Annotated in this window: 825 protein-coding genes, 24 tRNA genes, 6 rRNA genes, 1 other RNA gene, 14 pseudogenes and 1 riboswitch (2 of these 871 running past the window's edge); of the genes and pseudogenes, 372 read left to right on the top strand and 498 right to left on the bottom strand. The window is 60.0% G+C overall.

Annotated elements, in window-relative coordinates; translation table 11 throughout:
- The 6 genes in view from pilB to ACWHRL_RS08940 are tightly spaced (at most 32 nt apart) and all read left to right on the top strand, a layout consistent with a single transcriptional unit that may run on beyond the window.
- Positions 1-361, top strand: partial view of a type IV-A pilus assembly ATPase PilB gene (gene pilB, locus ACWHRL_RS08965; RefSeq protein ID WP_447896097.1) — the 3' portion only. It extends 1,385 nt beyond the left edge of the window; only the last 361 of its 1,746 coding nucleotides appear in the window; the start codon falls outside the window, past its left edge; its stop codon occupies positions 359-361.
- 8 nt (positions 362-369) lie between these two features.
- Entirely contained in the window at positions 370-1,596 is a 1,227-nt protein-coding gene (locus tag ACWHRL_RS08960) for a type II secretion system F family protein (protein WP_447896096.1), read from the top strand.
- Positions 1,597-1,614: 18 nt separating this feature from the next.
- Entirely contained in the window at positions 1,615-2,460 is an 846-nt protein-coding gene (locus tag ACWHRL_RS08955; protein WP_447896095.1) for a prepilin peptidase, read from the top strand.
- A 32-nt stretch (positions 2,461-2,492) separates the two neighbouring features.
- Entirely contained in the window at positions 2,493-3,095 is a 603-nt protein-coding gene (gene coaE / locus ACWHRL_RS08950) for a dephospho-CoA kinase (protein ID WP_447896094.1), read from the top strand.
- A gap of 21 nt (positions 3,096-3,116) precedes the next feature.
- Entirely contained in the window at positions 3,117-3,347 is a 231-nt protein-coding gene (yacG, locus tag ACWHRL_RS08945; protein ID WP_447896093.1) for a DNA gyrase inhibitor YacG, read from the top strand.
- 9 nt (positions 3,348-3,356) lie between these two features.
- Positions 3,357-4,229, top strand: coding sequence for a DNA replication terminus site-binding protein (locus tag ACWHRL_RS08940; RefSeq protein WP_447896092.1), 873 nt, complete (start codon positions 3,357-3,359; stop codon positions 4,227-4,229).
- On the opposite strand, the gene ACWHRL_RS08935 is transcribed toward ACWHRL_RS08940, so the two are convergent.
- The 9 genes from ACWHRL_RS08935 to ACWHRL_RS08895 all read right to left on the bottom strand — a co-directional run bounded on the left by ACWHRL_RS08935 (position 4,201) and on the right by ACWHRL_RS08895 (position 16,350).
- Complete coding sequence (locus ACWHRL_RS08935) at positions 4,201-4,581, bottom strand: hypothetical protein (RefSeq protein WP_447896091.1); 381 nt, start codon at positions 4,579-4,581, stop codon at positions 4,201-4,203. The two genes, ACWHRL_RS08940 and ACWHRL_RS08935, sit on opposite strands and share 29 nt — an antisense overlap.
- A 746-nt stretch (positions 4,582-5,327) precedes the next feature.
- Positions 5,328-5,702, bottom strand: coding sequence for a histone-like nucleoid-structuring protein, MvaT/MvaU family (locus ACWHRL_RS08930; protein ID WP_447896090.1), 375 nt, complete (start codon positions 5,700-5,702; stop codon positions 5,328-5,330).
- Positions 5,703-5,977: 275 nt separating this feature from the next.
- Complete coding sequence (gene rpsA, locus ACWHRL_RS08925; RefSeq protein ID WP_447896089.1) at positions 5,978-7,666, bottom strand: 30S ribosomal protein S1; 1,689 nt, start codon at positions 7,664-7,666, stop codon at positions 5,978-5,980.
- Positions 7,667-7,860: 194 nt separating this feature from the next.
- On the bottom strand, positions 7,861-8,547 hold the full coding sequence (cmk, locus tag ACWHRL_RS08920) for a (d)CMP kinase (protein WP_447896088.1): 687 nt from the start codon (positions 8,545-8,547) through the stop codon (positions 7,861-7,863).
- On the bottom strand, positions 8,544-10,835 hold the full coding sequence (locus ACWHRL_RS08915) for a bifunctional prephenate dehydrogenase/3-phosphoshikimate 1-carboxyvinyltransferase (protein ID WP_447896087.1): 2,292 nt from the start codon (positions 10,833-10,835) through the stop codon (positions 8,544-8,546). Before ACWHRL_RS08915 ends, cmk begins: the two co-directional genes overlap by 4 nt.
- Positions 10,832-11,923 carry a prephenate dehydratase gene (pheA, locus tag ACWHRL_RS08910; protein ID WP_447896086.1) on the bottom strand — a complete coding sequence of 364 codons (1,092 nt, stop codon included), beginning with the start codon at positions 11,921-11,923 and terminating at the stop codon, positions 10,832-10,834. The genes ACWHRL_RS08915 and pheA overlap by 4 nt, the downstream gene beginning before the upstream one ends.
- Positions 11,924-11,928: 5 nt before the next feature.
- Positions 11,929-13,032, bottom strand: a complete 1,104-nt coding sequence (gene serC, locus ACWHRL_RS08905) for a 3-phosphoserine/phosphohydroxythreonine transaminase (protein WP_447896085.1) — start codon at positions 13,030-13,032, stop codon at positions 11,929-11,931.
- On the bottom strand, positions 13,016-15,730 hold the full coding sequence (gyrA, locus tag ACWHRL_RS08900) for a DNA gyrase subunit A (RefSeq protein WP_447896084.1): 2,715 nt from the start codon (positions 15,728-15,730) through the stop codon (positions 13,016-13,018). Before gyrA ends, serC begins: the two co-directional genes overlap by 17 nt.
- A gap of 188 nt (positions 15,731-15,918) precedes the next feature.
- On the bottom strand, positions 15,919-16,350 hold the full coding sequence (locus ACWHRL_RS08895) for an acyl-CoA thioesterase (protein ID WP_447528789.1): 432 nt from the start codon (positions 16,348-16,350) through the stop codon (positions 15,919-15,921).
- A gap of 179 nt (positions 16,351-16,529) precedes the next feature.
- Here ACWHRL_RS08895 and ACWHRL_RS08890 point away from each other — a divergent pair, with 179 nt between their 5' ends.
- The 6 genes from ACWHRL_RS08890 (at position 16,530) to nth (ending at position 22,936) form a co-directional block, all read left to right on the top strand.
- On the top strand, positions 16,530-17,468 hold the full coding sequence (locus tag ACWHRL_RS08890; protein ID WP_447896083.1) for a recombination-associated protein RdgC: 939 nt from the start codon (positions 16,530-16,532) through the stop codon (positions 17,466-17,468).
- A 65-nt stretch (positions 17,469-17,533) separates the two neighbouring features.
- Positions 17,534-18,715, top strand: a complete 1,182-nt coding sequence (locus ACWHRL_RS08885) for a 1-acyl-sn-glycerol-3-phosphate acyltransferase (RefSeq protein ID WP_447896082.1) — start codon at positions 17,534-17,536, stop codon at positions 18,713-18,715.
- Between the two features lie 126 nt (positions 18,716-18,841).
- On the top strand, positions 18,842-19,123 hold the full coding sequence (locus tag ACWHRL_RS08880; RefSeq protein ID WP_447896081.1) for a hypothetical protein: 282 nt from the start codon (positions 18,842-18,844) through the stop codon (positions 19,121-19,123).
- A gap of 136 nt (positions 19,124-19,259) precedes the next feature.
- Positions 19,260-21,296, top strand: a complete 2,037-nt coding sequence (gene metG / locus ACWHRL_RS08875) for a methionine--tRNA ligase (RefSeq protein WP_447896080.1) — start codon at positions 19,260-19,262, stop codon at positions 21,294-21,296.
- Positions 21,297-22,304, top strand: coding sequence for an RnfABCDGE type electron transport complex subunit B (locus ACWHRL_RS08870; protein ID WP_447896079.1), 1,008 nt, complete (start codon positions 21,297-21,299; stop codon positions 22,302-22,304). It abuts the gene before it with no gap.
- Positions 22,301-22,936 carry an endonuclease III gene (gene nth / locus ACWHRL_RS08865; RefSeq protein ID WP_447896078.1) on the top strand — a complete coding sequence of 212 codons (636 nt, stop codon included), beginning with the start codon at positions 22,301-22,303 and terminating at the stop codon, positions 22,934-22,936. The genes ACWHRL_RS08870 and nth overlap by 4 nt, the downstream gene beginning before the upstream one ends.
- 4 nt (positions 22,937-22,940) lie before the next feature.
- Here the strand turns inward: nth and ACWHRL_RS08860 are convergent, their stop codons facing one another.
- Positions 22,941-24,014 carry a tRNA-queuosine alpha-mannosyltransferase domain-containing protein gene (locus ACWHRL_RS08860; protein WP_447896077.1) on the bottom strand — a complete coding sequence of 358 codons (1,074 nt, stop codon included), beginning with the start codon at positions 24,012-24,014 and terminating at the stop codon, positions 22,941-22,943.
- 319 nt (positions 24,015-24,333) lie between these two features.
- Here ACWHRL_RS08860 and ACWHRL_RS08855 point away from each other — a divergent pair, with 319 nt between their 5' ends.
- Together ACWHRL_RS08855 and ACWHRL_RS08850 are read left to right on the top strand one after the other, a co-directional pair.
- Complete coding sequence (locus ACWHRL_RS08855; protein WP_447896076.1) at positions 24,334-26,286, top strand: exonuclease domain-containing protein; 1,953 nt, start codon at positions 24,334-24,336, stop codon at positions 26,284-26,286.
- Positions 26,287-26,432: 146 nt separating this feature from the next.
- Positions 26,433-27,653 (top strand): EAL and HDOD domain-containing protein, encoded by a 1,221-nt coding sequence (locus ACWHRL_RS08850; protein WP_447896075.1) that lies wholly within the window; start codon positions 26,433-26,435, stop codon positions 27,651-27,653.
- Between the two features lie 3 nt (positions 27,654-27,656).
- Here the strand turns inward: ACWHRL_RS08850 and ACWHRL_RS08845 are convergent, their stop codons facing one another.
- Together ACWHRL_RS08845 and ACWHRL_RS08840 are read right to left on the bottom strand one after the other, a co-directional pair.
- Entirely contained in the window at positions 27,657-27,980 is a 324-nt protein-coding gene (locus tag ACWHRL_RS08845) for an HlyU family transcriptional regulator (RefSeq protein ID WP_447896074.1), read from the bottom strand.
- A 75-nt stretch (positions 27,981-28,055) separates the two neighbouring features.
- Entirely contained in the window at positions 28,056-29,276 is a 1,221-nt protein-coding gene (locus ACWHRL_RS08840) for an argininosuccinate synthase (RefSeq protein WP_447528778.1), read from the bottom strand.
- 199 nt (positions 29,277-29,475) lie between these two features.
- On the opposite strand from ACWHRL_RS08840, the gene rnt reads away from it, so the two are divergent.
- Both rnt and ACWHRL_RS08830 read left to right on the top strand, forming a co-directional pair.
- Positions 29,476-30,144: a ribonuclease T gene (gene rnt / locus ACWHRL_RS08835; RefSeq protein WP_447528777.1), complete on the top strand. Its 669-nt coding sequence runs from the start codon at positions 29,476-29,478 to the stop codon at positions 30,142-30,144.
- A 117-nt stretch (positions 30,145-30,261) separates the two neighbouring features.
- Positions 30,262-31,521 carry a 6-phosphofructokinase gene (locus tag ACWHRL_RS08830; protein WP_447528776.1) on the top strand — a complete coding sequence of 420 codons (1,260 nt, stop codon included), beginning with the start codon at positions 30,262-30,264 and terminating at the stop codon, positions 31,519-31,521.
- A gap of 85 nt (positions 31,522-31,606) precedes the next feature.
- Here ACWHRL_RS08830 and ACWHRL_RS08825 read toward each other — a convergent pair whose 3' ends face one another.
- Entirely contained in the window at positions 31,607-33,322 is a 1,716-nt protein-coding gene (locus tag ACWHRL_RS08825) for a protein kinase domain-containing protein (RefSeq protein ID WP_447896073.1), read from the bottom strand.
- A gap of 310 nt (positions 33,323-33,632) precedes the next feature.
- Here ACWHRL_RS08825 and ppa point away from each other — a divergent pair, with 310 nt between their 5' ends.
- From ppa to purH, 8 genes are all read left to right on the top strand, one after another.
- A complete protein-coding gene (gene ppa / locus ACWHRL_RS08820) occupies positions 33,633-34,163 on the top strand; it encodes an inorganic diphosphatase (RefSeq protein ID WP_447528774.1) in 531 nt (176 codons plus the stop codon).
- A 213-nt stretch (positions 34,164-34,376) separates the two neighbouring features.
- Positions 34,377-36,224 carry a protein-disulfide reductase DsbD gene (gene dsbD / locus ACWHRL_RS08815; protein ID WP_447896158.1) on the top strand — a complete coding sequence of 616 codons (1,848 nt, stop codon included), beginning with the start codon at positions 34,377-34,379 and terminating at the stop codon, positions 36,222-36,224.
- Positions 36,225-36,457: 233 nt separating this feature from the next.
- Positions 36,458-36,931, top strand: coding sequence for an acetyl-CoA carboxylase biotin carboxyl carrier protein (accB, locus tag ACWHRL_RS08810; RefSeq protein WP_447528773.1), 474 nt, complete (start codon positions 36,458-36,460; stop codon positions 36,929-36,931).
- Between the two features lie 30 nt (positions 36,932-36,961).
- The gene (accC, locus tag ACWHRL_RS08805) at positions 36,962-38,302 is read left to right on the top strand and encodes an acetyl-CoA carboxylase biotin carboxylase subunit (RefSeq protein WP_447896072.1); all 1,341 of its coding nucleotides are present in this window, start codon (positions 36,962-36,964) and stop codon (positions 38,300-38,302) included.
- Positions 38,303-38,383: 81 nt separating this feature from the next.
- Positions 38,384-39,295: a 50S ribosomal protein L11 methyltransferase gene (prmA, locus tag ACWHRL_RS08800; protein WP_447896071.1), complete on the top strand. Its 912-nt coding sequence runs from the start codon at positions 38,384-38,386 to the stop codon at positions 39,293-39,295.
- 88 nt (positions 39,296-39,383) lie between these two features.
- Positions 39,384-40,424: a tRNA dihydrouridine synthase DusB gene (gene dusB / locus ACWHRL_RS08795; protein WP_447896070.1), complete on the top strand. Its 1,041-nt coding sequence runs from the start codon at positions 39,384-39,386 to the stop codon at positions 40,422-40,424.
- 14 nt (positions 40,425-40,438) lie between these two features.
- Complete coding sequence (gene fis / locus ACWHRL_RS08790) at positions 40,439-40,735, top strand: DNA-binding transcriptional regulator Fis (protein ID WP_447896157.1); 297 nt, start codon at positions 40,439-40,441, stop codon at positions 40,733-40,735.
- 44 nt (positions 40,736-40,779) lie between these two features.
- Positions 40,780-42,360: a bifunctional phosphoribosylaminoimidazolecarboxamide formyltransferase/IMP cyclohydrolase gene (gene purH / locus ACWHRL_RS08785; RefSeq protein ID WP_447896069.1), complete on the top strand. Its 1,581-nt coding sequence runs from the start codon at positions 40,780-40,782 to the stop codon at positions 42,358-42,360.
- A gap of 116 nt (positions 42,361-42,476) precedes the next feature.
- Here purH and ACWHRL_RS08780 read toward each other — a convergent pair whose 3' ends face one another.
- The 4 genes from ACWHRL_RS08780 to ACWHRL_RS08765 all read right to left on the bottom strand — a co-directional run bounded on the left by ACWHRL_RS08780 (position 42,477) and on the right by ACWHRL_RS08765 (position 46,459).
- The gene (locus ACWHRL_RS08780) at positions 42,477-43,937 is read right to left on the bottom strand and encodes an NAD-dependent succinate-semialdehyde dehydrogenase (RefSeq protein ID WP_447896068.1); all 1,461 of its coding nucleotides are present in this window, start codon (positions 43,935-43,937) and stop codon (positions 42,477-42,479) included.
- A gap of 123 nt (positions 43,938-44,060) precedes the next feature.
- On the bottom strand, positions 44,061-44,612 hold the full coding sequence (gene folE / locus ACWHRL_RS08775) for a GTP cyclohydrolase I FolE (protein ID WP_447528767.1): 552 nt from the start codon (positions 44,610-44,612) through the stop codon (positions 44,061-44,063).
- Positions 44,613-44,919: 307 nt separating this feature from the next.
- Positions 44,920-45,906 carry a serine/threonine protein kinase gene (locus ACWHRL_RS08770; protein WP_447896067.1) on the bottom strand — a complete coding sequence of 329 codons (987 nt, stop codon included), beginning with the start codon at positions 45,904-45,906 and terminating at the stop codon, positions 44,920-44,922.
- 28 nt (positions 45,907-45,934) lie between these two features.
- Positions 45,935-46,459, bottom strand: coding sequence for a ComF family protein (locus tag ACWHRL_RS08765; protein WP_447896066.1), 525 nt, complete (start codon positions 46,457-46,459; stop codon positions 45,935-45,937).
- 279 nt (positions 46,460-46,738) lie between these two features.
- Here ACWHRL_RS08765 and ACWHRL_RS08760 point away from each other — a divergent pair.
- The 5 genes from ACWHRL_RS08760 to ACWHRL_RS08740 all read left to right on the top strand — a co-directional run bounded on the left by ACWHRL_RS08760 (position 46,739) and on the right by ACWHRL_RS08740 (position 49,710).
- A tRNA-Leu gene (locus tag ACWHRL_RS08760) sits at positions 46,739-46,823 on the top strand.
- A gap of 163 nt (positions 46,824-46,986) precedes the next feature.
- Positions 46,987-48,219 carry a tyrosine-type recombinase/integrase gene (locus ACWHRL_RS08755; RefSeq protein ID WP_447896065.1) on the top strand — a complete coding sequence of 411 codons (1,233 nt, stop codon included), beginning with the start codon at positions 46,987-46,989 and terminating at the stop codon, positions 48,217-48,219.
- A 231-nt stretch (positions 48,220-48,450) separates the two neighbouring features.
- Positions 48,451-48,987: a hypothetical protein gene (locus ACWHRL_RS08750; protein WP_447896064.1), complete on the top strand. Its 537-nt coding sequence runs from the start codon at positions 48,451-48,453 to the stop codon at positions 48,985-48,987.
- A 185-nt stretch (positions 48,988-49,172) separates the two neighbouring features.
- On the top strand, positions 49,173-49,421 hold the full coding sequence (locus ACWHRL_RS08745; protein WP_447896063.1) for a hypothetical protein: 249 nt from the start codon (positions 49,173-49,175) through the stop codon (positions 49,419-49,421).
- A gap of 7 nt (positions 49,422-49,428) precedes the next feature.
- The gene (locus ACWHRL_RS08740) at positions 49,429-49,710 is read left to right on the top strand and encodes a hypothetical protein (protein ID WP_447896062.1); all 282 of its coding nucleotides are present in this window, start codon (positions 49,429-49,431) and stop codon (positions 49,708-49,710) included.
- Here the strand turns inward: ACWHRL_RS08740 and ACWHRL_RS08735 are convergent.
- From ACWHRL_RS08735 to ACWHRL_RS08710, 6 genes are all read right to left on the bottom strand, one after another.
- Positions 49,707-49,955 carry a hypothetical protein gene (locus ACWHRL_RS08735; protein ID WP_447896061.1) on the bottom strand — a complete coding sequence of 83 codons (249 nt, stop codon included), beginning with the start codon at positions 49,953-49,955 and terminating at the stop codon, positions 49,707-49,709. The genes ACWHRL_RS08740 and ACWHRL_RS08735 overlap by 4 nt on opposite strands.
- 72 nt (positions 49,956-50,027) lie before the next feature.
- Positions 50,028-51,305, bottom strand: coding sequence for a phage tail fiber protein (locus ACWHRL_RS08730; RefSeq protein WP_447896060.1), 1,278 nt, complete (start codon positions 51,303-51,305; stop codon positions 50,028-50,030).
- Entirely contained in the window at positions 51,305-51,661 is a 357-nt protein-coding gene (locus ACWHRL_RS08725) for a hypothetical protein (protein WP_447896059.1), read from the bottom strand. The genes ACWHRL_RS08730 and ACWHRL_RS08725 overlap by 1 nt, the downstream gene beginning before the upstream one ends.
- A complete protein-coding gene (locus ACWHRL_RS08720; RefSeq protein WP_447896058.1) occupies positions 51,648-51,998 on the bottom strand; it encodes a hypothetical protein in 351 nt (116 codons plus the stop codon). Before ACWHRL_RS08720 ends, ACWHRL_RS08725 begins: the two co-directional genes overlap by 14 nt.
- 7 nt (positions 51,999-52,005) lie before the next feature.
- Positions 52,006-55,947, bottom strand: a complete 3,942-nt coding sequence (locus ACWHRL_RS08715) for a phage tail tip fiber protein (protein WP_447896057.1) — start codon at positions 55,945-55,947, stop codon at positions 52,006-52,008.
- Positions 55,940-56,344, bottom strand: a complete 405-nt coding sequence (locus ACWHRL_RS08710; protein WP_447896056.1) for a DUF6950 family protein — start codon at positions 56,342-56,344, stop codon at positions 55,940-55,942. The genes ACWHRL_RS08715 and ACWHRL_RS08710 overlap by 8 nt, the downstream gene beginning before the upstream one ends.
- Positions 56,345-56,383: 39 nt before the next feature.
- Between ACWHRL_RS08710 and ACWHRL_RS08705 the strand changes: the two genes are divergently transcribed.
- Complete coding sequence (locus ACWHRL_RS08705) at positions 56,384-56,560, top strand: hypothetical protein (protein WP_447896055.1); 177 nt, start codon at positions 56,384-56,386, stop codon at positions 56,558-56,560.
- Here ACWHRL_RS08705 and ACWHRL_RS08700 read toward each other — a convergent pair.
- The 23 genes from ACWHRL_RS08700 to ACWHRL_RS08590 form a co-directional block, all read right to left on the bottom strand.
- Positions 56,547-57,140 (bottom strand): hypothetical protein, encoded by a 594-nt coding sequence (locus ACWHRL_RS08700; RefSeq protein WP_447896054.1) that lies wholly within the window; start codon positions 57,138-57,140, stop codon positions 56,547-56,549. The two genes, ACWHRL_RS08705 and ACWHRL_RS08700, sit on opposite strands and share 14 nt — an antisense overlap.
- Positions 57,140-57,721: a hypothetical protein gene (locus ACWHRL_RS08695; protein ID WP_447896053.1), complete on the bottom strand. Its 582-nt coding sequence runs from the start codon at positions 57,719-57,721 to the stop codon at positions 57,140-57,142. The genes ACWHRL_RS08700 and ACWHRL_RS08695 overlap by 1 nt, the downstream gene beginning before the upstream one ends.
- Entirely contained in the window at positions 57,722-60,151 is a 2,430-nt protein-coding gene (locus ACWHRL_RS08690) for a hypothetical protein (RefSeq protein ID WP_447896052.1), read from the bottom strand.
- Positions 60,152-60,210: 59 nt separating this feature from the next.
- Positions 60,211-60,933 (bottom strand): DUF6694 family lipoprotein, encoded by a 723-nt coding sequence (locus tag ACWHRL_RS08685; protein WP_447896051.1) that lies wholly within the window; start codon positions 60,931-60,933, stop codon positions 60,211-60,213.
- A gap of 69 nt (positions 60,934-61,002) precedes the next feature.
- Complete coding sequence (locus ACWHRL_RS08680) at positions 61,003-61,161, bottom strand: hypothetical protein (RefSeq protein ID WP_447896050.1); 159 nt, start codon at positions 61,159-61,161, stop codon at positions 61,003-61,005.
- Between the two features lie 38 nt (positions 61,162-61,199).
- On the bottom strand, positions 61,200-61,661 hold the full coding sequence (locus ACWHRL_RS08675; protein WP_447896049.1) for a phage tail assembly chaperone family protein, TAC: 462 nt from the start codon (positions 61,659-61,661) through the stop codon (positions 61,200-61,202).
- A 3-nt stretch (positions 61,662-61,664) separates the two neighbouring features.
- Complete coding sequence (locus ACWHRL_RS08670; RefSeq protein WP_447896048.1) at positions 61,665-62,171, bottom strand: phage tail tube protein; 507 nt, start codon at positions 62,169-62,171, stop codon at positions 61,665-61,667.
- Positions 62,172-62,185: 14 nt separating this feature from the next.
- On the bottom strand, positions 62,186-62,551 hold the full coding sequence (gene gp17 / locus ACWHRL_RS08665; RefSeq protein WP_447896047.1) for a tail completion protein gp17: 366 nt from the start codon (positions 62,549-62,551) through the stop codon (positions 62,186-62,188).
- Positions 62,552-62,554: 3 nt separating this feature from the next.
- The gene (locus ACWHRL_RS08660; RefSeq protein WP_447896046.1) at positions 62,555-63,061 is read right to left on the bottom strand and encodes an HK97-gp10 family putative phage morphogenesis protein; all 507 of its coding nucleotides are present in this window, start codon (positions 63,059-63,061) and stop codon (positions 62,555-62,557) included.
- Positions 63,062-63,264: 203 nt separating this feature from the next.
- Positions 63,265-63,609, bottom strand: coding sequence for a phage head closure protein (locus tag ACWHRL_RS08655; protein ID WP_447896045.1), 345 nt, complete (start codon positions 63,607-63,609; stop codon positions 63,265-63,267).
- Positions 63,606-63,941, bottom strand: coding sequence for a head-tail connector protein (locus ACWHRL_RS08650; RefSeq protein ID WP_447896044.1), 336 nt, complete (start codon positions 63,939-63,941; stop codon positions 63,606-63,608). The genes ACWHRL_RS08655 and ACWHRL_RS08650 overlap by 4 nt, the downstream gene beginning before the upstream one ends.
- Before the next feature lie 21 nt (positions 63,942-63,962).
- A complete protein-coding gene (locus ACWHRL_RS08645) occupies positions 63,963-64,154 on the bottom strand; it encodes a hypothetical protein (RefSeq protein ID WP_447896043.1) in 192 nt (63 codons plus the stop codon).
- 44 nt (positions 64,155-64,198) lie between these two features.
- Positions 64,199-65,443, bottom strand: coding sequence for a phage major capsid protein (locus tag ACWHRL_RS08640; RefSeq protein WP_447896042.1), 1,245 nt, complete (start codon positions 65,441-65,443; stop codon positions 64,199-64,201).
- A gap of 15 nt (positions 65,444-65,458) precedes the next feature.
- Complete coding sequence (locus tag ACWHRL_RS08635) at positions 65,459-66,316, bottom strand: head maturation protease, ClpP-related (protein ID WP_447896041.1); 858 nt, start codon at positions 66,314-66,316, stop codon at positions 65,459-65,461.
- Positions 66,317-66,333: 17 nt separating this feature from the next.
- Positions 66,334-67,611 carry a phage portal protein gene (locus ACWHRL_RS08630; RefSeq protein WP_447896040.1) on the bottom strand — a complete coding sequence of 426 codons (1,278 nt, stop codon included), beginning with the start codon at positions 67,609-67,611 and terminating at the stop codon, positions 66,334-66,336.
- Positions 67,611-69,332 carry a terminase large subunit gene (locus ACWHRL_RS08625; RefSeq protein ID WP_447896039.1) on the bottom strand — a complete coding sequence of 574 codons (1,722 nt, stop codon included), beginning with the start codon at positions 69,330-69,332 and terminating at the stop codon, positions 67,611-67,613. Before ACWHRL_RS08625 ends, ACWHRL_RS08630 begins: the two co-directional genes overlap by 1 nt.
- A 3-nt stretch (positions 69,333-69,335) precedes the next feature.
- Positions 69,336-69,779 (bottom strand): phage terminase small subunit P27 family, encoded by a 444-nt coding sequence (locus tag ACWHRL_RS08620; protein WP_447896038.1) that lies wholly within the window; start codon positions 69,777-69,779, stop codon positions 69,336-69,338.
- A 129-nt stretch (positions 69,780-69,908) separates the two neighbouring features.
- Positions 69,909-70,280: an HNH endonuclease gene (locus ACWHRL_RS08615; protein ID WP_447896037.1), complete on the bottom strand. Its 372-nt coding sequence runs from the start codon at positions 70,278-70,280 to the stop codon at positions 69,909-69,911.
- Positions 70,280-70,555, bottom strand: a complete 276-nt coding sequence (locus ACWHRL_RS08610) for a hypothetical protein (RefSeq protein WP_447896036.1) — start codon at positions 70,553-70,555, stop codon at positions 70,280-70,282. Before ACWHRL_RS08610 ends, ACWHRL_RS08615 begins: the two co-directional genes overlap by 1 nt.
- Complete coding sequence (locus ACWHRL_RS08605) at positions 70,555-70,797, bottom strand: hypothetical protein (RefSeq protein WP_447896035.1); 243 nt, start codon at positions 70,795-70,797, stop codon at positions 70,555-70,557. The genes ACWHRL_RS08610 and ACWHRL_RS08605 overlap by 1 nt, the downstream gene beginning before the upstream one ends.
- 147 nt (positions 70,798-70,944) lie before the next feature.
- Positions 70,945-71,370: a hypothetical protein gene (locus ACWHRL_RS08600; RefSeq protein ID WP_447896034.1), complete on the bottom strand. Its 426-nt coding sequence runs from the start codon at positions 71,368-71,370 to the stop codon at positions 70,945-70,947.
- A complete protein-coding gene (locus ACWHRL_RS08595) occupies positions 71,367-71,690 on the bottom strand; it encodes a phage holin, lambda family (protein ID WP_447896033.1) in 324 nt (107 codons plus the stop codon). Before ACWHRL_RS08595 ends, ACWHRL_RS08600 begins: the two co-directional genes overlap by 4 nt.
- 58 nt (positions 71,691-71,748) lie before the next feature.
- On the bottom strand, positions 71,749-72,300 hold the full coding sequence (locus tag ACWHRL_RS08590; RefSeq protein ID WP_447896032.1) for a glycoside hydrolase family 24 protein: 552 nt from the start codon (positions 72,298-72,300) through the stop codon (positions 71,749-71,751).
- A gap of 342 nt (positions 72,301-72,642) precedes the next feature.
- Between ACWHRL_RS08590 and ACWHRL_RS08585 the strand changes: the two genes are divergently transcribed.
- Positions 72,643-72,900: a hypothetical protein gene (locus ACWHRL_RS08585; protein ID WP_447896031.1), complete on the top strand. Its 258-nt coding sequence runs from the start codon at positions 72,643-72,645 to the stop codon at positions 72,898-72,900.
- A 230-nt stretch (positions 72,901-73,130) separates the two neighbouring features.
- Here ACWHRL_RS08585 and ACWHRL_RS08580 read toward each other — a convergent pair whose 3' ends face one another.
- From ACWHRL_RS08580 to ACWHRL_RS08530, 11 genes are all read right to left on the bottom strand, one after another.
- Complete coding sequence (locus ACWHRL_RS08580) at positions 73,131-73,778, bottom strand: hypothetical protein (RefSeq protein ID WP_447896030.1); 648 nt, start codon at positions 73,776-73,778, stop codon at positions 73,131-73,133.
- A gap of 5 nt (positions 73,779-73,783) precedes the next feature.
- The gene (locus tag ACWHRL_RS08575) at positions 73,784-74,296 is read right to left on the bottom strand and encodes a VRR-NUC domain-containing protein (protein ID WP_447896029.1); all 513 of its coding nucleotides are present in this window, start codon (positions 74,294-74,296) and stop codon (positions 73,784-73,786) included.
- Positions 74,293-74,763 (bottom strand): hypothetical protein, encoded by a 471-nt coding sequence (locus ACWHRL_RS08570; RefSeq protein ID WP_447896028.1) that lies wholly within the window; start codon positions 74,761-74,763, stop codon positions 74,293-74,295. The genes ACWHRL_RS08575 and ACWHRL_RS08570 overlap by 4 nt, the downstream gene beginning before the upstream one ends.
- Positions 74,744-75,070 (bottom strand): hypothetical protein, encoded by a 327-nt coding sequence (locus ACWHRL_RS08565; protein ID WP_447896027.1) that lies wholly within the window; start codon positions 75,068-75,070, stop codon positions 74,744-74,746. The genes ACWHRL_RS08570 and ACWHRL_RS08565 overlap by 20 nt, the downstream gene beginning before the upstream one ends.
- Before the next feature lie 246 nt (positions 75,071-75,316).
- Positions 75,317-75,589, bottom strand: coding sequence for a hypothetical protein (locus tag ACWHRL_RS08560; RefSeq protein ID WP_447896026.1), 273 nt, complete (start codon positions 75,587-75,589; stop codon positions 75,317-75,319).
- Entirely contained in the window at positions 75,582-75,851 is a 270-nt protein-coding gene (locus ACWHRL_RS08555; RefSeq protein WP_447896025.1) for a hypothetical protein, read from the bottom strand. Before ACWHRL_RS08555 ends, ACWHRL_RS08560 begins: the two co-directional genes overlap by 8 nt.
- Complete coding sequence (locus tag ACWHRL_RS08550) at positions 75,835-76,164, bottom strand: hypothetical protein (RefSeq protein WP_447896024.1); 330 nt, start codon at positions 76,162-76,164, stop codon at positions 75,835-75,837. The genes ACWHRL_RS08555 and ACWHRL_RS08550 overlap by 17 nt, the downstream gene beginning before the upstream one ends.
- Positions 76,161-76,799, bottom strand: coding sequence for a replication protein P (locus ACWHRL_RS08545; protein WP_447896023.1), 639 nt, complete (start codon positions 76,797-76,799; stop codon positions 76,161-76,163). The genes ACWHRL_RS08550 and ACWHRL_RS08545 overlap by 4 nt, the downstream gene beginning before the upstream one ends.
- A gap of 1 nt (position 76,800) precedes the next feature.
- Complete coding sequence (locus tag ACWHRL_RS08540; RefSeq protein ID WP_447896022.1) at positions 76,801-77,751, bottom strand: helix-turn-helix domain-containing protein; 951 nt, start codon at positions 77,749-77,751, stop codon at positions 76,801-76,803.
- A complete protein-coding gene (locus tag ACWHRL_RS08535; protein WP_447896021.1) occupies positions 77,748-78,599 on the bottom strand; it encodes a DNA adenine methylase in 852 nt (283 codons plus the stop codon). The genes ACWHRL_RS08540 and ACWHRL_RS08535 overlap by 4 nt, the downstream gene beginning before the upstream one ends.
- Before the next feature lie 82 nt (positions 78,600-78,681).
- Positions 78,682-78,912, bottom strand: coding sequence for a Cro/CI family transcriptional regulator (locus tag ACWHRL_RS08530; protein ID WP_447896020.1), 231 nt, complete (start codon positions 78,910-78,912; stop codon positions 78,682-78,684).
- 87 nt (positions 78,913-78,999) lie between these two features.
- Between ACWHRL_RS08530 and ACWHRL_RS08525 the strand changes: the two genes are divergently transcribed.
- The 7 genes from ACWHRL_RS08525 to ACWHRL_RS08495 all read left to right on the top strand — a co-directional run bounded on the left by ACWHRL_RS08525 (position 79,000) and on the right by ACWHRL_RS08495 (position 82,771).
- The gene (locus ACWHRL_RS08525; RefSeq protein ID WP_447896019.1) at positions 79,000-79,686 is read left to right on the top strand and encodes a helix-turn-helix domain-containing protein; all 687 of its coding nucleotides are present in this window, start codon (positions 79,000-79,002) and stop codon (positions 79,684-79,686) included.
- 11 nt (positions 79,687-79,697) lie between these two features.
- Complete coding sequence (locus tag ACWHRL_RS08520; RefSeq protein ID WP_447896018.1) at positions 79,698-80,384, top strand: type VI secretion system-associated protein TagO; 687 nt, start codon at positions 79,698-79,700, stop codon at positions 80,382-80,384.
- 139 nt (positions 80,385-80,523) lie between these two features.
- Positions 80,524-80,910, top strand: coding sequence for a hypothetical protein (locus ACWHRL_RS08515; protein ID WP_447896017.1), 387 nt, complete (start codon positions 80,524-80,526; stop codon positions 80,908-80,910).
- Positions 80,907-81,218, top strand: a complete 312-nt coding sequence (locus ACWHRL_RS08510) for a hypothetical protein (RefSeq protein ID WP_447896016.1) — start codon at positions 80,907-80,909, stop codon at positions 81,216-81,218. The genes ACWHRL_RS08515 and ACWHRL_RS08510 overlap by 4 nt, the downstream gene beginning before the upstream one ends.
- Positions 81,215-81,511 (top strand): hypothetical protein, encoded by a 297-nt coding sequence (locus ACWHRL_RS08505; protein WP_447896015.1) that lies wholly within the window; start codon positions 81,215-81,217, stop codon positions 81,509-81,511. The genes ACWHRL_RS08510 and ACWHRL_RS08505 overlap by 4 nt, the downstream gene beginning before the upstream one ends.
- A 10-nt stretch (positions 81,512-81,521) precedes the next feature.
- Positions 81,522-82,136, top strand: a complete 615-nt coding sequence (locus ACWHRL_RS08500) for a hypothetical protein (protein WP_447896014.1) — start codon at positions 81,522-81,524, stop codon at positions 82,134-82,136.
- 413 nt (positions 82,137-82,549) lie between these two features.
- Positions 82,550-82,771 (top strand): hypothetical protein, encoded by a 222-nt coding sequence (locus ACWHRL_RS08495; RefSeq protein ID WP_447896013.1) that lies wholly within the window; start codon positions 82,550-82,552, stop codon positions 82,769-82,771.
- On the opposite strand, the gene ACWHRL_RS08490 is transcribed toward ACWHRL_RS08495, so the two are convergent.
- Positions 82,764-83,944, bottom strand: a protein-coding gene (locus ACWHRL_RS08490) for an IS3 family transposase (RefSeq protein WP_447894177.1) whose coding sequence is annotated in 2 segments (ribosomal slippage) — positions 82,764-83,677 and positions 83,677-83,944 — 1,182 coding nt in all. Because the reading frame shifts where the segments join, the coding sequence is not laid out codon by codon here. The genes ACWHRL_RS08495 and ACWHRL_RS08490 overlap by 8 nt on opposite strands.
- 61 nt (positions 83,945-84,005) lie before the next feature.
- Here ACWHRL_RS08490 and rdgC point away from each other — a divergent pair.
- From rdgC to ACWHRL_RS08440, 10 genes are all read left to right on the top strand, one after another.
- Positions 84,006-84,785, top strand: coding sequence for a recombination-associated protein RdgC (gene rdgC, locus ACWHRL_RS08485; RefSeq protein WP_447896012.1), 780 nt, complete (start codon positions 84,006-84,008; stop codon positions 84,783-84,785).
- Complete coding sequence (locus ACWHRL_RS08480) at positions 84,782-85,117, top strand: DUF4406 domain-containing protein (protein ID WP_447896011.1); 336 nt, start codon at positions 84,782-84,784, stop codon at positions 85,115-85,117. The genes rdgC and ACWHRL_RS08480 overlap by 4 nt, the downstream gene beginning before the upstream one ends.
- Complete coding sequence (locus tag ACWHRL_RS08475; protein WP_447896010.1) at positions 85,110-85,730, top strand: HNH endonuclease signature motif containing protein; 621 nt, start codon at positions 85,110-85,112, stop codon at positions 85,728-85,730. Before ACWHRL_RS08480 ends, ACWHRL_RS08475 begins: the two co-directional genes overlap by 8 nt.
- Positions 85,727-85,990 (top strand): hypothetical protein, encoded by a 264-nt coding sequence (locus tag ACWHRL_RS08470; protein ID WP_447896009.1) that lies wholly within the window; start codon positions 85,727-85,729, stop codon positions 85,988-85,990. Before ACWHRL_RS08475 ends, ACWHRL_RS08470 begins: the two co-directional genes overlap by 4 nt.
- Positions 85,987-86,457, top strand: coding sequence for a hypothetical protein (locus ACWHRL_RS08465; protein WP_447896008.1), 471 nt, complete (start codon positions 85,987-85,989; stop codon positions 86,455-86,457). Before ACWHRL_RS08470 ends, ACWHRL_RS08465 begins: the two co-directional genes overlap by 4 nt.
- The gene (locus ACWHRL_RS08460; RefSeq protein WP_447896007.1) at positions 86,454-86,966 is read left to right on the top strand and encodes a hypothetical protein; all 513 of its coding nucleotides are present in this window, start codon (positions 86,454-86,456) and stop codon (positions 86,964-86,966) included. The genes ACWHRL_RS08465 and ACWHRL_RS08460 overlap by 4 nt, the downstream gene beginning before the upstream one ends.
- Positions 86,963-87,475 (top strand): hypothetical protein, encoded by a 513-nt coding sequence (locus ACWHRL_RS08455; RefSeq protein ID WP_447896006.1) that lies wholly within the window; start codon positions 86,963-86,965, stop codon positions 87,473-87,475. Before ACWHRL_RS08460 ends, ACWHRL_RS08455 begins: the two co-directional genes overlap by 4 nt.
- Position 87,476: 1 nt before the next feature.
- Complete coding sequence (locus tag ACWHRL_RS08450; RefSeq protein ID WP_447556385.1) at positions 87,477-87,728, top strand: hypothetical protein; 252 nt, start codon at positions 87,477-87,479, stop codon at positions 87,726-87,728.
- Positions 87,729-88,150: 422 nt separating this feature from the next.
- On the top strand, positions 88,151-88,780 hold the full coding sequence (locus ACWHRL_RS08445; RefSeq protein WP_447896005.1) for a hypothetical protein: 630 nt from the start codon (positions 88,151-88,153) through the stop codon (positions 88,778-88,780).
- Positions 88,781-88,887: 107 nt separating this feature from the next.
- Positions 88,888-89,853 (top strand): hypothetical protein, encoded by a 966-nt coding sequence (locus ACWHRL_RS08440; protein WP_447530512.1) that lies wholly within the window; start codon positions 88,888-88,890, stop codon positions 89,851-89,853.
- Positions 89,854-89,868: 15 nt separating this feature from the next.
- Here ACWHRL_RS08440 and ACWHRL_RS08435 read toward each other — a convergent pair whose 3' ends face one another.
- Positions 89,869-90,630 (bottom strand): SDR family NAD(P)-dependent oxidoreductase, encoded by a 762-nt coding sequence (locus ACWHRL_RS08435; RefSeq protein WP_447896004.1) that lies wholly within the window; start codon positions 90,628-90,630, stop codon positions 89,869-89,871.
- Between the two features lie 126 nt (positions 90,631-90,756).
- Here ACWHRL_RS08435 and ACWHRL_RS08430 point away from each other — a divergent pair, with 126 nt between their 5' ends.
- The 4 genes from ACWHRL_RS08430 to ACWHRL_RS08415 all read left to right on the top strand — a co-directional run bounded on the left by ACWHRL_RS08430 (position 90,757) and on the right by ACWHRL_RS08415 (position 94,360).
- Positions 90,757-91,239, top strand: a complete 483-nt coding sequence (locus ACWHRL_RS08430; protein ID WP_447896003.1) for an FxsA family protein — start codon at positions 90,757-90,759, stop codon at positions 91,237-91,239.
- Between the two features lie 236 nt (positions 91,240-91,475).
- Positions 91,476-91,769, top strand: coding sequence for a co-chaperone GroES (locus ACWHRL_RS08425; RefSeq protein WP_447528761.1), 294 nt, complete (start codon positions 91,476-91,478; stop codon positions 91,767-91,769).
- Positions 91,770-91,828: 59 nt separating this feature from the next.
- Positions 91,829-93,472: a chaperonin GroEL gene (groL, locus tag ACWHRL_RS08420; protein ID WP_447896002.1), complete on the top strand. Its 1,644-nt coding sequence runs from the start codon at positions 91,829-91,831 to the stop codon at positions 93,470-93,472.
- Between the two features lie 150 nt (positions 93,473-93,622).
- Positions 93,623-94,360: an RNA methyltransferase gene (locus ACWHRL_RS08415; RefSeq protein WP_447896001.1), complete on the top strand. Its 738-nt coding sequence runs from the start codon at positions 93,623-93,625 to the stop codon at positions 94,358-94,360.
- A gap of 476 nt (positions 94,361-94,836) precedes the next feature.
- Here ACWHRL_RS08415 and ACWHRL_RS08410 read toward each other — a convergent pair whose 3' ends face one another.
- The gene (locus ACWHRL_RS08410) at positions 94,837-96,183 is read right to left on the bottom strand and encodes a Na+/H+ antiporter family protein (protein WP_447896000.1); all 1,347 of its coding nucleotides are present in this window, start codon (positions 96,181-96,183) and stop codon (positions 94,837-94,839) included.
- A gap of 220 nt (positions 96,184-96,403) precedes the next feature.
- On the opposite strand from ACWHRL_RS08410, the gene ACWHRL_RS08405 reads away from it, so the two are divergent.
- The 5 genes from ACWHRL_RS08405 to mntR all read left to right on the top strand — a co-directional run bounded on the left by ACWHRL_RS08405 (position 96,404) and on the right by mntR (position 100,453).
- Positions 96,404-97,798 (top strand): GntP family permease, encoded by a 1,395-nt coding sequence (locus ACWHRL_RS08405; RefSeq protein ID WP_447895999.1) that lies wholly within the window; start codon positions 96,404-96,406, stop codon positions 97,796-97,798.
- Between the two features lie 90 nt (positions 97,799-97,888).
- On the top strand, positions 97,889-98,650 hold the full coding sequence (locus ACWHRL_RS08400) for a DUF1538 family protein (protein WP_447895998.1): 762 nt from the start codon (positions 97,889-97,891) through the stop codon (positions 98,648-98,650).
- A complete protein-coding gene (locus ACWHRL_RS08395) occupies positions 98,647-99,411 on the top strand; it encodes a DUF1538 family protein (RefSeq protein WP_447528753.1) in 765 nt (254 codons plus the stop codon). The genes ACWHRL_RS08400 and ACWHRL_RS08395 overlap by 4 nt, the downstream gene beginning before the upstream one ends.
- Positions 99,412-99,447: 36 nt before the next feature.
- Positions 99,448-99,795, top strand: a complete 348-nt coding sequence (locus ACWHRL_RS08390) for a P-II family nitrogen regulator (protein ID WP_447528752.1) — start codon at positions 99,448-99,450, stop codon at positions 99,793-99,795.
- A gap of 181 nt (positions 99,796-99,976) precedes the next feature.
- Complete coding sequence (gene mntR, locus ACWHRL_RS08385) at positions 99,977-100,453, top strand: manganese-binding transcriptional regulator MntR (protein WP_447528751.1); 477 nt, start codon at positions 99,977-99,979, stop codon at positions 100,451-100,453.
- Between the two features lies 1 nt (position 100,454).
- Here the strand turns inward: mntR and ACWHRL_RS08380 are convergent, their stop codons facing one another.
- Positions 100,455-101,162 carry an RES family NAD+ phosphorylase gene (locus tag ACWHRL_RS08380; protein WP_447895997.1) on the bottom strand — a complete coding sequence of 236 codons (708 nt, stop codon included), beginning with the start codon at positions 101,160-101,162 and terminating at the stop codon, positions 100,455-100,457.
- Positions 101,156-101,554 carry an antitoxin Xre-like helix-turn-helix domain-containing protein gene (locus ACWHRL_RS08375; protein WP_447528749.1) on the bottom strand — a complete coding sequence of 133 codons (399 nt, stop codon included), beginning with the start codon at positions 101,552-101,554 and terminating at the stop codon, positions 101,156-101,158. Before ACWHRL_RS08375 ends, ACWHRL_RS08380 begins: the two co-directional genes overlap by 7 nt.
- 963 nt (positions 101,555-102,517) lie before the next feature.
- Here ACWHRL_RS08375 and ACWHRL_RS08370 point away from each other — a divergent pair.
- From ACWHRL_RS08370 to ACWHRL_RS08345, 6 genes are all read left to right on the top strand, one after another.
- Positions 102,518-103,864 (top strand): UDP-glucose dehydrogenase family protein, encoded by a 1,347-nt coding sequence (locus tag ACWHRL_RS08370; RefSeq protein ID WP_447895996.1) that lies wholly within the window; start codon positions 102,518-102,520, stop codon positions 103,862-103,864.
- Between the two features lie 8 nt (positions 103,865-103,872).
- On the top strand, positions 103,873-105,453 hold the full coding sequence (locus ACWHRL_RS08365; protein WP_447895995.1) for a glycosyltransferase: 1,581 nt from the start codon (positions 103,873-103,875) through the stop codon (positions 105,451-105,453).
- A 94-nt stretch (positions 105,454-105,547) separates the two neighbouring features.
- Positions 105,548-107,122: an HlyD family efflux transporter periplasmic adaptor subunit gene (locus tag ACWHRL_RS08360; protein ID WP_447895994.1), complete on the top strand. Its 1,575-nt coding sequence runs from the start codon at positions 105,548-105,550 to the stop codon at positions 107,120-107,122.
- 43 nt (positions 107,123-107,165) lie between these two features.
- On the top strand, positions 107,166-107,996 hold the full coding sequence (locus ACWHRL_RS08355; RefSeq protein ID WP_447895993.1) for a polysaccharide lyase: 831 nt from the start codon (positions 107,166-107,168) through the stop codon (positions 107,994-107,996).
- A 29-nt stretch (positions 107,997-108,025) separates the two neighbouring features.
- Positions 108,026-109,291: an alginate lyase family protein gene (locus tag ACWHRL_RS08350; RefSeq protein ID WP_447895991.1), complete on the top strand. Its 1,266-nt coding sequence runs from the start codon at positions 108,026-108,028 to the stop codon at positions 109,289-109,291.
- Between the two features lie 99 nt (positions 109,292-109,390).
- Positions 109,391-111,982, top strand: coding sequence for a tetratricopeptide repeat protein (locus ACWHRL_RS08345; RefSeq protein ID WP_447895989.1), 2,592 nt, complete (start codon positions 109,391-109,393; stop codon positions 111,980-111,982).
- 206 nt (positions 111,983-112,188) lie between these two features.
- On the opposite strand, the gene ffs is transcribed toward ACWHRL_RS08345, so the two are convergent.
- The 3 genes from ffs to ACWHRL_RS08330 form a co-directional block, all read right to left on the bottom strand.
- An RNA gene (gene ffs, locus ACWHRL_RS08340) (signal recognition particle sRNA small type) lies at positions 112,189-112,285 on the bottom strand.
- Positions 112,286-112,336: 51 nt separating this feature from the next.
- A tRNA-Met gene (locus tag ACWHRL_RS08335) sits at positions 112,337-112,413 on the bottom strand.
- Between the two features lie 123 nt (positions 112,414-112,536).
- Positions 112,537-113,469 carry a choline ABC transporter substrate-binding protein gene (locus tag ACWHRL_RS08330; RefSeq protein WP_447895987.1) on the bottom strand — a complete coding sequence of 311 codons (933 nt, stop codon included), beginning with the start codon at positions 113,467-113,469 and terminating at the stop codon, positions 112,537-112,539.
- Positions 113,470-113,675: 206 nt separating this feature from the next.
- Here ACWHRL_RS08330 and betI point away from each other — a divergent pair, with 206 nt between their 5' ends.
- The 5 genes from betI to ACWHRL_RS08305 all read left to right on the top strand — a co-directional run bounded on the left by betI (position 113,676) and on the right by ACWHRL_RS08305 (position 122,236).
- Positions 113,676-114,266, top strand: coding sequence for a transcriptional regulator BetI (gene betI / locus ACWHRL_RS08325; protein WP_447895986.1), 591 nt, complete (start codon positions 113,676-113,678; stop codon positions 114,264-114,266).
- A 31-nt stretch (positions 114,267-114,297) separates the two neighbouring features.
- Positions 114,298-115,767, top strand: coding sequence for a betaine-aldehyde dehydrogenase (gene betB, locus ACWHRL_RS08320; protein WP_447895985.1), 1,470 nt, complete (start codon positions 114,298-114,300; stop codon positions 115,765-115,767).
- Between the two features lie 48 nt (positions 115,768-115,815).
- Entirely contained in the window at positions 115,816-117,507 is a 1,692-nt protein-coding gene (gene betA, locus ACWHRL_RS08315) for a choline dehydrogenase (protein WP_447895984.1), read from the top strand.
- A 334-nt stretch (positions 117,508-117,841) separates the two neighbouring features.
- Entirely contained in the window at positions 117,842-120,331 is a 2,490-nt protein-coding gene (locus tag ACWHRL_RS08310) for an acyl-CoA dehydrogenase (RefSeq protein WP_447895983.1), read from the top strand.
- 264 nt (positions 120,332-120,595) lie between these two features.
- Positions 120,596-122,236, top strand: a complete 1,641-nt coding sequence (locus tag ACWHRL_RS08305; RefSeq protein WP_447895982.1) for a glycerol-3-phosphate dehydrogenase/oxidase — start codon at positions 120,596-120,598, stop codon at positions 122,234-122,236.
- Between the two features lie 92 nt (positions 122,237-122,328).
- Here ACWHRL_RS08305 and ACWHRL_RS08300 read toward each other — a convergent pair whose 3' ends face one another.
- The 3 genes from ACWHRL_RS08300 to ACWHRL_RS08290 all read right to left on the bottom strand — a co-directional run bounded on the left by ACWHRL_RS08300 (position 122,329) and on the right by ACWHRL_RS08290 (position 125,735).
- On the bottom strand, positions 122,329-122,553 hold the full coding sequence (locus ACWHRL_RS08300; protein ID WP_447528736.1) for a hypothetical protein: 225 nt from the start codon (positions 122,551-122,553) through the stop codon (positions 122,329-122,331).
- 494 nt (positions 122,554-123,047) lie between these two features.
- On the bottom strand, positions 123,048-123,806 hold the full coding sequence (locus ACWHRL_RS08295) for a DeoR/GlpR family transcriptional regulator (RefSeq protein ID WP_447528735.1): 759 nt from the start codon (positions 123,804-123,806) through the stop codon (positions 123,048-123,050).
- A 78-nt stretch (positions 123,807-123,884) separates the two neighbouring features.
- Positions 123,885-125,735, bottom strand: a complete 1,851-nt coding sequence (locus ACWHRL_RS08290; RefSeq protein ID WP_447895981.1) for an SLC13 family permease — start codon at positions 125,733-125,735, stop codon at positions 123,885-123,887.
- Between the two features lie 264 nt (positions 125,736-125,999).
- Here ACWHRL_RS08290 and ACWHRL_RS08285 point away from each other — a divergent pair, with 264 nt between their 5' ends.
- Positions 126,000-126,647 carry a TenA family protein gene (locus tag ACWHRL_RS08285; RefSeq protein ID WP_447895980.1) on the top strand — a complete coding sequence of 216 codons (648 nt, stop codon included), beginning with the start codon at positions 126,000-126,002 and terminating at the stop codon, positions 126,645-126,647.
- A gap of 76 nt (positions 126,648-126,723) precedes the next feature.
- Here ACWHRL_RS08285 and ACWHRL_RS08280 read toward each other — a convergent pair whose 3' ends face one another.
- Positions 126,724-127,701, bottom strand: a complete 978-nt coding sequence (locus tag ACWHRL_RS08280; RefSeq protein ID WP_447895979.1) for an NADPH:quinone reductase — start codon at positions 127,699-127,701, stop codon at positions 126,724-126,726.
- A 164-nt stretch (positions 127,702-127,865) separates the two neighbouring features.
- Between ACWHRL_RS08280 and ACWHRL_RS08275 the strand changes: the two genes are divergently transcribed.
- Positions 127,866-128,630, top strand: coding sequence for a glycerophosphodiester phosphodiesterase family protein (locus tag ACWHRL_RS08275; protein ID WP_447895978.1), 765 nt, complete (start codon positions 127,866-127,868; stop codon positions 128,628-128,630).
- Between the two features lie 32 nt (positions 128,631-128,662).
- The gene (nfo, locus tag ACWHRL_RS08270; RefSeq protein WP_447895977.1) at positions 128,663-129,523 is read left to right on the top strand and encodes a deoxyribonuclease IV; all 861 of its coding nucleotides are present in this window, start codon (positions 128,663-128,665) and stop codon (positions 129,521-129,523) included.
- On the opposite strand, the gene ACWHRL_RS08265 is transcribed toward nfo, so the two are convergent.
- Positions 129,493-130,080, bottom strand: a complete 588-nt coding sequence (locus ACWHRL_RS08265; protein WP_447895976.1) for a helix-turn-helix domain-containing protein — start codon at positions 130,078-130,080, stop codon at positions 129,493-129,495. The two genes, nfo and ACWHRL_RS08265, sit on opposite strands and share 31 nt — an antisense overlap.
- Positions 130,081-130,569: 489 nt before the next feature.
- On the opposite strand from ACWHRL_RS08265, the gene ACWHRL_RS08260 reads away from it, so the two are divergent.
- From ACWHRL_RS08260 to ACWHRL_RS08250, 3 genes are all read left to right on the top strand, one after another.
- Entirely contained in the window at positions 130,570-131,307 is a 738-nt protein-coding gene (locus ACWHRL_RS08260) for a Crp/Fnr family transcriptional regulator (protein ID WP_447895975.1), read from the top strand.
- A gap of 406 nt (positions 131,308-131,713) precedes the next feature.
- Positions 131,714-133,132, top strand: a complete 1,419-nt coding sequence (locus tag ACWHRL_RS08255; RefSeq protein WP_447895974.1) for an amidase — start codon at positions 131,714-131,716, stop codon at positions 133,130-133,132.
- A gap of 116 nt (positions 133,133-133,248) precedes the next feature.
- A complete protein-coding gene (locus ACWHRL_RS08250) occupies positions 133,249-134,445 on the top strand; it encodes a benzoate/H(+) symporter BenE family transporter (protein WP_447895973.1) in 1,197 nt (398 codons plus the stop codon).
- Here ACWHRL_RS08250 and ACWHRL_RS08245 read toward each other — a convergent pair.
- Positions 134,442-134,876, bottom strand: a complete 435-nt coding sequence (locus ACWHRL_RS08245; protein WP_447528725.1) for a hypothetical protein — start codon at positions 134,874-134,876, stop codon at positions 134,442-134,444. The genes ACWHRL_RS08250 and ACWHRL_RS08245 overlap by 4 nt on opposite strands.
- Positions 134,877-135,062: 186 nt before the next feature.
- On the opposite strand from ACWHRL_RS08245, the gene ACWHRL_RS08240 reads away from it, so the two are divergent.
- The 6 genes from ACWHRL_RS08240 to ACWHRL_RS08215 all read left to right on the top strand — a co-directional run bounded on the left by ACWHRL_RS08240 (position 135,063) and on the right by ACWHRL_RS08215 (position 142,032).
- Positions 135,063-136,784, top strand: coding sequence for a proline--tRNA ligase (locus tag ACWHRL_RS08240; RefSeq protein ID WP_447895972.1), 1,722 nt, complete (start codon positions 135,063-135,065; stop codon positions 136,782-136,784).
- A 12-nt stretch (positions 136,785-136,796) separates the two neighbouring features.
- Positions 136,797-137,354: a transglycosylase SLT domain-containing protein gene (locus ACWHRL_RS08235; protein ID WP_447895971.1), complete on the top strand. Its 558-nt coding sequence runs from the start codon at positions 136,797-136,799 to the stop codon at positions 137,352-137,354.
- A gap of 204 nt (positions 137,355-137,558) precedes the next feature.
- Positions 137,559-138,230 carry a Cupredoxin gene (locus ACWHRL_RS08230; RefSeq protein WP_447895970.1) on the top strand — a complete coding sequence of 224 codons (672 nt, stop codon included), beginning with the start codon at positions 137,559-137,561 and terminating at the stop codon, positions 138,228-138,230.
- A gap of 57 nt (positions 138,231-138,287) precedes the next feature.
- Entirely contained in the window at positions 138,288-140,618 is a 2,331-nt protein-coding gene (locus tag ACWHRL_RS08225) for a putative bifunctional diguanylate cyclase/phosphodiesterase (protein WP_447895969.1), read from the top strand.
- 30 nt (positions 140,619-140,648) lie between these two features.
- Complete coding sequence (locus ACWHRL_RS08220) at positions 140,649-141,560, top strand: DUF3034 family protein (protein ID WP_447895968.1); 912 nt, start codon at positions 140,649-140,651, stop codon at positions 141,558-141,560.
- Between the two features lie 10 nt (positions 141,561-141,570).
- Positions 141,571-142,032 (top strand): group I truncated hemoglobin, encoded by a 462-nt coding sequence (locus tag ACWHRL_RS08215; protein WP_447895967.1) that lies wholly within the window; start codon positions 141,571-141,573, stop codon positions 142,030-142,032.
- 266 nt (positions 142,033-142,298) lie between these two features.
- On the opposite strand, the gene ACWHRL_RS08210 is transcribed toward ACWHRL_RS08215, so the two are convergent.
- A complete protein-coding gene (locus ACWHRL_RS08210) occupies positions 142,299-142,817 on the bottom strand; it encodes an FKBP-type peptidyl-prolyl cis-trans isomerase (protein ID WP_447895966.1) in 519 nt (172 codons plus the stop codon).
- A 105-nt stretch (positions 142,818-142,922) separates the two neighbouring features.
- Between ACWHRL_RS08210 and ACWHRL_RS08205 the strand changes: the two genes are divergently transcribed.
- On the top strand, positions 142,923-144,278 hold the full coding sequence (locus ACWHRL_RS08205) for an AmpG family muropeptide MFS transporter (protein ID WP_447895965.1): 1,356 nt from the start codon (positions 142,923-142,925) through the stop codon (positions 144,276-144,278).
- On the opposite strand, the gene ACWHRL_RS08200 is transcribed toward ACWHRL_RS08205, so the two are convergent.
- Together ACWHRL_RS08200 and ACWHRL_RS08195 are read right to left on the bottom strand one after the other, a co-directional pair.
- Positions 144,275-146,095 (bottom strand): SEC-C metal-binding domain-containing protein, encoded by a 1,821-nt coding sequence (locus ACWHRL_RS08200; protein WP_447896156.1) that lies wholly within the window; start codon positions 146,093-146,095, stop codon positions 144,275-144,277. The genes ACWHRL_RS08205 and ACWHRL_RS08200 overlap by 4 nt on opposite strands.
- A gap of 170 nt (positions 146,096-146,265) precedes the next feature.
- Positions 146,266-147,528: an ABC1 kinase family protein gene (locus ACWHRL_RS08195; protein WP_447528716.1), complete on the bottom strand. Its 1,263-nt coding sequence runs from the start codon at positions 147,526-147,528 to the stop codon at positions 146,266-146,268.
- Positions 147,529-147,878: 350 nt separating this feature from the next.
- Here ACWHRL_RS08195 and ACWHRL_RS08190 point away from each other — a divergent pair, with 350 nt between their 5' ends.
- The 9 genes from ACWHRL_RS08190 (at position 147,879) to ACWHRL_RS08150 (ending at position 159,136) form a co-directional block, all read left to right on the top strand.
- Positions 147,879-149,684, top strand: a complete 1,806-nt coding sequence (locus ACWHRL_RS08190) for an ABC transporter permease (protein ID WP_447895964.1) — start codon at positions 147,879-147,881, stop codon at positions 149,682-149,684.
- A gap of 2 nt (positions 149,685-149,686) precedes the next feature.
- Entirely contained in the window at positions 149,687-150,799 is a 1,113-nt protein-coding gene (locus tag ACWHRL_RS08185; protein WP_447895963.1) for an ABC transporter ATP-binding protein, read from the top strand.
- A gap of 11 nt (positions 150,800-150,810) precedes the next feature.
- Positions 150,811-151,914: an ABC transporter substrate-binding protein gene (locus ACWHRL_RS08180; RefSeq protein ID WP_447895962.1), complete on the top strand. Its 1,104-nt coding sequence runs from the start codon at positions 150,811-150,813 to the stop codon at positions 151,912-151,914.
- Positions 151,915-151,995: 81 nt separating this feature from the next.
- Positions 151,996-152,805 (top strand): inositol monophosphatase family protein, encoded by an 810-nt coding sequence (locus ACWHRL_RS08175; RefSeq protein ID WP_447895961.1) that lies wholly within the window; start codon positions 151,996-151,998, stop codon positions 152,803-152,805.
- Positions 152,802-153,425 (top strand): dual specificity protein phosphatase family protein, encoded by a 624-nt coding sequence (locus ACWHRL_RS08170; protein WP_447528711.1) that lies wholly within the window; start codon positions 152,802-152,804, stop codon positions 153,423-153,425. The genes ACWHRL_RS08175 and ACWHRL_RS08170 overlap by 4 nt, the downstream gene beginning before the upstream one ends.
- Positions 153,400-154,401, top strand: a complete 1,002-nt coding sequence (locus ACWHRL_RS08165; RefSeq protein WP_447895960.1) for a LacI family DNA-binding transcriptional regulator — start codon at positions 153,400-153,402, stop codon at positions 154,399-154,401. Before ACWHRL_RS08170 ends, ACWHRL_RS08165 begins: the two co-directional genes overlap by 26 nt.
- Positions 154,402-154,542: 141 nt before the next feature.
- Positions 154,543-155,952 (top strand): histidine-type phosphatase, encoded by a 1,410-nt coding sequence (locus tag ACWHRL_RS08160; protein ID WP_447895959.1) that lies wholly within the window; start codon positions 154,543-154,545, stop codon positions 155,950-155,952.
- A 113-nt stretch (positions 155,953-156,065) separates the two neighbouring features.
- Positions 156,066-157,106: a porin gene (locus ACWHRL_RS08155; RefSeq protein WP_447895958.1), complete on the top strand. Its 1,041-nt coding sequence runs from the start codon at positions 156,066-156,068 to the stop codon at positions 157,104-157,106.
- Between the two features lie 110 nt (positions 157,107-157,216).
- Positions 157,217-159,136 carry a DNA topoisomerase III gene (locus tag ACWHRL_RS08150; protein WP_447895957.1) on the top strand — a complete coding sequence of 640 codons (1,920 nt, stop codon included), beginning with the start codon at positions 157,217-157,219 and terminating at the stop codon, positions 159,134-159,136.
- Positions 159,137-159,247: 111 nt separating this feature from the next.
- Here the strand turns inward: ACWHRL_RS08150 and ACWHRL_RS08145 are convergent, their stop codons facing one another.
- Positions 159,248-160,153 (bottom strand): LysR substrate-binding domain-containing protein, encoded by a 906-nt coding sequence (locus ACWHRL_RS08145; protein ID WP_447895955.1) that lies wholly within the window; start codon positions 160,151-160,153, stop codon positions 159,248-159,250.
- Between the two features lie 120 nt (positions 160,154-160,273).
- Between ACWHRL_RS08145 and ACWHRL_RS08140 the strand changes: the two genes are divergently transcribed.
- Positions 160,274-160,975: an FMN-dependent NADH-azoreductase gene (locus ACWHRL_RS08140; protein WP_447895954.1), complete on the top strand. Its 702-nt coding sequence runs from the start codon at positions 160,274-160,276 to the stop codon at positions 160,973-160,975.
- 60 nt (positions 160,976-161,035) lie between these two features.
- Here the strand turns inward: ACWHRL_RS08140 and ACWHRL_RS08135 are convergent, their stop codons facing one another.
- The 5 genes from ACWHRL_RS08135 to ACWHRL_RS08115 all read right to left on the bottom strand — a co-directional run bounded on the left by ACWHRL_RS08135 (position 161,036) and on the right by ACWHRL_RS08115 (position 166,301).
- Positions 161,036-162,994 carry a M48 family metallopeptidase gene (locus tag ACWHRL_RS08135; protein ID WP_447895953.1) on the bottom strand — a complete coding sequence of 653 codons (1,959 nt, stop codon included), beginning with the start codon at positions 162,992-162,994 and terminating at the stop codon, positions 161,036-161,038.
- Between the two features lie 24 nt (positions 162,995-163,018).
- Entirely contained in the window at positions 163,019-163,612 is a 594-nt protein-coding gene (locus tag ACWHRL_RS08130; protein ID WP_447528703.1) for a LemA family protein, read from the bottom strand.
- A 97-nt stretch (positions 163,613-163,709) separates the two neighbouring features.
- Positions 163,710-164,408 carry a DUF3592 domain-containing protein gene (locus ACWHRL_RS08125; RefSeq protein WP_447895952.1) on the bottom strand — a complete coding sequence of 233 codons (699 nt, stop codon included), beginning with the start codon at positions 164,406-164,408 and terminating at the stop codon, positions 163,710-163,712.
- A 96-nt stretch (positions 164,409-164,504) separates the two neighbouring features.
- Entirely contained in the window at positions 164,505-165,824 is a 1,320-nt protein-coding gene (locus ACWHRL_RS08120; protein WP_447895951.1) for a DUF945 family protein, read from the bottom strand.
- Between the two features lie 42 nt (positions 165,825-165,866).
- On the bottom strand, positions 165,867-166,301 hold the full coding sequence (locus ACWHRL_RS08115) for a DUF2784 domain-containing protein (RefSeq protein ID WP_447528701.1): 435 nt from the start codon (positions 166,299-166,301) through the stop codon (positions 165,867-165,869).
- A 406-nt stretch (positions 166,302-166,707) separates the two neighbouring features.
- On the opposite strand from ACWHRL_RS08115, the gene ACWHRL_RS08110 reads away from it, so the two are divergent.
- A complete protein-coding gene (locus ACWHRL_RS08110; RefSeq protein ID WP_447895950.1) occupies positions 166,708-168,135 on the top strand; it encodes a YfcC family protein in 1,428 nt (475 codons plus the stop codon).
- A 33-nt stretch (positions 168,136-168,168) separates the two neighbouring features.
- Here the strand turns inward: ACWHRL_RS08110 and ACWHRL_RS08105 are convergent, their stop codons facing one another.
- On the bottom strand, positions 168,169-169,092 hold the full coding sequence (locus ACWHRL_RS08105; protein WP_447895949.1) for a LysR family transcriptional regulator: 924 nt from the start codon (positions 169,090-169,092) through the stop codon (positions 168,169-168,171).
- Positions 169,093-169,250: 158 nt separating this feature from the next.
- On the opposite strand from ACWHRL_RS08105, the gene ACWHRL_RS08100 reads away from it, so the two are divergent.
- The 4 genes from ACWHRL_RS08100 to ACWHRL_RS08085 are packed head-to-tail and all read left to right on the top strand — an operon-like array spanning position 169,251 to position 173,615.
- A complete protein-coding gene (locus ACWHRL_RS08100) occupies positions 169,251-170,714 on the top strand; it encodes a M20 family metallopeptidase (RefSeq protein ID WP_447895948.1) in 1,464 nt (487 codons plus the stop codon).
- Entirely contained in the window at positions 170,711-171,544 is an 834-nt protein-coding gene (gene kynA, locus ACWHRL_RS08095; RefSeq protein WP_447528697.1) for a tryptophan 2,3-dioxygenase, read from the top strand. Before ACWHRL_RS08100 ends, kynA begins: the two co-directional genes overlap by 4 nt.
- 55 nt (positions 171,545-171,599) lie before the next feature.
- A complete protein-coding gene (kynU, locus tag ACWHRL_RS08090; RefSeq protein ID WP_447895947.1) occupies positions 171,600-172,844 on the top strand; it encodes a kynureninase in 1,245 nt (414 codons plus the stop codon).
- Positions 172,845-172,853: 9 nt separating this feature from the next.
- Positions 172,854-173,615 (top strand): alpha/beta hydrolase, encoded by a 762-nt coding sequence (locus ACWHRL_RS08085; RefSeq protein ID WP_447895946.1) that lies wholly within the window; start codon positions 172,854-172,856, stop codon positions 173,613-173,615.
- A gap of 27 nt (positions 173,616-173,642) precedes the next feature.
- Here the strand turns inward: ACWHRL_RS08085 and ACWHRL_RS08080 are convergent, their stop codons facing one another.
- The 5 genes from ACWHRL_RS08080 to ACWHRL_RS08060 form a co-directional block, all read right to left on the bottom strand.
- Positions 173,643-174,266 carry an NUDIX hydrolase gene (locus ACWHRL_RS08080; protein WP_447895945.1) on the bottom strand — a complete coding sequence of 208 codons (624 nt, stop codon included), beginning with the start codon at positions 174,264-174,266 and terminating at the stop codon, positions 173,643-173,645.
- A gap of 86 nt (positions 174,267-174,352) precedes the next feature.
- Positions 174,353-174,592, bottom strand: coding sequence for a hypothetical protein (locus ACWHRL_RS08075; RefSeq protein WP_447528693.1), 240 nt, complete (start codon positions 174,590-174,592; stop codon positions 174,353-174,355).
- Between the two features lie 78 nt (positions 174,593-174,670).
- Positions 174,671-175,981 carry a S8 family serine peptidase gene (locus tag ACWHRL_RS08070; protein ID WP_447895944.1) on the bottom strand — a complete coding sequence of 437 codons (1,311 nt, stop codon included), beginning with the start codon at positions 175,979-175,981 and terminating at the stop codon, positions 174,671-174,673.
- A 223-nt stretch (positions 175,982-176,204) separates the two neighbouring features.
- Positions 176,205-176,585 carry a DoxX family protein gene (locus tag ACWHRL_RS08065; protein WP_447895943.1) on the bottom strand — a complete coding sequence of 127 codons (381 nt, stop codon included), beginning with the start codon at positions 176,583-176,585 and terminating at the stop codon, positions 176,205-176,207.
- A gap of 157 nt (positions 176,586-176,742) precedes the next feature.
- On the bottom strand, positions 176,743-177,438 hold the full coding sequence (locus ACWHRL_RS08060) for an aspartate/glutamate racemase family protein (RefSeq protein ID WP_447895942.1): 696 nt from the start codon (positions 177,436-177,438) through the stop codon (positions 176,743-176,745).
- A 563-nt stretch (positions 177,439-178,001) separates the two neighbouring features.
- Here ACWHRL_RS08060 and ACWHRL_RS08055 point away from each other — a divergent pair.
- The gene (locus tag ACWHRL_RS08055) at positions 178,002-179,315 is read left to right on the top strand and encodes a methyl-accepting chemotaxis protein (protein ID WP_447895940.1); all 1,314 of its coding nucleotides are present in this window, start codon (positions 178,002-178,004) and stop codon (positions 179,313-179,315) included.
- An 84-nt stretch (positions 179,316-179,399) separates the two neighbouring features.
- Here ACWHRL_RS08055 and ACWHRL_RS08050 read toward each other — a convergent pair whose 3' ends face one another.
- The 6 genes from ACWHRL_RS08050 to ACWHRL_RS08025 form a co-directional block, all read right to left on the bottom strand.
- Positions 179,400-180,086 carry a hypothetical protein gene (locus ACWHRL_RS08050; protein WP_447895939.1) on the bottom strand — a complete coding sequence of 229 codons (687 nt, stop codon included), beginning with the start codon at positions 180,084-180,086 and terminating at the stop codon, positions 179,400-179,402.
- Positions 180,087-180,753: 667 nt separating this feature from the next.
- Positions 180,754-183,018, bottom strand: coding sequence for a putative bifunctional diguanylate cyclase/phosphodiesterase (locus tag ACWHRL_RS08045; RefSeq protein ID WP_447895938.1), 2,265 nt, complete (start codon positions 183,016-183,018; stop codon positions 180,754-180,756).
- Between the two features lie 339 nt (positions 183,019-183,357).
- The gene (locus ACWHRL_RS08040) at positions 183,358-183,984 is read right to left on the bottom strand and encodes a glutathione S-transferase family protein (protein ID WP_447895937.1); all 627 of its coding nucleotides are present in this window, start codon (positions 183,982-183,984) and stop codon (positions 183,358-183,360) included.
- A gap of 116 nt (positions 183,985-184,100) precedes the next feature.
- Positions 184,101-185,000 carry a 3-hydroxyisobutyrate dehydrogenase gene (gene mmsB, locus ACWHRL_RS08035; RefSeq protein ID WP_447895936.1) on the bottom strand — a complete coding sequence of 300 codons (900 nt, stop codon included), beginning with the start codon at positions 184,998-185,000 and terminating at the stop codon, positions 184,101-184,103.
- Positions 185,001-185,042: 42 nt separating this feature from the next.
- Entirely contained in the window at positions 185,043-186,161 is a 1,119-nt protein-coding gene (locus ACWHRL_RS08030) for an enoyl-CoA hydratase/isomerase family protein (RefSeq protein WP_447528684.1), read from the bottom strand.
- A 34-nt stretch (positions 186,162-186,195) separates the two neighbouring features.
- Entirely contained in the window at positions 186,196-187,350 is a 1,155-nt protein-coding gene (locus ACWHRL_RS08025) for an acyl-CoA dehydrogenase family protein (RefSeq protein WP_447528683.1), read from the bottom strand.
- 244 nt (positions 187,351-187,594) lie between these two features.
- Between ACWHRL_RS08025 and ACWHRL_RS08020 the strand changes: the two genes are divergently transcribed.
- From ACWHRL_RS08020 to ACWHRL_RS07965, 12 genes are all read left to right on the top strand, one after another.
- Positions 187,595-188,017, top strand: a complete 423-nt coding sequence (locus tag ACWHRL_RS08020; RefSeq protein WP_447895934.1) for a MerR family transcriptional regulator — start codon at positions 187,595-187,597, stop codon at positions 188,015-188,017.
- 62 nt (positions 188,018-188,079) lie between these two features.
- On the top strand, positions 188,080-189,249 hold the full coding sequence (locus ACWHRL_RS08015) for an isovaleryl-CoA dehydrogenase (protein ID WP_447895932.1): 1,170 nt from the start codon (positions 188,080-188,082) through the stop codon (positions 189,247-189,249).
- Positions 189,250-189,259: 10 nt separating this feature from the next.
- Positions 189,260-190,867, top strand: coding sequence for a carboxyl transferase domain-containing protein (locus ACWHRL_RS08010; RefSeq protein ID WP_447895931.1), 1,608 nt, complete (start codon positions 189,260-189,262; stop codon positions 190,865-190,867).
- 4 nt (positions 190,868-190,871) lie between these two features.
- On the top strand, positions 190,872-191,678 hold the full coding sequence (locus tag ACWHRL_RS08005; RefSeq protein ID WP_447895930.1) for an enoyl-CoA hydratase-related protein: 807 nt from the start codon (positions 190,872-190,874) through the stop codon (positions 191,676-191,678).
- A gap of 15 nt (positions 191,679-191,693) precedes the next feature.
- A complete protein-coding gene (locus ACWHRL_RS08000; protein ID WP_447895929.1) occupies positions 191,694-193,742 on the top strand; it encodes an ATP-binding protein in 2,049 nt (682 codons plus the stop codon).
- Entirely contained in the window at positions 193,739-194,644 is a 906-nt protein-coding gene (locus ACWHRL_RS07995; RefSeq protein ID WP_447895928.1) for a hydroxymethylglutaryl-CoA lyase, read from the top strand. Before ACWHRL_RS08000 ends, ACWHRL_RS07995 begins: the two co-directional genes overlap by 4 nt.
- Positions 194,645-194,679: 35 nt before the next feature.
- Positions 194,680-196,389, top strand: coding sequence for an AMP-binding protein (locus tag ACWHRL_RS07990; RefSeq protein ID WP_447895926.1), 1,710 nt, complete (start codon positions 194,680-194,682; stop codon positions 196,387-196,389).
- 196 nt (positions 196,390-196,585) lie between these two features.
- The gene (locus ACWHRL_RS07985; protein WP_447895925.1) at positions 196,586-197,173 is read left to right on the top strand and encodes a hypothetical protein; all 588 of its coding nucleotides are present in this window, start codon (positions 196,586-196,588) and stop codon (positions 197,171-197,173) included.
- A gap of 144 nt (positions 197,174-197,317) precedes the next feature.
- Positions 197,318-199,525, top strand: coding sequence for a type VI secretion system tip protein TssI/VgrG (gene tssI / locus ACWHRL_RS07980; RefSeq protein ID WP_447895924.1), 2,208 nt, complete (start codon positions 197,318-197,320; stop codon positions 199,523-199,525).
- A gap of 1 nt (position 199,526) precedes the next feature.
- The gene (locus tag ACWHRL_RS07975; protein WP_447895923.1) at positions 199,527-200,684 is read left to right on the top strand and encodes a DUF2169 family type VI secretion system accessory protein; all 1,158 of its coding nucleotides are present in this window, start codon (positions 199,527-199,529) and stop codon (positions 200,682-200,684) included.
- Positions 200,674-202,218, top strand: coding sequence for a hypothetical protein (locus tag ACWHRL_RS07970; RefSeq protein ID WP_447895922.1), 1,545 nt, complete (start codon positions 200,674-200,676; stop codon positions 202,216-202,218). Before ACWHRL_RS07975 ends, ACWHRL_RS07970 begins: the two co-directional genes overlap by 11 nt.
- 12 nt (positions 202,219-202,230) lie before the next feature.
- Positions 202,231-202,671, top strand: coding sequence for a hypothetical protein (locus ACWHRL_RS07965; protein ID WP_447895921.1), 441 nt, complete (start codon positions 202,231-202,233; stop codon positions 202,669-202,671).
- A gap of 43 nt (positions 202,672-202,714) precedes the next feature.
- On the opposite strand, the pseudogene ACWHRL_RS07960 reads toward ACWHRL_RS07965, so the two are convergent.
- Positions 202,715-202,855: pseudogene (locus ACWHRL_RS07960) on the bottom strand (IS256 family transposase); the annotation flags it as partial.
- 13 nt (positions 202,856-202,868) lie between these two features.
- Between ACWHRL_RS07960 and ACWHRL_RS07955 the strand changes: the two are divergent.
- Both ACWHRL_RS07955 and ACWHRL_RS07950 read left to right on the top strand, forming a co-directional pair.
- Positions 202,869-203,097 (top strand): annotated as a pseudogene (locus ACWHRL_RS07955) (bacteriophage T4 gp5 trimerisation domain-containing protein); the annotation flags it as partial.
- An 82-nt stretch (positions 203,098-203,179) separates the two neighbouring features.
- Positions 203,180-203,659, top strand: coding sequence for an SMI1/KNR4 family protein (locus ACWHRL_RS07950; protein WP_447895920.1), 480 nt, complete (start codon positions 203,180-203,182; stop codon positions 203,657-203,659).
- Between the two features lie 86 nt (positions 203,660-203,745).
- Here ACWHRL_RS07950 and ACWHRL_RS07945 read toward each other — a convergent pair.
- Positions 203,746-203,888, bottom strand: a pseudogene (locus ACWHRL_RS07945) (IS256 family transposase); the annotation flags it as partial.
- Positions 203,889-203,901: 13 nt separating this feature from the next.
- Here ACWHRL_RS07945 and ACWHRL_RS07940 point away from each other — a divergent pair.
- From ACWHRL_RS07940 to ACWHRL_RS07900, 9 genes and pseudogenes are all read left to right on the top strand, one after another.
- Positions 203,902-204,276: pseudogene (locus ACWHRL_RS07940) on the top strand (bacteriophage T4 gp5 trimerisation domain-containing protein); the annotation flags it as partial.
- 466 nt (positions 204,277-204,742) lie between these two features.
- Entirely contained in the window at positions 204,743-205,885 is a 1,143-nt protein-coding gene (locus tag ACWHRL_RS07935; RefSeq protein WP_447895919.1) for a DUF2169 family type VI secretion system accessory protein, read from the top strand.
- On the top strand, positions 205,882-207,564 hold the full coding sequence (locus tag ACWHRL_RS07930) for an HNH endonuclease (RefSeq protein ID WP_447895918.1): 1,683 nt from the start codon (positions 205,882-205,884) through the stop codon (positions 207,562-207,564). The genes ACWHRL_RS07935 and ACWHRL_RS07930 overlap by 4 nt, the downstream gene beginning before the upstream one ends.
- Positions 207,565-207,576: 12 nt before the next feature.
- Positions 207,577-208,056 (top strand): SMI1/KNR4 family protein, encoded by a 480-nt coding sequence (locus ACWHRL_RS07925; RefSeq protein ID WP_447895917.1) that lies wholly within the window; start codon positions 207,577-207,579, stop codon positions 208,054-208,056.
- A gap of 161 nt (positions 208,057-208,217) precedes the next feature.
- A complete protein-coding gene (locus ACWHRL_RS07920) occupies positions 208,218-208,466 on the top strand; it encodes a phage baseplate assembly protein V (protein WP_447895916.1) in 249 nt (82 codons plus the stop codon).
- Positions 208,436-208,732, top strand: a pseudogene (locus ACWHRL_RS07915) (bacteriophage T4 gp5 trimerisation domain-containing protein); the annotation flags it as partial. The gene ACWHRL_RS07920 and the pseudogene ACWHRL_RS07915, both read left to right, overlap by 31 nt.
- 66 nt (positions 208,733-208,798) lie before the next feature.
- Positions 208,799-209,020, top strand: a pseudogene (locus ACWHRL_RS07910) (IS3 family transposase); the annotation flags it as partial.
- Positions 209,021-209,096: 76 nt separating this feature from the next.
- Positions 209,097-209,705 carry a hypothetical protein gene (locus tag ACWHRL_RS07905; RefSeq protein ID WP_447895915.1) on the top strand — a complete coding sequence of 203 codons (609 nt, stop codon included), beginning with the start codon at positions 209,097-209,099 and terminating at the stop codon, positions 209,703-209,705.
- A 377-nt stretch (positions 209,706-210,082) separates the two neighbouring features.
- Entirely contained in the window at positions 210,083-210,550 is a 468-nt protein-coding gene (locus tag ACWHRL_RS07900) for a tetratricopeptide repeat protein (RefSeq protein WP_447895914.1), read from the top strand.
- Here ACWHRL_RS07900 and ACWHRL_RS07895 read toward each other — a convergent pair.
- Positions 210,543-211,723 (bottom strand): IS3 family transposase gene (locus ACWHRL_RS07895; RefSeq protein WP_447894177.1). Its coding sequence is split into 2 segments (ribosomal slippage): positions 210,543-211,456 and positions 211,456-211,723, totalling 1,182 coding nucleotides; the frame shifts between segments, so codons are not numbered across the junction. The two genes, ACWHRL_RS07900 and ACWHRL_RS07895, sit on opposite strands and share 8 nt — an antisense overlap.
- Positions 211,724-211,795: 72 nt before the next feature.
- Positions 211,796-212,976 (bottom strand): IS3 family transposase gene (locus ACWHRL_RS07890; protein WP_447895913.1). Its coding sequence is split into 2 segments (ribosomal slippage): positions 211,796-212,709 and positions 212,709-212,976, totalling 1,182 coding nucleotides; the frame shifts between segments, so codons are not numbered across the junction.
- Positions 212,977-213,037: 61 nt separating this feature from the next.
- Here ACWHRL_RS07890 and ACWHRL_RS07885 point away from each other — a divergent pair.
- Entirely contained in the window at positions 213,038-213,340 is a 303-nt protein-coding gene (locus ACWHRL_RS07885) for a tetratricopeptide repeat protein (protein ID WP_447895912.1), read from the top strand.
- Between the two features lie 105 nt (positions 213,341-213,445).
- Here the strand turns inward: ACWHRL_RS07885 and ACWHRL_RS07880 are convergent.
- Positions 213,446-213,565, bottom strand: a pseudogene (locus ACWHRL_RS07880) (IS256 family transposase); the annotation flags it as partial.
- 2 nt (positions 213,566-213,567) lie between these two features.
- Between ACWHRL_RS07880 and ACWHRL_RS07875 the strand changes: the two are divergent.
- Both ACWHRL_RS07875 and ACWHRL_RS07870 read left to right on the top strand, forming a co-directional pair.
- Positions 213,568-213,675: pseudogene (locus ACWHRL_RS07875) on the top strand (phage baseplate assembly protein V); the annotation flags it as partial.
- A 348-nt stretch (positions 213,676-214,023) separates the two neighbouring features.
- Positions 214,024-214,413, top strand: coding sequence for a DUF7674 family protein (locus tag ACWHRL_RS07870; protein ID WP_447895911.1), 390 nt, complete (start codon positions 214,024-214,026; stop codon positions 214,411-214,413).
- A 299-nt stretch (positions 214,414-214,712) separates the two neighbouring features.
- Here ACWHRL_RS07870 and ACWHRL_RS07865 read toward each other — a convergent pair.
- Positions 214,713-215,803 (bottom strand): annotated as a pseudogene (locus tag ACWHRL_RS07865) (IS3 family transposase).
- Between the two features lie 237 nt (positions 215,804-216,040).
- Between ACWHRL_RS07865 and ACWHRL_RS07860 the strand changes: the two are divergent.
- Both ACWHRL_RS07860 and ACWHRL_RS07855 read left to right on the top strand, forming a co-directional pair.
- Complete coding sequence (locus tag ACWHRL_RS07860) at positions 216,041-216,502, top strand: tetratricopeptide repeat protein (RefSeq protein WP_447895910.1); 462 nt, start codon at positions 216,041-216,043, stop codon at positions 216,500-216,502.
- Positions 216,489-216,914 carry a tetratricopeptide repeat protein gene (locus ACWHRL_RS07855; RefSeq protein WP_447895909.1) on the top strand — a complete coding sequence of 142 codons (426 nt, stop codon included), beginning with the start codon at positions 216,489-216,491 and terminating at the stop codon, positions 216,912-216,914. Before ACWHRL_RS07860 ends, ACWHRL_RS07855 begins: the two co-directional genes overlap by 14 nt.
- Positions 216,915-217,008: 94 nt before the next feature.
- Here ACWHRL_RS07855 and ACWHRL_RS07850 read toward each other — a convergent pair.
- Positions 217,009-217,131, bottom strand: a pseudogene (locus ACWHRL_RS07850) (IS256 family transposase); the annotation flags it as partial.
- Between the two features lie 2 nt (positions 217,132-217,133).
- Here ACWHRL_RS07850 and ACWHRL_RS07845 point away from each other — a divergent pair.
- The 4 genes and pseudogenes from ACWHRL_RS07845 to ACWHRL_RS07830 all read left to right on the top strand — a co-directional run.
- Positions 217,134-217,666 (top strand): annotated as a pseudogene (locus ACWHRL_RS07845) (type VI secretion system Vgr family protein); the annotation flags it as partial.
- Between the two features lie 383 nt (positions 217,667-218,049).
- Entirely contained in the window at positions 218,050-219,207 is a 1,158-nt protein-coding gene (locus ACWHRL_RS07840; RefSeq protein WP_447895908.1) for a DUF2169 family type VI secretion system accessory protein, read from the top strand.
- Positions 219,197-220,783, top strand: a complete 1,587-nt coding sequence (locus tag ACWHRL_RS07835; RefSeq protein ID WP_447895907.1) for a hypothetical protein — start codon at positions 219,197-219,199, stop codon at positions 220,781-220,783. The genes ACWHRL_RS07840 and ACWHRL_RS07835 overlap by 11 nt, the downstream gene beginning before the upstream one ends.
- A 6-nt stretch (positions 220,784-220,789) precedes the next feature.
- Positions 220,790-221,224 (top strand): hypothetical protein, encoded by a 435-nt coding sequence (locus ACWHRL_RS07830; RefSeq protein WP_447528671.1) that lies wholly within the window; start codon positions 220,790-220,792, stop codon positions 221,222-221,224.
- A gap of 93 nt (positions 221,225-221,317) precedes the next feature.
- On the opposite strand, the pseudogene ACWHRL_RS07825 reads toward ACWHRL_RS07830, so the two are convergent.
- Positions 221,318-221,440: pseudogene (locus ACWHRL_RS07825) on the bottom strand (IS256 family transposase); the annotation flags it as partial.
- A 2-nt stretch (positions 221,441-221,442) separates the two neighbouring features.
- Here ACWHRL_RS07825 and ACWHRL_RS07820 point away from each other — a divergent pair.
- A pseudogene (locus ACWHRL_RS07820) lies at positions 221,443-221,677 on the top strand (phage baseplate assembly protein V); the annotation flags it as partial.
- A 30-nt stretch (positions 221,678-221,707) separates the two neighbouring features.
- Here the strand turns inward: ACWHRL_RS07820 and ACWHRL_RS07815 are convergent.
- Together ACWHRL_RS07815 and aceE are read right to left on the bottom strand one after the other, a co-directional pair.
- Positions 221,708-221,899, bottom strand: coding sequence for an E3 binding domain-containing protein (locus tag ACWHRL_RS07815; protein WP_447895906.1), 192 nt, complete (start codon positions 221,897-221,899; stop codon positions 221,708-221,710).
- Between the two features lie 52 nt (positions 221,900-221,951).
- On the bottom strand, positions 221,952-224,624 hold the full coding sequence (gene aceE, locus ACWHRL_RS07810) for a pyruvate dehydrogenase (acetyl-transferring), homodimeric type (RefSeq protein ID WP_447895905.1): 2,673 nt from the start codon (positions 224,622-224,624) through the stop codon (positions 221,952-221,954).
- A gap of 132 nt (positions 224,625-224,756) precedes the next feature.
- On the opposite strand from aceE, the gene ACWHRL_RS07805 reads away from it, so the two are divergent.
- Together ACWHRL_RS07805 and ACWHRL_RS07800 are read left to right on the top strand one after the other, a co-directional pair.
- A complete protein-coding gene (locus ACWHRL_RS07805) occupies positions 224,757-225,656 on the top strand; it encodes a LysR family transcriptional regulator (RefSeq protein WP_447895904.1) in 900 nt (299 codons plus the stop codon).
- A gap of 138 nt (positions 225,657-225,794) precedes the next feature.
- Entirely contained in the window at positions 225,795-226,256 is a 462-nt protein-coding gene (locus ACWHRL_RS07800; RefSeq protein WP_447895903.1) for an NUDIX hydrolase, read from the top strand.
- Here ACWHRL_RS07800 and ACWHRL_RS07795 read toward each other — a convergent pair.
- Positions 226,242-228,155 (bottom strand): monovalent cation:proton antiporter-2 (CPA2) family protein, encoded by a 1,914-nt coding sequence (locus tag ACWHRL_RS07795; protein WP_447895902.1) that lies wholly within the window; start codon positions 228,153-228,155, stop codon positions 226,242-226,244. The two genes, ACWHRL_RS07800 and ACWHRL_RS07795, sit on opposite strands and share 15 nt — an antisense overlap.
- Before the next feature lie 146 nt (positions 228,156-228,301).
- Between ACWHRL_RS07795 and ACWHRL_RS07790 the strand changes: the two genes are divergently transcribed.
- Genes ACWHRL_RS07790 through ACWHRL_RS07780 form a run of 3 tightly spaced genes read left to right on the top strand, consistent with a single transcriptional unit; the run spans position 228,302 to position 230,633 of the window.
- Positions 228,302-228,577 (top strand): Trp family transcriptional regulator, encoded by a 276-nt coding sequence (locus tag ACWHRL_RS07790; RefSeq protein ID WP_447528663.1) that lies wholly within the window; start codon positions 228,302-228,304, stop codon positions 228,575-228,577.
- Positions 228,574-229,968, top strand: a complete 1,395-nt coding sequence (locus tag ACWHRL_RS07785) for an anthranilate synthase component I family protein (protein ID WP_447895901.1) — start codon at positions 228,574-228,576, stop codon at positions 229,966-229,968. The genes ACWHRL_RS07790 and ACWHRL_RS07785 overlap by 4 nt, the downstream gene beginning before the upstream one ends.
- Positions 229,965-230,633 (top strand): anthranilate synthase component II, encoded by a 669-nt coding sequence (locus tag ACWHRL_RS07780; protein ID WP_447895900.1) that lies wholly within the window; start codon positions 229,965-229,967, stop codon positions 230,631-230,633. The genes ACWHRL_RS07785 and ACWHRL_RS07780 overlap by 4 nt, the downstream gene beginning before the upstream one ends.
- 3 nt (positions 230,634-230,636) lie before the next feature.
- Here the strand turns inward: ACWHRL_RS07780 and rluF are convergent, their stop codons facing one another.
- From rluF to cysM, 6 genes are all read right to left on the bottom strand, one after another.
- Positions 230,637-231,734, bottom strand: coding sequence for a 23S rRNA pseudouridine(2604) synthase RluF (gene rluF, locus ACWHRL_RS07775; protein WP_447895899.1), 1,098 nt, complete (start codon positions 231,732-231,734; stop codon positions 230,637-230,639).
- A gap of 73 nt (positions 231,735-231,807) precedes the next feature.
- Positions 231,808-234,456, bottom strand: a complete 2,649-nt coding sequence (gene ppc / locus ACWHRL_RS07770; RefSeq protein WP_447895898.1) for a phosphoenolpyruvate carboxylase — start codon at positions 234,454-234,456, stop codon at positions 231,808-231,810.
- A gap of 155 nt (positions 234,457-234,611) precedes the next feature.
- Positions 234,612-235,442 (bottom strand): nucleoside triphosphate pyrophosphohydrolase, encoded by an 831-nt coding sequence (mazG, locus tag ACWHRL_RS07765; RefSeq protein ID WP_447895897.1) that lies wholly within the window; start codon positions 235,440-235,442, stop codon positions 234,612-234,614.
- On the bottom strand, positions 235,439-237,712 hold the full coding sequence (gene relA, locus ACWHRL_RS07760; protein ID WP_447895896.1) for a GTP diphosphokinase: 2,274 nt from the start codon (positions 237,710-237,712) through the stop codon (positions 235,439-235,441). Before relA ends, mazG begins: the two co-directional genes overlap by 4 nt.
- Before the next feature lie 66 nt (positions 237,713-237,778).
- The gene (rlmD, locus tag ACWHRL_RS07755; RefSeq protein ID WP_447895895.1) at positions 237,779-239,197 is read right to left on the bottom strand and encodes a 23S rRNA (uracil(1939)-C(5))-methyltransferase RlmD; all 1,419 of its coding nucleotides are present in this window, start codon (positions 239,195-239,197) and stop codon (positions 237,779-237,781) included.
- Positions 239,198-239,259: 62 nt separating this feature from the next.
- Complete coding sequence (cysM, locus tag ACWHRL_RS07750; RefSeq protein ID WP_447530510.1) at positions 239,260-240,156, bottom strand: cysteine synthase CysM; 897 nt, start codon at positions 240,154-240,156, stop codon at positions 239,260-239,262.
- 90 nt (positions 240,157-240,246) lie between these two features.
- Between cysM and ACWHRL_RS07745 the strand changes: the two genes are divergently transcribed.
- Positions 240,247-242,964: an ATP-binding protein gene (locus ACWHRL_RS07745; RefSeq protein WP_447895894.1), complete on the top strand. Its 2,718-nt coding sequence runs from the start codon at positions 240,247-240,249 to the stop codon at positions 242,962-242,964.
- Here ACWHRL_RS07745 and acpS read toward each other — a convergent pair.
- The 11 genes from acpS to rpoE form a co-directional block, all read right to left on the bottom strand.
- Positions 242,961-243,338, bottom strand: coding sequence for a holo-ACP synthase (gene acpS / locus ACWHRL_RS07740; RefSeq protein WP_447895893.1), 378 nt, complete (start codon positions 243,336-243,338; stop codon positions 242,961-242,963). The two genes, ACWHRL_RS07745 and acpS, sit on opposite strands and share 4 nt — an antisense overlap.
- A 3-nt stretch (positions 243,339-243,341) precedes the next feature.
- On the bottom strand, positions 243,342-244,175 hold the full coding sequence (gene pdxJ / locus ACWHRL_RS07735; RefSeq protein WP_447895892.1) for a pyridoxine 5'-phosphate synthase: 834 nt from the start codon (positions 244,173-244,175) through the stop codon (positions 243,342-243,344).
- A 133-nt stretch (positions 244,176-244,308) separates the two neighbouring features.
- On the bottom strand, positions 244,309-245,001 hold the full coding sequence (gene recO, locus ACWHRL_RS07730) for a DNA repair protein RecO (protein ID WP_447528652.1): 693 nt from the start codon (positions 244,999-245,001) through the stop codon (positions 244,309-244,311).
- Positions 245,002-245,012: 11 nt separating this feature from the next.
- Positions 245,013-245,912 carry a GTPase Era gene (gene era / locus ACWHRL_RS07725; RefSeq protein WP_447895891.1) on the bottom strand — a complete coding sequence of 300 codons (900 nt, stop codon included), beginning with the start codon at positions 245,910-245,912 and terminating at the stop codon, positions 245,013-245,015.
- Positions 245,909-246,604 (bottom strand): ribonuclease III, encoded by a 696-nt coding sequence (rnc, locus tag ACWHRL_RS07720; RefSeq protein WP_447528650.1) that lies wholly within the window; start codon positions 246,602-246,604, stop codon positions 245,909-245,911. The genes era and rnc overlap by 4 nt, the downstream gene beginning before the upstream one ends.
- A gap of 40 nt (positions 246,605-246,644) precedes the next feature.
- Positions 246,645-247,448, bottom strand: a complete 804-nt coding sequence (gene lepB / locus ACWHRL_RS07715) for a signal peptidase I (protein WP_447528649.1) — start codon at positions 247,446-247,448, stop codon at positions 246,645-246,647.
- Positions 247,449-247,463: 15 nt separating this feature from the next.
- A complete protein-coding gene (lepA, locus tag ACWHRL_RS07710) occupies positions 247,464-249,278 on the bottom strand; it encodes a translation elongation factor 4 (protein ID WP_447895890.1) in 1,815 nt (604 codons plus the stop codon).
- A 259-nt stretch (positions 249,279-249,537) separates the two neighbouring features.
- The gene (locus ACWHRL_RS07705) at positions 249,538-250,959 is read right to left on the bottom strand and encodes a DegQ family serine endoprotease (protein ID WP_447895889.1); all 1,422 of its coding nucleotides are present in this window, start codon (positions 250,957-250,959) and stop codon (positions 249,538-249,540) included.
- Between the two features lie 155 nt (positions 250,960-251,114).
- Complete coding sequence (locus tag ACWHRL_RS07700; RefSeq protein ID WP_447895888.1) at positions 251,115-252,095, bottom strand: MucB/RseB C-terminal domain-containing protein; 981 nt, start codon at positions 252,093-252,095, stop codon at positions 251,115-251,117.
- A gap of 36 nt (positions 252,096-252,131) precedes the next feature.
- Positions 252,132-252,887 (bottom strand): sigma-E factor negative regulatory protein, encoded by a 756-nt coding sequence (locus ACWHRL_RS07695; RefSeq protein WP_447895887.1) that lies wholly within the window; start codon positions 252,885-252,887, stop codon positions 252,132-252,134.
- A gap of 261 nt (positions 252,888-253,148) precedes the next feature.
- On the bottom strand, positions 253,149-253,748 hold the full coding sequence (gene rpoE / locus ACWHRL_RS07690; RefSeq protein ID WP_447528644.1) for an RNA polymerase sigma factor RpoE: 600 nt from the start codon (positions 253,746-253,748) through the stop codon (positions 253,149-253,151).
- Positions 253,749-254,340: 592 nt separating this feature from the next.
- Between rpoE and ACWHRL_RS07685 the strand changes: the two genes are divergently transcribed.
- Positions 254,341-255,408 (top strand): 3-deoxy-7-phosphoheptulonate synthase, encoded by a 1,068-nt coding sequence (locus tag ACWHRL_RS07685; protein ID WP_447528643.1) that lies wholly within the window; start codon positions 254,341-254,343, stop codon positions 255,406-255,408.
- 104 nt (positions 255,409-255,512) lie between these two features.
- Here the strand turns inward: ACWHRL_RS07685 and dinG are convergent, their stop codons facing one another.
- The gene (dinG, locus tag ACWHRL_RS07680; RefSeq protein WP_447895886.1) at positions 255,513-257,642 is read right to left on the bottom strand and encodes an ATP-dependent DNA helicase DinG; all 2,130 of its coding nucleotides are present in this window, start codon (positions 257,640-257,642) and stop codon (positions 255,513-255,515) included.
- 5 nt (positions 257,643-257,647) lie between these two features.
- Positions 257,648-258,922, bottom strand: coding sequence for a DEAD/DEAH box helicase (locus ACWHRL_RS07675; RefSeq protein ID WP_447895885.1), 1,275 nt, complete (start codon positions 258,920-258,922; stop codon positions 257,648-257,650).
- A 146-nt stretch (positions 258,923-259,068) separates the two neighbouring features.
- Here ACWHRL_RS07675 and ACWHRL_RS07670 point away from each other — a divergent pair, with 146 nt between their 5' ends.
- Both ACWHRL_RS07670 and xthA read left to right on the top strand, forming a co-directional pair.
- The gene (locus tag ACWHRL_RS07670) at positions 259,069-259,317 is read left to right on the top strand and encodes a hypothetical protein (RefSeq protein WP_447528640.1); all 249 of its coding nucleotides are present in this window, start codon (positions 259,069-259,071) and stop codon (positions 259,315-259,317) included.
- Positions 259,317-260,144: an exodeoxyribonuclease III gene (gene xthA, locus ACWHRL_RS07665; protein WP_447895884.1), complete on the top strand. Its 828-nt coding sequence runs from the start codon at positions 259,317-259,319 to the stop codon at positions 260,142-260,144. Before ACWHRL_RS07670 ends, xthA begins: the two co-directional genes overlap by 1 nt.
- Here xthA and ACWHRL_RS07660 read toward each other — a convergent pair whose 3' ends face one another.
- The 9 genes from ACWHRL_RS07660 to ACWHRL_RS07620 form a co-directional block, all read right to left on the bottom strand.
- Positions 260,145-261,224: a tetratricopeptide repeat protein gene (locus tag ACWHRL_RS07660; protein ID WP_447895883.1), complete on the bottom strand. Its 1,080-nt coding sequence runs from the start codon at positions 261,222-261,224 to the stop codon at positions 260,145-260,147.
- Between the two features lie 2 nt (positions 261,225-261,226).
- The gene (locus ACWHRL_RS07655; protein WP_447895882.1) at positions 261,227-261,994 is read right to left on the bottom strand and encodes a TonB family protein; all 768 of its coding nucleotides are present in this window, start codon (positions 261,992-261,994) and stop codon (positions 261,227-261,229) included.
- Entirely contained in the window at positions 261,991-262,398 is a 408-nt protein-coding gene (locus ACWHRL_RS07650) for an ExbD/TolR family protein (protein ID WP_447895881.1), read from the bottom strand. The genes ACWHRL_RS07655 and ACWHRL_RS07650 overlap by 4 nt, the downstream gene beginning before the upstream one ends.
- Entirely contained in the window at positions 262,391-262,933 is a 543-nt protein-coding gene (locus tag ACWHRL_RS07645) for a MotA/TolQ/ExbB proton channel family protein (protein ID WP_447528635.1), read from the bottom strand. Before ACWHRL_RS07645 ends, ACWHRL_RS07650 begins: the two co-directional genes overlap by 8 nt.
- Positions 262,934-264,295, bottom strand: coding sequence for a MotA/TolQ/ExbB proton channel family protein (locus tag ACWHRL_RS07640; protein WP_447895880.1), 1,362 nt, complete (start codon positions 264,293-264,295; stop codon positions 262,934-262,936).
- Positions 264,292-265,065 (bottom strand): DUF3450 domain-containing protein, encoded by a 774-nt coding sequence (locus ACWHRL_RS07635; protein ID WP_447528633.1) that lies wholly within the window; start codon positions 265,063-265,065, stop codon positions 264,292-264,294. Before ACWHRL_RS07635 ends, ACWHRL_RS07640 begins: the two co-directional genes overlap by 4 nt.
- Positions 265,066-265,426: 361 nt before the next feature.
- Complete coding sequence (locus ACWHRL_RS07630; RefSeq protein ID WP_447895879.1) at positions 265,427-266,299, bottom strand: OmpA family protein; 873 nt, start codon at positions 266,297-266,299, stop codon at positions 265,427-265,429.
- Positions 266,300-266,597: 298 nt separating this feature from the next.
- Positions 266,598-267,065, bottom strand: a complete 468-nt coding sequence (locus tag ACWHRL_RS07625; RefSeq protein ID WP_447528631.1) for a DUF2489 domain-containing protein — start codon at positions 267,063-267,065, stop codon at positions 266,598-266,600.
- A gap of 137 nt (positions 267,066-267,202) precedes the next feature.
- Positions 267,203-268,258, bottom strand: coding sequence for a COX15/CtaA family protein (locus ACWHRL_RS07620; protein ID WP_447895878.1), 1,056 nt, complete (start codon positions 268,256-268,258; stop codon positions 267,203-267,205).
- Positions 268,259-268,635: 377 nt separating this feature from the next.
- Here ACWHRL_RS07620 and ACWHRL_RS07615 point away from each other — a divergent pair, with 377 nt between their 5' ends.
- A complete protein-coding gene (locus tag ACWHRL_RS07615) occupies positions 268,636-268,845 on the top strand; it encodes a hypothetical protein (protein ID WP_447528629.1) in 210 nt (69 codons plus the stop codon).
- Between the two features lie 12 nt (positions 268,846-268,857).
- On the top strand, positions 268,858-269,187 hold the full coding sequence (locus ACWHRL_RS07610) for a DUF6482 family protein (protein ID WP_447895877.1): 330 nt from the start codon (positions 268,858-268,860) through the stop codon (positions 269,185-269,187).
- Positions 269,188-269,203: 16 nt separating this feature from the next.
- Here the strand turns inward: ACWHRL_RS07610 and ACWHRL_RS07605 are convergent, their stop codons facing one another.
- Positions 269,204-269,833, bottom strand: a complete 630-nt coding sequence (locus ACWHRL_RS07605; protein WP_447895876.1) for a TetR family transcriptional regulator C-terminal domain-containing protein — start codon at positions 269,831-269,833, stop codon at positions 269,204-269,206.
- A gap of 180 nt (positions 269,834-270,013) precedes the next feature.
- On the opposite strand from ACWHRL_RS07605, the gene xdhA reads away from it, so the two are divergent.
- From xdhA to guaD, 4 genes are read left to right on the top strand one after another with little or no spacing between them, the layout of a single operon-like run.
- A complete protein-coding gene (xdhA, locus tag ACWHRL_RS07600) occupies positions 270,014-271,468 on the top strand; it encodes a xanthine dehydrogenase small subunit (protein WP_447895875.1) in 1,455 nt (484 codons plus the stop codon).
- Complete coding sequence (gene xdhB, locus ACWHRL_RS07595) at positions 271,452-273,875, top strand: xanthine dehydrogenase molybdopterin binding subunit (RefSeq protein WP_447895874.1); 2,424 nt, start codon at positions 271,452-271,454, stop codon at positions 273,873-273,875. The genes xdhA and xdhB overlap by 17 nt, the downstream gene beginning before the upstream one ends.
- On the top strand, positions 273,872-274,738 hold the full coding sequence (gene xdhC, locus ACWHRL_RS07590; RefSeq protein ID WP_447895873.1) for a xanthine dehydrogenase accessory protein XdhC: 867 nt from the start codon (positions 273,872-273,874) through the stop codon (positions 274,736-274,738). The genes xdhB and xdhC overlap by 4 nt, the downstream gene beginning before the upstream one ends.
- A 1-nt stretch (position 274,739) precedes the next feature.
- On the top strand, positions 274,740-276,056 hold the full coding sequence (guaD, locus tag ACWHRL_RS07585) for a guanine deaminase (RefSeq protein WP_447895872.1): 1,317 nt from the start codon (positions 274,740-274,742) through the stop codon (positions 276,054-276,056).
- A gap of 235 nt (positions 276,057-276,291) precedes the next feature.
- On the opposite strand, the gene rrf (ACWHRL_RS07580) is transcribed toward guaD, so the two are convergent.
- From rrf (ACWHRL_RS07580) to ACWHRL_RS07530, 11 genes are all read right to left on the bottom strand, one after another.
- Positions 276,292-276,407, bottom strand: a 5S ribosomal RNA gene (gene rrf / locus ACWHRL_RS07580).
- Positions 276,408-276,512: 105 nt separating this feature from the next.
- Positions 276,513-279,405 (bottom strand): 23S ribosomal RNA (locus ACWHRL_RS07575).
- Between the two features lie 256 nt (positions 279,406-279,661).
- A tRNA-Ala gene (locus ACWHRL_RS07570) sits at positions 279,662-279,737 on the bottom strand.
- A 110-nt stretch (positions 279,738-279,847) separates the two neighbouring features.
- Positions 279,848-279,924: transfer RNA gene (locus ACWHRL_RS07565), tRNA-Ile, on the bottom strand.
- A 184-nt stretch (positions 279,925-280,108) separates the two neighbouring features.
- Positions 280,109-281,641 (bottom strand): 16S ribosomal RNA (locus tag ACWHRL_RS07560).
- The 16S, 23S and 5S rRNA genes sit together here with 2 tRNA genes alongside, the layout of an rRNA operon.
- A gap of 264 nt (positions 281,642-281,905) precedes the next feature.
- Positions 281,906-282,904, bottom strand: a complete 999-nt coding sequence (locus ACWHRL_RS07555; RefSeq protein WP_447895871.1) for an adenosine deaminase — start codon at positions 282,902-282,904, stop codon at positions 281,906-281,908.
- Between the two features lie 15 nt (positions 282,905-282,919).
- Entirely contained in the window at positions 282,920-284,644 is a 1,725-nt protein-coding gene (gene cydC / locus ACWHRL_RS07550; protein ID WP_447895870.1) for a thiol reductant ABC exporter subunit CydC, read from the bottom strand.
- Positions 284,641-286,317 (bottom strand): thiol reductant ABC exporter subunit CydD, encoded by a 1,677-nt coding sequence (cydD, locus tag ACWHRL_RS07545; RefSeq protein ID WP_447895869.1) that lies wholly within the window; start codon positions 286,315-286,317, stop codon positions 284,641-284,643. Before cydD ends, cydC begins: the two co-directional genes overlap by 4 nt.
- A gap of 4 nt (positions 286,318-286,321) precedes the next feature.
- A complete protein-coding gene (cydB, locus tag ACWHRL_RS07540) occupies positions 286,322-287,323 on the bottom strand; it encodes a cytochrome d ubiquinol oxidase subunit II (RefSeq protein ID WP_447528619.1) in 1,002 nt (333 codons plus the stop codon).
- A 2-nt stretch (positions 287,324-287,325) separates the two neighbouring features.
- A complete protein-coding gene (locus ACWHRL_RS07535) occupies positions 287,326-288,741 on the bottom strand; it encodes a cytochrome ubiquinol oxidase subunit I (protein ID WP_447528618.1) in 1,416 nt (471 codons plus the stop codon).
- 199 nt (positions 288,742-288,940) lie between these two features.
- On the bottom strand, positions 288,941-289,915 hold the full coding sequence (locus tag ACWHRL_RS07530) for a calcium/sodium antiporter (RefSeq protein ID WP_447528617.1): 975 nt from the start codon (positions 289,913-289,915) through the stop codon (positions 288,941-288,943).
- A 168-nt stretch (positions 289,916-290,083) separates the two neighbouring features.
- On the opposite strand from ACWHRL_RS07530, the gene ACWHRL_RS07525 reads away from it, so the two are divergent.
- The 8 genes from ACWHRL_RS07525 to ACWHRL_RS07490 all read left to right on the top strand — a co-directional run bounded on the left by ACWHRL_RS07525 (position 290,084) and on the right by ACWHRL_RS07490 (position 298,499).
- Entirely contained in the window at positions 290,084-291,463 is a 1,380-nt protein-coding gene (locus tag ACWHRL_RS07525) for a PqiA/YebS family transporter subunit (RefSeq protein WP_447528616.1), read from the top strand.
- Entirely contained in the window at positions 291,456-293,141 is a 1,686-nt protein-coding gene (gene pqiB, locus ACWHRL_RS07520; RefSeq protein WP_447895868.1) for an intermembrane transport protein PqiB, read from the top strand. The genes ACWHRL_RS07525 and pqiB overlap by 8 nt, the downstream gene beginning before the upstream one ends.
- Before the next feature lie 12 nt (positions 293,142-293,153).
- The gene (locus ACWHRL_RS07515) at positions 293,154-293,741 is read left to right on the top strand and encodes a PqiC family protein (RefSeq protein ID WP_447528614.1); all 588 of its coding nucleotides are present in this window, start codon (positions 293,154-293,156) and stop codon (positions 293,739-293,741) included.
- Between the two features lie 225 nt (positions 293,742-293,966).
- The gene (locus tag ACWHRL_RS07510; protein WP_447895867.1) at positions 293,967-295,217 is read left to right on the top strand and encodes a DEAD/DEAH box helicase; all 1,251 of its coding nucleotides are present in this window, start codon (positions 293,967-293,969) and stop codon (positions 295,215-295,217) included.
- A gap of 66 nt (positions 295,218-295,283) precedes the next feature.
- A complete protein-coding gene (locus tag ACWHRL_RS07505; protein WP_447895866.1) occupies positions 295,284-295,787 on the top strand; it encodes a hypothetical protein in 504 nt (167 codons plus the stop codon).
- A 5-nt stretch (positions 295,788-295,792) separates the two neighbouring features.
- Entirely contained in the window at positions 295,793-297,007 is a 1,215-nt protein-coding gene (locus ACWHRL_RS07500; RefSeq protein WP_447895865.1) for an MFS transporter, read from the top strand.
- A gap of 9 nt (positions 297,008-297,016) precedes the next feature.
- The gene (locus tag ACWHRL_RS07495; RefSeq protein ID WP_447895864.1) at positions 297,017-298,087 is read left to right on the top strand and encodes an asparaginase; all 1,071 of its coding nucleotides are present in this window, start codon (positions 297,017-297,019) and stop codon (positions 298,085-298,087) included.
- Between the two features lie 172 nt (positions 298,088-298,259).
- On the top strand, positions 298,260-298,499 hold the full coding sequence (locus ACWHRL_RS07490) for a DUF2789 domain-containing protein (protein WP_447895863.1): 240 nt from the start codon (positions 298,260-298,262) through the stop codon (positions 298,497-298,499).
- A 6-nt stretch (positions 298,500-298,505) separates the two neighbouring features.
- Here ACWHRL_RS07490 and ACWHRL_RS07485 read toward each other — a convergent pair whose 3' ends face one another.
- Both ACWHRL_RS07485 and ACWHRL_RS07480 read right to left on the bottom strand, forming a co-directional pair.
- Positions 298,506-299,174, bottom strand: coding sequence for a TVP38/TMEM64 family protein (locus ACWHRL_RS07485; protein WP_447528608.1), 669 nt, complete (start codon positions 299,172-299,174; stop codon positions 298,506-298,508).
- The gene (locus ACWHRL_RS07480; protein ID WP_447528607.1) at positions 299,167-299,583 is read right to left on the bottom strand and encodes an SRPBCC family protein; all 417 of its coding nucleotides are present in this window, start codon (positions 299,581-299,583) and stop codon (positions 299,167-299,169) included. The genes ACWHRL_RS07485 and ACWHRL_RS07480 overlap by 8 nt, the downstream gene beginning before the upstream one ends.
- Positions 299,584-299,801: 218 nt before the next feature.
- Between ACWHRL_RS07480 and queC the strand changes: the two genes are divergently transcribed.
- The 4 genes from queC to ACWHRL_RS07460 are packed head-to-tail and all read left to right on the top strand — an operon-like array spanning position 299,802 to position 302,282.
- The gene (gene queC / locus ACWHRL_RS07475) at positions 299,802-300,527 is read left to right on the top strand and encodes a 7-cyano-7-deazaguanine synthase QueC (RefSeq protein WP_447895862.1); all 726 of its coding nucleotides are present in this window, start codon (positions 299,802-299,804) and stop codon (positions 300,525-300,527) included.
- Positions 300,514-301,158: a 7-carboxy-7-deazaguanine synthase gene (queE, locus tag ACWHRL_RS07470; protein ID WP_447528605.1), complete on the top strand. Its 645-nt coding sequence runs from the start codon at positions 300,514-300,516 to the stop codon at positions 301,156-301,158. The genes queC and queE overlap by 14 nt, the downstream gene beginning before the upstream one ends.
- A complete protein-coding gene (locus tag ACWHRL_RS07465) occupies positions 301,158-301,991 on the top strand; it encodes a 6-carboxytetrahydropterin synthase (protein WP_447895861.1) in 834 nt (277 codons plus the stop codon). The genes queE and ACWHRL_RS07465 overlap by 1 nt, the downstream gene beginning before the upstream one ends.
- A 3-nt stretch (positions 301,992-301,994) precedes the next feature.
- The gene (locus tag ACWHRL_RS07460) at positions 301,995-302,282 is read left to right on the top strand and encodes a YkgJ family cysteine cluster protein (protein WP_447528603.1); all 288 of its coding nucleotides are present in this window, start codon (positions 301,995-301,997) and stop codon (positions 302,280-302,282) included.
- A gap of 13 nt (positions 302,283-302,295) precedes the next feature.
- On the opposite strand, the gene ACWHRL_RS07455 is transcribed toward ACWHRL_RS07460, so the two are convergent.
- Both ACWHRL_RS07455 and miaE read right to left on the bottom strand, forming a co-directional pair.
- Positions 302,296-306,195: an AAA family ATPase gene (locus tag ACWHRL_RS07455; RefSeq protein ID WP_447895860.1), complete on the bottom strand. Its 3,900-nt coding sequence runs from the start codon at positions 306,193-306,195 to the stop codon at positions 302,296-302,298.
- A 31-nt stretch (positions 306,196-306,226) separates the two neighbouring features.
- Positions 306,227-306,883, bottom strand: a complete 657-nt coding sequence (gene miaE / locus ACWHRL_RS07450) for a tRNA isopentenyl-2-thiomethyl-A-37 hydroxylase MiaE (RefSeq protein ID WP_447528601.1) — start codon at positions 306,881-306,883, stop codon at positions 306,227-306,229.
- Positions 306,884-307,356: 473 nt separating this feature from the next.
- Between miaE and acnB the strand changes: the two genes are divergently transcribed.
- The 3 genes from acnB (at position 307,357) to ACWHRL_RS07435 (ending at position 312,563) form a co-directional block, all read left to right on the top strand.
- The gene (gene acnB / locus ACWHRL_RS07445; protein ID WP_447895859.1) at positions 307,357-309,960 is read left to right on the top strand and encodes a bifunctional aconitate hydratase 2/2-methylisocitrate dehydratase; all 2,604 of its coding nucleotides are present in this window, start codon (positions 307,357-307,359) and stop codon (positions 309,958-309,960) included.
- Positions 309,961-310,110: 150 nt separating this feature from the next.
- Positions 310,111-310,617 carry a ribonuclease E activity regulator RraA gene (gene rraA, locus ACWHRL_RS07440; protein ID WP_447895858.1) on the top strand — a complete coding sequence of 169 codons (507 nt, stop codon included), beginning with the start codon at positions 310,111-310,113 and terminating at the stop codon, positions 310,615-310,617.
- Positions 310,618-310,676: 59 nt separating this feature from the next.
- A complete protein-coding gene (locus ACWHRL_RS07435) occupies positions 310,677-312,563 on the top strand; it encodes a glycerophosphodiester phosphodiesterase family protein (protein ID WP_447895857.1) in 1,887 nt (628 codons plus the stop codon).
- An 18-nt stretch (positions 312,564-312,581) separates the two neighbouring features.
- Here the strand turns inward: ACWHRL_RS07435 and ggt are convergent, their stop codons facing one another.
- Complete coding sequence (ggt, locus tag ACWHRL_RS07430; protein WP_447895856.1) at positions 312,582-314,372, bottom strand: gamma-glutamyltransferase; 1,791 nt, start codon at positions 314,370-314,372, stop codon at positions 312,582-312,584.
- Positions 314,373-314,519: 147 nt separating this feature from the next.
- Entirely contained in the window at positions 314,520-316,901 is a 2,382-nt protein-coding gene (gene ppsA, locus ACWHRL_RS07425) for a phosphoenolpyruvate synthase (RefSeq protein WP_447895855.1), read from the bottom strand.
- Positions 316,902-317,177: 276 nt separating this feature from the next.
- Here ppsA and ppsR point away from each other — a divergent pair, with 276 nt between their 5' ends.
- Entirely contained in the window at positions 317,178-318,011 is an 834-nt protein-coding gene (ppsR, locus tag ACWHRL_RS07420; RefSeq protein WP_447895854.1) for a posphoenolpyruvate synthetase regulatory kinase/phosphorylase PpsR, read from the top strand.
- Between the two features lie 11 nt (positions 318,012-318,022).
- Here ppsR and ACWHRL_RS07415 read toward each other — a convergent pair whose 3' ends face one another.
- The 4 genes from ACWHRL_RS07415 to ACWHRL_RS07400 form a co-directional block, all read right to left on the bottom strand.
- On the bottom strand, positions 318,023-318,601 hold the full coding sequence (locus ACWHRL_RS07415) for a hypoxanthine-guanine phosphoribosyltransferase (RefSeq protein WP_447895853.1): 579 nt from the start codon (positions 318,599-318,601) through the stop codon (positions 318,023-318,025).
- 99 nt (positions 318,602-318,700) lie between these two features.
- Positions 318,701-319,711 carry a beta-N-acetylhexosaminidase gene (gene nagZ, locus ACWHRL_RS07410; protein WP_447895852.1) on the bottom strand — a complete coding sequence of 337 codons (1,011 nt, stop codon included), beginning with the start codon at positions 319,709-319,711 and terminating at the stop codon, positions 318,701-318,703.
- 65 nt (positions 319,712-319,776) lie between these two features.
- On the bottom strand, positions 319,777-320,304 hold the full coding sequence (locus ACWHRL_RS07405; protein WP_447895851.1) for a L,D-transpeptidase family protein: 528 nt from the start codon (positions 320,302-320,304) through the stop codon (positions 319,777-319,779).
- Entirely contained in the window at positions 320,282-320,959 is a 678-nt protein-coding gene (locus ACWHRL_RS07400) for a TetR/AcrR family transcriptional regulator (RefSeq protein WP_447528591.1), read from the bottom strand. The genes ACWHRL_RS07405 and ACWHRL_RS07400 overlap by 23 nt, the downstream gene beginning before the upstream one ends.
- A gap of 219 nt (positions 320,960-321,178) precedes the next feature.
- On the opposite strand from ACWHRL_RS07400, the gene lexA reads away from it, so the two are divergent.
- Entirely contained in the window at positions 321,179-321,853 is a 675-nt protein-coding gene (gene lexA, locus ACWHRL_RS07395) for a transcriptional repressor LexA (RefSeq protein WP_447895850.1), read from the top strand.
- A gap of 64 nt (positions 321,854-321,917) precedes the next feature.
- On the opposite strand, the gene purU is transcribed toward lexA, so the two are convergent.
- Positions 321,918-322,772, bottom strand: a complete 855-nt coding sequence (gene purU / locus ACWHRL_RS07390) for a formyltetrahydrofolate deformylase (RefSeq protein ID WP_447895848.1) — start codon at positions 322,770-322,772, stop codon at positions 321,918-321,920.
- 266 nt (positions 322,773-323,038) lie between these two features.
- On the opposite strand from purU, the gene ACWHRL_RS07385 reads away from it, so the two are divergent.
- Positions 323,039-324,613 carry a ribonuclease J gene (locus ACWHRL_RS07385; protein ID WP_447895847.1) on the top strand — a complete coding sequence of 525 codons (1,575 nt, stop codon included), beginning with the start codon at positions 323,039-323,041 and terminating at the stop codon, positions 324,611-324,613.
- 4 nt (positions 324,614-324,617) lie between these two features.
- On the opposite strand, the gene moaE is transcribed toward ACWHRL_RS07385, so the two are convergent.
- The 10 genes from moaE to ACWHRL_RS07335 all read right to left on the bottom strand — a co-directional run bounded on the left by moaE (position 324,618) and on the right by ACWHRL_RS07335 (position 332,352).
- Positions 324,618-325,079 carry a molybdopterin synthase catalytic subunit MoaE gene (gene moaE, locus ACWHRL_RS07380; protein ID WP_447528587.1) on the bottom strand — a complete coding sequence of 154 codons (462 nt, stop codon included), beginning with the start codon at positions 325,077-325,079 and terminating at the stop codon, positions 324,618-324,620.
- Complete coding sequence (moaC, locus tag ACWHRL_RS07375) at positions 325,080-325,874, bottom strand: cyclic pyranopterin monophosphate synthase MoaC (RefSeq protein ID WP_447895846.1); 795 nt, start codon at positions 325,872-325,874, stop codon at positions 325,080-325,082.
- 4 nt (positions 325,875-325,878) lie between these two features.
- Positions 325,879-326,397 (bottom strand): molybdopterin-guanine dinucleotide biosynthesis protein B, encoded by a 519-nt coding sequence (gene mobB / locus ACWHRL_RS07370; protein WP_447895845.1) that lies wholly within the window; start codon positions 326,395-326,397, stop codon positions 325,879-325,881.
- 49 nt (positions 326,398-326,446) lie between these two features.
- A complete protein-coding gene (locus tag ACWHRL_RS07365) occupies positions 326,447-327,676 on the bottom strand; it encodes a uracil-xanthine permease family protein (protein ID WP_447895844.1) in 1,230 nt (409 codons plus the stop codon).
- Between the two features lie 130 nt (positions 327,677-327,806).
- Positions 327,807-328,436 carry a uracil phosphoribosyltransferase gene (upp, locus tag ACWHRL_RS07360; RefSeq protein WP_447528583.1) on the bottom strand — a complete coding sequence of 210 codons (630 nt, stop codon included), beginning with the start codon at positions 328,434-328,436 and terminating at the stop codon, positions 327,807-327,809.
- A gap of 79 nt (positions 328,437-328,515) precedes the next feature.
- Positions 328,516-329,199 carry a uracil-DNA glycosylase gene (gene ung / locus ACWHRL_RS07355; RefSeq protein WP_447895843.1) on the bottom strand — a complete coding sequence of 228 codons (684 nt, stop codon included), beginning with the start codon at positions 329,197-329,199 and terminating at the stop codon, positions 328,516-328,518.
- 1 nt (position 329,200) lies between these two features.
- Positions 329,201-329,680 carry a xanthine phosphoribosyltransferase gene (gene gpt / locus ACWHRL_RS07350; RefSeq protein WP_447528581.1) on the bottom strand — a complete coding sequence of 160 codons (480 nt, stop codon included), beginning with the start codon at positions 329,678-329,680 and terminating at the stop codon, positions 329,201-329,203.
- 8 nt (positions 329,681-329,688) lie between these two features.
- A complete protein-coding gene (locus tag ACWHRL_RS07345; RefSeq protein ID WP_447528580.1) occupies positions 329,689-330,234 on the bottom strand; it encodes an adenine phosphoribosyltransferase in 546 nt (181 codons plus the stop codon).
- A 38-nt stretch (positions 330,235-330,272) separates the two neighbouring features.
- Complete coding sequence (locus ACWHRL_RS07340; protein WP_447895841.1) at positions 330,273-331,571, bottom strand: NCS2 family permease; 1,299 nt, start codon at positions 331,569-331,571, stop codon at positions 330,273-330,275.
- 160 nt (positions 331,572-331,731) lie between these two features.
- Positions 331,732-332,352, bottom strand: a complete 621-nt coding sequence (locus ACWHRL_RS07335; protein ID WP_447528578.1) for a riboflavin synthase subunit alpha — start codon at positions 332,350-332,352, stop codon at positions 331,732-331,734.
- A gap of 419 nt (positions 332,353-332,771) precedes the next feature.
- On the opposite strand from ACWHRL_RS07335, the gene ACWHRL_RS07330 reads away from it, so the two are divergent.
- The 4 genes from ACWHRL_RS07330 to ACWHRL_RS07315 all read left to right on the top strand — a co-directional run bounded on the left by ACWHRL_RS07330 (position 332,772) and on the right by ACWHRL_RS07315 (position 335,924).
- Entirely contained in the window at positions 332,772-333,815 is a 1,044-nt protein-coding gene (locus ACWHRL_RS07330; RefSeq protein ID WP_447895840.1) for a methionine ABC transporter ATP-binding protein, read from the top strand.
- On the top strand, positions 333,796-334,449 hold the full coding sequence (locus tag ACWHRL_RS07325) for a methionine ABC transporter permease (RefSeq protein ID WP_447895839.1): 654 nt from the start codon (positions 333,796-333,798) through the stop codon (positions 334,447-334,449). Before ACWHRL_RS07330 ends, ACWHRL_RS07325 begins: the two co-directional genes overlap by 20 nt.
- 104 nt (positions 334,450-334,553) lie before the next feature.
- On the top strand, positions 334,554-335,348 hold the full coding sequence (locus ACWHRL_RS07320; RefSeq protein WP_447528575.1) for a MetQ/NlpA family ABC transporter substrate-binding protein: 795 nt from the start codon (positions 334,554-334,556) through the stop codon (positions 335,346-335,348).
- 96 nt (positions 335,349-335,444) lie between these two features.
- Positions 335,445-335,924, top strand: coding sequence for a GAF domain-containing protein (locus tag ACWHRL_RS07315; protein WP_447528574.1), 480 nt, complete (start codon positions 335,445-335,447; stop codon positions 335,922-335,924).
- A 65-nt stretch (positions 335,925-335,989) separates the two neighbouring features.
- Here ACWHRL_RS07315 and ACWHRL_RS07310 read toward each other — a convergent pair.
- Positions 335,990-336,066 (bottom strand) — tRNA-Val (locus ACWHRL_RS07310).
- A 24-nt stretch (positions 336,067-336,090) separates the two neighbouring features.
- Positions 336,091-336,167 (bottom strand) — tRNA-Val (locus tag ACWHRL_RS07305).
- A gap of 170 nt (positions 336,168-336,337) precedes the next feature.
- Here ACWHRL_RS07305 and ACWHRL_RS07300 point away from each other — a divergent pair.
- A complete protein-coding gene (locus ACWHRL_RS07300; protein WP_447895838.1) occupies positions 336,338-337,408 on the top strand; it encodes an endonuclease/exonuclease/phosphatase family protein in 1,071 nt (356 codons plus the stop codon).
- Positions 337,409-337,424: 16 nt separating this feature from the next.
- Here ACWHRL_RS07300 and ACWHRL_RS07295 read toward each other — a convergent pair whose 3' ends face one another.
- From ACWHRL_RS07295 to ACWHRL_RS07285, 3 genes are all read right to left on the bottom strand, one after another.
- On the bottom strand, positions 337,425-338,801 hold the full coding sequence (locus tag ACWHRL_RS07295; RefSeq protein WP_447528572.1) for a class II fumarate hydratase: 1,377 nt from the start codon (positions 338,799-338,801) through the stop codon (positions 337,425-337,427).
- A gap of 302 nt (positions 338,802-339,103) precedes the next feature.
- Positions 339,104-339,808, bottom strand: a complete 705-nt coding sequence (hda, locus tag ACWHRL_RS07290; RefSeq protein WP_447895837.1) for a DnaA regulatory inactivator Hda — start codon at positions 339,806-339,808, stop codon at positions 339,104-339,106.
- Entirely contained in the window at positions 339,805-340,914 is a 1,110-nt protein-coding gene (locus ACWHRL_RS07285) for an AI-2E family transporter (RefSeq protein ID WP_447895836.1), read from the bottom strand. The genes hda and ACWHRL_RS07285 overlap by 4 nt, the downstream gene beginning before the upstream one ends.
- 195 nt (positions 340,915-341,109) lie before the next feature.
- On the opposite strand from ACWHRL_RS07285, the gene purM reads away from it, so the two are divergent.
- Positions 341,110-342,192 (top strand): phosphoribosylformylglycinamidine cyclo-ligase, encoded by a 1,083-nt coding sequence (gene purM, locus ACWHRL_RS07280; RefSeq protein ID WP_447895835.1) that lies wholly within the window; start codon positions 341,110-341,112, stop codon positions 342,190-342,192.
- Positions 342,193-342,227: 35 nt separating this feature from the next.
- Entirely contained in the window at positions 342,228-342,923 is a 696-nt protein-coding gene (purN, locus tag ACWHRL_RS07275) for a phosphoribosylglycinamide formyltransferase (RefSeq protein ID WP_447530509.1), read from the top strand.
- Positions 342,924-342,983: 60 nt separating this feature from the next.
- Here the strand turns inward: purN and dcd are convergent, their stop codons facing one another.
- From dcd to ACWHRL_RS07260, 3 genes are all read right to left on the bottom strand, one after another.
- Entirely contained in the window at positions 342,984-343,550 is a 567-nt protein-coding gene (gene dcd, locus ACWHRL_RS07270; RefSeq protein WP_447895834.1) for a dCTP deaminase, read from the bottom strand.
- A gap of 9 nt (positions 343,551-343,559) precedes the next feature.
- Positions 343,560-344,375 (bottom strand): iron-sulfur cluster carrier protein ApbC, encoded by an 816-nt coding sequence (apbC, locus tag ACWHRL_RS07265; protein WP_447895833.1) that lies wholly within the window; start codon positions 344,373-344,375, stop codon positions 343,560-343,562.
- Between the two features lie 145 nt (positions 344,376-344,520).
- Entirely contained in the window at positions 344,521-345,744 is a 1,224-nt protein-coding gene (locus ACWHRL_RS07260; RefSeq protein ID WP_447895832.1) for a kinesin, read from the bottom strand.
- 277 nt (positions 345,745-346,021) lie between these two features.
- On the opposite strand from ACWHRL_RS07260, the gene ACWHRL_RS07255 reads away from it, so the two are divergent.
- Positions 346,022-347,212, top strand: coding sequence for an amino acid aminotransferase (locus ACWHRL_RS07255; protein ID WP_447895831.1), 1,191 nt, complete (start codon positions 346,022-346,024; stop codon positions 347,210-347,212).
- 127 nt (positions 347,213-347,339) lie between these two features.
- Positions 347,340-348,821, top strand: a complete 1,482-nt coding sequence (locus ACWHRL_RS07250; RefSeq protein WP_447895830.1) for an NCS2 family permease — start codon at positions 347,340-347,342, stop codon at positions 348,819-348,821.
- Here the strand turns inward: ACWHRL_RS07250 and ACWHRL_RS07245 are convergent.
- The 3 genes from ACWHRL_RS07245 to ACWHRL_RS07235 all read right to left on the bottom strand — a co-directional run bounded on the left by ACWHRL_RS07245 (position 348,784) and on the right by ACWHRL_RS07235 (position 351,475).
- Entirely contained in the window at positions 348,784-350,109 is a 1,326-nt protein-coding gene (locus ACWHRL_RS07245; protein WP_447896155.1) for an MATE family efflux transporter, read from the bottom strand. The genes ACWHRL_RS07250 and ACWHRL_RS07245 overlap by 38 nt on opposite strands.
- 146 nt (positions 350,110-350,255) lie before the next feature.
- Positions 350,256-350,840, bottom strand: a complete 585-nt coding sequence (locus ACWHRL_RS07240) for a YceI family protein (RefSeq protein ID WP_447528563.1) — start codon at positions 350,838-350,840, stop codon at positions 350,256-350,258.
- Between the two features lie 77 nt (positions 350,841-350,917).
- Complete coding sequence (locus ACWHRL_RS07235) at positions 350,918-351,475, bottom strand: cytochrome b (protein WP_447895829.1); 558 nt, start codon at positions 351,473-351,475, stop codon at positions 350,918-350,920.
- A 423-nt stretch (positions 351,476-351,898) separates the two neighbouring features.
- Between ACWHRL_RS07235 and ACWHRL_RS07230 the strand changes: the two genes are divergently transcribed.
- Entirely contained in the window at positions 351,899-352,168 is a 270-nt protein-coding gene (locus tag ACWHRL_RS07230) for a hypothetical protein (protein WP_447895828.1), read from the top strand.
- A 97-nt stretch (positions 352,169-352,265) separates the two neighbouring features.
- On the opposite strand, the gene ACWHRL_RS07225 is transcribed toward ACWHRL_RS07230, so the two are convergent.
- The 15 genes from ACWHRL_RS07225 to leuC all read right to left on the bottom strand — a co-directional run bounded on the left by ACWHRL_RS07225 (position 352,266) and on the right by leuC (position 369,109).
- On the bottom strand, positions 352,266-353,462 hold the full coding sequence (locus ACWHRL_RS07225) for an O-succinylhomoserine sulfhydrylase (RefSeq protein WP_447895827.1): 1,197 nt from the start codon (positions 353,460-353,462) through the stop codon (positions 352,266-352,268).
- A gap of 30 nt (positions 353,463-353,492) precedes the next feature.
- A complete protein-coding gene (purF, locus tag ACWHRL_RS07220; RefSeq protein WP_447895826.1) occupies positions 353,493-355,016 on the bottom strand; it encodes an amidophosphoribosyltransferase in 1,524 nt (507 codons plus the stop codon).
- A gap of 103 nt (positions 355,017-355,119) precedes the next feature.
- Positions 355,120-355,710, bottom strand: a complete 591-nt coding sequence (locus tag ACWHRL_RS07215) for a CvpA family protein (protein ID WP_447528558.1) — start codon at positions 355,708-355,710, stop codon at positions 355,120-355,122.
- A 2-nt stretch (positions 355,711-355,712) separates the two neighbouring features.
- On the bottom strand, positions 355,713-356,384 hold the full coding sequence (locus ACWHRL_RS07210; protein WP_447528557.1) for an SPOR domain-containing protein: 672 nt from the start codon (positions 356,382-356,384) through the stop codon (positions 355,713-355,715).
- A gap of 60 nt (positions 356,385-356,444) precedes the next feature.
- On the bottom strand, positions 356,445-357,734 hold the full coding sequence (folC, locus tag ACWHRL_RS07205; RefSeq protein WP_447895825.1) for a bifunctional tetrahydrofolate synthase/dihydrofolate synthase: 1,290 nt from the start codon (positions 357,732-357,734) through the stop codon (positions 356,445-356,447).
- Positions 357,727-358,728: an acetyl-CoA carboxylase, carboxyltransferase subunit beta gene (gene accD / locus ACWHRL_RS07200; protein WP_447528555.1), complete on the bottom strand. Its 1,002-nt coding sequence runs from the start codon at positions 358,726-358,728 to the stop codon at positions 357,727-357,729. The genes folC and accD overlap by 8 nt, the downstream gene beginning before the upstream one ends.
- An 89-nt stretch (positions 358,729-358,817) precedes the next feature.
- A complete protein-coding gene (gene trpA, locus ACWHRL_RS07195) occupies positions 358,818-359,621 on the bottom strand; it encodes a tryptophan synthase subunit alpha (protein ID WP_447528554.1) in 804 nt (267 codons plus the stop codon).
- Between the two features lie 8 nt (positions 359,622-359,629).
- Positions 359,630-360,880 carry a tryptophan synthase subunit beta gene (trpB, locus tag ACWHRL_RS07190; protein ID WP_447895824.1) on the bottom strand — a complete coding sequence of 417 codons (1,251 nt, stop codon included), beginning with the start codon at positions 360,878-360,880 and terminating at the stop codon, positions 359,630-359,632.
- A gap of 52 nt (positions 360,881-360,932) precedes the next feature.
- A complete protein-coding gene (locus ACWHRL_RS07185; protein WP_447895823.1) occupies positions 360,933-361,580 on the bottom strand; it encodes a phosphoribosylanthranilate isomerase in 648 nt (215 codons plus the stop codon).
- 52 nt (positions 361,581-361,632) lie between these two features.
- Complete coding sequence (truA, locus tag ACWHRL_RS07180) at positions 361,633-362,574, bottom strand: tRNA pseudouridine(38-40) synthase TruA (protein ID WP_447895822.1); 942 nt, start codon at positions 362,572-362,574, stop codon at positions 361,633-361,635.
- Positions 362,575-362,599: 25 nt separating this feature from the next.
- A complete protein-coding gene (locus ACWHRL_RS07175; RefSeq protein ID WP_447895821.1) occupies positions 362,600-364,468 on the bottom strand; it encodes a FimV/HubP family polar landmark protein in 1,869 nt (622 codons plus the stop codon).
- Between the two features lie 179 nt (positions 364,469-364,647).
- A complete protein-coding gene (gene asd / locus ACWHRL_RS07170; protein ID WP_447895820.1) occupies positions 364,648-365,760 on the bottom strand; it encodes an aspartate-semialdehyde dehydrogenase in 1,113 nt (370 codons plus the stop codon).
- Positions 365,761-365,874: 114 nt separating this feature from the next.
- Positions 365,875-366,957: a 3-isopropylmalate dehydrogenase gene (gene leuB / locus ACWHRL_RS07165; protein ID WP_447895819.1), complete on the bottom strand. Its 1,083-nt coding sequence runs from the start codon at positions 366,955-366,957 to the stop codon at positions 365,875-365,877.
- Positions 366,958-366,988: 31 nt separating this feature from the next.
- On the bottom strand, positions 366,989-367,636 hold the full coding sequence (leuD, locus tag ACWHRL_RS07160; protein WP_447895817.1) for a 3-isopropylmalate dehydratase small subunit: 648 nt from the start codon (positions 367,634-367,636) through the stop codon (positions 366,989-366,991).
- Between the two features lie 3 nt (positions 367,637-367,639).
- Positions 367,640-369,109: a 3-isopropylmalate dehydratase large subunit gene (gene leuC / locus ACWHRL_RS07155; RefSeq protein WP_447895816.1), complete on the bottom strand. Its 1,470-nt coding sequence runs from the start codon at positions 369,107-369,109 to the stop codon at positions 367,640-367,642.
- A 159-nt stretch (positions 369,110-369,268) separates the two neighbouring features.
- On the opposite strand from leuC, the gene ACWHRL_RS07150 reads away from it, so the two are divergent.
- A complete protein-coding gene (locus ACWHRL_RS07150) occupies positions 369,269-370,141 on the top strand; it encodes a LysR family transcriptional regulator (RefSeq protein ID WP_447895815.1) in 873 nt (290 codons plus the stop codon).
- Positions 370,142-370,237: 96 nt separating this feature from the next.
- Here ACWHRL_RS07150 and ACWHRL_RS07145 read toward each other — a convergent pair whose 3' ends face one another.
- From ACWHRL_RS07145 to ACWHRL_RS07135, 3 genes are all read right to left on the bottom strand, one after another.
- The gene (locus tag ACWHRL_RS07145) at positions 370,238-370,813 is read right to left on the bottom strand and encodes a nucleotidyltransferase family protein (RefSeq protein ID WP_447895814.1); all 576 of its coding nucleotides are present in this window, start codon (positions 370,811-370,813) and stop codon (positions 370,238-370,240) included.
- 170 nt (positions 370,814-370,983) lie between these two features.
- Entirely contained in the window at positions 370,984-371,331 is a 348-nt protein-coding gene (locus ACWHRL_RS07140) for a DOPA 4,5-dioxygenase family protein (RefSeq protein ID WP_447895813.1), read from the bottom strand.
- 388 nt (positions 371,332-371,719) lie between these two features.
- The gene (locus ACWHRL_RS07135; RefSeq protein ID WP_447528543.1) at positions 371,720-372,142 is read right to left on the bottom strand and encodes a GFA family protein; all 423 of its coding nucleotides are present in this window, start codon (positions 372,140-372,142) and stop codon (positions 371,720-371,722) included.
- 194 nt (positions 372,143-372,336) lie between these two features.
- Here ACWHRL_RS07135 and ACWHRL_RS07130 point away from each other — a divergent pair, with 194 nt between their 5' ends.
- A complete protein-coding gene (locus ACWHRL_RS07130; protein ID WP_447895812.1) occupies positions 372,337-373,650 on the top strand; it encodes a hypothetical protein in 1,314 nt (437 codons plus the stop codon).
- 24 nt (positions 373,651-373,674) lie between these two features.
- Here ACWHRL_RS07130 and ACWHRL_RS07125 read toward each other — a convergent pair whose 3' ends face one another.
- On the bottom strand, positions 373,675-374,193 hold the full coding sequence (locus ACWHRL_RS07125; RefSeq protein ID WP_447528541.1) for a zinc ribbon-containing protein: 519 nt from the start codon (positions 374,191-374,193) through the stop codon (positions 373,675-373,677).
- A gap of 172 nt (positions 374,194-374,365) precedes the next feature.
- Between ACWHRL_RS07125 and leuS the strand changes: the two genes are divergently transcribed.
- The 5 genes from leuS to ACWHRL_RS07100 all read left to right on the top strand — a co-directional run bounded on the left by leuS (position 374,366) and on the right by ACWHRL_RS07100 (position 379,961).
- Entirely contained in the window at positions 374,366-376,951 is a 2,586-nt protein-coding gene (gene leuS / locus ACWHRL_RS07120; protein ID WP_447895811.1) for a leucine--tRNA ligase, read from the top strand.
- Positions 376,952-376,956: 5 nt separating this feature from the next.
- Positions 376,957-377,457, top strand: a complete 501-nt coding sequence (locus tag ACWHRL_RS07115) for an LPS-assembly lipoprotein LptE (RefSeq protein ID WP_447895810.1) — start codon at positions 376,957-376,959, stop codon at positions 377,455-377,457.
- A complete protein-coding gene (holA, locus tag ACWHRL_RS07110) occupies positions 377,454-378,515 on the top strand; it encodes a DNA polymerase III subunit delta (RefSeq protein WP_447895809.1) in 1,062 nt (353 codons plus the stop codon). The genes ACWHRL_RS07115 and holA overlap by 4 nt, the downstream gene beginning before the upstream one ends.
- Positions 378,516-378,627: 112 nt before the next feature.
- On the top strand, positions 378,628-379,026 hold the full coding sequence (locus ACWHRL_RS07105) for a PA2779 family protein (RefSeq protein WP_447528537.1): 399 nt from the start codon (positions 378,628-378,630) through the stop codon (positions 379,024-379,026).
- A gap of 8 nt (positions 379,027-379,034) precedes the next feature.
- Complete coding sequence (locus ACWHRL_RS07100) at positions 379,035-379,961, top strand: PA2778 family cysteine peptidase (RefSeq protein ID WP_447895808.1); 927 nt, start codon at positions 379,035-379,037, stop codon at positions 379,959-379,961.
- A 62-nt stretch (positions 379,962-380,023) separates the two neighbouring features.
- On the opposite strand, the gene sthA is transcribed toward ACWHRL_RS07100, so the two are convergent.
- The 9 genes from sthA to ACWHRL_RS07055 form a co-directional block, all read right to left on the bottom strand.
- A complete protein-coding gene (gene sthA, locus ACWHRL_RS07095; protein WP_447528535.1) occupies positions 380,024-381,415 on the bottom strand; it encodes a Si-specific NAD(P)(+) transhydrogenase in 1,392 nt (463 codons plus the stop codon).
- Positions 381,416-381,499: 84 nt separating this feature from the next.
- Entirely contained in the window at positions 381,500-381,754 is a 255-nt protein-coding gene (gene nqrM / locus ACWHRL_RS07090) for a (Na+)-NQR maturation NqrM (protein WP_447528534.1), read from the bottom strand.
- Positions 381,755-381,966: 212 nt separating this feature from the next.
- On the bottom strand, positions 381,967-383,199 hold the full coding sequence (gene nqrF, locus ACWHRL_RS07085; protein WP_447895807.1) for an NADH:ubiquinone reductase (Na(+)-transporting) subunit F: 1,233 nt from the start codon (positions 383,197-383,199) through the stop codon (positions 381,967-381,969).
- Between the two features lie 65 nt (positions 383,200-383,264).
- Positions 383,265-383,882, bottom strand: a complete 618-nt coding sequence (gene nqrE, locus ACWHRL_RS07080) for an NADH:ubiquinone reductase (Na(+)-transporting) subunit E (RefSeq protein ID WP_447528532.1) — start codon at positions 383,880-383,882, stop codon at positions 383,265-383,267.
- A 1-nt stretch (position 383,883) separates the two neighbouring features.
- Positions 383,884-384,552: an NADH:ubiquinone reductase (Na(+)-transporting) subunit D gene (locus tag ACWHRL_RS07075; protein ID WP_447895806.1), complete on the bottom strand. Its 669-nt coding sequence runs from the start codon at positions 384,550-384,552 to the stop codon at positions 383,884-383,886.
- Between the two features lie 2 nt (positions 384,553-384,554).
- Entirely contained in the window at positions 384,555-385,376 is an 822-nt protein-coding gene (locus tag ACWHRL_RS07070; RefSeq protein ID WP_447528530.1) for a Na(+)-translocating NADH-quinone reductase subunit C, read from the bottom strand.
- Complete coding sequence (locus ACWHRL_RS07065) at positions 385,376-386,599, bottom strand: NADH:ubiquinone reductase (Na(+)-transporting) subunit B (RefSeq protein ID WP_447528529.1); 1,224 nt, start codon at positions 386,597-386,599, stop codon at positions 385,376-385,378. Before ACWHRL_RS07065 ends, ACWHRL_RS07070 begins: the two co-directional genes overlap by 1 nt.
- 1 nt (position 386,600) lies before the next feature.
- Positions 386,601-387,950, bottom strand: a complete 1,350-nt coding sequence (locus tag ACWHRL_RS07060; protein WP_447895805.1) for a Na(+)-translocating NADH-quinone reductase subunit A — start codon at positions 387,948-387,950, stop codon at positions 386,601-386,603.
- Positions 387,951-388,243: 293 nt separating this feature from the next.
- The gene (locus ACWHRL_RS07055; RefSeq protein WP_447895804.1) at positions 388,244-389,701 is read right to left on the bottom strand and encodes a glyceraldehyde-3-phosphate dehydrogenase; all 1,458 of its coding nucleotides are present in this window, start codon (positions 389,699-389,701) and stop codon (positions 388,244-388,246) included.
- Positions 389,702-389,939: 238 nt separating this feature from the next.
- On the opposite strand from ACWHRL_RS07055, the gene mfd reads away from it, so the two are divergent.
- A complete protein-coding gene (gene mfd / locus ACWHRL_RS07050; protein WP_447895803.1) occupies positions 389,940-393,392 on the top strand; it encodes a transcription-repair coupling factor in 3,453 nt (1,150 codons plus the stop codon).
- Between the two features lie 94 nt (positions 393,393-393,486).
- The gene (locus ACWHRL_RS07045; RefSeq protein WP_447895802.1) at positions 393,487-394,626 is read left to right on the top strand and encodes a L,D-transpeptidase family protein; all 1,140 of its coding nucleotides are present in this window, start codon (positions 393,487-393,489) and stop codon (positions 394,624-394,626) included.
- Positions 394,627-394,823: 197 nt separating this feature from the next.
- Here ACWHRL_RS07045 and ACWHRL_RS07040 read toward each other — a convergent pair whose 3' ends face one another.
- The 6 genes from ACWHRL_RS07040 to ACWHRL_RS07015 all read right to left on the bottom strand — a co-directional run bounded on the left by ACWHRL_RS07040 (position 394,824) and on the right by ACWHRL_RS07015 (position 402,534).
- Complete coding sequence (locus ACWHRL_RS07040) at positions 394,824-395,087, bottom strand: Lpp/OprI family alanine-zipper lipoprotein (RefSeq protein ID WP_447528524.1); 264 nt, start codon at positions 395,085-395,087, stop codon at positions 394,824-394,826.
- 227 nt (positions 395,088-395,314) lie between these two features.
- Positions 395,315-395,944, bottom strand: a complete 630-nt coding sequence (locus ACWHRL_RS07035; RefSeq protein ID WP_447895801.1) for a L,D-transpeptidase family protein — start codon at positions 395,942-395,944, stop codon at positions 395,315-395,317.
- A 142-nt stretch (positions 395,945-396,086) separates the two neighbouring features.
- Positions 396,087-396,557, bottom strand: a complete 471-nt coding sequence (locus ACWHRL_RS07030) for a 2-hydroxyacyl-CoA dehydratase (RefSeq protein WP_447895800.1) — start codon at positions 396,555-396,557, stop codon at positions 396,087-396,089.
- 100 nt (positions 396,558-396,657) lie between these two features.
- The gene (locus ACWHRL_RS07025) at positions 396,658-397,119 is read right to left on the bottom strand and encodes a DUF6586 family protein (RefSeq protein ID WP_447895799.1); all 462 of its coding nucleotides are present in this window, start codon (positions 397,117-397,119) and stop codon (positions 396,658-396,660) included.
- Positions 397,116-399,743, bottom strand: a complete 2,628-nt coding sequence (gene topA / locus ACWHRL_RS07020) for a type I DNA topoisomerase (protein ID WP_447895798.1) — start codon at positions 399,741-399,743, stop codon at positions 397,116-397,118. Before topA ends, ACWHRL_RS07025 begins: the two co-directional genes overlap by 4 nt.
- 328 nt (positions 399,744-400,071) lie before the next feature.
- Entirely contained in the window at positions 400,072-402,534 is a 2,463-nt protein-coding gene (locus ACWHRL_RS07015; RefSeq protein WP_447895796.1) for a DUF3141 domain-containing protein, read from the bottom strand.
- A gap of 213 nt (positions 402,535-402,747) precedes the next feature.
- Between ACWHRL_RS07015 and ACWHRL_RS07010 the strand changes: the two genes are divergently transcribed.
- The gene (locus ACWHRL_RS07010) at positions 402,748-403,737 is read left to right on the top strand and encodes a LysR family transcriptional regulator (RefSeq protein ID WP_447895795.1); all 990 of its coding nucleotides are present in this window, start codon (positions 402,748-402,750) and stop codon (positions 403,735-403,737) included.
- Between the two features lie 209 nt (positions 403,738-403,946).
- Entirely contained in the window at positions 403,947-404,999 is a 1,053-nt protein-coding gene (lipA, locus tag ACWHRL_RS07005; protein ID WP_447528517.1) for a lipoyl synthase, read from the top strand.
- A gap of 89 nt (positions 405,000-405,088) precedes the next feature.
- Here lipA and lipB read toward each other — a convergent pair whose 3' ends face one another.
- From lipB to ACWHRL_RS06950, 11 genes are all read right to left on the bottom strand, one after another.
- The gene (gene lipB, locus ACWHRL_RS07000; RefSeq protein ID WP_447895794.1) at positions 405,089-405,748 is read right to left on the bottom strand and encodes a lipoyl(octanoyl) transferase LipB; all 660 of its coding nucleotides are present in this window, start codon (positions 405,746-405,748) and stop codon (positions 405,089-405,091) included.
- Complete coding sequence (locus ACWHRL_RS06995; RefSeq protein WP_447528515.1) at positions 405,748-406,059, bottom strand: YbeD family protein; 312 nt, start codon at positions 406,057-406,059, stop codon at positions 405,748-405,750. The genes lipB and ACWHRL_RS06995 overlap by 1 nt, the downstream gene beginning before the upstream one ends.
- An 81-nt stretch (positions 406,060-406,140) precedes the next feature.
- Positions 406,141-407,340, bottom strand: a complete 1,200-nt coding sequence (locus ACWHRL_RS06990; RefSeq protein WP_447528514.1) for a D-alanyl-D-alanine carboxypeptidase family protein — start codon at positions 407,338-407,340, stop codon at positions 406,141-406,143.
- 58 nt (positions 407,341-407,398) lie between these two features.
- Positions 407,399-408,400: a septal ring lytic transglycosylase RlpA family protein gene (locus ACWHRL_RS06985; protein WP_447895793.1), complete on the bottom strand. Its 1,002-nt coding sequence runs from the start codon at positions 408,398-408,400 to the stop codon at positions 407,399-407,401.
- On the bottom strand, positions 408,397-409,422 hold the full coding sequence (gene mltB / locus ACWHRL_RS06980; RefSeq protein WP_447895792.1) for a lytic murein transglycosylase B: 1,026 nt from the start codon (positions 409,420-409,422) through the stop codon (positions 408,397-408,399). Before mltB ends, ACWHRL_RS06985 begins: the two co-directional genes overlap by 4 nt.
- A gap of 37 nt (positions 409,423-409,459) precedes the next feature.
- A complete protein-coding gene (gene rodA / locus ACWHRL_RS06975; RefSeq protein WP_447528511.1) occupies positions 409,460-410,620 on the bottom strand; it encodes a rod shape-determining protein RodA in 1,161 nt (386 codons plus the stop codon).
- Entirely contained in the window at positions 410,620-412,527 is a 1,908-nt protein-coding gene (gene mrdA / locus ACWHRL_RS06970; RefSeq protein WP_447895791.1) for a penicillin-binding protein 2, read from the bottom strand. The genes rodA and mrdA overlap by 1 nt, the downstream gene beginning before the upstream one ends.
- A 60-nt stretch (positions 412,528-412,587) precedes the next feature.
- On the bottom strand, positions 412,588-413,055 hold the full coding sequence (gene rlmH / locus ACWHRL_RS06965) for a 23S rRNA (pseudouridine(1915)-N(3))-methyltransferase RlmH (protein ID WP_447528509.1): 468 nt from the start codon (positions 413,053-413,055) through the stop codon (positions 412,588-412,590).
- A gap of 16 nt (positions 413,056-413,071) precedes the next feature.
- On the bottom strand, positions 413,072-413,461 hold the full coding sequence (rsfS, locus tag ACWHRL_RS06960; protein WP_447895790.1) for a ribosome silencing factor: 390 nt from the start codon (positions 413,459-413,461) through the stop codon (positions 413,072-413,074).
- Between the two features lie 78 nt (positions 413,462-413,539).
- Positions 413,540-414,196, bottom strand: coding sequence for a nicotinate-nucleotide adenylyltransferase (gene nadD / locus ACWHRL_RS06955; protein WP_447895789.1), 657 nt, complete (start codon positions 414,194-414,196; stop codon positions 413,540-413,542).
- A complete protein-coding gene (locus ACWHRL_RS06950) occupies positions 414,193-415,500 on the bottom strand; it encodes a glutamate-5-semialdehyde dehydrogenase (RefSeq protein ID WP_447895788.1) in 1,308 nt (435 codons plus the stop codon). The genes nadD and ACWHRL_RS06950 overlap by 4 nt, the downstream gene beginning before the upstream one ends.
- A gap of 214 nt (positions 415,501-415,714) precedes the next feature.
- On the opposite strand from ACWHRL_RS06950, the gene ACWHRL_RS06945 reads away from it, so the two are divergent.
- From ACWHRL_RS06945 to ACWHRL_RS06935, 3 genes are read left to right on the top strand one after another with little or no spacing between them, the layout of a single operon-like run.
- Entirely contained in the window at positions 415,715-416,581 is an 867-nt protein-coding gene (locus tag ACWHRL_RS06945; RefSeq protein WP_447895787.1) for a hypothetical protein, read from the top strand.
- Entirely contained in the window at positions 416,578-417,510 is a 933-nt protein-coding gene (locus ACWHRL_RS06940; protein ID WP_447528504.1) for a diguanylate cyclase domain-containing protein, read from the top strand. Before ACWHRL_RS06945 ends, ACWHRL_RS06940 begins: the two co-directional genes overlap by 4 nt.
- A gap of 43 nt (positions 417,511-417,553) precedes the next feature.
- Positions 417,554-418,951, top strand: a complete 1,398-nt coding sequence (locus tag ACWHRL_RS06935; protein WP_447895786.1) for a bifunctional DedA family/phosphatase PAP2 family protein — start codon at positions 417,554-417,556, stop codon at positions 418,949-418,951.
- Between the two features lie 7 nt (positions 418,952-418,958).
- Here the strand turns inward: ACWHRL_RS06935 and ACWHRL_RS06930 are convergent, their stop codons facing one another.
- From ACWHRL_RS06930 to mpl, 3 genes are read right to left on the bottom strand one after another with little or no spacing between them, the layout of a single operon-like run.
- Positions 418,959-419,582 (bottom strand): LysE family translocator, encoded by a 624-nt coding sequence (locus ACWHRL_RS06930; protein WP_447895785.1) that lies wholly within the window; start codon positions 419,580-419,582, stop codon positions 418,959-418,961.
- Positions 419,583-419,609: 27 nt separating this feature from the next.
- Positions 419,610-420,254 (bottom strand): flavin prenyltransferase UbiX, encoded by a 645-nt coding sequence (locus ACWHRL_RS06925; RefSeq protein ID WP_447528501.1) that lies wholly within the window; start codon positions 420,252-420,254, stop codon positions 419,610-419,612.
- A complete protein-coding gene (gene mpl / locus ACWHRL_RS06920; RefSeq protein ID WP_447895784.1) occupies positions 420,255-421,631 on the bottom strand; it encodes a UDP-N-acetylmuramate:L-alanyl-gamma-D-glutamyl-meso-diaminopimelate ligase in 1,377 nt (458 codons plus the stop codon). It abuts the gene before it with no gap.
- Between the two features lie 219 nt (positions 421,632-421,850).
- Here mpl and ACWHRL_RS06915 point away from each other — a divergent pair, with 219 nt between their 5' ends.
- The 8 genes from ACWHRL_RS06915 to pepQ all read left to right on the top strand — a co-directional run bounded on the left by ACWHRL_RS06915 (position 421,851) and on the right by pepQ (position 430,723).
- On the top strand, positions 421,851-422,237 hold the full coding sequence (locus ACWHRL_RS06915; protein WP_447895783.1) for a glutaredoxin family protein: 387 nt from the start codon (positions 421,851-421,853) through the stop codon (positions 422,235-422,237).
- A 399-nt stretch (positions 422,238-422,636) separates the two neighbouring features.
- Positions 422,637-424,208, top strand: coding sequence for an ABC transporter substrate-binding protein (locus ACWHRL_RS06910; RefSeq protein ID WP_447895782.1), 1,572 nt, complete (start codon positions 422,637-422,639; stop codon positions 424,206-424,208).
- A 161-nt stretch (positions 424,209-424,369) separates the two neighbouring features.
- Complete coding sequence (locus ACWHRL_RS06905) at positions 424,370-425,419, top strand: ABC transporter permease (RefSeq protein ID WP_447528497.1); 1,050 nt, start codon at positions 424,370-424,372, stop codon at positions 425,417-425,419.
- The gene (locus ACWHRL_RS06900; RefSeq protein ID WP_447528496.1) at positions 425,416-426,351 is read left to right on the top strand and encodes an ABC transporter permease; all 936 of its coding nucleotides are present in this window, start codon (positions 425,416-425,418) and stop codon (positions 426,349-426,351) included. The genes ACWHRL_RS06905 and ACWHRL_RS06900 overlap by 4 nt, the downstream gene beginning before the upstream one ends.
- Before the next feature lie 6 nt (positions 426,352-426,357).
- Positions 426,358-427,374: an ABC transporter ATP-binding protein gene (locus ACWHRL_RS06895; RefSeq protein ID WP_447895781.1), complete on the top strand. Its 1,017-nt coding sequence runs from the start codon at positions 426,358-426,360 to the stop codon at positions 427,372-427,374.
- Positions 427,371-428,453, top strand: coding sequence for an ABC transporter ATP-binding protein (locus ACWHRL_RS06890; protein WP_447895780.1), 1,083 nt, complete (start codon positions 427,371-427,373; stop codon positions 428,451-428,453). Before ACWHRL_RS06895 ends, ACWHRL_RS06890 begins: the two co-directional genes overlap by 4 nt.
- A 49-nt stretch (positions 428,454-428,502) precedes the next feature.
- Entirely contained in the window at positions 428,503-429,414 is a 912-nt protein-coding gene (locus ACWHRL_RS06885) for a LysR family transcriptional regulator (RefSeq protein ID WP_447528493.1), read from the top strand.
- A gap of 10 nt (positions 429,415-429,424) precedes the next feature.
- On the top strand, positions 429,425-430,723 hold the full coding sequence (gene pepQ / locus ACWHRL_RS06880) for a Xaa-Pro dipeptidase (protein WP_447895779.1): 1,299 nt from the start codon (positions 429,425-429,427) through the stop codon (positions 430,721-430,723).
- Positions 430,724-430,795: 72 nt separating this feature from the next.
- Here pepQ and ACWHRL_RS06875 read toward each other — a convergent pair whose 3' ends face one another.
- Both ACWHRL_RS06875 and ACWHRL_RS06870 read right to left on the bottom strand, forming a co-directional pair.
- Complete coding sequence (locus ACWHRL_RS06875; RefSeq protein WP_447895778.1) at positions 430,796-431,617, bottom strand: TatD family hydrolase; 822 nt, start codon at positions 431,615-431,617, stop codon at positions 430,796-430,798.
- Between the two features lie 110 nt (positions 431,618-431,727).
- Complete coding sequence (locus ACWHRL_RS06870) at positions 431,728-432,342, bottom strand: OmpW/AlkL family protein (RefSeq protein WP_447528490.1); 615 nt, start codon at positions 432,340-432,342, stop codon at positions 431,728-431,730.
- Positions 432,343-432,914: 572 nt separating this feature from the next.
- Between ACWHRL_RS06870 and ACWHRL_RS06865 the strand changes: the two genes are divergently transcribed.
- Both ACWHRL_RS06865 and ACWHRL_RS06860 read left to right on the top strand, forming a co-directional pair.
- On the top strand, positions 432,915-433,769 hold the full coding sequence (locus tag ACWHRL_RS06865; protein WP_447895777.1) for an AAA family ATPase: 855 nt from the start codon (positions 432,915-432,917) through the stop codon (positions 433,767-433,769).
- A 3-nt stretch (positions 433,770-433,772) separates the two neighbouring features.
- Entirely contained in the window at positions 433,773-434,951 is a 1,179-nt protein-coding gene (locus ACWHRL_RS06860; protein ID WP_447895776.1) for a vWA domain-containing protein, read from the top strand.
- Positions 434,952-434,983: 32 nt separating this feature from the next.
- Here the strand turns inward: ACWHRL_RS06860 and ACWHRL_RS06855 are convergent, their stop codons facing one another.
- Complete coding sequence (locus tag ACWHRL_RS06855) at positions 434,984-435,544, bottom strand: hypothetical protein (RefSeq protein ID WP_447895775.1); 561 nt, start codon at positions 435,542-435,544, stop codon at positions 434,984-434,986.
- Between the two features lie 177 nt (positions 435,545-435,721).
- Between ACWHRL_RS06855 and ACWHRL_RS06850 the strand changes: the two genes are divergently transcribed.
- A complete protein-coding gene (locus tag ACWHRL_RS06850; RefSeq protein ID WP_447895774.1) occupies positions 435,722-436,159 on the top strand; it encodes a RidA family protein in 438 nt (145 codons plus the stop codon).
- A 22-nt stretch (positions 436,160-436,181) separates the two neighbouring features.
- Here ACWHRL_RS06850 and ACWHRL_RS06845 read toward each other — a convergent pair whose 3' ends face one another.
- Positions 436,182-437,654 (bottom strand): cobyric acid synthase, encoded by a 1,473-nt coding sequence (locus ACWHRL_RS06845; protein ID WP_447895773.1) that lies wholly within the window; start codon positions 437,652-437,654, stop codon positions 436,182-436,184.
- A 154-nt stretch (positions 437,655-437,808) separates the two neighbouring features.
- Here ACWHRL_RS06845 and ACWHRL_RS06840 point away from each other — a divergent pair, with 154 nt between their 5' ends.
- Entirely contained in the window at positions 437,809-438,729 is a 921-nt protein-coding gene (locus ACWHRL_RS06840) for a glutaminase (protein WP_447895772.1), read from the top strand.
- A gap of 13 nt (positions 438,730-438,742) precedes the next feature.
- Here the strand turns inward: ACWHRL_RS06840 and ACWHRL_RS06835 are convergent, their stop codons facing one another.
- Together ACWHRL_RS06835 and ACWHRL_RS06830 are read right to left on the bottom strand one after the other, a co-directional pair.
- On the bottom strand, positions 438,743-439,270 hold the full coding sequence (locus ACWHRL_RS06835) for an O-acetyl-ADP-ribose deacetylase (protein ID WP_447895771.1): 528 nt from the start codon (positions 439,268-439,270) through the stop codon (positions 438,743-438,745).
- Between the two features lie 3 nt (positions 439,271-439,273).
- On the bottom strand, positions 439,274-440,134 hold the full coding sequence (locus ACWHRL_RS06830; protein ID WP_447896154.1) for a methylated-DNA--[protein]-cysteine S-methyltransferase: 861 nt from the start codon (positions 440,132-440,134) through the stop codon (positions 439,274-439,276).
- A 921-nt stretch (positions 440,135-441,055) separates the two neighbouring features.
- On the opposite strand from ACWHRL_RS06830, the gene ACWHRL_RS06825 reads away from it, so the two are divergent.
- Both ACWHRL_RS06825 and ACWHRL_RS06820 read left to right on the top strand, forming a co-directional pair.
- Complete coding sequence (locus ACWHRL_RS06825) at positions 441,056-441,877, top strand: DUF1206 domain-containing protein (protein WP_447895770.1); 822 nt, start codon at positions 441,056-441,058, stop codon at positions 441,875-441,877.
- A 3-nt stretch (positions 441,878-441,880) separates the two neighbouring features.
- The gene (locus ACWHRL_RS06820; RefSeq protein WP_447895769.1) at positions 441,881-442,483 is read left to right on the top strand and encodes a YqaA family protein; all 603 of its coding nucleotides are present in this window, start codon (positions 441,881-441,883) and stop codon (positions 442,481-442,483) included.
- A 42-nt stretch (positions 442,484-442,525) separates the two neighbouring features.
- On the opposite strand, the gene ACWHRL_RS06815 is transcribed toward ACWHRL_RS06820, so the two are convergent.
- Complete coding sequence (locus ACWHRL_RS06815; RefSeq protein WP_447895768.1) at positions 442,526-442,843, bottom strand: antibiotic biosynthesis monooxygenase family protein; 318 nt, start codon at positions 442,841-442,843, stop codon at positions 442,526-442,528.
- Between the two features lie 194 nt (positions 442,844-443,037).
- Between ACWHRL_RS06815 and ACWHRL_RS06810 the strand changes: the two genes are divergently transcribed.
- Positions 443,038-443,610 (top strand): isochorismatase family protein, encoded by a 573-nt coding sequence (locus ACWHRL_RS06810; RefSeq protein WP_447895767.1) that lies wholly within the window; start codon positions 443,038-443,040, stop codon positions 443,608-443,610.
- Entirely contained in the window at positions 443,600-444,631 is a 1,032-nt protein-coding gene (locus ACWHRL_RS06805; protein ID WP_447895766.1) for a GlxA family transcriptional regulator, read from the top strand. Before ACWHRL_RS06810 ends, ACWHRL_RS06805 begins: the two co-directional genes overlap by 11 nt.
- Here ACWHRL_RS06805 and ACWHRL_RS06800 read toward each other — a convergent pair.
- Positions 444,607-445,029 carry an MAPEG family protein gene (locus tag ACWHRL_RS06800; protein ID WP_447895765.1) on the bottom strand — a complete coding sequence of 141 codons (423 nt, stop codon included), beginning with the start codon at positions 445,027-445,029 and terminating at the stop codon, positions 444,607-444,609. The two genes, ACWHRL_RS06805 and ACWHRL_RS06800, sit on opposite strands and share 25 nt — an antisense overlap.
- A gap of 222 nt (positions 445,030-445,251) precedes the next feature.
- Between ACWHRL_RS06800 and ACWHRL_RS06795 the strand changes: the two genes are divergently transcribed.
- Complete coding sequence (locus ACWHRL_RS06795; protein WP_447895764.1) at positions 445,252-445,995, top strand: class I SAM-dependent DNA methyltransferase; 744 nt, start codon at positions 445,252-445,254, stop codon at positions 445,993-445,995.
- Positions 445,996-446,076: 81 nt separating this feature from the next.
- On the opposite strand, the gene ACWHRL_RS06790 is transcribed toward ACWHRL_RS06795, so the two are convergent.
- Complete coding sequence (locus ACWHRL_RS06790; RefSeq protein WP_447528472.1) at positions 446,077-446,478, bottom strand: DUF4019 domain-containing protein; 402 nt, start codon at positions 446,476-446,478, stop codon at positions 446,077-446,079.
- Between the two features lie 291 nt (positions 446,479-446,769).
- Between ACWHRL_RS06790 and ACWHRL_RS06785 the strand changes: the two genes are divergently transcribed.
- Complete coding sequence (locus tag ACWHRL_RS06785; RefSeq protein WP_447895763.1) at positions 446,770-448,209, top strand: hypothetical protein; 1,440 nt, start codon at positions 446,770-446,772, stop codon at positions 448,207-448,209.
- Positions 448,210-448,295: 86 nt separating this feature from the next.
- Here ACWHRL_RS06785 and ACWHRL_RS06780 read toward each other — a convergent pair whose 3' ends face one another.
- The 4 genes from ACWHRL_RS06780 to ACWHRL_RS06765 all read right to left on the bottom strand — a co-directional run bounded on the left by ACWHRL_RS06780 (position 448,296) and on the right by ACWHRL_RS06765 (position 450,474).
- Complete coding sequence (locus tag ACWHRL_RS06780) at positions 448,296-448,781, bottom strand: DUF1456 family protein (protein WP_447895762.1); 486 nt, start codon at positions 448,779-448,781, stop codon at positions 448,296-448,298.
- A 10-nt stretch (positions 448,782-448,791) separates the two neighbouring features.
- Complete coding sequence (locus tag ACWHRL_RS06775; protein ID WP_447895761.1) at positions 448,792-449,214, bottom strand: tetratricopeptide repeat protein; 423 nt, start codon at positions 449,212-449,214, stop codon at positions 448,792-448,794.
- 82 nt (positions 449,215-449,296) lie between these two features.
- Positions 449,297-449,695: a fosfomycin resistance glutathione transferase gene (gene fos, locus ACWHRL_RS06770; RefSeq protein WP_447895760.1), complete on the bottom strand. Its 399-nt coding sequence runs from the start codon at positions 449,693-449,695 to the stop codon at positions 449,297-449,299.
- Positions 449,696-449,742: 47 nt separating this feature from the next.
- Positions 449,743-450,474: an SDR family oxidoreductase gene (locus ACWHRL_RS06765; RefSeq protein WP_447895759.1), complete on the bottom strand. Its 732-nt coding sequence runs from the start codon at positions 450,472-450,474 to the stop codon at positions 449,743-449,745.
- A gap of 195 nt (positions 450,475-450,669) precedes the next feature.
- On the opposite strand from ACWHRL_RS06765, the gene ACWHRL_RS06760 reads away from it, so the two are divergent.
- Positions 450,670-451,938, top strand: coding sequence for a glycosyl hydrolase (locus ACWHRL_RS06760; protein WP_447895758.1), 1,269 nt, complete (start codon positions 450,670-450,672; stop codon positions 451,936-451,938).
- 74 nt (positions 451,939-452,012) lie between these two features.
- Here ACWHRL_RS06760 and ACWHRL_RS06755 read toward each other — a convergent pair whose 3' ends face one another.
- From ACWHRL_RS06755 to ACWHRL_RS06740, 4 genes are all read right to left on the bottom strand, one after another.
- The gene (locus tag ACWHRL_RS06755) at positions 452,013-452,618 is read right to left on the bottom strand and encodes a pyridoxamine 5'-phosphate oxidase family protein (RefSeq protein WP_447895757.1); all 606 of its coding nucleotides are present in this window, start codon (positions 452,616-452,618) and stop codon (positions 452,013-452,015) included.
- A 144-nt stretch (positions 452,619-452,762) separates the two neighbouring features.
- A complete protein-coding gene (locus ACWHRL_RS06750; protein ID WP_447895756.1) occupies positions 452,763-453,608 on the bottom strand; it encodes an EamA family transporter in 846 nt (281 codons plus the stop codon).
- 124 nt (positions 453,609-453,732) lie between these two features.
- Positions 453,733-454,203 (bottom strand): GNAT family N-acetyltransferase, encoded by a 471-nt coding sequence (locus ACWHRL_RS06745; protein ID WP_447895755.1) that lies wholly within the window; start codon positions 454,201-454,203, stop codon positions 453,733-453,735.
- A gap of 45 nt (positions 454,204-454,248) precedes the next feature.
- Positions 454,249-454,995: a class I SAM-dependent DNA methyltransferase gene (locus ACWHRL_RS06740; RefSeq protein ID WP_447895754.1), complete on the bottom strand. Its 747-nt coding sequence runs from the start codon at positions 454,993-454,995 to the stop codon at positions 454,249-454,251.
- A gap of 181 nt (positions 454,996-455,176) precedes the next feature.
- Here ACWHRL_RS06740 and ACWHRL_RS06735 point away from each other — a divergent pair, with 181 nt between their 5' ends.
- Positions 455,177-456,661: a mechanosensitive ion channel domain-containing protein gene (locus ACWHRL_RS06735; protein WP_447895753.1), complete on the top strand. Its 1,485-nt coding sequence runs from the start codon at positions 455,177-455,179 to the stop codon at positions 456,659-456,661.
- A 293-nt stretch (positions 456,662-456,954) separates the two neighbouring features.
- Here ACWHRL_RS06735 and ACWHRL_RS06730 read toward each other — a convergent pair whose 3' ends face one another.
- From ACWHRL_RS06730 to ACWHRL_RS06690, 9 genes and pseudogenes are all read right to left on the bottom strand, one after another.
- On the bottom strand, positions 456,955-457,389 hold the full coding sequence (locus tag ACWHRL_RS06730) for a GFA family protein (RefSeq protein WP_447895752.1): 435 nt from the start codon (positions 457,387-457,389) through the stop codon (positions 456,955-456,957).
- Positions 457,328-457,894 carry a GNAT family N-acetyltransferase gene (locus tag ACWHRL_RS06725; RefSeq protein ID WP_447895751.1) on the bottom strand — a complete coding sequence of 189 codons (567 nt, stop codon included), beginning with the start codon at positions 457,892-457,894 and terminating at the stop codon, positions 457,328-457,330. Before ACWHRL_RS06725 ends, ACWHRL_RS06730 begins: the two co-directional genes overlap by 62 nt.
- Positions 457,895-458,020: 126 nt before the next feature.
- Positions 458,021-459,108 (bottom strand): annotated as a pseudogene (locus tag ACWHRL_RS06720) (IS3 family transposase).
- Positions 459,109-459,262: 154 nt separating this feature from the next.
- Entirely contained in the window at positions 459,263-459,511 is a 249-nt protein-coding gene (locus ACWHRL_RS06715) for a hypothetical protein (protein WP_447895749.1), read from the bottom strand.
- A 38-nt stretch (positions 459,512-459,549) separates the two neighbouring features.
- On the bottom strand, positions 459,550-460,014 hold the full coding sequence (locus tag ACWHRL_RS06710) for a class I SAM-dependent DNA methyltransferase (RefSeq protein WP_447895748.1): 465 nt from the start codon (positions 460,012-460,014) through the stop codon (positions 459,550-459,552).
- 166 nt (positions 460,015-460,180) lie between these two features.
- Positions 460,181-460,555 carry a hypothetical protein gene (locus ACWHRL_RS06705; protein ID WP_447895747.1) on the bottom strand — a complete coding sequence of 125 codons (375 nt, stop codon included), beginning with the start codon at positions 460,553-460,555 and terminating at the stop codon, positions 460,181-460,183.
- Positions 460,556-460,672: 117 nt separating this feature from the next.
- A complete protein-coding gene (locus ACWHRL_RS06700) occupies positions 460,673-461,209 on the bottom strand; it encodes a GNAT family N-acetyltransferase (protein ID WP_447895746.1) in 537 nt (178 codons plus the stop codon).
- 51 nt (positions 461,210-461,260) lie between these two features.
- Positions 461,261-461,536, bottom strand: coding sequence for a putative quinol monooxygenase (locus ACWHRL_RS06695; RefSeq protein WP_447895745.1), 276 nt, complete (start codon positions 461,534-461,536; stop codon positions 461,261-461,263).
- Positions 461,537-461,665: 129 nt separating this feature from the next.
- The gene (locus ACWHRL_RS06690; RefSeq protein ID WP_447895744.1) at positions 461,666-462,091 is read right to left on the bottom strand and encodes a VOC family protein; all 426 of its coding nucleotides are present in this window, start codon (positions 462,089-462,091) and stop codon (positions 461,666-461,668) included.
- A 96-nt stretch (positions 462,092-462,187) separates the two neighbouring features.
- Here ACWHRL_RS06690 and soxR point away from each other — a divergent pair, with 96 nt between their 5' ends.
- The 4 genes from soxR (at position 462,188) to ACWHRL_RS06670 (ending at position 464,958) form a co-directional block, all read left to right on the top strand.
- The gene (gene soxR, locus ACWHRL_RS06685; RefSeq protein WP_447895743.1) at positions 462,188-462,649 is read left to right on the top strand and encodes a redox-sensitive transcriptional activator SoxR; all 462 of its coding nucleotides are present in this window, start codon (positions 462,188-462,190) and stop codon (positions 462,647-462,649) included.
- A gap of 61 nt (positions 462,650-462,710) precedes the next feature.
- The gene (locus ACWHRL_RS06680; RefSeq protein ID WP_447895742.1) at positions 462,711-463,391 is read left to right on the top strand and encodes a class I SAM-dependent methyltransferase; all 681 of its coding nucleotides are present in this window, start codon (positions 462,711-462,713) and stop codon (positions 463,389-463,391) included.
- Between the two features lie 165 nt (positions 463,392-463,556).
- Positions 463,557-464,423 carry an SUMF1/EgtB/PvdO family nonheme iron enzyme gene (locus tag ACWHRL_RS06675; RefSeq protein ID WP_447895741.1) on the top strand — a complete coding sequence of 289 codons (867 nt, stop codon included), beginning with the start codon at positions 463,557-463,559 and terminating at the stop codon, positions 464,421-464,423.
- A complete protein-coding gene (locus ACWHRL_RS06670; protein WP_447895740.1) occupies positions 464,416-464,958 on the top strand; it encodes a carbapenem self-resistance protein CarG family protein in 543 nt (180 codons plus the stop codon). Before ACWHRL_RS06675 ends, ACWHRL_RS06670 begins: the two co-directional genes overlap by 8 nt.
- A 33-nt stretch (positions 464,959-464,991) precedes the next feature.
- Here ACWHRL_RS06670 and sugE read toward each other — a convergent pair whose 3' ends face one another.
- Positions 464,992-465,309: a quaternary ammonium compound efflux SMR transporter SugE gene (sugE, locus tag ACWHRL_RS06665; RefSeq protein ID WP_447528455.1), complete on the bottom strand. Its 318-nt coding sequence runs from the start codon at positions 465,307-465,309 to the stop codon at positions 464,992-464,994.
- Between the two features lie 122 nt (positions 465,310-465,431).
- The gene (locus ACWHRL_RS06660) at positions 465,432-465,737 is read right to left on the bottom strand and encodes an NIPSNAP family protein (protein ID WP_447895739.1); all 306 of its coding nucleotides are present in this window, start codon (positions 465,735-465,737) and stop codon (positions 465,432-465,434) included.
- Between the two features lie 157 nt (positions 465,738-465,894).
- On the opposite strand from ACWHRL_RS06660, the gene ACWHRL_RS06655 reads away from it, so the two are divergent.
- Positions 465,895-466,395: a hypothetical protein gene (locus ACWHRL_RS06655; protein ID WP_447895738.1), complete on the top strand. Its 501-nt coding sequence runs from the start codon at positions 465,895-465,897 to the stop codon at positions 466,393-466,395.
- A 15-nt stretch (positions 466,396-466,410) separates the two neighbouring features.
- Here ACWHRL_RS06655 and ACWHRL_RS06650 read toward each other — a convergent pair whose 3' ends face one another.
- Complete coding sequence (locus ACWHRL_RS06650; protein ID WP_447895737.1) at positions 466,411-466,731, bottom strand: hypothetical protein; 321 nt, start codon at positions 466,729-466,731, stop codon at positions 466,411-466,413.
- Between the two features lie 55 nt (positions 466,732-466,786).
- Positions 466,787-467,068 carry a hypothetical protein gene (locus tag ACWHRL_RS06645; protein ID WP_447895736.1) on the bottom strand — a complete coding sequence of 94 codons (282 nt, stop codon included), beginning with the start codon at positions 467,066-467,068 and terminating at the stop codon, positions 466,787-466,789.
- A gap of 348 nt (positions 467,069-467,416) precedes the next feature.
- Between ACWHRL_RS06645 and ACWHRL_RS06640 the strand changes: the two genes are divergently transcribed.
- The gene (locus tag ACWHRL_RS06640; RefSeq protein ID WP_447895735.1) at positions 467,417-468,613 is read left to right on the top strand and encodes a DEAD/DEAH box helicase; all 1,197 of its coding nucleotides are present in this window, start codon (positions 467,417-467,419) and stop codon (positions 468,611-468,613) included.
- Between the two features lie 126 nt (positions 468,614-468,739).
- On the opposite strand, the gene rho is transcribed toward ACWHRL_RS06640, so the two are convergent.
- Entirely contained in the window at positions 468,740-469,693 is a 954-nt protein-coding gene (gene rho, locus ACWHRL_RS06635) for a transcription termination factor Rho (protein WP_447895734.1), read from the bottom strand.
- A gap of 220 nt (positions 469,694-469,913) precedes the next feature.
- Here rho and ACWHRL_RS06630 point away from each other — a divergent pair, with 220 nt between their 5' ends.
- Together ACWHRL_RS06630 and ACWHRL_RS06625 are read left to right on the top strand one after the other, a co-directional pair.
- Positions 469,914-470,186, top strand: coding sequence for a type II toxin-antitoxin system Phd/YefM family antitoxin (locus ACWHRL_RS06630; RefSeq protein ID WP_447895733.1), 273 nt, complete (start codon positions 469,914-469,916; stop codon positions 470,184-470,186).
- Complete coding sequence (locus ACWHRL_RS06625) at positions 470,167-470,439, top strand: Txe/YoeB family addiction module toxin (protein WP_447895732.1); 273 nt, start codon at positions 470,167-470,169, stop codon at positions 470,437-470,439. Before ACWHRL_RS06630 ends, ACWHRL_RS06625 begins: the two co-directional genes overlap by 20 nt.
- A 59-nt stretch (positions 470,440-470,498) precedes the next feature.
- Here ACWHRL_RS06625 and ACWHRL_RS06620 read toward each other — a convergent pair whose 3' ends face one another.
- From ACWHRL_RS06620 to cbiE, 7 genes are all read right to left on the bottom strand, one after another.
- Complete coding sequence (locus tag ACWHRL_RS06620; RefSeq protein ID WP_447895731.1) at positions 470,499-472,190, bottom strand: ATP-dependent nuclease; 1,692 nt, start codon at positions 472,188-472,190, stop codon at positions 470,499-470,501.
- Positions 472,191-472,277: 87 nt separating this feature from the next.
- Positions 472,278-473,117, bottom strand: a complete 840-nt coding sequence (locus ACWHRL_RS06615; protein ID WP_447895730.1) for a hypothetical protein — start codon at positions 473,115-473,117, stop codon at positions 472,278-472,280.
- Positions 473,118-473,667: 550 nt separating this feature from the next.
- Entirely contained in the window at positions 473,668-474,108 is a 441-nt protein-coding gene (locus ACWHRL_RS06610; RefSeq protein WP_447895729.1) for a YtoQ family protein, read from the bottom strand.
- A 70-nt stretch (positions 474,109-474,178) separates the two neighbouring features.
- Positions 474,179-474,943, bottom strand: coding sequence for a precorrin-6A synthase (deacetylating) (cobF, locus tag ACWHRL_RS06605; RefSeq protein WP_447895728.1), 765 nt, complete (start codon positions 474,941-474,943; stop codon positions 474,179-474,181).
- Positions 474,940-475,731: a precorrin-4 C(11)-methyltransferase gene (gene cobM, locus ACWHRL_RS06600; protein ID WP_447895727.1), complete on the bottom strand. Its 792-nt coding sequence runs from the start codon at positions 475,729-475,731 to the stop codon at positions 474,940-474,942. Before cobM ends, cobF begins: the two co-directional genes overlap by 4 nt.
- A complete protein-coding gene (locus ACWHRL_RS06595; protein WP_447895726.1) occupies positions 475,728-476,132 on the bottom strand; it encodes a cobalamin biosynthesis protein in 405 nt (134 codons plus the stop codon). The genes cobM and ACWHRL_RS06595 overlap by 4 nt, the downstream gene beginning before the upstream one ends.
- Entirely contained in the window at positions 476,133-477,335 is a 1,203-nt protein-coding gene (gene cbiE, locus ACWHRL_RS06590) for a precorrin-6y C5,15-methyltransferase (decarboxylating) subunit CbiE (RefSeq protein ID WP_447895725.1), read from the bottom strand.
- A gap of 18 nt (positions 477,336-477,353) precedes the next feature.
- Between cbiE and ACWHRL_RS06585 the strand changes: the two genes are divergently transcribed.
- The gene (locus ACWHRL_RS06585; protein WP_447895724.1) at positions 477,354-478,103 is read left to right on the top strand and encodes a cobalt-precorrin-6A reductase; all 750 of its coding nucleotides are present in this window, start codon (positions 477,354-477,356) and stop codon (positions 478,101-478,103) included.
- Here ACWHRL_RS06585 and cobJ read toward each other — a convergent pair.
- The 20 genes from cobJ to ACWHRL_RS06485 all read right to left on the bottom strand — a co-directional run bounded on the left by cobJ (position 478,079) and on the right by ACWHRL_RS06485 (position 500,784).
- Positions 478,079-478,828, bottom strand: a complete 750-nt coding sequence (cobJ, locus tag ACWHRL_RS06580) for a precorrin-3B C(17)-methyltransferase (protein WP_447895723.1) — start codon at positions 478,826-478,828, stop codon at positions 478,079-478,081. The genes ACWHRL_RS06585 and cobJ overlap by 25 nt on opposite strands.
- The gene (gene cobI, locus ACWHRL_RS06575; protein WP_447895722.1) at positions 478,825-479,550 is read right to left on the bottom strand and encodes a precorrin-2 C(20)-methyltransferase; all 726 of its coding nucleotides are present in this window, start codon (positions 479,548-479,550) and stop codon (positions 478,825-478,827) included. The genes cobJ and cobI overlap by 4 nt, the downstream gene beginning before the upstream one ends.
- Positions 479,547-480,176, bottom strand: coding sequence for a precorrin-8X methylmutase (locus tag ACWHRL_RS06570; protein WP_447895721.1), 630 nt, complete (start codon positions 480,174-480,176; stop codon positions 479,547-479,549). Before ACWHRL_RS06570 ends, cobI begins: the two co-directional genes overlap by 4 nt.
- A complete protein-coding gene (locus ACWHRL_RS06565; RefSeq protein ID WP_447895720.1) occupies positions 480,160-481,320 on the bottom strand; it encodes a cobalamin biosynthesis protein CobG in 1,161 nt (386 codons plus the stop codon). Before ACWHRL_RS06565 ends, ACWHRL_RS06570 begins: the two co-directional genes overlap by 17 nt.
- Positions 481,317-485,141, bottom strand: coding sequence for a cobaltochelatase subunit CobN (gene cobN, locus ACWHRL_RS06560; protein WP_447895719.1), 3,825 nt, complete (start codon positions 485,139-485,141; stop codon positions 481,317-481,319). Before cobN ends, ACWHRL_RS06565 begins: the two co-directional genes overlap by 4 nt.
- The gene (gene cobW, locus ACWHRL_RS06555) at positions 485,141-486,262 is read right to left on the bottom strand and encodes a cobalamin biosynthesis protein CobW (protein ID WP_447895718.1); all 1,122 of its coding nucleotides are present in this window, start codon (positions 486,260-486,262) and stop codon (positions 485,141-485,143) included. The genes cobN and cobW overlap by 1 nt, the downstream gene beginning before the upstream one ends.
- The gene (locus ACWHRL_RS06550) at positions 486,249-487,610 is read right to left on the bottom strand and encodes a cobyrinate a,c-diamide synthase (RefSeq protein ID WP_447895717.1); all 1,362 of its coding nucleotides are present in this window, start codon (positions 487,608-487,610) and stop codon (positions 486,249-486,251) included. Before ACWHRL_RS06550 ends, cobW begins: the two co-directional genes overlap by 14 nt.
- Positions 487,610-488,203: a cob(I)yrinic acid a,c-diamide adenosyltransferase gene (cobO, locus tag ACWHRL_RS06545; RefSeq protein WP_447895716.1), complete on the bottom strand. Its 594-nt coding sequence runs from the start codon at positions 488,201-488,203 to the stop codon at positions 487,610-487,612. Before cobO ends, ACWHRL_RS06550 begins: the two co-directional genes overlap by 1 nt.
- On the bottom strand, positions 488,200-490,002 hold the full coding sequence (locus ACWHRL_RS06540) for an AAA family ATPase (protein WP_447895715.1): 1,803 nt from the start codon (positions 490,000-490,002) through the stop codon (positions 488,200-488,202). Before ACWHRL_RS06540 ends, cobO begins: the two co-directional genes overlap by 4 nt.
- A complete protein-coding gene (locus ACWHRL_RS06535; protein ID WP_447895714.1) occupies positions 489,999-490,796 on the bottom strand; it encodes an ABC transporter ATP-binding protein in 798 nt (265 codons plus the stop codon). The genes ACWHRL_RS06540 and ACWHRL_RS06535 overlap by 4 nt, the downstream gene beginning before the upstream one ends.
- Complete coding sequence (locus ACWHRL_RS06530) at positions 490,793-491,770, bottom strand: FecCD family ABC transporter permease (protein ID WP_447895712.1); 978 nt, start codon at positions 491,768-491,770, stop codon at positions 490,793-490,795. Before ACWHRL_RS06530 ends, ACWHRL_RS06535 begins: the two co-directional genes overlap by 4 nt.
- Positions 491,767-492,612 (bottom strand): cobalamin-binding protein, encoded by an 846-nt coding sequence (locus ACWHRL_RS06525; RefSeq protein WP_447895711.1) that lies wholly within the window; start codon positions 492,610-492,612, stop codon positions 491,767-491,769. The genes ACWHRL_RS06530 and ACWHRL_RS06525 overlap by 4 nt, the downstream gene beginning before the upstream one ends.
- A gap of 31 nt (positions 492,613-492,643) precedes the next feature.
- Complete coding sequence (locus ACWHRL_RS06520; protein WP_447895710.1) at positions 492,644-494,455, bottom strand: TonB-dependent receptor domain-containing protein; 1,812 nt, start codon at positions 494,453-494,455, stop codon at positions 492,644-492,646.
- A 138-nt stretch (positions 494,456-494,593) separates the two neighbouring features.
- A riboswitch (cobalamin riboswitch) is annotated at positions 494,594-494,811 on the bottom strand.
- A gap of 20 nt (positions 494,812-494,831) precedes the next feature.
- The gene (locus ACWHRL_RS06515) at positions 494,832-495,269 is read right to left on the bottom strand and encodes a bifunctional adenosylcobinamide kinase/adenosylcobinamide-phosphate guanylyltransferase (protein ID WP_447895709.1); all 438 of its coding nucleotides are present in this window, start codon (positions 495,267-495,269) and stop codon (positions 494,832-494,834) included.
- Positions 495,221-495,865 carry a histidine phosphatase family protein gene (locus ACWHRL_RS06510; protein ID WP_447895708.1) on the bottom strand — a complete coding sequence of 215 codons (645 nt, stop codon included), beginning with the start codon at positions 495,863-495,865 and terminating at the stop codon, positions 495,221-495,223. Before ACWHRL_RS06510 ends, ACWHRL_RS06515 begins: the two co-directional genes overlap by 49 nt.
- Positions 495,817-496,578: an adenosylcobinamide-GDP ribazoletransferase gene (locus ACWHRL_RS06505; RefSeq protein ID WP_447895707.1), complete on the bottom strand. Its 762-nt coding sequence runs from the start codon at positions 496,576-496,578 to the stop codon at positions 495,817-495,819. Before ACWHRL_RS06505 ends, ACWHRL_RS06510 begins: the two co-directional genes overlap by 49 nt.
- A gap of 13 nt (positions 496,579-496,591) precedes the next feature.
- Positions 496,592-497,122: a bifunctional adenosylcobinamide kinase/adenosylcobinamide-phosphate guanylyltransferase gene (locus ACWHRL_RS06500; RefSeq protein ID WP_447895706.1), complete on the bottom strand. Its 531-nt coding sequence runs from the start codon at positions 497,120-497,122 to the stop codon at positions 496,592-496,594.
- Positions 497,119-498,138, bottom strand: a complete 1,020-nt coding sequence (gene cbiB, locus ACWHRL_RS06495) for an adenosylcobinamide-phosphate synthase CbiB (RefSeq protein ID WP_447895705.1) — start codon at positions 498,136-498,138, stop codon at positions 497,119-497,121. The genes ACWHRL_RS06500 and cbiB overlap by 4 nt, the downstream gene beginning before the upstream one ends.
- Positions 498,135-499,172, bottom strand: a complete 1,038-nt coding sequence (gene cobT, locus ACWHRL_RS06490) for a nicotinate-nucleotide--dimethylbenzimidazole phosphoribosyltransferase (protein ID WP_447895704.1) — start codon at positions 499,170-499,172, stop codon at positions 498,135-498,137. Before cobT ends, cbiB begins: the two co-directional genes overlap by 4 nt.
- Positions 499,173-499,335: 163 nt before the next feature.
- Positions 499,336-500,784, bottom strand: coding sequence for an efflux transporter outer membrane subunit (locus ACWHRL_RS06485; RefSeq protein ID WP_447895703.1), 1,449 nt, complete (start codon positions 500,782-500,784; stop codon positions 499,336-499,338).
- A gap of 178 nt (positions 500,785-500,962) precedes the next feature.
- Between ACWHRL_RS06485 and ACWHRL_RS06480 the strand changes: the two genes are divergently transcribed.
- The 11 genes from ACWHRL_RS06480 to ACWHRL_RS06430 all read left to right on the top strand — a co-directional run bounded on the left by ACWHRL_RS06480 (position 500,963) and on the right by ACWHRL_RS06430 (position 514,730).
- Entirely contained in the window at positions 500,963-502,018 is a 1,056-nt protein-coding gene (locus ACWHRL_RS06480; protein WP_447895702.1) for an efflux RND transporter periplasmic adaptor subunit, read from the top strand.
- Between the two features lie 9 nt (positions 502,019-502,027).
- Positions 502,028-505,180 carry an efflux RND transporter permease subunit gene (locus ACWHRL_RS06475; protein ID WP_447895701.1) on the top strand — a complete coding sequence of 1,051 codons (3,153 nt, stop codon included), beginning with the start codon at positions 502,028-502,030 and terminating at the stop codon, positions 505,178-505,180.
- Positions 505,181-505,307: 127 nt separating this feature from the next.
- The gene (locus ACWHRL_RS06470; protein WP_447895700.1) at positions 505,308-506,216 is read left to right on the top strand and encodes an NAD-dependent epimerase/dehydratase family protein; all 909 of its coding nucleotides are present in this window, start codon (positions 505,308-505,310) and stop codon (positions 506,214-506,216) included.
- Between the two features lie 126 nt (positions 506,217-506,342).
- On the top strand, positions 506,343-508,232 hold the full coding sequence (gene edd, locus ACWHRL_RS06465; RefSeq protein WP_447528421.1) for a phosphogluconate dehydratase: 1,890 nt from the start codon (positions 506,343-506,345) through the stop codon (positions 508,230-508,232).
- Positions 508,232-509,197, top strand: a complete 966-nt coding sequence (glk, locus tag ACWHRL_RS06460; RefSeq protein WP_447895699.1) for a glucokinase — start codon at positions 508,232-508,234, stop codon at positions 509,195-509,197. The genes edd and glk overlap by 1 nt, the downstream gene beginning before the upstream one ends.
- Positions 509,198-509,280: 83 nt before the next feature.
- Entirely contained in the window at positions 509,281-510,246 is a 966-nt protein-coding gene (locus tag ACWHRL_RS06455; protein ID WP_447895698.1) for a carbohydrate kinase family protein, read from the top strand.
- Positions 510,247-510,329: 83 nt separating this feature from the next.
- Positions 510,330-511,043 (top strand): FadR/GntR family transcriptional regulator, encoded by a 714-nt coding sequence (locus ACWHRL_RS06450; protein WP_447895697.1) that lies wholly within the window; start codon positions 510,330-510,332, stop codon positions 511,041-511,043.
- Positions 511,044-511,086: 43 nt separating this feature from the next.
- Positions 511,087-512,235 (top strand): galactonate dehydratase, encoded by a 1,149-nt coding sequence (dgoD, locus tag ACWHRL_RS06445; protein WP_447895696.1) that lies wholly within the window; start codon positions 511,087-511,089, stop codon positions 512,233-512,235.
- A 20-nt stretch (positions 512,236-512,255) separates the two neighbouring features.
- Positions 512,256-513,245 carry a 2-dehydro-3-deoxygalactonokinase gene (locus ACWHRL_RS06440; RefSeq protein ID WP_447895695.1) on the top strand — a complete coding sequence of 330 codons (990 nt, stop codon included), beginning with the start codon at positions 512,256-512,258 and terminating at the stop codon, positions 513,243-513,245.
- A complete protein-coding gene (locus ACWHRL_RS06435) occupies positions 513,242-513,856 on the top strand; it encodes a 2-dehydro-3-deoxy-6-phosphogalactonate aldolase (protein WP_447895694.1) in 615 nt (204 codons plus the stop codon). The genes ACWHRL_RS06440 and ACWHRL_RS06435 overlap by 4 nt, the downstream gene beginning before the upstream one ends.
- Positions 513,849-514,730: an SMP-30/gluconolactonase/LRE family protein gene (locus tag ACWHRL_RS06430; protein WP_447895693.1), complete on the top strand. Its 882-nt coding sequence runs from the start codon at positions 513,849-513,851 to the stop codon at positions 514,728-514,730. Before ACWHRL_RS06435 ends, ACWHRL_RS06430 begins: the two co-directional genes overlap by 8 nt.
- Positions 514,731-515,200: 470 nt before the next feature.
- Here the strand turns inward: ACWHRL_RS06430 and ACWHRL_RS06425 are convergent, their stop codons facing one another.
- From ACWHRL_RS06425 to zwf, 4 genes are all read right to left on the bottom strand, one after another.
- Positions 515,201-516,799 carry a solute:sodium symporter family transporter gene (locus tag ACWHRL_RS06425; protein ID WP_447896153.1) on the bottom strand — a complete coding sequence of 533 codons (1,599 nt, stop codon included), beginning with the start codon at positions 516,797-516,799 and terminating at the stop codon, positions 515,201-515,203.
- 216 nt (positions 516,800-517,015) lie between these two features.
- Complete coding sequence (locus ACWHRL_RS06420) at positions 517,016-517,678, bottom strand: bifunctional 4-hydroxy-2-oxoglutarate aldolase/2-dehydro-3-deoxy-phosphogluconate aldolase (RefSeq protein WP_447528412.1); 663 nt, start codon at positions 517,676-517,678, stop codon at positions 517,016-517,018.
- A gap of 48 nt (positions 517,679-517,726) precedes the next feature.
- Entirely contained in the window at positions 517,727-518,392 is a 666-nt protein-coding gene (gene pgl, locus ACWHRL_RS06415; RefSeq protein ID WP_447895692.1) for a 6-phosphogluconolactonase, read from the bottom strand.
- Between the two features lies 1 nt (position 518,393).
- A complete protein-coding gene (zwf, locus tag ACWHRL_RS06410) occupies positions 518,394-519,887 on the bottom strand; it encodes a glucose-6-phosphate dehydrogenase (RefSeq protein WP_447895691.1) in 1,494 nt (497 codons plus the stop codon).
- 250 nt (positions 519,888-520,137) lie between these two features.
- Here zwf and ACWHRL_RS06405 point away from each other — a divergent pair, with 250 nt between their 5' ends.
- Positions 520,138-521,628 (top strand): TrkH family potassium uptake protein, encoded by a 1,491-nt coding sequence (locus ACWHRL_RS06405; RefSeq protein ID WP_447895690.1) that lies wholly within the window; start codon positions 520,138-520,140, stop codon positions 521,626-521,628.
- Here ACWHRL_RS06405 and ACWHRL_RS06400 read toward each other — a convergent pair.
- The 6 genes from ACWHRL_RS06400 to kdpF are packed head-to-tail and all read right to left on the bottom strand — an operon-like array spanning position 521,625 to position 529,548.
- On the bottom strand, positions 521,625-522,350 hold the full coding sequence (locus ACWHRL_RS06400; RefSeq protein WP_447895689.1) for a response regulator: 726 nt from the start codon (positions 522,348-522,350) through the stop codon (positions 521,625-521,627). The genes ACWHRL_RS06405 and ACWHRL_RS06400 overlap by 4 nt on opposite strands.
- Entirely contained in the window at positions 522,340-525,018 is a 2,679-nt protein-coding gene (locus tag ACWHRL_RS06395) for an ATP-binding protein (protein ID WP_447895688.1), read from the bottom strand. The genes ACWHRL_RS06400 and ACWHRL_RS06395 overlap by 11 nt, the downstream gene beginning before the upstream one ends.
- Positions 525,019-525,022: 4 nt before the next feature.
- Positions 525,023-525,709, bottom strand: coding sequence for a potassium-transporting ATPase subunit KdpC (kdpC, locus tag ACWHRL_RS06390; RefSeq protein ID WP_447895687.1), 687 nt, complete (start codon positions 525,707-525,709; stop codon positions 525,023-525,025).
- 10 nt (positions 525,710-525,719) lie between these two features.
- Entirely contained in the window at positions 525,720-527,756 is a 2,037-nt protein-coding gene (gene kdpB, locus ACWHRL_RS06385) for a potassium-transporting ATPase subunit KdpB (protein WP_447895686.1), read from the bottom strand.
- 10 nt (positions 527,757-527,766) lie between these two features.
- The gene (gene kdpA / locus ACWHRL_RS06380) at positions 527,767-529,458 is read right to left on the bottom strand and encodes a potassium-transporting ATPase subunit KdpA (protein WP_447895685.1); all 1,692 of its coding nucleotides are present in this window, start codon (positions 529,456-529,458) and stop codon (positions 527,767-527,769) included.
- A gap of 9 nt (positions 529,459-529,467) precedes the next feature.
- Positions 529,468-529,548: a K(+)-transporting ATPase subunit F gene (gene kdpF, locus ACWHRL_RS06375; protein ID WP_447896152.1), complete on the bottom strand. Its 81-nt coding sequence runs from the start codon at positions 529,546-529,548 to the stop codon at positions 529,468-529,470.
- Between the two features lie 205 nt (positions 529,549-529,753).
- Here kdpF and trkA point away from each other — a divergent pair, with 205 nt between their 5' ends.
- Positions 529,754-531,127, top strand: a complete 1,374-nt coding sequence (gene trkA, locus ACWHRL_RS06370; RefSeq protein WP_447895684.1) for a Trk system potassium transporter TrkA — start codon at positions 529,754-529,756, stop codon at positions 531,125-531,127.
- Positions 531,128-531,149: 22 nt separating this feature from the next.
- Here trkA and ACWHRL_RS06365 read toward each other — a convergent pair whose 3' ends face one another.
- The 3 genes from ACWHRL_RS06365 to ACWHRL_RS06355 form a co-directional block, all read right to left on the bottom strand.
- A complete protein-coding gene (locus tag ACWHRL_RS06365; RefSeq protein WP_447895683.1) occupies positions 531,150-531,863 on the bottom strand; it encodes an anti-sigma factor in 714 nt (237 codons plus the stop codon).
- Positions 531,860-532,420 carry a sigma-70 family RNA polymerase sigma factor gene (locus ACWHRL_RS06360; RefSeq protein WP_447895682.1) on the bottom strand — a complete coding sequence of 187 codons (561 nt, stop codon included), beginning with the start codon at positions 532,418-532,420 and terminating at the stop codon, positions 531,860-531,862. The genes ACWHRL_RS06365 and ACWHRL_RS06360 overlap by 4 nt, the downstream gene beginning before the upstream one ends.
- A gap of 137 nt (positions 532,421-532,557) precedes the next feature.
- A complete protein-coding gene (locus ACWHRL_RS06355; protein ID WP_447895681.1) occupies positions 532,558-533,079 on the bottom strand; it encodes a DUF3455 domain-containing protein in 522 nt (173 codons plus the stop codon).
- Between the two features lie 255 nt (positions 533,080-533,334).
- On the opposite strand from ACWHRL_RS06355, the gene ACWHRL_RS06350 reads away from it, so the two are divergent.
- A complete protein-coding gene (locus ACWHRL_RS06350) occupies positions 533,335-535,326 on the top strand; it encodes a bifunctional 2',3'-cyclic-nucleotide 2'-phosphodiesterase/3'-nucleotidase (protein ID WP_447895680.1) in 1,992 nt (663 codons plus the stop codon).
- 105 nt (positions 535,327-535,431) lie between these two features.
- Here the strand turns inward: ACWHRL_RS06350 and gap are convergent, their stop codons facing one another.
- Positions 535,432-536,436 carry a type I glyceraldehyde-3-phosphate dehydrogenase gene (gene gap, locus ACWHRL_RS06345; RefSeq protein ID WP_447895679.1) on the bottom strand — a complete coding sequence of 335 codons (1,005 nt, stop codon included), beginning with the start codon at positions 536,434-536,436 and terminating at the stop codon, positions 535,432-535,434.
- A 279-nt stretch (positions 536,437-536,715) separates the two neighbouring features.
- Between gap and pyk the strand changes: the two genes are divergently transcribed.
- Together pyk and ACWHRL_RS06335 are read left to right on the top strand one after the other, a co-directional pair.
- A complete protein-coding gene (gene pyk, locus ACWHRL_RS06340) occupies positions 536,716-538,182 on the top strand; it encodes a pyruvate kinase (protein ID WP_447895678.1) in 1,467 nt (488 codons plus the stop codon).
- A gap of 57 nt (positions 538,183-538,239) precedes the next feature.
- Positions 538,240-538,716 carry a methylglyoxal synthase gene (locus ACWHRL_RS06335; RefSeq protein WP_447895677.1) on the top strand — a complete coding sequence of 159 codons (477 nt, stop codon included), beginning with the start codon at positions 538,240-538,242 and terminating at the stop codon, positions 538,714-538,716.
- A 33-nt stretch (positions 538,717-538,749) separates the two neighbouring features.
- Here ACWHRL_RS06335 and cra read toward each other — a convergent pair whose 3' ends face one another.
- Entirely contained in the window at positions 538,750-539,748 is a 999-nt protein-coding gene (cra, locus tag ACWHRL_RS06330; RefSeq protein WP_447895676.1) for a catabolite repressor/activator, read from the bottom strand.
- 201 nt (positions 539,749-539,949) lie between these two features.
- Between cra and ptsP the strand changes: the two genes are divergently transcribed.
- The 4 genes from ptsP (at position 539,950) to pgi (ending at position 547,321) form a co-directional block, all read left to right on the top strand.
- Entirely contained in the window at positions 539,950-542,838 is a 2,889-nt protein-coding gene (gene ptsP, locus ACWHRL_RS06325) for a phosphoenolpyruvate--protein phosphotransferase (protein ID WP_447895675.1), read from the top strand.
- On the top strand, positions 542,838-543,806 hold the full coding sequence (gene pfkB, locus ACWHRL_RS06320; RefSeq protein WP_447895673.1) for a 1-phosphofructokinase: 969 nt from the start codon (positions 542,838-542,840) through the stop codon (positions 543,804-543,806). Before ptsP ends, pfkB begins: the two co-directional genes overlap by 1 nt.
- Entirely contained in the window at positions 543,803-545,539 is a 1,737-nt protein-coding gene (locus ACWHRL_RS06315) for a PTS fructose-like transporter subunit IIB (RefSeq protein ID WP_447895672.1), read from the top strand. The genes pfkB and ACWHRL_RS06315 overlap by 4 nt, the downstream gene beginning before the upstream one ends.
- Positions 545,540-545,710: 171 nt before the next feature.
- The gene (pgi, locus tag ACWHRL_RS06310) at positions 545,711-547,321 is read left to right on the top strand and encodes a glucose-6-phosphate isomerase (RefSeq protein ID WP_447895671.1); all 1,611 of its coding nucleotides are present in this window, start codon (positions 545,711-545,713) and stop codon (positions 547,319-547,321) included.
- Between the two features lie 132 nt (positions 547,322-547,453).
- Here pgi and ACWHRL_RS06305 read toward each other — a convergent pair whose 3' ends face one another.
- On the bottom strand, positions 547,454-547,927 hold the full coding sequence (locus ACWHRL_RS06305; protein WP_447895670.1) for a hypothetical protein: 474 nt from the start codon (positions 547,925-547,927) through the stop codon (positions 547,454-547,456).
- A gap of 5 nt (positions 547,928-547,932) precedes the next feature.
- A complete protein-coding gene (locus ACWHRL_RS06300) occupies positions 547,933-548,208 on the bottom strand; it encodes a hypothetical protein (RefSeq protein WP_447895669.1) in 276 nt (91 codons plus the stop codon).
- 142 nt (positions 548,209-548,350) lie between these two features.
- Between ACWHRL_RS06300 and ACWHRL_RS06295 the strand changes: the two genes are divergently transcribed.
- The gene (locus tag ACWHRL_RS06295) at positions 548,351-549,289 is read left to right on the top strand and encodes a hypothetical protein (protein ID WP_447895668.1); all 939 of its coding nucleotides are present in this window, start codon (positions 548,351-548,353) and stop codon (positions 549,287-549,289) included.
- A 74-nt stretch (positions 549,290-549,363) separates the two neighbouring features.
- Here ACWHRL_RS06295 and ACWHRL_RS06290 read toward each other — a convergent pair whose 3' ends face one another.
- The 9 genes from ACWHRL_RS06290 to ACWHRL_RS06250 all read right to left on the bottom strand — a co-directional run bounded on the left by ACWHRL_RS06290 (position 549,364) and on the right by ACWHRL_RS06250 (position 555,234).
- Positions 549,364-549,825, bottom strand: coding sequence for a DUF6998 domain-containing protein (locus ACWHRL_RS06290; protein WP_447895667.1), 462 nt, complete (start codon positions 549,823-549,825; stop codon positions 549,364-549,366).
- A 31-nt stretch (positions 549,826-549,856) separates the two neighbouring features.
- Positions 549,857-550,357, bottom strand: coding sequence for an AAA family ATPase (locus ACWHRL_RS06285; RefSeq protein WP_447895666.1), 501 nt, complete (start codon positions 550,355-550,357; stop codon positions 549,857-549,859).
- An 83-nt stretch (positions 550,358-550,440) separates the two neighbouring features.
- Positions 550,441-550,932: a hypothetical protein gene (locus ACWHRL_RS06280; RefSeq protein WP_447895665.1), complete on the bottom strand. Its 492-nt coding sequence runs from the start codon at positions 550,930-550,932 to the stop codon at positions 550,441-550,443.
- Positions 550,933-550,994: 62 nt separating this feature from the next.
- Positions 550,995-551,336, bottom strand: coding sequence for a hypothetical protein (locus ACWHRL_RS06275; protein WP_447895664.1), 342 nt, complete (start codon positions 551,334-551,336; stop codon positions 550,995-550,997).
- Positions 551,337-551,430: 94 nt separating this feature from the next.
- On the bottom strand, positions 551,431-552,174 hold the full coding sequence (locus ACWHRL_RS06270; protein WP_447895663.1) for a hypothetical protein: 744 nt from the start codon (positions 552,172-552,174) through the stop codon (positions 551,431-551,433).
- A gap of 92 nt (positions 552,175-552,266) precedes the next feature.
- A complete protein-coding gene (locus tag ACWHRL_RS06265; RefSeq protein WP_447895662.1) occupies positions 552,267-553,244 on the bottom strand; it encodes a DUF4917 family protein in 978 nt (325 codons plus the stop codon).
- Between the two features lie 300 nt (positions 553,245-553,544).
- Positions 553,545-554,138, bottom strand: a complete 594-nt coding sequence (locus ACWHRL_RS06260; protein ID WP_447895661.1) for a cysteine hydrolase family protein — start codon at positions 554,136-554,138, stop codon at positions 553,545-553,547.
- Between the two features lie 98 nt (positions 554,139-554,236).
- Positions 554,237-554,620 carry a nuclear transport factor 2 family protein gene (locus tag ACWHRL_RS06255; protein ID WP_447528386.1) on the bottom strand — a complete coding sequence of 128 codons (384 nt, stop codon included), beginning with the start codon at positions 554,618-554,620 and terminating at the stop codon, positions 554,237-554,239.
- Between the two features lie 173 nt (positions 554,621-554,793).
- On the bottom strand, positions 554,794-555,234 hold the full coding sequence (locus ACWHRL_RS06250) for a hypothetical protein (protein WP_447895660.1): 441 nt from the start codon (positions 555,232-555,234) through the stop codon (positions 554,794-554,796).
- A gap of 291 nt (positions 555,235-555,525) precedes the next feature.
- On the opposite strand from ACWHRL_RS06250, the gene ACWHRL_RS06245 reads away from it, so the two are divergent.
- Positions 555,526-556,623 (top strand): PA0069 family radical SAM protein, encoded by a 1,098-nt coding sequence (locus ACWHRL_RS06245; RefSeq protein ID WP_447895659.1) that lies wholly within the window; start codon positions 555,526-555,528, stop codon positions 556,621-556,623.
- 38 nt (positions 556,624-556,661) lie between these two features.
- Here the strand turns inward: ACWHRL_RS06245 and ACWHRL_RS06240 are convergent, their stop codons facing one another.
- The 4 genes from ACWHRL_RS06240 to ACWHRL_RS06225 all read right to left on the bottom strand — a co-directional run bounded on the left by ACWHRL_RS06240 (position 556,662) and on the right by ACWHRL_RS06225 (position 560,539).
- On the bottom strand, positions 556,662-557,801 hold the full coding sequence (locus tag ACWHRL_RS06240; protein WP_447895658.1) for a Na/Pi symporter: 1,140 nt from the start codon (positions 557,799-557,801) through the stop codon (positions 556,662-556,664).
- A gap of 260 nt (positions 557,802-558,061) precedes the next feature.
- Positions 558,062-558,298 carry a hypothetical protein gene (locus ACWHRL_RS06235; RefSeq protein ID WP_447895657.1) on the bottom strand — a complete coding sequence of 79 codons (237 nt, stop codon included), beginning with the start codon at positions 558,296-558,298 and terminating at the stop codon, positions 558,062-558,064.
- A gap of 4 nt (positions 558,299-558,302) precedes the next feature.
- Entirely contained in the window at positions 558,303-559,484 is a 1,182-nt protein-coding gene (locus ACWHRL_RS06230; protein ID WP_447895656.1) for a Na/Pi symporter, read from the bottom strand.
- A gap of 134 nt (positions 559,485-559,618) precedes the next feature.
- On the bottom strand, positions 559,619-560,539 hold the full coding sequence (locus ACWHRL_RS06225; RefSeq protein ID WP_447895655.1) for a bile acid:sodium symporter family protein: 921 nt from the start codon (positions 560,537-560,539) through the stop codon (positions 559,619-559,621).
- Positions 560,540-560,659: 120 nt separating this feature from the next.
- On the opposite strand from ACWHRL_RS06225, the gene ACWHRL_RS06220 reads away from it, so the two are divergent.
- Entirely contained in the window at positions 560,660-560,959 is a 300-nt protein-coding gene (locus ACWHRL_RS06220; protein ID WP_447895654.1) for a helix-turn-helix domain-containing protein, read from the top strand.
- Here ACWHRL_RS06220 and ACWHRL_RS06215 read toward each other — a convergent pair.
- From ACWHRL_RS06215 to coxB, 4 genes are read right to left on the bottom strand one after another with little or no spacing between them, the layout of a single operon-like run.
- Positions 560,913-563,198 (bottom strand): heavy metal translocating P-type ATPase, encoded by a 2,286-nt coding sequence (locus tag ACWHRL_RS06215; protein ID WP_447895653.1) that lies wholly within the window; start codon positions 563,196-563,198, stop codon positions 560,913-560,915. The genes ACWHRL_RS06220 and ACWHRL_RS06215 overlap by 47 nt on opposite strands.
- 22 nt (positions 563,199-563,220) lie before the next feature.
- On the bottom strand, positions 563,221-563,577 hold the full coding sequence (locus tag ACWHRL_RS06210; RefSeq protein WP_447895652.1) for a hypothetical protein: 357 nt from the start codon (positions 563,575-563,577) through the stop codon (positions 563,221-563,223).
- A 4-nt stretch (positions 563,578-563,581) separates the two neighbouring features.
- Positions 563,582-566,116, bottom strand: a complete 2,535-nt coding sequence (gene ctaD / locus ACWHRL_RS06205; RefSeq protein ID WP_447895651.1) for a cytochrome c oxidase subunit I — start codon at positions 566,114-566,116, stop codon at positions 563,582-563,584.
- The gene (gene coxB / locus ACWHRL_RS06200; RefSeq protein ID WP_447895650.1) at positions 566,113-567,180 is read right to left on the bottom strand and encodes a cytochrome c oxidase subunit II; all 1,068 of its coding nucleotides are present in this window, start codon (positions 567,178-567,180) and stop codon (positions 566,113-566,115) included. The genes ctaD and coxB overlap by 4 nt, the downstream gene beginning before the upstream one ends.
- 36 nt (positions 567,181-567,216) lie before the next feature.
- On the opposite strand from coxB, the gene ACWHRL_RS06195 reads away from it, so the two are divergent.
- Positions 567,217-567,678: a DUF2231 domain-containing protein gene (locus ACWHRL_RS06195; protein WP_447528373.1), complete on the top strand. Its 462-nt coding sequence runs from the start codon at positions 567,217-567,219 to the stop codon at positions 567,676-567,678.
- Positions 567,679-567,719: 41 nt separating this feature from the next.
- On the opposite strand, the gene ACWHRL_RS06190 is transcribed toward ACWHRL_RS06195, so the two are convergent.
- From ACWHRL_RS06190 to ACWHRL_RS06155, 8 genes are all read right to left on the bottom strand, one after another.
- Positions 567,720-568,145, bottom strand: coding sequence for a CopD family protein (locus ACWHRL_RS06190; protein ID WP_447895649.1), 426 nt, complete (start codon positions 568,143-568,145; stop codon positions 567,720-567,722).
- A gap of 208 nt (positions 568,146-568,353) precedes the next feature.
- Entirely contained in the window at positions 568,354-569,157 is an 804-nt protein-coding gene (locus ACWHRL_RS06185; protein ID WP_447896151.1) for a DUF2797 domain-containing protein, read from the bottom strand.
- Positions 569,158-569,203: 46 nt separating this feature from the next.
- Positions 569,204-569,488 carry a YeaC family protein gene (locus tag ACWHRL_RS06180; RefSeq protein ID WP_447528371.1) on the bottom strand — a complete coding sequence of 95 codons (285 nt, stop codon included), beginning with the start codon at positions 569,486-569,488 and terminating at the stop codon, positions 569,204-569,206.
- Between the two features lie 24 nt (positions 569,489-569,512).
- On the bottom strand, positions 569,513-570,364 hold the full coding sequence (locus ACWHRL_RS06175) for a rhomboid family intramembrane serine protease (RefSeq protein WP_447895648.1): 852 nt from the start codon (positions 570,362-570,364) through the stop codon (positions 569,513-569,515).
- A 223-nt stretch (positions 570,365-570,587) separates the two neighbouring features.
- Positions 570,588-571,562: a metallophosphoesterase gene (locus ACWHRL_RS06170; RefSeq protein ID WP_447895646.1), complete on the bottom strand. Its 975-nt coding sequence runs from the start codon at positions 571,560-571,562 to the stop codon at positions 570,588-570,590.
- On the bottom strand, positions 571,562-572,491 hold the full coding sequence (locus ACWHRL_RS06165; RefSeq protein ID WP_447528368.1) for an NAD(+) kinase: 930 nt from the start codon (positions 572,489-572,491) through the stop codon (positions 571,562-571,564). Before ACWHRL_RS06165 ends, ACWHRL_RS06170 begins: the two co-directional genes overlap by 1 nt.
- 70 nt (positions 572,492-572,561) lie before the next feature.
- Entirely contained in the window at positions 572,562-573,449 is an 888-nt protein-coding gene (locus ACWHRL_RS06160) for a carboxylate/amino acid/amine transporter (protein WP_447895645.1), read from the bottom strand.
- 78 nt (positions 573,450-573,527) lie between these two features.
- Complete coding sequence (locus ACWHRL_RS06155) at positions 573,528-574,112, bottom strand: YqaE/Pmp3 family membrane protein (protein ID WP_447895644.1); 585 nt, start codon at positions 574,110-574,112, stop codon at positions 573,528-573,530.
- A 362-nt stretch (positions 574,113-574,474) separates the two neighbouring features.
- On the opposite strand from ACWHRL_RS06155, the gene ACWHRL_RS06150 reads away from it, so the two are divergent.
- From ACWHRL_RS06150 to ACWHRL_RS06130, 5 genes are all read left to right on the top strand, one after another.
- Positions 574,475-574,834, top strand: coding sequence for a hypothetical protein (locus tag ACWHRL_RS06150; protein WP_447528365.1), 360 nt, complete (start codon positions 574,475-574,477; stop codon positions 574,832-574,834).
- 33 nt (positions 574,835-574,867) lie between these two features.
- Positions 574,868-575,680: a helix-turn-helix domain-containing protein gene (locus ACWHRL_RS06145; protein ID WP_447528364.1), complete on the top strand. Its 813-nt coding sequence runs from the start codon at positions 574,868-574,870 to the stop codon at positions 575,678-575,680.
- A 152-nt stretch (positions 575,681-575,832) separates the two neighbouring features.
- Positions 575,833-579,024, top strand: a complete 3,192-nt coding sequence (gene putA, locus ACWHRL_RS06140) for a bifunctional proline dehydrogenase/L-glutamate gamma-semialdehyde dehydrogenase PutA (protein ID WP_447895643.1) — start codon at positions 575,833-575,835, stop codon at positions 579,022-579,024.
- A 151-nt stretch (positions 579,025-579,175) separates the two neighbouring features.
- Positions 579,176-580,666, top strand: a complete 1,491-nt coding sequence (gene putP / locus ACWHRL_RS06135) for a sodium/proline symporter PutP (RefSeq protein WP_447895642.1) — start codon at positions 579,176-579,178, stop codon at positions 580,664-580,666.
- Between the two features lie 170 nt (positions 580,667-580,836).
- On the top strand, positions 580,837-581,475 hold the full coding sequence (locus ACWHRL_RS06130) for an OmpW/AlkL family protein (protein WP_447528361.1): 639 nt from the start codon (positions 580,837-580,839) through the stop codon (positions 581,473-581,475).
- A gap of 87 nt (positions 581,476-581,562) precedes the next feature.
- Here ACWHRL_RS06130 and ACWHRL_RS06125 read toward each other — a convergent pair whose 3' ends face one another.
- Entirely contained in the window at positions 581,563-581,895 is a 333-nt protein-coding gene (locus ACWHRL_RS06125; protein WP_447528360.1) for a YqcC family protein, read from the bottom strand.
- A gap of 267 nt (positions 581,896-582,162) precedes the next feature.
- Here ACWHRL_RS06125 and ACWHRL_RS06120 point away from each other — a divergent pair, with 267 nt between their 5' ends.
- The 4 genes from ACWHRL_RS06120 to ACWHRL_RS06105 all read left to right on the top strand — a co-directional run bounded on the left by ACWHRL_RS06120 (position 582,163) and on the right by ACWHRL_RS06105 (position 585,228).
- Complete coding sequence (locus tag ACWHRL_RS06120) at positions 582,163-583,197, top strand: DUF3549 family protein (protein WP_447895641.1); 1,035 nt, start codon at positions 582,163-582,165, stop codon at positions 583,195-583,197.
- 96 nt (positions 583,198-583,293) lie between these two features.
- On the top strand, positions 583,294-583,734 hold the full coding sequence (locus ACWHRL_RS06115; protein WP_447528358.1) for an ATP-dependent zinc protease family protein: 441 nt from the start codon (positions 583,294-583,296) through the stop codon (positions 583,732-583,734).
- Between the two features lie 36 nt (positions 583,735-583,770).
- A complete protein-coding gene (gene rimK / locus ACWHRL_RS06110; RefSeq protein ID WP_447528357.1) occupies positions 583,771-584,679 on the top strand; it encodes a 30S ribosomal protein S6--L-glutamate ligase in 909 nt (302 codons plus the stop codon).
- 102 nt (positions 584,680-584,781) lie between these two features.
- On the top strand, positions 584,782-585,228 hold the full coding sequence (locus ACWHRL_RS06105; RefSeq protein ID WP_447895640.1) for a hypothetical protein: 447 nt from the start codon (positions 584,782-584,784) through the stop codon (positions 585,226-585,228).
- An 8-nt stretch (positions 585,229-585,236) separates the two neighbouring features.
- On the opposite strand, the gene ACWHRL_RS06100 is transcribed toward ACWHRL_RS06105, so the two are convergent.
- From ACWHRL_RS06100 to ACWHRL_RS06050, 11 genes are all read right to left on the bottom strand, one after another.
- Positions 585,237-586,001: a SanA/YdcF family protein gene (locus tag ACWHRL_RS06100; RefSeq protein ID WP_447895639.1), complete on the bottom strand. Its 765-nt coding sequence runs from the start codon at positions 585,999-586,001 to the stop codon at positions 585,237-585,239.
- Between the two features lie 17 nt (positions 586,002-586,018).
- Complete coding sequence (gene sufT / locus ACWHRL_RS06095; RefSeq protein ID WP_447528354.1) at positions 586,019-586,588, bottom strand: putative Fe-S cluster assembly protein SufT; 570 nt, start codon at positions 586,586-586,588, stop codon at positions 586,019-586,021.
- A gap of 5 nt (positions 586,589-586,593) precedes the next feature.
- Positions 586,594-587,856, bottom strand: a complete 1,263-nt coding sequence (locus ACWHRL_RS06090; RefSeq protein ID WP_447895638.1) for a SufS family cysteine desulfurase — start codon at positions 587,854-587,856, stop codon at positions 586,594-586,596.
- Between the two features lie 27 nt (positions 587,857-587,883).
- A complete protein-coding gene (gene sufD / locus ACWHRL_RS06085) occupies positions 587,884-589,224 on the bottom strand; it encodes a Fe-S cluster assembly protein SufD (protein WP_447895637.1) in 1,341 nt (446 codons plus the stop codon).
- Positions 589,221-589,970, bottom strand: coding sequence for a Fe-S cluster assembly ATPase SufC (gene sufC, locus ACWHRL_RS06080; RefSeq protein ID WP_447528351.1), 750 nt, complete (start codon positions 589,968-589,970; stop codon positions 589,221-589,223). Before sufC ends, sufD begins: the two co-directional genes overlap by 4 nt.
- A gap of 68 nt (positions 589,971-590,038) precedes the next feature.
- Positions 590,039-591,481 (bottom strand): Fe-S cluster assembly protein SufB, encoded by a 1,443-nt coding sequence (sufB, locus tag ACWHRL_RS06075; RefSeq protein WP_447895636.1) that lies wholly within the window; start codon positions 591,479-591,481, stop codon positions 590,039-590,041.
- Between the two features lie 71 nt (positions 591,482-591,552).
- Entirely contained in the window at positions 591,553-592,017 is a 465-nt protein-coding gene (locus ACWHRL_RS06070; RefSeq protein WP_447528349.1) for an SUF system Fe-S cluster assembly regulator, read from the bottom strand.
- 214 nt (positions 592,018-592,231) lie between these two features.
- Positions 592,232-592,570, bottom strand: coding sequence for a zinc ribbon domain-containing protein YjdM (locus ACWHRL_RS06065; RefSeq protein WP_447528348.1), 339 nt, complete (start codon positions 592,568-592,570; stop codon positions 592,232-592,234).
- Between the two features lie 75 nt (positions 592,571-592,645).
- The gene (locus ACWHRL_RS06060) at positions 592,646-593,119 is read right to left on the bottom strand and encodes a YbhB/YbcL family Raf kinase inhibitor-like protein (protein WP_447528347.1); all 474 of its coding nucleotides are present in this window, start codon (positions 593,117-593,119) and stop codon (positions 592,646-592,648) included.
- Positions 593,120-593,192: 73 nt separating this feature from the next.
- Positions 593,193-593,732 carry a hypothetical protein gene (locus ACWHRL_RS06055; RefSeq protein WP_447895635.1) on the bottom strand — a complete coding sequence of 180 codons (540 nt, stop codon included), beginning with the start codon at positions 593,730-593,732 and terminating at the stop codon, positions 593,193-593,195.
- A 73-nt stretch (positions 593,733-593,805) separates the two neighbouring features.
- A complete protein-coding gene (locus ACWHRL_RS06050; protein WP_447895634.1) occupies positions 593,806-594,177 on the bottom strand; it encodes a thiol-disulfide oxidoreductase DCC family protein in 372 nt (123 codons plus the stop codon).
- 72 nt (positions 594,178-594,249) lie between these two features.
- Here ACWHRL_RS06050 and ACWHRL_RS06045 point away from each other — a divergent pair, with 72 nt between their 5' ends.
- The gene (locus tag ACWHRL_RS06045; protein ID WP_447528344.1) at positions 594,250-594,711 is read left to right on the top strand and encodes a flavodoxin family protein; all 462 of its coding nucleotides are present in this window, start codon (positions 594,250-594,252) and stop codon (positions 594,709-594,711) included.
- Positions 594,712-594,890: 179 nt separating this feature from the next.
- Here the strand turns inward: ACWHRL_RS06045 and fadA are convergent, their stop codons facing one another.
- A complete protein-coding gene (gene fadA, locus ACWHRL_RS06040) occupies positions 594,891-596,069 on the bottom strand; it encodes an acetyl-CoA C-acyltransferase FadA (RefSeq protein ID WP_447895633.1) in 1,179 nt (392 codons plus the stop codon).
- Positions 596,070-596,093: 24 nt separating this feature from the next.
- Complete coding sequence (gene fadB, locus ACWHRL_RS06035; protein ID WP_447896150.1) at positions 596,094-598,265, bottom strand: fatty acid oxidation complex subunit alpha FadB; 2,172 nt, start codon at positions 598,263-598,265, stop codon at positions 596,094-596,096.
- 271 nt (positions 598,266-598,536) lie between these two features.
- Between fadB and ACWHRL_RS06030 the strand changes: the two genes are divergently transcribed.
- Together ACWHRL_RS06030 and slyA are read left to right on the top strand one after the other, a co-directional pair.
- Positions 598,537-599,688, top strand: coding sequence for a DUF5924 family protein (locus tag ACWHRL_RS06030; RefSeq protein WP_447895632.1), 1,152 nt, complete (start codon positions 598,537-598,539; stop codon positions 599,686-599,688).
- A gap of 73 nt (positions 599,689-599,761) precedes the next feature.
- Positions 599,762-600,214 carry a transcriptional regulator SlyA gene (gene slyA, locus ACWHRL_RS06025; protein ID WP_447528341.1) on the top strand — a complete coding sequence of 151 codons (453 nt, stop codon included), beginning with the start codon at positions 599,762-599,764 and terminating at the stop codon, positions 600,212-600,214.
- A gap of 57 nt (positions 600,215-600,271) precedes the next feature.
- On the opposite strand, the gene ACWHRL_RS06020 is transcribed toward slyA, so the two are convergent.
- Entirely contained in the window at positions 600,272-600,790 is a 519-nt protein-coding gene (locus tag ACWHRL_RS06020) for a preprotein translocase subunit YajC (protein WP_447895631.1), read from the bottom strand.
- A 152-nt stretch (positions 600,791-600,942) separates the two neighbouring features.
- On the opposite strand from ACWHRL_RS06020, the gene ACWHRL_RS06015 reads away from it, so the two are divergent.
- The gene (locus ACWHRL_RS06015) at positions 600,943-601,395 is read left to right on the top strand and encodes a universal stress protein (protein WP_447528339.1); all 453 of its coding nucleotides are present in this window, start codon (positions 600,943-600,945) and stop codon (positions 601,393-601,395) included.
- 50 nt (positions 601,396-601,445) lie between these two features.
- Here the strand turns inward: ACWHRL_RS06015 and ACWHRL_RS06010 are convergent, their stop codons facing one another.
- Positions 601,446-603,362, bottom strand: coding sequence for an ATP-binding cassette domain-containing protein (locus ACWHRL_RS06010; protein ID WP_447895629.1), 1,917 nt, complete (start codon positions 603,360-603,362; stop codon positions 601,446-601,448).
- Positions 603,363-603,451: 89 nt separating this feature from the next.
- A complete protein-coding gene (locus ACWHRL_RS06005; RefSeq protein WP_447895628.1) occupies positions 603,452-605,104 on the bottom strand; it encodes a fatty acid--CoA ligase in 1,653 nt (550 codons plus the stop codon).
- Positions 605,105-605,290: 186 nt separating this feature from the next.
- On the opposite strand from ACWHRL_RS06005, the gene ACWHRL_RS06000 reads away from it, so the two are divergent.
- Both ACWHRL_RS06000 and ACWHRL_RS05995 read left to right on the top strand, forming a co-directional pair.
- The gene (locus tag ACWHRL_RS06000; protein WP_447528336.1) at positions 605,291-606,151 is read left to right on the top strand and encodes a TatD family hydrolase; all 861 of its coding nucleotides are present in this window, start codon (positions 605,291-605,293) and stop codon (positions 606,149-606,151) included.
- A 2-nt stretch (positions 606,152-606,153) separates the two neighbouring features.
- The gene (locus tag ACWHRL_RS05995; protein ID WP_447528335.1) at positions 606,154-606,639 is read left to right on the top strand and encodes a hypothetical protein; all 486 of its coding nucleotides are present in this window, start codon (positions 606,154-606,156) and stop codon (positions 606,637-606,639) included.
- On the opposite strand, the gene ACWHRL_RS05990 is transcribed toward ACWHRL_RS05995, so the two are convergent.
- Entirely contained in the window at positions 606,636-607,196 is a 561-nt protein-coding gene (locus tag ACWHRL_RS05990) for an elongation factor P hydroxylase (protein WP_447895627.1), read from the bottom strand. The two genes, ACWHRL_RS05995 and ACWHRL_RS05990, sit on opposite strands and share 4 nt — an antisense overlap.
- A 155-nt stretch (positions 607,197-607,351) precedes the next feature.
- Here ACWHRL_RS05990 and ACWHRL_RS05985 point away from each other — a divergent pair, with 155 nt between their 5' ends.
- The 3 genes from ACWHRL_RS05985 (at position 607,352) to ACWHRL_RS05975 (ending at position 610,584) form a co-directional block, all read left to right on the top strand.
- Complete coding sequence (locus tag ACWHRL_RS05985) at positions 607,352-608,764, top strand: MATE family efflux transporter (protein ID WP_447895626.1); 1,413 nt, start codon at positions 607,352-607,354, stop codon at positions 608,762-608,764.
- Between the two features lie 8 nt (positions 608,765-608,772).
- A complete protein-coding gene (locus ACWHRL_RS05980; RefSeq protein ID WP_447895625.1) occupies positions 608,773-609,771 on the top strand; it encodes a DUF3080 family protein in 999 nt (332 codons plus the stop codon).
- Positions 609,772-609,879: 108 nt separating this feature from the next.
- A complete protein-coding gene (locus ACWHRL_RS05975; RefSeq protein ID WP_447895624.1) occupies positions 609,880-610,584 on the top strand; it encodes a hypothetical protein in 705 nt (234 codons plus the stop codon).
- Between the two features lie 30 nt (positions 610,585-610,614).
- On the opposite strand, the gene tusA is transcribed toward ACWHRL_RS05975, so the two are convergent.
- Entirely contained in the window at positions 610,615-610,857 is a 243-nt protein-coding gene (tusA, locus tag ACWHRL_RS05970) for a sulfurtransferase TusA (protein WP_447895623.1), read from the bottom strand.
- Positions 610,858-610,884: 27 nt separating this feature from the next.
- Here tusA and ACWHRL_RS05965 point away from each other — a divergent pair, with 27 nt between their 5' ends.
- Positions 610,885-611,172, top strand: coding sequence for an antibiotic biosynthesis monooxygenase family protein (locus tag ACWHRL_RS05965; RefSeq protein WP_447528329.1), 288 nt, complete (start codon positions 610,885-610,887; stop codon positions 611,170-611,172).
- A 21-nt stretch (positions 611,173-611,193) separates the two neighbouring features.
- Here the strand turns inward: ACWHRL_RS05965 and rlmM are convergent, their stop codons facing one another.
- The 7 genes from rlmM to ACWHRL_RS05930 form a co-directional block, all read right to left on the bottom strand.
- Entirely contained in the window at positions 611,194-612,261 is a 1,068-nt protein-coding gene (rlmM, locus tag ACWHRL_RS05960) for a 23S rRNA (cytidine(2498)-2'-O)-methyltransferase RlmM (RefSeq protein WP_447895622.1), read from the bottom strand.
- Positions 612,262-612,808: 547 nt separating this feature from the next.
- Positions 612,809-612,924: ribosomal RNA gene (gene rrf / locus ACWHRL_RS05955) — 5S ribosomal RNA — on the bottom strand.
- Positions 612,925-613,029: 105 nt separating this feature from the next.
- Positions 613,030-615,922 (bottom strand): 23S ribosomal RNA (locus ACWHRL_RS05950).
- A gap of 289 nt (positions 615,923-616,211) precedes the next feature.
- A 16S ribosomal RNA gene (locus ACWHRL_RS05945) occupies positions 616,212-617,745 on the bottom strand.
- Positions 617,746-618,315: 570 nt separating this feature from the next.
- A complete protein-coding gene (locus ACWHRL_RS05940; protein WP_447895621.1) occupies positions 618,316-620,124 on the bottom strand; it encodes an acyl-CoA dehydrogenase C-terminal domain-containing protein in 1,809 nt (602 codons plus the stop codon).
- A gap of 254 nt (positions 620,125-620,378) precedes the next feature.
- On the bottom strand, positions 620,379-621,146 hold the full coding sequence (locus ACWHRL_RS05935) for an SDR family NAD(P)-dependent oxidoreductase (RefSeq protein ID WP_447895620.1): 768 nt from the start codon (positions 621,144-621,146) through the stop codon (positions 620,379-620,381).
- 1 nt (position 621,147) lies between these two features.
- Positions 621,148-622,824 carry an AMP-binding protein gene (locus ACWHRL_RS05930; protein WP_447895618.1) on the bottom strand — a complete coding sequence of 559 codons (1,677 nt, stop codon included), beginning with the start codon at positions 622,822-622,824 and terminating at the stop codon, positions 621,148-621,150.
- A gap of 287 nt (positions 622,825-623,111) precedes the next feature.
- Between ACWHRL_RS05930 and ACWHRL_RS05925 the strand changes: the two genes are divergently transcribed.
- Positions 623,112-624,299 carry an acetyl-CoA C-acyltransferase gene (locus tag ACWHRL_RS05925; protein WP_447895616.1) on the top strand — a complete coding sequence of 396 codons (1,188 nt, stop codon included), beginning with the start codon at positions 623,112-623,114 and terminating at the stop codon, positions 624,297-624,299.
- Positions 624,300-624,372: 73 nt separating this feature from the next.
- Here ACWHRL_RS05925 and pstB read toward each other — a convergent pair whose 3' ends face one another.
- From pstB to ACWHRL_RS05900, 5 genes are all read right to left on the bottom strand, one after another.
- Positions 624,373-625,218 (bottom strand): phosphate ABC transporter ATP-binding protein PstB, encoded by an 846-nt coding sequence (gene pstB / locus ACWHRL_RS05920; protein ID WP_447528323.1) that lies wholly within the window; start codon positions 625,216-625,218, stop codon positions 624,373-624,375.
- Complete coding sequence (gene pstA / locus ACWHRL_RS05915; RefSeq protein WP_447528322.1) at positions 625,219-626,577, bottom strand: phosphate ABC transporter permease PstA; 1,359 nt, start codon at positions 626,575-626,577, stop codon at positions 625,219-625,221. It abuts the gene before it with no gap.
- Between the two features lie 6 nt (positions 626,578-626,583).
- A complete protein-coding gene (gene pstC / locus ACWHRL_RS05910; protein WP_447895615.1) occupies positions 626,584-627,963 on the bottom strand; it encodes a phosphate ABC transporter permease subunit PstC in 1,380 nt (459 codons plus the stop codon).
- Between the two features lie 101 nt (positions 627,964-628,064).
- A complete protein-coding gene (locus ACWHRL_RS05905) occupies positions 628,065-629,081 on the bottom strand; it encodes a substrate-binding domain-containing protein (protein ID WP_447528320.1) in 1,017 nt (338 codons plus the stop codon).
- Positions 629,082-629,227: 146 nt separating this feature from the next.
- Positions 629,228-630,421, bottom strand: coding sequence for a multidrug effflux MFS transporter (locus ACWHRL_RS05900; protein WP_447895614.1), 1,194 nt, complete (start codon positions 630,419-630,421; stop codon positions 629,228-629,230).
- A gap of 169 nt (positions 630,422-630,590) precedes the next feature.
- Between ACWHRL_RS05900 and ACWHRL_RS05895 the strand changes: the two genes are divergently transcribed.
- Both ACWHRL_RS05895 and tal read left to right on the top strand, forming a co-directional pair.
- Entirely contained in the window at positions 630,591-632,234 is a 1,644-nt protein-coding gene (locus tag ACWHRL_RS05895) for a methyl-accepting chemotaxis protein (RefSeq protein WP_447895613.1), read from the top strand.
- Between the two features lie 28 nt (positions 632,235-632,262).
- Complete coding sequence (tal, locus tag ACWHRL_RS05890) at positions 632,263-633,201, top strand: transaldolase (protein ID WP_447895612.1); 939 nt, start codon at positions 632,263-632,265, stop codon at positions 633,199-633,201.
- Between the two features lie 77 nt (positions 633,202-633,278).
- Here the strand turns inward: tal and ACWHRL_RS05885 are convergent, their stop codons facing one another.
- The 8 genes from ACWHRL_RS05885 to ACWHRL_RS05850 form a co-directional block, all read right to left on the bottom strand.
- Entirely contained in the window at positions 633,279-633,788 is a 510-nt protein-coding gene (locus ACWHRL_RS05885) for an STAS domain-containing protein (RefSeq protein WP_447895611.1), read from the bottom strand.
- The gene (locus ACWHRL_RS05880) at positions 633,778-634,971 is read right to left on the bottom strand and encodes a PP2C family protein-serine/threonine phosphatase (RefSeq protein ID WP_447895610.1); all 1,194 of its coding nucleotides are present in this window, start codon (positions 634,969-634,971) and stop codon (positions 633,778-633,780) included. The genes ACWHRL_RS05885 and ACWHRL_RS05880 overlap by 11 nt, the downstream gene beginning before the upstream one ends.
- An 8-nt stretch (positions 634,972-634,979) precedes the next feature.
- Positions 634,980-635,780, bottom strand: coding sequence for an MlaA family lipoprotein (locus ACWHRL_RS05875; protein ID WP_447895609.1), 801 nt, complete (start codon positions 635,778-635,780; stop codon positions 634,980-634,982).
- A 49-nt stretch (positions 635,781-635,829) separates the two neighbouring features.
- Positions 635,830-636,951 (bottom strand): beta-ketoacyl-ACP synthase III, encoded by a 1,122-nt coding sequence (locus tag ACWHRL_RS05870; RefSeq protein WP_447528313.1) that lies wholly within the window; start codon positions 636,949-636,951, stop codon positions 635,830-635,832.
- 47 nt (positions 636,952-636,998) lie between these two features.
- Positions 636,999-641,000 (bottom strand): ATP-dependent RNA helicase HrpA, encoded by a 4,002-nt coding sequence (hrpA, locus tag ACWHRL_RS05865; RefSeq protein ID WP_447895608.1) that lies wholly within the window; start codon positions 640,998-641,000, stop codon positions 636,999-637,001.
- 106 nt (positions 641,001-641,106) lie between these two features.
- On the bottom strand, positions 641,107-642,795 hold the full coding sequence (locus ACWHRL_RS05860; RefSeq protein ID WP_447895607.1) for an AMP-binding protein: 1,689 nt from the start codon (positions 642,793-642,795) through the stop codon (positions 641,107-641,109).
- A gap of 224 nt (positions 642,796-643,019) precedes the next feature.
- Complete coding sequence (locus ACWHRL_RS05855; RefSeq protein ID WP_447895606.1) at positions 643,020-643,802, bottom strand: class II glutamine amidotransferase; 783 nt, start codon at positions 643,800-643,802, stop codon at positions 643,020-643,022.
- A 28-nt stretch (positions 643,803-643,830) separates the two neighbouring features.
- The gene (locus ACWHRL_RS05850; RefSeq protein ID WP_447895605.1) at positions 643,831-644,316 is read right to left on the bottom strand and encodes a hypothetical protein; all 486 of its coding nucleotides are present in this window, start codon (positions 644,314-644,316) and stop codon (positions 643,831-643,833) included.
- Between the two features lie 61 nt (positions 644,317-644,377).
- Between ACWHRL_RS05850 and ACWHRL_RS05845 the strand changes: the two genes are divergently transcribed.
- Together ACWHRL_RS05845 and ACWHRL_RS05840 are read left to right on the top strand one after the other, a co-directional pair.
- On the top strand, positions 644,378-646,456 hold the full coding sequence (locus ACWHRL_RS05845; protein WP_447895604.1) for a S9 family peptidase: 2,079 nt from the start codon (positions 644,378-644,380) through the stop codon (positions 646,454-646,456).
- A 210-nt stretch (positions 646,457-646,666) separates the two neighbouring features.
- Positions 646,667-646,801: a hypothetical protein gene (locus ACWHRL_RS05840; RefSeq protein ID WP_447895602.1), complete on the top strand. Its 135-nt coding sequence runs from the start codon at positions 646,667-646,669 to the stop codon at positions 646,799-646,801.
- An 18-nt stretch (positions 646,802-646,819) separates the two neighbouring features.
- Here the strand turns inward: ACWHRL_RS05840 and ACWHRL_RS05835 are convergent, their stop codons facing one another.
- From ACWHRL_RS05835 to grxD, 8 genes are all read right to left on the bottom strand, one after another.
- Positions 646,820-647,266, bottom strand: a complete 447-nt coding sequence (locus ACWHRL_RS05835; RefSeq protein ID WP_447895601.1) for a YcgN family cysteine cluster protein — start codon at positions 647,264-647,266, stop codon at positions 646,820-646,822.
- Positions 647,267-647,319: 53 nt separating this feature from the next.
- A complete protein-coding gene (locus tag ACWHRL_RS05830) occupies positions 647,320-647,886 on the bottom strand; it encodes an acyl carrier protein phosphodiesterase (protein WP_447895600.1) in 567 nt (188 codons plus the stop codon).
- Entirely contained in the window at positions 647,883-648,176 is a 294-nt protein-coding gene (locus ACWHRL_RS05825; protein ID WP_447895599.1) for a YcgL domain-containing protein, read from the bottom strand. The genes ACWHRL_RS05830 and ACWHRL_RS05825 overlap by 4 nt, the downstream gene beginning before the upstream one ends.
- The gene (rnd, locus tag ACWHRL_RS05820) at positions 648,173-649,303 is read right to left on the bottom strand and encodes a ribonuclease D (RefSeq protein WP_447528303.1); all 1,131 of its coding nucleotides are present in this window, start codon (positions 649,301-649,303) and stop codon (positions 648,173-648,175) included. Before rnd ends, ACWHRL_RS05825 begins: the two co-directional genes overlap by 4 nt.
- A 73-nt stretch (positions 649,304-649,376) precedes the next feature.
- On the bottom strand, positions 649,377-649,982 hold the full coding sequence (gene recR, locus ACWHRL_RS05815) for a recombination mediator RecR (RefSeq protein WP_447528302.1): 606 nt from the start codon (positions 649,980-649,982) through the stop codon (positions 649,377-649,379).
- Positions 649,983-649,985: 3 nt separating this feature from the next.
- Positions 649,986-650,312, bottom strand: a complete 327-nt coding sequence (locus ACWHRL_RS05810; protein WP_447528301.1) for a YbaB/EbfC family nucleoid-associated protein — start codon at positions 650,310-650,312, stop codon at positions 649,986-649,988.
- Positions 650,313-650,380: 68 nt separating this feature from the next.
- On the bottom strand, positions 650,381-652,411 hold the full coding sequence (gene dnaX / locus ACWHRL_RS05805; RefSeq protein ID WP_447895598.1) for a DNA polymerase III subunit gamma/tau: 2,031 nt from the start codon (positions 652,409-652,411) through the stop codon (positions 650,381-650,383).
- 136 nt (positions 652,412-652,547) lie between these two features.
- Positions 652,548-652,904 carry a Grx4 family monothiol glutaredoxin gene (gene grxD / locus ACWHRL_RS05800; protein WP_447528299.1) on the bottom strand — a complete coding sequence of 119 codons (357 nt, stop codon included), beginning with the start codon at positions 652,902-652,904 and terminating at the stop codon, positions 652,548-652,550.
- A 198-nt stretch (positions 652,905-653,102) separates the two neighbouring features.
- Between grxD and argF the strand changes: the two genes are divergently transcribed.
- Positions 653,103-654,020, top strand: a complete 918-nt coding sequence (gene argF, locus ACWHRL_RS05795; protein ID WP_447895597.1) for an ornithine carbamoyltransferase — start codon at positions 653,103-653,105, stop codon at positions 654,018-654,020.
- A 92-nt stretch (positions 654,021-654,112) separates the two neighbouring features.
- Here argF and ACWHRL_RS05790 read toward each other — a convergent pair.
- Positions 654,113-654,188: transfer RNA gene (locus tag ACWHRL_RS05790), tRNA-Ala, on the bottom strand.
- 194 nt (positions 654,189-654,382) lie between these two features.
- Between ACWHRL_RS05790 and uvrY the strand changes: the two genes are divergently transcribed.
- The 6 genes from uvrY to ACWHRL_RS05760 all read left to right on the top strand — a co-directional run bounded on the left by uvrY (position 654,383) and on the right by ACWHRL_RS05760 (position 657,955).
- Positions 654,383-655,033: a UvrY/SirA/GacA family response regulator transcription factor gene (gene uvrY / locus ACWHRL_RS05785; protein ID WP_447895596.1), complete on the top strand. Its 651-nt coding sequence runs from the start codon at positions 654,383-654,385 to the stop codon at positions 655,031-655,033.
- A gap of 41 nt (positions 655,034-655,074) precedes the next feature.
- The gene (gene uvrC, locus ACWHRL_RS05780; RefSeq protein WP_447895595.1) at positions 655,075-656,889 is read left to right on the top strand and encodes an excinuclease ABC subunit UvrC; all 1,815 of its coding nucleotides are present in this window, start codon (positions 655,075-655,077) and stop codon (positions 656,887-656,889) included.
- A 95-nt stretch (positions 656,890-656,984) separates the two neighbouring features.
- Entirely contained in the window at positions 656,985-657,533 is a 549-nt protein-coding gene (pgsA, locus tag ACWHRL_RS05775) for a CDP-diacylglycerol--glycerol-3-phosphate 3-phosphatidyltransferase (protein ID WP_447528295.1), read from the top strand.
- 128 nt (positions 657,534-657,661) lie between these two features.
- Positions 657,662-657,736, top strand: a tRNA-Gly gene (locus ACWHRL_RS05770).
- A gap of 10 nt (positions 657,737-657,746) precedes the next feature.
- Positions 657,747-657,820, top strand: a tRNA-Cys gene (locus ACWHRL_RS05765).
- A 48-nt stretch (positions 657,821-657,868) separates the two neighbouring features.
- Positions 657,869-657,955 (top strand) — tRNA-Leu (locus tag ACWHRL_RS05760).
- A 128-nt stretch (positions 657,956-658,083) separates the two neighbouring features.
- Here the strand turns inward: ACWHRL_RS05760 and ACWHRL_RS05755 are convergent.
- Together ACWHRL_RS05755 and ACWHRL_RS05750 are read right to left on the bottom strand one after the other, a co-directional pair.
- Positions 658,084-658,461, bottom strand: a complete 378-nt coding sequence (locus ACWHRL_RS05755) for a hypothetical protein (RefSeq protein WP_447895594.1) — start codon at positions 658,459-658,461, stop codon at positions 658,084-658,086.
- Positions 658,442-658,735, bottom strand: a complete 294-nt coding sequence (locus ACWHRL_RS05750; RefSeq protein WP_447895593.1) for an FAD assembly factor SdhE — start codon at positions 658,733-658,735, stop codon at positions 658,442-658,444. The genes ACWHRL_RS05755 and ACWHRL_RS05750 overlap by 20 nt, the downstream gene beginning before the upstream one ends.
- A gap of 205 nt (positions 658,736-658,940) precedes the next feature.
- Here ACWHRL_RS05750 and ACWHRL_RS05745 point away from each other — a divergent pair, with 205 nt between their 5' ends.
- The 3 genes from ACWHRL_RS05745 (at position 658,941) to lapB (ending at position 660,851) form a co-directional block, all read left to right on the top strand.
- On the top strand, positions 658,941-659,237 hold the full coding sequence (locus tag ACWHRL_RS05745; protein WP_447528292.1) for an integration host factor subunit beta: 297 nt from the start codon (positions 658,941-658,943) through the stop codon (positions 659,235-659,237).
- A 108-nt stretch (positions 659,238-659,345) separates the two neighbouring features.
- Positions 659,346-659,651: a lipopolysaccharide assembly protein LapA domain-containing protein gene (locus ACWHRL_RS05740; RefSeq protein ID WP_447528291.1), complete on the top strand. Its 306-nt coding sequence runs from the start codon at positions 659,346-659,348 to the stop codon at positions 659,649-659,651.
- Positions 659,652-660,851: a lipopolysaccharide assembly protein LapB gene (gene lapB / locus ACWHRL_RS05735; RefSeq protein WP_447895592.1), complete on the top strand. Its 1,200-nt coding sequence runs from the start codon at positions 659,652-659,654 to the stop codon at positions 660,849-660,851.
- Between the two features lie 12 nt (positions 660,852-660,863).
- On the opposite strand, the gene pyrF is transcribed toward lapB, so the two are convergent.
- On the bottom strand, positions 660,864-661,559 hold the full coding sequence (gene pyrF, locus ACWHRL_RS05730) for an orotidine-5'-phosphate decarboxylase (RefSeq protein WP_447895591.1): 696 nt from the start codon (positions 661,557-661,559) through the stop codon (positions 660,864-660,866).
- A 222-nt stretch (positions 661,560-661,781) separates the two neighbouring features.
- On the opposite strand from pyrF, the gene ACWHRL_RS05725 reads away from it, so the two are divergent.
- Entirely contained in the window at positions 661,782-662,060 is a 279-nt protein-coding gene (locus ACWHRL_RS05725; RefSeq protein ID WP_447895590.1) for a ComEA family DNA-binding protein, read from the top strand.
- A gap of 89 nt (positions 662,061-662,149) precedes the next feature.
- On the opposite strand, the gene prpF is transcribed toward ACWHRL_RS05725, so the two are convergent.
- The 5 genes from prpF to ACWHRL_RS05700 all read right to left on the bottom strand — a co-directional run bounded on the left by prpF (position 662,150) and on the right by ACWHRL_RS05700 (position 668,907).
- Positions 662,150-663,325, bottom strand: a complete 1,176-nt coding sequence (prpF, locus tag ACWHRL_RS05720) for a 2-methylaconitate cis-trans isomerase PrpF (protein ID WP_447895589.1) — start codon at positions 663,323-663,325, stop codon at positions 662,150-662,152.
- 65 nt (positions 663,326-663,390) lie between these two features.
- On the bottom strand, positions 663,391-666,027 hold the full coding sequence (acnD, locus tag ACWHRL_RS05715) for a Fe/S-dependent 2-methylisocitrate dehydratase AcnD (RefSeq protein ID WP_447895588.1): 2,637 nt from the start codon (positions 666,025-666,027) through the stop codon (positions 663,391-663,393).
- Between the two features lie 9 nt (positions 666,028-666,036).
- Positions 666,037-667,164, bottom strand: coding sequence for a bifunctional 2-methylcitrate synthase/citrate synthase (gene prpC, locus ACWHRL_RS05710; protein ID WP_447528285.1), 1,128 nt, complete (start codon positions 667,162-667,164; stop codon positions 666,037-666,039).
- Between the two features lie 62 nt (positions 667,165-667,226).
- A complete protein-coding gene (gene prpB / locus ACWHRL_RS05705) occupies positions 667,227-668,129 on the bottom strand; it encodes a methylisocitrate lyase (RefSeq protein ID WP_447895587.1) in 903 nt (300 codons plus the stop codon).
- Positions 668,130-668,181: 52 nt separating this feature from the next.
- A complete protein-coding gene (locus ACWHRL_RS05700) occupies positions 668,182-668,907 on the bottom strand; it encodes a GntR family transcriptional regulator (RefSeq protein ID WP_447528283.1) in 726 nt (241 codons plus the stop codon).
- A 253-nt stretch (positions 668,908-669,160) separates the two neighbouring features.
- On the opposite strand from ACWHRL_RS05700, the gene pabB reads away from it, so the two are divergent.
- Positions 669,161-670,519, top strand: coding sequence for an aminodeoxychorismate synthase component I (gene pabB / locus ACWHRL_RS05695; protein ID WP_447895586.1), 1,359 nt, complete (start codon positions 669,161-669,163; stop codon positions 670,517-670,519).
- 116 nt (positions 670,520-670,635) lie between these two features.
- Positions 670,636-671,271: a phosphoadenosine phosphosulfate reductase domain-containing protein gene (locus ACWHRL_RS05690; RefSeq protein ID WP_447528281.1), complete on the top strand. Its 636-nt coding sequence runs from the start codon at positions 670,636-670,638 to the stop codon at positions 671,269-671,271.
- Positions 671,272-671,313: 42 nt separating this feature from the next.
- Here the strand turns inward: ACWHRL_RS05690 and cysB are convergent, their stop codons facing one another.
- Complete coding sequence (cysB, locus tag ACWHRL_RS05685; RefSeq protein ID WP_447528280.1) at positions 671,314-672,288, bottom strand: HTH-type transcriptional regulator CysB; 975 nt, start codon at positions 672,286-672,288, stop codon at positions 671,314-671,316.
- 335 nt (positions 672,289-672,623) lie between these two features.
- Here cysB and trxA point away from each other — a divergent pair, with 335 nt between their 5' ends.
- On the top strand, positions 672,624-672,947 hold the full coding sequence (gene trxA, locus ACWHRL_RS05680) for a thioredoxin (RefSeq protein WP_447528279.1): 324 nt from the start codon (positions 672,624-672,626) through the stop codon (positions 672,945-672,947).
- Between the two features lie 85 nt (positions 672,948-673,032).
- On the opposite strand, the gene ACWHRL_RS05675 is transcribed toward trxA, so the two are convergent.
- Complete coding sequence (locus ACWHRL_RS05675) at positions 673,033-674,175, bottom strand: AI-2E family transporter (RefSeq protein ID WP_447528278.1); 1,143 nt, start codon at positions 674,173-674,175, stop codon at positions 673,033-673,035.
- 245 nt (positions 674,176-674,420) lie between these two features.
- On the opposite strand from ACWHRL_RS05675, the gene ACWHRL_RS05670 reads away from it, so the two are divergent.
- Positions 674,421-675,257 (top strand): SIMPL domain-containing protein, encoded by an 837-nt coding sequence (locus ACWHRL_RS05670; RefSeq protein ID WP_447895584.1) that lies wholly within the window; start codon positions 674,421-674,423, stop codon positions 675,255-675,257.
- Here ACWHRL_RS05670 and serS read toward each other — a convergent pair.
- Positions 675,202-676,479 (bottom strand): serine--tRNA ligase, encoded by a 1,278-nt coding sequence (serS, locus tag ACWHRL_RS05665; RefSeq protein WP_447895583.1) that lies wholly within the window; start codon positions 676,477-676,479, stop codon positions 675,202-675,204. The genes ACWHRL_RS05670 and serS overlap by 56 nt on opposite strands.
- Before the next feature lie 278 nt (positions 676,480-676,757).
- Between serS and ydiJ the strand changes: the two genes are divergently transcribed.
- Complete coding sequence (gene ydiJ / locus ACWHRL_RS05660) at positions 676,758-679,877, top strand: D-2-hydroxyglutarate dehydrogenase YdiJ (RefSeq protein ID WP_447895582.1); 3,120 nt, start codon at positions 676,758-676,760, stop codon at positions 679,875-679,877.
- Here the strand turns inward: ydiJ and trpC are convergent.
- The 3 genes from trpC to ACWHRL_RS05645 are packed head-to-tail and all read right to left on the bottom strand — an operon-like array spanning position 679,874 to position 682,309.
- Complete coding sequence (gene trpC, locus ACWHRL_RS05655; protein WP_447895581.1) at positions 679,874-680,677, bottom strand: indole-3-glycerol phosphate synthase TrpC; 804 nt, start codon at positions 680,675-680,677, stop codon at positions 679,874-679,876. The two genes, ydiJ and trpC, sit on opposite strands and share 4 nt — an antisense overlap.
- 4 nt (positions 680,678-680,681) lie before the next feature.
- Entirely contained in the window at positions 680,682-681,701 is a 1,020-nt protein-coding gene (gene trpD, locus ACWHRL_RS05650; protein ID WP_447895580.1) for an anthranilate phosphoribosyltransferase, read from the bottom strand.
- Positions 681,702-681,736: 35 nt separating this feature from the next.
- Positions 681,737-682,309, bottom strand: coding sequence for an anthranilate synthase component II (locus ACWHRL_RS05645; RefSeq protein ID WP_447895579.1), 573 nt, complete (start codon positions 682,307-682,309; stop codon positions 681,737-681,739).
- Positions 682,310-682,541: 232 nt separating this feature from the next.
- Here ACWHRL_RS05645 and ACWHRL_RS05640 point away from each other — a divergent pair, with 232 nt between their 5' ends.
- Positions 682,542-683,453, top strand: a complete 912-nt coding sequence (locus tag ACWHRL_RS05640; protein WP_447895578.1) for a metal ABC transporter solute-binding protein, Zn/Mn family — start codon at positions 682,542-682,544, stop codon at positions 683,451-683,453.
- A 7-nt stretch (positions 683,454-683,460) separates the two neighbouring features.
- Here the strand turns inward: ACWHRL_RS05640 and ACWHRL_RS05635 are convergent, their stop codons facing one another.
- Positions 683,461-684,129, bottom strand: coding sequence for a phosphoglycolate phosphatase (locus ACWHRL_RS05635; protein WP_447895577.1), 669 nt, complete (start codon positions 684,127-684,129; stop codon positions 683,461-683,463).
- Positions 684,130-684,362: 233 nt separating this feature from the next.
- Between ACWHRL_RS05635 and ACWHRL_RS05630 the strand changes: the two genes are divergently transcribed.
- Complete coding sequence (locus tag ACWHRL_RS05630; RefSeq protein ID WP_447895575.1) at positions 684,363-685,661, top strand: NAD(P)/FAD-dependent oxidoreductase; 1,299 nt, start codon at positions 684,363-684,365, stop codon at positions 685,659-685,661.
- A gap of 31 nt (positions 685,662-685,692) precedes the next feature.
- On the opposite strand, the gene rpe is transcribed toward ACWHRL_RS05630, so the two are convergent.
- A complete protein-coding gene (gene rpe, locus ACWHRL_RS05625) occupies positions 685,693-686,388 on the bottom strand; it encodes a ribulose-phosphate 3-epimerase (RefSeq protein WP_447895574.1) in 696 nt (231 codons plus the stop codon).
- Between the two features lie 277 nt (positions 686,389-686,665).
- Between rpe and cysP the strand changes: the two genes are divergently transcribed.
- Genes cysP through ACWHRL_RS05605 form a run of 4 tightly spaced genes read left to right on the top strand, consistent with a single transcriptional unit; the run spans position 686,666 to position 690,476 of the window.
- A complete protein-coding gene (cysP, locus tag ACWHRL_RS05620) occupies positions 686,666-687,697 on the top strand; it encodes a thiosulfate ABC transporter substrate-binding protein CysP (RefSeq protein ID WP_447895573.1) in 1,032 nt (343 codons plus the stop codon).
- Between the two features lie 9 nt (positions 687,698-687,706).
- Complete coding sequence (gene cysT / locus ACWHRL_RS05615; RefSeq protein WP_447895572.1) at positions 687,707-688,561, top strand: sulfate ABC transporter permease subunit CysT; 855 nt, start codon at positions 687,707-687,709, stop codon at positions 688,559-688,561.
- Positions 688,561-689,388, top strand: a complete 828-nt coding sequence (gene cysW / locus ACWHRL_RS05610; RefSeq protein ID WP_447895571.1) for a sulfate ABC transporter permease subunit CysW — start codon at positions 688,561-688,563, stop codon at positions 689,386-689,388. The genes cysT and cysW overlap by 1 nt, the downstream gene beginning before the upstream one ends.
- The gene (locus tag ACWHRL_RS05605; protein ID WP_447895570.1) at positions 689,385-690,476 is read left to right on the top strand and encodes a sulfate/molybdate ABC transporter ATP-binding protein; all 1,092 of its coding nucleotides are present in this window, start codon (positions 689,385-689,387) and stop codon (positions 690,474-690,476) included. The genes cysW and ACWHRL_RS05605 overlap by 4 nt, the downstream gene beginning before the upstream one ends.
- A 13-nt stretch (positions 690,477-690,489) precedes the next feature.
- Here ACWHRL_RS05605 and ACWHRL_RS05600 read toward each other — a convergent pair whose 3' ends face one another.
- The gene (locus tag ACWHRL_RS05600) at positions 690,490-691,110 is read right to left on the bottom strand and encodes an alpha-ketoglutarate-dependent dioxygenase AlkB family protein (protein WP_447895569.1); all 621 of its coding nucleotides are present in this window, start codon (positions 691,108-691,110) and stop codon (positions 690,490-690,492) included.
- A gap of 102 nt (positions 691,111-691,212) precedes the next feature.
- Between ACWHRL_RS05600 and ACWHRL_RS05595 the strand changes: the two genes are divergently transcribed.
- Positions 691,213-691,806 carry a YajG family lipoprotein gene (locus ACWHRL_RS05595; RefSeq protein ID WP_447895568.1) on the top strand — a complete coding sequence of 198 codons (594 nt, stop codon included), beginning with the start codon at positions 691,213-691,215 and terminating at the stop codon, positions 691,804-691,806.
- 15 nt (positions 691,807-691,821) lie between these two features.
- On the opposite strand, the gene ACWHRL_RS05590 is transcribed toward ACWHRL_RS05595, so the two are convergent.
- The 3 genes from ACWHRL_RS05590 to ACWHRL_RS05580 all read right to left on the bottom strand — a co-directional run bounded on the left by ACWHRL_RS05590 (position 691,822) and on the right by ACWHRL_RS05580 (position 693,494).
- On the bottom strand, positions 691,822-692,451 hold the full coding sequence (locus ACWHRL_RS05590; protein WP_447895567.1) for a thiopurine S-methyltransferase: 630 nt from the start codon (positions 692,449-692,451) through the stop codon (positions 691,822-691,824).
- Between the two features lie 9 nt (positions 692,452-692,460).
- Complete coding sequence (locus ACWHRL_RS05585) at positions 692,461-693,096, bottom strand: TIGR04211 family SH3 domain-containing protein (RefSeq protein WP_447895566.1); 636 nt, start codon at positions 693,094-693,096, stop codon at positions 692,461-692,463.
- Positions 693,097-693,164: 68 nt separating this feature from the next.
- Positions 693,165-693,494 carry a DUF1820 family protein gene (locus ACWHRL_RS05580; RefSeq protein WP_447895565.1) on the bottom strand — a complete coding sequence of 110 codons (330 nt, stop codon included), beginning with the start codon at positions 693,492-693,494 and terminating at the stop codon, positions 693,165-693,167.
- 202 nt (positions 693,495-693,696) lie between these two features.
- Between ACWHRL_RS05580 and ACWHRL_RS05575 the strand changes: the two genes are divergently transcribed.
- Genes ACWHRL_RS05575 through ACWHRL_RS05565 form a run of 3 tightly spaced genes read left to right on the top strand, consistent with a single transcriptional unit; the run spans position 693,697 to position 697,738 of the window.
- Positions 693,697-694,920: an ATP-grasp domain-containing protein gene (locus tag ACWHRL_RS05575; protein ID WP_447528259.1), complete on the top strand. Its 1,224-nt coding sequence runs from the start codon at positions 693,697-693,699 to the stop codon at positions 694,918-694,920.
- Between the two features lie 30 nt (positions 694,921-694,950).
- Entirely contained in the window at positions 694,951-696,975 is a 2,025-nt protein-coding gene (locus ACWHRL_RS05570) for a hypothetical protein (RefSeq protein ID WP_447895564.1), read from the top strand.
- 10 nt (positions 696,976-696,985) lie between these two features.
- Positions 696,986-697,738, top strand: a complete 753-nt coding sequence (locus tag ACWHRL_RS05565) for a TlyA family RNA methyltransferase (protein WP_447895563.1) — start codon at positions 696,986-696,988, stop codon at positions 697,736-697,738.
- Between the two features lies 1 nt (position 697,739).
- On the opposite strand, the gene mscK is transcribed toward ACWHRL_RS05565, so the two are convergent.
- On the bottom strand, positions 697,740-701,090 hold the full coding sequence (gene mscK / locus ACWHRL_RS05560; RefSeq protein WP_447895562.1) for a mechanosensitive channel MscK: 3,351 nt from the start codon (positions 701,088-701,090) through the stop codon (positions 697,740-697,742).
- A gap of 153 nt (positions 701,091-701,243) precedes the next feature.
- On the opposite strand from mscK, the gene ACWHRL_RS05555 reads away from it, so the two are divergent.
- The 4 genes from ACWHRL_RS05555 to ACWHRL_RS05540 all read left to right on the top strand — a co-directional run bounded on the left by ACWHRL_RS05555 (position 701,244) and on the right by ACWHRL_RS05540 (position 703,363).
- On the top strand, positions 701,244-702,275 hold the full coding sequence (locus ACWHRL_RS05555; protein ID WP_447895561.1) for a phospholipase A: 1,032 nt from the start codon (positions 701,244-701,246) through the stop codon (positions 702,273-702,275).
- A gap of 80 nt (positions 702,276-702,355) precedes the next feature.
- On the top strand, positions 702,356-702,688 hold the full coding sequence (locus ACWHRL_RS05550; RefSeq protein ID WP_447528254.1) for a DUF883 family protein: 333 nt from the start codon (positions 702,356-702,358) through the stop codon (positions 702,686-702,688).
- Complete coding sequence (locus tag ACWHRL_RS05545) at positions 702,688-703,092, top strand: phage holin family protein (RefSeq protein ID WP_447895560.1); 405 nt, start codon at positions 702,688-702,690, stop codon at positions 703,090-703,092. Before ACWHRL_RS05550 ends, ACWHRL_RS05545 begins: the two co-directional genes overlap by 1 nt.
- A complete protein-coding gene (locus ACWHRL_RS05540; RefSeq protein WP_447895559.1) occupies positions 703,067-703,363 on the top strand; it encodes a hypothetical protein in 297 nt (98 codons plus the stop codon). The genes ACWHRL_RS05545 and ACWHRL_RS05540 overlap by 26 nt, the downstream gene beginning before the upstream one ends.
- A 72-nt stretch (positions 703,364-703,435) precedes the next feature.
- Here the strand turns inward: ACWHRL_RS05540 and ACWHRL_RS05535 are convergent, their stop codons facing one another.
- The gene (locus ACWHRL_RS05535) at positions 703,436-704,620 is read right to left on the bottom strand and encodes an NAD(P)/FAD-dependent oxidoreductase (protein ID WP_447895558.1); all 1,185 of its coding nucleotides are present in this window, start codon (positions 704,618-704,620) and stop codon (positions 703,436-703,438) included.
- Between the two features lie 174 nt (positions 704,621-704,794).
- On the opposite strand from ACWHRL_RS05535, the gene ACWHRL_RS05530 reads away from it, so the two are divergent.
- On the top strand, positions 704,795-705,886 hold the full coding sequence (locus ACWHRL_RS05530) for an efflux RND transporter periplasmic adaptor subunit (RefSeq protein ID WP_447895557.1): 1,092 nt from the start codon (positions 704,795-704,797) through the stop codon (positions 705,884-705,886).
- Positions 705,886-708,999, top strand: a complete 3,114-nt coding sequence (locus ACWHRL_RS05525; protein WP_447895556.1) for an efflux RND transporter permease subunit — start codon at positions 705,886-705,888, stop codon at positions 708,997-708,999. Before ACWHRL_RS05530 ends, ACWHRL_RS05525 begins: the two co-directional genes overlap by 1 nt.
- Positions 709,000-709,069: 70 nt before the next feature.
- Here the strand turns inward: ACWHRL_RS05525 and ACWHRL_RS05520 are convergent, their stop codons facing one another.
- Positions 709,070-709,480, bottom strand: a complete 411-nt coding sequence (locus tag ACWHRL_RS05520) for a DUF3617 domain-containing protein (RefSeq protein ID WP_447895555.1) — start codon at positions 709,478-709,480, stop codon at positions 709,070-709,072.
- Positions 709,481-709,662: 182 nt separating this feature from the next.
- On the opposite strand from ACWHRL_RS05520, the gene ACWHRL_RS05515 reads away from it, so the two are divergent.
- Complete coding sequence (locus ACWHRL_RS05515) at positions 709,663-709,872, top strand: CPXCG motif-containing cysteine-rich protein (protein WP_447528247.1); 210 nt, start codon at positions 709,663-709,665, stop codon at positions 709,870-709,872.
- Between the two features lies 1 nt (position 709,873).
- Here the strand turns inward: ACWHRL_RS05515 and ACWHRL_RS05510 are convergent, their stop codons facing one another.
- From ACWHRL_RS05510 to ACWHRL_RS05495, 4 genes are all read right to left on the bottom strand, one after another.
- A complete protein-coding gene (locus ACWHRL_RS05510) occupies positions 709,874-710,719 on the bottom strand; it encodes an ABC transporter permease subunit (protein WP_447895554.1) in 846 nt (281 codons plus the stop codon).
- Positions 710,716-711,627 carry an ABC transporter permease subunit gene (locus tag ACWHRL_RS05505; protein ID WP_447895553.1) on the bottom strand — a complete coding sequence of 304 codons (912 nt, stop codon included), beginning with the start codon at positions 711,625-711,627 and terminating at the stop codon, positions 710,716-710,718. The genes ACWHRL_RS05510 and ACWHRL_RS05505 overlap by 4 nt, the downstream gene beginning before the upstream one ends.
- Before the next feature lie 26 nt (positions 711,628-711,653).
- Positions 711,654-712,823, bottom strand: a complete 1,170-nt coding sequence (locus tag ACWHRL_RS05500; protein WP_447528244.1) for an ABC transporter ATP-binding protein — start codon at positions 712,821-712,823, stop codon at positions 711,654-711,656.
- Positions 712,824-712,913: 90 nt separating this feature from the next.
- Positions 712,914-714,014, bottom strand: coding sequence for a polyamine ABC transporter substrate-binding protein (locus ACWHRL_RS05495; RefSeq protein WP_447895552.1), 1,101 nt, complete (start codon positions 714,012-714,014; stop codon positions 712,914-712,916).
- 427 nt (positions 714,015-714,441) lie between these two features.
- Here ACWHRL_RS05495 and ahpC point away from each other — a divergent pair, with 427 nt between their 5' ends.
- A complete protein-coding gene (gene ahpC, locus ACWHRL_RS05490; RefSeq protein WP_447528242.1) occupies positions 714,442-715,005 on the top strand; it encodes an alkyl hydroperoxide reductase subunit C in 564 nt (187 codons plus the stop codon).
- Positions 715,006-715,210: 205 nt separating this feature from the next.
- Positions 715,211-716,767: an alkyl hydroperoxide reductase subunit F gene (gene ahpF, locus ACWHRL_RS05485; RefSeq protein ID WP_447895551.1), complete on the top strand. Its 1,557-nt coding sequence runs from the start codon at positions 715,211-715,213 to the stop codon at positions 716,765-716,767.
- Between the two features lie 84 nt (positions 716,768-716,851).
- Here ahpF and ACWHRL_RS05480 read toward each other — a convergent pair whose 3' ends face one another.
- From ACWHRL_RS05480 to hemA, 6 genes are read right to left on the bottom strand one after another with little or no spacing between them, the layout of a single operon-like run.
- Positions 716,852-720,145: a Mur ligase family protein gene (locus ACWHRL_RS05480; RefSeq protein WP_447895550.1), complete on the bottom strand. Its 3,294-nt coding sequence runs from the start codon at positions 720,143-720,145 to the stop codon at positions 716,852-716,854.
- A 26-nt stretch (positions 720,146-720,171) separates the two neighbouring features.
- Positions 720,172-720,942 carry a HesA/MoeB/ThiF family protein gene (locus ACWHRL_RS05475; protein ID WP_447895549.1) on the bottom strand — a complete coding sequence of 257 codons (771 nt, stop codon included), beginning with the start codon at positions 720,940-720,942 and terminating at the stop codon, positions 720,172-720,174.
- Between the two features lie 3 nt (positions 720,943-720,945).
- Positions 720,946-721,446 carry an Lrp/AsnC ligand binding domain-containing protein gene (locus ACWHRL_RS05470; RefSeq protein WP_447528238.1) on the bottom strand — a complete coding sequence of 167 codons (501 nt, stop codon included), beginning with the start codon at positions 721,444-721,446 and terminating at the stop codon, positions 720,946-720,948.
- A gap of 26 nt (positions 721,447-721,472) precedes the next feature.
- The gene (gene prmC / locus ACWHRL_RS05465) at positions 721,473-722,321 is read right to left on the bottom strand and encodes a peptide chain release factor N(5)-glutamine methyltransferase (protein ID WP_447895548.1); all 849 of its coding nucleotides are present in this window, start codon (positions 722,319-722,321) and stop codon (positions 721,473-721,475) included.
- Positions 722,321-723,409: a peptide chain release factor 1 gene (prfA, locus tag ACWHRL_RS05460; RefSeq protein ID WP_447895547.1), complete on the bottom strand. Its 1,089-nt coding sequence runs from the start codon at positions 723,407-723,409 to the stop codon at positions 722,321-722,323. Before prfA ends, prmC begins: the two co-directional genes overlap by 1 nt.
- The gene (gene hemA, locus ACWHRL_RS05455) at positions 723,406-724,716 is read right to left on the bottom strand and encodes a glutamyl-tRNA reductase (protein ID WP_447528235.1); all 1,311 of its coding nucleotides are present in this window, start codon (positions 724,714-724,716) and stop codon (positions 723,406-723,408) included. Before hemA ends, prfA begins: the two co-directional genes overlap by 4 nt.
- A 230-nt stretch (positions 724,717-724,946) precedes the next feature.
- Between hemA and ACWHRL_RS05450 the strand changes: the two genes are divergently transcribed.
- The 9 genes from ACWHRL_RS05450 (at position 724,947) to ACWHRL_RS05410 (ending at position 732,301) form a co-directional block, all read left to right on the top strand.
- Positions 724,947-726,725 (top strand): tetratricopeptide repeat protein, encoded by a 1,779-nt coding sequence (locus tag ACWHRL_RS05450; protein ID WP_447895546.1) that lies wholly within the window; start codon positions 724,947-724,949, stop codon positions 726,723-726,725.
- A gap of 128 nt (positions 726,726-726,853) precedes the next feature.
- Positions 726,854-727,516: a lipoprotein insertase outer membrane protein LolB gene (gene lolB, locus ACWHRL_RS05445; RefSeq protein ID WP_447528233.1), complete on the top strand. Its 663-nt coding sequence runs from the start codon at positions 726,854-726,856 to the stop codon at positions 727,514-727,516.
- The gene (gene ispE / locus ACWHRL_RS05440) at positions 727,513-728,382 is read left to right on the top strand and encodes a 4-(cytidine 5'-diphospho)-2-C-methyl-D-erythritol kinase (RefSeq protein ID WP_447895545.1); all 870 of its coding nucleotides are present in this window, start codon (positions 727,513-727,515) and stop codon (positions 728,380-728,382) included. The genes lolB and ispE overlap by 4 nt, the downstream gene beginning before the upstream one ends.
- A gap of 30 nt (positions 728,383-728,412) precedes the next feature.
- Positions 728,413-728,487, top strand: a tRNA-Gln gene (locus ACWHRL_RS05435).
- Between the two features lie 59 nt (positions 728,488-728,546).
- The gene (locus tag ACWHRL_RS05430) at positions 728,547-729,488 is read left to right on the top strand and encodes a ribose-phosphate pyrophosphokinase (protein ID WP_447528231.1); all 942 of its coding nucleotides are present in this window, start codon (positions 728,547-728,549) and stop codon (positions 729,486-729,488) included.
- A 103-nt stretch (positions 729,489-729,591) separates the two neighbouring features.
- A complete protein-coding gene (locus ACWHRL_RS05425) occupies positions 729,592-730,242 on the top strand; it encodes a 50S ribosomal protein L25/general stress protein Ctc (protein WP_447528230.1) in 651 nt (216 codons plus the stop codon).
- 147 nt (positions 730,243-730,389) lie between these two features.
- Positions 730,390-730,971, top strand: a complete 582-nt coding sequence (pth, locus tag ACWHRL_RS05420) for an aminoacyl-tRNA hydrolase (RefSeq protein ID WP_447528229.1) — start codon at positions 730,390-730,392, stop codon at positions 730,969-730,971.
- A gap of 57 nt (positions 730,972-731,028) precedes the next feature.
- Positions 731,029-732,120: a redox-regulated ATPase YchF gene (gene ychF / locus ACWHRL_RS05415; RefSeq protein WP_447528228.1), complete on the top strand. Its 1,092-nt coding sequence runs from the start codon at positions 731,029-731,031 to the stop codon at positions 732,118-732,120.
- A 104-nt stretch (positions 732,121-732,224) separates the two neighbouring features.
- Positions 732,225-732,301 (top strand) — tRNA-Met (locus tag ACWHRL_RS05410).
- 65 nt (positions 732,302-732,366) lie between these two features.
- Here the strand turns inward: ACWHRL_RS05410 and ACWHRL_RS05405 are convergent.
- Positions 732,367-733,710, bottom strand: a complete 1,344-nt coding sequence (locus ACWHRL_RS05405; protein ID WP_447895544.1) for a M18 family aminopeptidase — start codon at positions 733,708-733,710, stop codon at positions 732,367-732,369.
- Between the two features lie 140 nt (positions 733,711-733,850).
- Here ACWHRL_RS05405 and ACWHRL_RS05400 point away from each other — a divergent pair, with 140 nt between their 5' ends.
- The 3 genes from ACWHRL_RS05400 to ACWHRL_RS05390 all read left to right on the top strand — a co-directional run bounded on the left by ACWHRL_RS05400 (position 733,851) and on the right by ACWHRL_RS05390 (position 737,091).
- Complete coding sequence (locus ACWHRL_RS05400) at positions 733,851-735,938, top strand: carboxy terminal-processing peptidase (RefSeq protein WP_447895543.1); 2,088 nt, start codon at positions 733,851-733,853, stop codon at positions 735,936-735,938.
- 179 nt (positions 735,939-736,117) lie between these two features.
- Entirely contained in the window at positions 736,118-736,516 is a 399-nt protein-coding gene (locus tag ACWHRL_RS05395) for a DUF4878 domain-containing protein (protein WP_447895542.1), read from the top strand.
- Entirely contained in the window at positions 736,516-737,091 is a 576-nt protein-coding gene (locus tag ACWHRL_RS05390; RefSeq protein WP_447895541.1) for a YiiX/YebB-like N1pC/P60 family cysteine hydrolase, read from the top strand. Before ACWHRL_RS05395 ends, ACWHRL_RS05390 begins: the two co-directional genes overlap by 1 nt.
- Positions 737,092-737,402: 311 nt before the next feature.
- Here the strand turns inward: ACWHRL_RS05390 and ACWHRL_RS05385 are convergent.
- The 3 genes from ACWHRL_RS05385 to ACWHRL_RS05375 form a co-directional block, all read right to left on the bottom strand.
- A tRNA-Asn gene (locus ACWHRL_RS05385) sits at positions 737,403-737,478 on the bottom strand.
- Positions 737,479-737,532: 54 nt separating this feature from the next.
- Positions 737,533-737,608, bottom strand: a tRNA-Asn gene (locus ACWHRL_RS05380).
- Between the two features lie 47 nt (positions 737,609-737,655).
- Positions 737,656-737,731: transfer RNA gene (locus tag ACWHRL_RS05375), tRNA-Asn, on the bottom strand.
- A gap of 192 nt (positions 737,732-737,923) precedes the next feature.
- Between ACWHRL_RS05375 and miaB the strand changes: the two genes are divergently transcribed.
- The 6 genes from miaB to ACWHRL_RS05345 all read left to right on the top strand — a co-directional run bounded on the left by miaB (position 737,924) and on the right by ACWHRL_RS05345 (position 743,833).
- Positions 737,924-739,282, top strand: a complete 1,359-nt coding sequence (gene miaB, locus ACWHRL_RS05370; protein WP_447528225.1) for a tRNA (N6-isopentenyl adenosine(37)-C2)-methylthiotransferase MiaB — start codon at positions 737,924-737,926, stop codon at positions 739,280-739,282.
- Between the two features lie 86 nt (positions 739,283-739,368).
- Positions 739,369-740,457 (top strand): PhoH family protein, encoded by a 1,089-nt coding sequence (locus ACWHRL_RS05365; RefSeq protein WP_447528224.1) that lies wholly within the window; start codon positions 739,369-739,371, stop codon positions 740,455-740,457.
- Positions 740,454-740,915, top strand: a complete 462-nt coding sequence (gene ybeY / locus ACWHRL_RS05360; protein WP_447895540.1) for an rRNA maturation RNase YbeY — start codon at positions 740,454-740,456, stop codon at positions 740,913-740,915. Before ACWHRL_RS05365 ends, ybeY begins: the two co-directional genes overlap by 4 nt.
- Before the next feature lie 72 nt (positions 740,916-740,987).
- Positions 740,988-741,872 carry an HlyC/CorC family transporter gene (locus ACWHRL_RS05355; protein WP_447528222.1) on the top strand — a complete coding sequence of 295 codons (885 nt, stop codon included), beginning with the start codon at positions 740,988-740,990 and terminating at the stop codon, positions 741,870-741,872.
- 55 nt (positions 741,873-741,927) lie between these two features.
- A complete protein-coding gene (gene lnt / locus ACWHRL_RS05350; protein WP_447895539.1) occupies positions 741,928-743,409 on the top strand; it encodes an apolipoprotein N-acyltransferase in 1,482 nt (493 codons plus the stop codon).
- 85 nt (positions 743,410-743,494) lie between these two features.
- Positions 743,495-743,833: a hypothetical protein gene (locus ACWHRL_RS05345; RefSeq protein WP_447528220.1), complete on the top strand. Its 339-nt coding sequence runs from the start codon at positions 743,495-743,497 to the stop codon at positions 743,831-743,833.
- 563 nt (positions 743,834-744,396) lie between these two features.
- Here the strand turns inward: ACWHRL_RS05345 and ACWHRL_RS05340 are convergent.
- The 7 genes from ACWHRL_RS05340 to prmB all read right to left on the bottom strand — a co-directional run bounded on the left by ACWHRL_RS05340 (position 744,397) and on the right by prmB (position 750,925).
- Positions 744,397-744,975 (bottom strand): SCO family protein, encoded by a 579-nt coding sequence (locus tag ACWHRL_RS05340; RefSeq protein WP_447895538.1) that lies wholly within the window; start codon positions 744,973-744,975, stop codon positions 744,397-744,399.
- 51 nt (positions 744,976-745,026) lie between these two features.
- Positions 745,027-745,482: a copper chaperone PCu(A)C gene (locus tag ACWHRL_RS05335; protein WP_447895537.1), complete on the bottom strand. Its 456-nt coding sequence runs from the start codon at positions 745,480-745,482 to the stop codon at positions 745,027-745,029.
- 199 nt (positions 745,483-745,681) lie between these two features.
- The gene (gene phaC / locus ACWHRL_RS05330; RefSeq protein WP_447895536.1) at positions 745,682-747,529 is read right to left on the bottom strand and encodes a class I poly(R)-hydroxyalkanoic acid synthase; all 1,848 of its coding nucleotides are present in this window, start codon (positions 747,527-747,529) and stop codon (positions 745,682-745,684) included.
- Positions 747,530-747,635: 106 nt separating this feature from the next.
- Positions 747,636-748,115, bottom strand: coding sequence for a phasin family protein (locus ACWHRL_RS05325; RefSeq protein WP_447528216.1), 480 nt, complete (start codon positions 748,113-748,115; stop codon positions 747,636-747,638).
- Positions 748,116-748,380: 265 nt separating this feature from the next.
- Positions 748,381-748,749 (bottom strand): hypothetical protein, encoded by a 369-nt coding sequence (locus ACWHRL_RS05320; RefSeq protein ID WP_447895535.1) that lies wholly within the window; start codon positions 748,747-748,749, stop codon positions 748,381-748,383.
- Positions 748,750-748,867: 118 nt separating this feature from the next.
- Positions 748,868-749,953, bottom strand: a complete 1,086-nt coding sequence (aroC, locus tag ACWHRL_RS05315) for a chorismate synthase (RefSeq protein ID WP_447895534.1) — start codon at positions 749,951-749,953, stop codon at positions 748,868-748,870.
- A 12-nt stretch (positions 749,954-749,965) separates the two neighbouring features.
- The gene (prmB, locus tag ACWHRL_RS05310) at positions 749,966-750,925 is read right to left on the bottom strand and encodes a 50S ribosomal protein L3 N(5)-glutamine methyltransferase (RefSeq protein ID WP_447895533.1); all 960 of its coding nucleotides are present in this window, start codon (positions 750,923-750,925) and stop codon (positions 749,966-749,968) included.
- A 196-nt stretch (positions 750,926-751,121) separates the two neighbouring features.
- On the opposite strand from prmB, the gene ACWHRL_RS05305 reads away from it, so the two are divergent.
- Positions 751,122-751,691 carry a Smr/MutS family protein gene (locus ACWHRL_RS05305; RefSeq protein ID WP_447528212.1) on the top strand — a complete coding sequence of 190 codons (570 nt, stop codon included), beginning with the start codon at positions 751,122-751,124 and terminating at the stop codon, positions 751,689-751,691.
- A 67-nt stretch (positions 751,692-751,758) separates the two neighbouring features.
- Here the strand turns inward: ACWHRL_RS05305 and ACWHRL_RS05300 are convergent, their stop codons facing one another.
- Positions 751,759-752,646 (bottom strand): alpha/beta fold hydrolase, encoded by an 888-nt coding sequence (locus ACWHRL_RS05300; RefSeq protein ID WP_447895532.1) that lies wholly within the window; start codon positions 752,644-752,646, stop codon positions 751,759-751,761.
- Positions 752,647-752,960: 314 nt separating this feature from the next.
- Between ACWHRL_RS05300 and ACWHRL_RS05295 the strand changes: the two genes are divergently transcribed.
- From ACWHRL_RS05295 to ACWHRL_RS05285, 3 genes are read left to right on the top strand one after another with little or no spacing between them, the layout of a single operon-like run.
- Positions 752,961-753,404 (top strand): LexA family protein, encoded by a 444-nt coding sequence (locus tag ACWHRL_RS05295; protein WP_447895530.1) that lies wholly within the window; start codon positions 752,961-752,963, stop codon positions 753,402-753,404.
- Complete coding sequence (locus ACWHRL_RS05290) at positions 753,401-754,705, top strand: Y-family DNA polymerase (protein WP_447895529.1); 1,305 nt, start codon at positions 753,401-753,403, stop codon at positions 754,703-754,705. The genes ACWHRL_RS05295 and ACWHRL_RS05290 overlap by 4 nt, the downstream gene beginning before the upstream one ends.
- A 41-nt stretch (positions 754,706-754,746) precedes the next feature.
- Positions 754,747-755,838, top strand: coding sequence for an LBF_2804 family protein (locus ACWHRL_RS05285; RefSeq protein ID WP_447896149.1), 1,092 nt, complete (start codon positions 754,747-754,749; stop codon positions 755,836-755,838).
- Positions 755,839-755,842: 4 nt separating this feature from the next.
- Here ACWHRL_RS05285 and ACWHRL_RS05280 read toward each other — a convergent pair whose 3' ends face one another.
- The 5 genes from ACWHRL_RS05280 to ACWHRL_RS05260 form a co-directional block, all read right to left on the bottom strand.
- Positions 755,843-757,306 (bottom strand): sodium-dependent transporter, encoded by a 1,464-nt coding sequence (locus tag ACWHRL_RS05280; RefSeq protein WP_447895528.1) that lies wholly within the window; start codon positions 757,304-757,306, stop codon positions 755,843-755,845.
- A 197-nt stretch (positions 757,307-757,503) separates the two neighbouring features.
- On the bottom strand, positions 757,504-757,848 hold the full coding sequence (locus ACWHRL_RS05275; RefSeq protein WP_447528207.1) for an AtuA-related protein: 345 nt from the start codon (positions 757,846-757,848) through the stop codon (positions 757,504-757,506).
- Positions 757,835-759,235, bottom strand: coding sequence for an acyclic terpene utilization AtuA family protein (locus ACWHRL_RS05270; RefSeq protein WP_447895527.1), 1,401 nt, complete (start codon positions 759,233-759,235; stop codon positions 757,835-757,837). Before ACWHRL_RS05270 ends, ACWHRL_RS05275 begins: the two co-directional genes overlap by 14 nt.
- 10 nt (positions 759,236-759,245) lie before the next feature.
- Positions 759,246-761,141, bottom strand: coding sequence for a TRAP transporter permease (locus ACWHRL_RS05265; RefSeq protein ID WP_447895526.1), 1,896 nt, complete (start codon positions 761,139-761,141; stop codon positions 759,246-759,248).
- A 22-nt stretch (positions 761,142-761,163) separates the two neighbouring features.
- Positions 761,164-762,129 (bottom strand): TAXI family TRAP transporter solute-binding subunit, encoded by a 966-nt coding sequence (locus ACWHRL_RS05260; protein ID WP_447528204.1) that lies wholly within the window; start codon positions 762,127-762,129, stop codon positions 761,164-761,166.
- 348 nt (positions 762,130-762,477) lie between these two features.
- Between ACWHRL_RS05260 and ACWHRL_RS05255 the strand changes: the two genes are divergently transcribed.
- The 4 genes from ACWHRL_RS05255 (at position 762,478) to luxS (ending at position 768,173) form a co-directional block, all read left to right on the top strand.
- Positions 762,478-763,371, top strand: a complete 894-nt coding sequence (locus ACWHRL_RS05255; RefSeq protein WP_447895525.1) for a LysR substrate-binding domain-containing protein — start codon at positions 762,478-762,480, stop codon at positions 763,369-763,371.
- A 74-nt stretch (positions 763,372-763,445) separates the two neighbouring features.
- Complete coding sequence (locus ACWHRL_RS05250; RefSeq protein ID WP_447895524.1) at positions 763,446-764,723, top strand: M20/M25/M40 family metallo-hydrolase; 1,278 nt, start codon at positions 763,446-763,448, stop codon at positions 764,721-764,723.
- A 280-nt stretch (positions 764,724-765,003) separates the two neighbouring features.
- The gene (locus tag ACWHRL_RS05245; protein WP_447528201.1) at positions 765,004-766,458 is read left to right on the top strand and encodes an SLC13 family permease; all 1,455 of its coding nucleotides are present in this window, start codon (positions 765,004-765,006) and stop codon (positions 766,456-766,458) included.
- Positions 766,459-767,648: 1,190 nt separating this feature from the next.
- The gene (luxS, locus tag ACWHRL_RS05240) at positions 767,649-768,173 is read left to right on the top strand and encodes an S-ribosylhomocysteine lyase (RefSeq protein ID WP_447528200.1); all 525 of its coding nucleotides are present in this window, start codon (positions 767,649-767,651) and stop codon (positions 768,171-768,173) included.
- Positions 768,174-768,261: 88 nt separating this feature from the next.
- Here luxS and ACWHRL_RS05235 read toward each other — a convergent pair whose 3' ends face one another.
- From ACWHRL_RS05235 to dcm, 3 genes are all read right to left on the bottom strand, one after another.
- Positions 768,262-768,534: a hypothetical protein gene (locus ACWHRL_RS05235; RefSeq protein ID WP_447895523.1), complete on the bottom strand. Its 273-nt coding sequence runs from the start codon at positions 768,532-768,534 to the stop codon at positions 768,262-768,264.
- A gap of 185 nt (positions 768,535-768,719) precedes the next feature.
- On the bottom strand, positions 768,720-769,178 hold the full coding sequence (locus ACWHRL_RS05230; RefSeq protein ID WP_447895522.1) for a very short patch repair endonuclease: 459 nt from the start codon (positions 769,176-769,178) through the stop codon (positions 768,720-768,722).
- 75 nt (positions 769,179-769,253) lie between these two features.
- Positions 769,254-770,684 (bottom strand): DNA (cytosine-5-)-methyltransferase, encoded by a 1,431-nt coding sequence (dcm, locus tag ACWHRL_RS05225; RefSeq protein WP_447895521.1) that lies wholly within the window; start codon positions 770,682-770,684, stop codon positions 769,254-769,256.
- A 273-nt stretch (positions 770,685-770,957) separates the two neighbouring features.
- On the opposite strand from dcm, the gene ACWHRL_RS05220 reads away from it, so the two are divergent.
- The 8 genes from ACWHRL_RS05220 to ACWHRL_RS05185 all read left to right on the top strand — a co-directional run bounded on the left by ACWHRL_RS05220 (position 770,958) and on the right by ACWHRL_RS05185 (position 793,834).
- Positions 770,958-772,166, top strand: a complete 1,209-nt coding sequence (locus ACWHRL_RS05220; protein ID WP_447895520.1) for an MFS transporter — start codon at positions 770,958-770,960, stop codon at positions 772,164-772,166.
- Positions 772,167-772,788: 622 nt separating this feature from the next.
- Positions 772,789-775,683, top strand: a complete 2,895-nt coding sequence (locus ACWHRL_RS05215; protein ID WP_447895519.1) for an SNF2-related protein — start codon at positions 772,789-772,791, stop codon at positions 775,681-775,683.
- Positions 775,684-775,777: 94 nt separating this feature from the next.
- On the top strand, positions 775,778-780,811 hold the full coding sequence (locus ACWHRL_RS05210) for a hypothetical protein (protein WP_447895517.1): 5,034 nt from the start codon (positions 775,778-775,780) through the stop codon (positions 780,809-780,811).
- A gap of 125 nt (positions 780,812-780,936) precedes the next feature.
- Positions 780,937-782,901 (top strand): hypothetical protein, encoded by a 1,965-nt coding sequence (locus ACWHRL_RS05205; protein ID WP_447895516.1) that lies wholly within the window; start codon positions 780,937-780,939, stop codon positions 782,899-782,901.
- Entirely contained in the window at positions 782,901-783,626 is a 726-nt protein-coding gene (locus tag ACWHRL_RS05200; protein ID WP_447895514.1) for an OmpA/MotB family protein, read from the top strand. Before ACWHRL_RS05205 ends, ACWHRL_RS05200 begins: the two co-directional genes overlap by 1 nt.
- Positions 783,623-784,801 (top strand): hypothetical protein, encoded by a 1,179-nt coding sequence (locus tag ACWHRL_RS05195; protein WP_447895513.1) that lies wholly within the window; start codon positions 783,623-783,625, stop codon positions 784,799-784,801. The genes ACWHRL_RS05200 and ACWHRL_RS05195 overlap by 4 nt, the downstream gene beginning before the upstream one ends.
- 98 nt (positions 784,802-784,899) lie before the next feature.
- Positions 784,900-791,598 (top strand): DEAD/DEAH box helicase, encoded by a 6,699-nt coding sequence (locus tag ACWHRL_RS05190; RefSeq protein WP_447895512.1) that lies wholly within the window; start codon positions 784,900-784,902, stop codon positions 791,596-791,598.
- A 31-nt stretch (positions 791,599-791,629) separates the two neighbouring features.
- Positions 791,630-793,834, top strand: a complete 2,205-nt coding sequence (locus tag ACWHRL_RS05185; RefSeq protein ID WP_447895511.1) for a UvrD-helicase domain-containing protein — start codon at positions 791,630-791,632, stop codon at positions 793,832-793,834.
- Between the two features lie 242 nt (positions 793,835-794,076).
- On the opposite strand, the gene ACWHRL_RS05180 is transcribed toward ACWHRL_RS05185, so the two are convergent.
- From ACWHRL_RS05180 to ACWHRL_RS05155, 6 genes are all read right to left on the bottom strand, one after another.
- Positions 794,077-794,164, bottom strand: a tRNA-Ser gene (locus tag ACWHRL_RS05180).
- 93 nt (positions 794,165-794,257) lie between these two features.
- Entirely contained in the window at positions 794,258-794,761 is a 504-nt protein-coding gene (locus tag ACWHRL_RS05175) for a YiiD C-terminal domain-containing protein (RefSeq protein ID WP_447895510.1), read from the bottom strand.
- A 12-nt stretch (positions 794,762-794,773) separates the two neighbouring features.
- Positions 794,774-795,334, bottom strand: coding sequence for a nitroreductase family protein (locus tag ACWHRL_RS05170; RefSeq protein ID WP_447528194.1), 561 nt, complete (start codon positions 795,332-795,334; stop codon positions 794,774-794,776).
- 59 nt (positions 795,335-795,393) lie between these two features.
- Positions 795,394-796,227, bottom strand: coding sequence for an NADPH-dependent 7-cyano-7-deazaguanine reductase QueF (gene queF, locus ACWHRL_RS05165; RefSeq protein ID WP_447895509.1), 834 nt, complete (start codon positions 796,225-796,227; stop codon positions 795,394-795,396).
- Positions 796,228-796,242: 15 nt separating this feature from the next.
- On the bottom strand, positions 796,243-797,016 hold the full coding sequence (locus ACWHRL_RS05160) for an ABC transporter permease (RefSeq protein ID WP_447528192.1): 774 nt from the start codon (positions 797,014-797,016) through the stop codon (positions 796,243-796,245).
- On the bottom strand, positions 797,013-797,975 hold the full coding sequence (locus ACWHRL_RS05155) for an ABC transporter ATP-binding protein (protein ID WP_447895508.1): 963 nt from the start codon (positions 797,973-797,975) through the stop codon (positions 797,013-797,015). The genes ACWHRL_RS05160 and ACWHRL_RS05155 overlap by 4 nt, the downstream gene beginning before the upstream one ends.
- A gap of 266 nt (positions 797,976-798,241) precedes the next feature.
- Here ACWHRL_RS05155 and ACWHRL_RS05150 point away from each other — a divergent pair, with 266 nt between their 5' ends.
- Both ACWHRL_RS05150 and ACWHRL_RS05145 read left to right on the top strand, forming a co-directional pair.
- Positions 798,242-798,856 (top strand): cache domain-containing protein, encoded by a 615-nt coding sequence (locus tag ACWHRL_RS05150; protein WP_447895507.1) that lies wholly within the window; start codon positions 798,242-798,244, stop codon positions 798,854-798,856.
- A complete protein-coding gene (locus ACWHRL_RS05145) occupies positions 798,849-799,892 on the top strand; it encodes a methyl-accepting chemotaxis protein (RefSeq protein WP_447895506.1) in 1,044 nt (347 codons plus the stop codon). The genes ACWHRL_RS05150 and ACWHRL_RS05145 overlap by 8 nt, the downstream gene beginning before the upstream one ends.
- A 166-nt stretch (positions 799,893-800,058) precedes the next feature.
- Here the strand turns inward: ACWHRL_RS05145 and ACWHRL_RS05140 are convergent.
- The 6 genes from ACWHRL_RS05140 to ACWHRL_RS05115 all read right to left on the bottom strand — a co-directional run bounded on the left by ACWHRL_RS05140 (position 800,059) and on the right by ACWHRL_RS05115 (position 800,683).
- A tRNA-Gly gene (locus ACWHRL_RS05140) sits at positions 800,059-800,133 on the bottom strand.
- A gap of 25 nt (positions 800,134-800,158) precedes the next feature.
- Positions 800,159-800,234 (bottom strand) — tRNA-Glu (locus tag ACWHRL_RS05135).
- Positions 800,235-800,330: 96 nt separating this feature from the next.
- Positions 800,331-800,405, bottom strand: a tRNA-Gly gene (locus ACWHRL_RS05130).
- 23 nt (positions 800,406-800,428) lie between these two features.
- Positions 800,429-800,504 (bottom strand) — tRNA-Glu (locus ACWHRL_RS05125).
- A gap of 6 nt (positions 800,505-800,510) precedes the next feature.
- Positions 800,511-800,585, bottom strand: a tRNA-Gly gene (locus ACWHRL_RS05120).
- Positions 800,586-800,607: 22 nt separating this feature from the next.
- A tRNA-Glu gene (locus tag ACWHRL_RS05115) sits at positions 800,608-800,683 on the bottom strand.
- Between the two features lie 274 nt (positions 800,684-800,957).
- On the opposite strand from ACWHRL_RS05115, the gene ACWHRL_RS05110 reads away from it, so the two are divergent.
- The 5 genes from ACWHRL_RS05110 (at position 800,958) to htpX (ending at position 806,653) form a co-directional block, all read left to right on the top strand.
- Complete coding sequence (locus ACWHRL_RS05110) at positions 800,958-802,700, top strand: gamma-glutamyltransferase family protein (protein WP_447895505.1); 1,743 nt, start codon at positions 800,958-800,960, stop codon at positions 802,698-802,700.
- A 147-nt stretch (positions 802,701-802,847) separates the two neighbouring features.
- A complete protein-coding gene (gene msrB / locus ACWHRL_RS05105) occupies positions 802,848-803,246 on the top strand; it encodes a peptide-methionine (R)-S-oxide reductase MsrB (RefSeq protein ID WP_447528190.1) in 399 nt (132 codons plus the stop codon).
- 97 nt (positions 803,247-803,343) lie between these two features.
- Positions 803,344-804,336 carry a ribosome biogenesis GTPase YlqF gene (ylqF, locus tag ACWHRL_RS05100; RefSeq protein ID WP_447528189.1) on the top strand — a complete coding sequence of 331 codons (993 nt, stop codon included), beginning with the start codon at positions 803,344-803,346 and terminating at the stop codon, positions 804,334-804,336.
- Positions 804,337-804,367: 31 nt separating this feature from the next.
- Entirely contained in the window at positions 804,368-805,630 is a 1,263-nt protein-coding gene (locus tag ACWHRL_RS05095; RefSeq protein WP_447528188.1) for a pyridoxal phosphate-dependent aminotransferase, read from the top strand.
- A 120-nt stretch (positions 805,631-805,750) separates the two neighbouring features.
- Positions 805,751-806,653 (top strand): protease HtpX, encoded by a 903-nt coding sequence (gene htpX, locus ACWHRL_RS05090; protein ID WP_447895504.1) that lies wholly within the window; start codon positions 805,751-805,753, stop codon positions 806,651-806,653.
- A gap of 5 nt (positions 806,654-806,658) precedes the next feature.
- Here the strand turns inward: htpX and ACWHRL_RS05085 are convergent, their stop codons facing one another.
- The 3 genes from ACWHRL_RS05085 to pdxB form a co-directional block, all read right to left on the bottom strand.
- Positions 806,659-807,606 carry a diguanylate cyclase gene (locus tag ACWHRL_RS05085; RefSeq protein ID WP_447895503.1) on the bottom strand — a complete coding sequence of 316 codons (948 nt, stop codon included), beginning with the start codon at positions 807,604-807,606 and terminating at the stop codon, positions 806,659-806,661.
- A complete protein-coding gene (locus ACWHRL_RS05080) occupies positions 807,599-808,690 on the bottom strand; it encodes a hypothetical protein (protein ID WP_447895502.1) in 1,092 nt (363 codons plus the stop codon). Before ACWHRL_RS05080 ends, ACWHRL_RS05085 begins: the two co-directional genes overlap by 8 nt.
- 110 nt (positions 808,691-808,800) lie before the next feature.
- On the bottom strand, positions 808,801-809,946 hold the full coding sequence (pdxB, locus tag ACWHRL_RS05075) for a 4-phosphoerythronate dehydrogenase PdxB (protein ID WP_447895501.1): 1,146 nt from the start codon (positions 809,944-809,946) through the stop codon (positions 808,801-808,803).
- Positions 809,947-810,012: 66 nt separating this feature from the next.
- On the opposite strand from pdxB, the gene ACWHRL_RS05070 reads away from it, so the two are divergent.
- Complete coding sequence (locus ACWHRL_RS05070; protein ID WP_447528183.1) at positions 810,013-810,294, top strand: hypothetical protein; 282 nt, start codon at positions 810,013-810,015, stop codon at positions 810,292-810,294.
- Here the strand turns inward: ACWHRL_RS05070 and rlmKL are convergent.
- Entirely contained in the window at positions 810,291-812,561 is a 2,271-nt protein-coding gene (rlmKL, locus tag ACWHRL_RS05065) for a bifunctional 23S rRNA (guanine(2069)-N(7))-methyltransferase RlmK/23S rRNA (guanine(2445)-N(2))-methyltransferase RlmL (protein ID WP_447895500.1), read from the bottom strand. The genes ACWHRL_RS05070 and rlmKL overlap by 4 nt on opposite strands.
- A 354-nt stretch (positions 812,562-812,915) precedes the next feature.
- Here rlmKL and rmf point away from each other — a divergent pair, with 354 nt between their 5' ends.
- Positions 812,916-813,125: a ribosome modulation factor gene (rmf, locus tag ACWHRL_RS05060; protein ID WP_447528181.1), complete on the top strand. Its 210-nt coding sequence runs from the start codon at positions 812,916-812,918 to the stop codon at positions 813,123-813,125.
- Positions 813,126-813,218: 93 nt separating this feature from the next.
- Here rmf and ACWHRL_RS05055 read toward each other — a convergent pair whose 3' ends face one another.
- The 5 genes from ACWHRL_RS05055 to ACWHRL_RS05035 form a co-directional block, all read right to left on the bottom strand.
- Positions 813,219-814,232, bottom strand: coding sequence for a quinone-dependent dihydroorotate dehydrogenase (locus tag ACWHRL_RS05055; RefSeq protein WP_447895499.1), 1,014 nt, complete (start codon positions 814,230-814,232; stop codon positions 813,219-813,221).
- A gap of 164 nt (positions 814,233-814,396) precedes the next feature.
- Complete coding sequence (locus tag ACWHRL_RS05050) at positions 814,397-819,223, bottom strand: NAD-glutamate dehydrogenase (RefSeq protein ID WP_447895498.1); 4,827 nt, start codon at positions 819,221-819,223, stop codon at positions 814,397-814,399.
- Between the two features lie 151 nt (positions 819,224-819,374).
- Positions 819,375-820,478, bottom strand: a complete 1,104-nt coding sequence (trmA, locus tag ACWHRL_RS05045; RefSeq protein WP_447528178.1) for a tRNA (uridine(54)-C5)-methyltransferase TrmA — start codon at positions 820,476-820,478, stop codon at positions 819,375-819,377.
- Positions 820,479-820,517: 39 nt separating this feature from the next.
- On the bottom strand, positions 820,518-821,303 hold the full coding sequence (gene murI, locus ACWHRL_RS05040) for a glutamate racemase (RefSeq protein ID WP_447528177.1): 786 nt from the start codon (positions 821,301-821,303) through the stop codon (positions 820,518-820,520).
- A 100-nt stretch (positions 821,304-821,403) separates the two neighbouring features.
- Positions 821,404-821,949 carry a hemerythrin domain-containing protein gene (locus tag ACWHRL_RS05035; protein ID WP_447895497.1) on the bottom strand — a complete coding sequence of 182 codons (546 nt, stop codon included), beginning with the start codon at positions 821,947-821,949 and terminating at the stop codon, positions 821,404-821,406.
- Between the two features lie 253 nt (positions 821,950-822,202).
- On the opposite strand from ACWHRL_RS05035, the gene ACWHRL_RS05030 reads away from it, so the two are divergent.
- Positions 822,203-823,537 carry a replication-associated recombination protein A gene (locus tag ACWHRL_RS05030; protein ID WP_447895496.1) on the top strand — a complete coding sequence of 445 codons (1,335 nt, stop codon included), beginning with the start codon at positions 822,203-822,205 and terminating at the stop codon, positions 823,535-823,537.
- Between the two features lie 59 nt (positions 823,538-823,596).
- On the opposite strand, the gene lolA is transcribed toward ACWHRL_RS05030, so the two are convergent.
- Both lolA and ACWHRL_RS05020 read right to left on the bottom strand, forming a co-directional pair.
- Entirely contained in the window at positions 823,597-824,250 is a 654-nt protein-coding gene (gene lolA, locus ACWHRL_RS05025; RefSeq protein ID WP_447528174.1) for an outer membrane lipoprotein chaperone LolA, read from the bottom strand.
- 247 nt (positions 824,251-824,497) lie between these two features.
- On the bottom strand, positions 824,498-827,968 hold the full coding sequence (locus ACWHRL_RS05020) for a DNA translocase FtsK 4TM domain-containing protein (protein WP_447895495.1): 3,471 nt from the start codon (positions 827,966-827,968) through the stop codon (positions 824,498-824,500).
- Positions 827,969-828,157: 189 nt separating this feature from the next.
- Here ACWHRL_RS05020 and aat point away from each other — a divergent pair, with 189 nt between their 5' ends.
- From aat to infA, 3 genes are all read left to right on the top strand, one after another.
- A complete protein-coding gene (gene aat / locus ACWHRL_RS05015; RefSeq protein WP_447895494.1) occupies positions 828,158-828,904 on the top strand; it encodes a leucyl/phenylalanyl-tRNA--protein transferase in 747 nt (248 codons plus the stop codon).
- A gap of 22 nt (positions 828,905-828,926) precedes the next feature.
- Entirely contained in the window at positions 828,927-829,661 is a 735-nt protein-coding gene (locus tag ACWHRL_RS05010) for an arginyltransferase (RefSeq protein ID WP_447895493.1), read from the top strand.
- A 127-nt stretch (positions 829,662-829,788) separates the two neighbouring features.
- Complete coding sequence (gene infA, locus ACWHRL_RS05005; protein WP_007111068.1) at positions 829,789-830,007, top strand: translation initiation factor IF-1; 219 nt, start codon at positions 829,789-829,791, stop codon at positions 830,005-830,007.
- 125 nt (positions 830,008-830,132) lie between these two features.
- Here the strand turns inward: infA and clpA are convergent, their stop codons facing one another.
- The 3 genes from clpA to ACWHRL_RS04990 form a co-directional block, all read right to left on the bottom strand.
- Positions 830,133-832,406 (bottom strand): ATP-dependent Clp protease ATP-binding subunit ClpA, encoded by a 2,274-nt coding sequence (clpA, locus tag ACWHRL_RS05000; protein ID WP_447528170.1) that lies wholly within the window; start codon positions 832,404-832,406, stop codon positions 830,133-830,135.
- Between the two features lie 163 nt (positions 832,407-832,569).
- Positions 832,570-832,893, bottom strand: a complete 324-nt coding sequence (gene clpS, locus ACWHRL_RS04995; RefSeq protein WP_447528169.1) for an ATP-dependent Clp protease adapter ClpS — start codon at positions 832,891-832,893, stop codon at positions 832,570-832,572.
- 210 nt (positions 832,894-833,103) lie between these two features.
- Positions 833,104-835,338 carry an NADP-dependent isocitrate dehydrogenase gene (locus ACWHRL_RS04990; RefSeq protein ID WP_447528168.1) on the bottom strand — a complete coding sequence of 745 codons (2,235 nt, stop codon included), beginning with the start codon at positions 835,336-835,338 and terminating at the stop codon, positions 833,104-833,106.
- Between the two features lie 239 nt (positions 835,339-835,577).
- Between ACWHRL_RS04990 and ACWHRL_RS04985 the strand changes: the two genes are divergently transcribed.
- From ACWHRL_RS04985 to ACWHRL_RS04950, 8 genes are all read left to right on the top strand, one after another.
- Complete coding sequence (locus ACWHRL_RS04985; RefSeq protein ID WP_447895492.1) at positions 835,578-836,192, top strand: pseudouridine synthase; 615 nt, start codon at positions 835,578-835,580, stop codon at positions 836,190-836,192.
- Positions 836,189-836,626, top strand: coding sequence for an NUDIX domain-containing protein (locus ACWHRL_RS04980; RefSeq protein ID WP_447895491.1), 438 nt, complete (start codon positions 836,189-836,191; stop codon positions 836,624-836,626). Before ACWHRL_RS04985 ends, ACWHRL_RS04980 begins: the two co-directional genes overlap by 4 nt.
- A 70-nt stretch (positions 836,627-836,696) precedes the next feature.
- A complete protein-coding gene (mnmA, locus tag ACWHRL_RS04975) occupies positions 836,697-837,848 on the top strand; it encodes a tRNA 2-thiouridine(34) synthase MnmA (RefSeq protein WP_447895490.1) in 1,152 nt (383 codons plus the stop codon).
- A complete protein-coding gene (hflD, locus tag ACWHRL_RS04970; RefSeq protein ID WP_447895489.1) occupies positions 837,845-838,486 on the top strand; it encodes a high frequency lysogenization protein HflD in 642 nt (213 codons plus the stop codon). The genes mnmA and hflD overlap by 4 nt, the downstream gene beginning before the upstream one ends.
- A gap of 43 nt (positions 838,487-838,529) precedes the next feature.
- Positions 838,530-839,915, top strand: coding sequence for an adenylosuccinate lyase (gene purB, locus ACWHRL_RS04965; RefSeq protein ID WP_447895488.1), 1,386 nt, complete (start codon positions 838,530-838,532; stop codon positions 839,913-839,915).
- Between the two features lie 27 nt (positions 839,916-839,942).
- Entirely contained in the window at positions 839,943-841,121 is a 1,179-nt protein-coding gene (locus ACWHRL_RS04960) for a JmjC domain-containing protein (protein ID WP_447895487.1), read from the top strand.
- Positions 841,122-841,377: 256 nt separating this feature from the next.
- The gene (locus ACWHRL_RS04955; protein ID WP_447895486.1) at positions 841,378-842,973 is read left to right on the top strand and encodes an isocitrate lyase; all 1,596 of its coding nucleotides are present in this window, start codon (positions 841,378-841,380) and stop codon (positions 842,971-842,973) included.
- Between the two features lie 385 nt (positions 842,974-843,358).
- Positions 843,359-843,826 (top strand): glycine zipper 2TM domain-containing protein, encoded by a 468-nt coding sequence (locus ACWHRL_RS04950; protein ID WP_447528160.1) that lies wholly within the window; start codon positions 843,359-843,361, stop codon positions 843,824-843,826.
- A 121-nt stretch (positions 843,827-843,947) separates the two neighbouring features.
- Here the strand turns inward: ACWHRL_RS04950 and ACWHRL_RS04945 are convergent, their stop codons facing one another.
- Positions 843,948-844,226, bottom strand: coding sequence for a hypothetical protein (locus ACWHRL_RS04945; protein ID WP_447528159.1), 279 nt, complete (start codon positions 844,224-844,226; stop codon positions 843,948-843,950).
- Between the two features lie 185 nt (positions 844,227-844,411).
- On the opposite strand from ACWHRL_RS04945, the gene ACWHRL_RS04940 reads away from it, so the two are divergent.
- The gene (locus ACWHRL_RS04940) at positions 844,412-844,894 is read left to right on the top strand and encodes an FKBP-type peptidyl-prolyl cis-trans isomerase (RefSeq protein ID WP_447528158.1); all 483 of its coding nucleotides are present in this window, start codon (positions 844,412-844,414) and stop codon (positions 844,892-844,894) included.
- Positions 844,895-844,985: 91 nt separating this feature from the next.
- Here the strand turns inward: ACWHRL_RS04940 and nikR are convergent, their stop codons facing one another.
- The 5 genes from nikR to ACWHRL_RS04915 form a co-directional block, all read right to left on the bottom strand.
- Positions 844,986-845,387, bottom strand: coding sequence for a nickel-responsive transcriptional regulator NikR (gene nikR, locus ACWHRL_RS04935; RefSeq protein ID WP_447895485.1), 402 nt, complete (start codon positions 845,385-845,387; stop codon positions 844,986-844,988).
- A gap of 10 nt (positions 845,388-845,397) precedes the next feature.
- Positions 845,398-846,588 carry an MFS transporter gene (locus tag ACWHRL_RS04930; RefSeq protein WP_447895484.1) on the bottom strand — a complete coding sequence of 397 codons (1,191 nt, stop codon included), beginning with the start codon at positions 846,586-846,588 and terminating at the stop codon, positions 845,398-845,400.
- A gap of 70 nt (positions 846,589-846,658) precedes the next feature.
- The gene (locus tag ACWHRL_RS04925) at positions 846,659-847,183 is read right to left on the bottom strand and encodes a C40 family peptidase (RefSeq protein WP_447895483.1); all 525 of its coding nucleotides are present in this window, start codon (positions 847,181-847,183) and stop codon (positions 846,659-846,661) included.
- 183 nt (positions 847,184-847,366) lie between these two features.
- The gene (locus tag ACWHRL_RS04920) at positions 847,367-849,829 is read right to left on the bottom strand and encodes a DUF1266 domain-containing protein (protein WP_447895482.1); all 2,463 of its coding nucleotides are present in this window, start codon (positions 849,827-849,829) and stop codon (positions 847,367-847,369) included.
- Between the two features lie 197 nt (positions 849,830-850,026).
- The gene (locus ACWHRL_RS04915) at positions 850,027-850,269 is read right to left on the bottom strand and encodes a GlsB/YeaQ/YmgE family stress response membrane protein (RefSeq protein ID WP_227388245.1); all 243 of its coding nucleotides are present in this window, start codon (positions 850,267-850,269) and stop codon (positions 850,027-850,029) included.
- A gap of 162 nt (positions 850,270-850,431) precedes the next feature.
- Between ACWHRL_RS04915 and ACWHRL_RS04910 the strand changes: the two genes are divergently transcribed.
- The 3 genes from ACWHRL_RS04910 (at position 850,432) to ACWHRL_RS04900 (ending at position 853,810) form a co-directional block, all read left to right on the top strand.
- Positions 850,432-851,301: a D-hexose-6-phosphate mutarotase gene (locus ACWHRL_RS04910; protein WP_447895481.1), complete on the top strand. Its 870-nt coding sequence runs from the start codon at positions 850,432-850,434 to the stop codon at positions 851,299-851,301.
- Positions 851,302-851,372: 71 nt separating this feature from the next.
- Positions 851,373-852,761, top strand: a complete 1,389-nt coding sequence (locus ACWHRL_RS04905; protein ID WP_447895480.1) for a YcjX family protein — start codon at positions 851,373-851,375, stop codon at positions 852,759-852,761.
- Positions 852,758-853,810: a YcjF family protein gene (locus ACWHRL_RS04900; protein WP_447895479.1), complete on the top strand. Its 1,053-nt coding sequence runs from the start codon at positions 852,758-852,760 to the stop codon at positions 853,808-853,810. Before ACWHRL_RS04905 ends, ACWHRL_RS04900 begins: the two co-directional genes overlap by 4 nt.
- Here ACWHRL_RS04900 and ACWHRL_RS04895 read toward each other — a convergent pair.
- The 7 genes from ACWHRL_RS04895 to ACWHRL_RS04865 form a co-directional block, all read right to left on the bottom strand.
- Positions 853,807-854,928, bottom strand: a complete 1,122-nt coding sequence (locus tag ACWHRL_RS04895; RefSeq protein WP_447895478.1) for an ABC transporter ATP-binding protein — start codon at positions 854,926-854,928, stop codon at positions 853,807-853,809. The two genes, ACWHRL_RS04900 and ACWHRL_RS04895, sit on opposite strands and share 4 nt — an antisense overlap.
- A gap of 49 nt (positions 854,929-854,977) precedes the next feature.
- On the bottom strand, positions 854,978-855,856 hold the full coding sequence (locus tag ACWHRL_RS04890) for a carbohydrate ABC transporter permease (protein ID WP_447895477.1): 879 nt from the start codon (positions 855,854-855,856) through the stop codon (positions 854,978-854,980).
- Positions 855,849-856,763, bottom strand: coding sequence for a carbohydrate ABC transporter permease (locus ACWHRL_RS04885; RefSeq protein ID WP_447528148.1), 915 nt, complete (start codon positions 856,761-856,763; stop codon positions 855,849-855,851). Before ACWHRL_RS04885 ends, ACWHRL_RS04890 begins: the two co-directional genes overlap by 8 nt.
- A 60-nt stretch (positions 856,764-856,823) precedes the next feature.
- Positions 856,824-858,095, bottom strand: coding sequence for an ABC transporter substrate-binding protein (locus ACWHRL_RS04880; protein ID WP_447895476.1), 1,272 nt, complete (start codon positions 858,093-858,095; stop codon positions 856,824-856,826).
- Between the two features lie 191 nt (positions 858,096-858,286).
- Entirely contained in the window at positions 858,287-859,690 is a 1,404-nt protein-coding gene (locus ACWHRL_RS04875; RefSeq protein WP_447896148.1) for an ATP-binding protein, read from the bottom strand.
- 65 nt (positions 859,691-859,755) lie between these two features.
- Positions 859,756-860,481, bottom strand: a complete 726-nt coding sequence (locus ACWHRL_RS04870) for a response regulator (protein ID WP_447528146.1) — start codon at positions 860,479-860,481, stop codon at positions 859,756-859,758.
- A 124-nt stretch (positions 860,482-860,605) separates the two neighbouring features.
- Positions 860,606-861,403: an HAD family hydrolase gene (locus ACWHRL_RS04865; RefSeq protein WP_447895475.1), complete on the bottom strand. Its 798-nt coding sequence runs from the start codon at positions 861,401-861,403 to the stop codon at positions 860,606-860,608.
- Between the two features lie 184 nt (positions 861,404-861,587).
- Here ACWHRL_RS04865 and ACWHRL_RS04860 point away from each other — a divergent pair, with 184 nt between their 5' ends.
- Positions 861,588-863,528, top strand: a complete 1,941-nt coding sequence (locus ACWHRL_RS04860; RefSeq protein WP_447895474.1) for an exoribonuclease II — start codon at positions 861,588-861,590, stop codon at positions 863,526-863,528.
- A 162-nt stretch (positions 863,529-863,690) separates the two neighbouring features.
- On the opposite strand, the gene ACWHRL_RS04855 is transcribed toward ACWHRL_RS04860, so the two are convergent.
- Together ACWHRL_RS04855 and ACWHRL_RS04850 are read right to left on the bottom strand one after the other, a co-directional pair.
- On the bottom strand, positions 863,691-864,866 hold the full coding sequence (locus tag ACWHRL_RS04855) for an extracellular catalytic domain type 1 short-chain-length polyhydroxyalkanoate depolymerase (protein WP_447895473.1): 1,176 nt from the start codon (positions 864,864-864,866) through the stop codon (positions 863,691-863,693).
- Between the two features lie 22 nt (positions 864,867-864,888).
- Positions 864,889-865,305: a CopG family transcriptional regulator gene (locus ACWHRL_RS04850; RefSeq protein ID WP_447528142.1), complete on the bottom strand. Its 417-nt coding sequence runs from the start codon at positions 865,303-865,305 to the stop codon at positions 864,889-864,891.
- A 211-nt stretch (positions 865,306-865,516) separates the two neighbouring features.
- Here ACWHRL_RS04850 and ACWHRL_RS04845 point away from each other — a divergent pair, with 211 nt between their 5' ends.
- Positions 865,517-866,638 (top strand): glycosyltransferase, encoded by a 1,122-nt coding sequence (locus tag ACWHRL_RS04845; protein WP_447895472.1) that lies wholly within the window; start codon positions 865,517-865,519, stop codon positions 866,636-866,638.
- Positions 866,610-867,623: a lysylphosphatidylglycerol synthase transmembrane domain-containing protein gene (locus ACWHRL_RS04840; protein WP_447895471.1), complete on the top strand. Its 1,014-nt coding sequence runs from the start codon at positions 866,610-866,612 to the stop codon at positions 867,621-867,623. Before ACWHRL_RS04845 ends, ACWHRL_RS04840 begins: the two co-directional genes overlap by 29 nt.
- 90 nt (positions 867,624-867,713) lie before the next feature.
- Here ACWHRL_RS04840 and sucD read toward each other — a convergent pair whose 3' ends face one another.
- The 9 genes from sucD to sdhC form a co-directional block, all read right to left on the bottom strand.
- Positions 867,714-868,586 (bottom strand): succinate--CoA ligase subunit alpha, encoded by an 873-nt coding sequence (gene sucD, locus ACWHRL_RS04835; protein ID WP_447528139.1) that lies wholly within the window; start codon positions 868,584-868,586, stop codon positions 867,714-867,716.
- The gene (gene sucC, locus ACWHRL_RS04830; RefSeq protein WP_447528138.1) at positions 868,586-869,752 is read right to left on the bottom strand and encodes an ADP-forming succinate--CoA ligase subunit beta; all 1,167 of its coding nucleotides are present in this window, start codon (positions 869,750-869,752) and stop codon (positions 868,586-868,588) included. The genes sucD and sucC overlap by 1 nt, the downstream gene beginning before the upstream one ends.
- Positions 869,753-869,886: 134 nt before the next feature.
- Positions 869,887-871,326 carry a dihydrolipoyl dehydrogenase gene (lpdA, locus tag ACWHRL_RS04825; protein WP_447528137.1) on the bottom strand — a complete coding sequence of 480 codons (1,440 nt, stop codon included), beginning with the start codon at positions 871,324-871,326 and terminating at the stop codon, positions 869,887-869,889.
- Positions 871,327-871,485: 159 nt separating this feature from the next.
- Positions 871,486-873,093 carry a 2-oxoglutarate dehydrogenase complex dihydrolipoyllysine-residue succinyltransferase gene (gene odhB, locus ACWHRL_RS04820; RefSeq protein ID WP_447895470.1) on the bottom strand — a complete coding sequence of 536 codons (1,608 nt, stop codon included), beginning with the start codon at positions 873,091-873,093 and terminating at the stop codon, positions 871,486-871,488.
- Between the two features lie 38 nt (positions 873,094-873,131).
- Complete coding sequence (locus ACWHRL_RS04815; RefSeq protein ID WP_447528135.1) at positions 873,132-875,966, bottom strand: 2-oxoglutarate dehydrogenase E1 component; 2,835 nt, start codon at positions 875,964-875,966, stop codon at positions 873,132-873,134.
- Between the two features lie 328 nt (positions 875,967-876,294).
- Positions 876,295-877,005 carry a succinate dehydrogenase iron-sulfur subunit gene (locus ACWHRL_RS04810; RefSeq protein WP_447528134.1) on the bottom strand — a complete coding sequence of 237 codons (711 nt, stop codon included), beginning with the start codon at positions 877,003-877,005 and terminating at the stop codon, positions 876,295-876,297.
- A gap of 41 nt (positions 877,006-877,046) precedes the next feature.
- Positions 877,047-878,819, bottom strand: coding sequence for a succinate dehydrogenase flavoprotein subunit (gene sdhA, locus ACWHRL_RS04805; protein WP_447895469.1), 1,773 nt, complete (start codon positions 878,817-878,819; stop codon positions 877,047-877,049).
- A gap of 3 nt (positions 878,820-878,822) precedes the next feature.
- A complete protein-coding gene (gene sdhD, locus ACWHRL_RS04800) occupies positions 878,823-879,170 on the bottom strand; it encodes a succinate dehydrogenase, hydrophobic membrane anchor protein (RefSeq protein ID WP_447895468.1) in 348 nt (115 codons plus the stop codon).
- Positions 879,164-879,541, bottom strand: coding sequence for a succinate dehydrogenase, cytochrome b556 subunit (gene sdhC / locus ACWHRL_RS04795; protein WP_447895467.1), 378 nt, complete (start codon positions 879,539-879,541; stop codon positions 879,164-879,166). The genes sdhD and sdhC overlap by 7 nt, the downstream gene beginning before the upstream one ends.
- 492 nt (positions 879,542-880,033) lie before the next feature.
- Here sdhC and gltA point away from each other — a divergent pair, with 492 nt between their 5' ends.
- Positions 880,034-881,323: a citrate synthase gene (gene gltA, locus ACWHRL_RS04790; RefSeq protein ID WP_447895466.1), complete on the top strand. Its 1,290-nt coding sequence runs from the start codon at positions 880,034-880,036 to the stop codon at positions 881,321-881,323.
- Between the two features lie 597 nt (positions 881,324-881,920).
- Here gltA and ACWHRL_RS04785 read toward each other — a convergent pair.
- The 3 genes from ACWHRL_RS04785 to gltX form a co-directional block, all read right to left on the bottom strand.
- A tRNA-Glu gene (locus ACWHRL_RS04785) sits at positions 881,921-881,996 on the bottom strand.
- A 28-nt stretch (positions 881,997-882,024) separates the two neighbouring features.
- Positions 882,025-882,100 (bottom strand) — tRNA-Ala (locus ACWHRL_RS04780).
- 145 nt (positions 882,101-882,245) lie between these two features.
- Positions 882,246-883,724 carry a glutamate--tRNA ligase gene (gene gltX / locus ACWHRL_RS04775; protein WP_447895465.1) on the bottom strand — a complete coding sequence of 493 codons (1,479 nt, stop codon included), beginning with the start codon at positions 883,722-883,724 and terminating at the stop codon, positions 882,246-882,248.
- Between the two features lie 275 nt (positions 883,725-883,999).
- Between gltX and ACWHRL_RS04770 the strand changes: the two genes are divergently transcribed.
- Entirely contained in the window at positions 884,000-884,524 is a 525-nt protein-coding gene (locus ACWHRL_RS04770) for a helix-turn-helix domain-containing protein (protein ID WP_447895464.1), read from the top strand.
- A gap of 13 nt (positions 884,525-884,537) precedes the next feature.
- On the opposite strand, the gene ACWHRL_RS04765 is transcribed toward ACWHRL_RS04770, so the two are convergent.
- The gene (locus tag ACWHRL_RS04765; protein ID WP_447895463.1) at positions 884,538-885,107 is read right to left on the bottom strand and encodes a hypothetical protein; all 570 of its coding nucleotides are present in this window, start codon (positions 885,105-885,107) and stop codon (positions 884,538-884,540) included.
- Positions 885,108-885,293: 186 nt separating this feature from the next.
- Here ACWHRL_RS04765 and ACWHRL_RS04760 point away from each other — a divergent pair, with 186 nt between their 5' ends.
- Positions 885,294-885,476, top strand: coding sequence for a type II toxin-antitoxin system HicA family toxin (locus tag ACWHRL_RS04760; RefSeq protein ID WP_447895462.1), 183 nt, complete (start codon positions 885,294-885,296; stop codon positions 885,474-885,476).
- A gap of 45 nt (positions 885,477-885,521) precedes the next feature.
- Positions 885,522-885,941 (top strand): type II toxin-antitoxin system HicB family antitoxin, encoded by a 420-nt coding sequence (locus ACWHRL_RS04755; protein WP_447895461.1) that lies wholly within the window; start codon positions 885,522-885,524, stop codon positions 885,939-885,941.
- Between the two features lie 982 nt (positions 885,942-886,923).
- Here the strand turns inward: ACWHRL_RS04755 and ACWHRL_RS04750 are convergent.
- Positions 886,924-887,142: an SOS response-associated peptidase family protein gene (locus ACWHRL_RS04750; RefSeq protein WP_447895460.1), complete on the bottom strand. Its 219-nt coding sequence runs from the start codon at positions 887,140-887,142 to the stop codon at positions 886,924-886,926.
- Between the two features lie 132 nt (positions 887,143-887,274).
- Positions 887,275-888,129: a hypothetical protein gene (locus tag ACWHRL_RS04745; protein WP_447895459.1), complete on the bottom strand. Its 855-nt coding sequence runs from the start codon at positions 888,127-888,129 to the stop codon at positions 887,275-887,277.
- Between the two features lie 323 nt (positions 888,130-888,452).
- Between ACWHRL_RS04745 and ACWHRL_RS04740 the strand changes: the two genes are divergently transcribed.
- Positions 888,453-889,633 (top strand): IS3 family transposase gene (locus ACWHRL_RS04740; RefSeq protein ID WP_447894177.1). Its coding sequence is split into 2 segments (ribosomal slippage): positions 888,453-888,720 and positions 888,720-889,633, totalling 1,182 coding nucleotides; the frame shifts between segments, so codons are not numbered across the junction.
- A 139-nt stretch (positions 889,634-889,772) separates the two neighbouring features.
- Here the strand turns inward: ACWHRL_RS04740 and ACWHRL_RS04735 are convergent.
- Positions 889,773-890,903, bottom strand: a complete 1,131-nt coding sequence (locus ACWHRL_RS04735; protein WP_447895458.1) for a nucleoid-associated protein — start codon at positions 890,901-890,903, stop codon at positions 889,773-889,775.
- Positions 890,904-891,010: 107 nt separating this feature from the next.
- Positions 891,011-891,259, bottom strand: a complete 249-nt coding sequence (locus ACWHRL_RS04730; RefSeq protein ID WP_447896147.1) for a S24 family peptidase — start codon at positions 891,257-891,259, stop codon at positions 891,011-891,013.
- 424 nt (positions 891,260-891,683) lie between these two features.
- Here ACWHRL_RS04730 and dusA point away from each other — a divergent pair, with 424 nt between their 5' ends.
- Positions 891,684-892,697 carry a tRNA dihydrouridine(20/20a) synthase DusA gene (gene dusA / locus ACWHRL_RS04725; RefSeq protein ID WP_447895457.1) on the top strand — a complete coding sequence of 338 codons (1,014 nt, stop codon included), beginning with the start codon at positions 891,684-891,686 and terminating at the stop codon, positions 892,695-892,697.
- A 54-nt stretch (positions 892,698-892,751) separates the two neighbouring features.
- Here dusA and ACWHRL_RS04720 read toward each other — a convergent pair whose 3' ends face one another.
- Together ACWHRL_RS04720 and ACWHRL_RS04715 are read right to left on the bottom strand one after the other, a co-directional pair.
- Entirely contained in the window at positions 892,752-894,224 is a 1,473-nt protein-coding gene (locus ACWHRL_RS04720; RefSeq protein ID WP_447895456.1) for a catalase, read from the bottom strand.
- Between the two features lie 309 nt (positions 894,225-894,533).
- The gene (locus tag ACWHRL_RS04715; RefSeq protein WP_447528117.1) at positions 894,534-895,565 is read right to left on the bottom strand and encodes a succinylglutamate desuccinylase/aspartoacylase family protein; all 1,032 of its coding nucleotides are present in this window, start codon (positions 895,563-895,565) and stop codon (positions 894,534-894,536) included.
- Positions 895,566-895,761: 196 nt separating this feature from the next.
- On the opposite strand from ACWHRL_RS04715, the gene ACWHRL_RS04710 reads away from it, so the two are divergent.
- On the top strand, positions 895,762-896,382 hold the full coding sequence (locus ACWHRL_RS04710) for a TetR family transcriptional regulator (RefSeq protein ID WP_447895455.1): 621 nt from the start codon (positions 895,762-895,764) through the stop codon (positions 896,380-896,382).
- Positions 896,383-896,472: 90 nt separating this feature from the next.
- On the opposite strand, the gene ACWHRL_RS04705 is transcribed toward ACWHRL_RS04710, so the two are convergent.
- The 13 genes from ACWHRL_RS04705 to ACWHRL_RS04645 all read right to left on the bottom strand — a co-directional run bounded on the left by ACWHRL_RS04705 (position 896,473) and on the right by ACWHRL_RS04645 (position 913,940).
- Complete coding sequence (locus ACWHRL_RS04705) at positions 896,473-897,156, bottom strand: hypothetical protein (protein ID WP_447895454.1); 684 nt, start codon at positions 897,154-897,156, stop codon at positions 896,473-896,475.
- A 200-nt stretch (positions 897,157-897,356) separates the two neighbouring features.
- Positions 897,357-900,536, bottom strand: a complete 3,180-nt coding sequence (locus ACWHRL_RS04700; protein WP_447895452.1) for an efflux RND transporter permease subunit — start codon at positions 900,534-900,536, stop codon at positions 897,357-897,359.
- Entirely contained in the window at positions 900,536-901,813 is a 1,278-nt protein-coding gene (locus ACWHRL_RS04695) for an efflux RND transporter periplasmic adaptor subunit (protein WP_447895451.1), read from the bottom strand. Before ACWHRL_RS04695 ends, ACWHRL_RS04700 begins: the two co-directional genes overlap by 1 nt.
- A gap of 70 nt (positions 901,814-901,883) precedes the next feature.
- A complete protein-coding gene (locus ACWHRL_RS04690) occupies positions 901,884-903,572 on the bottom strand; it encodes a TolC family outer membrane protein (protein ID WP_447895450.1) in 1,689 nt (562 codons plus the stop codon).
- A 242-nt stretch (positions 903,573-903,814) separates the two neighbouring features.
- On the bottom strand, positions 903,815-904,660 hold the full coding sequence (locus tag ACWHRL_RS04685; RefSeq protein WP_447895448.1) for a fructosamine kinase family protein: 846 nt from the start codon (positions 904,658-904,660) through the stop codon (positions 903,815-903,817).
- 64 nt (positions 904,661-904,724) lie between these two features.
- Complete coding sequence (gene xylB, locus ACWHRL_RS04680) at positions 904,725-906,212, bottom strand: xylulokinase (RefSeq protein ID WP_447895447.1); 1,488 nt, start codon at positions 906,210-906,212, stop codon at positions 904,725-904,727.
- A complete protein-coding gene (locus ACWHRL_RS04675) occupies positions 906,212-907,699 on the bottom strand; it encodes a mannitol dehydrogenase family protein (protein ID WP_447895446.1) in 1,488 nt (495 codons plus the stop codon). Before ACWHRL_RS04675 ends, xylB begins: the two co-directional genes overlap by 1 nt.
- Before the next feature lie 44 nt (positions 907,700-907,743).
- Entirely contained in the window at positions 907,744-908,439 is a 696-nt protein-coding gene (locus tag ACWHRL_RS04670; protein WP_447895445.1) for an HAD family hydrolase, read from the bottom strand.
- Positions 908,436-909,599, bottom strand: a complete 1,164-nt coding sequence (locus ACWHRL_RS04665) for an ABC transporter ATP-binding protein (protein ID WP_447895444.1) — start codon at positions 909,597-909,599, stop codon at positions 908,436-908,438. Before ACWHRL_RS04665 ends, ACWHRL_RS04670 begins: the two co-directional genes overlap by 4 nt.
- 11 nt (positions 909,600-909,610) lie before the next feature.
- Positions 909,611-910,459, bottom strand: coding sequence for a carbohydrate ABC transporter permease (locus ACWHRL_RS04660; RefSeq protein WP_447528106.1), 849 nt, complete (start codon positions 910,457-910,459; stop codon positions 909,611-909,613).
- A gap of 65 nt (positions 910,460-910,524) precedes the next feature.
- On the bottom strand, positions 910,525-911,415 hold the full coding sequence (locus ACWHRL_RS04655) for a carbohydrate ABC transporter permease (protein ID WP_447895443.1): 891 nt from the start codon (positions 911,413-911,415) through the stop codon (positions 910,525-910,527).
- Between the two features lie 80 nt (positions 911,416-911,495).
- Positions 911,496-912,815: an ABC transporter substrate-binding protein gene (locus ACWHRL_RS04650; protein WP_447895442.1), complete on the bottom strand. Its 1,320-nt coding sequence runs from the start codon at positions 912,813-912,815 to the stop codon at positions 911,496-911,498.
- A gap of 174 nt (positions 912,816-912,989) precedes the next feature.
- Positions 912,990-913,940, bottom strand: a complete 951-nt coding sequence (locus ACWHRL_RS04645; protein ID WP_447895441.1) for a sugar-binding transcriptional regulator — start codon at positions 913,938-913,940, stop codon at positions 912,990-912,992.
- A gap of 139 nt (positions 913,941-914,079) precedes the next feature.
- On the opposite strand from ACWHRL_RS04645, the gene ACWHRL_RS04640 reads away from it, so the two are divergent.
- Complete coding sequence (locus tag ACWHRL_RS04640; RefSeq protein WP_447895440.1) at positions 914,080-914,418, top strand: NGG1p interacting factor NIF3; 339 nt, start codon at positions 914,080-914,082, stop codon at positions 914,416-914,418.
- A 73-nt stretch (positions 914,419-914,491) separates the two neighbouring features.
- Here ACWHRL_RS04640 and ACWHRL_RS04635 read toward each other — a convergent pair whose 3' ends face one another.
- Complete coding sequence (locus tag ACWHRL_RS04635; protein ID WP_447895439.1) at positions 914,492-915,049, bottom strand: NUDIX hydrolase; 558 nt, start codon at positions 915,047-915,049, stop codon at positions 914,492-914,494.
- Between the two features lie 90 nt (positions 915,050-915,139).
- On the opposite strand from ACWHRL_RS04635, the gene ACWHRL_RS04630 reads away from it, so the two are divergent.
- The 3 genes from ACWHRL_RS04630 to ACWHRL_RS04620 form a co-directional block, all read left to right on the top strand.
- On the top strand, positions 915,140-915,811 hold the full coding sequence (locus ACWHRL_RS04630; RefSeq protein ID WP_447895438.1) for a CoA pyrophosphatase: 672 nt from the start codon (positions 915,140-915,142) through the stop codon (positions 915,809-915,811).
- Positions 915,808-916,476, top strand: a complete 669-nt coding sequence (locus ACWHRL_RS04625) for a 2OG-Fe(II) oxygenase (protein ID WP_447895437.1) — start codon at positions 915,808-915,810, stop codon at positions 916,474-916,476. Before ACWHRL_RS04630 ends, ACWHRL_RS04625 begins: the two co-directional genes overlap by 4 nt.
- A gap of 341 nt (positions 916,477-916,817) precedes the next feature.
- On the top strand, positions 916,818-916,821 hold the 5' portion of the coding sequence (locus ACWHRL_RS04620; protein WP_447895436.1) for a PRC-barrel domain-containing protein. The gene runs 485 nt beyond the window's last position; 4 of the gene's 489 nt are visible here — the first part of the coding sequence; the start codon lies at positions 916,818-916,820; the stop codon falls past the right edge of the window.

The following is a 916,821-nucleotide window of genomic DNA, read 5'->3' as shown; positions in this document are numbered from 1 at the left end:
GCTGATCATCGCCCAGCGGCTAGCGCGAAGGCTCTGCCCTAACTGCAAGGCGCCGGCGGATATCCCCCACGAGGCGCTTTTGAAAGCCGGTTTCCGCCAGGCGCAGCTCGATAACGTCACCATCTACAAGGCGGTGGGCTGCAAGCAGTGCACCCAAGGCTATAAAGGGCGCGTGGGCATTTACGAAGTATTGCCGATTAGCGACGACATGCGCACCTTGATCATGCGCGACGGCAACGCGCTCGAAATCGACAAGCTCGCCCGCCAGGAAGACCACCCAAGCCTCTACCAAAGCTGCTTGAGTCGGGTGCTGGATGGCAGCACCAGCCTTGAAGAAGTCAACCGTATCAGCAAGGAGTAACCAGGGTGATGGCCAAAGCGAAAGCGCGCACGAAACTTGCTCCCTTGCACCGCTGGAAATGGCAGGGCAAGGGCCCGAAAGATCGTGTCATGAAGGGCGAGCTGATTGGCCGCACCAAGGATGAAATCGTCGAGCAGCTTGCACGCCAACGGATTACCGCGCAAAAGATTCAAAAACGCAGCAGCCTGAACGGCCGCGGCAGCGTCTCCAGTGTCGACATCATGCTGTTTGCCCGGCAAATGGCGACCATGATGCGCGCGGGCATCCCGATTCTTCAGGCGCTCCAGGCCATTTCCGAGAGCATGAAAAAGCCGGCCATGGTCGACCTGACCCAGCAGATCATGCGCGATGTCTCCTCCGGCGACAGCCTTTCCCAGGCGATGGCCCGACACCCCAAGCAGTTCGACCGGCTCTTTGTGAACCTGGTCAGCGCCGGCGAGCAGGCCGGGGCGCTCGATCAAATGCTCGAACGCATCGCCCTCTACAAGGAAAAAGTCGCTTCACTGAAAAGCCGGGTGAAAAAGGCGCTTTGGTATCCGGCTGCGGTCATGACCATCGGCCTGGTCGTGACGATGATTTTGCTGGTAATGGTCGTGCCCGAGTTCGAAAGCATGTTCCAGGGCTTTGGCGCCGAGCTTCCCGTACTTACCCAGGTGACTGTGCGCTTCTCGGAACTCGCCCAGGCCTACTGGCTACCCACGCTTGGCTTGATCGTGGGGGGGATCGTGCTCCTCAAGGCGGCGGCCAGGCGTTCGGATAAAGTCGCCTACGCCATCGATCAGTTCCTGCTTCGCCTACCGGTGCTGGGGGACATACTGCACAAATCGGCGGTGTCACGCTTTACAAGAACGCTTGCCACGACCTTTAGCTCCGGCGTGCCGCTCATCGAGGGGCTGGAAACCGCCTCCGGGGCGGCGGACAACCGGGTCTACATTAAGGCTATCAACGAGGTACGCGAGGACGTGACGACCGGCCAACAGCTGCATTTTGCCATGCGCCTGACCAACCGTTTTCCGGCCCTGGCCGTGCAAATGGTGAGCATTGGCGAAGAAGCAGGCTCCCTGGATGCGATGTTGAATCGAGTGGCCGACTATTACGAAGAAGAAGTGGAAAACAAGGTCGACACACTTACCTCACTCATGGAACCGGTTATAATCGTCGTTCTGGGGCTTTTGGTCGGCGGCGTCGTCGTTTCCATGTATCTGCCCATCTTCGAAATTGGTACCGCACTTTAACCGCTTGCCTGGAGCATCATGGGTTTACCGCCAGCCATTTTATATAGCGCCATTTTTATCGTTGGACTCTGCCTGGGCAGTTTTTTGAACGTGGTCATTACCCGCCTTCCGGTCATGCTGATGCGCCACTGGCGCGAAGAGGCGCGGGCGTCTTTGGAGTTACCCCTCGAACCCGCCCCGCGCTTCAATCTCGCCGTCCCCGCTTCCATGTGCCCACGTTGCGAGGCGGCCATTGCCTGGCACGATAACCTGCCCGTCGTCGGGTGGCTAAAGCGCCAAGGGCGCTGCGCGCATTGCCAAACACGTATCAGCCCGCAGTATCCGCTCGTGGAACTCGCCGGAGGGCTAGTGGCCGTGGCGGTGCTGGCGCTTTTTGGTTTTACGCTCAACGCGCTGTTCATCTTTGCCGCGTGCCTGACACTTCTCGCCCTGGCGGTTATCGATTTTCGTACCTTCCTGCTGCCCGATGCGCTGACGCTACCGCTTCTCTGGCTAGGCCTCATCTACCAGCTGATGTTCCAGCCGTTCATGCTGCAAAGTGCCGTTATCGGTGCCATGGCGGGTTATCTCGTCCTTTGGAGTTTTTACTGGCTGTTTAAGCTGATAACCGGCAAGGAAGGCATGGGGTATGGCGACTTCAAGCTGCTGGCCGCCCTTGGCGCGTGGCTGGGGTGGGCTTTCTTACCGCTTTTGCTGGTGGTGTCGGCGGGGCTGGGGGCGGTCATAGGCTTGCTCGCCCAGTGGCTGATTCCCAACATGCGCGGTAAGCCGCTGCCTTTTGGCCCCTTTTTGGCGCTGGCCGGCTGGACGTGCCTGCTCGCCGGTGACGAACTGTTCGTGCTTTACACAGCGCTTAGCTTTTAACCAAGCCCCACCAAGGCTGGCTGGATAGTTTTATGATCATTGGTTTAACAGGTGGTATCGGCTCGGGTAAATCGACCGTCGCCAGGGCGTTCGAAGCGCGGGGTATCGGGTTTGTCGATGCCGATGACGTCGCCCGGGAAATCGTCATGCCCGGTGAGCCAGCGCTTGCGGACATCATCGAGCACTTTGGCGGCCATATACTCAAGGGTGATGGCACGCTCGACCGGGCCGCGCTACGCGCCCTGGTTTTCAACGACGCCACAGAGCGTCAATGGCTCGAGTCCGTTACCCACCCGCGTATCCGCACGCGTCTGGTCGAGCATCTCGAAGCGCTCGAACGGCACTCGCCCTACGTACTGCTGGTTTCACCGCTGCTATTCGAGTCCGGACAGGCGGCATTGGTCGCGCGCACGCTCGTGGTCGATGTGAGCGTCGAGACCCAGCGCGAACGTACCATGCGCCGGGATAACGTAAGCGAAGAGCAGATAAATGCGATCCTCGCCGCGCAGCTTTCTCGGGAAGAGCGTTTGGCCAACGCCGATGATGTGGTCGATAATGATAGCGCTCACGAGCAGCTCGAAAAGCAAGTCGCCACTCTCGACCAGCGCTACCGGCATTTGAGTAACACTATATGAGCATCAACGTGCAGGAGTTTTATGTCCCCCGCTAACGATTCCCCTTTTGAAGTAGCCTGCCCCCAATGCGGTACCCAGGTACCCTGGACGCCGGAAAGTGCGTATCGGCCGTTTTGCAGCAAGCGCTGCCAGTTGATCGACCTTGGTGCCTGGGCGGATGAATCCCACCGCATTGGTGGCGAATCGGCCATGGATGAAGCCGATATCGAAACACTGCTGGCCCAGGCCGACAAAGACGCCCCGCTCTCATGAAGGCGCGGGATGAGTAACGATACCCCCGCGGCGTATCACCTCTTTTACGCGCTCGATTCCCGCTTCGACCAGCTGATAGCTGCCATCGAAAAGGCGGCCGAGTTTTACGAGCGAACCCGGCCGCCCACCTGGCAACTGGAAGGAACAAGCGAGAAGGCGTGCTGGTTTCGCCATGCACTGATGGATATGTGGCATGTGCAAGGCCAGGACGGGCGCGAAACGCGTAACTATATCGCCGTGATCGCGGCAGGCGACGACCTTGTCGAAGCCATCGACGAGGTCAACCAGGCCAAGAGCGCTATTAGCGAGCTTATAAGCCGTATCAAGGCGCTTTCACCCAGCGCCTTGACCGAGGCGCGGCAGCGCTTGCCCGAGCGCCATCCCCATGTCGATGATGTATTGCGCAAAAGCGGTATGGCACGGCTTCACTTGAAGCAGTGTTGGCGTCATATTCCTATCGCCCCGGGCCCTGTCTCCCGGGTGCGCCTGGCCTGGTATACGAGCGGGCGTTCGATTAAAAAGCTGAGTGTTCAAGAGGCGGAGAAAAAACTGCTGCAACTCGATACCGATGCCCCCCACATACGTATTCAGCTACAGAAACTGGCCGGCATACCCTCTGGCGAAACGCTGGCCCGGGTGCAAGCCCAGGCACCATTGATGCGAGCGAACCTGTTCTTTACCGAGCCACTTCAGGAGGGCCATACACGCCTGGCGCATAATATTGCCATGCCACTGATCGTGCCCGCCCAGCAAGCGCGCCTACCGCACATCAAGGCACCCTCGCCTCAGATGCCGGAGCAGCGCACCCGCGCCAAGCGCCGCGATGAAAAGCTGGAAAGTGAGGCATTTCTGCCTAGCCTGCGGGTTTATCGCTACCGCTAAGGCCATGCTCGACCGTGGGTTGGGTAACCGACGGTGTTTCATCCATGGTCCAGCGCCCCCCTTTCACCAAAGCCTCTACGAGCGCTTTGACACTTTCCTCGGAATATCCGTTTTCGATACATAGGGCTTTCAAGCGTTCACCAAATAGCCGCTCGCTTTCCTCGACCCGGGTTTTCTCATCCTGCTCTTCCAGGTCTTTAAGCGAACGTACCGGAGGGCCGGTAGGAATATCAAAACTATTGTCTGGATTCTCCAGCTGACGTAACGCCTGCGCGAAAGCATCGTCAAGCTCGCGAAACTTGCGTAGTTTATCGCGCTCGTCCACCTGCTTATATTCCTTTTGATATTTCATTGACCTTTCATTTACACCTTACTTAAGAAAAGAAAATTTGCAGCTTCATGGTGCGGCAATTCTGGCTTTAGGGTGCGACTTAATATCGCGCTTGCTAACAAAAGTTAATTTCAGCAAATGCCCCCAAATCGGCCGAGCCAATCGGCTAACTGATACTCAAGATACTCGATGAAGGCTTACAGGCTCAGTGAGCGTTACTACATCTTATAATGGTGGCACTGGCCGTCTTTTTAAATGGTAAGAATAGAGCTACTTAATGAATCACACAGGGTGAGGACGCAGCTACCTTGTCCAGGCTTTCACTGGGTTAAAGAGGCTGCCCACAGGGCCCAAGAGCGTTCATCTTTTGCGTGTTAGCGCACAACGACTATAGCGCATAAAAAACGAGCCGTGGCTGTCACGTTCACACTCATCTGATACTGAATGAAGCGCACGAATGTCAAACCATACGGCAAAGTCAGAACACTTCAAAGAAACGCGGGTTCGAAGCACCAACGGCCGTTCACAAATGCTTATCAATGCGCTCAGAACGTGGCAGGTAGCCCAAACCTCTTTCAAGCATAGCAGAGGTGTCTGTGCTTACGAGCAGGCGCTGGAATGAATTCACCTGTCTACTGCTGTGGGTCTTTACGAGAAACGATTCCTGGCGCGTCTTCGCTGGAAGGGCTTTCAGAGAACCCGTGGGCATCCAATGCTTAACTCGAACAAAAAAGCCGGTGCCCTAAAAAGGCACCGGCTTTTCTTAATTAGCTGTCTTGCGGCTGGAGCCAGGATTCGACGGTCTCATCGCCGTACTCGTCTTTCCAGGCACGGAGCCCTTTATGGTTTCCACCACGCGTTTCAATAACATCGCCGGTGTTCGGGTTCTTGTACACTTTAAGACGACGCTTGCGACGATTGGTCGGGGCCGCCGCTTTCTGGGAAGAGCGTTGGTCACTTGATGGTTCCAGTAAAGCAACGACATCTGCCGGGCGCTTATTGAACTCATTCATCAATGCTTCGAGCTTTGATTTAAACTCGAGCTCGCTCTTAAGGCGCTGATCACCTTCCAAACGCTGTAGATCTTCCTGCAGCTGCTTTAGCTGCTGCTCTTTCTGCATGTATTCATTTAGGAGTGACATAGGGGGTTCCTTGAAACTGTGACTGAACAAGTAAAAGGTTAAATTATAATAACCATGAATTACTTGCCCCGAGGCGTCGACATTATTGCTTTAATTGCTCTAATTGACAATAGTCTAGTTGATTTTAAGCTAAATACTAATCGTTTTTTTAAATCAAACCAGTTTAAAAGTTTAAACCTGGAAACCGGCAAACTAATTTATTGAGGCAGACGCGGTATTACAGGTAAAAAAAACGCCGCCCGAAGGCGGCGTTTCTTGAATGAACGCTAGAACGATTAGTCCTGGCCGCCCATCTGCTGCTTGATCAGATCGCCGATAGTGGTTGCACCACCGCCGCCTGTTTCAGAAGAGTCCTGATCGCGCAGTTTCTTCATGTTTTGACGTGTATCGTCCTGGTCTTTCGCTTTGATTGACAGATTGATCTGACGGCTCTTGCGATCGACATTAACGATGCGCGCTTCAACGCTGTCGCCTTCGTTTAGCACGTTACGCGCGTCTTCGACGCGGTCAGCGCTAATTTCAGACGCTTTCAAGATAGCGATAACGTCGGTAGCGAGTTCTACGTGCGCTTCCTTCGCGTCAACTTCGACGACGCGACCCGTTACCATGCTGCCTTTATCATTGACCGAGAGGTACTCAGCAACCGGATCGGAATCCATTTGCTTGATACCCAGCGAGATACGCTCACGCTCGGGGTCGATAGACAGGATGACGGCTTCGGCTTCGTCGCCTTTCTTGAAGTTGCGAACCGCTTCTTCGCCGGTCTCGGTCCAGGAGATATCGGACAGGTGTACAAGACCGTCGATACCGCCTTCAAGGCCGATGAAGATACCGAAGTCGGTGATCGACTTGATGGTACCGGAAACACGGTCGCCCTTGTTGTACTCAGCGTTGAAGGTTTCCCACGGGTTAGCGGTGCACTGCTTGATACCCAAGGAAATACGACGACGCTCTTCGTCGATATCCAACACCATGACGTCGACATCGTCGCCCACTTGCACGACTTTGGACGGATGGATGTTTTTGTTGGTCCAATCCATTTCGGAAACGTGGACCAGACCTTCGACGCCCTCTTCAAGCTCTGCAAAGCAGCCGTAGTCGGTCAGATTAGTGACGACAGCGTGTACTTTGGTGCCTTCCGGGTAACGGCCCTTGATGTTGACCCAGGGATCTTCGCCCAGCTGCTTAAGACCCAGCGATACGCGGTTGCGCTCACGGTCGAACTTAAGAACCTTGACGTTGATCTCGTCGCCCACGGCAACGATTTCGGACGGATGCTTGATGCGCTTCCAGGCCATATCGGTGATGTGCAGCAGGCCGTCAACGCCACCCAGGTCAACGAAGGCGCCGTAATCGGTCAGGTTCTTGACGATACCCTTGATTTGCTGGCCTTCCTGCAGCGTAGCGAGCAGTGCTTCACGCTCGGCGCTGTTTTCGGCTTCAAGCACGGCGCGACGCGAAACAACGACGTTGTTGCGTTTCGGGTCGAGCTTGATGACTTTGAAATCGAGTTCTTTGTTTTCCAGGTGCGCGGTATCGCGAACCGGACGAACATCGACCAGTGAACCCGGCAAGAAGGCACGGATAGAGTCAACGTCGACTGTAAAGCCGCCTTTAACTTTACCGTTGATCACGCCCTTGATGATTTCGTCTTTCTCGAAGGCTGCTTCAAGAATCTTCCAGGCTTCTGCACGCTTGGCTTTTTCACGAGACAGACGTGTTTCACCGAAGCCATCTTCTACGGCTTCCAGTGCAACGTGAACGTCATCACCGATCGCGATGTTGAGTTCGCCGTTTTCATCGCGGAACTGCGCCGCGGGGATTTGGCCTTCAGACTTCAGACCAGCGTTAACGGTAACCCAGTCACCGTCGATGTCGACAACCTGGGCCGCGACGATGGCGCCCGGCTCCATGTTGATGTCGTTAAGAGACTGTTCAAACAGTTCAGCAAAGCTTTCGCTCATGGTTTTCCTACGTGATCAACGTTGTTGAGGCGTAATGCCTTCTCCGTACCACCAGCGAGTACGGGCCTAATGTAACTCAGCTTTCAGGGGTGTTAACGCTGGTTAGACCTGACCGGGCTCTCTGATATGAACGATCATATGAATTGCCGCCCTGCCATGTCGTGACACCTTCCCAAAAACGCCGCAAGGGAGAGTCAGTTATCGCCTGCAAGCCCTTTCTGAACGAGCAAGCGAGCTAGCTGATCAACCACTTCCGGTATACTCAGGCGTGTGGTATCAAGCGTAATGGCATCATCTGCCGGCTTGAGAGGAGCCACACTGCGCTGCGTGTCGCGTGCATCGCGTGCCTGAATCTCCTTTAAAAGACTCGAAAGACTAGCATCCACGCCGGCTTCCTGCAACTGCTGATGCCGTCGACGAGCACGCTCCTCGGCGCTGGCGGTTAGAAACACCTTTAAAGGCGCATCGGGAAATACCACCGTTCCCATGTCCCGCCCATCGGCCACCAGGCCCGGCGCTTTGCAAAAGTCACGCTGGCGCTCTAAAAGCCCTTGGCGCACGCCGGGAAGCGAGGCCACCCGTGAAGCCCGCTCGCCGGCCTGCTCGGTGCGAATGGTGAGCGTGACGTCCTCGCCTTCCAACAGTGTACGCGGGGCACCGTCTGTCACGGGAAAGGCGACATCGAGTTCCGCTGCCAGGCGCTTGAGGGCGGCTTCATCGTCTAGCGCCACGTCGTGTTTGACCGCCGCTTGAGCGGTGAGCCGGTAAAGCGCGCCGCTGTCCAATAGATGCCAGCCAAGGCGTTCGGCGATTAGACTGCTGATCGTGCCCTTGCCGGCCCCGCCGGGGCCGTCGATGGTCAATACCGGGATCGATATCATGGCTCGCGTACCTCCTCGGCGCTCATGCCGATGCGCTCCAAAAGCGTCAAGAAGCCCGGAAACGACGTGGCCACGTTGGCGCAGTCGTTAATGACGATTTCGCTCGAGGCTCGCAGACCCGCCACGGCAAACGCCATGGCAATACGGTGGTCACCCAGGCTGTCGACCGTACCGCCGGCGTAGTTCGGCGATGCGTCCGCTGACAACTGGCCGCCAACGATATCGATACCGTCTTCTACCACGGTGTGCTCGACGCCCAGAATGGCAAGGCCGTCGGCCATGGCCTGGAGTCGGTCGGACTCCTTGACGCGAAGCTCCTCGGCGCCGCGCAACCGGGTCGTACCCCTGGCATTGGCCGCGGCGATAAACAGCGCCGGGAACTCGTCGATGGCGAGCGGCACCTGGTCGACCGGAATATCGACACCCTCGAGCGGGGCGAAACGAATGCGAATATCGGCGACCGGCTCGCCGCCTACTTCGCGCTCGTTTTCAAACGCGAGATTCGCGCCCATCAGCGTCAGGATATTGATGACCCCCATACGGGTCGGGTTCATGCCCACGTGCTCGAGGGTAATGTCCGAGTTTGGGGTAATCGCCGCAGCGACTAAAAAGAACGTGGCCGACGAGATATCCGAGGGCACGTCGATGGGCCCAGCGGTGAGTTTGTGTCCGCCTTCCAGCCAGCAAGTATCGCCTTCACGGTGTACCGGATAGCCAAAGCCGTTGAGCATGCGCTCGGTGTGATCGCGGGTCGGCGCGGGTTCGCGCACCCGGGTTTCGCCTTCACTGTAAAGCCCCGCCAACAGCAAACACGATTTGACCTGGGCACTGGCCATGGGCATATCGTAATGAATGCCCTGCAGTTTGGCGCCACCGCGGATGACCAGCGGCGGGCGCCCGCCCTCGGCGGTTTCAACCGCCGCGCCCATCAGGCGCAGCGGCTCTGCCACGCGGCCCATGGGGCGTTTGGTCAGCGACTCGTCCCCGGTGAGCTCGCTATCGAACTGCTGGCCCGCCAAAAGCCCGGCAAATAGCCGCATGGCGGTACCCGAATTGCCCACGTAAATCGGCCCGGCCGGTGCCTTGAGCCCGTGAAGCCCCACGCCGTGAATCGTCACGCGCCCCTGGTGCGGGCCTTCGATGGCCACGCCCATTTCGCGAAACGCCTGCAGCGTGGCCAGGCTGTCCTCACCTTCCAAAAAGCCCTTTACCTCGGTCACGCCCTCGGCCAGCGCCCCCAGCATGATCGAGCGGTGGGACATGGACTTGTCGCCGGGCACCCGCAGCCGGCCCTGGGCCTGGCCACCGGGTTTTACACGGTAGGTAACATTTGCGTGAGACTGCATATGGTATTCCGCCTGATAACTGGTTTTACTAAGTAGGGTGCCAAAGTAGTGCCGCGCGTGGCTGGCCCGGTCGAAGGTGGCAATGAGCGCGTCGCTATCGCCCTGCTCGATCGAGCGGCGAAGACTCGCCAGGCCCGCCTCGAAATCATCGAGGGAGGCCAGCACCGCTTCGCGATTGGCGATGAAGATATCGCGCCACATGACCGGGTCGCTGCCGGCGATGCGGGTAAAGTCGCGAAAGCCACCGGCGGCGTAGCGGAAAATTTCCATCCGCTCGTCCTGACGGGCCAGCGTATCCACCAGGGAAAATGCCAGCAGGTGCGGCAGGTGGCTGGTACGCGCCAGCACCTGGTCGTGGCGCTCGACACTCATTTCGAGCACCTCGGCGCCGCAGGTCTGCCAAAGTGCAGCGACTCTGGAAAGCGCTACGGGGTCGGCGTTGGGTGCCGGCGTCAGGATGACCTTATGATCGATAAAAAGCGCCGGATTGGCCGCCGCCACGCCGCTTTTCTCGGACCCGGCGATGGGGTGGCCGAGCACCACGTTAGCAGGCAGTTCGCCAAAAACCCGCACCACGCAGTCGCGAATCGTGCCCTTGGTACTGCCGACATCGGTGATCACTACGTCGGGGGATGCGCTGGACAAGCCCTCCTTGAGCGTCGCCAGTACCGTCTCCATGGCCAGCACCGGCACCGCCAGCACGATCATCGAGACGTTATCCAGCAGCGTTTCGAGATGGCGACCGCCGCCGTCGATCAGCCCCATCTCGATGCCCAGCGCGATCTCGCTATCACTGGGGTCGCAGGCCAGAATCTTGCCATCAAAACCCTGCTGCCTAAGCGCAGCCGCAAGCGAGCCGCCCATTAAGCCAAGCCCGACGATCAATAACCGCGGCTCTCGAAAGCCCCCCTGGCTTTTCAAAGAGGATTGCCGATCGATCACATTACGCCCTGGGGGTAGGAGCCCAAAACACGCAGTTCAAGCGCGCGCTGTTTGACTTCCTCGAGCACAGAGGCAACGCCGGGTTCGTCGCAGTGGCCTCTGAAATCGATAAAGAAGACGTAGTTCCACGCCCCGGTACGCGAGGGGCGTGTTTCGATACGGGTAAGGTCGATACCGTGACGATGAAAGGGTTCGAGCAGGTCGTGAAGCGCGCCGGGCTGGTTGCGCATGGCCACGACCACCGAGGTTTTATCCTCGCCGCAGCTGGGCACGCCTTCGCTGCCGATGATCAAAAACCGTGTCGAGTTGTCCGGCCGGTCCTCGATTTTTTCCGCGATATGCGTAAGCCCATAAAGCTTGGCCGCCATATCGCCGGCAATCGCGGCGCTGTGCCACTCGGTCTTGACCAGCTTCGCCGCTTCGGCGTTGGAGGCGACCGGCACCCGCTCGGCGTGAGGAAAGTGAGCGTCGAGCCACTTGCGGCACTGCCCAAAGGATTGCGGATGGGAGTAAATACGCGTGACCTTATCGCGACGGGTATTCTCGCTGACCAGCAGGTGGTGGTGAATACGCAGAACGACCTCGCCGCAGATCTTGATCGAGGAGTCGATAAAGGTATCGAGGGTGTGATTCACCACCCCTTCGGTGGAGTTCTCCACCGGCACCACGCCATAGTTCACCGCGCCCGCTTCTACCTCACGAAAAACTTCATCGATGGCGGCCATGGGCAGACTGACGGCGCTGTCGCCAAAGTGCTTGAGCGCTGCCTGCTGGGTGAAGGTGCCTTCCGGGCCCAGGTAGGCGACCTTGATGGGCTTCTCCAGCGCCAGACACGCCGACATGATCTCTCTGAAAAGCCGCGCCATCTCTTCATCATCGAGCGGGCCTTCATTGAGCGACATGATGCGGCGCAGTACCTGGGCCTCACGCTCGGGCCGATAAAACACCGCGTTCTCTTCATCCACCAGCTTGACCTTGGCCACCTGCTGGGCGCAATGAGCACGCTCGCTGATTAAACGCACGATGTCCTCATCGAGCTGGTCGATGCGTTGGCGCAGCTCGTCCAAATTGATCGGCGTATCTGACATGAATCCTAGCCCTTTCGTTGTTCGAAATCGTGCATGAACGCAATGAGCGCGTCCACGGCGGCTTCCGGCACGGCGTTGTAGAGACTTGCGCGCATGCCGCCCACGCTGCGGTGGCCTTTCAGGTTCAATAGCCCGGCCGCTTCGGCCTCACGCAGAAACACCCCATCGAGGGCGGCGTCGGCCAGCACGAACGGCACGTTCATGCGCGAACGATTGCGCTTGGCGATCGGGTTGGAGTAGAAGTCGCTTTCGTCGATGGCGCGGTAAAGCTTGTCGGCTTTACGCTGATTGAGCGCATCCATCGCCTCGAGCCCACCTACCTCGTCTTTAAGCCACTCGAAGACAAGCCCCGAGAGGTACCAGGCGTAGGTCGGCGGCGTATTGACCATGGATTCCGCTTCGGCGAGCTTTTGGTAATCAAACAGCGAGGGGGTGGCGGCTTGGGCGCGACCCAGCAGGTCGTCGCGCACGATCACCAGCGTCAAACCCGCCGGGCCGATATTCTTTTGGGCGCCGGCGTAAATGACACCGAAGTCGCTGACGTCGATCGGCCCGGAAAGAATGCTCGAGGACATATCGCAAACGAGCGGCACATCCGCACCATCCTGTCGTTTGAGCGCAGGGGTGTAATCGAATTCGAGCCCGCCGATGGTTTCGTTGGCCGTGTAGTGCAGGTAGGCGGCATCAGCACTCAAAGCAAGGCTCTCGAGCGTAGGCACCTCCAGGTGCCCATTCGCTTCGCTGCTACCCGCCACATGGCAATCAAAGCCCAGCTGTTTGGCTTCCGATAGCGCCTTATTCCCCCAGATACCGGTCTGGATAAAATTAGCACTGCCGCCCCGACCCAACAGGTTCATGGGCAGCATGGCGAACTGCAGGCTTGCGCCACCCTGTAAAAACAGCACCCGGTAGTTATCCGGAATGCCTAAAAGCCCCCGTAGATCCGCCTCGGCCTTATGCGCAATGGCAACGAACTCATCGCTTCGATGACTCATCTCCATCACCGAAAGCCCGCGCCCTTGATAATCGAGTATTTCTTGCTGGGCGCGCTCTAAAACGGCGGTGGGCAGGGCCGCCGGCCCTGCGCAGAAGTTATAGTGACGTGTCATCGTGCCCGCTTTCCTCCTCGCCGCTATTGATCGCCTCCGCCGGCGCTTCGCCCTCTTCGCTTGGCTCTTCGAGCGGCAGCTCAGCGGGCTCGTCGACGCGCACGGTTTTGACCAGCTTCTCCTCTTTACCCAGACGAATCAACATGACGCCCTGGGTGTTACGCGAGGTGGTCGAGACCTCTTCGACGCGGGTGCGCACCAGCGTGCCGCGGTCGGTGATCAGCATCATTTCATCGCAGTCGTAGATCTGCATGGCGGCCACCAACGCGCCGTTACGCTCGCTGGTCTGCATGGCGATCACGCCCTGGCCGCCGCGTCCGCGCAGCGGAAACTCTTCAAGGCGCGTACGCTTGCCGTAGCCTTTTTCACTGGCGGTGAGAATGTAGATCTGCCCTTCCGCCTGAGGTACGACCTGGACCGCCGCCTCTTCACCGGTTTCGCTTTCGCTATCGGTTTCCGAGTCGATCTGCTGGCTCTTGGGAATGATCAGGCTGATCACTTCCGCGTCGCCTAGCAGGCGCATGCCGCGAACGCCGCGGGCGGTACGGCCCATGGCGCGCACGTTACCTTCTTCGAAACGAATCGCTTTGCCGTTGGACGAGAGCAGCATCGCGTGATCGCTACCGGAGGTAATCGCCGCGCCGACGAGCCGGTCGTCCTCTTCCAGGTCGATCGCAATCAGGCCGACACTGCGCGGGCGCGAGAACTGCTCGAGGCTAGTGCGTTTGACCGTGCCCTTGGCGGTGGCGAACAGGATGTAGTTGTCCGGGTTGTAATCGCGCACCGGCAAAATCGCGTTGATCGCTTCGCCTTCGTCGAGCGGCAGCATGTTGACCAACGGTTTGCCCCGCGAGCCCCGGCTGGCGTTGGGCATCTCGTACACCTTGAGCCAGTACACCTTGCCGCGGTTGGAGAACAGCAGCACGGTGTCGTGGGTCGAGGCGACCAGCAGGTGCTCGATGACGTCTTCGTCCTTCATCGAGGTAGCGGACTTGCCGCGACCACCGCGGCGCTGGGCCTGATAGTCGGAAAGCGGCTGGGTCTTGGCGTAGCCCGAGCGCGACACGGTCACCACCATGTCCTCTTCGGCGATCAGATCTTCCATGGAAAGATCGAGATGGCTTGCCTGAATCTCGGTGCGGCGGTCGTCGCCGAACTGGTCGCGAACCGCATGAAGCTCTTCGCGAATGACTTCCATCAGACGCTCCGCCGAGGCGAGAATCTCGGTCAGCTCCGCAATGCGTTGCAGAATCGAGAGGTACTCGTCGAGCAATTTCTCGGTTTCGAGACCGGTCAAGCGGTGCAGACGAAGTTCCAGAATGGCTTGGGCCTGGGCCGGCGAGAGACGGTATTCGGTGGCCGTGGTGTTAAGACCAAAGCCTTCGTCGAGGTCTTCCGGCTTGCAGGAGTTGGCACCGGCACGCTCGAGCATCGCGGTGACCTGGCCGGGCTGCCACACTTGTTCGAGGAGTTTCTCTTTCGCCTCGGCGGCGTTGGGTGAGGCCTTGATCAGCTCGATGACTTCGTCGATGTTCGAGATGGCAACCGTCAGGCCTTCGAGGATATGGCCGCGTTCCCGCGCCTTTTTGAGCTCGAACAGCGTGCGCCGGGTAACGACCTCGCGCCGGTGGCGAATGAACGCCTCCAGCATCTCTTTCAGATTCAGCGTGCGCGGCTGGCCATTTTCCAGCGCCACCATGTTGATACCGAACACGTTTTGAAGCTGGGTCTGGGCGAAGAGATTGTTAACCACCACCTCACCGGACTCGCCGCGTTTGATCTCGATGACCACGCGCAGGCCGTCCTTGTCGGACTCGTCGCGAAGCTCTGCAATACCTTCGATGCGCTTCTCTTTGACGAGCTCGGCGATTTTCTCGATCAACCGCGCCTTGTTCACCTGGTAGGGAAGCTCGGTGATGATGATGTGATCGCGCCCGGTCTTGTCGTGGTGCTCGATGGTGTGCGCCGCGCGCACGTAAATACGCCCACGGCCGGTGCGGTAGGCGTCCAGAATGCCCGCGCGGCCATTGATGATCCCCGCGGTCGGGAAATCCGGCCCCGGGATGTACTGCATTAGATCATCGATGGTCAGCGTGTAGTCGTCGATCAGTGCCAGGCAGCCGTCGATCACTTCGCGCATGTTGTGCGGCGGAATGTTGGTCGCCATGCCCACGGCGATACCCGACGAGCCGTTGATCAACAGATTCGGTACGCGGGTGGGCAGCACCTCGGGAATCCGCTCGGTGCCGTCGTAGTTATCGACCCAATCGACGGTATCTTTTTCCAGATCCGCCAGCAGTTCGTGGGCCAGGCGCGCCATACGCACCTCGGTGTAACGCATGGCAGCGGCATTGTCGCCGTCGATCGAACCAAAGTTACCCTGGCCATCCACCAGCACGTGGCGCATGGAGAAGTGCTGGGCCATACGAACGATGGTGTCGTAGACCGCGCTGTCGCCGTGGGGATGGTACTTACCGATGACATCGCCGACGACACGCGCCGACTTCTTGTACGGTTTGTTCCAGTCATTGCTCAGTTCGTGCATGGCGAAGAGCACGCGGCGATGTACCGGCTTCAGCCCGTCGCGCACATCGGGAAGCGCGCGGCCGATAATGACGCTCATCGCGTAGTCGAGGTACGACTGCTTTAGCTCGTCTTCAATATTGACGGGCAAGATTTCTCTGGCGATGTCACCCATGAAAGTCAGATCCTTTGCACTGCATTGGCACTGCGAGAGTTGAAAGCGCTTTAATACCGCCGTGTTAGAGAATCAACAGACGGGCGCACATACCCCCCCATCATACCACCGCATAAGCACCAAGGGCAGTCAGAGAGCGCGTAAAGGGTAGACTCATCGACGCGCCGGGACTATTCGCGAATAAAAGGTCAAGCGAAGGCTTCTTTATCGACCCGAAGCCGGTCGAGCACCTGGTACACATCGCCTTCGATGGCGCTTGCCTTGTTCGATTTTATATCCAGCAGCACGAAAGTAAGATCCGCTTGGGCGACGACTTTGCCGTCGGCGCGTTGGATGCGGTGGTGACAGCGTGCACTGCGCTCGCCCACCTCGGTAATGCCGGTGAGCACGGACAGGTCGTCGTTTTGCACCGCCGCGTTTTTGTAATCGATATTGAGATTGACCACCACAAAAGCGCGCCCGGCCTCGTGCAGCTCACGAATCAGGTCCTTGTGATCGTCGAAAAACGCCCAGCGCCCTTCCTCCATGAACTCCAGATAGCGGGCATTATTGACGTGGCCGTAGCCATCCAGGTGGTAGCCGCGTACGCGAAGATCGACACGGGTAATCGAAGACGACATAAAAAATCCTTATTGAATTAAAGAACGTTTGAAAAGCGCCAGCGAACAAACATGGGTTTTAAACGCACATTTAAATACCGACCATTTAACGTAGGCAATAAAGGCGCTTTAGCGCAAGAGGCTGGCAGGACGGGCAGCGTTTCGCCATAATGTGCCCCCTTTTGGATAGGATTGGTGATATGTGGTTTAAGCACCTGCACTTGTATCGTCTACACGGCGAGTTCGAGCTCGATGCCAGCGCGCTTCAGAGCGCACTCGAGCCCCACGCCGCCAGGCCTTTGGGCGGCGCCGATGCCCGCAGGCTTGGGTGGACAGCGCCGGCAGGCCGCTTGGGCAGTGGTCAACTGCTCCACGAGATCCAGGGCCACCGCCTGCTGAGCGCGCTGCGCCAGGAACGCCTGCTTCCGGCCTCCGTGGTCAAGGAAGAGCTCGACGAGAAAGTCGCCGATATCGAGGCCGCCGAGGCGCGCAAGGTGACCCGCAAGGAGAAAACCACGCTCAAGGAGCAGATCACCGAGGAGCTGATGCCGCGTGCCTTCGTGCGCAGCCAAAAGGTCGATCTTTGGTGGGATACCAGGCGCAACATGATCGGTATCAACGCAAGCTCGCGCACCCGCTGCGAGGAGATTCTCGATCTTCTACGCGAAACGCTAGGCACGCTGAAGGTGACCCCGGTCAACTCGCAAACCCTGCCGATTCGCGCCATGACGACCTGGCTTGGCGACGCCGCGAGCCGCCCGGCGGATATGCAGCTAGGCGATCAGGTCGAGCTCAAGGCCAAAGGCGACGACGGCGTCCTGCGCGCCCGCCAGGTGGATCTCGACAGCGACGAAATTCAAAACCTGCTGGAGAGCGGCCGCCAGGCAAGCAAACTTGCCATCGGCCTCGAAGGTCGGTTACACCTGGTGCTACATGACGACTTGGCGCTCAAGTCGCTGCGCTTTGGCGATGCGCTGATCGAGGAAGCGGATCACGCCGACGACGGCGACGACGCGCTTGCCCGGCTTGAAACCGACTTCATCCTGATGGCGCAGTCGCTTTCAGAAGATATCGCCCGGCTACTCGAATGGCTAGGCGGCGAGGCCCAAAAAGAGCCCGCCACGACCGACCAGGCCTGACGCGCGTCGTTGGGTTAGAATAACGATTTCACCCTCGATTTGGCTCACTCTTACAAACGGATCGCATGACTGACCAACATCACGCTCTCAACGACGCCTCGTCCGATGATCCCTGGGCCGATATTCGCCCTTACATGGATCACGAGGTGAAAGACGTGCTCACGCGGCTGAGTCGCGACAGCGAGCTACTCGATGCGTTAACCCGGTTCAAGCTGCCCCGTCTTGCCAAGTGGGCGCCGGCGCTTGCGCGCATGATCGCCGGGCGCACGGTGCGCCGCGAGGTCGAAAACGTTGCCTCGGTTCGCGATTTTCAAATGCGTATCGCCGGTTACATGGAGCGCATGATACGCACCACGACCGACGCCTTCGAGGTTACCGGGCTCGAGAAGCTCGACGCGAATAGTGCTTATCTCTTCATCGGTAATCACCGCGATATCTCGCTGGACCCGGCCTTCGTCAACTACGCGCTTTACGCGGCCGGACGCAACACCGTGCGCATCGCCATTGGCGACAACCTGCTCAAAAAGCCCTACGTCACCGACCTGATGCGGCTCAATAAAAGCTTTATCGTGCCGCGCAGTGCCCGGGGCAAGCGGGCGATGCTGGCCGCTTACCAGAAGCTTTCGGGCTATATTCGCCACTCGATCACCGGCGACAACCACTCCATCTGGATGGCCCAGCGCGAAGGACGGGCCAAAAACGGCATCGATCGCACCGACCCCGCCATCATCAAGATGTTGACCATGGCGAGTCGTGGCGATCCGGGCGATTTCGTTTTCGGCGAAGCGATCGCCGAGCTCAAGCTCGTGCCAGTGTCGATCAGCTACGAGTACGACCCCTGCGATATGCAAAAGGCCCGGGAACTGCATGACGTCGCCACCCTTGGTAGCTACGCGAAAAGCGAGTTCGAGGATATCCGCTCGATCGTGGCGGGTATTACCGGTACCAAGGGCCGCGTGCAACTGCGCTTTGGCCAGCCCCTGGACGCGGACATGGCGACCCCGGATGAAGTCGCCGCCGAGATCGACCGCCAGGTGATCGGCGGCTACCGGCTATTTCCCAGCCACTACCTGGCCCTGGAAGCGCTCGGTGAGGCGCCGGAGCTGGTGGCACGCAAGGCCATTACACGGGAAGACCGGGCGCGCTTTGCAGAGCGCTTGGCCGCTGTGCCCGAAGAGCTGCGCCCTTATTGGCTCAACCAGTACGCCAACCCGGTAAAACACAAGGCCGGCCGGCTACGCCTTTAAAAACGCCGGCGCGGCCACGCCTTACCCGCGCACGGCTCATGCCGAGCCAGTCAAAAAGTGCTAAGGTCAAGGCATTCACTGTTTGGTTCAGGCTTGGCTTTTAGTCCAAGTCTCAAGGAGCGCACCATGTCGGCATCCGAAATTCAAAAAACACGCGTAATCAACGAGCTACGTGGTTTTATCCGCAAGCTTCTTCAAGACCCGGATATCCTGCTGCAGTCGCTCGCCGTTGCTCGCCGGGAGCTTGCCGAAGGCTCCAGCTCCGCGGCGATGGCGCGCATCGCCAACGAAGTATCCGGCACGACCAGCGTACACATCCCCGAAGACCCCGCCGAGCACTCCGAGGCGGACAAACTCTTTTTAGAGCTTTTGCGGGAAGTCGTGCAGGAGGAGCAGGCGCTCTACTAGCGCCGGTCTTGCGCTGACACCAGTCTTGCGCTGACAAGAGGCGCCCGGGTCTCACTGGCGAACGACGTTATCGGCGAAGTGCACCCCCTCTTCGCCGACTTTATTTGTTACAAGTTAATCGGACGTATTCAAAACCATGTCAAACACTGCCCTGCGCAATATTTTGGTGACCAGCGCCCTCCCCTACGCCAACGGTGATATTCACCTTGGTCATCTGCTCGAATATATCCAAACCGATATCTGGGTGCGCTTTCAAAAAAGCCGGGGCCAGCGCTGTTTTTACGTGTGCGCCGACGATGCCCACGGCACCGCCATCATGCTGCGCGCCGAGCAGGAAGGTATTACCTCCGAGGCGCTGATCGAGCGGGTCTCCAATAATCATCAGGCGGATTTCGCCCGCTTTGGCGTGGGCTTTGACAATTACCACTCCACCCACTCGGCAGAGAACCGCCACTTTAGCGAGCAGATCTACACGCGCCTGCGCGACAAGGGCCATATCGCCACCCGCGATATCGAGCAAATGTTTGATCCGGTCAAGGGCCTGTTCCTCGCCGACCGCTTCATCAAGGGAACCTGCCCCAAGTGTCATAGCGATGACCAGTACGGCGATAACTGCGAAAAGTGCGGCGCGACCTATACCCCGGCAGAGCTAATCGACCCGGTCTCGGCGATTTCCGGCGCCAAGCCGGAAGTACGAAGCTCGACCCACTACTTCTTCAAGCTGCCCGAATTCAGTGAGTTTCTACAAGACTGGATCAACGACGGCCACGTGCAGCCGCAAATTCGCAACAAACTGATGGAGTGGTTCGAATCCGGTTTCAACGAGTGGGATATCTCCCGGGATGCGCCCTACTTCGGCTTTGAAATTCCCGATGCGCCGGGCAAGTACTTCTACGTCTGGCTCGACGCGCCCATCGGCTATCTGGCCAGCTTCAAGAACCTTTGTGAGCGCGAAGGCATCGACTTCGACAGCTTCTGGGAGAAGGACTCCACCGCCGAGGTGTATCACTTCATCGGCAAGGATATCGTCTACTTCCACGCGCTTTTTTGGCCGGCGATGCTTCACGGCGCCGACCTGCGCACGCCCACCGCGGTGAACTGCCACGGCTTTTTGACCGTGGACGGCGCCAAGATGTCGAAATCCCGCGGCACCTTCATCAAGGCCGCCACCTACGCCGAGCACCTCAACCCGGAGTACCTGCGCTACTACTTTGCCGCCAAACTCAGCGCCGGGGTCGATGATCTCGACCTGAACCTCGACGACTTCACCGCCCGGGTCAATTCGGATCTCGTCGGCAAGGTGGTCAATATCGCCAGCCGCTGCGCCGGGTTCGTGAAGAAGCTCGGCGGCGGTACGCTCTCCGCGCACTGCGCCGAGCCGCAGCTGGTAGAGCGCTTCGTCGACGCAGGGGATGAGATCGCCCGGGATTATGAGGCGCGAGAATTCGGCCGCGCCATGCGCAAGATCATGGAGCTTGCCGATGAGGCCAATACCTACATCGCCGATAAAGCCCCTTGGGCGCTGGCCAAGCAAGACGGCCGCGAGCAGGAAGTACTGGATATATGCTCGGTGGGCATCGATTTGTTCCGTCAACTGATGGTGTATCTGGCGCCGGTGGTACCCGCCATGGCCGGTGAGGCTCAGCGCTTTCTCAACGTCGACTCCCTCGACTGGGAGAGCCGCCGAACCCTTCTGACCGGCCACACTATCGAGAAATTCAAGCCGCTGATGACGCGCATCGAGCGTGACAAGATCGACGCCATGATCGAGGCTTCAAAAGAAGATCTCGTGGAAGAGCAGAAACTCAAGGAGTCCGCCAAGGGGCCGCTTGCTAACGACCCCATCGCGGCGGAAATCAGCTTCGACGACTTCACCAAAGTCGACCTGCGCATCGCGCGTATCGCGAAAGCCGAGTACGTCAAAGGCGCGGACAAGCTTTTGCAGCTCACCCTGGATTTGGGCGGTGAAACCCGCAACGTCTTCTCCGGTATCCGCAGCGCCTACTCGCCGGAAGCGCTCGAAGGCCGTTTGACCGTCATGGTCGCCAACCTGGCGCCACGCAAGATGCGCTTTGGCATGTCCGAAGGCATGGTACTGGCCGCCGGCGACGATGAAGGGATCTATCTCATGTCGCCGGACAGCGGTGCCAAGCCGGGCCAGCGGGTGACTTGAGTGGCTGCTAGTGCGCTCATCGATGCCATCGACGCCGAGCTTCCGCAAACCCAGTGCGGCAAGTGCAGCTATAACGGCTGTCGCCCCTACGCCGAAGCCATCGTAGCGGGTGACGCTATCAACCGCTGCCCGCCCGGCGGCGTCGAGACCCTAAACCGGCTGGCCGAACTCACCGGCCGGGCCACGCTGCCACTGGAGCAACCGCCCCAGCCACCCACGCTTGCGCTCATCCGTGAGGATGAGTGCATCGGCTGCACCAAGTGTATTCAGGCCTGCCCAGTGGATGCGATCGTCGGCGCGGCCAAGCAGATGCATACGGTCATCGAGGACGAGTGCACCGGCTGCGAGCTCTGCGTGGCGCCCTGCCCGGTAGACTGCATCGACTTGGTGCCCCACCCGCAGTGGCAGGCCGCGAATACCGGCGCCGAGCAAACCGCTTACCTGGAGCATCGCGCCATCAAAGGGCGCGAGCGCTTCATCGCGCGCAACCAACGCCTGGCCGCCCAGGCAGAGGCCAAACGTCAGCGGCGCGCCCAGCGTAGCGCCGCCAAACCGTTGGAGGCGCCTAAAAAGAAGGCCCCGCCCGCCCCGCCCGCCTCGCTCGCCTCGCCCAGTGCGCTGCGAGCCAACCGTGCGCGCCAGGCCGCCGCCCTCAAACGCCTCGAGCGTAAGCTTGAAGCCGAGCAGGATAGCGCCAAACGCGAAGAGCTTGCCGCAAGCCTCGAGACCCAACGCCGGGAGCTAGAGGCGCTCGACGCGACCTTGAATGAAGCAAACGCCGGCGAGCCAGCCACCGCACAGACACAAAGCAGCGCTACGCGGCGCCATCAAAAACGCATGGCTCTAAAAGCCGCCGAACAGTCGCTACGCCACGTGCGCCAGCAGTTAAGCCACGCCAAGCGCCAAGGAACGGCCGCCGACGTCGCACGGGTCGAAGAGCAGTTGCACCAGGCCCAGCAGGTGGTAGATGCGGCCCATAAGGCGCTCGAATCGGAAACGCCCTCATGAACGCCAACAAGCGCTTTGAAATCTTTAGCCGGCTCCAGGCCGAGAACCCGAACCCGACCACCGAGCTCAACTGGCGTACGCCGTTCGAGCTGCTCGCCGCCGTGCTGCTCTCGGCCCAGTCGACGGATGTCGGCGTGAACAAGGCCACGGCGAAGCTCTTTCCCGCTGCCAATACGCCTGGCCAAATCATCGAGCTGGGTCTCGAGGGTTTGAAAGAGCACATCAAGACCATCGGGCTCTATAACACCAAAGCACAGAACCTGATGAAGACCTGCGCGCTACTGGTAGAGCAACATGACGGCGAAGTGCCCCGCACCCGCCAGGCGCTCGAGGCGCTGCCCGGGGTAGGCCGCAAGACCGCCAACGTCATTTTGAATACCGCCTTCAATGAACCGACCATCGCGGTGGATACCCATATTTTCCGGGTCTCCAACCGTACCGGCATCGCCAAGGGCAAGGATGTCGTCGAGGTCGAACAGAAGTTGATGCGCCACGTCCCCCGCCCGTTCATGAAGGATGCCCACCACTGGCTGATTCTTCACGGCCGCTACACTTGCGTGGCACGCAAACCGCGCTGCGGCAGCTGCATCATCGAAGACCTGTGCGAGTACAAGGAGAAAGTCGAGCTTTGAGCGGCTACTCGTTCGCTCGTGGCGGCCCGTACAGAAGCGCCTGGTAGCGCGCCTGCCACTGAGGCCACTCCCAGGCGTGGCTATCCAGCCGCTTTGGGCGGCGCTCGGGATCGGTTAGCCACGTTTTTAGTCGCTCATAAAGCCCCTGGGGCGTTCCATCGTAGCGATATTCTTGCGGGTAGAGCTCGGGAAAGCAGAGCCGGTCGGGTACCAGCGGCAGCGCCCCCTGCTGGGCGGCCTCCATGATCGCCAGACCCTGGAACTCGTGCCAGGTCGTGGAGACCACGATGCCGCCTTGCTCCAAAAGCTGCCGGTATTTTGAAAGCTCGAGCGGCCCCCAGCACACGATATGCTCTTTCAGGCGCGTTTTCGCCTCGTCGAAAATGGCCGGTTCGTCGCGAAAGCGCTGGCCTACCACCGCAAGCTCGAAGGCCACGCCCGCCTCGCTTAGCTTGAAAAGCACGTTAAAGAAGTCGTCCGGGTTCTTGTCGTACTCCCAGCGGTGATTCCAGATAATCCGCTTTGAAGGCGACGCCCTCGTGGCGGTTTGCTCAAGCGGCGCAATCGGCACCGGCAGCACCTGCGCGCGGCGTCGAAGCGCCTCCAGGGGTGCGGCGGCGGGCAGGTTATCCGGCATCTTTTTCAAAAATGCCCGGGCGCCGTCGATAAACGAGTCCCGGTTATAGGCCGAGTTGAATACGATTTCATCTGCGCCAAGCGCTGCGTAGAGATTGACCATCATCGCCTCGACGTGATGCTGCTGGGCGCTCGACGGTGGATAGGCAAACTGGTTTTCGTGAAAATAAACGATCTTACGCGCCCGCCCAAGGTGAGGAAAAAGCCCGACCAATGTGGCCAGGTCCACCACGGAAGTGGCCAGCACCACATCGTAGGGCTTGCTTAGCGTGGCGTGCTCTTTGAGCCACCAGCTCATGGGGTTACCGCGAATGCGCCAGGCAAAGTGGCGTGGGGCCAGGCTAAGGCGTGTCCAGTCCAGGTCATCAAAGCGCGCGATCAACTGGTCTGCCCAGTAGCGGTGGCTAACCGCCTCATAAGCCGAGAGTAACAGTACCCGCATTTAAAACCCTGTTGGCTAAGCGCTTGCCAGGCCCTGCCTGAATGATGTCCGTACCGCCGGCTTTTCGGACAAGCTCTGAAGATCCGCCAGTATATCAATTCGCTCCCGGCCACAAAGCACTAAAGAGAACGGCTGTTTGCACCAAGGTCGCCTAGGCGGAGAGAACGTATCTACATAGACTTCCAACAGCCTGGACTTCCAACAGCCGCGCTCGATACGCCGGCGCCCAGCCAACTTCGCCGACAAAGGACTCAGCGTTTGTCTATTTATTTGTTACGTTTAGCGCTTTCGAGCGCCAGCCGCCAAGCGGGCGCTGACCATGGTTAAAGGCCTGCCTACACCCCAACGGCTGGTAGGGCTCTGGCTGCTGCTCGGCGGTATTAGCCTTTTGGGCGGCGCCGTGTTCGCGGCCTGGCTCGACAGTCAACTTGCGCTTTCGCCCCTGCCGCGGGCGCTTATGTGGCTGTGCGCGCTGTCCGGCGGGGTTACGCTATTGACGGTGGGCTATTGGCTCGAGCGTTTTTTGCTGACGCCGCTGCGCACCCTTCATGGCGAACTTGCCAAACTGCTGGCCCACCCGGATAAAACCATCGAACGCCCGGGGGGCTGGCTTGCAAGCCTGGGGCCGGACGTAAGCCAGATCGCCGAGCAGTGGCGCGCCGACCGGGCCCGACTGCAAAGCGCGCGCCAGGAAGGGGCGCAAGAAACCGCACACGTTCGCCGGGAACTCGAAACCCTGTTACAGCGCCTGGCCATCCCCATCCTGGTGTTCGACCAACACCGTCGGCTGTTACTTTTCAATCAGGCGGCGGAGGCGTTTTTCGTCTCGCCCTACTGCCTGGGGCTGGGTAAAGAGCTCAAGAGTCTCTTCCCCGACTCGACGATTGGCGCACGCTTCGACGCGCTGATGACGGCCCCCGCCTCGAACGGGGACTTCTCGCGGGAAGTGCTAACGGGCCAAACCGAACGCATCCTGTCGGTTAGCTTAACCCGGCTTGCCCATTCCCCCGGTGAAATCGTCGTAACGCTCAAGGACGTGACCCGCGCCTGGCAAAACGAGCTGGGGGTGCGAAAAAACATCAATACCCTGCTGCAGGGCATCAAGCAAACCACGCCGCCCTCGGCGCTTGGCGAGTTGAAAACGCTATGGCAAGACCCTGATTTCGTCAACGAGCGGCTGACCTCGATCTGGTCGAACGCGTTCTGGCAGGCGCTGGACGAACAGCTGGATCCGGCACGCCCCCTGATAACGCCCATCGGCGTGCCCGGCTGGTTCAAGGGCCACCAGCCATCGCTCATTGCCCTGTTCGATACGCTGGTTAAAAAGTTGCACGGTGAGCTGCCCCGATGCGGCTTCGAAGGCGAGCTGATCAACACCCACGACGGCGTTTGGCTCGCTTTCATCTGGCGGGGGCTCGCCATCGAGGCGACAACGCTAACGAACTGGCGAAACGAAGCCATCGAGACGCTGCCCCTGGCGCCCAGCGTCGAGGACGTTCTGCTCATTCACCAAAGCACGCTCTGGAGCGAGAACGACGCGGACGGCAAGCACGCCAGGCTATGCGTATCGTTCAAGCGCTCGCGTCGCCAGAGCGCTCCCAAGCCGTCTGCGTCTCCCCGCCCGGAGTTTCATGACTTCGCCATCGCCGATCAAACACCGGCGGCGGCGCCGCTCGAACGCGCACTGGAGCAGCTCGATATCGTAGCCTTCGACACCGAAACGACGGGGCTCGACCTTCGCGGGGGCGATACGCTGTTAAGCCTTGGCGCCTGCCGGATCGTCAACAACCGGCTGCTCGCCAACGACGTGTTCGATCGCTACATCAACCCCTACCGCCCTATCCCCGCCGCGAGCACCGCCATTCACGGCATCCGCGACGACGACGTACGCAACGCCCCTGCTGCAAGCGTGGTGCTCGATGCGTTTAATGCTTACACCCAAAACGCAGTGCTACTAGCGCACAATGCCTCGTTTGACCTGCTCGCGCTGAGCCAAGCGGGCGCCAAGCCAACCAATCCGGTGCTCGATACGCTATTGATTTCCAAAGCGCTGGACAGCGCGCTGTCCGGCCACGACCTGGAGTCCCAGGCCAAGCGCTACGCGCTGACCATTGCCCAGGATGCCCGCCATACGGCGCTAGGCGATGCTCAGCTAACCGCCGAGCTTTGGCTTTCGATGGTTACTCGGCTAAAAGCGCGCAACATTCATACGCTCGCCGAGCTTCTCACTTTCCAGGCAACCGCCCTGGATCGGCAGGACGGCAGTTTATAGAAGTTCTATAATTTCGGGTCGATGGTTAAAAACCCACTTAGCTAGAAAGCTCGCATGATCGTTCGCTGTAGGGTAGCTGGCAAGGGGGTGAAGTTTAAACTAACATTCCTGGTCACGCAGGCCTTATACATGGGAGCCATAAGTTAATGCCAAACACCGCACTCGATGTGGCTTCCAAAAGCTATACGATCGCACTCCAGCCTATCGTCGATGCCCATCTCAACCACGTCGCCGATGAACTACTTTATCGTGGTCATTTCAATGACCGGGAAGCGCATATCGATGACGACGTACAGGCAACCGCGCGGGCCTGCGCCGTCGCTATTTACGAAATAGGCTTAAACAAGCTTTGCGGCTCGCGCAAACTGTTCATCAATGTCTCCGAACAGTGGCTTCTCAACCCGGACCTGCATGCGCTCCCGGCCAATCAAGTCGTGCTCGAAATCCTTGAAACCACGCCGCCCACGCCAGAAGTCAAGCGAGCCCTGGCGGGGTTGAAAGCGCAGGGCTACACGCTGGCCATCGACGACTTCCAGACGGATCAAAATCACGAATCGCTGTTGCCTTATTGCGACATTATCAAACTGGATATTTCATCCGGCATTTCAAACGAAATGATCGCATCGCTAAAAGCGCACAATGTCACGCTTTTGGCCGAGCGGGTGGAGACCCGGGAGGAGTTCGAGCATTTCAAAGCGCTTGGCGTCTCGCTTTTTCAGGGCTATTTTTACGAGCGCCCGACCACTCAAAAAACGCGTAATATCCGCCGCTCCTCGCCCAAAGCCTATCAGCTGCGGCTCATCGCGAAACTCTATAAGCCCGATGTCAGTATTTCGGAAATCCGGTCCTTGATTGCTCAGGACCCGAGCATGGTCGATGCAGTACTGCGGCGCACCAACTCGGCCTGGTATGCCCTCGCGCAGCCCTCTTATAAACTCAATAGCTGCATTCAGCTTCTGGGTATTAACGAGCTGAGAATGATGGTGACGATTATCCTGCTCGCTAATAATAGTCCGGCCAACAAGCTGAACCTGATTAACGGCCTAACCAAGGCGCTGGCCTGCGAGCAAGTCGCGCGCAAAAGAAGACTGGACGAGGAAGAAGGGTTCATACTCGGGCTCTTATCGCACATGCCGATCATTTTGAATATTGATCTAAGCACGCTGATGCAAGAGATTTCGCTGGGCCCGATGTTTTTTGATGCGCTGGTCGAGCGCAAGGGCGCAATGGGGATGCTGCTCAATGATGTGGAGTCCGCCGAGAGTGGCAACCTCTTGAACGGGCTTTCGGACTCTCTTTTGCTGGGAGCCGCGGCACAAGCCCGGTCCCTGGTGGATAACACTCTAAACAGTAGTGCCAAATCCTAAACGTTAGGGTTGGTCACTTGTGTGGCGCGGGTCGGGGTCGAACATCGCCTCGCCGACCTCGTCGATATAGCGCTTGGCCTTGGTCACCATCATGTCATCGCAGGCCTGGCGCGCGGGCAACATGTCCGAGCGCTCGAAGCGGTGCTCACGGATTTGACCATCATCGCCCGTCTTGCTGATAGTGCCGCTCACCCGGTACTGGCCGCTTTGTTGGTCCGGCGTCGAGACGATGGCGTACTCTTTGTACTGAACGGGCTCGGCGGGCGTCACCCCGGCGGCGGGTTTATCGCCGCTGCCCGTTAGAGCCGAAAGCAGTTTTTTAAACATGGCGCTATCCTGAACCGTTACCTGAAAACGAAGTCTTGCCGCTAAAAGCGGCCAGCCGCGCTGGCCGCCAAACGTTTAGCTTTGCTTACGGCCTTTGCCTGCGGCAATACGCAGACGCAGCGCGTTCAGCTTGATAAAGCCTTCCGCGTCTTTTTGATCGTAGGCGCCGGCATCGTCTTCGAAGGTTGCGATCGACTCATCGAACAGCGACTGCTCGGACTGACGACCCACGACGATGGCATTGCCTTTATAGAGCTTCAAACGCACCACGCCGGAGACATTGCCCTGGGTTTCGTCGATGGCGGCCTGCAGCATGCGCCGCTCCGGGCTCCACCAGTAGCCGTTATAGATCACTTCGGCGTACTTGGGCATCAGCTGGTCTTTCAGATGCGCCTCTTCACGGTCCAGAGTCAGTGACTCGATGGCGCGGTGGGCGCGCAGCATGATGGTGCCGCCAGGTGTTTCATAGCAGCCGCGCGACTTCATGCCCACGTAGCGGTTTTCGACGATATCCAGACGGCCGATACCGTTGTCGCCGCCGACCTTGTTGAGCTTTTCGAGCACTTCGTGGGGCTTGAGCGCCTGGCCGTCGATGGCGACGATATCGCCCTTCTCGAAAGTCAGCTCGATATAGGTCGGTGTTTCCGGCGCCTGTTCTGGCGATACGCTCCAGCGCCACATGTCTTCCTCGGCTTCCGCCCAAGGGTCTTCCAAAATGCCGCCTTCGTAGGAGATATGCAGCAGGTTGGCGTCCATGGAGTACGGGGATTTCTTCTTCTTGCTCGAGAAATCGACCGGAATATTGTGCTCTTCGCAATACGCCATCAACTTCTCACGCGAGGTCAGATTCCACTCGCGCCACGGCGCGATGACCTTGACGCCGGGCTTGAGCGCATAGCCGCCAAGTTCGAAGCGCACCTGGTCGTTACCCTTGCCGGTCGCGCCGTGAGAGATCGCATCGGCGCCGGTTTCGTTGGCAATTTCGATCAAGCGCTTGGCGATCAGCGGGCGGGCGATCGAAGTACCGAGCAGGTACTCGCCTTCATAAATGGTGTTGGCGCGAAACATCGGGTAGACGTAGTCGCGTACGAACTCTTCGCGCAGATCTTCGATGTAGATCTCTTTAACGCCTAACGCCTCGGCCTTGGCGCGGGCGGGCTCGACTTCTTCACCTTGACCGATGTCGGCTGTGAAGGTCACGACCTCACAGTTATAGGTCTCTTGCAACCACTTAACGATCACGGATGTATCAAGCCCTCCTGAATAGGCCAGCACAACCTTTTTGACATCGGACATTCTCGACTCCTTTGGTTTAGCAAAGCCCGCTCTTAAACACCCGGGCTTTAACGAATGCGTTAAACCCTGAGTATAGCGCTCTCAAAGTCTCGGGAACACCGTCAACGACGCCGCCGGTTCAAAGCTGCTAGAATCAAGCCACTGTTAGCGGTAGCCTGCCGCTACTCTTTACCGACTACTCGCTTTTAAGGAGAGCTGCATGAGCGAGGCAATAGCCCGTGAATTGATGGCCCAGCGTTTTCGCAGTTATTTACCGGTCGTCATCGATTTGGAAACGGGTGGATTCAACGCCCAACGTGATGCGGTTCTCGAGATTGCAGCCGTGACGCTCACCATGGACGCCGACGGCAACCTCTTGCCGGACGCGACCTATGCCTACCACATCAAACCTTTCGAAGGGGCGAACGTCGAGCAGTCGGCGCTCGATTTCACGGGTATCAACTTGGACGACCCGCTGCGCCAGCAGGTAGCGCTCTCGGAAGAAGAAGCGCTTGGCGAGATTTTCAAGCCGATTCGTAAATCGGTCAAAGCGCACAACTGCTCGCGGGCCATACTGGTGGGCCACAACGCCGCCTTCGATCACGGCTTCTTGAACGCCGCCGCCAACCGCTGCGGCGTGAAGCGAAGCCCTTTCCATCCCTTCTCGAGCTTCGACACGGCTACACTCGCTGGTTTCGTTTACGGGCAAACGGTGCTGGCGCGGGCATGCCGGGCAGCGGGCATCGAGTTCGACAACAAGGCCGCCCACTCGGCGCGCTACGACACCGAGCGCACCGCCGAGCTTTTCTGCGCCATGGTCAACCGCTACAAAGACCTGGGCGGCTGGCGCCTTGCGCTTCAGGAGCAAGACCTGGATACATCGGAGTAACCCGTGATGCAGTCAAAACCGCTTTACGTTAAACTCCGGCCGATATGACTCGATTGGTATCGGTTTCAAAAGCCGGCAACGCCTCACCCCATCCGAATCAGGAGTTAAAAGGTTTCCATGGCTCAGCATAACGCCTTCTACGCCCAGTCCGGTGGCGTCACCGCCGTCATCAATGCCAGCGCCTGTGGCGTTATCGAGGCCTGCCGCCAGGCCCCCGACCAGATTGGCAAGGTGTACGCCGGCCATAACGGCATTATCGGTGCACTCACCGAAGATTTGATCGATGTCTCCCAGGAAAGCGATGAGTCGATCGCCGCCCTCCGGCACACCCCAGGCGGCGCCTTCGGCTCGTGTCGCTACAAGCTCAAGGACATCGAGACCCATAGAAAACAGTACGAGCGTTTGATCGAGGTCTTCAAGGCCCACGATATCCGTTACTTCTTCTATAACGGCGGCGGCGACAGCGCCGATACCTGCCTCAAGGTCTCGCAGCTTTCCGAGAAGCTTGGCTACCCGCTCACCGCGATCCACGTACCCAAAACCGTGGATAACGATCTGCCGATCACCGATAACAGCCCGGGCTTTGGTAGCGTGGCCAAGTACATCGCCACCTCGACCCGCGAGGCTTCGCTTGATATCGCGTCCATGTGCGCCACCTCGACCAAGGTGTTCGTTCTCGAGGTAATGGGCCGTCACGCGGGCTGGATCGCCGCCGCCGGGGGCCTGGCGGGTGAAGGCGAAGGCGAGCCGCCCCACCTGGTGATCTTTCCGGAGATCGCTTTCGACCGTAAAGCCGTCATGGCGCGGGTCGATGAAAGCGTGAAGAAGTACGGCTACTGCGTGATCGTGGTCTCCGAGGGCGCGCGCTACGAAGACGGCACCTTCCTGGCCGATGCGGGCAACACCGATGCCTTTGGCCACCGCCAGCTCGGCGGCGTGGCGCCAACACTGGCCGGCATGGTGAAACAGGACCTGGGCTACAAATACCACTGGGCGGTGGCCGACTACCTGCAACGCGCCGCGCGCCATTTGGCGTCGAAAACCGATGTGGAACAAGCCTACGCCGTGGGCCGCGAAGCAGTAAGCCTGGCGCTGGCAGGCAAGAACGCGATGATGCCGGCCATTCGCCGCATTTCGCAAACGCCCTACCAGTGGGATGTAATTTCCGCACCGCTTTCCCAGGTCGCCAACCAGGAGAAGTTCATGCCCCGGGACTTCATCTCCGATAACGGCTTTGCCATTACCCAAACCTGCCGCGACTATCTTTCGCCGCTGATTCAGGGAGAGGATTTCCCGCCCTTCGAAAATGGTCTGCCGAAAGTCGCCAAGCTGAAGCTTGCCAAGGTCGAGCAAAAGCTACCCGCCTTTTCGCTTTAAGCGGTAACGGGTAAAAAAAGCCGGGGCGATGCTCACATCGTCCCGGCTTTTTAGTGGCTGATTATTCGTCTGACCGGTACAGGGGCTATCGCAGAAGCCAGGAGAGCACGAGCAGCAACAGCAAAATACCCGCCACACCTTGCCAGAATCGGCGTGGCTCGCGGCGGGTTTCGTCGCGCACCGGCACCCGGCCAAGCGACACGCGCAGCGCGTGCAAAAGCTCCGACATCTTTCTAAAACGCAGTGCTCGCTGGGGGTCCAGCGCACGCCGCAGCGCATCGTCCAGCGCCGGGGTGATTTCCGGCGTCGCGCTGCGCGCGCTTTTGTAACTAAGTGATTCCAGGTCGGTGTGGCTGCGCAGCCGGTCGGGGGTGAGGCTATAGGGAAGCGTCCCGGTCAGCAGCCAGTAGACCGTCGAGGCCAGCGAGTACTGATCGCTTCGCCGCCCAACGCTATCGCCCAAGGCGTATTCCGGGGCGGTGTGTTCATTGAAACCGACCTGGCGCAACAGCTCGCCGGAGTTACGATGCCCCTCCATATCGCGCATGTGGCAGGCGCTGAAGTCCGCTAGTACGACCTGCCCGTGCTGGTCGATCAAAACGTTGTCCGGGGTGATCTGCTGGTGAATGATGTCCCGGTGGTGCAGCGCCTGCACTGCCTTGCCCAGCTGGTTGGCGATGTCCAGACGCTGCTTGAGGCTTGCCTGGGGGTGGCGGTCCGCCCACTCGCGCAGCGTTTCGCTTTCGATATACGCCATCAGGTAGTAAAGGTAGCGCCGGGGCCGCGAGGGGTCGATCACCTTGACCACGAAGGGCGAGTTAACGCGCTCCACCACCCACTGTTGAAGCAGAAAATGCTCGAGATAGGCGTTGCGTAGCGAAAGTTCCGGGCTTGGCGCCTTCATGACCATGCGCCGCTGGGAATTGATATCGCGCACCTGATAGACCCGCGACTGCGCATTACGCGAAAGCACGCGTTCGACCTCCATGCCGTCGAGGCGCTGACCGGGGGAAAGCTCCGGCGGAATGGGCAGGTCGCCGTAGATGAGTGCCGGGTCGTCCTCGGTCTCCTCGGGCAGCTCGTCGATGCGCAGAATTTGAAAGCAGAACTGGTCGCCGCCGTAGCCGCGTTCCTGGGCGCGCTGCTTGGCTTCACTGGCCAGCCGCTCGCAGGCGGCGTCCAGGTCGCTTGCGTCTTCACGAATCAGGCGAACGTAGTCCGAGGGCATCAGCGTGCCGCGAACGCCCTGGGTGGTGAACACGAAGAAATCGCCCTGCTTTAGATTGATCAGGCTGTAGTCGATATCCAGGCTGCCATCCATGCCCAATGCCCGCGAAGGGTAGCGGTAGCCGCCAACGTCGGTGACATGGTCGCGGGTGAGCTGCTCGAACTCGGCACCGCGCAGGCGAAAGACCAGCGTATCGCCCATATGAAACAGGTTGGCCTCACCGGCTTTGAAAATCATCGCCGACATGGACGAGACGAAACTGCCCTCTTTGACGTGCTGGCTCTGGCTATAGCACCAGCTATTGAGAGCGAGCATCACCCTGGTCGCGGAGGTTTTGATATCCCAATGCTCCGGCGTCGAGTAGTAGTCGGCCATGAAGCCGCGCACGCTCAAATCCCCCGCCTGTTTCGCCATGGTATTGCGCGAAAGCGAATCGCTGATCACCGCGCAAGCGCCTTTGGTGTTGAGCAAAGGGGTGTCCGGCACGCTTACCGACATGGAGCTTCGATGCTTTCGCCGGTCCGGGGCAACAAACGCCTGGCCGTAGCTGATCAGTAACTGAGCGTGCGCCAATTCATCCTCCTTGGCCGCGAGCGTTAAATATCAAAAAAAGAGGCGCCAACTGCCAAGCGCCCTATCGATAGGCGTTATCATACACGTTGCGTAAGCACAGCGATGCCCGCCAATGGTCGGTGATCGTCAACCCGGCTGGCCGTCTCAAGACGAATAACGCTTTTGCATTTCAAGCTAAAACCGGGGAAATTTAGCACTTGGCCGACGTTGAATTGGTAATCCTGCGGTCTTATTCGTATAATTTGTCGCAATTGCGCAATACATCAATCGCTTAGACTCCGTACGTTAAAAGCCAAGCTAAGGACTCCAAATGAACTTCGACCACATCCCCGCTGGAAAGGATCTGCCCAACGATATTTATGTGGCGATCGAAATTCCGGCTAACCACGCCCCGATCAAGTATGAAATCGATAAAGACATGGGCGCGCTGCTGGTTGACCGCTTCATGGCCACTCCGATGTTCTACCCGGCCAACTACGGCTTCATCCCCCACACCCTGGCCGACGACGGCGACCCGCTGGACGCACTGGTCGTGACGCCGCACCCCGTCGCGCCGGGCAGCATCATCCGCGCTCGTCCGGTAGGCATTCTCAACATGACCGACGAAGCCGGCGAAGACGCCAAGCTGGTTTGCGTACCGCACCCCAAGCTCAGCACGCTCTATGACGACATCCATGAAGTCACTGACCTGCCTGAACTGCTTCGCCAGCAAATCGCGCACTTCTTCGAGAATTACAAGGATCTCGAAAAAGGCAAGTGGGTGAAGGTCGAGTCCTGGGAAGGCGTAGACGCCGCGCGTAAAGCCATCGAAAAGTCGGTGTCCGCTTACCAGAAAGCGTAAGCCACGCTTTTTTCGCCGCGCTAAAGGGCCGCCCAAGGGCGGCCCTTTTGTATGGAAAACGAATTTATTGAAAACGCTGGTATCGAAGACGAATGCATTAAAAACCCGTGCATTCCAGGCGGGCCAAGCGCCGAGCGCGGCACGTCATCGCAGCCGCTACGCGCGCCCGCTCTGGTACGTTATGCTACGCGGGACGATTTTCAAGGACCTGCCGTGTTATTGATCAAGCGCTTACTCTTAACCTGTTTACTGGCTCTACCGTTGGCGGCCCAGGCCCAGTGGTTCTCGGATAGCAGCCAAAGCGATTTTCTCCCGGTACTCGAGGCGTTTCAAAGCCAGGCCTGGCACGACGGTGAGCGGGTTTACGTCGGGGTGGATATCAGCGAGGGCTACTACCTCTACCGCCATCAGCTCACCCTCGACACCTCCAATGAACAAGCGCTGCTGGACGCGCCGGTCATTCCCCAGGGCCGTTTCATTACCGACGAATTCATGGGCGAGGCCTACGTTTTCAGGGACCAGTTGGTATTCGAAGCGCCTTTTACCACCGCTCAAAACGGTCCGGTCTCCCTCGAGTTCCGCTTTCAGGGCTGCGCCGACGCCGGACTTTGCTACCCGCCGGAACAGATTACCCTGGAGGCCGCCCAAACGTCCCCGCCCGCCGCTTTTGCAGACTGGCAAAGCGAGGCAGAAGAAGCACCAGCGACCACGACCGCGGGAGACGCCGCCTCATTAAGCGCGCCGCAAAGCGAAGATGGGCGCTTCAGCGCGCTGATTAGCGAAACGAGCCTGCCCGTCGCGCTTGGGCTTTTTTTATTAGCGGGCATCGGGCTGACCTTTACGCCCTGCGTATTGCCGATGCTGCCCATCCTCTCGTCGATCATCGTGGGACAAAACCCTACGCGGCCGCGGGCCTTCGTGCTCTCCTCGAGCTACGTACTGGGCATGGCCGCCACCTACGCCGTGGTCGGCATACTGATGGGCCTTTTCGGCGCGGGGCTCAATCTGCAGGCACGGCTACAGTCGGCGCCGGTATTGATCGGCTTTGCGACTCTTTTTGGCCTGTTCGGCTTGGCCATGCTGGGGGCGTTCGATCTGCGCCTTTCACCGCGCCTCTCCCAGCAGGTAGAGCGCTGGCAAACCCGCGCTCAGCAAAGTGGCCCCGCGGGGCTGGCCCTGGCCGGGGCGTTGTCGGTATTGGTGGTTTCACCCTGCGTGACCGCGCCGCTGGCCGGCGCTTTAGTGTTCATCTCGACCACGGGCGATGCCTTGATGGGTGGCGCGGTACTGTTTGCTTTAGGGCTAGGCATGGGCTTGCCGCTTTTACTGGTGGGCACGTTCGGCACGACTCTGCTGCCGCGCTCAGGGGCGTGGATGAACGGTGTCAAAGTGGCCTTCGGGCTGCTGCTCTTTGGCGTGGCCATCTGGATGATCGAGCGTCTGATCGACCCATCGATTGCACTTTTGCTCTGGGCCGCCCTGGCAATCGGTACCGCGTTGACGCTTGGCGCGCTAAACACTCACCAGGCAAGCGGCTTTGCCCGCGCGCGTCAGACCCTCGCCCTGATGCTGCTGGCCTGGGGGGTGGCGCTGGTCTTCGGCGCCGCTCAAGGCAGTCACGACCCGCTGCGCCCGCTGGGCGGCCTTGGCTCATCGAACGCTTCATCACAGCAGGTCGAGGCGCCCGCTTTCACTACGGTGGCGGGGCTCGAGGAACTGCAAGGTGCTCTGGAACAAAGCGGTGATACCCTTGCGTTCGTACACTTCACCGCGGACTGGTGTATCTCCTGCAAGTTAATGGAGCGCAACGTCTACCCGGACCCGCGCGTGGTAAGCGCACTCGAAGGCCTGACGCTGATCGAGGTCGATGTCACCGAGACCACACCGCAAACCCGGGCGGCGCTAGAGGCGTTCGAGCTATTCGGCCCGCCGAGCCTTTTGTTTTTCGATGCAGGCGAAGAGATTCGCCAGGCCCGCGTTCAGGGCGATATCAGCGCCGACGCCCTCGCAAAGCACCTCGCCTCGCTCAAACGCTTTCAGCAAGACGGCCGGGGCGCTTAGTAGCCACGCACTGCGCCCATAAGGGCTTTGAAGCCCTCGCGCTGGACAATAGGGGTGTTTTTCGGCAAACTCCGCCCCCATATCGGTCAAATACGCGCTTTTAAGGCTGTCCGGCAGGCATCGTTCGTTAACGTGCAGCCTTTTGACTCTTTTACTATTTGGTTTACTGCGCTTTTAAACGTGCGTTTCAAGGCACGCGCACCATTATTATTCACCAGCATAGGGCCCCCATTATGGATATTCGCAAGGTTAAAAAACTCATCGAGTTGCTCGAAGAATCCAACATCAGCGAAATCGAGATTCAGGAAGGTGAAGAATCGGTCCGTATCAGCCGCCACCCGGATGGCGCAAGCTGGCAGCCTCAGCAGATGCCGCAATACGGCTACCCGGGCTACCCCCAGCCGGCACCGGCACCCGCGGCTCAGCCCTCCAGCACCGATACCGCCCCGGACGCCCCGGCGACCAGCTACCGCGGTGAAGCGGTCAACTCGCCCATGGTCGGCACCTTCTACCGCAGCCCGGCACCGGGTGCGAAAGCCTTTGTCGAAGTAGGTGATACCGTCAAGCAAGGCGACACGGTATGTATCGTCGAAGCCATGAAAATGATGAACCAGATCGAAGCCGATCGCGACGGCGTGGTAGAGGCTATCCTGGTGGAAGACGGAGAGCCGGTGGAATTCGATCAGCCCATGATCGTCATCGCTTAATCTTTCATTTCAATACGGGTGGATTCTCCCATGCTGGATAAGGTACTTATCGCGAATCGCGGCGAGATTGCCCTGCGTATTCTTCGCGCCTGTAAAGAGCTAGGGATCAAGACCGTGGCGGTGCACTCCAAGGCGGACCGGGACCTGATGCACGTACGCCTGGCCGACGAAGCGGTATGCATTGGGCCAGCGCCATCGAGCCAGTCCTATCTCAACATCCCCGCGCTGATCAGCGCCGCCGAGGTGACCGACTCGAGCGCCATACACCCCGGCTACGGCTTTTTATCCGAAAACGCCAACTTCGCCGAACAGGTCGAGCGCTCCGGGTTTACCTTCATTGGGCCACGCGCCGAGACCATTCGCCTGATGGGCGACAAGGTCAGCGCCATCGAGTCGATGAAAGAAGCCGGCGTTCCGACCGTGCCCGGCTCCGATGGGCCGCTGGGTGACGACGATGCCACCAACTTGGCCACGGCGAACCGTATCGGCTACCCGGTCATCATCAAGGCCGCCGCCGGCGGCGGTGGCCGCGGTATGCGCGTGGTGCACACCGAAGGCCACCTACTCTCGGCGATTACCGTGACCCGCACCGAAGCCCACTCCGCTTTCGGCGATGGCACGGTGTACATGGAAAAATTCCTGGAAAAGCCGCGTCACGTGGAAGTCCAGGTACTCGCCGACGGCCAGGGCAACGCCATCCACCTTTATGACCGCGACTGCTCCTTGCAGCGTCGCCATCAAAAAGTGCTGGAGGAAGCCCCGGCGCCGGGGATCGACCCGGACGCCCGCGCCAAAGTACTGGAAGCGTGTCGCCAGGCGTGTCTGGAAATCAACTACCGTGGTGCCGGCACCTTCGAGTTTCTTTACGAAGACGGCGAGTTCTTCTTTATCGAGATGAATACCCGGGTCCAGGTCGAGCACCCCGTGACCGAAATGGTCACCGGCGTCGACATCGTCAAGGAGCAGCTGCGTATCGCCTCGGGTCTGCCGCTGTCGATTCGCCAGGAAGACGTGCAGATCAACGGCCACTCCTTCGAGTGCCGGATCAACGCCGAAGACGCGCGTACTTTCATGCCCTCGCCGGGCAAGGTGACGCTCTATCACGCCCCGGGCGGGCTTGGCGTGCGCATGGACTCGCACATATACACGGGTTACAGCGTGCCGCCGCACTACGACTCCTTGATCGGTAAGTTGATCACTTGGGGCGCCAGCCGTGAGACCGCCTTGACGCGTATGCGCAACGCCCTCGACGAGCTACTGGTCGAAGGGATCAAAACCAATATCGACCTGCAAAAAGATCTGGTACGGGATAGCTACTTCCGCCAGGGCGGCGTCAATATTCACTATCTCGAGAAAAAGCTGAGCAGCTAATCCACGCTTGCAATCGCGTCTAACGGGGTGGCCTAGCCACCCCGTTATCGTTTCCCCCGTTCATCATTTTCGGAGAGTGCCATGCCCTGGCTACAGCTTCGCGCCCACGTCGCCCCCGAGCAGGCGGAACTTCTCGAGGAACTTTTACTGGAAGAAGGCGCCACCGCCATCGGCCTGCAAGACGCCGAGGACGACCCGGTGTTCGAACCCGACCGGGGCACTACCCCACTCTGGCAAGACACCATTTTGACCGGCCTGTACGACGACCTGGAAGGCATCGACGCGATGCTTTCACGCATCGAGGCGGCCTGGGCCGAGCAGATGCCCGGCGAACCCTGCCCGAGTATCGAGTACGAGCTTTTGGCGGATCGTGACTGGGAGCGCGAGTGGATGGACGACTTCGCCCCACTACAAATGGGCGAGCGGCTCTGGATCGTGCCCAGCTGGCACACGCCTCCGCACTTTGATGCGGTCAACCTGATCCTCGACCCGGGCCTGGCGTTTGGTACCGGCACCCACGCCACCACCGCGCTTTGCCTCGAGTGGCTCGACGGTTTGGCGGTCGAAGGCAGCCTCGAGGGCAAGACCGTACTGGATGTGGGGTGTGGCTCGGGCATTCTCGCCATCGCCGCACTCAAGCTGGGCGCCGATAGAGCCGATGCCACCGATATCGACCCCCAGGCGCTGCAGGCCAGCCGCGAAAACGCCGAGCGTAATCAGGTGGCCGAAGAGCGGCTATCGCTTTACTACCCGGAGCAGCTCGAAGGCGGCGACTACCCGATCGTGACCGCCAACATCCTGGCCGGGCCGTTGATCGAACTGGCCGGCACCATCGCCGGCCACGTGGCCGCGGGCGGCCATATCGCGCTTTCCGGCATTCTGGCCAACCAGGCCGATGAGGTCATTAAAGCCTACGAAACCCAGGGGCTTGTGATCGACGAGCCGGCGGTACGCGAAGGCTGGGTGCGCCTGACCGGCAAGCGGCCGGTATAATTGCCGTAGGGCCTTCACCCTGTTAGCGGGTAGGCGTATCATACGCCCCTTTAACGCGCCCACCCGCTCGCCCAACGCTTGAATCATCATGACATTATCGACCCTTAAGCTTCCTGACATTGGGCCTTACCCCCTTCATGGCCCGGTAATGCTGGCCCCCATGGCCGGCGTGACCGACCGGCCGTTTCGCAGGCTTTGCCGCCGCCTTGGCGCAGGCTGGGTGGTGGGCGAAATGGTGACCTCTGACCCTTCGCTTTGGCGCACCCGCAAATCTCAGCTGCGCATGGATCATACCGGCGAGCCATCGCCCAGGGTGGTGCAAATCGCCGGCGGTGACGCCGCGATGCTCGCCAACGCCGCCCGGCTCAACGCCGAGCTTGGCGCCCAGGTGATCGATATCAATATGGGCTGTCCGGCCAAGAAGGTGTGCAATAAAGCGGCGGGCTCGGCGTTGATGCGCGACGAAGCGCTGGTGGCCGAGATACTAAACGCGGTGGTGCGCGCAGTGGATATCCCCGTGACGCTTAAAATCCGTACCGGCTGGTGTCAGGACTCCAACAACGCGCTGAGCATCGCAAGGCTTGCTGAGTCCGCCGGGATCAAAGCCTTGGCGATACATGGAAGACACCGGGAACAGCGCTATACTGGTTGTGCCGAGTACGACACCATCGCCGAAGTCGCCTCTCATCTGTCGATTCCAGTGATCGCCAACGGCGATATCACCACGCCCGAGAAGGCTGCTTTCGTGCTCGACTATACCGGGGCGGATGCGCTCATGGTGGGTCGAGGCGCCCAGGGCAACCCTTGGATATTCGAACAGATCAATCACTACCTGGCCCACGGTGAACGCCTTGCACCACCTTCACTGGCCACGCGTCGCGTCGTGCTCGACGAGCACATCGCCGCCCTGCATGCCTTCTACGGTGACACCATGGGCGTGCGCATTGCGCGCAAACATCTGGGCTGGTATCTCGACGAGGACGCCCGCTTCGACGAGGCCCAACGCAAGTCATTAAAACAACAATTCAATGCGCTCAGCACCCCTCAGGCACAGTTTGAATGGATCAACGAGGCGATGACGCCTGACGCCGCGGCGCACCTGCTAGCAAAAGGAAGCCATGCTGCATGAACGAACGTTTTATAATGAATAGCGAAGTGACTTCTCTCGGTACCCAGGGCCCGGACCCGCAAGCGGGCCCCCAGCCTTTGAGAGAAGCCGTGGAAAGCGCGATGCGCCGTTACTTCGAGCATCTCGATGGCAGTCAGGCCACTGACCTTTATGCCATGGTGATGGCCGAAGTAGAGGCACCGCTTCTTGCCTGCGTGATGGACCACACCGACGGCAACCAGACGCGAGCCGCCGACGTGCTGGGACTCAACCGAGGTACACTGCGCAAGAAGTTAAAGCAGTACAGCCTAATCGAAAGTGACGCTCCTTAAATGGGGCGTTGTCGTTTTTAATCCCTGACTCTTACGAGCATCCAATGGCAGATAGTACCCACACTCCTGTTCGCCGCGCCCTCCTGAGCGTTTCTGACAAAACTGGCATCGTCGACTTCGCCCGCGGGCTGAGCGAGCAAGGCGTTGCCCTGCTCTCGACGGGCGGTACGTTTCGCCTACTCAAGGAAAACGCCATCGAGGTGCAGGAAGTATCCGAGCATACCGGCTTTCCGGAAATCATGGATGGCCGCGTAAAAACGCTGCATCCCAAAATTCATGGCGGCATTCTGGCGCGTCGGGGCCAGGACGATGCGGTCATGGCGGAAAATGATATCGACCCCATCGATATGGTGGTGGTGAATCTCTACCCCTTCGCGGCTACCGTGGCCAAGGACGACTGCACCCTTGAAGACGCTATCGAAAACATCGATATCGGCGGCCCGACCATGGTGCGCGCTTGCGCCAAGAACCACGCCTACACCACCATCGTCGTCAACACCAGTGACTACGCCCGGGTGCTGGGTGAGATGGCCGCCCAGAATGGCGCCGTAAGCGAAGCGACCCGTTTCGATCTGGCGGTCAAGGCCTTCGAGCATACGGCCGGCTACGACGGCGCGATCGCCAACTACCTCGGGCGCCAGGTCAGCGAAAGCGACGCTACTTTCGCGCGCACTTTCAACCTGCAACTGAACAAAAAGCAGGACATGCGCTACGGCGAAAATCCGCACCAGCAGGCGGCGTTCTATGTCGACCCGAACGCTTGTGAACCCAGCGTGGCTACGGCCAAAATCCGCCAGGGCAAGCCGCTTTCTTACAATAACGTGGCCGATACCGACGCGGCGTTCGAAGCCGTCAAGGCCTTCGATGAAACGGCGTGCGTGATCGTCAAGCACGCCAATCCTTGCGGCGTGGCCACCGCCGCCACGGCCCTGCAAGCCTACGACAAGGCCTTCGCCACCGACCCGACCAGCGCCTTTGGCGGCATCATCGCCTTCAACGTAGCGCTTGACGGCGACACCGCCCGCGCCATCGTGGAGCGCCAGTTCGTCGAAGTGATCATCGCCCCTGGCGTCAGCGACGAGGCTGCTGCAATCGTGGCCGAGAAAAAGAACGTACGCCTGCTGGAAACCGCTGCATTAGAGGGCCGGAACGTAAAAGCCGCGCTGGATTACAAGCGCGTCAACGGCGGTCTGTTGGTGCAGGAGCTCGACCAGGGTGCGGTCACCCGCGACGAACTCACTGTGGTCAGCAAACGCGCGCCTTCCGAGCAAGAACTGGGTGATCTACTGTTTGCCTGGCGGGTCGCCAAGTTCGTCAAATCCAATGCGATCGTCTACGCCAAGGATGGTCAGACCATTGGCGTGGGTGCCGGTCAAATGAGCCGCGTCTACTCGGCTAAAATCGCTGGTATCAAGGCCTCGGACGAAGGCCTCACCGTGCCAGGCTCGGTCATGGCCTCGGACGCCTTCTTCCCCTTCCGCGATGGCATCGACGCCGCCGCAAAAGCGGGCATCACCGCGGTCATCCAGCCAGGCGGCTCCATGCGCGACCAGGAAGTGATCGACGCCGCCGACGAGGCCGATATCGCCATGGTCTTTACTGGCATGCGCCATTTCCGCCACTAAACTCGCACTACCCAGCGAGCCAAGACCAGAGTCGCTTTGTGATCCAGCGGCTCCTCCATTAAAAAGCCCGGGCATTTGCCCGGGCTTTTTTAGACTGGCCACTATCGACCGATCGATTAGCTGCCAAGCTCCATACACAGGTACTTGGTCTCCAGGTACTCCTCGAGGCCCTGATGGCCACCCTCGCGGCCAAGGCCAGAGGCCTTCACCCCGCCAAAGGGCGCGGCGGCGTTGGAGATCAGCCCGGTATTGATCCCCACCATGCCGTACTCGAGCGCCTCGGAGACACGCCATACCCGGGCCAGATCCTTCGAGTAGAAGTAGGAGGCCAGACCGTACTGGGTATCGTTGGCCATCTCGATGGCGGTCTCCTCGTCATCGAAGGGGAACACCGCCGCCAGCGGGCCAAACGTCTCTTCGTGGGCGACCTTCATCTTGTCGTTGGCAAAGTTGATCAGCGTCGGCGTGAAGAAGTTGCCACCCAGCGGGTGCGGCTGGCCCCCCAACAGCAGCTCGGCGCCGTTATCCACGGCGTCCTGAACGTGCTCGCTGACCTTTTTGACCGCGTCTTCGTTGATCAACGGGCCCACGTTAACATTGGCCTCGGTGCCGTCACCGACGTGCAGCTCGCTATTCATCGCCACGGCCAGCTTTTCGCAAAACGCGTTGATCACGCTGGACTGCACCAAAAAGCGGTTGGTGCACACACAGGTTTGTCCGGCGTTGCGAAACTTGGCCGCCATGGCACCTTCGACGGCAGCATCGAGATCCGCGTCTTCGAAGACGATAAAGGGCGCGTTGCCACCCAGCTCCAGGGAAATTTTCTGCACGTGCTGCGCGGCTTGCGCCATCAACTCGCGGCCCACTTCGGTGGAGCCGGTGAAGGTAATCTTGCGCACCTTGGGCGAGTCGGTCAGCGCTTTAGCGATCTCGGAAGCGCTGCCCGGCACCACGTTGAACACACCGCGAGGGATGCCCGCGCGCTCGGCCAAAAGCGCAAGCGCGGTGGCGGAAAACGGCGTTTGGCTGGCAGGCTTGACGACGATCGTGCAGCCCGCGGCGAGCGCCGCCCCGGCCTTGCGGGTAATCATGGCCGCCGGGAAGTTCCAGGGGGTGATCGCCCCGACCACGCCCACGGGTTGTTTGGTCACCACGATACGCTGACTGGCTTTCGCCGCCGGGATGGTTTCGCCATAAACCCGGCGCGCCTCTTCGGCGAACCAGCGAATGAAACTCGCCGCGTAGGCGATTTCGCCTTCGGCTTCCTTGACGGGTTTGCCCTGCTCGTGGGTCATCAGCACGGCCAGGTCGTGCTGATGCTCCATCATCAGGTCATACCACTTGAACAGCAAATCCGAGCGCTCCAGGGCGGTCAGCGCACGCCAAGCGGGCAGCGCGCGGTCCGCGGCGTCGATCGCCCGCTCGGTCTCCGCGCGGCCAAGGCGCGGCATGTCGCCCATGCTTTCGCCGGTAGCGGGGTTGATGACATTGATCTGCTCGCCGCTGTCGGCGGCGACCCAGCTACCGTCTATATAGGCAAACGGGCAGTACAGTTCGGTTTCCTTGAGCGCTTCCATGACAGTCTCCTGACCCGAAGGTCGTCGGTGATTTCCATGCTCGATTCATTTCAATCGTTTCATGCTAAGACGAATCTGCCCGTTTGACCAAATGTTTGCTTTCAGGTAGTGAAATTTCCTCGCTTAGTTCACCAGCGTCAAAAACTCCTGGCGCGTTGCCTGGCTACTTCTAAAGCGACCCAGCATCACCGAGGTGGTCATACTCGAGTTCTGCTTCTCGACCCCGCGCATCATCATGCAAAGATGGCGCGCCTCGATCACGACGCCCACGCCTTTCGCGCCGGTCACTTCCTGCACCGTTTCAGCGATTTCGCGGGTCAGGTTCTCCTGGATCTGCATACGCCGAGCGTACATATCGACGATACGCGCGAACTTTGAAAGCCCCAGCACCTTGCCATCAGGCAGGTAGGCAATATGGCACTTGCCGATAAACGGCAGCAGATGGTGTTCGCACATGGAGTAGAGTTCGATGTCCTTGACCAGCACCATCTCATCGGTTTGCGACTCGAACACCGCGTTGTTGACGATCTCATCGAGCGAGGTTTTATAGCCCGCGTTCAAAAACTGCATCGCCTTGGCGGCTCGGGTGGGCGTATCCCGAAGCCCTTCCCGGTCCGGGTCCTCGCCCAGGGCGGTAATAATGTCGCGATAGTTCTTTGCAATGTCATCGGTCATGACGAGCCTCATTCAACCTAACTGATGGGCGACACGGGCTTTAGAACACACCTGCGGGTTCATCGATAGCGCGGGGATGCGTGCCGCCCCATGGCAAACTGCTTTCAGGCGCTTTTACGCCATAAGCCGCCAGGCCCATGAACGTTTGAATCATTAAAAGCGAAAAGTTAAAAGCGATGGAGTGCGCGCATTTTACCCTACCCGGGGCTTGGGTGGCAGGGTAAAACCGACCAAAAACCGTGGTTAAACATCCACATCCCGACATTCAAACGCCACTGCCAACGCCCCGCGCTTTAACGAGCCTCTCTCATGCAAGCCAGCGCGGCTCGCTTAGTTGAAGCAGCTGCTGCTCCAGTTGGCGAATGTGCTGGTCCCAATAGCCGCTTTCGGCCACCCAGGGAAACGCACGGGGGAAAGCGGGATCCTCCCAGCGCGACACCAGCCACGCTGTGTAGCGAATCAAACGGTAGGCTCTTAGCGGCTCGATCACGCCAAGCTGCTCGCTGGGAAAGGGTCTAATCTGCTCGTAACCTTCGACCATTTCACTCAGCTGAGCTTGCCAGCTATCGGGCTCACCGGTGGGCAGCAGCATCCAAACATCTTGAATGGCGGGCGCCATCAGGCAATCGTCGAAATCGACCAGGTGAAAACGCTCGTCGCGGCCCAGAATATTGCCCAGATGGCAGTCGCCGTGGGTACGTATCAAGGGTGTTTTGGCGACGCCAAGCCGCGCCAAGGCCGCAAGCGTTTTATCGATTACCTGGCAGTAGGCTCTTTGCTGCTGCTCGCCTAACCGGCCGCTTGCCAGCACCCGCGCCTCGGCGTCCTTTATGTCTTTTTCGAAATGCAGTGTGTGGCGGTGCTCGAAGCTGCCCTTAACAGCCTGCTCGTGCAGCTGGCCCAATAGCTCCCCCAGCGCGAAAAGATGCTCGGGGTTATCGAGCTCCGGTGCCTGGCCCACACATTGGGGGAATAGTGCAAAGCGAAATGGCTGGTCGCCATGCACGTAGGTGTGTAGCGAGCGGCCCTGACCATCGCGCCACGGGGCGCTGACCGGTACGCGGGCGGTCTCTAACTCGGCAAGAAAGCCGTGCTCTTCTTCGATTGAAGCGTCGCTCCAGCGCCCGGGGCGGTAAAACTTCACCACCCAGCGTCTTTGGTCATCGTCCTGGAACATCAGCACGCGGTTTTCGTAGCTATTGAGCGCAAAGGGCTCGGCGGCCGGATAAATGCCAACGGATTCGGCGGCGGACATCACCGCATCCGGGGAAAGCGCGCTAAATGCGTGGGCCATACGCTGCTCCTGCAAAATGCCCATTCTATCAGTTACTTCCCAGAGGTGTGCGCGCCGGCGCCCAGAGATCGACCCGGCTCGCGCCGGCGCTTAACGCCCTGCGCGCCAGCTCGTGCCCGGTGGCCCCCGTTGTAACGACATCATCGATAACGGTTACGTGGGATGGAAGCCTTTGAGGAAGCTTGAAGGCACCTCTTAAATTGGCCGCGCGCTCCTTACGGTTGAGCGTGCGTTGCGAGGGTAGGTTTTTAATACACTCTCCGGTGAGCAAGGGCAGCTCCAAACGCTTGGCGAGCTGCTGGGCAAGCCAGTGTGCCTGGTTGAAGCCGCGCTCGCGCGCTTTAGCCGGGTGCATAGGCACGCCGATGAGCGCATCACCCACCGTCGCCGGTGGACGCGTTAGCATCAACTCCACCAACAGCATGCCCGCCCGGGGTGAGGCGTGGAACTTAAAATCGCGTACGAGCTCTTTAACGCTCTCCAGGTAGAGAAACTCGGCGGTGGTCGCGGCGAACGCCGGCGGTTCGACCAGACAGTGGCCGCAAAGCGCCATTTCAGCCCCGGTATAAGACGATGGCAGTGGCTCCTTGCACCGGGGACAGGCGCAGTTGTTATGCGCAAGCAGCGAATAGCATTCGTCACACCATCCTTCTACTCCGGCCTTTGGCGATAGACAGAAAGCGCAGTATCCCGGCAGCGCTTTTTTAAATGCCGCATTGGCTACCCTGCCCCACTTCATTAACCCCATGGCAATCTCACCCGTTCGGTAATAATTTCTTCTGGCACCTTATTGACTTAGCGCTAAATATTGATACTATACGCCTCGTCTTCTGCGGATGTGGTGGAATTGGTAGACACGCTAGATTTAGGTTCTAGTGCCGTAAGGTGTGGGAGTTCGAGTCTCCCCATCCGCACCAAATTCAATGCTTTAGAATGCTCAACACGCTCTAAAGCTATACAAACCAAGCCTTGTCACCTCCTTTCTTTGGTCTGGTTTCCCCTGCTTTACCCCCTATATCCATCGTTTTTCTGTATGCCCTCTTGTATGCTTAACTTCAGGCATACAACTAGCGACTCTGCATGAAACGTTCTCAGATAAAACGGCGACCTCTCGCCGATACCGTTCTCGCTTCACTTGAACCCGAAGAAAAAGCCTACCGTGAACTCGACGGTTCAGGCCTGTACTTGCGCGTAAAGCCCAACGGTTCGAAATCATGGGAGCTTCGCTACAAGCGACCCAATGGCAAATGGTCATGGAAAGGTTTGGGCGGCTTCCCCAGTATTTCCGGTAAGGCCGCCCGGCGAAGCGCAGAAGATCTACGGCGCCAGCTGGCCGATGGTATCGACATTGCCAACGTGGATGAGCAAGGCGATCTCCCCGTCTTCCGAGACTCTGCTGAACGCTGGTACCAGCGAAAAATCGATGTCGGTCGAGCTGAAGGGACTACGTCACAAATGCGGCGCTACCTCGACCTGGACGTACTGCCCCGCATCGGCAACAAGCCTTTGAGCAAAATCTCCCGAATTGAATGCGCGACCGTTCAGCGCGCTATTGAAGCGCGGGGGGCATACAACATTGCTGAGAAGGTACGTGTCTGGATGAACCAGATATTCAGTGAGGCGATCGCCGAAGGTCTCTGCGAGCTGAACCCCGCCAGCGAGCTGCACAGAATCGCCGCCATTGCCCCACCCTCCCAGCGCTACCCGCATCTGGTCGAGGCTGACCTGCCGGAGTTCTTGCGCGCGTTGAACCACTCGAAATCGCGCACCACTACCCTGACGGCTATCTGGACGATACTGCGTACCGCCTCAAGGCCGGGTATGGTTCGCTTCGCCGAGTGGCCGGAGATTTCCTTTGAAGATGGTCTTTGGCGCATTCCCGCGGAGAAGATGAAGGCACGGCGGGATCACATTGTCCCGCTACCTACTCAAACCCTGGAATCGCTGAAAGAGCTGCGCCTGCTAACCGGCCGGCAGCGGCTAGTCTTTCCAGGGCAAGGCCCTAAACAGTGCGTGCTGAGCGAGAATACGATCAACCTGGTGCTATCGAAAATTGGCTATAAGGGCAAGCTGGTGGGGCATGGTACGAGGCACACGGCGTCTACCCTGCTGCGCGAGCATGGTTGGCCCATGGAGCTCGTTGAGGCACAGCTCGCGCATAAAGAAGCGGGTGTGGCTGGGGTTTATAACCAGGCGCAGTACATCGAGAAGCGGCGCACGATGATGCAGTGGTACTCAGACTATCTGGACGCGCTCCAGGGTGGCATGACGGCGGAAGGTCTGGAGCAGTTCAAGGCGTTGGTGGATAGGTAAAGGCAAGGGATTATGAGTGCAAAGCAGCATCTACCACGGTCGCGCCTGCCATGCGGCTTCACGCCTAACAAGCGGCTTCATCGCCTTATTATGCTTACATTATCTATATTGGTTGCAGCCAGTCAGCAACCAAACCGCAACCATCCATTGAATTTCAGGAATAGCGTTTAGCCATACCAATGCCAGACTGATTGATTAGTTTACTAATACGAATATACATCAGGGGGCTATATGGAACGCTTCTTCACCTCGATTGAAAAATCGATAGCAGCACAAGACTGGTATGGTGCACTTTCTACTGCACTAACAATTCCCGACATTGCAGGAAAACTAGAAAAGCCAGAAGAGAAATCAGTAGGTATTAGGTACAAGCAATGGTACCGAAGCTGGTTGCAAGCGACATATACAGGCACCGGCCCTGCTGTTGGAGGCCATATCTTTTTAAGCGATGAAGATTGTTATGGCTTGAGGTGCAGCTATCTTCACGCCGGGGGCGGAGATCACGAGCGCAAGGCTAAACATAGCCTAGAAAGGTTTCATTTCATCCAACCACCCAAATGGGGCTCTGCTCACCTGAACCAACTGAACAATGTGCTTCAGCTACAAGTAGATATATTTTGCACAGACATGATTAAAGCTGGGCGCCGCTGGTTTGCGTGGGCACAAACAGATCGTCCAGAAATTATCGAGCGCATGGATGCTCTACTGGTAATTCATAATGCCGATAATGGAATTCCAGGGTTGATACACTTTGAGAGGAATGACTGAATCGGCGGATTTTGAATCCGCTGTGGCAATTTCAACGGCCGCGCTTGCACCGGGCCTTAGACGAATTATCAGTGTCTTACGCTTTCCACTGATTACATTATCTACACTGGTCGCACTCAGTCTGCGACCAAAACGCGACCAGGCTACGATTAGGCTATGCTAAGAAAAATAGTCAGGAGCCTGTCATGTCACGAATAATTGATGTCACTACCGCTGAAGGCGAAAGCGACTATGTCACGGTCGAGTTTAAAGAGATTGTGCATAAGCGCTTAGCCGGACCTCGAGGATCGGCTAAAGGCCAAGCCTTGTTTTTCCTGTCATCTGGCGAAGAGCTCGTTTTAGAGTCTGCCGAGCGGTTCTCTGAGCCCCACAGTGAAGACTCTTATTACGTCTCCGATGATGCCGACAAAGAGTGGCTTATCACTCTACAGTAGCCTCTCCATGAGCTATGAAACCATTCAGTGGCGCAAGGCCATGGAGCGCCGCGGCTGGCGGAAATTCGCCGGCACGCTGCCCCCGCGTATGATCGAGTACCACATCGTGCGTAATGGAAAGCTCTACAGCGGGCGGTGCGACGCACACAACCCCATCGGCAACGTGAGCGACCCCGGTAGCCAGGCGAACATTCTCCGGCGCCGGGATCTGAACGATGTCGGCGTGTGGCGGCTGGCCAAACGCCCAGGAGGGGAATCGGGCCAAACCGTCCGGGCCAGCCCGATCTAGTCGACCCGCTTCACTTGCTGATAATTCACCCGCCGCTCGACCCCGGTCTCGAGGTTTTTGACCAGCACCTGGGTGTGCGACAACCGCGGGTACTCCTGCACTTCAAACCGCCCCATAAATTCGGGGCCGGATTCCACCGCGACAATGGCGCCTGGCGGCAGCTCTTCCTGCAGCGCGGCGTCGAGTTTTTCGCGCGCGGCGCGGGCGGCGTCGTTGAGTTTATCGAGATTCGGGAATTGCGACATTGTGTTGCTCCTGATTTTTGGGCACAAAAAAACCGCTCGAGGCGGTGGTGGTGTTGGGCTGAGCCGGAGCGCTTAGATCTGCGCGGCTTCTCGAAATAGTTCGTCAACATCCTCTTGCGAGAGCCCCAGGGCGCTATACAGTGTGTTGACCCAGCTCGAAGCGCGCGCAATCTCTACTGCATATTCCCACTCAATTTCTACGGTCTCGCGCTCCTGATTGTCGTCAATGCCAGCGATAGCGTCGCTAACGCCCTTGAGCAGGCCATGCCGTGATAGCACTAGTCGAGCCTGTCGGGGCGTGATTGTCGCATTAGCGCGCCACCGCTCTAGCTGTTCCAGCCGCTCTTGTTCCTGCTCTTCCGGCGTCAGCTCCGGCGCGGGCTCCTCGTCCGGGTATTCGTCGCTGGGCGGCGCGGGCATTTTGAGACGCAGCGCGATGAATCGACCCTCCGGCACGTCCATCGGATCGCCGCCCACGTTCCAGCCCTGGGGGTCTTTTAACGGCTCATACGTGCGAATCGTGATCGTGCCGTCATCGGCTTGCTCGGACTCTGCGAATAGCATCGCATTACCGTTGGCGTCAGTCGGGATTGTGAATCCGCATGGCCATGAATCGTTTGTGTCAAAACCGAGTGAATCGCTGACAACGTAGACGCCGGCTTCGATACGCTCGCACGTTACGCCCGGTGCTTCGTTGTTGCGCATGCCTGAGCCTGCGGGCTCGAATCCGTCGCCCGCCGCGCTTTCTGTGTTAATCGCTACGCGAAAAATGGGGGAAGCGGCACGTAGATTGCCGTTTGAATCACGCGTTGTGTTGCCAGTCGTATAGGCTTTTTCCCAACCCCGGACATTCCCGCTTCTGCAAACACGCATCCAAAGCTCGTTTCTTGCCGTACTGAATCCAATCTGACCCCAAAAAGTTGCCCCCCAGCCGGCATGAATAAGAGAATCCCCCGATGAATGTACAGGGAAAACATTGGTGGATGCACCAGGAAGTAATGTGCAACCATTTACTACAATTTTGTTTGTGTCGTGGGTTCCATCGGAAGTCGTCTCTGTAATTTCTAACCCGTTAGAAATGCCCCACCCCGCAGCACCCTCTCTCATAATGCGCGCACCAGAACCCACTGTCCCACGATTAGCTACATTTTGAATCTGCAATCGACGCTGCATTTCACTGAGACTTCCCATCGGCGCACTGGACAAATCTGGCGCAAACGCCAACGCCCCCAGCTCCCCGCTGTTCGCAACATCGATGAGCTGCTCATACCGCCGCGCCAGGTCTTCGGCGGCGGCTTGCCAGCGGCCCATATCTTCCTGAAACTGCTCCCAATTCGCCGGTGTCGCCATCAGTCTGCCCTCAATGTGTTGTAGATCGCATGCATTTCCGCCGCGCTCGATGCGCCCCGCACTGCTGCTTTCGCTTTGAGTCGCTCGATCTCGATCGCGCGCCATTCGTTTTCGCGTTGCGCCTGCGCGGCCTTGACCTGCTCGCACAGCGCGGCTTTATCGACGCACAGCGCGTCGGCTTCGGCATTGAGCCAGGGGCCGCCGCCAGTATTCGCCTCTTGCGCTTTGCGCCCGTAGATCGCTTCTTGTGCCGGGTCGATACGCCGCTTTTCCGATGCCCACTCGTCAACGAGGCCCAGATAATGGGCCTCGGCAGCGTCGCGGGTTTTATAGGTTTTGGCATTAAGGGTCGCCAACGGTCACCTCCACGCCCACGTCTGTGTATTCGACGAGCCCGGAAAACGACAAAGCGTACGTGCCTGGCACGTCGTACTCGATCGTCAGCGGCGTTTCATCGGCTTGGGCGCTCTGCCCGTTGGTATCGACTAACAGCCCCGGCGGCAGGCCCGTTAGCGTGACCGAAAGTCCAGCGTGCTCGACCTCATATTCCAGCGGTTTCTTGAGCACGATGTCGTGACCGTCGAAATAGTGGGTGCGGTCATCGACCTCGTCCGCGCAGGGCACGATCTGCTGGGTCGTACGGTAGACCTGGAGAATGCCGCCCTGCTCGTCAATAAATGCATAGGTGTTCATTTATTTCCTACCTCTTAGTAGTGGTGGCCTGCAGGCTACGCCCATTAACAGTGCAATTTGCCGAGCTGGCCGTGCTGCCTGCTACTCGGCTGACGGCAACTTGCATTACGACCTGCCGATTTGACCAGTTAGACGGGATGTTCCCCATTAGTACGATCGGCGTGGCGCCTGAATATTGCCCTACCGACGGTGTTGACAAGACTGTGCCGTCCAACGTAATACCCGTTCCACTCGTTGCATCCCAGAGACGCGCGCGCACCGTTTGGCTCAACGTATCTGTGCCGATATTCCAACTCATCGTCACGTACGCGACACCCAAAATAGATACGGGGGAGCCCGTGTCGTTGCGGGTTACCAGTAGCGACTGAACGTTAACCCAGCCGTTAGCGGGTGCGATGACAACGCCTCCATTTGTCGTTGTCGATGCAACGGCGGTAACGGCTTCACCCTGGATAGTCAGGGTACCTACAGCAGCGTTGGCTATTTTCGCGCTATTGATCGCGGCGTTCGCGATTTTAGCGTTCGTGATTTCACCGTTCGCAATCTTCGCGGCGGTGATCGCCGCATTAGCGAGCTTGGCATTGTCGATAGAGCCGTTGACGATCTTCGCGTTGCTGATGGATGCGTCACGGATGAGCGCGTCGGGAATCACGACCCGGCCATCGCGAACAACGAACGCCGTCACAAGCTGGTTATTCACAGTGTTGAGAATCGCGAATTGATCCGCGATACCGATGATCTCCGAGTTACGCCCGTTGACCTGGATCCCCAGCACGCCTTGGCGGCCATTCGCATTGACGGTCGTAACCGCGCGCGCTACGGCGCCAGTGCGGGGGTCGTAGACGGCTGACACGTCCTGGTGAACACTCGCTATCTCGCCATCGACCTCTACCTCAAAACGGCTCAGGCGCCCTGCGGTAGCGCTTTGCGCACTCGAAACCGAGATCAACTGGTCATTGACGCTAGAGCGGTTGTTTTCAAAACGTGTATCGAGCTGGGTAAGGCTACTGGCGATGGATTCTTGCTCGCTGCTGAACGCGGTCAACTGTTGCCGGACGTCGGCTTTGTTGCCCTGATAATCAGTGCTTAGTTCTATGATACGAGTGGATAGCGAACTGGTTTCGTCCTGCCTCACGATGTTTTCCACATCCAGCGCGGCATTCCCGCTCGAGGTCCGCGCGCGCAGGGCGAGGTTTTGCACGGCCTGAGCCATTTCCGCCATCGCGATCGATTGCCGCGTTTCTTCGATAAGCCCTTCGCTATCCTCGAATTCTGAGCGCAGTGTCGTCAGCTGCTGCGTTAATGCCTGGCTGGCATCGGACAGCGACGTTATTCGCTCTTCAAACGATGAATTCGCATTGCCAAACTCGGTTTCCACGCGGGTAATCAGCTCGGCCAGCGCGCGATCTTCATCGACACGCACGTTGCGCTCAACGTCGATAGCCGCGGCACCCAGCGCCGCGCGGGCTTGCATCGCGGTGTTGATCGTCGCCTGCGCCAGCTGATTGAGCACGATAGTTTGGCGCGTCTCTTCGATCTGCGCGTTCATGCCGTTCAGATCGGATTCGAGGCTTTCGACGCTTTGAACAACCGATTCGGTTTGGGTGGCGAGCGCGGAAATACGCTGGTCGAACTCGGCAGTGGTTTCGCCGAGCTCGCTGCTCAGATTGTTGTACAGCTCGGTCAGCGCGTCCGTTTCTGTCGCGAGCGCGCTGATTTGCTGCGTGATCTGAGCAGTGGCGTCATCAAACTCGGTGCCCAGGTCCGTAACTCGCTGAGCGACGTTGTCGGCGGTATCCAGCGCGGCTTGTGCGCGCTCTAACGCCGACGCGGCTTGCGCCTGTGCGTCTTCGATGCCGCTTTCAAACCCTTGAGACGCGTCCAGCGCCGCGCGCGCTTCATCAAGTGCTGCGTTAGCGCTGTCGACCGCGGCGTCGATTTGGGCATTCGCCTCTGCGACGGTATCGCCCAGGTGGTCGATTTCATTTTCGAACTGATCAACGATGCCACCCGGCGCCCGCAGCTGCTCTTCGAGCCATTGCCACTCTTCGTCAAATTTCAGTGTTGTGACGGCTTCGACACGCAGAAACGGCGACGACCCATACGCGTTAACCGACTGCACGTAGTAGTAATAGGTCTGCTGCGGCGCGAGGCCGGTGTGCGTAAACGTCAGGCCCTCGCCCAGCAGATCGGACTGCGCCTGTGACGCGTTCGGGTTTTGGGTGAAATAGAACCGGTAATGACCGCCGTTGAGCGACGCGCCGGGGGCGATGAACGGAATCAGGGTGATCTCGCGGTTGCCGATCTCGAGCCGGACGCGCTCGGGCATGGGCGGCGCGCTGATCGAAAACGTGATGCTCGCTGGGCCAGACTGGCCTAGCCGGCCGCGCGCGCGGACCTCGGCGGTATAGTTGCCCGACACCAGGCCGCCGATTTCGCAGCGCTCGACGCCCGCCGGCACCTGCGCCGACTGCACGGCTTGGCCGTCGTGCTTGATGACGACGTTGTAGTGCAAGGCGGCGTCGACCGGGTTCCAAAGCAGTAGGCCCTGAACGACCTCGCCAACGGATTCGACGACGTAGCGCAGGCCGGTGGGAGAGCCGATGCCGCCGGTGGGCAGGCGGATGAAGTTCGTGACATCGAAGGGTTGGCCGACGGCGTCGTCGTAGATTTCGGGCTGTTCCGCGCGCAGCTTGACCTTGCAGCCGTTCTCGCCGCTGAAATCCCAATCGACCACGGCGAACTCGCCGCTGATATTGAGCGAGGGGAGCTCCACGCGCACCACGCGCCCGGGGCGGCAGGCGTAGCCGCGGAAGTTGAGCGGCAGCTCCAGGCGGCCGCCGGCGCGCTTGCGGCGCAGCTCGATGTTCGCCAGGCGCTGGGCGCGGTACGGGCTCGAGACGAAACGCAGGTTCAGCGAGTCCTCGATCTGCCCGCCGTCCTCCTCGACCCACTCCGCCACGCTCACCGCCGGGTAGTCGGTTTCGACCCAGCGCTGCTCGCGGCTAATGAACGTGCCGCGCATGGTGTTGACGGCGTCGGCGCGGCTGGTCTCGGTCTGGCCGGTGACGGCGCCGACGATCATGTCTTCGTCGATGGTGAACTCGGCGGGACCGTAGTAGGCGCCCACCTGCAAACCGATCTTGCCGCCCACTCGCAGCAGCGAGCCCGCACAGGCAGCCATTAAATCGGCCTGCACGCGGTCCTTGCGTTCGTCCGCGCGGAAGCCGCCGCTAATGGCGTAGCGGCGTTCGACGCTGCCGTTGGGGTTCGTGATTGGCTCGTCGCAGATGTTCGCCGCGTCGATGAACGTGTCCCAAAGGATCTCGTCGTCTGGCACGCGCAGGCGATTGCGCACATACCAGAGAATCACCAGGGCGGCGTTGTCGCTGTAGCCGCTGGCGTCGGTGCGCGGGTCGTATACATCGTTACGGGCGCGGTACTCGAACAGCACGTCCGGAATGCCGCTGGCGAAAAACTCGGGGTCGTACTTGAGCGTCATGCGCACATACGTCAGACCCCGGCCAATCATCGTGTCGCGCCAGTCCGGCGAGTGCTCGAGCATGTACGCGTTGGGCGCGGTCGGGCCGCTGACCAGTTCGTACTCGATCAGCTCGCCGGCGGTGGCCACCGGCTCCTGGTTGATATAGATCTCGTCGAGAGACTCGATAGCGCCCTCGGTGAGCACGTAAATCAGGTAGAGCTCTTCGCCTTCGTCCTGATCGCCGGGCTCTTCTTGCGCCCAGGCCAGAAGCGCACCGGTGCCGACGTGGCCGAACACGTAACGCGCGGGCTCTTTCGATGAGCGGATGACCTGCTTGAGCTCGCTGCCGGTCATACCGCTGCCGGCGGGGTTCGGCACCTTGGGCATCAGCAGCCCGAACACCTTCTGCGCGGGCTTGGTGACGGCGCTTACAACGCTGGATACCGCGCTAACCGCTTTAGACATTCTCGACTCTCCAGCAAATCAGCGGCTCGGCGCGTACGCGGTGTACGCCCTGTTCTGTGACGGCCCATATCGCGCTGGCCCACACCACGCCCACGCAGCGCCCGAACTCGGATTCGAACAGCACCAGGTCGCCGCGCTGTCGCATGGCCACCGGCACGCGCTTGAAACAGGCATCCCATACGCCCTCTAATGATCCGTGGGTATTGCGCAGCACGCGCTTGGCGCCCACCTCGGTGGTGTAGCGGCCCCGGTACGGCGCGGCGGGGTCGACGCCACACACCGCGATGCAGCAGTCGGCGGCGAACAGGCAGCAATCGAACTCGCCCCACGAAAAAGGCCGCCCGTAGGCGGCCTTGATGGCGGTGTGTAGCTGGGTGGTCCAGTCTCGATAACGCATGTAATCTACTCAGGAAATCACTAACCGGAGAGAGTGAATATGTGGGAATACAAAGTGGTTCTTGCTAGCCACCACGGCGGCGACCAGGAATACGTCGTGCAAGCAGAATCAGCGGCAGCGGCCAAGAAAACAGCCATTGCGCAATACAAACGCAACAACGGCGGCTCGCCAGAGGTCAGGTGGGCCGAGGAAATCCGGCAAGTCAGCGATACGTGAAAGTGGGCGCGTCGCGCTTGGCGCCCCAATAGATGGGCCAGTCGGACATCTGCCCGATCGCGTAAAAGAAGCGGTCGTCGGGGTGGCGGTTGCGCTGATTCTCGTCGGTCCAGCGCTCGGTGCCCGGGCGCTCCCAGTCGACCATGCGGTCGGTCAGCGTGACGCTAATGGCGTTCTCGCCCTCACTGCCCGCGTAGCTCATCGTCGGGGCGTCCATGTATCCGCTGATCAGCACGTCGGCGGCGTAGTCGCCGTTGTCGTCGTACGCCACCACCATCAGGCGGCCGAAGCGCCCCCGGCATCGGTCGCCCAGGGTGGCGCCGATGATGCTGGGGTCCAGGCCTGACAGCGTCAGCGTCGTGGATAGCGCCGACGAGCTGTTCAGCCCCTCGCGCACCGGGGCGATATTGCCAAACGAGCCGACGCCCTCGAACGTCTGGCCGTTGATGACCAGCGGCCCGAACCCGGTATGCGCCCGGGCCCAGCCGTTGAGAAAATCCAGCTCGACGGCGTAGGCCATGCGCACCGTGGGCCGCGCCAGCAGGTCGACGACGGAGTCGGAGAAGGGAAAGGCGAGCATTAGAAGGCCTCCCGGGCGGTGATCGTACCGCTGGCAATAAGCGCTTGAACGTCCAGCATTTGTTCGTCTTCAGAGAGCCGCATGACGGCGTAGGGCTGTTGATAGTTCACGCCCTCGCCATTGGTGGGCGGCACGCGTAGCCAGGGCGAGACGGGGATCACTGCCCGGCCCTGCCCGTTGCTCGAGACATCCTCGAGCACTTCCAGCAGTTGGTTGTTCACGGTGAGGTAGTCGCCGGCGCGCAGCACCACGCGGCTGGCCTGCCAGCCCCGGGTAACGAGCTGGGCGCCCGCCTGGTTGGCACCATCGACCACCGCATTACCGGCGAACGGCCCGGGCGGGCGCGTCCAGGGGCGCAGGCGAAACGTGCCCGCCATGCCCTGCAGGCGGCCGATGAACGTCGAGAGCGCGCGCTCTTGCTCACGGTTGAGCGTGGGGAACTCGAGCGAGCACTGCCAGTACGAACCCGGCGCCCCGGTGATCTGTTGCGACTGCGACAGCGGCGAAGTGAACGCGCGGGTGTTGAACCGGCGCCCCCAGCTCATGCGCCGAGGCTTGATGTGTGCGGGCCAGTCGATCATTTAAACCCCTAGAATTTGGCGCAACTGGCCGTTGGTTGAGAAATCTTCACCCACCCGCCGATAGACCTGTTCCACAGCGCGCTCGACTTCGCGGGCGGTGGCCGTGGGGTCGGTCGCGCCTCGAGCGTCGACGTTCACGATCGGCGCCTGGCCACGGCCGCCCCCATCCCCCGGCCGGTTCATTTGGCTTTCGACCCGCGCCAGCGTGGCGTCGAGCTTTGCCGACGTGTCGGCGGTGGTGACGCGCTCGCCCTTTTCGAGTAGCCAGGTGCCGGTTTGCGGGACGGAGTCGATGCCGTCGTGGGCCATGCCCGCCAGGTTGGTGCCTTGAATCGTCGTGACGATGCCGGCGGTGGCGGAGGCCACGGTGGCCATGGCCGGGATGTTCGCGGGGAACGGCAGCGAGGCGGCGGCGGCGATGCCCTGCTGGATCGACATGATCGAGGACGCAATCGCGAACGCTTTCTCGGCGGCGAACATGGCTTTGTAGATGCCGCTTTGCTCGCCGGCGAAGGCCTTGGTAACGCTGGATAGGTCACCGAACAGACCTTCGGCGGCAGCCAGCTGGGCGATCTGGCGGGCCTGGTCGATGCGGGCCAGCTCGTTGTAGTGCTCTTCGCGCAGGGCGCGCTCTTGCTCGTCCCACTGCTCGGAGAGGTCCGCGCGTTCCTGGCGGTAGTTGTCGAGCATTTCGAGCTGGGTGGCGTACCACTCTTGCAGCTCGTTCTGAGCCTCATCGATGCGGTTCAACTCGCTGAACGCGCCGCCCACAATGGCGTTCAGGCCGCCGTAGCTGGGGGCGTCCTCAAAACCGGCGGCGGCGATGCGGGCCGCGACGTTGGCGTATTCCTCACCGGCGACGTTGGCGGCATCCAAAACGGCGAGCCGGTCGCGGACCTGGTCGGTGAGGCGCTCTTCGGTGGTGCGCAGCGACTGCAGCAGGCTTTCGTAGTCGGCGGCAGCTTTCTCGCTGGCTTCGAATGCGTCGATGGTTTCAAGTGCCGCGCGGGCGGCGGCAAGCTGGGAATCGGTCGCACCATCCTGCGCCAACTCGAAGAGCTTGATGGCATCGTCGGCCATGCCCAACGTTTCGGCCTGGCGCTCAAGAGCGGCCACCTGGGTGGCGATGGCGTCGGCGGCTTTCTTCGCGGCACGGGCGGTGCTGGCTGAGCCGCTCCCGCTGCCAGTGCCTGTGTCGTCATCGCCCGGAAGGCCGTCACCGAAGCCGACCCCGGCGCTCGTCTGCAATTCGGCGGCGGCTTCACGCGCCTGCTGAATGAATGCGTTTAAACGCTCGGAGGGGCGCGTACCCGACTCCAGCTCTTCCAGCTCATGCTGAGCACTACGGATGGATTGCTCAAGCGCGTCCACCTGGTCGCGCATGCCGTAGACAAAATCAGGCTGATCGACGAAACCTACATCAACACCGGGTACCCGGTTAATGTTTTCAATCAGCCGATTGATGGCATTGACCGGGCCTTCCATGATGGCCTGCGCGCCGGTGGCCATGGCATTGACGACCTGGAGAGCAAAGCGCCGGGTGCTGACACCGGCATGCTGGATGCTCCGGTCGATGTCCCATACCGCATCGAGGAAGCGACCCAGGTACATCAGCGAGGTATCGACACCCTGCTGGACGACGTCTTGCATGCCGCCCGCTTCGCGCGCTACTTCGTTGAAGTTGTTGGCCACCTCGAGGATGATCGGCGCCAGCTCGACAGCCAGCGCGTTGCGAGTGGATTCCACCAAGCGCCCGGTGCGGCTAAACGCATCATTCGCGGCCTCGATCGCAGCGGCATCCACGGCGCTAACCGATAGACCGTAGTCGTCAACCTCTTGGCGTGCGTCACGGATTGCGTCGCCACCCTGCTGGAAGAGCTCGACGACGCCGCGTTGCTCGAAACCCAGTTGCTGAAGATGGCGTGCCGACTCTTGCGCCGAGCCGCCATAATCGCGGATACGGTCCGCGATGTAAGCCATGCGCTGGTCAACGTCCATGCTGGCCATTTCGCGCAGGTTCAGGTTGAGGCGCTCGACGGTTTTAGCCGCGGGGCCGCCGCTCATCTCAACGGCGCCCAAACGGCGGTTCATCCGATTGAGCGACGCCTCCATCCCGTCGATGCCGGAATCCGACGCCGCGATATTGATGGCTCGCAGGCCATCAAAGGTACCGCCCATCGAGCGCGCCAACTTGGTCTGCGTGTCGATGGCCGACATGCCCGCTTTGGTGAGCGCGGCAATGCCACCGGCGGCGGCAGCGCCCGCCGCCAAGCCAACGGCCGCAACTTCCTTACCCACCTTCTTGAAGTCATCGACCATGGCCTTGGTGGTGCTTTTCGTACGCCGCCCGGCCTTGTCCATGGGCCCCAAGAAGTTGCCCGTCTTCAAGACCATATCGAGCGTTAGCTGGCCCAAAGATTTAACGGACATACTTTTCTCCAGGCGTAAAAAAACCCGCCGGAGCGGGTTCTTTATTGAATAAGGGATGTTTACGGCATTCGCCACAAAGGCTCGCCGCCTGGGCCATCCAGGCGGATGACTTCGACATTGAGTACGGCATCATCGGGTATTGAGCTATTACCCCATGCGCTGAACTGATTCGGGGCCAAGCTCCATTCGAGCGTTTCACCGGGCTCGATGCCCCCGGCTATTGAGTAGTTGAACGTGTCATCGACCCAGGGCACCGACCGCCCCGGGGTTTGCAGGATGCCGCGAAAATAACCGCGTGATACCGGCTCGCCCGTATTGTTGGTTACGCGCATCTCAATAACGGGCTTGCCCGGCATATAGGTATCTTCGCGGACAAAGTAGCGGGCGTTATCAATCTCGAAGCGCGCCAGCATTTCTTGCGCTACCGACGCATCCACGTCCGCTACTTCTTCCTGCTCTGAAGGTGCCTCACCCTGCACACGCGCCAGCACCTCTTCAGCGGTTAAGCCGTGCAAGCTTTGCCGCGCTTCGTTGTAGAGCTCTTCCATTTCATCGTCGTCGAGCTCCCCGAATTCGAGGATGTTTCGGCCAGCCATCATGGTGCGCATCATGTAGCCGGCAAGCGCCTCATTGAACTGTTCGACTTCGCTTTCATCGAGCGTCGCGCGCACGTCTTCCAGCGAGCTCTCGAACTGCCGCTGATTTGATCCATCGATCGTCGGGTCTGCACACGCCGTGCTCAACATGGCCATGCTTATTGCTACTGCCAGTAGTCGTCTCATTTCGTTCCCTGCCTTGTGGTGGTTGTACAAGGCAACGCTATCCAGGCACGATTAGAAAATCTACTAAATTTAGCCCCACGTCTCCATGGCATGCCCCATCGTCGTTTCGGGCTCGGCTTCGTGGGTCATGAATTCGCTGATTTTTCTGGCGGGCGCTCCCGTCTTACGGTTGAGGTTCGCTTGCTGGCAGGCCAGCAGGGCGGCGGCACGCTCAATACGCATACCCATATGTAACGTGCCCCACTTCTTTCGATACGACATCCACCCTAGGAACTCGGGGTAGCTGACGCGCTCTTGGGCTTCTTCGATCGTCCGGCCGCCGACCCCCGCGAGGACGAGCTCGTGCCAGATGTCGGCTTCTTCGTCGAGCTCGCCGGGGTCTTTCCCAAAGCGCTGACTTCCCCGATCACGCGTAGCAGCTCGTTGGTGAGGCCCACGGCCAGCGGGCCGCGCTCCGGGTCGGCGTCACCGGTGACGTCGCCCACGGTGAATACGGGGCTGCCTTCCTCGTCGACGATGCAGCACGCGATGCGGGCGGCCAGGGCGTCGCCGTTGATCTGGCGGGCGAAGTGGTCGCTGCGCACGGTGGTGTAAGACATGGGCAGCACGTTCACCTCGGCCTCGAATTCCTGGCCTTCGTGCTGCCACTTGATGTCCTTCTCGGTGGCCCGCTTGGCCACAAAGCCGCCGGCGGCGGCCAGGTTCGCTACGGTCAGTTTCATCGTCATGGCTTATTCACTCGTTGCCGGTGAGGTTTTAGGAATCCAGTAGCCGCGGCCACTGCGCTGGAGCGAGCCCGCGACGGTGACGTTGGTGTTAAGCTGGAAATCGAAAGGGAAATCCGCGGCGTAGGCGCGACAGCGATACCAGGTGCGGTCCTTGGGTAGCGTAACGTCATTACCCGACACGCTGGGCTCGGAGGTTTGCTTGCCGTCTGCGTTGACGGGTCCGTCGCTCCAGCCCACATACCAGTCGATGGTCGGCGTTTGGCCGCCTTCGGCCATCTCTTGCAGGATCAGGTGAGACGGCTCATTGGGATTGGCGTTAATCGCAATGCTGCCCTGCCCGGGCTGTGCCAGACCGGCGCTGTACTGCATGGCCTCGGTCTCTTCGAGGTCCGTTTCGTCGATCTGCGTCTTGGGGCTGGAGCCGGGGTTAAACGCCGTGCAGCGTTTGAGCCGTACAATCGCGCCCGTGTCAGGGTGGCGGAAAAATACGGACGTGCCTTTGGTCAGCATGGTGGGGGTTTCCTCTACTGGGTGGTGTAGGTCCAGCTCACGTCGAGGCTGGTGGTTTTTAGCTGGGTGTTGGGCTCGGTGCTAGTCCCACCCAGGCGGGTGATATAGGCGTGGGGCTCGATCGCGCGGCGTAGCGCGGCCAGCACCGCGGTGACGTCCGCCACGGTGGTGGCGTAGATGTCGATTTGAATATTCCATTCGTCGACGTCCGGCGCGTCGGCCAGGTAGTTCTCCGGCAGGCCGTTGAGCACCTGGTACACGGCGTAGGGCCTGGGCACGTTTTCGGGGGCGTCGCCAAACGGAAAGAGCCGGGTAGGCCCGGTACCGAGCAACGCGGTGACCCCCGCGTTAGCGGCGCAGACTTTGAAGAGTGGGGGCATGGGTTACGCTCCGGCTTCTCGGGCTTGCTTGCGTAGGGCGCGGTCGAGCGCCTTGTTGTACTGCGAGATAAACTCGCCGGTGGCGGCGTTGATGTTTTCGCTCAGCGCGCGGCGCATGAACGGCTGGGCCGGTGCGTTGATGGTGCCGAACTCGAGGAAGCGCCAGTAAAAGGTGTCGCCGCCGGGGTTATTTTTGCCCTTGCCTTTTACCTCGCCGCTGGCGGCGGCATGGCCCCGGGCGCCGCCCAGCACGCCGACGCGGAAGACGAGATCACCGCGGCGCTTGAAGTCCTTGGGCGAAAAACGCACCACGATATTCTCGGCGATGTTCTCCGGAGTTTCCGGGTCATCCACACGGCCCGCGTTCTCGCGCGCCGCGTCGCGGATCATGTTGGCGGCTTTGCGCATGGCGAACCGTCCGCCTTTCTTGCGCAGGTCGTAATTGATGTTGTCCATCCGCGCCAGCAGCTGGTCGAGGCCTTCGACGTTGGCGGTAACGGGATCAGTCATAGGCTTCTACCGTTACAGTGCCCCGTAAGCGTTTGGAGAGCGGCCGCTTACGGTGCTTATGCAGCCTTACCCGGTCGTTTTCGTCAGTCATGAATACGTCAGCGATTCCCCGCCTGGTATCCGCGAAGAAGCAACGGCGAACCCGTGTACCGTTTACGAACACCCTGAAACGACCGGGACGATCGCCGGGGGTATAAATATGGCTAGCCATCGTTCACGCCCTCACTGTACGGCAGCGTCAAATACTCCCGGCCGCTGCGGTTGTCAGGCAGCACGCCCTCGATGTTGTAAATGTACCGGCCCTTGCGCACGCGCATGGTGCTGTCGATGCCCATTCGCTCGCCGGCGTTGAAGCGCATGACGAGCTGGCCTTTCACTTCGGACTGCGCGGCTTGGGCGGCGATGAACGCGCGCACGCTGGCGGGCTCGATCGCCATCCACGCTTTGCCGACCAGCTCCCAGCCCGGCACCATACCGCCGGTGTCCTCGTCCTGCACTTCGGCTGGGCGCTCGATGGTGCAGCGGTGGCGGAGTTGTCCGGCCTTCATACGCCCAGCCTCCGGTAGGGCCATAGCAATGTTTCAACGGCCATGGGGAGCGTGGCGGTGATGCTGCCGACGATCACCGCTTCACGGTTGGCGTACCAGTGGTTGATCAGCAGCAGCATGGCGGTAGTGATGTCGTCATCGAGGACCAGCGGGTGCGGGATGCCATCCAGGATGGCCTGGGCCGCGGCCTCTTTGGTTTCGAAGAGCGGCCGATCGGTGAAGTTCTCGACGTGCCGCCGGGCGGCGTTCGAGTACGTTTCGAGCAGTTGATCTTCGTCGGAATCGTCCGGCTCGATGCGGCACTGCAGTTTGATGATGTCGAGGTCTAGCATCGTGGGCACCGAGCGCGGGGGTTATTTCTTCGGGGTGGATTTAGTGGCCTTGGGCGGGGTCGCCGGGGGCTTCTCCGCTTCGGCCTGGGGCGCGGAGGCGTAGCCTTTCTTGATCAGCTCGCGGCCGCGCATTTCGTCGACCGTGGCCGGGCGGCCTACGCGGCCGACATCGGCACCGCCCATATACAGCGGCTTGTTCAAAATGACTTGCATGGTGGCTTACTCCTTGGGGCGCGTCCCTGCGCCGTGGGTTTCCCTTAACCTGCGTCGGGTGTCGACGGTGCTGCCGGGGCGGTGAAGTCGCCCCAGACGAACGCTTCGGGGCGTTTGAGGGCCAGGGCCAGCCGCTCTTCGCAGCGAATCGAGATCATGTTCCTCTCGAAATCGTCGCCGTTTTCGGTGGAGATCACGACGTTGGCGTCTTCGCGGTCGAAGATCTGCGCGCCTGCCTGGAACGCACCGGTCAAGAACTTGCCTTGGAATCCCGCGGCTTCGGTGGCCACCACCGGCAGGCCCCACAGGGTCGGGCCGGTCAGCGCCGCCGGGTTGGCGAGGATGTAGCGGCCCAGGGTGTCCTTGGCCAGCTCGATGCGTGCCCAATCGATGAAGTGCAGCACGTGGCCGCTGGCCGGGAAGCGCGCCAGCTGCGCCTGCAGCATGGCCAGGCGCAGGTCGTCGATGCCGGTCTGCCCTTCTACGGCAAATGCCGGGTCAAACGTGGAGGCCTGCGGCACGATGCCATCGAGGTGGTTGCCGGTGCCGTCGCCGAACAAGATCTCGTTTTCTTCGACGTATTTCAGGCCATAGCGCAGCTCGGCGTCGATCATCGATTGCAGCTGCGTGAAGTCGTCCAGGATCTGTTTGGACGCCTTGAACATGTGCGCGATGGTCTGCACCGGGGTGATCTTGGTATTGAACGCAATGTCGCTGTAAGGCTTACCCCCGGTGGGGTTCTCGCCCACGGCGGCGGCGTTGTTCGTGAAGCCGGTTTGCTGCACCCAGAAGATGGCCGGCGAGGTAGTGCGCCCGCTGGCGATCAGGTCGCGGATGAACAGGCGCTGCTTGGGCAGTTGGTCGATGCCGGGCAGGCGCTGCGGCTCGACCACGCCTTCGGCTACGTCGACGCTTGTCAGCGCGTTGCGCGGGATGCTGACGTTGACGCGCTTGCCGCCCTCAACGCTTTGGGCGAACGCTTTCAGCAGGTCGGACTCGGCGACCAGCGAGCCGGCGGACTTCGCTGTCTGCTGCGCGGCGTGTAGCGGGGTGCGGGCAAATTCTTGCTCGAGCTCACCCAGCGAGGCTTGCAGGGTCTTGACGGATTCGTCGAGGCTGTTGTGATTCGTCAGCAGCTTGTCGACCGCGTGTTTGGTTTGAGCGGACAGCTGGCCGCTGTTCTTCGCTTCCTTGAGCGCGTCGTCGGCTTTTTGGTCCAGCTGGCCCTGGACGTCCTTTAGCGCTTTGGTGGCGTCCGCCAGAAGCTGGGCGTTCGTTTTATCGGACATGGGTGTCTCCGGTGTCTATTGGAAAGATGCGACCGCTTGTTCGAAAGCGGCGTAGGCATTGGCCGTGTCGGCCTCTTGGTCGGCAGCGCTGGGCGTACCGGGGTCGACAGCGCCGGGCATGTCGGATTTAAACGACTGAATCAGGGCGCGGCGCTCGCTGCGCGGCACGCCTGCTTTGGCCATCGCCACATCGATCTTACGGGCGGCCAGCTTGGCGCTGGTCTGGGCGGTGACGGATTCTTGAATAGTGTCGGAAGGCAACATGGCATCGGCCCAGCCGACATCGACGGCCTCGCGGCCGCCTATCCAGGTCTCTTCGTCCATTTCACGCTTGATGCGCTCGATGTCGACGTCGCTGCGCGCCTGGTAGATGTCGGCGATAGTCTGGTCGAAGGGCTCCAGCCAGTCGGCAATTTCGCGCAGGTCGTTGCGGTTGCCGGCGGCCATAACCCAGGCGTTGTGAATCATGAAGAATGCGGCCCGACCGATCTGAATTTCGTCACCTGCCATGGCAATGAAACTGGCGGCGCTAGCGGCCAAGCCCATCACACGAACCGTCACCTTGCCCTTGTGCTCGCGCAGGATGTTGTAAATCGCCAGCCCTTCGAACACGTCGCCGCCGGGGCTATTGATGTTGACGTATACATCGCCGCTGCCAATCGAGCGCAGCGCGCCGGCAATGCGCTTGGCGTTCACACCTTCGCCGTAGTAATCGCTTCCGATCGGGTCGTAAATAGTGATGGTGTTCTCGGCGTCTTCATCCGCGGCGTAAAGGCCGGGGTTCCAGCGTTCGAGCGCGCGCGGTGAAATATCGCAATACATACCCGCGCGCGGGCGAGCCTCCGGGGCGGCCGGAAGATTCTTTAGGGTCATCGGGGTAGCTCCGAAGGTTATTCGGTGGGTTCGTCTTCGTGCAGCCAGTTCTTGAACGCAGCGCGGGCGCGCTGGCTGTCACTGCCCGCCACATCGCCGAGCTGTTTCAGCGGCACCAGATTGGATTGCACGGTGAGCTCGTCGCCGCCGTCCACCTGCGAAAGGTTCTCCAGGCGGCGGCCTTCGTTACGGCTCATGAGGCCGTTTTGCGTCATGGTAGACAGGTACTGGGCTCGCCCGGCGCTGTCCGCGCGCAACAGGCCTTCAACGTTGAACTCGACATAGAAGCGCTCGTCGTCATCCAACAGGCAGCGGTCGATCTCCTGCTCGATGTTCTCCAGGATGGGGCGCAGCGTGTTGGTCAGAAACTGAAGGTTCATGCCCTCGACGCTGGACGCCCAGGACGATTGCTTGTCCATGTGGCCGACCATGAACGGTGGCACGCCGAACCACCGGCATATTTCCTCGATGCTGAACGCGCGCGTCTCGAGCATCTGCGCCGCTTCGGGGTTCATCGTGATGCTTTGGTACTTCATGCCCGCCTCGGCGACCATGACTTTGCCAGCGTTCTTCGAGCCCATGAAGCGTTCGATGTTCTTGCGCAACGACTCGCGCTGTTCAGCGTTCAAGTTATTGTCGGAGCTCAAGATGCCTGAGGCCTGCATGCCCTGGGCGAACACCTTATAAGCGGCTTCATCGGCGGACATGGCCCCGCCCAAAATGTCGCGACCCTGCTTGATCGGCATCATGCCGCACACGCCATCAAGACCGAAGCCGCGGATGTGCATCACGTCCTTTTCGGCGATGGTTCGCTGGTTGCCGTTCTCGGTGTACTGGTATTTGAGACGCCCATTGTCTTCGCGACTGACCACCATGTTCTGGGGGAGTAGCGGATTCAGCGCCACAACGCGCCCACCCACGCGACGCTTCTCGACGAACGCATTACCCCACAGGCAGATGCTGGCCACGATCATCAGGATGAAGCGCGCCGTGGTCATCTCGGCGTTGGGGCGCCGGCTGATCATGCGGTACATGGGGTGATTGGTGGCGGCGACGCGGGAGCCGTCGTTTTGGCGCTCGTAGAGCTTGATCGGCAGCGTGGAGATCGTTTGCGAAAGCAGCTTCACGCACGCCCAGGCGGCGGATAGCTGCATGGCGCTATTGACGGTCACGTTCTTGCCGGTGGACGACTGGCCCTGCCACTCGCTCCAGAACTCGCCGGTGGTCAGGCTGATCGGCACGCCCAGCCAGTTCAGAAGCGCCGACTTGACCCGACCGGGTTTCTCTTTCGACATCAGATTCCCACCATTATCGGGTTGTCCACGAAACCGTCGAGGTCTTCGGGGGTTGTTTGGGCGGCATTCATCGCGCGGCCGATCGCCATGATCAGCGCCACGGCGCCGTCGATTTTGTTGTGCGAGCCCTGCTTGATCGGGCGCACTACGTCGTCGTTTCCGGGTAGGTATTTGCCCACCACGTTGCCGACGCACCAGGTCATGATCGGGTGCCCGTCGTGGTGAAAGCGGCCGGTCAGGATCGCGGCTTCGAGCTCTTTCATGGGGTCCGACATGTGGGTGTAGCTCTGGGCGATCGTGACCGGGCTCATGCCTGCGTCGTCTAATTGGTGCGAGAGGTTGGCCGCGCCGTGCGGGTCAATGCCGGACTCTTGCGCCGGCGCTTCTTCGTGCGCTTCGGTCGCCTGCGCCAGCACTTCGCGGTAATCGATCTCGGCGCCCTCGGTGCTTTCAAGCTGCCGGGCTTCGACCCAGCCCTGGTAACGCTCGGCAATGCGGCGGTCGTCGTTGTTGAATACCGTGTCTTCCGGCACCCAGAACGTGGGGGCGATGGCGTAGTAGTGGGCTTTGCCGTCGATCTTCTTGACGAACACGCGGACCATGCCGGTTAAATCCAGTTTTCGGGCAAGGTCAAAACCGTAGTAGCAGTCGACGCCGCGAAACTGCTCGAGGGTGAGCGTTGGGTCGGCGCACTTGCGCCAGGCTTCCATGTTGAAGAAGCCTTCTTTCGAAGAGACCCAAACGTTCAGGTGTTTTGTCTTGATGCGGTTGGCGGTGCGTGCCCGGGCGACGGCGGTGGCAATCTGGCTCTTGAGCCAGTCCACTGGCACAGAAACCCCGGCGTTGGGGTTGGCCTTAATAATTGCCTCTTCGCTCGTCCAGTCGTCATCGGCATCGATGGTATAGATCAATGCGAAGAGTTCATCGTCCTGCTGGATACCTGCCAGCATTTCGACACAGCGTTCACGGTGTGCGTAACACGGCCCAGCAATGTCGAAGCCCGCCGTGGTGATGGCGAGTATCAATGCTTGGAGACGAGCACCCATGCCCGAGATCATCGTGTCGTACTGCTTTGAATCCTTGTGCTCGTGGTACTCGTCGATGATTGCTAGCGAAGGACTGGAGCCGTCGCCCGGGTCGCCGATGACCGGCTCGAATTTGCTGCCGTCCGCACGAATGAGCTTCTTGGCCCAAGGCGTGATACCGAAACGTTTACGCAGTGCCGGCAGTTTCTTGACCATATCCAGCGCGGGCTGGAACACCTCCCACGCCTGCTTCTCACTGGTCGCGCCGCAGTAGACCTCGGCGCCGTATTCGTTATCAGCGCAGAAAGCGTAAAGGCCGGTTGCTGCAGCGATGATCGACTTACCGTTCTTACGGGGAACCTCTACGTAAGCCTCACGGAAGCGGCGCGCCTTGTCGGCCTTCCTTATCCAGCCAAAAATAACGGCGAACAGAAACAGCTGCCAAGGCTCGAGCACCAGCCGCTTTTTACTGCGACCCCACCGGTCTTTGGTGTGAGGCATTTTCTGGATAAAGCGACATACCCGCTCGGCAGCGTCACGGTCGAAACGGTACGGATAACTCTTGGCCTTACTAGCCTTTACGTCGTTGAGGTGTCGGGCACAGGCCTGCTTAACGTATATGCATGCCGGGATCCGGCCGCCCACTACGTCTCGCGCGTACTTCTGCGCTGCGTTGACGTTGGGATATGCGGCCATGGATTAAAACTCGTCGAATTCGTTACCCTCTTCGCCTTCACCCTCTCCACCACCACCGGTCATGCGTAGCCGGGTTAGCGGGTCGAGCCCCAGCAATGAGCCAAAGCGCGAGAACTGCTGCGCGTATTTTGAGTGAGCGTTGATCACCGGATTCATTTTCGTGCTGCCGTCGGCGGTGGGCACCGTTAGGCCCTGTTCGTTAATCTTGATGTCGGCGTCGAGCATTCGCTGAAAGGCGTTGCAGTACGCCTGGAGTAGCGGGGCGTCTTCAATCTCAAAGGCGCCGCGCTTGATCAGCACCTGTGATTGCTGCTTCCACATTTTCACGGCGTGCGGGCCGACCAGTTCGTCGGGCGGGTTAATCCGCGTGAGCGAGCTTTTATGCTCGGTGGTCGTCTTGCGTTTTCGACCGCCACCGGAGGCGCGAACGGGAGCGTTGCTGTTCACGTCACCCCCTCCAGAAAAGTTTCGTTATTTCTCGCGTAAAAAAAAAGACCTGAGGGTGCGGTGTCCGCGTTCGAGGCCCACAGACTTTTACCCCGCCCCCGCCTGTCAAATGATAACAATTATCATTTACTATGAGGTTTCGGCCCCATGCCGGCGGGCCCGTAGCGCTTCGGCCTGCGTCTTCGCCGTGTGGCACGGCCCGCACAGCGCCTCGAGGTTCGCGCTCGTTGTCGCGCCTCCTTCGGCCTCTGGAGTGATGTGGTCGACAGACTGGAAGGGCGTGGCGCGGCCCTGCCGCTTGCACTCTTGGCACAGGTAGCCGTCACGCTGGGCGACCGCGTCACGAATGCGGCGCCAGGCACGACCGCCACGGCCACGGCCCGCACGCCCGCGCGTCCACGCTTTCGCCTGGTCGGCGTGCTCGTCGCAGTAGCCGTGAGCATGGCGTGTCGTGCGTCGGCAGAGCTTGTCGCGGCAGGGTGTCGGGGTGCGGGCAGGCATTAGCTTTTACCTTTTAGAAGCTCGTCAAGCATCGGGGTTTTGTGGCGTTCTAGCCGCGAGGCACGCTGTAGGTATGCTTTATGCAAGTTATTAGCAGCGAGCATCTCGTTAACCGCTCGCCCATAGTCCCTGCCATAGATACCTGACGCTTTTTTTCGAAGAAACAGCGCCTTGTTGGCTTGCATGTCAGCATGCAGTAACGCCCAATTCGGCACGCCATCCTCGACGGCCCGCTTTCGCAGCCTTACATAATCGTCTCGCAACTTAGCAAACATTAGTCTTCATCCGGGTCGAGAAACACGGGGCCATGGCCCTCGGCTTCGTCCGCCTCGCCGGCCTCATCGGCCAGCAGGTAGTCGAGCACCTCCTGGTTACTCTCGGCCATCTTCATGACCGCATCAGCCAGCGCGAACGTGGCCTGGGTGCTCTGCTGGTTCGTCTCGATGACCTGCTGCATGGTCTGCGTCTGCGCCTGCAGCGCGGCAACCAGAGCGGTAGTGTCCGTGCTTCCGTTCATTCGTCTGACACTCCCATGTCACCGCTACCCATGATCTCGACGACCGCCGCGCGATCAGCGTTCGCTTGGCGCCGGAGCGCCTCGTATTGAGCCAGCAGGTTGAGAAACCCCTCATTGCCGACCAACGACTGTCGGGGTGCGCTCAGCTTACTGGTTAGATGGCCCGGCACGATGGGGCACTGGTCGTAAACTATCGGGCGCGGCATCGGCGCGCTGGAGCTCGCGCACCCAGTCAACGATACCGCCAGGCACAGGGCGATCCATCCACTCACGCGCTTCTGCATCGGTTTCTCCCAGTCGTTCAAGCGCCGTGGTACTGGCGCGGATGTCGTCGGCAATGTCGGCCATGACCCGGTCACGTTCGGCCAGCGAGTCGTTCAGTGTGCGTATCTGCTGGCGTTGCCATCGCTGGTGCTGTTGCAGCACCTCGGCGCGGCCCAGTTGATGCTCGGCCTCGTTCAATGCCAGGTCGCGCTCAGCGATGACGCGCTGCCCTTGGTAATGCTGAAACACTGATAGACCGATCAGACCGGCCAGCAGCCATGGCATCACGCCACCCACCAAGCGCATCATTTGAACCGCCTCCCGATCAGGATTTCATACAGCGCGTCCAGACGGTCACGTATCCACGCCACGCCCATGAAGGCCATAGCCGCGCCAATGGGCACCGCCATATTGGACGACATGCCGAAATACTCGAGCACCGGCATCAGCGCGCCGGTGAGGCAGCCACATAGCACCGCCTCGAGCACGCTCTTGATGGGCCGACCACCGTCATAGATGGCGCGAACAAACGCGACCAGGGTAGCGAGCCCGACGGCGTAGATTTGCGGCCACAGGCTCATGAAGAGGTCGACCGCTGCCTGCCAGTTGCTGGGATCTTTTTGAGGCATCGCGTTTGACTCGTATGCGTATTCCATTTGTGACCACCTCGGCGTACTTGCCAGGGGTTTAAACCACGCTCTTCTTTAGCAGCGCACGCTCGTACCACGTTTTGTCGGCCTCGCACAGCACACCCTTGGCCTGCTGGAATTCATACACCAGGCGCTTAACCGTGTGCTCGTGCTGCCCGTATCCGGCGCCGGGGAGTGACGCCCAAATGTTAGCGCACCGCGCGATCGCGTCAGTGATGCGACCAGCCTTGATGAGTGCCAAGGCTCGTTGCTCGCGCAGCTGCTGGATCGCGTACTTGTCTTGATTTAGCGGCCCGAAGTCGGGCAGTCCGAGCGTCTTCTTATAGTGATCCCAGAAGCGGCTCAATATCTGATAGCGCCCTGCCGCCGTGCTGCTCAACCCCTTCCGGATCGTCACAAGCTGCCGCGGGTGATCGTCGTAACTCTCCATCAGGTTCAGCTTGCCGGGTAGCGACCCGACGATGACGCGGTACCCGTTATCTGTACGCGGGTCGTTCAGCATCGGCGTGTGCAGCTCAGCGAAGGCGAGCATGTCGAGAAACGCGCACACGTTGATGCCGCCAGCTTGGGCGGGAGTGATAACAGGCATAGGGGCAACCGAAGTGTAAAAGGCCCCAGCACCGGGGCAAACGCAGCCGCAAGGCCACGCATGGGAACGCTAGAAACGCAAAAGCCCCGCCGGGTGACCGGCAGGGCTCTGTAGTGTGTGGCGGCTAGCGTCATTTAGCGCCAGCCTAGAAACATCATAGGTCAATCGTAGAGCCAAGGCAATAGATATTGCCCGCAAAGAGACACAAGCTAAATGAAAGGTTAGGGTTTGCTAGGCGCTAATAAAAAAGAGGATAAATCCAAACAAATGCTTGCAAGGCCAACTGAGTTGGCTTAATATAAACACATCAACGCAGCACACCAACCGCAACGGAGATACACAATGAGCTACTCAATCCAAGGCCAAGCATTCAACACTCGCAACGAAGCACTTACTCAACTAATCGCACTTTGGGTTTCAAATGGCGGCGAAGAGACCGACATGGAAGAAATTAAGAGCGCCCTACGCGATAGCGATACTCCGTCCGAAATCATTTCAGAGTGGAGCGGCAATCTGGGAGAGTTTGAAGAGCCTGCCGATGAAACTGAGCTGGCCGACCACATCAAGACCCATTCTGCCGACATCATCATGGCCTGCTGATGATAGACGCACGCAAACACCATGACCCGGCATTGGCGCCGGGTTTGGTATCGAAGGCTTTAATAATTGCGGGTTCGCAGAAAGAACTGGCGGGCCGCGTCGGTGTAAGCCGGGAACATATTAGAAAACTTGGCAATGGCGAGTCTTTGAACATGAGCTACGCACTGCAAGTAGCACTTGAGCAGCTAGCCAAAGAAAAGCCTCACGAATAGTGAGGCCTTACGTCCCTTCTAGATCTGGGCAAGCATTATAAGCTCTGCACGCCCTTGGGTTGCCGCATCTTTCACCGCCTGCCCATTTTTATAGATAGCGACGCCGCAGTCGGGGTTCGGCACCAGGTGCTTGACCCCGCTCTTATCGGTCTCCACCACCGTCGGCACTATATCCCCCATCACCGACAGCGACCCCATCTGCAACATGCGCGAGTAAATGGGCAGGTGCTTGGCGATAAAGTCGTACCCCTTCGCCCAGGGCGCGCCCTGCTGGGTCGGCATCGGGTGCAGCTTCGCCGCGCGGATCAAAACCGCCAACCTCGCCCGGGGCTTCAACCGAGCGCCCGCCAGCCACTCTTTAGCGAACTCATGCCCCGCGCTCAACCGCTGCATCCGCTCATACGCGATTAACAACGGCTCAGCCGCTGCGGTCCCGCCGCCGGGTTGCTCGCCCGCGGTAGCGGTGGGGCTGAATGGCTGGAACCCCCCGTTCCCGTGCTCAAGCCACGTGAGCCGTTCGGCCTCCATATCCAGCACACGGTCGACAAACGCTCGGGCGGCTTCCGGCTCGTGCTCGGGGTGCTCAGCACGCGCCAGCTCTTTTAACCGCTGGATGCCCATGTATCGATAATCGCGCATTGCGCCCCCTGTCTGTTGTAGTGCCATGCCCATTAGCTCTTTCTCCACTCGGTGCCGTTCTTCAAATGCACGCGTGCTGTGTAGTGGTGGGTAGTCCGCGCCAGCTCGACATATTCCCTTAGCACCGCTTTAGCCTCTTCCAATCCCACCGCCAGCACCGCGCAGTAACCACGCTCTTCGGCCAGCGCCAGCCAGTCCCGCTGGCTCTGCGCCAGGGCGGCGGTGTGCGGGGGCAAGGCCTTGAACTCCATGTAAAGCCCGAACCAGCCGCCCCGGGCATCCATCACCACCAGATCGCTGACACCGCTTTTCACGCCCTGGCGTTTCATCGCCGCGCCGGTCGCTTTCGAGCGCTGGCCACCGTTGGGCACGTGATACGTCACATCGTAAAGCTTGCCCACCAGGGTGCCGCGCTGGCGTTCGCCCAGTAACCAGCGAATCAGCACCGCCTGCTCCTGGCCTTCCCAATCGACCGGGCGCTTACGGGGTGTAGTGCTGGCGCCAGCAGGGCCGAGCACGCGGCGGGTCTTGCGTGTTGTCGTCATACATCACCTCGCTTACGCCTAACCGCGTCACACCAACCACCACAGGCCTTGCCCTCGCTACCGGGCTCATGGCACATGAATTTTCCGCGATCACTCACCGCCTGCCGGAAATCGCGCTGGGTGTGTAGCGCCTTGCTGGCGTCCGAGCCTTTGCGAGCAGCGCAGCCACCGCACATAGGCACCGAGTCGTTCAACGCGGCTTCCAGCTCTTCATCGCCCAGTGAGCGAACCGGTAGGGGCTGGTAACTCAGGCACGTCATGCCCGCGCCGGGATCGGTGACCCAGCCACCTTCGGGCCATGGCCCGCCGTCTTTCATTTCGATCATGCCCTCGATAACTTGGCACCCGGGAGGGGTGAGAAAATAGCGGCACTGCTCACACACTACAGCGATCGACGCGCTCCACTCCTCGTCCGTCGGCCTGTACGGCTGGCGCTGAGAACTCTGCTTATCGGTCGCAATCAACATGAGCGCCTCCCACGATCCGGTCCTGCATACGATCAAACCGCTCCCAGCTCTGATAGTCGGCAGTAATACGGTCGAGCATGGCCCGCGCAGCGTCGCTGTGGTCGATCTCGGCGCGGCTCTCAACGCCACACGCCTGGCGTATCCAGTCCGCACAGTCACCGGGTGAGTGTGTGCCGTCCGGCAGGTGCTCATAGTTGAGATTGCCGACCCGCCGACGCCGCTGGTCGAGGTAAAGACCGAAACGAGTATTAGCGCACAGCACGGCGGCGCGTTTGGCGTACGGGCCGCCCTTGGGTTTATCCGTCATGAGGCGCCTCCTTGCCCATCTTTTAAAATGAAGTGAAGGGCTATTGATACAGTGACAAACCCCACCACCAAACCGAACACGAAACCCAAGCAAGAGACGTTCATGCCCGAGCCCTCCCGCGCTGTGATTTACGCAAACACGATTTACACGCCGGCAGCGCCAGCCCGGTGCCCGGCTCTCGAAACTCGGTCGCGGCCTTGCGGTATTGGCATTCAGGGCACTTTGCGGGCAGGTGAGCTTGATGCGTCATACGTCACTCCCAGAAGGCTCGAGTCGATAACTCACCAGCAACGGCACGGCCAATGTTTCGCGGGCGCCGTCGTCGCTCAGCCGATACCGATCGCCTGAGCGGGCGGCGAACTGTAGATCGACCAACGCGTCACACGCGACCCGCACCTGGTGAAGCGTTAGCGGAAGCTTCTGGGACTGCGCCAGCGTCAACAGCCTCTCGGGCGCCGCCGGGGACATTCGCGTCAGCAGGCGCAGCACGATGTTTTGATGATCAACGGGTTTAAGCATGGGCCGGGGCATCGTGGCGCACCTCCTGCTCGGTTTCGTCGGCGCTGGCGGCGTAGTCGTCGATGCGCATTAGATACCTTTCTGGACAAACGGGAACCGATGTAGGGCTCGGCCCATCTTCTGTTACCCATGAAGGCTTATTCACCAGATAACCCATAACCTGGTCGCCACGATCAACACGACGAATGGCCGTCGTTGTGAAACCAAAATGGTCGGGCGCGGTGCACATCACCAGACACCCCGGCTCAATCGACTTTTGCATCACCCACCTCCTCGCTTTGCGCCAGTACGCGCCCGTTGTCAGTCAGCGCCAGCAATTGCCGCGCCGGTTTATCGCGCGTGGTACCGATGACAGTCACAAGATCCGCATTGAGAAGCTCTGTACACCGGCCGCAAATGCTCGAGAGCGGTCGGTCCAGCCAATCGGCCAGTTGGTTGCGAGTCATTCGGCGCAACGCGAGTGCCTTAAGTACACGCCTTTGGTACTCGCTGACCTTCCCGCTTTTCAGGTGATCGCGAAACGCCTCAGCGGACACCTCGCGGCCGGTGGGTTGCATAACGGCTGGTATGGTCATGATTGACGTCCTCCCAAAGCAGCACGCAACGCACGCCGCCCCTGTTCTGAATTCATCCGGTCCGGCATGCCCGCGGCGTGTGCCTGCTGCTGGGCGGCTTCCCGGCTGGCGCGCTCGGCGCGTTCGCCCCGGCTTAGCTGGCTGTCGTGCCCGATCAGGTGGCGCGGTTGTAGTTGCTCTCCCCTCATCACGCGGTTCACCAGCGCGGCGTATTCTTTCCGGAAACGGCTTTCGAGTCGGCTGGCGCGGGTATCGCCCCCGCCGTGGGTCAAATCCCACCAACCAACGGCGGCGCCAGCCATGCGCACCGCTTCGTGGGTCCAGCGGTGCTGGCCGGGCTGGTGGGCGTTGCCGGTCACCTCGCGCCACGCCTCGGCTTCGGTCGGCAGGCCCATATCCTCGGGCTTGGGCTGGCACAGCGCGGCGAACTCGGCGGGCATCGGCGGCCAGGCGGTGTCGTTCTGGCGCGCGGCGTCCTGTACGCGTTGGCGCACCCGGCGCAGGCCGATGGCCAACTGTGCTGGCGCCAGCGGTTTCAGCTCCGCCCACCACGCGCTGGTCTCGTCATAGCTGCCCCAATCGCTGGTGAACCGGTTGCCGAACAGCTCGCCCATCACGTTAAACAGATCGTCCACGTCAGCCGCCGTAACCGCTGGCGCTGAATTCGCCGTCGAGCGTTTGCCCGTGGCTTGGCTCGGGCGCTCGCCCTTCGGCGGCTGCCCGGGCTTCCTGAGCTGTGAGACGGCGTTTGGGAGTACGGTCGCGGCGGTTTGCATGGGAGCCTCCGGTATTATTGGCGGTCTGCTGTCGGGTTTGCTGGCGCTGGGCGTTCTCGGCGACCCAGCGCGCAAAGCGGCGGGTCCAGTCGGCGGGGGTGTTCGTGCGGTTGGGCTGGGCGGCGAAGTGCTCGCGGAAATCCACCAGGGCGGCGTACACGTTGGCATCGGCAGCGAGGCCGCGCTGGTAGCACGCCAGCTGGTAGGCCTCGGGCTCGGGCTCCCAGTCCAGGGTCATCGCGGTTTTGCGGGGTTCGCCCTGGGGGTCGGCAGCGGGCTCGCCGTCGTCGGCTTGGCCGGCGGCACGTTCGAACACGCTCGGCTCGGATTCGCCCGCGCCAGAGTGAGAGGGGTTTGGGTTTAGAGTCCCATTGGTAGAGTCAAGGGGTGACACCGGTGTCACCCTCCCCCTGTCACCGGTGTCACCCTCCCCTGTCAAATTGTCACCCTCGTAGGGTGTCAGATTGTCACCCTCCAAGGATTTACCGGATGTAGTGGGGGTGTCAGATTGACACCCTATGAACGAGCCCTCGACGGCCAGAAAATAGAGGTTGCTCATCTGGCGACCGTTTCTGGCCTGGCGCTTTTCGACACGTACCAGGCCATGGCTCTCGAGCAGGTCGATAGCGCGCTGTACGCTTCGCTGGGAGCACCCCATCTCGAGCGCCATGGTGTTGATCGACGGCCAGCTAGCGTGTTGCTCGTCGGCGTAATCGGCCAACAGCATCAGCGCTAGCCGCGCCGGGGCTTTGACAGTATCGGGAACGGTCTTGAGGGACTGGCGGGCCCAGTGCATTGCGTGAAGGCTCATGCGGCACCCCCTAGCATATCCAGTTGACGCTCCCGTTCGACGACGCGCGGCGACAGCCATAGGCACTCGGTACGCGCCACACTGCCAAAACGAGAAGATCCCGACGTTGTCAGGCTCACACGGCGCCAGCCATGCAGTCGGTTGTTGTACAGCGAGGAATCATACCCGCTGATAACCACGTAGCCCTGGAGCGTTTTGGCGAACGCCAACAGCGCCTCGTGCTCTTCCACGGTCATTTCGTGACGGTAATAGCCCGTGCTACCAGCGCTGCGCGTTTCAGGTAGGTACGGCGGATCGATGTAGTGCAGGGTGTCTGGCGTATCGTGCTGGGCCATAACATCCATTGCCGGGCGGTTCTCAACGACGACGTCACGAAAACGCTCTACAAAGTGCGGGATAGCGTCAGGAATGCGTGCCCAGCACTTGGCCACGTCTGAATGGCGGCCATCGGGGCGCGTATATGTACGCATGCCAGTACGCCCACGTGTAGCGCCAGCACTGCCAAAGCTCGCCCAGGCGCGGAACATCGTCCGGCGGGCCTGTTCGATGGGGTCGTCACTCGGCACCTGCGAAAGGTTGAACTCTTCCCGAGCATAAGGCGTGAAGCTACACGCGTGGGCCAGCCGCTTGGCGCTTTCCGGGTCACGCAGCACGCGGAACACGTTGACGATCTCGCCATCCATGTCGTTGTACACCTCAGCGGCGGCCGGCTCTTTCTGGAGCAGGACGCCGGCGGCGCCGCCGAACGGCTCGACGTACACACGGTGCTCGGGAAAATGCGCCAGCACCCACTCGGCGATGCGGTACTTGCCGCCGTGGTAGCGCAGGACGGGGGGGAGCTTGCTCATACCCACACCTCACAAATACCTGTATGCCCACACACCCCCGCTATGGGCGATGTTGTTAGCGGGCGAATTGGATAAGCTGGATTCATTGCGGCGCCGCCTCTTTTAGGGCTGGCTCAACAAAAACCGAGGGACAAAGCTGATAGCGTTTGAAGCGGCCTTCTGTAAGCTCTTCAGCCCGCAAAGCAACCGCCGGAGACATGCCATGCTTGCCACGAACCCAGTTAGAAACAGCGCCCTGATTAACGCCCAGCGCCTTGGCTGTGGATTGCTGGCCTCCAAAGTGATCGACCAGGCTGGAAAATATAGTGCTCATGGGGAGCCCTCTTATGCGAATACGCATAGAGTAGGCTATGAGCAATCTCATTTGCAAGCGTATGAGCGCCCGCATAATAATTTAGGCATGGAACTCAAGGACCGCCTGAAGTTAGCCCGCAAGCATGCAGGCTTCAGCCAAATGAAGGCCGCTGGAGAAGCAGGGATCGACCAGGCAACGATCTCGAACTTGGAACGGGGAAGACATCACAGCTCGACGCATTTGCTGAGAATTGCCGATGCGCTCGGCGTTAACTACAGATGGCTGAGTGAAGGCAAAGGCGAAATGCTGCCCGACGCTGATACGCGAGTACGTGACACCATGGCTGGCTATCATTCCAATGTGACCCCGGCCCCACAGCCTCGCGCCTACTACCAATACCCGGTGATTTCAGAGGTTCAGGCAGGGTGGTTTGCCGAGTGTGTTGTGCCTTATCCTGAGGGCATGGAAGACAACTTCGAAAGCACCGACTACGAAGCCAAGGGGCCGGCGTTTTGGCTTGAGGTGAGCGGTGATTCAATGACGGCGCCAGCGGGCGTAAGGCCCAGCGTTCCCGAAGGCACCATGGTGCTGGTGGATACCGGCATCGAACCGACGCCTGGAAAACTGGTCGTCGCCCAGCTAGATGAAAGCAACGAAGCCACGTTCAAAAAGCTGATAGTAGACGGCGGCCAGCGCTACCTGAAGGCTCTAAACCCCTCCTATCCGCTAATACCCATCAACGGAAACTGCCGAATACTAGGCGTTGCCGTGGAGGCAAAAACAAAGCTATAAGGGGCAGGGGAATGGCAAGCGATAATGTCAAAGTGATTGGAACGATAGTCGTCGGCGTGTTTGTAGCGGCGTGGCTATTCAGCGATGATGGCTCGGATGATTCAGCAGCAACGGCAACCGCCGCTAGCCAAAACACTAGCGCCAGTGAAACCGAGCCAGCAGGCAGCGCACCTGAAACCGCGCCTGAGGTAGCAGCAGAGCCCGAGATAGAAGCAACGCCACCATCGCCACCACCTCCCCCGCCTTCGCCCTGGCGAGTCCGCGAGTCCGTATCCCAAATGGACGACAGCAGAAGCGTATATCTCACCACGCAATCCAACGAGCGTATCCCCGGCCGCTTTGGTCGCAGCCCCGGCAAAGCGACGCTCTATGTGCGATGCGTGGAAAACACCACCGCTCTACTGCTCCAAATGAATGGCAATCACATGACGTCCAGCCCCTACCATGATTGGGGCGACGTGCGGATGCGCATTGATGACAACCCGGCATTCACCAAATCCATGACCGAGTCCACCAACAATCAGTCATTGGGCTTATGGGGCGGCGGCCAGTCTATCCCTGTAATTCGCCGTATGTTCGACGCTGAACTGCTCACGATGCGGGCCACGCCCTACAGTGAATCACCGATCACCATGACGTTTGATATTACCGCCCTCAAGGACGAAATCGCCCCATTGCGCGAAGCCTGCCACTGGTAAAGCCATTACCGCGAGAAATTAAACCGCCGTCAAAGGCGGTTTTTTTATGCCCATATAAAAAATATGAGAAAACGCATTGACTCTTTTTATGAGTATTCGCATACTTTGCTCATAACGAAGTCGTCAAAGGGCACTCGCAATGCAAATCACTCAAGGCAATTGGCAAGCCAGGGTAAACCCCGAGCGCGGCAGCCTCGGATTCACCCGCACCGAAGCGGTCGACATGATGCTGCTCGCCGCAGGGGGCACTTATAAAGAGATAGCTCGCGCCACCGGCCGCTCCCCCGAAAGCGTCAAAGACTGCCTGGGTCGGGCCTATCACAAGCTACGGGTTTATAAAGCCACCGCCGCCGTGGCCGAAGCCATGCGCCGCGGCTGGATCGCCCCGCTCCTGCTGGCGCTCATGATCGGCAGCCTGGGCGCCGACGTTCAACAGCTGCGCCACCGGCCGCCTACACGCACCCACTCCCGGGTCAGCGCCAGCCGCCAGGTATCGCGCCGCAATACCGGGAGCGTGTTCGCATGAGCCTCTCAAACCCCAAAACCATCACCGAGGTGTTTGCTGCGCAAGGCCTCACGTCGGGTCAGGTCTGCGTGCTGCTGGAATGCCAGGAGCTGGCGCTGGCCGTCACGCTGCAGGGCAAGTACAGCGTCTGCCTCGAGACACGTGATCGCTACATCAATTTGAACTCCTGGCTCTCAGGCGAGACGCCGAGGCATGACAGCTTCAAGTACACCATGTGCGACATCGACCTGGCTGACATTCATCTGGTCCGCGATCACCTCAACGAGCTGCTGATTGATAGCGCCACCAACGGGAGCCCGGAGCAATGAGCACACAACGCACGAACACCCGCTGGGCGCTCGCCCTGGGCGCGATCATCACCGGTCTGGCCGTACTGGGCCACGGCGCCCCCGGCGAAGCCGACGAGCCCCGGCGCCAGCTGCTCGTCTACTGCGAAGGCGTAGCGGTCTTCGAAGCCGAAAAGGCCCGCGGCGTGCCGCTCGAGAACCGCGTGGGGCATTACGACTGGGACGACGCCGTCGACGTGGCGGAACAGTGCCCGGGTATGCGGCCGGCGCGGCCGGCGTTGCCTGCTGGTGCTTATCAACTGGTTCAGTTTTGAGGGGATGACGATGAAAACTAATGCAGATTTAGCACTAGAACAGTTCATGGAAAACGTAGCAAACCACTCCATGGAAGTGCTGCAGGATAACGGCAAGTACCGCCACCTGCGCTTTAGCCATAAAGGCTCATCGATCTATCACTTCAACCTCGTTACTTGGCCTGGATACCTGGCCATCGCTGGCGACATGGGTGACTTCGTATTCAGCCGCCTTCCGGACATGTTCGATTTCTTCCGATCAGACAAGCCAGGGCTCTATATCAACGCCAGTTACTGGGCTGAAAAACTTAGAGCAGGAGGAAGCAAAGGCCCACAGCTTGCCAAGGTGTGGAGCGAAGAAGCCTTCAAGCGAAATGTTTTAAAGCAGTTTGATGACTGGGCGGAATTTGAGAGCGACGAAGACTGCATTGCCGAAGTACGCGCCAAGCTAAATCGCGATGTTCTTGAGTGCGGTTACTTCAAAGAGGAAGCGCAGCAGGCAGTACTTGATTGGGATAACGAACTCTTAGACCTCACCGAGGTTTGGGAGCACAACTGTACCGACTTCGACCACCACTACCTTCTCTGTTGCTACGCCATCGTCTGGGCTATCCAGCAGTACGACGCAACGAAGGTGGCCGCGTGAAAATACGCAGCTCACTTGGCCAAATGATCGTGGTTGGCAGTCGCCGACGGCGTTGCCGCTGCCGCGTATGCGGCGCGCGCCAAGTAAAGGCGAAGCACCCGGACGATTACATCAGGCGCATTCGCTGTAAGAGCTGCGGAGCCTTCGACTCCCTACGCATTGACAAGTGGGCAGACAACTTCGGCTGGCGGTACCAGACGTGCTACTGCGACGGCTATCACTTTCCACACCGTATACGTAGCCAGTGGTGCTACCACAACCCCAACTATCCCGCCGAAGACGTCACCCGCGTCATGTACGGCAACTTGTGAGGCAACCGTGACCTTTGACGAACAGTTCGACCGCATCTTCAAACAGCCCGCGCCAGCGAAGCCCCACGACCAGCAGCACAACAGCCAAAAAGGAACGCAGCCATGACCATGATCAAAAACGCTATCGTACTGAAAGCCCTGCTCCCCGACGTTGCGCTGCTGCGCCAGCAGCTCGAGGCCGGTGAGGCGGGCAACATCGCCGAGACCGAGTTCCGCCGCGACGCCTTCGTCGAGACGCTGAGCGGCGAAATGGTGTCCGAGTTTCCCTCGGGTTTCGTTCTCAACCTGCGCTGCGAAGAGAAGATGATTGTAGTGGTCAAGTAAAACTGGCCACCGCTTTATAGTTAACCCAGTACTTTTCCTCTGCCTGGTTCGGACTCATACCACCGTTATGCTGGTGAGGCCTAAGCTGGCTGTAATACCCGATTAAATAGTTCACGATATGATGCTGCCCCTGCAAGAATGATCGATAGCCATACGTTGGCACCCATTCAACCTTTAAGCTCCTGAAGAAACGCTCCATTGGCGCATTATCCCAGCAATTACCACGTCGACTCAGGCTTTGTTTTGCCTGGCATTTCCAGAGTGTCTGACGGAACTTACGGCTCGTGTAATGACTGCCCTGGTCGCTGTGGAACATAACCCCTTTTGGCCGCCCACGGCTCTCATAAGCCATTTCCAATGCGCTGCTGGTGAGTTCGCTATCGGGCGACAACGACATCGACCAGCCAATCGTTTTCCTGGCAAATAAGTCCATGACAACGGCTAGATAAGCCCAGCGTTTGCCAGTCCAGATATATGTGACGTCGCCACACCAAACGCGGTTGGGCGCCTCAACGTTAAACTGACGCGCTAAGTGGTTCGGTACCTCAACATGTTCATCACCTGTTTTCTTGTAGGTGTGCCCAGGCACTTGGCAACTAATCAGGCCAAGCTTTTCCATCAGGCGGCCAACGCGATAGCGACTTAACGGCACATCCTGCCTTGTCGCCATCTCTGCGATGCTGCGCGCCCCTGCAGAGCCTTCGCTCTCGCGAAATAGCTCTCTGACCTTGGCTATTTCCTTGGTCTTCGTGGCACACACAGGTCTTTGTGAACGTTGTCTCCAGTATTTAAAGCTGCTGCGATGCACGCCAAACACGTCACACAGTTTTTTTACCGGGTAGCTCGTCTTGAGTTTCTCGATTAGCGAGAAGTGTTCAGGGAGTCCGACATCAAGAGAGCGGTAGCCTTTTTTAGGATGTCTTTTTCCATCTCAATGTCACGGATGCGCTTTTCAAGCTCGCGAATCCTGAGCTGATCGGCTGTCATGGGCGTTGCTTTAGGGCTTTGGCCATCACGCTCCTGGCGTAACTGACGAACCCATTTATCCATGCTCGAATACCCCACATTCATGGCTTCAGCCGCTTCACGAACCGTGTAGTGTTGATCGACGACTAGCTGTGCTGCTTCGAGCCGGAATTCAGGGCTAAAGTTACGTTTTGGTCTTGTTGCCATGCTGCCACCTGGTGATGTCTTGGTGCATATTAGCACCTCTAATTAGGTGGCCAAATTTACTATGCCACTACAGATCCCCAAGGGCACGATCGCCGATGCCGTATTTGAGCGTATCAGCGAGCGTGAGGCAGAGAGCGAAGAGCCGGTAGATGACGACGAGCGCGAGCGGATCTACTCCGACGTGAGCATGGAGATATGCAAGAAAGCGTTCGTCAAAACGAAGTACCTGCGCGCGTTCTACCACCTCGAAAGCGAGTTCCTGTTTATCGACACGACCTCGCCCGGCGATGTCAGCCGCTTCATGGGCACCCTGGTGAAGCTCGCCGGTAAGGTCCAGACCGTGACCATTCATGTCAGCGGCGTTAAAAACGGCGTGACTACCCGGCTGCGCGATGCCATCGAACACTGGAACGACGACGCCGTACAGCCGTTTGGCAGCCTCCAGCCCGACGACCGCGCAACCCTCAAGCGCAAGATGGCCCCCGATGAACCTGTCGAGGTCGTTACCTACAAGGGCACCTGGCTGGGCGTGAGTGACGAGCTGCTTAACCAGCTGCACGCCGGCTATGAGGTCGAAGAGATCGGCCTGGAATACCCGCCGGCGGCCATGTCGTTTCGCCTCACCCACCAGTTCCGTTTCAAGGGCATCGATTTTGCCCCGCAAGAGCCGGAAGACGGCGCGGGCGAAGGCGACGACGTCCACGATTGGCGCATGAATGCCATGCGGGAAGTTGAGGGCATGGTGGGCGTCGTCAACGAACTGTGCGCGCTCATGGAGTATGAACAGCCGGTGCTGGAAGAAGAGGCCGAAACGGACGTCGAGCCGGAGGGCGATCAATGAAACGCATCTATATCAGCGGCCCCATGACGGGGCTGCCCGGCCTGAATTTCGGCACTTTCAATTTCCTGGCCTTGAAGCTGCGCACCCTGGGCTTCGAAGTCGTGAACCCGGCCGAAAAGCAAAGCGAGCTCGGCGAGCTCACTTGGGAAGAGTATTTGCGCGAAGACCTGCGCGACATGCTGACGTGCGACACCATCGCCCTTCTTCCCGGCTGGGAAAACTCCAGGGGTGCCCAGCTTGAGCTTCACGTGGCTCACCGGGTAGGGCTTACCGTGACCCTGGTGGGCCAACTGATTGATGAACACGAAAAGCGGGAGGTCGCCCATGCCTAAGCGCTATAACAGCTCGCCCCGGCGATGGTCGCCCGAAGATACCGCCGCGCTCGCGCTCGAATATCCGGATACCGATAACGCAACCCTGGCGGCGCGCTTCAACCGTAGTTTGAGCAGTATCAAAAACCAGGCAGTTATTCACGGCTGGTACAAGACCGAGGCCTACATGGAACGCAACCAGCCAGGGTGTTTTAAAAAGGGGCACGCCACTTGGAATAAAGGCAAGCCGTTCAGTCCACCAGGTAGTGAAAAAGGCCGCTTTAAGAAGGGCAACAGGCCACACACTTGGCAGCCGATTGGGACTGAACGCGTGACGAAAGACGGCTACCTGCAGCGGAAGATGACCGACACAGGGTATCCGCCGGCGGACTGGGTGCCCGTCAGTCACATCGAATGGGAAAGACACAACGGCCAGCCGGTCCCCAAGGGTCACGCTGTCGTGTTTCGCGACGCCAATACGCGCAACTTTGCAAAGGACAACCTGGAACTAATCACCCGCGCCGAGCTGATGCGCCGGAACAGCTACCTGAACCTGCCAGCGCCCCTTCCCCACATCGTGCAGTTGCGTGGAGCGCTCAACCGTAAAATCAACCGCCGGAGCAAACAGCTATGAAGAACAAAATCGACGACCTTCGGAACCACCTGTTTGCCCAGCTCGAGCGCTTGGGCGATGAAAGCCTCAAAGGCGATGCCCTGAAAGAAGAGCTACAGCGCGCCAAAGCTGTTGGCGAGATCTCCGGGCAGGTGATTGATACCGCCCGCGCTGAAAACGAGCGCCTGAAAATCCTTAAGCGGGCGCCGGGCACCGACTTTTTGCCCGCGGGCGAGCAACTAGAAGATGAAGGTTTGCCACGGCTGGGAGGTGGGAAGTGACCCGCTACGCCGAAAACACCAGCGTCTCGAGCGAGCGCAGTCGCGCCGAGATCGAACAGACCGTATCGCGCTACGGCGCCAGCGGCTTCATGTACGGCTGGGACGGCGCCACCGCGGTCATGGCGTTCCAGATGAACGGCCGTCGCGTGCGCTTCAATCTCGATATGCCCGACCGCAACAGCACCGCCTTCACCCAGACCGACACCGGCCGCGATCGCGCCCCGGCGCAAGCCGCCAAGGCGTGGGAGCAAGCGTGCCGCCAACGGTGGCGCGCCCTCGCCCTGGTCATCAAGGCCAAGCTCGAGGCGGTCGAGTCCGGCGTCACCGAGTTCGAGGAAGAGTTCCTGGCCCACATCGTGCTGCCCAACGGCAGCACCGTCGGCGGCTGGATGCTGCCGCAAGTTCAAACCGCTTACGACACCGGCACCATGCCGCCGCTACTGCCTGCCCCGGGGAATGACCAATGACCGACAACATTCACGCCGCCATGTGCATTTATTGCGGTGAAGCCATCATTTATGACACTCGCGAAGTCTCCGATATAGCGGCCGCCCATGCGCAAATCAAGGACCATGATCAACAGTGCCATCAAAATCCGCTGGTGGCGCGCATCGCTGACCTTGAGGCCTCACACCTACACCTCTCGTTCAAACTTCTGCGCGGCGCAAACAATGAGCGCCAAGCCGAGTGGCCTGGGGCGGATAAGGCCGATACCACATTCAAGGCCCTGGAGGTTTGCGGCGAAGCCGGTGAACTGGCTGAAGCCGTTAAGAAACTGATGCGGGGCGGGCACGGCATAGCTGGAACGAAGGCGGGCCTTGGCAACGTTGCCGATGAACTGGCCGACGTGGTTATCAGTGCTGATCTGCTGGCGGCTCACTTGGAAATCAATTTGGCCAGCTCTATAGCATCGAAATTTAACAAGACGTCCGACAAGTACGGGCTGTTGACTCGCATGGACGAGGGCCTCACATGACCCAGCCCACCCACACCCACCGCACGCTAGGTGGCAAGTACGCTGAGACTCAACAGCATCAAGGCACCGGCCCACTTGATGGTCAATGGCTCATCGTTTATGAGGATCTCGTCAAGGGCGTAATGAGCGCCACGACGCAAGATGACTGGCTAGCCAACTGGCGCCCGCTTGAGTCCGACGATTGCTCCGTATGCTTGGGCACCGGCCACGACCACATTAAGGGCAATAAGGATCGGCCTTGCGGCCACTGCTACGGCTTGGGCAAAGTACGCGCAGACGGCGAGGCGGTGCTGGACGCTTGGGAACTGGCCACCGTGGCCACAGGTATCATCCAGCGCCAACGCGCCGCGCTCGAGCAACTGCGCGCGCTGGAACAGCACCCGGGCGTACAGGCGCTACTCGATCATGAGCGCCAGCAAGCGGTGATCGACAGTACGGCACGACAGGAACAGCAATGGCGGGACGGTCAGGGGCGTGGCCCCGGTGGCCAGCGACATACAGGAGACTGAAATGGGTAACGCACAGAAAATCGATCAATGGCTTGACCCGGAGTTCATCCAGGTGACGCGTCAGGAAGCGGCGCGCATTTTGGGCCGCAGCCCGAAAGAGTTCGACCGCTTACGCAAAGACGATGCAGAGTGCCCGAAGGGCTTCAAGCAGGGAGAGGCGCGTAGCGCGCATGTGCTGTTCCGGCTTGCAGATATTTATCGGTACAGCCAGACTCTAATGGAGCGGCATACGCGGGAAGAAGAAAGCGGATAACAGCAGGTGTTTTCTTGTATGCCTGTGTGTATGCCGGTGCTGTTTTTGGGGTGCATGATGCTGATTTTATTAGCTACTTCGGTGCGCCCCATCCGCACCAATTTGATTTTGTTCAGTTTTTCCCTCCTTTTAGTATTCCTTCTAGACTCCCTGAATTATCCCGTGTGACCGGATCGTGACTTGGCCAATTGATGGCTTAATGCACTTCTTCGGCGCCCAGTCCTTGTGCTCGTACTTCAAATTCCGTGCTCGCTATTCAAACTCCGTTTCTCGCACTTCAAACTAAAGTACCTTTTAGTGGCTGACAATTCGTCGCCCTTAATCCGCGCGGCTTTTTATTACGCCTTACCTGGGCTAATGACTTTTGGCGCCTGCCAGGCTAAATTAGCGCGCTACAAATGACTTCATTCAAGGGATCTGCCATGGAATGGCTCGATGAGAATGCGCAGGCAATTTCGGCGCTTACCAGTTCTTTAACGCTTTTTGTTTGGCTTTTTTACGCCCAACTGCTTTTTCACAGTTACTCCCGCCAGCGTCGCCCTCGCATCATCATCAACCGCGGGAAAGGCATCGGTGCCGAGGCGTTGTGTTTAGTCAGCAACATGAGTAACGAATCGGTTTATCTTCAGCATGTCATTGCGGTACTGCATACCGACAGCCACTCTTATAAGCTCGACGTGGTGGAATACCAGCAACAAAGCGGTGAGGACAGCGAAGATAGCTACCGTACCCATCAGGGACCACTTACCTCTGGCAATAATATTCATATTCAAAGCTTTGGTTCGATCATCGAGCAGGTTCGAAAGTACTGGAACGTCGATCAGCAAACCATCGAGCAGTCGAACCTTAAAATGGAAATACGCGTGATCGCCATTTACGGGCCGGAAGACAAGCCTTTTGGCGCCTCACGCTGTTTCGACCTGGACGTGAACGCCGAGCCGAACCGCCAGCTCATCCCCCAAAGTATCGATACTCAGCGTATGACCAGCTACCTCCAGCGTAAGAAGGTGATCAAGTGGGCCGAAGAGGTCGAACTTCACAAGGCGAAGTAACACTGTAAAACAACATAACACCGGCAAGGCAGCTGATTGAGCGGCTGCCTGCCCGCACCACCATTCAGGGACGTTTTTTCATGAAGTTAGTTATTGCCTCGCTTTGTATGGGCTCGTTCGTTGCTTTTTCGCTACCCGCCCATGCACAACAAGAGGAAGATAGTGACTTATCGGACTGGGCGACGGAGCAGGTAGAGCCCTTTCGCGCCAGTGTGGGTAACTGGGTCGACAATACCTCACGCAACGTGGACGCTTTTTTCGGGGGCGACCACTACACCGCCTCCGCTGAAAACGACTCCTACCTGCGCCTGGGTCAGGAAATCGACTGGATGGAGGGGGAAGGCGTCGACGGCGATACCAGCATCCGCTATCGAATCGATCTACCCACTACCGAAGAGCGCCTGCGCCTGGTCATCGAGAGCGACCCGGACGAGAGCCAGGGCACGCTTGCCGAAGAAGGCTCGGGGCGGCTTTATAATGACCAGCGCGATCGCAGCAACTCGATACTCGGCCTTGACTGGCTCGAAAGCCGCGACAAACGTGAAAACTGGAGCAACCGGTTTGGCGCCGGTGTCCGGCTGCGCCTGCCCATCGACCCCTACGTGCGCTTCACCAGCGAACGCTTGTGGGATATCGGCGATGGCCCCTGGCAGCTCGAGTCATTCAACCGGCTCTCCTGGTTCAATAATTCCGGGTACAACGCCCGCACCCGCTGGGATATCGGCCGGGCGCTGAGCGAGCGCCGCCACCTTCGCTTTATCAGCACCGTACAGTGGCGCGAAGAAGAAGACACTCTCGAGTACAGCGAAGTGGCCGAACTCAACCACCGCATCAACGACCGCAGCGCGTTGCGCTACTCGGCGATTGCCATAGGCGAGAGCGTTTCGACCCCGCGCATGACCGATTACTACCTGCAAACCCGTTACCGCCGCGACCTGCACAAGGGCATTCTGTTTGCGGATGTGATTCCGGAGCTGCATTTTCAGCGCGATGTCAGCTACGACCCGCGCTGGGCGATGACGATGCGCCTGGAAATGTACTTCCAGCGCGAGATCAGCCGCGACTACTTTTAAGCCGACACCCGTGGGTTAAAGGCGCAAGCCACCGTCGCACTCGATGATACGCGCGGTGAAGTAGTCGTTCTCGAAAATGAACGCCACGCTCTGGGCGATATGCGAAGGCTCGCCCAGCGCTTTCAGTGGCACACTTTCCGCGATGCGCTCGCGCATATCCGGGCGCATCGCCGCGGTCATTTCCGTCGAAACGAAGCCCGGCGCAACGGTTCCGGTACGAATACCATGGCGGGCAAGCTCTTTGCCCCAGGTGACGGTCAACGCGTGAATTCCTGCCTTGGCGGCAGCGTAGTTGCTCTGGCCCATGTTGCCCGCTTTGGAAATACTCGAGATATTGATGATGACCCCAGCGTGGCCCGCCTCGATCATTTGGGTGGCGGCTTCACGCCCGCAAAGAAACGCCCCGGTCAGGTTCACATCGAGTACCCGCTGCCAGGCGTCAAACGACATACGCTTTTCGACCTTGCCCTCCTTGACCTTAACGAGCATCGCGTCGTCGGTAATACCCGCATTATTGATACACCCGCTGACCGGGCCGAGCGCACGCTTGATCGCCGCAAACCCCTCCTCGACCGAGCTTTCGTCTGCGACGTTCACCTCAAACGCGTTAGCCTGAATATCGCGCTCGGCCAGGCGTTCAACGGCCTCGTTCAGCGCCTGGGGTTGGGTATCCAGTAATGCAAGCCGAGCACCGCGAGCGCCCAGGTGTTCGGCGGCGGCAAACCCCAACCCGCGGGCGCCGCCGGTAATCGCGATGACTTTATGATCTACGTCCATTGCTCGTTCCCAGGTAAAAATTAATGATTGAGCGCGCGGCGCTTTTGCCCGCACTCCGCGCGAGGCTGCTTGTAATTGTAATTTTTGGCACCATAGAGGGTACTAACGTTAGTGCTGGAGGCAGCCATGCCCGTATTACTTTTCATATCGATCTTCACCCTACTCGATTTTGTCGTGCTTTTCTCGGTAGGCAGCCACATCGGCCTGCTCACCACACTTGCTTTAGTGGTGCTCACCGGCTTTGTCGGCCTGCACCTCATTCGCCGCGAAGGTATCTCGACACTGGCCCGCGCACGCGCGCGCATGCAATCGGGTGAAATTCCCTCTTCCGAAATCTTCACCGGGGCGGCGCTGATCTTCGGCGGCGCCCTGCTCATGGCTCCCGGCTTTTTATCCGATGCGCTCGGACTTGCCTGTTTGCTGCCCAACGCACGGCGGCTGATGGCAAAGGCGCTGACCTGGTTTGGCTTGAAAACCACGCTCCAACAGCCGGGCCCGCGCCCACAAGAGCCGCCTCATACCGGCTGGAACGATGAGCGCGGCGGTCAACACGACTCCACCACCATCGAGGGCGAGTTCATTAGCCGTGAAGACGAAGATCGCCGGTAGTGAGACCTGTCCCCGCGATCACGACTTAAGTCGTGGTCTTTAGGATAATTTTTTGGCTCCAGGCCCTTGAAAGGCAGGCGTAAGCCCCCACTTTTTGAATCAGCACAGACTTCGGCAAAAGCAGTGGCTTTTGCCTTCGACAGGAAGGCAGCAGGCCTTCACTTCTCGGGGTAAGACCGCGAGAATTCATTTAAAACGGCCCGTTGGGCTTTGACGATACTCAGGAGAACGAAAGCATGAATATCCGTCCCTTGCACGATCGCGTCGTAATTCGTCGCGTGGAAGAAGAACAGAAAACCGCTGGCGGCATCGTGCTACCGGGCAACGCCCAGGAAAAACCGACCCGTGGTGAAATCCTGGCCGTCGGTAATGGTCGCATCCTGGAAAACGGTGAAGTGCGCGCCCTGGACGTAAAAGTAGGCGATAACGTGATTTTCAAGGACGGCTTCGGCGTCGAGAAGCAAAAGATCGACGGTGAAGAAGTGCTGATCATGAGCGAAGCCGACATCCTGGCGGTCGTCGAAGGCTAATTCGACTTTTTCGACTATTTACTTTCATCTTTTCACTTTCAATTTAGGAAGTAACGAACATGGCAGCTAAGCAAGTCAAGTTTTCCGATGATGCCCGCAAACGTATGGCACGTGGCGTTGACACGCTGGCCAACGCGGTAAAAGTCACGCTGGGCCCGAAAGGCCGTAACGTGGTACTCGACAAGTCCTTCGGCGCACCGACCGTCACCAAAGATGGTGTTTCCGTTGCCAAGGAAATCGAACTGAAAGACAAGTTCGAAAACATGGGCGCGCAAATGGTCAAGGAAGTCGCTTCCAAGACCTCTGATGCCGCCGGCGACGGTACCACCACCGCTACCGTTCTGGCCCAGGCGATCGTTGCCGAAGGCCTGAAAGGTGTGACCGCCGGCATGAACCCGATGGATCTCAAGCGCGGTATCGACCAGGCCGTCAACGCCGCCGTCAAAGAAATCCAGGCGATGGCCGTACCCTGCACCGACACCAAGTCCATCGCTCAGGTCGGTACGATCTCTGCCAACGGCGACAAGCGCATCGGCGAAATCATCGCTGAAGCGATGGAAAAAGTCGGTAAAGAAGGCGTTATCACCGTCGATGAAGGCCGTGGTTTCGAAGACGAGCTGGAAGTGGTCGAAGGTATGCAGTTCGACCGTGGCTACCTCTCGCCCTACTTCGTCACCAACCAGGAAACCATGTCCGTCGAGCTCGAGGACCCCTACATCCTGCTCGTCGACAAGAAAGTTTCCAACATCCGCGAACTGCTGCCGGTACTCGAAGCCGTTGCCAAGCAAGGCAAGCCGCTGGCCATCATCGCCGAAGACATCGAAGGCGAAGCGCTAGCGACGCTGGTCGTCAACAACATGCGCGGTATCGTTAAAGTCGCCGCGACCAAGGCGCCTGGCTTTGGCGACCGTCGCAAGTCCATGCTGCAGGACATCGCGATCCTGACCAACGGCACCGTGATCTCTGAAGAAGTGGGCCTGACGCTCGAGCAAGCGAACCTGGATCATCTGGGTACCGCCAAGCGCATGACCATGTCCAAAGAGAACACCACCATCATCGATGGTGCCGGTCAGGAAAACGACATCGAAGCGCGCGTTAGCCAGATTCGTGCCCAGATCGAAGAGACCTCTTCCGACTACGACAAAGAGAAGCTTCAGGAGCGTGTCGCGAAGCTTGCTGGCGGTGTTGCCGTCATCCGTGTGGGTGCGGCGACCGAAGTCGAAATGAAAGAGAAGAAAGCACGTGTCGAAGACGCGCTGCACTCTACTCGCGCTGCGGTCGAAGAAGGCGTCGTACCTGGCGGCGGTACCGCCCTGGTTCGCGTCATGGCCAAGGTACAGGGCCTGACCGGCGACAACGAAGACCAGAACCACGGCATCAACATGGCGCTGCGTGCCATGCAGTCGCCGCTTCGTCAGATCATCACCAACGCAGGTGAAGAGCCGGCGGTCGTGATCAACCGCGTTAAAGATGGCGAAGGCAACTTCGGCTACAACGCGCAAACCAGCGAGTACGGCGACCTTTTCGAAATGGGTGTCCTCGACCCGGCGAAAGTCACGCGTACCGCGCTGCAGTCTGCCGGTTCCGTTGCGGGTCTGATGATCACCACTGAATGCATGATCGCCGACGACCCGGACGAGAAAGAAGCTGCCCCGGATATGGGTGGCATGGGCGGAATGGGTGGCATGGGCGGCATGATGTAAGCCCTTGCCCCACCGCTTTGACGTTTGACGTCGACAAGAACCCCGCCCTGTGCGGGGTTCTTGCCGTTTGGGGCCGCGAGACGGCTTTTTTGAAGCCAAAGCGTGCTACCATGCGCGCTTTATTCAGGCTTTACTTGGGTCGTTCTTACCGTGCTTTCTCGTATTCGTATCGTGCTCGTTCAAACCTTTCATCCCGGTAATATCGGTGCCGCGGCACGGGCCATGAAGACCATGGGTCTTGTGGACCTGGTGCTGGTCAATCCGCGGGAGTTTCCAAGCGAAGAAGCAACCCGTTTGGCCGCCGGCGCCACGGACGTGCTGGAAAACGCCCGGGTCGTGAATGGCCTCAACGAAGCCGTCAGCGACTGCGTACAGGTGATCGGCGCCAGCGCCCGGCTGCGAAGCCTGCCGCTGCCCCACTTCGACGAACCCGATGAGATGGCCCAGAGCGCGGTGCAAAATGCCCAGCAGGCGCCGGTGGCGCTGGTATTCGGGCGCGAGCGCTCGGGACTGACCAACGACGAAATTCGCGAATGCACCCATCAGGTGAGCATTCCAGCCAACCCGGAGTACGGTATCCTGAATATTTCCCAGGCCGTGCAGATACTCGCCTATGAGGTTCACCGGGCCTGGCGCAAACGAGCCGGAAGCGAGTTTTCCTATCAGCGCCCGCTCGAGGCTACGCCCCCTACCCGCGAGCAGCTCGATTACTTCAAGGACCATCTGGGCCGCTTGATGCGCCAAAGCGGTTTTTTGACCCAGCCCCACGCCCGCACCGAAGAGCAGCTGCAAACGCTCTTCACCCGCGCCGAGCCGAGCCGCAAGGAGCTTTCACTACTACGCGGATTGCTAAGCGCGTTCGAATCCCACCTTCCGAATAACGAATAACGCACTAAAGCGTCATAAAAAAAGGCAGCCGAGGCTGTAATGCCGATCAGTTAAGGCTTTTGCCTACCCACAACGAGCGGTAAATCTATTGTAGCAGCGCGTTGCGCTGCGTCGCTGGCTAAAGCCTGCTCTTACGAGGGATGGGGCACGACTCCATTGTAGGAGCCCAATTCCATTGGGCGATGGCGGCGATAGCCGCCCTTCGGTGGCGACGGCACTTTTGGTTGCCATCATCACCAACCCCAGCAGCGCGTTGCGCTGCATCGCTGGCTGAAGCCTGCTCCTACAAGGGATGGATGCAAGATTTCGTTGTTGTAGAGCCCGCTTCAGCGGTGGTCCGACAATTCGGCGAATGGCGCCTTCAGGCGCCCTGGCCAAGCCACCCGTCGCGAGCTAAAGCTCCGTCCCACAGGTGATAGCCAAGCTTAACTGATCGGCATTAAGCCGAGGCTGCCTTTTTACGTAGCAAGCGATACCTAGAACCACATCGCACCGAGCCAGCCAAAGGCGATCAGCGGCAGGTTGTAGTGGAGGAAGGTGGGCACCACGCTGTCCCAGATGTGGTCGTGCTGGCCGTCGACGTTGAGCCCGGAGGTTGGGCCAAGGGTCGAATCCGACGCGGGGGAGCCCGCATCGCCCAGGGCGGCGGCGGTGCCAACCAGTACCACCGTGGCCATGGGCGAAAAGCCAAACTGCACGGCCAGGGGCACGAAGATCGCAGCAATGATCGGAATGGTCGAAAACGACGAACCAATCCCCAGGGTGATGAAAAGCCCCACCAGCAGCATGGTCAGCGCCGCCAGGCCCCGGTTATCGCCGAAGAGCTCGAAGGCGCCACTGACCAGCGCATCGATATCGCCGGTCGCCTTCATTACCTCGGCAAAGCCCGCTGCGGAAATCATGATAAAACCAATCAGTGCCATCATGCGCATGCCGCTGGTGAACAGGTCGTCCGCTTCGCGCCACTTGAAGATGCCGCCCATCGAGAGAAGGCCGATGCCCACCAAACCGCCCAGAATCATCGAGCCGGTATAAAGCTGCAAGCCCAGTGCGGCGACGATGGCAACACCGGACATGATAAGCCCCTTCGCATGGGGTTTGGCCGGTGTAGCGCTTACCTGCGAGCTATTGGCCGCGACCTCTTTATCAGCGTAGCGGCGCTGGCCCCGGTAGCTGAAAAACAGGGCCACCAAAAGGCCCACCGCCATGCCCCCCACGGGAATGGCCATCGCCATGGGGACCATGGCCCGCGTGATCTCCAACCCCAGCGCTTCGCCGGCGCTGTTCAAATTGGCGAGCAGAATATCGTTGAGAAAAATCGCCCCAAACCCCACCGGTAACAACATATAGGGGGCGGTCAGGCCAAAGGTGAGCGCGCAGGCGATTGCACGGCGGTCGAGCTGAAGGCGGTTCATTAGCGCCAGCAGCGGCGGAATCAAAATGGGGATGAAGGCGATATGAACGGGAATGGCGTTTTGTGAGAAGATCGCCACCATCAGGATAGCGCCCAATAAAATGAACTTGACCCGGGTATGGTGCGCCGCGGTGGATTCCTTGCCCAAAAGTCGAATCAAGCGCTCGGCGAGCATATCGGGAAGCCCGGAGCGGGAAATCGCCACGGCGAACGCGCCCAGTGTGGCGTAGGCCAGCGCCACCTGGGCGCCACCGCCCACGCCGTCGTTGAACGCACCCAGGGTATCCTCCAGGGAGAGCCCACCCACCAGACCACCCACAATGGCGCCCGCCACCAGGGCGAAGACCACCGAGACACGTAAAAGCGACAGCGCCACCATGACGAGCACTGCAATAATCACTGCATTCATCGAGTTACCTAAAGCCTTGAAGGGTTTTGTGGACGTTGGTATTAGCGCTAAAGGTGACGAATATTAGCAGATGCCCACGGCTTTTAGCAGGCTAAATTCAGCGCCCGGTCCCGGCGTTACTCGCTACAACTTTAGTCACTAAGGCATTGCTGCTTTGCAACATCGGGCCTACTCTTTTTCGCTTGTCCACTCTATTAACAACAAAGGCCAAGACGCTCCCATGAGTATGCTGGCGATTATCGTTTCTCTTGTACTGTTGATGCTACTGGCCTATCGAGGTATCTCGGTACTGCTGTTGGCGCCGCTCATGGCATCACTTGCCGTGCTGCTTTCCGGCGATGGCGCCTTTTTGCTGCCGGTGTACACCGACACCTTCATGCAGGCGCTGGGCGGTTACGTCACCCAGTTCTTCCCGCTTTTTTTACTCGGCGCGCTTTTTGGCCAGCTAATGGCGGATTCCGGCGCGGCCCACTCGATCTCGAACGGTATCGTCAAGCGGCTGGGCACCCAGCACGTGGTACTGACCGTGGTCATGGCCTGCGCGGTACTGACCTACGGTGGCGTATCGCTGTTCGTGGTGGCGTTTGCGATCTACCCGATCAGCCGCGAGCTTTTCCGCGAGGCCAACGTGCCCAAGCGGCTCATTCCCGCTTCCATCGCACTTGGCTCGTTCACCTTTACCATGACCGCCCTGCCCGGCACACCGGCCATCCAGAACGCCATCCCCATTCCTTACTTTGGCACCAACAGCTTCGCAGCCCCAGGCCTTGGGGTGATCGGCGGGCTGATCATGCTGGGGCTGGGGATCGCCTATATTCAGTCGCGCGTGCACAAGGCCAAAGCAGCTGGCGAAGGCTACGGCGTACATACCGATAAAGAGACCGAAGAGCGCGCTGATGAAGCCACTCTCGCTACCATGGCACTGCCGCTTGCCCTGATCCCGCTGGTGATGGTGATCGGGCTGAACGCTTTATTTACCTACGGTGTGTTTCCCGCGCTGGATTTGAGTTTTATCGACGCCGCCTTCGAGAACGTCACCGCGGATAACCAGGCGGGCCTCTGGGCCATCCTGATTGCCCTATTGAGCGCCTCCGTTTGGCTGATGGTGACGCGCTGGCGCCACTGGGCCAATCTGAAAGCGACCGTCAACAAAGGGGTATTTGGCTCACTGTTGCCTATTTTCAACACGGCGTCCGAGGTGGGCTACGGCGCGGTGATCGCAAGTCTTGCTGGCTTTGCCATCATTCGCGACGCGGTCTTGAACGTCTCGCCCAACAATCCGCTGATTTCCGAGGCGCTTGCCATGAGCGTGCTGGCGGGTATCACCGGCTCCTCCTCCGGCGGGCTCTCGATTGCGCTGGAAACCCTGGGCGACGAGTATTTGGCCATGGCGCAGCAGGCGGGTATCGACCCGGAACTGATGCACCGGGTGGCAACGCTTGCCGCCGGCGGCATGGACACTCTGCCCCACTCCGGCGCGGTCATTACGCTTTTGGCCATCTGCGGGCTCACCCACCGCCAGTCCTACGCCAACGTGGCCATGGTCACTATCGTGCTGCCCGTCGCGGCACTGGCCAGTGTCATCACCCTGGGCACGTTATTGGGGAGCTTTTAGAACGCTTGATTCGAAAAGCTTGCTTCATATCAAACCCGCAACCCGCGCCCGCGTTAATATGGCCCAACGCGCCCTACCCAGTGTGACTTCATGCTTTTCGTTCTATCACTTTTGCACCAGCTCAAAAGCAGTCTGCGCGATCTTGCCCCGATCGTGCTCGTGATGGGCTTTTTCCAGCTCGTGGTCATTCGCCAGCCGCTGCCAGACACCATTGCCGTGGCGGACCTCGCGGTGGGCGTTGCCTGCGTACTGATTGGCCTGACGCTGTTTATCAAGGGGCTTTCATTGGGGCTTTTCCCCCTCGGCGAAAGCCTGGCCCATGCCTTCGTGAAAAAGGGCTCGATCATCTGGCTGATCGTTTTTGCCTTTGCCCTAGGGTTTGGCTCTACCGTGGCCGAGCCGGCGCTTATCGCCGTGGCCGCCCGGGCGGCGCTGGTACTTTCCGAAAGCGCCATGATCGACCCTGGCGCTCAGGCAAGCTTTGCGTTGACGCTTCGCCTGGTGGTGGCGGTGTCGGTCGGCGTGGCGGTGATTCTTGGCGTGGTGCGCATCATCAAGGGCTGGCGCTTGCCGCCGCTGATCATTACCGGCTACGTGCTGGTACTGCTGCTCACGCTGATCGCCCCGGAGGCGCTGATCGGGATTGCCTACGACTCCGGCGGTGTGACGACCTCGACCATTACCGTTCCGCTGGTCACCGCGCTGGGCGTAGGGCTTGCTTCCAGCATCAAGGGGCGTAACCCCATGCTCGATGGCTTTGGACTGATCGCGCTGGCCTCCATCATGCCCATCATCTTCGTGCTGGTATTCGGCATTCTAAGTCTGGGAATATCGGCAGGAGGCGTGCTATGACGATACTGCAAAGTCTCTGGAGTACGTCGATCGATATTGCGCCGATCATTTTGATCATTTTTGGCTTCCAGTTTGGCGTGATCCGCAAACCCATCAAGCGCCCGGCCCAGGTCGCCGTGGGCTTCATCATGGTATGGCTGGGGCTTGCGCTATTTTTGGTAGGTTTGGAAAGCGCGCTGTTTCCACTGGGCGAGCTCATGGCCATCCAGCTGACCGACCCGGACTTTCTTCCCGCGCTTTCGCCAGGGGCTACGCGCCACTGGTCCGACTATTACTGGGTCTACCTGTTCGCCTTCGCTATCGGCGCAAGCACCACCATTGCCGAACCCGCGCTCATGGCCGTGGCCCTCAAGGCGGGCGAGATTTCCGGCGGCACGCTCAACCCTTTGATGCTGCGTATCGCCGTCGCCCTGGGGATGGCCATGGGCATTACGCTCGGGGTTTGGCGTATCGTCATGGGCTTACCGCTTCACTGGTTCATTCTGGGCGCTTATTGTCTGGTGATCGTGCAAACACTACGCTCGCCGCGCGCCATCATACCGCTGGCCTTCGACTCCGGCGGGGTGACCACCTCGACCATTACCGTGCCGATCATCACAGCACTTGGCCTGGGGATCGCCGGCGCCATTCCCGGGCGCAGCCCGCTGGCGGACGGCTTTGGCATGATCGCCCTGGCGTGTCTGTTTCCCATCATGACCGTTATGGGCTACGCCCAGATCAGCCAGTGGCTTTATCGACGCAAAAGCGCTAAAAGCCGCTAGGCCAACCGTTAACAGCAGCGCGCAAAGGAGACTACCATGCGCTTCAAACTGATCGTCGCGTTAGTAGAAGACGAGTTGAGCGATAGAGTATTGAACGCCGCCCGCGAGGCCGGTGCGACGGGGGCGACCGTGATCAACAACGCCCGCGGCGAAGGCCATCACCCGGTGCATGGTTTTCTGGGTATGGAGATTACCGCTCAGCGCGATGTGCTGCTTTTTCTAAGCGAGGAGAGCGCAAGCCGGGCAATACTCGAAGCAATTGCCCGGGTGGGCGAATTCGATGAAACGCCGGGCACCGGGATCGCCTTTCAACTGGATGTAGAAGACGCGTTGGGCGTACAGAGCCAGATCAACTCCCTAACAGCAGGTGAAGGCAAGCGCTAAACCCTGGATGATCGCCCTGCCGTGAACGGCGCTAGAGGCCTTAGGGGTATGCTAGTATGCGCCGGGGCAGGCATTGGCCGGTAAAAGCCACGGGTAAACAATTTAGCCTTGGCTAACAATCGCCGGTGCGATACGCTAGCTTTATGACGCTGTTTCCATCTACTGCCAGTAAGTTTTGCCAATGAGTGATGACCAAACGCCGCAACGTCCACTACGAGGCGGCCATAGCAACGATGCGCTTCCGCCGGTGGAACAACACGCTCGGCAGTACGAAACGGTGCGCAACGCTCATGAAACCGAGCTGATTGAAGACTACGTAGAGCTCATTGGCGACTTGCTCGATCATCGCGGTGAAGCGCGGGCAGCGGATATCGCCAATCGCATGGCGGTAAGCCAGGCGACCGTTTCAAAAATGATCCGCCGTCTCAACGAGCTGGGCCTTGTCACCAGCCAGCCCTACCGCTCGCTCTTTTTGACCGAAGAAGGCAAGAAAATGGCGCAGACCTCCCGGGGCCGCCACGATGTCGTATTGCACTTTTTGCGCGCTTTGGGCGTGACCGACAGCACCGCCCGCATCGATGCCGAAGGTATGGAGCACCACGTCAGTGACGAAACCCTCGCCATTATGCAGCGCTTTACCGAGCAGCACCGCCGCTAGCCTACTGCTCTTTTCCCGCCAGTGCCGAAAGCCGGTTGACCTGTGTCAGTCGGCCGTTCCAGACCATCTCGATATGCGTGGTTTGCACGACACCTTTCACATGTCGTGGGGTCATTAGCGCCCAGCAGGTCGCCCCGGGATTTCGCACCGACCGGTAGCGAAGCCCTGGTTCCCGGGCCTGACGAAGTTCTCTCCCCAGTACGCGGGAAGCACGGTAGCTGTTCGGGTCATAGACCGGATGGTCCTGTTCAAGGGCGAGCCCATCGCGGCAATTTTTCTCATCGAACGTGCAGCGCAGTCCTCGAAACACGAAGCGTTCATAATGAAGCGCGGGTACTTTCTCCCAATAGGCCTGCTGATGGTGGCTTACCTCGGCGATTGCCGTGGCTAACGTATCCGCGATATAAAGCACGCCAAAATGCCCGTCGCTAAAGCGCGAACCATCCGGATTGACGTGGGTAAATGCCCCGGCGGCGTAGGAACACCCGCGAATCCCGAAGGGAATCTCCTCTGCGGGGAGCAGCGCCAAATCACCCAACTCGTTGCGAATGCGGGGGTTGGTCAGCGCCTGAAGCTTGAAAAGCGCTTCGAACTCATCTGCATCGGCCACGTCGTCGAAAAGTGCAATCGGCGGGAATTTGCTATTGATCAGCCGGTAGCCTTCGACCCGATTGGGTTCGCACTGCGCCAGCACCTCGACCGCTACCACTGGGCGCCTCGCAGGCTATCGATGCGCTTGAAAGTTTCGTAAAGCGCGGCGAAGTCGCCACTTGCGATCACCTCGAGCGGCGTACGCCCGTTAAAGTAAGGGTTATGATTGGCCATGGAGACAAACCCGTAGATGTTCTCCGGGTTTTCAAACAGGGTACGCAGCGCCGCATGTATATTGAGCAGATAGCTGATGCGGGTGAGCTGGTCGCTGTCGAGCTTGATTTCGGCAAGCTCCCCACGCCGCGCGCGGGCGTAGGTCGAGTGCGAAACACGTAGAATCGCTTCGCCTTGCTCACCACTTGCCTGCCATTTATCCAGAATGCGAACCGCGGCCTTCAAACCGACCGCGGCGGCGGCTTTGTTGTTCGCTAACTCAGGTGCTGTTTGCATGACCATCCTCAACTATTATTTACAAATACTAATCCTTTAATAAAGTATCTGCAAATATATCGAGACGCTGTTTAGGGTTACTCACGCAGACTTACCTTTCGCGCCATGCCAACCCGGCCTACCACCCGGCAGTTTGAGAATAGCGCCAGCAGCACCATAAGGCTAAAAAACCCTCTGAAAAGCGTTCTCATGACGATCCTTAATCAAAGGCGTTAATGACACTTTAAAGAAGTGGCGGCGCGCGCGCTTCAACGAACGAGAATATAAAGATATAAAAGAGAAAAACCGAAGTTAAAAATATCGCGTTGACTTAATTTTAAAAACCGGTAAATAACTCAAGTTAAGAAAACAGGCTAATTAATTTAAAATTCACATCCAAAACAATATAAGCGTATCGTCTTTCAATAACCTAAATTAACTAATTCTTTTTATTTATTAAGGAATAATTGATATGCGAACTTTCTTTTTTAATAACATACATTAAGCAAACAACTTTATTCGGCAAAGAATAGAACTACTCGATGACCTCTATTTCTGCATCAAGACAGTCATACAACTCTCAATATATTTAACACTTACTAACGGAGCCGTCACATCGCATAAGGCCCACCATGACGGGCTTTAATCCCCAAAAAGGCCGCTCACACATATCGATTAATCGACTCGAAATGGCGTTAAAATGCGACTCGTATCGATCGACACCAGGCCATCAAAATAACTCGCCCAACCAATAATCGTCCTAACCGTTTTCCCAACTCGGTTCGTGACAAGCCTTGAAAATATTAAAAATCAATACCACCATGTAGCCAATCTTTTATCGAAACTATAAATATAAGAATAAATTAATTCATTGATAGCTGAACGACTAGCATGCTCAACCTTTGAGATGAGCATGCTGACTTTTACCGGTAACTTTAGATATATAAAATAAAGCAATTCATCAAACAAGGAGTAGCAGGGAACATGAAGATTAGTATTTTCGGTTGTGGCTATGTGGGCCTCGTAACGGGCGCTTGCTTGGCCGATGTCGGTCATGAAGTTATCTGCGTCGACGTCAACCCGGATACCGTATCCAGTCTGCAAGCAGGTAAGGTAACGATTTTTGAACCGGGCCTGGAGCGCCTGATTCACGAGAACCAAGCCGCTGGGCGCTTGAATTTCACCACGGATGCGGCAGAGGCGGTCAAATTTGGCTCGCTACAATTCATCGCGGTGGGCACCCCTTCCGACGAAGATGGCAGTGCCGATCTTCAGTACGTACTCAAGGTCGCCCAGACGATCGGCCAGCACATGGATGACTACACGGTTATCGTCGACAAATCAACCGTGCCCGTAGGTACCGCCACTCAGGTGGAGCATGCGGTGGCTGCCGAGCTCGAAAAGCGAGGCCTCACGCTGGATTTCGACGTTTGCTCAAACCCGGAGTTTCTCAAGGAAGGGGCAGCGATCGAAGACTTCTCGCGCGGTTCTCGTATTATCGTCGGTACCGAATCCGAGCGCGTCAAGGACGCCATGCGGGAGTGTTACGGCCCTTACAATCGTCAGCGCGACAAGCTGATGTTCATGGGTGTGCGCAGCGCCGAATTGACCAAATACGCGGCCAATGCCTTGCTTGCGACCAAGATAAGCTTCATCAATGAAGTCGCCAACCTCGCCGAGCACTTGGGCGCCGAGATCGAAGAGGTTCGCAATGGGATCGGGTCCGACCCGCGCATTGGTTACAGCTTCATCTACCCCGGCTGTGGCTACGGTGGTTCCTGCTTCCCCAAAGATGTCAGGGCACTTGCCAATACCGCCGACGACATCGGCCAGCCCGCTCATGTCATCAAGGCAGTGGAACAGGTCAATACGCGCCAGAAGAGCACGCTGTTCGACAAACTCTCTCAGGCCCTGGATGGTCAACTGGCGGGCAAAACCATCGCCTTGTGGGGGCTTGCCTTCAAACCTAACACCGATGATATGCGAGAGGCCCCCAGCAGGACCTTGATAGAAGCCTTGTGGGACGCTGGCGCGCGCGTACAGGCGTATGACCCGGAGGCCAGCAACGAGTGCCGTCGCCTCTACGGTGAGCGCGATGATCTGATTCTTGCCGAGCAACGCGACGATACGTTGGAAGGCGCTCATGCGCTGGTAATCTGCACCGAGTGGAGAGCCTTTCGCACCGTCGACTTCTCGCGACTGCGCAACACGTTACTCGAACCCGTCGTCATCGATGGGCGCAATCTTTTCAATCCCGATACCGTCAAAGCGGCAGGGCTTGCCTACTACGCCATTGGCCGGGGTGACTCCGTACGCGCCGTCCAAGCTTGAGGCCTTCAATGTTCGCTAATCGCCACAAGCATTCCTCGGCCAGCCGTATAACGGAACTAACCACCTTCCTGTTCGGTTTGGCCCTGCTCGTCTTCGCCATTAGTCAATTGCCGGCCGATGTCCTCTCGCCCGAGTCGGAAAGCTTCTTTTTCATCATCGGCGCGATTGCCATCTGGCGCTACTCCTGGTGGGCGGTACAGGCTGTTCGCTCGCTTTTGTACAACCGGGTCGTCTTTCCGAGCTTGCGTGCCGAAGCGGACGAAGCCGGACGCCACGACAAGCCCTCTGAGCTGTACGTGCTTTGCACCTCTTATCGTATCGATGAGCGTGTCAACTTTCAGGTCTACGATGCCTTAATACGGGAAGCCCATCAATACGGGGTCCCAACGACGATTTTCGCGTCTGTTTCGGATCGTACCGACGTGGATATCATCACGCACGTTCTGGAAGACAATGACTGGCCACAGAACATCAACGTGCGTTACATGTTTCAGAAAGGAGACGGCAAGCGTTCGGCCATGGCCGAGGTGTTGCGGGCGATCTCCAGGAGCATGCCCACGCCGGGGTCACTGTTGATTTCGATGGACGGCGATATCCTCATCGAGCCCGACACCTTGTCACGCACGGTTTCCTTCTTTCTTGCCCAGGACGATCTGGGGGCGCTGACGACCAACAACCGTGCCCAGGTAACGGGCGATGACGTCACTCGGGAGTGGTACGACCTACGCTATGCACAGCGCCATCTAATGATGAGTTCGATGTCGATCTCCCGGCGCCTACTGGTCCTCACAGGCCGCTACAGCGTTTTTCGCACCGACCTCGCCATTCAGCCGGACTTCATCGAACTGATCGAGAACGACCATGTCGATCACTGGCGATTTGGTAGTTTCAAGTTCCTGTCGGGTGACGATAAGTCCTCTTGGTATTGGCTGCTGAAAAACGGCTGGTCAATGGTCTACGTTCCCGATGTTTTTGTCACGGGATTCGAGGAGCTGCCCAACCGGCACCGCTTCTTTGCATCATCTACCGATTTGATGCGGCGGTGGTTTGGCAACATGCTGCGCATCAGCAATCGCGCAATCGCCCTGGGCCCGCGCCCCATGGGGATGTTCCCTTGGTGGAGCCTGGTCGACCAGCGCATCTCCATGTGGACCACCCTGGTAGGCCCAACGGTGGTCATCCTAGTCACGCTTTTCATACGCCCCTCGTTTTTCTTCACTTACGTGCTTTGGATCATGTTTACCCGTGGCATTGCCGTGTCGATTCTGGCGTGGCAACGCGGGCGGTTCAGCTGGCTTTGGATTCCGCTGATTTATTACAACCAGGTGTGGGGCGCGATCCTCAAGACCTATGTCAGCTTTCGCTTCAATCGTCAGCAATGGTCGCGCCAGGGCATCTCGGCGGGCGAACCGGACGATCCGGTCGCGGTGCGCAAACAGCGACGCATCGGCCATGCGTTGCATGGTCTCTTCTATGGCGCGCTTCTCCTCATCCTGGTGCTCTCGACCGGCGACACGCTGCTTCCGGATCGGGCTTCGATGCATATCGCCATCGATCAGCTATGGGGGGCAGGCAATGACGCCCAGTAATCCGATCCAGTAGATGCCTACTGACTATTTCTTATAAAAGGCGACCTGAGCAAGGTGTCGACGACTCATCCCTGACGCAAGGAACAATCTACGGATGCAAGATGATCATTCAAAAGCTGCCCACGGTTGGCACGAACCCACTCTCGGCGAACAGCAAAATCGGACGAACCAGGATGCATCCTCAGAACGTGTCAATCAAGAAAATGAACGCATGACCCAGGACAACTCACTCCAACATGAGAAGCGCGACGAAAGGGGCTATATCCGGGTTCCGACCATGTTTCGCGTAGTCCTCGCCGATAGCGATACCGAGCTTGACGGCAACGATGTCTCCCTGGGCGGCTTTTCTGCCCAAAGTAGCCGTGCGTTTGAGCCTGGCGAGCGTGTTGACGCGTCACTGATCATGGCAGCGGGCAGCTTTGACGTCATTGTGGCGGCCAAGGCCGAATGCCTTGACACCACTCCCCGAAAGAGTGGCAAGGGATTCGATGTCAGATTCAAGTTCACCGAGATGGACCCGCAGCATCAGGAGTCGCTACGTCAAATCATTCGCAGCTGGTTGAGTGGCCGTGCGCCCAATATCGAAGGCCAGATGGCCAGCGAAGACCCACAGACGCCACGCAAGCGTCAGGCCACCAGAACAACGCCCTCCAAGCGCGCACCCAAGCCTATCGGGCGCTACATTCTCCTGTTTCTTGCGATCGCCTTGTTGGTGTTGGTAGGTGCAGCGACCGCCTATCGTAATTTCGTCTTGATCGAGCCAAGCTTCGCCGCTGTAACGGCACCGCGCATCGATATCCGCGCCCCTAGCCCCGGCATACTTGGCGAGCACGACTTAAACGCGGGGGACCGGGTCGAGCGTGACCAGCTATTGACCAACGTGGTCGACAGCGATCTCGAATCGGACCTGATTTTGGCAGAAGCCGCCATCAGCTATAACGATCGACTGATCGAGAACCTGCGAGGCTCTCTCGAGCAGAATGCCCAAGAGATCAGTCTGGCCAACTCCGCACGGCCAGCCAGCGGTGACACGACCACCTTCGAGACAGTCTCGCCGGCGATCGCCGAGGCCCGTATCGAACAGTTCGAGCAGGTACGCGATTACGAGAACTCGCGCATCGCCGCTCTCAAAGGCGTTCAGGCCAGCAACGAGATATACAGCCCCTGCAACTGCCTCGTTGCCTGGGCGCTGAGTAGTGCCGCGGGCGTTTACATCAACGAGAGCGACCCGATCATGACCTTGGTGCGTACCGATGAAGGTGACGTGATGGTCGAGGCGCTGGTGCACATGGATGACATTAGCCGCATCCAGCCCAATCAGCAGGCCTACGTCACGCTGCCCAATGCCACTCAGCCGATTCGCGCTCAGGTGCGCAACGTCGCCCTTGATATCGAATCGCAGCCCCGGGCCGGTTTCCCCAGCTGGGTACGCCAGCAGCAAAACATGGCCAGTGTACTGCTATTTCCCGAGGAGCCTTTGCCGCCAGAAAGCGTGGGCCAGCCGATCGACGTTCGCTTTAGCGAAACACAGCTGCTGAGTATCGCCTCAGAAAAGACATGGCAAGGCGTGAACTGGATCTCGCAGACAAGCCACGACCTCTATGACACGATCCGGGATGAAATCAACCACTACTGGAACGATACCGATGCCGTCAACACTGAAGGGTAAATACTCAAAGCCATTTAACGGGTTACGATACACGCCTCTACTAGTGAGTGTGCTGGCGCTGCTGCCGTTTTCGGCAAGCCAAGCTGACCAGGCCGAAAATGCCGTGCTCAGCACCCCCCAGGAAGCGCCCTGCTCTCAGCGCTACGCCCTGACGGAAGCCCCGAGCCTGGCGCCCACCGAAGACGCCTATAACGCCATTCGTCAGGCGTTCGATACCACACGACACTGGGGTACCGAAGAGAACGTGGCGTACCTGGCCTCCCAGGACAACGGCCTGAATGAAGCAGGACTGCGTGTTCGCTATCCCGCGGGCAGCTCCTCACCCGGGGAAAAGCCTCTCGGTGGCGCCGGCTTCTACAGCGACCCCGCTTCGTTTCAAAACGTCGAGCGCGCCTGTTTGAGCTACAAGCTGCGTTTCCCTGCTGACTTCGATTTCGTAAAAGGCGGCAAATTGCCGGGGCTTTATGGCGGTGACGCCCCCTCCGGCGGTGATAACGTCGATGGCGAACACGGTTTCTCCATGCGCTTGATGTGGCGCGAGGAAGGTAAAGGCGAGCTTTACCCTTACGTGGTCGACTTCGAGGGAGAATCGGTCGGTCGCGGCTATTGGCGTTACCCGACCGGCTCATGGGTCACCATCGAACAGGAAATTCAACTCAACGACCCTGAACATGAAAACGGTGTGGCTCGGATCTGGATAGACGGTCAGCCCGTGCTTGAACAGAAAAACATCGTCTTTCGTACCACGCCGGATATCACCATCGATGGTTTGATGTTTTCCACTTTCTTTGGTGGCACGGGAGAAGGCTGGCGCACGCCCCGCGACCAGTACGTGGATTTTGCCGAGTTCCGCTTCTATACCCCAGGAGCTTGAGCGCGAGCCGTCACGCTTTCGGAGCAATAATGATCATGCCTCTTGGCTTAGCAAAAGGGCGTTCCGCCCGGTTTCTATTTGCATTGCCCGTTGCCCTGGTGGCAATGGGTAGTACCGCTTTATCGGCTAGTGTGAACCTGGACGAGACGCTCTCTACTGAAGAGCGGCAAAACCTTGACCTTTCCGACTATCGTGTCACTGATACCAACGCCAGTTATTTTGACGTAGAAGCACGTATGGCGCTGCTCGAGCAAACCGACAGCACTATTTTGCTCCAGTTGAAAGACGAGTTCTCGATGGGCCCCAGTTGCCGTCAAAAAATCAACGTAGAGCCCATCACCACCCGGGGCGCGATACCCGGTTTCTATCCCAATCCTGCAGAATGGAAGGTGGCGACCAGGCCACTATTCGCCTTCGAGGATAGCGTATCGGAGCTTGCCGGTGCGTTCGTGGCCAGTGGCGATATTTACTACGGCGAATGCCTGGTGCATTACTTGCACCACTGGGCCGAGGCCGAAGCCATGACGGACTTCGTCTATGAATCGTCGGAGCCGCAAACCTGGTTTGCCTCCGAATCGATGCTGTTCGCGGCGGGCATGGCTTACTCTATCGTGCGCCCTTACATCGACGGCCTAGAGCAAGAAAGGGATATCATTGAACAATGGTTGCAGCGCTTGGCCCTGGAGCACTCGGCAGTTCCAGGCTTTGTGCAGGAGAGTTGCTGTAACAACCATTTATATCGTCGCGCGCTTTACGCCACCATGATTGGCGTTCTGGTCGAAGACAACGACCTGTTTCGTTTTGGTGTGGGGGCCATTTATTCGGCTTTAAACGACATGACCGAGGAAGGCGCCCTCCCCCTCGAGGTGCGCCGCGGACGACGCGCTACTCACTACCAGAACTACGCACTCAATTATCTCATCCCCAATATGCAGATCATCCATCGCCAAGGCTATGACATCTTCAATCTGGAGTATGAGAACAGCACCATTCAGGAAGGCGTCGACTACCTGCTCAAGATCCTTAACGACCCCGAAGCATTGGGCGATTACGCGCCCCGCGAACAGTACACCGGTTTTTTGCGTGACCCTCAGTACTTCACATGGATGGAGATCTACCTTTCGCAATTCGACCATCCGGATATGGCCAGTTTCATTACTCGGTTACGGCCTACCTACAATCGCAGCGCAGGAGGCCCCGTCACTCTTTACTTCATGGACCCCGACGCCCAAGAGCATATCCACATGGACGAGCAGCGTCAGGATACCGAGGCTTTTCGGGGTCTGGGCAACTAAACAGTCACCACGCTACATAAGAACAGTAGGGAGCATATGAAGAGGACAACGATCAAGATGCCATACAGACCTACGCTGCAGCTGGCCGCAGCGTTAACCTTGTCAGCATGGCTTGCTGGCTGCGCCGTCACCACCGAGAAGGCGCCTGTCGGAGAACATGCAGGCCCCGTTCCTGCCCACTATGTCGGCTGGTTCTCCAATGCGTCAGAAGTCGATACGGGCGGCTCGGATTGGGAGAGAATCAACCTCGCCCAGGAGCGCATCGAAGAGGGCCGCTTTGATGAGGCCATCGCGTACCTGGACCCCTTGATGGAGCGCTATGTGCCGCCGGCTTTTTACGAGGTAGCCAAGCTTTATGAACAAGGACTCGGCGTCGAACAGGATTACACCGAGGCGGCACGCCTTTATGGCGAGGCCATTAACCGGCCTTCCTCGACCCGTGGTCATGCCTCGCTCAACCTCGCACAGCTCTATCGAGAGGGTCGTGGCGTAGAACGTAACGACGTGCTCGCCTATCATCTGCTTTGGCAGGCCAAAGAGGCCAACCTCGACCGGACAGCGGAAGTCGACCTTGCCGCCCTGCTGTCCGAAGGCGGCGAAGGCGTGCAAGCGGACCCTGAACTGGCCCGCGAGCTATACGAGCAAGAGGCTTCTCAAGATAAGGAACAGGCGCTGCAGGCATTGGCCCAAGCGCACGCACCCGGCGGTTGGTTAGAAGAAGACACCGCACGGTCGATGGATTACGCCAAGCGTTACGCCAGTAAGCTCGAGGTCAACGCAAGCCAGGGCGATGTCGACGCCATGTTTCAGTTGGCATCGCTCTACTCCTCGGACGGCCTGCTCAGTGACCAATCCGATCAGGGCATCCAGTGGTTGCAGCAAGCGGCCCAACTGGGTGATCTTGAAGACCGGGCCCGGGCTGGGCAGGCGCTGGCCAACGCCGGCGAATACCGGTTGGGCATCTCGTTATTGGAAGAGCCCGCACGCCAGGGTAACGTCGAAGCAATGACCTACCTTGGCCTGGCGCTGTTGACGCCCGGAAGCGATGGTCGACCCTCGGCGCCGGATCGCGCTGAACGGTGGCTGAGCGAGGCCGTCCAAGCGGGCTCCAACGATGCTCGGGTGATTCTCGGTCGCGCCCTCGTCGAAGGCCAGGCAGGCCTTGACGACCTACCCCGCGGCATTGATCTGCTCGAACAAGCGGCCGGAAATGACGACCCGCTGGCCCTGGCCCAGCTTGGTGCGTTGTACATGGATGACGAGCGGGTCGAAAGCCAACCTACCGTCGCCGCGGACTATCTGGAGCGCAGCCATGAACTGGGCCACCCATGGGCGACCCAGCAACTCGGCGCCGCCTACCTGGAGGGCCGGGGCGTGACAAGAGACCCCGAACGCGCCAAAACGCTACTCCAGGAGGCGGTCGCGCAAGGCCAGACCGGCGCCATGCGTCTGCTTGGTGAGGCCTACCTGGCCGGCGATGTCTTGCCCTCACGGCCTGATCGAGGCCAGGAGCTGCTGACACGCGCCGTCCAGAGCGGCGACACCACCGCGATGACCATCCTCGGCGAAGCCTATCTCGACGGCGCGCTGCCAGGCGATGCGTCCCAGGGCATTCGACTGATCACCCAGGCCGCCGAACAGGGGGATGGCTATGCCATGGTATTGCTGGGTCGTGCCTATCGAGAAGGAAACGGCGTCCGGCGCGATCTCTACGAGGCCAGGCGGTGGCTGACCCGAGCGCAGGAGGCAGGCCACCCCTCCGCCGCCGACGCCCTCGCCTACGTGCAGCGCGACCTGGGGGCCGAAGGCGATATCGAGGCGCTCATCGCCGCCGCCCGAAGTGGGCAGCCCAGCGCCATGGCCAACCTTGGTCGCGCCTATCTCGAAGGTAATGGGGTGGAGCAAGACCAGGCGCAGGCCGAGCGCTGGCTAGAGCAAGCCCACCAGGCAGGCCATGCCGGCGCCGGGGCAACCCTTGGCCGCATGTATCTCGAGCGGGGCGAAAGCGCGCGAGGTATCGACTACCTGGAAACCGCCGTCTCCAGAGGCCATGCGGGCGCCCGCCAGGATCTGGGGGAAGCCTACTTGACCGGCTCACACACCGAGCAAGATGTGGCGCGGGGCCTTGAACTGCTCAACGAGGCGGCCGCCTCCGGCGCTACCCATGCCGCCTACGTGCTGGGCGATGCCTACCAGCACGGTGACGTGGTCGAACAGGATGCAGAGCTTGCCGAGCGCTGGTATCGACAGGCCAGTGATGCAGGCGCCCTCTATGCACGCGCCGAACTGGGTGTTGCTTATATGCGTGGTCAGGGTGCTATCGGCCAGGATGTACCGAAAGGCCATGAGCTACTCCTGGACGCCGCCAATCGAGGTCACGCGGGCGCCCAGGCATCGCTTGGCCGTGAATACCTCAACGGGGACAACATAGAGCAGGATGTCGATCGGGGTGCCAGCTACCTCTATGAGGCGGCAAGCCAGGGACACCGCACTGCTCGCCTCGCCCTGGCCAGGGCCTATCTCCTGGCGCGGGGCTTCGAGAACCCCAATCAGCAGCAAGCATTGCTATGGCTCGATAACCTGATCGATAACGAGGGCCAGCTGGCCGTCGAAACGCTACGCCAATTGCTAACGGATGAGGCCGCGTTTGCCTCCATCGATAATGAACTGGAAACCGTCTTTGAAGATTGAGACGTTAACGTGCTCACCCAATCGTTAGAAATGGCACGACATACGGTTTTGGGCTTCGATGAATAACCTTGTGTGCGATCGCGTAAAGCGTTTCGCCGATCGCACACAAAGACGTTGCCAATGTACGGATAAGCGTCACGAGGGCGTTCTAGCGCCAAGGATCGAGGTCTTGATAACGGGGGGGGGAACGTCAGAAATGGAGGCGGCCCCAAAAGCCACATCCCGGCACACGCATCCACCGCTACCGTTGCTCCCTTCCGGGCCTGGCGGGGTTTGCAGTTTCGCGTTGCGGGAGGACCTAAGGGGCCACCATAGCGATAAAGCCTTGGCGTGCTAGCTTTATCGTGCGCGATGTGGTGGCTACGCCCTGATTTGAACAGGGGACCCCATCATTATGAGTGATGTGCTCTAACCAGCTGAGCTACGTAGCCTTTGCCTCATCAGCGGGTGCAGATTATGCCCACCTTGATGACAAAAGGCAAGCCATAACGGCCTGCCTTTTACACTAAATGTTTAAAATCACGGGCACTTCTGCTTTTTGCGCTGCAAAAATATTAGAGCGCCTGACGAACAGCGGGCAACGCTTCGTCGCCTTCGCGCGTGGTGACGCCTTCGAGCCACTGCTCGAGAACGTCGTCGTGCTCGGCAAGGTACGCCCGGGCCGCCTCGCGGGGGTCCGTGCCTTCATCCATGATCTCGGCCATCAATTGGTTTTCCATTTCGAGCGTGAACGTCATGTTGCCTAAAAGCTCGCCCACGTTGGGGCACTCTTCGATAAAGCCGGCCCGGGTATTGGTGTGCACCGTTGCCCCGCCCAGGTTCGGGCCGAAGTAGTCGTCGGCGTCAGAAAGGTACGCCATATCGAAGTTGGTGTTCATGGGGTGCGGCTCCCAACCCAAAAACACCATCCACTCTTCGTTGGGCACGCGCGTGTTGAGCTCGGAGAGCATACCCGCCTCGCTGGAATCGACGACCTGCCATTCACCCAAGCCATAGGCGTCGTCTTCGATCATCTGCTCGATCATTTCGTTACCGTCATTACCGGCTTCGATACCGTGAATGCGGGAATCGAACCGTTCGGCGTTTTCGGCCAGGTCCTCGACCGAGGTCACCCCGGCGTCATAAACATACTGCGGAACGGCCAGGGTGTACTTTGCCCCTTCCAGGTTCGCCACCAGGCGCACCACATCACCGTCTTCAACGTAGGGGTCGCTAATGGAGGCCATGGAGGGCATCCAGTTACCCAAAAATACGTCGAAGTCGTTATTACGCATACCGGCATACGCAATCGGCACCGATACCGTATCGACCCGGGGCTCGTAGCCCAGCGCGTCGAGCACTTCGCTTGCCATGGCGGTGGTCGCGGTAATATCGGTCCATCCCACTTCGGCGAAACGTACGGTCGTGCACTCATCGGCCATCGCGGCGGCGGGCAGTGCGGTCAGCACTACAAGCGCGCTCCATTTAGCCTTGTTTGCGTAGCTCATGACTTATCTCCTGATGGGTGAGGTTCTTAGCGTAGTAGCGTTGGGGGGCGTTGGTCACTTCGTTTTTATTGATTGAACGTTCAATTAATAAATGCCACGATACTCAGGTGACCATGCCCCAACGGGAATTTCAAGACGAAGCTTTGGGGCTTTCACGAGTTTCACCGTTAAAAGCGCCGGTCTAAATCGTCATCCAGGAGGTCATCGTGCCCAAAGTGGGAATGGAGCCAATACGCCGTCAGCAGTTAATCGAGGCCACCATGACCGCGATCGACGAAGTTGGCCTCGCTGAGGTCACTATCCTGCGTATCGCCCGCCATGCGGGGGTATCCGCGGGCATTATCAGCCACTACTTCGGCGGCAAGGACGGCCTTTTGGAAGCCACCATGCGCCAGATTTTGACCGACCTGAGCCAGGCGGTCGCCAAACGGCGCCGGGCACTGACCGAGCGTAGTGCTCGCGCACATATCGGCGCGATCATCGAAGGTAACTTCGACCGCTCTCAGGTCAGTGGCCCCGCGGCTAAAACCTGGCTGGCGTTTTGGGCCAGCAGCATGCACCGCCCGGCGCTTGCTCGCCTACAAAACGTCAACGACCGGCGACTTTACGCCAACCTGTGCAGCCAGTTTCTTAAAGCAATGCCCCGGGCGCAGGCGCAAAACGCCGCGCGCACCCTAGCCGCTTTGATCGACGGGCTTTGGCTACGCGGCGCCCTTACCCCGGATGGGCTCGACGTCGAAAGCGCCCGGGACCTGGCGCTGGCCCAGCGAGACCGCCTACTTGGCCTACCCCACTGATTCGATAGCGCCCTACCTGCAGGAGTCTTCCATGAACGTGCATCCCACCGGCCCTCTATATATCAACGGTCGTATGAAAGAGGCTTCCTCCGGCGAAGTCTTTAGCGTTACCAACCCGTTCGATGGCGCAACGCTTGCCACCATTGGTCAGGCAAGCCAGAGCGACGTGGATAGCGCCGTCGAGGCGGCCCAAATGGGTCAACGCGTCTGGGCGGCCATGACCGGCATGGAGCGCGCGCGGATTTTACTGCGCGCGGTGGCGCTGCTGCGTGAGCGTAACGACGAGCTCGCTGAACTGGAGACGCTCAACACCGGCAAGCCGATCAGCGAGACATCGAGCGTCGATATCGTCACCGGCGCCGATGCGCTGGAGTACTACGCGGGCCTGGCCCCGGCGATCGAAGGCAGTCAGATTCCGCTTCGCGAAAGCTCCTTCGTTTATACACGGCGTGAGCCGCTGGGTGTTATCGGCGCGATTGGCGCCTGGAACTACCCGATTCAAATCGCCTGCTGGAAAGCCGCCCCGGCACTCGCCGCGGGTAACGCCGTAGTCTTCAAGCCAAGCGAGATCACCCCGCTCACGGCCATCAAACTGGCGGAAATCTTGACCGAAGCGGGTCTGCCCGACGGCGTTTTCATCGTGGTGCAGGGCGATGGTCGCGTGGGTGCGATGCTGACCGAGCACCCGGGGATCGCCAAAATTTCGTTCACCGGCGAGGTCGAGACCGGCAAGAAGGTAATGGCCGCCGCCGGGGGCTCCACCCTCAAAGACGTCACCATGGAGCTTGGCGGCAAGTCGCCGCTCATCGTCTTCGCGGATGCCGAGCTTGATCGCGCCGCCGATGCTGCAATGATGGCGAACTTCTACTCCAGCGGCCAGGTATGCACCAACGGCACGCGGGTCTTCGTCGAGCGCTCGGTCAAAAAAGCGTTCGAAGCCAAACTACTCGAGCGCGTCGCGCGTATCCGCGCCGGCGACCCGCTCACCCCCACGGTCAACTTCGGCCCACTGGTAAGCTTCGAGCACCAAAAGAAGGTGCTCGCCTACATCGCGCTTGGCAAACAGGAAGGCGCGCGGGTACTGGCAGGCGGCAGCGCCTGGGATCACGAGCCGTTCACAAAAGGCGCCTGGGCGGTACCGACCATTTTCACCGACTGCACCGATGACATGCGCATCGTCCAGGAGGAGATCTTTGGCCCGGTGATGTCGGTGCTTGGTTTCGATGACGAAGACGAGGTCATTCGCCGCGCCAACGATACCGCTTACGGGCTGGCGGCGGGGGTTTTCAGCGAACGGCTCAGCCAGGCCCACCGGGTGATTCACCAGCTGCAGGCGGGTATTTGCTGGATCAACACCTGGGGCGACTCCCCTTCCCAGATGCCGGTCGGCGGCTATAAGTCCTCGGGCATCGGCCGTGAAAACGGGGTCGAAACGCTTAACCACTATACCCAGCTCAAATCGGTGCAGATCGAGATGGGGCCGTTCGAGTCGGTGTTTTGAATACGGCGTTTTAATCCTGCTTCGTTACTCGACTTTCGGGAGGTATGCATGGCTTGGCAACGCGAATTTGACTACATCATCATCGGTGCGGGCTCGGCGGGCAACGTGCTGGCCACACGCTTGACCGAAGACGACGGCGTCAGTGTGCTGCTGCTGGAAGCGGGCGGGCCGGACTACCGCCTCGATTTTCGCACTCAGATGCCGGCCGCCCTCGCGTTTCCGCTTCAGGGCAAGCGCTACAACTGGGCGTTCGAGACCGACCCGGAGCCCTATATGGATAACCGGCGCATGGAGTGCGGTCGTGGCAAGGGCCTGGGCGGGTCGTCGCTGATCAACGGCATGTGCTATATCCGGGGCAACGCCCTGGATTACGACCACTGGGCGAAAGAGCCGGGCCTTGCAGAGTGGGACTACCTGAGCTGCCTGCCCTATTTCAAAAAATTCGAAACCCGAGACACCGGTGCAAGCCCCTATCACGGTGACAACGGCCCGGTCAGCATCACCACGCCGGGGCCGGGCAATAACGTGCTCTACCGCACCTTCATCGAGGCGGCCAAACAGGCGGGCTACCCGGAGACCGAGGACGTCAATGGTTACCAGCAGGAAGGCTTTGGCCCGATGGACCGCTTCGTCACCCCCAAAGGGCGGCGCGCCTCCACCGCCCGTGGCTATTTGGACATCGCCAAAAAACGCGCCAACCTGGCCATCGAAACCCACGCGCTGACCGATGTGATCGAGTTCGAAGGCAAGCGCGCCGCGGGCGTTCGCTATCGGCAAAAAGGCGAAGAGAAACGCGTGCGCGCCAAGTGCGAAGTACTATTGTGCGGCGGCGCCATCGCCTCGCCGCAGATACTCCAGCGCTCCGGCGTAGGCGACCCGGCACTTTTGAAAGCCCTGGATATCCAGGTCGTTCACGCCCTGCCCGGCGTCGGCAAGAACCTACAGGACCACCTGGAGATGTACATTCAGTACGAATGCAAAGAACCGATTTCGCTTTACCCAGCGCTCAAATGGTACAACCGGCCCAAAATCGGCGCCCAGTGGCTCTTCAAGGGTACCGGGGTTGGCGCCAGCAATCAGTTCGAGGCCTGCGGGTTCATTCGCTCCAGGGAAGAAGAAGCCTGGCCCAACCTGCAATACCATTTTCTCCCCATCGCTATCAGTTACAACGGCAAAAGCGCGGTTCAGGCCCACGGCTTTCAAGCCCACGTCGGCTCGATGCGCTCGCAAAGCCGCGGGCGTATTCAGGTGCGTTCGAAAGACCCCACCGCCTCGCCCAGTATCCTGTTCAACTACATGTCCAAAGAGAAGGACTGGGAGGAGTTTCGCGACGCTATTCGGCTGACCCGGGAGATCATCGCCCAGCCGGCGTTCGACCGCTACCGTGGTCGGGAAGTCGCCCCGGGGGTAGACACGCAAAGCGATGCGGCGCTGGACCGGTTCATCAAGGAGCACGCCGAAACCGCCTATCACCCCTGCGGCAGTTGCCGGATGGGCGAAGGGGACGATGCGGTGACCGACGGTCAAGGCCGGGTCCACGGCATCGAAGGGCTGCGCGTGGTCGATGCCTCGCTGTTTCCGCTGATTCCGACCGGCAATCTCAACGCGCCGACGATCATGCTGGCCGAGAAAATCGCCGACCGTATTCGCGGCCGCGCCCCGTTGCCGCGGGAAAACGTCGGCTACTTCGTGGCCGGTAACGCCCCGGCCAGGCAACGAGCCGAACGATTACCCTGCTGATACCTGCTTGGCTCGCCTGCGCGCCCTTCTTAAGCTTGCCTATCCACGCCACGACATCAAGAAAGCAGCCACCATCGGGCCCACTATAAAGAGATCAAGCCACCGCAGGGTATAGTGGCACTTGAGCAGTACTGGAGCAGTATTCACGTAGTATTTGTGTAGTACTCGTGTAGTACTTGCGCAAAGCAGCGCTAGTCTGCCACTATTCAAACATTCGTTTAAATACGTACCCTGGGCGCTGCCCCGAACCCCCGTTTTGCAAAAACAGGTTTGTACAAAAAGCCCTGAACGAACCACGCTTGAAGACTCTGCATAAACAAAAAGGAGAAATTCCATGCTCACGCTACTGCTTATAGTGCTGGCTGTGATAGGCCTGCTGGTGGTCATGCGCCGCGAAGCCGGTGCGGCCCCGGCCATCGGCGTACTCGCGGTATTGGGGCTGGTGGGTCTGGTGTTCGAGGCACCGGTCACCGGCTTTATCCTCATCATCGCGGCGCTACTGGTCGCGGCGGCGGGCCTCGCTCCGCTTCGTCGGCTGTGGCTCACGCCGCGCATTTTCGCCACGTTCAAAAAAGTCGCGCCGAAAGTATCCGCCACCGAGCGCACCGCCCTCGAAGCGGGTACCGTTGCCTGGGATGGCCAGCTCTTCTCCGGCAAGCCCGACTGGAACACGCTGTTAAACTATAAAGACGAAGGTCTGCGCGAAGACGAGCAGGCGTTTCTGGACGTTCAGTGCGCCAAGGCCGCTGGCATGTGTAATGCCTGGGATATCTCCATCGAGCGTGCTGATCTTCCCCAGCAGCTTTGGGACTACCTGAAAAAAGAGGGCTTCTTCGGGATGATCATCCCGAAAGAGTATGGCGGTCTGGGCTTCTCGGCCAAGGCCCAGTCCATGGCACTGCAAAAGCTCTCGGCCAACGAGACCCTGATGGTCACCGTGGGCGTGCCCAACTCGCTAGGCCCGGGTGAGCTGCTGCTCAAGTACGGCACTCAAGAGCAAAAGGATCACTACCTGCCGCGCCTGGCCGATGGCCGCGAAATCCCCTGCTTTGGCCTGACCGGCCCGCGCGCGGGCTCTGACGCCACCTCGCTTCCGGACACCGGCGTGGTCTGCAAGCAAACCATCGATGGCCAGGAAGTGCTCGGCGTACGCCTGAACTTCGAAAAGCGCTGGATCACCCTGGCACCGATCGCCACCGTCGTGGGCCTGGCGTTTCGCCTGTTCGACCCGGAAAAACTGCTGGGTGACGAAGAAGATCGCGGCATTACCCTGGCGTTGATCCCCCGGGACACCGCCGGTATGGAAATCGGCCGTCGCCACCATCCGATCGGCAGCCCCTTCATGAACGGCCCGATCAAGGGACACGATGTATTCGTACCGCTGGATACCATCATTGGCGGCCAGGACATGATCGGTCAGGGCTGGCGCATGCTGGTCGAGTGCCTCTCCATTGGGCGCTGCATCACCTTGCCTTCTGGCGCTACCGGTACCGCGCGCTATGCGCTGGGCTGGAGCGGCGGCTTCACCCGCGTGCGTCGCCAATTCAACGTGCCGGTCGCCGAGATGGAAGGCGTGCAGGAGCCGCTGGCTAAAATGGCCGCTCTTGGTTATATCGCCCAGGCCACGGTCTACCAGACCGCTAACCTGATCGATCACGGCGAGAAGCCCGCGGTGCCCTCGGCGATTCTGAAAAGCCAGCTAACCGAATTCCAGCGTGAGATTCTAAGCCACGCCATGGACGTGCATGGCGGTAAAGCGGTTACGCTTGGCCCGCGCAACTACTTGGGTATTGGCTACAGCGCCAACCCGGTGGCGATCACCGTGGAAGGTGCGAACATCATGACGCGTAACCTGATGATCTTTGGCCAGGGCGCGATCCGCTGCCACCCCTACGTACTCGAAGAACTGGCCGCCAAGGACGCCAACGACATGAAGGCGTTTGATACGGCGTTCTTCAAACACGCCGGGCTGATTTTCGGTAATGCTGCCCGCGCCCTGACCCTGGGCATCGGCATTGGCAAACCCGGCGTGCCGTTTGACGCCCCTGCTGCTGCCTACGCCCAGGATATCGCTAGGCTCTCGGCAGGCTTTGGCCTGTGCGCCGACGCCGCCATGGCAAGTTTGGGCTCGGCGCTTAAGAAGCGCGAAATGCTCTCGGCGCGCCTGGGCGATGTGCTCTCCAACCTTTATCTTGCCTCCATGGTACTCAAGCAGTGGCAGGCCGGTGACAAGGTCGAAGGTGAAGAGGCGCTCTTGCACTATAGCTGCCGCTTCTTGCTCCACCGCGCCGAGCAGGCGTTCGTCGAAATCTTCGACAACCTGCCCAACCGCGCGCTTGGCAAGGTGCTCAATGCCGTGGTGATGCCCTCTGGCCGGCGCTGGGACAAACCCCACGACGATTTCGCCCGCGATATCGCTCACCGGGTCTCGACTCACAGCGCGCTGCGCACCAAGCTTTTGCATAACACCTGGGATCAGGACGACGGTGAACAGCGTAACCCCTTGGCGCGTTACAACGCCCTGCTGGTGGACTACGAGCGCGCCGAGAAGATCTATCGCACGGTCAACAAGGCCTACGCCAAAGGCGAGCTACCGCAAACCGCGCTTCATCCGGAAGCGCGTGTCGTAGCGGGCCTGGAATCGGGTATCGTTAGCGAAGAGGACGCCGAGTTCATGCACATCTTCGAAAAAGAGGTGCTGGAGATGCTCACCGTGGACGACTTCGCCTACGACGAGTTCGCAACCAACAAGTCGACGCTGATCAACCACAACGCGGCCGCCAAACCAGCCCCGGCCGTTAGCGAAGAGGCCAGCATCAAATAGAAAGCCCGCTGCTCGAACGCTACTAAACGGTAAAGCCGGCCCAAGGGCCGGCTTTTTTTATGCACGTCATCGCGCTGTCGCGTACCAGACGTACGCTGCTCTTTTCTAAGAGTTTCGAACCCTCGTTTACCGGGGCTGCCAGGTTGACCGGCGAGCGGGGCTAAACGCGTTGAATGTTCGGAATCGATCATCTATAGTTTCGTTATTGAAAATAAAGCGCGGCTTTACGCCTCGGCCCCACGCCTAAACCTGACGGTAACCGCTATGACGCTTCGAACTCGCAATCTCGAAAAGCTGCCCAATGAAGAGTATGACGCGCTGATTATCGGCGGCGGCATCAACGGCGCGGCCGCCGCCGCTGCCCTTTCGGGGAAAGGCGCGAAAGTCGCCCTGATCGACCGCGGGGATTTCGCCGGCAGCACCAGCATGCACTCGTCCAACCTGGTGTGGGGTGGTATCAAGTACATGGAGTCCAACGACTTCGGGCTGGTGCGCAAGCTCTGTAAAAGCCGCAACCACTTGATTAAAAGCTACCCGTCTACGGTCAAGGAAATTCGCTTTCTCACGACCATTACCAAGGGCTTTCGCCATTCCCCGTACTACCTATGGGCGGGCACCTGGCTTTACTGGCTGATGGGTAACGGCTTCACCAAGCGCCCCAACCTTTTATCGCCGAAAAACATCAAACAGGAAGAGCCGATCATTCAAACCGAAGGCGCTGTAGGCGGCTTCGAGTACTCGGATGCCTACCTCTACGATAACGACGCCCGCTTCGTGTTCAACTTCGTGAGTCAGGCCATGAAGTTCGACGCCGTGGCGGTCAACTATGTGGAGTCTCTCGGTGCCGAGCGCGAAAACGGCATGTGGGTCACGAAAGCCCGCGACGCGATGAATGGCGCCACCTTCGATATTCGCTCCAAAGTGCTGATCAACGCCGCCGGCCCCTGGGTCGACGAGCACAACGCGCTGACAAAGCAAACCACCTCGCACCAGCACATGTACTCCAAGGGTATCCACCTAATCGTGCCGCAGTTGACCAAGACCAAGCGCGTACTGGCGTTTTTCGCCAACGACGGGCGGCTGTTCTTCGTGATTCCCATGGGCAACCGTACCTGCATCGGGACCACGGATACGCACATGGAGCACCCCAACCCGGAGGTCACCCAGGAAGATATTCAGTTCGTTCTCGAAAATATCAACTCGCGTTTGACGCTTAAGGCGCCGCTCACCCAGGACGATGTCGTTTCTACCCGGTGCGGGGTGCGCCCGCTGGCAGTCAAAGCCGAGAAAGACGAGGAGCGCGACTTCCTGCAGCTTTCGCGCAAACACGTGATCGACACCCACGAAGAGAGCGCCCACATCAGCATCTTCGGCGGCAAACTGACCGATTGCTTGAACGTGGGCGAAGAGATCGCCGACGAGCTAACCAGACTCGGGGTCGAGCTGAGCGCTCCCAACAAGCTTTGGTACGGCGAGCCAAGCGATGATGTAAAAGCGTCGTTCATGCAGCAAGCAAGCGAGATGGAGCTCGACAAACTGACCCCGGCCACCTCGACGGAGAAGCTCTCTTCACGGCTGTGGCGCCGCTACGGTTTGGATGCCTTCGCCATGCTCGACAAGATCAAGGCCGATCCCACCGAGGCGGAGATCCTCATCGAGAAAACCGAATACATCCGCTGCGAGCTCGAGTACGCCCGCGATCACGAAATGATCACCGAGCTCGAAGACTTCCTGCGCCGCCGCGCCAAGGTGTCGCTGGTGGTCCACCGCGACGAACTGGCACGCTCCGAAGGCCTCAAAAAGGCCTGCGAGGTACTGTTTGGCGACGATGCCGAGGCGCGCTTCAATGCCTACTTCGACAATAATCCGGACACGACACACCCGCCGGCGGAGTTGACCCATTAAAATTCTATAAAGCGCTCGATAAAAAAAGCCCCTTCAAGGGGCTTTTTTAGTTACCGCGCTGGTCACTACTCGACTCTTAGTCTTCGACACGCCTATTCTTCGTCTTCGACGATCAGTTGGGAGTCCTGGGCAAGCACTTCTTCCCAAGCCTGTTCCATCGAGTAGCCCGCGCGTGTATCGATCGTGTCGATCACTTCGACCGCCTGTTGAAGTGACTCGCCCTGGCTTTTAAGTGCCAGTACCAGTTTGGCAAGCTCTTGCTTGCTGAACGTGCTGGCAATTCGATCGGCTTGTTGATTCAATTCGATACAGTTCATAAACCACCTCTTGACGTTGTTACCGCTTACGGGTTTAAAAGAGTTTTCGAGCGCCCTGGGTGAGGCGCCGACGCCCGCGGGGCGGTAGACCTCGCAGTGTCCTAATGAGGCGCATTGGCTTATAAAGCCCAAGCGCCGGGCTTTGGGGGATGCGTTATTCAAAGCCATGAAGTGACTATGGCTGAGGTCGGTAACGCCGACAATCAATCATTGGCAGGGGCCGGGGTTGTAACTCGACTACACCAACACTTGTTGAGCGCTATTGATGTCGATTACTTTCAAACGGCCGTTTTATTGGCGTTGTGCTATAAAAAAGTGCGTTTACGAGTACATAAATCGAATAAAAAGCCGCCACTAGAGTGACGGCTTTATTAGGATCAAGAGCGACGTTCAATACTTTTTAAATGTAATCGGCCAATGCTGTTTCGAGGCGGCGTTTAAACGCTCTGTTTCAAAACTTTTTGAAATAGGGTTTCAAGAAACCGATGCGTATTTCAGGCAACGTGCAGCTCGACACCGTGCTCGCCCAGCAGCTTAATGATGGCCTCTGGCGGTTGGCGGTCGGTAAATAGCGCATCGAGCTGGGCAATGTTGCCCTGGCGAACCACCGGGTTGCGGTGAAACTTGGAGTAGTCCGCCGCCAGGTACACCCGCCGTGAGTTGGCGATGATGGCCTGGGCGACGCGCACTTCCTGATAGTCGAATTCGAGGAGCGAACCGTCTTCGTCGATACCGCTAATGCCGATGATGCCGACATCCACCTTGAACTGATTGATGAAGTCGATGGTCGCCTCGCCGATGATGCCGCCGTCGCGCGAGCGTACCTGGCCGCCGGCAATGATCACCGAAAAATCCTCTTTACGCTGCAAAATAGCGGCCACGTTCAAATTGTTGGTGATGATCTCGAGACCCTTGTGCTCCAAAAGCGCCTGGGCGATCACTTCGTTGCTGGTACCGATATTGATGAAAAGCGACGCGTGGTCGGGAATGTGCGCGGCCACGCACTGCGCAATGCGCTCTTTCTCACCCAGATGGAGGGTTTTACGCGTACTGTAAGCGGTATTCACCGTACTCGACTCCACCCCCGCTCCCCCGTGTACCCGGCGGATGCGCCCCTCGTCGGAGAGCGTATTGAGATCACGACGAACGGTTTGCGGGGTGACGGCGAAGTGTTCGGTAAGCTGCTCAATGCTCACGTAGCCGTTTTGGCGTACCAGTTCGACAATGGCGTCCTGGCGGTACTGTTGATTCATGGGCCGAGCCTTTTATACAGGTGGCCAGGCGCGCTATCGCGCGGCTGGCCGTGTTCACGGGTTCAAAAATGCAGGCGTCTAGCCGGATAAAGGCCACACTAGCAGAATTACGGGGATAGCGGTGGCCATGACCACGATCGAAAGCGGCAGACCCAGCTTCCAGTAGTCGCTGAAACGGTAGCCGCCGGGGCCGAGCACCAAGGTATTGGACTGATGCCCGATAGGCGTCAGGAAGGCGCAGGAAGCGCTAACCGCCACGGCCATCAAAAAAGGTTCTAAAGAGACGTCGAAACCATTTGCCAAACTCACCGCGATCGGCGCCATCAAAAGCGCCGCGGCGGCGTTATTGACGATGTTGGAGAGCAGCATACACAGGATGAAAAGACCCACGAGGGAGATGACGACGGGCCAATCGGCGCCAAAATATAAAAGCGCGTTGGCGATGATGTCCGCCCCACCACTGGTTTCGAGCGCCTCGCCCACCGGCAGCATGGCGGCCAGCAGTACGATCACCGGCCCGTCGATGGCCTGGTAGCCCTCTCGAAGCGGCAGCACGCCGATCAAAAGCGACACCAGCGCCGCCGAACTCATGGCGACCGCGGCGGGCAGCAAATCAAATAACATGGCGGCAATGGCCAGCGCAAAAATTCCCAACGACACGGCAAGCTTACGCGGCTGGCCCAGGTGCAGCTCACGATTGGCAAGCGGCAGACAGCCAAGCGTCGAGAGGCTGTAGCCAATCTCCTTTTCGCTGCCCTGAAGCAGCAATACATCGCCGGTTTGAAAGCGGATATCGCGAAGGCGTTGCTTCAAACGGCCGCCATCGCGCGCTACGGCCACCAGATGAAGACCGAACTGATGGTTGAGGCGAAGCTGGCGCACGCTGCGGTTGATCATCATCGAATCATTGCGTACCACCGCTTCGACAAGCTGCAGGCCTTCGGTGTCGACCGGCTCGTCGTCCTGCGGATCGGGCTCTTCTTCACCCTGGCTTGTTTGCCCCTCCGGCGCGTCCTGGTCAAGCTCCGCCACGGCACTCAAGCCCACCTTGTCCTCCAGTAGCTGAAGCTCGTCCGGACCGGCTTCGAGCAATAAAATATCGCCCTGCTTGAGCACGCCGTGAAACGAGTAACCCGCGAGGCGGCTATCATCGCGCACCACGGCAAGCACCGGGATCGTTTCGTCCAACTCGTCGCGAAGCTGTTGAAGCGTTAACCCGTTGGCTTTGGATTCCTCGGCGACTTTTAGCTCGACCAGGTAGTTGGCGGTATCGAACATGTCCGCAGAGCCTGCCTGGCTATTGCGCTTGGGGGTAAAGCGCCATCCCAGCAGTACGATAAAGGCAAGGCCCGCCAGCGCCACTGCCACGCCCACCGGCGAGAAGCTGAACATGCTGAAATTTTCGCCGGTAATGTTGCCCCGGTATGCGGCGATGATGATATTGGGCGGCGTACCGATCAGCGTCGTCAGCCCCCCCAGTAGCGAACCAAATGCCAGAGGCATCAGCAAAAGTGAAGGCGAGGTATTGTGCTCGCGCGCCAGGCGCATGGCCACCGGCAACAGTAGCGCTAAAGCGCCGACGTTATTCATGATTCCCGAGAGCACCACGACCGTGCCCACCAGCACCAAAAGCTGCAGCATCAGGCGCTCACCGGCCTTCATGACCTGGTGGGCGATGATATCGACCACCCCGGAGCGCTCGAAACCGCGGCTCAATACCAGCACCGCAGCGACGGTAATCACCGCCGGGTGGCCAAAACCTGAAAAAGCCGCATCCGCCGGCACCAGGCCCACCATGACCGAGCTCAAAAGCGCGGTCAGCGCGACCAGGTCATAGCGAAAGCGGCCCCAAATGAACGCCGCCAGTGTCAGTGCCAGGATGATGAAAATGAGCGTACTGGGGGCCAGTCCGAGCGACTCGATCGCCATTGAACAACGTCTCCTTTTACCACCTGGCACGGTTGCCGCGTGGTATGTAATCTATTGATCTTTTAACCCAAAACACGGCGCAAGTTAACTTATTAATTAGCGGGCGAAGCCATAGGGTATTCATACCCGGGGCGCCAATGGCGGCCCCGCTTTAAAACCGGCTATCGCGGGCCCATTGCCGCGCTTACACTTAAGCCGATCAATCGGGCAATGAGCGCTCCCCTTACGAGCGCCCAAAGCCCCCACCACTGAAAGGACGTTCATATGGATTTGTGTCAACGTTTGCGCGAAGCGGCCGCCCCCTACTGGGATGCCTCGGTCAATCATCGTTTCGTCGATGAACTGATCAGCGGCGACATCGCTGATCCCGCGTTCGCGCGCTACCTGGTTCAAGATTTTTGTTTTTGCGATACCTTCGTACGCTTACTGGGCGCGGCGGTGTGCGCCGCGGATGACCCCGAGGCGCGGCTCACCCACGCGCGCCAGCTAGCCATCGTGGCCGGGGGCGAGTACCGCTATTTCATCGACGCCTTTCAGGCACTCGGCGTCGCCGAGGCGCAGTGGCGCAACCCGCCCCATGCCGAGCCCACCCAGGCCTTCATTGCGCTCATGGACAAGGCCTGCCAATCCCAGGACTACGCGCTGATTCTGGTCGTATTGGTGGTGGCTGAATGGCTCTACCTCGATTGGGCCCAGCGCGCCAAGCAGCCGCTGCCCGAACGCGCCGAACACCGCGACTGGATCGTGATTCATAGCGATGAGGATTTCGTGCGCTGGGTGGACTTTTTACGCACCGAGCTCAACCGGGTCGGTGCCGAACGCGATTTCGAGAGCCTGCGCGCCCCCTTTGTCGAGGCAAGCCACATCGAGCAGCGCTTTTTCGATATGGTCTACGAAGATACCGACCAGTAACCCTCAAAGCCGCCGCGTTAAAACGACAAAAGCCGCCCCAGGGCGGCTTTTGTTCTCGAAAATCTCCAACCCAGGATCAGGGAAGAAGAATGGTGGAGCCGGTGGTTCGACGGCTTTGCAGCGCATCCTGGGCCTTGCCGGCCTCTTCGAGCGGGTAGCGATTGGCCACGTCGATCTTGATCTTGCCGCTTTCGATCATCTCGAAAAATTCGCTGCACATCTGCTCGAAGCGCTCCCGGGTGTCGGCATAGCCGTTAAGGCTTGGCCGGGTCACGAACAGCGCGCCCTTTTGATTGAGAATACCGATGTTGACGCCATCGACCGGCCCCGACGCATTGCCAAAGCTCACCATCAGCGAGCGCGGCTTCAAGCAGTCAAGCGACATCTCCCAGGTATCTTTACCCACCGAGTCGTAAACCACGTCGCACATCTGGCCATCGGTCAGCTCGCGCACGCGCTCGACCACGTTCTCCTCGGCGTAGTTGATCGTCGCCCAGGCGCCGTTGGCCTTGGCAAGCTCGGCTTTCTCCTTCGAGCTCACCGTGCCGATCAGCTTCACGCCCAACGCCTTCGCCCACTGGCAGGCAATGGAGCCCACCCCACCGGCGGCGGCGTGAAAAAGAATCGTCTCGCCGCCTTCGAGCTTTTGGGTTTGGCGCAGCAGGTATTGAACGGTCAGACCTTTGAGCATACTCGCCGCGGCAGTTTCGAAGTCGATACCCTCGGGCAGTTTGATGACCTTGTCGGCGGGGAGCACATGAAGCTCGGCGTAGGCACCTAGCGGCCCTTGGGCGTAGGCCACCCGGTCGCCCTCTTTCAAATGACTCACGCCGTCACCCACCGCGTCCACCACGCCGGCCCCTTCCGTGCCAAGCCCGGAGGGCATGGAGGGCGCCGGGTAAAGCCCGGTGCGAAAGTAGATATCGATAAAATTGAGCCCCACGGCCTTGTTGGCAATACGAACCTCGCCCTTGCCCGGCGCTTTAGGGTCGACATCCTTTACCTCGAGCACTTGCGAGTCACCGGTGGTTGCAAACTCGATCCGCTTGGCCATAAACGTACACTCCCTTCTTCATCGGGTGATTAAACGATCGGTGGTTACCTTGCACATTATCCAACCGCGTCAGAGGCGATAAATCAAGCCTTCTGGCGAAGCCATCGCGCTGTCATACGCCCATGCTAGACTGCCCTTTTATTCCCCACTATTACGGATACACCATGTCGAATCCAGGCATTTTGTTACCGGCGCTGATCGCCCACCGCGGCTACTCTACCGCCGCCCCGGAAAACACCCTGACCGCCGTGCGCGAAGCTTACAACGCCGGCACCACCTGGGTAGAGCTCGATGTGCAGCTGCTGGCCGACGCCACGCCGGTGATCTGGCACGACGCCGATGTCCGGCGCTGCTCCGATGGGCGCGGCGGGCTTGCAAGCCTGAGCCTGCAAGCCGCCAAGCGGTTGGACGTGGGCAGTTGGTTTTGCGACCGCTTCACCGGTGAAAAAATGGCCACCCTGGATGAAATGCTGGCGCTTTTAAACGAGCTCGGCATGGGCGTCAACCTGGAAATCAAGGTCAATAAGGGCCGCGACCCGATCGCGTTGGTCAACGCGGTAATGCCTACGCTTTTGAACGAAATTCCCGCCGAGCGGCTTATCGTCTCCTCTTTCGATATGGCGGCGCTGCGCCGCTGCCGTGAATTCGCCGGTAGTGACGCCCTCGCGCTGGGGGTGCTGTTCGCAAGCATCCCCAAGGGGTGGCAGGCGGTGTGCGAAGAACTCGAGGCGTTTAGTATTCACCCGGACTGGGCACGCCTGAAACGCCCCCAGGCCGAGGCAATGGTCGGGGCCGGCTATCAGCTTCTTTGCTATACGCCCAATGACCCCAGCGCCTTCGAGTCCCGCTGGGCCTGGGGGATTGCGAGCGCGATTACCGATCAACCGGCGCTTTTCAAACGTTTTTTGGATCACCGGGATAACGCATAATGGGCGAAACCACGTCCCAGTAAGGAAACGTCATGAAGTATATCGGTGCCCACGTCAGTGCCGCCGGCGGGCCGGACCAGGCCGTACACCGCGCCGTCGAGATCGGCGCCAACGCCTTTGCGCTGTTCACCAAGAACCAGCGCCAGTGGAAAGGCAAGCCGCTCACCGAAGAGGCCATCCAGGCATTCAAAAAAGCCTGTGACGCGCAGGGCTTCGGGCCTCACCAAATTCTTCCCCACGATAGCTACTTGATCAACCTGGGCCACCCCCAGGCGGAAGGCCTCGAGAAATCCCGGGCGGCGTTTTTGGATGAGATGCAGCGCTGCGAGCAGCTGGGGCTGACGCTTTTGAACTTTCACCCGGGCAGCTTTTTGAAAAAGATCAGCGAGCACGACTGCCTTTTACGTATCGCCGAGTCGGTCAATATCGCGCTCGAACAAACCCGGGGCGTAACCGCGGTGATCGAAAATACGGCAGGCCAGGGCACCAACCTGGGCTGGCGCTTCGAGGACCTGGCCACGATTATCGAAAACGTCGAGGACAAAACCCGCGTGGGCGTGTGTATCGATACCTGCCACGCCTTCGCCGCCGGTTATGATCTGCGCGATGCCAAGGCCACCGAGCAAACCCTGGACGCGCTTGGCAGCATCGTGGGCTTCGACTACCTGCGCGGCATGCACTTGAACGACGCTAAAAGCGAGTTCGCAAGCCGAGTGGACCGCCACCATAGCCTGGGCAAGGGCAACATTGGTTTGGAGGCGTTCACGACCATTATTCAGGACGCTCGCACCGACGATATCCCCCTGATACTGGAAACCGTCGAGCCAGAAAACTGGCCGGAAGAGATCCGCTGGCTGCGTACTCAGTTGCCCGAGGCCGCGCCGGGCAGGTAGTGAATGACGTCGTGAAAGCGAAGCCTCGCCGCTCCGCTATTGCGCATGGCGTGGGGCCGGTCGGCGAAAAACCGCAGCCCCTCGCCGGCTTTCAGGCACTGCCAGCGTTCGTCGATGCGCAGCTCCATTTCCCCCTCGACGACCACGATATGCTCGACGACCCCGCTTGCGTGGGGCGCGGATTCGCTCATTGCCCCCGGGGCAAGCTCGATCATGAACATCTCGAAGCCCAAAAGCGGATCGAACGGAAACAGCAGCCGCGCCTGCATGCCCGCACTATCATGCCCCCACACCGACTCCCCGCTATCACGCTCGAGCTCGCCCTGGGCGGGCTTCGAGCCATTGAACAAGGTGGAAAACGACACCCGAAACCCGCTGGCGATTTTCCAGAGAGTGGACACCGTCGGGCTCGATTCGCCGCGTTCGATTTGCCCCAGCATCGCCTTGCTCACACCGGTTTGCGTGGCAGCTCGCCCCAGGCTCCACCCCCGTGCATTGCGTAGCCGTTTAACGGTACTGGCAACGTGACCGGCAATGGCGGGTGATTCGCGTGTCATCGATCTCTCCTGTGAAGGGGCCCGGCGCATCGCGCCGGCGCCTGAACCGTAACAAGACGACGTTTTACTACACCCCCGTTCATTTTTCTAATCTCGACAGACGATAAAAAGAGGCGCCAAGGCGAGGCCCTGCATCGGCCTGACTTGGCCATTGATGTAGTATCCAACCGCACGCAAAAAGCGATAGCGTGCTTATAGACGCAGCGCTGAAATAAAAATGCCACCCCATTTAATTTATATAATCAATGGCGCGCCGGTAATATTAAAATATACCCACCTCCTTTTTAATCGCATAAAAACCTAAATTCCAAAGAATCTAAAAACCGCTTTATGTCTCATTTTTGAGCACTCTTTTTTAAAAACAAAAACTCATTTCCTAAAAACATTAAACAATGTTAAATTTTTTATTAAATATATGTTTTTACAAAATTATTTTTTAGGCTTATAACCGTGGGTGCTTGATGAATGCACCTTCCAGGGATACTTCTTTTGCTCAAAAATTTCATTAAGAAGCTGGAAAACTTCCAATCTTTTTCTAAAGAGGAAGTCAGCGCACTCGAAAGTTACGTGACACCCATCCGAACCCTGAAAAAGTCCGAAAACCTCATACAAGAAGAAGACAAACCCTACGAAGTCAATATTTTGCTCGAAGGCTGGGCCACGCGCTACAAGGTGAGTGAAGAAGGCAAGTTTCAAGCGCTCGCGTTTTTGGTACCCGGCGACGCGTGCGATGTGCATATCACCCTCATAAAGCAAATGGATCACTCCATATGCGCTGTGGTGCCCTCGACGTTCACGTCTATTCCCCAGCACAATATCGAAAAAATATACGAACACCACCCGCGAATTGCGCGCGCTCTTTTCTGGTCGATGCTCGTCGATGAATCCACCTTACGCGAATGGGTTTTCAACATTGCCGGCAGGCGGGCCGACCAGCGCATGGCCCATTTGTTTTGCGAATTACTGGTTCGCTCTTGGGCGGCTGGCTTAACGAGCGATCATTCGTTTTACCTTCCGCTGACCCAGCAGCAAATAGGCGAGGCCATGGGCATCACCCCGGTACACACCAGCCGCGTCGTAAGCAAGCTCCGCGCTGAAGAGCTGATTTTCTGGGAAAGCAAACGCATGAAAATTCGCGACTGGGAAAGGATGAAAGCCTTTAGCGGCTTCGATGCAACCTACCTGCACCTGGATAAAGCTCCGCCAAGCCTGGCCAAGGAAATTTGATGCCTTGCCCCCATTAATTAATGCGCAGGGCTATAACGTAGAAGCCCGGCCATAAGGCCGGGCTTTGCTGCGACGTCCGTGTGAACATCGCGGGCATCCTGCCCGCGCCTCCCTGGAAATCTTCCTGATTCGATACTCCCTGGCGAATATCCTTATCCGCCCAGGCCATATTGGCTTTTAAACCCAGGGTTGTAAGTAACCTAATATAACAAAGCCACTAAATAACCTTAATATTCATTGATGATCACGATAAACCATCAGGACCTTTCCCTTAAAACGCCTCGGTTGGGCACGTTTAAGAACGAAAAACCGGACGTCTTGCGCCCTCGGCATTACTTGCTAGGCTTATATCGGCTTCACTGCCGACAAAGTACAAACCCGGAGAAGAATCAGACAAGGAGTCGTTGTGAGCGAGACCGATTTAGGCTTAATGGATGCCCATTCGCTTCGTAAACTTTTCGAAAACAAACAGGCTTCACCCCTTGAAGCCACCCGCGCCGCGCTGGAGCGTATCGATCGCTTCAATGACGAGGTCAACGCCTACGTTCACGTGGACCACGAGGGCGCCGAAAGCGCTGCCAAGACCTCGGCTAGGCGTTGGGGCCAGGGTAAACCGTTGAGCCCCATCGACGGCGTGCCGGTGTCGATGAAGGACCTGGCCCAAGTGGCGGGCATGCCGTGCCGGGAAGGCTCGCTCACCACCACCAAAAAGGTGTGCGATACCGACTCCCCACCGGCGCGTATGCTGCGCGAAGCCGGGGCGATCATTCTGGGCAAGACCAACACGCCGGAATTTGGCTGGAAAGCGGTGACCGATAACCGCGTATTCGGCGCCACCACCAACCCCTGGGACACGCGGCTCACACCCGGCGGCTCGTCCGGCGGTGCTGCGGTGGCCGCGGCCCTCAATATGGGCGTACTGCACCAGGGCGGCGACTCCGGCGGCTCGATTCGCATTCCCGCCGCCTTTACCGGCACCTTCGGCTTCAAGCCCACCTACGGCTGGGTGCCTCAGTGGCCACCGGCCAAGGAGCCCAGCCTTTCGCACCTGGGCACACTTACCCGCTCGGTGGAAGACTCGGTCAGCATGCTCAACGTGATCGGCCGCTACGACTACCGCGACCCCTACGCCACTCGAGGCCAGCCCGACTGCTGGGGCGAAGACCTGCACAAGAGCCTGGAAGGCTTGCGTATCGGTTTTTCACCGGATCTTGGTCATATCAACGTCGACCCCCAGGTGGCGGAAAAAGTGCGTGAGGCAGCCAAGGTGTTGAGCGAGCTGGGGGCGGAGGTCGTCGAGGTCGACCCGGGCCTAAGCCCGGCGATCGATACCTTTCGCAAGCTCTGGTTCACCGCCTCGCTCCACCAGTGGGATCAACTGGACGACAAGCAGCGCGAACTGCTCGACCCGGGCCTGGTGGCCAACGCCAAGGAGGCACAAGGCTGGAGCGGGCTGGACTTTTTCCGGGCGCTCAACGAGCGCGCCTACATCACTCAGCGCCTCGAATATTTCAACCAGAACTACCATTTGCTGATGACCCCGGCGGTGGCGATTCCTCCCTTCGAGGCCAACCACGAAGTGCCGCCGGGCAGCGACATGCGCGACTGGGAAGAGTGGGCCTCGTTTAGCTACCCCTTCAACCTGAGCCAGCAGCCAGCGGCTTCCGTGCCCTGCGGCTTTACCAACGAAGGGCTACCCGTAGGCTTTCAGCTTGCCGGCGGTAAATTCGACGATGTACGCGTGCTGCGCGCGTGCCACGCCTACATGCTCCATAACCCGCCGCGCTTTCCAAGCATTCCCAACCCTTCCCATACGCCGGGATAGGTGATTCCCCCCAAAGGCGGGCGTGGTGAACGCCTCGACAACCATTGTGCGCTATAGCGCACAATGGTAGCGTCGTTTTGTGCGTTATAACGTATACCGACGATTAAAGGCCCGCCATGACGACCCCCGAGCACTCTACTCCTGCTAGCCCCTCGCTTTGGCGAGATACCACGCTTTCCACGGTTACCGCGGGGCTTGTGGCGGTGGTCATTAGCTATACGAGCTCGGCGGCCATCGTCTTTCAGGCCGCCGCGGCGGCGGGCGCGACGGCGGCACAGATCAGCTCCTGGCTTTGGGCGCTGGGTATCGGTATGGGATTGACCTCGCTTGGACTTTCGCTTCGCTACCGCATGCCGCTACTCACCGCCTGGTCCACGCCCGGGGCGGCCTTTTTGGCGACCAGCCTGCCTGGCGTGCCGATCAACGAGGCGATCGGCGCGTTTCTATTCTCGGCGTTTTTGATCACTCTGTGCGGTGTAACCGGGCTTTTCGAGCGGCTGATGCGCCATATTCCCAACGCCGTTGCCCAGGCCCTGCTGGCGGGCATTTTGCTGCGCTTCGGGCTCGAGCTATTTGGCGTGATGGAAACCGAGTGGCTGTTACCGCTGATCATGCTGGTCACCTGGCTTGCGGGGCGGCGGCTTTGGCCAACGCTTGCCGTACCGGTAGTGCTGCTGGTGGGGCTTGCCGGTGCGCTTTTGCTGGGCCAGGTGAATATGGCGGGTATCCCGCTTGCCCCGGCGCTACCGGTATGGACCTCGCCCGCTTTCGCACCCACCACGCTGATCAGCATCGGCATACCGCTTTTCATCATCACCATGGCCACGCAAAACCTGCCCGGGGTGGCGGTACTGCGCGCGGCGGGGTATCAGCCCAATAGCTCCGCGCTGATCGGCTGGACCGGGGCGGCAACGTTCTTGCTGGCACCGCTTGGCGGCTTTGCGCTGAACATAGCGGCGATCAGCGCGGCGGTGTGTATCGGCCCGGACGCCCACGCAGATATGCGCCGGCGCTACACGGCGGGCGTGGCGGCGGGCGTGTTTTATATCCTGATGGGCGTGTTCGGTGCGACGGTGACCGGGCTGTTTACGGCCCTGCCCCAGGCGCTGGTCGTCGCACTTGCCGGGATTGCGCTGCTGGGCACATTGAGTGGGGGGCTTGCCGGCGCGTTTGCGCAAAGCGATCAGCGCGACGCCGCGATCGTTACCTTTTTGCTGACCGGCTCCGGCATCACGCTGTTGGGTATTGGCAGCGCCTTTTGGGGGCTGGTGGCCGGGCTGATCACGTTAAAGCTTGCCCGGCGCGCGCTTTAAAGCGTGCTCAGGCGCTCGTCGTCCATGACGCCGGACATCCGCACCAGGGCGAGCGCTTCATCCAGGCTTTCGACCTCTTCCATGATCAAAAGCTCGTCGTGCAGGTTGACGGGCTGGCCGGCCTTGTCGGAAAGGATTCGCTCGAGCGAAGCCAGATCCTGGGAGTCGTCGAGCTTGAAGGTATCGATAGAGGCGCTCGAATTGCTGGGCAAGTAGATCGTGCCGTTGGAGAAGTCCACTGCGTAGGCGATCACGCCGGGCAGGATGAAAAACAACAGCCCAACGCCGTTGGCGATGGCCACCACCGGGTCTACGTTGCCGCTAAGCTGGCCCTTGCGCTCCGGGTGAAACAACGTCCCGCAACCGCTCAAGCTAATGATCAGCCCCCCTATGACGGCGCCTTTCAAACCACGGTGTACGAGCTGTTTCATCGATACCCTTCCTGAAAAAGTGAAAAAATGGCCTGGCTATAAACCGGTTATACCATTTGGAGCGGCCCAGTCTAGCATAATTGCGCTAACGCTTTGGCACGGCGCTTAATTTTTGCCGCCTTTACCGCTTGCCCGTACAATGCAATCATTCAACGTATTACCGACCCTAAAGGAAGCTCCTCGCTCATGCGCGCCAGCCAACTACTGATTGCCACACTAAAAGAGACCCCGGCCGATGCGGAGGTCGTGAGTCACCAATTGATGCTGCGCGCCGGCATGATTCGCCGTTTGACCTCGGGCCTTTATACCTGGCTGCCGCTGGGGCTGCGCACGCTGCGCAAGGTCGAGCGCATCGTGCGCGAAGAGATGGACCGCGCCGGCGCCCAGGAAGTGCTCATGCCCGCGGTTCAGCCGGCAGATTTGTGGCAAGAGTCCGGCCGCTGGGAGCAGTACGGCCCGGAGCTTTTGCGCGTCAAGGACCGCCACGAGCGCGACTACTGTGTGGGGCCGACCCACGAAGAGGTCATTACCGACCTCGTTCGCCGGGAAATTTCCAGTTACAAGCAATTGCCCGTTAGCTTCTACCAGATTCAAACCAAGTTTCGCGACGAAATTCGCCCGCGCTTTGGCGTCATGCGCTCGCGGGAGTTCATCATGAAGGACGCCTACTCCTTCCACAGCGATGAGGCCTCGCTCGGCGAAACCTACCAGCACATGTACGACGCCTACACGCGTATCTTCACCCGGCTGGGGCTCGATTTTCGCCCGGTGATCGCCGACAACGGCTCGATCGGCGGAACCGGCTCTCACGAGTTTCACGTGCTGGCAAGCTCCGGCGAAGACGATATCGTCTTCTCCAACGAATCCGACTACGCGGCGAACATGGAAAAAGCCGAAGCGCTGGCTGCCCCGCTTGGCAGTGACGCCAAGCGCGACGCGCCGAGCCAACAAATGCACCTGGTCGACACGCCCAACGCCAAGACCATTGCCGCATTGGTCGAGCAGCACGGTCTTGCGATCGAAAAAACCGTGAAAACACTGATCGTACGCGGCGCTGAAGGCGGGCTGATCGCGCTGCTGGTGCGCGGCGATCATGAGCTCAATGAAGTGAAAGCGGAAAACCTGCCCGAGGTGGCAAGCCCTTTGACCATGGGCGATGAAGAAGCGATCCGCGCCGCCGCCGGCGCGGGCTTTGGCTCCCTGGGCCCGGTGGGGCTCGATATGCCGATGATCATCGATCACAGCGTCGCGCTGATGTCCGACTTCGGCGCCGGCGCCAATATCGAAGGCAAGCACTACTTCGGCATCAACTGGGAGCGTGATCTGGCGCTGCCGCAGACCGCGGATCTGCGCAACGTGGTCGAAGGTGACCCATCGCCGGACGGCAAGGGGTCGCTTTCGATCAAGCGCGGCATCGAAGTCGGCCACGTTTTCCAGCTCGGCCAGAAATACTCCGAGGCGATGGACGCCAAGGTATTGGGCGACAGCGGCAAGACCAGCCACCCCTGGATGGGCTGCTACGGTATCGGCATCACCCGCGTGGTGGCCGCCGCCATCGAGCAAAACCACGATGACGCCGGCATCATCTGGCCCGATGCCATCGCCCCGTTCAACGTCGCGCTGGTGCCCATGAACGCGCATAAATCACAGCGCGTGCGCGAAGCCTCTGAGGCGCTCTACCAGTCGTTGACCGAGGCCGGTTTCGACGTACTATTGGACGACCGCGATACCCGCCCGGGGGTAAAATTTGCCGACCTGGAGCTGATGGGCGTACCGCATCGTATCGTGATTGGCGATCGCAGCCTGGATAACGGCGAGCTCGAGTACAAGGGCCGCCGCGACGCCGAGGCGACCATGGTGGCCCAGGATCAGATCACCGCGTTTTTAAACGAACGCGCCGGCCGCTAACCGGCCGTGAGCGTGTCGGCGCGGCGGTGGCGCCTGGTAGGGGCGAGCGCGCTATGCCTTGCTCTATCGCCGCTTGTCGCCGTGGCCGAGGCGCCGCTTCGCTCGACGTTCGAGGCCGCGGGCAGTGCCGAGCAGCACGCGTTGAGTGCCGAGATGCGCCAGTGGCGAGCGCGAATGCACCCGCCGCTTGCCAGGTTCATTGCCGACCCCGCCGAGCGCGACGCTCTGTTGACCCGCCTCTACCAGGAGGCGCATCTGGCCGGGCTACCCCCCAGCCTGGTGCTTGCGCTGATCGAGGTGGAGAGCGCCTTCAAACATGAAGCGGTCTCCACCGCCGGCGCGGTGGGCTTAATGCAAATCATGCCCTTTTGGGTAGCCGAGCTTGGCCTGCCCATGGACGACTTGACCCATCCTCACCGCAACCTTCGCTACGGCTGTACGATTCTGGCCCACTACCTGGCCGTAGAAGGGGGCGACTTTACCCGGGCATTGGCCCGCTATAACGGAAGTCAGGGCAAAACCTGGTACCCGGAGCGGGTAATGCGCGCTTGGCAATCCGCCTGGCGCTAGCGTTCATAGCGGCCTCACGCCCTTTTAATACCTCCCCGTTATACGTACCTGTTAGACATACCTGCCAGCCCCCACTCTCAAGGTCCGCTTCTTTCTAGTACTTTTTTTAGTTAAGTTGGCTTATCGTTAAACGGATAGCATGACTTTTCACGTCAAGCGACACACTATTGAGTTCATTATTTCTCAATTTAAACCGGGGGCATTGTGGCATTATCCACCTGTCGTATCCTTGCAGGTTCGGCACGCGCCGCTGTGCTGACGCTTTTAGCGATGGCCTCTTATAGCTACGGGGCGGTCATTACGGTTAGCGATACCCGTGGCCAGCCGCTCGAAGATGCGGTGGTCGAGGTTTACTCTCCCTATCAAACGGATACACTCACCGAAGAAGGCCGTATCTATCAACGCAATGCGGCGTTTCATCCTCGGGTGCTGGCCGTGCCCGTGGGCAGCTTCGTCTCGTTTCCGAACCAGGATACGACGCGCCACCACGTTTATTCGTTTTCACCGGCCAAGACCTTCGAACTCAACCTCTACTTGCAGGAAACGCCGCCGCCCATCGAGTTCGACCAGTCAGGTATCGTCGTGCTGGGCTGCAATATTCACGACAATATGCAGGCGTTCATCGTGGTAAGCGAGGCGCCCTACGTGCAAAAAACCGGCGCTGACGGTGTGCTGCATCTTCCCGAATTACCACCGGGGGAGCACCGCGTTCGGGTCTGGCACCCTCAATTGGACGACCGCCAAGAAGTCTGGTGGGAAGGCGAGATTACTCAGCACGCACCGCTGGACGTTCGCCTCGAGCTCAACGCGCTACCCCCAGTGGCACCTTCTCTTTCGCCGCTTCAAGAACGCTTTAGGCAGGCCACCGGGAGCTGATGTCATGATGATTCGTTATCGGCTGGTATCGACAGGTGCTATCTGCTCGAGGATGCCATGCGCTTTCGCACACGCCTGATGCTGGTCCTGCTCGCCGTCGTGATCGTGTCGCAAATTGCCACCGGCGCGGCGTTTCTTCGCGCCACGCAAAACGACATCATTGCCAAGGGCCATCAGCGCCTCGAGGTGGGCGCCAACGTCTTTCATCAGCTGCTCGCGACGCGTGGCGAGCAGCTCAGCCAGAATATTGCCATTCTCGCCGGCGACTTCGGTTTTAAAAGCGCGGTGTCCACCCAGGATAATCAAACGCTTTACTCGGTGCTGGTCAACCACGGGACCCGCGCAAACGCCGATACGGTGCTCCTTAGCGACCTCGAGGGGCGTATTCTGGCAAGCAGCCATCACGCGCAAGACAGCGAAATGCCCTTTCCTCAGCTTTTCGAGCGCGCCAATTTGAACGGCTCGGCGGTCAGTGTGGTGGTCATCGACGGCCAACCCTACGAGTTCGCCCTGCTGCCGGTTCGCGCGCCCAACCAAATCGGCTGGGTGGGCATGGGCTTTTTGATCGACGAAATGGTCACCAACGAGGTCAAGGCGTTGACCGGCCTCGATGTCAACGTCGTTACCTATCAAGGCGACCGGATCAGCGAACTGGCAAGCTCGCTCCCGGGGCCCGTCGCGATGGAGCTTGCAAGCAGCAGCCGCGAACAGCTGAGGGACGGCGAGTACGCCAACACGAGCCAGATGACCCCGGACGACGAGTATCTCTCCTACGCCAGCACCCTCTACGCAAGCGACACCTATCAAACCCACGTGCTTTTGCAGCTATCACGCAACGAGCTGCTGGGTGCTTACCGCTCCCTATGGTGGCAGCTTCTGGGTATCGTGGCGCTGATACTTTTGTTCACGACGCTGGTGGCCATGTGGAGCGCCCGCAGCATGAGCAAACCTCTTACGGCGCTCGCCCTGGCCGCGAAGCGCATTGGCCAAGGCGAGCGCGTCACCGACCTGGACCAGGGCAATCAACCTAGCGAGACCCGTCAGCTCGCCTTGACCCTGCTTACCATGCAAGACGAGATTGCAAAGCGCGAAGCCGTGCTCCACTACCAGTCGCGCCACGACCTGCTGACCGGCCTTCCCAACCGGGTTAGCGCAGAGGAAGATATCCGCGCGGCCATCGAGAGCGGCAACGCCTTCACTCTCATGCGTTTGGCGATTGCCAACTTTCGCGATATCAAGGACACCTTTGGCTACGCGGTGGGCGACAACGTACTGGTGACATTGGCCCAGCGCCTGCAAAACCAGAAGGCTATCGAAAGCACCGCCTACCGGCTGGACGGCGACGAACTTTTGTTGATTGACCGCCAGGCCAGCAGCGCCAGCGGACGACCCCCCCTTTTCGAGACGCTTTGTCACCCGATCACCCTCGATAAATCGCCTATCGTGCCTTCGCTTTGTGCGGGTGAAGTCAACTATCCCGAACATGGCGACACCCCCCAGCTTTTATTGCGCCGGGCGGATGTCGCCCTCGATACGGCCAAGCGCACGCACTGCACGCATCAACGCTATCAAACGGGCCAGGACGAGCAGCACCAGCGTCAGCTCACCCTGATTCGCGATCTTCAAAGGGCCGTCGACAACGGTGAGCTCTGGATGGCCTACCAGCCCAAGGCCACTACACAAACGGGCCAAGTCAATCAATGCGAAGCGCTCATGCGCTGGCAACACCCCCATCTGGGCTTCATTCCCCCGGATGAATTCATCGGGCTCGCGGAGCGCTCCGGCCATATCGGCATGCTGTCTCAATGGATGCTCTCCCACGTCTGTGCGCAACTGCACGACTGGAAACAGCGCGGTTACCACTTGTCCGTGGCGGTCAATCTCTCCACGAGCGACGTCATGGATCCGCTCCTTTGCGAGCGCATCGCGGCGCTTTTGGAGCGCTACCAGCTCACCCCTTGGCAGCTGAGCGTCGAGGTGACCGAAAGTGCGGTCATGCAGGATGTGGACATCGCCTCCAGAACGCTGCTCGAACTCGCAGGCCTGGGGCTCTCGATCGCGATCGACGACTATGGGACCGGCTACTCTTCGCTTGCCCAAATCAAACGCTTGCCGGTGAACGAACTAAAAATCGATAAATCCTTCGTGCTCGCCCTGGATACCCAGGCTGATGATTTCACTATCGTCCGCTCGACCATCGAAATGGGGCATAGCCTGGGGCTGAGGCTGGTCGCCGAAGGTGTCGAAAACCTTGCCAGTGCCGAGCTTTTGAGCAAGCTTGGCTGCGACTATTTGCAGGGCTACTGGATCGCCAAACCGATGCCAAGCGAGGCGCTGACGGGGTGGCTGGATAATTTCGAGACGCTCTCGCTCCCCTTGCCCGATTGATCGGTCTAATACACTGAAGGGACCTTCTGGATGGACTACTTATCCGTATCGGCCATCACACCTGCCTTTGCCTGCATAAAGGCTTCGATAAAGCGGTTTTTGGAGACGCCCTGGTGGCTTGCAAGCCTTGCGGCGGTGAGCCTGGCGCTCCCGGCAACCGACGCCTGGGCAGGTAGCCGTATTATCGGCACCGGGGGCGTTAGCGCCATAGAAGGCGCCGCCGGGGGTGGGTTATCGCCCTGGGCGGTACTTTCCAGTACGGCGAGCGCCGAGGAAATCGGGGTGACGACCGCGGCGTCCCGGGCATGGCTCGACGATTACCGCCTGACGGTCATGGGCGCCAGCGCGAATATTTACGATCGCGTCGAGGTGTCTTACGCGCGCCAAACCCTCGATCTACAAACCCTGGGCGGCCAGCTTGAGCAGGATATTTATGGCCTCAAGCTGCGCTTATGGGGCGATGTGCTCTATCACCCTTGGGGTATCTGGAGCGCGGGCATTCAGCACAAGCGCCTGGTGGATGGCAGCACCCCCACGGCGTTAGGTGCCCACCGTACACAAGGCAACGATGGTTATTTGAGTGCCAGCAAGCTGTTGTTCGGGGCGGTGGCCGGGCGTAACGTTTTGCTCAATGCAACGCTTCGCAACACCGATGCCAACCAGGGCGGGCTGCTGGGTTTTGGCGGCGATGATGGGGGGCGCCAGTGGGTAGCGGAGGGAAGCGTAGGGCTTTTCATCACCCCGCAATGGGTTCTGGGCACCGAGTATCGCCAAAAACCCGACAACCTGAGCGTGGCCCAGGAAGATGACTGGCAAAGCATTTACAGCGCCTACTTTTTCAACAAGCACGTGTCGGTGACCGGCGCCTGGCTTGATCTTGGCAGCATCGCCGGCCTGCCCTCCCAGCGCGGCGGCTATCTTTCACTTCAGGCAGCTTTTTAAAGGGGGCTCGATGACACGCTCGAAAAACCAACGCCGCGCTAGCCCCGGCTTCTTTGCCGCGGTAGCGCTTGCCGGTGTATTGACACTTGCAAGCTGTGCGGCAAGCTCCCCACCTGAAACGCTTTTCGATCGAATGGGCGGTGAAGCCACGATCGACGCGGTGGTCGAGAATTTTCTTTATCGCATCGCCGATGACCCGGCACTCGTCGGCTTTTTTGCCAATACCAATATCGACTACCTGGCCGACGCACTCTCTAGCCAGTTTTGCGAGGTCAGTGGCGGCCCTTGCCGTTACGAGGGCCCGCCCATGGAGCGAGCCCACCAAAACATGGGCATCACCGACGCCCATTTCAATCGACTCGTCGAGCATCTCGACGCCGCCCTGCAGGCACAACGGGTACCGCTTGGCATGCGCAACGACCTGCTCGGCCGGTTGGCGCCGATGCATGGCGATATCATGCGCTATCAATAGCTCGCCGCGACGAACGCCCCATTGGGCCAAGCTCGATACGCCCTGTTGCGCGTAGACCCCGGATCGATAGGTAAAAAAAAGCCGGCCTCCCCGGCCGGCTAAGTGAAGGCTCGACGCCTTCCCCCTGACAAAGCAAATGCACACATGCAGCGACACCATAGAGACACTGCGTGCCCAACGCTTTCAAATACTTTAACGGCCATCGGCTTTGAAAACCGTGATCTCGGTCACGTTTTGAGCCGTTAAGGCTTTCTAAAGTGCATCGTTCAAAGGACCTTGCGATCTTCGACTTTTTTGTGCTCGGTTCCCGGGGGCAGCGGATGGCCCTTGGCAAGCTCGGCCCGGGTCGCCTCGCGCAGGCTGAGTACCTTCACCTGGTAGGCAAGCGTGCGCCCCGCTAGCGGATGATTCATGTCCACGCGGACCTTATCGCCTTCGACCTCGAGCACCGTCACGATTTGCGGGCCCGCTTCACCTTCGGTTTGAAAGCGGCTGCCCGGGGTAAGGTCGGCGCCGCTAAAAGCGGTTTGACTCACGGTTTTGACCAACGCTTCGTCGCGCAGACCATAAGCCTCGACGGGCGCAAGGGTGACGCTGAACGCATCCCCCGGGGCCTTGCCTTCGAGAGCGCGCTCGAGGCCCGGCAAAATGTTCTCGTGGCCATGAAGGTATTCCAAAGGCTTTTGACGCGCCTGGGAATCATCGAGCACTTCGGGCTGGCCGTGACTGGGGACGTCGCTCAATACGTAATGCAGACTGACGACCTGGTGTGACGTAATCGACACGGAAAACTCCTCTCCGGTAAGCTATCGGCTCTTTCAGGCGGCCAGTTTATCCTGCCGCGTTTTCCCAAGGCCACCGTTAACGGCTTTTTCTGGAGTCCTATCACCATGGTATCCCCTACTCCCAGGCGCAGCTGGAAAAGCGCCCTGGCCGTTTACTTCTGCGCGCCGGTGATCACCATGCTGTTTCTGGGGTTTTCCGCGGGGCTGCCCTTTTTGCTGGTGTTTTCTACCCTCTCGGCCTGGCTTAGAAGCGATGGGGTCGAAGTGGCGGCCATCGGCTTTTTCTCCTGGATCGGCATTCTCTACTCGATCAAGTTTTTCTGGGCGCCGGTGGTCGACCGGCTGGCGCTTCCGGTGCTGACGCGGGGTTTTGGCCAGCGCCGAGGATGGATGCTCATCGCCCAGGTGACGATCGCCGCCGGTCTTGTCGGCATGGCGGGCATCGACCCGGTGGGTAACCTGGGGTTCGTGGCGGCATTTGCGCTGCTGGTCGCCTTTGGTTCGGCGACCCAGGATATCGCCGTGGACGCCTACCGGATCGAGTCGGCCCGCGACGATCTACAGGCGGCCATGTCGTCGACCTACATCATCGGTTACCGCTGCGGGCTGATTGCCGCCGGGGCCGGGGCGCTCTATGTCGCCTCGCACTACTCTTGGGAGGTGGCGTACTTGGCGATGGCGGCGCTGATGGGCGTGGGCGTGCTGGCCGTGCTGGTTCGACCAGAACCCAAACGCGCCTCATTGACCATTCAGCTGGTACACGAGCCCAGCGTGCGCGCCTACCTTCGCCAAAGCCGCGGCCAGCCCAAGTGGCGCCGCCGCCTTGTGGCCTGGGCGATCGGTGCGGTGGTCTGCCCGTTCATCGATTTCTTTCGCCGCTTCGGCGTCAAGGCGCTGGGGCTTTTAGCCTTCATCGCGGTGTTTCGTATCAGCGATTTGGCCATGGGCTCGATGGCGAACCCGCTGTATATCGATTTGGGTTTTTCGCTTGAAACGATCGCCGCGGTGACCAATATATTCGGGATCGCCATGAGCATTGTCGGCGGGATTCTGGGCGGGCTTTTAGTGGCGCGCTACGGGGTGAAGCCGCTGTTGATCGGCGCCGCCGCCTTCGTGATGGTGACCAACCTGCTGTTCACCGCGCTCGCGCTGATCGGCGACCAACTGCCGATGCTGGTCGTCACCATCATCGGCGACAACCTGGCCAACGGCCTGGCCAGCGCCATCTTTATCGCCTTTTTATCGAGTTTGACCTCGAAGGCCTACACCGCCACTCAGTACGCGCTGTTCTCGTCGCTGATGACGCTGCCGGGCAAGTTTTTGAGCGGCTTTGGCGGGCTGGTGGTCGGCGCCCAGGGGTACGCCACCTTTTTCCTGGTGGCGACCCTTTTAGGGCTACCCGCGGTGCTGCTGGCAATCTGGGTCAACAAGGACAAGACGCTGTTCGAGACGCCCCGTTAGCGGTGCTTTAAAAGCCAGTCCAGCGCACCCGGCGTGGTGCGCCACTGATCGCGCATCAGCGTGCGATACTGCCAGGCCTCTGCCCGCGAGCCCGGGTCGACCTGGCCATCCGCGTGGGGCAGCGAGGGTTTGGGACTCTCGGCGCAGAGAAGCTCCAGGGCGTGGCGGTTGTGGGCCACGGCTTGATCCAGCGCGCCTTCGGCGGCCTGGCGCTCGGCCAGCCGATAAAGTGCCAGGGTTCTGCCCATCAAAAGCCCCAACACCTGGGAGCCGTCGTCTTTCTCGCACTCCTCGGTAAGCGTCAGCGCTTCGCGGTTGCGGTCATCGCGCAAGAGCTGGTCCAGCACCAGCTCCTTGAGCCCGAGGCTATCCTCCTGGTCGATGGCCAGCAGTTCTTCGGCAAGCTCCCGGGAGTGTTGGCGGGCGCCGCGCTCCATGCCTACCACCAGCGCAAGGCCGGTGCGTAGCAGCATGACGTTTTGGGCGTCGTCCCAGCAAAGGCTACCGCCACCCGCGGCGCGGGCCTGCTCCAGCCAGCGCGAAAGGCGCACCGCCAGTGGCTCCAGTAGGCTCGGCGCCATCCAGGGGAGGCTGCCGAAGCGGCTGGTCAGCGCCAGGGTGACATCCTGCATCACCTGGGGCGAATCCAGCCACTCCGGGTTGGCGCAAAGCGCCGACATCCACTCCACCGCGTTGCCCCAGGGGTCGTCGCGAAAGCCAAGCGCTACGTCGTCATCGACCCACACCTGGAACTGCTCGTGCCAGGCGGCAAAGAGGGTCTCTTCGCGGGCGGTGGTGGTGTAATAAAGGCGCGTATCGTCTTGTGATGCCTTGAGATCGAGCTTCGGCGCGGTCGGCAGTGCCGCTAACAGCGACTGTAGCGAGATCAGCGGCGTCGCCAGGTCCTCTTCGGCGCTCAAAAGTTGGTCGGCAAGGGTGGCGCCGGGGTTATCGGCCAGCGCCGAGAGAAACTCGAGTTGCTCTTCGTCGAGCCCGCCCTGGCGCACCAGCCGGCGATACCAGAAATTGGCCCGCTCGCGAGCCTCCTCTTCGTGCCCCTCGTGAAGCAACAGCATCGCCTCGATATACGCAAGCGTCGGCGAGTCGGGCAGCGCCTGCATCGCTTTGATGAACGCGCCGCGGGCGCTGTCCAGGTCGTCGTTATCCAGGTGCATCAAACAAAGCCGCTCGAGCGCGACGCCGCGCAGAAACATCGGTCCGCGCTCCATCACGTCGTCGAGCAGGTCGGCGCGCTTGCGGGTGAAGCCGCGCTCCTGGTAGATATCGAGCAAAATCTCGAAGGCGGGCTCGGCCTGGTCGGGCAGGCGCGACCAGTCGCTGCCATCGAAAAGCGACTCGAGAATCTGCATGGCGCGCCCACTCTGGCCGCTTTCGGCCGCGATCAGCCCGGCTTCGAGAAGTGCCTGGGCCGGGGCGTGATGGCTATCGAGGGCGGCCTTGAGCGTGGCACCCTTCCACTCCTTGAGCGAAAGCATCCACATTACCTGGCCGGGGATCTCGGTGGGAAAACTCACCCGTTGGCAGCACTGCTTGTACTTGCGTCCGGAATCGCACCAGCAAGGCTCGTTGCGCCCGGGTGTGGCCAGCGGCTCGCTTGCGAATTCGAGACGTTCGAGCGGTGCTTGCGACCAAAGAATCGGCGCCAGCGCCTGGGCGGTCGCTATATCGCCGTTGAAGTACTCAGCACCCTGCGCCCGAACCCAGGTCATGAAATCCGGATAGTGCTCTTGCTGCCTGATTGCCGAGAGTGCCCCTGAGGCGAATCCCAGCAGTTGATCGACCCATACCGCCAGCATTTGCCAACTCCACTGTTTAGAAAGCGCCATAGTCTAGCATGAGCACGGGGCTTCTCGCAGGAGGATTGGCGGGGCGCTGAACGACTGTTACTGTGCGTCGAGCGCCGGCTCGACCGCCCCGTGTCAAACGCACACCTCAAGAGTCATTTCGCTATTTCGTCACGGTAGCGTTAAGACGCCGTCGGCGGCACGTGGTCGGCCCAGTTTAAAAGCGGCCGGGTACGCTCGTGCATGTCCAGGCGCGCTTTTAGGCGCACCAGATTCCAGTAGTGGCCGTTGAGCGCGCGGGAAAGCAGCAGCGTGTCCGCCGGGGGCTGAAGGCGGTCCATTGCGCCCCACACCTTGGGCGAAAGCTCACGCAGGCGCTGGTGTACGCGCACATCGCCAAAGTCCTGCTCGCCGGGCTCAAAAAGCGGGGTAATGCTTTCCGCCGCTTCGCGATAAAGCGTGAGCGGCGCGCCCTGGCCCTGGCGGCCGCCCATCTTCACCATGGCCTCGTCCATCGCCATCGGGTCCTGGTCCAACGTAGCCTTCAAAAGCGCCATCATCGCCGCAAGACGCTCCCTGGGCACGGGGATCACCGCGCCGAAATCGTAGATCACCAACCGCCCGTGCGCGTCGGCGGCGAAGTTGCCCGCGTGGGGGTCGGCGTGAAGCTCCCCATGGGTGAATAGCTCTTCGGTGATCCAGTCCGCCAATACCTGCGCCACCTTCTGGCGGGTGGCGTCGTCAGCGCTTTCCAGCTCGCGCAGCGGCGTACCGTCGACGAAGCGCATGGCCAGCACGTGGGTGCCGCAAAGCGCCATGACGGGCTCCGGGATCACCAGCCTTGGCTCGTCTATGTAGCGCTCGCGGTAGCGGGCCAGCGCCTGCGCCTCGGCGGTATAGTCGAGTTCGTCGCGTAGCCCGGCGGCGAGCTCCTCGAACATCGCATCCAGCCGCGCCTGGGGCACCTTGAACCAGCGGCCCAGCCGCATGATGCGCCGCAATTGCACCAGGTCACTCTCCAGCACCTCGGCAAGGCCGGGGTACTGTACCTTCAAGACCACCGTCTCGCCGTCGAGCGTCACCGCTTTGTGTACCTGGCCCATGGAGGCACTGGCGAAGGGCCGCTCTTCGATCTCGCTAAAGTGGGCGTCCAAATCGCCGTACTGAAGCACCAGCGCCTCGCGGATGCGCGGCCAGGGCATCGGCTCGGCCTGGCGCTGTAGCCTGGCGAGTTCCTCGGCCAAATCCGGCGGCAGCAGGTCGTCCCACTGGGACATCATCTGCGCCATCTTCATCGCCGGGCCCTTGAGCTCGGAAAGCCCTTCGAACAACGCCTCCCCAAGCGAGCGCCAGTCCGCCTGGCCGCCCAGCCGGGTTTTAAGCATCGCCCCGCCGGTACGGGCGCCCAGGCCCATCAACCGCCGCGTTCTTCCGCGATCGCGCATAGCTTCCTATCCTTTTTTGAAGGGGTGACACCGGAGATACCGCATCCGCGATACTTCTTCTAGCGTAGCTCATAGCACACTTCGCCAGCGCCCGGCCGCTTTTTAAAGGCGCTGACCAAAACACCTTTCATTCATCGAGGCCGGTCGTGCTTAGGTGCAAAATTCTCTTTAATAGATTAAAGACCAACACCGATATACATATTAACTGTTTGTTTTTAATTAATTTATTTTAAAGGAAATAAATTTGCACGTATGTGCAAATGTAAACGTACTGTCACGTTCGCCTCCTAGAATGCGTTTTATATCGGGCCGATGCCGTCGGCTGTCAATCGCGTTTACGAGGACTACTCATGGCCGGGTCGATTCACACGCCGCTCCCCCGTTACCGAGCGTTGCAGCTGAGCTTGAAAAATCCAGCGACGCTGCTGGGTTTGGGCTTATTGGCCACGTTCAGCTACCTGATCCTGGCGCCGGTGCTGTCGATTTTGCTGGACGCCGTCAACGTCAACTTTGGCGACGCCAAGCGCATCGGCACCGAGCAGGGCAGTTTTACGCTCTACTATCTTCAACGCGTATTCACCTCCCCGGTTTCCCACCGCTTGTTTTGGCAGCCGCTGCTCAACACCCTGGGCGTTGCCATTGGCGCCATGAGCATCGCCATGGTCGTGGGGGGCGTCATGGCCTGGCTTTTGAGCCGTACCGACCTTTGGGGTCGGCGCTGGTTTGCCACTGCGCTGATCGTGCCCTTCATGCTGCCCACCTGGACCTTCGCCCTTGCCTGGACGACGCTTTTTAAAAACCGTTCGATGGGTGGCCAGCCCGGTTGGGTAGAGTCCATGGGTTATGATTCGCCGGACTGGCTGGCCTACGGCGCGGTGCCCATGATTTTGATACTCGCGCTGCACTATATTCCGCTGGTCATACTCCTTTTTGGAAACGCCCTGCGCCGCTTCGATTCCCAGCTCGAGGACTCGGCGAGGATCATGGGCGCCGGTCGCACTACCGTGGCGTTTCGCATCATTTTACCGCTCATGCGCCCGGCGCTGATGTCCGCCATGGTGCTGATTCTGGCCGATGCGCTGGGCGAATTCGCCGTACCTTATATTCTGGGCCTGCCGGTGCAGTTCGATACGCTCTCGACGTCGCTTTTTCGGTCCATTTCCTCGCGCCAAACCGGCGTGGCCTCCGTACTGGCCGGGGCTATCATGGTGCTGGGCTGTATCACGCTGACCATCGATCTATACCTGATGCGCGAAGCGCGCCGCTTCGTCACTTTGGGGGGCAAAGGCGCTATGCAGCGCCGCCGCCCGCTGGGCATTTGGCGCCTACCGGCCACCCTGCTTGCCGCCTTCCTGTTTATCATCGGCGTCGTCTTGCCGCTTCTCACGCTCTTTCTTTCCACAGTCATGCATATCCCGGGGCGCTTCAACGCCGCCAACTTCACGCTGGATTACTGGATCGGCACCGGCCTCGATACGATCGCGCTGCAAAACGGCATCCTGCTCACGCCAGAGTTTTGGTCGGCCACTTGGAATAGCCTTCGTATCGTGGGTAGCGCCTCCATCTGTGCGGGCTTGCTGGGCTTGCTGGTGGGTTATGTCGTGACGCGCACGCCCTGGCGCTGGCTTGCCAGCGGTTTGCGCCAGCTCACCTTCATGCCTTACCTGGTGCCGGGTATCGCGTTCGCCGCCGCCACGCTTTCGCTCTTTGCGGTACAGCGCGGCCCCGTGCCGGCGCTTTACGGCACCTCGCTGATTCTCATGCTCGCCCTGATTGCCGATCAAATGCCGTTTGCCTCGCGGGCGGGGATTTCCGCCATGACCCAGCTTGGCAAGGAGCCGGAAGAGGCGGCGCAGATCGCCGGCGCCACCTGGTGGCGGCGCATGGTCAGCATCATCGTTCCCATCCAAAAAGGGGCGCTGGTCGTGGGCATCGTGTTGCCCTTCATCTCCGGCATCAAGGGGGTGAGCCTGTTCATTATCCTGGCGGTACCGGCTACCGAGGTGCTGACCACCTACTCACTTCGGCTGGTGGATTACAACTACACCCAGGCCGCCAACGCCGTTGTCCTGATGATCGCCCTGCTCGCCTGGGGCGGCACGATCCTGACGCAAAAATTAACCAAAACGGGCCTGGCCCAGGGCCTGGAGCATTAATCATGCCGACTATCACGCTAGACGCCATTGGCAAGCAGTACGGCGGCCAAACGATCGCCGTCGACACGATCGACCTGACGATCAAAGACGGTGACTTCATGTGCCTGCTCGGCCCTTCAGGCTGCGGCAAAACCACCCTGCTGCGCATGATCGCCGGGTTGGAGCATCTGAGCCAGGGCCAGCTCTTCATTGGCAGCCAACTGGTCGACTCGCCCAAGGCGGGATGCTTCGTCGCACCGGAAAAACGCGAGCTGGGGCTGGTCTTTCAAAGCTACGCGCTTTGGCCACACATGAGCGTCGAGCAGAATATCGCCTTTGGCCTGCGTCTTCGCAAGCTGCCCGAGCGCGAGCAGCGCGCCCGCACCCAAGATGTCATGGAAAAGCTCGGCATCGCCGCCTACGCCAAACGCTACCCGTCGCAGCTCTCCGGTGGCCAGCAGCAGCGCGTGGCGCTCGCTCGTATGATGGTATTGAAACCCAGGGTACTGCTGTTGGATGAACCGCTTTCCAACCTTGACGCTTCGCTGCGCATCGAAATGCGCGCCGAGCTCAAACGCCTTCATCAGGCCTTCGATACCACCATCGTCTTCGTCACCCACGACCAGTGGGAAGCCATGACCCTGGCGGACACCATCGCCGTCATGAGCAAGGGCACGCTTCAGCAGGTCGGCAGCCCGGACGATATTTACGCCCGCCCCGCCAACCGTTTCGTGGCCGAGTTTATCGGTAACCCGCCGATCAACCAGGTCGCCGCCGCGTCCCGTTTGGGCCGCCGGCTCAATGGGGAGCCACCCGCGCACAGCCTGGGTATACGCCCGGAAGACATTCACTTGGCCGGTGCCGGACAAGCCGGTGCCTTGCCGGCCAGGGTGCAAAACGTGATGCCCACCGGCGGCAGTTGGATACTGGAGCTCGAGGTGGAAGGCCAAACGCTACACCTTTCGACCCAAATGCGCCCCGGCGTAAAGGCCGGCGAGGCCACCTACTGCCATATCCAGGCGCAGCATCTTCACCTTTTTGACCACCACGGCCGCCGCCTCGAACGCCCTCACCTTTTAAAAGCCAACGCGGCGCCCGACAGCGCCTCCACCGCCTCTTACATGCACGCCGTTTAAAGGAATTGATCATGCGCACGCTAACCAGAATCGCCCTGGCCGTTAGTCTCGTTTCAACGCCGCTTGCCTTTGCCGAACAGCCAGGTTCGCTCGATGAACTCATCGCCGCCGCGCGCGAGGAGCCGGCCATCACGGTCTACGACTCGACCGGCAAGATCGTCGAGCAAGCGGCCAACTTTTCCGCCAAGTACGGCGTTCGAGCCGAAGGCGTCAAGTCGAAGGCGCCCCATACGCTGGAGCGGATCATTCGCGAGGCGCAGGCTGACAACATCCAAACCGACGTGGCCATTTTGGCCGATGCCCCGGCGGCCGTGGCCCAACTGCTCGAGACCGGGTTCGCCTTCAACTGGTTTCCCGAGGAGATGGCCGACACGGTCAGCGAGCGCTACCGCGACCCGCTGGCGATCGTCATGGCGCCCAACGTATGGACCTATAACACAGCGCTACACGAGAGTTGTCCTATCGACAACGTCTGGGCATTGACCGACCCGGAGTGGGCGCGCCATGTCACCATGCAGGACCCGTTGGGTAAGCCCTCTTATGTAGACTGGTTCAACCAGATGGCGCAGCACAGCGACCAGGCGATGGCCGAGGCGTTCGAGGCGCACTATGGCCACCCGCTCGACGAAAGCGAAGAGAGTGCCACCGCGGCCTGGGTCAGCGCGCTGGCGGCCAACGCGCCGCTGCTCACCGATTCGGACTCCAACGCCGCCGAAGCGGTAGGCTCCCCGGACCAGCAAGACAACTTTATCGGTTTGACCAGTACCGCCAAGTTTCGCGAAAACGCCAATGGCATGAAGCTTGGAATCTGCGAGGATCTGACCCCGTGGATCGGCTGGACCTACCCTTCGATCGGGCTGATCGCCAGCGGCACGCAAAGCCCCAATGCCGCCAAACTCTTCATTCACTACCTGCTGACCGCCGAAGGCATCGCCCCCCAGGCCGTGGATGGAAAAATTTCGACCCGCTCGGATATCGCTTTACCCGCGCAAGAGCCCTCGGGTATTGGCGCCTTCAAGGCACAGCTATTCGACTACTCGCCGAGTACCGCCATCGACGACTGGGATAACCGGCAGGAGTGGCAGGATCTTTGGATGCTCAACTACCGTCGTTGAAGCCAACTTTAAAGCGCTATCTTAAAAATGGCGGCTCAATAACAAGACACAATGCTCAAAACGTTAATGCCAAGGACTACTATGCCCATTTCGTCACACGCGCTGACGGCCCGCGCTGAATTTCTCAAAGAGGTCATTCAGCAAACGGGTCTTACGGCACACCGCCTGTTTGAAAACCGTACGCCCGGGCGCTATACGCTCAAGGGGCCCCAGGACTTTTTGACCGAAGCCGATACGTTGGTCGAAAGAGCGCTTCGTGACGCGCTTTGTGAGCGCTTTCCCCAGGACGGTTTTTTAGGCGAAGAAACGGGTGGTGAGTTCACGGGCGACGCGACCTGGGTCGTCGACCCGATCGACGGGACCGCCAACTACGCCCGGGGCATTGCGCATTATTGTGTGTGTATCGCCTTCGTGGATGAGGGCAAAACCCAGCTGGGCGCTATTTACAACCCCTGCACCCAGGAGCTTTATTTCAGCCAGCGCGGCCAAGGTGCCTACAAAAACGGCGACCCGATTCGCGTCGCCGATACCGATACGTTCACCGCCGCCACGATCGAGATGGGCTGGTCGACACGAACCTCCCTGCACGACTATTTGAGCGTGCAAAAAGCGCTTTTGAGCCAAGGCGCCAATATACGCCGCGGGGCGTCCGGCGCCCTGGCGCTGGCCTGGGTGGCCGAAGGCCGTATCGACGGTTATCTCGAGCAGCACATGAACCCCTGGGACAGCCTGGCGGGGCTTCTCATGGTCAAGGAGGCCGGCGGGATAACCCAGCCGTACCTCTCTTTGGCCGGCACCCTCGACCGGGGCGGCCCGGTGCTTGCCGCGGCACCGGGTATCGCGGACTCCCTAACCCACTGCAGTCAACTCGAAGAGCCTGAAATCGCATGACCAAAATTCACTACCCGCGCCCGCCCCTGAGCCTGATCGAGTCCGAACTGCCCGGGCGAAACGTCGCGCTCTATATCGGCGACAGCGACGCCGCCAGCCAGCCAGCGCTACTTCACGAGCGCGGGATTACGACCGTGATCAACTGCGCGGTCAACCTCGACATCAACCTGGTCGAACCGGGACCAGCCCCGGCGCCTGGCGGTTTAACGCACGGCACCGGCGCGTTTCGCTACTATAAGATCGGCATGATCGACGGCCCCGGCAACCCCCACGAGCAGATACTGGCGGGCTACTTCATCGTTCGCGCCGCGCTCGACCAGGTCATGCCGGATAAGCCCTCGTACCCGCTGCGGGAAAAAGGCAACGTGCTGGTTCACTGCCGCGGAGGACGCAGCCGCTCGGTCACGCTGGTGGCGCTATTCCTGCACCTGGAGCTGCCCAGCCGCTACCCTACGCTCGAAAGCGCGGTGGCCCACGTGCGCCAAAAGCGCGAGCTGCATCCGGACGAGTGGTTCGAAACGCCCAAGCCGGAACTTCTGGAGGCGGCCCGCATCGCCGCCGACCAGGTCACTTTGTTGCGTCAGGGAGCACCCGATGAGCAGCTCACGCAAGTTTGCTAGCGCGGAAGAAGTCGCACGCTTGGCGGGCGTTTCACGCTCGGCGGTATCGCGCACGTTCACCGATGGCGCCAGCGTTTCCGACGAGACGCGCCAAAAGGTGCTCGCCGCCGCCGCCGAACTCAATTACCACGTCAATCACCTGGCGCGCGGGTTATCCCAGGAGAGTTCACGGCCGGTGTGCCTGGTCGGTAACCATCTTGGCTCGCCGTTTCTCTCGAGCCTGTTGGAGGCGGTGAGCCGCCATATTCAGGCGCTTGGCCGGGCGGTCATGCTGATCAATACCTCTGGAGAAGCCCAGGCCGTCGAGAGCGCCCTTCATCAGGCTCTGCAATACCGGGCAAGCGCCGTCGTGGTGCTCTCCGGCGCACCGGCCGAATCCCTCGTTCAGACCTGTATCCAAAGCGGGCTGCGCGTCGTGCTGGTGAACCGGGGCCAGGTCTTCGATGGCCCGGTGCATATTACGCTGGGCCATGAAGAGGCCATGCAGGAGGCTTTCGATTTGTTCTATCGCGCGGGCTGCCGCTCTTTTGGGCTCGTTACCTCGACCGCCGGCACCCCCAGCCTGCTCGCCCGGGAACAGGCGTTCATTCGGTCCATCGATGAAGCGGGGCTTGCCGTCACCACGGTGCGCGCAGGTCCCACCCGCTACGCCACCGGCCAGGAAGCCGCCCGTCAGCTGCTCGGCCGCGCCAAACGCCCGGACGCGGTGCTATGCACCACCGACCTACTCGCCTGTGGCTTTTTGGATACCGCCCGGCACACCTTCAAGCTCGATATTCCGCGCGATGTATGCGTGATGGGCTTCGACAACATCGAGCAAGCCAGCTGGGAAAGCTATGGGCTGACCACGTTTCATCACCCGGTCGAGGAGATAGCGGCCTCGGTGGCCCAGCAGTTGGCGGACGAGTGCGTAGCGGGCCAGACCATCCAGCTACCCGCAAGACCGGTGTGGCGTAACACCATCCGGCCAGGCTAGCCACCACCGTTTAAAACTCAACACCATGATTTTATTCGCCATGAAGCGGCGAAGGGGCCCCGCTGTGCCTTTAAAAACGGCCACGCATCATCCGTATGCCCAAAACGACATAACGTCATTGACTCCCAAAGGAGATTTCCCATGCAGTTGACTCACTGGTCCGTGGGCGCCGCCGCGCTCTGCTGCGGCCTGGCCGCCACCCAGGCCCTGGCGCAAGCCCAGGCAAACGATGAAAACGCTAAAGCCACGACCTACTTCAGCACCAAGTCGCCCTACGATTACGTGGCCGCCGACCTCACCCCGGCCCCGGAAGGCTACCAGCCGGTGTTTATCCAGTACGTGGGCCGACACGGCTCGCGCCACCTTTCAAGCGCCAAGTACGATAAAACGCTTTTCGATCTGCTCACCCTAGCCGATGAGCGCGGCCAACTCACCGCCGCCGGAAGCGAACTCCGCCAGCAAATCGCCCGGCTCATGGCGGTAGAAGAAGGCGTTTACGGCGAACTCTCGATCCTCGGCGGCGAGGAGCTTTACGGGATAGGCGAGCGCCTGGGCGATCAGTTCACGGCCCTGTTCGAACAGGGCCGCCCGATCCTTGCCCACGCCACCTACAAGGACCGGACCCCGCAAAGCCGCGACCACTTCCTGGCCGGGCTTCAAAGCGCGCTCGGCGATGCCACCCCGCCGATCATCGCCGAGCAGTACGCCAAAGGCCGCGACCCTTACCTAAGACCTTATGATCTGGCGACCCGGTATCGCGACTATAAAAGCGGCGGTGAATGGCAGCAGGTGCTCGAGGCATACCTCGACGGGCGGCCAGAGACCCGCGACTTCGCCCGGGATATTCTCGAGCAGTTCATCGACGACGAACTGTTCGAGGAGCTGGCGCAGGGCGAATTTGCCCTGGAGGACGCCAAAGGCCGCGTCAAGCTCGCCACCCCCACGGACGCCGCCAACAATCTCTACCAGCTCTACATCATCTCGCCCAACATCGCCCGCGAAGGGGCTTTCGACTTCGGGCAGTACTTCAGCGAAGAGCAGCTAGCCTGGTACGAAGACCTCGACCTGATGGACGCCTTCTACGCCAAAGGGCCCTCGCTCACCACGAGCGACCTGCCTCGGGAAATTGCCGCCCCCATGGTCAAGGAGCTGATCACCTCGACCGACCAAGCGCTCGAAGAGGATAGCGCCAGCGGCATTTTCAACTTTACCCACGCGGAAATGATTATGCCGCTAGCCGCGTACCTTGAAATCGAGGGCGCCGATGAAAGCCAGGACGACCCGGCGCGGGTTATTACGACCTGGGATGGCAAAGCGATCACGGCCATGGCAGCCAATATTCAGTGGATCTTTTACGAAAACAGCGGCGAGCTCTTGGTCAAGATGCTGCACAACGAACGCGAAGTCGCGTTTCCCGTGGCGACGATGGCCTACCCGTATTACGAGTGGGAAAGCGTCAAGGCGTACTACGCCGACAAGGTCGAGGAAAGCGGGATCGCCCTGGGCAATACCCTACAAGACGATATCGAGGCGCTAAAAAACGATTTTTAACAAGTAAGCGCCCTTAACCCAACGAATTAACACACTGATAACCACGCCCTCTTTTGATCCTTCGATCAATGGAGCGGCCACTTGCTGCCCAAATTTCATCAAGGGATACGAACATGAAGACTTCACTCACCGCCCTACTGCTTGCCATTGCGACTTTTCAGAGCGCTCACGCGGCCATCGTTTACCAGGACGAGGACCTTCGGGTCGACCTGCGCGGCAAAGTGCAATACGAAGCCGGCGCTTTCAAGTACGACAAGGATAACCCGGCAAGGCGCCTGCATTTTGGCGGCGACGGTAAGGCGCGCCTGGGGCCCCAGTTCAAGTACCGCTTTTCCGATGAGTTGGACCTTTTGGGCAAGCTCGAATGGCAGCTTAGCGCCGAGGACGAAAACGACGCCAAGACCGACGGCATCGACGTTCGCTACGCCTGGCTTGGCTTTCGCTACCAGGATCAGCTCGAAATGGCCATCGGCCGGACGAAAAGCTCGACCAGCCAGCTCATCGACGTTACGGATATTTTCGAGCTGTACGGCTCCTCGGCCAACGACAACAAGATCAACGGCATCAAACCCTTTGCCAGTAAAAAGGATGACCAGCTGACCTTCGGCTACGATGTCGGTAATTGGGATTTACGCGGCAGCTACGTGTTCGAGGACGAACGCCGCCCTCGCGAAACCAGCGTGGGCGATCGCGACTACCAATACAGCTTTTCGGCGCGCTACACCACCGACAACGAAATCGACTTCGTCGGCGCCTATGAGCGCCAAAGCTTTCAAGGCACCACCGACACACTGGGCGATATGACCAGTTGGGGGCTTGGCGTAGGCTGGCGCTTCGACCCGTTCTACGTCGGTGCCCTCAACGGCTACAAGACCATGAACGCCGCCAACGATCAGACGTTCTCAAGCCACTTCTATGAGCTGGCCGCCGCTTATGAGCTGGGCAAATTTCTGATCATGGCGGGCTACAACAATGAAGAGGCCGAGGACGACCTGGCCTACCAGGGCCGGCGTGTCGACGAGGTCGTGTTCGGCGTCTCCTACCAGCCGATCCCCCGGGCCAAGGTATACGCCGAATACAACGTTGACCGCGTGAACGTCGACGGTCAAACCCGGGACGATCTATTCGGTATCGGCATGGAGGTCAAGTTCTAGCGCCGCCGCCAGGCGGGGGTGGGTAACGCCCCAAGCATTTTTGGGCTTTCGAGTGTAAGGGTCGACTCTGCTACCATGGAGCGCTCTGATCACTCGAAGGCCCTTCGCGTATGCGCTTGATTATCGCCGAAAAACCCAGCCTCGCCCGGGCGATTGCCGATGCCCTGCCGGGTAGCGCCCGGCGCCAGGACGGCGCGCTGGTATGCGGCGATACCACCGTGACCTGGTGTCTGGGCCACCTTTTAGAGCAGGCCCCACCGGAGAGTTACGACCCGGTAGACAAACAGTGGCGCCTGGACCGGCTACCCATCGTACCCGGCAGCTGGAAACTAGCGCCGCGCAGCCAGGCGCGCGGCCAGCTTTCGGTGATTCGCAAGCTGATCAAGCAGGCAAGCGAGGTGGTTCACGCCGGCGACCCGGACCGGGAAGGCCAACTGCTGGTGCAGGAGGTGATCGAGTACCTGAACTACCGCGGCCCGGTCTCGAGGCTTTTGGTGAGCGACCTTAACCGCCCGGCGGTGGCGCGCGCCCTCGACAGGCTGCGCCCCAATCAGGAGTTTCAGCCGCTCTATCAGGCCGCTCAGGCGCGCTCTCGGGCCGATTGGCTCTATGGCATCAACCTGACTCGCGCCTGGACGATCACCGGCCGCCAGGCCGGCCACGACGGCGTGCTCTCGGTGGGTCGCGTGCAGACCCCGGTACTGGGTTTGATCGTGCGCCGCGACAACGCCATTCGCGATTTCAAGCCCCACCCTTTTTATCCGCTCTGGGCCGAGCTCAAAGTGGCCCAGGGCCAACTGCGCGCCTGGTGGGTGCCCACCGAGCGCCAGCCCCTGGACGACCAGGGCCGACTGGTCGAGCGCGGCCCCGCCGACGCCCTGGCGAGCCAGCTCCCCGGCGCTCAGGGCACGCTTGCCCAACTCGACCAGCAGCAAAAGCGCCAGAACGCGCCGCTGCCCTACTCGCTCTCGGCGCTTCAAGTGGACGCCGCGCGGCGCTTCGGGCTTTCGGCCCAGGCCGTGCTGGACGTGTGCCAGCGCCTTTACGAGCGCCACACGCTGATTACCTACCCGCGCTCGGACTGCCGCTACCTGCCCGAAGAGCACTTGCCGCTTGCCAAGCGCAGCCTGACCGGGGCCTGTCAAAACGACGAAACCCTCGCGAAATGGCTAGAAGGCGCGGATTTCAGCCTGCGCTCGAAAGCCTGGAACGACAAGCAGGTCGGCGCCCACCACGCGCTCACGCCTACCGGCAAACCGGCGGACTTCTCCGCGCTCTCGGAAACCGAGGGCCAGGTGTTTCGCCTGGTGGTGCGCAACGTAATGGCCCAGTTCTACCCGCCGCTCAAAACCTTTGAGGTAAAGGCGGAGTTTCAGATTCTGGGCGAAGCCTTTCGCGCCCGAGGCCAGAGCGTGCTCGACCCCGGCTGGAAGCCGCTGTTCACCACCAAAGAAGACGCCCCACCACTACCGCCGCTTACCCAGGGCGAAACCTGTCAGGTCGTGAATGCGGGTGTCGAGGAGAAAGAGACCCGCCCGCCAGAGCCGTTTTCGGATGCAAGCCTCATCAAGGCGATGATGAACATCGGCCGCTACGTGGAAGATGGGGAGGTGCGCCGCACGCTTCGCGACACCGACGGGCTGGGCACCGAGGCAACCCGGGCCGGTATCATCGAAACCCTGGTGCAGCGTGGGTATCTGGTGCGCAAACAGAAGGCGCTGCGCGCCACAAAGCTGGGCACCGCGTTAATTGCCGCCCTACCCGAGGCGGTCAGTACGCCGGAGCGCACCGCGCTTTGGGAGCAGCGCCTAAGCGGTATTGCCGAGCGCCAGGACAACGCCGGCGCCTTTCAGCAAGCGCTGGTCGACGACCTACGCGGGCTGCTTGGCCAAAGCGATGCGGGCAAGCTAAGACAAAGTTTGCAAAGCGCCCAGGGCGAAGCGGCCACCCCGGCCAAGCGCACTGCCGGCAAACCCAAAAAGCGCTACACCAAGCGCAAAACTACCGCGACGCGTAAGAAGACTCAGTAAAACGAACGGGTCTCAATCGCCTGTCTTGATGACCCTTTTTCAGTAAAGGCGCAAGGTAAGACGTCGTATGTTCGGATGGCCTAAACAAGATAACGGTATAAAATTTGGGTCTTACTTCGCTATTCGAGCCGCCTCCTGTGACACCGCCATAACCCATTCGATAACGGCTAACAGGGCCGGATCAAGACGACGGCTTTCCGGATAAACCAGGAAATACGCCCGATCTTCAAGCTCCTCGCCAAAGGGCTGAACCAGGCGCCCCTCGGCCAGTTCCTCTTCGATCAACTGACGATTCATCAGAATCACGCCCTGGCCAGCCACGGCGGCTGAAATGGCGTGGCTTTCGTCGGAAAACGCCAGCCCGGCGCCAATATCCAGCTCTTTCATACCGATTTTCTTCTGATAACCGGGCCAGTCCATGGGCGATACGATAACGCCCTGGGGTCGAAAGTGAATCAGCGGGTACGCCGCTATGTCCGCTTGCAAACGCCGGGCAAGGGCCGGGCTGCAGGCCGGCAGCAAGGTAGTATCGAACAGCTTTTTGGCCATTAGTCCCGGCCAGCGCCCGTCGCCGTGGCGAATGGCGATATCCGCGGTTATGCCATCCAGGGCCACGGGCTCGTGAGAAGCATGCAGACGCAGATCGATATCCGGGCTAGACGCACGCAGTTGGTAGATCCAGGGAAGTAGCCAGCGCACGGCGACCACCGGGGTCGTGGTCAGGGTGATGGCCTGGCGCTCGGGTATGGATCTTAGCCGCTCGATCGTATGGCTGATGGCATCGAAGGACGACTCCAAAACCTGATACAACGCCCGGCCGCGGGGCGTCAACTCGAGCTTTCTTGGCTTGCGCACAAACAGCGCCATACCCAGCGCCTCTTCCAGAATGCGTATCTGGTGACTGATTGCGGTCGCCGTGACCGAAAGCTCCAGTGCCGCCTGCTTGGCGCTTTCGTGCCGGGCCGCAGCTTCGAAGGCCCGAAGCGCGGATAACGAGGGTAAACGACGTTTTCTCATGGATGAATTCATCTCACCTGTTGCTGAACAAAAAGGTCGTTTGTCCGGCTTATTAGCGCCGGCCTATGCTGGCTGTGTCGTTAATCATAGATGAACACAATTCATAAAAGGAGTCCCTTCATGTCCCACGTTCTGCATATGGATATCAGCGCCCGGCCCGGCATCGCGGGTACCGACCCCCGCGGTTCTCACAGCCGCTATTTATCGCATCGGTTCGTCGAGCGCTGGCAACGTGGCCAGCCACAAGATGTTGTCACCTACCGCGATTTAGGGCTCTACCCACCCTCTTATATTGACCACGACTGGATAGCGTCCGCCTTTACGCCTGAAGCGCGCCGCGAGCCCTGGATGAACGCGGCGCTGGCGGAAAGCAATGAGCTGGTCGATGAATTGATCGCCGCCGACATCCTGGTGATCGGTACACCGCTTTATAACTTCGGCATGCCGGCTCCTCTCAAGGCGTGGGTCGACCAGGTCATCAGGGCCGGTCGAACGGTGGATATCGACACGACCCAATCGCTCGCCCCTTATATCGGCAAATTAAGCGAGCGCGAACGCCATGTGGTCATACTGGCGGCCAGAGGGGGAATGCACATGGCGCCAGGCGAAGCAATGGCGCACATGAACCACCTCGAAACCCACTTGGCCACGGCGCTCGAATTCATGGGTATTACCCGCATTCACACCATTGCCATCGAGGGCCAGGAAACGGGAGGTGAGGTATTGGCGGCATCGATTGCCGAGGCGACGCGCAAGGTCGCGCGCCTGGTCGATACGCTGCAAGAAAAGTTGTGCAAAGTGGCGGCACCTGAACCGGCCTGACCAAACCCAACGCACGGCCGGGTATATTGCAGACACCCGGTCGTTGGCCCATTAGCCTGATCAGGGCTCGATGAGTAGCGGCGGTACCGGGGCGCCCAACATGTCCGCCGTGGCGCGAAACAGCTCGGCTTCCGCCGGACGAATCTCGCCGCTGTGTTCGATACAGCGAGCCATGGCCTGCAAGAGCTTCGATTTATGCTGCGGCTTCAGGCGGCGCAGCAGGCTCACCGCCTGGCTTAGCGCACGCCGGTCATCGACGTTGGCGCTCAAAGCCAGCTCAAAAGGCAGCTCCTGGGCGGCGGCGCTGAGGGCCGCATCGATGGCCGAGGTATCATCCTGCCCGGCGCTTGCCAGTACGCCAAGCAGGGTTTGGCACTCGTTGTGTAAATCGGAGAGCTTGCGATTGGCCGGGCCGTCCGCGCTTTTGGTCAGGCCCAGGTGATGAACCAGCCAGTGATAAAGCGTCCACTCGAACAGGCTAATCTGGCCATCGGCTTCGGCCAGGGCTTTGATACAGTCACTAAAGCGGTTTGCATGGCTCTCGGAAAGGCTCTTGAGCGCAGGTAGCGCAAGCTCCATCAGCGGCAAGCGAAGCTCGTCTCTTAGGGTCAGAATCTCACCGGCGTGGCTCATCACCGCGCGGTAGACATCCGGCTGGGCGGACTGTTTTAAAAGCTCGAGCTGCGCCTGGCGCACCTGGTTTTGCTGGCTCAGCAACAGCCCGTACATCAGCGCCCGCACCCCATAGGGGTCCTGGGCGGCCGCTTTGATCCGCGCTGGCAGCGCAACGAGGGTCGCACGCGCCTGGGAAAGATGGCGCGGCCCCGGCTGGCCCATGGCCGTAATGGCCGCCTGGGCCGAAGCGCCGGTCATGCCCGTGCCCCTGCTTTGCGCGTGCCCGGTATCTGTAAAGCCCGCAGCCCGGGAGGAGGCCGACCCGGAGGTAGCACCGCCGGCGGTGGGTGCGCTCAACGACGCATCGAAGGCGCCGTTCCAGCCCGGCATCACGCGCCGGATGCGCTTTTCGACCGGCGGGTGGGTGGCCAGCAAGCGCGTAAAACCAGCCTTCAAGCCTTGCCCAAAAAACAGGTGGCTATACTCGCTTGCCTGGGCGGTGTCGAGTCGCGAGCCGCGGCTGCTCGAGCCGATCTTGATCAGCGCGTGGCCTATTCCCTGTGGGTTACGCGTGTACTGCACCGCGGATGCATCGGCTAGATACTCGCGCTGGCGGCTCACTGCCGCCTTGATCCAGTTGCCAAAAAACGTGCCCGCGTAGCCGATCACCATGAGCGCGGCGCCCAAGGCCACTAAAACAATCGCCGCTTTGCCATTATTGTCGTTAGTACGCTGCATGGAGCGCCCGCGAAAGGCTGTGCTGCGCAGCAGGATATAGCCCAACAGGCCAATCAAAAGCACACCGTGAAGCACGCTGATCAGGCGCATGTTCAAACGCATGTCACCGTGCAGGATATGGCTGAACTCGTGAGCCACGACGCCCTGAAGCTCGTCGCGGCTCAAATGATCGATTGCTCCTTGGGTAATCCCGATCACCGCATCGCGGGTATCGAACCCGGCAGCAAAGGCGTTGATACCCGCCTCTTGTAAAAGATACACCGGCGGTACCGGCGTACCCGAGGCAATTGCCATCTCTTCGACCACGTTGAGAATACGGCGCTCGTTGGCGTTCTCGGTGGCGGGGTCGATCTCCCTGCCGCCCAGCGATTCGGCGACGACCCGGCCACCACCGCGGCGCAGTTGAAAGCGCTTGAACAGCCCGCCAAAGCCCACCAGTGCAACCACGCCAAGCGCTACCATACCCACTAGCTCAGGTGAGAGTGCCGCCAGCAAGCCATTAGCCGTCAGCTCGGTTTGACCCGTCCCCTGATCGCCCATGAAATAAACAACGAGCGTAACCACCAGGGTGGTAACGACGATGAGGGCCATGACGGCCGCTATCAATAATATGACCAGCCGCCCGGTTTTACGCCGGGCGTCGTCCTGCGCCGTGAAGAAATCCATGCATCATCATCCTTGTAAAACGCCTTAAAACGATACCTCGGGCGCGGACTGGATCTGCGCGCTGTCCTCGAACTCCAAAAATGCGGCGTCCTCGCCGTGGCCGACCATCGGTGCTATCGCAACCGGCGGGAAGCTTTGGCGGTAGGTGTTGTAGCTCATGACGGCATCGTTGAACGACTGGCGGGCAAAGGCGACCTTGTTCTCGGTGCTGGTCAGCTCTTCCGAGAGCTGCTGCATGTTCTGGGAGGCTTTCAAGTCCGGGTAGGCTTCCATCACCACGTTGAGCCGACCCATCGCCTGGGTAAGCGCCCCTTCCGCGCCGCCAAGCTCGGCCATGGCTTTTTTGCTTCCCGGGTTGGCCGCCGCCGCCTGGAGCCCGGACGCCGCCGAGTTGCGCGCCTGGATGACCGCCTCCAGGGTCTCGCGCTCGTGGGAAAGGTAACCTTTCGCGGTTTCTACCAGGTTGGGAATCAGGTCGTGGCGACGTTTGAGCTGTACTTCGATTTGCGCAAAGCCGTTTTGAAAGCGATTGCGCAGCGAGACGAGCTTGTTATAAACACTGATGGTGTAAAAGACGATGATCGCGATAATCGCCGCGATAATAAGAGTGGCTACCATAAGGGATCCTTGTCCTGGACGATTGAAACGAGGCGGCAAGACGACGCCAAACGCGACGTTTGCATGCCAAAAGAGCTGCTGTCATTGCATCATCGCACTACTTGGCAAGCGCGGGTAAAAAACTTAAATCCATATAATAGTTTTGGGGGTTGTCCTGCTCGATGTATACCGCCACGGTATCGGTGCTGATATACATTGAGGGGTCGAACCAGATATTGGCGCTTTTGAACACGTGTACCTGCATGGTCGCCGGGTTCAGCCATTGAGACACCACCTGGTAGGGGTTCTTACCGTTAACGGAAAGACCGGTATTGCGCTCGACGCCCTGAAAAGTGGACTCGATACGCAGGCCGGTTTCCATGAGGGCCTTGTCATTACGGGCGTTGAAGCCCGGCACTACAAACATCGCCAGGCCGCTCAAAAAGAAGGCGGCGCCCAGGCCACCAAGGATCAACGGCGCCCCCCAGGCGGAGAAAAAGCCGGTCAACCGTGCATCCACCGGGTTGGCCGGGTCATACAGCACCTCGACACGCTCGCCCGGGGAATAGCCTGGCGGGTTGCTGCCCGCCGGCGAGACGAACTCCACCGGCGCGCCGCCCTCGGCGGTAAACTCGACCACCGGGCGGTAGGTAACGGAATCCTCAGAGCGGGTCCTGATCAGCTCGGTGACCGTACCCTGCGCGCTCGCGGCCTGGTCGAGAAACGCCGCCGAACTCTGATAAAGGAAAAAAGCCCCCACCAACAAGCCAAGACCCACCAACAGCGACAGATATTTTGCGATGGCAACAGCACGCATTTTTCATTCCTTGAAAATGTTAAATGAAACGTTCAAACGCCCGGCGCCAGCGTACTGGCACCGGGCCCTTCGGTCAGACGAACCCGGTTCGTTTGGTTACATCAACGCCTCGCCGTTGAGGGTGACCTCGCCGCGCTCGACCGTCAGCGTTTGCTGCTCGAGCGCCGGGTCGAGCATGAAACTAAACGGCATGGGGATTAGCATCATGGCCTCTTCAGGGGGTGTGCTCACGCTAACGCTCATGTAAAGGCGTTCGAAAAGCTGCTCGAGGGCCTGCGCCTCGGTTAGCGTATCGGCTCCTTCGTCTACCGCCGCCGGCAACGCCAAGTCGCGATCCCACACCGCACTATAAAGCGCCTGTTTGGAAAGGCCCTCGCCATCGAAGCGTATCTGCGCCGTCAGGCGGGGTTTGAAATCCAGGCCCATTTCCGGCAGCACGATATGGGCTTCCAACGGGTCAATGGCCAGGGTCGGGCTTTTATTCAAAATCTCATAGCCGCCTTCGATGGCGCCAATCAGGTGTTCGCGGTAGCGCGCTTCGTCCACGGCGCTTGGGTCCTCCTCCCGCGCCTGCTGCATTTGTTCCAAGGGCAAGTAGGCTTTTGAGAAGTCCTGCAGGCCCTGCATGTCCAAATTTTCCGCGGGCATATTGAGCGAGAAACGGCCCATGGATGTGTCGTCGACGCCCATGTCGTCCACCGTCAAATAGGCGCTTTGGTTCATCAATGGGGTATCATCGATACGCTCGTTGACCGCCTCGAACGCGACACCCGCCATATAAAGCGTCAGCCCTTGGGTCAGTAGTTCAAGGCGCGGTATGTGCAGGCGCTGGCGAAGGACACCCTCCTCACTCTCTCGCGCGTCCATCGTAGCGCTTGGCGAGATTAGTCGATAGGTCATCTCGGTGGGTGGGTCAGTCAACAGAATATCGTCGCTTCGAAGGTCGAAGCGCCAGCGCTGCTCGTCATTGAAGGATAAATCCATGACCGCGCCATTGATCTCGCCGTCGGCCTCCAGAAGACCAAGCGTATCGGCGCTCAGTTGCCCTTCTACGCCGCTTAATGAGGCCACCATATCGATGTCGATGACACCGCTGAACAGCGCTTCGTTTGGCAGGATGGTGCCGGTCACCGGGCTTTGAAAAACGCCGTGATCGACCAATAAATCGACATCGGCGGTCACGCCCTCGTAAGCCACCATCTCGAGCGTCGCCGTGGCGCGGGTATCGAACAAAGACTTGTCGATGTGAACATCGGTGACGCGCCAGGAGGGCGAGGCATCAAGTCTTGTAAAGGCCTGCTCCAGCGACTTCTCTACTTCGCTGCCCACGAACGCCTGAGCGCCCAGATAACCGCCCACCCCCACCACGACGACCGCGCCTGCGACAATCCCTACCGTTTTCGAACTTACGGCCATAGCCAGGTCCTTTCCTATGTATTAATAAAGGTTAAGCTTAAATTAATAATGATTATTATTACAATCCTGCCGTGTGCCGGCGGGTTTTCCTTTAGGCGGTACGGCCCACCAGCTTGCCAGCACCAGCGCGCCGAAAACCGAGTACACCAACCCAAAGACCCAGGCCGGCGCAGTGTAGTAAATAAGGCTTTGCAGCCAGTGCTGAATAAAGGCGCCCGCGTAGGTGGCTTGATTCGCTTCAAAGCGCAGCGCCATTTCCAGGCGGGTAAGCGGGCAAACGAGGCCAAGCCAAGCCTGAACGGCCACATAACCAATCGCGCCCAGGTGCACGAGCCGGAACCTGCGATTGCGCACCCAGCGCCAGCCCAACAAACGCCCGACGTAAACGGCCAGTAAGCCGCCCACCACGAACGCAACGAACAGTACGTGAACGATGAGTACGGCATCAGCCAGTAAAAGATAAACGGAAGACGACATAGCGAGCCTTTATAACCTACGGTTGAGCGCCCGAACGCGAAGTATGTTGTGAGACGGCTAACGCGCTTTTAGGTTTCACGTTGAGGGTCGACCAGTAGCGGCGCAGGGTTTAGAGGCCTCGCTTGCATAAAACAGAAAGCAGGCTTGTCAAATACACAATTGCCGCCCTTTGGCTTACCTGGTAGCTTGATTTTCGGCAACCTGCGGCGCAACCGCCCGCCGTTTAACGGCCTTTTGGATAAACCGCACGTAAATGGTTACCCCCTTTTAGCGTCTAGCCTGCTGGCCTTTTCGGCTACCTACGCAGGGCTGATGCCAGGGGGACCGCCCTTATGTGCAATGATAATTAAAAATCCCCGAAGCATGCCTGCACACTAAAACCACAACGCTGGAAGCGGAGAGATAAATGAAAGAGACGTTGCGTTCGACCGAGGCAAGCGCCAGGGGCAAGAAAAAACGCGTCATGCCGGATGTGTTCATCATTTTATTTGGCTTTATGGTGCTGGTGCTCGTCGCCTCTTACGTGGTGCCTGCCGGTACCTATGAAAGAACCGTCGAAAACGGCCTGACCCAGGTCGATACCGAAAGCTTTCGCTATATCAGTGCCGATTCGCTGAACGTGATGGACCTGTTCACCGCCATGCATAACGGTCTGGTGGCGGCCTCGACGCTGATCTTTCTGATTTTGATCGTCGGTGGCGTGCTCAAGGTGATCGAATCCACCGGGGCGATCAGTGCGGGTATACACCGGCTGATCGCGCTGGCGAAAGGCCGCCAGAATGTGCTTATTTTCATTTTCTGCGCCACCTTCGCCACCCTTGCCTCCGTCGGTGTGGGCGCCAACCTGGCCATCGCCTTTATTCCCATCGGACTCTATTTGGCCCGCTCGATGAAACTCGACCCGGTGGTCGGCGTGGCGATCATCTTTTTGGGCTCCTACGCCGGCTTCGGTGCCGGCGTTTTCGATCCCACCGTGACGGTGACCGGCCAGACCATCGCCGAGCTTCCGCTGTTTTCCGGCTTTGTGTATCGCGGGGTGATTTTCGTCGTCTTTCTGGGCATGACTGCCGCCTATATCTGCCGCTACGCCAAGCGCGTCAAAGCGGACCCGGCGGCCAGCGTAATGGGCGCGGAATTCGTCGATGCGGCGCCGGATAGCCAGCAGCCCGAAGAGGCCACCACCTTTACGTTGACCCACAAGCTGGTGCTGGCGCTTTTCGTGTTTGGCTTCGGCTTTTTCATTTTTGGCGCGTTCAACCACGGCTGGAGCATTCCCGAACTCTCCGCGACCTTTTTGATGATGGGTGTGCTCACCGCGGTGATCGCCCGAATCTCGCCCAACGCCTTTATCAAGCGATTGATGGCCGGCGCCGGCGAGGTGCTTTACGGGGCGCTGGTCATCGGGGTGGCCGCGGCGGTGATCGTGCTGCTCAGGCAGGCGGAGCTGATCGATACCATCGTGCATAGCGTGGCGACCTCGCTGGATGGCCACGGCAAGGTCGTCGCGATGGAACTTCTCTATGGCTTCAACCTGATGTTCAACGGCTTGATCACCTCGGGCACCGGCCAAGCGGCGATCGTGATGCCGATCATGGTGCCCATCGGCGACATGCTCGAAGTGACCCGTCAGGCCACGTTCATCACCTTCAAGCTGGGCGATGCGGTCACCAATATCGTCACGCCGCTTTCCGGCACGCTGATGGCGTGTTTGGCGATCGCTCGAGTCTCCTACGTGGAGTGGTTCAAGTTCGTCCTGCCACTGGTGTCGCTTTGGGTCGTGACCGGGGCGCTCTTCGTGGGCGTGGCCGTGGCCATCGACTACGGTCCGTTTTAACGCAAACGCCTGCTTACCCCTAAAACACCTTCGTCAGGTAAGCCCCGGCGAAGGTGTTTCCCCCGCCTTTGCCAGTTGCTCTTCCAAAAACCGCAAAAATGTTTCGATGTGCTCCGGAAGCTGGCGCTCGGCCATGACCTGTACCTGAAGACTTCGCTGTGAAAGCTGGGGCTCCTCGAACGGCCTTAGCACCAAGCCCTCCTCCTGGGTTCGGCCACTGACCGACACCGCGCTGCAAAGCCCTATCATGCTTGGGTGCTCGCTGACCATCGTGTAGGTGACGCCCAGGGTATTACAGGCAACGCTTGGGTGAAGCTTGACACCGGCCAGACTGCACGCGACGTCGAACAGATGGCGCACCGTCGAGCCTGTGACCGACATGGTCAGCGGGTAGTCGCTCAAATCCTTTACCTGGAGTGAGGGCTTCTGCGCCAAAGGGTGTTGGGCAGACATCAGCGCGCTAATCGCCGCGCTGTGACTCGATACCACCTGCACGCCAATATCCACCGACAGGCTGAAGGTCAGCGCGATATCCACGCTGCCTTGCTTGACCAGCTCCGAGGCGCGCGCGGATTCGACCACCTGAAGATCGAAGCCGATCTCGGGATGCTCGCCGATAAAGCGGGCAATCACGCTGGGCAGAAAGTGCCACGCCATGCCGTCCGGACAGGCCACGCTAATCGTTTGGCGCTGGCGGGTGGTGGCGCTGCGCATCTCGTCGACCACGCTTTCGAGCTCCAACTGATTACGCAGCGCGTAGGCCTGAAGCAGCTTCCCCGCTTCGGTGAGCGCCATCCCCCGGGGCTGGCGGATAAAGAGCTTTAGCTCCAGGCGCTGCTCCAGGTTGGTGATCTGGCGGCTAACTGCCGATACCGCCACGTGCAGCTCTTCCGCCGCCGCGGAAAGCGAGCCGGTTTTAGCCACGCTTTGAAAGTAGCGTAAGTTGAGTTCCAGCATGGCCACTCCTGGGTCATCGCCCATTATGAGAACGCGCCTGGCAAGGCACTAATGGTTTCTAATTAACATAAATATAACTTGATATATTAATAATTGTGGCAAATCGGAGCAAGCACTAGGCTTCTCTTACTTACTTGCCCCTTTAGCCGAGGCCCGCCATGACGATTGCGCACTCGATTGAGCAACAACCTGCCAAAACGAGCGCCTGCTCGAACCGGCAAGATGCCATCCACCTGGCCCTGGAAGAGCTCTCGAACGGCAACTTCTACAAAACTCTGGCGCGGCGAGTCGCCATGCGCACGGTGAGCCAGAACGCCGAATGTAAAAAGATGCTCGAGCGCTACCTGGATGACGAGATCGAGCCCTTCTTGAGCGGGCTTGGCTTCACCTGCCGCGTGATCGATAACCCCAAAGAGGGCATGCCGCCGCTGCTAATCGGCGAGCGTATCGAGGATGAGTCGCTCTCGACGCTTCTGCTCTACGGGCACGGCGACGTGACCGACGGTCAGGAGACGCAGTGGTCCAGCGACATCGACCCCTGGGCGCTGACATTTATCGATGGCCACATTTATGGCCGCGGCTCGGCGGACAACAAGGGCCAGCATAGCGTCAACCTGACCGCACTTGAAGCGACCCTCAAGGCGCGAGAGGGCAAGCTTGGTTACAACGTCAAAATACTCTTCGAAATGAGCGAAGAGATCGGCTCGCCGGGGCTCGAGGAGACCTGCCGCCTTTACCGTGATGCGCTCAAGTCGGACCTTTTTCTCGCCTCGGACGGCCCGCGTATTCGCGACGACATGCCCACACTCTTTCTGGGCTCGCGCGGGGTGCTCCAGTTCAAGCTGTCGCTCAACACCGGCAACGGGGGGCGCCACTCGGGTAACTGGGGCGGGGTCATCACCAACCCCGCGGTGGTGCTGAGTAACGCCCTGGCCACGCTTGTATCACAAAAGGGCGAAGTACTCGCCGACTTCATGAAAGCGCCGGCCATTACCGATGGTGTGGGCAAGCTGATCCGCCATTTGCCGGTCGGCGGCGGCGCCCTCGACCCCGTTATCAACCCCTGCTGGGGTGAGCGCGCGCTCAGCGGCGGCGAGCGCCTGTACGGCGCCAACACGCTGGAAATTCTGGGGTTGAGCGCCGGGCGTACGGATAAACCGGTGGGCGCGATTCCGGAACTCGCCGAGGCGGTGTTACAGCTGCGCTTTGTGAAAGGCACCGACTGGAAAGCGATCGAAAACCGTCTACGCCAGCACCTGGACATGCACGGATTCGAAGAGGTGGCCCTTGAAATGCTCGGCGGTTACGCCGCCACCCGCCTGGACGCCGACCACCCTTGGGTCGGCTTCGTCGCCAAATCCGCCGAGCAGACCTTGAACGAGCCCATTCATATTCTTCCCAACCTGGGCGGCACCATTCCTAACCACTGCTTTGCCGACGTGCTAACGCTGCCCACGGTATGGCTGCCCCACTCCTACCCTTCCTGTAATCAGCACGCGCCGAACGAGCACCTGTTGGAAACCATCGTCGAGCAAGGGCTCAAAATGGCCGTGGGGGTCTTTTGGGATTTGGGCGAACCCGAGGCGCAATCACTCACCGCTGCCAAGGCGACAACCTCATGACCACGTCTAAAAACGCTGTCGATAACGAAGCCATTCATTGGGACCAGGACATAAGCTACGGCCAGTACCTGGACCTGGAAGCACTGCTGGCTTGCCAGAACCCGGCATCCGATGAGCACGACGAGCTGTTGTTCATCGTGATTCACCAGGTGTCCGAGCTCTGGATCAAGCTTTGCCTGCACGAAGCCCAGGGCGCCGCGGCGCACATCGCCCAGGACAATCTGTCGCCCGCTTTCAAAATGCTCAGCCGGGTCGCGCGTATTCAAGAGCAACTGATCAAGGCCTGGGAAGTGCTGGTCACCATGACCCCGGCGGACTACGCGAGTTTTCGCGACAGCCTCGGCCAAAGCTCCGGATTTCAGTCCTACCAGTACCGTGAAATCGAATTCTTGCTGGGTAACAAGAACGCCAAAATGATCGAGGCGCACCGCGCCAGACCCAAACACTACCAAAAGCTGCAGGACGCGCTTCACGCGCCGAGCATTTACGATGTCGTTTTGCAGCTTTTAGCGCGGCGCGGCTTCGCCATACCGGCGGATAAAATCGAGCGTGACTGGAGCGTGCCCTACCAGGCGAGTCCGGACGTCGAAAAAGTCTGGACCGAGATCTATCGCCAAAGCGAGCAGTACTGGGACCTTTACGAGCTGGCCGAAAAGCTGGTGGACGTAGAATTCAACTTCCAGCGCTGGCGCTTCAGCCATATGAAAACCGTGGAGCGCATTATCGGCTACCGGCGCGGTACCGGCGGCACTGCAGGCGTCAATTATCTCGTCAAGGCGCTGGATTTGCAGTTCTTCCCCGAGCTTTGGAGCGTTAGAACCACGATCTGATTCCGGGGACGAAAGCCCTGAAAGAAGCGCCATTCGATTTAGCAGGAGATGTGTCATGAGTGATAGCTATAACGGTGTAAGCCTGCAAAGTGTACAAGAGCGCGATCGCAACGACCCGCTGGCCGCCTTCAAGGGGCACTTCGCTCTACCCGAGGGCATGCTGTACCTTGACGGCAACTCGCTGGGCGCCCAGCCACAGGCGGCCAGAAAAGCCGTGGGCGATACGCTCGATCAATGGCGCGACGAGCTGATCAAGGGCTGGAACCAGGGGTGGTTCGACGCTCCGGAGCGCCTGGGCAACCTGCTGGCCCCGGTCATCGGCGCAGGCCAAAATGAAGTAATCGTTACCGACAACATCACGCTCAATATTTTCAAATTGCTGGGCTATATCACAAGGCAAGCCCCGGCGACGCGCCAGGCGGTGCTATCCGAGGAGAGCAACTTCCCGGCCGACGGCTACATCGCCCAGGGGTTTTGCCAGGTGAGTGGCCTCGAGCACCGCTTTCTCCCCGAAAATGCGGACCTTGCCGAGCACCTAGAGGGAGTGGCGGTGGTCGTACTTAGTCAAGCGAACTACCGTACCGGCAAGCTGCGCGACATGGCCGCAACGACGAAGCTCATCCACGCCCAGGGCGCCGAGGTCATCTGGGATCTCGCCCACTCCGCCGGGGCCTTGCCCGTCGAGCTTAACGAAACCGGTGCGCGCTTCGCGGTCGGTTGTACCTACAAATACTTGAATGGTGGCCCGGGCGCACCGGCCTTCGTTTACGTCAGAGGCGACATTCAGGATGGTGGCTGGCAGCCGCTTTCCGGCTGGCACGGCCACGCAGAGCCCTTCAAGTTCGCAACCGACTACACCCCCGCCGGGGACATATCGCGCTTTCGTACCGGCACCCACTCGGCCCTTGCCTATTCGGCGCTCGAGGCCTCGCTGGCGCTTTGGAATGATGTCGACATGCAGGCTCTGCGCGAAAAAAGTCTCGCGATGACGGACCTGTTTCGTGAATGTCTGGGCGATCTTTTTAAGACCCACGGCATCGATGACATTACCCCTGAGGCCGCAAGCCGCGGCAGCCAGATCTCGTTGATCGATACTGAAAACGGCTACGCCATCGTGCAGGCGCTCATTGCCCGCGGCGTGATTGGCGACTACCGCGAGCCCGGCCTGATGCGCTTTGGCTTCACCCCGCTTTACCTTAGCTATGAAGACGTATGGCAAGCCGCCGGCCAGTTTCGCGAAGTGGTCGAAAGCGGTGAGTACAAGGACCCGCAGTTTCACGTGCGCGGCGCCGTTACCTGAGAGATCGAGATGAGTAAGACACGCCAGGATACTGCCTATTCCCCGAGCCACTTCGCGCGGGATTTCGAAGCCACCCTCGCCCGTCAGGCCGCCGCCGGGCGCGAGCTCTCAGCCCATCACCGTCCGGTGACGATCAGCCCAGGCCATTCCCCCGCGGCGTGTTTCAACCTCTTCCTCCCCCAGGGCGAAGGTCCCTGGCCGTTGATGGTATTCATTCACGGTGGCTACTGGCAGGAACTCGACAACACGGCCACGGACTTTCTCGCCCGCCGTTACCTGGCCCGGGGTATGGCGTTTGCCTCGATCAGCTATGAGCTGGCGCCCGGCGCCACTATCGAGGCGATGATCGAGCAGTGTATTCAAGGCCTGGAGGCAGCGTATCGAGGGCTTGCAGAAAGCGGCGGGACCTGGTCGATCACCCTGGGCGGACATAGCGCTGGTGCCCAACTGGCTTACTGGGTGGCCGCCCGCAGCGGCGTTCCCATCGATGAGCTGGTGCTGGTCAGCGGCGTTTTTGATCTGACACCGCTGGTCGATACCTACGTGAATGCCCCGCTTGACCTGAGCCACGCCCAGGCGCGGGCGCTCAGCCCTCAGTTTGGCCCGCTAAGCGGGCTACCGCCCTGCCAGGTGGTGATTGCCGAAAACGACCCGCCGGCCTTTCACCAGCAGGCCGCCAATTTCGTCGCCGCACTGGAGGCGGCGGGCGTAGAGGTCACGCGAAACGATGTCGCCGGGTGCGATCACTTCGACGTGTTGGAAAAGCTTTAACACCAACGTCAGAAATAGACGCGCGGGTTAGTCGCTGTAGATACCCGGCGCGCCGGATTCGGCAAACGTCCAGCACTCATGAATATCGGTGGGCAAGGTGCGCCCTTCGGAAAGCGGCGGCAAATCATCGAGGGGGAAAAACGCCGCCGCATCGGTTTCGTTATTGGCCACGAATGCGCCGCCTTCTAACGTGCATACGTAGAACAGCTTATAGATGTGATTCGGCGAGTAGTAAGCGTAGGGGTGCAGGCTTCGATCCTTGAGCATGGCAAGGCGCGGGTTGCTCGCTCGATACCCGGACTCCTCGAAGATTTCCTTCAGTACGCCTTCGCTCGGGCCTTCGTTCACATCCGACCAGCCGCCAGGCAACGTCCAAAGGCCATCCTTGATTTCGCGCACCAGCAGCACCCGGCCTTTTTCATCGAACACCGCGCCGCGCACGTCCACCTTGGGCGTGGCGTAGCCCTTGTCCGGGATGATCAGGTTTTCGATCTTCTCGACGGGCACATCACCCAGTACGGCGAACATCTGGTTGGTCAGCGTCTCGAGCTGGCGGTAGCGCTCCAGCTCGTACTTGTTGGTGGTGTAGGTCTGCCCGGTCTGGGCAATCGAGCGAAGGGACTTGGCGAAGGCGAGCCAGTCGTGGGTCATGGCGGTCATCCGTGTCTGTCTGACGTGTCTATCTGCAAAAGTGGCGTGCCATCAGTCTAGCGGGTTAAGTCTTGGTCGAGGTATTTTCACCAGGTCTGGTCGGCGTCCGGCGGGCCGATATTCAGCGGCGTATCCGGGGCGATATCGATCACGCCCTCCAGGCAGCGAATACGCTCCGCCGCGGCGCTGTCCGCCTCGCCGGTGATACAGCCAATTGCATCCAACTGCTCCTTGATTTGAAGCCCCTGTTCTTGCAAATGGGTCGCCATATCACTCATCGAGTACTCACTCGACAGCGTAACGATCCAGAACTCGACTTTTTGCATCGTGACCTCCCGGCACTACGTAAGCGGCCGCGCCGAGCGCGGCCGCCGTGGCTCTTGTATTCGTCATTATCCCTGCATTCAGGGCGCCTGCACCAGCCCCGCACCAACGTAAGCTTGCGAGCCGGACAAACGCCGCGCCGAGGCGACCAGCCGCTGCCATAGCTCGGTTCCGCGAAGTGAGGCATCGGACTGCGCCCAGAGCGCGGCGCAGCCCGCCACGTGAGGCGTGGCCATACTGGTGCCACTAATGGTGCGGTAATTCTGGGGCCGAGGCCAGGCGGAGAACACGTCCCGCCCCGGGGCGGCAATCTCTACCTTACCGAAGTTGGAAAAGTTGGAACGAGCGAGGTTCGGGTCCAGCGAGGCCACCGACATGATGGTCGGCGAATTGGCCGGGGAGCCGGTACGCGCCCCTTCGTTACCCGACGCGGCAATGGGCAGGCAGCCGCTTTGTAGCGCGGCTTGCCCGGCACGGGTGAACGCCGTTTGCACCGGGCTTTGACCGCCCAGCGACATGGAGATCACCTCGCAGCGGTTGGCGACGGCCCAGTTCATCCCCGAGAGCACGCTCCCCCCGGCGCTGCCTCCGGAGTTGGTCAGCACCTTGCCGGCGTAGATCTCGGCGGCCGAGGCCACGCCGTAAGCGGGTGTACGCCCATTCATCGCGCGAGGCCCGCACGCGGTGCCGATACAGTGCGTGCCGTGGCCGTGAAGATCCTGCACGGGTTCACCGACGAAGGAGCGCCCGAACATCGAGCGGCCGGCAAAATCCGGATGCCCCGGGTCGATGCCGGTATCGAGCACCGCCACCTTGATGCCGGCACCGGTCCAGGCACTCTGGGGCACGCGACACTGTGCCACCCCCCAGGTAACTTCATCGGCGCCCGGCTCGAAGGGCTGGCTGTCCCGTTCGTCGAGCTGACCCAGGTCCTCGGCGATGGCATTGGCCGCGCGTAGAAAGCCCCGCAGATACTCGGCGCTTTCCGAAAACGTGAAGTACTCCGGTTCGATCGATGCGATGGCGCTCTGGGCGAACAGCTTGTCGTCGCTGCGCATCTCCCGCAGCTCTAGCGCATCGCCACCCAATAGCGCCACGCCCAGCTCGGGAAACACCATCACTTCCGCATCGCCCGCCTCTTCCAGGTTGGCCACCTGTTCGCTGAAATCCCGCGCATCGGCTACGCGAAACTGCTGATCCTTCAGCACCTTGATCCCTTCATCCAGCATCCCCTCACGATAGCTCACCAGGTACCGGCCGGTTTCCAGGCAATTGCCGCCTCGCTCGAGCGCGGCCATCAGCAGCCGTTCCGACCCGCAAGCGATCGATCTTATCGGGGCATTCGTGTTGGTGGATTTCCCGCCGCCGTTACCTTTCGATTTCGTCGCCATGGTGATCTACTCCTGATGGCACGTTGCAGGTGGGCGCCCCGAGGGCCCCGGGCCGCCTTAAGAGGCCGATCAAGGTTCCAGAAAGCTGCATAAGGGCTGGAAGCGATGAAATGCCTCATGCTTTCAGCCTAATGCATGTGTCTGTTCATGCCAGAACGATTTCATTTGCGCTCACAGCTGAACGGTCATTTCTCTTCGAAATACGCAAAGAAACAGACGTCCTTCATTCGACGCTCTTTCGGCGGATGGACCACCAGACGAAGCCGATGAACAGCGCCTGCAGCGGCAAGCGAAGATACAAAAGCCACAGGGGAATGGCCGGAAATTGCTCGGGGGGATTACCGGGGTGCAGCGCCATATGCACATTGGCGGGAAACACCGCCACCATCAGCGCGATTAGCCCCCAACCTGCCAGCCGCCGAGTTCGAGAAACCAGAATGCCGATACTGCCCAAAAGCTCGAACACGCCGCTGATCAACAGCAGCTCGCGGTGATAGCCCAGATAATCCGGCATGGCCAGAACGAAGATATCGGTCAGTACGAAATGCGCGACGCCGCCGAGAAGGAAGAACAATGAGATGATAATAATAGGAATGGCAGGCATGAGCGGCTCTTTGGATCGATTCGTTCGTAAGTCGATATCTTCGAGGACGGCCACCCGCTACCGATCAAGCGGCTATAAACACGCTCACCACCCCATTCAATTAAGAATTATAGCACCCCGCTTTGGAAGCCCGTCTTAAAACCTCGTAAGGACGATACTAATGGAGTGCTCTTTCCACTATCTCACGGCAATGAATTTCCGTCGTTGAAAACAAAGCAACACCCTTGTACTTTGAATTTTTTATTAATAATGGGATTTCAGTACAACCTAGAATTATACCTTGCGCCTCTTGCTCAACCAATTCGTCTATGACGGATAAAAAGCCATGCCTTGTTTCTTCACTGAATTCATTTAGCACTAATTCAGATACGATTTTCTGATGGACGTACTTTCTAGAGGATGGCCCGGGCACTATGGTTTCGATGCCAGAGCTTTGAAGGACACCTTTATAGAACTCTGTTTCCATGGTTTTTTGTACGCCCATAAGACCTACACGATCCAACCCCATTCTTTGAACGGATTTAGCAGTTGCATCTCTAATATCCACCAATTCGACGTCATACCTGGCTTTTATAGAACACATAAAACGGTGTAACCCATTCGCGCATAACGCAACCACCTCCGCGCCTCCTGAAACAAGCACCTTTACAGCGTCGAGAATCATTTTCTCGCACAACTTTTCTGTTGGATCGTTATTTTGATTTTCGAGAAACAATCCCTCGTCAAGGCTTTCGATTAAGAGGTGGGCACTTTTGTGGCCACCACATTCTTGATTGGTCAAAATATTTATATGTTTGTAATACTCGAGTGTAGACACCCAGCCTAGCCCACCCACTAATCCAATTTTCTTCAACTCACATACTCCTTTGTTTTAAATCCTATTGGCTACGGTGAGAAAATCCTTAAAGGTATCAGACGGCCCAATATTTGATCCAGTAAACGTGCTTGCACGTTTATCCAAAAAGTACTGCCTATAAAATCCACCCTGGATGTTGAGCATTACTGATTTCAAACTTCAAATTGACTGCGTACACGTAATTCACGGACACGTTGAGTTTTCCAGCACACCCGGCTCAGGGCGGAGAGGGTTTTCATGCCAGCACCGCCTCTACGATCCACCATGTTCACGCTTATCGGGTTGCCCTGCCCTATAAGCAATTATTTTACTCAGTAAATTAGCAAATGGTGATAGGCCATGTCATCAGCCAGTTAGGCATTCACCGAACTGGCTTCACCGTTGCCTTCATTTCCAGCCGGTAATCACGACAGAGCTGACTACCTCGTTCTCCTACCGGCATGAATGTCATAGGGTGGGCTGAAGATTTTAACTTACTCGACAACGCTTTTTTAACGAGCGGATTCAAGAGCCGATTCGACTTGCCGATAGCTACTGTTATCGTTGATTGGAGTCCTTTGATGTTTAATCTTCTCTTCAAGAAAAAGACCAAAAACCCGCGCGGAGGATGGGCAGCGCTTCGACAGCTACATGATCAGATGGAAATGGGCATGTTCTCCATCACGTTGAATGCCGACCTCTCGATTTCGGGTCTGAACGAGAGGTTTGTCGATGCCCTTGGTTACCCGCGAGAGCAAGTTTTGGGGCGGCCGATGACGGATTTTTTGCCCTCCTACGTCGAGGAGCTTGCCTGCTTTCGCGCTTTCAAACAAGCCATCTCGGTGCTCGCTCCGGTCAACGACAACTACCGCTACTTGCGTGCCGATGGCTCCCTGATCTGGCTGAATATCGACTGGCTACCGGTACGCGGTGCTGGCGGTAAGCTCGCTTATGTGCAAGGTTACGGCCGTGACGTCACCCAGAAGGTGGAAGGCGCCAAAGAGAGCGAGTCGTTCATTGCCGCGCTGATCCGCTCCACCGCGGTCATCCAGTTCAAGCTCGATGGCACCATCATCACCGCCAACGATCAGTTCCTGCAGGCCATGGGGTATCAGCTCGAACAGATAGTCGGCCAGCACCACCGTATGTTCTGCACCAAAGAAGAAGTGGGCTCTTCGGAATACGCGGCCTTCTGGGACAAACTCAATAGCGGTGAGTATGTCGCTGACCGCTTCAAGCGGATCGACAGCCGGGGAACCGAAGTGTGGCTGAGGGCCACTTATAACCCGGTTTACAACGCGGAAGGCCACCTTTGCAAGGTCGTGAAATTCGCCACCGTCATCACCGAGCAAATGGCGCAGGAAGCTCAGGTACGCGAAGGCGCCAGCCTGGCGTTCGAGGTATCGCAACGAACGGATGAGAGCGCCGATAAAGGCGCGACCGTGATCCAGCAGACCGTCGAAACCATGCACCATATCACCACGGAAATGCAGACGGCGTCAGATAGCATCGAGGCGCTGGATAAACAGTCCCTACAGATCAACACCATCGTACAAACCATCGGCGGAATCGCGGTACAAACGAACATGCTGGCGATCAACGCCGCCATCGAAGCCGCCAGGGCCGGCGAGCAGGGGCGCGGGTTCGCGGTGGTGGCCGATGCGGTGCGAAAGTTGGCGGCCAGCACTAGCGCCGCCACCGTGGAGATTACCCAAGTAGTTCAGAAGAATCAGACGCTATCGCATGATGTCATGCGCCAGATTTTCAGCACCCGGGAAGAAGCCGAACAAGGGCTGGAACTGGCAAGCCAAGCGGGTACGGTGATTCTGGAGATTCAGGAAGGCGCTAAACAAGTCGTTGACGCCGTCCGGCGGTTTTCCAACGACTTGCAGTAGCGTCTGGGGTGATTACTTTTCACGCCCAGACGCTTTAGCTTTCTCGTGCGACGACCTCCCCGTTCCATGAACGGGGAAAGACGTTCAGCGCGCGGCGTTGCCCATCACCCGAAGCGCGTTAATTTCGATGGCGAGCGCTTCGCGGGTTCTGTCCAATGCGCTTACCTCTTCAAGCACGGCGTCGCGCCGATCATTGGCCTCTTCGATCTCAGCGTTTAACGCTTCAAGCTCCGATTCGGCCTGATCACGGGCCTCTTCAGCCTCCTGGCGGGATTGACGCGCATCGTCCCGGGCAGTTTCTGCCTCCTGGATCTCGTTTTCACGCTCGGTGGTCGCCTCTTCGAGCTCCTCAAGACGGCGCTGCCTTTCGTCGATCTGCTCGTCGAGCGTAGTGAGCTCTTCTTCACGGCTTTCACGCTCTCCTTGCAAGGCGCTCAAATCTTCTTCGGCATTGGCAATGTCCGCTCGCGTGGAAGCCAGCGCCGCTTGCGCCTCGCTCTGCTCGGCCTCAAGGGCGTTCATTCGCTGCTGCAAGGTAGCCAAGTCCAGCTCCGCGGCCTCCACCTCTGACATCTGGGCCTGAACCTGTTGATGCTCACGCTCTGTTTCGGCCAATCTCGCTTCAAGCGCGTCGTTCGTCTCCCCTCGCGAGTTGGCAATGAAGTGCGCCACGACGGCCCAGACGACCGCCACCATCAGGAGTACCAAAAGCACCTTTACCCGGTTATCGCTTAGAAATCCTGCCGATGATGATTTATTTTTCCCTGTCATTGGTGCATCCCTCTCACTCGATCTATCGCTCATTATCGTTACCACGGCTATACATCGGTAACTCGTGATCTTACCCCTTGTTAATATGGAGGAAAGTTTCTGTTTCGGCCAGCGAAGAACTGACACGCAGCCACTTGAACATGGCGCTGCTGGCGGCAGCGTTTCTGGCAAGCGGTGGATGCGTCAAATTGGGTGGGGGGCGATCGGCGTGAGCGGGGTATCCCATGGCACCTGGGTGCAGGGCAACGCGCCGATGCGGGCTTGCGGCCTTGCGGCCTTGCGTTCCAACCGGCTGTCCAAAGCTCACCCTTGCAAAAGGGTCATTGGCTCGAGTATGTACTTTAAAAATAGGATTTTACTTTTTCGTGAAAGTCAGCAATATATAACAATGTACATTGCGGCTTTTTAAGCTACTATCGACTTTCAAGCATTGTTGAAATACTGTTTTATTAGTCAATTCATTAACTCATATAGGTAGCTATCATGAGCAAAGGCCAAGACAGTAAAAAAGACACAAAAAAGAAACCCCTTTTGACAGCCAAAGAAAAGAAAGCCGCAAAAGCATCGAAGAAAAAAGAGACCAACGTATTGGGGCATTGAACGAGTCTCCCCGTTCAAATACCCAAATACCTTGCCAGGTTTGATAGGCCAGCCGCGTATTATATATTCAAGACAAGGAGGTCGGCCTGGCGCTCTGAAACTGTAAAAGAGCCACTACTTCTTCGGCATCGACAGGGCGACTTAGTAAATAGCCTTGAACAAATGGGCACTCCATCTCTTTTAAGCACTGCAGTTGAGGCTCGGTCTCGACACCTTCTGCCGTGATATCGATATTCAAGGCCCGGCCTAACGACAAGATACTTCTGACGATGGCGTCGCTACGTTGGAAGGTCATCATTCGGGATACGAATGACTGGTCGATTTTGATGGCATCGATCGGGTAGCGGTCGATGTAGCCAAGGGCGCTGTACCCGGTCCCAAAATCGTCCAGTGCGATACGCACGCCATGTTCTCGAAGGCTCTCCAACACGCTGGCTATTTTATCGGGCTGGTGGAGAAAAACGGATTCCGTGATTTCGACTTGAAGATCACGGGCATCGATACCGGTCTGCGCGAGGATAGCCTTTACCTGGTTGACGTAACCGGCCCGGTTAAGCTCGATACCCGAGACATTCACGTTCAGGTGCAATGTAAGCTCGGGGAACACGGCCTTCCAGCGCTTGAGTTCAGCGCACCCTTCTTGCATGACCCAGCGGCCTAGTTCGTGTATGACCCCGATATCTTCGGCGACCGGGATAAAACGGTCCGGCGATACCCGGCCAAGCAGTGGATGATGCCATCTCACTAAGACTTCGGCGCCGGAGATATCACCTGAAAGGGTGCTGTAAATAGGCTGAAAGACAACGAAGAATTCATTATTCGCCAAGCCCTGCTTTAGCGCATTCTGCATTGCCAGCGCCTCGATTGCCGCCTCGCGCATGGATACATCGAACAAGGCCCACCGCCCCCGGCCATGTTTCTTGGCGGCATACATGGCAATGTCGGCATCACGCAGCAGATCCTCTGGCAAGGTATGCGTCACATCCGCGGTGACTATACCGATGCTGCACGAGGTAAAAAGGTCGTGTCCATCGATCACGATCGGCAAACTTAGTTGATCGACAATGCGTTGGGCAAGCCAGGCCGCCTGGGACGATCGGGGCTCGCCCACCAGCAGGATAGCAAACTCATCGCCACCGACCCTGGCTAATATGTCCTCTTCTCTCATGCAGTTTTCGAGCCGCCGTGCGACCTTTTCAAGAAGAATGTCGCCTGTCCGGTGACCGAGGCTGTCATTGACGAATTTGAACCTATCGACATCCAGAAAAAGTACCGTAGCGGTGGGTATTTTGGGGTAATCGTCGTTGTTAAAAAGATCCCCCAACAGCTTCATCAGGTATGAGCGGTTATACAGCGACGTCAAATCATCGTGGTAAGCGGCATAGGACAACGCCTCTTCGATGCGCTCGCGCTCTTTTAAACGACTTTCCAATGCGACCTTTTCTTCCCGGTCCGCAAGCGCCTGCAACGTCAAATGTTCGGATTCCTTGCGCTCACTGATATCCCGCTGCACGGAAACCCAATGAGTGAACCAGCCTTTCTCGTTGGCAACCGGAACAATGCTTAACTCGACCCAAAAGTGGCTGCCGTCGCGGCGGGTATTAAGGATTTCAACTTCGATGGATTGCCATTTTGAAAGCGCGTTTCGAATGAGATCCAGGGTGTCCCGACTGGTCTGCTCGCATTGGAGTATTCTCGGCGTCAGCCCGATCACTTCGGATAACGTATAACCCGTCGTACTCAGAAAAGCCGGGTTGCAATAAACGATCCTGGGGCCGGGCTCGTCGATGGGCTCGGCCTCTGTAATCAGAATCGCATCCTTTGCATTGACCACGACGGACTCTAATAAACGAAGACGCTCCAGGAACGTTTTTTGCTGCGAAACAAACGACTCGGCTTGTCGTTGAAGGGCTTGGCTAATCAGCGCCGCATGCGTTTGTAAGGCATAAACTTGTGCAGTGCTCAATCGCTTTCGTGGCGAAGAATCGCTTAACAACAGTACCCCTATCGTTTCCCCTTCTTCGCTCTCTACCGCCTGGCCAACAATGAATTCAAGTCCGAGGCCACTTAGCTTTCGAAAAAAATCGGGCAGGGATCGAGCTAACGCGTCATCGATGATGAGGGGCTGGCTGTCGGTAAGCTTCGATTTCAGCCACTGCTGGGCCTGGCTATTAAGCGCCAGTTCGAGCTCACCTGGGTAGCTTGCTAGAAGGTCCCATTCAGTCTCTGCACCGCCTACGAGGAGCGCGGTTGGGCAATCTACTGAGCAGGCTGCCGCCTTGACGAGCAAGCTCAAAGCATTGTGAGGAGGTTCATTGCCAACAAAAGCCATGTCGATCGCCTGTAAAGAGCCTTACCAAGGAAAATAAATACAGGAGCTTTATTCTTTTTATTTTACCGTATAGAAAAGGCGTTAGACGGCGAGTACTTCTACCAGAACGTGATACCCGTAACGCAGCGCCAATCCCAGCTTAGCTTCAAATTTGCGTTGATTGCATCATTCCTGATTAATTTTATGCTGATGAAACCGTCTTTGTTCCTGCCCGCTTGGGGTCAAGGGTTTAAAAGCCTGTCGGCGCCCTGCCGTCATATTGTCGAGCGCTGCCATTCGGCCCTGGTCTAGCGAGTCATTAACACCCCCCGGTCTTACCAGGAGGGCGATCTGTTTTGTTTAGCTGACCGGGATCATGACGACTTTCTGGAAGGCAGAGCGCTCGGTGAGGGCCTGGTACCAGCGCTCGAGGTGAGTACGTGGGTTCCAGGTGAGGCCGCAGTTCCAGAGGTTGTAAATGAACGGGGCCACGGCGATATCGGCCAGGCCGAACTGCTCGCCGGAAAGCCACGTTTGATTTTCCAACGCCTCATCGAGCAGTTGGAAAAGTTCTTCGCACGCGGCAGTGCCGGCTTCGAGTTTCTCGAGATCGCGGGCTTCCGGCGGAGTGCGCACGTAGCCCATCAGCATGACGCGATGGTTCGGCGAGAGCAGCGTGTTGGACCAATCCATCCACTTCTCGGCCTGGGCGCGCTTGGCCGGTGACTCCAGCCAGAGTGTGCCTTCACCGTACTGAGCCGCCAGATACCGCATGATGGTATTGGATTCCCATAGCACGCTGTCGGTGGCGTCGTCTTTTAGAACCGGCACAAGGCCATTGGGGTTCATCGCCTTGTATTGTGGCGTGTCGTTGACACCGTGCTGCAGGCCCGCCTGGATCTGCTCGTAGTCCAGGCCCTGCTCTTCGAGTACCCAGCGTACTTTTTTAACGTTGGTGGAGTTGTCGCGGCCCCATAGCGTAATCATGGCAATCCTTGTCGTTGAGCGATGGTAAGACATGAAGTGTGGCTTGCGTTGAATAGCGTGGCAAGCCTGGCCTTTGCGGGCACCTCACTTTACAACTCGCGGGATTCGCTACCCGATTATGGATTTTCATTGCCTTGATAGAAGGTCATCAGGCTGGAGAAATCGAGCCGGCCGTGGCCTTGGGCTTTATGCAGCGTAAAGAGCGCGCGGGCGGCCGAGCCCATGGGCACGGGAGCAACGCTTTGCTGGCTGATGTCCATGGCGAGCCCCAGGTCCTTGGTCATCAAATCCACCAGAAAACCACCCTGGTAGCCTTTCGAAGCCGGCGCATTTTCCATCACCCCCGGGTACGGGTTATAGACGTTGAGCGCCCAGTTACCACCGGAGCTCTGCTTCATGATCTCGGAGAGTACGCCGGGGTCGAGGCCGTTTTTCACGCCCATATTGATCGCCTCGCAGGTGCCGGCCATCAGGATCGCGAGGAGCATGTTGTTACACGCCTTGGCTACCTGCCCCGCGCCGTGCTCACCGGCGTGAAAAATGTTCTTGCCCATGACATCGAGTATGGGCCTTGCCTGGGCGAACTGCTCTGAGCTTGCGCCCACGATAAACGTAAGCGTTGCGGCCTGGGCGCCCCCTACGCCGCCGGAAACCGGTGCATCGATAAAATGGATGCCTTTCTCTTCGGCTGCCGCGGCCACATGGCGGGCGGTGCCGGCATCGATGGTGGAGGAATCGATCACCAGCGCCCCGGGTTTGATGACGTCGAAAAGCGGCGCCTGGCCCTCCAGGAACAGCGCGCGAACGTGTTGCCCGGCGGGCAGCATGGAGATTATAACGTCGGCGTTTTGCACGGCCTCTACCGCCGAGGCCGCGATTTCACACCCTTGGGCTTTGGCGGTCTTTAATGCTTGCTCACTGACATCGCAGGCGCGAACATCGAACCCGGCTTTGGCAAGGTTCGCAGCCATCGGGCCTCCCATGTTGCCCAAACCGATAAAGGCGATACTGGTCATTAGGATTGTCCTTGTTGTTAATTTTATCGATAGCCGCCTTTATTAGCGAAGCGAGGCCAGCGGGCTCTCCTCCCAGGGCGAGGCCAAGAGCTCGTCGATGAAGAACTGTTCCACCGAGGCGGCGTCCGGGTAGGTCCAGGCCGGGTTGGCGTCCTTATCGACCAGTAGCGCACGTACCCCTTCGGGAAACTCCCGGTGACGGCAGCACTGTACCGACAGCGAAAGCTCCGAGCGGAACACCTCAGCCAACGACATATAGCGGGCGCGCTTGAGCTGCTCGTCGATCAACGTGACCGACACGGGACTGCCGTGGGCCAGGGTTTTCTGAGCACGACTAAACCAGCTGTCGTCGCTTTCTACCGCCAAAATGGCGGCCACGGTCTGCTCGGTGGTGTCGTGATCCATCAACTCACGGATCAGCGGAATCGAATCGAGTACCGGGGTGGCCATTTCGGCGAAACTGGCGGCGCTGCCCTGCTCCAACTCGCGTAGTGAGCGGTTGACCACGCCGTGGGCGTCGATGGCGCCATTTTTTTGCCATTCGGCAAGTGTGAGCGAACTCATCAGCGCCTCGAACTGATCGGCGGCGATGCAGCGGTCGGCCAGTCCCAGGTGGACGGCGTCCCGGGCATTCACGGGGCTTCCGGTCATGGCGAGAAAGCGCCCGGTGCCCACCGGCAGGCGGTTCAAAAACCAGCTCGCCCCTACATCCGGGTAAAGACCGATGGTGACCTCGGGCATGGCGAGTCTCGAGGTCTCGGTCACTACGCGATGGCTGCAGCCGCTCAATAGGCCCATGCCACCGCCCATCACGATACCACTGCCCCAGCAGATGATCGGTTTGGCGTAGGTGTGCAGTTCGAAATCCAGCTGGTACTCATGGGTAAAAAAACGCTCGGGGAAGTCCGGGTCGTCTTTCTCGCCGGTGATCGATTGATACAGGCTCACCACATCGCCACCGGCGCAGAAGGCTTTATCCCCGGCGCTGGTGAGCAGCACCGCCACGACCTTCGGATCATCCTGCCAGGTGGCCAGTTGCGGGCGGATCGCATCGATCATTTCCAGGGTCAACGCATTGAGCGAGCGCTCGGCGTTGAGCACGATTTCAGCCAGAGTGTGGCCGTCTTTGGTGGCGTGCTCGTTAAACAGTACGCTACTCATTGAAGCATCCTTGTTCAGTCAAACGTCATCTTCACTATAGCTCGCCCGCGCCTTCGGCCAACACCCGGCGAGAAATAATCAAGCGCATGATCTCGTTGGAGCCCTCCAGAATGCGGTGCACTCGCGTGTCGCGAACGAAGCGTTCCAGCGGGTACTCCTTGATATAGCCGTTACCGCCGTAGAGCTGTAGCGCCTCGTCGCACACCTTGAAACCCACATCGGTCGCGAAACGCTTGGCCATGGCGCAGTAGGTGGGCGCATCCGCGTGGCCGGCGTCCAGCCGGGTAGCGGCCATGCGCACCAGTTGGCGGGCGGCGGTCAGCTCGGTCACCATGTCGGCCACGCGAAACTGTAAGGCCTGAAACTCCGCCAACCGTTTGCCGAACTGCTTGCGCTCGCGCATGTAATCACGGGCCATGTTGAGCGCCTGCTGGGCGGTGCCTATCGAGCAGGTGGCAATGTTGATCCGCCCGCCGTCCAGACCCTTCATGGCGATTTTGAACCCCTCGCCTTCGCTGCCCAGCAGGTGGCTTTCGGGGACGCGTACGTCTTCGAAGGTCACCATGCGGGTAGGCTGGCTGTTCCAGCCCATTTTGTCTTCTTTACGCCCGTAGCTGATACCCGCGGTTTTGGCGTCCACGGCAAAGGCGGAAACGCCGGCCGCCCCTTCGCCACCGGTGCGCGCCATGACCACCAAAAAGTCGGTGCTACCGGCGCCGGAGATAAACATCTTGCTGCCGCTGAGCACGTACTCCTCGCCTTCCCGCCTGGCGGTAGTCTTGAGCGAAGCGGCGTCCGACCCGGCTCCCGGCTCGGTCAAACAATACGAGCCGAGCAGTTCGCCAGTGGCAAGCCCTGGTCCCCACTGCTCGACCACGTGAGCCTTGCCGAAATCCGCCAGCATCCAGGTCACCATGTTGTGAATGGTGAGGTACGCCGTGGTCGAAGTGCAGCCCATGGAAAGCTGCTCGAAGATGATGCTGGCATCCAGCCTGGAAAGGCCAAGCCCGCCCACGCGTTCCGGGGCGTAAAGGGCGCAAAACCCTAGCTCGCCGGCCTTTCTGATCACATCCACCGGAAAGAGCGCCTCGGCGTCCCACCGGGCCGCGTTAGGCGCCAGCTCCCTCTGGGCAAAGGCCTTGGCCATATCGGCAAAGGCTACCTGGTCGTCACTCAGCTCGAAATCCATGGCGAGTCTCCTGCAAATGCCCCCGCTATCGCGGCGCGGGCCTTACGTGTTGTCGTTATTGATTAGACGTCCATTGAATTGACGTATACGTTAACTTATCGCTTTGCCTGCCCAAGCGCAACGTTCTCCACCGCTACCTGGCAAAGCCCATGAGGGTGCAATCGGCTATTTCTTTACGTTAACGTCAACTTGTTTTAGCCTCGATACAAGAGTCGGCTTAAAACACCCTGTCAGAGACACTTTTATGAGCAGAACTTACTCGATCAGCGAATTGGCTAACGAGTTCGATGTGACCACGCGCAGCATTCGCTTTTACGAAGACCAGGAGCTTTTAAGCCCCACGCGGCGCGGCCAAACGCGTATTTACAGCAGCCAGGACCGGGTGCGGCTCAAGCTGACCCTGCGCGGCAAACGGCTGGGGCTGTCGCTTGCCGAGATTCGTGAACTTTTCGAGCTGTGGGACGAAACCCGAAGCGGAAGCGAAAAGCAGCTCACACTGATGCTGAGCAAAATCGGCGAGCGCCGCGCCGCGCTCGAGCAGCAGATAAAAGATATCACCATGATGCAGCTCGAGCTCGAAAGCGCCGAAAGTCGCTGCCGCCAGGCACTGGAAGAACTCGAACAAAAGCCGGCCGAGAAAAAGCGCCCGGAGCAGCCCTCCTCCTGATATCGACGCCCAAGGCTCCCGGAAAACTCAAAAACAATTCAACAAAACGCAGGTGACCGACCATGCACTCGCTCTATTCGGAACTCGACTTTGGCCTGGATGAGGACATGACCATGCTGCGCCGCGAGGTGAACGCCTTCGCCGCCAGCGAGATCGCCCCCCGGGCCGCGGAAATAGACCAGCAAAACGAATTCCCCAACGATTTATGGAAGAAGTTCGGCGACATGGGTCTTCTGGGCATTACCGTGGGGGAAGAGGACGGCGGTAGCGGCATGGGGTATCTCGCCCACTGCATCGCCATGGAGGAGATCTCCCGGGCCAGCGCCTCCGTTGCGCTCTCTTACGGCGCGCACTCCAATCTCTGCGTCAACCAGATCAAGCGTAACGCCAGCCCCGCCCAAAAAGAGAAATACCTGCCCAAACTGATCAGCGGCGAGCATGTCGGCGCGCTTGCCATGTCCGAGCCCGGCGCCGGCTCGGATGTGGTCTCGATGAAGCTTCGCGCGGAGAAAAAAGGTGATACCTACGTTTTGAATGGCAACAAAATGTGGATCACCAACGGCCCGGACGCGGATGTGCTGGTGGTCTACGCCAAGACCGACCCGGACGCCGGCTCGAAAGGCATCACCACCTTCTTGATCGAGAAAGGCATGCCGGGTTTCTCCACGGCGCAGAAGCTCGACAAGCTGGGTATGCGCGGCTCCAACACCTGCGAGCTGGTGTTCCAAAACTGCGAAGTGCCTGCCGAGAACGTGCTGGGCGACGTCGGTAAGGGCGTGAACGTGTTGATGAGCGGGCTCGACTATGAGCGCACGGTGCTGGCCGCCGGCCCCATCGGTATCATGCAGGCGGCCCTGGACGTGGTCGTGCCCTATATTCACGAGCGCAAGCAGTTCGACCAGGCCATCGGCGAGTTTCAACTGGTGCAGGGCAAGGTGGCGGACATGTACACCACGCTCAACGCCTGCCGGGCGTATCTCTACGCCGTGGCCGGGGCGTGCGATCGCGGCCATACCTCGCGCAAGGACGCCGCCGGGGTGATTCTCTACTGCGCCGAAAAGGCCACCCAAGTGGCGCTCGATGCCATTCAACTGCTCGGCGGCAACGGCTATATCAACGAATACCCCACCGGGCGGCTTTTGCGCGACGCCAAGCTCTACGAGATCGGTGCCGGCACCAGCGAAATACGCCGCATGCTGATCGGCCGTGAACTCTTTACCGAGAGCCGTTGAGGAGTGCGCCATGAGTAGCATCGACACCCAGGTCAATACGCGTAGCGAGCTGTTCCAGAGCAACGAAGCGGCGATGCGGGCAGAGGTTTCGAAACTGCGCGAGTTAACCGCCGCTATTGCCGAGGGCGGCGGGCAAAGCGCCCGCGAGCGCCACGAAAGCCGCGGCAAGCTCTTCGTGCGCGACCGCATCGACCATCTCGTCGACGAGGGCGCGCCCTTTCTGGAGTTCTCGGCGCTGGCCGCTTTCGAGGTTTACGAGTCCGAGGTGCCCGCGGCGGGGGTCGTCACCGGCATCGGCCGGGTGAAGGGCGTGGAGTGCGTGATCGTCGCTAACGACGCCACGGTCAAGGGCGGCACCTATTTTCCGCTTACGGTCAAAAAGCACCTGCGCGCCCAGGAGATCGCCCGCAAGCACCGCCTGCCCTGTATTTATCTGGTCGATTCCGGCGGCGCGTTTCTGCCCCGCCAGGACGAGGTCTTCCCGGACCGTGACCACTTCGGGCGCATCTTCTACAACCAGGCCACGCTCTCCGCCGAGGGCATTCCCCAGATCGCCGTGGTCATGGGCTCCTGCACCGCGGGCGGGGCCTACGTGCCGGCGATGGCGGACGAGTCGATCATCGTGCGTGAACAGGGCACGATCTTTCTGGGTGGCCCGCCGCTCGTTAAAGCAGCCACCGGCGAAAGCATCAGCGCCGAAGCCCTGGGCGGTGCCGACGTGCACACGCGCATAAGCGGCGTGGCGGATCATTACGCCGAAAACGACATGCACGCGCTGCAACTGGCGCGCAACTGCATCGCGCGGCTGAACTGGCAAAAGCGCGGCGCGCTTGCCATGAAAGCCCCCGAGCCGCCCAAACTCGACCCGGCGGAGCTTTACGGCATCGTGGGTACGGATTTGAAGAAACCGTTCGACGTGCGCGAAGTGATTGGGCGCATCGTCGACGGCTCGGATTTCGACGAGTTCAAACGCTACTACGGCGATACTTTGGTCACCGGGTTTGCCCATATCCATGGCCATCCGGTGGGGGTCGTTGCCAACAACGGCGTGCTCTTTTCCGAGTCCGCGGTGAAAGGCGCGCACTTCATCGAGCTCTGCGCCCAGCGCAAGATTCCGCTGGTGTTTCTGCAAAACATCACCGGTTTCATGGTCGGCTCCAAATACGAGCACGAAGGCATCGCCAAGCACGGCGCCAAGCTCGTCACCGCCGTGGCCTGCGCCAGGGTGCCCAAGTTCACCGTGCTGATCGGCGGAAGTTTCGGCGCCGGCAACTACGGCATGTGCGGGCGGGCGTTCGAGCCGAATCTCTTGTTCATGTGGCCCAATGCGCGCATCTCGGTGATGGGCGGCGAGCAGGCCGCCGGCGTGCTTGCTCAGGTCAAGCGCGAGCAGTTCGAGCGCGACGGGCGCCCGTGGAGCGCGGAGGACGAAGAGGCGTTCAAGGCGCCCACCCGCGCGCAATACGAGCACCAGGGCCACCCGAATTACGCCAGCGCCCGGCTTTGGGACGACGGCGTCATCGACCCGCTGCAAACCCGCGACGTACTGGGGCTTTCCTTGGCCGCCGCGATGAACGCCGAGATCGAAGAGACGCGCTTTGGCGTGTTCAGGATGTGATGCCATGAGCCATTCGACACTGACGTTCGATCGCCACGTGGCCACCCTCCGCCTTGAACGACCCGAGGTCCATAACGCCTTCGACGATCACCTGATTTCGGAGCTGACCGAACATCTAAAGGCGCTGATCGCGCCGATCGAGCGAGGCGAGGTTCGCGTGCTGGTGCTGGCCTCCGAGGGCAAGAGCTTCTCCGCCGGGGCCGATCTCAACTGGATGAAGCGCATGGTCGCGTACAGCCGGGAGGATAACCTGGCGGATTCGCGCAGGCTTTCCGAGCTGATGCACCGCCTCGATACCCTGCCCTGCCCGACGCTCTGCCGGGTTCAGGGGGCGGCGTTCGGCGGCGCTGTGGGCCTGGCCGCCTGCTGCGATGTGGTCGTGGCCTCGAGTGCCGCCAAATTCTGCCTCTCCGAGGTCAAGATCGGCCTGTCGCCGGCGGTCATCAGTCCTTACGTTCAGCGTGCTATCGGCGCCCGGCAGATGCGCCGCTACGCGCTAACGGCGGAGGTGATCGATGCCCCCACCGCGCTCGCGTTAGGGCTGGCCCATCGGGTCGTCGAGATCGAAGCGCTGGATGAAGCAGTGGCGGCGATGACGCAGACGCTATTGGCGGGCTCGCCCCAGGCGCAGCGCGCGACCAAGTCGCTGCTCGAGACGGTCGGCCAAGCGCCGGACAGTGACGCCACCCGGGAGGCCACCTGCCAGGTCATTGCCGGGCTTCGTGTCAGCCGCGAGGGTCAGGAAGGGCTTGCGAGCTTTTTCGACAAGCGCCCACCGCCCTGGAAGCCTTTGGATGAACCACAAGAATAAAGCCTCGGAGTCCTTATGAGCGCAACTCTTACCACGTTCGACACGCTACTGGTGGCCAACCGGGGCGAAATCGCCTGCCGGGTGATGCGCACCGCCCGCCGGATGGGATTGAAAACCGTGGCGGTCTACTCCGACGCCGACGCCCACGCCCGCCACGTGCGCGAAGCCGACGAGGCAGTTTACATTGGCCCCGCCGCCGCCCGGGAAAGCTACCTGAACATCGAGGCGGTGATCGACGCGGCCAGGCGTAGCGGCGCCGGCGCCGTTCACCCGGGCTACGGGTTTCTCTCCGAGAACAGCGCCTTTGTCGCCGCACTCGATGAGGCCGGCCTGGTCTTCGTCGGCCCGCCGGCGTCGGCGATCGAGGCGATGGGCGATAAAGCCGCCGCCAAGGCGCGGATGGCCAAAGCCGAGGTGCCGCTGGTGCCGGGCTATCACGGCGATGATCAGGATGACGGCTACCTGCGAGAAGAGGCGGACAAGATCGGCTACCCGGTAATGCTCAAGGCAAGCGCGGGCGGCGGCGGCAAGGGCATGCGCGTAGTGGAAAGCGGCGAGGCATTTCAGGCTGCGCTCGAGGGCTGCCGGCGCGAATCGAAGGCGTCGTTCGGGGACGCGCGTATGCTGATCGAAAAGTACCTGGTCAAACCGCGCCACGTGGAAGTCCAGGTATTTTGCGACGCTCAGGGCAATGGCGTATATCTGTTCGAGCGCGACTGCAGCGTGCAGCGCCGCCACCAAAAGGTGCTCGAAGAGGCCCCCGCCCCGGGCATGACCCGCGAGCTTCGCGAGGCGATGGGAAGCGCCGCCGTGCGCGCCGCCCAGGAGATCGGCTATGTGGGCGCGGGCACCGTCGAGTTTCTGCTCGATTCAAACGGCGCCTTCTACTTCATGGAGATGAACACCCGGCTACAGGTCGAACATCCGGTTACCGAAATGATCACCGGCCAGGATCTGGTCGAGTGGCAGCTGCGTATCGCCATGGGTGAGCCGCTACCGTGCGGGCAAAACGAACTTACCATTAGCGGGCACAGTTTCGAGGCACGCCTTTACGCCGAAGACCCGGCCCAGGCGTTCCTGCCCGCCACCGGCACCCTCACCCGCTTTACGCTCGATTTAAAGGGCGCGGGCTTGAACGAACACCAGGTACGTTTGGACAGCGGCGTGGAAAGCGGCGATGTGGTCTCGATGCACTATGACCCGATGCTTGCCAAGCTGATCGTTCACGGCCCCCACCGCGAGGCGGCCCTTGCCACACTCAACCGGGCGCTGGCCGCGCTGGACGTTCAAGGCGTGGTGACCAACCGCGCATTCCTGCAACGCCTGGCCAGCCACCCCGCCTTCAAGGCCCAAGAATTGGATACCGGCTTCATCGAACGCCACGAGAATGACCTTATCGCCGAGCAAGCGATCACCGCCGAGACTTTCGCGCGCGGTGCGCTGATCGCTTTGAATACGCTAAACCAGCGCGATGCAGCAACGCGCGACGCGCAAACGCCCTGGGACCGGGCTGACGGTTTTCGCCTAAACGCCCCCCATAAAGTACGCATTGCCCTGGCAACTGCCGGCATGGAGGCGGACGCCAGTGTGGTCGAGGCCACCCGCGAACCCAATGCGCCCGAGTGGCAGCTAAGCGTGCAGGGTCAGCGCTTCAAGGCAAGCCTGGCTACGCTTAACGGCGACAGCGTTGCGATAACGCTCGACGGCCACCGGCGCCGCTTTCAGGTGCAGCGCGACGGCGACACGCTCGTAATGGTCGACCCGCAAGGCGAGACACGCCTGACCTGGCAGCGCCTGGATGCGCTGAATCACGTCGCGCGGGAAGTGGCCGCCACTTTTACCGCGCCCATGCACGGCACGGTGGTGGCGCACCTGGTCGAGCCCGGCAAGCCGGTCGAGAAAGGCATGCCGCTGATGGTGATGGAGGCGATGAAAATGGAGCACACGCTCAGCGCCCCGGCGAATGGCCAGGTCGAGGCGTTTCACTTCGCCCCGGGCGAAAGCGTCGGCCAGGGCGACGTGCTGCTCGACTTCGCGCCGCTGGAAGAAGGAGATTCGTCATGACGCTTCCGGCTCGCGTTCGGCTGGTCGAAATGGCCCCGCGGGACGGGCTTCAAAACGAGCCCGGCGCGCGGGTGCCCACTCACATCAAAATCGCGCTGATCGAGCGCCTGGCTCGTGCCGGGCTTACACACATCGAGGCCGCCAGCTTCGTCTCGCCCAGGTGGGTGCCGCAAATGGGCGACGCGTTGGAGGTGATGCTGGGCATCGCGCGTGCGCCCGGCGTCACCTACTCGGCGCTGACCCCCAATCTCAAGGGGCTCGAGAATGCGCTGAGCGCCGGCGTCAAGGAAGTCGCGGTGTTCGCCGCGGCCTCCGAGACGTTTTCGCAAAAAAACATCAACTGCTCGATTAGCGAGTCGCTCGAACGCTTCGCCCCGGTTCTAACGCGCGCTAAAGCCGAGGGCGTGCGGGTGCGCGGCTACGTCTCCTGCGTGCTGGGCTGCCCTTACGAGGGCGCCATCGCCCCGGAGAAAGTCGCCGAAGTTGCCCGCGCGCTTTACGCGATGGGCTGCTTTGAAATATCCCTTGGCGACACCATCGGCGTGGGCACGCCCCTGGCCGCCAAGCGGATGATTCGAACGGTCGCCCGCGAGATGCCCATCGAATACCTGGCCGCGCACTTTCACGACACCTACGGCATGGCGATCGCCAACCTGTACGCGGTGCTGGAGGAAGGTGTGCGTGTGATCGACGCCTCTACCGGGGGCCTTGGTGGCTGCCCCTACGCCAAGGGGGCTTCCGGCAACGTAGCCACCGAAGACGTGCTCTATCTGCTCGAAGGCTTAGGCATCGAAACCGGCATCGATCTGAATGAGGTGATCGACACCGGTGTCTGGATTACCCGGGAGCTTGGCCGCCCGCCGGGCTCCAAAGTGGCCCAGGCCCGGAGCCGGGCCAACTAAATCGAGATCACAACAACCAGAGATGGAGAGACTCCATGGCGCTCAACGTACCCCCTCTTCCCAGCTACTCGAGCGGCACCGCCGATAAGCCACTTTTAGGCATGACCATTGGCGACAAATTCGATCAGATCGCCGCGCAGTATCCGGATAACGATGCGCTGATCGTGCTGCACCAGAACATTCACTGGAGCTACCGAGCGCTTCATGAAGAGGTGACCCGCTGCGCCCGGGCGCTGCTGGCCCTGGGGGTACAGCGCGGCGACCGTGTGGGCATTTGGGCGCCTAACTGTGCCCAGTGGACGCTGACCCAGTTCGCCACCGCCAAGATCGGCGCGATTCTGGTCAACATCAACCCGGCCTACCGCACCCAGGAACTCGAGTACGCCCTGAACCAGTCCGGCGCGCGCTTTTTGATCTGCGCGGATAGTTTCAAAAGCGCCGACTACCGCGCCATGCTGTTTGAGCTTGCCCCGGAACTTGGCGAGTGCGCCCCGGGCAAGCTTGCCTCCGCTACGCTGCCCGCGCTCGAGTGCGTCATCAACCTAAGTACCGAGCAGCACGCGGGGATGTGGCGCTGGGTCGATATGCTGGAGCAGGCGGCACAAACCGACCAGGCCGAGCTAGAAGCGCTTCAGGCAACGCTCTCGTTCGACGACCCGATCAACATTCAGTACACCTCCGGCACTACCGGTTTTCCCAAGGGCGCCACCCTTTCGCACCACAACATCCTCAACAACGGCTTCTTCGTGGCGGAAAGCATGGGCTTTACCAGTGAAGACCGGCTGGTGATTCCGGTGCCGCTTTATCACTGCTTTGGCATGGTGATGGGCAACCTGGGCTGCATGACCCACGGTGCGGCGATGATTTACCCAAGCGAGGCCTTCGAGCCCGGTCAGGTGCTCAAGGCGGTTCACCAGCAGCGCGCCACCGCGCTTTATGGGGTGCCCACCATGTTTCTGGCCGAGCTCGAGCACGAAGACTTCCCCAACACGGATTTCTCAGGGCTGCGCACCGGCATCATGGCGGGTTCTATCTGCCCGGCGGCGGTGATGACCCAGGTGATCGAGAAGATGAACATGAAGGGCGTGCAGATCGCCTACGGGATGACCGAAACGAGCCCGGTCTCGGCGCAGACCGGCGCCAATGACACCATTGAAAAGCGTGTCTCGACCGTGGGGCGCACCCAGCCACACCTGGAGAGCAAGATCATCGACCCCGGTAGCGGCGCCGTGCTTGCGCGGGGTGAAATCGGCGAGCTCTGCACCCGCGGCTACAGCGTGATGCTCGAGTACTGGAATAACGAGAAGGCCACTGCGGATGCCCTCGACCGCGCCGGCTGGATGCACACCGGCGATTTGGCCACCATGGACGAGGACGGCTATCTGCAAATCGTCGGGCGTATCAAGGACATGGTGATTCGCGGCGGCGAGAACGTCTACCCGCGCGAGGTCGAGGAGTTTCTTTACACCCACCCGGCGGTGCTGGATGTACAGGTCACCGGCGTGCCGGATGAGAAGTACGGCGAGGAGCTGGTCGCCTGGATTCGCCTCGACCCCCACCAGGCTGAGATCACCGGCGAAGAGCTACGCGCGTTTTGTAAGGATAAAATCACCCATTTCAAGATTCCGCGCTACTTCAAGTTCGTCGATGAATTCCCCATGACGGTCACGGGCAAGATTCAGAAATTCAAAATGCGCGAAATCTCGACGTTTGAGCTCGGCCTCGACCGAGCGACGCTCTCGTAAATGCGCCGCGCTCGCTGACCGCCGGCTACGCCTTGCACGTTAAGTGGCGGGCCGGCCCTCATGGAGGTTGCAAGCGTTTCAATGAGATGGGCAAAAAACCGTTTGAAAGTTTGATGAATCGCGCAATTAACGTGGTCGAGCCCCACGCTTGTTGCTAGGCTTGGGGGGACTTGGCTTTTATAAAAGGATAACAACGATGCCAACCAACCGCTTGGCAAGCACTCTTCTATGTAGCGTTCTCGGCAGCTCTTTTCCCTTGCTCTGCATTGCAAGCGAAAGCAGCTACCTGAATACCGACGTACTCCCCAAAGCCTACACCGCCCCGGACAGCGAAATGATGTCGCTGGGCAACGGCGTGGTGCTCGAAGGCAGCAACCTCAACAGCATCGACAGCTACACCTCCGGCTTTCGGCTCACGGCCGGCTTCAGCCCGGGCAACTTACCGCGCGTCGATATCGGTGCGGAAATCGCCTACCGCGAAAGCGAGGAAGTCTTCACGACCTCCAGCGTCGCCCCGCTCGTTCAGGATACCCTGGCACTGGGCGGCGCCCTGGTAGCGGGCCTTCGCATGGGCGCGTTCAGCGTTTACGCGAAATCCGGACTGACCGAGTGGCGTGGCGAAACCGAGCTCGAAGGCGATGAAAGCGGCACCGCCATGCTGCAAGGCTTTGGCGCCACCATGACCGTCAAACGTCTGGTCAGCCGACTGGAATACGAACGCATCGACGCCCCCACGCTTAGCCATTTGAATCAGCTAAGCGCCTCGATTCATATTCCGTTTTAACGATTGATACTTAGCTTTTGTAAGACATTTCTTACTTTGATGTAAGCCATTGCCGCTACGTAGCTGATAATAATTGTTTTTTTACCGCTCACTCGCTAACCTGGCCTTTCCTATAAGCAACATACGGTTCAGGAGAGTGACACCATGGCGGACAGAACGGGGCTGCAGTTTACCTTGACCCTGGCCGGGGCAAGCGATATAGCGGTTGTACGTTTTACCCACCGGGAAACGCTCTCCCAACCTTTCGAGCTGGCTGTTGAGTTCGCCAGCCGCGCTCATGATTTATCCCCTGCCGACTGCCTTGACCAAATCGCCACCTTGACGATTTGGCAGGATGGCGAACCACTGCGGCGCATTCACGGTATCGTCAGTGAATTTGGCCGGGGCGATAGCGGGCACCGCCGCACCTTTTACCATGTCGAGATTCGCCCGGCCCTATGGCGGCTATCGCTGCGCCAGAATTCCCGCATCTTCCAGCAGACCGACCCTCACAGCGCGATCAACACCCTTGCCGGTGAGCGCAGCATTACCGATATCGGCTTTGCCACGACGCGCACTCCACCGCCAAGAGAGTTTCTCGTTCAGTACCGTGAAACCGACCTGGACTTTGTCGAGCGCTTGGCCGCCGAAGAGGGCTGCTTCTATTTTCATGAATTCGAGAATACGGAGGGTGGCGCTCACCGGCTGGTATTCGCCGACGATACGACGACGCTGACCAGTATCGGTGAGCGCAGCTATCACGCGCGGGCAGGTGGCACTTCTCCCAAGCGACACCTACGCAAGCTTCGTCAGGTGAGCCGGGTACGCCCGGCCTCGGCGGCGCTCAAGGATTACAGCTTCAAGACCCCCGGCTACGCGCAGTTTCACGAGCAAACGGCGTCAGGCCTGGGCGGTCACGCTCAGCGGGGAGACTACGAGCACTTCGACTACCCCGGCCGCTACAAGCAAGATGCCTCGGGCAAGCCCTTCTCGCGTCACCGGCTGGACGCCCTTCGCGCCGATGCCACCACTGCCGAAGCCGAAAGCGATCTACCGGAACTCGCGCCAGGCGTTTGTTTTACCTTGACCGACCACGATGTCGCCAGTTTCAACGACGACTGGCAGGTCGTCTCGGTCGTACATCACGGCGAGCAGCCCCAGGCGCTCGAGGAAGATGGCATGGCGCGGGGCAGCGCCACCGCCGAGCAAACCAGCGAGCAGATGACGCGTTACCATAACAACGTGGTCATCATGCCTAGAACGCAGACCTGGCGGCCCACGCCCAACCCCAAACCACGGGTGGATGGCCCCCAGGTCGCTTTCGTGGTGGGCCCGGAAGGCGAAGAGATTCACTGCGACGAACACGGCCGGGTCAAGGTGCAATTCCCCTGGGACCGCTACGCCGAACCTAACGAGACCGCCAGTTGCTGGGTGCGTGTCTCTCAGGGCTGGGCCGGTAGCGGCTACGGCACCATGGCGATCCCCCGCATCGGCCACGAAGTCATCGTCTCGTTTCTGGAAGGCGACCCGGACCAGCCGCTGGTCACCGGGCGCACCTACCACGCCTCGAACATTCCGCCCTACCCGCTGCCGGCCAACAAGACCCGTACCGTGCTGCGCACCCAGAGCCACAAGGCCGAGGGCTTCAACGAACTGCGCTTCGAGGACGAGGCCGACGAGGAGCAGATCTGGCTGCACGCCCAGAAGGATCTGGACCTGCTGACCCTCAACGACCGTAGCGAAGAGATCAAGCGCGACAACACCCTGCACGTCTATCGCGACCGGACCACCGACATCGACCGCGACGAAACCCACCTCGTTCACCGCCACGAAGTGCATACCGTCGACGGTAACGAAACGCATACCGTTCACAAGAACCGCAAGAAAACCGTCGACGGCAACGAGACCGACCGCATCGGCAAGCACTGGTCGACCAAGGTGGGCAAGAACAAGACCGAAACCGTCGGCAAGGCCTACCTGCAAAACGTCGGCCTGGGGCGCATGGAGAACGTGGGCCTGGGCTACAGCCTGAACGTGGGCGCCCTGATGAACACCGTGGTCGGCCTTAGCCACACCACCCAGGTGGGCATGCACCACTCCCTGAACGTGGGGCGCAATATCACCCTGAAAGCGGGCAACCAGCTGACGCTTCAGGTGGGTAACAGCCGCCTGGTACTCACGGAGGAGTCGATCTACCTCGACGCGGGGGAGATTCACGTCAAGGCGGGCACCAGGGTACATGTCGACGGCCCCGACGACGTACTGCTCAATACCGGCACCGCCCAGCCCGCCCCCGGCAGCGAGGAAGGCGAGGCCGAGAGCGACCCGATGAACGACCCCATGGTCAAAGACGGCAATACTCCGGGGTGGTGACATGGCCAATGTAACCAACTCCACGCCGTTTCCCCATGCGCTGTTTCGCAAGCTGGGGCCGGGGGATCTTGAATATGATGTGCTGACGGTGCGCGCTACTTACCGCTTCACCGGCGACGGCTGGCCGCTTTTTCAAACACCCCAGCAGCGCCCCATTCGCTGGCAAACCGAGCTGGCCGGTGACCCGACTAATCCCTTTACTCAGTGGATTACGGATGACCGTGATGTGCTGTTCGGCAAGCTGGGCACCGAAGTGCACGTGCACGGGACCCTGCGTTCACCGACAAGTCAGCCGCGCACGGGCTGGAAGGTGGGTCTCAAAGTGGGCCCGCTTTTAAAAGAACTGTTCGTTTATGGCCCACGCGATTTTCAATGGCGCCTGCTGGGTGGCTGGCACCTTACGGATCCGGGCCTCGTCAGCGAGCTGCCCCTGGACTACCGTTACGCCTTCGGCGGCCACTTTATTTCGCCGCTTGATGACGAAATGACCCGCCCCGTCGACAAGACACTCTATCACCCCGAAAACCCGGTGGGCCGAGGCTGGCTGCCTTCGCGAAGCGATTACAAGCGCCTGCCAAGGGCGCTAGTGCGCCCGTTAAAAGAGCAACTCGATACCGTTACGCACCTACCAGCACCGCAGCTGGTGGCGCCCGGCTCGCTGATCACCTCCCCTTTCGACCGGCCCGCCCCCATGGGATATGGCCCTATCGCCCCCTGGTGGGCGCCCCGGGTTGGCTATCAGGGCACGCTGGACGAAGCGTGGCGAACGCAGCGCTACCCCTATTGGCCCGAGGACTTCGATTATCGGTTTCATCACAGTGCCCCCGAAGACCTCGTCACACAGGACTATCTGCGCGGTGACGAACCCGTCGTGCTGACCAACTGTTTACCGAACAGCACCGAGATTATCGAAAACGACCGATTTCGCTTTTTGCACCGCACACGCCTGCCGGGCATCGCCCTGCAGGCATTGACCGAGCACGCCAGCGGCGAGCGAGGGTTGACACCCCTGGAGCTGGATACGGTCAGTATCTATTTGGACGAGCAGGAACTGGCCCTTACCTGGCGGGTGCTCTTCCCGCTGGAGGATCCGCTCAGGAAGGTACGGATCAGGCGAACGTCTCTTGCCCCCCAACGTGGAGGTGCGTATGTCGGATGATGTCTCGATGACGATCTGTATCGGCGATCAAAGCGCGTGCGAAAGTGATACTGACGGCACCCATACACACCCGCCCGATACCACCTCAGAGCCACCGCCGAGTGAAGCGCTTGAGGGACGAGCCCGCCACGCCGGTAACTCACGGCCGGACTGGCGCGTTGCTGCCAGTTTTCCAGACTTTTGCCAGGTGGGTAATACCGTGGTGGGCTTCGACTCCACCGCGTCATTAGACAGCCCGGCCAGCTACTCGCCCAACGTGATCATGGGCGGGCAGCGCACCTATCGTGTCGGAGACCTGAGTCAGGGAACGCAAGGGAATAACGGTGCAGGGGTCGTATCCGGCACGTCGCAAGGTAGCGGCCACGTCCTGTTCTTGACCGGCCAGGAGAATGTGCGCGCCAACGGCCAGCCGGTGGTGATCGATGGCAGCGAGGCCATGATCAACTGTAACGCCGCCGGTGTGGGTGGCGCCAAAGGCTACGTATACACGAACACCCAAGCGGTCGACAGCCAGCCCGAAACCGCCGATGAGCCGCCCACTGCGGCCGCGTCATTACAGCAACAGGCACAAGCCAATCTGGAGCGTGTAGGCGAGCTACGTGACGCGTTGAACGAAAACCCCAACGGCAAGACAGCCGCCGAGACCGAAGCGCTCCATGCCGAGGTTCAGCAGGCAATTGCGGACACCCGCGTCCAGCAAGAGGCCTTGATGGAGGCAATGCGCGAGGGACGATTGCAGGGCGATGACGCGCTGGCTACGATGATGGATGTAGACGAAGCGGCTCGCCAGGCGGCGAATATGCAGCCGGAAGCCGAGCGACAAGTCACCTACTCGTCAGAAGGCGGCCGCAAAGGCCGCGAAGCAGCAGTATTTATAGCGGAAGTGGCGACACCTTACGGCACTTGGGTGGATATTAAAGATACAGCCCAGCTGTTGGGCGAAGGACGCTATCTCGCGGCGACTGGAATGACGGCGTTGACGGCTGTGTCGATGATTCCAGGTGTAAGGTTATTGCGCAAGGGAGATGACGTTGTAGATGCTGTTCGAACGACAGATCGGACAGGAAGTGCAGCTCAAGATGCCAATCGTAGTCGACCTTCAGGAAGTAATGATGGAACGCGGGTGGAGCAAAACTCTGGTAGAGCGGAAAGCAGCGGGAGCTCTGAAGTTACTTACAGAGGGGGACCGCATTCGCTAACCAAAAAGCCAGTCGGCGATGGGCTAGACTCCCACCATTTACCAGCAGATTCGGTCAGTCCAATTCCTCGCGAACGTGGGCCTGCTATTCAGATGGATCCCATGGACCACCGAGCAACCTCTAGCCATGGAATTCAAGGCCTATCAGGTGCTGAATATCGAGCCGAAGTAGGGCACTTGATTCAAGAGGGTAGAGTAAGGGATGCTATGGCTCTTGAAATTAGGGATGTTCGTAGAGCAGCATATGAAGTGTCTGGCAGTCGAGTAAAATATAATAGGGCTGTCCAAGAAATGCTGGAATACTCTCGGAATAACGGCTTGATAGATATTAGATAGGAGCTTTCAAATATGTATGAGATAGAACCCTATATTAGCGTAGGCCCTCTTTCCTTTGGCTTTTCTCAGAAGGAAGTGAAGTCCTTGTTAGGGGATCCTGTTCGAACTTCGACTAATAGAAAGGGAGAGAAAGATTTTCATTATTTCAATGCAATTGCCCGGTTTTCTTCAATAAATTTGACACTTATTGAGGTGGGCATTACACCTTCCGCATCAGCGTTAATTAAAAATATTAATTTGTATGATGACCCAGACGCATTAAATAAGTTAGTCATGTTGGATGGTACGGCATCAGAGTATTATGGTTTTATTGTTTTCTTTAATCTTGGAATAACGATGACAGGCTTTCATGATGGTGATGATTCGCAGAAAGCAGTTACTGCATTCACACGTGGGCGCTGGAATCATCTCCGAGAAGACATGCAGCCATTTTATCCTGATTTCAAACATTAAGCGCAGCTCCTGGAGGGTGTTCAAAACTCTATGTCAGCCAGCCTCATAAACTGAGGTGGTGTTCCAAGCGTCCTGAAAAATGAATGGCCATCTGTGACAGCGTCAAGTTCCAGTTTTGCACGGGATGCGTCCAGCGCTCAGACGCTTTGAGTATACCGGCATAAAGGGGGTTGAGCAGGCTAGTTTTTGGAAGTTGACCGGACCAGCCACTGGTGACCGGGCGCACCTACCACGCCTCGAACATTCCGCCCTACCCGCTGCCCGCCAACAAGACGCGCACGGTGCTGCGCACGCAAAGCCACAAGGCCGACGGCTTCAACGAACTGCGCTTCGAGGACGAGGCCGACGAGGAGCAGATCTGGGAAGGATCTGGACCTGCTGACCCTCAACGACCGTAGCGAAGAGATCAAGCGCGACAACACCCTGCAGTGCAGCATGTTGATGAATCAGTACATGAAGCTTTACTCATAGAGGTAGTGCCTCGGCGTCTCGTTAATAGGAGTTTGAAATGCTAAGTTATATGACTGCCACAGGTAAGGGATTAGCTTCTGAAGATTTGGTCAAGGCTGAAAGTCAGCTAGGATATATATTGCCCGAAGCATATAAGAGCTTTTTGTTAAAATATAATGGAGGTTTTCCATTAGAAAGTTATATTGATTTTGAGGCTGAGAAGTTAAAGCTGCCAGGTGATGAGATAAAGAAGTTTTATGGTCTGAATGTAAAGCCTGCGAATGATATTATTCACAAGTTGAAAGAAATTGGTAATAACATACCACCTGGTCTTATCTTTATTGCAAATACTCATGGTGGAAACTTTTTTCTACTATCTTTGCGGAATGACTCTTATGGAGAGGTTTTTTATAAAGATCATGAGTTTGAAGACAAAACTCGCTTTAATCCTAATAATAGTATATTACCCGAAAGCATCGTAAAGGTATCCAATGCCTTTAGTTATTTTTTAGATGCTCTGTATGAGGGTGATGAATGATCTTGGCTCTTCGTCGTTTCATGTGGATTTAGCCTGAATGAACAGGCAGCCTATCGGGAGCGTTCAAAACTCGGTCTCAGCCAGCCTTATAGGCTGAGATGGTATTCCAAGCGCTTGGGAAGTGAATGGCCATCTGTAACAGCGTCAAGTTCCAGTTTTGCATGGGATGCGTCCAGCGCTCAGACGCTTTGAGTATACCGGCATAAAGGGGGTTGAGCAGGCTAGTTTTTGGAAGTTGACTGGACCAGCCGCTGGTGACCGGGCGCACCTACCACGCCTCGAACATTCCGCCCTACCCGCTGCCCGCCAACAAGACCCGTACCGTGCTGCGCACCCAGAGCCACAAGGCCGAGGGCTTCAACGAACTGCGCTTTGAAGACGAGGCCGACGAGGAGCAGATCTGGCTGCACGCCCAGAAGGATCTGGACCTGCTGACCCTCAACGACCGTAGCGAAGAGATCAAGCGCGACAACACCCTGCACGTCTTCCGCGACCGCACCACCGACATCGACCGCGACGAAACCCACCTCGTTCACCGCCACGAAGTGCATACCGTCGACGGTAACGAAACGCATACCGTTCACAAGAACCGCAAGAAAACCGTCGACGGCAACGAGACCGACCGCATCGGCAAGCACTGGTCGACCAAAGTGGGCAAGAACAAGACCGAAACCGTCGGCAAGGCCTACCTGCAGAACGTCGGCCTGGGGCGCATGGAGAACGTGGGCCTGGGCTACAGCCTGAACGTCGGCGCGTTGATGAACACCGTCGTCGGCGTCAATCAGAGCACCCAGGTCGGCTTCAACCATTCCGTGAACGCCGGGCGCAACGTGACCCTGAAAGCGGGCAACCAACTGACGCTTCAGGTAGGTAACAGCCGCCTGGTACTCACGGAAGAGTCGATCTACCTCGACGCGGGGGAGATTCACGTCAAGGCGGGCACCAGGGTACATGTCGACGGCCCCGACGACGTGCTGCTCAATACCGGCACCGCCCAGCCCGCCCCCGGCAGCAAGGAAGACGACGCCGAGAGCGACCCGATGGTCAAAGACGGCGATACGATGGGGTGGTGACATGGCCAATGTGACTAATTCGACGGCCTTCCCCCATGCGCTGTTTCGCAAGTTGGGGCCGGGGGATCTGGAGTATGAAGTGCTGGCCGTGCGGGGTACCTTCCGTTTTACTCGCGATCAACAGCCCCTGGCGCTGGCGGGAACTCAACACCCCATCCGCTGGCAGGAAACCTACGCAGGCGGCCCGGAAGGTAGCGAAAATCGCCTGATCCTCCATGACAGCGACGTGGTGGTGGGTAAACCCTCCACGGATATTCACGTCAGCGGTACGCTGCGCTCCCCCTCGGGTGCTCCCAGCCACGGCTGGCGGGTCGGCATGAAAGTCGGGGCGATCAGTCAGCTTCTGATGGCATATGGCCCGCGTAGCTTCGAGTGGCGGCTTCTGGGCGGCTGGCGGATCACCTCCGCCGAACCGGTGAATGAGGTACCGCTGGATTACCGCTATGCCTTTGGTGGCTACTACGAGGGGGCGGCAGCGCCTGAGACGTCCAACCAGGCTCCCTTCCCTCTTTATTATCCCGATAATCCTGTCGGGCGCGGCTGGCTTCCCTCCCGAGAAGACTATCGACGTCTGCCAAGGGAGGCGGCCCGTTCGCTTCGACAGGCACTGGAGGGCATGACCGAGCTGCCAGCGCCCCAACTGGAAGCGGCCGACTTCCCGATCCGCTCCCCGCTGGACCGACTCCCCCCGGCGGGTTGGGGCCCTATCGCGCGCTGGTGGCAGCCGCGGGTGGATTACCAGGGCACCCTGGATGATCAGTGGCTGGCCGAACGCTATCCCTATTGGCCCACGGATTTCAACTCGCGTTTTTACCAAAGCGCCCACCCCGACCTGATCACACCTGACTATCTGCAGGGAGATGAAGAGGTGCTGCTGACCAACTGCCTGCTCGGCAGCCAGTGGATGCCCACCGTTGGGAAAGGCGGCGGCTTCTACTGTCACCGGACCCGCCTTCCGGGATTGACCATCAAGGCCCTCGCCGAACAGCGCAGTGGCAAGCGAACCGTGACGGCGCTGGCCCTGGATACGGTTGGCATCGACCTGGATACGCGGGAGCTGACCCTGACATGGCGGGCGCTGTTCTCGCCGGAGGACCCCGTACGCCGCGTCCTGGTGGCGGCTTCCCCGATGCCCACTCGGAGGCGCGCATGAGCGACGATTTCATGGAACCGGAACGACTTGAAACCATGACCGTCGTGGCGAAACGATATCCGCCAGTTGACGAGGAAGACACGCCGCCGGCCCCCCCCCCGCCGCCTTCCACGACACCGCTGAGCGGTCAAACGCTACACGTCGGCCTGGGGAGCCATACGTATCTCGCCGCCTGCAGTGAGCCGGACTTTTGTCAGGTGGGCGACCGTGTAGTGGGTTTTGACTCCACGGCCACGCTGGGCAACCCGGTTCGCTACTCCCCCGACGTGGTGGCCGCGGGGAGCGAGCTCTACCGTGAGGGCGACCTGTTTCAGGGAGTCCAGGGCGATGCCGGGCAGCACGTGGTCTCCGGTACCTCGCTGGGCAGCGGCCACGTGCTGATCACCGGGGGGCAGTCGAACGTGAAGGCCAACGGCCTGCCCATTGCGCGCCACGGCAGTCCCTGCCTGATCAACTGTGATGCGTCCGGCACCGGCGGCGCACGGGGCTACCTGGTGACCGCCGAGCAGAGGGTCGAAAGCCGGGCCGAAGCAGCAGGTGGCGGCCGCGGTGAGTATACGCCAGGCGAAGAAGGGGAACGTGTTGTACGCGATTGGTGGGAGGATGCCACGGCCGCTGGTCAAAACATGTGGGAGGCCCTTCCCTTCACCAGTGATGCAGCCACCACGACCGCCGCTCGCGAACAAATCGTACGAGGCGCCCAAACGGGCTACGAAGGACTCAGTACACTCTCGGGCCCCAATCTGTTCGAAGTGGCGGATGGCGTAGCGGGCTGGGCCACGGGTGACGAAGCGCGTACGGCGCGTTACAACGACGCTTGGCAAGAGACAGGTGAGGCATGGGATGGCGCCAAGGACACCCTGGTCAATGCCTGGCAGGAAGCCGAAGAGCGTAACGGCTTCTTTGGCGCGTTAGAAATGGCGACCGTTACGGTCGCACTCGAGCTATGGGGTACGAAAGGTGCCGGTGGGGCCAGGGCGGCGGGCGAGCTGGGCAGTGTGGCTCGGCGTACGCCAGAGACACCGCCGCGAACCCCCGATCAAGGTTTAAATGTAGAGCAACCCTCAACTAGAAGAAAAAGAGACGATGATTCAGAAAATTCCAATAATAGAACTACTGCTACAGATGTTCAGTTGGATTCTCAAGGTCGGTTTCGTGACAAGAATGGAATCTTGCGTACTAATGCTGGGCCGAATGCTCCAGAGTTCGCAAGATGGAAAGAAAACGGCGGCTCGGTTAAATATAATGAAGCCACTGACACGATAATTTATGGAAAGCCTGGAATGGAAACGTCAAGCATGGGTAACATTGATGTTGAAGTATCATACAAGCCAGGCCCACCGGATGGTCATCGATACCCGGACTTTTCTAATTACTCAAAAGAAAATGTAACTATACCAGAGATGAGAGGTCTGCCCGAATCGAAAATAAATCCACCAGAAGGAGGTGATTTTTCTAAAGCTTGGAATGAGGTCTCAAAGCAAAAAGGCGACAATTATGTTAACGAAACACATGGTATAAGTCGTCGTTCAAGAGGATCCAGAGAAGGACAGTGGCCAGATAAACCGTCAAGAGGTTACACTTGGCATCACCATGGCGATGAATCTACAATGCAACTTGTTGATAAAGATATACACGCAATTTTTACCCATAAAGGAGGTGCTTCGGCATCTCGCTAACAGGAGTTGATTATGCTAACTGAAATGAACGGCATGGGAAAAGAGCTAAGCCAGAAAGCTTTGGAAGAAGCTGAAAGTGAGCTTGGCTATGTTTTTTCTGAACCTTACAGAAAATTTCTTTTAAAATATAATGGAGGAGAACCTACAGAGAGTTGCATTGATTTTAATGGTGAGAAACTAAAGCTTCTAGGTGATATGGTTAACGTATTTTATGGTTTAGATGTGAAGCCATGTGATGACATTATTCATAAAATGAAATTAATTGGGTATCAGCTTCCAGAAGGGCTTATCTTTATCGCTGATACTTCTGGCGGAAATTATTTCTTGCTTTCATTAAGAGATGACTCTTATGGAGAGGTTTTTTATAAAGATCATGAGTTTGAAGACAGCTCTTCTTTTGATCCAAAAAACAAGATATTGCCTGAAAGCATTGTAAAAGTTTCCAATAATTTTGATGATTTTCTAGCTTGTCTTTATGACGGTGATGAATGATGGCAGTCTCAAGTTACTGAATGTAACTAATTAAGTGCAGCACCTAAGTCGAGGGTGTTCAAAACTCTTTGACAGCGTCAATTTCCAGCTTTGCGCGGGACGCATCCAGTGCTCAGAAGCCTTGAATATACCGACATAGGGCGGGCAGCGGCTACACAACCTTGGCCATTCCGCGCATCGGCCACGAGGTGATCGTCTCGTTTCTGGAAGGCGACCCGGACCAGCCGCTGGTCACCGGGCGCACCTACCACGCCTCGAACTTTCCGCCCTACCCGCTGCCGGCCAACAAGACCCGTACCGTGCTGCGCACCCAGAGCCACAAGGCCGACGGCTTCAACGAACTGCGCTTCGAGGACGAGGCCGACGAGGAGCAGATCTGGTGCACGCCCAGAAGGATCTGGACCTGCTGACCCTTAACCACCGCACCGAAGAGATCAAGCGCGACAACACCCTGCACGTCTTCCGCGACCGCACCACCGACATCGACCGCGACGAAACCCACCTCGTTCATCGCCACGAGGTGCATACCGTCGACGGTAACGAAACGCATACCGTTCACAAGAACCGCAAGAAAACCGTCAACGGCAACGAGACCGACCGCATCGGCAAAAACTGGTCGACCAAGGTGGGCAAGAGCAAGACCGAAACCGTCGGCAAGGCCTACCTGCAAAACGTCGGCCTGGGGCGCATGGAGAACGTCGGCCTGGGCTACAGCCTGAACGTCGGCGCGTTGATGAACAGTCAAAGCATGAGCCGTAAAGGCAACTGCTGGGACAACGCCTGCGTGGAAAGCTTCTTCCATTCCATGAAAGTGGAAGCCATCCACTACGAGCCGATGATGAACCGGGAGCGTCTTCGTCAGCACGTGTTCGAATACATTAAAGTTGATTACAACCGCCGGCGACGGCACAGTGCTTTGGAGTACGTCAGTCCCATGGACTACGAGCTCAAAAACAGTGCTTAACCGAGTGTCCGTTTTTAGCGGTGCAGATCAGAATTTGGCACCCAGATCACTCTGGACATTGAGATTGAGGTATTTGATGATTAAAAATATTGATGGCCTTATAAAGTATACGAATATGGTAGCCGAGCAGTTTCCTGTTATCAAAGATGAGGTAAGAATTACTTCACCTGGATGCTCATTTAGCGAGATTGAAAAGATAGCAGATAAACTACCTAACATCCCAACCAGTTACACGGATGTGGCTTCTTTTATTTGCCTATCTGGTATATCTATTGGACAGCTCGGGCTATGGCCGAGACCATTTGGCAACAGTTTGGTAGACGCTATTATTACAGCTAATTGCGATAATAGAAATCCACATCTCAACATTTACAAAGCTCATGGATTGATTGAAGTTGCAAGGCTGGAGGCTAATCCAATCTGTATTGCTGATTTAAAGCAAAATGAACGTTCTGGCCAAGTTTATATGGTGAATGTAGCTGCAGATCCTGATCCCTTTATTATTTTCTTAGCATATAATTATACAGATATGCTGCTGCTCGCAGCAAACGTACACTCAATTTGCTTAGAAAATGAGGACGAACCTTCTACTGGATTAGAAAAAATACGTGAGTGTTTGTTTGCTTTCGGCCTAGGGTCTAGCGAACAATCTTTCTGGTTAAACTTAGCCGAAGAAACGTTTTAGTTCCAAATAGCATATTTTATGCGATTAAGGCTTGGCCGCAAATTTAGAGTGCAACGAAGACGATCAATACTTTATATCAGTTTAATCACTGACCTATCGAATCGTCTAACTAATCAAATCAAAGCCCTGAGGACCGCTACGCCAAACCCAACGAGACCGCCAGTTGCTGGGTGCATGCGACGTCACCACATCTTCAGTAGCAGCCGGGTTTAGAGTCAGAAGTTACTTTATCGTGTTTTAATAACAGTTGCTCGGCAGTGGATGTTGAATTCTGAAAATTATACATTAGATCACTACTCAATCAACAGATCGCAAGGGGCGAGACTACGGGAAACATATCAACCGCCATTACAATGAATTTCACAAGAGATGATATCATGAATAAAACTCCTCTTAATAAAGAGCTGGAAGATTTCATTTATACATGTGGCAAAAAAGCACTTGATGCAAAGAGTCAAGGAGATTTCGAGGCTGCAGAGAAATTATATCTAGAAGCATGGGATGCATTGCCTGAACCAAAAGTTAACTATGATCATGCTGATAGTATTTCAGTCGTAATAGCAGAGTTTTATCGTGAAGTAGGAGAAGTGAAAAAAGCGTTAATATGGTTTCAAACAGTTAAAAATATATATGGTTGTAGTGATGCGTCTGAAGCCTTTACTGGTTTTCTTTTAGGTACTATTCTTTATAAGGGTGGGCGGTTTGATCAAGCTTTTGTAGAGTTTGATAGACTTTTTAAAAAATATAGTAAAAGACCTTTCCAAGGAGAGGATAAAGAATATCTAGAGTTTTATTTAAATGAACGCGCTAAAAGGAGTGTTGGTAATGGTGTAGTGGTCAAGTAAAACTGGCCACCGCTTTATAGTTAACCCAGTACTTTTCCTCTGCCTGGTTCGGACTCATACCACCGTTATGCTGGTGAGGCCTAAGCTGGCTGTAATACCCGATTAAATAGTTCACGATATGATGCTGCCCCTGCAAGAATGATCGATAGCCATACGTTGGCACCCATTCAACCTTTAAGCTCCTGAAGAAACGCTCCATTGGCGCATTATCCCAGCAATTACCACGTCGACTCAGGCTTTGTTTTGCCTGGCATTTCCAGAGTGTCTGACGGAACTTACGGCTCGTGTAATGACTGCCCTGGTCGCTGTGGAACATAACCCCTTTTGGCCGCCCACGGCTCTCATAAGCCATTTCCAATGCGCTGCTGGTGAGTTCGCTATCGGGCGACAACGACATCGACCAGCCAATCGTTTTCCTGGCAAATAAGTCCATGACAACGGCTAGATAAGCCCAGCGTTTGCCAGTCCAGATATATGTGACGTCGCCACACCAAACGCGGTTGGGCGCCTCAACGTTAAACTGACGCGCTAAGTGGTTCGGTACCTCAACATGTTCATCACCTGTTTTCTTGTAGGTGTGCCCAGGCACTTGGCAACTAATCAGGCCAAGCTTTTCCATCAGGCGGCCAACGCGATAGCGACTTAACGGCACATCCTGCCTTGTCGCCATCTCTGCGATGCTGCGCGCCCCTGCAGAGCCTTCGCTCTCGCGAAATAGCTCTCTGACCTTGGCTATTTCCTTGGTCTTCGTGGCACACACAGGTCTTTGTGAACGTTGTCTCCAGTATTTAAAGCTGCTGCGATGCACGCCAAACACGTCACACAGTTTTTTTACCGGGTAGCTCGTCTTGAGTTTCTCGATTAGCGAGAAGTGTTCAGGGAGTCCGACATCAAGAGAGCGGTAGCCTTTTTTAGGATGTCTTTTTCCATCTCAATGTCACGGATGCGCTTTTCAAGCTCGCGAATCCTGAGCTGATCGGCTGTCATGGGCGTTGCTTTAGGGCTTTGGCCATCACGCTCCTGGCGTAACTGACGAACCCATTTATCCATGCTCGAATACCCCACATTCATGGCTTCAGCCGCTTCACGAACCGTGTAGTGTTGATCGACGACTAGCTGTGCTGCTTCGAGCCGGAATTCAGGGCTAAAGTTACGTTTTGGTCTTGTTGCCATGCTGCCACCTGGTGATGTCTTGGTGCATATTAGCACCTCTAATTAGGTGGCCAAATTTACTATGTGTAGTGGTCAAGTAAAACTGGCCACCGCTTTATAGTTAACCCAGTACTTTTCCTCTGCCTGGTTCGGACTCATACCACCGTTATGCTGGTGAGGCCTAAGCTGGCTGTAATACCCGATTAAATAGTTCACGATATGATGCTGCCCCTGCAAGAATGATCGATAGCCATACGTTGGCACCCATTCAACCTTTAAGCTCCTGAAGAAACGCTCCATTGGCGCATTATCCCAGCAATTACCACGTCGACTCAGGCTTTGTTTTGCCTGGCATTTCCAGAGTGTCTGACGGAACTTACGGCTCGTGTAATGACTGCCCTGGTCGCTGTGGAACATAACCCCTTTTGGCCGCCCACGGCTCTCATAAGCCATTTCCAATGCGCTGCTGGTGAGTTCGCTATCGGGCGACAACGACATCGACCAGCCAATCGTTTTCCTGGCAAATAAGTCCATGACAACGGCTAGATAAGCCCAGCGTTTGCCAGTCCAGATATATGTGACGTCGCCACACCAAACGCGGTTGGGCGCCTCAACGTTAAACTGACGCGCTAAGTGGTTCGGTACCTCAACATGTTCATCACCTGTTTTCTTGTAGGTGTGCCCAGGCACTTGGCAACTAATCAGGCCAGGCTTTTCCATCAGGCGGCCAACGCGATAGCGACTTAACGGCACATCCTGCCTTGTCGCCATCTCTGCGATGCTGCGCGCCCCTGCAGAGCCTTCGCTCTCGCGAAATAGCTCTCTGACCTTGGCTATTTCCTTGGTCTTCGTGGCACACACAGGTCTTTGTGAACGTTGTCTCCAGTATTTAAAGCTGCTGCGATGCACGCCAAACACGTCACACAGTTTTTTTACCGGGTAGCTCGTCTTGAGTTTCTCGATTAGCGAGAAGTGTTCAGGGAGTCCGACATCAAGAGAGCGGTAGCCTTTTTTAGGATGTCTTTTTCCATCTCAATGTCACGGATGCGCTTTTCAAGCTCGCGAATCCTGAGCTGATCGGCTGTCATGGGCGTTGCTTTAGGGCTTTGGCCATCACGCTCCTGGCGTAACTGACGAACCCATTTATCCATGCTCGAATACCCCACATTCATGGCTTCAGCCGCTTCACGAACCGTGTAGTGTTGATCGACGACTAGCTGTGCTGCTTCGAGCCGGAATTCAGGGCTAAAGTTACGTTTTGGTCTTGTTGCCATGCTGCCACCTGGTGATGTCTTGGTGCATATTAGCACCTCTAATTAGGTGGCCAAATTTACTATGCCACTACAAACAGATTGGGAAGCGGCTACATGGTTATATAGCTCTATTGGTGAAGCCTACTTTGACAAAGGCAACTATCAGAGAGCTAAAAAATATTTTTTTGATGCTTTAAATTGTCCAGATGGTGTGAGCAATCCATTTATTCACTACATGCTCGGAAAGACGTTGGTCAGGCTTAATGACGAAAATGGAATATCAAGCCTTTTGAAAGCATATCTTTTAGATGGAGAAACAATATTTGAGCTTGATGAAGAGGGTGCGGTGCATCTCAATTTTTTACAAGAAAGGCGATTAATATAGCCAGTCTGTTAGAAGATATAAATAAAAGCATTAAAGTGATCTAAAAGGCAGTAGCGTTTAAAACTGTGCCCTTGGGAAGGGAGCAAAAATCTATGTCAGCCAGCCTCATAGGCTGAGGTGGTGTTCCAAGCGCCCCGGGAAGTGGATGGCCATCTGGGACAGCGTCAAGTTCCAGTTCTGTACCGGGGGCGTCCAGCGCTCAGACGCCTTGAGTATACCGGCATAGGGCGTGCGGCGGCTACGGCACCATGGCGATTCAGCTTATCGGCCACGAGGTAATCGTCTCGTTCCTCGAGGGTGACCCGGACCAGCCGCTGGTCACCGGTCGCACCTACTGACCTTCTCCCTGAAAAGCGCAGCGATTAGAACTGGCCCTGACGCGGCGGGCGCTGTTCCCACCGGATGGCCCGCTCAAGGAGCTCTGGATTCGGGGGGGGGGGGGCGCTCTCTGCGCAGCTTGGGGGCGTCCATGTCGGACCTAATGCCAAATTGGTAGTGGCAAGTACAGCAGATGCCATCAGGCATGAGTTGGCCACAGTACAAGATGTCGGTGGTCGTATAAAGGACTTGATTCGATAAGATTTCTCGATAGGTGGCTGGATAGAAATCCAAACGCTAGTTTAGGTGTTCGTGCTGCTGCCGAAAACATTATTATGGATTTACGTAACGCACTGGGACGCTAAATGATTACACATAAGAATTGTATTGGCCTTTTCATAGATAAAACTCCCGGATTTGAACCCGTATGGCAGGCTCATCTTGAATTCTGGGGTAATGATATACCGGGACTATCGAACGATATTTCAAAACTTTCTTCTTACTTAATAAAAAACTTACATTTAATTTCAAAAGATCAAAGGAAAGAAATTTTTTTACTTGTAGAAAGCTGTCTAGAAAAAGGCGATGAAATGGTTAAGAATGCGGTAGCAACATGTTTATTAGAGAATATGCTTAATGCCGTTTCATCAGAGCGCGTTGAAGCTCATTTATTTGTAGATCTGCTCGGTGAAAAATCTCGAAATTTCTGCAAAGCTTGGGATGATTTCACTGGGGTACACACACAAGGTCTATAGTACTCGAGAAGATCAAATATTCTATGCAGTCAAGGAGCAGTCACCACCGAACTGATCTTACCCAGCAGGAGTGGAGACTGGCTTAAACAATCATTCGGCTTCAAATACTTCTTGACTGATCATCCCAATGGCACTGTGACGCCGTTGTTTGTTGTACGCGACGTCACCCCATCTACATTAGCGCCTGGGTTTAGAGACAGAAGTAACTTTGACCCTCTCCCCGATAACCGAGCATCCAGACTTGGAAAATCAGGCCTGCTGACCATCTCCCCGATAACCGAACATCCAGACTTGGAAAATCAGGCCTGTGAGTGACTCAGATAGTACTCGCGGGGCGTCACGTTCCCAAGCGAGCTGTGGGTCCGATCTTCATTGTATTCGATGCGCCAATTCTCGATCTTCTCCTGGGCGTCTTCCAGGCTCAGGAACCAGTGTACGTTCAGACACTCGTCCCGGAAGCTGCCGTTGAACGACTCGATGAACGGATTATCCGTGGGTTTTCCGGGCCTTGAAAAGTCCAGCTGTACGCCGTGCTCATACGCCCACTTGTCGAGCGCCTTCGAAATGAATTCGCTCTCATTGTCGACTTGTATGCGGTTCGGCAGTCCGCGCATCTGGCCGATCAGCGTCACGGTGTCCACGACCGCGTCTCCTTTGAGCGAATGGTCGACCGTGATGGCGAGCGCTTCGCGACTAAAATTGTCGACTACAGTTAACGAGCGAATCCGACGCCCGTTGAACAGCTCATCGGCCACAAAATCCATGCTCCAGGCTTCGTTTGGTGCGCCGACTGCCGGCCGCGATTCGCGATGCATGGCAGCGACTCATCGTCGCGGTCGCTTGCGCCGCAGATTCAGGCCTTCTTCGCAGTAGATCCGATACGTTTTCTTGTGGTTGATCACCCAGCCTTCACGGCGCATCAGTACATGAACGCGCGGCATCCCATACCGTAATCTTGTCTCAGCGATTTCCTTGATCCGGGCGCGCTCGGCGCGATCGTCTCTCGTATGGGCCTTGTAGTAATAAGATGAACTGGAGGTCAGCAGGGTCGATGAGGCACGCCGCGTGCTCACCCGGTAGGCCTGGATCAGCCAGTCGGCCAGTTCACGCCGCCGGGTCGCCTTCAAAGCTTTTTTCGCAGCACCTCCTGGAGCATCTCCTTGTCCAGACTCAGATCGGCGACAAGCTTCTTCAAACGGTTGTTCTCTTCTTCGAGCTGCTTGAGCCGGCGCACTTCGCTCACGCTCAGTCCGCCGTACTTCTTCTTCCAGTTGTAGAGCGTCGCCTGCGAGATGCCCATCTTGCGACAGACTTCTTCCGCACGTGTCCCGGTCTCGGTCTGCTTTACCGCGAACGCAATCTGTTCGTCCGTGTATTTCGACTTCTTCATGGTCCATTTCCTCCGCCTCTCAGCGTGATCGATATGGCCCGAATTCTCCAGTTCTAATCGCTGCGCTTTTCAGGGAGAAGGTCAACTTTATCGTGTTTTAATAACAGTTGCTCGGCAGTGGATGTTGAATTCTGAAAATTATACATTAGATCACTACTCAATCAACAGATCGCGAGGGGCGAGACTACGGGAAACATATCAACCGCCATTACAATGAATTTCACGAGAGATGATATCATGAATAAAACTCCTCTTAATAAAGAGCTGGAAGATTTCATTTATACATGTGGTAAAAAAGCACGTGATGCAAAGAGTCAAGAAGATTTCGAGGCTGCAGAGAAATTATATCTAGAAGCATGGGATGCATTGCCTGAACCAAAAGTTAACTATGATCATGCTGATAGCATTTCAGTCGTAATAGCAGAGTTTTATCGTGAAGTAGGAGAAGTGGAAAAAGCGTTAAGATGGTTTCAAACAGTTAAAAATATATATGGTTGTAGTGATGCGCCTGAAGCCTTTACTGGCTTTCTTTTAGGTACTATTCTTTATAAGGGTGGGCGGTTTGATCAAGCTTTTGTAGAGTTTGATAGGCTTTTTAAAAAATATAGTGAAAGACCTTTCCAAGGAGAAGATAAAGAATATCTAGAGTTTTATTTAAATGAACGCGCTAAAAGGAGTGTTGGTAATGGAGCTTCCTGATAGAGAGTATGATGAGATCGAAAATCTTTCAGAAAGAGGCAATGCTTTTTTAGAGGGAGGTGAATATGATGAGGCTATAGGAGAGTGGCAAAAAGCCCTATCTTTGATTCCTGAGCCAAAAACAGATTGGGAAGCGGCTACATGGTTATATAGCTCTATTGGTGAAGCCTATTTTGACAAAGGTAACTATCAGAGAGCTAAAGAATATTTTTTTGATGCTTTAAATTGTCCAGATGGTGTGAGCAATCCATTTATTCACTACATGCTCGGAAAAACGTTGGTCAGGCTTAATGACGAAAATGGAATATCAAGCCTTTTGAAAGCATATCTTTTAGATGGAGAAACAATATTTGAGCTTGATGAAGAGGGTGCGGTGCATCTCAATTTTTTAAAAGAAAGGCGATTAATATAGCCAGTCTGTTAGAAGATATAAATAAAAGCGGCGGTCTCAAGTTCCAAGTGCAACGCTATTGAAGAGGGTGTTCACAACTCTTTGTCAGCCTGCCTCATAGGCTGAGGTGGTGTTCCCGGCGTCCTGGGAAATGAATGGCCATCTGAGACAGCGTCAAGTTCCAGTTCTGCACGGGGTGCGTCCAGCGCTCAGACGCTTTGAGTATACCGGCATAGAGTGGGCGGCTACGGCACCATGGCGATCCCTCGCATCGGCCACGAAGTCATCGTTTCGTTCCTGGAAGGCGACCCGGACCAGCCGCTGGTCACCGGCGCACCTACCACGCCGCGAATATTCCGCCCTACCCGCTGCCAGCCAACAAGACCCGTACCGTGCTGCGCACCCAGAGCCACAAGGCCGAGGGCTTCAACGAACTGCGCTTTGAAGACGAGGCGGATGAAGAGCAGATCTGGCTGCACGCCCAGAAGGACCTGGACCTGCTGACCCTCAACGACCGCACCGAAGAGATCAAGCGCGACAACACCCTGCACGTCTATCGCGACCGGACCACCGACATTGACCGCGACGAGACCCACCTCGTTCACCGCCACGAAGTGCATACCGTCGACGGCAACGAAACCCATACCGTTCACAAGAACCGCAAGAAAACCGTCGACGGCAACGAGACCGACCGCATCGGCAAAAACTGGTCGACCAAAGTGGGCAAGAACAAGACCGAAACCGTCGGCAAGGCCTACCTGCAGAACGTCGGCCTGGGGCGCATGGAGAACGTGGGCCTGGGCTACAGCCTGAACGTCGGCGCGCTGATGAACACCGTGGTCGGCCTTAGCCACACCACCCAGGTGGGCATGTACCACTCCCTGAACGTGGGGCGCAATATCACCCTGAAAGCGGGCAACCAGTTGACCCTGCAGGTGGGCAACAGCCGCCTGGTCCTCACCGAAGAGTCGATCTACCTCGACGCGGGGGGAGATTCACGTCAAGGCGGGCACCAGGGTACACGTCGACGGCCCCGACGACGTGCTGCTCAATACCGGCACCGCCCAACCCGCCCCCGGCAGCAAGGAAGACGAGGCCGAGAGCGACCCGATGAACGACCCCATGGTCAAAGACGGCAATACCCCGGGGTGGTGACATGGCCAATGTAACCAACTCCACGCCGTTTCCCCATGCGCTGTTTCGCAAGCTGGGGCCGGGGGATCGGGAGTATGACGTGCTGACGGTGCGCGGTACTTACCGCTTCACCGGCGACGGCTGGCCGCTTTTTCAAACACCCCAGCAGCGCCCCATTCGCTGGCAAACCGAGCTGGCCGGTGACCCGACTAATCCCTTTACTCAGTGGATTACGGATGACCGTGATGTGCTGTTCGGCAAGCTGGGCACCGAAGTGCACGTGCACGGGACCCTGCGTTCACCGACAAGTCAGCCGCGCACGGGCTGGAAGGTGGGTCTCAAAGTGGGCCCGCTTTTAAAAGAACTGTTCGTTTATGGCCCACGCGATTTTCAATGGCGCCTGCTGGGTGGCTGGCACCTTACGGATCCGGGCCTCGTCAGCGAGCTGCCCCTGGACTACCGTTACGCCTTCGGCGGCCACTTTATTTCGCCGCTTGACGACGAAATGACCAGCCCCGTCGACAAGACACTCTATCACCCCGAAAACCCGGTGGGCCGAGGCTGGCTGCCTTCGCGAAGCGATTACAAGCGCCTGCCAAGGACGCTAGTGCGCCCGTTAAAAGAGCAACTCGATACCGTTACGCACCTACCAGCACCGCAGCTGGTGGCGCCCGGCTCGCTGATCACCTCCCCTTTCGACCGGCCCGCCCCCATGGGATATGGCCCTATCGCCCCCTGGTGGGCGCCCCGGGTTGGCTATCAGGGCACGCTGGACGAAGCGTGGCGAACGCAGCGCTACCCCTATTGGCCCGAGGACTTCGATTATCGGTTTCATCACAGTGCCCCCGAAGACCTCGTCACACAGGACTATCTGCGCGGTGACGAACCCGTCGTGCTGACCAACTGTTTACCGAACAGCACCGAGATTATCGAAAACGACCGATTTCGCTTTTTGCACCGCACACGCCTGCCGGGCATCGCCCTGCAGGCATTGACCGAGCACGCCAGCGGCGAGCGAGGGTTGACATCCCTGGAGCTGGATACGGTCAGTATCTATTTGGACGAGCAGGAACTGGCCCTTACCTGGCGGGTGCTCTTCCCGCTGGAGGATCCGCTCAGGAAGGTACGGATCAGGCGAACGTCTCTTGCCCCCCAACGTGGAGGTGCGTATGTCGGATGATGTCTCGATGACGATCTGTATCGGCGATCAAAGCGCGTGCGAAGGCGATACTGACGGCACCCATACCCACTCGCCCGATACCACCTCAGAGCCGCCGCCGGGCGAGGCGCTTGAGGGACGAGCCCGTCACGCCGGTAACTCACGGCCGGACTGGCGCGCCGCGGCCAGTTTTCCCGATCTGTGCAAGATGGGCAATACGGTAGTGGGCTTCGACTCCACCGCGTCATTGGGCAGCCCGACCAGCTACTCGCCCAACGTGATCATGGGCGGGCAGCGCACCTATCGTGTCGGAGACCTGAGTCAGGGAACGCAAGGGAATAACGGTGCAGGGGTCGTATCCGGCACGTCGCAAGGTAGCGGCCACGTCCTGTTCTTGACCGGCCAGGAGAATGTGCGCGCCAACGGCCAGCCGGTGGTGATCGATGGTAGCGAGGCCATGATCAACTGTAACGCCGCCGGTGTGGGTGGCGCCAAAGGCTACGTATACACGAACACCCAAGCGGTCGACAGCCAGCCCGAAACCGCCGATGAGCCGCCCACTGCGGCCGCGTCATTACAGCAACAGGCACAAGCCAATCTGGAGCGTGTAGGCGAGCTACGTGACGCGTTGAACGAAAACCCCAACGGCAAGACAGCCGCCGAGGCCGAAGCGCTCCATGCCGAGGTTCAGCAGGCAATTGCGGACACCCGCGTCCAGCAAGAGGCCTTGATGGAGGCAATGCGCGAGGGACGATTGCAGGGCGATGATGCGCTGGCTACGATGATGGATGTAGACGAAGCGGCTCGCCAAGCGGCGAATATGCAGCCAGAAGCCGAGCGACAAGTCATCTACTCGTCAGAAGGCGGCCGCAAAGCCCGAGAGGCAGGAGTATTTGTAGCCGAAGTGGCGACACCTTACGGCACTTGGGTGGATATTAAAGATACGATACAGCTATGGGGTGAAGGTCGCTATCTCGCGGCGACCGGAATGACGGCGTTGACGGCTGTATCGGTTATTCCTGGCGTTGGACTCATCCGTAAGGGAGATAATGCTATAGATGCTGTTCGGACAACGGATCGGACAGTAGATGCAGCGGAAGATGCCAATCGTGGTCGACCTTCAGGAAGTAATGATGGGACGCGGGTGGAGCAAAATTCCGGTAGAGTTGAAAGGGGCGCAGGTAACACAGTAAATGTTAGGGGAATCAGTGCTCGCAATAGATATATGGGGCGTACTCCTGATAAATACTCTCGAACAGGGCGAGAGGTACTCGAAAGAATGCGAGTTGAAGGATTAATTCAAGGAGAAGGCCCCTTGTTAAGGGGTAACCCTAACAATTTACATCTTATAAATCCTGACGGCTCAACGGCACGTATTGGTGCTAATATTGATATGGCCCACAAAGTTGATGCAGTCACTTGGTGGAATGATACTGGGCGTTTTTTTGGACCTAAATCTCCAGAGGTGCGTCAATTCATGCTCAATGCTGATAATTATGAATTGCAGTTAAGGTCAATTAACCGCTCAGATGGCGCAAGACTAGGCCAAACGTACCAACCGCCTATTACGCCTGACTTTTCGACATTAAAGAGGTGAATCTTGATGCAGTCGAACTTAGAACTGGATGCACAACTACACCAGGCTATCAATGCTTGGTGCGCTCTTGGTGATCAGCTTGCTTCAACTCAACGTTATGAAGAAGCCATTGCTGAGTATAATAAGGCATGGTCTTTAATTCCCGAACCTAAAAATGATTGGGAGGCTGCTACATGGGTGCTCGCAGCAATTGCAGATTCTTGCTTTTTAGCAGGTTATAATACCTCTGCACGTGAGGCGTTAGAGTATGCAATGACGTGCCCTGGGGCAATTGGCAATCCCTTCTTGCACCTTAGATATGGTCAAGTACTTTACGAGTTAAATATAAAGGAAAAAGCTAGTGATGAGCTTATCCGTGCATATATGGGGGGCGGGGAAGAAATATTTTCTCTTGAAGATGAAAAGTACTTTTTATTTCTGAAGACTGTGGCGAAAATTTGATTTCTGAATTCAAGTAATAAGTATAGCGAGCGGTCTCAAGTTCCAAGTGCAATGCTATTGAAGAGGGTGTTCACAACTCTTTTTCAGCCAGCCTCATAGGCTGAGGTGGTGTTCCAAGCGCCCTGGACAATGAATGGCGACCTGTGACAGCTTCAATTTCCAGTTCTGCACGGGGTGCGTCCAGCGCTCAGACGCTTTGAGTATACCGGCATAGAGTGGGCGGCTATGGCACGATGGCGATCCCCCGCATCGGCCACGAGGTAATCGTTTCGTTCCTGGAAGGCGACCCGGACCAGCTGCTGGTGACCGGGCGCACCTACCACGCCTCGAACGAACATTCCGCCCTACCCGCTGCCGGCCAACAAGACCCGTACCGTGCTGCGCACCCAGAGCCACAAGGCCGAGGGCTTCAACGAACTGCGCTTCGAGGACGAGGCCGACGAGGAGCAGATCTGAACGTGGGCCTGGGCAACCTCAAAATGCCTACTCAGCCTTCCCTCTTCGCTCGCTCATGACTTGCCGAACGAAGGCGTTGATATCCTCCTTGACCACGCGCTCTTTGGGGCCGCTGGGTGCGACCTCGGCGAGGTCTACCCCCAGGGTACGCGCCAGCATTCGTACAGTAGGCGTCGCGTGGACTCGGTCGCCGGTCGCTTTTGTGGTGTCATTGTTCAAGGTCTTCTCCTTCCTCTACTCGAGTATCGTTTTAGCGAATGATGACGCCCGCTTAGCTGACCAGCGGAGATAACCTGGAAGGGTCGATATGAAAGCGCTGCATGGCCTTTACGACAATGTCGGCGCTGACCTCTCCTTGCTCGCAAAGTGCCACGAGGGCCATCCAGGCAATGTGGTAGCGGTCGACCTCGAAGAACGCGCGCAGCTTTTCGCGGCTGTCGGAACGGCCGAAGCCATCGGTGCCCAGCACGTAGTAATCACTCGGCACCCAGGCGCGCACCTGGTCGGCATAAAGCTTCATGTAATCCGTGGCGGCGATGACAGGGCCTGAGCGTTTTTCGAGCGACTGCGTGAGCCAGGGTTTTTCATGCGACTCTTTCGGCTTCATGAAACGCTGCCGGTCGTACTCGAGCGCTTCGCGGCGCAGTTCGTTAAAACTGGTTACGCTCCAGACATCCGCGGCTACGCCAAAATCGAGCAGTAACTCCTGCGCGGCTTCGGCCTCGCGCAGTATGGTGCCCGAGCCCAATAGCTGAACGCGGGGTTTTGGGTCGGCCTCGCCTTCGCGCAGCAGGTACATGCCACGAACGATGCCCTCCTCGGCGCCTTCGGGCATGGCCGGGTGGGCGTAGTTTTCGTTCATGATCGTCAGGTAGTAGAAACACTCCTTGTGGTGTTCGTACATTTCCTTCAAGCCGTGCTGTACGATGACGGCGATTTCATAAGCGTAGGTGGGGTCATAAGTGCGGCAGTTGGGAATGGCCGAGGCCATCAGGTGGCTATGGCCATCCTGGTGTTGAAGGCCTTCACCGTTGATGGTGGTGCGCCCGGCGGTGCCGCCGACCATGAAGCCTCGCGTCAGCATGTCGCCGGCGGCCCAGGCAAGGTCCCCTATACGCTGAAAACCGAACATCGCGTAGTAGATATAAAACGGGATCAGCATTTTGCCGTGGTTGGCGTGAGACGTGGCCGCCGCCATCCAGGACGCCATCGCCCCGGCTTCGGTAATGCCCTCCTCGAGAATCTGCCCCTTGATATCCTCCCGGTAGTACATGATCTGCCCCGCATCGACGGGCTCGTATTGCTGCCCGTTTGCGGCGTAAATGCCCAGCTGGCGAAACATGCCTTCCATACCAAAGGTGCGCGCCTCGTCAGGGATGATGGGCACGACCCGCTCGCCAAGCGCCTTATGCTTGGTAAGCCCGGTCAAAACCCGAACGAAGGCCATCGTGGACGAAATCTTGCGCTCCCCCGTGCCCTTGAGCTGAGCCGCAAACATCTTGTCGTCGAGTGCCGGGATCGCCAGTGTCTCGTAATCGGTATTACGTGAGGGCAGATACCCGCCGAGCAGTTTGCGCCGGGCGTGCAGGTATTCCATCTCCGGGGAGTCGTCATCAAACCGGTAATAAGGGACCGAGCCGTTTTGAAGCTGCTCATCGCTGATCGGGATCTCGAAGCGATCACGCAGGCGCTTGAGCCCCTGAAGCTCCATGGTCTTGATGTTGTGGGCTTCCATGTCGGCCTCGCCGTGTTCGCTTCCCATGCCATACCCTTTGACGGTATGCGCGAGAATTACGGTAGGCTTGCCGTTGGTGCTTTTGACGGCTTTTTGATAGGCGGCGTAAATTTTTGAAGGGTCGTGGCCGCCGCGGGCCAGGTTTTCGATGTCGTGATCCGAAAGGTGCTCGACCCGTTCGAGCAGCTCAGGGTCCTTACCGAAAAAGCGCTCGCGGGTATACGCCCCGCCCTGGGCCTTGAAGTTCTGATACTCGCCGTCGACGGTCTCGTTCATCAGCCGCTGCAGCCGGCCGTCGTGGTCGTTTTCGAGCAGTGCATCCCAGGCGCTACCCCAAACGACCTTGATCACGTTCCAGTGGCTACCCAGAAACGAGCTTTCGAGTTCCTCCATGACACGGTCGTTGCCGCGTACCGGACCGTCCAGGCGCTGCAGATTGCAGTTGATCACGAAGATGAGATTGTCGAGCTTCTCGCGGCTTGCCAGGTTCAACGCGCCAAGCGTCTCGACCTCATCGCATTCACCATCCCCCAAAAAAGCCCATACCTTGCGCTCACCCAGGGGTTTAAGGTCTCGGTTATGCAGGTACTTCATCAGACGCGCTTGATAGATCGCCTGTATGGGGCCCAACCCCATCGAAACCGTCGAGAACTGCCAGTAGTCCGGCATGAGGTAAGGGTGTGGGTAGGATGGCAGCCCGCCGCCATCGACTTCCCGACGAAAGTGATCCAACTGGCTCTCGCTCAAACGCCCCTCTAGAAAACTTCTGGCGTAAATACCGGGTGAAATATGCCCCTGAAAATAGACCAGGTCGCCCGCGCAGTGCTTGCCAGGACCTTTGAAGAAGTGGTTGAACCCCACCTCGTAAAGCGTGCAACTGGACATGTAGCTGGCCAGGTGGCCGCCAATGCTCTTGTCTTTGGCATTGGCGCGGACCACCATCGCGATACTGTTCCAACGAATGGCGGAACGCAGCTTCTGTTCGATGACGGGGTCGCCGGGGTAATCCGGCTCCTCCGCGACGGGAATCGTATTGACATGGGCGGTGTTGAAAGACCGGGCGATGTTTAAACCGCGTTGTTCGGAATACGACTGCAAACTTTGAAATATGAAACGCGCTCGCTCTTCTCCTTCGCGGTCCACCACGGACGCCAATGCACTCAGCCACTCCCGAGTTTCTATTTGATCCACTTCGATCGTCTTTTCCATAGTTACCTCAAAGTCGCGGTCAACGCTAGCCGCCGGTGTTCATGGGCGATTCCTCATATCCATCAACCCTAATATTGACTTTGGTAGGGCACAATATTAGCTTTTGGGAAACAACTTCCCATAATTGGCAACATGAACTTAAACCATTTAAAAGTGTTTATCGTCGTCGCCGAACAGGGCTCGGTGCTGGCCGCCTCCAAGGTACTCGGAGTGCCCAACTCGACGGTTGCAAGGCAACTTGCTCAGTTCGAAAAGCAGCTCGGTATGCAGCTCGTACTGCGCAGCAGCCGCTACCTTCGACTCACCGAGGAAGGAAAGCGAATTTATGAGAAGGCTGCGGGCCTGATCGACCAGCTCGATGAGGTGGAAAACGAGATAACGACGGAGAGAGGCGACCTATCGGGGAAAATAACCCTCGCCATTCCGTCGGAATTCGGCGCCAAATGGCTCAATTCGGCCATTGCCGAGTTCGCCGCGGAGCATCCGAAGACCTCGATCGAGTGCATCACCAGCATGGCGCCACTCGATCCAGTCAGAAGAGATATCGATATCTCCATCGCCTATCACCGGGGTAATTTCGAAGATAGTAGCCTCGTCATGCGCAGGCTTTTGAAGCTGGAAAGTGTCGTGGTCGCCGCCCCCGAACTGATAACAAGATACGGCACCCCCTATACGCTCAAAGAGCTGGAACGCCTCCCCTGTATTTCGACCCTTCTGGCACTCAAGGAGAACCCCTGGCATTTCATCGACTCCCAAAAAGGCATCTTTCATTTGAATGTCGCCTCGCGTTATAAAGTCGATAGCAGCCAAATGCTGATAGCCGGCGCCTTGAAAGGAATCGGCTATGCGATTATTCCCAAAGCCTTTTGCGAAGCACACATTACTGCGGAAGAACTGATCGAAATAGAACTCGAACACCAGCCCGCCCCTCTCGAAATAGTGGCCATCTATCCCAATCGCTCCATTAATCATCGCTCGAGACTTCTCGTGGAAAAAATAGCCGGTACGCTCGCAACACAATTCACCCTCTAGTGACTCGCTTATACATTACATAGCCGGGCAATTTATAAGCGCCGATGATTCAAGGTATGTTCGAATTCGATAAGCTTTCGCAACCGTCTTCTTGAGCGCTGCGCCAAACGACACTTCAAGATCAACTATGGTGGCAAAATGAGAGATACAAACCAAGACCAGCCCGGCCCCGGGCCGCATCCGATACCTGCGACGATTGCCGCCGTGGTTCGCGATGGCAGCGTGCTGCTCGTGAAGAGGAGCAACCCGCCCGACGCCGGGCGGTGGGGGTTCCCCGGCGGCAAGATAGAGCGGGGGGAGCCGATCGAGGCGGCTGCTTTACGGGAGCTGCGGGAAGAGACGGGAGTCAACGCCTTGGCCGAGCGGATTTTCAATGCCGCCGACGCTTTCGATTATGATCACCAAGGCGAGCTTCGTCATCACTATCTACTCATCGCGGTGCTCTGCAAATGGCGGGAAGGTGAGCCGCTTGCAGGAGACGACGCTTTGGAAGCCAGATGGGTGCCTATCCGCGACTTGGCGACGACGGATCTGGCGCTGAGTATCGATGTCGCCGACATCGCCCGACAGGCGGGCGAGCTGTCACTATCGATGCCCTGAAGCCTTGGACGATTCGCTGCCCCTCTTATCGACCGGCGCGGTCCATACCGGCACGTCCTCCTGTTGAGGCTCGCCGCCCTGCTCGTCCATGGCGTTGCTCAACGCCTCTTCCAAACGCCGGAATAGCTCGCCGTAGCGACGACTGAACCCTTGATGGCCTTCGATTTCTTTCCAAGCCTGGAAAAGCTCCGCGTCATGGGCGTCTTCGTTTTGCACGAAGCTCCAGGCCATCTGCTTGGCACGCATGGGGTGTACGCCCAGCGCGGTCAGCGCGTGGCTGCCAAGCTCGAGCGCCGAATGATAGGTTTCGCTGACGACGTCATCGGCCCCGGCCTCGCGCAGGCGGTAGCCGTGGCCCCGGTCGTAGGCGCGGGCCAGCACCCATACGTTCGGGTAGTAGCGTTTGACGTGCTCCACGGTATGCACCGCGCGATCCAGATCGTCGATGGCCACCACCAACAGACAGGCTTTTTCGACCCCTGCCCGCGCCAGCAGATCGCCGCGGCTGGCGTCGCCGAAATAGCTTTTGATGTTGATGCGCCGAGCGTTTTCGATCTGGTTGAGTTCGAGATCGAGCGCGACCAAGGGCACGTTGCTGGCCCTTAAAAGCCGGCAAACGATTTGGCCAAAGCGCCCGGCCCCGGCGACGATGACCGGCGACTGCTCGTCGAACTCTTCGGCCTCGGGCTGGGTTTTACTTTCCAGATAACGCGGCACCACGAGCTTGTCGAAAGCGATAAACAGAAGCGGCGTCAAGAACATGGTGAACGCCACGACCAGCGACAAAAGCTCGGCAAGTTCCTGGCCGATCACGCTATTTTGGCGGGTATAGGTCAACAGTACGAAGCCGAACTCGCCGGCCTGGGCCAGGCTCAGGGTCAAGAGCCAGCCGTTGCTGCCACGAATGTGGAACACGTAGGCCAGGCTTATCAAAAGCGCGCCTTTCACCGCCATGACGCCCAGGCCCAGCAGGATAACCGCCGGCCACTGCTCGATCAGCACCTCAAAATTGATACCCGCCCCCACGGTGATAAAGAAAAGCCCGAGCAGCAGCCCCTTGAAGGGCTCGATATTGGCCTCGAGCTCATGCTTGAACTCGCTATTGGCCAGTACGACCCCGGCCAAAAACGCGCCGAGTGCCGGGGAGAGATTGACCAGACCCATCAACGCGGCGATACCGATCACCAGCATCAGGGCGCTGGCGGTGAATATCTCCCGCAGGTTGGACTTCACCACGTAGCGAAACAGCAGCGGCATCAGGTAGTAACCCGCGCCAATCACCATTCCCACCGCGGCGATGACCACCAGCGCGTGGGCCCAACCCGGCAGATGCGAGACGAGATCGAAGCTTTCGTGGCTTGCCTGGCCGACGCTCGAGTCGATACCGGGCATCGCCAGCAGCGGAATCAGCGCCAGGATGGGAATCACCGCCATATCCTGGAACAACAAAATAGAGAAAGCACTGCGCCCGCCTTCGGTGGCGGCAAGGCCCTTCTCATTGAGCGTTTGCAACACGATGGCCGTGGACGAAAGCGCCAGCACCAACCCCACCGCAAGCGAGGTTTGCCAGGCCGTGCCTAACCACACGCCAATGGCGGTAGCCGCGGCAGCGCTCAACACCACCTGCAGCCCACCCAGGCCCAAAAGGCGCACGCGCATCGCCCAGAGGCTTTTAGGGTCGAGCTCCATCCCGACCAGAAACAGCATCATCACCACGCCGAACTCGGCGAAGTGCTGAATGGTGTCGGTTTCTTGCCCCACCAACCCAAGGATTGGGCCGATCGCAACGCCGGCCACCAGATACCCGAGTACCGAGCCCAGCCCGAAACGCTTGGCCAACGGTACGGCGATGACGGCCGCCAATAAATAGATAAAAGCCTGAATGAAGTACTGGGTCATTGATCTCTCGATGAGGGTTGACGCGATGACGTGTAATGCAGTGTGTACAAGCGCGCTTTAGAACACGGCTTGACAGTGAGGGTCCAACCATTATGTACTAGTACGCTAGTACATAATGGTTGGATGATTAATGAGGCGTTTGCATCGTGTCCAAAAACGTACCGGAAGATGATTACAGGGCGCAGCTCGTGCGCTACCTGCTCGATATTGACTCGGCACAGGCGATGGATAGCGCATTAGATAGCCTGCTAACGCCTTCAGAATATCAGGAAATCAGTAAACGGCTACAAATTTTTAAGCTCCTCGACGAGGGGGTGGCGCACCGTAAAATCGCCGAAACCCTGGGCGTTGGCATCGCGACGGTTTCGCGCGGCGCCAAGGCATTTTTACCCGCTACCGCTGCCCACAAGGATACCCCATGAGTGCCGGCCCGACCCCGTTTAGCCTGCCGCGCAAGCCCCACTACGTGACGCTGGCCGCCGACTGCGATTTCTTCGCACTGTTTCAGAAAATCGAACGCGCTTTCGATAACTGCTACATGCTCGAATCCCTCGGCGAAGATAGCCACATGGCGCGCCACTCGATCATCGGCTTCGACCCGGAGTACCTGCTCTACGCCAACGGCCAAACGCTCACCATCGAGCACCGGGACGGAGAGACCAACGCCTACCCAAGCGAGAACCCTTATGAGCTTTTACGCTCGCTAATGCCGCAAAACATTATTTCGCGCAAGTACGCCGGCGGCCTTTCCGGTTATCTCGGCTACGATGCCATGCAGTATTTCGAGCCCTCGCTCTCCCTCAAGGCAAGCGAGGACTTCGATACCTTTCGCTTCGGCCTTTATAAAGACGGGTTGATTCTCGATAAGATGACCGGCGAGGTCACCTACTTCTACTATGACCATAGCCGCTTCGAGTTTCTTCAAAACCTGATCGACACCGACGACGTGACCCCGGGGGCGCTGAAAATTACCGCTCAGGGCGACACCATGAGCCAGGCCGAGCACGCCCGGGCGGTCGCTAAAGTGAAGCAGGACATCATCGACGGCAAGATCTTTCAGTGCGAGGTCGGCTTTAAAAAGCGCTTCAAGGTCGAAGGCGACACCTTGGCGCTTTACGGCGAGCTTCGGCGCATCAACCCGTCGCCGCAGATGTACTACGTCAAATTCGGCGAGCAGCGCCTGATCGGGGCAAGCCCGGAGCTTCTCTTTCGCCTGCGCCAGGGCGAGATGGAGACCTTCCCCTTGGCCGGCACGACTACCCGAGGCAAGACCGAGCAGGAAGACACTCAGCTTGCCCGCACGCTTTTGAACGACCCCAAGGAGATCGCCGAGCACAACATGATCGTCGACCTGCACCGCAACGACATCGGCCGGGTCGCCCAGTTCGGCACGGTCAAGGTGCGAAGCCTGATGGACATCAAGCGCTTTAGCCACGTGCAGCATATCTCCAGCGAGATCGTCGGCATCATCGACCAAAACGAGGATATGTTCACCGCCCTTGCCAGCAACTTCCCCGCCGGCACGCTCACCGGCGCGCCCAAGATCGAGGCGATGAAAATCATCGACGAGCTGGAAGTCGACGGGCGTGGGCCCTACGGCGGCGCAGTGGGCCAGTTCTCCTTCAACGGCGACTGCACCTTCGCGATTCCCATTCGTACCGTATTCGTCAACGGCGAGCACGCCTATGTGCAAACCTGTGGCGGCAACGTGTTCGACTCCAACGCCGAGGACGAGTACGAAGAGATCCGCCGGAAATTCGCCGGCACGCGCAAAGCCCTGGCCCCCTTTATGGATACGGAGAGCCCCGCATGAAGGTGCTGATTATCGATAACTACGACTCTTTCACCTACAACCTGTATCAGTTCATTGGTGAGATTTTAAGCGTCGAGAAAAACCGGGGCGCCATCGAACGCTTCGAGATTCTGGTCAAGCGCAACGACCAGATCGATTTCGAAGAGGTAAAGGCGCTCGAGGCGGACCGCATCATCATTTCCCCCGGGCCCGGCTCGCCGGATGACCCGCGCTATTTCGGCGTCTGCTCTGATGTAATCGAAAAACTCGGCACGACCACGCCGCTGCTGGGCGTGTGTTTGGGGATGCAGGGTATCGTGCATGTATTCGGCGGTCAGGTGATCAAGGCGCCGCTGCCCATGCACGGCAAGATTAGCCCGATCAACCACAACCACCGCTCGGTCTTCAACGGCGTGCCGGACCAGCTCGAGGTGATGCGTTACCACTCGCTGATCGCCGATGCGGCCTCGCTCCCCGAGTGTTTGGACGTGACCGCCACGGTAGGCGGGCTTGGCGCGGAGAGCTTCGCCGAGCGCGCGCGCTGGCAGGCCGCGGGGGAGTTCGAGCTGATGGGCGTCAAACACCGCGACTACCCCATTCACGGTATTCAGTTTCACCCGGAATCCTTCGCCACCGAAGGCGGCAAGGAGCTGATCGGCAACTTCCTGTTCGCCCCTTACCAGTAAGCCTTACTTGCGCCGTGGGCCGGGCTTGCCCGCCTTGCCCCGCCCCGGCGCCTTGCCCGCCGGTTTACCGGTGGATGCGCCCTTGGCCCCGGCCTTACCCGCGCCACCGGCTTTGACCGGCTTGCCCCGGCCCGCGGGCTTGCCTTTGGCCCCAGCGGCGGCTTTACCCGCGCCCTGGGGCTTGCCGCCCCTGGCGCCGGCTTTCGCCTCTTTGCGCTTGCCAGGCGGCGTTGCTTTACCGGCAGGCTTGCCGGCACCTTTCGCCGTATGGCTACCCGCACTTCTTCCCGCGCCCTGCCCGCCTCCGGCGCCTTTATTGGCTTGGGTCTTTTGCGCCCCGCCCTTGGGGGCGCGCGGCTTTTTGGGCGCATCGGGGGTCGGGTCCGAGTCCTTGATGAGCTCGCTTAACGTATCGATCTCTTTGGGCGTTAAATCGCGCCAGTCGCCGGTGGCCAGCCCCTTGAGCGAGACGTTCATGATCCGCGTACGCACGAGCTCGGTGACCTCGAACCCAAAGTATTCGCACATGCGGCGAATCTGACGGTTGAGGCCCTGCACCAAGGTAATGTTGAAGCTGAATTTGGACAGGCGCTCCACTTTGCACTTTTTGGTGACCTGGCCAAGAATCGGCACGCCCTTTTGCATGCCTTCGATGAAGTCGTCGGTCACCGGCTTATTCACCGTGACCACGTACTCTTTTTCGTGTTGGTTGTTGGCGCGCAGGATCTTGTTGACCAGATCGCCATTGTTGGTCAGAAAGATCAGCCCCTGGGAGTCCTTATCGAGGCGCCCAATGGGAAAGATACGCACGCCGTGCTGGACGAAGTCGACGATATTGTCCTTTTCGCTCGACTCGGTGGTGCTGACGATGCCTACTGGCTTGTTGAGCGCGATCAGCACCAGGTCCTCTTCCTCCTGGGGTTCGATCTCCTGGCCGTTGACCTTGACCCGATCCCCCGCCACCACCTGATCGCCGGTCGTCGCGCGGCGCCCGTTGAGCCATACGTTGCCCTGTTCGACGAAGCGGTCGGCCTCACGGCGCGAGCAAAGCCCGCTCTCGCTGATGTACTTGTTGATTCGGGTCGATTTTTTAAGCGACATAGCACGCCTGAATTGCGTTAAAAATGAAACGCCGCCACCCGAGGGCGGCGGCAAGAAGGCTTTTACCTGGCGTCTAGCCGGTGTTGCGCAGCCCCGCGGCAATACCCGCCATGGTCACCATCAGGGCACGAGATAGATCGGCGCTGATCGCCCCGTCGGCGTCCCGGTTACGCTGCAAAAGCTCGGCCTGTAAGCCGTGAAGCGGGTCGATGTAGGGATTGCGCACGTCGATCGCCTGGCGGATCAATGGCGTGTTTTCCAACAGCGCCTCTTGACCCGCGATATCCAGCACGGCGACTTCCAAACGCTCGAAACGCTCTCTGAGCTTTTTGCCCAGCGCCTTGAGCGAGGGCTCGTCGACCAGCCGGTGCTCGTAGTAGGCGGCAATGGCGACATCCGCCTTCGCCAACAGCATCTCCAGCATGTCCAGGTAGGTACCAAAGAACGGCCACTGGTTGCGCATTTCCTGAAGCACTTCGCGCCCACCGGGCTGGGCCAGGCGTTCAGTAAAGGCTTCACCGCTACCCAGCCAAGCCGGCAGCATCAAACGAATCTGTGTCCAGGCGAATATCCAGGGAATCGCGCGTAAAGTTTCCACGCCGCCGTCCTGGCGGCGCTTGGTCGGCCGTGAACCCAGCGGCAGCCGACCCAGCGCCCCTTCCGGGGTCACCGCACGAAAATAGGGGACGAAATCCGGGTCTTCGCGCACCACGCCCACATAACCGGCGTGGGCGACGCTCGCCAGCTTGTCCATCTCCTCGCGCCACTTGGGTTCCGGGGCCGGCGGCGGCAAGAGCGTGGCCTCGAGCACCGCGCAGGCATAGATCTCCATGGAGCGCAGGGCGATATCCGGCTGACCGAACTTGAAGCGAATCATCTCGCCCTGCTCGGTCACGCGCAGGCTTCCGTTCACCGACCCGGGCGGCTGGGAGAGAATCGCCGCGTGGGCCGGGCCGCCGCCACGGCCTACGGTGCCGCCGCGCCCGTGAAACAGCGTCAAATCCACGCCGTGGCGCTTACACACCTCGACCAAGGACTCCTGGGCGCGATACTGCGCCCAGGCGGCGGCGAGTTGGCCTGCATCCTTGGCGGAGTCCGAGTAGCCGATCATCACCTCCTGGCGGTCCTTCACCAGCGCCCGGTAGCCAGGCAGCGCCAGCAACTTGTCGATCGCCCCGGCGGCGTTATCCAGGTCGTTGAGCGTCTCGAAAAGCGGCGCGATGGGCAGCGTCACCCGCCCGCCGATCTCCTTCATGAGCAGCGCCACGGTCAACACGTCCGAAGGCTCGGCGGCCATGGAAATGATATAGGTGCCCAGCGCCTCAGCGTGTTCGCTTGCAATCACCTTGAAGGTATCGATCACCTCGCGCGACTCCGCCGAACACTCCCAGCGCCTTGGAATCAGCGGCCGGTTCGAGGCAAGTTCCTCGAGCAAAAACGCCTGGCGGGCGGACTCGTCCCACTGCTGATAGTGACCCAGGCCCAATTCACTCGTGAGCTCTTCCATCAGTTGGGCGTGGCGGCTCGCTTCCTGACGCAAATCCAGCTTGGTGAGCGTGACGCCGAACACCGCCACCCGGCGCAGCGTATCGAGCAGCGCGCCGTTGGCGATGGTGTCCAGGCCCACATCGCACAGCGAGCGGTAGCAAGCCAAAAGCGGCGCGTAGAGCTGATCGCGGGTCTCGATGATCGGGCCGCCATCGAAGTTCTGCCCGTCGAGTTCGGCCTTCGCCCAGTCCCGGGTCGCCTCGACCCGGGTCAGAAGCCGTTTCAAAAGCTCGCGGTAGGGCTCGGTGGCCTCGCCGACTTCGGCTTTCAGGGCGCTATTGGCCTTCCACATGGAGAGCTCGGTCTTGAGCTGCTCTAGATCACGCAGGTACAGATCCGCGGCCATCCAGCGGCCCAGCAGCAACACCTCGCGGGTGACCCGGGCGGTGACGTTCGGGTTGCCGTCGCGGTCGCCGCCCATCCAGGAAGCGTAGCGGATCGGTGCGGCGTCCAGCGGCAGGCGCTCGCCGGCACTCTCCAGCAGCAGGTTATCCAGGTCGCGGTGAAAATCCGGCACCGCCTGCCAAAGCGAGTTTTCGATCACCGCAAAGCCCCACTTGGCCTCGTCCACCGGCGTGGGGCGCTCGTGGCGAATCTCGTCGGTGTGCCAGGCCTGGCTGATCAGCTCGTTCAGGCGCCCACGGGCGCGCTCGCCGCGCTCCGGGTAGTCATCGGCGCTTTCGATAGCGGTCAGGCAGTCGTCGATGGCGTCGTACTTTTGAATCAGCGTGCGGCGAATGACTTCCGTGGGGTGAGCGGTCAGCACCAGTTCGACGCGCATGTTGGCAAGCGTTTCGACCAGCGAGCGCGGCGAGTTGCCGGCCTCGCGAGCACGGTTCAAGAGCTCGCCGAGCGCGGGCTGCATGCCGGGCTTGTAGTCTTCAACCCGGCGAAAGCGCGCCCGGTAGTGCTGCTCGGCAATATTGGCCAGGTTGAGGAACTGGTTGAACGCCCGGGTCACCGGCAGAAGATCGCGCTCGGGCAGCTCGCGCAGATACTCGATCAGCGCACGCTGCTGGAGCGTATTCCCCTGGCGGCCTTGTTTGGCGTGGGCGCGGATCGTCTCGATTTTATCGACGAACGGCTGGCCCAGGTCGTCGGCAATGGTGCGGCCCAGGCTGTCGCCCAAAATACGTACGTTCTCCCGCAGGGACTCGTGTAAATCATGACTCATACCTGACCTCCTTGGAATTCGTTGTTTTTAAGCCCGGTTCGTTTCGCCCGGCCTGTTTTGAAGAACTGTTTTGAAGAACTGTTTTAAAGAGCTGTTTTGATGGGCTGCTTTATTTAAACCGTTTTACTGAAACCGTTTCTCTCAAACGACGGCGTCTATTCGGTCTCTTGTCGTTTGGCGGCCTGCCAGTGGTGCTCCATCTCTGCCAGGGTGGCGCTACCCGTCGGGCGCTGCTCGGCACTCAGCGCGCGCTCGACATAGCGAAATCGCCGCTCGAACTTGGCGTTGGTGCCGCGCAGGCACGTTTCCGGGTCAAAGCCTAGCGCGCGGGCCAGGTTGGCCGTGGCAAAGAGTAAATCGCCGACCTCCTCTTTGGCGTGCTCGCGATCGTTTTCATCGAGGGCCTGTTCGACTTCGTCGAGCTCTTCGCGGATTTTTTCGATGACGCCGCGGGTATCCGACCAGTCGAAGCCCACCCGGGCGGCGCGCTTGGAGAGCTTGTTGGCGCGGTTGAGCGCAGGCAGCGCCAGCGGGATATCGTCCAGCGCCGAGGCGGTGCTTGCCGGGCGCCCGGCGCGCTCGTCGGCTTTTAGCGACTCCCAGCGGCTTTTTACCTGGCGCTGTTCGACCTCTTTGGCGCTGACACCGGGCGGGCGGCGCGAGGCCAGCGTGCCTTCCGGGAACACGTGGGGATGGCGGCGAATCATCTTGGTGGTGAGCACATCGACGACGTCGTAAAAATCGAAACGCTGCTCCTCGGCGCCGAACTGGGCGTAGTAGACGACCTGGAAAAGCAGATCGCCAAGCTCACCGGGAAGCTCCTCATACGCCTGGCGCTCGATGACATCGGCTACTTCGTAGGCCTCTTCGATGGTGTGTGGCACGATGCTTTGCCAATGTTGCTCGATATCCCAAGGGCAGCCTTGATCCGGGTCGCGCAGCACGCGCATCAGGGCGAGCAAATCATTCAGGTCATAGCGTATCATAGGCCCCCTTTCGCGGATTTTTCCGGGTCCGCGTCGCGCAGCCGGCGCACTTCGGTCACGTTGGGAAGTTGTTGGATGCGCGAGAAAAGCCGCCCCAGGGTTTCAAGACCGTCGACTTCCAGGGTAATACGCAGCCGAGCAATGCCCTCGTCAGTATCGGTCAAGGTATTGACCGACAGCACGTTGACCTTTTCGTTGCCCAGTAGGCCGGTCACGTCGCGCAGAAGCCCCGAGCGGTCCCAGGCCTGGATCTCGATGGCCACCGGGTAGCGGGTATGGGCACGCTCGCCCCACTCTACCTCGATGATGCGCTGGGGCTCTTCCATGCGTAGTTGCAGCACGTTGGCGCACTCCTGGCGGTGAATGGTGACCCCCCGCCCCTGGGTGATGAAACCGAGGATCGGCTCGCCGGGCACCGGATTACAGCAGTTCGCCATGCTGGTCTTGAGATTCCCCACCCCCAGCACCGTGATATCGCTTTGCACGGCCTTGCTGGGCTGGCGGCGCGGCTTGGCCAAAAGCCTTTCCAACTGCTCCTGATCGTCGCTTTCCCCGAACAGCTGCTGTGCCTGATGGAGCACCTGGCCAATACGCAGGTCGCCGGCGCCAAGGGCTGCGTACATGTCGTCGGCGTTTTGGTAGTTGACCGCTTCAGCGAGCTTTTGAAGGTTCAGGCCATCGACGTCCAGGCGCTTCATCTCGCGCTCGAACAGCGCGCGGCCCTCTTCCAAATTCTGATCCCGCGCCTGGTGTTTGAACCAGGCCTGAATCTTGGCCCGCGCGCGGGAGGTGCGTACGTAGCCAAGGCTCGGATTGAGCCAATCCCGGCTCGGCCCACCCTTGGTGGCGGTCAGAATCTCGACCTGCTGACCGGTTTTCAGCTTGTAGTTGAGCGGCACGATCCGCCCGTTGATTTTCGCGCCGCGGCAGAGGTGGCCGATCTCGGTATGCACCCGGTAGGCGAAATCGATCGGCGTGGCCACACGGGGTAAATCGATTACGTGGCCATCCGGTGTGAAGACGTAGATGCGGTCCGGGGCGACATCGCTCAAAAGCCCCTCGCGCAGATCACCAAAGCCGCCCACTTCGTCCTGCCACTCGAGCACCTGCCTAAGCCAGGCGATCTTCTCTTCGTAGCTGCCGCTTTTGGCGTTGGTGTCGTGGCCCTTGTAGCGCCAGTGAGCGCACACGCCAAGCTCGGCTTCGTCGTGCATGCTAAAGGTGCGGATCTGAATCTCGAGCACCTTGTTTTCCGGCCCCACGACCGCGGTGTGCAGCGACTGATAGCCGTTCTTTTTGGGGTTGGCGATATAGTCGTCGAACTCGTTGGACACGTGGTGCCAGCGCGAGTGGACGATGCCCAGCACGGTATAGCAGTCGGTCACGGCAGGCACCAGAATGCGCACCGCCCGCACGTCGTGGACCTGGGAGAAATCGATGTGCTTGCGCTTCATTTTGCGCCAGATCGAGTAGATATGCTTGGCGCGGCCTTTGACATCGAAGCGGTTGATATTCTGCGCGCGCATCAACGACTCGAGCGTTTCCACCACGTCCTGAATATAGCGGTCCCGATCCAGGCGCTTTTCGGCCAACAATTTGGCGATGGTTTTATAGTCGTTTTCATGAAGGTAGCGAAACGAGAGATCCTCGAGCTCCCACTTGATTTGACCGATGCCTAAGCGGTGAGCCAGCGGCGCGTAGATATCGGCGACTTCACGGGCCACCTGCAGGCATTTGTCCCGGGGCGCATCTTTGACCTGGCGCAGCGCGCAGGTGCGCTCGGCGATCTTGATGAGCGCCACGCGCACGTCGCTGACCATGTTGACCAGCATCTTACGCAGGTTCTCCTGCTGGTTGTGCTGGCTCATGGCCTGGTGAGAAGCCAACGGATAGCTAATGGCAGCCATTTGTAGCACGCCGTCGATCAGCGTGGCGACCTCTTCACCAAAGCGCTTGGTAATCGCCTCCAGGCTCACCAGCCCTTCGCGCACCGAGCGGTAGAGCACCGCCGCTTCCAGCGTGGCCTGGTCGAGCTTCAAGTCCGCCAGAATATCCGCCATTTCCAAGCCCATACGAAAACTGGTGCCCGGCGAGAGCCACACGCGGTGCGTTTGCGGTGCCTGGCGCTCGAGCACTTCGGCAAGCTCGCAGGCTTCGACCAGCCGCTCGGGTTCCGGCAGGCGCACGCTCTCTTTCAAGCGCGTCAACCACTGCTCTATATCCACCTTGCCGCCTTGCGTCAGCGGCTGGTCTTCACGCACTTTCACCATGGCAATGACTCATCCTTTCAACTAACGGCGCTTTACCCCGCGTTTAGGTAAAGCGCCAACGGTGGCTTAGCCTGCGTACTCGAACAGCACCAGCGTCTCGATATGGGCAGTATGCGGGAACATGTCCGCGACGGTGACGTCGGTGATCCGATAGCCCTTTTTCAAAAGCGTGGCCGCATCCCGCGCAAGTGTCGCCGGGTCGCAGGCGATGTAGGCCACCTGCGCGACTCGGCGCTCGCCCAGAGCGTGGCAAATGGCCTCGGCGCCGCCCCGGGGCGGGTCGAGCACCACGGCCTCGATCGCCTCGCCCACGTCGAAGAGTTCGCCAAGGCGCGCGACTTGACTCAAATCCACCTGCCGGGCGGCGATATCGAGCCGATACCGCTCGGCGTTGGTCGCGATACGTTGGACCATCGCGGCACTGCCCTCGGCGGCAAGCACCCGAGCACCGGCAACCGCCAGGGGCAAACTAAAGTTACCGATCCCCGCGAAGAGATCAAGCACACGTGGCGCGGCTGATGATGCCAGCGTCGGTGTCAGCCACTCGATCACCCGGTCGATCATCTGCTGGTTGACCTCGGCGTTGACCTGCAAAAAATCGCCGGGGCTGAAGCCCAGCGCCAGGTGCGCAGGCGCATCTGGCGATTTCAATCCAGCGGGCAGGCTCAGCGTGTCCTCGAGGGTGGGGGCCTCGCCATACCACTCGAGCACCGGCTCTTCGCGGCCTACCCAGGCACCTACGCTGATGCCCTGTTCACTGGCGAAGGCCTGCCACGCCTGGGCGTCATGAACGTTGGCCTTTAACTGGCGGACAAGCACGACCGGCTTGCCGGCCGGTTTGATGAGCTCGATATGACCGACCTGCTTGGGGGCATCGAGGGTTTCCAGCAATGCCTTGAGCGGTGCGATCAGCGCAGAAAGCTCGGGGACGAGCACATGACAATGATCGATACTCACCAGCCGGTGACTGCCCGCCGCGCGAAAACCCAGCAGCACGTTATCCTGTGAATCCAGCCGCACGCCGAGCCGTGCCCGGCGCCGGTAGTGCTCTGAAGAGCCGTCGAGCGTGTCGATCCGGGCAAGCTCGATCCCCTGGCGGGCGAAGAGCTCTTTGACCACCTGGCGCTTGTGTTCGCGCTGGGCGGCCAGATTCAGGTGCTGAAGATCACACCCGCCGCACCGCTCGTAATAGGGGCACGGCGGGGTCACCCGGCTCTCGGCGCTGGTAAGGCGCTGCTTTATGTGCGCCTCGTCAAAGCGCTTACGCTCGATATGCACGGCCGCTTCGACCTCTTCCCCGGGCAGCGCCTTGTCGACGAACACGGTCTTGCCCGCCGCGCTATGGGCGATACCGCGCCCGTCGTGGGCCAGCCGGTCGATGATCAAGGTGTTACCCTCGGCGCCTTTGGTCGGGGCACCCGGTGGCGTACGGGCAAGCCCGGAGTGGCCCGACTTGGGCCGCGGTGGCCGCTTTTTACCCAGCATGATGGTTATCCAAAACGGTTTTCAAAAACAGAGAATCCTTACACATTTACTTAAGCCAAGCGCTACTGCGCGGGCGCATAAAGACCGGTGGACAGGTAACGATCGCCCCGGTCGCAGACGATGAAGACGATCACCGCGTTCTCGACCTGCTCGGCGATGCGCAGCGCCCCGGCAAGGCTTCCTCCAGACGAGACCCCGGCCAGAATGCCTTCTTCCCGCGCCAGTCGGCGCATGTGCTCTTCCGCCTCTTGCTGGCCGATATCCAACACGGTATCCACCCGGGGGGCTTCGAAAATGGCCGGCAGGTACGCCTCGGGCCAGCGGCGAATACCGGCGATACTGGCGCCGTCTTCCGGCTGCAGGCCGACGATCTCGATCGCGCTATTTTGCTCTTTTAGATAGCGTGATACGCCCATGATGGTGCCGGTCGTGCCCATGGAGCTTACGAAGTGAGTGATCTCGCCACCGGTTTGCTGCCAAAGCTCCGGCCCGGTGGTTCGGTAGTGGGCCAGCGGGTTGTCCGCGTTGGCAAACTGATTGAGCGGCTTGCCTTCACCCTTGGCGATCATCTCATCGGCGATATCCCGGGCCTCTTCCATGCCGCCCTTTTGGCTGGCCGAAATCAGCGTGGCCCCGTAAGCGGCCATGGCTTGCTTGCGCTCGCTGGAGGCGTTTTCGGGCATGACCAGCACCATATTATAACCCTTGATGGCCGCCGCCATGGCCAGCGCAATGCCGGTATTGCCCGAAGTTGCCTCGATCAGCGTATCCCCCGGGGCGATCTCACCGCGGGCTTCGGCCTCGGCGAGCATCGAAAGCGCCGGGCGGTCTTTTACCGACCCCGCCGGGTTATTGCCCTCGAGTTTGGCCAGCAGCGTGTTGTTGCGTCCGGCGCTGATACGCGTCAAACGCACCAGCGGGGTATTGCCAATTACATCTTCAAGCGCGGGATAGTCCATCATGCGTTCCTTATCGTCACCTTTATACGGCATTATATCGGGGCTGCCTGTGGCTGGACAGGCAACCCACCGAATCAATGAGTTTCTTACATGTCCTTGAATACACGCTTGCTGCTGGCCCTGCTGGGCATTCCGCTACTGGTTTATACCGCCATGGCGGTCTTTTTGGTGCTTCAAAACGGTACGACTCAGCAGCGCGTTTTCACCGAGCGTTTGGTGAGTGCCAGCGAAATACTCGCGCCGGACTTAAACGATGCCATGGCCGAAGGGGACGAGCCGCGCCTGGAACGCCTGGCGCGCCAGTTGATGGAGTACAAGAACCTGCGCGCGCTATCGCTTTACGACGAGCAAGGCAACCGGGTGCTGATGCTTGGCCGCCCGATGCCCGCCGCCCAGCGCTTGAACGTGCCTCGCACTACCCGTCTCAATCATGACCAGGAAGTTTGGCGTTTACAGATGCCGCTGACCGCCTACGCCGGCCCCGAAACCGGCGGGGAGTCGGGGAGCGGCCGCTGGCTCGAAGCCGAGGTCAACACCCGGGCGCTGACGCTGGAGCGCTACAAACTGATCGCTACCCTAAGCTTTGGCGCCATTTTACTGGGGCTTTTGCTGCTCTCCGCCGCGCTTTCGATCAGCCGCTCGATCATCCGCCCGTTGGAGCGCGCCAACCAGGCGCTTTACCGGCTTTCCCACGGCGACTACGGCCGCACGCTGGCCATGCACGAGGTAAGCGAATTCAACGAATTGGGAAAAAACATCAACGTGCTGGGCGAGCATCTTCAGCACTATAGCCGCGATATGCAAAGCCAGATCGAACAAGCCACCCAGGAGCTCTACGAATCGATAGAAACCGTCGAAGAGCAGAGTATCAAGCTCGACCTGGCCCACCGTAGCGCCCTCAAGGCCAACGCGGCCAAGTCGGAATTTCTCGCCAACATGAGTCACGAAATCCGCACGCCGCTCAACGGCATTATCGGTTTTTGCCGCCTGCTGGGCCGCTCGCATCTGGATACCCGCCAACAGGAGTGGCTTGGTCAGGTTCACTGTGCCTGCGAAAACCTCATGGTGCTGGTCAATGACGTGCTCGACTTCTCCAAACTGGAAGCCGACCAGTTGACCCTGGAAGAGCGCGAGCTCGATATCGCAAGCGTAGTGGACGAAGCGATCGGCCTGAACGCCCCGGAGGCGCAGCGTAAAGAGCTGCACCTGGTGGGGCTTGCCTACGACGATATCCCAACGCCGCTTTGCGGTGACCCGCTGAGAATCCAGCAGGTCCTCAACAATTTGATCAGTAACGCCCTGAAATTTACCGTTGAAGGTGAAATCATCGTGCGCGCCAGCCTCGAGCGCCAAGAGGGTCAGCACGTCGTACTCGCCATCAGCGTAACCGATACCGGCATCGGGCTGAACGACGAGCAGCAGCAAGGGCTTTTCGACGCCTTTACCCAGGCATCGCCCAGCCACTCCCGGGAGTACGGCGGTAGCGGCCTGGGGCTCAGTATATGCCGCCAGCTGGTCCAGCGCATGGGCGGCGAAATAGGTGTGGAAAGCGCCCAGGGCCAGGGCGCGTGCTTCACGTTTACCCTGGCGCTGCAGGCGCATGCCGCGACACCGCAAGTTCCCCCGCTCGATTTGAACCACAAAGCCGTGCGTCTACACGAGCCCCACCGCCTTAGCCGCTTTGCGCTGGAGAACTGGCTTATAAACTGGGGCGCGCAGCCGGTCTCGTTTGTCGATGCCGGTGACGAAGCGCTTTTGATACTCGCTTTGGGCCCTGCCGACTTTATCAACGAGCGCCAGGCCTACTGGCAAGCGGTGATCGAGCAGGCAAAGTGCCCCACCCTGATACTCGCCCTTGGCCCGCCGCCGGATACCGCGGCCTGGCACATGCCCTACGGCGGCGATATCGTCAGCAAGCCGATTACCCGCCAGCGAATGATCAACGCACTGGCGCATTTGCTCGACCCGCCCACGGTGCCGCCCCTTGCGGTTGAGCCGTCGGCCGAGCGCCAGGTGCTGGACGTGCTCATCGTCGACGATAACGCCCCCAACCGGGCGCTGCTCAAGGCCATTTTAGAGAGCGAGCGGATACACATCACCCTGGCCGCTAGCGGTAAGCAAGCGCTTGAATACGCCCAGGCGGCGCCCTTCGATCTGGTGCTAATGGATATTCGTATGCCAGGCATGGACGGTGTTGAAACCACCCACGCACTAAGACGCTTGAAAGGCGCCTGGTCACGCTGTCCGATCATCGCGGTGACCGCCCAAGCCCCGGACTCACAGCGCCAGCGCTGGCTAGCCCAGGGCTTTGACGACGTACTGGTCAAACCCGTCGACGAGGCCGCGCTGCACCGGCTATTCGAGCGCTTTTTAGACATGACCCTGGAAGACACAAGCCAATTGGCGCTGCAAAGCACCGGGCAAGCGCCGGCCGATGCCCCCCAACCAGCGCCGCTCGCGGTCGACCTGGCCCGGGGCAAACGTTTGGCCGGGGGCAGCGAGGCGATGGCCGTTACCCAGCTGATGCGCCTGATCGAGAGCCTGCCCGCGGCCAAAACGCGTATTGAAGAGGCGCTCGCCCAACAAGATGACGCGGCGCTTTTAGAGGAGGCACATGCCTTGAATGGCGCGTGCCGCTACTGCGGCACCCCGGCGCTTGGCGAAGCGGCGGACGCGCTTGAAAGTGCACTGCGCGATCACCTCGCGGCGACTCAGGAAACGACAAGCAGCGCCGCCCTCGCAACGCAGGTGCAGGCGTTTTTAAGCGCGATCGATACGCTCATGAAGTATCGCGACACGCCGGGCTAGCGCTCCAGCACCACGAACGCCAGCGCATACTCGGCCTCGTCGCTTAACGTGATATGCGCCGTTTGTGCGCCGCTTTGCTCGAAAAGCCGCTGCGCTTCGCCACTTAGCGAAAGCGCGGGCTTGCCCAGGGCGTCGTTGAGCACCTGGATGTCGCGCCACTGCATGCCGGCGCGAAGCCCCAGCCCCAGCGCCTTGACGAACGCCTCCTTCGCGGCAAAGCGCTTGGCAAGGTACGCCACCGGGCGGTTTTTCTCCAACCAGCGGGCATGTTCGTCGGCGCCCAAAATACGTGCGGCGAAACGTTCGCCGTGACGCTCGATCGCCGTTTCAAAGCGCGCGACCCGCGCGATGTCCGACCCGATACCGACAATCACGGCCTAGTGCCCGCAGCAGCCGTCTTCATGGTCGTGGCCATGATCATGGGCGTGCTCATGTTCGTGATCGTGGCTATCCAGCGCGGCCATCAGCCCGGCCTCCTGGCCGGCGATGATCAGCCGCTTCATTTCGGCGACCGCCTCTTTCAAGCCCACGAACAGCGCCCGCGCGATGATCGCGTGGCCAATATTGAGCTCGTTGACGCCGGGCAGCGCCGCGATGGCTTCGGCGTTATGGTAGTGAAGGCCGTGGCCGGCGTTGACGACGAGCCCAAGCGATACCGCCTGCACTGCGGCCGCGTTCAAGCGCGCGTATTCGTCATTGGCCGCCTGCGAGCCCATTACCGCCTCGGCAAAGGCCCCGGTATGAAGCTCGATGGTCGGCGCGCCGGCGCGGTGAGCGGCGTCGATTTGCGCGCTATCCGGGTCGATGAATAGCGACACGTCGCAACCGGCCTCACCCAGACGCTGGCAGGCAGCCTGGACCTGCTCGAAATTTCCCGTCACGTCGAGCCCGCCTTCGGTGGTCAGCTCTTCGCGCTTCTCCGGCACCAGGCAAACGTGGGCCGGGCGCAGCTCTTCGGCAAGCGAGAGCATCTCCTCGGTCACCGCCATCTCGAGGTTCATACGTGTATTGAGCACCTCGGCAAGCAGGCGTACGTCTCGGGGCTGAATGTGGCGGCGGTCTTCGCGCAGGTGCACGGTGATGCCATCCGCCCCGGCCTCTTCGGCAAGCAGTGCAGCCTGTACTGGATCGGGATAGCGCGTCCCCCGAGCCTGGCGTAGCGTGGCAATGTGGTCGATATTGACACCGAGTAAAATCCGCGGTGGGTGCATAGCGCTCTCCAGTGCGAGGTCGTTCGTTTCGATAGCCGCGCTGAGCGGCTATCTATTAACAGAATGTTGAAAGCGTTTAACGGCGCATCGAAGCGTGGTCTGACACGGCGCTCGATGGCGAAAGGTAGCCGGGTTAAACCCGCGCCCGGCGGCGAGCCAAATCGAGCATCAGCTCCCGCGAGCGCAGCGTCTTGCTGCCCAGGTGCGGGGCGAGCGCGGCGCGCATTACCTTCTTGAGCGCCCCGGCCAGGCCTTCGGGCTCCCAGTCGCCCTGGTCAAGATAGCGCAGCACACGCCCTTCGATGCCCTGCTCGAAGGGCACGAAGGCGCGGCTTTGCGCATCGAAACGATAGCGCCCTTGAGGGTCCAGCGCCTCGCCACCCGGCGTCACGAAACGCGGCGTGGCCTCAAGCGCCTCCAACAGCGACCACTCGAAGCGACGCAGCGCCAATCCTCGGCGCGCCGGGGTGGGAAGCGCATCGAGCAGCGCGCTATAGAAGGCGAACACTTCTTCGGCGCCGAGCTCCAGCGGCAATAGCCGAGTAGCGATCTCGTTGGCGTAAAGCCCACAAAGAAGCCCCTCCCCGGCCAATAGCGCGGTATGTCCGCGCGACTCCATTAGGGTCAGCCGCTTGAGATCACGATCGCCACGCCAGGCCACGAACAGTGGCGTAAAAGGCTGCAACCGCTGGCGGGATTTAGAGCCCGGGCGCTGGCCGCCGTGGGCCACCGCCCGGATACGCCCGTGATTGAGCGTGAGTAGATCCACCAGGGCGCTCGTTTCACGGTACGCGCGCCGGTGGAGCAAAAAGGCGGGTTCGGCCATCGCGCCTGCACTCAATCGAGATCGTACCCCAGGCTTTTCAGCGCGCGGTCGTCATCGGACCAGCCGCGCTTGACCTTCACCCACAGATTGAGCATGACCTTGGTCCCCAGGGTGCGCTCCATATCCAGGCGTGCCTCGCGGCCGATGCTCTTGAGCCGGTCACCGTTCTCACCGATCAAAATCACCTTTTGACCCTGGCGCTCGACCAAAATCAACGCGCTGATGTGGGTGATGCGCTCGGTTTCGCGAAACTCTTCGATTTCCACGGTCATCTGATACGGCAGCTCGTCACCCAACTGGCGCATGACTTTTTCGCGCACCAGCTCCGCGGCCATGAAGCGCAGGCTTCGATCGGTAATTTGATCGTCCGGGAAAAAGTGAATGCTCTCGGGCAGGTGCTTGGCGACCTCCTCCTCGAGGGTATCCACTTGGGTGCCGTGCTTGGCGGATATCGGAATGACGGCGGCGAAGTCGCGCCGCGCGCCGACTTCACTAAGCCAAGGCAGAAGCGAGGCCTTGTCCTGTAGGCGGTCTACTTTGTTGACCGCCAGGATCACCGGCGCCTTGACGTGCTCGAGACGCGCAAGCACCGCCTGGTCCTCTTCAGACCAGCGCGTACGGTCGATGATGAAGACCACACAGTCCACATCGCGCAGTGCCTGAGTGGCGGCCTGATTCATGAAGCGATTGATCGCCTTGTTGCGATCCTTCGACATGATGTGCATGCCTGGCGTGTCGACAAAAATGAACTGGGTTTCATCGACGGTTTTGATGCCCATGACCTGGTGGCGCGTGGTTTGCGGGCGCCGCGAGGTGATGGACACTTTCTGCCCCAGTATGCGATTCATGAGGGTCGATTTGCCTACGTTAGGCCGCCCAACAATGGCCACAAAGCCGCAGGTTTGACTCATGACGCGTGGTCTCCAGGATTTTTTTCAAGATGGGTGAGCGCTTGCTCGGCGGCTTGCTGCTCTGCGTGGCGCCGGCTGGGGCCCTTACCGGTCGTATGCTCGTTTAAAAGATCGATATAGCACTCGACGGTAAAGGTCTGAGCGTGGGCTTCGCCTTTGACGCAAACGACTTCGTAACGTGGAAGCGCCGCCTGACGCGACTGCAAAAACTCCTGCAGACGGGTTTTCGGGTCTTTCTGGGTGTCCTGTAACGAGGTACTTTCCAAACGGTCCGAGTACCAGGCCAGTACGCGCTCGCGCACCGCCTCCATACCGGCGTCGAGATAGATCGCGCCAATCACCGCTTCGACCGCGTCGGCCAGAATCGACTCGCGCCGGTGCCCGCCGCTTTTCATCTCGCCGGACCCCAGGCGCAAACACTCGCCAAAAGCCATTTCACGGGCAAGCTCGGCCAGGGTCTGCCCTTTTACCAGCCGCGCGCGCAGGCGAGAAAGCTGGCCTTCGCGCGCCTGGGGAAAGCGCTGAAACAGCGCCTCGGCGATGACGAAGTTCACGATGGAGTCGCCCAGAAATTCCAAGCGCTCGTTGTTACGCCCACCATAACTTCGGTGGGTCATGGCCAGCTCCAGCAGCATGTCATCGCTAAAGGTGTAGCCGATCCGTCGGCAAAAAGCGTTCAAGGAATTACTCACGATGCTCCTACGTCTTCGACGTTAACCTGGGTGGTCCCACTCATTCGATCCGCCTTACGCTTGAGAAACTGGGCAAACCACCGTCCCAGTGCATCCACACGGCAAACGCGCGGCCGACGATGTTCTCTTCCGGTACGAAACCCCAATAGCGGCTATCGTTGGACTGATCACGGTTATCCCCCATCATGAAGTACTCGCCTTCGGGCACGATCACTTCACCCATTTGCGGACCCGGATCGCGGGGGTTGTTATAAATGGCGTGGCTCATGCGTCCTAGCCGCTCTTCTAATAGGAGCTGCTGGGGCGATGCGCTGGGCCCCTCTTCGACGAGCGTCTTGGCCACCGGCTCGCCGTTGATGTAAAGCTGCTTGCCTTCATAACGAACACGGTCGCCTGGCAGCCCGACGACGCGCTTGATGAAATTCACTGAGGGTTCGTCGGGAAAACGAAATACCATCACCTCGCCACGCTCGGGCTCGCCGATTTCGACAAAGCGCTCGTGGACGACCGGCAGACGCAGCCCGTAAGCGAATTTATTGACCAAAATGAAATCGCCCACTTCCAGTGTGGGCCGCATGGAGCCCGACGGTATTTGAAAGGGCTCGACGATAAAGCTTCTTACCACCAGCACGACCAGCAGCACGGGAAAAAGCGAGCGCGCGTAGTCGATGGGCCAAGGCTCTTTTTCGAGCTTCTCGCGGGTGGCGGGGTCCAGCCCATCGTCTGCGGCTTGCTCGGCATTGACCACCCGCTTTTTGCGCCGCGGGCGAAACCAAAGGGCATCGAGTAAATAGATGACCCCGGTAATTACAACGGCCAGTACCAGTAGTAGTGAAAAATCCATGAGGGTGTCGTCTTCCTAGTCGTTGACCTTGAGCACAGCAAGGAAGGCATCCTGGGGAATTTCGACACGCCCCACCTGCTTCATCCGTTTCTTACCGGCCTTCTGTTTTTCCAATAGCTTTTTCTTACGACTCACGTCGCCGCCGTAACATTTGGCGGTCACGTTCTTGCGCAGAGCCTTGACCGTCGAGCGCGCCACGACTTGGCCCCCAATGGCCGCCTGGATCGCCACGTCGAACATCTGGCGCGGAATCAGCTCGCGCATTTTCTCGACCAGCAATCGCCCGCGGGAATGGGCGTGGTCGCGGTGAATGATGACCGCTAAAGCGTCGACCTTGTCGCCGTTGATCAACACGTCCAGGCGCACCAGCTTGGCTTCTTCGAAACGTTCGAAGTTGTATTCCAGCGACGCGTAGCCCTTGGAGATCGACTTTAGGCGGTCGAAGAAGTCCATGACCACCTCGGACATGGGCAGCTCGTAGCTGAGCTGGATCTGGTTGCCCAAAAACTGCATGTCCTTTTGGATGCCCCGGCGCTGCTCGCACTCGGTAATTACGTTACCCACGAACTCCTGAGGCACCAGAATGCTCGCCCGAACGATAGGCTCGCGCATCTCCTCGACGTCGGCCATGTCGGGTAGCTTCGAGGGGTTGGAGATATAGCGCGTATCGCCGTTTTTCATGGCGAGCTCGTAGACCACGGTGGGCGCGGTGGTCAGAAGGTCCAGGTCGTACTCGCGCTCCAGGCGCTCCTGAACGATTTCCATGTGGAGCGTGCCGAGAAAACCGACCCGAAAGCCAAAGCCCAGGGCGTCGGAGTTCTCCGGCTCGTAATCCAGGGAGGCATCGTTGAGGGCGAGCTTCTCCAGCGCGTCGCGGAAGTCTTCGTAGTCGTCGGAGCTGACCGGGAACATACCGGCGTAGACCTGGGGCTTCACCTTCTGAAAGCCCGGCAGGCGCGCAACGTCCGGCGTTTTGGTATGGGTGATCGTATCACCCACCGGCGCGCCGTGAATTTCCTTGATGCCGGCGACGATGAAGCCCACCTCGCCGGCGCGCAGCACGCCGGTCTCTTTTCGAAGCGGCGTAAAAATACCCACTTCCGAGGTATTCCAGTCGCGCCCGGTGGACTTGATACGAATCTTGTCGCCCTTTTTGAGCGTGCCGTCAAAAAGGCGCACCAAAGAAACCACGCCGAGGTAGTTGTCGAACCAGGAGTCGATGATCAGCGCCTGAAGCGGGCCGTCCGGGTCGCCCTTGGGCGGCGGAATGTCACGCACCAGCCGCTCCAACAGCGCATCGATACCGATACCGCTCTTGGCGGATACCTGGCAGGCGTCGGTGGCGTCCAGGCCGATGATTTCTTCGACTTCCTGGGCCACCCGGTCCGGGTCGGCCTGGGGGAGGTCGATTTTGTTGAGTACCGGCAGCACTTCCAGGCCTTGCTCGATGGCGGTGTAGCAGTTGGCCACCGACTGCGCCTCGACGCCTTGGGCGGCGTCGACCACCAAAAGCGCGCCTTCGCAGGCGTAAAGCGAGCGGGATACTTCATAGGAGAAGTCCACGTGGCCCGGCGTATCGATAAAATTGAGCTGGTACACCTGGCCATCCGCGGCGGTGTAATTGAGCGTGACCGATTGCGCCTTGATGGTGATACCGCGCTCACGCTCGATGTCCATCGAGTCGAGCACCTGCTCTTTGAGCTCGCGCTCGGTCAACCCTTCACAGGTTTGAATCAATCGATCCGACAGCGTGGATTTGCCGTGATCGATGTGAGCGATAATCGAAAAATTTCGTATATGCTTAATTTTACTGGTGTTTTCTTGGGTCATTAGCCGTTTAAATCCGGTATGATGTCGCAACTCTGAACGATTTACCAAGCGGCGCAGATAGTCGCATTAAAAATTTGTTCGCATTGTACCGTTAGCAAGACGCGGGTGCTATGTTCATTCCAATCTCACCACTTGCGCGCAGGGCTTTCAAACGCCCGTTTACATCGTTATGCCACTGACCGTTGCCACTTGGCAAAACGCCCCGGACAGGCCGGGGCGTTTTGATCGCATCCGCTACGCGCGGGCTTTGAACCACTGACTACTCAAGGCGAAGCGCTACGAACAGCGAACGACCTTCGCGATAGAGACGAATGGGAATGGCCCGGTCGCTGGGAAGCTCCTCGACGATGCTTTCGAGCTCCTCGGCGCTAGAAACGCTGCGATGATCGACACTGACCAGAATATCGCCGGGAAGTAGCCCGGCTTCGGCGGCTACGCTGCCTGATTCCACCTGGCGCACTTCCACGCCGCCGCTAATGTTCAGGCGCTCCTTGAGCTCGGCTTCCACCTCGCCGACGCTGACGCCCAAACGCACCTGCTCGTCGCTGCGATTGGCGTTATCCGCTTGCCCCGCGTCGGGCCAGTCGCCCAGCTCGACGGTCTCTTCGACCTGCTCGCCGTCGCGCATCAGGGTAAGCGTTACGTCACTGCCCGGTGCTACGCGGCCGATCAAACGCGGCAGCGTGCTGGAACGGTCGACTTCTTCACCGTTGACGGCGGTAATCACATCGCCGGCCTGCAGGCCACCCTCAGCGGCTGGGCCCTGGGGGTCCAGGTCGGCAATGAGTGCGCCAATCGCATCGTCCATACCAAAGGACTCGGCCAGATCCCGGGAGACGGGCTGAATCATCACCCCCAGCCAGCCACGGTTGACGTGGCCATCTTCACGCAGCTGATCGGCGACGTTCATGGCGACGTTGATCGGAATCGCAAACGACAATCCCATGAAGCCACCGCTGCGGGTAAATATCTGGGAGTTGATTCCAATGACTTCGCCATCGAGGTTGAAAAGCGGCCCGCCGGAGTTTCCGGGGTTGATGGCGACGTCGGTCTGGATGAACGGCACGTAGGCATCCCGGGGGAGCGTGCGATTGATGGCGCTGACGATACCCGCCGTTACCGAGTGATCGAAACCAAAGGGCGAGCCAATAGCGGCCACCCACTCACCGACCCGCAGATCATCGGAGTTGCCCAAATTGAGTACTGGCAGGTTGTTGGCATCGATCTTTAAAAGCGCGACGTCGGTTTGTGTGTCGCTCCCGATCAGCTCCGCTTCGAGCTCACGACGATCGTTCAAACGCACCAGAATTTCGTCGGCATCCTGCACCACGTGGGCGTTGGTCAAGACAAACCCGTCGGCGCTGATTACGAACCCCGACCCCAGGGACTGGCGCTCTTCGCTACGCTCGCGGCCACCTTGCCCGCCCTGGCCCGGGGGCGAAGGGAAGTTGTCACCGAAGAAATGGCGGAAAATTTCCGGTATATCCTGGCCACCGAAGCCGCGCATATCCGGACCGCTTCGCTGAATCGTTCGACTGGTCGATATGTTGACGACGCCCGGGGCGGCGTCTTCGACCAGTTCGGTAAAATCAGGAAGGTTCTGCGCGTAAGCGCTTTGACCGAACACCAACAACGTGGCAAGGCATAGCCAAAGCGAGTAGGAAACAACCAAGCGCCTCATGGATAAAGCTCCTAATCAAACAACTGCTAACCGGGGAAGGAATTGGCTCGAAGAGCCGACAAGCAAGCCAATGACCGGCTTTAGAGCGGGTTTCAAAGGCCTGCAAATCCGTCTTACCAAACGTCGTCAAACACCCAACGTCGCTGAAAGAAATACTACTCGTCAAGCTCGATGGACTGAACGATGCGCCGCACCTGGGCAACCGGCAGTTCGCCAACGCCTACCAGTTGCCAGCGCGCATCTTCAGATTCGATTAACTCGATGGCTACCGCCGACACGCCCAAGCTGTAAGCCCCTTTCTCGAGAGCTTGATCGTCCGCTTGAGTGACAAAGACGCTAACCGATGAGAGCCCGTCGCTATAAAAGCGCTGGGCTAGCGGGTTATCGCTGGTGATTTCGGCGGGCTGAGGGACGAAGCCTTCGGGCAGCCAACCCACCTGCCAGGGGGGCTGTTCGCTGGCCGGGGCGCCCTCTTCCATTAACGGGCCGTCGTAGAGTTCCGGCGACTGTAGCTGGGTCATTTGGAAGGTTTCGACGACGCGGTCCTGGGCATCGCTTAGCTCGTGCTTGAGCAAAAGCCCCGTCTCCTCGTCCACCCACCAGGTATGGGCGTAACGATTATCGTCGAGGGGCTCGAACTGAAGCCGCGAGGCAACGCGTCCGGCAACGCGCTCTTCGTTTTCCAGCGTGACGTCGTAATAGGCTTCGACGTGCTCCGCCCAAGCCTGGGGGGTCGAGTCGATATCGAAACCGGCTTGCTCCAGCTGCGACCAGGCAAGCCGACCTGCCTGGGAGCGCCGTTCGACACTGATGGACGGACCGTCCAGGTGCTGCACGACTTGTTGGCGAACCCCATCCTGAACACGGTGGGAAAGTGCCAGTGTGCGAACGCCGATACTGTCGATAGAAACGGCGCGGGCCTGGTACTCGAAACAGTGACTGGCAAGCATGCTGCGCACCAGCCACTGCTCGATGCCTTCTGGGTCCTGCGTTAACCTGGGCGTGTCGCAGGACGGGCGAGCACTTTGCCCGGCGGGCTCATCACTTGCCTGGGCGGCAAAAGAAAGCGCGCCCATCGCGATAACACCGGAACTGATCAAAAGTTTTTGCAACCACACGTCTTTATCGCTGCTCACATTCACCCTTGAATACTCCGATTGGTCTGAACGCGTTTAGCGCTGGCCCAGCGGCTCGGCAACGGAGGATGAGCGCATTAGCGGCATCCAGCTATCGCCACTACCCGCCGCGGCGCCCTGGGCGTGCTGCTCGAGATAAGACTGCAGCAGACGAATCTGATCGGCGTCGATGGCACTGCCCTGGTTCGAGAACGTTTGCGCTGCCGTCGAAACCGAGGGCGCCTGAGCGCCGCCAAAACCGGACTCGCTAACGTTCATGAAACCGCTACCACCGGATTGACCGTTCATACGAAAGGCGGTGGGCTCGAACATTGGCATGTCCGATGCGGGCATGGCGTTACCTGCACCGAGATTCACCGGCTGGACCTGTGCCCCGCTATTGGTAGGCGCGGCGGCCAGATCTGTGGCGCCCTGCGGCTCGGAAGGATTACCGTTACTATTCAAAAACTGTACGCCGGTAATCACCATGAGCGAGACAGCCGCTGCCACGCCCGCACCCCGGGCAAAAGAGACTCGGCCGGGCTTGGCCGTCACAGGCTGCTGCTCCACATCCTGCTCACCAAGCAATGGCGCAGGCTCGCTTTCAAGGCGCGCCATGATACCGGCGGAAAGATCGGCGCTTACATCGACCGAGCGCTCGCGCTGCATCATGCTGCGTGCCAAGTGGTAGCGCCGCCACGTATCGGCCGCACCGGCCTCTTCGGGTAACGACTTTAACACCCGGCGCAGTTCAAGCTCGTCACTCTCACCATCCATTAACGCCGAAAGTGATTCCCGTGTGTTTAAACTCATACTTCACACCCTCACGCTGTGTTTAGAAAACGTCACAAGCCAACATTTATGTGTATGGCCGCGAGCGTTTCCACAGGCCAAAACTTGAGTTTTATGTGCACCGCCAGCTGCTTACAAAGTCGCTTGAAAAACCCGGCAGCGCATCATACTTGCCTTTTAAAGCTGGCCAAACTGGTCAACGCTTATGACGCCTTTAGCCACTGACAGTTCACTAAAAAATCAAATCACTGCTAATTTACGTCTCGCTCAAACGCGCCATTTCTAATCGTCGCGGCTGTTACGCGCCGTGCTCACCAGCGGGCGGATATGCTCGTCCACCGCCTCCCGCGCCCGGAATATGCGCGAGCGCACCGTGCCCACCGGGCACTGCATGACCTGAGCAATATCCTCGTACGCCAAACCGTCGAGCTCGCGAAGCGTGATAGCGGTGCGCAAATCGTCGGGCAACTTTTCGATTGCCTCGTACACCGCGGCTTCGAGCTGGTCTCGGGCGATGGACGCTTCCGGCGATTCGCTATCCGCCAGCCGCCCACTTTGGTCGAGCACCTCGGCATCGACGATATCCATGTCGCTGCCCGGCGGGCGGCGCCCGCGAGAAACCAGATGATTTTTTGCCGTATTGATCGCAATACGGTACATCCAAGTATAAAACGCGCTTTCGGAGCGAAATTTACCAAGCGCCCGATACGCCTTGATGAACGCTTCTTGCGCCACGTCCTGCACCTCGGCGTGGTCGTGCACGTAGCGGCCAATCAAACCAATGATTTTATGCTGATATTTTTTAACCAGTAGATCAAAAGCGCGCGTATCGCCTTTTTGGGCACGTTCAACAAGCTGCTGGTCTGTTTCACGAGTGCCCATTCACACGCCCCTCTCGCTCGAACACCCCGTGCCGAGCCTTGATTCTTTTCGCCCTCCTAAGCGGGCATTAACAGCATGCAACATAGCGTCCCTTGGGCAAAATTTAGTAAAAACGGTCGTTAACAAAGAAGATAACACGTCAGTTTGCCTCGCCGCTCGATGACAAGCGCTTGAAGGGTGGCTTTGACCCTACGCCGTTGTCCGGCGCAATAACCCGGTATAGCGGCCACCTCTGGGCAACCGCTATACCTTGTAACCTTTTCTAATCGCTATTTCTTACACCCGCCTCATGTAACTATCTATCGAAGCCATCTATTGAAACCAGGGCTTGCGCCAGCCTTATGTGGCGCCCTCTTTCACCTATCGCCTGGGGTCAGGCCTACCGCCATCTCCGGCCAGTGTAAGTAAACGAGGTGCCACTGTGCGTAGTGTTACGCGTTATGCCTGGCGCATCAAGCATCTTGCCGCGCGGTCCAGAACCCATGGGCAGACACTACGTGCTTTAGCATGGTTCCGTAACAATTGATTTTTGCTCCCTTAACGCGCGATAGTAGGGCCCACTTTTTGCCCACCGCCCCACACAGGTAGCATCATGTCAGATCAAGAGGTTAGCAATCTCAACGTCCTGGCTCAGGACGTTCTCACTACACCGGAAGCGTTGAAAAGCGCCGTTCCGCTGACCGAGAAAGCCGAAAAAACCGTCGTCGAAGGTCGCCGGGTCATTCAGAACATCCTCGATGGCAGCGACCCGCGCCTTTTGATGGTCGTCGGCCCCTGCTCGATTCACGACGTGGACGCCGCCCTCGACTACGCGCGCAAGCTGCGCAAGCTTGCCGACGAGGTCAGCGATTCCCTCTATATCGTCATGCGCGTTTACTTTGAAAAGCCTCGTACCACAGTGGGCTGGAAGGGACTGATCAACGACCCGCACTTGAACGGCTCGTTTGAAATCGACGAGGGCCTGCACACCGCACGTAAGCTGCTGGTGGATCTTGCCGAACTTGGCCTGCCGCTGGCCACCGAAGCGCTGGATCCGATCTCACCGCAGTACCTTCAAGACTGCATTAGCTGGTCGGCCATCGGGGCGCGCACCACCGAATCGCAAACCCACCGCGAGATGGCTTCTGGACTCTCATGCCCGGTCGGTTTCAAAAACGGCACCGACGGCAGCCTCGACGTGGCGGTCAACGCGCTGGAATCCGTCGCCAACCCGCACAACTTTCTGGGGATCAACCAGGCCGGTCAGGTGGCGATCATTCGCACTCGGGGCAACGCCTACGGCCACGTGGTGCTGCGCGGCGGCAATGGCAAGCCCAACTACGATAGCGTTAGCGTTGCGCTGGCCGAAAAAGAGCTCGCCAAGGCCAACCTTTCGGCCAACATCATGATCGACTGCTCCCACGCCAACTCCAACAAGGATGCCGCTCTGCAGCCGCTGGTACTGGAAAACGTCACCAATCAGATTCTCGAAGGCAATACGTCGATTATCGGCCTCATGGTCGAGTCGAACATCGGTTGGGGCAACCAGAAGCTTACCGATGACCTGAGCAAGCTCACCTACGGCGTTTCGGTCACCGACGCGTGCATCGACTGGGCTACTACGGAAGAAGCCTTCAAGAAGATGAACGACCAGCTCGCCCCGGTGCTCGCCAAGCGCTAATCAAAACGCCCCGCGGCCAAACCGCGGGGCGTTTCATTTCGAGCCTTTCACTTTTGGGCTTTCCGGATTCAGCCCCTGCTCATCCCCATTCCTTTTTGACCGCCTTAGGGGCTTATCTCACGCTTGAACGGCGGCAGCGCGTCGAGCAGCGCCTGGCCGTAGCGGCGCGTGATGACCCGCTTGTCCAGCAGTGTGATCACGCCTTCATCGCTCTCTTTACGAATCAAGCGCCCGCAAGCCTGCACCAGTTTGATCGAGGCATCCGGCACGCTGATACGCATGAACGGGTTACCTCCTTGGCTTTCGATCCACTCGGCAAGCGTTGCGCCGACCGGATCGTCCGGCACCGCGAAAGGCAGCCGCGTGATGACCACGTGGGTCAGGTAGTGGCCCGGCAGGTCGATACCTTCGGCAAAGCTTGCCAGCCCGAAAATGATGCTTCCCTCGCGGCGGTTCACCGCGGCGCGGTGGCGCTCTATCAATTCACGCTTGGGCAGCTCATCCTGGGCGAGCACGCGCTCGCGCACCGCCGCGGGCAGCGCTTTTGCTACGGCGCGCAGCTGAGCCCGCGAGGAGAACAGCACCAGTACGGCTTCGCGCTCCCCCAGGTTTTTGACAAACTCGACGATAGCGCGCTCGTGGCCTTCGCGATCCGACGGGTCGGTGGCCTCCCGGGGGACACGAAGCGTTGCATTGGCGTAGTCGAAGGGGCTGGGTAGCGCCTGATAGCGGTAGCGATTGGCAAGCCCGGCCCGCTCCTGCAGCCGGTCAAAACGTCCAAGTGCGGTCAGCGTGGCGGAGGTCACCACCGCGCCATGGCAACGCCCCCAAAGGTGCTTGGCCAGCGTATGCGCCGCCGATACCGGGCTTGCCGAAAACTCGATTTCCGGCTCCCCCGTTGGTTGGCTCAGCGTGATCCAACGCGCACTGGGCGGTGCGTTCGGCGCGTCCTGCTCGCTCATGCTTTGCCAAAGGGCGTGCGCCTCGAGGCTTCGCCCATGCAAAAGCGCCATCAACGGCAGCCAGCTTTCGGCCTGCTCCCGTTCAAGCCCGGTTTGCTTATCCGGATCCAGGGTTTCGCGCAGAATATCGCTAATGCTTTCAAGATTTCGCGCCAGGGTGGCAAACAGCGTTAGAAGCTGGCCGGCTTGCTCCTTGAGCGCTGCCGGAAGCTCACCTTTTTCGAAACGAAACTGGTGAAGGGACTCCTCATCCCCCAGGCCACGCTCACGTCCCGCTAATTGATAACCAAGGCTGAATACGTCGCCAAGCGCAGGCTCCAACGTATGAAGCAGCTCGGGCAACCCGGCCAAAAGCCTTGCAATAGTGGGCTGCCCGCCAAGGCCGGTGTTGAGCTCGGAAAGACTCGACTTCAGCGTTTTCAGCCAGCGCAAACACCCGTTGACGGCGAAGCGGTGGGCGAAGTGGGAAAGCGCCTTATCCGGCAGGTGATGGCCTTCGTCGAACACGAAGATGCACTCGGCGGGGTCCGGCAAAATGGCACCACCGCCGAGCGCCAAATCCGCCAGCACCAGGTCGTGGTTGGCCACGATGATGTCGGCGTTTTCGAGCTCCCGACGCGAGCGAAAGAAGGCACAGGCGCCAAAGTGGCCGCAGCGGCGCCCAGTGCATTGGCGGTGATCGACCGTTAACCGCCGCCAATGGCTGTCGTCGATGGTTACCGGCCAGTTATCCCGGTCCCCCTCCCACTTGCCGCTGCCGTAGGCCTCGGCCATGTCCGTGGCCAGCACGGTGAAATCGCTACTTTGCTCGGCCAGGGATTGCTCGAAAAGCGAATGCGTCGGGTTGGGTTCGACGCCCTCCAGGGCCTGGTCGAGGCGTGCCACGCAGACATAGCGCCCGCGCCCCTTGGCCAGGGCATACTTGAAGGCCAACCCACTGTGGCTTGCAAGTGCTGGCAGGTCCTGGTTGAGCACCTGCTCCTGAAGCGCGACCGTGGCCGTCGAGACGATCAGGCGCTTACCCTGGGCCTTGGCCACGGGCAGCGCCGAAATCAGATACGCCAGCGTTTTACCGGTACCGGTACCCGCTTCCAGTACGCAAACGTGGCGATCGCTTTTACGCTTGCCCTCGTCGTCGACCTCGATATCGCCCAGCGTGCGGGCGATTTCGGCAATCATCAGCCGCTGGCCGTAGCGCGGCGTAAGGGAAAGGTTTTCGACGACCTTTCGATACGCCTCCTGGATACTCGACTTGAGTTCGTTATCCAGCATTGCCGTTACAGCAGGCCTTCCGGCGGATGCTCGCAGGGTAGCTTGCCGTTGATGTAGCGCTCGATTTCGGGCAGCGAGAACGCATCCTCTTCACCTACGAAACTGATCGATACACCCTTGGCCCCGGCCCGGCCGGTCCGGCCTATGCGGTGAACGTAGTCTTCCGGGTCTTCGGGCAAGGTGTAGTTGATGACGTGGCTCACATCTTCGATGTGGATGCCGCGGCCGGCCACATCGGTGGCTACCAGCACCTGGATATTGCCTTCACGGAACTCCTCGAGCGTAGTGATGCGCTGATTTTGCGGCACATCGCCGGAAAGCATCGCCACGCTTACGCCTGCCTTTCTCAGCGCGGAATCGAGCTTGCGCACCAGGTCACGGCGGTTGCCGAATACCATGACGCGCTCGAAGCTTTCTTGCTCCAAAAGCTTGATTAAAAGCTGCTGCTTATCGTCATCGGAGACCATATAGACGCGCTGGTCGATATCCGCCTGGTTGTCGACGGTCACTTCGATATCGACATGGGCGGGCTTTTCCGTCCACTGACTGGCCAGGCTCAGGATATCGTCGGTAAAGGTCGCCGAGAAAAGGAAGGTCTGACGCTGCTCGGTTTTGGGCGTGTAGCGAATGATGCGCTTCACGTCCGGGATGAACCCCATCGAGAGCATACGATCCGCCTCATCGAGCACCAACACTTCGACCTCGGAAAGGTCGATATCACGCTTTTGATGGAAGTCCAGCAGCCGCCCCGGGGTCGCGACCAAAATATCGACGTTACCGGTCAGGCTTTCGCGCTGCTTTTGGTAATCCATACCACCGACGACACTGGCCACGTTCAACTGGGTGAAGCGGGCCAGAGCCTTGGCGTCTTTCTCGATCTGTAGCGCAAGCTCCCGGGTAGGAGCGATGATCAGCGCACGGGGCGCGCCCGGCTTTTGGCCATCGGGAACCGGCTCTTCCAAAAAGTAGGCAAGGGTCGACATCAAAAAGGCCGCGGTCTTGCCGGTACCGGTTTGTGCCTTGCCAACGATATCGCCACCCAATAGCGTCTGGCGCAGCGCCTCGGCCTGGATCGGTGTGCAGTACTCGAACCCCTGGGCGTGAATGGCACGCATCAGCGGGAGCGGCAAATCGAAGTCATGAAAGCGCCACTTACCGGCCACGGCGGGCACCTGAAACTGACGAAGGTCCCAGCCGGATTGGCGGCGGCGCGGCTTGCGGCGACGGCGCTTGGGCTTGCGGTTCTGGGCCGATGCTGTGGTCTGTTCCGACTCGCTCATAGGCTTTCTATCTGTCCATTACGGTGGATGTTAGGCATCACGACGCGCGTAGTATATCACAGGGCATCGCAATAAGAGCGCGCCCTGGCGTGTTCCCTACCCGCTTGCCTGTTAGAATGACGGCCAAATTAACGAAGGAGCGCGACATGACGCGTAAGAAAAAAACCCGCTCGCTCGCGGATAAAGTCACCATTCGTACCGGCCGGCGTAAAGATTATAAAAAGTGGCGCAAGGATAACCCCGACCAGGTCACTTCTTCGCGCCGGTTCGTGGCCAAGAAGCAGCAGCAGCGCAAGCTTCAAGCGGTGCGCAAGCTGGCCCGCCAGCAAGAGGGTCAGGCTATCGAGATCCATCCCGACAGCAAGGACAAACCCTCGCCGGGGGATGACACCTGATGCGCTTGGTCTCGTTCAACATCAACGGTATTCGGGCACGCTTACATCAACTGCAGGCGCTTATCGATACCCTCGCGCCGGACGTGATCGGGCTTCAGGAAACCAAGGTACAGGATAGCGAGTTTCCCCTACAGGCGGTCGAGGCGATGGGCTACCACGTCGTTTACTATGGGCAAAAAGGCCACTACGGCGTGGCGATGCTCTGCCGCCAGGCGCCGGCGTCGGTCACCTACGGTTTCCCTGATGATGAAGACGACGCCCAACGGCGCATGATCGGCGTCACGCTAAAAGACGAAAACGGCGAACCGGTCACGATTTATAACGGCTACTTCCCCCAGGGCGAAAGTATTTCGCACCCAGTGAAGTTTCCGCACAAGGAGCGCTTTTATCAGCAGCTCGCCCACTTGCTCGACAAGCGCCACAAGGTCGACGAGCGCCTGGCCATCATGGGCGATTTTAACATTTCGCCGGAAGACCGGGATATCGGCATAGGTGAGCAAAACCGCAAGCGCTGGCTGCGCGAGGGCAAAACCAGCTTTCAACCCATCGAGCGCGAGTGGCTCGAGGGCATCAAGGCCTGGGGCCTCAAGGACAGCTACCGGGTCTGCCACCCAAGCGATGCCGAGCACTTTAGCTGGTTCGATTACCGCTCCAAGGCGTTTGATCGCGACCCCAAGCGCGGGCTGCGTATCGACTATATTCTGGTCACTAGAGCGCTTGCCGACACGGCCACCGGCGCAGGCATCGACTACGAACTGCGCGCCATGGAGCGCCCTTCAGACCACGCCCCGACCTGGAGCGATTTTTCGCTGACGCTTGCAAACTAACTAGCGCAGCGTGGCAAGCCACTCACCGGCCTCTTCATCGCCGAGCGCCTGAGCCTGCTGCCAGGCGCGCTCGGCACGTTCTTCATCGCCCCAGGCATAGGCGAGCTGACCGTAGCGGCGCCAGTCCTCGCTTTGCCCGCTTTGCTTGGCAAGCGCCTGCCAGGCATCCAGCGCTTCTTGACTGTTTTTGGCCTGGTCCCAGGCGCGAGCCAGGCGGCGCAGGGTGGCCTCGTCGTGCTCCAGGCGCCCTGCTTCCAGCGCCTGTTCCAAATGCTCGGCGGCCCTGGCCGGTGTCCCCCCGGCCATATGCAGCTCGACGAGCGTATTGAAATCCTCGTTACTTTCAAACGCCCCCACCTGCCAGGCCATTTCCCAAAGCCCTGCGGCCATGCCCGCCTGCCCGGCCTGCTGGGCAAGTCCGGCGGCCTGGCGCCACTCATCGGCGCTGCTTTCTACGTTAAGGCCGTCCAACAGCCAGTCCAGCGCCTGGTCACCTTGCTCGGCGCGGCGCAGTACGTTCAGCGTTAGCGTCTGCTGCGCCTCATCGAGTGAATCCTGCTGCTCCAAAAGCGTCGTCAGGCGCTCGGCGGCGGCGTCCCATTGGTCGTTCCCAGCCAGCAGGCGCACCAGCTGCCAGCTCATCTGGCGGTCACTGTTGCTTGAAAGCCACTGCTCGTAGAGCGCAATGGCTTCAACGCGCTGCCCGGCGGCGCGCCTTAGCGTGGCCTCCTCGCGAAGCCACTGGCTTGCCTGCTCGGCGCTTACGCTACTGCGTGTCCGGGCGCGAGCCAACTGGTCCGCAGCGGCGTCAGCGTTACCCTGACGCGACAACGCCCCCGCCGCTAGTTGAAAGTAAAGCGCGCTTGCCCACTGATCTGAACGATTGCCGCCTTGCAGCCGCTCTGCCTGCCGGGTAGCCCGGGCAGCGACACTTTCCAGACGGCTTTCATCAGACTGTACCGCGTTCGAGAGCTCGCTTTGCAGCGCGTTTAAATCCTGAATGATATCGCCTGGCAACGGCTCGCTTGCTTGGGCAAAGGCGACCCAGCCGCTAAACATCAAAAACGCTAAACGTTTCATGACTACCTCAGCTGAAATTCGACACGCTGGGTGGTAAGGCGTACCTGCTCGCTCGGCGGAAATTGCCAGCCAGCAATGGCCTCCCGGGCGGCATCCTCAAACACCCGCCGGGGCTGCGCGTTGGTGATCTCGATGGTGCTCGCATCTACGCTGCCATCTCGACGAACGACAAAACGCACCTCGACGAAGCCTTCCATCCCCCGGCGTACCGCACGGTTGGGATACACCGGATCTGTCTTGCTGGTCGCGGCTATCTGGCCCACGTTGACCGGCTCGTTGGAGACCGGTGCTTCGGCGGGCGGCGCCGCTTCTGCCGGCGCCTCGGCCGGTGCCGATGATGGCGCGGGCTGGGGCGAAGGAGCCGGCGCGGGCGTAGGCTCGGGGGGCGGAGCCGGTTCCGGTTCGGGGGTCGGCGCTGGCGTCGGCTCCGGCGTGACTTCCGTAAGCTCTGGAAGCTCGCTATCGAGCTCGACGGGCTCTACCGGGTCCTCGGGCAGCTGTGTATCGGGTAGCGTGATCGGGCTATCCGATACGGCAACCGGTTCCGGTGCCGGCGGGGGCGGCGGCGCTGCCTCTTGCGGCGGCGCCTCGGCCGGCGCCGGGGCTTGCTGTTCGGGCGCAACGTCCGGCGCTTCCACCATGTTCATACTCATGGTCATCTCCGGCTCTTCCGGCGGGCGCTCTGGCGGAGTGACCAATAATGCAAGGCACAAAAAGAGCCCCATCGCCAGCGCCGCACCGGCTACGAGCGAAAACAAACGACGAATCATTGCGTGCTCCGACTCGCTGCCACCGCTACCTGCTCGACCCCGGCCTGCTGCAAGCGGTCCATGACCTCGATCAAAAGCCCGGTCGTGGAGTCGCGGTCGGCCTGAATCACGACCGAGCCGTCGGCACTTAAAAGCCCCGCGACTTGTTGTCCGACCCGGTGGATATCCACCGGGCTTCCATCGACCCACACCGCGCCTTCCGGCGTGACCGCGACCAGTACCTGGGCGTCCGGGCGCGAGCTCGCTGCGCTGGATTCAGGACGGTCGATTTCGATACCGCTTTCGTTGATAAAGCTGGTGGTGACGATGAAGAAAATCAGCATGATAAACACAACGTCGAGCATTGGGGTCAGGTTGACCTCGTTGCTGTCCGCGGCACTGTCTGACAAATGACGTCTACGCATCGTTATTCTCCAGGGCACGCGCCAAACGGTCATGAAGACGCTGGTCCTCGCGACGGATCACGTGCTCAAGACGGCTAATAAATAAAAGCCCCACCACGGCAATGGCCATGCCCGTTAGGGTAGGCAGCGTCGCCCGGGCCACGCCATCGGCCATGGCGCGCGCCTGGTGGGTATCGCTATAGGAAAGACTGTCGAATACCGTGATCATGCCGGTGACCGTGCCTAAAAGCCCGAGCAACGGGCAAAGCGCCACCAAAAGCTTTAGCCAAGGCAGCGGCCGGCGAAGCTTGCCCACCAGCGCCTCGGACCAGACCTGGCGCAGGGTTCGCGCGCTCCAGCTGCGGTGATCCTGGCGGCTGGCCCAGCGCTCGAGAAGCCGGCGGCGCGCCAAACGCCAGGTCACCCGGTAGTACCAAAAGCGCTCGATCGCCATGGCGAACACCATGACCGCCACTACCGCGAGCACGACCAGCACGACACCGCCCGCTTCGATCAGCCGTTCTACGGGCTCGAGCCAAAGTGGAATTACCGGCATTTAGTTCACCACCGCGCCATGATGCGCCGACTGGGCTTCCAAATGATTGGCCAGCGTTGCGCTAGCCTCCCCTTCGATGACTTGGGTCAGGTAGCGGCTGCGGCTGGCCAGCGCGGTTTGCGCAAACAGGAGCGGTACCGCGGTGACAAGACCAAGCACCGTGGTCACCAGCGCCTGGCTGATACCACCGGCCATCAACTGTGGGTCGCCGGTACCGAAAACGGTAATGGCCTGGAAGGTGACGATCATACCCGTCACGGTACCCAGAAGCCCCAGCAAGGGCGCGATGGCGGCCAGCAACTTGACCATGGGCTGACCGCGCTCGATACGCGGAAGCTCTGCCAGCACCGCCTCGTCCAAGCGCGCTTCAAGCGCCTCGGGGGTTTGGTGCTTGTCCATATCCTTGAAGCGGTAAAGAACGCGCCCCAGGGGGTTGTTATGGTCGAGATTATCCAGCGAGCGGCGCTGGCGCTTGACCCGCGCACTGACGACCCACAGGTAGAGGTACTGCGCCAGCGCGACCAGCAAGCCGATGACACCGAGCACGACCACTACGTAGCCCACGTAGCCGCCCTGCTGGAAGCGCTCCCAGAGGCTGGGGCGCTGGGTGAGCGCGGCCAGCACGCTTCCCTGAGAAGGATCGATGGCAAATTGGCGGCTCTCGCCGCGGTGATATTCGCCCAGCGTCGACTGAATCTCTGCCGGGGTGCGCGGCATTTCCGAGAGCGCGCCATCCTCACCGCTCATACGCACTAGCGCTGACTCGGTAAAGGCGGCGAAATCACCCAGCCGTATGATATCGCGCGACTCGATGTCGCCACGCTCGTTAGCCACCGGCAGGGTCAGCCGCTCGGCGCGCCCGGTCTGAGCGCTCAGCGTGGCCAGGCTGTCGACCACACGTTCGAGCTGGGCGCGCTCGAGCACCTCGACGCCATCGAGGCGCGGGGGAAGCGCCGCATCGCCCAGGGTGAGCAGGCTCTGCTCGCCCAGTTCGTTGCGCACTTCGTCGCTTTGGCGCGTAAGGCTCACTAGTAGAGCCGAGAGCTCTTCCCCCTGCTCCCCCTGGCGGCTGGCCAGCTCGCTCGCCTGCTCCGCTTGCTCTTGTTGCTGGGCCTGAAGTGCGTCGCGCTGCGCCTGCGCCTCGTCGTTAGCGGCGCGAGCTTCTTCGAGCGCCTCCTCGAGGGCTTGCTGGTCGTTTAAAAAGCTCTCCAGCCGCGCCTGGTCGCGGGCCTCGGCGGCCTGGCGCGCCTCGCTCAGCGAGGTCACCTGACCGGATTGTGCGAAGATCGGGCCGGCCATAAGGCAACCGGCCATGACAAGAGCGCTCAATGTGAGCCGGCGCTTGAGCTGCAATGTGATCATGACTGGCTTTCCTGCTCGGCGGTGATCGATAGCGGTAGGGTGATGAGCTCGGGCGTGCGCTGCTCGTCGGCGATGCGCAGGCCATTGCGCACTTCGCGGCGCTCACGCTCGTCCAGTGCTTGCCACTGCCCGCTTTCGCTGTCCCACACGGCGCCTTCGCGGCCGTCCGGCGTCAAGTAGTAATAGCCAATGCGCCCCACGCGCAAATAGTCGACCTCGCGAGGTGAATCCTCGTCAAGCGCCAGCCGACCGCGCCAATGATCGACGGTGCGGCCGTATTCGAGTTCGGCGCGCCAGGTCTCCAAAAGCTGTTCGATGCGCTCGGCACCGCCCTCGCCCTGAAGGCTTTCCACTCGCGCCAGGCGCTCGCCGTGTAAAAAAGGTAAATCGTTTTCGATAAACGCGACGAGCTGCTCGGTCATATCCTGCTCTATGATGGGCAGCGCCGCGCGGGTCTCGCTGACCGTATCCAGGGCGCTGCTTAAACGCTGCTGGCGCTCGGCCTCGGCGGCCAGACGCGCGCTGGCCGATGCGTTCGACGCCTGGAGAGTGCGAGTTTCACGCTCCAGGGCTCTGAGCTCCTCGAGGGCGCTGCGCGTCTGCTCGTCGGCCTGGTCGATCTGCTGCTGAAGGGCCGACTGGGTTTGCTGGGCCTCAACGCCTTGCGCGGCCTGACCGATGGTTTCATCACTTGCCGACGCGTGAGCGCTTAGCAACACCCAAGCGATGCCCAAGCATCCCGGCAAGCTTAAGAAGGGCCTTTTCAGCACGTTAAATCTCCATCACTGGTAAGCGCTAGCGTTCACTGCAGCGCTAAAAACCTGTTAGATATAAGAACCATTTGCGTTTACCTTCGCTGCATAGCGTAACACTAAATCTACAAATGACAATATTTATCATTAACATTCAAAGGGCTAACTTTAAAGATACTGTTTTTTGGAAGTTTTAACGTAGGGGAGATAAACAAGTAGCTGGCGGGAGGGTGGTGCGGGTAGCAAGTGCGGTGGTCGGCACCAGGGCCTTAAACAGCAAAGCGTCGGCACGAGGCCGACGCTTTATTTAGACTAAAACCACCATGGGGCTGGCTTTAGTGAGTAACGGCCCAATAAGAGCCATTACATGACGAGTTGCTTAGTTCCACTCGTCCAGTTCAACGCGACGGTTTTGCGCGCGGCCCTGGTCGGTATCGTTGGTAGTAACCGGACGATCTTCGCCGTAGCCGATGGAGCGCATGTCGTTAGCCGGTACGCCACGCTGGGCGAGGTAGCTTGCAACAGACTCGGCGCGACGCTGAGAAAGCTCACGGTTGTACTCTGCAGAACCTACGGAGTCAGTGTGACCTTCGATGCTAACGCGAACGTCGGGGTTGTTGACCAGACGCTCTGCAACGCCGTTGAGTACTTGCTGCGCGCCAGCGGTCAGCTGAGCGGAGTCAAACTCGAAGTTAACGTTCTGAAGAACAACACTCTCCGGGCAACCCAGCGCATTGACTTCAACACCCGCCGGGGTGTTCGGGCACTGATCGCGGTAATCCGGAACGCCGTCGTTATCGGAATCGATCGGGCAACCTACAGCGTCAACTTCTACGCCGGCAGGCGTGCCCGGGCACTGGTCACGGTAATCCGGAACACCGTCGTTATCGGAATCCAGCGGGCAACCCTGAGCATCGGTTGCAACACCGGCGGGTACTTCACCGTAAGTCGGGCACTGCGGTGCAACCGGCTCGGGTGTACGATCAGCACAAAGCAGACCGCCGATAGCGCCACCGACTGCTGCGCCGGTCGCTGCACCGCTTTCTTCATCGGAGCTACCGCTGACGCCGTAACCGATACCGCCACCAATCAAACTGCCTGCGATACCGCAAACGAGCGGATGCTGGTACCAGTCGCGATCGGTGCTGCTTGCGCTTGCCTGGCCAGACGATTGGGAAGCAGAGCTAGCACAGCCGGAAAGGCCCACTACCAAAGCCGAACCGATGAGCAAGCCTGTCGTTGATTTTTTCATGCAAGACTCCTTCTTGATCCAATGCTAACGAGGTCGTTTAACCACGTTTATCCGATGCTTTTTATATAACGAGAGCATCCGTTTTTTCGTTTGACCGGTGTCGAAGGAACGAACCGTTCTTCAACCCGATCGGTGTGCCAATCATCCCCTGCCTAACAAGGCAGACTAGACAGCATCCATGCCGTGATATCAACTTCTTGCCGATACCGGCATTTCAATCATAGCAAAACTCTCATTATCGACGCCAAGAAAAGTACGCTAACTTCACCTGCACGTCTATAGAGAAGTGATCGCTATATTAATGAAGCGCCGAACCGCCCTGGGCTCGCCACTCGAGTACGGCCTTCGCTGCACTCAATACTGCCGGGCGCATCTCGTTTTCGACTTCGATGCGCTCTTTGTCCTCGCTCATACGCTCCCGCGGTGAGAGCTGCTTTCTTGCCGAATGCGTTTTAAGATGACGTGTCCGGTTGTATACATCGGCGAAGGGCCGGAATTCGTCGCGCTCGGTCAAACTCGGATCAACGATCTCGAGCAGCACCTTACAGCGCCAGCAGCCTTCGGTAATATCGACCTGTTCCTGTACCAGCGCGCTTGCCACGTAGTCCAGGTTTTCCAAACTGTTTTGCTGAGCGCGCTGGTCTTCTTCAATGCGAAACGCTTCGCGGCGCTTTACTTCTTTGCGTAGGGTCAAAGCATAAATGCCCAACCCCACCACGACCGCAGCGCCCAACAGCAGTAATACTAGCGCTAAAATAGAATTCATGCGGCTTCCTTGATGAGTTTTTGCCAACAGGGTCTGATGCTGCTTAAAAACCTGAAAAGCCCTGACCCGGCATTAACCAATAACTATGCGATAATTGTACACCCTATATAGTTGATTTAACCAATTTTATCTACGCCCTATTCAACGCGAGGTATTTTACAACGCGAAGGGATTTTCTGGATTTGTCGGTATTCGCTGTCGCTTAGCTGCCGCCAACGCCACCACGCTAGACACAGGCTGACTGAGAGCATCGCCGCGCCGGCGGTGTGCATGAGCGCAAGCCACAGTGGCAGCCACATTAAAACATTGGCCATACCTAATGCGGCCTGGGTTATAAAAGTGGCAAGCGTGAGCGTAAGCACGCCTTTTAAGGCCGAAATATGCCTATAGCGCCACCAAAGCGCCAAAAGCAAGAGCCCTAAAAGCAGCGCGCCGCCACGGTGCATGACTTGTATAGCCGTGCGCGCCTTGAAATGGAGCTGGCCATGGAGGTAGTTAGGCCCTACCGTCTGGGTTAGGTGAAGCGCCTCACTGAAGTCCATTGGCGGCCACCACTGTGCGTTACACGTAGGCACCCCTTGGCAGGCAAGCCCGGCATAATTGCTGGTCACCCACCCGCCCAACGCCAGTTGGAGCAACAAAAACGTTGCCGCCACCGCCCAAAGCAGATTGATCGGGCGCCGCTTCAAGCGCCTTTTGTGAACATTGTGACGAACGCGCAAATGAAGCCATAAAAAAAGCGTTAATACGCCTAGACCGCCTAAAAGGTGCAGTGTGACTACCTGAGGCCAGAGCTTGAGCGTAACGGTAAACGCGCCAAAAGCACCTTGAATCGCAATCGCCCCGAGCAGCGCTAAACTCAACGGCCAAGGGTAGCCCTCCAGGTGGCGAAGTTTGCGCCCAAACACGACGATACTCACGACTACCGCACCTAAAAGCGTAGCCATATAGCGATGAATCATTTCCATCCATGCCTTGGCCGGATCGAGTGGCGCATCAGGATGTATCAGCGCGGCGTCTTCGCTACTGGGCACCAGTAAGCGCCCGTAGCAGCCAGGCCAGTCCGGGCAGCCAAGCCCGGCATCGACCAAACGCGTCCAGGCACCCAATAAAATGACGCAGGCGGTCAAAAGCGTTCCGAATAACGTGAGATAGCCAAGCCATCGCAAACGTTTTTCCATGGCGTCTTGCATACTGTTTCCTTACCTACTTACGGCCCATAGTGCGTTGCTAACGATCCTTCGTAATGCAAGCCAAAGTCGAACCGCTTAAAATAGAACTATCTGTTTGAAGCAGTGCGGCTCAATTCGGCAGAAACGGCGCGAGCCGATCATACGCCAATGCATCGGTTTCTGGCCTGCGCTATAGCGTCGCGACCGCTGACCCGAATGTACGAGGATCAGCGTCGAATTCTTGCCCTGGGATAAATTGCGTTATATTTAACGAAGGTATCCGCTATAGTTTACAGCGTTAGCGCAGGCAACAGGATAGCATCGATGCCCCGTTTTGAAGGGCTACCCGTGTTATCGAATCTGCTATTCAAAATATAATGTGATCGAGGGAGTGTTTGATGTTTCAACGCCGTACCTTACTGACGGCCTCGCTAAGCGCGGCGCTACTACTGGGTCTAAATGGCTGTACAACCTACACCTGGCCAGATGGCTCGCAGGAGACCGTTATAGGCGTCGTACCGGAAGACGAAAACCAGCGCTTTGAAGAGCAGCGTGCCGAAGGCGCCCGTTACCGCGTGCCAGGCGTTGACGCCGAGCCGCCCCAGTAGGCTTGCCGCCTCATGCAACGCGACACGATCACGTTAAGCGCGCTCGCCAAAGAGCGCGCGCCCTTCGATACCTACCGCGTGGAGATCTACGCACTGGATACCGGCTGGTATATCGTGCGACTTCATCACGTCAAAGGCGTTAAAGAACTGATCGATGAAAAGGGTAGCACGCAGCTTTTCACCGGCCCTCAGTGGGTTAGCCGCTCGCTGCGCCCGCTGGGCTTTCACCAGGCCGTACTGACCCACGCCGACGTATTCGATGAAATGATCGGCGCGCCGACTCAAACGGTCTCTGCAGAACAACGCCTCGAGTTTGGCACCCGGGTCGCGCTTCGTACCTGATTACAGCGGCTTAGGGTCAGGCCACCCCGCACCCTTTTAAAATCACATGCTCCAAAAATGCCGTTACGTTGACGACATCCTCGTCGCTTAGACGCTCGCGCCCCAGTATGGCGTTCACCTGGGCACCGTACTCGGTATAGTGCTGGGTAGACGACCAGATCAGGAAAATCAGGTATCGCGGGTCGACGTCATCCATTTTTCCCATAGCGGACCACTGGCGGATTACGGCGGCTCGACTTTCGACCCACGCGCGAAGCTCCCCTTCCAGATAGCTTTCCAAAAAAGGCGCGCCGGCTAAAATTTCTAACGCAAAAAGGCGCGAGCCTTCCGGGTAGCGCTGCCCTAGCATCATTTTGGTGCGTATAAAGTTACTCAACACCTCTTGGGGGTCGCTATGGGGGGTAATATCTTCCAGCACCGCGTTCCATCGCTGCATCATTTTGTCGAGAAGCTTTAAATAAAGCGCCTGCTTGCTGCCCATATAGTACAACACGTTGGCCTTGGGTAGCCCGGCCCGGTCGGCAATCGATTGAAGGCTCGCCCCCCGGTATCCGTGAAGCGCAAACACGTGTTCGGCCGCATCGAGAATGGATTGCTCAACGCCATCGCGGCTACTTCTTTTTTCTTTCAAGGAGGGGCTGCTCATTTCAGGATGATTCCTTCACACACCATGGTCGGCTGCATACCGTCGAAAAGCACTAAAACGCACCAAAAATGACCGTTTTAGCACCACATAGAGGCATACAACAAAGTCTTGCACAACGCTATCTTTTAACCCAGGCTCTACTCTATTGACCAATTGGTCAGAATAAAATGGGGAGAGCCGATGGCAACCATTGAGTTTGTACTAAATGGCGTTCAAACGCAGTGCGACGTGGCGCCGGACACGAGTACCTTAACGCTTTTACGCGAAACCCTGGGGCAAACCGGGACAAAAGAGGGCTGTGCGTCTGGCGACTGCGGCGCCTGCACCGTTGCCATTCGCGACTCAGATGACGCTGATGCGGGCTTCTCGAGCTTGAATGCCTGTATTACCCCGGCCCACCAGCTACAGGGCAAGCTCCTCATCACTGTCGAAGGCCTCGAGGCGGGCAATGAGCTACACCCCGCCCAGCAAACCATGATCGAATGCCACGCCAGTCAGTGCGGCTTCTGCACGCCGGGAATCGTCATGTCGCTGTTCACACTGCATGAGGGCTCACCTTCGAACGCACCCTACTCCAATGCAATGCTAGAAGGGGCATTGGGGGGCAATCTTTGCCGCTGTACTGGCTACCGTCCTATTCGAGATGCGGCTCTCAAGATGCAGGAGCACCCTTGGCAACCACCCGACTGGTTCGACGTCGCCGCCAAGCCCCAAAGCCCACTCGGCTCAGCCGAGCTGGCGGCTAATGCATCCGACTTTTTTGCAACGCCGACATCACTCGATGAACTGGTAGCGCTCCGCGCCCGCTACCCAGAGGCGAGGCTGGTGGCCGGTGCCACGGATTTATGGCTTGAAACCACTCAACAGCTTCGCCCGCTCAAACAGCTTATCGATGTTACCCGCGTTGGTGAACTCCGCACTATCGAAGAGGCGAGCTACCAATCCCTTGCGGGCTGGTGGGTGGGTAGCGCGGTGACCTATACCGAGCTCGAGCCACTTTTCGAGCGTCACTTCCCCGCCTTTGGCCACCTTCTGGAACGGTTGGGCTCACGCCAGATTCGCAATCGGGGAACATTGGGCGGTAATATCGCTAACGCCTCACCCATTGGCGATACACCACCGGTACTGCTGGCACTGGGGGCATGGTTGGAACTCGCCGGGCCAAGCGGGGTTCGTGCGATCCCGCTAGAGCACTTTTTTGTCGATTACAAAAAGACCGTTCTGGAAAAGGATGAAGTCATTAGTCGGATTTTCATCCCGGCGCTGAATGACAGCGCCTCGCTTCGCGTCTGGAAGCTTTCCAAACGTCGCGAGGACGATATCTCTGCCGTATTGGGGGCGTTTCACTACACGCTTGAAGACGACGTACTCACCAATGTGCGCCTCGGTTTTGGAGGCATGGCGGCTACGTCCAAACGCGCATCGAATGCTGAAGCCGCGCTCGAAGGCCAAGTGGTGTCCAGGGCATGCTTCAAAGCGGCGCAACGCACACTTTTAAAGGACTTCCAACCCATGAGTGATGTGCGTGGCAGCCAGCACTATCGCGAGCAGGCGGCGGCGAATCTATTGGAGCGACTTTACGTGACGCTCAGCACTCCCCATCAGGAGGTAATGCTTCATGCGTACGCTCACTAAGCTCGACAGCGAAAGCCGCCACGCCCGGCGGGAACTCAAGGATCATATTACCGGCTCCGGCCCGCTGGCGCGCCACACCGTGGAAAGCGATGGCCACCGCCAGGCTGGCTCGTCGAGCTATCACGAAAGCGCCCGCAAGCATGTTACCGGCAAGGCAAGCTATATCGATGATCTGAAGACCCCGGCAGATGCGCTTCACGTCGCATTGGGGCTTTCGCCTGCGGCTTTTGGTACGCTGACACGACTCGACCTTGAGGCGGTGCGCCGCGCGCCTGGCGTGCTGGATGTCATCACGTTTGCCGATGTTCCCGGGCATACCGACATTGGCCCGGTTTTTCCCGGCGACCCCATTTTCGTCGATCGAGAGATAAGCTACGCCGGTCAGTGCCTGTTCGCGGTAGCGGCCACCTCGTATCAGGCGGCGCGCCAGGCGGCGGCGCTTGTCCGGGTGGAGATCGACGAGCAGCCGGCACGCCTCGACCCGGTCGCGGCCACCGAGCGCAACGAGCTGGTTCGCCCTACCCACGTGCAAGAGCGCGGCGAGTGGCGCGAAACGCTGGAGCGCGCGAATAACGTTATCGAAGGGGCACTGTTCGTCGGCGGTCAAGAACACTTCTACCTCGAGGGTCAGGCTTGCGTGGTACTGCCTACCGAGGATGAGGGCGTTGTGGTGCATACGTCCAACCAACACCCCAGCGAAACGCAAAAGCTGGTGGCCGAAGTGCTGGGTATCCCCTTTCATAGTGTGACCGTGGAAGTACGCCGCATGGGGGGCGGCTTTGGCGGCAAGGAGACCCAGGCATCGCCCTGGGCGTGTATCGCCGCTATCATTGCCCGGCGCACAGGTAAAGCCGTGCGCCTTCGCCTGCCACGCACTGCGGATATGCAAGCGACTGGCAAACGTCACCCGTTCCACAATCGCTACCGTCTGGCCATCGACGAGCTGGGCGTTATCCAGGGCGGCGATATCGACCTCGTCGGCGACTGCGGCTACTCGCCGGATCTGTCCGACGCCATCGTCGACCGCGCGATGTTCCACGCCGATAACGCTTACTGCCTGAACGCGGCGCGGGTTACCGGGCACCGTGCCAAGACCAACACGGCTTCGAACACGGCGTTTCGGGGTTTTGGCGGCCCCCAGGGGATGATGGCCATCGAAGCGGCCATGGACGATATTGCCCGTCGCATCAACGTCGACCCGCTCACCGTGCGCAAGCGCAACCTTTACCGTGAAGGTTTCGATACCACTCATTACGGCCAGAAAGTCGATCAGATCGCATTGCTGCATACGCTGATCGAAACTCTCGAACACGACAGTGACTATTGGGCACGTCGCGAAAGCGTAAAAACTTTCAATGATTCGAGCCCGATCATCAAAAAAGGCCTGGCGCTGACACCGGTGAAGTTCGGTATATCTTTCACTGCCCAGCACTTGAACCAGGCGGGTGCTCTGCTCCACATCTATACCGACGGTAGTGTGATGATCAATCACGGCGGCACCGAGATGGGTCAGGGGCTTCATACCAAGATCTGCCAAGTCGTGGCGCGCGAGCTGGGACTCAATCTGGATAACGTTCGTATTAGCGCTACGCGCACCGACAAAGTGCCCAACACCTCGCCTACCGCGGCCTCCAGTGGTGCTGACTTGAACGGCATGGCGGCAAGAGACGCGGCCAGTAAACTGCGTGAGCGGCTGTTCGATTTTGCCGCCGGGCATTTCGAAGGCGGGCTCGACCGTGAAGGTATGCGCCTGGAAGACGGAATGTTGATCGCCGGCACTGGCGAAAGTGAGTACCGTCTTGGCTGGGGCGAGCTCGTGCAAACGGCTTACCTAAACCGGGTATCGCTTTCGGAAAAAGGCTTTTACGCCACCCCCTTGATTCACTACGACCGGGCCACAGGTCAAGGGCGCCCGTTTTACTACTTCGCTTTCGGCGCGGCGGTATCGGAAGTGAGCGTCGACACGCTTAGCGGCGAATACCAAGTGGATCGGGTCGATATTCTGCACGACGTGGGCGATGCGCTGAATCCCGCCATCGATATCGGTCAGATCGAAGGTGGTTTTATCCAGGCAATGGGCTGGCTCACCAGTGAGGAACTCAAGTGGAGTGACAAGGGCGCACTCATGAGCAGCAGCGCAGCCACCTACAAGATCCCCACCTACGGCGATCTGCCGCCGGTGTTCAACGTGGCACTGATGGAAGGCCACCCCAACTCGATGGCGAGCCTTTACCGCTCCAAAGCGGTGGGCGAGCCCCCTTTCATGCTGGGTATCAGCGTCTGGTCAGCGCTTCGTGACGCGCTTTCGAGCTTGACCCAATACCGGTGTTCACCGGCACTGGACACTCCGGCCACCCCCGAGCGGGTCATGCTGGCCGCCCAAGCCATCAGGCCAAGAGCCCTATGAAGGAGGCCACGCTCTCCACCTGGCACGCCGCGCTGGATTACTGCCAGCGAAACGCCCTGCCCCACGTGCTGGCCACCCAGGTCACCGCCATGGGATCGACTCCCCGTGAGCCCGGCGCCCGCATGGTCATCACGCTGGAAGGTGTGGTCGATACGCTGGGCGGCGGGACTTTCGAGTGGCAAACCATCGAGGCGGCGCGGCGCTACCTGCGCGACGGGGAGACCGGGTTTCATCTTGAAGCGTTCTCGCTGGGGGGGCGAAGTGGACAGTGCTGCGGAGGCTTCGTCAATATCATGCTAGAAGTATTCGCGGGCGCCAAAACGCACCTTGCGGTATTCGGCGCGGGTCATATTGGTCGGCATATCATCGAGCTCACCCATCCACTTCCCTGGCAGCGCTACTGGTTTGACAGCCGCCCGGATACTCTGTCTCGAGACACGGACACGCCACGTTTAAATCAGACGTTACTCGACGACCCGGTTCACGCTATTCAGGCGCTTCCGCCCCACTGTCACGCCATCGTGGCCACACACAGCCACGATGAGGACTACGCGCTCATTGAAGCGCTCATCGAGCAAGAAGATGTCGCTTCGATCGGCCTGATCGGCTCAGAAAGCAAGTGGGCAAGCTTCAAAGGCCGACTTGAGCGTGCAGGGCATAGTACTGCGCAGATCGAACGGGTAAGAAGCCCCATTGGCGTGTTCAACGGCGCCAAACTTTACAACAAGGCGCCTTACGCAATTGCACTAAGCGCCGTGACGGAGCTGCTCTGGCTTACCGACTGCGAGCAACCCACTTCCATACGCGGTCTCGAGAGCACCACATTGAAACCGCTTTTCAAAGACTCTCCATCCTATCAATGATATGACGACTAACGATACCTACATTCGCGCCGAACTTTTAAGTTTCGCTGACAACCCCGGCCATGGCGATAAACCAGCTGCCGGCAGTGTCGAACATTTCGAGGACGGTCTTTTATGGCTCAAGGGCGGCCATATCCACGCCGTCGGCCGTTTTGACGAGCTAACCTCTCGCCTACCCTCCGAGGCGAACATTCTCGATTATTCCGACAAGCTCATCATGCCCGGCTTTATCGATAGCCATGTGCACTACGTGCAGCTCGATATCATGGCCTCTTATGGGCGTCAGTTGCTGGACTGGTTGAACGAATACACCTTTCCTGAAGAGTGCCGCTTTCAAGACCCCGCGCACGCCGAGGCGCTTTCCCAGGCGTTTTTGAATGAGATGCTCCGTGCCGGAACGACGACGGCCCAGGTATTTGGCTCGAGCCACCCACCCTCGGTCGACGCCTTTTTTAGCGCCTGCCAGAAGCGCGGGCTGCGTATGCTCGCGGGTAAGGTGATGATGGATCGCAATGCGCCACAGCAACTGCTGGACGGCGCTCGCGGCGTTGCGGACACCGAGAGGCTGATCGCCGATTGGCACGGTCACGACCGACTTGGCTATAGCGTCACACCCCGCTTTGCGCCGACTTCGACCCAGGCGCAAATGGATGCGGCCGGCGCACTGTTACGTAACGACCCTACACTTTGGCTACAAACACATTTGGCTGAAAACAGCGGCGAGCTCGAATGGGTGGCGGAACTCTTTCCCGGTAGCAAGGATTACCTGGCCGTTTACGAGCAGGCCGGGCTGGTCGGCCCTAAAAGCACCTTCGCCCACGGCGTTCATCTTAATGACAGCATGCGACAGCGCTTGGCGGCGCAGGGTGCCAGCATCGCCTTTTGCCCGAGTTCTAATCTTTTTTTGGGTAGCGGGCTCTTCGATCGAGACGCTGCAGACAAAACCGGCATGGCATTTACCTACGCAAGCGACATCGGCGCCGGTACGGACCTGACCGGCTTTGCGACACTGAAAAGTGCCTATCAGGTAGGCCAGCTTGTCGACCAGCCACTCACTGCCTGGCAGGGTTTTTACGGGCTGACGCACGGTAACGCTAAAACGCTTTCGCTCGATCACGCGATCGGCCAGCTCCAGCCTTCCATGGAAGCAGATTTTGTGGTGATCGACCCAGCCGCTACCCCGCTTTTAACGCGGCGCATAAAGCGATGCACAACCCTTGGCGAGCGCCTGTTTGCGCTGATGATGCTAGGTGATGACCGCGCTATTTTTGAAACCTGGTCGAACGGTCGCTGCCAGCACGCCCGTGAGGCTTGGTAAAAACGTAGTGTAGGAGCAGGCTTCAGCCTGCGATGCGGCGCAACGCGCCGCCGGGGTGGATGGCCGGCACGGTGTCCGCTTCAACCCCGGGCGGCTGACGCCGCCATCGCCCGATGAATCGGGCTCCTACAGGGGAGCGGAGGCACCGTGGCGGGCCCTGTTCGGGCCGTTTTCCTTTTCCTGCGCGCATAAAAAAGCCCCGAACACAAAGTGCTCGGGGCTTTTTCGAAGAGGTGCCTGACGATAACCTACTCTCGCATGGGGAGACCCCACACTACCATCGGCGCTTTGCGGTTTCACTTCCGAGTTCGGCAAGGGATCGGGTGGTTCACGCAAGCCATGGTCGTCAGGCGTAACTTTCAATGTATATCGGCTGACGTTTTGTGATCGTTTCAATGTATCCGGTGCTCTATCGAGCGTCGTTGTCACTACAGGACCAGACCCCTTGGGTGTTATAGGGTCAAGCCTCACGGGCCATTAGTACACGTTAGCTCAACGCCTTGCAGCGCGTCCACACCGTGCCTATCAACCAGCTGGTCTCGCTGGGCCCTTCAGGAGGCTCGAGGCCTCGGGGATGTCTCATCTTGAAGGGGGCTTCCCGCTTAGATGCTTTCAGCGGTTATCCCGTCCGCACATAGCTACCCGGCAATGCCACTGGCGTGACAACCGGAACACCAGAGGTGCGTCCACTCCGGTCCTCTCGTACTAGGAGCAGCCCTTCTCAAACATCCAACGCCCACGGCAGATAGGGACCGAACTGTCTCACGACGTTCTAAACCCAGCTCGCGTACCACTTTAAATGGCGAACAGCCATACCCTTGGGACCGACTTCAGCCCCAGGATGTGATGAGCCGACATCGAGGTGCCAAACACCGCCGTCGATGTGAACTCTTGGGCGGTATCAGCCTGTTATCCCCGGAGTACCTTTTATCCGTTGAGCGATGGCCCTTCCATACAGAACCACCGGATCACTAGAACCTGCTTTCGCACCTGCTCGACGTGTCTGTCTCGCAGTCAAGCACCCTTATGCTCTTGCACTCATTGCACGATGTCCGACCGTGCTGAGGGTACCTTCGTGCTCCTCCGTTACTCTTTGGGAGGAGACCGCCCCAGTCAAACTACCCACCACACACTGTCCTCGATCCGGATAACGGACCCGAGTGAGAACACCAATGATGCCAGGCTGGTATTTCAAGGTTGGCTCCCTCCGAACTGGCGTCCGGAGTTCAAAGCCTCCCAGCTATCCTACACAGGCAACATCAGTATCCAGTGTGAAGCTATAGTAAAGGTTCACGGGGTCTTTCCGTCTAGCCGCGGGTACACCGCATCTTCACGGCGATTTCAATTTCACTGAGTCTCGGGTGGAGACAGCGTGGCCATCATTACGCCATTCGTGCAGGTCGGAACTTACCCGACAAGGAATTTCGCTACCTTAGGACCGTTATAGTTACGGCCGCCGTTTACCGGGGCTTCGATCAAGAGCTTCGCCCAGAGGGCTAACACCATCACTTAACCTTCCGGCACCGGGCAGGCGTCACACCCTATACGTCCGCTTGCGCGTTAGCAGAGTGCTGTGTTTTTACTAAACAGTTGCAGCCACCTGGTATCTTCGACCGGTTCGGGCTGAAGGAGCAAGTCCTCTCACCCTAATCCGGCGTGCCTTCTCCCGAAGTTACGGCACCATTTTGCCTAGTTCCTTCACCCGAGTTCTCTCAAGCGCCTTGGGATTCTCACCCTGACCACCTGTGTCGGTTTGGGGTACGGTCGCATGTCATCTGAAGCTTAGAGGCTTTTCCTGGAAGCGTGGCATCAGTGACTTCCGGATCGTAATCCGTTCGTCTCGCGTCTCGGCTTTAAAGGGTCCCGGATTTACCTGAGACCCAGGCCTACTCGCTTTCACCAGGACAACCAACGCCTGGCTCACCTAGCCTTCTTCGTCCCCCCATCGCAATGACATCCGGTACGGGAATATTGACCCGTTTCCCATCGACTACGCCTTTCGGCCTCGCCTTAGGGGCCGACTCACTCTGCTCTGATTAGCATCGAACAGAAAACCTTGGTCTTCCGGCGGGGGAGTTTTTCACTCCCCTTATCGTTACTCATGTCAGCATTCGCACTCGTGATACCTCCAGCAGACCTCTCGATCCACCTTCATCGGCTTACACGACGCTCCTCTACCGCTCATCCCTAAGGATGAACCCGTAGCTTCGGTACCTGGTTTGAGCCCCGTTACATCTTCCGCGCAGGCCGACTCGACTAGTGAGCTATTACGCTTTCTTTAAAGGATGGCTGCTTCTAAGCCAACCTCCTAGCTGTCTGAGCCTTCCCACATCGTTTCCCACTTAACCAGGATTTGGGGACCTTAGCTGACGGTCCGGGTTGTTGCCCTTTTCACGACGGACGTTAGCACCCGCCGTGTGTCTCCCACGCTGCACTCACCGGTATTCGGAGTTTGCCTCGGGTTGGTAAGCCGGGATGGCCCCCTAGCCGAAACAGTGCTCTACCCCCGGTGGTGATACGTGAGGCGCTACCTAAATAGCTTTCGAGGAGAACCAGCTATCTCCGGGCTTGATTAGCCTTTCACTCCGATCCACAAGTCATCCAAATCTTTTTCAACAGATCCTGGTTCGGGCCTCCAGTTGATGTTACTCAACCTTCACCCTGCTCATGGATAGATCGCCCGGTTTCGGGTCTATATCCAGCGACTGGTCGCCCAGTTAAGACTCGCTTTCGCTACGCCTCCCCTATCGGTTAAGCTCGCCACTGAATATAAGTCGCTGACCCATTATACAAAAGGTACGCAGTCACCCAACAAGTGGGCTCCTACTGCTTGTACGCACACGGTTTCAGGATCTATTTCACTCCCCTCGCCGGGGTTCTTTTCGCCTTTCCCTCACGGTACTGGTTCACTATCGGTCAGTCAGGAGTATTTAGCCTTGGAGGATGGTCCCCCCGTCTTCAATCAGGGTTTCTCGTGCCCCGACCTACTCGATTTCACATGATCAGACTTTCGACTACGGGGCTATCACCCGCTACGGCCGGACTTCCCAATCCGTTCGTCTAGCCATTCACATGCTTAAGGGCTGGTCCCCGTTCGCTCGCCGCTACTGGGGGAATCTCGGTTGATTTCTTTTCCTCGGGGTACTTAGATGTTTCAGTTCCCCCGGTTCGCCTCGTATCCCTATGTATTCAGGATACGATACTGACCTTGTGGTCAGTGGGTTTCCCCATTCAGAGATGTCCGGGTCGCAGGTTGTTTGCCACCTCACCGAACCTTATCGCAGGCTACAACGTCTTTCATCGCCTCTGACTGCCTAGGCATCCACCGTGTGCGCTTCATTGCTTGACCCTATAACCCGAAGGAGTCTGGATCCCGCAATGACAACGATTGCCGGATACGCTTGAAACGTATCACAAAACAATTGCGTATCGAGATCACGCTATAAACACAGCCACCCTAAAGGCACTTGTCTTCATATCGTCATTCGATACTGTCAGCATGATATACATTGTTAAAGAGCGACTGTTCAATGAACAGTGATAAGGCGACGTACAACGTGCGACTTATCAATGGTCACGAAACAAACAAACGGTAGTGAAGATAATGGTGGAGCCAAGCGGGATCGAACCGCTGACCTCCTGCGTGCAAGGCAGGCGCTCTCCCAGCTGAGCTATGGCCCCATCGTTTTCACAAACCATCCCACCGGGTAATTTTATTCAGCGCAAGGCATTTCATGGCGAAGCATGGCCTTCCATGCGAGTCATGAAATAACGCAGCGATGGATAAAATTTGGTGGGTCTGGGCAGACTCGAACTGCCGACCTCACCCTTATCAGGGGTGCGCTCTAACCAACTGAGCTACAGACCCGGTTACTATCGCCTCAAAAGCGTGCCTGGCTAGCCGACCTCACCCTCCTTTTCATTAAGGGCAGGGGGGTGCGCTCTAACCAACTGAGCTACAGACCCAAGAGGGGATCGTGCATCAACCGTTTGCTCTATCACTTGATCAGGTAATTCATTGTGAGCGCTTGCCGGGAGGATGACGCATCGTTTAAGGAGGTGATCCAGCCGCAGGTTCCCCTACGGCTACCTTGTTACGACTTCACCCCAGTCATGAACCACACCGTGGTGATCGCCCTCCAAAGTTAGGCTAACCACTTCTGGTGCAGTCCACTCCCATGGTGTGACGGGCGGTGTGTACAAGGCCCGGGAACGTATTCACCGTGGCATTCTGATCCACGATTACTAGCGATTCCGACTTCACGGAGTCGAGTTGCAGACTCCGATCCGGACTGAGACCGGCTTTCTGGGATTCGCTTACTCTCGCGAGTTCGCAGCCCTTTGTACCGGCCATTGTAGCACGTGTGTAGCCCTACCCGTAAGGGCCATGATGACTTGACGTCGTCCCCACCTTCCTCCGGTTTGTCACCGGCAGTCTCCCTAGAGTTCCCACCATTACGTGCTGGCAAATAGGGACAAGGGTTGCGCTCGTTACGGGACTTAACCCAACATTTCACAACACGAGCTGACGACAGCCATGCAGCACCTGTCTCTGCGTTTCCGAAGACACCCCGGGATCTCTCCCGGGTTCGCAGGATGTCAAGGGTAGGTAAGGTTCTTCGCGTTGCATCGAATTAAACCACATGCTCCACCGCTTGTGCGGGCCCCCGTCAATTCATTTGAGTTTTAACCTTGCGGCCGTACTCCCCAGGCGGTCGACTTATCGCGTTAACTTCGCCACAAAGTGCACAAGGCACCCAACGGCTGGTCGACATCGTTTACGGCGTGGACTACCAGGGTATCTAATCCTGTTTGCTACCCACGCTTTCGCACCTCAGTGTCAGTGTCAGTCCAGAAGGCCGCCTTCGCCACTGGTATTCCTCCCGATCTCTACGCATTTCACCGCTACACCGGGAATTCCACCTTCCTCTCCTGCACTCTAGCGTGACAGTTCCGGATGCCGTTCCCAGGTTGAGCCCGGGGCTTTCACAACCGGCTTGTCATGCCACCTACGCGCGCTTTACGCCCAGTAATTCCGATTAACGCTTGCACCCTCCGTATTACCGCGGCTGCTGGCACGGAGTTAGCCGGTGCTTCTTCTGCGAGTGATGTCTTTCCTGGCGGGTATTAACCGCCAGGCGTTCTTCCTCGCTGAAAGTGCTTTACAACCCGAAAGCCTTCTTCACACACGCGGCATGGCTGGATCAGGCTTGCGCCCATTGTCCAATATTCCCCACTGCTGCCTCCCGTAGGAGTTCGGGCCGTGTCTCAGTCCCGATGTGGCTGATCATCCTCTCAGACCAGCTACGGATCGTTGCCTTGGTGAGCCGTTACCTCACCAACCAGCTAATCCGACATAGGCTCATCCGATAGCGGGAGCCAAAGCCCCCTTTCTCCCGTAGGACGTATGCGGTATTAGCCTGGGTTTCCCCAGGTTATCCCCCACTACCGGGTAGATTCCTATGCATTACTCACCCGTCCGCCGCTCGTCAGCGTCCAGCAAGCTGGACCTGTTACCGCTCGACTTGCATGTGTTAAGCCTGCCGCCAGCGTTCAATCTGAGCCATGATCAAACTCTTCAGTTTAAAATCATTGTGATTCTTGCCTGTCGCTCGAAAGCAACAGAGGCGAATCAATCCTGGCTCAAGGTTCAAACGAATTTGAAGAATTCGAAAACTCTTCTTGTGCGCTTGCCTTGATATAAGGTGATTTGTCACCCTCATCGGCAAACGCCCACATGAATTACCTGATCAAATTGTTAAAGAGCTACCGAAGGGCGCTGCCCGTTCGATGTGGGGCGTATTCTACTCACTTATGGTTATACGTCAACCCTTTGGCGTGTGCTTTTCTCAATTAATTGCCTGATCCAAGCGTGCGAGTAACGCTTGCCGTCGCTCCACGTTCATGAAGGCTTCTTCAAGGGCGTTTCGGTTTAGCTGATGAAACGTTGCCTTGCTCCAGCCAAACGCGTCGAGACAGGCCATATGGTTGGCAAGCAGGCCACCGCCAAAATAGGCCGGGTCGTCCGAGCTGATCGTTACCTTCAAGCCCTCTTCGAGCAGTTTGGGCAGCGGGTGCTGATGAAGCTGATCGACCACCTTCAAGCTCACGTTGGAGAGCGGACAAACCGTCAGCACGATTTGCTCACGACGAAGGCGCTCGACCAGCTCACTGTCTTCCAGGCAGCGAACACCGTGGTCCACGCGAACGATCTTGAGCTCATCGAGAGCTTGACGAATGTACTCCGCCGGCCCCTCCTCCCCCGCGTGGGCAACGCAGCGGATGCCTTCTTCCCGGGCGCGATCAAAAACCGCTTTGAACTGGCCAGGCGGGTTGTCGTACTCCGCGCTGTCGAGACCAACGGCGTCGAGTTCTTTCCAGTAAGGGGCGGCCTTCTCGAATACGTCCAACGCTTCGTCGGCCGAACGGTCGCGAAGAAACGCCATGATCATCCCGACGGAAAGATCCAGCGACGCCTCGGCTTCCTGTTTGGCCTGAAGCAGCCCGCCCATAACGACGTCGAGGGTTACGCCCCGGCTCAGGTGTGCCTGGGGGTCGAAGTGCATGTCGATATGCACGACACCTTCACCCCGGGCACGCTTGAAGTAGTCGAGCGCCAGATCATAAAAATCCTGCTGAGTGCGTAGTACGTTCATGCCCTGGTAATAGAGATCCAAAAACCCCTGCAGGTTTTCGAACTGATACGCTGCTTTGACATCATCGATAGTGGCGTAATCGAGCGCGATGCCGTTGCGCTTGGCAAGCGCGAACATCAGCTCCGGTTCGATAGAGCCCTCGATATGTAAGTGGAGCTCTGCCTTGGGCAGTTGGCGTAAAAACTCTTGCATTACATTCCCCTATTGCTAACACGTCGCCATGCGCTGGCCACTTATGAGCTGGCCGTGGCGAAGCGAATAACTATACGTGAGCCCGGGTAACAGCGATACATCATCGACCTGGTGAATAAAGTAGATGGCCGTTCGCCCTGTAAGCCACTGGTCGAGGGAGTCAGCAAGATGGCGGGCGGTCTCGATGTCGACACCGGCAAACGGCTCGTCCAGTAGCACCACTTGCGGGTCGCGAAGAAAAAGCCTTGCCAGTGCCACTCGGCGGGCTTGGCCGCCTGAAAGTTGACGCCCCTTCTCGCCTACCGGCGTTTGTAACCCATTGGGCTGGCTACGCGCCCAGTCATCCAGACCAACACGCTCCAACACCTGCCAAAGCGCCTGGTCATCGGCGGACTCATCGGCCAGGCGCAGATTATCGGCAAGGGTGGCGTCAAAAAGGTCGACCTGCTGGGAAAGAAACGCAAAGTGCTGAGCGCGCTCATCCGATGCCAGTGCGTTGGCGGGCTGGCCAGCAACGCTCACGCTGCCTTTGCTCGGGGCGATACGCCCGAGAAGCAGATGAGCAAGCGTCGACTTACCCGCGCCGGACACGCCGGTAATCGCGATGCGCGCGCCGGCAGGAACATCAAAGGATACGCCTTCCAGGGCCGGCTCCAGCATGCCCGGGTAGCAGTAGCTTACCTGCTCGAGGGCGATCGCGTAGCCCACTTGGTCGCCGGGTAGTACAGGTGAGGCACGCTCCGCGTTCTCGGTCTGAGAAGGCGTTAGCTGATTCAAACGCTGGACACTTGCATAGCTTGCCCCCAGCTTGATGAAGGAGGAAGGCAACGCGGTGAATATCTCGTTACTGCCCAAAACGAGCAGCAGTATCATCACCGCGATAGGGGCGCTGACCGCTTGCTGAATACCCGGCTGACTTACAAACCACATCACGCCGACTAAAAGCGCCCCCGTGACCAGAAGAATCAGCGCATTACCCAACGCCGCCTTTAGTGCTAAAAGCCGCTGATTGGTGGCGGCCCGCGCTTCGAGCGCATCGATTTTTTGCTGGTGCCAATCATTGGTTTGATAGCTTGTAAGCTCCGCGCGCGCCTGGATTTGATCGAGCACCAGGTTGCGCAGCGCCCCCTGATCGCGCACCTGCTGATAGCTTTGACGAAACCCCAGCCAGGCAAAGCCCAGGGTGAGCACGACCCAGAGCGCGCCGAGCGTCAGCCCAACGACGACCGCAAGCCCGGGCAGCCAAAGAGCCGTAAATAGCGACACGACGATAATCGCCGCAAGCGCCACGAAGGGCGGTATCAAAAGCCGCAGATAGAAATTATCCAGGGTGTCGATATCCGCGGTGAGACGGGTGAGCCAATCGCTCGCCCGGCGGCGGCCCAAAGTGGCGGCATCCATATGAGTGAGATAGCCAAATACCTTGTGGCGCAGATCGGCCAAAAGGGTCAACACCGTATTATGGTTATAAAGCCGCTCGACATAGCGGGCGACGGTGCGTAGCAGTGCAAAAAAACGGATCCCGCCCCCGGGAACGTAGATATCGAGCGTCGTTGGCAGCCCCGCTGCCAGCGCAAGACCGGCCAGCGCGCAGGCGGTGATGAACCAGCCCGAAAGCCCTAAAAGAGCAAGCCCCGCCAGCAGCGTCACCAGCAGCAGCAGCGCGCCCATGAAAAAGGGCCGGCGGCGGCGCGTCAGCAAAAAAAGCCAAGGGCGGAACGCCTGGTAAAGGTCTTTCATAAAGCTACCTCCCGCACATGGGCGCTTTCACAGTGAAAATGGCGGGTTGCGATCGACATGACCTGCTGGTGATGGGTGGCGATGACCAGCGTGCGCCCCGCTTTCGCCCACGCATGAAGCGCTTCAATCACCAGCGCCTCGGTCGCGTTATCCAAATTGGCGGTCGGCTCATCGAGCAGCACCAGCGGCGCCGGGCTCAAATAGACACGCGCCAAGGCCAGCCGCTGGGCCTGGCCGCCGGAGAGTCCTACACCGCGCTCGCCAAGCGGGGTATCGAGCCCCTCGGGAAGCGCAGCCAGAAGCTCCTTGAGCCCTGCGCGCGTCAGCGCATCGAACAGATCGTTTTCGGTTGCGCTTGGATTGGCCAGCCTCAGGTTCTCCGCAAGGCTTCCCTGAAGCAAACAGGGGCTTTGATCCAGCCAGGCAACCGTTAGCGCCTGCGCGCAGCGAAGCTCGCCTTCACGGGGGGGCATGAAGCCCGCTAAAAGCGCTAAAAGCGATGACTTTCCGCTGCCCGAGGCTCCGGTTAGAGCAACGACATCCCCCGGGGCAAGCACCAGCGACACCTGACTCAGAATGGGCTCGCTCTGGCCGTAACCCACGCTGACATCATCGAGTTCGCAAAGCGCCGGGGCGCTTTGTGGGGTATTGCCGGGCACTGCCAGCCAGTCGGGCTCATTTAGGATAAACACGAGGCTTTCCGCCGCGCCCAGCGCCGCCGCGCGGTCGTGGTAGTGTTGAGAAAGCGTGCGCAGCGGTTGGAAAAACTCCGGCGCCAGCAGCAACACCCCAAGCCCGGAGAAAAGCGTTAACGAGGTCGCCGGGCCGTAATCGATGTAACCAAGCAGGCCAAAGCCGACGTACATGGCCACCACCGCAATCGCCACAGAAGCAAAGAACTCGAGTACCGCCGAAGAGAGAAACGCAAGACGCAGCGTTTTCATGCTCAAACGACGGTACTCGTCGGTGGCATACCACACGTCGCGACGCGCTTTCGCTGTGCGCCCAAAAAGCTGCAGTGTACTCATGCCCCTTACCCGGTCCACGAAGTGGGCCGAGAGCCTCGAGACCGCGCCGAACTGCTCGCGGTTCAAGCGTTCCGCACTCATACCCACCAGCGCCATGAAAATCGGGATGAGCGGCGCGGAAAGCAACAGGAAAATGACGACCAGGTAATCGAGCGCACCAACGATGCAGGCGATAATCAGCGGCACCAGCAGCACGATACGAAGTTGGGGATGAAAGCGGGCAAAGTAGCCTTCCAGCGCGTCGACGTGCTCGACCACCTGGGTGGCAAGCGCCCCGCTTTGGTGACGGGTCAGCCACAAGGGACCGAGGCTTGAAAGCTTCGCCATCAGCTCTTTTCTAACCCGCTGGCGAATCCGAAGGCTTGCCTCGAGCCCCAATACTTCCTGACCCCATTGAAAAAGTGCGCGCAGTACGACCAGGCCCATAAGCGCTAAAAAGGCCTCGCCAAGCGAGGCCAGTGGCCGATTCTGCAAAAGGATTTGATCGACGAGCCAGGCCAGCCCCACCAGCAAGATGGCGGTACTGGTCCCGGCCAACACCCCGCAGGCCGCCGCGCCCGCTAGCCTTTTTCGTTCTTGTTGGGCCAGCGTTTTAAGAAAGTGGCGCGGCGTTACCAGCTCAGGGTTTTGGTTATTACCCCTCATAGGCTTAGTGGTACCCCTCACCAACGCGTACCTTGCCGCGGAACACCCAGTAGGTCCAAGCGGTATAGGCCAGCACGACGGGGATCACAAAGAGCACACCGATGAGCAGGAACAGCTGAGATTCCGGCGCCGAGGCGGCGTCCCAAAGCGTATAGTTGGGCGGCACGATGATCGGCCACTTGCTAAAGATCAGGCCCAGATAGGTAAAGATGTAGATACCGACGGTGGCGACGAACGGCACCCCTTCGCTCTTGTTCTGAACGCTTCTGAAAACGGCGAACGCACACAGCAGTGCCAGCACCGGGAAGATCCAGATAAAGCGCAAGGAGCCGAACCAGCGCTCCCACACCATGTTGTCGATAAACGGGGTCCAGACGCTGATGATCGCAAACACGGCCAGTACAGCAACGAGCAGCATCGGGGTGATTTTATACGCCCATGCCTGGATATAGCCTTCGGTTTTCATGATCATCCAGGTCGACCCCAGCAGCGCGTAGCCGGCCATCAGGCCAAGCCCGGTCAGCACGGAGAACGGCGTCAACCAGTCGAACGCACCACCGACATAGACGAAGTCTTCTACCGGGAAGCCCTGAATGTAGGCACCCACGACGGCCCCCTGGGCAAACGAGGCGAGCATCGACCCGCCGGCGAACGACCAATTCCACCAACTGCGATTACGCCGCGATTTGAAGCGAAACTCGAAGGCGATACCGCGAAAGATCAGCCCGGCCAACAGCAGGAATACGCCAATATAGAGCGCGGGCAAAAAGACCGAGTAGACCAGCGGGAAGGCGCCGAGAAGCCCGGCCCCACCCAGCACGAGCCAGGTTTCGTTGCCGTCCCATACCGGGGCGACCGAGTTCATCATCACGTCACGGGAATCTTCGTCCGGGGCGAAGGGAAAGAGAATACCCACCCCGAGATCGAAACCATCCATCAGTACGTACATGATCACGCCGAAACCAATAATGCCGGCCCAGATGATAGATAAATCGAACATTTCCATGACTAGCTCCTTACCGGCTCGACGTCGTCGTCAAACGGAGTGTGTGCGGCGGAAAGCGGACGCTTGGGACGGTTGGCGTCGGGGTCGACCTCGGCCTGAGCCGCGTTGGGCAGCATACCGTTACGCACCACGCGAGTGAGGTAGTAAAGGCCGGCGTAAAACACCACCGCGTACACCAGCACGTAGCCAATCAGCGTAGCGAGGGCCATCCAGCCAGTCAGCGACGGCGTCAAGCCCTGGGCTTGGGTCATCATGCCGTAGACCAGCCACGGTGCCCGGCCGGATTCGGTAACGATCCACCCGGCCAACACGGCAATGAACGGCAGTGAAATCATACTCACCAGCGTTTTAAGAAACGCTTTGTTTTCATATACACGGCCACCACGGCGTAGCAGCAATCCCGCAAACGCTACAGCGATCATCAAAAGGCCGATTGCCACCATCACACGAAACGACCAGAACACCAGCGCCACCGGCGGCTGCTCTTCCGGCGGCACTTCGCTGATACCCGGGATCTCACCGTCGATGGAGTGGGTCAGGATGATGCTCGCTAGATTAGGGATCCCCAGCGCGAAGCGGTTCTCTTGAGCGTCCTGATCCGGCAGGGCGAACAATAAAAGCGGCACGTTAGAGGTGGTTTCCCAGTGTCCTTCCATGGCGGCCACTTTAGTGGGCTGGTACTCAAGCGTATTGAGACCGTGGTAATCGCCAATCACTGCCTGAGCAGGGGTCAGGAAGAGCAGCATCCAAAGGCACATGGAGAGCGCCCGACGATTGGCCGGCACGTCGCGGCCGCGTAGCAAAAACCAGGCACTGATGCCCGCTACCACGAAACCACCCGTAATGAAGGACGCCATGGCCATATGGAAGAAGCGATACGGGAAGGAGGGATTGAAAATCGCTTCGGTCCAGGACGTGACGTAGAAGCGGTTATCGATCAGCTCGACCCCGGCTGGGGTTTGCATCCAGCTATTGGCGGAAAGGATCCAGAACGCAGAGATGAAGGTGCCCAACGCCACCATGGCCGCCGAGAACAGATGAACGCCTTCCGGCACCTTGCCGCGTCCAAAAAGCAAAACCCCCAAAAAGGCTGCTTCGAGGAAGAAGGCAGTAACCACTTCGTAGCTTAGCATCGGTCCAATGAAGTTGGACGCGGCAAACGAGAAGTTGCTCCAGTTGGTACCGAACTGGAAGGACATGACGATGCCCGACACCACGCCCATGGCAAACACCACCGCGAACACTTTCGTCCAGAAAAGTGCCAAGCGGTCCCAGGCGGGATTCTCGGTTTTGAAGAACAGGCCGTGCAGTAGTGCAATGTAGGACGCTAACCCTATCGTGAAGACGGGGAAGATAGTGTGAAAACACACAATGAACGCGAACTGTAGTCGCGACAGCATTAAGGGGTCGAGTTCCATGACACTCTCCTGAAACCGGGGAATAGTATGACGCCCATGGGTAATAAAAGCCTGATCGTGCCCTGGGGCGTTTGTTTTTATCAAGACCTGGCTAATCTTTACTCATGGGCCTATCTTACTGACTTCACGCCCACCTGGCACCGTTCTCTATGCGTTATTGCGTGTCACAATGACACACATCAATTTACGCTGATATTGGTCAGCTCATTACCACGATACTGACCATATATCCGGTGTAGCCCAAAAAGGAGGCGAGTAGCACGCCGCCCTCTAAACGATTGATACGCCGGGGTCTGCCGCGCCAGGAGAACGCGAAAAGTACCATTAAGAGCGTCATGCAGCTCATTACGCTCCAATCGCGCACCAACACCTCGCGACCTGCCTCGATCGGGGCGATCACACCAGCAAGCCCCACCACCGCCAGGCTGTTGAACAGATTAGAGCCCACCACGTTGCCCAGTACCATATCGTGCTCGTTGCGCCGTAATGCACTGATGCTCGAGGCAAGCTCGGGTAACGAAGTACCCACTGCCACCACCGTCAAGCCAATGATCAAATCGCTCACGCCGAACGCGCCCGCTATTTCGACCGCGCCCCATACCAACATGCGCGAGCTGGCAATCAACAGTACCAGCCCGATCAGCGTCCAGGCGATCGACTTGCCTTTGGACATGGGCTTTTGATCCAACGTCTCGGCCACTTCCGTCTCGAGGGGGTCCTCGTGTTTAGCGCGCGAGCGCCAGATACTTATCCCGATAAATAGCGTCAACGCCACCAGCAAAATGACCGCCTCGATACGCGTCACCCAGCCGTCGAACAACATATAGCCGGTCAACAGCATGACCCCCACCAGCAGCGGCATCTCTTTACGAATGACGCTCGAATGCACCGCCAACGGCGCCATTAACGCAACGAAACCCAGCACCAGCCCCATATTGGCAATGTTCGAGCCGTAAGCGTTACCCACCGCCAGGCCCGGGTTACCCTGCAATGCCGCCAACACCGAGACCATCATCTCCGGAGCCGACGTCCCAAAACCGATCACCAGCATACCGATCAAGAGCGGGGAGAGCCCCAGCCAGCGGGAAGTCGCGGCGGCGCCATCGATGAATTTTTCGGCGCTCCATATAAGCAGCACCAATCCGATCACGACCGCTAAACAGGCAAGCAACATGGCAGTTCCTTAAAATGGGTAGGCTAGAAAAGGCGAACGCGCCTGCATCGTTGTCCAAGGCAGTGGCCGGGTCAAGCACGCCGTTGATTCAAATACGCCCGCAAGCGTTTGACAGCCCTGCCCGCCCAACGTATTAATCGATCACCAGGCAACGTTGAGACTATTGAATTGCGCTACTCCCGGTTCAAGGCACGGCCCTATCTCCCGCTTTCTCCGCCGCTGGTCGACACCCAGCCGCCGGAAACGCCAAGACGGCGGCGCCTGCGCGCCTGCCATGAGTGCGACTGGGTGAGCGCTTTACCGCCGCTGGGCTCCGGCGAAAAAGCCACCTGCCCACGCTGCTCCCATGTTTTAGTCAAGCGTCACCGCTACCCCGCCCAGCGCAGCATGGCACTGGCCGTGGCGTCATTGATCGCGTTGATCATCGCGGTATCGTTCCCCTTTGTTAGCTTCAACGTCAGCGGCGTGAGCAACCGCATCGAGCTTTCCCAAACAGCCACCACGCTGATCGCATTTCACCAGCCGGTCGTTGCCATCGCGGTGATCATGACCATTGTGGTACTCCCCGCGCTCTATTTGTTCGGCGTGATTTGGCTACAATACGGCCTGTTGCGCGGGCGCCACATGCCCTTTAGTCGCGATATCGCCCGCTCGCTTGCCCACTTCGTGCCCTGGATGATGGCAGACGTTTTCATCATTGGCGCCTTAGTGAGTCTGATCAAGGTCGCCGGGCTTGCTCAAATCCAGTTGGGGATCTCTTTCTGGGCGTTCTGCATCTTCGCCCTTTTACTGCTAAAAACCAGCCAGTCGCTGGACGCCGACTGGATGTGGTTTTCACTCGAAGGCGAGCCGCTGGCACCGGAGGGCACCCAGACCGGCACCACTGCCGCCGCTCAGGGCGTGACCGGCTGCCCCACCTGTGGGCTGGTCAACCGTATGCCGGCAAAGGGCAAGGCACGTTGCCTGCGCTGCCATGAAAAGCTGCACAAGCGCGTACCGCACAGTCTGCAGCGCACCTGGGCGCTGCTGTTCGCCGCCACCGTCATGTATATTCCAGCCAACCTTTACCCTATTATGACCACCACGAGCCTGGGCAGCAGCTCGCCTTCGACGATTATAGGCGGTGTGGTGCAGCTCATTCAGATGGGGTCCTGGCCGGTGGCAGCCGTTATTTTCATTGCCAGTGTCATCGTACCGGTAGGCAAGCTTTTCGCGCTGGCCTGGCTATGCCTGGTCGTTCGGCGCAGTAGCGAATTCCACGCCCAGAGCCGCACCCGGCTTTATCGGCTGACGGAGTTCATCGGACGCTGGTCGATGGTCGACGTCTTCGTCGTTGCCATTTTGGTGGCGCTAATTCGCGCCGGCTCATTGATGTCGATCACACCGGGCCCGGCAGCACTTGCCTTTGGCGCGGTAGTGGTCCTGACCATGTTGGCGGCGATGACCTTCGACCCGCGCCTTTTATGGGACACCTCTCCCCCACGCGCTGCACGTTTCAAGCGCGTGACCCGGTTAAACATTGCGACCAAGGAATCAGTGGATGGCTGACGATTTACCCCCGAACGACGAAGCGCCAGCGCCGGAGGAGAATGACCCGAACCGGGCCAAGGCGTCGCGCCAAACGCGTCTGTCGCCGATATGGATCGTGCCTATCGTGGCGCTGGTGATCGGGCTTTGGCTGGTGTACGACAACTATACCAGCCGGGGGACGCTGATTACGCTGACCGCCAACAACGCCGAAGGGATCGAAGCCGGCAATACCCTGATTCGTAGCCGCAACGTGGAAATCGGTCTGGTTCAGAGCGTACGGCTTTCGGACGATCTCTCCCACGCGGTCATGACCGCGCGCATTCAGCCCGAAGCCGAAGCCATGCTGCGCGAAGATAGCCGCTTTTGGGTGGTCAAACCACGTATCGGCCGCGAAGGTATCAGCGGGCTGGGCACGGTACTCTCCGGCGCCTACATCCAGCTTCAGCCCGGCCGCTCCGATGAGCCCCACCGGGAGTTCGAGCTAAGCGATGTGCCGCCGGTGGCCGTGGCCGGTCAAGCAGGGCTTCAGATCAGCCTGGTCAGCCAGCTGGGCAATTCGCTGCGCGTCGGCGACCCGGTGTCGTATCAGGGCTATACCGTTGGCCGGGTCGAAGACAACAACTTCGACCCGGAGTCACGCACCATGCAGCATCAGGTCTTCATCGAAGAGCCCTACGCCCAACTGGTGACCGAAAGCACGCGCTTTTGGACCGCCAGTGGGATCGATTTTCGCCTCGACTCCAACGGCGTGCGGGTCAACGTCGAGTCGATCGAGGCGCTTCTGGGCGGCGGCGTCACCTTTGGCGTTCCCGAAGACGTCCCCATGGGCAAGCCGGTGAGCAATAACGCCCGCTTTACGCTTTACAGCGATGAAGACGACGCCCGCGAAGGCACGTTCAACCGCTATCTCGAGTACGTACTGCTGGTTGACGACACCGTGCGCGGGCTCTCCCGCGGCGCGCCGGTCGAGTTTCGCGGCGTGCGCATGGGAAGCGTAGCCGCGGTGCCCTGGAACTTTACCGCCCCCCAGCCCAACGCGCGCTCGCAGTTTGCCATCCCGGTGCTGATTCGCATCGAGCCACAGCGCCTGGGAATCGAAAGCGACGATATCGACCTGGAAGAGTGGGAAACGCGTTTTAACCGTATGTTCGACCTGGGGCTGCGCGCCTCGCTCAAAAACGGCAACCTCCTGACCGGCGCGCTCTTCGTCGATCTTAACTTCCAGCGCGACTTGGCCGGTGATTACGCCCTGGAGATGTTCTCCGAGCGCAAGGTCTTTCCCACCGTGGCGGGCGGCTTTGCACAAATCCAGGGGCAGGTCACCAGCTTGCTGGACAAACTCAATGCGCTCGAGGTCGAGCCGCTGCTGGCCGGGCTCGATCGCAACCTGCAGGCGTCGGAAAGCGTGCTCAATGAGGTCCGCGAGGTCAGCGCCTCGCTCAACGCCATCCTGAGCGACCCGGACACCCAGGCACTCGGCGGCAACGTGAACGCCACCCTCGAAGAGCTTCGCGCGACCCTTGAAGGTCTATCGCCCTCTTCACCGGCCTATCAGGATCTCAATTCGGCCATCGAACAGCTCAACCGCCTGATGCGGGATTTACAGCCGCTGACGCGCACGCTCAACGAAAATCCCCGGGCGCTGCTTTTCGACAACCTGGACACGCAGGACCCGATTCCACGGGCCCCTCGATAAAAGGATGACGCCATGCGTTATGGAACACTAAAAATGGTCGCGCTGCTGGGTCTTGGGTTGCTGTTGAGCGGCTGCGCCTCGAGCGTGTCGCCGCCAGCGCGCTACATGCTGCCGACCGCCCAGGTCACGAGCCCCGCCACGCCCACCGAGCACACGCTGCAGGTACGCACGCCGCGACTGGCCCACTATCTCGATGTCGACGGCATCGTCATGCAACTCGATGACATCACCTTGAACGCGGCTCGCGAACACCAATGGGCGGAAGAATTGGGCCGCCAGATCGAGCGAGCGCTGCGCGGGCGCCTCTCCCAGGAACTTCCGCTGGTGCAGGTGGTGCGCGCCGAGGGCGGCCAGGCCACCGGCGTCACGCTGTCGCTGGAGGTGGACCAGTTCCAGGGGCGTTTTGATGGCAACGCGGTGGTCAGCGGCCAATGGCAACTGCGCGGTGCGGGCAATCAGCTTTTGGCCATGGAGAGTTTCTCCGCCGAGACCGAGCTCATGCAGGACGGCTACCCGGCACTGGTACGCGCCCTTGGCCAAAGCCTCGACGAGGCCGCCATCGGCATCGCTCAAGAGCTTCGCACCGGCGGCTACTTCTAACTCTCCCAACGGCCAACACCCTTGGCGCGCCGGGATTTTCGACCGGCGCACAGGGTTTCGAGCCCCCCGCTAAATCGCGACATTCTCAAAAGCCCCTCGCAGCCAAGCGCGCTATCTGGCAAACTTCGCTGCCGCGCGGGGCTTACCCGCGTGTTTTTAACCAATTTAGAACCCTAGCCTGGTAACAGCGCACACGCGCTCTTGCCGTGCAATGGCGGAGAACGCATGAGCTTTACGGAACTTGGTCTGCAGGACGACTTACTACGCGCCATTAGCACCCAGGGCTATACCCAGCCGACCCCCATCCAGCTAAAAGCCATTCCCCTGGTGCTGGCCGGGCGCGATCTGCTGGCAAGCGCCCAGACGGGAACGGGCAAGACAGCAGGCTTCACCCTGCCCATGCTGCAGCTGCTAAACACCGGCAAGCGCCCGGGTAAGCGCCAGGTACGTGCGCTGGTGCTCACCCCCACCCGCGAGCTGGCCGCCCAGGTCGGCGAGAGCGTCTCCGATTACGGCAAGTATCTGTCGCTGAAATCGCACATCATTTTCGGCGGTGTCGGCCAGAATCCCCAGGTACAAGCGCTAAGAGAAGGCCTCGACGTGCTGATCGCCACGCCCGGCCGGCTGATGGACTTACAGCAGCAGGGCCACGTGGACCTGTCCCAGGTCGAGATTCTGGTGCTCGACGAAGCCGACCGCATGCTCGACATGGGCTTCATTCACGATATCAAGCGCATCCTGAAGCTGTTGCCGAACAAGCGACAGAACCTGCTCTTCTCGGCCACCTTCTCCAATGAGATCCAGACGCTGGCCAACCAGTTACTGGATAACCCGGCGCTGGTCGAAGTCGCGCCGCGCAACACTACCGCGGAAAAGATCGTTCAGACCATCTACCAGGTGGATCGCGATAAAAAGCGCGAGCTACTGGCGCATTTGATCACCCAGCACAGCTGGTTTCAGGTATTGGTCTTCACGCGCACCAAACACGGCGCCAACCGCCTGGCCGAACAGCTTTCAAAGCAGGACATCCCGGCCATGGCGATCCACGGCAACAAAAGCCAGGGCGCGCGCACCCGAGCGCTGGGCGCGTTCAAAAGCGGCGATCTTCAGGTACTGGTCGCCACCGACATCGCCGCCCGGGGGCTTGATATCGACGAGCTGCCCTTCGTGGTCAACTTCGACTTGCCTAACGTTTCCGAAGACTACGTTCACCGCATTGGCCGTACCGGCCGGGCGGGCAGCAACGGCGAAGCGGTATCGTTGGTATGCGTCGACGAGCATGCACTTTTGACGGGCATCGAGCGGCTGATCAAGCAGACGCTGCCTAAAAAGATCGAGCCCGGCTTCGAACCCGACCCCAACGCCAAGCCCCAGCCGATCGAAAACGGCCGCCGTGGTCAGCGCAAGCCCACTGGCCGGCGCCAGGAACAAGGTGGCAACTCGGGTAACACCTCGCGTCGCGGCGGTCGCCGCTAGCGCCGAAAAGCGCGATGTGCGAAGGTTATGATTTTTTGGCTCAGGCCACACGTTCAGGGAGTGATTATGGCGTCGTCTCAACTTATCAATGACTATCGGCAGTGGCTGACTTTTCAACGCCAGGAGCAGTTGAGCCGGGAGCATCAAGGCGTGGTTCAGCGCCTTGAAGATGCAAAGGTAACCTCCAAACAGGTCGTAGAGGCCTATCGCAGTATGGCGGACAAGGCGTCCACCGAAGGCGCTTGCTACCGCACGCTGTTTCTGCGCGAAAGCGACGAAGAATCGGCGCTGGTGTGCGAAGGCTGGCTGTTTATTCGCCGCGTGCTCAGCGAAGAGAACAGCACCCGCGTTCGCGCCACGCTGCTGGAGTCCTTTACCCTCGAAGACGGAATCATCACCCCGGGCGATAAGCCGGCGCGCAAGGTCACCCTCGAGATTTTCGAAAGGCTCGATATGAACCGGGGCATGCGTACCGACGCCCGCGTCGACTGCCTCGAAGTACCGGGTGATTACCACTTCATCACCCTAATGGACACCGCCCGCGGCGATCTACGTGCACACCTCAAGTAGCCGTCATGGTTAACCGCCGCACGCTAAGCTTCATACTGCTGATGTTTGTCGTGGGGCTGAACTTACGCCCCGCGCTTTCATCGGTGGCGCCGCTTTTGACTCGCCTCCAGGAAAGCGCCGGCTTGACGCCGGCAGCGGCGGGTATTTTAACCACGCTGCCGGTGCTCTTTCTGGGCCTGGCGGCCCCGCTTGCTCCGCTCATCGCGCGGCGAATCGGCAGCGAGCGCGCCCTCAGCGCCGCGCTTTTACTGCTCACCACCGCCCTTTTGATCCGCCCCTGGCCGCTGCCCGGCGCCCTGTTCATCGGCACGGCGATGGCGGGGGCCGCCATTGGTCTGGCAGGCACCCTACTGCCTGGACTGGTCAAGCGCGAACTCCCTCAAAGTGCTGACCTTTTGACCGGGCTCTACACCATGGCCCTTTGCTTTGGTGGAGCGCTCGGGGCGGGGCTTTCCGTGCCGCTGGCCAACCTGCTGGGAAGCTGGCAGTTGAGCCTGGTCAGCTGGGGCGGAGTAGCGCTCATCACGCTTTTACTGTGGTCAACGCTTGCCCCCAGGCCGACTGCGCGGGTGACTTCAAGTGTTTCGGAAACATCCCTCAAGGCGCTTTTGCGCCAGCCCCTGACCTGGCAGGTAATGCTTTACATGGGCATTCAGTCTTCCATGGCCTACATCGTGTTTGGCTGGCTGCCTACGCTTTTGGTCTATCGTGGCTATAGCGAAAGCGAGGCCGGGTTGACCATGGCGGTCTCGATCATCTGCCAGCTGGGCTCGGCGCTAAGCGCTCCCTGGCTTGCTCGCCTGGGCCGCGACCAGCGGCCAGCGCTTTTTGCCATGCTCACGTTTACCGCACTGGGACTTTTCATGCTAATGGTCGCCCCGCTTAGCTGGCAGTGGCCAGGCGCTGCGTTATTGGGCGTGGGTCAGGGCGGCTGTTTCAGCCTGGCGCTGAGCCTTCTGGTGCTGCGAACCGCCAACGCCGGCCTTGCCGGTAAGCTCTCCGGGCTCGTTCAGGGCGGCGGCTATACGATCGCAGCGCTTGGGCCTTTCGGTGTCGGTCTGTTGCTCCAGGTGGGCGCGCGTATCGACCATATCGCCTGGCTGCTTTTGGCCCTGATCGGCCTTTGCTACGTGTTCGCTTTTTTGGCGGGGCGTAACCAACAGCTGGACGACCAGACCGGTACGCTTTGCGTTATAAAGCAACGCGACCGGCGAGCGTAAGGAGTTTTTATGAATGCGGCCCCGCAACTGCGTAACAGCGCCGAACACGGCGAGCGGCTGCTGGTCATCTATACCGGCGGTACCATCGGCATGGAGCGCGGCGCCGAAGGTCTCGCCCCGGGCGGGGCCTTCGAGCAGCGCATGCACCGCGCCTTCGAGACGCTTCCGGTTTCAAAGCAGAGCGCGCTGCCGCCTTTCGACGTGCTTAGCCTGGCCACCTTGATCGACTCGAGCGCGGCCACCCCGCTCACTTGGCAGCAGCTGGCGACGCTGATCAGCGAGCGCTTCGGCACTTACAAAGGATTCGTGGTGCTGCACGGCACCGATACGCTAAGCTTCAGCGCGGCAAGCCTTGCCTACCAGCTACAGGGACTTGACCGGCCGGTGGTGCTTACCGGTGCCATGCAGCCCCTCGAAGCGTCAGGCAGCGACGCGTTGGACAACCTTTACGGCGCGCTGCGCTTTGGGGCAAGCGATACGCTCAAAGAGGTCGCGATCTACTTCGCCGGTAAGCTTTTGCGGGGGGTGCGCGCCGTCAAGCAGCACAGCGAGGCGCCGGGTGCCTTTGTGAGCCCGTGCTACCCGCTTCTGGGCGAGCGCGTGGACAGCGATTTCATCGTCTACCCGGGGCGCGGTCTCGGTGCGACCCAGCGCGGCGCGCCCCGCTTCGAACTGCCAGGCTATGCAGGCCAGGCCCAGGGGGAAGTGATCCGCCTGGCACTGTGGCCGGGTATTAGCGCCTGGCAGTTGGAAGCACTTTTGGGCGATACGCGCGTCAAGGGCGCTCTTTTGCAACTTTGGGGAGCGGGCAACTTGCCCGGCGACCCGGCGCTTTTGGAGGTGCTGGCAAAGGCCTGCGGCGAGGGCAAGCTAATCGCTGCCACCAGCGTGTGCCCCCAGGGCAGCGTGCGCTTTGGCACCTACGCGGCAGGGTCGGGTTTAAGCGAGGCCGGCGTACTCAGCGGGGCGGACATGACGCCGGAAGCAGCACTGACCAAGCTGGTGCACCTGCTAGCCCAGCCACTGCCGGAAGAGGACCGCCGCCAACGCTTTTTGACCCCACTGGTGGGCGAGCGCTAGGCACTATGGCATCGCCAAGCACTATGGCATCGCCGGGTATTCGGGCCATGTTGATGAAAAGACGTTCATGAACGTGGCTTGATGAACAAGGTTTGCTAGATTCAGTTACAAGCCGCTGCCGCCGGCTTCGATAAAAGCGGCCAATCGACGACCACCCAAGGAGAGCAACATCATGGAACAGCCCGTACACGAATTCAGCGATCTTTTCGAGCAGCTCGGACTCGACTCGGATAGCGCCTCGATCGAGGCGTTTATCGAACAAAACGGCCCGCTGCCCGACACCATGCCAATTGCCGAAGCGCCCTGCTGGAACGAAGGTCAGGCGGCGTTTTTGCGCGAGGCGATTGCAGACGACGCTGACTGGGCGGAAGTAGTGGGCCATCTCGACGCCGCCATGCACCAGCCCGCCTGATTCGCCTTACCCCTGCCTGCGCGCCGCTTCCACGCGGCGCCTGTACCACGCCCCGATCAAGAGCAAAAGCGCCAGCGCTACGAGCGGCAGCAGTACATCGAACTGCAACGCGTTCTCCTCCTCGATCGCTTCGAGGGCGCCGTATATGGCGCTGCTGTAAACGCCCCATTTGACCGAAAGCCCAAGCGTTGCCGCCAAAAGATAAGGGCCCAGCGGCAGCCGGTTGAGGCCCGCGGCGTAATTGATCACCGAGTGTGGAAAGCCTGGCAGTATACGAAGCGCGCACTGGGTGAGCATGTCGCTTCGCTGCTCGAGGGTATGCATCACTTTTTCGGTGAGCCCGCCGGGTTTGATGCGCTCATGAAACCGCGCGGCCAGCTGGTAGGCGCCCAGCGCCCCTATCACGCTCCCCAGTGTCAGCATGGGGGTGGCCATCCACGGCGTATAAAACGGCGCGATCAGCCAAAGGCCGATACTGCCGGGAAGGCCAATGGCGAGGGTGACCGCCATGGCCGCAACGACGCTGACAATGACCGCCGGGTGATGGGACATCCCGGCGGCCCAGCGCTTGAATTCGGCTAAATCCGGCGAGTACCAGAGCCACACGTAACCCACCATCATGAGCAGCGCAAAAAGCGTCACCCAGCGCCAGGAAAGGTGCCAGCGTCTAGCCATTGAGTCGCGCTTCGACGCGCTCGAGAATCTGCCGGCTGACCTTCCCCACCATGGGCCTGGCCGCCCGATTGACGGCTTTCTCCATCAGGCGGTTGCGGATATCGTAGGTGAGCGTGAGCGAGACGCGCGTGCCCTCGTCCACCGCTTCGAGCTGGTAGCGGCCCTGGTTTTTCACCCCGTCCAGGGACTCCCAGGCAAGCGTTCGAGGCGCGTCGATTTCGGTCACCTCCACGTCGAAGGCCCAATCCATGCCCACCGCGCGAACGTGCCAGCGGTAGCGGTTGTCGCCCAGGGTATCGATCGAGTGGATCATATCGGAGTAGTCGGCAAAATCTTCCACGCGTTTAAGCAGCTCGAACACCCGCTCGGGTGCGGCGTGGACAATCTCACTATGTTCTATGGTTGCCATGGGTGCATCTCTAAAGCTTGAACAATGAGCTTAACATGCCCAATTACGCGGACCCACAGGCCCGCTTTTTACGCGACTGCCTTTTCACCAGACCCGTTAATCAGACCCGCGGCTAGCCAAGTGGCTGGCCAATGCGTAAACTGCGCAGCGTTCCGGACCGGACCCCGGACTCTAGCCTTCAAGGCACTCAATAAATTCTCCGGCCAGCGAGTATTAGCATGTCTGTCGATTCCTGTACACACTCCCCCGCCACCGTCGTGATCTACTCCGGCGGCATGGACTCCTTTACCGTACTGCACCGCGCTCTTAAAGAGGGGCTAAAGGTGCATGCGCTTTCCTTTGATTACGGCCAGCGCCACCGCCGCGAGCTCGACACCGCCCGCCTGGTGTGCGAAAAGCTCGGCGTTCCCCACCAGGTGGTGGATATACGCGCCATCCATGGGCTGATCGATAACTCCGCGTTGACGGATTCAAGCCAAACCATGCCCGACGCCGACTACGCCGAGGAGAATCTGCAGGCCACCGTAGTGCCCAACCGCAATATGATTCTTCTTTCGCTTGCCATTGCCAAGGCGGTGAACATCGGCGCGGCGCGCGTGGATTACGGCGCCCACGGCGGCGATCACGTGCTCTACCCCGACTGCCGCCCGGAATTCGTCGATGCCATGCGCCACGTCGCCGCCATCGCCAATTTCGAGCCGATCGAGGTGAACGCACCTTACCTGAGCGTCAGCAAGGCCGAGATTCTGCGCGAAGGCCTGGCCATGAACCTCGACTATCGCGACAGCTGGACGTGTTACGAAGGCCGCGAGCTTGCCTGTGGCAAGTGCGGCAGCTGCCGCGAGCGTTTGGCAGCGTTTGAAGCCAACGGGGTGACCGACCCGCTTCGCTATGAAAGCGCAAGCGGTGACACCACGGTGGGAGAAAGCGATGTATCACGTTAAAGAGGCGTTCTACACCCTGCAGGGCGAAGGCGCTCAGGCCGGCCGCGCCAGTGTCTTTTGCCGTTTTACCGGCTGCAACTTGTGGTCCGGGCGGGAAGTGGACCGGGCAAGCGCGCGCTGTACCTTCTGCGATACCGATTTTATCGGCACCGATGGCAACGGCGGTGGGCGCTTCGATGACGCCGAGGCGCTTGCTGCGCATATCGCCAGGCGGTGGCCCGAGGCTGGAAAAAACGCCGTGCCCTACGTGGTCTTTACCGGCGGCGAGCCGCTTTTGCAGCTCGACCCGGCATTGATCGAGGCGGTGAAAGCGAACGGCTTCGAAATCGGCGTGGAGACCAACGGCACCGTCAGCGTGCCCGAGGGCATCGACTGGCTGTGCGTCAGCCCCAAAGCGGGCAACGCCCTGAAAGCCCTGACCGGCGACGAGCTAAAGCTTGTGTACCCCCAGCCGGAGGCGGCGCCGGAGCGCTTCGAGTCACTCGGCTTTACGCACTTTTTCTTACAGCCGATGGACCAGGGGGGCTCGCTTGACAACCAGGCGCGGATTCAAGCCACCACCGCCTACTGCATGGCGAACCCCCAGTGGCGGCTTTCGCTTCAGACTCACAAAATCGCAGGGTTCGAATAATGGCGCTCTTTGTCGATCAATTAAGCCATATCGATGTATCGGTATGGTGCCCCGAAAAAGGCCTGACCGGCTGCAGCTGGCAGGTGGATGCGGTGTTGGACGGTGAGCTTGGCGAAGACGGCATGCTGTTCGATTTCGGTAAGGTCAAACCCTTCATCAAAAAGACGCTGGACTCAGGCGTCGACCACACCCTGCTGGTGCCGACCAAAGCGCCGGGGGTTAGCGTTAGCCGCTGCGAGGAAGGCCTTTGTGTTCGCGCCACCACGCCCTACCCGTTTGAGGTGCGCGGCCCGGCAAGCGCGTTTACGTTGATCGAGACCGAGGAAGTAGCCCTTGACGCGCTGACCGAATCGCTAAGCCAGGCGCTTACCCAAAGCTGCCCGGAAAACGTCGCCCGGGTTGCCCTCACGCTGACCAATGAAGTGATCGATGGGGCGGCCTACGGCTATAGCCACGGCCTCAAGCGCCACGACGGCAACTGCCAGCGCATCGCTCACGGCCACCGTTCAAGACTTGCGATATTTCAGCACGGCGAACGCCAGCATGAACTCGAGCGACAGTGGGCGGCGTGGCTCGACCAGCGCTACCTGCTCGAGCGCGCCGATATCGCCTGGCAGGATGATAAAACCCTCGAATGCCGTTACGTGGCCGATGAAGGCGCGTTCAGCATCACCTTGCCGATGAGCCGCTGTGCACTGCTGCCCTACCCCACCACGGTCGAGAACATCGCCCGCTGGCTCGCCGCCGAGATCGCCCGGGAGACCGGCGTGCCCACCCGGGTTCACGCCTTCGAAGGATTCAACAAGGGCGCCACGGCCGCCGAGGACGTTTGAGCGATGGCGTCACTGATTGCCAAGCAGGCCGACAAGGCCAACGGCGGCTGCCGTGCCGGGTGCGGGGCGTGCTGTATCGCGCCCTCCATTAGCTCGCCCATCCCCGGCATGCCCAAGGGTAAACCCGCGGGCGAGCGCTGCGTGCAGTTGGATGACGACAACCTGTGCAAACTGTTCCAGGACCCCCGCAGGCCCAACGTTTGCGCGCGGTTCGTCTTCGACAGCGACGTATGTGGCAGTCACCGCGACGAAGCGCTCGCCACGCTTTCATGGCTCGAGGCGAGCACCTGAGGCCAGGCCGGCGCTAGCTTTCTATGCCGGCGGGTTGCGGTAAACGCCGCTCCAATAGATTCACCCAGCGCACCAGTATCGGGGCGTCACTATGGCTCACGTTTGAAAGCCGCTCGCGGAAGAGCTCCCGGGTCTTTTTATCCTCCGGCGCAATATGCGTTAGCCAAAACTCGAGCGCGGCCAGTTCGTGATGGCGGTTACCCTGCTCGCGGGCATGGTCGATAGCAAGCTCCGCCAGCGGCCTTACCTCGCTCAATGGGCGTCCTTGCAGGTGGCGAACCCGCGCCAGCTGAGTGGCGATTTCAGGAAGAAACAGCGTGCGCCGCTCCTTGGCAATTACCAAGCACTGATCCAGGTACTCTTCGGCGGCGCCTAGTTCACCAAGCTCGATACACGCATCCGCGTACCAGAGCACTGGCCGCTGAAAGCGGTCGCGCCCGTTGAGCTCGGCCATCTGATCCAGACTTTCCTTGAGTTTCACAAGCCCCGCCGGGTCGCCGCTTAGCGCCTGTTGCCAACCCAACACGCCCTGAGCGGATATCTGCCAAAGCTGTAGGTCTGGCGTTGCGGTCATCGCCGCGGCGCGCTCGGCGTGGCGGGCCGCCAGGTGTATGTGACCCAGCTGGCGGTAAAGCGCGGTGGCGAACATCAGCGCCATGGCAAGCGTGCCCGGGTGGCCGATTTTTTCCGCCAGGCGAATCGCCGCGGCGATATGGCGCTCGGCGCGCTGGTAGTCGCCGCGCAAACAAAGCGCCCAGCCCTGAAAACTCGCCGCGCTCACCTGGGGGTGGTCCGAGAACGGCAGCCACTCGATCATCATCGAGGCATTGAGCGGATCGATTTCGTTTAGATGATCGAACGCCTGAGCAATGCGCCCGGCCCAGTACTCACACTGGGCCCCGGCGGAGTCGGCAAGTCGTGCGTAGCGCGGGTCCTCGAGGCGCCTGGCGATATCGGAAAGCGTCGCGGCCAGCGCAAAGGCATCGGCGTGGGCGTAGCGTTGGCTGCGGCTCAGCCAAAGCCCCCACTTCACCAAAAAGATCTGCTCGAGGTCTTCCGGGTCTTCCGGGGTGTCGTCGCCGTTGGTGCGCAAAAGCTCCCGGGCGCTTACGAAGCACTCGTGGGCGGTAGGCGAGCCGTGCCCTTCCAGGGCGAAGGCGGCCTGGCCCTTGACGGTCAGAAGACTCACCTCGCGCTCGGCGCGATCCTCGACATGCTTCAAACAGCCAAGCCCGAAATCAGCCATCTGCAGCGCGGTGCGGTTGGCGCTGACCTTGAGCGCCTCCCGGGCGGCAAGCTCGAAGTAGCGGGCGGCGCGGGCGTAGTGACCGCTGCGGCGCAGATGCGTGGCAAAGTCGCCGGGCCGGCGGCTGATCCACATCGGGAAGCGTTCTTCGATCAGCGTCACGACCTGCTGGTGAAGCGCGGTGCGTACGTCTTTCGGGCAAGAAAGGTACGCCGCTTCGTGTAGCAGTTGGTGGCTGAACTGATAGTCCGCCTCGACGCCGGAGGATTCGACCGGTTCGATGATCTCGAGCTGACGCATGTGCTCGAGCGCCTTGAGCAGGCGCCCCTTGTCGACCTGACTACTCTCGACGAGCATGTCGACCTGGAACCGCCGCCCCAGTACCGCCGCCACGTGGGCGATCTCGCGGTCACGCTCCAGCTGGTCGATCCGACTGGCCAACAGCCCAAGCAAGCCCTTGGGCAGCTCGTTGAACTGTACGCTGCGCCCTTCACGACGGTCCATATCCAGACGCCGGCAGATCTCCTGCAGGTAAAGGGGTACGCCGTCGCAGCGCTCGACGATCTGGTTGCGAAGTCGCGGGCTTAGCTGAATCTGATAGCGTTTAGCCAGCTGGGCCAAAAGTCGCCCGGCCTGGCCCGCATCGAGCTTGCCGAGCATGATCTGCTGATCCCAGTGCAGCTTGACCGGCAGCGGTTCACGCCCGTGGTGGCTTGCCACCAGCATGAAGGCGGTGTTGATGGCCAGCCGCGCCTGCAGCCCGCTAAGCACCTTGAAAGACGGCTCGTCCAGCCACTGCAGGTCGTCGATCATCAAAAGCAGCGTGCGCCGCTGCGCCTCGCGCTCGATCAGGCAGTGCAAGAGCCTGGCGACCAGCTCCACGGCTTCGCCGTTTTGGGTGAGCTGAGCGGTGTCTTCGATCTCGCGCACCCCCAGCGCCTGTTCGAGCAGTTCTTGGCGTTCGCTACCAAGCTCGGTAAACGAAAGCGCCTGTTGGAGCGCGTGCAGCGACTCGAGCGTAGGCGGCTGCTGGTCGTGCCAGGCAAGCAACTGGCGGGCCACACCGTAGGGCTCGAGCACCGAAAGTCGCGTGGTGGGCAGCCAGCACACCGCCGTGTCGCGGCTTAGTTCGAGCTGACGAAAGCCGACCATCAGGGCAGACTTGCCCATCCCGGTACCGCCGCGTACCAGTACGCTTTGTCTCAGCCCGATCCCCGCCCGAGCTTGGGCGTCGCGCAGCGTGCGCAGCGCGGTTTCGCGACCGATCAAACTGGGCGGCATGGCATCGCGCCCCCCTTCGTTCTGGCCCAGCACCAGCGCGCGCAGGCGCACTCGGCCATCGCTTGCCACCAGCCGCGACGAGAGGCGTGGCTGCAGGTCGAGCGCCGGCGGCATGTGCTGGCTCGCCTGCTGGGAGATCACAAGCTCGCTCCCTTCGGCAGCGCCCATGAGCTCCAGCGAAAGTTGCGTTACCTGGCCAAGCGGGTCCGCCAGTTGGCGCTCGGGCAAATAAACCACCTGCCCGCTATTGAGCCCCGCGGTGAGCTCGAAAACCGGCGGCTCTTTATCGATGCTCCAGCGCCGGGAAATCTCCTGGGGCAACGCCTTGCGACAGTGCTCATACAGCGCGACCAACTCGGCCAGCTGATGGGCAGGCCCATGGGTTCCGAAACACGCAAGCCCCAACCCGCCGGTGGCGCCGGGCAGCCAAAAACCGCCCAGGTGGTGGCACTGCTGCTCCAGCCAACGCAAAAGCTCCAACTGCAGGTTCAGGCAGTGACGCATGGTGCCCCGCTCCTGCCAATCGCCTTTCAGGGTCAGCCGGATCGCCATGACCGAAAGCTGGCGAAGCTCGATTTCATCCTCACGCAGTGGCTTGCTGTCCGCCGCCAGCGCCCGGGAGTAGGCACCTTGCGGGGTCACCACCGGCGTGTCGTGCTGACCATCGGACCAGTGACTTGCCAGCTGCAAAAAACTGGGCTCGGGCTGCTGGCCCGAGAGCGCTAAAAGCTGCAGGTAGCTCTGGTACTGTTCATGGGCGGCGGCCATCTGGTTCTTTTCCGCCAACTGGCGCACCAGCCGCTCGTGAAACGGCCCATAGCCCGAAAAGCTGCTGACCAGCTCCTCAATGACCGTGTCGGGCACTTCCTTTTGGGCGTTGAGCACCTGTTCGGCAAAGCGGATGACCCGCTGGCGCCACTCGTTGCGTACCTGCACTAGCCAGCGCTGAAATTCGCTACAGTTGGTCAGTTGGAGTTCTTCGACCAGATCACCCTGGTAGCAGGCAAGCACCGCCTCCAGGGTTTCCAGGTTCTGTGGGCCTTCGATTAGCGCCTGTAATTCGTGAAGATCCACTTGCCAATGCGCGGGCAGGTTGAAGGCGATGGTTTGGCGGGAGACATTGAGGACCGTGTCGGCGCTCCCCCCAAGCGACTGGCGCAGGCAGTGCAGAGCGTGGCGCAGGTTGGTGCGCCCGGACGAGAGTCCCTGGTCCGGCCATAGTAGCTCGGCAAGGGCGGCACGATTGACCGGCTGACGATGCAACAACAGATAAACCAGCAGGGCTTTGACTTTGTCGTAGCTGAAATGCGTCAGCACGACCTCTTCGAGGGTAAGGGAGAAGTGGCCAAAAAGGGTTAGCTTGTCGATCTGCTTGGCATCGCGCATGAGACACATCCTACCTGGACGGGTGCTCGACTCAGGCCGGCACACCGCTATGAAAACGAAACGCTGTATCGGGTGAAGTAATCAACTCGGCTTCACACGCTACAAAAAAGGCGATGCGGTCGTCGATCGCATCAGAAGTTTGCTGTCGGGCCAGCAGCAGGTAGTCCTCGAAATGGCGCCCTTCCGACTTCACGAGCGTACGATAAAACCGAGCGAGCTCTTCATCGAGGTAGGGAATCAAGCGAGCGAAGCGTTCACAGCTGCGCGCCTCGATCAGCGCGCCGATGATCAGGATGTCGATCAGCCGCTCGGGGTCGTTGCTGCGCAGGTGTTTTCTCAGCCCCTCGGCGTAGCGCGAGGCGCTCAGGTGCGTATAAGCCACGCCGCGGCGCTCCATCAAAGCGACTACCTGCTCGAAATGCAGAAGCTCTTCGCGGGCCAGCTGCGACATCTTGCTAAGCAGCAGCGGCTGGTCGACGTAGCGGTAAAGCAGGTTCATGGCCGTGGAGGCGGCCTTTTTTTCACACTGCGCGTGGTCGATCAAAAGCGTTTGCGGGTTGGCCAGCGCCCAGCCAAGCCAAGCATCCGGCGTTTGACAGGCCAAAAACGCGTTGAGACTGGGGGGAAGCAGATCCTCCGCGCCAAGGGAGTGATCTGCAGGATTCAATACGGCTAACTCTATCGACATATACGGTTACCAAGCGCCTTTATTCATTAATGACACGCCAAAACCTGGCGCTGCTCCCGTTATACTGGGCTCACTGACCCTTAAGGCACTATAACACGCGTTTTTACGCCCTCATCGTGAGGCGCGGGGCCGCGTATTCGAGCGTTCAACCCCGGCGTGTGGGCTTTTGATACTTAAGCCCATAACACCCCTGTTATTTAATGGTCTATGGCAGGGTGATTGCAAACGGCTTTTTTTGCGAGACCTTGCAAGCCTCCTCTTCGCCTCGCTCAGTTTAAACGAACGTTTGTCACATTGAGTAGGGGCATCGAACGCAAAGGTCCAGCCCTCGTCTTAACATTGTCGACAGTTTCCCGTAGAATCCACGCTATCCACCAGACGCTGTTTGTCAAGCGTATGTCACGTGTCATGGCGCATACTCGATACCGTGTGGGTATGCGACCGGCACCATTAAGAAGATGAGAGGGCCCAACGTGCTTGAAGCTTACCGCCAACATGTCGAGGAACGCGCCGCCGATGGCGTACCACCCAAGCCCCTGAACGCCGAGCAGACCGCGGCTTTAATCGAGCTTTTGAAAAACCCGCCGGCCGGTGAAGAGGAGAACGTACTCGAGCTTCTCACCCACCGCATTCCGCCCGGCGTCGACGAAGCCGCCTACGTCAAGGCCGGCTTTTTGACCGCGATCGCCAAGGGCGAGGCAAGCTCCCCGCTGGTCGATAAGATTCACGCCGTCAAGCTTCTGGGCACGATGCAAGGTGGCTATAACATCGTCTCGCTGGTCGAGCTTCTCGACAACGACGAGCTAGCGAAAGAGGCCGGCGAGCAGCTCAAGCACACCATTTTGATGTTCGACGCCTTTCACGACGTCGAAGAGCGCGCCAAAAACGGCAACGCCGTCGCCAAGGATGTCATCGCGTCCTGGGCCGAGGCGGAGTGGTTCCTCTCCAAGCCTGCCCTTGAAGAAAAAATTACCTTGACCGTGTTCAAGGTGCCCGGCGAAACCAACACCGACGACCTCTCCCCGGCGCCGGATGCCTGGTCACGCCCGGACATTCCGCTGCACGCCAACGCCATGCTCAAAAACGAGCGTGACGGTATTCATCCAGAAATCCCGGGCTCGCGCGGGCCGCTCGACCAGATCAACGAGATCAAGGACATAGGCTACCCAGTGGCCTACGTGGGTGATGTGGTCGGTACCGGCTCCTCGCGCAAGTCCGCCACCAACTCGGTGTTATGGTTCTTCGGCGACGACATCCCTTATGTCCCGAACAAGCGTGCCGGCGGGTTCTGCTTTGGCGGCAAGATCGCCCCAATCTTCTTCAACACCATGGAAGACTCCGGTGCGCTGCCCGTCGAGATGGACGTCGACAAGCTCCAGATGGGCGACGTCATCGACGTCTACCCGTATGAAGGCAAGGTCTGCAAGCACGGCACCGATGAGGTGCTCACGACGTTCGAGCTCAAGACTCAGCTGATTCTCGACGAAGTGCGCGCCGGTGGCCGTATTCCGCTGATCATAGGGCGCGGCCTGACCGGCAAGGCGCGGGAATCGCTGGGCCTTGAAGCCTCCGATGTTTTCCGCCTCTCCGAGCAGCCCAAGGATACTGGCAAAGGCTTTACGCTTGCCCAGAAGATGGTCGGCAAGGCCTGCGATCTGCCCGGCGTGCGTCCTGGCATGTACTGCGAGCCGAAGATGACCACCGTGGGCTCCCAGGACACCACCGGCCCGATGACCCGCGACGAGCTCAAGGATCTGGCGTGTCTGGGCTTCCAGGCCGATCTGGTCATGCAGTCGTTTTGTCACACCTCGGCCTACCCCAAGCCCGTGGACGTCGACACGCACCACACCCTGCCCGATTTCATCATGAACCGGGGCGGCGTTTCACTACGCCCGGGCGACGGCATCATTCACAGCTGGCTCAACCGCATGTTGCTGCCGGACACGGTCGGCACCGGCGGTGACTCCCACACCCGCTTCCCGATGGGCATCTCCTTCCCCGCGGGCTCGGGTTTGGTGGCGTTTGCCGCCGCCACCGGCGTCATGCCGCTGGATATGCCGGAATCCGTGCTGGTGCGCTTTAAAGGCAAGCGCCAGCCAGGTGTCACACTTCGGGACCTGGTCCATGCCATTCCGCTTTACGGCATCAAACAGGGTCTTCTGACCGTGGCCAAGTCCGGCAAGAAGAATGCGTTTTCCGGCCGCGTACTCGAAATCGAAGGCCTCGAGGATTTGACCGTCGAGCAGGCGTTCGAGCTTTCCGACGCCTCCGCCGAGCGTAGTGCAGCGGGCTGTACCATCACGCTATCCGAAGAGAGCGTGACCGAGTACCTGAAGTCCAACATCACCCTTTTGAAATGGATGATGGCCAACGGCTACGGCGACGAGCGTACCATCAGCCGGCGTATCGAAGGCATGGAAGCCTGGCTTGCCAACCCGAGCCTGATGCGCGCCGACCAGGACGCCGAGTACGCCGAAGTCATCGAAATCGACCTGGACGAGATCAAGGAGCCGGTTCTCTGCGCGCCCAACGACCCGGACGACGCGCGGCTTCTTTCCGATGTCGCCGGTGAAAAAATCGACGAGGTGTTTATCGGCTCGTGCATGACCAACATCGGTCATTTCCGCGCGGCGGGTAAACTGCTCGAAAAACAGCCTGCGGGTAGCCTGAAAACGCGCCTGTGGCTGGCGCCACCGACCAAGATGGACCAGCACCAGTTGACCGAAGAAGGCTATTACGGCATCTACGGTCGCGCGGGTGCCCGCATGGAAATGCCGGGATGTTCACTGTGTATGGGTAACCAGGCCCGCGTCGAAGCGAAAAGCACCGTGGTGTCTACGTCTACACGTAACTTCCCGAACCGCCTGGGCGATGGTGCCAACGTGTACCTGGCCTCGGCGGAGCTGGCGGCGGTGGCCGCCGTCGAAAGCCGCCTGCCAAGCGTTGAAGAGTATCAGCGCTACATGGCCGAATTTGACGCCATGGCCGGCGAGATCTATCGTTACATGAACTTCCACGAAATCGAGGAGTATCAGAAGATTGCCTCGAACGTGATTCCGGTTGCCCAGGAAGCTTAAGCCGCTTTTGGCAACCACCCCATCGCCGATGCTCGCACCATCGCAGGGCGGTCAATTTTTGCCGCCCTGAGCCGATGACCGAACGCCCCGCTCCTTTTACGAGGACGGGGCGTTTTTTATGCTCACCCTCATCCATTCAAGGAGCACTTCATGTCGACCACCGCTGCACCTGCTTTAAACATCGTGACGCCGGACCTTTGTGATGCCAACCCCCAGGTGGCCGTTCTCGATCCGCTCTTCGTCAATATGGGCGGTGTCGAGGCCTTTTACGGGCGCGTGCGTACGGTCAAATGCTTCGAGGATAATTCCAGGGTAAAAGAGGCGGTTGCCGAGCCCGGCGAAGGCGCGGTCCTGGTGGTCGATGCCGGCGGCTCTTACCGCTGCGCCATGCTGGGCGACATGCTGGCCGAGCAGGCCGTCAAAAACGGCTGGGCCGGTGTTGTGATGTTCGGCTGCGTGCGCGATGTGGATATTCTGGCGACGCTTTCGCTCGGCGTTCAGGCGCTGGGTAGCCATCCACGCAAAAGCGAGAAAAACGGCGAAGGCCAGCGCGATATCCCGGTCACCTTTGCCGGTACCACCCTCCAGCCCGGCCAGTGGCTCTACGCCGATAACAACGGTATTATCGTGTCCGACGCTGCCCTGGCCCTCTCTTAGGCCGCTTGTCCGGCGCGAGTCAAACGCCGCGCCTGCACTCACTTCAAAAGCTCCTTTTTATGCCGCCGCTGACCACCCTGGGCCACGCCCTTTATCGAACGCTGAAAGACCACCTAAGACCGCTAATCGCTTATCACCTGATCTATACGCTGCTGGCGTCGGCGCTGGTGCTGCCCGCCATTGGCTGGGTGTCGCAAACCCTGCTTTCAGCGCTCAACCGCACGGTCATCACGACCGAGGCACTGGTCGCGCTGCTTTTTAGCCCGTTGGGTTTGTTAACCCTGTTGGTGGGGCTCTGGTTCGCCTTTTTGCTGATTTACTGGCAGCAGGCGGGCATGCTGCTGGTCGCCACCCGGGCCCGGGGAAACCACTACCGCTTGGCTTTTGAAGCGCTTTGGCTGAGCACCCGGCGTCTGCCGGCCCTTGCTGGATTGGTCATCGTTCAGGTCAGCGCCCACCTGTTACTGCTCGCCCCCTTCATGCTCGGGCTTACCTGGCTATTCGATCTATTTCTCAGCGATCTGGATCTCTACTACCTGCAGCGCGTTCGCCCGCCGGTGCTTTGGTACTTCATTGCCTGCGCGCTGCCGTTGGTCTTGATATGGGCGAGCCTGGCGGCCTGGCTCTATCTTCGCTGGATGCTCGCTCTACCGCTGGTAGCCGTCGAGCAGCGCTCGCCGCTGGCCGCGCTTAGGCAGAGCGTGCCGCTCACCCGGGGCGGGCGGCGCTCGATCGGCGCGGCGGTACTGATACTGCTGGTGCTGATCGTGGCGCTTCCGGTGCTCGTCACCTTACTTTTCGATTTGATCGTCACGCCGCTTTTGTGGTGGCTACCCGAGCGAAGCGCCGTACTGATCCCGGCGATGCTTGCCTATCTCACCGGCTATGTGCTGATCACCCTGACCATTACCTTTCTCGGCATTGCCACCAACGCCCTGCTTTCGGCGTGCCTCTACCTTCAGCTGGCCTGCCGCGAGCCCCACCCGGCGCCCAGGGAGGGCAACGCCAACCCCGGCCGCCTAGCCTGGGCGGTCGAGGCCTTCGTGCTGGTATTTGCCGCGCTACAAGCCTGGTGGATTCTCAACAGTTTCGAGCTGCGCGACAACGTGGCGGTAATCGCCCACCGGGGAAGCTCCATGGTCGCGCCGGAAAACACCCTGGCCGCCGTGCGTCAGGCGCTCAAGGACCGGGCGGATTTCGTGGAGCTCGACGTGCGGTTAAGCGCTGATGATGCGGTACTTCTGTACCACGACCGAAGCCTTACACGGCTGACCGGCGACCCCCGGGATTTTAATGATCTGACCCGCGAGGAGCTAAGCGGCTTCGACGTGGGCAGTTGGTTCGGCGACGCTTTCATCAACGAGCCCATTGCCGGGCTCGATGAAACGCTGGCGCTGGTGCGTGGCAAGGCGGGGCTGATGATCGACATGAAAGCCTTACCCCGGGACGAGCAGCGCCTGGCCCAGGCCGTACTGGATGCCCTCGATGCGGAGTCGGACATCCGCTACCGCTGCTGGGCGACCCAGCCAAGCGCGCTCGATGGCATGAGCGAATGTGGCTTTCCCCACGCGCAGATGGATATGCGCGTAGCCACCACGACGCCGGGAATCGTCACCTTCATCAAGGAGCAGGCGCCGGCGCTTCGTGTGACGCTTCTGGCCCAGTTGATTTTGCCGGGCACGCTCGACCGGCGCAGCTTCGACGCGCTAGGCCTTCGCCACAACCGCATCACCCAGCATGAGATCGAGCTCGCCGCGCGCTACGGCTACGAGATACACGCCTGGACGGTCAACGACCGCGCGCGGATGTCGACACTGATCGATCTAGGCGTGGATGCGATCATTACCGACTACCCGGACCGGCTGAGCATGCTAATAGAAGACCGCCATGCCTTGAGCGATGGCGGTCTGATACTAGTAAAACTACGCAACTGGCTGCGCGAGTAACTTGACCTAAAGGCCGGCCTACTCGCCCATCACGACGCCTTCACGGCGCGGGTCGGCGCCGCCAAACAGCGTGCCGTCTTCCAGGCGACGGATCGCCTGAAGACCACTGGTCAGCTCGCGCTCGCTGACGCTATGCCCGCGCTGGGTGAGCGACTCGATGGTCGCCTCGGGAAAGCGTCCTTCTTCGAGCCAGACATCGCCGCCAAGCGTGACCGCGTGGGGCAGGTTCAGCGCTTCCTGGGCGCTCAGGCCCCAGTCACGCATGGCCAAAAGCGTGCGTGCGGTGTAGTGAATGATCGCCGCACCGCCGGGCGAACCCAGGCTTGCCACGAAATCGCCGTTGTCGTGATCGAACACCAATGTCGGGCTCATGCTCGAACGTGGCCGCTTGCCGGGCTCGACCCGGTTGGCCACCGGCTCACCGTCGACTTCCGGCTCGAAGGAGAAATCGGTCATCTCGTTATTGAGTAGGTACCCGCCGGCCAGGCCCGTGCCGCCGTCGGCCATGATGCGCGAGCCAAACGCCTGCTCGATGGTGGTGGTCATGGCCACCGCGTTGCCCTCTTCATCGACGATACTGATGTGGCTGGTGCCGTACTCGGGCTGGGTGGGCTGGCTTGCATAGCTCACCTCGAACTCGCCGGGGTTACCAGGCTCGGCGCTCTCGCCCATGCTGGTTTCCTCGATCAAACGGCTGCGGCTTTCCAGGTACTCCGGGGCGAGCATCAGCGACCAATCGCCCCCTGGCGCCTCGACGAAGTCCGGGTCGGCGATATAGCGGCCACGGTCGGCAAACGCGAGCCGCGACGCTTCTAAAAACTGATGCAGCCAGCCGCTGCTCGCCGCGCCGTTATCCAAAGGCGCCTCGATCATCGGCTGGTACTCCAGCATGCCCAGAATTTGCATGACGGTCAGGTGCCCCGAGGACGGTGGCGGAAAGCCGCAGACATCCCACTGCTGCCAGGGCGTGCAGATCGCCTCCCGGGTGATGCTTTCGTAACCGCTCAAATCCTCCAGGCTCATTTCCCCCGGGCGGGTATGGTGATTTTGCACCCGCTCGACCAGGTCCTGGGCCACGTCGCCTTCGTAGAAGGCGCGGCTGCCTTCGCTTGCTATCCGGCGAAGCAGTGCGCCCAGCGCCGGGTTGGTCAGCGTCTCGCCCACCGCCAACGCCTCGCCTTGCGCGTCGTAGTAAAACGCCCCGGCGAGCGGGTCATCGCGCAGTGCCGGGTCTTCGTCAAGGCTTGTGTGCAGGCGCTGGCTCACTTCGAAGCCCTCCTCGGCCAACGTAATCGCCGGGACGAAAAGCGTCTCCCAGTCGAGCTGGCCGTGGGCGGCGTGGGCGGTTTCGAGCATTTTCAGCGTGCCGGGTACACCGACCGAGCGCCCGCTCACCACCGCGTCCATGAACGCCAGCGGCTCGCCATCTTCTATGAACAGCATCTCGTCCGCCGCCGCCGGGGCGGTCTCGCGACCGTCGAAGGCGTCGATATCGTTGCCATCGAAGTGCATCAAAAAGGCCCCGCCGCCGATGCCGCTGGATTGCGGCTCGACCAGCGTCAATACCATCTGCACGGCGATGACCGCGTCGATGGCGTTACCGCCGGCTTCAAGAATTTGCCGGCCGGCATCGGTGGCCAGCGGGTTGGCGGCGGCGACGGCGAATTTATCGTTCGCCCAGCCGGGCTTCTCTTCATAGCCCGAGCCCACTTCCGGGGTCACCGAGGGCGCTTCGTAGGTAAAGCCAAAGCTGTAGAGCGGAACCAGCAATAAGCCGGTCAAGGGCAGCGTCGCCCGTAGTGGCAGCATGATCACTCCTGAGATATTTCGAGGCCGAAGCCGGCGTTTTCTTGAGCGGGAAAAGGTGTTGGCTTACTCACCTGACAGGTTAGCCTATAAAACGCGTGCGCCCGGCACAATGGCCGGGCGCATTAATCGCTGAATTGACAAGGCTGCTTAGGCGATGGTTTCCCCGGCCAGCATGAACCAGGTCTCCAGCACCGCATCCGGGTTGAGCGATACCGAGTCGATACCCTGCTCCATCAGCCACTTGGCAAGGTCCGGATGATCCGACGGGCCCTGCCCGCAGATCCCCACGTACTTGCCCTGCGCCTTGCACGCCTGGATCGCCATGGAGAGGAGTTTTTTCACCGCTTCATTACGCTCGTCGAACAGGTGCGCGACGATGGCGGAGTCACGGTCGAGCCCCAGGGTAAGCTGCGTCAGGTCGTTGGAGCCGATGGAGAAGCCGTCGAAGTGCTCGAGGAACTCATCGGCGAGCAGCGCGTTGGCGGGCAGCTCGCACATCATGATGACCTTGAGGCCGTTCGGGTCAGCCGGGTTGCGCGCCAGCCCGTTGGCGGCCAGCAGCTCCACTACGTCGCGCGCCTCGGTCGGGGTGCGCACGAACGGCACCATGATTTCGACGTTCTCAAAACCCATGGTGTCGCGCACGCGCTTGAGCGCACGGCACTCCAGCTCGAAACACGGCCGGAAGGCGTCGGAAACATAGCGCGAGGCGCCCCGGAAACCCAGCATGGGGTTCTCTTCGCCGGGCTCGTAAAGCTTACCGCCGATCAGGTTTTCGTACTCGTTGGATTTGAAATCCGAAAGCCGCACGATCACTCGCTGGGGGTAGAACGCCGCGGCCAGCGTCGAGATGCCTTCGACGAGCTTGTCGACGTAGAAGCTGACCGGGTCGTCGTAACCCGCGGTGCGCGCGTCGATCACCTGCTGCAAATCCGGCGTTTGACGGTCGTACTCCAGCAGCGCCTTGGGGTGCACGCCGATCATACGATTGATGATGAACTCGAGCCGGGCAAGCCCCACACCGGCGTTGGGCAAACCGGCGAAGCCGAAGGCGCGATCCGGGTTACCCACGTTCATCATGATCTTGAACGGAATCTCGGGCATGGCGTCGACGCTTGAAACCTTGCATTCGTAATCGAGAATGCCTTCGTAGACGTTGCCGGTGTCACCTTCGGAGCAGGAGACGGTGACGTCGATGCCTTCGCGCAGCTGGGTCGTGGCATCGCCACAGCCGACCACGGCGGGGATACCCAGCTCACGCGCGATGATCGCCGCATGGCAAGTACGCCCGCCGCGATTGGTGACGATCGCCGAGGCACGCTTCATAATCGGCTCCCAATCCGGGTCGGTCATGTCGGTGACCAGGATGTCGCCGTCGTTGATCTTGTGCATCTCGTCCGGGCTGAGCACGATTTTCACCGTACCGCTGCCGATACGCTGACCGATCGCCCGGCCGGTGATCAGCCGGCGCCCTTTCTCCCGGAGATGGAAGCGCTCGAGCTTGCCGCCCTCCTGCTGGGAAACCACGGTTTCCGGGCGCGCCTGAACGATGTAGAGCTTGCCGTCGTCGCCGTCCAGCGCCCACTCGATATCCATGGGCCGCTGGTAGTGCTTTTCGATGGTGACCGCCTGGCGGGCAAGATCCATGATCTGCTCATCGTTGATACAAAAGCGCCCGCGATCAGAGAGTGGGACGTCGACGGTTTCGACGGACTTTCCGGCGCTGGCACTTTCACCGTAAACCATCTTGATCAGCTTGGAGCCCAGGGTGCGGCGCAGCACCGCCGGGCGCCCCGCTTCCAGGGTGGGTTTGTGAACGTAGAACTCGTCCGGGTTGACGGCGCCTTGCACCACGGTTTCACCCAGCCCCCAGGAGGCGGTGACGAATACCGCATCGCGATAGCCCGACTCGGTGTCCAGGGTGAACATGACCCCAGAGGCGCCGGTTTCCGAGCGCACCATTTTCTGCACGCCCGCGGAAAGCGCCACGTTCTCGTGGGCGTAGCCGCGGTGCACGCGATAAGAAATCGCCCGGTCGTTGAATAATGAAGCAAACACCTCGTGTACGGCGCGCTTGACGTTGTCGAAGCCTTCGATGTTGAGGAAGGTTTCCTGCTGGCCGGCAAAGGAGGCATCCGGCAGGTCTTCGGCGGTAGCGGAGCTTCGTACGGCGGCTTTCAGGTTGGGGTGGCGCTGTTGCAGGGCGGCGTAGGCATCTGCCAAGGCGTGCTCGAAAGCGGGCGGTAAGGGCGTATCGATAATCCACTGACGGATGGTACTGCCCGCCTGTGCAAGCGCCTTGACGTCGTCGACGTCCAAACGCGTCAGCAGCGCGTTGATCCGGTCGTTGAGGCCCTCGAAAGCGAGAAATTCACGGTAGGCGTGCGCGGTGGTGGCAAAGCCGCCGGGCACGGTGACACCGGCGCCCGCAAGATTGGAGATCATTTCACCGAGCGAGGCGTTCTTGCCGCCTACTCGCTCGACGTCGTTCATGCCCAGTTGATCGAACCACACAATGTACTCTTGCACGCAACACCCCTTTTAATTATCGACCGCGGGTTGAACCACCCGACCGGGTCTCGCCAGAGCGGGTCGGTCAATTTCATTGAGCGTGTCACCCTATCACCGCCCCCTCGTATTCGCCATTAGTCTAACCGCGAAGTCAGTGAAGGTTTTTTACAACACGGCGAGAATTGAAGCGCTTTCTGTAGTCGCCTGCTCCATAGCGGCCTGGCCCGTTGTGCTTACGACACCCAACGGTGAGAATAGCGCTTCACGCATCGAGGTGATCAACGGGAGAAAAGCATGAAGCGTACGGCATTTTTTATTTCCGACGGAACGGGGATCACCGCCGAGAGTTTGGGGCGTAGCCTTTTGGCGCAATTCAGCGGTGTCGAGATCACGATGCTCACCAAGCCCTATATCGACTCGGTCGAAAAAGCCCAGGCGCTCGCCAATATCATCGACGCCACCGCCAACCGCGACGGCCAGCGCCCGATCATCATCGACACCATCGTCGATCAGGAAATTCGCGACGTCATTCGCCAGGCCCAGGGCTTCAAAGTGGATGTGTTTTCGACCTTTTTGGCGCCGCTGGAGCAAGAGCTCGAGACCCACTCTTCGTATAGTGTCGGGCGAACCCACGCCATTGGCAGCGACGATGTCTACATGGATCGCATCCACTCGGTACACTTTGCCCTCGACAACGACGACGGCGCGCGCACCCACCAGTACGATCAGGCGGACGTCATTCTGGTCGGCGTTTCGCGCTGCGGCAAAACGCCAACGTCGCTTTATCTTGCGCTGCAGTTCGGCATCCGCGCGGCCAATTACCCGATCACCGAAGACGATCTCGACGAGGACGGCAGCTTGAAACTGCCCAGGGTGCTCGCCCCGCACCGCCACAAGCTCTTCGGGCTGACCATCGACCCGCGAAGGCTTTCGGCCATTCGTAACGAGCGCCGCCCCAACAGCCGTTATAGCTCGATCGACCAGTGCGTGCAGGAAGTGGAGCAGGCAAGCGCGCTTTACCGCACGCTTGGCATTCCGTTCATCGATACCACCCGCTTCTCGATCGAGGAGATCTCCACGCGCATGATCGCCGAAACCGGGCTAACGCGGCGTTTTTCGCCCCGCTAAAGGGGTAAGGCTCATAGCCCCTTGGGCGCGAAGATACCCGGGGCGTTGCGCCAGTAACCCTTGTAGTCCATGCCGAAACCGAACACGTAACGATCCGCCACTTCCAAGCCGCAGTAGTCGGCCTTGAGCCCCGGTATCGCCTTGCGGTCGTGCTGTTTATCGACCAGCACGGCGGTGGTGACGCTCGCCGCTTGGGCCTGTTGGCAGTAATCCAGAATCGCCGCCAGGGTCGAGCCTTCGTCGAGAATGTCGTCGATGATCACCACATGGCGTCCGGCCATGGGTACTTCCGGCGAGACCCGCCAGAAAAGCTCGCCACCGCGCAGTTCGTTGCGGTAGCGCGTAGCGTGCAGGTAGTCGACTTCCAGCGGAAAGCCCAGCCGGGTCAGCAGATGGCCGGTGGTGATCAGCCCGCCGTTCATCACGCAATAAAACACCGGCAGCTTGTCGCCCAAATCCCGCGTGATGGCTTCGGCCATGTGATCGAGGGCCTCCTCGACCTGCGCCTGGGTGATCAGGCAGTCGGCGTTATCCATCAGCGCACGCATTGAATCCAGGGATTCAAGGGCTTCTTTATCGAGTTTGTTCATCGAAGGGCTCCGGTATCAAGCGATCAAGGTTCAAAAAAATAAAAGCGCCGGCGGTATATCGGCGCTTCGAACGAGAAAAAGGTTTTAAGGCGGCGCGGGCTAGTCGGCCAGCTCACCCAGGCGTGCATTGGCGCGGCGCCAGCGCTTGAGCGCGTGTAACGCCGCGAGATCCGGCCGGGCGCGGGCGTAGCGAAGCTTGCCGGCGCGCTTGCTCTCGATACCCTGACAGTGCGCGACCACCTCGAGCGCGGCGCCACGATCATTACATACCAGCAGCATGTCGCAACCGGCGGCCAGTGCGGCCCGGGCTCGCTCCACCGGCCCGCCGGCCACGTGGGCACCGGCCATGGTCAAATCATCGGAGAAGATCGCCCCCTTGAAGCCCAGCGACTCTCTGAGCATCCCGAGCCAGTTCGGCGAGAAGCCCGCAGGGCGCTGATCGAAAGCGCTAAAGACCACATGGGCGGGCATGACGCCGTCGAGCTGGGCGGCCAGCCGCGTGAAAGGCACCAGGTCCCGCGCCTTGAGCTCGCTTAGCGGGCGCGGATCGTCGGCAACGCTATGATGGGTGTCGGCTTCGATGCCGCCGTGGCCGGGAAAGTGTTTGCCCACCGCGGCCATACCCGCCTCGTGCAGGCCCTGAATGAAGCGTCCGCCGAGCTCGGCGACGTGCTCGGGGTCCTGGCTGAAGCTTCGATCGCCAATCACGCTGGAGACCCCGCTTTCGACATCGAGCACCGGGGCGAAGCTAATATCGAGCCCACAGGCCGCCATCTCCATGCCCAGCAGCCAGCCGGCATCGATTGCCAGCTGTATCCCGGCATCCGCGTCTTGGGCGTAAATCTCGCCAATGCGCGCCATCGCGGGAAGCCGTGTAACGCCTTTTTTGATGCGCTGAACGCGCCCGCCTTCCTGGTCGATGCCCAGCAGCAGATCGGGCCTTAGCCGGCGAATACTTTGGCAGAGCGCGCTGACCTGCTCGGCACTTTCTACGTTGCGCGCAAACAAAATGACCCCGCCCACGGCGGGGTCGGCCAGCAGGGCTTTTTCGGCTTGCGTGATAGCGGGCCCTTCGAGGTCGAGCATGACCGGGCCTGGCGGTTGCGTCATCGGCTTGCATCCAATAAAACGGCCGCCAATTCTAGTCGATCGGCGGCCTTAAACAAAATCCGGCGTTAAAGCCCCGAGGCGTTGAGCCAGACCGGCGTGCCAGGGGCTGCGAAAGCGAACACTGCGAACAGGTCGTCATTGCGCAGGCGAATGCAGCCGTGGGAGGCGGCGATACCCATGGGTTGGTCCGGCGGCGTGCCGTGCAGATAGATATAGCGGCGCTGGGAGTCGGTCTGGCCTGCGCGGTTAACGCCGCGCTCGAGCCCGCAAAGCCAGAGAATTCGCGTCAGAATCCAGTCGCGGTGCGGATTTTGCGCGCCCAGCGCCGGGGTAAAGACTTCCCCGGTGAAGCGCCGCCCGCGAAACACCGCGTTTTCCGGCAGGCCTTCACCAATGGCGGCGCGCACGTAGTGCCAGCCTTGGGGCGTCTGACCACTGCCCTCGTTTTGCCCTACGCCGTTTTCACCGGTCGAGACAGCGCACTCGTGTACCACCGCTTGACCCTGCCAGCAGCGCAGGCGCTGGGTGGCGAGATCGACCTCGAGCCAAGGGCCATCGGTGGGAGGAAGCTCAGCCAGATTGGGCGTCGGCATACGCAGACTCCTCCAAAGCGGGGGGAAGCGGCGCGTTCATGGCGGAAACCACCACCGGGCGTAGCCGCCGGACAAGATCGCGCACCGAGACCTGCTCGTTGTACTCCTTGGCGGCAATATCGCGCAGCGCATCGAGCCCGGAAAGCGTGAAGATCACCGTGCCCAGCATGAAGTGAAGCCGCCAGAAGCGTTCCGCGTCGGGAAGCTCCGGCGTTGCCCGACGAACGAGCTCGACGAAACGGGTGAACACATCGCCGTACTGCTGCTGTATATAGCGGCGCAGGTGCCCCTGGGCCTGGCTATAGGCCAGACCCAAAAGGCGCATGAAAACCTTGAGGCTATTACGCTCGGCGGGCACCGTCAGCACCGTGGTCGCCATGGCCTCGAGCAGCACTTCGAGGGGAATGTCATCCTCGCCGTAGCGCTCGTGGAGTGCGTCCAGCGCTTCGTGAAAGCGCTGGCTGAAAGGATCGAGATAGCGCGCGAATACGGCCTGGATCAGCGCTTTCTTGGAACCGAAGTGGTAGTTCACGGCGGCCAGATTCACCCGTGCCTTGCTGGTGATATTACGAAGCGAGGTCTCGGCAAAGCCGCGTTCAGCGAACAGCACCTCCGCAGTATCCAGGATACGCGTGACCGTATCAGATTGCGCCATGGCGCCCTCCAGAAAAACGAGTGTTTAAAACATCGCAAAATAGTAGGCCATTAACGCGCCAGTCTCAATCGCAAGAAAAGGTGAACTCCCCTCCTCAATGCCCGAACGGCTTTATAATCCGTGGCTTGAGTCATATACTGGACAGAGGAACATACTGTATACTTAAACACATATATATCGAGTCACCTTTTTAGTTACCCTTTTACGCTGGAGTCAGACATGTCCCGTCCTCTTACAGTACGTCAACAGCACGTTTTTGACTTTATCGTTAAAACCATGAATGAGCTCGGCTACCCGCCTACCCGGGCCGAGATCGCCAAAGCGCTGGGCTTTCGCTCACCCAACGCGGCGGAAGAACACCTTCGCGCCCTCGAGCGCAAAGGCGCGATTCGTATCATTCGCCACACTTCCCGGGGTATTCGCCTACCCAACCAGGAAGGCACCGAAACCAGTGAGCCGGCGCCGGCTGCCAACGAAAACGGCGAAACGCCGGCAAACGGCTTGCCCATCATTGGCGAAGTCGCTGCGGGCAACCCGATTCTGGCCGCCGAGCACATCGACCGCTACTGCCCGCTTCCGGCGGACTACTTCACGCCCAAGGCGGACTACCTGCTGCGCGTGCGCGGGCTTTCGATGAAAGATATCGGCATTCTGGAAGGCGACCTGCTCGCCGTGCACCGCACCGAGCGGGTACGCGACGGGCAGATCGTGGTGGCACGCCTTGAAGACGAAGTCACCGTCAAGCGCTTCAAGCGCGACGGCCATCAGGTAACGCTGCTGGCTGAAAACAGCGACTTCGACCCGATCGAAATCGACCTGCGCACTCAGCAGCTCGATATCGAAGGCGTGGGCGTAGGCGTGATTCGCGGCGGCAGTGGCCAAGCGCTCGGCTAAGCCACTCGCCTGTATGAACGTCGTATAAAAAGCGGGGGGCACTCATCAGTGCCCCCCGCTTTTTTTAGTTAAAGACGACGGTCTTGTTGCCGTCGATCAGCACCCGGTCTTCCAGGTGCCAGCGGATTCCCCTCGCCAGCACCGATTTTTCCACGTCGCGGCCAAAACGCACCAGATCCGTCGGGGTATGGCAGTGGCTAACCCGATGAATGTCCTGCTCGATGATCGGGCCGGCATCCAGCTCCTCGGTCACGTAGTGGCAGGTCGCACCGATCAGCTTAACGCCCCGCGCGTAAGCCTGGTGGTAAGGCTTGGCACCGGCAAACGAGGGCAAAAAGCTGTGATGGATGTTGATGACCTGGCCTGCGTAGCGGCTACAAAGCGCCGGCGGCAGAATCTGCATGTAGCGCGCCAGCACGATGCAGTCCGCTTTGAGCGCCTCGATTTGCGCCTGTACCGCATCGAACGAGGCCTGCTTGTCGCCTGGGTCGACCGCAATGTGAAAGTAGGGAATCTGGTACCACTCACTCAGCGCGCGCATATCCGGGTGATTGGAGATGATCCCCACGATGTTGCAGTCGAGCTCACCCGCCTGCCAGCGGTAAAGCAAGTCGACCAGGCAGTGGGACTCTTTTGAGACCATGATCACCACGTTGCGCCGCTTTTGCGTATCCACCAGCGCCCACTGCATGTCGAAGGCGCTGGCGATCGGCGAGAACGCCTCTTCGAGCGCCTCGGCAGTCATACCGATGGAATCGGCAAGGATCTCGTAACGCATGAAAAACCGACCCGTTTGCAGATCCGAATGCTGGCTTGCCTCGGTGATGGAGCCGCCGTGCTGGGCGATGAAACTGGAGACACGCGCCACAATGCCCACTTGGTCCGGGCAGGAAACCACTAAACGGTAGTAATGCGACATAAATACACTCAATATAAACACGATTTTAAAAATGCCAGGCCTTGTCCGCCATGAAGGGGGTCGTAGCGCTGTGCAAGGGCGCTAGTGTAGCGCAAGCGGGCCTGGCTGGCATCGCCATGATTGTTAGCCGCCCCCGCCTTACCGTATAGTTAAAGCCTTACTTTTCAGGCTGTTCATAATCAATGGATCCATCTCGCGTTCAACTTCGTCCCCGCCGCCGTCCACCCTTGCGCATACTGCCGCTTGGCGGCTGTGGTGAAATAGGAATGAACCTGACGCTTTATGGTTATGACGGCCACTGGATCGCCATTGATTGCGGCATGATGATTCGCCAGGATCTGCCCAGCGCCCCGCTTCAGGTACCCAATACCCAGACCCTGGCCGAGCTCGACATCACCCCACAAGCGCTTTACATCACCCACGGCCACGAAGACCATATCGGCGCGGTCGCCTGGCTTTGGCCGAAGTGGCAGTGCCCGATTTACGCCACCCCCTTGGCCGCAGGCCTTCTACGCCACAAGTTTGCCGAGCACAGTTTAAGCAGCGCCGCCATTCACGTGATCGAACCCAATGAGGCGCTGGAGCAGGGCCCGTTCACGCTTCGCTATCTGTTGATGACGCACTCGATTCCTGAAAGCTGCGCCATCATGATGCTGGCCGGCGGCTACCGGGTGCTCCACACCGGCGACTGGAAGCTCGACCCCGCGCCGCTGATCGGCCCGAGCGTCAATCCCGCACACTTTCAGGCACTGGCGCCGCTAGATCTCGTCGTCGGCGACTCGACCAACGCCCCGCTCCCCGGTACCGCAGGCAGCGAAGGCGATGTCGCAAAAGCGCTCACCCGAACGCTAAAGGCGTGCAAGGGCCGCGTCGTGGTCTCCTGCTTTGCCAGCAACCTGGCGCGCGTGTGGGCGATTGGCCAAGCGGCGGCGCAGAGTGGACGACGGGTGAGCCTGATGGGCCGCTCCATGGAGCGTATGGTGGGTGTCGCCCGTGGGCTTGGCTATCTGGACGACTTCCCGGCGCTGGTCCCACCCCAGGATTTGGGCTACCTGCCGCCGGATGAAGTCGTCGTGATCGCCACGGGCAGCCAGGGCGAGCCCCGTGCAGCGCTTCAGCGCTTGGCCCAGGGACGCCACCCCTTCATGGACCTGGAAGCGGGCGATAACGTGATTTTCTCCGCCAAGGCCATTCCCGGCAACGAACGCCCGATTGCCCAGCTCAAACGCCGCTTTACCCAGCTAGGCGTGGCGCTTTTTGACGAAACCAACCACCCGGAACTCCACGCCACCGGCCACCCCGCCCAGGAAGAGCTCAAAACGCTCTATCGTTGGATAAGGCCCAAGGCACTGCTGCCAGTTCACGGCGAAGCGGTCCATCAAAAGGCCCATCAGGCGCTTGCCGAAGAACTCGGGGTCAAGGCGCCACTCGCCCCGGTCAACGGCGATATGCTGGCAATGGACAACGAAGGCATTCGGGTCGAGGCGCGCTACCCGCAGCTGCCCCACGTGGTGGATCAAAACAGCGTGACGCCTCACCCAGGCCTTGGGGCAGAGTCGAACAGCGCCCGGCGCGGCACGCTGTTTCTGGCGCTGCCGGTATGCGCCACCGATACGGGCTGGCAGCGTATCGGCCGCTTGATGCTCGACGCGAGCGGGGCAAGCCCCATCGATGAAGAGAGCTTTAGCGACTGGCTCGACGAGCGCCTCGATGAGATACACGCCGACACCCTGGCCGAGCTTCGCGAGGCGCTTACCCCCGGCATGGTTCAATGGCTGGGGGAACACTGCCAGCACATGCCGGAAGTCCATCTTCAGATCATGGCGACCGAAGCGCCTTGACGTGTCACCAGCGCGCCGCGTCCTGCTGGTCGCTTGCGCGCTCCTTCACCCAGTAATCCCCCTGGGTGGAATGCTCCTTTTTCCAGAAAGGCGCGCGAGTCTTTAATATATCCATGATGAAATCGCAGGCGCTGAACGCGTCTCGCCGATGTGCACTGGCCACCAGCACCCGCACGATTGGGTCGCCGGGATGTAGCTGCCCTACCCGATGGATGATCACCACCTTCTGCAGCGCCCAGCGCGACAGCGCCTCTTCGCCAATCTCGTAAAGGGCGCGCTCGGTCATTCCCGGATAGTGCTCAAGGGTCAGTCCGGTCACCTCGGGGGTCTCGTTGAAGTCACGCACCAACCCGGTAAAGGTCACTACGGCGCCGATGTCAAAGCGATTTTCAAGTGCCGCGGTATAGCCCTCGTCGAGGCTAAACGCCGCCTCCTGTATGGCCACACTAATCAATGAGTCGCTCATTCAGCCCCCGGTCACCGGTGGAAAAAAGGCAATCTCGTCACCGTCGGTGATCGGCGCGGTGTCGTTGGCCATCACCTGATTGATGGCGCACAGCGTACGCTGCTCCTTCAATACGCTAAAACGCGTATCCTTCTCGGTCAGCACCGTTTTGAGCCCGGCTACATCGCGGCTTTCAAACTCATCGAGGGAGAACGATACCTCGCTATGCCCAACCCGCTCACGAAGCTCGGCCAAAAACTTGACCCGCACGCAGGGCGATACCGTACAGCGCTCGCCGACACTTACCTCCCCCGGCGTCCCTTCTCCGGTCACGATCGGCGCCGCGTTACGTTGATAATCGCCGCGTACGCCGCCGCGCTTGCTCTCGAGCTGAATCGCGTCGATGCGCATCTCCTTATCGACGGCCTTGCACATATCGTAAAGTGTCAAGCACGCCACCGAAACCGCCGTCAGCGCCTCCATCTCGACACCGGTGCGCCCATTTAACCGGCAAAGCGCGTGTACATCGACCGCGCCCTCCTGCCAGTCGATATCGAAATCGATGCTCACTTTGCTCAGCGCCAGCGAATGGCACAGTGGAATCAGATCGGACGTGCGTTTAGCGGCCTGGATACCCGCAATGCGTGCCGTGGCCAATACATCGCCTTTGGGCAGTTCACCGTCGCTCAAAAGCCTTAACGTTGCCGGAGCCATGACGATGCGCCCCGACGCCACCGCTTCCCGGCGCGACGCCTCTTTATCGGCGATATCCACCATGTTGGCTTCGCCTTGGGTATTCAGGTGGGTCAGCTGCATATCGTTACCTTTTGTCGTCACGGGACGCGCTGGACCACTGAAGGATCCAGCGCGCAATCTCATCGATGTTATCAAGGTTTAGCCGCGGGATAGAAGCGTCCAGCGTCTCGGGCGGCGCCCCTTTTAGCGCCACCGCTTTTACACCGTCGCTTTGCAGGATATCCGGGTCGCCGATACCGTCGCGATAGAGAATCAATTTGGGTAGCGGCCACTCCTTGAAGCCTTCGACGATGACCAGGTCCGGCGCGTGGGCGGTCATCAGTGAAAGCAAATGGCCAAGGTCCGGCTCGTCCTGGCCCGGTGTCTCCTGCATCAAGGCGTAGCGCCGGTGTGACGCTACCAGCATGGGCGCGGCACCGGCCTCGCGAAGCCGGTAGCTATCCTTGCCGGGCTTGTCGATGTCGAAGTTGTGGTGGGCGTGCTTGATCACCCCTACATCGAGCCCCGCCTCGCGCAAGCGCGGCAGAAGCTTCGTCAAAAGCGTGGTCTTACCCGTCGAGCTCCAGGCGGCTATGCCGAGCACGGGAAAAGGCGTTTTTATCAGTTCCAGAGAGATCTCCTTTGACCCAACCTCATGCAAGCTCTTTTTCCGGTGGCAGCAGCGCGTTCAGCGCAATACCGACAAGCGCGGCCAAACTAACGCCCTGTAGGGTAAACTGCCCGCCGCCGAACTGCATACCGCCAATCCCGAAGACCAGAATAAGCGAGACGACCACCAGGTTGCGCGGCGCGGTGAGCGACTGCCCCGCACGCACCAGCGTATTCATGCCCACCACCGCAATCGAGCCGAACAGCAATGTCATGATGCCCCCCATGACCGGACCGGGAATGGTCTGCAAAAGCGCGCCCAATTTGCTGATGAAGGCCAGCAAAATGGCCAGCACCGCCGCCACGATCATGTACACCGGATTGAACGCCCGGGTCAGCGTGACCGCGCCGGTCACTTCAGAATAGGTGGTGTTGGGTGGCCCGCCAAACAGCGCCGCCACGCAGGTCGCCAGGCCGTCGCCCAACAGCGTACGGTGAAGCCCGGGCTTTTCCAGATAGTTTTCCCGGGTGACCGAGCCGATCGCCACCATGTCACCAATATGCTCGACCGCCGGGGCGATGGCCACGGGGATCATGAACAGTATCGCCGCCCAGTGAAAGCTCGGCGCGGTAAAGGCCGGCACCGAAAGCCAGCGCGCCTGGTGAATGGGAGTGAAGTCCACCACCCCCATGACCAGCGAGAGCGCGTAGCCGGTAGCGACCCCACCCATGATCGGCACCAGGCGCAAAAGCCCGCGGCCGAACACCGCCAGCACCAGCGTGACCGCCAGGCTCGCCATGGAGAGAAAGATCGCCTGACCATAGCCGATGTTATCGCTGGTTTCCCCGGTCGCCATACTCACCGCCACCGGCGCCAGCGCCAAACCAATCACCATGATGACCGGCCCTACCACAACCGGCGGTAACAGCCGATTCAACCAGCCCGTGCCTTTAATACGCACCACCTGAGAGATAACGGTATAAACGATACCGGCGGCCATCAGCCCGCCAAGCGTGGCAGAGACGCCAAAGCTTGCAATCGAGCCTTGAATAGGCGCGATAAACGCAAATGAGGAGGCCAAAAAAACCGGCACACTCTGTTTGGTCACGCTGTGAAAGACCAGCGTGCCGACGCCGGCGGTAAACAGCGCAACGCTTGGGTCGAGCCCGGTCAATAGCGGTACCAGCACCAACGCGCCAAAGGCGACGAACAACATTTGCGCCCCGGTCAACAGCGTCTTGGGCCAGCCATCTGGCGATGATTCAGTGCTCATGCAGCGTCCTTAACGTTCATTTTGTCGCCCATCAGGGCAGGCTTGTCAGGGGGATGGGTACCGGGGCGTTTGTCACGCCCAAAAAAATGCCCCCGACGCAAAGCGTAAGGGGCATTTCAAGGCAGCGCGCTTAGCGCGTGCCGAATATTTTGTCGCCGGCATCGCCAAGGCCCGGCACGATATAGCCGTTTTCGTCGAGGCGCTCATCGACGGAGGCGGTGTAGATCTCGATATCCGGGTAGTCCTTCTGTACGCGCTCGATGCCTTCGGGGGCTGCAACCAGCACGATCACTTTCATGCTGTCGCAGCCCCGCTCGCGTAGCATATCCAGCGTTGCCACCATCGAGCCACCGGTCGCGAGCATCGGGTCGATCACGATCGCCATACGCTCTTCGATGTCGTTGGCGAACTTGGCAAAGTACGGTACCGGCTGAAGCGTCTCTTCATCGCGGTAAAGTCCGACGACGCTGACCCGGGCGCTGGGAATCAGGTCGGTGACCCCTTCGAGCATGCCAAGGCCTGCGCGCAGAATCGGCACGACGGTCACCTTCTTGCCTTTCAAACGCCGCGTCGCGATGGCTTCGCCGTTCCACCCTTCGATCTGATGGTCTTCGACCTCGAGATCCTTGGTGGCCTCGTAGGTCAGTAGCTTGGCGACTTCGCCTGCCAGCTCGCGAAAGCTCTTGGTGCTCAAACCGCCTTCCCGCATGAGCCCCAATTTATGCTGAACAAGCGGATGATCAATGGCGTGGACACTCATGAAACTACCTCACTGCAGGGTTAAAAGCGCTCGGCTAGCGCAAAATTGCGCGCCATTCTACCCCCAACCGCCCCCAAGGTTAAGGGGTAGCGGGTAATTGCCATTCGATTACCGGGCGCCCCTGCTCGGCCAGAAACTGGTTCGCCTGGGAGAAGTGACGATTACCCAGAAAGCCGCGGTGCGCGGAAAGCGGCGACGGGTGCGGCGATTCCAAAATCAAATGACGCGTTCGATCGATCAGCGCTTTCTTCTGGCGGGCGTGACTGCCCCACAGTAGAAAAACGCAGGGCCCGGCGTGTTCGCTGACCGTTTTGATCGCCGCATCGGTAAAATTCTCCCACCCCTTGCCCCGGTGGGAGGCCGCGTTGCCCTTCTCGACCGTCAGGGCGGTGTTCAAAAGCAGCACCCCCTGCTTCGCCCAGGGTTCCAAAAAGCCGTGGTTTACCCGCGTGAAGCCCACATCGCTTTCAAGCTCTTTGTAGATATTGAGCAGTGACGGCGGCACCTGAACCTCGGGCTTGACCGAAAAACAGAGCCCGTGGGCCTGGTGGGGGCCATGGTAAGGATCCTGGCCCAGAATGACGACTTTTACCTCTTCCAAAGGCGTGAGCTCGAAGGCGCGAAACCAGTTGGACGAGTGCGGATAGATGACCTTTTTAGCCGCTTTCTCATCGGCCAGAAACGCTTTTAGCGCGGCCATGTAATCCGCTTGGAACTCCTGGCCGAGCCAATGGCTCCAGTCCTTGGGTAGAGGGTCGGTCATGTTACTTCTTCAATTGATCGGCGAGCGGTTCGACATAGGCGATGCCCATGTCCCAGGGAAACTGGATCCAGCAGTTCTGGCCCACTTCCGTGAGGTACTGATCGACCAACGGGCGGCCGTCGGGCTTGGCGTAAATGGTGACGAAGTGGGCATTGGGCAGCATTTCACGCACGGCCCGGGCGGTTTTACCGGTATCGACCAGGTCGTCCACTAAAAGCCAGCCCTCGCCGTCGTGGTCCACGCCCTTCATGATATCGAGCCCGCCCTGGTCCATATGATCGTAGCTTTTGATACAGACCGTGTCGATCAGACGGATATTGAGCTCGCGCGCGATCAGCGCGGCAGGAATCAACCCGCCCCGGGTGATCGCTACGATACCCTTGAAATCGCGCTCGATCAGTTGGTGGCAAAGGGCCCGAACGTCGCGATGGATCTGGTCCCAGGAAACCGTGAAGTGCTGGTGGTAGCGTTCGCTGCTCATGAGAGGCATTACTCGTCTTCGTTAAATGAACACACCGCGAACACGCCAAAGCCAGCGTCGCGAATCTTTTGAGAGCCGCCGAGTTCGGGCAGATCGACGATCGTCGAGGTCTCGACTACCTGACCACCACAGCGCTGGATCAGGTTGGCGGCGGCCAGCATCGTGCCACCGGTCGCGATCAAGTCGTCCATCAGCAAAATCCGGTCGTCCTTTTCGAACGCGTCGGAGTGAAGCTCCACTTCCGCGGCGCCGTATTCGAGGGTGTAGGTTTCGCTAATCGTCTTGAACGGAAGCTTGCCCTTTTTACGCACCGGTACGAAGCTGCAACCAAGCTCATAAGCCAGCGGTGCGCCGATGATGAAACCGCGCGCGTCGATCGCCGCAATGGCATCCAGATTCATGTCCTGATAGCGGTGTACGAAGCTATCGATCAGTTTACGAAAGGCTGAGCTGTTTTGTAGCAAAGGCGTGATGTCACGAAAATTGACACCCTGCTCGGGCCAGTCGGGAACCGTGCGAATAACGGACTTGATGTAGTCGCCGTAAATGCTCATCGCGTCTCTCATTGGTTAATACAAAGCCGGGCCAACGCCTAGCCGAAAAATACGAATTTCACCGCAAACAGCAGTGCCAGAACGATCACCGCCGGATTGAGGTCCTTGAAGCGCCCGGACAGCGTCTTGATACCGACAAAGCTCATAAAGCCCAGCGCGATGCCGTCGGCAATCGAGAACGTCAGCGGCATGGCAATCGCGGCGATCAGGACCGGCGCGGCGTCGGTGGGATCTTCCCAGTTGGCATGGGCCAGGCTACCCGCCATCAGCACCGCCACGTACAAAAGCGCGCCAGCGGTGGCGTAGGCCGGGATCGAGCCCGCCAGCGGGGCGAAGAACAGGCTGATCAAGAACATCACACCCACAACCACGGCGGTCAACCCCGTGCGCCCGCCGGAAGCAATACCCGCGGTGGATTCGATATAGCTGGTGGTGGTCGAGGTACCCAATACCGCACCGGACATGGAAGCCGTGCTATCAGCCATCATGGCGCGGCCAATGCGCGGAAGCTTGCCGTCTTTATCCAGAAGCTTACCGCGATGGGCAACGCCCACCAGCGTGCCGGAGGTGTCGAACAAGTCCACGAACAAAAAGGCAAAGATGACGCTGAGCATCGCCACGTCGAAAGCGCCGGCCAAATCCATCGCCATGAAGGTCGGCGCGATGGACGGCGGCATCGACATCAGTCCGCCGTACTCGTTATGCCCCAGGAGCATGGCCGCAACGGTCACGCCCAGAATACCGATCAGTACCGCCCCGGTAACATTTAAGTAGGCAAGCGCGGTAATCACGAAAAAGCCGAGCAGCGCGTAAATGGCCGAAGGCTCGGAGAGATCGCCCATCGCGACGAGCGTTGCCGGATTGGCAACGACGATACCGGCGTTTTTAAGCGCGATCATCGCCAGAAAAAGCCCGATACCGGCGGCAATGCCCAAGCGCAGCGAAAGGGGTATGGCGTTGATGATCCATTCGCGGATCTTGAAAATACTCAGCAGGAAAAAGGTCAGACCCGAAAGAAATACCGCCCCGAGCGCAGCTTCCCAGGTATAGCCCATGCCCAGCACCACACCGTAGGTGAAGAAGGCGTTGAGCCCCATACCCGGCGCCTGAGCAATCGGATAGTTGGCCCAAAGGCCCATGACGAAACAGCCAATGGCCGCCGCCACGCAGGTCGCCACGAACACCGCGCCGTAGTCCATCCCCGCTTCCGACAAAATGCTCGGGTTGACGAAGATGATGTACGCCATGGTCAAAAAAGTGGTGATGCCCGCGATCACCTCGGTTTTGACGTTGGTATTTTGCTCGGTGAGCTTGAAGTAGTTGTCCAAACCTTTCATATCGTTTTGTTCCCTGCGCCCGGTGATGCGAGAAAAGCCGCACAGTCTACCGAAAGCCCGAAAGCGATGCGAGCTTCGGCGCGCAGCCGATGAGTGCGGGCTTCCCCGCTCTGATTCTCCAGCAATTTTCAGGCCACTACTTAACCAACTGGTCAAAGCCTCAAGCGCGCGCCGCCAGCACCCGCTCGACGGTTTCCACGATGACCTGGGTTTGCGGGTCCACTTCGATGTTGACCTGGGCGCCGGGCAGGCGCTCTTTCAATACCGTGCGCTGCAGCGTTTCGGGAATCAGATTGACGCTGAACTCGATGTTTTCGCCCGCCGGGCGCACATCCCCCACCGTGAGACTGATACCGTCGACGCCGACATAGCCCTTCTCGAAAACGAAGCGCCCCAGGGTTTTGGGCAGCGAAAACCACAGCCGCCGGTTGTTGGGCGCCTCGTCGATACCCACCACATCCGCCATGGCGATGATGTGCCCGGACATGGCGTGGCCACCGATCTCGTCGCCAAAGCGCGCGGCGCGCTCTATATTGACGCAATCGCCAACGCTCACTGCACCAAGATTGGTCAACCGCAGCGTCTCGCGCATGAGATCAAAGCTTACCTGGTGGCCGTCGATGGCGGTAACGGTCAAGCACACACCGTTATGCGACACCGAGGCACCAAGCTCGAGCCCTTCGCAAAGCGCTGGCGAAAGCTCGACTACATGGGTTTGAAACGCTTCGAGCTCACGGATTTCGACAACCCGGCCAACGCCTTGCACAATGCCTGTAAACATCACTCCCCCTAACGCCCTGCGGGCCTGAACGTGTTGCAAACCGCTATTATCGCCTTTAACCCGCTTCAAGCTAAAGGGCCGAGTAGGGTTTATTGACCAGGGCGAGTACGGCTGTCGTTTTTTCGAGCGCCTAACGGGCTCTAAAACGCCGCTTTGTGCGTCGAATCCTTTCGATTTGGCGCAGGTGGCGTTTTCGCGCCACTTTAATTGACAAGCTGACAGGCCCTCTCTAGACTCTCGCCGCTAATAGTTTAGACGCCGATTTATACCCGGATTGCGGGCGTCCACCAGCCAAGTGCGGTGAAGTGCAGCTAAAAGGGTGTGTCCAGCGTCGATGGCCACCCCAAGGGGTGGCCTTATTTATTTTAAGCCCCTCCCCCTGCACCTCACGTTTTTGGCCTCACGTTAAGGCAGACGCCATGATAGAACTCAAAAACGTCAGTAAAACCTACGGCAGCGGCCCCCGCGCGGTCCACGCCCTGAAAAATGTCGATTTAACCGTTCCCCGGGGCGCCATTCACGGCGTGATCGGCCTGTCCGGCGCGGGCAAGTCAACGCTCATCCGTTGCGTCAATCTGCTCGAGCGGCCCAGCGAAGGTAGCGTGTTGGTCGATAACCGCGACATCACTCACCTTAGCCGGGGCGAGCTCAATCGGGCCCGCCACCGCATGGGCATGATCTTTCAACACTTCAACTTGCTGACCACCCGCACGGTCTTCGACAACGTCGCCCTACCCTTGGAGCTGATGGGTGAGAAGCGCCGCGGGATCAAAACCCGCGTGACGCCGCTTCTGGAAATGGTCGGCCTGGCGGACAAGGCAACGATGTACCCGGCCCAGCTCTCCGGCGGGCAGAAGCAGCGCGTGGCGATCGCCCGGGCGCTGGCGAGCAACCCCCACGTGCTGCTATGTGACGAAGCGACCTCCGCCCTCGACCCGCAGACGACCAGCTCGATTCTCGAACTTCTGCGCGATATCAACCAAAAGCTCGGCATCACCATCTTGCTGATCACCCACGAGATGGAGGTGGTGAAGTCGATTTGCCACCGGGTGAGCCTGATTTCCGGCGGCGAGCTGGTCGAAGACGCCGACGTAGGCGACTTCTTTACCGCCCCGACCACGACCCTGGGCCGCGAGTTTCTCAACGACTTCTTACAGCTAAGCCCGCCCAAGGAGCTCACCGCGCGGCTAAGCGACGTGCAAAGCCCCGACAGCCACCCGGTGGTGCGCCTGACGTTTTCCGGCGACGCGGTTTCGACGCCGCTGATTTCAAGGCTTGCCCGAGAGTGCGACGTCGACGTGAGTATTTTGCAGGCCAAGGTGGAGTCCATTCAGGAGCGCACCCTGGGGCTGATGATCGCCGAACTGCTCGGTAGCGCCGAGCAGACCCAAAAGGCAATGACCTATCTTCAAGCGCATCAACTACAGGTAGAGGTACTTGGCTATGTCCAGCGCGATGTTTGATCTTATCTGGCAGGCAACCCTGGACACGCTCTATATGGTGGCCATCTCCGGGGCGATCTCGACGCTGCTTGGCCTGCCGCTGGGTGTACTTCTCTACGTAACCCGCCCACGTCAGATTCTGGCCATGCCGGTGCTCAACCACGTGCTCAGCCTCGTCACCAACGTCGGCCGCTCGATTCCGTTCATCATTTTGATGGTGGCGATCATTCCCTTCACACGGATGCTGGTCGGCACCTCGATCGGCATCAACGCCGCCTCGGTACCGCTGACGATCGCCGCCATCCCTTTCGTTGCCAGGTTGATCGAAGGGGCGCTCAACGAGCTCTCTCCAGGTCTTGTGGAGTCCGCCCAGGCGATGGGCGCCACCCCTTGGCAGATCATCTGCAAGGTGCTGATCCCCGAGGCCCGGGGCGGTATCATTACCGGCCTTACGATCACCGTGGTCACGCTGGTCAGCTATTCGGCCATGGCCGGTGCGGTCGGCGGTGGCGGCCTGGGGGATTTAGGCATTCGCTACGGTTACAACCGCTTCAACCCGACCATCATGCTGACGACGGTGGTGATTCTGGTGGTGATGGTGCAAGGCTTTCAAAGCCTGGGCGACTACCTTGTGCGCAAAAGCGATCGCAAGTAGCCAGGCATTGAATAAAATCGCTATCGCCCATATAACCTTAAAGAATTATGCGCGGATTTTTTATTGCTTTAATATCGTCACTATTCGCTTACAGGAGAACTCGCATGAAAAAACAGCTACTCACCGGACTGACCGCTTTGACCCTGGCCGTTAACGTGGCCAACGCCCAGGAAGCCCGCAGCATCAAGATGGGCACCGTGGCCGGCCCGGAAACCGAGGTGATGGAAGTTGCCGCGCGCATCGCGAAGGATGAGTACAACCTGGACGTCGAGATCATCGAGTTCACGGATTACGTGACGCCTAACGCCGCCCTTGCCGACGGCAGCCTCGACGCCAACGCGTATCAACACGCGCCCTATCTTGAAACGATGAACAATGATCGCGGCTACGACCTTACGGTTGCCGGCTACACCTTCGTTTATCCGATCGGCGCCTATTCGGAAAAATTCGACAGCATCGCTGACCTGCCGGACGGCGCGCAGATCGCCCTGCCCAACGATCCGACCAACGAAGGCCGTTCGCTGATTCTGATGCACAATGAAGGGTTGATTACCCTCAATGACCCGGAGAATCTCGAAGCCACGCCGATCGATATCGCCGAAAACCCGCGCAACTTCCGCTTCCGCGAAATAGAAGCCGCGCAGCTGCCGCGCGTACTGCCGGACGTGGACATGGCGTTCATCAACAACACCTTCGCCCAGCCGGCTGGCCTGAGCCTGGAGGATGCGCTGGTTCGGGAAGGCGCCGAGTCCCCTTACGTCAACCTGATTGCGGTGCGTAGCGGCGACGAAGAGCGCGAAGAGATTCGTCAAATGGTCGACGCTTACCAGCGCGACGAAGTCATCGAAAAAGCCGAAGAGCTCTTCCAGGGCGGCGCCGTGCCGGGCTGGATCGAGTAACTCCCCAAGGCAAACTACCCAACGCCTCGTTTGGCGTGCTTTGAATGCACAAGGGCCGGCCGCAAGGCCGGCCTGCTCGTTTATAAGGAAAATGACATGGCTTACGTAGATTACGCCCTACTCAACCGCCAGCTCGACGCCCTGCTGGACACCTCCGATTGGCTGACCAACAGCGCCCAGACCAGCGCGTTCATCATGCAGTCGCTGGGTTCGCTCAACTGGGTCGGCTTTTACCTTCAACGCGAGCCCGAGGTGCTGCATTTGGGGCCGTTCCAGGGCAACCCCGCCTGCAACCCGATCCCCTTTAGTAAAGGCGTTTGCGGGGCAGCGGCGCGCACCCAAACCACCCAACGGGTAGACGACGTACACGCCGTTGCCGATCACATTGCCTGTGACGCTGCCTCCCAGTCGGAGCTGGTCGTGCCCATCGTGGTCGACGGCGCGGTATGGGGCGTTCTGGATATCGACAGCCCCGAGCTTAACCGCTTTAGCCAGGAAGACCAGGCGGGCATCGAGGCGCTGGTAGCGACCTTTATTCGCAAGACGACGCTTACGGCTCAAACGCTGGCGGTTTAAACCTTGATCACATAAGCGCCCCAACGCAAAACGCCCCGACCTTTCGGCCGGGGCGTTTTTAAATTTGGTAGGACCAGGCGGATTTGAACCGCCGACCTCTACGATGTCAACGTAGCGCTCTAACCAACTGAGCTATGGTCCTTCAAGCAGGCACTTTAAAGCAAAATGGTAGGACCAGGCGGATTTGAACCGCCGACCTCCACGATGTCAACGTGGCGCTCTAACCAACTGAGCTATGGTCCTTCAGTGCGGTGCGTATTCTACTTCTTCACAGCGTAATTGCAACCAGTTTTTTACCTCACGACATTTTCATAGGGTGTTGAAAAGAAAGTTCTCTTTTACATCGACACGTCTTTCGCAACAAAGCTAAGCTTACCCCATATAGTTTCTTATCCTGAGTTAAGGGGGTTGATTTGCTGGAGTTCTTGTTTGCTGGCACGGCGGTGGCGCTCGTTCTAGCCACTTTAATGCCTCATATACCGCTTCGCTGGTGGTTCATTCGCAGCTTTGAATTCCCTCGCGTCCAGATCGCCCTGCTTGCCTTTTTGAATGCGCTGGCGGTCTACTTTTTTCTCGAGACAGGGCCGTGGCGGTCGCTGGCAGGTATCTTTTCGTTCAGCGCTTTAGTCGTTCAGGTAGGCTACATTCTGCCCTGGACGAAAATCTGGCCCGTGGAGGTCAACGCCGCCGACGACCCGCCGGAGGAGCAAACCGTTACGCTGTTGGTCGCGAACGTGCTGACGACCAATCACAATACGCGCAAGCTCTTTCAAATGATCGAAGCGCACCAACCGGATATCGTCCTGACCCTGGAATCCGACCAGTGGTGGCAGGTGCAGCTCGACACCGCACTGGACGAGCAGTGGCCCTATAGCGTCAAGATCCCGCTGGACAACTTGTACGGCATGCACCTCTACTCACGCCTGGAACTGACCGACACGGAGGTCAAAAGGCTGATTCAGGAGGATATCCCGTCGATCCATACCTATGTAACGCTGAAAAATGGCGCAAAAATCCGCTTTTACGCGGTACACCCGCGCCCACCGGCGCCCAGCGAAAGCGATAAATCGCTCTGGCGGGACGCCGAGCTTTTATGGGTGGGTGAACGAATCCATGAAAAACCCGAACCGACCCTGGTGGCGGGAGATCTCAACGATGTCGCCTGGTCGCATACCACTCGCCGGTTTTGCCGCGTAGGCGGCATGCTCGACCCGCGCCGGGGCCGCGGCATGTTCAGCACCTTCCACGCAAGCTACCCCTTTTTACGCTGGCCATTGGATCATATCTTCGTGACCGAGCATTTTACGTTGGTCGGCATGCGCCGCCTTGAAGCCTTTGGCTCGGATCACTTCCCCATCCTGGCGACCTTTTGCTACCGCCCTTCGCAAAAAGACGAGCAAGAAACGCCAGAGGCAAGCGAAAAGGAACGCGAAGAAGCCGACGAGACCATCGTCGAGGGCAAGACGGAAAAGCAGGAGCGCTGATCCGCCTTGCGATGGGTTACTCCGGCACGCCCCCCTGGGTCAGCACGGTGGGGTCGAGCAGGCGCTCCAAGGTGGCGCGGTCCAGGTCGGTCTCCTCTTCGGCCACGTCAATGATCGGCCGACCGGCCTGATAGGCCTTCTTGGCCACCTGGGCGGCAGCGTTATAGCCAATCGTGCTGTTCAGCGCCGTCACGAGTATGGGATTACGCGCCAGCGGCTCCTTGAGGTGATCTTCGCGCACCTTGAAGGTTGCGATGGCCCGCTTGCCGAGCAGCTCGGCCGTGTTGCTCATCAGCGTGATCGCGTTTAAAAGGTTCGAGGCCACCAGCGGCAACATGACGTTGAGCTGGAAGTTGCCGCTTTGGCCGGCCACGGTAATCGCGGTGTCCAAGCCAATGACCTGAGCCGCGGCCTGGGCGGCGGACTCGGGGATCACCGGATTCACCTTGCCCGGCATGATCGAGCTGCCCGGTTGAAGCGCCTCGAGCTCGATCTCGCCAAGCCCGGCCAGCGGCCCGGAGTTCATCCAGCGCAGGTCGTTGGCGATCTTCATCACCACGCACGCGAACCCTTTGAGCTGGCCGGAAAGCTCCACGGCGGCGTCCTGGCCCGAGAGACTGGCAAAGAAGCTGTCGTTGGGCGAAAACGCAAGCCCGGTTTGGCGGCTCAAGTCGTTGGCCACTTTTTCGGCAAAGCCTTGCGGGGCGTTGATGCCGGTGCCGACCGCAGTGCCCCCCTGGGCGAGTCTCTGCAGGCGCTCCATGGCGCTGTCGAAACGCTCGATCGCCTGCCCTACCTGGCTTGACCAGGCACCCAACTCCTGGTCCATGCGCAGCGGCATGGCATCCATCAAGTGGGTACGCCCGGTTTTGACCACGTCTTTTAGCTCACCGGCGCGCTGGTCGATGGTCTCGCGAAGCGTCACCAACGCCGGGCGCAGCGACTCTTTCACGGCAATGGCGGCGGCCACGTGAATGGCGCTGGGGATCACGTCGTTGCTCGACTGCCCCATGTTCACGTGATCATTGGGGGTTACCTCGACCCCTTCTCTTGAAGCAAGAGTGGCCAGCACTTCGTTGACGTTCATATTGGTCGAGGTGCCCGAGCCGGTCTGATAGACATCGATCGGGAACTGATCGTCGTGCTCACCATCGATGACCGCCTGCGCGGCTTTTTCGATCGCCTGGGCACGCGCCTGATCCAAGAGGCCAAGTTCAAGATTACTGCGCGCGGCGGCGAGCTTGATGCGCGCGACCGCGTGCACGAACGCCGTGGGCATAGGCGTATGCGATACCGGAAAGTTATTGATCGCCCGCTGGGTTTGGGCACCGTAAAGTGCACCCGCCGGTACCTCGAGTTCGCCCATGCTATCGCGCTCGATACGTGTTTCCATACAATGTCTCCTTTGTGCTCAACCCATGTGCGCGCGTTTAGCGCGGCTACCCTTCACCCTAGTCACTGTAGCGGCTCGCGACAATATAAAGCCCTGCTTGTCCGCTTAAAACGCGGCGCCAGGTGGGGCGCAATATGTCAGCGCATACCGACAGAACGCGACAAAGACGACCCGGGCCAGGTCGCCTCCATTCGGCGCAACGTTTGCAAAAGAGCTAGAAACTTACAGAAGAGAACGCGCCAAGGCACGCCGCGCCGCCCGCGGAGCAAAACGGCTCAAAGCCGTTTTCGACCAAGCAGGCGCTACCAGCCCAGCGCCGATTTGACGAAGGGGATGGTCAGCTTGCGTTTGGCAGAAAGCGATGCCTGGTCCAGCGTATCCAGCGCCGCGCAGAGCTCGCCAAGCTCGCGAGGGCCGCGATGCAGGATATAGCGGGCTACGTCGTCGGGGAGTTCGAGCCCCCGCGCCTTGGCGCGCAGTTTCAATGCCTCGAGCCGGTCGGCATCATCGAGCGGCGGCAAATGGTACGTCACGCCGAAGCTAAGCCGGGAGGCCAGATCGGAAAGGGCCACGTTGAGCTGGCGCGGCGGGGCGCTCGCGGCAATGATCAGCCCCTTGTTCGCGTCGCGCAGTCGGTTGAACGCGTGAAACAGCGCCTCCTCCCAGCGTTTTCGGCCAACCACACACTCCAGGTCGTCGATGGCCACCAGATCCAGACGCTCGATATCCTCGAGCATCAGCGGTGGAAAGTGCCCCAAATCCTCCAGTGGTAGGTAAAGCGCGCGCTTGTCGCTATCCGAGGCCGCGTGGCAGGCGGCCTGCAGCAGGTGGCTACGCCCGCTGCCCGGCGCCCCCCAAAGGTAGAGAAACGGCTCGGCGTCCGGTTCCAGCTGGCGGGTGAGCGACGTTAATAGTGAGGCGTTGGCACTCGAGGCAAAGTAGTTGCTAAACGTGGCGTCATCGCGCAGCCCGACGCCTAACGGCAGCTGAGCCGGTACTCTGCTCATGGATTCTCCCTATCCCTTTTATGGTCGAGCTGGTGAAGCGGCCTTCTGGTAAGCGGGCCATCAACGTCACTGTAAAGCTCGCTTTTCTTGTAGCGCTCGATCACCTCGCGCAAAAGCACCATGATGACCGCCGCGGCTGGAAGCGCCAATAGTACGCCAGTCAACCCAAAAAGACTGCCCCCGGCCAGCACGGCAAAGATCACCGCCACCGGATGCAGACCAATTTTATCGCCCAAAAGCTTGGGCTGTAAGACGATACTTTCGGCCACCTGGCCCACGCTGAATACCCCCAAAACGCCCACCAGGCCCCACCAGGTATCGAATTGGAAAAACGCGACCACCAGCGCCACGCCCATCCCTACGATGAACCCAAGAAAAGGCACGATGCTGACAAGTCCCGATACCACGCCGATCAAAAGGCCAAAGTTGAGCCCCATCAGCGTCAGCCCCACGGCGTACATGATTCCTAGACAAAGCATGACCAAAAGCTGGCCGCGTAAAAAAGCGGACAAAACCTCGTCGCAGCGTTTCGCCAGGCGCGTCGCATCGCTTAACCAGTGACGCGGTACCAAGTCGGCGATATTGGCGATCAACCGGTCCCAGTCGAGCAGCAAGTAGAAGGTCACGACCGGAATCAGCGCCACGTAGGTCACCCAGGTGATGAAGGCGGCCCCGGAGCGGCCGATCTGACCCAGCGCCTGGGCCAGGTAGCCGCCGGCGTCGCGCCAGTTGTCGGCAAGCGTTGCCTGCAGGTTGCCAAGCTCGGCGCGCACGTCGTAGCCGGTCCATTCCAGCACCTGCGGGGCCAGCCGGCTCTCCACCCAGGTAAAGATACCCGGCAACGCCTCGCCGAGCTGTTTGAGCTGAGAGACGATCAGCGGTATCAAAATCAAAAGCGCCACGGCAAGGATCAATAGCAGTACGACGAACACGCTGGCCACGGCTAGCGGGCGCTTCATCCCCCAGCCCTGAAGCCGGTTGGCGAGAGGGTCGACCAGGTATGCCAGGATCATCCCGGCGATGAACGGCATCAAAACGGAGTCCAGCAGGTAGACCAGGCCCACCAGCAGTATCAAACAAAGAGCGCCCCACCAGGAGTTGCGCATGGAATTTTTTCCTCCGAAGTCGTTGCCGCGTGCCCGTAAAGGCCATGTTGACTTAATAAGGTAACGTGTCTTGGCCCATAACTCGACACGGCAATGCGGCCTGCGGTACCAAATGATACAATCCGCCCGGTTATTTGCCAGCACCGGCCCCGCGCCATCCTATCCCGTACCGCTATAGGCTCTAAAGGACCTGTCATGACCAAGACGACCCCTTCTCAGGCTTCCCCTTCACTTAGCTATAAAGATGCCGGCGTCGATATCGATGCCGGTAACGCCTTGGTTGAACGCATCAAGCACGTAGCCAAGCGCACGACGCGCCCGGAAGTGATGGGTGGGCTGGGTGGTTTCGGCGCGCTTGCCGAGCTTCCTGCGGGCTATCACCAGCCGGTGCTGGTCACCGGTACCGACGGGGTAGGCACCAAGCTCAGGCTGGCAATGGAGCTTGGTAAGCACGACACCATCGGCATCGACCTGGTGGCCATGTGCGTCAACGATTTGGTCGTGGCCGGGGCCGAACCGTTTCTGTTTCTCGACTACTACGCCACCGGCAAGCTCGATGTCGATATCGCCGCCGATGTAGTGACCGGGATCGGTGCTGGCTGCGAGCAGGCGGGCTGCGCGCTGGTAGGCGGAGAAACCGCGGAAATGCCCGGTATGTACGAAGGCAGCGACTACGACCTGGCAGGCTTTTGCGTAGGCGTGGCCGAAAAGGCCGACATCCTCGACGGCAGCAAGGTTGGCGAGGGCGACGTGCTATTGGGTCTGGCCTCTTCCGGTCCGCACTCCAACGGCTACTCGCTGATTCGTAAAATCCTCGACGTCAGCGGCGCCTCGTTGGATGAAACCATCGACGGCGCACCGCTTGGCGATGCGCTGATGGCGCCTACGCGCATCTACGTGAAGCCGCTTTTGTCCCTGCTGCGCGATACCGGCCTTGCCGTTCACGCGCTTTCGCACATCACCGGCGGCGGCTTGTCCGAGAACATTCCCCGCGTCCTGCCTGATAACCTGGCCGCGCGGGTCGATGTCAGCACCTGGCAGCGCCCGGCCGTCTTCAACTGGCTGCAGGCCAAGGGCAACGTCAGCGAAGCCGAGATGCACCGGGTACTGAACTGCGGTATCGGCATGGTGGTGGTCGTGCCCAGCGCCCAGGCCGACGAAGCGCAGGCCTACCTGCAGAAACAGGGTGAGACCGTTTACCGTATTGGCGATATCGTCAAGCGCTACGCCGAAGCGGTGTTGCTGGAAAACCTGGCCTCGGGAGAAACCCCGCAGTGAGCAGTGACGAATACGCAAGTGATACGTTAAACGACATGACGCCGGAACCGGTGGATCAGCGCCGTATCGTGGTGCTGATTTCGGGTAGCGGCAGCAACCTGGCCGCACTCATCGAAGCGCAGAGCCATGATCGGCTGGGCGGCGAGATCGCCGCGGTGATCTCCAACGAACCCGGCGCTTACGGGCTCAAGCGCGCCCACGAAGCGGGAATCGAAGCGGTCGCGCTGCCCCACCGCGAGTACGAAAGTCGCGACGCCTACGATGGCGCACTGATCAAAGTGATCGAGCGCCACGAGCCTGACCTGATCGTGCTGGCGGGCTTTATGCGCATCCTGACCCCGCGCTTCGTACAGCGCTACCTGGGCAGGATGCTCAACATCCATCCGTCGCTGCTGCCCGCCTACCAGGGGCTCAACACCCACGCCCGGGCGCTGGCCGACGGCGTCACCCAGCACGGCTGCAGCGTGCATTTCGTCACCGAGGAGCTCGACGGCGGCCCGGTCGTGCTTCAGGCCGAGTGCCGTGTCGAGCAAGACGAAAGCGAAGAGAGCCTAAAAGAGAAAGTGCACGCCCGGGAGCACTTGATCTACCCCATCGCGGTACAGTGGTTCCTGCAAGGCCGGCTTCAGTTCAAGGACGACAAGGTCGCCATGGACGGACATACTTTGCCGGTTCACGGCATGCGTCTTTCCCACGACGACGCGGCAGAAGAGCTGGACGAGGACGTTTAGCGCTAACGCCTGCCCACGAAAAAGCGCGCCACCAGGGCGCGCTTTTTTTGATCCAACCGCTCAAGCCCGCGGGAGCGTAACCCCGCGCTGGCCCATGTACTTGCCGCCGCGATCCTTGTAAGAGGTTTCGCACTCCTCGTCGGCGCCTAGAAAGAGCATTTGCGCCACGCCTTCGTGGGCGTAGATCTTGGCGGGAAGGTTGGTGGTGTTGGAAAACTCCAGCGTCACGTGGCCTTCCCACTCCGGCTCGAGCGGCGTCACGTTGACGATGATACCGCAACGCGCATAGGTGGATTTCCCCAGACAAATCGTCAGCACGTTACGCGGGATACGAAAGTACTCCACGGTGCGCGCAAGCGCGAAGGAGTTCGGCGGAATGATGCAGACATCGCCCTTCACATCGACGAAGCTTTTATCATCGAACGCCTTGGGGTCGACGATCGCCGAATGAATATTGGTGAACACCTTGAACTCGTTCGAGCAGCGCACGTCGTAGCCGTAGCTCGACGTGCCGTAAGAGATGACCTTTTGATCGTTGACATGACGCACCTGGCCGGGCTCGAACGGCTCGATCATGGCGTTGTTTTGCGCCATGCGGCGGATCCACTTATCAGACTGAATACTCATTCTTGCTTATCACTCACTAAAGGAAATCGTGGGGCCATTTTGACGCGTTCCCATGACGGTGCCCGCCACCTGGCGGGCAATATCGGCAAAGGCCAGGCTTTCGGAGCTCTCGGGGTCGGCGACAACGCTTGGTGCGCCGGAATCTGCGTGCTCGCGAATGGAAAGCGTCAGCGGCAAACGGCCGAGCAGCTCGGTGTTGTACTCGCTGGCAATACGTTCGCCGCCGCCGGTACCGAACACCGCCGCCTCGTGGCCGCATTTTTCACACGTGTAAAGGCTCATGTTTTCGACCACGCCCACCACCGGCACGTTGACCTTACGAAACATCTCGATGCCCTTACGCGCGTCGAGCAGCGCGATATCCTGGGGGGTCGTCACGATGACCGCACCGGACACCGGTACCTTCTGGGCAAGCGTGAGCTGTATGTCACCCGTGCCCGGCGGCATGTCGATTAGCAGAAAATCGAGCTCGCCCCACTGGGTCTGGTTGAGCATCTGCTGGAAAGCACCCACGACCATCGGGCCTCGCCACGCCATGGCATCGCGGCTGTTGACCAAAAAGGCCATCGACATCGCCTTGAGACCATGGGCCTCCAAAGGTTTGAAAGCGTTTTCGCCCGCGGGCTCGGGGCGCGTACCCTCTTTGACGCCGAGCATTTGGGCCTGGCTCGGGCCGTAGATATCGGCGTCGAGAACGCCCACGCGGTAGCCCTGAGCGGAAAGCGCCAGCGCCAGGTTGACGGTGACGGTCGATTTGCCCACGCCGCCCTTACCGGATGCTACCGCGACGATATGCTTGATGCCTTCCATTGGACGCTCCTTCATATAGCGTTTCGATGACTAAATCATACGCGCTGGGGCCGCGTTCATAAACTCGAAACAAGAAAAAGCGGATACGGCCGCTAGCCGTACCCGCTTTATAGCGCTATGACCTGACGGGACGAACCCGCTGTTACGAAGCCGTCATCGATCAGTTGTTTTGCAGACTAGCGCTCTGCTCGTCCTCTTGCTGTTCGGCCTCCTCGCTTTCTTCACCGCCTTGCTGGCCGGAGGCACCCTGCTGACCCTGTTCGTTCTGGCGCTGCTCGTTCTGGTTCGGCTGGTTCTGGCTGTTTTGGCTGTTTTGGCTTTGCTGACCGCCTTCGTCGGGCGCCAGGTCAGGTACCTCATCTTCTGCGGCGTCGTCTACGTTACCCAAACGCGAATCCAGCGCGGAAAGCTCGTTGCGCCACTCGCCGAGCTGGTTTTCCAAGCGCTCGAGCTGCTCTTCACGGGTTTCGATATCGTCTTCTACGCTTGCAAGCTCTTCGCGCCCCATATCCAACGCGACCATGAGATCGTCCATTTCGGAGCGTACCTGGCTCAGGCTTTGCTCTTCCTGCTCACGCTGCTCGCTGAGCGAATCGATTTCCGACTGCAGCTCGTCGCGCTCGCTGGTGGCGCTTTCGCGATCGCTTTCGAGCTGCTCAAGTTCTTGCTGGCCGCTTTCGATTTCCTCTTCGAGGCTGGCGATACGCTCATTGGCTTCGCTAACCTGAGACTCCAGAGATTCGAGCTCTTGCTGCGCCTCGTTCTGTTCATCGAGGGCTTGTTGACGCTGTTCTTCAGCTTCCTGGCGGGCGCTTTCGGCTTCCTGGCGCGCCTCTTCGGCACTTTCCCGCGCCTGCTCGATCTGGTCCATCGTCGACCGGGCTTCATCGCGCTCGTCTACGGCGGCGTCGCGTTCGTCACGCAGCGACTGCATATTGCTCTCGGCGTTTTCGAGCTCTTCGTTGAGGCTATCGACCTCTTCCTGCACCGAATCGCGCTGGTTTTGCAGCTCCTCGAGACGCGATTGGGTTTCGCTTAACTGCTGCTCGGCTTCCTCGAGCTCGGCCTGAGCCTCGGTTTGGCGCTGCTGAAGCGCCTGCGCTTCTTCACGCATGGCGGTCAGGTCGGTTTCGGCCTGCTCGATCTCGTCGACGCGCTGGCTCAGGCGGCGGTTTTGCTGCTCGGTGGCGGCAAGCTCACTTTCGAGCGTGTCGATACGGTCGCGGTGGGTACCGGCATTGGACTGTGCCATGATCGCCCACACCACCGCGATGGCGGCGATACCGGCAATGGCCCGAACGCGATTGTCCTTGAAAAGTGCCCCGGTGCTGAGCTTGCGCACGGGTGCCTGGTCCTGGTGGTCCAGCTGGTTATCGTCTGCCATGTAATACGTCCCTGAATAATTTGTTTATATTCAAAAAAGTAGTTAACTTGCCCGCCTCGCGCCAGTAATTCCCGCCAATCGCCCTTCAACGATCGACCGACCCCACCAGGGGTACGCTTGGGCCTGCAACCCTTTTATAGCCAAGGTGAGTAGCGCTAACACGTTAAAACCTCACTCTTTTCGCGATTACCGCGCTGGCGGTGTGGCAGTTCACCGAGCACGATGGCATCATGAAGCGCTGCTGTTTTTTGTCATCGCTAAAGAGGTAGTCACTTAAATGTTCGAGCATATTGAGCGGGTCCCGGGAGATGCCATTCTTGGACTGATCGAAGCTTTCAAAAAAGACACCAACCCACAGAAAGTGGATTTGGGCGTGGGCGTTTACCGCGATGCCAATGGCACGACGCCGGTCATGCGCGCCGTCAAGGAAGCAGAGGCTCGTCTGCTCAATAACGAAACCACCAAGACCTACATCGGCTCTCACGGCGCTCCGGACTACGGCAAGGCCGTACTGCCGATCGTGCTCGGCGAAGGCTCGAACGTACTGAGCAATAACCGGGCAAGCGTCACCCAGTCGCCTGGCGGCACCGGCGCACTGCGCCTGGCAGCGGACTTCATCGCCAGCCAAATGCCGGGCAAGGGCATCTGGGTAAGCGACCCGACCTGGCCGAACCACCACGGCATATTCACCTCGGCGGGTATTGAGCTTCACAAGTACCCCTACGTCGACCCGGATAACCGGCTGGACTTCGAGGGTATGATCGGGGCGCTGAACAAGATCCCGGAAGGCGACGTCGTGGTGCTTCACGCTTGCTGTCACAACCCGACCGGCTTCGATCTATCCGAGACGCAGTGGCAGGAAGTCCTCGAGGTACTCAAGGAGCGCAACTTGCTGCCGCTGGTCGACTTCGCCTACCAGGGCTTTGGTGAAGGCCTCGAAGAAGATGCCTACGGGGTTCGCTTGCTGGCGGAAAACCTCGACGAAGTCATGATCACCAGCTCCTGCTCGAAGAACTTCGGCATCTACTGCGAGCGCACCGGTGCGCTGATCATGGTGGCGAAAAACGCCGAGCAAATGGAGAACGTACGCTCGCAGATCGCTATCGTCGCCCGCGAGAACTACTCCAACCCGCCGGCCCACGGCGGTGCCATCGTCAGCGAAATTCTACTCGATTCCGAGCTCAAGGCGATGTGGCACGAGGAGCTGACCGAAATGCGCGATCGTATCAATACGCTACGCCGCGATTTCGTCGAGGCACTCAAGCCCTACGGGCTTTCCGACAAGTACGCCTGCGTTGCCGAGCAGCGCGGCATGTTCTCCTACACGGGCCTGACGCCGGAGCAGGTAGACCGCCTGCGCGACGAGTTCGGCATCTACATGGTGCGTTCGGGCCGGGCCAACGTGGCCGGGTTCTCCCAAGAGAACCTGCCCTATCTCGCCAAGGCGATCGCCGCCGTTAACGAGTAAACCGGTATCCCTCAAGCGCCCAGACATTTTGTCTGGGCGCTTTTGTTTCAGTCAGTATAAACCTGACCGATTAGTCAAGCAGTGCCCGACATCATTCGAGCGCCTGCATTCACTCTCGAGGCTTTTCATGGCGGCCACCAACTTTCGCTACCCCTGGTATAAAAAAGCAGATACCGACGCGTTTTTCGCGCTTTTTCAAAACAATATCGCCAACTTCGTGATCATCGCGATCACCATGCTGGGAATGGGCTTTCCCGCCGAGATCGTCTACGGCCAGGTGCTGCCCGGTGCGGCGGTGGCGGTCATGGTGGGTAATTTCTACTATGCCTGGAGTGCTGCGCGCCTGGCGCACAAGGAGCAGCGCAGCGACGTCACTGCTCTCTCCTACGGCATCTCGACGCCGGTCATGTTCGTTTTTCTATTCGGCGTTTTACTGCCCGCAAAGCAACTGACCGGCGACGCCGAACTTGCCTGGAAAGTGGCGGTCGCGGCCTGCTTTATCAGCGGGGCGATCGAAGCGCTGGTGAGCCTCGTGGGCCGTTTCGTTCAGCACCACTTACCGCGGGCGGCCATGCTGGGCGCGGTGGCCGGCGTGGCGCTGACCTTCATCGCCGGTGAGATGCTATTCAAAACCCTCGAGATGCCAATAATCGGCCTGCTGGTAATGGGCATTACCATCGTGGGGCTGATCGCACGGGTGAGTATGCCGTTCAAACTGCCTACCTCGCTGTTCGCCATCGTGCTGGGCACGGTGATGGCCTACCTGATCGGTGATGCCGGCGGCGAGCGCTTTAGCGATGCCTTTACCCACCTGGGCTTTTACCCGCTGCTGCCCAACACCGCCTGGTGGGAAGGGCTTGGCCTTTTGTTCAGCACCATGCTGGCGGTGTTGACCGTCGTGCTGCCCATCACGCTCTATAACGCGATCGAAACGATGAATAACGTCGAGGCGATGGAGGCCGCCGGCGACAGGTACGATGTACGCGAGTGCCAGGCGGTGGACGGCGCGGGTACGATGATCGGCGCGCTGTTCGGCGGCGTGTTTCCGACCACGGTGTATATCGCCACGGTGGGCGCCAAGTGGATGGGTGCGGGCCGGGGCTACAGCATCGCCAACGGCGCCGTGTACGCGTTGGCGACCATGCTTGGGCTAATCGCAGCACTCGCGGCCATTATTCCCGTCTCGGTCGTCGCCCCCATTCTGGTGTTCGTGGGGATCTCGATGATCGCCACCGCCTTTCAGGCCAACGACACCCGCTACTACCCGGCGGTGGCACTTGCCATGCTGCCCTATTTCGCCAACTACGTCTCGACCCGCTTCAATCGCGGCGCCGAAGACGTGGTCAGTGGTATCTCACCCGCCATCGTGGGGGTGGGCCAGGGCGCGATGTTTATGGCCATTTTACTCGGCGCAATGACGGTCTGCGCCATCGACCACCGGTTTCGCAAAGCGGCGGTGTTTGCGCTGGTGGCCGCCGGGTTTTCCTTCGTCGGTTTGATGCACGCGCCAAAGCTTGCCTTGAACGCCGCGCCGGATTTCGTTTTGGGCTATCTCGCCATGGCGCTGCTGTTCATGTACTTCGCGCTTCAACAGGCGCCGCGTCGCTAGCAGTGTCCGCCTCCCCCGCCTGGCGATGCGGGCGGGATAAAATACGGCGCAGCACGTACCAGGCGGCGAGGCCGGCAAGCACGTTGCCCATCGCCGCGCCGGCGGCAAGCCCGGTCCAGCCAAACAGCAGCGCCCCGACCCACAAGCACGGCAGGTAGAACAAGAAAAGCCGGGCGCTGGACAAGAGCATCGCACGAAGCGGCCAGCCCAGCGCGTTGCCCGCCGAGACGACCAGCATGCACACCCCAAGCAGCGCGTAGCTTGGCAGCATGAACCGAATCAACAGCGTCAGCGCCTCGCGCACCTCGACACTGCCCGCCAGCACCGCGGCCACCCAAGGCGCGCCCAGGGCCAGCACCCCGCCCAGCACGAGCTGCCACACCACCGCGACCTTGAGCGCCAGGCGCATCAACTGATGAATTTGGCCCCAGTCACCGGCGCCATAACAGCGCCCAAGCCAGGGCGGCAGCGACATGGTCATGGCAAGTATGACCATCAGCGACACGGTCTCCAGGCGGCTTGCAAGCCCCCAGGCGGCGACCTGAACCTCGCCAAGCCCGGCAACGGCGGAAATAGCCAGCATGGCGGCCAGGGGCGGCATGAGCTGACTGACCATCGCCGGTCCGGCAATACCGGCAAAGCCGCGGCCGGAGCGCCGCGCTTCCGAGTAGAACCCTTCGAAAGCGAGCCACTGGTTGCCAAGCAGCTTGCGCCCAGTGACCAGAAGCCCCACGCCGAAAGCGACCACGCTCGCCCAGGCGGCGCCCGGAAGCCCCAACCCCTGCCAGGGGCCGAACCCAAAGATCAGCAAGGGGTCGAGTGCCAGGTTGACCACACTGGTCAGCACCATGACCGACCCCGGCAGCCGGGTATCGCCGTGGGCGCGGAACAGGCTATAAATAAAATACAAAATCGCCGCTAACCAGGCCGAGAAGAGCTGGGGCGCCCAGTAGGTGCGTATATAGCCAAGCGTGATGTCATCGGCGCCGAGCAGCGAAAACACCGGGGTCTGAAAAAACCACAGCGCGATGACCAGCACGCCGATCACCCCGCCACCGGTCAGAAGCACCAGGCTTGCCAGGCGCTTGGCGCGCAGGTTTTCACCGGCCCCTAGCGCCCGGGAGACCAGCGCCGCGATGGCGATCCCCATTCCCACCTGTACGCCAATGATCAAAAAAGAGAGTGGAAACGTAAACGACTGAGCAGCCAAGGGCGCGGTGCCCAAGCGGGCAATAAAGGCGCTGTCCACCAGTTGAAAGCCGAGTAGCGCGAGTACCCCGATCGCCATGGGCCAGGTTTGCTGCCAGAGAGTAATGGCCAAAGTGCGCTGCCTTAAAACTGCCAAGTCGGGACTCCTTACATGAATTTAGTGACCGCTAACGAAAAAGCGCCGCCACCCCGGCTGGGGTGGCGGCGCTTTTTAACATACCAAAACTACTGGCGGATACCTTCGAATACAACGTACAGATCGAGCTCCTGCATGGCGTCGCCAAATTCACTCATGTCGATGTTGTAATCGCTTAGCGTGATGGTGGTGGTGCCTTCGAAACCGGCACGGTAGTTGCCCCAGGGGTCTTCGCCCTGGCCGATCAGCGTTACCGGCATTTCGAGTTCGTGGGTTTCGCCGTTGAGGGTGAAGTCGCCGGTGATTACGCCTTCGTTATCACCTTCGGACTCGAACCCGGTAGAGGTGAACGTAGCGGTCGGATGCTCGCTCGCGTTCAGGAAGTCTTCACTTAGAATGTGACGATCACGTTCGGCGTGATTGGTATTGAGGCTGTCGATCTGAACTTCCATCTCGATGGAAGAAGCGTCCAGGTCGTCCTCGTCATAGGTGAAATCGCCGGAGAACTCTTCGAAGCTGCCCAGAATGTAGGACATACCCAGATGGCTGATCTTGAACTGAACGAAGGCGTGCTGGCCTTCTGTGTCGATGGTGTAGTCAGCGGCCTGGGCCTGGCTCAACGGAACCAACGCTACGGCGGCAACGGCGCTTGCTAAAAGGCTCTTTTTAAACATCGAATAAACTCCTCGCTTTCCCTGGAAGAACCCAAAGCGCTAAACCGCTTCGGGGTGTGAAAAATGGTGGCGCCGGCTTACGTTAGCTTACGGCTATGGGCCGGATTGAGCATACGCACCAGCGTTTTGTGACGGCCAAGCCAGTGGTGCTTGAGCGCGGCCAGGGCGTGACCAGCGCCGATGACGATGAGCGTTACCGCGCTGTACCAGTGGATATCCCCCGCAAGGCTTGCCTGATTGGGTAACCCGGCCAAAAAAGCGGGCACTTCAAACCAGCCAAATACGCTGACGCCACGCCCGTTCGCCGTCGATATCAAATAGCCGCTCAGCATGACCAGCAGCAAGAGCATATAAAGCCCTATATGCCCAGCGTGGGCCGCCATACGCTCGAACCGGCTACCCTCTCCGTCTGGCGTAGGCTGACAAACGCGCCAAATCAAACGCGCCACGGTTACGAAAAGCAGCAAAATACCGATCGAGCGGTGAACCCAGGGCCCCTGGTTATACCAGCTGTCATAGTAGCCAAGCCCTGTCATCCACCAGCCTAGTACAAAAAGGCCCACGATGGTCAGCGCGCTCAACCAGTGAAACGAGATGCTCATCAGCCCCCAGCCACTTCGCGTATTACGCCACATGCTTTTTCCCTGCTCTTGCGACCCAAAGGGCCATGCTTTTACCGAAAGAGGATTAAGTATCTTTTTTGATTCGATTAAGTGGCAAAGAGCATAGCGCTTTGAACCTCAAACTACCGCTGAAAAAAGCAGGACAGTTCGTTCGTAAAAACCATTTATTAACGGGCTAACGAAACTAAAAAAATCGCGGTGTACAAATCGAAAAATGGTCGGCGCCCCTTCGCAATCTCTTACAACCAAAGTTTTATAGCCATAAATCAAAGCGTATGAAAATAGCGTTTATAATTAAATTAATCGAATGGTCTAGCGCATTTTTCTCAATTTTTATTTTCTTTTTTCGACTTTAGTATGACGTCACGTTTTACGAAAGATCGGCGAACCGATCGCCTAATAAAGCTTTATATAAACCAAAACGAGTACGCCACCATGAAAAAATTAACCACTTTTGCTGCCATCGCCGTTGCACTCGCTTCTGGTTCTGCCTTCGCCGAGCGTGGCTCTGCCGAGCAAAACACCATTGAAAAGCCCAGCTCCTCGAGCGAGCAGCGCTCCGAAGAGAGCCGTAACGCCTCCGTTGAAAACCTGCGCATCAAGAACAGCGAAGGCGGCCAGATGATCAATCATCCCGAGTCCGAAACCGAGTCGCGCGACAACGATTTCAATGACCCGCATGACCTGCCTGCGCGCAACCACTAAAGGTTCGCATCTTCTCTTGAACGAAAAAACCCCACCTCGGTGGGGTTTTTTGATTTAAAGCACTAAAGCGCTTCGTGACGCGCAGCGGCACTGCCTGCTATTGGGCAAGTGCGTCTAGCCCGCGCGCCAGGTCCTGGCGAATGTCTTCCTGGCTCTCCAAACCGACCGCGATACGAATCAAACCCGGCGCAATACCGGCGGCGCTGCGCTGCTCGTCGCTCAGCCTGCCGTGGGTGGTCGTCGCCGGGTGGGTAATGGTCGTTTTGACATCCCCCAGGTTGCCGGTGATCGACAGCAGTTGCGTGGCGTCGATCACCTGCCAGGCGCCCTCCTGCCCGTTGATGACCTCGACGCCAAGCACTGCGCCAAAGCCGCGCTGCTGCGCTTTGGCGAGCGTGTGCTGGGGGTGGGTTTCCAAACCACTGTAATGGACGCGCTTCACCGCCGGGTGCCGCTCGAGCCACTCGGCCAGCGCTTGGGCATTTTCGCCGTGGGCCTTCATGCGTATCGCCAGGGTTTCGAGGCCCTTGGTGAAAATCCACGCATTGAAGGGACTCATGCAGGGCCCGCAGGTGCGCACCACGCCAAAGACTTCTTCCAGAAGATCGTGACGCCCAACGACGGCGCCGCCAATGGCGCGGCCCTGCCCGTCGAGATACTTGGTCGCGGAGTGAATGACCAGGTCCGCCCCCAGGGCGATGGGCTGCTGAAGGGCTGGCGTCAAAAAGCAGTTGTCGATCGCTAACAGCACCTGGTGCTTTTTGGCAAGCGCGGCAAGCCCGGCAATATCCGCCACTTCGGAAAGCGGATTCGAGGGCGTTTCGGCAAACAGCAGTTTGGTGTTCGGTCCGATCGCGCGCTCCCAGGCGTCCAAATCGGAAAGCTCGACGTAGCGCGTGATAATTCCGAATTTGCCCAGGTACTTGTCGAACAGACTAACCGTGGAGCCGAACAGCGAGCGGGAGGCGACGATCTCATCGCCCTGGGACAAAAGCGCAAGCGCAGTGGAAAGGATCGCCGACATGCCGGAACTGGTGGCCACGCAGCGCTCGCCCCCCTCGAGCGCGGCCAAGCGGCGCTCGAAGGTGTGTACGGTCGGGTTGGTAAAGCGTGAGTAGACGTTACCGGCTTCTTTACCACCGAACTTGCGCGCCGCCTCGGCGGCGCTTTCATAGACAAAGCTCGACGTGGGAAAGATCGGTTCGGCGTGCTCTTGCTCAAACGTGCGGTGGTGGCCGGCACGAATGGCCAGGGTCTCTAGCGACCACTGGGGACGTTCACTGTCATCCTGCATGAGTAGACCTTCTTGGCATTCGTTGGCGTGTTAGTCGTCCAGGTCGTCATCGTCCTGGTTGTGCATGTCGACCAGGGCGTGATCCCCCGCGCTCTGATCCTTGGCCGAATCGTTGCGGTTGGCTTCCAGAACCGCCAGGTACGCCTCGTCGATATCGCCGGTGACGTAGTTGCCGTCGAACACGGAGCAGTCGAACTCCTCCATTTCCGGATTCACTTCACGGCAGGCGGCCTTTAGATCCTCGAGGTCTTGATAGAAGATACGATCAGCGCCGATCAGCTCGCCGACTTCCGCTTCCGTGCGCCCGTGGGCGATCAACTCCGAGGCCACCGGCATGTCGATACCGTAGACGTTGGGATAACGCACCGGCGGCGCAGCGGAGGCAAAGTAGACATTGCAAGCGCCGGCATCCCGGGCCATTTGAATGATCTGCTTACAGGTCGTACCGCGCACGATGGAGTCGTCCACCAGCAGCACGTTTTTACCGCGAAACTCGACGTCGATCGCGTTGAGCTTTTGACGCACGGACTTCTTACGCTGGGTTTGCCCTGGCATGATAAAAGTACGCCCGATATAGCGGTTTTTCATGAAGCCTTCGCGGTAGGTCACGCCCAGGTGCTGAGCCATCTCGAGCGCGGAGGTACGCGAGGTATCGGGTATCGGGATGACCACATCGATATCGTGATCCGGCCATTCGTTCAGGATACGATCACCCAGTTTGCGGCCCATCTGCATCCGCGTGCCGTACACGTAAGCCCCATCGAGCAGCGAGTCCGGGCGGGCAAGATAGACGTGCTCGAAAATGCACGGGTAGAGCTTTGGCTGATCCGCGCAGACCTGGGTGTGATAGTTACCCTGCATGTCGACGAATATAGCTTCGCCCGGGGCCAGGTCGCGGGCAAGCTCGAAACCGCCCACATCCAACGCCACCGACTCGGAGGCAATCATCACGTCCTGACTCTCGCCCTCCTGACGGGTGCCGAACACCACCGGACGGATACCGTGGGGGTCGCGAAACGCCACCATGCCAAAGCCATTGATGATCGCCACCGCCGCGTAACCGCCTTTGCAGCGGCGATGCACCCGGCGTACCGCATCGAAAATGTCCTCGGCGGTGAGGTGAAGACCCTGCTTGCCAAGCTCATGCGCAAAGACATTGAGCAGTACTTCGGAGTCGGAACTTGTATTGATATGACGAAGATCAGTGGAGAAAAGCTCTTGCTTCAACTGCTCGGAGTTGGTCAGGTTACCGTTATGTGCCAGCGCAATGCCGTAGGGGGAGTTAACGTAGAAAGGCTGCGACTCGGCTTCGCTCGAGGACCCCGCCGTTGGATAGCGTACGTGGCCGATACCCAGATGCCCTTTCAACCGCGCCATATGGCGGGTATGAAAGACATCGCGCACCAGGCCATTGCTCTTGCGCAGTAAAAAGCGTCCCTCGCTCCACGTCATCATACCCGCGGCGTCCTGGCCCCGGTGCTGAAGTACGGTCAAGGCGTCGTAAATGCCCTGATTCACCGCCTGCCTGGCCAGAAGGCCCACAATACCGCACATTCCAGTTACCTCTCTTTGTGCCGCGGCTTACCGGGAGTAAGCCGGAACATTATCGATCCAGGACGCTGTGCCCTGCTGGCTCACCAGGAAGTCCCGCGCTTGGCTAGCGGTCGTTCGATGGTGGCAACGTAATATTGGAGGAATCGTTCATCACGCCCCTCGAGCGAAACTCGGGCAGGCGGATATCGCGAAGCGACTCCGGCGCTTGGGGTAGCTCGCGCTCCCATTGATTAAGCTGGCTGACCGCCCAGTCTCGTAGTTCGATAAAGGTGGGGCGAAGGCTCGCCTGCTGCCAGGCCTGGAGGTCCGAAAACGGTGTCAGGGTAATCAGCACCGTGGCAATCAGCAAAACGACCACGCCGCGGGCGAGACCAAACACGGCCCCGGCAAAGCGATTCAAAAGCCCCATGCCGGCCCATACGATGGCGGCGTGGACCAGTCGAATCACGATGCCGCACAAAAGGATCACCGCGAAAATCACCAGCGCGAAGGCAAGCACCAGGCGAGCATCGTAGCTGTCGATCATTCCCGACAAAAGCTCGGCGACCGGGTCGGCAAGCACGCGTGCCACCATCAGCGCCACGACCCAAGCCGTTAGGCCCAGCGCCTCGCGAATGAATCCGCGCAGGAAACCGGCCAGCATGGAGAGCGCCAGTACGGCGAGAAAAACCGCGTCGAGCCAAGTCAGTGCCATGGTCAGTCTCGTACCCTGACCAGTAGCCCTTGAACGTTGGCCCGCTGTTTGATCAGCGCCATCGCCGACTCGCCCTCTTCCGCGGTGGCGTAGGGGCCGACGTACACGGACGTCAGGTCATTGTCCCGGGCGCGGCGAAACGCGCTAAACCCCTGGCCCGAGAGCTGATCGCTCAGCCGCTCGGCGTTGCTCACATCACCGAAACTCCCCACTTGAACCGCCCATTCGCCCTGCTCGGCGGTCGCCGGTGCCCCGGCACTTTCGCTCTCACTGGAGGAGGACGAATTGGAGGAGGTGTTGGACGTCGCCGCGTTGGAGGCGACCAAATCGGCGATCGGGTCCGCCTCGGCGGGTGCCGGGGGGGACGTGCTTTCGGCTTCGGCCGCCGCTTGACCAGTCTGCGGCTGGGCGGGGTCGGCGCCGATAGGATCGGTAATGATCTCGCCTCCCGCGTCTTCGGACTGCCCCCCCTGGGGCATGGCCTCGATACTGGCGGGCATTTCGGGCGCGGGGACGTTTTGACGCGTGACGTTATTGGGCTGTTCGATGACGAACGTCGGCTGGGGACGCTCTTCGCGGGGAGCCGGGTCGCTCATTAGCCAGGGCACGAAAATCGCCAGCAGCGCGAGCAAAATCACAATTCCGCTAATGCGTTCCGTTTTACCGTATTTCATATCCCTCTCCTCAAAGCGTGGGGCCGGCCAGGCCAGGAAGTCTCGCGAATACGCATAGCATCAGGCTTGCGGTAGCGAACACTCCAAAAGCGCAGCAACGGTTTTAAACGAACCCATGGCAAGCACACGATCATTACTGCTTAGCTGTTCCTCGATAAGCGCGACCCCCGCTTGCGGCGACTCGGCCATGCCTTGAACCACGCCGCCTTTCGCCCGAATGCGCTGGGCCAGATCATCGGCGCTACGGCCACGCTCACCGTCAAGGCTCACGCAAACCCAGTCGCTCACCCGGGGCATCAGTGCTTCGATCACGCCGTCAGCATCCTTGTCCTCGAGCATACCGATCAAGGCCCATTGACGCCCGCCTTCGCCAGGCGTGGGTAGGCGGCTAGCCACATAGCGCGCAGCGTGAGGATTGTGCCCGACATCCAGACACCACTGGCCGATCCACTGCATACGCCCGGCCACGATCAGCGCGCGAAACGCCTGATTGACCAGCGCGGTATCGAACCCGACACCGACCAGCGCCAGCGCTTGAAGAGCCGTCGCGGCGTTGTCGATCGGAAGTCCGGGATCCGCCAGCGCATCCAGCGACACCGTATCGCCGTCACGGGTCAACCCGTGCCAGCACCAGGCGGTGGCCAGGTCGCTACTCGCCTTGGCGTCGGCGCTGTGCTTGAAGCCTACGCCCAACGCGTAAATGGTGGAAGCCATGGCAATGGCGGTATCCGGCACGCTGACCGGCAGCGACCGGCTGCCCAGCACCGCGGGCTTGAGTGGGCGAAAAATACCGGCCTTTTCGCGCCCGATCTGCTCGAGATCAGACCCCAGGTAGTCGGCGTGATCAAGCGCAACCGTGGTTACCACGCTCACGTCGGGCTCGACTACGTTGACCGCGTCCAGGCGCCCCCCCAGGCCCACTTCCAGAAACGCCAAGTCCAAATCCTGTTGCGAAAGCGCCCAGAGCGCGCAGAGCGTTCCGGCCTCGAAGTAGGTCAGGCTGACCTCTGGGGCGTCGGTACGCGCTTTTTCGACGCGCTCGAAGCCCTCGATGAGCTGCGCATCGCTTGCCAGTTGGCCGTTGAGGGTCACCCGCTCGTTATAGCGCACCAGGTGCGGCGAGGTGTAAGCACCCGTTCGAAAGCCATGGGCCCGGGCTACGGCGTCCATCATGGCAAGGGTCGAGCCCTTGCCATTAGTGCCAGCCACCATCACCACGCGCGTTGCCACGGGCCGCTCGAACAGCCCCATACGCGTCGCCACTTCGGACACCCGGTCAAGGCCCATATCGATGCCGACGGGGTGCAGCGTTTCCAAATGGTCGAGCCAGTCGGCTAAAGAGCTAGGCATTGCGGTTGGATTCGTCGCTCGCTGCGTTGGCAGTCGTCGATGCGCTGGCTTCGAAGGCGTTGGCCAACGCCTCTTCATCGACCAGGGGCTCGCTCACCTGGGTGCTGGTGTCCTCGATCGCTTCGACCTGGGGCCGGGCGCTTTGGTGGGTCAGCTTACGCAGTATCCCGCCTACCCGATCGCGCATTTCGTGGCGGTGAACGATCATGTCCACGGTGCCGTGCTCGAGCAAAAACTCGCTGCGCTGGAAGCCTTCCGGCAACGTTTCGCGAACGGTCTGCTCGATGACCCGCGGGCCGGCAAAGCCGATCAGCGCGTTCGGCTCGGCGATATTGAGATCGCCAAGCATCGCAAGTGACGCCGAGACGCCGCCGAATACCGGGTCAGTCAACACCGAGATGTAGGGAATACCCGCCTGCTTGAGCCGTTCGAGCGCCGCAGAGGTTTTCGCCATCTGCATCAGCGAGAAAAGCGCCTCTTGCATCCGCGCCCCGCCGGAGGCACCAAAGCAGACCAGTGGAATCTGCTGTTCGAACGCGACTGTGGCGGCGCGCACGAATTTCTCACCCACGATGGCGCCCATCGAGCCGCCCATGAAGGTGAACTCGAAAGACACAGCCACGATGGGCAGGCCGTCGAGCTCGCCACGCATAGCGATCAGTGCGTCTTTCTCACCGGTCTCTTTTTGCGCGGCCGCCAAGCGGTCCTTGTACTTCTTGGAGTCTCTGAACTTGAGCCGGTCGACGGGCTCGAGATCGGCAGCGATCTCTTCGCGGCCCTCTTTATCCAGGAACCAGTCGAGGCGTTTGCGCGCCGTGAGCCTTAAGTGATGCTCGCACTTGGGGCAAACGTTTTGATGTTTTTCAAGTTCGGGGAGGTAAAGCACCGCCTCGCACTTGGGACATTTACGCCAAAGACCGTCGGGCACGCTGGCACGACGGTCCTTACGCTGGATACGCCCCATGGAGGGTACGATTTTATCTAACCAGCTCATATCAAAAAGGCTTCCGTATACGTCAATGCCCGGCCTTGCCAGGCGAATGAGTGTCGTCGATCAAATCAGTGTAGACAATGGAGGCACTCTTAGGCGTCCATCGCCGTGCGCATTTCGGCCAGCACGGTTTTAAGCTCGCCGGCAATCACTTCCGGGGTATCGGCATTCTCGGCGATACGGTTCACCAATGCGCTACCTACGATGACCCCGTCGGCCACTTTGGACACTTCGGCGGCGGTCACGCCATCGCGAATACCAAAGCCCACGCAGAGCGGAAGATTCGTCATCTCACGCAGCGGCGCAAGGTGCTCGGCCACGTCCTGGGCATTGAGCGTGGCAGCGCCGGTCACCCCTTTGAGCGACACGTAGTAAAGATACCCCTGTCCATGGGCGCATATTGTAGCGGCTCGGGCATTGGAAGTGGTAGGTGCAACCAGAAAAATTGCAGCTAAATCACGCTCTTTCAAGAGCGGGCCGAACTCCTCGGCTTCTTCCGGCGGCATATCGACCACGAGCACACCGTCCACGCCGACGCTTGCCGCTCTATCGGCAAAATTGGCGTAGCCGATACGCTCGATCGGGTTCAAATAGCCCATCAGCACCACTGGCGTGGTGGTATCGGTTTGGCGAAACTCCGCGACCATGTCGAGAAGATCCACCAGGCGGGTGCCCTTTAAGAGCGCACGCTCACAGGCTTTTTGAATCACCGGGCCGTCGGCCATGGGATCGGAAAACGGGACGCCAAGCTCGATCACGTCGGCGCCGGCATCTACCAACGCGTGCATGAAACCGACGGTGTGCTCGGGGCCGGGATCGCCGGCGGTGATGTAGGGGATCAAGGCCTTGCGGCCCTGCTGTTTAAGTTCGTCGAAGCGCTGATCGATACGGTTCATGCTGACCCTTAAAACTTGAGACCGTCAATATTGGCAACGGTCATGATGTCTTTATCACCCCGGCCCGAGAGGTTGACCACGATATGCTGGTCGGTGCGCATGGTCGGCGCCAGCACCTTGGCGTGAGCCAGCGCGTGGGCGGACTCCAGCGCCGGCATGATGCCTTCCATGCGGGTAAGCTCACGAAACGCCTCGAGCACTTCCTTGTCGTTGGCGGCCACGTAGTTGACGCGCCCGACATCCTTCCAAAGCGAATGCTCGGGACCGACGCCCGGGTAGTCGAGCCCGGCAGAGATCGAGTGGGTGTCCGAGACCTGTCCGGCCTCGTCGGACATCAGGTAGGTGCGGTTACCGTGCAGCACGCCCCGCGGCGCGTTGGAGGCCAAGGGCGCGGCGTGGCGACCGGTTTCCATTCCATCGCCGCCGGCTTCGACACCGTACATGGTAACGTCGTCGTCCTCGATGAACGGGTAGAAGAGCCCGATGGCGTTGGAGCCGCCCCCCACGCAGGCCACCAGCGCGTCCGGCAGCCGGCCGATCTGCTCGAGCGACTGGCGCCGCGCCTCGCGTCCGGTCACGGCGTTGAAGTCGCGCACCAACTGCGGATACGGGTGCGGCCCCGCCACGGTGCCGATAATGTAAAAGGTGTTGTCGACGTTGGTGACCCAGTCGCGCAGCGCTTCGTTCATGGCATCTTTCAAGGTCCGCGTACCGGATTCCACCGGAATCACCCGGGCGCCAAGCAAGTGCATGCGGTAGACGTTGAGCTTTTGGCGCTCCACGTCCTGGGCGCCCATGTAGACATCGCACTCAAGGCCTAAGCGCGCGGCGACGGTGGCCGTGGCCACGCCGTGCTGGCCCGCGCCGGTTTCGGCAATCACCCTGGGCTTGCCGGTCTTTTTGGCCAGAAGCGCTTGGCCGATAGTGTTGTTTACCTTGTGGGCACCGGTGTGGTTCAGGTCTTCACGCTTGAGCCATATCTGCGCCCCGCCGAGCTGCTCGGACCAGCGCTTGGCGTGATAAAGCGGCGATGGCCGCCCCACGTAGTGCGCAAGGTCATAATCGAACTCGGCCTGAAAATCCGGGTCGTCGCGCAGGCTGGCGTAGGTCTTCTCCAGCTCTTCAAGCGCGAAGCTCAGGGTTTCCGAGACGAAGCGGCCGCCGTAGGGGCCGTAATGGCCGCGGGCGTCCGGCATTTTGGTCAAATCGCTAAACCGGGTCTTTACGATGTCGGTGTCACCAGTTGCTGAGACAGTCACAGAGGTACCTCACAAGATCGCCCGAGCAGGCAAACAATAAATGAACGTAGCGTCACGAATCGGCGCCGGCTCGATCCGGCGTTTCGGCGTCGGCAAGCGCTACCTGACGAACGAATGCGCTCATCAAGGCCGAGTCCTTGACGCCGGGAGACGCCTCGATACCGCCGGAAACATCCAGCGCGTAGGGCGCAACGCGAGCCGCCGCCTCCCCCGCATTGGAGGAGGTCAATCCACCCGCGAGGATAACAGGTTTTGCAAGAGATGCGGGAATTCTAGACCAATCGAAGGTCTCGCCGGTACCGCCTGGAATGCCGGGCCGGTAGGCGTCGAGCAGCAGCGCCTGAGCCCCTCGATACTCAACGCTCGCTTGGTGTAAATCCACGCCGTCACGCATGCGTAGCGCTTTGATCCAGGGCGCACCAAACTGCTCGCAAAACGCCGCTGATTCGTCACCATGAAACTGCAAAAGATCCAGATACGGCAGACAGCGCTCTATGTCGTCAGCATTTTGGTTGACGAAAAGCCCCACCCGGGTAACGAAGGCCGGTACCCGCTGGCTGAGCCCTTCAAGCTTGCGTGGCGTAAGCGCCCGTTTGCTTTCTGGCCACATGACGAAGCCGAGCGCGTCGACCCCAAGGGCAACGGCGCACTCGATATCCTCGGCCCGGGTAAATCCACAAAACTTGATGCGCGTGCGCATGGCGCTCCTCGGCTTAAAAAATGGGGGGACGCTAATGATGAGACCGCAGCGCTCAAGGCGTTGAAGAGCCCTTTGCCGCCGCTTTGGGGCTATCGGCAAACGTGAGCTTGCGCCTGGCGGCGATGCGCGGGTTGTCCGGCAGCACCCGGTCACCGGTCCACTCGCCGGTAAAGGCAAGCAGGTTCGGCCCTAGCGGCTCCTGGGGGAGCGCAAAACGCTCGTCGTAAATCGAGTCGACGAAGTGAAGGCCGCAGGCCGGCGCCGTCACATCGCCTTCGCGACGGCTTTTTTTGGCCAGCAGCGCCTCGATATAGCCTTCGTTTTGCGCACCGCGCCCTACACTTGCCAGCGCCCCGGCGATATTGCGAATCATGTGATGCAAGAAGGCGTTACCCTGGATATCGATGACCACCAGTTGCCCGTAGCGATGCACTTCGCAAAAGTGCATCTGCCGCCAGGGGGTTTTGGACTGGCACCCCGCCGCACGAAAGCTCGAGAAATCGTGCTCGCCCACCAGCGCCTGGGCGGCGCGGTGCATGGCGCCTGCATCCAGGGGGTCGCGACACCAGGTTACGTTGTGGCGCTCCAGCACCGGCCGGCTTGGCTGGTTCAAGAAGAGATAGCGGTAGCGCCGCCCAAGCGCCCCCAGCCGGGAGTGAAAGTCATCGGATACCGGCTTGACCCAGCGAATGGCGACATCCTTGGGCAGATTGGTGTTGGCGCCGAAGATCCAGGCTTTTTCGCTGCGCTGGGCGGGCGGGTCGAAGTGGACGACCTGGCGGGTAGCGTGTACGCCGGAGTCGGTGCGCCCGCTTGCGTGAATTTGCACCGGCGCCCCGGCCACCTTCGCCAGCGCCTGCTCGACGGCCCCTTGCACGGAGGCGGCGTGCTTCAAGCGCTGAAAGCCGCTAAAGCGCGTGCCGTCGTACTCGATACCCAGGGCCAGCCGCCCGGTGAGCGGCGTGGTTTCATCAAAGTGGTAAAAAAGCGTCATTAGCCACGCCGTGTTGGAAAAAGGGTTAGCTATTATCCCGGCGTCGCGGCTTAAATGCTACCTCCTCGATTTCCCACTGCGGCTCAGTAGAAGATGGCGGCTCGGTCGCGCCAACGTCCTGGGAAAGCGGCTTTGCGTCAATGTCTTCGGGTGCAGTCGCGCGCGCCGGGGGGTAATCGATCAGGTGATTCGACGAACTATCCGGGGCTTTCGGCGCCAGCGCCGGTTCATCTTGTTCGACAGGCTCTAACGCCTCGCTGAACGCCCCGGCAGACTCAGGTTCGTCTGGCTCGCCTGGCGCGTCGTTTGGCGCCCAGGGCGCGGGTTCCATCAGGTCTTGTTCGGCCAGGGCGCGGCGTTCGACCGCCAGGGTTTGCGGCCCGGGGCTTTCTGGCATCTGTGGCTCAGGTGTTTCATCAACAGGCGGTGTTGCGACTGGCGATGAAGCGGCAGCGGCCGGCACGGTGTGGCTCGGCGGTGCAGCGGATGCCGCGGGCGCTACCGGCGTAACCGGTAGAGGCGCAGCCTCCCACTGGCGTTCGCGACGCTTACGGCTGATCACCATGGCCGCCAGCAGCAGCAAAAGCGCAATACCCGCAAGCCACACCCAGCGCTCGCGAAGCGATGCCCAGACGCCAGGCGCCGGGGCGCTTGGCTGCGTACTGGCCGAGACGGGCCCGGTTTGAGCCAGCGCGAGCGTTTGTACATCGCCAAGGGTTTGGCGCAGCGCCGCCACCTCCTCTCTCAGTGTGTCGATTTCTGCCGCCTGGCGAGCCTGTTCATCCAAAAGTGCCTGATACTCGCCGCCATTGGGTGCGGCTTCGGCGGTGGGAAGCGGCGAAAATGGCGCCAGCGCCTGGCTTACAACCGCCGTAGGCGCGACGCCGCTATCGGCCAGCAGCGGGATCGCGGGCGTTTCCGCCTCACCGGCGGCCAGCGCCGCCTCGAGACTGAGCGAGGCCATTAACGCATCCAACACCGCGGCTTCGACGTCGGCCTCTTCGCCGGCCGGCGGCGAAGGCTCCCGGGCGCTACCTTGCTCGCTACTCTCGCCACCGCTTGGCTCAGCGGCCCGAGGCGCGGCCGGCGCTTGCGCGACGGCTTGATTTTGAGGCTCGGGCGAAGCAGCGCCGCGCGCCGGCGATTCGCCGCTGCGTGCGCTCACAGCTCGGGCGGCCTGCTGCGGGCTTCGTCCTAGCGCCTCTTCCCGGGAAGGCAGGCGCAGGCGCTGGCCAACGCGGAGCGAGTCGATGCTTTCCCCGGCGAATGCGGCCGGGTTGGCCTCTGCCAGCGCGGCGATCATCTGCTGAACGTCGACGCCGGGAGCGCGGGTTCTCAGGGCGATATCCCAAAGCGTGTCGCCGGGCTGAACGGTGGTATGGGTGGCATCCGGCTGGGCGCTTGCTGGCGGGGCCGACCGCGATGGAGGTGGTGATGGCGCCGGGGCCGGCGCAGCGGTTTGGCGCACGTCCGCAACCTCAGCGCCTGGTTGGCCGGGCAGGTAATCCACCGGGTCGAACAGCAGCGTGACCGCTTGAGTTTGGCGCCCGGCGGGAGTATCGAGGGTAATCAGCACATCGAGCCAGGGCGCGCTCACCGCCTGGGGGCTACTCAGGCGTAAAAAAGTGCGCCCGTTTTGGCGTACCGGCGTCACCTCTAGATTGGATAGCAGCGGCGACCACTCGAGCCCTAGCGCGCTGAACGCAAAGGGCTCGGCCACGCTTGCCCGAATATCCTCCACGCGGTAACCATCGCTTTCAAGCAGATCCACCGTGGCATCGAGCGGCGCTTGAAGCGGTGAAAGCGTTGTCGCATGGCCCAGGCCCAAGGCAAGCGCGGCCGGGCTCAGCGTTGCAAGAACGAGCCAAACACTGGTGGCTAGCGTTTTATTCATCAAGGCCCCTTGCCTTTGATTACCCACGAGCCCTGAGTGACGGGCCCCACTCATCATTCTTTATTACTATAACCTGGCGAGTTAAACCTTCCTTGGGAAGTTTAGCGAGTTTTAAGGTATGCAAATAAAAAGGGAAGCCACTGGGGCTTCCCTTTTTCAGGCGTTAAACCTTATCGAGCTTACCGCTCGCGCAGAATCTTCAGCATACGCTTGAGCGGCTCCGCTGCGCCCCACAGAAGCTGGTCGCCTACGCTGAACGCCGACAGGTATTCGCCGCCCATGTTGAGCTTTCTAAGCCGGCCCACCGGTACATCCAGGGTGCCGGTGGCGGCCGTGGGCGTCAGCCCCGCGATGGTGGCGTCTTTATCGTTGGGGATCAGCTTGACCCACTCGTTGTGCTTGGCGATCCGGTCTTCGATCTCATCGAGCGGCACGTCCTGCTTGAGCTTGATGGTGAACGCCTGGCTGTGCGAGCGCATTGCGCCGATACGCACGCAGAGACCGTCGATGGGGATCGGGTTATCGCCCAGCCCCAAAATCTTGTTGGTCTCGACGAAGCCCTTCCACTCTTCGCGGCTCTGGCCGCTGTCGAGCTTGCTGTCGATCCAGGGGATGAGACTTCCAGCCAAGGGCGCCGCGAAGTTCTCGATGGGAAAATCACTGCCGCGCATTTTGGCAGTGACCTGGCGGTCGATATCCAGAATCGCGCTGGCCGGATCGTCGAGGTCAGCCGCCACGCTTTGGCGCAGATCGCCCATCTGGTTCAAGAGCTCGCGCATGTGCTTGGCGCCAGAGCCCGAGGCCGCCTGGTAGGTCATCGAGGTCATCCACTCGATCATGCCGGCCTCGAACAGACCGCCAAGCCCCATTAGCATCAGGCTCACGGTGCAGTTGCCGCCGCAGAAGGTTTTCGTGCCCTTGGCGAGCTGCTCGTCGATCACGCGGCGGTTGACCGGGTCGAGCACGATGGTGGTCTCGTCTTCCATGCGCAGGGTGCTGGCCGCGTCGATCCAGTAGCCGTTCCAGCCGCTCTTGCGCAGGTCGCCGTAAACCTTCTTGGTGTAGTCGCCGCCCTGGCAGGTAATGATGACGTCCAGCGCCTTGAGCGCCTCCAGGTCAAAGGCGTCTTTTAGTGCCGGCACATCGACGCCGATGTCGGGTCCTGGCTGGCCAACCTGAGAAGTGGTGAAAAACACCGGCTCGATGCCGTTGAAATCACCATCTTCCTGCATACGGTTCATTAGAACCGAGCCCACCATCCCCCGCCAGCCTACAAAACCGACCTTCAACATATAACGTCCTCCAGTAGATTAAAGTCTTCTCAACACCACTATAACAAAAGAGATCGGCCGCTGCGTAAGGCGGCCGATCTCGTTAAACGTTTCTAACCTCGAGGCCTGCCCGCTTTAGCCAAGCCGGGCAAACGCCGCGAGCACGGCGTCGCCCATCTCGACCGTCGAGGTGCTCGGCTCGCCGCTCTGGGCGATATCCGCCGTGCGCAGCCCCTGGTCGAGCACGTCGCCCACGGCGGTTTCGATGCGCGCGGCAAGGCGGGGCTCGTTGAGCGAGTAGCGCAGCATCATGGCCACCGACAGCATCATCGCCAAGGGGTTGGCGATGTTTTGCCCGGCGATGTCCGGGGCGCTGCCGTGGCAGGGCTCGTACATGCCCTGGCCGGATTCGTTGAGCGAGGCCGAGGGCAACATGCCGATAGAGCCGGTTAGCATGGCAGCCGCATCGGAAAGGATGTCGCCGAACATGTTGCCGGTCACCACCACGTCGAACTGCTTGGGCGCACGCACCAGCTGCATGGCCGCGTTATCCACGTACATGTGCGAGAGCTCGACATCCGGGTACTCCGGCGCCAGCCGCTCCATCACCTCGCGCCACAGGATGGTCACTTCCAGTACGTTGGCTTTATCGACCGAACAGAGTTTCTTGCCCCGTTTTTGGGCCATCTCGAACGCCACGCGGCCGATACGCTCGATCTCGCTTTCCGAATAGACGTAGGTATTGAAGCCCACGCGTTCGCCACCGCGCTCTTCGATACCCCGCGGCTCGCCAAAATAAATGCCGCCGGTGAGCTCGCGCACGATCATGATATCGAGCCCGGCGACCAGTTCAGGCTTCAAACTCGAGGCGCTGGCCAGCTGCGGGTACAAAAGCGCCGGGCGCAGGTTGCCGAAAAGCCCCAGATGTTTGCGCAATCCCAAAAGCCCCTTTTCCGGGCGCTTCGAGAGATCCTCGATCTTGTCCCACTTCGGCCCGCCGACCGCGCCGAGCAAAATGGCGCTGGCGGCTTTGGCTTTCTCGAGCGTTTCAGCCGGCAGCGGCTCGCCGTGAACGTCATAAGCCGAGCCACCGACCAGCGCCTCTTCGACGTCGATATCGAGCCCCGCCTCCTGACAGGCTTTTAGCAGGCGTGCCGCCTGGGCGGCAATTTCCGGGCCGATACCGTCGCCGGGCAGCAGTAAAACTTTCTGGGTCATGCGGTTTCCTCAACAAACGAAGCGGTAAATCTCAAGCGGGCTGACGGAAAAGCCAGGGGCGAGCGGCCTTGTGCTTTTGCTCGAAGGCGCGAATGGCGTCCTCGTCTTTCAGGGTAATGCCGATATCGTCCAGGCCTTCGAGCAGGCAGTGCTTGCGAAACGCATCGACCTCGAAGGCGAAGCTGTCGCCGCCGGGGGTGGTCACGCGCTGGCCTTCCAGGTCGATATCCAGGCGGTAGCCCTCAACCGTTTCGACCTCCTGGAATAACTGCTCTACCTGCTCTTCCGGCAACGTGATCAGCAAAATGCCGTTCTTGAAGGCGTTGTTGTAGAAGATATCGGCAAAGCTTGGCGCAATCACCACCCGAAAACCGAAGTCCTCGAGCGCCCAGGGCGCGTGCTCCCGGGAGCTGCCGCAGCCGAAGTTACGCCGCGCCAGCAGCACCTGGGCGCCCTGGTAGCGGGGCTGGTTCAAAACGAACCCTTCGTTGAGCGGGCGCTCGGAGCAGTCCTGGCCCGGCTGGCCTTCATCGAGGTAGCGAAGCTCGTCGAACAGGTTCACGCCAAAGCCGGTACGCTTGATGGATTTCAAGAACTGCTTCGGGATGATCAGGTCGGTATCGACGTTGGCGCGATCCAGCGGCGCTACCAGGCCTTCGAGACGTTCGAACTTTTTCATGGCTTAGGCCTCCTGGGCGTGGCTTTCATCGTTGGCGGGCAATGTACGGACATCCACAAAATGTCCGGCAATCGCGGCGGCGGCGGCCATGGCCGGGCTTACCAGGTGGGTGCGCCCGCCATAGCCCTGGCGGCCTTCGAAGTTACGGTTGGAAGTCGAGGCGCAGTGCTCGCCGGCACCGAGCTTGTCGGCGTTCATCGCCAGACACATCGAGCAGCCCGGCTCGCGCCACTCGAAACCCGCCTCGGTGAAGATCTTGTCGAGGCCTTCCGCCTCGGCCTGGCGTTTCACGAGCCCCGAGCCCGGCACCACCATGGCCAGCTTGATCGAATCCGCCACCTTCTTGCCCCTGGCGACTTTCGCGGCTTCACGTAAGTCTTCGATACGTGAGTTGGTGCAGGAGCCGATGAACACCTTGTCGAGCTTGATATCGGTGATCTTCTGGTTCGCCTGCAGGCCCATGTACTCCAGCGCCCGGGTGTGGCTACGCTGTACCGTGTCATCCACGGCGGCCATCGGGTCCGGCACCTGGCCGGTAATACCGGTGACCATCTCCGGGCTTGTGCCCCAGCTCACTTGGGGTTCGATCTCTTCCGCCTGAAGGGTGACGACCTTGTCGAATTCGGCGTCCGCGTCGGAGACCAGCTCGCGCCAGTCGGCCACCGCGGCTTCCCACTGCTCGGCGGTGGGCGCGAAAGGACGCTTGCCGAGATAGTCGATGGTGGTGTCGTCCACACCAATGAGCCCGACCCGGGCGCCGGCTTCGATGGCCATATTGCAGACCGTCATACGCCCTTCCATGGAGAGCGAACCAATGGCGCTGCCGGCGAACTCTATGGCGTAGCCAGTACCGCCGGCGGTGCCGATCTCGCCGATGATCGCCAGCACCACGTCCTTGGCGGTCACGCCCAGGCCCAACTCGCCTTCGACGCGCACCTGCATGTTCTTCATTTTTTGCGCCAGCAGACACTGGGTCGCCAGCACGTGCTCGACTTCCGAGGTACCGATACCGTGGGCAAGGGCTGCGAAAGCGCCGTGGGTGGCGGTGTGGGAGTCGCCGCACACCACGGTCATCCCCGGCAGCGTGGCGCCCTGCTCCGGACCGACCACGTGGACGATGCCCTGGCGTGGGTCGTTGATCTTGAACTCTTCGATGCCGTACTCGCCGCAGTTGTCGTCCAGGGTTTGTACCTGGATCAGCGAAACCGGGTCTTCGATACCGCTGTTGCCCGCGGCGCGCTCCTTGAGCGTAGTAGGCACGTTGTGATCGGGTGTAGCCAAATTGGCGTCGAGCCGCCAGGGCTTACGCTTGGCCAGGCGCAGGCCTTCAAACGCCTGGGGCGAGGTCACCTCGTGGAGCAGCTGGCGGTCGATATAGATGAGCGCCGTGCCGTCATCGCGCTGCTTCACCAGGTGTTGATCCCAGAGTTTATCGTAAAGGGTTTGGCCTGACGTCTCGGTGTGACCTGACATTGTGCTCTCCCGGGCGGTGCCCTGCTGGTTCGGTCCGGCGTTTTCGCCTTGCCCGCCTCTTGGGGCGGTTTTAGTGAAGCCAGTGTTGCGCGCCTCGCGCATAAAAGCAATTCATGTTATTTATGGATTGGATTCCAAAAAGGAATAGCGAGAACATCCATGGATACCCAAAGCCTCCAGGCCTTTATCGCCGTTGCTGAGTCGCAGAGCTTTTCCCGCGCCGCCGAGCAGCTCCATCTGACCCAGCCGGCGGTCAGCAAGCGTATCGCGACTCTCGAAGCCCAGGTCGGCACCCGGCTTTTCGACCGCATAGGCCGGCGTATCGCGCTAACCGAAGCAGGGCATCTTTTGCGCCCCAGGGCGCTGCGTATTTTGCAGGCCGTAGAAGATAGCCGCCGGGCGCTGGCGAACCTTTCCGGCCAGGTGGGCGGCACGTTGACCTTGGGCACCAGCCATCACATCGGTCTTCACCGCCTACCGCCGGTGCTCAAACACTACACCGAGCAGCATCCGGAGGTAGCGCTGGATCTACACTTTTTGGATTCGGAGCTTGCCTATCAGAACGTACTGGACGGCACGCTCGAGATCGCCGTCGTCACCCTGGCCCCGGCGCCGTTTGAGCAGCTGGAAACCGTCGAGCTTTGGCGCGACCGGCTCTGCTTCGTTTGCGCGCCGGACCACCCCCTTCGCCGCTCCTCCGTGCCCATCACGCTCGAGACGCTGTGCGATCACAACTGCGTGATGCCCGGGTCCAGAACCTTCACCCATGCGTTGATTCAAAAGCGCTTCGAAAATGCCGGGCTCACGCTTCACGTAAGCATGGCGACCAACTACCTCGAAACGCTCAAAATGATGTGCAGCGTGGGGCTGGGCTGGAGTCTGCTACCCGAAAAAATGCTCGACGACACCATCGTGGAGCTAAATGTTCAAACACCGCGTATCGAGCGCCCACTAGGCTACCTGGTGCACACCAACCGTACGCTTTCCAACGCCGCCAGCCGCATGATCGAGGCACTGACCAAACACTATTGATTTACAAGCGATGCATTTGCACTTCGTGGGACGAAAGCCCTTGGGGCTTTTGAAGTAAATGTCTAAAGCGGTCCAGACAGCAAGCAAACTTAATTCTCAGGCGTCTCTGGCATCCGGCGAGACAGGCAAGCCCTTCACGGTTAGCCCCGGCCACTGCCGCAGCCACCCTTTTTCGGCAAGGCGCGCTTGAAACGCTACGAGTTTCGGCCGCGCCGGGTTGAGGGTAATGGTCAGTTCGAAAAGCGCCGCCACGCCAAAGGGCGCGACCAGCCGAATCCTTCCGCGCTCATCGAGTAGCGCCCCCACCGCGGTTTCTACCTCCACCCAGTGACGCATGGCGTCTTCGCATGAGCCGTAGGGCGCATCAGCGTTGCGGGTATGCATCCGCGCCTGGTTTTTCACCGACCAGGGCAGTGCCATGCGCCGGTTAAGTTCCAACTCCAGGGCGCGGTCCGTCTCGGGGCGAGTATCCTGGGGGTCGAAATAGATCAAATCGATGTCGTTGAGCGGCGTGGCATTATCGAAGCCGTGTGCTTTATCCCAGGCCAGGTTGCGCACAAACCCGGCGGCCAGACACCACTGGCTCAGCCCAAAACCGGCCGCCACCCTTAGCGCCTGCATACGCAAGCGGTCCTGACCCAGCCACGCAATCAGTCTGGCCTCGTTGGTCATTTTGCGCCCGGATAACCGTTTGGATTTAGTGATGTTGAGTCGTAAGTATTCCCGCTCATCGAGGCCCCTTATGCCTTACTCCAAACGCGTCATACCCCGCTTTTAGCACCACACGCAAAGGGCAGTAAAGAACTCGTACGCAAAGTGTTGATCGGTACTGGCTAACCACTTTATAAACCATTCAGATCCAGCGCCACCGGCTCACCGAGCCAGTAGGCGTAGGTTGTGTGATCCTCGATCGTGTTACCCGTTAGGGCGTGGACCAATACGCTCAGGCCCTTTCTGTTCGCATCCAACCAGGCAATGAACTGCTCGAAGCTTTCCTGACCAAACGCGATCTGGCAGCTCCACTTGGTGTGCGGCCCCACGCACTCCTGGTGCACGCGGCCAACCTTGAGGCCAAATATTTCGCCAGCCTCGGCGCAGAGTTTGGTGGCGAACACGACCGTTTTTTCGTCGAAGTAGACGTGGGCGTGGTAAGCCTTGTGAAGGTTAACGGGTCTGTTGGGTTGATTCATTGGAAGCCTCGCTCTCGATTAACCGAATGGGATCGCCATACGCATTTAGCCGACGCTTATTTCATTCAGCAGCGTTAAGCAGGTGATCCTTTTGGAACGTGGGTATGAATATACGTTTCGAGGTTTGCACTATTGAGCACTACGAGGCGCTTCAAATACTCCATTACCATGATCCAAGTCATGATCGGGAAGAAATCTTTAGAAGACACCAAAAATCAATACCGTCCCATCAGGCGCCCGAGAAAACGTACCAGGACATTAGGGCGTGCCGACACCCCCCTTTATAGACCTTCCCTGCGGCATTTCTGCCCCCGCACCGTACCCTGCTCTACACAAATGTTGCCCGCACAACCTTTCAGTCGTTCAGCCTCTCTGGTGGGCCTACGCGCTACTTTTCTGAATACTGTGTAAATAGCTGCTCGCCGGTCAGGTTGCGAGTTTTTTGAGTAAAGGAGTAGAACGCAGGCTTTTGCTCGATGAAGACCTGCTCGGCGAACGTCCATTCGTTATCACCTTTGAAAAGCCCTACCGGAATCCCGTGAAAACCGCCGTCCTTCAAACGGAAAAACAGGTGAGTGCCACACTGATTACAAAAGCCGCGCTCCGCCCAGTCGGATGACGCGAATGTCGTAATATACTCGACGCCCTCGAACCTTACGTCAGCGCCGCACTCCGCCACTAATAGCGGGCCGCCGCCCCACTTTCGGCAGGTTTCACAGTGACAAGCACTGACTTGATCATTGTCGATTTTAGCGGCCAAACGAACATTTCCACACAGGCAAGCACCGTGCTTCTCTGATAGCGAGGTCATAAAAATCTCTCCGTAACGCGTTGTGGGTTGGAATCTTGTACCAGGCGCTGGAACGCTCTATTGAAGTTTACTTGCTCATTGCCCTTTTGTGTTGATCATTGCGCTTTACTCGTAGCACAGCGCGTAGCCGCCCTTCTGCTGGCCTTTAGCCGCTTTCCCGATTAGCCTAATCCTTCGAAGTTAAAGGATTACGTATGGATCAAACGACCTCTCGGCGGCGCCTGGCGGGCACGCTCGCCTTGCTTGGGCTTTTTTTGCAGATTATCGGGTTTACGCCCTTCATCACCTCGACCCAGCTTGTGAGTTACCTACTTTGGGCGGCGGTCATCCTGCTTTGGAAAGACATTCCCAAGCGCTCGCGCGTGCAGGCGGCGGCGCTGATCGGGATTGGCGGGCTGATGCTTTTGGCTGCGCGGTTCCTATACGGCGCCGATGTGGATTGGCCGCACGTGCTGGAAGGTAACGTGTTCGTGGTCGCGATGCTGATCGGGGTGAGCTTTATCTCGCTGGTCGGCCGGCAAGGCAACAAACCCGCGGCGGGTAAGCGACTGACCGGCAGCGGTGGTGTACTGCGCACCTGGCTTGGGGTGCACTTTCTGGGCACAATTTTGAACCTTTCCACCGTGTTCATGGTGGGCGATCGCATCGCGCGGCGAAGTCCGCTCACCACACCGCAGTTTTTAGCACTCAACCGCGGACTCTCGAGCGCTGCTTTATGGTCGCCGTTTTTTGCGTCCATGGGGGTGGTGATCGCACTGGCGCCCGAGGTTCAGTACAGCCAAATCGCCCTGGTGGGCTTTCCTATCGCCATGCTTTCCGGGCTAATTACGACGCTGGAGCTTCGCCGCCGCTTCGATTTAAGCGGCGTCGACGGCTTTTCGCTCTCACCGCGTAGTCTCTTCATGCCGCTGGGCATGGCGTTTGGGGTGATGCTCTTTCACTTTTGGTTCACGCCGTCGCTTTCGATCGTGAGTATCATTACCTTTTTACTGCCCGGCGTGGCGCTCGCGGTCAATCTACGCGAGGGTCCCATCTTCACGGCAAAGCGGATTCGCCAGCACACCTTCAACCGATTGCCCGCCATGCGCGGGGAAATATCCCTTTTTCTGGCCGCCGGGCTTTTGACCGTTGGCCTTTCCACGCTGGTCAACGCCGCGGCGGGGGATGAGTGGACGCTGTTCGAGCGCTTCGCCACCGGCCAGGCGATGATCAGCTATGTCGCAATTTTATTGAGTGCCCTGGCGGGGCTTCATCCGATCATCGGGGTGTCGGTGCTGGCCTCGATACTGAATCTTTCTGCCAGCGAGCAGACGCTGTTCGCCTTTGTCGCCCTGAGTAGTTGGGCGGTGGGCACCAGCGTCGGGCCGCTTTCGGGGATCAATCTTTCGCTGCAGGGGCGCTACGGGGTAAGCGGCTATCAGATGATGCGCGACAACCTGGCCTACGCCGCCATCATGAGCCTGCTCTCGCTGGGCGCGATCGCAGGCATCGGGCAGTTTAGCGCTTGAATCGTCGAAATCCGGTTTGTGAACTCAGGTTTCGATGATCTTGTTGGGGAAGCGGTAGAAGTAGCGATGGCCGCATTCATGGCAGGGCTCCAGCCGCGCAACGCCGCTAAGCATGACCTGGGCGTCGCAATGAACGCAGGCCATAAGGCCAGGAGCTGCCAGCTCGCCTTCGCAGTAGTCAGCCCGGGCCGCCTCTAAATCGTCTTCGAATCGCTCGCGCTCGACCACGCTGCGATCGGCGATGGATAAAAGCGACTCGACCACGCGCCGCGAAACCCCATCGACATCGATACCCAGCCACTGCGCCACCTGTTTGCCGGTATCCGACATGTAGTGGCGCATGTCACGCAAATCGCGTTCGACCCAGGCGCGCAGAAGCGCCAGTTCGTCCTTGGTGTACTCCTCGAACTCGGCTTCAAAGGCGACGGCGTCGTCCAGATCCCTTTGCAGATTCGTCCAGGTGAGCTCACCGGTACCATCTTTCATACGCTCGAGCAGGCGCTCGTAGCCTTCGCGTAAACGGTGGTCGTTATCTCGTTCCATGGTTACTCTCCTGTTTCAGTACCACGCGGTCCTTGCTTGAAGGGCTATCACCGGCTAACCGTTCAAGGTTACACCAGCATAGGATACAATCGGCACTACTTATCTGACAGCCGCCATTATCATTCATACTGCGCCCTTGTGGGGCGAATTACGCCAAGGCATTGAAAAACCGATGGATGCACACTATAGCCCTCGCGAGATCGAACGTGACGCCCAACAGTACTGGGACAAGAATCAGTGCTTCAAAGCCGTAGAAGACGCCAATCGCGAAAAGTTCTATTGCCTTTCCATGTTCCCCTACCCTAGCGGTAAGCTTCACATGGGTCACGTGCGTAACTACACCATTGGCGATGTGGTTTCGCGTTTTCATCGTATGCAGGGCAAAAACGTCATGCAGCCCATGGGCTGGGACGCCTTCGGCATGCCGGCGGAAAACGCCGCCATTCAAAATCAGGTGCCACCCGGCGAGTGGACCTACCAGAATATCGATTACATGCGCACCCAGCTCAAGGCGTTGGGCTTCGCCTACGACTGGAGCCGAGAATTCGCCACCTGCGATACGAGCTATTACCGCTGGGAGCAGTGGTTCTTCACCAAACTCGTCGAAAAGGGCCTGGTCTACAAGAAGATGTCCACGGTGAACTGGGACCCGGTGGACCAGACGGTGCTGGCCAACGAGCAGGTCATCGAAGGCCGCGGCTGGCGCTCCGGCGCGTTAGTCGAGCGTAAAGAGATTCCGCTATGGTTTCTGAAGATCACCGACTACGCCGACGAATTGCTGGCTGATCTGGACAAGGTCGAGTGGCCCGAGCAGGTCAAGACCATGCAGCGCAACTGGATCGGCAAGTCAAAAGGCGTCGAGCTCAGCTTTGATATCGAAGCCGCGGACGGCGCCGCGTGTGAGCCGCTTTCGGTCTACACCACCCGCCCGGATACGCTGATGGGCGTGACCTATGTGGCCGTGGCCGCCGGCCACCCGCTGGCGAAAGAAGCCGCCGCGCATAACCCAGAGCTTGCGACGTTTTGCGAGGAGTGCGCCAAGGGCGGCACCTCGGAAGCCGAGATGGCCACCAAGGAGAAGCTGGGGATGGCGACCGGCCATAGCGCCGTGCATCCGCTTAGCGGTGAGCGGGTGCCGGTGTTCGTTGCCAACTTCGTGCTCATGGAGTTCGGCACCGGCGCGGTCATGGCCGTGCCCGCCCACGACCAGCGCGACTGGGAGTTCGCCACCAAGTACGGTGTCGAGATCAAACCCGTCATTGCCGACGAAAACGGCGAAACGCCGGATCTCAGCCAGGCGGCGTACGTGGAGCACGGCACGCTGATCAACTCAGGTGACTTCGATGGCCTCGAGTTTGAGGCGGCTTTTGATGCCATCGCCGCCAAAATTTCCGAGCTCGGCCGCGGCGAGACCAAGACCAACTACCGCATTCGCGACTGGGGCGTGGCCCGCCAGCGTTACTGGGGCGCGCCGATTCCGGTGAAGTACGGCCCCGAAGGTCAGACCGTGCCGCTGACCGATGACGAGCTGCCCGTTGAACTTCCCATGGAAGTCACCGTGGATGCCTCGGGCTCGCCGCTCAAGAAGATGCCGGCATTTTCCGATCTGGGCGATGGCTGGACCCGCGAAACCGATACCTTTGACACCTTCATGGAGTCTTCCTGGTACTTCGCGCGCTTTTGCTGCGCGGACAACCATGATGCGATGCTCGACGAGCGCGCCAACTACTGGCTGCCGGTGGATCTCTACATTGGCGGGATCGAGCACGCCATTTTGCACCTGCTCTACGCCCGCTTCTTCCACAAGCTGATGCGCGATTTCGGCCTGGTCGAATCGGATGAGCCCTTCCAGCAGCTTCTGACCCAAGGCATGGTGATCGCCGAAACCTTCTACCGACCCATGGATAACGGCGGCAAGCAGTGGTTCAACCCGGCGGATGTGGACGTGACCCGGGATGAAAAGGGCCGCCCGGTGAGCGCCGTGTTGATGAGCGACGGCGAGCCGGTGGAAATGGGCGGCATCGAGAAGATGTCCAAGTCGAAAAACAACGGCGTCGACCCGCAGTCGATGATCGACAAGTTCGGCGCGGACACCGTACGTTTGTTCATGATGTTCGCCGCCCCGCCAGAGCAGTCCCTGGAGTGGTCGGATTCCGGCGTGGAAGGCGCGCACCGCTTCTTGAAGCGGCTCTGGCGCCAGGTCAGCGAGCACGTGGAGACAGGTACCCCCGAGGCGCTTTCCGTCGAGGCCCTCGACGAGCATCAAAAGACGCTGCGCCGCAAGACCCACGAAACGATCAAGAAAGCCGGTGACGATATCGGTCGCCGGACCACCTTCAACACTGCTATCGCCGCGGTGATGGAGCTTTCCAACGCGGTGGGCAAATTCGACGACACCTCGCCCCAGGGCCTGGCCGTGGCGCGGGAGGCGTTGGAAGCCAGCGTACTGATTTTGGCACCGATCACCCCGCACCTTTGCCACTCGCTTTGGCAAGCGCTTGGTCATCAGGAGCCAGCCATCGAAGCGAGCTGGCCTGCCGTGGACGAGTCGGCGTTGACCCGGGATAGCTTGGAACTGGTGGTACAGGTCAACGGCAAACTGCGCGCGCGCATCGAGGTACCGGCGAGCGCCGACAAGGCCTCCGTGGAGAAACTCGCCATGGAGAACGACAACGTACAGCGCCACCTCGAAGGCCAAACCGTGCGCAAGGTCATCGTGGTACCCGGCAAGCTGGTCAATATCGTGGTGAGCGGATGAGCACGATGAAATCAATGCGCCGGCGCTTGCTGGCGCTGGGGGCCGCGGCCATTACGGCGGCCGCGCTGGCTGGCTGCGGTTTTCAACTACGGGGGGCGGACTCGCTCCCCACGCTTCCGGCGCTCACGATCGAAGGTGAGACGGCTACTCCGCTTGCCCGCGAGCTCGAAAGCCAGCTTACGCGCATGGGGACCAACGTAACCCCCGGCGCGCCCTGGCGGGTGACCCTGGGCACGCCCAGGGTCGAAAACCGAGCACTGGGAAGCGAAGGGCGCGCCAACCGCGACCACGAGCTGACCATGCGCGTCTCACTCTCGGTTCAGCAGCGCGATACCAGCGCCTACGCGCTCAACAACGCCGTGATCGATACCGCAACGCGTATCCGCGTCAACGACGACGACCTTTTGAACCGCGAAACGCTGTTGGATGAAGCGAATCAAACGCTGACTCGCCAGCTCGCCAAGCGCATCATCGAGCGCCTCGCCACGCTAGAGACGCCGCCGTGAAGGTGTTCGCCGACCAGCTGCCGGGCCAGCTTGCCAAAAAGCTGCCCCGGGTCGTGATCGTTGCCGGTGAAGAGCCCTTGCAGCACCGCGATGCTTGCGACGCGGTGCGCCAGGCCGCCCGCCAGGCCGGTATCGAGGAGCGCGAAGTGCTCGATGTCGAGCCCAATTTCGCCTGGGGGCGGCTTCTGGAGACGGCGAGCAACCTGTCGCTATTTGCCACCAACAAGCTTTTGGAACTGCGTTTAGGCAATCAAAAGCTCGGCCAGGAAGGCAGTAAGGCGCTTGCCCAGTACGCCGAGCAGATGGACGCCAGCGACGATGTCCTCTTGATCAGCATGGGCAAGCTCGACGCCAAGCAGCAAAAAAGCGCCTGGTTCAAGAGCCTGGATAAACACGGGCTCTTCGTGCCGGTATGGCCGGTGGATGCTTCGCGGCTGGGTTACTGGCTACGCGACCGCGCCGGGCTCTACGGCGTGCAGATCGATTTGGACGCGGCCCGGCTTCTGGGCGAGCGTACCGAGGGTAATCTGCTCGCCGCCGACCAGGAGCTTCAAAAACTTGCGCTGATTCACCCCCAGGGCACGCGGCTCAACGTCGAAAGCATCGCCGTGGGCGTCGAGGACAGCTCGCGCTTTGACGTGTTCAACCTGGCGGACGCCTGCTTGAAAGGCGAGCCACAGCGCGTTTCGAAAATCGTCTCCGGGCTCAAAAGCGAAGGGGTCGAGGCGCCCATCGTGCTTTGGGCGCTGACCCGCGAGCTGCGTACGCTCTTGTCGCTGCATCAACACCTCGATCAGGGCCAGAGCTTCGAACACGCCTGCAAGACCCAAAAGCCGATGATTTTCGATAAGCGCCGCCCGGCGTACCAAAAGGCGATCAGCCGCCTGCCGATGAAGCGGCTGCACAAGCTGTTGCTCATGGCGCAGCGCCTGGACCTGTCGGTCAAGGGCGCGTCCAGCGTGCCGCTCTGGCCCGGCCTGCACGATTTGGCGATGACGATGTCCGGCGCGAAAGGTATACTGACCGAAACCGCATGGACCTACCGAATTGGCGTGTAACCCGTTAGCAAAGGCTTGAATGGCCGCCCTGACGGTGGTTTCGGCGACTCATTACCTATTGCTCATTACCTACTTAAAAAGCGCTCTGCGCATTTGTCCAAGGATGAAGACGATGAAAACCCTGCGTGCCTCCCTTTCCGCTCTGTTGATTCTGGCGCTGGTGGTTACCAGCCTGCCGGTGATGGCGTCGAGCAACAGTGCCTCGACCGGCATGATCTCGACCCAGTCGATGCTCGCAAGCGACCAGGCCGGTAGTGATCGTCAGCGTATCAGCGACCTGCTGGCCCGCGCCGATGTTCAGCAAGCGCTTGTCGGCCAGGGCGTCGACCCGAGCGACGTTCAGGCACGTGTGGCCGCCCTGAGCGACAGCGAAGCCCAGCAGATGGCCGAGCGCCTGGACGAGCTGCCCGCCGGTGCCAGCGGCGTGGTCGGCACCCTCTTTGCCGTGTTCATCATTCTGCTGATTACTGATATTCTCGGCCTGACCGACGTTTATCCGTTTACTCGCTAATCGCACCGATGCGCTCTCTACTTCCCTACGCCCGCCTTGCGGGCGTTTTCATGCTCGCGCTTTGGCTTTGTGGCTGCGCGCGCAGCCCGGTTCTACTCGAAAGCACCTATCAAAGCATTGCCCCCCAGGCCGAGCTTGCAAGCGTGCCCTTCTTCGCGCAAAGCGAGTACCAGTGCGGCCCGGCAAGTCTTGCCATGGTGCTCGCGTACCAGGGAAAAGACGTCACCCTGGAGGAGCTCATTCCCCAGGTGTACGTGCCGGGGCGAGAAGGCAGCCTGCAGCCGGAAATGCTGGCCACGGTTCGCCGCCATGAGCTGATCGCCTACCCTATCCGCCCCACCATGGACGCGCTACTTGCCCACCTGGCGGCCGGCGAGCCGGTGGTGGTGATGCAAAACCTGTCACTGCCGATCTACCCGCTTTGGCACTACGCGGTGGCGATCGGCTATGACCTGCCCGAGCAGCGCCTGATTCTAAGAAGCGGTGAAATCGAGCGGCACACGATGGTGTTTAGCCGCTTCGATGCGACCTGGGCGCGCAGCGAGCGCTGGGGGTTCGTGGTCAAGGCACCGGGGGAGCTTGCCGCCAACGTATCGGCGCGGGGCGCGGTGGAGGCCATTAGTGCTTACGAGGCGCTACACGGTCCGGTCGCCACCCTCAGCAGTTGGCAGGCGCTCGTCGAGCGCCACCCCGCCAATGCGCTCGGCCAGTTCGCCCTGGGTAATGCGCTCTTTGCCAACCAGGAGCCGGCCGCCGCACGGCGCGCTTTTGAGGCGGCGACGCAAAGCGACCCTAACCTGGGCGCGGCCTGGCTCAACCTGGGGTTGCTGCGGGCCAACCAGGGCGATTCAGAGGCCTCACGCCAAGCGCTAAGCCGGGCCGCCGCCCTCGAAGGGCCCTGGCAAAGCCGTGCCGAGGAGCTATTGGGCGATTGATCGGCTGGCATTAAAAAAGGGCCCGTTGGACCCTTTTCTTTCGCTTGAAGATAACCTGTCGTCTAGAAAACGCGGTTCAAGCCATTTTGCGCTGCTACCCGATAGGCCTCGGCCATGGTCGGGTAGTTGAACGTAGTGCTTACGAAATAGCGCAGCGTATTGGCCTCGCCCTCTTGCTGCATGATGGCCTGGCCGATATGCAGAATTTCCGACGCCTGGTCGCCAAAGCAGTGGATGCCGAGAATCTCCAGCGTGTCCTGATGGAAAAGAATTTTTAGCATTCCCACCGTATCGCCGGTAATTTGCGCCCGGGCGGTATCCTTGAAAAACGCCTTGCCCACCTCGTAAGGCACTTTTGCCTCGGTCAGCTCGCGTTCGTTGGGGCCAAAAGAGCTGATCTCGGGAATCGTGTAGATACCGGTCGGGATGTCGGTCACGAACCGGTAGTCCTTGTCCAGCAGCTCGTTGCAGGAGTTCAGGCCTTGATCGTAAGCGGCGCTGGCCAGACTCGGCCAACCGATGACGTCTCCCGCCGCGTAAATATGGGGAAGCTCGGTGCGGTAGTGGTCGTCCACGCTTAGCTGGCCACGGCCGTTAGCCTTCAGGCCGATATTCTCGAGTCCCAGGGTATCGGTATTACCGGTGCGGCCGTTTGCCCATAAAAAGGCGTCGGCGCGAATCTTCTTGCCGGATTTCAAGTAGACGACCACGCCGGACTCGTCGCCCTCTACCCGGTCGTATTCTTCGTTATGGCGGATCAACACGCCGTGCTTGCGCAGATGGTAGGAGAGCGCGTCGCTGATCTCGTCATCGAGAAACGACAGCAGGCTGTCGCGGCTATTGACCAAATCGACCTTGATGCCCAGCCCGGAGAAAATCGAGGCATACTCGCAGCCGATAACGCCGGCGCCAAATATCACCATCGTGCGCGGGGTGTGCGCCATGCTCAAAATCGTATCGGAGCAGTAGATACGCGGGTGACGGAAGTCGATATCGCCGGGGCGATAGGGGCGTGACCCGGTCGCGATGACGACTCTTTTAGCCACCAGTTCCTCGACCCCTTCCTGGCGGTCGCGAACCAGCAGCGTGTGCTCATCCTTGAAATGGGCGGTCCCGTGAAACAGGTCGATACGGTTACGCGCGTAAAAGGTCGTACGCATCTCGACCTGCTGGTCGATGGTATCGCGGGAGCGCTCCATGACCCGGGGATAGGAGAACATCCGGGGCTCGCCGATATCGCGAAACATGCGGTTGGTATTGAACGCCAGGATTTGCTTGACCTGGTGGCGCAGCGCCTTGGAGGGAATCGTACCCCAGTGGGTGCAGTTGCCGCCCACCTGGGGTTGCTTTTCGATGATAGCCACGCGCTGATCGTTCTTGGCCGCGTTGATGGCCGCGCTCTCGCCGGCCGGGCCCGTACCAATCACTACGACATCGTAATTATGAACCGCCATACCGTCTGCGTCTCCTCGATCCCATGATCGCGCGCACGAAGCGTACGCGCGTTTACCTCACTTACGCCGCCGATAGCGTGGCGCTTAACGGCGGGTAGCGTTGTAGCCGAGATCCGCGCCCCGGCTTTCATCGCTTACCCGGCGCGCGCCGCCCCGCTTGCGGTTCTCTTCTTCGCATACCTTGTCTTTACCGCCGCAGATATCGCAGCCGTCTTTCATACCGATCTGATTGAGCCCGCCGCAGGAACCGGCGATCGGCTTGCGCCCCATCAAGACACCTACCGCCATGGCGGTCATGATGAGCGCCATGAAACCCAAAACCAGTAACCAAATAGCCATATAAGCCTCCTGTGACGTTGTCTTTCTCGGGACAGTAATAGGCCCTGAAAGTGCCGTCATTCGGGTTAACACACCCGCTTTAATGGGTGTACTGCGTCATTATACCTTGGTCATTATACCCTGGAGCGGGCGATATAATCAGGCAGTACGGCCAAGGGGTAAAACGAACGGGGCTAGCATCAAGCTAGCCCCGTTGAGCGTGGGATAAACCCTTAACCGCCGAAGTCATCCAGCATGATGTTTTCAGGCTCGACGCCCATATCCAGCAACAGCTTGATAACGGAGGCGTTCATCATGGGCGGACCGCACATATAGTACTCGCAATCCTCCGGCGCCGGGTGATCCTTCAAGTACTCTTCATAGAGCACGTTATGGATAAAGCCGGTCGCTCCTTCCCAGTTGTCTTCCGGGAGCGGATCGGAAAGCGCCAGGTGCCACTCGAAGTTCGAAAACTCTTCGGCCAGCTGATCGTAATCTTCGTTGTAGAACGTCTCGCGCCAGGAGCGCGCACCGTACCAGAACGAGATCTTACGATCGGTTTTCAAACGCTTGAGCTGATCGAAGATATGGCTGCGCATCGGCGCCATGCCCGCACCACCGCCGACGAAGATCATCTCGGCATCGGTATCCTTGGCGAAGAATTCACCGAAGGGCCCCATTACGTCGACCTTGTCGCCCTCTTTCAAGCTGAACACGTAGGTCGACATCAAGCCCGGCGGATGGTCAGACTTGGGCGGCGGCGTAGCGATACGGATATTGAACTTGAGAAGCCCCTTCTCTTCCGGGTAGTTCGCCATGGAGTAAGCGCGAATCACTTCTTCGTCGTTCTTATGGGAAACGTCGAACAAATTGAAGGTTTCCCAATCACCGCGATACTCCTCTTCGATATCGAAGTCCGAGAACTTGATATCGTAGGGCGGTGCAACGAGCTGCACGTAGCCACCAGCGCGGAAGGCCACTTCTTCGCCTTCGGGAAGCTTGAGGTTGAGCTCCTTGATGAAGGTCGCGACGTTGGGGTTGGCGGTGACTTCGCACTCCCATTTCTTGACGCCGAATACCTCTTCAGGCACTTCGATCTTCATGTCCTGCTTGACGGGTACCTGGCAAGAAAGGCGCCAGCCTTCCTTTTTCTCGCGCATGGTGAAGTGCGACTCTTCGGTCGGCAGAATCGAGCCACCGCCCTCTTCTACGCGGCATTTACACTGCGCGCAGGAGCCGCCACCACCACAGGCGGAGGAAAGGAAAATACCGTTGGCCGCCAGGGTGTTCAACAGCTTGCCGCCGGCCTGGGTGGTCAGGGTGTTCTCGGGGTCGTCATTGACTTCAATCGTCACGTCCCCGCTACTCACGAGCTTGCTGCGCGCTGCCAGAATGATCGCCGTCAAACTAATGACGATGACCGTGAACATGACAACACCGAGCAAGATGACAGATGTATCAACCATGTCGGTTTCCTATTGCTGAGGGTTTTCTACCTCGGCGGCGAGCCGCCGCCGAGAAAACCGGCCGATTAAAGCTGAATGCCCGAAAAGGACATAAAGCCCAGAGACATCAAGCCAACGGTGATGAACGTGATGCCAAGGCCTTGCAAGCCACCCGGTACATCGCTGTACTTTAGCTTCTCGCGGATACCGGCCAGGGCGGCAATCGCCAGCGCCCAGCCCGTACCGGCACCAAAGCCATACACCACGGCTTCGCCAAAGTTGTAGTTACGCTCCACCATGAACAGTACGCCACCCAGGATCGCGCAGTTAACGGTAATCAGCGGCAGGAAAACGCCCAGCGCGTTGTAAAGCGACGGCACGTACTTATCGAGGAACATTTCCATGATCTGAACGAGTGCCGCGATAACGCCGATGTAAGAAAGCAGACCCAAAAACGATAGGTCGATGTTTTCAGCCCCATCGATGCCCGTCCAGGTCAGCGCACCTTCCTGCAGCAGATAGGTGTACACCAGGTTGTTCACCGGTACCGTGACGGTGAGTACCACGATGACCGCGATACCCAAGCCGATGGCCGACGAAACCTTTTTGGACACCGCCAAAAACGTACACATGCCCAAAAAGAAGGCCAGCGCCATGTTCTCGACAAAGACCGAAGCAACGAAAAGGCTTAAATAGTGTTCCATGTTACACGGCCTCCTTCGGCTTGGTGTTTTCCTTCATCTTGAACTCGTTCTCTTCGACCTGCTCCGGGTTGAGCGAGCGCAGCACCCAGATCAAAAGGCCAATGATGAAGAACGCGGAAGGCGGCAGCAGCAGCAAGCCGTTGGTAATGTACCAGCCGCCATCCTGAACGGTCGGCAAAATGGTGTAACCGAACAAGCTGCCCGCACCGAGAAGTTCGCGGAAGAAACCCACGACCAGCAGTACGAAACCATAGCCCAAGCCGTTACCGACGCCGTCCAGAAACGACATGCCCGGCGAGTTGGACATGGCGAAGCCTTCGGCGCGGCCCATGACGATACAGTTGGTGATGATCAAACCAACGAAGACCGACAGCTGCTTGGACATTTCGTAGGCGTAGGCTTTCAGAATCTGATCCACCACGATAACCAACGATGCGATGATGGTCATCTGCACGATGATACGAATCGCCGAGGGAATGTGGTTACGTATCAATGATACGAACAGATTCGAAAACGATGTTACGAAGATAACCGCCAGCGCCATGACCAGCGATACGCCCATGCTGGTCGTTACCGCCAGCGCCGAACAGATCCCCAGAATTTGCAGCGCAATGGGGTTATTCTGGAATATAGGCGCGGTCAACACGCCCTTTGCATTTACATCCGCCATGATCAAGCCCCCTCAACGTCGTTGAAGTCGGTGTCGGTGTCTGCGGCGTCTTCCGGCTCGGTGTCACCCCGGAACTTGGCCAGGTACGGTCCAAAGCCTTCCTCGCTGAGCCAGAACTGGAGCATATTGGTAACGCCGTTACTGGTGAGCGTGGCACCGGAAAGTGCATCCACCTCGTACTCGCTGCTGGCGCCGCCCTTGGTCAGGTGAATCGCCGGTGAGAGGTCACCCTCTTCATCGTAGATCTCTTTACCTTCCCACTGAGCCTGCCAGCGCGGGTTATTCACTTCGCCACCCAGCCCCGGCGTTTCGCTGTGCTCGTAGTAGGTGATACTGACAATGGTATTGCCGTCACCTTCTACCGCCAGGAAGCCGCGCATACGGCCCCAAAGACCCTGTCCGCGAATCGGCAGAACGATCTGCTCCGGGTCTTCCGGGTCGCCTACCAGGTAGACGGTCGAATAGTTCTCAACGCGGGAGAGACCGGCGATGTCGCGATCGCCAGACAGCGTACGACCGGTCGCCGGGTCCCGCGCCGCTTCGAAGCCATCGTACTCGTCCGCATCGAACTCATCGGTATAGTCGCCGGTTTCAAGCTCGACGACGCGCCCGGTGATCTGCTCGCTGAACGCCTGCTCGACGTCCATGCCGGACTCATAGAGTCTGGCCACGTTCAGAATATTGGTCTTGCGGTCGAGCTCCTGGTTGAGCTGCTGCGCAGGGCGCAGCGCCACGGCCGCGGTAGAGACAATCACCGAGCAAACGATACATAGCGAGAACGCTACGATCAGAATTTTCTTGATGGAGTTGTTACCTTGTGCCATTAGGCAGTCTCCTCGGCCGGTGCGCCGATACGCTTGGTACGGCGTTTGATATTGGCCTGGACGAAGAAGTAATCAATCAAGGGCGCAAACAGGTTCGCGAACAGTATCGCCAACATGATGCCTTCCGGGAATGCCGGGTTCACCACGCGGATCAATACGGTCATCACACCGATCAATGCACCAAAGACCAGACGCCCCTGGTTCGTCATCGACGCAGATACCGGGTCGGTGGCCATGAACACCATACCGAAGGCAAAGCCACCGATCACCAGGTGCCAGTACCAGGGCATCGCAAACATCGGGTTGGTCTCGGAGCCGATCAGATTAAACAGCGCACTGGTCGCCACCATACCCAAGAAGACCCCTAGCATGATCCGCCAGGAAGCGATACGCGTCCAAAGCAGAACCGCCGCGCCCACTAGTATAGCAAGGGTCGAGACTTCACCCACCGAGCCTGGCACAAAACCGAAGAAAGCATCCGTCCAACTGAAGGTGTTGGCGAGCGTATCCATGCCGTCCTGGAAAGCGACGGACAAAGCCGTTGCGCCGGTGTAGCCATCCGCGGCCACCCAGACGGAGTCGCCGGAGATTTGCGCGGGGTAAGCAAAGTACAAAAATGCCCGGCCGGTCAGCGCCGGGTTCAGGAAGTTCTTGCCGGTACCCCCGAAGATCTCCTTACCGATCACCACGCCGAAGGTGATGCCCAGCGCCACCTGCCAAAGCGGAATGGTAGCCGGCAGGATCAGCGCATAGAGCACCGAGGTCACGAAGAAGCCTTCATTGACCTCGTGGCCACGCTTGATAGCGAACAGCACTTCCCAGAACCCGCCCACGGCGAAGGTGACCAGGTAGATCGGCAGGAAGTACACCGCGCCGAGCGCGAAGTTGGACCACAGACTACCGGGATCATGCCCCGCGGAAATCAGCAGAAACAACGTTTCACGCCAGCCTTCGAGGGCCGCGTAACCCGAATCGATCGCCACGTTGGTCTGCCAGCCGGCGTTCCACATGCCAAAGAACATCGCCGGGAAGGTGCAAAGCCATACGGTGATCATCATCCGCTTGAGATCGATGCCGTCGCGAATGTGGGCAGTGGTTTTGGCAACGCTGGGGGGCGAGTAAAAGATCGTGTCGACCGCCTCATAGAGCGGGTAGAACTTCTCGTACTTGCCGCCCTTGTGGAAGTGCGGCTCGAGCGTGTCGAGCGTTTGTCGAATACCCATATCAGGCCTCTTTCTCGATCATGGTGAGATTGTCACGCAGGATGGGGCCGTACTCGTACTTGCCAGGACAGGCGTAGGTACAAAGCGCCAGATCTTCTTCATCCAGCTCCAGGCACCCCAGGTCCATGGCAGACTCGATATCTCCCACGATCAGCGAACGCAGTAGCTGCGTCGGCATCACATCCAGCGGCATAACCCGCTCATAGTTGCCCACCGGCACCATCGCCCGCTCGGAGCCATTAGTGGAGGTGGTCGGCGCAAAGTTATTCAATCCCTTGAACCCGGAAAGGTAGATACCCATGACCGAATGGCGGTTTTTCCCCGGCGAGAGCCAACCCAAGAAGGAGCGCTTGTTACCCTCTTCCAACAGGCTGACCTGGTTGTGAAAGCGGCCAAGATAGGTCAGTTTGCCTTCGGCGGAAAAGCCTGAAAACACCGAACCGGAAATGACGCGGGTGCCGTGCGGCTCGATCACTTCGCCCTCGAAGAGCTCGTCGGTGCTGGCGCCAATGCGGGTACGCAGCAAGCGCGGCTTCTCGGCCCGCGGGCCGCCGAGTGCGACGATACGCGTGACGTCGAGCTTGCCTTCCACGAACAGCTTACCGAAAGCGATCACGTCCTGATAGCCGATATGCCACACGCTTTTATGCAGCGCGACCGGCGAAAGATAGTGAATATGCGTGCCGACCAGGCCCGCCGGGTGCGGCCCCTTGAAGCTTTCGCTCTTGACGCCGCTGACATCCCCACCGGGGATAGAGGCATTTTCACCCGTGCACAGAAAAACGTTGCCCTCGGTCAGGCGGGTTAGCACCTTGAGGCCGTCTTCGAATGCCTGGGAATTTTCGTTGATGATCTGAGCTGGGTCAGCGCTGAGCGGATGGGTATCCACGGCGGTGACGAAGATATCGGAAGGCGTGCTATCCAGCGCCGGTGTGCGCGAGAAGGGCCGGGTCCGCAGCGCGGTCCAAAGACCGGTCTCCACCAACTGGTCGACGACCATCTGACGGTCAAGCGTTGCCAATGCGTCGCGCTCGTGAGAGGCAAACGTCATGGCTTCTTCATTCTCATCGACTTTAATGACGACGGAAAGTAAACGTCGTTTTTCGCCACGGTTAATAGCGACTACCTCACCCCCGGCCGGCGCTGTAAAACGCACGCCTTCCGTTTTCTTGTCGGTGAAAAGTAGCTGGCCTAGTTTGACCTTGTCCCCTTCCTGAACTTCCATGGTTGGCTTCATGCCAACGTAGTCAGTCCCCAGAATTGCCACATGGCGCACAGGCCGCGCATCGTCGATACGCGCCTCAGGCGCTCCCGTGATGGGAAGATCCAGGCCTTTTTTGACTTCGATCATAGTCTCGCCCAGTTGATGGATCGGATATACGAAGGTAGGGGTTCGAATGCTTATTTTCTGCTGGATGAATTGTTGTTTGCTCTGCAGATTGTTACCAGTCAGGCCCAAGCACGCTTGAACCACCCCGAAAAATCTACCGTATTATAAAGATAAGCGCGGCCAATGACCACAACCCCGACCCTCTCCTAAAGTGCTATATACATATACTTTTCGCTTTATTTAACGCCATAAAAAAACGCCACCTTGCGGTGGCGTTGGCTGAACGAGGCGTCGATTGCCCGCGAAACGTGCCTTCAGGCGCTTGGCAGCTTCAAAAACGCAACGTTAGACATGTGCTGCAAAATGCGAATCACTTGGCAGCTGTAGCCGAACTCATTGTCGTACCACAGATAGACCACCGCGTGGTGACCGTTGGCGATCGTTGCCTTGGCATCCACGATACCCGCATGGCGGTTGCCGACGAAATCCGAGGAGACCACTTCCGGCGAATCCACGAAGTCGATCTGTTTTTGGTAGCGGGAATCGATCGACATGCGGCGCAGGTAGTCGTTGAGCGCGGCGACGTCGGTCTCTTTTTCCAGCGTCAGATTCAAGATCGCCATCGAGACGTTGGGGGTCGGCACGCGAATGGCGTTGCCGGTTAGCTTGCCGTCGAGCTCCGGCAGCGCCTTGGTCACCGCCTTGGCCGCGCCGGTTTCCGTCAGCACCATATTGAGCGCCGCACTTCGCCCGCGCCGGTCGCCCTTATGGTAGTTATCGATCAGGTTTTGATCGTTGGTGTAGGCGTGCACGGTTTCAACGTGGCCGGTCTTGACGCCATATTCGTCGTTGAGTGCCTTGAGCACCGGCACGATCGCGTTGGTGGTACATGATGCCGCCGAGACGATACGATCGTTTTCACCGATTGCCTCGTGATTGATGCCATAAACGATATTTTTGATATCGCCTTTGCCCGGCGCGGTCAAAAGCGCCTTCGCCGCCCCCTTGCACTCGAGATGCTGGCCAAGGCCGGCTTCGTCGCGCCAGATACCGGTGTTATCCACTACCACGGCGTTATGGATGCCGTAGTGGGTGTAGTCGACCTCACTGGGCGAATCGGCGTAGATGACCTGCACCACGTTGCCGTTGACCGTGAGCGTGCGCGCCTCGGTGTCGATGGAGATCGAGCCGTCGAAGGGGCCATGAACCGAGTCGCGGCGTAGAAGGCTTGCGCGTTTTTCCAGGTCCTTGGCGATGTCGCCGCGCCCGCGCACCACGATAGCGCGTAGCCGCAACAGATTACCGCCACCGGCTTTTTCCACCAGCACGCGGGCCAGCAGGCGGCCGATACGCCCAAAACCGTAAAGCACCACGTCCTTGGGCTCACCGGTACTCGCGCCCGGCTCATAGCCGTCGATGATCTCGCCAAGCTCGCGTTTTAGAAAACCGTCGAGATCATCGCCGCCCTGATGTTTGAAGGCGACCGCGAGCTTGCCGATATCTACGTGCGCCGGGGCCAGGTTCAACGAGGCCATCGCTTTCACGATCGGAAAGGTGTCCCGGACCGAAAGCTCGGTGCCTTCGATTTTGCGCACGAAACGGTGATCTTTCAGAATGCGGATGACCGAGCGCTTGATCAGCGAGCGCCCGAACATGGTGGCCACCACGTTGTTCTGACGATAAAGCACACCGACCAGCGGAATCATCTGCTCGGCAAGCGCTTCGTCGCCTTGCCACTGTTGAAAAACGTTCTCGAGCGTTGACTGACTCACGTGCGGCCCCTTTGCATGGTTTTACTTGATGGATGGAAAACATGGTGCGAGGTAATCTGCGCGTATTATCCGGGGGTTACGATAAGGCCGCAATCAAAGGATAGTCGCACGCCGTGTAGGGGTATTACACAAATGCCCATTTGACTACACGCGCAAAACAGGGTTGGGCACAGCTCTCTAACTGGTGCGGCGGATGGTGTATGATTGCTCCTTTGTTCAAGCGCAAGATACTCTGACTATGCCCTCTTTTTCTCTGCTCGACCCACCCAGCCCCCAAGGGGCACGCGACACGCTCTATCTGACGGCGCCGCCGGGCAGTGCGACGGCGCTTGCGCTTGCCCAAATAGCCAATGCGGCCCCCTTACTGGTGGTGACCCCCAGCACGGCCAGCGCCCAGCGCCTGGAACAGGACCTGGCGTTTTATAGCCAGGTGCCGGTACTGCCTTTTCCCGACTGGGAAACGCTGCCCTACGACAGCTTCTCGCCGCACCAGGATATCGTCTCCGCCCGTTTGCGCACGCTCAAGTTACTCCAGGACGGCGTCAAGGGCATCGTGCTGGTACCGATCAATACGCTCATGCAGCGCCTGCCGCCGGTGGATTACATCGCCGGACGCGTCATGACCCTCGAGGCCGGCACGACGCTTGAGCGCGAAAGCTTTCGCGAATCGCTCTCCCGCGCCGGTTACCGGGCGGTCGAAACGGTGTACGAACCCGGCGAATACGCCATGCGCGGCGCGCTGATCGACCTGTTTGCCATGGGCATGGATGAGCCGATTCGTATCGACCTGTTCGACGACGAGATCGACACCCTGCGCCACTTCGATCCGGCCAATCAGCGCTCCACCGACAAAGTCGATAAAATCGAGCTGCTGCCTGCTCACGAATATTCGCTAAGCCGCAGCGCCATCGCCTGCTTTCGCGAGCAGTTCGAAACGCTGTTCGACGTTGACCCGCGCCAGTGCGCGCTTTATAACGATGCGCTCAAGGCGATCCCCTCGCCCGGGCTCGAGCAGTATTTGCCGCTGTTTTTCGACGAGACGGCCTCGCTTTTCGAACACGTCACCCCCGACACGCGGGTCGCACTACTGCCTGGTGTGTTCGAGGCCGCCGAGCAGCATTGGCGCTCGATCGAGTCGCGCTTTGAAAACCTGGGGGTCGACCCGACCCGGCCACTATTGCCGCCCCACCGCGCCTTCATCCCGGTCAACGAGATATTCTCGGCGATCAAAGAGCGCCCGCGCCTGGAACTGGTTAGCGAAGAAGACGCCAACCGCCATGCGCACACCCCCAAGGCACACGAGCTACCCACGCTTGCCGTCAACGCCCGGGCGAAAGAGCCATTCGCCAGCCTGCTGGAGTTTCTCGAGCAGCACCCGGACACCCGCGTACTGTTCGTGGCAGAGTCCCGCGGACGCCGCGAGGCGCTCGAGGAATTGTTGGCACCGCTTCATTTGAAACTGCCCCACGCAGAGAGCTTCAGCGCCTTTTTGCAGGGCAGCGAGCGCGCGGCGATTACCGAGAGCCAGGTCGGTAGCGGCCTTTGGTTGACCGAGCCCAACGTGGCGGTGATCAGCGAAACCGAACTCTTCGGCGACGTGGTACGTCAAAGCCGCCGCCAGGAGAAAGCCACCGACGACAACGAGCTGGCGGTACGCCATCTCTCCGAGCTCAAGGAAGGCGCACCGGTGGTCCACCAGGCCCACGGTGTAGGCCGCTACCTGGGGCTCGAGGCGCTGGAAGCCGGCGGCCAGGCCAACGAGTTTTTGGCACTCGAATATGACGGCGGGGCCAAGCTCTACGTGCCAGTGGACAGCCTGCACCTCATTTCGCGCTACAACGGCGCCGACGACGAGCACGCGCCACTTCACAAGCTCGGCTCGGACCAGTGGGAGAAAGCGCGGCGCAAGGCCGCCGAGAAAATTCGCGATACCGCCGCCGAGCTTCTGGATATCTACGCTCGCCGCGAAGCCCAGCAGGGCACGGTGTACGAAACGCCGGACGAAGAATATAGCCGCTTTGCGGCCAGCTTCCCTTTCGAGGAAACACCGGACCAGAAAAACGCCATCGAAGCGGTGATCGGCGACATGATTTCGCCACAGCCGATGGACCGCGTCGTGTGCGGCGATGTCGGCTTTGGCAAGACCGAAGTCGCGATGCGCGCGGCGTTTTTGGCGGTGCAGTCCGGCCGCCAGGTCGTGGTGCTGGTGCCCACCACCCTGCTCGCCCGCCAGCACTTCGAGAACTTCCGCGACCGCTTCGCCGACACCGCGGTCAATATCAGCCTGATTTCGCGCTTTACCGGTGGCAAGGAGATGACCAAAACCCTCGAAAGCATCAAGGAGGGTCAATCGGATATCGTCATCGGCACGCACAAGCTGCTCTCCAAGAGCGTCGAGCTACCCAAAATGGGCCTTCTGATCATCGACGAGGAGCACCGCTTCGGCGTGGCGCAAAAGGAGAAGCTCAAAACCCTGCGCGCCGAGATCGACATTTTGACGCTCACCGCCACGCCCATTCCCCGCACGCTCAATATGGCGATGAGCGGCATTCGCGATCTTTCGATCATCGCCACGCCCCCGGCCCGGCGGCTATCGGTCAAGACCTTCGTTCAACAGCGCAACGAAAGCCTGATCAAGGAAGCGCTCCTGCGCGAGATTCTGCGCGGCGGCCAGGTCTACGTGCTGCACAACGAAGTCAAAACCATCGAAAATACTGCCGAGCAAATCCGCGAGCTCGTCCCCGAGGCCCGCGTAGGCGTGGCCCACGGCCAACTGCCGGAAAGAAGCCTCGAGCGGGTCATGTCGGATTTCTACCACCGGCGCTTCAACGTACTGGTCTGCTCGACGATCATCGAAACCGGGATCGACGTGCCCAGCGCCAACACGATTTTGATCGAGCGGGCGGACAAGTTCGGCCTGGCCCAGCTGCACCAGTTGCGTGGACGCGTGGGGCGTAGCCACCACCAGGCCTACGCGTACCTACTGACCCCGCCGCCCAAGGCAATGACCCGCGATGCGGTCAAGCGTCTGGAGGCCATCAGCGCCTCGGACGATTTGGGCGCCGGCTTCACGCTTGCCAGCCACGATATGGAAATCCGCGGGGCCGGCGAGCTTTTGGGCGACGAACAAAGCGGGCAGATGGAGACGATCGGCTATTCGCTCTATATGGAAATGCTCGACCGTGCGGTGAAGGCCATTCGGGCCGGCAAAACCCCCAATATCGATGCGCCGTTCAATAGTGGTCTCGAAATCAGCCTGAACCTACCCGCTTTGATCCCCAACGACTATATTCATGATGTACAGCAGCGCCTGGTGATGTATAAGCGCATTGCCAATACGCAAAGTGACAGCGAGCTTAAGGAACTTCAGGTAGAACTCATCGACCGCTTTGGCCTGCTGCCGGATGCGCTCAAAAACCTGATACGCCAAACCCAATTGCGCCACCGAGCCGAGCCCCTGGGGATCGCGCGTATCGAAGCCGGTGAAAGCCGCGGACGCGTACTCTTTACCAACGACACCCAGGTCGACCCGCTGACGCTGGTAAAACTGATTCAGACCTCGCCGGAACGCTACCGTTTGGACGGATCGGACACGTTAAGGTTTGAATTCGAAATGGAAAAAATCGAGCAGCGTTTTGAAGCCGTTGAAAACCTGCTGGGGCTTCTCAATCAAAAAGTAGCGGCGGCGTAACGCTTGGGGCAAACTAGACCTAAGCCGTATATACCAACGGATTGGTTCGCATCGAAACCCGACCTCGCGGTGGAACAACTCATCAGGAACGACCATGACGACACGACGTACTTATAAACTTTGGGGCCCCACCAGCCTGGCGGTACTGTTAGCTGCCAGCCTGAACGGCCCGGTTCTTGCTCAGCAGACCGACGACCAGGCCCCCATTGCCACACCGACACTTGAAAGCGATGCGCTTGCCAGCGCAGACCAGGTGGCGGCACAGCGCGAACTACCCCGCGGGCATTTTCGCTTGCCGGAAGAGGGCGACATCGTTGGCCAGTACTACACCGTAACGGTGCAGGACCCGGAAGAGACACTGCTCGATATCGCCAGACGCCATAATATCGGCTACGAAGAGATTCGCATGGCCAACCCGGACGTAAGTCTCTGGGTACCCGGCGAAGGCACCGAAGTGATCATTCCCGCCCAGTACATTCTTCCCCCGGCCCCGCGGGAAGGCGTCGTGGTGAACCTTTCGGAACTGCGCCTTTACTACTACCCGGCGGATAACCCGGGCGTCGTCGAAACCTATCCGGTCAGCGTAGGCCGCGAAGAGTTCGCAACGCCGGTGGGCATGACGCGTACCACGGTGAAGGTAAAAGACCCGGCCTGGTCGCCGCCCTCCTCCATGCGGGCCGAAGCCGCCGCGCGTGGCGAGCCCGCGCCGTCGGTCGTACCGGCAGGCCCGGACAACCCGCTTGGCCGTCACGCCATTTTGTTGGCCATGCCTAGCTACCTGATTCACGGCACCAACCGCCCGGAAGGCGTCGGTATGCGCGCCAGCCGCGGCTGCATTCGCATGTACCCGGAAGATATCGAGTCGCTTTACGAGCGCGTACCCAGCGGTACCCAGGTCAACCTGATGGACGCACCGTTCAAGGCAGGCTGGGGCGCCGATGGCACGCTGTTCGTGCAGTCCTACCCGCAGCTCGAAGAGAACGTGGGTGATTTTGAGCCGCTTTTGAACGCCATCGAGCGCGTCGAGTCGCTCACCGAGGACGACGTCCAGGTCGACTATGCCCAGGTCAAACGCGCGGTCGAGTCCCCCAACGGGCGCTTCGTCGCGCTTTATGGCCCGCAGGCGCCGGCCCCGGAAGCCGAATCCCCCGCCGAGCAGGCACCTTCCGAGCGCAGCGGGCTGTTCGAGGAAGTAGAGCTTAGCGCCATCAGTGAGCGCGACAGCGACGCTTAATCGCACGCGATAAAGGCAAGCCTGGCCGCTCGAGGCCGAAAGAGGCTATCGCTTTGACGAGCGGTAGCCTTTTTCGTACCCGCTCGGTCGCCACCAGGCGCCAAACGACCGGCAATAAAAAACCCCGCACGAGGCGGGGTTTTTCACATCTTACGCAGACCGCTGAGCCTAAAAGCTGCTCAGTGGTCCATGCAGAATTACTTCTGCATGGAGCGCTGGAACTGACGGCTCATTTCTTCACGGTTCTGCTCGGTCATCTGCAGGGCAGCTTGAGCGTCGCGCTGAGCCTGGTTAGCAGTGTTCAGAGCTTGTGAAGCCATGCTGCGAGCTTCTGCAGCGTCAGCCTGGGCGGACTCGGCAGTCATGCGAACTTCTTCCAGAGCGCTGGTAGAGGCACAACCAGCCAGAACGGCCAGAGAAGCAGCAGCAGCGGTCATTTTCAGAGCAGTCTTAAGAGTCATAATGTTCTCCTTGAGTCTTCCTTGGGTACTACGTTGAAGGTATGACAAAAAATAAGGCTAGAAGGTAAGCTTAATTTTGTCTACCTGCGATGCAGGTTCATTTCGGTGACTGGCGCCAATAACTTATGTCATGTTGCCGAAGTCAAACGCTGTTTTATATTAGTCCACAACGCTTGTCTATAGCCACCTCTTTAAAACCTCGAACTTCCTTAGGGACTACGCCCATATTAGCGGATCACGACGCGGGTGCCAACATCTACGAGCGACGCAATGCGCTCAATTTGCTCGTTGTTTACTGCAATGCACCCTTGGGTCCAGTGAAACCGCCCGTGAATCTGTGGGTCGGACGACCCGATACCGTGTATCCCGATAGCCCCACCAAGCGCGGTGTTCTGCGGTGGGTAGCCGTAGCGGCGGTATTCATCGAAATAGGCCTCGTAATCGGCCTGGGAGTAGATACCCTGCTCCAGCGCCATGCGAGCATGGGGGGGCGTAGGATAATCGATTCCGATGAAGATGCGCCAGCGGCTTTCGTGATTAAAACGATAAACCCGGAACTCGCCCAGTGGCGTGGTGCTGTCGCCCCGCACGCGCTGGGTTCGCGCGCCGCCGGTCCCCCGCGAGATCGGCGTAAAACGCTCGATCAGGGCGCTTCCGCGAAAAATGCTCAGCACCCCCTCTTTATCGTCGATCAGCACCCAGAGCTCGGTACTGTGGCGCGGCACCGCCGCCCGATTCAAAAGCGTCTCGACGATGTCGCTTGAGGGAAGAGTGCTGGCAGGCGCGGAGACGTTAGCGCTGGCCACGGCAGGCAAGCCCATGGCAAGTGCTAAAAAGCGGCGGCGGTTTACAGACATGGGGCAGCTCTCGGTACAGGCCGGGGCAACCGACCAACGGGTATGAATAGCCTGGAACGTTTATACCTTATTGCCACGCCCTGTGTCAGCGCCCGAGCGTTAAAAAGCCATCGCTTGCGCCGTTGCTTCAAACGAAGAGGCGCTAGATATCCTCGAACTCACGCATACTGGTGACCAGTTTACGCACTTCGGCTTCATGTCCCTGGGCCAGCGAGGTGAAAAACGCCTCTTCCGGCTCGATCTTCGCGCACTCGGCGCGATGCTCGTAAAGTGCGCGAAGAAGCTCATGCGCTTCGGAGGCGGTTTCGATGGCTTCATCGATGGAAGCGGCGACGCCGCGCTCGTAAAGCGCCTCGAGCTTGGGCGGACGCGGGAAATCACTCGTCTCATCGAACCAGAGCTCGAGGACTTCACGATGATCGCTTCCATCGTGAAAAATGGCCTCGAGCCCGCTGCGCATTTTGACCTCGCGAGAGGCCAGATAGGTCAGCGCCATGGCAAGGCGCTCGTTATCGGTCCGGGCGGCGCCTTCGCTGTACTGTTTGGCCATACGCCCGTGAAAATCCTGGGCCCACGTTAGTAGATCCTTTACCTGGTTATAGCGCGTTTGCATCGTTTCTCCTCGACCATAGACCCGAGTAGTCACCACTCGGTTAACGTCTTCTCAGAGCACCTGGCCAAAACAGAGTTCCCGTTATGGGTATCTTAAGACGCTACCACTCCTGGCTGGTTTCGCGCAGCCCGGCCATTTCCCGTTTGGCCGCCTGTACATTGGCATGCAGTGCGCGCGCAAGCGATACTTCCCCATCGAGGGCGATCATCGACGGGTTGCTTACCGGGCGCCTGGCGGCGCCCTCGTCGCTTTGGAGCTTCATGAGCTGGCTGATCAGCCAGTGAAGCCAGCTATCGGGCTGGGCCGCCAAATCGCGAAGCCGGGTCAGCTCGGCGACCTGGGGTCCGTCGGCGGCCAGCAGCGTCTGCCAACGGCGCGTATCCAAACGCGCGTGCTCGGTCACCTCGGCCAGAAAGGAATTCAGGGCGAGCTCGAACAGGGCAAGCGCGCCCTCTTCGATGGCCATCTGACGGACAATGGCCTGCTCCCCCGCCGCTACCGGCGTCTCGATCAAAAGCTCGGTCTGGTAAAGGAGCTGATTGGTGCGGGTGCGGGCACTCACTTGCGCTTGTCCTCCACGTGCCACTTGCCGGCCTCGAATGTCGCCTTCCAGCCGGTCGCCTTACCGCCTTCGTCGGTCATGACGTACTGCTCTTTATTTTTGCGCGAGTAACGGATCTGCGCGGGACGGCCATCCGGGTCTTCGCTTGGCGCCTTGAGAATGAAGTGGTACTTCTCCGGCAGCTCATCCTTGTGCGCTTTTAGCTCTTTGACCAGAGGCGGGCGCGTTTCGCGGTTTTTGGGGAACTTGCTGGCGGCTAAAAACAGCCCGCTCGCCCCATCGCGCAGCACGTAGTGGTCCTCCACCTTTTGGCAGGCGAGCTCCGGCATCGGGATCGGGTCCATTTTCGGCGGCGCCACCTCGCCACTTTTCAAAAGCTTGCGGGTGTTGCTGCAGTCGCTGTTGGTACAGCCGAAGTACTTGCCGAAGCGCCCGGACTTGAGCTGCATCTCACTGCCGCACTTGTCGCACTCGATGACCGGACCTTCGTAGCCCTTGATCTTGAACTTGCCTTGCTCGACCGCAAAGCCGGTGCAGTCCGGGCTTTCGCCGCAGATATGCAGCTTGCGCGTCTCATCGATCAGGTAACTGTCCATCGCCGTACCGCACTTGTCGCAGCGGCGCTTGGCACGCAGCGCGTCGGTCTCCGCCTCTTCGCCGGCGTCGTCGGCGACCACCTCGTCGCCGGGGATCAGGTCGATGGTCGTCTTGCAGCGCTCCTTGGGCGGCAGGTTGTAGCCGCTGCAGCCCAAAAACACCCCGGTCGAGGCGGTACGAATCTGCATGTCACGCCCGCAGGCCGGGCATTCGATATTGGTCGGCACGGGCTGGTTGGGGCGCATGCCCTCGTCGCTTTCGGCCTTGCCAAGTTCTTCGCGAAATTCGCCGTAGAAGCTATCCAGTAGCGCCTGCCAGTTGCGCTCGCCATCGGCGACTTCGTCCAGGCTATCCTCCATCCGAGCGGTGAAGGAATAGTCCATCAAATCCGGGAACGACTCTTTGAGACGCTCGGTGACGATGTCGCCGAGCTTCTCGGCGTAGAAGCGCCGGCTTTCGAGTTTGACGTAGCCGCGATCCTGAATGGTCGAGATGATCGCCGCGTAGGTCGAGGGGCGCCCGATGCCCTGCTTCTCGAGCTCCTTGACCAGGCTCGCCTCGGTATAGCGGGCCGGCGGCTTGGTGAAGTGCTGCTGCGGATCGAGCTGCTCGAGGTTCATCGCGGTGCCGACGGGCAGGTCCGGCAGGCTCTGATCGTCGTTCTTGCCGGCGGGTTTGATGACCCGGGTATAACCGTCGAACTTCAGCACCCGCCCTTTGGCGCGCAGGTCATAGCCGCCCACCTCGACGCTCAGCGTACTAGAGAGATACTCCGCGGGTACCATTTGGCAGGCCAAAAACTGGCGCCAGATAAGCTCGTAAAGGCGCTCGGCGTCGCGCTCCATACCGGCCAGGTCGCTCGCTTTACGCTCGACGCTGGACGGGCGGATCGCCTCGTGGGCCTCCTGAGCGCTCTCCTTGCTCGAATAGCGCACCGGCGCCTCTGGCAGGTACGCCTTACCGAATTCACTCGAGATATAGTCGCGGGCGCTCTCGACCGCATCCTTCGAGAGGTTGGTGGAGTCGGTACGCATGTAGGTGATATAGCCCGCTTCATAAAGACGCTGGGCCATGGTCATGGTCTTTTTCACCGAAAAGCCCAGCCGGCCGCTCGCCGCCTGCTGCAGCGTAGAGGTAATGAACGGCGCCGAAGGCTTGGAGCTGGTCGGTTTGTCTTCGCGGTTGGTGATCGAAAGCGATGCATCGCGCAGCGCCGCGATCCGCGACAGCGTTTCGTCTTCCGAGGTGGGGCGAAACGCCTGGCCGTCCTGACGGGCAAGCGCAAAGCGCACCGCCTCGCCGTCCGGGGAGACCAGGTCGGCGTGAACGTCCCAAAACTCTTCGGGAATGAACGCCCGGATATCGCGCTCGCGCTCGACGATCAGACGCACCGCCACGGACTGCACCCGTCCGGCGGAAAGCCCGCGGGCGATTTTCGCCCACAGCAGCGGTGAAAGCATAAAGCCCACCACCCGGTCGAGAAAACGCCGCGCCTGCTGCGCTTCCACGCGAGGGATATTCAGCGCCCCCGGCGCCTTGAAGGCGTCCTGAATGGCGTTTTTGGTGATCTCGTTGAACACCACGCGCTTATAGCGGGCATCGTCACCGCCGATGGTCTCGCGCAGGTGCCAGGCAATCGCCTCCCCTTCGCGGTCCAAATCCGTCGCAAGGTAAACGGCGTCGGCCTTCTCGGCGAGCTTTTTGAGCTCGGCAACGACTTTTTCCTTACCCGGCAGCACTTCGTACTGCGCCGCCCAACCGTTGTCCGGGTCGATTCCCATGCGCCGAATAAGCTGGTCGTGCGCCTTACGCTTTTTATAAACCGCTTTCTCGTCCGGCGAGAGTTTGCGGGTCGCCGCGGCCTGGCGCGCGCGCTCCTTGGGATCCGAGGCGGCCTTACCCGAGCCGCTGGTCGGCAGGTCACGTATATGGCCCACGCTCGACTTGACGATGAAATCGTCGCCGAGATACTTATTGATCGTCTTCGCTTTGGCAGGCGACTCGACGATGACCAGTGACTTGCCCATAGTGCTCCACTTCCTGTTGCTTAAGCTCTCAAGACCAGCTCTCAAGACCAGCTCTGAATACGTACCGCGTTTGAAAACGTGGTGGCGGTGTGAAAAATGCGCCTACCCTACCCCAGCCCTTTCTCAAGCGCCAGTGGCTCTGTAACAAGCAAGCGCACTTTACTAAATAGGGGTGTAGCGCGGCGTTTGCAAATTTTGCGATGAAATAACCCACGACCCGATCACCCGCTCGGCCCGAAAACACCCGCTGCCGGGACAAAAAAACGCCCCTGGCCAGGCCGGGGGCGTGATAACGACAACGTCAAAAAGGCTATATCGAAGTTTGGCGTTAGCGTTTGTTACGCGGCTTGCCGCGCGCGCCCGAGGTACGTTTTGCCGCACCGCTTTTAGCGTTAGCGCCACTTGCACTGGCCGGATTTGCGTTTTCCGACGTCGCTTCACTAGCACTGCCTGGCTGATCAAAACTTGCCTGGGCGCTCGGCTTTTCTTCATCGGTGCTTTCGACGGCCGGGGGCGCGCTCTGCGCAGGGGCGACCTCTTCGCTGCGCCGCGCTTTGTCGAAAAGCGCCTTGATCTGGTCAAAGCGTTTTGCGCCCTGCTCGCTTAGCTCGCCGCTGGCGGCGAATACCTGGGTCATGTGCTGGATGTGCTCATCAAGCGCTGCGTTGCTCTCACCTTCCAGAAGGCCCGGGAGCGAGTCGAGCGCCTGCTCGCGGTCGAGCTTTAAAATGAAGAACTGCTCGCGCACCAAGCGCTTGAACTCGCAAAGCGTCGTTTGCGATTCGAGCTCGGCGCGGGAGGCGCGCAGGCGTTTGAAGTTACGCTCATCCGAGGCCGGTGCGCCGCCCAGCACGTAGATGACCGAGCGAATGGTGGCTTCCAGCGGGCCGCCTTCGACGATCTTCTCGCGAAGCGCCGCCTTACGGCTTTCGATGTAGCGAAGATGCTCGGGTTCGGCCCCCGGCCGGCGGCGGTGCACGTGGGCATCGCCATGAAGCCCAACCGCCGCTTGAAGCTGGGGCTGGCCGTAGAAGGCCATGAACATTTTTTCGGTGGCGCCATCGCGAATATCGCGGAAGGTATTCAGGCTATCGACAATTTGATTCGAGGCGAACGACTCGAAGGTCTTGAAGATATTGTCCTCGCTGACCTCGGCGCGATTCTGGCGCACTGCGTCGGCCATTTTGGGCAGCCACACCGTCATCGGGTTGCGATCCGACATGAGCCGGTACCCCAAGCGAATCGGATGCATTTTACGCATGAAGCGCGCCGATTCCGGCGTCACCGCCGCGCGAATGAACGGCTGCAGGCAAAGCCGATAAAAGCCCAGGTTGATCTCGGAAACCCGCGCGACGGCCGCAAAGCGCCGGTCATCCTCGGGGCGGTGCTGCACTTCCTTGTCGAGCTCTTCGAAGTTGCGCGGCGTGAACTCGAGCAGGTAATCGCGCTCTATCAGCTCGGCATCCTTGCGCTCGCTGGCATGCGTGATCGTCGTCTCGTAAAGCCCGGGCGGCATGACATCGATATAGTCCATGTTCGCCGTGAACTCGGAGTGCTCCTTGCGCGAAACGCTGCCGGAGACAAAAATCCCCAGGTGGCCGGTAGTATCATGCATGCAGTACATGATCGTCTGCTCGTTGGCGACGATATCGTCCGTGTCCTCGTAAAGATCGCGTATCCACCCCAGCGCCTGAGGCGGTGGAGTAATATCGTCGCCGCGGGAACAGAACACCACGACCGGCGAGCGCAGGTTGCGAAGGTCGATCCGCCGACCGTCGCGGGTCACCAACTGCGCGGTAGACAGGCGGTTGCCGACGAACAGATTATCGACGATGTACTGTATTTCGTCGCCGCCCAGTACCACGTGGCCGCCCCACCAACGCTCGAACTCCAGATAGCGCGTGGACTCGGTATCCACGTTGGCGTAAAGATGATACTGCTTTTTCCAGTAGGTGTTGGCCGGGTTCAGACGCTCGAAATTTTGCACAAGCCAAGCACCATCGAACTGGCCATTGCCCAGGTCGCTGGTCAGCGCGGTCACCCAACTGCCGCCCGCCATGCCGCCGGTATAGCGCATGGGCGCCTTGCCGCGCTCGCCGGCCCAGTAGGAAAGCGGCGCGCCGGCGACCAGAATCGGCCCAAACACGTCCGGCTCCAGGGCGGCCGCCATCATCAACTGCCAACCCGCTTGGCAGTTGCCCACCACCATGGGTTTTTCGGTGATATCCGGATGCAGCGAAATCACATGGCGCAAAAAAGCAACTTCCGCTTCGACCACGTCTTCGACGGTTTGGCCAGGCTCGGGGTAGGGCAAAAAGCCGATGAAATAGCAGGGATGACCCGCCTTGAGTGCTACCCCTAGCTCGCTATCGGGCTTGAAACCACCAATACCGGGGCCGTGGCCGGCACGCGGGTCGACCACCACGAACGGACGTTTTTTGGGGTCGACCTGGCTGCCTTCCGGCGGTAATACCCGCAGAAGCTCGTAGTTGGTGGGATGGGCCAGGGTGCGACCATCCACCAGCACCTCGGTTTTGAACCCCAGCACGTTGGGCTTGGTCTGCTCCATGTGCTCGAGGTATTGGTTGCCTCGCTCGCGCATGACATCCCAGTAGAGAATGTTGCGCTCGACGCTGTCGCGCCAGTAACTGGCGGCGGCACGGCCAAAACCGAAGGGGTCCATCATGCTGACCAGCGCCTCCTGGCCCGGGAAGGCGGAGGCGCTTTGGCGGGACTCGGAGGCGCCGTTCAACCAGCGGCCCGAGAGCAAGGGATTAGCGAGAAAATTCATGGATTCTCCTGATGGATCGATGCAAGACGCTCATCCATACACACATCATGATGCTGCAATGCAATATAGTCTAGACCAAACCCGCAAAGCCGTCGATAAAGACGCCGCCCGTGCATCGGTGGTAGCATCGCCTCAAGGGTCCCGCGCAGGATCTTGCCATTTTTCATCAAGCCGCCCGCCCGGCGGCTCGAACCGATGCATTGAGAGGCTTACATGACACCCAAGAGCCTTCTCAACCGCCTGACGTTCCGCCAGCTCCAGGTCTTTCAAGCGGTCTACCAAAAGCGCTCCTACTCCCGCGCCGCCGAGCAACTCGGTTTGACTCAGCCCGCCGTGAGCGCACAGATCCGCCAGCTCGAACAAGCCGTGGACGAGCCGCTTTTCAAGTACGCCGGCAAAACGCTTTATGCGCTGCCCGCCGCCGACACGCTGGCGGTATCCGCCCGCGAAATCATCGGCCAGCTTTCGAAGCTCTCGATGAATCTTTCCGACTTGAACGGCGCTATCAAAGGCGAGCTCAATCTGGCCGCCGTCTCGTCGGCCCAGTACGTGGTGCCTTACCTGCTCGCCCGCTTTCGCGCCCAGTATCCGGAGGTGACGGTGCGCTTGAAAGTGTGTAACCGCAGTCAGGCGCTGGAGCGGCTGGCCGAGCAGCGCGACGACCTGGTGATCATGGCCATGGTGCCCGACAACGACGGCCTTTCGGTGACCCCGCTGCTCGAAAACGAGCTGATCCCGGTGGTGTGGCCCGGCCACTCGCTTTTGACCATGCAAGCGCCGACCCTTGGCGACTTTGCCCGCCACTACATATTGATGCGCGAACCAGGCTCCGGCGTGCGCAACGCCTTCGAGCAACTGGCCGCAAGCCAGGAAGTGGGCCTTGCCCATCGTATCGAGCTGGGTTCCAACGAGGCGATCAAACAGGGCGTCATGGCGCGCCTGGGCGTGGCGGTACTGCCGCGCCTGGCGGTGCAGCTCGAGCTCGAGCATCAGTTACTTGCAAGTCTGGAACTCCCCGCTTTTCCGATCCGCCGGGCGTGGTGTGCCGTCCACCGCCGGGAGCAGTTCCTGTCGCCGGTGGCCGAGCTCTTCTTGCGTTTCACCAAGGAGCGCTTGAAAGAGTACCGCCGCTACTTCCAGGCCCCGGCTACCGCGCTACCCGGCCACGATGTCGCTTGCCTGCCGCTCACCACTCCCCCTTGAGCGGGTCGCCTGAGGGCTATCGTGCTATTTTGCACTTTGCTAAATATGTTACATTAAAGGGTACTACCTACGTCGTATCTAGCGCGTAGAGACCGCATTTTAAAGAGTGCCTATCGGAGAAGCACCGCGGGCCCACCCGCCGGGCACCTCGCACTTTTCCTAACGCACTTTTTGATGTAGCCCGTTGCACAGTAGAGAGGCTCTTTTTTATGAGCAACACCCCCACACAGCGTGTGTCCAGCGGCGAAAAATATCGTAACGAGCACGGCACCTCGGCGATCAAGGACGGCATGAAGCAGCGAAAGGAAGAGCCCCAGGCGCCTTCGCTCGAGCGCAAGCCCAAGTGGCTGCGCGCGCAGATCCCCGCCGGCGAGCGCTTCGAAGCCGTCAAGAAAAACGTCGCTGAGCACCGCTTGAGTACGGTATGCGCGGAGTCTCACTGCCCCAACATGGGCGAATGCTGGAGCAACGGAACCGCCACGATCATGCTGATGGGCTCGGTATGCACCCGGGCGTGTCGTTTCTGCGCGGTGGATACCGGCAACCCCCAGGGCTGGCTCGACAAGGAAGAACCCGAAAACACCGCCAAGTCCGTCGAGCTGATGGCGCTTCGCTATATCGTGCTGACGTCGGTCGACCGTGACGATCTCGACGATGGCGGCGCTGGCCACTACGCCAGCTGCATTCAGGCCATCAAGGCGCGTACACCCGAGGTGGTGGTCGAAGCGCTGACGCCGGATTTCGACGCCGAACCCGCGGCAATCGAGCGCGTCGTCGATTCAGGGCTCGAGGTCTTCGCCCAGAACGTGGAAACCGTCGAGCGGCTGACCTCGCGGGTGCGCGACCCCCGGGCGGGCTACCGTAAAACCCTCGACGTGCTGGCCCATGCCAAAAAGCACCGCCCAGAGGTGATCACCAAGACGAGCCTGATGCTGGGTCTTGGCGAAACCGAGGAAGAGATTCTGCAGACCTTCGATGACCTGCGCGAAATCGGGGTGGATATCGTGACGCTGGGCCAGTACCTGCGCCCAACGAAAAACCACCTGCCCGTCGAGCGCTGGGTCACCCCGGAAGAGTTCGACCGCTACCGCGTGCTGGGGCTGGAAAAAGGCTTTATGGAAGTGCCTTCCGGGCCGCTGGTACGCTCTAGCTATCGCGCCGACAAGGTATTCGAGAAGAACAATCTGGGCCTGGCCTCGCCGGCTGCGGTGCCCGGCCAGCAGGAGGATGAAAACCGCATCCCTGCCCTGAACGTCGGCTAAAGCCCCGCCCTTTAACGCCAACCCACGAAAAAAGCGCCTGACCGGTAACGGTCAGGCGCTTTTTTTGGCGCCGACTGGCAAGCGCCGCGCTAAAACGTTTTGCGCTGGGCAGGCCCCAACGTACGCCCGAGCTCGCAAGCCAACGCCCGAGCGAGCTGCTCGCCCACTGCCTCAGGCGCCTGGAGCTTCACAAGATCGGCAAGCCGGGTAACGGCCATGCCCTCATAGCCGCAAGGGTTGATACGCGCAAACGGGGCGAGATCGGCGCTGACGTTTAACGCAACGCCGTGATAACTCGCCCCACGGCGGATACGCAGCCCCAGGGAGGCAATCTTGGCCTCACCCATCGGCGTTGGTACGTAGACACCCGGCGCATCCGGGCGGGCGCGGGCGCTCACGCCGTACTCCCCCAGCACCGCGATCACCGCGTTTTCCAGCGCGCTGACCAGCTCGCGCACGCCGATCTTCGCCCGGCGCACGTCCAAAAGCGGGTAAAGCACGACTTGACCCGGGCCATGGTAGGTCACCTGCCCGCCGCGATCGGTTTGCACCACCGGGATGTCGCCTGGCATCAACAGGTGCTCGGGCTTGCCCGCCTGGCCCTGGGTAAACACCGGGTCGTGCTCGACCCACCAAAACTGATCCGCGGTGTGTTCATCGCGGGTATCGGTCAGGTGGCGCATGGCCTGCCATACGGGAGTGTAGGGCTGCCTTCCCAGGGCGTAGAACTCGATAGGCTCGCCTGCCATTAAACGACCATATGTACGCGGCCGGTCGCCTTGAGCTCTTCGAAAAGCGTTGCCAACTGTTGCTCGCCGGTGGCCTGAAACGTCAAACGTACCGACTGGAAGCGGCCATTGCGGCTAGGCACCACTTTAATGGCGGTGGCATCAAAGGCGGGATCGTACTTCACCAGAATTTGACACACGCTCGCCGCGAAGTCGTCCGCGGCGTCGCCCACCACCTTGATGGGGTAGTCACAGGGAAAAGTAATTTTGGGGGGCTCGCTGGCGCTGGGCATTCTTAAATCGCGAAACCCGTTATTCGCATCCTTTTTCATAGTACAACCTTGTTTACCCAATAGAGGACGCGCGCCGGGCAAGGCCAGGCGCGCGCATGAAATTCATTTTAGACGATTCGATCAGTCGGTGAAGCTTGCGATCAAGCCGCTGAAAAAGCGCCGTACCTGGTCGAATAGACGCTTGAACAGCCCACCCTCTTCGACGGCTTCGAGGGCGGTCAGCTGGCGCTCGCCCATCATATCTTCACCCAGATAAACCTCGAGGGTGCCGACTTCGTCGCCCACGGCGATCGGCGCCTGCAGGTCCTGATGCAGGTTGAGACGCGCACGCAGCTCTTCGTTACGGTTACGCGGCAACGTCATGAAGACCTCGTCGCTCACGCCAACGCGTAGCTCGTTGGCTTCGCCACCCCATACGCGCGGAGTGGCCAGCACCGCGCCGCGCTCGTAGAGCTTCATGGTTTCGTAAAAGCGGAAACCGTAGCTCAGCAGTTTCTGGGTTTCCTGGGCGCGGGCTTCTTCGGAGTTGGTGCCCATGACCACCGAAATCAAGCGCATGTCGTCGCGCCTGGCCGACGACACCAGGCAGTAACCCGCCTCGGTCGTCCAGCCGGTTTTCAGGCCATCCACGGTCGGGTCGCGCCAGAGAAGCCGGTTACGGTTGGGCTGATCGATGCCACCGAAGGCAAAATTACGCTGAGAATAGATCTCGTAGTGCTCGGGGTAGTCGTTGATGATGTGCTGCGAAAGCCGTGCCAAATCGTGCGCCGAGGAGTAGTGATTCTCGTGGGGTAGGCCCGTGGCGTTTTCGAAATGGGTGTTGACCATACCCAGACGGTCGGCGTGCTGATTCATCAGGTCCGCGAACGGCGCCTCCCCGCCGGCCAGGTGCTCGGCCATGGCAACGCTTGCATCGTTACCCGACACGATGATGATACCGTGGAGCAGGTCGTTGACGGAGACCCGGTCGCCGACTTCGATAAACATCTTGGAGCCGCCGGTACGCCAGGCGTTCTCGCTGATGTTGACCATATCCTCCATGCTGATAGTGCCGCGATCCAGCTCGCGCTCGACCAGATAAGCGGTCATCAGCTTGGTAATACTGGCCGGCGGCAAACGCTCGTCGGCGTTGTGCTCGACGAGTATGCGTCCGCTATTGGCATCCATCAAAATCCATGAGCTGGCCGCCAGCTGTGGGGCGGCAGGAATGATGGTTTGCGGTTGAGGAATTACCTGGGCCGTGGCAGGCAACGCCACTGCGGTCACCGTTGCAAACAAACAGAGCCGGGCGGTACGGCGAAACGCATTAAAAATAGTCATTACTCACTTCTCACTTGCATAAAGAGCGTCAAAAAACGTTAAAACCAGGTTAATCCGATTATCTCACAACAAACACCTGCGGGAAGCCCGCCTGACCAAGCGCTGAGCGAGCCTGCTGCTCCTGGCCAGGTGACATGGGGCCGACCTGCACCCGATACACGCCCGCATCGCTTTGCACGCGCACCGAGTGCAAAAGCTCATCGCCCAGGCGCTGTTGAAGCGCGCGGGCGCTCTCTTCGCTGCCTAGCGCGGCGATCTGCAAAAAGATCTCTTCGCCGCCACCCTGGGGCGCCGCTGCGGGCGCTGGCTGAGGAGACGGAGGTTGAGGCTGCGATTGGGGCTGAGGCGCTGACTGGGCGCGCGGCGGCGCCTTTGCGGGAGCGGCTGACTTAGCGGGGGCGGAAGCACCGCCACGGCTGGCCAGCCACTGCTGCGGGTCGATCGCCTCGACGCGCACCGGGCCGGTCCCGTTATCCAGAATACCCAGCCGCGCCGCCGCCGCGTAGGAAAGATCGATCTCGCGGTCACTGTGGAAAGGGCCACGGTCGTTGACGCGCACGATGACCGACTCGCCGCTATTCAAACTGGTGACGCGCGCAAACGTCGGCAGCGGCAGCGAACGGTGCGCCGCCGACATTTTATACATGTCGTAAATTTCCCCGTTGGAGGTCGCGTAGCCGTGAAATTTCTCACCGTACCAGGAGGCGTTGCCCTGCTTGGCATAGCCTGAAGCGCTTGGCAGCACGTTGTAGGTCTCGCCCCACACCTCGTAGGTCGAACGGTTCCCCGCCCGGGACGGCTCCTCGATACGTGGCTGGGCGTCGGGCACTTCGCTGACATCCGGTGGCTCGAGCGGGTAGGCATCCCCGGTCATGGCGTAGCGCTCGCCGCTTTGTGCAGCGCTCGAACTGGACGCCTGGCTTGCGGGGGCCGGCGCGGCTTCTCGAGGCGGATGATCGGGATTGACCGCCGGCGGCGCGCTTTGGCTAGCGCAGCCGGTCAATAGCGCCAACAGGGTGATGCCTCCGACCAGGCGCGGCTTCTTAAACAATGACCTCATCCTTGCCCCTCAAGCGTGTGCGCAATGGCCTCTGCAAGCTCCACCACCGCCATCGCGTAGAGGTGGCTATGGTTGTAGCGGGTAATGACATAAAAATTGTATTCGCCAAGGCCGTACCGGGTATCGCCATTGGCGAGCTCGAGTTTTAACGGCACTACATCGCGGGACGCCTCGAGCTCGGTATCGGCGGGCACTAGCCCGGCCTCGGCGGCCTCGGCGGCGGTGGTTACCGGGGTGCTGGTCTGGTTGAACGTAAGCGTGTCCAGCGCATCGCCGCTTGCCTGGGCTTCGTGGTAGACCGGCGCACCCGGCTGCCAGCGGTGCTCGGCGAAATAGTGGGCGACGCTGCCAATCGCATCGACGGGATTTTCCCATAAATCACGGCGGCCATCACCATCGAAGTCGACCGCGTAGGCATCGTAGCTGGTGGGAATGAACTGCGGATACCCCATTGCGCCGGCATAGGAGCCATAAACGCTCTCCGGGGCGACCTGCTGCTCATAGGCGATATCCAAAAAGGCGGCCAGCTCGCCGCGAAAGAACGCGCCGCGCGTGGGGTGATGAAAGGCGAGTGTGGCCAGCGAATCCAGCACGCGGTGATCGCCTTTATAGCGCCCGTAATAGGTTTCCACGCCGATGATCGCTGCGATGATTTCCGCAGGCACCCCATAGGTTTGCTCGGCGCGCTCGAAGGCATCCTGATGAGTCTTTATGAATTCGGCGCCCTGGGCGATACGCTCGTCACTAATGAAAATATCGCGGTACTCGAACCAACGCAGGCGGCGCTCTGCGGCGCCTTCCATCGCATCCAGCACGCTCTGGCGGTACTCGGCCGTGTCGAAGGCTTCACGCAGCCAGGCCTCGGGGATGCCCTGGGCACTAAGCTCTTCGAGCAACTGCCGGGTCTCGGGGTGTTCGTCCGGGGCGAAGGCGCTGTGGCCCTCGCTTGCCAGCGCCGGGTTAAGGCCGGCAAGGGCCATCATCAACACAAAGCCACTGACGCTGTTTCGGGTCCTGCCCATTACCACCACTCCTTTGTAAACGAATCGCGCCGCGAGTCTAGCGCGACAGCAGCCGCCGGTGGGCGTGTATCGACATGAGAATACCGAAGCCGGCCAGCAAGGTCACGCTCGACGTACCTCCGTAGCTGACCAGCGGCAGCGGGACACCCACCACGGGCAAAATGCCGCTGACCATCCCTACGTTGACGAACACGTAGATGAAAAATGTAAGAATGATGCTGCCGGCAAACAGTCGGCCGAACGTGTCCTGGGAGCCGGCCGCCAGCCACAAACCACGGCTGATGATCAGGGTGTAGAGCGCGAGCAGCACCAGCATGCCGACCAGCCCGAACTCCTCGCCCAGCACCGCAATGATGAAATCGGTGTGCCGCTCGGGCAAAAACTCGAGCTGTGACTGGGTCCCTTCGAGCCAACCCTTGCCCCATACGCCGCCGCTGCCGATCGCCGTGGTGGATTGGATGATATTCCAGCCCGAACCCAGCGGGTCGCTGTCCGGGTCCAGAAAGGTCAGCACGCGCTGGCGCTGGTAGTTGTGCATGTTCATCCATAAAAGCGGCAGCGCCGCCCCGGCAAGCGCGGCGATGAAGGCAATCAGCCGCCAGGAGAGGCCGGCCAGCAGCACCACCAAAACGGCGGCGCTGGCAATCAAGAGCGAAGTACCCAGATCGGGTTGAATAGCGGTCAGCACTACCGGCACGCCGATGATCACTGCGCACACCGCGATATCGCGAATCCGTGGCGGCAGCTGACAGCGGTTCAAATAGGTGGCCACCATCAGCGGTACGGCCAGCTTCATCATTTCCGATGGTTGAAAGCGAATGACCCCGGGAATTTCCAGCCAGCGCTTGGCGCCCATGCCGATATCGCCGGCAATCTCCACCGCCAGCAGCATGGCAAGCCCAATGCCGTACGCTAGTGGCGCCCAACGCAAAAACGTGGACGGGCTTAGCTGGGCGAGAATGAACATCCCCACCAGCGCCACCCCAAAGCGCGACGCCTGGCCGATGACGACCTCGATACGCTGGCCCGAGGCGCTATACAGCACCAGCAGGCCTCCCGCCATCAGCAGCAGCAGCATACCCAAAAGCCAGGGGTCGATGTGCAGCCGCTCCCAGATACTCTTGCGCCGCGCGATACCGCTATCCGGCGGGCGGACCGGGTGACGGCGGAAACTGCGCGGCAGCGGCCAGGCCGTCATCAGTTGCCCTCCACGTTGGCACTTTCGTCTTCCATCTCATCGAGCACCTCTTCCACCTCCGGAGCTTCGTCGCGCAAGAGCCAGGCGTCGGTCATGGCACGGGCCAGGTGAGCGGCGTGGGTACTGCCGCCGCCCGCGTTTTCGACGATCACCGAGACGGCGATTTGCGGGTCGTCGATCGGTGCAAAAGCCATGAAGAGCGCGTGGTCACGCAGCCGCTCTTCGAGCTCATCGGCGTTATAGCGCTGGTCCTGGCCTAGCGAGAATACCTGGGCGGTCCCGGATTTTCCGCCCATGCGGTACTCGAGCCCCACGCCGGTGCGCCGCGCGGTGCCTTCGCTGCCGCTAAGTACTTTTTCCATGCCGCTGAATACCCGGTCCCACCAGCCGTCGTTGTCCAGCTGGATATCCTCGAGGGTATTCGGTAGCGGCATGGCCAGCGGCTCGCCACCAATCGTGCGGGCCAAGTGCGGCTTGACCCAGTGGCCCCGGTTGGCAAGCGTCGCCGTGGCGCTGGCAAGCTGCAGCGGAGTAATTTGCCAGTAGCCCTGACCGATGCCGACGGATAACGTCTCCCCCGGGTACCAGGGCTGATTGAAGCGAGCACGCTTCCAATCCCTGGAGGGCAAAAGACCGGTGCTTTCACCCTGAACGTCGTGAGCAACGCGCTGGCCGAAGCCGAAGTTGCTCATCTGCTCGTGAATATTGTCGATGCCCATATCGTGGGCCAGCGAGTAGAAATAGGTATTATTGGAGACCGCAAGCGCACGCTCCATATTCACCCGCCCATGGCCCCAGCGCAGCCAGTTACGGTAACGCCGCGAGTCGTTGGGCAACTGATAATAACCCGGATCGTTGATCGTGGTGTCCGGCGTAATGGAGCCTGTGACGAGCCCGGCAAGCGCCAAAAACGGCTTGACCGTGGAGCCCGCCGGGTAATGACCCCGAATGGCGCGATTGAAAAGCGGCAGGTCGATATCGTCCTGAAGCGCCCGGTAAGAGGCGACATCGATACCGGTCACGAACTGGTTGGAGTCGAACCCCGGCGTCGACACCATGGCCAGAATTTCACCGGTACCGGGCATGATGGCGACGATCGAGCCGCGCCGGCCATCCATGAGTTCGTGGGCAAGCGTTTGTAGCCCCTTGTCCAGGGTCAGCGTTACGTTCTGGCCTGGCACCGGGTCGGTACGGCCGAGTTCTCTGAGCACCCGGCCCCGGGCGTTGGTTTCGACCTTGCGAAAGCCCGCCTCGCCGTGAAGCTCCTCTTCGTAGAAGCGCTCCACCCCGGTTTTACCAATGAAGTGGGTGCCGGCGTAGCGCCCGGTATCGAGCTTTTTGAGTTCTTCTGCGTTGATCCGCCCCACGTAGCCCAAGGCGTGGGACATGATCTCGGCATCGGGGTAGTAGCGCAAAAGCTGCGCCTCGACCTCGACCCCGGGCAGGCGGTGGCGGTTGACGGCCAGTCGGGCGATCTGGTTTTCGCTGAGATCGCTCATCAAGAGCGCCGGTTGGAAGGGCCTCTGGCGCTGGCGGGAGCGCACGTTGAACGCCTCGATCTCTTCTTCGGGCAGCGCCAGCAGATCCACCAGAAGCGCCAGCGTCTCGTCCAGGTCGTCCACCCGCTCGCGCACCAGCGTCAGATTATAGGTGGGCCGATTTTCCGCCAGCAGCACACCGTTGCGATCGAAGATCAGCCCGCGGTTGGGCGGCAGCGGCTCGACCCGCACGCGGTTTTTTTCCGAGCGCGTGGTGTAAAGCTCGTGCTGGGTGATTTGCAAATAGGCGAGCCGGCTGGTCAAAAGTCCGGTCAGAATCATGACGAACACGATCGCTAGAAGCGCTCGTACCCGGAAAATACGTAGCTCCTGCTCGGCGTTTTTTAGCGTGTCTCGGCGCTTGCGCATAGCAACAGACTGTTCCTGGATCTGGCGCGGGGCGATCCTGGCGAGCGGCCAGCGATGCGCCTAGCGGTGGTAAGGGTGACCGATAAACAGCGTCCACGCCCGATAGAGCTGCTCGGCGAGCAGAACCCGCACCAGCGGGTGCGGCAGCGTAAGCCCGGAAAGCGACCAGGTTTTGTGCGCCAGCGCGGAAACCGAGGGTTCCAAACCATCCGGGCCGCCGACCAGCAGGACGATGTCCCGCCCGTCCATGCGCCACTCGCCCACTTCCCGGGCCAGCTGCTCGGTGGTAATACGCTTGCCGTTCACTTCGAGGGCGACGATTAGCTCATCGCCACGCAACTTTTCGCGGATGCGCTGGCCTTCGAGTGCTCGCGCCTTGGCGATATCGGCATTCTTGCCCCGGGCCCCAAGCGCAATTTCTTCGACCTCGAGGGCAAACTCGCGCGGCAGACGCTTACGGTAAGTGTCCACGCCCTCTTCCACCCAGCCAGGCATTTTCGTGCCGACCGCCAGAAGCCTTACCTTCATGAATCGAGGCTCGTCATCACGACATCGTGATGCGCTGATCGGACTTTTGCAGCGTTTCGTTGATCATATCATCGCTGTCGCTGGGTAGATCCGCCCAGAGCCGCTCCAGGTCGTAAAGCGCGCGCGCCTCGGGCAACATGACATGCACCAGCACATCGCCCAAGTCGACCAGTACCCAGTCGGCGTTATCGCCGCCTTCTACGCCCTGGGGCTTCAAACCCTCGGCCTTGGCTTTTTCGACGACGTTTTGGGCAAGCGCCGATACGTGGCGTGTCGAGGTACCGCTGGCAATCAGCATCAGGTCGGTGACCTGGGTCAACTGCGACACATCGAGTTGCGTAATATCGCGGGCCTTGAGCTCTTCTAGCGCTTCAATCGCCAGGTTTTTCAGTGTATCGATTTGCATGACTCCCTAAACAACCTCATGTGATGGTCACTAAATAGCGGGCCATTGTAACGGCTTCTTTACCGACTACCAGCGCTATTAGCGACTTTGATAGAGCCCGCGGGCAAAAATACGTGCTTCAACGGCCTCGGGCAGCAGGTAGCGCACGCTTTTCCCCTCACTCAGGCGCGCGCGAATGGCCGTGGCCGATACTGCCATGCGCGACTCCAGGCTAAGCGATAGAAACCGCCCCTGGGGGTGGGCCATAAGGCTTGCCACCGTATCGACTTCGCGATGACTCACCAGTTCCGTGAGCGGCGCGGGCCATCGCGCTTGATAGCCCGGCCGCGCGATCACCGCCAGATGGGCCAGTTCAAAAAGCGCTTCGGGGTTTTGCCACTCGGCCAGGCGCAGGAAGGTATCGTAGCCGATCACCATGACCAGCCGCGCCTGGGGGCCGTACTCCTGGCGCAGCTCTTTGAGGGTATCGACGCTGTAAGACGGCCCATCCCGCTTGAGCTCTCGGTCGTCGGCGATTAAACCGGGTGTATCGCCGACCCCGGCCTCGAGCAGTGCAAAGCGCTCTTCGGCAGTGACCTGGGGGGTGTCGCGAAGCGGCGGCCGGGGCGCGGCAATCATGTGGAGTCGGTCAAGTGTCAGCGCCTCGCGCACTTCCACCGCGCTTCGCAGATGACCGACATGCACCGGATCGAAGGTGCCACCCAGCATGGCCACCTTGAGCACTGCCTGGCTCATTGGCGAACCTGACCCTCGCCCAACACGATATATTTCTGCGTCGTCAGGCCTTCAAGACCCACCGGGCCGCGGGCGTGAAGCTTGTCGGTGGAAATACCGATCTCGGCGCCCAAGCCGTACTCGAAGCCATCGGCGAAGCGGGTCGAGGCGTTCACCACCACGGAGCTCGAGTCCACCTCGGCCATGAAGCGCCGGGCAAGCGTATAGTCCTCGGTCACGATCGCATCGGTGTGCTGCGAGCTATAGCGCTCGATATGGGCGATGGCCTCGTCGACGCCGTCCACCACCTTGATGGCCAAAATCGGCGCGAGATACTCGGCCTCCCAATCCGACGGTTGAGCTTCGAGCGCCTGGGGCAGCAGTGCGCGGGTGCGTTCACAGCCGCGTAGCTCGACCTGGTGCTCGGAAAACGCGCGGGCAAGTTCTGGCAGTAAAATATCGGCCACCGCGGCGTCGACCAGCAGCGTCTCCATGGTATTGCAGGTTCCATAACGCTGGGTCTTGGCATTGACCGCGATGGCCAGCGCCTTGGCGGGGTCGGCGGTGGCATCGATGTAGACGTGACAAACGCCGTCGAGGTGCTTGATGACCGGCACCTTCGCTTCCGCCGAGATCCGTGCGATCAACGATTTCCCGCCACGCGGAATGATCACGTCGACGAACTCAGGCATGCTGATCAGTTCGCCCACCGCGGCGCGGTCGGTGGTCGCCACCACCTGCACCGCGTTCAAGGGCAAGCCGACGCTTGCAAGCCCCGCCTGAATACAGGCGTTGAGCGCGCTATTGGAAGCGTGGGCCTCGGAGCCGCCGCGCAGAATGCAGGCGTTACCGGATTTCAAACACAGGCTCGCCGCCTCGATGGTCACGTTGGGGCGAGACTCATAAATGATCCCGATCACACCGAGCGGCACACGCATCTTGCCGACCTGAATGCCGCTTGGCCGGTAGTTCATCGCGCTGATCTCCCCCACCGGGTCGGGCAAAGCAGCCACCTGGTCGAGTCCTTCGATCATGGCGTCGATACGCGCCTCGTCCAGCGCCAGCCGGTCCAGCAGCGCCGGCTCCAGCCCGTTTTGACGCCCGCGCGCCAGGTCCTCGGCATTGGCTTCGATCAGCACATCGCGGGCGTTATCGAGTTCGCTTGCAATCGCGCCAAGGGCGCGCTGCTTGATACCGGTATCGGCGCTACGCAGCACTCTTGCTGCAGCCCGGGCATTTTGTCCGACGTGTTGCATATAGGCGGGCACGTCGCTTGTGGCTAACGTGGGCAAGTCGTTATGTTGGTCGGCGCTGGCAACGCTCATGCTCCCTCCGGGTAGTGTCCACAGGCATCAATATTATGAAGATGACGGCTCGTTATAAGGTGACCGGGTCGTTAAAGGGCACCACAATAGGGCGACCGCCACATCCGTTAACATTAACACCCCCCAATAGATAAACTAAACGTTATAATGCGTTTTAAACGCCGCTTATCACCGCGCGAAGATATATTCTCAAATCGGTCAATAGTTAGCCTTTATGGAAAACAAGTACAAGATACACTTTTTGAGAATCAACTTGCTGCTGGCCGCCGCGGCGCTTGCCTGCTGGAGCGTAAACGCCCCGGTGATGGCCGCCACCGCGCTTTGGGCAAGCGCGCTCTGGCTTGCGTTAACCGCGCTGCTTTTGGATTTCACCCTTCGCCGCTCTCGCGACGTTTACTGGCAGCTTTTCACCAGTGGGCTGCTGTTATGCCTGATTGCCGCCGCCCCGGAGCGCCACAGCATGCTCATTTGGGTATGGGCGGCGCTTTTCATGTTGCCGCAAAGCCGTCGCAGGACGTTTGGCAATGTGGCCGGCGCGCTGATTAGCTGGCTGCTGATTGCGCCAAGCACGCCCAGCCCCCAGGCCGTGATGCTGCTTTTAGCGCTTTGCGGGCTCTCGCTTCTGGCGTTTGCTCAAAGCCGTTGGCTGATCAACGTCAACGGCACCATACGCCAGCGGCTGCGCCTGATCCCCGGGTTAAATCTGTGGGCAGGCGAGCAGCTTTTGAAGGACCTGAACCGCGAGCAGATTCGCGCCGAGCGCGAGAACATTTATGCCGAAGTGTTGATCATTCACGTCAAACGCAAAAAGCTATGGTCGTCGGCCCAGCGGCTTTGCGAACTCATCCACGGTTTCGAAAACGTCTACCATTTGAGCAGCTCGTGCCTTGCGGTGCTGCTCTTGTGCCACGACCGCGACGCGGGCGCCAGGCGCCGCCACGGGCTTTGCAGGGCGCTCTCCAGTAGTGTGATCTACCATCATCTGCCGCTCGATCAGCTGGACATCACCACCGTAACGCTTGACTCGCTCAGCCAACGCTCGCTCAGTCAACACTCTGCCTTCGAGGAGACCAGCGCATGATGCGGTGCTTACACCCCAAGGCGCTCATGACACTGACCTATGTGATCTGCCTTTTGATCACTGCGCTTTATACCGCGTGGCTTTATGCCATGGGTTACTATCGCGAGCTGGTCGTACCGATGTTCGTGACGCTGTTGCTTCTGGCCGCGCTGCTGCTCCACTACGGCCAGGCCTTTTCGCCCTACGGCCCCCGGGCCATTTTGCTTATAAGTGCCTATATCAGCGTCTCCTCGGCGCTCTATTTCGGGCTCACGCACTCCATGCTGTGGCTTGGCCTGCCCATCGCCGCCGCGTTCGTGCTTTTGCCCCACTGGAGTGCGATGGCTCTCAACCTGCTTTATATACCGCTTTGGTGGCTGCTCCCGTCCGCCGGCGGCGTGTTTTTTTCGTTTCCCTTCGAATATCTCGCCCTCGTTTTGCTGTTCGCGCTGCCCCCCTGGGAGCTCGCCAGGCGCCACGCCCTGTTAAAGGCGTCCGACCCCAACGACAGCGAGTGCAACGCCTACCATATCGACACTTTGAAGGAGCGCCTGGGCAACGAGTTTCAGCGCGCGCTACTGCTCGACAAACGCCTCGCCGTGCTGGTGCTTCACCTGCCTCAGTTGGACATGGCCGAGGAGCAATTTGGCGTACGCACCAAAAAAGCGCTGCTCGGGGCGTTCTGTAGCGAGGTCAATAGCCGATGCCGCGATCACGATCTGCTGGGCCGGGCCGGCAGCGCAAGCTTTTGGCTGGTATTACCAGATACCAGCGAAAGCGGCGCGCTCCTGGTTCGCGAGCGCCTTTATCGGGCGCTTTCCCGGCGGGTCTTGATCGAAACCGGCCCGCTCGAAGCGCGTATCGGGGTATGCTTACCGCAGCAAAGCGAACGCTTCGCCCCCTACGTCCGGCGCCTCGAGTACGTCTCGAGAACGCTGCCCGACGCTTAACGGTTTCGCTTTTGCGCGCCACCAACATTGAATGGAGTCATTTGTGCATCTAGCTGAGCAGCTGCTGGACCTTTCTCTCTCGCCTTTAACCTTGCTGTTGATGATTTTTCTGATTTCAGCGCTCGAATCCCTGGCCGTGGTGGGGCTTTTGGTGCCCGGGGTGGTACTGGTAACCGCGGCGGCGTCCATGGCGGGTCATCAGGGAGTCGACGTCGTTTGGCTACTGCTGGCCGCTTTTTTGGGTGCCGTAATTGGCGATGGGGTGAGCTTCAAGCTGGGCTATGACCACCATGAGCAGGTGACAAGGCGCTGGCCATTGGCACAGCACCCGGAGTGGCTAGGCCGCGGGGCGCGCTTTTTCGAGCGCTACGGCATCTATTCGGTCTTCATCGGACGCTTCGTCGGGCCGGTACGGCCGATCATTCCGCTGGTGGCCGGCATGATGCGCATGCGCCCGCGCACTTTTTTATGGGCCAACGTAAGCTCTGCGGCGATATGGGCACCGGCCTACGTGTTGCCAGGCTATTTGCTGGGCCATACCTGGCAGCGCTACCTGGAACTGCCGTCCAATATCGAAACCGCAGTTTTCGCAATAGCCGCGATTATCGTCGCGCTGATCGTGGTGTTCTCCTGGGGTCGCGCTCAGGTAGGCCGCCACGGCCGGCTCTATTTGATGACGGCGCGCCTTGTGCGCCGAGTGCCGTTTATCCGAAGGCCCTGGCTTGCCATGAGCCATTCCGGCGAAGTGCCGCTGGCCTCGCTACTGCTGCTGATCATCGCGCTGGCCGCTTTTAGCGGCTGGACGCTTTACATACTACAAAGCAATGGCCCGCTTGCGCTGGACCTGCAGGCCCAGCGGCTGTTCGACTGGCTGCACACCGCGCCACTTCTAAGCGTCAGCGTATTTCTTGCCAAGCTGGGCGATAAGCTCGGTATCGTGGTGCTGATAACACCCTGGGCGCTTTGGCTTTTGCTGCATAAACGCATCGACGTACTGAGCCACTGGGCCGTGGCGCTGGGCGGGGTAGCGCTTCTCAATACCGCCGGAAAAGCCGCCTTCGGCCGCGCTCGGCCCGATACGCCGGACTACCTGACCGGCTCGCTCTCCTACCCAAGCGCCCACACCTCGGGTTTTGTGGTGGTGATCGGCCTGGCCGCGGCGTTCATGGCCGCCAAGTGCTCGCGTCAGTATCGGCTGTGGATTTACTGGGCCGCCATTTTACTGGTGGTGCCCATGGCCCTTTCACGGCTTTTGCTCGGCGTGCACTGGCTAAGCGATTTAATCGGCGGGGCGCTTTTGGGGCTGATCGTGTGCGCGCTGGTCAGGCTTTCCTGGCAGCGCCGCGCTCGCCCGGCGCTGCCGCCCTGCCCGGTGGCGCTGCTGGTGGGTGCAACCGTGGTGCTAATGGGCCTACGGGTCGGCTTTTTACCCCCGGTTTAAGGCGCGCCTAGCCCAGCGCGAGCCAAAGCCCCACCCCAATCATCAAGGTGCCGGCGATACGGTTCATAAGGCGTACGTTACCGCTTTTACCCAGCGTACGGCGCAGGGTTTTACCGCCCGTGGCATAGATCAGCATGCTGGCAAATTCGATGACGAGAATCACCGCGATCAGCGCGGTGAGCTGCTGCGCAAGCCCCCGGGAGCTATCCAGAAACGGCGGCAGCAGGGCAACGAAAAACGCCCAGCCCTTGGGGTTGGCGATCGCGGTCACGAACCCCTGGGTCGCCAGCTGCAGGCGCCCGGCGGGCAGGCCCGTATCGAGGGTATCGGGAATCGCCATGCGCCCGCGCGAGCGCCACATCATCACGCCCAGGTACACCAGGTAAGCACCGCCAGCCCACTTGAACACCGTAAATAACGCCGGCTGTTGGAGCATCAGCGCTGCCACGCCTGCCCCGGCCGCTGCGGCCACCAGGCCAACGCCGGCAAGCTCCCCCATCATCATCCAAAGAGTGCGTTTGACCCCTTGGGTCATACCCAGCACCATCGCCAGGGTCATACACATACCCGGCGTGAGCGAGACGAACAAAAAAGTGGGGATGAAGACGGAGAGTGTCGCCCAGGAGAGCATTCGCAGAGATCCTTCCTATTGAACGGGTTATGAGCCAGCGGGGTGCTCGCCCCAGCGGGGCACCAGAGAATGGGCGATACCCAACTGATTGAGAATGCGCGCCACGATAAAGTCGACCAGGTCCTCGATCGAGGTTGGCTTGTGATAAAAGCCGGGGGCGGCGGGCAAGATGACCGCGCCCAGCCGACTCAGCGTCAGCATGTGCTCCAAATGAATCGCCGAGAATGGCGTTTCGCGGGGGACCATGACCAGGGTTCGGCGCTCCTTGAGGGCGACATCCGCGGCGCGCTCGATCAGGTTATTGCTGGCCCCCGTGGCCACCGCCGAAAGCGTGCCGGTGGAGCACGGGCAGATCACCATTCTAGAAGGCGCGCCGGAGCCCGAGGCGACCGGCGCCATCCAGTCTTCACGCCCGAAGCAGCGAATCTGGCCTGGCTTCGCGCCGCTTAGCGCCGTCAGGGCTTCCTGCAAACGCTCGGGCTTGGCGGGCAGGTCCACATCGGTTTCCGTGGCGATGACCATGTGGGCGGCCTTGGAGATCATCACCCACACTTCACAGCCAGCGCCTACCAGCACCTCGATAAGGCGCAGCCCGTACTGGGCGCCGGAGGCGCCGGTCAGCGCCACACTCACCGGGGCCTTGAACCCCGTCGTGCTATCGCGCTCGTCCATTCAAACCCCCTTGTCAGCCAGTGCGCGTAAAAGACGCTCGTGAACGCCGTCGAAACCGCCGTTGGACATGACCACGATACGGTCCTGGGGCAACGCCCGGGCCACCACCGCCTCGACCAGCGCGTCGATATCGTGATACAGCCCGCCAGGCGCTTGGTCGTCCACCAGCGTGGCCATCGACCAATCGAGCCCCTTGGGTTCGAACCAAAAGGTGGCGTCGGCATCTTCGACAGAGCCTTTCAACCGCTCGGCAAGCGCCCCCAGGCGCATGGTGTTGGAGCGCGGCTCGATCACGGCCAAAAGCCGCCCGTTGGGGGTAGCGGCGCGCAGCCCCTTTAGCGTGGCGGCAATAGCGGTGGGGTGATGGGCAAAGTCGTCGATCACCTGTATGCCGTTTATGTCGCCGCGCACTTCCTGACGGCGGCGCGGCGTTTGAAAGCGTGAAAGCGCCGCGCACGCCCGCGCCAAATCCACGCCCAGCCGATAGGCGCAGGCGAGCGCGGCGAGGGCGTTACGCGCGTTGTACTCGCCGGTCAGCCCCCATTCCACTACGGCGTCCTCGGCGGTCTCGCCCTGCTCGTGAATCACCCTAAAGCGGCTAGCGTCTGGCTGCTCCAACTGATAGCGCCAGGGGCTTGCCGAGTCGTTTCCAAAATACGCGATCGGTGACCAGGCGCCCATATCGAGCACCCGCGTCAAAGCACTTTGATCGTCGGCGACCAGCAACAGACCCTTGCTCGGCACGGTACGCACCAGGTGATGAAACTGACGCTCGATCGCCGCCAGATCCGGGAAAATATCGGCGTGGTCGAACTCCAGGTTATTGAGCACGGCGATGTGCGGGCGGTAGTGAACGAACTTGGAGCGCTTGTCGAAAAACGCCGTGTCGTACTCGTCGGCTTCGACGACAAAGGGCGCCTCTTTCGCTCCCAGCCGGGCGGAAACCCCGAAGTTGCGCGGCACCCCGCCGATCAAAAACCCCGGTGTGAGCCCGGCGCTCTCCAAAAGCCAGGCCAGGAGGCTGGCCGTGGTGGTCTTACCGTGAGTGCCGGCGATCGCGATCACCTGGCGACCGGGCAGCACGTAATCGGCAAGCCACTGCGCACCGGAAGTGTAGCGCAGGTTCAAATCGAGCAGCGCCTCGACTTCCGGATTACCCCGGGACAGGGCGTTGCCCACCACGACCAGGTCGATGTCCGCGCCGAGGTTATCGGCCTGGTAGCCGTTTTTAAGCGTGATGCCGGCGCTTTCGAGCTGAGTGCTCATCGGCGGGTAAACGTTGGCATCCGAGCCGCTGACCTGATGGCCAAGCTCGCGGGCCAACAGCGCAAGGCTGCCCATAAAAGTGCCACAGATACCGATAATATGCAGACGCATGGGTTTTACCCCCTCCCCTTGGCGACACCGCTTGGCCGAGCGATTCCAAAAAAGCGTAAAAAATCAGTCGCTGAGACTAGCACGCCTTGAAGACAGGCTCATCTTCGCCTGCCAATTTCGTGGCATGAATGTGACAACGCGCCCGCTTTGTTGCAGGATGCAGCCACTCAACCGACCCATCCTTTTCAAGCGGTGCAGCCCCCGCTTATGGAGTACCTGATGCGTAGCGTGATTCGCACCTTCTTTCGCGGCGTCCGTTTGGTGATGTCTCCCTTCATGCTGGCCTCGGAGAAACTCTCCACACCCAAGGGGATGGAGCGCACACCCGAGGCGCAGGCCGAGGCCGACAAGGCCTGCGAGAACCTGGCGCTTTATCAGTTTCGCACCTGCCCTTTTTGTATCAAGGTGCGCAAGGAGATCGCCCGACTGAATCTCAACATCGAAACCCGGGATACCCAGCACGACGCCGCCAACAAGGAGGCGCTGTTGCAAGGTGGAGGCCGGGTCAAGGTGCCGTGTCTTAAAATCGCGCGGGACGACGGCGAGACCGAGTGGCTTTATGAGTCCGATGATATCAACCGCTGGCTTCACCAGCGCTTTGGCTAATCCCTTCGCGGGAAAGCGTTCGGCAACGCCGCAGTCCGCCGAGGCTATATCGCCCAGGGCGCGACACGCCACCACGACACGGCAAGCGCGACCATGCATGTTGGCGCTTGGCCTGGCGGCTTTAGCGGCGTTTTGGGACGCGCCTTCATCGCCATCCTCTTATACATCATGGCTTTGAATCATACGTTAGTTTTATTTCATGAATAAGGCACCACGCGGCTTTGCGCCGACTCATTCAGCAGATGAATGAAGCGTGTCATTTTTTCGATTGTGCCTGGTCACGGGCAATCTCTATGTTATTAAGATGGCTTACGGGCTGACCGTGTCTACTTTGTTGGCGCCTATTCCACTAGGCGCCAACAAAGTTGAACAATAACTAATGTCTAACGGGAACAATACATGAAGCTTAAAAAAACGATCCTCGCGTCCGTTATCGGCGCGGCTTTGGCGGGCACTGCCCTACTTCCCCTAACCGCAAGCGCTGAAACGCTGCGTATCGGCTACGCCGCGGACCCGGAAACCCTGGATATCCACGAACAGCTCTCCGGCGGCATGCTGCGCTTTTCTCACCTCGTTTTCGACCCGCTGGTACGCTGGACCAAGGATTTCGAGTTCGAGCCGCGCCTGGCAACCGAATGGGAACAGGTCGACGAAACCCACCTGCGCATGACGCTGCGTGAAGGCGTGACCTTCCACTCCGGTAACGAATTCACCGCCAAGGACGTGGTGTGGACCATCGAGCGTCTGCAGCAGAGCCCGGACTACCGCGCAATCTTCGAGCCGATCGCAAGCGTCGAGGCCGTGGACGACTATACCGTCGAGATCACCACCACCGAGCCTTATCCGTTGATGCTCAACCTCGCCACCTACGTCTTCCCGATGGATAGCCAGTTTTATACCGGTGATACCGACGGTGGCGACGATAAATCCGAGATCGTCAAAGCGGGCAACTCCTTTGCCTCGCGCAACGTTTCCGGTACCGGCCCCTTCGAGGTCACCAGCCGCCGCCAAGGCGTACGGGTCGACTTCGCGCGTTTCGATAACTACTGGGACACCGAAAGCGAGGGTAACGTCAGTGAAATCGTGTTGACGCCGATTTCCGAAAACGCTTCTCGCGTCGCCGCGCTGCTGTCCGGCGGGGTCGACTTCATCGACGCCGTGCCGCCCAACGACCTGGACCGCGTACGTGACGCCCAAGGGGTTGACCTCATCGAGGTGCCCGGCACGCGTATCATCGGTTTTCAGCTCAACGAAGAGCGTGTCGAAGCCTTCCAGGACGTCCGCGTTCGCCAGGCCGTCGACCTGGCCATCAACCAGGAAGGTATCGCTGATCGCTTGATGCGCGGCTTCGCCACCCCGGCCGGCCAGCTCTCCGCGGAAGGCTACGTTGGCTACAACCCGGATCTGGTACCGCGCTACGATATCGAACGGGCCCAGGAGCTGATGAACGAAGCGGGCTTCGAAGACGGCTTCACCGTCGAAATGATCGCGCCCAATAACCGCTACGTGAACGATGCCCAGATCGCTCAGGCGGTCGCCAACATGCTGTCGCAAATCAATATCAACGTGAACCTGCGCACCATGCCACTGGCCCAGTACTGGCCGGAGTACGACGAGCGCACCTCCGATATCGCAATGGTCGGATGGCACTCCGATACCGAAGATACCGCCAACCTCTTCCAATACCTCACTTTCTGCCCGGATGAAGAGACCGGTGCCGGTCAATACAACTACGGCAGCTACTGCAACGAAGAGATCGACGCGCTGGTTACCGAAGCGGATAGCGAAACCGATCTGGAAAAACGCGCCGAGATGCTCCAGGAAGCCGAAGCCATGCTTTACGAAGACGTCGGCTACATCACGCTTCACTGGCAGAACCTGGCCTACGCCGCCGCCGAGGGTATCGACATCGAGCCGGTCGTGAACGCGATCGACTTCCCGTACCTGGGTGACCTGGTGATCGACCGCTAATACTTGCGCGTTTCGTAGCCGCTAGTTCCCAGCACTACACCGCAGGCAAGGATGCTTCGCTCTCTCGACCGAGAGGGCGAAGCATTTTACGTGGCTGCCCGCTGCGGCTGCGAATCACCCTTTTGCTCCCCTGACCAACGATTACATAGGTGGCGTACGCCATGATTGCTTTTTTAATCAAGCGGCTGATGCACGCGGTATTGGTGATGTTTGTCATCAGTGTATTGGCCTTCGCCATCCAGGATAACCTGGGTGACCCGGTACAACAGCTGGTGGGCCAGTCCGTTCCAGAAAGCGAGCGCGAGGCGCTGCGCGAGCGGATGGGGCTCAACGACCCCTTCCTGGTGCAATACGCGCGGTTTGCCACCAACGCCGTGCAGGGCGATTTCGGCCAATCCTACTTCTATCGTGAACCCGCGCTCGAGGTCATTGCCCGCCACCTGCCCGCCACCCTCGAGCTGGTATTTGCGGCAACGCTCATCATCGTGGTGTTCTCGGTTCCCATTGGGGTATACAGCGCCATCAAGCCGCGCTCGCCGGTCTCGCGCTTTTTTATGGGCGCCTCGATCATCGGCATCTCGGTCCCGGTATTTTTGACCGCGATCGTGTTGATCCAGATATTTTCGATCGGCGTGACCGTCACCCTCTTCCCCCAGGGCACTGGCTGGGGGGCATGGCTCAACGGCCTGCTTTCCACCTCGGGCAACATGCCCTCCTTCGGGCGTGGCTACGATCTGGTCCATGTCGCCGGCCACTGGGACACCAACTTACTCACCTGGAGCGGTATCCAGCATCTGGTGCTGCCCGCGATCTCGCTGGCCTCCATTATGCTGCCCCTGTTCGTCCGCCTGATTCGCGCGGAAATGATGGAAGTATTGCAGTCGGAGTATGTGAAGTACGCCCGCGCCAAGGGTATTTCCATGCGGCGCATCTACTTCGTTCACGCGCTGAAAAACACCATGCTGCCGGTCATCACCGTGGGCGGCGTGCAGATCGGCACCATGGTGGCCTACACCATTCTGACCGAGACCGTTTTCCAATGGCCCGGTATGGGACTGATGTTCCTGGAAGCGATCAACCGTGCCGACATTCCGCTGATCGTCAGCTACTTGATGATCGTCGGCGTCATATTCGTGGTGACGAACACGATCGTGGATTTGATCTACGGCTTCGTTAACCCCACCGTAAAACTGACAGGTAAGCCCGCATGACCACCACGACCGCCCCAAGCCGCTGGGAGCGCCTACGCGACTCCTATCTGTGGTACAGCTTCAAGCGTGACCGCACCGCTCAACTGTGCCTGTTCATTTTTATCTGTTTGGTGGTCGCGGCCTTTTCGGCGCCGCTTTTGGCCCCAACCGACCCCTACGATCTACGCCAGATCAACATTCTCGACTCCGAGCTTCCGCCCTTCTGGATAGACGGTGCCGACGAGCGCTACAGCCTGGGCACCGACGCCCAGGGGCGCGATCTATGGTCGATCATTCTCTACGGTACCCGCGTCTCGCTTTTGATCGGCTTTGGCGCCGTGCTGCTACAGGCGCTGATCGGCGTCACCTTCGGCCTGATGGCCGGCTACCTGGGCGGGCGCGTCGATGCGATTCTGATGCGCCTGGCCGATATCCAGCTTTCCTTTTCCACCCTGATGGTCGCGATCGTGGTGGGCGCGGTGGTCAAGGCCACCATGGGCAGCGCTTTTTACAGCCAGTACGCGGTGCTCATGCTGATTCTGATCATTGGACTGGCCGAGTGGCCTCAGTACGCGCGTACCGTGCGCGCCTCGGTGCTGGCCGAGCGAAGCAAAGAGTACGTCGACGCCGCCCGGGTCATGGGGCTTCGCAGCAAACGCATCATGTTTCGCCACGTGCTGCCCAATACGCTGTCGCCGATTTTCGTCATCTCCACCGTACAGATCGCCAACGCGATCATTTCCGAGGCCGCGCTTTCGTTTCTGGGCCTTGGGATGCCGGAAACCCACCCATCGCTTGGCTCGCTGATCAAGGCCGGGTTCGACTATATTCAGTCGGGCTCCTGGTGGATTACGCTGATCCCCGGTGCGGTACTGGTCGTGCTGGTGCTCTCTATCAATTTGCTGGGTGATTGGCTTCGCGATGTCATGAACCCCCGACTCTACAAGGGGTGATACACCATGGCACTACTTGAAGTCACAAAGCTCGACGTTCGTTTTGCGCTGCGCCAGGGCGAAGTGCACGCCCTGCGCGACATCAACTTCACCCTGGACCGCGGCGAACGCTTAGGGATCGTCGGCGAGTCCGGCGCCGGTAAGTCGGTGGCCGCGTTTTCGCTTTTGAACCTCATCTCCAAACCCGGCTTCATCGCCGGCGGCAGCGTCGCGTTCGAGGGTCAAACGCTTAACAAGATGTCCGAGCGCGGCTTGCGCAAGGTGCGCGGCAACCGTATCTCGATGATTTTCCAGGACCCGATGATGACGCTCAACCCGGTGCTTTCCATCGGCGAGCAGATGGTCGAGTGTTTGAAGGCGCACCGGCGTATTTCCAGCAAGGCCGCCCGCGCCATTGCCCTGGACAAGCTCCAGCAAGTGCAGATTCCCTCGCCGGAGAAGCGCCTGGACCAGTACCCGCACGAGCTTTCTGGCGGTATGCGCCAGCGCATCATCATCGCCATCGCCCTGCTGCTCGACCCAGACATCATCATCGCCGACGAGCCCACCACCGCCCTCGATGTCACCATCCAGGCGGAAATCATGGCGCTATTGCTGGATCTATGCGAGCAGCACAACGTCGGTTTGATACTGATCACCCACGATCTGGGGGTGGTCAGCCAGGTCACCCAGCGGATGCTGGTCATGTACGCCGGCCGGGTCATCGAACAGGGCCCGACCCGGGAGATCATCAACGACCCGCAGCACCCGTACACCCAAGGCCTGATCAACGCCCTGCCGCAAATGGCCACGCCCGGCGAGAAGCTCAACCAAATCCCCGGCAGCATGCCGTCGCTTTCCAATCTGCCCAGCGGCTGCGCGTTTCATCCGCGCTGCGACTTCCGGGTCCGCCCAAATGGCGAACCCCGGACGGCGTGTACCGAACAGGTGCCAGGCTTTGTCGATACTGGCAACTGCCGCGTCGCCTGCCACATGGTGGCCGAAATGCTCGAAGACCGCCGCGCGAAGGAGGAAACCCCATGAGTGCCGAGGCCAACGTGATCCCGGCTCGCGAGCTCGAGACATCCAGCACCCCTGGCGTCAACGAGCCAAGCCCCGAATCGCTTTTACAAATTCGCGACCTGAAAAAACGCTTCTCGCTGTCCGGCGATTTTCTCGATCAGCTGCGCTTCAAAAAGGGCCGGCTGGTCCGCCATCAGGAGTACGTTCACGCCATCAACGGTGTGAACCTGGATATCAAGCGCGGCGAAGCGCTTTGCGTGGTCGGCGAGTCCGGCTGTGGTAAATCCACCGTGGCGCGCACCGTCATGGGACTTTTGAGCCCTTCCGAGGGGGAAATCCATTTCGACGGTCAGCGTATCGACGACTTGAGTTCGCGCCAACTGCTGCCGTATCGCAAGCGCATGCAGATGATCTTCCAAAACCCCTACGCGTCGCTCAACCCGCGGATGACCATCCAGCAAACCCTGGAAGAGCCGCTGCGCTTTCACCATCCAGAGTGGGGCCGTGACGCGGTGGCCGACAAGGTACAGTCGGTGATGCAGTCGGTGGGCATCGACCCGGACTGGGGCAAGCGCTTTGGCCACGAATTCTCCGGCGGTCAGCGCCAGCGTATCGCCATTGCCCGCGCCCTGGCGGTGGACCCGGAGTTCATCGTCGCCGACGAGCCGATCTCGGCGCTGGACGTCTCCATTCAAGCCCAGGTACTGAATCTTTTGATGGAGGCCCAGCACGAACGCAACCTGACGTATCTGTTCATCACCCACGATCTGGCCGTGGTCGAGCACTTCGGTACCCGAGTCGCGGTCATGTACCTGGGGACGGTGTGCGAAATAGCCACCACCGGTACGCTTTTCGATAAGCCCCGCCACCCCTATACTCAGGCGCTGCTATCGGCGATCCCGCGCTTGCAGGATGACCGGCCCCAGCACATTCGCCTTTCCGGCGAGGTGCCGACCCCGGTGAACTTGCCCAGCGGCTGCGTGTTCCACGGCCGCTGCCCCTATGCCAACGCGCGTTGTAAGCAGGAGATTCCCGTACTACGAACCCAGGACGACGGCACGCGGGTGGCCTGCCACGGCGTTGAAGAAGGCCGATTATGATGTCGAGCCACCGGATTAGCGCCGCTCCTTCATCATCACGGAGTAAGGCATGGAAATTCGCTGGCTAGAAGATTTTATCGCCCTGGCCAGAACCCGGCACTTCTCCCGCGCGGCGGACGAGCAGCACGTGACCCAGCCCACCTTTTCACGGCGAATCAAGCTACTCGAAGAGGAAATGGGCGCAACGCTGATCAACCGCCAAACCCTGCCGCTGTCACTCACACCGGCCGGGGAGGAGTTTTTGACCCTCTGCGAGCAAATCACCGACCGAGTGCGCCTGACCCGCGACCGGGTTCAGGAAATCAGCGCCGGTCAGCAGCGGCGGATCATGGTGGCCACCCCCCAAAGCCTGCTGCCCCAGTTTCTGCCCCGATGGCTTTCCGACATTGGCTGGCAGGACCGCATTCAGCCCTACCTAAGGGCGACGGGTTGGGTGGCTGGCGACTACTTTCAGGCGCTGGCCCGGGCCGAGTGCGATCTGGCGATCTGCTACTGGCCCACCGGGCGCTGCGATCTGGATATCGACACCAGCGGCTGCATCTACCGGGTGATCGGCAAGGAGCGGCTGATTCCGGTGACCGCGCTGAACCCGGCGGGCGAGCCCGCCGCCCAACTGCCCGGCACCTCCGCCAAGCCCGTACGCTGGCTGGCCTACCCCAAACGCGGGCTTTTGGGCGCGGCAGTGAAGGCGCACCTGGCGCGGCTCTCCCAGAGCAGCTACTTGACCGCCCAGAGCGAAAACCTGTTTGCCGCGAATATCAAAGAACTGGTGCTGCTGGGTTACGGCATGGCCTGGCTACCCGAGCGCAACGTCGCCACCGAACTTGAAAGCGGCACACTGATGCGCGCCGGCAGCACCCAGTGGGATGTAACGATGGAGCTTCGCCTGTATCGTCATCAGAAAAAGCACCACGCCGAGCTCGAAAGGCTCTGGAGCGAGCTGCCCTCGCTACGCGTTTAAAAGGATCGTTATGTCTGACACACTCTTGTTACTGCAAAAAGCACACCTGGCGCATCTCGAGCGCACTTACGCCGACCTGTTACAACGCACTGACTTCGATAGCGTCGCGATTTACAGCGGCCACGCCGATAATTTCTTCGCCGACGATCACGCCCCCGCCTTCCAGGCCTACGGCCATTTCATGCACTGGGTGGGGCTAAGCGATGCCCAGCACAGCTGGGTGGTGATCGAGCCGGGTAAAAAGCCCAAACTGCTTCTTTTTGCTCCGAGCGACTTCTGGCACCTGCCCGCCGCGCTTCCCGAAGAGCCCTGGGTCGAGGCGTTCGACATCACGCTTTGCCGCGAGCGCCCCACCCCCACGCTCTCCAAAAATGCCGCGTTGATCGGTGACATCGAGCGCCTGGACAAGGGCCAACGCCAGGCGCTTGAAGGCCAGGTGATGCCCGAGGCGCTGGTTCACGCGCTGGACGAAAACCGCCTTTATAAAACCGACTACGAACTTGCCTGCCTACGCGAGGCCAACCGGCTGGCTCTGGCCGGCCACCAGGCCGCCAAGACCGCGTTTATCGGCGCCAGCAGCGAACTCGACATTCAGTTGGCGTATCTCGGCGCAAGCCGTCAGCGCGAATCCGCGGTGCCCTATCAAAACATCATCGGCCTCAACGACCACGCCGGTGTGCTCCACTACCAGCACTACGATTTAGCGCCGCCCCAACTGCGCCATAGCCTGCTGGTGGATGCCGGGCATCGCTTCCGGGGTTACTGTGCGGATATCACCCGCACCCACGTCGGCCCGGATGCCCCGGAAACCTTCGGCGCGCTGGTGGTCGCCATGCACGGCCTAAAAAACGAACTGGTCAAAAGCATTGGGCCGGGGGTCGAATACCTGGCGCTGCACGAAAAGATGCACAAACGCCTGGCGGATATTCTGGTGAGTTTCGATCTTTACAAGGACACCGCTGAAAGCGCCGTGCGCCTGGGAGTGACGCGCGCTTTCTGCCCCCACGGCTTGGGCCACTCGCTCGGCCTGCAGGTGCACGATGTCGGCGGGCTCAAAGCCGCCGACGGCACCCCGATGCCCGCCCCGAAGGAGCACCCGGCACTACGCCTGACGCGCACGCTCAAACCCGGCATGGTCGTGACCATCGAACCCGGGCTCTACTTCATCCCCATGCTGCTGGACCCGCTCAAGGCGCAGGACGTTGCCATCAATTGGCCCTTGGTGGCGTCACTGCTGCACTGCGGCGGGATTCGTATCGAGGATAACGTAGCGGTCACCGAATCGGGCTTCGAGAACCTGACGCTTTAAAGCGTTGCGCCTTTAAGCGGCGCTTTTAAACACCGGCCCGCTGCTCCGGCGGCCGCGCAAAGGCGCCGGCGCTCAGATACGAAACAGACGGCGGCTATTGTCGCGAATGGTATCCGCAATGTCTGAAGGCGACTCGTCGCGAATCTCACAAAGGCTCTGCCAAATGTGGCGAATACGCTCGGGGCGGTTGGGCTCGCCCTGGAACCCTTGCACGGGCATATCCGGCGAGTCCGTTTCCAGCAAAAGCGAAGAGAGCGGCAGGCGAGACAGGGTGCGGCGGGTTTTGGTGGCGCGCTCGTAGGTCATGGTACCGCCCACTCCAATAAAGTACCCCGCCTCGATAAAGGCTCGCGCCTGCTGCTCGCTGCCGGCAAAGCCGTGCACCACGCCGGCCCTGGGAAGCTCGAGGCGCCTTAAATGCATCGCCAGTTTGTCGTGGGTGCGCCGTGAGTGAAGTATCACGGGCAAATCGAACTGGCGGGCCAGGCGCAGTTGGGCCGTCAGCACCGCCTCCTGTTTTTCGAACTGGGGGTCGTCGATAAAAAGATCCAGGCCGATTTCCCCGATCGCCACCAGCTTGTCGGGCTTTTGTTGAAGCCACGCCTCGAGCTGCTCGAGATCGCCCTCTTCCACCTCCTTTACCGCCATGGGGTGAATGCCGAGCGCGGCATACACCGGCTCAAAACGCTCGGCCAGCGCCATGACGCCGTCAAAGCGCTGCGCCGAGACGCCTACCGCAATGATCTTTTCCACCCCGGCGTCTCGTGCCAACGCCAGGCTCTGGGTTTCGTTCCCGAAAAACGGCGGAAAATCGAAGTGACAGTGGGTATCAACGAAGTGGGTATCAACTGAGGGGGTATCAGCTAAGTGGGTATCAACAGACTGTGCGGGCATCTCGGCACTCCTTTAACCGTGACCGGCGTCGTTGCAAACCGGACATACACAAAAACGCCCGGCGTTTGCCGAGCGTCATGGTGCTTATCTAGCGTTGTCCACCCGAAGGCTTAGAAGCGGTAGGTAACGCCGCCACCAACGGTAACGGGGTTCATATCGACTTCGCCAACGGTCTCGCCGCCGACACGAATGTCGGAGTCTACATCGGAGTAGCTTACGTAACCGTTGAGCATGACGTTGTCGGTGACGGCCAGATCGACACCGGCTTGGCCGATGGCGCCGTAGCTGTGCTTGACGCTAACGTCGCTGGGCTCGCCAGAGAAACGCGTGTAGTTAAGACCCGCGCCTACATAGGGCTGTACGGGAGAGTCAAAACCACCCAGCGGGTAGTAGTTGACCAACAGGTTGACCGGCAGACGATCGATCGAGCCGATATTACCCGCCGAGCCAGTGTTCAAAGTGTGCTCGAATTTTTCGGAGCTGTTGAGCTCGAGGCCGACGTTAGGCGTGAACAGGTAGCCCGCACCGAAGGTGAAGCCGTTTTCACTTTGCACGTTCAGGGAATCACCGGCCACGTTACCGTTACTGGAGCCGGTATCCGTCTGGGCGAAACCACCGCGAACGAAGATGTCGCCCGCCTCGTTCTGGCTTGCAAAAGCTGCTTGGCTCGCCATCAAGACGCTGGCGGAAATCACGGCGGCAGAAATCGTTTTAACGCTGTTCATAAGAGTCATCCTTCATCTTTTGCCAGGGATTGGCGCCGGTTCGACCGGCTTACTTATACAATATATACCAATCGAACACTGTTTCCAAATAAAACGTAGAACATATTTATAATATTTTTACATGACGACTGCTTTTTTTAAGCACAAAAAAAAGGCCCCCCGAAAGGGGCCCAGGTGGAGCACGCCAGCTCACTCAGTGTGCCGCCCGGCTCGGGCGGCGTAGCAGTAAAGGGAGAGTCGTATACGCGGTGACTCTGTTCAGCTGCTTCTTGGCTAATATATTGCGAGGTACGTGCCAATATTAATAAAACATATAAAAATCATGCATTTATGAAAACAATCCTGATAAAACTTGCAGCCAGCCGCCTTAGCGCGCCCTGCACTGCACCAACAGCGCGCAAAAAAAGCGCTTCTCGCTTCATTAAGCAGCACTAAAGTCGTAGCCAAGCGCTACTTTCTGCTTAATTTACAAAGCATTGCTGCTTTCCGGGCGGCTAACCCGTGGTAGCCGCTCCGTGGCTGACGTAAACTGCCCTCAACGCATTTGAACGAACTTTCTTAAAGGAGCCTCCATGGCGTTCGATTCAACCTCCTCATACATCGCCACCGACGCACTCAAGCAGGCGGTCAACGCCGCGGTCATGCTAGAACGCCCGCTTCTAATCAAGGGTGAACCGGGCACGGGTAAAACGCTACTGGCCGAAGAGCTGGCCCGCTCGCTCTCCACCGAGCTGATCACCTGGCATATCAAATCCAGCACCAAGGCCGCCCAGGGGCTTTACGAATATGACGCGGTCAGCCGCCTGCGCGACTCTCAGTTGGGCGTCGAGGGCGTGGAAAACGTGGCCAACTATATTCGCCCGGGCAAGCTTTGGGAGGCGTTTAGCGCCGACGAGCGCGTGGTGCTTTTGATCGACGAGATCGACAAAGCGGATATCGAATTCCCCAACGACCTGCTCCAGGAGCTGGATCGCATGGAGTTCCACGTTTACGAGACCGGCGAGACCATTCGCGCTGAGCACCGCCCTATCATCATCATTACCTCGAACAATGAAAAGGAGCTGCCGGACGCCTTTCTACGCCGCTGCTTTTTCCACTATATCGATTTTCCTGACCGCGCCACGCTCCAGGCCATCGTCGATGTGCACTTCCCCGATATCGCCCCCAGGCTCGTGTCCGAGGCGCTCAACGTCTTTTTCGAGCTGCGCGATGCGCCGGGGCTCAAGAAAAAGCCCTCGACCTCGGAGCTGGTCGACTGGCTGAAACTTTTAATGAGCGACGAGCTCTCCCAGGAAGCGCTTTATAACCGCGATCCGGCCAAGGCGCTGCCACCAATGGCCGGGGCGCTGGTTAAAAACGAGCAGGACACCCATCTTCTCGAGCGGCTGGCCTTCATGCTCCGCCGCCAAAAAGGCACGGGGCGCTAAGCTATGTTCATCGGCCTGTTCGAAACGTTAAAGCGCGCCGGTGTGCCGGTGTCGCTTCGCGAGCTTTTGGATCTACACGCGGTGGCCGAGCGCGGCGTAGTGTTCGCCGACATCGACGCCTTTTACCACACCGCGCGCACGGTCATGGTCAAGGACGAGCGCTACTTCGACCGCTTCGATCGCGCCTTCGCCGCCTGGTTCGAGGGTCTTGAGAGTGTGGACGCCGGTATCGAGGCGCTGATACCCGACGAGTGGCTGCGCCGCGAGTTCGAGCGTCAGCTAAGCGATGAAGAGAAAGCCAAAATCGAGTCGCTGGGCGGGCTCGAGGCGCTGATCGAAACCTTCAAAAAGCGCCTCGAGGAGCAAAAAGAGCGCCACGCCGGTGGCAACAAGTGGATCGGTACCGGCGGCACCAGCCCGTTTGGCGCCAACGGCTACAACCCCGAGGGTATCCGCATCGGCCAGGATGGCTCACGCCATCGTCGCGCCACCAAGGTGTGGGACGAGCGCCGCTTTCGCGACTACGACGACAGCCTGGCGCTTGGCACCCGTAACATCAAAATGGCGCTGCGGCGGCTGCGCAAGTTCGCCCGTCAGGGGGCGCGCTCGGAGTTCGACATTACCGGGACTATTCGCGAAACCGCCCGGGATGCGGGGCTGCTCAACGTGCAGATGCGACCAGAGCGACACAATAGCGTTAAAGTACTGCTGTTTTTGGACGTGGGCGGTTCGATGGATGACCACATTCGCGTTTGCGAAGAGCTCTTTTCGGCGGCGCGTTCGGAGTTCAAGCAGCTGGAGTATTACTACTTTCACAACTGCGTGTACGAAGGCGTGTGGAAGGACAATGCCCGCCGGGCAAGCGAGCGCCTGCCCACCGAAGAGCTTTTACGCACCTATGGGGCGGACTACCAGGTGGTCGTAGTGGGCGATGCGGCCATGTCGCCTTATGAGATCATCCACCCCGGCGGCAGCGTCGAGCATTTCAACGAAGAGCCAGGCGGGGTGTGGCTCGAGCGTTTGACCGCGCATTTCCCAAAGCTGGTTTGGCTAAACCCTGCGCCGCCGCGCGCCTGGGAGTACACCTACTCCACCCGGCTGGTTCAGGAAATCACCGAGGGGCGCATGTATCCAACGACCGTCGAAGGGCTGGAGCAGGCCATGCGCGAACTGGCACGCTAACCTGGCTAGTCGCCATCAATGGGTAGACGGCGTCAAAGCGTTTTGGGCACGTTCTCGAGCCCTTCCAGAAAGGCCTGCTTGGCACGTTCAAAGGCCTTGGGGTCGTGCTTGAAGCGGCGCAGAATGAGCGCATGATCCAGCGTCAAGGTCGGCGATACCGCCTCGAGACTTTCGGCCGGATGGCGGGCATTAAGGCCAATTTGCTCGCCGTTTTCCCCCTCGAACCAGCGCTTGATGCCACACCCTTGGTAAAAAGGCACCTGGCCCGGGTCATCGGCGACTACCTTGAGCGGCACATTCAAGCTCAACTCGCTGATCAGTCGCGCCTTCGCGCCTTCCGCCTGCTCCCAGGCAAGGCTTAGCGTCATGCCCTCGCCTTTCTCATCCAATACCAAAAGCGCCAGCGCCAATAGCTCGCCATCAGCGCCGACACCGCCCACCAGCCGCGCCGCTTCCTGCTCGAACAGCACGTTCTGGGTGCCGGTAAATACCACCAGCGGCGTCAGCCCCGCACTTTGCCCATACACCTTGGCGCACAACGTTGCCAGGCACGCGCTGCGCACGTTAGGGTCTTTAATCTGAACGACCTTCATTAAGCTCTCTCGTTGCACCTGTTTTAAAGGGCCCGCGGGCATCAAAGCCCGCAAGCCTAGAGCATTAAGACGTGGGGTGCCAGCGGGTTAAGCGGATTGAACCCTAATGTGCCAGGCTGGTCCCATGACGTGATACATGAAACGTCAAAGATTCATCCAGGCCGCCAAGGAGAGCCCATGCCACAGTTCATTAACGACCCGACCCTGCCCAAGCCCGATTTCCCCGGTAGCCACATGGTCGTCGACGACCACTACGTGTTCATTTCCGGCTTAACCATCGCCGACATCGCCGAGGAAGAACCGGTGCTGGGGGATGTGAGCAAGGAGACCCACCGCGTCATGCGCGAGCTAGAGCGGATGCTGCGCCAGGAAGAGCTCGACTGGGGTGACGTGGTACGCGTGGATATCCATCTCACGGATCTGGGCGAGATTCAGAAAATGAACAGCGTTTACGCCGAATTTTTCGAAGCCGGCCGCTACCCGGCGCGCACCTGCACGGAGGCCAGCCGCCTCTGCGGCGGAAGCAACGTCGAAATCACCCTGATGGCGAGCCGTCAGCGCCCCGCAAGCGACGCTGCGCCGACCCAGCCCGACGCGGACACCGGCACCGAGTAACACCTCTTGGTCAGAAACGTCCTCAGTCACTGCCCGTGGCTGGGGGCCTGACGCCGAGTAGCGCGGTGATGCGCTCGATCTCCAAATGAGCTTCTAAAGTGTCCGCCAGGCGCTCCAGTTCGCGCTCGCGGTGGGCTCGGTAATCGACGACGACCGGTTCACTGAGCCCCAGGCGCTCGAGCAGCGCCCGGCAGGTGTCACCACTATCGAACACGCCGTGCAGGTAGGTCCCGAGCACCTGGCCATCGTCGCTTACCGCGCCGTCCCGGTGGGTTCCCAAATCGAACATCGGCTGGTCGAGTGCCGCACCGCTGCTGACCCCGTTGTGGATCTCGTACCCCGTCACACTTGCCCCTTCCGCCATCATGACACCTGCTACATTGCGAAGCTGCTTGCCCTTGACCATGCGCGTGGTGAGTTCGAGCAGGCCAAGCCCCTTTGCTCGCCCCGCTTCGCCCTCCAGCCCCTCCGGGTCCTCGACCCACTGGCCGAGCATTTGAAAGCCGCCGCAGATACCCAGCACTCGTCCGCCGTAGCGCAAATGACGCGTAATCGCCTGCACCCAACCGTGGCGTTTAAGCCAGGCCAGATCACTTAGCGTGCTTTTACTGCCGGGCAGGAGAATGACGTCCGCGGGTGGGATCGGCTGGCCTTCGCCAACAAACGTAAGCGAGACCTGGGGGTGCAGGCGCAGGGCGTCGAAATCGGTATGGTTACTGATACGTGGCAGGCGCGGCACCACGATATTGAGCGTTTGGGCGTGTTTCTCGGCGTTGACCTTCCCGATGCTGTCCTCGGCGTCCAGCAGCAGCCCGGGCACGAACGGCAGCGTCCCCAATACTGGCTTGGCCGTGCGCGCCTCGAGCCACGCAAGCCCGGGGTTCAAAAGCGCGATATCGCCGCGAAAACGGTTGACGATGAACCCCTGGGTGCGGGCGCGTTCGCTCTCGCTCAAAAGCTCGAGGGTGCCCACCAGTTGAGCGAAGACCCCGCCGCGGTCGATGTCCCCCACCAGCAGCACCGGGCAATCGGCGGCTTCGGCAAAGCCCATGTTGGCAATATCGCCTTGACGCAGGTTGATCTCTGCCGGGCTACCCGCGCCTTCGGCAATGATGATATCGAAGCGGGCCCTCAAATCCTGCCAGGCGGCCATCACGCTCTGCATGGCCACCTGCTTGAAGGCGTGGTAATCCAGCGCCTGCATATGGCCGTGAACCTGGCCACGCAGAATCACCTGGGCGCCGCGCTCGCTCTCGGGCTTTAAAAGTACCGGGTTCATGTCGCTATGGGGCGCCACCCCCGCGGCCTGGGCCTGAAGCGCCGTGGAGCGGCCAATCTCGCCACCGTCGACCGTGACCGCGCTATTGAGCGCCATGTTTTGGGGTTTGAACGGCGCCACGGAAAACCCGCGGCGCTTCAGCACACGGCAAAGCCCGGCCACAACGGTGCTTTTACCCGCATCCGAGGTGGTCCCTTGAATCATCAACGTGGCCATCGCGGCGCCTCAAACAAAAAGGCGAACTCTAGCGCCGGACGCCAGGCGGCGCAACGCCCAAAACCGGCAAAGCCATCAAAGCGCAAGATCGAAGGACAAGGGCCGCTTTTTCCGCTAGGGTTGCCAGCCTTTCACGACAAACGACCGCCGCTTTATGCAATCGCTTTTAAACGACATTGCCGAACAACTTGCCCTCGAGACCGAGCGAGGCCAGGTCGCCGACTACATTCCCCAGCTTGCCGGCGTGGACCCGCATCAGTTCGGCATCAGCCTGGCCACCGTGGAGGGCGAAACATTCTCGGCAGGAAGCGCCTCGACCCCCTTCTCGATTCAAAGTATTTCCAAGCTCTTCACGCTGACCATGGCGCTTGGCAAGCTCGGCGACGGCCTGTGGGCCAACGTGGGCCGCGAGCCGTCGGGCGACCCGTTCAACTCCATCGTTCAGCTCGAACACGAAGGTGGAAAGCCGCGCAACCCGTTCATCAACGCCGGGGCGATTGCGGTGGTCGATGCCATCATGATGGGCCACGAACCCAGGGTGTCGCTGGCCGAGATCCTTAACTTCGTACGCTATCTTGCCGACGACGCCAGCATCTTCTTCGATCACCAGGTCGCCGCCTCGGAGATGGCGCACAAGGATCGCAATGCGTCACTTGCCCACTTCATGAAAGCCTTTGGGCGGCTGCGCCATGACGTCGACAAGGTACTGGGCACCTATTTCCATCAGTGCGCCATCGCCATGAGTTGCGAGCAGCTCGCCCGGGCAGGGCTTTTCCTCGCCTCCGACGGCGTCAACCGGCCACGCAATATTCGCGTGGTGTCCCCCCAGCGGGCGCGGCGTATCAACTCGCTGATGATGATGTGCGGCCACTACGACGCCTCCGGCGAGTTCGCGTTTCGCGTGGGCTTGCCGGGTAAAAGTGGCGTGGGCGGCGGCATTCTCGCCATCGCCCCGGGGCGCGGCGCCCTAGCAGTGTGGTCACCAGGCCTCGATGAGTTCGGCAACAGCCTGCTCGGCGCCCGGGCGCTGGAGCTATTCATACAGCGCACCGAGTGGTCGGTCTTTGGGCACTGACCGGGCAAGACGCTCAAGCCTCTAGCGCGGCCTCGTACACCGCCAGATCATCCGCGGAGAAGCAGCAAAACGTGACCGACTCGACCGAAGAGCCCGCTTTCAGCGCTTCTTTCACCGTGGAAACGGCGACCCCGGCCGCCTGCTCGATGGGGAAGCGGTAAACGCCGGTGCTGATGCTGGGAAAGGCGATGGAGCGTGCATCGACGGACTCGGCCAGTTCGAGCGCGCGCCGATAACAGCCGGCGAGTTTGTCCGCTTCGCCACGCTCGCCGCCGTGCCACACCGGGCCTACCGCGTGAATCACATAGCGCGCCGGCAGGTTGAACCCCTCGGTCAGCTTGGCATCGCCGGTGGCGCAGCCGTTGAGCTTACGACACGCCTCGACCAGTTCGCGCCCGGCGGCGCGATGGATGGCGCCGTCCACGCCGCCGCCGCCCAGAAGCGACTGATTCGCGGCGTTGACGATCGCATCCACGTTTAGTGTCGTGATATCCGCCTGCAGTGCCTTGATCTCCATGGTGCGCTCCTTGTGTTGGTTCATGGGTCACTCTATCAGCGCCAGGCCCTGTTCGCGCGCTTCAAGATGCGACTGGCTGCTCTCCCAAGCCTGCACCATCTGTTTCCGCGCCACGCCCCAGCGGTAACCGCCCAGCGCCCCGCTTTGCTGAATGACCCGGTGGCAGGGTATCCAAAGCGCCACCGGGTTAGCCCCGACGGCGCTGCCCACCGCCCGCGAGGCACCGGGCTTGCCAAGCGCCAGGGCAAGCTGCCCGTAGCTTGCCAGCCGCCCCTCGGGGATCGCAAGCAGCGCCCGCCATACCGCGATTTGAAAGTTAGTGCCCGCCACGTGTAGCGCAAGCCCTGCCTCGCCTGGGCGGCAATCAAAAAGTCCCTCTACGGCGTACCGGGTGGCCGCCACGGATTCGACCAGCGCGCTGCCGGGCCACTGGGCACGTAACGTTGCCAATTGCTCGTTTGCGCTGACCGCGCCGGTAAAGCCCATGCGGCAGATTCCCCGCCGAGTAATGGCCACCAGCACCTCGCCAAACGGGCTTGGGTGCAGGCCGTACTCGATGGTGAGCCCCTCGCCCAGGCGCTTGTATTCGCCAGGGGTGACGGCCTCTAGGGTGACGAAGTGATCATAAAGGCGCGAGCCGCCGCTCAAGCCGACCGAGTGGGCGGCGTCCAAAAGCGGTTCGGTGGCGGTCATGATGCGCTTGGCGCGCTCGAGGGTCAGTGCCTGTAAAAAGCGCTTGGGCGATACCCCGGCATAACGAGTAAAAAGCCGCTGAAAGTGGCTGGGGCTTAAATGCACGTGCCCGGCCACCGTGGCCAAATCTGGTTGGCGGGTAACGTTATCCACCATGTAGGCCATCGCCTTTTCGATACGCGCGTAGTCGTCCATCGCCTCGTCCTCGGTTTTTTTCAAGCTTAAGCGTGCAAGCCCAGGGCGGCGACCCGAATCCTGCGTTATCCTCGCCCAGCAAGGGCGACTATCTAAAAAAATATTATTAATGATTCTCAATTAAGTATAGAAGTAAGGATTATTGCAATGCCATTAACATAGAGGACTACTCGAAAGTGCTTCCACCAAATATTGCGAACGCTTTTTTCAGTACTTTTAGTGGGATATAAAAGCTCTTTGCGGAAACCCTCAAACATTCTGATAAAAAGAAAAAATGTTATTATGGAACATGCTATACCAATCCAGAAAAGAGTACTGCCCCTAGCGCTACCCCAAGCATCCCAACTTATAAAAAGGAACATCGCTGGTACAAAAGGGATTATATAGAGCTGTATGGCAACCGGAGTTTGAATGCTTTTCATCAATAATTCTTCAAAGCGATCCTCGGGCGTCCTTGACCTATAAGGCAACTGTTGCTTGTCGTTTTTATTTGAGTTTTGTGTATTGCTTGAGCGCCGCTTGGCCCGACCTTTTTTCCGCATCAACTAACCTCCCCAAAATAATTCGGTAGCAATACATCACAAATTCCCTCCTTATCCCATACTGTATTGTTTTGGTCCAATACGTCATTACAAGTACCGGGCTCACTCACCAGCGTCTCTATAAAATGGTAGTAAGTAGTAATGAATTTTTCACTGCTTCTCTACATAGAGCCACGGCATGCTTGGGTCGCGCCAGAACACCGGCGCCGTCGATGCGTTCACCACCAGGTTTTCCTCACAGCTCGAACGTTAATAAACTCCGCAGACGCTAGGTCTTTTGCGTATCATCGCCTACTTTACACAGTACCGTTTCAAGCGCCTATTTTGGCGTTGGCTCATACTGGACGGTTGAGCCATACCCTTTCGTCAGGAGGACTACGTGACCCCATCATCTCCCAATACGCCCGACCATAAAGACGCGATCCAGTTATACGCCCGTATGGGCTACGCCTCGCGGGGTGTCGTGTACTTGCTGGTCGGCGGTCTTGCTGCCATGGCCGCGTTCGGCCAGGGCGGGCAAACCGAAGGGAGCCGAGGGGCACTGGAAAGCGTGCTGAGCGCGCCTTTTGGTAAAGTCCTGCTGGCCATCATCGCCCTTGGCCTGCTCGGCTACGCCATGTGGCGCTCCATACAGGCCCTCAAGGACGCCGACCGCCACGGCACCGCTGCCAAGGGTATCGCGATTCGCGCGGGGCTTTTGGTCAGCGCCGTTACGCATACATTGCTGGCCTTTTACGCGGCCAGCCTGATTTTTCGCCTGGGCGCCTCGTCCTCCGGCGATTCCGGCGGCTCGCAAGACGCGGTGATCTGGCTATTTCAGCAGCCGCTGGGCCGCTGGATCGTCGGCGCGGTGGGACTTGCCATTATCGGCGCCGGTATCGCTCACGCCTTGAAAGGCTACAAGGCCAAGTTCGACAAGCACTTCAGCATGTCCACCGCCACCCAACAGTGGGCCTACCCGGTATGTCGTTTCGGGCTGGTGACTCGCGGCGTCGTTTTTATCATCGTGGGCAGTTTTTTTCTGATTGCGGCCTATAACGTCAACCCAAGCGAGGCGGGCGGCACCGAGGAAGTATTCAGCACGCTACGCACCCAGGCGTACGGGCAGTGGCTTTTGGCGTTTGTCGCGCTCGGGCTTTTTGCCTTCGGGGCCTACAGCGTACTGGCGTCTATCTACCGCCGCATCGACCCGGCGATGTAGGCCATGAAGCTTCTCTCGGCGGGTCAAAAGCAGTGGCTCGAGCGTCTCAATCACTCCCGGTACATGCTTTGGCTGCTGGGCACGCTCTCGTTTCTCGAGACGATCATTTTGCCGGTGCCGCTGGAGCTCATCATCATTCCGCTGATGGCGTCCAACCGGGCGCGCATTTGGGCCATGGCAACCGTGGTGACGTTTGGCTGCCTGCTCGGCTCGCTGGTGGGTTACGGGGTGGGCATGCTGCTGTTTCAGTCCGTGGGTACCTGGCTGATCGGCTTCATGGGGGTCGAGCAAAGCTATCAGGCGTTTCAGACGTTTTTTGGCCAGTACGGGTTCGCGGCGATTCTGGCCATCGGCATTCTGCCGGTCCCCTTTCAAGTGGCCATGATCACCGCCGGGCTTTCCGGCTACCCTATTCTGCTTTTCGGGCTGGCGGCGGTTTTGGCCCGGGGCTTTCGTTACTACGGCATCGCCTGGCTCGTTTACCGCTTTGGTCATGAAGTAGAGCGCATGTGGCAGCGCCACGCGGTAAAAACCAGCATCGTGGCTGGCGTTTTGTTGCTGGCGCTGGGGCTGCTGATGCAGACGCTGGCGAGTCGCCTACTGTAAAAAACCCGGCGGCTTCATGCTCACGCCCGTCGGGCTAACCGATCACCCCGCGTAGTCCCGCTCCACTTTGGCGATGCGCGTTTTAAACTGCGCATACCACTTTGCATGCCCCAATCGCTGCGCCTCCTGATGCTCGGCGTGGGCCTTCCACGCCTTGATCGACTCGATGTCCGCCCAGTAAGACACCGTCACTCCGACCTCCTCCCGCGCCGACTCCACGCCCAAAAACCCCGGCTGCTCGGCGGCAAGCTCCATCATTCGCGCGGCCATCTCGGCGTAACCTTGTTCGTCATCCGTGCGTATCGAGGTAAATACCACGGCGTAGTACGGCGGTTCGGGGGTTGCAGCAATGGCGGTCATGGTCGCTCACTCGGGCAGGTTGGCTAAATGCGAGCCTTTTATCCTAAGTCCTTGCCAAGCGTTGTCGACCCGAAAACGACTTTTTAGCGTCAACGCCATAATGTCCGAATCTGTCCGCTTCGTGGCCGCGGGGTGTATCGCAGGCCTCACGCCGTCCCCTTACGCTATAGCCTCCATGACCTACGAGGCTCACCATGACACACCACCCGACGACCGCCCTGCTGATGATCGACGTTCAGGCCTCTTTTCCCGCCAAGACGTACTGGGTCGAGGCCCTTGCCGACACCTGGCGGCCCCACCAGCGCGCCCTGCTCGACGCCGCCCAACAACACGGCCTACCCATGGTGCGAATTTTTCATGAAGCGCCGGCAAGCCAGGGCCCGTTCGACCCAGTAAACGGCCTGATACGTCCGCTTGAAGGTTTTGAAGACGATGCTGCGGCCACGTTTCACAAGCGCGTGCATAACGCGTTCAGCGATACGGGGCTCGAGCGCTGGCTACGCGAGCGGGCTATTTCACGCCTGGCCATCAGCGGCATCCGCAGCGAACAGTGCTGCGAAACCACCGCACGCGTGGCCTCGGATCTCGGCTTCGAGGTCGATTTTGTAAGCGATGCCACGCTTACGTTTCCCATGACGCGCCAAGGCGTCACCTGGCCCGCCGAGGATATCAAGGCGCGCACGGAGCTCGTGCTGGAAGACCGCTTTGCGCGTATTATCGACACTCAGGATTTGATCGACGAGTGGCGAAACATACGTGACGAATAGCCCCCAGCCAAGCCAGCCGCCCACCCCAAGGGGCAACACCCTGCGGGTGGCGGTATTGATGATGCCCGGACAGGTGCCGCTCGATCTGGTGGGCCCGCTTCAGGTATTGCAGTGCGCCAGCCGCTTGGGGCTGGACATCGACGTTAGCTATATCGGCCCCAGCGCCGCCCTTGAGTGGCTGGGGCCGCTAACGCTTTCCGGCATAGCGCCGCTACCGGATGAACTCCCCCACCAGCACCTGCTGCTGATTCCAGGCCAGTACCGCCGCCACCTGGACGTTGAGGCCCAGCGGGCGTGCATCGGCTGGCTAACGGCCAACGCCGCCTGCGCGGATACGCTGATGACGGTGTGCTCCGGGACACTGCTATTGGCGGATGCCGGGCTGCTCGATGGGCGGCGCTGCACCACCCACCACACGCTACTCGAACAACTGCGCGCCAAAGCGCCCAGGGCCCGCGTTCAGGGCGACTGTATTTTTAGCGAAGATGGCCGCTACCTGACCAGCGCGGGCATTTCTACGGGGATCGACACCATGCTGCACTGGCTCACCCGCGTAGGGGGCCATGGGCTGGCACTGGCGGTGGCTCGGGAGATGGTGCTGTATCTTCGCCGCAGCGGCCAGGAACCCCAGTTGGGTGCCTGGCTCGAGGGGCGCAACCACGTGGACGAGCGGATTCACCGGGTACAAGACGCCATTTGCGCGGCACCCGCCCACCCCTGGCGCAGCGAAGCGCTGGCCGCACAAGCGGCCATGAGCGAGCGCCACTTCCGGCGCCAGTTCAAACACCTTACCGGCATGCAGGTCGGCGACTACATTAGCGGCCTGCGCCTGCAACGGGCCAGGGCGCTAATGATCGAAACCCCATGGAGTCTCGCTCGCATTGCCGAAGAGACGGGCTTTGGCGACGAGCGCCAGCTGCGCCGACGCTGGTCCCAAGAGGAAAAGCACCCGCCCAGCGTATGGCGCCGCGTTCAACCGGATATGGCCGATTTCGATCAGGGCAGCGCGAGTACGATCTGAACACACATCACCACCATGCACAGCATGCCCACGCCATAGGCGATGGTGCGCCAGGGCTGAAACGCGGCCAGGTAACAAAGCGTGTGGCAGTAGCGCGCAGCGGTAAAAATCATGAACAGCCACACGGCAAGCCCGGGCGCCGCCCCCACCATCACGTAGGCCACGCCCAGCCCCAGGAAAATAGGGATGTTTTCAAGGTCGTTCGACCAGGCTTTGCTTGCCTGCTGTACCTGGGGCAGCTCCTCCTGGGCAGGCTCCTTGCCCGCCATGCGCGCATCTTCCGGCGTTTTAAAGGTCATTTTGGTGATGCGATGAAATCCCTGGTAGAGACCCGTCGCCCACATTTTCACGAACAGCAGTACCGTGGCAACGGCGTACCAGTAAACGGGCTCTTCCATGATCGCTCCTTTTTTGAGTTGCGCTGATCACCTCCAGGGAAAGGCCTTGTGGGCATCCCCGGTGTGTCGATAACGGGCCAAAGTGGCTTGGCCCGTTTGAGTATAGTGAACACAAGGATTTTAAAAGCGCCGCGCCGCACTCTTTTATCTCGAGCCACGCCGCTTCTCAAATAAAAGGCGCTCGTTTACCATGCGCCACCCCCTTACGAGCGCCGCCCTGCCATGTCCGTCAACGCACTTTATACCGACCTTTCTCACTATTACGATTTGATGTGCGAGGACATCGACTACCCGGAGCAGAGCCGCGGCGTGCAGCGCCTTCATCATGTGCTGGGTAACGGCGGTCGCCGGCATCTGGACTTGGCCTGCGGCACCGGCCCGCACGTGCGCCACTTTTTGGATGCGGGCTTTGCAAGCAGCGGCCTGGATATCAACCCACCCATGCTGGCACTGGCCGCCGCCCGCTGCCCCGAGGCACAGTTCAGCCGCCAGGACATGGGGGATTTCAGCGTTAGCGAACCCCAGGACCTGATCACCTGTTTTCTCTACTCGATTCACTACAGCGACGGCATCGCGCGGCTAAAGGCGTGTATCCAAAGCGCCTACCGCGCGCTTGAAAGCGGCGGCATGTTTTGTTTCAACGCCGTGGATAGGGAAAAGATCGACAATGCGCTTCTGGTCGGACACAAGGTGCGCAAGGGAGATGACGAGTTTGCGTTTCGTTCGGGCTGGCACTACTCGGGCAGTGGCGAAAAGCAGTCACTCAAGCTAAGTATCGAAACAAGTCGGGGAAGTCGCGTTGAGCGCTGGGACGATGAACACGCCATGGTCGCCGTCAGTTTCGCCGAACTCACGGCGCTGCTTATCCCCTACTTCACCGTGCAGGTTTTCGAGCACGACTACGGGGCCATTACGCCCTGGAACACCACCTCGGGCAACGCGATATTCGTCTGCATCAAAGCCTGACGGACGTAATCAGACGGGCCAAGCGGCGCGATGAAGCCTGGCCGCTGCCGCTATTGATCCGGTCTCTATTGAACCCAGTATTTATTGAACATAGTAGCCGCTGACCCGCCAGGCGCCGTCTTCGAAATGCGGGGTAACGGTTTCGGTGAGCAGCCGGTTGGCGAAGTTGGTCTGGAAGGTAAATATCTTGTAGTCCCCCCGCGGGGCGCCGGGCATCGAGGTCTCGCTGATCACGCGCAGGCGGCGGCGGGACTTCATCTCGCCTACGTCCTGGCGGGCAAGCTCGATGGTACGCGCCAGCATGCTGGGCGAAAGCGGGCGCTGTAAAAGCGGTGAAGCGTTTTCCCAGGCTTTCTCGAACTCACCGTTATCGATACTTTGCAGCCAAGCCATCACCGCTGTTTCGGCGGCGTCCGCTTGGGCGCTGGCGGGAAGTACGGAAAAAACGAGGGCGGCCATTAGGGCACGCAGCGTGGTGGGCATGTAGGGCTCGCAATGGTTGAAAAACGTTTGCTTTGCTATCCATACCTTATATCGGTCAATCGCCCTCCGACTTTAACGCCGCCCCATCGGCCGGTTGTCCCGGTTATAGCCCACTGCCGGCCCGAGGCTTACCGGTAGGTAGTTGCTTTAGCGCGCGATTGTACTAGTGTAATGGCTGGGCACGCGTCTCACCCTGCCTTTCATACCGGCCTCTTTTCGGGGCGGTATTTAACCCAGCCGGCTTTTAATAATTAAAAAGGCATATAAAACGACACTAGCAAGGAAAACTTCATGTCATACCTACGCGTATGCCAGTTCAACAAGCTGGCACTAGGGCTTAGCGTTTCCGCAGCCATGATCTCGAGCGCGGCAGCGCAAACCAGTGACCAGCAAACCATCGAAGAGCTGCGCTCACAGCTCAATCAGATGCAGCAGCGTCTCGAACGGTTGGAAAGCCAGCAAGGCACCCCCGCTCAGTCAGGCACGACCTCCCAAGGCTACTCCAATCAGGGCTATACGAGTCAGGATGCGAACCAGGGCTCATCGAATCGAGGCTCTTCAAGCCAGGGCTATACGGATCAAAGCTCATCCGGTGATACGGGCGTCGAAGGCTCCTCCTCCCGCGACGGGCAAGAACTGGCCCAGGAAAACCAAAGCACACTCGAAGAGATGCAACAGGTCGAATTCGGCGGACTGATAGAGTTTAGCGGCAGCGCAAACGACTGGGATGACCAGAGCAAGGATACCGTTGGCGATCTCGACTTCGGCAAGCTCGTTTTCACCGTCGAGGGCGAAACCGGCAATATCGATTATTCCCTGGCCTACCGCTTCTACGACGACTACCACTTCCTGCAGCACGGCTGGGTCGGCTATAACCCCACCGAAGAAGATTCCATTCAGTTGGGTCTGGTACAAACCCCGTTCGGCAACATGGATTACGGCTACCTGGGCTACTATGGCAACCTTGGATACCTGGCAGGCTTCAACGATAACCAGAACGCCGGTATCAAGTGGGATCGCTCTGCCGGGGCCTGGGATACGTCGCTGGCCTTTTTCAAAAGCGACAGCTTGAGTAACGACAACGAGCACTACGGCGCCAACGCCGTGGGCGACAGCGCTCAGGGTAACAGCGAAGAGAACCAAGTCGCCGCGCGAGTGGGCTATACCTTTGGTTACGACACCGACTACAACACCCAAGTGAACGTGTCGGCCAAAGGCGGCCAACTTTATAACCGCAACACCGAGCGCAGCGGCGATAACTGGTCCGCCGCACTGGGCGTAGACGGAAGCTACGGCAACTGGCGCACGCTCGCTCAGGCCACGACCTACGAGTACAGCGCCAAGAACCCGGCGGAAAGTGAATCGGGTATTTCCGATAACGCCCTGCAAATCGGCGCCTTCAACTTCAACTACCTGATCCCCGCCAAGGGCGAAATCTACTCGGCAAGCGTGGGCTACAACCTGGAAGTGGATTGGGGCCCGGTCGACAACCTGTTCTTCTTCAACGACTTCAGCGTCATCGATCCCTCCGGCGACTACAGCGCCATCAATGGCGGCTTCGGCGATCAACAAAACCCCATGGTCAACGACCTGGGGGTACAAATGACCGCCGGCCCGTTCTTTGCCTGGTTCGATATCGTGAGCAACAAAAACGGTTTGAATTACTTCGGCTCGCCGGTCGACAACGGCTGGAATACGGCGTTTCTCACCAACTTCGGTTTCGAGTTCTAAGCCGCGCCCCGCGTAGCAAAAAGGCCCCAAAGGGGCCTTTTTAGTTTGCAACACTTCGTTTAAAACGCCGCGCAAGAGCGGTAGGTTTACGCCTTCGCAGCGCCGTTTACCTGCGCCGGGCGGTACTGGTTTTGCAGGCCCATCAGAAAATTACGCAGCATTTGATCCTTGCACTCACGGTAATTCTTGTGGCCGGGCTTACGGAAAAACGCGCTCAGCTCGTGGTGGCTTAACGGCAGACCCTCGCGCTCGAACACCGCGATAATATCGTCGGCCTGCATGTTCAAGGCGATACGCAGCTTCTGGAATACCTTGTTGTTATTGAGCTTGGCTTCCGGCTTGGGCGCCGGGCCTTCACGCTTGCCGCGCTTGTAGCTGATAAAGCCGTTCAAAAACGCCGCCAGATCCTTGTCCTTCATCGCCTCGAAGGCCTCGTCGTCGTCCTTTTTCAACCAGGCCGTTACCTGCTCTAAAGCAACGTCCACATCGGCCAGCTTGAAAATGGCCACGATGGCGGTGTCTTTCAAATCGAAGGTGTAACGGATGCGGCGTAAAATATCGTTATTGGTCAACGTGGGGGTCCTAACGAGTAGTGAGCGAGGTCAGCAGCGCGTCGATCTCTGCTTTCAGTTCATCATCTTGAATGTTGGCTGCGCCGGCTTTGGCCTGGCGCAGGCTTTTAATGGCGTCGTCGATGTCGTCCCGCTCTACCTGAAGCGTTGCCATCGAGAAACCGATCGAAGCGATATGATCCTGGGAGGGTATGGCGACGGCTTTATCCAGTGCTTTTTGGTAAAGCACCAGCGCCTCGTCCAGCTCTTCGCTAAAGTCGGCCAGCGTTTCCCATTGCTCCGGGTGGTCTTTCTCGGTGTATTCGTTATCGATACAGATAGCTTCGAGCTCGGCGTACAGCACATCGAAGCTTTCGCGGTCGTCCTTGTGCGCCGCTTTCATCAGCTTCTCGGCCAGCTCATACACGGCCTTGTAGATTTTGGTGTTAATCATTACGTCAAAACGTCTCTTGAATAAAAATCGGAACCTGCCGCCGGCGTGTTTGCGCGTGACGCTACACCTTTACGCGGCCAGTTTAAAGCCAAACGAGCCCGCTGTAAGGTTTCGAATTAAGCGATGCCAACCGGCTTGCCAAACCACCCGCGTGAATTTCCAGTTTGTGTCCGTCCGGGTCCAGTATATAGATAGACGCTCCTTCGCTGGTGTTCTCTTTCCATTGACGTACATTCAGCGCCTCGAGCCGGGTGCAAAAGGCCTCGAAATCGGCCTTTTCGATATCGAACGCGATATGGGTGTAGTCCTCTTTCGCACAAGGGGTATCGCAAGAAAGACACAGCCATAGATCCCCTGCCGAAAGGTAAGCGCCATTGTCCCACTTCACGTGACCGGCGAGCCCCAGCACATGGGTATAAAAGTGGAGCGAGCGCTCGAGGTCGCTAACGGCTAACGTAATATGGTTCAAACCCTTGATCATGGCTTTCCACCCTGGATATCTACTTTTAATCGATAAGGCGCTGAGGACTACTTCCCCCCCGCCATATCGATAAACGCGCCGGTCACGTAAGAGGCCTCGTCGGATAAAAGCCAAGCAATGCCCTGGGCGATCTCTTCGGGGGTGCCGCCACGGCCCAGCGGAATCTGCGGCGCCAAGCGCTCGACCCGGCCCGGCTCGCCGCCATCGGCGTGCATATCGGTATGGATGAATCCCGGGCGCACGCTATTAACGCGAATGTTTTGCGCGGCAAGCTCAAGGGAAAGCCCCTTGGTCATCGAATCCATCGCGCCTTTGGAGGCGGCATAGTCGATATATTCAAACGGTGAGCCGCTTTTCGCTGCGCCGGAGGATACATTTACGATAGCCCCCGCCCCTTCGGCCTGGCGGATATACGCTTTAGAGCACAAAAATGCACTCATCACGTTGGCGCTAAGTACCTTTTGAAAACGCTCGGCGCTGATATCGGCAAGGGTGGCCTGGGCAAACAAGACACCGGCGTTATTGACCAGATGCGTTACCCGCCCAAGCGTTCGTTGGACTTCCGTGAACAGCGCTTCTACCTCGGCCTCGACGGAGACATCCGCCTGAACGGTGAGCGCGGTTCCGCCCGCTTCGACGATACGCGCTGCTATCGCTTTTGCCGCTTGCCGGTTTTTCAAGTAGTTGATGCATACGGCGTACCCTCGGCCGCCCAGCAACAAAGAGGCCGCCGCACCAATGCCTCGCCCCCCGCCGGTAATGATCACGACCTTTTTCATACGAGTTTACCCAATATGGCGAATAATCAGACCTGGTACTTTTGAACTACAAAAATGACCGTCAAGGTATACAAAATTAGTCAACCAGCCTTTAATCGATACCTCATGACCTGGCCAGTATTCCTCCTTCGAGCCGGCTTATCAAAATAGTACGTTGCAGGTCGCCTGTAGGGTCAACTGAAAAAGAGGTTTCGTTTGAAGATTCATTCGTTCGCCAGCCATGCCATTCGCCATCAAGGTCATCCCCTTCAAAAAACGCTCGTGGCCCTTTTGGCTATTGGCTGGATAACGTTTAGCTTGACGGCGGATGCGGCCACGTCCGCCAAGCGTGGCCTGGCCTCCCCCGAGCTGACACCTGCCGACCTGCAAACCGCCGCCGAAGGCATTAGCTGGTGGTATAACTGGTCGGCGCTACCCGGCGAAGCGGTGAGCCAACGCGACACCCAGCAAGACGCCCCCTTCGTGCCCATGGTATGGGGCTCGACGCTTGATGAAGAGGCGTTGCGACGTTATCTGGACCAGCATCCGGAAGTCGAATACATCCTTGGCTTCAATGAACCCAACTTTGTAAGCCAGGCCAACCTGACACCCCAGCAGGCAGCGGATCGCTGGCCCCAAATCGAGTCCATTGCCGATGCGTACTCGCTCAAGATCGTAGGTCCTTCGGTGAACTACAGCCCGGGCGGGGTCGATATCCCCGGTACCGACGACAACGGCAGCCCGTTTTCCTACCTGGACGCGTTCTTTCAAGCCTGCCCCCAGTGCCGGGTGGATGCCATCGGAGTGCATGGCTACATGGCCGCACCCGAGTACTTCAAAGATTACATAGCGCAGTTCCACGAACGCTACCAAAAGCCAATCTGGGTGACCGAATGGAACCTGGACCGCGGGGGCGAGGCGCTTTCTACAGAGGCGCAGATGGACTTTCTTGCCGACACCACCCGCTGGATGGAGGCGCAGGACTACGTCACTCACTACGCCTGGTTTTTGGGCCGCGGCAACACCGCTTCCGACTTACTCAGCGCCGACAACCAGTGGACCGCCCTGGGCCAGCTCTACCAGGGCATTCCAGGCAACGCGCACCACTTTACGCTCCCCGGCCGTATCGAGGCGGAACACGCCCATCAAATTCGTGGTTTTCATCATCGCACGACCACCGAGGCGGGCCGCCGCCTCATTCAGCTTTTTAGCGACGCCGACGATGCGCTGATGCAGTTCAACGTTGTCTCTGCCCAACAAAGCATCTACCGCTGGACATTGAAGTACGCCACTGCCGGCGATGCCCGGATAGCGGTGCGCGTTGACGACCACGACGAACAAATCATCACGCTTCCCGATACGGGCAATACCTACTATTGGGCGCAGCACAGCCTGGCGTTTTCGTTGCCCGCCGGGCCGCACCGGCTCAGCCTGCGCGTACTCAGTGGCCGCCCCAACTTCGAATGGCTAAGTTTTCAGGAGTAGTGAATACTCCGCGCGCCCAGAGTGCGGGGAGGTCGTTCATACACACGCCCTTCGCTTTTTATGGCCATGCAGTACTAAAGATCCTGCTGGTAACGAGCTTCCATGGCCGCTTGCGATTCGACCGCTTCGTTTAGGCCGAGCTGGTCGTTGATCATACGCCCAAGCGTTGGTAACCGGTCGCGGTCGATAAGCGCCTCAGGCGACCAAAGCTTCGAGCGCATCAAGGCCTTGGCACAGTGTAAAAAGACCTCCTCAACCACGATTTCGATACAGGCCTTGGGCGGGTTCTTATCGTCGGCAAAAAGCGCCAGATAGTCGCCACGGGTCGACACCCGCGCCTGCCCATTGAGCCTGAGCGTCTCGTCAACGCCCGGTATCAAGAACAGGCCCCCTATCCTTCCCGTATCCACAATATTCAGCATGCTATCCAAGCGATTATTGCCTTTGCTATCGGGTATCACGATGCGGCGGTCATCGATGACCTTCACAAAACCCGCACTTCCTCCGCGAGGCGAGCAGTCGACAGCTCCCTCGGTTGAATAGGTAGAGAGAAGAACAAACGGCGAGTAGTTAATGAAACGCTTGGAATGCGGCTCCAGAGAGGCTAGCTGTTTATCCAGGGCGCGCTGTTTGGGCTGAGCATAAAGTGCCCTCAGTTCTTCTTTGGATTCGATGTACATACCCCACCTCCAACGACATTCTCTTGGTCAATTAGCGCTTTACAGTATCGTTGGTGGACTACAAAAGGATTAAGCGCACCATGAACCAATCGTACGACCGCTAAGGGCACGCCTGTGTTTAACGCACCTCCTCGATATTATCCATCAAGGTTTGTAACGTGACAGCATGATGCCGAGCGTAATCAATGAAGAGGACACAAACCGCCAGACACCAAAGCCCTCCTTCAAAATATAGGTAGAGATCAGCGCGGCGAACAACACGCTGGTTTCCCGCAAGGCCGAGACCATCCCAAGCGGGGCGTAAGCCATGGCCCAGATAACGATCCAGTACGCCCCCACCTGCAGGCCGCCGCCCACGGTGGCAGGCAGCAGGTTCTCCCGCACTACCCTTTTGATGGCGTTGAATTTCCAAAGGGAAGCAATCAAAAAGGTCAGCACGCCGTTACCGATGGTAAGGCAAACGGCAAACCCCAGTATTGAGCCGGCCTGCCGAGCACCCAGCCCGCCCACTAGCGTGTAGGAGGCAATGAACGCCCCCGTTCCCAGCGCCAGGAATATCGCGCGCGGGTTTTGCGTAATGCCGGTGGCTTTCTCGAAAGCCAGCGCAATAACCCCCACCGCTAAACAGACGACCCCCAACAAGGGGATGAAACTGAGCACCTCCGCGGCAAAAATGGCGGCGCCTAATGTGACCAGTAACGGGGCCGAACCGCGGGCAATGGGGTACACCTGGCCGAAATCGCCATAGTGATACGCCAAGGGCAAGCTGAAGTGATACGCGGTATGCAGCAAGATAGCAGTGACCAGAAGCGGCCAACTGGCGGGGCCTGGCAGCGCCACGAACGGCAGCGCCAACAGCGATATCAAACTTCCCAGCAGCGTGATGACCGCCATGACGGCGATTCGGTCGCCGCTGACCTTGACGATGGCGTTCCAACTGGCATTGAAGAAGGCCGCCAGCAATACGATTATTGTTATTTCCAGGCTCATGATTTTCCCTTGGACGCATCATTAAAGTGCCGCGCATTGATCGGTAAATCTTGCAGCATAGTGCTGGACTGTGACGCCTTGAATGCTCCTCAGAGAAGGCTCGATCAAATACACTATTGGAAAGTTAAATCCTATTCGCTAACGGCTCCATGAGGTCTAGATAAAGCCGAAGCGCGTCCTGGTGCTGAATGCCAAGCTCGAAAAGCGCCTTCGAGTAGTGATCCAAAAAATGGTTTTTGATCACCCTCTCCACTCGGAACCCATGGCGCTGATAATAGGTAAGCTGATATCCAAAGGTGCCTGTACTCAACTCCACCCGCTGCACCCTTTTGCTTTTTAGCTCACCCAGGGCGAAGCTCAGCAAGCCAGTTCCCACCCTTTGTTGCTGGAACTGCGGGTATACCGCAATATTGAATATCTCGGCCGTGCTTTCGCTGATCGGCTTCGCGACACACACGCCAATGATTTCTCCATTACGCTTCGCGGCAAAGCACCACGCCCCCTCCAGATAGGACGCGATAACCTGCTCGGAGGGATCCGCTTCGAGAAGAAGTTGTAAGGGAATATCGCCGTCGTTTACTTCCAGGTAGTTCATTTTGGCCTTGGGTACATAGGGTACTTAGCGACGCTGCGAAACCGATTATGAACGAGCAGCGTACTGCAGTATTTCGTATGAGTAGGCGTATTTGAATACGCCGGTAATGTCGATCCTGGATAGATCTTCGCGCAGCTCAGCCACTACCGAATCCAATGCCCTGCCCCGCCGAACGGCCTCTTCGATATTCGACTGCGTGGTGAGATAACCGATCAGCGACTCGCGCGTAAACGAGATCGGCAGCCAGCCCTTATCACCCGCCAGCAGGGAAAGTTGTTGGTCGTCGGCCAGCGTCATGTCCTCGTATCGAACCCGCGGCGGTGAGGGGTAGCGCTTCAAATATTCCCCCTGGAACCATTCGTTGAATCGAGCGGACGTTGCGTGGCCCGCAAAGGCAAAATTATAGATAATCCAGACAGCCCCAAGATTTGAAGCGGCTTTGTAGGCCTCCAGTGCTCGCGGGCCATCGAACCAATGAAATGCCATACACGTCGAGATAAGATCGAAACGCCCCAGTTGAGGGAGCTCGGTGTAATCCGCTTTCTTCACCGTCAAGCCACGCCGCTTCGCTATAGCCAGCATCTCTTCAGAAGAGTCGATCCCCATGACGTCTCTACTAATATCCAGCAAAGCCGAGGTGGAGTCGCCCGTGCCACATGCCACATCCACCACTCGATGAAAGCGCTCAGCGGGCAAATGGCGCTTCAGTATTTGGAAGAGCGCCTCATGCGTTTTTGGGCGGTATTGGTCGTATCGCTCGCCGACGCCGCTATCGGCGAAATACTGGGCCATTGCTATTGCCTCCAGCCAAGGGGTAAACACAGATGTAAGAGATTGAAAGACATCATAAGCGCACTGCATTACAAGAAAACACTCTAGACTGAAGACAAGCGCCCCGCTATTGAACAGCAGGTGCCCAATTAAGCCATGGCCGATCCCGACTGAGCTGACCCGTTAATAAATAAGGAAAACCATGTCCGTATCTCTTTCGCGTGCGCGCAAGGCTTTACACATACTGGGATCGTTACTGTTAGGGCTGAGTATGCTTTTGGCAGGCTCGGTTGGTGCCGCCGAGGAGAGTACGCCAAACACCACTACCGCTCCCAACGGCGCCGAAGGAGCTAGCCCGGGGCCCAACACGGCGCAGATCGAAACCACGCCGTCACCGCTCAAGGATGAGGAGATTCGCCAGCGCATTAGCGGCATCTTTTCGGAAATCGACGGGCTAGGTGAGGTCGATGTCAGCGTCAGCCAAGGGGTGGTGACGTTAGCCGGTGAAACCGCCAACGATAGAAAAGCCCAACAGGCGGTGGGGTTAGCCAACCGGCTAACCGATGTGGTCACGGTGGGCGACCAAATCGAGCGCACTCTCGACGTTCAGGATAACGTCGCCACGGCCTACCAAGGCTTGCGGGCCCGGGGCCAGAGCCTGCTCAGGGCACTGCCGCTTTTCCTGGTAGGCTTTTTGATATTTGCCCTGGTCGCCTGGTTCGGCGCGTGGCTTTCCAACCGCAAGAAGCTGTGGCAACGGCTGACGCCCAACCCCTTCGTGGCCGAACTGGTAGCCCAAAGCGTCAAAGTCGCTTTCATCATTGTGGGGCTAATCATGGCGCTAAGTTTGATAGGCGCCGAAACGATCATCGGCACCCTGCTGGGCGGTGCCGGCGTCATCGGTATCGCCATCGGTTTTGCCGTTAAGGATACGATCGAAAACTACATCGCATCATTAATGCTCAGCATCCGCCAACCCTTTCAGGCTCGCGATCACGTGGTGATCAACGACAGAGAAGGCATCGTGGTACGCCTGACCTCCCGCGCGACCATCCTCATGACCCTGGAGGGGAACCAGCTACGCATCCCCAACGCCGAAGTCTTCAAGGGCATCATCCTCAACTACACCCAAAACCCGGAGCGCCGCTTTGATTTCGAACTAGGGGTAGATGCCAACGATGATCCGCTAGCCGCGATCAAGGCAGGCTTGACGGCCCTTCAGGCCTTGGCGTTCGTACTCGATGAGCCCAAGGCCGTGGGCATCATCACCCGCGTAGGCGATTCCAACATCGTGCTGGCGTTCCAGGGATGGGTCGATCAGTCGATGACCGACTTCGGCAAGGCCCGAAGCATTGCCATTCGGGAAACCAAGCACGCCCTTGAAACCCAAGGATTCAGTCTACCGGAGCCGATTTACCGCCTGTGCTTTACTCCCGAGCTCGAACGAGCGCTCACCCGTGTTCAAACCGGCAGCCCCCAATCTGGCACCGAGCAAGAGCCGCCCGCCTTTGCGGCGAATTCGAGTGGCAAAGCGCTGCCAAAGACTGCCGAAGGCAGACGCCAGCCCAAAGCCGAGGATCTGCTCGATGCCCGCCCTGACGAAAAGCTGATAGAAAAAGTGGAGCAGGAGATCGCGCAAAATAGCCAGGAAACGGATTTGTTGAGCAAGCACGCGGCACGTGAATAGTGTGTCACTACCCTGCGCGCTATGCCTTGGCCCAGCCATGAATCATTGCCCGCCAAGGCTTTATTTAAGCCGTATCGACGTGAATCACGCCCAGGGGCTGCGCTGGCGGACACCGGCATTGCGATACTGCCCAACGTGCAGATTACTCGCTGCCCCAGCGCCCGATGCATCTTCTCTACTATCAGGACCACTACCGCTCGCCCAAGCTGCGCAGCTTCATCGACTTCGCGGTGGAGGCATTTGGGCATTGATAGGCGGTCGCCAGTGGGTCGCAAACGCCGTAGTACAGTCGTTTAGGATGCTGCGCCGTTGATGTTCCTTACAGGTATTTCCGCAACGCTGGCCTCATCCGCGAGGCGCATATTGATAGCGACGATGGATTCATCACACCGCTCGGTGGTTTGGTAATGAGTAGTACAACCGCACGTCGTGCACCAATGAAATTCGGCTTCTTTATCCCCCCAGCTATAGAACACCGTCTTTGAATGGCGACAGTTTATCGTGACCAGGTTGGGTGAATAGTAAGCCCAGAGCGCCGCATACCGGCGGCAAATCGAACAGTTACACTGGCCGATCTCTTCCGGAAAGTGAGCGGCGGTGATTTCGACATTTCCACAGTGGCAGGTAACCTTCACAGGCAATCCCTTTTCATGACGCCCAGTCGGGTTAACGCTTATCGTTAGTAGCGAACTCGCGGGCCAGCATTGAATAAATGGCGTGGTCGACATAGTGGCCGTAAAGATACTCACGCTCGCGCAGGACGCCCTCGAACGTGAACGCCAGCCGCTCGGCAATGGCCCGGCTTTTGACGTTTTCCGTCGCGCAGGCAATTTCGATGCGGTTCAAGCCGTGTTCGCGAAAACCGACGTCGACCAGCGCTTTAACGGCCTGGGTCATGATGCCTTTGCCTGTATAGCTCTCGCTCATCCAGTACCCGATACCCGCCCGGCGGTTCGTCGTATCGAAGGGATGAAAGCCGCATACGCCGCAGGCCGACCCATTATAAAAAACCCCGTACTGCGGGCCCTTGCCCGCCTCGTACTGCTTAATAACCGACGTTAAAAAAGCTTCGGTGTTCGCGGGCGACTGATTGGCATCGATCCAGGGCAGCCACGCGCGCAAATGCGCCCGGTTTTGATCGACCAGCTCGAATACCTCATCCCGATGTTCCATGCCGAGCAGCCTTAACTCAACGGACTCGCTAATCAACAACGCTCTCTCCTTTTGTAACACGATAATTGCCCCTGGCTTCGCGCAGGTAGGAGGCAATAACCTGCTCGGAAGGGTCCGCTTCAAGCAATAGCTCGATAGACATTTGGTAATCTCCCCATTTATAACCGGGGCGATAAGTAGAGGCGTCTAGGCAGCCATGGCTACCTTTTGTTTCGGTGTCATTCCACCCAATGCCATATTCGGTCGTTCGTGGTTGTAAGTCCAAAGCCAGCGTGTGGCAAAGTCCTGAACCTCACTGATCGAGTTGAACAGGTAATGGCTCAGCCAGTCATAGCGTACCGTTCGGTTGTAACGTTCAACATAAGCATTCTGCTGCGGATTCCCCGGCTGGATGTATCGAAGTTCAATGCCTTCCTGCCTTGCTCAGGTAACGAGCTTACCGCTGATGTATTCCGGGCCGTTGTCACAGCGAATGGCTTTTGGCTTGCCGCGCCATTCGATCAACTGCGTGAGAGAGCGTATTACGCGCTCTGCCGACAGCGAGAAGTCTGCATCGATGATCAGACCTTCCCGGTTGTAGTCATCGAGCACGTTGAACAACCGATACGTTCGGCCATCTGCCAACTGGTCGTGCATGAAGTCCATAGACCAACAGCCGTTCAGAGCCTGCGGTACCGACAGGGGTTCCGGCTTTTTCCGCACCAGTCGCTTCCTGGGCTTGATCCGCAGGTTAAGCTCCAGTTCCCGGTAAATCCGGTAGATGCGCTTATGGTTCCAGCCGAAGCCCTTCACGTTACGCAGATACAGGTAACACAGCCCAAAACCCCAGTTACGCTGGTTATGGGTTAAACGCACCAGCCAGTCGGCAATCACCGCGTTCTCATGGCTCAGCTTTGCCCGGTAGCGATAACAGGTCTCACTGATACCAAAGGCCACACAGGCCAGCCGTACACTGCAGCGATCGGCATCAACTGCATTTATTGCCATCTCTCGGCGTTGAGATGGCTTTACCACTTTCCCTCAAGGGCCTCCTGGCGAAGCTCGGATTTCAAGCGCTCTTCGGCGTACATCTTCTTGAGCCGACGGTTTTCGTCTTCCAGGTCCTTGAGGCGCTTCATCATGGACGCGTCCATACCGCCATACTTCGAACGCCATTTATAAAACGTGGCACTGCTCATACCGTGCTCGCGGCAAAGTTCAGGAACCGGCACGCCGTTCTCGGCTTGCTTCAGAATCGCCATGATCTGGCTGTCGGTAAAACGTGATTTTCGCATGTGGAATCTCCTGTCTGTTCAGGTTACAAAATTCCACTTATCACCGCGGTTATTTTTCGGGGGGATTACCATTTCACCAGCGCCTACTTCCAGATAGTGCACGTTTCACCTCGCGGGGTCTTGATACTCAGCAACGCTACGAAGTGCTTTTTTATCATCGAGCCTCGTACTGCAGTATTTCGTAAGAGTAAGCGTATTGAAATACGCCGTTAAGGTCGATATTAGAAAGGCCTTCGCGTAATTCAGCCACTATTGAATCCAACGCCCTGCCCCGTCGTACGGCCTCTTCGATATTCGATTGCGTAGTGAGATAACCGATCAGTGATTCGAGCGTAAATGAGATCGGCAGCCAGCCATTCTCACTCGCCAGCAGGGAAAGTTGTTGGTCGTCTGCCAGCTTCATGTCCTCGTATCGAACCCGCGGCGGTGAGGGGTAACGCTTCAAATACTCCCCCTGGAACCATTCGTTGAACCGAGCGGACGTGGAGTGACCCGCGAAGGCAAAATTATAGATAATCCACACGGCCCCAGGGTTAGAGGCAGCTTTATAGGCATCCAAAGCCCGCGCACCATCGAACCATCGAACCAGTGAAATGCCATACACGTCGAGATGAGATCGAAATGGCCATGTTGGGGTAGCTCGGTGTAATCCGCTTGCCTCACGGTCAGGCCACGGCGCTTCGCTATGGCCAGCATCTCCTCAGAAGAGTCGATCCCCAAGACGTCTCTACCAATATCCAGCAAAGCCAAAGTGGAGTCGCCCGTACCGCACGCAACGTCCACGACCCGACTAAAGTTCTCAACGGGCAAATGCCGCTTCAGGATATCGAAGAGCGCAGAATGAACTTTCGGGCGGTATTGATCGTAGCGTTCGCCAACGCCGGTATCGGCGAAATATTGTGCCATGCGGACTTCCTCGAAGAGCGGTTCGGATCTTTAAGAAATACCTAACACCTACCTTAATTTTAATTAACTTTAATAACCCTTAAATATGGGCTTCCGAGCGCTCTAATCCGCCAATGCACGAATATCTTCAATACCAGCGCCCTTGAGTAGGCTGCTCTCTATTTATTCAAACTTGATGAACGATTCTTTCAAGACAATCGACCTGTAGCTTGAGCGGGGCCATGAAATCAACCACGAAACCTTTTCGCTGATCAGCATTAGCCTCTGACCACCATGAAAATTCGGCTACCCGTCTCATCAAAAGTTGAGTCTCGAGCCTTTTCTCATCCGCCACTTGCCAAGCCAGCCATTGCTGAGCCTGACTTTCTCCGTTGTCTATACGAGAGAAACATACTAGCAAATCGAAAACCTTGAATGCCAAAGAAGCCGTATAGGGGCTTCCCTGAGCTTCGAGTAAATACGAGTCAGGATCGAACTTGACCGCCATCAAGCTTTTATGAAGGGCAAGCAACTCGTCGTAATTTTCAAATTCAAGTTTCACATGTCTATCCTGATTGATGTTTTTCCAGCATTTGCGTGCTTCCAGCATTCACTGGATAAAAAACGCCATCTAAAGTTCTCATAAACATACTTCCTACCTGGATGCCGCTGTAGTCATTCAACTGCTGGCAGCCCTGCCTGGATACCACTGCGCCAACGTCTGCCGGTACATTCTCACTTCACGTCCGTGAAATTCATGCAGCTCGTAATGCGTAAAACCTACCTTAAAGGCGACCTTTTGCGATGCCCCATGCTCGGGTTCGATCAGCGTTACTACCGAGGGGAGCGACTTCATTTCAAAGGCGTAAGCTAACACTGCTTTGGCAGCCTCGGATGCAAAGCCTCTATTCCAATACTGCGTAGCGAGCCGGTACCCAAGGCTAATTTCCTCGACACCATTGACCTCTTCCGGGCCAACGCCGCAAAAGCCGATCAGCCTATTCGTATCCTTTTCAATTAACGCCCAAGGCCCGATTCCGTGCATCTCGTAACTTTCTAGACACCACTCGATAAAGCGGCGCGTCATAACCTCATCGCAAACGCCACGAATCGAGTATTCCATGACGGCAGGATCGCTCAAAATTTTGGTCAGCTCCTCTGTATCGCTTAAGGACAATGTCCGTATTACCAGCCTACTTGTTTCACAGATCCACATGCCCTTCACCCAAATGACGCTTCAAGCGCTTATAAACTAATGAATACTCACCTATTCAACTATCTCATAATGGCGCACAGCATTGCGCGTCTGCTTTCCCCAATCGGAGGTGGCCACGCGGCGCTGGTGGTAATCAAACGCGACGCGGTCGATAAACGCCTCGAACACCTTAAAACGACAAGGGTCGGATTGATCCTGAATGACCTCAAAGATGAGGCACCCCGGCTCCGCAAGCGTTAGCGTTTTATGCGTGACAAGCGCTTCCTTGAAAGCTTCAAGCTCGGCTGCCGGCACGGTGATAAATCCTTCTAGCGTTACTTTAGGCATGGTTGTTCTCTATTGGTTAGGCGCTGCCGCTTCTAAACGGCGCGCCCTTCTTGAAGCGCCTTTCATAGGCAATCGAAAGATCATACATACGGCTCGTTCAAGGCTCTGTTAAATACCCGGTTCAGCCTATTAAAGAGCGTCGCGGTTCAAATTGCGCTCGGCGGGAATATCGCTTAGATACTCGACGAACTCTACTTCGAACCCGGCCGGGTCGACGAAGTAAGCGTTTTTACGAAATGGCTCGGTAGCCCCCGGTTTGGCAACGGAATACCCCACGTTATTCAACCGTGCTACCAAGGCATCCAGGTGTTCGGTCACGTAGGCAAAATGAGCAAGCCCCACGCTGTGGCCTTCAAGCGCCCGGTTCTTACCTTCTCCGTGGTCGCTCAGCGCCAGGTAGTGGTGGTCGTCGCCAAAATGCACCCACTTGCGTGGCTTGCCGTACCATTCGCCCTGCCCTTCATCGCGTATGCGCCAATGAGGAAAAGCAGCGCGGTAAAAATCCAACGTGGCGTCCATATTCGCGACCACCAAATTAACGTGTTCAAGATACATGGTGTTTCTCCTTGCGTGGGTTCGGGTAAAAGGTTAAAACCTCAACCCAAGTTGAGGTAAAGCACTTTTTGAACAAAGAGAACACCGGGGGCAAGCATGGCAGAAGCAACCTGGAGCGTCGGCAAGGTCGCCAAGCGCTGCGGCATTAACGTGAGTGCCCTGCACTTCTACGAACAGCAAGGGCTGATTCAAAGTTGGCGTAACGCGGGCAACCAGCGCCGCTACAAGCCCGAAGTACTCAGGCGCATTTCAGTTATCAAGGCCGCACAGAAAGTCGGCGTGAGCTTGGAGGAGATCAAGCAGGCCTTTGAGTCGCTCCCCCATGGCCGCACGCCCACGGTAGAAGACTGGCAGCAACTTTCCGAGCGCTGGCAGCGCATGCTGGATGGCCGCATCGCGTACCTGCAAACGCTGCGCAACAGCCTGAGCAGCTGCATCGGGTGTGGGTGTCTGAGTATGACCAACTGCCCGCTTTACAACCCGGAGGATGAACTGGCCGAAGTAGGCAGCGGGCCGGTGCTTTTGGAACGCGCGGCCGCGCGAGCCAAGTCAAATTAATTGCCAAAATCAGTTTATTGATACACTCGATGCATCTACACCACGCCCTATGGATGGCTCCATGAACCCCTTTAGTGATGAAAAAATCGTCGATTCCTGGGAGAAGAACGCCTCACCCTGGACCGATGTGATACGCAACGGGCATATCGAAAGCCGTAAGCTGGTCACCGATCAGGCCGTCGTCGAGGCCGTTCTAAGCCGGTCGCCCGAATCCGTGCTCGATATCGGGTGCGGTGAGGGGTGGCTCGTACGTGAACTCGCGCCCCACGTAGCGCACCGGGTGGGGGTCGATGTCGTGCCCGCGCTCATCGAGAAGGCCCAGGCCGCGGGTAATGGGCACTTTCGTGTTTCATCCTATGAAGCGATTGCGGCGGGCGCGATCGAGGAGCGCTTCGATGCGGTCGTTTGCAATTTCTCGTTGCTGGGTAAGGAATCGGTCGATGCACTGTTGCGCGCCGCCCCCGCGCTTCTGACTCCCGGGGGCGTTTTCATCGTACAAACGCTGCACCCCGTAGCGGTCGACGTTACGCCCTACGCCGATGGCTGGCGTGAAGGTTCCTGGGCGGGTTTCGGCGCCGATTTTAGCGACCCGGCGCCCTGGTACTTTAGAACGCTTGAAAGCTGGGTGAGCCTGTTTTCCGCCAGTGGGTTTCAATTACTCGAAATGCGCGAGCCCGTTCACCCGAAAACGCAAAAACTTGCGTCCGTCATTTTCATAGGCGCGGTAGCTCGGGATACCTGATAAGCCAACAGCAAACGTGGAAAAGGCCAGATAGTGTCCGGATTGGCCTGTCGTGAGAAAATGTATTAGCCATTTCTTGTAAAGAAAAATATCAATCAATAGGATAACTGGCTCAAAAAAGATGTTTAAAAATGGCTAAGCAGTACTGAATACGAGGACACGGGTTTGAAAAATGCCATGGGGATTTTGTGCTTTCTTTTGAGCACACCGGCGCTTGCACAGAATAGCCTTCACTTACCGGATGAGGCTAAAGTCAATGGCGGTAGCTTCTACGTCGGCACGGTATTCGGTGATGAAAACTACACAGACAACACCAACCTTTCCACCGCCTCCTTCTGGATAATGAAAACGGAAGTGCCGTACCAGCTCTACCGAGAAGTGCAGCCCTGGGCCCTCCAACACGGTTACGCACTCGGCGATGCCTGCAATGGCGCCACCCCTGGCGGTTGCCGGCCGGATGATAAGGATGAAGGCCACCACCCCGCCGTGAATGTTACCTGGTGGGACGCCATGATGTTTGCCAACGCGTTGAGCGAGCACCAGGGGCTATCTCCCTACTACCTCAACTTTGAGGGGGAGCCGCTAAAAGCGATACCGGAAAGTGACGACAGCTCCGCTATAAAAAGAGCGCCTGAAGCATCTGGCTACCGTTTACCGGATATGGTCGAGTGGCATGTGGCTGCAAGAGGCGCTCATGAAGGGCTTGCGGACGGCTCCTACGGCTACCCGCATGCCGGTAGCCCACAACCGGAAGCGGTCGCCAATTTCCCCACGCAAGACGGTTCCGGCTCGGGAACACTGCCTGTAGCCTCCCTGCACTCCAATGCGTTGGATCTTTACGATATGAGCGGTAACGCGGCGGAGTGGATCGACGAAAGAAATCACTACGCCCAGGGAGTGCCCATGTATTACGTTTGCGGTGGCAGTTTTGAGCAAGCCGTAAAAGACGTGTTATCCGGCTGCGACGTGCATTCGCCGGGGTTTGGCATGCCCGATATCGGTTTTCGACTGATCAGAGCGGCCAATGATTAAGCGGCTGCTTTGCCTGCTGGCGGCGCTTTTTAGCACGCCTGCCCTGGCCTTTTCGCAGATCGAGTTAAGGGAAGGCGTCAACCGTATCGATCTCAACCAAAACAGCCGCCCGGATTACGTCATTGCGTCGGTATATGACAGGAACATGTCCTATAGCAACCATACGCTCACCTTCTTCATTCGCCTGCCCAACGATGAGCTTGGCATCATGCCGGCAGCGGATCGCGATACGTTCACCTGGCTCGACCACCGGATTTTCTCCGGCGCGATTACGGTTCGGGACCATCGCCTTTTCGAGTCCGGCGGTGAGGTTTTACTGGTCGTCGCTAAAAAACACGCCGAAAACGCGGATTTGTTCGGGCCCGGGCCTTTTACGTTCGAGATTTACGGCGTGCGCCAGTTCAGCCAACACCCCGGCACCCCGCTTTATCAATGGTCGCTACTGAAGACGTTTGAATCCGCAAAGCATCACGACTCTTCCGAACAGGCTTACCAGGAAATCGACGCAGAGGCGCTGGAGCACGGTAGCGATTGAGTCGCCTTTCCCGCGCCCGTTCGTATCCCCCTTTTAGGCACTGGAAAGCTTGAGCCCGACAAGACCGGCCACGATCAGCGACAAACTCACCAGCTTGAGCGTGCCGGTAGGCTCACCGAACAGGAAGATACCCAGCAGCGCCGTGCCCACCGCCCCGATACCCACCCAGATAGCGTAGGCGGTACCCACGGGCAGGGTTTTAAGCGCCAGGCCCAGCAGTAGAAAGCTCACCACCAGCGAGAACAGCGTCCAAACGGTGGGCCAAAGCTTCGTAAAGCCCTCGGAGTACTTCAATCCAATGGCCCAGCCCACTTCCAGAAGCCCTGCGATAAACAAAATGATCCAACTCATGCACGTCTCTCAAACGCTGGGGCCGTCCCCTAACGAAAATCGAGCGGTGAGGCCGTCCTCACTTCGCCGTGGTTACTTATTCACTTTTCAAAACCTGCCGGGAGAGAAACAGCTTCTACCCACTAGCCCAGTACGGGCCTGAAAAAACTGCGCTCGTAGCTAACGATGCAATCGACTTGCTCGGCAAACTCGAACGCCTTGATGCACTCAGGATCATTCAACGAGTCGATCCGATACTGCTCGTAAGCCGCCAGGCTTTCGAAGGTGAACAGGGCCAGCGCGATGTTATTGGTCCCTTCCGCCGGCAAGTAATAACCGTTGTGTTGGCCGCCAAATTTCTCGACCAGCGGGATCCACATTCTGGCGTACTTTTCGAATTCATTGACCTTTTTAGGATCGATGACGTACTTCACGTGGCAAGTGATCATCGTGACACAACCTTGTCATTGAATGGTTTTCGAGTGGCCATACGTTACAGCTCGTTTTTCGAACGCAACATCTCCCTCAGCGCTCACCATGCTATCGTCTATTTCGAACGAGCGGTGACCGCCTCAGGTTCGCCAACAAGTATTCAAAGGATAGAGAATGAACATCGACAAGACACTGCTGCTGGCCATGCTCCTCCTTTCACCCTGTATGGGCCTGGCGCAAGACGCCCCTGCCACGTCGCAATGGGAAACGGAAGAGCACCATGACGACGAGCTGGATTTACACTTCGTCGTGCTCAAAACCCATGCTACCGGGCTCGCGGTGCCCACGGTCGTTTTTCGCTGCTTCGAGGACACTACCGTGGCCTACTTCAACCTGTTCGATCAGGACGAAAGCGGTACCTACGAATACGACGACGTTACGCTACAGCTGGACGACCACGAACCCGAGAGCTACGCGATGGAAGCCATCGATGACGGCCACGCGGTAGGCTTCTGGGAAAGTGAAGACGCCACTTCCTTCATTGAAAGCCTGTTCGGTACGCAAACGCTGAGCATGACCGTCACCCCGACCGAGGGCGAGCCCATCGCGATGGACTTCAATGTCGATGGTATCGAAACGATGATTGGCCCAGTGCGTGATGCCTGTGGCTGGTAATGAAGGGCGCAACCGCTAGGCGATAGCGTTTAAAGCGGTTTCGATATCAGCAAGCGGATGCGCGACGCCCTCAACGACGGCGGTCGCTTTGGCCGGGTCCACCTCGATGAGGTACTCCCGGTCGCCCTCCGGGTAGCGCGCAAGCATCATGATGATTCGCCCTTCCCCCTCGGTAACCCGCCGCAGATCCCACCGGCTACCCGAGAGATCGAGCACAGCCTTCTGCGTGGCGCATTCCACCACGACCGGCGAGTAGACCCAGAGCGACATACGCATTTCATGGGAGGTAGTGATCACTTCGTACTGGCCGCCCAGAACATAGTCGTTTTGTTGCACTCTCGCTCCCCATCCGTTTCTTTTGCCAGCCTGCCGCCCTTTTCTACCAGCCAGATCAGCCAGAGCCGACCAGCTTGGCGATCACGGTGGCTGCCCCTAATAACGCCAGCAGACCCACCAACGATACCGTGGTATGCGCTAAATCGGACGCTTCATCCTCATCCGTGATGAATTGCCGGGGGGAGTGGCCAAGCGTGAGTGCTCGACATATCGGCCAACCGATATACCAAGCCAGCGTCATAAAAAACAGCTCCCAGATTAGCCAAATCAGCGTGCGCACCACGACGCCGAATAATCGGAGCACCGTTTTTAAAAGACCATCGGCCAACTCGTCCAATATCCTATCCCCCACCATTTATACCGTCAGTTTCATGTGCGTTTCAGCTAACCTTGGCGAGCCAAGGCCTCACCAGGAAAAAGCCACGCGATACCGAAAAGCCGGCCATTGGCGCTACCTAAAACTGAAAACCACAGGCTGAAAAAGCGTCTAGCTAACAGGCGCCTGGAAATAGAGGCCATAAAGGATGACCTGCCTAAACAAGATGAAGCCTGCCGCCAGTAAATCAGCGGTGTGGTTCCTGAAAGGTTACCCTTTCACACTTTGAACATCGAATGGCGGCTTTTCCGTTATACTGCACCACTTTTTTATTTTCGCCCCTTTTACGACACATCGTCAGAGCTTCCCATGCCCTTTGCAAAACTCGGCTTATCCAGCCCGCTGGTTCAAGCGATTACCGACCTCGGTTACCAAACGCCCACGCCCATTCAGGAACAAGCGATTCCCGCCATTCTCTCGGGTAAAGACCTGATCGCCACCGCGCAGACCGGCACCGGCAAAACCGGCGCTTTCGTGCTGCCGCTGCTTGAACGGTTCAGCAACGCGGGACCGCTGCGCGGCAAACGTGTACGCGCGTTGATTTTGGTGCCCACCCGAGAGCTTGCGATTCAGGTCGAAGCCAACGTGGCGCAATACGCCAAACACCTGGATTTAACGTCGATGGCCGTGTACGGCGGCGTGGATACCGCCCCGCAAAAAGAGCGCTTGATCGAAGGGGTCGATATTCTGGTCGCCACACCTGGCCGGCTGTTGGATTTGGCCCACCAGCGTGCGGTGCACTTCGATGAACTCGAAGCGCTGGTGCTGGACGAAGCGGACCGAATGGTCGACATGGGCTTTGTCGATGACATTCACAAGATCATCGTCCGCCTGCCGGAAAACCGTCAGAACCTGCTGTTTTCCGCCACCATGAGCGGTGACGTGCGCGCGCTGGCCTACGGCTTTAGCGACAGCAAGATGACCGACCTGGCGGCGGATATCTCCATTACGCCCAATGTCCGCGCCGCCGCGAATATCAAGCAGTGGCTCATCACGGTCGATAAGGACACCAAGTCTGCTCTGCTGAGCCATTTGATCAACGAGAACGCGTGGGATCAGGCGCTGATTTTCGTCGAGAAAAAACACAGCGCGGCCAAGCTTGTAGCCCAGCTGGAAAAACGTGGCATCAAGGCGGATTCCATTCACGGCGGGCGAAGCCAGGCGATGCGCGAAAGCGTGTTGGCGCAGTTCAAATCCGGCGAGCTCAAGTACCTGGTCGCCACCGGCGTGGCCGCACGGGGGTTGGATATCGATGAGCTGAGCCGCGTGGTGAACTACGATTTACCGTTTCAGCCCGAAGACTACATCCACCGCATTGGCCGCACCGGCCGGGCAAGCGCCTCGGGTGAAGCCATCTCGCTGGTCGACATCAGCGACTTCAAGAACCTGTGCGCTATCGAGCGGCGCTTGAATGCGGTGATCGAGCGCAGGGAAATCGAAGGCTTTCCTGTTAACAAAGCCGTCCCCGCTTCCAACTTGAACCACGTTAAAAAAAGCAAACGCTAACACGTGACCAGGAAGCTCACCGCTTGAACGTATAAACGGTGAGCTTCTCTACTCGATATTTTGCTATAAAAGCCGCTTTGGCAAAAGCCGGGTAAGCCCTGTGGCGGTCAGCGCCCTCTTTTAAAATCAAACAGGGACAAATGCATCCAATAGCTCGGCGTTGGTGGGGTATTTCTCCAACAGCGTAAGCAGCTTCTGCGCGCCCTCGACTGGCTTAAGCTGGGTCAACGCGCGACGCAGCGTACGTACTTTTTCAATATCTTTTGCATCGATCAACAGCTCTTCCCGGCGGGTACTGCTTTTGGCAATATCGATCGCCGGGAAAATCCGCTGGCTGGCCACATCGCGGGATAACACCAGCTCCATATTACCCGTGCCCTTGAACTCCTCGAAAATCACCTGATCCATCCGGCTGCCCGTATCCACCAGCACAGTGGCCAGAATGGTGAGCGATCCACCGTTTTCGATCTTTCGCGCCGCGCCAAACAGCTTACGCGGAATTTCCATCGCCCGGCTATCCAGCCCGCCGGACATCGTGCGGCCATTGCCCCGCTGCTCGGCGTTATGCACGCGCGAAAGCCTGGTTAATGAGTCGATCACGATCATTACATCGTGGCCTTCGCCCGCTTGCTTGCGCGCATTAGCCAAGAGCTGGTCGGCCATGCGCACGTGGTGGGTGTAGGTTTCGTCTGATGACGAGGCATGCACCTCGGCCGTGACGCTGCGCTTGAAGTCCGTCACCTCTTCCGGGCGCTCGTCGATCAGCAAGGCGTACAGCTTGATGTTTGGGTGCGCCTCGGCCACGGCCTGGCAAATATGCTTGAGCATCGTCGTTTTGCCAGAACCTGGCGGTGCGACAATCAAACCCCGCTGGCCCATGCCGATGGGCGTGATTAAATCCATCGCCCGCACGCTGCGCTGGCTGGAACCAGCCTCTAAACCAATGCGCGGGGAAGGATGGATGGCGACGCCGTTTAGAAAGCGTTTTTCGGGTTCATCGGGGAACTGCTCGGCGGGCTCATCGGCCGGCGTGGCTTCTGGCTGCCTTTTGACCTTCAAGCCTAATGTTTTTCTCGTCATAAGATCGCTGGATCGCCTTGGGTAGTTTGAATGTTGGAATAAGGGTAGTGCTCTGAGAATGATATAGATCTTATAGCGCTACCGATCGTGGCGGGATGTGATGCCTTCTGAGAAAACAAAATGGAGGCAAAGCCGCAATGTGGTAGACGTAGCCATGACTGGTCTTGTTAGGGCTGTTGCGATACAGTTGTACGGAGTTTCCGTACGTAAGGGTGGAATTATGGATATCATCAGTGTAAACAAGTTCAGAGACAACCTGAAAAGCCTTGTCGAACAGGTTGTTAACAACCATGAACCTCTCAAGGTGACCCGTCGCGCTGGACAGGCTTTCGTCATTATGAGTGCTGAAGACTGGGAAAGAGAACAGGAAACCCTGCATGTTCTTCAAAACCGAGACCTGATGCAGCAGATTGCGACCTCTCTCGATACTCACAGCCGTGGCCAAGGATACATACCGAATGATGAGCAGCTGAATGAGATCACTGGTATTTGAGGGCAGCACTTGGGAAGCCTATGAAACGATGCGAGAGAAAGACAAGAAGCTTCACAAGGCGCTCTGCAAACTGCTGAAAGAAATGCTCCGCTCCGACGACCCATCCACGGGAATAGGCAAACCTGAACCGCTGAAACACAACTTATCAGGCCTATGGTCACGGCGCATTTCACAGAAAGACAGGCTCATATACCGATTCGATGACATATCCATATACGTTTTCGCCATTGGAGGGCATTACGATAAGCCCTAACGCCGCGCTCACGGTAGATTGTGAGCGAAGCGAATAATCTATCCGTTTGCAGTGCTTTGTTATAAACCATTAAGGTGATCAACGACGCTACCAATGAATTTTTTTAGTGGCTGAGGCGAACCGTTTTTAGCCAAGTGCTCCAAGGCTGGAACGATCCAATTATTCTTCTTGACCTCACCTAAATCAATCCAGCCTTCAAGCTCTCCAACGGGTACCACAAAGACCCCACACTCTGAGAGTTCAAGGACCAATTTATTGACTCTGGCTTCGAGAGCATCATTTAATACCTTAACCCCACCAGTCTTGACCGTTGACCATTTACTGGAATCTTTTTTTATTCTATTTATTGCCCCCCTAGCCCCGGAAAACGTATGCGCATTTTTATTGAGCTGATTTAGAAACTCTTCAATAGACTGTTTAATAGATTTCAAAGCTGTTAAATCACTTCCAGATTCGATTTCTACAGCCAAGTCTTTCATTGTATTTTGTTGATCAGAATTAACATGATCTTTCCCAAGAGCCGACAGTATTCTATTGAGATCATCCTTGCCATTTAGCACGTCGATATCAACAATTCCACAACAAGGCACATTAGCCTTACTTAGCAACTCTAAAACCAAATGCACAGTCTGTTTATTGTGCGCATGAATAAACAGAACTTCTTGAGTCGACAAATCAACATTTGCAACAGTGCTATAAATAATTCGGTCCGAATCAGCCTCACAAACTACAACACCTTTATGAAACAACGACTCTAATACACGCTGACTCGAGAGTATTGGCGACTTCGCTAATAGCTCTGTGGATTCGGGAGGAATCTGGTTAAAGCTAGTATTATTTCCGTGTCTATTTAATCTATATATGTCTACTGGATGGTTTGCGGCTAGTATCCCGGCAATAAAATTTGAATTATGCGTCGATATTATCACTTGCCCTGGAACCCTCTCTATATGTCGAGCCATCCAATACCCAAGTTGTCTTGACTGTGCCGGGTGCAAAAAAGCTTCAGGCTCATCCAGCAGAACTATGCGGTCATGCGAAAGTAGCAAGCTTAGAACAACACCAACAAAGCTTCTAAACCCATCACCTTGGTCATCTAAAATGGCATGGGCATCAAAGTATGGAGAAGCCATTCTTGGATCTTCCGGCACATCTTTAAAGTTATCAGCCACTCTAAATACTAGCTCCGTTAGACCACTGTAATCCAACTTAATATCTTTACCAAAAACATCCTTAAAAGCCCCTCTTAACTGTTTTTCAATCTCGCTGCTAGCGCCATACAATGCCTGGAGCAGGTTCTCCGGGGGAACTTTGTGTAAATTTGCAGACGGCGATGTTTTAGCTATATTAAGTCTGGACTCTGCATCCAAATATGACACTCTAAACTGGGCTAGATTTCCGAATAGCGCACTGATGCCTTTTTCAGCGTACTCTTGTTCAATATGAGCTCTGTGAAAGCCCATGCTCTCACTTTGATTAAGTTTTGATGTGATTCCACGCACCTCTTCCATACCAACGTTACGCTGATGAGGCCTTACCTCTAAGCCGGTTAAGAAAAAATCGAAGCTAGGTTTTTCGTCAAATTGCAATGACTCCAAAAGAGTCGCCTCAATCCCATCCTGCTTTATAAATTTACTATGAATATCTTTAAGTGTTTGAGACTTACCAACATTATTAGGTCCTATGAGAACAGTAAATTTACCAATCCTTACCTGCTCGCCATTTTTTATCTTTAATCCATCAATTTTCATTGGGTTAGCTCTGGTTTATAACGTTCGTAACAGCGGAAATTAGGAGCGACGGCGAGTAAATTTTCCGACTACTTACGTTTTTTATGTTCATAGCTGAATCATATCCGCCACTTGATAACCCAAGTTTGATATTTCATATATCTCGCCTTTATGACCTCTTTCTACTAGAAGGTCGTTATTACAAAGCTCTTCTATAGCAGCCTCCCACCTAGCGACTTCTCTTCTTTCGTTTGACTCTATAAAATTCTTTCCATTTGTTTGAATATCTGTTCCGCCTAAGAACCGAAGATGCATTATGGTTCCATTTTTATCTTGACTGGCCCCCTTAAGCAGTATTCTGGCCTCTCCAGAAATGTCGGGTAATCTAGAGCTTGGCTCGATAATTTGGTTTTCTTGTTTAAAACCTTCGACTTGGAATAGCGGATGATTATTTATTTTCAATTGGATTTGGCGATAGAATTTGTCACGAAAACCAGAGTGGCTATCATAGCTTTCGTAAAGCCCTCTACTTTGACATGATTTTTTGAACTGCTTTAATTGCAAGTATTGCTCGTTATCAACATCATCTAAAGCGGCAGGCTGTGAAGAAAAATACAACATCGTCGGTTTTTCTAAAGACATGTGCTTTTCGATTTCTTCCACTGTTCCGCTAGCATACTCTGATGTTGGTGTTCCTATTCGCGTCCAAAAAACACCAATAAGAAGATCACATCGCTCTAAAACTTGGTCATTTATTATATCTTGTGGAGACTGTCCCATTTCAGGAGAAGAATGTGTTTCCCACCCTACAGGCAGCAATACAATATTTCTCCGCTGAGAATGAACGGCATTCCATTCATATATAACGTCTCGAACAATTGTTCGTTCCGACGCTACATCTCCCGGCGAAGCTATCATTACATTAAAGACTTTCGATTCGTAGCTCAAAGCTTGCTCCTATGAAAAAATATAACAGTGATTATCTGCCTAACCACATAACACCAATAAAAGCGCCAGCACATTCATTGATGTTATACAGCCCAAAAACTAATCGTAACTCACTGTTTTATATAATTTCTCAAAAAAAGGCAGCATATTCATTATTCAAGTGCCCACTCGTTATATTGGTTTAAATCATACTCTATTTGCAAATTCACCTTCGGTCACGTGGTAATTTCATGACGGCGTTCAGCAATAAGTCGTAGGCCTGCGTGAAATTCGAGCAGGTGATGCTTTCGTAGGGATGACGGGGAATTAGCTTGAGGTAATTTTATGGCGAGAAGTGAGGACAGTGGCAGTATCGGGGCAGCTGGCGCTGCCCTTCGCGGGTGCCTTATTGCCTCGTGCCTCGCCAAATCGTTACGCCGCGCTACGAGTTGCAGGCTACTGTGGCGTAATCGTCGCGCGCTGAAGCGTGCTCCTACGGGGGCGGTGGTGGCTGATTTGGGTAATGCGGGTCTGCAGGCCATAAGACCTGCAGGGGATTTCTGGATCTGACTTAAGCCTTAAGTACGTACTTGAGTGTTTCGACGACCTGCTCGGTAGTGGTACACCAGGCCTGCGCTCCGGCATCCACTTCTTTCAGCGGGTGAACGATCTCCTCAGCATGCAGGGTGATATAGGGCTTGGTCAGCGCCGAGCAGTAGCCCGCATCAAACGCGGCGTTCCACTGCTTGTACTTGTCGCCGAAGCGCACAACGACCAAATCGGCTTGCTCGATCATCGTGCGGGTGTGGATGGCATTGACCTTGGAGGACTGGTGATCGCGCCAGAAGCCGTTTTCCGGCACGCCCAAGTGGTCGCCGGCGGCGTCACTGGCGTCGTGGTCGGTGACCGGGGCGGTGAAGACGATGTCCAGCCCGGCGGCCTCTGCGCCGCGCTGGATCTCGTCGCGCCAGTCGGTGTGAATCTCGCCGGATAGGTAGACGTAGAAGCTCATGGCGTTCTCCTTCATTTGAAGTAGGTATACAAAGCTATTTTATGGAAAAACCTTCCACATTCCTACCGGCTTATAAAAGCGGCTCTCGGGCTAGTAGATAGCAGTCCATGATCCAGCCGTGGGTTGCGCGAAGCTCGGCGCGGCGTGCGATGATTTGTTCGCTCACCTCAGATAGCCGTCCCCCTATCAGGCACTGCTTCTCCATCCCCAGGTACGCGCCCCACCAGATGTAAGTCTCCTGCTGGTCTATCGCGGTGAACGCCCCGCCGCTGTCGAGCATAACGGCGACCGTGGCGGCGCCTTCGGGCCAGCCGTGGTCGCGCAGGCGGCGGCCGGTGGTGATGTGGATGGAAGCGGCCAAGGCGTTGAGCGGGATTTTATGCTCGGCGGTGAGCACCTGAAGGCTAGTGATGCCGGGCACGACGTTGACGGCCACCTCTCGCCCGCCGTCCAACAAGCGTTTGGCGATGCGCAGGCTGCTGTCATAAAGCGAGGGGTCGCCCCATACCAGCATGGCGGCCTGGCCGCCGCGGGGCAGGTACTCGTCTAAAAGCTTCGCCCACACGGCGGCAATCGCGGCGTGCCAGTCGTTCACTGCGCCCAGGTACGGTGCCTGCCCGTCGCGGGTGGGCAGGTCGAACTCGATGATGTTGGTTGCGCTACCGCTTTCCAGCAGCTCGTCGCAGAGCAGGCGGCGCAGGTCGATCAAATCCGCTTTGGCCTCGCCCTTGTGGGGGAGCAGCACCACGTCCGCCGCGTTCAGCGCGCGCACGGCGGCCAGCGTCACGTGGTCCGGGTTGCCGGTGCCTATGCCGATCAGCGAGAGCGAGATCACGGCTCGCCCTCACCGTTTGCGAAAGGCGAATCTGCGGATTGCGGGCGAAAGCGACGGTCGTACCCCACGGCGTAAAGGCTGCTCTCTTGAAAGTCGTCGCTTTCCAGCACCGGGCCGACGAGTATCAAGCCGGTGCGCTGTAGGGCGTCATCCATTTGCGCTTCAATGTTGGCAAGGCGCCCGCGCAGTATCCGCTCGTCCGGCCAGCTGGCCCGCCAGACAATCGCCACTGGGCACTCAGGGCCGTAATACGGCGTTAGCTGCGCGACTACCTCGGCCAGGTTATGCACGGAAAGGTGAATCGCCAAGGTTGCGCCGCTGAGGGCAAAGTTTTTAAGGGTTTCACCTTCCGGCATGGCGCTTGCCCGGCCTGGCGTGCGGGTCAGCACCACGGACTGCGCCACGCCGGGCAGTGTCAGCTCCTGGCCTAGGGTCGCGGCGGCGGCGGCGAACGCGGGCACGCCGGGGGTTACGCTATAGGGAATATCGAGCGCGCGCAGGCGGCGTAGCTGCTCGCCCATGGCCGACCACACGGATAGATCGCCGGAATGCAGCCGGGCAACGTCCTGGCCTTGCGTGTGGGCGCGCTGGATCTCGGCCATGATGTCGTCAAGCGAGAGCGGCGCGGTGTTGACGATACGCGCGCCTGGCGGGCAGTGGGCGAGAATTTCGTCGGGCACCAGCGAGCCTGCATACAGGCACACCGGGCAGGCGGCGATCAAATCGCGCCCGCGCAGCGTGAGTAAATCCGGCGCGCCGGGGCCCGCGCCGATGAAATGGACGGTCATGGGGTAACTCCTGGGCGTTGTAGAACCATCGCTTGCGCGAGTGCGGCGGTGGCCCGTCTGTCGTCTGAAATAAGCCGGGGGCCTAAAAGGCACGCGCCGGGCCCGGCGGCGAGCAGCGCCACGGCTTCCGCCACGCTGCCCGTGCCCCAGGCCTGTAAGCTGCGCGCGGATTGGGTGAGCGTGGCGGCATCTGGCAGCTCATCGTCGGCCACGACGTGTACCGAAAGCTGACGCTCGCGGCCAAGCGCCTGCACCAGCGCCTGCTTGCTGTGAGTGGCGGCCAGTGCCTGGACCGAGCCGAAGCGCTCGATGAGTTGATCAAGCGCTTGGCCAAGCGAAACGAGTGTGGCCGCGCTTTGAAAGCCGAAGCCCGCCACGCGCGGCGCGTGTTGGCCCGCCACCTAGCGCACCACTCGCCACTGAACGAGCGGGTAGCTCGCCTTCCATCCCCGGCGGGTGCCAATGGGCGCGGCGCTTGAAAGCTCGATGCGCATTAATTCGCCCCCTGCCTGGGCGTGCCAGTGGGCCAGCAGCGCTTCGGACTCCAGCGTTACGGCGTTGGCCACCACGCGGGCGCCTTGCGGCAGCCGCTCCCAAAGCGCTTCCAGCAGTGCCTGGGTTAGCCCGCCGCCGATGAACACTGCGTCGGGCAGCGGCGCCTGGTGCAACGCCTCAAACGCTTTGCCCTCTTTCACTTCCAGCCAGTCGACGCCCAGGTTCTCGGCGTTTCGGCGCGCTCGCGCGGCGCGCGCTGGGTGCTGCTCAAAGCCAATGGCTTGGTTCTCCGGGTGCGCCAACAGCCACTCGATAGCGATCGACCCGGAACCGGCGCCGATATCCCACAGCCGCTCACCCGGGCGCGGCGCCAGCGCGGCCAGCGTGAGCGCGCGCGCCGCCTGCTTGGTGATCTGGCCGTCGTGCTCGAAGAAGGTGTCCGCCAAACCGGGCGTGAGCGGCAGCGCCGGGCCCGGCCCCGCAACCTCAAGCGCGACCGCCACGGGATGGGCGATATCGCCCGGTACGCTGCTTACATCAATTACGCGAACGCGCTCGGCATCACCACCCAGCGCTTCCAGCACGGTAAACCGGGAATCCGCAAAGCCAAAGCGTGTTATCAGTGCGGCAAGCTCGGCCACTGCGGCGGCGTCACGTAACAGCACGATAAGGCGCTGGCCGGGCTGAAGATGGCGGCGAATGCGCGTGAGCGGCGTGGCATGAAGGCCCAGGCAGGTGCAGCGCTCAAGGCCCCAGCCAAGGCGCGCCGCGGCCAGGCTGAAGGTCGAGGGTGCGGGCAGCGCCTGCCACTCGTTGGGTGCCAGATGGCGGGCAAGCGAAGTGCCCGCGCCAAACCAGAACGGGTCGTTGGAGACCAGCATGACCACCCGGCGGCCGCGTTCGGCCAGAAGCGCCGGAACGCCATCGGCAAACGGCACCGGCCACTCGCGCACTTCACCATCGAGCGGCGGTAGCAGGCGCAGGTGGCGGCGCGCGCCAAACACCACCTCGGCGGCGTCAAGCTTTGCCCGGCTTGCCGCGGTGAGCCCCGCTGTGCCACTCTCGCCCCAGCCGATAAGGGTGAGCCAAGCGCTTTGAGTTACTGCCATGAACACCGTCCTGACATCATGAATAAGGTTTTGATTCTGGGAGGCACCAGCGAGGCCAGCGCCCTGGCCCGTGCCTTGGCCGCGCGGGGCATCCGCGCCGTTTTTAGCTACGCAGGGCGGGTCAAGCACCCCAAGCCCCAGCCGCTGCCCACCCGCGTGGGCGGCTTTGGCGGCGTAGCGGGGCTTTGCGCGTTTATCCAACGCGAAGGCATTACCCACCTGGTGGATGCCACCCATCCGTTCGCCGCTCAAATGAGCCACCACGCCGTTGAGGCCGCTAAGCTCTGCGACACGCCGCTCATCGCCCTGACCCGCCCCGCCTGGCAAGAGGTCGAGGGCGATTGCTGGCAGCGTGTGGCAAGCCTTGGCGCCGCCGTGAGCGCCCTTGAAGGGCCGCGCCAGCGCGTGCTGCTGGCCATTGGCCGACAACACCTGGCAGCCTTCAGCGCCCAGCCCCAGCACCACTACGTGCTGCGCCTGGTCGATGAACCCGAATGCCCACCGCCACTTGCCCACCACACCGTGCTGATTGAGCGCGGCCCGTTCACCCTGGAAGGCGACCTGGCGCTGCTGCAAACCCAGCGCATCGAGCGCATCGTGTGTAAAAACGCCGGCGGCACCGGGGCGGCGGCCAAGCTCGCCGCCGCTCGCCAGCTGCAGCTGCCCGTTACCTTGATCGAGCGCTCTCACCGGCCGCCACGTTTAGAGGCGCACGCGGTGGACGACGTGCTGGCCTGGCTCGCTCAATCTATTGATCGCGGCGTATAAACCAGCGGTGCGCCATCTCGCTCGATCAAGCGCGTTTGCCTGGAGCCAACGATCACCAGAGTGCGCATATCCGCCATCTCCGGGGTGGCATCCGCAAGTGTAACCACGCGAATCGATTCCTCCGGCGTGGAAACGGCCCGGGCGAAAATGATCAGCCGCTCGGGCTCGCACTCGTCACGCAGCACCGCTAACGTGCGCTCGAACCCGACGGGGCGCGACTTAGAGCGCGGGTTGTAAAATGCCATGGCAAAATCCGCTTCCACCGCCAGGCGCAGGCGCTTTTCGATCAGCGCCCAGGGCTTTAAATTATCGGATAAATTGATGCAGCAGAAATCGTGGCCCAGCGGCGCCCCGGCGTGGGCACTCGCTGCCAGCATGGCGGAAATACCCGGCAGCACCTGAATATCGAGCGCGCGCCATTCGGGGTTGCCGGCTTCCAGCGCCTCAAAAACCGCGGCGGCCATGGCGAACACGCCGGGGTCGCCGGAAGAAACCACCGCCACGCGCCGCCCTTCCAGCGCCATGTGTAGCGCGGCCTCGGCCCGGCGTATCTCCTCGCGGTTGTCCGAGCCGTGGCGGGTCAGGCCCGCGCGCGGGGCCACGCGGTTCACGTAGGGCACGTAGCCCACCACGTCCGTGGCCTCTTCAAGGGCGGCCGTTACCTCCGGCGTTATCATCGAATCCGCCCCCGGCCCCAGGCCGACGATCTTGACCCAGCCGTTCATGGGCGCCTCCCGCTTCCGTGAATCAACACGATCGAGAAGTACGGCACGCGCTCCCCGGCCTCCGCCAAAGGCACCACGCGCTGGTTCTCCATGGCGGCGTATTCGATCAGCCAGGCGTGCTCATCCCGGCCGGCGCTTTTGAGCGCCCGGCGCAGCTTGCCAAGATGCCGGCCGATTTTCATCACCACCAGCGCATCGGTTTGGGCGATACGCTCAGCAAGCGCGTCTTCCGGCAGTGTGGCCATCGCCACGGTCAGCACGTCGTCGCCCCAGGTGATGGGTTGGCCGGTGGCCGTCCAGGCGGCGGACATACCGGTAATCCCCGGCACCACGTCCACCGGCACGCGGTTTGAGAGCCGCGTGTAGAGGTGCATAAACGAGCCGTAAAAGAACGGGTCGCCTTCACAGAGCACTACCACGTCGCACCCGGCGTTACTCATCTCGATCAACTGGGCCACGCTTTGCTCGTAGAAGGTCGCCAGCAGCGCGTTGTAGCGCGGGTCGTCGAAGGGGATCTCGGTGGTGACCGGGTACTCCATGGCAAGCTCGACTACATCAACTGCCAACAGCCCTTCGACGATGCTGCGCGCGTGGCCCTTTTTGCCCTTCTTGTGGAAGTAGGCAATGTGGGTGGCGCCGCGAATCAGCCGGTCGGCGCGCACGCTCATTAGATCCTGGCAGCCCGGACCCAGGCCGACGCCGGTGATGCTCCCTTGAGTCATTCGATGCGATCCGCCAGGGCGTTGATCGCGGCCACCGTGACCGCGCTACCACCCAGGCGCCCGCGCACGATGCAACCGGGAATCTCCGGGGTTTGCCAAAGCGCCTCCTTGGACTCCGCCGCGCCGACGAACCCCACCGGGCAGCCGATCACCGCCGCCGGGCGCGGGCAGTTGGGGTCTTCCAGCATGTTGAGCAGATGAAAGAGTGCCGTCGGCGCGTTGCCGATGGCTACCACCGCGCCTTCCAAATGTGGCCGCCAGAGTTCCAGCGCGGCCGCCGAGCGGGTGTTGGCCATCTCTTTAGCGAGGTTGGGCGTGCGCTCATCGTGCAGCGTGCAGATCACTTCATTATGGGCGGGCAGGCGCGTGCGGGTGATGCCTTCGGACACCATGCGCGCGTCACAAAGAATCGGCGCGCCGGCCTCCAGCGCGGCGCGGGCCTTGTTCACCGCGCCCGGTTGGAAGTGAATATGCGCGGCAAGTTCCACCAGGCCCGCGGCGTGAATCATGCGCACGGCAACGACCTCTTCCTCCGCGCTGAAGCGGCCAAGCTCAGCTTCGCGGCGGATGATCGCAAACGACGCCCGGTAGATCGCCGGGCCGTGGGTTTCATAGGTATAAGGCACCCAGCTTCTCCAAAGTGTTCAATACGTCAGGCTCATCGAGCCCGCGCGCCGCCGGCACTGCGTCGGCGCGCTCGTTGATTGTTACGTCAAACCGCCCGTCGCGCCCCACCAGGCACACCGCCGCCGGTTGCTTGCGGGCGCAGCCCTTGGCGCAGCCGGAAATATGCACGCTTTCTGCTTTAATGCCGGTCAGGCGGCGGGCCAATGTTTGGGTTTCGACGCTTGCCTGGGCGCAGTACGGCGCGCCGGGGCAGGCATCGATTAAAAGGCGCGGGTCGTCGTCGCGGACAATGACATTCTCTAATACGGGCAGCTGCGCAAACGCCGCGCCGGTGATCAGCAGCCGCCGCCAAGGCGTGACCTGCAGGATGCACTGGGTAAAAGGCGTGACCAGCGCGCGAAGTTCCCGGGCGCTCACCCGGCCAAGGGCGAGGCCCACCACGGCGCCCAAAGGGTGATCGCCCAGGGGCAGCTTTTCACCTGCGCCTGCCGGGCAAGCATTTTGGGGCGCCCACGCCGGCAGCGCCGCGCGGTGGCGGGCCATGCGTTTGGCCTCACGCCCGCCGCTTTCCACGAACCAGTGCGAAAGGCGAATCACTAGTTCCACGGCAGCCTCGATGTTCGGCGCGAGCGTCCCCTTGGCACGGGCTTCGCAGCGCACCAGCAGCGCGCCGTTTTTGCTTCGCTCGATGCGAAAATCCGCGGGGCTGTCACCCAGCACTGGCGCAGGCCCCAGGTCGACCGCGACCCCCACCTTGGCGGGAAGCGCGGGGAACGCATGGCCCCGGCCGCTTAAAAGGCGCGCCGCGCGGCGAGTGTCGTCACCTTCTTGACCACCGGGGGCCAGCATCATGGGCGGTACGCGCTCGGCGTCCGGGGTTTGGCTTGCCAGGCCGTGCTCGATTAGAAAATCCATCAGCGGCGGCCAGGTGGCTTCGCTTACCCCGCGCAGCTGCAGGTTGGCGCGGTTGGTCAGCTCGATCAGCCCGCTGCCGTAAATCTCCGCCGCCTGGCAAAGCGCCAGCGCCTGGACGCGGGTTAGCTCGCCCTGGGGGGCGCGCACGCGCACCAATAGGCCGTCGCCGGTGGCCATGGGCCGCCAGGCGCCGGGGCACCAGCCCTTTATTTGCGGTACGCGGCTCACCGCCCGCCCCGCTCTTTGGCTTCGTCCATTTCCAGCAGTAGCTCGCTCAGCTTTTCAGCCTGCTCGCCGGGCGCCTGCCACATGCCGCGCTGGACGGCTTCCATCAGCCGTTCGGCCATCTCGTCAAGGGCGGCCGGGTTATGCTCACGCAGAAACTGCTGGTTGGTTTCATCCAGCACCAGCGCTTGGCTCACCTGGGCGTACTGGTAGTCCGCGATCAAATCCGTAGTGGCGTCGTAAGCGAACAGGTAATCAATCGTCGCGGCCATCTCAAACGCGCCCTTGTAGCCGTGTTCGCGCATCGCCTCGATCCACTTGGGGTTCAGCACCCGGGAGCGAATCACCTTGCCGAGCTCCTCTTTCAAGGTGCGAATGGTGGGCATCGCCGGGTTGGCGTGGTCGGCGTGGTAGATCGTCGGTTGTTCTCCGCTGAGCGCGCGGCTGGCGTTGGCCAGGCCCCCTTGAAAGGCGTAGTAGCTGTTGGAATCGAGAAGATCGTGTTCGCGGTTATCCTGGTTGTGCATCACCGCATCGAGCCCCTTCACCTGCTGCTCGAAGGCGGCGCGGGCGGGGGTGCCTGCGTTTTCGAACTGCCCGTAGGCGTAGGCGCCGGTACGCAGGTACGCCTCGGCCAGATCATCCGCGCTTTCCCAGCTGCGGTTTTCGATCAGCCGGTTCAGCCCCGCGCCGTACTCACCGGGTTTGCTGCCAAATATGCGGTAGCGCGCCTGCTCGCTGGCATCACCATCGTCCAGCCCTTGGGCTTTTAGCTCCGCGGTGCGGGCGAGCACGGCCTGGCGAATCGTGTTGCTGTTGCCGGGCTCGTTGTAGTCGGCCACCGCCTGTACCGCGGCGTCGAACAGGCGAATCACGTTGGGGAAGGCATCGCGGAAAAAACCGGAAACCCGCAGCGTGACATCGACCCGGGGCCGGTTTAAAAGCATCGCGGGGATGACCTCGAAATCGATCACCCGCTGGGAGCCCAGCGACCACTTGGGCCGCACGCCCATCAGCGCAAAGGCCTGGGCGATGTCGTCGCCACCGGTGCGCATGGTGGCGGTGCCCCAAATCGAAAGCCCCAGCCGGCGCGGATAGTCGCCGTGGTCCTGCAGGTAGCGCTCCACGAACGCCTGGGCAGATTTCTCGCCCAACTGCCAGGCCGCGGGCGAAGGTATCGAGCGGTTGTCTACGCTGAAGAAGTTGCGCCCGGTGGGCAGCGTGTCCAGGCGCCCGCGGCTTGGCGCGCCGCTCGGCCCGGCGGGTACGAAGCGCCCTTCCAGGCCCGCGATGAGCGAGCCAAGCTCCATCGTCACGCCGCGCTGTAATGTGGCCCAAAGCGTGCGGCCAAAGGCGAGCTGCTCGGCGGTGGCCGGGTAGTCGTGCGAAAGCGCCTCCAAACAGCCGTCTTGTAGTACGTAGGCGCTGACCAGCTGCTCGGCCAGAAGCTCCAGGCGCTCCCGGGTATCCGCGCCGCTGCGCCAAGGGCTTGCCAGCAGCGCCTTCAGCACCGCAGGCGTCGGGCCCGTCCAGGCTTCGCTGCCGGCGGCCAGCGGGTCAATCTCCAGGCTTAAATCATCGGCCAGGTTCTGCAGCAGGCTGCGTCGAACCACGGCGTTGCCGCGCGGCAGGCGTAAAAGCGCGACCAGCGTGCCCGCGCGTTTTTCCACCGGCGGGTTGGTGCCCAGCACGTGCAGGCCGTGGCGAATCTGGCTCTCCTTGATATCGCACAAAAACGTGTCCAGTTCACTTAAAAGCTCAGCGTCGCAATGGCCGCCGTACTCCCCGCCCTGGGCAAGCTCCTGGTCGATGCCGGAATCGCGCAGGTGCTTAAGGATTTGGCTGCGAATCAGCGCCTCGCGCCGGGGGTCCATGTCCAGCGCCTGATAGTACTCGTCCGTCAGCGCCTCGAGCTCGGCCATGGGGCCGTAAAGCTCGGCGCGGGCCAGCGGCGGCATCAGGTGATCGATAATCACCGCCTGGCTTCGCCGTTTGGCCTGGGCGCCCTCGCCCGGGTCGTTGACGATGAACGGATAAAAGTGCGGCAGCGGCCCCAGCGCTATTTCCGGCCAGCACTCACTGCTTAACGCCGTGCTTTTACCCGGCAGCCACTCAAGGCTTCCGTGCTTGCCCACGTGAACCACCGCCTCTACCCCATAGTGCTCGCGCAGCCACAAATAAAACGCCAGGTAGCTGTGCGGCGGCGCCAGCTCCATATCGTGGTAGGACTGGGTCAAGTCGTCCGCGAAGTCACGCTCGGGCTGGATACCGACAAACGTCTCGCCCAGGCGCACGCCGGCAATCATCAGACGGCCCTGGCGGTATTTGGGGTCGTCTTGTGGGGCGCCCCAGCGCGTGGTCACCGCCGCGCGAAGCCTTTCGGGCAGGGTCTCAAACCAGGCCAGGTACGCGTCCACGCCGATGCTCTGCCAGCAGCCGCGATCGAGCCCCGCGTGGTCGTTGGTGATCGAGCCTTGAAGCAGGCCAATCAGCGCGTCGCCGCTTTCGGGAATGTCCGCCACCGGGTAGCCCGCTTGCGCCAAAGCGGTCAAAATATTGAGCGTCGAGGCCGGGGTGTCGAGCCCCACGCCGTTGCCGATGCGCCCGTCCCGGTTGGGGTAGTTGGCCATGATCAGCGCCACGCGCTTTTGGGCGTTGGGCGTTTCGCGAAGCCCCAGGGTGCGCCGGGCGAGTTGGGCCACAAAAGCGGCGCGCTCACGATTGACGCCATGATGGGTGATCGAGAGCTGGCAGCGCTCATTAAAATGGGCCTCGGCCTTGAAGCCCACGGCCCGGGTAATCACCCGGCCGTCCATTTCCGGCAGCACGATTTGCATCGCCACGTCCCGGGCGCGAAGCCCGGCGCTGGATGCCGCCCAGTCCTCAACAGTGCTGCTGGCAAGCATCGCCTGCAGCACCACGGGCTGGCCGGTAAACAGGCTCTCGTCGGGGGCGACCGTGACGGACTCGGTGTCCGCCTCGTCGCTGTTGCGATTGACCGAGAAGCTTGTGGTGTTGATCAAAAGCCCCGCGCCGGTCGCCTCGATCAGGTGATTGACGAACTCGATACAGGCGCGCTCTTTGAGAGACGCCACCGCCACCGCCAGCGGCGAAAGCCCCTCGGCTTCAAGGGCTTCGAGCATGCCATCGACCACGCCCGTATTGCCGCCCTGCAGGTGGCTTCGGTAAAACACCAGCAGGCAGGTCGGGCCGTCGCCGCGGGTTTTGCGCCACTCGTGAAGGCTGCCCGAGGCCTGAGCGCCTTGCGGGGCGTAGATCACCGCCGGCGGAACGACCCGCGGCTCCTGCCAACTAAAATTTTCAAGGCTTTGGGGCATACAGTTCGCGGCGATAAAGCGTAGAAGCTGCTCGGCGTTGTCCACGCCGCCTTCGCGAAGAAAACGCCAGACCCGGTAGGCGTCATCAAAGCTCACGCTCGACTCGCGCAGCAGCGCATCGTCCGGCGCGTCGCAGCCGGGCACGACAATGAGCGCTCGCTCAGTGCCCGCGGCCTGCCAGGCAAGCAAACGCTCGAAGCCGTACTGCCAGTAACCCTTGCCGCCCAAAAGCGAGACCACAACCACTTTGGCGTGCTCCAGCACCTTGTGCTCGTAAAGGTCAAACGCCGCGGGCTTGGCCAGGTTCATCCAGTTGGCCAGGCGCAGGCTCGGGTAGGCCTCGCCCAGTCGATCAGCGGCCTGAGCCAGCGCCGACAGGTTGCTATCGGCGGCGGAGAGAATCACGACATCAGAAGGGCTTTGCTGTAAATCGACGATGCCTTCATCGTCGACAAAGCCCCCCGGCTTGGCGGCAAATAGATGCATCAGGCGCTGGCCGTCATCTCGCTATCGGCCAGGGCCTTTTCGATCGCGGCGCGGTCAAGGTCGTGGCCGATGAACACCAGCTGGGTCTGACGCGGCTCGTCTTGCGCCCATAGGCGGTCGAAATAGCCGTCCAGGCGCTTGCCCACCGCCTGCACCACGCGGCGCATCGGCTTGCCCGGCACCGCGGCAAAGCCCTTGGCGCGGTAAATTTGCTGGGTGTTCAAAAGGGTTTGGAGCGCGGCGTCCAGGGCGGTGGCGTCGACTTCGCCCAGGTTAATAACACAGGAGTCGAAATGATCGTGGGCATGGTCGTGGTGGGCGCCTTCGGCGTGGTGCTTGTCGTGGTGGTTGGTGATCGCGTCGATCCCCTTCTCGCTTGCCGCGCCGATGCCCATCAGCGCCTCCAGCTGCGCGACGTTGTCGGCAAGCGTGGGGTCGATGAACAGCGTCTTGACCGACGGGGGCACCTTGGCGGCGATCAGCGCTTCGACGCGCAATTTTTCGTCCTCGCTTAGCAGGTCGGTTTTGCTCACCAGCACCAGATCCGCGGCGCTTAGCTGGTCATCCAGAAGCTCTTGCAGGCTGGGGTCGTGGTCGAGGCTATCGTCCGCGAGGCGCTGGGCGGCCACGCGCGCTTCGTCGTGGGCGAAGCGCCCGGCGGCGACGGCCGGGCCATCGAGTACGGTAATGATCGCATCGACGGTGCAGTGCTGACGCACTTCCGGCCAGTTGAACGCCTGCACCAGGGGCTTGGGCAGCGCCAGGCCGCTGGTTTCGATCAGGATATGGTCGATCCGGTCGCGCCGCTCGACGAGTTTTTTCATCACCGGCAGAAACTCTTCTTCCACGGTGCAGCAGATGCAGCCGTTGGCGAGCTCGTAAATACCGTCGTCATCACCCTCGAGCGCTGCGCCTTCGGCTCCGGGTTCGCAGTCAAGGGCGCAGCTGCGCAGAAGGTCGGAGTCGATATCCTGCTCGCCGAACTCGTTGACGATCACGGCGATGCGCTTGCCGGTCATGCGGCGCAAGATGCTTGCCAAAAGCGTGGTCTTGCCGCTGCCCAAAAAGCCGGTGACGACCGTGGCGGGAATTTTGCTCAGCTGTACGTTAGGAGTTGGCATTCAAGGCCTCGCGGGATAGCGGTTCACTGGCCGTAAGGCGCGCGGAAAAAAGCGCGGCCACGGCCTCGGGGTTGTTCGGGAAAAACAGGTGCAGGTAGGTCGCCGTCAGGCGGCGTGCGCGGTAAATCGCCTCGCCGGGGGCCGGGTGGCGTTGGCGGCGGCCATGGGCCACCGGTTTTGGGGTGCCTTCGGCCATCGAGCGGTGGTGGGCATGGCCGCGAATGTCGCCTTCCGGCAGGGCCGCGGTTTGCATCCCCTGGCAGCCGCGCCGCCCGCGCATCGCACCGTGGCCAGGTAGCAAACCAAGCAGGCTGTGGCGCGCCTCGTCGTAGTCGGTCAGCGTTTCCAGGCTATATAAAAGCCCCCCGCACTCGGCAAGAATCGGTTTATCTGCCTCGAAAAACCCGCGAATCGCCGCTTTTATGGCGTGGTTGTCCGCAAGCGCGGCGGCGTGAAGCTCCGGGTAGCCGCCGGGCAGCCATAAAGCGTCGCACGCCGGTAGCGCTTGATCGGCCATGGGCGAGAAAAAGCGCAGCGTCGCGCCCATCTGAGTTAAAACGTCCAGGTTCGCCTGATAGATAAAGCTGAACGCGGCGTCCCGGGCGACCCCTATGGTGCGCCCGGCAAGCGCCGGGCCAAGCGTGGGCGGCGCGTCTTGTGGCGCCGCGAAGCTTACCGGTTCGAGCGCGCTTAGCGCCTCCAAAAACCCGGCGGCTTTCATCGCCGCAGCGCCGGCCTCGAAACGCGCTTCGAGCTCCTCGCGGATCTCATCCGCCTGCACCAGCCCCAGGTGGCGCTCGGGAAGCGAGAGCGCCGGGTCGCGGGCGATGTTGGCCAGCAGCGGAATGTGCGCGGGAAGCGCGCCTTCGATGAGCTCGCGGTGGCGGGCGGTGGCGCAGCTATTGGCGATCAGCCCGGCGATATTGATGTCGTCGCGAAAGCCCGCCAGCCCCGCCATCACCGCGGCGGCGGTTTGCGCCATGCCCTTGACGTCCATCACCACGGCCAGCGGAATGTTAAAAAGCGCGGCCAGGTCGGCGCTTGAAGGTTCGCCGTCAAAAAGGCCCATGGCGCCTTCGACGAGGATCAAGTCCGCATCGACCGCGGCTTCATAAAAGCGCTGGCGGCAATAAGAAACGCCGGCCATCCACAAATCGAGCTGGTCCACCGGTGCGCCGCTGGCCTGGGCGAGAATTTGCGGGTCAAGATAATCCGGGCCGGTCTTGAATACCCGCACGACCTTGCCCTGGTTGCGTACAAGACGGGCAAGTGCGGCGGTCACGGTGGTTTTGCCCTGCCCGGAGGACGGCGCGGCGATAAAGAGCGCAGGGCAACGAGCGGTACGCATCAGTATTCGATCCCCTTTTGGGCCTTCACACCGGCGCGGAAGGCGTGGCGCTCGTCGGCAACAACACTGATGGTATCGGCGATCTCTTGTAAGGGCGTTGCCATGGTGCGCCCGGTGATGATCACGTTCTGGTGCGCCGGGCGGCTTTGTAACGCCTCGACCACCGGCGCCACGTCCAGGTAGCCGTACTTGAACATGTAGCTCATTTCATCGAGCACGATGATATCGACGTCCGGGTTTTCCAAAAGCCCCTTCGCGACGTGCCACGCGGCCTGGGCGGCTTTTACATCGCGCTCGCGGTCCTGAGTCTCCCAGGTAAAGCCCTGGCCCATGATGTGCCACTCCAAGCGCGGGTGGTCGCGAAAGAACAGGTACTCGCCGGTTTCCCGGCGCCCCTTGATGAACTGGATCACCGCGCCTTGTTGACCGTGGCCAAGCGAGCGGGCAAGCGTCCCCAAAGCGGAGCTGCTTTTGCCTTTGCCGTTGCCCTTTAAAAGGATCAGCACGCCGCGCTCTTCGGTGGCCTGGCTAATGCGCTCGTCGACCACTTCCTTTTTGCGCTGCATGCGGCTTTGATGGCGCTCGATGCTCATGGGGTCTCCTGAAAAGGGAGGGGTTGATAGCGCGCGCCCAGCTCGCGGGCGAGCCGCTCGCCCTGGCCGCGCTTGACCCGGGCTTGTTCGGTGTCCAGCACCAGGCAGTCGCCCAGTGGCTCTACCCCGGCCAGGGAGTCGCGGGTGCGGCCATCTGTAATCAGGTAGGTCAAAACGTGCAGGCCGGGTTCTCGGCGCTGCCACTGGCGCACCAGGCGCCCGGCCTGCTCCACCGCCCGGCGAAGCGGGGTGCCACCGCCGCTCGCGGCGTCGTCGAGTTTCACCAAAAGGCTTTTGGGCGCGCGCTGGCGGGCAAGTAGCGCGGTGATGGTGTCGTTGCCAAAGCCGAATACGGCTAGCTGCTCGCGACCTCGATACGCCTGGCGGGTTAGCGCCTCGACAAAGCCCTTGGCACGGCTTAAAAGCCGCCCGCGACGGGTTGAAGACAGCGTGGAGCCCGAGGTATCCAGCAGCACCAGGTGAAGGCGCGGCTGGCCTGCCCGCGCCGGGCGGTAGCAAAGGGTTTGCCAGGGGCGCGCGCCACGGTTGGCGACGATAGTCGCGAACGGATCCAGGCGCGGCGCCGGCGCCGGGGTGCGCTTGAACGCGCCGCGGCCCCGTTGGCGGCCCTTGCGCGCGCCGCGGTCCATCGGGTCGTTCAAGGCGTTGTTGACCGGGGCGCATAAGGGGGCTGGCGGTGTCATTGGGCCCGCCTCATTCGCCGCGGTTTGCTGTTTGGCCGGCGCCATGGCGCCCCACTGGCCTGAATCGTCTGAGCCCGCATTATCGCTAACGCCCTGGCCCGCGCCTGCGCCCGCCGCCTCGCCGCGGCCGCTCGTTGGCGGCGTGCTACCCGAGCGGCTGTCGGGCTGGTTCCCCGAGCCGCCGCTTTCGCCGTTATTCGATTCGCCGTCGTCGTTTGAATCCGGGTTTTCGTCCTCCGGGACGGTGCGCCGGTGGTCGAGCACCCAGGCGGCGACGGCGTCGATATCCCTTTGTTCGACCTCGGCTGCCTCGCGCCAGGCGGCGTGGGCCTGGGCGGCGCGGTGCCAGGTAACGTCGGCGCGCAGCCCCTCGACCCCCGCCGCCGCGCAGCGCCTGGCGATCTGCTCATAGGCGGCGTCCGGTGTGATGACGCCATCAAGCCTTTGCTGGGCGCGGGCCACGCGCTCGCAAAGTTCACGCTGCTCTTGTAAAAAGCGCTCGGCAAAACCTTCAGGGTCACGGTCAAACGCTTCGCGCTGGCGCACGATGGCGATGCGCTCGCCAACGCTCGTCTCGCCTGGCTGCACCACGCTCAGGCCGAAGCGGTCCAGCAACTGGGGCCTGAGCTCGCCTTCCTCCGGGTTCATGGTGCCAATCAGGCTAAAGCGCGCCGCGTGGGAGTGACTGACGCCGTCGCGCTCGACGACGTTGGTGCCGCTGGCGGCGACATCGAGCAGCAGGTCGACCAGGGTGTCCGCCAATAAATTGACCTCGTCGACGTACAAAATGCCGCCGTGGGCACGGGCCAAAAGCCCTTCCTGAAAGTGGACCTGGCCGTCGGCCAGTACGCGGCTGACGTCGAGACTGCCCGTCAGGCGCTCTTCGCTTGCGCCCAGGGGGAGCGTGACGAACGCCGCGTCACCGGCGGCGCTTTTGGGCAGCAGCGCGGCCAGCGCCCGGGCCAGGGTCGATTTGGCGCTGCCCCGCGGGCCGCTGATCAGCACCCCGCCAATGCGTGGGTTGATGGTATTGAGGATCAGCGCGGTCTTGAGCGCTTCATGGCCCACGACGGCGGCAAAGGGAAACGTCGTCACAAGGGCCTCCCGGCATTTTGGGTGGGGGTCACCCGCGGCATGTAGACCGGGGCGCCGTCGATCTCGGCTACGCTGAGCCGCTGGCGGTAGAGCCGCTCCAGGGCGTCGAGCTCGAGTACCTCATTGCGCGGCCCGGCGTTGACCTCGCCATCCGGGTATAAAAGGAGTAAATGGCTGCACCAGCGGGTGGCCAGGTTGAGGTCGTGCAGGCACATCATCACCGCCTTCCCCGCTTGGGCCTGCTCGGTCAACAGCGCCATGACCGCGCTCTGGTGGTGAAGGTCCAGGTGGTTGGTGGGCTCGTCCAAAAGCCACACCGCCGGGTTCTGGGTCAGCACCGTGGCCAGCGCCACCCGCTGGCGCTCCCCGCCGGAGAGCGTGGTGATCAGGCGCTTTTCGAGCGCGCTCAAATCGAGCTGCGCCAGCGCCGCCTTCAGGCGCTCGATATCCTCATGACCCTCGCGCTGCCAAAGCGAAAGATATGGGTGGCGGCCCATCATCACGCTCTCTTGTACCGTGGCGGGAAAGCCGTCCATGCGCTCCTGAAACACCAGCCCTAGCCGCCTGGCGATATGGCGGCGCTTGAACGAGCCAAGCGGCGCGCCGTCGAGCTCGACGTGACCCGCCCGAGGCGCGTTCAGCCCGGCGAGCGTATGCAAGAGCGTGGTTTTGCCCGCCCCATTAGGCCCGAGTACGCCCCACACTTGGCCGGGTGCCACGCTCACCTCGATGGGCTGGCCGCTCGCCCGGCCCGGAATCTCGAGCACCAGCCCCTTCGCGCTCAAGGTGCTCATGGGCGGCTCCGGTAGAGCAGCAGCAAAAAGGTCGGCACGCCTAAAAGCGCGGTGATCACACCAACGGGCAGCTGCTCCGGGGCGATCAGCGTGCGCGCGAGCGTATCCGCCAGTACCAGCAGCGTGCCGCCGGCCAGCGCGCAGGCGGGTAGAATCCGGCGCTGGTCGTTGCCCAGCACCAGGCGCAGCATGTGCGGCACCACCAGGCCCACGAAACCGATGCTGCCCGCGGTGGTTACCGCTACCGCCGTCAGCAGGCTTGCCAGCACGTAAATGCCCCACTCCAGTGGGCGCACCGCCACACCTAAAGCGGCGGCCTGGTGCGGGCCGCGGGCCAGCACGTTCAGGCTTCTGCCCAGCGGCCATAAAAGCACGCAGGTAGCCAGCAACACCGCAAGCGGCGGCCAGGGCGTTCGCGCGTAGGCGAGATCGCCCATTAGCCAGTAGAGCATGCCGGGTAGGCGCTCAGCCGGGCTCATTGCGAGCATCAGCGTAATCACCGCGCCCCAGCCCGAGGCCACGACCACGCCGGTCAGCAAAAGCCGCGCCGGGGTCCAGCCGCCGCGCCCCTGGGCCAGGCCAAATACCAAAAGCGTGGAGACCAGCGCGCCGACAAACGCGGAGCCGGTGACCAGCAAGCCGCTGATACCCGCGAGCATCGCGCCAAGCGCGCCAATGCTCGCCCCACCGGAAAGCCCCAGCACGTAGGGGTCCGCCAGGGGGTTGCGTAAAAGCACCTGCATCAGCGCCCCGGCCACGGCCAAAAGCCCGCCGACCGCGAAGGCGGAGAACGCCCGGGGCAGGCGTAAATCCAGCACCAGGGTGCGCGACAGCGCCTCGCCCCCGCCGGTGAACACTTTTAAAAGCTCGCCCACTCCTACTGAGGCGCTGCCGCTGACGAGCGCCAGCCCTAGCGCCAGCACGGCCAAGCCAACCAGCACAGCAGGCCAGGCTTTCAAATGGCTTACGCTCAAGGCGCCGTCTCGTTGCGGGCGGTGGCCAGGTGCTCGCATAGAAGACGCGCGCCTTCAGCCAGGCGCGGCGTGGGCCGCTGAATCAGCGAAGGTGGCACGAAATAGAGCCGGTCGTGGGCGGCCGCCTCGAGACTCGGGTACTGCTCCCAGTGGGTCAGCCAGTGGCGGTTCTCCTCGCCCATGCCGCCGGCGACGATCACCGCCGGGTCGGCGGCGAGTACCGCCTCGTCATCCAGGCGCGGCACTAGCCGGCCCTGGCTTCCAAACACGTTGCGCCCGCCGCACAGGCGAATGACCTGGCCGATCAGGTGCTCGTCGTTCACGCTCATCAGCGGCGCGTCCCACACCTGGTAGAAGGTATCGACCGGGCGCTGGTTTGCGTACTGCGCTTCCAGCGCCGCCATTTCGTCGCGAAAGCGCTGGGCGGTTTGCTCGCCCTCGGCGTCGGTGCCGGAAAGCGCGGCGAGGCGCTCGATGGCGCTGGCGACCCCCTCTACGCTGCGCGGCTCGATATAAAATACCGCCATACCCAGCGCCTCTAGCGTATCGAGCTGCTCGGCGGGGTTGCCGGTCACCCAGCCAATCACCAGGTCCGGCGCCAGCTCCACCAGCGCTTCCAGATCCAGCCGGGTGTGGCTGCCCACCGAGGTGACCTCCTGGGCCTCGGGCGGGTAGTCACTAAACGACACCACCGCCACCACCTGCTCGCCGGCCCCGGCCGCGTAAACGAGTTCCGTCGCCCCCGGTGACAGCGCGGCGATGCGCTCGGCCGGGGCGCTCAAACACACCTCACGGTCGAGATCGTCCTGGGCGCACACCTCGGCTTGGGCGGTGGCGCTCATACAGAGCGCCACCGCCAGGCCCAGAAGCCACTTATTGACCAAAGTTGACGCTCAAAAACGCCGCACGGCCGGCGTTGATGTAGTCGGCGCCATCAAACGAGCGCGTGGTGACGTAGTCCTGATCCAGGACGTTCTCCAGCGTCACCCGGGCGCTCCACAGGGGCGCGAACGCCCAGCCGGCGCGCAGGTTCACAAGGCCATAACCGGCGAGGCGGTCGTCGTTGGCCCCGTCGCGGTAGCGGTGATTCTGCGCCACCCAAGAACCGCCCACCGAGTACTCGCCAATCTCGCGGTCCACATCCAGGCGCAGGCTTTGCGTGGCGCGGTTTTGCAGCCGGTGGCCGGTGGCGCGGTTCTCCGGGTCGGTGTAGGTGAGTGCGGCGGCTAAAGTCCAGGCATCGATTTCTACACCGCTCGATAGCTCGACGCCGCGAACACGCGAGGTGGGCACATTGAACTGCTCACCCTGGCCTGCAATCAGGTTGTCGATATCGGTCTGGTAAAGCGCGGCGTCCCAAAAGAGGCTGGCGTACTGGCCCCGCGCGCCGAGTTCGACGGTCTCGGATGTTTCCGATTCGAGGTCCGGGTTGCCGAAGTCCGGGTAGTAAAGCTGGTTATAGGTCGGCGCGTTGAAGGCGGTACCATAATTGGCACGCAGGGTGTGGTGGGCGTCGACATCGAAGCCCAGGCCTACGCTTCCGGTCACCTCGTCGCCGTAGCTTTCGTTGCTATCGAAACGGGCGCTGGCCTGCAGGGTGAACGGGGCGAAGTCGAAAAGCGCCTGGCTGAACGCCGCCTTGTTGTCCCGACTGGTTTCGTCGTAATCGACGGTGCTGTCGATCTTGTCTTCGCTGTACTCGGCCCCGGCGATGAACTCATGGGCGCCGGCGGTGAAGGTATTCTCCCAGCGCGCGGTGCGGATTTTGGTGTCGAAGGTGGAGTCGCCGAACTCATCGATGTTGTCGCTTTCGTCCCGGGCCTCGGAGAGCGTGACCCGCGAGCGCCAGGCATCCATCACCGGCACCTCACCGTAGACGGCGGCCACTTGTTGCACGAAGTCGTCCTCGCCCTCGTCGTACTCGTTGTTGCCCCTGGCGCGCAGCGCCAGTACGCCGGTCTCCGCGCCGTTATCAAAAGTGTGCGAGACCCGGGCGAGCGCGGAGGTGTTGTCATAGCCCTTGTCGTCGCCACCGCGGCGCACGGGCTGGCCTTCGGTATTGAAGTGGCTGGCGGCGAAGCTGTAACGCGTGCCGCCTTCCTGGCCGCTGATACCGGCGCTGGCCCGCGCGGTGCCGAAAGAGCCGCCGCCGAAGGAGAGCCGCGGCTGCGGGCCTTGTTCATCGCCCTGGTGGGTGAATAGCTGCACCACGCCGCCGATGGCATCCGCCCCGTAAAGGCTGCCCCTGGGGCCGCGCACGACCTCGGCGCGCTCGAACATGCGCGGGTCGAGATTCGACCACGCCGCCCCGCCGCTGGTGGCGGAGCGCAGGCGGATACCGTCGATCAACAAGACGTTCTGGGCGCTTCCGGTGCCGCGAATGAACACGCTCGAATTCTTGCCGAAGCTGCCGTTGCTGGAGACGTCCACGCCGGGCTGGCCGCGTAAAAGGTCGGTGACGCTGACCGGGTCCTGGCGGCGAAAGGTGGCTTCGTCCAGTACGGTAACCGATGAAAGGCTTTGGTTGGCGGTGCGCGGGGCGAGCGTGGCAGTCACCACGACCGGGTCGAGGGCCTGATCATCGTTTGGCGTGTTCGAGGAAGGCGCTGACTGGGCGGAGGCGGCCAACGGCAGTGCGACGAGCGTCAAGGCGGTAAGCCCGGAGGTGGTACGCGAATATGACATGGTGGGTCCCTTTGGCCGTGCTCACCCGCACAGCCGATTTTTTATAGGGCCGGGCAAAGAGTGGACAAGGGGAAATAGCGGGCGTGGGTGGCCCGTATCAGCCCTAAGCACGCCCTCCGCGACTCGGCAGTAGTGGTTCTAAAACCTGACGTTTGGGCCGGTCTCCGGGCTGACGAGCAAAAGGGGCTCTCTTTAAAGGACACCCTTTTCAAACGGCCGCCTTCCCATGTCGCGGGCGACACAGTGGCATATTGGCCGTTCTTGACTCGATTACCGTTGCGGGGGCAGCGCTGGAATGGGCACCAGCTTCCCGTTTAACTGGCGCGCAGGCCAGCACCCAAAGGTGAGCGTAAACTAGCAAGTTGCCCTGACAAGGTCAATCGACCTCGGCAAGGCGCTGGGTCAGGCCGTGGCGCACGTACCACACGCGCTCGGCGCGCTTGGCCGCGTCCTGGCTCAACCAGCCGTTCAAATCGCGCAGGCGGCGGTCGTCCTGGGCCATGGGCACCAGGCCTCGGCCTACTTCGTTTAAAATCAATATGATGGTCGCGTTTCGCGTCGCAGCGGCCTGGCATAGAAAATCGATATCCTCACGCCATTGAGCGCGCAGGTGCTCGTTATCCGCCTCGTACTCGCCGTGGCGCGCCACCCAGTTTAAAAAGCCGTTGATCACCAGTGGTTTGTTGGGCACCAGTATCGAGTGGCAGTCCGCCAGGCGCTGGCCCGGGGCGAGGGTCCACCAGGCGGCGTTTTCAAAGCGCGCTTTTACGGCGTCTCGTTTTCCAGCGCGGGCACCGCCGATGAAAAGCTGCATTGCCACCCCTCTTGCTGAACGTGATACTTGAGTGTCAGGCGCCGGCCGGTGGCCTGGAGCACCGTGGCCTCCCAGAAAGGCACGGACTCGAAACGCCGTCTTAGTTCGCGAATCACCCCGCCGTGGGTGACCGCCAGTATGCGCCGATGGCCGTACTGGCGGGCGCTTTGGGCCACGTCCTCGAGCCAGGCGTCCAGGCGGTGACGCAGATCACCCGCGGATTCGCCGCCGGGGATTCTAAGCTCTCCTACGCTATCAATCCAGGCGCGATAGCCCGGGTCGTTTTTGAGTTCGTCGTACACCTTGCCCTCGTAGTTGCCGAAGTCGAGTTCACGAAGCCGGGGCTCGTCATGGACCGGTGCTACAAAGGCTTCGGGTTTGATCCACTCGAAGGTTTGCCGGCAGCGGGTCAGGTCACTCACGTAAATGGCGTCGAACGCCTCCCTTGCCAGCGCTTCGCGCAGGGTGTCGAGGCCCTCTTTCGCATCGGGCAGCAACAGCGGGATATCGCGCTGGCCCTGGTAGCGCCGCTCCAGATTCCAGGCCGTTATCCCGTGGCGAACCACCACCAGCTCCACATCACCATCAAAAGCCACAGTTCAACTCCTTCTATCAAAGCGCCGGCCATATCCCCATTGATGCCCCTGAAGGCACGCAGAACACCCGCCCGGTAAAGCGCGGTAAACAAAAGCGCCGCCATGAGCCACAGGATCAATGCCGGGTAAAAAAGCGCCACGACCAGTAGCGGCACCAGTGCAAGCAAGACGTCTTGCGCGGTAAGCGAGCGCTTGAGACTAAACGCAAGCCCCGCTTGATGAGCGCAGGGGCTTAGCACCAGAAACGCCGCGCCCGCGAAGCGGCCCAGCGCCGGAATGATCAAAAGCCAAACGAGCGGCGCCTGGTAGGCGAGCAGCGCCCATAAAAGCACCGCCTTCCAGGCCAGCAGGAAAAAAAGCGCCAGCAGCCCGAAGCTGCCTACCTGGGGGTCTTTCATGATTTCGAAGCGCCGCTCAAGCGGCTGATTGCTGCCCAGCGCATCGGCCAGGTCCATCGCACCATCGAGATGCAGGGCGCCGCTCAGCGCGACCCACAGGCTCAAAAGCGCCAGCGCGCCAAGCGGCGCGGGCATCGCAACGTACTCCAAAAAATGCGCGACGAGCACGAGCACGGCGCCGATAAAAAGCCCCACCACCGGGTAGGTTCGCAGCGCCCAGCGCCGGGTGGCGGCGTTCCATGGACACTCGATGGGCAGCGGCACGCGGGTCAAAAACTGAAACGCCAGCACGGCGCCGAACAGGGCGTTTTTCAAGGCGGTGACTCTTCTAATCGGTATTTGCGGGTTTCCACTCGACGCCGCGCCCGGCGACGACCTCGACCACCGAGTCGGCTTCCTGGGCCAGCAAACGGTGCAGGCGCTGCAGAAAGCTTACAAAACGCCAGACCATCGGGTCCTCCGGCAGCAGCGCCTCGTTGATGTCGTTGGAGACGACGACCAAATGCAGGCACCGGGCGCGGGCCTGCTGCACGAACGCCTCGAGGCGCCGGACGCCTTCCTCCTCGGAAAGCCCTGCGCTGAACAGGAGCTGGCTGGCCCAGAGCGTCAGGCAGTCTACCAGCACGGCCTGGTGGGCCGGAATACTTGCCAGCGCCTGGTCAAGATCCGCCGGGGCTTCGAGGGTGACCCAACGGCTGTCGCGACGGGCCCGGTGCTGCGCTACGCGCTCGGCCATCTCGGCGTCACTCACCCGCGCCGTTGCCACGTAGTAGCAGTGCCCCTGGGCGGCTTTTAGCGTGAGGGTTTCGGCCAGCCGGGACTTTCCCGAGCGCGCCCCGCCGCTTATGAACGCGATCATTCGGCCCCCAGGCGCAGGGTCACCGCATAATCGGCCGAAGCGAGCGTTTCGAGCGCCCCTCCCGCCCAACCACAGGTGATCATCATCAACAAAAAAAGCCCCCAGGCCACATGCATCAGGCGAATCGTCACGGCGATATGCCGGGCGCCGAGCGTGACACTCCCCGGCCCCAGCGTGGCGCGATGGGAAACCACGCCCTGGTAATAGTTGACCCCGCCAAGGCGCACCCCCATGAGCCAGGCGACCATCGCCTCGGGCCAGCCGGCGTTGGGGCTTGGGTGGCGCGGCGCCTGGCGCCGGGTATGGGTAAAGGCATCGGCCACGAAGAGGGTTTCTTTACCGCTGGCCGCTAAAAGCGCCCCCGCCGCCCACAGGCAGACCGCGGTCAGCCGCGCGGGTAGCCAGTTGGCGATGTCGTCAAGCTTCGCCGAGGCGAAGCCGAAATCCGCGAAGCGGGCGTTTTTATACCCCACCATGGAATCCAGCGTATTAACCGCCTTGTAGGCCAGCGCCAGCGGTGCGCCGCCGATGAGGGCGAAAAAAAGCGGCGAGGTGATCCCGTCGACGCTGTTCTCGGCCACGGTTTCCACCGCGCCGCGGGCGATCTCGGCCTCATCCAGCTGTTGGGTGTCGCGGCCCACCACCCTGGCCAGTGCCTGGCGGGCGCCGGGTAAATCGCCCCGGGCGAGCGGGGCGGCAACCATCCGCCCCGCCTCGGCCAGGCCCTTGATCGCAAAGGTCGTGGCGAGCAGCCAAAGCTCGGCGACCAGGCCAAGCCAGGGGTGCACCCTGCTCAACAGATCGAGAAGCAGCGTCGCCAGGCCAAACACCCCGCCCACCACGACCAGTGTTAAAAGCCCGCCTTTGAAGCGCCGGGCAAGGGCGCCGCCGCGATTAAGTCGCGCTTCCAGAAAATCGATCACCCGGCCCATGCCCACCACCGGGTGCAGCAGCCGCCGAGGGTCGCCCACGGCTAAATCGACCGCGACCGCCCAAAGCACCAGCCAAACCGTCACTCGCTTGCCACGCCGGCGTTTGCAAACGTGGCCATCTCGCCCATCATGGCGCAGGCGGCGGTCAATAACGGAAAGGCAAGCGCGGCGCCGCTGCCCTCGCCCAACCGCATGTCGAGTTCGAGCAGCGGCGTGGCGCTTAGCGCTTCGAGTGCCAGGGCGTGGCCGGGCTCCGCGGAGCGGTGGCCGAACACCAGATAATCGCGCACCGCGGGGCATACCCGCACCGCTACCAGCGCCGCCACGGTCGCGATGAAGCCATCGACCACCACCGGCAGGCGGTTGGCGGCGGCGCCAAGATAGGCCCCGGCCATGGCGGCAAGCTCCAGCCCGCCGAGCGCCGCCAACACCGAAAGCGGCGCCTCGCTATAGGTGCGCTCGTTCAGGGCGCGCTCGATCACGCCCACCTTGTGCGCGAGACAATCCTGGGCCAGGCCCGTGCCCGCCCCTACCAGCGCGGACACCGGATGGTTCAAAAGCGCCGCCAGTACGGCGCTACTGGCAGTGGTATTGGCGATCCCCATTTCGCCGAGTATCAGGCTTTTACAGCCGGCCCTTTGGGCGCGCGCAACGGCGTCCGCGCCCGCCTGCATCGCACTCTCCACTTCATCCCCGGTCATCGCGTTTTCCCGAGCGAAGTTGCGCGTGCCGCGGCGCACTTTGGCAGCGACCACCCCGGGCGCTTCGACATCGCTTGCCACGCCCACATCGACCACTTCCAGCCGCGCGTCGATCTGGCGGGCGAAGACGTTGACCGCCGCCCCGCCGCTGGCGAAGTTGGCGACCATCTGCGCGGTCACTGCTTGGGGAAACGCGGAGACGCCTTCGGCGGCCACGCCGTGGTCCGCGGCAAAGACGATCACCCCGGGCGGGGCCACATCGGGGTTGAGCGTGGCGCTGATTTGGCAAAGCGTGACGGCCAAGTCTTCCAGCCGCCCAAGACTGCCCGGGGGTTTGGTGAGTGAGTCCAGATAGGCCCTGGCCTGGCGCTCCATGCCGGCGTCGATGGGCTGAATGCGGGAAATCAGGGTGTCCATGGCGGGCTCCGGCGCGAAGGGGGTGAATCAAAACCTTGTAGAAATCGGGGCCGGAAAAAACCGCCGACCATGAGAAACGGGCCTGCCAGAAGCAGACCCGTCGCGAGTGACACCCATGATACCAAAGCCTGCCCGTGCTGGCTTTGCCTCTGCGCCCCGGATATCAGCGGGGCTGGCTCTCCCAGCCACCGCCTAGCGCTTTGAACAGCGTGGCCACGGCGGTCAAGCGGTCGCTTTGCACCACCGAGCGGTCGAGCCTGGCGGAGAGCAGCGAGCGCTCGGCGTCCAGGCGCTCGAGCATGCTGGTTTGGCCCTGGTCGTACATCAACACCGCCAGGTCGCGGGCCCGCGATACCGCGGCGAGTTCCTCGTCCGCGGCCTCGATGCGCTGCTCGGAGAACCGGTAGCTATTGAGCGCGTCGCGCACCTCGACGAAGGCGGTCTGCACGGTGAGCCGGTACTGGGCGTCGGCCTGCTCGACCTGGGACTCTGCCACCTCCACGTTGGCCCGGGTGCGGCCGAAATCCAGAATCGGGCCGACTACCGAGGCGCCCAGCCCCCAGGCGCGGGCGTTGTCGGTGAACAGGTCGCTCGAGTCTGCGGCCACGCTTGCAAGCGAAGCGGTCAGGTTGATCGAAGGAAGCCTGGCCGCCTCGGCGACGCCCACCTGGGCGTTGGCGGCGATCAGCGTCGCCTCGGCGGAGCGGATGTCCGGGCGGCGCTGTAGAAGCTCCGAGGGCAACAGCTGCGGCAAACGCTGGGGTTCGGCGATCTCGACCAGGCGAGTGTTGCCGTAGTCGAGCTCCCCCATCAGCTCCGCAGGCGTTAGCCCCACCAATGTGGCCAGCGCCCCTTTCAGCGTTTCTACCTGCTGATTGACCTGGGGGAGCTCGGTGCGCACGCTGCGCCACTCGGCCTCGGCTTGGCGAAAAGCGAGCTCGCTGATGTCACCCAAATCAAAGCGCAGCTTCTGTAGCCGGTAGGTCTCTTCGTAGGTCGCCTCGGTCTCTTCGAGAATATCGCGCTGGTACTGGGCGTTTTTCAAATCGAAATAGGTGGTGACGACATCGGCGATCACGCCGATCTCTGCGGCGTCCCGGGCGAAGAGGTTTTCGCCCAGGGAAGCCAGCGCCGCCTCGCGCTGGCGCTCGAGCCGGCCCCATAGATCCAGCTCGTACTCGAGGCTTGCCGCCAGCGAGAACTCGTTGTTGACCGAGGTCAAAAGATCCTGCACCGGGTCGATGTCGATGGGGATCGATGCCCCCGGCATGCGCTCCCGGTTGGCCTCGAGCTGATAGCCCACGGTGGGAAAGCGCTCCGCGTCGGCAAAGCCGAGCTCTGCCCGGGCCTGCTGAATGCGCGCCAACTGCACGGCGAGCTCCAGGTTGTCCTCGGTGGCACGCTCGACCAGCGCGTTGAGCGCCGGGTCGTCGAACTGGCGCCACCAGTCGCGCCACTCCCCGCGCTCGGTTTGGCTCAGGGTAATTTGCTCGGGCCAGGTATCGGGCAGCGCGATCTCCGGGCGCTCGTACTCGGGCCCCACCGCGCAGCCGGTTAAAAGCGCCAGCCCCACCGCGCTCAGCCAGTGGCGCTTAAAGACTCCCTTCTTCATCGATTCTCCTTGCTTTTTTAATCACTTACTTGCGCGGACCGGCCATGAAAATCTGGCTTCTCGAGGGCTTAAAAATTAAAACGACTGTTCGCGTTTTTTCAGGCACCCACTATAGTAGGTGCCTGATGTAATACCACCCCGTTTTAAAATGCTACTGCCCGCAGGGAGACGCGACGCAATGAGGCCGGTTTTTTCATGGATAGCTTTGTTCATTACGCTTTTGGTACTAACCGGCTGCGGTGACGACGAAGAACCCCAACAGCGCCCCGCCCAGGTCGTCAAACTGGTGGAAGCGAAGCAGCAGTCCGTCTACCCCGGACGGCGCTTCGTGGGCCGGATCGATGCGCGCAGCACGGTCAATTACGCCTTCCAGGTCGGCGGCCGGCTACAGGAATTCCCCGCGGTTCAGGGGGCCATCATTCCCGAAGGCGAGCTGATCGCAAAGCTCGACCAAACCGATTACGTGCTGCAGCTGCGCGCCGCCGAGGCGGATTTCGAGCAGGCGCGGCGTAATCTGGACCGCCAGCGCACCCTGCGCGCCCAGGGCGCGGCGTCCCAGGCGGCGCTGGACGCCGCCGTGGCCGAATCCGAGCGCGCCGAAACCCAGCGCGATACCGCTCGCCAGGAACTCGCCTACACCACGATCCACGCGCCCTTCGATGCGCTGATCGCGCGCCGCCTGGTCGAGAACTACACCACCGTGCCGCCCAATACCGAAATCGTGCGTATTCAGGATATCTCGGAGCTGCGCATTCGCTTCAACGTGCCCCAGGCGCTGATGCAGCACTTGGAGAACGGCCGTGCGTTCAGCGCCGAGGCGGAAATCGCCACGCTCCCGGGCCAGCGCATTCCGCTCGAGTACCGCGAACACGTGACCGAGTCCGACGAAGTCGCCCAGACCTACGAGGTCGAGTACGCCCCGGTGGGTGATGGCCTCATCGCCCTGCCCGGCACCACCGCCACGGTCTATATCCAGCCCGAGGCGCAGATCGAAAGCCCGCTGATCGTGTTGCCCAGCAGCGCCCTGGACAGCGACGAAGAAGGTGCGTTTCGTGTGTGGGTGTTCGACGCCGACGAAGGCGAGGTAAGCCCCCAAACCGTTAGTGTCGGCGAGATCGTCGACGACCAGGTGATGATCATCGCGGGGCTGGAAGAAGGCACCCGCGTGGTCGCCACCGGCGCGCACCTCTTGAGCGAGGGCATGCGCGTCAAACCCCTCGAAAACGCGCTTTAAGGGGGCGTTATGGATATTGCAAAGCGCTCGATCGAAAAACCGATCAACACCTGGCTTTTGGTGGTCATCTGTGTACTGGGCGGCATCTGGGGGTTCAACACCGTCGGCAAGCTCGAAGATCCGTCGTTCACCATTCCCTACGCGATCATCAACACGCCCTACCCCGGCGCCACCGCCGAAGAGGTCGAAGAGGAGGTCACCGAACGTCTTGAGCGTGCCATCCAGGAGATGGAGCAGCTCGACGTGCTCGACTCTAAATCGCTACCCAACCGCTCGGAAATCCAGGTCGAGATTCAGGACACCTACGGCAGCGATCAGCTTCCGCAAATCTGGGACGAGCTGCGAAGCAAAGTGAACGACGCCCAGGCCGACCTGCCCCAGGGGGCGCTCCAGTCCCAGGTCAACGACGATTTCGGCGAGGTTTACGGGCTTTTTTATGCGGTCACCGCCGAAGGCTTCTCGACCCGCGAGATTCGCGATATCTCGACGTTTTTGCAGCGGGAGCTGCTCGCCGTACCCGGGGTCGCCCGGGTCAGTTCCGCCGGCGAGCGCGAAGAGACGATCTATATCGATATCTCCAACGAGCGCCTGACCACCCTGGGCGTCACGATCGATCAGGTCATCGACACCATTCAAACCGAAAACGCCGTAGAGGACGCTGGCACGCTCAGAGTGGGCGACCGCCAGGTGCGCCTGGTGGCGCGCTCCAGTATCGACAGCACCACGCTTTTGGAGTCGATTCGTATCGGCCGACCCGGCACCACCGAGCAGGTGGCGCTTTCCGATATCGCGACGATCTACCGCCAGCCCACGGAGATCCCGGATCACGTCGTGCACTATAACGGCAAGCCCGCCTTTACCTTAGGCATCGCCGGTATCGCCACGGAAAACATCATCGAAATCGGCGAGGCGGTCGAGGCGCGCATGGAGGAGCTTCAAACCCGCATTCCGCTGGGAGTCGAGCTACACCCGCTTTACGAGCAGCACAACGTGGTCAATGACGCCATCAACGACTTTTTGATCAACCTGGCCATGTCCGTGGGTATCGTCATCGGCGTGCTGTGTCTGGTCATGGGCTGGAAGATCGGCGTCGTGGTGGGCAGTACGCTGCTGTTCACGGTGCTGGGTACGCTGTTCGTGATGGGCCTTTTCAACATCGAGATGGAACGTATATCGCTGGGCGCGTTGATCATCGCCATGGGTATGCTGGTGGATAACTCCATCGTGGTGGCCGAAGGGATGGTCACCAACATCAAAGGCGGCATGAAGGCCAAGCGCGCAGCAAGCGACGCCGCCAAGCGCGCCCAGATGCCGCTTTTCGGCGCCACGCTCATCGGCATCATGGCGTTTGCGGGCATCGGCCTTTCAAGCGATGTGACCGGCGAGTTCATGTTCTCGCTATTCATCGTCATTTTAGTATCGCTGATGCTGAGCTGGGTGCTCGCGCTGACCGCGACCCCGCTATTCGGCTATTACCTGCTGCGCAAAAAAGGCGAAGAGGACGACGCGGACGAAGCAAGCGACGAAGAGTCCCAGCAGCGCGAAGAAGCAAACGGCGAGAACGACGATAGCCAACAGAACGACCAGGACGACGATAAGCCCCGCGGTATCGTCTACGGCACCTATCGTACGCTGTTGCTCGCTGCGCTCAAGGTGCGCATCATCACCGTCTCCGCGCTGGTGGTGATTACCGGGGTCTGCATGTGGGCGTTCACGCTGGTGCCCCAGTCGTTTTTCCCGGATTCCAGCACGCCGCTGTTCTTCATCAATTATGAACTGCCCCAGGGCGCGGACATTCGCGCCACCCTGCGCGATGTCGAAGAGATCGAAGCCTATATTCTCGAGCAGGAGGACGTGGTCTCGGTGGCAAGTTTCGCAGGCCGCGGCGCGACGCGCTTCATGCTCACCTACTCGCCGGAGCAGCCCAATACCGGCTACGCCCAGTTCATCATTCGCACCAATGAGCTCGACCCCATCGACGGGCTGGACCGTAAGTTCTACAAGGAGCTCAACGAGCGCTTCCCCAACGCCCAGGTGCGCACTCAGCGGCTGCAGTTCGGCCCAGGCGACGGCGCGGATATCGAGGCGCGCTTTGCCGGGCCCTCGCCCCAGGTGCTACGTAAGCTCGGCGAAGAGGCAAGAAAGCGCATGGCCGCCAACCCGCTTTTGATCGATGATCGTATCGACTGGCGCCAGCAGGAGCTCATTGTCGCGCCTCTCATCAACGAAGAACGCGCGCGCATCGCCGGCGTCACCCGCGAAGATATCGCCCAGACGCTGCAGTTCGCCTCCTCCGGCGTTCGCGCCGGCACCTACCGCGAAGGCGAACACCTGATACCGATTACCGCCCGCGCCCCCGCGCAGGAGCGCGACGACGTGGCGCTACTCAGCGACCGCCAGGTCTATAGCCAGGCGCAGCAGCGTTTCGTGCCCCTCTCCCAGGTGATCGACGACTTCGAGATACGCAGTGAAGAGGCGCTGATCGAGCGGCGCAACCGGGTGCGCACGCTGACCGTGGGCGCCGAGCCGGACAAGGGCTACACCGCCGCCCAGGCGTTTGACGCCGTGCGCGCCGAGATCGAAGACATCGCGCTTCCGCCGGGCTACACCCTCGAGTGGGGCGGCGAGCACGAGGACTCCGGCGACGCCCAGGCGTCCTTGGGTCAGCAGCTGCCGATGAGCTTTCTGATCATGGTGCTCACCTCGATTCTGCTTTTTGGCAAGCTCAGACAGCCCTTGATCGTTTGGCTGGTGGTGCCGATGTCGGTATGCGGCGTGGTCATCGGGCTGCTCGTGACCGGCCTGCCCTTCTCGTTCACCGCGCTTTTGGGCATGCTTAGCCTTTCGGGCATGCTGATGAAAAACGCCATCGTGCTGGTCGACGAGATCGACGGTCAGATCAGTGAAGGCAAGGCCCGCTTCACAGCCCTTGTGGATGCCAGCATCAGCCGTTTACGGCCGGTCTTTTTGGCCGCTGGCACCACCATTTTGGGCATGATTCCGCTTTTGTGGGACGCCTTTTTCAACAGCATGGCGATCACGATCATGGGCGGGCTCTTGTTCGCGTCTATACTGACGCTGATCGCCGTACCCACGCTGTACGCGCTGTTCTTTGGCATCAAACGCGACGAGGTGGACGAGAAAAATACCTCGACCTCTTGAGATGACTCGAGATGAAAACAAGCGCCCAGCGTGCCCGCCTGCCCACTCCCGGGGCCGGCGGGCACGCGGCCATTGAAACGGTGCAAAAAAGCGTTCGCGACCCATTACAACAATCGGAGAACTCACCATGCGTCTTTTATTCACTGGCGGCAGCGGCAAGGCGGGGCGTCATGTAACCGCTTATCTACGCGACCAGGGCCACCAAGTGACCAACCTGGATTGGGTCAAATCAGACGTGCCCGGGGTCGACACCCTGATCACCGATCTCACCGATGCAGGCCAGGTCTTCAACGCCTGCCAGGCTTACGCCAACGCCAATGAGCTGGAACCCGGCACGGGCGTGCCGCGCTATGACGCCATCGTGCATTTTGCCGCCATCCCGGCCATTTTGCACCGGCCGGATAACGAGACCTATCGGATCAATACGTTAAGCACCTATAACATGCTCGATGCTGCCACCAAGCTGGGCATTCCCAAGGTCATCTTCGCATCGAGCGAAACCACCTACGGCATTTGCTTTGCCGATGGCGAGCGCAAGCCCGACTACTTGCCCGTCGACGAAGCGCACCCCACCGTTCCCGAAGACAGCTACGCCATGAGCAAGGTGGTCAACGAGGCCACGGCCCGCTCGTTCCAGGCGCGCTCGAACATCGACATTTACGGCCTGCGCATCAATAACGTCATCGAACCCCACGAGTACCGCGAGAACTTTCCCGCCTACATGGACGACCCGGGCTTGCGCCGGCGCAACCTATTCGCCTACATCGACGCCCGCGATTTGGGCCAAATGGTCGACTGCTGTTTGGAAGTCGATGGCCTGGGGTATGAGATTTTCAACGTGGCCAATAGCGACCTGTCCGTCGGCCTGACCAATGCCCAGGTGGTCGAGCGCTACTATGCAGGCGTTGCCATCGAGCGCGAAATGGGTGAGTTTGAGACCTTCTACAGCATCGAAAAAGCGCGCCGTCTGGTCGGTTTCGAGCCGCGCCACACTTGGCGAGAAGCGCTTGCACACAAAGTGTCGCAGAGCGACTGAACCACCGGATCAAGGTAATAAAACAACCGATTTGGTTTTTTATTGGCGAAACATCGCTCATATAGATGCTAAAAATGTAAAATAACGACAGTTCCCCAAGACCGTTTCTACCCTGCGGAGGCTTTTATGCCGAGTTCAACGCCTGCCACCTTAAACGCCACCGTCGCCAAGGTGACCCAACGCATTGCCGAGCGCTCCAAAGAGCGCCGGGCACTGTACGAGCAGCGCATGGCCGACCAGCACCGTCGCGGCGTGCACCGCGGCGAACTCTCCTGCGGCAACCTGGCCCACGGCTTCGCCGCCTGTAGCCCGGGTGAGAAAGACTCGCTGAAGCTGATGAACAGCGCCAACTTAGGGATTATCTCGGCCTACAACGACATGCTCTCGGCGCACCAGCCCTTCGAAACCTTTCCGGAAACGATTCGCGGCGCGGCCCGGGCCATGGGCTCCACCGCCCAGTTCGCCGGCGGTGTACCCGCCATGTGCGACGGCGTGACCCAGGGCCAGCCGGGTATGGAGCTTTCGCTTTTCTCCCGGGATGTAATCGCCATGGCCACCGCCGTGGGGCTTTCCCACAACATGTTCGATGCCGCGCTTTATCTGGGCGTGTGCGACAAGATCGTGCCCGGGCTTTTCATCGCGGCGGCGCGCTTTGGCCACCTGCCGGCGATGTTCGTGCCCGCCGGGCCGATGCCCTCGGGCCTGCCCAATAAAGAGAAAGCCCGGGTGCGCCAGCTGTTCGCCGAAGGCAAGGTGGGCCGCGAGGAGCTTCTGGAAGCCGAATCCGAGTCCTACCACAGCCCCGGCACCTGCACCTTTTATGGCACCGCCAACTCCAACCAGCTGATGATGGAAGTGATGGGCCTTCACCTGCCCGGCACGTCCTTCGTCAACCCAGGCACCGAGATGCGCGAGGCGCTGACCCGCTTTGCCACCGAGCAGGCGATTCGCAACACCGAACCCGGCGGCGCGTACCGCCCGTTCTATCAGCAGATCGACGAGCGCGCCATCGTCAACGCGGTGGTCGGGCTATTGGTCTCCGGCGGGTCGACCAATCACACCATGCACCTGATCGCCATGGCCGCCGCCGCGGGCATCACGCTCACCTGGGATGACTTTACCGAGCTTTCCGCGGTCACGCCGAGTTTGATGCAGGTCTACCCCAACGGCCAGGCGGACATCAACCACTTCCAGGCCGCCGGTGGCATGAGCTACCTGTTCCGCGAGCTGCTCGGCGCGGGCCTCATTCACGGTGATATCCCCACCGTTTTCGGCACGGACCTGACCGCCTACACCCAGGAGCCCTTCCTGGAAGATGGCAAGCTGGTTTGGCGCGAAGGCGTTGATGCGAGCCTGGACGAAAACGTGCTGCGCCCGGTGGCCACGCCCTTTGCGCCCACCGGCGGGCTCACCGTTCTGGACGGCAACCTGGGCCGCGGGGTGATCAAGATTTCCGCGGTGACCGAGGAGCACCGTGTACTCGAGGCGCCGGTGCGTATTTTCGATGACCAGAACCAGATGAAAGGCGCGTTCGAGGCCGGCGAGCTCGACCGCGACGTGGTGGTCGTAGTGCGCTTCCAGGGGCCCAAGGCCAACGGCATGCCGGAGCTTCACAAGCTCACGCCTTTCCTTGGCGTATTGCAGGACCGCGGCTTCAAGGTCGCGCTGGTGACCGACGGGCGCATGTCCGGCGCCTCGGGCAAGGTGCCCGCGGCGATCCACATCAGCCCGGAAGCGCTGGACGGCGGGCCGCTGGCCAAACTGCGCGACGGCGACGTGGTTTTTCTGGATGCCAACACCGGGGTTCTCGAAGCCAGGGTCGACCCGGCGGAATGGGCCAAGCGCGGTTTGGCCCACGCGGACCTGGACGAGTACCACGTGGGCATGGGCCGGGAGCTCTTTGGCGGCTTTCGCCACCTGGCGATGCGCGGTGAAGAAGGCGCCGGCGTGTTCGGCGGTTTCGAGGCCGAGGACTTGGCGCGCCAACAAAACCAGATTTCCCAGGAAGATGCCTGATGCGACCGGCCTTGATCGGCGATATCGGCGGCACCAACGCCCGCTTTGCGCTGGTGATTCCCGGCGATACCGCGCCTTACGACATGCATAACCTGCCCTGCGCCGACTACGCCGGGCCCATCGAGGCGATCACAGACTACCTCAAGCTGGTCGGCGCGGTGGACGAGCTCGCCCCGCGCGAGGCGTGCTTGGCCTTTGCCTGCCCGGTCCATAACGAGCGGGTCAAGATGACCAACAACCCCTGGGACTTTCAGAAAAGCGCGGTGAAGGCCGCGCTGGGGCTGGACGTTTTCAAGGTCATCAACGATTTCACCGCCCAGGCACTAGGCGTGCCCCACGTGGATGAAAGCCACCTTTTCGAGGTGCAGGCCGGAATAGCCCAGCCCCACGCCGCGCGGCTGATCATCGGCCCCGGCACCGGGCTTGGCGTGGCCGGGGTGTTTCCCGGCCGCCACGCCTGGATTCCGCTCCCCACCGAGGGCGGCCACGCAAGCTTCGCCCCGGTCGACGAGCACGAACTCGCGCTTTTGCGGTTTTTCCAAAAGCGCCACGGCCGCGTCAGCGTCGAGCGCGTGCTCTGCGGCCAGGGCCTTTTCGAGCTTTACCTGGCGTACTGTGAAATGAACGACGCCGCGCCGCGCTTCGAGACGCCGGCAGAGATCAGTCTGGGCGCCGACGAGGACGACGAACTCGCGCGCACGGCGCTTTTGCGCTTTTTGAAAATACTCGGCGACGTGTGCGGCGACGCCACGCTAACCCTGGGCGCCCGCGGCGGGGTGTATCTGTGCGGCGGCATTTTGCCCAGGCTTCTGGACTGGCTGCCGCACAGCGCGCTGGCCCAAAGCTTCAATGACAAGGGCCGCCTGCAGGCCTACAACGCCGACATTCCCATTCAGGTGGTCACCCACCCCTGGACGGGGCTTTTAGGCGCGGCGGAGGCGCTGCATAACGAAGAGGTGTTCTAACCCTTCGGGCAAGCTTTTATGAAGCGAACAAGACGGGCGTATACAAAACAATGAGCGCGAGAACGCGCAAAGAGGAGGTGTGCATGACTCCGGTCGTTACCTTTGGCGAGGCCCTGGTCGATATGCTCTCGAGCCGGCTGGGCGATGAAGCCGGCCCGGAAACCTTCACGCCCTACGCCGGCGGGGCGCCGGCCAACGTGGCAGTGGCCTGCGCCAGGCTGGGCGTACCCAGCCGGTTTTTGGGCATGGTGGGTGACGACCGCTTCGGGCGCTTTCTCGTCGATGAACTCCGACGCCACGGCGTCGATACCCAGGGCGTGGTGTTTACCCGGCAGGCGCGCACCGCACTGGCGTTCGTTTCCCGCGACGCGCAAGGTGAGCGCACCTTCGATTTCTACCGCCCGCCGGCGGCGGACCTTCTCTATCGAACCGCGCACCTGCCCCAGGACGCTTTCTCGGCACCGGTCATCTGGCACGTATGCAGCAACAGCCTGACCGAGGAAGGCATCTTCGATACGACGCTTGCGCTAACGCGCATGGCCCAAAAGTCGGGTGCGCTGGTCAGCGTGGATGCCAATTTGCGCCACAACCTGTGGCCAGAGGGCAGCGCCTCGCCCCACCGCGTCACCGCGCTTTTGGAGCTGGCGGCCCTGATCAAGGTATCCCAGGAAGAGCTCGACTACCTGCGCGGCGCTGACAGCGAAGAGGCCTGGCTTGCCGAGCGCTTGAACGCGGGTGCCAAGACCATACTGATCACCGACGGGCCCAACGACGTGCGCCTTAAAACGGCGACGCTCGAGCAGCGCATCCCCCCGCCCCGCGTCAAAGCGGTGGATACCACCGCCGGCGGCGACGCCTTCATGGGGGGCTTTCTGGCCTGCGTGAGCCAGGCGATGAGCGGTGAGCCCGCCTTCCTCAAAATACTCGAAAGCGCGGACTTTCTTGAGCGCGCCGTGCGCCTGGCCTGCCGCTGTGGTGCCCACGCGGTGACCCGCCCCGGCGCCTACGCCGCCCTACCGACCCGTCAGGATATCGAGGGTTTGGACTAGACCAACGTCGGCTTGTCTTAATGTCAGACATTTAATAAGCTCCTTCACAACGGCCTATTTCGCGTTGTGAAGGAGCTTTTTTAATGCCGCTTGACGCCCTACCCGCGCATTCCGGCGACGCCGACGACCTGGCAAGGCTGCTTGCCCAGGCGCTTTTGAGCGGGCATTGGCAGCCCGGCGAGACGTTTCCCAAAGAGCTCGATATCGCAAAGCACTTTGCCATTAGCCGCAACCAGGTGCGTACCGCCCTGGCCCGGCTGACCGCCACCGGCCTTTTGACCCGCACCGCCGGGCGCGGGAGCGTGGTTCGCGCCATCGACGAGTGGCACCTTCTGGACCCCGCGATGAGCGAATGGATGACCGGGCTGACCCGGCTCGACCCACAGCTGATTCGCGCCATTTATGCGTTTCGCCTCTCGGCGGAGCCGGTCGTTTCGGCGCTTGCCGCCCAAAAGGCGGGGCCTGAGGATATTGATCGCCTCACCCAGGCCTTTGAAGGCATGCAGCAGAGCGCGCAGGAAGACCGCGCCCAACACGCCGAGTTCGACGTGCAGTTTCACGACGCCATTTATAACGCCAGCCACAACCTGGTGTGGCGGCAAATGGGCCATCTGCTGCGCCCCTGCATCATGGCGCTGGTGCAAGGCTCTCAACACCAGCTGACCACGCTTAACGATAGCCTAAAGCGCCACGCGCGGCTGTTCGAGGCCATAAAGGCCGGTAACGCCGAGGCGGCCAGCGCCGCGGCGCACCAGGTGCTTGAGCGCACGGCCCAGGACCTGGGCCTGGCCGAGTAGCCTCAGCCCATGAGCCCCCTACCGTTTTTTAAAGGAGCACAGTATGAAGATCACCCGGCTTAAAACCTGGCAGGTACCGCCCCGCTGGCTGTTTTTAAAAATCGAAACCGACGAAGGCGTGTACGGCTGGGGGGAGCCGGTGATCGAGGGGCGCGCCGCTACCGTCGAGGCCGCCGTGCATGAGCTTTCCGACTACCTGATCGGTGAAGACCCGCACCGCATCGAGCACCTCTGGAACACGCTCTACCGCGCGGGCTTCTACCGTGGTGGGCCGATTCTGATGAGCGCCATCGCGGGTATCGACCAGGCGCTTTGGGATTTGAAAGGCCGCGACTTGGGCGTGCCGGTTCACCAGCTGTTGGGCGGCGCGGTGCGCGACAAAATGCGCATGTACGCCTGGACCGGCGGCGACCGGCCTTCTGATGTCGGCGCCGGGGCCCGCGCGCTGGTCGACAAGGGCTTTACCGCGTTCAAGATGAACGGCACTCCGGAGATGCAGATCGTCGACTCGCACAAAAAGATCGACGAGGCGGTCGCGCGCGTCAGTGAGGCCCGCGAGGCGGTCGGTCCGGATGTCGGCATCGGCATCGACTTCCACGGCCGGGTGCATCGCCCCATGGCCAAGGCGCTTTTGCGCGAGCTCGAGCCCTTCCACCCGATGTTCGTCGAAGAGCCGGTCGCCCCGGAGCACCTGCCCTGCCTGAAAGAGATCGCCGGCGGGCTCGGCTACCCCTTGGCCACCGGCGAGCGGCTGCACACCCGCTTTCAGTTTCGCGACCTTTTACAGGACGGCATGATCGATATCGTCCAGCCGGATATCTCACACTGCGGCGGCATCAGCGAGGGTCTCAAGATCGCCGCGCTCGCCTCGGCGTATGACGTGGCGCTTGCTCCACACTGCCCGCTCGGCCCGTTGACCCTGGCCGCCTCGCTCCAGCTGGATGCGGTGAGCCACAACGCCTTCATCCAGGAGCAGAGCATGGGCATCCACTACAACCAGGGCAACGACGTGCTGGACTACCTGGTGGATAAAAGTGCGCTTTCCATCGAGGACGGCTTCTGCGCCATTCCCCAAGGGCCGGGGCTTGGCGTGGAGATCAACGAAGCCTTCGTCGAAGAGCGCGCCCAAACCGGCCACCGCTGGCGCAACCCGGTGTGGCACCACGAAGATGGCTCCATCGCCGAGTGGTGAGCGAAGATCAGGAGGTTTGCGTGAAAGACGATATTCAGCATGTTCGCCAACGACTCGACTGGATCGCCGCGGACTGGGGCTCATCGAATCTACGCGTCTGGGCGATGGACCAAAACGATCAGGTGATCGCCCAGGAAAAGAGCGACAAGGGCATGCTCGCCCTTTCAAGCAACGAATTCGAAGGCGAGCTTTATCGGCTGGTCACGCCCTGGCTTGCCGAAAAAAAGGTGGATGTTCTGGTGTGCGGCATGGCCGGCGCCCGCCAGGGCTGGCGGGAGGCAGCGTACCTGGCCCTGCCCGCAGCGCTTGACCGGCTAAGCCAGGGGGCGGTTCACCCACCGCTCGATAACCAAACGCTTAGGGTTCACTTATTACCCGGGGTAAGCCAGCGCCAAACGAGCGAAGGGTTCGATGTAATGCGCGGCGAAGAGACCCAGCTTGCCGGTCTTGTCGCCGACACCCCCGGGTTCGATGGCCTGGCCTGCCTGCCCGGCACCCATGCCAAGTGGGCGCGGCTGGAAAACGGCGCGCTGACCCGCTTCGCGACGTTTCTCACCGGCGAGCTTTATGAGCTGCTGGCCCGCCAGTCGGTACTGCGCCACTCCATTGGCGACGACGAAAACGATAAGACCTCGAACGCTGCCTTCCAGACCGCGGTGCGCGAAAGCTTCCAAACTCCGGCGCGCTTTAGCAGCCAGCTTTTCAGGTTGCGCGCCCAGGACCTGCTCGATTCATCGCTGCCCCAGGGCGCACGGCGTAAAAGCGTGCTCGCCGCCAGGCTCTCCGGGCTTGTGATTGGGCTCGAGCTTGCCGGGGCGGCGGCGCTTACGCGGCAGGGAGAAAGCATCACCTTGATCGGCGGCCAGGCGCTGACCCGGCGCTACGGCCTGGCGCTCGATGCCATCGAGCGCCCTTACCAGATTTTCGACGGCGACACCGCGGTGATCAAGGGCCTGAGCCTAGCCCGCCGCTCGCTGACCGCTGACCGCTTGAACAGGAGATTGCCATGACGCTGCCCTTGATCGGCATTTTACGCGGCGTAACCCCCACCGAGGTGGGGCCTATCGCCCAGGCGTTGATCGACGCGGGTATCACCCGCATCGAGGTGCCGCTGAACTCGCCAAAGCCGCTTGCCAGCATCGCGTACCTGGCCGAGCATTTCGGCGACCAGGCGCTGATCGGCGCGGGCACGGTGCTCACCCCCCAACAGGTGCGGGATGTGCACGCCGCCGGCGGGCGCTTGATCGTCTCGCCCAACGCCCGCCCGGCGGTCATCGAAGAAACCGCCCGGCTCGAAATGCAGAGCTGGCCGGGCATCGTCACCCCGTCTGAGGCGTTCGACGCCCTGGACGCCGGCGCCACCGGCTTGAAGCTCTTCCCCGCCGTGCAGGTGGGTATCGCGGGTATGAAAGCGGTGCGCGCGGTGCTACCCCCGGGCACGCTGCTGTACGCGGTGGGCGGCATCGGCGAGGAGAACTTCGGGGAGTGGCGCCTTGGGGGCATCGATGGTGCGGGCCTGGGCAGTGCGCTCTACAAACCCGGCCAGAGCGCTGAGCAGGTGGCCCGCCAGGCCGCCGCGCTGGTCAGCGCCTGGCAAGCGGCAGGAGGTGGGCATGATTGATTCGATCCCGGCCAGGCTTGCCATCGACTGCCGCTGCGAGCTGGGCGAAGGCCCTCAGTGGCAGGCGGCAAGCGGGCGTCTTTACTGGTGCGATATCCTCGGCCACACGCTTCACTGGCTGGAGCCCGAAACGGCCATCCACGAAAGCGTCGCTCTGGAACGCATGGTCTCCTGCGCTGCGCCGACCGAAGACGGCCAGCTACTGCTGGTCGGCGAAAACCGCCTGACGCTGTTCGACCCGGCCTCCAGGACCCAAACGCCGTTTTGCGATTTCGAAGCGGACAACCCGGTGACCCGCAGCAACGACGCCCGGGTCGACCGCCACGGCAGCCTTTGGCTTTCCACCATGGGCAAAAACGCCGAACCCGGCGCGGGCAGCCTCTACCGCCTGCACCGCGGCAAGCTCCACACCCTTCGCAAGGGACTCACGATCCCCAACGCGATCTGTTTTTCCCCGGAAGGCGATACGGCCTACTTCGCCGACACGCCCACCGGCGTGGTGATGCGCTGGGCGCTGGATGATGAAGGCTTTCCCATCGGCGAGCCCACACCCTTCGCGGATTTCTCCCAAAGCCCAGGCAACCCGGGCGGCGCAGTGATCGACGAAGAAGGCCTGATGTGGCTTGCGCTCTGGGGCGCGGACAAGGTCGTGCGCCTCGACAAGCGCGGCCAAATCGTCGCCGACATCACCCTCCCCGTCGACCAGCCCTCCTGCCCCGCCTTCGGCGGTGCGGCGCTCGAAACGCTCTATATCACTACCGCCCGCGAAGGACTGAGTGACGCCGAACTTGCCGCCACGCCAAAGGCAGGTTCACTATTCGAAGGGAAGCCAGGCATCGCCGGGCTCGGCGAGCCGCCGCTCAGGCTTGCATGAACGTAAAAAGCCCCGCTCGTGCGGTAATGCCGATCAGTTAAGGCTTTTGCCTACCCACAACGAGCGGTAAATCTATTGTAACAGCGCGTTGCGCTGCGTCGCTGGCTAAAGCCTGCTCTTACGAGGGATGGGGCACGACTCCATTGTAGGAGCCCAATTCCATTGGGCGATGGCGGCGATAGCCGCCCTTCGGTGGCGACGGCACTTTTGGTTGCCATCATCACCAACCCCGGCAGCGCGTTGCGCTGCATCGCTGGCTGAAGCCTGCTCCTACAAGGGATGGATGCAAGATTTCGTTGTTGTGGAGCCCGCTTCAGCGGTGGTCCGACAATTCGGCGAATGGCGCCGTCAGGCGCCCTGGCCAAGCCACCCGTCGCGAGCTAAAGCTCCGTCCCACAGGTGAAAGCCAAGCTTGACTGATCGGCATTACCGCTCGTGCGGGGCTTTTTACGCGATAGAGCGCCGCGGCATTACCCCCCGGCAAAGCTTATGTACATCACGATGACCAGGATCACCAGCACCACGCCGACGGGCACCGCGCCTTTCCAGGGGGTCAGGTCGACATCGCCCGTGTCCTGCTGTACCCAGTCGGTTTCCCGGGGGCGCAGCTTGCCGATGACCAGCATCATGACCACCAGCAGCGCGAACACCAGCGCGACGAAGTGGAACTCGTGCATCACTTCGGGCAGCAGCGTGAACGGCGGCACGAAGTAGCCCGCAGAGATCATCAAGCAGCCGCCCACCAGCGCGATCTTGGCGGCCATGGGCGGTACGCGCTTGGTGAGAAGCCCGACGATGACCACCGCCAGAATCGGGATGAAGTAGATGGCGTTCATCTTCTGCAGGTAGCCGAACAGGCTCTCCTGGCCTGCAAGCAGCGGCGCGATGATCATGGTGAGTATCGCCATGATCCAGCCAAATACCTTGCCGGATTTCACCACCTGCTCTTCGTTCGCGTCCGGATTCAGCACGCCCTTGTAGATGCCCAGGCTGAAAATCGTGGTGGTACTGTTCAATGCCGAGTTGAACGACGAGAGGATCGCGCCGACCATCACCGCGGCGAAAAAGCCGGTCAGGTACGGCGGCAACACGTTGAAGACCAGGTGGCCGTAGGCCTCGTCGGCGCGCACGCCGTCATCGAAGTAAAGGTGATAGGCGATGATGCCGGGCAGCACGAGATACAGCGGGCCGAGCAGTTTGAAAAAGCCGGTGAGCAGCACGCCTTTTTGGCCTTCCGCCAGGTTCTTGGCAGCGAAGGTGCGCTGGATGATCTGCTGGTTGGTGCTCCAGTAGAAAAGATTGATCAGGAAAACGCCGGTGAACAGCGTGAAAAACGGCACCTGCTGCTCGTCGCCACCGATGGAGTTGAACTGCTCGGGGTTGGACTCCTTGAGAATGCTCCAGCCTTCCATCACCCCGGTACCGTCGCTGACCGCCTGCAGGCCGAAGTAGACGATGACGAAGCCGCCGATCAAAAGCCCCGCGCCGTTCAGCGTGTCCGACACCGCAACGGTACGCAAGCCCCCAAACAGGGCGTAAATCGCGCCGATGATGCCGACGATCCATACGGTGAGCCACAAGAGCGTCGCCGAGGAGTCGATACCGGTCAGCCCTTGAAGGTCGAGCATACCCTGCAAACCGATGGCACCGGAGTAGAGAATGATCGGCAGCAAAATCACCGCGTAGGCGATCAAAAAGATCACGTTGGTGATCAGCTGGGTGGTTTTATCGAAGCGAATCTCGAGCAGTTGAGGGAGCGTGGCGATACCGCTTTTCAAAAAGCGCGGCAAGAAGAACAGCGCCAGCGCCACCAGGGCGATGACCGCCACCACTTCCCAGGCCATGACGCTCAGGCCGTCGGCGAAAGCCGACCCGTTGAGGCCGACCATCTGCTCGGTGGAAAGATTGGTCATCAACAGCGAACCGGCAATCAGCGGGAAGGTCAGGCTACGCCCGGCCAGAAAATAGCCGCTGGTGCTGGAGTGATCGTCGCGGCGGGTAATCCGCCAGGTAACAAGCGCGACCAAACCTGTAAAAAACAGGAAGGACGCCAGGGTCAGCAGGTGCATGCTCGCCTCCGGGTTGTACGCGCCTCGATAGCGCGCGGATATGTCAGACAATTAAAACGCTCATTTTAATCGCCGCTCCCCGGTTGGGTAATCCACCTTTGGTAGTAGCACCCTGCGCTGAATCGCGATCACCCGCTTTTCTGCCCCCGTGGCCACGACAAAGCCCAGGCCAACGAGCAGCCTGGGCTTGAGGGTCTTGCTTTAAATGGCGAACGCTTAGTGGTGGAAGCGCTCCGCGGCTTCCTGGGCGAGCTTTTTGATGCCGTCCCAATCTTCGGCGTCGACCATGGCCTTGGGCGTAAGCCAGCTGCCGCCCACGCACATGACGTTGGGCAGCTTCAAGTATTCGTCCGCGTTATCCAGGGTGATGCCGCCGGTCGGGCAGAAACGTGCATCCCCCAGCGGCCCACCAATCGCCTTGATCGCTTTGGAGCCGCCGCTGGATTCCGCGGGGAAGAACTTGAAGCGCCGGTAGCCGTACTGCCAGCCGGTCATTAGTTCGGACACGGTGGAAACGCCGGGCAGCATGGGCACCGGGCTTTCGACGCCATAGCGGTAGAGCGCCTCGGTCGTGCCGGGCGTGACCACGAAATCCGCGCCGACCTCTTCGGCCTGGCGGTACTGGGCGGGGGTGAGCACGGTACCCACGCCGATGCTGGCGCCGGTCAGCTCTTTCTTCATGCGCTTGATGGCCTCCAGCGCGCAGTCGGTGCGTAGCGTCACTTCCAGCACGTTGATACCGCCTTCGATCAGCGCGCGGCCCATGGGTACGGCGTCTTCCAGGCGGTCGATGGTAATGACCGGTATGACTTCGGCTTTCAAGCAAATACTGTCGAGTTCTGCGGTGCGGCTGGAGGGGAGCTGTTTATCGATCGTCATTGTGGTGTTTCTCCAGGTAACTGATGGGGTGGCGCTTAAGTAAAAACCCTAAGGGGCCCAGTAAATGGCCAGGGGGCAGCTCAAGAAGGCGCGGATAGGGAGCGTGCGAACGTCGTCGCCGCCCAGGGCGCTGCCGAGTACGGCGCGCTTGTCATCGCCGGTAATATGCAGAAAGTGGCGGCGCGCCTGGTGCAGGCGGTTCGCGCTGAACGTGATGCGCGGCTGGGGCTGGCTTGGCGTGCGCACGGCCACCAGTGTTTCGTCGGTGGCAAGCGCCAGACCAAGCTCCGGGCTATCCGGGAACAGCGAGGCGGTGTGGCCGTCGCTGCCCATTCCCAGAATGACCACGCTTGCCGGCCAGGCAAGCGCTTCGGTACGCCGCGCGACGTCTTCCACGCCCTGCTCCGGCGTCTCGGCGCTAGCGGTCAAGGGGATGAAGTCGGCGTTGGCCGCCTCCCCCACCAGCAAGTTTTCGCGCACGAGTTTGGCGTTGCTGTCACTGCTTTGGGCGTCGACCCAGCGCTCGTCGGCAAGCGTCACCTGGACGCGCTGCCAGGGCAGCGGCTTGGCCGCCAGTGCTTTGAAGAAAGGCACCGGGGTGGAGCCGCCGGATACCACCAGCAGCACCTTTTCCTGCTGGGCCAGATCGCTTGCGAGCGCCTGAAAAACCGCTTCGGCCAGTTGCTCGGCAAGGGCGTTGCGTACGTTGCTCATCCTAGTAGTCCTCGTACCAGCTGCGGCCATCCTGGGTAATCATGGCAATGGATGCCACCGGCCCCCAGGAACCAGCGGGGTAGCGCCGGGGCGGCGTTTCGCGGGTTTTCCAGCCGTCGATCAGCTGGTCACACCAGCGCCAGGCGAACTCGACTTCATCCCGGCGCACGAACAGGTACTGCTGGCCTTTCATGACTTCCAGCAGCAGCCGCTCGTAGGCATCCGGAATACGCGACTTGGGAAAGGCGCTGTTGAAATCCAGATGCAGCGGGCCCTGGCGCAGGCGCATGCCTTTATCCAGGCCGCTGTCCTTGGTCAGCACTTGTAGCGCGATGCCCTCTTCCGGCTGCAGGCGAATGATCAGCTTGTTGGAGGCGATGTCGCGCTGGTCCGGGTCGAAAATGTAGTGCGGCTGCTGGCGAAAGTGAATGACGATTTGCGAGAGTTTCTCCGGCATGCGTTTGCCGGTGCGCAGGTAAAACGGCACGCCGGCCCAGCGCCAGTTGCTCACTTCGGTTTTCATGGCAACGAAGGTTTCGGTGTGGCTGTCGGTATTGGCGCCCTCTTCGTCCAGGTAGCCCGGCACCGACTGGCCGTCGCTGGTGCCGCCGATATATTGCCCGCGTACCACGTCGCGCCCCAGCGCCTCGCCGGTGAAGGGTTTGAGCGCCTTGAGCACTTTTACTTTTTCATCGCGGATGGCGTCGGCGTCCAGATTCGACGGCGGGTCCATGGCGATCAGGCATAAAAGCTGGAGCAGGTGGTTTTGCACCATGTCGCGGAGCTGGCCGGCATCGTCGAAGTAGCCCCAGCGCCCTTCGATGCCGACCTTTTCGGCCACGGTGATCTCCACATGCGAAATGTGGTTTTGATTCCACTGGGTGCCGAACAGCGGATTAGCAAAGCGCAGCGCAATCAGGTTCTGCACCGTCTCCTTACCCAGATAATGATCGATACGGTAGACGCGCTCTTCCGGGAACACCGCGCCGATGGCATCGTTGACCTCTTTGGAGGACGCCAAATCGTAGCCGATGGGCTTTTCCACCACCACGCGGGTGTCGTCGTCGAGGCTTTCGCTCTTTGAAAGGTTATGGCAGATATCGCCATAGATACGCGCCGCCACGGAGAGATACACCACCATGGGGCGTTTCGCGCCTTCGCGCCAGGCCTTGATCGCGCTATAACCTTCCACGCTTTTGAAATCGAGCTGCAGGTATTCGAGCCGGTTCAGAAAGCGCTCGAGGCTTTGCGGGTCCTGCTCGTCGTCCTTGAGACGTTTTTGAAGCGCCTCCAAAACCAGCTCGCGAAAGCCGTCGGTGTCGTGCTCTTGCCGGGCAAGCCCCAGAATACGCGTGGCCTCGGGCATCAGCCCTTCGCGGTCCAGATGATAAAGGGCTAAAAAGAGCTTGCGCGTGGCAAGGTCTCCCAGCGCACCAAAAAGCGCCAGGTCGATCGCATGGTTCGGATCGCCTAAAGGGGATTGGGGCTGGCTCATCGTGACTCCTTGAATCCAGAGGCCGCTCAACGTTGTTGAATTACCTAAAATCTATCCGATGGCGGCCATGATACGCAATAAATTATGTAATTTTACTACCTAACGAAAATTTTTTACCCGCCACCCCTGAATACCGCGCGTGGCACCGTATGGCAACGCTCAGGGTAAAAAAGAACCGCGACTTTTTACGGATTTTTTATACCAGCCCATGATGAGATAAGCGCATCCTGCACCACAAGACGAGACGACCATGCTCCCTGCCACGATAAGCGTATTGAAGCAGCGCGACGTTAGCCGCCAATGGGGGCCGGTCATCAGAATTCTCGCGGTGATCTGGATGATTTTGGCGCTGTTCATGCTGCTGCCGCTTTGCGTACTGCTTTGGGAAAACGACCCGGACGCCCACGCCTTCCTGCTGGCGGTGCTGCTCGTCACCCTACCCGCGGGCCTTGGCCTGGCGGCCACCCGGGGCATCCCTATCGAGCTTAAACCCTGGCAGATGTTTGTGCTAACCGTGGCCAGCTGGGTCAGCGTGAGCGCCTTTGCAAGCCTTCCGCTCATATTGGGCGCCCCGCAAATGAGCGTGACCAACGCTATCTTCGAGTCGGTCTCGGCGATTACCACCACCGGCTCCACGGTGATGGTGGGCATCGAGCACTTATCCGATGGCCTCAAGCTTTGGCGCGGCCTCATGCAGTGGCTGGGCGGCATTGGCATCATCGTCATGGGCATCGCGATTCTGCCCTTTTTGAAAGTCGGCGGCATGCGCCTTTTTCATACCGAGTCCTCGGACTGGTCGGAGAAGGTCATGCCGCGCACCGGCGGCATCGCCAAGGCTACGCTGAGTATTTACGTGGGCCTGACGTTTCTGGCCATGGCAAGCTACTGGTTTGGCGGCATGGCGCCCATCGACGCCGTCGTCCACGCCATGACCTCGCTTGCCACCGGCGGCTTTGCCAATTCCGATGCCTCCTTCGGCGCCTACGCGCACATGCCCTGGCTTTTGTGGCTGGCAAGCTTTTTTATGTTGTGCGGTGCGCTGCCCTTCGTGCTGTATATCCGCTTTTTAGCCGGCGCCCCCGGCGCGCTTTGGCACGATCATCAGGTACGCGGGCTTTTAAAACTGCTGCTGGCGACCATTGTGCTATTGAGCCTTTGGCGCATTGTTCACGGCGACCCCTGGTTTGCCTCGCTCACCCATGTCACGTTCAACGTGATCTCAGTGGTGACGACCACCGGCTACGCCTCGGACGACTACACGCTTTGGGGAACGCTGCCGGTCACCGCGTTTTTCTATCTGACCTTTATGGGCGGCTGCAGCGGCTCGACCAGCGGGGGCATGAAAATGTTTCGGTTTCAGATCGCCCTGCTGATGCTGCGCAACCAGCTCCGGTATTTGATTCACGCCAACGGTGTGTTTACCACGCGCTATAATCAGCAGCCGGTGACCAGCGACATCTCGCGAAGCGTGGTGGCGTTCTCGTTTTTCTTCTTGATCACGATCGCGGTGCTGGCGCTTTTGCTATCCACCCTCGGCCTTGATTTGGTCACCTCCGTCACCGGGGCCGCTACGGCGGTGGCCAACGTGGGCCCGGGCCTTGGTGATGTGATTGGCCCGGCGGGCAACTTCTATACCTTACCGAACGCGGCCAAATGGCTTTTATGCCTGGGCATGCTGCTGGGCCGCCTTGAGATACTCACCGTCGTGGTGCTGATGACACCGATGTTCTGGCGCCACTAACGCCAATGCGTCGGCGCGGGCTCCACCAGTAGCCGATACCCCACTCCGGCCTCGGTCTGCAAAAGCGCCGGGGCCTGGGGGTCGTCGCCGAGCTTTTGTCGCAGCCGGCTGATGACGATGCGCAGGTAGTGCGTATCGTCCACGTGGGTCGGGCCCCATACTTCCTTGAGCAGTTGGGTCTGGGTCACGACGCGACCGGCATGGCGGCAAAGACGCGCCACGACGGCAAACTCCTTACGAGTGAGGTGTACCGGCGCCTGGTTCAGCGTGACCCGGCGAAGCGTCAGGTCGATATCAAGCCCGTCGTCCGTGGTATAGCCACTGGCAGCGTCTTCACCCTTCGCCCGGTGGGCCTGACGCTGCACGGCGCGAATACGAGCCAGAAGTTCCTGAATGCCGAACGGCTTGGTCACGTAGTCGTTGGCTCCCACGTCCAGGGCGCTCACCTTCTCGTCTTCCCGGTCGCGCACCGAGACCACGATCACCGGTACGCTGCTGTGCTCGCGAATACCGCGCAGAACCTCGTGGCCGTCCATGTCGGGCAAGCCCAGGTCAAGCAGTACTACGTCCGGTGCCTGGGTATACACCGCGCCCAGCGCCTGCTCGCCGTTTTCCGCTTCCAGCACGGCGTAGCCCTGGGAGGCCAGGCTGATACGCAGAAAGCGCCGGATCTGGGGTTCGTCGTCGACGATCAAGATACGTCCGCTGGCGTCACTCTTCATCGGCTCTCCTTGAGTCGGTGTCTTCCAGTGGCAGGGTGATAATGATGGCGGTGCCTTGGCCGTTCTCTGCGGTGTCGGCGCTGATGGTGCCGCCATGGGCGCCAATCATGCCCCGACAGATGGCCAATCCCAGGCCACTACCGTGAGCGCTGCGATCGCCGTCGCCACCGCTGTAGAACATATCGAATACCTGCTCGCGCAGCTCCAGGGAGATACCCGGGCCCTGATCTTCGATGGTGATGACCAGCGTGGTCGGTTTGCCTTCGCGCAGGTGGGCCTTGATGTAAAGCTCCCCGCCCGGCGGTGAAAACCGCTGGGCGTTGTCCAGCACGTTGACCAGCGCTTGCTCGACCAGCGCCGGGTGAACGTACAAAAGCGGCAGCGATCCAAGCCAGGACCGGCGCACCGTTACGTGCTTCATGGCATGTTCCAGGCGCTTGAGCGCTGCGTTGATTATGTCATCGAAGGAAACCCAGTCGCGCTCGATTTTCAGCGTACCGTGGCCCAGCCGCGTCATGTCCAGCAGGTTCTGGATATAGCGATTGAGCCGTTCGCTCTCGGAGAGAATCCCGTCCAGCAGCTCACGCTGGTCACTGTCGCTCAGCTGGGGCTTGAGTTCGATCAACGAGCTGGTGGCGCCGATAATCGAGGCAAGCGGGGTGCGCAGGTCGTGAGACACCGACGAGAGTAGCGCCGAGCGCAGCCGCTCGTTCTCCTCCGAAACCCGCGTGGCACTCAGCTCGGCGACCAGCCGGGTGCGCTCCAGCGCCATGCTAAGCTGGCGCAGCAGCGTGTCCATCAGTGCCTCCTGCTCATGGCTTAGGGCCTTGGGGTTCTCCGCCAGTTTGAGGGCGAGCATGCCCAGGGTCTGCCCCTGCACCGTCAACGGCGTCAGCCGCCAAGCCTGATGGCTAAGGGTCTGCGTGTCTCGCCCGCTGGGCTTGTGGTGCTGCCAGCTCCATACCGCTGCCTGCCGGGCAGTGATATCGAGGTGCTCGGCGGCGGGCACCGCGTGCTTAACGCGCACTTCACTGGCGCTCTCGGCGCTTTCAATGAACATCGTGGGCACCTTAAAGCAACTCACCAGCGTATCGACGCCCACCCGGGCAACGCCGGCGCTGTCGGTCGCCATGGAAAGCTGTTCGGCGTAGCGCAGCAGTAGCTGGGTCTGGTCGCGGCTCGCCCGCAGAGCCAGCAGGCGCTGGCGCCCGCGCCCGGCCAGTTGCCCCACCACCAGCGCCACCAGAAAGAACAGCACCACGGTCAATAGCTGTCCGCGCTCGACCATCGCAAAGGTCAGCCGCGGCTGGGTAAAGAAGAAGTTGAACACCAGAAACCCGGCCACGGCGCTGAGCATGGCCATGGTGGTACCTGCCCAGACGGCGCTGAACAGCACGGCGGCCAGAAACACCAGCGACAAGTTGGCAAGCTCCAACCAGGGTTCCAGCACCAGCGCCACGCCCAAAGAGGCCATGACGCCGACACCAGTGGCAATGAACATTGAAGGGCACAGCCGCAGGGCAACCCGGCGTGGCGCCCGGTGGCCTCGGCGGCTTCCCTGGGCCACCACGACGATATCGAACGCCTCGCCCTGAGCCATCAGCCGCGTGGCTAGCGGGCGCGACCACCAGCGGCGCCCCGCTCCGCGCCCCACCACGATGGTGGTGGCGTTGATGGTACGGGCGTAATTGATAACTTCCGCCGACTGGCTTTGCCCTTGTAGGCGCAGCGAATCACCGCCTAACCGGGCCACCAGGCTGAAGGTACGCTCGATGGCCAGCTGCTGCTCGGCGCTGTCGGCGCCCTTGTCGACATACACCGCGCGCCAGACGGCCAAGCGCCGTTCGGCCATGCGGTGGGACGCGCGCACCAGCGCGATATCGTTCTCATTACCGTTGACCACTACCACCAGGTGCGGCCTGACCGGCCAGGGCCCGGCACGCCCTCCGGCGTCCATGGCAACCTTGACATCGGCATCGACCCGCTCGGCCATGGTCTGGATGGCAAGCTCGCGAAGCGCGTGGAGGTTCGACTCACTGAAATAACCCTCCATGGCGGCGCGGGCCTGCTCCGGGATGTAGACCTTGCCGCGCTTCAAGCGCTCGAGAAGCTCCACCGGGGTCAGATCGACCAGCGACACGTCCCGGGCACGCTCAAGCAGTGCATCGGGCACGGTTTCACGCATCCGGATCCCGGTAATTCGGGCGACGTCATCATTGAGGCTCTCCAGGTGCTGGACATTGACCGTGGTCCATACGTCGATGCCCGCCGCCAAAAGCTCCTCGATATCCTGATAGCGTCTGGCGTGGCGGCTGCCGGGAATATTGCGATGGGCAAGCTCATCCACCAGCAAGATACCGGGGCGGCGCGCCAGGGCGGCGTCGATATCGAACTCGTGAAAGGTGCGACCGTGATGCTGCAAAGGCGCCAGCGCAATCCGCGCCAGGCCCTCACAAAGCGCTTCGGTGTCGCCGCGGCCGTGGGACTCGACCACGCCGATCACGATGTCCTCGCCCTCCTCTTGTCGCTCGCGGGCGGTGCGCAGCATGGTGTAGGTCTTGCCAACCCCCGGCGCGGCGCCTAGAAAGACACGCAAGCAGCCGCGCGCCTCCCGGCGCGCGGCTTTGAGTAATGCATCGGGATCGGGCCGCTGATCCGCTGAATACATTGTGTCACTCCACGGTGTTGTTCGGGGTATCGTCGGTGCTTGCCGGCAAGTCACTACCCGCGGCGATGGGGTAGCGCTCATCAAGGCCTGCGTTCAGGCGCAGCACGTTGACTACGGGCGCGCCCAACCAGCCGGTATTCTCAAGGGCCGACGCGAGCAGCGCGGTCACGCTAGCTTCGTCGATTTGGCGCGCCTGCGCCACCCTTGCCACCTGAAGTCGGGCGGCCGCTGGTGAGATATGCGGGTCAATCCCTGAGCCGGAGGCGGTGATCAGATCGATCGGGATCTGATCGACACTCACGCCTTCCCGTTGGGCAATGGCGTTGGCATCCGCCTCGGCCCGCGCGCGCAGCGCTGCGTTGTCCGGCGCCAGGTTCGAACCGGCAGCCCCACCGGCATCGTTGTCCGCGGCGGACGGGCGGCCAATAAAGTACGCATCACCGACAAAGGTCTGACCGACAAGACGCGAGCCGATGACCCGCCCCTCGGCGTCGCGCATCAGGCTGCCTCCCGCCTGCTCGGGGAACAGCCAGCCGCCGACGGCGGTGGTGGCCAGCGGATAGGCAAGCCCCAGAAGCACGGCCATGACGGCCATGAAGCGCAGCGCGCTACTCCAGGAGGTAGGCACCTGACAGGTTTCTTCACTGGCCACGGGTGACGCTTTTTGCGCGACGTTCACGGCATTATTCATGGAAGTTCTCCTAAAGGAATAGAGCGATCAGCATGTCCAGTAGCTTGATGGCGGGAAACGGCAGCAGCAGCCCGCCCAGCCCATAGATCAGCAGGTTACGGCGTAAAAGCTCGGTGGCCGAGGCCGCCTTGACGGATACCCCGCGCAGGGCGAAAGGAATCAGCGCGGGTATGATCAAGGCGTTGAATGCCACCGCCGCCAGCACCGCCGTGGTGGGGGAATGCAGGTGCATCACGTCCAGCACGCCAAGCGCTGGAAGGCTGGCGGCAAACAGCGCCGGCAAAATGACGAAGTACTTGGCCACATCGTTGGCCAGCGAAAACGTGGTCAGCGCTCCCCGGGTCACCAGCAGCTGCTTGCCGATTTCCACTGCGTGGATCAGCTTGCCAGGGTCGGAGTCCAGATCCACCATGTTGGCGGCTTCACGAGCGGCCTGGGTGCCAGAATTCATCGCCAGACCAAGATCCGCCTGGGCAAGCGCGGGGGCGTCGTTGGTGCCGTCCCCTACCATGGCCACCAGACGACCGCTGGCCTGCTCTTCGCGAATCAATGCCAGTTTGCGCTCCGGGGTGGCCTCGGCAATGTAGTCGTCCACCCCGGCGGTGGCGGCAATGGCCGAGGCGGTGATCGGGTTGTCGCCGGTGATCATGACGGTTTTGATGCCCATGGCGCGCAGCTCGGCGAATTTCTGCGCGATACCGCTTTTGATCACATCCGACAGCGCCACCACGCCCAGCAGCTGCTTGCCTTCAGCCACGGCGATGGGCGTTGCGCCATCTCGGGAGATACGCTCGATGACCTGCTCGTAGTCGCCGGGGATCTCGCCGCCCTGCGCCTTGACCCAGGCGGCGATGGCGTTGGGTGCGCCCTTGCGAAGCGCACGCCCGCTTGTCAGATCCACCCCTGACAGCCGAGTTTCGGCGCTGAACGCCTCGAACGTGGCGCCCTCGGCCTCGTCACTGAGCGTGCGATCCACGCCCTGTTCGGTGGCTAGAGCGACAATCGAGCGCCCTTCCGGGGTCGGGTCTTCCAGCGACGTAAGAAACGCCACATCGCGAAGGCGCTGGCGTGATACCTGCCAACAGGGGGCAAACTCCGTAGCGCGTCGATCCCCCAGGGTGATGGTGCCGGTCTTGTCCAGCAGCAGCGTGTCGATACTGCCGGCGATCTCCACGGCCTTGCCGGACTTGGCTACCAGATTGGCGCGCAGGGCGCGCTCCATGCCGGCAATGCCGATAGCCGGCAGCAACCCGCCGATGGTGGTCGGTATCAGACACACCAGCAGTGCCACCAGCATGACCGGCGAGGTTTCTACACCGACGAAGGCGGCCATGGGAACCAGCGTGACCACCACGATCAGAAACACCAGGGTGAGCATCGCCAACAGCACCGAGAGCGCAAGCTCCGAAGGCGTCTTCTGGCGGTTGGCGCTTTCCACCAGAGCAATCATGCGATCGAGCAGCGACTCACCGGGGTTGGCACTCACCTCGATGACCAGTTGATCCGAAAGCACCTGGGTGCCCGCGCTAACGCCGCTGTTATCGGTACCGGCTTCACGCAGCACCGGCGCGGACTCGCCGGTCACCGCCGATTCGTTGATCGACGCCGCGCCTTCGACGATATCGCCATCGGCCGGGATCAGTTCGCCCGCGACCACGATGATGCGATCGCCCTTGCGCAACGACTCTGCGGTGACACTTCGAAGGGCGCCGTCGGCCTCAAGCTTTTTCGCCGAAAGCTCTGACTTGGTCTTGCGCAGTGCCCCGGCGTGCGCCTTGCCGCGGGACTCCGCCAGCGACTCCGCGCCGGTGGCGAACAGCACCGTGGCCAGCAGCAGCAGCGCAATGGCCAGAGCAAAGCCACCGTTTTCCCCTTGTGCAAAGGCAACGGGGGTCAGCGCGAAGCACACCACGGTGCCGATGGCGACCACCGCCATGACCGGATTACGTGCCAAAAGGCGCGGCGCCAGGCCCTTGATTGCCCCGGTCACCACCTGAGCGTTAAGCGGCGAGCGACGCGGCTTGTTGGCTAACGGTATATCTGACATCTCGTTTCTCCTAGAAGCCCTGCGCGACGGCTTCGGCAATGGGACCCAGTACCAGCGCCGGCAAAAAACCCAGCAAATTGACAATTACGATCACCCCGGCGGTCAGCCCCAGGAAAGCGGCGCTATCCATGGGCAGCGACCCGCGCCCGGCCGGTGCGGTGCGCTTGCCAGCCAGCCACCCGGCCACAGCCAACGGCACCAGCATGGGCAGAAAACGGCCCACCAGCAGAGCGACGACACAGGCCAGATTCCACCAGGGCGTATCGTCACCCAGCCCTTCGAAGCCGGAGCCGTTGTTGGCAAAGGCCGAGGTGAATTCGTAGAGCACCTGGGACAGGCCATGAAAGCCGGGATTCGAGGTCTGCGCGGCGCCCGGCATGGCGACCGTGAGCGCCGAGAGCCCCAGAATGACCAGCGGCTGGGCCAGAATTGCCAGTGAAATCCAGCGCATCTCGCGGGTTTCCAAGGGCTTGCCAAAAAGCTCCGGTGCTCGCCCGACCATCAGCGAGCCCACGAAGGCGGCCAGCATCAGGTAGAGCACGAAACCGATCAGCCCCACGCCCACGCCACCGAAGGTGACGTTCACGAACATGTCCATCAGCAGCATCATGCCGCCCAAGGGGTTGAAGCTATCGTGCATGGCGTTGACCGAGCCGTTGGAGGTCTGGGTCGTCCAGCTTGCCCAAAGCGCGGACAGGTCCGTGCCGAAACGCAGCTCCTTGCCCTCCAGATTGGCCCCGGGTTGGGAAAGCTCCACCAGGGCGGCGTTGGGCATGCGCTCGGAGTAGACCACCACCGAGGTGGAGACGAGCGAGAACGCCAGCATCACCACTCCGATCCCCAGCATGAGCCGCCGTCGACCGCTGATCACGGCAATGGCCAGCAGCAGCGCCACCGGAATCAGCGTCAATGAGGCGGTTTCGATCACGTTGGCAAGCGGCGTAGGGTTCTCAAGCGGCACGCTGGAGTTGGGCCCGTACCAGCCACCGCCGTTGGTTCCCAGCTGCTTGATGGCCACCATGGAGGCCACCGGCCCCAAGGGAATCGACTGCACATCGTCAACCTGGGCGTCCATCATTTGAATCTCAGGGGCTGGCTGATAGCTTGCCGGCACACCCTGCCAGGTAAGCAGCAGCGCCACCACGACGGCCAAAGGAAGCAGCACGCGGACCACGCTGCGGGTCAGGTCCTGGTAGTAATTGCCCACCCCTTTCAACGCTTCGGCGCCTCGGGTGGCCAGCAGCGTGCGCGCGATCGCTACCAGCACCGCAAGCCCCGTGGCCGGGGTGAGAAACTGAAGCGTCACGATCGCCAGCGTCTGGCTCAAATGTGAAAGCTGGGCCTGGCCTGAGTAATGCTGCTGGTTGGTGTTGGTGGCAAACGAGACCGCCGTATGCAGCGCGGTATCCCAGGGCATGCCAGCGATGCCATCCGGGTTTAGCGGCAGCACGCCCTGGAACATGAAGACCAGCCAGGCCATCAGTATCAGCCCCACGTGCAGCTTCATGATCGCCAGCGCATAGACGCGCCAGGTCATGCACTGCTGGCTATCAATACCCGCCAGGCGGTAGATAGGTGTTTCAATGACGGCGAACAGCGCATCCATCCGGGTTCGCTTGCTCTTAAGCGCTTGGCCCATGTAGAGCCCCAACGGCACGCCGAGCAGTGCCACCAGCGCGTAAATGGCGATCATGTCGTTCATGGCGATCTCCTAGAAACGCTCGGGGCACATTAATGCGTAGAACAGATACGCGGCCGTCAATGTGGCAATGATCAGCAATACGGTATTCATCGATACGCCTCCTGTGATTGGCCTATCGAGAATAGAAAGAGACGGCGTAAAAATTCGATGCCGGTTTGCGGCTTCCGGCGTTAAAAAGGCGTAAAAAAACGCCCATCTGGGCGTTTTAAGCAGCCTTGAGAGGCAACCGCTATCGACAGCTTCCCCATAGATAGGTGACTATCAGACCTCTTGTGACTCGAATGGGCTTACTGCCATGAAAATCATCATTCTTGGCGCCGGCCAGGTCGGCGGAACACTGGCCGAACACCTCGCCCACGAAGAGAACGATATCACCGTGGTGGATACGGACACGGCCAAGCTACGCGAGCTGCATACCAAGCTCGATATCCGTACCGTGACCGGCGCTGGTTCCTACCCGATCGTGCTGCGCCAGGCAGGCTGCGAAGACGCCGACATGCTGATCGCGGTGACCAACTCCGACGAAGTCAACATGATCGCCTGCCAGGTCGCGCACACGCTGTTTCGCACGCCGACCAAAATTGCCCGCGTACGCGCCACGCCCTATCTCACCCGCAAGGGCCTGTTCGCCAACGACGCGATCCCCATCGATGTCCTGATCAGCCCCGAGCAGGTGGTGACCGACCACGTGCGCCGTTTGATCGAGCACCCCGGCGCCCTGCAGGTGCTGGAGTTCGCCGGCGGCCTGGTGCAGCTCGTCGCGGTCAAGGCGTTTTACGGCGGCCCGCTGGTGGGCCAGGACCTGGCGTTTCTGGGTCGCCATATGCCCAACGTGGATACCCGGGTTGCGGCGATCTACCGGCGCAACCGGCCGATCATCCCGCGCGGCGATACGATCATCGAGGCCGACGACGAAGTGTTCTTTCTCGCCGCGAGGCGCGATATTCGCGCGGTCATGAGCGAGCTTCGCCGGGTCGAGCGCGGTTTCCGCCGGGTGGTGATCGCCGGCGGCGGCAATATCGGCGAGCGCCTGGCCGAGCACCTGGAGCACAACCACCAGGTCAAGATCATCGAACACAGCCTTGAGCGCTGCACCACGCTTTCCGAGCGCCTGGATCGCACCGTGGTGCTGCACGGCAGCGCCACCAGCAAGCGCCTTCTGGAAGAGGAGAACATCGAGGATTGCGATATCTTCTGCGCGTTGACCAACGACGACGAGGTCAACATCATGTCGTCGCTTTTGGCCAAACGGCTGGGGGCCAAGAAGGTACTTACGCTGATCAACAACGCCGCCTATGTGGATTTGGTGCAGGGCGGCGAGATCGACATCGCGATCTCGCCCCAGCAGGCAACGATCGGGAGCCTTTTGACCCACGTGCGCCGGGGCGACATCGTCAACGTGCACTCCCTGCGCCGGGGTGCGGCGGAAGCAATCGAGGCGATCGCCCACGGCGACAAGCAGTCTTCCAAGGTGGTCGGCCGGGCGGTGCGCGATATCGACCTGCCCGAGGGCACCACCATCGGGGCGATGGTGCGCGGCAAGGAAGTCATCATCGCCCACGGTGACGCGGTGGTGGAAAGCGGCGATCACGTGATTTTGTTCGTGATCGACAAGCGCCGGATTCGCGACGTCGAGCGGATGTTCCAGGTCGGCTTGAGCTTTTTCTAGGCGTTGGCCGACAGTGACTGCGCTAGATTTCCACCGCGCGACCGATGTACTCGATGGGCCCGGTAGGTAGCCCCGTGGGCGAGCCGGTGGCGTCTTCCATGGTCAGCTCGAAAAGCTGATTGTCCTCGAGCGGAGGCAGCTGGTCCAGGTCCAGGCGTATCGGCTCGCCGGGTTCGACCAGGCCAAGCGACACCGGCGCCTGCCAGTCGTCGGCCTTGGTCCAAAACTCCAGCGCCTTGCCCTCGGGCACCTCGAAAGCGCCCAACGGGATCAGCTCGATCTGGCGCCGGTTGGCGGCCTGCACCACCCAGCCGGCGGATTGATTCTGTGGGGCGAGCAGCACCACCATGTACTCCGGCGTGGCCGTGCCTGCAGGCTTTAACAGCAGAAGCGCCGCCATTAATACCGCCGCGGCCACCCCCGCCCCCGTCGCCGCGCGCCACAGCGCCACACGCTGCCAGAGCTCCGGTTGCGTCTTCGTCACGGTAGTAGACGCCCCGCGGCGCGCATTCAGGCTTCGCTGAATGCGCGGCCATAGCAATTCGCTGGGGGTTAGCGCCTCGGTGAGCGCGTTGTAGGGGAAGAAGCGCTCCTCCCAGTCGCGCACGATTTGCTGCAGTTCCGGGTCGTTTTCAAGGCGTGCTTCGAACGCCTGGCGCTCGTCAAACGAGAGCGTGCCCAGAACGTACTCACCCGCCACCGCCTGCTTGTCATCCTGGTCGTTGGGCGCTGTCATGCCAGACACTCCCGTAGGCGCACCAGGCTTCGCTTGATCCAGGCTTTGACGGTGCCCAGCGGCGCGCCCGTATGTGCGGCGATTTCTGCATGGCTCAAGCCATCGACATAGGCTTGAAGCACGCAGTTGCGACGTTCGGCTTCAAGCTCTTTTAAACATTCGTCCATTCGCTGGCCGGTTTGCCAGTCGAAGGCGTCAAGGGTCTGCCCTTCCGGGCGTCGGGTATCCTCTTGCTCAACACTGTCCGCATCGAAGGCGTCGTCCGTCACTCTTTCGCGCTGACGAATGGCGTTGAGTGCCAGATGGCGGGCAATGCTGAAAATCCAGGTGCGGGCGGTGCCTTTTTCGGGGTCGAAGGTAGCGGCGCGCTGCCAGATATTCAAAAAAGCGTCATGCACGATATCTTCCGCCATGCCCCGGTCCTTGACGATTCGATATACCACGCCGAGGATGCGCGGCCCTTCCTCACGGTATAGCGAATGAAGTGCGTCGTGCTCACCGCGGGCGCAGCGCACTAACGTGTCGGCATAGTCGAATTCATGGTTTTTTACAGCCACGCTTTTGCTCCCTCGTAACGCGCCGGTTCACTCCCTTTTGCGCTGAGATAGAGCATAACGAGTAAGGGCCCGCGAAACGAGCCCTTAATTTTAATGAGACAGAAAAACCCCTGCCCCGGTAATGGGCAGGGTTGGAATTATTCGGCGGTCCAGAAGATGTAGTCGGCCTGATAAGTGACGATGGCCGTGGCGCCTTCGTGGTCGCTATCGCAGGCCATATCCGGCGCTACACCGCCTTCGGTGTTCAGACGCTGAATGTAGCTTACGTCGGTCATGGCGCCTTCGCCTTCAGCCGGGTTGGCTTCGACCAGCTGAAGCGGGATGTTGGCGTCGCCGTTATCGGCGGTAGCAAGCTGGGTACCGGTCACTTTGGAGCCGTCCATCGCCTCCCAGGTGGCGGGCGGGCCGTAGTAGCTGCCGACCTGGGCGCCTTCGCCGTCGTTGAGCGCCGCGCTTGGGCCCTTGAATACCCACGCGACGTCGCCGGAATCGTTGGTTTCACACATGTATTTGATCGCGCCTACACCGACGGTTTCGAGCGCAACGGTGTGGCCGTCCGGTACCTGGACGTCCTCTGGCGTATCCGCCAGAGCAGCGTGACTGAAGGATGCAATCAGGGCAGTAGCTAAAGTAGCACGCGTTAGATGTTGAATACTCATTTCAGTCTCCTTAAAGGTTATTATCAACCGCCTCGTTCTTTGCGGCTGTATAGGGGATACACGCGAGCCTTCGTTTTGGATGCACTTTTTTTGAAAAAAATTTTAGCGCGCCCCGCTCTACCCCTTTTGTCGTGTTCTCTTTTATAGTCAAAACAGCGGCTTAATCGTTAAAAGCCCTATCGCCGTCCAATAGATGTCATATCAACGCCGTAGGTTAAAGGCGGCCACTACTACTCACTGCCTTGGGAGCCCCGTATGTCTTCGAGTATCGACCCTAACGCCCTTTCGCGGCGTACGTTTTTGGGCGGTTTGGCCGCGTCGTCGTCGCTGATCCTGCTACACCCCTTTGCAGCGCACGCCTCGCCCCGCCAGGCGCACCTTCGGTTGATGGAAACCACCGACATCCACGTCAACGTGCTGCCTTATGATTACTACGCCGACCGGCCCAACGACACCATGGGCCTGGCCCGCACCGCGTCGCTCATCGACGCGGTGCGGGCGGAGTCCACCAATGCGATGCTGATCGATAACGGCGACTTTCTTCAGGGCAACCCGATGGGCGACTACATCGCCTATGAGCGCGGCATGCGCGAAGGCGACCACCACCCGGTCATCAACGCGATGAACGTGTTGGGCTACGACATCGCAACCCTGGGCAATCACGAGTTCAACTACGGCTTGGACTTCATGTTCAAGGTGTTAAGCGGCGCCAACTTCCCGTTTGTTTGCGCTAACCTGACCAAGGGCGCGCTGGCGGCCAATCCGCGCAACGACGATCTTTTCCTGCGCCCCTACCTGATCAAGGAGAAGACGATCACCGATGGCGCCGGCCAGAGCAGCAGCGTCAAGGTCGGCTTCATCGGCTTCGTGCCGCCCCAGGTCATGACGTGGGACGAAAAGCACCTCGAAGGCCGCGCCAATACCCGGGACATCGTCGAGGCGGCCCAGGCCTGGGTGCCGGTAATGAAAGAGGAAGGTGCGGATATCATCGTGGCACTCGCCCACTCCGGCATCGAAGGCGCGGGCCAAACCGAGCGGATGGAGAACGCTGCGCTGTATCTTGCCGGGGTCGAGGGTATCGATGCCCTTTTCACCGGCCATCAGCATCTGGTCTTTCCCGGCCCCAATGATTTCGAGGGCATCGCCGGGGTCGACCCGGCGCGGGGAACGCTGATGGGCAAGCCGGCGGTCATGGCGGGGTTTTGGGGTTCGCACATGGGGCTGATCGATTTGCTGCTCGAACGCGACGGCGGGCGCTGGCGAATCGTCGACTTCACCACTGAGGCGCGCCCGATCTATCACCGCGACGAAGACCGCGACGTGATACCTAACGTGGCCTCCAGCGCGGCAGTGACTAGCGCGGTGAGCGACGACCACCAGGCCACCCTCGACTACGTACGCACGCCGGTCGGGCGCAGCGCAGCCCCGCTCCACTCCTACTTTGCGCTGGTCGCCGACGACCCCTCGGTCCAGCTCGTCGCCAATGCCCAGATCTGGTACATCGAAGAGATGCTCAAGGGCGGCGAGTACGCGGGGCTGCCGGTGCTTTCCGCCGCGGCCCCCTTCAAAACCGGCGGCCGGGGCGGGCCCGACTACTACACCGACGTGCCAGCGGGGGACATCGCCATCAAGCACGTGGCGGATTTGTATCTTTATCCCAACACCATTCGCGCCGTGGTGGTCAGCGGCGCCCAGGTACGCGAGTGGCTCGAGATGTCGGCGGGCATGTTCCATCAGGTCAGTGAGGGCGCCGAGGACGCGCCGCTTCTCGATACGCGCTTCCCGTCGTACAACTTCGACGTGATCGACGGCGTGAGTTATCGCATCGACCTGGCACAGCCCGCCCGCTACACCGCAGAGGGCGAGCTTGCCCACCCCGAGGCCCACCGCATCGTCGACCTGGAGTTCGAAGGCGCGCCGATCGACCCGGCGCAAATGTTCGTCGTGGCCACCAACAACTACCGGGCCGGGGGTGGCGGCAACTTCCCGGGTGTCGACGCTGAGGCGGTCATTTTCGTGGGCCCGGACACCAACCGCGACATCATCGTGCGCTATATCGTCGAGCAGGGAACGGTCGACCCGGCGGCGGACTTCAACTGGGCGTTCAAACCGATGCCCGGTACCACGGCGCTGTTCGAAACCGGACCCGGGGCAGAGCACTACCTGGCCGACGTGGCGCAGACCACGCGTATCGAACCCGCAGGGGATGGCGACAACGGCTTTGCACGCTACCGGATCACGCTTTAACCGGCATTTCGCGCTCAGGCGAACCAGGCCGTGCATGAACGAAAAAAGGGCGAGGCGCCAATGGCGCCCCGCCCTTTTTTACAACACCGGCCTCGCGCTTAAGCGTTACTGCGCGGCTTTTTGCATGGCGAGTGCGGTATCCAGCATACGGTTGGAGAAGCCCCACTCGTTGTCGTACCAGGCCATGATCTTGACCAAGCGGCCGTTGACACGCGTGTGGTTGGCGTCAAAGGTCGAGGAGTTCGCATCGTGGTTGAAGTCGATCGAGACCAGCGGCTGCTCGTTGACGGCCAGCACTTTGGAATTCGCCGCGGCTTTTTGCACCGCTTCGTTGATCTCTTCCTTGGTGGTGTCGCGCGAGGCGGTGAAGGTCAGATCCACCAGGGATACGTTGATCACCGGCACGCGCACGGCCAGGCCGTCGAACTTGCCGTCGAGCTCGGGCAGTACCAGACCCACGGCGGCGGCCGCTCCGGTTTTGGTCGGAATCATGGAGTGCGTGGCACTGCGCGCCCGGTAGGGGTCCGAGTGGTACACATCCGATAGATTCTGGTCATTGGTGTAGGCGTGAACGGTGGTCATCAGGCCGTTTTCGATACCGACGGCGTCGTTCAACGCCTTGGCGACCGGCGCCAGGCAGTTGGTGGTGCAAGAGGCGTTGGAGACCACCTTGTGCTCGGCGGTCAAGATATCGTCGTTCACCCCAAACACGATCGTGGCATCCGCGTCCGGGCTCGGCGCGGAGATCAACACGCGCCCGGCACCGGCTTCGATGTGCTTGGCGGCGGCGTCGCGCTTGGAGAAAAGGCCCGTGCACTCCATGACCAGGTCGACGCCCAGCGCTTTCCAGGGAAGGTTTGCCGGGTCGCGCTCGGAGGAGATCGCAATGCGGTCGCCGTCCACGGTAATGCTCTCGTCGTCGTGTTCGACGGCGAAGGGAAAGTGGCCGTGAACCGTGTCGTGGCGCAGCAGGTGGGCGTTGAGTGACGCTTCACCCAAGTCGTTGATGGCCACGACTTCGAAGCGGTCGCGGTAGCCGTTTTCATAAAGCGCGCGCAGTACGTTACGGCCGATGCGGCCAAAGCCATTAATCGCAATCTTAATGCTCACAGGGCACCTCGTTTGGCTGGTAGTGAAGTCGTTGCTAACTGTCGTCAAACGCTATTACAAAACGTGTTACAAAAACAGAAAATCAGTAAAAAAATTACAAAAAAGAGGTAAAAAAACGTATTTAAATCAATTAAAGGCCAGTTAGAGCGCTCCCAAGCGGCGTTAAGCCTAATATGTAGTAAAATTACTATAAAAACGCTATCTTGGTCCAATCATTAATTGTGGTCCGACACCCGTTTGCCAACCGCAATGTTATTTAGTCGATAAAGGAGACGCCCCATGAGCAGCAATGTGTCCTACACGCCCCTGCGCCGCACCAAAATCGTGGCAACGCTGGGACCGGCCAGCGACCGCCCAGGGGTGCTCGAAAAGATGCTCGAGGCGGGGGTCGATGTGGTGCGGCTCAACTTCTCCCATGGCTCGAAAGAGGATCACCAGCGCCGTTTAGAGGCGGTACGCGAGATCGCCGCACGCCTGAACCGCAGCGTTGCCGCGCTTGGCGATTTGCAGGGCCCGAAGATTCGCATCGCCCGCTTCGCCGACGGCCCGGTGAATCTAAGGGTTGGTGACGCGTTCATTCTGGACATGGCGCTGGATAGCCAGAGCGGCAGCGCCGAGCGGGTGGGCTGTGATTACAAGGCACTGATCGACGACGTCGCCCCCGGTGATCGGTTACTGCTCGACGACGGCCGCGTGGTGCTGGATGTCACCAAAATCCAGGGCCAGGAGGTACATACCCACGTACACGTGGGCGGCAAGCTCTCCAACAACAAGGGCATCAACAAACAGGGCGGCGGGCTCTCCGCCCCGGCGCTGACCGACAAGGACCGGGAAGATCTCAAGACCGCGGTCGAGATCGGCGTGGACTACCTGGCGGTGTCGTTTCCGCGAAGCGCCGCGGACATGCAGGAAGCCCGCAAGCTTCTGGGCGAGGCGGGTAAGGAGATCGGCCTGGTCGCCAAGCTCGAGCGCGCCGAGGCGGTCGCCAACGATGAAACCCTCGACGGCATCATCGACGCCAGTGAGGCGGTCATGGTGGCCCGGGGCGATTTGGGCGTGGAGATCGGCGACGAAGCGCTGATCGGTACGCAAAAGCGCATCATCAAGCATGCCCGCTCGCACAACCGGGCAGTGATCACCGCCACCCAGATGATGGAGTCGATGATCGAATCGCCCCTGCCTACAAGGGCCGAGGTGTTCGACGTGGCCAACGCGGTGCTGGATGCCACCGACGCGGTGATGCTCTCGGCAGAAACCGCCGCCGGCGACTACCCGGTGGAAACCATCGAAGCCATGGACCGGGTCTGCCTGGGCGCCGAGCGCGAACGGATCGCGCAGTCCTCGGGCCACCGGATTCACGAAGGGTTCGAGCGTATCGACGAAACCATAGCGCTGTCGGCGATGTACGCCGCCAACCACTTGACCGGCGTGCGCGCCATCGCCTGCATGACCGCTACCGGCTATACCCCCTTGATCGCCTCGCGCATTCGATCGGGGCTTCCGATCGTGGGGCTTGCCCATAGCCCGATCGCCCAACGGCGCATGGCGCTTTACCGCGGCGTGGTCTCGATTCCCTTCGATACCACCGACATGGCCGCCACCGAGGTCAATCAGAAAGCCGTCGAACTTCTCAAGGCGCACGGATTGGCGGGCCCGGGGGAACATGTCATTCTCACCCGGGGCGATCACATGAACGCCCACGGCGGCACCAATACCCTGAAAGTGTTGGCGGTGGACGCCGAATAAACGAGCCCGCGCGCCCGCAAGGCGCTATCGATAAGCCCCGTAACAAGAGAACCCGCCATGAACGATGCCCGCCCACCCCGCCAGGCCACGCGGACGCTTGCTAACAAAAAGCGGATCGCGCTGATTGCTCACGACGGCAAAAAAAGCGAGCTTTTGGAGTGGGCGGCGCGCTGGCAACAAACGCTTGGCGCGCATACGTTGCTTGGCACCGGCACCACCGCCGGTCGGCTAAAGAGCGCGCTGGGGCTCGAGGTCGAAGGGTTGATGAGCGGGCCTCTCGGGGGTGATCAGCAGATTGGCGCGCGCATCGCCGAGCAGCGCCTGGATATCCTGATCTTTTTTTGGGACCCCTTCGCGCCCCAGCCCCACGACCCGGATGTCAAAGCGCTGCTGCGTTTGGCCGCGCTTTGGAACGTGCCGGTGGCCTGCAACGCAGCCAGTGCGGATTTCATGCTCTCGTCGCACTATATCGACGCGGAATACGTCATGAATATTCCGGATGCCCAAGCCTGGGCCGAGGCCCGCACGCCCTAGAGCGCCCTGGCGCTACCAACAGTGATGGGCGTTTCAGGCGCTTACGTATTGGCCCTCGCGAACGCGCAGCTGGCGCGCCACCACTTTTTGGCCGGGTTGAACGCGGCCTTCGATGGCGTCCAGCGCGCAGGCAAGCGTGCACTGCGCCATACCCTCGTAATCCTGAGAGACGGTGTTGATCGGCTGGGGCAAAAAGTCCAAAAGCCGGTGATCGCCAAAGGTGGCCAGTTTGAGCGCGTGCGGAAGCCCCCCGCGGCCGAGAAAGTGATCGAACACCCCTTCCATCAGCGTGTAGGAGGCGGTGACGATGGCATCCACTTCGCCCATCTCGCTTTCGAGCTCGGCCATTAGCCGGGCTCCCTCGCTGCGCTCGTAGCGGTTGGCACAAAGCGTTCGCCCTTCTACCCCGCGCTCGTGTAAGGCGGTTTCGAACCCGGCCCGGCGGTCGCGGCTGATCGAAAGCGCGGGCATCGCATCGATCCAGACAAGGCGCCGCGTAGCGGTGCCGATCACCGATTGCGTTAGCGCCTGTGCCGCCGCGAAGTCATCGCTCACCACGCTTGCAAAGCGCGTGGGGGAAAGCCCCCGGTCGACCCCCACGATGCGAACGCCCTCGTTGGCAAGCTCGGTATAGAACGGGTCGCTTTGACTCAAACAGCTCGCGGTAATCAGCACCTCGCAGCGCTGGGCACGCAGCGCCAACGCCAGCGCGCATTCGCTTTCGGCGTTGTCGTCGGAGCTTGCCACCAAAAGCTGATACCCCTTCTCCCGGGCGCCCCGCTCCAGGCGCTTGGCAAGACGCGCGTAGCTTACGTTCTCCAGGTCCGGCACGATCAGCCCGATCAGCCGGCTGGCGCCACGGCGCAGCGCCGCCGCCTGGGGGTCGACGTGATAGCGGTGCGCCCGTACCACGCTCATTACTTTTTCGGTGGTCGCGGCGCTAATACGGCGCTTTTCCGCTTGGCCGTTGATCACGTAGCTTGCTGTGGTTCGCGAGACGCCGGCGAGCCGGGCGATATCGGCAAGTGTCATGTCGTGTCCTCACATTGAGCGCTTTAGTGTACCAGCGCCTTGACTAAGCCCCTACCAACGTCTACAAACACACCCCTTGTGCCCTGAGGTGAATCGTTTCAGCATAGCATCACCAAGGGTTTTACGATTTTAATGCGCGTTGTGACCCCGCCTTCGCGCCGCTTTCGAGTTCACGCCGGACGCGCTTTACAGGAGAACTGCATGCTCACACTTGGCCCTGACGATATCCTGCTGGGTTGCCGGGCGGATAGCTGGCAAACCGCGCTGGACGCCGCCGCCGGCGCGCTGAACGAAGCGGGGCTGACCGCGCCGGAGTACCGTGACGGGCTGCACGCTCGCGAAGCCCAGTCGTCCACGTATCTGGGCAACGCCATCGCCATTCCCCACGGCACGCCGCAAAGTCGTCAGCACGTTCAGCAAACCGGCGTGCGCGTGCTGCAGTTCCCGGAAGGGGTCGAGTGGCATGACGGCAACCGTGTTCACGTCCTGGTGACCATCGCCGCGCAAAACGACGAGCACCTGGATATTTTGCGCCAGCTCACCCATGTGCTGGACCGGGATGGCGTGGCCGAGGCGCTGGCCAAGGCGACCTCCGCCGAGGACGTCGCCCGCCTGCTGGCCAAAGAGGTCCCGGCACCGCGGTTGGGTAAAGAGACGCTGTGCCTGAAGTTTCCCGCCCAAAGCGCCCAGGAACTGGCGCTGGCAGCGGCGGCCAGGCTCTATCAAAGCGGCTGCGTGGATAACACCTTCATCGCCGCCGTGGCCGACCAGGCCCCGGTATGGCTGGGCGATGGCTACTGGCTCGTTAGCCATTCGAGCGGGGCGCTCACGCCTGCGCTGGCGCTGGCCACCCCGGCGGATACCGCGCTCGAGGAAGCGGGCCACCCGGTGCAGGCGCTTTTCTGTCTGGCTGCCATGGGCGACTACCACCTGCCGCTTTTAAAGCAAGTCGATGCGCTGCTCGAGAACGTAGCGAGCCAAACCCTTGCCGACGCCGACACCGCCAAGGCACTGGCGCTACTCGCCGGTGAAAACGCCGCCACCCCGACCCGTCGCGTGCGCGTGCTCAACCCCCACGGCCTGCATGCCCGCCCGGCCAAGCAGCTGGTGCAAGTGGCCCGTGCCCAGAGCGTGGCGGTCAACGTGCGCCTGGAGGAAGGCAGCCCGACCAGCGTCTCCGCGGCGAGCTTGACCAAGGTGATTGGCCTGGGTGCGCGGCGCGGGCAGTGGCTAACGCTCTCCGGCGAAGGTGAAGGCGCCGAGCAAGCGCTCGAAGCGCTGGCCCAGGCCATCGAAGGCGGGCTTGGCGAAAAAGTCGCGCCCTTCGACGGCGGTTTCGAGCCGCCCGCCCCCGCCGAGCATGAAGAACAACCGGTCATGGCCCTAGAGGCCGACACGCCGCATACCGGTGTAGCCGCCTCCCCGGGGCTTGCGATTGCCCCGGTGTTCGTCATGCGCGCCCCGCAGTTCGACTACCCGGAGCAGGCGGCAGACCCCGAGCGGGAGCTCTCCCGGCTGAAGGAGGCGGTGCAGGAGGGCAAGGCGCAGCTAAGCGCGCTGGTGCGCCACGCCGCCGGCGGCGACGTCGCGGATATTCTCTCCATGCACGAAGAGATGCTCGACGACCCGGAGCTTCACCACGCCGCGAAAGACGCCATTCGCGAGGGCCGCTCGGCGGAGGCAGGCTGGTGGGAGGCGATCGACACCGCCGCCCACGCCCAGGAAATGCTGGCCGACCGGCTATTGGCCGAGCGCGCCGCGGACCTTCGTGATGTCGGCCGCCGGGTACTCAGCGTTTTGTGCAATGTGGCGCTCCCAGAACCGCCCAACCACCCCTACATTCTGGTCACCGAGGATATCGGCCCCTCGGATGTGGCGCGGCTCGATACGTCCCGGGTCAAGGGACTTTTGACCGAGCGCGGCGGCGCCACGGCCCACAGCGCGATTCTGGCGCGCGCCTTGGGCATTCCGGCGGTGGTCGGCGCCGGCAAGGCGGTAATGGGCCTTAATAACGCCAGCATGATGATTCTCGACGGCGAGCGCGGCCGCATTACGCCCTCGCCAAGCGAGGAGCGCCTGAGCCGCGCCGAGCAGCAACTGCTCGACCTGCAAAGCCGGGAAGCGGACGCCTGGGAGCGGCGCTTCGAGCCCGCCCAAACTCGCGACGGTCACCCGGTCGAGGTTGCGGCCAACCTGGGCAATACGCTACACGCCGAAGATGCGGTGGAGCGCGGCGCCGAGGGCGTAGGGCTTTTACGTACCGAGTTTCTGTTCATGGCCCATTCGAGCGCCCCGGATTTGGCCACCCAAACCGCCGAATACCGCCAGGCCCTCGAGGCGCTTGCCGGGCGCCCGCTGGTGGCCCGCACCCTGGACGTCGGCGGCGACAAACCCCTGCCCTACTGGCCGGTTCCCCAGGAGGACAACCCGTTTCTGGGGCTGCGCGGCATTCGCCTGGCACTGACCGAGCCACAGGTGCTGGAAACCCAGCTTAAGGCGCTTTTAATGGCCGCCGCCCCGGACGCCCAGGGCAACGCGCGTCCGCTGCGTATCATGCTCCCCATGGTCAAGGACGTGGCCGAGTTCCGCGCCGCCAAAGTGATTTACGACCGGCTGCTCGCCGAGATTCCCGCCACCGAGCGGGCAACGGATGTGCAGCTCGGGGTGATGATCGAGATTCCCTCCAGCGCCCTGCTCGCCCCCACCCTGGCCGACGAGGTCGACTTCTTCTCGATCGGCACTAACGATTTGACCCAGTACACCCTGGCGATCGACCGCGGCCACCCGGTGCTTTCCGCCCAGGCCGACGGCCTGCACCCGGCGGTGCTACGCCTGATTCAAATGACCGTCGAGGCCGCCCACGCCAAAGGCAAATGGGTCGGCGTATGCGGCGAGCTCGCCTCCGACGCCGCCGCCGTGCCGGTGCTGGTCGGCCTGGGCGTCGACGAGCTCTCGGTCAGTGCCCGCCAGGTGGCGCTGGTGAAAGCGCGCCTGCGCGAGTTCGACTTGGCAGAGGCCCAGGCCAGCGCCCGCCTGGCCCTCGCTCAGGCCACCTCTGAGGCGGTACGCGACGCCCTGGAGGCCCGCTAATGGCCCGCATTCTGACACTCACCCTCAACCCGGCGCTGGATCTCGCCTTCGCCCTCGATGAGCTGGCCCTGGGGGCGGTCAACCGCCCGCACCACGCCCAGCTCGAAGCCGCCGGCAAGGGCGTCAACGTGGCCCGCGTGCTGGCCGGGCTCGGCCACGAGGTCATCGTGAGCGGCTTTCTGGGGGTTGATAACGACGGCCCCTTCAAGCGCGCCTTCGAGCAGCTGGGCGTCACGGACGCGTTTTTGCGCGTACCCGGCGAGACCCGCATCAACGCCAAGCTTGCCGAACGAAGCGGCCGAGTGACGGATATCAACGGCCCGGGGATCGCGGTGGACGCCGCCCCCCTGGAGGCGCTGCTGCGTGACGTTGAAGAGAGACTGGCCCACACCCCGGTCGAGGCGATCGTGGTCGCCGGGAGCCTGCCGCCCGGGCTTGATTTGGACCGCTTCAGTGCCTTGCTCGAAAGACTCAAAAATACCGGGGTGCCGCTTTGGGTCGATACCAGCGGCGAGGCGCTAAAGCGTGCCATCGCGATCGCCCCGGCGGCGGTCAAGCCCAACGAAATCGAGCTTGCCGAGTGGGCACAAAGCCCGCTGGATAGCCTGGCGAGCCGCCAGCAGGCAACCCAGCGCCTGCACCGGGCCGGGATCGACCAGGCCCTGCTTTCCGCCGGCGCCGACGGCGTACTCTGGGTCAACGCCGAAGGCGCCTGGCAGGCCACGCCGCCGCGGGTTCGAGCGGTCAATACCGTGGGGGCTGGCGACACCTTCCTGGCGGGCATGCTGCACGGCCTGCTGAGCGGACAAGACGCCGAGGCCACGTTGCGCTTTGCAACCGCCCTCTCCTGTGAATCGGTGCGCCACCCAGGCGTTGGCGATGCCAGGGCCAGCGACTTTTCAAACCTGGAACTAGAGACTCACGTACAGCGCCTGGAAACCGGCCGCGTCGAGGGAGCTTTTCAATGAACATCATTCTAATTACCGCCTGCCCCAGCGGCATGGCGACGACCTTTTTGGCCGCCCGGCGGCTCGAGCAGGCCGCCAAACGCTTAGGCTGGCAAGCGCACGTCGAAATGCACAGCGAGCTGGCCCCGCTCACACCCGCCAGCGCCGAGCAAATACAGCACGCCGATCTGATCGTGGTCACCGCGCCCCACGTGCCCGACCCCGGCCGCTTCGCCGGCAAGCGCCTCTATCACGGCAGCATTGCGCAGGCGCTACCGGCGCCGGAAGACTTTTTGGCCACCGCCAAGCGTGAAGCGCCGCTCTATACCCCGGCCGAAGAGAGCCTTGAGGCGCCAGCGGCGGCTAGTGCCGAAGGCGTGCACCGCATCGTTGCCGTCACCGCCTGCCCGACCGGCGTGGCGCATACTTTCATGGCCGCCGAGGCACTGAGCGAGGCCGGCCGTGCGCTGGGCCACGCCATTCGCGTGGAAACCCAGGGGTCCGTGGGCGCCCAGGACAAGCTGACCGAGGCGGAAATTCATGACGCCGACGTGGTGATTCTTGCCTGCGATATCGAGGTCGACCCGACCCGCTTCGCGGGCAAGCGGGTCTATCGCACCTCGACCGGTACGGCGCTGAAAAAACCGCAGCTCACCGTCGAAAACGCGCTCTCCCAGGCCGTGGTAGAAGACGGCGCCAGTGCAAAGCCCTCCGGTGACAGCAAAAGCCTCAAGGAAAAAGGCGTTTACAAGCACCTGCTGACCGGGGTGTCGTTCATGCTGCCCATGGTGGTGGCAGGCGGGCTGATCATCGCGCTGTCGTTCGTTTTCGGCATCGAGGCGTTCGAGGAGCCGGGAACGCTTGCCGCCGCGCTGATGCAAATCGGCGGCAGCGCCATGGGGCTGATCGTACCGGTACTGGCGGGCTACATCGCCTACTCCATCGCCGACCGGCCAGGCATCGCGCCAGGGCTGATCGGCGGCATGCTCGCCGCGGATATCGGCTCCGGGTTCATCGGCGGCATTCTCGCCGGTTTTCTGGCGGGTTACGTGGCGCTGGCCGTCACCCGCGGCGTGAAGCTTCCCTCGAGCGTCGAGTCGCTCAAGCCTATTTTGATTATCCCTTTCGTGGCGAGCCTCATCACCGGGCTAGTAATGGTGTATGTCATCGGCGAGCCGGTCGCGAGCCTGCTGGGCGCGCTCGAGAACTACCTCGAGTCGCTGGATTCCACCAACGCGGTCATTCTGGGGCTTCTGCTCGGCACGATGATGTGCGTCGACCTGGGCGGGCCCATCAACAAGGCCGCCTACACGTTTGGGGTGGGTCTGATCGCCTCGAACACCTATGGGCCGATGGCGGCGGTCATGGCCGCAGGCATGGTGCCGCCTATCGGTATGGGGATCGCAAGCTTTCTGGCGCGCTATAAGTACGCCGCCGCCGAGCGCGAGGCGGGCAAGGCGTCCTTCGTGCTGGGGCTTTGCTTTATCAGCGAAGGCGCGATTCCGTTTGCGGCCAAGGATCCGCTGCGCGTCATTCCCTGCTGTATCGCCGGCGGCGCGATCACCGGTGCGCTCTCCATGCTTGCCGGGGCACAGCTCATGGCGCCCCACGGCGGTATCTTCGTGTTGCTGATCCCGGGTGCCATCACCCCGGCGCTTTTGTATCTGGGCGCCATCGTGGCGGGCTCGCTGATTACAGGGGTGAGCTACGCTTTCCTCAAGCGCGGCGCCGCCCAGGTGGCCGTGGCCAGCTAACGCCCCCGCCCGCCTGAAACGAAAAGCGCCTAAAACGTGTTTTATTACGTTAAAGGCGCTTTTTTTTGCGCTTCGTTTGTCATCCATGGCGCTTGATGTAGTATTTTTTACACAACAATAAAGGCCAGTATTTGCCTACTACCCGCCTCACCCCAAAGGAATCCCCGCTTTATGTTTCAGCTCACCCGCAGCGTCACCTGGCAGGCCCTGGAGCGCCTGCGCGATAAAACCCATAACGACCGCATTCGCGACTACTTCGCCCAGGATACGCAGCGCTTCGAGAAAATGAGTTTGAGAGTCGGCGGGCTGTTTCTGGACTACTCCAAGCATCACGTTTCCGACGAGGTCATGGCCAAGCTGATCGAGCTGGCCGATCACTCCGCCCTGGTGCAGCGCCGCGCGCAGATGTTTTCCGGCGACATCATCAACGTGACCGAAAACCGCCCGGTGCTGCACACCGCCCTGCGAAACCCGGGCGACGAGCCGGTGTATGTCGACGGCGAAGACGTAATGCCGGAAATCACCCGCACCCGGGAGCAGATCAAGCGCTTTTCCGAGGCGGTACGCAGCGGCGAATGGAAAGGCTACAGCGGCAAGGCCATCAAGGACGTGGTGAACATCGGCATCGGCGGCTCGGACCTGGGCCCGAACATGGCGGTGCGCGCGCTTCTAAAATACCGCCACCCGGAGATGCACTTCCACTTCGTCTCCAACGTCGATGGCACCCACATCCAAAAAGTGCTCTCGCGGCTCGACCCGGCGACCACGCTGTTCATCGTCTCGACCAAGACGTTCTCCACCCAGGAAACACTTTTGAACGCCAAGACCGCCCGGCGCTGGTTTCTGGAAAACGCCGGCGAAGACGCGGACGTGGGCGCGCACTTCATCGCCGCCTCCACCAACCGCACCGCGGCGATGGAGTTCGGTATTCGCGAGGAGAACGTGTTCGAGTTTTGGGCCTGGGTGGGCGGGCGCTACTCCATGTGGTCGTCGATCGGCCTGCCGATTGCGCTCTCCATCGGCTTCGAGGGCTTCATCGAGCTTTTGGAAGGTGCCCACGAGATGGACCGTCACTTCATCGAAGCGCCGCTTGCGCAAAACATGCCGGTGCTGATGGCGCTGATCGGTATCTGGTACATCAACTTCATTGGCGCCGAAACCCAGGCCATCGTGCCCTACGATCAGGCGCTCAACCAGTTACCCTCGTTTCTGCAGCAGCTGGATATGGAATCCAACGGTAAATCGGTGGATATCTTCGGCCACCCGGTCAATTACAAGACCGGCCCCATCGTCTGGGGTCAGACCGGCTCTAACGGCCAACATGCCTTTTTCCAACTACTCCATCAGGGTACGCGCTACGTGCCCATCGACTTCATCGCATCATTGAAGCCCGAATCCGGCATGGAGGAGCACCACTTCGCCCTGATCACCAACATGCTGGCCCAGGCCAACGCCTTCATGGAAGGCAGCCAGGGGGACGCCCGAGAGCTCAGCCAGGACCCCTACAGCTGCCCCGGCAATCGCCCCTCCAGCACTCTGCTGCTCGACGAGCTCACGCCGAAAAACCTCGGCGCGCTCATCGCGCTTTACGAGCACAAGGTGTTCGTCCAGGGCGTGATCTGGAACATCAACTCGTTCGATCAATGGGGGGTGCAGCTGGGTAAACGTATCGCCGGGGAAATCAGCGAGCGCATCGACACCAACGCGGCAGACTTCGATGCCTCGACCCAGGGGCTTTTGGAGCTGGTGCGGGGGCATTTTCCGGGGGGTGGTACAGAGTAAAGTGGGCGAGCTGAAAGCAACAAAGCGGAGAGCAGCAAGAGAAGCTAGCTCTCGTTAACGCCATTTGTAGAACCTATATAAAAACGCCCAGCCAATAGTCTGGGCGTTTTTATCAATCATTTAACCAAATGTTTACTGTTCAGGTGCATTGGCCTGCCGGGTTTTTCCGGGCATTTTAATGAAGAACCAAACGCTCATCGCGATCGCCACCAGGTTAACGCCGAGCGTGAGGGGTTGATGCGACTCAAACAGGGAGTATCTAAAAACGCTGCCTACGAAGAACTCGGTGCCCATATCGAGCGTTCCCGGCGTGAACCACACGGTGAAATAAAGGCCAGAGGCAAAGAAATACCCGGCGACGGGAGAGAACACCAGCGGAACCTGGCACAGCCAAAACAGGAAGTTTGCTTTTTCGGCATTGGCATGGCCTTCGATTAGCTTAATGCCACACACTATGCCCCCGCTATATAGCGCTAAAAAGAGAAAGAAAAACAGCCAGTTGAATATATTTAGGCCGTTAAACAATAGTGTAAAAACCGAGACGGCACCAATGCCCCCACCCGCTACCGCCAGAGTGCCCCCTACTCTTCGCTGCCACTTATTCATGCGAGTCACCAGCTAAACAATGCGCATATCGCATTAAAAATACCCTCTAACGCAGCCATTATCCCCTCAAATAACGCTTCGAGAAGGCCCAGTAAAATTTCGAGGAGGCTATCACCAGTGGCGGCAACGGGAATCGCAACACTTATGAGGGCTACCCCTACAATCGCCAGACCCACTACGTTAAAACCAGCGAACAACATATAAGTCGTCGCGCCTGCGATAGCGAGGCTTCCAGCAATGTTCAATGCCGCTATTTTTCGAGATTTAGTGCGCTTAGCCATACGCTTTACTCATTTTTGGAAAAAGCTACTTTAGCGTTTCTCGATAGTGGCCTGCAAAGGCTGGTTCGACAAGGCGCCCGCCCAAATTTAAGCTTTTTATGAAATGGCCGATAATTAGGCTAATAACAATCAGGAACCGCTCATGAAAATCGGATTCTCCAACCTTTTCACCATGACTAACCGTCGTGAACCGGCGACCGGCCCAAAGCCACAAGTGGCCAATAAAGCGCCGTTAATAGCCCCCGCCGCCACGACCGACGACGCGCAGAGCAAACGCCTTAAAAAGCAGAAAGAGGCGTTTGAAGCGCTGGCATCGCTGCCCAGCCCTAAAGAGTCGGCGATGCAGAACGCCTCGCAAAAGGTGGGATTTTTAAAGCAGCGGCTGGAAACGCTCAAGGCGATGATGCGCTTTGCCTCGCCCGAGCAGCTTAAATCCATGGCCAGCGAGCTTAAAAGCATCGCGCGGGAACTTGGCGCTGCAGCGCGCCAGCTAGGCAGTGGCGGCGGTGGCGGCAGCGCCGCGGGCCCGTCAATTGCACCCACGGTCAACGCAGCCCAGGGGGCTAACGGCGCTGCCCCGGTACCATCCGCTGAAAACGTGGAAAGTGAGGCGGCCAGCGCCGAAAGCGATATGAAATCCGCCAACGCCACGCTTGAAAGCGCCGAGGCAGATCTCGCTCAGGAGACCCCAAACGATGAGGAAAACGCTGAAGAACAGGAGCGCAGCGAACACTCTCAGACGCCTGACAATGCTTTAGCGCAAAATACCCTGGCGCCTTCGACCACCCAGCCCGCTGAGCGTACCCCGGGCATTAGCGCCAGCGAACACGCGCTGCGCTCTATTCTGACCGATGCAAAAAAAGAGTTTCAGGAAGCGATGAGCGAGCTGAAGATCTACCTGCGCCAAGAAGATAAAGAAGCGCGACGCGATCTAAAACAAGCCGAAAAAGATATGGACAAGTTGGATGGCTCGCTCGCCAAGGCAGAGACCAACGCGCTTTACTCGACCCTGGGCCAGCTGCTGCCAACACCAACGGTCGACGCTAGCGCTGCTACTGGCAGTATCGATATTAAGATTTAGTGTTTCAAGACGAAGCCTCTCCCCCAGCGGTAAGCTATCTGCCTGCCGCTTTCGCTCGCGTACTACCCGAGGTATTAAATGGCTGGAAGCACGCGATCGGCTGGAGCCACGGACTGATCGAGTTGGCGGAGTTTGTTGAGAGAAACTTGAAACTGGCCGTTACTCGGTAACCGTTTACCTTGAAACTGCTCCCAAACAAGCGCGCCTAGCCCGTTGTAGATTTCCTCGAATGTACCATCACGCAAAATCTTGATGATAATCGCATGCTGCGGTTGGCTCCGAAATCCAACCGAGTTGGATTGCGTGGCCTTGATCTCAACTTCCAAGCCGGTCTCGGTGACCGCGTCATGGCCTTTGTTGGATGCCGCCCGCAACTCAAGGTTGTAGGCATCGGCCACAAGGCACTCACCCAAGCTGCCCACCCTATGACCGTCCGGCGTAAAATGCCTACCCGGAAACATGGCCTGCAATTCTTCGACCGTGGCATAAAGCTGTTTGACCAACGCCTGGAATTTATCGTGATCGATCCTGGACATTTAAAACTCGGCTAAACATGGGCTTTTCAGCTTAGCTCCTGGACGGTGGGTTATATCTATTCGCGTTGCAGGTGAGCTCACTCTTTTTGCCTTGAAAGCCTTCGAAAAGCGCCTTGTGCGCACCGTATGAAAGAGCATCATCCCTTTCCCTGTATCCGGCAATCCAATCGAGCAGCATCGGTAAATTATCATCCTGCGCTTGTTTGGATTCGTATTTATGAGGCTCCCAGGGTCTGTATCTGGCATTTTCCTGACACAGGTGAACCGGCAGATTCATAAAAATCGCTTCTTTGGCGAACGGCGCTACCCGTTCGAGCAAATCCGCGTAACAGCCTTCTACCACCCACTCATCGTGTTCGCGAATGAAAGACTGAATGTGCTCATCCGCCTGATTTACTGGTCGCCGTTCGGGCGGGGTCGAGGGGAGCCACGCTAAAACATCTAAATCGAGGTGGGCGAGTCCTTGCTTACGCAAATATTGAGCTAACGTGGACTTCCCGGAACCTGAATTGCCAAAAATGATTATTTTCACAGGGCCTCTGTTCTTAATTTTACGAATAACACCCGCGTAAAGCGCGTGAGGTACTGACGTTGCCTTTGACGCGATTGTTATTCTTATATGACATCGTTTCTGACATTGGTCTTTGTATAGTTGATCGGCGGATACTCAGCATGATTCTGGAAGTACCACCAAAGCAGTTGGCCCTCGGCTTCTAAAAGAGAACTTCCGAACTTCTCAAAAGAGCTGATAGCTATCGTTATAGGGCCGTAGTTACTAACAATAGCTTCGAATTTTAGCTTATTCGCTTTCGAGGAGGCATGAAGCTTCGAGTGCTGCAAGTATCGCTTTCTGAAGCTCCTCTTCGTCTGCCCGATATATATGACTCTGCTTTCTCCCATCAGTCTAGGAATAGGCTGTGCAGATAAGAATACATATACAATACCCTTGGTTCGAGAGGCTTCAGGCGAGCCGTAGACAGCCTGAAACGCATCCATAGTTACTTCATCTATCGTTCCGGGAAGAGTCTCAAACCCTGAAATCGCCTCGTAAAAATTTGTACTATCTACCATTTTTCTCTCAAATATTGGTTGCACAACGCTGAGCACAGCGGTGCCACGACAGTGGCGTCCAGCGGCTGCAGGCCGCGTACTGGTTCGCCTTGTTAAGTTTATTTTTCATGCTGAAACCAGATGTCGCCGTCTTTTCCTTGATCGGGAGAAGGTGTCTCGCTGGAAACGTAAATTTTCGGTTGATCCGCAAGTTTTGCTTTTATGTCATCGATGCTCTCGCCATGTTCTGTGAGTTGTTGCGCCAAGTTATCCTTCTCTCCTTTAAGTCTGGCAGCGTCATCTTTGGAGGCTTCCAAACGTTCTTTGCAAGCGCTCAGAGCCCCACCCAGTAGAATCCGTGAGAAGCCGAAACCTGCCAGAAATACCACTATTCCAAAAACCATGAACGCAACTGGATACGCAGAAATAATCGCCCAATATTCCTTGATGAATTCTGCCATTTCGACTCCTTTAAAAACTTAACGCCGCCAACACACGCGGTTTTGTAGTGGAGGCGAAGCCGTAACGAAAATGACGTCGCTGTGCTTGGCCTTGTTACTTTTTATCTTCGTCAATGCGGTGAAGAACTTTAACAAATGTATCAACAGACTCTTGAACAAGATTTTGTACTTTATATGGCTCAATGAGTAGATAAATAATTAAGTTAAGAAGTGCGGCCTCAAAATGACGCTTTAGAGTAGAATCTATATTTTGTATCTCAGGTATTCCTGAGTCAGAGGCATATAGCATCGTATTACGTTCGTTTGCAATATCTTGCACGTACTTGAATATTGAATTAATATCTTGACTTGATGCGGCGCTACGCACTTGCTTTAGATAGTCAGTTTGGTTACCACCAGGATCAACAGAGACAAGGTTTAATGGCGGATCGGGCACAACACATATTTGTCTATCGCCTTGTATTCCAATTGGCATTCGGACCCGCAAAGCGTCATCTTTTTCGTCAAAGAAAAGGATCAACGGCAACTCATGTCTCAGTGGCCCTAATACTTCACCAAGCAATTTCAGAAAGGGATAAACCCCAGCTTTATGTTTATGATCGCGAACTTTAAAGCTTGATGCATGGTTATATTTTCTTTTGCGCAAAGCGGCAAATATAGCTGTCGCAGCCTCCTCCTCGGCTGTGATTGCTAAAAATGCAGCCACTTCAGGCATACTCGACTTAAGTTCATAGGCTCGATTCAGGTGCCTTACGCACGATTTTGAAGCAAAGCCGCCATATCCAGTCGTTTTCGATGATTTTTCAAGTACTTTTAATTGAAGCTCATTGAATGGCATGGGGTCTATCCAAAACATAACGCCCGCAGCACGCGTGGCTTTGTAGTGAAGGCGAAGCCGCAACGGAAAAGCTATCGCTGTGACTGCGATTGTTATGCCCAAACAGGGGCAGATTCAGCGTCATAAAAATAGACCTCTTTATCAAATCTTTCTAGGTATGCTCTTGCGTTGGCCTTAGTTCTTGTGTTCGCTTCAGAATGCTCATCGCCAAATATACTTACAAATATTTTATCTACGGGACTAGACTTTATTTGATCAAATATATGCTTGTCATTTTCATCTATGGAATGACCATGGATGAACAATGATCTATTTTGCTTCCCAAGCTCCCTGTAGCAATAATTTAGGTATGGGTTATGCGTTATCCTATTCTTCTTTTTCTGGTACGTTGGCTCAGATACGAATAGCGGAAAATTGCCAGCTTCCAAGTTTTCCCGAACTTGCTCAATTATAGTATCACCATATTCAGTACATGCATGCTTCTTGATCGCTTGGCCCGTGTCATATATGTGTAGCCCACCGTGTAGAAAGTGAATTTCTTGATTCGTGCCATTGCCTTCCCAGCGCCTTTCCCTTCGAAATCCGTCATCCGTACTATAATTTTGAGGATCTAGACCATTCTTATTCCTTGCCCAGTAGAACAATAGGTCGTAGTTTAGCGAGAAGATATTTTTAAACTGTGACAAGAAGGTTCTTACCGCCACATACTGATCGTCTGATATCTCACTGGGCAAATCAGGATGAGTGTTTGAAATTGCAGCTATTAATGCATCCTTCAAAATTTTTCTATCCTCGATAAAACGACCAATAAGCCCGTTATCTGGCTCATAAGATCGGAGGATAGTCTCAGCTGCAGTTAGCTGTCGAGATATGATCTCAAAGTCATAAGTGCCGAGAGATGTAAATAGGGGGCGAATAACATCTTCTCGGTCTCCGAAGTCTGCTGCATCCAAGAGGTTCTCGTAATTAAATATTTCGGCATCCCATGCCTGAGAAAAACCATTAGCAATAACGATGGAAGGAGACTCATCTTCATCTAGAGAATCAATTGCTTCTTGGAAAGTTAGCACTTCATTTCACCCTCACCTGCATAACAGTGATTATATAGTCGGCTGCATAACCTCAATAAACGTGCCGGCGCGTTCATCGAGGTTATGTAGCCGTCTTGATAAAACCTACCCTATTGATTCTACTGAAAGCAAAGCAAATTTCGGCTATCTAACCAAAATTCGCGTCCGTACCGCGAGGCTTTATTGTTCATACCCAAACGTGGTGGCGCTAGGTCATCAGCACTTCTATACACCGAGAACATGCCAAGCGAAGCGAGCAGCGCCGCAATCCTTAGCATTGATATAAACGTGTAGCGCGGGCTACTCGAAAAACGGCGGCGCGTGCTTGTTAGCGCCTGCGTTTTCAGCCTCGTTCAAAATATCCTCGACGCTTTTGATAGTCGCATATTCACCCTCGAGATTGGCAAGCGACATGGAGTGAACGTCATGGGCGCTGCGCTGGGTGCCCGCAAAATCGCGTTTGGCGAAGGTGAACGTGGCATCTGCCACCACCTGCACCGCAAAGCCCAGGTTACCCGCAGTACGGGCGGTGGCTTCGACCGAGTTGCTGGTACTCACGCCGACGATCACCAGCCGCTGTATGTCGCGAACGCGCAACCAGCGCTCAAGCCCTGAGTGGATGAAGGCGTCCGGCACGTTCTTTTCGACCACGTGCTCGCTGGCTAGTGGCTCGAGCGCTGGCTGAAACTCGACGCCGGGCTGGCCGGGCCAGAACGGTGAATCCGGCGAGCGGGAAATATGGCGGACATGCACGATGGGCGCCCCGGCTTTGCGCCAAACACCCAGCAGGCGCTGAATATTGGCTTCCGCCTGCGGATTGTTGCGCTCCCCCACCGCGGGGTCTTGCATACCGCGCTGCATGTCGATGAGGAGTAAGGCGGGTAAGGCGTGCATGAAAGTCGCGTTCCTTGTTGATCGCAGCGCCAGGTGGATCGAGCCGATAAAGGCACTGCTCGCGGGCGGGACGCCAAGGCGCCCCGCCCGCATCCGCCTTACAACATGCGCGGAATTTGCGAGGAGTGGTGATGAAGAATGGGGGCTTCTTTTGAAAGATCGACCACGTAGCTAAAGCGTGCCTCGAAGTTCAAGAGCTCGCCTTCGACCTCGAAGCGCCAGTTGTACAGGCCGGTCAGCGAGCAGAGCGTCTCGGACATTTCCTGAATGATCAGGGTTTTCTCGTGCAGAGTGATGCTCAAACCCGGGCGCGCGCCGAGGCGCTCGAAATAGTCGCGGTGTTTTTCGCTGTTATTGGCGATGCGGTTCGAAAAGGTCGGGATCAGTACGGCGTTGTCATCGTAGAGGGCGAGCAGCGCTTCTACATCGGCGTCGTTGATCGCTTGCATCCACTCATTCAGCACGTCGTGCGGTGTTCTCATCTTAAACCTCTTCAACAGATAGCGGTGACTTGACGCCGCGGGCTCATACGGCGGTGACCTGACTTGATACGGCAGTTACATCCAATACAGCGAGCCCTTCGCCTTCACGGAAAAGACGTTACACGGTATGTTACCGAAATAGCGCCGCCCTCGCATGTCAAGTTCGCTTAGCGCTAGAAGTGTTTGAAGCGGTAAAAGAGCTTTTGCAAGAAGCTCGAGCCCAACATCAGGGTCAGGCTAAGTATTAAAACGGCCAAAGAGGCGTAGGTGACGCCTCCGCCCCACTCCCAGCGCGATATTACATTGCCGACTTGCTGAACGAACAGATAGACGCCGATCAAGAAGCTGCCCGCGCGAACAAGCCCTGCTTCGTCAACGGATGCATCTGCCTGGGTATCGCTTTGGTGTATTTTTTGCGCAATGGTCGGCGCCTTCAGCCAGAGTACCGCACCGATCAAAAGAGGGACCACCAGGCTTGTCACCATCACGGGGAGCCACGGGGACTCCAACTCTGCCGTAAAGATGTTTTCAAGCGAGAAAGCTAAAGTGTAGAGCGGAGAAACCACCAGATAGATGGCAAGAACACGTATCAGGAGAACGGATAAAGCGTGCATCGAATGCTCCTTAAAAAAAATCCCATGATACGGTTCTTGGATGTGTTCTAAAACATACTAAAACGCCCCGGCGATATACCACCATGGCGACGGTAAGCGCACCGCGTTTGAACGTTTGCCTATAACTTTCCCGACTGGCTGTAATCCCGCTAATTAACCTAAAAGCCACTAATGACAGTTTGGTAAATATTAGTAGCCCCTACTTTTATAAAATTACGCGCTTAAAGGTGACACTTGCGCTGTAGAGGCCTCGTCATATACTGTATTTATATACACTATAAGGATGTCGCAATGGCGCAACCTCTCACGCCGCAAGGCAAGGCGCCTTTTAAAGGCCGAGGCGCCACCTTCGACCCGCACAACCGCTTCGCGCCCTCGAAAAGCGAATACGAGTCCGATGGCTGGTGGCAGGAGGAGGCCCCCACCTCGCTTGCCACCGAAATACGCGAGGAACCGAGTAAAAGCGCGCTTGCCTGGAACAGCTCGCCGGATCTCTCCTTCGATCGTTCCCTGAACCCGTACCGCGGCTGCGAGCATGGCTGTATCTACTGCTTTGCCCGCCCTTCTCACGCCTATTGGGATATGTCGCCGGGGCTCGATTTCGAGACGAAACTGATCGCCCGCACGGGCATGGTCGAGCGTTTGAAAGAGGAGCTCAGCCACCCGGGCTATACTTGCCGCCCTATCAACCTGTCGGGCAATACCGATTGCTACCAGCCCATCGAGGCGAAACACCAAACCACCCGGCGCCTTTTAGAGCTTTTATACCAATGCCGCCATCCGGTCACGCTGGTGACCAAGGGCACCCTCATACTGCGCGATACCGAGCTGCTGGCGAAAATGGCCGAGCATCGCCTGGTACGCGTGCTGGTCAGCCTGACCAGCCTGGATGCGAATTTGAAGCGCACGCTGGAGCCACGCGCAGCCTCGCCCCAGGCGCGGCTGAAGGTGATCCGCGAGCTGAATACGGCGGGTATCCCGGTGGGTGTGCTGGTCTCGCCGGTGATTCCCGGGCTTACCGATCACGAGATCGAGCGGCTGGTCGAGGCCGCGAGCCGCTCTGGCGCGCGCACGGCAAGCTGGATGCTGTTGCGCTTGCCCCGTGAGGTCGCACCGCTGTTCGAAGAGTGGCTTACCACCCACTATCCCGAGCGTGCCGATAAGGTCATGAGCCTGATACGCCAGTGCCGGGGCGGCAAAACCAACGAGGCGGCGTTTGGCAAGCGCTTTCGCGGCGAAGGAGTGTTCGTCGATATGATCGACCAGCGCTTCAAGCGCGCCAGCCGCCAGTGGGGTATGCAGCCCCGGGCCGAGCAGGGCCTCAATACCCGGGACTTCAGAGCGCCCCGCGCTCAGGGTGATCTATTCGACCAGGCCGGTCCCGGCTAACGTTGGTGCGTTCGCAGCTCATTGAGCTATTCAGGGCGTTATCCGGCTATGACGGTAATGGCAATCAACAAGGCGGGCAGCGCGATAAACACGCCCAGCATCCACATACCAGCGACCTCTTTGCGCTCGACGCTGGCCCGGCCCAGCCACTGGGCACCTTTGACCGGCAGCAGGCGTAAAAACGGTACTGTGCCGATAATCAGCACGGCAAACACGTTGAACAGCAGGTGCACCAGCGCGATTTCCAACGCCAGCAGCGCCGTGGGGCCACTGATGGCCGTCGCCGCGAGCAGCGCGGTCATGGTGGTCCCCAGGTTACTGCCAATCGTGAAGGGATAGATTTGGCGTAGGGTAAACGCCCCGGAGCCGGCCATGGGCACCGTCAGGCTGGTGGTCGTCGACGAAGACTGCACCAGTATCGTCACCAGCGCGCCGGACATAACGCCGGTGATCGAGCCGCGCCCGATGGCGCTGAGCATGATCTGCCGGGCGCGCCCGACCATCAGCCTTGATAACAGCTTGCCGATGTAGCGAATGGTAAGAAAGATCATCGCGACCCCCACGAGGATCAGGGCGGCGCCCAACGCCACCTCCGGAAGACGCGAAAGCGCACTCGCCACAAAATCCGCGACCGGATCGGTCGCCTGACCGACGAAATTGACGCGCTCGAGGGAAAGGTCTGCATCGCCGTAAAAGAGCACCGCCACGCGTTCGGCCAGGCGCTCCAGCGGGCTGAATAGAATCTCGATGGGCAGCAGGATGGCGACCGCTAACAGGTTGAAAAAGTCGTGCATCGTCGCGGCGGCAAAGGCGCGACGAAACGCGTTATCGTCTTTCACATGGCCAAGGCTTACCAGGGTGCTGGTCAAGGTGGTGCCCACATTGGCGCCCATGATCATGGGCACCGCCAAGGCCACGGGCAGCCCGCCGGCGACCATACCGACAATCACAGAGGTGACCGTGGAGGAGGATTGAATCAGCGCCGTCGTGATAATGCCGATCATCAGCCCCACGAAGGGGTTGGTGGCAAAGGCGAAGAGTTGTTCGGCTTGATCGCCCAGGGCCAGCTGGAAACCCTCGCCGACGATGGATACCGCACAAATCAGAAAATAAACGAGCAGCGCAAGCGCCAGCCATTGCCCCAGTTGGCCGCGTCGTATTTTTTGTTGATGGTACATGACGTTACTCTCTGCCCGGCGCCTGGCCGTCTCTACCATGGCGAGACGCTCCAGCGGCTTATACGCATCAAAGCGCTCAACGCTTTAGCCTGCACCATCAACGTGACATCCTGGTGACAAGGACGCCGTGTCGTCTTTGCCAGTTTGTCTGCCGCTACATCATCGAAAACCGGGGGCGATCGCCCGCGCCCTGGGTCGCCACCCCAGAAGATCATCTCGGTGATGGCGAAACTTCAGAAGGGCCTTGCATGCGCTGAATATCAGCGCTCGCCACGGCGTTCGCGTAGCTCGCTGAGCACCAGTGCAAAAAAGCCGCGAATTTCCTGAAGCCTGGGCCGGGCCTCGTGAATGAGCGTATCCACCGACTCGATCTCGCGGTGCTGGTCCTCACGGGCGGCGAGCTCGGTTCTGATCTCCTCTATCAGTTCGGCGGAGTCGTTCAACATGGCCTTGAGCTCGGCGGTTGATGTGCTTTCGAGGCGTTGTTCAAAACTCATGGCGTTATCCTAGCATCGTCGTAATGGCAATGAGCGCTGCGGGCAGCGCAACGAAAGCACCCAGCACCCAGGCGGCCGCCAATGTTTTACGCTCGGCGGCCAGGTCGCCGAGCCGCCGGGCCCCCTTGACGGGCAGCAGGCGTAAAAACGGCAGGCCGCCGATGATGAGGATGGCAAAGAGGTTGAAGAAGAGATGAACCAGGGCGATTTCCAACGCCAGCATAGCGTGCTCGCCACTCACGGCGGTTGCGGCCAGCAAAGCGGTAAAGGTGGTACCGACGTTCCCGCCCAGGGTGAAGGGGTAGATCTGCCTTAACGTAAAGGTGCCGGAGCCCGCCAGCGGGACCATCAAGCTGGTCGTGGTCGACGAGGACTGTACCAGAATGGTCACCAGCGTGCCGGAGATGACGCCGGTTACCGGGCCACGGCCGATGGCATTATTCATGATGCGCTTGGCACGACCCACCATCAGTTTCTTGAGCAGTTTGCCAATGTAGCGAATGGATAAAAAGATGGCTGTAATGCCGATCGCGATCATCACGATGCCGCCGAGTATGGTAGGCAGCCCTGAGACCAGGCTCTCTACCGAGCCCGTGACGGGGTCGGTGGCAAAACCCAGCAGGTCCGCGTTCTCGATCGACAAATCCGCATCACCGTAGAAAAGCTCGGCTACTTGCAGCGCTATACGCTCCAGCGGGCTAAAGAGTATTTCCAGCGGCAGTAGAATCGCCACCGCCAGAAAATTGAAAAAGTCGTGCACCGTGGCCGCGGCGAAAGCGCGGCGAAACTCGTCTTTATTGCGCACGTGCCCCAGGCTCACCAAGGTATTGGTCATGGTAGTGCCGATATTGGCGCCCATGACCATCGGCACGGCGATCGCCACCGGCAAGCCCCCGGCCACCATGGCCACGATAATGGAGGTTACCGTCGAGGAGGACTGAATCAACGAGGTGGCCACGATACCGACCATGAGCCCCACCAAGGGGTTGGTGGCGAACTCGAAAAGCTGCTCGGCCTGGCCGCCCGTGGCGGTGCTGAAACCGTCGCCGATCACCGAAACCGCACAAATAAGGCAATAAATCAGCAAAAGCAGCGTTAGCCAATGCGTGGCTCGCCCACCTCGCGCACTGCTTTCTTCATCGTCGCGCGTAGTATGATCGGCTACGCTTGTCGTCGCTTCGGTCATCGTCTTACCCTCAGTAGGAAGTAAAGCGTGCTCGCTCTCTGACTAAGCTTTACCCAGCATGACCGACAACCAATGACAATAAAGTGACCAGCGTCCTTCTGAGTTGATTATTTCACCGTCGTTTAAACAGGTTTTCAGCCCCGCGCCAGTATTTTGGCCGCGATGGGTGAGGTGATCATCTGAATCACCGCAAAGAAGGCAGCGGGAATCGCGACTTCCGAGGGCAAACCGGAGGCCGCCACGAACGCCGCGGCAATGCTGAACTCCTTTTTGCTAACGGTGAACAGGTAAGTGATGATCTCCTTGCGGTCACGCGTGACCAGCCGCGAGGCCATGCCGACCAGGTAGCCCGCAAGGTTCAGACAAAGCGCCGCGCCCGCGATCACGAAAGCGTACGCGCCGTAGCCGATGATGGTCTCGGCGTTGGGCCCGACCACGGCCAGCAGTATCAACAGGTAGACGCTGGAGCCAAGGCCTGCATAGGTGGCGTCGAAACGCGCTAAAAAGCCCGTGAACATCGTGCGCAAGGTGACACCCAACACCGTGGGTAGTAAAACGATCAACACCAGCTCGACGATGATCGCCCCTAGAGGAACCTCTAGCTGAATGCCCGTTAGCCACAAAAACAAAACGGGCACGATGAACGGCGAAAGCGCGGTATTGATGGCGTTAAACACGGCCGCCAACGCCACGTTACCCCGCGCCATGAGCACCAATAACGGCGATGACACATCCGTTGGCAAGGTGCCCAGCAGCATCTGCCCCGCCGCCAAGGGGCCGCTTCCGAAAAATAGCCGCCCGGTCAGCCATCCGACAAGCGACATCGGCCCATAGACGAGCCCTAGCGCCAACAACGGCCGCGAGGGTTTGCGCATCACCTTTCGCACGTCGTGGGCATCGAAGGTCAGGCTGATGATAAACATCAAAAGTGCCAGCAAGACCCCGATAGCGGGTTCGAGTAAAAGCCCGGTTTCGGGCACCATCAGCCCCAGGGCGGCGGCGACCACGACCAACAAAAGAAGCTGATCCTCAACGAAAGATATAATACGGGTCATGCGGTTACGTTCGCTCCCTCGATAGGCTAGCCATGCTCATGGGCTGTATATTCCTGCGCTTTATAGGCATGCTCTGTATATTCACCTTATCTTTTCAGCGACTTCCACTGGCAGACCTTCATGACCGACACGCCCAGCAAGACCCAGCTCAGTTTTTACCGCCGCCTGTATACCGCCCACCTGATCAGCGAAGGCGCGGGCAGCGTGCCCGAACTGATCAGTGCCACCGGCATGCCGCGGCGTACCGCCCAGGACACCATCGCATCCCTGGGCGAGCTGGATATTCGCTGCGTGTTTCACAACCTCGAGGGCGAGCGCCACAATATCGGCCGTTACGTGATCGAGACCTGGGGCCCTATCGATGCGCGCTGGGTTAAGGCGAACGCCGAGCGGCTGGGCCAAGTGCTGGGTTACCTATAGTAGCACCTGACGACGGTGGTGGCGCCTCTTCGGGCTCGGCCCAGGCCAGGCGGGCAGCATTGAGCGTGACGCTTAAAGAGCTTGCCGCCATGGCAAGCACCGCCGCCAACGGCGGTATCGCCATGACCACCACCAGCCCTAGCGCCAGGGTGTTATAAAGCGCCGAGAACGCCAGATTTTGAAGCATCACCCGGCGAGTGCGTTTGGCAATGGCGAGCAGGCGCACCACCCCGCCGATGCCCGGCGTCAAAAGTTGGGCCGCTGCGCCCTCGCGGGCGGCCTCGCTTGCCTGCATGGGCGCAACCCCTACCCCGGCGGCGGCCAGGCTGAGCGTATCGTTAACGCCGTCGCCTACGTAAAGAACCGGTGAGGCGAGCCCGGCCAGTAGCTGGGCTTTCGCCTCCGGCGAGCGCTGGGCGTAGCAAGCGTTCGGGGCGAAGCCGACCTCCTTGCCCAGCCAGCCCACCGCCCCCTGGCGGTCGCCGCTGATCAGCGCGGTCAGATACCCCAGACGATGCAACTCCTCCAGGCTTTCTTTTGCGTCTTCGACCGCCGGGTCGGCCAGATAAAAAGTAGCCAACCAGCCCGAGCGGTCGGCCAGTACGACCTGGGAGGCGAAGGCGTAATCGGAGTGGGCGGCACTGTCCGCCAGCGCCACGCCTTGTTCGCCAAGCCAGGCGGCACTGCCCAGCCGCCAGTGCTCGCCGCTTTCGAACTCGACGGTGCGCCCGGCGCCGGCGGACTCTTCTACACGGGCAATCGCGCTGGTGCCTTGCTCGGTATCCTGAGGCTCGAACCCACTTGCCCAGCGTAAAAGCCCAAGGCTTAACGGGTGCTCGCTTTGGCGCGCGCTCGCGGTCAGCTTTGAGTAAAAATCCTGGGGGAAGGAGGCTTCGCGAAGCGCGAAATGTACCACGCGATGCTTATTGGCCGTGAGCGTGCCGGTTTTATCGAAAGCGACAGCGCGCACTTGAGCCAGCACCTCGAAGGCGGCGGGGTCTCTTATCGCAACCCCGCTTTGCATGGCCTGGCCGCTGCCGGCAAGCGTTGCCAGGGGTACGGCAAGCCCCACCGCACAAGGGCAGGCGACGACCAGCACTGAAAGCGCACGAACCACCGCCTCTTCCCAACCGGCGCCCAGAATAGCCGCCGCTGGCAGGGTCATCAGCGCAAGCAGCAGCGCCGCCGGGCTCAGCCAAGCGGCGAAACGGTCGGCGAGCTTATGAAGCTCGCCCTTTTGGGTTTGTAAAAGCCGCATTTGCTCGCACAAACGATCCACGCGCCGCTCACCGGCGGCGGCGGTAACGCAAAGCGCTATAGTGTGATCTTTAGCGCCACCGGCCAGGTAGCGATAGCCCGCGTACACATGCTGGCCACTGTAAAAGTAGCGCGGCACGCTTTCCCCGGAGAGCGTGGCGGTATCGAACCAGCCAGGCGCCTTTAAAGTGGCGTCCAACAGCAGGGTGTCGCCGCGCGCTAAAAGCAGGGTGTCGCCGGGGCGCGCCTCGTTGAGCGCGAAGGTTTGGGGGCCGCCGTCCCGGTCAAGGGTCACGCCGCCTTCGGGAAGCGCCAGAGCGTCGAAGGCCTTCAGCCCGCGCTGGCGGCAAAGGGTTTCGGCAAGGCGCCCCACCAGCAAAAGCGCGATCAGCATGACGGCGGTATCGAAGTACACCTCGATCGAGCCGCGCCAAAGAAGCCAGCCCGACACGGCCACCGCGCCCAGCACGCCCAGGCTTACCAGTACGTCCATGCCTGGGCGCCTTGCAAGCAGCGTACGAAAGCCGGCGCGGTAGAAAGGGATTCCCGAATAAAACACCACGGGCAGCGCAAAGGCGCCGGAGACCCAGGCCATGACGGTTTCGACCCGCCCCACCGGCACCGCCCCTGCGTAGATCAGGATAGAGGCGAGCATCGTCCACATACCAAATACCGCCGCCACCATCAGGCGAAGGCTTAGGTAGCGGCTCTCTTTTTCGAGACGCTCGGCGGCATCCTGAACCGCCTCGAGTTCGCTTATCCGATAGCCGATGCGCGCGACTTTCGGGGCCAGTGTCGAGAGCGCCGCGGCGCCCGCCTCGCCTTTTACCCACACCGTGGCTGTTGGGTAGTGAACGCTGGCCGCCGAGATACCGGTAGCGCGCTTTAGCACGCCCTCGACGGCCAGCGCACAGCTGGTGCACCACATGCCGTGAAGGCTATAAAGCGCGGTGGTTTCAGCGCCGGGTAGGTCGCGGCTCATGGTATCGATGGCCCAGCAAGGCTTACAAGCAGGGCGGCACGCCGATGATCGGCATGCCGGCAAAGACCACCCCGAACGCAGAAAACAGATAAAGCCCGGCGGAGACCAGCGCGTGAAACCGCGGCCGCCCGGTGTGCTCTTTGCCCACCTGCCAGCCCGCCCAGGTCAGCCATAGCAGGGCAAGTGTGGTTAGCACGCTGAAAAGCCCCAGCCCCAGGTTGAGCCCGGTCATCGCTCCCTGGTCCGGCGCCGGCGGCGCCACGGCGCAGGCAACCGAGAGGCCGCCATACACCGCGACGAACCAGATACTCCAGAGCGTCAAGCCAACCACCAGATGGGCGGGATGGGTCAGGTGAAGTCGTCGAAAAGCGGTTTGCATTCAATTAGCCTCCAATGACCCGGGGCAGCACGCCAAGCGCGCCGACCAGCACCCAGAACGTCACCACGTTGTAGCGCCAAAGCTGCACCACCACCGCGGGCTCGAAGGGCGCGTGACGGCCCACGTAGCCATAGTGGACGCGAAGCCCCTGCATGGCGGACAAGATCATCGCCAGGCCACCGTGGAACAGCGCGTAAACGAGCCCGACCAGCAGTATCGCATCGTGGCTCGTTTCGGTCGGGGCAAGCCCGGCGGTGAACAGGGACCATATGATCAGCCCTACCTGAACCGCGCCCAGCAGCGCGCTGAGATAGAAGCCGCTCATCAAGCCTTTATCGCGCTGGCGGCGAAGCCCGCGAACCAGCTTCTCCATCACCCCGGCCCCCAAAGTGAGCGCCAGCCCGGCCACCACCAGTACCACCAGCGAAAGCGGCGAAACCTCCGGCATGCGCCACTGCGGCGAGACGGTCCATAGATAGAACCAGCCAAACAGATAAGAGAGGAAAAACGAGCCATTGGCGATCGAAAACGTTGCCATGGCCCAAACGCCCGGGCCGCTCATGGTGCGCGAGTGAAGCGGCGGATCGCCTTCGTTGACCTCGGCGTCCGGGGCGGCCTTGGGATGGGCACCGTTCTCCCAGGCCCAGCGCAGCAAAAACACGCTGGCAACGATCACGAACACCGCGGCGAGCGCGTATACCCGCGTTAGCAGGCTGATACACACGACGGCCAGCGCCAACGCGGCGAGAAACGGCCACCAGGAGTTACCGGGCAGGTGAACGATTTCGCGCACCTTGCCGGTAATCGAGTCGCTGCCCCACATTTCGCGGCGCCCGTGAGAGGCGATCGCCAGGCCGTGTTTGCCCTCTGCCATGGTCTGCGGCAGGTTCGGGTTGTCCCAAAGCGGGTGGCGCGTTTCGATGTTGGGCAGACTGACGAAGTTATAGGCGCTGGGTGGCAGGCTGTTGGCCCACTCCAGCGTATCGGCGCCCCAGGGATTGTGCTTGGCGGGCTTGCCGAAACGAAAGTGCAGCGCGATATCGATCAGCACCATGGCGATACCCGCCGACATTACGAAGCTCGCCACAGAAGAAAGCAGGTTGAAGATCTCCCAGCCATTACCCCCTTCGTAGGTATAGATACGCCGCGGCATGCCCAAAAGCCCAGTCCAGTGCATGATCAGGAAGGTGCCGTTGAAGCCCAAGAACGTCAGCCAGAAGCCCCAGCGGCCGATGGTTTCCGACGGCATGCGCCCGGAGAAAAGCGGTAACCAGTAGTAGAACCCGGCCATCAGCGGGAAAAGCATGCCGCCGACCAGTACGTAGTGCATGTGCGCAACCACGAAGTGGGTATCGTGCACCTGCCAGTTGAACGGCACCAGCGCGAGCATCACCCCGGTCAAACCACCGCAGACGAAAATGATCAAAAAGCCCAGCACCCAGAGCATGGGCAGCTTGAATTTGGGTTTACCCAGCCAAAGCGTGGCCAACCAGACGAATACCTGAATCGCGGTGGGCACCGCCACCAGCATACTCGCCGCCGAGAAAAACGCCTGAGCGAGCTGGGGTATTCCCACCGTGAACATGTGGTGAACCCACAAGCCAAAACTAATGAAGCCGGTGACGATGATCGCGAACACCACCCAGCCGTAGCCCACGATCGGCCGGCCGGCAAAGACCGGAATCAGGGTCGAAATAATCCCGGCCGCGGGCAGGAAAATGATGTACACCTCCGGATGGCCGAAAAGCCAGAAAAGGTGTTGCCACAAAAGCGGGTCGCCGCCGCCGGCCACCTCGAAAAACGGCATGCCCACGGCGCGTTCGAGCTCGAGCAGGATACTGCCTAGAATCAGCGGCGGGAAACCGACCACGATCATTAGCGCCATGGCCAGAATGTACCAGGCAAACAAAGGCATCTTGTGAAGCGCCATGCCTTGGGTCCGGGTGCGCAGAATCGAAACGACGATTTCGACACCGGCCGAAAGCGCCGAGATTTCGACGAACGTAATGCCCAGAAGCCAGAAATCCGACCCCAGCCCCGGGGAGTACTCGCTGCTCGAAAGCGGCGTGTACATGAACCAGCCGGCGTCGGGCGCCATTTCGATCACCAGGCTCGAGGCCAGGATGATGCCGCCGAACAGATAGCAAAAATAGCCAAGCGAGGTCAGCCGCGGGCATACCAGGTCCCGGGCGCCGATCATCTTGGGGATCATGTAGATCGCCAGGCCCTCGAGCACGGGAATCGCGAACAGGAACATCATCACCGTGCCGTGCATGGTGGTGACCTGGCTGTAGATATCCGGCGTCATGAAGTTCTGGTCGGGCGTGGCGAGCTGCGTGCGTATCAGCATCGATAAAATGCCGCCGAGCAGGAAAAACGCCATACCCGTGATCATGAAACGCAGACCCAGGGTGGTGTGGTTGACGATGGTGAGCGCCTTGATGCCCCGAGGATTACCCCAAATCTCGTGCAGGTCCTCGTGCAGCGAGCGAGGGTCTTGCGGGTCCTGAGGCGTCGCTTGACGATTAATCGTTGTCATGGGGTTAAAGTCTCCAGCCAGGCACCCAGGTCTTCGAGCGTGTCGTTATCCAGATCGTCGTGTCGCGGCATCTTGTTTCCAGGCTTTAACGTTTGATGATTTCTCAGCCACTGATAGACCGCGCCCTCTTCCATCGCCATGGCGCCGGCGCCGAGCATTGCTCGCCCGCCCAGGTCAGAAAGGTTGGGCCCGATATTGCTCACGCTCATGCCCGCCACCTGATGGCAGCTCGAGCAGAAAGTAGTGAAGTTTTCCCGGGCCTCGGCGAAAGCGGCGTCACTGACAGCAAGCTCGGCCAGTGTTTCTTCCTGGCGCGCCGCAAGCCAGGCCTCGTACTCGTCCCGGGGCAGCGCTTCGACGTGAAGATGCATATGAGCATGGCCCACACCGCAAAGCTCGGCGCACTGCGCGCCGAACACGCCCGGCTCGTCGGCCTCCAGGCGGATACGGTTGACCCGGCCCGGGAGCATATCGATCTTGCCGCCAAGTCTGGGAATCCAGAAGCCGTGGATGACATCCGCGGCGGTCACGTGAAAATCCACCGGCTCGCCGGCGGGCATGACCAATTGATTGGAGGTCACGACCTCGCCGCCCTCGGCGCCGGGGTAGCGCACTTCCCACCACCACTGGTGCCCCACTACTTCGATGACTTCCGGCGGCTCGTCCAGCGGCAGCGGTAAAAGCCGCTTGCCGGTCGGTACGCCAAACATCAAAAGCGCGATGACCGTCACCACCGGCAGGATGATGCCGCCGCCGATGATCCAGCGCCGGCCGATACGCCGCTCCTGGGCCGGGGTGCGGGTCACGTCCCTCGCGGTAAAGGTGTAGAGCCAAAGTGCGGTCACGGCCACCAGCACGACGGTAGCGAACCCGAGCATGACCCACCAGATCAAAAGAATATCCCGCGCCGCCGGGCCCGCAGGATTCAAAATGGAGTGATCCCCGGCGCAGCCCGTCAACAATGATAGTGCTACCAACGCTAGCGTTAACGGGGCCAGGTTGACCCACCGCCGCGATACGCGTTGAATACGTCCTTGGGGCGTCGCGCCGTTACGTTCCCTCATATACTCATTCCCTTTGTCTGCCCACAGGAAGTGTCCATGGCATCCACCCCTCAACGTTCGATAAGAAGCCGCGCCTCGTTAGCCGGGCATCCGCTCCATCCTGTCATGATCCATTTTCCGGTGGCGGCCTTGATGGCGCTGGTCGCCAATGATCTGGCTTACTGGTATACCGGCGATCCTTTCTGGGCGCGTACCGGCCTGTGGCTTGCCGGCGTAGGTGCCTTCGGCGGCTGGATCGCCTCGATTGCCGGTATCATCGACCTGGTGTCGGTAGCGCGTATCCGCCGCCTGATTACCGGCTGGAGCCACGCCATCGTCGCGGTCGTGATGCTGTCGCTTGCCTCGCTAAACTGGCTATTGCGCCTCAACTCCCCGGAAGCCATTCTGCCTTGGGGGCTCGCGGTGTCGCTGGTCACGGGCGGTTTGATTGCGCTTGCCGGCTGGCTCGGCGGGCAACTCGTTTACGAACACGCCGTGGGCGTCGATGTCGAAGAGTAAACCACCGTGTGGCCCTGAATGCAGGCCGCCGCGCAGAAAGGCTAGCCCCACGCCAGGGGCTTGGCCAGCACGAACCCCAGTACGCCCACGATTCCCAACACGCTGAGCAAAAGCCCCGCTAGCGTTGCCATTTTAACGCCGCTGTAAACGCCCATCTCCAGGCGCAGAATCAGCCAGCCAAAGGCGCCGTGGGCGGCGACCATCATGACCACCGCGCCCAGCTTCAAGATCAGCCAGCCGCCCATCAAACCGTGCACTAAAAACAGCAGCGTCCCCGAGCCGATCGCCAAAAGCGCCGCGGGGGTGGCAACGGTGTTATAGAAAAAGCGCGGCATCGGCGGCGTGCCCTGGGCGAACCCGGCATCTTTACGCAGCACCAGTGCCTGGTTGAGAAGCGCCGGAAGATACAAAAGCGAGCCGCACCAAATGACCAGAGCAGCAATATGTAAGAGTTTTAACCAGGGCATCACGGCGTCCTTGCAATGCAAAAAAGCGCTTTTGAATACAAAAGCACGCAAACGATGGAAATGAACCGGGTCCCTCAAAAGGACCAAGCCAGCAAAGCGCTTCACCCTGACGGTGACGTCGCTACCAGCGTTCACGCCCCCCCGCCTCTCAAGGGCCGGTCGGGCACGTGAAGACTCCCCTTACCTTAGCCAACTCGTGGCGGGCTGGCTAGCCTGGCCAGTCAACGCTGACGCGGTAACCCGTGAATTTGCGTAAATTAATTACGCCGGTGTCGAGTATCAGGTACTGGCCTTTAACGCCGTGAAGCACGCCTTCGACCACCGGGGTCTTGTCGAGGTTGTGCGAGGCGATTTTTTGCGGGAAAACGTCGACCGGGTAGTGAATATCCAGCGGGGTTTCGTCGAGGGCCTTGATCGCCTCATCGCCATGTTCCGCGCGTAGCGCGGCCAAGCCCTCTTCGACGGCTTCGAAAAGCCGGTCGCGCTCATGCAAAAGATCGAGCTCGGCGACCTCGCCCTTGAGCATGGCGCGCCAGTTGGTGCGATCCGACACGTGCTCCTTGAAAAGCACTTCCACCAGACCGGACTGCTGGCGGGTGGCGACTTCCAGAATAGGCAACGCCTGAATCGCCCCCTGGTCGATCCAGCGGGTCGGCATGTTGGTCTTGCGGGTGATCCCCACCTTGAGCCCGGAGGAGTTGGCCAGATACACGATATGCGGGGTGAAGCAGTGCGCCTCGCCCCACTCAGGCTCGCGGCAGGTGCCCTGGAAGTAGTGGCAGGTCTCCGGCTTCATGATGCAGGTATCGCACTGCGCCAGGCGCTTGAAGCAGGGATAGCAGTAGCCCTGGGCGAAGCTCTTGTTGGTTTTGCGCCCGCAGTGGGTGCAGTCGATTTGGCCCTGCCAAGTGAGGCGCAAAGGCTTACCGATATACGCGTTGAGCGCTAGATGCTGGCCGCCGGCGCGCAGCTGATATTCCACGCGGTGTTCCGGCGACAGCGTGGCGGCCATTTTGACGAGATTGCCGCCCATACCGGGTACTTCAGTGGCCAGCAGATCAGTCACTCGAAGCGTCCCGGCCAAGGCCCGCCATATCCGGTGAAACGCCGGCGCCGGTCGCCCCGGCCCCGCAAGTGCGCCGCTCCAGATAGCCTACTCGATTTTCTTCCGGCACGTTGTTTTCGATCTCAAAGCGAATCACCGCTTCCAGGCAGAGCTCGGTCTGCTCGGCGGTTAGAAAGCGCCCATCCGGCCATTTACGCAGCGCCACCGCCTGCTTCAGGCTTTCGTAAATGCTCGGGGTCATCTGACCGATCATGCGCTCAAAGCTCATATCACTCATAAAGGGCTCCAGTCTTGGTAAACGTTAACGCATCGATTTGGGGCGTTTGGCGCAATAGTACCAGCCTGTCGCCAGCCCCACGAGTAGCCCGCCCAAGTGTGCTTCATTGGCCACGTTGCCAAAGCCCAAATAGCCGGCAAACGAGGTCATGGTGAACACCATCCAGCCGAGCATGAACACGACCAGCATGTGGGGCACGAAAAAACCGCTTTGCGGGCGTTTGCGCGAGAGTAGCCAGACGTGGCCCAGCAGCGCGTAAACCACGCCGGACATGCCGCCAAAAAGCGCCGTGCCGGTGGCGTACTGGGCCAGGTTCGAGCCGACACCCGCCACTAAAAGCAGCGCCAGCATGGTTTTACTGCCCTGTAAAAGCTCGACCTGGCGGCCGAAGTACCATACCCACATCAAGTTGAAAATCAGATGCATCAAACTGAAGTGCAAAAACACCGGGGTCAAAAGCCGCCACAACTGGCCGGTGGCCAGCGTCTCGCCAAGCCCCGAGGCCACCAGGGCGTTATTGACCACGCCCACGGGCACGATGGTGAGCCCGGCCAGCACCCCATCACCCAAGGTGTTCATCAGTAAAAACACCAGCAGGCTTAGCCCGATGATGAGGGCGGTAACGGGCAGCCGACGCAAAAGGTTCAGCCCCTGGGTGGCCTGGCCACTTTGGGGGCGCGGCCCCACCACCAGGGGTTCGCCCTGCTGCCAGCGGCGCACAAGCGCGGTCAGCTCATCTTTTTGGCGGGGGTCGGCCACCCAAAGCGCCAGGCCGTCGGCCTCTTCGGTGAACCGGTGGCCAATGCGGTAGTGCCAAAGCGCTTTGCGCAGCTCGCTGGTATCGGTGTCAGCGGGTAACAGCATAACAGGGTGCATAACACCTCCCTCGGGGTGAAACGGTCGATTGGGGCTGTCTGCTCTGCGCGGTGCCTTTTATACAGGCATAAAAAAACCGGCGGAGGGGGCCGCCGGCTTAAAGCAAGGGATCATTCAAGGGAACACTTACTCTGATAGCCGGCAGCGGGGTTAGTTCAGCAATTTTTTCAAAAAAAGATGTTTCTCTATGTATCCATGAATAACGTGAATTAAAAAGCGGCGCCTAACGCATTAAAACGGGGCGGTTCTCTTCCCGCTCGACATCCACCCATACGAAGCGGTCAGCGCTTAGTTCCCGCTCGCCATCGAACCGATAGGCCACCAGCCGCCCGTACTTCACGGCACTGTAGTCCAGGCAGGCAATGTTGCGCGCCGGCAGCGCCGGAATGCCCTCGCACCAGTAGTGGCCGATAAACAGCACCGGCTCGTCCGGGCCGTAGTAGCTCAACCCCGCGTGCTCTTGCTCGCTGAGCGGGCGGGTCTCCAGGTGGCCCGGCAGGTTGTCCGGCTGGAACACGACGTCGCCCCACTGTTGGGGGTCGGCCGCCCAGAAGTGGGCGCGAAAATTCTTGCGCGTGAAGCCGTCGCCGGAGTGAATGGCGACCCCCTCGGGCAGAGAAATATTCGGCCCGCGGGTCAGCCGGTCGACGATCTGAAACGCCTCGGTGGAGGGGTCCGCGGACTCCTCGAGCATTCGATCCTCCAGGCAGGCGTTGGGTGAGCGCGCCTTGAGTGCCTCGATCAACGGCGCATCCCAGCAGGCGTGAACCACGCGAAAGCCCTCCATTTCCAGAAACAGCGGCAGGGTCTTGAACCAAGCGAGCGTATCTTCCCATTCATTGGTATGGTCGCGGTATTGCTCCAGGGTATCGGCGATGATGCGGTTGTGGCGCGGCGAGTGCTCTCTGAGCCAGCGCCGGCCGCTGCCTTCCGGCGCCGGTTGAGTGTAGGCCAGGGCGTGATGTTCGTGATTGCCCATCACGATGTACGCCTGGCCCTCGTCGACCATTCGCCGCGCGATCTGCACGGCCAGGCGGATGCGCGGGCCCCGGTCGATCAGGTCGCCCAGAAAGATCACCTTGCGCGTGGGGTGGCAATAAACACCCTCCCGCTTTTTATAGCCAAGCTTTTCGAGCAGCGCGGCCAGCGTAGCGCCGCAGCCGTGTACGTCGCCGATCAAATCAAAACCGTTACTCATCAATCCCCCAGCCGGTGGCTCCAGCCCAGCTTGCTGCGCAGAATATCGTAGTAGTTGTGCCCTAGCGGATGAACCAGCTGGACGCGAGCAGGCTTACGGGTAATCACTAACACGTCGCCGGCCTTGGCTACCGCGCGGGTCTGACCGTCGCAGCTGACGTGCGGGTAGGAGTGGTTGGTTTCGCCGATATGGATACGGATTTCACTGGCCGCGTCGATCACGATCGGCCGGCTGGAAAGCGTATGGGGAAACATGGGCACCAGGGTGATGACATCGAGCTTGGGATGCATGATGGGCCCACCCCCGGAGAGCGCGTAGGCGGTCGAGCCGGTGGGTGTGGCGACGATCAGTCCATCGCTTCGTTGGCTATAGACGAACTGGCCATCGACGAAAAGCTCGAACTCGATCATGCGCACCGCTTTACCCGGGTGCACCACCACCTCGTTGAGCGCATCGCCGTGCCCTACCGCCACGCCGTCGCGATAAAGCACGGCGTCGAGTAAAAAGCGCGGTTCGACCTCGAACTCCCCCGCCAGCACTTCCCCCACTCGGGTTTCCAGTTCATCCGGCGAGATATCGGTCAAAAACCCCAGCCGCCCGCGGTTGACGCCCAGGATAAGCGTGCCGCTTTGGCAAAGCGTACGCGCCGCGCCAAGAAGACTGCCGTCGCCGCCCACCACGATCACCAGATCGCAAAGCTCGCCGAGCATTCGGCGGCTGGTTTCGGGCTGGCCATGATAGGGGATCATGGTCGCGGTGCGGTCTTCGACCAGCACATGATAGTCGTGGCCAGTCAGGTACTCGACCAGCCGGGTGAGCGAGTCGATGACCTTGTCGCTACCCAGCCGACCGATCAAGCCGATCGTTTTGAACGGCCGGTCACTCGCGGTGCTGGGCGTGGCGGACGTAGAGGGTGGCGTAGCGGGCATGGGCGGCTCTCACTGTTGTCAGTCGCCCATTATGAAGCTCCCCTGGCACGCGGGCAAATCCGCCCGCCGCTTAACGGTGCAGCAAAGGCCTGGAAACGCTGCGCGGGCGGCGCTTGAGCCACCACTGGTTGAGCCAAAGCGAGGCCAGGATGATCGATCCGCCGAGCGCCAGGCGACCAAGGTCCGCATCCCGGTTCCAAATCACCACGTTGACCAAGAGCCCCGCGGGCACCAGCACGTTGTTCATTACCGCCAGGGTTCCCGCATCGACTTGGGTGGCGCCCTGGTTCCAGGCGAAGTAGCCCACCCCCGAGGAGAGCAGCCCAAGCAAAGCCAGCACCCCCCACTGGGTGGACGTAGTAGGCAGCGCCTGGGCATCGCCCATCAGCAAAAACGCGGGCAGCGCGATGATCAGCGCGCCGACGAAGAACCAGCCGAACACGTTGTGCCAGGCCAAATCCTCGGCGTAACCCGCGGCCAGTCGACGATACCCCACCTGACCGATGGCGAAGCAGAGATTCGCCCCCTGCACGACCAAAAAGCCGAGCCAGAAACCGCTGTTCACGCCGTCGAAACGGATCACCGCCGCGCCGATTACTGCAAGTACCGCGGTGACCAGATAGATCGGGGTAAAGCGCTTGAACATCAAATCGTCGAGCAGCGCAATGTAAACCGGCGTGAAAATGGTGAACAGCACCACCTCCGGCACCGACAGCACTAGATAAGCGTGGTATACGAAAAGGTACATGATACCGAGTTGAACCGCCCCCAGCGCCATGAGCGCGGCGATATCGCGCTTTTTCAACAAACCCGGGCGTAAAAACGGCAAAAACACTAAAAGCGCGAGCGTAATGCGCACCAGCACCGCGAAGTAGTTATCCACTTGCCCCGCGATGTAAACGCCGATCAGCGAAAACGAAAACGCCCAGAGCGCGGTAACCCCCACCAAATAACCCATGGTCAACCTCTTCGACTTTAAAAGTTGACTGGATTATACGAAGATCCTCGCGAAGGTAAACCTTTAACTAAAACAAGGTTAACGGCGAAGCACCCACACGAGTGCGTAAAGGGCGCCCGGCACCCAACCCAGAAGCGTCAGCACCAGCGCGATGAACACTCGCTTGCCCCCTGCCCCGGTCAACCCAACGCCCAGCGGCGGCAACAACACCGCCAGCGCCGCGTAAGCCGCCTTGAGCGCGGCGGGCTCGCCCGCTTGGGGGGTGACCGCCAGGTTGTTGGGCTTTGGCGGCTGCTCCGGCGCGGGTTTTGCAGCGGATTGAGGCGTATCGGGGGTGAAATGCTCAACCGGTGCCGGTTGAGAAGCGGCGTCGGGGCTAAACTGTTCGACGGGGTCGTTTTGCTCCTGCGCCTCGCGGCGCTCGCGCTCGAGTGCTTTGCGATGCGCCTCTTTATCGATTTTCTGCTCGAGGGTACCGGCGTCGTCAGCCAGCTCATCGTGGTAGCGCTCCCAGTCTTCCCAGTCGTGGGGCGTGCCGGATTTTGGCCGCGCGTCGCCGGAATCCCGGGCACGAGCCCAGGCTTTTTCTTCGAGCGTATTGGGCCGGTCCGGCTCGCGCTCCACGCCAACGCCTTTACGGTTCAAGTATTCGCGGGCATCCATAAACGCCTCCTCGAGTTTAAACGCCCAGGTTTACCCTGAACGCTTAAACGCTATAGTGGTACGTGAGGCCCTTTATCATGCGGGCACTGACCCAAGAGTCAAACCAGGCCGCGCGTTCAGTGCAGCCTGGTAGAAATATCAGTAGTATAGGCAAGCCAAAAAAAACCGCTGCCAGAAGGCAGCGGAAACAAGGGATCGAAAAAGAAGCCAGTGCAACACTTCTTGCGACTGCTATCGCGTGTTGCCTGTACATTCTCTGACACTAATTTGGCAAAAAGTTCTCAATCGAACGACGTTTTCGCTATTTTTTCTGCTTGCAGGCAGGTAATAGCCAAACGCAAAGAGCGGGCAAGGAGCACAACATGGCGCTGTATTTACTGGTGCTTGGTGTTTGTCTACTGGTGATCGGCTCGGTGCTGGTCATTTTGATGACGACGAGCACACCGCGCTATCGCACCGAGCCCAAACACCTGCTGGCCCTTTTTGACAAGGCGCTCGAAAGCAAGGTCAGCGAGACCGAGTGGAACGCCATGATCGGCTACCCGATTCGTCACGACGAGTACCTGGACGGCGTACGCCGCCGGGCGTCACAGCTGATGGATCAATACGGGCGTCGCTGGCAAATCGCCCAGGGCAAGCCGCTACTCAACCAGGCCGGCCAGCAAGAGCTAAAAGCGCTGCGCGACCATTTGGCTGCGCACACTGCGCTTCGCCAGCAGTAAGGCGTTCAAAGCGCCTTTTAAGAGGAGCCGCCCATGCTGAGCACCATCCGCCAGATTCCTCTGGAGAGCGCGGTCAAGCATCACGCCCATGACTTCCATCAAATCGTGATTACGCTGTGCGGCGCCTCGGACTTTGAGATCGAAGGGTTGGGAGGCCGGGTCAACGCGTTCTCCGGCTGTATCGTCCCGGCTAACCACGAGCACTACTATTCCGGCCACGGCTACAACCGCCAGCTCATTTTCGATCTACCGGAGAACGCCCCGGCGTTGACCGGCGAGCATCGTGAGCTGATCGCGCTTTTCGATGCGCCACGCTTTTTCGCCCTCGATGGCTCGCTGCGCCACTACCTGAGCTTCGTCGAGAGCGAGCTGCGCCTGGGCTTCGAGCACGGCGGCGCCGACCATCAGCCCGACCGGCTGGCCGCCACCCTGCTGGGCGCCTTGAAAGCACGGCTCTCCTCGCCTCTGCCCTCGCCCAAGCGCCAGCTCGACCTGGAACCTATCGATCGCTATATCGCTATCCGCCTGGCCGATGAGCTGCGCGTTGCGGATCTCGCCCGCTTGGCCTGCCTTAGCGAGGCGCACTTCTCCGCGCGCTTTCGCGCCCAGACCGGGCTTTCGCCTTGGCAGTACGTGCGTCGTAAGCGGCTAAGCGCGGCGCGCGAGCTAATCACACAAAGCCGTCTGCCGCTGACCGATATCGCCGTGCAAACCGGCTTTGCCAACCAAAGCGCGCTCTCTCACGCCTTCCGGCGCCGCTACGGGCAGTCGCCCCGCGCGTTCAGGCAGGTGCGTGAAAACGCGCTGGGGTTCGAGGCGGGCCCGGGCGAGCTCGCCTTTAAGTAACGTGTGGAAAGTGACAAAAAGCCGCGCTTACCGCGAAATTGACACGTTTTACCGCGATACCGACATACACCCATTCGTTAGGCGCTCTACATTCGAGCGCTATCAGGCACGCGCCGTGCCATCTTTCGTTCTATTGGAACACGGGGGCCACAATGCTCAACGCCAAAAAAATGCGCGACTCCAACGTCTGGCAAACCGATCTCGATACGCTTTTGAAAACCGTCAGCGACCACTATATCGTCGATGAAGACACCTACGTGGCTGAACTGATCAAGGTGCTCGACGCCGGGCGCGAAGACTTCGACCGCATTGGCGAAAAGACCGCCGAGCTTGTGCGCAACGTGCGCAAGATGGATACCGCCGTCGACACCATCGACGAGCTTTTGCAGCAGTACAGCCTGGACACCCACGAAGGCTTGATGCTGATGTGCCTGGCCGAGGCAATGCTGCGCATTCCCGATAAAGCGACGGCGGACGCGCTGATCGAAGACAAACTGGGCCCGGCGGACTGGCAGTCCCACGTCGGTAAAAGCGAATCCTGGATGGTCAACGCCTCCACCTGGGGCCTTTTGATGACCGGCCGGGTGCTCAAGCTCGACGAGCCGCGCGAAGGCCAGCCCGCGAACTTCATCAACCGCATGGTCAACCGGATGGGCGAGCCGGTGATTCGCCGCGCCATGTTCGAGGCGATGAAGATCATGGGCAAACAGTTCGTGTTGGGGCGGGATATCGACGAGGCGCTGAAACGCTCGAAGCCGCTTTTCAACAAGGGCTACACCTACTCCTACGACATGCTGGGCGAGGCGGCGCGCACCCGCGACGACGCCAAGCGTTATTTCGACGACTACGCCCGGGCCATCGAGCAGGTCGGCAAGACGTCGCAGCGTTTGAACGAGCGCACACCCAAGCCGTCGGTCTCGATCAAGCTTTCTGCCCTTCACCCCCGCTACGAATTCGGCCGCCGCGAGCAGGTGCTCGCCGAGCTCGTCGATAGCGTCATCGCGCTCGTAACGCGGGCCCGGGAGCTGGACGTCGCGGTGACCATCGATGCCGAAGAGGTCGACCGTCTCGAGCTTTCACTCGAGGTTTTCCGCGCCGTATTCGAGAGCAGCGCGGCCAAGGGCTGGGGCCACTTCGGCCTTGTGGTTCAAGCCTACTCCAAGCGTGCGCTGCCGGTGCTTTACTACATCAACCGGCTGGCCGAGCAGCAGGGCGACGAAATTCCGCTTCGCCTGGTCAAAGGCGCTTATTGGGACAGCGAGATCAAGGAGTCGCAGCAGCTCGGCGTGGATGGCTACCCGGTGTATACCCGCAAGGCGTGTACCGACGTGGCGTATCTGGCCTGCGCGCAGTTCCTGCTTTCCGAGGATACCCGCGGGCGCATTTTCCCGCAGTTCGCCACCCACAACGCCCACACCGTGACCGCTATCGTCGAGCAGGCCAATGAAGGCGCCCGGGCGTTCGAATTCCAGCGCCTGCACGGCATGGGCGAGGCGCTTTACGAAGCCGCCTTGAAGCGTGCCCCAGAAGGCACCTACTGTCGTATCTACGCCCCGGTCGGCGCCCACAAGGACCTGCTCCCCTACCTGGTGCGCCGTTTGCTGGAAAACGGCGCCAACTCCTCTTTCGTTCACCAGCTGGTCGACCCGGAAATCCCGGTGGAGTGGCTCTGCCAACACCCGCTTGAGACGCTCAAGCAGTACGACACCCTGGCCAATACGCGCATTCCCGCCCCGCGGGACATTTACGGGCCCAAGCGCCAGAACTCCCGCGGGGTGAACCTGAACATCCGCAGCCACTTCGAGCCGCTGATGGAGAACATGGCCGCCTTCATGGAGACCCAGTACCCGGTCAAGCCGCTGCTGGCCTTCGATATCGAAGACGACGCGGCCAATACGCACAAAGTCGTCGCGCCGTTCGATCACAACCTGAGCGTGGGCACTGTACAGTGGACCACTAGCGAGCAGGCCACAAAAGCGCTCGACGCCGCTTGGGCGGCCTTCCCCCGCTGGGATGACACGCCGGTGGCCGAGCGCGCCGCGATTCTGCGCCGCCTGGCGGATCTCATGGAAGCGCACATGCCGGAGCTGATGACGCTTTGTTGCCGTGAAGGCGGCAAGCTTCTGACCGACGGCGTGGACGAGATCAAGGAAGCGGTGGACTTCTGCCGCTACTACGCGATGCGTGCCGAAGAGTCGTTTGGCGATGTGATCGAACTGCCCGGGCCGACCGGCGAATCCAACCGTTTGACCATGGGCGGCAAGGGCGTATTCGCCGCTATCAGCCCCTGGAACTTCCCGGTGGCGATCTTCTGCGGCCAGATCGTCGCGACGGCGGTTGCGGGTAACACGGTATTGGCCAAGCCCGCCGAACAGACCTCGATTATCGCCCACCGCGTGATCGAGCTGCTTTATGAAGCCGGCATGCCTCGCGATGTGGTCCAACTGCTGCCCGGCGACGGCCCTACCGTGGGCAGCGTGCTGACCTCGGACCCGCGCGTGACCGGCGTGGTGTTTACCGGCGGCACGGACACCGCGCAGTCGATCAACCGCTCTCTGGCCGCTCGGGAAAACGCCCCGCTGCCGACCCTGATTGCCGAAACCGGCGGGCTGAACGCGATGATCGTGGATTCCACCGCCCTGCCCGAGCAGGTCGTGGTCGATGTGATCCAGTCGGCCTTTCAAAGCGCCGGCCAGCGCTGTTCGGCGCTTAGAGTGCTCTACCTGCAAGACGATGTCGCCGACCGGGTGATCGAGATTCTCAAGGGTGCGATGAGCGAGCTAAGGATAGGCGACCCGCGGGAACTGGGCACCGATGTGGGCCCGGTGATCGATGAGGATGCGCGTAGTAGCCTGATGACGCATATCCAGACGCTCAAAGACGAAAATCGCCTGGTCGCCGAGACGCCCATGGCCGCCGAGCACACGCAACACGGCACCTTCGTGGCGCCGGTCGCCTTCGTCATCGACAGCATCGATGCGCTCACCCGCGAGCAGTTCGGCCCGGTGCTACACATCGTGCGCTACAAGGCCCGGGACATCGACAAGGTGATCGAGACGATCAACGCACGGGGCTATGGGCTCACCTTTGGCGTGCATAGCCGTAACGAATCCTTCGCCACGGACATCGCGAAGAAAATTCGGGTGGGCAATGTGTACATCAATCGTAATATCATTGGCGCCGTGGTCGGCGTACAGCCCTTTGGCGGGCAGGGTTTTTCCGGCACCGGGCCCAAGGCAGGTGGCCCGCACTACCTGCAGCGCTTCGTGACGGAAAAAACCGTGACCAACAACACGGCGGCACTGGGCGGCAACGCCTCGCTGCTCGCCCTGGGCGACGAATAAGTACCCGGCTTCTTCGAACGACGGGCTCGAAACCCTGGCGCTCGCCCCCCTCTTTTTTTTTGGGGGGGGGTGACGTCAACTTACATCAACGTATTGCTAACAATAACGAGCAGTGTCGGAGCCTTCCGATTGGATCAACAGGGGAAATTCTATGGATACTGGCGTTTGGATCAGTCTTTTCGCGTACTTTGCGCTGATGGTCGGCATAGGGGTCTATGCCATGCGCACTTCAACCTCCACCTCGGAGGATTACGTACTGGGCGGGCGAACCTTGAGCCCCAAGGTGGCCGCCCTTTCCGCCGGCGCCTCGGACATGAGCGGCTGGCTGCTGTTGGGCCTGCCCGGGGCCATGTTCGTGTCCGGGCTGGCGTCGGCCTGGATCGGTATCGGCCTTCTAGTGGGGGCCTTTTTCAACTGGCTGCTGGTTGCCCCGCGCCTGCGTGAGCAGACGGTGCATTACGGCAACGCCATTACCATTCCGGCCTTTCTGGCCAACCGCTTTCCCACCCGCGCACTGTCGCTAAGAACCGTGTCGGCCATCGTCATCGTGATCTTCTTTGCGGTGTACACGGCGTCCGGCCTGGTCGCGGGTGGGCGGCTTTTCGAAAGCGCTTTCGCCGGGGTCATCGATCTTGGCGGGTTCAGCGACTACGGCACCGGCATCATCATCACCCTCGGCGTGGTGCTGGTCTATACCGTGGTCGGCGGCTTTTTGGCGGTCAGCCTGACCGACTTCGTTCAGGGCTGCATCATGATGCTGGCACTGATCATCATGCCGGCGGTGGTACTTTTCGGCGAAGGCGGCGGCGGCTTCAGCCAGGCCTCGCAAACGCTGAACGAGGTGGACCCCACTTTGCTCTCCTGGACCGACGGGCTGACCTTCATTGGTTGGCTTTCGGCGGTGACCTGGGGGCTTGGCTACTTCGGTCAGCCGCACATCATCGTACGCTTCATGGCGATTCGCAGCCTCAAGGACGTGCCCATCGCGCGCAATATCGGCATGAGCTGGATGCTGGTCTCCATGATCGGTGCCGTTTCATTGGGTATTTTCGGCCGCGCCTTTGCGATCCGTAATGGCCTGGACGTCGAAAACCCCGAGACGATCTTCATCATCCTCTCGGAGCTTTTGTTCCACCCGCTGATTACCGGCTTTTTGTATGCCGCGCTATTGGCGGCGGTGATGAGTACCATTTCCAGCCAGCTGCTGGTCGCCTCGTCATCGCTGACCGAGGACTTCTACCGGCTGTTTTTGCGCAAACAAGCAAGCGAGAAAGAGACCGTCACCGTTGGCCGTATAAGCGTGGCGCTGGTAGGAACCGTGGCCGCCATCATCGCCTCCAATCCGGAATCCCAGGTGTTGGGGCTCGTCAGTAACGCCTGGGCCGGTTTCGGTGCGGCGTTCGGCCCGGTGATTTTGCTTTCGCTGATGTGGTCGCGCACCAACGGCGCCGGTGCCATTGCCGGCATGGTGGTCGGGGCGCTCACCGTCATGCTCTGGATCAGCCTGGGCTTTAACGGCGAATTTTTGGGTGGCCCCGGCATTTACGAGATCATTCCCGGCTTCATTGCCTCGTTCATCGCCATCATGGTGGTGAGCAGCATGACCGCGGATGCCGGTGAATACCGTCACATCGACCGTTAAACGTTGACTGATAGCTCCAAGGCCACCTTCGGGTGGCCTTTTTTATGCGCGTTTTCAATACTCTTGCGCTGAGTCAAAAACCCGCCCGCGCCAACGCGATACGCTCTGCTAACGGTTTCAAGGTTACTTTCTCAAAGCCGAGCGTCACGTTATCCACAAGGAGCAGCGCCATGGGTCGTCTCACTTTTACTACTCTCGTCACCGCTGGCCTCGCGGCGGCCACTTTCGCCGCCAGCGGTCAGGCTTTCGCTTATGGCGAGGGTGACTTCTTCACCCGCGCCGGTATCGCCAAAGTATCGCCCAAAAGCGGCAACGGCACGCTGGACACCGCGCTTGGCGATCTCAAGGTCGATGTCGAAGACAAGTCAGACTTCGCCTTCACCCTGGGGTATCGCTTTCACGACAAGTTTGGCGTGGAGCTACTCGCCGCGCTGCCTTTCAAGCATGATATCCGCTTGAACGGCGACAACATCGCCTCGACCAAGCACCTGCCACCGACGCTGACGCTTCAGTACTACCCGCTGGGTGGCACGGAGTCACCGGTTCAGCCCTACGTAGGCGCCGGCGTCAACTACACCCGCTTCTCCAGCGAGCAGGTCGATATCGACGGCGTTAGCCTGGACCTGGACAACACCTGGGGCGCAGCGGGTCAGGCAGGCATCGACCTGCTGGTCGACGATCACTGGTCGCTGAACGCCGCGGTCTGGTACCTGGATATCGACAGCGACGCAACCGTGGCGGGCAGTTCCGCGGGCAGCGTCGAGATCGACCCGGTGGTGGTCATGGCCGGTATTGGCTACCGTTTCTAAACTGCCGCTTGGTGCATATAACATGTATGCATAAAAAGGCCCGGTGCTTTTGCGAGCCCGGGCCTTTTACGTGCCGAACCTTCGAAGTCAGCCCTCGGTGACCAGTTTATCCACACGCTCGACGGCTCGAACCACCAACAACTGGTCGCTGGCGCGGGTTTTTTCCTGCTGCAAATAAGCGGCGACCGCCGGGGCAACCTCGCACTTGGCAGGCATCGACGCCTTGGCATCGATCATCGTATCGAGCTTTGGAATAAACACGAAGCGCAGCCACTGGGCCAGCGACATGGTATCGACGCAAAAAGGCTGTTGGCTTTCAAAGGCCTTCGCATCGGGGGTGGGCATACGCCAAAGCTCGGCCGCTTTCATCGCGGCTTCGAGCTCACGCAGCGCCTGGTGTAGCGATTGATGAACGCTCATAAGCTCCTGGGGAGTCGGTGCATGGATAACGCATTATCCCTTTTATGGGAACAACTTGCCATGACCCGAGCGCCTGCGCCGCACCAATCGAGTTACTCACAGATTCACAGAAAACCTGCAAGAGACTGTGGATAAACTATGGAAAGGTGACGCAGAGCCACCCCCCATGGGCCTCTGACAATGTTGCTTAATTTTTAACCGGTAAACTCGGGCTGACACTGCGCGCCGGTCGAGGTAGAGTGCAGGCCTGCACAAGGGAAGGAATTAATGCAAGCACTCCATACTCTCGACGAGTTCTTTGAGCGAAGCGGTGCCGACGTATCGTTTTACCATATGGGCCGACGCGTAGCGCCCTGCGCCAGGCAAACATTGGCGAGCTTCGAACGCGGCGAAACGCCCTGGCCGGAGCCCTGGCAAGGCCAGGCGCGCATTGGCGTCGTGTTTCGCATTGGCGATATGGTCGAGCCCGCGATCTGGTTTTTGGCGCTACCGCTCGACGAGCAAGGCTTGCTCTCTCCCGCCTCTCGCGATGGCTTTTTGAACCGGTTGGTGGAAACGCTGGGGCGTAACGTGAGCACCCTCGGCCAAAAGGACCCGAGCGGCGAGCATTTCATGAAGGATAACCCGCTCGCATTCACCCCGAGCCTGCCCTTTCAGGCGGTGCTCAACGCCCGAGCGCGCTGGGCACTGGGGCTTGCCGCGAGTCAGCACCTGGAGCCCGTAGAAGCCTACTTAAGCGGTCAACAAACAATTGATTGGCAAGCGTTAGGTCTACAGGGCATTGCCGACTACACTGTGCGAAGCGACAGCGAATCCCACCACCTTCTGGCACGAGCCATCAGCGAGCAGCGCCTGGAAGACGAAGTCATTCGCGCGCTGTGTCTTTGTCTTGAGCACTGCGCGCCCGACGAAGCACTGGTCAAGGCGCTGGCCGCTAAAGGCGAGCTGGCGGCCAACGCAGGCGACGTCGAAACCCTGTGCGCCTGCGTGCGAGCCGTGGGCGGTAGCGAAAACCAGGCCGCGGGCGACTGGTACAAGGCGCTGCTCGATGATAGTGCCGCCTGCGGGCCGGATTTACTGGCCGCCATCGCCGGGCGCGGTTGGCCATGGCTTGAAGACGCCGAGCGCTTGCCGCTCTTTCTAGAGCGCCTGGCCGAGCACCCAAATACTAATTTTACCGCTGCGGTGCGCGATATCGCGCTGATCCCAAGGCTAAGGCTTTTGGTCGTGATGACGCTGCGCGATGCCCCGGCAGACAGCGCCATTCAATCTCGGCTGGCGAATATCACGTCTCGCCACTAACGTTAAGAACAGACAAAGATTTTCGTATAGATACCGAGGCGTTGGCTCAACGCCCGGCTTGAATCGCTGCCCTCGGGCGCGTGTTAAGGAGCAGCCGTGAAGGAACTACCCTATCAGGCCAAAGCCGTCATCGGGCGTCGAGAAATGGTGACGCTTCCTGAGCTTGGGCTTCATCTTTGCTGTAAAGCCGATACCGGCGCGCGCACCTCGGCGCTTCATGCCGAAGAGATCGCCACCGAAGAGGACGCCGAAGGCCAGCTCTGGATCAGCTTCATTACCCATAGCGGTGGCCCCAATACCCCGGGGCACCGCTATAAGCTTCACCTGCACGACCGGCGGCGCGTGACCAGCTCCAACGGGCACAGCGAATGGCGCTACGTGATTCGCACCCCCGTTTTGCTTGGCGATCTCGACTTTCCCGTCGAGCTCACGCTGACCGACCGAAGCAATATGCGCCACCCCATGCTGCTGGGCCGTCGGGCCATGCGGCGCCTGCTGGTCGCCCCAGGCGCTGCCTTTTTGCACGGCGAACCCTGAACCTGCAAACGTACCTATCCTGATCCGGAGTACCCTATGCATATTGCTCTGCTTTCGCGTAATCGCAATCTCTACTCGACCCGCCGCCTGGTCGAAGCCGCCGAAGCGCGCGGCCACTCCGCCCGCGTCGTCGACACGCTGCGCTGCTACATGAGCATCGCCGCCCACCACCCGTCAATTCACTACAAGGGTGCCGAGATCGAACGCTTCGACGCGGTCATTCCGCGTATCGGTGCATCGGTCACCTTCTACGGCTGTGCGGTACTACGCCAGTTCGAGATGATGGGCACCTACGTGATCAACGACTCGGTGGCGATCACCCGCTCACGCGACAAGCTGCGCTCGCTGCAGTTGCTCTCGCGCAAGGGGTTGGGCCTGCCGATCACCGGCTTCGCCCACTCGCCGGACGACATCCCCGATTTGATCACCATGGTCAAAGGCGCGCCGCTGGTGATCAAACTGCTCGAGGGCACTCAAGGCATCGGCGTGGTACTGGCCGAGACCAACCAGGCCGCGGAGTCGGTGATTCAGGCCTTCATGGGCATGAAAGCCAATATCATGGTTCAGGAGTACATCAAAGAGGCCAAGGGCGCGGATATCCGCTGCCTGGTCATCGGCGATAAGGTCGTGGCCACCATGAAGCGCCAAGCCGCCGAAGGCGAGTTTCGCTCCAATCTACACCGGGGCGGTACGGCCAGCGTCATTCGTATCACCCCGGAAGAGCGCTCGACGGCGATTCGCGCCGCCAAGGCGATGGGCCTTCAAGTGGCCGGCGTAGACCTTTTGCGCGCCAACCACGGCCCGGTGATCATGGAAGTCAACTCGTCGCCTGGGTTACAGGGGATCGAAACCGCCACGGGCAAGGACATTGCCGGCATGATCATCGAGCACATCGAGAAAAACGCGACGCCGCCGCGCAAAGCGCCCCCCAAGCCTAAAGGCTAGGGCTCAAGGCCTTGGGCCGAGCGCTAAAAATAATCCGTTTGAGGGGTGGCAAAACCCGGCCGCCCCCGCCACAATTTGCGTCACCGAAGGAGGTAGACGCTCATGTTTCTTGATAATCGCCAGGTGGCGATGGACAGCGTGCTCGAAGCGCTGGCCGACAGTATTGACTATTTCCAGGATAACCTTGAGCGCCTGCGCCCCACGCTGCGCGACGCTTTGAAGCCCTACTACGCCGCCCGACTCAAGCAGATGCGTTCTTTGCAGTCTTTGGCGCGTAGCCAACTTAAAATGCTCCCCCGGGACGCCGACGTCGAGCGCGACGATTTCCTGTGGCTCTGGAGCCGCTTGAAAAGCTTTGTGGGCAACGACAGCCAGGTACTGATCAACGAGCTTCTGGAGCAGGAGCGCGTACTGATGCAGGCCCTCTCGACGCTGTTTACTCATCCGCTGCCCGAAGCAATCGAACCAGTGATCGATGAGGCCATGAAGGCGTGCCGTCAGCTGATCCGCGAACTCTACAACCTGCAAAAACAGCGCGCCAAGCGCTAGCGGCACCGCTATTCACTGCCCTCGCCATGTGGCGACGGCGAGACCGGCATCAGCTCGGCGGGTAGATGGTAAATAAGCGGTAAGACGGAATTTGAGGTAGGCACATTCCGTTGGGTCTCGATCGGCTCGGTTGGCCCGAGAAAATAAGGCTCGCGCCCCCAGAGATAAAGATCCCCAAGCGTTGCCACGCGCGCCGCCACTTCACGCAGGTGCAAGCGCCACTCGCCCGCCGCCGGCTGCTGCTCGGCCACGCAACCGGTTACGTCCATCCCCAGTGAGCGGCCGATATAAATGGCGCGCGGAAGGTGCCAGCTCTGGGTCACCAGCAGCGCCTGGTCGAGTTCGAACACATCGCGGGCACGCACCAGGGTGTCGTAGGTACTGAATCCAGCAAAGTCCAGCGTCATGCGGGGAGAGGCTACGCCGCGGCGGTGTAGCTCGCGCCACATGGCGCGGGGCTCGTTATACGCCTGGGTGCGGTTATCACCGGAGAGCAGCAGATGGTTCACCGTCGCCCGCTCGATTAGCTCGGCGGAGGTCCGCATGCGCGCGTGGAAGTGCGGGTTTCGCAGCCCGCTGCGGGTCCAGTGGGAGGTGCCGAATACGATGGCGACCTCATCGGGCCGGCACTGCTCCAAAGGCCGGTCGATAAAGCGGGCGGTGCTTGCCAGCACCCAAACGTTACCGGCTAAAAACACCAATGCCGCCAGCAGCACAAAGGCCACCAGCGACACCAACACCCATCGAATCGCCCGAATCAAAATACTAAACATCCAGCGCCTCGGCCGGGTTAGAACATGCCGAGCTCAAGCTTGGCCTCGTCACTCATCATGTCCCGACTCCAGGGCGGGCTAAACACGATTTCCGTATGTACCTTGCTGATCTGCGGCGCGCCAAGAATCTTGTTGCGCGCGTCGGCGGCGATCACATCGCCCATACCGCAGCCAGGTGCGGTCAATGTCATGCGAATCGTCACCATGCGCTCGCCGCTGATCAGCTGGTCGATCCGACAGCCGTACACCAAACCCAAATCGACGATATTGACCGGGATTTCCGGATCAAAACAGGTCCTGAGCTGCTCCCACACGAAGGCCTCGATGTCCGCTTCGCTGGCGGACTCGGGAAGTGTCGGCGTGGGTAGCGCCTCGAGCCCCAGCGCGTCCAGGTGACGCCCCTCGATTAGATAAAGGCGCCCCTCGAAGCCCACGCTGACGGTACTGCCCTTGGCCTGCATGATGCTGACCACGCTGTCCTCGGCCAACGTTTCTGTGCTACCAAACGGAATCGCGATCGCCTCGACGTCGCGCTGAAGCGGCAGTTGCTGGCCGCGGGTGAGACTTGCCACCTGCTCAATATCCATAAACGCTATCTCACCATTCCAATGACCCGTTTAAGCGCGGCGACGAAAATGTCGATCTCTTCCAGCGTATTATACGCGGCAAACGACGCGCGACACGTGGCTTCGACACCAAAATGGTGTAAAAGCGGCTGGGCGCAGTGGTGGCCGGTGCGAATGGCCACACCCAACTGGTCGATCAAAAGCCCGATATCCTGGGAGTGGGCGCCGTCGACCACGAAGGACAATACCCCGGCCTTGTGCGGCGCGGTACCGATGATCCTGAGGCCGTCGATTTCGCTAACGCCTTGGGTGGCGTGATCCAAAAGCGTGGCTTCCCACTGTCCGATCTTGCTCACGCCGACGCCTTCGACCCACTCGAGCGCCTCTCCCATGGCGATGACCTCGGCTATCGCCGGGGTGCCCGCCTCGAACTTGTGCGGGGTCTCGGCAAACACGGTACCCGCGTCAAACGACACGGTTTTGATCATCTCGCCGCCCCCCTGCCAGGGCGGCATGGCATCCAATAGCGCCTTCTTGCCGTAAAGTGCGCCGGCGCCGGTGGGCCCGTACACTTTATGGCCGGAGAACGCGTAGAAATCCACGTCCAGATCCTGAACATCGATCTTTTGGTGAGGAGCTGCCTGGGCGCCATCGACCAGGATCAAGGCGCCATGATGGTGGGCCAGGCGAGCCAGCTCCTTCACCGGGTTGATGGTACCCAAGGCGTTGGAGACGTGATTCACCGCAACCAGCTTGGTGCGCTCACTCAAAAGCGCCTGGTAGGCGTCCATGTCGAGCGCCCCATCCGCGTCTACCGGAATCACCTTCAGGGTAAAACCCCGCTCGGCGGCCAGCATCTGCCAGGGCACGATGTTGGAGTGGTGCTCCAGCATCGAGATCAACACTTCGTCACCCTCGGCGAGGTTTTGGCGACCCCAGCTCTGCGCCACCAGGTTGATCGCCTCGGTGGTGCCTCGAGTGAAGATGATCTGGCGCGTGTCTTCGGCGTTCAAAAACGCCTTGACCCTGGCGCGCGTGCCCTCGAACGCCGCGGTCGCTTCATCGGCCAGCGTATGCAGGCCGCGGTGAATGTTGGCATTGAACCGCGAATAGTAATCGCTGAACACGTCGATCACCCGTTGAGGCGTCTGGCTCGTCGCGGCGTTATCCAGATACACCAGGGGCTTGCCGTGAACTTCCCGGTGCAGTACCGGGAACTGTTCGCGCAGCGCCTTCACATCAAAAAGCGCATCAAACGCCGAGCGCGTCTCAATCGCGGTGTCGAACATGGCTCGCTCCTCTCACTGGTTAAACGCTTATTCGTTAAGCGCGGCGGCAATTTCAACCAGACCCGCCAGGTTGAAGCGCTCGGGTAGCTTGCCGGCCACGGCCAGTTCGACCCGCTCGGCAATCGCATCGAGGGTGACCTGCTCGAGCACTTCGCCGGCGAAGGCCAGCGTCAAAAGCCCACGCGCGGTGGCTTCGTCGATGCCCCGGGTACGCAGCGCGTAGACCGCCTCTTCGTCGAGCTGACCGGTGGTCGTGCCGTGGGAGCACTTGACGTCATCGGCGTAGATTTCGAGTTCGGGCTTTGCGTCGATGTGCGCACGATCCGAGAGCAGCAGGTTCTGGTTGCTCTGAAAGCCTTCGATCTTCTGGCTGTCGCGCTTGACGTAAACCCGGCCGTTGAACACGCCGTGGGCGCGGTCGCCAAGGATGCCCTTGTAGTTCTCGTTGGAGAACGTCAGCGCCGCGTTGTGGTTCACCTTGGTGTGGTTGTCCACGTGCTGGCGACCCTGACCGAAGAACAGCCCGTAAAGGTTGGTATAGGCGTTTTCGCCGTTGAGATCAGCGATGATGTCGTTACGCGCCAGCGCCCCACCCAGGTTCAGATTATACGAGGTGTAGACGCTGTCGCGGCTCTGCTCGACGTGAATGCTGGCGACGTGGAAATCCCCCAGCGGCGCTTCCTGAAGCTTGTAGTGGTTCAGGATGGCGCCGCGGTCGAGCATCAGCTCGGCGACCACGTTGGTGAAGTTGGTGGCATCCGCCTCGCCGGCGTAATGCTCGATGACGGTCGCTTCACTACGCCCACCGGCCTCGATCAGAATGCGCGGGTGGCTCATTACCGCCTCGCCCTCGCGGGAGAGAAACTGCAGGATGATCGGCTTTTCAACCACGGTGTTAGGTGCGATGCGCACCACCGCGCCCTCTTCCATAAAGGCGGTGTTGAGCGCGGCAAAGGCGGAAAAGTCGACGCTGGTCAACCGGCCCAGGGGGCCGCCGACCGCTTCGTGATTCTCTTCGAGCGCTTTGGAGAGCGTGAGTACCTGCACGCCTTCCGGTAGCGAATCGACGTCAGAAAGTGCTTTGGAAAAAACACCGTCGACGAAGCTCAACCGATACGCCTCGATGGGTAATGTCAGCGCCGCCGCTTGGGCCTGGGAGAACTCGGCGCTGTCCGCCAAAGCAAAGTTGGACTGGGCGATGGCACGCACGTCGGTGTATTTCCACTCTTCGTCACGGCGAGTGGGAAAGCCCACCGCCTCGAAGCGCGCGGCACCCGCCTGGCGGCGCGCGGCGATCCAGCTCGGCTCGCCGCTGTAGTGCGTGCTGCGCGTTTTCAGGGTGTCCAAAAACGTTTGGGTGTCGCTCATGCCACGGACTCCTCGATACCTTCGTACCCGTTCGCCTCTAGTGCTTTGGCAAGTTCGGCGTCGCCGGTTTTAACGATGCGGCCATCGACCAGTACGTGCACTTTATCCGGCACGATGTAGTCGAGCAGGCGCTGGTAGTGCGTCACCAGCAAAATGGCGCGCTCCTGGGCGCGCAGGCTGTTCACGCCGTCGGCCACGACCTTCATGGCGTCGATATCGAGCCCTGAGTCGATTTCGTCGAGCATGGCAAGCTTGGGCTGAAGCACGAGCATCTGCAGGATCTCGTTGCGCTTTTTCTCGCCGCCGGAAAAGCCTTCGTTGACCGCGCGCTGCAAAAAGCTTGCGTCCATTTTCATGAAACCAAGCTTCTCTTTGATCAGCTTCATGAATTCCGGGGCCGGCATTTCGCCTTCACCGCGGGCCGCACGCTGGGCGTTGAGCGCGGATTTCAAAAGGTAGATGTTCTTCACCCCCGGAATCTCGACCGGGTACTGAAAACCGAGCAGCAGGCCCGCCTGGGCGCGCTCTTCGATCTCCATCTCGAGCACGTCCTTGCCTTCGAACGTGATACTGCCTTGGGTGACTTCGTAGCCATCCTTGCCCGCGATGACAGCAGAAAGGGTCGATTTGCCCGCGCCGTTGGGGCCCATGATGGCGTGGACTTCGCCGGCGTTGATGGTCAGCGTCAGGCCCTTGAGGATTTCGTTGCCTTCGACGGTGACGTGTAAATCGTTAACTTCCAACATAGTATTAGCCCTTCAAAATCTTGCGGGTCGCCGCGGCGACGCTTGACAGTAAATGGTGGCGCAGGCGTTTAGCCGACCGCGCCTTCCAGGGTCACGTTCAAAAGCGCTTCGGCTTCGACGGCGAACTCCATGGGGAGCTCCTGGAAAACGTCCTTGCAGAAACCGTTGACGATCATGCTGACCGCGTCTTCTTCGCTGATGCCCCGGCTCTGGCAGTAGAACAGCTGATCTTCGCCGATCTTGGAGGTCGTCGCCTCGTGCTCGATCTTGGCGGTGCTGTTGCCGATTTCCTGATACGGGAAGGTATGCGCGCCGCAGGTATCGCCGATAAGAAGCGAATCGCACTGGGTAAAGTTACGCGCGCCCTTCGCTCTAGGTCCGATCTTCACAAGGCCACGGTAGGACTGATCGCTGCGCCCGGCGGAGATACCCTTGGCGACGATGTAGGAGCGCGTGCCCTCGCCGACGTGGATCATCTTGGTACCGGTGTCTGCCTGCTGGCGACCGTTGGTCACGGCGACAGAATAGAACTCGCCGATACTGTCCTTGCCGCGCAGCACACAGGAGGGGTACTTCCAAGTAATCGCCGAGCCGGTTTCGACCTGGGTCCAGCTGATGCGCGAACGATCGCCGCGGCACTCGCCCCGCTTGGTGACGAAGTTGTAGATACCGCCCTTGCCGTTCTCGTCGCCCGGGTACCAGTTCTGCACCGTCGAGTACTTGATGTAGGCGTCATCGAGGGCCACCAGCTCGACCACCGCGGCGTGGAGCTGGTTCTCGTCGCGCATCGGCGCGGTGCAGCCTTCGAGATAAGAAACTTCGGCACGGCTTTCGCAGATGATCAGCGTACGCTCGAACTGACCGGTGTTGGCCGCGTTGATACGAAAGTACGTCGAAAGCTCCATCGGGCAGGTCACGCCTTCCGGTACGAACACGAAGGAGCCGTCGGTGAACACCGCCGAGTTGAGTGCGGCGAAGTAGTTGTCCGCCTTCGGCACCACGGTGCCCAGATACTGTTTGATCAGTTCCGGATAGTCGCGAATCGCCTCGGAAATCGAGCAGAAAATCACGCCCGCCTCGGCCAGCTCCTTTTTGAAGGTGGTGGCCACCGACACCGAGTCGAACACCGCATCGACGGCGACACCGGCAAGAGCAGCGCGCTCGTGGAGCGGAATGCCGAGCTTTTCGTAGGTTTCCAAAAGCTTGGGGTCGACTTCGTCAAGACTCTGCGGCATGTCTTCCGGGCGCTTGGGCGCGCTGAAGTAGGAAATCTCCTGGTAATCGATCGGCGGGTAGTCCAGATGCGCCCAGGAGGGCTCTTCCATTTTCAGCCACTGGCGATAGGCGTCCAAACGCCACTCGAGCATCCACTCCGGCTCGCCCTTCTTCTTGGAGATAAAAGCGATGGTGTTTTCGTCCAGGCCAGGTGGCAGCGTATCGCTCTCGATGTCGGTGACAAAGCCGTCCTTGTATTCACGACGAACCAACTGTTCCATTTCTTCGGTAGCCATGGTCGTACCCTCCAGGCAATTGGGTGGCGAGCCTGCTCGCCGTCCATAAAGTGAGCGCCTTTGCGAGCCTGCTAAGCAGACGCCGCCGACAGGCTGATCGTTTGAATCGGTAGCTGTATAGGCAGCTTGATCGGCGTAGTGTCCGCCAGGTGCGAAAGCGTGACGCTTTCCAATAGGGTGCGCAGCGCCATGGAAACGCGCTGCCAGTTGTCCGCGACGCCGCAGGTGGCGGCCAGCTCACACTCACCTTCGGCGTGGCTGCATTCGGTCATCGCCACCGGCCCTTCTATCGCGGTGATGATATCCGCCACGGTGATTTTCGATGCGGGCCGCGCCAGCTGGTAGCCGCCCTGGGCGCCACGCTGCGAGGTCAAAAGACCCGCCTTGACCAGCATCTTGAGCGTCTTGCTGACCGTTGGGTGGGGCAAATTGACGACCTGAGCCAGATCCGCGCCTGCATGGGGCACTTCGGGGTAGCGGGCAATTTGCGCCATGACCACCGCCGCGTAGTCGGTTAGCCGAGAAAGCTTGAGCATGGGGACTCCCGGTGGGTGTCGCTTTCAATTGAGGACCATTTTAGTCCTGTATGAAAATGATGTGAAGCCCCGGACACCATGATTGAGCAAAAAGCGCTACTTCTTTGCATGATCGACGCTTTTTGAATCATAAAAGCCAATCATTCTCATTTATATATACTATTGGACGGCCACGAAAAAGCCCGCCGGGTTAGCGGCGGGCTTCAAGGTGCGATCAGGCTTTTTTGACGAACTGAGACTTCAGCTTCATAGGGCCGATACCGTCGACCTTGCAATCGATATCGTGGTCGCCGTCGACCAAACGGATATTTTTCACTCGGGTACCGACCTTGACCACCGTCGAGCTGCCCTTGACCTTCAGGTCCTTGATGACCGTGACGGTGTCGCCATCAACCAGCGGGTTGCCGTTGGCGTCGCGAATGACGTTTTCGGCCTCCGCGGCTACCTCGCCCTCTTTTGACCATTCGTTGCCGCACTCGGGGCAGACGAACTGTAGGCCATCATCGTAGGTGAAAGCGGAATTACAGGCGGGACAGCTGGGCAGATCACTCATCGGAGGCTCCATCGCGGACAAATAAAGCGATGGAGCCTACACCGATTGGGCGATTTTCACCAGCCTTAAGCAAGCTTAGCGCTGATAGGTACCCACCAAGCGGTTCATGCCCAGAAGGTGCGGCTCGACTTCCTTGAGAAGCTCACCCATTGTTAGACCTTCTGGCAGCGACGTTTGACGATCCAGCGCCAACACCCAGTAGTAGTAAAGGTGCTTGCCGTGATTTTCCGGCGGCATGGGGCCCGCATAGCCGGGCTTGTCGAAGTCGTTGTTACCGAACGTTCCCACCGTGGCGTCTTCCGAGAGCTCGGTTATATCATCAGGCAGGTTATAGATCAGCCAATGGACGAATCCGTAGGCACCGTTTTTGACCAGCGGCGCGTCCGGGTCGTGACAGATCACCGCGTACCCGCGGGTGCCTTCCGGTGCATCCTGCCAGGCGAGCGGCGGTGAGAGGTCGTCGCCTTCACCGGTATACTGCGCGGGAACCGGTTGATGGTCGGCAAATGCGGAACTGGTTACTTTCATCGAAGAGAGTGCAAACGCCATGATCGGCTCCTTCGTTGCAACTATGACTGAGAATGACGGCCCGGCGACAAACGTCTTCGCCGGCTACCGGTTTTTAATAGGGTTCGAGCGCGCTGGGGTGGCGCTGCTGCCACTGGCGGGCCCTGGCCACGTTCTCGGCGTTGGTTTGCGGATTCAACGCGCCGGTAAGCTCGATATAATCGCCCTGGGTTCGGGTCGTTATCAGCGGGTCCTGGGTGGCCAATTCGAGGGCGTAAAGCGCCAGCATCAGCTCGAACGCATCGTTTGTATCCAGCCGGGCAAGCAGCAGCGGTACGGCGGGCAGGCCGATCTCGCCAAGCTGCTCGGCGGCGACGTAGCGTACACCGTTGGCGCCGGGTGCGACAAACCGCTGATCGGCAAGGCGGCTAACGTAATAGGCGGCTTTCTCTTCGGGGCTTGTGATCAGCGGGGGCGTCCAGTAGACATCCGTCGTGCCATAGCGGGGCGCGGCAACGTAAGCCGGTGTTGCCGGCGTGGCCTCCTGCTCGCTTTGCGGTGGCGCGGCAGGTGGTGGGGTTCGCCCCGCGCAGCCAGCGATGAGTAACGTTAGTGCCACCACGCCCGGTAAAGCCCAACAGTTTCCCTTGTTCATCACGATTCCCTATGCCGTTATCCGTTGGGCGACCGCTCTAAATCGGCCGCCTTCACTTGCCGTACGCCGGCGGCTAAGACCAGCGCCCCTGACGCTTCAACCGCTTCTCGACCCAGTGGTCGTAGTAGCGGCGCAGGCCCTGCTTGATGCCGGGCAGGCCGATAATATACGCCCCGGGCGAAAGCCAGGGAATACGTTTCATGAGCAGCCGGTAAGCGTCGATGCCTTCGATGATGCGCCCATCCTCGAGTTCGATATGCAGCGAGCGAAGCGCGGTCTCCCGGGCGATGCCGTGCTTTGCGAGCGTCTGCTCGTATTCGGCGACGTCACACCAGACGACATCGCGCCCGCGCTTCCCGGCGAGGCGCTCGAACCGGCGCCGCTCCCGGCGGCAAAGAGGGCATTGGCCGTCGTAATAGACGTTGATCTTGCGGGCAGAGGACATATAGGCTCTCTTGAGTGACTGCCCTCAGTGTGGCACGTCCCCCGGCACACGCAATACTAAAGGTCCATGCCGATGAAGCGTTTACTGATCGTCGCCCACGCGCCCTCCCCCAATACCCAAGCCCTTCTTGATGCGGCGGCTAAAGGCGCCCGCGATAGCGCCATCGACGCGGTGGAGTGCGTAGTGAAATCGCCCTTCGAGGCCGGCGCCGACGACGTCAACGCCTGCGATGCCATCCTTCTGGGCACCCCGGAAAACCTGGGCTACATGAGCGGCGCGTTAAAGGATTTTTTCGACCGCAGCTACTACGGTGTAAGCGATGACAAACGCGGCCTGCCCTGCGCACTCTACGTACGCGCGGGCCTCGACGGCACGGGCACGCGTCGAGCGGTCGAAAGTATCTGCAAGGGGCTGGGATGGCGTTTTGCCCAGCAACCACTAGTGCTCAAGGGCGAATGGCGGGAAGATTTTATCGAGCAAACCCGGGAGCTCGGTCTTTATATGGCCGCGGGGCTGGATAACGGGCTTTTTTAGCTAGCGCTGCGGTATCGGGCACCCCTGCGCGGGTCGCTGTAAATACCTCCCTGTACGCTACTTTCGCCATCCCTGGCGAAAAATCCCCGCTTCGGGGTGCCCGATACCGTTCACCGCCGGACTCAAACCCGACAAAAAAACGGCACCCTACTGGGTGCCGTTTTCGATTGCTTGAGCGCTTACTTGAGTCGTTCGAACACGGTCGCCACACCCTGGCCCATGCCGATACACATGGTGGCCAGACCCAGCGTCGTGTCTTGCTGGCGCATAACGTTCAAAAGCGTGGTGCAGATGCGCGATCCGGAGCAGCCCAGCGGGTGGCCCAAGGCGATGGCGCCGCCGTTCAGGTTGACCTTCTTGTCCAGGTCGTCCAAAAAGCCCAGATCCTTCAACACTGGAATGCCTTGGGCGGCAAACGCTTCGTTGAGCTCCACGGTTTCGATGTCACTGGCGGAAAGCCCTGCCGCTTTCAGCGCCTTTTTGGACGCCGGCACCGGGCCGTAGCCCATGATGGACGCATCGCAGCCCGCCACACCGGTGGAAAGCACTCGGGCGATCGGCTCGAGGCCCAGCGCCTGAGCGCGCTCGTAGCTCATTACCGCCATGGCAGAAGCCCCCACCGACAGCGCCGAGGACGTACCGGCGGTGACGGTGCCGTTGCGCGGATCGAACACCGGCTTGAGTCCGGCCATCGACTCCATGCTCGCGTCGCCGCGCACGACTTCGTCGTGTTTGAAGTTAACCAACCGCCCTTCGCTGTCGTGGCCTTCGACGCCGATGATTTCGTTATCGAAATAGCCGTTCTCATTGGCGGCCTTGGCGCGTTGGTGCGAGCGCACGCCGAAGGCGTCCTGCTCTTCGCGGGTGACGCCGTGCATCTTGCCCAAAAGCTCGGCGGTCAGGCCCATCATCATGGCGGCTTTGGCGGCGTACTTGCTGGCCGCCGGGTTGACGTCGACGCCGTGGGCCATGGGTACGTGCTCCATGTGCTCCACGCCACCGATGATGTACATGTCGCCCATGTTGGCCTTGATGTTGGCCGCGGCGATATGCAGCGCGGTCATCGACGAGCCGCAAAGGCGGTTGACGGTCTGCGCCGGCACGGTACGCGGGATACCGGTCATGATCGCCGCGTTACGCGCAATGTTCATCGACTGCTCGAGGGTCTGGTTGACGCAACCCCAGATCACGTCGTCGACCTCAGAAGGATCCATGCTGGGGTGTCGCTCGAACAGCGCCTGCATCACCGCCGCAGAAAGGTTCTCGGCGCGGACGTTGCGAAAAGCGCCGTTCTTGGCCTTGGCCATGGCAGTACGAACACCGTCGACCACCACGATATCTCTCGGATTCAAACTCATTACAATGCTCCTGTACGCGGTGACTTAGGCCTTGCCCTGATAGAAAAACTCGCCGTTTTGCGCCATCTGCTTGAGCTTTTCGGTCGGCGCGTAAAGCGGGCCGAGCTCGGCTGCGAGCTCTTCGGCCTGGGCGACGAATTTGTCCACGCCCATAGCGTCGATGTAGCGCAGTGCTCCACCGCGGAAGGGAGGGAAGCCGATGCCGTAGATCAGCGCCATGTCCGCCTCGGCGGGCGAGTCGACGATGCCGTCTTCCAGGCAGCGCACGGTTTCAAGGCAAAGCGGCGTCATCATGCGCGCGATGATGTCGTCATCGGAGAACTCTTTTTGCTCGCCGGCCACTTCCTTGATCAAGGCGTAGGCCTGATCGTCGCTGACCTTCTTGGGCTTGCCCTTTTTGTCTTCCTCGTAGGCGTAGAAGCCCTTGTCGTTTTTCTGGCCCAGGCGATCGTTTTCATACATCACCTGAATCGCGGTCTTGCCTTCGCGGGCCATGCGGTCCGGGAAGCCTTCCGCCATGACTTCGTTGGCGTGCACCGCGGTGTCCATGCCGACCACATCCAGCAGGTACGCAGGCCCCATCGGCCAGCCGAACTTCTCCATGACCTTGTCGACGTGCTGGAAGTCCGCGCCCTGCTCGACCAAAAAGCTGAAACCGCCGAAGTAGGGAAAGAGCACGCGGTTGACCAAAAAGCCGGGGCAATCGTTGACCACGATCGGCGTTTTGCCCATGGCGCGGGCATAGGCCACGGTGGCGGCGACCGCTTCATCCGAGGTTTTCTCACCGCGAATGACTTCGACCAGGGGCATGCGATGCACCGGGTTGAAAAAGTGCATGCCGCAGAAGTTTTGCGGGCGTTGCAGGTTCTGCGCCAAGCGGTTGATGGAGATCGTCGAGGTGTTCGAGGTCAAAATGGTGTTCTCACCGACGCTCTTTTCGACCTCGGTCAGCACGCCTTCTTTCACCTTCGGGTTCTCGACCACCGCCTCGACGACGAGATCGACGTTCTCGAAATCACCATAGGAGAGCGTGGGGCGAATGTTGGTGAGCTTCTCGGCCATCTCTTCGGTGGTGAACTTTTTACGCTCGACCTGCTTGCCGAAAAGCTTGCGCGCCTCTTTCAAACCAAGCTCGATCGCTTCCGGCTTGATGTCTTTCATGATGATCGGCGTGCCCTTGGAGGCGCTCTGGTAGGCGATGCCGCCGCCCATGATGCCTGCCCCCAGCACCGCGGTCTGCTTGACCGGCGGGGCCTTCTTCTCGTACTGACCGGCCTTTTTCTTGACGACCTGGTCGTTCAGGAACAGCCCCACCAGGTTGAACGCCACCGGACTCATGGCGAGCTTGCCAAACGCCTTGGCTTCGATGGCCTGGGCACGGTCGCGCTCTTCACCGGCGCCTTTCTGGATCACCTTGATGGCCTCGATCGGCGCGGGATAGTGCGGGCCTGCCTTGCCGGCTACATAACCCTTGGCGGTCTCGAACGCCATCATCTGCTCGATGGCGTTGAGTTTAAGCGGACCTTTTTTCTCGTCGCGACGGCTTTGATAATCGAGCTCGCCGGTGCTGGCGCGATCGAGCATATCCAGCGCTGCAGCGTCGAGCTGATCGTGGGCGACTACGGCATCGACGGCACCCATTTTGAGTGCGGCCTCGGGGCGGTTTTCGGTGCCGCCGGCGATCCACTCGATGGCGTTATCCGCGCCGATGATGCGCGGTAGGCGCACACAGCCACCCCAACCCGGCAAAATGCCTAGCTTGGTTTCGGGAAGCCCCATCTTGCCTTTCTCACTCATGACGCGAAAATCGCAGGTCAGGAGCACTTCGCACCCGCCGCCCAGCGCCAGACCGTTAATCGCGGCCACGGTGGGAAACGGCAGGTCTTCGATGGCGTTGAAAATCGTGTGAACCTTCTGGTTCATCTCGACCAGATACTCTTCGCCCTTATCGAACAGCGAATGGAACTCGGTGATATCCGCCCCGACGATGAAGACGTCCTTGGCGCTTTTGATCATCAACCCTTTCAAGCCGGTTTCGGACTCGATCGCGTTGACCGCCTCACCCAGTTGTGCAATGACGGCGCTCGAAAGCTTGTTGATGGACTCATCTTTCAAATCGAAAGTGAGCACTGCGATGCTATTGCCACCTTGGGTGTCACGACGCTCCACCGTGATGGCGTTGCCTTGATAGATCATCCGCGCTATCTCCACAGGTACGGGCTCTACAGATTCGGGCAGGCTACCCCGCGGGCGGCCTGCCACGTATTTCATACGGTCGTTTGATCGCTTAAGCTTGGTTGAGTTGCCATGTAACGTCAAGCCTTCCAAAGGCGGGTATTACGCTGTGACTACGCTAATAAAGCGATGTTCAAGAGTCCGGCCCTTGCAGCGCAAGGGCCAGCGAAGCGCTATCGACTTTCGTTGCAAACCCGGAGATTATAGACGTTTACCATTTGAGTTGACCTCCATGGGCACTTTTTTAACCCCCTCCCGCATGGCCTCCTTACAAAGGCGCGCTGAGCGTATCGTTGTGCTCGTCAAGCCCTGGACGTTTCTCTGGCCGCCGATTGCTTTTGCCGCGGGTCTTGGCAGTTTCTTTCTGGTGGACCGTCAGCAGTGGCTAGGCGCGGCACTGGCGCTTGGACTTTTGTTCGCCTGGGCACTGATGCTCTCGGAAAGCGTGCTTTCCCGCGTGCTGAGAAAGCGCGGCCAGGAAGGGCTGCCGCGAATGGTGACCACCTTCATTGCCCAGATGATTCACCAGGAAACGCTTTTTTTCACCCTGCCCTTCATTTTGATTACCACGGTGTGGAACAGCGGCCAACTGCTGTTTGCGCTGCTAGTCGTGGCGATGGCAATTCTCTCGATCGTCGACCCGCTCTACTACAAGTTAGCCGGGCACTCGCGAAGTCTCTACTTTCTATTCCACGCCCAGTGCGTTTTTCTGGTCGTGCTGGTCATACTGCCGATCATGCTGCACCTGACCACCGGGCAAAGCCTGGTACTCGCCCTGGGGTTGACCGTGCTGATCGCGCTGCCAAGCTTTTGGCATCTGGTGAAAAAGCGCTCGCTTCTGCGCTGGTGCCTGTTTTTAGCGCTGCTGCTGACGCTGGCCTTTGCCGGCTGGCTGGGCCGGGTGTGGGTACCGCCGGCCACGCTTTGGATGACCAGCAGCGCGCTCTCGCCCGATTTCGATATCCAACAGCGAAGCCCTTTGGGGGAGATGGCGCTAACGCCCGAGGCCCTGGCCGGTAACGGGCTCTACGTTTACACCGCCATTCGCGCCCCTCGGGGGTTGAGCGAAACCATTCACCACGTCTGGCATCACAACGGCCAGCAAATGGATAGCGTCGAGCTCGATATCAGCGGCGGGCGCGAGCAAGGGTACCGGGCCTGGAGCCACAAGCTCAACTTCCCCGCGGAGCCCACCGGCAACTGGCGAATCGATATCATGACCGCGGGCGGCCAGCGATTGGGATTGATCCGTTTCGTGGTGGCCGAAGAACCCGACCAGGCGAGTCTGGCCGACGGTCAAATACGTGCAAGCGGGCTAAGCCGGTTGAATTTAGGGCGTTTTATTCCCGGGCGTAGTGAAGGCCCGGAGGACGAGGCGGAGTAGTATGGCGCCAGGCGCTTGCATTCAGCGTTCCAGGTTATGACAATTTACTTAACACACTTATGGGCAGCGACTTATGGCTTCATCAATTGGTTTTCGAATTGCGCGTTTACCGCATCTATGGCGCTCTATTCTGGATCGAAGACTGGCGCCGCTTGGCTTGACCCAGACCCGCTGGGTCACCCTTTATCACTTGTGGCGCTTGGGCGAAGGCCACCCCCAGTGCGATCTGGCCAAGGTCATCGGGGTCGAGGCGCCGTCGCTGGTGCGTACCCTGGGGCAGTTGGAATCCCAGGGGCTGATCGAGCGCCGCGCCTGCGATAACGACCGACGCAGCAAGCGCATCTACCTGACGCCAGAGGCGATGCCGCTGCTCGAGAAAATCGATAACGTTGCCAAACAGGCGCGGGAAGAGATTTTCGAAGGGTTGAGCGACGAGGAAGTCGAAAAGCTCAATGAGGGGCTGGCGATCATCGAGGCCAACGCGCTGGCCATACAGGCCCGGGACCAGGAAGGCCCCGGGGTGTAGAGGCGGGGCTTAAAGACAGAGAGCTTAAAGACGGGGCTTAAAGACAGAGCTAACGACCTAGCGGCCGTGGCTCGATAAAGCCAAATGGTCGGCCTGGCCGCCAAGCGAGTGAGTGATCGCCCTAAAGGTCGTCAGATAGCTTTCAAAACGCGCGGCGTCCTGAGACTCCCACCACCAGAGCGTGAGCGTCTGCGCGTTGGACTCGATCACCAAAGCGTCCTTGGGCAGACGCTCCAGCAGCGCTTTTAGCGCGGCCTCGGCCTCTTCGGGTAGCGGCCTAAGAGGCGCGATGCGCCAGCGCCAGCCGGCGTGAAACGTGTCCAGCGCTTCGCTTGCGTGGCTTTCCCGCAGCAACACGAAATCCGGGCCCGGCGCGTTTTGCGCGTAGGCCCAGCGATAAGCGGGCATGGTCCCTTTGAAACCGTGCAGCGGTGGGGAGGCCATTTTAACGCCCACTTTCTGCTGGCGGGCGTAGGCCCTTAGTTTGACCTGGCGTTTTTGACGCGGGCTGGGCTTTAGCCACATGACCGGCGAGACAATAAACATCAAAACCGCCACCACGATTAACCATGCCATTCGGCCATTCTCCTGCAAACGCTTTAACCCGGCGTCGCTGTGTGCGTTAAAAAAACCTTGATTCAGATCGTTGTTAAGCCTTGGCGCAGCGCTTAAAGTAAACATTACCCAACAAAGGTGCCCTTTGTTGCTTATTGCGAAGGAGATGGGCCATGAGCTATCACCATATTCTGGTCGCGGTCGATTTGACCAAGGATTCCCACAAGGTGCTCGAGCGCGCGATTGCCGTATCTCAGCGTAACGAGCAAGCGAAAATCTCGATCATGCACACCCTGGAGCCACTGGGGTTCGCCTATGGCGGCGATATTCCCATGGATCTCACCAGCATTCAGGATCAACTGGACGATCACGCCAAAAAGCGTCTCTCCGAGATCGCGATGCCCCACGTCCAGCCGGAAGACCAGCACGTGGTCGTGGGTATGCCGGATACGGAAATTCACCGCTTCGCGGGCGAGCACGGTGTCGATTTGATCGTCGTGGGCTCCCATGGGCGCCACGGTTTTGCCCTGCTGCTCGGTTCCACCTCGACCGGGGTACTGCACGGTGCGCCCTGCGACGTACTTGCAGTCCGCGTAGGCCACAAAGGCGAACAGACCGACGAGTAAGCGATCGGGCGCCCTTTCGGGCGCCCTGCCTTCGCCTTCGCCTGGAGTGCCTAGCCGTTGGCCATCGCCTCGAGTTCCATCCAGCGTTCCATGGCACTTTCCAGGCGCGCCTGAACGCTCTCCATTTCTTGGAGTTTCGCGGTCACCTCGGTAGCGGGCTTTTGATAAAACCCGGGGTCACCCACGGTTTGCTCCAGCGCCGCCACCTCGCTTTCAAGTTTTTCGATCTCGCCAGGTAGGCTATCCAGCTCGCGCTGTAGTTTGTAAGAGAGCTTGGCCTGCTTTTTGGGAGGCTCGCTTTTTGGCTTTTCGCTGTCTTTTGGCGCCTCATTGCTGGTCGGCTCGGTATGCTGACGCGCCGCGCCCTCCCAGGGCGCCGGGGGGAGCTTTCCGCCCTGGCGAATCCAGTCGGTATAACCCCCCACGTATTCCCGTACCACGCCCTCGCCCTCGAAGGCGAACATGCTGGTCACCACGTGATCCATAAAGGTTCGGTCGTGGGAAACCAGCAGGAGCGTACCGTCGAAATCGAGCAGCAGCTCTTCCAAAAGCTCCAGGGTTTCCATATCCAGGTCGTTGGTCGGCTCATCGAGCACCAGCACGTTGGCCGGCTGGGTGAAGAGTTTGGCCAGCAGCAGCCGGTTGGACTCACCGCCGGAAAGCGCCTTCACTGGCTGGCGCACCCGGTCCGGAGTGAACAGGAAATCCTGCAGGTAGCTCATCACGTGGCGGTCGCGCCCGCCAACGCTGACCCGGTCGCTGCCCTGGGCCACGTTGTCGTAAACGGTTTTTTCGAGTTCGAGTCCGGCGCGCAGCTGATCGAAGTAAGCGACTTTGAGGTTGGTGCCCAGTTGAACGCTGCCCTCGGTCGGCTCGAGTTCGCCCAACAGGATTTTCAACAGTGTCGTCTTGCCCGCGCCGTTGCGGCCCAAAAAGCCGATGCGATCGCCCCGCATGATCTCGAGGTTGAGGTCATCGAGAATGGTGTCGGCACCAAAGCGTTGGGTCACGCCCTTGAGTTCGACCACTCGCTTGCCGGTACGCTCGCCGCTGTCCACAGAAAGGTTCGCGCTGCCCTGGCGCTCGCGACGCTGGCTGCGCTCACTACGCATGGCTTCCAACGCGCGCACGCGACCTTCGTTACGGGTACGCCGCGCCTTGATGCCCTGGCGAATCCAGGTCTCTTCCTGGGCGAGCTTTTTATCGAACTCGGCGTTTTCCCGCGCCTCGACTTCAAGCTCGTGCTGTTTGCGCGCCTGATACTCTTCGTACTTGCCCGGGTAGCGGCCAAGCTTGCCCCGGTCGAGCTCCAGAATATGGGTCGCCAGTTTGGACAAGAAAGCACGGTCGTGGGTAATCAGCAACACGGCGCCGTTGAAGGCGAGAAGCTGCTCCTCGAGCCAGGCGATGGTGTCCAGGTCCAGGTGGTTGGTGGGCTCGTCCAAAAGCAGTAGATCCGGCTCGGAGACCAGCGCTCGGGCCAGCGCCACACGCCGGCGCCAACCGCCGGAGAGCGCGTTCATCTCCGCCTCCGGCGGTAGTCCCAGGCGGGTGAGCACTACATCGATACGTTGGTGAAACGACCAGCCGTCGATTTCCTCGATGCGCGTTTGCAGCCGGGCCATCCGGTTCATGTCCGGGTCCGGGGCGTTGATGAGCTGATGATACTCAGAGAGCAGCTCGCCCGCCTCGGGCAAGCCCATGGCCACCACATCGAAAATCGTCATGCCGGAAGACTCCGGCAGCTCCTGGGCGAGCACGCCCACTTTCAAGCCTGGGGCGCGCCAAACCGTCCCGTCATCCGCCTGGATATCGCCGGCCACCAGCTTTAAAAGCGTCGACTTACCGGTGCCGTTGCGACCCACCAGTGCCAGCCGCTCGCCCTTCTCTACCGTAAGCTCGGCGCGGTCCAGCAGGGTTTGTGTGCCATAGGCCAGTTGCAGCTGTTCAAGTCGTAACAGGGTCACGCAGTATCCTCCATCGTCGTGTGGCGCACAGTGTAACGCATGGCCCTGGCGAACGGGGAAATCGAATCACCGCGTGTTAAAAGCGCCCTTTAGAGCGCGCTGCGAATACGCTTTTTGTCCAGCTTGCCGACGCTTGTCTTGGGAATTTCGTCGACGACATGCACCTCTTCCGGTATGGCCCAGCGGTTGAGCTTGCCCTGCTCGACCAGCGGCGTTAAAAAGGCCTTGAGCGAGGCAGGCGTTGGCGGGTTATCGACATCCCGCGGCACGATCCAGGCCGCAGGGCGCTCGCCCCACTTGTCATCGTTCACCCCGATGACCGCCACTTCCGCGACCTCCGGGCTCTGGCTGATATGGTTTTCAAGGTCCAGCGATGACAGCCACTCGCCGCCGGTCTTGATGACATCCTTGATACGGTCGCTAATCGACAGAAATCCGGCTTCGTCCAGCGAGCCAACGTCACCGGTGTAAAGCCAGCCATCCCGCCAGAGCGCTTCGCTGCGCTCTTCTTCCTTGTAGTAGCTTTGCGTCAACCAGGGCGCCTTGACCCGCACTTCGCCCACGCTTTTGCCATCCTGAGCGAGCGGGTTGCCGTCGGTGTCCACCACCTGAATGCTTACGAAGGGCGTGGGCAGGCCCGCCTTGCAGCGCCAAGGCAGTTGGGTTTCGAATGAGGCCCGTTCGACGTGACGCGGCAGAACATCGACGGTCAATAGCGGGCAGGTTTCCGACATGCCGTAGGCGCTTCGCGTATCGATACCCAAATCCCAGGCCCGGGCGGCCAGGCTCTGGGTCAAGGCGCTGCCGCCGACCAGTACTTTCCAGCCGCTTAGATCCACCTTTTGTGAGGCGACGTCCTCGGCGCTGACGATCATATTGAGAAGTGTCGGCACGCAGTGGGAGAAATCGACCTTCTCTTCCACCAATAGCCGGACCAACATCCCGGGCTCGTAGCGCCCCGGGTAGACCTGGGTGGCGCCCAATAGGGTCGCGGTATAGGGGACGCCCCAGGCGTGAACGTGAAACATCGGTGTAATCGGCATGTACACCTTGTCCCGGCTGAGAAGCTCGACCCCCGAGGCTTGAAACAGGCTGGCCTCGTTCAGGGTGTGCAGTACCAGCTGGCGGTGGGTAAAAAAGACGCCCTTGGGATTGCCCGTCGTTCCGGTGGTGTAAAAGAGCGTGGCTACGGCGTTTTCATCGAAATCCGGAAAATCGTAGTGACTCGGTTTTTCGGCGATCAATGCTTCGAACTCGCCGGCGAGGCTCAACGTGGTCTTCATCTCTCGCGGTGTCTCCTGGCAGAGCACATAGCCGCGCACCTTCTCGAGCTTTTCGGCCAGCGGCTCCAGCAGGGGTACGAAGTCTTCGTGAACAATGACGAAGACATCCTCGGCGTGCTCCATGGTGTAGCGAATCTGCTCCGGCGCCAGGCGAATATTCACGGTATGCAGTACCGCGCCGATCATGGGAATGGCGAAAAAGCACTCCAGGTAGCGGTGGCTGTCCCAGTCCAGCACCGCCACCACGTCACCCGCCTCGACACCCTGGGCCTTGAGCATGTGAGCCAGTTGATGAACGCGCTCGCTAAAGCGGCGGTAGTCGTGACGCCCCTGATCGCGGTAGACGATCTGGTTGTCCCCGGCCATGCGTACCCCGGCTTCGAGAAGCGACTTGATCAGTAGCGAAGGAGTACTGGCCGAAGGAGTCGACGGAAGGATTTTAGGCGTGATCGTGGTCATCGGCGCGTTCCATTATAGGGTATTGTCAAACGTCGGATTGTCGACACTAGTGTCGATGGCCGCCGATGTTGACGCAATGCATCTCGCCCTCCCCTTTGGTATTAGCCGCCTTCGCCGTTAAAACGTTACAATGCGCCATTGCCCGCCTTTTGATTAGATCACCCCATGAGCAAAGAGGAGTCTGGTTTGACAGCCACCAATGCGGAGTCGTTATTACCCGAGGCGCTCGAGTTTCGCCCTCGCGAGGCGCTGGTGGATATCGGAGCCAACCTCACCCACGAAAGCTTCGAGCGCGACCTGGAGGCGGTGATCAGCCGCGCCCGCGCCGCCAACGTGACCACCCTGATCGTCACCGGCACCGATGTGGCCCACGCCGAGCAGGCGATTGCCCTGGCCGAGCGCTTTCCCGGCCTTTATGCCACCGCCGGTGTCCACCCTCACGATGCCAGCCGCTGGAATCAGGACATTGCTCGGCAAATGGCGGCGCTGCACAAAGAGCGCGCCGTCGTCGCGGTCGGTGAGTGTGGGCTGGATTTCAACCGCAATTTCTCCACGCCCCAGGCCCAGGAAAAGGCGTTCGAGGCCCAGCTAGGGCTTGCCGCGGAAAGCGGCCTGCCGCTGTTTCTTCATGAACGCGACGCCGGCCCGCGCATGCGCGAGATCCTCAAGGCCTGGCGCGACGATATCAGCCAAGCGGTGATCCACTGCTTTACCGGCGAGGCGGCAACGCTTTACGGCTACCTGGATCTCGACCTGCACATCGGCCTGACCGGCTGGATCTGCGACGAGCGCCGCGGCCATCACCTTCGAGCGCTGGTGAAAGATATTCCGCTCAACCGGCTGATGATCGAGACCGACTGCCCGTACCTTTTACCGCGCAACCTGCCGGCCAAGCTTAAAGGTCGCCGCCACGAGCCCGCGCTGCTGCCCTGGATCGCCAAAGAGATCGCCCACTGGCATAGCGTCGACGAAGACACCCTCGCTCTCGAAACCACCCGTACCGCCCAGCGCTTTTTCAACCTCGATAGCGCCCCAAAGGAGACGTAAAAGTGGCTGATTTGCCTGGATTTATCGCCATCGAAACCGGCGAAGAAGATGGCCTACCGCTGGCCATTGCCTGGTCGCTAAAAGATGGGCGCATCAAGCAGACGCTGATTCAGCCCGACGACAGTTGGATCGACGAAGATTCCAACGTGTCCGGCGCTTACAGCATCGAAGAACTCGAAAGCCTGGGCGTCAGCCCGCTGGACGTTATCCGCGAGCTCGAGACCGACCATTTCTCGGCCACGCTCTACACAAGCGACAACGGCGAGGACGAGGCCGCACTTGCCCGGCTTTTCGATACCTACGGGCTTGACCCCTTTGTCGAGCTCGCCCCGGCGCATGTGCTCTACGACCGGCTGACCAACGGCGAGTGGCATCGCCTGCGCACCGACACCTTTAGTGACCGGGGCCTTGAGCCGATGCGCGCCGAGCATGAAGTCGAGGTGATGCTCGCCATGCATCAGCGCCTTAACGAGCGCGACGAAGACTAATCGAGCGCCTCGATGCCCGCTTCAACGGCGCAGGGGACCGACGCGCCGTATTGGTAAAAGCGCTTAAGGGCATGGCGAAAAGCGTTGGCGCGCTTGGGCAGGCCCACCTCTTCATAGCGCGCAGCGCGGGCCAATACCTTTGCCTGGAACGCTTGACGGTCGACTTCCGCCTCGCCGCCCAGGTTATCGACGCTTACATTGAAGGTTCGTCCGCAGGCGCGGGTAAGCAGATACTCCAGCGCCTGGGGAGCGATTTCGGCCTTTTCGAAGGCCGCTTGCTGATCAGTGTCGCGCCCGTCGGGTAGGTACCAATAGCCGTAGTCCTCTAGCTGGCGGCGTTTCTCACCGGCGATACACCAGTGACTGATTTCGTGCAGGGCGCTGGCGAAAAAGCCATGGGCAAAAATGATCTGGTGATACGGTGTGGTGGCACTTGCCGGTAGGTACAGTGGCTCATCACCGCCCTTGATCAGCCGGGTGTGGTAGGTGGATGCGAACACGCCATCGAACAGCGCCGTCATATCCGCAAGCGTCCAACGCTCAAGAGTCTTTGTCACTATCGCTTCGCTTTCATGGTTAAAAGAGGCAGGTAAACGTAATATTGGCGCCACCGCAGCCGGTGTTTTAAACGCCTTCTCCAGGCGCAAATTTCAGCGGAATTTGCTACGCTAGCGCCCTTTCATGACCCCCCTCACACTAGAGGAGCCTTACCGTGGGCGCCGCCTTGTATCGTATCAAATCCACCTATTGGCCTGAAACACGCTTGCTGATCGTGCTGGCCTTGCCCATCGTGGGCGCGCAGCTTGCCCAAGCCGCTATTGGCGTCGTCGATACCATGATGACCGGGCGCTTCAGCGCCACCTCGCTTGCCGCCGTCTCGGTCGGCTCGAGCCTCTGGACCCCGCTGATGCTCTTCATGACCGGCACGCTAATGGGGCTGACACCGATCGTCGCACACCTGCTGGGCGGCCAGCGCGACGCCGACATTCCCAAGGCAGTGCACCAGGCACTCTGGGTCGCACTGGCGCTGGGGGTAGTGGCGGCGTTTTTGCTGCGCACCATCACCCTGCCCATTTTCGAGCGTATGGACGTGCCCACGGATGTCGCCCTCGAGTCCAGCCGCTATTTAGGGGCAGTGGCCTTCGGCATGCCGGGCATCGCCCTGTTTCAGGCGCTTAGGGCCTTCTCGGACGGCATGAACCATACTCGCCCGGCGCTCTGGATCAGCCTGGTGGGGCTTGCGATCAACGTGCCCAGCAACTACGTGCTGATCTATGGTGGCGAGGGCCTGGTGAGTATGTTCGGGCCTTGGCTCCCCGCTCCCATTAGCGGGCTGCCAGCGCTGGGTGCGCTAGGCTGCGGTATCGCCACGGCCCTTTCCATGTGGTGTATGGCGCTGACCATGGCCTACTACACGACGCGCAGTCGTAGCTATCAAAACGTTTCGCTTTGGCAGCGTATCTACCCCCCAGGTTGGCCGGGGATTCGCGAGCTGATCGTGGTCGGCATGCCGATCGGCGTGGCCATTTTCGTCGAAGTGACGCTTTTCACGCTGATTGCTCTGTTTATCGCAAGCCTGGGCGAGGTTACCGTCGGCGCGCACCAAATCGCGCTAAGCTATACGTCGCTGCTGTTCATGCTACCGCTATCGCTGAGCATGGCGCTCACCGTGCGCGTGGGCAATACGTTGGGCCAGGCGCGGCCGGACCATGCCCGCCACGTCGCCTGGAACGGCATTGCGATCAGCGTGATCATCGCCGCCATGAACAGCGCTTTTTTGTGGGTCACCGCCAAACCGGTCATCGCGCTTTACACGTCCAACCCCGAGATCCAGGCGCTGACGCTGACCATCGTGTCGCTGGCGGTCATATTTCAGCTATCGGATTCGCTGCAGGTGAACCTGGCGGGGGCGCTACGCGGCTACAAGGATACCCGTATCGTCATGGTCATTACCGTGCTCTCTTACTGGATCGTGGGGCTGGGCGGGGGCCACTGGCTGGGCGCCCATGGACTTTTTGCGCTTACCGAACCGCTCGGCGTTCACGGCTACTGGATCGGCCTGATCGCTGGACTCAGCACCGCCGCCCTGCTGCTAGGCTGGCGCTTGAAATGGATCAGTCGTTAAGGGGGAGTATGAAGCGCACTCTAGTGGCCTTGGCAACGGGGCTCTTGACGAGCTTTCTGGCCGGCTGTGGCAGCGCCGACGACCCGGCCTGGGTGGATTACCAACGCACGCTTGCGAGCGCCCTCGACGCTGAACCCGTCGAGCGCCGAGCCCCGGATAACATCGGCGCGTTCGTGGCCCAACGCGAGCGGCTGATCGATATTATTGATGTGCGCGAAAGCATGCTCAACGTCTATGCGCTGCGCGAGTGCGATATCACCTCCCTTGTCGCGGCGCGCAACAATCAATTGGGCCGAGTTGCGCCGCCCAGTCAGCATTGGCTTTACGAGCGTGAGCTTTGGCAGCGTCTCGAGCGCTGCGCCAGTAGCGGGGTCACCGAGTCGCTCAGCGAGGCCGACCGGGCCCGTCTGGCAACGCTTACCGAGCTCAAGACTGCCCAGCTCCCCGCCGTCGGCTGGAATGCGCTTTTCGATTCCGACGAGTGGGAGAAAAGCTTCTCCCGCGCGAGCCAGCCATTAGAGCTTCGCGCGCTGCCGGATATGACCCAAGCGTTCGAGGCGCTTGGCTATCTCACGACGATGGTGGAGAACACTTATAGCCTCGAGTGGCAAGCCGACTCCGCCACCCTCGAGAACCATCTAAAAACGCTGCAAGATCGCCCGCTGACCGCCGAGGTGCTTCGCACGCTGCAACTGGGTAGCCAGCGGCTGACCGAGGCCAACCGCTTGCTGGCCGAAAACGTCGGGAGTGGTCATTGCCTGCCCCCCTGGGATCAGGCCTGGCTGGATCGGGCCGCAAAGGCCAGCCAGCGCTGGCTTGGCGCAGTCAACACTCTCATCGACGCGCACGATGTAACGCCGCCCCAAGCCGTCGCCGCGTATCAGCGACGCTGGCTCTCGCTCGAAAGCCCCGACGCCCCCTGGCCGCGGTTTCAAATCGCCCGGCTGGAGCACCTGGCCCTGCGCAGCGTTTACCCCGCCTGCTCCTCTGAGTCAGCCGTTGACTAAAAATCGGCTGAGCCCTCTTAAATTAACGCCCAACCTGTGCTATTGGTTTAGTTACGCGGTAGGCAATGCCTATCAACGTCGTGACCACGCAGCACCAGGAGGGATACTATGGGTACACCCCATTCAACCCACTCTGCCCAGGTCATCGACCTGGAAACCGCGCGCCAACGCCATCAGGCGCGCAAGTGCGTGATCCGTCTCGCCCCGGAGCTTGACGGTCTCGAAATGGTTTACCAGCTCGCTGCGAGTCCCGACACCTATTACGGCCTGCCTATTCTGGCCTGGGGGCTGCGCGACGACGGCAACGTCGTAGGCCTTGTCCCGTGGATGGACACGCTAAGCGCTTGTAACGAGCTCAATAGCCAGGAAAACGGCCACTTTGTCGGCTATCGCGATCCGGAAACCGAAGAGATTTTCGACACGCCGCCGGAGCACAAACATACCGAGCTTACCGCGGCGGCGGAGTACTTCGAGTACGAAGCCTCCAAAGAAGTGGCGCTGATCCAGCAAATCCCCGACACCCTCGGCACTCATGCCCTGTGCATGAACCACCCCGACGCCCCCTGGCACATGAAACCCGTGTACGGCTGGCGTCTATATAGCAATGGAGGCGTAGAGGCGCTGCTTGCCGATGAAGAGCAGGCGCAAATGACGCCGATCATCCTGGGCGACAAGTGCCTTTACGACGCCCACACCCGTCATCAAACCGTTTACTTCTTCCAGCGCCATATCGCCAACCGAATTCTTGAAGAGGACCCGGCCACGCTCGAGGCCTTGGCAATGATGGTCGTACCCGGCGACGAGCCCTGCTAAAGGGCGTTCACATCCTTGGCGCCTGGCCACTCAAGCCAGGCGAATAAAGTAGCGATACTCGCCTTCATGCTCTTGGGAAGTTAGCAGCTCGTGGCCCAAAAACTGGCAGAACTTGGGAACATCCCGGGTAGTCGCGGGATCCGTGGCAATCACCTCAAGGGTTTGTCCCGAGTCCATATCCCTTACCTTGTTATGCATAAGCATAATGGGCTCGGGGCAGTAGAGGCCTGTAGTATCCAGGGTAGCGTCAAACGCTGGCGTGGTATCGGTCATTTCTGGTCTCGGCAAGGAAGTAGGCACATGGTTAAAGTTATCATCGAACGACGCATCATGCCCGGCCTGGAGGAGGAGTACGAGCAGGCCGCCCGCCAAGCGATGCGCGTCTCGCTCGGCGTACGTGGCTTCGTCGGTGGCGAAACCCTCGTTAAAATCGGCCAACCGGACCGCCGTTTGATGATTACCAAATGGCGAGACCTTCGTGCCTGGAACGAGTGGCATCAAAGCGAAGCGCGGGCAGACGCCATGGCGCGTATTTTACCGCTTCTTACCGAGGATGAAACCGTGCAGATTTTCGAGTCGGTTTCCTGATTTCGGGTCGGCTCAAAGGCGTCAGGATAAAAGCCTTACGTGTACGGTGACTTCTTCCCGGTCGTGATAAAGGTGGCGACAGCGAATCTGCGCGCGTACGCCGGCTTTTGCAAGCGACTCCTCCAGTCTGCTCAAACAGCGTACTACTTCATCCCAGCGCTTTTTCATGGGTAGCTTTAAGTTGAAGATCGCCTCGCGGCACCACTTCTGCGTCAGCCAGCGCTCGACCATGGTCAACACGCGAACCGGCTTGTCGACGATATCGCACACCAGCCAATCCAGCCGTCTCTCCGGCGCCCAGATAAAGCCATCCTCCTTCAAGTGGTCGACCTGGCCGCTTTGCATCAACGCCTTGTCCATCGGGCCGTTGTCGATCGCGTATACGTACATGCCCCGCTGCACTAGCTGCCAGGTCCAACCGCCTGGAGCCGCGCCCAGGTCGGCGGCCTGCATGTGCTCGGCCAAGCGCTCATCCCACTCATCCCGGGGTATGAACTCGTGCCAAGCCTCTTCGAGTTTGAGTGTCGAGCGGCTCGGCGCCCGCGACGGAGAGCGCAACCTTCTAATACCGTTTTTGAGCTCGCTGCGATTGCCTGGAAAGCTGATACCGAGCTGCGCCCGGCCACCGTCGGTCCAGAAAATATGCAGTCGCCGGCCACCGGCCTTACGCCGCAGCGCGCCGCGTTTTTTCAAAAGACTTTCCAGCGGCTTGGTCAGCGCTTTGATCAGTCCGGCCAGCGCCTTGCCGTCATTGGTATCCGGCGTTTCGTGCCAGATCTCCTCGAAACTCCAGCGGCTTAGCTTGACCTGCTCGAGGATCGGGGTAAGCCGGTCGTCTTTTGAAAGCGTCAGCGGTGGCAACGCGGCCAGGCTTTGGCGCGCGAAAATGAGCTTTTCAAAGTGAGCCTCACGATGCAGCGCATTGATCGGCTCTTCGTCAATACGTGTCAGACTCACCCACCCCTCCCCAAGCGTCGGCGTACAGGCGGCGCCACTCTGAGCGGCGTGATACTGCAACTCCGCCAGCGCGTCGGGCTCAAAGCCTGGGCGGCAGTACACCAGCCACGTTGTGGGTGCTATTTCACTCACGGTTACTCCATTTAACGGTCGCGTCATCGTGCGCGCATCATATCATTTATCGTCCCAAACAGCGCCCGTGCCGGCACGCCGGGGCGCCGGGGCGCCGGAACGGATGTCGGGCACGGTGCCGGGAGCGCGAAGGCTCCGATGCCCCTGTTGTGCCCCCGTTTTTGTAGCAACAGGCTTCAGCCCGCGATGCGGCGCACCGCGCCGCCGGGGTGGACGGCCGGCACGGTGGCGAATTCAACCCCGGGCAGCGCCATCGCCCAATGAATTGGGCTCCTACAAGGGTACGGAGGCACGATACCCTTGTTGTGCCCCTGTTTTTTGTAGGAGCAGGCTTCAGCCAGCGATGCGGCGCAACGCGCCGCCGGGGTGGGCGGCCGGCACGATGGCGAATCCGGCCCCGGGCGGCTGGGCGCCGCCATCGCCCGATGAATCGGGCTCCTACAGGAGTCGGAGGCACCGTGGCGGGCACTATTTGGACCGTCCGGCCTTTTCCTGCACGCATAAAAAAGCCCCGAACACAGAGTGCTCGGGGCTTTTTCGAAGAGGTGCCTGACGATAACCTACTCTCGCATGGGGAGACCCCACACTACCATCGGCGCGTTGCGGTTTCACTTCCGAGTTCGGCAAGGGATCGGGTGGTTCACGCAAGCCATGGTCGTCAGGCGTAACTTTCAATGTATATCGGCTGACGTTTTGTGATCGTCTCAATGTATCCGGTGCTCTATCGAGCGTCGTTGTCACTACAGGACCAGACCCCTTGGGTGTTATAGGGTCAAGCCTCACGGGCCATTAGTACACGTTAGCTCAACGCCTTGCAGCGCGTCCACACCGTGCCTATCAACCAGCTGGTCTCGCTGGGCCCTTCAGGAGGCTCGAGGCCTCGGGGATGTCTCATCTTGAAGGGGGCTTCCCGCTTAGATGCTTTCAGCGGTTATCCCGTCCGCACATAGCTACCCGGCAATGCCACTGGCGTGACAACCGGAACACCAGAGGTGCGTCCACTCCGGTCCTCTCGTACTAGGAGCAGCCCTTCTCAAACATCCAACGCCCACGGCAGATAGGGACCGAACTGTCTCACGACGTTCTAAACCCAGCTCGCGTACCACTTTAAATGGCGAACAGCCATACCCTTGGGACCGACTTCAGCCCCAGGATGTGATGAGCCGACATCGAGGTGCCAAACACCGCCGTCGATGTGAACTCTTGGGCGGTATCAGCCTGTTATCCCCGGAGTACCTTTTATCCGTTGAGCGATGGCCCTTCCATACAGAACCACCGGATCACTAGAACCTGCTTTCGCACCTGCTCGACGTGTCTGTCTCGCAGTCAAGCACCCTTATGCTCTTGCACTCATTGCACGATGTCCGACCGTGCTGAGGGTACCTTCGTGCTCCTCCGTTACTCTTTGGGAGGAGACCGCCCCAGTCAAACTACCCACCACACACTGTCCTCGATCCGGATAACGGACCCGAGTGAGAACACCAATGATGCCAGGCTGGTATTTCAAGGTTGGCTCCCTCCGAACTGGCGTCCGGAGTTCAAAGCCTCCCAGCTATCCTACACAGGCAACATCAGTATCCAGTGTGAAGCTATAGTAAAGGTTCACGGGGTCTTTCCGTCTAGCCGCGGGTACACCGCATCTTCACGGCGATTTCAATTTCACTGAGTCTCGGGTGGAGACAGCGTGGCCATCATTACGCCATTCGTGCAGGTCGGAACTTACCCGACAAGGAATTTCGCTACCTTAGGACCGTTATAGTTACGGCCGCCGTTTACCGGGGCTTCGATCAAGAGCTTCGCCCAGAGGGCTAACACCATCACTTAACCTTCCGGCACCGGGCAGGCGTCACACCCTATACGTCCGCTTGCGCGTTAGCAGAGTGCTGTGTTTTTACTAAACAGTTGCAGCCACCTGGTATCTTCGACCGGTTCGGGCTGAAGGAGCAAGTCCTCTCACCCTAATCCGGCGTGCCTTCTCCCGAAGTTACGGCACCATTTTGCCTAGTTCCTTCACCCGAGTTCTCTCAAGCGCCTTGGGATTCTCACCCTGACCACCTGTGTCGGTTTGGGGTACGGTCGCATGTCATCTGAAGCTTAGAGGCTTTTCCTGGAAGCGTGGCATCAGTGACTTCCGGATCGTAATCCGTTCGTCTCGCGTCTCGGCTTTAAAGGGTCCCGGATTTACCTGAGACCCAGGCCTACTCGCTTTCACCAGGACAACCAACGCCTGGCTCACCTAGCCTTCTTCGTCCCCCCATCGCAATGACATCCGGTACGGGAATATTGACCCGTTTCCCATCGACTACGCCTTTCGGCCTCGCCTTAGGGGCCGACTCACTCTGCTCTGATTAGCATCGAACAGAAAACCTTGGTCTTCCGGCGGGGGAGTTTTTCACTCCCCTTATCGTTACTCATGTCAGCATTCGCACTCGTGATACCTCCAGCAGACCTCTCGATCCACCTTCATCGGCTTACACGACGCTCCTCTACCGCTCATCCCTAAGGATGAACCCGTAGCTTCGGTACCTGGTTTGAGCCCCGTTACATCTTCCGCGCAGGCCGACTCGACTAGTGAGCTATTACGCTTTCTTTAAAGGATGGCTGCTTCTAAGCCAACCTCCTAGCTGTCTGAGCCTTCCCACATCGTTTCCCACTTAACCAGGATTTGGGGACCTTAGCTGACGGTCCGGGTTGTTGCCCTTTTCACGACGGACGTTAGCACCCGCCGTGTGTCTCCCACGCTGCACTCACCGGTATTCGGAGTTTGCCTCGGGTTGGTAAGCCGGGATGGCCCCCTAGCCGAAACAGTGCTCTACCCCCGGTGGTGATACGTGAGGCGCTACCTAAATAGCTTTCGAGGAGAACCAGCTATCTCCGGGCTTGATTAGCCTTTCACTCCGATCCACAAGTCATCCAAATCTTTTTCAACAGATCCTGGTTCGGGCCTCCAGTTGATGTTACTCAACCTTCACCCTGCTCATGGATAGATCGCCCGGTTTCGGGTCTATATCCAGCGACTGGTCGCCCAGTTAAGACTCGCTTTCGCTACGCCTCCCCTATCGGTTAAGCTCGCCACTGAATATAAGTCGCTGACCCATTATACAAAAGGTACGCAGTCACCCAACAAGTGGGCTCCTACTGCTTGTACGCACACGGTTTCAGGATCTATTTCACTCCCCTCGCCGGGGTTCTTTTCGCCTTTCCCTCACGGTACTGGTTCACTATCGGTCAGTCAGGAGTATTTAGCCTTGGAGGATGGTCCCCCCGTCTTCAATCAGGGTTTCTCGTGCCCCGACCTACTCGATTTCACATGATCAGACTTTCGACTACGGGGCTATCACCCGCTACGGCCGGACTTCCCAATCCGTTCGTCTAGTCATTCACATGCTTAAGGGCTGGTCCCCGTTCGCTCGCCGCTACTGGGGGAATCTCGGTTGATTTCTTTTCCTCGGGGTACTTAGATGTTTCAGTTCCCCCGGTTCGCCTCGTATCCCTATGTATTCAGGATACGATACTGACCTTGTGGTCAGTGGGTTTCCCCATTCAGAGATGTCCGGGTCACAGGTTGTTTGCCACCTCACCGAACCTTATCGCAGGCTACAACGTCTTTCATCGCCTCTGACTGCCTAGGCATCCACCGTGTGCGCTTCATTGCTTGACCCTATAACCCGAAGGAGTCTGGATCCCGCAATGACAACGATTGCCGGATACGCTTGAAACGTATCACAAAACAATTGCGTATCGAGATCACGTCACGAACACGCAAGCCCGGGGGCTTTTGTCTTCGTATCGTCATTCGATACTGTCAGCATGATATACATTGTTAAAGAGCGACTGCTATAAGCAGTGATAAGGCATCGCCGAAGGCGATTGACTTATCACTGCTCATTCAACAGCTACTTGATCAGGTAATTCATTGTGAGCGCTTGCCGGGAGGATGACGCATCGTTTAAGGAGGTGATCCAGCCGCAGGTTCCCCTACGGCTACCTTGTTACGACTTCACCCCAGTCATGAACCACACCGTGGTGATCGCCCTCCAAAGTTAGGCTAACCACTTCTGGTGCAGTCCACTCCCATGGTGTGACGGGCGGTGTGTACAAGGCCCGGGAACGTATTCACCGTGGCATTCTGATCCACGATTACTAGCGATTCCGACTTCACGGAGTCGAGTTGCAGACTCCGATCCGGACTGAGACCGGCTTTCTGGGATTCGCTTACTCTCGCGAGTTCGCAGCCCTTTGTACCGGCCATTGTAGCACGTGTGTAGCCCTACCCGTAAGGGCCATGATGACTTGACGTCGTCCCCACCTTCCTCCGGTTTGTCACCGGCAGTCTCCCTAGAGTTCCCACCATTACGTGCTGGCAAATAGGGACAAGGGTTGCGCTCGTTACGGGACTTAACCCAACATTTCACAACACGAGCTGACGACAGCCATGCAGCACCTGTCTCTGCGTTTCCGAAGACACCCCGGGATCTCTCCCGGGTTCGCAGGATGTCAAGGGTAGGTAAGGTTCTTCGCGTTGCATCGAATTAAACCACATGCTCCACCGCTTGTGCGGGCCCCCGTCAATTCATTTGAGTTTTAACCTTGCGGCCGTACTCCCCAGGCGGTCGACTTATCGCGTTAACTTCGCCACAAAGTGCACAAGGCACCCAACGGCTGGTCGACATCGTTTACGGCGTGGACTACCAGGGTATCTAATCCTGTTTGCTACCCACGCTTTCGCACCTCAGTGTCAGTGTCAGTCCAGAAGGCCGCCTTCGCCACTGGTATTCCTCCCGATCTCTACGCATTTCACCGCTACACCGGGAATTCCACCTTCCTCTCCTGCACTCTAGCGTGACAGTTCCGGATGCCGTTCCCAGGTTGAGCCCGGGGCTTTCACAACCGGCTTGTCATGCCACCTACGCGCGCTTTACGCCCAGTAATTCCGATTAACGCTTGCACCCTCCGTATTACCGCGGCTGCTGGCACGGAGTTAGCCGGTGCTTCTTCTGCGAGTGATGTCTTTCCTGGCGGGTATTAACCGCCAGGCGTTCTTCCTCGCTGAAAGTGCTTTACAACCCGAAAGCCTTCTTCACACACGCGGCATGGCTGGATCAGGCTTGCGCCCATTGTCCAATATTCCCCACTGCTGCCTCCCGTAGGAGTTCGGGCCGTGTCTCAGTCCCGATGTGGCTGATCATCCTCTCAGACCAGCTACGGATCGTTGCCTTGGTGAGCCGTTACCTCACCAACCAGCTAATCCGACATAGGCTCATCCGATAGCGGGAGCCAGAGGCCCCCTTTCTCCCGTAGGACGTATGCGGTATTAGCCTGGGTTTCCCCAGGTTATCCCCCACTACCGGGTAGATTCCTATGCATTACTCACCCGTCCGCCGCTCGTCAGCGTCCAGCAAGCTGGACCTGTTACCGCTCGACTTGCATGTGTTAAGCCTGCCGCCAGCGTTCAATCTGAGCCATGATCAAACTCTTCAGTTTAAAATCATTGTGATTCTTGCCTGTCGCTCGAAAGCAACAGAGGCGAATCAATCCTGGCTCAAGGTTCAAACGAATTTGAAGAATTCGAAAACTCTTCTTGTGCGCTTGCCTTGATATAAGGTGACTTGTCACCCTCATCGGCAAACGCCCACATGAATTACCTGATCAAATTTTTAAAGAGCGGTTTCGCTTCGGCTTAACATCTGACTCGATGACCTGAGCCGGCTGCCGTAGCGAGGAAGGCGTATTCTACGCTCATCCTTGAATTTGTCAACCGCCGATTTTGGCGAATGAAGCGAGCGAACAAAAAACCGCTAACCTCCTGACAAACCGAGAGTTTTCACTCTCATTCACCGCTGGCAACGCCTTGCGTCCCCGGCAGCGGATGTGTACCTTACGGATTCGAAGGCTTGAACGCAAGCGCTTTTTACAAAAGACTTGGCGATCCTGAAAAACGATTATAAGAGAGGGTAAGCGTAAGAAACGAAAAGGCCGAAACGATTACTCGTTCCGGCCCAGTATGGTCAAAGCAAGCAGATGAAACGCCCGCGCTCGAACCGATTCGCTGGATTAGATCTCAAAGCCCAAACCAAAATCTTCGCTCGAAATAGCCATCAGACTAGAAGCGCCGGACTGGATAGCCTGAGCGTGGGCGCGGGTGCGCGGCAAAAGGCGCTGATAGTAAAAATGTGCGGTGTTGATCTTGGCCTGATAGAAAGCCTTGTCGTCTCCCTCGAGGTGGGGGGTCGCGCTTTTCACCGCCCGGGCGAAGAGATAGGCGAGTGCGACATAGCCCGAGTACATCAAATAATCCACGCTGGCGGCGCCCACCTCTTCACGGTCCTGCATCGCCTTCATGCCTACGCCCATGGTGAGCTCTCCCCACTCGGCGTTGAGTTTGGCAAGCGGCTCGATAAAAGCACCGAGCACGGGGTTATCGGCCTCGGTCTTGCAGAATTTGTGAATTTCTTTAGTAAACACCTTCAGCGACTCGCCCTGGCTCATCAACACTTTGCGGCCTAAAAGGTCCAGCGCCTGGATGCCGGTGGTGCCTTCATAGAGGCGCGTGATCCGCGCATCGCGCACCAGCTGCTCCATCCCCCACTCTTTGATGAAGCCGTGGCCACCATAAATCTGCACGCCTTCGTTGGTGCTCTCGAAACCGACCTCGGTCAAAAACGCTTTAACGATCGGTGTCAAAAGTCCCAGCAACGTATCGGCGCGCTCGCGCTCTTCACCGGGCTTGCCGTGCTCGACGGTATCCAGTAACTGAGCAGCGTAGAGCACCAGCATCCGCCCGCCTTCGGCGAACGCCTTTTGGGTCAACAGCATACGGCGCACGTCCGGATGCACGATAATCGGGTCGGCGGGTTTCTCCGGCGCTTGCTTGCCGGAAAGTCCGCGCATTTGCAGGCGGTCGCGAGCGTAGGTCAGCGAATTTTGAAAGCTCGCCTCGATCAGCCCGAGCCCCTGGATACCCACGCCAAGCCGCGCGGCGTTCATCATGGTGAACATGCACGCCAGCCCCTTGTTAGGCGGCCCGACCAGATAGCCGGTGGCGCCATCGAAGTTCATGACGCAGGTAGCGTTGCCGTGAATGCCCATCTTGTGTTCGAGGGAGCCACATACCACGCCGTTGCGCTCGCCGGGGTTGCCGTCGGCGTCGGGCATGAACCTGGGCACGACGAACAGCGAAATACCTTTCGAGCCTTCCGGGGCGTCCGGAAGCTTTGCCAGCACCAGGTGAACGATGTTTTCAGCCAGGTCATGCTCGCCGGCAGAGATAAAGATCTTGGTGCCCGTAATGGTATAGGCGTTGTCTTCAGTCGGCACGGCGCGGGTCTTGATAAGGCCAAGGTCGGTGCCGCAGTGTGATTCGGTCAGGCACATGGTGCCGGTCCAAACACCTTCCACCAGTTTGGTGAGGTAGGTCGCCTTTTGCTCATCGGTGCCGTGATGGCGCAGCGCGTCGGCGGCGCCGTGGGAAAGCCCCGGATACATGCCCCAGGCCAGGTTGCTGGCACAGATCATTTCCGACAGCGCCATCGCAATCGACTGCGGAAGCCCTTGGCCGCCATGCTCGGGTTCGGCGGCAAGGCTTGGCCAGCCACCCTCGACGTAGTGCTGATACGCCTCCTTGAAACCCTTGGGCGCTTTGACATCGCCGTTATCGAGGCGCTGACAGCCTTCACTGTCGCCACTTTGATTGAGCGGCAGCAACACCTCGCGCGCGAAACGCCCGCCCTCTTCGAGAATGGCGCTCACCACGTCCGGCGAGGCGTCATCGCCTTTGCCGATCGCGGCGTAGTGGGCAGGGTAATCGAGCATTTCGTCCATCACGAAACGCAAATCACGCAGGGGCGCTTGATAACTAGGCATTGCAGGTCTCCTCAACCGGGACTGAAAGCCCGCTCACAAGCACGGCTTTCAAACAGTCGTTTGAAATTAGCGCGGCCATGCGAGCGAGTCAAGCACAGCTTGAACCAGGCGCTGGCAGCAAGGCTATTCTTTAGTCGAAGAGAGGGTCAAAGCGGGCAAGATAGCCCAGGGTGGGGCACGCAAAAAGCCCGCGGTGGGATATCCGCGGACAGCGAGCGAGAGGCATCGGCGCACCCGGACCCGTAACGCGTTGCTCACTGCATACGAATCCCCCCATCCAGACGAATCACCTCGCCGTTAAGCATCGGGTTGGTAATGATCTGCTCGGCCAGCAGGGCAAACTCGGCGGCCCGACCCAACCGTTTGGGAAACGGTACGGTGGCCACCAATGCGTCGTGGGCCTGGGTGGGAATCTCGCTCATCATCGGTGTTTCGAAGACCCCCGGGGCGATGGCCATGACGCGAATGGCGTGGCGCGAAAGTTCCCGGGCGGCGGGCAGACTCATGCCGACCACACCGGCCTTGGAGGCGCTATAGGCACACTGCCCTACCTGGCCATCGAAGGCGGCAACGGAGGCGGTATTGATGATGACGCCGCGCTCGCCGCTATCAAAGGGGGCATTGTTCGCCATGGCCGCGGCGGCCAGGCGCATGACGTTAAAGGTGCCGATCAGGTTGATCTGAACGGTTTTGGCGTAGGCGTCGAGATCCGCCGGAACGCCCTCCCGGTCGACCAGTTTGGCCACGCTAACCACCCCCGCGCAGTGAACGACCCCGGCCAGGCCCCGCTCACCGCCCATGGCAACGGCGGCTTGCATGACCTCGCCCATTTGCTCGCTCGAGGTGATGTCAGCCGTCATGGCGCTGGCACACTCACCCAGAGCTTTGGCCTGATCGAAAACACGCTCGCTCACATCGCAAAGCACCACCCGGGCGCCAAGGCCTGCCAGCCGCTCGGCCGTCGCCGCACCCAGCCCCGAGGCGGCCCCGGTAATTAAAAACGTGCGCTCTTTTATCTCCACATCAGTGTCCTTTATTCATGTTGTTTGAATCACCGGGCGCCTCGGCGCGCAGTTTGAAGCGCTGAATTTTACCGCTGGGGGTTTTGGGCAACTCATCGACAAAAGCGATTTCGCGCGGAAAGGCGTGGGTCGAGAGCCGCTCGCGCACCAGACCTTTAATTTCCTCGGCCAAGGCATCGCTTGGCTCGAAGCCTTCGCGCAGCACCACGAACGCCTTGATGATCTCACCGCGGATTTCATCGAACTTGCCCACTGCCGCGCACTCGGCCACGCCCGGGTGAATCATCACGCTGTTCTCGACATCGGTGGGCCCCACCCGATAGCCCGCGGTAGTGATGATGTCGTCATCACGGCCGGCGAACTGGAAGGTGCCGTCTTCACTTCGAACCACCACGTCGCCGGTCAGGTAGTAACCGTTAACGAACGGATCCTTTTCCTGCCAGGTGTAGCCTGAAAAGAAATGGACCGGTGAGTTCGCGATGTCTACCGCGAGCACGCCGAGTTCACCCGCAGGCAGCTCGTTGTACTCGGCGTCGAGGATGGCCAGGCGATAGCCCGGCAGCGGCACGCCCATCCCACCCACGTGTTTGGGATGATCGAGCGCGTGGTGGCAGTTGCAGGTCATACCGGTTTCGGTCTGGCCGTAGTGGTCCATCACCGCGCAGCCGAGAGATTTTTCCACCCAATTGACGACCTCGATATTGAGCGGCTCCCCGGCGGAACTTGCCGCGCGTAGACCGAGCGTTTGGTGAGCCTCGTCGAAAATCCCGGAGGCTTTCATGAGCCGGTAGGCGGTCGGCGCGGCGGCAAAATTGTTGATCTCGTGGCGCTTCATGAACGCAAGTGCGCCTTCGGCGCTAAACCCGGCTTCGCAAAAGTGCGTGGTAGCGCCCAACAGCAGCGGCCCGGTGATCGCATAGTAAAGACCATAGGCCCAGCCCGGGTCGGCCATGTTCCAGAACCGGTCCTCGCGCTTGAGATCGACGGCAAGCTCCATATAGAGGGCGAATGCCGTCATTGCCTTGAGCGGTATCGCCACACCCTTGGGCTTGCCGACGGTGCCCGAGGTAAACATCTGCAAAAACGGCGCGTTCGGGTCGAGGCGCGGCGGCTCGCTCGCTATCGGCGTATGCGCTAGCGCGGCCTGCCAGTCGAAATCGTCGGCGTGCCGGGCGCTCGGCCCGCCAACGGCCAGCACCGGCGGACAATGACGCCCCCCTTCAAATTTGTGTCGATTGGCGTGATCGGTAATCACCAGCCTTGAATCGGCACGCGTCAGCCGGTAATCCACCGCGTCCGACCCGAAGGCGGTAAAAAGCGGCTGATACACCGCACCGATGCGCCAGGTCGCCAACACCGCCACCAGCAGTGCCGCCGAGCGCGGCAGCATACAAGCGATACGATCCCCCACTTGAAACCCTTGCTCGTTCAGCCAGCCGGCAAGACGCGCACTTTGCGCGTCGAGCTCGCGGTAGGTGAGCGTATGAATCTCTGCGTGAGTATCTTCGTGTACCAGAGCAAGCGACTCGCCTCGGCCGTCGCGCAGGTGGCGCGCGCAGCACACGTCAAAAGCGTTCAGCTTACCGTCCTGATGGGTGTCCAAGCGTGCGGCCGTATCATCTGGCGAAAAGCCCTCGAGATAACCGGCGTAGGTAGGGAGCGAGGAAGAAACCGTCATGATGGCTCTCTTTTGTTATTGGCATGAGCATTTTGGGCAGACCCGCACCTTTACGGCGAGCACAGGTTGACGTTAACGGAAACCTGCCTTGAACCAACGCTAAGAGTATTTGCCGACCGGTGCAAGCGGACTAGCGTCTAAATCGCTACGACGTTGGTCGGGTGGGCAATGAAACCGGGGCTTCCGTGCACGTCAACTTGTTGCGGCACGCGTTAGCATTCATTACATTCATGATAGTCATGCAAGCGCTGACCCAATAACCACAACGAGATCACCTGGAGTTGTTCATGAGTAGCGCCACCGACGTTGTCTTTTTATCCGCCACCCGGACGCCCATGGGCGCCATGTCCGGCAGCCTTGCGAGCATGAGTGCCCCGGCGCTTGCCGCCGTCGCCATTCGCGCGGCCATCGAGCGCGCCGGGCTCAGCCCGGATACCATCGAGGAAGGCATTCTTGGCTGCGTGCTCCCCGCCGGGGTCAAACAGGGCCCTGCCCGCCAGGCGATGCGCCAGGCAGGCATTCCCGATTCGATAGGCGCCACCACCATCAACAAGCTTTGCGGCTCGGGGATGAAGGCGGCAATGTTCTCCCATGATCTCATCAAGGCGGGCACCGCAGGGGTGATGCTGGCCGGCGGGATGGAATCGATGTCCAACGCCCCGCACCTACTCACCAAAGCGCGCAGCGGCTACCGGCTGGGCCACGGCGAGCTCAAGGACCACATGTTTTACGATGGTCTCGAGGACGCAGAAACAGGGAAGCTAATGGGCGTATTCGCCCAAGAGGTCGCCTCTGAGCGCGGCTACACCCGCGAGCGAATGGACGACTTCGCGATCGCCTCGCTGGAGCGGGCAATGAAGGCTAACGAGGACGGCTCGCTTAGCGCCGAAATGGCGCCGGTGGCAGTCACCACCCGCCAGGGCGAAAGCATGGCCGATCAGGACGAGCAGCCCTTCCAGGCCAACCTTGAGAAGATCAGAACGCTGCGCCCCGCTTTTGCCAAGGACGGCACCATCACCGCGGCGAACGCCAGTTCCATTTCTGACGGTGCCTCGGCGCTGATCATGTCGAGCCAGCAAGCGGCCTCAAGGCTCGGCGTCACGCCACTGGCCCGCATGCTCGGCCACGCCACCCACTCGCGCCACCCGAGTGAGTTCACCATCGCCCCGGTCGGCGCCATCGAAAAACTGATGAAAAAGGTCGGCTGGGGTGTCGGTGACGTGGATCTTTTCGAGATCAACGAAGCCTTTGCGGTGGTCACGCTGATGGCGATCGACGATTTGGGGCTGGATCACGGTAAGGTGAATATCTTCGGCGGCGCCTGCGCCCAAGGCCACCCGGTGGGCTCGACGGGCTCACGTATCATCGCCACACTGATTCACGCCCTGCGCACCACTGGCGGCAAGCGCGGTGTGGCGAGCCTGTGCATCGGCGGTGGCGAAGCCACGGCGGTGGCCATCGAGCTGATCGACTGATCACGCTAGAAGTAAAAAGGCCCGCGCTGTAACAGCGCGGGCCTTTTTTTGCACCAGAGTCGTCTCAGTGATACTAGCCAAAGCGCCCAGTGATGTAATCGTGGGTGCGCTGATCCTGGGGATTGGTGAAGATGTTATCAGTGGTGTCGACCTCGGCCAGATCGCCCATGTGGAAGAACGCGGTGCGATCGGCCACGCGGGCGGCCTGCTGCATGTTGTGGGTTACCATCACGATGGTGTAGCTCTCGCTGAGCTCGTCGATGAGCTGCTCCACCTTGGCGGTCGCAATCGGGTCCAACGCCGAGCAGGGCTCGTCCATCAAAATGACGTCCGGGCTCACCGCGATGGTGCGCGCGATACACAGCCGCTGCGACTGACCGCCGGAAAGTCCGGTGCCGGGCTGGTCCAGCCGGTCCTTTACCTCGTCCCAAAGGCCTGCGCGGCGCAGGCTTGTCTCGACGATATCATCGAGCTCCGCCTTACGCTTGGCTAGACCGTGCAGGCGAGGCCCATAGGCCACATTCTCGTAGATCGACTTGGGGAACGGATTGGGCTTTTGAAAAACGATCCCGACTTGGGCACGCAGCAGCACCACGTCACGCTCCGGGGCGTAGATATCCTTGTCGTCCAACGTGATTTTGCCCTCGACCCGGCAAATATCGATGGTGTCGTTCATGCGGTTCAGACAGCGTAGAAACGTCGATTTGCCGCAGCCCGAGGGCCCGATGAACGCCAGCACCTCGTTTTCATGGATATCCAGGTCGATGCCATTGATCGCTTGGGAGTCGCCGTAAAAGACATTGACGCCCTCTGCCTTGAACTTCACCTTGTCCGTGGCCTTGCTGACGCGGTTTTCGCCGTTACCTACGCTGACATTGCTGATAGGGGCTTGCTTTGGGGAGTGCGTAGAAGTATCCACTTACCACCTCGTCTCTAATTTTTTACGCAGCCAGATGGCCAGCCCATTCAAGCTAAGCATCAGGCCCAATAACACAATAATGGCAGCCGAGGTCCGCGCTTCAAAGAAGTTGCGCAGCTCATTGCCCTGCCATAGATAAATCTGCACCGGCAGCGCGGTGGACTGATCCATGGGCGAGCCTGGCACGTTGGCCACGAACGCATTCATGCCGATCAGTAGAAGCGGCGCGGTTTCACCCAGCGCTTGGGCCACCCCAAGAATGGAGCCGGTCAAAATACCCGGCAGCGCCAGCGGCAACACGTGGTGAAATACCGTCTGTACCCGGGACGCCCCGATACCGAGTGCCGCTTGGCGAATCGAGGGCGGAATCGAGCGCAGCGACGAGCGCGTAGTGATGATGATCGTCGGCAGCGTCATCAGCGTAAGCACCAGCCCCCCCACCAGCGGTGCCGACAGCGGCAGACGCAGGTAGCCGATAAAGATGGAGGCGCCCAGAAGACCGAATACGATGGAAGGGACCGCCGCGAGGTTGTTGATATTGATCTCGATGAGATCGGTCAGGCGATTCTTGGGCGCAAACTCTTCCAGGTAGATCGCACTCGACACGCCGATCGGCACCGACAGGGCCATGACCACCAGCATCATGAACAGCGACCCCATGAAGGCGCCCGCTAGCCCCGCCGAGGCCAGAGAGCTTCGCGAGTCGGTGTTCATGAACAGCGCGGTGCTAAAGGACTGGCGCAGAACGTCTTGCTCCTGCAGTTGGTCAATCCATGACCTGCTCTGAGGCGATAGCTGGAGTCGCGCATCCGGCAGATCACGATCGATGTTTCCCTTCATCCAGACGTCCGCGTCGGCGCTGGCGAGCATTTTAAGCGTCATCGTCTCGCCCAGAAGCGAAGGATCTTCGATGAACCGGTTACGCAGCGCGTAGCGCTCTCCAGAGGCGACCAGCGCGCGCAGATCGCGCAGCTGACTCGACTCGACCTCTTCACCTAGCGCCTGCTCCAGCGAGGCATCGATCAACGATTGCCAGTTGATGAGCCCCGCTTGGGTCATCCACTGGGTCGTACGCTCCTCGAACTCGAAAAGCGTCTCATCGCTTTGGCGCTCGGGCTGAGGGGGAAGATCGATCACGTCGGGATCGAAATAGATCTCGGTATAAAGCGTTGCCTGCCAAAAAGCGGGGATACCCTTGGTCAAAATACTGGCGAACAGGATGGTGACCAACGTAAGGCCCGCCAATACCGCCGCCAGCCCCATGCGCCGAAACCCGTTTTCCTTACGGTGGCGTTTCGAAAGCGACTTCTCAATCGTCTCAAGCCGATGCTGTCGGCGCTGTTCAATCGATATAGACATGGTCACTTACTCGTATTGCTGGCGATATTTGCGCACCACGACCAGTGCGATGACGTTCAAGCCCAGTGTGATCACAAAAAGCGTCAAGCCGAGCGCAAAGGCGACCAGCGATTGCGGGCTGGCAAAATCCATATCACCGGTCAGCTGATTGACGATCGTCACGGTAATGGTCGACACCGCCTCGAACGGGTTGGCGTGTAGCACCGGATTGTTACCCGCTGCCAGCACCACGATCATGGTTTCACCGATCGCCCGGCTAGCCGCCAGCAAAAACGCCCCGACGATGCCAGGTAGAGCCGCGGGCAACACCACCTGGCGAATGGTTTCCGACTTGGTCGCGCCAAGGCCCAGCGCGCCATCGCGCAGCGACTTGGGCACCTGGGTGATGATGTCGTCGGAAAGTGACGAGACGAACGGGATGATCATGATGCCCATGGCGATACCCGCGGTCATGGCGCTGGTGGTGCGAATATTGATCCCTACGAAATCGCCGAGCATCGAAAGAAACGGGCCGATAACGGTCAGCGCGAAAAAGCCGTACACGATCGTGGGAATACCCGCCAAAATCTCGATGACCGGCTTGGCGATGCTTCTGAGCCAAGGCGAGGCGTACTCGGCCATATAAATCGCAGTCATCAGGCCGACGGGGATGGCCACCAACAGTGCGATGGCGCTGACCATGAGCGTGCCCCAAAGAAGCGGTAACAGGCCGAACTCGCCCTGCCCGCTCGAGCCCGCGGTGCTAAAACGCGGGTTCCAGATGGTGCCAAAAAAGAAGTCCGCCGGGTGAATGAAACTGAAAAAGCGCAGCGCCTCACCCAGCATCGAAAGCACGATGCCGATGGTGGTACAAATGGCGACGGCCGAGCTCGCGGCCAGGGCAATGGTAATGACGCGCTCGACCTGGTTACGGGCCCGCCAGGTCGGCGAAATGCGCCGGCGCGCGACGATCAGCCCCACCACGGCGAGTACCGCCATGACGGCGATCAGCGCAATGTTCTCGATCGTTTCGAGCCGCGACATATGGGCCGCTGCGGCTACCTCTTCGGGGCTTCCCCCGCCGGATACACCGCGGCCTTCGGCAAGCGCGGTGATACGGCGCATCAATGTCTGCTGCTCCCTATCGCTCAAGGAAGCCACTAAATCCGTTGGCAGCTGCTGGGTCACCAGCATATCGATCAATTGGGGTGCAAAAAACGACCACAATAGAAAAATGACCAGTGCGGGAAGACCGCACCAGAGTGCGACCAGCGTGCCGTAATACCCCGGGCGTGAGTGCAGTCGCACATCGTGGCTGGACGCCACCGCGCGGCTGCGCGTCAATCCCAGGTGATATGCCAAGGCCATCAGCATGAGAAGCGTGGCGATCAAGGCAAAATTGCTCATTATGTCTTCGCCTTTTACTTTCTACGTTTAAACGCCGGCATCAACCTGGTTGATGCCGGCGCGATCTGTTACTTAATTCACCAATGTAATCAGGCGCAGGATTACTCGGCGCTTACCACGGTACGCGACTCGAACTGCTCGAGCGCTTCAGCACGCTCGTCTTCGTCCATCGGGATCAGGCCAGCGTCTTCCAGCGGGCTTCCGTAGCCAGAGGTCATGTCGTTGAGGAAGAACTCGGTGTACTCGGCCAGGCCCGGGATAACGTCCAGGTGCTCGCCTTTCACGTAGAAGAACAGCGGACGCGATACCGGATACTCGCCGGAACCGATAGTTTCGAGGCTCGGCTCTACGCCGTCCATGGTGGCGACTTGCAAGCGGTCGCGGTTCTGATCGTAGAAGCTCAGACCGAAGACGCCCACGGCGTTCTCCTGGGCATCGAGGCGAGTCAGGGTTTCGGTGTAGTCGCCAGCGATTTCGACGATACGGCCGTCGCCGCGCAGGTTGTTACAAGCGTCTTCTTCCACTTCGGCAACGGTTTCGCAGCCGGCGTGAAGCACGCGCTCTTCGAACACTTCACGGGTGCCGTGGTTGGAGGCCGGAATGACCAGAGTGATTTCCTGATCTGGCAGGCTATCGTCGATCTCGGACCAGTTGGTGTAGGGGTTGTCGACCAACTCGCCGTCCTGGGAAACCTGCGCGGCGGCGGCCTTGAAGACGAACTCCGGCGTCAGCTCGAACTCGTTTTGATCAAGGCGTGAAGCGAATACGATACCGTCGTAGCCGAATTTCACTTCAAGAATTTCGTTGACGCCGTTTTCGCCACAGCTTTCGACTTCGCTCGAGCGAATCGGACGCGAGGCGTTGGCGATATCGATGGTGTTTTCACCCACGCCTTGGCAGAACTGACGCAGGCCGCCGCTTGAGCCACCCGAGCCCACAACCGGCGTTTCGAACTGGGAATAAGTGTTGCCAAACTCTTCGGCGACGATACTGGCGAACGGCAGTACGGTCGAAGAGCCCGCAATTTGAATGGTATCGCGGGCCAGGGCGGCGGTAGATACGCCGGCGCCCAGAGCGGCTACTACGGCAACACTTAGCGTCTTCTTGGTTACATTCATCGTCGCGTTCCCCTTGGGTGTGAAATCCAGCGTAAGGCTGGAAGCAGTGGCCTTAAGGCCTTCAACACCGAGGAGTCTGCCGCGCTTTGGTTGCAGTTATATGACAGCAGCACGCGAACGGGTAATTTTTTGCGCCACCTTAACGCTCAATTGAGGCCACTTTTAACCGGCTTAGGCGTCAGCAGCCGCACGCCCACGTTGCCCATCAGCGCCACCGAGAGCATGGTCAGCACCATGGGCCATAAATGCTCGACCTCGAAAAGCCCCACCATGATGCCGGCGAGCGCCCCGCAGCTGAACTGAATACCGCCCAAAAGCGCGGTGGCGGTAGCACTAATGTGGCCGAAATGATCCAGAAGCGATGAGATCGCATTCGGCGTAATCAGCCCGATCATACCGGTGAACATCATGATCAGGGGCACCACCACGAAAAGCGAGGCCTGGCCCAAAGCGGTAGCCAGCACGAGCCCGGTGGCCGCGACGAGCTGCACGGCCAGCCCCAAACGCAGGTTCTGCTGAGGCGTGCGGTAGCGCAAGAGGTAAATATTGACCCGATTGGAGAGCGCGATCACCACCACGTTCACCCCGAACACCAAAGGATAGATACCCGGCGACAGCGAGAAATACTCCAGATAAAGAAACGGCGAGGCGGTAACGAACGCAAAAAGCCCGGCAAACGAAGCGGCGACGGCGCAGATGTAGCCCATGCCCTCGCGGTGGCGTAAAACGCTTGCGTAGTTGCCGAGCACCTGGCGCGGCGAAGCGGCGGGCAGCGACATATCCCGGGTTTCAGGCAGTTTGCTGCCCAAAAGCCAAAGCAAAAACCCGGCGTAGACCGCCAGAAACACGAAGATCAGCCACCAGCCCGCGACGTGCAAAAGCAGGCTGCCCACCGCGGGGGCCACCAACGGGGCGAGCATCATGATCATCGCCATGGTCGACATCACCTTCGCCGCCTCCCGCCCGCTAAAGCAGTCGCGCACGATGGCCGCGGAGTTGACCACGCAGGCCCCACCCCCCAGTGCCTGAATAAAGCGCCAGGTCAGCAGCGAAGCCAGGCTATCCACGGTGGTGATCATAAGACTTGCCAGCATGAACACGACCAGGCCGCCCAGCAGTACCGGCTTGCGCCCTACTCGGTCGGAAAGCGGTCCAAAGCAGAGCTGGCCGATCGCAAACCCCATCAAAAACACGCTGATGGAGAGCTCGGTGCGGTGAATACTGGCCCCGATGTCGTCGGCCAGCATACCGATAGCGGGCAGATACGCATCGATGGCAAAAGGGGCCAGCGCGGTATTGGCGGCGACCAGTAGCGCCACTCGACGGGAAGTGAGTTGCATGATTGTCTCTTTTATCGAATCGATTGCGGTGTCGTTCAGGGCCGGTAAGCGGCCATTGAGCCCGACCATGATACAGCACCGCTGCCTTTTAAGAGGTGAAAGTCGAAAAACTGCAACAAATGACACTTAACCTTGGGGTCACTCTAATTACGTGTGACCCGAGGGCACCATGACGTTCCAATCGCTTCAACATGTTTCACTGCGCACGCTGGCCGCCGCGGCGCTTTCGCTGATGACGCTGTGCATCCTGGCCTTTGCGCTACTCACCTGGAGCGTCATCCAACAGAGTCAGCAGGATTTAACGCTACTTGAGCGCGTCAACGTACAGCAGGCCTCATCACTCAACCGGCTGCACATCGCAGGCCTTGAAGGCCTGCACCGCCTGGACCGGGCGCTAGAGCGCCAGCTGCGCCCATCGCTTGGCGACCCATTGGAAGCGCTGGAAGCCGTGGAGCGCGAACTCGATGAAATGACAAGCGCCCTGGCGGCGTTTCTTTTGGCGACTGACGGCGAGCCCGGGCGCGCCGACATCGAAGCGGGCGCCAGCGCTCTCATCGGTGCCATGACCCGCCAGCTCGACGCGGTGCGCGCCGGTGACCGGGCCGGCTACCGCCAACTGACCGCCGAGGCGCTAACACTGAGTCAGGCGTTTACCGAGCAAGCCCGAGCGTTTTATCAGCGGGCGGACCAGCAAGGCACGACCCTGCTCGCTCGCGCCCAGGCACGTGCCAGTATGATCGGCCAAGGGCTGATCGCCGGCATCGCGGCGGCGGTGGCGCTATTGGCCCTCATCGCCTATATAGGCCAGCGCTACTGCCTGCGCCCGATCAAAACGCTGGTGACCCATTTTCGCACGCTGGCCCAAGGCGACCTGGCTACCGAAATAGCAAGCCCCGGGCGCAATGAGATCGGCCAACTCTATAGCGAGCTCGACACCATGCGCTGCGCCTTTACCGACACCATCGCCAATCTACACGAACAGAGCAGCGCGATGTTCGAAAGCGCCCAGCGCCTGGCCCTGGGCAACGAGGATCTAACCGTTCGCACCAAGGCACAGCACGAGTTTCACCGAACTACCACGAACAACCTGGAAGAGCTCACCACGCATACCGCCTCCACTGCCGCCTACGCCACCGAAGCTGCCGCTCTCACGACCACCGCCAATGATCAAACGGCCCAGGGGAGTGTGGTGATGGACGATTTCCTCGCGACCATGGAACGTATTCATGAAAGCGCCAGGCAAGTGGACGGCATCGTCAGTACGATCGATGCCATCGCCTTTCAAACCAACATTCTCGCCCTGAATGCCTCGGTCGAGGCAGCCCGGGCAGGCACCGAGGGCAAAGGGTTCGCCGTGGTCGCCGCAGAAGTACGCACGCTGGCCACCCGCAGCGCCGACGCCGCGGCGCAGATCAAAACGCTGCTGAACGACTCCAACCGCCAGGTGCAGCACGGCCACTCGCTTTCAAGCCAGGCAAGCGACACCATGCGCGGCATCGCCGAGACCACCGAGAAGACCAACGACTTGATGGCGCATATCGCCAAGGCGGCCGAAGAGCAGCACCGCCATATCGAAACGCTGAACGCCACGCTTTCAGAGCAGACCCAGGTCAACCAGGCCAACGGCGACCAGGTAGAAAGCAGCGCCCGGGATGCCATGGCGCTCGAGAAAATCGCCGAGCAGCTTCGCGAGGCCGCCAACCGCTTCAAAATCGACGCCGCCGCACCGCCCGCCTATACCTGGCAACACGACCCGGCGCACCGTATCCCTCGTCAGGATAATATCCACAGCCCGGAAGCCTTGCTAGAGTAGAGGTCATTCAATACAAAAAGGAGGCCTCATGAGTAATAGCTTACTGGCGCAGTTAAAAGAGATGACCAAGGTGGTAGCGGATACCGGCGATCTGGAAACGATTCGCCGCTTTCGTCCGCAAGACGCCACTACCAACCCTTCGCTGATCCTGCAGGCCGCTCAGCAGGAGGACCGTCGCGCGCGACTGGCCGCGATCGCTAAAGAAAGCGCCGATATCGACGAAGCGGTGGGCCGGGTAGCGGTGGATATCGGCTGCGAGATCAGTGAACTGGTGCCAGGCTACGTCTCCACCGAGGTGAGTTCGCGACTCTCGTTTGATCGCGACGCGACCATTGCCAAGGCCCACTCGCTGATCGAGCGCTACGCACGCGAAGGCGTACCGGCCGAGCGTATTCTGATCAAGACCGCCTCGACCTGGGAAGGCATCCAGGCCGCGCGCCAGCTCGAACGCGACGGCATTCGCACCAACCTGACGCTTTTGTTCGGCTTCGCCCAGGCCCAGGCCTGCGCCGACGCCGGTGCCACGCTGATCTCGCCCTTCGTGGGGCGGATTCTGGACTGGCACAAGGCGCAAACCCCGGACGGCGATTTCAGCGGCGACAACGACCCGGGCGTGGCCTCGGTCAAGCGCATCTATGAGTACTACAAGGCTCAGGGTTACGCCACCATCGTGATGGGCGCAAGCTTTCGCAACGTCGACGAAATCAAGTCACTGGCCGGGTGCGATCGCCTGACCATATCACCGGCGCTTTTGAACGAGCTCGATGAGCAACACGGCGAGCTTACCCGCAAGCTTACGCCGCAAAGCGCTAGCAGCGAGGCCAAGCCACCGCTTAGCGAGGCGGACTTTCGCTGGGAAACGAACGTGGATGAGATGACCCACGACAAGCTTGCCGAAGGGATTCGCAAGTTCATGGCCGACCAGAAAAAACTCGAAGCGCTTTTGGCGGATCTTCGTCAACAATGAACGCGCTCGCTTAACGCTAAAAGCCCCGGCCGCTCGATGAGCGACCGGGGCTTTTTTTAAGCCTTACGTATACGCGCCTAGTAAACTGGCGAGTCCTGGGACTCGAGCATCTCGACCAGCGGCTGGAATTGCTCGCGGTTATGCTCGTTCATGTGCATCAGAATGCGGTGCGCTTCAAGGATCCGGTCGCGCAAGCCCTCTTCGTCCGAGGGGATTTCGGGAAGCTCGGTCAGAGAGGCGTCAAGGCCTGGCTGCAGCGGCGCATCGATCAACGTAAAAAAGCGGTTGAAGCCCATCACGTCGAGCATTTTCTGGATATCCGGGTTGTTGGCAATGATCGTCGGTAAATGATCGAGGCGCCCTTTCACCGCCATCGCCACCTTGGCCAAAAAACCCAGCGCGCTGGAGTCGACGTTGGTCGCCTCGCGCAGGTCGATCATCACCGCCTCGAGTCCCGGTGTGTCCGCCAGACGCTGCGCCTGAACGTCGAGCGTGGCACAGAGCGTAAGACGCACGTCGCCACAGAGCTTCAAGATAAAAACACCGGAATCGAACGCCGCTTTGATACGGCCTTCCTCAATCAGCATGACCAAATCCGCTCACCATCATGATTGTCAGGTCGTCGGGTAAAGCGTCGCGGTCCTGGCCCTGTTCATCCGCCGCCTCCCCTTCCATCAACAGGGCGTTGGTCTGAACGAGCCGGTCGCGCAACTGCTCAAGTGTGCCACTCTCACTTACTAATTGCTCAAGTTCCGTGAGCCGCGTGTCGAGCGTTTTACCCGGCAAGCATTCCAATACGCCGTCCGAACAGAGCCACAGGCGAAAGTCAGACGGGAGTTCGCAGGCGAGCGACGGATACTCGATGTCGGGGAAAAGCCCTACCGGCATGCCTTCGCCCTCAAGGCGCACCAGACGGTTGCCGGCCACCAAAAGCGGCATCGGCAGCTGTGCGCCGAGCGAATAGTGAAGGGTCTTTGTCTCCCGGTCAATCACCCCGACGAAAAGGGTCGCGTGCTTGCCGATGTCGGTATCCTGAAGCTCACGGTTGAGAGCGGCGAGCGACCTGGCGGCCAGATGCTCGGGGTTTTGCCCGTCCCACTCGTTGAGCCAGCGATTAAACAAGTACTTAAGCAGCACCGTCACGAACGCCGATGAGGCGCCGTGGCCAGAAACATCGGCGAAATAGAAGGCGCTGAAGCGCTCGTTGTAGCGTTGATAGTCGAGAAAATCACCCGACAAATAAAGCGACGGCGCGAACCAGTAGTCAAAGCGCGCCCCGTTGATGATCTTCGGATGTACCGGCAGCAAGCGCCGTTGAATGTGCCCACCGCTTTGCTGGTCCATGCGCAGAAGCGCCAGATGCGTTTCCAGACTTTCGTTGAGCTCCTCGAGCCTTCGACGATCACGCTCGCGCTCGCGGGCGAGCGCCTGTAGCTCGACCGCTTTACGGATCATGCGCCGCAGTAGTTCGCTATGGCGCAAAGGGTCCACGACGTGATCCAGCAATCCGCTATCCACCGCCTTGAAAAGCTCGGCGTCCTCGCGGGAGTCGCTGACCACCAGCGTGGGCACCCGCGCCGCCAAAAGCGCCCACTGATCCCGCGGCACCACGCCGGCCCGAGCAACCACCAGCGCGGTGTCCGCCGGTAAGCGTTCGATATCGTCCGCGGCCAGCACCGCCATATCGTGGCAAGTAATTGCACGGGTCAGCGCATCGCGCTCGGCGCCGGGCACATCGATGACCGCGATCAGATATTTGGAAGAATCCATATCAAGTCTCAATCGGCGAAATCGTCGTCACCAAAATCGGCATCGTCAAAGTCTGCATCATCGAACTCGAAACTATCCATCGCAAAGGGGTCGTCGCCCAACTCCCCGTCGTTGATCAAAAACTGGCGGCGCTGAAGGTAGGCATCACGAATGAACTGATAACGGTCGCCGCTGATCAGCGACTCCTGATCCAGCAACCCGGCGCGAGTATCGACAATATTCAGTGCCGCAAGGCTGATACGCACCGCGTCATCCTCGACGTAGGTGTTCGGGTATGCAGCCAGATCCGCCGGCAAGCCGGTGGAGTCACGCAGGGTGCTCGGACCCAAAAGCGGCAGCACCAGGTAGCGGGAATCTTGCCAGCCCCACACGGCCAGTGTCTGGCCGAAATCTTCCTCGTCGGCGGTAATTTCCATATGCGTGGCGTAATCGAGAAGCCCCGCGATACCCACCGTCGAATTGATCAAAAAGCGTGAGGTGGCAAGGCCGGCGTTGGCGGGCTTGCCCTGCAAGATACTGTTGAGCGCGGTGCGGATCTCGCCCAAATTCGAGAAGAAGTTACCCACGCCAGTCTGCACCGGGTCCGGCGTCACGGTGCGATACCCGGAGGCGACCGGCTTCAGCGCGTAGCGATCCAGCACGTCGTTGAAGGCGAATACCCGGCGGTTGAAGCCCTCCCAGGGGTCGTCCGGGTTCGCCGGCTGCGACGTGCCGGTACTCGCGCAGCCTGACATACCCAGCGTCAGCAGCATGACCGGCAACACTCCTTTAAGCGCCTTGCCTTTAGACGCGGCTAATAACCCTGGCATGATGATTCCCTCGTTTTAGGTATGTCCTTTTGATGGACGACGCCGCGCCTTACTGGCAGCGCAGCACGACGTTCCCGGCGCTGTAACCCGCTCCAAAGGAGCAGATCAGCCCGATATCGCCGGCCACCAGATCCTCACGATGCAGATGAAACGCGATGATGGAGCCGGCAGAGCTTGTATTAGCGTAGCGATCGAGAATGATCGGCGCTTGGCTTTCGTCTGGCTCGAACCCGAGTACCTTGCGGGCAATCAGGTCGTTCATGTGCTGATTGGCCTGGTGGAGCCACATCCGCTTGACGTCGTCGCCGGAGAGCTCGAGCGCTTGTAGGTGCGAGACGATGAGTTTGGCGACCATCGGGCACACTTCCTTGAACACGCGCCGCCCTTCCTGGACGAACAGTTTGTCCAGTCCCATCGGGTCGCTGTCGGTAACGCGGTTCAAAAAGCCTGAGTTGTTACGAATGGCGTTGGAGAACTGGGTCACCAGACGCGTGCCGAGTATCTCGAAGCGCTGTTTGGCCACGGCGAGTTCGCTTTGCTCGAGCACCACCGCCGTGCACGCATCGCCAAAGATGAAGTGGCTGTCGCGGTCGGTAAAATTCAGGTGCGCCGAGCAGATTTCCGGGCTGATCACCAGCGCCCGCTTGACGCTTTGGGCGGCGATGGCGTTCGCCGCGGTTTCGATCGCAAAGGTGGCGGAACTGCACGCCACGTTCATATCGAACCCGTAGCCCGAGGTCCCCAGTGCTTGCTGTACCTCCACCGCTACCGCCGGGTAGGCGCGCTCCAGATTCGAGCAGGCAACAATGACCAGCTCGATATCTTGTGCGTCCACCTGGGCCATTGCAAGCGCCTCGCGGGCGGCGTGAGTGGCCATTTCACATTGAATCGAGGGCTCGTCGTTGGCCCGGTCGGGTAGGTGCGGACGCATGCGCTCGGGGTCCAGAATGCCCTCGGCGTTCAGCACGTAACGGCTTTTGATGCCCGAGGCCTTCTCGATGAACTCGCTGCTCGAGTAGGCGAGCGGTGCGCGGCTACCGGCCTGAATCTCATCGGCAAAGCGCGCGTTGTGATCGTCAACGTAGGTATTGAACGCCGCCACCAGGGCTTCGTTGTCGATGGCGTGTTCCGGCGTATAAAGCCCCGTACCGGTAATCACCACGTCATTCATGTGTACTCTCCTTTAGCGGCCTTGAGCGGCACGTATGGCTAAGCGCCTCAAAGGCGCGTGATTTCTTCCCAGTGCTTTTCAAGGCGCTTGACCGAGACGGGCATTTTAGTGCCCAACTGTTGGGCAAAAAGCGACACACGAAGCTCCTGAATCCACCAGCCGAAGGCGACCAGCGCCGGGTCTTCGACCTGGCCGCGGCGCTCGCTTTCGCGCCGGGCGTCGAAACGCGCCTCCAGCGCCTGAACGTCCTTCATCATCATCTGGTCGCGCCCGCGCTCCCGCGCGGCTTTCTCAAGACGAATCAGCGCGGCTTCGAAATAACGAGGGTACTCCGAAAGCCACTCGCCCGCATCACGGATGAAGCCAGGATAGACCAAACGCTGCATCTGTGCGCGCACATCGCTGTAAACCAGCGCCAGGGCGAAGTTCAAATTCCCCTTGAGCTGCTTGGCAAGCTCCAGATGGCCTTTTAACGCCGCCTCGACATCGCTTAAAAGCGTCTTGGCGTGATCGACCAGGGTGGTGTCTACCTGGGCGAGCCGCGCGTCGAGCTCCCCCGCCGAGCGCGGCAGCGGCGCCGTCGCGACCACTTGGGTAAATACCGCCAGCAACACATCGGCTATGAACGCCTGCTTGCTGCCCACGTTGGTAAACAGCAGCGCGCACTTCTCGAGCGCCGGTAACGCTTTGATCGCCTTGACCTGATCCGGACACTGGGTAATGGCCAGCCGCGCCACGCCCTCGCGGTGGGCGGCCTCTGCCTTCGCCGGGTGATCGAATAGCGCGACCTTGAACGCTTCACCTTCATGAGTCAATGCCGGGTAGGCTTCCACGCGAATACCGGCCTGGGTGGTGACTTTCGATGCCGGAAGCGGCGCCTCGGGCAGTGCGTCGAGCGTTGGCGCCTGGCTTGCCTCTTTGGCCAGCGCCTGGGCGCCCAGGCTTGCCGCCTGCTCGAAGCGTTTCTCCAGCGCACGCACATCGCGCCCTTGGCCAAGCTGGTGACCGGCGTGATCGACCACGCGCACGTTCATCACCAGGTGCGCCTCGAGCTGGTCCAGCCGCCAGTCATCCGGATGGACCCGGGTACCGGTGCGCCGGCGTAGAAACTCGCCCAGGGCCTCGGTCAGCGGGCGCTCGTTGGGCGTCAGCACCTGTAGCGCGGCGTCGACCCAGTCCGGAATCGGCACCACCTGGCGGCGAATGCTCTTGGGCAGCGATTTCAAAAGCGCGATGCACTTTTCGCGCAAAAGCCCGGGCACCAACCACTCCAAAGCGCTGACCGGTAGCTGCGAAAGCATGGCGGCGGGCACGGTGAGCGTGACGCCGTCGTCCTCGGCCTGGGGCTCGAAGTGATAGCTCACCGGGTAGGCCACGCCGCCAAGCGTCAGGTAATCCGGATATTGGGCACGAGTGACGTCCTCGGCCTCCCGCGCCTTGAGCGTTTCGATATCGAACTTCAAAAGGTCCGGGGCCTCGCGCTCGGCCTGCTTGCGCCATTGCTCGAAGCCCTTGCCGTTGACGACATCGCCTGGAATGCGTTCGTCGTAAAAGGCGTAAAGCGTTTCTTCATCGACCAGAATGTCGCGGCGGCGGGCGCGGTCCTCGAGCGCTTCGACCTCGTCGACCAGCGCCCGATTATGGGCGAAGAACGCGCCTTTGGTCTGAAACTCCCCTTCTACCAGCGCCCGGCGAATGAAAATATCCCGGGACTCCTTGGGGTCGATGGCGCCAAAGTTGACCCGCCGGCGGGCAACGATGGGCAGGCCAAACAGCGTCACCTGCTCGAAGGCCACGACCTGGGCGCGCTTCATTTCCCAGTGGGGCTCGCTGTAGCTTCGTTTGACCAGATGCTCGGCCTGGGGCTCGATCCAGGCCGGGTCGATTTTCGCCACCGTGCGGGCGTAGAGCTTGGTGGTTTCGACCAGCTCGAACGCCATCACCCACTTGGGCGTTTTTTTCGCAAGCCCGGAGCCCGGGTGAATGAAGAACTTGCGGTTGCGCGCCCCCAGGTACTCGCGGTTTTCCGTAAGGTTACCCAAATTCGATAAAAGCCCGGAGAGCAGCGCCTGGTGCAGCTTACCGGAGGTCTTGCGCCGCGCCTGGCGCGCCTCTTCCTCGCTTTCGTCTTCATTGGCAGGCAAAGGCCCGGGCACTTCGATGTCCATATCGCGCAAGAGCTGTCTAAGCTGGCGGAAGGTGTCGTGCCACTCGCGCATGCGCAGATAATTGACGTAGTGCTCGCGACACCAGCGGCGCATCTGGCTGTTCGAAAGCGATCCGCGAGCGTTTTCGATGCCGTGCCACAAGTTCAAGAGTGCGACGAAGTCGGAATCCGGGTCGTGCCAGCGCTGATGGGCCTGGTCCGCGGCCTGGCGCTTGTCCGCCGGGCGCTCCCGGGGGTCTTGTATCGCCAGCGCCGAGACCACCACCAGCACATCGCGAAGGCTCTGGCGCTCGGCGCCCTCGAGCACCATGCGCGCAAGCCGCGGGTCGATGGGCAGCCGCGCTAGCTTGCGTCCCAGTTCGCTGATCTGCTCTTTTTGATCCACCGCGCCGAGCTCGAACAAAAGCCTAAAGCCGTCCTTGACGAAGCGGCTATCCGGCGGGTCGACGAAGGGAAAGGCCTCGATGTTGCCAAGCTTCAACGACAGCATCGAGAGGATGACCGAGGCGAGATTGGTACGCTGGATTTCCGGGTCGGTGAACGCCGGGCGCGACAGAAAGTCCTCTTCGTCGTAAAGGCGAATGCACACGCCCTCGGCGATACGCCCGCAACGCCCTTTGCGCTGGTTGGCGCTTGCCTGGCTAATCGGCTCGATGGGCAGGCGCTGGATCTTCGCCCGGTAGCTGTAGCGGCTAATGCGTACAAGGCCCGGGTCGACCACGTAACGAATGCCGGGCACGGTGAGCGAGGTTTCCGCGACGTTGGTGGCCAGCACGATGCGCCGACCGCGGTGCGGGGCGAACACCCGGTTCTGCTCCTCGTTGGAGAGCCGGGCGTAGAGCGGCAGAATTTCGGTGCCCTTGAAGTCCGCACGGCGCAGCGTGTCCGCGGTTTCGCGAATCTCGCGCTCACCGGGCAAAAAGATCAGCACGTCTCTCGGGCCGTGCAGCCACCCCTTCTCGCGCTCTAAAGTTTCGATCTCTTCAATCGCGCCCACGATGCCTTCTTGTAGCGTGCGGTCCTCTTCGTCGTCGTCGCTTCGCACCAGGGGGCGGTAAAGCACATCCACGTCGAAGGCGCGCCCGGAGACCTCGACCACCGGGGCCGGCGTGTCGTCGGTTGCAAAGTGCGCGGCAAAGCGCTCGACATCGATGGTCGCCGAGGTGATGATCACCTTCAAATCCGGGCGCTTGGGCAGCAGGCGTTTCAAATAGCCGAGTAGAAAATCGATATTGAGGCTGCGTTCGTGCGCCTCGTCGATGATGATGGTGTCGTAGCGCCAAAGCATCGGGTCGTGCTGGGTTTCGGCCAGCAAAATACCGTCGGTCATGAGCTTGACCAGGGTGTTGGGCGCGCTTTGATCGGTAAAGCGCACCTGATAGCCCACCTGCTCGCCCAGGCTAACGTCGAGCTCCTCTGAAATCCGCGTGGCAACGCTGCGCGCGGCCAGCCGGCGCGGCTGGGTATGGCCAATCTGGCCGCGGCGCCCACGCCCAAGCTCCAGGCATATCTTGGGCAACTGGGTCGTTTTGCCCGAGCCGGTTTCGCCGGCCACCACGACCACCTGGTGATCCCGAATGGCCTCGAGGATGTCCTCGCGGCGCTCGACCACGGGAAGACCCGGCGGATAGTTGATGGATACCGGCGTGGCAGCGCGACTGGCCGCCAAGCGCTTGGCCTTGTCGACCTCGCGGCTGACCTCGTCGAGGCCGCGGCCGATCGGCTTGTTGTCACGCAGACGACGCTTGAGACCGCCAAGACGCCGTGCCAGGCGGTGGCTGTCGCGAAGGGTTACCTCGTCAAGCGCTCGCTCGAGCTGCGTCACCTGTTGGGCATCGGTCAAGGAGTGCGTCTCAGTGCTCACGTTAGGCTCAGATTCCATCCAAAAAATAAAAATTCGGCCCGCCAAAAAAGCGGGCCGAACAGTATAGCGCTTTCGGTTGTGGGAGGGCTAACCCGGACGGCCGCCCTATCCTTTTGGCTTACCCTCAGGCTTTCTCCTGCTCGCCTTCGCTTGAGGTCTCCTCGTCGCGCAGCTCGCGCCGCAATACCTTGCCCACATTGGTTTTGGGCAGTTCGTCGCGAAACTCGATGTACTTGGGGACCTTGTAAGCGGTGAGCTCTTTTTTGCACCAGGCACGCAGCGTTTGGGCGTCCAGGTCGCTGTTTTTGGAGACCACGAAAAGCTTGATCGCCTCGCCGGCATTCTCGTCGGGCACGCCCACTACTGCGGACTCGACGATATCCGGGTGGGTCGCGACCACGTCCTCGACCTCGTTGGGATAAACGTTGAAGCCCGACACCAGGATCATGTCCTTTTTACGATCGACGATGCGGATATAGCCATCGTCCTGGAGCACGGCGATATCGCCGGAATGGAACCAGCCGCCTGCATCGATCGACTTTTGGGTTTCGTCGTCGCGCTGCCAGTAGCCTTTCATGACCTGCGGGCCCTTGATGCAAAGCTCGCCGGGTTCACCAAGCGCTACGTCGTTGCCGTCGGCATCGACCACCTTGACCGAGGTGCCGGCCACGGGTTTGCCGATGGTCCCCAACTGGATGGCGTCGGTGGGATTGAAACTCACCACCGGCGAGGTTTCGGTCAGCCCGTAACCTTCCGCCACCGGGCAGCCGGTCACTTCTTCCCAACGCTTGGCCGCGGCTTTGGTCAGCGCCATACCGCCGGAAATGGTCAGCTTGAGCCGGGAGAAATCGAGCGCGCGGAAGTCATCACGCTGGCAAAGCGCGTTAAATAGCGTATTGAGCCCGATAAAGCTGGTGAATTTGAGCTTTTTGAGCTCCTTGACGAAAGCGGGCAGATCCCGCGGATTGGTGATCAGCACCGAGTGGTTACCGGTTTCCATCAAAAACAGGCAGTTCACCGTAAAGGTGTAGATGTGATAGACCGGCAGCGGCGCGATCACCAGCTCCTTGCCGTTTTCCAGGTGCGTACCGATCGCCATGCGCGCCTGGAGCATATTGGCGATCAGGTTGGTGTGGGTGAGCATCGCGCCTTTGGGCTGGCCGGTGGTGCCGCCGGTGTACTGCAGCGCCGCCACGTCGTCCGCAGTGCGCTTGACCGGAGTAAACTCATGGTTGGCGCCGGCCTTCATCACCTGGCGGAACCCGGTCGCGCCCGGCAGGCGGTAGGTCGGTACCATCTTCTTGACGTACTTGACCACCGCGTTGATCACCCAGCGCTTGGGCGCGCCGTGAAGATCGGCAAGCTCGGTGACCACCACGTGGGAGATATCGGTTTTCTCCAGCACCTTGTCGAGCTTGTGCGCCATGTTGGCAAGAATGACGATGGCTTTGGCCCCGGCGTCCTTGAACTGGTGGGCCATTTCACGCTCGGTGTAGAGCGGGTTGGTATTGACCACCACCATCCCCGCCCGTAGCGCGCCGAACACGGCCACCGGGAACTGCAGCACGTTGGGCAGTTGAATGGCGATGCGGTCGCCAGGCTCGAGATCGGTGTCGTTTTGAAGCCAGGCGGCAAACTGCTTCGAGTAGGTATCAAGCTCGGCAAAGCTCAGGGTTTGACCCATGCAGCTAAACGCCGGGTTGTCGCTGTAGCGCTCTACCGCGGTTTCAAAAACGTCAGTGATCGAATCGTATTGATCCAACCCTTCAAGCGCTGGGCCATGTAGCATAGGAGCATCGGCGTGTTCGCTCATGGGGCAATCTCCGCTATCCGTGTCGATAAGTGGACCGACCTTGTTATTTTGGCGATCTTTGAGATGGGGTTAAACGCTTACGATATACGAGGGGGGTAACGCTGTAAAACGCCTGCTTGAAACTCCTGTTTCAACTCGACACCCCCAATACCGGCTGAGCCCGCCGCTCCGCGGGGGCTAACGAACGTTTTGCCTACCTGACTACATAGCGTAGACCGCTCGCCTCACGAGGGTGTGTATTGCGCTTTTATACTTCCCGACTGCCAAACTAAAAGCTCGCCCGGCACCATGGCCGTCCACTTCTCGTTGTGGGTAAGCGGCGCAGTGGCGATCACCGAAACCACATCGAACGCTGTGGTATGCTCGCTGAAGTTCACCGTCATGTCAGCATCGGCAAGCTCGGCTTCGCCGAACGGTGCCTGGCGGGTGATATGGGAAAGTTTGGTCGAACAATAGCAGTAAAGCGACTCGCCATCAGACAGCAGCAGGTTGAACACCCCAAGCCCCCGCAGTTTTTCACACAGCGTATGGAGTAGCGCCCCGACCGGCTCATAAGAGGCTGGCGGCGTGGGGAATGCGCGACGCAGCTCACCTAAAATCCAGCAAAAAGCGTGCTCGCTGTCGGTACTGCCCACCGGGGTGTAGACATCCAGCGGCAGTGTTTGCCAACCGCTTAGTTGCCCGTTGTGGGCGTAGCACCAGGGCCGCCCCCACATTTCCCGGGTAAACGGGTGGGTGTTGTTCAAACGCACCCCGCCGACGTTTGCCTGGCGTATATGGCTGATCACCACGTTGGATTTGATCGGGTAGTCGCAAATCAGCCGCGCGATGGGCGAGTCGACCGAGGGGTGCGGGTCGCGAAATTCGCGGTACCCGCCCTGCTCGTAAAAGGCGATGCCCCAGCCATCGCGGTGGGGGCCGGTGCCCCCGCCGCGGTGTAGAAAGCCGGAAAAGCTAAAGCAGATATCCGTCGGCACGTTGGCACTCATGCCCAAAAGCTCGCACATGGGGCTCTCCTTTGCCTGATGGAGCCTTTTAGTTGATGACCGGCTCGCGGCGGCGGTGCTCGTCGTTGCCAGCGCGCGGCTTTGCGGCGCCTCGCTTGGCGGTGGGCTGGCGCTTACCGCCATTCGGCGGGCGTTTATCATCCGGTGAGCGCTTGGCCGGGGCGCGCTCGACCGGGCGGCGCAGCCACCAAAGGGCCACGCCCACACAAGCGCCTAACGCGATACCGACAAGCAGCCACACAAGCCCGGCCCACATGGCCGAGGTGCTGCGCTCCAAAAAGCCGACCGCCGAGACCATCGCCGAGGGCGCCCAGCCGGTGTAGAACTCGTTCTCTTCGATCAGCGGCAGGCTAAAGCGCGCCGGCATCCACATCGCCCCGGCCACGCACCAGGTCAGCACCAGCCTTGGCAGGCGCGGTAAAAACGCTAGCGCAAAGTAGACCGCCACGAGCACGACCAGCGAAACCCCGTAATAACTCAGCCAGAGCAGTGACATTGAGCTTGTAAACAGCATAATACCCTCGTGTGGGTGGACGCACCCGCGGTTAATTTCCCGTTATGGTACCTGTCAATTTATGAAAGCACAGCCCGGCATGCCCAAAGAGTCGCCCCAAAAGCGCCATTATCGCGCCGATGACCCGGATTGGCACTGGTTGGAAGAGCGCGAAGCCCCCGAGGTCAGCGCGTTTCTAACCGACGCCAACGAGGAGCACGCCCGCTGGTTCGAGCCCCTTGCTCCGCTTGCCGAGTCGCTTTATCAAAGCCACCTGGCACGGCGCGAGCTTGCGGTGAAAAGTCTTGGCACCACCCTCGATGTGTTTACGGTCTGGAGTGAAACCGGCGAGCACGACGACTACCCTCGCTGGTGGCGCGCGCCGATCGATGATCCTGGCGCGCCGGAGTGCTTTTTTGACGTGGTAGCCCGCGCCGGCGAGCACGCCTTTTTCGATATCGGCGACATGGCGCTCACCCCGGATGAGCAGTGGCTTGCCTGGAGCGAGGACACCCAGGGCGACGAGCGCTACACGCTGTGGCTCAAGGCGCTACCCAACGGCGAGCCGCGCAAACTTGCCAGCGACATCGGCCCGGACCTTTGCTGGGCCGAAGACCAAACGCCTCAAAGCGCGACGCTGTTTTTCACTCGCTTCGACGCCACCCAGCGCCCGGACAGCCTATGGCGCTGCGACGTGAGCTTCGCCCGCCCGGCGCTCGACCCTCCGGCAACACTTGTGATGCGCGAAGACGACGCCGAGTTCTGGTTAGGGATCGGTAAGACCCGCTCCAGGACCTGGCTTTTCATCGAGACCGCCGCCAAGGACACCACCGAGATTCTGGCGATTCCCGCCGATGCCCCGGCCACGGCGCCGCAGGTTTTACACCGACGCAGCAAAGGGGTCGAAGTCAGTATCGACCACCGCCCCGGGGCGTTTTATCGGCTGCAAAACCAGGCGGGCCCCCACTTCGCCCTCGACGTACTGGCCGAGGCCGCGTGGGATGAAGACGCCGAGTGGCAAACGTTGATCCCCCACCAGGAGGAGCAAACCCTGGAGGGCGTGGACGCTTATGCCTGGGGGCTCATGGTCGCCGAGCGCAGCCATCAAGAGGCGCAAACACGGCTTAGGCGCTTGGTGCTCGAAGGCGATGACACGATCACTACTGACGAGTTGATCGCGTTGCCGGAAACACCCTGCTCGCAATTACTGGAGGACTCCCCGCACTTCGATACGCAAATCCTGCGCCTGCGCGAAGAGTCGTTTACACGACCGGCCAGCTGGTACACCCTGGACCTTGAAAGCGGCGAGCGAACGCTTTTGAAAACCCTGCCGGTGCATGGCGCGCTCCGGCCAGAGGCGCTAGCCAGCAAGCGCCTCTGGGCCACCAGCGCGGACGGCGAGCAGGTGCCGGTGTCCATCGTTGCCCGCGCGGATTTGATCGGTCAGCCGCTACCGACGCTGCTCTATGGCTACGGCGCCTACGGCGAGCCGCTGGACCCCTGGTTCTCGATCGCCAGGCTATCGCTTCTGGAGCGCGGCGCTGCCTTTGCGGTGGCCCACGTACGCGGCGGGGGCGAACGCGGCGAGCCCTGGTATCTCGACGGCAAGATGGCGCAAAAGGAGCACAGCTTTGACGACTTTTTAGCCGCCCGCCAGGCGCTGGTCGATGAAGGGCTAAGCCTTGACGACAAAGTCGTGGCGTATGGAGCCAGCGCTGGTGGCCTGCTGGTGGGTACGAGCATCAACCGCGCCCCCGAGGCATTCTGCGCCGCGGTGCTGGATGTGCCTTTTCTCGACGTGCTGCGCACCATGCAAAACCCGGATCTTCCGCTGACCACCGCCGAGTACAGCGAATGGGGCAACCCGGCCGAGCCCGAGGTCGAGGCACGCATACGCGACTACTCGCCGGTGGATAACATCACCGAGCAAGCCTATCCGGCGCTTTGGGTCGAGGGGAGCTGGTTCGATACCCGAGTGAGCTACTGGGAACCGGCCAAGTTTTACGCCCAGATCAGCCGCGTGCAAACGGGTAGCGCCCCGGTATTACTGTACACCGACATGGACAGCGGCCACGGCGGCGCTTCCGGGCGCTTCAAGGCCTGGAAAGATAGCGCCCGCCAGGATGCCTTCATCCTTTGGGCGATGGGGCTTGCCGACTAACGCGATGAAAGCCCAGGCCTTTAGCACTCAGGCGCAAAAAAAGCACCCGCGGGACGACCGCGGGTGCTTTTTTATTTTATGAAAAAGCTTTCCATAAAAAACCGACTGCGCCATACTAGCCGTTAGTTGTATAGACCAACGTCTAGCACGAATAGCGACAACATTCGGTTAGATCGAGAACACCACGCGCCCCGGCGCCAGGAGAGCTTTATGAAGCATCAGGAACAGTTTCTTACCATTTGGGATACCCCCGCCACCCAGGCCACCCGGTCCGAAAAGACCGCTCCGGCGCGCCTATCGTTTACCAAGCGCCTGGCGGCACTACTGGTTGCGCTAAAAAGCTAAGCTCGCCGCTTCAAAACGCTAGTGAATGGGCAGTACGGCGATGATGTGTTCGTCCCATTCGCGCTCGGGCACGTCGAGCTCGGATACCGCAAAGCTGCGTACGCTTACGCCCTTGCGGTGCACCCGTTCGGCGTCGTTACTCAAAAGCGGATGCCAACCGGCTAGCTTTCGCCCCTCCGCCACCCGGCGGTAGCCGCAGGTAGCAGGCAGCCAGGTGAACTCACGAACCAGCGCCGGGGTCAGTTGCGTACAGTCGGGCACCGTATCGAAGCGGTTCTCGTAATCGCTGCACTGACAGCTGTGCGTATCCAGCAGGCGGCACGCTACATTGAGCACGGCCAGCTCCTGGGTATCGTCGTCGTGAAATTTCAGCAGACAGCACTGCCCGCACCCGTCGCAAAGAGCCTCCCACTCGTCATCGGTAAGCTCTTCGAGCGCGTATCGTTCCCAGAAGCGTTCGCGCATAGCACCCTCGTCTCGTCGTCCTTCCCCGGCCTGGTCCAGGCACTCACGCAATGCTAACCGGCACTGGTCAGCCTGGCGGCGCACTCGTTCCAGAGGGGGTGAAAATGGTCTTCCAGCCAGCGGTAGTCGCGCTCGAGCCAGGGCGTTATCTCCGCCAGCCGATTCGGGCCGGAAAGCCTGCGCCCAAGCCCGGCAATCGCCCGACAGGTAAAACCGAAGTCAGCGTAGCCACGCAGCCAGTCGTGCTCGATAAGTGACGGCATCATGAGCGCCAGCCGGTTCGGCGCGGGCTCACGCGCCAAAAGCGCATACAGGCGCTCGATCAACGCGTCGAACTCCGGCGTGCCGATCAGCGCCCGCGCCAAAAAGTGATCCCACAGGATATCCAGCGCAATGCCGGCCACGCGCCGCTGATCCGCGGGGGCACGCCGTTTAGCGCGCTTGATGACGTCATGGCTATCCACGAAGGCATCGACCCGGCGGTGGTGGCGAACGCCCGCGGCCACAGCATCTGGCCAGCCGGACAGGTCGCTACCCTTGACGCCGTCGGCAATCACGTTACCCAGCAAGAAGCCATCTTCCCCCTGGCGGGCAAGCCAGGCGTGGGCAAGAAAGTTCATGAAAAGCGGTTGACGTGTGCCCGGTGAACGTCCAACAGGTACTCTTCCTTGGCCGGCGGCATTTGCAAGTAAAACCCCTGCTCCTCGATCGCCGCGATGACATCCTGAGTATCGACTCGGGCGAGCTTTTTATCGGCGGTCAGGATCATAGTCAGCACCGCCACGGGCTTGCCGAATGTGGCAAGCAGCGCCTCGGGCACCGGCTCGAGGCCCTGGCGTTTGTCCACGTAGAGATACATCTCTTCCTTGCGCGAACTTTTGAAAATCTCGCACAGCAATTTATTGCTCATGCCGACTCCTCCAGGGCCAAACGCAGGTCGTCGTTCAAGCGCTCGCCGCGCCAGCCGCCGGGCAGCGCGAGCGCCTCGTTCGCCTGGTGCTGCATGACCAGCGCTTCGATATCCCGGCGGCGCATCAACACTTCAGGCGCAATTTCCAGCGCCGCCGCTTGGGCGTTGAGCACCTTCTTGAGCGCCTTGAAACGACGCTTGAAGCCCGCCTCTGCCGGGTCGGGCCAGCGCTCGAGCAGCGACGCCTCCGGGCAGTGCTGAGCATTTTTGACCAGCTCCAGCAGCGTATCGCCCTCTTTTTTAACCAGCGTCGGCTTGACGCCCTCGATGGCGGCAATTTCGAAGCGGTTTTTGGGCATCGCTTCAGCGATGGCAAACAGCAGCTTGTCACTGGCCAACCAGTTGCGCGGAAGATCGCGCCGCCGGGTTTCCCCTTCACGCCAGGTCGTCATCAGCCGGTACGCCTCGAGCTGGCGCGGCGCAAGCCGCCAAAGCTGGCGCTGGCGGGTGTACCAGAGCGCATCGCTCTCGCTGCTGCGCTCTGCCTGATCGAGCTGGGCGGCGCACTCCTCGAAAAGCCACGCCCGACGGCCGAGGCGCTCGAGCTTTTCGGCCTGCAGTGCCCATACCTCGAGCAAATAGATGACGTCGAGCGCGGCGTACTCGCACTGGCCGGTCGTCAGCGGCCGGGTCAGCCAGTTAGAGCGCGTCTCTTCCTTGGGCAGGGTTTCTCCGACCCAGAATTCGACGAGCTTTTGATACCCCATGGCGGGCACCTCACCCAAAAGCGACTGAGCGATCTGGGTATCCACCAGCGGCGCTGGCATTACGCCCGCCCATAGCTGGAATATTTCGAGATCTTCGCTGCAAGCGTGGAGAAGCTTGACCGCATCGTTTTGCAACAGCGCTTTGAAGGCCGGCGTGCAGGGTGTGGTGACCGGGTCGATTAGATACGCAAGCTCACCGGCGGCGAACTGGATCAGCGCCGGGATCGGAAAAAAGGTGTTTTCGCGGAAAAACTCCGTATCCAGGGCGATCACGCTGGCAGCTTCGACCTCCTGACAGGCGGCATCGAGCTGATCGGCGGTCTCAATCCATCGATAGGACGGGTTACTTATAGCGGACACGGTAGACTTCCCTGTGGGGGCCGCAGCCTGAAGGCTACGGTAGTGACAGTGGTACAAAATCCGGCGCGCGGTGTTACTCGAGCCCGAACGGCAAACGGCCATTGAACGCGCGGCTCAAGGTGCCGCCGTCCACATATTCGAGTTCGCCGCCCATGGGCACCCCGTAAGCAAGGCGCGAAAAAGCGACCCCGTACTGGGCCAGCTGCGAGGCAATATAGTGCGCGGTCGCCTCGCCTTCGACGGTCGGGTTGGTCGCCAGCACGATCTCCTTGATAAGACCTTCGCTGACCCGGCTTTCGAGCAGCCCCAGGCCGATGGCCTCCGGTCCCACGCCGTCCAGCGGCGAGAGATGACCGTGAAGCACGAAATAGCGCCCGTGAAAGCCGCCGGCCTCTTCGATGGCGAGCTGATCGGCGGGCGACTCCACCACACAAAGCAGTGAATCGTCGCGCCGAAGGCTTTCGCACAGCGCGCAAACCTTCGCCTCGGTCAAGGTACGGCACTGCTGGCAGTAGCCGACCTCTTCGATGGCGCGCTCGATCACCCCGGCCAAATGCTTACCGCCCTCGCGCTCACGCTCGAGCAAATGCATGGCCATGCGCTGGGCCGTTTTGGGCCCAACGCCTGGCAGCACGCGAAATGCTTCGATGAGCTGCTCGATCAGCGGGGAAAAACGCATCGCTTAAAACGGCATCTTGAAGCCGGGCGGCAGGTTAAGACCGGCAGTGGCCTCTTCCATTTGCGCCTTGGAGTGGGCTTCGACCTTGCGCACGGCATCGTTGACGGCCGCGGCCAGCAGGTCTTCGAGCAGTTCCTTGTCTTCTTCCAGAACGCTTGGGTCGATGGTGACATCGCTGACATCGTGACGGCCGTTCATGGTCACCTTGACCATGCCCGCACCGGCTTCACCGAACACCTCGGCCTTGGCCGCTTCTTCCTGGACCTTCTGCATTTTTTCCTGCATTTCCTGGGCTTGCTTCATCAAGTTGCCCATTCCACCTTTCATCATGGCGTTCTCTCCCTGGATAATAGATCAGTGCGTTACCAGCATAAGCGTAAGCCGTAACCGTCCGGCTGTCATGGCGACTCCGGGGTTTTTGGCTTGACGCTGGATTCGTTGAGCGTCGCCCCGAAGGCTTGCTGTAATTTCTGTATATTGGGGTCGCGTTGCAATAGATCAACGGCCTCTTTGTGGCGCTCGCGCTGAAAGCGAAGCGTCTGATCTCGCGCGGTTTCCACGCCACTGTCGAGCTCGGCCACCTCGAAGCTGACCCGGCGCTTGAGCCCCTGCTCGCCCAGCGCTTTTTCGATGCGGGTTTGGTGGACATCGGCCTGCATCGCCGACTGACTAGGGTCGAGCTGCAATGTAATGGTCTGCCCATCGTCACTGGCCAACTGGCAGTGGGCGGCCAGATTACGCGTAAGCCCGCCAAGGCCCAGCGTATCGAAAAGGTTCAGCCAGCGCGCGTGGTCAAGCCGGGTATCGGCATCGAGCGGCGCCTCGGATGCCTCGGGTACCGCGGGTACTGCGGGTACAGGCTGGGCAGCGGGAGCCTCTACGGGGTCGGGAGCAACGCCGGCTTGGTGATCTGGTTCTGGCTCTGGCGCGTGCTCTGGTTCTGGTTCTGGCGCATCCGGATAGTCGAACTCGGGGGCCTCCGGGGCAGGCTCGTTCGGCGCGCCCTCTTGCACGGGTTCATCTGCCCGCTCCGGCGCTTTCGCATCGAAAGCGGTCTCGGGGGTGTCGCCGTAGGGGGCCGGTTCGTCCATTGCCCAGGGCGGCGGCGCCTGATCGGCAGGCTCGCTCTTTTGAGTGTCCTGCACTGGCGTATCCTGCACCGGCGTATCCTGCACCGGCGCGGGCGAAGGCGCCTCGGGCGCCGGTGCAGGCTCAGGCTTTTTTGGCTCGACCGCTTCTTGCGAGGCGCTGGCTTGCTCGGCGGCGGCGTGCTCGCCAGCAGGCTCGGCGCGCAGCGGCAGCGGCGTACGCGGCGGCTTGGGAACGCCCTGAGGGCGAAACGCCAGCATCCGCAGAAGCGTCATTTCCAGCGCGCTACGCAAGTCCGGGGCGTGTTCCATATCGCCGCGGCCCTGAATACCGATCTGATAGTAGAGCTGGATATCCTCGGCGGTGAAACGCTTGGCAAGCGTGAGAATCGTGTCACGATCGCCGTGGCTGTTGTCCACGGCACCGGGGACCATCTGGGCGACCGCCAGGCGGTGCAAAATAGCGCTCAGCTCGTCGAGCACCGCGGCGAAGTCCGGCCCCTGCTCCGAAAGCATGGCGACTTCCGTTAGCAGCGCCTGAACGTCGACATCCGCCAGTGCCTGGGCCAGCGCCATGATATGGCGATGGTCGAGGGTGCCGAGCATCGCCGCTACGTCGGCGTGGCGCACCGTCCCCTGGCCGAAGGCGATCGCCTGATCGGTCAGGCTCATGGCATCGCGCATCGAGCCTTCGGCGGCCTTGCCCAAAAGCCACAGGGCGCTCTCTTCGAACTCGACGCCCTCTTTTCCCAGCACGAACGTCAGATGCTCGACCACCCGCTCCGGCGGCATGTGCTTCAAGGTAAACTGCAAACAGCGCGAGAGCACCGTCGGCGGCAGCTTCTGCGGATCGGTGGTAGCGAGCAGGAATTTGACGTGGGGCGGCGGCTCTTCCAGCGTTTTCAGCAGCGCGTTGAAACTGCTGGTCGAGAGCATGTGCACCTCATCGATGAGATACACCTTGTAGCGTCCCTGCGTCGGCGCGTACTGAACGTTATCGAGAAGCTCGCGGGTGTCTTCCACCTTGGTGCGCGAGGCGGCGTCGACTTCGATCAGGTCGACAAAGCGCCCCTCGTCGATGGCGCGGCAGCTATCGCATGCACCGCACGGCGTGGAGGTAATGCCCTCGTCGCCGTCACCGCCCGCGGTGCAGTTCAGGCACTTGGCGAGTATACGCGCCAGGGTGGTCTTACCGACCCCACGGGTGCCGGTAAACAGATAGGCGTGATGAAGGCGCCCTTGGTCGAGGGCGTTGACCAGCGCACGCTGAACATGGGTCTGCCCCACCAGCTCGTGAAATGTACGCGGGCGCCATTTGCGGGCCAGAACCTGATAGCTCATTGAGCATTACTTCCTTGGGCGGGCTAACTCATCCGGCGCGGCCTGGCGCCGGATGAACACACATCGAGTAACGTCAAGCGATGGCAAAACGCCATGCTAGCGGTTGAATGAGAGCCCGCCAGCCGCTTGGCACGCGTTACTCGCTCGGGGCGTCGCTGCCCTCGTTGGCGGTGGCGCGCTGACCGGCATCCTTGATGAGCTTTTCGAGCTCGCCGCTTTGGTGCATTTCCATCACGATATCGCAGCCGCCCACCAGCTCGCCTTCGACCCAAAGCTGAGGGAAGGTCGGCCAGTTGGCAACCTTGGGCAGCTCGCTGCGAATATCCGGGTTGTCCAGCACGTTGACGAAGGCGAAACGCTCGCCGCAGCTCATCAGTGCCTGAACGGTTTGGGCCGAAAACCCGCATTGAGGCAGCTGAGGTGTGCCTTTCATGTAGATAAGAATCGGGTTTTCGCCGATTTGACGCTGAATATTCTCAACCGTTGTGCTCATGACGTACTCCTTCGATCGGTGGCGCGGTCGGTGCTAGTTTACGCGACTCAAAGTATCTGTTTAACCCTACCGCAACATAATGGCGATACCTGAGTAAACTACTCGGCTTTAACAATGCCCCTATTCTACCCATGCCGATGGCGTTGCGCATCCCCTGCGCCCTCGCTAGGATGGGGTATTTACGTGGAGAGACGCACCATGGCGACCCGCCATTTTCTGACCCTGATGGATTTAAGCCAGGATGAGCTCGCCTACTTGATGCAGCGCGCCATTTTGATCAAAACCGAGCTAAAAGCCCAGGGGCCGATCTACACACCGTTCAAAAACCGAACGCTTGCGATGATTTTCGAAAAATCCTCCACACGTACCCGGGTCTCTTTCGAGACGGGTATGACCCAGTTCGGCGGCCATGCGCTGTTTCTTTCCCCTCGCGACAGCCAGCTCGGTCGCGGTGAGCCGATCGAAGATACCGCCCGCGTGCTCTCTGAAATGGTCGATGCGGTCATGATTCGTACCTTTTCCCACGCAGGCATCGAAACCTTCGCAGCGGCCAGCACCGTGCCGGTGATCAACGCGCTCAGCGATGACTATCACCCCTGCCAACTGCTGGCTGACATCATGACCTGGATCGAGCATCGCGGTAGCGTCGAAGGCCGCACGGCGGTTTGGGTGGGTGATGGCAATAACATGTGCCACTCCTGGATCAACGCCGCGCGCCAGTTCGACTTCAACCTGCACGTCTGCTGCCCGAAAGGCTACGAGCCTCGCGCCGATATCCTGGCGGCCGCCGGGGAGCGCGTGACGCTTTTCCACGACCCGGTCGAGGCGACCCGCGGCGTGGACCTGATCACCACCGATGTCTGGGCCTCGATGGGCCAGGAAGAGGAGCAAGCCAAGCGCGAAGCCGACTTCGCCGGTTTCCAGGTGACCGAGGCAATGCTCGATAATGCCAAAGCGGATGCGCTGTTTTTGCACTGCCTGCCCGCCCACCGTGGCGAGGAGATCAGCGAAACCCTGCTCGACGACCCGCGCGCCGTGGTCTGGCAAGAAGCCGGCAACCGTCTGCACGCACAAAAAGCACTGATGGAATTTTTACTACTGGGTAAAATCACCTGAGCGCCGCGCCCGGCCAGATGCCGGGCGCTTTCGCATAAAGCCAAACGACAGGCACAAAAAAGCCTCGTTGAACAACGAGGCTTTTGGGAATTTGGTGGAGCCTAGCGGGATCGAACCGCTGACCTCAACACTGCCAGTGTTGCGCTCTCCCAGCTGAGCTAAGGCCCCTTTTGAACCAGCATAGATATAGCGCTGGATCGATGCAATTGCTTCCAAGTGCGCGGCGAATAGTAGAGCAGATCCAGATTCAAGTCAAGACGCTTTATTGAACAGTAAATACTAATTTTCCTTCAATAGAAGCTATGGCACTCTACGGCAAAGCCGATACCGGGTTTCAAGCGCATTGTATCAGGAGCACTCTCGTGATTAACGTACTCATCGCTGATGACCACCACCTGGTGAGGAGCAGTATCGCGCACTTGCTGGACGAAGAGTGCGATATTCATATTGCGGGCGAAGCCGACGATGGCGAAAGCGCTGTCTCGCTTTGTCGCAAGCTGAAGCCGGATCTGGTGCTCATGGATATTCGTATGCCCGGCATTGGCGGGCTAGAGGCGACTCGGCGCATCTGTCGCACCATGAAAAAGGTGCGCGTACTGATTCTGACCGCCTACGTAGAAGACAGCACGTTAAGGCGTATGCTGGAGGCCGGCGCGTCAGGTTTTTTAAGCAAGGGGGCCGATGCCACGGAGATGATCGAGGCCATCCGTCAAATCGATAGCGGTGGGCGCTACGTAAGCCAGGAGATCGCCCAGCGTCTGGCGCTGGCCCACTTCACCGAAGAAGACAGCCCGTTTCAAAACCTCTCACCCCGCGAGCTCCAGATCGCGCTGATGATCGTCAACTGTCAGCGCGTTCAGGACATCTCCGACCGCCTCCATCTGAGCCCCAAAACGGTCAACACTTATCGCTATAGGCTGTTCGAAAAGCTGGAAGTGGCCAGCGACGTCGAGCTTACCCATTTAGCGCTGCGCTACGGGCTGGTGGAGGGCTTTGACGCGCGCCAGGGTTAGGCCTACCATCCAGTTCCTGCCCCAGCACTTCTAAGCGCTCTATGACTTTCGATGCCAAGCAATTTTTAAGCTCGGTAAGCACCTCCCCGGGTGTTTACCGTATGCTCGATGACCAGCAAAACACGCTTTACGTCGGCAAGGCGAAGCGTCTCAAGGCGCGCCTGTCGAGTTATTTCCGCGGCCAGCTCAACGCCAAGACCCAGGCGATGGTGGCGCGCATTGCCGACGTGCAAGTGACCGTCACCCGCACCGAAACCGAAGCGCTGCTGCTCGAGCAAACCCTGATCAAGGAGCTGCGTCCGCCCTATAACATCCTGCTGCGCGACGACAAGTCCTACCCCTTCGTTTTCGTTACCGACCGCCACCCTTATCCTGCGCTCGAGTACAAGCGCGCACGTCAGCGTCGGGGTGACGGCCGCTACCTGGGGCCCTACCCCAGTAGCGGCGCGGTGAAGGAGAGCCTGACGCTGATGCAAAAAATCTTTCGCATCCGCAACTGCGAAGACAGCGTGTTCGCCAACCGCAGCCGGCCTTGCCTTCAGTACCAGATCGACCGCTGCAGTGCCCCCTGCGTGGACTATATTTCTCAACAAGAGTATCAGCGCGACGTCGAGCACGCCGTGATGTGCCTGGAGGGGAAAAGCGAGCACGTCACCCAAACGCTCAGCGATCAAATGGAAGCCGCAAGCCAAGCGCTCGATTTCGAAGAAGCCGGGCGCCTGCGCGACCAGATCGTCAAGCTCAGACAGCTTCAGCAGCGTCAGTTCGTGGATAACGAAAGCGGCGACGCGGATATTTTCGCGCTTGCCCATCGCCCCGGCGCCCAGGGTATTTCGGTCATGAGCATACGCGATGGGCGACTTCTAGGCGCCCGCCACCACACGCCCAAAAACGACTTGGAACTAACCGATGAGATGCTCTTGACCGAAGTCGTCAGCCAATACTATTTCGGCCAGCCGCATAATGTGCCCGCCGAGGTCATCACCAGCCACGCCCTGGACGATAGCCAACTGATTGCCGACGCGCTGAGCCAGCAGGCCGGCAAGCGAGTACGCGTCGCCCACCAGGTACGCGGTCACCGCGCTCAGTGGCAAAAACTGGCGATGACCAACGCCGAGCAGCAATTGGCCTCCCAACTCGCCAACAAGACGCAGCTCATGGCACGTTTCGAGGCGCTGCAGAAAGCGCTGGACCTGGAGAAAGCGCCCGAGCGGCTGGAGTGTTTCGACATCAGCCACAGTCAGGGCGAGGCAACGGTGGCGTCGTGCGTGGTATTCGACCAGCAAGGCCCGCGCAAAAGCGACTACCGCCATTTTCGTATCGAAGGCGTGGCCGCCGGCGACGACTACGCCGCGATGCAGCAGGCGCTGACGAGGCGCTTGAAGCGGGTCAAAAGCGGCGAAGCCGTCGCACCGGATATTTTGATCGTCGATGGCGGCAAGGGACAGCTCAATATGGCCCGAGGCGTTATCGGCGAGCTTGGGGTCGACGGCATCATTTTGCTCGGTGTTGCGAAGGGCACGACGCGCAAGGCCGGGCTCGAGACGCTGTTTCTGGAGAGCAGCGATAACCCGCTACCGATGGACCCGGCCTCACCCGCCCTTCATCTGATTCAGCACATTCGCGACGAGTCGCACCGCTTTGCGATTGCCGGCCACCGTGCTCAGCGCGACAAGGCCCGACGCACATCCACCTTGCAGGATATCCCCGGCGTGGGCCCCAAGCGCCGCCGGGAGCTGCTGCGCTTTTTTGGTGGATTGCAGGGCGTGCAGAAAGCAAGCAAGGATGAGCTTGCCCGAGTACCGGGGATTAGCGCGGCCATGGCGGCGACTATCTATCAGGCGCTTAACGGATAATCCACCACCGGCATGGATGCCGCGCCTCAAGGCGGATAGAATAGCGCCTACATACGTTTGATTCCCTGATTCTCCGGCAAGGATCGCGCCCTGCGATGAATATACCCAACATATTGACTCTGGCAAGAATCGTTTTCATCCCCCTATTGGTGGTGCTCTTCTATCTGCCCTATGGCTGGAGCATGCCGCTGGCGGCGGGGCTGTTCGCCCTGGCGTCGGTCACCGACTGGCTGGATGGCTATTTGGCCAGACTCTGGAATCAGTCGACCCCGTTCGGCGCCTTCCTCGACCCGGTGGCAGATAAGCTGATGGTCGCGGTGGCGCTGGCCTTGCTCATCGAACGCTTCGATAGCGCCCTGCTGACCCTGCCGGCGCTGGTGATTATCGGGCGCGAAATCGTCATCTCGGCGCTGCGCGAGTGGATGGCGGAGATGGGCAAGCGCGGCATGGTCGCCGTTTCCTGGATCGGAAAGCTCAAAACCACCCTGCAGATGGTGGCACTTTTGGTACTACTGGTGTTTCCACCGGGACACGACATCGCCATGGTCGGTGTGGCCATCCTTTACGCGGCGGCGATTTTAACGCTCTGGTCGATGCTCCAGTATCTGCACGCGGCCTGGCCACACCTGAGCCGTTCGATGTAATAGCCCAAGGCGTGGCCTACACAGCGGCCCACGCCCAGGCTTGGTAAATGCAGTATCTTATTGTACGTATTGAGCATTTCTTCGATTGACAAGTCTGCGTCAGTGCGTATAATTCGCCCTCGAGTCGAGCGGGAATAGCTCAGTGGTAGAGCATCGCCTTGCCAAGGCGAGGGTCGAGAGTTCGAATCTCTTTTCCCGCTCCATCGACTCCAAGGCTGGATGGCAGAGTGGTTATGCAGCGGACTGCAACTCCGTGTACGCCGGTTCGATTCCGACTCCAGCCTCCATATCCCATGACAGTGTCGCGATATCCTCCATTGCAGACACTGTTATACGCCCGGATGGCGAAATCGGTAGACGCAAGAGACTTAAAATCTCTCGGGGGCAACCCCGTGCCGGTTCAAGTCCGGCTCCGGGCACCACCTTTTCTTTCGTTTTCCCCGATACGCTCACGGCACTTTGCCGGGTTTCTTTGTGTATCACTCCCCTCGTAACGCTTTAGACCCTATCGCCAAGCGCACTTTGTGCTGCGCTACTTTCGCCTCACGCTTTAATGGCCCGGGCGATGCAGTCGCCGCCGCAGCGCCCGGTGGCTTTCGCTGGGCAGACTATCCGGCCAGAGCCAAAGCCGCTCCCCTCCCACCTCCAGTCCCAAAAGCCATGGCCCCAGGTAGTGGCAGCGAAGCGGCTGCTGGTCGCCGAGATCGCCACTGGCGAGCACCCAGCGCGCATAGAGCGCATCGTCAATCGGCTGGATGTAAAGCGAACCCGCCGGCTGGCGACGGGCGTGATGGGCGATCAAAAAAAGCATGACCGGCAAAGCACAAAGCACCCAAAGGGGCGAAGCGAAAGCGAGGCTTACGCCTAAAAGCCCCGCCGTCAGCGCCGAATGAATCAGCGCAGGGTAGTTAGAGCGTGCGATAGGCACTGTTATCGGTGGTTTCGGCATGCTCGACAATCATTTGAACCAGGCGGCGAAGGTCAGGATCGGCTGGCCACTCACGATGCATCAGCCAAACGAATAGATCCTGATCTTCTTCTTCGATCAGGCGCTGATAGGTCAACCGATCTTCTGCGGAAAGCGAGTCGAAGCGGTTTTCGAGGAAAGGAATAAGCAATAGATCCAGCTCCCACATGCCGCGGCGTGAATGCCAGTAAAGCCGTTTACGGAGAATGGCCTCCGGGGATGTATCGTCGCTCAACGTGGACCTCTACGAATTCGAAAATGAAAAGTCAGTATACCTGAGCTGTAGGGTCGCGCCAGCGCCCCGCTTCGCCTATGCTGTTATTCGACCTAGTACCTTGTTTTATCTAAATTGTTTTATAACACAATGCGCAGTATGCTGAGATGGATGTTATTCAGGCCGTAAGCTTTTACGACCTTTAACGTTTGCAGGGAGCCAACCGATGACCAAATCTGAATTAATCGAACAAATCGCGATGCGTCAACCGGAGCTATCCGCCAAGGAAGTCGAAACGGCGGTTCGTATTATTTTGGATGACATGACAGACGCCCTCTCAAGTGGTGGACGGGTCGAAATCCGCGGCTTTGGCAGCTTTTCGCTGCACTACCGCGAGCCGCGCATGGGCCGCAACCCCAAAACCGGCGACCCGGTAGACCTGGAGGGCAAGTATGTCCCCCACTTCAAACCCGGGAAAGAGCTTCGCGAGCAGGTGGATGCCAGCCGGGCACTGGGCTACTAAACGCGCCTTCACGCACCGGCTAAAACGCTGAAACACTTCAGGGATGACGCCGTGCCCCGACTCATACACAATAGACCCACCATGCACGTCACAGATTAGGAAATTCTCATGCGTTGGATCAAAGGGCTTTTACTGGCCATTATTTTACTGGTGGTGCTGCTTGTCGGCATTTTGTTCGCCGTCAACAACCAGCAGACGATTGCCCTGAACCTGATCTGGACAGAGCTTCCGCCGGTATCGCTATCGGTATGGCTACTCGCCACGCTCACCCTGGGCGTCATTCTGGGAATGCTTGCGATGCTGGGTGTTTATATCCGCTTGAAGGCGCGTTTGGCCCGCAGCGAGCGCCACAACAAGCAGCAGCAAAAAGAGCTGGATCGCCTGCGGACCCAGGAGTTCAAGGAAGTGGTGTAAATGCAGGACGTCGCGCTGCTTTGCACACTGCTTGCAGCCGTCGCTATCGGCTTTGGGCTGGGCGTGCGCTATCGCGCCAAACAAAGGCCAATCCGGCCGGCAAATCGGTCGCCTGCACTTTCCAAAGAGTATTTCGTCGGGCTCAACTATCTTCTCAACGAGCAGCCCGACGAGGCCATCAATACGTTCATCAATGCGCTGGACGTCAATAGCGAAACCGTCGAGACGCATATCGCCCTGGGTAAGCTCTTTCGCGCCCGGGGCGAGGCCGACAAGGCCGTCAGCATTCACCAGAACCTGCTCGCCCGCCCGGCGCTCTCCGTGTCCACCAACGAACACATTCAGCTCGAACTCGCCCAGGATTTCATCGCCCTGGGCGTTCACGACCGCGCCCAGCGGCTTTTAAAGACGCTGCTCGGCCAGACATCCAACGACACTTACCGGCTAAGCGCCAAGCGCCTTTTGCTCGATCTGCTCGACCGCGAACGCGAATGGCAGCAGGCACTGGATAACGTCCAGCCGATTCTCAAGCAGCAACCCGGTCTTCGCCGCGCGGCGGCCCACTGGCTTTGCGAACTCGCCGTCGAGGAGAAGGCACAGTCGAGCCGCCAGCTTGCGCGCAGACATTTGAAAAAAGCGTTGCAGATGGACGAGCACTGCGTACGGGCCACGCTTTTGTACGCCGAGCTCGACATGGAAAATGGCCACTATCAGCGCGCGATCGACTGGCTCGACCGAATCCCGGCTCAGGACGTGGATCACATCCCGACCATGCTCTCGGCGCTCAAGCACGCTTTCGAGCGCTCGGATAACCCCCAGGGCTTTGAAACCTACCTCTATAAGCTTCTGGGCCAGGCGCCCTACACCAGTGTGATCATTGCGCTGGGCGAACTCGTCCACCACCGCGATGGCGTGGACAGCGCCATCGAACGTACCGGCGAGTGGCTACGCGAAGCGCCAAGCCTGGGTGGGCTCGACTACCTGATCGACCTGTACCTGCAAAGCGAACGGCTAAGCGGCAAGACCAAGCCGGACACGCGACTTCTACTGCTAAAGCACCACACCGGCGCCCTGCTGGAGGGCCGCCCGCGCCACCGCTGTCGCCACTGCGGCCTCACCAGCGAAAACCTGGTGTGGCAGTGCCCTAGCTGCCGACGCTGGGGCACCATCAAACCGATAACCGGCATCGAAGGCGAATAGCAGCCCCGAGGGTTAGCCGATCTCCGCCTCTATCGCTTCGAGCGCGCCCATAGGTGACTCGGCTTGCGTGACCGGCCGCCCTACCACCAGGTGGGTGCTACCCGCTTCGAGTGCCTCACGCGGCGTCATGATGCGCTGTTGATCATTGGCCGCGGCAAAGCGGGGGCGAATACCCGGGGTGACCTTCAAAAACGCGTCGCCACAGGCACTCTTGATCGCTTTGGCTTCGCGGGCCGAACAGACCACCCCGGCCAGACCACTCTCCTGAGCCAGCCCCGCCAGGCGCATTACCTGCTCGTCGAGCCCTCCCATTACGCCAATATCCAAAAGCTCATCGCTTTGCATACTGGTGAGTACGGTCACGGCAATCAGGTGGGTTTCGAGGCCGTTCGCTTTCAGGCGATCCGCCGCCGCGCGCATCATCGACTGGCCGCCGCTGGCATGGACGTTGACCATCCATACGCCCTGTTCGGCGGCGGCCTGCACCGCCGCGGCCACGGTATTGGGAATATCGTGAAACTTGAGATCGAGAAAGACCTCGAAGCCGCGGCCGTGCAGCGCCTCGAGCACCGCCGGGCCGCTACGGGTAAAAAGCTCTTTACCCACCTTGACCCGGCAGCGGGCAGGGTCGAGCTGGTCCGCCATGCACAGTGCCTGGTCAAGCGAAGGGTAGTCGAGAGCGATAATAAGGGGAGAATCGGTTGCCACGGGCGCGCTCCTTGTTTGAACCGCACCATTATATCAGCCTTGCGATGCGCTTTTTGTAAGCGATTTCAACAGACGCTCAAGGGAAAATCCTACACATAGCGTCATACATGGATGACAGCGGCGTCCGCTTCCAACCACTAAGTTAATTAAGACCAAAGACACCTTAGAGGTCGTCTCTGGTACAAAACGAACACGATTCAAACACCATTAGAGGGGCTCATTATGCAGCGGATACTAAAAGGGTTAGTGGCGGCGGCCGCACTCGGCTTGAGTTTGAGCGGCGGGGCGTTTGCCCAATCGGTGGCGCCGATCAATGTCAACACGGCCGATGAGGAGCTGCTGGCCGAGCTTCCCGGGGTAGGGCCCAGCCGTGCGGTGGCGATCATCGAGGAGCGCGACGCCAATGGCAGCTTCGAAAACGCTAATGATTTAACCCGTGTCAGCGGCATTGGCGAAGCCACCGTCAGCTCGATGGAAGATCAGATCATCTTCGAAGAGTAACGCCTGAAAGAGCGTAACGCCTGGAAGAAAGACCGCCGCCCTGCCCACCTGCCCGGTGATCAGGGCGGCGGCTTTAACGGCGCCGGCGTTTAAACATCCCCCGGTACGAAGACCGTCCCTTTCATCAGCACTCGCGCGCTGCGGCTCATCAGCGCCTGGTCGATCTGCCAGCGGCCCTCGACGAGACTTGCTTTGGCGCCCACGTGCAGTACACCGGACGGATGGCCAAAGGTGACCGCCTCGATCTCGCCACCCCCGGCGGCTATATTGACCAGCGTTCCTTCAATGGCCGCTGCCGAGGCAATCGCCACCGCCGCGGTGCCCATCATGGCATGGTGAAGCTTGCCCATGGAGAGCGCACGCACGACCAGGTCGATCTCTTCAGCGCTGACCTCCTTGCCGCTCGAGGCGCTGTAGCGCGCCGCTGGAGCGACGAAGGCGACCTTGGGCGTGTGCTGGCGTGCCCCCGCCTGCTCGATAGTGCTCGCAAGCCCCATTTTCACCGAACCATGGGTGCGGATGGCTTCGAACATGGCAAGTGCGGCGGGGTCACCATTGATCGCCTCCTGAAGCTCGACGCCGGTATAACCCACCTCGTCGGCATTGACGAATATGGTCGGGATACCCGCATTGATCATGGTCGCTTTCAGCGTGCCCACCCCCGTCACTTCCAACTCATCAACCAGATTACCCGTCGGGAAGATCGCGCCTTCGCCGTCGGCGGGGTCGACAAAAGCGATCGGAATCTCGGCGGCGGGAAACGTCACGCCGTCGAGCTCGAAATCGCCGGTTTCCTGCACCTGGCCCTGGGTAATGGGCACCTTCGCGATAATGGTCTTGGCGATGTTCGCCTGCCAGATGCGTACCTCGGCCACGCCGTTAGCCGGGATTTTTGAAGCCTCGACCAGACCTGCGCGAATCGCAAAGGGGCCCACCGCGGCGGAAAGATTGCCGCAGTTGCCGCTCCAGTCCACGAAAGGCTGGTCGATGGAGACCTGACCGAACAGGTAATCCACGTCGTGCCCCGGTGATTCGCTTTTGGAAAGAATCACCGCCTTGCTGGTACTCGACGTCGCCCCGCCCATACCGTCGATCTGCTTCTCGAAAGGGTCGGGGCTTCCCATCAGGCGAAGCAGAAGCGCATCGCGCACGGCCCCAGGGGTCTGCGCCGCCTTGGGCAGATCATTGAGCGTAAAAAAAACACCCTTGCTGGTGCCGCCACGCATGTAGGTCGCGGGGATCTCGATTTGGGGGCTCGTCGCCATGGCTTGGCTCCTGAAACGCCCGGGCTGGCCGGGCGTGAATGAAGGGATGGGCAAAATACTGCGCGCTAGGCCGGGGTGGCCTCCAGAAAGTCCTGGGCGAAGCGCTGCAAGACGCCACCGGCGGCGTAGATGGTGACCTCTTCGGCGGTGTCGAGCCGACAGATCACCGGTACGCGCTCGGTAGCGCCGGCGCGATGGATCACCAGCGTCAAGGTAGCGCCGGGGGTGGCCTCGCCCTCCACGTCATACATCTCGGTGCCGTCCAGCGCCAGGGTCTTGCGCGTGGTGCCGGGCTCGAACTGAAGCGGCATCACGCCCATGCCCACCAGGTTGGTGCGGTGAATACGCTCGAAGCCTTCGGCGACGATGGCTTCCACACCGGCAAGGGCCACGCCCTTGGCCGCCCAGTCTCTTGATGAGCCCTGGCCGTAGTCGTTACCGGCGATGATGATCAAGGGCTGCTTGCGCGCCATGTAGGCTTCGATCGCCTCCCACATGCGCACCACTTTGCCCTCGGGCTCGAGGCGCGCAAGCGAGCCCTGGCGCACGTGACCCTGGTCATCGAGGGCCATCTCGTTGTAGAGCTTGGGGTTGGCAAAGGTCGCCCGCTGGGCGGTCAGATGATCGCCTCGGTGGGTGGCGTAGGAGTTGAAGTCCTCCTCCGGCAGGCCCATGTGCAGCAGGTATTCGCCGGCGGCGCTGTCCGGCAAAATGGCATTCGAGGGCGACAGATGGTCGGTGGTGATGTTGTCCGGCAGGATCGCCAGCGGGCGCAGGCCCTTGAGCGCCCGCGCGCGGGCCATGTTCCCTTCCCAGTAAGGTGGGCGGCGAATATAGGTGCTTTGCGGGCGCCACTCGTAAAGGGGCGCGACGTGCGCCTTCTCGCTCTTGTCCAGGTCGAACATCGGAATGTAGGTCTGGCGAAACTGCTCGGGCTTGACCGCGGACGCCACGATGGCGTCGATCTCGCTGTCCTCCGGCCAGATATCCTTGAGCGTCACTGGGTGACCCTCGTCGTCGACGCCGAGCACGTCCTTTTCGATATCGAAGCGAATGGTCCCGGCGATGGCGTAGGCGACCACCAGCGGCGGCGAGGCCAGAAACGCCTGCTTGGCGTGGGGGTGGATACGCCCGTCGAAGTTACGGTTACCCGAGAGCACCGCCGTGGCGTACAAATCCCGCTCGACGATCTCTTGTTGAATCTTCGGGTCCAATGATCCGGACATGCCGTTACAGGTCGTGCAGGCGTAGCCCACCACACCAAAGCCCAGCGCCTCCAGCTCATCCATCAGCCCGGCATCGTCCAGGTACATCTTCACGGTTTTCGAGCCCGGCGCCAGCGAGGACTTCACCCAGGGCTTGCGCAGTAGCCCCAGCCGGTTGGCGTTACGCGCAATCAGCCCCGCCGCGACCATGTTGCGCGGGTTGGAGGTATTGGTGCAGCTGGTGATCGCGGCGATGATCACCGCGCCATCCGGCATTCTGCCGGCGAGCTCGTCTTCCTGAGTCGCTTCAAACCCCACCGCGATACCGCGGCTTGCTAGCTCGGAGGTCGGCAGGTGCGCGTGGGGGTTCGACGGCCCGGCCAGGGTACGCGCCACGCTTGATAAATCGAAGGTCAGTACGCGCTCGTACTCGGCGGTGTCGAGATCACTCGCCCAGAGCCCGGTCTGCTTGGCGTAGGTTTCGACCAGCGCGACCTGTTCGTCGTCGCGTCCGGTAAGTTTCAGATAATCGATGGTTTGACCGTCGATGTAGAACATGGCGGCACTGGCGCCGTATTCCGGGGTCATGTTGGAGATCGTCGCCCGGTCGCCGACGCTGAGCGCATCCGCCCCCTCCCCGTAAAACTCGAGATACGCCCCCACCACGCGCGCTTGGCGCAGAAATTCGGTAATCGCCAGCACCATGTCGGTGCCGGTAATGCCCGGGCCGAGTTTGCCCGTTAGCTCGACGCCGACGATATCCGGCAGGCGCATCATCGAGGCGCGCCCCAGCATCACGCTTTCCGCTTCGAGCCCACCCACGCCGACCGAGATCACCCCGAGGGCGTCGACCATCGGCGTATGGCTGTCGGTGCCCACACAAGTATCCGGAAAGGCGACGCGCGCGCCGGTATCGTCCGGGCGGCACTGCACCACCGGCGACATCTTCTCCAGATTGATCTGGTGCATGATGCCGTTGCCCGGCGGGATCACGTCGACGTTCTCGAAGGCGAGCTTGGTCCAGTTGATGAAGTGAAAACGGTCGTCGTTTCGCCGGTCTTCGATGGCGCGGTTCTTGCCAAAGGCCTGGTCGTCGTCGCCGTTGTGCTCCACCGCCAGCGAATGATCGACGATCAATTGAGTGGGCACCACCGGGTTCACCTGGGCCGGGTCGCCGCCGCGCTCGGCAATGGCATCCCTGAGCCCTGCCAGGTCGACCAGTGCGGTCTGGCCCAGAATGTCGTGGCACACCACCCGCGCCGGGTACCAGGGAAAATCGAGATCCCGGCGGCGCTCGATGAGCTGGTTGAGCGCATCCGTTAAAAGCCCCGGCTCGCAGCGGCGCACCAGCTGCTCGGCAAGCACCCGCGAGGTAAACGGTAGCCCCGCGTAGGCGCCGGGCTTGATTGCCTCCACCGCCTCATGGGCGTCGAAAAAGTCCACCGGTTCGCCGTCCATCGAGGCACCGGGCAAGGTTTTACGGTACTCGGTATTCATCACTGCCTCCTATTCGCGCTCTTCGATCGGCACCCACTCGCTCTTCTCCGGGCCGGTATAGTCGGCGCTGGGCCGGATGATGCGATTATTGGCGCGCTGCTCGAACACGTGGGCCGCCCAGCCGGTCAGCCTGGACATCACGAAAATCGGGGTGAAGAGCTTGGTGGGAATATCCATGAAGTGATAGGCGCTGGCGTGGAAGAAATCCGCGTTGCAGAAAAGCTTTTTCTCCCGCCACATCACCTCCTCACAGCGCTCGGAGACTTTGTAGAGCGTGGTATCGCCCACGTCTTCGCTGAGCTTTTTCGACCACTGCTTGATGATGTCGTTGCGCGGGTCCGACTCGCGGTAGATAGCGTGGCCAAAGCCCATGACCTTCTCCTTGCGCTCGAGCTTGCCGAGCATTTCGCGCTCGGCTTCCTCAGGAGATGCCCAGTCCTGGATCATCGCCATGGCCGCCTCGTTGGCCCCACCGTGCAGCGGGCCTCTCAATGAACCGATCGCCCCGGTCACGCAGGAGTGCATGTCCGAAAGGGTCGAGGCGCAGACCCGGGCGGTAAAGGTCGAGGCGTTGAACTCGTGCTCGGCGTAGAGAATCAAGGAGACGTTCATGACCCGGGCATGGAGCTCGGAGGCGGGTGCGCCGCGCAGCATATTCAAAAAGTGCCCGCCCACCGAGCTATCGTCGGTTTCGGTGTCGATGCGCACGCCGTCGTGGCTGAAGCGGTACCAGTAGCAGATGATCGAGGGCAGCACCGCTAAAAGCCGGTCGGCGACGTCCTGCTGCTCGTCGAAGCTCTCCTCGGTCTCCAGATTACCCAGCATCGAGGTGCCGGTGCGCATGACGTCCATCGGATGAGCGTCTTTAGGGATTTCCTCGAGCACCGTTTTGAGCGCCTCGGGCAAGCCCCGCATGTTTTTCAACTGCTCGATGTAGAGATCGAGCTCGGACTGGTTGGGCAGTTTGCCTTTCAGTAACAGGTAGGCGACCTCTTCGAATCGGGCCTTCTCGGCCAGCTCCTTGATGTCGAAGCCCCGATAGGTAAGCCCCGAACCGGTTTTGCCCACGGTACAAAGCGCGGTGCTACCCGCGCTTTGGCCACGAAGTCCCGCGCCTGCCAGCGTCTTGTCAGCCATGGTGTGTCTCCTTTTTTTTCGAAATCATTGTTATCGAGTCTTTTTATAGTGCGGCGGCGCTCTCAGCGCTCGCCCTGCTCGTCGAAGAGCGCATCGAGCTTCTGCTCGAAATCGTGGTAGTTCAAAAAGTCGTAAAGCTCGTCCCGGGTCTGCATGGTATCCACCACCGCTTTCTGGTGACCGTTTTCCAGAATGCTTTGGTAGACGTTGAGCGCCGCGGCGTTCATGGCGCGAAACGCGGAAAGCGGGTAAAGCACCATCGCGCACCCCACTTCTCCAAGCTCTTGCTGGGTGAACAGAGGCGTGGCGCCAAATTCGGTGATGTTGGCCAGAATCGGCGCATCCACGCGCTGACAAAACGCGCGGTAGTCGTCCAGGGTGTGCACGGCCTCGGCAAAGATGGCGTCCGCGCCGGCCTCGATACAGGCATTGGCCCGCTCGATGGCGGCGTCCAGGCCCTCTTTCTGAAAGGCGTCGGTGCGCGCGATCAGGTAAAAGTCCGGGTCCAGCCGAGCGTCCGCCGCCGCCTTGATGCGATCGACCATTTCGCCCTGGGAGACGATCGCCTTGTTGGGCCGGTGGCCGCAGCGCTTTTGCGCGACCTGATCCTCGATATGCACCGCCGCCACCCCGGCGCGCTGCATCTCCTTGACCGTACGCGCAATATTGAACGCCCCACCCCAACCGGTATCGATATCCACCAGAAGCGGTAAATCCGTGGCGCCGCAGATGCGGTGAGCGTCTTCGACCACGTCGTTCATGGTGGTCATGCCTAAATCCGGCAGCCCGAAAGAGGCGTTCGCTACGCCGCCGCCGGAGAGATAGATCGCCTGGTGGCCCACGTGCTCCGCCATCAGGGCGGTATAGGCGTTGATGGTGCCCAGAATGGGAAGCGGTGTTTGACGCTCGAGGGCATGCTTGAAGCGTGCGCCTGGGGTGAGCGCGGCGGATGCGTGAGTCGGCATGCGGGTCTCCTTGAAATCGGTGTTGTTAGGATCAGCGCCTGGCGCGCAAGCGCTAAGAGGTTTCCAGGATAGCGGCGTAGCGGTCGGCGACGTTTTCCCGCGATGCGCTGACGTGGCGGCGCATCAAGAGTTCGGCAAGCTCGGCGTCACCGGCTTCGATGGCATCGACGATACGGTGGTGCTCCACGAAGGCGCGTTGGGGCCTGGCGCCGCTGGCGCTGAACTGGGTGCGGTAGAGGCGAACCAGGTAGTAAAGGTCGTCACACAAGAGATTCATGAGCATCTTGTTGTGGCTGCCCTGCACGATGAGGTAGTGGAAATCCAGATCGCCCTCGCGCTGGTAGTACGCTTCACCGCGCTTTAAATCCGCCTGGCCTTCGTGCACCGCCAGCACGTCGCGTAGCCCCTGAATCTCCTCGGCGCCCATGTGCTCGGCGGCCAGCCGCGCCGCCATACTCTCCAATGCCTCGCGCACGTCGAAAAGCTCCAGAAGCTCCTTCATGGAGAGCTTGACCACCCGCGCGCCCACGTGGGGCACTCGCTCGATCAGGCGGTGGCTTTCCAGGCGACGCATCGCCTCGCGTAGCGGCCCGCGGGAGATACCGTAGGTCTTGGAAAGCCCGGGTTCGGTAATCTTGCTACCCGGGGCCAGCTCACCGCGTACGATGGCGCTTTGCAACTGGTGGAACACCCGCTCGGCCAGGGTGCGCACTTCCGGTGTGGCCGGGTCGAGGAGGCTCTCAGCGCGCGATTGGACGGCATTGGTTATTACGGTCATGGCTAATTGTCGACAATAAAGAGTATGAAGGCACTTTAGCCCGCGCCTTCTTGAGCGTCAACCGCACCTTTTGGCACCTTTTATCGCGCCAGGGCTATAACCAGGTTCATCTCTGACGGCGAATGTCTACAATCCGTACAACCCCGTCCGGGCGTGTCGCGTATTAAAAGCGTGGAAAGGGAAGTCACGCGTTGCTTCCCTCAGCGGCGCACGCTCAATAGAATGATCGGCCCAACCGGCAAGGCATTGATTCATGAGTACGGCGCTTACCCTAACCGCTCTCCTCTACGCGCAGGATCCACTGGCGCTTTTCGCGCGCCTAAAAGAGCGCCCCGGCGCGATGCTACTGGATAGCGGCCGCCCCAAGGCCACCAGCGGCCGCTTCGATATTCTGGTCAGCGACCCTATCGCCACTCTCGAAGTGGACTCGAGCGGCGCCTTGCAACTCGAATCCGCTACGCTCACGCCACCGGCTGCGCTGCGCGGCGACCCTTTCGCGCTGAAAGAGTGGCTTTTAGCGCAGCTGCCCGCGCCTGCGATGCAAACTGACTTACCGTTTTTGGGTGGGCTGGCCGGCTACTGGAGTTACGAGTTCGGCCGCGCCCTACAGGGCATACCCAGCCGCCACCCGAGCGCCACGACGCTGCCCGCCGCGCGCGTGGGGCTTTTTGATTGGTGCATCACCCTGGATCACGAGGAAGAAAAAGCGTGGCTGGTGGCGAACGAGGCGCGCCGCGACGCTGTGCTTGCGTGGCTGGACACCGCGCCAGCGCCAGTAGCGGACTTCAAGCTCACCGGCACGTTCGAAGCCGAGCTCGACCAGAGCGCCTACACCCGCCGCTTCGAGGCGGTGCAGCGCTACATTCAGGCCGGCGACTGTTATCAAATCAATCTGGCCCAGCGGCTACGCGCACCTTTCGAAGGCGATGCCTGGCAGGCCTACCTTCGCCTGCGCAGCGCGACCCCGACCCCGTTTGCGGCTTACATGGCCTGGGACGGCAAGGCCGTGCTCTCGCTTTCACCGGAGCGTTTTATCAAGGTGTGCGACGGCGAGGTCGAAACCCGCCCGATCAAGGGCACCCGGCCCCGCGGCAAAACCCCGGCCGAGGACGCCGCCCTGGCCGAGGCGCTTTTGAAAAGCGTGAAGGACCGCGCCGAGAACGTGATGATCGTGGATCTTTTGCGCAACGATCTCGGGCGGGTGTGCCGCCCGGGCAGCATTCACGTACCCCAACTCTGCTCGCTGGAAAGCTACCCTAACGTACACCACCTGGTGAGCGTCATTCAGGGTACGCTGGCGTCGAATCACTCCCCGCTTTCACTGCTGGCGGCGGCCTTTCCCGGCGGCTCGATCACCGGCGCGCCAAAAATTCGCGCAATGGAAATCATCGACGAACTCGAGCCCTGCCAGCGCAGCGTTTACTGTGGGAGCCTGGGCTACATCGATGTACGCGGGAATATGGATACCTCGATCGCTATCCGCACCATGGTGGCGGATCAAGGCGCGCTTCACGTCTGGGGCGGCGGCGGTTTGGTAGCGGACTCCGAGGCTTTGGAGGAGTACACCGAAACGCTCGACAAAATTTGTCACTTGATCGCTTCGTTGGAATAAGCCCACCGGTTTTTAAAGCCAAAAGCAATATAAAAGCCAAACAAAACGGTATTGGGGCGTCAGCGTTGCTGTTTGATAGCCTAGGCTGCAAATTCCTGGCCAAGCGGGAGGCCAATATGTCGTCAAAGATTGAAACCCTGACGTTGGACGCCATCAATCGTGATCACGCCAACGACCCTCAAACCCTCATCGAGTGGGCGTTCGGCCAGGGCGTGCAGCCTATTTGCACCACCAACTTTCGCCCTTTCGAAGCGGTGATTCTGCACATGGTGACCCGGGTTCGCCCGGATATCCCGATCGTCTGGATGGACAGCGGCTACAACACCCCGGCGACCTACCAGTGCGCCGACGAAATCATCAAGAAGCTGAATCTCAATATCGTAAGCTTTTTGCCCAAACGTACCCGCGCCCATCGCGAGGCGCTCGAAGGCGAATTACCGGACATCGATGACCCGCGCCACACAACCTTTACCCAGGAAGTGAAAATCGAGCCCTTCGAGCGGGCGCTAAGCGAGATACGCCCGGACGTGTGGTTCACCGCACTGCGCGCCGAGGACACCTCGGAGCGTGCCAAAATGCAGCCCTTGAGTCGCAATAGTGACGGCCTTTTGAAGGTCGCCCCGCTGCTTCACTGGAGCGCCAAGGATATGTACACCTACCTGCAAAGGTTCGACTTGCCCAATAACTTCGACTACTTCGACCCCACCAAGGTAGAAGAGAAGCGCGAGTGCGGGCTTCACCTGCAGCACTAGCCTGTCTTTTGACGCCGCTACCCGGCGCTCTGCGCCGGGCCGTCAATACTCGGGCAGTTCGATACTTTCGAACAGCGCCTGCTCGTTGCGTGGGCCCACCAGCAGTGCTTCGTCGACGCGCTCGCGGGTGAGGTGCGGGGCAAAGCGGGCCAAAAAATCGTACATATAGCCGCGCATGAAAGTACCACGACGAATGCCGATCTTGGTCGTCGAGCTTGCAAACAGGTGGCTTGCATCCAACACGACCATGTCGCTGTCCAGCGCTTCGTCGAACGCCATGTGCGCTACGATCCCCACGCCCATCCCCAGGCGCACGTAGGTCTTGATCACGTCGGCATCGGCGGCGGTGAGCACCACGTTGGGCGTCAGGCCATGCGCCTTGAAGGCGTCGTCAAGCTGTGAGCGTCCGGTAAAGCCGAACACGTAGGTGACGATGGGGTGCTCGGCCAGCGCCTCGAGGGTTAACGGGCCTTCCAAAGAGGCCAGCGGGTGCCCTTTGGGCACCAGCACGCAGCGGTTCCAGCGATAACAGGGCAGCAAAATCAAATCGGTAAAAAGTTCCAGCGACTCGGTGGCGATGGCGAAATCGGCCTGGCCCTCGCTCACCATCTGTGCGATTTGCTTGGGGGTGCCCTGCTGCATGTGCAGCGCCACTTCCGGATACTTTTGAGTAAAGGCGCTAATCACGGGTGGCAGCGCGTAGCGCGCCTGGGTGTGGGTCGTTGCGATCGCAAGGCTCCCGCGGCGCTCGTCGCTGTGCTCCTGGGCGACCTGCTTGATGTTTTCGGTCAGCTTCAAAACCTGCCCGGCAAGCTCGATGATCGACTCCCCTGCCGGCGTTACCCGGGTCAAGTGTTTGCCGCTGCGTGCAAATATCTCGACCCCCAGCTCGTCTTCCAAAAGACGAATCTGCTTGGAGATACCCGGCTGAGACGTAAAAAGGCTTTGGGCCGTGGCCGATACGTTGAGATTGTGCCGGTTCACTTCCCATATATAGCGAAGTTGCTGTAGCTTCATATCCTTACCTTTCGTCTCGAGGAGGCCATCTGCCGCGCCTCAATCCTCAATTTATTGCACGCACAGACCGGGCAAGCTAAAGCAAAACACCGGGTGCATAAATGCGAATAAAAAATTAATCCATAATTCACTTATAGTATAAGAAATGGAAAAGCGAGGCACCCACTAATTTTAAAGGGGTTTGTGATCGATCCGCGGCGCAAATTTGCCAGGCCCGGTTACGAGCGCTACCATCGAGCCACCTGGCGCGATGAATATGCGCTATTATATGGCGTGATAGCCGTTGCTCAGTGAAGGCAACGAAATCGTAAGAGCAACGTAATCGGGAGATGTAAATGGCTACTAATGTGGATGTCACCAACGCTAATTTCGAGCAGGAAGTCCTTAACGCCGAACAGCCGGTACTGCTGAAATTCTGGGCCCCCTGGTGCGGCCCGTGTAAAGTCATGGCGCCGGTGGTAGACGAAGTGGCCGAAGAGCGTGGCGAAGGTTTGAAAGTGGTCAGCGTCAACGTCGATGACGCGCCGGAAATTGCCGCCGAACAGGGCGTGCGCGGCGTGCCGACGGTCATGCTGTTCAAATCCGGCGCCAAGGTTGCTTCGCTGGTCGGCGCGCAGTCCAAATCACAGCTGACGCAGTTTATCGACCAAAACGCCTAAGCTTTGCTTTTTGCGTATCGATGAAAAAAGGCTACCTGACGGTAGCCTTTTTTCTTTGCTCGCCCCCTGACTTACCCGACGCCGCTCAGGAAGGTTTGCTTTCTTCGGACTCGGCCGAGGTTTCTTCGCGCTCGACGGGCGGCGTTCGTGCATCCCCTCCTTTATTGGTGCTCCTTCTTAGCTGGCGCCTGCCTGGGCCGAGCAGGTGCGCCATCCAGCGCGTTTGCGGGTGGCTATCCAGGGCTATCTTGAGCGTCATGGTGAGCACCACCGAGAGCAACATGCCGGCGGGGCCGAAAATCCAGCCCCATACCACCAGCGATAAAAAAGCCACGAACGTCGAAAGCCCCAGCGCCTGGCCCATTACCCGGGGTTCGATCAAATTCCCCATTACGAAGTTGATGACAAGATAGGCGGAGGCGAGCAGCAGCGCCGACAGCACGCCGCCATCCTGATCGACCAGCAGCAACAATACCGGCGGCAACGCGGCAAGCGCCGAGCCAATATTGGGAATGAAGTTCAGCCCAAAGGCGAGCACCCCCCAGAGCAGCGGAAACTCCACCCCGATCATCAAACACGAAAGCCAAACGAGTACCCCGGTCGCCAAGCTAATCACGGTTTTGACGGCCAAGTAGCGCTTGAGGGTCAGGCTGAACTCGCTAAAGCGCTTAAGACTCGGCGCCGGGTTTTCGAGCGCCCGCGCGACCTTGGAGCGAAAGTTGAGCGTCTCGAAAAGCATGAAGACGACCAGCAGCGAGACGATACTGCCCTGCATGACGATCGAGCCCACTTCGCTTACCAGCATGGCCACCCAGGAGCCCTCGTCGTCCATTGCGAAGGCATCGCTCAACTGATCCGGGTCGACGGCAAAGCCCTTGGCCGCGAGACTATTGAGCAGGTTCCAGTAGTGCTCGTAGAGGCGCGCCTCGATATCCGGCAGCGCCTCGACGAAGGTGCTGAAGCTATTGACTACCAAAACGCCGATCAACAGTAGAAACGCCACGAGCACCAGGATCGTGATGAACGCCGCCATGCGCATACTCACGCCGTGGCGATGCAACCAATGCACCGGCGAGGTACACACGACGGCGATGAAGATCGCCAAAAGTAGCGGCACCAGCAGGTCTGCGCCCAGCTTCATCCCCGCGACGATCACGACCAGCGCCGCGATGGCCATCGTGGCATTAAGGGGAATACTGCGATAATCCTTATCCGACAACTTCTGCATGGTTCCATCCTTGACATTTTATCACTACATAATGGCTGCTGATCTCGCAATGCACAAACGTGCATATAATAAGCAACTGTTTTACGACTACTCTTAAGCAGTGAACTTATTGTTAAAGCGATCTTCCAAACGGTGTCCTTGCACACGTTGCGTCGACAAAGCGCGTAGAAGACCGCCCACCCGGTGCGTTCATTAGCCATTTCCCTTGGCTACTTCCATCCAGCGTTTTAAAAAGGAACCGTTCAATGACTTTAAACCCTTACGCCCGTTCGCTGATGAAGATTCGTTACCAGCTGCTTGGCGCCGCCGCCATTACGGCACTGCTGTGTGCCCCCAGCGCCATGGCCGCCCAGCCTGTCCAGCCCGCGCCAGGGCTCAGCATCCAGGCCCAATCCTTTGTAGAAGTGGAGCCCGACAAGGCAGCGCTCTCCGCGCGTCTTTGGGAAAACACGCCGGCGGTCTCGTCTCTGGAAGACAGCGACAGCGGCGCGCTTAGAGACGCCCGCCAGCGCCTTGAAGAGCGCGCAAGCCAACTGATCGAGGCGATGGAAGAGGCAGGCCTTGATAAGCGCGCCATTAGCGCAGGCTCTTTGAACGTCTACCAGGAGCAGATGAGCCAGCCCCAAAGCGACAGCGGCGAGGCGCCGATGATACGCACCCGTATCGAACGCCCTTTCAACGTCGAGCTCGATGACCTCGACCAGCTCAACGACGTACTGGAGGCGCTGATGGAGGCCGGCGTGAACGCCCTCGACGGCGTTCAATTCGACCTTCAGGACCGCGACGCCGCCACCGACGAAGCCCTGGTGAGCGCGTTGGAAAAAGCCCAGCGCAAAGCCGAGCTGATGGCCCAGACGCTGGGGACCGAACTTGGCGAGGTGCAGCACATTGCCGAAACCCAGTCCCCGGTATTTCAGCCACGCATGATGGCCATGCAGGCGGACAGCCAGTCAAACGAGGAAAGTAGTGCCGACTACCGCCCGGGTATCATTCGCATCGACGCCGGTGTGAGCGTCGAATGGGCGCTTACAGGGCAAGACGCTCCAGACCGCCCAGATACGGACGCAGCGGCTCAGGAATAACCACCGAGCCATCCGCCTGCTGGTGATTCTCCATGACCGCCAGCAGGCAGCGCCCCACTGCCAATCCCGAACCGTTCAGGGTATGCAGCAGCTGGGGCTTTTTCGTATCCGGCTTTCTGAAACGCGCCTGCATACGCCGCGCCTGGAAATCTTCGCAATTGGAGACCGAAGAGATCTCGCGGAACGTCTCCTGACTGGGCAGCCAGACTTCCAGGTCATAGGTTTTCGCCGCACTAACGCTCATATCCCCGGTACACAGCGTTACCACCCGGTACGGTAACTCGAGGGCCTGCAAAATCGCCTCGGCGTGGCCGCGCATTTCATCGAGGGCTTCGTAGCTCGTTTCGGGGTCGACGATCTGGACCATTTCGACCTTGTCGAACTGATGCTGGCGGATCATGCCCCGGGTATCGCGCCCGTGGGAGCCCGCTTCACTACGAAAGCACGGCGTGTGGGCGGTTAGCTTCATGGGAAGCACGGCCTGGTCGACGATCTCGTCGCGCACGAAGTTGGTCAACGGCACTTCCGAGGTCGGAATCAGGTGATATTCACGCTCGTCGTCGAGCTTGAACAAATCCTCGCCGAATTTCGGCAGTTGCCCGGTTCCCATGAGGGAGTCGCGGTTGACCATATAGGGCACGTAGCACTCTTCGTAGCCGTGCTTAAGGGTCTGGGTATCCAGCATGAACTGCGCCAGCGCCCGGTGTAGGCGCGCGATGGGGCCGCGCATGACCGCAAAGCGCGCGCCGGTCAGTTTCGATGCCAAGTCAAAGTCGAGATAGCCGGATTTCTTGCCCAGATCGACATGATCGAGCACTTCGAAATCGAACGTGCGCGGCGTGCCCCAGCGGTGAAGCTCGACGTTGTCGTCTTCGTTTTTACCTTCCGGGACGCTTTCGTGGGGCACGTTGGGAATACCGCTGATCGCGTCGTCCCACTGCGCCTGTACGTTGGCAAGTTCCTGTTTGGCATTTTCCAGGCGCTCGCCAAGATCACTCACCTCGTCCAGCAGCGGCTGGATGTCCTCACCGCTGGCCTTCGCCTTACCGATCGCCTTGGAGCGGGTATTACGCTCGTTTTGCAACTGCTCGGTCTGGGTCTGCAGCTCGCGGCGGCGCGATTCCAGCGCCTGAAGCCCCTCTTTATCCAGTTGAAAACCCCGGCGGGCCAGCTTTTGCGCCAGCGCATCCAGATCTCCGCGCAGCAGTTTCGGATCGAGCATGAGGACTCCTTGGCAACAATCAGTTAAACACGGCGCAAAGCACCGGTGACAAAGGCACCTATTGTAGGCAAAAGCGCCCCGGGGGGCTATGGGCAATGCGGGTGGCAGGTAGCGACGTACCTGGATTCGTGAAATTCGTAGCCCACCTGACCCAGGCCCTATTCCCAAGCCCTATTCCCAAGCCCTATTCGCATCGGGGTAGAAGATGCAGGCACGCCCTAGCTGCGGTAAAGTAGAGCGCCTCTTTTACCCGCTCCGCAGTGACGGTTTGACCCACTATGATTGCATCGCTCGATTCGCGAAAGACGCCGCTTGCCAAACCCGCCGCGCCCTACCTTCGCTTTCTGGAAGCGCTACGCGCCCGGGGCTTCGAAGGCGAGATAACCCCGGACTACGCCAACCGCACGGTGCTGGCCACGGACAACTCGATCTATCAGCGCCTGCCCCAGGCCGCGGTGTACCCCAGGCACGCCGAGGATCTGGAGCGCCTGGCCAAGCTCGCTTTCGAGATGCCCTACCGGGATATCGCCTTGACCCCGCGCGGCGGCGGCACCGGCACCAACGGCCAATCGCTGACCGATGGGCTGGTGGTGGATGTCTCGCGCCATATGAATCGCATTCTCGATATCGATGTGGAGAACCGCCAAGTGCGGGTTCAAGCCGGCGTCGTGAAAGATCAGCTCAACGCGGCGCTGAAGCCTCATGGGCTCTTCTTCGCGCCGGAGCTTTCGACCTCCAACCGGGCCACCCTGGGCGGTATGATCGCCACCGACGCCAGCGGCCAGGGTAGCTGCGTCTACGGCAAAACCCGCGACCATGTGCTGGAGCTCGACACCGTATTGCTGGGCGGCGCGCACTTGCATAGCCAGCCGCTAAGCGCCGACGACGAGGCAAACGCCCTACAAGACCCCGGCGTGCTGGGGCGCGTTCACCGCGCCGCCGTCGAGATCATCGACGGGCAGCGCGAACTGATCGACGCCACCTTCCCCCCGCTCAACCGCTGCCTGACCGGCTATGACCTGGCCCACCTGCGCGATGCCCGGGGCCAGCTCAACCTGAATAGCCTCCTCTGCGGCGGCGAAGGCTCGCTTGGTTTCGTGAGCGAAGCGGTGCTCAACGTGCTGCCGATCCCCCGGCACACCACCCTGGTCAACGTGCGCTACCCAGGTTTCATGGAGGCGCTGCGCGACGCCAAGGCGTTGATGGCAAGCACCGCCCGCCCCACCTCGATCGAGACCATCGACGACACGGTGCTGAAGCTCGCCATGGAAGATTTCGTCTGGGACAGCGTGGCCGAGTTCTTCCCCGAAAGCGATACTCCGGTTGGCGGCATCAACCTGATCGAGTTCAGCGACGACGATGAAACGCGCCTTAAAGAGCGCGTAGCGACGTTTTGCGAGCACCTGGCCGGTGACGCGACGGTTACCCGCCTGGGCTACACTCAGGCGCTGGGCCGCGCGCAGACCGCCACGGTGTACGGCATGCGCAAACGCTCGGTGGGGCTACTGGGTAACGTCCAGGGCGAGAAGCGCCCGCTGCCTTTTGTCGAGGACACCGCGGTGCCACCGGAGCACCTGGCGGATTATATCGGCGAGTTTCGCGCGCTTTTGGACGCCCACGGCCTCGACTACGGCATGTTCGGCCACGTGGACGCCGGCGTGCTGCACGTACGCCCGGCGCTGGACATGAAAGACCCGGCCCAGCAAGCGCTGATTCGCGAGCTTTCCGATGAGGTCGCCGCGTTGACCCAAAAGTACGGCGGGCTTTTCTGGGGCGAACACGGCAAGGGAATGCGCTCGGAGTACTCGCCCAAATTCTTCGGCGAGCTCTACCCTAGCCTGCAAAAGATCAAGGCCGCGTTCGACCCGCACAACCAGCTCAACCCAGGCAAGATCGCCACACCCTTGAAAGAGAGCGCGCTGATCGCCGTCGACCGCGACCCGGATCTTTTAGCCATCGACGGCGTGGCGCTTCGCGGAGAGCTCGATCGCACCATCGACGAGCGTGCCTGGCAGGCGTATGACGCCGCCGTGTACTGCAACGGCAACGGCGCCTGCTACAACTACGATGTCGATGACCCGATGTGCCCCTCCTGGAAGGCGACCCGCGACCGGATTCACTCGCCCAAGGGCCGGGCGAGCCTGGTACGCGAGTGGCTGCGCCTGCAGTCCCGGGCCGGTATCGACGTGGTCGAAGAGTCGCGCAAGAAAAAAGCCGAGGGGCGCTTGGGCTTTATCAAAAGCCTGCCCAAACGTGTTGCCAACACGTTCAGCCGCGAGCAGCACCATGATTTCTCCCACCAGGTGTACGATGCCATGGCCGGGTGCCTGGCGTGCAAGTCCTGCGCGGGGCAGTGCCCGGTGAAGGTCAACGTGCCACAGTTCCGCTCGCAGTTTCTCGAGGTCTACCACGGCCGCTACCTGCGCCCGGTGCGCGACTACGTGATCGGCGCCACCGAGTTCACCCTGCCCTGGCTTGCCAAAATGGCACCGCTTTATAACGCGGTGATCGAAAAGCCCTGGATGGAGAGCTTTATGCGCCGCGCCATCGGCATGAGTGACACCCCGACGCTTTCGCGGGCCAGCGTGAAAAAGCAGCTTCGCGCCTGGGGGGTGGCCAAAGCAACGCCGACCGCCCTGGCACTATTGACCGAACGCCAGCGGACGAAAAGCGTCATTTTGGTACAGGACGCCTTCACGACCCACATGGAGGCGGATCTGGTGCTGGACGTGGTGGAGCTTCTGGCTCGGCTGGATGTTCGCGTGTTCGTACTGCCTTTTAGCGCCAACGGTAAGCCCCTGCAGGTGCAGGGCTTTCTGGGCGCCTTCGAGCGCACCGCCGAGAAACAGGCCAAACGCCTGCGCGCCCTTGCGGAGTTCGACATTCCCTTCGTCGGCATCGACCCGGCGATGACGCTGACCTACCGCCAGGAGTACGTCAAAGCCCTGGGCCCGGACGCCGTGCCCCAGGTATTGATGCTTCAGGAGTGGCTCGCCACTCAAACCCAGACCCTGGCCCCCTTCAAGGCCGCGCTGAAGGACCCGGGCTTCAAGCTTCTTTCCCACTGCACCGAAAAGACCAACGCCCCGGGCAGCCCTAAAGCCTGGCAGCAGGTATTCGCCGCCTTTGGGTTAAAGCTCGATTTGATGGCGACGGGCTGCTGCGGAATGTCCGGCACCTACGGCCACGAAACCCGCAACGTCGAAATTTCCAAAACCATCTACGCCCAGTCCTGGCAGCCCCAGGTCGAGGCCGAGGAGAACACGGGCAGGCTTTTAGCGACGGGCTACTCGTGTCGCAGCCAGGTCAAACGCTACTCGGGCCAAGCGCTTTCCCACCCGCTGCAGGCGCTTTTAGACTGCCTGAAAAGCGCCGGGCCACACGGCCCGGGGCACTAAAAGAAAAGCTGGTTAAGCGCGAGGCCCGGGTCGTCCTGACGCATAAAGGCCTCGCCGACCAGAAAGCCGTTGACCTTGTTGTCGCGCATTTTCGCTACGTGAGCCCGATCCAAAATACCGGACTCGGTGATTACCGTGACGCCCTGAGGCACACGCGCTAAAAGCGTCAGCGTCGTATCGAGATCGGTCTCGAAGGTGTGCAGGTTACGGTTGTTGATACCCACCAGCTTCAAATCCAGCGCCAGCGCGCGGGTCAGCTCCTCGGCGCTGTGTACCTCGACCAGCACGTCCATGCCAAGCTCACCGGCCTTTTGGTGTAGCGCCTTGAGCGTCGCGTCATCGAGGGCTGCCACGATCAGCAAAATACAGTCCGCGCCGATCGCCCGGGCCTCGGTGACCTGGTAGGCGTGGGTGATGAAGTCCTTGCGGATCACCGGAAGCGTACAGGCCTGACGCGCCGCGATCAGGTCGTCCTCGTGGCCCTGGAAGAAGTCGGCGTCGGTCAGCACCGACAAACACGCCGCCCCACCGGCTTCGTAGCTTTGAGCGATCGCGGCGGGATCAAACGCCTCGCGTATGACCCCGCGCGAGGGCGAGGCCTTTTTCACCTCGGCGATCACCGCCGCCTCGCCTGCCGCGATACGTCGGTCCAGGGCGTCGATAAAACCGCGCGGCGCGCTCTGCTTTTCGGCAAGCGCGAGCAAATCCTCCTCTAAAACCGCCTTTTGGCGCGTGGCGACTTCCTGGTCCTTGCGCTCGAGAATACGCGTCAAAATGGTCGGCGTGGCCTGATGGTTCATAACATTACCCTTTAAACACGCTGGTGAAGTGTGAAAGCTCCTTGAGCTTTTCGAGCGGCAGTTTGGAGGCCTGGGCGTCCTGGGCAACGATAACCCCTTCTTTCAAGGTATCCGCAACACCCGAGCAGTAAAGCGCCGCCCCGGCGTTGAGCGCGACGATATCCGCCTCCGGGCCGTCGCCCACCAAGGCGGCCTTGACCAAACGCAGGCTATCCTCGGCGGTGGCCGCTTTCAAAGAGGCCAGGCTTTGGCGCTCGATACCGAGCTCTTCCGGGGTGATCGTGTACTCGTGAATAGCGCCGTCTTTTAGCTCGGCAACCCGGGTAGGCGCGGCCAGCGAGATCTCGTCGAGGCCATCTTCGGAGTGCACCACCAGGGCGTGGCGACTCCCCAGTTTTCTGAGCGCCTCGGCCATTAGCGCAACGAGCTCTGGCGCATAGACGCCCAACACCTGGTTGGGGGCGCTGGCGGGGTTGGTCAAAGGGCCCAGAATGTTGAACAGCGTACGCACGCCCATTTCGCGGCGCGGGCCGATCGCGTAGCGCATCGCCGGGTGATGATTGGGCGCGAACATGAACCCCACCCCGACCTGTTCGATACAGCGCGCCACCTGCTGCGGCGACAAATCCAAATAGATGCCGGCGATATCGAAAAGGTCCGCGCTCCCCGAAGAGGACGAAACGCTGCGGTTGCCGTGCTTGGCGACGTGCGCCCCAGCGGCGGCGGCCACGAAGCTCGAGGCGGTGGACACGTTGAAAAGATTCGCCCCGTCGCCGCCGGTGCCGACGATATCCACCACGTTCTCGGCGCTGAGCGTGACCGGGCGCATCAAATCGCGCATCACCTGGGCGGCGGCGCTGATCTCGGTGGCGCTCTCCCCCTTCATGGAGAGCCCAACCAGCAGGCCCCCGATCTGCGCGTCCGAGGCTTCGCCGGTCATGATCTGGTGCATCAGCGTGCGCATGGCGTCAAAAGATAGATCTTCGCGGCGCATGACCGCGTTGATGGCGTCTCGCATTTGCATGAGCAGACAAGCCTCTAAACGTGAATGTGTAGCGATCAGGTACGCTGTAAAAAGTTGGCCAGGAGCGCGTGGCCCTGGCGGGTCAGAATCGACTCAGGATGAAACTGCACCCCTTCGAGATCAAGGGTCTTGTGGCGAAACCCCATGATCAGCCCCGGCGTCTCGTCCGCCTTCGTCGTCCAGGCCGTCACCTCGAAGCAGTCGGGCAGGCTTTCGCGCTCGATTACTAGCGAATGGTAGCGGGTCACTTCCAAAGGCGAGTCGAGCGCGTGAAAAACACCCTGGCCGGTATGCTCGATACGCGAGGTCTTGCCGTGCATCACGCGCGGCGCTCTCACCACACGTGCGCCGAAGGCCTGGCCAATCGCCTGATGGCCCAAACACACCCCTAAAATCGGCAGCTCACCGGCGAAGTGCTCGATGGCCGCAAGCGAAATACCCGCCTCGTTGGGCGTGCAAGGGCCTGGCGAAATCATCAGATGCGACGGCGCAAGCGCGCGGATCGCCTCGAGGCTGATCGCGTCGTGGCGGTAGGTGATCACCTCGGCGCTAAGCTCACTCAGGTACTGAACGATGTTGTACGTGAAGCTATCGTAGTTATCGATCATGAGTACACGCTGTTTGTGCTGCGCTGTCGCCACGCTTACCCCATCCCACTAATCAATCGGTTAAAAACGATGATACCCTAACCGGGCGACGGGGTGCAGGGGCAGCGGCACGATCAAGGCACGCGCCGCCCGACCTTTTACGTCAAGAAAATCGATAGCATCGCGAAAGGAACTGGCAACCCGTTAGCGCAATCACTATGATCGGCCGTTTTTTTATCAAGGGATACATGTAATGAAGCAACGAGCACTCCTGGGGTGCCTACTGGTGGCCGGTCTACTGTTGACGACCCTGCCTGCCAAGGCCGCCCCCTCGTTCAAGGTGATTGCCTCGTTTTCAGTGATCGGCGATCTGGTGCGCCGTATCGCCGGCGACGATATCAGCGTCGTAACCATCGTGCCTCCCGGCCAGGACGTGCATCGCTGGGAGCTGACCCCGCCCAACGTACTGGCGATCGAAGAGGCGGATATCGTCTTTTACAACGGCTACGGTCTCGAGCCCTGGCTTCGGCACGTCGAGGCGATGGCCGACCAGCGGCTTCGCCTGAAGGCGGTGGCCGAGCGCGCCGATTTCGAGGGCCTCCCCATTCCGGCGGGCCAGTACGCAGGCAGTGTCGACCCGCACATGTGGATGGACCCGGCCGGCGCCATCGCCTACGTCGATGTCATCGCGCGAACGCTTAGCGAGCACTATCCGGAGAAAACGGCGGCGTTCGGCGCCCGCGCCGAAAAGGCCCGGGAGTCGCTTACGCTGTTGAGCGAGCGAATTCGCGAGCGTTTGGAGGGTATTCCGCAAACCAACCGGATGCTGTTTACCAGCGAAGCCGGTATGGGCTATTTCGCCCGGGCGTTCGGTTTTGAGTACGCCGCTATCTGGGGAAGCAACAACGAACGGCTAGGCAGCGCCTTCGATATGGCCGCGATGAGCGAGCGGTTGGCCGAAACCCGCCCGCCGGCGCTGTTTTTCGAGAGCACCACGCCTTATATCCACATGGATGCGCTTTCCCGCGAGAGCAACATTGCGTTGGCCGGCCCGCTCTACGTCGATACGCTCGGCGATTCGGACGGCCCGGCTTATAACTATCCGGCGATGCTGGGCTACAACGCCGAGCTACTTCACAAGGCGCTGGGCGGCGCCCGCCCCTAAGAGCCCCCTAATCGATAAGGGCGGCAAGGGTTTCGATACACAGATCCGGGCGGCTCGCCTCGATCGGCTCACCGTGGTTATAGCCGTAAGGCAGTGCCACGCTCGTAAAGCCCGCCGCTTTTCCCGCCTCGATATCGTGTTTGGAGTCCCCCACCATCACGCAGGCGTCGGCCTTTACGCCCAGGGTTTTGGCGGCGTGTAGAAGCGGCAACGGATGCGGCTTTTTTTCGGCCAGCGTATCGCCGCCGATACAGAGTGCGAAATGCTCGAAGAGCCCGAAGTGACGCAAAATAGGTGCGATGAAGCTCTCGGGCTTGTTGGTGATCAGTACCAGTACAAATCCGGCTTCTTTGAGCGCGGTCAGCGCCTCGAACGCGCCGTCATAGAGCGTGGTGTGCGCGTAAGGCGCATTGCCGTAATGGCGCATAAAGGCATTGAAAGCGGTATGCAAAAGCGTCGATTCCGGCGGCTCGTCAAGCGCCCAGGTGAGCGCGCGTTCGATCAGCACCAAAGCGCCGTTGCCGACCCAGTCGCGCACCTGCACCTCTTCTGGCGCTGCCACGCCCACCTCTTCCAGGGCTTTTTGTACGCCCACCGCAAGATCCGGCACGGAATCGATCAACGTGCCGTCCAGGTCGAAGGCGATAAGCTGTTTGTCCGTTAAAATCGCGTGCATTGGTCGACTTCCCTGATGCTCGTTAAAGGATGAATGGTACCGGCCCAAGGATGGCGCGTTTAGCAAACGACGTTAAGATTTTTCTCTTTAAAATGGCGGATGTTGCCGGCCAGGCATTCGTCAGATTCATCAGAACCCTCTATGCTAGAGCCAAGCTGGTTAGCAATGAGTTTGCACGCATCAAATTTGCAAGGGATCCGTTTGCGAGGGATACGTTTGCCAAGGAGACATCAATGGCCATACCAAGGATTGTGATTGTCGGCGGTGGCGCGGGGGGCCTGGCCCTGGCGACGCGCATGGGACGAACGCTTGGCAAGAAAAAGCGTGCCGAGATCGTGTTGCTGGACCGCAACGCCACCCACGTATGGAAGCCCCTTTTGCACGAGATGGCGACCGGTGTTTTGAACTCCACCATGGATGAGGTCGACTTTCGTGGCCACTCCAGCGCCCATGGCTACCGCTACCAGCGCGGCTCGCTATCCGGGCTCGACCGCGAAAGCAAAACCCTCAACCTCGCGCCCATCGTGGACGAAGACGGCGAAGAGGTGCTGCCCGAGCGCACGCTCACCTACGACTACCTGGTGCTCTCGTTGGGCAGCGTGTCCAACGATTTCGGCACGAAGGGCGTGGCCGAGTACTGCCACTTCATCGACTCGCCGGACCAGGCCAAGGCGTTTCAGCGTGACATGATCAACACGTTCTTGCGCTATACCGACCCACGGCTTAGAAAGAACACCACACTGAGCGTGGGGATCGTGGGCGGCGGCGCGACCGGCGTCGAACTTGCCGCGGAGCTTTTGGATATCACCCGCCTGCTCAACGCCTATGATGTGACCCACGTGGACGACAATCAGATCAGCGTCCATCTGATCGAAGCCGCCCCACGGGTGCTCCCCGCCCTATCCGAGCGGGTCAGCCAGACCGTTCACAAGGAGCTCGAAACCCTGGGTGTGAACATTCACGTGGACACCGCCATTGAAGAAGCCCAGGAGTATCAGCTCGTCACCAAGGATGGCGAGGTGATCGAAACCGATCTCAACGTTTGGGCCGCGGGCATCAAGGCGCCGGACTTTCTGACCGAGCTTGGCCTGACGGTGAACAAGAAAAACCAGGTGTGCGTCGAGCAGACCATGCAGAGCGTGGACGACGCGAGTATTTTCGCCATGGGCGACTGCGCAAGCTGCCCCCAGGGCGACGACTCTACGGTCCCCCCGAGGGCGCAGGCGGTGCGCCAGCAGGCGGGCGTACTGGCGGACAACCTCGACAGAGCATTGACCGGCAAGCCCTTGAAGCCGTTCAAATACCGCGATAACGGCTCGCTGGTGTCGCTTGCCCGCTACGATGCGGTCGGTAACCTGATGCGCGGCGGCGCCTCCCGCGGGCTGTTCCTCGAAGGCTGGATGGCGCGCAACGCCTACGCCTCGCTCTACCGCATGCACCAGGTATCGATTCACGGCGTACCCAAAACCGGACTCACCTGGGTGGTGGATAAGCTAAACCGCTACCTGAAGCCCAAAATGAAGCTTCACTGAGCCCGAATCTCCTCTTTAGCGCACGGGCAGTTTAGCGCACGGGCAGTTGGCCGCGCAGCGCTTGGATGACGGAGTCGTAGCCGTGAGTGTCTTGTGAGCGGTGGGCGCTGAAGATCGCCGAGCCCGCCACGAAGGTATCCGCCCCGGCAGCGGCGATCTCGCCGATGTTATCGACCTTGACGCCGCCGTCCACCTCCAGCTTGATAGGGTGGTCCGCGGCATCGATGCGCGCGCGGGCCTCACGCAGCTTCTCGAGCGTACCGGGGATGAACGACTGCCCGCCAAAACCCGGATTGACGCTCATCAACAGCACCATGTCGATCTTGTCCATCACGTAATCCAGATGCGATAGCGGCGTGGCCGGGTTGAAGACCAGCCCGGCCTTGCATCCGCCATCGCGAATCAGCTGTAGCGAACGGTCGATATGCTCGGACGCCTCGGGGTGAAAGGTGATGTAACTCGCCCCGGCGTCGATGAAATCGCTGATCATGCGATCCACCGGCTTGACCATCAGATGAACGTCGATCGGCGCGGTCACGCCGTGCGCGCGAAGCGCCTTGCACACCATTGGCCCGATGGTGAGGTTGGGCACGTAATGATTGTCCATCACGTCGAAGTGGACGATATCCGCGCCGGAGGCCAGCACGTTGTCGACCTCTTCGCCCAGGCGGGCAAAGTTGGCGGATAGAATCGAAGGGGCGATTAAAAATTCCTGGGACGCGGTCATGAAACGCTCCTGAGCAAGGCGGCTTTGCGCCTTCAAGAGGCGCCGGATAAAGCGCATATGGTAACAGAGCGCGTGCTAAAGCTCAGGGGTAAGCGCTACAAAGGGATCGGGAACATTCATATTCCTTAATTGAATATTAAACGCAATTGTAATTCCTTAAATCAAGGACTAACCTTGTCTTATCGCGAAAACGTCTATGGCAAGAACGCTCTGAGCGTTTTGAAGCATGATCCCCCGGACGTTCGAACTATCGCCCACTTTCAACAAGGAAAATTCGATGCGTTTAGCTTCTATTTTATCTGCGCCCTTTAGCCGTACCGTGCTGGCCATTGCCCTGGGTAGCGCCGCCGCCGGCGCTACCGGCACCGCCATGGCCCAAGAGCGCGAGCTTTTAAACTCTTCTTATGATATCGCCCGGGAGCTGTTCGTGGCGATCAACCCGGACTTCGTCGAGTGGTGGCAAGAGGAGCACGACGAAGAGGTGAGCGTCAGCCAGTCCCACGGCGGCTCTTCCGCCCAGGCACGGGCCATCATGCAGGGCCTGCGCGCCGATGTCGTGACGTTCAACCAGGTGACCGATGTCGACGTACTCGCCGAGGCGGGCCTGGTCGACGAGGATTGGCAGGACGCACTCGAGAACAACGCCTCGCCCTACTACTCCACCACCGCTTTTTTGGTGCGCAAGGACAACCCCAAGGGCATCGAGAGCTGGGACGATCTGGTACAAGAAGACGTCGAGCTGGTATTCCCCAACCCGAAAACCTCGGGTAACGCGCGCTACACTTACCTGGCGGCCTGGGGCTTTGCCGACCGTGAGTTCGACGGCGACGAAGAGCAGATTCAGGATTTCATGCGCACGCTGCTCGCCAACGTCGCGGTGTTCGACACCGGCGGCCGGGGTGCGACCACCAGCTTCATCGAGCGCGGCATCGGTGACGTGCTGATCAGCTTCGAGTCCGAGGTGAACAATATTCGCCGCGAATACGGCAGCGACGACTACGAAGTCATCGTACCGCCGATGAGCGTGCTGGCCGAGTTCCCGGTCGCCGTCGTGTCCGAAAACGCCGAGCGTAACGGCAATGAAGACCTGGCCGAAGGCTACCTCGAGTACCTGTACACCGAAGAGGCACAGCGTACGCTCGCCGGCTTCAACTACCGGGTACACGATGAAACCGTACTGGAAGAGTTTGCCGATGACTTCCCGGAAACCGAGCTCTTCAACGTCGACGACGTGTTCGGCAGCTGGGACGACATCATGGAGACGCACTTCGAAAGCGGTGGCATGCTCGACCAGCTTCAGCGTCGCTAACGGTCAAGTATGCGTCAGCTAACCTTTCGGTCATCCGGCAGCACGCGCGTGCTGCCGGGTTTCGGGCTGTCCATGGGTATCAGCGTACTGTTCATCTCGCTGGTACTGCTGCTGCCGATTACTGGGCTCTTCGGCCAATTGGCCGGGCTCAGCTTGGCCCAATACTGGGCGATCATTACCGAGGGCCGCGTGGTGGCAAGCTACGCGGTCACCCTGGGCGCAGCGGCGGTGGCCGCGTTGGTGAATGCGCTCTTCGGGCTGCTGCTGGCCTGGGTACTGGTGCGCTATGAGTTTCCTGGCAAGCGTCTTTTGGACGCGCTGATGGACCTGCCCTTCGCCCTGCCCACGGCCGTCGCGGGGATAACGCTTGCCACGCTCTACGCCAGCAACGGCTGGATGGGCCGGCTGCTCGAGCCCGTCGGCCTTCAAGTGGCGTACACCTGGGTAGGCATTGCCCTGGCCATGGCGTTTACCAGTATTCCCTTCGTAGTGCGCACGGTGCAGCCGGTGCTCGAGGATCTGCCCGCCGAGATCGACGAGGCGGCGATGGCGCTGGGCGCGACCGACAGCGTCGCCTTTCGCAGGGTGATCATGCCGCACCTATGGCCGGCCCTGGTGACCGGCACCGGGCTTGCCTTCGTGCGCTCGCTGGGTGAGTTCGGGGCGATCATCTTCATCGCCGGCAACATGCCTTACGAGACCGAAATCACCGCGTTGATGATCTTCGTGCGGCTTCAGGAGTACGACTATGCCGGGGCCTCGGCGATCGCCTCGATCGTGCTGTTCACCTCGCTTGCGCTACTGCTGGCCATTAACGTTTGGCAGGGGCGCTTTGTGCGCCGCCTGCACGGAGGAGACACCTGATGCGCCGCGTAGGTGACGCGCCGGCCGTTCGGCGCTCGTTGATTAGTGCCGCGGTGTTGCTGTCGGCGCTTTTTTTACTGCTGCCGCTGGTCGCCATTTTTGCCCAGGCGTTCTCCCAGGGCGTGGCGGTGTTCTGGCAAAACGTCAGCAATGTCTACACCCTCCACGCCATTGGTCTGACGCTCGTCATCGCGCTCATGACCATTCCCATCTGTTTGGTGTTCGGCGTAGCGCTGGCGTGGCTGGTGACCCGGTTCAACTTTCCGGGCCGGCGGGTTCTGCAAACGCTGATCGATATCCCCTTTGCGGTATCACCGGTGGTGGCAGGGCTTGTCTACCTGCTGCTGTACGGGCGGGGCGGCTGGATCGGAAGCTTTCTGGACGGTTTCGATATTCAACTGATGTTCGCCTGGCCGGGTATCTTGATGGTCACGGTGTTCGTCACCTGCCCCTTCGTTGCCCGGGAGCTGATTCCGCTGATGCAGGCCCAGGGCTCGCGGGAAGAAGAAGCCGCGGTAACGCTTGGCGCCTCGGGCTTTACCGTCTTTCGCCGGATCACGCTGCCCAACATCCGCTGGGCGCTTTTGTACGGCGTCATTCTGACCAATGCCCGGGCGGTGGGCGAATTCGGCGCGGTGTCGGTGGTCTCGGGTGCTATTCGGGGCCAGACCAATACCTTGCCGCTTCACCTCGAGCAGCTTTACCAGGATTACAACGCGGTCGGGGCGTTTTCGAGCGCGGCGCTGCTTGCATTGATCGCGCTACTTACGCTTGCCGCCAAGGCCGCTTTGCAGTGGCGCGCTACCCGCCGGGAGGCTTTCTCATGAGCATTCAACTGCACAATATTGCCAAGCATTTCGGCGAGACCCAGGCGCTCGAACCGATCGATCTCGACATTCATGACGGCGAGCTGGTGGGCCTTTTGGGGCCTTCGGGGTCGGGTAAAACCACGCTACTGCGTATCATCGCCGGGCTTGAAAACGCCGACCGCTCGCCGAGTGCGGGCAAAATCATGTTCGGCGAGCGCGACGTCACCCACGTGCACGTGCGCGACCGGCGCATCGGGTTCGTCTTTCAGGACTACGCGCTTTTTCGCCATATGAGCGTTTACGACAACATCGCCTTCGGGCTGACCGTCATGCCGCGCAGCCAGCGCCCTTCCAAAGGCGAGATTCGCGCGCGAGTCTTTAGACTTCTGGAAATGGTCAAGCTCGAGCAGTTCGCCAACCGGCTGCCCGCTCAGCTCTCCGGCGGCCAACAGCAGCGCGTATCGCTGGCCCGCGCTCTGGCGGTCGAACCCGACGTACTGCTGCTCGACGAACCCTTCGGCGCGCTGGACGCGAAGGTCCGCCAGGACCTGCGCCGCTGGCTGCGCCGCCTGCACGAAGAGCTCAACTTCACCAGCGTATTCGTGACCCACGACCAGGAGGAGGCGCTGGAGCTTTCGGACCGGGTAGTGGTGATGAGCAACGGGCGTATCGAGCAAATCGACACACCCGAGGCGCTCTACCGGGCGCCGAAAAACCGCTTCGTGTTCGAGTTTTTGGGTGACGTCAACCATTTGGAAGGACGCGTGCGAGGCGGCGTACTCACCTGCGGCGACGCGCATTTGCGGGTCGATCTCCCCGATGGTGACGAGGAGCTTTTGCTGCGCCCCCACGAAGTTCGCCTGAGCGAGACCTTCGAGCAAGGCGTTCACCTGCCGGTGACGATCACCGCGTTCTCGCTGGTCGGCGCCGAAGTGCGCGTGGAGCTCGAGGCCGACTGGCTGGCCGCCCCCTGGCTTGTCACGGTGCGCCACGCGGATTTCGAGCGGCTAAACATCCACCGCGGCCAGCGCCTCTACGCTCACCCCCGCCGCTGGCACCGCTTTGCCGATGATGCCCCCCAAACACAGCAGGCGCATTCGGACTAACCAAAAACGCCGCTCATCGAGCGGCGTTTTGCATTTGTCGAAAGGTCAGATTCACCCGCATCTCCTGGCTTTTTTTGGTTTTGGGCAGGCTGTGCCACCAGTGGGTTTGGGTCGTGCCCTGCATGATCAAAAGGCTGCCGTGTTCCAACGCCAGCGACACCCTCTCCTTGTTTGCCTTGTGCTTGAACGAGAAGCGCCGCTGCCCACCCAGGGTGAGCGAAGCGATCACACCTTCCGGGGCGAGCTCTTTCTCGTCATCGCTGTGCCACCCCATGCCCTCGTCACCGGAGTGGTAAAGATTACAAAGACACGAATCGAAACGCGCGCCGCTTTCGGCCTCCACCCGCGCTTTCAGCGCCAGCAAAAGCGCCGGCCAGGGCCTGGCCGCCTTGGTCTGGCCGGAGTAGGTGTAGGCGGCGGGCGCATCCGCATACCAGGCAACCTTGCGCTTTGTGACGATCTCGCGGCCGAACATCACCAACCGCTCCTGAGCCCAGTCGAGCTCCTCTACGCAGCGCGCCAGATAAAGCGTGGCCTCCGCCTCGCTGAGCACCTGACCCAGGTAGAACGCTTCGCCGTCCCGGGGAAGCAGGTTGGCAGGCTCCGAGGCTGAAAAAAGCTCATTGCGTTTCATGAACGTCCTCTTGTTAGCGCCTTGCGCAAACGTCGGTGTTTGAATGTACCCGGCGCCCCAGCACACGTTATACTCACCTTTTAGCCATCGCGGAGAAACACCATGCTTCGGCGTCATTTTTTATCGCTTTCTACAGCGCTGGTGGCCGGCGTACTGCTTGCCGGTTGCGCAAGCCCTCAATATCTTCAGCTTAGCCCGGAGCGTACCGCCGAGGTGCCTCAGGTGGGTTCGGGTCAACAGGTCAGCGTGGCCGCGGTGGACGCCCGGGAAAGCGAAGTGATCGGCACCCGCGCCGGGGGCAGCATGTCCACGGCTCAGATCACCGTGAACAGCCACGAAGTGATTCCGCGGCTGCAAGCCGAGGCGGAGCGAGCGGTTCAGGAAATGGGCTTCAACCCGACCACCAGCCCCGCCCAGGGCGGCCCTAGCCTGACCCTCGAGCTTGCCAGCCTGCACTACGGCCAGGGCGATAGCGGACAGCCCCTGGTGGACGAGGCGCGTATCGAAGCGGTGTTTCGCGCCATTGCGCAAAACCGCGGCACGACTTACACGGGGACCTACACCTCGCGGCGCACCCAGGGCTATGCCATCAAACCCGGTGAAGCGACCAACACGCGCATGATCAACGACCTGTTGAGCGACGGCCTGAACCGGGCGTTCAGCGACCCGGAGCTTGCCAGGCTTTTGGCGCGCTAAGCATAAAAGCGCGGGTCACACTGGCCCGCGCCGCTTGAGCGCCCACACCTGCTCGCTCATTCCGCGCGCATCGGCGGCGCCCCTCCCCAGAAGTTCCAGCGCGAAGTTAGGCATCAACAGCTTTCGCACCTCCTCTTCCGGCACGCTAAACGGCGGCCCCTGGCCCTCTTTTTCGTGAGTGACGCTCACCAGTAGCCCACGCGCACCGGGCGGAATCAGTTGGGCAAGATGAAAGGCGTAGCGCTGGCGCGCCGCCGGGGCCAAGGCGATCAGCGCGGCGCGATCGTAGAAGGCGCCGAGCTCGAAGGTCTGGCGAATGTGCAGATGGAAAAAATCGCCACACCAAAGCTCGATACTGCCCTGACGGGCCACCTCGAACCCGGCCTGTTCGTAGCGCGACACCCCGGCCGGGGAATCGCCTAAAAACTGCGCGACCGCCTCCGGGGCAAGCTCCACGCCCAGCACCGGATGGCCCTGCTCGGCCAGCCAGCGCATGTCCAGACTTTTACCACAAAGCGGCACGAGCACTTTGGCGTCTCTTGCGATACCAAGAGCCGGCCAGTGCTCGATGAGCGCCGGGTGGGTCGAGGCTTGATGAAAGCCGATACGCCCTTCTTGCCAGCGCTTACGCCACGCGTTTTCCATCAAGGCCTCTTAAAACCAGCGGTCGCGTTTTTTACGCCGGCGCGGCAGATGCGGCACAATCAGGCCGACCAGCAGTCCCGCGCCCGCTACGCCACCGCCGTACATGAAGTAGCGCATCAATAGATCCTCCTCCTGCGTCTCCAGGCGGGCCTGTAGCGCACGCACCTGCTGGCGGGAGTGATCGGCTTCGCTATCGAGCTCGCTGTTGCGCGCTTCGAGCTCGGCAATGCGCTGTTCGCGAACCTCCAGGGTATCGCGCATCGAGGCGACGCGCTCCTCCCAGGTGTCGTTGATGCCCTCGAGTTCGTCGGCCAACTCCTCTACCTGCTCCTCGAGCTCGGGGAGCTGCTCGCGGGCGCTTTGGGTTTGCTGTAGCTCTTCGCTCAGCACCCAAACGGCATCGCCACCGTTGCCGCGTACGCGCGTGTAGTTGCCGCTTTCTTCCAGTACCTCCACCTGCTCGCCGGCGTTCAACGTTCCGACGATCCGGTAGCCATCCGTCGGGCCGCTGCGCACGAACGTGCTCAGCTCTTCACTCACCCACGCCTGACCCTCGGTTTGCGCCAGCACCTGGGGGCTTACGGTACTCAACAAAAAACCGGCGGTGGCCAGACACCCCAATAAACGAGACTTTTTTACTTGCATGACATCAAATCCTGATCGTAAATACATACGCCAATAGCAGCCGCTTGAACGAGGGCGGGGCTTTATACTCACCCTTCGCCGCGGGGAGGCAGCGGGAAAGGACGCGTAAACTCAGCGACCCGAGTATCGCTTTTGACGACCTTCAGCGGGCCCTCGCGCTCGACTTCGTCGATACGCACGATGGCATTGAGCGGCAGGTAACTGCGCTTCACCCCCTCGAAGGTGCGCTGTAGTTTCTCCGCGCCGGGATCCACCACCATCCGTGAAGCATCGTCAAAGACAAACTCCTCGACTTCAATAAACCCCCAGAGTTCGCTTTGAAAGATCTCTCTGACGTATAAATCCCACACTTCACCCTGCTGGTGAACGACTACTCGGTAGACCGGCCTGGTCGCCATCCTGGCCCTATCCTCTTGCCGTTTAAAGGTTAAAACTCCGAACCTAGACTACCATATTCATGTGCCTGCCTTTTACTGCCGCGTGCACGTTTGACGCATTAGTAGCGTTGATGCACGTAATCAAGCCGCCCTGTTCCGGGTAGCCAAGTGGTGTATGGTCGTGTCTGTGCAGGTATTTTTTCATCCCAAAGGAGTTACCAGTATGGAAAAGGATTCGAATAAGGGCTATATCGCCTTACTTGGTTGGAGCCTTAATGCCATCGAAGCAGCGGCAAAATTCGACCGCCGCTATATCGTGGTTGCCCCCGATTGGGCCGAAGAGTACTGCCAGCAACACGATATTCCTCACGTACCGTGGAATTTCGAGCGCCTAAACGACCGCTCCCTGGAAATCGCCGAAACCTTGAAGGAAAAAGGCGTGGATGTCGCCATTCCGCTGTTCGAAGAGACCGTCGAGTGGGCCGGCGCCATCAACTCGGTGCTGTTGGATAACCCCCGCCTTTACGGCCAGTCGCTGCTTTTACGCGATAAAGCGCTGATGAAACGCCGCGCGCAGCTTGGCGGCATCCGCGTGGGCATTTTCGAAGAGGCCCACGATAAAGACGACGTCATTCGCTTTTTAAAGCGCGTCAACCAGACGCTTCTCAAACTGGACGGCGACCCCAACGACCCGATTCACCTCAAGGCCTTCGACAAGGCCGGCTGTTTGGGCCACCGCGTCATTCGCACCCCCGACGAAGTCGATCTCATACCGGAAGAAGAGTTTCCGGTCTTGATGGAATCACACCTCGATGGCTGGGAATTCGCCGTCGAAGCGTGGATTCATAACGGTAAAATCGCCTTTTTGAATATTTCCGAGTACGTGACCCTGGGCTACTCAGTCTTCGTGCCCGCCTCGCCGGAGCTCGAGCGCTACCGTGAGCAGATCACCACCCAGATCGAGAAGCTCATCAAGACCTTCGATATCGAGTTCGGCCTGATTCACCCCGAGTACTTCGTGACCAGCGACGGCGAGATGTACTTTGGCGAAGTGGCCTACCGTCCGCCGGGGTTCAAGGTGTTCGAACTTTTGGAGCGGGTGTACGGTTTCAACGCCTATCAGGCTTCAATGCTGGTGTTCGACCCGAAAAGCACTCCCGAGGAAGTCGCCGCGTTCTTCCCCAAAGAGGTGGTCGATGCCAACGGCTTCGCCGGCTGCTTTGGCGTTTATCCGCGCCGCCGCGTGGTCAGCCGCCTGGAAATTCCCGAAGAGACCGAGGATCACCCCTACTTCGAGTCCCACGAACTGACCACGCCGCTCGAGGAAACGGTCACCAAGCGCACCGCGTTCGGTACCCACTGGGGCCTGATTTACTTCAAGGGTGACGACGCCCATACCCTGCGCGATCTGCTAAAACATCAGGAAGACCTCGACTTCTATGTATAATCCCCGCCCTTGCTGGGAAAAGGAGCCGTTGTGACGACCGCCAATGAAGCAGAACCACCGAAGCTCGCCGGGCTTTTGGAAAAACTGGATGACGCGCTACACAGGCTAAAAGAGGCCCCCGCGTTCAGCCGGCCCGAAAAACTGCCTCGCGTACTGGACACGGCTCGCCGTATCCTCATGCAAGACGGTGGTTGCCAGGCAATTGAAAGGCGTGCGGCGGATTTTGAATCCGCCGCGGTTTTTCAAGGCTCTGACTGGGAAACGCCCCAGTACTTGCAGCCCACGCTTGCCACATTCGCCCTCAAAAGCGCCGATTCTAACACCGTGGTGATCGAGGCACTCAGCGAGCTTCGTCTGCTGGCGGTGGCCAAGGGCGAGTACCGTCACGCCCTGATTACCCAGGAGCAGGCGCACCACTACCTGACCCAGGTGATGGCGCTCAACCTGACCCTTTTATTCAGCGCGGCAAGCGAGGCCGAGCGCGAAACGCAAGGCCGGCTTGCCACGCTCTCCCGCACGCTTTTCCAACACCTGGCTCAGCGTATCGGCTTTGAACACATCCTCGACCAACTGATCGAGGAGATCTGGCGTATCCTGAAGCAGCGTCCGGTACAGGTCGATGGCATCAAGCAGATGATCACCCAGATCGCGCTATGCCAGGCCAACCCGGAAATCGACCTGGGCGCCAGCGGCCAGGGGGCCGACCGGCTGGTCAGCTCGCTTTTCGGGCCTACCCAGGCCTGCCGCGAGGACCCGGGTGTCGAGATTTATCAGCGCCGCCTTGAGGGAATGGATAACACCGCACTTCAGGCCGAATCCACCGGCTGCGCCCGCGCCATGCACGACACCGGGCTGGTGTCGCCTTACCACGCGGTGCTGCTGCGCTTTTGCCTGGATGAGAGCGACCACCTGCTGGGCGAGGCGCTGGGCCTCTCGTCGACCGGGCGCGATTGCATGCTGTGCTATCGCGAGCTGGTGCACGGTTTGATTCGAGAAAGTGTCCACCCCGCCACGGCCCAGGCAGTGTACGGCCTGGCGCTGATGCTCGAGCGCGGCATTCTCTACCAGCCCCCGGTGGCGCCCGCCATGTGGCGCCAGCTCAATCTAGCGCTTTCCGAGTGGGCCAAGGCGCGGTTGAGCAACACGTATGGCGATACGGTCAGCCCGAACGCCCGACTTATGGAGGGCGTGCTCTGTTTGCTGGGGCTGCCGCTGGGGGTGGGTCAGGGTAACAACCCGACCTGCCAATCCGCCCGCGCGCTTTCGATGTGGGCCTACAACGACCCGGACTACCTGCTACAAATGGTCGCCTGGGCGACCCGGGACGACGAGATCATCATGCACTTCGAAGGCCAGCCGATCTCCTCGAAAGAGAGCGTATCCGGGGTAGCCACGACGCTTCCCATGGATCTCGACCCGGTCTCGCTGATCGTGGTGCCGCACCTGGACCGTATCTACGCCGAAATGGGGCGGCGCTGCATTGGCCGCGAAGGCGACCCGCACCGCTGGGTCAACCCGGAGTTTCACGGCTGGTGGTCCGGGCGTGGTTTTCGTATCAACGTCGATGTCCAAAGCGGCAAGCTTTGCGACGTGGACGCCTTCATTCGCCACTTTTACGCAAGCTATCATCCGTTTTATAACGGCAACCAACCGCTGATTCACCCGCAGCCCGCGGGCATCGCCGTCACCGACAGCGCCGGGCGCTTCATTGGCTGGCACGCCATCACCATTCTGCGCACCTCCCTCGACCCGACAGACGCCATGCGCGTCTACTTTTTCAACCCCAATAACGACAGTGGCCAGGATTGGGGCGACGGTGTGAAGGTCAGCACCGCCGGTTTTGGCGAGCGCTTCGGCGAGGCCTCGCTGCCCTTCGATCAGTTCACCTCCCGGCTTTATATTTATCACCACGACCCCTTGGAGCGCGGCGAGCCGGCGACGGTACCCAGCGACGAGCTCGAACGCGTGGAAGGCTACCTGCACCGCAGCTGGGGGGCCGCGCGCCTGCCCGCCATCGAACTTCAGGCCAGCCACCCGCCCCACTCACCCTGCTAACCCTTTCGACATGACACGACTCGACCAACTACTGGCAAGCCTGGGGCTTGCCAGCTCTCGTACTCGCGCCCAGCGCCTGATCCGCAACGGCCGCGTACGCCTTGAAGACGGCACGCCCCTTACCCGAGCCTCGGAGAAATGGCCGTCGGACACTACGTTTCTCATCAGCGACGACCCGGAGGAGCGCTACGTCTCCCGGGCCGGTTTGAAGCTCGAAGGCGTGCTCCACGCGCTGGATATGCGCCTGGACGGGCTAAACGCGCTCGATATTGGCCAGTCCACCGGAGGCTTCACCGACTGCGCCCTGCGCTTTGGCGCCCGCCACGTGATCGGCGTGGAAGTCGGCCACGGCCAACTTGCCCCGCCCCTTCGCGAAGATAGCCGTGTCACCTGCCTGGAAGGGCTGAACGCGCGGGCCATGAGCCGCTGTGAGGCGCTTTTGGGCGCCCTCGAACAGCACCCGGTCGATATCGCGGTAATGGACGTCTCGTTTATTTCCCAAACGCTGATCATTCCCGAGCTCGCCGCGCTACTCCCGCCTGGCGGGCGGCTTTTGTCACTGGTGAAGCCGCAGTTCGAGCTCGACCCCGGCGCACTCGACAAGCGGGGCGTGGTACACGACGCCAATCGCTTTGCCGAGGTCAAAGCCCGCGTGCTTGATTGCTGTGGTGAGCATGAAATGAAGGTAACCCACTGGCAGGAGAGCCCGATTACCGGCGGTGACGGCAATCGGGAATTTTTGCTACTGGCCACACGGGCCTGAGTTAGCTTAGCGAGGCCGGGGGCAACTGCTGCGCGGACTGCACCTTGACCGGCTCGGACTCGTCGCGGTGAAGCCAAACATCCATCTGCTCGAAGGCCACGCGGATACCCGCCTCGCGCAAGAGCGCGTCCACCCGGCAGTTGATTTCATCGGCGGCGAAAAGGCGATCCAGCAGATCGTTGACGAAGATACGCAACTCGAAGTTGAGGCTGTGCGGTCCGTAGCTGACACAAAACACCTGGGGCTCCGGGTCGACCAGCACCCGGGCATTCTCGTCGGCGGCCTGGCGCAGCAGAGTATGGACGCGCTCGAGATCCGAACCGTGGGATACCCCAAATGTGAGCACCACTCGGGTGACGTTATCCGACAGCGACCAGTTAATCAGCTGATCGGTCACGAAGGTTTTATTGGGGATGATGATCTCTTTACGGTCGAAATCGGTGACCGTCGTGGCGCGAATACGTATCCGGCTCACGGTGCCGTGCAGGTTGCCAAGGGTGATGGTGTCGCCAATACGAATCGGTCGCTCGAACAAGATGATCAGCCCCGAGATGAAGTTGGCGAATATCTCCTGCAGGCCAAAGCCCAACCCCACGCTGAGCGCGGCCACCAACCACTGAAGCTTGTCCCAGGAAACGCCGAGGGTCGCCAGCGCCATGACCACGCCGGTACCCACGATGGTGTAGGACAAAAGCGAGGTGATCGCGTAGGCGCTGCCCTGCTTGAGCGATAGCCGCGACAATACCGAAACTTCCAAAAGCCCCGGCAGGTTGCTGGCCATGATGATCGTTACCGCCACGACCAAAAGCGCCGTGAACACATCGCTGATCGAGAGCGTATTGCCGACCAGGTCGCCGTCTTCAGCGTCCCAGATCGAGACCTGGTCCAGGTAGCCCAGCACGGTGAGCAGATCCGACCATACCAGGTACAAAAGCGTGGTAAAGCCGATCAAAAGAATCAGTTTGGAAAGCCGTAGCGACTGGCTATTGATCTGCTCCATATCCAGCGGCGGCTCCTCGACCACTTCGAGTCCGCCTTCGGCGCCCTCCTGTACCTGGGCCCGGCGCCTTGCCAGGGCCCGACGGTAGGCCAGCCGCCTGGCCGCCACGGCGAGACTTCGCACCACCGTGGCCTCGACGATGATCCAAAGCCCCAGGATATAGAGCGTCATGGCAAAACGCCCCACCAGGCGAAGGGCGGTGTATTCAAACCCCCAGGCGACCAGACTAAACAGCACCAGCGGTACGGCGGCGATCCCCAGACCCAAAAGCAACCTGAAAAGCCGCACGCCGAAAAACGGCACGTGGGCGAGAATCAACTTCGCCAGCCACCAGCTCATGGCGGCAAGCGACACGAAGAAAAGCCCCAGCGCCAGCGGGCGCTGGGCGAGCGGCGTTTGCATGGGAGCGGAGAGCGTGGCGATCACCACGACCAGTGACAGCGTAATTCCGAGCCCGCCGAGTAGCTGGCGTAGCTTGGCACCGTAACCCGCCGACCAAGTAAAGTGGCGCTCGGCCACACCGTCGGGCACCAGCAGTCGCCGCCCCCAGGCAATCGCCCCCCAGCTAAGCGACAGCTGTAAAAACGCCAGCGCCAGACTCTGCGAGGCCGGCCCTTCACCGGTCCTTAGCCCGACCCCCACTCCGGCCAATACCAGCGGCCCGGGGATCGCCAGTAGCGCATTGAGTAAAACCGCCCGGGGCGTGTGCCCCTGGGTGTCGCTTTTGAGCCGGCCGATTTGCGAATGGATGCGCGTTAGCCCCGCCTTGATACGCGCTCGAAGGCCCATCAGCAAAAAGCTGATCAAAACGAGCGGCGCCCCGACCAGCACCTCCCAGGAGAGGCCTTCCCAGCGGGTCGGCAAAAGGTTTCGCCATTCGCCTTCGCGCCATTCGATACGCAGGTTCTGCGGCAACTGCCTAAGCCAGGTGACATCCAGCGGGCGGCTGCTGGCCACCCAAAAAAGCTGCTCGTCGATGGTGGTGCGCAGGTTACGAGAGATCTCCAGAAGCTGCTGCTGATTGAGCTGAAGCTCGATGGCCGCGCTCAAAAGCCCGCCGTAGGTCTGCTCGAGCTGGTCGACGAGCTCGCGGCGCGACTGGTAGAGCCGCGAGAGCGAATCGACCAGCCCCTCCGTCACTTCGACCCCGGCCTCTTCCAAACGCTGATTGGCCAGCCGCTCGCCTTGGCGAAGCTGGTCGCGCTGGCGGACCAGATCGAACTGTTTCAGACGTAGATCGGCGATTTCATCCTGCAGGTCGTGGCGCGGCGCGATCACGGGCAGGGACTGGCGCTGCTCGACCAGAATGCGCGACAGAAGCTGACTGCCGCGAATGGCGTCGAGCTGCTCGTTGAGGCTTCGCTGGAGCTGGCGGACGTGGTCGAGCTGACGCTGGGCTTCGATATTTTCGCGTACGATACCGTTGGAGCGGTCGGTGGCGCGTAACAGTTCCAGACTCAGATCCTGATTGACCTGCTGGGCACGTAGTACCACCGGGTGACCTTCGGCCACCAGCGGGTCCTCCCGAGCGGCGTCGGCAATGGCCTGTTCCGACTGCAGCCGGCGCTGGCGGTCGATCACGCCCTGGAGCAAGTTGAGCTGCTGCTCCTGTTCGTCGATTTGCAGCGAGAGCAGGTCGCGGCGACGCTGGGCCAGCTCGCGCAGGCGGCTATTGGCGCTGAGCTCGCGCTGATTGAGGCTCATTTCACGCTCGGCCACCGTACGATTCAGGCGCAGCTGGATCAGATTGGCATCGTTTTGCGCCGAAAGCTGGCGGTCGGCGAGCAGGGCTTCGCGGTCGTCCACTTCCCGGCGCAACCGCTCGCTACGCTGGATCGCATTGGAAATAGCCTGTTGGGCACGCTCGGGCAGCGTTTGCGCCGCCAGCAGTTGCGAGTTGGCATCCGCCAACTGGCCTTGCAATTGCTGCAGCGCGACCACCGCGTCGGCCTGGCGGCTTTCCAGATTTGAAAGCGCCATATCGCTTAGATCGCCGGCATTGAGCTGCTGACTGGCCTGCTCGACCTCGTTGAGCTCACGTTCCAGGCGAAGCAGCGCCGCCGGCGACTCCTCCATACGCTGTTCGAGCGTGGCCAGGCGCTCTTCCATCGCGCCCAACCGTTCGTAGGCGTCCAACGCCGCCTCGAGCGCCTGCATCTCACTTTGTTGCTGCTCGCTCGGCTCGCCTTCGGCCTCTTCGATCGCACTCAGCCGCTCGTCGAGCTCTTCCCGGGCAGGCACGCCCTCCACTTCGACGGCCATTGCGCTCGGCGCCCCTACGAGGAGTAAAAGCGCCAGTAGCGCGCCGCAAAACACCCATACTCTCACCGCGCATTTCACCACGTTATGCATGCCTCGCTGACATAATCGCCCCGCCCGGAGGGCGGTCAAGGGGGCATTGTCCTGGGTAATCGCCACTTTCGCAATCACGAGTAGTTGACTTAAACGCCAAGGCTGTATAGAAAGCCCTGTTAACTCTCTTTTCCCATATCGCGAGCCTCACTCATGGTCACCCGACACCGGTTATTAGCAGCCCTCTTCGTGTTTGCGGGTACGACCCCGCTCGCCAATAGCGCCCTGGCAGAAACACAAGAAGAGATCGAGGCTCGTATTCGCGCGTTAAATACCGAGCTTTATCAGCTGCATCAGCAGCTACAACAAATCGAGGCACCGACGGAAAGCGCCGCCGGGCTCGAGCCTGAACCGCTGCCCGAAGAAGTCGCGCTCGAAGACTTGAACGAGCGCCGCCAGCTCGAGCAGGAGTCTACCCGTAACCCGTTCGCGATCACCACGCACCGTACGAACTATATTTTCCCGGTGAGTTATAACGGCAGCACCGACGCCCCGAGATTTCGCGAGATCACCGATGAAAACGGTCCCGACGACATCGAGGTCAAGTTCCAGTTCAGCGCCAAGTTCAATCTGGTCGAGGATCTTTTTGGCAACGTGGGTGACGTCTATTTCGGCTACACCCAGCGCAGCTGGTGGCAGGCGTATAATACCGATGCCTCCTCCCCGTTCCGGGAGACCAACTACGAGCCGGAAATCTTCATCGATTTCGACAATGCCTGGAGTGCGCTTGGCTGGGTCAACACGCGCAACCGGGTGTCGTTCAATCACCAGTCCAACGGGCGCTCCGACCCGCTATCGCGTAGCTGGAATCGGGTCTATCTGGAGAGCACGTTCCAGCGCGGCGACTGGGCCCTTACCCTGGCCCCTCACTGGCGCGTGCCGGAATCCGAGGGGAGTGACGACAACCCGGACATCGATCGCTACATGGGCTACGGCGACATTCGCCTGGCCAAACGCCTGGACGGCAACCACGAATTAGCGACCCAGCTACGCGGCAACCCTTCCGCCGACCATTACGGCGCGCAGGTGGACTATAGCTGGCCGGCGTTCACCAATCTTCGTGCGCACCTGCAGTACTACTACGGGTACGGCGAAAGCATGATCGACTACGACAACCGCGTACACCGCCTGAGCCTCGGTTTCAGCCTCAACCCGCTGTTCAGCGCCACCGGCCTGAACCGATAAAGTGGCGAGGTTGTCTATTCGATAATGGCTGCTATGCTGATAGCAGTCAGCGTTTCATTAACCCGTCAAAGGAAGACATCATGGCCAAGCGTAATTCAGACAGCTCCAAACGTGCCGACCAACTTAAAAACGACCTTCGCTACCTAAGCGAAACCGTCGAAGAGCTGGTCAATGCGACCTCCAAGGATGCCAGTGGTGAGATGCGCGGCCTGCGCGAACGCGCCGAGCGCCGCTTGAAAGAGACCCGCTCGCGTCTTGAAACCGCTGGTGAAAACATCTACGAAGATACCCGCGAATCCCTCTCCAACCAGGTTGATTGCTGCGACCGTTACGTGCGCGACAACCCTTGGACCAGCATGGGCATTGGCGCCGCTGCGGGTCTGGTAGCTGGACTGCTGCTCGGTCGTCGCTAATGGCCTTGGGTCCAACCCAACGCGTATTCTCTGCCGTCAAACGCCTGATAGGTTCACTGGTTGCCAATAGTGAAACCCGCCTGCGTTTGGCGGTTTTAGAGCTTGAAGAGGAACGCGCGCGCATACTGGTGCTTTTTTTGCTGGCGGGTGCAAGCCTTCTGCTGCTGTTGCTGGGAGTGGCCACGCTTACCGCGCTGGTCATTATTCTGTTTTGGGATACCTACCGCATTACGGCGATTGTCTTTAGTGCCGGCGTGCTCATATTTTTGAGCCTAGTGTTTGCGCTGATTGCCATTCGACAGGCAAAAAGCCATACGCTTTTAAAAGAGACGCTAAAGCAGCTGTCGGCGGATCGAGCGCTACTGGAGGCCAATCAAAATGACCAACCAGACGACCAACGCTAAGGCGAGCCGCGCTGAGCGCAAGGCGGCGCTTCTGGCTGAGCTCGAACAGCAGCGCGTCGATATTCTGGTCGAGAGCGACTTTCTTTTGAACGCGGCCGCACCGCTTGAGAACAGCCTGAAAAGCTTCCGTCTTCCGCTCTATGCAGTCGGTGGTATCGCAGCCTGGCGGCTCATGCGCCACCCCGGCGGCGTGATGGCGGCAGGACGCAAGGCGCTGGCGGGCTATATGCTGTTTCGCAAGTTCAAGTTGCTTGCCAAAATCGCCACCTAAGCCCGGCCTTCGAACTTGTATCTCGGCTAAAAAAACGTGCGCCCCGGCGCACGTTTTTTATTTGAAAGCGCATCAAAGCGCTTGGGCGCAAGCCACCCCGCTCGCCCAGGCCCACTGAAAATTATACCCCCCGAGCCTTCCCGTCACGTCCAGTACCTCGCCGATAAAGCGCAGCTGTGGAAGGTCTTTCACCTCGAAGGTTTTCGACGAGATGGCCTCAGTGCTGACGCCGCCCATGGTGACCTCGGCGGTGCGCCAGCCTTCGGTGCCGGAAGGCTTGAGCGTCCAGTGGTTGATGCGCTCGGCCCACTCTTGTAGCGCTTCGTTGGAATACTGCGCCAGCGGCTTTTGGCTCTGCGCCTCGGGGTACCACTCGATCATCGCCTGAGCAAGGCGCTTGGGTAAGCGCTCGCCAAGCCAGGTAGAAAGCAGTCTTTTAGGGGTCGCCCCGCGCGCCTCCAGCAAAAGCGCGCTGGCCTGCTCCCCGGGCAGCAGGTCGATCTCAAGCGCCTCGCCTGGTTCCCAAACGCTGGATATTTGCAGGATCGACGGCCCCGAAAGGCCTCGATGGGTAAAGAGCAGCGGCTCTTCGAAACGGTGATCTTGTGAGGTTACCGCTACGGGTACGCTCAGCCCGGACAGCGCGCTGGCGCGCTCTTTCCAGGTATCGCTCAAGGTCAGCGGCACGAGCCCGGGGCGCGTGGGCAGCACCTCCAGGCCGAACTGGCGGGCGATATCGTAACCAAAGCCGCTCGCGCCGAGTGTGGGAATCGAAAGCCCGCCGGTCGCCACGACCAACGCACCCGCATCGATTCGCCCGCGGGACGTTTCAAGACGCATCCCTTCACCGGCGCGCTCGACGCTTGTGATTTGAGTATTGAGCGACACCTCGGCGCCAGCCCATTCGCACTCGGTCAGCAGTAAACGCACCATCTCCTTGGCAGAGTCGGCGCAAAAAAGCTGGCCCGGGGCCTTTTCCACGTACTCGAGGCCGTTACGCTCGACGAGCTCGACGAAGTGCTCAGGGCGGTAGCGCTTCAGCGCCGAAATACAAAAATAGGGGTTTTGCGAATAAAAATGGCCAGGCGCGGTGTCCAGGTTGGTAAAGTTACAGCGCCCGCCGCCGGACATGAGGATCTTCTTGCCCGCTTTATTGGCGTGGTCGAGCACCAGCACGCGTTGGCCCGCGTAGCCCGCCTGGGCTGCGCACATCAACCCCGCAGCACCCGCGCCAATGATCACGACATCAAACACCATACCCGATAACCTCGAACAAACAGAAAGCCGACTATTCTATCAGCTATAAAGCGGTTATTTTCTTTAAGGGGTAATGACACTTGAAACCGCCGACGGCGTTGCATTAAACGCCGCCTTGAATGACCCTGCGCTTTTCGCCCGCCCCCCTCGAGACGGCCAATGACCGAGAATTTCATGCATGTTTTAAAACGCCCGCCCGGATCATGGCTAACGGGACTACTACTGACCGGTCTGTTACTGATTGCCCACGCCCCCTTGGCGTTTGCCCAGCCGCTGCCAAGCGTCATTGGAAGCCATGCCCAAGCGAGCACCTGGTCGGACCCGCTCGAGGCGCTGGGAACGCTGAGCGCCGACGAAAGCGTGACGCTTTCGGCAACGATCACCGACACCGTGGCCGAGATCAATTTCGAAGACGGCGAGCAGGTCGAGCGCGGGCGGCTTTTGATCCGCCTGGACGATACCGAAGAAAAGGCACTTTTACGCGCCGCCCAGGCGCTGAGCGCCGAGCGCGGTAACGCCCTGACCCGGGCCACCCAGTTGCAAAACCGTAACCTGGCCGCCCGCGCGGATGTCGAAGACAACCAGGCTCAGCTCGATCAGGCCCGCGCCCAGGCCCAGGCCATCGAAGCGCAGCTGACCAACTACCGCCTGCACGCCCCGTTCAGCGGTCGGGTCGGCTTGCGTACTATCAGTGTTGGCGCACTGGTCACCCCGGGGACGGAGCTCGTCACCCTCGACAAGCTCGATATCATGAAGCTCGATTTCAGTGTGCCCGAGGTGTTTCTTGGGCGCCTCTCAACGGGGCTTACGCTTAGCGCCACCACCGCGGCCTACCCCGACGACGTGTTCAGCGGCGAGATCGCCAGTATCGGCACGCGCATCGACCCGGCCACCCGTAGTGTCGATGTCCGCGCGCGTCTGGAAAACCCGGACCTGCGCCTGCGCCCCGGCATGCTCATGGAAGTCACCGTTCGCCAGCGCCTGCGCGAGGCCGTCGTGATCCCCGAGGCGGCGCTCGAGCCCAGCGGCGACCGCCACTACGTGATGCTGATTCACCAGACGGATGACGGTGACCGGCTGGAGCAGCGCCAGGTCATGATTGGCGAGCGCCGCTACGGCGAGGTGGAGATTCTGGAGGGTTTAAACGCCGATGATTTGATCGTCGTGCACGGCCTCCAGCTCGCCCGGGACGGGCTCGAAGTGCGCCTGCTCGGCGTCGTCGACAACGAGACCAGCATTCGTAAGCTGCTGGAGGCGGATCGCTAATGCGCCTATCGGATATCTCGGTTCAGCGCCCGGTCCTTGCCATGGTGATCGCCGCGCTGATCATCGCCTTTGGCGTACTGGCGCTCAACCGACTGCCGCTGCAGGAGTATCCTACCGTCGACCCGCCGATCGTGAGTATCGACACCCGCTACCCCGGCGCCTCGGCCAATGTGGTGGAAACGCGCATTACTCAAATTCTCGAGGATCGCATTGCCGGCGTCGAAGGGATCGAGCTGATCACCTCGCGAAGTGAAGACGGCCGGTCGCGCATCGAGATCGAGTTCGCGATCACCATGGATATCGACGCGGCGGCCAACGATATTCGCGACCGCATCTCCGGGGCGCTGCGCAACCTGCCGGACGACGCCGACAATCCGGAGGTCACCAAGGCCGACAGCAGCGAAGAGATTGTCGTCTGGCTAAGTCTCTCTGGGGCGAACTACTCGATCACCGAGCTTACCGACTACGCCAACCGCTACCTGGCGGACAGCCTCTCGGTGCAGCCCGGGGTTGCCCGAGTGCGCCTGGGCGGCGGTCGCGATTACGCCATGCGTGTCTGGCTCGACCGCAACGCCCTGGCCGCCCGGGGCCTGACCGTCGGCGATATCGAAGACGCCCTGCGCGCCGAGAACGTCGAGCTTCCAGCGGGCTCGATCGAGTCCGCGGACCGTCAGTTCATCGTGCGCCTACCTAGAGCCTTCGCGACCGCCGATGACTTCAAACGCCTGGCCCTCGCCCAGGGCGAAAGTGGTTATCTGGTGCGCCTGGCCGATGTCGCCCGGGTCGAAGTGGGCTCGGTCGAAGACCGTTCGGTGTTTCGCGCCAACGGCGTGCCCATGGTCGGGCTTGGAATCATCATGCAGTCCACTGCCAACGTGCTGGCCCTTTCCGAGGCCGTGCAGGACGAAATGGAGCGCCTCCAGCAAACGCTGCCCGAAGGTATGGAGCTCTCCCTCAACTACGACGCTTCTCTGTTCGTCTCCGGCGCCATCGACCAAGTGGTCTCGACGCTTTTTATCGCCATGGGCCTGGTGGTGATCGTCATCTTTCTTTTTTTGGGGAATCTGCGCACCACCCTGGTGCCCGCGGTCACGGTACCCATTGCGGTGATCGGCGCCTTCACCGCGCTTGCGGCGATGAACTTCTCGATCAACCTGTTGACGCTACTGGCACTGGTGCTGGCCATTGGCCTGATCGTCGATGACGCCATCGTCGTGCTCGAAAACATCAACCGGCGCATGTTCGAGTACGGCGAGACACCTTTGGTGGCAGCGTACCGTGGTACCCGCCAGATCGGCTTTGCGGTCATCGCCACGACGCTTGTGTTGGTGGCGGTGTTCGTTCCGCTGAGTATGCTGCAGGGCGATATCGGGCGGCTATTTTCCGAGTTCGCCTTGACCATGGCCGCGGCGGTGGTGTTCTCCACGCTGCTGGCGCTCACGCTCACCCCCATGATGGCCTCGAAGATTCTCAAACCCGGTATGCACGATAGCCGCGTGGGGCGTGCGGTGCAGTGGCTTTTGAACCTCACCCAGCGCCTTTATCGGCGCGTGCTGGAAACGACGCTTCGACTGCGCTGGCTGGTGGTGGCGCTGTTCGCGCTGCTGATCGCCGCTACCGGCTGGCTGGCGGCGCATTTGCCCAGCGAATACACCCCCCAGGAGGATCGGGGCAACTTCATCGTGCTGGTCAACGGCCCCGAGGGCGCCACGTTCGAGTACATGATGGACTATATGGACGAGGTCGAGGCGCGCCTCGACCCCTTTCTGGACAGCGGCGAGTTCGAACGCGTAGTGGTCCGCGCGCCGCGCGGCTTCGGCAATATCGAAAACTTCAACAGCGGTTTTTTGATTATCGACATGGCGAGCTGGGGCGAGCGGCGCAGCGCCTGGGAGGTAATGGACGACGTGCGCGCCACGCTCTCTACCCTGCCCGGCGTGCAGGCGTTTCCGGTGATGCGTCAGGGGTTTGGCCAGCGCACTCAAAAACCGGTTCAGTTCGTGCTCGGCGGTGGCTCCTATGAAGAGATCGCCCGCTGGCGCGACGTGCTGATCGACCACGTCAGGCGCGACAACCCGCGCCTGACCGCGCTCGAAAGCAACTACGATGAAACCCAGCCGCAGCTTCGCGTAGAGATCGACTACAACCGGGCCGCCGCGCTTGGCGTGACGGTCAGCGAGATCGGCCGCACGCTGGAGGTACTGCTGGGCGGGCGCAACGTGACCCGCTATGTCGACGACGGCGAGGAGTACGATGTGATCGTCGAAGGCGACCGCGCGCGCCAGAATAGCCCGCGGGCGCTGGACAACATCCAGGTACGATCAGCGCGAGGCGGCGCACTGATTCCGCTCTCGAGCCTGGTGACGCTTTCCGACTTCGCCGGCGCCAGTACGCTGAATCGCTTCGACCGTGTCCGCTCGATCACCCTCGAGGCGAACCTGGCGGACGGCTATACCCTGGGCGAGGCGCTCGAGTACCTACAGCAAAGTGCCGATGAGCTGCTGCCCGAGGCCGCCCAGACCAATCTGGCCGGCCCCTCGCGAGATTTCCAGGAAGCGAGCGGCGCAACGGCGTTTTTGCTGATTTTGGGCGCGGTGGTGGTCTTTCTGGTGCTGGCGGCGCAGTTCGAGAGCCTGATCCACCCCTTCGTGATCATGCTGACCGTACCGCTTGCCATGAGCGGTGCGCTGCTGGCGCTTTTGCTCAGCGGCCAGTCGCTGAACATCTACAGCCAGGTGGGGCTTGTGCTATTGATCGGCCTGGCGGCGAAGAACGGTATTTTGATCGTCGAGTTCGCCAACCAGCTGCGCGACGAGGGCGTGGCGTTTCGCGAGGCACTTATCGAGGCCTCGGTGACCCGGCTGCGCCCCATTTTGATGACCGCGATCACCACCATGGCAGGCGCGGTACCGCTGATTCTCTCGAGCGGCCCGGGCGCGGAATCACGCCTGGTGATCGGCACCGTGGTCATGGCCGGGGTGGGCGCAGCCACGGTCTTTACGCTGTTGGTCGTGCCGGTGGCCTATGACCTGCTCGCCCGTCACACCGGCTCGCCCAACGCGGTCAAACGCCGCCTGGAGGCGGAGATGGCGGCAGGCGATGAAAGCCGTTAAGCGCCTTTAAAGCCTTTTCCCCGGCCACAAAAAAGGCGCCCGCAGGCGCCTTTTTTGACCGGGCAGCGTTTTAGCAGTCGCCAACGCGCTCGCCTTCGATCACGGTGTCCATGGTCAGCTCACCCATGGGTGACTCGGTCAGGATGGTGACCGTGCCGTCGATCTGCTCGCCCATGAAGCTCATTTCGCCGTCGATGGTGGCCTGGCCGCCATCGGCGCTGCACGCCATGCTGTAAGAGATGCCGTCGGCGTTCATGTCCTGGCTAATCAGCTCGCAGCCCTGCTCTTCTTCGATCAGGCCAAACTCGGCGCTATCGAGCTCTTCCTGGGTAATGCATTGACGCTCGGTTTCGGTTTGATCGGGAATATCCATCTCGCCGCTAATGCGGGTGACGCTGACGAATTCCCACTCGCCCGGCTCGACGTTCGGGGTATCGGCCAGAGCAACCATCGGGAGGGCCAGTGCGGCCGCAACTGCCATGTAACGTTTCATCATCGTTCTCTCACTTGATTGATCGAAAAAACCGCACACCATCCTACCTGATTCACGCCTGCAGCGCGCCCCCCGGGCTCTGCTACACTTGAGCGGCCCTAATTGATCGACCCCAGTTGATCGACCCTTTGGCCTATCATTGCCATAGCATTTTAAACAAGGAGTTCGCCATGGACGAAGACGCGCTCATCGAGCACGATTTCGACTGCCCCTACTGCGCCACGCCGCTCACTTTCGTCATCGACACCTCCCAGGGAAGCCACACCACCTGGGAGGACTGTCACCGCTGCTGCGCGCCGATTCAGGTGCAGGTGCTGCTCTCCCCCATGACCGGCGACATCGAAGCGATCACCACCGGCCGCGACGACGACGTGCTCTAGACTACTCGCCTCGATCGGCCCGCTGCAGCAGCGCCCGGCGGCGCTTTTCGCTTCGACGCATAACAAACCAGGCCGCCAGCGTTGCCAGCGAGACGATCAGGATAATCAGCGTCGCCAGGGCGTTGATCTTGGGCGAAACCCCCAACCGCACCGACGAGAACACCACCATCGGCAGCGTATTCGCCCCAGGCCCGGAAACGAAACTGGCGATCACCAGGTCATCCAGCGACAGCGTAAAGGCCAAAAGCCACCCGGCCAACAGCGCCGGGGAGATCACCGGCAGGGTGATAAAGAAAAAGGTTTTCAGCGGCGGCGAGCCCAAATCCATCGCCGCCTCTTCAATGGAGCGGTCCATTTCACGAAGCCTGGCGGCCACCACTACCGCCACGTAGGCGCTACAGAACGTCGTATGCGCAATCCAGATCGTGGCCATGCCACGATCCGCCGGCCAGCCAATCAACTGCGCCATCTGCACGAACAATAGCAAAAGCGAAAGCCCGGTGATCACCTCGGGCATGACCAGCGGTGCGGTCACCATGCTCGAAAGCGCGGTCTTGCCGCGAAAGCGCGCGTAGCGGGTCATCACGAACGCCGCCACGGTGCCCAGACATACCGCCATGCTGGCGGCGAAAAAGGCGATTTCGAGACTGGTCCACACGGCGGCGAGAATCTGACGATCGCGAAACAGCGCGCCGTACCACTGGGTAGAAAACCCGGCCCATACGGTGACCAGCCGCGAGGCGTTGAAGGAGTAGACCACCAGCACCAGCATCGGCAGGTAGAGAAACACGAGCCCGACGATCAACATGACGGTCGTAAACGAAGGCCAGCGCGGTTTCAGGCTCATTCTTCAAGCTCCCGGGACTGATAACGGTGAAACCAGACGATGGGGATGAGCAGCAATAGCAGCATCACCACGGCAAGCGCCGAGGCGACCGGCCAATCACGGTTGAGGAAGAACTCCTCCCAGAGCACCTTGCCGATCATTAGCGTATCCGGCCCGCCCAAAAGCTCCGGGATCACGAACTCGCCCACGGCGGGGATGAAGACCAGCATGGAGCCCGCGATGATCCCTCCCATGGAGAGTGGCAGCGTCACCTTGAAAAAGGTGTTGAGCTTGCGCGAGCCCAGATCCGACGCCGCCTCTAGCAGCGAATTATCGAGACGCGTCAGGTGGGCGTAAAGCGGCAGCACCATGAAAGGCAGATAGGCATAGACGATGCCGATGACCACGGCGAACTGGGTATTCATCATGCGCAGCGGCGACTCGATGATCCCCATGCCCATCAAGAAGTTATTGATTAGCCCGCTGTTACTCAAAATGCCCATCCAGGCGTAAACCCGAATCAAAAACGAGGTCCAAGAGGGCAGCATGACCAGCAGCAGCAACACCAGCTGCCAGTGTTTTGGCGCCCGCGCCATGGCGTAGGCCATCGGGTAGCCCAGCAGCAAACACGCCACCGTCGAAATGAACGCCGTTTTGATCGACCCCCAGTACGCCGCGACGTAGAGCGAATCGGACAACAAGAACAGATAGTTGCCCAGGTTGAGGAACACATGCAGCGTCTGGTCGGTGTACTCCAATAGAGGACCGTAAGGCGGGATGGCCACCATCGACTCGGCCAAGCTGATTTTCAGCACCAGCGCAAAGGGCAGCAAAAAGAACAGCGTCAACCACACAAGCGGCATCGCAATGACCGCGCGGCGGCCAAGCTGCAGGCGCTTCAAACGTGTCGCGAACTCAAACGGCTTCATCAAAGGCGCTCTCCTAAAGCCACGCGTTAACGGTTGAGCACGATGGCGCTGTGATCTTCCCAGTACACGTAAACGCTGTCTTCCCAAGTGGGTCGGTCGCCGCGGCGCTCGGTATTGGCCATGCTCGCCTTGATCATTTGCCCGGACGACGTGCGTACGTAGTAGAGCGAGTAGCCGCCCAAATAGGCGATGTCATCGACCTTGCCCGCCTCCCAGTTGTACTCACCCTCGGGCTTTTCGCGGCTAAGCCAGATCTTCTCGGGGCGAATCGCCGCCCACACGCGACGGTCTACGGCCTGGGTCGTAATGCCGTGGTCGATGTAGATCGGCCGCGACAGCGCCGGGGATTCGATGGTGCAGTGATCGGCGGCATCCGTCACGATTTCGCCCTCGAAAACGTTCACCGTGCCCACGAACTCCGCCACCATGCGACTCGCCGGGCTTTCATAGATATCCACGGGTGATCCGACCTGTTCGATCCAGCCATCGGCCATGATCGCTACCCGGTCGGCCATGGTCATCGCCTCTTCCTGATCGTGGGTGACCATGATGCAGGTCACGCCGACCTGTTCGATGATCTCGACCACTTCGAGCTGCATCTCGGTGCGCAGCTTTTTATCGAGAGCGCCCATGGGCTCATCGAGCAGCAAAAGCCTGGGACGCTTGGCAAGCGAACGCGCCAGCGCCACCCGCTGGCGCTGGCCACCGGAGAGCTGGTGGGGCTTACGCTTGGCAAAGCGCTCCATGTGCACGAGCTTCAACATCTGCGTCACTCGGGCATCGATATCGGCTTTGGAGAGCTTGTCCTGCTTCAAACCAAACGCGATGTTCTGCGCGACGTTCATGTGCGGAAACAGCGCGTAGGACTGAAACATCATATTGATCGAGCGTTTATGCGGCGGGGTCGCGGTGATGTCCTCACCGCCGAGCAGAATGCTGCCCTCCGAGGGCGTCTCGAAGCCCGCCAGCATGCGCAAAAGCGTTGATTTACCCGAACCGGAGCCGCCCAACAGCGCGAAAATCTCGCCACGCTTGACCTGCAGGTTGACGTCGTCGACCGCCAGTGCGTCGTCGAAGCGCTTACTCAGGCGCTTGACCTCCAGTACGATATCTTCGGCAAAGCGAGGCGTTTTGCCCGGCGCGCGCGCCGCGTCAGAAGAAGATGAAGGGTCATTCGACAAAGGCGTAGTGACCATTCGCCACTCCCATGCAGAGGCCTGGCAAGCCAGGCACCAAACGGTAAAGAGCGGGCAGGAAAACCCTGCCCGCCGCTCGGTAGGCGCTAATTAACGGCCGGATTTAACGCGGTTCCAGATACGCGTGCGGGTGCGCTGAAACGCCTGGGGCATATCGCGGGCCACGTACAGGTTTTCCATGACCTCGGCTTCTGGATAGATCGCCGGGTCATTGAGAATCGCTTCGTCCAGGTAGGCGTCTGCTGCGGCATTGGGGTTGGCGTAGCTGACGTAATCGGTGATCTCGGCGGCGATTTCCGGGTCGAGAATGAAGTCGATGAAGGCGTGAGCGTTTTCCACGTTCGGCGCGTCGGCGGGGATTGCCATTACATCGAACCAAAGCGCGGCGCCTTCTTTGGGAATGGCGTAGCCAATTTCGAAGTTGCGGCCCGCTTCCTCGGCGCGCTCGGCAGCCTGGAAGACGTCGCCGGAGTAGCCCGCCGCCACGCAGATATCACCATTGGCCAGATCGGCAATGTAGCGCGAGGAGTGGAAATAGGTGATGTCGTCGCGCACGGTGCTAATCAGCTCGCCGGCGGCGTCCAGGTTGTCGGTGTCATCAGAGATCGGGTCGAGCCCCAGGTAGGCCATGGCCGCGGGCAGCATCTCTTCGCCGGTATCCAGCATCGAAATGCCGCATCCGGCATCATTGAGCGCACCGGTGATCTCAGGGTCGAACAGCAGCGCCCAGCTATCCGTCGGCGCGTCGTCACCAAGGATCTGCCGTACGCGGTCGACGTTGTAGCCGATACCGTTGGTACCCCACATATAAGGGACCATGTAGCCGCTTTCCGGGTCGACGGCGTCGAGGTTCGCCATGAGATCGGCGTTCAGGTTCTCGAGATTGGGCAGCGCGTCTTTATCGAGCGGCTGGTACACGCCGGCCTGGCGCTGGCGCGCGAAAAAGTGCGAGGAGGGAACGACCACGTCGTAGCCGGAGCGGCCGGCCAACAGCGCGGCATCCAGGGTTTCGTTACTGTCGTAGACATCGTAGGTGATGTCGATGCCGGTACGTTCGGTAAACTTCTCGAGGGTTTCCGGGGCGATATAATCGGACCAGTTATAAACCCTTACTTCTTCAGCATGGGCTTGAGCCGCTACGACACAAGAGATAGCCGTAACGGCCAATGAGAGTTTGTGAATGTTCCCCATCAAGTTGCTCCTCGTACTCGCTATTAGTAATAATGAACCCGCCCGGGTACCGCCGCCCTCGCCTGCCCTGAATGCAGCGTTGAGCGCTTGTTGCTGACCCCATAATTCGGCGTCAACACTCAAATTAGCACTTAAAAACCGCTAGGCAATTTTTTGGAAGCTGCGAATTCTGCGCGGCTATGCCCCCTACCGCAAGGGCTGGCCAAAAAATTGTTGCATTAAGGCGTCACTGGCCCCACCTACCTTCCATGACGGCGTTTGCCCTACGCGTTAGCTTAGTGTCGTTCATGCATTGAAGAAGAAATGAAGCCAATAGTTAACCACTATTGATCGAATTTCTTTTCTCAATTTTAGCTATCAAGCATTTGCCGTTAGTATGACACCTACATTTTCAAGTCACCATCCATCCGATACGGAGACGTTTCTAATGTCCATGATCAACGCCGAAGTAAAACCGTTCAAGGCAACCGCTTACCTCAATGGTGAATTCATTGACGTTACAGAGGCCGACCTGAAAGGCCAGTGGTCCATCTTCTTCTTCTACCCGGCCGATTTCACCTTCGTATGCCCGACCGAGCTTGGTGATCTGGCCGACAACTACGAAGCGTTCAAGAAGCTGGGCGTCGAAATCTACAGCGTTTCCACCGACACCCACTTTACTCACAAGGCGTGGCACGACAGCTCCGAAACCATCGGCAAGCTCCAGTATCCGATGATCGCGGATCCGACGCTGAAAATTTCGCGTAACTTCGAAGTACTGATCGAAGAAGACGGCCTGGCCGAGCGTGGTACCTTCGTGATCGACCCGGACGGTAAGGTTCAGATCGTCGAGATCAACGCCGGTAACATCGGCCGTAACGCCGAAGAGCTACTGCGTAAGGTCAAAGCGGCTCAGTACGTTCGTGAAAACCCGAACGAAGTGTGCCCGGCGAAGTGGAAAGAAGGCGAAGAGACCCTCGCGCCGTCGCTGGACCTTGTCGGCAAGATCTAATGCCGTTCGCTGATTCGCGCTACCCGCTTTTATAAAGGGTAACGAATCGGCCCCGCACCCGGGCACTGCCCGGGTGCCTCGTTTCAAATCCTTGAAACGCCTCAAGTACGTTTTAACCCTGCGCACTTCTCCCGCGCTCAGCCAGTCATTGGCATGTTCGAGCCGGTCGAGACATATTCACGCCGATTGCGAGGAAACCGCTGTCATGTTGGACGACAATTTAAAAAGTCAGTTGAAAGCTTACCTGGAAAAAGTGACTCAACCGCTCGAGCTCGTTGCGTCCCTCGATGACGGTGACAAGTCAAAAGAACTGCTGGGCCTTTTGGAAGACATCAAAAGCCTGAGCAACCAGATTACCCTGAAAACCGACGGCCAGGACGCACGTACGCCGTCGTTTGCGATCAACCGCCCGGGTGAAGAAAGCGGCGTGGTATTCGCCGGTATTCCCATGGGCCATGAGTTCACCTCACTGGTGCTCGCTCTTCTGCAGGTCGGCGGCCATCCGCCCAAGGCCTCCCAGGACATACTGGACCAAATCAAGGCGCTCGACGGCGAGATGCTTTTCGAGACCTACTACTCGCTCTCCTGCCAGAACTGCCCGGACGTGGTGCAGGCCCTCAACCTGATGGCGATCTTCAACCCGAACGTGCGCCACGTGGCGATCGACGGCGCGCTGTTCCAGGACGAAGTCGAAGAGCGCGAGATCATGTCGGTGCCGAGCATCTACTTGAACGGCAAGCCTTTCGACCAAGGCCGCATGACCCTGGAGCAGATTCTGGCCAAGGTGGACACGGGGGCTGCCGAGCGCGATGCGAAAAAACTCAGCGAGAAGGCCGCCTTCGACTCACTGATCATCGGTGGCGGCCCGGCCGGTGCTTCAGCCGCGATCTACTCGGCGCGCAAAGGCATCAACACCGGTATCGCCGGTGATCGCTTTGGCGGCCAGGTCGTCGACACCCTGGGTATCGAGAACTTCGTCTCGGTCTCCTACACCGAAGGGCCCAAGCTCGTTGCGGCGCTCGAGCAGCACGTCAACGACTACGAAGTCGACGTCATGAACCTTCAGCGGGCAAGCGCTCTCAAGGCGGCCGAGGTCGAAGGCGGGCTACACGAAGTAACGTTTGAGTCCGGCGCGACGCTCAAGAGTAAAACCCTGGTGCTGGCCACTGGCGCGCGCTGGCGCGAAATGAACGTGCCTGGCGAGCAGGAGTACCGCAACAAGGGCGTTGCCTACTGCCCCCACTGCGACGGCCCGCTCTTTAAAGGCAAGCGCGTGGCGGTCATCGGCGGCGGTAACTCCGGCGTCGAAGCGGCCATCGACCTGGCCGGTATCGTGGGCCATGTGACGCTGGTCGAGTTCATGGGCGAAATGCGCGCCGACGCGGTACTGCAGAAAAAGCTAAAGAGTCTGCCCAATGTCGATATCATCCTGAACGCTCAGTCCACCGAGGTGACCGGCGACGGCAGCCGCGTTAGCGGTTTGACCTATAAGGATCGCAACACCGACGAGGTCAAAAACCTCGAGCTGGAAGGCATCTTCGTACAGATCGGCCTGGTCCCGAACACCGAGTGGCTGAAGGACTCGCCGGTCGAGATGACGCCCCACGGCGAGATCATCGTCGATGCCCACGGCATGACCTCCGTGCCCGGCGTATTCGCCGCGGGCGACGCCACCACCGTGCCCTATAAGCAGATCGTCATCGCCATGGGTGAAGGCGCCAAGGCGTCACTGGGTGCCTTCGATTATCTGATCCGCAATTAAGTCGCGAGGGGGCCAGGCCCCCTCCTCTTTTCCCTTTTGACGTAAAAGACCGTGACGTCAGCCCGCGCTCCCTGCGGGCTTTTTTTATGGTACCTGTTCGTCGCCCAGGGTTTGAGCGATATCGCTCAGGCCAAATTTGTTGGACCCCTTGAAAGCGACCCAGTCTCCAGGCTCGAGCGATGCCACCAGCGCGTCGACAAGGGCCTGCCGGGTCGCAAAGCCTTGCACCCGCTCGATGTGTCCTGTCAGATAAGGTAATAGGGTCTGCATTTGCTCGCCCAGTAGCCATACCGACTCGGCGCCACTGGCTATGATCGGCGTTACCAGCGCCTGGTGCAAAGCGAGGCTATCCGCGCCCAGTTCGAGCATATCCGCAAGCACCAGATGCTTACGCCGGGCCTGGACACTTCTAGCCTGGGAGAGCATGGCGTTCATGGAGAGAGGGTTTGCGTTGTAAGCGTCGTTTAGCAGGCAGAGCTCACCGCCTTGCCACGCAATCTGGCGCTGACTGCCTCGTCCTTGAGGCGGTAGTACCCGCCCAACGAAAGGGAGCGCTTCACGGGGCGATAACCCCAGCGCCACCAGCACGCCAAAGGTCGCCAGTATATTCATCGCCCAGTGGCTGCCGCGCCCGGCCATGTCGATACTAATCCGCTCGTCTGAATAGGTAATCTCGAGCTTTTGTAAATCATCGGGATTGACCCAGCGAATCGTTGCCTCGGGGTGGCAGCCAAAGGAAATGATACTCAGTGCACGCTTGCGAGCAGCGGCCTGGACTGCCGGCCACTGTGCCATATCGCGATTGATGATCGCCTGGCCACCGGGGCGCATTGCTTCAAATATACGGCTTTTACGAAGCGCTACCTGCTCGACTGTTCCGTGGTATTCGAGGTGAGCCGGCCCCGCATTGAGAAACACGGCTATATCCGGCCGCGCCAAAACAGAGTTCTGGCGCATGCGGCCAATGGCCATTTCGATGACGTGAAAACGCGCCTGCCAGGGAACGGAAGCTAGCGTCCAGGCGATGCCATAGGGAAGGTTGGCGCTATGGCGGGTGGCGCCGGTCTCTCCCCAAAGCGAAAGCAGCTGGTGCAGCATGTTGATAGCGGTCGTCTTACCCGCGCTTCCCGTAACGCCAATCACCTTGCCTGCGAGTTTTTGCCGGGCGAAGCCTCCCAAATCCAGAACCGCCTGGCCGGTATCGGCTACTTCATAAATGGGAATGGCGTGTTTCTCAAGCGCCGCCCTATCGACAGGCGCCTGGGCGATCAGCAATTGTGGCTTGTAAGGCAGCTTATCGAGAAAATCGACGTGAATCCCCAGAGGCCTTTGATCCGTTCTGACGACCACCATATGGCCTGGTGCCATCGTTTTGATATTAAAGCTCAGCCCCGTCGCACGCCAGCGCACGGAACCCGGCCTTGTTATCCAGCGCCCTTCGCTGGCCGCCGCCACGTCCTGGCTGGTCCAGTTACCTTCACTGATAAAAGAAGGGCTATCCGCCTGCGGGAAAGGGGCTGGCGGGCGGGTATTCACTTCTTCCTCGGCCGGCCGGCCTTTTTCCAGGGCGGTAAAATCGCCGCTTAAATAGTGCAGCAAATAGGCCACGAACCCGGAGAGGTAGTGCTCGACATCGTCGATGCGCACACGAAAGCTGTGGTGGCGTATAAAGAAACTGCCCACGATGCGCTGCGGATTCTTGAAGTACATCGCGTACTCGGGCCAGAAGTGGCCGTTGAGCAGATAGTGGGCGCGTTTTTCGAGGGCCCGATAGAAGTACCCAAGGTCGATCAGCGCTAAAAGATGATGATATTCAGGTATTTTTTGCAGGCGCGTAATCATCTTGTGCGCCGCCATCATCAGCTCTAAAAGCGTGGGAAAGGTGGTGATCCGCCCTTCCACGAAGTCCAGATAACCGGCCACGTTTTGTAGTCCGAAGCGGTAGTAGCGCTCTTCTGGGCGGTAAAGGGTCAGCTCGTTGACGCAGTAGCTAAGCCAGTGATCGTGGGCTTTCCAGTGCTCCTGGTCGATAAAGTACTCGAAGGCGCGCTCGACCACCGCAAGCCAGCGCTCATCCCGGGTCAAGCCGTACAGACGCATGAGGCCGAACGCGGCCTCACCATCGTAGTAGATGATTCTAAAATCATCTTTCACGCTTAGATCGGCTGTGTTGAGCACGTGGCTAAAGCCGCCATTTTCGAGCTGCAATTGGCGAATCCCCAGCGCCACTTCTTCCATTAGCGCCAGGTAGCGCTCATCGCCGGTAAGTTCGGTGTATTTTGAAAGCGCCAGCAGCGTCACCCCGCTGCCCCCCAGCTTGATCTCGCCGTTCTCTTCCAGCAAATACGTAACTCGCTCGCCTAAATGCTCGAAGCGCTGCAAAAGCTTTGTAGTGAGGTACTCAAGCGCCCGGTCGATGGCGTGCTTGAGCGACTCGCTTTGGGTGACTTCCCAAGCCTCGAGCATGCTGTAAATACTGCTGGCGTGGCGCAGCGTGTTGTAGCCGGCTACCAGTCGATCAAAGCAGGGGTGCAGGCCGTAAATAAAGCGCCCGTTCGGCTCGACCTGAGCGGCGAGAAACTGGCTGGCGTCTTCGATCAGCGCGCCGGTAGTGTCCGGGGTTAGGGGCTCGACCAAGCGCCGGCCGGTAGAACGGCCCTCTTTCCCGCCGGTGTAGCCCAAAAGGCGACGGGGCGTTTGGTCAGGCTCGATGAGCAGCGACTCGGTCGTGAAGGTGTACACCGGCTGGCTCGGTTCGAAGGCGATCTCAACCTTGCGGCCAAAGCGCTCGCGAGCATAGCGTAGAAAATTGCCCTGGTTGAGCTCGGCGTGAGGCGCTTTGCTCCCGGTATAGAGCATGGCGTTGGCATTGAGCTCCTGCTCCAGGAAGGCCATCTTCACGTCAGGGTCCAGCGCGATACCGCGACGAAAATAGTTACGCTTGTGCCGCTTGAGCTCAGCGGCCAGGCTCTCCCAGGTATGCGAGGTCAGCGTCCGGGTCCAGTCCAGGCGCAGCCAGCGCACCGGGGTGTCGAGCGCGTAGTGAGCCGTGAGCGCGCTTTCGAGGGTCTGCCAGAGCGTATCCTGGGTCGGCGCGCAGGCGTTGACCACGGTGGCGCGCCTTGTACCGTCGGTGACAGAGACGAACACATGCAGCGGCGCATTTGAGGTTTGCTCGGCGCCACCTTCGAGCGCCTCGTTCAATGCCTTGCGAGCGGCGGCCAGGGCGTCGCTCAGCGGCATGAGCGCTTGCGCAGTCGGCCTGGACGTTTCCTCTAGCAGGGGCACCTGAAAGGCGGGTTTGACGGTTTGCTGTTTGCGCGCGCGCTGGGCGCGCCTGGCTTGGCTTAAGCTCTTCGAGCCGGCGGATTTCGCCATGGGGGTACCCTTTTGTTATCGCTGGGTCAAGAACGGGAGATCGTCGTGGCAGAAGAGCATACCGGGCATTCGGGGTCCCGCGGCACCTGAAAGTGGCGCCAGCGCCCGGCGAGCCCATCGAAGGTGGAGAGCCCGCGGTGCACCTGCCCGGCGCCGCTTAATAGCTTCACGGCCTCGAGCGCCTGAAACGTGCCGATAAGCCCGACCAGCGGCGCTACCACGCCGCTTTCAGCACAGCTCAACGCCTCGTCGCCGCTGTCGTCCGGCGGGTAGAGGCAGGCATAGCAGGGGCTTTGGGCGTCGCGCGGGTCGAAAACCGCCAGCTGTCCGGAAAATCGAATCGCCGCGCCGGACACCAGCGCCACGCCGGCGGCCTGACAGGCGGCATTGATCGCGTAGCGGCTGGAGAAACGATCGGTGCAGTCGAGTACCACATCCATGGAGGCGGCAAGCGTTTCGAGCTCGGCCTCGCCCAGGTGGCGCTCGAGCGCGGTTACCTCGCAGGTGGGGTTCACGGCGAGCATACTCGCCCGGGCCGAGGCAGCCTTGTTCTGGCCGACACTGTCGTGTCGATGGGCAATCTGGCGCTGCAGATTGGAGAGCTCGACCGCATCGGCGTCGGCCAGGGTGATACGCCCCACCCCCGCCGCCGCCAGGTAGAGCGCTACCGGCGAACCGAGCCCGCCGGCGCCGATGATCAGCGCGTGAGCGCCCAGCAGGCGCTGCTGTCCCTCGATATCGATCTCGTCGAGCATGATCTGGCGGCTATAGCGCAGTAGCGCCTGGTCATCCATCATGGGCTAGGGCTCCTCGAACTCGCTGGATTCGGGTACATACAAGCTAAAGCTTTCCTTGACCTCCTCCATGACGACGTAGCTTTTGGACTCCTTCACCCCGGGCAAAGTGAGTACCACATCGCCCAGCAGCTGCCGGTACGCCGACATTTCCGGGATCCGGCACTTTAAAATGTAATCGAACTGCCCGGACACCAGGTGACACTCCTGAATTTGCGGCAGCGTCTCCACCGCGCGGCGGAATTCATCGAACACCGCAGGCGACTGGGTCTCCAGACTGATCTCGACAAAGACGAGCAGGTTCGCCTTGAGCGCCTGAGGGTCCAGCATGGCCTTATAGCCGCGAATGACGCCGGAGCGTTCAAGGCGTTTGACGCGCTCGAGGCACGGCGTGGTCGAGAGCCCCACCTCGGCGGCCAGGTCGACGTAGGAGATGCGCGCATTATCCTGAAGCACGCGCAGAATGCGCAGGTCGATGCGGTCCAGCGTTCTGTTTTTAGACTTCATGACACATCCATGGCAATAGATCGATGCTAGCAAATCTGCCCTAGCGTCACCCGCGCGTGCCCGTGCAAATCGGCGATGCTTTCAACGCTTGCATAGCCTGCCTCGACAAGCGCCTGGCGCACCTCCCGCGCTTGGCGATAGCCGTGCTCCAGCATGAGCCAGCCCTCGGCGTTCAAGTAGCCCCGGGCGGCGCACACCAGATGCATCAGGTCGGCCAGGCCCGCGTTTTTTGCCACCAGCGCCGAGCGCGGCTCGAAACGCACATCGCCCAAGCCCAGGTGCGGGTCACGCTCATCGATATAGGGCGGGTTGCTGGCGATGATATCAAAGCGGGGCGCGTCGCTGTGCTTTTCGAGCGCCTCAAACCAGTCGCTTTGCGCAAAGCTAGCGTTCTCAAGCGCCAGCCGTGCGGCGTTGTGCCGAGCAAGCTCAACGGCCTCCGAGCGGATATCGAGCCCGGCCACCTGCCAGCCAGGGCGTTCGCTTGCAAAGGCCAGCGCGATGGCGCCGGTGCCGGTGCCCAGGTCCAGAAACTGCCCCTGGCCTGCCCCGGCGCGGGCAAGCGCGGCCTCGACCAGGGTCTCGGTGTCCGGGCGAGGAATCAGCGTGTGCCGCGACGTGGCCAGACTCAAGCCCCAGAATTCCCGCTCGCCGGTCAAATACGCCACCGGCTGCCCCTGGGCCCGGGCGGCGATGAGGGCGTCAAAACGGGCGTGCTGCCAAGGGGGGCAGGTTTTATCCCCCCAGGTGTACAACCAGGTACGGCTTTGCCCGGTCGCGTGGATCATCAGCACGTCCGCATCCAAACGCGGCGAGCCAGAGCCCGCCGCCGCCAAGCGCCTGGCCGCGGCGCCCAGCAGCGCATCGAAGGTCATTAGACGTCCTGCAGGGCGGAAAGCTGCTCGGCCTGGTACTCGTGAATCAGCGGTTCGACGACTTCATCGAGCTGCTCGCCGCTGACCACATCCAGAAGCTTATAAAGCGTCAGATTGATGCGGTGGTCGGTAATCCGCCCCTGGGGGAAGTTATAGGTGCGGATACGCTCACTGCGATCACCCGAGCCGACCAGCGAACGGCGCGCGTCGGCCTGCTCCTGGCGCTGAGAATCCACGGCGTTGCGCTTGAGTTTGGCGGCCAATAGCGACATCGCCTTGGCGCGGTTTTTATGCTGGCTGCGCTCTTCCTGACACTCCACGACCACGCCGGTGGGCAGGTGGGTAATACGAATCGCCGAGTCGGTGGTGTTGACGTGCTGACCACCAGCGCCGCTCGAGCGGTAGGTGTCCACGCGCAAGTCAGAGGGGTTGATATCGACATCGCCGACATCCTCGACCTCGGGCATTACCGCCACCGTACAGGCGGAGGTGTGGATACGCCCCTGGGACTCGGTGGCGGGTACGCGCTGCACGCGGTGGGCGCCGGACTCGAACTTGAGCCGCGCATAGACGCCGTCACCCTTCACCCGGGAGATCACTTCTTTATAGCCGCCCTGCTCCCCGTGGCTGGCGCTAACCACTTCCACACGCCAGCCGCGTTTCTCGGCGTAGCGCGAGTACATGCGAAACAGGTCACCGGCGAAAATCGCCGCCTCGTCACCACCGGTACCGGCGCGCACTTCCAGATACACGCCACGGTTATCGTCCGGGTCCTTGGGTACCAAAAGACGCTTGAGCTCGATATCGAGGTTTTCCAGCTGCTCGCGGCCGTCCTGAATTTCCATCTCGGCCAGCTCGCGCATTTCCGGGTCACTGTCGTGGCTGAGCGTTTCGGCGTTGGCGATGTTTTCTTCTACTTCGCGGTAGCGCTGCCAAGCAGCGACCAGCTCTTCGAGCTCCGCGTACTCGCGGGAGTAATCGCGAAAGTGCTGCTGGTTGCTGATCACTTCCGGGTCGGATAGCAGCATTGCCAGCTCTTCAAAGCGGTCGGCAAAACTGTCCAGGCGTTGGCGCAACGTCTCTTTCATGCGGGCGTATCATCCTTCTGGCGTTTAGCCGAGGGCGCGGGTGTCTCGAACGCGGGCTTGGAGGGAAGCAGCACGCGCGGCGCCGCACTCAGCACTTCGTGGTGTTGTTGAGAGGCCGCTTCGCGAAGGGCCAGGGTCGGCTGGTGCATGAACCGGTTGGCCAACTGGTGCGCCAGGCGCTCGACCACTTTGGCCGGGTCTTCGCCACGGGCAAGGCGCTCCAGTGCCTGATCGCGGCTTTCGTCACGCAGCGCCTCACCGTGGCGGCGGTAGTCGCGAATCAGCTCGCCGCCGCCGCGCAGCCGGCGATCCTGCTCCCAACTGTCGACGCCGTGCTCGATCAGCGATTCGGCCTGGTCGGCGGCCACCTGGCGGTGGCGGCGGTTCTCTTCGATCACCTCTTCCAGGTCATCGACGGTATATAAAAACACATCGGCCAGCTCGCCGACTTCGGGCTCGATATCCCGGGGAACGGCGATATCCACCATGAACACCGGCCGATGGCGGCGCTTTTTGAGCGCGCGTTCGACCATCCCCTTGCCAAGAATCGGCAGCGGCGAGGCGGTCGAGGAGATCACGATATCGGCTTTTTCGAGCGCGGCGGGGATTTCGGGCAGCGTGATGGCTTCACCGCCCAGCCCGGCGGCCACCCCCAGCGCGCGCTCGCGGGTGCGGTTGGCGACCGTTAAATTACGCACCCCGGCCTCGTTGAGATGGCGAGCCACGAGTTCGATGGTCTCGCCGGCCCCGATCAACAAAGCGCTTGCCTGGCTGAAGTCGTCAAAGATGCGGCTGGCCATGCTCACCGCGGCGTAGGCCACCGACACCGGGTTCTTGCCGATACCGGTTTCGGTGCGCACCTGTTTAGCCACGGCAAAGGTATGCTGAAAAAGGCGCTCGAGCTCACCGCCCAGCCCTTTGGCGCTGCGCGCCTGCTGGTAGGCGTCCTTGAGCTGGCCAAGTATCTGCGGCTCGCCCAGCACCATCGAGTCGAGCCCAACGGCGACGCGCATCAGGTGGCGAGCGGCATCGTCGTCCAGGTAGTGGTAAGCGCTGCGCGCCAGGTCTTCCACGCGCAGATTATGAAAGCGGCTCAGCCAATCGAGCACCACCTGCTCGCCGGCGGCATTGGTAACGCAGTAAAGCTCGGTCCGGTTACACGTCGAGAGCACCGCCGCTTCGCTTACATGTGGCAGGCAGCGAAGCTCGCCCAGCGCGCTTTCAAGCTGCGAGGGGGTAAAGGCCACCTGCTCACGTACCGCCACGCTGGCCGTACGATGATTTATTCCCAAGGCAAGAAGCGTCATGCGTTATGCGTCTTCGCTAGTGGATCGGTCGTGAATAAACGTATGCTCGACTCTTTAACGGACGAGTCATGTGGCATGAAAGCCAGGCCAGCTCGACTTGAAATTGCGCTGACACGAATCGTTTTCAAGGTGTAGCATTCTACCACAAACCACCCGGTTCTGGCGTCACCACTTTGCCGCAGGCCTGCAAGCCGCTATGCTGACCATTCGGCCACTGGATTGAGACACGCATGCCCTTTCGCGCGACATTTAGGGGGTTACCCCGCTGGCCCCTGGCGGCCACGCTGCTGTTAAGCGGCTGCCAGGCGACGCCTTCGAACCTGGACGGTGGATTACCCGCCTACCTAAGCGACCCCATGGCCTTTGCACCGCCGATTACCCGCGGGCTGGACGCCGAGGGCCTGCGTACGCTGCTGACCGCCGAAATGGCCGGCCAGCGCGGCGACTTCAGCCGCGCAAGCCGCGGCTACCTGGCGGCCTCCGAGCGCTACCCGGTGTCAGCGCTTGCCGAGCGCGCGACCTTCGCTGCCCGCTTTGGCAACGACACCGCCTTGATGGAAACCTCGGCGCTTCGCTGGCGCGAGCTTGCCCCCGAGGCCCAAGGGCCCAATCAGTTTTTGGCCACACTTTCGCTTTCCCGCGGCGACTGGCTGGACAGCCTGGAACAGCGGCTAGCGATCGTGTCGGCGGGGGGCAACGGCGACATCACCTCCTTTGCCCAGCTCGCCTTGGCCGAAGAGGCGCCGCTTGGACTGTTGATCCGCCCGCTTCGCGATTACCTGGACGATAGCGCTCGGATTAGCCCCACCGAGGCGGAACTCGAAGCGCAAACGGACGTGCTGCTGGGTACCGCGTTGATCGAAGCGGCGCTTGGCAATACCCACCAGGCCCAAACACGCCTGGATCAGGTAGCCCAGCAGGCCCCGGAATCCGATGCCTTATGGCTTGCCAGGGCGCAGCTTGCGCTCGAAACCGGCGACCACACAAGGGCACGCTACGCCGCGCAACAAGGGTTACTGCTCGCCCCGGATGACGTCCGCTTTATCCTGATGCTCGCGCAAGCCAACATTCGTCTTAACGACATCGCCGCCGCCGAAGAACAGACCGATGCGCTGCTCGAACGCCACGGCGGCGGCCACGAGCTTCGCGTCGCCCTGGCCCAGCTCTATCTGGAAGAGGGCCACGAAGAGCCCGCCTACCGTCTTTTACAGCCACTGATCGGCGAGCAGAACATTCCCGATCTGGCCTACTACCTGCTGGGCGCCATCACGCAATCCCAAGGCGATATCGATAACGCCTTGATCTACTACCGTCAGGTACACGAGGGCAATGAGTTTCTCGCCGCCCGCGCTACCGCCGCCCAGATGCTGATCGATGCGGATCGGCTGCTCGATGCCCAGGCGTTTTTGCGCATCGAGCGGATGCGCTTTGACGCCTACTTCAACGACCTGGTGCTGCTGGAAGTGCAGCTACTCGACGCCGAAAACCTGGCCGATGAGGCGGATGCCTTGCTGGACCGTGAAGTCGCGCGCACCCCAACGGATACCGGCCTGCGCTATTTGAGGGCGATGCGTGCCTTCGAGCGCGACGGCCTCGAGGCCATGGAGCGCGATTTGCGCCAGGTCATTCGCGCCGAACCGGAAAATGCCGCCGCGCTCAACGCATTAGGCTACACGCTGGCCGACGCCGATTTACCCGAGCGCCTCGATGAGGCCCGCGAGCTGATCGAGCGTGCCTACCAGCTGGAGCCGGATAACCCGGCGATTCTGGACAGTATGGGCTGGGTCTATTTCAAAATGGGCGAGCCAGCCAACGCCCTGGCCTGGCTCGAAAGCGCCTACGCCCAGATGCCCGACCAGGAAGTGGCCGCGCACCTGGCGGAGGTACTGCATGCCCTGGGGCGCACTGATGAAGCCCAAACCCTGGTGCGCCGCTTTCAGACCCGCAATGGCGAGCACCCCGCGATTCTTGAACTGCTCGAGCGCCACCCGGAACTCGGCGCGCCCTGAACACTCGGGTTTATGTGCCCCTTTTATACGGCTTCTATACGGCTTCTTTTATAAGGCCTTTTTAGACAGGCCTCGTTAACGACTTTTCTTGAACGATTCAAGACGCACCACCGATATGGAGTTTCGCTATGCTGACCACCCGCTCGACTATCTCGCTTGGCCACGCCTGCCCCCGGCCCGCCCGCGCCCTTCTGACCGGGGCGGCGCTTTTGATACTGGCCGGGTGCGCCACCCAAGCGCCCATGGATGAAAGCGGCCGCCAGGCGGGCCAGTGGGAGCGCCAGCAGGCCGAGGTGGAAGCTTTCGATAGCTGGACGCTGGTCGGTAAGGCCGGACTGCGCACCCCCCAGGAGAACACCAGCGCCAACCTGGACTGGAACCAGACCCCATTTTATTTTCGCATGTTGATCAGCGGCCCCTTCGGCGGCGGACGTAGCGTGCTGGAAGGCCGCGAAGGCCGCTTTTCGCTGACCACCGGCGAAGGCCGTTTCGAAGCCGAAACGCCGGAAGCGCTCATGGAGGAGCAACTGGGTTGGTCGCTGCCGGTTCGCGCCATGCCCGACTGGGTGCGTGGCCTGCCAGGCGATGATTCGAGCTACCAGCTCGAAACCGACGCGCTGGGCTTTCCAAGCCACCTTGAACAGGACGGCTGGGAAATCGACTACCGCGACTGGGAAGAAGTGGACGACATGTGGCTGCCGCGCCGACTGGTCATGAGCGTCGATGAAGTACGCATCACGCTGGTGGTCAACCAGTGGCGCCCCCGGGATGACGAGGAGCAAGCCCCGTGAGTAACGATACCGCCGGTGAGCAACTGACGCTTTTGGCCCCGGCGAAGCTCAACCGTATGCTGCATATTACCGGCCGTCGCGAGGATGGCTACCATACTCTGCAGACGCTGTTTCAGTTTATCGATGTGTGCGACGAGCTGACGCTTGGTCTGCGCGATGACGGCGCCATCACGCTGGAGGGCGCCGTCGAGGGGGTCAGTTTCGACGACAACCTGATCGTGCGCGCGGCGCGTAAACTCGTTGCGTACCGCCAAAGTCCGAAGCTTGGGGTGGACCTTTCGCTCACCAAGCGCCTCCCCCTGGGCGGCGGGCTCGGTGGCGGAAGCTCTAACGCCGCCACCGCACTGGTTGGACTCAACCGGCTCTGGAACCTTGGCCTTACCCCCACCGAGCTTGCCCGAATTGGCCTTTCGCTGGGCGCGGACGTGCCGGTATTCGTTCACGGCCACAGCGCCTGGGCCGAGGGCGTGGGTGAAGAGCTCACGCCCGTCGACCTGGACACCCCCTGGTTCGTGGTCCTTCACCCCGGCGTGAGCGTCTCGACCCCCGTGATCTTTCAAGACCCGGAATTGACACGCGCAAGCCGCCCCATTACTATGGCGCGCGCACTGCAGGGGGGAGCGGCCACGTGGCGTAACGACTGTGAAGCAACGGTCAAAAAACGCTATCCGCCGATCGCTTGCGCGCTAGAGTGGCTTGGTCAGTATGCGCCAAGCCGCGTGACCGGCACCGGCGCTTGTTTGTTTGCAACGTTCGAAACAGAGCACGCCGCGAAAGCCGTCGCCGACAAGGTGGGTCAGCGCTATCAGGCATGGGTGGCTCGTGGGCTAAATACCTCTCCTCTACATGATGCGCTGGGCGGCTGAAAGCGCCCGGTCATCACATTAGGTCATCGTTGGGGTATCGCCAAGTGGTAAGGCACCGCTTTTTGGTAGCGGCATTCCCAGGTTCGAATCCTGGTACCCCAGCCAACCTAACCATGATCTATCGTTTTCTCCCCTGATCCCCAACACTGCAAAGGTGGCTGCGCGTGTCAAAATTGATGGTTTTCACCGGGAATGCCAATCCCGAACTCGCTCGTAAAGTGGCTGAAAGCCTCGACAGCCGTATGGGCAACGCCACGGTGGGTCAGTTCAGCGACGGCGAGATTGCCGTCGAGATCAATGAGAACGTGCGGGGCAAGGATGTATTCATTCTTCAGTCCACCTGCGCTCCGACCAATGACAACCTGATGGAACTGATCCTGATGGTTGACGCGCTGCGCCGCGCTTCGGCGACGCGTATTACCGCGGTACTCCCCTACTTTGGCTACGCCCGTCAGGATCGCCGCGTGCGCTCTGCCCGTGTGCCCATCTCGGCCAAGGTAGTGGCCGACATGATGGTCAAGGCCGGGGTCGACCGCGTGATGACGATGGACCTGCACGCCGACCAGATCCAGGGCTTTTTCGATGTGCCGGTGGACAACGTCTACGGCTCGCCGATTCTGCTCGACGATATCGAGCGTCAAAACTACGACGACTTGGTCGTGGTATCCCCGGATGTAGGCGGCGTGGTGCGCGCTCGGGCCATCGCCAAACAGCTCAACGCCGACCTTGCGATCATCGATAAGCGCCGCCCTCAGGCCAACCAGGCCCAGGTGATGCACATCATCGGTGAAATCGAAGGGCGCACCTGCGTGGTGGTCGACGACATGATCGACACCGCCGGCACCCTTTGTAAAGCCGGTGAAGCGCTCAAGGACCGCGGCGCCGCCCGCGTGGTCGCTTACGCAACACACCCGATTTTGTCTGGCCCTGCCATCGACAACATCACGAACTCTGTACTGGATGAAGTGGTCGTGGCCGACACTATTCCGCTGGCCGAGCATGCTCGTCGCAGCGGAAAAATTCGCCAGTTGAGCGTTGCCGGCCTGATTGCGGAAGCGATCCGCCGGGTCAGCAACGAAGAATCTGTCAGCGCGATGTTCCACTAATAGCGGAACTGCCTGACGATAAAGCCCCCTTCTGGGGCCTTGAAAGCGTCGTCGCCTGGTCGCGGTCGGCGGGGCTTTCTTACTTAAACCATGAGGCACCAACATGTCCGATTTTACTCTGAAAGCCGACATTCGTAACGACCTGGGGAAAGGTGCGAGCCGCCGCCTGCGTCGTGCGAACCAGCAAGTTCCCGCCGTCATCTACGGTGGCGAGAAAGCACCGGCGTCTATCGCTGTCGAAAAAACCGCGTTCTACAAGGCGATCGAAGACGAATCCTTCTTCTCCTCAGTGATCACCCTGGTCATCGACGGTAAAGAAGAGCAGGTTGTCGTGCGTGACCTTCAGCGTCACCCCTACAAGCCGCTTCTGACTCACGCCGACTTCATGCGCGTTGACGCCACTCACGAAATCACCATGAACGTGCCGCTGCACGTGACTGGCGAAGAGAAGTGTGTCGGCATCAAGGACCAGGGCGGCGAACTGCACGTCATGGCCAACGAAGTAGCCATCAGCTGCTTGCCGAAGGATCTGCCGGACTACCTGGAAATCGACATCGCAAGCGTCGAGCTGGGTACCACCCTGCACCTGTCCGACCTGAGCTTGCCGGCTGGCGTCTCGTCGGTCGACCTGGCCCACGGTGAAGGGCACGACCACGCCATCCTCAACATTACCGAGATCAAGGATCGTATTGAAGAGGAAGAAGGCGAAGAAGGTGAAGGCGAAGGCGAAGGCGAAGAAGGCAGCGCCGAATAAGCGCATCGCATTTGGCTTACCCGTGCCGATTGGGCCATGCCCGCATGGCCCATGAATGCTAAAATCAAGCGCCTCGGCGCTTGATTTTTTTTGTCAGATAACAGGCTTTCGGCCGAGAACATCTTGTTAAGCGATGGAGGTGGGAACATGAGCCAGGTAATGGCGATCATTGGGCTTGGCAACCCCGGGCCCGAGTACGACGCCACGCGTCATAACGCGGGCTTTTGGCTGGTAGATGCCCTCGCTCGCAGCGCCCATACCGAGCTTCGCCCGGAAAAAAAGTTTCTGGGGCTCTACGCCAAGGTGCGTATTGGCGACCATGAACTGCACCTTCTAAACCCCACCACCTTCATGAACCGAAGCGGCGCCGCCGTCGCGGCCATGGCCCAGTTTTTCAAGCTCGCCCCGGACAACTTGCTCGTCGCCCACGATGAGCTCGACCTGCCGCCAGGCCAGTCGCGCTACAAAACCGGTGGCGGCCACGGCGGCCACAACGGTCTTCGCGACATCATCAGCGCCCTGGGCAATCAAAAAGACTTTCATCGGCTGCGCATCGGTATTGGTCATCCCGGCGAGGCCCGCCAGGTCACCAATTTCGTTCTTGGCCGCCCCGGCAAGGCAGAGCTCGAAGCCATCGAGCGCTCTCTCGATGAGTGCCAAGCCACCCTGCCCCTCGCGCTCCAAGGCGACTGGGCTAAAGCCATGAACCAACTACATAGCGTAAAATAGCCAGACGCTTCCATTTCAAGGCGGCTTCATCAAGCGCGCCCAGGTCAGGACATTACTATGGGTTTTAACTGCGGTATCGTTGGCCTACCCAACGTAGGCAAATCCACGCTCTTCAACGCGCTCACCAAATCCGGCATCGATGCGGAAAACTTCCCGTTTTGCACGATCGAGCCCAACGTCGGGATCGTGCCGATGCCCGACCCCCGGCTCGACAAGCTCGCCGAGATCGTCAAACCTCAGAAAGTGCTGCCCACGACCATGGAGTTCGTGGACATCGCTGGCCTGGTGGCGGGTGCTTCCAAGGGCGAAGGCCTGGGCAACAAGTTTTTGGCCAATATTCGCGAAACCCAGGCGATCGCCCACGTGGTGCGCTGCTTCGATAACGACAACGTGATTCACGTTTCCAACCAGGTGGACCCGCGCGCGGATATCGAAACCATCAACCTGGAGCTGGCCCTGGCGGATCTCGACACCGTCGAGAAAGCCAGCCAGCGGCTGGTGCGCTCGGTGAAAGGCGGCGACAAGGACGCCTCGGCCACCAAGGCGATTCTGGACAAGATCGAGCCGCACCTGGCCGAAGGTATGCCGCTTCGAAGCTTCGGCCTCTCCGACGACGAAAAGCACCAGGTGAAAAGCTTCGGCTTTTTGACCCTGAAGCCGACCATGTACATCGCTAACGTCAACGAGGACGGCTTCGAGAACAATCCGTATCTGGATATCGTCAACGAAATCGCCGCCGAAGAAGGCGCGGTGGTGGTGCCGGTGTGCAACCAGATCGAGGCCGAGATCGCCGAACTCGACGACGAGGAGCGCAGCATGTTCCTGGCCGAGATGGGCATGGAAGAGCCGGGGCTCGACCGCGTGATTCGCGCCGGCTACGCCCTTTTGGGCCTGCAAACCTACTTCACCGCCGGGGTGAAGGAAGTACGCGCCTGGACCGTTAAGGAAGGCGCCACCGCTCCCGAAGGCGCCGGTGTGATCCACACCGACTTCCAGAAAGGCTTCATTCGCGCCGAGGTCATCGCTTATGATGACTTCGTGTCCCTGGGCGGCGAGCAAGGCGCCAAGGACGCGGGCAAGTGGCGTTTGGAAGGTAAGGAGTACATCGTCAAGGATGGCGACGTGATTCACTTCCGCTTCAACGTTTAAGCGTATAAATCGCTGATTCGCCGCGATTAGGCTTTTTTTGACGATTGAAGCAGCAAGCACTTGACGGGTGGCGGCGCGCTTTGTAACATTCGCCCCCGTTGAACGGCTACATAGCTCAGCTGGTTAGAGCACATCACTCATAATGATGGGGTCCCCTGTTCAAATCAGGGTGTAGCCACCAGCTTTTAGAAAAAGCCCGCTAACTTGGTTAGCGGGCTTTTTTGTGCGCGTTTATTAGCAATCGGCTCAGAGCACCGGACGATTCAGAAACGCCACGAGCGCCTGAACCAGGTACGTTACGTCCCGGGTGCCCGCGGTTTCACGAATCGAGTGCATCGCCCACTGGGGTACGCCCACGTCGATGGTCGGCACGCCCACCTCAGTGGCCGTTATCGGCCCGATGGTACTGCCACAGCCCATGTCCGCGCGGGTCACGAAGGACTGCACCGGCACGTTCGCCTCGCGGCACACGTCGCGAAACAGCGCACCGGTCACGCTGTTGGTGGCGTAGCGCTGGCTGGCGTTGACCTTGACCACCGGGCCTGCGTTGATAGCCGGGCCGTGGCGCTCGTCGTGCTTGTCGCGAAAGTTCGGGTGCAGCGCGTGGGCGTTGTCACAGGAGATCATCAGCGAGGACTGAATCAGTTGAATCAGCGCCTCCTCCCCTCCTTTACCGATCTGGCCATTGATGCGCTTGAGCACATCGCCCAAAAACGGCCCTTGGGCGCCGCAGGCGCTCGCGCTGCCCACTTCCTCGTGGTCGTTGGCCACGAACAGCGCGCCCTGCTCGCCATCGCACGTTAGTAGCGCTTCCAACCCGATAAAGCACGAAAGCAGGTTATCCAACCGGGCGCTGGCTACCAGCTCTTTGCCCACGCCTACCAGCGAAGGCGGCTGTAGATCGTAAAAGCCCAGCTCGAAATCCACTACCTCGATTCCCTCGAGGCCGTGCTCCTCGTTCAGCCACTGAAGCAAAAGCGAATCGAGCGTGGCGTCTTCGCTTTGCATCAACACCGGCGCCATCTGGGTTTGGGGGTTGATGGGGCGGCCGCCGTTGACGTCGCGGTCCAGGTGGATCGCAAGACTCGGGATCATGGCCACCGGGTCGGCGACGTTGAGCAGCACGCTCTCAAGCTTTCCATCCGCGTGGCGGATATGTACGCGCCCGGCCAGCCCCAAGTCGCGGTCGAACCAGGGCGCCAGCAGTACGCCGCCGTAGACCTGTACACCCAGCTGAAGCCAACCCGCCGAACGCTGGGTCGCCTCGGGCTTTAACCTGAGCCCAGGGCTGTCGGTATGGGCGCCGATCATACGCAGGCTCTCGAGCCCCTTTTCATCGAGCCCTTTTTCATCGAGCCCTGTCGCAGGCAGCTGAAAAGCGATGATCGAGGAGTCGTTGCGGGTCACGAAGTAGCGCTGCCCCGCTTTTAGCTGCCAATCGGCCCGCTCGTCCAGACCTGTAAAACCGTTTTGCTCCAGCCGCTCGACCATTGCCTGGGTGGCGTGCCAGGGCGTGGGCGATTGCGCCAAAAAATCGCATAGCCGCGTCAGGCGTTGCGCCTCGACCGGCGTGTTGTCGACCGCGTTCAAATGATTGCCCCTTATCAGAAAATGAGTGAGTATCACAGAGTAAATGACCTGCTACAATGCTCTTTCGGCCTACGCAACTCATGGGCTGGCTGAATGTCTAGGGAGCGTGTATGACTATAAATTCCGGGAGAGCCTGACTGATGAGCTTGTTTGCAACGCTTTCGCGCTCGGTCGCCGTTGCCGTGATGCTGGTAGTGACCAGCCCGGCACTTGCGCAAATCGAACCGACCGACGAACAACGCCAAGCGGCAGTGGAGATTGGGGATGCACTGCGCTACGGCCACTACGCGAACATCGATTTCGATGCGCAGTGGTCCCAGGAAGCTTTCCAACGCTATTTGGATATTCTGGATAACCAGCGTAGCTATCTTCTAAGTCGCGACATCGAACCCTACCGCCATTTAGAAGACGACATGGACCAGGTGCTGTTCGAAGGCGAGCTTGACGACGCCTTCGCGCTGTACAATCGCTTGAACGAGCGCCACACCGAGCGCCTCGAGTGGCTTTTAGAGCGTCTGGATGAAGGCCTGTCGTTCGATTTCGAAAGCAACGAGCGCCTTGAGATCGACCGCGAAGACGTCGCCTGGCCGACACGCGAAAGCGAGCTGGACGAATTGTGGCGCAAGCGTTTGGAAAACGATGCGCTGACACTGGCCCTCAGCGACCAGGACGATGAGCAGGTCGAAGAGAATCTGCGCCAACGCTACGAAGGTCAGCTGACCCGGCTGCGTCAAACCGAAGACGAAGACGTATTCGGCATTCTGATGGCGGCCATTTCCAGCACGATCGACCCGCATACCGGCTACCTCTCGCCGCGCCAAAGCGAATCCTTCGACATTCAAATGAGCCTTTCACTGGAAGGTATCGGCGCCTTGCTCCAGGCCGACGGCGAGTACGTCAAGGTATCGAGCCTGGTACCCGGCGGCCCGGCCGACCGCGCCGGCGTGTTGGAGCCTGCTGATCGCATCACCGCGGTGGGCCAGGAAGACGGCGAAATGGTCAACGTGGTCGGCATGCGCTTGGACAACGTCGTCGATTTGATTCGCGGTCCCAAGGGCTCCGTCGTACGCCTGGACGTGGTACCCGCCCAGGCCGTGGACATGACCCGCTCGCAGATAGTGGAGATCACTCGCGACACGGTCAGCCTCGAAGACCAGGCAGCGCACGGTGAAGTCATCGAAGTCGAGCGCGACGGCGAGCCCCACCTGATCGGAGTGATCGATGTGCCCACCTTCTACGTCGACTTCGACGCCTGGCAGGCCGGCGAAGAGGAGTATCGCAGCACCACCCGCGATGTGGCCCAGGAGATCGAATCACTCAAGGAACAAAACGTCGAGGGTATCGTGCTGGACCTGCGCAACAACGGCGGTGGCGCTTTGCAGGAAGCCAACTCGCTGATTGGGCTCTTCATCGATCGCGGCCCTACCGTTCAGGTACGCGACGCCCAGGGGCGTATCCAGCTCTACGGCGACACCGACGCCGGCACACTCTATGACGGCCCGCTGACCGTATTGACCAACCGCCTCTCCGCCTCGGCCTCGGAAATCTTCGCCGGCGCGATTCAGGACTACGGGCGCGGCCTGGTGGTCGGCGCCTCGACCTTTGGCAAGGGCACCGTCCAAACGCTCAACGATCTTAGCCACGGTCAGATCAAGCTGACCCGCGCCAAGTTCTACCGGATCTCCGGCGAGAGTACGCAAAACCGCGGCGTCGAGCCGGACATTACCTTCCCGAGCCTGATCGACCCGGAGCGCATCGGCGAAAGCAGCTTGGATAACGCCCTGGCCTGGGACACGGTGCAAAACGTTCAGTACCACCGCTACGGCAACCCGGAAGACTTTATCGACACCCTGACGACCCAGCACCAGCAGCGCGCTCAGCAGAACCCGAACTTCCTTTATCTGGAGCGCCAGTCGACGCTTGCCCGCCAACTTCGCGAGCAGCACACCAGCGTCAGCCTGAACCGGGAGCAGCGCCAGCGCGAGCTGGAAGCCCAGGAAGGCGAGCAGCTTTCGCTCGAAAACCAGCGCCGCCGAGCGCTTGACCTCCCCGAGCTCGAGGAGTGGATGGATGCCCGTCTGGACAACTCCGAAAACGGCGCGCCCATCGAGGAAGACGAAGAGGACGACGAAGAAATGCCCGTCGACCGCGCTCACGTGCTCGAAGCCGCCGAAGTAATGCTCGACTACACCCACCTTAAAAACGCCCAGCGCATGGCCCAGCGCTAAGCGCTTTAACGTTTAAAGCCGCGCCTCTTGGGGCGCGGCTTTTTTATGAACGTCGATAAAACCATGCGAAACACTGACCACCGAAATGCCCGTCGAACGACGGACTTCAGCGCCTTGTATTGCCAGCCTAACGAATGTGTTAATTTATCTTCGGGGTCACATCATCTCAAGGTAAAAACATGAAACGTAACATATTCCTTACAGCCGCAGCGCTTCTCGCCGCTGCCCTTCTCACCGCTTGTTCAGGCGGCGAGCCCGAAGACACGGTAGAGACCTTTTTCCAGGCCACGGCGGACGGGGATGTCGAAAAAGCCATCGACCAGGTTTCGTTTGCAAGCGTTGGCGCGGAAGAAATGGTCGCCGCCAAGGGCAAGGTGCAGATGCTGGTAGGTGATCTACAAAACCGCATCGCCGCCAATGATGGTTTGGACTCCGTAGAAACGGTAAACACCAACATGCTCGAAGACGATCAGCGGGCGGTCATCCAGAGCACGATCCATTTCAATAACGGCAAATCCATGAATGAAAATACCCCTCTCGTAAAAGAGGACGGTGACTGGAAGATTTCTCTCGAGTAATGAGCATCCGACGGTCTTGCCTGATCCTGCTATCGCTGATCCTTCTGGCCCCCTTCGCGATAGCCGATCCACTCATTGGGGCAAGGCCCGGCGACCTGATCTTTCGTGAAGGCAACGAGGCTGTCAGCGATATCGTACTGGCCATGGATGAAGGGCACTTCAGCCATGTTGGCCTGCTGACCCAACGCGAGGGCGAGTGGGCCGTTATTCACTCGACCCCTGCCGAAGTCGAGGGGCGCATCGATGGCGTCGTCATCGATTCTCTCGACTTCTTCGTGTCGCCACAGCGCTCCCGGCATCACGCCATCTATCGCGTGGACGCAAGCGCAACGCAAAGAGAGCAGGCAATACAGTGGGCGCAGGCGCAAGAGAATACTCCGTTCAGCCTGCTGGACCCGGAAGGAATTTACTGCACAACGCTGGTATGGGAAGCCTGGCAAGCCGCAGGCGTCGACCTGGAAGCGCGGTTTACCCACTTGGCCATTCCGCTGGCCGAAGGAGATTTCCTGCTGCCAAGCGGGCTTCTCTCCTCACCCAGGCTGACCTTGCTGGAAACGCCACCGCCCACCGAATAAACCTGCTACTCCCCACAAAGACTCAAGGGCGTCACTCCAAGCCCCCAGCCCGCGTCTACCCGATCGAAAGACACACACATTCGCGATGATCGAGCACTCACCGCATAGCGGGCCGTATCATCAGCGGGCGTCAATGTGAAAGCTTACAGTCAGAAAAGCGAACGCTCGCCAACGAGAGGCCAATCAAAGAGAACACACGCTAAAGAGAGCACAAACCAAAGGGAGCTTTAAAAAAGCGGTATCGTGAAAGGAGACGTTAGGCTTAAAGCTTAAGAAGGGTTAAAAATCTTGAGAAAGGGAGAAAGAAGAGATGGCTCCTCGAACAGGACTCGAACCTGTGACCCAATGATTAACAGTCATTTGCTCTACCAACTGAGCTATCGAGGAATCATGCTTACCTGAAACGGCTATGCGAAACAGATAATAAAATCGGGAATAGCTTGGCTCCTCGAACAGGACTCGAACCTGTGACCCAATGATTAACAGTCATTTGCTCTACCAACTGAGCTATCGAGGAACAACCTTAAGCTATTGTATTTGAACAAGAACCAACACGCAATGTATTGGCTCCTCGAACAGGACTCGAACCTGTGACCCAATGATTAACAGTCATTTGCTCTACCAACTGAGCTATCGAGGAACTGCTCAAACACGGTGCGTAGTATACGCATAGAATCGTTTGGGTCAAGCATCGATTATTTTTGAGCGCTAGCCGCTGGTTTGATGTATCCGTATAATGGCCCCACTCCTAATGCACCGGCGCGCCTCGAGCGCAGCCCGTAGATACTCCATTCATTTTCGTCTGACGACGATCCATAGACGACAGGTACCGATGGCGAAGAAGCTCTTCATCAAAACGCACGGCTGCCAGATGAACGAATACGACTCCTCTCGTATGGCGGACCTACTCGGCGAATCCCACCAGATGGAACTCACCGATAACGAGAAAGAGGCCGACGTGATCCTGCTGAACACCTGCTCCATTCGCGAAAAGGCGCAGGAGAAGGTGTTCCACCAGTTGGGGCGCTGGAAAAAGCTCAAGGACGCCAACCCGGATCTGGTGATCGGCGTGGGCGGCTGCGTGGCAAGCCAGGAAGGCGATGCGATTCAAAAGCGCGCGCCCTTTGTGGATATGATCTTTGGCCCGCAAACGCTTCACCGGGTACCGGCCATGATGGATGCGCGCAGCGGCGCGTCGGCGTCCGCCAACCAGATCGCCGCGGTCGATGTCACCTTCCCGGAAATCGAGAAGTTCGACCACCTGCCCAAACCGAGCTCCGACGGCGCGACGGCCTTCGTTTCCATCATGGAAGGCTGCTCGAAGTACTGTACCTTCTGCGTGGTGCCCTACACGCGCGGCGAAGAAGTATCCCGCCCGTTCGAGCCGGTCATGGACGAAGTCATCCACCTGGCCGACCAGGGCGTGCGCGAGATCAACCTGCTGGGCCAGAACGTCAACGCTTATCGCGGTGAAAACCAGCTGGGTGAAGAGATCGACCTTGCCGAACTGATTGCCTGCGTGGCGGCGGTGGAAGGCATCGACCGCGTGCGCTTTACCACCTCGCACCCGGTGGAATTCACCGACAGCCTGGTAGATGCCTACGCCGAGATCCCGGAGCTTGTCAGCCACCTGCATTTGCCGGTTCAGTCGGGCTCGGACAATATCCTTTCCGCGATGAAGCGCGGCCACACCCGCCAAGCCTACATCGACAAGATGGAGCGCATCCGCGCCAATCGCCCGGATATTAGCTTCTCCTCGGATTTCATCATCGGCTTTCCCGGCGAGACCGAGCAGGATTTCGAAGACACCATGGACCTGATCCATCAGATCGGCTTCGATCACTCCTTCAGCTTCGTTTATTCGGCGCGCCCGGGCACTCCGGCCTCTGGCCTCGAGGACGAAACGCCGGAGAGCGTGAAAAAGCAGCGCTTGGCGATTTTGCAGGACCGTATCCTTCAGCAGGCCGCGCAGATCAGCCGCCGCATGGTGGGTTCGACCCAGCGCATCCTGGTCACCGGCTTCTCGCCGAAGGACCCGGGTCAGCTCTCCGGGCGCACCGAGAATAACCGGGTAGTGAACTTCCGCGCGGCCAACCCGGCGGACTTCATTGGCTACTTCGTCGATGTCGAGATCACCGAAGCACTGCCCAACTCGCTGCGCGGCGAGCTCACCTCCCCCCAGCGTTTTTGACGCGTATTTAGCCCAGGTAATTGCTCAAAGCAAGCCCTGGGCAGTAAGCTCTGGTTTACACACATCAACGAACGGGTCCACAACTTTTGAGCCAGCCATCATCTCAGGCCAACCGTATCATCACCCTAAGCCTTGAACCCAATGACCCGCAGCGCCTCGCTAGCCTTTGCGGGCAGCGCGATGAGCACTTGAAGCTCATCGAAGACCGGCTGGACGTCACGCTGAGAAACCGTGGCAATATCTTTCAGTTGGCCGGGCCGGCGAACCGTATCAAGGCCGCGTCCAACGTGCTGGAGCACCTGTACCGCGAAGCCGCGGCCAGCGAGCTCTCGCCGGACACGGTGCACTTGTTCCTGCAAGAATCGGGACTCGAGTCGTTGGACGAAGACGAAGAAAACGAAGACGGCAGTAGCGAAGTGATCATGCGCACGCCGCGCACCATGATCAAGCCTCGGGGCTTGAATCAGCAGCGCTACGTCACAAGCGTGCGTGAACACGATATCAACTTCGGTATCGGCCCGGCGGGTACCGGTAAGACCTACCTGGCCGTAGCCGCGGCGGTCGAGGCGCTCAACAACCAGGAGGTACGCCGTATTCTACTGGTGCGCCCGGCGGTCGAGGCCGGCGAGAAACTCGGCTTTCTACCCGGCGACCTGGCTCAGAAGATCGACCCTTACCTGCGCCCTCTTTATGACGCGCTTTACGAGATGATCGGCTTCGAGCAGGTCGCCAAGCTGATCGAGCGTCAGGTGATTGAGATCGCCCCGCTTGCCTACATGCGCGGGCGTACGCTCAACAACGCCTATATCATTTTGGATGAGAGCCAGAACACCACGCCGGAGCAGATGAAGATGTTCCTGACCCGGATCGGCTTTGGCTCGACGGCGGTGATCACCGGGGACGTCACCCAGGTGGATCTACCCAAGGGCCAGCGCTCCGGTCTCATCCAGGTGCTGGATGTATTGAAGGACACCCCCGGGATAGGCGTGACGCATTTTGCCGCGAAGGACGTGGTACGCCACCCCCTGGTTCAGCGCATCATCGAAGCCTACGATGCGTTCGAGTCCGAGCAGGAAGCCCAGGAGCGCGCCCAGCGTGAGGCGCGCCAGCAAGAGCGTGAGGCACGCCTGGCCTCGCGCGATCATCACTCAGCGGGCGGAGACGGCTCGCGATGACCGATATCGTGATCGACCGCCAGGTGGCGGTCGAGGCTAAAGAGATCCCTACACTCGAACAGCTCACCCAATGGGTGGGCTGTGTGTTTTCTCACCATCCGGATGACCCCCGCCACGAGTTGACGATCCGCCTGGCCGAGCCCCAGGAGAGCCAGGCGCTGAATCGCGACTACCGAGGCAAGGACAAACCCACCAACGTGCTCTCGTTTCCTTTCGAGTGTCCGCCCGGGCTAGAGCTTCCTTTACTGGGCGATCTGGTGATTTGTCACGAGGTCGTCGTCAACGAGGCGCTCGAGCAGCAAAAAGCCCTCGACCACCACTACGCGCACATGGTGATTCACGGCACGCTGCACCTGCTTGGGTACGATCATATCGACGACGACGACGCCCAGGTCATGGAAGCGTTGGAGCGCCGGCTGCTTGCAGGCCTTGATATCCCCGACCCGTACTGCGTATAACGTTTATTTTCCAGACGTATCCCGATACACCTGTCCGTCACGAACTAGTCCGTAACCAAGAGATCCGACGCAATGAGCGAAGACCCATCGAGCACGTCCAATCAAAAATCCTGGCTCGAGAAACTCTTTGGCGCCCTCACTGGTGAATCCGACGAACCCAGCTCTCGTGATGAGCTGCTCACCTTTTTGCGTCACACCGCCGGCAAACTGAAGCTCGATCAGGATGCCATCATGATCATCGAAGGCGCGCTCGAGATCAGCGACCAGCAGGTGCGCGAAATCCTCATCCCCCGCTCCCAGGTCTCGGCAATCGCCATCGACCAAACCAGCGACGGCTACCTGCCGCTGATTCAGGAAACCGGCCACTCGCGCTACCCGGTGATCGGCGAAAACCTCGATGACATCAAGGGCATTCTTTTGGTCAAGGACCTGCTGCCATTGCTGTCGCAGTCCCAGGAGCGCCGGGATGCGTTTTTGCTGGAGGACGTGCTGCGCCCGGCGATGTTCATCCCCGAGTCCAAGCGCTTGAACAGCCTGCTAAAGGAATTTCGCGATACCCACAACCACATGGCCGTGGTGGTGGATGAGTATGGCGGCACCGCGGGCATCGTCACCATCGAAGATATTCTCGAGCAGATCGTGGGTAATATCGAAGACGAGCACGATACCGATGAAGAGGACGCCATTCGTCGACTCGACAACGGCCATTTCGCCATCCGCGCCCTCACCCCGATCGAGGACTTCAACGAGCGCTTCGATACCGACTTTTCCGATGACGAGTTCGACACCGTGGGTGGCCTGGTCATGCAGCAGTTCGGCCACCTGCCCGGGCGCGGCGAGCACACAAACCTTGGCGGCTGGCACTTTATCGTTTTGAACGCCGATAACCGGCGCATTCGCCTGCTCGAGGCCTACCGCGACAGCAACGAAACCGCTACCGCGACGGACACCGACTAACCCGAACCCGGCGCCTTTACATCGTTGGCTTTTACTTCGCTCACAGGATATCGCTATGGGCTTTACGTCTCGGTTCGCTTTTCAACTGCTCGCCGCCCTGATCGCGGGCGGCTTTACCACGCTAACGGCCTCTCCTTTCGAGCTTTGGTGGTTGGGCCCGGTCGCGGTAGGGATGCTCTTTGCAGGTATTCACTACCTCTCCCCCGGCCAGGCCGCACTCAAGGGGTGGGCATTTGGGATTGGGCTCTTTGCCACCGGCACCTCCTGGGTGTACGTTTCGATTCACGACTACGGCTATACCGGCGTGCCGCTGGCGGTGCTTTTAACCGGCCTTTTCGTGGGCGTACTGGCGCTTTTCTACGCGCTGTCGTTCTGGGTGTTTCGCCGCTTTGCCGGCGAGCGCCTGACGTTTTTGAGCTTTGCGGGTATCTGGGTGCTGGGCGAGGTACTGCGCACCTATCTGTTCACCGGCTTTCCCTGGCTTTTATTGGGCTCGTCTCATGTGGACTCGCCGCTTGCCAACTGGGCGCCGCTAGGCGGGGTGTATCTTCTTTCGCTGCTGGTCGCCCTCAGCGGCACGTTAGGCGTTATGGTGCTGCGCCGACACTTCTGGATGGCGCTACCTCTGGCAGCCATTTGGCTGATCCCCCTGGCACTCCCCCAACTTTGGACCGCTCAGGCCAGCCAGCCGACCCGTGTGGCGCTTTTGCAGGGTAACCTTTCGCAGCTGATCAAGTGGACGCCGGAGGGCCAGCGCGCCGCTGCGGATATCTACACGGAGCTGACCCAAACCGTCAGTAACGAGGCGGATCTGATCATCTGGCCCGAAACCGCGGTGCCGATGTTCGAGTACCAAGCGCGCCCCGTGCTCGAGCGCCTCCAGGCGGATCTGCCCGAAGAGACCGCGCTGATGACCGGTATCGTTCAGCTCGACGAGCAGAACCGTTACTTCAATAGCATGATCGGCGTGGGCAACGTGTCCGGCAGCTACCAAAAAGAGCACCTGGTGCCCTTTGGCGAGTATCTGCCGCTCGAAAGCCTTTTGCGCGGTGCGATCGACTTTTTCGACCTGCCCATGTCGAGCTTCGCCAAAGGCGAATCGGTTCAGGCACCGATGGAGGCCGGCGGTCTGCGTATCGGCAACGCGATCTGCTACGAAATCATTTATCCACAGCTGGTTGCTAGCCGCGCGCTTGAAAGCGACGTGATCGTGACGGTCTCCAACGACACCTGGTTTGGCGCCTCGATCGGCCCGCATCAACACCTGCAGATGGCGCGCCTGCGTGCGCTGGAGAACGGCCGCTATGTACTGCGCGCCACCAGCAACGGTATCACCGCGATCATCGACGCCCGGGGCAACGTGGTGGACCGCGCCCCGCAGTTCGAGACCACTTCGCTGACCGGTGATTTCTACGCCATGCAGGGGCAGACGCCGTTTACTCGAATGGGCAGCCTGCCGATCTGGATACTGGCCGCGCTGATGAGCATGGCGGGGCTTTTACGCGCGCGCACAGAGCGGCGCAAGACACTGCTTTAAAGATGGCTTTCAAACGCTGGCGGGTGCGTCATTATGGCCCAAAGCGCCCGCTTGACTGGGAAGGGCGCGGTGGCATAATGAGTTCATGCTTAAATCTCGCCCCTTCCTACTGTTGATTGTCCTTCCCCTCGCTTTCATGGCGATCGTGGGGGCGGCCATCTTTGGCAGCCAGGCACTCTCGGCCAGCAAAGTGGATCAACAGATCCAGTCGGCGATCGCCGCCGAGCTCGACACCGAGCTTCCCGTAGAGCTTTCACAGCTGCAGGAAATCCAGTACGGCTACGGCGTCTGCGGGCTCTATAAAACCGCGCATTCCGAGAATGGCTATGCGTCGTTTTTCTACGACACCACCAACGAGCGCCTGACACTGGACGTCAATTCACGCCTTTATACGTCCAACTGCGGCCTTTCGTCGGTCTGCTAAGTTAGCCCGTTTAGGCGGGCCGAACGTTCAAAAGAGTGCCCAAAAGCGACCATTAAAAAAGCGCCCTGCGGGGTAATGCCGATCAGTTAAGCTTGGCTATCACCTGTGGGACGGAGCTTTAGCTCGCGACGGGTGGCTTGGCCAGGGCGCCTGACGGCGCCATTCGCCGAATTGTCGGACCACCGCTGAAGCGGGCTCCACAACAACGAAATCTTGCATCCATCCCTTGTAGGAGCAGGCTTCAGCCAGCGATGCAGCGCAACGCGCTGCTGGGGTTGGTGATGATGGCAACCAAAAGTGCCGTCGCCACCGAAGGGCGGCTATCGCCGCCATCGCCCAATGGAATTGGGCTCCTACAATGGAGTCGTGCCCCATCCCTCGTAAGAGCAGGCTTTAGCCAGCGACGCAGCGCAACGCGCTGCTACAATAGATTTACCGCTCGTTATGGGTAGGCAAAAGCCTTAACTGATCGGCATTACCCTGCGGGGCGCTTTTTTGTACCTGACTTTCGAGCACTCTTTCGAGCATTTTTTTGAACTACCTTGTGACCTATCCCTCTTGACCTATCCCTCTGCGATTACGCGGCGAAGGTCGGCGAGCACGTCCTGATCGGAGTGCGGGTCGCGCACCAGAAAGCGTGGCTCGCCCTCTTCGTTGAAGGCAAACACGGCGCTCGAGTGATTGACGATATAGTCGCCGCGCTCGTTGGGCTCTTCGAAGGTGTAAGAGATCCGGTAGCGGTTGGTTAGCGCGTCGATCTTCTGCTTATCGCCGGTCAAACCGGTAAATTCGGGGCCGAAGGCGTCAGTGTAGCGTTTGAGCACCTCGGGCGTGTCGCGGTTCGGGTCGACCGAAATCAGCAGCATTTGTACGTCGTCGCGCTCTTGCTCGTCGAGCCGGTCGAGGATCGACGCAAAACGCGCTAGCGTCAGTGGACACACGTCCGGGCACTGGGTGTAGCCAAAGTAAACCAGGGTGGTTTTACCGCGGTACTCCTCGGCACTCGCCGCCTGACCGTCGTCGTCGGTCAGGTCGAACTCGAGCGGCGGCATGATCTCTTCGATGTCGGTGGTGCGAAAGGTCTCGTCACTACAGCCCACCAATAAAGCCGCTGCCAGCAGCGGCCATAGCACTTTTTGCATACTCACTATTCTCTACCCAGGGTATTCAAGATCGGGTATTGACGCCGCACGTTAAAGCGACGCGGGGGACACCACGCCGAAGGTGACCGGCAGACGCTCTTCTTCGAACTCGAGCGTTACCTCGACCTCGTCACCCTCTTGTAGCGCGTCGACGCGCTGCATGAACATCAGGTGATGGCCGCGCGGTGCAAAGCTGAACGTTTCGCCTGGCGCGATCTCGATATCTTCGATGGCGTGCATGTGCGCCATGCCGTCGTGCTCGGTGCTTTCGTGCATCTCGACCTTTTCAAAGGCATCGCTTTCGGCGCCGATGAGCGTAATGGCGGTGTCGCCGTCGTTGGCGATGTCAAAGTAGCCAGCACCGGGCGTATCCCCCGGCACCAGGCTCAGGCGTGGGTTGGACACATTGATAGTGCTTGCCTGAGCGCTGACCGCTCCCAGCAAAACGGCGGCGCCCAGCAGGACGGGAACGACGCTCCGCTGTACGGATTTGAGTGTATCGAGCATGCATGATCTCCTGAGCAGGCGTTCGGCTTGAGGCAGCGGCGTTTCAGCCCGGTGCCGCAAACACTCATTATACGCTATTACCCTACGCCCTTTAGAAGCGCCGCCCTCCCGATGCGACAATTTGCCTGAGCGCCTGGACCCAAAAAAGCCCGGCGCGCCGGGCTTGATCGTGCGTGGCCCTGGTCACTTTACATCAGGGTCACTCTACATCAGGGATCTCGCCAAGAACGTCGGGGATGGATTGGCGCACGTAGCGCCCAGGGGCGGGTTCGACCACGCTCAGCCCGCCCTCTCCCGGTACGCGCGCGGCCACCTTTTTTTGTGCATCGGCATAGCCATTTTGGGTCATCCACGCCTGCCAGTGCGGCCACCAGGACCCCTCGTTGTGCTGGGCGCCCTCGAGCCAGGCGTCCGGATCCGCGGGTAGGGTATCGTTGGTCCAGTAGCCGTACTTGTTCTTGTGCGGCGGGTTCACGATGCCGGCAATATGGCCAGAGCCACCCAGCACGAAGGTGACCGGCCCTTTGGGCAAAAGCGCGCCATGGTAGGTACTGTTCCACTTGGCGATGTGGTCCTCTTTGGCGGAGACGAAATAGCTTGGCGTGGAGACCTTGCGAAGGTCGATCTTCACGCCATCGAGTTCGATGCCACCGGGCTCGACCAAGCGGTTTTCCAGATACATGTGGCGCAAATACCAACCGTGGGTCGCGGCGGGCAGGTTGGTGCCGTCGGTGTTCCAGTAAAGCAGATCGAACGCAGCGGGTACGTCGCCCTTCAAGTAGTTGTTGATGAAAAACGACCAGAAAAGATCGTTTTCCCGCAGCAAATTGAAGGTGTAGGCCATGGAGCGGCCATCCAGATACCCTTTTAACTGCATGGACTGCTCGATCCCCTGCACGACGGACTCGCTCAAGAAAACGCCGATATCCCCCGGGTCGCGAAAATCCTGCAGCGTGGCCATGTAGGTGATGGATTTCACTTTACGCCCGCGGCGCGTGCTGTTGAGGTACGCCACGGTCGAGGCCGCCAGCGTGCCGCCCACGCAGTAACTCATCAGGTTGACCGACTTCTCGCCACAGGCTTTTTCGATCGCCTCCATCGCGCTGATCGGCCCCATCTGCATGTAGTCCGCCCAGGTGACGTCGTGCTGTTCGGGGCCGGGGTTTCGCCAGGAGATCAAAAAAACGCTGTGGCCCTGGTCCACCAGCCACTTCACCAGCGAGTTGTCCTCGCGCAGATCCAGAATGTAGTACTTGTTGATCCAGGGCGGCAGGATCAGAAGCGGCGTTTTGAAAACCTGTTCCGTGGTAGGCGTGTACTGGATCAGCTGGATCAGCTCGTTTTCAAACACAACCGAGCCTGGCGTGACGGCGATGTTGTCGCCGATACCGAATGCCTGGCGGTCGGTCATGCGTACGTTGATGCCCTCGGCGGAGTTGGCCAGGTCCTCGCGCAGGCGGGTCAGCCCGTCTACCAAGTTTTGCCCTTTGGTTTCCATCGTGCGCCGCACGACTTCCGGGTTGGTGGAAATAAAGTTGGAAGGCGACATGGCGCTGACCAGCTGGCGGGCGTAAAAGGTGAGGTGACGCTTGCTCGTTCCTTCGAGCCCGTCCAGCTTGCCGATCAGCTCGTCCACGGTTTGCGAAAAGAGCAGGTACTGCTGCATCAAGGAAAGATAGAACGGCTCACTGGTCCAGGCGTCGTCCTTGAAGCGGCGATCCCCTTGAGCGGGTTTGATCAGTGGCGTCACCGTCTCGCCGGCAAGGCTGCGCATACCCTGCTGCCATAAAAGCCACTGATCCTGCATTAGCCGCGTCTGGGTTTCCCACAAAAGGGTCGGGTCGCCCATCAGCGACTGGGCGGCCGCCTCGAAGCTCTGACGCATATCGCCGTAAACGGAATCGGCAGCTTCGCTGGGCGCCATCTTGCCAAGCAGTTCTTCCATCAGAGCCTGGTACTGCTCGCCCACTTCCTCCAGTACGCTTTTCCAGGCGGCCATCTCGACCTGGCTCAGGCCTTGCGGCGCCGTGTTCCACGCTGACTGCATACGTTGCCTCCCTGCGCTTCGGCGACGCGCTGTTGCCGAGGCGCTTTTACCTCTTTACCCAACGGCTAATAAAGACGGCGCCCGAAGGCGCCGTGAGCATTACCGATTACTTCTTGCGAGTAGATTCGCTGCTGGCCTGGCCGCTGGGGTCGCCGCCCTTGGCGACGTTGCTCGCCTGCTCGCTCATTTTGCGTCCGGCTTCGTTTGCCTGCTCGCGCATTTGACTGCCGGCGGCGTTGGCCTGCTCGCCCATCTGGCGGCCGGCATCGCTGAAGAGCTTCTCCATTTCGGACTTGAACGTCATGCTCATTTCGCCCATGGCGCGCGCGTCTTCCTGCATCTGCTCGGAAAGCTCTTTCATCATCTCGGCCTGCTGGGCGCCGAAGTCGCGCATGCTCTCGGCATCGCTTACGTCGGTTGCGCGGCGCACGCGATCAGAGCCCATCTGAGTGTAGCGCTGCATCGCTTCGAGCTGGTAGTGGGTCAGCTTCTGCATGTTGTCGAGCATCAGCGAGTTCATTTTACGCATCGGCTCGAACATCTGGCGGGTCTGACTGTTGAAGGCATCAAACATTTTGTCCTGCATGGTCCTGGCTCCTTTCAAGGCAATGGAGGTCACATCAATGTATGTAGAGAGGTTCTACATCGCTTTTTTATACACGTTATGCTGCGCGAAGAGAGGCTTGCATACTCGTTGACCCATCGCCCAGCAAGCGCCGTTTCATAAGGCCTGATACCGTCCAAAAATCCGCTTTTAAAAAGACGGCACGTCTCTTTTGTAACCCGAAACAACCCTTCGGCGCTACCAAAAGCGTAGTGACTGGCGCCGCGTTTGGCAACGCCGTTCCGAATTACTCTTTGGCGCGCGAGCGGGACGAGGCGCTGGCCCGCGTCTTTTGCTCTTGGCTCTGCGCTTGCGTCTGCTCGGCGTCATCCTTGGCCGTCTCACCGCCGGTGGCACTGCCCGCCTGCTTGAGCATATCCAGCATCATCTGCTGGTAGGTGCCAAAGTGGGCAAGCCCCTGGGAGAGCCCTTGCTGCATCATGGGTTGCTGCAGGAAAGGTCGCATCAGGCTCATCGGGTCGTACCCTTCCACCCCGGATTCCATCTGGCGCTGAATGCTGTCGAGCAAATGCTGCTGAAACGCTTCCACATCCGGCAGGCCCAGCGACTGGCGAAACTCTTCCGGCGTAAGGTCGAACTCAACGTTGATTTTCATGGGCGGCTCCCTGTGCTCGTATGACGCGCTGTTGTTATACGGTTGTGAAGAGGATGGTGGTGGCAAGCGATGCTTGCGCTGCGTTCAAGTGTAGCAGCGCAAACGTCGACGGACTTTGTCAGCTCAAGCGGGGCGTGGTCACACTGACATCACCATTCTGGCCACGATGTCTTAGCAGGTGATCCAGCAACGTGATCGCCATCATCGCTTCACCAATGGGCGTGGCACGAATACCGACACAGGGGTCGTGACGTCCCTTGGTGATCACCTCGACCGGCTCGCCGTGAACATCGATCGAGCGCCCGGGCGTGGTGATACTCGAGGTGGGTTTGAGCGCGATGCGGGCAACGATCGGCTGGCCGCTCGAAATACCGCCCAGGATGCCGCCGGCCTGGTTGGAAAGAAAACCTTCCGGGGTCAGCTCGTCGCGGTGCTGGCTTCCACGCTGGGCCACGCTTTGAAAACCTGCGCCAATCTCGACGCCTTTCACCGCGTTGATGCTCATGAGCCCATGGGCAAGCTCGGCGTCCAGGCGGTCGAACACCGGCTCGCCAAGGCCAACGGGTACGCCCTCCGCGACCAGAGTAATCTCCGCGCCGATCGAGTCCTGGTCGCGGCGCAACTGGTCCATGAACGCCTCGAGCTCGGCCACGCGCGCGGCGTCCGGGCAGAAAAAGGCGTTTTGCTCCACCGCCTCCCAGCCTTTGAACTCGATCTTGAGCGGGCCTAGCTGGCTCATGTAGCCGCGCACCTGAATGCCCTGGGCGGCCAACACCTTTTTGGCGATGGCACCGGCGGCGACGCGCATGGCGGTTTCCCGGGCGCTGGAGCGCCCGCCGCCGCGATAGTCGCGGTGACCGTACTTGTGGTGGTAGGTGTAATCCGCGTGGGCGGGACGAAACTGATCCTTGATTTTGGAGTAGTCTTTCGAGCGTTGGTCGGTGTTCTCGATCAAAAGCCCTATCGAGGTACCGGTGGTTTTACCTTCGAACACGCCGGAGAGAATGCGCACCTCGTCCGGCTCCTTGCGCTGGGTGGTATGGCGCGAGCTTCCCGGCCGGCGACGGTCGAGCTCGGCTTGAAGATCCTGCTCGTTGATCTCGATCCCTGGTGGGCAGCCATCCACGATGGCGCCCAGCGCCGGGCCGTGACTCTCGCCGAAAGTGGTCACGCTGAAGAGTTTGCCAAACGTATTGCCAGACATGGAGACGACTCCTTACGCAAATGACGCCGCGTGGGCGTCGAGTTCAGCAGCGCTGATGGCAAAAACGCCCTGGCCGCCATGCTCGAATTCAAGCCACATGAAGCCAACCTCGGGAAAGGCCTCTTCGACGTGACGATCGGAATTGCCGACTTCGACGATCAGCCAGCCGTCATCGCTCAAGTGACTCCGTGCCTGGCGCAGAATGCGCCGCACGATATCCAGCCCGTCAGCGCCGGCGCCCAAGGCAAGTGCGGGCTCGTGGCTAAACTCCGCGGGCATGGTGGCCAGGTCCTGGGCGTCCACGTAGGGCGGATTGGAGACGATCAAATCGAAACGCTGGCCTTTTAAGCCATCGAACACGTCGGACTCTACGGCGCGCACCCGGCCGCCCACGTCGTGACGGGTAATATTTTGGCGCGCCACCGCCAGCGCGTCCTGGCTGATATCGGCAAGCGTGACGTGGCAGGTGGGCAACGTAAGCGCCGTGGCGATACCGATACAGCCCGAACCGGTGCACAGATCGAGCACGTGCTCGGGGGGCTCTTCATCGAACCAGGCGCCGAAGCCATCCAGGATCAACTCGGCAATGGGCGAACGGGGAATCAACACGCGCTCGTCCACATCAAAAGGAAAACCTGCAAAAAACGCCTCGCCCAGCAGATACGGAAGCGGCGCACGCGTCTCGACGCGCCTGCGCACCAGCTCGACGATACGCTGGCGCTCGACGGGCAAAAGCCGTGCCTCTTGCACGCCGGGGTCGACGTTCCAGGGCAGGTGCAGCGCCCCCAAACATAGCGCAACCGCTTCATCCCAGGGGGCGTCGGTGCCGTGACCGTAGTGAAGACCCGCCACGTAAAACTCGCTGGTCGCCCAGCGCAGATAATCGCGCAGCGTGATCAAGTCGCTGGTTAACGCCGACTCCGGCAGAGTAAGCGTCGAGTGAGAGGTCTCGGCATTGAGGTGCGTGGTCACAAGGGCTCCTGGCTGAGCGCGCGGCGGCGTAAAGCCTTACCGCCGCGGGGGTTTAAAAACGTCGCTTGGTAAACGCCGCTGTGTAAAAATCGTTAAATAATTGTACCTTCGACGCCGCCCGGTTCACAGCGCCGTTAGGGCCGCTATACTGTGCGTTTTCAAGCCACTTTTCACCCCGCTATTTTGTGAGCCTCCCATGTCGCGCCGCCGCCACTCGCCCAATGATGAAGATATCAGCGCCTTTCGCCAGGCGCTTCAGGAGGCGGGCGTGCGGCGCCTCATTAGCAATCAGGCGGACCCGGGCAAACCCAAGCGCGAAAAAGACGCCCAGGCCGCACGGCGCCAGGCGGCGGTCAAAGGTGGCGATCAGACCGCGACCGGGCGCACCTCCGACGGCCGCGTGGAGCCGGTGCGCCCGTCGGAATACCTGGAATTCACCATTCCCGATCTACCCTACCGCACGTTTAGCCAGCTAAAGCGCGGCCAAACCGCCTGGCAGGCGGGACTCGATCTGCACGGCTATACCCTGGAAGAGGCCCGCCTGGAGCTCGAAAGTTTTCTTCGCGACGCCGCTGACCAAAGACTTCACTGCGTACTGGTGGTGCACGGCAAGGCCTGGGGCGCCACGGCGGACTTCCCCGTTCTTAAAAGCCATACCAACGCCTGGCTCAGAGAATGGCCGGGGGTACTGGCATTTTGCTCCGCCGTGGAGGGCGATGGCGGCACCGGCGCGGTGTACGTACTGCTTAGAAAGCGTGGGCCGTAAACGCGGCTGCCAGCCACGGTCTGGCATGCGCCGCTCGAGGGTTTCACACTCCTTTCGAGCCTGCTCATCACTGCCCGTGCTTGCCGGCTTCGCGTTCGCAATATTCACCTATCACACTGGCGACCGTTTCCACGGCCTCGGGCTCCAGGTGTAGGTGGTGGCCCCCCGCCACTATCTGGCGCGTCAAGTGCCCCACCGCCTGGCGAGCCTTCTCCGACCAGCGACGCGCGGCCAGAATGCCTTTGTCTCCCTCGATTAACAGGACCGGGGACTGTATACCGGCCAGAAACGCCAGCACCTGCTCCGGGGTGAAGCGCACCAGTGACGGTTTGAGCAGGCGGATGTCGGTGCGCATTTCGATAGTACCCTCGGCGTTTGCCTGGGTGTTGCGCTCGACCACCGGGTAGATCGTGGCGCGGGTCACCGGGGTGACGCCACCGGCCACCCGGGCGGCCACTGCCGCTTCGATATCGGCGTAGCGCGGCGGCCTGGAAAGCGGGCGTCGGTAAGCCAACAGTCCTTTACGTAGCTGCTCGGTGCTCTCGTGGGCCTCGGTGTTGAGCGCGCCCAGCCCATCGATCAGCAGTAGTTGCTCTACGCGCTCGGGGAGTGCGGCGGCCAACACGCAGCTCACCGCCGCGCCCATGGAGTGGGCCAGCAGCGTGGCGCACTCGAGCCCGAGCTCGTCCAGGGCGTCGAGCACGTCGAAGGTATAATCCCACAGGGCGTAGTCGGCGTTAGCCGGGCCGTGTTCGGAGTGGCCGTGGCCGCGAAAATCGATCGCCACGATGCGGATATCGAGGGCGCGAACCAGAAGCGGCGCCAGCCGTGTAAAGCTTGCGGCGTTGTCCAGCCAGCCGTGCAAGGCAAGCCAAACCGGCGCGTCGGGCCGCCCCCAGGCAAGCCCCGCCAGGCGGCCACCGGCCAGGGAAAGCGGTCTTTCGGCGTCGTTCATGAGCAGTGCCTCGTCGTGTTCATGCGCATTTACCTTGATGACGCTTTATAGCGTAAACGTTACCATGCCAGGCCCAACGCCTGGACCGCTTCAAGCGCCCCTTTTTTAAAAATTCCTGCCTGATGAGTACCGTTATGAAACCTCGCCGTGATACCCGCGTTCGCAATACCGTGTTTTTTATCGCCGTGATCAGCGCCATCGTCGTGGGGCTTTGGCTCGCCCGCTGAGAAAGTGCATACCGTGACCCTTGCATTTTTCTTCTCGAAAACAAATACTGTATATACATACATTATTTTATTCTCGAGGACGTCACGATGCCGTCTCAACCCGCCCACGTTGCGACAGCCTGGCCGTTAACCTTTCAACCGCTGGCGTTTCCCGGCCTGTACGCGCGTGCCGGGTTTAGCGGCTTTCCCTCCCCCGCCCAGGATTACGAGCAGCGCACGCTGGATTTGAACACGCGGCTGATCAAGAACCCGACGCAGACGTTTTACCTGACCGCCACCGGCGACAGCATGGAGGGCTGGGGCATCTTCGATAACGACCTGTTGGTCGTGGACCGCAGCATCCAGCCGCGCCTTGGCCATATTCTGGTGGCCATGTTCGACGACGAAGTGCTGATCAAGCGCTACGCGCTGCATGGCGGCACGCCGCACCTGTGCTCTGCCCACCCGCGCTACCCGCCGCTGCCTCTGGAAAGCAGCGACTGTCAGCTTTGGGGCGTGGTGCGCGCGGTCATCCACGAGTACATGCCATGATCGGCCTGGTCGATGCCAACAACTTCTACGTTAGCTGCGAGCGCGTCTTTCAGCCCGCCCTCGAAGGCCGGCCCGTCGGCGTGATGTCCAATAACGACGGCTGCATCATCGCCCGCTCGGAAGAGATGAAAGCCATGGATATCGCCATGGGCGTGCCCGCTTTCAAGCTCGAGACGCTGCGCCGCCAGGGGCGTATCCACCTAAAATCGTCCAACTACGAGCTTTACGGGGATATGTCGGGAAGGCTTTGCCAGCTCTTGCGCGACGCCTGCCCGGCGGTGGCGCCCTACTCCATCGACGAAATGTTCATCTATCTCGACGGGTTGAGCCCCGCGCAGTGCCAGGCCATGGGTGAGGCGCTGCGTCGGCGCATTCGCCGCCACCTGGGGCTCCCCGTCTGCGTGGGCCTCGCCCCCACCCATACGCTTGCCAAACTGGCCAACCACTACGCCAAAAAGCGCGCCCACTACCAAGGGGTATGCCTGCTGCACGCCGACTCCCAGGAAAGCGCCGCGCTTTTAAAGCAGACCCCGGTAAGCGCGGTGTGGGGCATTGGCCGACGGCTGGCCGAGCGGCTGGCGGTCAACCAGATCCGCACCGCTTGGGAGCTTCGCGAGTGCGACCATCACGATCTACGGCGGCGCTTTTCCGTGGTTCTGGCCCGTACTGCGCTGGAGCTTCGCGGCACGCCGTGTCTTGAAATGAATGCGGTGAACGAGCCGCGCCAGCGCATCATGACCTCGCGCTCGTTCGGCAAGCCAACCGGCGTTAAAGCGGACCTTCACCACGCCCTCAGCCGCCACGCCCAGCGCAGCGCCGAGAAACTCCGTGAGCAGCGAAGCCTGGCGCGGGCGGTGATGATTTTTCTCAGCACCAATCGCCACCGCCAGGACCAGCCGCAGTACTTTCCCCACGCGATGATTGCGCTGGCCTCGCCAAGCGACGATACGCGAGTAATACTTACCGCCGTGCGCGAAGGCCTCGAGCAAATCTACCGCCCGAATCATCGCTTCATGAAAGCAGGCGTGATGCTTTTGGATCTGGTCGATGCCGAGCAGTATCAGCTGTCGCTTTTGCATCAGCCCCCGCGCCATCAGCACCACCCCGAGTTGATGGCCACCATGGACGATATCAATCAGCGCATGGGCCAGGGAAAAATCGGCTTTGGCGCCGCTCCGGAAAAAGCCGCCTGGCATTTGCGCTGCGCCCATCGTTCGAACCGCTTTACCACCCGCTGGGACGAATTGATGCGCGCGGGCACCCACCCGGGTGCAATCAAAGCGTGTACTACGCGAAAGTAGCCGCTACCCTGTAGGGCAAATACAAAGTCTATTTGGTGACCATGCCGCTTACCCGCCCCGACCAAGAATTTGCTCCTTCCCCGGATATCATGCAGCGCTGGGCGAGCCGCCACATCGGCCGCCGTCTCACCCGCCATACCGCGCTTACCGAGCCCGACCGGGCCGCGGTCAAGAAAAGCCGGCGCTGGGTGATCCTGTGGGCGGCCATGGCGGGAATTATCTCGGGCACGCTGATTGGCGGCTCCGAGTGGTGGATGCGCCAGGTGCTGGTCAGCGATTGGGAGTCTTTATCGTTTCGCGAACAGTTGCCCTACTGGGCCGGCTACATGGTGTTTGCCGGCTTCGTAACGCTACTGGAAATCGGCTTTCTCTACTGGAACGCGCTGCGCGGCGTAGCACGGGTGAGCTACTTTGCCGGTTTGAACTACAGCGGCGAGTCGCCCCAGCCACCAACGGTCGAGCTAACTCTACAGGGGGTAGCGCGCGTGGCACTGGAGTACCCAAGCCCGGGCAGCCTGATTTACGGGGTCGACCCCCACGCCTACCTGCACGGCTGGAAACTGACCCTGCGCATGCTGCTTTACCGGCTCAAGGTCAGCATGAGCAGCTTTTTGCTGCGTATGGTCATGCGCCGCCTGCTGGGGCGCTTAACGCTACGCGGGTTGCTGCCCATGCTGATGGCGCCGCTCTACGCGGTGTGGAACGCCTGGATCGCCGCGCGGGTCACCGAAGACGCCTACCTGCTCGCCTGCGGCCCGCGCCAAATCGAGCGCATCATGGAGCGCCTTGACGACGCACCGGAACAAACGCGCAAGCTACTGGCCCAAGGCGTGGGCGAGATGATCATGCGCAACCAGCACCCCCACCCCAACCTGGTCCTGGCCCTATCGCGCCTGCTGGCGACGCTACCGGACAAGCCCAATTCGCTGGAGGTGGACTGGCCCACCGCGCTTCGCGAGTACGCCGCGCTCGATGAGCAGCAGCGCACACCGCTGCTGGAAAGCCTGACTCAAACGGTGCTTTTAAGCGGTGGCTATCGCGGCGCGCGCAAAAAGTTTCTGCAGGAAGTATTCGCCCACTGCCAAACGCCGCTGACCCAAGGGTTCATCGACGAACAGCAGCTCGACCAGTAACCCATTAGCGCGCTTTAAGCGCTTGGCGAAGCCGCGGGCTTAAAAGCTCGCCCAGAACGATCATCACCAGCAAAATGGCCAACAGCCACGGCCAGTGCTGGGCGAACGTGACGCTATAAAGCGCTAGCTGGTCGGCAAAGATCACGAGTATGCCCAGCGGGCTTACGTAGCGCGCCATCAAAAGCCACAGCGCGTAGAGGCGCGGGTTCAAACCAAGCTCTTCGCGCATGACGGTATTTTTGAGTAAGAAACCCGCAATGAGGACGGTGCCCAGCCCGCCCAGCGGCATCATCCACCGCGAAGTCAGGTAATCCAGCCAGTCGAAGAAGGTTCTTCCCGCCAGCGTCCAGTCCGCGCCCAGGTTGAACGAGAGCATCGCCGCGGTGCTGATCAGCCAAAGCACGATACCGGTACTCACCGCCGCCGATAAGCGCGAGAAGCCCTTGTTATCGCAAAGCCAGGAAATGGTGGCCTCCACCATCGAGATCGACGAGGTGAGCGCGGCCATGGAAAGCATCATGAAAAATAGCGCTCCGAACAGCGTCCCCAATGGCATTGCTTGAAAGGCGATGGGCAGGCTCATGAAAATCAGCCCCGGCCCGCCGGCCGGGTCCATACCGTTGGCAAAAATCACCGGGAAGATGGCAAGCCCCGCCATGAGTGCCACGACAGTGTCCGCCAGCGCCACGCTCACCGTGGTGCGGCTGATGGAGGCGGTTTTGGGCAGATAGCTGCCGTAGGTCAAAATGGCGCCGGCGGCCAGCGAGAGCGTGAAGAACGCGTGGCCCAGCGCCGCCAACATCGCGTCGCTGGAGAGGCTGCCGGCGTTGAACGAGAACAAAAACGCTAAGGCCTCATTAAAGCCGCCGGAGAAGGCGCCAAACCCGATCAATATCAGCAGCATGATCACCAGCCCCGGCATCATCCAGCGCACGTTCTTTTCGATGCCCTCCTGAACCCCGTTACCGACGATCACCATGGTGGCAATCGTTACCAGCGTGCTCCAAAAGCCAAGATTCCATGGGTTCTCGTTGTTGGCGTCGAACACCGCTGCCAGCGCCTCGACGCTTTCCCCGTTCAACCCACCGGAGAGCGTTTTCCAGAGATACGAGAACGACCAGCCCGCGACGACCACGTAAAACGACAGGATCATGAAGCCGCACAGCATGGACATCCAGCCAAAAAGCGACCAGAACGACGAGCGCCCGGACTCGTTCACCACCCGGCGAAAGGCATCGACGGGGCTCCCCTGGCCGCGCCGCCCAAAGGCGATCTCGGCCATCATCACCGGCACACCGACCGCCAAAATACAGACCAGATAGACCAGCACGAAAACACCACCGCCGTATTCGCCGGTCATGTAGGGGAACTTCCAGATATTGCCAAGCCCGACCGCCGAGCCGGTCGCGGCGAGCATAAAGCCCCAACGGCCTAACCACTGCGCGCGCGGTTGATCAGAAGACGCCATGCCTTTTCATCCTGTCCATGAAAAAAAGGCGTTATCCTGGAGGATTTTCCGTTAAAAGCCCAGGACTTTTACCGGCCGGAGCCTGGGGGCCTGGGCGTTCAGCCGTTGGGCGCTAGTCGCCTGGCGCTTTAAAACCACCGGCATCACCTCGCCAGGGGTTTCGCGCCATCAGGGCCATACGAGGTACCGGGTTAGCGCTAAAGCTCCACGCCCAGCAGCAGATAAGAGAGCGTCTTGCCGTGGCCGTCCAAGTTCAAGGCGCCGTTGACGCCGCCCTGAAGCACATCGTCGATGACGAAGTTCATACCCGCCAGGTTCGGCAGCAAGTAACGCTGGACACGGCTGGCGCCGCGATGAGCAAAGAGCGCGAGCACCCGCGCCTCGGTAAGCGCCTCGACCAGCCGCGCATAATCCGCCGACTGGTAGGCAAAAAGCGCGATGTTGAGCCGCTCGCCCTTGTCCCCGGCCCGGGCGTGCGCCAGTTGGTGAAGGGGCACGGTGTCGAGGCGTTGCGCCTGGCGCGTCTGGTCAGCTTGCAGCATGGGCGACACCTTCTTGATGGTGAGATTGAAACAGCTCGGCGTAGTCGTTGATATCGCTACGTTTGACCAGATAAGAGGCGGTGAATACCCGGCGTTGGAACTGACGCCGGACGCCGCCGCCCCCCGCCGGGCCGGCGCAATAAAGCGCCAGCAGCTCTTGGGTGGCGCGCGCCACCCAGCGCCGTTCGGCGTGCTCCGCGGCCAGGCGAAGGCGGTAGTCGCCACTTGAAGAGGCAGGGGCCGCCAGACGCTGCAAGGCGCCATCGTCGCTGTCGAACACGCTCGTAAAGCCGATGATATCGAAGCGGGTACGAAGCTCCGCCGGCGCGCGAAACGCCAGGCGCTCGCGCAGCGTTTGAGCGGCTAGCTGGGCCCTGCCCAGCGCATTGGGCCCGGCGTAGGAGATCTCGGCTTCGCCCTGCCAGCCGCCTTCGTAGCACACGGTGGTTTTCAAACGCTCCGGGGCGGGCTTGCCGCGAATGCCGCTGACCGCCACCCGATCCGGGCCGACCTGACGAACCGTGGCGTTGGAAAGATCGACCACCACGTCCGGGGTCAAGTAATTCGCCGGGTCGTGGACTTCGTAAAGCAGCTGCTCCTTGACGGTCTGCTCGGTGACGCAGCCGCCGCTGCCCTCGGGCTTAGTGATCAGCAGGTGGCCATCTTCTTCCACCTCGATGATGGGATAACCCACCGTGGCAAGCCCGGGCACCTCCTTAACGCCGGGGTCGGCAAAGTAGCCGCCGCTGACCTGGGCGCCGCACTCGGCCAGGTGGCCGGCCATCATGCCGCAGGCCAGCCGGTCCCAGTCGTCCCAGCGCCATTGAAAGTGGTGCATTAACGGTGCCAGGAAAAGCGCCGGGTCCGCGACGCGCCCGGTCACGACGATGTCTGCCTCCAGCGCCAGCGCCTCCACCAGCGCCCTGGCGCCCAAGTAGACGTTCGCGGAAATGAGCGCGCTCTGCTCGGGCAGCGCTTGACGTTCGGCCTCCCACTGGGTCAGGTCGAGCGCGTGCAGCCGATCGCGAATGTCGTCGCCATACACCTGGGCAATCGCGATATCCGGACAGCCCGCCTCCAGTGCCAAGCGGCGGACCAGCTCGCACGCCCCTTTGGGGTTCGCCGCGCCGAAGTTGCCCAGTATCTTGATACCGTGCTCCGCGCAGTCACGTAGAACCGGCGGCAAAAACTCCTCGATCAAAGGCTCGAACCCCTGGGCCGGGTCTTCACGCATAGCCCGGTGCGCCGCCGCCAGCGTGCGCTCGCCCAGGGTTTCAAAGGCCAGCGCCGCCGGCTGTTGGCGCTTGATCAGCTCCGCTACTACCGCTTCGGCTGCATCGGTACGGTCACCCGAGAACCCTGCGCCACTTCCCAGTAGAAAACTCATGATGTGCTCCTTAAACGGTCGAGGCCGGCGGTGTTGGCGCCGCAGATGCGGTGGAGGACGCCAGCAGCCGGCGCCGACGCACAAAGAGCGCCACGATGATCACCAACGCACTGAGCGTGGTCAGCCACCCGGGTATCAACGCAAGGCCGATCACCAACACCAGCGCCAGCGGGTCCACCACGCGGTGGCCGGTCATCGCCACGCGCGACATGAGCGCGGCGAAGGCCACCACGAAGACCACGCCCTGAGAGCTTGCCAACGCAATGTCCCAGGCCGAGCCAAAGCCCGCTAGCGCCGGGTAGATCAGCAGCAGAAAGGGGATGACGTAGATCGCGGCGGCCAGGCGCACCGCTTCGACCGCCGCGGGCAGCCAGTTGGTCCCGGCAATGCCCGAGGCGACGAACACCGCGATACACACCGGCGGCGTAATGACCGAAAGCGTGGCGAAGTAGAAAACGAACAGGTGCGCGATGAGCGGCTCGACACCGATGGTGGTCAAGGCCGGCGCCAGCACCGAGGCCACCAGCACGTAGGCGGCGGTGGTGGGAATACCCATCCCCAGAATCAAGCACACCCCGCCCACGATCAGCGCCACGAGAAAGAGCGATTCGCCGCCAACATTGACGATCAAGCTGGCAAGCGTCACGCCGATACCGGTCATGCCGATCATGGCGACCAGAATCTGCGCGCCGGCAAGCAACACCCCGATGATCACCATGCCCTTGCCCGCATCGACCAGCCCGCCCAGAAGCTTGCCGGCAATCTCTTTGAGCGGCATCCGGGCGATCAACGCAAAAGGCACGAAGGTCAGTACCGTCATCAGAATGCCGTAGAACGCCGACATTTGAATGGAGCGCCCGCTCAGCACCCCGTAGAAGAGCCCGCCCAGCGCCGCCAGGATGGGAATGATGCGCTCCATACGCAGTATGTCGGACCAGGGCGGCAGCTCGTCCTCCGGCACCACTTTGAGCTCACGCCGCTTGGCTACCAGATGAATCGTCAAGAACACACCCAAGTAGAAAAGCACCGCCGGCAATAGCGCCGCCAACGCGATGCGCAGATAACTCTCGCCGATGATCTCGGACATGATGAACGCTGCCGCGCCCAGAATGGGTGGGGCAATCTGCCCACCGGTCGAGGCCACCGCCTCCACGCCCGCGGCGAAGGGGCGCGGATAATCGAGCCGCTTCATCATCGGAATGGTGAAGTTACCGGTGGTCGCCACGTTGGCCACGGCGCTGCCGCTCACCATGCCAAAAAGCCCCGAGGCAACGGTCGCCACCTTGGCGGCTCCGCCCGGCGAGCGCCCGCTGATGCGCAGCGCCAGATCCATGAAGGTATTACCGCCGCCGGTATGCAACAGCAGACAGCCAAAGAGTACGAACGCGGCAATGGTCGTGGCGGCCACGCCGACCAGCATGCCCCACACGCCTAGATCGCCCAGATAGATGGTCTCGGTCATGTAGTAGAGATCGAAGCCGCGATGCCCCATCGGCCCCGGGATATAGGCGCCGAACCACGCGTAGGCGAGCCCGGCGAGCACCAGCAGGGGAAATATCCAGCCGATCGCCCGGCGCGAAAGCTCCAGAATGGCGATGAGCAGCACCCCGGTTAGCGCCATGTCGCGCGGCGAGGCCCAAGGCAGCTCAACGAGTATCTGTTCGTGATTGAGGGCCACGTAGCCGCAGGCCAGCACCACGCCAATGGCAATTAGCGCATCGATCACAAGCCCCGCCGGTCGCCAGCGCTTGCCATCCCCCAACGGGTAGACGGCAAGCCCCAGCAGGATGACCAGCGCAAGAAAGATACTGCGTTGAACCAGGCTCTCGAAGGGGCCGGTGGCGGACGTAAAGAGGATCAAGCCCCCAAGCGAGAGGGCTAATCCTTTAACAAGAGCATCGCGCATGAACATCCTCCCCGGTTAGGCGTTACTGCACGGGCTGCAAGGCATCGGGAATATCAAACCCCTGCTCTTCGAAATAGCGCGCCGCCCCCGCGTGAAGCGGGACCGTACCGACCTCCAGGGTCATTTGCGCAATGTCCGCATCGCGCATGGCGGAGAATGCGTTCACCTGAGGCTCCGGGTTCTCCATCACCGCCTTGACGATCTGATAAGCGGTCTCTTCATCCATATCGGGATGCGCGTGTACGGCTACGCCGAACGCCCAAGTGGTGTAGCCGGGGATACCGTCAGCGGCGCCCTCGGGCACGTCGACGATGGCGATGTCGGGCATCTCGTCGCGCAGCGTTTGCGCCTGCTCGTCATCGAGGGAGAGCACGCTGATCGGTGTGAAGGTCGCGATGTCCATGGACGAGCCATCCAGGCGATCACCCACGCCGGATTTGACCGAGCCCATCACGCGACCATCCTTCATGGAATCGACGATGTCGGTGGTGGAGCCCCGCACGTAATCCGGCGTTATACCTAACGCCTCCATAACGGCCTCGGTGGTATTTTCGGTGGCGGAGCCGGTGATCCCCGGGTTGAAGCGGACGCCGTCCAGCTCACCAAATGACGTTACATCGGCATCTTCGCGCATGACCGCGTTTTGCGGCGATACGGTGTACACCCATAGCAGACGGTTATCGACGGGACGACCTTCGAAATCCTGCTCGCCGGCGTAGGCTTGATAACCGATATTGGTGGTCACCAGCCCCATATCGATCTGGTTACGCCCCAGGCGGCGAAGGTTATCTACCGCGGCGCCGGTTTCCGCCACCGAGGAGCTGATGCCGTCGATCTGGTTGTTGATGATCTGGTTGACGGCGACGAAATAGCTGTAGTGGCTGGACGAACTGGAAGTCGAGCCTATCAAGAGGCGTTCGTTGGCGTGGCTGGTGGTGGCAGCGAGCAAAGCGGTGCCTGCGACGACGGCGGTCAGTAGCGTTTTCATGTCAGCTCCCAGGCCCGTATGAATGAGCCTTTCTTGTTATCAGACGAAGGTATAAGTCCTTACATAACAACGCTTTTTTAAAGCGATGCTTAACGATGGGAGGCAGACATGATTTTGTATATTAAATTGTTTTTATCTTTTGTTTAATTATTTAAAACATCATGAAAAGACTTTCTAACCCGTTATGTGTGAAGGATTATTGGCGCCAACGAGTGTCTCGCCAGAGAATTAAAGATACTTTACATAAACTAAAGTATAGGCATTGAGGGTATGCAAAAGCCCCGCGCCCCTCCCCTTTAGCTCTCTTTAATACATTGAAAGGCATTCGATGTGTGTTTTAATTTTTAAATGACTACCAGCATCAAGCAACTGCAAGTGTTCGTGGCGGTGGCCCAATCGCGTAGCTTCGCCGAGGCCAGCGAACGTGTACACCTTTCCCAGCCCGCGATTTCCATCGCGCTGCGTAAACTCGAGGAGAACGTGGGCGGGGCGCTGTTTGCCCGTACCAGCCGCCAGCTGGCGCTGACGCCGGAGGGCGAGGCCTTTCTGCCAATCGCTCTGCGCCTACTTGGCGACTGGAACGAGGCATTCGAAGACCTGAGCCAGCACTTTTCGAAGCAGCGAGGCAAAGTGGCGGTCGCGGCCCTTCCTACTCTTGCCGCAGGGCTATTTCCCAAAGTCGTCAAACGCTTTCACGAACGCTATCCGCGTATTAACTTGAACCTACATGACGTACTGGCGGATCAGATCAATCAGATGGTCCGAGAGGGCCGTGCGGACTTTGGCCTTTCCGTCAATCCCCAGGACTCGGACGACTTAACGTTTGAACCTATTCTGGTGGATCACTATATGGCGGTCTTTCCCGTCGGCCACCCGCTTGGAAGACAGCAACGTATCGAATGGGCGCAGTTGGGTAGCTATCCTTTTATAGGGATCAACCGACTTTCCAGCTCCCGTCAGGATATCGACCGCACAATGGAAGCGGTCAACGTGAAGCTCGATATACTCTGCGATGCAAGCCAGATTGCCACCGTGGGGAGAATGGTTGCCGCTGGGCTAGGCATTAGCGTGCTGCCCGCCTTGAGTTTTCGCCAAATAGCCGTGGAAGGCATCGATTACCGCCCTTTACACAATCCAGAGACACCGCGTGAACTGGGTATCGTACTGAGCCGGCGCCATCCGCTTTCTAGCGCAGCTCGAACACTTTATGAAATGATTCACAGCGATGACGAGATCGCTTAAACGTGACCAGCTTACGTTTTCAACAGAATGTGCCAGACTAACTAGCCTGGTAACGACAGTATGGAGAGTATTACATGAGTGATAGCGCCAAACCCTGGACGCAGCCAATGCCCGACGCGCAGTTCGATGTGATGCGCGACATTATATCCGCACCCAGCCCGGTCGGTCTGGAAGGCGCCATGACCTACGGCGTACTGAAGCCCTACTTCGAGAGCTTTGCTCCCACGGACTGGAAACTCCACCAGTACCGGGGTAACGCCGGCGTAGTCCTGGATACGCATCCGGGCCGCGACGACATGTTCAAGGTGATGCTGGTAGGCCACGCCGATAAAATCCGCATGCAGGTGCGCTCGATCGGTGAAGACGGCAAGATCTGGATCAATACCGACTCCTTTTTGCCTACCGTGCTGATCGGCCACGAAGTGATTCTGTTCAGCGAAGACCCGGACGCCCCCGGCAGTTACCGCCGCTTGGAAGGCGGCACCGTCGAGGCGCTGGGTGCGATTCACTTTTCTGACCCCGGCGTTCGCAGCGGCGAAAAAGGCATCAAGAAAGAGCAGATCTACCTGGATTTACAGATCCACGGCGAGAACAAGAAGCAGCAGGTATTGAACCTGGGCGTGCGCCCGGGAGACTCGATCATCTTCAACCGTCCGATCAAGAAAGGCTTTAGCCCGGACACCTTCTACGGCGCCTACCTGGATAACGGCCTGGGCTGCTTCGTCACCGCGGAAGTGGCCAAACTCGTGGCCGAAGCCGGTGGCACGAACAACGTGCGCGTAATGTTTGCCATCGCAAGCTATGAAGAGATCGGCCGCTTTGGTAGCCGCGTACTGGCCGGTGATCTCAAGCCCGATGCGTTGATCGGCATCGACGTGAACCACGACTACGTGGCCGCCCCGGGCATTGGCGACAAGCGCATGCAGGCGCTCGAGATGGGCAAGGGCTTCACCATGTCCGTGGGTTCGATCGCAAGCGAGCAGCTCAACCGGATCATCGCTGAAGCCGCGCGCCAGCACGATATTCCCATGCAGCGCGATATCGTGGGTGTGGATACCGGCACCGACGGCATGGCAGGCGTGCTGGCGTCGATCGATAGCGCCGCGACCTCGATCGGCTTTTCCACGCGCAACATGCACACCATCTCGGAAACCGGCAACACCCAGGATGTGCTCGCCGCGATTCACGTGCTGGCCGAAGCCATCAAGTTGCTGGACAACGTCGACGATATCGAGCGGCTGTTTTACGACAACCACCCCCGGCTGGATCAGGCCGGCACGCTCGGCCATCAGGGCAGTGACAAACCCAAGGAAGACGACGAGAACGACGAAAAAAGCGACGCGAAGAAGTAGCTTTCCCGCCCCGGCCACTGGCCGGGGTTTTTATTTTACCCTTCCTTATATGGGTTGATGATCTGGTTTATTCACTCTCAGCGCCTATCCGCTGGATACTCGATTGGTTTTCCTGCCCACACCGAAGGTGCGAATAGCACCGTGTGCCTGACACCGGGCTGCCCTCCTGATTGCGACCAAAGTCGTAGCCTTGCCACCAACGTTCAATAGACCAAGGTGGTAGGATTGCCGCGTGAAAAACACCACCGTTTGAGCCACTTGATATTGTTTGGAGCCAGGTATGAGTGCGTTAACCCAAGAGTGGCGCCGCTGGGTGCCGCTGTTGGCGGGGCCGCTGCTGTTTGCGTTATTACAGTTTGCGATGCCCGCCACGCTGATCGATCCCATGCCACGCATCGTGCTGGGGCTGACGGTCTGGATGGCCGTTTGGTGGGTAACGGAGCCGGTGCCGATTCCGGTGACCTCCTTTTTGCCCATGGTTTTGCTACCGTTGACCGGTGTGATGGCGATGGACGAGGCGGTGGTGGGCTACGCCAACCCGGTCATCTACATGTACATGGGCGGCTTTATTCTGGCGATCGCCATCGAGCGCTGGAACCTGCACCGGCGCATCGCGCTTTCTATTGTCAACCGTATCGGCAATAGCCTGCGAAGCATCGTGCTGGGCGTGTTGATCGCCTCGGCGTTTCTCTCCATGTGGATCTCCAACGCTGCCACGGCGTTGATGATGCTGCCCATCGCCGTGGCCCTGCTGGGCGAGCTTGACGAGCGCGATCAATTCGAAAAGAACCAGCGCGACGCCTTTGCTCGGACGTTACTGCTCACGGTAGCTTACGCCGCCTCGATCGGCGGGCTGGCCACGATCATCGGCTCGGTGCCCAACGCCATCGTCGTGGCGATGATCCCGCAATTCTTCGATGTCGAAATCAGCTTCTTGCAGTGGATGATTTTCGCGCTACCGCTCACGTTATTGCTGCTGACCTTCTTGTACGTCTACCTCACACGGGTGTACTCGAAGGTGCCCAACACGCGTTTGGAGGTGAACTTCGTCGCCCAGGAGCTCGAGGCGCTTGGCCCGATCACCCGGGATGAAAAGCGCGTGCTGGGGGTATTCGTGCTGACCGCCCTTGCCTGGGCACTGCGCGGCTGGCTGGCGCCCTTTTTCGATCTACCGCTCAACGACACGCTCATCGCAATCATCGCCGCGATTTCCCTGTTCATCATTCCCGCCCACAGCGAAAAGCGCAGCCTGCTGATTTGGGACGACATGAAAAACCTCCCCTGGGGACTTTTCATTTTGTGGGGTGGGGGCATGTCGCTGGCGGCGGCGTTCAGCGCCAGCGACCTGACCGGCTGGATCAGCGAACAGCTTCAGTTGCTGGATGGCGTCAGCTACTTCTGGTTGCTGCTCTTCATGGTCCTTCTGATGCTCTTTTTGACCGAGATCATCTCGAACACCGCGACGGCGAACATGGCGATTCCCATTACCGCCGGGCTTGCCTCGGCGATTACCACCGGCAACCCGCTTGGGTTGATGGTGGCAGTGGCGCTAGCGACCACCTGCGCCTTCATGATGCCGATCTCGACCCCGCCCAATGCCGCGGTGTTCTCCAGCGGACGTATCACGATCAAGCAGATGGCCAAGGCGGGCTTTGCCATGAATATCGTGAGCGCCTTTGTCATTACCGTGTTCGTCTACTTCATCGTACCGCTGTTACTCCCCTCGCCCCTTTAAAAGCGTCGACCAAAAAAAGACCCGGCCTATTGGCCGGGTGCTAGTACGAGCACGTCCTCCCTAAAAGCTTTCGCAACGTCCACTGTTGCGCTTCCCTGGTGTCGCAGGCCTCCTGCCTGCCTCTCCTGGCACCATCCCGGTGCTATCGCCATCATGCCCACCCAATGTGTCACGCGTATGACCAAGTAAATACCTGTCCTCCCCAACCTGACACAATGGCCGTACGACTTAGCGCCCCTTATGCCAAGCCAAGGCCGGCTAGCTCGACCCCGCGCTTTCGAGGGCGCATAAAAAAGCCCCGGCCGTTAACGGCCGGGGCTTGATCGAATTCTCCCTAACTCTGCTACATAGACATCCTGTCTAAACATCCTTGTGCGCGTGAATGTCCGTATTCACCCTTCCTTCAAGCTTCTCCCTAAGCAGTGCGCACACAGTGAGGCCTATCCACTTTGAATGATCTATCCCAGGTTAACCAATTCAATAAACTGCCGGTTATTTGGATCACAGAGGAGATAAACCCTTGTGCAAGGGCGAATATTTCACTTTTCTTCTACCAGAATCATTTCGGTACTAGGCAGGTACAACAAAAATACAATTTTATCTTGTACACGTCTTGGCCTTGTTCTATAGTCTGTATTGTTCGCGGTAAGGAAACCGCTTCGCGAAGGATCGCTCGTTCAGGAAGAACGATATCATTCAAGGAGTGAACGTACTCAGGATGAGTACTTAGCGTTCAAGGACGAAAAAAGCTCAAGGTAGAGCGTTAAAGTCTCAAGGAAATGAGAAGCTCAGGAAGAGCAGGCAAAATACACGGATGGTCACCAGAGGCAACGAAAAAGCACCCTTTCAAAGGGTGCTTTTTCGTATGTATGGGTTGGGAGCGGCGGGCTGCCCACCGTATGCGCTCAATGGGAGCGACGGAAAATAACACAGCGCCTGTTAGGTCCTTATAGGTCCCCTTGGCAATGGTGGGCGTGCGCAAAGCGGCACTTTGCACTACTCTAAAGAAGTCTAACCACCTATCAGGAAAAGAAAATGCCTTCTACCACCGCCATCGTTGTTATCATCGTCGTTATTGCCGTACTGGGTATTGGTTTTAGCGGCGTGTTGCCTTTCTAAGCACCCATACTACTCAGACGGGCTCACGGGCGCCAGGCGCCCGGCTTTCCATTGATGACACAGGAGCTCCCATGCCCTTACTCGATAGCTTTACCGTCGACCATACGATTATGAACGCCCCGGCGGTTCGCGTAGCGAAAACCATGAACTCCCCCTCCGGCGACACGATCACCGTGTTCGATCTGCGCTTTAACAAGCCCAACGCCGAGATGATGGGAGAAAAGGGCATTCATACGCTGGAGCACCTGTTTGCCGGCTTCATGCGCAGCCACTTGAATGGTGACGGCGTCGAGATTATCGATATCTCCCCCATGGGTTGCCGTACGGGGTTCTACATGAGCCTTTTAGGTAGCCCTTCGGAAGAAAAGGTCAGCAATGCCTGGCTTGCCTCCATGCACGACGTACTCAATCTCGAGCGCATGGACGAAATTCCCGAACTCAACGAGTACCAGTGCGGCACTTACACCATGCACTCCCTCGACGACGCTAAAAGCATCGCCCAGGACATCGTCGATAAGGGCATTGGCGTCAACAAAAACGACGATATCGCGTTAAGCGCCGAGCGCCTGGCGGAACTGGGCAACGATGTAAAATAGGTAGCCCCGTGCCAGTAAAAAGCCCCGCGATTGCGGGGCTTTTTTATGCGGTGCCGAAATGAACGGCCCGCTTGACCTCAACACAAAATTAGAGCTGCGCGTCGAGCCACTTCTTCACTGCGAACTGATCCTGGGAGCCTGCGGGCAGCTCGTCGCGAATCAGCTCTTCACCCTTATGCAGCGCCGTGATGGGCGCCGATGCAGAAAGCACCATGTTCAGCATATAAAGCACTTCGTTACCCTGCTTGGGGTCGAACGAGGTGCTCTCTTCCGGCTCACCGCTGACCCGCGGGTCGTTAACGGGGATATCGTCCCATTGATAGTGGTCCAGGCTCAGGTTGATACGCTGAAAGTCCGCCATTTTATACCTCGATCATCCAATGAATGTTTTTGCTCCATTACAACCGGCCGCTTTTCATGGGCCGCGTTGTCAACCAGCTGTATTAGCGTAGCAAAGATATGAGATTTCGCGCGGTAAAACCCGACGTTTCGATGCCTGAAGACAGGCGCAGCAAGGCTTTGGCCGGCAAACCATAGCGTGGTTATTCAATCCCTGACCCGCGGCGGCTTCTCGGGCCACTCATTCAGCGAAATTTCGCCCTCGATGGCGTCGATCACTTCATCGAATTGCTCCGCGCAGTGTTTGAACCCGCACTCCCAGACCACGATGACCCGCCAGCCCAGGGCCTCGAGCTCAGCGCGTTTACGCGCGTCGCGCTCCACGGTCTCGCCCAGCTTTTGCTGCCAGAACGTTTTTTGACTCGCCGGCGTCGTCGCGTAAAAGCAGCCATCGTGCCTGTGCCAAAAACAGCCGTTCACGAACAGCGCCACCTGATAAAGCGGCAGTGCGAGATCCGGCTTGCCAGGCAGCTCTTTGGAGTGCGCCTCAAACGATATATAGCGCTTTTCGAGCTCGCTCTGAACGAACCGTTCCGGGGCGGTATTCTTGCCCTTGATGGAAGCCATCATTTTCGATCGCGTAAAACGATCAACAATGTCCGTCATGGCGCTGCTCGGCAGTGAGGTTTATGGAGTGACACGGGCGCTCGGTAAAAGTGCCCGAGGCGTCTCGATCAGTCTCTACGCTTTTTTGTTTTTATCTTGCTCAATTTCGACAGCGGCAAGAATTCGCGGCTCCATCAGCCTGGCCACGGCTTCGAACACCGGCACGACAACGGAGTTGCCAAACTGGCGGTAGGCCTGGGTATCCGACACGGGAATGACGAAGTGGCTATCACCGGGCTTATCAAAGCCCATCAGTCTGGCACACTCCTGAGGCGTCAAACGCCTGGGCCGATACTGCTGGTTGGCGTCGCTGTAGAAATCCAGGCCTTGATCGAAGCCGCGATCCACCAGAATTTCCGAGCCATCCTTGTGATAACGCGCGGAAAGAGTACGGGCTACATCGTGATGGCGGGTGAGGCCAAAGCCGAAGCCGTTACCCTTCTCCCGGTGCTTTTGCGCGTATTTATAAAGATACTCCCAAAGCTTCGGCGTCAGGATGTATTTGTCATCCACTTTTGCATCGAGAATCTCCCCAAAGGAAGGCGGCTTCTCCGGGTACATGTTGGCGATGTCTTTCAGGGTAAAGCCTTCATGCACGTTCAAATCGCGCCGAAAGCCCACCAGCACGATCCGCTCGCGGTGCTGCGGTATGAAGTGTTTGGCATCGATGACCTTCGGGTCGCGCCCCTTGGGTGCATCGACGTCGGCTACCTCGTAGCCCAGTTCGTCCAACGCCTCGCAAATCACCCGAAAGGTTTTGCCCTTGTCGTGGCTTTTGAGGTTTTTCACGTTCTCCAGCAGAAAAGCCGCGGGGCGCTTGGCCGCTAGAATCCGCGCCACATCGAAGAAAAGCGTGCCCTGGGCGTCGCACTCGAAACCGTGCTTGCGGCCCAACGAGTTCTTTTTCGATACCCCGGCTAGCGAAAACGGCTGGCAAGGAAATCCGGCCAATAACACGTCGTGGTCCGGCACCTGCTGGTCGATGTGCTGGTAAGCGGTGTCTTCATCGATCTCGAGGTTCGCACTCAGGGTGATCTCGCGAATATCCTCGTTGAAGCGGTGCTTTTGCGGGTCGCAGAAGTGGTTGGCCTTGTAGGTGCGAACGGCGTATTTGTTCCACTCGGAGGTCAGCACGCACTCGCCGCCAATCGCCTCGAAGCCTTTTCTGATCCCACCGATGCCGGCGAACAGATCGACGAAGCGAAATGCAGGCTTGAGATCGTTGACCTTGGGCGTGGGTAGCATAGCGATCATGCGACGGTAGGCGGCGTGGGTGACCCGGGGTTCGGCCTTGCCTTTCGCCCAGCGGTTGATGGTTTCCCGACACCAGCTGCCTTTATCGACTTCCGCCAGCGCTTCGGCGATGGTTCGCTGGTCGTAGATTTCCAGAAGCCTATCCAGAAGCGCCTTCTCGTCAAGCGCCTCATAGGGCGACGCACCGGCGCCCATAGGGGCCTGAGTAACGTGTGAATCGGTGTCGTTGTCGAAGTCGGAAAGCAGCGCCATGGTTTTTCTCTGGGTCAAGTGTGTGACGAGAGGTCACGATTGTAGACGCGCCATACGCTATCCGCGAGGCTTTTAAGGTAAAGCTGGCTAGCCTTCCGCCTTTTCCCGTTGGCGTATCAGGCTAAAAATTCGTTAGGAACCAGTGGTCCCAGCCAATTGGCCCAAGCCATTGTAAAACCTACCTTGGCGCCATAGGCTATTAAAACAGCATGCTCTTATGTGCCTCTCAATAAGACGCCCCTCTATCCAACAAAACGAACAGAAGAGCCCACCATGACTGAGTTGGCCACGCGCCATAGCTCGCGCAACACCCATGTATTGACGATTTTCACAGCGGTAACGAACGTTGGCGACGGGGTACTTAAAGTCGCGCTGCCCGTCATAGCCACCACCCTCACGCAATCTCCCCTGCTTGTATCACTAGTCGCCGTGTCGATGACGCTGCCCTGGCTATTGGCAGCGCTTCACGTGGGTGTGGTCGTCGACCGGATGGACCGGCGACGGCTGCTATGGGCTTCAAGCGTCGTTCGGTTGGGAATTCTGACCGGCCTATTGCTAGCCGCTCTCTACGGCTACCTGGGGCTGGCGGTGCTGCTAGCGGTAGGTTTATCGCTGGGTATGACGGATGTTTTCACCCAGCTCTCGGCCTTCGCCCTGGTGCCGGATGCCGTGGACAAAGCGGACCGCGAGCGGGCCAATGCATGGATGACGGGCGCCGAAACGGTATGCAACGAGTTTTTGGGTCCACTGATCGGCGGCGCTTTGATCACTGTCGGCACGATCTACGCGCTAATGGTCGGGCTAGGCAGCTATGCCAGTGCCGGTGTGGTCCTTTGCCTGTTAGTCGGCATCGCGAGCGTGCCTCATCGCCAAACAGCGAGACGAACATCGATGCATCAGCAGATCGCCGAAGGCATCGCTTATCTTTGGCATAACAAGGTGCTGCGCCTAATGGCACTGACACTACCGATCATGTCGGCGAGCTGGGCCGCCTGGTTCGCCCTGATGCCTCTTTATGCAAGCCAGGTCATGGAGATCGATCCCGGCACCTATGGCTTCATGGTCAGCGCCCTGGGCGTGGGCGGCATCATGGGCGCCATACTGGCACGGCCGCTGAATCGATTGCTGGGCCGAAAGCCGGTCATGGTACTCGATATCGTTGGCACCATTCTTCTCGTCGGAGTTCCAGCGCTCACCTCCCAGCTTTGGCTGATTTCCCTGGGCGCTTTCCTTGGCGGCCTTGGCGGCACTTTATGGGCCGTTAACTCTCGAACGATCAGCCAGCAACTGGTCCCGTCCCACCTCTTGGGCCGTTACAGCTCGGCGGCACGAATGCTTCAGTGGGGCGCCATGCCGCTGGGCTCTCTACTCGCCGGCGGGCTGGCCGAATATTTCTCTATCGAGTTTGCCCTGGGCGTGTTCTCGGTCGCATCCTTCTTGCTGATCCTGCCCTTCTGGACACTCTTTAGCTACCGGGAATAGTTTAAAGTCACTTCCAGCCTTCTTGGCTCGACCCTTTTAGCGCTTCCGTTACTAGCCAAGCGTGAGGTGTATGAAGCATTGGACAGTAAACAAGGGGTAACGTCGGGGTAACCTTCTCCCTGAAAACCGGAGAACTCTAATGACGCATGCACCGATTTTAGGGAATGGTTACAAGCGCAAGCTAAGGCTGTTTTCGGATCGACTCATTGCGCTGGCTTTAGAGCGACTGAGAGAGGGATCACCGACGCCGCAGTCAATATCCGATGCTCTTAGGACAGACTCTTTTTCGCGCTGTAAAAGACTCGGCTTTATGCATGACTGGAGGTAGCAGATATCCGTCACAAGTAACTATCTTTCCCATGGCTGTCTCAATAACTCCAGACAGCAAGAGCTTTCGCTCGTCGTAAAAACAAATAAAACCACCAGCACATAATGCTTCACCAAGGATCCTGAATTCAGTCAGAATCCTGCTCATGGCCTCATCACCGAGTAGCGATCACTAATGCGACTTTGCTAACATGCTGGCGTCCAGACATTAAGCATTTATTCCGCAATCATTCAGGTTGCATCAAGGGTCTTATCACTGTTGTGGCTGGGCCCCGGTTAGCAAGGAATCCAAGCCATGAGCCAGCCCCAGTATGCACCAGGTATGCGCCTGGAAATTCGAGATGCCGAATGGCGTCTTTTTCGTCTGGATCATTCAAGCAATGGTGGTTATGTCCTGCATTGTACGGGACTATCGGAGCTGGTGCGCGGGCATGAAGCCAGCTTCCTGACGCGATTGGAAACCAGCATTCGCGTGCTAGCCCCTGAAAAAACGGCCTTGGTAGATGACCTTTCACCAGGCTTTAGAGCCGGTCTGCTCAATCTCGATACTCAGTTACGCGCTACAGCGCCAGCCGATGACGCTGTTCAGCTTGGGCACATGGGTGCAATGGATACCCTCGACTTTCAGCTCGAGCCAACACGGCAGGCGTTACGTCAGCCACGTCAGCGCATTCTGATTGCCGATGCAGTAGGCCTTGGCAAAACACTGGAAGCGGGCATTCTCACCAGTGAGCTAATTCATCGAGGCCGTGGTAAGCGTATTCTGGTGCTAGCAGTAAAATCCATGCTGGCCCAGTTCCAGCAGGAGTTCTGGAACCGCTTTACCATCCCACTGACCCGACTGGATTCCGTAGGCCTTGCGCGTGCGCGACGCAACATTCCCAGCAATCACAACCCGTTTCATTATTACGATCGCGCAATCGTCTCCATCGATACGCTCAAACAGGATCTCGAGTACCGACATTATCTCGAGCAGGCTTACTGGGACATCATCATCATTGATGAAGCACATAACGTTGCCGAGCGCGGCAGCCACTCCCAGCGCGCCCGTCTTGCCAAGTTGCTGGCTACACGCTCCGATACGCTAATCATGCTCTCGGCCACGCCACACGACGGCAAGGCAGAAAGCTTCGCCAGTCTTGTTAACATGCTGGACCCCACCGCCATTGCCGATGCCTCTCACTACGCGCATGAGGATTTTCGCGATAAAGGTTTGGTCATCCGCCGCTTCAAGAAGGATGTTCGGGATCAGCTGGGCGACTTCCCTGATCGGGAGATCGACAAGCACTACGCCAAAGCAAGCGCTTTGGAAGAGCGTGCCTATGACCTGCTGATGGAAACCCCGTTCCAGAGCCTGGATGGTCGTGGCCGACAGGGGCTTTTCCGTACCACGCTGGAAAAGGCGCTATTTTCGAGCCCTAGCGCCTGTTTGAGCATTCTAACCAACCGGCTCAAGGCACTAGCCAAGCGAGAGCAGTCGGCAGAGCGCGATACCGATATCGAGAATCTCGAGACGCTTCGCGATGTTATTTCGGACGTCACGCCTGACAGCTTTGGCAAGTACCAGGCCCTGTGCGAGCTGATCGGGAGTAAAGCGGGCCAAGGCGGGCTCGGCTGGAGCCGCGCCGAAGACGATCGTTTGGTCATTTTTACCGAAAGCCTCAAGACCCTGGACTTTCTGCGCGCGCACATCGAGCGTGACTGCGGCCTGAAAGCCAAGCAGATCGGTGTGCTCAAGGGCACCGACAGTGATAAAGATCTAATGACCACCGTCGAAGATTTCAATCGTTCCGATAGCCCTCTGCGTCTGTTGCTGTGCTCTGATGTCGCTTCCGAAGGGATCAACTTACACCACCTCGCCTACCGCATGGTGCACTTCGATATTCCCTGGTCGCTGATGGTCTTCCAGCAGCGCAACGGGCGTATTGACCGTTACGGCCAGCGTCATACCCCGCAAATCCGCTATCTGCTCACCGATAGCGACAATGCCCGGGTACGCGGCGACCAGCGCGTACTGGAGGTGCTGATTGACAAGGACGACCAGGCCAGTCGCAATATTGGTGATCCTTCGGAGTTCACCACCGGCCTGACCCAGCAGGAGCAAGAAGACAAGATCGCCGAAGTCATGGCGGCCGACACTACCACCGATGACGGGCAGAGCCTGTTCGATGGCCTATTTGATCTCGACGCGCCGATGGAAGATACCCTAGCTCAGTTCACACCCGAGCCCATGGCATCGGCACCAATCAGCCGCCCGCGTGGTTTGTATGCCGACACACTGCACTGGGCCGACCATGCTCTACGCTGGCTGGACGCCGAACTGCGTGAGATCGGTCAGTCGTTACAGATGCAGGTCGATCGAGCGGCACGGCGCGTCGAACTCACCGCGCCATCGGACCTCCGCCAGCAACTCAAGTGGCTGCCGCGCGAAATTCGCCCGGCCCATGACCGCTTCATTCTCAGCGATGACGTGAGCGCCCTCAAACAGCACTTCGAACAGGCCCGCCAAGAAGATAGCCCTTGGCCCAGCGTTCAGTACCTGTGGCCGCTACATCCAGTCATGCAGTGGCTACGTCAGCGAGTGCTCAATGCGTTCGGGCGCCATAGCGCGCCGGTGATTCGTGCACCTTCGCTGCTGGCCGAGGACGAAGCGCTTTATGTATTGCATGGGGGTTATCCTAATAAGCGCGGTCAAAGCCTGATGGAAGCCTGGGTCGTCGTGCCCGCCAGCCGTCTTGACGGTCAATGGCAGGCTGGCAGCCCGGAGGCGCTGGAAGATACTCTGGCCCGTTTCACGCTGAACCCTGAAGCGCTTCCAAACCCCGGTGTGCAAGGTGATACCCATGCCTTGGCCGCCGCATTACCGGCAGTCGTCGAGCGCACTCGCACGCGCCTCAAAGCCCTACGTCAGAATCGTGAGAGCGAGCTGAATGAGCGGCTCAACGTGCAGATGCACGCCATGGACAACCTCAAGAAGCGCCATCAACGCCAGCTTGATCTGACACTGGAAGGTAGCCGAGAAGCTCATGCTCGCAAGCAACACCGGCGCAACGAAGCCGAGTCGCATATCGAACGAGTCTTCAGTGACTATCTCGCCTGGCTGGAAGACACCCAGGAATTGGAAGCCCTGCCCTTTATTCAGGTAGCGGCGGTCATCACCGGCGAGCCGGCCGTGCGGATTCAGCAATAAAGGTTAGCTGCTATCGATTGTCAGCTGGCTCTTTGTCATTCGCCTCTATTAAAGCGCCCGCCCATAGCGTCGGGCACAAGGCAAGGAAAGCACCATGGCCTACGCCGGGATTACCAACGAGAACGAGTTCTATAGCGAGCACTACCTCGCCGACATCTTCGAATCCAATATCTCCGAGGTGCTGGAGCGCTGGAAGCAGCGGGCAAGCGAAGGCGACCATGACGCGCCCTGGGCCGCGCTGCGCCGCATTGGCTACGCCCACCTGCGCGAAATCGAAAAACTCGAAGGTCAGCGTGCCGTCGAGCCCGCTGAACGCGTCGAGGCGTCTCGCGCGCTGACGGCACCGCTATTGTCGATCCTCGGCTATCAAGCCACACCCCGGCGTCATCTGCTGTCGGACGACCGCGAAATCCCGTTATTGGCTGAACTCAACACCGCCGACGGACACCCGCACCTGTGGGTGATCGAGGCACTATCGCTGGACGCGCCAGAAGGCGATCCACTAGAGGCCCAGCCGCACTCTGCGCAGTACCGAACGACTGTAGAAGGCCGCGATGAGACGCCGCTACCGCAGGCCATGCAAAAACGCCTCGCTGATGGCAAAGCCAACTGGCAGGCGCTGATCTCCCGCGATATTTTTACCCTTGAGCGCCCGCCGCGCTGGGTGCTGCTGGCATCGCCGCGGCAATGGGTTCTGATTGATCGCGCCCGTTTCGCCCGCGCCCAACTGCTACGTTTTGACTGGGTGGAACTACTGGGTCGCCGTGAAGATTCGGCGCTTAAGGCCGCCAGCGTATTGCTTTCCCGCGAGGCCATCAGCGAAGAGAGCGGCCAGAGCCTGCTGGATACCCTCGACGAGAATGCCCACAAGCACGCCTATGGCGTCAGCGAAGACCTCAAGTACGCCCTGCGTGAATGTATCGAGTTGCTGGGCAACGAGGCCGCGCGTCAGCTGATCGATAAGGCCCGCACCCACAAGAAAGGTATCTATTCCGGTGCTAACGAGCTGGATCCTGAGGCGCTGTCGCGGGAATGTCTGCGCGTGATGTATCGCTTGTTGTTCTTGTTCTATATCGAGGCCCGCCCGGAGCTAAACTATGCGCCGGTTAGAAATGCCATCTACCTCAATGGCTACTCGCTGGAGCGCCTGCGCGAGCTGGAGCTCACCCCGCTGACCAGCGAGCGCGAGCGCCAAGGCAGCTATCTGCATCACTCCATTATTCAGTTGTTTACCCTGGTCTACGAAGGAGTCAGCGCCGGGCAGCAGATGGACATGGGCCTGCGCTCCGGCGCCTCGGCGTTCGAGATGAGCCCGCTACGCTCGCATCTGTTTGAGCCGGAGCGCACGCCGCTGCTCAATCAGGTCACCTTTCCCAACTACCTGTGGCAGCGCATCATCGAACTGATGTCCCTCTCGCGGGCCGGCGGGCGTGGAAAACGTCGTGGCCGTATCAGCTATGCACGCTTGGGCATCAACCAGCTAGGCGCGGTCTACGAGGCGCTGCTCTCCTACCGGGGCTTCTTCGCCACCGATACCCTTTACGAGGTTAAGCGCGCCGGCGAAGCTGACCCGAATGTGCTGGAAACCGGTTACTTCGTGCCCGAGCACGAGCTGCACCACTACGCCGAGAACGAGCGTGTCATGGTGCGCAATGAACATGGCGAGCAGCAGCACAAGCGCCACGAACGGGGCAGCTTCCTTTATCGTTTGGCCGGGCGAGATCGTGAAAAAAGCGCCTCCTACTACACACCAGAGGTTCTGACCCGCTCGCTGGTCAAATACGCCCTGAAGGAACTTTACCGCGAGCAGCTCGACCCGCTGCCCGACGATGCCGCCCGGGCGCATCATATCCTTAGCCTGACGCTCTGTGAGCCGGCCATGGGCAGCGCCGCCTTCTTGAATGAAGCCATCGACCAGTTGGCCGACAAATACCTGGCACTGGCCCAGAGCGCGGGGCTGGCCCATACTGGCGAGCCAGTGGATACCAAAGGAGCGCCCGCTACTGTCGATGAGCACCGTATTCCCCAAGCCGAATACGCCGCTCATAAGCAGCGTGTGAAGATGTATCTGGCCGACCACTGCGTCTTCGGCGTCGACTTGAACCCCATTGCCGTCGAGTTGGCCGAGGTTTCTCTGTGGCTGGCCGCTTTATCCGATGACCGCTTCGTGCCCTGGTTTGGCTTTCAGCTGCACACCGGTAACTCGCTGATCGGGGCGCGGCGCGAGGTCTATCCGTCCAGCGCCCTGCCCCTCAAGGCTACCAATACCGCCAGTTGGCTGAAGACAGCTCCCAAAGCCGTGCCTTTCAATCTCGACGCTACAGCCAACGCCAAACACGTTGAGGGCAATGAAGAAAAGAGCACGCCCACCGGTATCTGGCATTTTCTACTACCGTTTGATGGCATGGCCGCCTACGACGACAAGGTGGCCAAGAAACTCTTCGCCGAACCAATCAAGACCCTGAAAACCTGGCGCAAGAATTTTACTGCGCCGTTTGAGCGCGACGAGATCACCCGTCTCGAACGCTTAAGCCAGCAGGTCAGTGCCCTGTGGGACGAGCACGCCCGCGAGCTGCATCGCCTGCGTGATAACACCTCGGACCCCTACGCCATCTACGGCCTACCGGCGCATGGCCGCCAGACCAGCCTGGCCGACAAGGACGCCGCTCACGGTGCCATTCGCCGTCCGGAGCAAAACAACGCTCCCGCCTACCAGCGCTTAAAGCTGGCAATGGATTACTGGTGCGCGCTGTGGTTTTGGCCATTGGACGAGCACGAAGAATTACCCTCCCGTGCCGAATGGTTATTCGATCTGGAAACTCTGCTCGCCGGTGACACCTTGGGGAGCGGGCCGGGTGATACCACGCCGGATCTCTTTACCACCAATATCGCCGTCGCCGAGCCGAACGGCGCATATGACGTCGAGCAGGAGGGTCGTGCGTTTGTCGACCGCTTCGGGGTTGTCAATCGCAAGTTGCTCTTTCAGGTGTGCCCGCGCTTCGCCATGGCGGCCAAGATCGCCGAGCGCGAACGCTTCTTCCATTGGGAACTGGAGTTTGCCGATCTCTTCGCCGGCCTGCACAACGGCCGAAAGGGCTTTGACCTGATTCTGGGGAATCCACCCTGGCTCAAGGTGGAATGGGAAGAAGGCGGCGTGCTGGGCGACCACCAGCCGCGCTTTGTGCTGCAAAAGTTCTCGGCCAGCAAGCTCAACGAGCTACGAGAAGAGGCCATGCACGATCAGCCCGGCCTACGCGAGGCCTGGCAGGCAGCGTACCAGCAATCTGAAGGCACCCAAGCGTTTCTGAATCACATCAGCAACTATCCGCTACTCAAGGGTGTGCAGACCAACCTCTACAAGTGCTTTTTACCGACGGCTTGGCGCTTGGGTAATCAACAAGCTGTATCGGGGTTTCTACACCCCGAAGGCATCTATGATGATCCCAAGGGAGGGCCGCTGCGTGAAGCGGCATATCCACGACTACGAGCACATTTTCAGTTTTATAATGCTTTTTTTCTTTTCTCTGAAGTACACGATCAGACGCGCTTTAGCATTAACATTTACGGTTCTAGTACTGACCAAATAACTATTGATCACATGGCGAACCTTTTCACAACTAGCACAATCGATCAAAGCTACATGGATAGTGTAGGGGCAGGTGAATTACCGGGATTAAAAGATGAAGTTGAAGAAAACGGTCGCACTCGTATTACCTGGAATATTACTGGACATCGCGATCGTCTGTTGAGGATTGATAACGAGACTCTTGGACTGTTCGCCAAGCTTTATGATAATGAAGGCACACCGGCATTGCAGGCTCGCTTGCCGGCGCTCCATGCGAGTCAGCTTCGCGAGGTATTGGAATGTTTCGCACGCCAACCCAAACGGCTTGGCGACTTAGCTAGCGAGTACGTCTCGTTAGAGATGTGGCACGAGACCAATGCTCAAAAAGACGGCACCATGCGCCGAGAGACCCAATTTCCAGCGTCAAGCGAAGAATGGATTCTCAGCGGCCCGCATTTTTTTGTCGGTAGTCCTTTTTACAAGACGCCGCGCGCAATCTGTACTGGCAACAGCCACTACGACGTGCTTGACCTCACTACCCTACCGGATGGCTACCTGCCACGTACCAACTACGTACCGGCCTGTGATCCCGATACCTACGCCGCGCGCACGCCGCGGGTCAGCTGGGTAGAGGAAGGCGAAATCGAGCCTAGGAAGGTGACGGCGTATTATCGGTTTGTGAACCGGGAAATGATTGGTCCATCCTCAGAAAGAACACTGATTCCGACTGTAATCCCGCCCGGAACGGCACACATCAATACATGCTTGGCAACCGCCTTTAAAAACAATCAACACCTGATGGATACGCTAAGCATGGCGCTTTCCATTTGCCTTGATTATCGCGTGAAAAGCACAGGTATGGGCCATGCCAATACTACGCTAATCAACCAGTTGCCAATACTTTCAAACGATCACTATCGCAATACGTTACATGTACGTGTCGCAAGCCTGACAGCGCTCACCACTCACTACGCAGATCTCTGGTCAGAGGTGTTTGAGCCGACCTTCAACCAACAACGCTGGGCCAGCCAGAGCCCAATGCTGGATCACGATTTCTTCAAGAAGCTCACCCCCGAGTGGCAACGCGACTGCGCGCTGCGCTTTGACTATGCCCGCCGTCAAGCGCTGGTGGAAATTGATGTGCTGGTCGCACGCGCGCTGGGTATGACGCTGGAGCAGTTGATCACCATCTACCGCGTGCAGTTCTCGGTAATGCGCCAGAACGAGGCGGATACCTGGTACGACGCCAAGGGCCGAATCGTGTTTACCCCCAGCATGGGGCTGGTGGGTGTGGGGCTGCCGCGCAGGGTCCGCCGCGCGGATCTCAATGAGGGTATTCACTACTCCATCGAGTCCCCGACGCGCACCGAGTACGGCATTGCGCTGGGCTGGGAGGATATTCAGTCGATGGAAGAAGGTGTAGTACGCAAAACGTACATGGACGACACCCTGCCCGGCGGCCCCTTTGAGACCACGGTAGAATACCTCGCGCCCTTTACCCGGCCGGACCGCGAGGCGGACTACCGCGAAGCCTGGACATTTTTTGCCGCACAGGACGGATAATCCGCCAGGCTGGTTAATCCGAAAAACAGAAGTGGGCAGGGGTTCGCCTCAGCGCAAGCGACAGCACGATAGCCACTAAATAATTTTATCAACGGGTTCATAGAAATCCGCAGGGAGCCAACCCCATGATCGAACTGATTTCCAGCCAGCTAGAGGCGCTGCTATACGGCATTAATGCCGATAGCATCACCGGCCTTTTCTGCTGGGCCATTCTGCTGATCAGCGTGATAGCTCTTTACTGCTACAAGCAGGACAAGGCACGCAGCTTTACCCACTACACCCCCAACCTGCTCACCTCGCTGGGGATGCTGGGGACGTTTATCGGTATCGTCATCGGCCTGCTGCACTTCGATAGCGCGGATATCCAAGGGAGTATTCCGCTGCTGCTCGATGGCCTGAAAACCGCGTTCATGACCAGCCTGTTCGGCATGGCACTGGCCATGGTTTACAAAGTGGTTAGCGGCTTGAAATTCATGCAGCCGAAAAACAACGTGCCCAGTGGCCCAAAGGAAATCGGCCCGGAGCATATCCATCAGTTGCTCAGTGAGCAGAACGACAACCTGGCCAAACTTCACCAGGCTATCGCCGGCGATGACAGCGACACCCTGACAGGGCAGATTCGCTTGATGCGCCAGCATCAGGATGACAACCACAAATCGTTGGTACGCGAGGTGGAACGCCAATCCAGCGCCGCCGAGGCGCTTGGCACCCATGCCGAGGCTCAACGCGAACGTTTTGATACCTTCGCTCGCGAACTTAGCGAGCAGATGCACGACTTCGCCGAGATGATGTCGAAGTCCGCGACCGAGCAAGTGATCGAGGCGCTCAAGCAAGTTATCCAGGACTTCAATCAGAAGCTGACGGAGCAGTTCGGCAAGAACTTTGAAGAATTGAATGATGCGGTCAAGGCCATGGTGGAATGGCAGGAAAACTATCGCCAGCAGCTGGGCGAAATGCGCGACCAGTACGCCCAGGGTGTTACTGCAATTAGCGACACCGAAAAGAGCGTCGCCAATATCAGTACCAGCGCTAGCGCCATTCCGGAGACGATGGCGGGGCTGGAGACCCTGCTGACCGCGACCCAACGGCAACTGGCGGATCTTGAGGGCCATTTGGCCGCCTTCGCCGAGATGCGTGATAAGGCCGTCGAGGCCGTGCCGGAAATCAACGCCCAAGTCGAGAAGACCGTCGGCGATATTTCCCAGGCAGCCCTTACCGCTGCCACTAATCTGGTCAGCGGTGGTGAAGAGCTCAAGAAGGAACTGGTTGACGGTACCGCCAAAATTAATGCCGAGATGATTGAAGGCGCATCCGGTTTGAATGAGCGCTACAACAGCGTTCACCAGTCCCTGCAAGGCACCTCTGATCACCTTGCCACCCAAGCCGAGCAGATCGCGGGGCAGTTCCGTGATGCCCATGAATCCGTTAATGCCCAGGTACGTGACCTGGTCGAGCGTCTCTCCGGTCACAGTGAGCAGATGAGCACCCGCCTGACCGAGGGCAACGAACGCATCGCCAGTCAGCTGGATGATCAGCATCGCCAATCGGCTGAGCGCTTCGAAACCCTGCTCAGCACGCTCGAAAAAAATGCGACGCAGCTCAACGAAGGCGCCGAACGCCTGAGCGAAACGCATCGCAAGGGCGTCGAGAGCGCCGAACAGCAGGTGAAGACACTCATTGACCAGCTTGGCCAACAATCCACACAGCTGACCCGCCAACTGGGCGAGGCCGACGAAGAGACGCAAAGCCATCTTCGTCAGAGCCACATCCAAGCCAGTGAACAACTCGAAAGTTTGCAGTCACAGCATCGCAAGGCATTGGAAGAGGCCTCGCAGCAGTATCAGAACCAGCTCAACGCCGCGTATCAGCAGGTGGAAGCCACCATGCAGCAAGCCGTGCAACGAACCAGTGATCACGTCAATGCGCAAATGGAGCGCCTTGATGAAAGCATGCAGCAGGAACTTCAGCGCGTGATGTCCGAGATGGGTAATGCGCTAGGCACCATCAGTGGCCGATTCACTAACGACTATCAGAAGCTGACGGCCGAGATGCAGAAAATCGTGCAGGCCTCACAGTCAGGAGGCCACTAATGAGCCGTATGGACGCTCTTTTCGGCCGTGGTAGCGCGGCTGGCAACGAAGAAGAGCACCATTGGCTCAGTGTCTCTGACCTGATGGCCGGGCTCATGATGGTCTTTTTGCTCATCTCCATCGCCCTGATGCAGAATGCCCTAGAGGAAAGGGACCGTGTTACTCAGGTGGCCGAGGCTTATCAAGCTACTCAGATTGCTATCTTCCAAGCACTGCTTGAAGAGTTCGATGACGACCTTCCCCGCTGGCAGGCCGAGATCGACCCCGAGACCCTAGCGCTGACGTTCAAATCGCCGGAGGTGCTGTTCGCAACGGGTTCGGCTCGCCTGCGTACTCGTTTCGAGCAAATACTCAGCGACTTCTATCCACGTTATCTGAAGGTCCTGGCCCCATTCAGGGACGTAATCGACGAGATTCGCATCGAGGGCCACACCTCCAGTCAGTGGAATGACCAGATCAGCGCTGACGACGCTTACTTTCTCAATATGCAGCTATCCCAGGACCGTACCCGCTCGGTACTCAGCTATCTCTACGGGCTACCCGATACTCAGAATGACAAGGCTTGGGTGAAGAAAACCACGGCCGCCGTGGGTTTCTCCTCCGCGCACCCGGTATTAGATGACGCTGGAGCCGAAGATGGCGAGCGCTCCCGGCGCGTCAGCTTTCGTATCATGACCAATGCCGAAAGCCAGATTCGCGAGATCCTCGATGAGGTTGATCAATGAGGATCTCCCTCGATCTAAGCGCCCTCCAAGCGGCTGTTCAGCAAATGGGCGGGCCGATCGATATCGCGCCCCTGGATTTCAAGTCCGCCAGCCCGCCGTTGGTGCGCAAGGAGATCAGGGTCGATACCACACCGCCGCCGGAGATTGAAATTCCGGAAGGTGGCATGGAGCTGGTCAGCCTGGACGTGCTCGACACCCCAGGTGATCTGTTGAGCTATCAGGGTCAGCAAGTATTGCTATATATCCAGGATCACAGCTTTAACTTCGAAGAGGTACAGAGAGACAGTACTAAAGGGCGAAAAGTCCACTTATCCTTCTGCCAGACGCTGGAGTCGATGCGTGCCAAGGGTCGTTTCGAACGCTATGTCATCACGCGAGATCATAGCGAGCATTTTCAAATATCCGGACCGACCTATTACGGCAAGACCATCACAGCTATGGCAGCACTCAAGGTCTGCAAATACTGTCTACGCAAGATCAACTACAGGGGGTATGACGTTCCTGGCATATCCTCGGTGTTTCAGGAGTTCTCCTACGTTCACTTCTTCGAGGAACACGAGTCTTTCTTTCCCTATCACCCTCACCGTAAAGCTGGTGAGGAAGAGGGATATAGCGAAGATTGGGAGACAATCTCGCGTCAGTACCGTGAATCTCATGGCTACCGATGTGAGAAGTGTGACGTGGATGCAGGCCAACGCCCTTATCTGATTCATACGCATCACATCAACGGTGTACGCAGCGACAACCGTCAAGCGAATCTCAAGGCACTGTGTGCCGACTGTCACAGCAAAGAGCCAAATCACCACCATCTAACTGTATCGCACCGCGTGCGACAGGAAATTGGCCAGCTTCGCCACCAACAGCAGGTCGCCCGCACGCAAGGCTGGAAAGATGTTTTCCTGTATGGAGACCCGGGTTTAAGTGGCGTACTCCATCACCTGGAATCGCTAAAGGCACCCGTACCCGAGGTGGGTCTGGATATTCAGGACGAACATCAGATGATCGTTGCCAATCTCGAACTGGCGTGGCCTGAAGCTAAAATGGGCATTGTCATCAGCGAGGAAGACGCCGTAGCGGCAAAGGCACAGGGCTGGCGGATCGCCAGTATCGAGACGGCGCGAAGTCGCCCCGGTAATATCGTTTCGGCCCTGAACCGAGTCTATCGGGATGGCTAAAGGATAAGAAGATGGCGACAAACCGTCCGAGGCAACAGATACCGGTCCGCATAACGCGAGCGCTATCCCCTTTCTTCCAGAATTAAAAAAGGACACTTATGTTACCCAGTGTCGTGTCAGATGAACTCGTTCGTGCGCTCAAGGATTTCCTGCGCGCCACTTTTCCTATTAGCACGCCCTACTTCCGAGGCCCACAACGCACGGATGGCGAGGGCGAGAATACCTGGCTGATCGAGCAACTGACCGATAGGCCCGAGACACTGTTCAAGGGGCCTTACCTGTCGCTAGCCCTGCCTTTTCGACGTGGCGAGGGCATCATACCCTTCACCCACGTGAAGCCTGCTTTCCCGCCCTGGAAGCATCAGCAGCAGGCATTTGAACGGCTGTGCGGCAATACAACGACCTCGCCACTGGCTTCGACATTGGTGGCGACCGGCACCGGCTCAGGCAAGACCGAATGTTTCCTGTACCCGTTACTGGAACACTGTGCCCGGGTACGCACAGCTCCGGGTAGTCACGGCAAGAATGGCATCAAGGCACTGATCATCTATCCGATGAATGCGCTGGCCACGGATCAGGCGCGTCGCTTCGCCAAGGAATGCGCGCGCCTGTCACCCAAACTGACCGTAGGCCTGTTTACCGGCGATACCGAAAGCGAGCCCTGCACGGTGATGCGCGAGGATAGCGTGATTACCTGCAAGGACACCCTGCGTCGCTCTCCGCCCGACATCCTGCTTACCAACTACAAGATGCTGGACTACCTGCTGATGCGTCCGCAGGACCAGGCGCTGTGGAAGCACAACGCACCCGGTGTGCTTCGCTATCTGGTGGTCGATGAGCTGCACACCTTCGATGGCGCCCAGGGAACCGACCTCGCCTGCCTGATCCGCCGTCTGCGTGAGCGGCTTGAAATCGGCGATGAACTGGCCTGCGTCGGTACCTCCGCAACGATTGGAGGCGACGATGATGGCGACAGCGGTGACATGTTGGCCTATGCCAGTGACGTCTTCGCCACCTCATTTGATACCGCTTCACTTGTGCGCGAAGACCGTCTCTCGGCCGAGGAGTATTTAGCAGCGACAAAGGCTCGCTTGGGGGCTATTACCTTCCACCACATCCCGCGAACGCCTGGCGAGCTTGCTGCACTGAAAACTCGTGACAGCGACAGCGCCTCTGCGTACCTGGCCACGCTGGCTCGCTACTGGTTCCCTGCGCTGGACACCATTCATGAGGGCGAGTCAGCGGCTTGCGATCCGGAAATTCTGGGTAATCCGGCACATGCTGAGCATGAGCATCATTGTCTCTTGCTGGGCAACGACCTCCGCCGTCATGCCGCATTCCATGATCTGCTGGGCCGCTTGACCACGGTCACTGACACCAATGAACTTGCCCGCGACTGGCAGCGCCGCTTGGGTACGACATTGGATGAAGCAGCACAGCTACTGCAGGGGTTGGTTGCGCTAGTATGCACCGCACGCGATCAGGTGACGGATGCCAGTGGCCGACTATGCACAACGCCGCTGCTGAATGTGCGGGTGCAGCTTTGGCTGCGTGAGTTGTCACGCATGGTCGTGAGCGTGGATCCTCACCCGGCGCTCCTGTTCAGCGATGACGTCAGTGGCGATGCGCTCAGCAACGGGCAGACAGCCCCCGATGCGCCTATTGAAGATAGTGACGAGCACGACCAGAATGCCTCTGCCGCAGATATTGAGAGCACTTCAAGTGGGCTGGCATTGCCGTTGGTGCACTGCCGAGAATGCCATAGCGCTGCCTGGGGAACGCTCAAGGCCGAAGACTCCCCACAGATTAGCGATGACCTTAGCCGTATCTACACGGCTTACTTCGCTAAAGCGCCGGACATAGCGCTGCTCTACCCGCTCAAAGGCGATGAAACCCCACCGCAAGCGACCAAAGGTCAAATTCGCTGGCTGTGCCCGGGCTGCAAGCGTGTAGGTAATGTCGGTCGCGGCAACAGCCAAGAGTGCCCCAACTGCCAACAATCTGGCCGGATAAAGGTATGGATGCCGGTACTGACCGAGACGCGTAAGGAAAAGCTCGTCAGCGCGGTAGACCAATGCCCCTGTTGCCAGGCGCACAATGGCTTGTCGATCGTTGGGTCACGGGCGGCGTCGCTCTCCAGCGTGATGCTTTCACGCCTGTATCAATCCGATTTCAATCATGATCGCAAGGTCATTGCCTTCTCGGACTCGGTGCAGGATGCCGCACATCGCGCCGGTTTCTTCGAGGCGCGCACCTGGAGTCAGTCGTTGCGTCAGGCGTTGATCGGGTGGGCGCGCCAGCAACGCCTGCCAATGGACCTTGACACGCTGGCAGCTGGCTTTGCCAAGCATGAACGCAAGCGGGCCGGCAGTGATGCCGCCTTCGTTGGCCGTTGGCTGCCGCCCAACCTCGACTGGTTACAGGATGCTCGTGAACTGCAGGAGACCGGTACCTTGCCCGCTGGCAGCGAGCTGCCGGGGTTGATCGTCAAGCGGCTCGACTGGGAGGTACGTAGCGAGCTGGGTCTGGGTAGTCGTATTGGCCGAACGCTGGAACGCCAAGGCCTGCTGGGGCTGGGTATCGATAATACGATGCTCGATCTTGCGCTTACTCAACTACGTTATCACTGGCGTGAGCAGCTACCCCACTTAGTAACCATGGCCGATCCGCATTCCCCGGCACTTGAACAATGGTTACTAGGAGTGATGCACCGCATGCGTGTGCGCGGCGCTTTCGTACACCCAGCCATGCGCGAGTTCGTTGCACAAGGCGGCGACAATACATTCATGCTGAATCGCAGCCAGCAGACGCTGTTCCTGCCCAATTACGGTCCGCGTCGCCAGCCGCCAGCCTTCGTCAGTCTAGAGCCTCTGGGCAAATTCATGGATTGTGTGACCGGAGGTAGCCAAGGCAGCGCACGCAGCGCCAGTCACTGGTACCGCCATTGGCTGACCCATCATCTGCCCACCGACAGCCTCAGCAATGCCGGTGATGTGGCCCAAGCCTATCGGCTCGCCTTCGATGCACTGCACCGCGCCGGGCTGCTGGAAGAGCAAAGCCAAAGCCAGGGCCGCAGCATCTGGGGGCTGGCGCCCGCGCATTGGCACGCCAGCACTCATCTGCTACCCCTGCGTTGCAATCAGTGCAGTCAGCGTGTTCAGGTACCCGCGACCAATCTGCCAAGTTGGTTACATATGCACTGCTTACAGCCGCATTGTCAGGGCCAGTTACAAGCAGCACGACCGGTACAATGGAGCTTGGCACCAGCTCGGCATTCCGGCGCTCGCCTCGTCAGTCATGAACATACCGGCCTGTTGGATGCCGATACCCGAGCGCGCGTGGAGCACTCTTTCATCAAGGGCCGTCGGCCTTGGGATATCAATCTGCTTTCGGCAACGCCGACTCTGGAAATGGGTGTCGATATTGGCGATCTTTCCACCGTGTTGCTGTGTTCCACACCGCCCGCTCAGGCCAATTATCTGCAGCGCATCGGACGTGCCGGTCGTCGCGATGGTAATGCCCTGAATCTGACCATCGCCAATGGCGCTCCGCATGATCTCTACTTCTTCTCGAGCCCGCAGGAGATGATGAGTGGCCGCGTCACCACACCGGGCGTCTTCCTCAAGGCTCGCGCGGTGCTGGAGCGCCAGCTGCTGGCCTTCTGTCTGGATGCGTGGATGGCAGAACATGCTCGTAACAACACGCTATCGCCATCGTTACTGCCCGGTCGACTGAGCCAGGTGCTGGATGCGGTGAATCACAAGGCTGAAACCGGTCCGGACAATACGCGCTTTCCGTATACTCTGATCAATTTCATCGAGCAGCAGCATGCCAACCTCTTGCCTCGCTTTTTAGCGCTTTTCCCAGATCTTGCCGAAGAAGATAGCGCGCACCTGGCCCGCCAACTGATGCCTGTCGAGGGAGAGGGTTCTGTTTATCCGGATAGAGGGCTGGCTGACCGTGTGGTAGGGAAGCTGACCGCGCGCGCTGAGCAGCGCCGCGCTTGGAAGTCCGAGATCAATGAATACGATCGAGCCCTGAACCAGCTGCGCGCCCAGCCCGAAGACGAGCAGATACGCAACGAAATCGAAGCTATTGAGGTGGAGCGACAGGGACGGCTTAGCCTACTCAAGCAGTTAAGCCAGCAGCAGACTCTGAACTTCTTCACCGACGAAGGACTTCTGCCCAACTACGCCTTCCCAGAGGAAGGCATGACGCTCAATGGCATGGTGATCCGCCATGTGCGTCAGGCTCAAGGCGCTGCCGGCAAGTCCTATGAGGTAATACATCATGAATTCCAGCGCCCTGCGCAGAGCGCGCTGGTAGAGCTGGCACCACTGAACACTTTTTATGCGCTAGGACGTACCCTGACCATCGATCAGATCAACCTGCATGGTCAGGATATAGAGCACTGGCGCCTGTGTAGTTTGTGCCACTTCAGCACATCTTTGGCGGATGGCGACATTCATGGTAGCTGCCCGCGCTGCGGCAGCCCTCAGTGGGGTGATTCGGCGCAAAAACGCAGCTTGCTGCGACTGAAGGAAGTCACGGCCACGGTGCGCGACAGAGACAGCCGTATCGGTGATGACAGTGATCAACGCCAGCCTGCGTTTTACAACCGTCAGATGCTGGTAGATATCAAGCCAGGCAGCGCAACGCGCGCAATGTGCATTGACGACGCCACCTGTCCCTTCGGCTTTGAATTCATCGCCGATGCGCGCTTTGTGGAGATCAACTTCGGACGCGATGGCCAGCCGGGTGACACCCTAAGTGTTGCAGGCCAAGAGCACATACGCCCAGGATTTACGGTCTGCAGCCATTGCGGCAAGGTGCGTTACAAAGGCCAGAAGGAGAAAGAACAACATACGCCTTGGTGCAAAGTAGCTCGCCATAAGTTGCCCGATTCCGTGGAAAACTTGCATGCCGGGCTATTCCTTTATCGCGAATTACGCTCAGAGGCGTTGCGCCTGTTGCTGCCGCTCTCGGATGTCGCCATGTCAGAACGCGCTCGCCAGTCGCTGATTGCGAGCCTGCACTTGGGGCTCAAACGCTATTTTCGTGGCAGTGTCGATCACTTGCGTCTTACCGAGCAGGAAGTGCCTGCAACTCAGCAACAGCCGGCGCGCCATTATCTGGTGCTTTATGACACTGTGCCCGGGGGAACTGGCTATCTGAAGGAACTGATGCTGGCACCGGAAAAGCTGATGGATATGCTGGCTTTAGCCCATGACCACATGCGCGACTGTGTCTGTCAAGATGAGCCCGACCGCGATGGTTGCTATCGCTGCCTTCTGGCCTATCGCCAAAGCCGACATCTCAAGAACACCTCCCGTGACACTGCACTGACGCTGCTGGACCGAATCATCTCGCGCCGCCACCAACTGGTTGAGACTGAAGGGCTGGAAACGATCGACCTCAATGTACTGGTCGAGAGCGAACTGGAACAACGCTTTATCGACCTACTCGACCAGCCAGCCGAGGGGCGCCACCTTGGACAGGAATTGGTCAATGGCACGCCCGGCTGGCGACTGACGCTGGATGCCGGAAATGGAAGCCCTCTAGTGAGCTGGCAGATTCGCCCCCAACCGATGCTGGGGCCTAGCCAGGGTGTCTCTCGCTCAACCCGCCCTGACTTTCTGTTGTTACCATTGAGTGCACCAACTGGAGCTCAGCCAGTAGCCGTTTATCTGGATGGATATCAGTATCATCGCGAGCAGGTCGGCGATGATGCCGAAAAACGTCAGGCGGTACTGGCTAGTGGCCAGTATCGGGTTTGGTCTCTAACGTGGCGTGATCTGACGGGTACGCCACTTCAGTGCGCCAGTCTCGCAGATATCGAGACCGGAATGTCGCTACTAAAAGTGCTTCAGCAAAAGGCAGACAAGGCTCAAGGCGCTGCAAAAGACGCTCAGCTCGCGCTGCTTAAAACCCTGGCGCCGCTGTCACTGTCCAGTTCGCGCCAGCTCATGAATGGGGCAGCCTTTACCGGGCTCATCGACTATCTGCGTGACCCTGACCTCATGACCCTTGAGTGGCATCGAGCGTGCCTGACCCAGTCCATCGCCTGGCTGGATATGCAAACGCGACAGGACGAAGCACTGCTCAGCCGCTTAAGCCAGGAACTGCACGAGAAACTTCCCGGACCGCTGACCGAGAAGCTATTGGATATCTCGGTTGGACCGCGTCTGCTGGGTGGGGTGCTTAACAGCTTTGACAACAGTCAAGGACGCTGTGAGGTATTGGTTAGCATCCCAATGCAGAAGGTGCAAGCATTAGAAGGACTGCGCGAACATTTACATGTGCATCTTTCACTAGATGATCGCGGCCTTGAAGCCAATCCGAAGGATGAAGACTACTGGCGCCGTTTCTGGCAACAGGCCAACCTGCTCCAGTTTGCACCCAACCTGACGCTCAGCACCGCTGGTGTAGCAGCCGGCGAGGGTCTGCTCGTACCCAGCTGCTGGTGGCCCCCGGTACCAGATACAATATCAGCTCAATTGGACGATGCTTGGCAGCCAATACGTAATGACAGCTTACTGGATGCCCATTGGCTCGAGTCGTTAATTGCACTCGGTGTTCCAGTGCCTCAACTTGGTGAGGACGTTATCGATGAAGCAGGCGAGGCAAGCCTGACACTGGAATTAAGCTGGCCAGAGGAGAAGGTAGCCGTCAGCTTTGATCCACTGCCCGAAGCACTTGCAGACTGGCAGGTAATTCTGTGCGATGACGCCACAGGTCTTCCCAAACACGAAGATGCGCTCGCTCAGCTCGGTAAGTGGCTCACCCTGACTGTCTGACAGCAAATAACACTTATAAGGACTCAGCAACATGACAGCAACACCCGAGACGCTTCATCAGCCAACCATTGCGCTGGCACAGGAGTTTTTGGGCGCGATGAGCAATATTCCGCGCGCCAAGCAGAATAAGGTGCAGGAGCTAATTGCCAAGTTCCGTAGCAATCCGCGCTCTACCGGCATCAACTACGAAGTGATTCGTGATGCCCGTGACAAGAACATGCGCTCGGTACGCGTTGATCAAGAATACCGCGCTATCGTGCTCAAGCCCGAGAAGGGTAATGTTTACGTGTTCATGTGGGTCGACAAACACGATGATGCCTACGACTGGGCTCGCCGCCACGAGGCTAGCATAAACCCGCAAACCGGCAGCTTACAGGTACTCGCCACCGTTACACGCGAAGTGGTCGAAAACGCGTCCACCCCAGTCAGTCAGCCCCCATCAGAAGCCCCTGATCGCGCGGTTTCTCTTTTTGAAAACATGCGCGATCGTGAACTACTGCGTCTCGGTGTACCCGAAGTGCTGTTGGCTCGTGTGAAAGGCGTGAATAACCCGGCGGCGCTCGACGCCATGGGGCTTGAGCTTCCGGATGAGTCATACGAGGCGCTACTTTTCCTTGCGCAGGGCGAGGACAAACAGGAAGTACTTGAGCTTTATGGCGCGCCAGATGAGTCACCAGAGGTCGATACCGAAGACTTCGTCCAGGCCCTACAGCAACCGGACAGCCAGCGGCGCTTCCATGTCGTAGAAGACGATGATGAGCTGACCCGCATGCTCAATGCCCCACTCGAGCACTGGCGTGTCTTTCTGCACCCCTCCCAGCGCGAGCTGGTCGAGCGTGACTGGAATGGGGCCGTCCGTGTGCTCGGGGGAGCCGGTACCGGCAAAACGGTAGTGGCTATGCATCGTGCACGCTATTTGGCTCGTCATGCCGTAAAGCGTGGTGAAGCAGATGAGCGCAGTATTCTCTTCACCACTTTCACGCGTAACCTGGCGAAAGATATCGAGTACCAACTCTTCGAGCTGTGTACTCGCGAGGAAATGGCCTGCATTGAGGTCATCAATATTGATCGCTTAATTCACCGGCTAACCGGCGGCCACGGCAAGGCGCGGCTGGCATATTCCAGCCAACCAGGCTATCGCAAGGCTTGGCGAGTCGCCCTACAGCTGATGCCGGATGAGCTGAACCTGCCAGAAAGCTTTTATGATGAAGAATGGCAGCAAGTCGTGCTACCGCAACACGTCCGCACGAAGCAGGAATACTTTCGCGCTCGGCGCGTGGGACGTGGCAAGGCGCTCAACCGTGGTCAACGAGCAGCGATTTGGCCGGTATTCGAGGAGATGCGTAACCAGCTAACCCTTGCCGGACTACGCACCATTGAAGACTGCACCTTCGAAGCGGTGCATCTGGCCGAACAGGGTCAATTGGCCCGCCAGTATCAGCATATTATCGCTGACGAGATTCAGGATTTCGGTGCCGAATCGCTCAAGCTGCTGCGTGCATTGGTCGCAGAGGATACAAACGATCTGTTTCTAGTCGGGGACGGACATCAGCGCATCTATGGACGACGTGCGACGCTTTCCAGCTGCGGCATCAATGTGCGTGGCCGTCGCGGCCGTAAATTGCGCATCAACTATCGTACCACCGAGCAAACGCGACGTTTCGCCGTAGCGCTTCTTGAGGGTGTCGAAGTCGATGACTTGGATGATGGCAAGGACTCCAGCAGCGACTATCGCTCTTTGCTGCAGGGACAAGCTCCGTCGATCTCGAACTTTGATAGTTTCGAGGATGAAGTAGACGCCCTTGCCAAACTGATCAGTGAATTGCCCGAAAATGCTAATGCCAATGATGGTGATGGCCAGCGCCCTACCCTACGCCGTGATTGTTGCATTGTCGTTCGTACTCAACGCCTGCGTGATCAATACGCTCAGGCGCTGGAAGCACGAGGCCTGCCCGTAATGTTGATGGAAAAGGACACCGGTGACGAAGCCAAGCACTTGGGCGTGCGCCTTGCCACTATGCATCGCGTTAAGGGACTGGAGTTTCGCAAGGTGTGCTTGGCTGGCATCAACGCAGGCATCGTTCCCGCGCCACGTTCTATGGAAAGTGAAGACCCGGTCGAGAAACGCTACCGCGAATTCAACGAACGTGCCTTAATTCACGTAGCAGCTACTCGCGCTATAGAAAGTCTACATATTTCAAGTTACGGTGCACCCAGTGCTTATCTTAAAAACTAGACACTACATCGAGCTACAACTTTAGTAACAAATCATCCCCAGCCTACTAACTTTCCAATACAAACTGTGCTCTGTCAGTGCGCAGCCTCAAGGCAAGCCAACCCCTTTCAAGAAGAGGTTGGCATCCAAAACAGTTCAATTTTGATTAATGAAAGCCAAGCACAAGGTGTGGGTCAAAGCGTGGGTCAAGATAATTTAGGTAACAAAAAAGCCGCTGAAATCAGCGGCTTAATCTATATTCTTGGCGGAGGGGGAGGGATTCGAACCCTCGAAGCCTTGCGGCTTACACACTTTCCAGGCGTGCTCCTTCGACCACTCGGACACCCCTCCGCATTTTTCGCTCTTGGGTAAGGCGTTGCCTTTCCCTATAGAACGGCGCGTATTTTATGTTGTAAGACGTTAAATGGCAAGTCTTTTCCGCAATCAAGCCAGAACTGCGTAGGTGCCGGTGGCTTGAAAGCAGAGTACGTCGTGGCAATAAAGCTCTTGTGCCAGCGCGATACGGCCCTTGCCGCGGGCTCCAAGGCGCTCGGCAAGCTCCTCTGCCCCTTCCGGTTTGGCGGGTTTGCAAATGAGGCGGTAGTCGTCGGTCACCGGGGCTAAAAACTTCTGGCTGGCGTCGGCCACCACGACGTCGCGGGATAGGCCCTGCTGGCGAAGCCAGAGTGTGACCCAGCACCACCCCTGCAGAGTGGCCTGCGCGGTCAATGCCCCGCCAAAGCCGGTGCCCTTGTCGTTGAGCGAAGGCGTTAGCGCAAGCTCCCAAAGCAGATGGCCATTGCTTTGGCTCATCTGCTTGAGGCCGAAGGATTCGACCATGGGAATCGCCTCGGTCAGCCACTGCTGAAAGGCGCCAAGGTCTTCCCTGCCCTGCTCGGGAAGCGCTAACCGAGGGTAAGGTAGCCCGGGCTTACGTGATTTGCTCATGCGCCCGGCTCCCTAGCTCCAGCGCTCGACAAAATTAGCGGTGTCGTGCTGCGCCAGCGGCTTGTGACGGCCACCGAGGGTGCCCAGGTAGATAAATGCCACGACCTCGTCGTCTTCCGCCAGGCTCAACCCTTTACGCACGACCGGATCAAACGCGTACTTACCGCTACGCCACATCGCCCCCAACCCCAGGGCATGAGCGGCCAGCAAGATGCCGTGGGCGGCGCAGCCCGCGGAAATCACCTGCTCCATTTTGGGCACTTTGGGAATATCCGGCGTGACGCTTGCGATGACCGCGATGATCATCGGCGCGCGCAGCGGCTTTTGGCGGGCGGCGCTCAGGGTGTCGTCCGTAGCGCTGGGGTCTTCCTGGAACTCCGCCTCGGCAAATAGCTCGCCCAAACGCTCGCGCCCTTCTCCACTGAACTCGATGAATCGCCAGGGGCGAAGCTCCTGATGGTCCGGTGCGCGCAGCGCCGCCTGATAAAGTGCCTCGAGCTGCTCAAAGCTTGGCGCGGGCTCGGTGAGCTTACCCATAGAGCTTCGCTCGTGAAGAAGCGTCAATGCATCCATACTACGGTCCTTGGGTTGGGCCTTGAGGGGGCGTTAGCGCTCTACTCTAGCGCAATGCCTTACTGCCTTGCCAGACGCAGCGACCCGGGCGGCGCCATTCCCGGCGTTGCCCGCCAGGGGCTGATATCCAGCCCGCCGCGGCGTACGTAGCGTGCCAGCACCAAAAGCTCGGAAGGCCCTGTACGCTGCTTAAGGTCGGTGAAGATGTGCTCTACGCAGTGCTCGTGGAAATCCTGATGCTGACGAAAGCCGATCAAGTAGCGTAAAAGCCCTTCGCGATCGATTTTGGGGCCCTTGTAGCGAATCATGACGCTACCCCAGTCCGGCTGGCCGGTAACCGGGCAGTTGGATTTTAGAAGATGCGAGTAAAGCGTTTCTTCGACCACCTCGGTGCCCGCGCTTAAATGCTCGGCGCTCGGCGTGTAATCATCGACGGCGATATCCAGATCGTCGAGGCACTCGCCGGGCAAGCGTGAAGGCGTGAGAGCCTGATCATCTACCTCGAAAAGCTCAACGCCAACGGCTGCCCCGGCCACGCGGGAAAGATCGCTGGTCAGCACCTCGATGACCGCCTCGCGGCTCTCGAAACGGGTCTGGTTGAAGCTATTGAGGTAAAGCTTCCAGGACTTGGATTCGATCAGGTTGGGCGAGCTTGCGGGCAGCGTAAATCTGGCCACGGCGACCACGGGCTTGCCCCGCGCATTGAGCCAGGAGACCTCGAAGGCGTACCACTCGTCTGCCCCCGTGAAAGGCAGCGCGGCGTCATCGATGCCTAGCGGCGCGCGATTGGCGGCGCGGGCAATGGCAAAGAGCAGACCCGCATCGTACTGCTGCGGGTAGGCAGAATCGCGCCCCAGGGGCGCGTGTTCCAACGTATCCGGGCGATGTGCCATGAAAGACTCCTTCGATTAGCTGCGAATACCATGACCGCGCTCGAGCATGGTCAGCGCAACGCCAAACAGCACGACGATGAACGCAAAAATAGCCGCCAGCGCCCAAACGACCGGGATATCCGACACGCCCAGAAAGCCATAGCGGAAGACGTTCACCATGTAGAGAATCGGATTCAGCATGGAGATACTTTGCCAGATATCCGGCAGCATCGAGATGGAGTAGAACACCCCGCCAAGATAGGTCAGCGGCGTGAGAATGAAGGTCGGCACGATCGAGATATCATCGAACTTGTTGGCAAGTAGCGCGTTGATGAACCCGCCAATGGAAAATAGCGCCGAGGTCAGCACGACGACCAGCACGGTCAAAAGTGGATGCTCGACGCTCAGCCGGGTAAAGAACAGCGAGACCACGGTGACGATCAGCCCCACGCCCAGGCCCCGGGCCATACCGCCTAAAATGAAGCCGGAGAGGATCACCCAATTGGGCATCGGTGAGACCATCATCTCCTCGATCGAGCGCTGAAACTTGTTGGAGAAGAAGCTCGAGGCAACGTTGGAGTAGCTGTTGGTGATCACCGACATCATGATCAGCCCAGGGACGATGAAGTCCATGTAGCTAAAGCCGTCCATCGCGCCGATGCGCGAGCCGATCAGGTTACCGAAGATGATGAAGTACATCGCCATGGTAATGGACGGCGGCAAGAGCGTTTGCGGCCAGATGCGCGTAAAGCGCTTGATCTCCTTGACCACCAGCGTCCAAAGCGCGATCAGGGTTTGGGTCGCATTCATGATGTCGCCTCCGGGCTGCGCTTTTCATCGATCGGGTTTTGGCTGCCTTCCACCATCGACACGAACATCTCCTCCAGGCGGTTGGCGCGGTTACGCATCGAAATCACGCTGATGCCCTGGGCGCTTAGCGCATCGAATACCGTATTGAGCGACTGGCCGCGCTGAATGGCCAACGAAAGCTGAGAAGGCTCTACTTGCTGGATCTCGAAGCCGTCTATTTCGGGTATGTGCTCGATGGGCGCGGCCAAATCGAGCAGGAAGGTTTCGGTATCGAGCTCGCCCAGCAGCTCACGGACGCTGGTGTCGCGCACTATTGCACCGTCATTGATGATGGCGATGTTACGACAAAGGCTCTCCGCCTCTTCCAGGTAGTGCGTGGTGAGAATGATCGTGGTGCCCTCGTCGCGATTGAGACGACGCATGTATTCCCACATGCTGCGGCGAAGCTCGATATCCACGCCGGCGGTCGGCTCATCGAGAATCAATAGTTTGGGCCGGTGCATCAAGGCGCGGGCGATCATCAGGCGCCGCTTCATGCCGCCGGAGAGCATCCGCGCGCTGCCGTTGCGCTTGTCCCAAAGCCCCAGGTCGGTCAGAAGCTGCTCGGCGCGGGGCAGCGCTTCGCTGCGCTTCATGCCGTAGTAGCCCGCCTGGGCCATCACGATATCCAGCACCTTCTCGAACTGGCTGAAGTTGAACTCCTGGGGCACGACGCCAAGCTGATATTTCGCCTTGGCAAAGTCGCGGTCGATGTCGATACCAAAAATGGACACCTTGCCTTCGGACTTTTGCACCAGCGAGCAAACCACGCCGAGCGTGGTCGACTTGCCGGCGCCGTTCGGCCCCAGAAGCGCAAAAAAATCGCCCTGTTGGACGTCAAGATCAATGCCTTTGAGGGCGTGGAAGCCGTTGCCATACACCTTGGTAAGGCCACGGATCGACAATGCCGGTTCGGCCATGGAATGTCCTGTCAGCAAAAGAGGGGGCACAAAAAACGCTAGAGGCAACCATATCGGGGCACGAGGCGCTTTTTTCAAGCCACTGTTTCAACCACTGTGCTCTGCGCGGCGCTATTAAGCTGCAGGCGGGCAGAAACGTAATTTTTTGTGATAACCCACAAACTTATAAGCAAGTCGATCTAATACTTTAGTATTATGCGTATACCCATGCGTTATAACGCTTAGCGCGCAAGGGAATAAGCAACCATAAACGAGAAAGCCACATAATGAGCACCATGACTGCCCAGCCTCCTGTCACTACCCAAAACTCAACGATCCACCGGAGCCCTCACGATACTCAACGCGGCCTGGCCGCCATTTCGCTGCGTCGGCAGCGGTTGATCGGTATAGGCGTACTATGGCTGATACTCGCCATCATGATTACGGTCAACGCCTTACAAAGCCGAGCGCTGCTTTATCACGAGCGTGAAGAGCGCATGGTCACGGCGGTGGATATCGCCATGTCGACCCTGGAACACTTCGACGAAATGGCCCAGCAGGGAATGATGACCCAAGAGGAGGCCAAAACCCTGGCCTTTGAAAACATCCGCGATGTGCGCTTTGGTGATGATGACAACTACCTGTTCGTGCTGTCCGGGGATTTGCACATGATGGCACACCCCAAGCGCCCAAGAGGCCAGGACCTGTCTCAGGTCACCGATGCGCAAGGCACGCTGCTTTTTCAAGCGATTCTGGACAATACCCGCGGCACCGGCAGCGGCTTCACCGACTACTACTCCAACTTCGCCCGCGGCAGTGATACCACGCCCCTGGTGCACACCTACGCCGAAGCCTACCCCCCCCTGGGACGTTTACGTAGCCAGCGGCGTTTTCATGGGTGACATTAGCCAGACCATCATGGCGCAATTGCTCAAGACCATTCTGGTCGGTCTGGTGGCCGGCGCGCTGGTCACGATTGCTTTCTGGGCCATGATCTCACTGATTCTACGCCGCCTGGGCGGCGAGCCGGACTACGCGGCCAACGTGGTCTCGCGTATCGCCCAGGGCGATTTGACCGCCCGGGTCGAGCTGAACGCCAATGACACCAGCAGCCTGCTGCACGATATTCAGCAAATGCGCGACAAGCTTCACACCACCATGCAAGAAATCCATGCCACCAGCGCCGCGGTGGATAGCAATTCCGGTAATATCGCGGACAGCAATCAGGAACTCTCCTCGCGCACCGACCAGCAGGCCGCGGCCATTCAGCAAACCTCCGCCAGCATGGAAGAAGTCACTGCCACCGTGCGTTTGAATGCCGATAACGTAGAGCAGGCAAAAGAGCTGGTACGAAGCGCTGGCGAAACCTCCCAGGCCGGACAAGAAGCCGTGGGTGACGCCGAGACCTCCATGCAGGCCATCATTAGCGAGGCGGCCAAAATTTCTGATATCGTCACGCTGATCGATAGCATCGCGTTCCAGACCAACATTTTGGCGCTTAACGCCTCGGTAGAAGCAGCGCGGGCCGGCGAGCATGGCCGCGGTTTTGCGGTCGTCGCCAGCGAAGTACGCCAGCTAGCCAACCGCTCAGCCGATGCAGCCAGCGAGATCAAGACATTGATCACTACGTCCAACGCTCAGGTCGACCACGGCGCCTCGAAAGTGACGACCGCCCGGGAGCGCATGGAGCATATCGACCAGCAGATTCAGCGGATCAATGACCTGTTTGCAGATATTACCGCGGCCACCCACGAACAAACCCAAGGCATCGAGCAGATCAACGTGGCCATCGCCCAGCTTGACCAATCCACCCAGGACAATGCCTACATGGTTCAGCAAACGGCAACCTCCGCACAGGATCTGAAACAGCGTTCCCAGTCGCTCACGGCGTCGTCAACTTCTTCCATCTGGGCTAGTTCAGCCCCCGCCAAGCGTTAGCGAAGCTACCCGCGTCCGGGCCGGTCAACGGCCCGGACGCGGCGCACAGGGTAAAGAGGAAGCCAGGTACGATTGTATAAACCGCGCGCACAGCAAAACGCCGCCGATGGGCGGTAGATAAAATCTTTGGATTAAAACGACGTAGAAGGGATCGAAGGATCTAAATTGGAGCGGGAAAAGAGATTCGAACTCTCGACCCTCGCCTTGGCAAGGCGATGCTCTACCACTGAGCTATTCCCGCTTAATACTGGCAAGTTGCAGCGAAATGGCGTCCCATAGGGGGTTCGAACCCCTGTTACCGCCGTGAAAGGGCGGTGTCCTGGACCACTAGACGAATGGGACACATCAACGTCGTGAGACGTTTGGAGCGGGAAAAGAGATTCGACCGAGCTGGCGTTCCAGCTCTCGACCGGCACTTGCTTTACCACACTACCAAGTTGGAGCGGGAAAAGAGATTCGAACTCTCGACCCTCGCCTTGGCAAGGCGATGCTCTACCACTGAGCTATTCCCGCTTCACATATTTTCGCAATCGAAGTGGCGTCCCATAGGGGGTTCGAACCCCTGTTACCGCCGTGAAAGGGCGGTGTCCTGGACCACTAGACGAATGGGACACGTCTTGGAGCGGGAAAAGAGATTCGAACTCTCGACCCTCGCCTTGGCAAGGCGATGCTCTACCACTGAGCTATTCCCGCACTCCGATACCTGACGATGAAGTGGCGTCCCATAGGGGGTTCGAACCCCTGTTACCGCCGTGAAAGGGCGGTGTCCTGGACCACTAGACGAATGGGACGTTTCATTGCCTCGTCGAGGTGGCGCGTATATTACTCAGAGGAGGTTTTTATGTCAAGCCACTCGCTTTCAATTTCTCTTTTCCTTTTTACACAGCGCCTTAAACTACCCTCGCACCCAAACAGAGCAGCGCGCGAAAAGGCGCTTCATTCAAGTGCAGCGCAGCGTCCCCCGCCGTGAACGTCAGTACCCGCCAGCATGTAGGGCGCGACTGACTCGCGTTCTGGCATGGTCCTTGCTCCATGTCAGACTCGATCAGTCAAAGAGATAACGCCATGACATTTTCACGCCGCTCGTTTTTGACGACCGCTGCCTCTTCTGCGGCGGGTTTGACACTGGGCATGCCAGCCATTGCCAGCGCTGAGCAGAACGCGACACCGATAGATCAAAACGTATCCTCTGCGTCTCGCTCCTTTAGTCCGGGAGACGCCTTCAATACGCAGCGAAGCTATGGCGGCGGAAGCTGCGTGGCCCCCCATCACCTGGCGGCCAGCGCCGGGCGCGACATTCTCAAGCAAGGTGGCAACGCGGTGGAAGCGATGGTGGCAGCCGCGGCCGCCATTGCCGTGGCCTATCCGCACATGAACGCCCTCGGTGGGGACGGCTTTTGGTTGATTCAGGAGCCCGGAAAGCCTCCGGTCGCCATCGACGCCTGTGGGCCCGCCGCGCGCAGGGCGACCCCGGCTTTCTATGAGGGGCAAACACAGATTCCCGAACGCGGCCCTACCGCCGCCCTGACGATGGCAGGCACCATAGGCGGCTGGCAGGAAGCACTCGACGTCGCCAGCCACTGGGGCACACCGCTCCCTCTGGCCACCCTTTTGAATGATGCCATTCGCTACGGCGAGCAAGGCATTGCCGTCTCTCGTAGCCAGGAAGCCCTGACGCGCCAACACCTGGAACGTCTATCGCAAAGCCCGGGCTTTAACGAGGCGTTTTTGCACAATGGCGAGGTACCGCGGGAAGGCGCACGTCTACAGCAGCCTCGGCTCGCCGCTACGCTACGCCGCCTGGCCGAAGCGGGGCTCGACGACTTTTACCGTGGAGAGCTCGCCCGCAGCATGGCGCAGGACTTGAGCAAGCTGGGAAGCCCGCTTCGTCTGGAGGATTTCAACGCCTACCGCGCCCAACGGGTCACGCCGCTGGAAGTCGCGCTACAAGACGCCACACTTTACAACCTGCCCGCCCCCACCCAGGGCATGTCGTCACTGATGATTCTGGCGCTTTATGAGCGCTTGGGCATCCGTGAAGGAGAAGGATTCGAACATCTGCACGGGCTGGTCGAAGCCACCAAGCGCGCCTTCATATTACGCGATCAGTACATCACCGACCCTGCCCGCATGGAGATCGAGCTGCAAACGCTTTTAAGCGCGGAAAACCTCGACCGTGAAGCGGCGCGTATCGACCCAAGCCAGGCCCTGACCTGGCCGCATACCCAAGAGCCAGGCGATACGATCTGGATGGGTACGGTGGACAGCGAAGGCCGCTCGGTCAGCTTCATCCAAAGCATTTACTGGGAGTTCGGCAGCGGCGTCGTGCTGCCGGAAAGCGGGGTCTTGTGGCAAAACCGAGGCGTTAGTTTCTCATTGGACGAAAACAGCCTGCGCGGCCTGGGCCCGGGGCGTAAGCCGTTTCACACCTTGAACCCGGCCCTCGCTCGTTTTAACGATGGCCGCACCATGGTGTACGGCACCATGGGAGGCGAAGGCCAGCCGCAAACCCAGGCTGCTATTTTTTCACGCTACGCTTTTCACAACATGCCGCTTCAAGAGGCCATCGCCGCGCCGCGCTGGCTTTTGGGGCGCACCTGGGGCGAGGACAGCACCAACCTCAAACTCGAGTCGCGTATCGACGCCGATATCGCAAGCCAGCTGCGCGCGGCAGGCCATGAAGTAGAAGTGCTCGAAAGTACCTACAGCGATACCATGGGCCACGCGGGCGCCATCGTGCACCACTCCAACGGCCTGATCGAAAGCGCTCACGACCCGCGCAGCGACGGTGGCGCAGCCAGTGTTTAACGCTACTATTTGGGCCCTGGACGCTTATAGCCTAAACTGAACCTCATACCGCCGTTGGTGGTCTGATATAAGCCGTCGATCCATTAGCCGTTGATCGATGGGCAAGAATTTTTCACAGCTGTACGTCATACATAAAGGGAGGCGCCCATGGCCAAAATCGATAAATCGCCGGAGCAGTGGCGCAGCGAGCTAAGCGCCGAGCAGTACCGGGTGGCGCGGGAGAAAGGCACAGAGCGCCCGTTCACCGGTGATTACCAAGTTAGCGACGAGCAAGGTATCTATCACTGCACCTGCTGCCACGCGCCGCTTTTCGAAAACGAGCACAAGTTCGATGCGGGTTGCGGTTGGCCAAGCTTCGACCGCCCGCTGGGTAGCCGCAGCGTAGAAGAGCACAGCGACACGAGCCACGGCATGACGCGCACCGAGGTCGTCTGCTCCCATTGTGACGCCCACTTGGGCCACGTCTTTCCGGATGGCCCGCCGGAGTCCACGGGGCTTCGTTACTGCATCAACTCGGTATCGCTTGAGTTTCATCCCAACGAGTAAGCGCGCCTGAGCTTCCCGGCACGCCCCGACGGGCTGGCATTCTGATAGAATGGCAGCCCGTTTTTTTGCCTCACGTTTGAGCTCGTAGGAGATATCCATGCTCGGCTGGTTTCCCGGACACATGAACAAGGCCCGCCGCCAGATCAAAGAGGCGCTGCCGGAAATTGACGTGGTCATCGAGGTCCTCGATGCGCGCCTGCCCTACTCCAGCGCCAACCCGATGCTGGCCGAGCTAACACGTCACAAGCCGGTGTTGAAGATTCTCACCCGAGCGGACCTGGCCGACCCCGCGCGCACCCAGGAGTGGGTCGACTACTTCGATGCCCAGGCAGATACCCGGGCGCTGGCGGTGACCACCACGCAAAGTCGCGAACTCAAGCAGATTCCCGCGCTTTGCCATACCCTGGCCGGCGCCGTCCGCGCCGACCGCGACGTGCGCGTGATGGTGATGGGCATTCCCAACGTCGGGAAATCCACGTTGATCAACGGCCTGGCCGGGCGCAAGATCGCCAAGACCGGCAACGAGCCTGCGGTAACCAAGCGCCAGCAGAAGGTACGTATCGACGGACGCGTAGCGCTGATCGACACCCCCGGGGTGCTGTGGCCCAAGATCGAAGACCAGGCAAGCGCCTACCGCTTGGCCGCCAGCGGCGCGATCCGCGATACCGCCATCGAGTATACCGATGTCGGTATCGTCGCCAGCGCCGAGCTTGCCAAGCGCTACCCCGAGGCGCTCACTGCACGCTACAAGCTCAAGGACTTGCCCGTTTTCGAGGCGCCGGAAAAACCCCAGGACGTGGACGCCGACGGCCCGGCGCGGCCGGACTTTCTCGCCCTGGCGGGCTTTGACGGTCACGCGATTTTAAAAGAAATTGCCGCCAAACGCGGCGGGCTGCGCGCCGGTGGTGTGGTCGACCTGCACCGCGGTGCCGAGGTGCTGCTGCACGAGCTGCGCGACGGCAAGCTTGGCCGTATTACGCTGGAAACGCCGGACGACATTCCCGTCACGCCTTTGCACGATGACGCCGAGATTGACGCAGACAGCGAAAGCCCCTCAGCGCATAATGGCGAACGACCTATTGACCGCTAACCCTACTGATCAAGGTAGTTTGGGACACTTCATGGATACGCCGCAGCCTGTAGAATCGCAGCCCTCAGAGCCCCAGCCGCTCAAGAAATCTCACAAATTGCATAATGTCTGCTACGACATCCGCGGGCCCGTTCTCGACCACGCCAAGCGCCTGGAAGACGAAGGGCAACGGATTTTGAAGCTCAATATCGGCAACCCCGCCCCCTTCGGGTTCGAGGCGCCGGAAGAGATTTTGCAAGACGTGATGCGCAACCTGCCCACGGCGCAAGGCTACTGCGACTCCAAAGGGCTCTATTCGGCGCGCAAGGCGATCATGCAGGAGTGTCAGCGCAAAAATATCCCGGGCGTGGGGATCGAGGACATCTATATCGGCAACGGTGTTTCCGAGCTGATCGTAATGTGCATGCAAGCGCTTTTAAACGATGGCGACGAAGTCCTGATCCCCGCACCGGACTACCCGCTTTGGACCGCCTCGGCCCACCTTTCCGGCGGCCACGGCGTTCATTACCGCTGCGATGAGCAGGCCGACTGGACGCCGGACATCGCCGATATTCGCGCCAAGGTCACCAGCCGTACCCGGGCGATCGTACTGATCAACCCCAACAACCCGACCGGCGCGGTCTATCCTCCGGAAGTCGTCAAGGAAGTCTTGAAAGTCGCCCAGGAGCATCACCTGGTGGTTTTCTCGGATGAAATCTACGACAAGATTTTGTACGACGGCGTCGAGCATACGGCGACCGGGGCGCTGGCCGACGACGACCAGCTCGTGATCACCATGAACGGGCTTTCCAAAAGCTACCGCTGCGCCGGGTTTCGCTCGGGCTGGATGACCATTTCCGGAACGCTTGCCAAGCAGCGCGCCCGGGATTTCATTCAGGGGCTGACCATGCTCGCCTCGATGCGCCTGTGCGCCAACGTACCCGCCCAGCACGCCATTCAAACCGCGCTTGGCGGCTACCAGTCGATCAACGACCTGGTACTGCCCGGCGGGCGGCTGCTGGCCCAGCGCGATATTACCGTGGAGAAGCTCAGCGCGATCCCCGGGGTCTCCTGCGTGACGCCCAAGGGCGCGCTCTATGCCTTCCCCCGCCTGGACCCGACGATCTTCAACATCAAGGATGACCAGCAGTTGGTCCTCGATTTGCTACTCCAGGAGAAGATTCTGCTGGTCCAGGGCAGCGCCTTCAACGCGCCGGATACCGATCACGTGCGTATCGTCACCCTGCCCTGGGCGGACCAGCTCGGCGACGCCCTGGACCGTTTCGCCAACTTTTTATCCCGCTACCGCCAGTAAGGCCATGAAACTGCCGGGCAGCAAACGACTCTAACAGCACGGTTTTAGACATCGCCTGAAACCGTATCGAAAAACCGTTTTAAAGACTTGATTCGACAAGCCTAAAGGGAGAGAACGACGATGATGCGTATCATGCTGTTTCTGGCCACCAACCTGGCGGTGGTGCTGGTTGCAAGCTTTACGCTGCGCCTGTTTGGCGTGGAGGGCTACTTACGTGGCCAGGGGATCAACTTTACAAGCCTCTTGCTGTTTTGTTTCATCATCGGCATGGCGGGTTCGCTAATCTCGCTTTTGATGTCGAAGTGGCTAGCCAAGCGCTCGACCGGCACCGTACTGATCGAATCGCCTTCTAATTCGACCGAGCAGTGGCTGGTGGACACCGTCGCCGAGCTTTCCCGCGAAGCGGGCATCAAAACCCCGGAAGTGGGCATTTTTCCCGCCCAGCAGTCCAACGCCTTTGCCACCGGCTGGAAGAAAGACGATGCGCTGGTCGCCGTTTCGGCGGGGCTTTTGAACCGTATGCGTCCGGACGAGGTGCGGGCAGTACTGGCCCACGAAATCGGCCATGTGGCCAACGGTGACATGGTGACGCTTGCGCTGATTCAGGGCGTGGTCAACACCTTCGTGATGTTCTTTGCTCGCGCCGTGGCGCACCTGCTCGACGGCTTTTTGAAAAGCCGTGGTAGCGAAGGCGGCCTCGGCTTTATTGGCTACTTCGCGGTGGTCATGGTGGCAGAAGTCGTATTTGGTCTGATCGCCTCGGCGATCGTTGCCTGGTTTTCCCGCTTTCGCGAATACCGTGCCGATGAAGCCGGGGCGCGGCTGGCCGGCGCCAGCGCGATGGTCAACGCGCTAACGCGCCTAAAAGCCGAAACCGAAATGCCCGACCAGATGCCGGACACCATGCGTGCCATGGCCATTACCAAAGGCCAGACCCGCTCGATGATGGAGAAACTCTTCGCCAGCCACCCGCCTCTGGACGAACGCATTCGCGCACTAAAAGAAGCCGCCTACCGTCATTAGCGCGGTCAAACGAAGGGGGTGTAAAGCGCTGAGCGTGCACACCCCCGGCCGGCGGCCTTGGCATCGTAAAGCAACTGGTCGGCGGCTCTTATCAGTAAAGACGCTTCGCCTCCCTCCATGCGCCGCGCAGTGGCTACCCCCAAGCTGATGGTCACGATCGGCGCTACCTCCGAGCCTATATGAGGAAGGGCCATCGCTCGAATGGCCTTCTCGAGTTCAATCGCCTTGCGCGTGGCATCGGCCAGGTCGGTGGCCGGCAAAAGACAGGTAAACTCCTCGCCCCCGTAGCGCGAGACCAAATCTCTGGGGCGATTCAAATGCGCTTTTATGGTCGAGGCGATGATTTTAAGACACTCGTCGCCGGATGGATGACCGTAAATGTCGTTATAGCGCTTGAAGAAATCGATATCGATAAAGAATACCGACAAAGGCAGTTCATCCTTTTGACAACGCTGCCACTCGATATTGAGAAGTTCATCGAAATAGCGCCGATTGGCAACGAGCGTCAACCCATCCTGCAGCGCAAGCTCCAGCAGCCGGTGGTTCTCCTGTTCACGCCGCTTGAGTACGGCGGCGGAAATCTGCAAAACCGTCGACCTTAAAAGCTCCGTGCTTTCGTCTTCCATGGCCGGGTGTAGCGGTGGCGTGTCCCGATTACTTTGGGCAATACGAAAAACGTGACCATTAGCCCCCGGGTGCTGGGTGACCCGTATCGACCGGCGGCTATTGATATATTCAAACGCCGGGGGCGGCTCCCCGTACATGGTCCAGGACAGGTCCAGCGCCCGCTCGGGAAGCAGGCAGGCGGCGCTAATGGCGCGCGCACTGACCCCGTGGTCAAGCAAGGCGGCGGCCTCGGCAAACTCTTCCGTAAATCCCGAGTTCCAATCGACCAGCCCACCCCGGTCATCGAAAACCGAGACGCTTTGGTTAAAAGCCTCGGGTTTACTCATGCAGTTCGCCGCGCTGCAGTTCTAGCCGCTCGGCTGCCAGCGCCGTCCCCTCCACGCGCGCGCGAATTTTAGCAAAGGCGGTTTCCCGGGGTGTCGAAACATCGTCGCAAAACGGGGAAAATCCGCAGTCGTCGGTGGTACCCAGCTGCGCCAGAGGGATGAAACGGGCCGCTTGCAGCACACGCTCGCACACCTCTTCGGCGGTTTCGATGTGCGGGCTGTTGACATCGATCACCCCGATAAAGGCGCGCTGCCAGGGTTTCAAATAGCGCGCGATGATTTTCAAACTGCGTTCCGGGTCTTTTTCCGACGCCATCGCGATATAGAAGTTACCGACCTTGAGTTCAAAAAGGCTCGGCAAAAGCTCGGCGTAATCCACGTCAGCGCTATGGGTCGCGTCGTGATCGGCACCAGGGCAGGTATGCACGCCAAGGCACTGGCGCTCTTCATCGCTAAGGCGCGCCAGTACCCGGTTGTTGAGCTCGATAAAGCTATTGAGTACGCTGCCGCTGGGGTCGAGCTTGAGCGAAAGGCGTCCTTCGGTAAAATCGATCTGTACCTTTTGGGCGCCCGCGGCGAAGCAGCCGCGTATCTCTTTTTCCTGCTCATCGACCAGGTCATCGAGAAACGCTTCGCGGCTGTAGCCCTCGATCCCATCGGCAGGATAGAAAAGACTCAACGCCGATACCGAAATAATCGCCTGCTTCATGGGCAGCTCGGTATGGGGTCTGGCCATCGCCAGGGAATCGGCGGCGGAGAAAGTGTAGCGAAACGGGCCATTGATCAACCGCGGTAAGCGGCGGACATGGCCATCGCTAAAGGGAATCTCGAGGCCATCGGAGGCAAAATTATCGCCCCCTTCCACGGAATAAGTCGCAAAGCTATGGGTCTTGCGCTGCTCGCCATCGGTAATCATGGGCGAGCCGGTGGCCTCGAGCTCGAGCATCGTCTGCTGAACGGCTTCGTCATAAAGGGCATCCATGACCGCTGCGCCGATTTCACCCGCATCGAACCGGTGCTGTGCCTGAATCAACTTATTCAAACGGGGTATGCTGCCAATGGGTTCTGTCGGTAACGTCGTCATTGATTGTCCACCACCTTATTGTACTCAGTTTAATTTTTAGTTGATTTCAAGTACGTTGCCCAGTCGGTTGGCAGGCTTTTGCCCGTTTGATGCTTTAACGTTACAGCCCATCATGCCGTCAGTACGTTGAAGCCTGCTCCTCGCAGCATGCCCTCGAGCGCTAACGCCTCGCCGGATAGCCTCACCTGAAGCGTGGCAAATTCGCGGCGTAGCGGATAGTTCGCCCGGCAGGCATCGAATCCTTTTATCACGCCCTCCTTTCGTATCGCGTAGGCCAGCGCCTCATGGTCGCGGCGAACATCGTACACAGCCCGTATACACAACCGTAGCGCATCTTCGGGGGGTAGCGCTCCTTGCAGCGTTATCGCCGCCAAAGCCGGTGACGGGCAGATGTCACTGAACGCCGGGCCGTCGGCGCTCTCTAGATACTGCGAAAGCGCCCGCTCGATCATCCAGGTGCCGCGCAGCTTCCCATCCAGACTGTGACCGGCAATGTGCGGCGTTGCCAGCGACACCCGCGCGCAAAGGTCCATGTCGATGGCGGGTTCGTTCTCCCAGACGTCGAGCACCGCCGTCATATCGCCACGCTCGGTAAGCCGTTTGGCGAGCGCTTCGCCGTCCAGGCAGTCGCCACGGCCGGCGTTGATCAGCACCGTGCCCGGGTTGAGCGCGCCAACTCGTTTGCCACCCAGCAGGTGATGAGTGGCGTGCTCGCCCTGGCGGACAAGGGGCGTGTGCAGGCAGATCACATCGCTTTGCTCGATCAGCGTATCGAGATCAACGAAACCACCGCCGCCCTCCCGCTTTGCCCGCGGCGGGTCGCACACCAACGGCGCAAGTCCCAGCGCTTTCAGCCGCTCGACCAGTCGCCCACCTACGTTACCCGCCCCCACTACGCCTACGCGGCGCTTTAAAAGCGGCCAGCCTTCGCGCTCGGCCAGGGTCGCCAGGCTGCTCAATACGTAGTCCACCACCGCCTCGGCGTTGCAGCCCGGGGCGCTTGAAAAGCCGATGCTGCGCTTACTCAAATAATCGAGATCGATATGGTCCACACCGATGGTACAACTGCCCACAAAGCAAAGCGGACTGTCCTGGATGAGCGCTTCGTCGACCCGAGTGATCGAGCGCACGATCAGCGCATCCGCATCGGCCAGGTCCTGGGATGTAATATCGCGACCGGGCCGGCGTGTAATCGTGCCCAAATGGCCAAAGCAGGCCTCAGCAGCGGGAATGTTGGCGTCAATGACAAGTTTCATAGGCGTTTGCGCGTCCGGCCTTTACAATATGCGGGAAAAAAGCGTTGTGGTTCAAAGGAGAGTGTTGTGATCGTACGCTGGGAAACCGACCATGACTATGTCCTGGTGCATATTCATCAGGACATGTTCGGCGACTGGATTTTTAGCCGCGCCTGGGGGCAGATCGGCACCCAGTTTGGTGGGTTGAAGCATCAGTTGGCCGACACCCGCGAACAGGCGCAGATGTGGCTCGATGACGAGGCCACCATTCAGGCCTCGCGGGGGTTCGATAAAGTGCTGGAGGCCGCCGACGATACGCCGGAGGCCCAGGACGCCATGCGCCAGCTTTCGCTACTGGATGCGCTTTAAGCCTTGTGGCTAAGCGTGAAGACGTGGTGCAGGTTCGTACGCCGGGCAAAATCCGGGTCGAAGGTTTTGCCGGTGATCTCTTCCACCTGGTAGCGCTCGCTAACCGCCTCATCGAGCTTGAAGCGGCGCTGGTTGTTGGAAAACACTAATGTGCCGCCGGGCGCCAGCCGCGCCATGGCAAGCTCGATCAACCGCGGATGATCGCGCTGAACATCCAGGGTGTCGCGCATCTTCTTCGAGTTGGAGAAGGTCGGCGGATCCATAAAAATCAGATCGAAGCGGGTATCCGCGTTTTCCAGCCAGCGAAAACAGTCCTCGCGCACCACCTTGTGGCGGCGCAGATCGAGATCGTTCAATACGAAGTTGTCTTTCGCCCACTCGAGATAGGTTTTGGACATATCCACGCTAACGCTATCGCTGGCGCCGCCGAGCGCGGCCTGCACCGTCGCCGTGGCGGTATAGCAGAACAGATTCAAAAAGCGTTTACCCGTGGCCATTTCGCCGAGCATCCGCCGTACCGGGCGGTGATCGAGGAAAAGCCCGGTATCCAGGTAGTCGCGCAGGTTCACCCATAGCCGGGCACTGCCCTCTCGAACCTCGAAACGCTCGTTACTGGCATCCCGCTTTTGGTACTGGGCGCTACCGCTTTGGCGCTCGCGGCGCTTGATATAGATATCGGCCGGGCGAACGCCCAGCGCTTCGGGCAGTACCTCCAGCGCATCGAAAAGCCGCTTCTGGGCCTGGGCGGCGTTGACCGTTTTCGGTGCTGCGTACTCCTGCACGTGCACCTTGCCGGCGTAGCGGTCCACCGCTAGCGCGAACTCCGGCATATCGGCGTCGTACACGCGATAGCAGGTTTCACCGCTTTGCTTGAGCCACTTTTTCAAACGCTTTTGGTTCTTGGCCAGCCGGTTGGCAAACATCCGGGCGTTTTCAGAAACGTGCCTTTCGGTTGCGGCTTCAGTGGCCTTATTGGACGCGTCCTCAGGAGCACGGCCCTCGCTCGGCCCGCCCTCTTCGCTACCCTGCGGGCCGGCCTCGCCCTCGCTTCCCGATTGAGCGCTGCGCGGGGGTGCTTTGCCTTCGCCAATGGCCATCAGCAGCAGCTTGGCATCCAGCGCGCCGTTTTTCAGCGCGTACTGCTTGTGGGCGCGAAGACCGAGCCGGTGACCAAGATCCGGGTTGCCGGTAAACAGCGCAAGCGTCCAGCCCGGGAACAGCGCCTTGGCTTTATCACCAAGCGTGGCGTAAAGGCCCACCAGCTCGGGTAGCTCGCCAAGCCGCTCGCCGTAAGGCGGGTTGGTGATGAGTAGCCCGCTTTGGCTCGTTAACGCCTCGGGGCGGCTCAATTTATTCAAACTCTGCCCGTCGAGCTCGATCAGTGCGGGCACGCCGGCGCGCATGGCGTTGGCCCGGGCCGCGGAGAGCGCCGCCGGGCTCTGGTCGAAGCCGAAAAGCGTCGTTTTGCAGCGCTTACGTCCGATCGAGGCACGCGCCTCGGCTTCACGCTTGAGCTCCTGCCAAATAGCCGTGTCGTGGCCCGCCCAGCCCTGAAACCCGAAGCGCTGACGGTGAAGGTTCGGCGCCTGGTCGGCCGCCATTAGCGCAGCCTCGATCAAAAGCGTCCCCGAGCCACAAAGCGGGTCGACCAGCGCCTCGCCCTGTTTGGCGCGCTCGGGCCAGCCTGCGCGCACCAAAAGCGCAGCGGCCAGGTTTTCCTTGAGCGGCGCGTGGCCGACCTCCTTGCGGTAGCCTCGGCGGTGCAGGCTGTCGCCGGAAAGATCGATACCCAGCGTCAAATTCGACCGGTGCAGGTGGGCGTAAAGACGCAAATCCGGCGCTTTGGTGTCCACGTTGGGGCGCGCAAGCCCGGCCAGCGCCAGCGAATCCACCACCGCGTCCTTGACCGTTTGCGCCCCAAACCGGGTGTGGCGAATCTGCTCGCTGCGCCCGTGAAAATCGACCGTCAGGGTTTTACCCGACGCGATATGCGACGGCCAGCTCACGGCAAGCGCCCCGTCGTATAGCTCGGCGGCGCTTTCCACCAGCGGTGTGCGGCCAAGGATCAAAATGATTCGATTGGCAAGCCGGGACCAGAGGCAGGCGCGGTAGGCGCAGGCCAGGTCGGCGCTAAAATAGACGCCAGCGACCGTGGCCTTGCAGCCACCCCCTCCCAGGGCTGCGAGCTCCTCCATGAGCAGGCTTTCGATGCCCTTGGGGCAGGTCGCTAAAAAATCCAACGGGGCGTTTTGGCTGGGCTCGGTCATAAGTCTGGCCGCGCGTAACCGCGCGAAATTCCTATATATGGCAAATGTATTTACATTAAATGACAATTTTGGGTCGACAGCGGCCCCAATCATGGGCTAACAATAAGACAGTAGCTACTGAAAACGCATGCGTAATCTGTCAGGGTTTATAGCCGGGCAAATTATTGCCTCAAAGGTTTCACTTTAAACCCATGGCTTGTCGGGATTGAATGGCCGCCGTTTCGCACGTGAGTGCCAAGCGCTTGGCAGCTGATCAAACTCGCTCTTGAAGTAAGCTCCGAAACGGCGGCCGGCCACTCTTCTCACTCCGGCATACCGTTTCATACCCAAGGCTTTCATAAAAGAGGTCAGCCAATGAAACGACAAAAACGTGATCGCTTCCAGCGGGCGTATGTTCATGGTTATAAAGCGGGGGTTTCGGGTCGCTCCCGGGACGATTGCCCCAGTCAAGAGGTCAATTTACGCGAGTACTGGATGAGCGGTTGGCGTGAAGGTCGCGGCGACCAGTGGGACGGTATGACCGGCGTTTCCGGTATCCACAAAAACCCCATGGTCACCACCTGACGATTCCCCCTTCAAAAGCTAATTGAACCGATCGAGCCCGCTCATTTTTAAGCGGGCTTTTTCATGCCTTGCGCTTACTCGCAAGCGCCATTCCTACCTTTGGGCGATTGCCTTGGCACAGCGGCGTACCAGGCCCGGGCCTTCGTAGATGAGCCCGGAGTAGAGCTGCACCAGGTCCGCGCCAGCGGCGAGCTTTTCTCTGGCCTTTTTCGGGCTGTCGATACCGCCGACCCCAATGATCGGCAGCGTCGGCAGATGCTCCCGGAGTGTGCGAATGACGGCGTTGGAGGGCTCGAACACCGGACGACCGGATAACCCGCCGGCCTCTGCGGCGTGGGCGTGGCCTTCGACCGCCGCGCGCTCCACGGTGGTGTTGGTGGCAATCACGCCATCAAAACCATTGTCCGTGATACTTTGCGCCACCAGGGCGATTTCATCGCTGCTCATATCCGGGGCGATCTTGATCAAAAGCGGCACCTTGCGCCCGGCCTCCAAATTCAGCACGTTGCAGCGCTCGCGAATGGGTCCGAGCAGCGCATCGAGCTGGGCTCCGAACTGTAGCGTACGAAGCCCCGGCGTATTGGGCGATGAAACGTTCACGGTGACGTAGTCCGCCACGCCGTGCACCGCGTCCAGGCAGACGAGATAGTCCTCCAGCGCCCCATCCACCGAGGTGGTGAGATTCTTGCCGATGTTGACGCCCACCAGCCCCGCATAGCGGCGCTTTTTAACCTGCTCGACCAGGTGAGCCACCCCCTTGTTATTGAAGCCGAAGCGATTGATGAGTGCGCCGTGTTTGGGCAGGCGAAAAAGCCGCGGCTTGTCGTTGCCCGGCTGGGACTTGGGTGTGACCGTGCCGACTTCGACAAAGCCAAACCCCAGCGCCCCCAGCGCATCCAAATGGTCGGCGTTTTTATCGAGCCCGGCGGCCAGGCCTACCCGGTTGGCAAAGCGCAGGCCCATCAGCTCGACCGGGTCACTTACCGTGCTGCCGTACAATTTTTCCACTCCGCCGGCCTTGTGGAGCGCATCCAATGCGCGAAGCGTGAGGCCGTGGGCATTTTCAGGGTCCAGGCGGAACAGCAGCGAACGGGTAAGCTGATACATCAAGGGCTCCAGGCGGGTATGGGCGGTAAGCATCGAGGGCGGGCGGCGATTATAACGTAAAGCGCCAGCGGGCGCAGGGCCGCGCCCCGGCGCTTTTACAAGGGCTCATACAGCACAAAAAAAGCGCCCCGCTGAGCGGGGCGCTTTCGAGCTTGAAAGCCTTTTTAGCCTTCGCTGCCGCTTTCGGCCAGATCCACCAACTCGCGAACGGCGACGGCGAAGAGTGCAAAGCCGCCCTCAGTGCCACCGTGCACCTCCTCGACCAGGCTACGCCAACGGCTGTGCAGGTCCTTGTGCTGCTCGAGCCACTGATCGACCAACTCTTGGGTATCGCGGCTGCCGGCGTCCATTTTCAGCACGCTGATGGTCAGCGCCAGCTGCTGACGGTCGATGTCATCGCGGAAGGTTTCCCGCGCCTGGGCCTGCCAGGCATCGCGCACCTCGAGCTGGGTGACCTGACGCGTCATCCAGGGAAGCTCCAGGCGATTGCCGATCTCATAGAAGACCTCGGCAACGCGCTGGGGTTTTTCGTTGGTGGTGCGCGCGGCATAGATGATGCCGAGCCCGGCGTAGAGGCTCGGCGCGCCGGCAACGGTGGATGCCAGCGTTTCGGGTACGCCCTCTTCCTGAAGCTGATCGCGGCGCTGTTGCCACTCCTCCTGCTCATCGCCGCTCAAAAGCTCGCCAATCCCTTCCTGAAGCTGGGTCAAGCGCGGGGCGAAGTACTCGATGGTGTCCTGGGTGGAGAGCCCCAGGTGCAGGCGCACGAACCAGCGGGTGGCACGGCGGATCAGACGCATCAAATCGAGCATCATGGCGTACTGCACGCGGTTGGGCACCTGGTTGTCCAGCGCCTCGATCTGCTCCCAAAGCGCCTTGAAGTTGAACGCGTCACGAGCGATGACGTAGGCGCGGGCGATATCCGCCCGGCCGGCGCCGGTGGAGTCGATCAGCCGGCGCATGAAGACGATGCCCATGTGATCGACCAGGTCGTTGGCCACCTGAGTAGCGACGATCTCACGCTTCAAGCGGTGCTCGTACATCTCGTCCTGGTAGCGCTCGACCAGTATGGAGGGGAACAGGTGCTCCAGGTAGCGGTGGACATAGGGGTCATCGGGGACGCTGGACTGCACCAGGTCGCCCTTCAACGTGCTTTTCGCGTAGGAAATCAGCACGGAGAGCTCGGGCAGGGTCATGCCTTCGTTGTTGCTTGCGCGCTCTTTGAGAATCTCGTCCGAGGGCAAGAACTCGAGTTCACGGTCGATCTGACCGGCGCTTTCGAGTTCGCTGATAAAGCGCCGGTACGGGCCGGACCCCTGACGCGACAGCCGTTCGGAAAGATCGATCGCCTGGGTTTGCCGGTAGTTATCCAGAATGACCAGCTCGCCTACTTCGTCGGTCATTTCCGCCAGCAGTTCGTTGCGCTGCTTGTCGGTCATGTCGCCACGCTTGACGATCTCGTCGATCAATATCTTGATATTGACCTCGTGATCCGAGCAGTTCACGCCGCCGGCGTTATCGATGAAGTCGGTATAGACGCGCACGCCTTTACGCGCGGCTTCCATGCGACCGCGCTGGGTCAGGCCGAGGTTACCGCCCTCGCCCACCACGCGGCAGTTAAGCTCGCTGCCATCGATACGCAAGCCGTCGTTGGCCTTGTCGCCCACGTCCGCGTCGCTCTCCTCGGAGCCTTTCACGTAGGTGCCGATACCGCCGTTCCAGATAAGATCGACGTTCGCCTTGAGCATTGCGTTGATCAGCTCATTGGGCGAGAGCTTCTCGGCCTCGATACCGAACACCTGGGCCATCTCTTCGGTGATCGTGATCGACTTCGCGCTGCGGCTGAATACGCCGCCCCCCTTGGAGATCAGCTCTTCGCTGTAATCTTCCCAGCTCGAACGGGCCATATCGAACATCCGCTTGCGCTCGGCGAAGGCCGCCTCGGCGTCCGGATTGGGGTCGACGAAGATATGCAGATGGTTGAACGCGCCGACCAGTTGAATCTTGTCGGAGAGCAGCATGCCGTTGCCGAACACGTCGCCGGCCATATCGCCGATGCCGACCACGGTGAACAGGTCGCGCTGGGTATCCAGATCCAGATTCTTGAAGTGACGTTTAACCGACTCCCAGGCGCCCTTGGCGGTAATCGCCATCTTCTTGTGGTCGTAGCCGTTCTCACCGCCGGAGGCGAAGGCGTCGCCCAGCCAGTGGCCGTACTCCAGCGAAATAGCGTTGGCGATATCGGAAAACGACGCCGTGCCCTTGTCTGCCGCAACCACCATATAGGTGTCGTCATCGTCGTGGCGTACCACGTTTTGCGGCGGCACGACGGTGGTGCCGTCGAGATTGTCGGTCACGTCCAAAAGCGCACGGATGAACGTCTGGTAACAGGCGATCCCCTCTTTTTGCTGGGTTTCGCGGTCAGCGTCTTCCGGCATGCGTTTGCAAACAAAACCGCCCTTGGCGCCGACCGGTACGATGACCGAGTTCTTGACCTGCTGCGCCTTGACCAGGCCCAGTATTTCGGTGCGGTAATCCTCGAGACGCTCGGACCAGCGCAGCCCGCCCCGGGCGACCTTACCGTTGCGCAGGTGCACACCCTCGACCCGCGGCGAGCACATGAAAATCTCGTAGACCGGGCGCGGCTTGGGCATACCGGTGACTTTAGTGGGCTCGAGCTTGTAGGCGATATAGTCCTTGAAGCCGCCCTCCGGGGTTTTCTGGTAGTAGTTGGTGCGCAGGGTCGCGTTGATCAGCTCCATCATGCGGCGCAGCAACTGGTCATCGCTGAGACTCGCCACGCCTTCGAGGTGCTCGATCAGCCGCGCTTCGCAATCCGCTGTATCGTGGGATTCGGCTTCGGGGTCGAAGCGCTGCTTGAAAAGCGCGACAAGGGTCTGGGTGATCTCGGGATAGCTTGCCAGGGTCGTCGCGATATAGGCCTGAGACATACCGAAGCGAATCTGCTTGAGATAGCGGGCGTAGCCACGCAGCATCGCCACTTCGCGCCAGTCCAGCCCCGCGCCGAGCACCAGTCGGTTGAAGGTGTCGTTGTCCGCTTCGCCCGCCCAGATACGCTGAAACGCTTCGCTGAAGACATCGCGCATTTGGCTCATGTCGACGCCGCTGCGGGTGTGCTCGAGCTCGAAGTCGTGAATCCAGTAGCGCTGTTTGGGGCCGTTGATGTCGTAGGGGCGCTCGCCCAGCACGCGAAGGCCGAGGTTTTCCATCATCGGCAGTACATCGGACAGCGGTATCTGATCATCCCGATGGTAGAGCTTGAGGTTCATGCCGCCGGCCTGCTCTTCCATCGGCCGGTAAAGCGACAACGACAGCTTCCTGTCGCCTTCGAGCGCTAGCAGGTGCTGAATGTCGAACACCGCCGTGCGCGCGTTGAAATCCTCCCGGTAGCTTGCCGAGAAAGCCTGCTGGAACTCCCCCATCAAGCTATTGGTGCGCTCTTCGCCAAAGCCTTCGGTCATGGCTTCGAAGAGCTCGTCGCGCCAGCTGCGCGCCAAGCGGGCGACCTTTTTCTCCAGCCGCTTCAGGTCGTACTCGCTGGGCGCGTCGCCCTTGAAGCGCAGGATCAGCTGGATACGCGCCAGCACCGACTCCGAAAGATAGGTGTTGAAGTCGCCAAAGCGCGCGTCGAGCTCGTCGCAGAGCATGGTCTGAATGCGCTGGCGCAGGTCGGTGGAGAACACGTCCCGCGGCACGAACACCAAGCACGAGTAAAACTTGCCACTCACGTCGGTGCGAATGAACAGACGCACCTGGCGGCGCTCGCGAATATTCAGGATACCCAGCGCGGTTTCGGCCAGCGCCTCGGTGCCGATCTGGAACAAATCATCCCGCGGAAAGACTTCCAGCACCTGCAAAAGCTGTTTGCCGTTGTGGCCCTGGGGGTTGAAGCCCGCAATGTCCATCACCGCCTTGAGCTTACGGCGCAAAAGCGGAATGTTGCGCGGCGATTCGTTGTACACCGTGGCGGTGAACAAACCGAAAAAGCGCCGCTCGCCGGTCACGTTACCGTCGTCGTCGTAGCGGTCGACGGTAATGTAGTCCGGGTAGGTCGGCCGGTGAACGCGGCTGTGGTGCGCGCTCTTGGCAAACGAGAGAAGCTGTGGCACCAGCACGAAGCCTTGGCCGTCTTCGTCCACGCCCTCTTCGGTGCGGATGCGCTCGCGATAACGCGCCTGGTTGAGGCGGAAAACCCCCAGCACGCTCTCGGGGTCGCGTTGGAGATCACCGTCGCGCAGGTGGTACTCGTCGTAGCCCAGGAAGGTGAAGTTGTCCTTCAACAGCCACTCCAGAAACGCGATTGCCTCTTCGTGGTCGTCCGGGTCGACCTGGGGCGGGCAGTTCTTCTCGAGCTCCTGGATCGCCGAGGTGATCTGGTTACACATGGGATCGAAATCATCAACGGCGGTGCGCACGTCGCGCAGCACGTTGTTGAGCTTCTCTTCCATGCTCGAAAGCGCCTGGCGGTCGGTGTGGCGGTCCACCTCGATGACGATCAGCGACTCCTTCGCTTCCGGCGCGTCGACCTCGCGGGGCGAGGTGAGCGTCTCGAGTTGATCGCTCGCGTCACGAGCCACGGCGAACACCGCGTTTTGAATCGCGTGGACGGTCAAGCCCCGGCGGTTGAGCTCGATACGCACCGAATCGACGAGAAACGGCATGTCCTCGTGCAGCACCGCCACGAAAGTATGGTTGGACTGCCAGCCGTGCTCTTCGAAATCCGGGTTGAAGATACGCACTTTCGGGCTATCCGGGTCGTGGTACTGTAAAAACTGCCAAATCGAAAGCGTGGCGCCGTAGAGGTCGTCCAGTCGGCGGTTAACGAAATCTTCCACCGGTACGGTCGCGTAAAAGTGCCGCGCGAAGGTTTCTACCTGGGCCGCCCGGTCGGGTTCCAAGCGCGCCTCCAAGCGCTCTTGCAACTGCTTTAAAAGATCTTGCCGACTCTCTTCACTCGCAACGTAGTGCATCCATCACCTCGATTGCTGGGCCCTTGGGCCGAAAAACGAACAGTTACAGGCCGTAAGGCCACGATACCGGTTAGCTTACGCGAATAGGCCGCGCCGCCCTACTGCTGTATCAATTTGCTTATAGAGTATGTCGCTTTCGCATTACGCACGCCTAACGGCGCTTCAAGATCACCCCACACTCGCAGTGATGGGTGAACGGAAACTGATCGAACAGCGCAAAGCGCTCGATCGTGTGCGTTTTGGTAAGCGTTGTCAGATTATCGGCAAGCGTTGCCGGGTTGCATGAAATATAGACGATCTGATCGTACTCGCTGATCTGCTCGCAGCTTTGCTGATCGAGCCCCGCGCGCGGCGGGTCGACCAGCACGGTCGAGAAGTCGTAGGCGTCCAGGTCCATCTCGGCCACGCGCCGCCCGATCTTCTCGCCTTTCAGCGCCAGCGAAAAGTCCTCCGCCGACATGCGCGCAACGAACGCATTCTCGATGCGATTAGCGTCGATATTAACGTTAGCACTTGCAACCGACGTGCGGGAGATTTCCGTGGCCAGCACGCGGCGGAAATTCTGCGCCAGCGCGATGGTGAAATTGCCGTTACCACAGTAAAGCTCGACCAGGTCGCGCTCGTTCTGCCCGGTGGTGGCCTCCATCGCCCAGCCAAGCATCGTTTGGCAAATATGCGCATTGGGCTGGGTAAAGCTGTTTTCCACCTGCTGGTAGTCGAACGTGCGCCCGTTGACGTTCAGGCGCTCCCAAACGTGGTCGCGGGTCAACACCAGGCGCTGCTTGCGCGAGCGCCCGATGATCATGATACCAAGCGCGGCCTCGAGTGCGCGGGCCTCGGCCTCCCAGGCCTCGTCCAGCGGGCGATGATAAATCAGCGTGACCAGCGCCTCGCCGCTTAGCGTGGTGAGAAACTCCACCTGAAAAAGGCGTTTGCGCAGCGTGTCGCTTTGCAAAAACGCCTCTCTGAGCTTGGGCATCAGCTCATTGATGCGCTCGCTTGCCACCAAAAACTGATCCAGGCGCACGACCTTCTTGTCCTTGGGGTCCTCGGGATTGACCTCGAACATAGCGTAGTAAAGGTCGTCGCCTTCATGCCAGATACGAAACTCGCAGCGCTGGCGGTAGTGGCTGGGCGGCGACGGATACACCTCCAGCGCGGGCGGTGAAAACGGTGCGAAAAGCGCCTCGACGGAGACACGTTTGTCTTTGAGCTGCTCGTCATAGCGTTGGGGGTCGACAGCGGGAATAGCCAAAACGGCTCCTTATACATTAATCAGAAACGCCCCGGGCACTCAGGGCAGCCGTAAACATTGGGGGGGCTTGAAGCCAAAATCGGCAAAACCGGCGGTCAGGTGGCCGGCCGTGGCGGTGGTAAAGCAGCGCCCATCGAGCGGGCCGGTCGAGCGCGGGGCAACGTCGAAGACGCGACGGGCGATGGCATCGCCGGAATCGACCCAGGTAAGCGCGGTGGGCGCCAGCTCTTCGAGCAGCGGCTTTAAAAGCGGAAAGTGGGTACAGCCGAGCACTACGGTATCAAGCGGTGGAGACGCTTCGAGCGCCTGCCACAAAGGCGCCAGCGCACGCTGGATGCGCGCTCGGTCGACAGGGGTTCCGGCAAGCCAGGCCTCGGCTTCGACCACCAGCGCGTCCGCGGCTACCCTGGTCACCAGGCAGTCGCTGGCAAAGCGCTCGATCAAATCCTGGGTATAGGGGCGATTGACCGTTGCGCTGGTGGCCAACAGGCCAATATGGCGGGTTTGGCTTAAGCGCGCGGCGGGCTTGATCGCCGGTACGGTGCCAATCACCGGAATATTCAGCGCCTCGCGCAGCCCGGCGAGCGCCAGGGTGCTGGCGGTGTTGCACGCGACCACCAGGGTACTCGCCTCACAGGCGCTTACCGCCGCTTGGCAAACACGCAGAATACGCCGGGCCAGCGTGACATCGTCGCGCACTCCGTAGGGGAGCCAAGCGTTGTCGCAGGCGTAGCACATGGCCGTATCGGGTTGGCGCCTGTAGAGCGAGCGAGCCACGGAAAGCCCGCCCACGCCGGAATCAAAAATCAGGATAGGCCCGCTCATTGCGCCCCGCCCGGCCTGAGAGATGGGTTAGCCACAGCGCCCTCGAGTGTTTAAAAAGACGCCAGTTTAACACGCCCGCAAAGCCTGGGCGCGAACGCCGCTATACGGCGGGCACGTCGGCGCCGCGAAGCTCGTCGTAAAGTTCCGGATAAGCATCTTGCAGGCGCTCGAGTTCCTGCTGCGCTTTGCCGGGAAGCGCCTGGCTTAGCTCTTCCAGGTCCTCTTGAGTGAAGTACTTGTCGATCAGCGGAAAAAGCTTTTCACGCTCGTGGCGAAGGTAGCTGCGGTGTGCATCCAGGTAGGTATTCAGGTCATCGCTAAAGCGGTCCATCGGCAGCACGTTATCCATCAAAATCATGTCGATATCGTCGGAAAGCTGCGCAAGGCTCGGCTTCAACTCACGGTAGTCGCTGGCCATTTTCTCCATGGAGGGCAACTCTTCCGGCGCTTTCTCTTCGAGGCGCTCCACACAGATTTTCTCCAGGGGCGTGGCGAAATCATTCATGTAGGACAAAATGTAGTCGACGACTTCGCGCATCAGGTTGAAGTTGGGCCGTTCGCCCTGCGCCAGCGTTTTCTGCTTGAGCTGAAGCACATGAAGCATTCGTGCCATATTGGCATGATCCAGACGCAACTGATTTAACATGACGATCTCCTTGAGGTGTGGTCGAGCCTTTTGCTTCAACGCCCTGTAAAAGCCCTAAAAACGCGCTGGGGAGGCAGTTTCTACTACGCTAATGAACACGGTAAGATTGAACATGCGCCCGGCCGGGCGGCTTTGCAAATGCGGTGATCAAAGGCATTGCGTTACCAGATTACGTCCTAAAATAGCCTGCCGCAACGCGCTTTGCCATAGCCCCAAGCCTGGGCTCGACTGACACCGGAAGACGGAAGTAGACATGGACCTTTTTGAAAGCGCCTTTGAACCACCTGCCGAGGGCGCTCCGCTCGCCTTTCGTATGCGCCCACGTCACCTGGACGACTACGCGGGTCAACAAGCGCTGGTCGGCCCCGGAAAACCGCTGCGCCAGATGGCCGAATCGCAAACGGTGCGCTCGATGATTCTCTGGGGCCCGCCCGGCGTCGGCAAAACGACCCTCGCCGAGCTTCTGGCGCGCGCCTCGAGCGCCGAGCTCGAGCAGCTAAGCGCCGTGATGGCCGGCGTCAAGGAGATTCGCGGCGTCGTCGAGCGCGCCCGACAAACCCGGGCGCAGACGCTGCTCTTTTTGGACGAGATTCACAGGCTCAATAAAAGCCAGCAGGATGCGCTGCTACCCCACGTCGAATCCGGGCTTTTGACGCTGATCGGCGCGACTACCGAAAACCCCTCTTTCGAGGTGAACTCGGCGCTTTTATCGCGTACCCGGGTATACGTGCTCAAGCCGCTCACCCAGGAGGAACTGATTGGCGTGATGCGCCAGGCACTGGAGGATACCGAGCGCGGCCTGGGCCGGCGTGCGATCGACCTGGAAGAGGGCGTGCTGGAAGCCCTGGCCCACGCCGCGGCGGGCGACGCGCGCCGGGCGCTGGGTCTTTTGGAAACCGCCTGCGACTTTACCCGGCAAGAGGGCGAGCGCGAAGTGCTGCACAAGCAAGCCCTGGCGGATGTGATCGGCCACCAGTCCAGCGCCTTCGATAAACAGGGCGACGGCTACTATGACCTGCTCTCGGCGATTCACAAATCGATCCGCTCGTCGCGCCCGGACGCCGCGCTTTTATACATGGCGCGCTTTATTCAGGGCGGCGGTGACCCGCTGGACGTGGTGAGACGACTTTGCGCCATCGCCTCGGAAGATGTGGGCAACGCCGATCCAAGGGCGCTTCCGCTGGTGATCGCCGCCTGGGATGCCTATTTGCGGCTGGGCGATTATGAGGGCCAGCGGGCGATTGCTCACGCGGCGATCCACCTGGCGGTAGCGCCCAAGAGTAACCGCATCGACCGCGCCTGGAACGCCGCGCAGCAGTTCGTCAAAAACCAGCCCCAGGTGGATGTGCCAAGCTATTTGCGTAACGCTCCGACCAAACTGATGGAGGAACTCGGCCACGGCGAAGGCTATCGCTACGCCCACAACGAACCAGGCGGCTACCCGGCGGGCAGCGCCCACGACTGCTGGCCAGACGCGCTACCCAATACGCGCTTTTTCGAGCCCAGTGATCATGGCCAGGAAAAGCGCTTTGCCGAGATCATGGCCTGGCGCGAAGCCCAGGACGCAGAAGCCGATCAGGCGCCCTGAGGCGCCTGATCGGTGGTTGCTGATATCAAAACAAAGAGACGCGCTGGACGCGTTTCGGGTCAGTAACTTTCGCGAATCACATCGGTGCCTTCGGGGATTTCGAAATCGAACAAACTGGTGTCGATACGCCCGTTTTGAACCACGTTGTTGAACGCAATCGCGGTACGCTGGCCGGTGCTGTCGGTCATTAGAAGCTCGGTCAGGGTCTCGCCCTCGAACACCATGCTCAGTTCTTCGAACAGCGTATCGTTGGAGGTCGGGATCAGCGTAAAGATATCCTCGCCCCCCTCCTGCTCATAAAATACGTCGTAGCTTTCGGTCAGATCAACGGTACTGCCCGAGAGCAACAGCGCCGGCGTGTGCGAGACGCGGTTATCCATCGCCTGCACGGTTACCTGCTCCAGATCCGGGTCGTACAGATAGACTTCATCGCCATCGGACACCACGACCTGGGCGTAGGGTGCTTCGACTTCCCAGCGCAACATGCCCGGGCGAGAAAGCCACATCTCACCACGCGCCTGCTGCAAGCGCTCGCCTCCGCTGCCGCTGATTTGCTGCTCGAAAGACGCCTGATAGCTCTCCAGCGGTTCGAGGCGCTCGGTGAGGCGCTCGGCGGCGTCGTCGGCAAGCGCCAAAGGCGATGCAAAGCCAAGGCCCAGCGCGCTGGCGGCCAGCATCAGCGAAGAAGAACGTCGAGTATCTGTGTCGCTCATAACCTTACTCCCTAGGCAGTGTTGCCAAATAGCGGTCGTCCTCGAATGAGTCAATACTCAAACGGGCAAGTACTTAAATTGATAAGTACTTAAAATGATTAGTACTTAAAATGATTAGTACGCAGTGCCGCGTTAATGCTTGATTGGTAGGACTTTTAACGTCCTTGTCCATACTCAGACGCGTCTTACGCCCCGGGGTTTCATCCGGGGCGCGACTTTCACGCTTGTTGCACGATTGCCCGCGTCGTTACTGGCCAACCGGCGGCGGCGCCAGCACTTCTCGGGCACCGTTAGAGCCCATCGACGACACGACTCCGGCGCCTTCCATGGCTTCGACCAGGCGCGCGGCGCGGTTGTAGCCGATCTTGAAACGGCGCTGCACGGCAGAGATCGAGGCCTTGCGAGTCTCGGTGACGAACTGCACGGCTTCGTCGTAGAGCGCATCCTGCTCGGCATCGTCATCACCGCCCCCCTCAGCCTCGAGCCCGGCCAAGGCGTCCGCCGAGACACCGCCGGAGAGAATCTCATCGATATACTCGGGCTCGCCGCGACGCTTCCAATCTTCCACCACCCGGTGTACCTCGTCGTCGTCCACGAAGGCGCCGTGCACGCGGTTGGGCGGCCCGGAACCGGCGGGTAGGTAGAGCATGTCACCGTGGCCCAGCAGGCTCTCGGCGCCGCCCTGGTCGAGGATCGTGCGCGAATCGATGCGTGACGAGACCTGAAACGCCATGCGGGACGGAATGTTGGCCTTGATCAGACCCGTGACCACGTCCACCGACGGGCGCTGGGTGGCCAGAATCAGATGGATACCCGCGGCCCTGGCCTTCTGCGCCAGACGTGCGATCAGCTCTTCCACTTTCTTGCCGACGATCATGAACATATCGGCAAATTCGTCGATCACCACCACGATATAGGGCAGCTTCTCGAGAATCGGCGGGGTCTGGTGCATCTCCCAGGGCTGGGGCTCCCAAAGCGGGTCCGCCACTTGGGCACCGGCGCGCTCGGCCTCATCGAGACGGGCGTTGAAGCCGGCGATATTACGCACGCCCATCGCTGCCATCAGCTTGTAGCGCCGCTCCATTTCGGCCACGCACCAGCGCAGGCTGTTGGCGGCCTCTTTCATATCGGTGACCACCGGCGCCAGCAAGTGTGGAATGCCGTCGTACACCGAAAGCTCGAGCATTTTCGGGTCGACCATGATCAGCTTGAGCTCGTCCGGCGTGGCCTTCATCAACATCGAAATCAGCATGGCGTTGACACCCACCGACTTACCCGAGCCCGTAGTACCCGCCACCAACAGATGGGGCATCTTGCCCAGATTCGCCACGACCGGGCCGCCGCCGATATCTTGACCCAGCGCCATGGTCAAAGGCGAGCTCTCCTGCTGGTAGCGCTCGGAGTCGATGACTTCACGCAGGCGAATCATCGCCCGGTGCGGGTTGGGAATCTCGATACCCACGGTCGGGCGGCCGGGAATCACCTCGACCACGCGCACACTCTTGACCATCAGCGAACGCGCCAGGTCCTTGGCCAGATTGCTGATCTTGGAAACCTTCACCCCCGGTGCGGGTTTGATCTCGAACCGGGTGATGACCGGACCCGGCCAGGTATCCACGACCTCCGCCTTCACGCCGTAGTCGCGCAGGCGCACTTCCAAAAGCTCCGCCATGTCCGAGAGCTCCTGGTCGGAGTAGTTGGGCTGGTGCGGCTCCGGCGGGGTCAGAAGCTGATAGCTCGGCACATCGCCTTCGGGCTCGTCCTCGGTCTCGAACGCCGGGCGCTGGTTTTGCAGGTGCTCGACGGTCCAGAGCGCCGGCCCGGTATCCGGCTCCTGGGCTACCCGCTCCGAAGCGAAAGTGGGTTCTTGGCGCGTAGGCCGCGGCGCTACCGGCGGCTCCGGGGCGGGCTCAGGCTCTTCGTCATCCTCCCACACGGGTTCCGGGACTACCTCAGGCACCCGTTGAGCGCCGCTGACCGGTGCGGGCTGTGTTTCGCGCGCGGGCGTGGCATCCGGCGTTTCATCGAACGCTTCATCGTCATACGACGCGTCGACGTACTCGTCATCGATATAGAAACGTGAATCGCTGGCCGGCGCCGCCTCGAGTTTAGAGGCGCGCAGCGGCAGTGGCTCGTCTCCGGCCTCGTCGGCGCTGGATGGAGCAGCTACTTCGCGCTCGGGCATGGGCGGCTCGAACGGCGGTGCTTGCTCAGCGGATTCGGCGTCGTAAAACGGCGCGGCTTCATTGAAGGGTGCAGCGCGGTCCGGCGCGGTGTCATCGGTCGTCGCAGCATCGGCTGGCGCAGCGTCGGCTGCCGCAGCGTCGGCTGCCGCAGCGTCGGCTGGCGAAACTTCGTCGCGGGCGGAGATCGCGAAAGCATTCGAGGGGCGCGGGCTTTCAAACGCCGATACCGGCTCAGAAGCAGCCGGTTCAGAAACGGCCGGCTCGCTCTCTTCTTCATCCAGCGCCGCTTCCGGCGGCTGTACAAAGGCGGCCGGGCGCTCGGTCTCGGGCTCTTGTGGCGTGGGCGCTTTTTCGGCGGCCTTCTCGGGCGCTACGTCGGGCTCTGGCGCCACGGCAGATGCCGGTGCGTTCTGCTGCTCCTCGTTGGGGGCCCAGGCGGCCGGGCGCGGCGGCTCCTCAAGGGGGGGCTCAGCTTTGGCAGGTGTCGCGGGGGCCGGCTCGGGATCCGCTGGCGCCACGGGGCTTGCTTGCTCACTTGGCGGCGGGGTAGTGCCGGCCGCGACCTCCCAGGGAATCGAGGTGTCGGTGGTCTCTTCGGCCTCAGGTTCCTGATCGAAGGCCATCATGCTGGGCTCGCGGCGGCTGCCCGCGCGTGCGGGTTTGGGTGTCGGCGCCTCGCTGCGCGCCGCCACTGGCGCCTCTTCTTCTTCCTCGTATGCCGGCGCCTGGTCGTCGCGCTCCTTGCGGGTGCGCTCCTTGAACTTGCGCTTGGCTTCTTTGGAGGCGGCCTTGACCGCGGCGCGGTCTTCGCGTTTTTGCTTACCTCGAGCGCGGCGCTCGCGCAGCGAGCCGCCCAAACGACAAAGCCGCTTGCCCAGCTCATCGGCAACGTTGAGCCAGGACATGCCGGTAAACAGCGGGAAGCCGATCAGAATCAGCGCGGCGGCGATGAGCCCTACCCCGCCGCTACCCACGAGCGGGCGGAGCGTGCCGACCAGCCCTTCCCCCAGAATACCGCCAGAGGCGTAAGGCAAAATGCTTTCCGGGTGATAAAAGTGCAGCGCCCCCAGCATGGTGGTGCCGAACATCAAAAGCACCAGCCCCCCGGCGTGCACCGCAATGGCGACCGGGTCGAGCTCGAAGCGCACCTGGCGCGAGCGCATCAGCCACCAGGCGGCAAACCCGAACATGCCGGGCCACCAAAGGGCACTGGCGCCTAACAACGAGTAGAGTACGTCGGCAAGCCAGCCACCGACCGGGCCCATCCAGTTGCGCACGTCGGTTTCCGGCCCCTGGTAGGACCAGCCCGGGTCTTCCGGCTGATAGCTAAATAGCGCCAGCAATAAAAACACGCAGAGCGCGAGCAGGACCACCACCACGCCTTCGCGCATGGAACCTTGCAGGCGCAGGCCAAAACGCCGCGCCTTGTCTTTGGCGGCTTTGACCCGGGCCGATTGAGCCGGCTGGGCCGACGATGAAGGTCGACGCGAACCGCCCTGCGTTCGCTTGTCTACCGTCTTGTTTACTTTCAAGCGATTCTCCCTTTACACCTGGTGGCGTCGTTAATCCACTTGCGAGTTTGCATCATACCGAGCATCCTTTCGCCATCACAGCGCTTGTCGTCAGGCGTTGGTCTCTTTAAAGACGCTACCCGGGCCTTGTTGATTCAAAGGCTATTTATTTAAAGGCCACTTTTTACAAAGCCATAAGGAGCCCTTTTGATGCTGCCCTGGCTCTCCTCGCCAACGCCTGCCTTTCCGGATACGGCCAGCGCGCTCGACGTGCCCGACGGGCTGCTTGCCGCCGGTGGCGAGCTTTCTCCTCTCTGGCTGGTCGAAGCCTACCGCCGGGGGATCTTCCCCTGGTACAGCGATGACGACCCGGTGCTTTGGTGGAGCCCCGACCCGCGCATGGTCCTCGAGCCGGCGGCCTTCAAGCTGCGGCGAAGCCTGGCCAAGCGGTTACGCAATGGTGGCTTTAGCGTGACGCTGAATCAACACTTCGAACAGGTAATTAACGCCTGCGCCGCTCCCCGTCAAGGCGAGCCGGGTACCTGGATCAACCCCGAAATGCGCCTGGCCTACCAGCGCCTTCACGCCCTCGGCATTGCCCATAGCATCGAAGTTCACCGCGACGGCGAACTTGCCGGAGGGCTTTATGGACTGGCCATGGGGCCGGTGTTTTTTGGCGAGTCGATGTTCTCCCGCGCCCCGGACGCCTCCAAGGTGGCGCTCGCCCACTTGGCGCGCGCTATGGTTGAAAACGGCGGCGCGCTGATCGACTGTCAAATGCACACCCCCCACCTGGAACGTTTGGGCGCCGCCCCCATCGCTCGACAGACCTTCGTAGGCTATCTTGAACAGTGGCTGCCGAAAAACGCGTTCACCCTATCGCCAGGCAGCCACGCAGCACCGAGCGTGCCGGCCTCGCCCTGGCTTGCCGCCGTGGCCACCGCTGATAGCCGTTAGCCCCCCTTACAAGGAGACCGCCGTGAGTAGCAGCACTCCCCGCGGCCCGGCCCGCGATCTACGCTTTTTTTTGACCGTGCCCCACGGCTGTAGCTACCTGCCTGACCAACAGGCGACCACCCTGTTTCTCGACCCCAAAGAAGCGCCGACCGGGAGCGTTTACCAGGCCCTATCGCTGCTGGGCTTTCGCCGCAGCGGGCGCCATTTATACCGCCCCCACTGCGAGGATTGCCAGGCATGCCGGTCGGTGCGCATACCGGTAGCTCATTTCGAGGCTAATCGCACTCAGCGCAAGATCCTACGGCGAAACGCCGACATTACCACGCGCGTGGTGCCCGCCCGCTTCGATAACGCGCACTACGCGCTCTACGCTCGCTACATTCGCGACCGCCACAGCGACGGCGACATGTACCCGCCGAGCCAGGAGCAGTATCGCACCTTTTTAACTCTCGACGAGCCCTACGCGCAGCTTTTAGAGATGTACCTGGACGATACGTTGGTCGGCGTAGCCGCCTTCGATGAACTCGAACACGGTCTTTCGGCCATCTATACCTTCTTTGAAACCGACGAGAGGCTGGACCGACGCTCCCTGGGAACGCTTGCGATCTTACGTTTGATCGAACATTGCCATGAAAAAGGGCTGACCCACCTTTACCTTGGCTACTGGATCGAAGAGTGCCGAAAGATGCGCTACAAGCAGGCTTTTTCACCGCTCGAGGTGCTCGATGGGCGCCAATGGCGCTCGCTCATTCGTTAAAATGACGCGCTTTTTTGCCTTGACGCCAGGCTTGCGGCACAATATAGCGCTGCTCGCCCAGCCCTTGTACACTACGAGCGCTGCTTAACTGCGATTAATGACGTTAAATAAGTGAGGATTTGCCTATATGGCACGCGAAGACCATATTGAAATGGAAGGCGTTATTGTTGACACCCTTCCCAACACCATGTTTCGGGTCGAGCTCGAAAACGGCCACGTGGTGACGGCCCATATCTCGGGCAAGATGCGTAAGAACTACATCCGCATCCTGACCGGCGATAAAGTCAAGGTAGAGCTTACGCCCTACGACCTGTCCAAGGGCCGCATCGTTTACCGTTCGCGCTAAACACCGGCGCTCCCCGCTTTACGCAACGTAAAGCCACTTGGGTAATTCTCCATACGGCGCCTTAACATGACAACGCCCCGTCAATGACAGGGCGCTGTAGGTTGGCTTATCGCTTTGCTGTCCTGCTACGGGGCGTCAGCCATCTCGGACTCGGTCGAAAGCGAAAGCTCGCCCTCTTCCAGGCTTACGTGCACCGTACCCCCGTGCTCGGCCAGCTCGCCGAATAGAATCATTTCGGCCAGCGGCTTTTTCAGCTTTTCCTGGATCAGGCGGGCCATGGGGCGCGCACCCATATCCGGGTCGTACCCCTTGTCCGCCAACCAGTCTCTTGCCGCATCGTCCACCTCCAGCTGAACGCGCTTCTCGTCAAGCTGCGCTTGAAGCTCGATCAGGAACTTGTCGACCACATTGCGTACCACAGAAACCGGCAGCGAGCTGAACTGGATGATGCCGTCCAAACGGTTGCGGAATTCCGGCGAGAACGTGCGGCGAATGACTTCCATGGCATCCGTGGTGTGATCCTGGGTCTGGAAACCGATCGAGCGGCGAGCCGCCTGCTCGGCACCGGCGTTCGAGGTCATGATCACGATCACGTGGCGGAAGTCCGCTTCGCGGCCGTTGTTGTCGGTCAAACGACCATGGTCCATGACCTGCAGCAGCAGGTTGAACACTTCCGGGTGGGCTTTTTCGATCTCGTCGAGCAGCAGCACACAGTGCGGCTGCTTGTTGACCGCCTCGGTCAGAAGCCCGCCCTGGTCGTAGCCCACGTAGCCCGGCGGCGCACCGATCAACCGTGAAACGGTGTGACGCTCCATGTACTCGGACATATCGAAGCGCACCAGATCGATGCCCATGATGTGCGAGAGCTGCTTGGCAACTTCGGTTTTACCGACACCAGTGGGGCCTGCAAACAGGAAGCTACCCACCGGCTTGTCCGGCGCCTTGAGACCGGCACGCGAGAGCTTGATCGCCGCCGAGAGCGAATCGATCGCCTCGTCCTGACCAAACACCAGCATCTTGAGGTCACGATCGAGCTTTTCGAGCTGCTTACGATCCGAGCTCGACACGCTTTTCGGCGGAATGCGCGCGATGGAGGCGACCACCGCCTCGACCTGATCCACATCGATGGTATCCACGCGCATCTCGGACGGCAGCATGCGCTGGTGCGCACCGGCTTCGTCGATCACGTCGATTGCCTTGTCTGGCAGAAAGCGGTCGTTGATGTAACGATCCGCCAGCCGCGCCGCACTCTCGAGCGCACCGTCAGTGTACTTGAGTTCGTGGTGCTCCTCGAAGCGCGAGCGCAGCCCCTTGAGAATCTTGATGGTGTCATCCACCGAGGGAGCCGGCACGTCGACTTTTTGGAAACGGCGGGCAAGCGCGCGGTCTTTCTCGAAAATACCGCGAAACTCCTGAAAGGTGGTCGAACCGATACAGCGAAGCTCGCCGGACGAAAGCAGCGGTTTGAGCAAATTGGAAGCGTCCATGACGCCACCAGAGGCCGCCCCCGCACCGATCACCGTGTGGATCTCGTCGATGAAGAGAATCGCGTTGGGCTGCTTTTTGAGCTCGCCCAGAAGACTTTTCAAACGCTTCTCGAAGTCGCCCCGGTACTTGGTGCCGGCCAAAAGCGCGCCCATATCCAATGAATAGACGACACCGTCGGCGATGACATCCGGCACGTCCTCTTCCACGATGCGCTTGGCAAGGCCCTCGGCGATGGCCGTTTTGCCCACGCCCGCTTCACCCACCAGCAAGGGGTTGTTCTTACGGCGGCGGGCCAGAATCTGCACCACGCGCTCGAGCTCATGGTCGCGCCCGATCAGCGGGTCGATCTTGCCAAGCCTGGCCTGCTCGTTGAGGTTGCTGGCGTAGCCGGTAAGCGGGTGTGCGGCGCCTTCGGCGCTGGTTTCTTCCACGTCCTCGCCTTCCTGCTGGGAGGCATTGGGCGCGTTGTGGCCAGAGACCTTGGAAATCCCATGGGCGATATAGTTGACGGCATCGACTCGAGCAACGTTTTGCTGCTTGAGGAAATAAACGGCTTGGCTCTCCTGCTCAGAGAAGATAGCCACGAGCACGTTGGCGCCATTGACTTCGCTTTTTCCCGATGACTGGACATGGAATACCGCGCGCTGAAGCACGCGCTGAAAGCCGAGCGTCGGCTGCGTTTCGCGCTCGCTCTGGCCTTCGGGAATCAAAGGTGTGGTCGAATTAATGAAATCCTGCAGATCGGACCGCAGCTTGTCGAGGTTTGCCCCGCACGCTTTTAGCACGTCAACCGCCGAGGCGTTGTCCAATAGCGCTAAAAGCAGGTGCTCGACGGTCATGAACTCGTGGCGCTTCGAGCGAGCCACGGTAAAGGCCGTGTTCAGGGTCAGTTCAAGTTCTTTGCTCAGCATGGCAGTCCCCTTTTCGCTACTACCCAAGGTGGTTTATACCCGGGACTTGCGTCGGATCGGTGTAATCGACCGGCACTTTCAACATCGGGTACAAATGCCCCGCTTGCAAGCCCCGCTGCCACTTTTTTTCAACGCACGGCGCTTTAATGCGCTCGTGGGTCGATCAGTCGGCGGCTTCGATATCGCTCATAAGCGGGTGTTCGCATTCGCGGGCGTATTCATTGACCTGATGGCTTTTCGTCTCCGCGATATCGCGGGTAAAAATGCCACAGGTCGCTTTGCCTTGGGTATGCACGGCGAGCATGATCTCAACGGCTTTTTCATTATTCATATTGAAAAAGCCCTGGAGCACTTCGATGACGAACTCCATGGGGGTGTAGTCATCGTTGTGCAGAATCACTTTATATAACGGCGGCTGAGCGACTTCGGGCTCCGAAGCCTGCACATCCAGGTCGTCGTCATACTCGGGTCTATCCGGGCGCGTCATACCCAAAACCAGACTATTTAGACAAGGGCTTTGAAAGTTGGTCATAAAGCTTGGCGTATCGTCTCTGTGCTGACAGGCGGATGTTGCAAGCAGGTTGCTCTAAGACGCCCAGAGTCAGCAAGGGTTCATGGAAAAGACAAAATTATCACACTGGATAAAACAAAAAACCCCCGCCCACCGAGCGGACGAGGGTTGTGACCACTAAAGCGTTTAACCCTTGGCGACGATGGCAAGTGCGTCGTTCAGGGTTTGGCTCGGGCGCATGGCCTGGCTTGTAAGCTCGCGGTCCGGGTGGAAGTAGCCTTTGATGTCGACCTTCTTACCCTGGGCGCCGTTGAGCTCGTCCATGATTTTGGACTCGTTGTCGCGCAGCGTTTTCGCAAGCTTCGCAAACAGCGATTGAAGCTCGGCGTCCTGGTCCTGGGCGGCCAGCGCCTCGGCCCAGTACATGGCCAGGTAGAAATGGCTGCCGCGGTTGTCGATTTCGCCGGTCTTGCGCGAAGGCGACTTGTTGCTGTCCAAAAACTCCCCGTTGGCTTCATCCAGCGCCTTGGCCAGCACCGTGGCGCGCTTGTTGCCGAAGGTGCTACCCAGGTGCTCGAGCGAGGCGGCCAAAGCCAAAAACTCGCCCAGCGAATCCCAGCGCAGGTGGTTCTCTTCGATGAGCTGTTCGACGTGCTTGGGCGCGCTTCCGCCGGCGCCGGTTTCGAACAGACCGCCGCCGTTCATCAACGGTACGATCGAGAGCATCTTGGCGCTGGTGCCAAGCTCCATGATCGGGAACAGGTCGGTCAGATAATCGCGCAGCACGTTACCGGTGACTGAAATGGTGTCCTCGCCCTTGCGGATACGCTCGAGCGACAGGTTCATCGCCTCGACCGGCGCGAGGATACGGATATCCAGACCGTCGGTGTCGTGATCGGCAAGGTAGGTCTCGACCTTCTCGATCAGCTTGGCATCGTGGGCACGATTAGCGTCGAGCCAGAAAATGGTCGGCGTGCCGCTTTCCCGCGCCCGGTTGACGGCAAGCTTCACCCAGTCCTTGATCGGCGCGTCCTTGGTCTGGCACATCCGCCAGATATCGCCGGCTTCCACATCGTGGCTAAACAGCGTCTGGCCGTTTTCGTCCGTGACGACCACGGTGCCATCGGCAGGAATGTGGAAGGTCTTGTCGTGGGAGCCGTACTCCTCGGCTTTTTGGGCCATCAGACCCACGTTGGGCACGCTGCCCATGGTGGTCGGATCGAAGGCGCCATTTTTCTTGCAGTCCTCGATCACGCTCTGGTAGATGGTCGCGTAGCAGCGGTCCGGAATCACCGCTTTGGCGTCCTGGAGCTCGTCACCCGCGTTCCACATCTTGCCGGAATCGCGAATCATGGCCGGCATGGAGGCGTCGATGATCACGTCACTGGGCACGTGCAGGTTAGTGATGCCCTTGTGGGAGTTGACCATCGCCATCGGCGGGCGTTCTTTGTAGAGCGCGTCAATGTCGCTCTTGATCGCTTCAGACTGCTCGGAAGGCAGTTTCTCGATCGAGTTGTAAAGATCGCCCAAGCCCGACGCCGGGTTGAAGCCGGCCAGTTTCAGCGCACCGGCATGCTTTTCGAGTACGTCTTTATAAAACTCTTCGACCACGATACCGAACATGATCGGGTCGGACACCTTCATCATGGTGGCTTTTAGGTGCAGCGAAAACAGCACGTTACGCTTTTTTGCGTCCTTGATTTCACTGTCGATGAAGTTGCGCAGTTTACGGCTGCTCATCGAGGCGGCGTCGACGACTTCGCCCTCGAGCACTTTCAGGCTTTCCTTGAGTACCGTCGCCGTGCCGTCTTTTTGCTTGAGCTCGATCTTGAGCGAGCCCGGCGCCTTGATGACCGCGGACTGCTCGGTGGCGTAGAAGTCGCCCTCGCTCATGTGCGCCACGTGAGAGTCGGAATCCTTGCTCCACTCACCCATGCGGTGCGGGTACTTGCGCGCGTAGTTCTTGACCGACTTCGGCGCACGACGATCCGAGTTGCCCTCGCGAAGCACCGGGTTTACCGCGCTACCCTTGGCCTTGTCATAAGCGGCCTTTATGGCTTCTTCGTCGGCGTTTTGCGGCTCGTCAGGGTAGTTCGGAAGATCGAACCCCTGGGATTGCAGCTCCTTGATGGTCGCCTTCAACTGCGGGCCCGAGGCGCTGATGTTGGGCAGCTTGATGATGTTGGCTTCTGGCGTAGTGGCAAGCTTGCCAAGCTCGGCGAGGTCGTCGCTGACGCGCTGCTCGCTGCTCAAACGGTCGGGAAACTGCGCCAGTACGCGAGCAGCCAGGGAAATATCGCGGGTTTCCACTTCCACACCGGCAGGGTCGGTGAACGCATCGATAATCGGTAACAGCGAGTAGGTCGCAAGCGCGGGGGCTTCATCGGTGAGCGTATAAATGATCTTCGGCGTTTCGGACATTTTGCGTTAACCTCGTTTCTGTCGCTGTGACTAAAAAATTCCAGGCGGCTTACTCATCGAGCTGCGCCGCGAAGAGTTTGAGCACGGCGCGTTTGCCACGGCCACCATCGCGGCGTTTTCGATAAAAGCGGCGCGAAGGCGATGATGCCATTCCAACGTTTAGTATTTGTGTATTTCCGCGCTGTACTTTACTCCTTTATGCGATTGTCGACAAATTCACCCCGCCACAAGAGAGCCCGATGAGCACGCTCTATCTTCTGCACAAGCCCTATAAGATGCTGTCCCAGTTCACCGACACCGAAGGCCGCGCAACGCTTTCCGATGTGATCGATGTACCCGGGGTCTACGCGGCGGGCCGGCTCGATTACGACTCTGAGGGGTTATTGCTACTAAGCGATGACGGCGCGCTGATTCACCAGATCGCGCACCCCCGCCACAAGCAGCCCAAGACCTACTGGGCCCAGCTCGAAGGGGTGATCGACGATAAAGCGCTGGCCGCGCTCAGAGCGGGGGTCACGCTCAACGACGGCCCTACCCGCCCGGCCAAGGCGCGGCGCATTAATCCCCCGGCTATTGGCGAGCGCACCCCGCCCCTCGACCCCAAACGCCACCCGAACACCTCGTGGCTCGAGCTCACCATTACCGAGGGGCGCAACCGCCAGGTACGCCGCATGACCGCCCACGTGGGCTTTCCTACGCTTCGCCTGGTGCGCGCCGCCATCGGCGCCTGGCGCCTCGATGATTTAGCGCCGGGTCAGTGGCGAAAAGAGACCCTGCACGCCCCTAAGGCGCCCCAAAAGCCCGGCGGACACAAGCGTCCGGGGCAAAAACCGCGGAGCAAAAAAACGTCATGAAACGCATCCACGCCACCGCCGCCTGCGTGATCGAGCAAGATGGGCGCTACCTGATGGTCGAAGAGGAGCGTGGCGGCCCGACCACGCTTTTCAACCAGCCTGCGGGCCATATCGAGCCCGGCGAGGGGCCGATGGCGGCGGCGCTGCGCGAAGTCGAAGAGGAGACCGCCTGGCGGGTACGCCTGACCCATTACCTGGGGCTTTGGGTCTTTCACACTGCGGATAAAACCTTTCACAGCCACGGCTTTATCGCCACGCCGGACACCCACCTGGCAACGCCGCTGGACGCCGATATTCACGCCACGCACTGGCTGACGCTTCACGAAATCAAAACGCTCGAGCGCGCGGGAAGGCTTCGAAGCCCGCTGGTGGTCAGGCGGATCGAGGCCGCCCGCGCCAAGCATCACTATCCGCTTGGCGTGATCAGCGAGTGAAGCACTCGAAGCGCCAGGCCCGCATCGTGTATAATCGCGGCCAATTGCATACCACTTTACGAGGATGGCCATGACATCCACTCACAGCACGCCCCTGGCGCCGGCCGCCGGGATGCCGGCCACCGGCAAGGTGATCGTCGGCATGTCCGGCGGCGTCGACTCGTCGGTTTCCGCACTTTTGCTCCTGCAACAAGGCTATGAAGTCGAAGGCCTGTTTATGAAGAACTGGGACGAGGACGACGGCACCGAATACTGCACCGCCAAGGAAGACCTGGCCGACGCCGAGGCCGTGTGCCAAAAGCTTGGTATAAAGCTGCACACCGCCAACTTCGCCGCAGAGTATTGGGATAACGTTTTCGAGCACTTTCTGGCCGAATACAAGGCCGGGCGCACCCCGAACCCGGACATCCTGTGCAACCGGGAAATCAAGTTCAAGGTGTTCCTCGACTACGCCGAGATGCTCGGCGCCGACAAGATCGCCACCGGCCACTACGTACGCCGCGGCGAATACGATGGCCGCCCGCGGCTATTGAAGGGCCTGGATCGCAACAAGGATCAGAGCTACTTTCTGCACGCCGTGCCCGAAGCCGCCATCGCCAAGACCCTCTTTCCGGTAGGCGAGCTTGAAAAGCCCGCGGTGCGGGCGCTGGCCGAAGAGCATGATTTGGTGACGGCGAAGAAGAAGGACTCCACCGGTATCTGCTTTATAGGCGAGCGCCGCTTCAAGGACTTTTTGCAGCAGTACCTGCCCGCCAAGCCTGGCAAGATCGAAACCGCCGACGGCGATGCGATCGGCGATCACATGGGCCTGATGTACTACACCTTGGGTCAGCGCCAGGGCCTTGGCATCGGGGGCCTGGCCAACTACTCCGAGGAACCCTGGTACGTAGTGGACAAGGATCTCGAGCGCAACGTGTTAAGGGTCGTGCAGGGCAAGGCCCATACGCGCCTGTACACCGATTCGCTGGCCACCGAGGCGATGGACTGGGTGGCAGGCTTTGCACCGGTTTCCGAGGGCCGCTTCACGGCCAAGACCCGCTACCGCCAAAGCGACTGCCCTTGCTTTGTGCGCACGCGCAGCGACAACGGCGTCGACGTCATCTTCGATGACCCGCAGTGGGCGGTCACACCTGGCCAGTCGCTGGTGCTCTACGATGGCGACATCTGCCTGGGGGGCGGGGTGATCGACACCACCTGGAGCGCCGCCGAGGCCGCCGCATGAGCGCGACCACGCCGATTCATCGCGCCCCGGACTCCCCTTCCGCCCGCCAGGCGCTGGCGCTGGCCGGGGTGTTTCAGGCCGCAAGCCTGGTCGATGAACTAGCGCGCACCGGTCAGGTCGAGCCCCGCGCCTGGGAGACATTGATCAACGCAACCCTTGACACCAACCCGGCAAGCTTCGAGGCGATCTACGGCGGCCACCCCAACAACTTGCGCCGCGGGCTCGATACGTTGGAGGCGCTGGTGGGACGCAAGCAGGCCGACCCGGTGGTGCTGCGCTACGGGTTTTCGATGCTGATGCTGATGAACAAGCTGCGAAGCGATACCGGCATGCTCGACGCCCTGGGCCAGAAGCTCGACCACGTTCAGGGGCAGGCGGAGCACTTCGGCCCGGTGCATGAAAACGTAATCGCAAGCCTGGGCGAAACCTATCAGGAGACGATCTCGACGTTCAAAACGCGCATCGTCGTCCAGGGCGACCCGCCGCTTTTACAGACGCGCATGATGCCCGAGCGGGTGCGCGCCTGTTTGCTGAGCGGTATCCGCTTTGCCCTTTTGTGGCATCAGCAGGGCGGCCGGCGCTGGAAGCTGATGTTTCAGCGCAAGGCGCTGCGCCGCGCCCTCGATAGCCTCAACTAGGCCTTCTTCAAGACACCGACTTTTTATACCTGGAAACCTTGCCATGCAACTCACCGCTTTGACCGCCCTCTCTCCCGTCGACGGCCGCTACGCCGATAAAGCCGCCGCGCTCAGAGAACACTTCAGCGAATTCGGCCTGATCCGCGCTCGCGTCATCGTCGAAGTGCGCTGGCTGCAGCGCCTGGCCGAGCACGAGGGCATCACCGAGGTCAGCGCGCTCTCTCAAGACGCCACGGCGTTTTTGGAAACGCTGATCGACGAGTTCTCGGTGACCGACGCCGAGCGCATCAAGGAGATCGAGCGCACTACCAACCACGACGTCAAAGCGGTGGAGTACTTTCTCAAGGAGAAGATCGAGGGTCAGGCGGAGCTGCACGCGGTCACCGAGTTCATTCACTTCGCCTGCACCAGCGAGGATATCAACAACCTCTCCTACGGTGTGATGTTGGCCGATGGCCTGAAGGCCGTGTTGCCCACCCTGCACAAGGTGGCCGACGACATCGCTGAGCTTGCCGTGGCCCACGCAGCGCAGCCGATGCTCTCGCGCACCCACGGTCAGACCGCAAGCCCGACCACGCTTGGCAAGGAGATGGCCAACACCGCTTACCGCTTGAAGCGCCAGCTCAAGCAGATCGAAAGCGTCGAGGTATTGGGCAAGATCAACGGCGCGGTGGGCAACTACAACGCTCACCTGGCGACCTACCCGGAGATCGACTGGGAAGCCAACGCACGTACCTTCGTGGAGGGGCTGGGCCTTTGCTTCAATCCCTACACCACCCAGATCGAACCCCACGACTACATCGCCGAACTGTTCGATGCGATCGCCCGTTTCAACACCATTTTGATCGACTTCGACCGCGACGTGTGGGGCTACATCTCGCTTGGCTACTTCAAGCAGCGCACCGTGGAAGGCGAAATCGGCTCTTCTACCATGCCGCACAAGGTCAACCCGATCGACTTCGAGAACTCGGAGGGCAATCTGGGGCTTGCCAACGCGGTGCTCAATCACCTGGCGCAGAAGCTGCCGATTTCCCGCTGGCAGCGCGATCTGACCGACTCTACCGTGCTTCGAAACCTGGGTGTGGGCCTGGCCTACGCGCTGATCGGCTACCACGCGAGTCTCAAGGGCATCAGCAAGCTCGAAGCCAACCCGACGCGTCTGAATGAAGACCTGGACAACAGCTGGGAAGTCCTCGCCGAGCCGATCCAGACCGTGATGCGCCGTTTTGGCATCGAAAAGCCCTACGAGAAGCTCAAGGAACTGACCCGCGGCAAGCGTATCGACCAGGCAGGCTTCTCCGCCTTCATCGATTCCCTCGAGCTTCCAGGTGAGGTCAAACAAGAGCTGAAAGCCCTTTCGCCGGCCAGCTACATCGGTAACGCCGAGGCCCAGGCTAGAGCACTACCCAAGCGCCTCGATGCGCTATAACCCGCGCCGACTCACCAGGAATTCGCCATGAGCCAACATAACGAGCCGCTGACCCTGCTGGGCGATCTAACGCCCGAGGAATTTCTGAAAAGCTACTGGCAGCAAAAACCGCTGCTGATTCGTGGCGCCATGCCGGATTTCGTCAGCCCCCTGGACCCGGACGAGCTGGCCGGGCTTGCGTGCGAACCCGGCGTCGAGGCGCGACTGGTCGAAGAACAGGGGCCGGAAGGCCCCTGGCAGGTCTCCCAAGGCCCCTTCGACAACGCCACCTTCGAGCGCCTGCCCCAGAGTAACTGGAGCCTGCTCGTTCAAGCGGTGGACCATTACGTACCCGACGTCGCCGCGCTGATGAAAGCGTTCAGCTTTCTACCCAACTGGCGCCTCGACGACATCATGGTGAGCTACGCCCCGCCCGGCGGAAGCGTTGGCCCCCACGTGGATCAGTACGACGTGTTTTTGCTGCAGGGCCGGGGCCAGCGGCGCTGGCAGCTGGGCGGCAAGCAATCCGATGACGCGCCGATCATTCAGGGCATCGACTTAAAGATTTTGGAAACCTTCGAGATCGAGCCCGATTCCGACTGGACGCTGGGCCCGGGGGACATGCTCTACTTGCCGCCGGGCTGGGCGCACCACGGTGTGAGCCAGACCGAGGACTGCATGACGTTCTCCGTGGGCTTTCGCGCCCCCTCCGCCGACGAGGCGATCACCTCGTTTGCCGACTATCTCGGCGAGCAGTTGCCGGGCTCGAAGCGTTACAGCGATGCCGGCATGACGCCAGCCGAGAAAACCGGGGAGCTCGACGACGCTTCGCTCGAGCGGATGCGGCACTTCATTCTCGAAACGCTCGACCAGCCCCAAGAGCTTGCCCAGTGGTTTGGCCGGGCCATGACCCAACCAAAGTATATGGACCAGGTCATGCCGCTGGAGGAGCCGCTGGCCGAAGAGGCCCTTGTCGCGCAACTACACGCGGGTGAGCCGCTCTTTCACATGCCCGGCTCGCGCATCGCTTGGCGCACGGAATTTGGCACCACCACGCTGTTCTTCGATGGCGACGGGCTGGCCTGCAGCGAGGCGCTGGCCCGCCGCATTGCCGATACCACGCCCATGTATGACGACGTACTGGAGCTCGAAGACGCTCAAAGCGTGCTCACGCATCTGGTCAATGCCGGAAGCCTGGGCTTTATGGACGAAGAGGAAGACGAGTAGCGCTGAATACGCGTTACCTCGCAAGCGCCGCTTTCAAGCGGCGCTTTTTTTATGCCCAAAACCCTGACGGGCGTAAAACGACGACGTAATCGCGCCGTTTGAATAAGCCCGTGTCGTTTAACTACGACCCCGCCTGCCCCGAAGTGTCAATTGTTGCACCGCACCAAGGCAGCGATAGTGAGAGCACGCCCGCCGCACAGCAGCGGGGAGACCACCCAAACGGGTGCAGACCGCGAACACTACCGGAGGATGCAACATGACAGGACTGCTCGACGACATCAAAGCCATGGCGCAGCTACGCGAGGCTCAGGGCGGCAAATGGGAGGCCATCAAACCCGAGTACGCCGCGCGTATGCGCTCTCAAAACCGTTTTCATACCGGCCTCGACATCGCCCGCTACACCGCCGGCATCATGCGTGCGGACATGGCCGCCTATGATGGCGATCACGCTCAGTACACCCAGTCATTGGGCTGCTGGCACGGCTTTATCGGCCAGCAGAAGATGATCGCCATCAAGAAGCACTTCGGCACCACGAAACGAAGCTACCTTTACCTGTCCGGCTGGATGGTCGCCGCCCTGCGCTCGGAGTTCGGCCCCCTGCCCGACCAGTCCATGCACGAAAAAACCTCCGTGGCCAGCTTGATAGAAGAGCTCTACACGTTTTTGAAACAGGCCGATGCCTGGGAGCTCAACCACCTGTTTCGTAAGCTCGACGACGCCCAACAGGCCGGTGATCAACGCTTGGCTCAGGAAATGACGCAGAAAATCGACGGCTTCGAGACACACATCGTGCCGATCATTGCCGATATCGATGCGGGCTTTGGCAACGCCGAGGCCACCTATCTACTCGCGAAGAAGTTCATTTTGGCCGGGGCGTGCTGCATCCAGCTCGAAAACCAGGTCTCCGACGAGAAGCAGTGCGGCCACCAGGACGGCAAGGTCACCGTGCCTCACGAGGACTTCCTGGCCAAGATCAACGCCGTTCGCTACGCGTTTTTGGAACTCGGCGTGGACGACGGTGTGATCGTTGCGCGCACTGACTCCCTCGGCGCGGGGCTTACCCAGAAGATTGCCGTGACGCACACCCCGGGAGACCTGGGCGATCAGTACAACAGCTTTCTGGATGGCGAGCCGGTCGAAAGCGCCGACGATATCCACAATGGAGACGTGGTCATCAAGCAAAACGGCAAGCTGGTCCGGCCCAAGCGCCTCGCCTCCGGCCTCTACCAGTTCAAGCCCGGAAGCGGCGAGGAGCGCGTCATACTCGACTGCATCACCAGTTTGCAAAACGGCGCGGATCTTCTCTGGATCGAAACCGAAAAACCCCACGTGGGCCAGATCGCCAGCATGGTCAACCGCATTCGCGAGGTGGTGCCGGATGCCAAGCTCGTCTACAACAACTCGCCCTCGTTCAACTGGACGCTCAACTTCCGTCAGCAGGTCTTCGATGCCTGGGAAAAAGAGGGCAAGGATGTTTCCGCCTATGCGCGTGACCAGCTGATGAACGCCGAATTTGATGCCACCGAATTGGGCCAGCTTGCCGACGAATGGACGCGCAACTTCCAGCGCGACGCCGCCAGGGAAGCGCACGTCTTCCATCACCTGATCACCCTGCCCACCTACCACACGGCAGCCCTTTCTACCGACAACCTGGCAAAAGGCTACTTTGGCGAAGAAGGCATGCTCGCCTACGTGGCCGGCGTTCAGCGCCAGGAAATCCGCCAGGGTATTGCCACCGTCAGGCATCAGGACATGGCCGGCTCCAACATCGGCGACGACCACAAGGAGTTCTTCCACGGCGATGCCGCGCTCAAAGCCGGCGGGGAGGACAACACCATGAACCAGTTCTAGCCACTGGCTAGCATCGACCATGAAGAACCCGCGCCGAGGCCCCGCCTCGGCGCACCTGTATGGACCAACCAAGTGTCAGCACTTATATATCTCTTGTACAAAAAGCGTACTTTCACTACATTCTGAGCGGGCCAACTTGCTTCATAAAGCCTGCTTACCGGTAGAAAGCATATAAAGCGAGCGCGCGGTACTTATTTGCTGCACATTGCTTACTCGATACACCTTTCTGCCTAATAAAAGTGATCTTTTTTAAGCGAGACTGGTCAAACCCCGTAACTTTGTTTATCTTTTAAAAAACACTGTTTGATAACCGTGACGCACCTGAAAGCCGTCTTGAACGCTAGACCCGTGCTGACAGACCCGCGCCAATAGATTTGGAGGTTTTATGAAACGCTTTTTACCCGTTGCCGCTATTAGCTTGCTGACCCTGGCAGGCTGTGCCAATACCGCCCCCTACTCCGGTGATGTTTACCGGGGCAACCAGGCCCAAACCGGCCAAAGCGTCAGCTACGGCACCATCGTTGCGGTCCGCCCGGTACAGATCCAGTCCGATAGCCGTGCCGGAGGCCTGCTGGGCACCGGCGGAGGCGCCGTGGTGGGGGGTCTTCTGGGTAGCCAGGTGGGCGGTGGAAGTGGCCGTCAACTTGCCACAGTGGCTGGTGCACTGGGTGGCTCCGTGGCGGGTAGCTCCATCGAAGATCGCGCCAACCGCTCCCGGGGGCTTGAGATGGAAATTCGCCGCGACGACGGTACAGATGTCGTCGTTGTCCAGGGCGCCGACCACCCGTTCCAGGCCGGTCAGCGGGTTCGCCTAATCGGTAGCGGCGGCAACCTGAGCGTGGCACCCTACTAAACAGATAGGTCAGTTTTGACTCGCAGTCAGCAGTAATACTGTTAGAAGTAATAATCCTGCCATAAAAAATGCCCGGCCAATCAGCCGGGCATTTTTGCGTTTGGCGCAGCGTCGAACGCCTTTAGTGCGAAAGGCTGCTTGCCCAATTGGCTAGCTTGACAACGACCAGCCCGATCAGCGCCAGCAAAATGGCGACCAGCAGGATTTCGACCGGGTTTACCAGCGCCGTGGCACCCAGTACCGCTAGCGCCACGATCCACACGTAGCGGCTTTCACCACGGCTTTTCAAGGCGCTGGGCAAGAGTTTATCGAGCCCTTCGCTAACGCCGCTTTCCCAATGCTGGTGAACGAAGTAAGCGATTAAAACAAAAGCGATAATCCACAAAAACAGAATGGTCATGACGGCTCCGGTAGGCGATAGGAGAATGGACGAGTGGAAAAAAGTTGAGCTTAGAGTATCGCTCGGCCCTTTTTCACGCAACATCCCGCAGGGCCATAACCGTGAAAAACCCGTTGTAGCCCCCTGACAAGCAGGCTCACACACGTTACCATTATAGGTACATGCACTCACCGAAAGGTTTTCAAATGCAAATTGCGCAGAACTCGGTTGTCGCGTTTCACTACACCCTGACCAACGATGCAGGTGAAGTGCTAGACAGTTCAGAAGGCCGCGAGCCGCTTACCTATCTGCACGGCGCTGGCAACATCATCCCGGGCCTGGAAAAAGAGCTCGAAGGCCGTAACGAAGGCGAAAAGCTGAACGTCAAGGTAACCCCGGAAGAAGGTTACGGTGAAGTCCAGGACCAACTGATGCAGGAAGTGCCGCGGGATGCGTTCCAGGGCGTTGAAAGCGTCGAGCCCGGCATGCAGTTCCAGGCACAGACCGAAGGCGGCCCGCTGATGGTCACCGTCAAGCAGGTCGAAGGCGATACGGTCGTTGTCGATGGCAACCATCCGCTGGCCGGCCAGCACCTGAACTTCGACGTTGAAATCTCAAGCGTTCGTGAAGCAAGCGCAGAAGAAGCCGAGCACGGCCACGTGCACGGCGAAGGCGGCGTAGAGCACTAAACACGCTCTGCTTGCACGCTATCGAAAAGGGCGGCCTAACGGGCCGCCCTTTTTTACGTTGGTACATTTCTGCGCTGGCAGGTGATCGGTTTTAGGTCTCCGGGATTAGTACCAACTGGCCATGGCGCACGCTGCGCGAAGAAGTCACCTCGTCGGCAAAGTGCTGTAGTGCTTGGCCCTCACCTTTCAAAAGGGCCACTTCCAGGCAGCTCTCTGCATTGATGTGCACGTGCAACGTAGAGAGCGTCAAATCGTGGTGATCGTGCGAGTGGCGGGTTAGCCGCCGGGAGAGCTCGCGGGCGCCGTGATCAAAGACGTAAACGAGTGCCCCCATACATACTTTATCGAGCTCGGCGGGGGTCTGCGCTTGGTTGAGCCCGCTACGCGTTAAATCACGTATTGCCTCGGAGCGGTTTTGGTAGCCGCGCGCACGCATCAGCGCGTCCACTTCCTTGATCAGCTCATCGTCCAGGGTCACCGTTACCCGCTGCATAATTGCCTCTCTATGAATCGCCCGCGCGTCGCTCGAATCGCCAAAGGTTTAGCGCGATGAAAAACGTAACCCCGAGCAGCAGCCACGACCCCACCGCGACGCCTTGCCACTGCGACCAGCGCCAGAAAGGCTCGAGCCAGAACCCACCGACGCTGGCGCCCAGATAGTAGAACACCAGATACAGCGCCGAGGCGCTACCCCGCGCCCCTTGAGCGTAACGCCCTACCCAACTCGAGGCGAGGGAATGGCAGAGAAAAAACCCGAAGGCGTTGATCGCAAGCCCCAGAATGATCAGCGAAAGCGAGCTTGCCAGGGTGACGCCGGTGCCCAGCGCCAAAATGACGATACCCGCGCACATACAGCGCGCAGGCGAGAAGCGCTGCGCCAACCCTCCGGACACCGTCGAGCCCAGCGTGCCGCCCAGGTAAGTCAAAAAGATTAGCCCGAGTGCCCCGGCGGCGAGCTGATACGGCGTGGCCGCCAGGCGAAAGGTGATATAGCTGTACTGATTGATGAAGACCAGGAAATTGATGCCACCCAGGCAGTACGCTCCCAAAAGCGCCGGTGTCTTGAGGTGGCCTTTAAGGTCGCAAAGCGCCTGGCGCAGCCGAAACGCCTTGGGCACGAACGCCTGGCTTTGCGGCAATAGCCGCCAGAAAAGCACACAGCCCAAAAGCGTTATCACCCCCACGACCAAAAAGGCCGCCGAGGGGCCGCCCAGGGAGGCGGCAAAACCGCCCACCACACGTCCACTGATTCCGCCCAGCGAGTTGGCGCCAATATAGAGCCCCACGGCGCTTAAAAGCGCGGGCTTGTCGAACTCGTCGCCCATCCAGGCGATCGCCACGGCGGGCAGCCCGCCCAGCACGAAGCCCTGCAAGAGCCGCAGCAGCAATAGCGTTTCGAAATTAGGGGCAATGGCCAACGAAACGGTCAGTACCCCGGCGGCGGCCAGCGTAATGCGCATGATCGCCTCGCGGCCGATCGCATCCGACAACGGGCCAAATACCAAAAGCGAAAAGGCGAGCGACAGCGTCGCGAAGGACATCAAAAGGCTCACGCCCAGAGTGGAAACCCCGTAGGCGTCTCTTAACCCCGGCAAAAGCGGCTGGGGAACGTAGAGATTGATAAAGACGAGAAACGAGCCCAAACAGAGTGCGGCGGTGGCGCGCCACCAGGCGCGGGTTTTGGCCTCGATCATGGCGCATCCATTGGTAAGCGGCGCTCGCGCCCGGGCTTGGCCTTGCTAAGCCGGCCGGCCCAAAGAGCGGTTAAAAACGACCGAGCTGAGCAACGTGAGTGGGTTCCAGCGCGCGGCGCGACTGCCAATAGTGGCGCTGCCAGTAGCGGTTGCTCATGCTCGAAATAATGACCCCTTGCGAGGAAGAGGCGTGCATGAAGTAGCCATCACCCATGTAGATGCCCACATGGTTGTAGGGTCCCGGGGGCCGGAAGAAGACCAGATCGCCCGCCTGTAGTTCCTGGCGGTCGATCAAGCGTCCCTCGTGTACTTGATCGGTGGTGGAGCGGGGAAGCTCCAGATTGAACGTGTCGCGGAAGATGTTTCGAACGAACCCGGAGCAGTCCACCCCTCGCTGCGTCGTGCCGCCAATCCGGTAGGGGGTGCCGGACCACCGCTGATGCTGGGCGAGCAGTGCCTCCTTGATCATCATAGGTGGCGGGGTCTGAAAACTGCGCATTTGGGTAAGGGTATTATCGACCGGGGACATTTGCGGGCTAACGCCCTTTTTCAATCCCGGTAGCGTCATTGCGAAATAATCTTCGGGGGGCTCCATATTCTGGGAACTTGCACACCCGGCCAAAAAGGAAAAAATCACGCAAACGCCCATGACTCGGGCAGCTGTCACAGCCAAGTGTGGCACCGAAACCATGCAAACAACCCCTTAATGTTATTAACCGAAACCAGGCTTTTTTTCTAGCCGACGACTATAAGCTAATTACCCCGGCTTTGGCGAGCCTCAATGCAGTATCCGTTGATCCCCGGGTAGGGTGTCGATATGCAGCGGGGCGAAGTGGCGCGGTTTGGTGCCGGGGAAGTCCAGGCTCGTCCAGGGGCCGGCCAGAATCGGTGCGCCGCTCAGCCAGGCGGTCAGGGCCTGGCGGAAGCCGGCCAGAAACTCCTCGCGCTCGGGCGTTTCGCCCATGAAAAAGGAAAATCCAGCGTACATGCCCGCCGCGTACTCCTGCCAACCGGCGTAGTGTGCGTCGGCCAGTTGATAGGCGCGGTCCAGCACGCGGTTGAACGCCTCCCGCTCCAGCCAGCCAAGCTGGCGCGCGGCAATCGCCAGGTCCATCAACTGAGCGATGTCCCAAGCCGCCATGTCCACATCGTTGCAGCCATCCTCGTTGTCACGCACCCGGCGAAGGCGAAGCAGATGGTGGCGCTCCTCCTCCACGCAGTCGCCGGACTCCAGAATGGCGATTTCGCTGGCCAGCCGCCCGGGGTTGAGCGTGTAGGGGGCGTAGTTGATCTGATACTCCTGACGGTCGCCGGATTCGAGCATGAAGTTCAGAAAATCCTGCATGTCGGCGGCGCTGGCCAAGTGGTAGTGGCTGTCCACCCACTCGCGAATCGAGGCCTGTTCGCGCTCGCTTTCGGGCTGGGGGTCGCTCCACACGGCGCTATTGAGCGGACCGACCAGCGCCATGGCAGTAAAGTGGCTGATGCTGGGCCGCTCGCCGGGCTCCTGCCAGGCACCGGGATGCCAGTCAAGCCAGTAGAAGAGGCTGCCAGGGTCTTCCAAGTGCCAGGCGATTTCGCCGATCAACGAGTCGTGTTCGGGCTCGGGCAGGCAGCTCTCCCAGGCAAACCAAGCCTCCAGCAAGCGCCGCGGAGAGGTATAAAAGCGACACAGGCAGCTTTTCAAGGCGCTGGCGTAGTTCAAAAGCGCTGGCTGCTCGAACAAACGGCTATCAAACGCCATGTGCAGATAAAAGGCGAACTTCTCGGCCATGTGAACCGTGGCGGCGTGGCGGCTCACGCCCTTGAGGCTTTGCAACTGGCGGACCTCATCGGCGCCGGGTTGGCCAAAGGGCGTGCGCTTGGGCGGCATCACGCCGTGCACGGCGTCGGCGGCCAGCTGATTGAGGTGATGCGCCTGGGCCGGCAGCCAGTAACGGGCCAGCGCCCCCGCCCCTTCGTCGGCGTGAAGCCCGAGCGCGTCCTGCAAATAGACCGCCGCATCCGCGCGGCGCTTTTCGCCCATAAAGGCGCCGGGGTCGAACTGGCGCAGCATCGCGTCGGGTTCGCGAACGCTTGCAAGCGCCAGCAGCCAGTGGTGGTCGGTCGAGCGCCACGCCTTGATACGCGCCCGCGAACCCGACAGCACGGCCGGGTCCAAAAGCGCGCCGGGCTCCATGTCCCAAGGGCTACAAGACGCCTCCAGCAGCAGCGTATGCTGGGCACTAGGCGTCATCGCGCGCCGGTCGATGCCTTCGAACAGGCTCTGCCCACGGCGGTAGGCGGCCAACAGTGTCGACCAGTCGGCGTAGCGCTGGGTAATCAGATCAGCACCGTGGGCGGCAATATCATCGGCTTCCTGCTGGCTCAAAAGCCCGCTACACGCCCCCGCCCAGGCAAGCTCGACCATGCGCAGCCAGTCCCAGGCGGCCCACTCGAGTGGCTCGTTTTGACTAACGAACCGATCGAGCACCGGTGCGTAGGCAAACTCGTCCTGGGCGCCACGCTGCCACTCCAGCCGCTGGGCAGCGTCCATACCCGGCAGCTCCCGCGCCTCGATATCCCAACGCTGGCGGTCGCCCTGGGCGCTAAGCCACAACGCCACACCCAGAAGCTGGTCGCGGTCGTTGACCTGCCAGATTTGCGCAAGCCACTGGCGCGCCTCGGGCCAGTCCCCCGGCGTTGCCGGGTAGCACATGACCGGATGAAACAGCGCGCCCAGCCGCCAGGGCCGGGCGTTGGGCGTATCCGGCCAAAGGGGGGTCGGCGGCGGTGTCTCGGCGAGTGCCCGCTCGAAGGTGGGCCAGCTCACGGCGCTGGCCTCGCTCTCCCATTGGGTCAGGGTTTGGCACGCTTCCAAAAAGCGCTCTTGAACCTCGGCGGGCGCACTTTCGCCCACGGCCTGGCGCAGGTCGCGCAGCCAGCTGCGCAGGTCACGATACTTCGCGGCGATGCGGCGCATCACGTGGTGGCCCCAGCTCACCGCCTGTTCAGACGAGATCCAGCCGGCGGCGCCGGCGAGCGCGCTCCACTCGAGCGCACCCAGCAGTTGGTGTGGGTACGCATCGAACGCCCCTAGACCATGTAAAAACTTTTCGACCAGCTCCCCCCGATGGGTAATACCCAATGCCTGCAGGCGCTGTTCGGCGTTTGCGCTATCCATCGCTAAAGGGTGTGACAGGAACGCCCAATCGCACAGCACAAGCTGTTGGGACCACCAGGAAGTTAATGCTTCGGCCAAAAGACACCTCGAAAACGACACTCGGCAACGCGCCAGAAAAAGCGCCCTAGTGTAACGGAAACTCCCGGCAAGGCCGATAGCGCGCTTGGCAATTAACCAAAAACACCGCCCCGAAGAAGACTCCGGGGCGGTGTTTAAAAACGTAGTGCCGGCTTAGTGGGTAAACCGTTTGCCTTTAGTGCTTAGGCAGCCAGCGTTTAGGCGCTTCGCACCTTGCTGATGATCCACAAAAGCACCACGGCACCGACGGTCGCCGTCACCAGCGAGCCAATGAAGCCCCCGGCGGACAGGCCCAGAAGGCTAAACAGGAAACCGCCGATCACCGCACCCACGATACCGACCCCGATATTGGCGATAATGCCGAAGCCGCCGCCGCGCATAATGTTGCCAGCGATCCAGCCAGCCAGACCACCGATAATAAGCCATGCTAAAAAGCCCATAATTCCTCCTTGGTTTTTTCACTTATACGCAGGTTTTACCTACCGTGCGCGCTTGTCCTAACATAGCACACAGCGCTAAGGTTCTGCCTGGTTTATGTGCGCCGTAACCTACCCATAAGCACCCCCGCCAACGCGATACGCTGACCCAATTGAGGAAACCCCATGATCCCCGACTCGCTCAACGCCCTTATCTCCAATGTAGCCGATCAGGCACAGACCACCTGGCAAGGCCGCGAGGTAATCATTTTCAACATGGCGTGGGGGGAAATGGTCATCAGCCTGCAGGGTGGCCAGGTGCTGCATTTCAAGCCCCATAACGACACGTCTTGGCTTTGGGTGACGCCCACCCCCGCGCCGCTGCCCGCCACCATTCGCGGCGGCATACCGCTTTGCTGGCCCTGGTTTGCCGACGAGCGCTACGCCGATGAAAGCCCAAATCACGATGGCCCGTTCCATGGCCTGGCCCGCCAGGCCCAGTGGCGACTGGACGCCGTGGACGAGCACGCCGAAGGTATCGAGGTCCACCTCTCCCCGGCCGAGCGTCTGCACGGCCTGCTGACTGCCCGCGTGGTCGTTCAAGCCAACGCCCAGCGTCTGAACGTGGAGCTCATCAGCGAGAACATCGGCGAAACGCCGGTGAAAATCAGCGGTGCGCTGCACACGTATCTGGGCGTGGCGAACACCCACCAGTGTCGCCTGGAAGGCCTGGCCGGGGCCCGCTATCTGGACAAGCTCAAGGATTTCGCCGAAGCCGAACAACAGGGCGTGCTGGCCGTTCAAGGCGCGGTCGACCGTATCTATCACACCAACGAAGCGGTAACCCTCAGTGATGGCGAGCGCACCCTGCGCGTCGCCAAACAGTCCAGCGACTCCACCGTGGTGTGGCACCCAGGCGATGTGTTACCCGCCGACACCCCAGCGGAAGCTGCCTACCGCTTCGTGTGTGTCGAAGCCGCCAACACCCGGCTGGACCCGGTGTGGCTGGTCCCCGGCGCCCAGCACCTGCTCGGCACGACGATCAGCCGCGGTTAATCGCTGGTTAATGAACGCTTTGCTATGCTGTAGCGCTACCCGTCGACCCCTTTGCCCAAGGAATGCCCAGCATGCCCCAGCCGTTAAGTCGGGAGCTCAATAATTTACTCGAACGCGGTCGCGACCGGCAGCTAAGGCTTGCCGTGACCGGGCTTTCCCAGGCGGGCAAGACAGCGTTTTTAACCTCGCTGGTCAACCAACTGCGTCATGCCGGACTTGATGCCCGCCTCGATTTACTACCTGCCGCCCGCGAAGGGCGGCTTTTAGGCGCCAAGCGACTCAACCAGCCGGATCTGGGCGTACCCCGCTTTCCTTTTGATCCGGGCATGGCGGCGCTTTCCGAGACACCGCCCCGCTGGCCCGCGCCGACCCGCGGCATTAGCGAGCTTCGCCTGGAGCTTCGCTTCAAACCGGCGCAAAGCGGCTGGTTCACGCCGGAAACCGCCAAGCTCACGCTGGATCTTTTCGACTACCCCGGCGAGTGGCTTTTGGATCTGCCGCTTTTGCAGCACGATTTTTACAGCTGGTGTCAGGCACAGTCGCACCACCAGGGCCCCCACCGCCGGGCGCTATTTACCGAGTGGCTCGAGGCGGTCGAACAGCTCGACCCCGCCGCCGAGATCGACGAGGGCACACTGGCAAGCCTATCCCAGGCCTACGCCGAAGGGCTAAAGCGCGCCAAGCAGGCGGGCTTTTCGGATCTTCAGCCCGGGCGGTTTTTGCTGCCCGGCGAGCTCGAGGACGCACCGGTGTTGCAGTTCTTCCCCCTGCCGGATTTGGCGCAGCCCCAGGAAATGCTCGAAGCGCTGCCGGAACAGAGCCTTTACGCGACGCTGGCCGCGCGCTTTCGCTACTACCAGCAGCAGGTGGTGCGGCCCTTCTACCGCGACCACTTCCGCCGTTTCGATCGCCAGATCGTACTGGTCGACGTGCTCGGCGCGCTCAACGCCGGCCCCGAACGCTTCGAGGATCTCTCCAGCGCCCTGAGCCAGCTGATGCAGAGCTTCAACTACGGCAAGCGCAGCCTGCTCACGCGAATGTTCGCCCCCAAAATCGACCGCCTGGCCATCGCCGCGACCAAGGCCGACCACGTCACCCCGAACCAGCACGCCAACGTGGTCACGTTGTTGGAGAGCCTGTTGGCGGAGCCGATCAAAGATCTGCGCTACGCCAACGTGCCGGTGAAAGCGTTGTCGCTCGCCGCGATTCGCGCCACTCAGGCCCGCGAGGTGCAGGAGAACGGCAAGCGCACCCCGGCGCTGCGCGGTACGACCCTTGATGGCGAGGAGGTGCTGCTCTACCCGGGCGATGTCCCGAGCCGCCTGCCCACCGCGGAGTTCTGGCAGCGCCAGGGGTTCGACTACCCGAGTTTTCGCCCCGCGAGCCGCGACGGAGACGCCCTCGACCACATTCGGATGGACGCCGCGCTTGACTGGCTGATTGGAGATAAACTGCAATGACACCCACCGAGCCGCGCCGCCACTTCGCGCTTGACGACATCCCGCCAGCTGCTGATAAAAGCGCTGCTGAAGCGCTCGATGAGCCCTTCGATGAAACGCTTCGCGCCCACCAGCGCTTCGACCCGGCACTCGGCGATGCGCCGCTTGCCGAAAGCGAAGCGCAGGCGCTACCCGAGGCTACCCTGGGCGCACCGCGCAAGCGCCGTTGGGGGCTGATGTTCGCGTTGGTCGGCTTTGCGGGGCTGGGCGCGGCGGAGTTTGCCACCGGCATCCCCGAGGCAATCGAAGGCTCGGCGTGGCTCAACGTCGCCTGGCAGGCCTTTGGACTGGGCCTGATTACCCTGGGCGGCGTATCGCTGGTCAAGGAGCTTAGCCGCCTCAAACGGCTCAAGCGCCACGACCAACTGCGCGAAGAGCTCGCCACACTCCCCCACTGCTCTTTCGAAAAGGCCCAGTCACTTGCCGAAAAGCTGAGAGTGCAGCTCAAACTCAGCGACGACGACCCCCACTGGCAGGCGTTCAAGAAGGCGTGCCAGCCGCACCACAGCGGAGAAGAGGTCCAGACGCTTTTGTGCTATCACCTGCTGACCCCGCGGGATCGCAAGGCGCAGCAGCTGATTACGCGGATGTCCGGGGAGACGGCGCTGATGGTGGCGATCAGTCCGCTAACGCTGGTGGATATGGCGCTGGTCGCCTGGCGAAGCCTGGCCATGGTCGACCGGCTCTGCCGGCTTTACGGGCTGGAGCTTGGCTACGCCAGCCGCCTGCGCCTTTTTCGAAACGTCTTGCACAATATGGCCTTCGCCGGCGCCAGCGAGCTCGCCACTGATGTGAGCATGGACATGCTGTCGCTGGATTTGACCGCCCGGCTTTCGACCCGGGCGGGCCAGGGGCTGGCCACCGGCCTTTTAAGCGCACGCCTGGGGCTTCGCGCTCAGCGCCTTTGCCGGCCGCTTGCGTTCACCGTCGAAGAGCAGCCCAAACTTGCCGATCTGCGCCAGGCGCTATGGCGCCAGCTCAAGCGCGCGGATAAAGAGCCCTCTTCCTAAGCGATGCGGTGCTCGCTTTGCGCATCGAATAAAATCGCCCGGCCCATATCGACACGTAGCGCCAGGCGCTGCCCCGCCGCCACCGTACATTTGGGACCGACACGGGCGGTGACTTCCTGCTCGCCCAGAGGCAGGCGCAGCAGGATATCCGCGCCGGTCGGCTCGACCACCGCCACGTTCGCCGTCAGCAGCGTGCCCTCGGCCTGGGCGGTCAGCCGCTCGTCCTCTTCGCTGAAATGCTCGGGGCGCAGGCCCAGAATCACCGCCTGACCTACCCGCTCGGCAAGCTCATCCGCGAAGCGCTCCTGGGGCCAGGGGAGTACCAGATCCTCTTCTTGAGGCGTGGCGATACGCAGCTGATAGCCACCGTCTTCGCTTTCGAGCGTTGCCTGGATGAAGTTCATTGACGGCGATCCCATGAACCCGGCCACGAACATGTCTACCGGGTCGTTGTAGACCTCGTTCGGCGAGCCCAGCTGCAGAATGTGGCCATCGCGCATTACCGCGATGCGGTCCGCCAGGGTCATCGCCTCGACCTGGTCGTGGGTCACGTACACGATGGTGGTGCCCAGTCGCTGGTGGAGCTTTTTGATCTCGGTGCGCATGTCCACGCGCAGCTTGGCGTCCAGGTTCGACAGCGGCTCGTCGAACAAATACACCTTGGGTTCGCGGGCCAGCGCCCGGCCCATCGCCACCCGCTGGCGCTGGCCGCCGGAGAGCTGAGCAGGCTTGCGCTCCAGAAGGTGCGAAATCTGCAGGAGATCCGCCACCCGCTCCACCGCTTGGGCACGCTCGGCCTTGGGGACTTTGCGCATCTCGAGGCCGAAGCTTATGTTCTGGCGTACCGTCATGCTGGGGTAGAGGGCGTAGGATTGAAACACCATGGCGATATCACGCTCGGCGGGGGTGCGCGTGGTCACGTCCTCGCCATCGATGCGGATATGGCCGCTGGTGACCGGCTCCAGCCCAGCGATGGCGTTCATCAACGTCGACTTGCCGCAGCCCGACGGCCCCACCAGAATCAGAAACTGTCCGGACTCGATGGAGAGACTGACATCCTTGAGCACTCGCTCGCGACCGAACTCCTTGCGTACCTGATCAATTTCAAGCGCTGCCATAAATATCGTTCCTGTTGTGACGCTCTATTGTGAGTAATCGACCGACGACTTAGCCCTTCACCGACCCGGCCGTTAACCCGCGCACGAAGTATTTGCCCGCCAGCACGTAGACGATGAGCGTGGGAAGCGCAGCGATCATCGCCGCGGCCATGTTGACGTTGTACTCGCTCACCCCGGTCGAGGTGTTCACCAGGTTGTTGAGTGCGACGGTCACCGGCTGGGTGTTGTGCCCGGAAAACGCGACGCCGAACAAAAAGTCGTTCCAGATCTGGGTGAACTGCCAGATGATCGACACCACGATGATCGGCGCCGAGACCGGCAGCAAAATGCGCCAGAAGATGCGAAAGAACCCGGCGCCGTCGAGCTTGGCCGCCGAGACCAGCTCGTCGGGAATGCCCACATAAAAGTTACGGAAAAAAAGCGTGGTAAACGCAATGCCGAACACCACGTGGACCAGTACCAGGCCCGCCCGTGAGCTCGAAAGCCCGAGCCACCCAAGGGTTTGCGCCATGGGCAACAGCACCACCTGGAACGGGATGAAGCAGCCAAAGAGCATCAGCGCGAATACAAGCTCCGAGCCCTTGAAGCGCCACTTGGTCAAGGCGTAGCCGTTGAGTGCGCCCACCGTGGTCGAAATCAACACCGCCGGAATCACGATGGCGAAGGAGTTCCAGAAGTAGCCCCCCACGCCTTCGCAGCGCATGCCAGTGCACGCCTCGCCCCAGGCCTTGGTCCAGGGCGCCAGGGTCGGGTTTTGCGGCAGCGACAAAAGCGACCCGGCGGTGATCTCGCTGAGTGGCTTGAAGGAGGTCATCAGCATCACGATCAGCGGCAGCACGTAGAAAAGCGCGGCGGCGATCAGCACAAAGTAGAGCCCCCACCGCCACAGGCGCGCCGCGGGCGACTGGCGGCGAATCACGTTAGCCATGCTTGCGGCTCCTTAGTTCGGAGTAGAGATAAGGAATCAAAATGGCCAGCACGCCGCCGAGCATCAGCATGGCGCTGGCGGAGCCCAGCCCGATCTGGGCGCGATTGAAGGCGTGGGTGTACATGAAGGTCGCGGGCAGGTCCGTTGCGTAGCCGGGCCCGCCGCCGGTCAGCGCCACCACCAGGTCGAAGCTCTTGATGGCGATGTGCGAAAGAATCATCACCGCGCTGAACACCACCGGGCGCAGGCACGGCATGACCACGCGCCAATAGATGCGCGGCAGGCTCGCCCCGTCGAGCTGGGCGGCCTTGATGATGCTGTCGTCGATACCTCGAAGCCCCGCCAGAAACAGCGCCATCACGAAGCCCGAGGCCTGCCATACCGCGGCGATCACTAAGGTGAAAATGGCCATGTCCGGGTCAACGATCCAGTCGAAACGAAACGACTCGAAACCCCAGCTGCGCACCATGGCCTGGATCCCCAACTGCGGGTTCAAAAGCCACTTCCAGACCACGCCAGTGACGATGAACGAAAGCGCCATCGGGTAAAGATAGATCGTGCGAAGCGCCCCCTCCTGGCGGATTTTTTGATCCAGCAAAATCGCCAGCACGGCCCCGAGTACCAGGCACACCGCGACGAACAAGACGCCAAAGATCATCAGGTTGGTCGAGGCCACCCACCAGCGGTCGTTGGCCATGAGTCGCGCGTACTGGCCAAAGCCAACGAAGTCGTAGCTTGGGAGCATCCGCGAGCTGGTCAGCGAGAGTACGAACGTCCAGAGCATGAAGCCGTAAACGAAAAACAGCGTAATGGCAATGGAGGGGGCCAACACCAGCCGCGGAAGCCAGCCTTGTAGCCAGCCGGAAACCGTCGGCCGATGGGCCTTGGGCAAAGTTGTGTCGCTCATAGGGAGTTCGCCTGTCAGCGTGGCGCCGCCGGGCGGCGGCGCACCTTGATCAAAAGGCTTTTAGAAGGAAGCGGTCTGCGCGGCACTTACCAGGCGCTCGGCGGCTTGCTCGGCAGGCATGTCGGCGTCGTTGAAGTAGTTGGTGACGACATCGAAGATCGCCCCCTGGACATCGGCACGCACGGCCATGCCGTGGGACATGCTGGGCACCAGGCCGCCGTCTTCGGCGGTGCGCTGGAAGTCGGCCAGGGACTGCTCGGCGCAGCTGTCGAATTCACTCATGTCCAGGTCCGGGCGCGCGGGGATCGAGCCCTTGGCCAGGTTGAAGGCTTCCTGGAAGGTAGGCTCGAGCACCAGCCGCGCCAGCGCCTGCTGGGCTTCGCGCTCATCATCGTCGCTGACGCGGAACATGGCGAGGCTGTCGATATTGAACGAGAAAGCGTCCGCGCTTCCCGGCGCCGCAGCGCAAAGGTAGTCCTCGCCGGCGGTGAGCCCGGCGGCGGTGAATTCACCCTTGGCCCAATCCCCCATCAGTTGAAAGCCCGCGTCCCCCTCGATCACCATATTGGTGGCGATGTTCCAATCGCGCCCGGGCATGCCGTCGTCCATAAGCTCGCGCAGACGCTTGAAGGTCTCGAGTGCGCTGATCATTTCGTCGCTACCCAGCGCCTCTGGGTCGAGCTCCACCAGCGACTGGCGGTAAAAATCCACGCCCTGGCTTCCAATCACTACGCTTTCGAACACGGTGGCGTCCTGCCAGTCCTGGCCGCCGTGGGCAAGCGGCACGAAGCCCGCCTCGCGGATCGCCTCACCGGCGGTGAAGAGCTCATCCAGGGTGGTCGGCATTTCGACGCCGGCGGCGTCGAGCACTTCCGGGTTCGCCCACAGCCAGTTCACCCGATGAACGTTGGCGGGCACGGCCACGTATTGGCCGTCATAGCGCATGATATCGGCGACCACCTCGGGGAGCAGGTCGTCCCAGCCCTCCTGCGCGGCCACGTCGTCCAGATCGCCCAGCAGGCCAAGCTCGCCCCACTCCTGAATTTCCGGGCCCTTGATTTGCGCCGCCGACGGCGGGTTGCCGGACATGGCACGAGATTTGAGCACCGTCATGGCGGTTTCGCCGCCGCCGCCGGCCACGGCGAAGTCTTCCCAGCCGTAGCCTTCGGCCTCAAGAAGCTCCTTGAGCACGTTGGCCGCGCGCGCTTCGCCGCCGGAGGTCCACCAATGGAGGACCTCGACGTCGTTTGCCTGGGCAGAAGTAGTCGCGGCCAGCGCAAGCGCGAGGCTGAGGGCGGACTGACGCATCGAGGGTAAACGCAATGTCGACATGATGACTCCTGGCGTTGTTATTGTCGGATCGTTTTTTATAAATCGCTTGAGCGAACCGTTTGAGTGAATCGTTCGTTTGAATCACTCGTTCGAATCGTTCGTTTGAATGGTTACGCCTAGCGCTTACTGCAGAGTACGCCGCAATACCTGCAAACGGGAGTTACCCTTTACTACATAGTCTTGGGGTTTTCTTACAAACCTGTAATAGGCGCGTGGCGCAACAGCACCAGGGTGGCGACGAGCCCACCTTGTGGATGATTAGCCAAGGTGATATCGCCGCCGTGGGCGCGGGCGATATGCCGGGCGATGCCCAACCCAAGGCCGCTGCCGCCGGTGTTGCGGCTGCGCGAGGCCTCCAGGCGCACGAACGGTGAAAAAACCCGCGCCCGTTGGTCTTGAGCAATACCGGGGCCGTCGTCATGAATACGTATCGTGATTTGCTCGGGCGTATCGCTTATGTGCACCGCCGCGCGCTGGCCGTAGAACACCGCGTTTTCCAGGAGATTGGCCAGGCAGCGCTTGAGCGCCAGCGGCTTAGCCGTAAGCGGCGCGGCCTGGCCTGTCACACTAACCTCGCCACCTTGCAAGCCAAGCTCGTCGGCAAGCGTTGTGGCCAGGGCGGCGATATCCACCGCGGCGGGGTCTTCGTGCAGGTCGAGCCCCTTCACCGAGGCAAGCGCGCCTTTGACGAGCTCGCTCAGCTCATCGAGCGAGGCGCAAAAGCGCTCGCGCTGAAGTGAGTCGTCGAGCATTTCGGCGCGCAGGCGCATCCGGGTGATCGGTGTTTTAAGGTCGTGGGAAATCGCCGAGAAGAGCCGTTCGCGCTCGTCGAGCTGCTCGCGTATGCGCCGCTGCATACGGTTGAACGCCACCGCGGTGGCGGCGACCTCTTTGGGGCCGCTCTCCTTGAGCGGGGGGCGGTCCAGGTCATCGCCGAGCTGGCGGGCAGCGCTGGAGAGCCGCGCCAATGGCCGGGTTACGCTGGTAATACCCCAAAAGGAGAGCGCCAGTACGCTCATCAGCACCAGCAAGCCCACCAGCAGGCGCTCTTCGGAAAGCCAGCGGTAGCCGCTAAAGATATCCGGCACGCCAAGTAGCGTGGCCACGTAAAGCCACATGTCCGGGGCAAGCTCGAGCTGTACCACCAGAATCGGCGGCGAAAGCGGCTCCATCAGCAGGCTGTGCTGGCCCCAGCGCGGCGGTAAATCGTGAAGCAGCACTTCGTTGTTGAAAACGCGCAGGGTTTCCGGTCGCGAGAACTCGACCACGACGTCGTCGATGGCCAGTTCCTGGGTCAAAATACGATGCACGTTACCCACCACCAGCGTTTTTTCGGCGCCGCTGCCGATATCGGTCACCGGAATACGCCGCTCGTTGACGCTAACGAAAAAGCGCGTTCCGCCCATGTTGCGTAGCTGGTCGAGCACGATATGGCGGTAGTCCACCGGCAGCGAGCGGAAAAACTTCATGGTGGAGGCGATGCTCAGCGCCATGTTGTTGGATAGCTCGTCGAGCTGTTCGAGCTGGCTGGCGCGCACCTGGGAGCTCCAGAGCGCGTAGCTTGCTGCCTGAGCCGCCAGCACCCCGGCAATCATGATGATCACGAAGCGTCCGCGCAGCGTACTCGGCAGACAGCGTTTCAAGACGCCTCTGAGCGTGCTCACACGACGGCTTCGACCTGGGCGGTAAGCACGTAGCCCGCGCCGCGCACGGTGCGAATCAGCTGCGAGTGCTGGGCGTCCTCACCCAGGCGCTGGCGCAGCCTGCAAACGTGAACGTCGATGGAACGATCCAGCGGCGGCGCGTGGCGCCCGCGTGACAGCGTATAAAGATCATCCCGGGTGATCACCGTGGCCGGGCGCTCGAGAAACACCTGCAGCAGTTGAAAATCCGCGCCGGAGAGCGACGTATGCGCCCCGCCCTGATCCACCAGCTCGCGGGTGGTGCGATCGAGCTGCCAGGGGCCAAAGCGCACCCAGCGGGCGTGGCCGGCGCTGGGTGGCTCAAAACCGGCGCGAGTGCGCCGCAGCACCGCTTTGATACGCGCTAAAAGCTCACGGGGGTTGAAGGGCTTGGCCATATAGTCGTCGGCGCCCAGCTCCAGGCCGAGAATCCGGTCGGTTTCATCACTGCTTGCGGTGAGCATGATGATCGGCATATCGCCCTGGCGGCGAAGCGCCCGGCAAACGGCGAAGCCGTCGTCGCCGGGCATCATCACATCCACCAGCACCAGACTCGGCGTTTGCTCGTCCAGTGTGGCGTAGAGCGACTGCGCACTGTCGGCGGTCAGCACCTGGTAGCCGTGGCGGCCCAGGTAATCCGCCAGCAGCTCGCAAATTTCCGGGTCGTCGTCGACGATCATCACGCAATCAGACGCGTGGGTCATAGTAGCGGGCTCCCTCTCTTTTATTATCGTCGTTATTATCTTTTTCGCGCTAGATAATGGTGGAGAGCCCTGCCGACCACAAGCGACTATCGACTAAGGTGGTAACCCGATCACAGCCCTTGGCTCAAAGCCCAAAGCGCTCGCGCAAAAGCGCGGCGACCCCGGCTTCGCCGTGGTGGCCTATTTGACGGCCACGCCCGAGGCGCCCGGCCATTTCCGGGTGGGCATTGGCCATGAAGTGCGCCTCGCCTGCCAGGCTCAGCATTTCAATGTCGTTCAAGTTATCGCCAAAGGCCAGGCACTGCTCGGCCTCGATATCCAAACGTTCGAGCAGCGCTTTCAAGGCGACGCCCTTGTTGACGTTACCCGCCATGATCTCGAGCGACTCCGGGGTCGAGTAAGTAACGTGCAACTCGCCGTCGCTGATGTCGCGCACCGCTGCCTCGATCTTGGCAAGCGCCTTGGGCTTGCCGCCGTAAAGCACCTTGCCGATGCCCTCGGCGGGCATGTTGGCCGGCGAAACGACCTGATAGACGAAGCCCGTGGCGGCGTGCATGGCCAGGTGCCCAGGCGAGGCGGCATCGATATACCAGGCATCATCCACATAAAGGCTCAGTCGGACATCCGCCGGGCGCGGTAGATCGATCAATGCGCGGGCCTTTTCAGGCTTCACGTGGTGGGCGCTCAGCAGCGTGTCGTCCGGGGCGTGGGTGTAGGCCCCGTTGCTGCTGATCAGGTGCATGGGCACATTGAGCTCGTCGCGAAACACCCGCATGTCCAGGTAGTGGCGGCCGGAGGCCAGGGTCAGGTGGTGGCCCTGCTCGACCAGGGCGCGCAGTACCTCCTTGGTGCTCTCGTGCAAAACGTGATCGCTTCCTAAAAGCGTTCCATCCAAATCGGAAACAATCAGCCGGGGGGTCATCGCACGCTCCTCTCAAATGGTCGCTCTTGGGGGTTTATAAGGGTCTTTCAGCTTAACCGATTATACAAAGCGCGGGTAAGTCATTGACCTTACGCCCGCGCGGCGACTTCATCGCGGCGGGTAATTGGCGCGGTGAGCGGGAATCCGTATAGTGGCAGGCTACCCTCGTTAACTGATAGAGCTCATGCTGCAAAATAACTCCGCGCTTGCCCAGCTCAAGCAACAGATTCGTGATACCACGCCCCGCGTCGAAGGCGTGATCAAGGGCACTGAAAAAGGTTTCGGCTTTCTAGAAACCGAAGGGGGCGAGTCCTATTTCGTGCCGCCCCCCGCCATGAAGCAGGTCATTCACGGCGACCGCGTCGAGGCGGTGATTCACGAAAACGGCGACAAGAAATCCGTCGAGCCGGAAAAGCTGCTCGAAGCCGGGCTCGACCGCTTCGTGGCCCGCGTTCAAAAGCGCGAAGACCGCTTGGCCGTGGTGCCGGATCACCCCTCGATTCGCAACGTCATCAAGTCGCGCATCAAAAACAGCCTCGATGAGTCGACCATCGCCGACGGCGACTGGGTCGTCGCGCGGCTGGTGCGCCACCCGATGAAAGAGAACGACCGCGGCTTTTTCGCTCAGATCGACGAGCTGGTGGCCAAGTCCGACAACCCGGCGGTGCCCTGGCGCGTGACCCTGGCCCGCCACGCCCTGGAGCAGGCAAGCCCGGAGGCCGGCAACGACTGGCCGCTGCGCGATGAAGGCCTGACTCGGGAAGATCTTACCGCCGAGCCCTTCTTCACCATCGACGGTGAAAAGACCAAGGACATGGACGATGCCCTGCGCATCACCACCCGCGACGACGGCGGTTGGGATTTGTCGGTAGCGATCGCCGACCCGACCGCTTATGTCGACGAAGCGCACGCGGCGGACCTGGAAGCGCGCGTACGTGCGTTCACCGTTTACCTGCCGGGCCAGAACGTCACCATGCTGCCCGAGCAGCTAGCCGACGATCTTTGCTCGTTGTGGGAAGGCAAGAGCCGCCCGGCGCTGGCCTGCACGCTGACCATCCACGCTGACGGCCGGCTGGGCGACTACCGTTTCTTCGCCGCCGACGTGCAGTCCCATGCCAAGCTCGTTTACGACCGGGTGTCGGATTGGATCGACGGTGAAGGCGACTGGGCGCCGGCGGACAACATCGCCGAGCAGCTCAAAGCGCTTCAGGCGCTGACCGAGGCACGCACCGCCTGGCGTAACGAGCACGCGCTGGTCTTCAAGGACCGCCCGGACTACGTGTTCGAGCTCGACGAAGCCGGTAACGTGCTGGCGATCAACACCGAAGATCGCCGCATCGCCAACCGCATGATCGAAGAGTCGATGATCGCCGCCAACGCCTGCTGCGCGGACTTCCTCGCCGCCAACATCGGTCACGGCATCTTCAACGTGCACCGTGCGTTCGAGTCGGACAAAGCCGAAGCCGCCCAGGAGTTTTTGGCCGGCCAAGACATCGAAGTAGCCCTCGAGGCGCTGACCGACCTGGACCATTACAAGGATCTTAAGCGCGCACTCGAAAGCCGCGACGACGCCTGGCTCGATGCCCGCCTGCGCCGCTTCCAGGGCTTTACCAGCATGTCCGCCCAGCCCGGGCCGCACTTTGGCTTAGGCCTGGCCGCCTACGCCACCTGGACCTCGCCGATTCGTAAGTACGGCGATATGGTCAACCACCGCTTGATCAAGCGCGTGCTGAAGGGCGAGCAGGCTCCGGCCGAGGCGAGCCAGGCGCTCACCGAGCAGCTCACCGAGCGCCGTCGCCTGAACCGCATGGCCGAGCGCGACGTGAAAGACTGGCTCTACGTACGCTTTTTGACCAGCGCCGCTCAGAACCAGGATGGCTTCGACGCGGAAATCATCGCGATCAACCGCGGCGGCATGCGCGTTCGCTTGGTCGAAAACGGCGCCACGGCCTTCGTCCCGGCCCCCTTGATGCATAGCGACCGCAGCAAGGTGGTGATCGACGACAAGGAAGGCCGCATCCAGATCGAGGGTGAAGAGCGCTACAAGCTCGGCGACGCCCTGCGCGTGCAGCTCACCGAGGCCCGCGAAGAGACCCGCTCACTGGTGGCTAAGCCCGCCGAGTAATCCCGTACCGGTCTCCCCACAGAGCAGCGGCGCCAAAGGCGCCGCTGCTTTTTTATACGCCCCCCCCCCCGGCGCCCCACCCGACTCACCATTCACGACTCACGATTCACGACTCACGATTCACGATTCACGATTCACGATTCACGATTCACGACTCACTATTTACGACTCACCTTTCAACTGATGCTCAAAGAAAAAGCGCAGCATCTCCTTCGAGGCATCCGGCCCTTTGGGGTCGGTGTAGCTTCCCCGAGCGCTGCCCCCCGCCCAGGCGTGGCCCGCGCCGTGAATGCGCCACTGCTCCAGGCGCGTTTCGCCCTGGGCGTCGCGGTGGACCGTGCGCGTATAGCCGTGGCCGCCAGCCACCTGCCCCGCCTTCGCATCGCCTGGTGTGGCTTTGCAGGCGACATATTGGCTCGCCACGCGCTCGGCGTTGTTCAGATGCACGGTGCTGTCCCGGTCGCCGTGAAAGATGATCGCCGGCACGTTCGAGGCAAAACCTTCACTCGCCCCGCCCGGTGCCGGTCTTCCGCCCTGCATGGCCGCCAGCGCATCCGGGAGGCTCTTGGCAACGCCATGAGGCAGCCCGGAGTGCACCCCCACCGCGGCGAAGAGTTCCGGGTAGGTCATGGCAAGCGTGGTCGCCATGGCGCCGCCGGCGGAGAGCCCGGCCACGTACACCCGGGCGGCGTCGAGCCCGTGGGTATTGACGATCTCCCGGGTCATTCCCGCCAGCACCTCGGGCTCGCCGCCTTCGCGGCGCTGGTCGCCGGCCTTGAACCAGTTCCAGCACTTCGAGGTATTGGCGCTTTGCGGCTGAGCCGGGTAGAGCACGCAGAAGGTTTGCGCTTCGGCCAGCGCGTTCATTTGGGTCCCGGCGGCGAAGTCGTCCGGGTTTTGGGTACAGCCGTGGAGCATGACGACCAGGGGCAGCGCCTGGCCGTGGTAGCCGCTGGGCATAAAGAGTTTATAGTCCCGGGTACCGGCACGGTTTTCAAAGCGACCCGCAGTGAAGGCGCCGGGGCTGGGCGTTTCGTGCGCGGCCGGTGCCTGCGGCCCGGCGCCGGCTTGAAAGCCCGCCCATTGATCGCGAAAGCGAAAGCCCTGGCGCTTGTGCCCAAGCCCCGGCGAGGCCGATGTGAACGCCGTAAACGTCTTCTCTCCGATCGTCTCGCAGGTACTTTCGAACACATTGCCCTCTTGAGCGGCCGCCGGTGTCGCCTGGCGCTCGGGCATCGGGTCTTGGCCTTGCAACATCTGCATGGCCTCGGAAAGCCTGCCGGCGCGGGTCAGCCGCGTCGCTTCTTGCATTCGTTGGGTCATGGTGGCATCGATCATGGTCAAAGCCCTCGTCAATACATCAGTGGATGCGACCAGCCAGAGCGGCCTTGACCGCCTTGCTTGCATGCAGGGCGCCAAGCACGACGACGGATTCGATCGTCGCGGCGGCAAGTTCTGGCGTTACATCGTCGGCAATGGTGGCAAGCCCCAGCACCTGGATTTGCAGGGTTTCGCCATTGGCCTTTAGCGCTTCGAGATCCGCTCGGCTGTAGTGTTCAAGCCCCAGCACGAACGCCTTGCGCGAGACGGTCTCCTTGACGACGTCGGCGTGGCTTGCCAGCTGGTTGCGAATGGCGGTACGGATCAAATCGGTTCGGTTGGAGTAAAAGCCCTCCTGCACCAGCAGGTCGATTTGGCCCAGATCGACGACGCCGAGGTTAATGGTGATTTTCTCGTTGGTGTCGCCGGGCTTGCGGCGCAGTTCGTGTACGCTCATGAGCGCTCCTATCGGGTGAGAAGCTCTTTTCAATCCCCATGGATTCCATATACCATCCATATGGATGTTATATTAGGTGGTATTGGGGTTTAAGCAAGGTTTTTCGCAAGCGACAGAATTTGCAGCGCCCAAAGCATACTCACGCTGTCGCATAACTGACTTATTCGTTGGCTATGGTGATGAGTGACCCTTGTGTGGCGCGGAGACGACCTTGCATATTGCCGATATCACCATGTTTCACGCCCCGGCCAGCGGCGGCGTGCGCACCTACCTGCAAGCCAAACACCGCGTACTGCAAAAAACCGGTGCCCGCTGTAGCCTGCTGGTACCCGGCGCCGAGCGCGATAGCCTGGGCGAGCACCATACGCTGCCTGCCCTGCGCCTTCCGCTGGGCCAGGGCTACCGGTTTCCGCTACGCGGCGCGCCCTGGCGGGATGCGCTGATCGAATTAGCGCCGGACATCATCGAGGCCGGCGACCCCTACGTGACCGCCTGGGCCGCACTGGACGCTGGTCAGCGCTTGGGCGTGCCGGTGGTCGGGTTTTACCACTCGGATTTGCCGCGACTGATGGGCGACCGCTTCGGGGGGCGCGTCGAGCGCCGCTTGATCCGCTACGTGGCCGATCTCTACCGCCGCTTTGACAGCGTGCTCGCTCCTTGCCAGGCCATGGCCGACCGCCTCACACAGTGGGGTGTGGAGAACGTGCGCGTGCAGCCTTTGGGGGTGGATCTCGAGCGGTTTCATCCCGACCACTTCGACCCGCACCTTCGCCGCCGCTTTGGCATCAATGAGAACAAGCGCCTGCTCATTTTCGTCGGCCGCTACTCCCGCGAGAAGAACATCGACGTGCTGCTGGCCACCATGAAACGCCTGGGGCCGGACTACCACCTGCTGCTGATGGGCCCCGGGATGCCCACCCGCGTGCCGGACAACGTCACCGCGGTCAGCCGCTGTTGCGGCGTGCACGAAGTGGCCGCCGCGCTTGCCAGCAGCGACGCCCTGCTCCACGCCGGCACGCGGGAAACCTTTGGGTTGATTGCCCAGGAGGCGATGGCCAGTGGCCTGCCGGTCATCGGCGCCCGCGCCGGTGCCTTGATCGAGAACGTGCCCCTGGGCGGCGGCGTGCTGTGCCCGCCGCTCGACCCTACCGCCATGGCCCAGGCCTGCAGCGCGCTGTTCGACAACGACATCGCCGCCAGCGGGCGCTACGCGCGCCACTATGTCGAGCGTCGCTTCGGCTGGGATGTGGTGATACACCAACTATACGAGCACTATCGAGCGCTACATCAAAGCGAGCCGGCCCATGCCCGCCCCCGCATTCATACAAGGTAAATCCCGATGGCGACCGCGTCCATTGCACGCGGTGCTGCTGCTCATCGCACTCATCACACCGCTACTGCTGACATCGCTTGCCGGCGGGCGGGCCGCGCTTGGCCATGTACAGGCGTTCCCGCTGGGGCTTTTGGCGCTCATGGTGGCAACGGCTGCCGTCTGCTGGAACCTGAACGCGCTCAGGCTTCGGCTGATGCTCGGCGCTCACCCAGGCGCGCCTAATCAGGCGGGCGCGCTGGGTATCGAGCTTGCCGCCAAGTTCGCGCTGTGCGCCACCCCGGGCGGCAGCGGCGGCCCGGTTACGATGCTGGCGCTTCTGGCAAAGCGCGGTGTGCCCCCAGCCAGGGGCACGGCGATGTTTCTGATCGACCAGGGATGCGACTCGCTTTTCTTTCTGACCATGCTGGGTGTGGCGGTGGCCGCCACGCTGACCGGTATCGTCGACTGGCCCCACCAGGGGCTTATTCAGGCCGCCCTGCTCGCCCTTGGCGCGTTACTGGTGAGCGTGGCGCTGGCCATCGTTTATCTGCCCAGGCTTTTACGCCTGCGCCCGGCGGCGCGGCCCAACGCCGTTAAAAGGCGCTGGCTCATTCGGCGGCTGCTGCGCTGTCGCCACGCGCTGCGGGTCACGCTACACCTGCCCGGGCGAACGCTTGCTGCGATACTGCTGCTCACCGCGCTGCACTGGGTACTGCGTTATAGCCTTTTGTACATGGCGGTGCTGGGGGTGGGCGGGCAGGCGGAGTGGCTCTGGACGTTTCTGGTGCAGATGCTGGCCATGGCGGCCAGCCAGCTGAGCTTTCTGCCCGGCGGTGCCGGGGCGGCGGAGCTTGGCGTGGGCACGCTTTTACTGCCGCTGATGGCGCCGGAGCAGGTCGCCGCGGCGGTACTGGTCTGGCGGCTGGTGAGCTACCACCTTTATTTGGCCGTGGGGGCCCCGGTGTTCGTCGTGCTCGGCTCACGCTGCCTGCAACGCCGCGGCTAAGTTTTACAAAATGCGGACATAAAAAAGGGCACCCGAAGGTGCCCTTTTTGCGCTTTCCAACCGACAAGCGCCTACCTCGACCGACCTGACTTACCAGCCGGTGGCTTCTTTCAGCGCGTCGCCGATTTCGGCCAGCGAACGTACGGTTTTGACACCCGCCGCTTCGAGAGCGCCGAACTTGTCGTCCGCCGTGCCTTTACCGCCGGAGATGATCGCACCCGCGTGGCCCATACGCTTGCCAGGAGGTGCGGTAACGCCTGCGATGTAGGCAACGACCGGCTTGGAGACGTTGTCCTTGATGTACGCCGCCGCTTCTTCTTCCGCGGTGCCGCCGATCTCGCCGATCATGACGATCGCTTCGGTCTTCGGGTCCTTCTCGAACATCTCGAGGATGTCGATGAAGTTGGAGCCCGGGATCGGGTCACCACCGATGCCGACACAGGTCGACTGGCCGAAGCCGTGGTCGGTGGTCTGCTTGACCGCTTCATAGGTCAACGTACCCGAACGGGATACGATGCCGACACGGCCCGGCTGGTGGATATGGCCCGGCATGATGCCGATCTTGGTTTCGCCAGGCGTGATGACGCCGGGGCAGTTCGGGCCGATCAGGCGAACGCCGAGCTCGTCGCATTTTACTTTCGCGTCGAGCATGTCGAGTGTGGCGATACCTTCGGTGATGCAGACGATCAGCTTGATGCCGGCGTTGGCGGCTTCAAGGATGGAGTCTTTACAAAACGCGGCCGGTACGTAGATTACGCTGGCTTCGGCGCCGGTTTGCTCGACTGCTTCCGCGACGGTGTTGAACACCGGCAGGCCCAGGTGCGTCTGGCCGCCTTTGCCCGGCGTTACACCGCCGACCATTTGCGTGCCGTAGGCAATCGCCTGCTCGGAGTGGAACGTGCCCTGGCCACCGGTGAACCCTTGGCAGATGACCTTGGTGTTCTTATCGATCAGGATACTCATTACTTGCCCTCCGCTGCTTTAACAACCTGCTGAGCCGCGTCGCTCAGGCTGGTGGCAGCGATGATGTTCAGACCGCTGGACGCCAGTTTCTCGGCACCCAGCTCGGCGTTGTTACCTTCCAGACGCACAACGACCGGCACGTTGACACCGACCTGCTCGACGGCACCAATGATGCCTTCGGCGATCATGTCGCAGCGCACGATACCGCCGAAGATGTTGACCAGCACGGCCTTCACGTTGTCGTCGGACAAAATGATCTTGAACGCTTCTGCCACGCGCTCTTTGGTCGCGCCGCCGCCTACGTCCAGGAAGTTGGCCGGCTTACCGCCAGACAGGTTGACGATGTCCATGGTGCCCATGGCCAGGCCCGCGCCGTTGACCATGCAGCCGATGTTGCCATCGAGGGCTACGTAGTTGAGCTCCCACTTGGCAGCATCCGCTTCGCGCTGGTCTTCCTGGCTCGGATCACGCATCGCCTGCAGGTCCGGATGACGGTACAACGCATTGCTGTCGAGGCCCAGTTTGGCGTCGAGGCAGTGCAGGTTGCCTTCATCGGTGATGACCAGCGGGTTGATTTCCAGAAGCGCCAGATCCTTGTCGTGGAACAGCTTGGAAAGCCCCAGGAAGATCTTGGTGAACTGCTTGATCTGGTCGCCTTTAAGGCCCAGTTTGAAAGCGAGTTCGCGTGCCTGGTAGGGCTGAGCGCCGACCAGCGGGTCGATCTCGGCTTTCAGAATCTTTTCCGGTGTCTCTTCGGCGACCGTTTCGATGTCTACACCACCTTCGGTCGAGGCCATGAAGACCACGCGACGGCTGGTACGGTCGACGACGGCGCCCAGATAAAGCTCATCGGCGATATCGGTGCAGTTCTCGACCAGAATCTTGGCAACCGGCTGACCTTTTTCGTCAGTCTGGTAGGTGACCAGGTTCTTGCCCAGCCACTGCTCGGCGAAGGCCTTCGCTTCCTGGGGGTCCTTGATCAGCTTCACGCCGCCCGCTTTACCGCGGCCGCCCGCGTGGACCTGGGCTTTGACTACCCACATCTCGCCGCCGATTTTTTTGCACGCTTCTACCGCTTCTTCTGGCGTGTCCACGGCAAAGCCTTTGGACACCGGCAGACCATAATCAGCAAACAGCTGCTTGCCTTGATACTCGTGAAGGTTCATCGATTCATGCCATTGGTTGCATGTGACTCGAACGACAACCGGTGTCGAGCACCGGCTGTCCCCGTGCTATCAGCTCGGCAAGCCGGGCTGATAGCGTTGCGCCACCGGAAGGTGGCGCCTGGTCGTTACTAGAATTACTTACGTTTTTTACGGTTCGCCATGTGGATGGCGTGCCCGTCCACGGCCAGTGCGGCTTCGTGAACCGCCTCGGACATGGTGGGGTGGGCATAGCAGGTCAGCGCCAGATCTTCGGCGCTGGAGCCGAACTCCATCGCGATCACGGCCTGAGCGATCAGCTCGCCGGCATGCTGGCCAACGATGTGAACACCCAGGATGCGATCGGTTTCTGCATCGGCGATGACTTTCGCGCTACCTTCGGTGGCGTTGTTCGCCATGGCGCGGCCGCTGGCGGCAAACGGGAAAGTACCGGTTTTGACTTCGATGCCCTTGGCCTTGGCGTCCTGCTCTGTCATACCGACCCAGGCCACTTCCGGGGCAGTGTAGATCACGCAGGGAATGGCGTCATAGTTCATCTCGGCTTTGTGGCCGGCGATGATGTCCGCCACCATGATGCCCTCTTCCGAGGCCTTGTGCGCCAGCATCTGACCGCGTACGCAGTCGCCGATCGCGTAAACGCCCGGCACGTTGGTGCGGCACTGGTCGTCGACGAAGATGAAGCCACGCTCGTCGAGCTCGATGCTGACGTCGTCGGCAATCACACCCTTGGTGTACGGGCGGCGGCCAACGCAAACGATCAGCTTGTCGAAGGTAATTTCCTGCTCGCCTTCGCCGTCGGTGTACTTGACGACGACTTCATTGTCTTTCACTTCGGAGCCGGTTACGCGGGCGCCGAGTTTGATGTCCAGGCCCTGCTTTTTAAGAAGCTTCTGGGTATCCTTGGCAACGGTCGTGTCGACCATCGGCAAGAAATCGTCCATCGCTTCGAGCACGGTGACTTCAGATCCCAGGCGGTTCCAAACGCTACCAAGCTCGAGCCCGATAACGCCGGCGCCGATCACGCCCAAACGCTTCGGCGCTTCCTTGAATTCAAGTGCGCCGGTAGAGTCGACGACCAAGTCGTCGGTCAGCGGCGTGGGCGGAATTTCGACCGGTACCGAGCCCGCCGCGATCACGATGTTCTCGGCTTCGTACTTGGTCGCGTTGCCGTCGACATCGGTGACTTCGACCTGCTTGTTACCCACGACTTTACCAGTACCGTCGATCGCGGTGACGCCGTTGGCCTTGAAAAGGCCCGAGATGCCGCCGGTCAGGTTCTTAACGATGGTGTCTTTACGCGACATCATCTTGGTGATGTCCATGCTGACATCGCTTGCCTGGATCCCCAGGTCGTCGAAGTCGTGCTTGGCTTCGACATACTTGTGCGAGGCTTCCAGCAGCGCCTTGGACGGGATACAACCCACGTTCAGGCAGGTGCCGCCGTGTACCACGTTGCCTTCCTTGCCAATCCACTTCTCGACACAGGCAACGTTCAGCCCGAGCTGGGCCGCGCGAATGGCAGCGACGTAGCCGCCGGGGCCGGCACCGATAACGATTACATCAAACTTGTCAGCCATGTTGGCTCCTTCCGCTTGGTGACGCTTTGTCTAGATCAATGCATACGCGTCGTATCAAATCATGGACAAAGGGCCGTGTGCGATAACATAAAAACGCTCGAACTCAAGGTTCTCTCACCCGATCACGCGGCCAGGGTCAACCCCTGGCCGCGTGCATCGTTACACGTCCAGCAGTAGGCGCGCCGGGTCTTCCAGCAGTTCCTTGATGGTGACCAGGAACTGAACCGCGTCTTTACCGTCGATCATGCGGTGATCGTAGGAGAGCGCCAGGTACATCATCGGGCGAACCTCGACCTTGCCGTTGACCGCCATCGGGCGCTCCTGGATCTTGTGCATACCCAGAATGGCCGTTTGCGGCGGGTTGATGATCGGCGTGGAGAGCAGCGAGCCGAAAATACCGCCGTTGGTGATGGTGAAGGTACCACCCTGCATTTCGTCGATACCAAGCTTGCCATCGCGGGCCCGCTTGCCGAAGTCGACGATGCCTTTCTCGACATCGGCGACCTTCATGGCGTCGGTGTCACGCAGTACCGGCACGACCAGGCCGCGGTCGGTGGATACGGCAACGCCGATATCCTGGTAACCGTGGTAGACGATCTCGTCACCGTCAATCGAGGCGTTGACATCCGGGAAGCGCTTGAGCGCCTCGGCGGCGGCCTTGACGAAGAAGCCCATGAAGCCGAGCTTGACGTCGTGGGCCTTTTGGAAGGTGTCCTTGTACTGCGCGCGCAGGTTCATGACCGCGCCCATGTCCACCTCGTTGTAGGTGGTCAGCATGGCGGCGGTTTGCTGCGCTTCGACCAGACGCTTGGCGATGGTCTTGCGCAGGCGCGTCATCGGTACGCGCTTCTCGGCACGGTCGCCTTCGGCGGCGGCCGGGGCCGCAGCGGCTTTCTTCGCTGCCGGCGCGGAGGACTTGGCCGTTTTCTTGGCGCTGCCGTCTTTCACGGCTTTCTGCACGTCTTCTTTCAGAACGCGACCGCCCTTGCCGGTGCCTTCGATCTTGGCAACGTCCAGGTCGTTTTCGGCGATCATCTTGCGCGCCGCCGGGGCCACGATCTTGTCGCCTACTTTCTCGTCGGCGCCTTCATCGTCGCTGGTGCTATCGGCGCTGTCATCGCCTTTGCTTTCGCTTGCGCCGCTGTCGCTACCGCCGCTTTCGGAGAAGATCGCCAGTACGGCTTCGGACTCGACCTGGCTGCCCTCTTCGGCCTTGATCTCGGCAAGCGCGCCATCGGCGGGTGCCACGACTTCCAGCACGACCTTGTCGGTTTCGATGTCGGCCAGCACTTCATCGCGCTTGACCGCTTCGCCGACTTTCTTGTGCCAAGTGGCAACGGTGCCTTCCTGAACAGATTCCGGGAAGCTCGGCGCTTTGACGTCATGCTGCTTACCGCCGCCGGCTTTCTTCTCTTCTTGCTTCTCGTCTTGCTTCTCTTGCTTGGCGCCGTCGTCTTTAGCGTCGCCGCCGTCCTCTTTCTCGGACTTTTCGGCTTTCTCTTCGCCTTCGTCGGACTTGCCGCCGCCGCTTGCTTCGCCGATCTTGCCCAGTACCTGCTCGGACTCGACGGTGTCGCCCTCTTCGGCCAGCACGTCGGACAGCGTACCCGCTTCCGGTGCCACGACCTCGAGCACCACCTTGTCGGTTTCTATCTCAACAATCAGCTCGTCGCGCTCAACGCTGTCACCCGGCTTTTTGTGCCACGCGGCTACCGTGCCTTCGGCAACGGATTCCGGAAAGGTTGGCGCTTTGATATCAGTAGCCATGTCATTTCCCTTAATAGGTTCTCTAAACCCGGTGGCGCTTATAAATTAAAAGCGTCTTCCACCAGCTGGCGCTGCTGTTCTGTATGAACGGACATGTAGCCTGCCGCGGGAGCCGCAGAGGCCGGACGTCCTGCAAATTTCAATTCGCGGCCAAAGCCGTTTTTGAGCGTATCCGCCGCAATCCGCATGTGGTGCTGGCTGGGGTACCAGGCGCCCTGGTTCATCGGCTCTTCCTGGCACCAAACGATGTCTTCCAGGTTGGGATACGTCTCGAGCACTTCCAGAAGCTCGTCCTTCGGGAACGGGTAGAGCTGTTCCAGACGGAGGATCGCCGTATCGTTGCGCTCGTTTTCAGCACGCCAGTTAGCGAGATCGTAATAGACCTTGCCGGCACACATGATGACCCGCGTCACCTCCTCCGCCGGGCGATCCGCCTGGTCCGGTAGCACCATGTTGAACTTGCCTTCGGCCAGATCTTCAAGGCTCGATACCGCCTCTTTATGGCGCAGTAGCGACTTGGGCGTCATGACGATCAACGGCTTGCGTAGCGGGCGAATGACCTGACGGCGCAGCAGATGGAAAATCTGCGCCGGCGTGGTCGGTACGCACACCTGCATGTTGTGCTCGGCGCACATTTGCAAAAACCGCTCCAGACGCGCCGAGGAGTGCTCGGGCCCCTGACCTTCGTAGCCGTGGGGAAGCAGCATGGTCAGACCACAAAGCCTTCCCCACTTGGTCTCGCCGGAGGAGATGAACTGATCCACCACCACCTGAGCGCCGTTGAAGAAGTCGCCGAACTGGGCTTCCCAAATGACCAGGTCGTTGGGCGCGGTGGTCGAGTAGCCGTACTCGAAGGCCAATACGGCTTCTTCCGACAGGATCGAGTCGTGAATGGTGAAGCGCGGCTGGCCGTCTTTGATATTCTGCAGCGGCACGTAGGTGCTGCCGTCTTTCTGATTGTGAATCACGGCATGACGGTGCGAGAAGGTGCCGCGGCCCACGTCCTGGCCGGTAATACGGATCGGATGGTTCTGATCCACTAGCGTGGCGTAGGCCAGCGTCTCGGCAAAGCCCCAGTTCACGCCCATACCGCCCGCCTGCATTTTACGGCGGTCTTCATAGATCTTGCCGACCTGGCGCTGCACGTCGATCCCGTCCGGAATCTCGCACATCTTGGCCGCCAGCTGCTGAAGGCGCTTCATGTCGATGGAGGTGTCGGTGTCGCCGGACCACTCGTGGCCCAGATACGGCGCCCAATCGACGAACAGCGACTTGTTGGGCTCCTGCACCAGGGCGTTGGCGACGTGATTACCGGCGACCAGGTCGTCGCGGTAGGTTTCGACCATTGCCTTGGCATCGTCTTCCGAGAGTACGCTCTGCTCGACCAAGCGCTGCGCGTAGAGCGTGCGCGAAGAGGCGTGGTCCTTGATTTTAGCGTACATCATCGGCTGGGTGCCGGAGGGCTCGTCCGCTTCGTTGTGGCCGCGGCGGCGGTAGCACACCAGGTCGATCACGACGTCTTTCTTGAACTGCTGACGATAGTCCAGCGCCACTTGCGTTGCGTGAATCACTGCGTCCGGGTCGTCGCCGTTGACGTGGAAAATCGGCGCCTGAACCATCTTGGCGATATCGGTGCAGTATTCGGTGGAGCGGGCGTCTTCCGGGTGAGAGGTCGTGAAACCCACCTGGTTATTGATCACGATATGGACCGTGCCGCCGGTCTTGTAGGCGCGGGTTTGAGACATCTGGAATGTCTCCATCACCACACCCTGACCTGCAAAGGCCGCGTCGCCGTGTACGTTGATCGGCAGTACTTTACTGCCGTCTTCATCCTGGCGGCGGTCCTGACGTGCACGAACCGACCCTTCGACCACCGGTGCCACGATTTCCAGGTGCGACGGGTTGAACGACATGGCCAGGTGGACTTCACCGCCGGGCGACATGACGTTCGAGCTAAAGCCCTGGTGGTATTTGACGTCGCCGGAGCCGCGCTCGATGACTTTCTTGCCGTCGAACTCGTCGATCAAATCTGCCGGGTTTTTACCCAAAATATTGACCAACAGGTTCAAGCGCCCGCGGTGGGCCATACCGATGACGACTTCCTTGGTACCGTAACCACCGGCGCGCTGGATCAGCTCGTCCATCATGGGTACGAAGGTTTCGCCACCTTCCAGACCGAAACGCTTGGTGCCCGGGTACTTGGAGGCCAGATAGTTCTCGAGGCCTTCCGCGGCGGTCAGGCGTTCGAGCACGTGCTTACGCACGTCGTCACTGAACTTGGGCGCGCTTCTTACCGACTCAAAACGACGCTGCAACCAGCGCTTCTCTTCGGTATCGACAATGTGCATGATCTCGCAGCCGATGGAGCGACAGTAGGTCTGCTCCAGCGCTTCGACGATATCCCGAAGCGGGGCCTTGTCGATGCCCAGAAAGAAAGAGCCGGTTTGAAATTCGGTATCGAGATCCGCTTTTGAAAGCTGGTGAAAGGACAGATCAAGATCCGGAATGGGGGTAGGATTACGCAGACCCAGCGGGTCGATATTCGCCTTTTGATGACCACGAAAGCGGTACGCGTTGATCAACTGCAGGACTTTGACCTGCTTTTTGTTCTCACCACCGCTTGCCTGGGCAGCGCCCTGGCCCGGGCGTTTTTCGCGCCCTAGCTGGTAGAACTGATCACGGATGGGGCTAAGTGGAACATCCTGGGAGGCACTGTCATCGGACTTACGCAGTTCGTCAAAATAACGGCGCCATTCGTCGGTGACAGAATCGGGATCGTCGAGGTACTGCTCGTAAAGCGCTTCCACGTAGTGAACATTGCCGCCACTAACGTGAGAGGAACGCCACATCAACTCCATTATGCCTTGTTGCATCTCTCGGTCACCCTACACTGATGGGGTGGTATCGGCATCACTGCAAAACGCAGCGACATCGCTGTTGCCCTGCCGGCGGGGCGAAACGTTAGCCGGCGGCACCGGCACAGGCCGGGAACCTTCACGTGGTTCGATATCTAGCAATTCGCTTTCAGTTCATGCTCAAAAGCCGGTACAAGGGCACCGGCTTTTAAACGTGGCTGATTGATACTGCGACGCGGCGTCGCACCACATGATATATACCATGATAACAAGCGAAGCGCCGGGATTTAAGTAGCTTTGTACGACAACCGGCACTTCACTTGCTTTTTTCTAAAAGATTAAACGGTTACGTGGCGTCAGCCAGCAACATTTCGCGAATCTTACCGATCGCGCGGGTCGGATTGAGCCCTTTAGGGCACACCGCCACGCAGTTCATGATGCCACGGCAGCGGAACACGGAGAACGGATCTTCCAGATCCGTCAGACGCTCGCGGGTCGCGGTATCGCGCGTATCCGCCAAAAAGCGGTAGGACTGCAAGAGCCCTGCCGGGCCAACGAACTTGTCCGGATTCCACCAAAACGACGGGCACGAGGTCGAGCAGCACGCACACAGAATGCACTCGTACAGGCCGTCGAGCTTGTCGCGGTCTTCCGGCGACTGCAAACGCTCGATGGCGGGCGGCGTGGTATCGTTTTGCAGGTACGGCTCGATGCGCTCGTACTGCTTATAGAAGATACCCATATCCACGACCATGTCGCGGATGACCGGCAGACCCGGCAGCGGACGCAGGGTCAGCTTACCGTTTTTGACCACATCGGAAAGCGGCGTAATGCACGCAAGACCGTTTTTGCCGTTCATGTTCATGCCGTCGGAACCGCATACGCCTTCACGGCAGCTACGGCGAAACGCCAGGCCGCTGTCCTGCTCTTTCATGATGTGCAGAACGTCGAGGACCATCAGGTCACGGTCTTTCGTGTCGACCTGAAACTCCTGCATGTACGGCGCGGAGTCGGTTTCCGGGTTGTAGCGGTATATCGATACCTGAAGATTGGACATAGTGACTCCCTCGTCAGTGCGAAGACTGGTTCAGCGCAAAATTAGTAGGTACGAACCTTCGGCTCGAACGTATCAACGGTTTTCGGCTTGAAATTGACGTCGCGCTGCTTGAGCTCCTTGGTGAGCGGGAAGTAGAGCGAGTGCTTCAGCCAGTTGACATCATCACGGTCTGGATAATCGTAGCGCGAGTGGGCACCACGGCTCTCTTTACGCTCGAGGGCAGCAATCGCCGTTGCTTCAGCCACTTCCATCAGGTTGTCGAGCTCGAGCGCTTCAACGCGTGCCGTGTTAAAGGCATTGGACTTGTCGGGCAGGTGTGCGTTCGCAATACGCTCGCGCAGCGCATCCAGCCGCCTCACCCCGTCCTGCATGTTGTCCTCTTTACGGAACACGCCGAAGGAGTTCTGCATGATGTCCTGAAGCTCGGCTTTAAGCTCCGGAATGCTCTCGCCGCCTTCGGATTCGTTCCAACGCGTAATACGCTTCATGGCGGCTTCGACATCCGACTCGGAGGCGTCCAGATACTCGATACCTTCGTTCAGCGCGCCTTCGATGAAGATACCCGCCGCGCGGCCGAAGACCACCAGGTCGAGCAAGGAGTTGCCGCCCAGACGGTTGGCGCCGTGAACCGATACGCAGGCCGCTTCGCCACAGGCAAACAGGCCGTTAACGATATGGTCGTTGCCGTTTTCGTCCTGAGTAATCGCCTGCCCGTGAACGTTGGTGGGGATACCGCCCATCATGTAGTGGCAGGTCGGCACGACCGGGATCGGGTCCTTGGCAGGGTCGACGTGCGCGAAGGTCTTGGAAAGCTCCACGATACCCGGCAGACGCTTACCCAGTACTTCTTCGCCCAGGTGGTCGAGCTTCAGGAAGACGTGGTCTTCTTTATCGCCACAGCCGCGGCCTTCGAGGATCTCCATGACCATGGAACGCGCGACCACGTCGCGACCCGCCAAGTCTTTCGCGTTGGGGGCGTAACGCTCCATGAAGCGTTCGCCATCCTTGTTGACCAGGTATCCACCCTCGCCACGGCACCCTTCGGTGACCAGCGTACCCGCACCATAGATACCGGTGGGGTGGAACTGCCACATCTCCATGTCCTGCATGGGGAAGCCCGCGCGCAGCGCCATGCCGATACCGTCACCGGTATTGATCAGGGCGTTGGTCGTGGAGGCAAAAATACGGCCCGCGCCGCCGGTGGCCAGCACCGTGGCCTTGGATTTAACGTGAACGACTTCACCGGTTTCGATGCACATCGCAATACAGCCCACGACGTCGCCTTCGGCGTTTTTGACCAGATCGACCGCGTACCATTCGTTCAAGAACGTGGTGTTGTTCTTGAGGTTGTTCTGATAAAGCGTGTGCAGCAGCGCGTGGCCGGTACGGTCCGCCGCGGCGCAGGTACGTGCCGCCTGACCGCCTTCACCGAAGTTTTTCGACTGGCCGCCGAACGGGCGCTGATAGATACGGCCTTGATCAGTACGCGAGAACGGCAGCCCCATGTGCTCGAGTTCGAACACCGCTTTCGGGCCTTCGGAACACATGTACTCGGCGGCGTCCTGGTCGGCGATATAGTCGCCCCCCTTGACGGTGTCGTACATGTGCCAGCGCCAATCGTCATCCGGGTCGGAGGAAGCGATCGCGCAGGTAATGCCACCCTGGGCAGACACGGTGTGCGAGCGAGTCGGGAACACTTTCGAAAGAACCGCTGTCTTCTTACCGGATTTGGCAAGTTCCAGAGCAGCGCGCAGGCCAGAGCCACCGCCACCAATGATAATGGCGTCAAACGTCAGGCTACGAAGGTTAGACATGGATTAAGCTCCCCACAGAATTTGAATGCCCCAGACCAGGTAGACAAAGATGGCCAAAATGATAATGGCCTGGGCACCGACACGCAGACGAGTGGACTTGAGGTAGTCGGTGGTGACTGTCCAAAGGCCAATCCAGGCGTGTGCGGCAATAGAGATAAAGGCCAAAAGCGAGAAGATCCGCATCCAGATCTGGTTAAAAAGCCCGCTCCAGGTGTAGTAATCGAGGCCCGGGTTGAACAGCAGGTAGCCAACGATGAACAGCGTATAAAGCGCCATAATGACGGCGGAGACGCGCTGCATTAGCCAGTCGGACAAGCCGCTACGGCCGAAACTCGTGATGTTGGTTACCATACCCAGACTCCTGCCAAGATGATCAGAACTGCGCTCACTACCACGGTGATCTGTGCTTTTTGCACGCTACCTTCCAAAGTGACACCAATATCGGCATCCATGAGCAAATGTTTAATACCGGCTACGAAATGGAAGGCCAACGCGGACAGCAAGCCCCAGGCGATGAACTTGGCCAGAATATTGGTGGCTAATGCGTCGCGAACGGCATCGAAGCCAGCCGGTGAGGAGAGGGATTTTCCCAACGCCCAGAAGGCGAAAATCAGGCCGACGAACAGGATAACACCCGTAATACGGTGAGTAATCGAGGTCAGTGCCGGCAGTGGGAAATGTATCGTCGAAAGGTCTAAATTTACGGGTCGTTTGCTATTCACGGCGTTATACACACTCTTTTGGCCCACTCTGTGAAGGTTCGGGCTTACCCCGAGCGGGCAGTGGTTGCTGGAAGGGGCTCGGCCGTTGCCAAGTCGGGCACGACCACCTATGTGCCGGTCGCGCGCGGTGAATTATAAGAACCTTCGCCCCCGCTTACAAACCGAACGCAGACCTAACTCGACTATGGAGCAAAAAAATTGCCCTTGGGTGGAGTCGATTTTGCGTTGCAGCATGGTTATAGTGTTTGAAAGGCAGCAGGCTTAATAAGCCTGTTAACGGATTCATTCTAGTACGTGTTCACACTAATTTCTTCTCTCTATTAAAAATATTAGACAAAATAACCATCTGATAATAAATTTTGTATAACATTTGCCCCTATTAAGGCTAATTGACAAAAAGTCGCACCCTTCTATAGTAGGCGAGCCTTTTCGCCGGCGCGGTATGCGAAATAACGACTTAACGTCCCAAACCGAATTCGAAAGGAGGCCTTCATGGCTGACAGGAAAGCGACCTTGACGGTAGACGGTCTCGATAACCCGATCGAGCTACCCATGTATTCCGGCACACTAGGCCCCGACGTTATCGACGTACGCGGCCTGGGTGCCGAAGGCCTTTTCACCTACGACCCTGGTTTTATGGCCACCTCCTCTTGCCAATCTGCCATCACCTATATCGATGGCGGTCAGGGCATGTTGCTACACCGTGGCTACCCTATCGACCAGCTAGCCAAAGAGTCCAATTTCGTAGAAGTTTGCTATACCCTGCTGTTCGGCGAATTGCCGACCGAGGAGCAGTACGCGGAGTTCGAAACGCGTATTCGTAACCACACCATGGTTCACGACCAGATCAACAACTTCTTCAAGGGTTTCCGCCGCGACGCGCACCCGATGTCGATTCTTTGCGGCGTAGTAGGCGGCCTTGCGGCGTTCTACCACGACCACATGGACATCACCCAGGAAGAAGACCGCCACATCAGCGCTATCCGCCTGATCGCGAAAATGCCGACGCTGGCGGCGATGTCGCACAAGTACAACGTTGGTCAGCCGTTCAACTACCCGCGTAACGACCTGAGCTATGCAGAGAACTTCCTCTACATGATGTTCAGCAACCCGTGCGAGGAGTACAAGATCAACCCGGTTTACGCCAAGGCCATGGACCGGATCTTCATGCTGCACGCCGATCATGAGCAGAACGCCTCGACCTCGACGGTCCGCCTGGCAGGCTCTACCGGCGCCAACCCGTTTGCGTGCATCAGTGCAGGCATCGCCGCCCTTTGGGGCCCGGCCCACGGCGGCGCGAATGAAGCGGTACTGGCCATGCTCGACGAGATCGGCGACGACTCCGAAGAGAACATCCAGCGCTTCGTCGATAAGGCGAAAGACAAGGAAGACCCGTTCAAGCTGATGGGCTTTGGCCACCGCGTCTACCGCAACTTCGACCCGCGCGCCAAGGTGATGAAAGAGAGCTGCGACGAAGTGCTGGCGGAGCTTGGCATGGCCGACGACCCGCAGCTCAAAATCGCCAAGCGCCTCGAGCAGATCGCGCTGGAAGACGAGTACTTCATCGAGCGTAAGCTTTACCCGAACGTCGATTTCTACTCGGGCATCATTTTGAAAGCGATGGGCATCCCCACCAACATGTTCACCGTGATCTTTGCCGTTTCGCGCACCATCGGCTGGATCTCGCACTGGAACGAAATGCTCAGCGAAAGCTACAAGATCGGCCGTCCGCGTCAGCTTTATACCGGCCACGAGAAGCGCGACTACCCCAGCAAGAAGTAACGCGCCGTCGTAACGCCAAAAGGCCGCCCCAAGGCGGCCTTTTTACGTTGGGCAGCACACAGGTCAACCAACCCCCTTCTTCGCTCTCTCAGGGGCCGCCCTCTACTACAAGGCTTGCTCTTTGAACGCTTTCCCGGTGCGGTTAGCGGCGCCTTCGCTTGTGCTGCATAAAACGCTATAAGCAGGTGGCTTTTATAGGCAAAAAAACGCTCTGCTGCGACCATTTTGACCTTGACAATTTACCCCGGTGGGAAGGGAATCGCGTTTTCCACACTATCTGTGGATAACCCTGTTTACAACCACCATAAAACGTCCCGGAATCGCCATGAACACTGGCTTTTCTTTAAATTGGTTATTTTTTGATCTAACGTAAGTTGCTGATTTATATAGATAAAAGTTAAAGCGCTGATTTTTTGGGCAATTAGCGATGCCTTGTGCACAACCCCACCTCCGCCAATGCAAAAGTGGACAAGTCAAGCATAAAAAAGCAAAAAATTGGCCCTGAAAGCGGGATTCAGACGTCGAAAATTCTCGCCAACCCATCATAGGATTACGATATAAAAGACATTAAACAGGAAGGTACTTCAGAGGATGATGTGGCGTCCCATAGGGGGTTCGAACCCCTGTTACCGCCGTGAAAGGGCGGTGTCCTGGACCACTAGACGAATGGGACAAAAACATCACAAGCATGCGCTTTGAATTGGTGGAGCCTAGCGGGATCGAACCGCTGACCTCGACACTGCCAGTGTCGCGCTCTCCCAGCTGAGCTAAGGCCCCACGTGTCGTGAAGACGCTGCGTATAGTACTGATTAGACTCGCCTTCGTCAACCAGAAAAGCGCCGATTTCTACCTGAAGAAACCGGCACCCTTCCCTGCCTGGCCGTTCGTGCTCCTTTGCTGTTACCTGGTGACTCAGGCTTGACTACAGCGCACGAAACTCTTTCTCAAAGCGCTTCGCTTGCTTTTTCGAAACGCCGCCAAGCACCTCGATGGCGTGACGAAGCCGTGCCCGCGTCACGTCAGAGCCAAGAATCGCCATCGCGTCCATCACCGAGGTACTGGCACTGGTGCCGGTTATCGCGATGAACACCGGCGCCAAAAACGCCTTCATCTTGAGCTCGAACGCACCGGCCAGCATTTGAACCTCGGCCAGCAGCGCTTCCTTGTTCCAGGCGGCTACACCCTCGAAACGCCAGACTAAAAACTGCAAAAGCTTCACCAGCTCTTCGCGCTCGAGCTTCACGCTTTCGAAGTCATCCTCATTCAGGTTGGGCAACCCGGAGAAAAAGTGGCCAGCCAACGGCGCCACCTGGGAGAGCGTTTCTACCCTTGTACGTACCTGGGGCAGGATCTGCTTCACGTACTCTTCGTTGAACGCCCATTCGCGCAGCACCCTCAAAAGCGCATCGTCGTCCAGGTCTTCGCGAATATAGACGCCGTTGAGCCAGGTGAGCTTCTCCAGATCGAACACTGGCCCGCCCAGCGACACCCGCTGAATATCGAAGGACTCGACCATTTCGGTCAGGCTGAACTTTTCGCGCTCGTCGGGCATCGACCAGCCCATGCGGCCCAAATAGTTGGTCACGGCCTGGGGCAAAAAGCCCATACGGCGGTAGTAGTTAATCGAGGTCGGGTTCTTGCGTTTGGAGAGCTTCGATTTATCCGGGTTGCGCAGCAGCGGCATGTGACAAAGCGTAGGCATGTCCCAGCCAAAGTACTCGTAAAGCAGTTGGTGCTTGGGGGCCGAGTTGATCCACTCCTCGCCGCGCAGCACGTGGGTGATGCCCATCAGGTGGTCATCCACCACGTTCGCCAGGTGGTAGGTCGGCATACCGTCGGACTTCATCAGGATCTGCGCATCCACCTGGGCCCATTCGACCTCGATACGCCCGCGCAGCATGTCATCCACCACGCAAACGCCGTCACTGGGCACATTCATGCGCACCACAAACGGCCAGCTCTCGGCTTCACGGCGGCTGTGCTCCTCTTCATCGAGGGCCAGGTCGGCGGGCTTGAGCGCCAGGTGAAGACCGGCTTCCTTGCGCGCCTCGCGCAGTTCGTCCAGTTCTTCACTAGTGCGGTAGCATTTGAACGCGTGACCCGCTGCGATGAGCTTTTCGGCGTGGCGCGCGTAGATATCGCCGCGCTCGCTTTGCCGGTAAGGGCCGTGCGGGCCACCTACATCCGGGCCTTCATCCCACTCGATACCCAGCCAGCGAAGCGAATCCAGAATCATCTGCTCGGATTCGGCCGTGGAGCGCACGCGGTCGGTATCTTCGATACGCAAAATGAATTCGCCGCCCATCTTTCGCGCAAAGCACAGATTGAAAAGCGCGATATAGGCCGTGCCGACGTGGGGGTCGCCCGTGGGTGAAGGCGCGATGCGCGTACGTACGGTCATGCAGGTATCCTTTTTAACAGCTAAGTGGCGCCATTATACGCGCCGATTGCGTATCCAACAGCCTGACCGGGGAACATCTTCGGCCAAAAAGCGTCCTAACAAAAGTTGCTAAGGATATAGCGACCAAGGCCCAGGTATCTTTGCTATTTCTAGCGCAATACCTATGATGCACGACCATGCTGGAAAAACCCTGTTTTTCAGCGTGTAAAGTACGCCATTGGCGACAATGGAAGTAATTCAAACGAGTTTGTTTGGCTCATCAATGGGAAACTACAATGGAATCGCTAGGCTCACGTATCAAACAGCTTCGACAGCGGGTAAAGCTTAATAAAGCTGCGCTTGCTCGAAAAGTTGGCGTGTCGGATGTGACTATTTCGTATTGGGAGTCGGGCGCGATCAAGCAAATCGGTCATGAGCGCCTGGTGGCGCTGGCCGACGCGCTGGATTGCTCGCTGGCGACCTTACTGGAAGGCGATAGCGCGCCTCCCTTGCTGACGCTGACTCACCAGGGCCCCCTTCCCTGGGAGCAGGTGCAAGCCACAACGCTGACGCCTCCCCCGCATCTGCCGCTAAAAATCGACTGGAAAGCGCCCTGTGTCATGACGACGCCCGGGGCCAACACGGATTTCGCTCCCGCCTCCCCGGGCGATCTTCTGTTACTTGGCCCGACCCACGTCTTTCATAAAGCCGGGCATTACCTGGTCAAACGCGAGGATCGATTCACGCTCGAGCACTTCTCGAAAGCGCCCAGCGATGAAGAGATCCACGCCGTCGTACTCGCTCACTGGTGTCCTGCCTAAAGCACCCTTTACGTCATTCTTCGATAATTTCCACCTGGTCACGCGTGCGTCTTGGCTCACTCCCCACCAAAAAGCGCCGTGAGTAGGTGGCCACCTGCCCCAACCCGTGGCGAGTTTGTGTAACGAGCTCGCCGCTCAAGTAATCCCCCCGAGGCCCAATGATCTCCTGCACGGCGCGTGGCTGAACGCTGGCTTCGCTCGACTGTACGCGCACGAGATAACCGCCATCCGGCAGCCCGCTGCCCGAGCCAAAGGGGCCTGCAGTAAAGGTGCCACCGCTGACCAGGGTACGCGACTGCCAGCGCACGCGGCTTAACTCGCGCTCGACGATGACCTGCACGCGCGCGCCGTCCGGCAGGTTGGTCTCGCCTTCCACCATCAAGCGGCGGTCGGAGCGCAGTTGAGCATGAAGCGAAAAGCTCACCTCGAGCGAGGGTGTCTCAACGCGCTCTTCGCCTTCGCTTTGCACGGCATCACTGGGCACCTCGTCGGCTGTGGGCACCTCCTCCATCTGCTCGTTGCAGCCAGCCAGCAGTAAAAGGCCCACCACCGCTACGGCGATAACACCACGTGCTTTGCGCATACCCTCTCCTCTCACCGAACGTGACCCTCTACGCTATACCATTAAAGGTGTGGGTGCGTCACTAGTGCTCGAGGCTTGCCCTCGGAATTCAATCAACCTTTACGAATGTGGAGCCGTGCGTTTTTTTGACTCTCTTATTTTTACGGGGTTATAGTAACCCTATAACGATAGGTAAAGGGGCCGGAGGTGAACAGCAGAGCACTGATCAAGGAGTTGGAAGCGGATGGCTGGGAGCTCGTCAGAATCAAGGGCAGCCACCACCACTTCCGACACCCGACCAAGCCCGGCACGACCACCGTGCCGCCTCCTAAAAAGGATCTACAAACGGGCCTGGTCAAAGCAATCAGGAAAAGCGCTGGCCTCGAATGAGGCTCACCACTGCTGCCCACTGAGCATTACAGAGAGAGAAGAGCCATGTTATTTCCCATTGCCGTCGAACGCGGCGACGAACAGCACCCCTATGGCGTCGTGGTGCCCGACCTCCCCGGCTGCCATTCGGCCGGTGACACCTTTGGAGACGCCCTGACCAACGCTAGGGAAGCCATCGAAGGCTGGCTGGAAGTAGCCGTCGAGGTGGGCGACCCCATCCCCGAGGCCACATCCATCGAACACCACATGGACAACCCCGATTTCGCCGGCTGGATCTGGGCCGTGGTCGAGATCGACATCGCCCCGTACCTGGGCAAGAGCCACAAGATCAACGTCACCATGCCCGACTTACTGCTCAAACAGATCGACGACTTCGTGGCTCGCCATCCTGGCGACAAGTCTCGCTCAGGGTTTCTTTCGCGCGTCGCCATGGCCGAGTTGGCCCGGGCGCGGCAAACGGGCTGATTTCATCGACAAGCTTCCATCGAAAAAGCCTCGCGTGCGCGTAATGCCGTTCAGTTAGTGTGAGAAAGCTTTAGGCCGTAGACCGAATGACGCTTGAGTGTGTCAGGGCACGAAGCCCGTAGCGCGGGTAAGCCGAAAGGCGCACCCGCGGATCTTGCGCCCCGTCGCAAAGCCGCGCCTCGCGCGGCTAAAGGGAGGCAGGCACGATTCGAGGCGGCTGGCGCCGCCGCCGCCGCGGGTGCCTCGCTAATGCTCGTTACACCGCGCTACGAGAGTGCTTCCATACCAAGAGTAAGCTGATGGATGCACCCTGGGTGGCACGCTGAAAGGTATGAAAAAGGCCCGGCATCAGTGACTGATACCTGGCTATCGCTCGCCAGATAATGAATCAAACCTTAATTGACTAACATTACCGCTTGCGCGGAGCTTTAGTCTTGTAAACACGCCCTTCTTAGCGAGTGTTCATCCGCCTTGAATTTTTTCAGCGACGCAAAAAAGAGCCTCGCCTAGTAAATTGTCGCTGCGACCAGCGCTGGCTCAAATAATATCTACCGGCCCAAGTACGACTACCCAAAGGCAGGCGTGATGATGCTCGACTTCACCGACCAGCACCGCCAACAGCTCAGCCTGATGGACACCTCGCAAACGGAAGAGGAACGCCAGCGCAGCTAGCAGCTGATGGTCACCATGGACGCGCTGAACGAGAAGATGGGCAAGGAGCACGGTGCTGCTGGGCGTGCCGTGAAAGAACGCCGCCTGGCACCTGCGCTGCGCCCACCTCATACCGCGGTGGACAAAGCAGTGGCAAGAGTTGAGGAAGGCGAAAGCCTAGAGTCGGCCGTCCTTGGCCTGCCACGAGCCCCATGCGGGGAAGTGATGACGTCAGCCAGCCATCCTAGCGGCGGCCTTCTCCAGAAGCACGCGGGTGCCAGACGTCATGTGTTCCAGCTTAGCGCCGCTGAAGAGGCGGCACTGTCAGCGATCACTGATGGGAGGCATCAGCCGGATCGATCAAGCTCGCGTCGTCGTTGCTCGGCCGGTTGACGCACGTGCTCACGACCCAATGGGTGATCCGCTCGGCGGGCAGGTGATGGACGACGTGGCGAATCGTCTCACGGTCGGTCAGGTGGGGATCAAGCCAGGGCTCAAGGCTCTCGGCATCCAGAGCCAGCGGCATGCGCGAGTGGATCTCTGCCTCCATACCGCGGGCCGGTTCGGTGAGAATGGCGCAGCCCCGGGCCTGCCGTTCGGCCGCTCGCTCCAGATGCCCGCCAACCAGATCGGCTCGCGGTCCTCACGGCACAGGAAGTGCAGCAGTTTCCTGCCGTCCATCTCATGAGAGCCAATCAGTATAAATCAGCAAGAACGCCAACAAGGCAGCCAGAACAGGGGCCCAGCTCAACACTCTAAAAATCCAAAGGGTTCTCCTAACTCGTTTCTCGTAATTATCGAGATCAACTTCCAAATCATCAAGATGACTCTTTAAGTTTTCAGGATAAAGTTCTTTCCTTCCTTCAAAAGACCCCAAAACCAAAGCCTTAGATTTCACAACCCTATTAAACTGTCTTTGCTGATTAGAAACCAACTGCGATATTATCAAAGAGGCAAGAAAGACGCCAACAACAATAAAATAACTTTCCCAAAAACTATCTGCCTTTATCAAGGCAACAATGGCGGCAAAGGATAGAGGAATGCTCAAGACTCGCGTTGTAATATCTGACAGCACTTTTGAAAACTGTTCAGATATTGAAATCTCAGCTTCAGCGACCTCTCGCTTTGCTTTATGGAAAGCAAAGCCACTCATGTAAGTGCCTATATTCTTATTGTAAAGATCTACAAAGTCATCCCACTTATCTACGAGATTATCAAAAGCACCAACCCTAGCTTTGTCACCTTTAACAAAATCTATCAACGTACTCGAGAAAACGTTGATTTTCTCATGATAGTGCATATCTGTTGTTTGATCATTATCGCACAGAGAGCTCAACAAACTGAGATCAAGTTCACCTGTTTTTAAGACCATCTTTGGGTCAGCTTTTGCCTTTATAGCAACGGTGCTTTGACCACCCCCTTCTTTCGGATGGATAAAAACGAGATTTAAACCGCTATCGGTTACCTTTGCATCATGGTAATGAGCAAGACAAGCTAGCTTCTTGACAAAATCGCAAAACACTCCAAGCGATTTCACACAAGAATCTGACTCCTGATCTTTTGAATAGCACCGCTCTTCAATAAGATAGAACTCTCTGGGAGCATCACCACTGCTGATCGATGAGTTGCTATTGATTAGGTCATCGAAGTTCCTGTAAAACCTTTCAGCCCCGCCGGTTCTCAACAGAAACTCAAAGGAAAGCCTCCCTCCGTTCGCGGGGAGCGACTCTTCAGTATAGTCCTCTCCATCGACTTCAATATCTTGAAACCGTCCAAGAGTAGTATCTTTGTAGTGGCATAGTAAATTTGGCCACCTAATTAGAGGTGCTAATATGCACCAAGACATCACCAGGTGGCAGCATGGCAACAAGACCAAAACGTAACTTTAGCCCTGAATTCCGGCTCGAAGCAGCACAGCTAGTCGTCGATCAACACTACACGGTTCGTGAAGCGGCTGAAGCCATGAATGTGGGGTATTCGAGCATGGATAAATGGGTTCGTCAGTTACGCCAGGAGCGTGATGGCCAAAGCCCTAAAGCAACGCCCATGACAGCCGATCAGCTCAGGATTCGCGAGCTTGAAAAGCGCATCCGTGACATTGAGATGGAAAAAGACATCCTAAAAAAGGCTACCGCTCTCTTGATGTCGGACTCCCTGAACACTTCTCGCTAATCGAGAAACTCAAGACGAGCTACCCGGTAAAAAAACTGTGTGACGTGTTTGGCGTGCATCGCAGCAGCTTTAAATACTGGAGACAACGTTCACAAAGACCTGTGTGTGCCACGAAGACCAAGGAAATAGCCAAGGTCAGAGAGCTATTTCGCGAGAGCGAAGGCTCTGCAGGGGCGCGTAGCATCGCAGAGATGGCGACAAGGCAGGATGTGCCGTTAAGTCGCTATCGCGTTGGCCGCCTGATGGAAAAGCTTGGCCTGATTAGTTGCCAAGTGCCTGGGCACACCTACAAGAAAACAGGTGATGAACATGTTGAGGTACCGAACCACTTAGCGCGTCAGTTTAACGTTGAGGCGCCCAACCGCGTTTGGTGTGGCGACGTCACATATATCTGGACTGGCAAACGCTGGGCTTATCTAGCCGTTGTCATGGACTTATTTGCCAGGAAAACGATTGGCTGGTCGATGTCGTTGTCGCCCGATAGCGAACTCACCAGCAGCGCATTGGAAATGGCTTATGAGAGCCGTGGGCGGCCAAAAGGGGTTATGTTCCACAGCGACCAGGGCAGTCATTACACGAGCCGTAAGTTCCGTCAGACACTCTGGAAATGCCAGGCAAAACAAAGCCTGAGTCGACGTGGTAATTGCTGGGATAATGCGCCAATGGAGCGTTTCTTCAGGAGCTTAAAGGTTGAATGGGTGCCAACGTATGGCTATCGATCATTCTTGCAGGGGCAGCATCATATCGTGAACTATTTAATCGGGTATTACAGCCAGCTTAGGCCTCACCAGCATAACGGTGGTATGAGTCCGAACCAGGCAGAGGAAAAGTACTGGGTTAACTATAAAGCGGTGGCCAGTTTTACTTGACCACTACACTTGAAGAACCTGATTAACAAGAGAACGAGCCTCGTCGCTGAACTTTGTCTCGGCCTCAAATCGTCCATTCGTGATGGCTGGAGTTTCTACCAGTCGATATAACTGGACTAAAGGAGACAGGCTCACTTAGTTAACCCTCATCATCGCCATCTTGTTCTTGGCCATCACCATCATCGCTAACCTCTTGGTCAAGCTGCTGAATCACTTCCGGAGGAAGCTGAGTGATTGTCAAGCTACCATGATCTTTATTATAAAATATTTCTGAAGCCGGGTCAGTGCCTAAAGCAACTTTATCGAACATAAACTTCCAATTCGGAGACTTGGCAGTAACATGCGTATGGCGATTTAAAGAGGTTTTACTTACTGGAAACTCAACGGGAATCGCCAACTCATCGCTATTTAGAACTGCCACGAACGCATCAACAATTTCTTGGGCCTCATCTCCTAAATCATGAGGTACATAATTACTGGCGATATTCGCAACCTCAGAAAGCTTGACCGGCTCCTTACTTTCTAATTTTTCATGCAAATAGGTGTAAAGACTTGACATGAATACATCTTTATTATGCTTGATGCTATCGTTTTCCTTGAAGAACTTCCTCGACCCACGAATCAGGTTCGTGGTTGCTTGATTGGAAGTATTGCCCTCCGAACAACCTAGAGCTGTAATAAAGTATCCAGACGCAGACCGAGAAGAAACCGGACTTATAAAACTTAAGTAATTAAGCTCTCTCTTTTGCTCTACAGTAGCATCCTCATACTCACCAAATCGTGAAAAATTGATCCTTGCAGCCTGATGAAGTTTACTAAGATCAAGTTGCTCAAGCTCTTCAGGACTCAGTTCTTCTGACAGCCGCATACCTGGAGTCTTCTTGATCATGACCACAAGGAAGTATCGTACATCATCTGCGACTAAATCCGAAAATAGGATATACCCACCTGATGCAGCTTTGACAGACCCCTTATCGTAGAGCCTATGCATGCCTATATGACTGATTTTTATAAAATCAAGATCAGTTGGGTCATCTTTTCCAGCATAATTTTGAAACTCATCCGGGAACTGACCCCGACCGTCCCCATCAACAAAGGTGCCATAATGAGCACCATTGTAGCGGTTCCCATAGATCTTGGTCACTCCCTCTACAAGCTTGATGACCAGAGGGTGGGTATTATCCAACACCAGAGGCCGGTAGTTAGAGTTCTCTATCGGTTGATGCCGCTCTTTTACCAACTCATGTACAATTACTTTGTTTATTTCCATCCCCTCGCCTCATTGTGTATCGCCCTTTCCGGGCGGTTTCTTATCGAGCTCGGCGGTCTCCCGCCGCATTTACAGCTTCCTGTCTTTGCAGGAATGCAGTTTTGCAGTCACGAAATCCGCCCAGTGCGGACCTCGCAGAGCCCCAGAATCTCCAGATTCCCCATATCCTGCCGCTTGATCATCTCCGGCTGGTACAAATCGTTATCACTGATCAGATACAGCGCGCCCCCGGCCAGCCGCTGCACCCGCTTGATCCGCTTGATCCGCCGCTCACCACTCACCAGCAGCAAGAACACCCCTTCCTGTTTCGGATCGCGGGCGGCCCGATTCACCAGCACCCAATCGCCATCGGCCAGGGTGCCCTATCTTCGCGCACCTGCATGCCCATGATCTACGCCGTATCGAGTCACTGATCTGCCACCCACTGCTAGAAATACAAGCACGCGCTCAATCAGCAACCTGGTTAAGCGAGCTTAACCCACCAAAACCTTACGCACCATCGCATTAGCACTGGTCGTTGGTCTCAATTATCCGCTTAGAAACGCCATTAGACGCTTGACGACTCTTTCATGTCATTACTGCTTGACGCTGGCTCTGTGAGCGCTCCCCTTTCTTCCGTACAATAGCCGCCAAACCTCTTTACGTCCCTGAAAAGCACCTGCTGTGTACCCAAGCTACTGATGATTTTGAATTCGTCTCTGCCGGGTACACTCAGGGTACATTTTCAAGCACACAACACCATTATAGCTGTATTTTTATACAGCTAAAGAAATTATCTAAATGACTGATTTAACGAATAGAAATAGTGCAGACCAAGGCCGCCGGTTCTCGGTGGCCCCGATGATGGACTGGACTACGAGAGACTACAGAGCGTTTGCACGTACCCTGACCAAACGCACCCTGCTCTACACCGAGATGGTGACCACCGGGGCGATTTTGCACGGCTCGCCGCGGGAGCGGTTTTTGGGTTACAACGAGGTCGAGCATCCGATTGCGCTGCAGTTGGGCGGTAGCGACGCGGGGGAACTCGCCGAGTGCGCGGCGATTGCGCAAGAGTGGGGCTACGACGAGGTGAACCTGAACGTGGGTTGCCCCAGCGACCGGGTGCAGAACAACCTGATCGGGGCGTGTTTGATGGGCTACCCGGAGAAGGTGGCGGCGGCGGTGAAGGCCATGCAGGCGGCGGTCACTATTCCGGTGACGGTGAAGTGTCGGATCGGCATCGATGACCAGGACGAAGACGCGGACCTGGCGCGGTTTATCGATATGGTCGCCGAGGCGGGCTGCACCACGTTTAGCGTGCACGCGCGCAAGGCCTGGTTGCAGGGCTTATCGCCCAAGCAGAACCGGGACGTGCCGCCGCTGAACTACCCGCGCGTACACCGCTTGAAGGCAGCGAACCCGGCGCTTCATATCGGCATCAACGGCGGTATTAAAACCCTCGATGAGTGCCAGGCCCAGCTCGAGCACGTGGACAGTGTCATGGTAGGCCGCGAGGCGTACCAGAACCCGTGGCTTCTGGCCGGGGTGGATCAGGCGATCTTCGGTGAGCCGGGCCCGGCGGCCACGCGCCTGGAGGCGGCTCAGGCGTTCAAACCCTATATCCAGATGCGGTTGGATGAGGGCGCCAAGCTCAACCATATTACTCGCCACCTGCTGGGGCTCTTTCAGGGGTGTTCCGGCGGGCGGCGTTTTCGCCGCCACCTTTCTGAAAACGCCCATAAGGAAGGTGCGGGCCTGCGCTTGTTCGATGAAGCGCTAAGCCTGGTCCGCGAGCCCGAAACCAGCGCATAAAAAACCCGCCACGGTCAGCCGTGGCGGGTTCGTTTTAGCGAACGCCCTGGGGCGTTACTTGCCTTCTTTCCGGCGATTTTCCATCACGCCCTGCTCGACACGCTCGCCGATGGTCTGGTCGACGTTCTTCCAGTACTCGAACACACGCGACAGCACCGGCTCTTCCACGCCGCCGGAAACGTGGCCGACGATGTTGCTCACCAAACGGTCGCGGGCCGCGTCGTCCATTACCTTGTTGACCAGGTCGTTGGCCTGGTTGAAGTCGCCATCACCCGGGCGCAGCGTGTAGGCGGCGCGTACCAGCTCGCCATCGGCTTCCCATACCGCGTCTTCCGGAACGGCGTTCGGGTCGGCGTGGGCGCCGCCCTTGCTGTTGGGCGCGTAGACCGGGTCCGACGTATTGGCAAAACGCATCCGGCCGCCCTTGGCGTAGCTGTTCACCTCGGCTTTCGGGGCGTTGACCGGAATCTGCTGGTAGTTGATACCCAGGCGGGCACGGTGGGCATCGGCATAGGAGATGACCCGCGCCAGCAGCATCTTGTCCGGGGAGAAACCGGTGCCCGGCACGGAATTGCTGGGCTGGAACGCCGCCTGCTCGATTTCGGTGTGGAAATCGGTCGGGTTGCGGTCGAGGGTCATCCTGCCCACTTCCTGCAGCGGGTAGTCGTCGTGCGGCCACACCTTGGTCAGGTCGAACGGGTTGATGTGGTAGGTCTTGGCATCCTCGAAGGGCATGATCTGGACTTGTAGCGTCCAAGTCGGGTGTTCGCCACGCTTGATGGCGTCGAACAGATCGCGACGGTGGTAGTCCGCGTCGGTACCCGCCATTTCATCGGCCTGCTCCTGGGTCATGCACTTGATGCCCTGGTCGGTCTTGAAGTGGTACTTGACCCAGAAACGCTCGCTCTTGTCGTTGACCCACATATAGGTATGGCTGGAGTAGCCGTTCATATGGCGCCAGCTAGCCGGCACGCCGCGGTCGCCCATCAACCAGGTAACCTGGTGGGCGGATTCCGGCGAAAGCGACCAGAAGTCCCACTGCATGTCGTGATCGCGCAGGCCGTTGTCGGCGCGGCGCTTCTGCGAGTGGATGAAGTGCTGGAACTTGAGCGGGTCGCGCACGAAGAACACGGGGGTGTTGTTGCCCACCATGTCGAAGTTGCCGTCTTCGGTGTAAAACTTCAGCGAGAAGCCGCGCGGATCGCGCCAGGTATCCGGGCTGCCGCCTTCGCCGGCCACCGTGGAGAAACGCGCGAGCATTTCGGTTCTCTTGCCTGGCTGCAGGAACTTCGCCCGGGTGTACTGGCTGACGTCGTGAGTCACCTCGAAATGACCAAAGGCACCGCCGCCCTTGGCGTGGGGTTGGCGGTCCGGAATCATTTCCCGGTTGAAGGCCGCCATTTGCTCCATCAAATAGTGATCGTGCAGTACGATCGGGCCGTCCGGGCCTACGGAGAGCGAATGCTCGTCGCTGGCTACCGGAATACCGGCGTCGGTGGTGGTGTTATTGGATTTACCGTTCGTCATACCTTCCTCCATGTCACGATCCGGGGCCTCTAAAGGGCCACCTTCGTTTTGGGCTTTGGCAAGTCGCCCATTGGTTGATGCTGGCGTGTGTATGTGTCCATCAGTTATAGCCAGGATGGGCCTATCATGCCATGTACTCGGGCCAACGGCTTGCTATAGCACCCATAGCTATAAACGATCACCTACCCGCCACTTCAACGCTTTAAGCTATGACGTTAAAACGGCGGACATTAAAGCCGAAAGACATGAAAATCGGTGAATGCGCACGGCGTTCAAAAGCACTTTTTTCAATACATGTTCAATACATCTTCAATACATGGGGTCGGAGACGGGCTCCAGGCTCGACTGGAAGCTTTCGATCGCGGTTTCCGCCTCTTCGATTTCGTCGAAGCGGGCGATGTGGTAGAGCGCCTCGCCTTCGTTGGCCAACGGCAAGCGGCTCATGCCGATTACGATTCCGTCGGCCATGGCCAGCACGTCCCCCTCGTCGTTACCGAAGGGGTCGGCGACCTTACCCAGCACCTCGCCCTTGGCGACCCGGGCCCCCAGGCGCACCTTGGGCCGCAGGATGCCGTCGATCGGCGCGCGCGCCCAGCTGGAACCGTTGGCAAGCTCCGCCGGGGCCGGCAGGCGGCGGCGCTGCTCGCCGGAAAGCATCTTGAGTCGGCGCATGACGCGCAAAATACCGCGCACCCCCGGCGCAATCGCCCACTCGTCGAAGCGCAGCGCCTCGCCCGCTTCGTAGGTGAGCACCGGGATACCCCGGTTCTGGGCGTAGTGGCGAAGGCTGCCCTCGCGCAGCTCAGCGTTCAAGATGACCGGGGCGCCGAAAGCGTCCGCCATGCGGGCGGTTTCGCTGTCGGGTTCGAGCTGCGCGCGAATTTGCGGCAGGTTGGTGCGGTGAATGGCGCCGGTGTGCAGGTCGATGATGTGCGTGGCGTGATCGACGATCTCTTCGCGCAACAGCGCGGCGATGCGCCCGCCAAGCGAGCCCTTTTCACTACCGGGAAAGCAGCGGTTCAAATCGCGCCGGTCCGGAAGATAACGGGTCTGCTGGAGAAAACCGAACACGTTGACCACGGGAACGGCGATCAACGTGCCGCGCAGGCTTTTGATCGAGCGCGAGCGCAACAGGCGCCGAACGATTTCCACCCCGTTGATCTCGTCGCCGTGAATACCGCCGCACACCATCATGACAGGCCCTGGCCTGCGCCCGTGAACGACCTCGATAGAGATATGCAGCGGCGTGTGGGTGTAAAGGCGCGCGACCGGCACATCGATTTGCAGCCGCTGGCCGGGCTGAAGAGTGTGGCCTGCTATCTTGAACGGTGCTTGTGCCATGACGGTTCCTGTCGATGTGATGAAAGCGCGGCCTAAAGCGGCGCGGGTGCCCCGAATGAGTCACTCTTTTACACCAGATTAAACGTTAATTGTCATCGATGATGACATTGGTCAGCTAACCATACAGTTTTGAATGTAAAAAGGCGGCATTTCAGATAAAATGTCTCTCTTTCGAGGTAGTTATCAGGGTTGCGTTATGGCTAGAAAAACCAAGGCAGAAGCGGCAGCGACGCGTGAAGCTCTGCTCAACGCAGCTGAAGAGGTGTTTTTCGATAAAGGCGTTGCCCGCACCTCGCTCGAGCAGGTGGCCCGCCACGCCGGGGTGACCCGCGGCGCGGTTTACTGGCACTTCAAGAACAAGGGCGATTTGTTCATGGGGCTGGTCGAGCGCGTGCGCATGCCTTTTCAATCGCTGGTCGAAGAGGTCAAAAATGTCGACCCCAACGTCTCGCCCGTGGACGCCATACAGTTGGCGTGCCTGGCGGGCATGCGGCGTTTGGAGCAACCCTCGCACCGGCGCATCCTTTCCATCTTGCTGCACCGTTGCGAGTTTTTTAGCGACATCAACCCGCTCGAGATGCAAAAAGAGATCAACGAAGAGTGTTTCAATGAAATGCTCTGCCTGTTCAAAATGGCCAGCCAACAACAGCAGCTGCGCGAAGGCGTAACGCCGGAAGTTGCCACGCGCCTGGTGCAGGCCACCCTGGGCGGGCTTTTTCACGACTGGCTCAGGGCCCCGGAAAGCTACTCACTGAGCGAGCGCGGTGCGGCAATCATCGAGACGCTCATCAAGCTGATACGCCATCAAGACCGCTGAACATCCCTGACTCTGCCCTCGTTACTCTACAAAGAACGCGGCCAGGAACTTGCCTGTAAAAAGCCCGCCTACAAGGCGGGCTTTTGCTTCTCATAAAGACTGGGAGTGCGCGGCGGCGCCCTGATGTTTGTGGCGCAGGCGCAGCGTGTTCAAACGCTGGCGGGTGTCCATATAGGTTTGCTCCTCTACGCTGCGGTAGGCGCCTTCGTCCTCGAGATACTTGACCAGTACCCGGCGCTCGCCAACGTTGAACGCGTCATCTTCCTTGCAATGAAGCTTCACACTACAGCGCGGCCTGTGCGCCACCACCGCCTGGGCAAGCTCGGCACCTTCGAGGGTCGTCACCTCGACGGTGACCCCCAAAAGGCTACGGCGCTTGAAAGGCGCAAAGCGGTTAAGCCCGCGGGCCAGGCCCTGGCAAATAGCGGCGGCCAGGGGCGATGCAATGGCAAGCGACCCCCAAACGATCACCACGCCGAGCGGCACGCGCAGCATGCCAAGCTCCAGCCAGCGCAGTACCAAAAGTTCCAGCGTAAGCGTCATGCCACCGGCCAGTAGCATCAGAATGGTCAGCGCAAGCGTCGCCGGCACACCGGTAAACCCAAGCGATACCAGCGTGCTGGCCATGTGGTCATCGCGCAGGCTGTCGTGTTCGAACAGCTCGAGCGGGGCGATTCTGACCAACACCAGCAGCCAGTAAAGCGCTAACAAGCCGAGCACGAACGTAAAGACGATAGTAGGAAATAATAAAGCGGCCGAGAGAATCGGTTGCATGGCGTGTCCTCCTCCAGGTGGTTGCCTGGTTGGTTTTGGCCTGTTGTTGTGGTTTTTGGTACAAGCCTAAACGTTTCATAAGCAAGTTTAGGTCAAATTACGCGCTTTTGCCCAGGCCCACCTTGACGCCGATCAAACCGGCCAAAAAAAGCGGGCCCCGAAGGGCCCGCTCGATGTGCACGCGTCAATTGAACACGTAATCAGCTCTGCTGATGTTCCAGACGTTCGTCGTGTTTTTTGCCTTTGCTCTTGCGCCGCATCCAATCGGCGGTAGAGGCGATCATGGCGTAGAACGAGGGCACGAAAAGACTGCCCAGAATCGCTACGGACGCCATCCCCATTGCCACCGTGGTACCGATGTGGTGGCTGCTCACGTCACTCGCCCCGGTGGCCAGCGCCAGCGGCAGCGTACCGAAGATAAACGCAAGCGAGGTCATGACGATGGGCCTGAAGCGAAGCTCCGCAGCGGTAATCGCCGCCTCGCGAATGCTTTTGCCTTCGTCCTTACGCTGAAGCTCGGCGAACTCCACGATCAGGATGGCGTTTTTCGCCGCAAGCCCCACGACCACCAGCATCCCGATCTGCACGTAGACACTGGTATCCAGCCCACGCAGCACGATCCCGCCGATACCCCCCAGGAAGGCGAACGGCGTCGCGGTCAGTACCGCCAGCGGTAGCGCCCAGCTTTCGTACTGCGCCGCGAGAATCAAGAACACCATCAGGATACCGAAGATGATCGCAAGCGAGGCAGTGTTGCCCAGGTTGGCCTCCTGGTACGCCGTGCCGGTCCAACCCATGCCCCAGTTGGGGCCCAGGGTGTCGAGTACGACCTCGTTCATCGCCTCGATCGCCTCGGCGGAGCTGTAGCCGGGTGCCGCACCGCCCTGGAACTGAGCGCCGGTGTAAACACCGAAGCGCGACACCACCGACGCCCCGACCTGGCGCTCGAGGGTGACGAACTCGGAAAGCGGGATACGCTCGCCGCTGCCGCCGCGCACGTAGACGCTGTTCAGGTCGTCCGGCGTTTTACGGAACTCGTCCTCGTTTTGCAGGTACACCTGGAAGTTACGGTTTTGGTAGCTGAAGTAGTTAACGAACCCGTTACCAAAGGTATTGGAGAGCGCCGAGTTGATATTCTCGAGCGCCACGCCATAACTCAGCGCCTTCTGCTGGTCGATGTCGGCCCGGTAGGAGGGCACGTTGACGTTGAACGTCGAGAATACCTGGTTAAGCGCCGGGTGCTGGTTGGCCGCGCCCATGATCTGTAGCGAGGCTTCGTAAAGCTCCCGGGTCGAGGCACCGTCGAAGGACTGCAGGTAGCCGGTGAAACCGCCGGTGGTCGAAAGACCCATGATGGGCGGCACGTTGAAGGCCATGGCACTACCGCCATCGATACCCGCACCCAGTTCCATGATCCGGCCCACCAGGGCATCCGCGGTCAGGTCACGGTCCCCCCAAGGCAGCATGTTGACGAAAATGACGCCACGGGCGGTGTTGACCGAGCCGGCCAGCAGGTCGTAGCCCGCCACCGCCGAGGAGTACTGCACGCCTTCGATCTCCTCGATCGCCGCGCTTAGTTTCGCCATGTAGTTCTCGGTACGGTCGAGCGAGGCAGCATCCGGCAATGACACGCTGGCCAGCACGATCCCCTGGTCCGTCTCCGGTACCAGTGTCGAGGGGGTAGTCGAGTAGAGCCAGAACGAGCCAGCGCCCACCGCCAGGGTCAGGGCGAGCGCCAGCAGCCAGAAGCGAACCAGCTTTTTCACACACCACATGTAGACCGCGGTAATACCGGCGAACATCCGATCGAACAGGCGAAGCGGCGTGCTGATCGCACGGCGAAACTTCGACGGCCGTTCGTGGTTGAGGTTGTGCTTGATGAAGATCGCCGAAAGCGCCGGCGTAAAGGTCAGTGCCATCAGCGCGGAAAGCGCTACCGAGACGGCCACGGTGATCGCGAACTGCTGGTAGATCTGGCCGGTAAAGCCGCCCAAAAACGCGACGGGCACGAACACCGCGGCCATGATCAAGGAGGTCGCGATTACCGGCCCGCCGACCTCGCGCATCGCCTGGATCGTGGCGTCACGCACGGTGATGTCCTCGTCTTCGCTGATCACACGCTCGACGTTCTCCACCACCAGAATCGCATCGTCCACCACGATCCCGATCGACAGTACCAGCGCGAACAGCGTCAGCAGGTTGATCGAGAAACCGAACATATAAAAGCCGGCAAAGGTACCGATGACCGAGACCGGCACCACCGACATGGCGATCACCGTAAAGCGCCAGTTCTGTAGGAAGATGAACAAAATCACCGCAACGATCAAAAACGCTTCGATGAAGGTGTGGAAAACGGTTTCCACGGAGGCATCGATGAACAGCGTCGTATCGTAAGGCGTTACGTACTCGAGCCCGGGCGGAAAGCGGCTCTCCAGGTCCTGCATGGTGTTGCGTACCGCTTCGGCGGTCGAAAGCGCGTTGGCGCCGGGCTGCTGGTTGATGATGATCGGCGTCATGGTCGCGCCGTTCAAGCGAGCGCTAACGCCATAAAACGAGGCCCCGAGCTCGATACGCGCCACGTCTTCCAGGCGCAGCGAGGAGCCATCCTCGTTGGTGCGCAGGTAGATGTTACGGAACTCGTCCGGGTCAGAAAGCCGCCCGCCGGCGGTAATGGTATAGGTATAGGCACGCGGCTCACCCTGGGGGGAGGACGCCAGGTTACCCGCCGGAATTTCGGTATTTTGCGTGCGAATGGCACTGGCGACTTCGCTGGGCGTCAGATCGAACTGGGCCAGCTTGTCCGGGTCCATCCAGATACGCATGGCGAACTCGCCGCCACCCAATACTTCGGCGTTACCGACGCCGGGCACCTGACGCAGCTCGTCGAGGATATTCAGCGTGGCGTAGTTCTGCATGTAGACGTTGTTGTAATCGCCACTTGGCGAGGTCAGCGCTACCAGCATCAAAATCGAGTCGGAGCGCAGTTCGACCTGCACCCCTTGGGACTGCACCTGTTCGGGGAGCTGGGAAAGCGCGCCCTGAACCCGGTTATTGACGTTGATGGTGTTGATGTCGCCATCGGTGCCGATGTTGAACGCCACGCTCAGGCTCATGATGCCATTATCGGCGCTGTTCGAGGTCATGTAGAGCATGTCCTCGACGCCGTTAATGGCTTCCGCCAGGGGAGCGGCCACCGTTTGCGCCACGGTTTCCGCATCCGCGCCGGGGAACTGGGCTTGCACCGAGACCGTTGGCGGTACGACGCTTGGATACTGCTCGATCGGCAGTATCCGCATCGCCATCGTGCCTATCAGCGTCAGGATAATTGCCAGTACCGTGGCAAATATCGGTCGGCTGATAAAGAAGTTAGAGAAGTTCATTATTGCGCACCACCCTCTTCTCCTTCACCGGCCGGCATGCCGCCGCCCGCCATGCCTGAAAGCTGTTCGGCTTCCTCGCGCTCTTGCTCGGCTTCGGCCTCTTCTACGTCCTCGACGATATTGTCGGCGTTACCATCGAAGGGTTGGGGGTCGATGACCATGCCAGGCTCGATACCCGCCGGGTCGCCAACGATCACACGCTCGCCTTCTTCCAGCCCATCCAGAATGATCTGCCAGGGGCCGGCGACATCGCCAAGCTGTACGGTGCGCTCACGCGCCTTGTCTTCGTCGTCGAGCACGAACACCTGGGGGCCCATCAGGCCCTGGGTGACGGCAATTTCCGGCACGGCGATCACGCTAAAGCGCTTGAGGCCATCCAAACGTACGCGAATGAACTGGCCCGGCAGCACCGCGCCGTCCGGGTTCTCAAACGTGGCCGAGGCCTGGACGGTGCTGGTGCCGCTGTCCACGCGCGAACCCAAAAATTCGAGCTCGCCTTCGAGCTCGGCGTCGGCGCTGCCGCTTAGGCCGGGCACGCTCAGCCGGGCGATGATCGTCGAGTTATTGGCGTCGTCGTTCATCTGGCGGCGTAGCTCGAAGGCATCGCGCTGGGGTAGCTGAAAGCGCACTTCCAGCGGGTCGAGCGGGGTGATCGTGGCAAGCTCGGTTCCTGAAGTGACCACGTTGCCCAGGTTGATCTGGCTCAAGCTGATCAAACCGCTGACCGGCGCGGTCACGTTGGAGTAGTCGAGATCCAGATTGGCGCTGGAGAGCCCGGCTTCGGCCTGGGCGACGTTGGCCTGGGCGACGCGCTGGTCGGAAACGGCCTGGTCGTACTGCTGACGGCTCACCGAGTTCTGGCTTAGAAGCTGCTCGAAGCGCTGGGCGTCGCGCTGGGCGCGTGAGGCCTGGGCGCGGGCGCTTTCCAGGTCGGCCTGGCGCTGGTTGGCGGCGGCTTCGTAGCGGTCCGGCTCGATGGTGTAGAGCGAATCGCCCTGCTCGACCATCTGGCCTGGTTGAAAGTGGCGCTCTTCCAGGGCGCCGTCGACCCGCGCGACCAGCACGACTTCGTTATCGCTTCTAAGCATCGAGGGGTAGGATTTATTGATCGGTAAATCCTGACGCTCGACATCGGCCACCTCGACTTCGTGCGGCGGCCGCTCTTGCGCGGATTGCTGTGGCTGTTGAGGCTCTTCGTCCCCGCCACAGGCACTTAACGTCAGTGCAGCTATCAACGTCACCAGACTCGCTCTCGTTGAGTGAATCACTCTGTTCATACGTGGTATTCCCATTCATTTCTATATTTTGACGGATAGCTACACGGGGCTGCATCAGCAGCCCCTGGTATCAATAGGTGCCCGATTGGCCACTGCCTGGGCTGCCGCCGGGAGAGTAAGCGCCGGATTGGCTACCCCCTGCCGGATAGCCGCCTTGCTGGCCACCGCCGTAGGGGGCGCCGCCCTGCTGGCCGCCGGCAGGATAACCGCCGGACTGACGGCGGGCGGGGGCGTACTCTTCTGAGGAATAACTGGTCGACGGCGAGGATTCCGGCCGGGGCGGCGCGCCGATATCCAGCGCGCGCTGGTAGTCGTCGCCCTCGTTGGTTTCGGGCAGCGTGAAATTGACGTCTTCGCCGGTCAGCCAACCGTTGACTTCCTCGAGCGCGGCGACGTCCAAAAGCCCGGACTGTTGACGCAGTGACAGTAGATTGATCACGTAGTCGTAGCGCGACTCGGCGTAGTTGGCGATCGCGTTATACAGGTTCTGCTCGGCGTTGAGCACATCGACGATGTTACGCGTGCCGACTTCGTAGCCGGCCTGGGTTGCCTCCAGGGCGCTACGCGTCGAGACGATCGCCTGCTGGCGGGCATCGACGGTTTCCACGTTGTTGCTGACCTGGGTGTACAGCGAACGAACCTGCTGAATGGTGGTGCGCCGCTGGGACTCGAAATCGTACTGGCTGCTCTCGAGCTGGAAGGTGTTCTGGCGAATGTTGGCGCTGGTGCTGCCGCCGGTGTAGAGAGGAACACTTGCCGACACCCCGAGCTGGCTCGACGCGTTGTGGCCGTCGAGATAGTCGATGTCGGAGTCCGAATACTGGTAGTTGGCGAACGCCTGCAGGGTTGGCAAGCGGCCGGCCCGGGCGACTTCGACCCCGGCGCGGGAGACTTCGATACCGGCGCGCTGAGCCAGCACCTCCGGGTTGCGCTCGAGCGCCTGTTCGACCCAGTAGTCGCGCTCGCTGGGTGCAGGCAGGCCGACCGGCATGTCGCCGAGCGACTCGATGTTGGCGTAGCGGCGGCCGGTCAACTGCTCCAGCCGCTCGAACGCCACCTGCAGATTGCTCTCGGCCGTGATGCGCTCGGCGCGGGACTGATCGAAGCTCGAGCGCGCTTCCTCTACCTCGGTAATCGCGATCAGACCCACCTCGAACTGCTCGCTGGACTGCTCCAACTGACGGCCGATCGCACGTTCCTGGGCGCGGCGCGCTTCGAGCACTTCATAGGCACGTAGAATATCGAAGTACGCCGACACCACGTCGAGCAACAGCTGCTGCTCGGTCGCCGCCAGCACATACACTTGCTGGTCGATTTGGCGCTCGGCCTGGTCGACCTGGCGAGCGGTCGCCGCGTTGAACAGTGCCTGAGTCGCCTCTAGCGAGAGCGACATATTGTTGTAGTTGTCTTCACTCGCCGGAGCCCCCCCCGCGGGTGCTCCCCCACCGCCGGCGCCAGCGCCGCCGGTCGGGTTGGTCGGCTCGACCCGACCCGCCGACTGACTTTCGTATTGGCGGTTATGTACCACGTTGCCCGAGGCGTTGACCTGGGGGAGCAGTTCCCCGCCCACCACGTCCCGCGCGGCTTCCACACCGGAAAATTCGGAACGCGCGGAGGCAAGCTCGGCGTTGTTGTTGAGCGCATCGCGGGTGATGGTAATCAGGTCCGCCGCTTGGGCGGGCAGTACGAAGGAGCTTGTCAGCACGGCTAACAATAAAGGGCGTAAGGGGGCATTGACTGCCCAGTTTGCCAGTCGCATGGGAGTGCCTCTAGGTGTCAACGTGGGATGGTGCGCCACACAGTGGGAGTGTGAAAGGGTGGCATTATAGTTACATTCATGTATGTATGCTAGCCTTGAAGTTCTAGAAAATCTGTGTCTCGCCAAACGTCAAGACTAGCGCACCTTACTTTAGTCAAAAGCGTGAAAAGCGTGTACTTCCAACGTCGGCCTTTTTTTATTGAGCGATACCGCCGTCAAGGCCCGGTTCGACCGCTTACGTCTTACGTGGCGTACTGCTCCAGCCGGTTCACGCAGCGCTCGACGCCGCTTAAGTACATGCTGCCAAATAGCAGCACGTGATTGAGCAGCGGGTAGAGTTGAAAAAGCGCTTCGCGCCGGGGCCAGTCGCTGGGGCCGTAACCGTTCCAGTAGGCGTCGAAAAAGCGCTCATCGGGGCTGCCAAAAAGCGTCAGCATGGCGATATCCACTTCCGGGTAGTGGCGGTAAACGGCGGGGTCGATCAGGGCGGGGCCGCGGGCGGTGTACAGAACGTTACCCGACCATAAATCGCCATGCACCAGGCTAGGCGATGCATCCGGCAGCCACTGCTCCAAGGCTTGGGCCTGGGCGTCGATACGCTTACCAAGTGCGGGGCTGATCAAGGTTTGCTCGAGACAAGCCTGGCTTAGCGCCCGCAAACGCCGCTCGCGCTGGAAAGCGCGGCCGTCGCTTAGCGGGGCGTTGGGTTGAGGAGTGCGCCCGCAGGCGTTGTCGTGCAGCCAGCCATGCTCGCTGCCAATCACGCCGTGCAGTTCACGAAGTCCTTCGCCAAGCTCAGCACTCGCCCGGGCGGTTTCGGGAATGGTGTGCAGCGCCTCGATCACCAGCCACTGCCCGGATTGGCCAAGCACCTCGGGGATCACCAGTGACGAGCCCGCCCCTTTCAGCGCGCGAAGCCCTTCCGCCTCGCCGCGCAGCCGCGCCGGGTCGTCCTGCTTGATAACGACCGTGCCATGAGCCGTATCGAGCTCGAACACGCCGGCGATATCGCCCCCGCTGAGCGGGGTGAGCGAACCGCGCGGCTCAAGCGCCAGCACGCTTAAAATATCCTGTAGCTCGGTGTTCACGGTGTTCCCCTCCCCCAGCGTCATTATCATATTATAGCGATAACGCTACAGGGTGGTGCGGGCGTTAGGCAATGCCGTGGCGCACCTCGAGCGCCTGACGATAGCGCTGGTACACCTTTTGGTAGGCTTCGACCCGCGCCGGGTCCGGCTCGGCTCGCGAGCCCGCATCCAGATGCACCAGCCGTTCGCACAAGGCCTCCAACGTGGTGCCTTGGGGCTTTTGCTCGCACCAGGCCGCCTGCAGCGCCGCGCCGAGGGCAGCGGCGTCGGTCACCTCGGGGCAGATGACATCGATACCGGTGATATCGGCCACCATTTGGCGCCATACCGGGCTTTTCGCCCCGCCACCGCTTAGCCGAATCTGGCTGGCGCCGGCGGTAAGATCGCCTAAAAGGTCCAACCCGTAGCGAAGCCCGAAAGTGGCCCCTTCCATCACCGCTCGGCACATGTTGGCCTGGCTCATGTTGAGGCTGGTCAGCCCCAGAAAATCGCCGGTGGCGGCGGGCAGCATCGGCACTCGCTCGCCGTTGAAGAAAGGCAAGCAGGTTATCCCATCCGCGCCGATCGGGGCGCTGGCCACGCGCTCGGCGAAGGCGTTTAGATCGAGGCCGAAAAGCTCGCGCACGCGGGTAGTGGCCGAGGTGACGTTCATGGTGCAAATGAGCGGCAGCCAGCCGCCGTGGCTGGCGCAGAAGTTGGCCACCATGGCGTTGTCGGTGGCGACCGGTTTGGGGGAGTAGGCGCACACCGTGCCCGAGGTGCCCAGGCTCAGGGTAATCAGCCCGCGGGCAATATTGCCGGTGCCGATAGCGCCGAGCATGTTATCGCCACCGCCAGAGGAGACGACGACGTTATCCGCAAGGCCAAGCTCAGAGGCGACCTGCGCCCGCACGATGCCCGACGGGGCGTCGGGCTCGATGAGCCTTGGCAGCACTTGGGCAGGGTCGAGCTCCGGGGCGATCTGGTGGAACACTTCGAGCTGCCAGTCGCGGGTGCGGGTATCGAAATAGCCGGTGCCGGAGGCGTCGCCGGCTTCGGTCACCCGCTCGCCGGTCAGCCAGAAGTTGATGTAGTCATGGGGGAGCAAAATCGTCGCGATGCGCCGGTAGGCGTCCGGGTGGTGCTCGCGAAGCCAAGCGATTTTGGAGGCGGTATAGCCGGTTTGCAGCACCAAACCGAGCTTGTCGAGACACCCCGCCTCCCCGCCCAGGCGCTCGACCAAAGCGCTGTTTTCGGCGCTGGTTTCGGTATCGCACCAGAGCTTGGCCGGGTAGACCGGCACGCCATCGGCGTCCAGCGCCACCATACCGTGCTGCTGGCCGGAAACGCCGATGGCGCGCACCTGGCGCGCGGTAATCCCCGAGCGCTGGATGGCCTCACCGAAGGCCCCCTTGAGCGCCGCCAGCCACTGGGCCGGGGCCTGCTCGCGGCGGCCCTGCTCGCCTTCATCCAACCGATGAGGGCGGCTGGCCTCGCCCAGGATCACCCCCTTTTCGACATCCACCACCACTACCTTGGTACTTTGCGTGCCGCAATCTATCCCGATATACATCACGCGATTCCTTCAAAGGCCACCAGAGCTTCAAGCGTAGCGCGGGCGCCGCGTTCGTGCAGCAGGCCAAGGGCGGCCAGGTACGCCTGCATGAAGCGTGGGTCGTCCGCGAGATCGCCAAACAGCTCGCGGTTTTCAACGAATGCCTCGGGGCGCGTGCGGTTTTGCCGGGCAATCTCGGTAAGCTTCTCGCGTAGGGCATCGACCACCTCGATGGGCTCGCCCTGCTCGTCCACGCCTTCGGCGTAGCGCGCCCAGCTGGCGATAACGCTGGCGCTGAGCGCTACCTGCCCGCCGTGTTCGAGCTGATGGCGAACCACCGGTACCAGCCACTTCGGGATACGGTCCGAGCTTTCGGCGCAAAGCCTGGCCAACGTGTCCCGAATTTGCGGGTTGGCAAAGCGTTCGATCAGCGTGTGCTGGTAGGCAGGCAGGTCGATCCCCGGCACTGGCGGCAGCGTGGGGGCGCCCTCCTCTTTCATGTAGCGCAGCAGGAACTCGACGAACAGCGGGTCCTGGCACACCTGGTGGGCGTAGCGATAGCCCGCGAGATACCCGAAATAGGTCAATGCCTGGTGGCTGGCGTTCAAAAGGCGAAGCTTCATCAGCTCGAAAGGTTCGACATCCTCGACCAGCTGTACGCCCACGTTCTCAAGCGCCGGGCGGCCCAGCGGAAAGTGGTCCTCCAGCACCCACTGGGTGAAGGGTTCGCACACCACCGGCCAGTCGTCCTCCAGGCCAAAGCGGCTTTTAAGCTCGTCGATATCGTTTTGCGTGGTGACCGGTGTAATGCGGTCCACCATGGCGTTGGGAAAGGCGACCTCGCGGGTCAGCCACTCGCCGAGCGCCTCATCGCGAGCGCTGGCAAAAGCGCCAAACATGCGCCGGGCAACATCGCCGTTGCCCTGGATGTTATCGCAGGACATGACAGTAAACGGTGCAACCCCCCGCTCGCGGCGGCGCACCAGCGCCTCGACCACCAGGCCGAAACTCGAAGCGGGCGCGGTCGGCTCGGCCAAATCGCGCTGGATCAGCGGATTATCGAGATTGAACGCCCCGCTGACCGGGTGCACGTTATAGCCGCCCTCGGTCACAGTCAGCGAGACGATTTTGATGGCCGGGTCGGCCATGGCTTCGATGACCGCCTGGGTCTCTTCCGGAGCGAACAGGTAGTCGACCATACTACCGATCACCCTGGGGGCGTACTCGCCGTCCGGGTGCTTGACCACCAGGGTGTAAAGATGATCCTGGGCTGCCAGCACCTCTTTCATGCGCTTGTCGCCGGGCATCACGCCGACGCCGATGATGCCCCAATCCAGCGCCTGGCCTTCGTTCATCAACCCATCGAGATACATGGCCTGGTGGGCGCGGTGAAAACCGCCCACGCCGATATGTACGATGCCCGCCTTGACGGCGCGGCGGTCGTAGGTGGGTAGCTTGACCCCCGGGTCGAGCGTGGTGAGCGTTTGATTGTTGAGTTGGGTCATGATGGCTCTCCTGGCAGTGGGTAATCCCGGGATTGGCGATGCGGTTAGAAAGAGGGCGTGGACGTGTCGTTGGGCGTGCGAGTGTGCCAGGTGTCGATCAGCACGCCCAGCTCGCGCATATGAAACGCCACCTGCCAGGCGCCCGCCTCGACCAGCCGGTCGGCCTGATCCTCACCAATGTGGCTGGCCCCCACAAAGCCCACCACGGTAAGCCCGGCGGCCACGGCCGAGCGCACGCCCGCCACGCTATCTTCGACCGCGAGGCAGTGATGGGCCGAAACGCCCAGGGTTTGGGCCGCCAGCCGGTAAATCGCTGGGTCGGGCTTGGGGGCGGATACCTGGTCGGCACTCAGTATCGGGGCGTTCTTAAGCGCTACGGCCAACCCCGTCGAATCAAGCGACGCCTCGATCCGGCGCCGATTGCTGTTGGACACCACGGCCATGGCAAAGGGAATCGCGCTGATCGCCTCAAACGCCCCGTCGATGGCACGAAGCTCCCGGGCTAGGCGCGCTTCGATGGCCGCATCGACCTGCGCGACGGCGTCCTCGGGCAGCGCATGGCGGCTCAAGGTTTGCAGGTGACGCAGAATATTGGAGGTGGTCATACCCATCGCCTGGCCAAGCTCGCGTGCCACGTCGACATCCGGCAGCCACGCCTTGAGATGCGACTCCAGCGTATCTTCGGCGAGGACTTCGCTATCCACCAGTACGCCATCGCAGTCGAATATCACCGCACTCATGACGCTGTCTCGGTGTGGCCCGGCGCATCCGTCGGCAAGCCACGGTTATCCTGGCGGGTCAGGTTCGCCAGCGGGTGCAAGGCCAGGCTTTCAAGCGCCAGGCCGTGCTGGTCGAAAAGATGCGCGCGCTCGGCGTCGAAGCCAAAACGTACGGTGTCGTGGACCCGATAGGCCACATCGCCATCCGCCATGAGGGTAATGAGCTGGTCGTTCATCTTGACGTACAGCGAGGTTTGGCCGCCCAGCCGTTCGAGTACTTGAATGGTGCCGCTTAGCTCGCCCGCCTCATTAAGCTTTAAGTGCTCCGGGCGAATGCCGAGCTCGAGCGTCTCGCCCTGCTTGGTGGCTTTGCCATCGACCGGCACGCGGCACTGCCCGCCACCGGGCAGCGCGACACTCACGCCGCTGGCCTCGCTGGACACGACGCCTACTTCGAAAAAATTCATTTTCGGCGAGCCGATAAAGCCTGCCACGAAGCGGTTGCGTGGATGGTGATAGAGCGCCATGGGCGAGCCTACCTGCTCCACGATGCCGTCCTGGAGCACGACGATCTTGTCGGCCATGGTCATCGCCTCGATCTGGTCGTGGGTGACGTAGATCATGGTGGCGTTGAGCTCCTCGTGGAGCCTTGCAAGCTCGATGCGCATCTGTACTCTGAGCGCGGCGTCCAGATTCGATAGCGGCTCGTCAAACAAAAAGATGCTGGGATTACGCACGATGGCCCGGCCGATAGCTACCCGCTGGCGCTGCCCGCCGGAGAGCGCCTTGGGTTTACGATCCAAAAGCGGCTCGAGCTGCAAAATTTTCGCTGCCGCCAGCACTTTCTCGCGTCGTTTCGCCTTGGGCACTCCGGCCAGGCGCATGGAAAAGCCCATATTGGCTTCGACGCTCATGTGGGGGTAGAGCGCGTAGCTTTGAAACACCATCGCCAGCCCCCGATCCGCCGGGCCTACATCGTTCATGCGCTGGCCATCGATCAGGATATCGCCGCTCGATGCGCTCTCCAGCCCCGCGATCATGCGCATCAGGGTCGATTTACCGCACCCCGAGGGCCCAACGAAGACCACGAACTCACGATCTTCGACGTCCAGACTGACGCCCTTGATGACCTCGGTGTCGGCAAAGCGTTTGACGATGTTGTGAAGCTGCAAAGTGGCCATAAAAGGGCTCCTTACTTGACGGCGCCGAAGGTCAAACCACGGACCATTTGTTTTTGAGTCATCCAACCGAGGATCAGGATGGGGGCGATCGCCATGGTGGAGGCCGCCGAGAGTTTGGCCCAAAAGAGCCCTTCGGGGCTCGAGAAGGACGCAATATAGGCGGTCAGCGGCGCCGCTTTCGAGGAGGTCAGGTTGAGACTCCAGAATGCTTCGTTCCAGCTCAAAATGACGGACAACAACCCGGTAGAGGCGATGCCGGGAAGCGTCAGCGGCAGCAGTAGGTAGACGACCTCCTGGAGCGTGGAGGCGCCGTCCATCCGCCCGGCTTCGAGGATGTCCCGGGGCATGTCCTTGAAAAAGGTGTAGAGCATCCAGACCACGATGGGCAGATTCATCAGGGTGTAGACGATGATCAGCCCGGTGCGGGTATCCAGAAGGCCGACGTCGCGAAAGATGAGATAGATCGGCACCAGCACGCCCACCGGCGGTAGCATCTTGGTCGAAAGCATCCATAACAGGGTGCCCTTGGTGCGTTTGGTCGGTAAAAACGCCATGGCGTAGGCCGAGGGAATCGCGATCAATAGCGCCAACAGCGTAGAGCCAAAAGCGACCGCTACGCTGTTGAGCGCAAAGCGGGCGTAACCCGAGCGCGCCTGCACGGCCTCGTAGCTTTCAAGCGTCGGTGTAAAGAGGAAGCTTGGGTCGGCAATGGCGGCGGTTTCGGTTTTAAAACCGGTCAGCACCATCCAGAGAATGGGGAAAAAGATCACCAGCGCGACCGACCAGGCCAGCAGTGTCAACAAGAGCTGCTTGATCGGGAAGGCGCGCGCCGGCGCTGCGTGTTGACGTGGCGTAGTCATAGCGGCGTACTCATGTGTGTCGTGCTCCTCAAACGCCCGGGATCACGCTTTTGGGGTTAACAGACCTAATCTTCCAGGTTTTTGGCGACCATACGGACCAGAAAGATCGCTACGATATTGGCGAGAATGATGGCGATCACGCCGCCCGCCGAGGCCACGCCCACATCGAAATCCAACAGCGCCCGAATGTAGATCAGGTACGCAAGGTTAGTAGTGGCAAGCCCGGGGCCGCCGGAGGTGGTGACGAAGATTTCGGCGAAAATCGTCAGCAGAAAGATCATCTCGATCATGATCACCACGCTGATCGCCCGCTTTAGGTGCGGCAGCGTAATGAAAAAGAAGATCGCCAACGGCCCCGCGCCGTCCATCCGCGCGGCTTCGACCTGGTCTTCATCCAGCGACTGCATCGCGGTGAGCAAAATCAACAGCGCAAAGGGCAGCCACTGCCAAGAGATGATGATGATGATCGAGGTCAGCGGCAGCGACGAGAACCAGTCGACGGCGGGCATGCCAAGCGACTGGGCAAGCCAGGCCAGCACCCCGCTGGAGGGGTGCATCATCATGTTCTTCCAGATCAGCGCGCTGACCGTGGGCATGACGAAAAACGGCGAAATGGCCAGCACCCGCGCGATACCCCGACCGAAAAATTCCTGCTGGAACAGCACGGCCAAGAGCGTGCCGCCCACCACGGTAATGGTCAGCACCCAGCCCACCAGCAGCAGTGTCGTGCCCATGGCGGACCAAAGCGCGGGGTCGGTGAGCAGGTACTCGTAGTTTTCAAACCCGGCAAACCCGGTCATGCCGGGCATCAGCAGGTTGTAGCGCTGGAAGGAGAACCAGACGGTCATCCCCAGCGGTATCAGCATCCATAAAAGCAGTAGCGTAACGGCGGGCGCCTGTAGCGAAAGCGCTCTTAACCCACCGACCGTACGGCCGGATGCGCGTGTTCTAGTCATGAAAATACCCGCGAAAGCAGTCTTGGCTAAAAGCGTGCAATGAGAGCGAAGGCGCCCGCCGTCGGCGGGCGCCTGCCGGATCAGTCGTTGTAACCGGCTCGCTGCATGGTGCGCTCGGTAGCGCGCTGGGCGCTATCCAGGGCTTGTTCCACCGTGCTGTCGCCGGTCAGGGCCGCGGCAATGGTCTGGCCTACCTGGGTACCAATCGCCTGGAACTCAGGGATATTGACGATCTGCACGCCGGTATAGGGGTTGGGCTCCAGGGTCGAGTCGGTGGGGTCGGCCTCCTGAATGGCGTTTAACACGAACTCGGCGAACGGCGCGGCTTGCTGGTATTGCTCGTTGGCGTAGGTGGATTCGCGTGTACCCGGCGGCACGTTGGTCCAGCCCTGGGTCTCGCCGACCAGCTCGATGTACTCTTTCGATGTGGCCCAGCTGATGAACTCCTTGGCGGCGTCCTTGTTTTCCGAGGAGGCGGGGATCGCCAGCGCCCAGGTCCAGAGCCAGTGCGAGCCCTTGGGCGTTTCGGCGACCGGCGCCGGGGCAAAACCGAGGTTATCGGCCACGCTCGATTCATCGCCATCATAAAGCGTCCCGGCGGCGGAGGTGGCGTCTACCCACATGGCGCAGTTGCCGCGGGCAAAAAGCGCCAGGTTCTCGTTGAAGCCGTTGGAGCTCGCCCCGGGCGGGCCATAGTTACCCAGCAGGTCGACGTAGAAGCTGATCGCGTTTTGCCAGGCGTCGGAGTCGAGCTCCGGGTTCCACTCTTCGTCGAACCAGCGGCCGCCGTAGGTGTTTACCAGCGTGGTGACGAAGGCCATGTTCTCGCCCCAGCCGGGCTTGCCGCGCAAACAAATCCCCGCCAGCCCCTCTTCGCTACCGTGAAGCTGCTCGGCCCAGTCGCGCACCTGGTCCCAGGTGGGCTGGTCGGGCATCTCGATACCGGCCTGCTCGAACAGGTCCTTGCGGAAGTACATCATCGAGCTTTCTGCGTAAAACGGCAGCGCGTAGGGCGTGCCGTCAAGGCTCAGGCCGTCGCGCACCGAGGTCAGCAGGTCATCGATATCGTACTCATCAGGCAGATCATCGAGCGGTGTTAGCCATTCACGCTCGGCCCAGATGGGGGCCTCGTAGGCGCCGATGGTCATGACATCGAACTGGCCGCCGCCGGTGGCGATATCCGTGGTCATGCGCTGACGCAGCACGTTCTCTTCGAGCACCACCCAGTCGAGCGAAATCTCCGGATGAGCGCTTTCGAACTCGTCGGTCAAGCTCTGCATGATGACCATGTCGTTGTTATTGACGGTGGCCACAGTGATTTGGGTCTGGGCCTGGGCATGGCCTGACAGCGCGATACCGGCGGCCAGCGCGCTGAGCGGCAAGTGATGTGCAAAACGCATACGGCACTCCTTTGAGCGAATTTGGACTTGTTATGGTGCTGATTATTTTGATCATCAATCGAACAAATGATCGTACGCGAGGCAAAAAAAAGCAAAGCCCTAGCGCTACTACTTTACGCTAACCCCCCCATTACTTGGCGCGGTTGCTGGCCTGCCACCGGGTTTTAAAAGGCTTTATAGCGCGCTCAAAATGTGGTGCGCGGCCACTTCGTCGGTAATCAGCCCCTTGAGCCAGCCGCTTCGCAGCGCCGCCAAAATGGCCGGCGCCTTGTCCTGGCCACCGGCGATGGCCACCATGGTCTGCTGGCCGAACTGATCGAGCGGAAGACTCGTGACCCGCTGGGTGATCGAGCACTCGATCAGCTCACCCTGCTGATTGAGCGGCCAGCCCAAAAGCTCGCCGACAGCCTCCAACCGAAGCAGCTCATCGAGCTCGACTTGGCTGATGAAGTGATCCTGGTAGAGCGTCGCTTGGCGGTCGATGCGCCCGACCCCAATGAATGCCGCTTTCGAGGCCGCCGCCACCTCGGCAATCGCCTGAAACAGCCGCTGGCCTAGCATGGCCTCTTTTTCCTCGATGGACTCCGCGACCACCGGTGCGGGCAGCAAAAAGCGCTCGCCGCCGGTTTTATCCGCCAGCGCCATCACCGCGTCGAAGCGGTTGGCCGAGCCGTCCCGGGCAACGTTACCGATCAACGAGACGAAACGGTGCTGGGGGCGCTCGATGCGATCCAGCGCCTCGACCGCCGCACGTACCGAGCGCCCGGCCCCCAGCGACAGCGTCAGCGGCTCGCTACGCTCCACCAAGTGGGCCATCCGTTTGGCACCCGCCACGGCCAGATAGTAGGCGGCGCTGTCCGGCGCATTCATATCCGCCGGCACTACATCGCAGTAGTTCAAGTCAAAATGCTCGGCAAGCTCACGCCCCAGCGTCATGCACGACGAGATCGGATGGTCGATATGCACCTTGATCAACCCTGCTTGGCGGGCCAGGGCCAAAAGGCGCTGCACGCCTGGGCGCGAAACGCCCAACTGGCTTGCGATTTCATCCTGGGTGAGCCCTCCCACGTAGGAGAGCCACGCCGCTCGGGCCGCCTGGTCCAGTTTTACCTCGAATTTATCCATGGTCCGGCTCGTTGGTCCTTATGAATGAGACGTTAGGGATTGCTGGTCGTGAAGTACCATCATACAAAGCCTAGCCCGCGCCCCATAGCCGCCAATCCGCTAAGATGACAATGACACCCTGTTTGAAAGAGGCAATATCATGTACAAACTGACGTTTTATGTACCGATCGAGGACGCCGAGAGCGTCAAGGAAGCGGTGTTCGAAACCGGCGCCGGCCGCATTGGTCATTACGAGGCGTGCTGCTTTCAGACGCCGGGTACCGGGCAGTTCCGCCCCATGGAGGGCGCCCACCCGCATATCGGCAAGGTGGGCGAACTCACCACCTTAGAGGAGTACAAGGTGGAAATGGTGTGCGACGATGATTGTATTCACGCCGCGGTGGCGGCGCTTCAGCTGGCCCACCCTTACGAGGAGGTCGCCTACGCGGTATGGGAACTTGCCGACCTTAAAGCGCCGGCGCCTCCGGGCTTTGCCTGAACGCTACCCCTCTGGGCGCGCTTTATCCTTCACCGGTCGCGCCCTCGCCCACCCGCCCGCTTTTCCAGTCGCCCTAAGCGCTGCCGAAATAGCGTTCGCGGTCTTCTAACGTGACGGTGCTCATGTGCAGCGGGAAGCGGTCGCTTTTGCGGTCCTCAAAAAAGTGCTTGAGGGTGCGCTCGATGGTGGGAAAAGCGAGGGTGTCCCAGGGGATATCGTCTTCCGCGAATAGCGCGACCTCGAGGCTTTCCGGGCCCGCGCCGAATCCGCCGTTGAGATCCGCCAAAAAGATCATGTAGACCTGGTTGATATGCGGCAGGTCGATCAGCGTGTACAGATCCTTAATTTCGACGCTCGCCATGGCCTCTTCGCGGGTTTCGCGAAGCCCGGCATCACGGGTGGTTTCGCCGTTTTCCATGTAGCCGGCGGGCAGTGTCCAGTAGCCTTTGCGCGGAGAAATCGCGCGTTTACACAGCAAGATTTTGTCCTCATGAACCGGCAACGTACCCGCCACGATGCGCGGGTTCTGGTAATGAATCGCCCCGCAGCCGTCGCACAGGTAGCGCGGGCGGTCGTCGCCTTCGGGAACGGCAAAGCGGACTTTTTCACCGCACTGGCTACAAAAATTCATGATGGTATCTCAACAGCTGATAAGGTGGGGCGCTTGGCTTGACGCCGGTTGTCACGCTTTGTAAAAGGGAGTAAACCTGATGGAACCTCCATGTTAGAGAAACTGCGCAAAGAGCTGCAACACTATCGGCCAAAAGAGTTGGGCCGCGCCAAACTTTTACAGGCGTCGGTGCTGCTGCCCATCGTCGCGCATCCCGAGCCCACGCTGCTCTTTACGCGGCGGGCCAGTCATCTATCGACCCATAGCGGCCAGGTAGCCTTTCCCGGTGGTAAGCGCGAGCCCGACGACCGCGACCTTTACCACACTGCCCTGCGCGAAGCCGAAGAAGAGATCGCGCTGCCCCCGGGTGAGGTCGAGTGCATCGGCCAGCTTTCCGACGTGGTCTCACTACACGGGCTTTGCGTGACGCCCTGGGTGGGCATCATTGCGCCCCAGCTGGCCTTGAAAGCCGACCCCGGCGAGATCGACACCATTTTCGAGGTGCCCTTGAGCCACTTTCTAAACGACAAGCGCACCTACACCGATGTGATTACCGTGGACGGCGTGGCCCACTACGTGCCGAGCTACCATGTCGATGGCCACGTAATTTGGGGGCTTTCCGCCATGATGCTCGTCGAGCTTTTGGCCAAGGGCTTTGGTATGCCGATCGATCTTTACAAGCGACCGTCAGGATCGCTCAAACACCACCCCGAGCGTAGCAACCGGGCGGCCAACAAAGGCGATATCAGCGCCGCCCCCGCCGCGAAGCGGAGTAAGCGATGAGTGTTTCCAGCACGTCCAGGGGCGAGGCGTTTGCGCAAAGCGCCCAGGCCGAACTGATCGATGCACTGGTCGAACAGGGCTGGTACGTGGGCAAGGACGTGATCGACCCATCGCTTTGTGAGGCCCTGGCCGCTGAACTGGCCCGCCTGAGAGATGCCGAGGCACTCGAAGAGGCCGGTATCGGCCGTGGCCAACAGCACCTACTGCGCAAGGACATACGCGGCGATGCCATTCACTGGCTCAACCGGGAAAGCGAAGCGCAGCGCCACTACCTTCAAGCCATGCAGCGTTTGCAGGTAGCGCTGAACCAAACGCTTTTTTTAGGGCTTTTCGAGTACGAGGCGCACTTCGCGTACTACCCGGCAGGCGCCTTTTACAAGCGCCACCTGGACAGCTTTCGCGGCCGTGCCAATCGGGTCATTTCAACGGTAGGCTACCTAAGCCCGGACTGGCCCATCGACGGCGGTGGTGAAATGGTCATTTACGCCCCGGAGGATCCAGCGCGCGAGGTGGCCAGGGTCACTCCCCAGGCCGGCACCTTTGCCTGCTTTCTCTCCGACACGATCCCCCACGAGGTGCTGACCACCCACCGCCCTCGAAGTAGCATTGCGGGCTGGTTCCGCCGAAACGCATCCATGGGCGGTGTTCTCGACCCCGAAAGATAACCTGTGTTAATTAAAATGCTTTATTTCGGTGCATTTAACCTTGATGAACGCTTTTTTAAAAATCGATTGCTTACAAATGTTGCAAAACTACTCACAGCGTCTACCTTAAGAAGTGTCCGGCGCATTTAGCGCAAGGCAAGGTTAACTTACTACCCCCGTAGTTTTAGCCTGACGCAGTAGAAGTTCGCTCATGTCATTTGGCAGATGCGAAAAGAAACGAGTAAGACGTGGCTTTGGCCACCAGGAAGATAGTTAGCATGTTTATTTAACGCTAACTATTCAAAGTTTAGGTACAAGCATTAATGCTCGATACCTTACTACGAACGCAAGGAGCAATAGCAATGA

The organism is Vreelandella sp. GE22 (assembly GCF_968212445.1).
Note: the sequence above shows the minus strand (reverse complement) of the source record. Positions and strands in the feature narration are given on the sequence as shown.

Coding starts and splice junctions, on each gene's coding strand:
- ACWHRL_RS08425 (WP_447528761.1), top strand. CDS start 91,476: ATGAATATCCGTCCCTTGCACGATCGCGTCGTAATTCGTCGCGTGGAA.
- ACWHRL_RS08220 (WP_447895968.1), top strand. CDS start 140,649: ATGGACTACTTATCCGTATCGGCCATCACACCTGCCTTTGCCTGCATA.
- ACWHRL_RS08120 (WP_447895951.1), bottom strand. CDS start 165,824: ATGGCCGTAAGTTCGAAAACGGTAGGGATTGTCGCAGGCGCGGTCGTC.
- ACWHRL_RS06500 (WP_447895706.1), bottom strand. CDS start 497,122: ATGATCGCGTTCATAAGCGGCGGGGCGCGCTCGGGAAAGTCCCGGCTG.
- accB (WP_447528773.1), top strand. CDS start 36,458: ATGGATATTCGCAAGGTTAAAAAACTCATCGAGTTGCTCGAAGAATCC.
- ACWHRL_RS05605 (WP_447895570.1), top strand. CDS start 689,385: ATGAGCATTCAACTGCACAATATTGCCAAGCATTTCGGCGAGACCCAG.
- ACWHRL_RS08955 (WP_447896095.1), top strand. CDS start 1,615: ATGGGTTTACCGCCAGCCATTTTATATAGCGCCATTTTTATCGTTGGA.
- ACWHRL_RS04710 (WP_447895455.1), top strand. CDS start 895,762: ATGGCTAGAAAAACCAAGGCAGAAGCGGCAGCGACGCGTGAAGCTCTG.
- ACWHRL_RS06735 (WP_447895753.1), top strand. CDS start 455,177: ATGTCCGTATCTCTTTCGCGTGCGCGCAAGGCTTTACACATACTGGGA.
- ACWHRL_RS07255 (WP_447895831.1), top strand. CDS start 346,022: ATGTTCGAGCATATTGAGCGGGTCCCGGGAGATGCCATTCTTGGACTG.
- ACWHRL_RS05965 (WP_447528329.1), top strand. CDS start 610,885: ATGGTTAAAGTTATCATCGAACGACGCATCATGCCCGGCCTGGAGGAG.
- trxA (WP_447528279.1), top strand. CDS start 672,624: ATGGCTACTAATGTGGATGTCACCAACGCTAATTTCGAGCAGGAAGTC.
- ACWHRL_RS05175 (WP_447895510.1), bottom strand. CDS start 794,761: ATGAGCAAATCACGTAAGCCCGGGCTACCTTACCCTCGGTTAGCGCTT.
- folC (WP_447895825.1), bottom strand. CDS start 357,734: ATGCCTAGCTCTTTAGCCGACTGGCTCGACCATTTGGAAACGCTGCAC.
- ACWHRL_RS05155 (WP_447895508.1), bottom strand. CDS start 797,975: ATGGCCGAACCGGCATTGTCGATCCGTGGCCTTACCAAGGTGTATGGC.
- recO (WP_447528652.1), bottom strand. CDS start 245,001: ATGGCCGAACCCGCCTTTTTGCTCCACCGGCGCGCGTACCGTGAAACG.
- ACWHRL_RS08130 (WP_447528703.1), bottom strand. CDS start 163,612: ATGGTAGCCACTCTTATTATCGCGGCGATTATCGCGATCATCGTCTTT.
- ACWHRL_RS06180 (WP_447528371.1), bottom strand. CDS start 569,488: ATGAGTGATATGAGCTTTGAGCGCATGATCGGTCAGATGACCCCGAGC.
- ACWHRL_RS08655 (WP_447896045.1), bottom strand. CDS start 63,609: ATGAAGGCCGGACAACTCCGCCACCGCTGCACCATCGAGCGCCCAGCC.
- ahpC (WP_447528242.1), top strand. CDS start 714,442: ATGTCCATGATCAACGCCGAAGTAAAACCGTTCAAGGCAACCGCTTAC.
- ACWHRL_RS08135 (WP_447895953.1), bottom strand. CDS start 162,994: ATGGATTTCTTCACGGCGCAGGACGACGCCCGGCGTAAAACCGGGCGG.
- cobW (WP_447895718.1), bottom strand. CDS start 486,262: ATGCCAACTCCTAACGTACAGCTGAGCAAAATTCCCGCCACGGTCGTC.
- ACWHRL_RS08440 (WP_447530512.1), top strand. CDS start 88,888: ATGGGCTCGTTCGTTGCTTTTTCGCTACCCGCCCATGCACAACAAGAG.
- betB (WP_447895985.1), top strand. CDS start 114,298: ATGAACGTGCATCCCACCGGCCCTCTATATATCAACGGTCGTATGAAA.
- ACWHRL_RS07530 (WP_447528617.1), bottom strand. CDS start 289,915: ATGTTGCTTGCCTGTTTAGCGGTCGTGATCGGATTGGTGCTGCTTATA.
- ACWHRL_RS06015 (WP_447528339.1), top strand. CDS start 600,943: ATGAGCTATCACCATATTCTGGTCGCGGTCGATTTGACCAAGGATTCC.
- ACWHRL_RS07785 (WP_447895901.1), top strand. CDS start 228,574: ATGAGTGCCGGCCCGACCCCGTTTAGCCTGCCGCGCAAGCCCCACTAC.
- ppsR (WP_447895854.1), top strand. CDS start 317,178: ATGAAGCGTACGGCATTTTTTATTTCCGACGGAACGGGGATCACCGCC.
- ACWHRL_RS08015 (WP_447895932.1), top strand. CDS start 188,080: ATGCACTCGCTCTATTCGGAACTCGACTTTGGCCTGGATGAGGACATG.
- ung (WP_447895843.1), bottom strand. CDS start 329,199: ATGACCGACCCTCTACCCAAGGACTGGAGCCATTGGCTCGGCCAGGAG.
- ACWHRL_RS08600 (WP_447896034.1), bottom strand. CDS start 71,370: ATGATGCGCTTGGTGGGTGGCGTGATGCCATGGCTGCTGGCCGGTCTG.
- cbiE (WP_447895725.1), bottom strand. CDS start 477,335: ATGGCAGTAACTCAAAGCGCTTGGCTCACCCTTATCGGCTGGGGCGAG.
- ACWHRL_RS05645 (WP_447895579.1), bottom strand. CDS start 682,309: ATGATCGATAACTACGATAGCTTCACGTACAACATCGTTCAGTACCTG.
- rluF (WP_447895899.1), bottom strand. CDS start 231,734: ATGTCGCTTAAAAAATCGACCCGAATCAACAAGTACATCAGCGAGAGC.
- ACWHRL_RS08855 (WP_447896076.1), top strand. CDS start 24,334: ATGGTTAAAGGCCTGCCTACACCCCAACGGCTGGTAGGGCTCTGGCTG.
- ACWHRL_RS06260 (WP_447895661.1), bottom strand. CDS start 554,138: ATGCACGCCTTACCCGCCTTACTCCTCATCGACATGCAGCGCGGTATG.
- ACWHRL_RS06680 (WP_447895742.1), top strand. CDS start 462,711: ATGAACCCCTTTAGTGATGAAAAAATCGTCGATTCCTGGGAGAAGAAC.
- gyrA (WP_447896084.1), bottom strand. CDS start 15,730: ATGGGTGACATCGCCAGAGAAATCTTGCCCGTCAATATTGAAGACGAG.
- ACWHRL_RS06995 (WP_447528515.1), bottom strand. CDS start 406,059: ATGAAAAAGGATGCGAATAACGGGTTTCGCGATTTAAGAATGCCCAGC.
- purH (WP_447896069.1), top strand. CDS start 40,780: ATGGCAGATAGTACCCACACTCCTGTTCGCCGCGCCCTCCTGAGCGTT.
- lexA (WP_447895850.1), top strand. CDS start 321,179: ATGTCCCGTCCTCTTACAGTACGTCAACAGCACGTTTTTGACTTTATC.
- betA (WP_447895984.1), top strand. CDS start 115,816: ATGGCTTGGCAACGCGAATTTGACTACATCATCATCGGTGCGGGCTCG.
- ACWHRL_RS06810 (WP_447895767.1), top strand. CDS start 443,038: ATGACACACCACCCGACGACCGCCCTGCTGATGATCGACGTTCAGGCC.
- ACWHRL_RS08700 (WP_447896054.1), bottom strand. CDS start 57,140: ATGCTCGCCTTTCCCTTCTCCGACTCCGTCGTCGACCTGCTGGCGCGG.
- ACWHRL_RS06890 (WP_447895780.1), top strand. CDS start 427,371: ATGAGTGCCGAGGCCAACGTGATCCCGGCTCGCGAGCTCGAGACATCC.
- ACWHRL_RS07210 (WP_447528557.1), bottom strand. CDS start 356,384: ATGAAATACGGTAAAACGGAACGCATTAGCGGAATTGTGATTTTGCTC.
- mnmA (WP_447895490.1), top strand. CDS start 836,697: ATGACATCCACTCACAGCACGCCCCTGGCGCCGGCCGCCGGGATGCCG.
- ACWHRL_RS08010 (WP_447895931.1), top strand. CDS start 189,260: ATGAGTAGCATCGACACCCAGGTCAATACGCGTAGCGAGCTGTTCCAG.
- ACWHRL_RS04855 (WP_447895473.1), bottom strand. CDS start 864,866: ATGATCGATGCCACCATGACCCAACGAATGCAAGAAGCGACGCGGCTG.
- ydiJ (WP_447895582.1), top strand. CDS start 676,758: ATGATTGCATCGCTCGATTCGCGAAAGACGCCGCTTGCCAAACCCGCC.
- ACWHRL_RS06845 (WP_447895773.1), bottom strand. CDS start 437,654: ATGGCCACGTTGATGATTCAAGGGACCACCTCGGATGCGGGTAAAAGC.
- ACWHRL_RS05190 (WP_447895512.1), top strand. CDS start 784,900: ATGTTACCCAGTGTCGTGTCAGATGAACTCGTTCGTGCGCTCAAGGAT.
- ACWHRL_RS05535 (WP_447895558.1), bottom strand. CDS start 704,620: ATGGTGTTTGATGTCGTGATCATTGGCGCGGGTGCTGCGGGGTTGATG.
- ACWHRL_RS04640 (WP_447895440.1), top strand. CDS start 914,080: ATGTACAAACTGACGTTTTATGTACCGATCGAGGACGCCGAGAGCGTC.
- accD (WP_447528555.1), bottom strand. CDS start 358,728: ATGAGCTGGTTAGATAAAATCGTACCCTCCATGGGGCGTATCCAGCGT.
- ACWHRL_RS08195 (WP_447528716.1), bottom strand. CDS start 147,528: ATGCGCGATCGCGGAAGAACGCGGCGGTTGATGGGCCTGGGCGCCCGT.
- ACWHRL_RS05290 (WP_447895529.1), top strand. CDS start 753,401: ATGATCGGCCTGGTCGATGCCAACAACTTCTACGTTAGCTGCGAGCGC.
- ACWHRL_RS08705 (WP_447896055.1), top strand. CDS start 56,384: ATGTGGGAATACAAAGTGGTTCTTGCTAGCCACCACGGCGGCGACCAG.
- ACWHRL_RS07670 (WP_447528640.1), top strand. CDS start 259,069: ATGACGCGTAAGAAAAAAACCCGCTCGCTCGCGGATAAAGTCACCATT.
- ACWHRL_RS05210 (WP_447895517.1), top strand. CDS start 775,778: ATGGCCTACGCCGGGATTACCAACGAGAACGAGTTCTATAGCGAGCAC.
- accC (WP_447896072.1), top strand. CDS start 36,962: ATGCTGGATAAGGTACTTATCGCGAATCGCGGCGAGATTGCCCTGCGT.
- ACWHRL_RS06315 (WP_447895672.1), top strand. CDS start 543,803: ATGAACATCATTCTAATTACCGCCTGCCCCAGCGGCATGGCGACGACC.
- ACWHRL_RS06480 (WP_447895702.1), top strand. CDS start 500,963: ATGAGGCCGGTTTTTTCATGGATAGCTTTGTTCATTACGCTTTTGGTA.
- ACWHRL_RS04810 (WP_447528134.1), bottom strand. CDS start 877,005: ATGTCCAATCTTCAGGTATCGATATACCGCTACAACCCGGAAACCGAC.
- dusB (WP_447896070.1), top strand. CDS start 39,384: ATGACATTATCGACCCTTAAGCTTCCTGACATTGGGCCTTACCCCCTT.
- ACWHRL_RS07615 (WP_447528629.1), top strand. CDS start 268,636: ATGTTTCAACGCCGTACCTTACTGACGGCCTCGCTAAGCGCGGCGCTA.
- ACWHRL_RS08160 (WP_447895959.1), top strand. CDS start 154,543: ATGCAGTTGACTCACTGGTCCGTGGGCGCCGCCGCGCTCTGCTGCGGC.
- ACWHRL_RS07660 (WP_447895883.1), bottom strand. CDS start 261,224: ATGAAACGTTTAGCGTTTTTGATGTTTAGCGGCTGGGTCGCCTTTGCC.
- ACWHRL_RS05345 (WP_447528220.1), top strand. CDS start 743,495: ATGCTTAAATCTCGCCCCTTCCTACTGTTGATTGTCCTTCCCCTCGCT.
- relA (WP_447895896.1), bottom strand. CDS start 237,712: ATGGTGAAAGTGCGTGAAGACCAGCCGCTGACGCAAGGCGGCAAGGTG.
- ACWHRL_RS05550 (WP_447528254.1), top strand. CDS start 702,356: ATGGCCAAGCGTAATTCAGACAGCTCCAAACGTGCCGACCAACTTAAA.
- ACWHRL_RS07130 (WP_447895812.1), top strand. CDS start 372,337: ATGGATCAAACGACCTCTCGGCGGCGCCTGGCGGGCACGCTCGCCTTG.
- ACWHRL_RS07655 (WP_447895882.1), bottom strand. CDS start 261,994: ATGATTCGTCGTTTGTTTTCGCTCGTAGCCGGTGCGGCGCTGGCGATG.
- ACWHRL_RS08640 (WP_447896042.1), bottom strand. CDS start 65,443: ATGTCCGATAAAACGAACGCCCAGCTTCTGGCGGACGCCACCAAAGCG.
- ACWHRL_RS06690 (WP_447895744.1), bottom strand. CDS start 462,091: ATGTATCTTGAACACGTTAATTTGGTGGTCGCGAATATGGACGCCACG.
- rdgC (WP_447896012.1), top strand. CDS start 84,006: ATGCCACTACAGATCCCCAAGGGCACGATCGCCGATGCCGTATTTGAG.
- ACWHRL_RS05055 (WP_447895499.1), bottom strand. CDS start 814,232: ATGTATCAGCTTACCCGTTCGCTGCTGTTCCGCCTGGACCCTGAAAAT.
- mmsB (WP_447895936.1), bottom strand. CDS start 185,000: ATGACCAGTATCGCCTTTATCGGTTTGGGCAACATGGGAGGCCCGATG.
- ACWHRL_RS08735 (WP_447896061.1), bottom strand. CDS start 49,955: ATGTCGCAATTCCCGAATCTCGATAAACTCAACGACGCCGCCCGCGCC.
- prpF (WP_447895589.1), bottom strand. CDS start 663,325: ATGGCGACGAGCCCCCAAATCGAGATCCCCGCGACCTACATGCGTGGC.
- mfd (WP_447895803.1), top strand. CDS start 389,940: ATGCCCTCTTTTTCTCTGCTCGACCCACCCAGCCCCCAAGGGGCACGC.
- ACWHRL_RS08730 (WP_447896060.1), bottom strand. CDS start 51,305: ATGGCGACACCGGCGAATTGGGAGCAGTTTCAGGAAGATATGGGCCGC.
- ACWHRL_RS04905 (WP_447895480.1), top strand. CDS start 851,373: ATGCCCCAGCCGTTAAGTCGGGAGCTCAATAATTTACTCGAACGCGGT.
- ACWHRL_RS06355 (WP_447895681.1), bottom strand. CDS start 533,079: ATGAGTATTCAACATCTAACGCGTGCTACTTTAGCTACTGCCCTGATT.
- lipB (WP_447895794.1), bottom strand. CDS start 405,748: ATGGCAGGCGAGCCTATCGAGTTCTACGCCCTGGGAAGGCAGCCCTAC.
- ACWHRL_RS07645 (WP_447528635.1), bottom strand. CDS start 262,933: ATGCCGGTAATTCCACTTTGGCTCGAGCCCGTAGAACGGCTGATCGAA.
- ACWHRL_RS05895 (WP_447895613.1), top strand. CDS start 630,591: ATGACGTTCCAATCGCTTCAACATGTTTCACTGCGCACGCTGGCCGCC.
- ACWHRL_RS04980 (WP_447895491.1), top strand. CDS start 836,189: ATGAAACGCATCCACGCCACCGCCGCCTGCGTGATCGAGCAAGATGGG.
- ACWHRL_RS07480 (WP_447528607.1), bottom strand. CDS start 299,583: ATGGCAACCATAGAACATAGTGAGATTGTCCACGCCGCACCCGAGCGG.
- ACWHRL_RS04915 (WP_227388245.1), bottom strand. CDS start 850,269: ATGGGCTTTTTAGCATGGCTTATTATCGGTGGTCTGGCTGGCTGGATC.
- cysT (WP_447895572.1), top strand. CDS start 687,707: ATGCGTCAGCTAACCTTTCGGTCATCCGGCAGCACGCGCGTGCTGCCG.
- ACWHRL_RS06270 (WP_447895663.1), bottom strand. CDS start 552,174: ATGCCATTCAATGAGCTTCAATTAAAAGTACTTGAAAAATCATCGAAA.
- ACWHRL_RS04940 (WP_447528158.1), top strand. CDS start 844,412: ATGCAAATTGCGCAGAACTCGGTTGTCGCGTTTCACTACACCCTGACC.
- ACWHRL_RS06865 (WP_447895777.1), top strand. CDS start 432,915: ATGGCGTTCGATTCAACCTCCTCATACATCGCCACCGACGCACTCAAG.
- ACWHRL_RS06745 (WP_447895755.1), bottom strand. CDS start 454,203: ATGAACTACCTGGAAGTAAACGACGGCGATATTCCCTTACAACTTCTT.
- ACWHRL_RS05515 (WP_447528247.1), top strand. CDS start 709,663: ATGGACGAAGACGCGCTCATCGAGCACGATTTCGACTGCCCCTACTGC.
- purN (WP_447530509.1), top strand. CDS start 342,228: ATGACGCCGGAACCGGTGGATCAGCGCCGTATCGTGGTGCTGATTTCG.
- ACWHRL_RS08115 (WP_447528701.1), bottom strand. CDS start 166,301: ATGTCGTCTTCCGTTTATCTTTTACTGGCTGATGCCGTACTCATCGTT.
- ACWHRL_RS06090 (WP_447895638.1), bottom strand. CDS start 587,856: ATGTTCGACACCGCGATTGAGACGCGCTCGGCGTTTGATGCGCTTTTT.
- cobO (WP_447895716.1), bottom strand. CDS start 488,203: ATGAGCATCGAGCGCCATCAAAGCCGCATGCAGCGCAAAAAGGAAGTG.
- ACWHRL_RS06710 (WP_447895748.1), bottom strand. CDS start 460,014: ATGGCACAATATTTCGCCGATACCGGCGTTGGCGAACGCTACGATCAA.
- ACWHRL_RS08200 (WP_447896156.1), bottom strand. CDS start 146,095: ATGCTGGCGGTATGGGTCGATCAACTGCTGGGATTCGCCTCAGGGGCA.
- rpsA (WP_447896089.1), bottom strand. CDS start 7,666: ATGAGCGAAAGCTTTGCTGAACTGTTTGAACAGTCTCTTAACGACATC.
- ACWHRL_RS07100 (WP_447895808.1), top strand. CDS start 379,035: ATGCGCTCTCTACTTCCCTACGCCCGCCTTGCGGGCGTTTTCATGCTC.
- luxS (WP_447528200.1), top strand. CDS start 767,649: ATGCCCTTACTCGATAGCTTTACCGTCGACCATACGATTATGAACGCC.
- nqrE (WP_447528532.1), bottom strand. CDS start 383,882: ATGGAACACTATTTAAGCCTTTTCGTTGCTTCGGTCTTTGTCGAGAAC.
- ACWHRL_RS08300 (WP_447528736.1), bottom strand. CDS start 122,553: ATGAACTGTATCGAATTGAATCAACAAGCCGATCGAATTGCCAGCACG.
- ACWHRL_RS05150 (WP_447895507.1), top strand. CDS start 798,242: ATGAGCACCATGACTGCCCAGCCTCCTGTCACTACCCAAAACTCAACG.
- guaD (WP_447895872.1), top strand. CDS start 274,740: ATGACGACTAACGATACCTACATTCGCGCCGAACTTTTAAGTTTCGCT.
- ACWHRL_RS07330 (WP_447895840.1), top strand. CDS start 332,772: ATGATAGAACTCAAAAACGTCAGTAAAACCTACGGCAGCGGCCCCCGC.
- xdhC (WP_447895873.1), top strand. CDS start 273,872: ATGAAGGAGGCCACGCTCTCCACCTGGCACGCCGCGCTGGATTACTGC.
- pstA (WP_447528322.1), bottom strand. CDS start 626,577: ATGTCTATATCGATTGAACAGCGCCGACAGCATCGGCTTGAGACGATT.
- ACWHRL_RS08630 (WP_447896040.1), bottom strand. CDS start 67,611: ATGTCGAAAGAGAAACCCGGTCGGGTCAAGTCGGCGCTTCTGAACTGG.
- tusA (WP_447895623.1), bottom strand. CDS start 610,857: ATGACCGATACCACGCCAGCGTTTGACGCTACCCTGGATACTACAGGC.
- ACWHRL_RS08610 (WP_447896036.1), bottom strand. CDS start 70,555: ATGTTTGCTAAGTTGCGAGACGATTATGTAAGGCTGCGAAAGCGGGCC.
- ACWHRL_RS05300 (WP_447895532.1), bottom strand. CDS start 752,646: ATGAACGACGCCGAAAGACCGCTTTCCCTGGCCGGTGGCCGCCTGGCG.
- ACWHRL_RS08660 (WP_447896046.1), bottom strand. CDS start 63,061: ATGACTGATCCCGTTACCGCCAACGTCGAAGGCCTCGACCAGCTGCTG.
- ACWHRL_RS07230 (WP_447895828.1), top strand. CDS start 351,899: ATGAAAAAATTAACCACTTTTGCTGCCATCGCCGTTGCACTCGCTTCT.
- ACWHRL_RS06990 (WP_447528514.1), bottom strand. CDS start 407,340: ATGACTATTTTTAATGCGTTTCGCCGTACCGCCCGGCTCTGTTTGTTT.
- ACWHRL_RS08935 (WP_447896091.1), bottom strand. CDS start 4,581: ATGAAATATCAAAAGGAATATAAGCAGGTGGACGAGCGCGATAAACTA.
- pyk (WP_447895678.1), top strand. CDS start 536,716: ATGAGCAGCAATGTGTCCTACACGCCCCTGCGCCGCACCAAAATCGTG.
- ACWHRL_RS06350 (WP_447895680.1), top strand. CDS start 533,335: ATGTCTTCGAGTATCGACCCTAACGCCCTTTCGCGGCGTACGTTTTTG.
- ACWHRL_RS08430 (WP_447896003.1), top strand. CDS start 90,757: ATGCCCGTATTACTTTTCATATCGATCTTCACCCTACTCGATTTTGTC.
- ACWHRL_RS08575 (WP_447896029.1), bottom strand. CDS start 74,296: ATGACGACAACACGCAAGACCCGCCGCGTGCTCGGCCCTGCTGGCGCC.
- dnaX (WP_447895598.1), bottom strand. CDS start 652,411: ATGAGCTATCAGGTTCTGGCCCGCAAATGGCGCCCGCGTACATTTCAC.
- pfkB (WP_447895673.1), top strand. CDS start 542,838: ATGGCCCGCATTCTGACACTCACCCTCAACCCGGCGCTGGATCTCGCC.
- ACWHRL_RS06785 (WP_447895763.1), top strand. CDS start 446,770: ATGTCATACCTACGCGTATGCCAGTTCAACAAGCTGGCACTAGGGCTT.
- ACWHRL_RS07515 (WP_447528614.1), top strand. CDS start 293,154: ATGCGTTATGGAACACTAAAAATGGTCGCGCTGCTGGGTCTTGGGTTG.
- ACWHRL_RS05110 (WP_447895505.1), top strand. CDS start 800,958: ATGACATTTTCACGCCGCTCGTTTTTGACGACCGCTGCCTCTTCTGCG.
- ACWHRL_RS05580 (WP_447895565.1), bottom strand. CDS start 693,494: ATGGCGACCAGGCCGGTCTACCGAGTAGTCGTTCACCAGCAGGGTGAA.
- ACWHRL_RS05255 (WP_447895525.1), top strand. CDS start 762,478: ATGACTACCAGCATCAAGCAACTGCAAGTGTTCGTGGCGGTGGCCCAA.
- ACWHRL_RS08290 (WP_447895981.1), bottom strand. CDS start 125,735: ATGGCGATCGAGTCGCTCGGACTGGCCCCCAGTACGCTCATTTTCATC.
- ACWHRL_RS07465 (WP_447895861.1), top strand. CDS start 301,158: ATGGCGCTCTTTGTCGATCAATTAAGCCATATCGATGTATCGGTATGG.
- ACWHRL_RS08595 (WP_447896033.1), bottom strand. CDS start 71,690: ATGCCTCAAAAAGATCCCAGCAACTGGCAGGCAGCGGTCGACCTCTTC.
- ACWHRL_RS08365 (WP_447895995.1), top strand. CDS start 103,873: ATGTTCGCTAATCGCCACAAGCATTCCTCGGCCAGCCGTATAACGGAA.
- ACWHRL_RS06295 (WP_447895668.1), top strand. CDS start 548,351: ATGAAAATCGGATTCTCCAACCTTTTCACCATGACTAACCGTCGTGAA.
- ACWHRL_RS08080 (WP_447895945.1), bottom strand. CDS start 174,266: ATGACCCACGACTGGCTCGCCTTCGCCAAGTCCCTTCGCTCGATTGCC.
- ACWHRL_RS07225 (WP_447895827.1), bottom strand. CDS start 353,462: ATGCAGGATGACAGTGAACGTCCCCAGTGGTCGCTAGAGACCCTGGCC.
- ACWHRL_RS06245 (WP_447895659.1), top strand. CDS start 555,526: ATGGCGCAACCTCTCACGCCGCAAGGCAAGGCGCCTTTTAAAGGCCGA.
- ACWHRL_RS06700 (WP_447895746.1), bottom strand. CDS start 461,209: ATGTGGATCTGTGAAACAAGTAGGCTGGTAATACGGACATTGTCCTTA.
- ACWHRL_RS04630 (WP_447895438.1), top strand. CDS start 915,140: ATGTTAGAGAAACTGCGCAAAGAGCTGCAACACTATCGGCCAAAAGAG.
- ACWHRL_RS06100 (WP_447895639.1), bottom strand. CDS start 586,001: ATGTTTAGTATTTTGATTCGGGCGATTCGATGGGTGTTGGTGTCGCTG.
- rpoE (WP_447528644.1), bottom strand. CDS start 253,748: ATGGGCACTCGTGAAACAGACCAGCAGCTTGTTGAACGTGCCCAAAAA.
- ACWHRL_RS08720 (WP_447896058.1), bottom strand. CDS start 51,998: ATGAACACCTATGCATTTATTGACGAGCAGGGCGGCATTCTCCAGGTC.
- ACWHRL_RS08150 (WP_447895957.1), top strand. CDS start 157,217: ATGCGCTTGATTATCGCCGAAAAACCCAGCCTCGCCCGGGCGATTGCC.
- ACWHRL_RS04765 (WP_447895463.1), bottom strand. CDS start 885,107: ATGCGCAAAGCACGTGGTGTTATCGCCGTAGCGGTGGTGGGCCTTTTA.
- ACWHRL_RS08155 (WP_447895958.1), top strand. CDS start 156,066: ATGAAGACTTCACTCACCGCCCTACTGCTTGCCATTGCGACTTTTCAG.
- ACWHRL_RS07745 (WP_447895894.1), top strand. CDS start 240,247: ATGTCCTTGAATACACGCTTGCTGCTGGCCCTGCTGGGCATTCCGCTA.
- xthA (WP_447895884.1), top strand. CDS start 259,317: ATGCGCTTGGTCTCGTTCAACATCAACGGTATTCGGGCACGCTTACAT.
- ACWHRL_RS06050 (WP_447895634.1), bottom strand. CDS start 594,177: ATGTCCTCTGCCCGCAAGATCAACGTCTATTACGACGGCCAATGCCCT.
- cobI (WP_447895722.1), bottom strand. CDS start 479,550: ATGACTCAAGGGAGCATCACCGGCGTCGGCCTGGGTCCGGGCTGCCAG.
- ACWHRL_RS06225 (WP_447895655.1), bottom strand. CDS start 560,539: ATGACCCGTATTATATCTTTCGTTGAGGATCAGCTTCTTTTGTTGGTC.
- ggt (WP_447895856.1), bottom strand. CDS start 314,372: ATGCTGCCACTACGGGCGACGCTGCCCTTGACCGGCTTATTGCTGGTT.
- ACWHRL_RS05425 (WP_447528230.1), top strand. CDS start 729,592: ATGTCCGATTTTACTCTGAAAGCCGACATTCGTAACGACCTGGGGAAA.
- ACWHRL_RS05725 (WP_447895590.1), top strand. CDS start 661,782: ATGCAGCGGATACTAAAAGGGTTAGTGGCGGCGGCCGCACTCGGCTTG.
- nqrF (WP_447895807.1), bottom strand. CDS start 383,199: ATGGTTGATACATCTGTCATCTTGCTCGGTGTTGTCATGTTCACGGTC.
- ACWHRL_RS05275 (WP_447528207.1), bottom strand. CDS start 757,848: ATGCTGCAAGCTGACCAGACGCGCCAGGCGCAACGCCTCGACACCGTG.
- ACWHRL_RS04670 (WP_447895445.1), bottom strand. CDS start 908,439: ATGAGTGCGGTGATATTCGACTGCGATGGCGTACTGGTGGATAGCGAA.
- ACWHRL_RS06620 (WP_447895731.1), bottom strand. CDS start 472,190: ATGAAAATTGATGGATTAAAGATAAAAAATGGCGAGCAGGTAAGGATT.
- ACWHRL_RS07185 (WP_447895823.1), bottom strand. CDS start 361,580: ATGCGCACGCGCATCAAGTTTTGTGGATTTACCCGGGCCGAGGATATC.
- ACWHRL_RS07240 (WP_447528563.1), bottom strand. CDS start 350,840: ATGTTTAAAAAGAGCCTTTTAGCAAGCGCCGTTGCCGCCGTAGCGTTG.
- ACWHRL_RS06670 (WP_447895740.1), top strand. CDS start 464,416: ATGATTAAGCGGCTGCTTTGCCTGCTGGCGGCGCTTTTTAGCACGCCT.
- ACWHRL_RS07505 (WP_447895866.1), top strand. CDS start 295,284: ATGGCGTCGTCTCAACTTATCAATGACTATCGGCAGTGGCTGACTTTT.
- cydC (WP_447895870.1), bottom strand. CDS start 284,644: ATGAAAGACCTTTACCAGGCGTTCCGCCCTTGGCTTTTTTTGCTGACG.
- ACWHRL_RS07925 (WP_447895917.1), top strand. CDS start 207,577: ATGCTAACTGAAATGAACGGCATGGGAAAAGAGCTAAGCCAGAAAGCT.
- ACWHRL_RS05880 (WP_447895610.1), bottom strand. CDS start 634,971: ATGGATTCTTCCAAATATCTGATCGCGGTCATCGATGTGCCCGGCGCC.
- ACWHRL_RS07245 (WP_447896155.1), bottom strand. CDS start 350,109: ATGGCGATCGGGGTACTCGCGCTACTCGGCTTTCAACTGGTGGACAGC.
- queE (WP_447528605.1), top strand. CDS start 300,514: ATGTATCACGTTAAAGAGGCGTTCTACACCCTGCAGGGCGAAGGCGCT.
- kdpF (WP_447896152.1), bottom strand. CDS start 529,548: ATGAATACCGTATTGCTGATCATTGCCACATTGACGGCCGCGTATCTG.
- cydB (WP_447528619.1), bottom strand. CDS start 287,323: ATGGAAATGTTCGATTTATCTATCATCTGGGCCGGCATTATTGGTTTC.
- ACWHRL_RS07830 (WP_447528671.1), top strand. CDS start 220,790: ATGCAGTCGAACTTAGAACTGGATGCACAACTACACCAGGCTATCAAT.
- rsfS (WP_447895790.1), bottom strand. CDS start 413,461: ATGCAAATCGATACACTGAAAAACCTGGCGATTGAAGCGCTAGAAGAG.
- lapB (WP_447895592.1), top strand. CDS start 659,652: ATGCAGGACGTCGCGCTGCTTTGCACACTGCTTGCAGCCGTCGCTATC.
- serS (WP_447895583.1), bottom strand. CDS start 676,479: ATGCTCGATCCGAAACTGCTGCGCGGAGATCTGGATGCGCTGGCGCAA.
- ACWHRL_RS04840 (WP_447895471.1), top strand. CDS start 866,610: ATGCCCGCCCCCGCATTCATACAAGGTAAATCCCGATGGCGACCGCGT.
- cobJ (WP_447895723.1), bottom strand. CDS start 478,828: ATGAACGGCTGGGTCAAGATCGTCGGCCTGGGGCCGGGGGCGGATTCG.
- ACWHRL_RS08580 (WP_447896030.1), bottom strand. CDS start 73,778: ATGGCACTACAACAGACAGGGGGCGCAATGCGCGATTATCGATACATG.
- rnt (WP_447528777.1), top strand. CDS start 29,476: ATGAGCGAGGCAATAGCCCGTGAATTGATGGCCCAGCGTTTTCGCAGT.
- ACWHRL_RS08395 (WP_447528753.1), top strand. CDS start 98,647: ATGACGATACTGCAAAGTCTCTGGAGTACGTCGATCGATATTGCGCCG.
- ACWHRL_RS08450 (WP_447556385.1), top strand. CDS start 87,477: ATGGGTAACGCACAGAAAATCGATCAATGGCTTGACCCGGAGTTCATC.
- ACWHRL_RS05260 (WP_447528204.1), bottom strand. CDS start 762,129: ATGAAAACGCTACTGACCGCCGTCGTCGCAGGCACCGCTTTGCTCGCT.
- queC (WP_447895862.1), top strand. CDS start 299,802: ATGTCTGTCGATTCCTGTACACACTCCCCCGCCACCGTCGTGATCTAC.
- ACWHRL_RS06425 (WP_447896153.1), bottom strand. CDS start 516,799: ATGCACCTGCTGACCCTGGCGTCCTTCCTGTTTTTTACAGGTTTGGTC.
- ACWHRL_RS07035 (WP_447895801.1), bottom strand. CDS start 395,944: ATGTCTGTAAACCGCCGCCGCTTTTTAGCACTTGCCATGGGCTTGCCT.
- cydD (WP_447895869.1), bottom strand. CDS start 286,317: ATGAGGGGTAATAACCAAAACCCTGAGCTGGTAACGCCGCGCCACTTT.
- ACWHRL_RS04770 (WP_447895464.1), top strand. CDS start 884,000: ATGGAATCGCTAGGCTCACGTATCAAACAGCTTCGACAGCGGGTAAAG.
- ACWHRL_RS05305 (WP_447528212.1), top strand. CDS start 751,122: ATGTCGCGCCGCCGCCACTCGCCCAATGATGAAGATATCAGCGCCTTT.
- ACWHRL_RS06815 (WP_447895768.1), bottom strand. CDS start 442,843: ATGACCGCCATTGCTGCAACCCCCGAACCGCCGTACTACGCCGTGGTA.
- ACWHRL_RS05495 (WP_447895552.1), bottom strand. CDS start 714,014: ATGGGGAACATTCACAAACTCTCATTGGCCGTTACGGCTATCTCTTGT.
- ACWHRL_RS07620 (WP_447895878.1), bottom strand. CDS start 268,258: ATGCAAGACGCCATGGAAAAACGTTTGCGATGGCTTGGCTATCTCACG.
- ACWHRL_RS05085 (WP_447895503.1), bottom strand. CDS start 807,606: ATGAGTAAACCCGAGGCTTTTAACCAAAGCGTCTCGGTTTTCGATGAC.
- ACWHRL_RS05200 (WP_447895514.1), top strand. CDS start 782,901: ATGAGCCGTATGGACGCTCTTTTCGGCCGTGGTAGCGCGGCTGGCAAC.
- ACWHRL_RS08535 (WP_447896021.1), bottom strand. CDS start 78,599: ATGAGCAAGCTCCCCCCCGTCCTGCGCTACCACGGCGGCAAGTACCGC.
- ACWHRL_RS06795 (WP_447895764.1), top strand. CDS start 445,252: ATGTCCGTCAACGCACTTTATACCGACCTTTCTCACTATTACGATTTG.
- ACWHRL_RS08170 (WP_447528711.1), top strand. CDS start 152,802: ATGACCAAAATTCACTACCCGCGCCCGCCCCTGAGCCTGATCGAGTCC.
- ACWHRL_RS07315 (WP_447528574.1), top strand. CDS start 335,445: ATGGCTTACGTAGATTACGCCCTACTCAACCGCCAGCTCGACGCCCTG.
- ACWHRL_RS06550 (WP_447895717.1), bottom strand. CDS start 487,610: ATGCGTACCGCTCGTTGCCCTGCGCTCTTTATCGCCGCGCCGTCCTCC.
- ACWHRL_RS05335 (WP_447895537.1), bottom strand. CDS start 745,482: ATGCTCGATACACTCAAATCCGTACAGCGGAGCGTCGTTCCCGTCCTG.
- ACWHRL_RS05520 (WP_447895555.1), bottom strand. CDS start 709,480: ATGGCAGTTGCGGCCGCACTGGCCCTCCCGATGGTTGCTCTGGCCGAT.
- kynA (WP_447528697.1), top strand. CDS start 170,711: ATGACCACGTCTAAAAACGCTGTCGATAACGAAGCCATTCATTGGGAC.
- ACWHRL_RS08880 (WP_447896081.1), top strand. CDS start 18,842: ATGTCGGCATCCGAAATTCAAAAAACACGCGTAATCAACGAGCTACGT.
- ACWHRL_RS05525 (WP_447895556.1), top strand. CDS start 705,886: ATGCGCCTATCGGATATCTCGGTTCAGCGCCCGGTCCTTGCCATGGTG.
- ACWHRL_RS08765 (WP_447896066.1), bottom strand. CDS start 46,459: ATGGCGCTTTGCGGCCACTGTCTGGTCGAACCGCCGGCGTTCGCCGCG.
- ACWHRL_RS07675 (WP_447895885.1), bottom strand. CDS start 258,922: ATGAGCGAGTCGGAACAGACCACAGCATCGGCCCAGAACCGCAAGCCC.
- ACWHRL_RS08710 (WP_447896056.1), bottom strand. CDS start 56,344: ATGCGTTATCGAGACTGGACCACCCAGCTACACACCGCCATCAAGGCC.
- ACWHRL_RS06820 (WP_447895769.1), top strand. CDS start 441,881: ATGAAGCTTCTCTCGGCGGGTCAAAAGCAGTGGCTCGAGCGTCTCAAT.
- ACWHRL_RS05340 (WP_447895538.1), bottom strand. CDS start 744,975: ATGCAAAAAGTGCTATGGCCGCTGCTGGCAGCGGCTTTATTGGTGGGC.
- ACWHRL_RS08100 (WP_447895948.1), top strand. CDS start 169,251: ATGACGATTGCGCACTCGATTGAGCAACAACCTGCCAAAACGAGCGCC.
- ACWHRL_RS04885 (WP_447528148.1), bottom strand. CDS start 856,763: ATGAGCGACACAACTTTGCCCAAGGCCCATCGGCCGACGGTTTCCGGC.
- metG (WP_447896080.1), top strand. CDS start 19,260: ATGTCAAACACTGCCCTGCGCAATATTTTGGTGACCAGCGCCCTCCCC.
- ACWHRL_RS08470 (WP_447896009.1), top strand. CDS start 85,727: ATGAAGAACAAAATCGACGACCTTCGGAACCACCTGTTTGCCCAGCTC.
- ACWHRL_RS08755 (WP_447896065.1), top strand. CDS start 46,987: ATGAAACGTTCTCAGATAAAACGGCGACCTCTCGCCGATACCGTTCTC.
- ACWHRL_RS04985 (WP_447895492.1), top strand. CDS start 835,578: ATGAGCACGCTCTATCTTCTGCACAAGCCCTATAAGATGCTGTCCCAG.
- gp17 (WP_447896047.1), bottom strand. CDS start 62,551: ATGCCCCCACTCTTCAAAGTCTGCGCCGCTAACGCGGGGGTCACCGCG.
- ACWHRL_RS07485 (WP_447528608.1), bottom strand. CDS start 299,174: ATGGCTAGACGCTGGCACCTTTCCTGGCGCTGGGTGACGCTTTTTGCG.
- ACWHRL_RS05940 (WP_447895621.1), bottom strand. CDS start 620,124: ATGCCTAGTTATCAAGCGCCCCTGCGTGATTTGCGTTTCGTGATGGAC.
- gltX (WP_447895465.1), bottom strand. CDS start 883,724: ATGACCGTACGTACGCGCATCGCGCCTTCACCCACGGGCGACCCCCAC.
- ACWHRL_RS07320 (WP_447528575.1), top strand. CDS start 334,554: ATGAAAAAACAGCTACTCACCGGACTGACCGCTTTGACCCTGGCCGTT.
- ACWHRL_RS04715 (WP_447528117.1), bottom strand. CDS start 895,565: ATGGCACAAGCACCGTTCAAGATAGCAGGCCACACTCTTCAGCCCGGC.
- ACWHRL_RS05220 (WP_447895520.1), top strand. CDS start 770,958: ATGACTGAGTTGGCCACGCGCCATAGCTCGCGCAACACCCATGTATTG.
- ACWHRL_RS08025 (WP_447528683.1), bottom strand. CDS start 187,350: ATGGATTTCGAGCTGAGTGACGACCAGGTAGCCTTTGCCGATATGGCC.
- ACWHRL_RS08690 (WP_447896052.1), bottom strand. CDS start 60,151: ATGTCCGTTAAATCTTTGGGCCAGCTAACGCTCGATATGGTCTTGAAG.
- ACWHRL_RS04930 (WP_447895484.1), bottom strand. CDS start 846,588: ATGATCGAGGCCAAAACCCGCGCCTGGTGGCGCGCCACCGCCGCACTC.
- pabB (WP_447895586.1), top strand. CDS start 669,161: ATGAGTACGGCGCTTACCCTAACCGCTCTCCTCTACGCGCAGGATCCA.
- ACWHRL_RS05215 (WP_447895519.1), top strand. CDS start 772,789: ATGAGCCAGCCCCAGTATGCACCAGGTATGCGCCTGGAAATTCGAGAT.
- ACWHRL_RS07295 (WP_447528572.1), bottom strand. CDS start 338,801: ATGGAAACACGTATCGAGCGCGATAGCATGGGCGAACTCGAGGTACCG.
- ACWHRL_RS05285 (WP_447896149.1), top strand. CDS start 754,747: ATGCCGCTTACCCGCCCCGACCAAGAATTTGCTCCTTCCCCGGATATC.
- yacG (WP_447896093.1), top strand. CDS start 3,117: ATGTCCCCCGCTAACGATTCCCCTTTTGAAGTAGCCTGCCCCCAATGC.
- asd (WP_447895820.1), bottom strand. CDS start 365,760: ATGTTGAAGGTCGGTTTTGTAGGCTGGCGGGGGATGGTGGGCTCGGTT.
- ACWHRL_RS04625 (WP_447895437.1), top strand. CDS start 915,808: ATGAGTGTTTCCAGCACGTCCAGGGGCGAGGCGTTTGCGCAAAGCGCC.
- fadB (WP_447896150.1), bottom strand. CDS start 598,265: ATGATCTATCAAGGCAACGCCATCACGGTGGAGCGTCGTGACACCCAA.
- rodA (WP_447528511.1), bottom strand. CDS start 410,620: ATGACGGCCTGGCCGCTGCCGCGCAGTTTCCGCCGTCACCCGGTCCGC.
- ACWHRL_RS06305 (WP_447895670.1), bottom strand. CDS start 547,927: ATGAATAAGTGGCAGCGAAGAGTAGGGGGCACTCTGGCGGTAGCGGGT.
- soxR (WP_447895743.1), top strand. CDS start 462,188: ATGGCAGAAGCAACCTGGAGCGTCGGCAAGGTCGCCAAGCGCTGCGGC.
- ACWHRL_RS08745 (WP_447896063.1), top strand. CDS start 49,173: ATGTCACGAATAATTGATGTCACTACCGCTGAAGGCGAAAGCGACTAT.
- ACWHRL_RS07870 (WP_447895911.1), top strand. CDS start 214,024: ATGATTACACATAAGAATTGTATTGGCCTTTTCATAGATAAAACTCCC.
- rlmH (WP_447528509.1), bottom strand. CDS start 413,055: ATGAAGGTAAGGCTTCTGGCGGTCGGCACGAAAATGCCTGGCTGGGTG.
- ACWHRL_RS07215 (WP_447528558.1), bottom strand. CDS start 355,710: ATGGCACTGACTTGGCTCGACGCGGTTTTTCTCGCCGTACTGGCGCTC.
- kdpA (WP_447895685.1), bottom strand. CDS start 529,458: ATGAACGACATGATCGCCATTTACGCGCTGGTGGCACTGCTCGGCGTG.
- ACWHRL_RS06485 (WP_447895703.1), bottom strand. CDS start 500,784: ATGAAGAAGGGAGTCTTTAAGCGCCACTGGCTGAGCGCGGTGGGGCTG.
- msrB (WP_447528190.1), top strand. CDS start 802,848: ATGGCCAAAATCGATAAATCGCCGGAGCAGTGGCGCAGCGAGCTAAGC.
- ACWHRL_RS04695 (WP_447895451.1), bottom strand. CDS start 901,813: ATGAACAGAGTGATTCACTCAACGAGAGCGAGTCTGGTGACGTTGATA.
- ACWHRL_RS08285 (WP_447895980.1), top strand. CDS start 126,000: ATGGATTTGTGTCAACGTTTGCGCGAAGCGGCCGCCCCCTACTGGGAT.
- ACWHRL_RS08225 (WP_447895969.1), top strand. CDS start 138,288: ATGCGCTTTCGCACACGCCTGATGCTGGTCCTGCTCGCCGTCGTGATC.
- ACWHRL_RS04650 (WP_447895442.1), bottom strand. CDS start 912,815: ATGCGTTTTGCACATCACTTGCCGCTCAGCGCGCTGGCCGCCGGTATC.
- cysW (WP_447895571.1), top strand. CDS start 688,561: ATGCGCCGCGTAGGTGACGCGCCGGCCGTTCGGCGCTCGTTGATTAGT.
- ACWHRL_RS08045 (WP_447895938.1), bottom strand. CDS start 183,018: ATGGCTTTTGTTGGCAATGAACCTCCTCACAATGCTTTGAGCTTGCTC.
- ACWHRL_RS08605 (WP_447896035.1), bottom strand. CDS start 70,797: ATGAACGGAAGCACGGACACTACCGCTCTGGTTGCCGCGCTGCAGGCG.
- ACWHRL_RS05905 (WP_447528320.1), bottom strand. CDS start 629,081: ATGAATGTAACCAAGAAGACGCTAAGTGTTGCCGTAGTAGCCGCTCTG.
- ACWHRL_RS07500 (WP_447895865.1), top strand. CDS start 295,793: ATGGTTAACCGCCGCACGCTAAGCTTCATACTGCTGATGTTTGTCGTG.
- ACWHRL_RS08550 (WP_447896024.1), bottom strand. CDS start 76,164: ATGACCATACCAGCCGTTATGCAACCCACCGGCCGCGAGGTGTCCGCT.
- ACWHRL_RS08085 (WP_447895946.1), top strand. CDS start 172,854: ATGAGTAAGACACGCCAGGATACTGCCTATTCCCCGAGCCACTTCGCG.
- ACWHRL_RS05600 (WP_447895569.1), bottom strand. CDS start 691,110: ATGAAACGCAATGAGCTTTTTTCAGCCTCGGAGCCTGCCAACCTGCTT.
- ACWHRL_RS04645 (WP_447895441.1), bottom strand. CDS start 913,940: ATGGATAAATTCGAGGTAAAACTGGACCAGGCGGCCCGAGCGGCGTGG.
- ACWHRL_RS08845 (WP_447896074.1), bottom strand. CDS start 27,980: ATGTTTAAAAAACTGCTTTCGGCTCTAACGGGCAGCGGCGATAAACCC.
- ACWHRL_RS06930 (WP_447895785.1), bottom strand. CDS start 419,582: ATGCTCTCCTGGGCGACACTCTCCGTCTTCATCCCCACTTTTTTGTTC.
- ACWHRL_RS07405 (WP_447895851.1), bottom strand. CDS start 320,304: ATGCCGACGCCCAATCTGGCTGAGCTTCCTCCCACCGATGGCCCTTGG.
- aceE (WP_447895905.1), bottom strand. CDS start 224,624: ATGGAAAAGACGATCGAAGTGGATCAAATAGAAACTCGGGAGTGGCTG.
- ahpF (WP_447895551.1), top strand. CDS start 715,211: ATGTTGGACGACAATTTAAAAAGTCAGTTGAAAGCTTACCTGGAAAAA.
- ACWHRL_RS06800 (WP_447895765.1), bottom strand. CDS start 445,029: ATGGAAGAGCCCGTTTACTGGTACGCCGTTGCCACGGTACTGCTGTTC.
- leuS (WP_447895811.1), top strand. CDS start 374,366: ATGGATGCACACTATAGCCCTCGCGAGATCGAACGTGACGCCCAACAG.
- ACWHRL_RS08180 (WP_447895962.1), top strand. CDS start 150,811: ATGCGCACGCTAACCAGAATCGCCCTGGCCGTTAGTCTCGTTTCAACG.
- ACWHRL_RS07150 (WP_447895815.1), top strand. CDS start 369,269: ATGGATACCCAAAGCCTCCAGGCCTTTATCGCCGTTGCTGAGTCGCAG.
- ACWHRL_RS08240 (WP_447895972.1), top strand. CDS start 135,063: ATGCGCGCCAGCCAACTACTGATTGCCACACTAAAAGAGACCCCGGCC.
- ACWHRL_RS08175 (WP_447895961.1), top strand. CDS start 151,996: ATGCCCATTTCGTCACACGCGCTGACGGCCCGCGCTGAATTTCTCAAA.
- apbC (WP_447895833.1), bottom strand. CDS start 344,375: ATGAAGGAGCGTCCAATGGAAGGCATCAAGCATATCGTCGCGGTAGCA.
- moaC (WP_447895846.1), bottom strand. CDS start 325,874: ATGCAGCTGACCCACCTGAATACCCAAGGCGAAGCCAACATGGTGGAT.
- trpC (WP_447895581.1), bottom strand. CDS start 680,677: ATGAACCATCAGGCCACGCCGACCATTTTGACGCGTATTCTCGAGCGC.
- ACWHRL_RS08250 (WP_447895973.1), top strand. CDS start 133,249: ATGACGACCCCCGAGCACTCTACTCCTGCTAGCCCCTCGCTTTGGCGA.
- hflD (WP_447895489.1), top strand. CDS start 837,845: ATGAGCGCGACCACGCCGATTCATCGCGCCCCGGACTCCCCTTCCGCC.
- ACWHRL_RS06840 (WP_447895772.1), top strand. CDS start 437,809: ATGCAATCGCTTTTAAACGACATTGCCGAACAACTTGCCCTCGAGACC.
- ACWHRL_RS08495 (WP_447896013.1), top strand. CDS start 82,550: ATGACCATGATCAAAAACGCTATCGTACTGAAAGCCCTGCTCCCCGAC.
- ACWHRL_RS04865 (WP_447895475.1), bottom strand. CDS start 861,403: ATGACCCCCCGGCTGATTGTTTCCGATTTGGATGGAACGCTTTTAGGA.
- pdxJ (WP_447895892.1), bottom strand. CDS start 244,175: ATGCACCCACCGCGGATTTTACTCGGTGTCAATATCGACCACATTGCC.
- ACWHRL_RS07495 (WP_447895864.1), top strand. CDS start 297,017: ATGAATGCGGCCCCGCAACTGCGTAACAGCGCCGAACACGGCGAGCGG.
- ACWHRL_RS04875 (WP_447896148.1), bottom strand. CDS start 859,690: ATGATTGCCGGGGTGCTGGCGGCTCAGGCAGCAAGCTACGCGCTCTGG.
- ACWHRL_RS05545 (WP_447895560.1), top strand. CDS start 702,688: ATGGCCTTGGGTCCAACCCAACGCGTATTCTCTGCCGTCAAACGCCTG.
- ACWHRL_RS07695 (WP_447895887.1), bottom strand. CDS start 252,887: ATGAGTTTAAACACACGGGAATCACTTTCGGCGTTAATGGATGGTGAG.
- ACWHRL_RS04700 (WP_447895452.1), bottom strand. CDS start 900,536: ATGAACTTCTCTAACTTCTTTATCAGCCGACCGATATTTGCCACGGTA.
- ACWHRL_RS07855 (WP_447895909.1), top strand. CDS start 216,489: ATGGAGCTTCCTGATAGAGAGTATGATGAGATCGAAAATCTTTCAGAA.
- ACWHRL_RS06150 (WP_447528365.1), top strand. CDS start 574,475: ATGGCGCTGTATTTACTGGTGCTTGGTGTTTGTCTACTGGTGATCGGC.
- nagZ (WP_447895852.1), bottom strand. CDS start 319,711: ATGACGCAACCGCCAGGCCCGGTCATGCTCGACCTCGAAGGGCCCGCT.
- ACWHRL_RS07490 (WP_447895863.1), top strand. CDS start 298,260: ATGGAACAGCCCGTACACGAATTCAGCGATCTTTTCGAGCAGCTCGGA.
- aroC (WP_447895534.1), bottom strand. CDS start 749,953: ATGTCTGGCAATACGTTTGGCAAACTCTTCAGCGTGACCACTTTCGGC.
- ACWHRL_RS08590 (WP_447896032.1), bottom strand. CDS start 72,300: ATGCCTGTTATCACTCCCGCCCAAGCTGGCGGCATCAACGTGTGCGCG.
- ACWHRL_RS07060 (WP_447895805.1), bottom strand. CDS start 387,950: ATGATCGAAGTCAAAAAAGGCCTGGATCTTCCCATCACGGGAGCGCCT.
- ACWHRL_RS07145 (WP_447895814.1), bottom strand. CDS start 370,813: ATGACCAACGAGGCCAGACTGATTGCGTGGCTGGGTCAGGACCGCTTG.
- ACWHRL_RS04945 (WP_447528159.1), bottom strand. CDS start 844,226: ATGACCATTCTGTTTTTGTGGATTATCGCTTTTGTTTTAATCGCTTAC.
- lepA (WP_447895890.1), bottom strand. CDS start 249,278: ATGACCCAAGAAAACACCAGTAAAATTAAGCATATACGAAATTTTTCG.
- ACWHRL_RS05035 (WP_447895497.1), bottom strand. CDS start 821,949: ATGTTAAATCAGTTGCGTCTGGATCATGCCAATATGGCACGAATGCTT.
- ACWHRL_RS08055 (WP_447895940.1), top strand. CDS start 178,002: ATGTTTAATCTTCTCTTCAAGAAAAAGACCAAAAACCCGCGCGGAGGA.
- dusA (WP_447895457.1), top strand. CDS start 891,684: ATGACTGATTTAACGAATAGAAATAGTGCAGACCAAGGCCGCCGGTTC.
- mazG (WP_447895897.1), bottom strand. CDS start 235,442: ATGATACGCTATGACCTGAATGATTTGCTCGCCCTGATGCGCGTGCTG.
- ACWHRL_RS06365 (WP_447895683.1), bottom strand. CDS start 531,863: ATGACAGCGCCCAACGACCAGGATGACAAGCAGGCGGTGGCGGGTGAG.
- argF (WP_447895597.1), top strand. CDS start 653,103: ATGGCGACCCGCCATTTTCTGACCCTGATGGATTTAAGCCAGGATGAG.
- ACWHRL_RS06190 (WP_447895649.1), bottom strand. CDS start 568,145: ATGCCCTGGTTAAAACTCTTACATATTGCTGCTCTGGTCATTTGGTGC.
- ACWHRL_RS08075 (WP_447528693.1), bottom strand. CDS start 174,592: ATGCAAAAAGTCGAGTTCTGGATCGTTACGCTGTCGAGTGAGTACTCG.
- ACWHRL_RS05975 (WP_447895624.1), top strand. CDS start 609,880: ATGGGTACACCCCATTCAACCCACTCTGCCCAGGTCATCGACCTGGAA.
- pth (WP_447528229.1), top strand. CDS start 730,390: ATGAGCCAGGTAATGGCGATCATTGGGCTTGGCAACCCCGGGCCCGAG.
- ACWHRL_RS06275 (WP_447895664.1), bottom strand. CDS start 551,336: ATGGCAGAATTCATCAAGGAATATTGGGCGATTATTTCTGCGTATCCA.
- ACWHRL_RS07105 (WP_447528537.1), top strand. CDS start 378,628: ATGAAAACCCTGCGTGCCTCCCTTTCCGCTCTGTTGATTCTGGCGCTG.
- ACWHRL_RS08715 (WP_447896057.1), bottom strand. CDS start 55,947: ATGTCTAAAGCGGTTAGCGCGGTATCCAGCGTTGTAAGCGCCGTCACC.
- xylB (WP_447895447.1), bottom strand. CDS start 906,212: ATGTATATCGGGATAGATTGCGGCACGCAAAGTACCAAGGTAGTGGTG.
- ACWHRL_RS04925 (WP_447895483.1), bottom strand. CDS start 847,183: ATGGAGCCCCCCGAAGATTATTTCGCAATGACGCTACCGGGATTGAAA.
- glk (WP_447895699.1), top strand. CDS start 508,232: ATGCGACCGGCCTTGATCGGCGATATCGGCGGCACCAACGCCCGCTTT.
- rmf (WP_447528181.1), top strand. CDS start 812,916: ATGAAACGACAAAAACGTGATCGCTTCCAGCGGGCGTATGTTCATGGT.
- cysB (WP_447528280.1), bottom strand. CDS start 672,288: ATGAAGCTACAGCAACTTCGCTATATATGGGAAGTGAACCGGCACAAT.
- mpl (WP_447895784.1), bottom strand. CDS start 421,631: ATGCGTCTGCATATTATCGGTATCTGTGGCACTTTTATGGGCAGCCTT.
- ACWHRL_RS06400 (WP_447895689.1), bottom strand. CDS start 522,350: ATGAAGAGTGACGCCAGCGGACGTATCTTGATCGTCGACGACGAACCC.
- ACWHRL_RS07610 (WP_447895877.1), top strand. CDS start 268,858: ATGCAACGCGACACGATCACGTTAAGCGCGCTCGCCAAAGAGCGCGCG.
- ACWHRL_RS05740 (WP_447528291.1), top strand. CDS start 659,346: ATGCGTTGGATCAAAGGGCTTTTACTGGCCATTATTTTACTGGTGGTG.
- ACWHRL_RS07045 (WP_447895802.1), top strand. CDS start 393,487: ATGACGACACGACGTACTTATAAACTTTGGGGCCCCACCAGCCTGGCG.
- ACWHRL_RS07930 (WP_447895918.1), top strand. CDS start 205,882: ATGAGCGACGATTTCATGGAACCGGAACGACTTGAAACCATGACCGTC.
- ACWHRL_RS06830 (WP_447896154.1), bottom strand. CDS start 440,134: ATGGACGACTACGCGCGTATCGAAAAGGCGATGGCCTACATGGTGGAT.
- ACWHRL_RS06240 (WP_447895658.1), bottom strand. CDS start 557,801: ATGTACCATCAACAAAAAATACGACGCGGCCAACTGGGGCAATGGCTG.
- ACWHRL_RS08960 (WP_447896096.1), top strand. CDS start 370: ATGGCCAAAGCGAAAGCGCGCACGAAACTTGCTCCCTTGCACCGCTGG.
- mscK (WP_447895562.1), bottom strand. CDS start 701,090: ATGCATAACGTGGTGAAATGCGCGGTGAGAGTATGGGTGTTTTGCGGC.
- ACWHRL_RS05400 (WP_447895543.1), top strand. CDS start 733,851: ATGAGCTTGTTTGCAACGCTTTCGCGCTCGGTCGCCGTTGCCGTGATG.
- sdhD (WP_447895468.1), bottom strand. CDS start 879,170: ATGGTAACCAACATCACGAGTTTCGGCCGTAGCGGCTTGTCCGACTGG.
- uvrC (WP_447895595.1), top strand. CDS start 655,075: ATGACTTTCGATGCCAAGCAATTTTTAAGCTCGGTAAGCACCTCCCCG.
- ACWHRL_RS06750 (WP_447895756.1), bottom strand. CDS start 453,608: ATGAGCCTGGAAATAACAATAATCGTATTGCTGGCGGCCTTCTTCAAT.
- ACWHRL_RS06910 (WP_447895782.1), top strand. CDS start 422,637: ATGAAGCTTAAAAAAACGATCCTCGCGTCCGTTATCGGCGCGGCTTTG.
- ACWHRL_RS08275 (WP_447895978.1), top strand. CDS start 127,866: ATGTCGAATCCAGGCATTTTGTTACCGGCGCTGATCGCCCACCGCGGC.
- lipA (WP_447528517.1), top strand. CDS start 403,947: ATGAGCAACACCCCCACACAGCGTGTGTCCAGCGGCGAAAAATATCGT.
- ACWHRL_RS05840 (WP_447895602.1), top strand. CDS start 646,667: ATGAAGCATCAGGAACAGTTTCTTACCATTTGGGATACCCCCGCCACC.
- ACWHRL_RS05825 (WP_447895599.1), bottom strand. CDS start 648,176: ATGAGCAATAAATTGCTGTGCGAGATTTTCAAAAGTTCGCGCAAGGAA.
- ACWHRL_RS05850 (WP_447895605.1), bottom strand. CDS start 644,316: ATGCTGTTTACAAGCTCAATGTCACTGCTCTGGCTGAGTTATTACGGG.
- ACWHRL_RS08145 (WP_447895955.1), bottom strand. CDS start 160,153: ATGAGAAAACGTCGTTTACCCTCGTTATCCGCGCTTCGGGCCTTCGAA.
- ACWHRL_RS07075 (WP_447895806.1), bottom strand. CDS start 384,552: ATGGCGGATGTAAATGCAAAGGGCGTGTTGACCGCGCCTATATTCCAG.
- ACWHRL_RS06165 (WP_447528368.1), bottom strand. CDS start 572,491: ATGCCCGCTACGCCACCCTCTACGTCCGCCACGCCCAGCACCGCGAGT.
- cysP (WP_447895573.1), top strand. CDS start 686,666: ATGCGTTTAGCTTCTATTTTATCTGCGCCCTTTAGCCGTACCGTGCTG.
- ACWHRL_RS07950 (WP_447895920.1), top strand. CDS start 203,180: ATGCTAAGTTATATGACTGCCACAGGTAAGGGATTAGCTTCTGAAGAT.
- sugE (WP_447528455.1), bottom strand. CDS start 465,309: ATGAGTTGGATCATTTTGTTTATCGCAGGGCTTCTGGAAGTGGGCTGG.
- sufB (WP_447895636.1), bottom strand. CDS start 591,481: ATGGCTACCGAAGAAATGGAACAGTTGGTTCGTCGTGAATACAAGGAC.
- ACWHRL_RS07835 (WP_447895907.1), top strand. CDS start 219,197: ATGTCGGATGATGTCTCGATGACGATCTGTATCGGCGATCAAAGCGCG.
- ACWHRL_RS06870 (WP_447528490.1), bottom strand. CDS start 432,342: ATGAACAGCGTTAAAACGATTTCTGCCGCCGTGATTTCCGCCAGCGTC.
- ACWHRL_RS06175 (WP_447895648.1), bottom strand. CDS start 570,364: ATGCACCCTGTTATGCTGTTACCCGCTGACACCGATACCAGCGAGCTG.
- rpe (WP_447895574.1), bottom strand. CDS start 686,388: ATGACCGCGTCCCAGGAATTTTTAATCGCCCCTTCGATTCTATCCGCC.
- ACWHRL_RS08505 (WP_447896015.1), top strand. CDS start 81,215: ATGAGCACACAACGCACGAACACCCGCTGGGCGCTCGCCCTGGGCGCG.
- ACWHRL_RS07115 (WP_447895810.1), top strand. CDS start 376,957: ATGAAATCAATGCGCCGGCGCTTGCTGGCGCTGGGGGCCGCGGCCATT.
- ACWHRL_RS06895 (WP_447895781.1), top strand. CDS start 426,358: ATGGCACTACTTGAAGTCACAAAGCTCGACGTTCGTTTTGCGCTGCGC.
- folE (WP_447528767.1), bottom strand. CDS start 44,612: ATGACCGATGACATTGCAAAGAACTATCGCGACATTATTACCGCCCTG.
- ACWHRL_RS05250 (WP_447895524.1), top strand. CDS start 763,446: ATGAGTGATAGCGCCAAACCCTGGACGCAGCCAATGCCCGACGCGCAG.
- ACWHRL_RS08265 (WP_447895976.1), bottom strand. CDS start 130,080: ATGACACGCGAATCACCCGCCATTGCCGGTCACGTTGCCAGTACCGTT.
- ACWHRL_RS04870 (WP_447528146.1), bottom strand. CDS start 860,481: ATGACCCACGCGTCTGATTGCGTGATGATCGTCGACGACGACCCGGAA.
- clpS (WP_447528169.1), bottom strand. CDS start 832,893: ATGACGCGCCCGGATAGACCCGAGTATGACGACGACCTGGATGTGCAG.
- ACWHRL_RS05510 (WP_447895554.1), bottom strand. CDS start 710,719: ATGAGCCTGAAACCGCGCTGGCCTTCGTTTACGACCGTCATGTTGATC.
- ACWHRL_RS07340 (WP_447895841.1), bottom strand. CDS start 331,571: ATGAAAGGTTTGGACAACTACTTCAAGCTCACCGAGCAAAATACCAAC.
- ACWHRL_RS08680 (WP_447896050.1), bottom strand. CDS start 61,161: ATGGGTATGCGTATTGAGCGTGCCGCCGCCCTGCTGGCCTGCCAGCAA.
- ACWHRL_RS08520 (WP_447896018.1), top strand. CDS start 79,698: ATGGCAAGCGATAATGTCAAAGTGATTGGAACGATAGTCGTCGGCGTG.
- ACWHRL_RS04635 (WP_447895439.1), bottom strand. CDS start 915,049: ATGAATTTTTGTAGCCAGTGCGGTGAAAAAGTCCGCTTTGCCGTTCCC.
- ACWHRL_RS07800 (WP_447895903.1), top strand. CDS start 225,795: ATGAGAGATACAAACCAAGACCAGCCCGGCCCCGGGCCGCATCCGATA.
- ACWHRL_RS05145 (WP_447895506.1), top strand. CDS start 798,849: ATGGGTGACATTAGCCAGACCATCATGGCGCAATTGCTCAAGACCATT.
- ACWHRL_RS05690 (WP_447528281.1), top strand. CDS start 670,636: ATGTCGTCAAAGATTGAAACCCTGACGTTGGACGCCATCAATCGTGAT.
- ACWHRL_RS07460 (WP_447528603.1), top strand. CDS start 301,995: ATGGCGTCACTGATTGCCAAGCAGGCCGACAAGGCCAACGGCGGCTGC.
- ACWHRL_RS08295 (WP_447528735.1), bottom strand. CDS start 123,806: ATGAATCAACAGTACCGCCAGGACGCCATTGTCGAACTGGTACGCCAA.
- ACWHRL_RS05565 (WP_447895563.1), top strand. CDS start 696,986: ATGACACGACTCGACCAACTACTGGCAAGCCTGGGGCTTGCCAGCTCT.
- ACWHRL_RS08645 (WP_447896043.1), bottom strand. CDS start 64,154: ATGCAAGTCATTTTGAACAAGCCGCTGTATATGGGCGGTGCCGATGTC.
- ACWHRL_RS07640 (WP_447895880.1), bottom strand. CDS start 264,295: ATGATCACATTGCAGCTCAAGCGCCGGCTCACATTGAGCGCTCTTGTC.
- ACWHRL_RS06070 (WP_447528349.1), bottom strand. CDS start 592,017: ATGCTCAAGCTTTCTCGGCTAACCGACTACGCGGCGGTGGTCATGGCG.
- ACWHRL_RS07970 (WP_447895922.1), top strand. CDS start 200,674: ATGTCGGATGATGTCTCGATGACGATCTGTATCGGCGATCAAAGCGCG.
- coaE (WP_447896094.1), top strand. CDS start 2,493: ATGATCATTGGTTTAACAGGTGGTATCGGCTCGGGTAAATCGACCGTC.
- ACWHRL_RS08455 (WP_447896006.1), top strand. CDS start 86,963: ATGACCCAGCCCACCCACACCCACCGCACGCTAGGTGGCAAGTACGCT.
- sthA (WP_447528535.1), bottom strand. CDS start 381,415: ATGGCGGTTCATAATTACGATGTCGTAGTGATTGGTACGGGCCCGGCC.
- ACWHRL_RS06475 (WP_447895701.1), top strand. CDS start 502,028: ATGGATATTGCAAAGCGCTCGATCGAAAAACCGATCAACACCTGGCTT.
- ACWHRL_RS06835 (WP_447895771.1), bottom strand. CDS start 439,270: ATGAACCAACACAAGGAGCGCACCATGGAGATCAAGGCACTGCAGGCG.
- ACWHRL_RS08370 (WP_447895996.1), top strand. CDS start 102,518: ATGAAGATTAGTATTTTCGGTTGTGGCTATGTGGGCCTCGTAACGGGC.
- ACWHRL_RS04720 (WP_447895456.1), bottom strand. CDS start 894,224: ATGACGAACGGTAAATCCAATAACACCACCACCGACGCCGGTATTCCG.
- ACWHRL_RS08890 (WP_447896083.1), top strand. CDS start 16,530: ATGTGGTTTAAGCACCTGCACTTGTATCGTCTACACGGCGAGTTCGAG.
- miaE (WP_447528601.1), bottom strand. CDS start 306,883: ATGTCGATAGAGTTAGCCGTATTGAATCCTGCAGATCACTCCCTTGGC.
- ACWHRL_RS08020 (WP_447895934.1), top strand. CDS start 187,595: ATGAGCAGAACTTACTCGATCAGCGAATTGGCTAACGAGTTCGATGTG.
- edd (WP_447528421.1), top strand. CDS start 506,343: ATGCCGAGTTCAACGCCTGCCACCTTAAACGCCACCGTCGCCAAGGTG.
- ACWHRL_RS08165 (WP_447895960.1), top strand. CDS start 153,400: ATGAGCAGCTCACGCAAGTTTGCTAGCGCGGAAGAAGTCGCACGCTTG.
- ACWHRL_RS08350 (WP_447895991.1), top strand. CDS start 108,026: ATGATCATGCCTCTTGGCTTAGCAAAAGGGCGTTCCGCCCGGTTTCTA.
- ACWHRL_RS06290 (WP_447895667.1), bottom strand. CDS start 549,825: ATGTCCAGGATCGATCACGATAAATTCCAGGCGTTGGTCAAACAGCTT.
- ACWHRL_RS06940 (WP_447528504.1), top strand. CDS start 416,578: ATGATGCGGTGCTTACACCCCAAGGCGCTCATGACACTGACCTATGTG.
- ACWHRL_RS07990 (WP_447895926.1), top strand. CDS start 194,680: ATGGCGCTCAACGTACCCCCTCTTCCCAGCTACTCGAGCGGCACCGCC.
- ACWHRL_RS04690 (WP_447895450.1), bottom strand. CDS start 903,572: ATGCGACTGGCAAACTGGGCAGTCAATGCCCCCTTACGCCCTTTATTG.
- acnD (WP_447895588.1), bottom strand. CDS start 666,027: ATGAATACCGAGTACCGTAAAACCTTGCCCGGTGCCTCGATGGACGGC.
- ACWHRL_RS07435 (WP_447895857.1), top strand. CDS start 310,677: ATGCCGCCGCTGACCACCCTGGGCCACGCCCTTTATCGAACGCTGAAA.
- ACWHRL_RS05635 (WP_447895577.1), bottom strand. CDS start 684,129: ATGCACGCGATTTTAACGGACAAACAGCTTATCGCCTTCGACCTGGAC.
- ACWHRL_RS08360 (WP_447895994.1), top strand. CDS start 105,548: ATGCAAGATGATCATTCAAAAGCTGCCCACGGTTGGCACGAACCCACT.
- ACWHRL_RS05470 (WP_447528238.1), bottom strand. CDS start 721,446: ATGAAGTCTAAAAACAGAACGCTGGACCGCATCGACCTGCGCATTCTG.
- pqiB (WP_447895868.1), top strand. CDS start 291,456: ATGGCTGACGATTTACCCCCGAACGACGAAGCGCCAGCGCCGGAGGAG.
- ACWHRL_RS06715 (WP_447895749.1), bottom strand. CDS start 459,511: ATGAAGCTGGCAGACGACCAACAACTTTCCCTGCTGGCGAGTGAGAAT.
- lpdA (WP_447528137.1), bottom strand. CDS start 871,326: ATGGCTGACAAGTTTGATGTAATCGTTATCGGTGCCGGCCCCGGCGGC.
- ACWHRL_RS08540 (WP_447896022.1), bottom strand. CDS start 77,751: ATGAGCCTTCACGCAATGCACTGGGCCCGCCAGTCCCTCAAGACCGTT.
- ACWHRL_RS06915 (WP_447895783.1), top strand. CDS start 421,851: ATGCGTAGCGTGATTCGCACCTTCTTTCGCGGCGTCCGTTTGGTGATG.
- ACWHRL_RS07285 (WP_447895836.1), bottom strand. CDS start 340,914: ATGCGCAACTCCTGGTGGGGCGCTCTTTGTTTGATACTGCTGGTGGGC.
- lnt (WP_447895539.1), top strand. CDS start 741,928: ATGGGCTTTACGTCTCGGTTCGCTTTTCAACTGCTCGCCGCCCTGATC.
- ACWHRL_RS08105 (WP_447895949.1), bottom strand. CDS start 169,092: ATGCTGGAACTCAACTTACGCTACTTTCAAAGCGTGGCTAAAACCGGC.
- moaE (WP_447528587.1), bottom strand. CDS start 325,079: ATGAGCGACTCATTGATTAGTGTGGCCATACAGGAGGCGGCGTTTAGC.
- ACWHRL_RS07345 (WP_447528580.1), bottom strand. CDS start 330,234: ATGAGCATTTACGGCGACTACATCAAGTCCGTTATTCGCACGGTTCCC.
- coxB (WP_447895650.1), bottom strand. CDS start 567,180: ATGAGGGAACGTAACGGCGCGACGCCCCAAGGACGTATTCAACGCGTA.
- prmA (WP_447896071.1), top strand. CDS start 38,384: ATGCCCTGGCTACAGCTTCGCGCCCACGTCGCCCCCGAGCAGGCGGAA.
- ACWHRL_RS08410 (WP_447896000.1), bottom strand. CDS start 96,183: ATGAATGCAGTGATTATTGCAGTGCTCGTCATGGTGGCGCTGTCGCTT.
- ctaD (WP_447895651.1), bottom strand. CDS start 566,116: ATGACAACGATTAATCGTCAAGCGACGCCTCAGGACCCGCAAGACCCT.
- ACWHRL_RS07140 (WP_447895813.1), bottom strand. CDS start 371,331: ATGAATCAACCCAACAGACCCGTTAACCTTCACAAGGCTTACCACGCC.
- ACWHRL_RS06020 (WP_447895631.1), bottom strand. CDS start 600,790: ATGGCATGGTTAATCGTGGTGGCGGTTTTGATGTTTATTGTCTCGCCG.
- ACWHRL_RS06640 (WP_447895735.1), top strand. CDS start 467,417: ATGCCCTTTGCAAAACTCGGCTTATCCAGCCCGCTGGTTCAAGCGATT.
- ACWHRL_RS05500 (WP_447528244.1), bottom strand. CDS start 712,823: ATGGTCACTACGCCTTTGTCGAATGACCCTTCATCTTCTTCTGACGCG.
- ACWHRL_RS08000 (WP_447895929.1), top strand. CDS start 191,694: ATGAGCGCAACTCTTACCACGTTCGACACGCTACTGGTGGCCAACCGG.
- ACWHRL_RS04815 (WP_447528135.1), bottom strand. CDS start 875,966: ATGCAACAAGGCATAATGGAGTTGATGTGGCGTTCCTCTCACGTTAGT.
- ACWHRL_RS06470 (WP_447895700.1), top strand. CDS start 505,308: ATGCGTCTTTTATTCACTGGCGGCAGCGGCAAGGCGGGGCGTCATGTA.
- leuC (WP_447895816.1), bottom strand. CDS start 369,109: ATGTCAGGTCACACCGAGACGTCAGGCCAAACCCTTTACGATAAACTC.
- grxD (WP_447528299.1), bottom strand. CDS start 652,904: ATGAGCACAACGGTTGAGAATATTCAGCGTCAAATCGGCGAAAACCCG.
- lolA (WP_447528174.1), bottom strand. CDS start 824,250: ATGAGCGACACAGATACTCGACGTTCTTCTTCGCTGATGCTGGCCGCC.
- pgsA (WP_447528295.1), top strand. CDS start 656,985: ATGAATATACCCAACATATTGACTCTGGCAAGAATCGTTTTCATCCCC.
- hrpA (WP_447895608.1), bottom strand. CDS start 641,000: ATGGAATCTGAGCCTAACGTGAGCACTGAGACGCACTCCTTGACCGAT.
- ACWHRL_RS06435 (WP_447895694.1), top strand. CDS start 513,242: ATGACGCTGCCCTTGATCGGCATTTTACGCGGCGTAACCCCCACCGAG.
- ACWHRL_RS05475 (WP_447895549.1), bottom strand. CDS start 720,942: ATGATGGATGACCAGGCGCTACTGCGCTATAGCCGCCAGATCATGCTC.
- ACWHRL_RS04880 (WP_447895476.1), bottom strand. CDS start 858,095: ATGTCGACATTGCGTTTACCCTCGATGCGTCAGTCCGCCCTCAGCCTC.
- sufD (WP_447895637.1), bottom strand. CDS start 589,224: ATGAGCGACACCCAAACGTTTTTGGACACCCTGAAAACGCGCAGCACG.
- ACWHRL_RS06660 (WP_447895739.1), bottom strand. CDS start 465,737: ATGATCACTTGCCACGTGAAGTACGTCATCGATCCTAAAAAGGTCAAT.
- ACWHRL_RS05325 (WP_447528216.1), bottom strand. CDS start 748,115: ATGCAGGACAAAATGTTTGATGCCTTCAACAGTCAGACCCGCCAGATG.
- groL (WP_447896002.1), top strand. CDS start 91,829: ATGGCAGCTAAGCAAGTCAAGTTTTCCGATGATGCCCGCAAACGTATG.
- ACWHRL_RS06060 (WP_447528347.1), bottom strand. CDS start 593,119: ATGGCGTTTGCACTCTCTTCGATGAAAGTAACCAGTTCCGCATTTGCC.
- ACWHRL_RS07415 (WP_447895853.1), bottom strand. CDS start 318,601: ATGAACAAACTCGATAAAGAAGCCCTTGAATCCCTGGATTCAATGCGT.
- prpC (WP_447528285.1), bottom strand. CDS start 667,164: ATGGCTGACAAGACGCTGGCAGGCGCGGGACTTCGTGGCCAAAGCGCG.
- ACWHRL_RS08205 (WP_447895965.1), top strand. CDS start 142,923: ATGGTATCCCCTACTCCCAGGCGCAGCTGGAAAAGCGCCCTGGCCGTT.
- ACWHRL_RS04850 (WP_447528142.1), bottom strand. CDS start 865,305: ATGAGCGTACACGAACTGCGCCGCAAGCCCGGCGACACCAACGAGAAA.
- ACWHRL_RS04750 (WP_447895460.1), bottom strand. CDS start 887,142: ATGGAGGCAGAGATCCACTCGCGCATGCCGCTGGCTCTGGATGCCGAG.
- upp (WP_447528583.1), bottom strand. CDS start 328,436: ATGAGTGTCCACGCCATTGATCATCCGCTTGTTCAGCATAAATTGGGG.
- ACWHRL_RS05450 (WP_447895546.1), top strand. CDS start 724,947: ATGCCCTTTCGCGCGACATTTAGGGGGTTACCCCGCTGGCCCCTGGCG.
- purM (WP_447895835.1), top strand. CDS start 341,110: ATGACCAAGACGACCCCTTCTCAGGCTTCCCCTTCACTTAGCTATAAA.
- sucD (WP_447528139.1), bottom strand. CDS start 868,586: ATGAGTATCCTGATCGATAAGAACACCAAGGTCATCTGCCAAGGGTTC.
- queF (WP_447895509.1), bottom strand. CDS start 796,227: ATGGCACATCGCCCGGATACGTTGGAACACGCGCCCCTGGGGCGCGAT.
- ACWHRL_RS05860 (WP_447895607.1), bottom strand. CDS start 642,795: ATGAGCGAACACGCCGATGCTCCTATGCTACATGGCCCAGCGCTTGAA.
- ACWHRL_RS08650 (WP_447896044.1), bottom strand. CDS start 63,941: ATGCTAGACCTCGACATCATCAAACTGCAGTGCCGCATCGAGCCGGAC.
- era (WP_447895891.1), bottom strand. CDS start 245,912: ATGAGTCAAACCTGCGGCTTTGTGGCCATTGTTGGGCGGCCTAACGTA.
- ACWHRL_RS08565 (WP_447896027.1), bottom strand. CDS start 75,070: ATGACGGATAAACCCAAGGGCGGCCCGTACGCCAAACGCGCCGCCGTG.
- pgl (WP_447895692.1), bottom strand. CDS start 518,392: ATGAGCAACGTACGCAACGCCCTTGCCGAGCAACTGGCCGAAGCGGTT.
- ACWHRL_RS06630 (WP_447895733.1), top strand. CDS start 469,914: ATGGATATCATCAGTGTAAACAAGTTCAGAGACAACCTGAAAAGCCTT.
- ACWHRL_RS07685 (WP_447528643.1), top strand. CDS start 254,341: ATGTCAGATCAAGAGGTTAGCAATCTCAACGTCCTGGCTCAGGACGTT.
- lolB (WP_447528233.1), top strand. CDS start 726,854: ATGCTGACCACCCGCTCGACTATCTCGCTTGGCCACGCCTGCCCCCGG.
- ACWHRL_RS07905 (WP_447895915.1), top strand. CDS start 209,097: ATGATTAAAAATATTGATGGCCTTATAAAGTATACGAATATGGTAGCC.
- cmk (WP_447896088.1), bottom strand. CDS start 8,547: ATGATATCGATCCCGGTATTGACCATCGACGGCCCCGGCGGGGCCGGC.
- nikR (WP_447895485.1), bottom strand. CDS start 845,387: ATGCAGCGGGTAACGGTGACCCTGGACGATGAGCTGATCAAGGAAGTG.
- ACWHRL_RS05855 (WP_447895606.1), bottom strand. CDS start 643,802: ATGTGCGAGCTTTTGGGCATGAGTGCCAACGTGCCGACGGATATCTGC.
- ACWHRL_RS05700 (WP_447528283.1), bottom strand. CDS start 668,907: ATGACCGTAATAACCAATGCCGTCCAATCGCGCGCTGAGAGCCTCCTC.
- ACWHRL_RS06755 (WP_447895757.1), bottom strand. CDS start 452,618: ATGTACATCGAATCCAAAGAAGAACTGAGGGCACTTTATGCTCAGCCC.
- ACWHRL_RS06925 (WP_447528501.1), bottom strand. CDS start 420,254: ATGGACGAGCGCGATAGCACGACGGGGTTCAAGGCCCCGGTGAGTGTG.
- ACWHRL_RS06790 (WP_447528472.1), bottom strand. CDS start 446,478: ATGCCCACCACGCTGCGTGCCCTAATGGCCGCCCTCGTTTTTTCCGTA.
- ACWHRL_RS06625 (WP_447895732.1), top strand. CDS start 470,167: ATGAGATCACTGGTATTTGAGGGCAGCACTTGGGAAGCCTATGAAACG.
- ACWHRL_RS08280 (WP_447895979.1), bottom strand. CDS start 127,701: ATGGCCAAGCGGATCGAGTTTGCAACCACCGGTGACTCGCAAGTGCTC.
- kdpB (WP_447895686.1), bottom strand. CDS start 527,756: ATGTCAGATATACCGTTAGCCAACAAGCCGCGTCGCTCGCCGCTTAAC.
- ACWHRL_RS06255 (WP_447528386.1), bottom strand. CDS start 554,620: ATGAGAACACCGCACGACGTGCTGAATGAGTGGATGCAAGCGATCAAC.
- truA (WP_447895822.1), bottom strand. CDS start 362,574: ATGACGCTTTTTTACCACTTTGATGAAACCACGCCGCTCACCGGGCGG.
- miaB (WP_447528225.1), top strand. CDS start 737,924: ATGGCGAAGAAGCTCTTCATCAAAACGCACGGCTGCCAGATGAACGAA.
- ACWHRL_RS05980 (WP_447895625.1), top strand. CDS start 608,773: ATGAAGCGCACTCTAGTGGCCTTGGCAACGGGGCTCTTGACGAGCTTT.
- ACWHRL_RS05575 (WP_447528259.1), top strand. CDS start 693,697: ATGGAAAAGGATTCGAATAAGGGCTATATCGCCTTACTTGGTTGGAGC.
- ACWHRL_RS08185 (WP_447895963.1), top strand. CDS start 149,687: ATGCCGACTATCACGCTAGACGCCATTGGCAAGCAGTACGGCGGCCAA.
- ACWHRL_RS04860 (WP_447895474.1), top strand. CDS start 861,588: ATGCTGCAAAATAACTCCGCGCTTGCCCAGCTCAAGCAACAGATTCGT.
- sdhA (WP_447895469.1), bottom strand. CDS start 878,819: ATGTCTAACCTTCGTAGCCTGACGTTTGACGCCATTATCATTGGTGGC.
- mrdA (WP_447895791.1), bottom strand. CDS start 412,527: ATGCGCAAGCGCCGAGACACGCTAAAAAACGCCGAGCAGGAGCTACGT.
- ACWHRL_RS07975 (WP_447895923.1), top strand. CDS start 199,527: ATGGCCAATGTAACCAACTCCACGCCGTTTCCCCATGCGCTGTTTCGC.
- ACWHRL_RS08070 (WP_447895944.1), bottom strand. CDS start 175,981: ATGGCGACGAAATCGAAAGGTAACGGCGGCGGGAAATCCACCAACACG.
- ACWHRL_RS06030 (WP_447895632.1), top strand. CDS start 598,537: ATGGGCACTTTTTTAACCCCCTCCCGCATGGCCTCCTTACAAAGGCGC.
- ACWHRL_RS07900 (WP_447895914.1), top strand. CDS start 210,083: ATGAATAAAACTCCTCTTAATAAAGAGCTGGAAGATTTCATTTATACA.
- ACWHRL_RS05870 (WP_447528313.1), bottom strand. CDS start 636,951: ATGAATGACGTGGTGATTACCGGTACGGGGCTTTATACGCCGGAACAC.
- ACWHRL_RS07555 (WP_447895871.1), bottom strand. CDS start 282,904: ATGCAAGAGTTTTTACGCCAACTGCCCAAGGCAGAGCTCCACTTACAT.
- aat (WP_447895494.1), top strand. CDS start 828,158: ATGCTGCCCTGGCTCTCCTCGCCAACGCCTGCCTTTCCGGATACGGCC.
- ACWHRL_RS08005 (WP_447895930.1), top strand. CDS start 190,872: ATGAGCCATTCGACACTGACGTTCGATCGCCACGTGGCCACCCTCCGC.
- ACWHRL_RS07010 (WP_447895795.1), top strand. CDS start 402,748: ATGACACCCAAGAGCCTTCTCAACCGCCTGACGTTCCGCCAGCTCCAG.
- ACWHRL_RS05590 (WP_447895567.1), bottom strand. CDS start 692,451: ATGGAAAACGCGTGGCGTAAGCGCTGGCAAGAAGGGCGTATCGGCTTT.
- ACWHRL_RS05280 (WP_447895528.1), bottom strand. CDS start 757,306: ATGGCGTCTTCTGATCAACCGCGCGCGCAGTGGTTAGGCCGTTGGGGC.
- ACWHRL_RS08750 (WP_447896064.1), top strand. CDS start 48,451: ATGGAACGCTTCTTCACCTCGATTGAAAAATCGATAGCAGCACAAGAC.
- ACWHRL_RS07860 (WP_447895910.1), top strand. CDS start 216,041: ATGAATAAAACTCCTCTTAATAAAGAGCTGGAAGATTTCATTTATACA.
- ACWHRL_RS05595 (WP_447895568.1), top strand. CDS start 691,213: ATGCTTCGGCGTCATTTTTTATCGCTTTCTACAGCGCTGGTGGCCGGC.
- prpB (WP_447895587.1), bottom strand. CDS start 668,129: ATGCCGACTCACGCATCCGCCGCGCTCACCCCAGGCGCACGCTTCAAG.
- ACWHRL_RS06005 (WP_447895628.1), bottom strand. CDS start 605,104: ATGACCACGATCACGCCTAAAATCCTTCCGTCGACTCCTTCGGCCAGT.
- ACWHRL_RS04705 (WP_447895454.1), bottom strand. CDS start 897,156: ATGCAACCGATTCTCTCGGCCGCTTTATTATTTCCTACTATCGTCTTT.
- ACWHRL_RS06405 (WP_447895690.1), top strand. CDS start 520,138: ATGCTCCCTGCCACGATAAGCGTATTGAAGCAGCGCGACGTTAGCCGC.
- ACWHRL_RS06455 (WP_447895698.1), top strand. CDS start 509,281: ATGACTCCGGTCGTTACCTTTGGCGAGGCCCTGGTCGATATGCTCTCG.
- zwf (WP_447895691.1), bottom strand. CDS start 519,887: ATGAGCCAGCCCCAATCCCCTTTAGGCGATCCGAACCATGCGATCGAC.
- ACWHRL_RS06515 (WP_447895709.1), bottom strand. CDS start 495,269: ATGCAGCTTTTCATCGGCGGTGCCCGCGCTGGAAAACGAGACGCCGTA.
- mltB (WP_447895792.1), bottom strand. CDS start 409,422: ATGGGCAGGACCCGAAACAGCGTCAGTGGCTTTGTGTTGATGATGGCC.
- ACWHRL_RS05095 (WP_447528188.1), top strand. CDS start 804,368: ATGGATACGCCGCAGCCTGTAGAATCGCAGCCCTCAGAGCCCCAGCCG.
- ACWHRL_RS07625 (WP_447528631.1), bottom strand. CDS start 267,065: ATGAATTCTATTTTAGCGCTAGTATTACTGCTGTTGGGCGCTGCGGTC.
- ACWHRL_RS06740 (WP_447895754.1), bottom strand. CDS start 454,995: ATGGCCCAGTATTTCGCCGATAGCGGCGTCGGCGAGCGATACGACCAA.
- recR (WP_447528302.1), bottom strand. CDS start 649,982: ATGCGTTTTTCCCCGCTGATCGAGCAGCTCATCGAAGCATTTCGCGTG.
- ACWHRL_RS05630 (WP_447895575.1), top strand. CDS start 684,363: ATGGCCATACCAAGGATTGTGATTGTCGGCGGTGGCGCGGGGGGCCTG.
- ACWHRL_RS04960 (WP_447895487.1), top strand. CDS start 839,943: ATGAGCCAACATAACGAGCCGCTGACCCTGCTGGGCGATCTAACGCCC.
- ACWHRL_RS06450 (WP_447895697.1), top strand. CDS start 510,330: ATGCCGCTTGACGCCCTACCCGCGCATTCCGGCGACGCCGACGACCTG.
- ACWHRL_RS08570 (WP_447896028.1), bottom strand. CDS start 74,763: ATGTTGATTGCGACCGATAAGCAGAGTTCTCAGCGCCAGCCGTACAGG.
- ACWHRL_RS05235 (WP_447895523.1), bottom strand. CDS start 768,534: ATGGCGGACTTTCAGCGTATCAACCTGAGCCTGGACCACTATCAATGG.
- ACWHRL_RS05670 (WP_447895584.1), top strand. CDS start 674,421: ATGACTTTAAACCCTTACGCCCGTTCGCTGATGAAGATTCGTTACCAG.
- rlmKL (WP_447895500.1), bottom strand. CDS start 812,561: ATGACCGAGCCCAGCCAAAACGCCCCGTTGGATTTTTTAGCGACCTGC.
- ACWHRL_RS08330 (WP_447895987.1), bottom strand. CDS start 113,469: ATGAGCTACGCAAACAAGGCTAAATGGAGCGCGCTTGTAGTGCTGACC.
- ACWHRL_RS06065 (WP_447528348.1), bottom strand. CDS start 592,570: ATGAGTGATCTGCCCAGCTGTCCCGCCTGTAATTCCGCTTTCACCTAC.
- ACWHRL_RS06045 (WP_447528344.1), top strand. CDS start 594,250: ATGAAGCGTTTACTGATCGTCGCCCACGCGCCCTCCCCCAATACCCAA.
- lepB (WP_447528649.1), bottom strand. CDS start 247,448: ATGGATTTTTCACTACTACTGGTACTGGCCGTTGTAATTACCGGGGTC.
- ACWHRL_RS08525 (WP_447896019.1), top strand. CDS start 79,000: ATGGAACTCAAGGACCGCCTGAAGTTAGCCCGCAAGCATGCAGGCTTC.
- ppa (WP_447528774.1), top strand. CDS start 33,633: ATGAACTTCGACCACATCCCCGCTGGAAAGGATCTGCCCAACGATATT.
- ACWHRL_RS05505 (WP_447895553.1), bottom strand. CDS start 711,627: ATGAAGCCGTTTGAGTTCGCGACACGTTTGAAGCGCCTGCAGCTTGGC.
- fadA (WP_447895633.1), bottom strand. CDS start 596,069: ATGAGTTTGAATCCGAGAGATATCGTGGTGGTCGACGGTGTTCGTACT.
- ACWHRL_RS05875 (WP_447895609.1), bottom strand. CDS start 635,780: ATGCCAGGGTTATTAGCCGCGTCTAAAGGCAAGGCGCTTAAAGGAGTG.
- ppc (WP_447895898.1), bottom strand. CDS start 234,456: ATGAGTCATGATTTACACGAGTCCCTGCGGGAGAACGTACGTATTTTG.
- pheA (WP_447896086.1), bottom strand. CDS start 11,923: ATGTCAGATACGCCGATCAATTTGGACGAGCTGCGCCAACGCATCGAC.
- ACWHRL_RS06230 (WP_447895656.1), bottom strand. CDS start 559,484: ATGACCGAAGCGACGACAAGCGTAGCCGATCATACTACGCGCGACGAT.
- ACWHRL_RS06945 (WP_447895787.1), top strand. CDS start 415,715: ATGGAAAACAAGTACAAGATACACTTTTTGAGAATCAACTTGCTGCTG.
- leuB (WP_447895819.1), bottom strand. CDS start 366,957: ATGACCCAGAAAGTTTTACTGCTGCCCGGCGACGGTATCGGCCCGGAA.
- ACWHRL_RS05160 (WP_447528192.1), bottom strand. CDS start 797,016: ATGAATGCGACCCAAACCCTGATCGCGCTTTGGACGCTGGTGGTCAAG.
- ACWHRL_RS06885 (WP_447528493.1), top strand. CDS start 428,503: ATGGAAATTCGCTGGCTAGAAGATTTTATCGCCCTGGCCAGAACCCGG.
- ACWHRL_RS06120 (WP_447895641.1), top strand. CDS start 582,163: ATGCAAGCACTCCATACTCTCGACGAGTTCTTTGAGCGAAGCGGTGCC.
- ACWHRL_RS07250 (WP_447895830.1), top strand. CDS start 347,340: ATGGCGGCCACCAACTTTCGCTACCCCTGGTATAAAAAAGCAGATACC.
- ACWHRL_RS05585 (WP_447895566.1), bottom strand. CDS start 693,096: ATGCAAGTAAAAAAGTCTCGTTTATTGGGGTGTCTGGCCACCGCCGGT.
- trpA (WP_447528554.1), bottom strand. CDS start 359,621: ATGAACCGTATCGATCAGCGCTTCGACGAACTTAAACAGCAGGGCCGC.
- slyA (WP_447528341.1), top strand. CDS start 599,762: ATGGCTTCATCAATTGGTTTTCGAATTGCGCGTTTACCGCATCTATGG.
- ACWHRL_RS08780 (WP_447896068.1), bottom strand. CDS start 43,937: ATGGAAGCGCTCAAGGAAACCGAACTGTACTGCCCGTTTGCCTATATA.
- ACWHRL_RS07325 (WP_447895839.1), top strand. CDS start 333,796: ATGTCCAGCGCGATGTTTGATCTTATCTGGCAGGCAACCCTGGACACG.
- odhB (WP_447895470.1), bottom strand. CDS start 873,093: ATGGCTACTGATATCAAAGCGCCAACCTTTCCGGAATCCGTTGCCGAA.
- ACWHRL_RS06220 (WP_447895654.1), top strand. CDS start 560,660: ATGACCGACACGCCCAGCAAGACCCAGCTCAGTTTTTACCGCCGCCTG.
- ACWHRL_RS06130 (WP_447528361.1), top strand. CDS start 580,837: ATGGGTCGTCTCACTTTTACTACTCTCGTCACCGCTGGCCTCGCGGCG.
- ACWHRL_RS06215 (WP_447895653.1), bottom strand. CDS start 563,198: ATGAGCCGCGACCTACCCGGCGCTGAAACCACCGCGCTTTATAGCCTT.
- dcd (WP_447895834.1), bottom strand. CDS start 343,550: ATGAGTATTCAGTCTGATAAGTGGATCCGCCGCATGGCGCAAAACAAC.
- ACWHRL_RS06855 (WP_447895775.1), bottom strand. CDS start 435,544: ATGAAGGTCGTTCAGATTAAAGACCCTAACGTGCGCAGCGCGTGCCTG.
- ACWHRL_RS05530 (WP_447895557.1), top strand. CDS start 704,795: ATGCATGTTTTAAAACGCCCGCCCGGATCATGGCTAACGGGACTACTA.
- ACWHRL_RS08560 (WP_447896026.1), bottom strand. CDS start 75,589: ATGCTTAAACCCGTTGATCATCAAAACATCGTGCTGCGCCTGCTGACG.
- purU (WP_447895848.1), bottom strand. CDS start 322,772: ATGTCGCATTACTACCGTTTAGTGGTTTCCTGCCCGGACCAAGTGGGC.
- ACWHRL_RS07705 (WP_447895889.1), bottom strand. CDS start 250,959: ATGAGGCGCTTGGTTGTTTCCTACTCGCTTTGGCTATGCCTTGCCACG.
- ACWHRL_RS07070 (WP_447528530.1), bottom strand. CDS start 385,376: ATGGCACAAGGTAACAACTCCATCAAGAAAATTCTGATCGTAGCGTTC.
- gltA (WP_447895466.1), top strand. CDS start 880,034: ATGGCTGACAGGAAAGCGACCTTGACGGTAGACGGTCTCGATAACCCG.
- prmC (WP_447895548.1), bottom strand. CDS start 722,321: ATGACCTTCGATGCGCTGCTGGGCGCCGCGGCCAGGCGCTTGGCGGCG.
- murI (WP_447528177.1), bottom strand. CDS start 821,303: ATGAGCGGGCCTATCCTGATTTTTGATTCCGGCGTGGGCGGGCTTTCC.
- ACWHRL_RS05395 (WP_447895542.1), top strand. CDS start 736,118: ATGAAACGTAACATATTCCTTACAGCCGCAGCGCTTCTCGCCGCTGCC.
- ACWHRL_RS06250 (WP_447895660.1), bottom strand. CDS start 555,234: ATGCACGCTTTATCCGTTCTCCTGATACGTGTTCTTGCCATCTATCTG.
- ACWHRL_RS08740 (WP_447896062.1), top strand. CDS start 49,429: ATGAGCTATGAAACCATTCAGTGGCGCAAGGCCATGGAGCGCCGCGGC.
- ACWHRL_RS07065 (WP_447528529.1), bottom strand. CDS start 386,599: ATGGGTATTCGACAAACGCTCGACACGCTCGAGCCGCACTTCCACAAG.
- ACWHRL_RS07630 (WP_447895879.1), bottom strand. CDS start 266,299: ATGAAAAAATCAACGACAGGCTTGCTCATCGGTTCGGCTTTGGTAGTG.
- ACWHRL_RS06155 (WP_447895644.1), bottom strand. CDS start 574,112: ATGGATGCCCGCGAATACTTGAACCGTAAAGGCGTTGGCGTGGAGCGC.
- ACWHRL_RS08040 (WP_447895937.1), bottom strand. CDS start 183,984: ATGATTACGCTATGGGGCCGCGACAACTCCACCAACGTTAAAAAAGTA.
- ACWHRL_RS04900 (WP_447895479.1), top strand. CDS start 852,758: ATGACACCCACCGAGCCGCGCCGCCACTTCGCGCTTGACGACATCCCG.
- ACWHRL_RS05030 (WP_447895496.1), top strand. CDS start 822,203: ATGGACCTTTTTGAAAGCGCCTTTGAACCACCTGCCGAGGGCGCTCCG.
- cysM (WP_447530510.1), bottom strand. CDS start 240,156: ATGGACTATCCCGCGCTTGAAGATGTAATTGGCAATACCCCGCTGGTG.
- ACWHRL_RS04735 (WP_447895458.1), bottom strand. CDS start 890,903: ATGGAAATAAACAAAGTAATTGTACATGAGTTGGTAAAAGAGCGGCAT.
- ACWHRL_RS06335 (WP_447895677.1), top strand. CDS start 538,240: ATGAACGATGCCCGCCCACCCCGCCAGGCCACGCGGACGCTTGCTAAC.
- kynU (WP_447895947.1), top strand. CDS start 171,600: ATGAGTGATAGCTATAACGGTGTAAGCCTGCAAAGTGTACAAGAGCGC.
- ACWHRL_RS08310 (WP_447895983.1), top strand. CDS start 117,842: ATGCTCACGCTACTGCTTATAGTGCTGGCTGTGATAGGCCTGCTGGTG.
- purB (WP_447895488.1), top strand. CDS start 838,530: ATGCAACTCACCGCTTTGACCGCCCTCTCTCCCGTCGACGGCCGCTAC.
- htpX (WP_447895504.1), top strand. CDS start 805,751: ATGATGCGTATCATGCTGTTTCTGGCCACCAACCTGGCGGTGGTGCTG.
- ACWHRL_RS06850 (WP_447895774.1), top strand. CDS start 435,722: ATGCCACAGTTCATTAACGACCCGACCCTGCCCAAGCCCGATTTCCCC.
- ACWHRL_RS08400 (WP_447895998.1), top strand. CDS start 97,889: ATGCTTTTCGTTCTATCACTTTTGCACCAGCTCAAAAGCAGTCTGCGC.
- ACWHRL_RS08940 (WP_447896092.1), top strand. CDS start 3,357: ATGAGTAACGATACCCCCGCGGCGTATCACCTCTTTTACGCGCTCGAT.
- ACWHRL_RS06395 (WP_447895688.1), bottom strand. CDS start 525,018: ATGTATTCAGCGGATCAGCGGCCCGATCCCGATGCATTACTCAAAGCC.
- ACWHRL_RS08110 (WP_447895950.1), top strand. CDS start 166,708: ATGAAAGAGACGTTGCGTTCGACCGAGGCAAGCGCCAGGGGCAAGAAA.
- rho (WP_447895734.1), bottom strand. CDS start 469,693: ATGACGAGAAAAACATTAGGCTTGAAGGTCAAAAGGCAGCCAGAAGCC.
- ACWHRL_RS08510 (WP_447896016.1), top strand. CDS start 80,907: ATGAGCCTCTCAAACCCCAAAACCATCACCGAGGTGTTTGCTGCGCAA.
- ACWHRL_RS08635 (WP_447896041.1), bottom strand. CDS start 66,316: ATGACCCTAAAGAATCTTCCGGCCGCCCCGGAGGCTCGCCCGCGCGCG.
- ptsP (WP_447895675.1), top strand. CDS start 539,950: ATGCTCACACTTGGCCCTGACGATATCCTGCTGGGTTGCCGGGCGGAT.
- ACWHRL_RS08140 (WP_447895954.1), top strand. CDS start 160,274: ATGTCCCACGTTCTGCATATGGATATCAGCGCCCGGCCCGGCATCGCG.
- ACWHRL_RS06875 (WP_447895778.1), bottom strand. CDS start 431,617: ATGCCCGCACAGTCTGTTGATACCCACTTAGCTGATACCCCCTCAGTT.
- ACWHRL_RS08050 (WP_447895939.1), bottom strand. CDS start 180,086: ATGACAGGGAAAAATAAATCATCATCGGCAGGATTTCTAAGCGATAAC.
- ACWHRL_RS07175 (WP_447895821.1), bottom strand. CDS start 364,468: ATGAATAAAACGCTAGCCACCAGTGTTTGGCTCGTTCTTGCAACGCTG.
- ACWHRL_RS07985 (WP_447895925.1), top strand. CDS start 196,586: ATGCCAACCAACCGCTTGGCAAGCACTCTTCTATGTAGCGTTCTCGGC.
- ACWHRL_RS04910 (WP_447895481.1), top strand. CDS start 850,432: ATGATCCCCGACTCGCTCAACGCCCTTATCTCCAATGTAGCCGATCAG.
- ACWHRL_RS05270 (WP_447895527.1), bottom strand. CDS start 759,235: ATGAGTTTTCTACTGGGAAGTGGCGCAGGGTTCTCGGGTGACCGTACC.
- ACWHRL_RS05195 (WP_447895513.1), top strand. CDS start 783,623: ATGAGGATCTCCCTCGATCTAAGCGCCCTCCAAGCGGCTGTTCAGCAA.
- ACWHRL_RS05640 (WP_447895578.1), top strand. CDS start 682,542: ATGAAGCAACGAGCACTCCTGGGGTGCCTACTGGTGGCCGGTCTACTG.
- purF (WP_447895826.1), bottom strand. CDS start 355,016: ATGTGCGGTATTGTGGGCCTTCTGGCCAGGCAGGCGGTGAATCAGGGC.
- ACWHRL_RS07805 (WP_447895904.1), top strand. CDS start 224,757: ATGAACTTAAACCATTTAAAAGTGTTTATCGTCGTCGCCGAACAGGGC.
- ACWHRL_RS08405 (WP_447895999.1), top strand. CDS start 96,404: ATGAGTATGCTGGCGATTATCGTTTCTCTTGTACTGTTGATGCTACTG.
- clpA (WP_447528170.1), bottom strand. CDS start 832,406: ATGCTGAGCAAAGAACTTGAACTGACCCTGAACACGGCCTTTACCGTG.
- ACWHRL_RS08390 (WP_447528752.1), top strand. CDS start 99,448: ATGCGCTTCAAACTGATCGTCGCGTTAGTAGAAGACGAGTTGAGCGAT.
- ACWHRL_RS07385 (WP_447895847.1), top strand. CDS start 323,039: ATGAACCTGACGCTTTATGGTTATGACGGCCACTGGATCGCCATTGAT.
- fos (WP_447895760.1), bottom strand. CDS start 449,695: ATGATCAAGGGTTTGAACCATATTACGTTAGCCGTTAGCGACCTCGAG.
- rraA (WP_447895858.1), top strand. CDS start 310,111: ATGTCGACCACCGCTGCACCTGCTTTAAACATCGTGACGCCGGACCTT.
- ACWHRL_RS04665 (WP_447895444.1), bottom strand. CDS start 909,599: ATGGCCACTTTGCAGCTTCACAACATCGTCAAACGCTTTGCCGACACC.
- ACWHRL_RS05050 (WP_447895498.1), bottom strand. CDS start 819,223: ATGCACTACGTTGCGAGTGAAGAGAGTCGGCAAGATCTTTTAAAGCAG.
- nadD (WP_447895789.1), bottom strand. CDS start 414,196: ATGAGCCAGGCAGTGCTCAAGGTGGCCATGCTGGGTGGCACCTTCGAT.
- xdhB (WP_447895874.1), top strand. CDS start 271,452: ATGCGTACGCTCACTAAGCTCGACAGCGAAAGCCGCCACGCCCGGCGG.
- ACWHRL_RS05925 (WP_447895616.1), top strand. CDS start 623,112: ATGAGTAGCGCCACCGACGTTGTCTTTTTATCCGCCACCCGGACGCCC.
- ACWHRL_RS05390 (WP_447895541.1), top strand. CDS start 736,516: ATGAGCATCCGACGGTCTTGCCTGATCCTGCTATCGCTGATCCTTCTG.
- mntR (WP_447528751.1), top strand. CDS start 99,977: ATGAGTGATGACCAAACGCCGCAACGTCCACTACGAGGCGGCCATAGC.
- ACWHRL_RS08675 (WP_447896049.1), bottom strand. CDS start 61,661: ATGACGATGAAACTGACCGTAGCGAACCTGGCCGCCGCCGGCGGCTTT.
- ACWHRL_RS05930 (WP_447895618.1), bottom strand. CDS start 622,824: ATGACGGTTTCTTCCTCGCTCCCTACCTACGCCGGTTATCTCGAGGGC.
- ACWHRL_RS05265 (WP_447895526.1), bottom strand. CDS start 761,141: ATGCGCGATGCTCTTGTTAAAGGATTAGCCCTCTCGCTTGGGGGCTTG.
- ACWHRL_RS06300 (WP_447895669.1), bottom strand. CDS start 548,208: ATGGCTAAGCGCACTAAATCTCGAAAAATAGCGGCATTGAACATTGCT.
- pepQ (WP_447895779.1), top strand. CDS start 429,425: ATGTCTGACACACTCTTGTTACTGCAAAAAGCACACCTGGCGCATCTC.
- ACWHRL_RS07400 (WP_447528591.1), bottom strand. CDS start 320,959: ATGGCGCAATCTGATACGGTCACGCGTATCCTGGATACTGCGGAGGTG.
- ACWHRL_RS07780 (WP_447895900.1), top strand. CDS start 229,965: ATGAAGGTGCTGATTATCGATAACTACGACTCTTTCACCTACAACCTG.
- ACWHRL_RS08695 (WP_447896053.1), bottom strand. CDS start 57,721: ATGATCGACTGGCCCGCACACATCAAGCCTCGGCGCATGAGCTGGGGG.
- trkA (WP_447895684.1), top strand. CDS start 529,754: ATGAAAATCATCATTCTTGGCGCCGGCCAGGTCGGCGGAACACTGGCC.
- sucC (WP_447528138.1), bottom strand. CDS start 869,752: ATGAACCTTCACGAGTATCAAGGCAAGCAGCTGTTTGCTGATTATGGT.
- ACWHRL_RS08585 (WP_447896031.1), top strand. CDS start 72,643: ATGAGCTACTCAATCCAAGGCCAAGCATTCAACACTCGCAACGAAGCA.
- ACWHRL_RS06430 (WP_447895693.1), top strand. CDS start 513,849: ATGATTGATTCGATCCCGGCCAGGCTTGCCATCGACTGCCGCTGCGAG.
- hemA (WP_447528235.1), bottom strand. CDS start 724,716: ATGACGCTTCTTGCCTTGGGAATAAATCATCGTACGGCCAGCGTGGCG.
- ACWHRL_RS05900 (WP_447895614.1), bottom strand. CDS start 630,421: ATGCAACTCACTTCCCGTCGAGTGGCGCTACTGGTCGCCGCCAATACC.
- ACWHRL_RS07135 (WP_447528543.1), bottom strand. CDS start 372,142: ATGACCTCGCTATCAGAGAAGCACGGTGCTTGCCTGTGTGGAAATGTT.
- cobM (WP_447895727.1), bottom strand. CDS start 475,731: ATGACCGTCCATTTCATCGGCGCGGGCCCCGGCGCGCCGGATTTACTC.
- prfA (WP_447895547.1), bottom strand. CDS start 723,409: ATGAAAGAGACGTTGCGCCAACGCCTGGACAGTTTTGCCGACCGCTTT.
- ACWHRL_RS08615 (WP_447896037.1), bottom strand. CDS start 70,280: ATGCCTGCCCGCACCCCGACACCCTGCCGCGACAAGCTCTGCCGACGC.
- ACWHRL_RS07015 (WP_447895796.1), bottom strand. CDS start 402,534: ATGAATTTTCTCGCTAATCCCTTGCTCTCGGGCCGCTGGTTGAACGGC.
- ACWHRL_RS06055 (WP_447895635.1), bottom strand. CDS start 593,732: ATGAACAAGGGAAACTGTTGGGCTTTACCGGGCGTGGTGGCACTAACG.
- ACWHRL_RS04890 (WP_447895477.1), bottom strand. CDS start 855,856: ATGGCTAACGTGATTCGCCGCCAGTCGCCCGCGGCGCGCCTGTGGCGG.
- ACWHRL_RS08030 (WP_447528684.1), bottom strand. CDS start 186,161: ATGAGTAGCGTACTGTTTAACGAGCACGCCACCAAAGACGGCCACACT.
- ACWHRL_RS06765 (WP_447895759.1), bottom strand. CDS start 450,474: ATGAAAAAGGTCGTGATCATTACCGGCGGGGGGCGAGGCATTGGTGCG.
- ACWHRL_RS08475 (WP_447896010.1), top strand. CDS start 85,110: ATGCCTAAGCGCTATAACAGCTCGCCCCGGCGATGGTCGCCCGAAGAT.
- ACWHRL_RS07125 (WP_447528541.1), bottom strand. CDS start 374,193: ATGGAACGAGATAACGACCACCGTTTACGCGAAGGCTACGAGCGCCTG.
- topA (WP_447895798.1), bottom strand. CDS start 399,743: ATGGGCAAGTCACTGGTCATCGTCGAGTCGCCTGCCAAAGCGAAGACG.
- ACWHRL_RS08125 (WP_447895952.1), bottom strand. CDS start 164,408: ATGCGTGCTGTTGCCATCGCAAAATATCTGTCGCTGTTGGTGGGTCTT.
- ACWHRL_RS05245 (WP_447528201.1), top strand. CDS start 765,004: ATGAGTGCGTTAACCCAAGAGTGGCGCCGCTGGGTGCCGCTGTTGGCG.
- ACWHRL_RS05185 (WP_447895511.1), top strand. CDS start 791,630: ATGACAGCAACACCCGAGACGCTTCATCAGCCAACCATTGCGCTGGCA.
- ACWHRL_RS05835 (WP_447895601.1), bottom strand. CDS start 647,266: ATGCGCGAACGCTTCTGGGAACGATACGCGCTCGAAGAGCTTACCGAT.
- infA (WP_007111068.1), top strand. CDS start 829,789: ATGGCACGCGAAGACCATATTGAAATGGAAGGCGTTATTGTTGACACC.
- ACWHRL_RS07995 (WP_447895928.1), top strand. CDS start 193,739: ATGACGCTTCCGGCTCGCGTTCGGCTGGTCGAAATGGCCCCGCGGGAC.
- ACWHRL_RS08480 (WP_447896011.1), top strand. CDS start 84,782: ATGAAACGCATCTATATCAGCGGCCCCATGACGGGGCTGCCCGGCCTG.
- ACWHRL_RS06730 (WP_447895752.1), bottom strand. CDS start 457,389: ATGTCGACCACGCCATTTATTCAATGCTGGCCCGCGAGTTCGCTACTA.
- tal (WP_447895612.1), top strand. CDS start 632,263: ATGAGTAATAGCTTACTGGCGCAGTTAAAAGAGATGACCAAGGTGGTA.
- ACWHRL_RS06905 (WP_447528497.1), top strand. CDS start 424,370: ATGATTGCTTTTTTAATCAAGCGGCTGATGCACGCGGTATTGGTGATG.
- leuD (WP_447895817.1), bottom strand. CDS start 367,636: ATGAAAAAGTTCGAACGTCTCGAAGGCCTGGTAGCGCCGCTGGATCGC.
- ACWHRL_RS04895 (WP_447895478.1), bottom strand. CDS start 854,928: ATGGCAGCGCTTGAAATTGATCAGGTACGCAAGGAGTTCGGTCGCGAG.
- ACWHRL_RS07235 (WP_447895829.1), bottom strand. CDS start 351,475: ATGTGGCGTAATACGCGAAGTGGCTGGGGGCTGATGAGCATCTCGTTT.
- ACWHRL_RS08830 (WP_447528776.1), top strand. CDS start 30,262: ATGGCTCAGCATAACGCCTTCTACGCCCAGTCCGGTGGCGTCACCGCC.
- ACWHRL_RS08515 (WP_447896017.1), top strand. CDS start 80,524: ATGCAAATCACTCAAGGCAATTGGCAAGCCAGGGTAAACCCCGAGCGC.
- ACWHRL_RS08555 (WP_447896025.1), bottom strand. CDS start 75,851: ATGCAAAAGTCGATTGAGCCGGGGTGTCTGGTGATGTGCACCGCGCCC.
- cobT (WP_447895704.1), bottom strand. CDS start 499,172: ATGGACACCCTGATTTCCCGCATTCAGCCCATCGACGCCGGCATGGAG.
- ACWHRL_RS06520 (WP_447895710.1), bottom strand. CDS start 494,455: ATGTCATATTCGCGTACCACCTCCGGGCTTACCGCCTTGACGCTCGTC.
- ACWHRL_RS07040 (WP_447528524.1), bottom strand. CDS start 395,087: ATGACTCTTAAGACTGCTCTGAAAATGACCGCTGCTGCTGCTTCTCTG.
- ACWHRL_RS04755 (WP_447895461.1), top strand. CDS start 885,522: ATGTTATTTCCCATTGCCGTCGAACGCGGCGACGAACAGCACCCCTAT.
- ACWHRL_RS07605 (WP_447895876.1), bottom strand. CDS start 269,833: ATGAGCAGCCCCTCCTTGAAAGAAAAAAGAAGTAGCCGCGATGGCGTT.
- ACWHRL_RS06420 (WP_447528412.1), bottom strand. CDS start 517,678: ATGACGATCGATAAACAGCTCCCCTCCAGCCGCACCGCAGAACTCGAC.
- ACWHRL_RS05745 (WP_447528292.1), top strand. CDS start 658,941: ATGACCAAATCTGAATTAATCGAACAAATCGCGATGCGTCAACCGGAG.
- ACWHRL_RS05480 (WP_447895550.1), bottom strand. CDS start 720,145: ATGGCGAAATCCGCCGGCTCGAAGAGCTTAAGCCAAGCCAGGCGCGCC.
- ACWHRL_RS04660 (WP_447528106.1), bottom strand. CDS start 910,459: ATGACTACGCCACGTCAACACGCAGCGCCGGCGCGCGCCTTCCCGATC.
- nqrM (WP_447528534.1), bottom strand. CDS start 381,754: ATGGCTATTTGGTTACTGGTTTTGGGTTTCATGGCGCTCATCATGACC.
- ACWHRL_RS08375 (WP_447528749.1), bottom strand. CDS start 101,554: ATGCAAACAGCACCTGAGTTAGCGAACAACAAAGCCGCCGCCGCGGTC.
- nfo (WP_447895977.1), top strand. CDS start 128,663: ATGAAGTATATCGGTGCCCACGTCAGTGCCGCCGGCGGGCCGGACCAG.
- cobN (WP_447895719.1), bottom strand. CDS start 485,141: ATGCATCTATTTGCCGCCAAGCCGGGGGGCTTTGTCGACGATGAAGGC.
- ACWHRL_RS06525 (WP_447895711.1), bottom strand. CDS start 492,612: ATGAGCGCCACCGCCCAAGCCGAGGTGTGCGCCCAGGACGATCTCGAC.
- ACWHRL_RS08460 (WP_447896007.1), top strand. CDS start 86,454: ATGACCGACAACATTCACGCCGCCATGTGCATTTATTGCGGTGAAGCC.
- ACWHRL_RS08445 (WP_447896005.1), top strand. CDS start 88,151: ATGGAATGGCTCGATGAGAATGCGCAGGCAATTTCGGCGCTTACCAGT.
- ACWHRL_RS04955 (WP_447895486.1), top strand. CDS start 841,378: ATGACAGGACTGCTCGACGACATCAAAGCCATGGCGCAGCTACGCGAG.
- ACWHRL_RS08215 (WP_447895967.1), top strand. CDS start 141,571: ATGACACGCTCGAAAAACCAACGCCGCGCTAGCCCCGGCTTCTTTGCC.
- rimK (WP_447528357.1), top strand. CDS start 583,771: ATGCATATTGCTCTGCTTTCGCGTAATCGCAATCTCTACTCGACCCGC.
- ACWHRL_RS06950 (WP_447895788.1), bottom strand. CDS start 415,500: ATGAGCGTTGCCAGCGCCGACCAACATAACGACTTGCCCACGTTAGCC.
- ACWHRL_RS08770 (WP_447896067.1), bottom strand. CDS start 45,906: ATGGCCCACGCATTTAGCGCGCTTTCCCCGGATGCGGTGATGTCCGCC.
- ACWHRL_RS08670 (WP_447896048.1), bottom strand. CDS start 62,171: ATGCTGACCAAAGGCACGTCCGTATTTTTCCGCCACCCTGACACGGGC.
- putA (WP_447895643.1), top strand. CDS start 575,833: ATGCTCAACGCCAAAAAAATGCGCGACTCCAACGTCTGGCAAACCGAT.
- cra (WP_447895676.1), bottom strand. CDS start 539,748: ATGACACTTGCCGATATCGCCCGGCTCGCCGGCGTCTCGCGAACCACA.
- pstC (WP_447895615.1), bottom strand. CDS start 627,963: ATGAGCAATTTTGCCTTGATCGCCACGCTTCTCATGCTGATGGCCTTG.
- ACWHRL_RS08245 (WP_447528725.1), bottom strand. CDS start 134,876: ATGAAACAGCTCGTACACCGTGGTTTGAAAGGCGCCGTCATAGGGGGG.
- ACWHRL_RS05675 (WP_447528278.1), bottom strand. CDS start 674,175: ATGCAGAAGTTGTCGGATAAGGATTATCGCAGTATTCCCCTTAATGCC.
- ACWHRL_RS06125 (WP_447528360.1), bottom strand. CDS start 581,895: ATGAGCGTTCATCAATCGCTACACCAGGCGCTGCGTGAGCTCGAAGCC.
- ACWHRL_RS07335 (WP_447528578.1), bottom strand. CDS start 332,352: ATGTTTACAGGCATTGTGCAAGGCGTTGGCCGGGTTGTCGAAATCCGT.
- ACWHRL_RS05205 (WP_447895516.1), top strand. CDS start 780,937: ATGATCGAACTGATTTCCAGCCAGCTAGAGGCGCTGCTATACGGCATT.
- trpD (WP_447895580.1), bottom strand. CDS start 681,701: ATGCAAATGCGAGACGCCATCAACGCGGTCATGCGCCGCGAAGATCTA.
- ACWHRL_RS05230 (WP_447895522.1), bottom strand. CDS start 769,178: ATGACGGACATTGTTGATCGTTTTACGCGATCGAAAATGATGGCTTCC.
- dcm (WP_447895521.1), bottom strand. CDS start 770,684: ATGGCGCTGCTTTCCGACTTCGACAACGACACCGATTCACACGTTACT.
- ACWHRL_RS07260 (WP_447895832.1), bottom strand. CDS start 345,744: ATGGCAGACGATAACCAGCTGGACCACCAGGACCAGGCACCCGTGCGC.
- ACWHRL_RS06185 (WP_447896151.1), bottom strand. CDS start 569,157: ATGGCCGCCACGCTGTCGCCGGAACACCGCGTGGAATATCAGCTGCGC.
- ACWHRL_RS08850 (WP_447896075.1), top strand. CDS start 26,433: ATGCCAAACACCGCACTCGATGTGGCTTCCAAAAGCTATACGATCGCA.
- ACWHRL_RS05170 (WP_447528194.1), bottom strand. CDS start 795,334: ATGGATGCATTGACGCTTCTTCACGAGCGAAGCTCTATGGGTAAGCTC.
- ACWHRL_RS05080 (WP_447895502.1), bottom strand. CDS start 808,690: ATGACGACGTTACCGACAGAACCCATTGGCAGCATACCCCGTTTGAAT.
- ACWHRL_RS07965 (WP_447895921.1), top strand. CDS start 202,231: ATGTATGAGATAGAACCCTATATTAGCGTAGGCCCTCTTTCCTTTGGC.
- nth (WP_447896078.1), top strand. CDS start 22,301: ATGAACGCCAACAAGCGCTTTGAAATCTTTAGCCGGCTCCAGGCCGAG.
- ACWHRL_RS07510 (WP_447895867.1), top strand. CDS start 293,967: ATGAGCTTTACGGAACTTGGTCTGCAGGACGACTTACTACGCGCCATT.
- ACWHRL_RS05540 (WP_447895559.1), top strand. CDS start 703,067: ATGACCAACCAGACGACCAACGCTAAGGCGAGCCGCGCTGAGCGCAAG.
- ACWHRL_RS08860 (WP_447896077.1), bottom strand. CDS start 24,014: ATGCGGGTACTGTTACTCTCGGCTTATGAGGCGGTTAGCCACCGCTAC.
- ACWHRL_RS07535 (WP_447528618.1), bottom strand. CDS start 288,741: ATGGAACTCGACCCCTTAATGCTGTCGCGACTACAGTTCGCGTTCATT.
- ACWHRL_RS07365 (WP_447895844.1), bottom strand. CDS start 327,676: ATGAGCACTGAATCATCGCCAGATGGCTGGCCCAAGACGCTGTTGACC.
- ACWHRL_RS04950 (WP_447528160.1), top strand. CDS start 843,359: ATGAAACGCTTTTTACCCGTTGCCGCTATTAGCTTGCTGACCCTGGCA.
- ACWHRL_RS06160 (WP_447895645.1), bottom strand. CDS start 573,449: ATGGGTTATTTGGTGGGGGTTACCGCGCTCTGGGCGTTTTCGTTTTCG.
- ACWHRL_RS05830 (WP_447895600.1), bottom strand. CDS start 647,886: ATGAACTTTCTTGCCCACGCCTGGCTTGCCCGCCAGGGGGAAGATGGC.
- ACWHRL_RS08305 (WP_447895982.1), top strand. CDS start 120,596: ATGACGCTTCGAACTCGCAATCTCGAAAAGCTGCCCAATGAAGAGTAT.
- ACWHRL_RS05885 (WP_447895611.1), bottom strand. CDS start 633,788: ATGCTGATTGAGGAAGGCCGTATCAAAGCGGCGTTCGATTCCGGTGTT.
- ACWHRL_RS08895 (WP_447528789.1), bottom strand. CDS start 16,350: ATGTCGTCTTCGATTACCCGTGTCGATCTTCGCGTACGCGGCTACCAC.
- ACWHRL_RS05320 (WP_447895535.1), bottom strand. CDS start 748,749: ATGAAAATCAACGTTGAGTTCGACCTTACGCCGGAAGAGTTTCGCCAG.
- ACWHRL_RS06655 (WP_447895738.1), top strand. CDS start 465,895: ATGAACATCGACAAGACACTGCTGCTGGCCATGCTCCTCCTTTCACCC.
- ACWHRL_RS08500 (WP_447896014.1), top strand. CDS start 81,522: ATGAAAACTAATGCAGATTTAGCACTAGAACAGTTCATGGAAAACGTA.
- ACWHRL_RS06775 (WP_447895761.1), bottom strand. CDS start 449,214: ATGATTAACACCAAAATCTACAAGGCCGTGTATGAGCTGGCCGAGAAG.
- phaC (WP_447895536.1), bottom strand. CDS start 747,529: ATGCAGTCAGCGTGGAACACGGCGCCGCAAGGCCTGAGCCAGGTCGAG.
- putP (WP_447895642.1), top strand. CDS start 579,176: ATGGATACTGGCGTTTGGATCAGTCTTTTCGCGTACTTTGCGCTGATG.
- ACWHRL_RS07650 (WP_447895881.1), bottom strand. CDS start 262,398: ATGCGTAGACGTCATTTGTCAGACAGTGCCGCGGACAGCAACGAGGTC.
- ACWHRL_RS05295 (WP_447895530.1), top strand. CDS start 752,961: ATGCCGTCTCAACCCGCCCACGTTGCGACAGCCTGGCCGTTAACCTTT.
- pgi (WP_447895671.1), top strand. CDS start 545,711: ATGTTTCAGCTCACCCGCAGCGTCACCTGGCAGGCCCTGGAGCGCCTG.
- ACWHRL_RS07795 (WP_447895902.1), bottom strand. CDS start 228,155: ATGACCCAGTACTTCATTCAGGCTTTTATCTATTTATTGGCGGCCGTC.
- ACWHRL_RS08930 (WP_447896090.1), bottom strand. CDS start 5,702: ATGTCACTCCTAAATGAATACATGCAGAAAGAGCAGCAGCTAAAGCAG.
- ACWHRL_RS07030 (WP_447895800.1), bottom strand. CDS start 396,557: ATGCAAACGCGCTATAACCAGGTAAAGGATCTACTAACGTGGGCCCAG.
- ACWHRL_RS06900 (WP_447528496.1), top strand. CDS start 425,416: ATGACCACCACGACCGCCCCAAGCCGCTGGGAGCGCCTACGCGACTCC.
- ACWHRL_RS05355 (WP_447528222.1), top strand. CDS start 740,988: ATGAGCGAAGACCCATCGAGCACGTCCAATCAAAAATCCTGGCTCGAG.
- ACWHRL_RS06145 (WP_447528364.1), top strand. CDS start 574,868: ATGCTGAGCACCATCCGCCAGATTCCTCTGGAGAGCGCGGTCAAGCAT.
- ACWHRL_RS04655 (WP_447895443.1), bottom strand. CDS start 911,415: ATGACTAGAACACGCGCATCCGGCCGTACGGTCGGTGGGTTAAGAGCG.
- ACWHRL_RS06105 (WP_447895640.1), top strand. CDS start 584,782: ATGTTTCTTGATAATCGCCAGGTGGCGATGGACAGCGTGCTCGAAGCG.
- dgoD (WP_447895696.1), top strand. CDS start 511,087: ATGAAGATCACCCGGCTTAAAACCTGGCAGGTACCGCCCCGCTGGCTG.
- ACWHRL_RS08685 (WP_447896051.1), bottom strand. CDS start 60,933: ATGAGACGACTACTGGCAGTAGCAATAAGCATGGCCATGTTGAGCACG.
- dinG (WP_447895886.1), bottom strand. CDS start 257,642: ATGCTGGATAACGAACTCAAGTCGAGTATCCAGGAGGCGTATCGAAAG.
- ACWHRL_RS05845 (WP_447895604.1), top strand. CDS start 644,378: ATGAAAGCACAGCCCGGCATGCCCAAAGAGTCGCCCCAAAAGCGCCAT.
- ACWHRL_RS06535 (WP_447895714.1), bottom strand. CDS start 490,796: ATGAGCACCTTGAGCGCGAAGGGGCTGGTGCTCGAGATTCCGGGCCGG.
- ACWHRL_RS07840 (WP_447895908.1), top strand. CDS start 218,050: ATGGCCAATGTAACCAACTCCACGCCGTTTCCCCATGCGCTGTTTCGC.
- ACWHRL_RS06170 (WP_447895646.1), bottom strand. CDS start 571,562: ATGAGTAACGGTTTTGATTTGATCGGCGACGTACACGGCTGCGGCGCT.
- ACWHRL_RS06210 (WP_447895652.1), bottom strand. CDS start 563,577: ATGCAAACCGCTTTTCGACGACTTCACCTGACCCATCCCGCCCATCTG.
- ACWHRL_RS08885 (WP_447896082.1), top strand. CDS start 17,534: ATGACTGACCAACATCACGCTCTCAACGACGCCTCGTCCGATGATCCC.
- ACWHRL_RS06695 (WP_447895745.1), bottom strand. CDS start 461,536: ATGCCTAAAGTAACGCTAGAAGGATTTATCACCGTGCCGGCAGCCGAG.
- rlmD (WP_447895895.1), bottom strand. CDS start 239,197: ATGCTGGGTAAAAAGCGGCCACCGCGGCCCAAGTCGGGCCACTCCGGG.
- ACWHRL_RS06195 (WP_447528373.1), top strand. CDS start 567,217: ATGGCATCCACCCCTCAACGTTCGATAAGAAGCCGCGCCTCGTTAGCC.
- ACWHRL_RS07455 (WP_447895860.1), bottom strand. CDS start 306,195: ATGCGCGATGCCAAGCAGATCGACAAGCTAACCCTTTTTGGCCACTTC.
- ACWHRL_RS04675 (WP_447895446.1), bottom strand. CDS start 907,699: ATGACCCAACTCAACAATCAAACGCTCACCACGCTCGACCCGGGGGTC.
- sufC (WP_447528351.1), bottom strand. CDS start 589,970: ATGTTGGAAGTTAACGATTTACACGTCACCGTCGAAGGCAACGAAATC.
- fis (WP_447896157.1), top strand. CDS start 40,439: ATGAATAGCGAAGTGACTTCTCTCGGTACCCAGGGCCCGGACCCGCAA.
- ybeY (WP_447895540.1), top strand. CDS start 740,454: ATGACCGATATCGTGATCGACCGCCAGGTGGCGGTCGAGGCTAAAGAG.
- ACWHRL_RS05810 (WP_447528301.1), bottom strand. CDS start 650,312: ATGATGAAAGGTGGAATGGGCAACTTGATGAAGCAAGCCCAGGAAATG.
- hda (WP_447895837.1), bottom strand. CDS start 339,808: ATGAGCAGAGTACCGGCTCAGCTGCCGTTAGGCGTCGGGCTGCGCGAT.
- ACWHRL_RS06235 (WP_447895657.1), bottom strand. CDS start 558,298: ATGAGTTTTGAACAACGCCTCGAAAGCACATCAACCGCCGAGCTCAAG.
- ACWHRL_RS06585 (WP_447895724.1), top strand. CDS start 477,354: ATGAATAAGGTTTTGATTCTGGGAGGCACCAGCGAGGCCAGCGCCCTG.
- tssI (WP_447895924.1), top strand. CDS start 197,318: ATGGCGGACAGAACGGGGCTGCAGTTTACCTTGACCCTGGCCGGGGCA.
- ACWHRL_RS05555 (WP_447895561.1), top strand. CDS start 701,244: ATGGTCACCCGACACCGGTTATTAGCAGCCCTCTTCGTGTTTGCGGGT.
- ACWHRL_RS08625 (WP_447896039.1), bottom strand. CDS start 69,332: ATGGCCGCATATCCCAACGTCAACGCAGCGCAGAAGTACGCGCGAGAC.
- ylqF (WP_447528189.1), top strand. CDS start 803,344: ATGCTCGGCTGGTTTCCCGGACACATGAACAAGGCCCGCCGCCAGATC.
- ACWHRL_RS08530 (WP_447896020.1), bottom strand. CDS start 78,912: ATGAGCACTATATTTTCCAGCCTGGTCGATCACTTTGGAGGCCAGCAA.
- ACWHRL_RS07885 (WP_447895912.1), top strand. CDS start 213,038: ATGCCACTACAAACAGATTGGGAAGCGGCTACATGGTTATATAGCTCT.
- ACWHRL_RS06610 (WP_447895729.1), bottom strand. CDS start 474,108: ATGAGCTTCTACGTCTACCTATCCGGCGAGATTCACACCGACTGGCGC.
- ACWHRL_RS08065 (WP_447895943.1), bottom strand. CDS start 176,585: ATGCCTGCCATTCCTATTATTATCATCTCATTGTTCTTCCTTCTCGGC.
- ACWHRL_RS08435 (WP_447896004.1), bottom strand. CDS start 90,630: ATGGACGTAGATCATAAAGTCATCGCGATTACCGGCGGCGCCCGCGGG.
- gpt (WP_447528581.1), bottom strand. CDS start 329,680: ATGAGCAGCGAACGCTACCACCAGCACTTCACGGTTTCCTGGGACCAG.
- ACWHRL_RS04990 (WP_447528168.1), bottom strand. CDS start 835,338: ATGTCCGAAACGCCGAAGATCATTTATACGCTCACCGATGAAGCCCCC.
- xdhA (WP_447895875.1), top strand. CDS start 270,014: ATGGCAACCATTGAGTTTGTACTAAATGGCGTTCAAACGCAGTGCGAC.
- ACWHRL_RS06860 (WP_447895776.1), top strand. CDS start 433,773: ATGTTCATCGGCCTGTTCGAAACGTTAAAGCGCGCCGGTGTGCCGGTG.
- ACWHRL_RS08190 (WP_447895964.1), top strand. CDS start 147,879: ATGGCCGGGTCGATTCACACGCCGCTCCCCCGTTACCGAGCGTTGCAG.
- ACWHRL_RS08840 (WP_447528778.1), bottom strand. CDS start 29,276: ATGTCCGATGTCAAAAAGGTTGTGCTGGCCTATTCAGGAGGGCTTGAT.
- ychF (WP_447528228.1), top strand. CDS start 731,029: ATGGGTTTTAACTGCGGTATCGTTGGCCTACCCAACGTAGGCAAATCC.
- sufT (WP_447528354.1), bottom strand. CDS start 586,588: ATGGATATTGAGCAGGTGGCAAGTCTCACCCGCGGCCAGCAACTGCCG.
- serC (WP_447896085.1), bottom strand. CDS start 13,032: ATGACACGTCACTATAACTTCTGCGCAGGGCCGGCGGCCCTGCCCACC.
- pdxB (WP_447895501.1), bottom strand. CDS start 809,946: ATGAAACTTGTCATTGACGCCAACATTCCCGCTGCTGAGGCCTGCTTT.
- ACWHRL_RS06985 (WP_447895793.1), bottom strand. CDS start 408,400: ATGAGGTCATTGTTTAAGAAGCCGCGCCTGGTCGGAGGCATCACCCTG.
- kdpC (WP_447895687.1), bottom strand. CDS start 525,709: ATGAATAATGCCGTGAACGTCGCGCAAAAAGCGTCACCCGTGGCCAGT.